838 protein-coding genes, 1 tRNA gene, 3 rRNA genes and 14 pseudogenes (2 of these 856 cut by a window edge) are annotated in these 912,445 nt (G+C 72.3%); 374 read left to right on the forward strand and 482 right to left on the reverse strand.

The window, feature by feature from the left end:
• Together BT341_RS34810 and BT341_RS34815 are read right to left on the reverse strand one after the other, a co-directional pair.
• Positions 1-434: the beginning of a CaiB/BaiF CoA transferase family protein gene (locus tag BT341_RS34810; RefSeq protein WP_072480260.1), read on the reverse strand. The gene continues 745 nt to the left of window position 1, outside the view; the window shows 434 of its 1,179 coding nt (coding positions 1-434); its start codon is at positions 432-434; the stop codon falls past the left edge of the window.
• Entirely contained in the window at positions 434-1,519 is a 1,086-nt protein-coding gene (locus BT341_RS34815; RefSeq protein WP_218177804.1) for an NAD(P)H-dependent flavin oxidoreductase, read from the reverse strand. Before BT341_RS34815 ends, BT341_RS34810 begins: the two co-directional genes overlap by 1 nt.
• A gap of 227 nt (positions 1,520-1,746) precedes the next feature.
• On the opposite strand from BT341_RS34815, the gene BT341_RS34820 reads away from it, so the two are divergent.
• Positions 1,747-2,439, forward strand: a complete 693-nt coding sequence (locus tag BT341_RS34820) for a TetR/AcrR family transcriptional regulator (protein WP_072480261.1) — start codon at positions 1,747-1,749, stop codon at positions 2,437-2,439.
• A gap of 169 nt (positions 2,440-2,608) precedes the next feature.
• Here BT341_RS34820 and BT341_RS34825 read toward each other — a convergent pair whose 3' ends face one another.
• Positions 2,609-3,976 carry a pyridoxal phosphate-dependent decarboxylase family protein gene (locus BT341_RS34825; protein ID WP_072480262.1) on the reverse strand — a complete coding sequence of 456 codons (1,368 nt, stop codon included), beginning with the start codon at positions 3,974-3,976 and terminating at the stop codon, positions 2,609-2,611.
• The gene (locus BT341_RS34830; RefSeq protein ID WP_084743109.1) at positions 3,906-4,913 is read right to left on the reverse strand and encodes an NmrA/HSCARG family protein; all 1,008 of its coding nucleotides are present in this window, start codon (positions 4,911-4,913) and stop codon (positions 3,906-3,908) included. The genes BT341_RS34825 and BT341_RS34830 overlap by 71 nt, the downstream gene beginning before the upstream one ends.
• 102 nt (positions 4,914-5,015) lie before the next feature.
• Between BT341_RS34830 and BT341_RS34835 the strand changes: the two genes are divergently transcribed.
• Both BT341_RS34835 and BT341_RS34840 read left to right on the forward strand, forming a co-directional pair.
• Positions 5,016-5,582 carry a TetR/AcrR family transcriptional regulator gene (locus BT341_RS34835; protein ID WP_072480263.1) on the forward strand — a complete coding sequence of 189 codons (567 nt, stop codon included), beginning with the start codon at positions 5,016-5,018 and terminating at the stop codon, positions 5,580-5,582.
• A 239-nt stretch (positions 5,583-5,821) separates the two neighbouring features.
• Positions 5,822-10,333: an RHS repeat-associated core domain-containing protein gene (locus tag BT341_RS34840; RefSeq protein ID WP_072480264.1), complete on the forward strand. Its 4,512-nt coding sequence runs from the start codon at positions 5,822-5,824 to the stop codon at positions 10,331-10,333.
• 217 nt (positions 10,334-10,550) lie between these two features.
• Here BT341_RS34840 and BT341_RS34845 read toward each other — a convergent pair whose 3' ends face one another.
• Entirely contained in the window at positions 10,551-12,029 is a 1,479-nt protein-coding gene (locus BT341_RS34845; RefSeq protein ID WP_072480265.1) for an FAD-dependent monooxygenase, read from the reverse strand.
• Positions 12,030-12,283: 254 nt separating this feature from the next.
• Positions 12,284-14,974, reverse strand: coding sequence for a glycosyl hydrolase family 28-related protein (locus tag BT341_RS34850; protein WP_084743110.1), 2,691 nt, complete (start codon positions 14,972-14,974; stop codon positions 12,284-12,286).
• Positions 14,975-15,201: 227 nt separating this feature from the next.
• Here BT341_RS34850 and BT341_RS44885 point away from each other — a divergent pair, with 227 nt between their 5' ends.
• Positions 15,202-15,498: a hypothetical protein gene (locus tag BT341_RS44885; RefSeq protein WP_143168755.1), complete on the forward strand. Its 297-nt coding sequence runs from the start codon at positions 15,202-15,204 to the stop codon at positions 15,496-15,498.
• Between the two features lie 25 nt (positions 15,499-15,523).
• Positions 15,524-16,090, forward strand: a complete 567-nt coding sequence (locus tag BT341_RS34855; protein ID WP_072482352.1) for a dihydrofolate reductase family protein — start codon at positions 15,524-15,526, stop codon at positions 16,088-16,090.
• Between the two features lie 97 nt (positions 16,091-16,187).
• Here BT341_RS34855 and BT341_RS34860 read toward each other — a convergent pair whose 3' ends face one another.
• The 7 genes from BT341_RS34860 to BT341_RS34890 all read right to left on the reverse strand — a co-directional run bounded on the left by BT341_RS34860 (position 16,188) and on the right by BT341_RS34890 (position 21,039).
• Positions 16,188-17,186, reverse strand: coding sequence for an RNA polymerase subunit sigma-70 (locus tag BT341_RS34860; protein WP_072480267.1), 999 nt, complete (start codon positions 17,184-17,186; stop codon positions 16,188-16,190).
• A gap of 97 nt (positions 17,187-17,283) precedes the next feature.
• Positions 17,284-17,550 carry an ester cyclase gene (locus tag BT341_RS43900; RefSeq protein ID WP_218177805.1) on the reverse strand — a complete coding sequence of 89 codons (267 nt, stop codon included), beginning with the start codon at positions 17,548-17,550 and terminating at the stop codon, positions 17,284-17,286.
• A 275-nt stretch (positions 17,551-17,825) separates the two neighbouring features.
• The gene (locus BT341_RS46205; protein ID WP_218177806.1) at positions 17,826-17,975 is read right to left on the reverse strand and encodes an alpha/beta hydrolase; all 150 of its coding nucleotides are present in this window, start codon (positions 17,973-17,975) and stop codon (positions 17,826-17,828) included.
• 51 nt (positions 17,976-18,026) lie between these two features.
• Positions 18,027-18,473, reverse strand: coding sequence for a hypothetical protein (locus tag BT341_RS34875; RefSeq protein ID WP_072480269.1), 447 nt, complete (start codon positions 18,471-18,473; stop codon positions 18,027-18,029).
• 453 nt (positions 18,474-18,926) lie between these two features.
• Positions 18,927-19,265 carry a helix-turn-helix domain-containing protein gene (locus tag BT341_RS34880; RefSeq protein WP_072480270.1) on the reverse strand — a complete coding sequence of 113 codons (339 nt, stop codon included), beginning with the start codon at positions 19,263-19,265 and terminating at the stop codon, positions 18,927-18,929.
• Positions 19,266-19,998: 733 nt separating this feature from the next.
• Positions 19,999-20,664 carry a maleylpyruvate isomerase family mycothiol-dependent enzyme gene (locus BT341_RS34885; protein WP_072480271.1) on the reverse strand — a complete coding sequence of 222 codons (666 nt, stop codon included), beginning with the start codon at positions 20,662-20,664 and terminating at the stop codon, positions 19,999-20,001.
• A 15-nt stretch (positions 20,665-20,679) separates the two neighbouring features.
• On the reverse strand, positions 20,680-21,039 hold the full coding sequence (locus BT341_RS34890) for a VOC family protein (protein ID WP_072480272.1): 360 nt from the start codon (positions 21,037-21,039) through the stop codon (positions 20,680-20,682).
• Positions 21,040-21,110: 71 nt separating this feature from the next.
• On the opposite strand from BT341_RS34890, the gene BT341_RS34895 reads away from it, so the two are divergent.
• Positions 21,111-22,139 carry a sigma-70 family RNA polymerase sigma factor gene (locus BT341_RS34895; RefSeq protein ID WP_072480273.1) on the forward strand — a complete coding sequence of 343 codons (1,029 nt, stop codon included), beginning with the start codon at positions 21,111-21,113 and terminating at the stop codon, positions 22,137-22,139.
• Positions 22,140-22,316: 177 nt separating this feature from the next.
• On the opposite strand, the gene BT341_RS34900 is transcribed toward BT341_RS34895, so the two are convergent.
• From BT341_RS34900 to BT341_RS34925, 7 genes and pseudogenes are all read right to left on the reverse strand, one after another.
• Positions 22,317-22,514 (reverse strand): MbtH family protein, encoded by a 198-nt coding sequence (locus BT341_RS34900; RefSeq protein WP_072480274.1) that lies wholly within the window; start codon positions 22,512-22,514, stop codon positions 22,317-22,319.
• Positions 22,514-23,767: an MFS transporter gene (locus tag BT341_RS34905; protein WP_072480275.1), complete on the reverse strand. Its 1,254-nt coding sequence runs from the start codon at positions 23,765-23,767 to the stop codon at positions 22,514-22,516. The genes BT341_RS34900 and BT341_RS34905 overlap by 1 nt, the downstream gene beginning before the upstream one ends.
• A pseudogene (locus tag BT341_RS34910) lies at positions 23,764-34,143 on the reverse strand (amino acid adenylation domain-containing protein); the annotation flags it as partial. The gene BT341_RS34905 and the pseudogene BT341_RS34910, both read right to left, overlap by 4 nt.
• A gap of 21 nt (positions 34,144-34,164) precedes the next feature.
• A pseudogene (locus tag BT341_RS47060) lies at positions 34,165-38,507 on the reverse strand (amino acid adenylation domain-containing protein); the annotation flags it as partial.
• A 10-nt stretch (positions 38,508-38,517) separates the two neighbouring features.
• A complete protein-coding gene (locus tag BT341_RS34915; protein WP_425426503.1) occupies positions 38,518-56,085 on the reverse strand; it encodes a non-ribosomal peptide synthetase in 17,568 nt (5,855 codons plus the stop codon).
• A gap of 77 nt (positions 56,086-56,162) precedes the next feature.
• A complete protein-coding gene (locus tag BT341_RS34920) occupies positions 56,163-57,455 on the reverse strand; it encodes a serine hydrolase domain-containing protein (RefSeq protein ID WP_084743111.1) in 1,293 nt (430 codons plus the stop codon).
• 761 nt (positions 57,456-58,216) lie between these two features.
• Positions 58,217-59,242, reverse strand: coding sequence for a LacI family DNA-binding transcriptional regulator (locus tag BT341_RS34925; RefSeq protein ID WP_072480277.1), 1,026 nt, complete (start codon positions 59,240-59,242; stop codon positions 58,217-58,219).
• 123 nt (positions 59,243-59,365) lie between these two features.
• Here BT341_RS34925 and BT341_RS34930 point away from each other — a divergent pair, with 123 nt between their 5' ends.
• From BT341_RS34930 to BT341_RS34945, 4 genes are all read left to right on the forward strand, one after another.
• Positions 59,366-60,703 carry an MFS transporter gene (locus BT341_RS34930; RefSeq protein WP_072480278.1) on the forward strand — a complete coding sequence of 446 codons (1,338 nt, stop codon included), beginning with the start codon at positions 59,366-59,368 and terminating at the stop codon, positions 60,701-60,703.
• Positions 60,704-60,734: 31 nt separating this feature from the next.
• Positions 60,735-62,792, forward strand: a complete 2,058-nt coding sequence (locus BT341_RS34935; RefSeq protein WP_072480279.1) for a hydantoinase/oxoprolinase family protein — start codon at positions 60,735-60,737, stop codon at positions 62,790-62,792.
• The gene (locus tag BT341_RS34940) at positions 62,789-64,372 is read left to right on the forward strand and encodes a hydantoinase B/oxoprolinase family protein (RefSeq protein WP_072480280.1); all 1,584 of its coding nucleotides are present in this window, start codon (positions 62,789-62,791) and stop codon (positions 64,370-64,372) included. The genes BT341_RS34935 and BT341_RS34940 overlap by 4 nt, the downstream gene beginning before the upstream one ends.
• A gap of 112 nt (positions 64,373-64,484) precedes the next feature.
• Positions 64,485-65,435: an endonuclease/exonuclease/phosphatase family protein gene (locus tag BT341_RS34945; RefSeq protein WP_072480281.1), complete on the forward strand. Its 951-nt coding sequence runs from the start codon at positions 64,485-64,487 to the stop codon at positions 65,433-65,435.
• Between the two features lie 176 nt (positions 65,436-65,611).
• On the opposite strand, the pseudogene BT341_RS47065 reads toward BT341_RS34945, so the two are convergent.
• Positions 65,612-65,808: pseudogene (locus BT341_RS47065) on the reverse strand (AraC family transcriptional regulator); the annotation flags it as partial.
• Positions 65,809-66,134: 326 nt separating this feature from the next.
• On the opposite strand from BT341_RS47065, the gene BT341_RS34960 reads away from it, so the two are divergent.
• Positions 66,135-67,523 (forward strand): glycoside hydrolase family 11 protein, encoded by a 1,389-nt coding sequence (locus BT341_RS34960; RefSeq protein WP_177328969.1) that lies wholly within the window; start codon positions 66,135-66,137, stop codon positions 67,521-67,523.
• Positions 67,524-67,776: 253 nt separating this feature from the next.
• On the opposite strand, the gene BT341_RS34965 is transcribed toward BT341_RS34960, so the two are convergent.
• From BT341_RS34965 to BT341_RS34975, 4 genes are all read right to left on the reverse strand, one after another.
• Complete coding sequence (locus BT341_RS34965; protein ID WP_072480283.1) at positions 67,777-67,980, reverse strand: hypothetical protein; 204 nt, start codon at positions 67,978-67,980, stop codon at positions 67,777-67,779.
• Between the two features lie 118 nt (positions 67,981-68,098).
• Positions 68,099-68,665, reverse strand: coding sequence for an SDR family oxidoreductase (locus BT341_RS47515; RefSeq protein ID WP_177329106.1), 567 nt, complete (start codon positions 68,663-68,665; stop codon positions 68,099-68,101).
• Positions 68,614-68,937, reverse strand: a complete 324-nt coding sequence (locus tag BT341_RS47520; protein WP_218177807.1) for an SDR family NAD(P)-dependent oxidoreductase — start codon at positions 68,935-68,937, stop codon at positions 68,614-68,616. Before BT341_RS47520 ends, BT341_RS47515 begins: the two co-directional genes overlap by 52 nt.
• A complete protein-coding gene (locus BT341_RS34975; RefSeq protein WP_072480284.1) occupies positions 68,934-69,680 on the reverse strand; it encodes an SDR family oxidoreductase in 747 nt (248 codons plus the stop codon). Before BT341_RS34975 ends, BT341_RS47520 begins: the two co-directional genes overlap by 4 nt.
• Positions 69,681-69,750: 70 nt before the next feature.
• Between BT341_RS34975 and BT341_RS34980 the strand changes: the two genes are divergently transcribed.
• Positions 69,751-70,596 (forward strand): LysR family transcriptional regulator, encoded by an 846-nt coding sequence (locus BT341_RS34980; protein ID WP_072480285.1) that lies wholly within the window; start codon positions 69,751-69,753, stop codon positions 70,594-70,596.
• A gap of 130 nt (positions 70,597-70,726) precedes the next feature.
• On the opposite strand, the gene BT341_RS34985 is transcribed toward BT341_RS34980, so the two are convergent.
• On the reverse strand, positions 70,727-71,326 hold the full coding sequence (locus tag BT341_RS34985) for a TetR/AcrR family transcriptional regulator (protein WP_245805227.1): 600 nt from the start codon (positions 71,324-71,326) through the stop codon (positions 70,727-70,729).
• A gap of 77 nt (positions 71,327-71,403) precedes the next feature.
• On the opposite strand from BT341_RS34985, the gene BT341_RS34990 reads away from it, so the two are divergent.
• Complete coding sequence (locus BT341_RS34990) at positions 71,404-72,612, forward strand: alpha/beta fold hydrolase (protein ID WP_072480287.1); 1,209 nt, start codon at positions 71,404-71,406, stop codon at positions 72,610-72,612.
• On the opposite strand, the gene BT341_RS34995 is transcribed toward BT341_RS34990, so the two are convergent.
• Entirely contained in the window at positions 72,609-73,559 is a 951-nt protein-coding gene (locus BT341_RS34995) for a GlxA family transcriptional regulator (RefSeq protein ID WP_072480288.1), read from the reverse strand. The genes BT341_RS34990 and BT341_RS34995 overlap by 4 nt on opposite strands.
• A gap of 88 nt (positions 73,560-73,647) precedes the next feature.
• Here BT341_RS34995 and BT341_RS35000 point away from each other — a divergent pair.
• Positions 73,648-74,585: pseudogene (locus BT341_RS35000) on the forward strand (NADP-dependent oxidoreductase).
• A 19-nt stretch (positions 74,586-74,604) separates the two neighbouring features.
• Here the strand turns inward: BT341_RS35000 and BT341_RS45720 are convergent.
• The 14 genes from BT341_RS45720 to pyrR form a co-directional block, all read right to left on the reverse strand.
• Complete coding sequence (locus tag BT341_RS45720; RefSeq protein WP_177328970.1) at positions 74,605-74,763, reverse strand: hypothetical protein; 159 nt, start codon at positions 74,761-74,763, stop codon at positions 74,605-74,607.
• A gap of 150 nt (positions 74,764-74,913) precedes the next feature.
• Positions 74,914-77,007 carry a primosomal protein N' gene (locus BT341_RS35005; RefSeq protein WP_072480289.1) on the reverse strand — a complete coding sequence of 698 codons (2,094 nt, stop codon included), beginning with the start codon at positions 77,005-77,007 and terminating at the stop codon, positions 74,914-74,916.
• 88 nt (positions 77,008-77,095) lie between these two features.
• Complete coding sequence (gene metK / locus BT341_RS35010; protein WP_072482354.1) at positions 77,096-78,298, reverse strand: methionine adenosyltransferase; 1,203 nt, start codon at positions 78,296-78,298, stop codon at positions 77,096-77,098.
• A gap of 93 nt (positions 78,299-78,391) precedes the next feature.
• Positions 78,392-79,612 carry a bifunctional phosphopantothenoylcysteine decarboxylase/phosphopantothenate--cysteine ligase CoaBC gene (coaBC, locus tag BT341_RS35015; RefSeq protein ID WP_072480290.1) on the reverse strand — a complete coding sequence of 407 codons (1,221 nt, stop codon included), beginning with the start codon at positions 79,610-79,612 and terminating at the stop codon, positions 78,392-78,394.
• Complete coding sequence (gene rpoZ / locus BT341_RS35020) at positions 79,605-79,874, reverse strand: DNA-directed RNA polymerase subunit omega (protein WP_072480291.1); 270 nt, start codon at positions 79,872-79,874, stop codon at positions 79,605-79,607. The genes coaBC and rpoZ overlap by 8 nt, the downstream gene beginning before the upstream one ends.
• The gene (gene gmk, locus BT341_RS35025) at positions 79,871-80,524 is read right to left on the reverse strand and encodes a guanylate kinase (protein ID WP_072480292.1); all 654 of its coding nucleotides are present in this window, start codon (positions 80,522-80,524) and stop codon (positions 79,871-79,873) included. Before gmk ends, rpoZ begins: the two co-directional genes overlap by 4 nt.
• Positions 80,521-80,838, reverse strand: coding sequence for an integration host factor, actinobacterial type (mihF, locus tag BT341_RS35030; RefSeq protein WP_003096398.1), 318 nt, complete (start codon positions 80,836-80,838; stop codon positions 80,521-80,523). Before mihF ends, gmk begins: the two co-directional genes overlap by 4 nt.
• A gap of 107 nt (positions 80,839-80,945) precedes the next feature.
• Positions 80,946-81,794 (reverse strand): orotidine-5'-phosphate decarboxylase, encoded by an 849-nt coding sequence (gene pyrF / locus BT341_RS35035; RefSeq protein WP_072480293.1) that lies wholly within the window; start codon positions 81,792-81,794, stop codon positions 80,946-80,948.
• Positions 81,791-85,105, reverse strand: a complete 3,315-nt coding sequence (gene carB, locus BT341_RS35040) for a carbamoyl-phosphate synthase large subunit (RefSeq protein WP_072480294.1) — start codon at positions 85,103-85,105, stop codon at positions 81,791-81,793. The genes pyrF and carB overlap by 4 nt, the downstream gene beginning before the upstream one ends.
• Positions 85,105-86,226 (reverse strand): glutamine-hydrolyzing carbamoyl-phosphate synthase small subunit, encoded by a 1,122-nt coding sequence (gene carA / locus BT341_RS35045; RefSeq protein ID WP_072480295.1) that lies wholly within the window; start codon positions 86,224-86,226, stop codon positions 85,105-85,107. The genes carB and carA overlap by 1 nt, the downstream gene beginning before the upstream one ends.
• Complete coding sequence (locus tag BT341_RS35050; protein WP_072480296.1) at positions 86,223-86,717, reverse strand: PH-like domain-containing protein; 495 nt, start codon at positions 86,715-86,717, stop codon at positions 86,223-86,225. Before BT341_RS35050 ends, carA begins: the two co-directional genes overlap by 4 nt.
• Positions 86,717-88,003, reverse strand: a complete 1,287-nt coding sequence (locus BT341_RS35055) for a dihydroorotase (RefSeq protein ID WP_072480297.1) — start codon at positions 88,001-88,003, stop codon at positions 86,717-86,719. The genes BT341_RS35050 and BT341_RS35055 overlap by 1 nt, the downstream gene beginning before the upstream one ends.
• Entirely contained in the window at positions 88,000-88,932 is a 933-nt protein-coding gene (locus BT341_RS35060) for an aspartate carbamoyltransferase catalytic subunit (protein WP_072480298.1), read from the reverse strand. The genes BT341_RS35055 and BT341_RS35060 overlap by 4 nt, the downstream gene beginning before the upstream one ends.
• Positions 88,929-89,528, reverse strand: a complete 600-nt coding sequence (gene pyrR / locus BT341_RS35065) for a bifunctional pyr operon transcriptional regulator/uracil phosphoribosyltransferase PyrR (RefSeq protein WP_072480299.1) — start codon at positions 89,526-89,528, stop codon at positions 88,929-88,931. The genes BT341_RS35060 and pyrR overlap by 4 nt, the downstream gene beginning before the upstream one ends.
• Before the next feature lie 249 nt (positions 89,529-89,777).
• Here pyrR and bldD point away from each other — a divergent pair, with 249 nt between their 5' ends.
• Positions 89,778-90,266 (forward strand): transcriptional regulator BldD, encoded by a 489-nt coding sequence (gene bldD, locus BT341_RS35070; RefSeq protein WP_003096372.1) that lies wholly within the window; start codon positions 89,778-89,780, stop codon positions 90,264-90,266.
• 105 nt (positions 90,267-90,371) lie between these two features.
• On the opposite strand, the gene nusB is transcribed toward bldD, so the two are convergent.
• Genes nusB through BT341_RS35085 form a run of 3 tightly spaced genes read right to left on the reverse strand, consistent with a single transcriptional unit; the run spans position 90,372 to position 92,524 of the window.
• A complete protein-coding gene (nusB, locus tag BT341_RS35075) occupies positions 90,372-90,827 on the reverse strand; it encodes a transcription antitermination factor NusB (protein ID WP_072480300.1) in 456 nt (151 codons plus the stop codon).
• Positions 90,827-91,390, reverse strand: coding sequence for an elongation factor P (efp, locus tag BT341_RS35080; RefSeq protein WP_072480301.1), 564 nt, complete (start codon positions 91,388-91,390; stop codon positions 90,827-90,829). The genes nusB and efp overlap by 1 nt, the downstream gene beginning before the upstream one ends.
• A 45-nt stretch (positions 91,391-91,435) precedes the next feature.
• A complete protein-coding gene (locus BT341_RS35085; RefSeq protein ID WP_072480302.1) occupies positions 91,436-92,524 on the reverse strand; it encodes a M24 family metallopeptidase in 1,089 nt (362 codons plus the stop codon).
• Positions 92,525-92,563: 39 nt separating this feature from the next.
• On the opposite strand from BT341_RS35085, the pseudogene BT341_RS45725 reads away from it, so the two are divergent.
• Positions 92,564-93,028 (forward strand): annotated as a pseudogene (locus BT341_RS45725) (B-4DMT family transporter); the annotation flags it as partial.
• Positions 93,029-93,277: 249 nt separating this feature from the next.
• Here the strand turns inward: BT341_RS45725 and BT341_RS35095 are convergent.
• The 10 genes from BT341_RS35095 to BT341_RS35140 form a co-directional block, all read right to left on the reverse strand.
• Positions 93,278-94,759 (reverse strand): glycoside hydrolase family protein, encoded by a 1,482-nt coding sequence (locus BT341_RS35095; protein ID WP_072480303.1) that lies wholly within the window; start codon positions 94,757-94,759, stop codon positions 93,278-93,280.
• Between the two features lie 150 nt (positions 94,760-94,909).
• A complete protein-coding gene (locus tag BT341_RS35100) occupies positions 94,910-95,830 on the reverse strand; it encodes a GNAT family N-acetyltransferase (protein WP_072480304.1) in 921 nt (306 codons plus the stop codon).
• Positions 95,827-96,258: a type II 3-dehydroquinate dehydratase gene (aroQ, locus tag BT341_RS35105; protein WP_072480305.1), complete on the reverse strand. Its 432-nt coding sequence runs from the start codon at positions 96,256-96,258 to the stop codon at positions 95,827-95,829. The genes BT341_RS35100 and aroQ overlap by 4 nt, the downstream gene beginning before the upstream one ends.
• Entirely contained in the window at positions 96,255-97,364 is a 1,110-nt protein-coding gene (gene aroB / locus BT341_RS35110) for a 3-dehydroquinate synthase (RefSeq protein WP_072480306.1), read from the reverse strand. Before aroB ends, aroQ begins: the two co-directional genes overlap by 4 nt.
• Before the next feature lie 8 nt (positions 97,365-97,372).
• A complete protein-coding gene (locus BT341_RS35115; protein ID WP_177328972.1) occupies positions 97,373-97,894 on the reverse strand; it encodes a shikimate kinase in 522 nt (173 codons plus the stop codon).
• Positions 97,891-99,078 carry a chorismate synthase gene (gene aroC / locus BT341_RS35120; protein ID WP_072480308.1) on the reverse strand — a complete coding sequence of 396 codons (1,188 nt, stop codon included), beginning with the start codon at positions 99,076-99,078 and terminating at the stop codon, positions 97,891-97,893. Before aroC ends, BT341_RS35115 begins: the two co-directional genes overlap by 4 nt.
• A 48-nt stretch (positions 99,079-99,126) precedes the next feature.
• A complete protein-coding gene (locus BT341_RS35125) occupies positions 99,127-99,747 on the reverse strand; it encodes a prepilin peptidase (RefSeq protein WP_084743114.1) in 621 nt (206 codons plus the stop codon).
• Positions 99,748-100,218: 471 nt separating this feature from the next.
• Complete coding sequence (locus BT341_RS35130) at positions 100,219-100,866, reverse strand: anti-sigma factor family protein (protein ID WP_072480309.1); 648 nt, start codon at positions 100,864-100,866, stop codon at positions 100,219-100,221.
• Complete coding sequence (locus tag BT341_RS35135) at positions 100,863-101,375, reverse strand: sigma-70 family RNA polymerase sigma factor (RefSeq protein WP_072480310.1); 513 nt, start codon at positions 101,373-101,375, stop codon at positions 100,863-100,865. Before BT341_RS35135 ends, BT341_RS35130 begins: the two co-directional genes overlap by 4 nt.
• A 4-nt stretch (positions 101,376-101,379) precedes the next feature.
• Positions 101,380-101,748, reverse strand: coding sequence for a hypothetical protein (locus BT341_RS35140; protein ID WP_072480311.1), 369 nt, complete (start codon positions 101,746-101,748; stop codon positions 101,380-101,382).
• A gap of 105 nt (positions 101,749-101,853) precedes the next feature.
• On the opposite strand from BT341_RS35140, the gene BT341_RS35145 reads away from it, so the two are divergent.
• On the forward strand, positions 101,854-102,291 hold the full coding sequence (locus BT341_RS35145; RefSeq protein ID WP_072480312.1) for a QcrA and Rieske domain-containing protein: 438 nt from the start codon (positions 101,854-101,856) through the stop codon (positions 102,289-102,291).
• Between the two features lie 70 nt (positions 102,292-102,361).
• On the opposite strand, the gene BT341_RS35150 is transcribed toward BT341_RS35145, so the two are convergent.
• Together BT341_RS35150 and BT341_RS35155 are read right to left on the reverse strand one after the other, a co-directional pair.
• Positions 102,362-102,817, reverse strand: a complete 456-nt coding sequence (locus tag BT341_RS35150) for a PTS sugar transporter subunit IIA (RefSeq protein ID WP_072480313.1) — start codon at positions 102,815-102,817, stop codon at positions 102,362-102,364.
• Complete coding sequence (locus BT341_RS35155; protein WP_072482356.1) at positions 102,814-103,053, reverse strand: PTS sugar transporter subunit IIB; 240 nt, start codon at positions 103,051-103,053, stop codon at positions 102,814-102,816. Before BT341_RS35155 ends, BT341_RS35150 begins: the two co-directional genes overlap by 4 nt.
• A gap of 243 nt (positions 103,054-103,296) precedes the next feature.
• On the opposite strand from BT341_RS35155, the gene BT341_RS35160 reads away from it, so the two are divergent.
• The 4 genes from BT341_RS35160 to BT341_RS35175 all read left to right on the forward strand — a co-directional run bounded on the left by BT341_RS35160 (position 103,297) and on the right by BT341_RS35175 (position 106,532).
• Complete coding sequence (locus BT341_RS35160; protein WP_072480314.1) at positions 103,297-104,085, forward strand: GntR family transcriptional regulator; 789 nt, start codon at positions 103,297-103,299, stop codon at positions 104,083-104,085.
• Positions 104,082-105,320 carry a PTS transporter subunit EIIC gene (locus BT341_RS35165; RefSeq protein ID WP_072480315.1) on the forward strand — a complete coding sequence of 413 codons (1,239 nt, stop codon included), beginning with the start codon at positions 104,082-104,084 and terminating at the stop codon, positions 105,318-105,320. Before BT341_RS35160 ends, BT341_RS35165 begins: the two co-directional genes overlap by 4 nt.
• 54 nt (positions 105,321-105,374) lie before the next feature.
• On the forward strand, positions 105,375-105,641 hold the full coding sequence (locus tag BT341_RS35170) for an HPr family phosphocarrier protein (protein ID WP_072480316.1): 267 nt from the start codon (positions 105,375-105,377) through the stop codon (positions 105,639-105,641).
• Between the two features lie 75 nt (positions 105,642-105,716).
• On the forward strand, positions 105,717-106,532 hold the full coding sequence (locus BT341_RS35175) for a serine hydrolase domain-containing protein (protein WP_072480317.1): 816 nt from the start codon (positions 105,717-105,719) through the stop codon (positions 106,530-106,532).
• A 198-nt stretch (positions 106,533-106,730) separates the two neighbouring features.
• Here the strand turns inward: BT341_RS35175 and BT341_RS35180 are convergent, their stop codons facing one another.
• The 8 genes from BT341_RS35180 to BT341_RS35215 all read right to left on the reverse strand — a co-directional run bounded on the left by BT341_RS35180 (position 106,731) and on the right by BT341_RS35215 (position 116,070).
• The gene (locus tag BT341_RS35180; protein WP_072482357.1) at positions 106,731-107,666 is read right to left on the reverse strand and encodes a D-2-hydroxyacid dehydrogenase family protein; all 936 of its coding nucleotides are present in this window, start codon (positions 107,664-107,666) and stop codon (positions 106,731-106,733) included.
• 38 nt (positions 107,667-107,704) lie between these two features.
• Positions 107,705-108,958: a GrpB family protein gene (locus BT341_RS35185; protein WP_072482358.1), complete on the reverse strand. Its 1,254-nt coding sequence runs from the start codon at positions 108,956-108,958 to the stop codon at positions 107,705-107,707.
• Positions 108,959-109,019: 61 nt separating this feature from the next.
• On the reverse strand, positions 109,020-109,847 hold the full coding sequence (locus tag BT341_RS35190) for a shikimate dehydrogenase (protein WP_245805381.1): 828 nt from the start codon (positions 109,845-109,847) through the stop codon (positions 109,020-109,022).
• A gap of 16 nt (positions 109,848-109,863) precedes the next feature.
• Positions 109,864-112,167 carry an endolytic transglycosylase MltG gene (gene mltG, locus BT341_RS47735; protein ID WP_072480319.1) on the reverse strand — a complete coding sequence of 768 codons (2,304 nt, stop codon included), beginning with the start codon at positions 112,165-112,167 and terminating at the stop codon, positions 109,864-109,866.
• Positions 112,164-112,625 (reverse strand): Holliday junction resolvase RuvX, encoded by a 462-nt coding sequence (gene ruvX / locus BT341_RS35200; RefSeq protein ID WP_072480320.1) that lies wholly within the window; start codon positions 112,623-112,625, stop codon positions 112,164-112,166. Before ruvX ends, mltG begins: the two co-directional genes overlap by 4 nt.
• Before the next feature lie 31 nt (positions 112,626-112,656).
• On the reverse strand, positions 112,657-115,317 hold the full coding sequence (gene alaS / locus BT341_RS35205) for an alanine--tRNA ligase (RefSeq protein WP_072480321.1): 2,661 nt from the start codon (positions 115,315-115,317) through the stop codon (positions 112,657-112,659).
• Between the two features lie 73 nt (positions 115,318-115,390).
• Positions 115,391-115,687 (reverse strand): hypothetical protein, encoded by a 297-nt coding sequence (locus tag BT341_RS35210; protein ID WP_072480322.1) that lies wholly within the window; start codon positions 115,685-115,687, stop codon positions 115,391-115,393.
• Positions 115,684-116,070: a DUF948 domain-containing protein gene (locus tag BT341_RS35215; RefSeq protein ID WP_072480323.1), complete on the reverse strand. Its 387-nt coding sequence runs from the start codon at positions 116,068-116,070 to the stop codon at positions 115,684-115,686. The genes BT341_RS35210 and BT341_RS35215 overlap by 4 nt, the downstream gene beginning before the upstream one ends.
• 152 nt (positions 116,071-116,222) lie before the next feature.
• Here BT341_RS35215 and BT341_RS35220 point away from each other — a divergent pair, with 152 nt between their 5' ends.
• Positions 116,223-117,104 carry a hypothetical protein gene (locus BT341_RS35220; RefSeq protein WP_072480324.1) on the forward strand — a complete coding sequence of 294 codons (882 nt, stop codon included), beginning with the start codon at positions 116,223-116,225 and terminating at the stop codon, positions 117,102-117,104.
• Here BT341_RS35220 and BT341_RS35225 read toward each other — a convergent pair.
• From BT341_RS35225 to BT341_RS35235, 3 genes are all read right to left on the reverse strand, one after another.
• Positions 117,101-117,946: an NAD(P)-dependent oxidoreductase gene (locus BT341_RS35225; protein ID WP_072480325.1), complete on the reverse strand. Its 846-nt coding sequence runs from the start codon at positions 117,944-117,946 to the stop codon at positions 117,101-117,103. The two genes, BT341_RS35220 and BT341_RS35225, sit on opposite strands and share 4 nt — an antisense overlap.
• Before the next feature lie 40 nt (positions 117,947-117,986).
• Positions 117,987-118,364, reverse strand: coding sequence for a VOC family protein (locus BT341_RS35230; protein WP_072480326.1), 378 nt, complete (start codon positions 118,362-118,364; stop codon positions 117,987-117,989).
• A 436-nt stretch (positions 118,365-118,800) separates the two neighbouring features.
• Entirely contained in the window at positions 118,801-120,219 is a 1,419-nt protein-coding gene (locus tag BT341_RS35235; protein WP_425426438.1) for a replication-associated recombination protein A, read from the reverse strand.
• Between the two features lie 141 nt (positions 120,220-120,360).
• Between BT341_RS35235 and BT341_RS35240 the strand changes: the two genes are divergently transcribed.
• From BT341_RS35240 to BT341_RS35250, 3 genes are all read left to right on the forward strand, one after another.
• The gene (locus BT341_RS35240; RefSeq protein ID WP_072480327.1) at positions 120,361-121,056 is read left to right on the forward strand and encodes a TetR/AcrR family transcriptional regulator; all 696 of its coding nucleotides are present in this window, start codon (positions 120,361-120,363) and stop codon (positions 121,054-121,056) included.
• A gap of 28 nt (positions 121,057-121,084) precedes the next feature.
• On the forward strand, positions 121,085-122,296 hold the full coding sequence (locus BT341_RS35245) for a cytochrome P450 (protein ID WP_072480328.1): 1,212 nt from the start codon (positions 121,085-121,087) through the stop codon (positions 122,294-122,296).
• A 62-nt stretch (positions 122,297-122,358) separates the two neighbouring features.
• Positions 122,359-123,087 (forward strand): metallophosphoesterase family protein, encoded by a 729-nt coding sequence (locus BT341_RS35250; protein ID WP_072480329.1) that lies wholly within the window; start codon positions 122,359-122,361, stop codon positions 123,085-123,087.
• Here the strand turns inward: BT341_RS35250 and BT341_RS35255 are convergent.
• Complete coding sequence (locus tag BT341_RS35255; protein WP_072480330.1) at positions 123,059-123,916, reverse strand: SGNH/GDSL hydrolase family protein; 858 nt, start codon at positions 123,914-123,916, stop codon at positions 123,059-123,061. The two genes, BT341_RS35250 and BT341_RS35255, sit on opposite strands and share 29 nt — an antisense overlap.
• A gap of 239 nt (positions 123,917-124,155) precedes the next feature.
• Here BT341_RS35255 and BT341_RS45730 point away from each other — a divergent pair, with 239 nt between their 5' ends.
• On the forward strand, positions 124,156-124,731 hold the full coding sequence (locus tag BT341_RS45730) for a hypothetical protein (protein ID WP_072480331.1): 576 nt from the start codon (positions 124,156-124,158) through the stop codon (positions 124,729-124,731).
• An 81-nt stretch (positions 124,732-124,812) separates the two neighbouring features.
• On the opposite strand, the gene BT341_RS35265 is transcribed toward BT341_RS45730, so the two are convergent.
• From BT341_RS35265 to BT341_RS35310, 10 genes are all read right to left on the reverse strand, one after another.
• Positions 124,813-126,000 (reverse strand): phosphotransferase, encoded by a 1,188-nt coding sequence (locus BT341_RS35265; protein WP_072480332.1) that lies wholly within the window; start codon positions 125,998-126,000, stop codon positions 124,813-124,815.
• A gap of 76 nt (positions 126,001-126,076) precedes the next feature.
• Positions 126,077-127,024, reverse strand: coding sequence for a DUF389 domain-containing protein (locus BT341_RS35270; RefSeq protein ID WP_072480333.1), 948 nt, complete (start codon positions 127,022-127,024; stop codon positions 126,077-126,079).
• Complete coding sequence (aspS, locus tag BT341_RS35275; RefSeq protein ID WP_072480334.1) at positions 127,024-128,799, reverse strand: aspartate--tRNA ligase; 1,776 nt, start codon at positions 128,797-128,799, stop codon at positions 127,024-127,026. The genes BT341_RS35270 and aspS overlap by 1 nt, the downstream gene beginning before the upstream one ends.
• Positions 128,800-128,906: 107 nt before the next feature.
• Positions 128,907-129,509: an organomercurial lyase gene (gene merB / locus BT341_RS35280; RefSeq protein WP_072480335.1), complete on the reverse strand. Its 603-nt coding sequence runs from the start codon at positions 129,507-129,509 to the stop codon at positions 128,907-128,909.
• 484 nt (positions 129,510-129,993) lie between these two features.
• Positions 129,994-131,889 carry an intein-containing Rv2578c family radical SAM protein gene (locus BT341_RS35285; RefSeq protein WP_177328973.1) on the reverse strand — a complete coding sequence of 632 codons (1,896 nt, stop codon included), beginning with the start codon at positions 131,887-131,889 and terminating at the stop codon, positions 129,994-129,996.
• Positions 131,890-132,191: 302 nt separating this feature from the next.
• On the reverse strand, positions 132,192-133,622 hold the full coding sequence (sthA, locus tag BT341_RS35290) for a Si-specific NAD(P)(+) transhydrogenase (RefSeq protein ID WP_072480337.1): 1,431 nt from the start codon (positions 133,620-133,622) through the stop codon (positions 132,192-132,194).
• A 133-nt stretch (positions 133,623-133,755) separates the two neighbouring features.
• Positions 133,756-135,063, reverse strand: a complete 1,308-nt coding sequence (locus BT341_RS35295; RefSeq protein ID WP_072482360.1) for a type I glutamate--ammonia ligase — start codon at positions 135,061-135,063, stop codon at positions 133,756-133,758.
• A complete protein-coding gene (locus BT341_RS35300; RefSeq protein WP_072480338.1) occupies positions 135,060-136,799 on the reverse strand; it encodes an IucA/IucC family protein in 1,740 nt (579 codons plus the stop codon). Before BT341_RS35300 ends, BT341_RS35295 begins: the two co-directional genes overlap by 4 nt.
• A complete protein-coding gene (locus BT341_RS35305; RefSeq protein WP_072480339.1) occupies positions 136,796-138,073 on the reverse strand; it encodes a lysine N(6)-hydroxylase/L-ornithine N(5)-oxygenase family protein in 1,278 nt (425 codons plus the stop codon). Before BT341_RS35305 ends, BT341_RS35300 begins: the two co-directional genes overlap by 4 nt.
• On the reverse strand, positions 138,070-139,776 hold the full coding sequence (locus tag BT341_RS35310; protein WP_072480340.1) for a pyridoxal phosphate-dependent decarboxylase family protein: 1,707 nt from the start codon (positions 139,774-139,776) through the stop codon (positions 138,070-138,072). Before BT341_RS35310 ends, BT341_RS35305 begins: the two co-directional genes overlap by 4 nt.
• Positions 139,777-139,927: 151 nt before the next feature.
• On the opposite strand from BT341_RS35310, the gene BT341_RS35315 reads away from it, so the two are divergent.
• The 3 genes from BT341_RS35315 to crcB are packed head-to-tail and all read left to right on the forward strand — an operon-like array spanning position 139,928 to position 141,023.
• Positions 139,928-140,320 carry a fluoride efflux transporter FluC gene (locus BT341_RS35315; RefSeq protein WP_072480341.1) on the forward strand — a complete coding sequence of 131 codons (393 nt, stop codon included), beginning with the start codon at positions 139,928-139,930 and terminating at the stop codon, positions 140,318-140,320.
• On the forward strand, positions 140,320-140,652 hold the full coding sequence (locus BT341_RS35320; protein ID WP_072480342.1) for a DUF190 domain-containing protein: 333 nt from the start codon (positions 140,320-140,322) through the stop codon (positions 140,650-140,652). The genes BT341_RS35315 and BT341_RS35320 overlap by 1 nt, the downstream gene beginning before the upstream one ends.
• Complete coding sequence (gene crcB / locus BT341_RS35325) at positions 140,649-141,023, forward strand: fluoride efflux transporter CrcB (protein ID WP_072480343.1); 375 nt, start codon at positions 140,649-140,651, stop codon at positions 141,021-141,023. The genes BT341_RS35320 and crcB overlap by 4 nt, the downstream gene beginning before the upstream one ends.
• Positions 141,024-141,102: 79 nt before the next feature.
• Here the strand turns inward: crcB and BT341_RS35330 are convergent, their stop codons facing one another.
• Genes BT341_RS35330 through BT341_RS35350 form a run of 5 tightly spaced genes read right to left on the reverse strand, consistent with a single transcriptional unit; the run spans position 141,103 to position 145,826 of the window.
• The gene (locus BT341_RS35330) at positions 141,103-142,053 is read right to left on the reverse strand and encodes an LLM class F420-dependent oxidoreductase (protein ID WP_072480344.1); all 951 of its coding nucleotides are present in this window, start codon (positions 142,051-142,053) and stop codon (positions 141,103-141,105) included.
• Positions 142,050-144,149: a S9 family peptidase gene (locus tag BT341_RS35335; RefSeq protein ID WP_072480345.1), complete on the reverse strand. Its 2,100-nt coding sequence runs from the start codon at positions 144,147-144,149 to the stop codon at positions 142,050-142,052. Before BT341_RS35335 ends, BT341_RS35330 begins: the two co-directional genes overlap by 4 nt.
• 20 nt (positions 144,150-144,169) lie before the next feature.
• Positions 144,170-145,021 (reverse strand): PPK2 family polyphosphate kinase, encoded by an 852-nt coding sequence (locus tag BT341_RS35340; RefSeq protein WP_072480346.1) that lies wholly within the window; start codon positions 145,019-145,021, stop codon positions 144,170-144,172.
• A 17-nt stretch (positions 145,022-145,038) separates the two neighbouring features.
• Positions 145,039-145,506 (reverse strand): SRPBCC family protein, encoded by a 468-nt coding sequence (locus BT341_RS35345; protein ID WP_072480347.1) that lies wholly within the window; start codon positions 145,504-145,506, stop codon positions 145,039-145,041.
• Positions 145,503-145,826, reverse strand: coding sequence for an ArsR/SmtB family transcription factor (locus BT341_RS35350; protein ID WP_072480348.1), 324 nt, complete (start codon positions 145,824-145,826; stop codon positions 145,503-145,505). The genes BT341_RS35345 and BT341_RS35350 overlap by 4 nt, the downstream gene beginning before the upstream one ends.
• A gap of 144 nt (positions 145,827-145,970) precedes the next feature.
• On the opposite strand from BT341_RS35350, the gene rocD reads away from it, so the two are divergent.
• Together rocD and BT341_RS35360 are read left to right on the forward strand one after the other, a co-directional pair.
• Positions 145,971-147,203, forward strand: a complete 1,233-nt coding sequence (gene rocD / locus BT341_RS35355; RefSeq protein ID WP_072480349.1) for an ornithine--oxo-acid transaminase — start codon at positions 145,971-145,973, stop codon at positions 147,201-147,203.
• A 409-nt stretch (positions 147,204-147,612) separates the two neighbouring features.
• The gene (locus tag BT341_RS35360; protein ID WP_072480350.1) at positions 147,613-148,179 is read left to right on the forward strand and encodes a phosphatase PAP2 family protein; all 567 of its coding nucleotides are present in this window, start codon (positions 147,613-147,615) and stop codon (positions 148,177-148,179) included.
• Here BT341_RS35360 and zapE read toward each other — a convergent pair.
• The gene (gene zapE / locus BT341_RS35365) at positions 148,133-149,152 is read right to left on the reverse strand and encodes a cell division protein ZapE (RefSeq protein WP_072480351.1); all 1,020 of its coding nucleotides are present in this window, start codon (positions 149,150-149,152) and stop codon (positions 148,133-148,135) included. The genes BT341_RS35360 and zapE overlap by 47 nt on opposite strands.
• An 81-nt stretch (positions 149,153-149,233) precedes the next feature.
• Here zapE and BT341_RS35370 point away from each other — a divergent pair, with 81 nt between their 5' ends.
• From BT341_RS35370 to BT341_RS35400, 8 genes are all read left to right on the forward strand, one after another.
• Positions 149,234-149,998 carry a pyrimidine reductase family protein gene (locus tag BT341_RS35370; RefSeq protein WP_425426439.1) on the forward strand — a complete coding sequence of 255 codons (765 nt, stop codon included), beginning with the start codon at positions 149,234-149,236 and terminating at the stop codon, positions 149,996-149,998.
• A gap of 68 nt (positions 149,999-150,066) precedes the next feature.
• Positions 150,067-150,504 carry an Asp23/Gls24 family envelope stress response protein gene (locus BT341_RS35375; protein WP_072480352.1) on the forward strand — a complete coding sequence of 146 codons (438 nt, stop codon included), beginning with the start codon at positions 150,067-150,069 and terminating at the stop codon, positions 150,502-150,504.
• A gap of 31 nt (positions 150,505-150,535) precedes the next feature.
• On the forward strand, positions 150,536-150,712 hold the full coding sequence (locus BT341_RS44900) for a hypothetical protein (RefSeq protein ID WP_143168758.1): 177 nt from the start codon (positions 150,536-150,538) through the stop codon (positions 150,710-150,712).
• The gene (locus BT341_RS35380; protein ID WP_072480353.1) at positions 150,709-151,059 is read left to right on the forward strand and encodes an Asp23/Gls24 family envelope stress response protein; all 351 of its coding nucleotides are present in this window, start codon (positions 150,709-150,711) and stop codon (positions 151,057-151,059) included. Before BT341_RS44900 ends, BT341_RS35380 begins: the two co-directional genes overlap by 4 nt.
• Positions 151,060-151,061: 2 nt before the next feature.
• The gene (locus BT341_RS35385; protein ID WP_072480354.1) at positions 151,062-151,598 is read left to right on the forward strand and encodes a DUF6286 domain-containing protein; all 537 of its coding nucleotides are present in this window, start codon (positions 151,062-151,064) and stop codon (positions 151,596-151,598) included.
• Positions 151,595-152,194: an Asp23/Gls24 family envelope stress response protein gene (locus BT341_RS35390; protein ID WP_072480355.1), complete on the forward strand. Its 600-nt coding sequence runs from the start codon at positions 151,595-151,597 to the stop codon at positions 152,192-152,194. The genes BT341_RS35385 and BT341_RS35390 overlap by 4 nt, the downstream gene beginning before the upstream one ends.
• Positions 152,195-152,220: 26 nt before the next feature.
• The gene (locus BT341_RS35395) at positions 152,221-153,300 is read left to right on the forward strand and encodes an ATP-dependent DNA ligase (protein ID WP_072480356.1); all 1,080 of its coding nucleotides are present in this window, start codon (positions 152,221-152,223) and stop codon (positions 153,298-153,300) included.
• A gap of 104 nt (positions 153,301-153,404) precedes the next feature.
• Complete coding sequence (locus tag BT341_RS35400; RefSeq protein ID WP_072482362.1) at positions 153,405-154,952, forward strand: alpha/beta hydrolase; 1,548 nt, start codon at positions 153,405-153,407, stop codon at positions 154,950-154,952.
• Positions 154,953-154,978: 26 nt separating this feature from the next.
• On the opposite strand, the gene BT341_RS35405 is transcribed toward BT341_RS35400, so the two are convergent.
• A complete protein-coding gene (locus BT341_RS35405) occupies positions 154,979-155,221 on the reverse strand; it encodes a DUF2630 family protein (RefSeq protein ID WP_072480357.1) in 243 nt (80 codons plus the stop codon).
• Positions 155,222-155,306: 85 nt separating this feature from the next.
• Between BT341_RS35405 and trxA the strand changes: the two genes are divergently transcribed.
• A complete protein-coding gene (trxA, locus tag BT341_RS35410) occupies positions 155,307-155,678 on the forward strand; it encodes a thioredoxin (protein ID WP_072480358.1) in 372 nt (123 codons plus the stop codon).
• A 48-nt stretch (positions 155,679-155,726) separates the two neighbouring features.
• On the opposite strand, the gene BT341_RS35415 is transcribed toward trxA, so the two are convergent.
• Both BT341_RS35415 and pruA read right to left on the reverse strand, forming a co-directional pair.
• A complete protein-coding gene (locus BT341_RS35415) occupies positions 155,727-156,656 on the reverse strand; it encodes a proline dehydrogenase family protein (protein WP_072480359.1) in 930 nt (309 codons plus the stop codon).
• A gap of 14 nt (positions 156,657-156,670) precedes the next feature.
• Positions 156,671-158,299, reverse strand: a complete 1,629-nt coding sequence (gene pruA, locus BT341_RS35420) for an L-glutamate gamma-semialdehyde dehydrogenase (RefSeq protein WP_072480360.1) — start codon at positions 158,297-158,299, stop codon at positions 156,671-156,673.
• A 127-nt stretch (positions 158,300-158,426) separates the two neighbouring features.
• Here pruA and BT341_RS35425 point away from each other — a divergent pair, with 127 nt between their 5' ends.
• Both BT341_RS35425 and BT341_RS35430 read left to right on the forward strand, forming a co-directional pair.
• Positions 158,427-159,980: a PucR family transcriptional regulator gene (locus BT341_RS35425; RefSeq protein ID WP_072480361.1), complete on the forward strand. Its 1,554-nt coding sequence runs from the start codon at positions 158,427-158,429 to the stop codon at positions 159,978-159,980.
• An 18-nt stretch (positions 159,981-159,998) separates the two neighbouring features.
• The gene (locus tag BT341_RS35430) at positions 159,999-160,655 is read left to right on the forward strand and encodes a maleylpyruvate isomerase N-terminal domain-containing protein (protein ID WP_072480362.1); all 657 of its coding nucleotides are present in this window, start codon (positions 159,999-160,001) and stop codon (positions 160,653-160,655) included.
• A gap of 208 nt (positions 160,656-160,863) precedes the next feature.
• Here BT341_RS35430 and BT341_RS35435 read toward each other — a convergent pair whose 3' ends face one another.
• From BT341_RS35435 to BT341_RS35445, 3 genes and pseudogenes are all read right to left on the reverse strand, one after another.
• Positions 160,864-161,835 (reverse strand): LLM class flavin-dependent oxidoreductase, encoded by a 972-nt coding sequence (locus BT341_RS35435; protein WP_177328974.1) that lies wholly within the window; start codon positions 161,833-161,835, stop codon positions 160,864-160,866.
• A gap of 48 nt (positions 161,836-161,883) precedes the next feature.
• Positions 161,884-162,276, reverse strand: coding sequence for a DUF6221 family protein (locus BT341_RS35440; RefSeq protein ID WP_072480364.1), 393 nt, complete (start codon positions 162,274-162,276; stop codon positions 161,884-161,886).
• Between the two features lie 395 nt (positions 162,277-162,671).
• A pseudogene (locus tag BT341_RS35445) lies at positions 162,672-163,687 on the reverse strand (DNA polymerase domain-containing protein).
• Between the two features lie 562 nt (positions 163,688-164,249).
• Here BT341_RS35445 and BT341_RS35450 point away from each other — a divergent pair.
• The 8 genes from BT341_RS35450 (at position 164,250) to BT341_RS44905 (ending at position 170,549) form a co-directional block, all read left to right on the forward strand.
• Positions 164,250-164,912 carry a TVP38/TMEM64 family protein gene (locus tag BT341_RS35450; RefSeq protein ID WP_072482363.1) on the forward strand — a complete coding sequence of 221 codons (663 nt, stop codon included), beginning with the start codon at positions 164,250-164,252 and terminating at the stop codon, positions 164,910-164,912.
• A 166-nt stretch (positions 164,913-165,078) separates the two neighbouring features.
• Positions 165,079-166,674 (forward strand): serine/threonine-protein kinase, encoded by a 1,596-nt coding sequence (locus tag BT341_RS35455; protein WP_245805228.1) that lies wholly within the window; start codon positions 165,079-165,081, stop codon positions 166,672-166,674.
• Between the two features lie 53 nt (positions 166,675-166,727).
• Positions 166,728-167,033 carry a hypothetical protein gene (locus BT341_RS35460; protein ID WP_072480366.1) on the forward strand — a complete coding sequence of 102 codons (306 nt, stop codon included), beginning with the start codon at positions 166,728-166,730 and terminating at the stop codon, positions 167,031-167,033.
• Positions 167,034-167,052: 19 nt separating this feature from the next.
• Positions 167,053-167,475 (forward strand): peptide-methionine (R)-S-oxide reductase MsrB, encoded by a 423-nt coding sequence (gene msrB / locus BT341_RS35465; protein WP_072480367.1) that lies wholly within the window; start codon positions 167,053-167,055, stop codon positions 167,473-167,475.
• 74 nt (positions 167,476-167,549) lie between these two features.
• Complete coding sequence (locus BT341_RS35470) at positions 167,550-168,452, forward strand: TIGR04222 domain-containing membrane protein (protein WP_072480368.1); 903 nt, start codon at positions 167,550-167,552, stop codon at positions 168,450-168,452.
• Between the two features lie 66 nt (positions 168,453-168,518).
• Positions 168,519-169,421: a TIGR04222 domain-containing membrane protein gene (locus BT341_RS35475; RefSeq protein ID WP_072480369.1), complete on the forward strand. Its 903-nt coding sequence runs from the start codon at positions 168,519-168,521 to the stop codon at positions 169,419-169,421.
• Positions 169,414-170,214, forward strand: a complete 801-nt coding sequence (locus BT341_RS35480; protein ID WP_072480370.1) for an MbnB/TglH/ChrH family RiPP precursor modification enzyme — start codon at positions 169,414-169,416, stop codon at positions 170,212-170,214. Before BT341_RS35475 ends, BT341_RS35480 begins: the two co-directional genes overlap by 8 nt.
• Positions 170,211-170,549, forward strand: coding sequence for an SCO6045 C-terminal-like domain-containing protein (locus tag BT341_RS44905; protein WP_072480371.1), 339 nt, complete (start codon positions 170,211-170,213; stop codon positions 170,547-170,549). Before BT341_RS35480 ends, BT341_RS44905 begins: the two co-directional genes overlap by 4 nt.
• Before the next feature lie 4 nt (positions 170,550-170,553).
• Here BT341_RS44905 and BT341_RS35490 read toward each other — a convergent pair whose 3' ends face one another.
• The 4 genes from BT341_RS35490 to hemE are packed head-to-tail and all read right to left on the reverse strand — an operon-like array spanning position 170,554 to position 175,111.
• Positions 170,554-171,894 carry a CoA transferase gene (locus BT341_RS35490; RefSeq protein ID WP_072480372.1) on the reverse strand — a complete coding sequence of 447 codons (1,341 nt, stop codon included), beginning with the start codon at positions 171,892-171,894 and terminating at the stop codon, positions 170,554-170,556.
• On the reverse strand, positions 171,894-172,586 hold the full coding sequence (gene hemQ, locus BT341_RS35495; protein WP_072480373.1) for a hydrogen peroxide-dependent heme synthase: 693 nt from the start codon (positions 172,584-172,586) through the stop codon (positions 171,894-171,896). Before hemQ ends, BT341_RS35490 begins: the two co-directional genes overlap by 1 nt.
• A gap of 57 nt (positions 172,587-172,643) precedes the next feature.
• A complete protein-coding gene (gene hemG / locus BT341_RS35500; protein ID WP_072480374.1) occupies positions 172,644-174,044 on the reverse strand; it encodes a protoporphyrinogen oxidase in 1,401 nt (466 codons plus the stop codon).
• Positions 174,041-175,111, reverse strand: coding sequence for a uroporphyrinogen decarboxylase (gene hemE, locus BT341_RS35505; protein WP_072480375.1), 1,071 nt, complete (start codon positions 175,109-175,111; stop codon positions 174,041-174,043). Before hemE ends, hemG begins: the two co-directional genes overlap by 4 nt.
• 88 nt (positions 175,112-175,199) lie before the next feature.
• Between hemE and BT341_RS35510 the strand changes: the two genes are divergently transcribed.
• From BT341_RS35510 to BT341_RS35520, 3 genes are all read left to right on the forward strand, one after another.
• Positions 175,200-175,763, forward strand: a complete 564-nt coding sequence (locus BT341_RS35510; RefSeq protein ID WP_072480376.1) for a DUF3000 domain-containing protein — start codon at positions 175,200-175,202, stop codon at positions 175,761-175,763.
• A 734-nt stretch (positions 175,764-176,497) separates the two neighbouring features.
• The gene (locus tag BT341_RS35515; protein WP_033291604.1) at positions 176,498-177,214 is read left to right on the forward strand and encodes a response regulator transcription factor; all 717 of its coding nucleotides are present in this window, start codon (positions 176,498-176,500) and stop codon (positions 177,212-177,214) included.
• Positions 177,215-177,312: 98 nt separating this feature from the next.
• Positions 177,313-178,536, forward strand: coding sequence for a ribonuclease D (locus BT341_RS35520; protein ID WP_072480377.1), 1,224 nt, complete (start codon positions 177,313-177,315; stop codon positions 178,534-178,536).
• Between the two features lie 66 nt (positions 178,537-178,602).
• Here BT341_RS35520 and BT341_RS35525 read toward each other — a convergent pair whose 3' ends face one another.
• The gene (locus BT341_RS35525; protein WP_072480378.1) at positions 178,603-179,268 is read right to left on the reverse strand and encodes a TetR/AcrR family transcriptional regulator; all 666 of its coding nucleotides are present in this window, start codon (positions 179,266-179,268) and stop codon (positions 178,603-178,605) included.
• Between the two features lie 180 nt (positions 179,269-179,448).
• Between BT341_RS35525 and BT341_RS35530 the strand changes: the two genes are divergently transcribed.
• The 8 genes from BT341_RS35530 to BT341_RS35565 all read left to right on the forward strand — a co-directional run bounded on the left by BT341_RS35530 (position 179,449) and on the right by BT341_RS35565 (position 191,716).
• On the forward strand, positions 179,449-180,918 hold the full coding sequence (locus BT341_RS35530) for an amino acid permease (RefSeq protein WP_072480379.1): 1,470 nt from the start codon (positions 179,449-179,451) through the stop codon (positions 180,916-180,918).
• Between the two features lie 12 nt (positions 180,919-180,930).
• Positions 180,931-181,764 carry an urea amidolyase associated protein UAAP1 gene (locus BT341_RS35535; RefSeq protein WP_072480380.1) on the forward strand — a complete coding sequence of 278 codons (834 nt, stop codon included), beginning with the start codon at positions 180,931-180,933 and terminating at the stop codon, positions 181,762-181,764.
• Positions 181,761-182,396 (forward strand): urea amidolyase associated protein UAAP2, encoded by a 636-nt coding sequence (locus tag BT341_RS35540; RefSeq protein ID WP_072480381.1) that lies wholly within the window; start codon positions 181,761-181,763, stop codon positions 182,394-182,396. The genes BT341_RS35535 and BT341_RS35540 overlap by 4 nt, the downstream gene beginning before the upstream one ends.
• On the forward strand, positions 182,393-185,926 hold the full coding sequence (gene uca / locus BT341_RS35545) for an urea carboxylase (RefSeq protein ID WP_072480382.1): 3,534 nt from the start codon (positions 182,393-182,395) through the stop codon (positions 185,924-185,926). Before BT341_RS35540 ends, uca begins: the two co-directional genes overlap by 4 nt.
• On the forward strand, positions 185,923-187,524 hold the full coding sequence (locus BT341_RS35550) for an allophanate hydrolase (protein WP_072480383.1): 1,602 nt from the start codon (positions 185,923-185,925) through the stop codon (positions 187,522-187,524). The genes uca and BT341_RS35550 overlap by 4 nt, the downstream gene beginning before the upstream one ends.
• A gap of 87 nt (positions 187,525-187,611) precedes the next feature.
• The gene (locus tag BT341_RS35555; protein ID WP_072480384.1) at positions 187,612-188,232 is read left to right on the forward strand and encodes a DUF998 domain-containing protein; all 621 of its coding nucleotides are present in this window, start codon (positions 187,612-187,614) and stop codon (positions 188,230-188,232) included.
• 181 nt (positions 188,233-188,413) lie between these two features.
• Positions 188,414-189,604 (forward strand): thiolase family protein, encoded by a 1,191-nt coding sequence (locus BT341_RS35560; RefSeq protein ID WP_072480385.1) that lies wholly within the window; start codon positions 188,414-188,416, stop codon positions 189,602-189,604.
• Positions 189,605-191,716, forward strand: coding sequence for a 3-hydroxyacyl-CoA dehydrogenase NAD-binding domain-containing protein (locus tag BT341_RS35565; RefSeq protein WP_072480386.1), 2,112 nt, complete (start codon positions 189,605-189,607; stop codon positions 191,714-191,716).
• Here BT341_RS35565 and BT341_RS35570 read toward each other — a convergent pair.
• Positions 191,713-192,141 (reverse strand): hypothetical protein, encoded by a 429-nt coding sequence (locus tag BT341_RS35570; RefSeq protein ID WP_245805230.1) that lies wholly within the window; start codon positions 192,139-192,141, stop codon positions 191,713-191,715. The genes BT341_RS35565 and BT341_RS35570 overlap by 4 nt on opposite strands.
• A 69-nt stretch (positions 192,142-192,210) precedes the next feature.
• Here BT341_RS35570 and BT341_RS35575 point away from each other — a divergent pair, with 69 nt between their 5' ends.
• Positions 192,211-193,746, forward strand: a complete 1,536-nt coding sequence (locus BT341_RS35575; RefSeq protein WP_072480388.1) for a twin-arginine translocation signal domain-containing protein — start codon at positions 192,211-192,213, stop codon at positions 193,744-193,746.
• A complete protein-coding gene (locus tag BT341_RS35580) occupies positions 193,740-194,831 on the forward strand; it encodes an alpha/beta hydrolase (protein WP_084743117.1) in 1,092 nt (363 codons plus the stop codon). The genes BT341_RS35575 and BT341_RS35580 overlap by 7 nt, the downstream gene beginning before the upstream one ends.
• A gap of 25 nt (positions 194,832-194,856) precedes the next feature.
• Here BT341_RS35580 and BT341_RS35585 read toward each other — a convergent pair whose 3' ends face one another.
• From BT341_RS35585 to BT341_RS35595, 3 genes are all read right to left on the reverse strand, one after another.
• A complete protein-coding gene (locus tag BT341_RS35585) occupies positions 194,857-195,981 on the reverse strand; it encodes a sensor histidine kinase (RefSeq protein WP_072480389.1) in 1,125 nt (374 codons plus the stop codon).
• Positions 195,978-196,655, reverse strand: a complete 678-nt coding sequence (locus tag BT341_RS35590) for a response regulator transcription factor (RefSeq protein ID WP_072480390.1) — start codon at positions 196,653-196,655, stop codon at positions 195,978-195,980. The genes BT341_RS35585 and BT341_RS35590 overlap by 4 nt, the downstream gene beginning before the upstream one ends.
• Positions 196,656-196,864: 209 nt before the next feature.
• Entirely contained in the window at positions 196,865-198,364 is a 1,500-nt protein-coding gene (locus tag BT341_RS35595) for a PucR family transcriptional regulator (protein WP_177328975.1), read from the reverse strand.
• A 98-nt stretch (positions 198,365-198,462) separates the two neighbouring features.
• On the opposite strand from BT341_RS35595, the gene BT341_RS35600 reads away from it, so the two are divergent.
• Genes BT341_RS35600 through BT341_RS35620 form a run of 5 tightly spaced genes read left to right on the forward strand, consistent with a single transcriptional unit; the run spans position 198,463 to position 205,285 of the window.
• Positions 198,463-199,908 carry a sodium:solute symporter family protein gene (locus BT341_RS35600; RefSeq protein WP_072480391.1) on the forward strand — a complete coding sequence of 482 codons (1,446 nt, stop codon included), beginning with the start codon at positions 198,463-198,465 and terminating at the stop codon, positions 199,906-199,908.
• On the forward strand, positions 199,901-200,845 hold the full coding sequence (gene speB, locus BT341_RS35605) for an agmatinase (RefSeq protein ID WP_072480392.1): 945 nt from the start codon (positions 199,901-199,903) through the stop codon (positions 200,843-200,845). Before BT341_RS35600 ends, speB begins: the two co-directional genes overlap by 8 nt.
• Entirely contained in the window at positions 200,842-202,485 is a 1,644-nt protein-coding gene (locus tag BT341_RS35610; RefSeq protein ID WP_072480393.1) for a thiamine pyrophosphate-binding protein, read from the forward strand. The genes speB and BT341_RS35610 overlap by 4 nt, the downstream gene beginning before the upstream one ends.
• Positions 202,482-203,840: an aminobutyraldehyde dehydrogenase gene (locus BT341_RS35615; RefSeq protein WP_072480394.1), complete on the forward strand. Its 1,359-nt coding sequence runs from the start codon at positions 202,482-202,484 to the stop codon at positions 203,838-203,840. Before BT341_RS35610 ends, BT341_RS35615 begins: the two co-directional genes overlap by 4 nt.
• Positions 203,837-205,285, forward strand: coding sequence for a purine-cytosine permease family protein (locus BT341_RS35620; RefSeq protein ID WP_072480395.1), 1,449 nt, complete (start codon positions 203,837-203,839; stop codon positions 205,283-205,285). Before BT341_RS35615 ends, BT341_RS35620 begins: the two co-directional genes overlap by 4 nt.
• Before the next feature lie 48 nt (positions 205,286-205,333).
• Here BT341_RS35620 and dxs read toward each other — a convergent pair whose 3' ends face one another.
• On the reverse strand, positions 205,334-207,247 hold the full coding sequence (gene dxs, locus BT341_RS35625) for a 1-deoxy-D-xylulose-5-phosphate synthase (RefSeq protein WP_072480396.1): 1,914 nt from the start codon (positions 207,245-207,247) through the stop codon (positions 205,334-205,336).
• 184 nt (positions 207,248-207,431) lie between these two features.
• Between dxs and BT341_RS35630 the strand changes: the two genes are divergently transcribed.
• Positions 207,432-208,901, forward strand: coding sequence for an aldehyde dehydrogenase family protein (locus BT341_RS35630; RefSeq protein WP_072480397.1), 1,470 nt, complete (start codon positions 207,432-207,434; stop codon positions 208,899-208,901).
• A 75-nt stretch (positions 208,902-208,976) separates the two neighbouring features.
• Positions 208,977-209,399, forward strand: a complete 423-nt coding sequence (locus BT341_RS35635; RefSeq protein WP_245805231.1) for a hypothetical protein — start codon at positions 208,977-208,979, stop codon at positions 209,397-209,399.
• A 442-nt stretch (positions 209,400-209,841) separates the two neighbouring features.
• Here the strand turns inward: BT341_RS35635 and BT341_RS35640 are convergent, their stop codons facing one another.
• The 3 genes from BT341_RS35640 to BT341_RS35650 are packed head-to-tail and all read right to left on the reverse strand — an operon-like array spanning position 209,842 to position 213,652.
• Entirely contained in the window at positions 209,842-210,399 is a 558-nt protein-coding gene (locus BT341_RS35640) for a TIGR03086 family metal-binding protein (protein ID WP_072480399.1), read from the reverse strand.
• Between the two features lie 32 nt (positions 210,400-210,431).
• The gene (locus BT341_RS35645; RefSeq protein WP_072480400.1) at positions 210,432-211,619 is read right to left on the reverse strand and encodes a class I SAM-dependent RNA methyltransferase; all 1,188 of its coding nucleotides are present in this window, start codon (positions 211,617-211,619) and stop codon (positions 210,432-210,434) included.
• Positions 211,616-213,652, reverse strand: a complete 2,037-nt coding sequence (locus BT341_RS35650) for an APC family permease (RefSeq protein WP_072480401.1) — start codon at positions 213,650-213,652, stop codon at positions 211,616-211,618. The genes BT341_RS35645 and BT341_RS35650 overlap by 4 nt, the downstream gene beginning before the upstream one ends.
• Before the next feature lie 310 nt (positions 213,653-213,962).
• Here BT341_RS35650 and BT341_RS35655 point away from each other — a divergent pair, with 310 nt between their 5' ends.
• Together BT341_RS35655 and BT341_RS35660 are read left to right on the forward strand one after the other, a co-directional pair.
• Positions 213,963-214,628, forward strand: a complete 666-nt coding sequence (locus BT341_RS35655; protein ID WP_072480402.1) for a potassium channel family protein — start codon at positions 213,963-213,965, stop codon at positions 214,626-214,628.
• Positions 214,625-215,281, forward strand: a complete 657-nt coding sequence (locus BT341_RS35660) for a potassium channel family protein (RefSeq protein WP_072480403.1) — start codon at positions 214,625-214,627, stop codon at positions 215,279-215,281. The genes BT341_RS35655 and BT341_RS35660 overlap by 4 nt, the downstream gene beginning before the upstream one ends.
• A gap of 514 nt (positions 215,282-215,795) precedes the next feature.
• Here the strand turns inward: BT341_RS35660 and BT341_RS35665 are convergent.
• Complete coding sequence (locus BT341_RS35665; RefSeq protein WP_072480404.1) at positions 215,796-216,521, reverse strand: DUF3159 domain-containing protein; 726 nt, start codon at positions 216,519-216,521, stop codon at positions 215,796-215,798.
• A 9-nt stretch (positions 216,522-216,530) separates the two neighbouring features.
• Entirely contained in the window at positions 216,531-216,911 is a 381-nt protein-coding gene (locus BT341_RS35670; RefSeq protein ID WP_072480405.1) for an OB-fold nucleic acid binding domain-containing protein, read from the reverse strand.
• A 134-nt stretch (positions 216,912-217,045) separates the two neighbouring features.
• Between BT341_RS35670 and BT341_RS35675 the strand changes: the two genes are divergently transcribed.
• Positions 217,046-217,729, forward strand: coding sequence for an alpha/beta fold hydrolase (locus BT341_RS35675; protein WP_072480406.1), 684 nt, complete (start codon positions 217,046-217,048; stop codon positions 217,727-217,729).
• 60 nt (positions 217,730-217,789) lie between these two features.
• Here BT341_RS35675 and BT341_RS35680 read toward each other — a convergent pair whose 3' ends face one another.
• Both BT341_RS35680 and dut read right to left on the reverse strand, forming a co-directional pair.
• Entirely contained in the window at positions 217,790-218,452 is a 663-nt protein-coding gene (locus BT341_RS35680) for a DUF3710 domain-containing protein (RefSeq protein WP_072480407.1), read from the reverse strand.
• Positions 218,452-218,955, reverse strand: coding sequence for a dUTP diphosphatase (gene dut, locus BT341_RS35685; RefSeq protein WP_072480408.1), 504 nt, complete (start codon positions 218,953-218,955; stop codon positions 218,452-218,454). Before dut ends, BT341_RS35680 begins: the two co-directional genes overlap by 1 nt.
• A gap of 24 nt (positions 218,956-218,979) precedes the next feature.
• Between dut and BT341_RS35690 the strand changes: the two genes are divergently transcribed.
• Positions 218,980-219,462 carry a DUF3093 domain-containing protein gene (locus BT341_RS35690; RefSeq protein ID WP_072480409.1) on the forward strand — a complete coding sequence of 161 codons (483 nt, stop codon included), beginning with the start codon at positions 218,980-218,982 and terminating at the stop codon, positions 219,460-219,462.
• A gap of 155 nt (positions 219,463-219,617) precedes the next feature.
• Here the strand turns inward: BT341_RS35690 and BT341_RS35695 are convergent, their stop codons facing one another.
• Positions 219,618-219,926: a DUF4193 domain-containing protein gene (locus BT341_RS35695; RefSeq protein ID WP_013224476.1), complete on the reverse strand. Its 309-nt coding sequence runs from the start codon at positions 219,924-219,926 to the stop codon at positions 219,618-219,620.
• Between the two features lie 515 nt (positions 219,927-220,441).
• Here BT341_RS35695 and cei point away from each other — a divergent pair.
• A complete protein-coding gene (gene cei / locus BT341_RS35700) occupies positions 220,442-221,125 on the forward strand; it encodes an envelope integrity protein Cei (RefSeq protein WP_072480410.1) in 684 nt (227 codons plus the stop codon).
• Between the two features lie 263 nt (positions 221,126-221,388).
• On the opposite strand, the gene BT341_RS35705 is transcribed toward cei, so the two are convergent.
• On the reverse strand, positions 221,389-222,207 hold the full coding sequence (locus BT341_RS35705; RefSeq protein ID WP_072480411.1) for an inositol monophosphatase family protein: 819 nt from the start codon (positions 222,205-222,207) through the stop codon (positions 221,389-221,391).
• A gap of 67 nt (positions 222,208-222,274) precedes the next feature.
• Between BT341_RS35705 and ppgK the strand changes: the two genes are divergently transcribed.
• Both ppgK and BT341_RS35715 read left to right on the forward strand, forming a co-directional pair.
• Positions 222,275-223,039 carry a polyphosphate--glucose phosphotransferase gene (ppgK, locus tag BT341_RS35710; RefSeq protein WP_072480412.1) on the forward strand — a complete coding sequence of 255 codons (765 nt, stop codon included), beginning with the start codon at positions 222,275-222,277 and terminating at the stop codon, positions 223,037-223,039.
• A 186-nt stretch (positions 223,040-223,225) separates the two neighbouring features.
• A complete protein-coding gene (locus BT341_RS35715) occupies positions 223,226-224,638 on the forward strand; it encodes an RNA polymerase sigma factor (protein WP_072480413.1) in 1,413 nt (470 codons plus the stop codon).
• 61 nt (positions 224,639-224,699) lie between these two features.
• Here the strand turns inward: BT341_RS35715 and BT341_RS35720 are convergent, their stop codons facing one another.
• The 12 genes from BT341_RS35720 to BT341_RS35775 all read right to left on the reverse strand — a co-directional run bounded on the left by BT341_RS35720 (position 224,700) and on the right by BT341_RS35775 (position 245,550).
• Positions 224,700-225,890, reverse strand: a complete 1,191-nt coding sequence (locus BT341_RS35720; RefSeq protein WP_072480414.1) for a hypothetical protein — start codon at positions 225,888-225,890, stop codon at positions 224,700-224,702.
• Between the two features lie 40 nt (positions 225,891-225,930).
• The gene (locus tag BT341_RS35725) at positions 225,931-226,323 is read right to left on the reverse strand and encodes a hypothetical protein (protein ID WP_072480415.1); all 393 of its coding nucleotides are present in this window, start codon (positions 226,321-226,323) and stop codon (positions 225,931-225,933) included.
• Positions 226,324-226,405: 82 nt separating this feature from the next.
• The gene (glgB, locus tag BT341_RS35730; RefSeq protein ID WP_072480416.1) at positions 226,406-228,613 is read right to left on the reverse strand and encodes a 1,4-alpha-glucan branching protein GlgB; all 2,208 of its coding nucleotides are present in this window, start codon (positions 228,611-228,613) and stop codon (positions 226,406-226,408) included.
• Positions 228,614-228,617: 4 nt separating this feature from the next.
• Positions 228,618-229,991, reverse strand: a complete 1,374-nt coding sequence (locus BT341_RS35735; protein ID WP_072480417.1) for a maltokinase N-terminal cap-like domain-containing protein — start codon at positions 229,989-229,991, stop codon at positions 228,618-228,620.
• Between the two features lie 5 nt (positions 229,992-229,996).
• Positions 229,997-231,805 (reverse strand): maltose alpha-D-glucosyltransferase, encoded by a 1,809-nt coding sequence (treS, locus tag BT341_RS35740; RefSeq protein ID WP_072480418.1) that lies wholly within the window; start codon positions 231,803-231,805, stop codon positions 229,997-229,999.
• A gap of 39 nt (positions 231,806-231,844) precedes the next feature.
• Positions 231,845-233,827, reverse strand: a complete 1,983-nt coding sequence (locus tag BT341_RS35745; protein WP_072480419.1) for an alpha-1,4-glucan--maltose-1-phosphate maltosyltransferase — start codon at positions 233,825-233,827, stop codon at positions 231,845-231,847.
• Positions 233,828-234,100: 273 nt separating this feature from the next.
• Positions 234,101-236,236, reverse strand: coding sequence for a glycogen debranching protein GlgX (gene glgX / locus BT341_RS35750; protein ID WP_072480420.1), 2,136 nt, complete (start codon positions 236,234-236,236; stop codon positions 234,101-234,103).
• Positions 236,237-236,288: 52 nt separating this feature from the next.
• Entirely contained in the window at positions 236,289-238,010 is a 1,722-nt protein-coding gene (gene treZ, locus BT341_RS35755) for a malto-oligosyltrehalose trehalohydrolase (protein WP_072480421.1), read from the reverse strand.
• Entirely contained in the window at positions 238,007-240,283 is a 2,277-nt protein-coding gene (treY, locus tag BT341_RS35760) for a malto-oligosyltrehalose synthase (protein ID WP_072480422.1), read from the reverse strand. Before treY ends, treZ begins: the two co-directional genes overlap by 4 nt.
• Positions 240,280-242,400: a glycogen debranching protein GlgX gene (gene glgX, locus BT341_RS35765; RefSeq protein ID WP_072480423.1), complete on the reverse strand. Its 2,121-nt coding sequence runs from the start codon at positions 242,398-242,400 to the stop codon at positions 240,280-240,282. The genes treY and glgX (BT341_RS35765) overlap by 4 nt, the downstream gene beginning before the upstream one ends.
• Positions 242,401-242,477: 77 nt before the next feature.
• Positions 242,478-244,430 (reverse strand): 4-alpha-glucanotransferase, encoded by a 1,953-nt coding sequence (malQ, locus tag BT341_RS35770; protein ID WP_072480424.1) that lies wholly within the window; start codon positions 244,428-244,430, stop codon positions 242,478-242,480.
• Positions 244,431-244,983: 553 nt separating this feature from the next.
• Entirely contained in the window at positions 244,984-245,550 is a 567-nt protein-coding gene (locus BT341_RS35775) for a hypothetical protein (RefSeq protein ID WP_072480425.1), read from the reverse strand.
• A gap of 108 nt (positions 245,551-245,658) precedes the next feature.
• On the opposite strand from BT341_RS35775, the gene BT341_RS35780 reads away from it, so the two are divergent.
• The 3 genes from BT341_RS35780 (at position 245,659) to BT341_RS35790 (ending at position 249,940) form a co-directional block, all read left to right on the forward strand.
• The gene (locus BT341_RS35780) at positions 245,659-246,843 is read left to right on the forward strand and encodes a sensor histidine kinase (RefSeq protein ID WP_072480426.1); all 1,185 of its coding nucleotides are present in this window, start codon (positions 245,659-245,661) and stop codon (positions 246,841-246,843) included.
• A gap of 950 nt (positions 246,844-247,793) precedes the next feature.
• Positions 247,794-248,435: a response regulator gene (locus BT341_RS35785; RefSeq protein WP_072480427.1), complete on the forward strand. Its 642-nt coding sequence runs from the start codon at positions 247,794-247,796 to the stop codon at positions 248,433-248,435.
• Between the two features lie 65 nt (positions 248,436-248,500).
• Positions 248,501-249,940, forward strand: a complete 1,440-nt coding sequence (locus tag BT341_RS35790; RefSeq protein WP_072480428.1) for an APC family permease — start codon at positions 248,501-248,503, stop codon at positions 249,938-249,940.
• Here BT341_RS35790 and BT341_RS35795 read toward each other — a convergent pair.
• The 3 genes from BT341_RS35795 to BT341_RS35805 all read right to left on the reverse strand — a co-directional run bounded on the left by BT341_RS35795 (position 249,918) and on the right by BT341_RS35805 (position 253,602).
• A complete protein-coding gene (locus tag BT341_RS35795) occupies positions 249,918-250,700 on the reverse strand; it encodes a DUF6885 family protein (RefSeq protein WP_072480429.1) in 783 nt (260 codons plus the stop codon). The two genes, BT341_RS35790 and BT341_RS35795, sit on opposite strands and share 23 nt — an antisense overlap.
• Before the next feature lie 8 nt (positions 250,701-250,708).
• Positions 250,709-252,061, reverse strand: a complete 1,353-nt coding sequence (locus tag BT341_RS35800; protein WP_072480430.1) for a type I glutamate--ammonia ligase — start codon at positions 252,059-252,061, stop codon at positions 250,709-250,711.
• 716 nt (positions 252,062-252,777) lie between these two features.
• A complete protein-coding gene (locus tag BT341_RS35805; protein WP_281256042.1) occupies positions 252,778-253,602 on the reverse strand; it encodes an EamA family transporter in 825 nt (274 codons plus the stop codon).
• Positions 253,603-253,921: 319 nt separating this feature from the next.
• Here BT341_RS35805 and BT341_RS35810 point away from each other — a divergent pair, with 319 nt between their 5' ends.
• Entirely contained in the window at positions 253,922-254,101 is a 180-nt protein-coding gene (locus BT341_RS35810; RefSeq protein ID WP_072480431.1) for a DUF7455 domain-containing protein, read from the forward strand.
• 130 nt (positions 254,102-254,231) lie between these two features.
• On the opposite strand, the gene BT341_RS35815 is transcribed toward BT341_RS35810, so the two are convergent.
• From BT341_RS35815 to BT341_RS35835, 5 genes are all read right to left on the reverse strand, one after another.
• Entirely contained in the window at positions 254,232-255,413 is a 1,182-nt protein-coding gene (locus BT341_RS35815; RefSeq protein ID WP_072480432.1) for an ROK family transcriptional regulator, read from the reverse strand.
• 11 nt (positions 255,414-255,424) lie between these two features.
• The gene (locus BT341_RS35820) at positions 255,425-256,891 is read right to left on the reverse strand and encodes a sugar ABC transporter permease (protein ID WP_072480433.1); all 1,467 of its coding nucleotides are present in this window, start codon (positions 256,889-256,891) and stop codon (positions 255,425-255,427) included.
• Between the two features lie 20 nt (positions 256,892-256,911).
• Positions 256,912-257,685, reverse strand: coding sequence for an ATP-binding cassette domain-containing protein (locus tag BT341_RS35825; protein WP_072480434.1), 774 nt, complete (start codon positions 257,683-257,685; stop codon positions 256,912-256,914).
• A 90-nt stretch (positions 257,686-257,775) separates the two neighbouring features.
• Entirely contained in the window at positions 257,776-258,918 is a 1,143-nt protein-coding gene (locus BT341_RS35830; protein WP_072480435.1) for a sugar ABC transporter substrate-binding protein, read from the reverse strand.
• 800 nt (positions 258,919-259,718) lie between these two features.
• A complete protein-coding gene (locus tag BT341_RS35835; protein ID WP_072480436.1) occupies positions 259,719-261,458 on the reverse strand; it encodes a DEAD/DEAH box helicase in 1,740 nt (579 codons plus the stop codon).
• Positions 261,459-261,683: 225 nt separating this feature from the next.
• Between BT341_RS35835 and BT341_RS35840 the strand changes: the two genes are divergently transcribed.
• On the forward strand, positions 261,684-262,826 hold the full coding sequence (locus tag BT341_RS35840) for a YihY/virulence factor BrkB family protein (protein ID WP_072480437.1): 1,143 nt from the start codon (positions 261,684-261,686) through the stop codon (positions 262,824-262,826).
• A gap of 88 nt (positions 262,827-262,914) precedes the next feature.
• Complete coding sequence (locus BT341_RS35845; protein WP_072480438.1) at positions 262,915-266,058, forward strand: efflux RND transporter permease subunit; 3,144 nt, start codon at positions 262,915-262,917, stop codon at positions 266,056-266,058.
• Positions 266,059-266,111: 53 nt separating this feature from the next.
• Here the strand turns inward: BT341_RS35845 and BT341_RS35850 are convergent, their stop codons facing one another.
• Together BT341_RS35850 and BT341_RS35855 are read right to left on the reverse strand one after the other, a co-directional pair.
• Complete coding sequence (locus BT341_RS35850; protein WP_072480439.1) at positions 266,112-266,948, reverse strand: hypothetical protein; 837 nt, start codon at positions 266,946-266,948, stop codon at positions 266,112-266,114.
• A gap of 163 nt (positions 266,949-267,111) precedes the next feature.
• On the reverse strand, positions 267,112-267,354 hold the full coding sequence (locus BT341_RS35855) for a DUF3039 domain-containing protein (protein WP_072480440.1): 243 nt from the start codon (positions 267,352-267,354) through the stop codon (positions 267,112-267,114).
• A gap of 67 nt (positions 267,355-267,421) precedes the next feature.
• Between BT341_RS35855 and BT341_RS35860 the strand changes: the two genes are divergently transcribed.
• Genes BT341_RS35860 through BT341_RS35875 form a run of 4 tightly spaced genes read left to right on the forward strand, consistent with a single transcriptional unit; the run spans position 267,422 to position 270,611 of the window.
• The gene (locus tag BT341_RS35860) at positions 267,422-268,210 is read left to right on the forward strand and encodes a sporulation protein (RefSeq protein WP_072480441.1); all 789 of its coding nucleotides are present in this window, start codon (positions 267,422-267,424) and stop codon (positions 268,208-268,210) included.
• On the forward strand, positions 268,210-268,827 hold the full coding sequence (locus BT341_RS35865; protein WP_072480442.1) for an HD domain-containing protein: 618 nt from the start codon (positions 268,210-268,212) through the stop codon (positions 268,825-268,827). The genes BT341_RS35860 and BT341_RS35865 overlap by 1 nt, the downstream gene beginning before the upstream one ends.
• Positions 268,828-268,836: 9 nt before the next feature.
• The gene (locus BT341_RS35870; protein WP_072480443.1) at positions 268,837-269,742 is read left to right on the forward strand and encodes a pseudouridine-5'-phosphate glycosidase; all 906 of its coding nucleotides are present in this window, start codon (positions 268,837-268,839) and stop codon (positions 269,740-269,742) included.
• Positions 269,739-270,611 (forward strand): carbohydrate kinase family protein, encoded by an 873-nt coding sequence (locus tag BT341_RS35875; RefSeq protein ID WP_072480444.1) that lies wholly within the window; start codon positions 269,739-269,741, stop codon positions 270,609-270,611. The genes BT341_RS35870 and BT341_RS35875 overlap by 4 nt, the downstream gene beginning before the upstream one ends.
• A 3-nt stretch (positions 270,612-270,614) precedes the next feature.
• Here BT341_RS35875 and BT341_RS35880 read toward each other — a convergent pair whose 3' ends face one another.
• Both BT341_RS35880 and BT341_RS35885 read right to left on the reverse strand, forming a co-directional pair.
• Positions 270,615-270,950, reverse strand: coding sequence for a DUF3099 domain-containing protein (locus tag BT341_RS35880; protein ID WP_177329107.1), 336 nt, complete (start codon positions 270,948-270,950; stop codon positions 270,615-270,617).
• A 17-nt stretch (positions 270,951-270,967) separates the two neighbouring features.
• Complete coding sequence (locus BT341_RS35885; RefSeq protein WP_072480446.1) at positions 270,968-272,233, reverse strand: amidohydrolase; 1,266 nt, start codon at positions 272,231-272,233, stop codon at positions 270,968-270,970.
• 28 nt (positions 272,234-272,261) lie between these two features.
• Between BT341_RS35885 and BT341_RS35890 the strand changes: the two genes are divergently transcribed.
• The 4 genes from BT341_RS35890 to BT341_RS35905 all read left to right on the forward strand — a co-directional run bounded on the left by BT341_RS35890 (position 272,262) and on the right by BT341_RS35905 (position 277,746).
• Positions 272,262-273,764, forward strand: a complete 1,503-nt coding sequence (locus BT341_RS35890; RefSeq protein ID WP_177328977.1) for a DUF7782 domain-containing protein — start codon at positions 272,262-272,264, stop codon at positions 273,762-273,764.
• Positions 273,761-274,186, forward strand: coding sequence for a D-aminoacyl-tRNA deacylase (gene dtd, locus BT341_RS35895; protein ID WP_072480448.1), 426 nt, complete (start codon positions 273,761-273,763; stop codon positions 274,184-274,186). Before BT341_RS35890 ends, dtd begins: the two co-directional genes overlap by 4 nt.
• A gap of 289 nt (positions 274,187-274,475) precedes the next feature.
• On the forward strand, positions 274,476-275,510 hold the full coding sequence (locus BT341_RS35900) for a sigma-70 family RNA polymerase sigma factor (protein WP_072480449.1): 1,035 nt from the start codon (positions 274,476-274,478) through the stop codon (positions 275,508-275,510).
• Between the two features lie 580 nt (positions 275,511-276,090).
• Complete coding sequence (locus tag BT341_RS35905) at positions 276,091-277,746, forward strand: fumarate hydratase (protein ID WP_072480450.1); 1,656 nt, start codon at positions 276,091-276,093, stop codon at positions 277,744-277,746.
• 57 nt (positions 277,747-277,803) lie between these two features.
• Here BT341_RS35905 and BT341_RS35910 read toward each other — a convergent pair whose 3' ends face one another.
• From BT341_RS35910 to BT341_RS35930, 5 genes are all read right to left on the reverse strand, one after another.
• The gene (locus BT341_RS35910; RefSeq protein ID WP_072480451.1) at positions 277,804-278,460 is read right to left on the reverse strand and encodes a hypothetical protein; all 657 of its coding nucleotides are present in this window, start codon (positions 278,458-278,460) and stop codon (positions 277,804-277,806) included.
• Between the two features lie 143 nt (positions 278,461-278,603).
• A complete protein-coding gene (locus BT341_RS35915) occupies positions 278,604-279,041 on the reverse strand; it encodes an SRPBCC family protein (RefSeq protein WP_072482367.1) in 438 nt (145 codons plus the stop codon).
• A 23-nt stretch (positions 279,042-279,064) separates the two neighbouring features.
• Positions 279,065-279,535 carry a hypothetical protein gene (locus tag BT341_RS35920; RefSeq protein WP_072480452.1) on the reverse strand — a complete coding sequence of 157 codons (471 nt, stop codon included), beginning with the start codon at positions 279,533-279,535 and terminating at the stop codon, positions 279,065-279,067.
• Positions 279,536-279,662: 127 nt separating this feature from the next.
• Positions 279,663-280,148, reverse strand: coding sequence for a hypothetical protein (locus BT341_RS35925; protein ID WP_072480453.1), 486 nt, complete (start codon positions 280,146-280,148; stop codon positions 279,663-279,665).
• 75 nt (positions 280,149-280,223) lie between these two features.
• The gene (locus BT341_RS35930; protein ID WP_072480454.1) at positions 280,224-281,003 is read right to left on the reverse strand and encodes a GntR family transcriptional regulator; all 780 of its coding nucleotides are present in this window, start codon (positions 281,001-281,003) and stop codon (positions 280,224-280,226) included.
• An 80-nt stretch (positions 281,004-281,083) separates the two neighbouring features.
• Between BT341_RS35930 and BT341_RS35935 the strand changes: the two genes are divergently transcribed.
• A complete protein-coding gene (locus tag BT341_RS35935; protein WP_177328978.1) occupies positions 281,084-282,295 on the forward strand; it encodes an APC family permease in 1,212 nt (403 codons plus the stop codon).
• Positions 282,296-282,420: 125 nt separating this feature from the next.
• The gene (locus BT341_RS35940; protein WP_072480456.1) at positions 282,421-283,221 is read left to right on the forward strand and encodes a S1 family peptidase; all 801 of its coding nucleotides are present in this window, start codon (positions 282,421-282,423) and stop codon (positions 283,219-283,221) included.
• 40 nt (positions 283,222-283,261) lie between these two features.
• Here BT341_RS35940 and BT341_RS35945 read toward each other — a convergent pair whose 3' ends face one another.
• Both BT341_RS35945 and BT341_RS35950 read right to left on the reverse strand, forming a co-directional pair.
• The gene (locus BT341_RS35945) at positions 283,262-284,362 is read right to left on the reverse strand and encodes an NAD(P)H-dependent flavin oxidoreductase (protein WP_072480457.1); all 1,101 of its coding nucleotides are present in this window, start codon (positions 284,360-284,362) and stop codon (positions 283,262-283,264) included.
• A gap of 13 nt (positions 284,363-284,375) precedes the next feature.
• Positions 284,376-285,992: an acyl-CoA synthetase gene (locus tag BT341_RS35950; protein ID WP_177328979.1), complete on the reverse strand. Its 1,617-nt coding sequence runs from the start codon at positions 285,990-285,992 to the stop codon at positions 284,376-284,378.
• 62 nt (positions 285,993-286,054) lie between these two features.
• Here BT341_RS35950 and BT341_RS35955 point away from each other — a divergent pair, with 62 nt between their 5' ends.
• The 4 genes from BT341_RS35955 to BT341_RS35975 all read left to right on the forward strand — a co-directional run bounded on the left by BT341_RS35955 (position 286,055) and on the right by BT341_RS35975 (position 290,782).
• A complete protein-coding gene (locus BT341_RS35955) occupies positions 286,055-286,843 on the forward strand; it encodes a crotonase/enoyl-CoA hydratase family protein (protein WP_072480459.1) in 789 nt (262 codons plus the stop codon).
• Between the two features lie 780 nt (positions 286,844-287,623).
• A complete protein-coding gene (locus BT341_RS35965) occupies positions 287,624-288,601 on the forward strand; it encodes a Zn-ribbon domain-containing OB-fold protein (RefSeq protein WP_072480461.1) in 978 nt (325 codons plus the stop codon).
• A gap of 7 nt (positions 288,602-288,608) precedes the next feature.
• Positions 288,609-289,622, forward strand: a complete 1,014-nt coding sequence (locus BT341_RS35970) for a thiolase domain-containing protein (protein ID WP_072480462.1) — start codon at positions 288,609-288,611, stop codon at positions 289,620-289,622.
• Positions 289,619-290,782: a thiolase domain-containing protein gene (locus BT341_RS35975; RefSeq protein ID WP_072480463.1), complete on the forward strand. Its 1,164-nt coding sequence runs from the start codon at positions 289,619-289,621 to the stop codon at positions 290,780-290,782. The genes BT341_RS35970 and BT341_RS35975 overlap by 4 nt, the downstream gene beginning before the upstream one ends.
• Here BT341_RS35975 and BT341_RS35980 read toward each other — a convergent pair whose 3' ends face one another.
• From BT341_RS35980 to BT341_RS35990, 3 genes are all read right to left on the reverse strand, one after another.
• Positions 290,783-291,805, reverse strand: a complete 1,023-nt coding sequence (locus tag BT341_RS35980) for a YhjD/YihY/BrkB family envelope integrity protein (RefSeq protein ID WP_072480464.1) — start codon at positions 291,803-291,805, stop codon at positions 290,783-290,785.
• An 877-nt stretch (positions 291,806-292,682) separates the two neighbouring features.
• Positions 292,683-293,474, reverse strand: coding sequence for a transglutaminase-like domain-containing protein (locus tag BT341_RS35985; RefSeq protein WP_072480465.1), 792 nt, complete (start codon positions 293,472-293,474; stop codon positions 292,683-292,685).
• A 55-nt stretch (positions 293,475-293,529) separates the two neighbouring features.
• Positions 293,530-294,756 (reverse strand): cytochrome P450, encoded by a 1,227-nt coding sequence (locus BT341_RS35990; RefSeq protein ID WP_072482368.1) that lies wholly within the window; start codon positions 294,754-294,756, stop codon positions 293,530-293,532.
• Between the two features lie 232 nt (positions 294,757-294,988).
• Here BT341_RS35990 and BT341_RS35995 point away from each other — a divergent pair, with 232 nt between their 5' ends.
• The 4 genes from BT341_RS35995 (at position 294,989) to BT341_RS36010 (ending at position 299,160) form a co-directional block, all read left to right on the forward strand.
• Positions 294,989-296,146, forward strand: a complete 1,158-nt coding sequence (locus BT341_RS35995; RefSeq protein WP_072480466.1) for a steroid 3-ketoacyl-CoA thiolase — start codon at positions 294,989-294,991, stop codon at positions 296,144-296,146.
• Between the two features lie 78 nt (positions 296,147-296,224).
• Positions 296,225-297,022 carry an alpha/beta fold hydrolase gene (locus BT341_RS36000; protein WP_072480467.1) on the forward strand — a complete coding sequence of 266 codons (798 nt, stop codon included), beginning with the start codon at positions 296,225-296,227 and terminating at the stop codon, positions 297,020-297,022.
• Positions 297,023-297,198: 176 nt separating this feature from the next.
• Positions 297,199-298,194, forward strand: coding sequence for a hypothetical protein (locus tag BT341_RS36005; RefSeq protein ID WP_072480468.1), 996 nt, complete (start codon positions 297,199-297,201; stop codon positions 298,192-298,194).
• Between the two features lie 24 nt (positions 298,195-298,218).
• Positions 298,219-299,160: a TIR domain-containing protein gene (locus BT341_RS36010; protein WP_072480469.1), complete on the forward strand. Its 942-nt coding sequence runs from the start codon at positions 298,219-298,221 to the stop codon at positions 299,158-299,160.
• Between the two features lie 13 nt (positions 299,161-299,173).
• Here the strand turns inward: BT341_RS36010 and BT341_RS36015 are convergent, their stop codons facing one another.
• Genes BT341_RS36015 through BT341_RS36030 form a run of 4 tightly spaced genes read right to left on the reverse strand, consistent with a single transcriptional unit; the run spans position 299,174 to position 303,181 of the window.
• A complete protein-coding gene (locus tag BT341_RS36015) occupies positions 299,174-300,376 on the reverse strand; it encodes a metal-dependent hydrolase family protein (RefSeq protein ID WP_072480470.1) in 1,203 nt (400 codons plus the stop codon).
• On the reverse strand, positions 300,373-301,788 hold the full coding sequence (locus BT341_RS36020; protein ID WP_072480471.1) for a sodium:solute symporter family protein: 1,416 nt from the start codon (positions 301,786-301,788) through the stop codon (positions 300,373-300,375). Before BT341_RS36020 ends, BT341_RS36015 begins: the two co-directional genes overlap by 4 nt.
• Positions 301,785-301,982 carry a hypothetical protein gene (locus tag BT341_RS36025; protein ID WP_072480472.1) on the reverse strand — a complete coding sequence of 66 codons (198 nt, stop codon included), beginning with the start codon at positions 301,980-301,982 and terminating at the stop codon, positions 301,785-301,787. The genes BT341_RS36020 and BT341_RS36025 overlap by 4 nt, the downstream gene beginning before the upstream one ends.
• A 5-nt stretch (positions 301,983-301,987) precedes the next feature.
• Positions 301,988-303,181 carry a M20 metallopeptidase family protein gene (locus BT341_RS36030; RefSeq protein ID WP_072480473.1) on the reverse strand — a complete coding sequence of 398 codons (1,194 nt, stop codon included), beginning with the start codon at positions 303,179-303,181 and terminating at the stop codon, positions 301,988-301,990.
• Between the two features lie 86 nt (positions 303,182-303,267).
• Here BT341_RS36030 and BT341_RS36035 point away from each other — a divergent pair, with 86 nt between their 5' ends.
• Positions 303,268-304,314 (forward strand): Lrp/AsnC family transcriptional regulator, encoded by a 1,047-nt coding sequence (locus BT341_RS36035; protein WP_072482369.1) that lies wholly within the window; start codon positions 303,268-303,270, stop codon positions 304,312-304,314.
• Between the two features lie 609 nt (positions 304,315-304,923).
• Here the strand turns inward: BT341_RS36035 and BT341_RS36040 are convergent.
• The 3 genes from BT341_RS36040 to BT341_RS36050 form a co-directional block, all read right to left on the reverse strand.
• Positions 304,924-306,228, reverse strand: coding sequence for a DUF1996 domain-containing protein (locus BT341_RS36040; RefSeq protein WP_072480474.1), 1,305 nt, complete (start codon positions 306,226-306,228; stop codon positions 304,924-304,926).
• A 278-nt stretch (positions 306,229-306,506) separates the two neighbouring features.
• Complete coding sequence (locus tag BT341_RS36045; RefSeq protein WP_072480475.1) at positions 306,507-307,292, reverse strand: zf-HC2 domain-containing protein; 786 nt, start codon at positions 307,290-307,292, stop codon at positions 306,507-306,509.
• A gap of 7 nt (positions 307,293-307,299) precedes the next feature.
• Positions 307,300-307,863, reverse strand: coding sequence for a sigma-70 family RNA polymerase sigma factor (locus BT341_RS36050; RefSeq protein ID WP_072480476.1), 564 nt, complete (start codon positions 307,861-307,863; stop codon positions 307,300-307,302).
• A 217-nt stretch (positions 307,864-308,080) separates the two neighbouring features.
• Here BT341_RS36050 and BT341_RS36055 point away from each other — a divergent pair, with 217 nt between their 5' ends.
• The 5 genes from BT341_RS36055 to BT341_RS36075 are packed head-to-tail and all read left to right on the forward strand — an operon-like array spanning position 308,081 to position 311,700.
• Positions 308,081-308,668, forward strand: a complete 588-nt coding sequence (locus BT341_RS36055) for a hypothetical protein (protein ID WP_072480477.1) — start codon at positions 308,081-308,083, stop codon at positions 308,666-308,668.
• Positions 308,652-309,449: a DUF4142 domain-containing protein gene (locus BT341_RS36060; protein ID WP_072480478.1), complete on the forward strand. Its 798-nt coding sequence runs from the start codon at positions 308,652-308,654 to the stop codon at positions 309,447-309,449. The genes BT341_RS36055 and BT341_RS36060 overlap by 17 nt, the downstream gene beginning before the upstream one ends.
• On the forward strand, positions 309,442-310,059 hold the full coding sequence (locus tag BT341_RS36065) for a ferric reductase-like transmembrane domain-containing protein (protein ID WP_072480479.1): 618 nt from the start codon (positions 309,442-309,444) through the stop codon (positions 310,057-310,059). The genes BT341_RS36060 and BT341_RS36065 overlap by 8 nt, the downstream gene beginning before the upstream one ends.
• Positions 310,059-310,289: a ferredoxin gene (locus BT341_RS36070; protein ID WP_072480480.1), complete on the forward strand. Its 231-nt coding sequence runs from the start codon at positions 310,059-310,061 to the stop codon at positions 310,287-310,289. Before BT341_RS36065 ends, BT341_RS36070 begins: the two co-directional genes overlap by 1 nt.
• Positions 310,282-311,700: an NAD(P)/FAD-dependent oxidoreductase gene (locus tag BT341_RS36075; protein WP_072480481.1), complete on the forward strand. Its 1,419-nt coding sequence runs from the start codon at positions 310,282-310,284 to the stop codon at positions 311,698-311,700. Before BT341_RS36070 ends, BT341_RS36075 begins: the two co-directional genes overlap by 8 nt.
• Before the next feature lie 308 nt (positions 311,701-312,008).
• On the opposite strand, the gene BT341_RS36080 is transcribed toward BT341_RS36075, so the two are convergent.
• A complete protein-coding gene (locus BT341_RS36080) occupies positions 312,009-313,409 on the reverse strand; it encodes an MFS transporter (RefSeq protein WP_072482370.1) in 1,401 nt (466 codons plus the stop codon).
• 107 nt (positions 313,410-313,516) lie between these two features.
• Between BT341_RS36080 and BT341_RS36085 the strand changes: the two genes are divergently transcribed.
• From BT341_RS36085 to BT341_RS36125, 9 genes are all read left to right on the forward strand, one after another.
• Positions 313,517-314,401, forward strand: coding sequence for a LysR family transcriptional regulator (locus tag BT341_RS36085; protein ID WP_072480482.1), 885 nt, complete (start codon positions 313,517-313,519; stop codon positions 314,399-314,401).
• Between the two features lie 58 nt (positions 314,402-314,459).
• Positions 314,460-314,903: a helix-turn-helix transcriptional regulator gene (locus BT341_RS36090; protein WP_072480483.1), complete on the forward strand. Its 444-nt coding sequence runs from the start codon at positions 314,460-314,462 to the stop codon at positions 314,901-314,903.
• A gap of 10 nt (positions 314,904-314,913) precedes the next feature.
• The gene (locus BT341_RS36095; RefSeq protein WP_072482371.1) at positions 314,914-315,324 is read left to right on the forward strand and encodes a VOC family protein; all 411 of its coding nucleotides are present in this window, start codon (positions 314,914-314,916) and stop codon (positions 315,322-315,324) included.
• 29 nt (positions 315,325-315,353) lie between these two features.
• Positions 315,354-316,565 (forward strand): MFS transporter, encoded by a 1,212-nt coding sequence (locus BT341_RS36100; RefSeq protein WP_072480484.1) that lies wholly within the window; start codon positions 315,354-315,356, stop codon positions 316,563-316,565.
• Positions 316,550-316,807 (forward strand): helix-turn-helix transcriptional regulator, encoded by a 258-nt coding sequence (locus tag BT341_RS36105; protein WP_072480485.1) that lies wholly within the window; start codon positions 316,550-316,552, stop codon positions 316,805-316,807. Before BT341_RS36100 ends, BT341_RS36105 begins: the two co-directional genes overlap by 16 nt.
• Positions 316,804-319,176, forward strand: coding sequence for an ATP-binding cassette domain-containing protein (locus BT341_RS36110; RefSeq protein ID WP_072480486.1), 2,373 nt, complete (start codon positions 316,804-316,806; stop codon positions 319,174-319,176). The genes BT341_RS36105 and BT341_RS36110 overlap by 4 nt, the downstream gene beginning before the upstream one ends.
• 242 nt (positions 319,177-319,418) lie before the next feature.
• Positions 319,419-320,435: a fatty acid desaturase family protein gene (locus BT341_RS36115; RefSeq protein WP_072480487.1), complete on the forward strand. Its 1,017-nt coding sequence runs from the start codon at positions 319,419-319,421 to the stop codon at positions 320,433-320,435.
• Between the two features lie 10 nt (positions 320,436-320,445).
• On the forward strand, positions 320,446-321,507 hold the full coding sequence (locus BT341_RS36120; protein WP_072480488.1) for an MBL fold metallo-hydrolase: 1,062 nt from the start codon (positions 320,446-320,448) through the stop codon (positions 321,505-321,507).
• Positions 321,504-321,758 carry a Smr/MutS family protein gene (locus tag BT341_RS36125; protein ID WP_003092780.1) on the forward strand — a complete coding sequence of 85 codons (255 nt, stop codon included), beginning with the start codon at positions 321,504-321,506 and terminating at the stop codon, positions 321,756-321,758. Before BT341_RS36120 ends, BT341_RS36125 begins: the two co-directional genes overlap by 4 nt.
• 461 nt (positions 321,759-322,219) lie before the next feature.
• Here the strand turns inward: BT341_RS36125 and BT341_RS36135 are convergent, their stop codons facing one another.
• The 6 genes from BT341_RS36135 to BT341_RS36160 all read right to left on the reverse strand — a co-directional run bounded on the left by BT341_RS36135 (position 322,220) and on the right by BT341_RS36160 (position 328,066).
• The gene (locus BT341_RS36135) at positions 322,220-322,819 is read right to left on the reverse strand and encodes an Rv1733c family protein (protein WP_072480490.1); all 600 of its coding nucleotides are present in this window, start codon (positions 322,817-322,819) and stop codon (positions 322,220-322,222) included.
• A 159-nt stretch (positions 322,820-322,978) separates the two neighbouring features.
• Positions 322,979-323,518, reverse strand: a complete 540-nt coding sequence (gene hsaB / locus BT341_RS36140; protein WP_072480491.1) for a 3-hydroxy-9,10-secoandrosta-1,3,5(10)-triene-9,17-dione monooxygenase reductase subunit — start codon at positions 323,516-323,518, stop codon at positions 322,979-322,981.
• Positions 323,515-324,426, reverse strand: a complete 912-nt coding sequence (hsaC, locus tag BT341_RS36145; RefSeq protein WP_072480492.1) for an iron-dependent extradiol dioxygenase HsaC — start codon at positions 324,424-324,426, stop codon at positions 323,515-323,517. The genes hsaB and hsaC overlap by 4 nt, the downstream gene beginning before the upstream one ends.
• Entirely contained in the window at positions 324,426-325,268 is an 843-nt protein-coding gene (gene hsaD, locus BT341_RS36150; RefSeq protein ID WP_177328980.1) for a 4,5:9,10-diseco-3-hydroxy-5,9,17-trioxoandrosta-1(10),2-diene-4-oate hydrolase, read from the reverse strand. The genes hsaC and hsaD overlap by 1 nt, the downstream gene beginning before the upstream one ends.
• On the reverse strand, positions 325,268-326,431 hold the full coding sequence (gene hsaA / locus BT341_RS36155) for a 3-hydroxy-9,10-secoandrosta-1,3,5(10)-triene-9,17-dione monooxygenase oxygenase subunit (RefSeq protein WP_072480494.1): 1,164 nt from the start codon (positions 326,429-326,431) through the stop codon (positions 325,268-325,270). The genes hsaD and hsaA overlap by 1 nt, the downstream gene beginning before the upstream one ends.
• 33 nt (positions 326,432-326,464) lie before the next feature.
• Positions 326,465-328,066 (reverse strand): FAD-binding protein, encoded by a 1,602-nt coding sequence (locus tag BT341_RS36160; RefSeq protein ID WP_072480495.1) that lies wholly within the window; start codon positions 328,064-328,066, stop codon positions 326,465-326,467.
• A 99-nt stretch (positions 328,067-328,165) separates the two neighbouring features.
• Here BT341_RS36160 and kstD point away from each other — a divergent pair, with 99 nt between their 5' ends.
• The 6 genes from kstD to BT341_RS36190 are packed head-to-tail and all read left to right on the forward strand — an operon-like array spanning position 328,166 to position 333,604.
• The gene (kstD, locus tag BT341_RS36165; RefSeq protein WP_072480496.1) at positions 328,166-329,830 is read left to right on the forward strand and encodes a 3-oxosteroid 1-dehydrogenase; all 1,665 of its coding nucleotides are present in this window, start codon (positions 328,166-328,168) and stop codon (positions 329,828-329,830) included.
• On the forward strand, positions 329,827-330,963 hold the full coding sequence (locus tag BT341_RS36170; RefSeq protein WP_072480497.1) for a 3-ketosteroid-9-alpha-monooxygenase, oxygenase component: 1,137 nt from the start codon (positions 329,827-329,829) through the stop codon (positions 330,961-330,963). The genes kstD and BT341_RS36170 overlap by 4 nt, the downstream gene beginning before the upstream one ends.
• Entirely contained in the window at positions 330,960-331,217 is a 258-nt protein-coding gene (locus BT341_RS36175; RefSeq protein WP_072480498.1) for a hypothetical protein, read from the forward strand. The genes BT341_RS36170 and BT341_RS36175 overlap by 4 nt, the downstream gene beginning before the upstream one ends.
• The gene (locus BT341_RS36180; protein ID WP_072480499.1) at positions 331,210-332,238 is read left to right on the forward strand and encodes a ferredoxin--NADP reductase; all 1,029 of its coding nucleotides are present in this window, start codon (positions 331,210-331,212) and stop codon (positions 332,236-332,238) included. The genes BT341_RS36175 and BT341_RS36180 overlap by 8 nt, the downstream gene beginning before the upstream one ends.
• Before the next feature lie 8 nt (positions 332,239-332,246).
• Complete coding sequence (locus tag BT341_RS36185; protein ID WP_072480500.1) at positions 332,247-333,095, forward strand: MaoC/PaaZ C-terminal domain-containing protein; 849 nt, start codon at positions 332,247-332,249, stop codon at positions 333,093-333,095.
• 56 nt (positions 333,096-333,151) lie between these two features.
• Positions 333,152-333,604: a riboflavin kinase gene (locus BT341_RS36190; RefSeq protein WP_072480501.1), complete on the forward strand. Its 453-nt coding sequence runs from the start codon at positions 333,152-333,154 to the stop codon at positions 333,602-333,604.
• A gap of 63 nt (positions 333,605-333,667) precedes the next feature.
• Here BT341_RS36190 and BT341_RS36195 read toward each other — a convergent pair whose 3' ends face one another.
• The 6 genes from BT341_RS36195 to BT341_RS36220 all read right to left on the reverse strand — a co-directional run bounded on the left by BT341_RS36195 (position 333,668) and on the right by BT341_RS36220 (position 338,980).
• Positions 333,668-334,219, reverse strand: coding sequence for a DUF5134 domain-containing protein (locus tag BT341_RS36195; RefSeq protein WP_072480502.1), 552 nt, complete (start codon positions 334,217-334,219; stop codon positions 333,668-333,670).
• Between the two features lie 89 nt (positions 334,220-334,308).
• Positions 334,309-335,478: a lipid-transfer protein gene (locus BT341_RS36200; protein WP_072480503.1), complete on the reverse strand. Its 1,170-nt coding sequence runs from the start codon at positions 335,476-335,478 to the stop codon at positions 334,309-334,311.
• Positions 335,475-335,861 carry a MaoC family dehydratase gene (locus tag BT341_RS36205; protein ID WP_072480504.1) on the reverse strand — a complete coding sequence of 129 codons (387 nt, stop codon included), beginning with the start codon at positions 335,859-335,861 and terminating at the stop codon, positions 335,475-335,477. Before BT341_RS36205 ends, BT341_RS36200 begins: the two co-directional genes overlap by 4 nt.
• Positions 335,858-336,775: a bifunctional MaoC family dehydratase N-terminal/OB-fold nucleic acid binding domain-containing protein gene (locus BT341_RS36210; protein ID WP_072480505.1), complete on the reverse strand. Its 918-nt coding sequence runs from the start codon at positions 336,773-336,775 to the stop codon at positions 335,858-335,860. The genes BT341_RS36205 and BT341_RS36210 overlap by 4 nt, the downstream gene beginning before the upstream one ends.
• Positions 336,772-337,926 carry an acyl-CoA dehydrogenase family protein gene (locus BT341_RS36215; RefSeq protein ID WP_072480506.1) on the reverse strand — a complete coding sequence of 385 codons (1,155 nt, stop codon included), beginning with the start codon at positions 337,924-337,926 and terminating at the stop codon, positions 336,772-336,774. Before BT341_RS36215 ends, BT341_RS36210 begins: the two co-directional genes overlap by 4 nt.
• 4 nt (positions 337,927-337,930) lie before the next feature.
• Positions 337,931-338,980, reverse strand: coding sequence for an acyl-CoA dehydrogenase family protein (locus BT341_RS36220; protein WP_072480507.1), 1,050 nt, complete (start codon positions 338,978-338,980; stop codon positions 337,931-337,933).
• A gap of 89 nt (positions 338,981-339,069) precedes the next feature.
• Between BT341_RS36220 and BT341_RS36225 the strand changes: the two genes are divergently transcribed.
• Together BT341_RS36225 and BT341_RS36230 are read left to right on the forward strand one after the other, a co-directional pair.
• Positions 339,070-339,906 (forward strand): alpha/beta fold hydrolase, encoded by an 837-nt coding sequence (locus BT341_RS36225; RefSeq protein ID WP_072480508.1) that lies wholly within the window; start codon positions 339,070-339,072, stop codon positions 339,904-339,906.
• 13 nt (positions 339,907-339,919) lie between these two features.
• A complete protein-coding gene (locus tag BT341_RS36230) occupies positions 339,920-340,417 on the forward strand; it encodes a nitroreductase family deazaflavin-dependent oxidoreductase (protein WP_072480509.1) in 498 nt (165 codons plus the stop codon).
• Here BT341_RS36230 and BT341_RS36235 read toward each other — a convergent pair.
• Positions 340,401-341,786 (reverse strand): WS/DGAT/MGAT family O-acyltransferase, encoded by a 1,386-nt coding sequence (locus tag BT341_RS36235; protein ID WP_072480510.1) that lies wholly within the window; start codon positions 341,784-341,786, stop codon positions 340,401-340,403. The two genes, BT341_RS36230 and BT341_RS36235, sit on opposite strands and share 17 nt — an antisense overlap.
• Before the next feature lie 64 nt (positions 341,787-341,850).
• Between BT341_RS36235 and BT341_RS36240 the strand changes: the two genes are divergently transcribed.
• Complete coding sequence (locus tag BT341_RS36240) at positions 341,851-343,086, forward strand: alpha/beta hydrolase (RefSeq protein WP_072480511.1); 1,236 nt, start codon at positions 341,851-341,853, stop codon at positions 343,084-343,086.
• Positions 343,087-343,386: 300 nt separating this feature from the next.
• Here the strand turns inward: BT341_RS36240 and BT341_RS36245 are convergent, their stop codons facing one another.
• The 3 genes from BT341_RS36245 to BT341_RS36255 form a co-directional block, all read right to left on the reverse strand.
• Complete coding sequence (locus BT341_RS36245) at positions 343,387-344,547, reverse strand: SWIM zinc finger family protein (RefSeq protein ID WP_072480512.1); 1,161 nt, start codon at positions 344,545-344,547, stop codon at positions 343,387-343,389.
• Positions 344,547-347,549 carry a DEAD/DEAH box helicase gene (locus BT341_RS36250; protein ID WP_072480513.1) on the reverse strand — a complete coding sequence of 1,001 codons (3,003 nt, stop codon included), beginning with the start codon at positions 347,547-347,549 and terminating at the stop codon, positions 344,547-344,549. Before BT341_RS36250 ends, BT341_RS36245 begins: the two co-directional genes overlap by 1 nt.
• Positions 347,550-347,651: 102 nt before the next feature.
• Positions 347,652-349,709, reverse strand: coding sequence for an acyl-CoA dehydrogenase family protein (locus BT341_RS36255; RefSeq protein ID WP_072480514.1), 2,058 nt, complete (start codon positions 349,707-349,709; stop codon positions 347,652-347,654).
• A 147-nt stretch (positions 349,710-349,856) separates the two neighbouring features.
• Between BT341_RS36255 and kstR the strand changes: the two genes are divergently transcribed.
• Entirely contained in the window at positions 349,857-350,477 is a 621-nt protein-coding gene (gene kstR / locus BT341_RS36260; RefSeq protein ID WP_072480515.1) for a cholesterol catabolism transcriptional regulator KstR, read from the forward strand.
• Here the strand turns inward: kstR and BT341_RS36265 are convergent.
• Positions 350,456-351,286 (reverse strand): LLM class F420-dependent oxidoreductase, encoded by an 831-nt coding sequence (locus BT341_RS36265; RefSeq protein ID WP_072480516.1) that lies wholly within the window; start codon positions 351,284-351,286, stop codon positions 350,456-350,458. The genes kstR and BT341_RS36265 overlap by 22 nt on opposite strands.
• Positions 351,287-351,363: 77 nt before the next feature.
• Between BT341_RS36265 and BT341_RS36270 the strand changes: the two genes are divergently transcribed.
• A complete protein-coding gene (locus BT341_RS36270; protein WP_072480517.1) occupies positions 351,364-352,059 on the forward strand; it encodes a class I SAM-dependent methyltransferase in 696 nt (231 codons plus the stop codon).
• Here the strand turns inward: BT341_RS36270 and icmF are convergent.
• Positions 352,056-355,289, reverse strand: a complete 3,234-nt coding sequence (gene icmF / locus BT341_RS36275; RefSeq protein ID WP_072480518.1) for a fused isobutyryl-CoA mutase/GTPase IcmF — start codon at positions 355,287-355,289, stop codon at positions 352,056-352,058. The genes BT341_RS36270 and icmF overlap by 4 nt on opposite strands.
• 136 nt (positions 355,290-355,425) lie before the next feature.
• Here icmF and BT341_RS36280 point away from each other — a divergent pair, with 136 nt between their 5' ends.
• The 4 genes from BT341_RS36280 to BT341_RS36295 all read left to right on the forward strand — a co-directional run bounded on the left by BT341_RS36280 (position 355,426) and on the right by BT341_RS36295 (position 357,460).
• Positions 355,426-355,752, forward strand: coding sequence for an ArsR/SmtB family transcription factor (locus BT341_RS36280; RefSeq protein ID WP_072480519.1), 327 nt, complete (start codon positions 355,426-355,428; stop codon positions 355,750-355,752).
• Complete coding sequence (locus BT341_RS36285) at positions 355,745-356,176, forward strand: SRPBCC family protein (protein ID WP_072480520.1); 432 nt, start codon at positions 355,745-355,747, stop codon at positions 356,174-356,176. The genes BT341_RS36280 and BT341_RS36285 overlap by 8 nt, the downstream gene beginning before the upstream one ends.
• Positions 356,173-356,823, forward strand: coding sequence for a DUF899 domain-containing protein (locus BT341_RS36290; protein WP_072480521.1), 651 nt, complete (start codon positions 356,173-356,175; stop codon positions 356,821-356,823). The genes BT341_RS36285 and BT341_RS36290 overlap by 4 nt, the downstream gene beginning before the upstream one ends.
• 76 nt (positions 356,824-356,899) lie before the next feature.
• Entirely contained in the window at positions 356,900-357,460 is a 561-nt protein-coding gene (locus BT341_RS36295; protein ID WP_072480522.1) for a dihydrofolate reductase family protein, read from the forward strand.
• Positions 357,461-357,500: 40 nt separating this feature from the next.
• On the opposite strand, the gene BT341_RS36300 is transcribed toward BT341_RS36295, so the two are convergent.
• From BT341_RS36300 to BT341_RS36315, 4 genes are read right to left on the reverse strand one after another with little or no spacing between them, the layout of a single operon-like run.
• Positions 357,501-358,064, reverse strand: coding sequence for a GTP-binding protein (locus tag BT341_RS36300; RefSeq protein ID WP_143168762.1), 564 nt, complete (start codon positions 358,062-358,064; stop codon positions 357,501-357,503).
• A gap of 28 nt (positions 358,065-358,092) precedes the next feature.
• Positions 358,093-358,812, reverse strand: a complete 720-nt coding sequence (locus BT341_RS47075) for a DUF742 domain-containing protein (protein ID WP_245805232.1) — start codon at positions 358,810-358,812, stop codon at positions 358,093-358,095.
• 7 nt (positions 358,813-358,819) lie between these two features.
• A complete protein-coding gene (locus BT341_RS36310) occupies positions 358,820-359,272 on the reverse strand; it encodes a roadblock/LC7 domain-containing protein (RefSeq protein ID WP_004561253.1) in 453 nt (150 codons plus the stop codon).
• Positions 359,269-363,474: a sensor histidine kinase gene (locus tag BT341_RS36315; protein ID WP_425426440.1), complete on the reverse strand. Its 4,206-nt coding sequence runs from the start codon at positions 363,472-363,474 to the stop codon at positions 359,269-359,271. Before BT341_RS36315 ends, BT341_RS36310 begins: the two co-directional genes overlap by 4 nt.
• A gap of 993 nt (positions 363,475-364,467) precedes the next feature.
• Here BT341_RS36315 and BT341_RS36320 point away from each other — a divergent pair.
• Positions 364,468-364,905, forward strand: a complete 438-nt coding sequence (locus BT341_RS36320) for a DUF485 domain-containing protein (protein WP_072480524.1) — start codon at positions 364,468-364,470, stop codon at positions 364,903-364,905.
• Entirely contained in the window at positions 364,902-366,494 is a 1,593-nt protein-coding gene (locus tag BT341_RS36325; RefSeq protein WP_072480525.1) for a solute symporter family protein, read from the forward strand. Before BT341_RS36320 ends, BT341_RS36325 begins: the two co-directional genes overlap by 4 nt.
• A gap of 18 nt (positions 366,495-366,512) precedes the next feature.
• Here BT341_RS36325 and BT341_RS36330 read toward each other — a convergent pair whose 3' ends face one another.
• Positions 366,513-367,079, reverse strand: a complete 567-nt coding sequence (locus BT341_RS36330; RefSeq protein WP_072480526.1) for a TetR/AcrR family transcriptional regulator — start codon at positions 367,077-367,079, stop codon at positions 366,513-366,515.
• A 135-nt stretch (positions 367,080-367,214) separates the two neighbouring features.
• On the opposite strand from BT341_RS36330, the gene BT341_RS36335 reads away from it, so the two are divergent.
• Complete coding sequence (locus BT341_RS36335) at positions 367,215-368,648, forward strand: MFS transporter (RefSeq protein ID WP_072480527.1); 1,434 nt, start codon at positions 367,215-367,217, stop codon at positions 368,646-368,648.
• On the opposite strand, the gene BT341_RS36340 is transcribed toward BT341_RS36335, so the two are convergent.
• The 5 genes from BT341_RS36340 to BT341_RS45735 form a co-directional block, all read right to left on the reverse strand.
• Positions 368,626-368,970, reverse strand: coding sequence for a DUF3817 domain-containing protein (locus BT341_RS36340; protein ID WP_072480528.1), 345 nt, complete (start codon positions 368,968-368,970; stop codon positions 368,626-368,628). The genes BT341_RS36335 and BT341_RS36340 overlap by 23 nt on opposite strands.
• 10 nt (positions 368,971-368,980) lie before the next feature.
• Positions 368,981-369,376 carry a hypothetical protein gene (locus tag BT341_RS36345; RefSeq protein WP_425426441.1) on the reverse strand — a complete coding sequence of 132 codons (396 nt, stop codon included), beginning with the start codon at positions 369,374-369,376 and terminating at the stop codon, positions 368,981-368,983.
• Between the two features lie 166 nt (positions 369,377-369,542).
• A complete protein-coding gene (locus tag BT341_RS36350) occupies positions 369,543-370,451 on the reverse strand; it encodes a lytic transglycosylase domain-containing protein (protein WP_072480529.1) in 909 nt (302 codons plus the stop codon).
• A 123-nt stretch (positions 370,452-370,574) separates the two neighbouring features.
• The gene (locus BT341_RS36355) at positions 370,575-371,057 is read right to left on the reverse strand and encodes a transcriptional regulator (protein ID WP_072480530.1); all 483 of its coding nucleotides are present in this window, start codon (positions 371,055-371,057) and stop codon (positions 370,575-370,577) included.
• Positions 371,058-371,417: 360 nt separating this feature from the next.
• Positions 371,418-371,585, reverse strand: coding sequence for a hypothetical protein (locus BT341_RS45735; protein WP_177328981.1), 168 nt, complete (start codon positions 371,583-371,585; stop codon positions 371,418-371,420).
• 102 nt (positions 371,586-371,687) lie between these two features.
• On the opposite strand from BT341_RS45735, the gene BT341_RS36360 reads away from it, so the two are divergent.
• Both BT341_RS36360 and BT341_RS36365 read left to right on the forward strand, forming a co-directional pair.
• Positions 371,688-372,461: a crotonase/enoyl-CoA hydratase family protein gene (locus tag BT341_RS36360; protein WP_072480531.1), complete on the forward strand. Its 774-nt coding sequence runs from the start codon at positions 371,688-371,690 to the stop codon at positions 372,459-372,461.
• A gap of 215 nt (positions 372,462-372,676) precedes the next feature.
• The gene (locus tag BT341_RS36365; RefSeq protein WP_072480532.1) at positions 372,677-373,207 is read left to right on the forward strand and encodes a GNAT family N-acetyltransferase; all 531 of its coding nucleotides are present in this window, start codon (positions 372,677-372,679) and stop codon (positions 373,205-373,207) included.
• Here the strand turns inward: BT341_RS36365 and BT341_RS36370 are convergent.
• A complete protein-coding gene (locus tag BT341_RS36370; RefSeq protein ID WP_072480533.1) occupies positions 373,204-374,340 on the reverse strand; it encodes a CaiB/BaiF CoA transferase family protein in 1,137 nt (378 codons plus the stop codon). The genes BT341_RS36365 and BT341_RS36370 overlap by 4 nt on opposite strands.
• A gap of 11 nt (positions 374,341-374,351) precedes the next feature.
• Positions 374,352-375,503 (reverse strand): acyl-CoA dehydrogenase family protein, encoded by a 1,152-nt coding sequence (locus BT341_RS36375; RefSeq protein ID WP_072480534.1) that lies wholly within the window; start codon positions 375,501-375,503, stop codon positions 374,352-374,354.
• Between the two features lie 94 nt (positions 375,504-375,597).
• On the opposite strand from BT341_RS36375, the gene BT341_RS36380 reads away from it, so the two are divergent.
• From BT341_RS36380 to BT341_RS36390, 3 genes are all read left to right on the forward strand, one after another.
• On the forward strand, positions 375,598-376,215 hold the full coding sequence (locus BT341_RS36380) for a TetR/AcrR family transcriptional regulator (RefSeq protein WP_072480535.1): 618 nt from the start codon (positions 375,598-375,600) through the stop codon (positions 376,213-376,215).
• 96 nt (positions 376,216-376,311) lie between these two features.
• Entirely contained in the window at positions 376,312-377,235 is a 924-nt protein-coding gene (locus BT341_RS36385) for a hypothetical protein (protein ID WP_072480536.1), read from the forward strand.
• Between the two features lie 110 nt (positions 377,236-377,345).
• Complete coding sequence (locus tag BT341_RS36390) at positions 377,346-378,956, forward strand: succinic semialdehyde dehydrogenase (RefSeq protein WP_072480537.1); 1,611 nt, start codon at positions 377,346-377,348, stop codon at positions 378,954-378,956.
• An 18-nt stretch (positions 378,957-378,974) separates the two neighbouring features.
• On the opposite strand, the gene BT341_RS36395 is transcribed toward BT341_RS36390, so the two are convergent.
• From BT341_RS36395 to BT341_RS36430, 8 genes and pseudogenes are all read right to left on the reverse strand, one after another.
• Complete coding sequence (locus tag BT341_RS36395) at positions 378,975-381,998, reverse strand: helix-turn-helix transcriptional regulator (protein ID WP_072480538.1); 3,024 nt, start codon at positions 381,996-381,998, stop codon at positions 378,975-378,977.
• A gap of 124 nt (positions 381,999-382,122) precedes the next feature.
• Entirely contained in the window at positions 382,123-382,332 is a 210-nt protein-coding gene (locus tag BT341_RS36400; protein WP_072480539.1) for a hypothetical protein, read from the reverse strand.
• Positions 382,333-382,504: 172 nt separating this feature from the next.
• Positions 382,505-382,708: a DUF397 domain-containing protein gene (locus BT341_RS36405; RefSeq protein ID WP_072480540.1), complete on the reverse strand. Its 204-nt coding sequence runs from the start codon at positions 382,706-382,708 to the stop codon at positions 382,505-382,507.
• 12 nt (positions 382,709-382,720) lie between these two features.
• Positions 382,721-383,623, reverse strand: a complete 903-nt coding sequence (locus tag BT341_RS36410; protein WP_072480541.1) for a helix-turn-helix domain-containing protein — start codon at positions 383,621-383,623, stop codon at positions 382,721-382,723.
• A gap of 378 nt (positions 383,624-384,001) precedes the next feature.
• Complete coding sequence (tesB, locus tag BT341_RS36415) at positions 384,002-384,895, reverse strand: acyl-CoA thioesterase II (RefSeq protein ID WP_072480542.1); 894 nt, start codon at positions 384,893-384,895, stop codon at positions 384,002-384,004.
• Positions 384,896-384,931: 36 nt separating this feature from the next.
• On the reverse strand, positions 384,932-386,356 hold the full coding sequence (gene pyk, locus BT341_RS36420) for a pyruvate kinase (RefSeq protein ID WP_072480543.1): 1,425 nt from the start codon (positions 386,354-386,356) through the stop codon (positions 384,932-384,934).
• 91 nt (positions 386,357-386,447) lie between these two features.
• Positions 386,448-387,113, reverse strand: a complete 666-nt coding sequence (locus BT341_RS36425) for a DUF2461 domain-containing protein (RefSeq protein ID WP_072480544.1) — start codon at positions 387,111-387,113, stop codon at positions 386,448-386,450.
• Between the two features lie 161 nt (positions 387,114-387,274).
• A pseudogene (locus tag BT341_RS36430) lies at positions 387,275-388,304 on the reverse strand (glycoside hydrolase family 18 protein); the annotation flags it as partial.
• Between the two features lie 207 nt (positions 388,305-388,511).
• Between BT341_RS36430 and BT341_RS36435 the strand changes: the two are divergent.
• A complete protein-coding gene (locus BT341_RS36435; RefSeq protein WP_177329110.1) occupies positions 388,512-388,820 on the forward strand; it encodes an ArsR/SmtB family transcription factor in 309 nt (102 codons plus the stop codon).
• A gap of 93 nt (positions 388,821-388,913) precedes the next feature.
• Here BT341_RS36435 and BT341_RS36440 read toward each other — a convergent pair whose 3' ends face one another.
• Positions 388,914-389,255: a winged helix-turn-helix transcriptional regulator gene (locus BT341_RS36440; protein WP_072480546.1), complete on the reverse strand. Its 342-nt coding sequence runs from the start codon at positions 389,253-389,255 to the stop codon at positions 388,914-388,916.
• Between the two features lie 67 nt (positions 389,256-389,322).
• On the opposite strand from BT341_RS36440, the gene BT341_RS36445 reads away from it, so the two are divergent.
• The 4 genes from BT341_RS36445 (at position 389,323) to BT341_RS36460 (ending at position 392,779) form a co-directional block, all read left to right on the forward strand.
• Positions 389,323-389,805 (forward strand): group II truncated hemoglobin, encoded by a 483-nt coding sequence (locus BT341_RS36445; protein ID WP_072480547.1) that lies wholly within the window; start codon positions 389,323-389,325, stop codon positions 389,803-389,805.
• Positions 389,806-389,839: 34 nt separating this feature from the next.
• On the forward strand, positions 389,840-391,276 hold the full coding sequence (locus tag BT341_RS36450; protein ID WP_072480548.1) for an aromatic amino acid ammonia-lyase: 1,437 nt from the start codon (positions 389,840-389,842) through the stop codon (positions 391,274-391,276).
• 65 nt (positions 391,277-391,341) lie between these two features.
• A complete protein-coding gene (locus tag BT341_RS36455; RefSeq protein WP_072480549.1) occupies positions 391,342-391,920 on the forward strand; it encodes an RNA polymerase sigma factor in 579 nt (192 codons plus the stop codon).
• A complete protein-coding gene (locus BT341_RS36460; protein ID WP_072480550.1) occupies positions 391,913-392,779 on the forward strand; it encodes a CU044_5270 family protein in 867 nt (288 codons plus the stop codon). The genes BT341_RS36455 and BT341_RS36460 overlap by 8 nt, the downstream gene beginning before the upstream one ends.
• A gap of 48 nt (positions 392,780-392,827) precedes the next feature.
• Here BT341_RS36460 and BT341_RS36465 read toward each other — a convergent pair whose 3' ends face one another.
• Positions 392,828-393,853, reverse strand: coding sequence for a 6-phosphofructokinase (locus BT341_RS36465; RefSeq protein WP_072480551.1), 1,026 nt, complete (start codon positions 393,851-393,853; stop codon positions 392,828-392,830).
• A gap of 282 nt (positions 393,854-394,135) precedes the next feature.
• Between BT341_RS36465 and BT341_RS36470 the strand changes: the two genes are divergently transcribed.
• A complete protein-coding gene (locus tag BT341_RS36470) occupies positions 394,136-395,218 on the forward strand; it encodes a 3-deoxy-7-phosphoheptulonate synthase (protein WP_072480552.1) in 1,083 nt (360 codons plus the stop codon).
• Between the two features lie 36 nt (positions 395,219-395,254).
• On the opposite strand, the gene BT341_RS36475 is transcribed toward BT341_RS36470, so the two are convergent.
• Entirely contained in the window at positions 395,255-396,157 is a 903-nt protein-coding gene (locus tag BT341_RS36475; RefSeq protein ID WP_072480553.1) for a DMT family transporter, read from the reverse strand.
• 109 nt (positions 396,158-396,266) lie between these two features.
• Here BT341_RS36475 and BT341_RS36480 point away from each other — a divergent pair, with 109 nt between their 5' ends.
• Entirely contained in the window at positions 396,267-396,728 is a 462-nt protein-coding gene (locus BT341_RS36480) for an Lrp/AsnC family transcriptional regulator (RefSeq protein WP_072480554.1), read from the forward strand.
• Positions 396,729-396,734: 6 nt separating this feature from the next.
• Here the strand turns inward: BT341_RS36480 and BT341_RS36485 are convergent, their stop codons facing one another.
• Both BT341_RS36485 and BT341_RS36490 read right to left on the reverse strand, forming a co-directional pair.
• On the reverse strand, positions 396,735-397,223 hold the full coding sequence (locus tag BT341_RS36485) for a polyadenylate-specific 3'-exoribonuclease AS (protein ID WP_072480555.1): 489 nt from the start codon (positions 397,221-397,223) through the stop codon (positions 396,735-396,737).
• A gap of 170 nt (positions 397,224-397,393) precedes the next feature.
• Positions 397,394-398,155 carry a lysophospholipid acyltransferase family protein gene (locus BT341_RS36490; RefSeq protein WP_072480556.1) on the reverse strand — a complete coding sequence of 254 codons (762 nt, stop codon included), beginning with the start codon at positions 398,153-398,155 and terminating at the stop codon, positions 397,394-397,396.
• Between the two features lie 210 nt (positions 398,156-398,365).
• Between BT341_RS36490 and BT341_RS36495 the strand changes: the two genes are divergently transcribed.
• The 3 genes from BT341_RS36495 to BT341_RS36505 are packed head-to-tail and all read left to right on the forward strand — an operon-like array spanning position 398,366 to position 400,792.
• Positions 398,366-399,133, forward strand: coding sequence for an alpha/beta hydrolase (locus BT341_RS36495; protein WP_072480557.1), 768 nt, complete (start codon positions 398,366-398,368; stop codon positions 399,131-399,133).
• Positions 399,130-399,639 carry a hypothetical protein gene (locus BT341_RS36500; RefSeq protein WP_072480558.1) on the forward strand — a complete coding sequence of 170 codons (510 nt, stop codon included), beginning with the start codon at positions 399,130-399,132 and terminating at the stop codon, positions 399,637-399,639. Before BT341_RS36495 ends, BT341_RS36500 begins: the two co-directional genes overlap by 4 nt.
• A 13-nt stretch (positions 399,640-399,652) precedes the next feature.
• A complete protein-coding gene (locus BT341_RS36505) occupies positions 399,653-400,792 on the forward strand; it encodes a glutamate--cysteine ligase (protein ID WP_072480559.1) in 1,140 nt (379 codons plus the stop codon).
• Here BT341_RS36505 and BT341_RS36510 read toward each other — a convergent pair.
• From BT341_RS36510 to BT341_RS36545, 8 genes are all read right to left on the reverse strand, one after another.
• Positions 400,789-401,631: an NUDIX hydrolase gene (locus tag BT341_RS36510; protein WP_072480560.1), complete on the reverse strand. Its 843-nt coding sequence runs from the start codon at positions 401,629-401,631 to the stop codon at positions 400,789-400,791. The two genes, BT341_RS36505 and BT341_RS36510, sit on opposite strands and share 4 nt — an antisense overlap.
• Before the next feature lie 106 nt (positions 401,632-401,737).
• Positions 401,738-401,926 (reverse strand): hypothetical protein, encoded by a 189-nt coding sequence (locus BT341_RS44915; protein WP_143168763.1) that lies wholly within the window; start codon positions 401,924-401,926, stop codon positions 401,738-401,740.
• 140 nt (positions 401,927-402,066) lie between these two features.
• On the reverse strand, positions 402,067-403,005 hold the full coding sequence (locus tag BT341_RS36520; RefSeq protein ID WP_072482374.1) for an ROK family protein: 939 nt from the start codon (positions 403,003-403,005) through the stop codon (positions 402,067-402,069).
• A 15-nt stretch (positions 403,006-403,020) separates the two neighbouring features.
• Complete coding sequence (locus BT341_RS36525; RefSeq protein ID WP_072480562.1) at positions 403,021-403,422, reverse strand: hypothetical protein; 402 nt, start codon at positions 403,420-403,422, stop codon at positions 403,021-403,023.
• Positions 403,419-404,546: an ArsA family ATPase gene (locus BT341_RS36530; RefSeq protein WP_072480563.1), complete on the reverse strand. Its 1,128-nt coding sequence runs from the start codon at positions 404,544-404,546 to the stop codon at positions 403,419-403,421. The genes BT341_RS36525 and BT341_RS36530 overlap by 4 nt, the downstream gene beginning before the upstream one ends.
• Before the next feature lie 4 nt (positions 404,547-404,550).
• Entirely contained in the window at positions 404,551-404,988 is a 438-nt protein-coding gene (locus BT341_RS36535; protein ID WP_072480564.1) for an SRPBCC family protein, read from the reverse strand.
• Positions 404,989-405,015: 27 nt separating this feature from the next.
• Positions 405,016-405,810 (reverse strand): metallophosphoesterase family protein, encoded by a 795-nt coding sequence (locus tag BT341_RS36540; protein ID WP_072480565.1) that lies wholly within the window; start codon positions 405,808-405,810, stop codon positions 405,016-405,018.
• A gap of 11 nt (positions 405,811-405,821) precedes the next feature.
• Complete coding sequence (locus BT341_RS36545; RefSeq protein WP_072480566.1) at positions 405,822-406,232, reverse strand: polyketide cyclase / dehydrase and lipid transport; 411 nt, start codon at positions 406,230-406,232, stop codon at positions 405,822-405,824.
• A 127-nt stretch (positions 406,233-406,359) separates the two neighbouring features.
• Between BT341_RS36545 and BT341_RS36550 the strand changes: the two genes are divergently transcribed.
• Positions 406,360-408,156, forward strand: a complete 1,797-nt coding sequence (locus BT341_RS36550) for an AMP-dependent synthetase/ligase (RefSeq protein WP_072480567.1) — start codon at positions 406,360-406,362, stop codon at positions 408,154-408,156.
• Between the two features lie 6 nt (positions 408,157-408,162).
• Here BT341_RS36550 and BT341_RS36555 read toward each other — a convergent pair whose 3' ends face one another.
• Genes BT341_RS36555 through BT341_RS36575 form a run of 5 tightly spaced genes read right to left on the reverse strand, consistent with a single transcriptional unit; the run spans position 408,163 to position 413,003 of the window.
• Positions 408,163-408,507, reverse strand: a complete 345-nt coding sequence (locus BT341_RS36555) for an antibiotic biosynthesis monooxygenase family protein (protein ID WP_072480568.1) — start codon at positions 408,505-408,507, stop codon at positions 408,163-408,165.
• Complete coding sequence (locus BT341_RS36560; RefSeq protein ID WP_072480569.1) at positions 408,504-409,874, reverse strand: GH1 family beta-glucosidase; 1,371 nt, start codon at positions 409,872-409,874, stop codon at positions 408,504-408,506. The genes BT341_RS36555 and BT341_RS36560 overlap by 4 nt, the downstream gene beginning before the upstream one ends.
• 17 nt (positions 409,875-409,891) lie before the next feature.
• Positions 409,892-410,776, reverse strand: coding sequence for a carbohydrate ABC transporter permease (locus BT341_RS36565; protein WP_072480570.1), 885 nt, complete (start codon positions 410,774-410,776; stop codon positions 409,892-409,894).
• Between the two features lie 8 nt (positions 410,777-410,784).
• Positions 410,785-411,717, reverse strand: coding sequence for a carbohydrate ABC transporter permease (locus tag BT341_RS36570; protein WP_072480571.1), 933 nt, complete (start codon positions 411,715-411,717; stop codon positions 410,785-410,787).
• A complete protein-coding gene (locus tag BT341_RS36575) occupies positions 411,717-413,003 on the reverse strand; it encodes an ABC transporter substrate-binding protein (protein ID WP_072480572.1) in 1,287 nt (428 codons plus the stop codon). The genes BT341_RS36570 and BT341_RS36575 overlap by 1 nt, the downstream gene beginning before the upstream one ends.
• 189 nt (positions 413,004-413,192) lie before the next feature.
• On the opposite strand from BT341_RS36575, the gene BT341_RS36580 reads away from it, so the two are divergent.
• Positions 413,193-414,236, forward strand: a complete 1,044-nt coding sequence (locus BT341_RS36580) for a LacI family DNA-binding transcriptional regulator (RefSeq protein WP_072480573.1) — start codon at positions 413,193-413,195, stop codon at positions 414,234-414,236.
• A gap of 209 nt (positions 414,237-414,445) precedes the next feature.
• On the opposite strand, the gene BT341_RS36585 is transcribed toward BT341_RS36580, so the two are convergent.
• The 3 genes from BT341_RS36585 to BT341_RS36595 all read right to left on the reverse strand — a co-directional run bounded on the left by BT341_RS36585 (position 414,446) and on the right by BT341_RS36595 (position 417,940).
• Positions 414,446-415,555 carry an FAD-dependent oxidoreductase gene (locus BT341_RS36585; protein WP_072480574.1) on the reverse strand — a complete coding sequence of 370 codons (1,110 nt, stop codon included), beginning with the start codon at positions 415,553-415,555 and terminating at the stop codon, positions 414,446-414,448.
• A 67-nt stretch (positions 415,556-415,622) separates the two neighbouring features.
• Positions 415,623-416,582 (reverse strand): ferritin-like domain-containing protein, encoded by a 960-nt coding sequence (locus tag BT341_RS36590; RefSeq protein ID WP_072480575.1) that lies wholly within the window; start codon positions 416,580-416,582, stop codon positions 415,623-415,625.
• 116 nt (positions 416,583-416,698) lie between these two features.
• Positions 416,699-417,940 carry an aspartate aminotransferase type Ic gene (locus BT341_RS36595; RefSeq protein WP_072480576.1) on the reverse strand — a complete coding sequence of 414 codons (1,242 nt, stop codon included), beginning with the start codon at positions 417,938-417,940 and terminating at the stop codon, positions 416,699-416,701.
• Between the two features lie 62 nt (positions 417,941-418,002).
• Here BT341_RS36595 and BT341_RS36600 point away from each other — a divergent pair, with 62 nt between their 5' ends.
• A complete protein-coding gene (locus tag BT341_RS36600; protein ID WP_072480577.1) occupies positions 418,003-418,482 on the forward strand; it encodes a hypothetical protein in 480 nt (159 codons plus the stop codon).
• Here BT341_RS36600 and BT341_RS36605 read toward each other — a convergent pair.
• The 13 genes from BT341_RS36605 to BT341_RS36665 form a co-directional block, all read right to left on the reverse strand.
• The gene (locus tag BT341_RS36605; protein ID WP_072480578.1) at positions 418,479-418,961 is read right to left on the reverse strand and encodes a hypothetical protein; all 483 of its coding nucleotides are present in this window, start codon (positions 418,959-418,961) and stop codon (positions 418,479-418,481) included. The genes BT341_RS36600 and BT341_RS36605 overlap by 4 nt on opposite strands.
• On the reverse strand, positions 418,958-419,446 hold the full coding sequence (locus tag BT341_RS36610; protein WP_072480579.1) for a hypothetical protein: 489 nt from the start codon (positions 419,444-419,446) through the stop codon (positions 418,958-418,960). Before BT341_RS36610 ends, BT341_RS36605 begins: the two co-directional genes overlap by 4 nt.
• Positions 419,443-420,675 carry an MCE family protein gene (locus BT341_RS36615; protein ID WP_072480580.1) on the reverse strand — a complete coding sequence of 411 codons (1,233 nt, stop codon included), beginning with the start codon at positions 420,673-420,675 and terminating at the stop codon, positions 419,443-419,445. Before BT341_RS36615 ends, BT341_RS36610 begins: the two co-directional genes overlap by 4 nt.
• Positions 420,672-421,829: an MCE family protein gene (locus tag BT341_RS36620; protein ID WP_072480581.1), complete on the reverse strand. Its 1,158-nt coding sequence runs from the start codon at positions 421,827-421,829 to the stop codon at positions 420,672-420,674. Before BT341_RS36620 ends, BT341_RS36615 begins: the two co-directional genes overlap by 4 nt.
• The gene (locus BT341_RS36625; RefSeq protein ID WP_072480582.1) at positions 421,826-423,019 is read right to left on the reverse strand and encodes an MCE family protein; all 1,194 of its coding nucleotides are present in this window, start codon (positions 423,017-423,019) and stop codon (positions 421,826-421,828) included. The genes BT341_RS36620 and BT341_RS36625 overlap by 4 nt, the downstream gene beginning before the upstream one ends.
• A complete protein-coding gene (locus BT341_RS36630) occupies positions 423,016-423,996 on the reverse strand; it encodes an MCE family protein (RefSeq protein WP_245805233.1) in 981 nt (326 codons plus the stop codon). Before BT341_RS36630 ends, BT341_RS36625 begins: the two co-directional genes overlap by 4 nt.
• A 116-nt stretch (positions 423,997-424,112) precedes the next feature.
• Positions 424,113-425,150, reverse strand: a complete 1,038-nt coding sequence (locus BT341_RS36635; protein WP_072480583.1) for an MCE family protein — start codon at positions 425,148-425,150, stop codon at positions 424,113-424,115.
• Positions 425,147-426,481, reverse strand: coding sequence for an MCE family protein (locus BT341_RS36640; RefSeq protein ID WP_072480584.1), 1,335 nt, complete (start codon positions 426,479-426,481; stop codon positions 425,147-425,149). The genes BT341_RS36635 and BT341_RS36640 overlap by 4 nt, the downstream gene beginning before the upstream one ends.
• Positions 426,478-427,326 carry an MlaE family ABC transporter permease gene (locus BT341_RS36645; protein WP_072480585.1) on the reverse strand — a complete coding sequence of 283 codons (849 nt, stop codon included), beginning with the start codon at positions 427,324-427,326 and terminating at the stop codon, positions 426,478-426,480. Before BT341_RS36645 ends, BT341_RS36640 begins: the two co-directional genes overlap by 4 nt.
• Positions 427,326-428,114 carry an MlaE family ABC transporter permease gene (locus BT341_RS36650; protein WP_072482376.1) on the reverse strand — a complete coding sequence of 263 codons (789 nt, stop codon included), beginning with the start codon at positions 428,112-428,114 and terminating at the stop codon, positions 427,326-427,328. Before BT341_RS36650 ends, BT341_RS36645 begins: the two co-directional genes overlap by 1 nt.
• Positions 428,115-428,190: 76 nt before the next feature.
• Positions 428,191-428,949: a glucose 1-dehydrogenase gene (locus tag BT341_RS36655; protein WP_072480586.1), complete on the reverse strand. Its 759-nt coding sequence runs from the start codon at positions 428,947-428,949 to the stop codon at positions 428,191-428,193.
• Positions 428,946-429,803, reverse strand: a complete 858-nt coding sequence (locus BT341_RS36660) for a 3-oxoacyl-ACP reductase (protein ID WP_072480587.1) — start codon at positions 429,801-429,803, stop codon at positions 428,946-428,948. The genes BT341_RS36655 and BT341_RS36660 overlap by 4 nt, the downstream gene beginning before the upstream one ends.
• An 84-nt stretch (positions 429,804-429,887) precedes the next feature.
• The gene (locus BT341_RS36665) at positions 429,888-430,079 is read right to left on the reverse strand and encodes a ferredoxin (protein WP_072480588.1); all 192 of its coding nucleotides are present in this window, start codon (positions 430,077-430,079) and stop codon (positions 429,888-429,890) included.
• 70 nt (positions 430,080-430,149) lie between these two features.
• On the opposite strand from BT341_RS36665, the gene BT341_RS36670 reads away from it, so the two are divergent.
• Both BT341_RS36670 and BT341_RS36675 read left to right on the forward strand, forming a co-directional pair.
• The gene (locus BT341_RS36670; RefSeq protein WP_072480589.1) at positions 430,150-431,313 is read left to right on the forward strand and encodes an acyl-CoA dehydrogenase family protein; all 1,164 of its coding nucleotides are present in this window, start codon (positions 430,150-430,152) and stop codon (positions 431,311-431,313) included.
• Between the two features lie 8 nt (positions 431,314-431,321).
• Complete coding sequence (locus BT341_RS36675) at positions 431,322-432,344, forward strand: acyl-CoA dehydrogenase family protein (protein WP_072480590.1); 1,023 nt, start codon at positions 431,322-431,324, stop codon at positions 432,342-432,344.
• 7 nt (positions 432,345-432,351) lie between these two features.
• Here the strand turns inward: BT341_RS36675 and BT341_RS36680 are convergent, their stop codons facing one another.
• The 4 genes from BT341_RS36680 to BT341_RS36695 all read right to left on the reverse strand — a co-directional run bounded on the left by BT341_RS36680 (position 432,352) and on the right by BT341_RS36695 (position 438,541).
• Entirely contained in the window at positions 432,352-433,488 is a 1,137-nt protein-coding gene (locus BT341_RS36680; RefSeq protein ID WP_072480591.1) for a serine hydrolase domain-containing protein, read from the reverse strand.
• Positions 433,489-433,490: 2 nt separating this feature from the next.
• The gene (locus BT341_RS36685) at positions 433,491-436,172 is read right to left on the reverse strand and encodes a bifunctional acetate--CoA ligase family protein/GNAT family N-acetyltransferase (protein WP_072480592.1); all 2,682 of its coding nucleotides are present in this window, start codon (positions 436,170-436,172) and stop codon (positions 433,491-433,493) included.
• Positions 436,173-436,174: 2 nt separating this feature from the next.
• Positions 436,175-437,344 (reverse strand): acetoin utilization protein AcuC, encoded by a 1,170-nt coding sequence (locus tag BT341_RS36690; RefSeq protein ID WP_072480593.1) that lies wholly within the window; start codon positions 437,342-437,344, stop codon positions 436,175-436,177.
• 351 nt (positions 437,345-437,695) lie between these two features.
• Complete coding sequence (locus BT341_RS36695; protein WP_072482377.1) at positions 437,696-438,541, reverse strand: sulfurtransferase; 846 nt, start codon at positions 438,539-438,541, stop codon at positions 437,696-437,698.
• Positions 438,542-438,653: 112 nt separating this feature from the next.
• On the opposite strand from BT341_RS36695, the gene BT341_RS36700 reads away from it, so the two are divergent.
• The 3 genes from BT341_RS36700 to galE all read left to right on the forward strand — a co-directional run bounded on the left by BT341_RS36700 (position 438,654) and on the right by galE (position 441,643).
• Positions 438,654-439,370: an iron-dependent transcriptional repressor DtxR gene (locus BT341_RS36700; RefSeq protein ID WP_084743119.1), complete on the forward strand. Its 717-nt coding sequence runs from the start codon at positions 438,654-438,656 to the stop codon at positions 439,368-439,370.
• Positions 439,367-440,551 (forward strand): galactokinase, encoded by a 1,185-nt coding sequence (gene galK / locus BT341_RS36705; protein ID WP_072480594.1) that lies wholly within the window; start codon positions 439,367-439,369, stop codon positions 440,549-440,551. Before BT341_RS36700 ends, galK begins: the two co-directional genes overlap by 4 nt.
• 102 nt (positions 440,552-440,653) lie before the next feature.
• Positions 440,654-441,643 (forward strand): UDP-glucose 4-epimerase GalE, encoded by a 990-nt coding sequence (gene galE, locus BT341_RS36710; RefSeq protein ID WP_072480595.1) that lies wholly within the window; start codon positions 440,654-440,656, stop codon positions 441,641-441,643.
• Between the two features lie 238 nt (positions 441,644-441,881).
• On the opposite strand, the gene BT341_RS36715 is transcribed toward galE, so the two are convergent.
• Both BT341_RS36715 and BT341_RS36720 read right to left on the reverse strand, forming a co-directional pair.
• Positions 441,882-442,955: a DUF4192 domain-containing protein gene (locus BT341_RS36715; protein ID WP_072480596.1), complete on the reverse strand. Its 1,074-nt coding sequence runs from the start codon at positions 442,953-442,955 to the stop codon at positions 441,882-441,884.
• Positions 442,956-443,113: 158 nt separating this feature from the next.
• On the reverse strand, positions 443,114-443,968 hold the full coding sequence (locus BT341_RS36720) for a M23 family metallopeptidase (RefSeq protein WP_072480597.1): 855 nt from the start codon (positions 443,966-443,968) through the stop codon (positions 443,114-443,116).
• A 95-nt stretch (positions 443,969-444,063) separates the two neighbouring features.
• Between BT341_RS36720 and BT341_RS36725 the strand changes: the two genes are divergently transcribed.
• A complete protein-coding gene (locus tag BT341_RS36725) occupies positions 444,064-445,185 on the forward strand; it encodes a sensor histidine kinase (protein WP_072480598.1) in 1,122 nt (373 codons plus the stop codon).
• Positions 445,182-445,823, forward strand: coding sequence for a response regulator (locus tag BT341_RS36730; RefSeq protein WP_072480599.1), 642 nt, complete (start codon positions 445,182-445,184; stop codon positions 445,821-445,823). Before BT341_RS36725 ends, BT341_RS36730 begins: the two co-directional genes overlap by 4 nt.
• Positions 445,824-445,828: 5 nt before the next feature.
• Here the strand turns inward: BT341_RS36730 and BT341_RS36735 are convergent, their stop codons facing one another.
• Entirely contained in the window at positions 445,829-446,473 is a 645-nt protein-coding gene (locus tag BT341_RS36735) for a YdcF family protein (RefSeq protein WP_072480600.1), read from the reverse strand.
• Positions 446,473-448,269 carry a Xaa-Pro dipeptidyl-peptidase gene (locus BT341_RS36740; protein ID WP_072480601.1) on the reverse strand — a complete coding sequence of 599 codons (1,797 nt, stop codon included), beginning with the start codon at positions 448,267-448,269 and terminating at the stop codon, positions 446,473-446,475. The genes BT341_RS36735 and BT341_RS36740 overlap by 1 nt, the downstream gene beginning before the upstream one ends.
• 84 nt (positions 448,270-448,353) lie before the next feature.
• Between BT341_RS36740 and BT341_RS36745 the strand changes: the two genes are divergently transcribed.
• Positions 448,354-449,901 (forward strand): DUF4139 domain-containing protein, encoded by a 1,548-nt coding sequence (locus tag BT341_RS36745; RefSeq protein WP_072480602.1) that lies wholly within the window; start codon positions 448,354-448,356, stop codon positions 449,899-449,901.
• 297 nt (positions 449,902-450,198) lie between these two features.
• On the opposite strand, the gene BT341_RS36750 is transcribed toward BT341_RS36745, so the two are convergent.
• The 3 genes from BT341_RS36750 to pdxR (BT341_RS36760) all read right to left on the reverse strand — a co-directional run bounded on the left by BT341_RS36750 (position 450,199) and on the right by pdxR (BT341_RS36760) (position 452,588).
• Positions 450,199-450,630, reverse strand: coding sequence for a CBS domain-containing protein (locus BT341_RS36750; protein WP_072480603.1), 432 nt, complete (start codon positions 450,628-450,630; stop codon positions 450,199-450,201).
• A 102-nt stretch (positions 450,631-450,732) separates the two neighbouring features.
• Positions 450,733-451,179 carry a hypothetical protein gene (locus BT341_RS36755; protein ID WP_072480604.1) on the reverse strand — a complete coding sequence of 149 codons (447 nt, stop codon included), beginning with the start codon at positions 451,177-451,179 and terminating at the stop codon, positions 450,733-450,735.
• Positions 451,176-452,588, reverse strand: a complete 1,413-nt coding sequence (gene pdxR / locus BT341_RS36760; protein ID WP_072480605.1) for a MocR-like pyridoxine biosynthesis transcription factor PdxR — start codon at positions 452,586-452,588, stop codon at positions 451,176-451,178. Before pdxR (BT341_RS36760) ends, BT341_RS36755 begins: the two co-directional genes overlap by 4 nt.
• Positions 452,589-452,671: 83 nt before the next feature.
• Between pdxR (BT341_RS36760) and BT341_RS36765 the strand changes: the two genes are divergently transcribed.
• On the forward strand, positions 452,672-453,244 hold the full coding sequence (locus tag BT341_RS36765) for a TIGR03086 family metal-binding protein (protein WP_072480606.1): 573 nt from the start codon (positions 452,672-452,674) through the stop codon (positions 453,242-453,244).
• Here the strand turns inward: BT341_RS36765 and BT341_RS36770 are convergent.
• A complete protein-coding gene (locus BT341_RS36770) occupies positions 453,237-454,193 on the reverse strand; it encodes a neutral zinc metallopeptidase (RefSeq protein ID WP_072480607.1) in 957 nt (318 codons plus the stop codon). The two genes, BT341_RS36765 and BT341_RS36770, sit on opposite strands and share 8 nt — an antisense overlap.
• Before the next feature lie 163 nt (positions 454,194-454,356).
• Between BT341_RS36770 and BT341_RS36775 the strand changes: the two genes are divergently transcribed.
• Complete coding sequence (locus tag BT341_RS36775; protein ID WP_072480608.1) at positions 454,357-456,369, forward strand: prolyl oligopeptidase family serine peptidase; 2,013 nt, start codon at positions 454,357-454,359, stop codon at positions 456,367-456,369.
• Here BT341_RS36775 and BT341_RS36780 read toward each other — a convergent pair.
• Complete coding sequence (locus BT341_RS36780) at positions 456,359-456,673, reverse strand: DMT family transporter (protein ID WP_072480609.1); 315 nt, start codon at positions 456,671-456,673, stop codon at positions 456,359-456,361. The genes BT341_RS36775 and BT341_RS36780 overlap by 11 nt on opposite strands.
• Positions 456,673-457,284, reverse strand: a complete 612-nt coding sequence (locus tag BT341_RS36785; protein ID WP_072480610.1) for an FMN-dependent NADH-azoreductase — start codon at positions 457,282-457,284, stop codon at positions 456,673-456,675. The genes BT341_RS36780 and BT341_RS36785 overlap by 1 nt, the downstream gene beginning before the upstream one ends.
• A 78-nt stretch (positions 457,285-457,362) precedes the next feature.
• Here BT341_RS36785 and BT341_RS36790 point away from each other — a divergent pair, with 78 nt between their 5' ends.
• Positions 457,363-457,908, forward strand: a complete 546-nt coding sequence (locus tag BT341_RS36790; RefSeq protein WP_072480611.1) for a TetR/AcrR family transcriptional regulator — start codon at positions 457,363-457,365, stop codon at positions 457,906-457,908.
• Here BT341_RS36790 and BT341_RS36795 read toward each other — a convergent pair.
• Positions 457,905-458,642 carry a ferritin-like domain-containing protein gene (locus BT341_RS36795; protein WP_072482379.1) on the reverse strand — a complete coding sequence of 246 codons (738 nt, stop codon included), beginning with the start codon at positions 458,640-458,642 and terminating at the stop codon, positions 457,905-457,907. The genes BT341_RS36790 and BT341_RS36795 overlap by 4 nt on opposite strands.
• Positions 458,643-458,743: 101 nt before the next feature.
• Between BT341_RS36795 and BT341_RS36800 the strand changes: the two genes are divergently transcribed.
• The 5 genes from BT341_RS36800 to BT341_RS36820 all read left to right on the forward strand — a co-directional run bounded on the left by BT341_RS36800 (position 458,744) and on the right by BT341_RS36820 (position 461,162).
• Positions 458,744-458,905, forward strand: a complete 162-nt coding sequence (locus BT341_RS36800) for a ribbon-helix-helix domain-containing protein (protein ID WP_072480612.1) — start codon at positions 458,744-458,746, stop codon at positions 458,903-458,905.
• Complete coding sequence (locus BT341_RS36805) at positions 458,902-459,231, forward strand: VOC family protein (RefSeq protein WP_072480613.1); 330 nt, start codon at positions 458,902-458,904, stop codon at positions 459,229-459,231. The genes BT341_RS36800 and BT341_RS36805 overlap by 4 nt, the downstream gene beginning before the upstream one ends.
• Positions 459,232-459,233: 2 nt before the next feature.
• Positions 459,234-459,752, forward strand: a complete 519-nt coding sequence (locus BT341_RS46210; protein ID WP_072480614.1) for an MFS transporter — start codon at positions 459,234-459,236, stop codon at positions 459,750-459,752.
• Positions 459,749-460,138, forward strand: coding sequence for an MFS transporter (locus tag BT341_RS46215; RefSeq protein WP_218177810.1), 390 nt, complete (start codon positions 459,749-459,751; stop codon positions 460,136-460,138). Before BT341_RS46210 ends, BT341_RS46215 begins: the two co-directional genes overlap by 4 nt.
• A gap of 247 nt (positions 460,139-460,385) precedes the next feature.
• Entirely contained in the window at positions 460,386-461,162 is a 777-nt protein-coding gene (locus BT341_RS36820; RefSeq protein ID WP_072480616.1) for a hypothetical protein, read from the forward strand.
• 377 nt (positions 461,163-461,539) lie between these two features.
• Here the strand turns inward: BT341_RS36820 and BT341_RS36825 are convergent, their stop codons facing one another.
• The 3 genes from BT341_RS36825 to BT341_RS36835 all read right to left on the reverse strand — a co-directional run bounded on the left by BT341_RS36825 (position 461,540) and on the right by BT341_RS36835 (position 465,919).
• The gene (locus BT341_RS36825; RefSeq protein ID WP_072480617.1) at positions 461,540-464,353 is read right to left on the reverse strand and encodes a vitamin B12-dependent ribonucleotide reductase; all 2,814 of its coding nucleotides are present in this window, start codon (positions 464,351-464,353) and stop codon (positions 461,540-461,542) included.
• A 31-nt stretch (positions 464,354-464,384) separates the two neighbouring features.
• Positions 464,385-464,879 (reverse strand): transcriptional regulator NrdR, encoded by a 495-nt coding sequence (nrdR, locus tag BT341_RS36830; protein ID WP_072480618.1) that lies wholly within the window; start codon positions 464,877-464,879, stop codon positions 464,385-464,387.
• 572 nt (positions 464,880-465,451) lie between these two features.
• Positions 465,452-465,919 (reverse strand): LysM peptidoglycan-binding domain-containing protein, encoded by a 468-nt coding sequence (locus tag BT341_RS36835; protein ID WP_072480619.1) that lies wholly within the window; start codon positions 465,917-465,919, stop codon positions 465,452-465,454.
• 353 nt (positions 465,920-466,272) lie between these two features.
• On the opposite strand from BT341_RS36835, the gene lexA reads away from it, so the two are divergent.
• The gene (gene lexA, locus BT341_RS36840; protein ID WP_072480620.1) at positions 466,273-466,932 is read left to right on the forward strand and encodes a transcriptional repressor LexA; all 660 of its coding nucleotides are present in this window, start codon (positions 466,273-466,275) and stop codon (positions 466,930-466,932) included.
• Between the two features lie 175 nt (positions 466,933-467,107).
• Here the strand turns inward: lexA and BT341_RS36845 are convergent, their stop codons facing one another.
• The 3 genes from BT341_RS36845 to BT341_RS36855 all read right to left on the reverse strand — a co-directional run bounded on the left by BT341_RS36845 (position 467,108) and on the right by BT341_RS36855 (position 470,168).
• The gene (locus tag BT341_RS36845) at positions 467,108-468,109 is read right to left on the reverse strand and encodes an esterase-like activity of phytase family protein (protein WP_072480621.1); all 1,002 of its coding nucleotides are present in this window, start codon (positions 468,107-468,109) and stop codon (positions 467,108-467,110) included.
• A 70-nt stretch (positions 468,110-468,179) separates the two neighbouring features.
• A complete protein-coding gene (gene hflX / locus BT341_RS36850; RefSeq protein ID WP_072480622.1) occupies positions 468,180-469,622 on the reverse strand; it encodes a GTPase HflX in 1,443 nt (480 codons plus the stop codon).
• A gap of 42 nt (positions 469,623-469,664) precedes the next feature.
• The gene (locus tag BT341_RS36855) at positions 469,665-470,168 is read right to left on the reverse strand and encodes an ArsR/SmtB family transcription factor (RefSeq protein ID WP_072482380.1); all 504 of its coding nucleotides are present in this window, start codon (positions 470,166-470,168) and stop codon (positions 469,665-469,667) included.
• Between the two features lie 63 nt (positions 470,169-470,231).
• Here BT341_RS36855 and BT341_RS36860 point away from each other — a divergent pair, with 63 nt between their 5' ends.
• Positions 470,232-471,485 carry an MFS transporter gene (locus BT341_RS36860; protein ID WP_072480623.1) on the forward strand — a complete coding sequence of 418 codons (1,254 nt, stop codon included), beginning with the start codon at positions 470,232-470,234 and terminating at the stop codon, positions 471,483-471,485.
• Between the two features lie 9 nt (positions 471,486-471,494).
• Complete coding sequence (gene valS, locus BT341_RS36865) at positions 471,495-474,005, forward strand: valine--tRNA ligase (RefSeq protein ID WP_072480624.1); 2,511 nt, start codon at positions 471,495-471,497, stop codon at positions 474,003-474,005.
• Between the two features lie 16 nt (positions 474,006-474,021).
• On the opposite strand, the gene dapF is transcribed toward valS, so the two are convergent.
• Entirely contained in the window at positions 474,022-474,849 is an 828-nt protein-coding gene (gene dapF, locus BT341_RS36870) for a diaminopimelate epimerase (RefSeq protein ID WP_072480625.1), read from the reverse strand.
• Positions 474,850-474,858: 9 nt separating this feature from the next.
• Positions 474,859-475,770 (reverse strand): tRNA (adenosine(37)-N6)-dimethylallyltransferase MiaA, encoded by a 912-nt coding sequence (miaA, locus tag BT341_RS36875; RefSeq protein WP_072480626.1) that lies wholly within the window; start codon positions 475,768-475,770, stop codon positions 474,859-474,861.
• A 218-nt stretch (positions 475,771-475,988) separates the two neighbouring features.
• Here miaA and BT341_RS36880 point away from each other — a divergent pair, with 218 nt between their 5' ends.
• Together BT341_RS36880 and BT341_RS36885 are read left to right on the forward strand one after the other, a co-directional pair.
• Positions 475,989-477,302: a DUF349 domain-containing protein gene (locus BT341_RS36880; RefSeq protein ID WP_072480627.1), complete on the forward strand. Its 1,314-nt coding sequence runs from the start codon at positions 475,989-475,991 to the stop codon at positions 477,300-477,302.
• Positions 477,303-477,510: 208 nt separating this feature from the next.
• Positions 477,511-477,942, forward strand: a complete 432-nt coding sequence (locus BT341_RS36885; RefSeq protein WP_072480628.1) for a hypothetical protein — start codon at positions 477,511-477,513, stop codon at positions 477,940-477,942.
• Here the strand turns inward: BT341_RS36885 and BT341_RS36890 are convergent.
• From BT341_RS36890 to BT341_RS45740, 4 genes are all read right to left on the reverse strand, one after another.
• Complete coding sequence (locus tag BT341_RS36890) at positions 477,939-478,412, reverse strand: Rv2732c family membrane protein (RefSeq protein ID WP_072480629.1); 474 nt, start codon at positions 478,410-478,412, stop codon at positions 477,939-477,941. The genes BT341_RS36885 and BT341_RS36890 overlap by 4 nt on opposite strands.
• The gene (miaB, locus tag BT341_RS36895; RefSeq protein ID WP_072480630.1) at positions 478,409-479,902 is read right to left on the reverse strand and encodes a tRNA (N6-isopentenyl adenosine(37)-C2)-methylthiotransferase MiaB; all 1,494 of its coding nucleotides are present in this window, start codon (positions 479,900-479,902) and stop codon (positions 478,409-478,411) included. Before miaB ends, BT341_RS36890 begins: the two co-directional genes overlap by 4 nt.
• 70 nt (positions 479,903-479,972) lie before the next feature.
• Entirely contained in the window at positions 479,973-480,281 is a 309-nt protein-coding gene (locus tag BT341_RS36900; protein ID WP_143168766.1) for a hypothetical protein, read from the reverse strand.
• Between the two features lie 94 nt (positions 480,282-480,375).
• Positions 480,376-480,546, reverse strand: a complete 171-nt coding sequence (locus BT341_RS45740; RefSeq protein ID WP_177328982.1) for a hypothetical protein — start codon at positions 480,544-480,546, stop codon at positions 480,376-480,378.
• A gap of 317 nt (positions 480,547-480,863) precedes the next feature.
• Between BT341_RS45740 and BT341_RS45745 the strand changes: the two genes are divergently transcribed.
• Entirely contained in the window at positions 480,864-481,079 is a 216-nt protein-coding gene (locus BT341_RS45745; RefSeq protein ID WP_177328983.1) for a hypothetical protein, read from the forward strand.
• Positions 481,080-481,141: 62 nt separating this feature from the next.
• Here BT341_RS45745 and BT341_RS48020 read toward each other — a convergent pair whose 3' ends face one another.
• Positions 481,142-482,503 (reverse strand): beta-1,3-glucanase family protein, encoded by a 1,362-nt coding sequence (locus BT341_RS48020; RefSeq protein WP_072480633.1) that lies wholly within the window; start codon positions 482,501-482,503, stop codon positions 481,142-481,144.
• A gap of 411 nt (positions 482,504-482,914) precedes the next feature.
• On the opposite strand from BT341_RS48020, the gene BT341_RS36915 reads away from it, so the two are divergent.
• Positions 482,915-483,580, forward strand: coding sequence for a DUF4097 family beta strand repeat-containing protein (locus BT341_RS36915; protein ID WP_072480634.1), 666 nt, complete (start codon positions 482,915-482,917; stop codon positions 483,578-483,580).
• Positions 483,581-483,627: 47 nt separating this feature from the next.
• Entirely contained in the window at positions 483,628-484,554 is a 927-nt protein-coding gene (locus BT341_RS36920) for a TAXI family TRAP transporter solute-binding subunit (RefSeq protein ID WP_072480635.1), read from the forward strand.
• Here the strand turns inward: BT341_RS36920 and BT341_RS36925 are convergent.
• Together BT341_RS36925 and BT341_RS36930 are read right to left on the reverse strand one after the other, a co-directional pair.
• On the reverse strand, positions 484,551-485,948 hold the full coding sequence (locus BT341_RS36925; RefSeq protein WP_072480636.1) for a sensor histidine kinase: 1,398 nt from the start codon (positions 485,946-485,948) through the stop codon (positions 484,551-484,553). The two genes, BT341_RS36920 and BT341_RS36925, sit on opposite strands and share 4 nt — an antisense overlap.
• A gap of 5 nt (positions 485,949-485,953) precedes the next feature.
• Entirely contained in the window at positions 485,954-486,628 is a 675-nt protein-coding gene (locus BT341_RS36930) for a response regulator transcription factor (protein ID WP_072480637.1), read from the reverse strand.
• Positions 486,629-486,903: 275 nt separating this feature from the next.
• Between BT341_RS36930 and BT341_RS36935 the strand changes: the two genes are divergently transcribed.
• The 4 genes from BT341_RS36935 to BT341_RS36950 all read left to right on the forward strand — a co-directional run bounded on the left by BT341_RS36935 (position 486,904) and on the right by BT341_RS36950 (position 490,222).
• On the forward strand, positions 486,904-487,632 hold the full coding sequence (locus BT341_RS36935) for an amino acid ABC transporter ATP-binding protein (protein WP_177329111.1): 729 nt from the start codon (positions 486,904-486,906) through the stop codon (positions 487,630-487,632).
• A gap of 57 nt (positions 487,633-487,689) precedes the next feature.
• Positions 487,690-488,616, forward strand: coding sequence for a glutamate ABC transporter substrate-binding protein (locus BT341_RS36940; RefSeq protein ID WP_072480639.1), 927 nt, complete (start codon positions 487,690-487,692; stop codon positions 488,614-488,616).
• Positions 488,617-488,720: 104 nt separating this feature from the next.
• A complete protein-coding gene (locus tag BT341_RS36945) occupies positions 488,721-489,368 on the forward strand; it encodes an amino acid ABC transporter permease (protein WP_072480640.1) in 648 nt (215 codons plus the stop codon).
• A complete protein-coding gene (locus tag BT341_RS36950; protein ID WP_072480641.1) occupies positions 489,365-490,222 on the forward strand; it encodes an amino acid ABC transporter permease in 858 nt (285 codons plus the stop codon). The genes BT341_RS36945 and BT341_RS36950 overlap by 4 nt, the downstream gene beginning before the upstream one ends.
• A 192-nt stretch (positions 490,223-490,414) precedes the next feature.
• On the opposite strand, the gene BT341_RS36955 is transcribed toward BT341_RS36950, so the two are convergent.
• Together BT341_RS36955 and BT341_RS36960 are read right to left on the reverse strand one after the other, a co-directional pair.
• The gene (locus tag BT341_RS36955; RefSeq protein ID WP_072480642.1) at positions 490,415-491,080 is read right to left on the reverse strand and encodes a DUF1275 family protein; all 666 of its coding nucleotides are present in this window, start codon (positions 491,078-491,080) and stop codon (positions 490,415-490,417) included.
• A complete protein-coding gene (locus BT341_RS36960) occupies positions 491,073-492,020 on the reverse strand; it encodes a DUF4037 domain-containing protein (RefSeq protein WP_218177811.1) in 948 nt (315 codons plus the stop codon). The genes BT341_RS36955 and BT341_RS36960 overlap by 8 nt, the downstream gene beginning before the upstream one ends.
• A 170-nt stretch (positions 492,021-492,190) precedes the next feature.
• On the opposite strand from BT341_RS36960, the gene BT341_RS36965 reads away from it, so the two are divergent.
• A complete protein-coding gene (locus tag BT341_RS36965; RefSeq protein ID WP_072480644.1) occupies positions 492,191-493,042 on the forward strand; it encodes a helix-turn-helix domain-containing protein in 852 nt (283 codons plus the stop codon).
• A gap of 83 nt (positions 493,043-493,125) precedes the next feature.
• Here BT341_RS36965 and BT341_RS36970 read toward each other — a convergent pair whose 3' ends face one another.
• The 6 genes from BT341_RS36970 to BT341_RS36995 all read right to left on the reverse strand — a co-directional run bounded on the left by BT341_RS36970 (position 493,126) and on the right by BT341_RS36995 (position 498,666).
• Positions 493,126-494,241 carry a metal-dependent hydrolase family protein gene (locus BT341_RS36970; protein ID WP_072480645.1) on the reverse strand — a complete coding sequence of 372 codons (1,116 nt, stop codon included), beginning with the start codon at positions 494,239-494,241 and terminating at the stop codon, positions 493,126-493,128.
• Positions 494,238-494,762, reverse strand: a complete 525-nt coding sequence (locus BT341_RS36975; protein ID WP_072480646.1) for a GNAT family N-acetyltransferase — start codon at positions 494,760-494,762, stop codon at positions 494,238-494,240. The genes BT341_RS36970 and BT341_RS36975 overlap by 4 nt, the downstream gene beginning before the upstream one ends.
• Before the next feature lie 81 nt (positions 494,763-494,843).
• The gene (locus BT341_RS36980) at positions 494,844-495,596 is read right to left on the reverse strand and encodes a succinate dehydrogenase/fumarate reductase iron-sulfur subunit (RefSeq protein WP_072480647.1); all 753 of its coding nucleotides are present in this window, start codon (positions 495,594-495,596) and stop codon (positions 494,844-494,846) included.
• Positions 495,593-497,509 carry a fumarate reductase/succinate dehydrogenase flavoprotein subunit gene (locus tag BT341_RS36985; RefSeq protein ID WP_072480648.1) on the reverse strand — a complete coding sequence of 639 codons (1,917 nt, stop codon included), beginning with the start codon at positions 497,507-497,509 and terminating at the stop codon, positions 495,593-495,595. The genes BT341_RS36980 and BT341_RS36985 overlap by 4 nt, the downstream gene beginning before the upstream one ends.
• A gap of 48 nt (positions 497,510-497,557) precedes the next feature.
• Positions 497,558-498,382 carry a hypothetical protein gene (locus tag BT341_RS36990; protein WP_072480649.1) on the reverse strand — a complete coding sequence of 275 codons (825 nt, stop codon included), beginning with the start codon at positions 498,380-498,382 and terminating at the stop codon, positions 497,558-497,560.
• Positions 498,379-498,666, reverse strand: coding sequence for a hypothetical protein (locus BT341_RS36995; RefSeq protein WP_072480650.1), 288 nt, complete (start codon positions 498,664-498,666; stop codon positions 498,379-498,381). Before BT341_RS36995 ends, BT341_RS36990 begins: the two co-directional genes overlap by 4 nt.
• Positions 498,667-498,920: 254 nt before the next feature.
• Between BT341_RS36995 and edd the strand changes: the two genes are divergently transcribed.
• On the forward strand, positions 498,921-500,816 hold the full coding sequence (gene edd / locus BT341_RS37000; protein WP_072480651.1) for a phosphogluconate dehydratase: 1,896 nt from the start codon (positions 498,921-498,923) through the stop codon (positions 500,814-500,816).
• The gene (gene eda, locus BT341_RS37005) at positions 500,813-501,433 is read left to right on the forward strand and encodes a bifunctional 4-hydroxy-2-oxoglutarate aldolase/2-dehydro-3-deoxy-phosphogluconate aldolase (protein ID WP_072480652.1); all 621 of its coding nucleotides are present in this window, start codon (positions 500,813-500,815) and stop codon (positions 501,431-501,433) included. Before edd ends, eda begins: the two co-directional genes overlap by 4 nt.
• A gap of 91 nt (positions 501,434-501,524) precedes the next feature.
• Here the strand turns inward: eda and BT341_RS37010 are convergent, their stop codons facing one another.
• The 4 genes from BT341_RS37010 to BT341_RS37025 all read right to left on the reverse strand — a co-directional run bounded on the left by BT341_RS37010 (position 501,525) and on the right by BT341_RS37025 (position 505,522).
• The gene (locus BT341_RS37010) at positions 501,525-502,052 is read right to left on the reverse strand and encodes a regulatory protein RecX (RefSeq protein WP_143168978.1); all 528 of its coding nucleotides are present in this window, start codon (positions 502,050-502,052) and stop codon (positions 501,525-501,527) included.
• Between the two features lie 86 nt (positions 502,053-502,138).
• Complete coding sequence (gene recA / locus BT341_RS37015) at positions 502,139-503,185, reverse strand: recombinase RecA (RefSeq protein WP_072480653.1); 1,047 nt, start codon at positions 503,183-503,185, stop codon at positions 502,139-502,141.
• Positions 503,186-503,426: 241 nt separating this feature from the next.
• Positions 503,427-503,621 (reverse strand): DUF3046 domain-containing protein, encoded by a 195-nt coding sequence (locus BT341_RS37020; protein ID WP_072482382.1) that lies wholly within the window; start codon positions 503,619-503,621, stop codon positions 503,427-503,429.
• A 59-nt stretch (positions 503,622-503,680) separates the two neighbouring features.
• Positions 503,681-505,522, reverse strand: a complete 1,842-nt coding sequence (locus tag BT341_RS37025; RefSeq protein WP_072482383.1) for an Hsp70 family protein — start codon at positions 505,520-505,522, stop codon at positions 503,681-503,683.
• A gap of 180 nt (positions 505,523-505,702) precedes the next feature.
• On the opposite strand from BT341_RS37025, the gene BT341_RS37030 reads away from it, so the two are divergent.
• Genes BT341_RS37030 through def form a run of 6 tightly spaced genes read left to right on the forward strand, consistent with a single transcriptional unit; the run spans position 505,703 to position 515,201 of the window.
• On the forward strand, positions 505,703-506,953 hold the full coding sequence (locus BT341_RS37030; protein WP_072480654.1) for a four-carbon acid sugar kinase family protein: 1,251 nt from the start codon (positions 505,703-505,705) through the stop codon (positions 506,951-506,953).
• Positions 506,950-507,978: a 4-hydroxythreonine-4-phosphate dehydrogenase PdxA gene (gene pdxA, locus BT341_RS37035; RefSeq protein WP_072480655.1), complete on the forward strand. Its 1,029-nt coding sequence runs from the start codon at positions 506,950-506,952 to the stop codon at positions 507,976-507,978. Before BT341_RS37030 ends, pdxA begins: the two co-directional genes overlap by 4 nt.
• Complete coding sequence (locus tag BT341_RS37040; protein WP_072480656.1) at positions 507,975-509,252, forward strand: MFS transporter; 1,278 nt, start codon at positions 507,975-507,977, stop codon at positions 509,250-509,252. Before pdxA ends, BT341_RS37040 begins: the two co-directional genes overlap by 4 nt.
• Positions 509,224-510,024: a DeoR/GlpR family DNA-binding transcription regulator gene (locus BT341_RS37045; protein ID WP_072480657.1), complete on the forward strand. Its 801-nt coding sequence runs from the start codon at positions 509,224-509,226 to the stop codon at positions 510,022-510,024. The genes BT341_RS37040 and BT341_RS37045 overlap by 29 nt, the downstream gene beginning before the upstream one ends.
• On the forward strand, positions 510,005-514,663 hold the full coding sequence (locus BT341_RS37050) for a DEAD/DEAH box helicase (RefSeq protein ID WP_177329112.1): 4,659 nt from the start codon (positions 510,005-510,007) through the stop codon (positions 514,661-514,663). The genes BT341_RS37045 and BT341_RS37050 overlap by 20 nt, the downstream gene beginning before the upstream one ends.
• A 37-nt stretch (positions 514,664-514,700) precedes the next feature.
• Positions 514,701-515,201 (forward strand): peptide deformylase, encoded by a 501-nt coding sequence (gene def / locus BT341_RS37055; RefSeq protein WP_072480659.1) that lies wholly within the window; start codon positions 514,701-514,703, stop codon positions 515,199-515,201.
• 60 nt (positions 515,202-515,261) lie between these two features.
• On the opposite strand, the gene BT341_RS37060 is transcribed toward def, so the two are convergent.
• Genes BT341_RS37060 through BT341_RS48025 form a run of 4 tightly spaced genes read right to left on the reverse strand, consistent with a single transcriptional unit; the run spans position 515,262 to position 518,886 of the window.
• Entirely contained in the window at positions 515,262-516,341 is a 1,080-nt protein-coding gene (locus tag BT341_RS37060) for a GNAT family N-acetyltransferase (RefSeq protein WP_177328984.1), read from the reverse strand.
• A gap of 56 nt (positions 516,342-516,397) precedes the next feature.
• A complete protein-coding gene (locus BT341_RS37065) occupies positions 516,398-517,177 on the reverse strand; it encodes a VOC family protein (RefSeq protein ID WP_072480661.1) in 780 nt (259 codons plus the stop codon).
• A gap of 58 nt (positions 517,178-517,235) precedes the next feature.
• Positions 517,236-518,006, reverse strand: coding sequence for a maleylpyruvate isomerase family mycothiol-dependent enzyme (locus tag BT341_RS37070; protein ID WP_072480662.1), 771 nt, complete (start codon positions 518,004-518,006; stop codon positions 517,236-517,238).
• Positions 517,996-518,886 carry an SAV_6107 family HEPN domain-containing protein gene (locus BT341_RS48025; RefSeq protein ID WP_072480663.1) on the reverse strand — a complete coding sequence of 297 codons (891 nt, stop codon included), beginning with the start codon at positions 518,884-518,886 and terminating at the stop codon, positions 517,996-517,998. The genes BT341_RS37070 and BT341_RS48025 overlap by 11 nt, the downstream gene beginning before the upstream one ends.
• 214 nt (positions 518,887-519,100) lie before the next feature.
• On the opposite strand from BT341_RS48025, the gene BT341_RS37080 reads away from it, so the two are divergent.
• Together BT341_RS37080 and BT341_RS37085 are read left to right on the forward strand one after the other, a co-directional pair.
• A complete protein-coding gene (locus BT341_RS37080; RefSeq protein WP_072480664.1) occupies positions 519,101-519,613 on the forward strand; it encodes a YbaK/EbsC family protein in 513 nt (170 codons plus the stop codon).
• Positions 519,610-520,182 carry a GNAT family N-acetyltransferase gene (locus BT341_RS37085; protein WP_072480665.1) on the forward strand — a complete coding sequence of 191 codons (573 nt, stop codon included), beginning with the start codon at positions 519,610-519,612 and terminating at the stop codon, positions 520,180-520,182. The genes BT341_RS37080 and BT341_RS37085 overlap by 4 nt, the downstream gene beginning before the upstream one ends.
• 20 nt (positions 520,183-520,202) lie before the next feature.
• On the opposite strand, the gene BT341_RS37090 is transcribed toward BT341_RS37085, so the two are convergent.
• From BT341_RS37090 to metF, 3 genes are all read right to left on the reverse strand, one after another.
• On the reverse strand, positions 520,203-521,075 hold the full coding sequence (locus BT341_RS37090; RefSeq protein WP_072480666.1) for a DMT family transporter: 873 nt from the start codon (positions 521,073-521,075) through the stop codon (positions 520,203-520,205).
• A gap of 216 nt (positions 521,076-521,291) precedes the next feature.
• Positions 521,292-522,980 (reverse strand): DUF885 domain-containing protein, encoded by a 1,689-nt coding sequence (locus tag BT341_RS37095; RefSeq protein ID WP_177328985.1) that lies wholly within the window; start codon positions 522,978-522,980, stop codon positions 521,292-521,294.
• Between the two features lie 43 nt (positions 522,981-523,023).
• Positions 523,024-523,908, reverse strand: a complete 885-nt coding sequence (gene metF, locus BT341_RS37100) for a methylenetetrahydrofolate reductase [NAD(P)H] (RefSeq protein ID WP_072480668.1) — start codon at positions 523,906-523,908, stop codon at positions 523,024-523,026.
• Positions 523,909-523,957: 49 nt separating this feature from the next.
• Between metF and merB (BT341_RS37105) the strand changes: the two genes are divergently transcribed.
• Genes merB (BT341_RS37105) through BT341_RS37125 form a run of 5 tightly spaced genes read left to right on the forward strand, consistent with a single transcriptional unit; the run spans position 523,958 to position 528,975 of the window.
• Positions 523,958-524,650, forward strand: coding sequence for an organomercurial lyase (merB, locus tag BT341_RS37105; protein ID WP_072480669.1), 693 nt, complete (start codon positions 523,958-523,960; stop codon positions 524,648-524,650).
• A gap of 60 nt (positions 524,651-524,710) precedes the next feature.
• Positions 524,711-525,802, forward strand: a complete 1,092-nt coding sequence (locus BT341_RS37110; protein WP_072480670.1) for a polyprenyl synthetase family protein — start codon at positions 524,711-524,713, stop codon at positions 525,800-525,802.
• 1 nt (position 525,803) lies between these two features.
• The gene (crtI, locus tag BT341_RS37115; protein WP_072480671.1) at positions 525,804-527,276 is read left to right on the forward strand and encodes a phytoene desaturase family protein; all 1,473 of its coding nucleotides are present in this window, start codon (positions 525,804-525,806) and stop codon (positions 527,274-527,276) included.
• Positions 527,273-528,199, forward strand: a complete 927-nt coding sequence (locus BT341_RS37120) for a phytoene/squalene synthase family protein (RefSeq protein WP_072480672.1) — start codon at positions 527,273-527,275, stop codon at positions 528,197-528,199. Before crtI ends, BT341_RS37120 begins: the two co-directional genes overlap by 4 nt.
• Complete coding sequence (locus BT341_RS37125; protein ID WP_072480673.1) at positions 528,196-528,975, forward strand: LLM class F420-dependent oxidoreductase; 780 nt, start codon at positions 528,196-528,198, stop codon at positions 528,973-528,975. The genes BT341_RS37120 and BT341_RS37125 overlap by 4 nt, the downstream gene beginning before the upstream one ends.
• 3 nt (positions 528,976-528,978) lie before the next feature.
• On the opposite strand, the gene BT341_RS37130 is transcribed toward BT341_RS37125, so the two are convergent.
• Together BT341_RS37130 and BT341_RS45750 are read right to left on the reverse strand one after the other, a co-directional pair.
• On the reverse strand, positions 528,979-529,497 hold the full coding sequence (locus tag BT341_RS37130) for a CGNR zinc finger domain-containing protein (protein WP_072480674.1): 519 nt from the start codon (positions 529,495-529,497) through the stop codon (positions 528,979-528,981).
• A gap of 1,123 nt (positions 529,498-530,620) precedes the next feature.
• Positions 530,621-530,989: an Rv2175c family DNA-binding protein gene (locus tag BT341_RS45750; RefSeq protein WP_072480675.1), complete on the reverse strand. Its 369-nt coding sequence runs from the start codon at positions 530,987-530,989 to the stop codon at positions 530,621-530,623.
• A gap of 103 nt (positions 530,990-531,092) precedes the next feature.
• Here BT341_RS45750 and pknB point away from each other — a divergent pair, with 103 nt between their 5' ends.
• The 5 genes from pknB (at position 531,093) to BT341_RS37165 (ending at position 537,227) form a co-directional block, all read left to right on the forward strand.
• Complete coding sequence (gene pknB / locus BT341_RS37145) at positions 531,093-533,120, forward strand: Stk1 family PASTA domain-containing Ser/Thr kinase (protein WP_072480676.1); 2,028 nt, start codon at positions 531,093-531,095, stop codon at positions 533,118-533,120.
• Positions 533,117-533,326, forward strand: a complete 210-nt coding sequence (locus BT341_RS37150; RefSeq protein WP_072480677.1) for a hypothetical protein — start codon at positions 533,117-533,119, stop codon at positions 533,324-533,326. Before pknB ends, BT341_RS37150 begins: the two co-directional genes overlap by 4 nt.
• 57 nt (positions 533,327-533,383) lie before the next feature.
• Positions 533,384-534,889 carry an SPFH domain-containing protein gene (locus BT341_RS37155; RefSeq protein ID WP_072480678.1) on the forward strand — a complete coding sequence of 502 codons (1,506 nt, stop codon included), beginning with the start codon at positions 533,384-533,386 and terminating at the stop codon, positions 534,887-534,889.
• Between the two features lie 136 nt (positions 534,890-535,025).
• Positions 535,026-535,727: a hypothetical protein gene (locus BT341_RS37160; protein WP_072480679.1), complete on the forward strand. Its 702-nt coding sequence runs from the start codon at positions 535,026-535,028 to the stop codon at positions 535,725-535,727.
• A gap of 183 nt (positions 535,728-535,910) precedes the next feature.
• Positions 535,911-537,227: a wax ester/triacylglycerol synthase family O-acyltransferase gene (locus tag BT341_RS37165; RefSeq protein WP_072480680.1), complete on the forward strand. Its 1,317-nt coding sequence runs from the start codon at positions 535,911-535,913 to the stop codon at positions 537,225-537,227.
• 156 nt (positions 537,228-537,383) lie between these two features.
• Here BT341_RS37165 and BT341_RS37170 read toward each other — a convergent pair whose 3' ends face one another.
• The 4 genes from BT341_RS37170 to gltB form a co-directional block, all read right to left on the reverse strand.
• Positions 537,384-538,775, reverse strand: coding sequence for a class II 3-deoxy-7-phosphoheptulonate synthase (locus BT341_RS37170; protein ID WP_072480681.1), 1,392 nt, complete (start codon positions 538,773-538,775; stop codon positions 537,384-537,386).
• A gap of 181 nt (positions 538,776-538,956) precedes the next feature.
• The gene (locus BT341_RS37175; RefSeq protein WP_072482384.1) at positions 538,957-539,844 is read right to left on the reverse strand and encodes a trypsin-like serine peptidase; all 888 of its coding nucleotides are present in this window, start codon (positions 539,842-539,844) and stop codon (positions 538,957-538,959) included.
• A 157-nt stretch (positions 539,845-540,001) separates the two neighbouring features.
• On the reverse strand, positions 540,002-541,510 hold the full coding sequence (locus BT341_RS37180) for a glutamate synthase subunit beta (RefSeq protein ID WP_072480682.1): 1,509 nt from the start codon (positions 541,508-541,510) through the stop codon (positions 540,002-540,004).
• A 68-nt stretch (positions 541,511-541,578) separates the two neighbouring features.
• Entirely contained in the window at positions 541,579-546,132 is a 4,554-nt protein-coding gene (gene gltB, locus BT341_RS37185; RefSeq protein WP_072480683.1) for a glutamate synthase large subunit, read from the reverse strand.
• Positions 546,133-546,431: 299 nt separating this feature from the next.
• On the opposite strand from gltB, the gene BT341_RS37190 reads away from it, so the two are divergent.
• Complete coding sequence (locus BT341_RS37190) at positions 546,432-547,220, forward strand: SDR family oxidoreductase (protein WP_072480684.1); 789 nt, start codon at positions 546,432-546,434, stop codon at positions 547,218-547,220.
• Between the two features lie 111 nt (positions 547,221-547,331).
• On the opposite strand, the gene lgt is transcribed toward BT341_RS37190, so the two are convergent.
• Genes lgt through BT341_RS37210 form a run of 4 tightly spaced genes read right to left on the reverse strand, consistent with a single transcriptional unit; the run spans position 547,332 to position 552,081 of the window.
• A complete protein-coding gene (gene lgt / locus BT341_RS37195) occupies positions 547,332-548,336 on the reverse strand; it encodes a prolipoprotein diacylglyceryl transferase (RefSeq protein ID WP_177328986.1) in 1,005 nt (334 codons plus the stop codon).
• An 18-nt stretch (positions 548,337-548,354) separates the two neighbouring features.
• Positions 548,355-549,524, reverse strand: a complete 1,170-nt coding sequence (locus tag BT341_RS37200; RefSeq protein WP_072480686.1) for a M20 metallopeptidase family protein — start codon at positions 549,522-549,524, stop codon at positions 548,355-548,357.
• A complete protein-coding gene (locus tag BT341_RS37205) occupies positions 549,521-550,645 on the reverse strand; it encodes an amidohydrolase family protein (protein WP_072480687.1) in 1,125 nt (374 codons plus the stop codon). The genes BT341_RS37200 and BT341_RS37205 overlap by 4 nt, the downstream gene beginning before the upstream one ends.
• Positions 550,642-552,081, reverse strand: coding sequence for an APC family permease (locus BT341_RS37210; protein ID WP_245805235.1), 1,440 nt, complete (start codon positions 552,079-552,081; stop codon positions 550,642-550,644). Before BT341_RS37210 ends, BT341_RS37205 begins: the two co-directional genes overlap by 4 nt.
• Positions 552,082-552,136: 55 nt before the next feature.
• Between BT341_RS37210 and BT341_RS37215 the strand changes: the two genes are divergently transcribed.
• Positions 552,137-553,495 (forward strand): type I glutamate--ammonia ligase, encoded by a 1,359-nt coding sequence (locus tag BT341_RS37215; RefSeq protein WP_072482386.1) that lies wholly within the window; start codon positions 552,137-552,139, stop codon positions 553,493-553,495.
• A gap of 172 nt (positions 553,496-553,667) precedes the next feature.
• Entirely contained in the window at positions 553,668-554,888 is a 1,221-nt protein-coding gene (locus tag BT341_RS37220; protein WP_245805236.1) for a hypothetical protein, read from the forward strand.
• Here BT341_RS37220 and BT341_RS37225 read toward each other — a convergent pair.
• The 9 genes from BT341_RS37225 to BT341_RS37260 form a co-directional block, all read right to left on the reverse strand.
• The gene (locus BT341_RS37225) at positions 554,881-555,537 is read right to left on the reverse strand and encodes a peptidoglycan recognition protein family protein (RefSeq protein ID WP_072480689.1); all 657 of its coding nucleotides are present in this window, start codon (positions 555,535-555,537) and stop codon (positions 554,881-554,883) included. The genes BT341_RS37220 and BT341_RS37225 overlap by 8 nt on opposite strands.
• 194 nt (positions 555,538-555,731) lie before the next feature.
• Complete coding sequence (locus BT341_RS47095; protein WP_245805237.1) at positions 555,732-555,881, reverse strand: hypothetical protein; 150 nt, start codon at positions 555,879-555,881, stop codon at positions 555,732-555,734.
• Between the two features lie 75 nt (positions 555,882-555,956).
• A complete protein-coding gene (locus BT341_RS47100; RefSeq protein ID WP_245805238.1) occupies positions 555,957-556,154 on the reverse strand; it encodes a hypothetical protein in 198 nt (65 codons plus the stop codon).
• A gap of 152 nt (positions 556,155-556,306) precedes the next feature.
• Positions 556,307-556,597 (reverse strand): hypothetical protein, encoded by a 291-nt coding sequence (locus tag BT341_RS37235; RefSeq protein ID WP_245805239.1) that lies wholly within the window; start codon positions 556,595-556,597, stop codon positions 556,307-556,309.
• A 39-nt stretch (positions 556,598-556,636) separates the two neighbouring features.
• Positions 556,637-557,428 carry a tryptophan synthase subunit alpha gene (gene trpA / locus BT341_RS37240; RefSeq protein WP_072480691.1) on the reverse strand — a complete coding sequence of 264 codons (792 nt, stop codon included), beginning with the start codon at positions 557,426-557,428 and terminating at the stop codon, positions 556,637-556,639.
• On the reverse strand, positions 557,425-558,636 hold the full coding sequence (trpB, locus tag BT341_RS37245; RefSeq protein WP_143168768.1) for a tryptophan synthase subunit beta: 1,212 nt from the start codon (positions 558,634-558,636) through the stop codon (positions 557,425-557,427). The genes trpA and trpB overlap by 4 nt, the downstream gene beginning before the upstream one ends.
• A complete protein-coding gene (gene trpC / locus BT341_RS37250; protein WP_072480692.1) occupies positions 558,633-559,442 on the reverse strand; it encodes an indole-3-glycerol phosphate synthase TrpC in 810 nt (269 codons plus the stop codon). The genes trpB and trpC overlap by 4 nt, the downstream gene beginning before the upstream one ends.
• A 124-nt stretch (positions 559,443-559,566) precedes the next feature.
• Entirely contained in the window at positions 559,567-560,094 is a 528-nt protein-coding gene (locus tag BT341_RS37255) for a Trp biosynthesis-associated membrane protein (protein ID WP_072480693.1), read from the reverse strand.
• 31 nt (positions 560,095-560,125) lie between these two features.
• On the reverse strand, positions 560,126-561,685 hold the full coding sequence (locus BT341_RS37260; protein ID WP_072480694.1) for an anthranilate synthase component I: 1,560 nt from the start codon (positions 561,683-561,685) through the stop codon (positions 560,126-560,128).
• A gap of 53 nt (positions 561,686-561,738) precedes the next feature.
• On the opposite strand from BT341_RS37260, the gene BT341_RS37265 reads away from it, so the two are divergent.
• On the forward strand, positions 561,739-562,386 hold the full coding sequence (locus BT341_RS37265; protein WP_084743123.1) for a TetR/AcrR family transcriptional regulator: 648 nt from the start codon (positions 561,739-561,741) through the stop codon (positions 562,384-562,386).
• Here the strand turns inward: BT341_RS37265 and BT341_RS37270 are convergent.
• The 5 genes from BT341_RS37270 to hisF are packed head-to-tail and all read right to left on the reverse strand — an operon-like array spanning position 562,367 to position 565,287.
• Entirely contained in the window at positions 562,367-563,404 is a 1,038-nt protein-coding gene (locus BT341_RS37270) for a DUF3592 domain-containing protein (protein WP_072480696.1), read from the reverse strand. The genes BT341_RS37265 and BT341_RS37270 overlap by 20 nt on opposite strands.
• A gap of 26 nt (positions 563,405-563,430) precedes the next feature.
• On the reverse strand, positions 563,431-563,784 hold the full coding sequence (locus tag BT341_RS37275) for a DUF1304 domain-containing protein (RefSeq protein WP_072480697.1): 354 nt from the start codon (positions 563,782-563,784) through the stop codon (positions 563,431-563,433).
• Complete coding sequence (gene hisI, locus BT341_RS37280) at positions 563,781-564,143, reverse strand: phosphoribosyl-AMP cyclohydrolase (protein WP_072480698.1); 363 nt, start codon at positions 564,141-564,143, stop codon at positions 563,781-563,783. The genes BT341_RS37275 and hisI overlap by 4 nt, the downstream gene beginning before the upstream one ends.
• Positions 564,140-564,517, reverse strand: a complete 378-nt coding sequence (locus tag BT341_RS37285; RefSeq protein WP_072480699.1) for a hypothetical protein — start codon at positions 564,515-564,517, stop codon at positions 564,140-564,142. The genes hisI and BT341_RS37285 overlap by 4 nt, the downstream gene beginning before the upstream one ends.
• Positions 564,514-565,287: an imidazole glycerol phosphate synthase subunit HisF gene (gene hisF, locus BT341_RS37290; protein ID WP_072480700.1), complete on the reverse strand. Its 774-nt coding sequence runs from the start codon at positions 565,285-565,287 to the stop codon at positions 564,514-564,516. Before hisF ends, BT341_RS37285 begins: the two co-directional genes overlap by 4 nt.
• Positions 565,288-565,325: 38 nt before the next feature.
• Between hisF and BT341_RS37295 the strand changes: the two genes are divergently transcribed.
• The 8 genes from BT341_RS37295 to BT341_RS37330 all read left to right on the forward strand — a co-directional run bounded on the left by BT341_RS37295 (position 565,326) and on the right by BT341_RS37330 (position 570,724).
• Positions 565,326-565,913 carry a TetR/AcrR family transcriptional regulator gene (locus BT341_RS37295; RefSeq protein ID WP_072480701.1) on the forward strand — a complete coding sequence of 196 codons (588 nt, stop codon included), beginning with the start codon at positions 565,326-565,328 and terminating at the stop codon, positions 565,911-565,913.
• A 52-nt stretch (positions 565,914-565,965) separates the two neighbouring features.
• The gene (locus BT341_RS37300; protein ID WP_342750252.1) at positions 565,966-566,364 is read left to right on the forward strand and encodes a hypothetical protein; all 399 of its coding nucleotides are present in this window, start codon (positions 565,966-565,968) and stop codon (positions 566,362-566,364) included.
• Complete coding sequence (locus BT341_RS37305; RefSeq protein ID WP_072480702.1) at positions 566,364-566,984, forward strand: DUF3558 domain-containing protein; 621 nt, start codon at positions 566,364-566,366, stop codon at positions 566,982-566,984. Before BT341_RS37300 ends, BT341_RS37305 begins: the two co-directional genes overlap by 1 nt.
• Before the next feature lie 84 nt (positions 566,985-567,068).
• On the forward strand, positions 567,069-567,566 hold the full coding sequence (locus tag BT341_RS37310) for a SigE family RNA polymerase sigma factor (protein ID WP_072480703.1): 498 nt from the start codon (positions 567,069-567,071) through the stop codon (positions 567,564-567,566).
• Positions 567,563-568,540, forward strand: coding sequence for a hypothetical protein (locus BT341_RS37315; RefSeq protein WP_072480704.1), 978 nt, complete (start codon positions 567,563-567,565; stop codon positions 568,538-568,540). The genes BT341_RS37310 and BT341_RS37315 overlap by 4 nt, the downstream gene beginning before the upstream one ends.
• A gap of 339 nt (positions 568,541-568,879) precedes the next feature.
• On the forward strand, positions 568,880-569,593 hold the full coding sequence (locus tag BT341_RS37320) for an ABC transporter ATP-binding protein (RefSeq protein WP_072480705.1): 714 nt from the start codon (positions 568,880-568,882) through the stop codon (positions 569,591-569,593).
• A complete protein-coding gene (locus BT341_RS37325) occupies positions 569,590-570,324 on the forward strand; it encodes an ABC transporter permease (protein ID WP_072480706.1) in 735 nt (244 codons plus the stop codon). The genes BT341_RS37320 and BT341_RS37325 overlap by 4 nt, the downstream gene beginning before the upstream one ends.
• 13 nt (positions 570,325-570,337) lie before the next feature.
• Positions 570,338-570,724: a PPOX class F420-dependent oxidoreductase gene (locus BT341_RS37330; protein ID WP_072480707.1), complete on the forward strand. Its 387-nt coding sequence runs from the start codon at positions 570,338-570,340 to the stop codon at positions 570,722-570,724.
• Here BT341_RS37330 and BT341_RS37335 read toward each other — a convergent pair.
• The 4 genes from BT341_RS37335 to BT341_RS37350 are packed head-to-tail and all read right to left on the reverse strand — an operon-like array spanning position 570,708 to position 572,711.
• Complete coding sequence (locus BT341_RS37335; protein WP_072480708.1) at positions 570,708-571,184, reverse strand: GNAT family N-acetyltransferase; 477 nt, start codon at positions 571,182-571,184, stop codon at positions 570,708-570,710. The genes BT341_RS37330 and BT341_RS37335 overlap by 17 nt on opposite strands.
• Positions 571,185-571,233: 49 nt before the next feature.
• A complete protein-coding gene (locus BT341_RS37340) occupies positions 571,234-571,575 on the reverse strand; it encodes a DUF1330 domain-containing protein (RefSeq protein WP_072480709.1) in 342 nt (113 codons plus the stop codon).
• A gap of 56 nt (positions 571,576-571,631) precedes the next feature.
• Positions 571,632-572,225: a TetR/AcrR family transcriptional regulator gene (locus tag BT341_RS37345; protein ID WP_072480710.1), complete on the reverse strand. Its 594-nt coding sequence runs from the start codon at positions 572,223-572,225 to the stop codon at positions 571,632-571,634.
• A 54-nt stretch (positions 572,226-572,279) separates the two neighbouring features.
• Positions 572,280-572,711: a MarR family winged helix-turn-helix transcriptional regulator gene (locus BT341_RS37350; protein WP_218177812.1), complete on the reverse strand. Its 432-nt coding sequence runs from the start codon at positions 572,709-572,711 to the stop codon at positions 572,280-572,282.
• A gap of 97 nt (positions 572,712-572,808) precedes the next feature.
• Here BT341_RS37350 and BT341_RS37355 point away from each other — a divergent pair, with 97 nt between their 5' ends.
• From BT341_RS37355 to BT341_RS37365, 3 genes are read left to right on the forward strand one after another with little or no spacing between them, the layout of a single operon-like run.
• On the forward strand, positions 572,809-573,252 hold the full coding sequence (locus BT341_RS37355) for an SgcJ/EcaC family oxidoreductase (protein WP_177328987.1): 444 nt from the start codon (positions 572,809-572,811) through the stop codon (positions 573,250-573,252).
• On the forward strand, positions 573,249-573,965 hold the full coding sequence (locus tag BT341_RS47105; protein ID WP_072480713.1) for an SDR family NAD(P)-dependent oxidoreductase: 717 nt from the start codon (positions 573,249-573,251) through the stop codon (positions 573,963-573,965). The genes BT341_RS37355 and BT341_RS47105 overlap by 4 nt, the downstream gene beginning before the upstream one ends.
• A 17-nt stretch (positions 573,966-573,982) precedes the next feature.
• A complete protein-coding gene (locus BT341_RS37365) occupies positions 573,983-574,417 on the forward strand; it encodes a VOC family protein (RefSeq protein WP_072480714.1) in 435 nt (144 codons plus the stop codon).
• Positions 574,418-574,423: 6 nt separating this feature from the next.
• On the opposite strand, the gene priA is transcribed toward BT341_RS37365, so the two are convergent.
• Both priA and hisH read right to left on the reverse strand, forming a co-directional pair.
• A complete protein-coding gene (gene priA, locus BT341_RS37370) occupies positions 574,424-575,161 on the reverse strand; it encodes a bifunctional 1-(5-phosphoribosyl)-5-((5-phosphoribosylamino)methylideneamino)imidazole-4-carboxamide isomerase/phosphoribosylanthranilate isomerase PriA (protein ID WP_072480715.1) in 738 nt (245 codons plus the stop codon).
• Positions 575,162-575,196: 35 nt separating this feature from the next.
• A complete protein-coding gene (hisH, locus tag BT341_RS37375) occupies positions 575,197-575,814 on the reverse strand; it encodes an imidazole glycerol phosphate synthase subunit HisH (protein WP_072480716.1) in 618 nt (205 codons plus the stop codon).
• A 179-nt stretch (positions 575,815-575,993) separates the two neighbouring features.
• Between hisH and BT341_RS45755 the strand changes: the two genes are divergently transcribed.
• Genes BT341_RS45755 through BT341_RS37385 form a run of 3 tightly spaced genes read left to right on the forward strand, consistent with a single transcriptional unit; the run spans position 575,994 to position 577,966 of the window.
• Entirely contained in the window at positions 575,994-576,170 is a 177-nt protein-coding gene (locus BT341_RS45755) for a hypothetical protein (RefSeq protein ID WP_177328988.1), read from the forward strand.
• Positions 576,171-576,218: 48 nt separating this feature from the next.
• Entirely contained in the window at positions 576,219-577,391 is a 1,173-nt protein-coding gene (locus tag BT341_RS37380; RefSeq protein ID WP_072480717.1) for an acyl-CoA dehydrogenase family protein, read from the forward strand.
• A 38-nt stretch (positions 577,392-577,429) separates the two neighbouring features.
• Positions 577,430-577,966, forward strand: a complete 537-nt coding sequence (locus tag BT341_RS37385) for an NIPSNAP family protein (protein WP_072480718.1) — start codon at positions 577,430-577,432, stop codon at positions 577,964-577,966.
• Here BT341_RS37385 and BT341_RS37390 read toward each other — a convergent pair.
• Positions 577,952-578,221: an NUDIX domain-containing protein gene (locus BT341_RS37390; protein ID WP_072482389.1), complete on the reverse strand. Its 270-nt coding sequence runs from the start codon at positions 578,219-578,221 to the stop codon at positions 577,952-577,954. The genes BT341_RS37385 and BT341_RS37390 overlap by 15 nt on opposite strands.
• Before the next feature lie 713 nt (positions 578,222-578,934).
• Entirely contained in the window at positions 578,935-579,315 is a 381-nt protein-coding gene (locus BT341_RS37395; RefSeq protein WP_143168769.1) for a hypothetical protein, read from the reverse strand.
• Between BT341_RS37395 and BT341_RS37400 the strand changes: the two genes are divergently transcribed.
• Positions 579,298-579,723 (forward strand): hypothetical protein, encoded by a 426-nt coding sequence (locus BT341_RS37400; RefSeq protein WP_143168770.1) that lies wholly within the window; start codon positions 579,298-579,300, stop codon positions 579,721-579,723. The two genes, BT341_RS37395 and BT341_RS37400, sit on opposite strands and share 18 nt — an antisense overlap.
• Here BT341_RS37400 and BT341_RS37405 read toward each other — a convergent pair.
• Together BT341_RS37405 and BT341_RS37410 are read right to left on the reverse strand one after the other, a co-directional pair.
• Positions 579,701-580,588, reverse strand: a complete 888-nt coding sequence (locus BT341_RS37405; protein WP_072480721.1) for a transketolase family protein — start codon at positions 580,586-580,588, stop codon at positions 579,701-579,703. The two genes, BT341_RS37400 and BT341_RS37405, sit on opposite strands and share 23 nt — an antisense overlap.
• Before the next feature lie 6 nt (positions 580,589-580,594).
• A complete protein-coding gene (locus BT341_RS37410; protein WP_072480722.1) occupies positions 580,595-581,284 on the reverse strand; it encodes a thiamine pyrophosphate-dependent enzyme in 690 nt (229 codons plus the stop codon).
• Positions 581,285-581,337: 53 nt separating this feature from the next.
• Here BT341_RS37410 and soxR point away from each other — a divergent pair, with 53 nt between their 5' ends.
• Complete coding sequence (gene soxR, locus BT341_RS37415; RefSeq protein ID WP_072480723.1) at positions 581,338-581,799, forward strand: redox-sensitive transcriptional activator SoxR; 462 nt, start codon at positions 581,338-581,340, stop codon at positions 581,797-581,799.
• Positions 581,800-581,811: 12 nt separating this feature from the next.
• Here soxR and BT341_RS37420 read toward each other — a convergent pair whose 3' ends face one another.
• Positions 581,812-582,603, reverse strand: a complete 792-nt coding sequence (locus BT341_RS37420; RefSeq protein ID WP_143168771.1) for a hypothetical protein — start codon at positions 582,601-582,603, stop codon at positions 581,812-581,814.
• Positions 582,604-583,049: 446 nt separating this feature from the next.
• The gene (locus BT341_RS37425; RefSeq protein WP_072480725.1) at positions 583,050-583,637 is read right to left on the reverse strand and encodes a TetR/AcrR family transcriptional regulator; all 588 of its coding nucleotides are present in this window, start codon (positions 583,635-583,637) and stop codon (positions 583,050-583,052) included.
• Between the two features lie 205 nt (positions 583,638-583,842).
• Between BT341_RS37425 and BT341_RS37430 the strand changes: the two genes are divergently transcribed.
• The 3 genes from BT341_RS37430 (at position 583,843) to BT341_RS37440 (ending at position 587,884) form a co-directional block, all read left to right on the forward strand.
• Complete coding sequence (locus BT341_RS37430) at positions 583,843-586,026, forward strand: MMPL family transporter (RefSeq protein WP_072480726.1); 2,184 nt, start codon at positions 583,843-583,845, stop codon at positions 586,024-586,026.
• A gap of 89 nt (positions 586,027-586,115) precedes the next feature.
• Complete coding sequence (locus BT341_RS37435; protein WP_072480727.1) at positions 586,116-586,466, forward strand: effector-associated constant component EACC1; 351 nt, start codon at positions 586,116-586,118, stop codon at positions 586,464-586,466.
• Positions 586,466-587,884, forward strand: a complete 1,419-nt coding sequence (locus BT341_RS37440; protein ID WP_072480728.1) for a caspase family protein — start codon at positions 586,466-586,468, stop codon at positions 587,882-587,884. Before BT341_RS37435 ends, BT341_RS37440 begins: the two co-directional genes overlap by 1 nt.
• On the opposite strand, the gene BT341_RS37445 is transcribed toward BT341_RS37440, so the two are convergent.
• The 5 genes from BT341_RS37445 to hisD are packed head-to-tail and all read right to left on the reverse strand — an operon-like array spanning position 587,784 to position 592,033.
• Positions 587,784-588,827 carry a hypothetical protein gene (locus tag BT341_RS37445; protein WP_143168772.1) on the reverse strand — a complete coding sequence of 348 codons (1,044 nt, stop codon included), beginning with the start codon at positions 588,825-588,827 and terminating at the stop codon, positions 587,784-587,786. The genes BT341_RS37440 and BT341_RS37445 overlap by 101 nt on opposite strands.
• 32 nt (positions 588,828-588,859) lie before the next feature.
• The gene (locus tag BT341_RS45760; RefSeq protein ID WP_177328989.1) at positions 588,860-589,018 is read right to left on the reverse strand and encodes a hypothetical protein; all 159 of its coding nucleotides are present in this window, start codon (positions 589,016-589,018) and stop codon (positions 588,860-588,862) included.
• Positions 589,015-589,614 carry an imidazoleglycerol-phosphate dehydratase HisB gene (gene hisB / locus BT341_RS37450; RefSeq protein WP_072480730.1) on the reverse strand — a complete coding sequence of 200 codons (600 nt, stop codon included), beginning with the start codon at positions 589,612-589,614 and terminating at the stop codon, positions 589,015-589,017. The genes BT341_RS45760 and hisB overlap by 4 nt, the downstream gene beginning before the upstream one ends.
• Positions 589,611-590,711, reverse strand: coding sequence for a histidinol-phosphate transaminase (locus BT341_RS37455; protein ID WP_072480731.1), 1,101 nt, complete (start codon positions 590,709-590,711; stop codon positions 589,611-589,613). Before BT341_RS37455 ends, hisB begins: the two co-directional genes overlap by 4 nt.
• The gene (gene hisD, locus BT341_RS37460; RefSeq protein WP_072480732.1) at positions 590,708-592,033 is read right to left on the reverse strand and encodes a histidinol dehydrogenase; all 1,326 of its coding nucleotides are present in this window, start codon (positions 592,031-592,033) and stop codon (positions 590,708-590,710) included. The genes BT341_RS37455 and hisD overlap by 4 nt, the downstream gene beginning before the upstream one ends.
• An 84-nt stretch (positions 592,034-592,117) precedes the next feature.
• On the opposite strand from hisD, the gene BT341_RS37465 reads away from it, so the two are divergent.
• Positions 592,118-592,912, forward strand: a complete 795-nt coding sequence (locus BT341_RS37465; protein WP_072482390.1) for a carbon-nitrogen hydrolase family protein — start codon at positions 592,118-592,120, stop codon at positions 592,910-592,912.
• Positions 592,913-593,007: 95 nt separating this feature from the next.
• Here the strand turns inward: BT341_RS37465 and BT341_RS37470 are convergent, their stop codons facing one another.
• Genes BT341_RS37470 through eccB form a run of 3 tightly spaced genes read right to left on the reverse strand, consistent with a single transcriptional unit; the run spans position 593,008 to position 595,768 of the window.
• Positions 593,008-593,628: a response regulator gene (locus BT341_RS37470; protein ID WP_072480733.1), complete on the reverse strand. Its 621-nt coding sequence runs from the start codon at positions 593,626-593,628 to the stop codon at positions 593,008-593,010.
• 11 nt (positions 593,629-593,639) lie between these two features.
• A complete protein-coding gene (locus BT341_RS37475) occupies positions 593,640-594,335 on the reverse strand; it encodes a response regulator transcription factor (protein ID WP_245805240.1) in 696 nt (231 codons plus the stop codon).
• A gap of 11 nt (positions 594,336-594,346) precedes the next feature.
• Positions 594,347-595,768: a type VII secretion protein EccB gene (gene eccB / locus BT341_RS37480; protein ID WP_072480735.1), complete on the reverse strand. Its 1,422-nt coding sequence runs from the start codon at positions 595,766-595,768 to the stop codon at positions 594,347-594,349.
• Positions 595,769-595,909: 141 nt separating this feature from the next.
• Here eccB and BT341_RS37485 point away from each other — a divergent pair, with 141 nt between their 5' ends.
• Positions 595,910-596,965: a type VII secretion protein EccE gene (locus BT341_RS37485; protein ID WP_072480736.1), complete on the forward strand. Its 1,056-nt coding sequence runs from the start codon at positions 595,910-595,912 to the stop codon at positions 596,963-596,965.
• Here BT341_RS37485 and BT341_RS44920 read toward each other — a convergent pair.
• Genes BT341_RS44920 through BT341_RS37515 form a run of 7 tightly spaced genes read right to left on the reverse strand, consistent with a single transcriptional unit; the run spans position 596,962 to position 602,567 of the window.
• Positions 596,962-597,129 (reverse strand): hypothetical protein, encoded by a 168-nt coding sequence (locus BT341_RS44920; RefSeq protein WP_218177813.1) that lies wholly within the window; start codon positions 597,127-597,129, stop codon positions 596,962-596,964. The two genes, BT341_RS37485 and BT341_RS44920, sit on opposite strands and share 4 nt — an antisense overlap.
• Positions 597,130-597,172: 43 nt before the next feature.
• Complete coding sequence (gene eccD, locus BT341_RS37490; RefSeq protein WP_072480737.1) at positions 597,173-598,543, reverse strand: type VII secretion integral membrane protein EccD; 1,371 nt, start codon at positions 598,541-598,543, stop codon at positions 597,173-597,175.
• Positions 598,543-598,863 (reverse strand): YbaB/EbfC family nucleoid-associated protein, encoded by a 321-nt coding sequence (locus tag BT341_RS37495; RefSeq protein WP_072480738.1) that lies wholly within the window; start codon positions 598,861-598,863, stop codon positions 598,543-598,545. The genes eccD and BT341_RS37495 overlap by 1 nt, the downstream gene beginning before the upstream one ends.
• Positions 598,860-599,333 carry a hypothetical protein gene (locus BT341_RS37500; protein ID WP_072480739.1) on the reverse strand — a complete coding sequence of 158 codons (474 nt, stop codon included), beginning with the start codon at positions 599,331-599,333 and terminating at the stop codon, positions 598,860-598,862. The genes BT341_RS37495 and BT341_RS37500 overlap by 4 nt, the downstream gene beginning before the upstream one ends.
• Positions 599,327-600,691: a WXG100 family type VII secretion target gene (locus BT341_RS37505; protein WP_072480740.1), complete on the reverse strand. Its 1,365-nt coding sequence runs from the start codon at positions 600,689-600,691 to the stop codon at positions 599,327-599,329. The genes BT341_RS37500 and BT341_RS37505 overlap by 7 nt, the downstream gene beginning before the upstream one ends.
• Before the next feature lie 3 nt (positions 600,692-600,694).
• Positions 600,695-601,762 (reverse strand): WXG100 family type VII secretion target, encoded by a 1,068-nt coding sequence (locus tag BT341_RS37510; protein WP_072480741.1) that lies wholly within the window; start codon positions 601,760-601,762, stop codon positions 600,695-600,697.
• Between the two features lie 31 nt (positions 601,763-601,793).
• Positions 601,794-602,567 carry a WXG100 family type VII secretion target gene (locus BT341_RS37515; protein WP_072480742.1) on the reverse strand — a complete coding sequence of 258 codons (774 nt, stop codon included), beginning with the start codon at positions 602,565-602,567 and terminating at the stop codon, positions 601,794-601,796.
• 147 nt (positions 602,568-602,714) lie between these two features.
• Here BT341_RS37515 and eccCa point away from each other — a divergent pair, with 147 nt between their 5' ends.
• The gene (gene eccCa, locus BT341_RS37520) at positions 602,715-606,638 is read left to right on the forward strand and encodes a type VII secretion protein EccCa (protein WP_072480743.1); all 3,924 of its coding nucleotides are present in this window, start codon (positions 602,715-602,717) and stop codon (positions 606,636-606,638) included.
• A 20-nt stretch (positions 606,639-606,658) separates the two neighbouring features.
• Here the strand turns inward: eccCa and BT341_RS47525 are convergent, their stop codons facing one another.
• Genes BT341_RS47525 through BT341_RS37530 form a run of 3 tightly spaced genes read right to left on the reverse strand, consistent with a single transcriptional unit; the run spans position 606,659 to position 607,381 of the window.
• Positions 606,659-606,793 (reverse strand): hypothetical protein, encoded by a 135-nt coding sequence (locus tag BT341_RS47525; protein WP_281256025.1) that lies wholly within the window; start codon positions 606,791-606,793, stop codon positions 606,659-606,661.
• A complete protein-coding gene (locus BT341_RS43915) occupies positions 606,787-607,014 on the reverse strand; it encodes a hypothetical protein (RefSeq protein ID WP_084743124.1) in 228 nt (75 codons plus the stop codon). Before BT341_RS43915 ends, BT341_RS47525 begins: the two co-directional genes overlap by 7 nt.
• 43 nt (positions 607,015-607,057) lie before the next feature.
• Positions 607,058-607,381 carry a hypothetical protein gene (locus BT341_RS37530; RefSeq protein WP_072480744.1) on the reverse strand — a complete coding sequence of 108 codons (324 nt, stop codon included), beginning with the start codon at positions 607,379-607,381 and terminating at the stop codon, positions 607,058-607,060.
• A gap of 481 nt (positions 607,382-607,862) precedes the next feature.
• On the opposite strand from BT341_RS37530, the gene BT341_RS37535 reads away from it, so the two are divergent.
• The 6 genes and pseudogenes from BT341_RS37535 to BT341_RS48035 all read left to right on the forward strand — a co-directional run bounded on the left by BT341_RS37535 (position 607,863) and on the right by BT341_RS48035 (position 613,400).
• Positions 607,863-608,396: a hypothetical protein gene (locus BT341_RS37535; RefSeq protein ID WP_072480745.1), complete on the forward strand. Its 534-nt coding sequence runs from the start codon at positions 607,863-607,865 to the stop codon at positions 608,394-608,396.
• Between the two features lie 97 nt (positions 608,397-608,493).
• Positions 608,494-609,942 (forward strand): annotated as a pseudogene (locus tag BT341_RS47745) (tachylectin-related carbohydrate-binding protein); the annotation flags it as partial.
• Positions 609,943-609,959: 17 nt separating this feature from the next.
• Positions 609,960-611,843, forward strand: coding sequence for an FG-GAP-like repeat-containing protein (locus BT341_RS37545; RefSeq protein WP_072480747.1), 1,884 nt, complete (start codon positions 609,960-609,962; stop codon positions 611,841-611,843).
• A 276-nt stretch (positions 611,844-612,119) separates the two neighbouring features.
• Complete coding sequence (locus BT341_RS37550) at positions 612,120-612,824, forward strand: S1 family peptidase (RefSeq protein WP_425426442.1); 705 nt, start codon at positions 612,120-612,122, stop codon at positions 612,822-612,824.
• Between the two features lie 139 nt (positions 612,825-612,963).
• A pseudogene (locus BT341_RS48030) lies at positions 612,964-613,080 on the forward strand (nucleotidyltransferase domain-containing protein); the annotation flags it as partial.
• Positions 613,038-613,400 (forward strand): nucleotidyltransferase domain-containing protein, encoded by a 363-nt coding sequence (locus BT341_RS48035; RefSeq protein ID WP_425426504.1) that lies wholly within the window; start codon positions 613,038-613,040, stop codon positions 613,398-613,400. The pseudogene BT341_RS48030 and the gene BT341_RS48035, both read left to right, overlap by 43 nt.
• Here BT341_RS48035 and BT341_RS37560 read toward each other — a convergent pair.
• Both BT341_RS37560 and BT341_RS37565 read right to left on the reverse strand, forming a co-directional pair.
• Positions 613,397-614,803 (reverse strand): class I adenylate-forming enzyme family protein, encoded by a 1,407-nt coding sequence (locus BT341_RS37560; protein ID WP_072480749.1) that lies wholly within the window; start codon positions 614,801-614,803, stop codon positions 613,397-613,399. The two genes, BT341_RS48035 and BT341_RS37560, sit on opposite strands and share 4 nt — an antisense overlap.
• A 30-nt stretch (positions 614,804-614,833) precedes the next feature.
• Positions 614,834-615,808: a hypothetical protein gene (locus BT341_RS37565; RefSeq protein WP_072482391.1), complete on the reverse strand. Its 975-nt coding sequence runs from the start codon at positions 615,806-615,808 to the stop codon at positions 614,834-614,836.
• A 219-nt stretch (positions 615,809-616,027) separates the two neighbouring features.
• On the opposite strand from BT341_RS37565, the gene BT341_RS37570 reads away from it, so the two are divergent.
• The 6 genes from BT341_RS37570 (at position 616,028) to BT341_RS37595 (ending at position 620,175) form a co-directional block, all read left to right on the forward strand.
• Positions 616,028-616,372: a WXG100 family type VII secretion target gene (locus BT341_RS37570; RefSeq protein ID WP_425426443.1), complete on the forward strand. Its 345-nt coding sequence runs from the start codon at positions 616,028-616,030 to the stop codon at positions 616,370-616,372.
• A gap of 17 nt (positions 616,373-616,389) precedes the next feature.
• The gene (locus tag BT341_RS37575) at positions 616,390-616,692 is read left to right on the forward strand and encodes a hypothetical protein (protein WP_072480751.1); all 303 of its coding nucleotides are present in this window, start codon (positions 616,390-616,392) and stop codon (positions 616,690-616,692) included.
• Positions 616,693-616,794: 102 nt separating this feature from the next.
• Positions 616,795-617,181: a hypothetical protein gene (locus tag BT341_RS37580; protein WP_072480752.1), complete on the forward strand. Its 387-nt coding sequence runs from the start codon at positions 616,795-616,797 to the stop codon at positions 617,179-617,181.
• Positions 617,178-618,494: a WXG100 family type VII secretion target gene (locus BT341_RS37585; RefSeq protein ID WP_072480753.1), complete on the forward strand. Its 1,317-nt coding sequence runs from the start codon at positions 617,178-617,180 to the stop codon at positions 618,492-618,494. Before BT341_RS37580 ends, BT341_RS37585 begins: the two co-directional genes overlap by 4 nt.
• Before the next feature lie 26 nt (positions 618,495-618,520).
• Positions 618,521-619,813, forward strand: coding sequence for an alpha/beta hydrolase (locus BT341_RS37590; RefSeq protein WP_072480754.1), 1,293 nt, complete (start codon positions 618,521-618,523; stop codon positions 619,811-619,813).
• Positions 619,810-620,175: a hypothetical protein gene (locus BT341_RS37595; RefSeq protein ID WP_072480755.1), complete on the forward strand. Its 366-nt coding sequence runs from the start codon at positions 619,810-619,812 to the stop codon at positions 620,173-620,175. The genes BT341_RS37590 and BT341_RS37595 overlap by 4 nt, the downstream gene beginning before the upstream one ends.
• Positions 620,176-620,631: 456 nt before the next feature.
• On the opposite strand, the gene BT341_RS37600 is transcribed toward BT341_RS37595, so the two are convergent.
• From BT341_RS37600 to nadA, 4 genes are all read right to left on the reverse strand, one after another.
• The gene (locus BT341_RS37600; protein ID WP_143168773.1) at positions 620,632-621,792 is read right to left on the reverse strand and encodes a S8 family serine peptidase; all 1,161 of its coding nucleotides are present in this window, start codon (positions 621,790-621,792) and stop codon (positions 620,632-620,634) included.
• Positions 621,793-621,865: 73 nt separating this feature from the next.
• On the reverse strand, positions 621,866-622,759 hold the full coding sequence (nadC, locus tag BT341_RS37605; protein ID WP_072480757.1) for a carboxylating nicotinate-nucleotide diphosphorylase: 894 nt from the start codon (positions 622,757-622,759) through the stop codon (positions 621,866-621,868).
• Positions 622,756-624,399, reverse strand: coding sequence for an L-aspartate oxidase (locus tag BT341_RS37610; protein WP_072480758.1), 1,644 nt, complete (start codon positions 624,397-624,399; stop codon positions 622,756-622,758). Before BT341_RS37610 ends, nadC begins: the two co-directional genes overlap by 4 nt.
• Positions 624,396-625,409, reverse strand: coding sequence for a quinolinate synthase NadA (gene nadA, locus BT341_RS37615; RefSeq protein ID WP_072480759.1), 1,014 nt, complete (start codon positions 625,407-625,409; stop codon positions 624,396-624,398). The genes BT341_RS37610 and nadA overlap by 4 nt, the downstream gene beginning before the upstream one ends.
• A gap of 112 nt (positions 625,410-625,521) precedes the next feature.
• Between nadA and BT341_RS37620 the strand changes: the two genes are divergently transcribed.
• Together BT341_RS37620 and BT341_RS37625 are read left to right on the forward strand one after the other, a co-directional pair.
• Positions 625,522-626,154, forward strand: coding sequence for an NUDIX hydrolase (locus BT341_RS37620; RefSeq protein ID WP_072480760.1), 633 nt, complete (start codon positions 625,522-625,524; stop codon positions 626,152-626,154).
• A 40-nt stretch (positions 626,155-626,194) separates the two neighbouring features.
• Positions 626,195-626,911 carry an LON peptidase substrate-binding domain-containing protein gene (locus BT341_RS37625; protein WP_072480761.1) on the forward strand — a complete coding sequence of 239 codons (717 nt, stop codon included), beginning with the start codon at positions 626,195-626,197 and terminating at the stop codon, positions 626,909-626,911.
• 9 nt (positions 626,912-626,920) lie between these two features.
• On the opposite strand, the gene BT341_RS37630 is transcribed toward BT341_RS37625, so the two are convergent.
• The 9 genes from BT341_RS37630 to BT341_RS37670 all read right to left on the reverse strand — a co-directional run bounded on the left by BT341_RS37630 (position 626,921) and on the right by BT341_RS37670 (position 637,599).
• Complete coding sequence (locus tag BT341_RS37630) at positions 626,921-627,955, reverse strand: M48 family metallopeptidase (protein ID WP_072480762.1); 1,035 nt, start codon at positions 627,953-627,955, stop codon at positions 626,921-626,923.
• A gap of 42 nt (positions 627,956-627,997) precedes the next feature.
• Entirely contained in the window at positions 627,998-628,594 is a 597-nt protein-coding gene (locus tag BT341_RS37635) for a DUF2567 domain-containing protein (protein WP_072480763.1), read from the reverse strand.
• A 377-nt stretch (positions 628,595-628,971) separates the two neighbouring features.
• Positions 628,972-629,175 carry a biotin synthase auxiliary protein BsaP gene (gene bsaP / locus BT341_RS37640; RefSeq protein ID WP_072480764.1) on the reverse strand — a complete coding sequence of 68 codons (204 nt, stop codon included), beginning with the start codon at positions 629,173-629,175 and terminating at the stop codon, positions 628,972-628,974.
• A complete protein-coding gene (gene bioB, locus BT341_RS37645) occupies positions 629,162-630,175 on the reverse strand; it encodes a biotin synthase BioB (RefSeq protein ID WP_072480765.1) in 1,014 nt (337 codons plus the stop codon). The genes bsaP and bioB overlap by 14 nt, the downstream gene beginning before the upstream one ends.
• 72 nt (positions 630,176-630,247) lie before the next feature.
• Positions 630,248-630,967, reverse strand: coding sequence for a dethiobiotin synthase (gene bioD / locus BT341_RS37650; protein ID WP_177329114.1), 720 nt, complete (start codon positions 630,965-630,967; stop codon positions 630,248-630,250).
• A 73-nt stretch (positions 630,968-631,040) separates the two neighbouring features.
• Positions 631,041-633,218, reverse strand: a complete 2,178-nt coding sequence (locus BT341_RS37655) for a SulP family inorganic anion transporter (RefSeq protein WP_072480767.1) — start codon at positions 633,216-633,218, stop codon at positions 631,041-631,043.
• A 267-nt stretch (positions 633,219-633,485) separates the two neighbouring features.
• Positions 633,486-635,708, reverse strand: a complete 2,223-nt coding sequence (locus tag BT341_RS37660; RefSeq protein WP_072480768.1) for a bifunctional SulP family inorganic anion transporter/carbonic anhydrase — start codon at positions 635,706-635,708, stop codon at positions 633,486-633,488.
• Positions 635,709-635,966: 258 nt separating this feature from the next.
• Positions 635,967-637,166 (reverse strand): cytochrome P450 family protein, encoded by a 1,200-nt coding sequence (locus BT341_RS37665; RefSeq protein WP_072480769.1) that lies wholly within the window; start codon positions 637,164-637,166, stop codon positions 635,967-635,969.
• Between the two features lie 19 nt (positions 637,167-637,185).
• A complete protein-coding gene (locus BT341_RS37670; RefSeq protein ID WP_177328990.1) occupies positions 637,186-637,599 on the reverse strand; it encodes an SRPBCC family protein in 414 nt (137 codons plus the stop codon).
• A gap of 64 nt (positions 637,600-637,663) precedes the next feature.
• On the opposite strand from BT341_RS37670, the gene BT341_RS37675 reads away from it, so the two are divergent.
• The gene (locus BT341_RS37675) at positions 637,664-638,284 is read left to right on the forward strand and encodes a nucleoside/nucleotide kinase family protein (RefSeq protein WP_072480770.1); all 621 of its coding nucleotides are present in this window, start codon (positions 637,664-637,666) and stop codon (positions 638,282-638,284) included.
• 3 nt (positions 638,285-638,287) lie between these two features.
• On the opposite strand, the gene BT341_RS37680 is transcribed toward BT341_RS37675, so the two are convergent.
• The 4 genes from BT341_RS37680 to BT341_RS37695 all read right to left on the reverse strand — a co-directional run bounded on the left by BT341_RS37680 (position 638,288) and on the right by BT341_RS37695 (position 642,757).
• Positions 638,288-639,445, reverse strand: a complete 1,158-nt coding sequence (locus tag BT341_RS37680) for a glycosyltransferase family 4 protein (RefSeq protein ID WP_177328991.1) — start codon at positions 639,443-639,445, stop codon at positions 638,288-638,290.
• Positions 639,446-639,542: 97 nt separating this feature from the next.
• Positions 639,543-640,595 carry an NlpC/P60 family protein gene (locus BT341_RS37685; RefSeq protein WP_072480771.1) on the reverse strand — a complete coding sequence of 351 codons (1,053 nt, stop codon included), beginning with the start codon at positions 640,593-640,595 and terminating at the stop codon, positions 639,543-639,545.
• A gap of 425 nt (positions 640,596-641,020) precedes the next feature.
• Positions 641,021-641,278 carry a hypothetical protein gene (locus BT341_RS37690; RefSeq protein WP_072480772.1) on the reverse strand — a complete coding sequence of 86 codons (258 nt, stop codon included), beginning with the start codon at positions 641,276-641,278 and terminating at the stop codon, positions 641,021-641,023.
• A 90-nt stretch (positions 641,279-641,368) separates the two neighbouring features.
• Complete coding sequence (locus BT341_RS37695; RefSeq protein WP_072480773.1) at positions 641,369-642,757, reverse strand: NYN domain-containing protein; 1,389 nt, start codon at positions 642,755-642,757, stop codon at positions 641,369-641,371.
• A gap of 97 nt (positions 642,758-642,854) precedes the next feature.
• Between BT341_RS37695 and BT341_RS37700 the strand changes: the two genes are divergently transcribed.
• Positions 642,855-644,558, forward strand: coding sequence for a DEDD exonuclease domain-containing protein (locus tag BT341_RS37700; RefSeq protein ID WP_072480774.1), 1,704 nt, complete (start codon positions 642,855-642,857; stop codon positions 644,556-644,558).
• Between the two features lie 311 nt (positions 644,559-644,869).
• Here the strand turns inward: BT341_RS37700 and BT341_RS37705 are convergent, their stop codons facing one another.
• A complete protein-coding gene (locus tag BT341_RS37705; RefSeq protein ID WP_072480775.1) occupies positions 644,870-645,775 on the reverse strand; it encodes a MerR family transcriptional regulator in 906 nt (301 codons plus the stop codon).
• 44 nt (positions 645,776-645,819) lie between these two features.
• On the opposite strand from BT341_RS37705, the gene BT341_RS37710 reads away from it, so the two are divergent.
• Together BT341_RS37710 and BT341_RS37715 are read left to right on the forward strand one after the other, a co-directional pair.
• Positions 645,820-646,569, forward strand: coding sequence for a maleylpyruvate isomerase family mycothiol-dependent enzyme (locus tag BT341_RS37710; protein ID WP_072480776.1), 750 nt, complete (start codon positions 645,820-645,822; stop codon positions 646,567-646,569).
• 41 nt (positions 646,570-646,610) lie between these two features.
• The gene (locus BT341_RS37715; RefSeq protein ID WP_072480777.1) at positions 646,611-646,892 is read left to right on the forward strand and encodes an Lrp/AsnC family transcriptional regulator; all 282 of its coding nucleotides are present in this window, start codon (positions 646,611-646,613) and stop codon (positions 646,890-646,892) included.
• A 57-nt stretch (positions 646,893-646,949) separates the two neighbouring features.
• On the opposite strand, the gene qcrB is transcribed toward BT341_RS37715, so the two are convergent.
• From qcrB to ctaE, 4 genes are all read right to left on the reverse strand, one after another.
• Entirely contained in the window at positions 646,950-648,623 is a 1,674-nt protein-coding gene (gene qcrB, locus BT341_RS37720; RefSeq protein WP_072480778.1) for a cytochrome bc1 complex cytochrome b subunit, read from the reverse strand.
• The gene (gene qcrA / locus BT341_RS37725) at positions 648,620-649,774 is read right to left on the reverse strand and encodes a cytochrome bc1 complex Rieske iron-sulfur subunit (RefSeq protein ID WP_072480779.1); all 1,155 of its coding nucleotides are present in this window, start codon (positions 649,772-649,774) and stop codon (positions 648,620-648,622) included. The genes qcrB and qcrA overlap by 4 nt, the downstream gene beginning before the upstream one ends.
• Positions 649,771-650,589, reverse strand: a complete 819-nt coding sequence (gene qcrC / locus BT341_RS37730; RefSeq protein ID WP_072480780.1) for a cytochrome bc1 complex diheme cytochrome c subunit — start codon at positions 650,587-650,589, stop codon at positions 649,771-649,773. The genes qcrA and qcrC overlap by 4 nt, the downstream gene beginning before the upstream one ends.
• 67 nt (positions 650,590-650,656) lie before the next feature.
• Positions 650,657-651,280: an aa3-type cytochrome oxidase subunit III gene (ctaE, locus tag BT341_RS37735; RefSeq protein ID WP_072480781.1), complete on the reverse strand. Its 624-nt coding sequence runs from the start codon at positions 651,278-651,280 to the stop codon at positions 650,657-650,659.
• 95 nt (positions 651,281-651,375) lie between these two features.
• Here ctaE and BT341_RS37740 point away from each other — a divergent pair, with 95 nt between their 5' ends.
• From BT341_RS37740 to trpD, 3 genes are all read left to right on the forward strand, one after another.
• Positions 651,376-651,789, forward strand: coding sequence for a hypothetical protein (locus BT341_RS37740; RefSeq protein ID WP_072480782.1), 414 nt, complete (start codon positions 651,376-651,378; stop codon positions 651,787-651,789).
• 61 nt (positions 651,790-651,850) lie between these two features.
• Entirely contained in the window at positions 651,851-652,258 is a 408-nt protein-coding gene (locus BT341_RS37745; protein ID WP_072480783.1) for a response regulator, read from the forward strand.
• A gap of 5 nt (positions 652,259-652,263) precedes the next feature.
• Complete coding sequence (trpD, locus tag BT341_RS37750; RefSeq protein WP_072480784.1) at positions 652,264-653,298, forward strand: anthranilate phosphoribosyltransferase; 1,035 nt, start codon at positions 652,264-652,266, stop codon at positions 653,296-653,298.
• Here trpD and BT341_RS37755 read toward each other — a convergent pair.
• Positions 653,291-654,199 (reverse strand): DMT family transporter, encoded by a 909-nt coding sequence (locus BT341_RS37755; protein ID WP_072480785.1) that lies wholly within the window; start codon positions 654,197-654,199, stop codon positions 653,291-653,293. The two genes, trpD and BT341_RS37755, sit on opposite strands and share 8 nt — an antisense overlap.
• A gap of 83 nt (positions 654,200-654,282) precedes the next feature.
• On the opposite strand from BT341_RS37755, the gene BT341_RS37760 reads away from it, so the two are divergent.
• Complete coding sequence (locus BT341_RS37760) at positions 654,283-655,242, forward strand: GlxA family transcriptional regulator (RefSeq protein WP_072482394.1); 960 nt, start codon at positions 654,283-654,285, stop codon at positions 655,240-655,242.
• Positions 655,243-655,297: 55 nt separating this feature from the next.
• On the opposite strand, the gene BT341_RS37765 is transcribed toward BT341_RS37760, so the two are convergent.
• Complete coding sequence (locus tag BT341_RS37765; protein ID WP_072480786.1) at positions 655,298-655,717, reverse strand: cytochrome c oxidase subunit 4; 420 nt, start codon at positions 655,715-655,717, stop codon at positions 655,298-655,300.
• A gap of 32 nt (positions 655,718-655,749) precedes the next feature.
• The gene (gene ctaC / locus BT341_RS37770) at positions 655,750-656,694 is read right to left on the reverse strand and encodes an aa3-type cytochrome oxidase subunit II (protein WP_084743126.1); all 945 of its coding nucleotides are present in this window, start codon (positions 656,692-656,694) and stop codon (positions 655,750-655,752) included.
• Between the two features lie 184 nt (positions 656,695-656,878).
• Between ctaC and asnB the strand changes: the two genes are divergently transcribed.
• Entirely contained in the window at positions 656,879-658,813 is a 1,935-nt protein-coding gene (asnB, locus tag BT341_RS37775) for an asparagine synthase (glutamine-hydrolyzing) (protein ID WP_072480787.1), read from the forward strand.
• 67 nt (positions 658,814-658,880) lie between these two features.
• Complete coding sequence (locus BT341_RS37780) at positions 658,881-659,540, forward strand: alpha/beta hydrolase (protein WP_072482396.1); 660 nt, start codon at positions 658,881-658,883, stop codon at positions 659,538-659,540.
• A gap of 20 nt (positions 659,541-659,560) precedes the next feature.
• Here the strand turns inward: BT341_RS37780 and BT341_RS37785 are convergent, their stop codons facing one another.
• On the reverse strand, positions 659,561-660,553 hold the full coding sequence (locus tag BT341_RS37785) for a carbohydrate kinase family protein (RefSeq protein WP_143168775.1): 993 nt from the start codon (positions 660,551-660,553) through the stop codon (positions 659,561-659,563).
• Between the two features lie 149 nt (positions 660,554-660,702).
• On the opposite strand from BT341_RS37785, the gene BT341_RS45765 reads away from it, so the two are divergent.
• Positions 660,703-660,873, forward strand: a complete 171-nt coding sequence (locus BT341_RS45765) for a hypothetical protein (protein WP_177328992.1) — start codon at positions 660,703-660,705, stop codon at positions 660,871-660,873.
• A gap of 81 nt (positions 660,874-660,954) precedes the next feature.
• Here the strand turns inward: BT341_RS45765 and BT341_RS37790 are convergent, their stop codons facing one another.
• Positions 660,955-661,332 carry a HesB/IscA family protein gene (locus BT341_RS37790; RefSeq protein ID WP_072480788.1) on the reverse strand — a complete coding sequence of 126 codons (378 nt, stop codon included), beginning with the start codon at positions 661,330-661,332 and terminating at the stop codon, positions 660,955-660,957.
• A gap of 146 nt (positions 661,333-661,478) precedes the next feature.
• On the opposite strand from BT341_RS37790, the gene BT341_RS37795 reads away from it, so the two are divergent.
• The 3 genes from BT341_RS37795 (at position 661,479) to BT341_RS37805 (ending at position 663,710) form a co-directional block, all read left to right on the forward strand.
• Complete coding sequence (locus BT341_RS37795; protein WP_072480789.1) at positions 661,479-662,126, forward strand: DUF3043 domain-containing protein; 648 nt, start codon at positions 661,479-661,481, stop codon at positions 662,124-662,126.
• A 352-nt stretch (positions 662,127-662,478) separates the two neighbouring features.
• Entirely contained in the window at positions 662,479-662,661 is a 183-nt protein-coding gene (locus BT341_RS37800) for a hypothetical protein (protein WP_245805243.1), read from the forward strand.
• A 59-nt stretch (positions 662,662-662,720) separates the two neighbouring features.
• Positions 662,721-663,710 carry an aldo/keto reductase family protein gene (locus BT341_RS37805; RefSeq protein WP_072480790.1) on the forward strand — a complete coding sequence of 330 codons (990 nt, stop codon included), beginning with the start codon at positions 662,721-662,723 and terminating at the stop codon, positions 663,708-663,710.
• Here the strand turns inward: BT341_RS37805 and BT341_RS37810 are convergent.
• The 3 genes from BT341_RS37810 to BT341_RS37820 are packed head-to-tail and all read right to left on the reverse strand — an operon-like array spanning position 663,707 to position 665,500.
• Entirely contained in the window at positions 663,707-663,919 is a 213-nt protein-coding gene (locus tag BT341_RS37810) for a hypothetical protein (RefSeq protein ID WP_072480791.1), read from the reverse strand. The two genes, BT341_RS37805 and BT341_RS37810, sit on opposite strands and share 4 nt — an antisense overlap.
• On the reverse strand, positions 663,912-664,754 hold the full coding sequence (locus BT341_RS37815; protein ID WP_072480792.1) for a phosphoribosylaminoimidazolesuccinocarboxamide synthase: 843 nt from the start codon (positions 664,752-664,754) through the stop codon (positions 663,912-663,914). Before BT341_RS37815 ends, BT341_RS37810 begins: the two co-directional genes overlap by 8 nt.
• Complete coding sequence (locus tag BT341_RS37820) at positions 664,751-665,500, reverse strand: GntR family transcriptional regulator (RefSeq protein WP_072480793.1); 750 nt, start codon at positions 665,498-665,500, stop codon at positions 664,751-664,753. The genes BT341_RS37815 and BT341_RS37820 overlap by 4 nt, the downstream gene beginning before the upstream one ends.
• A gap of 138 nt (positions 665,501-665,638) precedes the next feature.
• On the opposite strand from BT341_RS37820, the gene BT341_RS37825 reads away from it, so the two are divergent.
• Positions 665,639-666,091, forward strand: coding sequence for a hypothetical protein (locus BT341_RS37825; RefSeq protein WP_072480794.1), 453 nt, complete (start codon positions 665,639-665,641; stop codon positions 666,089-666,091).
• Here BT341_RS37825 and BT341_RS37830 read toward each other — a convergent pair.
• The gene (locus tag BT341_RS37830; protein ID WP_072480795.1) at positions 666,088-666,774 is read right to left on the reverse strand and encodes an IspD/TarI family cytidylyltransferase; all 687 of its coding nucleotides are present in this window, start codon (positions 666,772-666,774) and stop codon (positions 666,088-666,090) included. The two genes, BT341_RS37825 and BT341_RS37830, sit on opposite strands and share 4 nt — an antisense overlap.
• A 74-nt stretch (positions 666,775-666,848) precedes the next feature.
• Here BT341_RS37830 and cobT point away from each other — a divergent pair, with 74 nt between their 5' ends.
• Positions 666,849-667,925, forward strand: coding sequence for a nicotinate-nucleotide--dimethylbenzimidazole phosphoribosyltransferase (gene cobT / locus BT341_RS37835; protein ID WP_072480796.1), 1,077 nt, complete (start codon positions 666,849-666,851; stop codon positions 667,923-667,925).
• Between the two features lie 61 nt (positions 667,926-667,986).
• Here cobT and BT341_RS37840 read toward each other — a convergent pair whose 3' ends face one another.
• The gene (locus BT341_RS37840) at positions 667,987-669,090 is read right to left on the reverse strand and encodes a branched-chain amino acid aminotransferase (RefSeq protein ID WP_072480797.1); all 1,104 of its coding nucleotides are present in this window, start codon (positions 669,088-669,090) and stop codon (positions 667,987-667,989) included.
• A 96-nt stretch (positions 669,091-669,186) separates the two neighbouring features.
• Here BT341_RS37840 and BT341_RS37845 point away from each other — a divergent pair, with 96 nt between their 5' ends.
• Positions 669,187-669,486, forward strand: a complete 300-nt coding sequence (locus tag BT341_RS37845; RefSeq protein ID WP_072480798.1) for a hypothetical protein — start codon at positions 669,187-669,189, stop codon at positions 669,484-669,486.
• Here BT341_RS37845 and BT341_RS37850 read toward each other — a convergent pair.
• Positions 669,443-670,093 carry a ribonuclease FAU-1 family protein gene (locus tag BT341_RS37850; RefSeq protein ID WP_177328993.1) on the reverse strand — a complete coding sequence of 217 codons (651 nt, stop codon included), beginning with the start codon at positions 670,091-670,093 and terminating at the stop codon, positions 669,443-669,445. The genes BT341_RS37845 and BT341_RS37850 overlap by 44 nt on opposite strands.
• Positions 670,086-670,934 (reverse strand): hypothetical protein, encoded by an 849-nt coding sequence (locus BT341_RS37855; protein WP_072480799.1) that lies wholly within the window; start codon positions 670,932-670,934, stop codon positions 670,086-670,088. Before BT341_RS37855 ends, BT341_RS37850 begins: the two co-directional genes overlap by 8 nt.
• Before the next feature lie 111 nt (positions 670,935-671,045).
• On the opposite strand from BT341_RS37855, the gene BT341_RS37860 reads away from it, so the two are divergent.
• From BT341_RS37860 to BT341_RS37870, 3 genes are read left to right on the forward strand one after another with little or no spacing between them, the layout of a single operon-like run.
• Positions 671,046-672,545 (forward strand): leucyl aminopeptidase, encoded by a 1,500-nt coding sequence (locus BT341_RS37860; RefSeq protein WP_072480800.1) that lies wholly within the window; start codon positions 671,046-671,048, stop codon positions 672,543-672,545.
• Positions 672,546-673,511 (forward strand): SMI1/KNR4 family protein, encoded by a 966-nt coding sequence (locus BT341_RS37865; protein ID WP_072480801.1) that lies wholly within the window; start codon positions 672,546-672,548, stop codon positions 673,509-673,511.
• A gap of 10 nt (positions 673,512-673,521) precedes the next feature.
• Positions 673,522-673,974 carry a GNAT family N-acetyltransferase gene (locus BT341_RS37870; protein WP_072482399.1) on the forward strand — a complete coding sequence of 151 codons (453 nt, stop codon included), beginning with the start codon at positions 673,522-673,524 and terminating at the stop codon, positions 673,972-673,974.
• Here the strand turns inward: BT341_RS37870 and BT341_RS37875 are convergent.
• Entirely contained in the window at positions 673,971-674,315 is a 345-nt protein-coding gene (locus BT341_RS37875) for an oxidoreductase (RefSeq protein ID WP_072480802.1), read from the reverse strand. The genes BT341_RS37870 and BT341_RS37875 overlap by 4 nt on opposite strands.
• A gap of 181 nt (positions 674,316-674,496) precedes the next feature.
• Here BT341_RS37875 and lpdA point away from each other — a divergent pair, with 181 nt between their 5' ends.
• The 5 genes from lpdA to lipB all read left to right on the forward strand — a co-directional run bounded on the left by lpdA (position 674,497) and on the right by lipB (position 680,040).
• Complete coding sequence (gene lpdA, locus BT341_RS37880; protein ID WP_072480803.1) at positions 674,497-675,870, forward strand: dihydrolipoyl dehydrogenase; 1,374 nt, start codon at positions 674,497-674,499, stop codon at positions 675,868-675,870.
• Positions 675,871-675,925: 55 nt separating this feature from the next.
• The gene (gene sucB / locus BT341_RS37885; RefSeq protein ID WP_072480804.1) at positions 675,926-677,707 is read left to right on the forward strand and encodes a 2-oxoglutarate dehydrogenase, E2 component, dihydrolipoamide succinyltransferase; all 1,782 of its coding nucleotides are present in this window, start codon (positions 675,926-675,928) and stop codon (positions 677,705-677,707) included.
• Between the two features lie 97 nt (positions 677,708-677,804).
• The gene (locus BT341_RS37890; RefSeq protein ID WP_072480805.1) at positions 677,805-678,680 is read left to right on the forward strand and encodes a TIGR01777 family oxidoreductase; all 876 of its coding nucleotides are present in this window, start codon (positions 677,805-677,807) and stop codon (positions 678,678-678,680) included.
• A complete protein-coding gene (locus tag BT341_RS37895) occupies positions 678,677-679,300 on the forward strand; it encodes a phosphatase PAP2 family protein (protein ID WP_072480806.1) in 624 nt (207 codons plus the stop codon). Before BT341_RS37890 ends, BT341_RS37895 begins: the two co-directional genes overlap by 4 nt.
• On the forward strand, positions 679,297-680,040 hold the full coding sequence (gene lipB / locus BT341_RS37900; RefSeq protein ID WP_072480807.1) for a lipoyl(octanoyl) transferase LipB: 744 nt from the start codon (positions 679,297-679,299) through the stop codon (positions 680,038-680,040). The genes BT341_RS37895 and lipB overlap by 4 nt, the downstream gene beginning before the upstream one ends.
• A gap of 57 nt (positions 680,041-680,097) precedes the next feature.
• On the opposite strand, the gene BT341_RS37905 is transcribed toward lipB, so the two are convergent.
• Both BT341_RS37905 and BT341_RS37910 read right to left on the reverse strand, forming a co-directional pair.
• Positions 680,098-681,033: an LLM class F420-dependent oxidoreductase gene (locus BT341_RS37905; protein WP_072480808.1), complete on the reverse strand. Its 936-nt coding sequence runs from the start codon at positions 681,031-681,033 to the stop codon at positions 680,098-680,100.
• Between the two features lie 5 nt (positions 681,034-681,038).
• A complete protein-coding gene (locus BT341_RS37910; RefSeq protein ID WP_072480809.1) occupies positions 681,039-681,650 on the reverse strand; it encodes a TetR/AcrR family transcriptional regulator in 612 nt (203 codons plus the stop codon).
• Between the two features lie 131 nt (positions 681,651-681,781).
• Here BT341_RS37910 and BT341_RS37915 point away from each other — a divergent pair, with 131 nt between their 5' ends.
• From BT341_RS37915 to BT341_RS47120, 4 genes are read left to right on the forward strand one after another with little or no spacing between them, the layout of a single operon-like run.
• Entirely contained in the window at positions 681,782-682,303 is a 522-nt protein-coding gene (locus BT341_RS37915) for a hypothetical protein (protein WP_072480810.1), read from the forward strand.
• 18 nt (positions 682,304-682,321) lie between these two features.
• On the forward strand, positions 682,322-683,272 hold the full coding sequence (locus BT341_RS37920) for an oxidoreductase (protein ID WP_072480811.1): 951 nt from the start codon (positions 682,322-682,324) through the stop codon (positions 683,270-683,272).
• A gap of 25 nt (positions 683,273-683,297) precedes the next feature.
• Complete coding sequence (gene lipA, locus BT341_RS37925) at positions 683,298-684,299, forward strand: lipoyl synthase (RefSeq protein WP_072480812.1); 1,002 nt, start codon at positions 683,298-683,300, stop codon at positions 684,297-684,299.
• Positions 684,300-684,344: 45 nt separating this feature from the next.
• Positions 684,345-684,992 (forward strand): DedA family protein, encoded by a 648-nt coding sequence (locus tag BT341_RS47120; RefSeq protein WP_072480813.1) that lies wholly within the window; start codon positions 684,345-684,347, stop codon positions 684,990-684,992.
• 96 nt (positions 684,993-685,088) lie between these two features.
• Here BT341_RS47120 and BT341_RS37935 read toward each other — a convergent pair.
• Positions 685,089-686,090: pseudogene (locus tag BT341_RS37935) on the reverse strand (LysR family transcriptional regulator); the annotation flags it as partial.
• Between BT341_RS37935 and BT341_RS37940 the strand changes: the two are divergent.
• Positions 686,011-686,880: a patatin-like phospholipase family protein gene (locus tag BT341_RS37940; protein WP_072480815.1), complete on the forward strand. Its 870-nt coding sequence runs from the start codon at positions 686,011-686,013 to the stop codon at positions 686,878-686,880. The pseudogene BT341_RS37935 and the gene BT341_RS37940 sit on opposite strands and share 80 nt — an antisense overlap.
• Positions 686,881-686,983: 103 nt before the next feature.
• Positions 686,984-688,195: a L,D-transpeptidase gene (locus BT341_RS37945; RefSeq protein WP_177328994.1), complete on the forward strand. Its 1,212-nt coding sequence runs from the start codon at positions 686,984-686,986 to the stop codon at positions 688,193-688,195.
• Positions 688,196-688,721: 526 nt separating this feature from the next.
• Here BT341_RS37945 and rrf read toward each other — a convergent pair.
• From rrf to dnaE, 6 genes are all read right to left on the reverse strand, one after another.
• A 5S ribosomal RNA gene (gene rrf / locus BT341_RS37950) occupies positions 688,722-688,838 on the reverse strand.
• 68 nt (positions 688,839-688,906) lie between these two features.
• Positions 688,907-692,023 (reverse strand): 23S ribosomal RNA (locus BT341_RS37955).
• A 304-nt stretch (positions 692,024-692,327) separates the two neighbouring features.
• A 16S ribosomal RNA gene (locus BT341_RS37960) occupies positions 692,328-693,846 on the reverse strand.
• The 16S, 23S and 5S rRNA genes sit together here, the layout of an rRNA operon.
• Before the next feature lie 353 nt (positions 693,847-694,199).
• A complete protein-coding gene (locus BT341_RS37965) occupies positions 694,200-695,387 on the reverse strand; it encodes a low temperature requirement protein A (protein WP_072480816.1) in 1,188 nt (395 codons plus the stop codon).
• A 426-nt stretch (positions 695,388-695,813) separates the two neighbouring features.
• A complete protein-coding gene (locus BT341_RS37970; protein ID WP_072480817.1) occupies positions 695,814-697,289 on the reverse strand; it encodes an MFS transporter in 1,476 nt (491 codons plus the stop codon).
• 87 nt (positions 697,290-697,376) lie between these two features.
• Positions 697,377-700,961, reverse strand: coding sequence for a DNA polymerase III subunit alpha (gene dnaE / locus BT341_RS37975; RefSeq protein ID WP_072480818.1), 3,585 nt, complete (start codon positions 700,959-700,961; stop codon positions 697,377-697,379).
• A gap of 507 nt (positions 700,962-701,468) precedes the next feature.
• On the opposite strand from dnaE, the gene BT341_RS37980 reads away from it, so the two are divergent.
• Genes BT341_RS37980 through BT341_RS38000 form a run of 5 tightly spaced genes read left to right on the forward strand, consistent with a single transcriptional unit; the run spans position 701,469 to position 707,509 of the window.
• A complete protein-coding gene (locus BT341_RS37980) occupies positions 701,469-702,116 on the forward strand; it encodes a FadR/GntR family transcriptional regulator (RefSeq protein WP_072480819.1) in 648 nt (215 codons plus the stop codon).
• Complete coding sequence (locus tag BT341_RS37985) at positions 702,113-703,531, forward strand: amino acid permease (RefSeq protein WP_072480820.1); 1,419 nt, start codon at positions 702,113-702,115, stop codon at positions 703,529-703,531. Before BT341_RS37980 ends, BT341_RS37985 begins: the two co-directional genes overlap by 4 nt.
• Entirely contained in the window at positions 703,528-704,445 is a 918-nt protein-coding gene (locus tag BT341_RS37990) for an asparaginase (RefSeq protein WP_072480821.1), read from the forward strand. The genes BT341_RS37985 and BT341_RS37990 overlap by 4 nt, the downstream gene beginning before the upstream one ends.
• Positions 704,442-705,833 (forward strand): aspartate ammonia-lyase, encoded by a 1,392-nt coding sequence (gene aspA / locus BT341_RS37995; RefSeq protein WP_072480822.1) that lies wholly within the window; start codon positions 704,442-704,444, stop codon positions 705,831-705,833. Before BT341_RS37990 ends, aspA begins: the two co-directional genes overlap by 4 nt.
• A gap of 50 nt (positions 705,834-705,883) precedes the next feature.
• Entirely contained in the window at positions 705,884-707,509 is a 1,626-nt protein-coding gene (locus BT341_RS38000; protein WP_072480823.1) for a CocE/NonD family hydrolase, read from the forward strand.
• Here BT341_RS38000 and BT341_RS38005 read toward each other — a convergent pair.
• From BT341_RS38005 to BT341_RS38015, 3 genes are all read right to left on the reverse strand, one after another.
• On the reverse strand, positions 707,499-708,752 hold the full coding sequence (locus BT341_RS38005; protein ID WP_072480824.1) for a pentapeptide repeat-containing protein: 1,254 nt from the start codon (positions 708,750-708,752) through the stop codon (positions 707,499-707,501). The genes BT341_RS38000 and BT341_RS38005 overlap by 11 nt on opposite strands.
• Positions 708,753-708,831: 79 nt before the next feature.
• Positions 708,832-709,590, reverse strand: a complete 759-nt coding sequence (locus tag BT341_RS38010) for a metallophosphoesterase (RefSeq protein ID WP_072480825.1) — start codon at positions 709,588-709,590, stop codon at positions 708,832-708,834.
• Positions 709,587-710,219: a GntR family transcriptional regulator gene (locus tag BT341_RS38015; RefSeq protein ID WP_072480826.1), complete on the reverse strand. Its 633-nt coding sequence runs from the start codon at positions 710,217-710,219 to the stop codon at positions 709,587-709,589. Before BT341_RS38015 ends, BT341_RS38010 begins: the two co-directional genes overlap by 4 nt.
• A gap of 45 nt (positions 710,220-710,264) precedes the next feature.
• On the opposite strand from BT341_RS38015, the gene BT341_RS38020 reads away from it, so the two are divergent.
• Positions 710,265-711,434 (forward strand): aminotransferase class V-fold PLP-dependent enzyme, encoded by a 1,170-nt coding sequence (locus tag BT341_RS38020; protein WP_072480827.1) that lies wholly within the window; start codon positions 710,265-710,267, stop codon positions 711,432-711,434.
• On the opposite strand, the gene BT341_RS38025 is transcribed toward BT341_RS38020, so the two are convergent.
• A complete protein-coding gene (locus BT341_RS38025; protein WP_072480828.1) occupies positions 711,431-712,372 on the reverse strand; it encodes an SDR family NAD(P)-dependent oxidoreductase in 942 nt (313 codons plus the stop codon). The genes BT341_RS38020 and BT341_RS38025 overlap by 4 nt on opposite strands.
• Positions 712,373-712,595: 223 nt before the next feature.
• Here BT341_RS38025 and BT341_RS38030 point away from each other — a divergent pair, with 223 nt between their 5' ends.
• Positions 712,596-713,012 carry a cupin domain-containing protein gene (locus tag BT341_RS38030; protein ID WP_072480829.1) on the forward strand — a complete coding sequence of 139 codons (417 nt, stop codon included), beginning with the start codon at positions 712,596-712,598 and terminating at the stop codon, positions 713,010-713,012.
• Here BT341_RS38030 and BT341_RS38035 read toward each other — a convergent pair.
• Entirely contained in the window at positions 713,009-713,473 is a 465-nt protein-coding gene (locus BT341_RS38035) for a MarR family winged helix-turn-helix transcriptional regulator (RefSeq protein ID WP_072480830.1), read from the reverse strand. The genes BT341_RS38030 and BT341_RS38035 overlap by 4 nt on opposite strands.
• A 125-nt stretch (positions 713,474-713,598) precedes the next feature.
• Between BT341_RS38035 and BT341_RS38040 the strand changes: the two genes are divergently transcribed.
• On the forward strand, positions 713,599-714,093 hold the full coding sequence (locus BT341_RS38040; protein WP_072480831.1) for a carboxymuconolactone decarboxylase family protein: 495 nt from the start codon (positions 713,599-713,601) through the stop codon (positions 714,091-714,093).
• On the opposite strand, the gene BT341_RS38045 is transcribed toward BT341_RS38040, so the two are convergent.
• A complete protein-coding gene (locus tag BT341_RS38045; protein WP_072480832.1) occupies positions 714,094-714,669 on the reverse strand; it encodes a short chain dehydrogenase in 576 nt (191 codons plus the stop codon). It lies immediately after the preceding gene.
• 149 nt (positions 714,670-714,818) lie between these two features.
• Between BT341_RS38045 and BT341_RS38050 the strand changes: the two genes are divergently transcribed.
• Positions 714,819-716,264, forward strand: a complete 1,446-nt coding sequence (locus BT341_RS38050) for an MFS transporter (protein ID WP_072480833.1) — start codon at positions 714,819-714,821, stop codon at positions 716,262-716,264.
• Between the two features lie 114 nt (positions 716,265-716,378).
• Here BT341_RS38050 and BT341_RS38055 read toward each other — a convergent pair whose 3' ends face one another.
• The 4 genes from BT341_RS38055 to BT341_RS38070 form a co-directional block, all read right to left on the reverse strand.
• Positions 716,379-716,672, reverse strand: coding sequence for a hypothetical protein (locus BT341_RS38055; protein WP_143168777.1), 294 nt, complete (start codon positions 716,670-716,672; stop codon positions 716,379-716,381).
• Positions 716,673-717,002: 330 nt separating this feature from the next.
• Positions 717,003-717,077: transfer RNA gene (locus tag BT341_RS38060), tRNA-Val, on the reverse strand.
• A gap of 42 nt (positions 717,078-717,119) precedes the next feature.
• A complete protein-coding gene (locus BT341_RS38065; protein WP_072480835.1) occupies positions 717,120-717,581 on the reverse strand; it encodes a peroxiredoxin in 462 nt (153 codons plus the stop codon).
• A 72-nt stretch (positions 717,582-717,653) separates the two neighbouring features.
• Positions 717,654-718,085: a DUF3052 domain-containing protein gene (locus BT341_RS38070; RefSeq protein ID WP_072480836.1), complete on the reverse strand. Its 432-nt coding sequence runs from the start codon at positions 718,083-718,085 to the stop codon at positions 717,654-717,656.
• 416 nt (positions 718,086-718,501) lie between these two features.
• Here BT341_RS38070 and aceE point away from each other — a divergent pair, with 416 nt between their 5' ends.
• Complete coding sequence (gene aceE / locus BT341_RS38075) at positions 718,502-721,297, forward strand: pyruvate dehydrogenase (acetyl-transferring), homodimeric type (RefSeq protein ID WP_072480837.1); 2,796 nt, start codon at positions 718,502-718,504, stop codon at positions 721,295-721,297.
• Positions 721,298-721,370: 73 nt separating this feature from the next.
• On the forward strand, positions 721,371-722,582 hold the full coding sequence (locus tag BT341_RS38080; RefSeq protein WP_072480838.1) for an alpha-hydroxy acid oxidase: 1,212 nt from the start codon (positions 721,371-721,373) through the stop codon (positions 722,580-722,582).
• On the opposite strand, the gene BT341_RS38085 is transcribed toward BT341_RS38080, so the two are convergent.
• On the reverse strand, positions 722,579-723,322 hold the full coding sequence (locus tag BT341_RS38085; protein WP_072480839.1) for an SDR family oxidoreductase: 744 nt from the start codon (positions 723,320-723,322) through the stop codon (positions 722,579-722,581). The genes BT341_RS38080 and BT341_RS38085 overlap by 4 nt on opposite strands.
• Positions 723,323-723,404: 82 nt before the next feature.
• Between BT341_RS38085 and BT341_RS38090 the strand changes: the two genes are divergently transcribed.
• On the forward strand, positions 723,405-724,010 hold the full coding sequence (locus BT341_RS38090) for a TetR/AcrR family transcriptional regulator (protein WP_072480840.1): 606 nt from the start codon (positions 723,405-723,407) through the stop codon (positions 724,008-724,010).
• A 78-nt stretch (positions 724,011-724,088) separates the two neighbouring features.
• Positions 724,089-725,699 (forward strand): L-lactate permease, encoded by a 1,611-nt coding sequence (locus BT341_RS38095; RefSeq protein WP_072480841.1) that lies wholly within the window; start codon positions 724,089-724,091, stop codon positions 725,697-725,699.
• On the opposite strand, the gene BT341_RS38100 is transcribed toward BT341_RS38095, so the two are convergent.
• From BT341_RS38100 to BT341_RS38115, 4 genes are all read right to left on the reverse strand, one after another.
• Positions 725,680-726,315: a nicotinamide mononucleotide transporter family protein gene (locus tag BT341_RS38100; protein WP_072480842.1), complete on the reverse strand. Its 636-nt coding sequence runs from the start codon at positions 726,313-726,315 to the stop codon at positions 725,680-725,682. The two genes, BT341_RS38095 and BT341_RS38100, sit on opposite strands and share 20 nt — an antisense overlap.
• Positions 726,316-726,997: 682 nt before the next feature.
• On the reverse strand, positions 726,998-727,771 hold the full coding sequence (locus BT341_RS38105; RefSeq protein WP_072480843.1) for a mechanosensitive ion channel family protein: 774 nt from the start codon (positions 727,769-727,771) through the stop codon (positions 726,998-727,000).
• A 263-nt stretch (positions 727,772-728,034) separates the two neighbouring features.
• Positions 728,035-729,258, reverse strand: coding sequence for an ABC transporter permease (locus BT341_RS38110; protein ID WP_245805244.1), 1,224 nt, complete (start codon positions 729,256-729,258; stop codon positions 728,035-728,037).
• On the reverse strand, positions 729,255-730,160 hold the full coding sequence (locus BT341_RS38115) for an ABC transporter ATP-binding protein (protein ID WP_072480844.1): 906 nt from the start codon (positions 730,158-730,160) through the stop codon (positions 729,255-729,257). Before BT341_RS38115 ends, BT341_RS38110 begins: the two co-directional genes overlap by 4 nt.
• A 123-nt stretch (positions 730,161-730,283) precedes the next feature.
• Here BT341_RS38115 and BT341_RS38120 point away from each other — a divergent pair, with 123 nt between their 5' ends.
• The 5 genes from BT341_RS38120 to BT341_RS38140 all read left to right on the forward strand — a co-directional run bounded on the left by BT341_RS38120 (position 730,284) and on the right by BT341_RS38140 (position 735,278).
• Complete coding sequence (locus BT341_RS38120; protein ID WP_072480845.1) at positions 730,284-731,498, forward strand: PucR family transcriptional regulator; 1,215 nt, start codon at positions 730,284-730,286, stop codon at positions 731,496-731,498.
• Positions 731,499-731,775: 277 nt separating this feature from the next.
• On the forward strand, positions 731,776-732,699 hold the full coding sequence (locus tag BT341_RS38125) for an ACP S-malonyltransferase (protein ID WP_072480846.1): 924 nt from the start codon (positions 731,776-731,778) through the stop codon (positions 732,697-732,699).
• A complete protein-coding gene (locus BT341_RS38130) occupies positions 732,696-733,679 on the forward strand; it encodes a beta-ketoacyl-ACP synthase III (RefSeq protein WP_072480847.1) in 984 nt (327 codons plus the stop codon). Before BT341_RS38125 ends, BT341_RS38130 begins: the two co-directional genes overlap by 4 nt.
• A gap of 74 nt (positions 733,680-733,753) precedes the next feature.
• Positions 733,754-733,999, forward strand: coding sequence for an acyl carrier protein (locus tag BT341_RS38135; protein ID WP_004559006.1), 246 nt, complete (start codon positions 733,754-733,756; stop codon positions 733,997-733,999).
• Positions 734,000-734,027: 28 nt separating this feature from the next.
• On the forward strand, positions 734,028-735,278 hold the full coding sequence (locus BT341_RS38140; RefSeq protein WP_072480848.1) for a beta-ketoacyl-[acyl-carrier-protein] synthase family protein: 1,251 nt from the start codon (positions 734,028-734,030) through the stop codon (positions 735,276-735,278).
• A 44-nt stretch (positions 735,279-735,322) separates the two neighbouring features.
• Here the strand turns inward: BT341_RS38140 and BT341_RS38145 are convergent, their stop codons facing one another.
• Together BT341_RS38145 and BT341_RS38150 are read right to left on the reverse strand one after the other, a co-directional pair.
• Entirely contained in the window at positions 735,323-735,916 is a 594-nt protein-coding gene (locus BT341_RS38145) for a hypothetical protein (protein WP_084743129.1), read from the reverse strand.
• Positions 735,917-736,340: 424 nt separating this feature from the next.
• Complete coding sequence (locus tag BT341_RS38150) at positions 736,341-736,844, reverse strand: DUF3145 domain-containing protein (RefSeq protein ID WP_143168778.1); 504 nt, start codon at positions 736,842-736,844, stop codon at positions 736,341-736,343.
• A 209-nt stretch (positions 736,845-737,053) separates the two neighbouring features.
• On the opposite strand from BT341_RS38150, the gene BT341_RS38155 reads away from it, so the two are divergent.
• On the forward strand, positions 737,054-739,306 hold the full coding sequence (locus BT341_RS38155; RefSeq protein ID WP_342750254.1) for a hypothetical protein: 2,253 nt from the start codon (positions 737,054-737,056) through the stop codon (positions 739,304-739,306).
• Between the two features lies 1 nt (position 739,307).
• On the opposite strand, the gene BT341_RS38160 is transcribed toward BT341_RS38155, so the two are convergent.
• A complete protein-coding gene (locus tag BT341_RS38160; protein WP_072480850.1) occupies positions 739,308-740,702 on the reverse strand; it encodes a dihydrolipoyl dehydrogenase family protein in 1,395 nt (464 codons plus the stop codon).
• A gap of 139 nt (positions 740,703-740,841) precedes the next feature.
• On the opposite strand from BT341_RS38160, the gene BT341_RS38165 reads away from it, so the two are divergent.
• The gene (locus BT341_RS38165) at positions 740,842-741,279 is read left to right on the forward strand and encodes an Lsr2 dimerization domain-containing protein (protein ID WP_072480851.1); all 438 of its coding nucleotides are present in this window, start codon (positions 740,842-740,844) and stop codon (positions 741,277-741,279) included.
• A gap of 47 nt (positions 741,280-741,326) precedes the next feature.
• Here BT341_RS38165 and BT341_RS38170 read toward each other — a convergent pair whose 3' ends face one another.
• The 5 genes from BT341_RS38170 to BT341_RS38190 all read right to left on the reverse strand — a co-directional run bounded on the left by BT341_RS38170 (position 741,327) and on the right by BT341_RS38190 (position 745,633).
• Positions 741,327-742,058: a lipoate--protein ligase family protein gene (locus BT341_RS38170; RefSeq protein WP_072480852.1), complete on the reverse strand. Its 732-nt coding sequence runs from the start codon at positions 742,056-742,058 to the stop codon at positions 741,327-741,329.
• Complete coding sequence (locus BT341_RS38175) at positions 742,055-743,440, reverse strand: NAD(P)(+) transhydrogenase (Re/Si-specific) subunit beta (RefSeq protein WP_072480853.1); 1,386 nt, start codon at positions 743,438-743,440, stop codon at positions 742,055-742,057. The genes BT341_RS38170 and BT341_RS38175 overlap by 4 nt, the downstream gene beginning before the upstream one ends.
• A complete protein-coding gene (locus tag BT341_RS38180; protein ID WP_072482404.1) occupies positions 743,437-743,739 on the reverse strand; it encodes an NAD(P) transhydrogenase subunit alpha part 2 in 303 nt (100 codons plus the stop codon). The genes BT341_RS38175 and BT341_RS38180 overlap by 4 nt, the downstream gene beginning before the upstream one ends.
• Positions 743,740-743,744: 5 nt before the next feature.
• Positions 743,745-744,857, reverse strand: coding sequence for a Re/Si-specific NAD(P)(+) transhydrogenase subunit alpha (locus tag BT341_RS38185; protein WP_072480854.1), 1,113 nt, complete (start codon positions 744,855-744,857; stop codon positions 743,745-743,747).
• 122 nt (positions 744,858-744,979) lie between these two features.
• Positions 744,980-745,633 (reverse strand): TetR family transcriptional regulator, encoded by a 654-nt coding sequence (locus BT341_RS38190; RefSeq protein ID WP_072480855.1) that lies wholly within the window; start codon positions 745,631-745,633, stop codon positions 744,980-744,982.
• Between the two features lie 91 nt (positions 745,634-745,724).
• Between BT341_RS38190 and BT341_RS38195 the strand changes: the two genes are divergently transcribed.
• The 5 genes from BT341_RS38195 (at position 745,725) to BT341_RS38215 (ending at position 750,546) form a co-directional block, all read left to right on the forward strand.
• Positions 745,725-746,792: a ferredoxin reductase gene (locus BT341_RS38195; protein WP_072480856.1), complete on the forward strand. Its 1,068-nt coding sequence runs from the start codon at positions 745,725-745,727 to the stop codon at positions 746,790-746,792.
• A gap of 11 nt (positions 746,793-746,803) precedes the next feature.
• Positions 746,804-747,910, forward strand: coding sequence for a fatty acid desaturase family protein (locus tag BT341_RS38200; protein WP_072480857.1), 1,107 nt, complete (start codon positions 746,804-746,806; stop codon positions 747,908-747,910).
• A 7-nt stretch (positions 747,911-747,917) separates the two neighbouring features.
• Positions 747,918-748,118, forward strand: a complete 201-nt coding sequence (locus BT341_RS38205) for a hypothetical protein (RefSeq protein WP_004560346.1) — start codon at positions 747,918-747,920, stop codon at positions 748,116-748,118.
• Between the two features lie 508 nt (positions 748,119-748,626).
• Entirely contained in the window at positions 748,627-749,892 is a 1,266-nt protein-coding gene (locus BT341_RS38210; RefSeq protein ID WP_245805245.1) for a sensor histidine kinase, read from the forward strand.
• A 9-nt stretch (positions 749,893-749,901) separates the two neighbouring features.
• Entirely contained in the window at positions 749,902-750,546 is a 645-nt protein-coding gene (locus BT341_RS38215; protein WP_072480858.1) for a response regulator transcription factor, read from the forward strand.
• Here BT341_RS38215 and BT341_RS38220 read toward each other — a convergent pair.
• Positions 750,531-751,190 carry a TetR/AcrR family transcriptional regulator gene (locus BT341_RS38220; RefSeq protein ID WP_072480859.1) on the reverse strand — a complete coding sequence of 220 codons (660 nt, stop codon included), beginning with the start codon at positions 751,188-751,190 and terminating at the stop codon, positions 750,531-750,533. The two genes, BT341_RS38215 and BT341_RS38220, sit on opposite strands and share 16 nt — an antisense overlap.
• Positions 751,191-751,370: 180 nt before the next feature.
• Here BT341_RS38220 and BT341_RS38225 point away from each other — a divergent pair, with 180 nt between their 5' ends.
• Together BT341_RS38225 and BT341_RS38230 are read left to right on the forward strand one after the other, a co-directional pair.
• Complete coding sequence (locus tag BT341_RS38225; protein ID WP_072480860.1) at positions 751,371-752,576, forward strand: MFS transporter; 1,206 nt, start codon at positions 751,371-751,373, stop codon at positions 752,574-752,576.
• A 10-nt stretch (positions 752,577-752,586) separates the two neighbouring features.
• The gene (locus BT341_RS38230) at positions 752,587-752,997 is read left to right on the forward strand and encodes a secondary thiamine-phosphate synthase enzyme YjbQ (RefSeq protein ID WP_072480861.1); all 411 of its coding nucleotides are present in this window, start codon (positions 752,587-752,589) and stop codon (positions 752,995-752,997) included.
• Here the strand turns inward: BT341_RS38230 and BT341_RS38235 are convergent.
• Positions 752,935-753,927, reverse strand: a complete 993-nt coding sequence (locus tag BT341_RS38235) for a YhgE/Pip domain-containing protein (RefSeq protein ID WP_084743298.1) — start codon at positions 753,925-753,927, stop codon at positions 752,935-752,937. The genes BT341_RS38230 and BT341_RS38235 overlap by 63 nt on opposite strands.
• Before the next feature lie 105 nt (positions 753,928-754,032).
• Here BT341_RS38235 and BT341_RS38240 point away from each other — a divergent pair, with 105 nt between their 5' ends.
• On the forward strand, positions 754,033-754,722 hold the full coding sequence (locus BT341_RS38240) for an HAD family hydrolase (protein WP_072480863.1): 690 nt from the start codon (positions 754,033-754,035) through the stop codon (positions 754,720-754,722).
• 110 nt (positions 754,723-754,832) lie between these two features.
• Entirely contained in the window at positions 754,833-756,956 is a 2,124-nt protein-coding gene (locus tag BT341_RS38245) for a bifunctional lysylphosphatidylglycerol flippase/synthetase MprF (protein WP_245805246.1), read from the forward strand.
• A 319-nt stretch (positions 756,957-757,275) separates the two neighbouring features.
• Here BT341_RS38245 and BT341_RS38250 read toward each other — a convergent pair whose 3' ends face one another.
• Together BT341_RS38250 and BT341_RS38255 are read right to left on the reverse strand one after the other, a co-directional pair.
• Complete coding sequence (locus BT341_RS38250) at positions 757,276-758,040, reverse strand: DUF8017 domain-containing protein (protein ID WP_084743132.1); 765 nt, start codon at positions 758,038-758,040, stop codon at positions 757,276-757,278.
• A complete protein-coding gene (locus BT341_RS38255; protein WP_072480864.1) occupies positions 758,040-759,788 on the reverse strand; it encodes a proline--tRNA ligase in 1,749 nt (582 codons plus the stop codon). Before BT341_RS38255 ends, BT341_RS38250 begins: the two co-directional genes overlap by 1 nt.
• A 123-nt stretch (positions 759,789-759,911) precedes the next feature.
• Here BT341_RS38255 and BT341_RS38260 point away from each other — a divergent pair, with 123 nt between their 5' ends.
• Both BT341_RS38260 and BT341_RS38265 read left to right on the forward strand, forming a co-directional pair.
• Positions 759,912-760,256 carry a VOC family protein gene (locus BT341_RS38260; RefSeq protein ID WP_072480865.1) on the forward strand — a complete coding sequence of 115 codons (345 nt, stop codon included), beginning with the start codon at positions 759,912-759,914 and terminating at the stop codon, positions 760,254-760,256.
• 363 nt (positions 760,257-760,619) lie between these two features.
• Positions 760,620-761,522: a 2-hydroxyacid dehydrogenase gene (locus tag BT341_RS38265; RefSeq protein ID WP_072480866.1), complete on the forward strand. Its 903-nt coding sequence runs from the start codon at positions 760,620-760,622 to the stop codon at positions 761,520-761,522.
• On the opposite strand, the gene BT341_RS38270 is transcribed toward BT341_RS38265, so the two are convergent.
• Positions 761,503-762,486, reverse strand: coding sequence for a GNAT family N-acetyltransferase (locus BT341_RS38270; RefSeq protein ID WP_072480867.1), 984 nt, complete (start codon positions 762,484-762,486; stop codon positions 761,503-761,505). The genes BT341_RS38265 and BT341_RS38270 overlap by 20 nt on opposite strands.
• A 55-nt stretch (positions 762,487-762,541) precedes the next feature.
• On the opposite strand from BT341_RS38270, the gene yaaA reads away from it, so the two are divergent.
• Positions 762,542-763,288 (forward strand): peroxide stress protein YaaA, encoded by a 747-nt coding sequence (gene yaaA / locus BT341_RS38275; RefSeq protein ID WP_072480868.1) that lies wholly within the window; start codon positions 762,542-762,544, stop codon positions 763,286-763,288.
• A gap of 186 nt (positions 763,289-763,474) precedes the next feature.
• On the opposite strand, the gene BT341_RS38280 is transcribed toward yaaA, so the two are convergent.
• Positions 763,475-764,545, reverse strand: a complete 1,071-nt coding sequence (locus BT341_RS38280) for an NAD(P)/FAD-dependent oxidoreductase (RefSeq protein ID WP_072480869.1) — start codon at positions 764,543-764,545, stop codon at positions 763,475-763,477.
• Between the two features lie 83 nt (positions 764,546-764,628).
• On the opposite strand from BT341_RS38280, the gene BT341_RS38285 reads away from it, so the two are divergent.
• On the forward strand, positions 764,629-765,183 hold the full coding sequence (locus BT341_RS38285) for a suppressor of fused domain protein (RefSeq protein WP_245805247.1): 555 nt from the start codon (positions 764,629-764,631) through the stop codon (positions 765,181-765,183).
• On the opposite strand, the gene BT341_RS38290 is transcribed toward BT341_RS38285, so the two are convergent.
• Together BT341_RS38290 and BT341_RS38295 are read right to left on the reverse strand one after the other, a co-directional pair.
• A complete protein-coding gene (locus BT341_RS38290) occupies positions 765,153-766,019 on the reverse strand; it encodes a LysR family transcriptional regulator (RefSeq protein WP_072480871.1) in 867 nt (288 codons plus the stop codon). The two genes, BT341_RS38285 and BT341_RS38290, sit on opposite strands and share 31 nt — an antisense overlap.
• A gap of 1 nt (position 766,020) precedes the next feature.
• Positions 766,021-766,458, reverse strand: coding sequence for a cytidine deaminase (locus tag BT341_RS38295; RefSeq protein WP_072480872.1), 438 nt, complete (start codon positions 766,456-766,458; stop codon positions 766,021-766,023).
• Positions 766,459-766,557: 99 nt separating this feature from the next.
• On the opposite strand from BT341_RS38295, the gene BT341_RS38300 reads away from it, so the two are divergent.
• Positions 766,558-767,451 (forward strand): MBL fold metallo-hydrolase, encoded by an 894-nt coding sequence (locus BT341_RS38300; protein ID WP_072480873.1) that lies wholly within the window; start codon positions 766,558-766,560, stop codon positions 767,449-767,451.
• A gap of 179 nt (positions 767,452-767,630) precedes the next feature.
• Here the strand turns inward: BT341_RS38300 and BT341_RS38305 are convergent, their stop codons facing one another.
• On the reverse strand, positions 767,631-769,157 hold the full coding sequence (locus BT341_RS38305; RefSeq protein WP_072480874.1) for a phytoene desaturase family protein: 1,527 nt from the start codon (positions 769,155-769,157) through the stop codon (positions 767,631-767,633).
• Positions 769,158-769,431: 274 nt separating this feature from the next.
• Between BT341_RS38305 and BT341_RS38310 the strand changes: the two genes are divergently transcribed.
• From BT341_RS38310 to BT341_RS38320, 3 genes are all read left to right on the forward strand, one after another.
• Positions 769,432-770,394 carry a serine protein kinase RIO gene (locus BT341_RS38310; protein WP_072480875.1) on the forward strand — a complete coding sequence of 321 codons (963 nt, stop codon included), beginning with the start codon at positions 769,432-769,434 and terminating at the stop codon, positions 770,392-770,394.
• Positions 770,395-770,720: 326 nt separating this feature from the next.
• Positions 770,721-772,313 carry a DEAD/DEAH box helicase gene (locus BT341_RS38315; protein ID WP_072480876.1) on the forward strand — a complete coding sequence of 531 codons (1,593 nt, stop codon included), beginning with the start codon at positions 770,721-770,723 and terminating at the stop codon, positions 772,311-772,313.
• A 95-nt stretch (positions 772,314-772,408) separates the two neighbouring features.
• On the forward strand, positions 772,409-773,584 hold the full coding sequence (locus tag BT341_RS38320) for an 8-amino-7-oxononanoate synthase (protein ID WP_072480877.1): 1,176 nt from the start codon (positions 772,409-772,411) through the stop codon (positions 773,582-773,584).
• Here BT341_RS38320 and BT341_RS38325 read toward each other — a convergent pair.
• Together BT341_RS38325 and BT341_RS38330 are read right to left on the reverse strand one after the other, a co-directional pair.
• Positions 773,581-774,015, reverse strand: coding sequence for a GNAT family N-acetyltransferase (locus BT341_RS38325; RefSeq protein ID WP_072480878.1), 435 nt, complete (start codon positions 774,013-774,015; stop codon positions 773,581-773,583). The two genes, BT341_RS38320 and BT341_RS38325, sit on opposite strands and share 4 nt — an antisense overlap.
• An 18-nt stretch (positions 774,016-774,033) precedes the next feature.
• Complete coding sequence (locus BT341_RS38330; RefSeq protein WP_072480879.1) at positions 774,034-774,849, reverse strand: S1 family peptidase; 816 nt, start codon at positions 774,847-774,849, stop codon at positions 774,034-774,036.
• A 166-nt stretch (positions 774,850-775,015) separates the two neighbouring features.
• On the opposite strand from BT341_RS38330, the gene BT341_RS38335 reads away from it, so the two are divergent.
• Together BT341_RS38335 and BT341_RS38340 are read left to right on the forward strand one after the other, a co-directional pair.
• Complete coding sequence (locus BT341_RS38335) at positions 775,016-775,870, forward strand: M15 family metallopeptidase (protein WP_177328996.1); 855 nt, start codon at positions 775,016-775,018, stop codon at positions 775,868-775,870.
• Between the two features lie 98 nt (positions 775,871-775,968).
• Positions 775,969-777,363 carry a mycothione reductase gene (locus BT341_RS38340; protein WP_072480880.1) on the forward strand — a complete coding sequence of 465 codons (1,395 nt, stop codon included), beginning with the start codon at positions 775,969-775,971 and terminating at the stop codon, positions 777,361-777,363.
• Between the two features lie 6 nt (positions 777,364-777,369).
• On the opposite strand, the gene BT341_RS38345 is transcribed toward BT341_RS38340, so the two are convergent.
• Entirely contained in the window at positions 777,370-778,587 is a 1,218-nt protein-coding gene (locus BT341_RS38345) for an MFS transporter (protein ID WP_072480881.1), read from the reverse strand.
• Between the two features lie 49 nt (positions 778,588-778,636).
• On the opposite strand from BT341_RS38345, the gene BT341_RS38350 reads away from it, so the two are divergent.
• The 5 genes from BT341_RS38350 (at position 778,637) to BT341_RS38370 (ending at position 782,608) form a co-directional block, all read left to right on the forward strand.
• Positions 778,637-779,320: a FadR/GntR family transcriptional regulator gene (locus BT341_RS38350; protein ID WP_072480882.1), complete on the forward strand. Its 684-nt coding sequence runs from the start codon at positions 778,637-778,639 to the stop codon at positions 779,318-779,320.
• 92 nt (positions 779,321-779,412) lie between these two features.
• Entirely contained in the window at positions 779,413-779,910 is a 498-nt protein-coding gene (locus BT341_RS38355; RefSeq protein WP_072480883.1) for a toxin-antitoxin system HicB family antitoxin, read from the forward strand.
• 70 nt (positions 779,911-779,980) lie between these two features.
• Positions 779,981-780,823: a DUF4097 family beta strand repeat-containing protein gene (locus BT341_RS38360; protein ID WP_072480884.1), complete on the forward strand. Its 843-nt coding sequence runs from the start codon at positions 779,981-779,983 to the stop codon at positions 780,821-780,823.
• Between the two features lie 25 nt (positions 780,824-780,848).
• Complete coding sequence (locus tag BT341_RS38365) at positions 780,849-781,805, forward strand: ATP-binding cassette domain-containing protein (RefSeq protein WP_072480885.1); 957 nt, start codon at positions 780,849-780,851, stop codon at positions 781,803-781,805.
• Positions 781,805-782,608 (forward strand): ABC transporter permease, encoded by an 804-nt coding sequence (locus BT341_RS38370; protein WP_072480886.1) that lies wholly within the window; start codon positions 781,805-781,807, stop codon positions 782,606-782,608. The genes BT341_RS38365 and BT341_RS38370 overlap by 1 nt, the downstream gene beginning before the upstream one ends.
• Before the next feature lie 3 nt (positions 782,609-782,611).
• Here the strand turns inward: BT341_RS38370 and map are convergent, their stop codons facing one another.
• The 3 genes and pseudogenes from map to BT341_RS47125 form a co-directional block, all read right to left on the reverse strand.
• Complete coding sequence (gene map / locus BT341_RS38375; RefSeq protein ID WP_072480887.1) at positions 782,612-783,469, reverse strand: type I methionyl aminopeptidase; 858 nt, start codon at positions 783,467-783,469, stop codon at positions 782,612-782,614.
• 24 nt (positions 783,470-783,493) lie between these two features.
• Positions 783,494-784,927 carry a penicillin-binding transpeptidase domain-containing protein gene (locus BT341_RS38380; RefSeq protein WP_245805390.1) on the reverse strand — a complete coding sequence of 478 codons (1,434 nt, stop codon included), beginning with the start codon at positions 784,925-784,927 and terminating at the stop codon, positions 783,494-783,496.
• A gap of 15 nt (positions 784,928-784,942) precedes the next feature.
• Positions 784,943-784,996 (reverse strand): annotated as a pseudogene (locus BT341_RS47125) (hypothetical protein); the annotation flags it as partial.
• Between BT341_RS47125 and BT341_RS47130 the strand changes: the two are divergent.
• A complete protein-coding gene (locus BT341_RS47130) occupies positions 784,988-785,299 on the forward strand; it encodes a hypothetical protein (protein WP_245805406.1) in 312 nt (103 codons plus the stop codon). The pseudogene BT341_RS47125 and the gene BT341_RS47130 overlap by 9 nt on opposite strands.
• Before the next feature lie 52 nt (positions 785,300-785,351).
• Here the strand turns inward: BT341_RS47130 and BT341_RS38385 are convergent, their stop codons facing one another.
• The 3 genes from BT341_RS38385 to BT341_RS38395 form a co-directional block, all read right to left on the reverse strand.
• Positions 785,352-786,206, reverse strand: a complete 855-nt coding sequence (locus BT341_RS38385) for a GNAT family N-acetyltransferase (protein WP_072480888.1) — start codon at positions 786,204-786,206, stop codon at positions 785,352-785,354.
• A gap of 324 nt (positions 786,207-786,530) precedes the next feature.
• Entirely contained in the window at positions 786,531-786,923 is a 393-nt protein-coding gene (locus BT341_RS38390; RefSeq protein WP_072480889.1) for a VOC family protein, read from the reverse strand.
• Entirely contained in the window at positions 786,913-787,731 is an 819-nt protein-coding gene (locus tag BT341_RS38395; protein WP_245805248.1) for a helix-turn-helix domain-containing protein, read from the reverse strand. The genes BT341_RS38390 and BT341_RS38395 overlap by 11 nt, the downstream gene beginning before the upstream one ends.
• Before the next feature lie 82 nt (positions 787,732-787,813).
• Here BT341_RS38395 and BT341_RS38400 point away from each other — a divergent pair, with 82 nt between their 5' ends.
• A complete protein-coding gene (locus BT341_RS38400; protein WP_072480890.1) occupies positions 787,814-788,068 on the forward strand; it encodes a hypothetical protein in 255 nt (84 codons plus the stop codon).
• Positions 788,069-788,212: 144 nt separating this feature from the next.
• On the opposite strand, the gene ispG is transcribed toward BT341_RS38400, so the two are convergent.
• The 3 genes from ispG to dxr form a co-directional block, all read right to left on the reverse strand.
• Positions 788,213-789,364: a flavodoxin-dependent (E)-4-hydroxy-3-methylbut-2-enyl-diphosphate synthase gene (gene ispG, locus BT341_RS38405; RefSeq protein ID WP_425426444.1), complete on the reverse strand. Its 1,152-nt coding sequence runs from the start codon at positions 789,362-789,364 to the stop codon at positions 788,213-788,215.
• Between the two features lie 116 nt (positions 789,365-789,480).
• On the reverse strand, positions 789,481-790,695 hold the full coding sequence (locus BT341_RS38410; RefSeq protein WP_072480892.1) for a M50 family metallopeptidase: 1,215 nt from the start codon (positions 790,693-790,695) through the stop codon (positions 789,481-789,483).
• Between the two features lie 3 nt (positions 790,696-790,698).
• Positions 790,699-791,901 (reverse strand): 1-deoxy-D-xylulose-5-phosphate reductoisomerase, encoded by a 1,203-nt coding sequence (gene dxr / locus BT341_RS38415; protein WP_072480893.1) that lies wholly within the window; start codon positions 791,899-791,901, stop codon positions 790,699-790,701.
• Between the two features lie 94 nt (positions 791,902-791,995).
• On the opposite strand from dxr, the gene BT341_RS38420 reads away from it, so the two are divergent.
• Together BT341_RS38420 and BT341_RS38425 are read left to right on the forward strand one after the other, a co-directional pair.
• The gene (locus BT341_RS38420; protein WP_072480894.1) at positions 791,996-792,253 is read left to right on the forward strand and encodes a DUF2631 domain-containing protein; all 258 of its coding nucleotides are present in this window, start codon (positions 791,996-791,998) and stop codon (positions 792,251-792,253) included.
• A 25-nt stretch (positions 792,254-792,278) separates the two neighbouring features.
• Positions 792,279-792,938, forward strand: a complete 660-nt coding sequence (locus tag BT341_RS38425) for a peptidylprolyl isomerase (RefSeq protein ID WP_072480895.1) — start codon at positions 792,279-792,281, stop codon at positions 792,936-792,938.
• 165 nt (positions 792,939-793,103) lie between these two features.
• On the opposite strand, the gene BT341_RS38430 is transcribed toward BT341_RS38425, so the two are convergent.
• Both BT341_RS38430 and pdxR (BT341_RS38435) read right to left on the reverse strand, forming a co-directional pair.
• Complete coding sequence (locus BT341_RS38430) at positions 793,104-794,873, reverse strand: MFS transporter (protein ID WP_072480896.1); 1,770 nt, start codon at positions 794,871-794,873, stop codon at positions 793,104-793,106.
• A 125-nt stretch (positions 794,874-794,998) separates the two neighbouring features.
• The gene (gene pdxR / locus BT341_RS38435) at positions 794,999-796,450 is read right to left on the reverse strand and encodes a MocR-like pyridoxine biosynthesis transcription factor PdxR (protein ID WP_072480897.1); all 1,452 of its coding nucleotides are present in this window, start codon (positions 796,448-796,450) and stop codon (positions 794,999-795,001) included.
• Between the two features lie 28 nt (positions 796,451-796,478).
• Here pdxR (BT341_RS38435) and BT341_RS38440 point away from each other — a divergent pair, with 28 nt between their 5' ends.
• Positions 796,479-797,264 carry an L-histidine N(alpha)-methyltransferase gene (locus BT341_RS38440; RefSeq protein WP_072480898.1) on the forward strand — a complete coding sequence of 262 codons (786 nt, stop codon included), beginning with the start codon at positions 796,479-796,481 and terminating at the stop codon, positions 797,262-797,264.
• An 88-nt stretch (positions 797,265-797,352) separates the two neighbouring features.
• On the opposite strand, the gene BT341_RS38445 is transcribed toward BT341_RS38440, so the two are convergent.
• Positions 797,353-800,592 carry a tetratricopeptide repeat protein gene (locus BT341_RS38445; RefSeq protein WP_072480899.1) on the reverse strand — a complete coding sequence of 1,080 codons (3,240 nt, stop codon included), beginning with the start codon at positions 800,590-800,592 and terminating at the stop codon, positions 797,353-797,355.
• Between the two features lie 241 nt (positions 800,593-800,833).
• Positions 800,834-801,562, reverse strand: a complete 729-nt coding sequence (locus tag BT341_RS38450; protein WP_072480900.1) for an alpha/beta fold hydrolase — start codon at positions 801,560-801,562, stop codon at positions 800,834-800,836.
• A gap of 45 nt (positions 801,563-801,607) precedes the next feature.
• Here BT341_RS38450 and BT341_RS38455 point away from each other — a divergent pair, with 45 nt between their 5' ends.
• The 3 genes from BT341_RS38455 to BT341_RS38465 all read left to right on the forward strand — a co-directional run bounded on the left by BT341_RS38455 (position 801,608) and on the right by BT341_RS38465 (position 804,619).
• On the forward strand, positions 801,608-802,870 hold the full coding sequence (locus tag BT341_RS38455; protein WP_072480901.1) for a cytochrome P450: 1,263 nt from the start codon (positions 801,608-801,610) through the stop codon (positions 802,868-802,870).
• Positions 802,870-803,781 carry a LysR family transcriptional regulator gene (locus tag BT341_RS38460; protein WP_072480902.1) on the forward strand — a complete coding sequence of 304 codons (912 nt, stop codon included), beginning with the start codon at positions 802,870-802,872 and terminating at the stop codon, positions 803,779-803,781. Before BT341_RS38455 ends, BT341_RS38460 begins: the two co-directional genes overlap by 1 nt.
• 91 nt (positions 803,782-803,872) lie before the next feature.
• On the forward strand, positions 803,873-804,619 hold the full coding sequence (locus BT341_RS38465; protein WP_072480903.1) for an SDR family NAD(P)-dependent oxidoreductase: 747 nt from the start codon (positions 803,873-803,875) through the stop codon (positions 804,617-804,619).
• Positions 804,620-804,636: 17 nt separating this feature from the next.
• On the opposite strand, the gene BT341_RS38470 is transcribed toward BT341_RS38465, so the two are convergent.
• Positions 804,637-805,455: a carbon-nitrogen hydrolase family protein gene (locus BT341_RS38470; RefSeq protein ID WP_072482409.1), complete on the reverse strand. Its 819-nt coding sequence runs from the start codon at positions 805,453-805,455 to the stop codon at positions 804,637-804,639.
• Positions 805,452-806,246, reverse strand: coding sequence for a DUF1295 domain-containing protein (locus tag BT341_RS38475; RefSeq protein WP_072480904.1), 795 nt, complete (start codon positions 806,244-806,246; stop codon positions 805,452-805,454). Before BT341_RS38475 ends, BT341_RS38470 begins: the two co-directional genes overlap by 4 nt.
• Positions 806,247-806,276: 30 nt before the next feature.
• Between BT341_RS38475 and BT341_RS38480 the strand changes: the two genes are divergently transcribed.
• Complete coding sequence (locus tag BT341_RS38480) at positions 806,277-806,768, forward strand: EXPERA domain-containing protein (RefSeq protein ID WP_072480905.1); 492 nt, start codon at positions 806,277-806,279, stop codon at positions 806,766-806,768.
• A gap of 11 nt (positions 806,769-806,779) precedes the next feature.
• Positions 806,780-807,991 (forward strand): threonine synthase, encoded by a 1,212-nt coding sequence (locus tag BT341_RS38485; RefSeq protein ID WP_072480906.1) that lies wholly within the window; start codon positions 806,780-806,782, stop codon positions 807,989-807,991.
• Here the strand turns inward: BT341_RS38485 and BT341_RS38490 are convergent.
• Positions 807,988-808,341, reverse strand: a complete 354-nt coding sequence (locus tag BT341_RS38490) for an arsenate reductase family protein (protein WP_072480907.1) — start codon at positions 808,339-808,341, stop codon at positions 807,988-807,990. The two genes, BT341_RS38485 and BT341_RS38490, sit on opposite strands and share 4 nt — an antisense overlap.
• Before the next feature lie 54 nt (positions 808,342-808,395).
• Between BT341_RS38490 and BT341_RS38495 the strand changes: the two genes are divergently transcribed.
• A complete protein-coding gene (locus tag BT341_RS38495; protein WP_072480908.1) occupies positions 808,396-808,995 on the forward strand; it encodes a TetR/AcrR family transcriptional regulator in 600 nt (199 codons plus the stop codon).
• Positions 808,992-809,651 carry an enoyl-CoA hydratase/isomerase family protein gene (locus tag BT341_RS38500; protein ID WP_072480909.1) on the forward strand — a complete coding sequence of 220 codons (660 nt, stop codon included), beginning with the start codon at positions 808,992-808,994 and terminating at the stop codon, positions 809,649-809,651. Before BT341_RS38495 ends, BT341_RS38500 begins: the two co-directional genes overlap by 4 nt.
• Here BT341_RS38500 and BT341_RS38505 read toward each other — a convergent pair.
• From BT341_RS38505 to BT341_RS38515, 3 genes are all read right to left on the reverse strand, one after another.
• Complete coding sequence (locus tag BT341_RS38505) at positions 809,632-810,531, reverse strand: M48 family metalloprotease (RefSeq protein ID WP_245805249.1); 900 nt, start codon at positions 810,529-810,531, stop codon at positions 809,632-809,634. The two genes, BT341_RS38500 and BT341_RS38505, sit on opposite strands and share 20 nt — an antisense overlap.
• Before the next feature lie 87 nt (positions 810,532-810,618).
• Entirely contained in the window at positions 810,619-811,443 is an 825-nt protein-coding gene (locus BT341_RS38510; protein ID WP_072480910.1) for an NAD(P)H-binding protein, read from the reverse strand.
• 53 nt (positions 811,444-811,496) lie between these two features.
• Positions 811,497-811,868 carry a YciI family protein gene (locus BT341_RS38515; RefSeq protein ID WP_143168780.1) on the reverse strand — a complete coding sequence of 124 codons (372 nt, stop codon included), beginning with the start codon at positions 811,866-811,868 and terminating at the stop codon, positions 811,497-811,499.
• 162 nt (positions 811,869-812,030) lie between these two features.
• Here BT341_RS38515 and BT341_RS38520 point away from each other — a divergent pair, with 162 nt between their 5' ends.
• Positions 812,031-813,113, forward strand: a complete 1,083-nt coding sequence (locus BT341_RS38520; RefSeq protein WP_072480911.1) for a WD40/YVTN/BNR-like repeat-containing protein — start codon at positions 812,031-812,033, stop codon at positions 813,111-813,113.
• A 3-nt stretch (positions 813,114-813,116) separates the two neighbouring features.
• Positions 813,117-813,401: a MoaD/ThiS family protein gene (locus tag BT341_RS38525; RefSeq protein WP_072480912.1), complete on the forward strand. Its 285-nt coding sequence runs from the start codon at positions 813,117-813,119 to the stop codon at positions 813,399-813,401.
• Here BT341_RS38525 and BT341_RS38530 read toward each other — a convergent pair.
• Positions 813,376-814,788 (reverse strand): MFS transporter, encoded by a 1,413-nt coding sequence (locus BT341_RS38530; RefSeq protein WP_072480913.1) that lies wholly within the window; start codon positions 814,786-814,788, stop codon positions 813,376-813,378. The genes BT341_RS38525 and BT341_RS38530 overlap by 26 nt on opposite strands.
• Before the next feature lie 24 nt (positions 814,789-814,812).
• On the opposite strand from BT341_RS38530, the gene BT341_RS38535 reads away from it, so the two are divergent.
• Entirely contained in the window at positions 814,813-815,247 is a 435-nt protein-coding gene (locus BT341_RS38535; protein WP_072480914.1) for a MerR family transcriptional regulator, read from the forward strand.
• Between the two features lie 41 nt (positions 815,248-815,288).
• On the opposite strand, the gene BT341_RS38540 is transcribed toward BT341_RS38535, so the two are convergent.
• From BT341_RS38540 to BT341_RS38565, 5 genes are all read right to left on the reverse strand, one after another.
• On the reverse strand, positions 815,289-816,143 hold the full coding sequence (locus tag BT341_RS38540) for a dimethylarginine dimethylaminohydrolase family protein (protein WP_084743135.1): 855 nt from the start codon (positions 816,141-816,143) through the stop codon (positions 815,289-815,291).
• Positions 816,144-816,517: 374 nt separating this feature from the next.
• Complete coding sequence (locus tag BT341_RS38550) at positions 816,518-816,973, reverse strand: hypothetical protein (RefSeq protein ID WP_218177816.1); 456 nt, start codon at positions 816,971-816,973, stop codon at positions 816,518-816,520.
• Between the two features lie 373 nt (positions 816,974-817,346).
• Positions 817,347-818,678: a helix-turn-helix domain-containing protein gene (locus tag BT341_RS38555; RefSeq protein WP_072480917.1), complete on the reverse strand. Its 1,332-nt coding sequence runs from the start codon at positions 818,676-818,678 to the stop codon at positions 817,347-817,349.
• 273 nt (positions 818,679-818,951) lie between these two features.
• On the reverse strand, positions 818,952-820,190 hold the full coding sequence (locus tag BT341_RS38560) for an MFS transporter (protein WP_143168781.1): 1,239 nt from the start codon (positions 820,188-820,190) through the stop codon (positions 818,952-818,954).
• A gap of 239 nt (positions 820,191-820,429) precedes the next feature.
• The gene (locus tag BT341_RS38565) at positions 820,430-820,726 is read right to left on the reverse strand and encodes a putative quinol monooxygenase (RefSeq protein WP_072480918.1); all 297 of its coding nucleotides are present in this window, start codon (positions 820,724-820,726) and stop codon (positions 820,430-820,432) included.
• A gap of 198 nt (positions 820,727-820,924) precedes the next feature.
• Here BT341_RS38565 and BT341_RS38570 point away from each other — a divergent pair, with 198 nt between their 5' ends.
• The 14 genes from BT341_RS38570 (at position 820,925) to BT341_RS38635 (ending at position 837,288) form a co-directional block, all read left to right on the forward strand.
• The gene (locus tag BT341_RS38570) at positions 820,925-822,310 is read left to right on the forward strand and encodes a bifunctional transcriptional activator/DNA repair enzyme AdaA (protein ID WP_072480919.1); all 1,386 of its coding nucleotides are present in this window, start codon (positions 820,925-820,927) and stop codon (positions 822,308-822,310) included.
• Between the two features lie 32 nt (positions 822,311-822,342).
• Positions 822,343-823,173, forward strand: coding sequence for an isocitrate lyase/PEP mutase family protein (locus BT341_RS38575; protein WP_072480920.1), 831 nt, complete (start codon positions 822,343-822,345; stop codon positions 823,171-823,173).
• A 203-nt stretch (positions 823,174-823,376) separates the two neighbouring features.
• A complete protein-coding gene (locus tag BT341_RS38580) occupies positions 823,377-824,594 on the forward strand; it encodes an acyl-CoA dehydrogenase family protein (protein WP_072480921.1) in 1,218 nt (405 codons plus the stop codon).
• Between the two features lie 33 nt (positions 824,595-824,627).
• Positions 824,628-826,298 carry a peptide ABC transporter substrate-binding protein gene (locus tag BT341_RS38585; RefSeq protein ID WP_084743137.1) on the forward strand — a complete coding sequence of 557 codons (1,671 nt, stop codon included), beginning with the start codon at positions 824,628-824,630 and terminating at the stop codon, positions 826,296-826,298.
• A 70-nt stretch (positions 826,299-826,368) separates the two neighbouring features.
• Positions 826,369-827,709, forward strand: coding sequence for a SidA/IucD/PvdA family monooxygenase (locus BT341_RS38590; protein WP_072480922.1), 1,341 nt, complete (start codon positions 826,369-826,371; stop codon positions 827,707-827,709).
• Positions 827,706-828,077 (forward strand): cupin domain-containing protein, encoded by a 372-nt coding sequence (locus BT341_RS38595; RefSeq protein WP_143168782.1) that lies wholly within the window; start codon positions 827,706-827,708, stop codon positions 828,075-828,077. Before BT341_RS38590 ends, BT341_RS38595 begins: the two co-directional genes overlap by 4 nt.
• Complete coding sequence (locus BT341_RS38600) at positions 828,074-829,621, forward strand: class I tRNA ligase family protein (RefSeq protein WP_072480923.1); 1,548 nt, start codon at positions 828,074-828,076, stop codon at positions 829,619-829,621. The genes BT341_RS38595 and BT341_RS38600 overlap by 4 nt, the downstream gene beginning before the upstream one ends.
• The gene (locus tag BT341_RS38605; RefSeq protein ID WP_072480924.1) at positions 829,618-830,709 is read left to right on the forward strand and encodes an NAD(P)/FAD-dependent oxidoreductase; all 1,092 of its coding nucleotides are present in this window, start codon (positions 829,618-829,620) and stop codon (positions 830,707-830,709) included. The genes BT341_RS38600 and BT341_RS38605 overlap by 4 nt, the downstream gene beginning before the upstream one ends.
• Before the next feature lie 35 nt (positions 830,710-830,744).
• A complete protein-coding gene (locus BT341_RS38610; RefSeq protein ID WP_072480925.1) occupies positions 830,745-832,046 on the forward strand; it encodes an ATP-grasp domain-containing protein in 1,302 nt (433 codons plus the stop codon).
• Entirely contained in the window at positions 832,043-832,393 is a 351-nt protein-coding gene (locus BT341_RS38615; RefSeq protein WP_072480926.1) for an avidin-fold protein, read from the forward strand. Before BT341_RS38610 ends, BT341_RS38615 begins: the two co-directional genes overlap by 4 nt.
• The gene (locus BT341_RS38620) at positions 832,390-833,745 is read left to right on the forward strand and encodes an FAD-binding oxidoreductase (protein ID WP_072480927.1); all 1,356 of its coding nucleotides are present in this window, start codon (positions 832,390-832,392) and stop codon (positions 833,743-833,745) included. Before BT341_RS38615 ends, BT341_RS38620 begins: the two co-directional genes overlap by 4 nt.
• A 53-nt stretch (positions 833,746-833,798) precedes the next feature.
• Positions 833,799-834,341, forward strand: coding sequence for a flavin reductase family protein (locus tag BT341_RS38625; protein ID WP_072480928.1), 543 nt, complete (start codon positions 833,799-833,801; stop codon positions 834,339-834,341).
• Between the two features lie 26 nt (positions 834,342-834,367).
• Positions 834,368-835,432 carry a radical SAM protein gene (locus tag BT341_RS38630; RefSeq protein ID WP_218177817.1) on the forward strand — a complete coding sequence of 355 codons (1,065 nt, stop codon included), beginning with the start codon at positions 834,368-834,370 and terminating at the stop codon, positions 835,430-835,432.
• A gap of 227 nt (positions 835,433-835,659) precedes the next feature.
• Positions 835,660-837,288, forward strand: coding sequence for a DUF2079 domain-containing protein (locus tag BT341_RS38635; RefSeq protein WP_072480929.1), 1,629 nt, complete (start codon positions 835,660-835,662; stop codon positions 837,286-837,288).
• A 149-nt stretch (positions 837,289-837,437) separates the two neighbouring features.
• On the opposite strand, the gene BT341_RS38640 is transcribed toward BT341_RS38635, so the two are convergent.
• Together BT341_RS38640 and rlmN are read right to left on the reverse strand one after the other, a co-directional pair.
• Positions 837,438-837,704: a hypothetical protein gene (locus BT341_RS38640; RefSeq protein ID WP_072480930.1), complete on the reverse strand. Its 267-nt coding sequence runs from the start codon at positions 837,702-837,704 to the stop codon at positions 837,438-837,440.
• Between the two features lie 31 nt (positions 837,705-837,735).
• Positions 837,736-838,842: a dual-specificity RNA methyltransferase RlmN gene (gene rlmN, locus BT341_RS38645; protein ID WP_072480931.1), complete on the reverse strand. Its 1,107-nt coding sequence runs from the start codon at positions 838,840-838,842 to the stop codon at positions 837,736-837,738.
• A gap of 257 nt (positions 838,843-839,099) precedes the next feature.
• On the opposite strand from rlmN, the gene BT341_RS38650 reads away from it, so the two are divergent.
• Positions 839,100-840,539, forward strand: coding sequence for a non-reducing end alpha-L-arabinofuranosidase family hydrolase (locus tag BT341_RS38650; RefSeq protein ID WP_072480932.1), 1,440 nt, complete (start codon positions 839,100-839,102; stop codon positions 840,537-840,539).
• Positions 840,540-840,602: 63 nt separating this feature from the next.
• Here the strand turns inward: BT341_RS38650 and BT341_RS38655 are convergent, their stop codons facing one another.
• The 6 genes from BT341_RS38655 to BT341_RS38680 form a co-directional block, all read right to left on the reverse strand.
• A complete protein-coding gene (locus tag BT341_RS38655; RefSeq protein WP_218177818.1) occupies positions 840,603-842,912 on the reverse strand; it encodes a transketolase-like TK C-terminal-containing protein in 2,310 nt (769 codons plus the stop codon).
• Between the two features lie 107 nt (positions 842,913-843,019).
• On the reverse strand, positions 843,020-843,505 hold the full coding sequence (locus tag BT341_RS38660) for an Lrp/AsnC family transcriptional regulator (protein WP_072480933.1): 486 nt from the start codon (positions 843,503-843,505) through the stop codon (positions 843,020-843,022).
• Positions 843,506-843,517: 12 nt separating this feature from the next.
• Entirely contained in the window at positions 843,518-844,525 is a 1,008-nt protein-coding gene (locus BT341_RS38665) for an ABC transporter substrate-binding protein (protein ID WP_072480934.1), read from the reverse strand.
• On the reverse strand, positions 844,515-845,327 hold the full coding sequence (locus BT341_RS38670) for an ABC transporter ATP-binding protein (protein ID WP_072480935.1): 813 nt from the start codon (positions 845,325-845,327) through the stop codon (positions 844,515-844,517). The genes BT341_RS38665 and BT341_RS38670 overlap by 11 nt, the downstream gene beginning before the upstream one ends.
• A 10-nt stretch (positions 845,328-845,337) precedes the next feature.
• Positions 845,338-846,363, reverse strand: a complete 1,026-nt coding sequence (locus BT341_RS38675; RefSeq protein ID WP_072480936.1) for a FecCD family ABC transporter permease — start codon at positions 846,361-846,363, stop codon at positions 845,338-845,340.
• Complete coding sequence (locus BT341_RS38680) at positions 846,360-847,367, reverse strand: FecCD family ABC transporter permease (RefSeq protein ID WP_072480937.1); 1,008 nt, start codon at positions 847,365-847,367, stop codon at positions 846,360-846,362. Before BT341_RS38680 ends, BT341_RS38675 begins: the two co-directional genes overlap by 4 nt.
• Positions 847,368-847,529: 162 nt before the next feature.
• Between BT341_RS38680 and BT341_RS38685 the strand changes: the two genes are divergently transcribed.
• Positions 847,530-848,150: a PadR family transcriptional regulator gene (locus BT341_RS38685; RefSeq protein ID WP_072480938.1), complete on the forward strand. Its 621-nt coding sequence runs from the start codon at positions 847,530-847,532 to the stop codon at positions 848,148-848,150.
• On the opposite strand, the gene BT341_RS38690 is transcribed toward BT341_RS38685, so the two are convergent.
• Positions 848,090-848,899: a class I SAM-dependent methyltransferase gene (locus BT341_RS38690; protein WP_072480939.1), complete on the reverse strand. Its 810-nt coding sequence runs from the start codon at positions 848,897-848,899 to the stop codon at positions 848,090-848,092. The genes BT341_RS38685 and BT341_RS38690 overlap by 61 nt on opposite strands.
• Before the next feature lie 111 nt (positions 848,900-849,010).
• On the opposite strand from BT341_RS38690, the gene BT341_RS38695 reads away from it, so the two are divergent.
• Positions 849,011-849,856: a VOC family protein gene (locus BT341_RS38695; RefSeq protein ID WP_072480940.1), complete on the forward strand. Its 846-nt coding sequence runs from the start codon at positions 849,011-849,013 to the stop codon at positions 849,854-849,856.
• Here the strand turns inward: BT341_RS38695 and BT341_RS38700 are convergent.
• Complete coding sequence (locus tag BT341_RS38700; RefSeq protein ID WP_072480941.1) at positions 849,844-851,169, reverse strand: MFS transporter; 1,326 nt, start codon at positions 851,167-851,169, stop codon at positions 849,844-849,846. The genes BT341_RS38695 and BT341_RS38700 overlap by 13 nt on opposite strands.
• 95 nt (positions 851,170-851,264) lie before the next feature.
• Between BT341_RS38700 and BT341_RS47540 the strand changes: the two genes are divergently transcribed.
• Positions 851,265-852,194, forward strand: a complete 930-nt coding sequence (locus BT341_RS47540; RefSeq protein ID WP_072480942.1) for a LysR family transcriptional regulator — start codon at positions 851,265-851,267, stop codon at positions 852,192-852,194.
• Here the strand turns inward: BT341_RS47540 and BT341_RS38710 are convergent.
• From BT341_RS38710 to rpsB, 5 genes are all read right to left on the reverse strand, one after another.
• Positions 852,144-853,148: a phosphatidate cytidylyltransferase gene (locus BT341_RS38710; RefSeq protein WP_143168783.1), complete on the reverse strand. Its 1,005-nt coding sequence runs from the start codon at positions 853,146-853,148 to the stop codon at positions 852,144-852,146. The two genes, BT341_RS47540 and BT341_RS38710, sit on opposite strands and share 51 nt — an antisense overlap.
• Positions 853,148-853,705 carry a ribosome recycling factor gene (frr, locus tag BT341_RS38715; RefSeq protein ID WP_072480943.1) on the reverse strand — a complete coding sequence of 186 codons (558 nt, stop codon included), beginning with the start codon at positions 853,703-853,705 and terminating at the stop codon, positions 853,148-853,150. Before frr ends, BT341_RS38710 begins: the two co-directional genes overlap by 1 nt.
• Positions 853,706-853,753: 48 nt before the next feature.
• On the reverse strand, positions 853,754-854,497 hold the full coding sequence (gene pyrH / locus BT341_RS38720; protein WP_072480944.1) for a UMP kinase: 744 nt from the start codon (positions 854,495-854,497) through the stop codon (positions 853,754-853,756).
• Between the two features lie 113 nt (positions 854,498-854,610).
• Positions 854,611-855,426, reverse strand: coding sequence for a translation elongation factor Ts (gene tsf / locus BT341_RS38725; RefSeq protein ID WP_072480945.1), 816 nt, complete (start codon positions 855,424-855,426; stop codon positions 854,611-854,613).
• A gap of 88 nt (positions 855,427-855,514) precedes the next feature.
• Complete coding sequence (gene rpsB / locus BT341_RS38730; protein ID WP_072480946.1) at positions 855,515-856,375, reverse strand: 30S ribosomal protein S2; 861 nt, start codon at positions 856,373-856,375, stop codon at positions 855,515-855,517.
• Between the two features lie 795 nt (positions 856,376-857,170).
• Here rpsB and BT341_RS38735 point away from each other — a divergent pair.
• Positions 857,171-857,677 carry a M23 family metallopeptidase gene (locus tag BT341_RS38735; protein WP_072482419.1) on the forward strand — a complete coding sequence of 169 codons (507 nt, stop codon included), beginning with the start codon at positions 857,171-857,173 and terminating at the stop codon, positions 857,675-857,677.
• On the opposite strand, the gene BT341_RS38740 is transcribed toward BT341_RS38735, so the two are convergent.
• The 17 genes from BT341_RS38740 to ffh form a co-directional block, all read right to left on the reverse strand.
• Complete coding sequence (locus BT341_RS38740) at positions 857,678-858,526, reverse strand: FliA/WhiG family RNA polymerase sigma factor (RefSeq protein WP_072480947.1); 849 nt, start codon at positions 858,524-858,526, stop codon at positions 857,678-857,680.
• 109 nt (positions 858,527-858,635) lie between these two features.
• Positions 858,636-859,619: a tyrosine recombinase XerC gene (locus BT341_RS38745; RefSeq protein ID WP_072480948.1), complete on the reverse strand. Its 984-nt coding sequence runs from the start codon at positions 859,617-859,619 to the stop codon at positions 858,636-858,638.
• Between the two features lie 103 nt (positions 859,620-859,722).
• Positions 859,723-860,862, reverse strand: coding sequence for a DNA-processing protein DprA (dprA, locus tag BT341_RS38750; RefSeq protein ID WP_177328998.1), 1,140 nt, complete (start codon positions 860,860-860,862; stop codon positions 859,723-859,725).
• Between the two features lie 118 nt (positions 860,863-860,980).
• Positions 860,981-862,492 (reverse strand): YifB family Mg chelatase-like AAA ATPase, encoded by a 1,512-nt coding sequence (locus BT341_RS38755; protein WP_072480949.1) that lies wholly within the window; start codon positions 862,490-862,492, stop codon positions 860,981-860,983.
• Positions 862,492-862,869 (reverse strand): YraN family protein, encoded by a 378-nt coding sequence (locus BT341_RS38760; RefSeq protein ID WP_072482421.1) that lies wholly within the window; start codon positions 862,867-862,869, stop codon positions 862,492-862,494. Before BT341_RS38760 ends, BT341_RS38755 begins: the two co-directional genes overlap by 1 nt.
• Positions 862,870-863,132: 263 nt before the next feature.
• Positions 863,133-863,456 (reverse strand): DUF2469 domain-containing protein, encoded by a 324-nt coding sequence (locus tag BT341_RS38765; RefSeq protein ID WP_003096226.1) that lies wholly within the window; start codon positions 863,454-863,456, stop codon positions 863,133-863,135.
• Positions 863,453-864,295: a ribonuclease HII gene (locus BT341_RS38770; RefSeq protein WP_072480950.1), complete on the reverse strand. Its 843-nt coding sequence runs from the start codon at positions 864,293-864,295 to the stop codon at positions 863,453-863,455. Before BT341_RS38770 ends, BT341_RS38765 begins: the two co-directional genes overlap by 4 nt.
• Positions 864,296-864,383: 88 nt before the next feature.
• Positions 864,384-865,322, reverse strand: coding sequence for a signal peptidase I (lepB, locus tag BT341_RS38775; protein WP_072480951.1), 939 nt, complete (start codon positions 865,320-865,322; stop codon positions 864,384-864,386).
• 31 nt (positions 865,323-865,353) lie between these two features.
• Positions 865,354-865,722, reverse strand: a complete 369-nt coding sequence (gene rplS, locus BT341_RS38780) for a 50S ribosomal protein L19 (protein WP_072480952.1) — start codon at positions 865,720-865,722, stop codon at positions 865,354-865,356.
• Positions 865,723-865,855: 133 nt separating this feature from the next.
• Positions 865,856-866,635, reverse strand: a complete 780-nt coding sequence (gene trmD, locus BT341_RS38785) for a tRNA (guanosine(37)-N1)-methyltransferase TrmD (RefSeq protein ID WP_072480953.1) — start codon at positions 866,633-866,635, stop codon at positions 865,856-865,858.
• Between the two features lies 1 nt (position 866,636).
• Positions 866,637-867,149 (reverse strand): ribosome maturation factor RimM, encoded by a 513-nt coding sequence (rimM, locus tag BT341_RS38790; protein ID WP_072480954.1) that lies wholly within the window; start codon positions 867,147-867,149, stop codon positions 866,637-866,639.
• A gap of 21 nt (positions 867,150-867,170) precedes the next feature.
• On the reverse strand, positions 867,171-867,410 hold the full coding sequence (locus BT341_RS38795; protein ID WP_003103110.1) for an RNA-binding protein: 240 nt from the start codon (positions 867,408-867,410) through the stop codon (positions 867,171-867,173).
• Entirely contained in the window at positions 867,407-867,844 is a 438-nt protein-coding gene (rpsP, locus tag BT341_RS38800) for a 30S ribosomal protein S16 (protein WP_072480955.1), read from the reverse strand. The genes BT341_RS38795 and rpsP overlap by 4 nt, the downstream gene beginning before the upstream one ends.
• A 159-nt stretch (positions 867,845-868,003) precedes the next feature.
• Positions 868,004-868,804: a CPBP family intramembrane glutamic endopeptidase gene (locus BT341_RS38805; RefSeq protein ID WP_072480956.1), complete on the reverse strand. Its 801-nt coding sequence runs from the start codon at positions 868,802-868,804 to the stop codon at positions 868,004-868,006.
• A 103-nt stretch (positions 868,805-868,907) separates the two neighbouring features.
• On the reverse strand, positions 868,908-869,633 hold the full coding sequence (locus BT341_RS38810; RefSeq protein ID WP_072480957.1) for a CPBP family intramembrane glutamic endopeptidase: 726 nt from the start codon (positions 869,631-869,633) through the stop codon (positions 868,908-868,910).
• Between the two features lie 46 nt (positions 869,634-869,679).
• Positions 869,680-870,756 carry an amidohydrolase family protein gene (locus BT341_RS38815; RefSeq protein WP_072480958.1) on the reverse strand — a complete coding sequence of 359 codons (1,077 nt, stop codon included), beginning with the start codon at positions 870,754-870,756 and terminating at the stop codon, positions 869,680-869,682.
• Positions 870,753-872,288: a signal recognition particle protein gene (gene ffh, locus BT341_RS38820; protein WP_072480959.1), complete on the reverse strand. Its 1,536-nt coding sequence runs from the start codon at positions 872,286-872,288 to the stop codon at positions 870,753-870,755. Before ffh ends, BT341_RS38815 begins: the two co-directional genes overlap by 4 nt.
• A gap of 196 nt (positions 872,289-872,484) precedes the next feature.
• Here ffh and BT341_RS38825 point away from each other — a divergent pair, with 196 nt between their 5' ends.
• Complete coding sequence (locus BT341_RS38825) at positions 872,485-874,275, forward strand: ABC transporter ATP-binding protein (RefSeq protein ID WP_072480960.1); 1,791 nt, start codon at positions 872,485-872,487, stop codon at positions 874,273-874,275.
• Between the two features lie 9 nt (positions 874,276-874,284).
• The gene (locus tag BT341_RS38830; protein WP_072480961.1) at positions 874,285-874,749 is read left to right on the forward strand and encodes a MarR family winged helix-turn-helix transcriptional regulator; all 465 of its coding nucleotides are present in this window, start codon (positions 874,285-874,287) and stop codon (positions 874,747-874,749) included.
• 276 nt (positions 874,750-875,025) lie between these two features.
• Here the strand turns inward: BT341_RS38830 and ku are convergent, their stop codons facing one another.
• Positions 875,026-875,898, reverse strand: coding sequence for a non-homologous end joining protein Ku (gene ku, locus BT341_RS38835; RefSeq protein WP_072480962.1), 873 nt, complete (start codon positions 875,896-875,898; stop codon positions 875,026-875,028).
• 50 nt (positions 875,899-875,948) lie between these two features.
• Positions 875,949-876,317 (reverse strand): hypothetical protein, encoded by a 369-nt coding sequence (locus BT341_RS38840; protein WP_072480963.1) that lies wholly within the window; start codon positions 876,315-876,317, stop codon positions 875,949-875,951.
• Between the two features lie 121 nt (positions 876,318-876,438).
• Here BT341_RS38840 and BT341_RS38845 point away from each other — a divergent pair, with 121 nt between their 5' ends.
• The 6 genes from BT341_RS38845 (at position 876,439) to BT341_RS38870 (ending at position 882,208) form a co-directional block, all read left to right on the forward strand.
• Entirely contained in the window at positions 876,439-877,026 is a 588-nt protein-coding gene (locus BT341_RS38845) for a TetR/AcrR family transcriptional regulator (RefSeq protein ID WP_072480964.1), read from the forward strand.
• A 23-nt stretch (positions 877,027-877,049) separates the two neighbouring features.
• Positions 877,050-877,802 carry a glucose 1-dehydrogenase gene (locus BT341_RS38850; protein ID WP_072480965.1) on the forward strand — a complete coding sequence of 251 codons (753 nt, stop codon included), beginning with the start codon at positions 877,050-877,052 and terminating at the stop codon, positions 877,800-877,802.
• 416 nt (positions 877,803-878,218) lie between these two features.
• On the forward strand, positions 878,219-879,523 hold the full coding sequence (locus tag BT341_RS38855; RefSeq protein ID WP_072480966.1) for a GGDEF domain-containing protein: 1,305 nt from the start codon (positions 878,219-878,221) through the stop codon (positions 879,521-879,523).
• Between the two features lie 69 nt (positions 879,524-879,592).
• Positions 879,593-880,195, forward strand: a complete 603-nt coding sequence (locus tag BT341_RS38860) for a TetR/AcrR family transcriptional regulator (RefSeq protein ID WP_177328999.1) — start codon at positions 879,593-879,595, stop codon at positions 880,193-880,195.
• Positions 880,195-880,854, forward strand: a complete 660-nt coding sequence (locus BT341_RS38865) for a VC0807 family protein (RefSeq protein WP_177329000.1) — start codon at positions 880,195-880,197, stop codon at positions 880,852-880,854. Before BT341_RS38860 ends, BT341_RS38865 begins: the two co-directional genes overlap by 1 nt.
• Entirely contained in the window at positions 880,847-882,208 is a 1,362-nt protein-coding gene (locus BT341_RS38870) for an FAD-dependent oxidoreductase (protein ID WP_072480969.1), read from the forward strand. Before BT341_RS38865 ends, BT341_RS38870 begins: the two co-directional genes overlap by 8 nt.
• 7 nt (positions 882,209-882,215) lie before the next feature.
• On the opposite strand, the gene BT341_RS38875 is transcribed toward BT341_RS38870, so the two are convergent.
• Genes BT341_RS38875 through BT341_RS38885 form a run of 3 tightly spaced genes read right to left on the reverse strand, consistent with a single transcriptional unit; the run spans position 882,216 to position 886,266 of the window.
• Complete coding sequence (locus tag BT341_RS38875) at positions 882,216-884,531, reverse strand: [protein-PII] uridylyltransferase (RefSeq protein WP_072480970.1); 2,316 nt, start codon at positions 884,529-884,531, stop codon at positions 882,216-882,218.
• Between the two features lie 11 nt (positions 884,532-884,542).
• Positions 884,543-884,881 (reverse strand): P-II family nitrogen regulator, encoded by a 339-nt coding sequence (locus BT341_RS38880; protein WP_072480971.1) that lies wholly within the window; start codon positions 884,879-884,881, stop codon positions 884,543-884,545.
• Positions 884,878-886,266, reverse strand: a complete 1,389-nt coding sequence (locus tag BT341_RS38885; RefSeq protein WP_072480972.1) for an ammonium transporter — start codon at positions 886,264-886,266, stop codon at positions 884,878-884,880. Before BT341_RS38885 ends, BT341_RS38880 begins: the two co-directional genes overlap by 4 nt.
• 173 nt (positions 886,267-886,439) lie before the next feature.
• On the opposite strand from BT341_RS38885, the gene BT341_RS38890 reads away from it, so the two are divergent.
• Positions 886,440-887,291, forward strand: coding sequence for a putative RNA methyltransferase (locus BT341_RS38890; RefSeq protein WP_072480973.1), 852 nt, complete (start codon positions 886,440-886,442; stop codon positions 887,289-887,291).
• Between the two features lie 104 nt (positions 887,292-887,395).
• On the forward strand, positions 887,396-888,022 hold the full coding sequence (locus BT341_RS38895) for a (2Fe-2S)-binding protein (RefSeq protein ID WP_072480974.1): 627 nt from the start codon (positions 887,396-887,398) through the stop codon (positions 888,020-888,022).
• A 3-nt stretch (positions 888,023-888,025) separates the two neighbouring features.
• On the opposite strand, the pseudogene BT341_RS38900 reads toward BT341_RS38895, so the two are convergent.
• The 4 genes and pseudogenes from BT341_RS38900 to BT341_RS38915 all read right to left on the reverse strand — a co-directional run bounded on the left by BT341_RS38900 (position 888,026) and on the right by BT341_RS38915 (position 891,306).
• Positions 888,026-888,884 (reverse strand): annotated as a pseudogene (locus tag BT341_RS38900) (sigma-70 family RNA polymerase sigma factor).
• A gap of 126 nt (positions 888,885-889,010) precedes the next feature.
• Positions 889,011-889,448 carry a VOC family protein gene (locus BT341_RS38905; protein WP_072480975.1) on the reverse strand — a complete coding sequence of 146 codons (438 nt, stop codon included), beginning with the start codon at positions 889,446-889,448 and terminating at the stop codon, positions 889,011-889,013.
• Positions 889,445-890,743: a serine hydrolase gene (locus tag BT341_RS38910; RefSeq protein WP_143168784.1), complete on the reverse strand. Its 1,299-nt coding sequence runs from the start codon at positions 890,741-890,743 to the stop codon at positions 889,445-889,447. Before BT341_RS38910 ends, BT341_RS38905 begins: the two co-directional genes overlap by 4 nt.
• A gap of 35 nt (positions 890,744-890,778) precedes the next feature.
• Complete coding sequence (locus BT341_RS38915) at positions 890,779-891,306, reverse strand: DUF3887 domain-containing protein (RefSeq protein ID WP_072480977.1); 528 nt, start codon at positions 891,304-891,306, stop codon at positions 890,779-890,781.
• Positions 891,307-891,584: 278 nt separating this feature from the next.
• Here BT341_RS38915 and BT341_RS38920 point away from each other — a divergent pair, with 278 nt between their 5' ends.
• The 4 genes from BT341_RS38920 (at position 891,585) to BT341_RS45770 (ending at position 894,858) form a co-directional block, all read left to right on the forward strand.
• Positions 891,585-892,871 carry an O-acetylhomoserine aminocarboxypropyltransferase/cysteine synthase family protein gene (locus BT341_RS38920; RefSeq protein WP_072480978.1) on the forward strand — a complete coding sequence of 429 codons (1,287 nt, stop codon included), beginning with the start codon at positions 891,585-891,587 and terminating at the stop codon, positions 892,869-892,871.
• Positions 892,868-893,344 (forward strand): CoA-binding protein, encoded by a 477-nt coding sequence (locus tag BT341_RS38925; protein ID WP_072480979.1) that lies wholly within the window; start codon positions 892,868-892,870, stop codon positions 893,342-893,344. The genes BT341_RS38920 and BT341_RS38925 overlap by 4 nt, the downstream gene beginning before the upstream one ends.
• Positions 893,345-893,379: 35 nt before the next feature.
• The gene (locus tag BT341_RS38930; protein ID WP_072480980.1) at positions 893,380-894,135 is read left to right on the forward strand and encodes an MBL fold metallo-hydrolase; all 756 of its coding nucleotides are present in this window, start codon (positions 893,380-893,382) and stop codon (positions 894,133-894,135) included.
• 549 nt (positions 894,136-894,684) lie between these two features.
• On the forward strand, positions 894,685-894,858 hold the full coding sequence (locus tag BT341_RS45770) for a hypothetical protein (protein WP_177329001.1): 174 nt from the start codon (positions 894,685-894,687) through the stop codon (positions 894,856-894,858).
• A gap of 10 nt (positions 894,859-894,868) precedes the next feature.
• Here the strand turns inward: BT341_RS45770 and alc are convergent, their stop codons facing one another.
• Together alc and allB are read right to left on the reverse strand one after the other, a co-directional pair.
• Positions 894,869-895,882, reverse strand: coding sequence for an allantoicase (gene alc / locus BT341_RS38935; protein ID WP_072480981.1), 1,014 nt, complete (start codon positions 895,880-895,882; stop codon positions 894,869-894,871).
• Between the two features lies 1 nt (position 895,883).
• Complete coding sequence (allB, locus tag BT341_RS38940) at positions 895,884-897,212, reverse strand: allantoinase AllB (RefSeq protein ID WP_072480982.1); 1,329 nt, start codon at positions 897,210-897,212, stop codon at positions 895,884-895,886.
• A 130-nt stretch (positions 897,213-897,342) separates the two neighbouring features.
• Here allB and BT341_RS47750 point away from each other — a divergent pair.
• The 7 genes and pseudogenes from BT341_RS47750 to BT341_RS38975 all read left to right on the forward strand — a co-directional run.
• Positions 897,343-897,573: pseudogene (locus BT341_RS47750) on the forward strand (thiamine-binding protein); the annotation flags it as partial.
• A gap of 186 nt (positions 897,574-897,759) precedes the next feature.
• Positions 897,760-897,987: pseudogene (locus BT341_RS38950) on the forward strand (helix-turn-helix domain-containing protein); the annotation flags it as partial.
• A gap of 79 nt (positions 897,988-898,066) precedes the next feature.
• On the forward strand, positions 898,067-898,546 hold the full coding sequence (gene uraD / locus BT341_RS38955; RefSeq protein ID WP_072480983.1) for a 2-oxo-4-hydroxy-4-carboxy-5-ureidoimidazoline decarboxylase: 480 nt from the start codon (positions 898,067-898,069) through the stop codon (positions 898,544-898,546).
• Positions 898,543-898,860: a hydroxyisourate hydrolase gene (uraH, locus tag BT341_RS38960; protein ID WP_072480984.1), complete on the forward strand. Its 318-nt coding sequence runs from the start codon at positions 898,543-898,545 to the stop codon at positions 898,858-898,860. Before uraD ends, uraH begins: the two co-directional genes overlap by 4 nt.
• A gap of 3 nt (positions 898,861-898,863) precedes the next feature.
• Complete coding sequence (gene pucL, locus BT341_RS38965) at positions 898,864-899,745, forward strand: factor-independent urate hydroxylase (protein ID WP_072480985.1); 882 nt, start codon at positions 898,864-898,866, stop codon at positions 899,743-899,745.
• A gap of 95 nt (positions 899,746-899,840) precedes the next feature.
• Positions 899,841-900,401 (forward strand): TetR/AcrR family transcriptional regulator, encoded by a 561-nt coding sequence (locus BT341_RS38970; protein WP_072480986.1) that lies wholly within the window; start codon positions 899,841-899,843, stop codon positions 900,399-900,401.
• Between the two features lie 100 nt (positions 900,402-900,501).
• Positions 900,502-902,085 carry a glycoside hydrolase family 27 protein gene (locus BT341_RS38975; protein WP_072480987.1) on the forward strand — a complete coding sequence of 528 codons (1,584 nt, stop codon included), beginning with the start codon at positions 900,502-900,504 and terminating at the stop codon, positions 902,083-902,085.
• On the opposite strand, the gene pucD is transcribed toward BT341_RS38975, so the two are convergent.
• Genes pucD through BT341_RS38995 form a run of 4 tightly spaced genes read right to left on the reverse strand, consistent with a single transcriptional unit; the run spans position 902,072 to position 906,985 of the window.
• The gene (gene pucD, locus BT341_RS38980) at positions 902,072-904,330 is read right to left on the reverse strand and encodes a xanthine dehydrogenase subunit D (RefSeq protein WP_072480988.1); all 2,259 of its coding nucleotides are present in this window, start codon (positions 904,328-904,330) and stop codon (positions 902,072-902,074) included. The genes BT341_RS38975 and pucD overlap by 14 nt on opposite strands.
• Positions 904,327-905,667 carry an 8-oxoguanine deaminase gene (locus BT341_RS38985; protein WP_072480989.1) on the reverse strand — a complete coding sequence of 447 codons (1,341 nt, stop codon included), beginning with the start codon at positions 905,665-905,667 and terminating at the stop codon, positions 904,327-904,329. Before BT341_RS38985 ends, pucD begins: the two co-directional genes overlap by 4 nt.
• Positions 905,664-906,131, reverse strand: a complete 468-nt coding sequence (locus BT341_RS38990; RefSeq protein ID WP_072480990.1) for a (2Fe-2S)-binding protein — start codon at positions 906,129-906,131, stop codon at positions 905,664-905,666. Before BT341_RS38990 ends, BT341_RS38985 begins: the two co-directional genes overlap by 4 nt.
• Complete coding sequence (locus tag BT341_RS38995) at positions 906,122-906,985, reverse strand: FAD binding domain-containing protein (protein WP_072480991.1); 864 nt, start codon at positions 906,983-906,985, stop codon at positions 906,122-906,124. The genes BT341_RS38990 and BT341_RS38995 overlap by 10 nt, the downstream gene beginning before the upstream one ends.
• Positions 906,986-907,106: 121 nt before the next feature.
• On the opposite strand from BT341_RS38995, the gene BT341_RS39000 reads away from it, so the two are divergent.
• Both BT341_RS39000 and BT341_RS39005 read left to right on the forward strand, forming a co-directional pair.
• Positions 907,107-908,423 (forward strand): PucR family transcriptional regulator, encoded by a 1,317-nt coding sequence (locus BT341_RS39000; RefSeq protein WP_072480992.1) that lies wholly within the window; start codon positions 907,107-907,109, stop codon positions 908,421-908,423.
• Position 908,424: 1 nt separating this feature from the next.
• The gene (locus BT341_RS39005; protein WP_072480993.1) at positions 908,425-908,913 is read left to right on the forward strand and encodes a MarR family winged helix-turn-helix transcriptional regulator; all 489 of its coding nucleotides are present in this window, start codon (positions 908,425-908,427) and stop codon (positions 908,911-908,913) included.
• On the opposite strand, the gene BT341_RS39010 is transcribed toward BT341_RS39005, so the two are convergent.
• Genes BT341_RS39010 through aceB form a run of 3 tightly spaced genes read right to left on the reverse strand, consistent with a single transcriptional unit; the run spans position 908,910 to position 912,035 of the window.
• Positions 908,910-909,236 (reverse strand): DoxX family protein, encoded by a 327-nt coding sequence (locus BT341_RS39010; protein ID WP_072480994.1) that lies wholly within the window; start codon positions 909,234-909,236, stop codon positions 908,910-908,912. The genes BT341_RS39005 and BT341_RS39010 overlap by 4 nt on opposite strands.
• 34 nt (positions 909,237-909,270) lie before the next feature.
• Positions 909,271-910,458: a DUF6986 family protein gene (locus BT341_RS39015; protein WP_072480995.1), complete on the reverse strand. Its 1,188-nt coding sequence runs from the start codon at positions 910,456-910,458 to the stop codon at positions 909,271-909,273.
• A complete protein-coding gene (gene aceB, locus BT341_RS39020; RefSeq protein WP_072480996.1) occupies positions 910,458-912,035 on the reverse strand; it encodes a malate synthase A in 1,578 nt (525 codons plus the stop codon). The genes BT341_RS39015 and aceB overlap by 1 nt, the downstream gene beginning before the upstream one ends.
• Positions 912,036-912,147: 112 nt before the next feature.
• Here aceB and BT341_RS39025 point away from each other — a divergent pair, with 112 nt between their 5' ends.
• Positions 912,148-912,445, forward strand: the 5' portion of a protein-coding gene (locus BT341_RS39025; RefSeq protein WP_072480997.1) for an IclR family transcriptional regulator. The gene runs 479 nt beyond the window's last position; 298 of the gene's 777 nt are visible here — the first part of the coding sequence; its start codon is at positions 912,148-912,150; the stop codon falls past the right edge of the window.

Genomic DNA, 912,445 nt, shown 5'->3' on the forward strand with positions numbered 1-912,445 from the left:
GCGTGCAGCAGGCCACTGAGCGCGAGGTAGTTCAGGTCGTGCCCGGGCAGGTGCGCCAGCGGGCCGTCCTGGCCCCACCCGGTCATCCGCCCGTACACCAGCCGGGGATTGCGGGCCAGGCACGCGTCCGGCCCGATCCCCAGCCGCTCGGCCACGCCGGGCCGGCTGCCCTCGATCAGCGCGTCGGCCCGCTCGGCCAGGCGCAGCACGACCTCCGCACCACCGGGACGTTTCAGGTCCACGCCGACCGATCGGCGGCCGCGCAGCGTCGCGAACTCGTAGGACCGTTCGCCGGGAACGTGTTCGCGCACGTGCCCGGCGCGGTCGACGCGGAGCACGTCCGCGCCCATGTCCGAGAGCATCATGGCGCACCACGGCCCGGGTCCGATCGACCCGACCTCGACCACCTTGACGCCTGCCAGCGGGCCCGGCATCAGCGGAACTCCACCGTCTTCTCGACTCGCCGCAACGCTTCGACGGTCTCCTCGACCAGCCGGTCGAGGACCTCGGCGGCCCCGGGGAGATCGGTGATCATGCCGGCGCCCGCGCCGGAGGGCAGGCTCATGTGCGACTTCAGGTTGGCGCGCATGGCGGCGTACTTGAACGGCATGGTCAGCACCCGCTGGACCGGGTACGGGCTCAGTTCGTCCTCGTGCCCCTCCCAGACCTCGGTGAAGCGGTTGCGCAGCATCCGCACGTGCAGGCCGTCGAACAGCAGCGACCGCAGCGTCGAGTCGTAGCCTGCTTCGAGGACCGCCTCCTTGAAGACGTCCTCCGAACCCGATTCCCGGGTGGCCAGGAACCGGGTGCCGACCCACGCGCCCTGCGCGCCCGCGGTCAGGCACGCGGCGATCTGCGAGCCCTTCACCAGCCCGCCCGCGGCGACGACCGGCACCGTGGAGAACTCCAGCACCTCCGCGAGGAGGGTGATGAGCCCGACGTCGCCGGTGTGGCCGCCGCCCTCGGTGCCCTGGACGATGACGACGTCGGTGCCGTTGCGGATCGCGCTGCGCGCGTGCTTCGCCAGCCCGACGATGCTCATCACCTTCGCGCCCTTGGCGTGGCACGCCTCGACCACCCACGTCGGGGTGCCCAGGGCACAGGCGATCACCTCGACGCCGTGGTCGAGGGAAATCTCGAGCTTCCGCTTGTTGTCGGCGAGGCTGATCGCCTGGTCGGTGGTCGGCACGACCTCGACGCCCCGCTCGTCCAGTTCCCGCTTCAGCTGCCGCAGCGGTCCGGGCAGGTCCGGCGCCTGCACGTCGGAGAGTCCCTTCGGGGCGTTCGCCGGGAAGCCGAGGTCGACGCAGAGCGGGCCGTCGCTGAGCGAGCGGAACAGCCGGATCTCCTCGTCCACCTGCTCGGGAGTGATGTCGATGCCGCCGATCGAGCCGAGCCCGCCCGCGTTCGCGACCGCGGCGGCCAGGCGCCCGTAGGCGACGTTGCCCATGCCGGCCTGCATGAGAGGCACTTCGATCCCCAGCAGGTCGCAGATCGGGGTCCGCAGGGTGGGCGGCATGGGTCCTCCTCGGGTCGCGTCCCGCCGGCGCTCGGACGCCGTGAGCCACTTGACTGTGTGGAATATATTTCATATTCACCGTGCATCGACCTGTCGCCGCAGGTCAGCGCGATGAGTCCTCATTTTCTAACACTCTCTCGAAAAATTGGCAAGCCCCGGAGGAGGTTGGCGACTTCTTCGAACACCCGGTAGATTTTTCGTGCGGCGACCCCGGGAAGGACGGTCAGGTGACGAAGGCAGACGGCGCCGAGCGGCGTGAACGCAAGTCCGACAAGACGCGGCGGCGCATCCTCGACGCCGCCGCGGACCTGTTGAACCGCAAGGGTTTCGACGGCACCCGGGTCTCGGAGATCGCGACACTGGCCGAGCTGCGCGTCCCGGCCGTCTACTACTACTTCGACTCGCGGGAGGCCATCCTCGAAGAGGTGGTCAACATCGGCGACCGCCTGGCCCACGAGAACGTCGTCCGGCGCCTGAAAGAGCTGCCCCCGGACGCCTCGGCACTCGACCGGATCTGCGCGGCCTTCGCGGCCCACCTCGAGATGGTGCTGACCGAATCGGCTTACACCGCCGCCGCGATGCGCACGATGGGCCAGCTTCCGGCGGACATGCGGGCCCGCCAGCTCGACCGCCAGCGCGCGAGCGGCCGGATGTGGCGCGACCTCATCCAGACCGGCGTCGAGGCCGGCGAAATCGACCCGGAGCTCGACCCCCGCGCCGCGCGGATGTTCCTCCTCGGGGCCGTCAACTGGGCGACGGAGTGGTGGAACCCGGCCCGCGGCAGCCTCGAGGAGATCCTGGCGACCGCCCAGCGCCTCGTCCGCAACGCACTCGCCGGCCCGCTCGCGACGGCCTCGCCGGGCACCGCCGCGGCACCTCCGGCGGCGCTGACCCCGGTCTTCGCTCCCCCGCCGCTCTGACCGGCGGACGAGGAGCTCGCTCATGCCGCACAGTGTGGTCCGCTCTCAGCGGCATCTCGAAGCGCTGGGACCGTAGAACGGCGCGTCGAGCGCGTCGGGGCCGGATCCCCGTTCTTCCTTCATCGAAGGAGGTGTGGCGCGGCGTCCGCCACGCTGGAGCGCGAGCCGATCAGTGCGCCGCCGCCCGGAGGATCGCCGCGGCCGAGCGCTCGACGTCCGGCTCGGTGGTCGACCAGTTGGAGACCGAGATCCGCAGGTAGCGGCGACCACGCCAGGTGGTACCGCCCAGCCAGCAGGTGCCGTCACGTTGAACCGCCTCGATGATCGCATCGGTCCGGTCGTCGTCGCCGAACCCCACCAGTACCTGGTTCAGGACGACGTCGTTGGCGATCTCGGCACCCCCTTCGGCGAGGATCGCGGCGAACAGACGCGCCAGCCGGCAGCACCGGTCGACGAGTTCGGCCACACCGTCGCGCCCCAGCTCCCGCAAGGCCGCCCACACCGCGAACACCCGTGCACGACGCGATGCCTCGAGCGTGAGGTCACCCATCCGGGACAACTCGGCAGAGCCGGTGAGGTAGGGAGCGCGATAGGCGATGGTCTCGGCGTGCAGTGCCGGGTGCGCGCAGAACGCGAAGCCCGAGTCGTAGGGGACGTTCAGCCACTTGTGACCGTCGCACGCCCAGGAGTCGGCCAGCTCCAGGCCGTCGACCAGCGTCGCTGTCGCGGGGTTGGCACCAGCCCAGAGCCCGAACGCACCGTCGATGTGGACCCAGGCACCGTGGCGCTTCGCGAGCGTGCAGGCGGCGCGCAAGTCGTCGCAGGCACCGGTGTTCACGTTCCCCGCCTGCAGGCAGACGATCGTGGCGCCCGCGCCTGCGGCCAGTACCCTGGCCAGGTCCGCGACGTCGATCGCGCCCTGCGGACCCGCGGCCACCTCCTCGATCGCCCTGGTACCGATACCGAGCAACCTCAGCGAGCGGTCGATGGTCGCGTGCCGCTCGGCGCTCGCGACGACTCGGAGAGCGGGCGCGCCGGCGAGCCCGTCCCGTTCGACGTCCCACCCGGCTTGCGCGAGCACGTGGTGACGTGCCACCGCGAGCCCGACCGTGTTGGCCGCCTGGCCTCCGGTGACGAATCCGGTCGACGCGGTGGCCGGAATGCCCAGGAGTTCCTTGAGCCACCCGCCTGCGACGTCCTCCGCGGCGGCCGCGGCGGGCGACAGAGCGGGATTGAAGCTGTTCTGGTCCCACCCCGCCGCGAGGATGTCCGCCGCGACCGCGGACGGCAAGGCGCCGCCGATGACCAGCCCGAAGAACCGCGGCCCCGCCGTCGCCACGAGTCCGTTTTCGGCGATGCGAGCGAGTTCGTCGATGACGGCGTAAGGAGGGCTGGACTCGCGGGGGAGTTCTTCCCCGAAAGCCCTCCTCAAGACCGCGAGGTCGACAGGCTGCGCGACAGGCCGATCACCCAGACCGGCCACGTATACGGCAGCCAGCTCCGCGGCCCGGGCGAAGAGAGAGTGCTCCTCGTGCATGAACGGTCCTTTCGACATGCCAGGCCCTCAGGTGGTCCCGTGCCCATTCCGCGAAGCTGGTGAGCGGGATGCCGAGATCCCTGGCGTACTGGGGCCGCGCGGGTTTCTCGGCCACGTTCATCATCTCGTGCGCGGCGCCCATCGCCGGCATTCCGGCGGCGAGGGCCTCTTCTTCGGTCATGTCCGGCGCGGACACCCGGGTGCCCAGCACGCGGGAGAGGACCTCGGCGATCTCGGTCATCGACAGGTAGTCGCTCGCCAGTTCCAGCTCGACACCGTCGAAACGCTCCGGTCCGGCGATGGCTGCCGCGGCTGCCCTGCCGATGTCGTCCACGGCCACGAGCGACAGCCGGGTCCGCGGCTTCAGGACGCTCACCAGGCCGCCCTCGATGCCGCGCGGGAACAGGAAAGCCATGGAGGGCAGGAAGTTCTCCATGAAGAAGCCCGGCTTGATCAGCGTCCAGTGCGCGAAGCCCGCTGCGCGGACCCGCTGCTGGATTCCGGCTTTGGTGGCGTAGTAGGGCTCCATCGGCGCCCACCGGCCTTCGGCCCAACCGGGGGTTTCGGTGTGCCGGCCGGCGCCGCTGACGGACGTGTGCACGAACTGCGGCACTCCGGCGGCCTTCGCGGCCTCGACGAGGTTGACGCCCTGGGTCAGCTCCCCCTCGAAGTCGGGGCCGTCCGCGGTGAAAGCGGGCATCTGGACGGAGAACACGGCGCGGGCGCCGCCGGCTGCCCGGATCAGGGAATCGCGGTCGTGCAGGTCGCCGGTGACCAGTTCGGCGCCGAGCGCCCGGACGGCTTTCGCCCGCTCGGTCGCCGGGTCGCGCACCAGCGCGCGGACGGGAACGCCCGCCGCGCGCAGGGCCCGGACGGTCGCGCCGCCTTGCCGCCCGGTGGCACCGGTGACCAGGACGGGCGCGGAATCTGTGGACATGCTGCTCCTCTTGAGCGTGCCACCGGAAACGGCGGGGCCCGCCGCTTACCCTCGAGTACGATACGGCGGGCCCCGCCATTTAGCAAACCTGGAGGCGATGCCATGCCAGGGCACCAGCGCGCCGACGCCCGGCGCAACTACGCGCGCATCCTTGCCGTGGCCGAGAAGGAGGTCGCCGCCCACGGCGCCGACGCCTCCATGGAGCAGATCGCCCGTACCGCGCGGGTCGGCTCAGCGACCGTGCGCCGGCACTTCCCCACCCGCCGCGCGCTGTTGAAGGCGGTTTCCCGCAACCGGATCGAGGCCCTGTGCGTCCGCGCCCGCGAACTGGCCGGCCAGGGCGACAGCCGGACCGCGCTCGTGGACTGGCTGGGTGACGTCGTCGCCTACTGCGTCTCCGCCCGGGGACTGGCGGCCGCGCTGGCGTACGACAGTGCCGAGCCGGCCCAGGTGCACGAGAACACCTGCTCGGCCACGCTGGCGGAAGCGGCAGGCCCGCTGCTGCGCCGCGCCGTGCAGGATGGCGCGGTGGCCGCAGACGTCACTGTCGCAGACCTGATCACGCTGGCCGTCGGCATCACCCTGGCCACGGAGCACTACCCCGACCCCGCCGACGCGGCGCACCGGCTGTTCCGGCTGGCCGTGACGGGACTGAGCCCGCAGAGCTGAACAGAGAGGCCACGGCAAAGCCGCTGGACGTGTCACCAGGTGATACGGAAGATCACGCCGGAGATGCGTTGCCCTCCTGTCCTCTGAACGATGTCCCGGCGGGCATCCGGTCGTCGATCCGCACACCGGCCGCCGCGGCGTTGCTATCCTCCCGCCGAGTGATCGCCGGCCACCTCGGCCGCATGACGAAGTGATGCGGGATCCGGTGGAGACGCCCGGCCCGGCAGAAAGGTCGCGTAGTGGGAAACCCGCTCGTCGCGGAAACCAAGGACTCCACCACGGCGTATTCCGGCATTTCCCTGCTGGAATCGGCCAACGATCTCAAGTCGGCCATCGAGAGCGGTGACTGGGCGTCCGTGGCGATGGGTGCCGTCGGGACCGCGCTCGACGCGTTGTCGATGGCGATGGACCCCTTCGGCGCCATCCTGGCGGCCGGGGTGGGCTGGCTGATGGAACACGTCGGCCCGCTGAAAGAAGCCCTCGACGGTCTCACCGGCAACGCCGACGAAATCGCCGCCCAGTCCGAAACCTGGAAGAACATCGCCACCGAGCTCGGCAGCATCGGCGAAGACCTGACCGGCATGGTCAAGACCGACACCGCGTCCTGGACCGGCCCCGCCGCCGACACCTACCGGCAGCGGGCCCAGGACACCGTCACCCTCCTGGAAACCGCCCGGAAAGGCTGTGAAGGCGCTTCCAGCGGCGTCAAGACCGCCGGCGAAGTGGTCGCGGCCGTGCGGGCTCTGGTGCGCGACATCATCGCCGAACTCATCGGCCACCTCATCAGCTGGGCCCTGCAGGTCGTGTTCACCCTCGGCATCGGGCTGACCTGGGTCGTCCCCCAGGTCATCGGTGCCGTCGCCAAAACCGCCTCGAAAATCGCCGACCTGACCAAACGCCTCGTCAAAGCCCTCCAGGCCCTCATCCCGCTGCTGAAGAAGGCCGGGTCGCTGTTCGGCGACGCGGCCAAAGCACTGCGCAACATCAAACCCGGCAAAGCCGCGCCGCCGCCGAAGCACGCCGACATCAACGGCAACCCCAAAGGCCCGGACGGGCCCAAGGGCGACGGCACCACCCCCTCGGGCGCGAACGGCGACGGCACCACCCCGTCCGGCGCCGAGGACGGCCCCGGCAGGGGCCCGAAGAACGACCCGCCGCCTGCGTCCAAGGGCCCGGATGACACGTCGTCGTCGAACGGCGCGACCACGACCACCGGCGCCGGCAGGGGGCCGGGCGCCGAGGGTTCCGGCGGCGGCAAGGGCGGCGGCAAGCCGCGCGACCGCGGGCTGTCCGACCACAACCAGACGCCCAAGGAGAATTCCACCCCTGCCGGCTGCCGCCCGGGCAGCGGCGACCCGATCGACATGACGACCGGGCGGATGATGCTCGCCCAGACCGACGTGGAGATCGAGGGCGTCCTGTCGCTGCTGCTGGAGCGCGCCCACTTCTCCGGCTACCGCACCGGTGTCCACTTCGGACGGTCCTGGGCGTCGACCGCCGACCAGCGCCTGGAGACGACCGCGGGCCGCGTCGACTTCGCCGCCGAGGACGGCACGCTGCTGGTCTACCCGGTCCCGGGCGCCGCGGCCGTCGCGCCGGTCGAAGGCCCGCTGTGGCCGCTGCGGCGGCTCGGCGACGAGTACGTCATGGAGCAGCCGGACCTCGGCCGCGTCCTGCACTTCCCCGCCGGCGGGGACATCGGCTGGCTCTCGGCGATCTCCGACGCCGACGGCAACCGGATCGTCTTCGACCGCGACGCGCACGGCACCCTGCGCGAAGTGCGGCACTCGGCGGGGCACCGCGTCGCGGTGACCACAGTGGACGGCCGGATCACCGAGCTCGCCTCCGTCGGCGAGCGGGACGACGACCGCGTCACCCTCGCCCGGTTCGCCTACGACGAGCGGGCGAACCTGGTCGAGGTGGTCAACTCCTCGGGACGGCCGTACCGGTTCACCTGCGACGACGCCGGCCGCATCACCGGCTGGCAGGACCGCAACGGCTGGGGCTACGAGTTCACCTACGACGAACGCGGCCGCTGCGTCCGCGGCACCGGACCGCGCGGAGTCCTCAGCTACACCTTCGCCTACGACCGGGAAAACCGCGTCAACCGCGCGACCGACTCCCTCGGTCACACCACCACCTACGAGCTGAACGAAGACTTCCAGCTCGTGCGCGAAACCGACCCGCTCGGCGGCGTCACGGCCTACGAGTGGGACCGGCACGACCGGCTGCTCGCGGTGACCGACCCGCTGGGCCGCGTCACCCGCTACGGCTACGACGAGCACGGCAGGCGGACGTCGGAAACCCGCCCGGACGGCAGCGTGCGCAGTGTCCGGTACGACCGGCGTGGCCGTCCACAAGCGACGGTCGAGCCGGACGGCGCGGTCTGGGCGTACGAATACGACGACGCGGGCCGGCTCGTCGCGACCACCGACCCGGCGGGCGGGGTCCGCCGCTACGGCTACGGCCCGGGCGGCGCGCTCAGCTCGTTCACCGACGAAGAGGGCCGCACCACCGGGATCGAGTGCGACGCGCTCGGCAAGCCGCGGACGGTCCTCGACCCGGCCGGCGGGCGCACGTCCTACACCTACGACCGGCTCGGCCGCGTCGAGTCCGTCACCGACCCGGCGGGTCACACGACGAAGTTCGCGTGGACGGTCGAAGGCGAGCTGTGGAAGCGCATCGCGCCGGACGGTTCCGTGGAGCGCTTCACCTACGACGGCGAAGTGAACGCGATCGAGCGGACCGACGCGGCGGGCGCGGTCACCCGGACCGACTTCGGGCCGTTCGACCTGCCGGTGTGCGAGATCGCCCCGGACGGCAGCCGCACGCGGTTCGGCTACGACACCGAGTTGCGGCTCGTCTCGGTCACCAACGCCGCGGGCGCGCAGTGGCGGATCGACTACGACGCCGCCGGGCGGGTCGTGCGGGAGACCGACTTCGACGGCCGGGTCGTCACCTACCGCCGGGACGCCGCCGGCCAGCTGGTCGAAAGCGCCACCGGCGCCGGGGAGCCGACGACCTACACCTACGACACCCTGGGCCGGCTGACCGGAAAGCGGCGCGGCAACAGCGTCACGACGTACGCCTACGACGCCGCGGACCGGCTGGTGCGCGCGACCAACGCCGACGCCGACCTCACCCTGACCTACGACCGGCTCGGCCGCGTGGCCGCCGAGACGTGCAACGGCCGGGAAGTCCGCTCCGGATACGACCGCAGCGGGCTGCGGACCGTGCGCCGCACCGCCTCGGGCGTCACGAGCACCTGGACTTACGACGCGGCGAGCGCGCCGGCCGAGCTGAGCACGGCAGGCCGGTCGATCCGCTTCGCGTACGACGCGGCGGGCCGCGAGATCGGCCGGGTCTTCGGCGCCGCGGCGCTGGCGCAGACGTGGGACGCCAACGACCGGCTCCTCGAGCAGGTCGTCACGGGCCCGGACGGGCGGCCGCGGCAGCGGCGCGCGTACCGGCACCGGGCCGACGACGTGCTCGCCGGCGTGGACGACCTGCTGTCGGGCCGCCGCGAGTTCACGCTGGACCGGCTGGGCCGGGTCATCGGGCTGCAGCGGCCGGGCGGCAGCGAGCGTTACGCCTACGACGCGCTGGGCAACATCGCCGTCGCGGAGTGGTCCGCCCACCCTGCGGCGGGGCCGCGCGAGTACACCGGGACGCTGGTGCGGCGCGCCGGCGAAGTCCGCTACCGCTACGACGACCTGGGCCGCCTGACCTGGCGGCAGCAGCCGGGCGGCCCCGCCGGCTGGAGTTTCGGCTGGAACGCCGACGACCGCCTCGAGCAGGTGCGGACTCCGGACGGCCGCGAGTGGCGGTACGCCTACGACGCGCTGGGGCGCCGGATCGCCAAGCGGCTGCTCGGCCCGGACGGCACGGTCGCCGCCGAGACGGTCTTCGTGTGGGACGGGATCGTCCCGGCCGAGGAGATCGTCACGGCGGCCGGCGCGCCGGCGCGGGTCACGACCTGGGACTGGGAACCGGACCGGCCGGTGCCGGTGAGCGTGCTCGACCGGCGCGCCCGCGCGGACGGCGGCGTCGACGAGCAGTTCCACGCCGTCGTCGCCGACCTCATCGGCAGCCCGGCGGAGCTGGTGGACGAGTCCGGCCAGGTGGCCTGGCACTCGGCGCAGACGCTGTGGGGCGTGCAGACGGCGGGGGCGGCGCCGACGCCACTGCGGTTCCCCGGCCAGTACTACGACGCCGAGACGGGCCTGCACTACAACGTGAACCGGTACTACGAGCCGGAGACCGGGCGGTACATCAGCCCGGACCCGATCGGGCTCGGCGGCGGCACCAACCCGCACGCCTACGTCCGCAACCCGACCGGCTGGCTCGACCCGGTCGGGCTCAAGGGCCGCAAGGGCAAGTGCAAGGGCGGCAAGTCCAACAACCCGGTGCTGGCCAACAACCGCCCGGGACAGCCGGTGTTCCACGGCAACGCGAACGTGCCGGTCCAGGAGATCAACGACAAGCGGTTCGTCGGCCTGCTGGAGAAACTCGCCGGCCAGAAGGGCGAGGCCGGGCGCCGAGCGAAGGAACTGCTGAAGCAGATGCGGGAAGGCCGCGGCTGGCAGCAGACGGCCGGCATCCACCAGGGGGGCCTCGGCGGCGCGGCGGGCGGCGCCGACCCGCGGCCGCACATCACGGTGAACGTGGGGGGCCGCGGCTACCACGTCCACGTCGGCAAGTTCAACGGCCAGCTGTTCGCCCAGGACATCACGCCGAACCCGATCCGCTGACCGGTCCGTGGCCGGGCGCCGTCGGCGCACAGCGATTCGGCCTGGCCGAGGACTTGACGGGGATCCGCCGGGCGATGCCGAGCAGGTCCAGCCACCGCGCGCTGCCCGGGACCGCCTCGAAGCGGCGCCGGGCGACGCGCGGGAAGCAGGTCGTGATCGTGTCCTCCCGGCGCGGTTGACCACCCGGGTTCGCCGGGCTCCTCGGCCGGTGTCCGGATCAGGTTCTCCGCGCTGGTCCGCTGCGGCGATCGGGCCCGCTCGCGGGGCGAGCCGGCCTTCCGCCGGGTGACGACAGCGTGGTCAGCGCTTCGGGCAGGTCCGAGACGTCCGGCAGGCGGGCACCGATGTATCCGTCGGGCCGGACGAGCAGGGCGCCGCCCGGAGGGAGGCCGCAGCGCCCGGCCGGGATCCGCTCGACGCGCACCGGCCACGGCCCGGCGGGTTCCCAGGTCGAATCCGTGAACACGGCGAAGCCGCCGGTGCAGGCGTCGAGCGTCGACCGGCCCGGGGCCAGCCAGAAGTGCGGCATGCGGTGGCCCGGTTCGGCGGTCGGGACGTAGCCGGTCCCCGGCTCGGCGGGGTCTGGCGGCCCGAGCACGGCGTCGGAGCGGTAGGCGGTCCCGAGGACCAGGCCGAGCTGGGCGAAGTACTGCTCCGACCACGGCAGTTCGCCCGCCGGGGCTTGCCTGGCCAGCCGCGCGTTCGCCACGGCCTGCCGGAGTGTCCGGTGCGCGACCGGACGCCGTTCCGGCTCGTACGTCGCCGCCAGGCCGGGCCCGGCCCACCCGCGCAGCACGCCCGCGAGCTTCCAGCACAGGTTGTGGACGTCGGCGATCCCGGCGTTCAGGCCGAGCCCGCCGAGCGGCGGGACCGCGTGGGCCGCGTCCCCGGCCAGGAAAACCCGGCCGCGGCCGAAGCTCGAGGCGACGAACGCCGTCATCACCCACTGCTGGACGCGCTGCACGTCGACCTCGACGTCCGTGCCCAGGGCACGCGAGACGTGACCGGCCCAGCCGGTGTCCGCCGGTGTCGGGCCGAACCAGGCCCAGCCGCCTTCGGGATGGACCGGGACCAGCGAGCCGTGCGGGGTGAAGCAGACACCGGTGGGCTCGATGTGGCCCAGGTCGGCGTCGAACACGACGGTCGTGAAGCTGCCCAGCGTCCCGGGCCCCTCGGCGCCGATCCCGAGCAGGTCCCGGACGGTCGAGTTCGCGCCGTCCGCGGCCAGCAGGAACCGCGCGCGGACGCGGCTGCCGTCGCCGAGCACCGCGACGACGCCGTCGGCGTCCTCGGCCACGCCGGCCAGGGCCACCCCGAACCGGACGGGGTCGCCGGCCGCGGCGAGCAACGCCGGTTCCAGCCGGTCCTGCGACGTGACGACGCCGAGCGCGGGCGACTCGGGCACCGGGTCGTGGACGCCCAGCATGGGCGCGGACGCGAGGTCGGGACCGCACAGCGTTTCGCGGAAGCGGACGCGCCCGTACTCCGGGCCGAACGCCCGTGCGGTGATCGCGGCGTCGAGACCGAGGCCGCGGTAGATCTCCATCGACCGGACGTTGACCAGCCGGGACCGCGGGAACGGCGAGAGTTCGGCGCGTTTCTCGACCAGCAGTGTCCGCACGCCCCACCGGTCGAGCAGTGCCCGGGCGGTGAGCCCGACCGGTCCGCCCCCGACGATCAGCACTTCGGCATCCACCCGACCACCATCGCGGGCGCGGCGGCCGGGCGCAACGTTCGGCGGGGCAGCGGATCGGCATGCCGGTCACGGTGCTCGGCCGGTGGCCGTCCCCGACCAGCCGGAATCCGGCGCCGGTCGCCGCACCGTCCACAGTGGTCAGCGCCATCGCCGACCGGCACGTCGCCCGTGCTGGTCCTCCTCGGCGGGCTCACGCCGGCAGGGATGGGCCCGTGCGCATCCGCCGTCGATCCCGAAGCCGGCAGCCGGTGACGTCAGACCGGGATGGCGTGCTGGTTCAGGAGGTACCGGTGGACGAGGTCGACCTGGTCGTCGGGCAGGGCGCCGCCGATGACGGCGGCCGCGGCGAACGTGCCGGGGAACGTCTGGCCTCCGTTGCCGGAGGCGCCCAGGGTCGCCTGGTCGATCACGGCGTTGCCGGCGGTCGGGTGGCGGCGGGTGTCGTAGCGGCGGCCGTTGGCCCAGAGGTCGAAGACACCGGACTCGGGCTCGTAGCGGGCCGTGTACAGCGCCCAGTCGGTGGTCGAACTCGCCGCTCGCGCGGCGATCTTGCGGCCGACCTGCCAGAAGCCGCCGAACTGGCGCAGGGTGCCTTCGCCGACCGGGGCGGTGTCGATCACCGGGTAGCCGCGCTGGACGAGGAAGAGCGTGACCGCTCCGCTGCCCCGCATGGCCGGGAAGGTGTACCAGCCGCCGGTGAAGCGCAGCGCCGCCCGGCCGTTCACGGCGTCGGTTTCGTGGATCGCCGGGTTCCCGTGCAGCTGTCCGTGGTTTCCCCGCGGGCCGAGGTCGGTCAGCACGGTGATCGGCGTGCCGTCGGCCGGGGCCACCGGTTTTCCCCCGGAGCCCGGCACGGTCACCGAATCGGCCTGGTAGTAGCCGAGCAGGCCGGGCAGGCTCCGGATCGGGTCCGGACCCGGAGGCCGCGGCACCGTCCGCGCGGGCGGGACGAAGCCGGCGCCGATCCGGGCGGACGCGCCGGGCGACGCGTCCGTGCGCACCAGTTCGGGCCGCACCGGCGCCGGCCCGGTGAACGTGCCCTGCCACAACGGCCCGTCGACGGCGGCGATCGCGGCCAGCCCGGCCGACGTCGTGCTGGTGAACGACCGCTCGATCGAGCACCAGCTCGGCCCGCGCAGGACCGTCGCCAGCCCGCCCGCGGAATCGCCCGAGACGAGCCGGACGCCGACCGCTTCCGGCCCGGCAGTCCCCGCCTGGACGTCCCGGATCGCCAGCGCGAGGTTACGGCCGATGACCTCCTTCCCGATGCTGGCGTGGAAATAGCTGCCGACCGGGTTGGTGGTGTATTCGAAGTCGAAAGTCCAGTTGTCGAACTCTCCGGAGGAATTGATCAGCCGGACCACCGTCTCGCAGTCGTCTCCGGCGAACGACGGCTCGCAGAAGACGTCCCGCAGCGCGATCGTCGTGTTCACCGCCTTCACCGCGTGCCGGCCCGGGCTCGAGAACTTGAGGTCACGGCCGTAGGCCATCAGGGCGTAGGCGTAGATCGAAGCGTCGCTCTGCGCGTCGAACCGGCAGGAGTCGATGCGGACCGGGTAGGTGTTGACGATGTTGAGGCTGCTCAGGCCCTGGGCCCCGTACTGCAGGAGACAGTCGCGCAGCTCGAGGCCGAACGAGTGCCCGACGGCCACGCACTGGCCGTAATTGCTGTTCCCGGGCTCGGCCACCGTGCGACCGCAGTTGACGGTCAGCTTCTCCAGCCCGTTCGCCGCGGTCGCGTCCGTCGGGCCCGGCGGGTTGACCTGGAACAGCCCGTGACCGGTGCGGGCGGCGTCGGACATCCAGGGCACCTGCAGATCGGGCACGGCGCCGTCGAGGGCCTGGTCCGTCGTGGGTCCTTCGTTCATCGGCAGCACGCCGAACACGCCAGGGCCGGGGTTGAGCCAGTCGAGATCGGTCACCGCGGCCGTCTTCGTCTGCTGCGGGGTGCCGGCGGCGAGGTTCCGGTACTGCGCCACCGACGAGACGCGCAGCGCGGCGAAGGTCAGATCCGGCGTGGCCGGGAAGTCGTAGCGGTCGATCGCCGCGGACTGGCCGTCCGCGAGCGAAGTCAGCACACCCAGGTTGAACGACGCGTAGTGGTTCCCGGCGAACCGCACGTTCGCGCCGGGACCCGCCCAGCGGACGTTGAGCAGGTCGACGTCGGGCGAGACCTGGACCCGGCCGGCCCAGGCCGCCACCTCGCCGGTGGTGAAGTCCAGCTGCAGCGAACACCGCAGCACCGGCTCGGCGGCGTCGGCCAGCGGGACGCCGATCTCGCGGTACAGCCCGTCGTCCGTGGTGAAGCCGAACCGGACCGGCGCTTCGGGATGGTCGTCGGTGAGCCAGACACCGAACGGCGACGGCCGGGTGTCCTCGTCGACCAGCCCGAACAGCGGCACCTTCGTCTTGCCCCACGGGTCTCCGCTGTTGTTCTTGACGACGAAGTCCAGCGTGAACTGCTCCAGCCCCGCCCAGCCCGCGTAACCCACCCGGGGGCCGAGGGAAAACGGGGAACAGGGAAAGGTGACCGTGGCCGTGGCGTCCGGGCCGCCGGTCCGGTAGCCCCAGCGCTGCCCGGCGGCGGGATCGAGGACGCCGGCCAGGTCGGCCCAGTGCGCGACGCTCAGCGGCGCCGCGCGCGTACCGCGGAGCAGCCCGAAGACGAGGGGCGGGATTTCCTTGCGTGATTCGAGCACGGTCGTTTCCGGGCCGTCCCCGACGAAGCGCACGTTGGCCACGTCCACGATCACCGACCGCTCGAACTGGTACCAGTCCTTCGTGGCGGGCACGAGGATCGTCCCGCCCATCAGGTTCTCCGTGCCGGGCTTGGGACGGAGGTCGTCGACCGCGGCCTGGAAGGCGGCCGAACAGTCCTGCACGCCGTCGCCGACGGCGCCGTAGTCGAGAACGTTGACCACGACTTTGCGAGGTGTAGTCGTCATGTCCCGCACGCTACGAGCGCGGCGGACGGTGATCCGGGCGTTCGACGCCCTCGGCCCGATCGGCCGCCGGACGCGGCCCCATCGGCCGCCCGCACAGGCACGCCGGGAGTGGCGCCACGCCGGGCGTCATCGGCGAGCGGGAGGAGGGCGGCTTTCGCCTGCTGCACCGGCGTATGAGCCACGCGCACCTGATCGCGTGGCTCCGCCGCCGCAGCAAGGAAGACGTCATGACCCGCACCACCGCCCACGGCCAGGACCGGATCACCGAGGAAGCCGCCGACGCCGCGATCGAGCAGGTCTGGCCCGTGCCGTTCATCGAGTGCGAAGGCCGTGAACTCCGCTGCGGAGGCGGGGTTCAAGGTCCACTACCTGCCCGCCGCCGCACTGGTCAACGAGCTCGTCGGGGCTCCCGCGGCTTCGCATCACTGAACGCCGCGGCGCTCGGCCCGGAACGCCGGGGTTACCTGCGAACGCCGATGGCGGCACCGATCAGGTTTCCGCGCCGCACCCGTCTGTACGGGTGAGATCGACTCAGGGAAGGATGGCATGATGCGGAAGCTGATCTTCGGCATGAACGTGACCCTGGACGGCTACATCGCCGCGACCGGCGTCGACATCGGCTGGAGCGGGCCGCCGAGTGACGAGCTGTTCCAGTGGTGGCTCGACCGGGAGCGGGCGATCGATCTGACGCTGTACGGGCGCAGGCTGTGGGAGACGATGAGCTCCTACTGGCCGACCGGCGACGAGCAGCCGGGCGCCACCGCGGCGGAGATCGAGTTCGCGCGGAACTGGCGGGACACCCCGAAGGTGGTGTTCTCCTCGACGATCGGCGAGGTCGGCTGGAACTCCCGCCTCGTCACCGGCGACGCGGTCGCCGAGATCACCCGGCTCAAGGCCGGGGACGGCGGGCCGATGGGCATCGGCGGCGCCACGCTCGCCGCGGCGGCCATGCGGGCCGGGCTGATCGACGAGTACGCCCTGGCCACCTACCCGGTCCTGGTGGGCGGGGGCACGCCGTTCTTCACGGCGCTGGACAGCTGGGTGAACCTGAACCTCGTGGAGACGCGGACGTTTCCCGGCGGCGTGGTGCTGACCCGATACGAGACGAGGCGATGAGCACGGGCCGGCATCTTCACCCTCGGCCGTGAAGCAGCCCCGCCGGCCATGCCGGCGGGGCTGCTCATTCGGCGGGTGATTTCGGTGACGTATGCGATTACAGCGTCGGCGGCAGGTCCAGCCATGGTTTGCCGGCGGCGTCGAATCCGGTGAGCTCGGCGATCTTCCCGTCGACGACGTGCAGGACCGCGACGGCGAACAGCCGGTACTCCGGGTCGCCGGGGGTGCGGAGGTACAGCGCGGCGGCGGGCATGCGGTTGACCGTCGTGGTGATACCGCGCCAGTCGTCGTGGCCGTGCTGGAACAGCCCGCCGGAGATCCAGCCGTCGACCGCGTCCCCGGCCGTCGTGGTCACGGTGCCCGGATCGGGCAGCATCGCGAAGCGCAGGTCGTCGCGCAGCAGGGACGTCAACCCGGCGAGGTCGTTGCGCTCATGGGCGTCGATGTACGACCTCACCACGCCGCGCTCGTCGTCCGACAGCTCGTGAGTGGCGGGGCTCCGCCAGTCGAGGCGGCGGCCGGGCAGCTGCTCGCGCATCGTCACGCGCGCCCGCTGCAGTGCGCTGGTCACCGATGCGACGGTCAGCTCGAGGGCGTCGGCGGCCTTCGACGCCGGCCAGCCGAGGACGTCGCGCAGGACGAACACGGCCCGCTGCCGCGGCGGCAGGTGCTGGACGGCGACGATGAACGCCAGCTCGATCGTCTCCCGCGCCACCGCCGACTCCTGCGGGTCCTCGGGGAGCATCCGCTCGGGGTACGGCTGCAGGTACCGCAGCTCGAAGCCGAGGTCCGGCAGCTCGGCCGGTAGCGGCGTGCGCTTCTCGAGGAAGTCGAGGCAGACGTTCGTCGCGATCCGGTACAGCCAGGTCCGCAGGGCAGCGTGGCCCTTGAACGACTCCCGCTTGTTCCACGCTCGCAGGAACGTCTCCTGCGTCATGTCCTGGGCGTCCTCGTAGCTCGCGAGCATCCGGTAGCAGTGGAGCTGCAGCTCACGTCGGTGGCGTTCCGTGATGAGCGCGAACCGCGCTGGGTCGCCCGAGCGGGCCACCGCGATGAACGCGGCCTCGTCGGCGCCCAGCGGTCTGGCCTCGGTCATGGTCGTCGATCCTTCCATCGCTGCGCGGGGGCTACCAGAACTGACGACGTGGGGACCGATTTCTGATCGGTGAAGGCGCGCCCCGGGTTCGCGGTGCTCACCGTGCCTTGAGCTGGGTGAGGAGCTGCAGCGTGTCGGAGTTGAGCCAGTACTCCACGAACTTGCCGCCGTCCATGCGCAGCGTGTCGGTGCCGGTGGAGGTGACGATCGTGCCGGGCTGGGCCTTGGCCCCCGGGAAGCCGCCGGCGTACGTGCCCGTGGCCGTCCAGCGCAGCGACGCGTGACGTCCGGCGACCAACGGCTCGACCTGGACGGTGAAGCGCAGGTCGGGGAAGGCGGCGCGGGTCTGGGCGATCCAGTTCACCAGCCCGTCCGCGCCGCGGCTGCGGCTGCCGTCGCCTCCGTCCAGGAGGGCGGCGTGAACGGCGAACTCGGATGCCCGGCGCCTGGGAGTAGCCGCCGTTCCAGAGGCGGAGCCAGGCGTCGAGCATCGCTTTCGGGCTCTTGGCGGGTACCTGGTGGTCCGTGACCGGCTGGGTGGACGCTGCGGCCGTCGTCCCGCCGATGGCCAAGGACGGCGGCGACGAGCAGGCGGATCCGGGCGGTGGTCATGGTGGTTCCCCGCATTCCGGGGGGATGTCAGTCGGTGCAGGTGGTGCCGGGGGCGGGCAGGGCGCGGGTGGTCCGGTAGCGGTTGGCCGCGTCGCGCACGCACCGAGACAGCAAGAACATGCTGTAGTCGTCGTCTTCGCGGCTGAGGACGACACTGCCGGGCAGCTGTGCCGCCATGGGCGACGCCCGCGCTGTGCGGGACGAGCGCCTGGTGGGTGGACTGCACGATCAGCGCGGGCGGCGCCCCGTGGACGGGCTTTCCGGCCGCGACGGGCGCCGGCGCGCGGCGAGGGACCAGCCGGCCACGCCCAGGCACCCGGCCATCGGCACCGCGGGCACCAGGAACATGGGTATCGAACCGACGAAGACGGACGAGCCGAGGTCGACGATGTCACCCCACGCTCCGAGCAGGCCACCGGGCAGGGCCATCAACGCCGCGGTCGCCCGGGTTCGCCCGCTCGGCGGCACCGCGTGCACCTTCTTCACGTCCGACACGGCCGACAACCCGGCAAGCCAGCCGATCAGCCCGCCGATCAGCCCCGACCACAGCCGGGGCTGGGACAGTCCCGGCTCGGCCACCAGGAACAGGACCCCGGCGAACCAGTACAGGACGAAGAACACCCACGTCGCGTAGCAGGCCGCGCCACGCCAGCTCTCGATCCGGAAGAAGAGCATCTGTCACCGTCGAGGACGTCGTCCGGCCCGTTCCGGGCGGACACCGTGAGCCAGGAATCCCCTCATCGGCTCACTGTAGAGCGAGCACCGTCGGGTGATCCGCAGAACGCGGGGTCCGGCGGGCCGCGCCGGAGTGGCTCTCGCGCAGCATCAGCAGCCGATGACCACCCTCAGCGTCGCGGTCAGGCCGTGGACGCCGAGCGCGGTGGCCACGGAGCCGCGGGCCAGCGCCCGGCCGCCGACCGCATGCAGAGCGTCTGCGCGAGCAGCTCATCCCGCTGGTGCGTGGCCCCAACCCAGAAGGCGCACCCGCGCGGGCGGCACTGTGCGCCTCCACCGTGCTCTGACACGCTCCGTACTACGGTTCCCCGGCGTCGCACTCGGCCGCGAGGAGAACGGTGGGTCGGCGCCGCAGTGCTGCGAGCGCCGACCGAAGCGGTCTCGCGTACCGAGTCAGTCCACGGTGTCGAGGCGCCGGGACTGGTTGAGGCGCTGGGCTTCGTGGAGCTGGTCTTCGAGGGTGACGATGCGGCAGGCGGCGTCGATGGCGGTGCCCTGGTCGACCAGTTCCCGCACGCGGGCGGCCAGGCGCAGCTGGTGGCGGGAGTAACGGCGGTGCCCGCCCGGGGAGCGTTGCGGCGTGATCAGGCCGGCCTCGTCGAGGCTGCGCAGGAATCCTTGGGTGGTGCCGAGCATGTCCGCGGCCCGGCCCATGGTGTAGCCGGGGTAGTGCTCGTCGTCGAACTTGTCGGCCGCGCCGGGCGTGGCCGGTCCTTCTTGCTCAGGAATCATTCCACCTCCGCATCACAAAGGACCCCGGGTGCCGTGCACGGCACCCGGGGTCCTCAAGGGTTGGGTTTACACCATTGTCAACCGGCGCGACCGCCGGCTTCCTGCACCCGCGCCCGGCCGAAAGCCGGATCACGCGGGGATCGCTCATTCGTGACCGAGCACCACCTCCGAACTCGATGGAACTACGGCACCCGCGCGGCACTACTCCGCCGCCGCGGGCGATCCAATGATGGTTCCCGTCCCTTCTTTCCGGTGTTTTCCACTTGCTGGGTACTGCTACTGCCGCGAACGTCACCGACGGGAACCCTTCCACTGATCGGTCCCAGCACGCTGACGCCGCTGGTCACTGCCCGGAGCCCCGTCCACTGATCGGCCCCGGCCACCTGACCGGTCCTGCAACTGCACAAACCTGCTTCCGATCACCAGCCGGAGCCTTGTTCCTCGATCGGCCCCGCACTGCCTGACCGTCTTGTCTCACTTCGCGGGTAGTTACGTCCTCTCCCGCGCCTGCTTGACGTTGTCTTTCTCGGTACGACCAGAACACTACACACACCCGGCTTCGAATGTCTACTTCAGCCGGCACAGATTTTCTCGGCGTGTCGGACGGCGGTGCCCGCGGCCGGGCGCGATGTCGTGCCGGTGACCGAGGATCGGTCCGCCGCACCGTCATCGACTTGCTCACGTCCGCCGAGATCGCCACTGCCGGCCGGGTCGCTGCCACGCCGGGTCATGGTCACCGCGTCGTGCCCTGGTCGCGCAGGATGGCCACTCCGTCGCCGTCGAGTTCGTCGAGGTAGCGCGTGCGGCCGGTCATCGCCATGATCAGGGCCAGGGTGGTGCCGGACACGAGCGGTCCCGATCCGGTGTCGAAGGGGCCGTCGGTGGCCGTGAGCCGCAGGCCGCGAACGCGTCCCTTGGCCAGGACGACGAGGTCCGAGCCGCGGTAGTAGTCGGCCACCGTGGTCAGCGTGGCGATCGGGTAGTCGCGGCGGATGTCCAGCGGCCGGCGGATGTCCTCGCCGTGCACGATGGTTTCCCCGAGCATCGCCACGGCCGGCAACGGTGGTTTGGTCGTGCTGGTGAGCACGCGGCGGAACCGGGCGAGCGTGTCGGCGGGGGTGGCCCCCAGCTGCTCGGCCAGCCGCATGGCGACCTGCCGGTCGAAGTCGAACCGGCAGCGGATCACCCCGGCCATCCACCGCACGGCGTTGAGGCTGGCGCCCGCTGTCAGGTGGGCCAGCACCTCGCGGACGGTCAGCCCCTCGCACAGCGACGGCGTGGCCCATTGCCGGTCGGTGCACTCGGCGAGGTCGGCGGCCAGTGCGGCCCGTTCGGCGTGGATCTGCGACCACGTGCCGGTCGCGGCGCGGCGGCGGGTGGCCGGTTCTGGCTGGTTCATCGGGTGACGCTCCTGTCAGCGGCTGATCAGCCCGACGTGGTTGCCGTCGGGGTCGGTGAACACGGCGATGCGGCTGACGGGCGTGTCGACCGGCGCCAGCACGCGGGTGCCGCCGAGTTGCTCGGCGCGGGCGAGGGCGGCGTCCACGTCGTCGACGGGGAAGTACGCGACGAAGCCCACATACGGACTGTCCGGGCCGGCTTGGCCGATCCCGCCGGCCGGCCGGCCGTCCGCGTCGCCGACCAGCGCGTAGGTGTCGTCGAGGACGTTGCTCGGCCAGCCGAACAGGTCCTGGTAGAAGCGCCGTGCCCGCGCGGCGTCCGGGGTCGAGATGTCGAACCAGGCGGGCCGGTGCGGGTGTTCGGGCGGGGTCATGAGCAGCCTCCGGAGCGGTTGACGTGGTCGTTCACGGGTGAGACCGCGGCCGTGGGGCAGAATCGTCGCTTGTGGACGAAGTTTTTTCCGGCCCGGCCACGGGAGAGGCCGACCTGGCCCGCGCCCGTGGCGGGGACGACGCCGCGTTCGCCCGCTTGGTGACGCCGCTGCGTCCGGAGTTGCACGCCCACTGCTACCGGATGCTCGGCTCGGTCCACGACGCCGACGACGCCGTGCAGGAAGCGCTGCTGCGGGCCTGGCGAGGGCTGGCCCGGTTCGAGGGCCGCAGCTCGCTGCGCACCTGGCTGTACACCGTGGCCACCCGCACCTGCCTGGACCTGGCCGACGCGCGGGGGAAGCGGGCACTCCCGGTGGACCTGGGCCCGTCCAGCGAGCGTGCGGTACTCGACCAGCGCCCCCGCACCGACCTGGCCTGGCTGGGCCCCTATCCCGACGCCGGGCTCCCGGACGGCCCGGCGGACACCCGCTACGAACAGCGCGAGGCGGTCGAGCTGGCGTTCGTCGCGGCGTGCCAGCACCTGCCGGGCAACCAGCGGGCGGCGCTGCTGCTGTTCGACGTCCTCGGGTTTTCGGCCGCCGACATCGCGGCCATGATGGCCACCTCGACGACGTCGGTGAATTCGGCGCTGGCCCGTGCGCGCCGGATCGTCGCGCAGAAGGTCCCGGACCGGACCCAGCAGCGAACGCTGCGCACGATCGGCGACACCCGGCTGCGGGAACTGGTGACCGGGTTCGCCGACGCACTGGACCGCGGCGACACCGACGCCCTGGTCACGCTGCTCACCGAGGACGTCACCTGGTCGATGCCGCCGCTGCCGCAGTGGTACCGCGGCATCGCGGCGGTCACCGATTTCGCGGTCGAAGTGCCGATGACCCGCTGCCCGAGCTGGCGGTACCGGCTGACCGGCGCGAACGGCCAGCCGGCGATCGCGTTCTACGTCGGGGCCGACGCCGCCGGCCCGCACGAGGCGTGGTCGATCACGGTGCTGTCCGTGCGCGACGGCCGGATCGCCGAGATCACGTCGTTCCTCGGCGCCGACCACTTCCCGCCGTTCGGACTGCCCCGGTCACTCCCCTGATCCGGAAACCCGTCGCCCACGCCGGCCCGTCAGCACGCGCATGTTCGTGGCCGGCGACGCCTTGCTCGCCGGTCACCGATCATCAGCACCCCAGGATCCGGCGCAAGAGGCCCGGCGTGGCCGGAGCACCGGCAGGCAGGGCCCGGACCTCCGGCGGAGGCCCGGGCCGCGGCGGCTTCACCCGGCGGACATCCGTTCCCGGAGGCTGCGGGGACGCATGTCCGTCCAGACCTCGTCCACGTGGTCCATGCACTCCTGCCGCGTGCCGCGCTTTCCGTCGGGCTGCCAGCCCGCCGGTACCTCCTTGTCCGCCGGCCACAGCGAGTACTGGCCTTCGTCGTTGACCAGGACCTGGAAGGTCGTGTTCTCGTCCATCAGGGCTCCTTCGGGTTGTCGGTGTTCTCTTCGATCACGTCGGGGAAGCCACGTAGTGTCCTGCTGACGGTCGTCAGCACGGTGACCAGCGCGATCGCCCCCGCACAGGTGAGTACCGCGGCCGGGCCGGGCAGGACGTCGACGAGCCAGCCGCCGAGTGCCGGGCCGAGCGCGGCGGCCAGCCCGCCCGTCACCCCCAGCACGCCGCCGAGCCGGCCGCGCAGCTCGTCGGGGGTGTAGAGCAGCTGGTAGGTGTTGATCGTCGTGTTGGCCGCCGGGGCCAGGAACGCCATCGCCGCGAACAGCAGCCCCATCAGGTAGCCGCTGTGCACGACCGCCGCCAGCGGTGTGAGCAGGGTCAGGCCCCAGAACACCCCGATGATCAGCACGTACGGCCGGAACCGGCGGTGCAGGTACGGCGCGGCCAGTGCCCCGGCGATGCCGCCGCCGCCCAGCATCGCGGCCATCACGCCGATTTCGCCTGCCGGCACGCCTCGCTCGGTGGCCAGCACGATGATCACCAGGTAGTAGGCGGCGAAGAACAGGTTCAGGGCGATGGCGCACACCGCCGTGACGCGCACGCGCGGCTGCCGCCAGACCCAGCGCAGGCCTTCGGCGATCTCCCGGCCCAGGTGGGCGGGCGGCCGCTCCTCCGCCGGCTCGCCGCGCGCGGGCAGGCGGACGAACACCAGCGACACGAACGCGACGACGTGCGCGACGACGTCGAAGGCGAACGGGACGAACCGGCCCAGCGCGAACAGGAAGCCGCCGAGCGCCGTGCCCGAAAGCTGGCCGGCGCTCGTCCGCGCCGCGTTCAGGGCCACCGCCGAGGACACCTGCTCGGTACTCACCAGCCGGGGCAGGCTGGCCTCCTCGGCGGGCTCGAACAACGCACGGCACAGCCCCATCACCACCGCGACGACGACGAGCTGCGCCACGCCGGCCACGCCCCACCACAGGGCGAGGACCAGGCTCGCCGCCGCGAGCGCCTGCGCCGCCTCGCAGCCGAGCATGATCCGCTTGCGCGGCCACCGGTCCACGAGCGCGCCGGCCGGCAGCCCGGCGACCAGCTGCGCGATCGCCACCGCGCCCAGCACCAGCCCGGACTGCGCGGCCGAGCCCGTGAGCGCCAGCACCAGCAGCGGGAACGCGATCGTCGTGGTGCTGAACCCGGCCTCGGACACCACCTGGCCGCTCCACAGCAGGCGGTAGTCCCGGTTGCGGGACAGCTTCTCCTTGCTCGGCGCGCTCACGCCCGCTCCCCCCGGCAGTCCGCGGCGATGCGCCGCAGGGCTTCGGCGAAGCCGGCGGCGACGGCCTCGACCGTCGCGCGGCCGTGCCGGTCCGGCCGGAAGAACCAGGAGAACTCGAGCCGGCCCGCCCGCACGCCGCCGACCACCTCCAGGGAGTGCGCGGGCACGTTCGCCGGGTCCTGCTCGCGGCCGATCGGCGGGTGCGACGCGCGGAAGAGGCCGTCGCCGCTGCCCGTGCCGTCGCCTTGGCCGAGGTAGTTGAACGCCAGCTGCGGGGTGCTCGCGCCCAGCTCCGGGAACCGGTAGGAGCGCAGCACGCCGTAGCCGAAGCCGTTGGCGGGCACCGCACGCAGCTGCCGCCGCACGGACTTGACGAGCGTGCGCCAGTCCGCGGCCGGGTCGATTGTCAGGCCGACCGGGAACAACGTCGTGAACCAGCCGACCGTCCGGGACACGTCCACGCCGTCGAAGATCTCCTCCCGGCCGTGCCCCTCCAGGTCGATCGCGACGGAGTCCCGCCCGGTCCACCGGCAGACCGCCCACGCCAGCGCGCTGAGCAGGACGTCGTTGATGCGCGTCCGGTACGCCCCGGGGGCCAGCCGCAGCAGGGCGTCGGTGTCCCGCTCGCCGACCTCCACCGGCACGGACCCGGCCGCGGCCGTCCTGGTCCCGGTGTGGTCGAGCGGGAGGGCGCAGTCCGGCAGCTCCCGCGCCCAGTACTCGCGCTGGTCGTCGAGGCCGCCGCGTTCGGCGAACGCGCGCACCCGCAGCGCCCAGTCCCGGAACGACGTCGTCTTCGGGCCGAGATCCGCCTTCTCCCCCGCCTGGATCTGCCGGTACGCCCGGTCGAGGTCTTCCAGCAGGATGCTCCACGACACCGCGTCGACGACCAGGTGGTGCGCCGCGAGGAACAGCCTCGGCGGCGCCCCCTCGAACAGGACCGCCCGCAGCTGGGGTGGCCGCGCGAGGTCGAAGCTCGCGTGCACCTCGTCGGCGACCGCTTCGGGGTCCGAAGTGGACACTGTGCGCAGCGGCGCCGCCGGTTCCGGCGGGTCGTTGTGCTGCCGCCACTGCGCACCGTCCCGGGTGAACCGCAGGCGCAGGGCGTCGTGGTGCGCGACGACGGTGTCGAGCGCCTGCCGGAGTGCCTCCTCGTTCGGCGGCCCGGCCAGCTCGAGCAGCACGGACTGGGTGAAGTGGGCGGGATTGGCGGGTCCGGCGTCGAGGAACCACCGCTGGATCGGCGTGAGCGGCACTTCGCCGACGACGGCTTCGGACTGCTCCTGGACTTCGTCGGCCGCGGTGACCACGGTCGCCAGCGACGCGACGGTCTGGTGGGTGAACAGGTCCTTCGACCGCATCCGCAGTCCGGCGAGCCGGGCCCGGTGCACGACCTGGATGCTGAGGATCGAATCCCCGCCCAGGTCGAAGAAGTTGTCGCGCGCCCCGACCCGCTCGCGGCCCAGCACCTCCGCCCAGATCGCCGCCAGCGCCGTCTCGACCGGCCCGTCCGGTTCGACGTACCGGTGCTCTTCGGGATCGGCGTCCGGCAGCGCGGCGCGGTCGAGCTTCCCGTTGCGGGTCACCGGGAGCGCGTCGAGCGCGACGATCGCCGAGGGCAGCATGTAGTCCGGCAGCGACCGGGCGAGGAACTCCCGCAGGTCCGGCTCGGCGTCGGGCACCACGTAGGCGATCAGCCGCCCGTCCCGCGCCAGCACGGCCGCGTCGGTGACGGCGGGGTGCGCCCGCAGCGCGGCCTCGATCTCGCCGGGCTCGATGCGGTGGCCGCGGATCTTGACCTGCTCGTCGGCGCGGCCGTGGTAGACCAGCTCGCCGTCCGGCCGCCGGGTCACCCGGTCGCCGGAGCGGTACATCCGCTCCCCCGGCGGCCCGAACGGGCAGGCGAGGAACCGCGACGCGGTGAGCCCGGGCCGGCCGAGGTAGCCGCGGGCGAGCCCGTCGCCGGCGATGTACAGCTCGCCGGGGATGCCCGCCGGGACCGGGTTCAACGCCGCGTCGAGCACGTAGAGCCGCGTGTTGCGGATCGGGTGGCCGATCGGCACCGGGCCGGCGGGGACCGGGTCGCCGGGTTCGACGCGGTACTCCATGCAGCCGACCGTCGTCTCGGTCGGCCCGTACTCGTTGATCACCGTCGCGCCCGGATGCTCCCGCCGCCACCGGTCCAGCACGTCGCCGAGCAGCTGTTCGCCGCCGACGACGAGGTCGCGCGGGTCGCCCGAGAGAACGGCCAGGTGGCTGGGCGTCGCCTTGAGGAACGTGCACGGCACGGGCTCGGTCTCCAGCACCTCGCCGACCCGGATGCGGCCGCCGGCCAGCAGCGGGCCGAACAACGTCGTCACGGTGAGGTCGAACGACACCGAGGAGTGCAGCACGGCCGTGCCGCCCAGGCCCGGGTACGCCTCGACGGCCCAGCGCAGGTAGTTCGCCGCCGCCCGGTGGCTCACGACCACGCCCTTGGGACGGCCCGTCGAACCGGACGTGTAGATGACATACGCCGGGTGCTCGGGGTCTAGGGCCACTTCCGGGGCGTGGTCCGGGAAACCGGGCGCGTCGACGTCGTCGACCACGCACACCGGACGTGCGTCTTCGAGCATGTAGGCGATCCGGCCGGCCGGGTAGCCGGGGTCGACGGGGACGTAGGCCGCGCCGGTCTTGAGCACCGCCAGCAGCGCCACCAGCAGGTCCGCCGACCGCGGCAGCAGCACCGCGACCCGGGTCTCCGGCCCGGCTCCGGCGGCGATCAGCCGGTGCGCCAGCCGGTTGGCGCGCACGTCCAGTTCCCGGTGGCTGAGCGAAACGCGGTGGTCGGACACGGCGACGTCGTCGGAGCCGGGGCGCAGCAGGGCGGGCAGCACGGCGTCCGGCTGCGGGTGCCGCGGGGCAGCGGCCAGCACTGCTTCGCGTTCGCCGGGCAGGAACAGCGAAAGGTCGCCGACGGGCCGGTCCGGGTGCGCCGCCGCTTCGCTCAGCAGGATCCGCAGCCGCTCGGCCACCCGCTCGATCGTGGCCGCGTCGAACAGGCCGGTGCTGTAGTTGATCGCCCCGCGCAGCGCGCCGTCGTGCTCCTCGAACTGCACGAGCAGGTCGAAGGTCGCGGTCGTCATCGGCAGCGCGACCTCCTCGGCCGCCAGTGCGCCGCCGCCCGGCCGGTCGCCGGTGTTCTGCAGGGCGACCATCACCTGGAACAGCGGGGTTCGGCTGGAGTCGCGGACCGGCTGGACCGCGTCCACGACCCGTTCGAACGGCACGTCCTGGTGGGCGAAGGCGTCGAGGACCGTGTCCCGCACCTGGGCCAGGAACTCCCGGAACGGCCGTCGCGCGTCCACTGTGGACCGCAGGACCAGTGTGTTGACGAAGAAGCCGATCAGCCGCTCCAGCTCGGGCCGGTCCCGGCCCGCGGTGACCGTGCCGACCGCGACGTCCTCCTGGCCCGCCCACCGGGCGAGCAGCACCTGGCAGGCGGCGACCAGCGTCATGAACAGCGTGCCGTCGCCGTCTCCCGCCAGCTGCTTGAGCCGCCCGGTCACCTCGGCCGGCACGGTGAATTCGACCCAGTCGCCCTCGGTGGTGCGCACGGGCGGGCGCGGGCGGTCGGTCGGCAGCTCGAGCGGCGCCACGCCGTCGAGGCGCTCGCGCCAGTGGCCGAGCTGCTCGGCGAGCACCGGGCCGTCGAGGGACTCCCGCTGCCAGACGGCGAAATCGGCGTACTGCACGGGAAGCTCCGGCAGGTCCGGTTCGCCGCCGCGGGCGAACGCGGCGTAGCAGGCGTCGAGCTCGGCGGTCAGCACACCGGACGACCAGCCGTCGGTGACGATGTGGTGCAGCACGAGCAGCAGCACGTGCTCGCCGTCCGCGCGCCGGAACAGGCGCGCCCGCAGCAGCGGGCCGGTACGCAGGTCGAACGGCTCCCGCAGCTCCCGTGCCAGCGCGTCTTCGGCGAAGTCCTCGACCGGCAGGCCGACCTCGTACGGCTCGTGCACGAGCTGGACGCCGCGGCCGTCGACGGTGGCGAACGTCGTCCGCAGCGACTCGTGCCGGGCGACCACGGCGTTCAGCGCCCGGCGCAGCGCGGCCAGGTCGAGCTCGCCGCGCAGCCGCAACGCCGTCGGCGAGACGTACTCGGTGCTGCCGGGCTCGAACTCGTCGAGGAACCACAGCCGTTGCTGGGCGAAGGACAGCGGGAGGGCGCCGTCCCGCGGCACGGCCGGGATCGCCCGTGCCGCCTCCGGTGCCCCGTGCAGCCCGCCGGCGAACCGGCCGAGCGTGGGCGCGGTGAACAGGGCGCGCGGGGAGACCTCGATGCCGAACTCCTCGCGGACCCGCGAAGTGATCCGCATGCTCGTGATCGAGTCCCCGCCCAGCTCGAAGAAGCTGTCGGTGACCCCGATGCGGCCGACGCCCAGGACGTCGGCCCAGATCGCGGCGAGCCGCCGTTCGGTCGTCGTCCGCGGCGGCACGTACTCGGCTCCGGCGTCCCGCTCGGGCGCCGGCAGCGCGCGGCGGTCGATCTTTCCGTTGCGGTTCAACGGGATCGTGTCGATGGCCACCACCGCCGACGGCACGAGGTGCTCGGGAAGGCGGTCGCGCAGCCAGGCCCGCAGCCCGCGGGTCTCGCCGACGACGTAGGCGACGAGCCGTCCGTCGCGGGCCACCACCGTCGCGTCGGTGACCGCCGGGTGCTGCCGGAGCACGGCCTCGATCTCGCCCGGCTCGACGCGGAAGCCGCGGATCTTGACCTGCTCGTCGACGCGGCCGAGGTAGTCGAGCTGTCCGCCGGCCGTCCAGCGGACGCGGTCACCGGTCCGGTACATCCGGGTCCCGGGCGGCCCGAAGGGGTCGGCGACGAACCGGCCGGCGGTCAGGCCGGGCCGGTTCAGGTAGCCGCGGGCGAGCTGCGGCCCGGCGAGGAACAGCTCTCCCGGGACGCCGGGCGGCACCGGGTGGCCGGCCGCGTCGAGCACGTAGGCCGCCAGGTTGCCCAGGGCCCGTCCGATCGAGGGCCGTCCGCCGGCGACCCGGGCGTGCGTGGCGTCGACGGTCACCTCGGTCGGGCCGTAGTAGTTGTGCGCGGTGACGCCGGATCCGGCCAGCTCCCGCCAGAGCGTCTCGCCGGTCGCTTCGCCGCCGACGAGCACCGTGCGCGGCCGGTGCTCGCCGGTGAGCAGTCCGGCGCCGATGAGCTGCTGCAGGTAGGTCGGGGTCAGGTCGAGCAGGTCGATCCGGTGGTCGCGGACGTACCGGACGGCGGCGCGCGGGTCGAGCCGGGTGTCGTCGTCCAGCACGTGCAGTTCGTGTCCCTCGACCAGCGCGAGCAGCGGCTCCCACGACGTGTCGAAGGAGAACGACGCGGTGAGCGCGGCCCGCGTCCGCGGCCCGCCGAGGAACACGCCGCGGTGGTTCGCGAGCAGGTTGGCCAGCCCGCGGTGCTCGACGACCACGCCTTTCGGCCGTCCGGTGGAGCCCGAGGTGTAGAGCACATAGGCGGCGTTCGCGGGGCCGGGGCGCGACGCGGCAGCCGGGTCCGTCCCCGCCCGCGGCTCGGAACCGTCCAGGACCACGACCGGCCGGGTGTCTTCGAGCAGCAGCCGGACGCGCTCCTCGGGCAGCCCGGGGTCGATCGGCAGGTACGCCGCGCCCGCCTTGAACGCCGCCAGGATCGCGACGACCGCCTCGGCCGAGCGCGGCAGCCGGATCGCCACGACGCGTTCCGGGCCGGCCCCCGCGGCGGTCAGCCGGCGCGCCAGCCCGGTGGCGCGCGCGTCGAGTTCGGCGAAGGTCAGCCGCGTGCCGCGGAAGACGAGGGCGGTCTCGTGCGGGATCCGCGCGACCGTCGCTTCGAAGACGTCCAGGACCGTGCCGGCGGGGACGTCGAGCTTCGCGCCCGCTCCGGTTTCGAGGATTTCCCGCCGTTCTTCGGACGTCGGAAGCGACAGCTCCCCGACGCGGCGGTCCGGACCGGCGGCGATCGCGCGGACCAGCCGGGCGAGCCGGTCCGCCAGCCGCCGCACCGTGGCCTCGTCGAACAGGCGCGGGTCGTAGGACAGCTCGAGGCCCAGCCGGTCGTGCAGGAAGGCGGTGAGGTTGAGCGGGTAGCTCGTGGTGTCGAGCGAGCTGACGTCCAGCACGCGCACGCCGTCCTGCGCGCTGTCCTCGATCGGGTAGTTCTCGAAGACCACGACGCTGTCGAACAGTGCCGTGCCCGCCGGGACCGCGGTGAACGCCTGCAGCTTCGGCAGCGCGAGGAAGTCGTACCGCCGCGCTTCGGCCTGGCGCGCCTGGATCTCCTGCAGCCATCCGGCGATCGGAAGTCCGTTGTGGACCTGGACGCGGGTCGGCACGGTGTTGATGAACATGCCGATCATCGCCTCGACCCCGGGCAGCTCCGCCGGGCGCCCGGACACCGTGGTGCCGAACAGGACGTCGGATTCGCCGCTGTGGCGGGCCAGCAGGAGGGCCCAGGCGCCCTGGACGATCGTGTTCACCGTCAGCGCGGCCGCCTTGGCGGCTTCCCGCAGCCGGGCCGACTCCGCGGCGGACAGCTCGACGCGTACTTCGGCGGCCGACTCGGCGCGGTGGGCTTCCCGGGGACGGCGGTCGTACGGCAACGGCGTGGGCGCGGCGAAGTCGCCGAGCGCCGCGCGCCAGTGTCGTTCCGCTTCGGCGTGGTCCTGCGCCGCCAGCCAGGCGAGGTAGTCGCGGAACGGGCGGCGCGGGACCGGCTCGGCCGTCCGCCCGCCGGCGATCGCCGCGTACTGCTCGACGACCTCGCCGAAGACCTGGGCCGTGCTCCAGCCGTCGAGCAGGACGTGGTGCGACGTCCAGACCAGCTGGACCTCGTCGTCGACGACGCGGGCGATTTCCAGGCGCATCAGCGGCGGTGCCGTCAGGTCCATGCCCGCCGCCTGGTCGGCTTCGAGCAGCTCCGCCAGTGCCCGTTCCTGCTCGGCCGGGGTGCGGCCGCGCCAGTCGTGGTGCCCGACCGGCACCCGGACGTGCCGGTGGACGCGCTGGAGCGGTTCGTCGACGCCGTCCCAGACCATGCTGCTGCGCAGGATCGGCGTGCGGTCGGCCACCCGCTGCCAGGCTTCGGCGAGCGCCCGCGGCTCGCGGACCCCGGCGAGGCGCAGGCGGAACTGGTCGAAGTACGCGCTCGAACCGCGGTCGACCAGGCTGTGGAACACCATCCCGGCCTGCAGCGGGGTGAGCGGGTAGATGTCCTCGACGTCGCGGCCGTCCCCGGCGAGCCGGTCGACGGCGGCCTGGTCGAGCCGGGCGAGCGGGAAGTCCGACGGCGTGCGGCCGCCGGCCACGGCGCAGTGGTCCACGATTTCGGCCAGTGCTTGGACCAGCTGCCCGGCGAGCGCGCGGACGGTGGCCTCGTCGTGCACTTCCGCGGAGTATTCCCAGGTGAGGTGCAGCTCGCCGGCTTCGACGACGCCGACCACGTCGAGCAGGTACGGCCGGGTGCTGTCCGGGTCGCTGTCGTGCCCGAGTGACTCACCGCGGCCCTGGTACCAGCCGTCGCCGGGGCCGCCGACGTCCCAGCGGCCGTGGTAGTTGAACGAGATCCGCGGCGCGGGGACGTCGCGCAGCGCCGCTCCGGGCGCGTCCGGCGGGCTCAGGTAGCGCAGGGCTTCGAAGCCGGCGCCCTTGTCCGGGACCGCGCGCAGCTGTTCCTTGACCGCCTTGAGGACGGCACCCCAGTCCCCGCCGGGCACGGTGAGCACCACGGGGTACTGGGCGGTGAACCACCCGATCGTGCGGGACAGATCCAGCGGGGCCGCGATCTCCTCGCGCCCGTGGCCTTCCACGGCGACGGCCACGCGCGGACGGCCCGTCCAGCCCGCGAGCACCCGGCCGAGTGCGCTCAGCAGGACGTCGTTGACCTCGGTGCGGTACGCCGCGGGCACGTCGTGCAGGAGCGCGGCGGTCTCGGCCCGGCCAAGTGACACCGAGACCGCGCGCGCCGATCGCGCGCGGTTGCGGCCGTCCCGGTCGACCGGGAGTTCCGTCCGCACACCGGCGCAGGCAGTTTCCCAGTAGCCGGCTTGGCTGTCGAGCCGTCCCGATTCCACGTGCGCGGCCAGCGACCGGGCCCATCCGGTGAACGAACCGCCGACGGGTTCCAGCGGTTGGCCGCGGTAGGCGCGTTCGAGGTCGGCCAGCAGGATGCGCCAGGACACGCCGTCGGTGACGAGGTGGTGGGCGGTGAGGAACAGCCGGGGCGGGCGGTCGGCGAAGGTGAACAGCACCACGCGCCACACCGGGCCGTTCGCGATGTCCAGCGACGTCTGCGCGCGGACGGCTTCGGCGTGCATCGCGGCCGTGACGTCGTCCACTTCGGACAGATCGACGTGCCGGAGGATTCCGGTCGGCTCCGCGGCCGCGGGTTCCTGCCGCCAGGCCCCGCCGGCCCGGGAGAACCGCATGCGCAGGGCGTCGTGCCGCTCCGCGACGGCGGCGACGGCCGCCGCCAGGCGTGGAACGTCCACGGAGGACAGTACGACGTGGACGGACATGGTCAGCCGCCACGGGTCGGCCAGGTGCTCGAACAGCCACGACTGGATCGGGCCGAGCGGCGCGGGCCCGGGCTCTTCGACGGGCGCGGGTGCGGTGTCCGGCTTGGCGACCCTGGCCAGCTCGGCGACCGTCTGGTGCCGGAAGAGATCCTTCGAGGAGATCCCCAGCCCCGCCCGGCGCGCGCGGGCGACGACCTGGATGCTGAGGATCGAGTCGCCGCCGAGGCCGAAGAAGTTGTCCTCGACGCCGACCCGCTCGACGCCGAGCACGGCCGACCACACCTCGGTCAGCGTCGCCTCTTCCGGCGTGCGCGGGGCCACGTACCGGGTTTCGGTGCGCGCGCCCGGCTCGGGCAGGGCCTTGCGGTCGAGCTTCCCGTTGGCGTTGAGCGGCAGTTCGGCCAGGCCGACGAACACCGCGGGGATCATGTGCGCGGGCAGCGTGCGGCCGAGGAACTCCCGCAGCGCGGTGGCTCCCGGCACGGTGCCGGTCAGGTAGGCGACGAGCCGGCGCGTGTCGCCGGTCCCGTGCGCGACGACGGCGGCGCCGGTCACGTCCGGGTGCGCGATCAGCGCGGCTTCGACCTCGCCCGGCTCGATCCGGAAGCCGCGGATCTTGACCTGGTGGTCGGCGCGGCCGCGGTAGGCCAGTTCACCGCCGGCGGTCCAGCACAGCAGGTCGCCGGTGCGGTACATCCGGGTGCCGGGCGGGCCGAACGGGTCGGCGACGAACCGCGCCGCGGTCAGGCCCGGCCGGTTCAGGTAGCCGCGGGCCGGGCCGGCGCCGGCGACGTACAGCTCGCCGGTGACGCCGGGCGGGACCGGCTGCAGCTGCGCGTCGAGGACGTAGGCGCGCAGGTCCGGGATCGGGACGCCCACGGTGGCGCGGTCGTCGTCGAGCACCCGGTGCGTGACGTGCACGGTGGTTTCGGTGATGCCGTACATGTCGACCAGCCGCGGGCCGTCCGGGTGGCGGCGGCGCCAGTCCGCCAGCCGCGCGGGGTCGAGGGCCTCACCGCCGAAGACGACGTACCGCAGGCTCAGTGGCGGCGACGGCAGCGTGCCGAGGCGGTAGAACGCCGACGGCGTCTGGTTGAGCACGGTCACCCGCTGCTCGGCCAGCAGCGCCAGGAAGTCCTCGGGCGCGCGGACGGCTTCCTGCGGGACGACGACGAGCCGGCCGCCGTGCAGCAGCGCGCCCCACAGCTCCCACACCGAGAAGTCGAACGCGTAGGAGTGGAAGAGCGTCCAGACGTCCTGGTCGCCGAAGCCGAACCAGTGCGCGGTCGAGGCGAACAGCCGGGTCACGTTGGCGTGCGGCACCAAGACGCCCTTCGGCACGCCGGTGGAGCCGGAGGTGTAGATGACGTACGCGGTGTTCTGCGGGTCCACGCGGACGCCGGGGTCGGTGTCCGGCCGGTCGTCCGCGGTGACGTCGTCGACGACGCACACCGGCCGCGCGTCGGCCAGCATCGCCTCGGCGCGCGCGGCCGGGAGGTCCGGGTCGATCGGCAGGTACCCGGCACCGGACTTGAGCACGCCGAGGACTCCGACGACGAGGTCGGCCGAGCGCGGCAGCCGCAGGGCCACCAGCCGGTCCGGCCCGGCGCCTGCGGCGATCAGCCGGTGGGCCAGCCGGTTCGCCCGCCGGTCCAGTTCGCGGTAGGTCAGCTCGGTGCCCTCGTGCGTCACGGCGACCGCGTCCGGCGTCCGGCGGGCCTGGGCGGCGAACAGCTCGGGCAGCGCCGGTTGCGGCCCGGCGACGGCCGTGGGGTTCCACTCGCGCACGACCAGGTCGCGTTCGGCCGCGGTCGTCCACGGCAGCGCGGCCAGCGGCCGTGACGGCGTCGCGGCGATGCCGTCCAGGAGGGTGCGCAGCCAGCCGGTGAACCGGCCGATCGTGGCGGCGTCGAACAGGTCGGTGTTGTAGTTCACGACGGCGTCGAGCCGCCCGGCGGTTTCCTGGAAGTGCACCGCCAGGTCGAACCCGGCCGTGCCGACGGGCGGGGCCAGCTCCCGCACCTCGAGCCCGGGCCACGCGGGCCGGGCGTCCGGGGTGTTGTGCAGCACGACCATCACCTGGCACAGCGGGGTGCGGCTGGTGTCCCGCTCGGGTTGCAGGTCGTCGACGACGCGGTCGAACGGGACGTCCTGATGGGCGAAGGCGTCCAGCACGGTGTCGCGCACGTCGTCGAGGAACGCGCCGAACCCGCGTCGAAGGTCCACAGTGGACCGCAGGACGAGGGTGTTGACGAAGAACCCGACGAGACCTTCCAGCTCGGTGCGCTCGCGGCCGCTGACGACGGTGCCGACGGCGACGTCGTCCTGCCCCGACCACCGCGCGAACAGCAGCTGGCAGGCGGCGAGCAGGGTCATGAACAGCGTGCCGCCGCGCTGCCGGGACAGCTCCTTGAGCCGGGCGGTGGTGCCGGCCGGGACGGCGAACTCGCGCAGCGCGCCGTTCTTCGTCCGCACGGCCGGGCGCGGCCGATCGGTGGGCAGGTCCAGCACCGGGACGCCGTCGAGGCGGTGGCGCCAGTAGCTCAGCTGGGCGTCGAACTCCGGGCGTGCCCGCTGCCAGACCGCGTAGTCGGCGTACTGCACGGTCAACGGCGCCAGGGCGGGATCCTCGCCACGGGTGAACGCCCGGTAGAACGTGGCCAGCTCGCTCAGCAGCACCCCGAGGACCAGCCGTCGGTGACGATGTGGTGCAGCACCAGGGTGAGCACGTGGTCGCCGGGGGCGAGCCGGGTGAGCGCGGCGCGCAGCAGCGGGCCGGTGCGCAGGTCGACCGGGCCGGTCGCGCCGCCGAGTGCGGTGGCGAGGTCGCCGTCGCGCACCGGGACCTCGACCGGGTACGGCGGGTGCACGATCTGGACGCCGCGGCCGTCGACGGTCGCGAACGTCGTGCGCAGCGACTCGTGCCGGGCGACCAGCGCCGTGAGCGCCCGGTTCAGCGCCGCGGTGTCCAGTTCGCCGCGCAGGCGCAGCGCGGTCGGCGAAACGTATTCGGTGCTGCCCGGTTCGAACTCGTCGAGGAACCAGAGCCGTTGCTGCGCGAAGGAAAGGGGCGCTTCGAGCCGCCCGCCGTCGCGGGGCAGGAGCGGGATCGCCGCCCGCGGGGCCGTCGCTTCGGGCAGCTGCGCGGCCAGCCGCGCCGGGGTCGGGGCGGTGAAGACCAGCCGGGCCGGGACGTCGGCGCCGAGTTCGTCGCGCAGCCGCGAGACCACCCGGATGCCGAGCAGCGAGTCGCCGCCGAGGTCGAAGAAGTCGTCGTCGACGCCGACGCGCCCGACGCCGAGGACCTCGGCCCAGACCCGGGTCACCAGCCGCTCGCGCTCGTCCCGCGGGGCGACGTACTCCGTGGCCGAGGCGAGCTCCGGCTCCGGGAGGGCCCGGCGGTCCAGCTTGCCGTGCCGGGTCAGCGGCAGCCGGTCGAGGCGCACGAACGCCGACGGCACCAGGTGCGCCGGCAGCGTGCGAGCCAGCTCGGCCTTGAGGTGAGCGAACTCGGCGTCCCCGGCCACGTAGGCGACGAGCCGTCCGCCGCGGACGGCCACCGCGGCGTCGGTCACGAACGGCCGCAACGCCGCTTCGACTTCGCCCGGCTCGATCCGGAAGCCGCGCACCTTGAGCTGGTCGTCGGTGCGGCCCAGGTGCTCCAGCTGCCCGCCGGCCGTCCAGCGGACGCGGTCGCCGGTGCGGTACAGCCGGGACCCGGGGCCGCCGAACGGGTTCGCCACGAACCGGTCCGCGGTCAGGCCCGGCCGGCCGAGGTAGCCGCGGGCCAGCTGCGCCCCGGCGAGGCACAGTTCGCCGGGCACGCCCGGCGGGACGAGCCGGAGGTGCTCGTCGAGGACGTACGCGCCGACGTTGCCGAGCGGGCGGCCGATCACGGGCCGGTCCCCGGTCACCGGGGCGCACGTGGCGTCCACAGTGGACTCGGTCGGCCCGTAGTAGTTGTGCGCTTCGGTCGCCGAACCCGCGAGCTCGCGCCACAGCTCGCGGTCCACGGCCTCCCCGCCGACCATCAGGAACCGCGGCCGGTGCTCGCCGTCGAGGAGCCCGGCGGGCAGCAGCTGCCGCAGGTAGGACGGCGTCACGTCGAGGAAGCCGATGCCGTGCTCGCGGACGTACCGGGTCAGCGCGGCCGGGTCGAGCCGCGTTTCGTCGGTGATCAGGTGCAGCTCGTGGCCGTCGGCGAGCAGCACCGGGCCTTCCCACGACGTGTCGAACGACAGCGTCGCGGTGAGCGCCACGCGCATCGGCTCGCGGCCGAACACCCGCCGGTGGTTGACCAGGAGGTTGACCAGGGCCGCGTGCTCGACGACGACTCCCTTGGGCGTGCCGGTCGAGCCGGAGGTGTGGATGACGTAGGCGGCGTCCGACGGGTGGGGCCGGGCCGGTCCCGGCCCGCCGGTGGGCACGAGAGCGCTGTCCAGGACGACCACCGGCTGCGTGTCGTCCAGGAGCACGCGGATGCGTTCGCCCGGCAGCCCTGGGTCGATCGACAGGTGCACCGCGCCCGCCTTGAGCACGGCGAACAGCGCGATGATCGCCTCGGCCGAGCGCGGCAGCAGCACGGCGACCACGCGGTCCGGCCCGGCGCCACGCGCGGCCAGGTCCGCGGCGAGCGCGTCGGTGCGGGCGGCGAATTCGGCGAAGCTCAGCCGGACGTCGCCGCAGACCAGCGCGGTCGCGTCCGGGCGGGTCCGCGCCTGGTGGCCGAGGAGGTCGACGACGGTCGTGGCGGGGACGTCGAGCGTGCCGCTCCCCCACTCCAGCAGCGTGGCCTCCTCGGCCCCGGTCGTCAGGGGCAGGTCGGCGATCCGGCGGCCCGGGTCCGCGGCGGCGCCCCCGAGCAGCCGCAGCAGGTGCGTGACCAGGCGGTCGATCGTCGCGGCCGCGAACAGCTCGGTGCTGTACTCGACGAGCCCGGCCAGCCGCCCGCCGGATTCCTCGAACTCGATCGAGAGGTCGAAGTTCGCGGAACTCCGGCCGACGTCGGCCGGTTCGGCGGCCAGGCCGGGGAACGACGGTCCGCCACCGGCGCTGTGCAGCAGCACCATGACGTCGAACAGCGGGTGCCGTCCGGGGTCGCGGCCGGCGTGCACGGCGTCGACCAGTTCCTCGAACGGGACGTCGTCGTGGGCGAAGGCGTCCAGGACGGTCTGCCGGGCGGTGGCGAGGTGGCCCGCGAAGGAGGCGGCGCTGTCCACGGCCGAGCGCAGGACGACGGTGTTGACGAAGAACCCGACGACCCGTTCCAGCTCCGGCCGGTCGCGGCCCTGCACGACGGTGCCGAGCGCGATGTCGTCCTGCCCGGTGTAGCGCGCGAACAGTGCCTGGCAGGCGGCGACGAGCACGGTGAACAGCGTGGTTTCCGCCGTGCGGGCCAGCTCGGTGAGCTGCCGGGCGACGTCGTCGGGGACGGTGAACTCGCGGACGGCGCCCGCGGTGCCGCGAGTGGCCGGGCGCGGGTGGTCGGCGGGCAGGTCCAGTGGCGTGATCCCGGACAGCTGCCGCTTCCAGTGCGCCAGCCCCGCCGGGCGGACCGGCCGGTCGTGCTGCCACAGCGCGAAGTCCGCGTACTGCAGCGGCTGCGGCGGCAGCCCGGCGCGCTCGCCGTCGCGGTAGAGCAGGCCGAGTTCCTCGGTGAGCACGCCCATCGAGGCGCCGTCGGTGGCGATGTGGTGTACGCACACCAGCAGCACGTGCTCGGCCGGGCCGAGCCGGGCCAGCACCGCCCGCAGCAGCGGCCCGTGCTCGAGGTCGAACGGCCGCACGTACTCCTCGCGCAGCACGGCGTCGAGGTCTTCCGGGGCGACGTCGACGACCGGGAGCGGTACCTCGTACGGCGGCTGGACGAGCTGCACGCCTTCGCCGTCGATCTCGGCAAAGGTGGTGCGCAGCGGCTCGTGCCGGGCGACGAGCAGCCGCAGCGCCGTGGCCAGCGCGCCGACGTCCAGCTCGCCGGTCAGGCGGAGGGCGAACGCGCTGTTGTACTCCGGGTCGCCGGGCCGCAGCCGGCTGAGGAACCACAGCCGCCGCTGCGCGGACGACAGCGGGATCGGGCGGGAGCGGTCGGCGGCGGCCGGGATCTCCGGCGTGCGCGCGCCCGCTCCCGCCATCCGCCGGCGCAGCGCTTCCTGCAGGTGGGCGGGCAGCGCCGCGATGCGGTCCTGTCGGGACGTGGTCATCGAGCAGTCCTCACGCTTCCTGGTCGAAGGCGAGGCTTTCCAGCTCGCCCAGGATGAGTTCCTCGACGGTGCCGGCCAGCCCGGCGACCGTGCGCGCGGTCAGCACGTCCGCCGGGGTGAGCCGGACGTCGAAGAGGGCACTGGCCTTGGCCGCGATGTGCAGGCTGCGCAGGGAGTCGCCGCCGAGGGCGTAGAAGCTGTCTTCGGCGCCGACGCGTTCCACGCCGAGCACTTCGGCCCAGATCCCGGCCAGCGCGCGCTCGGTCTCGGTCTCCGGTTCGGCGTGCTTCGCCTCCGGCGCGGCGGGGGCGGGCAGCGCGCGGCGGTCGAGCTTGCCGTTGGCGCTCACCGGGAGCCGGTCGAGCGGGACGAACGCCGACGGCACGAGGTAGTCCGGCAGCGTCCCGGCCAGGAACTCCCGGAGCACCCCGGCGTCCACATCGGACACGACGTACGCGACCAGCTGCTTGGCGCCCGGCCGGTCCTCCCGCACCACGACCGCGGCCTGCGCCACGCCGGGGTGGGCGGCCAGCGCCGCTTCGGCCTCGCCGGGTTCGACGCGGAAGCCGCGGAGCTTGACCTGGTCGTCCCGCCGGCCGAGGAATTCGAGGGTGCCTCCGGCACTCCAGCGGACGAGGTCGCCCGTGCGGTACATCCGCTCCCCCGGCGCCCCGGCCGGGTCGGCCACGAACCGGTCGGCGGTGAGACCGGGCCGGTCGCGGTAGCCGCGGGCCAGTCCCGCGCCCGCCAGGCACAGCTCGCCGGGCACGCCCGGCGGCACCGGCCGCAGGTCCGGGTCCACGACTCGCGCGCGCACCCCGTCGAGGGGACGGCCGATCGGGACCCGGTCGGGCACGGCGCCGGCCATGGGGTGCGCTGTCGCGAACGTCGTGGTTTCGGTCGGGCCGTAGCCGTCGACGACCCGCAGGCCCGGGCACGCGGCCAGCACGCGCCGCACCGAAGCGGCCGGGACGACGTCGCCGCCGGTCCAGACTTCGCGGAGGCCGCCGAAGCAGTCCGGTGTTTCCTGGGCGAGCACGCGGAACAGCCCGGCGGTGACCCACATCGCGGTCACGCCGTGTTCGCGGACCAGGTCCCGCAGCTGCGGCGCGTCGATGCCTTCGCCGGGGGCGACGACCACCCGGCCGCCGCCCAGCAGCGGCACCCACAGCTCGTACGTCGTCGCGTCGAACGCCAGCGGCGAGTGCAGCAGGACACGCTCGTGCGCGCCGCCGCGGAATCGCCGGTCGGCGGCCAGCGCGGCCACGTCGCGGTGGCGCACCACGACACCCTTCGGCACGCCGGTGGAGCCGGACGTGTACATGACGTACGCCGCCTGGTCCGGGTCGACGGCGATCCCGGGATCCGCCGCGGACTCGTCGTCCACGGAGGACAGCAGCACGGTCTGCCCGAACGGGAACTCCCGCGCCGCGACGACGAACCGGACGCCGTCGAGCAGCAGCCGCTGCCGCTCGGCCGGCGCGCGGGTGTCGACCGGCAGGTAGGCGCCACCCGCCTTGACCACGGCCAGCTCGGCGACCACGGCGCCGGCGCCGTCCACGGCGAGGCCGACCGGCTCCTCCGGCCGCAGGCCCAGCCCGGCGAGACGGTTCGCGAGCCGGTTGGCCCGCCGGTCCAGCTCGGCGTAGCTGAGCACCTCGCCGCCGAGGACGGCCGCGATCGCGTCCGGCCGGGCGCGGACCTGCTCGGCGAACAGGGCGGGCAGGGACACCGCGGGCGGCTCGTCGCCGGTCGCCGTCCACTCCGCGAGCAACCGGGTCTCGTCCGGGGTCGTCATGGTGACCGCGCCGACGGGCCGGTCGCCGTCGGCGGTCAGCTCGCGAACGAGGGTCAGCAGGTGCCCGGCCAGGCGCGTCACCGTCGCGGGGTCGAACAGGGCCGGGTCGTAGCCCACGTCCACCGACAGCTCGGCGCCCGGCGAAGCGACCACGGTGAGCGGGAAGTTCGTCGTCTCGCGCGCCGAGAGGCCGCGCACGGCCAGGCCGTGCCCGGCGGACGCGCCGGTGATCGGGTAGTTCTCGAACACGACGAGGCTCGCGCACAGGTCGGCCCCGCCGGGCAGGCCGGCCCAGCCCTGGACCCGGGCCAGCGGGACGTGGCCGTGCCGGCGGGCCTCCGCCTGCGCGGCCTGCAGCCCGGCGAGCCAGTCCGCCACGCGGGCGCGGCGGTCGACGGTCGTGCGGACGGGCAGGGTGTTGATGAAGATGCCGGTGATGTCGTCGACGCCGGGCACCTCGGCCGGGCGGCCGGACGCGGTGGCGCCGAACACGACGTCGTCGCGTCCGCTGTAGACCGACAGCAGCAGCGCCCAGGCGCCCTGCAGCACGACGTTGTGCGTCAGGCCGTGGCGCTTGACGAACGCGTCGAGGCGCGCGGTGGCCGGGCCGCCGAGCTTGACCGGCAGCCATTCGGCCGAGCAGGGCGCGTGGCCGGGGGCCGGCGTGCGGTCGGCGGGCACCGGGGCCGGGCCCTCGACGCCGTCGAGCGCGGCACGCCAGAAGCGTTCGGCGTCCGCTTGGTCCTGGCGGCCCAGCCAGGCGAGGTAGTCCCGGAACGGCGGCCGCGCGGGCAGCGGCTGCCCGGCGTAGGCCGTGCAGACGTCCGAAAGCACCTGGAAGACGCTCCAGCCGTCGAGCAGCACGTGGTGGAACGTCCACAGCACCTGGACTTCCGTGGCGGAGAGCCGGGCCAGCGCGACCCGGGCCAGTGGCGCGGTCCCCAGGTCGAGGCCTTCCGCGCGGTCCTCGGCGAGGAGCTTCCGCAGTTCCTCCTCGTGGTCCAGGCCGGTCCAGTCGAGACGGCGGACCGGCAGGGTGACCGCGCGGTGCACGACCTGGACCGGCTCGTCGACCCCGGCCCAGACGAACGCCGTGCGCAGGACCGGCGTGCGGTCGACGACCCGCTGCCACGCTTCGGCGAGCCGGTCGACGTCGGTGACGCCGTCGAGGACGAAGGTCGCCTGCTCGAAGTACAGGCCCTGCGCGGCCTGGGACAGCCCGTGGAACACCATGCCGACCTGCATCGGCGTCAGCGGGTAGACGTCCTCGGCGCCCTGCGCGACCAGCTCGTCCACAGTGGACTGGCCGAGCCGGGCCAGGGGGAAGTCGGACGGCGTCCGGCCGCCCGCGCCCGGCTCGGCGCAGTGCGCGACGATCTCCCGCAGCGCGGTCAGCATCCGCTCGGCGAGGTCCCCGATGGTGCTCCGGTGGTGCACGCCGGCGACGTAGGACCAGGTCAGCTCCAGTTCGCCGCCGGTGACCCTGCCGACGACGTCGAGGACGTGGGTGCGCGGCGCCGCCGGGTCGACGTCGGCGTCGAGCCCGCCGGTCGTGTCGTCGAACCGCCCGAGGTAGTTGAAGCTGACCGGCGGGTCGATCACGGGTGCCGTGCCGGTCAGGTACCGCAGCGCGCCGTAGCCGATGCCGCGCCGGGGCACCGCCCGCAGCCGCTCTTTCACCGCCTTCAGCGCATCGCCCCAGTCGTCGGGGACGTCGAGCGCGACCGGGAACATCGTGGTGAACCAGCCGACGGTCCGGGACAGGTCGACGTCGCCGAACAGCTCTTCCCGGCCGTGCCCTTCCAGGTCGATGACGGGCGGGTGCCCGGTCCAGTCCCGCAGGACCCGGCCCAGCGCGGTCAGCAGCACGTCGTTGACCTGGGTGCGGTACACCTCGGGGACGTCGTGCAGCAGCGCCCGCGTCTCCCCGGCGGTGAGCCGGACGGTGACCTCCCGGCTGCCGGCGACGGTGGCCGGGCCTTCGCCGTCGGCGGGCAACGGCGGTACCGGCGGCAACGCGCGCCAGTGGTCCAGTTCGTCGTCGAACCCACCGGCCCCGGCGTGCTCGGCCAGCCGCCGGGCCCAGGCGAGGAACGACGTCGTCTTCGGGGCGAGGTCCTCGCCCCGGTAGGCGGCGAGCAGGTCCTCCACGAGGATCCGCCAGGAGACGCCGTCGACCACGAGGTGGTGGGCGGCCAGGAGCAGCCGCCGCCCGTCGAGGACGGCGTTCAGCAGCGGCCCCCGGCCGAGGTCGAACGACACCTCGCCGGTCAGCAGCTCGGCAGGCCACACCGGCTCGCCGTGCTGGCGCCCGCCCTCGAACCGGAGGCGCAGCGCGTCGTGGTGGGCCCACACCGCCTCCAGCGCGCGACGCAGGGCCCGCTCGTCGACGTCGTCGGCGAACTCGACGACCAGGCGCTGGTCGAACCGCGCGGGCTGGTTCGCGAAGTACCAGCGCTGGATCGGCGTGAGCGGCGCCTCGCCGGTGACCGGGCCCTGCTCGGCACGCGGCCCGTCGCCGCCGCCCGCGTGCGCGGCGAGCGCGGCCAGGGTCGGATACCGGAAGACGTCGTGCGGCAGCAGCGTCAGCCCGGCGCGGCGGGCGCGGGAGACGACCTGGATGCTGAGGATCGAGTCGCCGCCGAGGGCGAAGAAGTTCGTCTCCGCCCCGACGTGCCCGACGCCGAGCACGTCCGCCCAGATCGCGGCCAGCGCCCGCTCGGCCTCGGTCGACGGCGGCCGGTGGGTGCCGGCCGCGGCGAAGTCCGGGGCGGGCAGGGCGTTCCGGTCGAGCTTGCCGTTGACGTTCACCGGGAACCGGTCCAGCCGGACGAACGCGGCGGGCACCATGTAGTCCGGCAGCGTCCGGCCCAGGAACTCCGCCAGGTCGTCCGCCTCGCCGGTGAAGTAGGCGACCAGCCGCTTCACCCCGCCGTCCGCGCGCGCCACGACCGCGGCCTGGTCGACGCCCGGGTGCGCGCCGAGCGCCGCTTCGATCTCGCTCGGCTCGATCCGGAAGCCGCGCACCTTCACCTGCTCGTCGGCGCGGCCGACGAACTCCAGCACACCGTCGTCGGTCCAGCGCACGAGGTCGCCGGTGCGGTACATCCGCTCCCCCGGCGGCCCGAACACCTCGGGCAGGAACCGGCCGGCGGTCAGGCCCGGGCTGCCGTGGTAGCCGCGGGCCAGACCGGCCCCGGCGACGTAGAGCTCGCCCGGGGCGCCGGGCGGCACCGGCCGCAGGTCCGGGCCGAGGACGTAGACCCGCATGTTGTCCAGGGGCTTCCCGATCGGCACGACGTCGGGAATCTCGCCGGGCAACGGGTGCACGGTCGCGAAGGTCGTGGTTTCGGTGGGGCCATAGACATCGGCGACCAGCGTGTCCGGGCAGGCTTCCCGGACCCGCCGCAGAGCAGCCGCGGGCACCGCGTCGCCGCCGGTCCAGACCTCACGCAACCCGGCGAAGACCTCCGGAGCTTCCTGCGCGACCAGCCGGAACAGCCCGGTGGTCAGAAAGGCGCCGGTGACGCCGTGCGTGGTCAGCAGCCGCCCGAGGGTGTGGACGTCGAGATCACCCGGCGGCGCCAGCACCACCGTGCCACCGTTGAGCAACGGCACCCACAGCTCGTAGGTCGAGGCGTCGAACGAATGCGGCGAGTGCAGCAACACCCGGTCGTGCGCGGCGAACCGCCGGTCGGCGGCCAGCGCCACGACGTCGCGGCGGCGCACGGCCACGCCTTTCGGCGTCCCCGTCGAACCGGACGTGTACATCACGTACGCGAGGTTGTCCGGGTCCGCCACCGGCAGCGGCACGTCCGCGGTCCGCCCGTCCGGGACGACGACCGGTCCACTGTGGAGCGTCCGGGCGGTCTCGGCCCGGTCCGCGTCGGTGACCAGGATGCGCGCACCACTGAGCAGGGTCCGCAGCCGGGGCGCGGGCGCGCGGGTGTCCAGGGGCAGGTAGGCGGCGCCGGCCTTGACGACGGCGAGTTCGGCGACGACCAGCTCCGGCGAGCGGTCCATGAGCACCGCGACGAGCTGTTCGGGCCCGGCGCCGAGCGAGACCAGGTACCGCGCGAGCCGGCCGGCCCGCTCGTCCAGTTCCGCGTAGGTCAGGTGGACGCCGTCCCCGGTCAGCGCGGTGGCTTCGGGCGTGCGCCCGGCCTGGGCGGCGAACAGCTCGGCCAGGTCGCCTTCCGGCAGCGGCTGCGCCGTGTCGTTCCACTCGGCCAGCACGCGGTGGCGTTCGGCGCCGGTCAGCAGGTCGACGTCGTCCAGCGGCCGGCCCGGGTCCGCGGCGAAGGCGTCGAGGACACCGGTGAGCTGCCGGGCGATCCGCTCGGCCGTCGCGGGGTCGAACAGGTCCGGGTCGTAGCCGACGTCGAGCGTGATCCGCTCCCCCGGCGAGGCGACGACGCTGAGCGGGTAGTTGGTCGTCTCGGCCGCGTCGACGTCGCGCAGGCTCAGCCCGTGCGCGGCCGCAGTGTCGGCCGGGTAGTTCTCGAACACGACGATGCTGTCGAACAGGCTGCCGGAAGCGCCGCTCCACGCCTGCAGCTTCGTCAGCGGCAGGTGCCCGAACCGGCGGGATTCGACCTGCCGGGCCTGCAGCGCGGCCAGCCAGCCGGCCACCGAGTCCCCCGCGACGGTGACCCGTACGGGCAGCGTGTTGATGAAGATGCCGGTGACGTCGTCGGCGCCGGGCAGCTCGACCGGGCGGCCGGAGACCGTGGTGCCGAAGCAGACGTCCCGTTCACCGCTGAGGCGGGCCAGCAGCAGGGCCCACGCGCCCTGCAGGACGGTGTTCACCGTGAGCCCGGCGCGCCGCGCCGTCTCGCGCAGCCGCCCGGAGTTCTCGATCGGCACGCGCAGCCACCGCGAGGAGCGGGTGGTGTGGGCCTGCGCGGGCGCGCGGTCGAAGGGCAGCCGGGCGGGGGCGACGAGGTCGCCGAGTTCCGCCCGCCAGTACCGTTCCGCCGCGGCGTCGTCCTGGCGGGCCAGCCAGCCCACGTAGTCGCGGAACGGCGGCCGTTCGGGCAGCTCTTCGCCGGCGTACGCGGCGAAAACGTCGGACAGCACGCCGAAGACGCTCCAGCCGTCGAGCAGCACGTGGTGGAACGTCCACAGCACGCGGACTTCGGTCTCGGACAGGCGCGCCAGCATCAAGCGCAGCAACGGTGTCTCGGTCAGGTCGAGGCCGCGGGCGCGGTCCGCGGCCAGGACGTCCTGCCAGGCGCGCTCCTGCTCCTGCGGGGTACGGCCGCGCCAGTCGTGGTGGGTGACCGGGACTTCGGCGTGGCGCTGCACCACCTGGAGCGGCTCGGGCACGTCCTCCCACACGATCCGCGTCCGCAGCACGGGTGTCCGGTCCACGACCCGCTGCCACGCGCGCGCCAGTGCGGCCGGGTCGCGCACGCCGTCGAGGACGAACCCGACCTGCTGGAAGTACACGCGTTCCGCGTGCTGGGACAGGGCGTGGAAGACCATGCCTGCCTGCATCGGCGTCAGCGGGTAGACGTCCTCGACCGCGCGGCCGTCGCCGACCAGCTCGTCCAACGCGGACTGGTCGAGCGCGGCCAGCGGGAAGTCGGACGGCGTCCGGCCGCCGGCGCCCGGCTCGGCGCAGTGCCGGACGATCTCGCGCAGGGCGTCGAGCATCGCGGTGGCCAATGAGTCCACAGTGGACCTTTGGTGCACGCCTTCGGCGTAGTACCAGGTCAGCTCCAGCTCGCCGGCTTCGACGCGGCCGACGACGTCGAGCAGGTGCGCCCGCGCCGAGCGGGGGCTCTCGTCGGATTCGAGGCGCCCGGAGCCGAACCGGCCGAGGTAGTTGAAGCTGATCTGCGGGTCGATCGCGGGAGCCGTGCCGGTCAGGTAGCGCAGGGCGCCGTAGCCGATCCCGCGGCGCGGGACCGCCCGCAGCTGCTCCTTGACCGACTTCAGCGCGGCGCCCCAGCCGCGGGGCACGTCGAGGGCCACCGGGAACACGGTGGTGAACCAGCCGACCGTGCGCGACAGGTCGACGTCGGCGAACAGCTCTTCCCGGCCGTGCCCTTCCAGGTCGACGACCGGGACGTGCCCGGTCCAGTCCCGCAGCACCCGGCCGAGCGCGGTCAGCAGCACGTCGTTGACCTGCGTCCGGTAGACCGGCGGGACGTCGCGCAGCAGCGCGCCGGTTTCCGTGGCCGGGAGCCGGACGGTGACCGAGCGCATCCCGGCGACGGTGGTGTCGCCGTCGCCGTCGACCGGGATCGGCCGCGGTTCGGGCAGGCTCCGCCAGTGGTCGAGTTCGTCGTCGAAGCCGCCCGCCTCGGCGTGCCCGGTCAGCCGGGTGGCCCACTCGCGGAACGACGTCGTGCGCGGGCCGAGGTCGATCGGCTCGCCCCGCAGCGCCTGCTCGTAGGCCCGCTCGAAGTCCTCGATCAGCACCCGCCAGGACACGCCGTCGACCACGAGGTGGTGGACGGCGAGCTCGACGTCGTGGCCGGACACCTCGAGCCGGACGAGCGGCGTCTCGGCGCCGACCGGGCCGTTGTGCTGGTGCGGGCCGTCGTCGTCGTGGGTGAACCGCATCCGCAGCGCGTCGTGGTGGGCCAGCAGCGCGTCGACCGCCCGGCGGGCCGCACCGGCGTCCACCGGGTCCGGTCCCAGGTGGACGAACTGGTGGAAGTGGTCCGGCGCGGCGGTCTGGGTCGCGAAGAACCAGCGCTGGATCGGGGTGAGCGGGACCGCGCCGCTGACCGGGCCGCGTTCGGCCGTCGCGGTGGCCGTGCGGGCGGCCGCGGCGAGCGCGGCCGGGGTGCGGTGCGCGAACAGGTCACCGGGCAGCAGCTCCAGGCCGGCGCGGCGGGCCCGGGACACGACCTGGATGCTGAGGATCGAGTCGCCGCCGAGGGCGAAGAAGTCGTCGGTCGCGCCGACGCGCTCGACGCCCAGCACCTCGGCCCAGATCCCGGCGATCAGGCGTTCGCGATCGGTGCGCGGGGCCACGTGCCCGCGGCCGCCGAAGTCCGGCGCGGGCAGCGCGGTCCGGTCGAGCTTGCCGTTGACGTTCACCGGGAACCGGTCCAGCCGGACGAACGCGGCGGGCACCATGTAGTCCGGCAGCGTGCGGCCCAGGAACTCCGCGAGCCCTTCGGTCTCGCCCACGACGTAGGCGACCAGGCGCTTCACCCCGCCGTCCGCGCGGGCCAGCACCGCGGCCTGCTCGACGCCCGGGTGCGCGCCGAGCGCCGCTTCGATCTCGCTCGGCTCGACGCGGAAGCCGCGCACCTTCACCTGCTCGTCGGCGCGGCCGACGAACTCCAGCACGCCGTCGTCGGTCCAGCGCACGAGGTCGCCGGTGCGGTACATCCGCTCACCGGGCGGCCCGAACGGGTCGGCGACGAAGCGGTCGGCGGTCAGGCCCGGCCGGCCGAGGTACCCGCGCGCCAGCCCGGCCCCGGCGATGTGCAGCTCGCCGGGCGCGCCCGGTGGGGCGAGCCGCAGGTCGCCGTCGAGGACGTAGACCCGGGTGTTGTCCAGGGGCTTCCCGATCGGCACGACGTCGGGAACCTCGCCGGGCAACGGGTGCACGGTCGCGAAGGTCGTGGTTTCGGTGGGGCCATAGACATCGGCGACCAGCGTGTCCGGGCAGGCTTCCCGGACCCGCCGCAAAGCAGCCGCGGGCACCGCGTCGCCGCCGGTCCAGACCTCACGCAACCCGGCGAAGACCTCCGGGGCTTCCTGCGCGACCAGCCGGAACAGCCCGGTGGTCAGAAAGGCGCCGGTGACGCCGTGCGTGGTGAGTGTCCGCCCGAGGGTGTCGACGTCGAGATCACCCGGCGGCGCCAGCACCACCGTGCCACCGTTGAGCAACGGCACCCACAGCTCGTAGGTCGAGGCGTCGAACGAATGCGGCGAATGCAGCAACACCCGGTCGTGCGCGGCGAACCGCCGGTCGGCGGCCAGCGCCACGACGTCGCAGTGGCGTGCGGCCACGCCCTTGGGCCGGCCGGTCGAGCCGGAGGTGTAGATGACGTAGGCGAGCCGGCCGGGTTCGACGGTCACCTCCGGCGCCGTCTCCGGAGCGTCGTCCGCGCCGGTGACGATCGGTCCATTGTGAACCTCACGGGCGGTCGCCAGCCAGGTCGCGTCGGCCACCAGGACGCGGGCTCCGGCTTCGGCGAGCAGCAGCCGCAGCCGGTCGGCCGGCGCCCGCAGGTCCAAGGGCAGGTAGGCGCCGCCCGCCTTGAGGATCGCCAGCTCGGCGACGACGAGCTTGGGCGAGCGGTCCAGCAGGACCGCCACCCGGTCCTCGGGCCCGACTCCCAGCTCGCGCAGCCGGTGGGCCAGGCGGTTCGCCCGGACGTCGAGCTCGCCGTAGGTGACGCGCTGCCCGTCGGTCACGAGGGCGACCGCGTCGGGGTGACGGCGTGCGCGCGCTGCGAACAGCTCGGGCACGCTCGCCGCCGGTACCGGGTGCGCGGTGTCGTTCCGCTCGGCGAGCAGGTGCCGGACCTCGGCGCCGGACAGCATCGGCACCCGGGTCACCGGCGTGTCCGGGGCCGCGACCATGCCCCGGACCAGCGCTTCCAGGTGCCCGGCGAGCCGGGTGGCGGCCGCCGGGGCGATGACCGACGGGTCGTGGTTCAGCACCAGCGACAGCCGGCGGCCCGGGTAGGCGACCAGCCCGAGCGGGTAGTTGGTGCGCTCGGCCGCTCGGACGTCGCGGAGCCCGGAGATCTCGTCGACCGGGTAGTTCTCGAACACGACGATGCTGTCGAAGAGGCTGCCGCCGCTGCCGCTCCACGCCTGCAGCCGGGGCAGGCCGACGTGCCCGAAGCGGCGGGACTCCGCCTGCGCGGCCTGCAGGTCGCGCAGCCAGGCCGCCACCCCGCGGTCCCGGTCGAGCCGCACGCGCACCGGGAGCGTGTTGATGAACAGGCCCGCGATGTCGTCCGCGCCGGGCAGCTCGGCCGGGCGCCCGGACACCGTCGCGCCGAAGCAGACCTCCGGCTCGCCGCTGTAGCGGGCCAGCAGCGCGGCCCAGGCCCCCTGGACGAGGGTGTTGACGGTGAGCCGGTGGCGTCGGGCGAAGGCGTACACGGCCGCCGACGCGTCGTCGTCGAGTTCGACGGGGACGCGGCCGGTGGAGCTGGCCGCGTGGACGCGTCCCGGAGCCCGGTCCCCGGGCAGCGGAGTCGGGTGCACGCCGTCGAGCTGGGCACGCCAGTACGTCTCGGCGAGTGTGTCGTCCTGGGCGGCCAGCCAGGCCACGTACTCGCGGAACGGCCGCCGTGGCGGCGGTGCTTCGCCGCGCAGCAGCGCGACGACGTCGTTCAGGACGCCGAAGACGCTCCAGCCGTCGAGCAGCACGTGGTGGAACGTCCAGATCACCCGCACGGCCGTGGCGGACACGCGGGCGACGGCCAGCCGGGCCGGCGGCGCCTTCGCCAGGTCGAGCCCCTCGGCCAGGTCGGCCGCGAGGTACCCGGCTTCACCGTCCACAGCGGACCAGTCCGGATAGGACACCGGGAGTTCGGCGGTGCGCTGCACCACCTGGAGCGGCTGCGGCACGCCGTCCCACACGATCCGGCTGCGCAGCACCGGCGTCCGGTCGGCGATCCGCTGGAACGCCTCCCCGAGGCGGCGCGGGTCGGGCACGTCGTCGAGGGTGAACGAGATCTGTTCGAAGTAGACCCGTTCGCCGGGCTGGGCCAGGTCGTGGAAGACCATGCCGGCCTGCATCGGCGTCAGCGGGTAGATGTCCTCGACTTCGCGGCCGTCGCCGACGAGGGTGTCGAGGCTGGCCTGGTCGAGGCCCGCGAGCGGGAAGTCGGACGGCGTCCGGCCGCCCGCGCCCGGCTCCGCGCAGTGCGCGACGATGGCCCGCAGCGCATCCAGCAGTCCTTCGGCCAGCCGCGTGACGGTGGCTTCCTCGTGGACGCCTTCGGCGTAGGTCCAGGAGAACTCCAGGACCTCGCCGTCGACCCGGCCGACGACCTCCAGCAGGTGGGTGCGGGTATCGCTGGGGTCGGCGTCGAGGGACAGCTCGCGGTGCAGGCCCGCGTACAGCCGGCCGGGCAGGTCGAACTGCCCGAGGTAGTTGAAGCTCACCGGCGGGTCGACGACGGGCGCCGTCCCGGTCAGGTAGCGCAGGGCGCCGTAGCCGATGCCCTTGCGCGGCACCGCGCGCAGCTGCTCCTTCACCGACTTCAGGGCGGCACCCCAGTCGTCCGGGACGTCCAGCGCGACGGGGAACAGGCTGGTGAACCAGCCGACGGTCCGCGACAGGTCGGCGTCGAAGAGCTCCTCGCGGCCGTGTCCCTCGAGGTCGATCACCGGAACGTGCCCGGTCCAGTCCCGCAGCACGCGGCCGAGCGCGGTCAGCAGCACGTCGTTGACCTGCGTCCGGTAGACCACGGGCACCTGCCGCAACAGCGCCCGGGTCTCCTGGGCGGTGAGGCGGACGGTGACCTCGCGGGCCCGGCCGACCGTGTTCGCGCCGTGGCCGTCGACCGGGATCGCGGGCGGCTCGGGCAGGTTCCGCCAGTGCGGCAGCTCGTCGTCGAAGCCGCCGTCCTCGGCGTGGGCGGCCAGCCGCGCGGCCCAGTCCCGGAAGGACGTCGTCCGCGGGCCGGGGTCCGCCCGGTGGTAGGCCCGGTCGAGGTCTTCCAGCAGCAGCCGCCACGACACGCCGTCGACGACGAGGTGGTGCGCGGCCAGGCTCAGCACCCGCCGGCCGGGCTCGCCCGACAGTGACCAGCGCAGCAGCGAATGGCCATCGCCCGGTGGGGTGTTGTACTGCGACCAGTCGTCGCCGTCGGGCTCGAACCGCATGCGCAGGGCGTCGTGGTGTTCGGTCAGCGCGGCCAGCGCCCTCGCCAGGTGCGCCTCGTCGACGCCGGCGGCGAGCCGGACCGCGATCGTCTGGTGGAACCGGTCCGGCACCGCCGACGTGGCGAAGAACCAGCGCTGGATCGGGGTGAGCACGACGTCCCCGCTCACCGGCCCGCGCTCGGCACCCGCCGCCGCTTCGCCGACCACCGGGGCGAGCGCGGCGATCGTCTGGTACCGGAACAGGTCGGCCGTGGTCACGGCGAGGCCCGCGCGCCGCGCCCGGGCGCTCACCCGGATGCTGAGGATCGAATCGCCGCCCAGGGCGAAGAAGTTGTCCTCGACGCCGACCCGCTCGACCCCCAGCACCTCGGCCCAGATCCCGGCCAGGACGGCTTCCCGTTCGGTGCGGGGTCCCCGCTCGGCGGCGGGTTCGAACCGCGGTTCCGGCAGCGCGTGCCGGTCCACTTTGCCGTTGGCGTTGAGCGGCAACGCGTCCAGCACGACGATCGCCGACGGCACCAGGTAGTCCGGCAGGGTTCGGCCCAGCGCACCGCGGAGCGCGCCGGTGTCCACCGTGGACCCTTCGGCCGGGACGACGTACCCGACGAGCTGCTTGCGCGCGCCGGTGACGCGGACGGCCACGACCGCCTGGGCCACCGACGGCTCGGCGGCCAGCGCGCGTTCGGCCTCGGCCGGTTCGACGCGGAAGCCGCGGATCTTCACCTGGTCGTCGGCCCGGCCGGCGAACTCCAGGGTGCCGTCGGAGCGCCACCGGCCCCGGTCGCCCGTCCGGTACATCCGCTGCCCCGGCGCCCCGAACGGGTCGGCGACGAACCGCTCGGCGGTCGCCCCCGGCCGGCCGGAGTAGCCACGGGCGAGCCCCGCCCCGGCGATGCAGACCTCGCCGAGCGCACCCAGCGGCACCAGCCGGAGCCGCTCGTCGAGCAGGTACACCCGCGTGCCGGCCAGCGGCGTGCCGATCGGCACGACGTCCGGGACCGCGGCCGCGGACGGCATCGGGAACGACGAGGCGAAGGTGGTCGTCTCGGTCGGGCCGTAGCCGTCGACGACCGTGAGCCCGGGACAGTGCCCGAGCACCCGGCGCGCCGCGGCCGGCGGCACGACGTCGCCGCCGGTCCAGACCTCGCGCAGCCCGGCGAAACAGCCCGGCTCGTCCTCGGCGAAGAGCCGGAAGAGCCCGGCGGTCAGCCACAGCGCGGTGACCCGGTGTTCGGCCGTGAGCCGCCGGAGCGTGCCGGCGTCCAGATCCCCGGGCGGCGCGACCACCACCGTGCCGCCGTTGAGCAGCGGGATCCACAGTTCGTAGGTCGAGGCGTCGAAGGCCAGCGGCGAGTGCAGCAGCACCCGCTCGTGGGCCCCGCCGGCGAACCGCGGGTCGGCGGCGAGCGAGGCGACGTCGGCGTGCCGCACGGCCACGCCCTTCGGCACGCCGGTTGAGCCCGACGTGTACTCGACGTACGCCAGGTTTTCCGGGTCCAGCGGGATCTCCGGCGGCGACGAAGGTTCGTCGACGTCGGTGACGACGAACGATGCCGTGTGGACGGCCGCGGCGGTGTCCCGCCACCGCTCGTCGGTGAGCAGCACCGGCGTGCCGTGCAGGACCGGCCGCAGGCGGCCGGCCGGAGCCCGCAGGTCCAGCGGGAGGTAGGCGGCGCCGGCCTTGAGGATCGCCAGCACGGCGACGACCTGGGCGGCCGAGCGGTCCATGAGCACGCCGACCCGGTCCTCGGGGCGGACGCCGAGCCGGACCAGCCGCCGCGCGAGCCGGTCGGCGCGGGCCTGCAGCTCGCGGTAGGTCAGTGCCACGTCGCCCACCACGGCGGGCGCGTCCGGGTGGCGGGCGGCGCGGCGGTCGAAGAGGTCCGGGACGGTGCCGGCGATCTCCTGCCCGGCGGCCGGCGGCAGCAGGAACCGGCGGTCGGCGTCGGTGAGCAGCGGAAGCTCGCCCACCGGGCGCGCCGGATCGGCGGCGATCCCGGCAAGGAGGGTCTCGAGGCTGTTCGTCAGGCGCTCGATCGTGGCCGCGTCGAAGAGCGCGGTCGCGTACTCGACGGTGACACGCAAGCCGTCCGGGCGCGGCCAGAACTCCACGACCAGGTCGAACCGCGCCGACGGGCGGGGCAGCTCGTACTCGGTCACCCGCAGCCCGGCGGCCTCGCGGGGCCGCACGAGCGGGCTCTGCAGGACGACGACGGCCTGCACCAGCGGCGTCCGCGACGGGTCGCGGTCCGGCTGGACTTCTTCGACGACGCGGTCGAAGGGCACGTCGCCGTGGGCGAACGCCGCCAGCACGGTCTCCCGGAACCCGGCCAGGAACTCGGCGAACGGCCGGTCACCGTCCACGAGCGAGCGCAGGACGAGGGTGTTGACGAAGAAGCCGGTCAGCGGTTCCAGTTCGGCGCGGTCCCGGCCCGCGACCGCGGTGCCGACGGCGACGTCACGCTGCCCGCTGTAGGCGCTCAGGAGCACCTGCACGGCGGCGGCGAGCGTCATGAACAGCGTGGCGCCCTGCGGACGGCCGGCCTCGGTCAGCCGCCGCACCAGCCCGGCCGGGAGGTCGTGGCGGTGCACGGCGCCTTCGGTCGAGCGACGCGACGGGCGAGGCCGGTCGGTCGGCACGGCGAGCGGCTCGATGCCGTCCAGGGTTTCGCGCCAGTACCCGAGCTGATCGTCCGAAGCGGACTTCAGCCGCCAGTGCGTGTAGTCGCGGTAGCCCAGGGTCAGCGGCGGCGGGGTGACGCCGCTGTAGAAGTCGAGGAGTTCGCCGGTGAGCACGCCGATCGAGCGGCCGTCGGTGACGATGTGGTGCTGGCACAGCAGGAGCAGGTGCTCGCCGGGCCCGAGCGGGTAGAGCACGGCCCGGGTCAGCGGGCCCGTCCGCAGGTCGAACGGCTCGCTCAGCTCGGCCTTCAGCACGTCGTCGTCGGGCGGTTCCCCGGCGACGCGCAACGGGATCTCCCCGGTCGGCGCGATCCGCTGGACGCCGTCCCCGAACGTCGTGCGCAACGATTCGTGCCGCGCGCACAGCGACGACAACGCTTCCCGGAGGACGTCGACGTCAAGGGGGCCGGAGAGCCGGAGCCCGGCGCCGGTGTTGTACTCGGCGCTGCCGCCGGTCAGCTCGTCGAGGAACCACAGCCGCCGCTGGGCCGGGGACAGCGGGAGCACGTCCGAGGGCGGGGCGGCCGGGATCGCGGAGTCGCCGAGGGGCGCGTTTTCGACGAGGCCGGCCAGCGCGGCCACGGTGGGCGCGTCGAACAGCGTCCGCACCGGCAACCCGGCGCCGAACTCCCGGCGCAGCCGCGAAAGCGCCTGCACGGCCAGGAGCGAATCCCCGCCGAGAGCGAAGAAGTCCTCGTCCACGCCGAGGCGGTCGACGCCCAGCACCTCGGCCAGGACACCCGCCACGGCACGTTCGGTGTCCGTCCGCGGCTCGGCGCCTTCCCCGGCTTCGGCGGGCGGCGCGGGCAGGGCGCGGCGGTCGACTTTCCCGTTGCCGCTCAACGGAAGGGCGTCGAGCACGACGAACGCCGACGGCACCAGGTAGTCCGGCAGCGCCGCCGCCGCCACGGCCGCGAGGTCGCCCGGCTCCCCCACCACGTACGCCACCAGCCGCTTGACGCCGGGCCGGTCCTCACGCGCCACCACGACGACCTCGTCGACCCCGGGAGCGGCGGCGAGCACGGTCTCGATCTCGCCCGGCTCGACCCGGAAGCCGCGCACCTTCACCTGCTCGTCGACCCGGCCGAGGAACTCCAGCTCGCCGGTGCCCGTCCGGCGCACCAGGTCCCCGGTGCGGTACATGCGCTCGCCGGGCGCGCCGGACGGGTCGGCCACGAACCGGTCCGCCGTCGCGCCCGGCCGGCCCCAGTAGCCGCGGGCCAGCCCGGCGCCGGCCAGGTGGAGCTCGCCGGGTTCGCCGTCGGCGACCGGGGTGAGGCCGGCGTCGAGGACATACGCGCGCACGTCGTCGAGCGGGCGGCCGATCGGCACGGACGGCGGCACCCGGTCCGCCGACGGCAGCGGGTGGGCGGTGGCGAAGGTCGTCGTCTCGGTCGGGCCGTACCCGTCGACCACGGTCAGGCCGGGGCAGGCGCGCAGCACGCGCCGGACGGACTCGGCCGGGACGACGTCACCGCCGGTCCAGACTTCGCGCACGCCCCGGAAGCAGTCCGGTGCCTCCTGGGCGACGATCCGGAACAGCCCGGCCGTCAGCCAGAGCGCTGTCACGGCGTGTCCGGTGAGGACGGTCCGCAGCGTCTCGACGTCGAGGTCGCCGGGCGGCGCGACGACCACGGTGCCGCCGGTGAGCAGCGGCACCCACAGCTCGTAGGTCGAGGCGTCGAACGCGACCGGTGAGTGCAGCAGCACCCGCTCGTGGGCGCCGCCGGCGAAGCGCCGGTCGGCGGCGAGGGCGAGCACGTCGCGGTGCCGGACCGCGACCCCCTTGGGCGTCCCGGTCGACCCCGAGGTGTGCATCACGTAGGCCAGGCGATCCGGATCTCCGCCGGACGGCACGAACTCCTGCTCCGGCAGCGGCTCACCCACCCGCAGCAGGAGTCCACTGTGGATTCTCGCGGCCCGGGCCGGGTCGTCGGTCACCAGGATCGACACGCCCGCGTCGGCGAGCACGGACCGCAGCCTGGCGTCCGGCGCCCGGCCGTCGAGGGGTACGTACGCTCCCCCGGCCGTCACGACGGCCACCTCGGTGACCACCAGCTCTGCGGACCGGGTCAGCAGGATCCCGACCCGGTCCTCGGCCCGCAGCCCGAGCCGCACGAGGTGGGCGGCGAGCCGGCCGGCCCGCTCGCGCAGTTCGCGGTAGGTCAGCCGGGTCCCGGCCCCGTCGACGGCCACCGCGTCCGGTGCCGAGCGCGCCCGCGCGGCGAACCACTGCGCCAGGCCACCGGTGGCCGGTGCGGCCGGTCTGTGTTGCACGGTCATCGTCTTCGCTACCTTCCGGGCACGACGGGGAGCCCCGCCGGAACGGGCGGGGAGGACAGGGGGAGAACGGGTCAGCAGCGCGCGGCCAGCCGCCCGCCGATTTCGACCGCGGTCGCCGCGCCGGGCTCGCCGTGGAAGCGGCCGCAGGGTGTCACCCGGCCGGTCGCCGGGTCGCGGACGGTGAACGTGCGATCGGCGTGGAGCACGAGTCCGGGGAAGACCTCGCCGTCCACCACGAGCCGCGCGCCGCCCTCGTCCGGCGTGATCGCGTAGTCGATGGCGCCGTTGCGGTAGGTGCCGAAGTCGCCGGCGGGGAACGGGATCGTGGACGCGGCGGCGGACCGGCCGGGCCGCGGCGGGAGCTCGACGCCGAGCTCACCGAGCTCACCGGCCAGCGCGTGCCACAGGTCCACGCCGGTGGTGCCGTTGGCGGTCAGCGCGACGACGCAGGCGCCGGCCTGGTCGATCCGCAGGTGGCAGGAGGTCCCGTCGGCCGTGCCGTCGTGGCCGAGCCAGCCGGTGTCCTCGTCGCCGAAGTGCGCGATGCCCAGGCCCCAGCCGTCGGCGAGGCCGAACGGCGCGGCGACCGGGACGCGCCGGTGCATGTCGGCCGCGGTGACGACGTCGAGCAGCCCCGGCTTGCCGAGGTGGACCCGGCCCAGCGCGACCAGGTCGGTGGCGCTCATCGCGAGCGCCCCGGCGGCGTCGAGCATCGGCGGCAGGACCTGCTCGACCGGGCGGTCCCCGGCGTGCCCGGAGACGACGGCGGTGTCGCCGACGAAGACGGGGTCGATCTTCAGCGGACGCAGGACCACCGCGTCGACCGCCTCGCGCCAGCCCATCCCGGTGACGGCCTCGATCACCGAGCCGACCAGTGCGTACCCGAGGTTGGAGTAGGAGAACGCCGTCCCCGGCGGGCAGACGGGAGCGGCGGACCGCAGTTCTTTCGGCAGCGGACCGGCGGTTTCGGCCGGGTCCGACGGGAGGCCGCTGGTGTGGCTGAGCAGCCGCCGGGTGGTCAGGGACACGGGCAGCCCGGGTGCTCCGAGTACGTCGCCCACCGGCTCGTCCAGGTCCAGGTCGCCGTCGGCGACGAGGACCATCGCGAGTGTCGCGGTGGCGAGCTTGGTGACGGAACCGACGGGCACCGCGGAGCCGGCCAGCATCGGCTCCGGCCGGTCGCGGTGCCGGACACCGGTCTGGGCGAAGGTGACGTCGTCACCCTGCGCCACCGCGAGCTGCGCACCGGGGACCCGGTACCGGCGGGCGAGCCGCGCGAGAAGCGCGTCCAGCCGCGCCGCCGGTACCGGGCGGAAATGCGAGCTTCTGTGCACGTCGTCCTGACCGTCTCTCCGGAACTGCATCCGAGCGAACCTTCCGAGCTTGTCGTGGCGGTTGACGGGAAATAGCGCACACCCGTACCGCGGCCGTCCAGCCCCCTGACAACCCGGCGACCCCCCGCCGGTCGGAACACTTACGCTGCCGGGTGCACCGTGATCGTCAGTACCGCCAATAGTGGGATTCGGACAACGGCGGATCCGCATTCGCGAACACGCGCTGTCGCGACATCGGCAACGCCATTTCGGAACGGCCGGACGACCACGTGCGCCTGCTCCCTCCGCGAACCCGGCAGCGATACTGCCGCCCCAGTCTTCCCACCGGTATCGGCCCTCAAACTCCTTACTCGGCAGTACCTGTCCCGCCAAGCGGAGCGCGGACGGAAAAGGATCATCACCACAATCACCGGCAACCGCGAGAACAGCGGGAACGGCGAAAAAGGCCTCCCCGGGCAACCGGACGGATCACCCGGAAGCACGTGCATTTTCCCGTGACAGCCGTGGGAACACCATCGGATCCGCAATGCCGGAGCACGTGGTCGGCAGGATCACACGTTTGGCGTGTAACGAAACCAGGGTGGCCTTTTACCGACTTTCGTCGCATCCCACGGTCGTCCGTAAACCGGGCACTCATACGAAACTTCGGGTGCCGAGTCAAGATGTTTCACGTACTGAGCCCGCGCCACCACGCGAATACGGCGCGGACGCGCCGCCTGCCCGAAATGCGAATGCTATTGGCGTTAACCTCGACGGTCCGGAAGGTTGCGAGTTCTCTTCCCCGCCCCGCGTCAGCTCTTGCGCCGGGTCGAAGCCCGCAGGCGCAAGTCCGGGGTCAGGAACACCGGGCCGTCCGGCGTTTCCGCGCCCGACAGGCGGGCCAGCATCAGCTCCACCGCGCGCTCCGCCAGCGCCTCGTGGGTCAGGTCCATCGCCGTGATCGGAGGATGGCCGGCGCGGGCGTGCTCGCTGTCGGTCAGCGCGGCCAGCATCAGCTCCTCCGGGATGCGCAGGCCCCGCGCCGCCGCCACCTCGGCTATCAGTGCCGCGAAGTCGCTCGTCGCCACCACTATCGCGTCCGGGCGGTCCGGTCCCGCCAGCAACGGCTGCACCAGCTCTGCCGCGTCGGGCATGCTCAGGCCCTCGCTCAGCAAACCCGTCCGCGGCCGCAGACCGCGGCGCGCGCACCACGCCGCGTACGTCTCGCGCGGACGCCGGTTCCACGCGTTGTCCTCCGTGCCGGACAGCAGCAGGATTTCGCGTGCGCCCTGGGCGTGCAGGTGGTCCAGCAGCGCCTCGACCACCGGTGGGTAGTCCAGCCGGACCGCCCACGGCAGGTCCGGCCGGTCCGGGTCCTCCTCCACCGTCACCACCGGCAGGCCACGGCCCAGCAGCTCGGCCAGGGCCGTGTCGCCGCCGTACGGGTGCGCGACGATGCAGCCGTCCATCGGCACGCTCGCCACCGCCGGGTCGTGCAGGTCCGGCACGTGGATCAGCCCGGTCCCGTGCCGCAGCGCCTCCGTCGCGACCGCGCCGACCAGCCGGTTGAAGGTCTCCGCGCGGTCGGGCGTGCCGGAGACCGCGTAGCGCGGCCGCAGGATCAGCCCCACCAGGCCGGACCGGCCGGTCCGCAACGAGCGCGCGCTCGGGTTCGGGTCGTAACCCAGCTCCGCCGCGGCCTCCCGGACCCGGGCGCGGGTGGCGGCGGAAATGGGCCGCCGCCCGGAAAACGTGTGCGAGACCGTGCTGATCGAGACCCCGGCGCGCTCGGCGACCTCCCGGATCGTCACCGGCCGCCCGGCCGCCGCCGCGTTCACCGTCGCTCCCCTTTCACCGCCTCCCGATCGGCCCAGTATCGCCCGGCGGGGCCTTGACACCGCGCCGACGCGCGGGTTTGATGCCGCAAAGCTCATCAAAACGTTTTGATGATTGGAGGCGCCATGGCCGCCCCGCACGAACCCGCCCCGCCCACCGCGACCACCGCACCGACCGTCGGCGACGTCTGCACCGGCATGCGGCTGACCCGGCGGCACTGGCTCGCCGGCTCGGTGCTGTTCTTCGCCTTCGTCGTCGAGGCCTGGGAACAGGTCGGGCTGGTCTACGTCTCGACCGGCATCGCCGGCGATTTCGGCGTCGACAACACGAAACTGGGCTGGGCCCTGTCCGCGGTCGCGTTCGGCATGGTGCCCGGCGCGCTGCTGTGGGGCGGCCTGATCGACCGGCTCGGCCGCCGCCGCGTCACGGTCGCCAGCCTGCTGCTCTACGCGGTGCTCGCGCTGGCCGCCGGGCTTTCGCCCGCGTTCTGGCCGTTCGTCGTGCTGCGGTTCCTGTCCGGGGTCGCCTTCGGCGGTGTCTACGCGGTGACGTTCCCGTACTTCCTCGAACTGCTGCCCACCGCCCGCCGTGGCCAGGGCGCCGTCGCGCTCAGCATCGGCTTCCCCGTCGGCACCCTGCTGTGCATCGGGGTGAGCCAGTCGCTCGGCACGATCAGCTGGCGCGCCGTCGCCGTCGTCGCCGCGCTGGCCGGGCTGTGGGCTTTCGCCGTGCTGCGCTGGGTGCCCGAGTCGCCGTACTGGCTCGCCCGGCGCGGCCGGCACGCCGAAGCCGCCGCCGTCCTGCGCGGGTTCGGCGCGGACATCCCGGCCGGCACGACGTTCTCCACCGGAGACGCCGACCGCGAGGCGGGCGCGGTGCGCAACCTCTTCCGGTCGCCCGTGCGGCGGCGGTTCCTGCCGATGCTGCTGACCTCGTTCACGTTCAGCTGGGGCTACTGGGGCCTGCAGACCTGGCTGCCGGTGCTGCTGCAGAACCGCGGGCTGAGCGTGTCCGGCGCGCTGTGGTTCGTCGCGCTGACGCAGGTCGTGTCCGTGCCCGGGTACCTGCTCGCCGCGTGGCTGACCCACCGCCACGGGCGCAAGCCGATCTTCCTGCTGTTCGCGCTCGCCTCGGCGCTCGGCGGCGTGCTGTTCGGCCTCGCCACCGGGTCCGCGCAGCTGTACGCCGGCAACCTGATCCTCGCGTTCTTCTCCCTCGGCGCCTGGGGCATCTGGAACACGTGGTCGGCCGAAGTGCTGCCGACCGGGCTGCGCGGCGTCGGCTACTCCTGGTCCACCTCGGCGATCCTGCTGGCCAACACGGTTTCGGTGCCGGTGATCGGCGCCATGATGGACCACGGCGTCGCGTCCTCGCTCACCATCGCCTCGATCATGGCCTTCCTCGTCGTCGCGCTCCTCGCCGTCCTGCCGCTGCCCGAGACCGAGGGCCGCGCGCTCACCTGACCGGTTTTCCCCCATCCGACAAGGAGTTCCCATGACCTACCGGGTCGCCATGGACATCGGCGGCACCTTCACCGACGTGGTCGTCCACGACGGCGCGACGCACCGGCTGCACGCGGGCAAGGTGCTCACCACCCCCGACGACCTCGCGCGCGGCGTCTTCGGCGCGCTGGAGCGGTTCGACCTGCCGTTCGCCGGGATCGAGTTCTTCGTGCACGGCACCACGCAGGGGCTGAACGCGCTGCTGGAACGGCGCGGCGCGAACGTGCTGATCCTGACCACGCAAGGGATCGGTGACGTCTACCGGATCGCGCGCGGCAACCGGAACCGGCTGTTCGACCTGCACTACCGCAAGCCGGTGCCGCTCGTCGGGCCCGAGGCGGTCGCGGAGGTGGCCGGCCGGCTCGACGCCACCGGCACCGAACTCGAACCCCTCGACGAGGACGCGGTCCGGCTGGTCGCGAAACGCGTGCGCGAGGAGGGTTTCGAAGCCGTCGCCGTGTGCTTCCTGTTCTCCTACCTCGATTCCGGGCACGAGCGCCGGGCCGGCGAGATCCTGCGCGACGAGCTCGGCGACGACGTGCTGGTCGTGCTCTCCCACGAGGTCGCGCCGGAATGGCGGGAGTACGAACGCACGTCGACGGCGGTGCTGGAGGCCTACACCGGCCCGTCGGTGCACCGCTACCTGGACCGCATCGAGGCGCGGTTCGCCGAAAAGGGCCTGCCCGTGCCGGTGCACGTCATGCAGTCCTCCGGCGGCCTGGTCAACGCCGGGTTCGCGCGCCGGCACCCGCTGCAGACGCTGTTGTCCGGCCCGGTCGGCGGCACGATGGGCGGGGTCGCGGCGGCGAAGCTGCTCGGCCGTCCCGACCTGATCTGCGTGGACATGGGCGGGACCTCGTTCGACGTCTCGCTGGTGATGGACTACGCGGCCGACGTCTCGCCGGACGGCGAGGCGGAGGGCTTCCCGCTGCTGATGCCGCTGGTCAACCTGCACACGATCGGCGCTGGCGGCGGCTCGCTGGCCTACGCCGAGGGCGGCGCGCTGCGCGTCGGCCCCGAGTCGGCGGGCGCCGTGCCGGGCCCCGCGTGCTACGGCCGCGGCGGCACCCAGGCCACGGTCACCGACGCGAACTGCGTCCTCGGCCGGGTCGATCCGGCGTCCTTCGCCGGCGGTGGCATGGACCTCGACCTCGACGCCGCGCACGCCGCCGTGGCGAGGCTCGCCGGGCAGCTCGGCATGGCGCCGGTCGAACTGGCGTCCGGCATCTGCGACGTCGGCAACGCGAAGATGGCGCAGGCGATCCGCACGCTGACCGTCGAGCACGGCCGGGAGCCGGGCCAGTTCGCGCTGCTCGCCTTCGGCGGCGCGGGCCCGATGCACGCGGCGTTCATCGCCAGGGAAATCGGCATCACCGAGGTGATCGTGCCGCGGTTCCCCGGCGCGTTCTCCGCGTGGGGCATGCTCGAAGCCGACGTCCGCCGGGACTTCACCCTGCAGTTCTTCGCCACCGGCGCCGAGCTCGACACCCGCGCCCTGCGCACCGCCCTCGACTCGCTGCGCGACCAGGCGCTGGAAGCGTTGCGGGAACAGGGAATCCCGGAAGACCGCCGATCGGTGACGCACGGTGTCGACATGCGGTACGAAAGCCAGGACTACACGCTGACCGTGCCGATCCTGGACTCCGACGCGGTCGACGGCCCCGGTTTCCGGTCCGCGATCGAGGCCCGGTTCGCCGAAATCCACCACCAGCGCTACGGCCACGCCACCCCGGGCGCCCCGGTGCAGTTCGTCGCCATCCGCACCACCGGCCACGGCGTCGTCGACCGCGCGGCGGCCGAAGCCGAGACGGTGGCCGGACAGCCGGACCCGGTCGTGCGCGACGTCGTGTTCGACGGGAAGGCCCTGCCCACCACGATCGTGGCGCGGGCCGCGCTCACGCCGGGCAGCCGGCTGCCCGGGCCGGCCATCGTGCACGAGGAAACCGCCACCACGGTCGTCCCGCCGGACGCCGAACTCGCCGTCGAGGACCACGGCTTCCTGGTCATCACCCTCGCGGCCGCCGACCACCTGCAGGAGGACCCCGCGTGAGCATCAGCCCCGTCACCACCGAGATCATCCGCTCGGCCCTGATCCAGGCGGCCGAGGACATGAACATGACCCTGATCCGGTCGTCGTACACGCCGACGATCTACGAGGGCAAGGACTGCGCGGTCGCCCTGCTCGACCGGCGGCACCGGGTGCTCGGGCAGTCGTCCGGGCTGCCGATCTTCCTCGGCAACCTCGAAGTCTGCACGCGCCACACCGAGGAGCTGTTCGGCGCGGAGGTCTGGCAGCCCGGCGACGTCTGGGTGCTCAACGACTCCTACATCGGCGGCACGCACCTCAACGATTGCACGGTCTACGCGCCGATCTTCGTCGGCGCCGACCTGGTCGGCTTCGCGACCTCGCGCGCGCACTGGATCGACATGGGCTCCAAGGATCCCGGCGGGTCGATGGATTCCACGAACATCTACCAGGAGGGCCTGCGGATGGGGCCCACGCGGATCGTCGCGGGTGGCGTGGAATGCGCCGACGTCCTGCGGCTGATCGAGACGAACGTGCGGTTCCCGTACGTGACGCTCGGCGACATGCGCGCGCAGATCGCCTGTGCCCGCATGGGTGTGCGGCGCCTCGGCGAGCTGTTCGCCCGCTACGGCGCGGAAACCGTCGACGCCGCGCGCGAGCAGATCTTCGCCCAGACCGAACGGCTGGAGCGCGAACGGATCGCGGCGATCCCGGACGGCGAGTACGAGGCGACCGGCTACCTGGACAACGACGCGATCGACCCGGACACGCCGTTGAAGGTGCGGGTGCGGGTGATCGTCACGGGCGAGTCGATGACGATCGACCTCACCGACTGTGCCGACCAGGCCACCGGCCCGGTCAACTGCGGCCGCTCCCAGGCCGTTTCGGCCGCCCGGGTGGGCTACAAGCTGCTGATCTCGCCGCAGGTGAGCCTCAACGGCGGTTCGTTCGCGCCGCTGGAGGTCCGGGTGCGCGACGGATCGATGCTCGGCGCGCGGGAGCCGGCGGCGTGCCAGTACTACTACTCCAGCCTGGGCATGCTCATCGACCTCGTCGTGGCCGCACTCGCGCCGGCGATGCCGGACCGGGTCGCGGCGGCCAGTTACGGCGATTCGATGATCGTGCAGTTCGCCGGGCAGCACCCGCGCACCGGCGAACCGTTCGTGACGCTGGAGGCGACCGTCGGCGGCTGGGGCGCGTGGGAGGGCAGCGACGGCGAGACGGCGCTGATCAACAACGTCAACGGTTCCCTGCGTGACCTGCCGATCGAGGTGGTGGAGACGCTGTATCCGGTGCGGGTCAACGAATACCGCGTCCGGACCGGCTCGGGCGGCGCGGGCCGCTGGCGTGGCGGCGACGGCGTGGTCCGCGAGTACGTGATGGAAGCCGACCAGGACCTGTCGCTGTGGTGGGAGCGGTCGGTGACGCCGGCGTGGGGCCTGTTCGGCGGCGAGGCGGGCGCGCCGCCGAGGGTGGTGCTGAACCCGGGCACCCCGGGAGCCAGGGAGATGCTGAAGGTGAACAGCCTGCGTGTCCGCCGCGGCGACGTCCTGCGCTGCGAATCCGGCGGAGGCGGCGGCTACGGCCCGGCCGAGTCCCGCTGAGGCTACGGCATTCAGGTGACGCGTGTAACTGCGCGCCGACGTCCGGCGAGTACTCCGGTACGCGGCGCGCCGGGTCAGCCGGTCACCGGAACCGAGGCCCCGGGGAGGCGCCATGGTCGTCATCGGCACGTGGAACCTGGAGAACCTGTTCCGGCCCGGCGGTGACGGGCCGCCCGACCAGGCCGCGTACGAGGCCAAGCTCGAAGCCTTGCGCGACACCATCACGACGGTGGATCCCGACGTGCTGGCCGTCCAGGAGGTCGGCGACCCCGCCGCGCTCGAGGAGCTGGCCGCGCTGCTGCCGGGGCAGTGGCAGACCGCGGTGTCCCAGCACCCGGACGTCCGCGGAATCCGGGTCGGCTTCCTGTCCCGGCTCCGGCTCGAGGTGGTCGCCGACAGCGCGACGCTGCCACCCGAGCTGGCGCCGGTCCAGGTCGCCGACCCGCCCGCGGCGCGCAGCGACCAGCTCGGCCGCGGGGCGCTGGTGGCGACCGTGGCGGTCGCGCCCGGCCGCACGTTCACCCTGATCACGTGCCACCTGAAGTCCAAGCTGCTGTCGTACCCCGGCGGCCGGTTCGTCCCCCACGGCGAAGACGAACGTGCCCGTTACGCCGCCTACGCGCTCTACCGCCGGACGGCGGAAGCGACGGCCGTCCGCGATCTGGCCACGACGTACCTCAAGCCGAGCGACGCGGAGCGGATCATCGTGCTGGGCGACCTCAACGACGAGGCGACCGCGGCGACGACGCAGATCCTGGCCGGCCCACCCGGGTCCGAGATCGGCACGACGGGCTTCGACCGCCCGGACGCGGGCGACCGCTGGCGCCTCTGGAACCTCGCCCAGCTCATCCCGGCGGACGAGCGGTACTCCCGGATCAACAACGGCCGGCGTGAGCTGATCGACCACATCTTCGTCAGTCATGCGCTGGTCGAGCCGTTGCCGGAGGTGCATGTGCGCCACGGCCACGACCTTCCGTCGGTGACCGACGATCCGTCCACGCACGTCAGCAAGTCCGGCTCCGACCACGCGCCGGTCGTCGCTTCGTTCGTGGTCCAGCAGTAGGAGCGGCTCCCGCGGTCACGCCTCGGCGGTCCGGTTTCCCGGTCGGCGCCGGTGATCTCCACCGGCCCGTCGACCGGTTGGATGATGCGGATGTGGTTGCCGAAGGGGTCCCGGAGGGTGCAGTCGATGCCGTACGGCTGCCGGGTCGGCGTCTCGGTGAACTCGACGCCCTTGGCGGCCCGCTCGATCCGCCGCCGTCGCAGGTAGCGGTGCGGCGTCTCGCCGAACGTGGCCCGGAATTCCCGGTGAAGTGGGTGGCGGACATCGGCGCGACCCGGGCGAGCGCGGCCACGTCGAGCGGTTCGGCGAAGGCCCGGTCCATGGCGTCCCGGGCGCGTAGCAGCCGCCGGTTCTGGTCTTCCCGAGGAGTCATGCCCATTGTGCGGCCCGCCTTCCGTGCCTCGCGCATTTTCGCAGCCGCGGGTCGTTCCGTCGGAATCACTCCGGGCAACGTGCATCGAGTCGCCTCGCCGGCCGACTCGACCGCGCCGGGCCGGCCACCGCATAACCGTCCTTTGTGGAGCGTTTACCCGAGGCCCACCGGGCCGAACCGCCAACGTCGCCGCAGCGGCGCACCAGGCCCGTTTTCCCATTCCCGCCACCTCCGAAATTGCTCCGAAACTTCTTGACCCTCGCCGAGGCCCGGACGAAAGCTTTGGGACGGAGATCCCCCTCCCTCGACGAGAAGGAATGCGCACCATGAACGACGCACCCGTCCGGTCCGCCGGGCGCAGGCGTGGCCGAGTCCGGCTGCTCGTCGGCCTCGCCTGTGCCGCCGCCGTGGCCGTCTTCACCGCGGTCATTCCCGGCACCGCCACCGCCGACACCGTTGTCACGTCCAATTCCACCGGGACCAACAACGGCTACTTCTACTCTTTCTGGGAGCAGGCCGGCGGCGCCACGATGACGCTGGGATCCGGCAGCAACTACAGCCTGACCTGGAACTCCGGCGCGCAGAACGTCGTCGCCGGCACCGGCTGGAACCCCGGCACCAGCCAGAGCGTGACCTACTCGGGCTCGTGGAACTGCAACGGCAACTGCTACCTGTCCCTCTACGGCTGGACCACGAACCCGCTCGTCGAGTACTACATCGTCGACAACTACGGCACCTACAACCCCAGCACGGGCGCCACCAGGCTGGGCTCGGTCACCACCGACGGCAGCACCTACGACCTGTACCGGACGACCCGCTACAACCAGCCGTCCATCATCGGCACAGCCACGTTCGACCAGTACTGGGCCATCCGCCAGGCCAAGCGCACCGGCGGCACGATCACCGTGTCGAACATCTTCAACGCCTGGAAGAACATCGGCCTGAACCTCGGCACCCCGAACTACGAGATCCTCGCGACCGAGGGCTACCAGAGCAGCGGCAGCTCCAACATCACCGTCACCGCCGGCGGCGGCGGGAGCACGACCACGCCGCCGACCACGACGTCGACGCCGCCGGGCGGCGGATCCGGCGGGTGCACCGTCACCGCCACCCGCGCCGAGGACTGGTCGGACCGCTTCAACGTGCACCTCGACGTCACCGGCAGCAACGACTGGACCGTCACGATCCCGCTGAGCGGCGGCCAGAGCCTGCAGAACAGCTGGGGCGCCACGGTGACCGGCACCACGGGCACGCTGACCGCCCGGCCGAACGGCTCCGGCAACAGCTTCGGCATCACCCTCTACAAGAACGGCGACAACACGACACCGGTCCCGGCGTGCTCAGCCCCGACCGGCAGCGCCACTTCCCCGCCGCCCGGTACGTCGACCACGACGAGCACGCCGGCCAACCCGGGCGGCGGCTGCGCGGCGAGCTACACCAGGGTCAACGAGTGGTCCGGCGGCTTCCAGGGTGAAGTCACGGTGACCAACAACGGCAGCACCGCCACCAGCGGCTGGACGGTGACGCTCGCCTTCCCGGACGGCCAGCGGATCAGCCAGGTCTGGGACGGCCGGGCCACCGGCACGGCGAGTCCGTACACCGTGACCAACGAGACCTACAACGGCAGCATCGCCGCCGGCGGCAGCACCAAGTTCGGGGTGCTCGGCAGCTGGACCGGCAGTGACGGCGCACCGGCCGTCACCTGCACCGCGTAACCCTCCCCGCGACGCGGCACCCGGCCGACGATCCCGTCGGCCGGGTGCCGGCGGTCGGCGAAGCGTTCCGGCACCGGGCGGTCGGGCACCCCGAAGAGTTCCGGCTGATCTACGGCGCCGCGGCTGTACCGCGCCGAGCCGCCCGGCCTGACCGCCACACCGGGACTGACGTCACCGGCGAACCGTCCACGGTGAACTGACGGCCGCGGTTCCGGCTAAGTGGTCTGGATCTGCAAGTTCTTCGGGGGATTGATCACGCAGCAGACGGAAGGTCGATGGCAGCCTCCCGTTGTTCGTGTCGATCGATGCGCGTGAGCAGGTCACGCAGGTCACCGCGGGTGAGCTTCCACCGGAACGGCCGCGCCGTGGTGTTGTAGCGCGACTCGAAGTCGGCAAGGCGTTGCTCGACCTCGGCCAGATCGATGAAGTCGTTGGGAGACACGAACTTGCGTTGCACCCCGGCTCACGGCACCGACGCCCGAATGGTGGCCATCGCGCGGTGGCTGGGCGAATCCATCACCCCAGTCAGCATTTGACGGCAAACGAATGTCCAAAGGCGACGCGGCGCACGGCCTTCAACCCCGTAATCGAAAATGATCTCGGCCCCGTTCGCCGGACACCTTATGAGTCCTGTCAGCGCAGGCCGCCGTCGACGGGCCAGGGTTCTGCCGGTGACGTACGAGACGTCCTCGGAGACGAGGAACACGACAGCAGCCGCTACCTCGGCGGGCTGGGGGAACGCCCGACAGGGATGACCTCGGGTGATCGCTGCCCTTGATCGCGGCGAGGTCGGCGCCGGGGAAGTAGTCGGCCTCGGCGGAAGCGGACATGTCGGTCGTGACCGCGCCCGGGGCGATCGCCTTGATCGTGATGCCACGGCGTCCCAGCTCCGCGGCGAGGTTGAGCACCACCGCCTCGACGGCGGCCTTGGACGCCGAGTACCGGGTGTGCCGCTCGAAGACGCGGCGGGCGCTGATCGAGGAGGTCAGCACCGCACGGCCGCCGGCGCCCATGTGGCGCACTGCGCTCTGGGCCGCCGGCAGCTGGCCGCGGACATTGGTGTGGAACACGCGGTCGAAGTCCTCGGAGGTCAGCTCGGCCAGGCCGCCGAAGTGCTCGATCCCGGCGTTGCTGACGAGGATGTCGAGCCCGCCGAGTCCCCGGCGGCCGTCTCGACGACCTGGTGGATCTCCTCGGCCACGGCCACATCACCCTGCACGGTGATGGCGTGGCCGCCAGCGGTGTCGATCTCGGCGGCGAGCCGTTCGGCCTGGATCCGGTAGTTGACGGCCACCGCTGCCCCGTCGGCGGCGAGACGCCGCACGACCGCCGCGCCGATTCCGCGTGAGCCACCGGTGACCAGCGCTGCCCTGCCCCTCAGGGCACCCGTCGTCCTGCGTTCCGACCCGCTCACCAGGGCAGCCTGCCGTTGTCGTCGAAGAAGCCACCAGTCGGGCACTCGCGGCCGAGGGTGGCCAGCCGCACCACGATCGCGGCGCCGTCCTCCGCTGTCCGGGACAGCTGGCCGGCCACACTCTTGGTGAAGTCGGTGTCACAGGCGCCGGGTGCGATCGCGTTCACCAGGATCCCGTCGCCCGAGAGGGCCTTGGCGTACTGCACGGTGAGCATGTTCAGCGCGGTCTTCGACACCGGGTAGGCCAGCGCCCCCGGCAGCCGGCTCAGGTAGTGGGTGGCATCGGTCGTCCAGGTCATCGAGGAGGTTCCGCTGGAGACGTTCACGATCCGCGCCGCCGGCGAACGACGCAGCAGCGGGAGCATCGCCTCGGTCACGGTGACGACCCCGAACAGGTTCGTCTCGAACACCGCCCGCAGCTCGTCGAGGTGCGCGGAGCCCGGCGCCTGCGCCCCGAGGTCGCCGGAGATGCCGGCGTTGTTGACCAGGACGTCCAGTCGGCCGAACCGCTCGGCGATCTGCTCGGCCGCCGCGTTCACCCCGCGTTGGTCGGTCACGTCGAGGCCGATCGGGTGCGCGGTACCACCCGCCGCGTTGATCTCGGCCACTGCCTCGGCGCCCTTCTCCGGGTCTCGGGCGCCGACCACCACCGTCATGCCGAGCCTCGCGAGCTGGCCCGCGACGGCTCGCCCGATGCCCTTGTTCGCCCCCGTCACCAGGGCGATCGTTGCGTCATCACTCATGTGGTGAGCGAACCACCTGTCGTTCCCCCCAGGCCAGGACCGGACTGGTCTCGCTCGATACCCTCAGGGTATGGACGTCCAGACCCGGGAACTGCGCTACTTCGTCGCGGTCGCCGAAGAACTGCACTTCGGACGGGCCGCCCAGCGGCTGGGCATCGCCCAGCCACCCCTGTCCCGGGCGATCCGCCTGCTCGAACAGCGGATGGGCCTCACCCTGCTGGACCGCACCAGTCGCGGGATCCGCCTCACGGCGGCCGGGGAGGTGTTCCTGGCCGAGGGACGCGTCGCACTGGACGCGGTGGCCGCCGCGGTGCGCCGTGCGCGAAGGGCGGCGGCAACCACCCCGCGGCTGGTCCTGGCGCTCAAACCCGGCAGCGACGCGGACCTGTTGCAGCCGATCCTGGACCGCTACGCTGCCACCCCCGGCGCCGTTCCGGTCGACCTCGCCTTCAGCGCCGGCGAACGCGCCGCGATGGTCCGCGACGGCCGCGCCGACCTCGCACTGCTGCACCGGCCGCAGAACGACCTGAGCGGCCTGGACAGCGACGACCTCCACGTCGAAGGCCAGGTCGTGGTACTCCCGGACGACCACCCCCTGACCGCCCGCACCACGGTGTACCTGGCCGACCTGCGCGGCGGAACCCAGCCCCGCTGGCCGGAGTCTCGCCCCGAGGTGACCGGCCACCTCGTCACCGACACCGGGCAACTGCTGCAACTTGTCCGGCTCGGGCGGATGGTTGCCGTGCTCCCGGAATCGATCCGTGATCGTCTGCCACCCGGTACGGTCAGCCGTCCTGTCCTCGACGCCGAGCCGGCCACCCTCGTGATCGCCTGGCACCGGGAGTCCACCTCTCGCCAGGTCGCCGCCTTCGTCCGCGCCGCGACCTCCGTCAAGACCGAGCTGGAACAGGTCTGACAGGGTACGGCCGGAAGTACCACAGGCCGGGTTCACGGCGGGGCCCGGAAACGGGCCACTCGAGGAGTTTCCCAATTGCCTCCTCCGCTTCAAGTCATTACGACCCCCGAAGAACTTCCGAATCGGACCACTAAGCGAGGCCGAGGGACCGGGTCAGGTGCGTGGCCCACCAGCGCAGCTGCGGTCCGCTCGCCGTGGCCGCCTTGCCGGTGATACCGGCGCTGCGGCGGAACGCCGGTCCGTAGCGCGACTCGGTGACGAGGGCCTGGTGCAGCGCGGCCACGGCCAGCCGGGTGTCCTCCACCGGGACGTGGGCGGCGTCGGCGCGCAGCGCGTGCAGCGCGTCGACGACCGGGGCCAGCATCCCCGATCCGCGATCCCGCCACCCGGCCGCGTGCAGCGCCACGGCCAGTTCGCCGTAGCCACGGCGGTACAACGCGGCCAGGGCGTCCACGAGCGCACCGAGGTCGGCGCCGCGGCCGAGCCAGGAGTCCAGGACCTCCGTCACCCCGGCGCGGATCTTCCGGCCGCCGTGCCGCAGCAACGCTTCCAGGAGCCCGTCGCGGCTGCCGAAGTGGTGGTTGATCCCGGCGTCGGTCATGCCGACGCGGGTGGCGACGGCCCGCACCTGCACGGCGGCGACGCCACCCTCGGCCAGCAGCCGTTCGGCGGCGTCCAGGATCAGGCGCCGGGCCTCGGCGGGCGGGCGGCGCACGCGCGGAGATGTCACGCCACCACCGTACCTTGGCGAGCCAAGGTTTCGGCGGTACGGTCTTACCTTGACGTCACAAGGTAGGGAGGATCGCCGTGCCGGAACCCGGCCACGCGCGGCCGCGGCGCATCACGCGCCCGGACGCGGTCCTTCGCGGACACGAAACCGGCGCCGGACCGGCCGTTCTGCTGCTGCACGCCGGTGGTGAGCGGCGCCGGGTCTGGACGCCGGTCATCGAAGTCCTCGTCGAGGCGGGGTTCCGGTGCGTGGCCTTCGACCTGCGTGGTCACGGCGACAGCAGCGGTTCGGCACGGGCACTCGCGCCCTGCGCGGACGACGTCGCGGCCATGCTCCACGTCGAACCGCCGGGATGCGTGGTCGTCGGTGCTTCGCTGGGCGGGCTCGCCGCCGTCGCCGCCCTGGCGGATCCGGCGGTCCGGGCGCGGGTGGCGGGTCTCGTGCTGGTGGACGTCGTCCCGGACCTGGATCCGGGCCGGGTCCGCGGCTTCCTCGCCGCCGGCGGCCTGCTCGACGAGCACGCCGAGCTGGTCGGCGACATCCTCGCCCACGTCCCGCGGCTGCGCCGGGTCACCACGCAGCTCGAGCAGCCCGTCCTGCTGGTTCGCGGCGGCACCGGATCGCCCGTCACCGACGACGATGCCGGCCGGCTGCTGCGTCAGGCGCCGCACGCCGAAGTGACCCGCATCCGCGGAGCCGGGCACCTCGTCGCGCGGGACCAGCCGGTGGCGCTGGCCGGAACCATCGCCGCCGCCACCACCGAGTGGCCGGCGCTGGCTCTCCTGCGCGACCTCGGCGCAGCGCAGGTCAGCCACCCGGGCGGCACACTGCTCGACCACCTCCGCCGCGTGTCCGAGCAGGTGACCGAGTGGGGCGGGAGCCGGCGCGCCCGCCTCGCCGCGCTGTGCCACGCCACCTACGGCACGGACGGTTTTCCCCACCCGCTGCTGCCGCCGGACCGGCGAGCCCGCCTGCGCGCGGCCATCGGCGACGACGCCGAGGAACTCGTCCACCGCTACGGCGCCTGCGAGCGAAGCCAGACCTACGCGCGCCTCGGCACGGCACCGCTCCCGCTGACCGACCGCTTCACCGGCGAAGTCGTCGACCTGACCGGAACCGACCTCACCGACTTCGCGCTCCTCACCATCGCCAACGAACTCGACGTGGCCCGCACCGCTTCGCTCACTCCCGGGACGCGCGGCGCCATCCGGAGCCTCATCGCCACGCTGGGCGCCTACGTCCCCGACGTCAGCCGCCGAGCCGTCGCCGACCCGTCCCTGGCCTAGCCGTGCCGAGCCGCCGGGGGCGGGAACGTGCGGCGGTACGCCTGCGGTGACACGCCGATCGACGCGTGGAGGTGCTGGCGCAGCGAAGCGGGCGTCGCGAAGCCGACGCGGGTGGCGATCTGCTCGATCGGCAGGTCGGTGGACTCCAACAGCTCCCGCGCGCGCAGGACCCGTTGCCGGATCAGCCAGCGTCCCGGGCTCATGCCCACCTCGTCGCGGAAGCGGCGGGCGAACGTGCGCAGGCTCATCCGGGCGTGGCCGGCCAGGTCGGCCAGGGTCAGCGGCTGGTCCAGCCGCCGCAGCGCCCACTCCTGCGTCGCCGCGGTCCCGGCCGTGGCCGGTGGCGGCACCGGGTACTCGATGTACTGCGCCTGCCCGCCGTCGCGCCACGGCGGCACCACGCAGCGGCGGGCGACGTGGTTCGCCGCTTCGCTGCCGTGGTCCTTGCGCACGAGGTGCAGGCACACGTCCACCCCGGACGCGGCCCCGGCCGAGGTGAGGATGTCGCCGTCGTCGACGAACAGGACGTCCGCGTCCAGCCGCACCCGGGGGAACAGCTCGCGGAACCGGGCCGCCTGCCGCCAGTGCGTCGTGGCGACCCGGCCGTCGAGCAGGCCTGCCGCGGCGAGCGTGAACGCCGCGGTGCAGATGGACACCAGCCGCGCGCCGGCCGGCACCCGCGCGAGCGCGTCGGCCACCGGCGCCGGGAGGACCGCCGACTCCGGTGCCGAGACGTAGGGCGGGATGACCACCGTGTCCGCGCCGTCCAGCGCGTCGGGGCCGCGGTCGGCGACGACGTCGAAGTCGGCGGACGTGCGGACCGGACGGCCGTCGACGGTGCAGGTCACCACGTCGTAGCGGCCGTCCGCGGTGCCGAAGACGCGGTGCGGGATGCCGAGTTCGAACGGGTAGACGCCGTCGAGCGCGAGGACCACGACACGATGCATGGCACGATCCTATCGATGGTTGGCGTTCAGGCCACTTCCGTGTCGTGTCCGGCTGCCGGAAGCTGGGCGCATGAACGACATCACCACCATGCGCGCGATCAGCCAGGACGTCTTCGGCGGCCCCGAGGTGCTCCGCGAGGTACGGCTGCCCAAGCCGGTGCCCGGGCCCGGCGAGGTCCTGGTCCGGGTGCGCGCGGCCGGGCTCAACCCGACCGACTGGAAGCACCGCGCGGTGCCCGGGCTGTTCCTCGGCGAGCCGCCGTTCGTCCTCGGCTGGGACGTCTCCGGCGTGGTCGAAGCGACCGCCACCGGCGTCACGGTGGTCAAGCCGGGCGACGAAGTCTTCGGCATGCTGCCGTACCCGTCCGGCGCGGGCTCGCACGCCGAGTACGTGACCGGGCCGGCCCGCGCCTTCGCGCTCAAGCCGGCCACGATCGACCATGTGCAAGCCGGGGCGCTGCCACTGGCCGCGCTCACCGCGTGGCAGGCCCTCGTCGACACGGCCCGGCTCCAGGCCGGCCAGCGGGTGCTGATCCACGCCGCGGCGGGCGGCGTCGGGCATCTCGCCGTGCAGATCGCCAAGGCACGCGGGGCGTACGTGATCGGCACCGCGAGCGCGCCGAAGCACGGCTTCGTCCGGTCTTTGGGCGCCGACGAGGTCGTCGACTACCGCACGACCGACGTGACCGAGGCCGTCCGCGACGCCGACGTCGTCGTGGACGCCCAGGGCAACGAGCACGCGCTGCGCTCGCTGCGCAGCCTGCGTCCGGGCGGCATCCTGGTGTCCCTCCGGCTGGACGCGGGCAAGGAGGCCCTCGTCGAGGAGGCCGCCCGGCTGGGCGTGCGGGCGGAGATCATGCTGGTCGAAGCCGACCACGCCGGCATGGCGGCGATCGCGGAGCTGGCCGCCGGCGGCCGCCTGCGGGCCGAGATCGCCGAGACGTTCGAGCTGGCGGACGCGGCGAAGGCCCACGCACTCGCGACACCGGCCGGACCGCGGGGAAGCTGGTCCTGACCGTGCGCTGACCCGGCCCGCGCCGGCCGCTCAGCGGCTGAGCTGGACGGAGTTCAGCAACGCCGGAGCGGCCTGCGTGCCGGCGGGCGAGCTGTCGACCTCGGGCAACGGATCCTGCGGCGACGGACGGTCCGCAGCCCTGCTCGCCAACGACACGAACACCGAGGGCGACGCGAACATCGGCGGCACACCACCGACCTTCCCCCCACCATCTCCGCAGCCGTCAGCACGGCCGCGAACCGCACCGGCCCCGGCAGCTGCTCACGGGCGAACTCCTCGAACCGCACACCCCCAAGCTGTTGCGGTTCGGCCGAATTCGTGGCGTTCCGCGCCGTCCGGCTAGATCAGCTCCAGCGGGTCGAGCTGGACGCGGATCGGTTCCGTCGCCTTCTTGGCGTCGCGACGGGCCGCCGCCGCGTGGATCGATGCCGCCAGGGCCTTTCCGTCCGTGCGGGACACCCGGACCAGGGCTCGCTCACGCGACGCGTTGCCCTCTTCGTCCACTTCGCCGATCGGGACCGGGCCCAGGACTTCACCGGAGGGCGGAAGCGGCAGGTCGGCCAGGAAACCCGCCACCGCGTCCGGGGTGCCCTCCACGCTCGCCATCCGCATCGCCGGCGGGAAGCCCAGCTCGCGCCGCTCCGCCAGCTCCTGGCCCGCGTGCCACGCCGGGTCCCAGCGGACCAGTGCCTGGACCACCGCCAAGCCCGCCTCGGCCCCGACGATCACCCGGCCGCCGGAGGAAGCCGGGCGGACCAGTGCCGCCGCGGCCATCCAGCGCCGCAGTGCCTCCTCCCCTGCGCGGAGGTCCTGACGGCCCAGCAACGCCCAGCCGTCCAGCAGCAGCGCCGCGCCGTAGCCGCCTTCGGCCACCGGTTCCGCGCCCGGGGTGCACACCACCAGCGCCGGCTTGCCCGGCACCGACGCCAGCACCTCGGCCGCGCCCGACGTGCGGACCGGGACGCCCGGGAACGCCCGGCCCAGCTCCTCCGCCGTCCGCTTCGCGCCGACGATCACCGCGCGCAGCCGGACCGAGGCGCACGCCGGGCAGCGGAACGCCGTCTCGGGGACGCCGCACCAGCGGCACGCCGGCGGTTTCGGCTGCCCGTCGAGCGAGCCGCCGGGCAGGGCCAGCGGCCCGGCGCAGCGGCGGCAGTGCGCCGGCGTGCGGCAGTTCCCGCAGGCCAGCCCGGGCACGTAACCGCGCCGCGGCACCTGGACCAGCGCCGGCAGGCCCGCCGCGAACGCCTGCCGCGCGGCCTCGAACGCCACCGCCGGCAGCCGGGCGACGCGGGCGGCCTCGTCGCGGGCGACGTCGAAGTCCTCGCCGACCGGGGTCACGCGGGGCGCCGAAGACCGCAGCGTCGCGCGGTCGGCCAGCACCGGCGCCGCCCAGCCCGACTCGACGAGCAGCTGCGCCTCGGCCGTCCGGGCGAACCCGCCGACCAGCAGGGACGCCTTCGCCGCGTGCGCGCGGTCCATCAGCACGTCCCGGACGTGCGGGTAGGGCGCGTGCTGGTCGAGGTGCAGGTCGTCGCCGTCGTCCCAGACGACGAACAGGCCGGGGTCGGCCACCGGCGCGAACATCGCCGCCCGCGTCCCGACGACCACCCGTACCGCGCCGCGCAGCACGGCCAGCCACCGCCGGTACCGCTCGGCGGGCCCGAGCCCCGCGATCAGCGCGACGACGGCCTCCTCGCCCACCACCGCCGCGCACGCCTCGTGGACGCGGGTCAGGTCGCGGTGGTCCGGCACCACGAGCACGGCCCCGCGCCCGTGGGCGGCCACGGTCCCGGCGGCCTCGGCGAGCCGGCGCGGCCAGTCCTCGCCCGGCAGCGCCTGCCAGACGGCGTTCGCGGGCTTGCCTTCGGCCAGCGCCTCCAGGAACGCCGGGCCACGCTGGTAGCGCGCCCACGCTCCCGTCTCCGGCGCCGCCGGGACGGCGCCGGGCGCGACCGGCGGCTCGCCTTCGGCCTTCGCGTGCCGGGGCGGGATCGCGAGCCGCAGGACGTCCGAGAGCGTGCCGCCGTAGCGGTCGGCGACCGACCGGCAGAGCGCGTGCAGCGACGGCGGCAGCACCGGCTCGGGCGAGGTCACCCGGTCGAGGAAGGCCAGCTTGCTGCCGTAGTCGCTGGTCTCGCCGCGTTCGATCAGGTAGCCGTCGACGAGCTGCCCGGCGAACCGGACGCGCACCCGGCAGCCCGGCACGGCCGTCTCGTGCAGCTTCTCCGGCACGAGGTAGTCGAACGTGCGGTCCAGGTGCGCGAGCGGGATGTCGACGACGATCCGCGCGACCGGCCGCTCGGGGGCCGGCTGCTGGGCTCCCTTGGGCTTCTGGGTCTTCGGCGGTTTCCGGGCACGCGACGGCGCCGCCTTGGCGGGAGGCGGCTTCTCCGGGAGGTCCCAGAGAGCGGCGGACTCGGAGCTGCTCACGCCGTGATCTCTACCAGACCCCACCGACACCCCGGACGCCAGGAAGGCCACCCCGGGACTCCCGGAGTGGCCTTCACCGGATCGTGTGTCAGGCGCCCGCCGCCGACTTCAGGGCTTCGGCGCGGGCCGTGCTCTCCCACGGCAGGTCCAGCTCGGGACGGCCGAAGTGGCCGTACGCCGCCGTCGGGGCGTAGATCGGGCGCAGCAGGTCGAGGTCGCGGATGATCGCGGCGGGCCGCAGGTCGAAGACCTCGGTGATGGCCTGCTGGATCTTCGACGGGTCCACGGTCTCGGTGCCGAACGTCTCGACGAACAGGCCGACCGGGGCCGCCTTGCCGATCGCGTAGGCGACCTGCACCTCGACACGGCCGGCGAGACCCGCCGCCACGACGTTCTTCGCCACCCAGCGCATCGCGTACGCGGCGGAGCGGTCGACCTTGGACGGGTCCTTGCCGGAGAACGCGCCGCCGCCGTGGCGGGCCATGCCGCCGTAGGTGTCGACGATGATCTTGCGCCCGGTCAGGCCGGCGTCGCCCATCGGGCCGCCGATGACGAACCGGCCGGTCGGGTTGACCAGCAGCCGCGCGCCGGCGGTCTCGATGCCCAGGCCCTCGATCTCCGGCCCGACGACGTGCTCCTTGACGTCGACGCTGAGCATGCGCTCCAGGTCGATGCCGTCGGCGTGCTGCGAGGAGACCACGACCGTGTCGAGCCGGACCGGCTGGTCGCCGGCGTACTCGATGGTCACCTGGGTCTTGCCGTCCGGGCGCAGGTACGGCAGCACGCCGTCCTTGCGGACCGCGGTCAGCCGCTTCGAGAGCCGGTGGGCCAGCGCGATCGGCAGCGGCATCAGCTCGGGCGTGTCCGAGCACGCGTAGCCGAACATCAGGCCCTGGTCGCCGGCGCCCTGGCGGTTGATCTCGTCGTCGTCCGACTCGACCCGCGACTCGTACGCGGTGTCGACGCCCTGCGCGATGTCGGGCGACTGCGACCCGATCGCGACGTTGACGCCGCAGGAGTTGCCGTCGAAGCCCTTGGCGGACGAGTCGTACCCGATCTTGAGGATGACGTCCCGGACGATGGTGGGGATGTCGGCGTACGCCTCCGTGGTCACCTCGCCCGCCACGTGGACCTGGCCGGTGGTGATCAGGGTTTCGACCGCGACGCGGCTGCGCGGGTCCTTCGACAGCAGGCCGTCGAGGATCGAGTCGCTGATGGCGTCGCAAATCTTGTCGGGGTGCCCTTCGGTCACCGACTCCGAGGTGAACAATCTGCTGCTGGACGCGGTCACGGTGGCCGTCACTTCCTCACCTAGACGTCGGATGCCCCGTAACTTAGGCACCCCTTACCTGTGCAAGCGTACTGACTATCGCTCGCGGGACGGTCAACGCTTCATGAAGCTCACAACAGCGTCCCACACCGTGGACGCGAGTTCAGCCTTCGCGCCGAGAGGAATGGGGATTTCCGTGCCGTCGGAGCCGAGCAGCCAGCCCGAATTGTCCTCCGTGCCGAACGCCTTGCCGTCGCCGACGGCGTTGACGACCAGCAGGTCCGCGCCCTTCCGCTTGAGCTTGACGCGGGCGTGGTCGAGGACGCTGCCGTGCTCGTCGCCGGTTTCGGCGGCGAACCCGACGACGACCTGCCCGGTTCGCCGGTTCCGCACCAGTTCGGCCAGGATGTCGGCGTTGCGGTCGAGCGTGATCACCGGGTCCGGCCGGTCGTCGGACTTCTTGATCTTGACGTCGGCCCGGTTCGCCGGCCGGAAGTCGGCGACGGCGGCGGCCATGACGACGACGTCGGCCGACGCGGCTTCGGCGTGCACCGCCTGCCGCAGCTCCTCGGCGGTCGAAACGTGCTTCACGACCGAGCCCGCCGGGTCGGGCAGCGCGACGGTGTGCGCGGTGACCAGGGTGACCTCGGCGCCGCGCTGGGCGGCGACGCGGGCCAGCGCGTAGCCCTGCTTGCCGGAGGAGCGGTTGCCCAGGTAGCGGACCGGGTCGAGCGGCTCGCGGGTGCCGCCGGCCGAGACGACCACGCGGACGCCTTCGAGGTCGCGCGGGAGGGCGTCCGGGCGGGCCAGCAGCAGCCGGGCGAGGTCGACGATCTCGGCGGGGTTCGCCAGGCGGCCTTTGCCGGTGTCGACCCCGGTCAGGCGGCCGGAGTCGGGTTCGGTGACGATCATGCCGCGCGAGCGCAGCAGGGCCACGTTGTCGCGGGTGGCCGGGTGCTCCCACATCTCCGTGTGCATCGCCGGGAAGAAGGCGACCGGGCACCGGGCGGTGAGCAGGGTGTTGGTCAGCAGGTCGTCGGCCAGGCCGTGGGCGGCCTTGGCGAGCAGGTTCGCCGTGGCCGGGACGACCAGGACGAGGTCGGCCTCCTTGCCGACGCGGACGTGCTGGACCTCGGGCACCTCCGTGAATACGCCGGTGTGCACCGGGTGCCCGGAGAGGGCTTCGAAGGTGGCCGCGCCGACGAAGTTCAGCGCGGCTTCGGTGGGGACCACGCGGACGTCGTGACCGGACTCGGTCAGCCCGCGCAGGACCTCGCAGGCCTTGTAGGCGGCGATGCCGCCGCCCACGCCCAGGACGACCTTGGGCTTACTCACCCTCGGTGTGCTCGAGCAGGCCGCCGTGGATCTCGCGCAGCGCGATCGAGAGCGGCTTCTCGCGCGGGCCCGGCTCGACGAGCGGGCCGACGTACTCCAGCAGGCCCTCGCCCAGCTGGGCGTAGTAGTCGTTGATCTGGCGCGCGCGCTTGGCCGAGTAGATCACCAGCGCGTACTTCGAGCTGACCTTCTCGAGCAGGTCGTCGATCGGGGGGTTGGTGATGCCCTCGAGCTCTTCGGTCAAGGCTACCTGGCTGGTCACTCGTGGTGCTCCACATCTTCGGAAGACTGATCAGTAATCAAGTTTAGCAAGTGCTCAGCCGCCTCCCGCACGTCGGCGTTGACGACGCGGTGGTCGAACTCGCCCGCAGCGGCCAGCTCGCGCTCGGCCTCGGCCAGCCGGGCCTTGACGGCGGCCTCGTTCTCGGTGCCGCGCCCGGTGAGCCTGCCGACCAGTTCCTCCCACGACGGCGGCATTAGCATCACCAGCCGGGCCTCCGGCATGGCCGCGCGGACCTGGCGGGCGCCCTGCAGCTCGATCTCCAGGACCGCCGGGCGGCCTTCGGCGAGGGCCTTTTCGACCGGCTCGCGCGGGGTGCCGTAGCGGTTGCCCGCGAACTCGGCCCACTCCAGCAGCCGTCCACCGGCGACCATGGCGTCGAACTCCGCCCGGTCGACGAAGTGGTAGTGCGCCCCGTCGACTTCGCCGGGACGCGGCTTGCGCGTGGTCACCGAGACGCTGAAGTAGATCTCCGGCTCCAGCTTCCGCAGCTCGCCCACCACACTCGACTTCCCGACCCCCGAAGGCCCCGAGACGACGGTGAGCCGGTGCCGGGAGGTGTCCCCCGTCACCGGCTCACTGCCGCGGTCGGTGCCCCGGCTCGCCGGGTAGTCCTGACCGACGCCGCTCACTCGCCGCTGAACTCGGCCAGCAGCGCCTTGCGCTGCCGGTCGCCGAGGCCGCGAAGGCGACGGCTGGGGGCGATCTCCAGTCGTTCCATGGTCTGCTGCGCGCGGACCTTGCCGACGCCCGGGAGGGCCTCGAGCAGAGCCGAAACCTTCATCTTGCCGAGGACTTCGTTCTCCTCGGCCTGCTTCAGCACGTCGACCAGAGTGGTACCGCCCCGCTTCAGCCGCTCCTTCAGCTCAGCACGGATGCGGCGGGCGGCGGCGGCCTTCTCCAGCGCCGCAGCGCGCTGTTCCTCTGTCAGCTGGGGAAGTGCCACGTTTTCCTCCGGTAGTTCTCAAAACTGGGTGGGTGACGCGACGGTACCCACCCGTGAGCACCGGCCACAATGCGGGGGTGCCTGGTGGGACCCCGTTCCGGGCCCTGCTATTGGTCGTTTTCCTGCGGGTCGGCCAGCAGTTCGGCGACTCGTTCGACCGCTTGGCGCAAAGCGGCTTGCTCCGGGCCGTGCTTCAGGATGTCCCGGGACGACGCGGGCAGCACGCCCGGCAGGGAGGGCCCGAAGAGGGCCCGCAAATCGGCCACAGTGGCTCCCTGGGCGCCGAAACCGGGTGCCAGCACCGGACCGTTCAGCCGCGACAGATCGAGCTCCCCCGGGGCGTTGGTGGCCCCGGCGACGACCCCGACATCGCCGAGCGGTTCCGCATGAGCGTTGAGCGCCGCCGCGGCGTCGACGATCGCCTGCGCCACGGTCCGCCCGTCGGGCAGTTTCGCGTTCTGCACTTCGGCCGCTTCGGGGTTCGAAGTCCGGGCGAGCACGAAGATGCCGCGCCCCGCCGAGACGGCTGTCTCGGCGCACTGGGCCAGCGAGCCGAACCCGAGGTACGGCGAGGCGGTGATGGCGTCGGCCGCGATCGCCGCGCCGTCGGCCACGTACGCGGCGGTGTAGGCCGCCATCGTGGACCCGATGTCGCCGCGCTTGACGTCCAGCAGCACCAGCGCGCCCGCTTCGCGCGCGGTTTCGACGACCCGCTCCAGCACGCGGACGCCGGCGGCCCCGAAACTTTCGAAGAACGCCGACTGCGGCTTCACGATCGCCGCGCGGGCCGCCAGGACCTCCGTGGCGGACAGCGCGAACCGTTCCAGGCCCGAGGCGTCCACCGGGAGCCCCCAGGCCTCGATGAGGCCCGGGTGCGGGTCGATGCCGGCGCACAGCGGGCCCCGGGACGCGACGGCCTTGGCCAGCCGCGCCCCGAACCGCTCCACGGCGCTCACGACTGCGCCTTCAGCGCCGCCTGGAGCTCCTGCAGCGACCGGACCCCGATGTCGCCCCGGATGAGCGCCTCGATGCCGTGCACGGCCGCGGCGGCGCCCTGCACGGTCGTGATGCAGGGGATGTCGCGCGACACCGCGGCGGTGCGGATTTCGTAGCCGTCGACGCGGGGACCGCTGTTGCCGTAGGGGGTGTTGATCACCATGTCGACGCCGCCGTCGAGGATGACGTCCACGATGTTCGGCTCCGCTTCCGTGGAGCCTTCGTAGTGCTTGCGCACCACCGTGCACGCGACCCCGTTGCGCCGCAGCACTTCCGCGGTGCCGGACGTGGCGAGGATCTCGAAGCCGAGGTCCGCCAGCCGCTTCACCGGGAACACCAGCGAGCGCTTGTCGCGGTTGGCCACCGAGACGAACACGCGCCCGGACGTCGGCAGCGAGCCGTACGCGCCGCTCTGGGACTTCGCGAACGCCTTGCCGAAGGAGACGTCGACGCCCATGACCTCGCCGGTGGACTTCATCTCCGGGCCCAGCAAGGAATCCACGCCGTGCCCTTCCGGCGTGCGGAAGCGGTGGAAGGGCAGCACGGCCTCCTTGACCGCGACCGGCGAGTCGGCGGGCATCTGCCCGCCGTCGCCCTCGGCCGGGAGGACGCCGCTGGTGCGCAGGTCCTTGATCGTGGAGCCGGTCATGATCAGCGCGGCGGCCTTGGCCAGCGGCACCGCCGTGGCCTTGGACACGAACGGCACCGTCCGCGACGCGCGCGGATTGGCCTCCAGGACGTACAGGACGTCGTCCTTGAGCGCGTACTGGACGTTCAAGAGCCCGCGGACGCCCACGCCGCGCGCGATCGCCTCCGTGGAGCGCCGGACGGCCTGCAGGTCGGTGTGGCCGAGCGTGATCGGCGGCAGCGCGCACGACGAGTCGCCGGAGTGGATGCCGGCCTCCTCGATGTGCTCCATGACGCCGCCGAGGTAGAGCTCTTCACCGTCGAACAGCGCGTCGACGTCGATTTCGATGGCGTCGTCGAGGAAGCGGTCGACGAGCACCGGGTGCTCGGGGGTGACCTCGGTGGCGCGGCGGATGTAGCCCGCCAGGGACTCCTCGTCGTAGACGATCTCCATGCCGCGGCCGCCGAGCACGTAGGACGGCCGGACGAGCACCGGGTAGCCGATCTCGTCGGCGATCCGCTTGGCGCCCTCGAACGACGTCGCCGTGCCGTAGCGCGGCGCGGGCAGCCCGGCGTCGGTGAGGACCTCGCCGAACGCGCCGCGGTCTTCGGCCAGGTTGATGGCCTCCGGCGGCGTGCCGACGACCGGGACCCCGGCGTCGGCGAGCTTCTTCGCCAGGCCCAGCGGGGTCTGCCCGCCGAGCTGGACGATCACGCCGGCGACCGTGCCGGACGCCTGCTCGGCGTGCACGACCTCGAGGACGTCCTCGAAGGACAGCGGCTCGAAGTACAGCCGGTCGGACGTGTCGTAGTCGGTGGACACGGTTTCCGGGTTGCAGTTGACCATGACGGCCTCGAACCCGGCCTCCCGCAACGCGATCGCCGCGTGGACGCAGGAGTAGTCGAACTCGATGCCCTGCCCGATCCGGTTCGGGCCGGAGCCGAGGATGAGCACCTTCGGCTTGTCCGACTGCACGACCACTTCGGACTGGGCGTCGGGGTCGGACTCGTAGGCCGAGTAGTGGTACGGCGTCTTGGCCGCGAACTCGGCCGCGCACGTGTCGACGGTCTTGAACACCGGCCGCACGCCGAGGCGGTGCCGCAGCGCGCGGACGCCGTCCTCGCCGGCCAGCTCCGGGCGCAGCGCGGCGATCTGGCGGTCCGACAGGCCGGTGCGCTTGGCGCGCCGGAGCAGGTCCTCGTTCAGCACCGGCGCGTCGCGGACCTCGGCGCCGACCTCGCCGATGAGGGCGATCTGGTCGATGAACCACGGGTCGATGCCGGAGGCCTCGTGCACCTGCTCGACGGTCGCGCCGAACCGCAGCGCGCGTTCCACTTCGTACAGCCGGCCCTCGTGCGGCGTGCGCAGCGAGTCCAAAGTGGACTCCAGGGTCGCGCCCTCCGGGTCGGGCACGGTCCAGAACCCGGTCGCCTTGGTCTCGATCGAGCGCATCACCTTGCCGAGCGCCTCGGGGAAGCTGCGGCCGAACGACATCGCCTCGCCGACGCTCTTCATCGTCGTGGTCAGCGTCGGGTCCGCGCCGGGGAACTTCTCGAAGGCGAACCGCGGCATCTTCACCACGACGTAGTCCAGCGCGGGCTCGAACGACGCCGGCGTCTCGCCGGTGATGTCGTTCTGGATCTCGTCGAGGGTGTAGCCGATGGCGAGCTTCGCGGCGATCTTGGCGATCGGGAAGCCGGTGGCCTTCGACGCCAGCGCGGACGAGCGCGACACGCGCGGGTTCATCTCGATGACGACCATCCGCCCGTCGCGCGGGTTGATGGCGAACTGGATGTTGCAGCCGCCGGTGTCGACGCCGACCTCGCGCAGCACGGCGATGCCGACGTCCCGCATCACCTGGTACTCGCGGTCGGTGAGGGTCATCGTCGGCGCGACGGTGACCGAGTCGCCGGTGTGCACGCCCATCGCGTCGACGTTCTCGATGGAACAGACGACCACGACGTTGTCGTGCTTGTCGCGCATCAGCTCGAGCTCGTACTCCTTCCAGCCGAGCACGCTCTCTTCGATGAGCACCTCGGTGACGGGAGATTCCGCGAGCCCGGTGGAGGCCAGCCGCTCCAGATCCTCCGGGGTGTGCGCCATGCCGGAGCCGAGCCCGCCCATGGTGAAGCTCGGCCGGATGACGACCGGCAGGCCCAGCTCCTTGACGGTGTCGCGGACCTCGTCCATGTCGTGGCAGACGCGCGAGCGCGGGACGTCGGCGCCGACCGTGCGGACGATGTCCTTGAACTTCTGCCGGTCCTCGCCGCGCTGGATGGCGTCGATGTCGGCGCCGATCAGCTCGACGCCGTACTTGTCGAGCACGCCGCGCTCGTGCAGGGCGACCGCGCAGTTCAGCGCGGTCTGCCCGCCGAGGGTGGCGAGCAGCGCGTCAGGGCGCTCTTCGGCGATGACCTTCTCGACGAAGTCCGGGGTCACCGGCTCGATGTAGGTCGCGTCGGCGAACTCGGGGTCGGTCATGATGGTCGCCGGGTTCGAGTTCACCAGCGACACGCGCAGGCCTTCGCTGCGCAGCACCCGGCAGGCCTGGGTGCCGGAGTAGTCGAACTCCGCCGCCTGCCCGATCACGATCGGCCCGGAGCCGATCACCAGCACGTGCTGGATGTCCGTCCTCTTCGGCATCAGGCCTTCTTCTCCATCAAGCTCACGAACTCGTCGAACAGGGGGGCCGCGTCGTGCGGGCCGGCGGCGGCTTCGGGGTGGTACTGCACCGAGAAAGCCGGGACGTCGAAGGCCCGCAGGCCCTCGACCGCGCCGTCGTTGGCGCAGTAGTGGCTGACCTGAGCCGCGCCGAAGGGCGACTCGAAGCGCTGCCCGGGCTCGCCTTCGAGGGCGAAGCCGTGGTTCTGCGCCGTGATCGCCACCGACTTGGTGGCGACGTCGATCACCGGGATGTTGATGCCGCGATGGCCGTAGCGCATCTTGTACGTCCCGAGGCCGAGCGCGCGGCCCAGGACCTGGTTGCCGAAGCAGATGCCGAACAGCGGGATCTCGCGGCCCAGGACCTGCTTGGTCAGCTCGGTGGCGTGGGTCGTGGTGGCCGGGTCGCCCGGGCCGTTGGACAGGAACACCCCGTCCGGCTCGACCGCCAGCAGCTCGTCCAGGGACGACGTCGCGGGCAGCACGTGCACCTCGATGCCGCGCTTGATCATCTGCCGCGGGGTGTTGGACTTGATGCCCAGGTCCAGCGCCGCCACCCGGAACCGCGTCCGGCCCTCGGGCGAGATGACGTACGGCTTCGGCGTGGTGACCTGACCGGCCAGGTCGGCGCCCTCCATCTTCGGGCTGGCCAGCACCTCGGCGACCATGTCGTCGACGCTGCCCAGCGCGTCGCCGGAGAACACCCCGGCGCGCATCGCGCCGCGTTCACGCAGGTGCCGCGTCAGCGAGCGGGTGTCGACCTCGGCGATGCCGACGACGCCCTGGCGCACCAGCTCGTCGTCCAGCGTGCGCTTGGCGCGCCAGCTGGACGGCGTGCGGGCGGGGTCGCGGACCACGTACCCGCTGACCCAGATCTTCGAGGACTCGTCGTCCTCGTCGTTCCAGCCGGTGTTGCCGATCTGCGGCGCCGTCTGCACCACGATCTGCCCGTGGTAGGACGGGTCGGTGAGCGTCTCCTGGTAGCCGGTCATGCCGGTGCAGAACACCGCCTCGCCGAGGGTTCGCCCCTGCGCGCCGTACGCCGCGCCGCGGAACACCCGGCCGTCTTCGAGTACCAGTGCGGCCTGAGCGCGCGCGTTCACTGGGCACCTCCCTTGATCTTGAGCTGTTCGATCCACTGTGGATAGTCTTCGAGGTCGTCGCCGCGGAAGCCGGTGTCGAGGTCGACGTCGCCGAGGCGCCAGGTGAGCACCAGCAGCGCGTCGGTACCCATCACCTTCCCGGCGATCTTCGTGTCCCGCCGGACGCCGGTGACCGCTTCGCGCGGGATCCAGAAGTCCGGGGCCCCGCCGCGCTCGACGGCGATACCCCCGGCGTGCAGGCGCCAAACCGCGCCGGTGCGCAGGCCCGCGCCGCGGGTGACGATCCGGTCCTGCCAGTTCCCGGCCGTCGTGGTGGCCAGGTAGACGCCGGCCGACTCCAGCAGCACCTCACCGGGGTCTTCCGGGATCGGCGGGAACGGCGGAACCCGGGCGCTCTGCGAACGGGACTTGCGCCGCCAGCCCACGTACATGCCCCAGAGGCAGAGCAGGAAGAACACGACGATGGCCAGCACCAGCCAGAAGCGCTCCATCAGCAGATCTTCCCGTCCCTGGCGGTGAGCCGCCCGCGCAGCAGCGTGGCGGTCACCACGCCGGGCAGCCGCATTCCCTCGTACGGGGTGTTGGCCGCGATGCTGGCCAGCTCCGCGCCGCGGACCGTCCACCCGGCGTCCGGGTCGACGAGCGTCAGGTTCGCCGGCTCCCCCACCGCGATCGGACGGCCCTGGCCGGGCAGGTTGCCGATCTCGGCGGGCCGTTCGCTCATGACGCGGGCGACACCGCGCCAGTCCAGCAGCCCGGTGCGGACCATCGTCTCGGTGACGATGGACAGTGCCGTCTGCAGGCCGAGCATGCCCGGCCGGGCCGCGCTCCACTCGGTGTCCTTGTCCTGGACGGCGTGCGGCGCGTGGTCGGTCGCGACGCAGTCGATGACACCTTCGGCCAGGGCCGCGCGCAGCTTTTCGGCGTCGGACTCCGTGCGCAGCGGCGGGTTCACCTTGTTCACCGGGTCGTAGGTGGCCAGGCGCTCGTCGGTGAGCAGCAGGTGGTGGGGCGTGACCTCGGCCGACACCTTCGTGCCGCGGTCCTTGGCCCAGCGCAGCACGTCCGCCGTGCCCGCCGTCGAGACGTGGCAGACGTGCAGCCGCGCGTTCGCGTGCCGGGCCAGGAGGCAGTCGCGCGCCACGATGGACTCCTCCGCCGCGGCGGGCCAGCCGGTGTAGCCGAGGCGGGCCGCGCGCTCGCCCTCGTGGGCCTGCGCGCCGACGGTCAGCCGCGGCTCCTCCGCGTGCTGCGCGATGACGGCGTCCAGTGCGGTCGAGTACTCCAGCGCCCGGCGCATCAGCAGCGGGTCGCCGACGCAGAGGCCGTCGTCGGAGAACACCGTGACCCTGGCCTGCGAGTTCGCCATCGTGCCGAGTTCGGCGAGCTTCTCGCCCTTGAGCCCGACGGTGACCGCGCCGACCGGGTGGACGTCGACCAGGCCGACCTCCTGCCCGCGCCGCCACACGTGCTCGACGACCACGGAGTTGTCGGCGACCGGGTCGGTGTTGGCCATGGCGAACACGGCGGTGTAGCCGCCGAGCGCCGCCGCGGCCGAGCCGGTCTCGATCGTCTCGGTGTCCTCGCGGCCGGGTTCGCGCAGGTGGGTGTGCAGGTCGACGAAGCCGGGGAGCAGCACCTGCCCGTTCGCTTCGATGACTTCGGCGTCTTCGGGAACCTGGACCGTGCCGATCGCGGTGATCACCCCGTCCTCGACGAGGACGTCGACCGGGTCACCCTCGCCGTAGGGGCGGGCGGCCTTGATCACGGTGCTCACGCGGCGGCTCCTTCGCTGGCCAGGAGGTGGTAGAGGACCGCCATCCGGACGTGGACGCCGTTGCGGACCTGTTCGGTGATGGCCGAAGCCGGGGAGTCGGCGACCGCGCTCGCGATCTCCATCCCGCGCAGCATCGGGCCGGGGTGCAGGACGACCGCGTGGTCCGGCAGCAGCTTCTGCCGCCGTTCCGAGAGGCCGTACGCGATCGAGTACTCGCGGGCGCTCGGGAAGAACCCGCCGTGCATCCGCTCCGCCTGGACGCGCAGCATCATGACCGCGTCGACCGCGGGCAGCTCGGCGTCCAGGTCGTGCGAGACGGTGACCGGCAGGCTTTCGACGCCGTAGGGCAGCAGCGTCGGCGGCGCGACGAGCACCACCTCCGCGCCGAGGGCCGAGAGCAGGTGGATGTTCGAGCGGGCGACGCGGCTGTGCAGGACGTCCCCGACGATGGCGATCCGGCGGTCCTTGAGCGAGCCGAGGCGTTCCCGCAGCGTGGCCGCGTCGAGCAGTGCCTGGGTCGGGTGCTCGTGGGTGCCGTCGCCGGCGTTGACCACCGACGTGCCGGGCTCGGCCAGCCACTCCGAGAGGCGCTGGGCGGCGCCACTGGCGGGGTGCCGGACGATCACGCAGTCGGCGCCCGCGGCGGCCAGCGTCAGGGCCGTGTCACGCAGGGATTCGCCCTTGTTGACCGAGGAGCTGGACGCGGAGACGTTGATCACGTCCGCGCTCATCCACTTCCCGGCGATCTCGAACGACACCCGGGTGCGGGTCGAGTTCTCGTAGAACAGGGTGATCACCGTGCGGCCGCGCAGCGTCGGCAGCTTCTTGACCTCGCGGCCGAGCAGGGTGTGCTTCAGCTCGTCGGCGGTGTCCAGCACGGCCGTGGCGACCGCGGGGTCCAGGCCGTCGGTGGCGAGCAGGTGCTTCACGAGTCCTCTCCAGGGGCATCGGCTGGGCGCAGCAGCACCGCGTCGCGGCCGTCGATCTCGGCGAGCAGGACGGACACGCCCTCGGCACGGGCGGTCGGGATGTTCTTGCCCACGTAGTCGGCGCGGATCGGCAGCTCGCGGTGCCCGCGGTCGACGAGCACGGCCAGCTGCACCGCGCGGGGGCGGCCGTGATCACGGAGGGCATCGAGAGCGGCCCGGATCGTGCGGCCGGAGAACAGCACGTCGTCGACCAGGATCACGACCCGGTCGTCGATGCCGCCGGCGGGCAGCTGCGTCTGCTCGAGCGCGCGCGGCGGGCGGCGGCGCAGGTCGTCCCGGTAGAGGGTGACGTCGAGGGCGCCGGTCGGCGGCCGGACCCCGGAGAACTCGCCGATCTTGTCGGCCAGGCGGACGGCGAGCGGCGTGCCCCGGGACGGGATGCCGAGCAACACGGGCGGGGTAGTGCGCTCCGCACCGTTCGCGGTCTTTTCGATGACCTGATGGGCCATTCGGGCGATCGTGCGCGCGACATCGCCGGCCGACAGGAGCTCGCGCTCCCCGGCCGAACCAGCCGCGCCACGTGGACGTGACGACAAACCGGACTCCTTCCCCGCCTCGCCGGACGGGTCCTTAAAGGACGTCTGTTCCCCTGCTGGTCGGGGCTTTCGCACCGACAGTAGCAGGCACTTTGCTCAGTCTTCCGGGTGGTGTGGCGTGATTCGCGGCAAGCTCCTGCTTGACCTGGTGACAACAATGCGTAACCATTACTCTGAGTATTCGACTCAGCGAGTCCCCTGGACCGGTCATCCACGGCCGGTCGGGGGTGAAGAACGGAGAACGACCAGATGGGCGATTACGCCAAGGCGCTCGGGGCCAAGCTCCGCGGGATCCGCCAGCAGCAGGGTCTGTCCCTGCACGGGGTCGAGCAGAAGTCCGGTGGGCGCTGGAAGGCCGTCGTCGTCGGCTCGTACGAGCGTGGCGACCGTGCCGTCACCGTCCAGAAGCTGGCCGAGCTGGCCGACTTCTACGGCGTGCCGGTGGTCGAGCTGCTGCCCGAGGGCCGGGTCCCCTCCGGCGCGGAGCCCGCCACCAAGATCGTGATCAACCTGGAGCGCCTGCAGCAGCTGCCGGCCGAGAAGGTGGGCCCCCTCGCCCGCTACGCCGCGACCATCCAGAGCCAGCGCGGCGACTACAACGGCAAGGTGCTCTCGATCCGGACCGAGGACCTGCGGTCCCTGGCCATCATCTACGACATGACCCCGGGCGAGCTGACCGAGCAGCTCATCGACTGGGGCGTCCTGCCCCCGGAGGCGCGTCCTTCCAAGGAAGACTGATCGGCCGATGTGCTGCACCGACGAGGTGAGCGTTCCCCGGTGGGGCACCGGAGACGCTCACTGACTCGTCGGGGGGCCTCGCAGCACCCGGGGTGGATCTTCCGTTCAGAGCACCGCGCGCAGGCGGTCGGCGATCGTGCCGATCCGGCCCAGCACGCCGTTGACGAACCGCGGCGAATCGTCCGTGGACAGTTCCTTCGCCAGGCCGACGGCCTCGTCGATCGCGACCGGGTCCGGCACGTCTTCGGCCCACAGCAGCTCGTAGACCCCGACCCGCAGCACCGCGAGGTCGACCTTCGGCATCCGCTCCAGCGTCCAGCCCTGCGCGTGCTCGGCGAGCAGCTCGTCGATCTGCGCCTTCCGGCCGGTCACGCCCTCGACCAGGCTGATCGTGTAGTCCGCGATCGGGTCGACGTCCGTCGCGCCGACCCGGTCGGCCAGCAGCGTCACCGCGTCGGTGTCGCGCTGCGCGGCCTCGTACAGCATTTCCACCGCCCGGCGGCGCGCCTGCCTGCGGCTGATCGCGCCGCCGCGGTTCGGGTGGGGTTTCGACGTCGGCATCAGCTGGAGACGCGGCCCAGGTAACGGCCGTCGCGCGTGTCGACCTTGATCTTCTCGCCGGTGGACAGGAACAGCGGGACCTGGATCTCCGCGCCCGTCTCCAGCGTCGCCGGCTTGGTGCCGCCGGTGGAGCGGTCGCCCTGCAGGCCCGGGTCGGTGTGCTGGATGACCAGCTCGACCGACGTCGGCAGCTCGACGTACAGCGGCTCGTTTTCGTGCACCGCGACCTGGACCTCGGTGTTCTCGAGCATGTAGTTGGCGTTGTCGCCGACGACCTCGGCCGGGACCGTGATCTGGTCGTAGGTGTCGCCGTCCATGAACACGAAGTCCTGGCCCTCCTTGTAGAGGTAGGTCATGTTCCGGCGGTCCACCGTGGCCGTGTCGACCTTCGTGCCCGCGTTGAACGTCTTGTCGACCACCTTGCCGGTGAGCACGTGCTTGAGCGTCGTGCGCACGAAGGCACCGCCCTTGCCCGGCTTGACGTGCTGGAACGCGGTGACGGTCCACAGCTGGCCGTCCAGGTTGAGGACGAGCCCGTTCTTCAGGTCGTTGGTCGTGGCCACGAGCTTGCAGTCTCCTGTGTCGATCTTCGGTGTTCGGGGCCGCCGTCAGACGACCACGAGGTTCTTGGTGCTCAGGGTGAGGAGCTCGGGCTCCCCGGCCCGCACGACGAGCGTGTCCTCGATGCGCACGCCACCGCGCCCCGCGAGGTACACGCCGGGCTCGACGGTGACCGCCATACCGGCGGACAGTGTACCGGCGCCCGTCGCGGCCAGGCTCGGTGCCTCGTGGATCTGCAGGCCGACGCCGTGCCCGAGCCCGTGCGCGAAGTGCTCGCCGTGGCCGGCGTCCGCGATCACCGTCCGCGCCGCGGCGTCCACTGCGGACACTTCGGCCCCGGGCGCGACGGCGCGGGTGCCCGCCGCCTGGGCGGCGTGCACGAGGTCGTACACCTCGCGCTGCCAGCCGGCGGGCTCGCCGATGACGAAGGTGCGCGTCATGTCGGAGTGGTAGCCGTCGACGGTCGCGCCGAAGTCCAGCTTGACGAAGTCACCCCGCTTGAGCTCGGCGTGCGTGGGCCGGTGGTGCGGGATGGCCGAGTGCGGGCCGGCGGCGACGATGGAGGCGAAGCTGGGCTCGGCCGAGCCGTGCTCGAGCATCCGGTTCTCCAGGTCACGGGCGACTTCCAGCTCGGTCCGCCCGGGCCGCAGGCCACCGGCGGCGAGCAGGTCGTCGAGCGCCCGGTCGGCGGCGGCGCACGCCTGGCGCAGCGCCTCGACCTCGGCCTCGTCCTTGACCACGCGCAGCCGCTCGACCAGCCCCGGCGTCCGGACGAGGTCGACGTCCCGCTTGAAGGTCTCGTAGTCCTCGACGCTGACGTGCTGGCTCTCGAAGCCGACGCGGCCGTAGGTCTTGGGGTCCTTCGCGGCCTTCGCGACGAGCGCGGCGGCGCTGGCCCGGTCGACGACCTTGTCGAGATCGGGCACCTCGGCGGCCGACTGGGTGGTGTAGCGCCCGTCGGTGCAGAAGAGCGTCTCGCGGTCCCCGCCGGCGTGCAGGAGCACGGCGGCGTTGGAACCGGTGAACCCGGTGAGGTAGCGGATGTTGAGCAGATCGGTGACGAGCAGCGCGTCCACGCCGGCTTCGGTCAGGAGCCCGCGCAGCGCCGCCCGGCGTCGTCCATGGGTTTCAGGCACGGGCTCCAGCCTAGTTCCCCGGCGCCTACACTCCGCAGGATGAGCGCATGGGTGATCCGCGGACTCGGGATGGCGGTGCTGCACGGGGTGGCGCTGACGCTGCTGGCCAAGTACGCGGTGTACCACCCGACGGACCAGACCCTGGCGGTGTCGCTCGTGTTGGCGGTCCTGGTGGGCGCGGCGGCGCTGTGGAGCGCGCTGGACGCGTGGCGCGGCCGGCCGGACCGCGGCCGCGCGTGGTTCGTCGCGGCGCTGGTGGCGGGCGTGGTGTCGGGGATCCTGTACGTGATCGGCCGCGCGGTGTTCGTCGACCAGACGGGGGTCTCGGAGCTGGGCGGAGCCCTGACCGGCGGCGCGGCGTTCTCGGCGCTGCTGGTGCTGGTCCCGGCGGGACTGGGACTGTTCGTCGGCGGCCGGATCGGCCGCGGTCAGCAGGCCGCGGAGGAGGACGGCGAGGACGAAGTGCGCGAGGCGCCTTCGCCCCGGCCGCGGGTTCAGCCGTCCGTGTCGCCTCGGCCACGGGTGCGGCCGTCGGGTGCCGGGTCGGCGGGTGCCGGACTGCCGGGTGATGGGCCTTCGCCTCGGCCACGGGTGCGGCCGTCGGGTGCGGGGCCGTCTGGTGCCGGGTCGTCGGGTGGCGCGTCGGCGGGTGCCGGACTGCCGGGTGATGGGCCTTCGCCTCGGCCGCGGCGCCGGGTCGGGCCGCGCGGTGAGGAGCCGCGCGCGTAGCGCATGCCGTCCGGCCGCGTTCCCTCAGCCCACCAGCGAGGGGCCGCGCGGGGCGCCGTCCCACTGCGCCGCCGTCACCGCGTTCGCCTGCGAGTCGTTGCCCGCCACCACGCCGAGGTCCGGGACCGGCCACAGGCGGCCGTCGTCGAGCCGCAGGGCCTGCCCGCGGCCCGGGGCCTGCACCGCCTCCGCGCCCGAGCGCAACCGCGTCGCCAGTGGCAGCCGGGCCACCTCGGGCGGGGCCTGCTCCAGCAGCTCACCCGCCAGTGCCGCCGCGACCCCGCGCCGGTCGACCCGGATGCGCTGCCCCGCACGGACCAGGTCCATCGTCCGTTCCGGCGACGGCATCGTGACGCCGTCGAACGTCGCCGCCAGCCGGGCCGGGTTCGCGCAGGCCTGGCCGTCCAGCAGGTCCAGCCCGAAGTGCCGCAGGCCGGTCGGTGCGCCGGCGCCGCCCAGCTCCGTGGCGCGCACGACGTCGAACGGCACCCGCCCGCACGGGTCGGCCGACGACAGCGGCGCGTGCCCGTCCGCGCGGCGCACCAGCCCCGGGCCCTCCCGCCACGGCCCCGGGATCACGACCGGCCGGTACGGGTTCTCGGTGAAGTCGGCGGTCCAGAACGTCAGCGTGGTGCCGGCGTCGGTCTCGTGCGCGACGACGAACGCGTCCAGCGCGCCGACCCACATCAGGTCTGCGCTGAACCCTTCGACCACCGACCGGCCGCGCGGCGCCGACGTCGAGGCGACGGGCACGAACCCGCCGACGTCGAGCGCCTCCACCCCGGCCGAGAACGCCGGATCGCGCGACCGCAGCACGAACTGCCCGGCCCCGTTCCACGCCGCGGCGCGGCCGGTCGTGTCGGTGAACATCAGGTAGAACCAGCCGTCGAGGTAGACGGCCGAGGGCTGGCCGGCGCCGTAGACGTTGGCACGGTGCACGTCGTGCGACGGCCCGAGGATCGGCTTGCCGCCCGCCGCGCGGGTCCAGTGGACCCCGTCCGTGCTGGTCGCGAGCCCGATCGAGTTGCCGAGCGCGTGGTCGCCGGCCGCGCCGGTGTAGTAGAGGTAGTACGTCGTGCCGACGCGCAGCACCGACGGGTCGCAGGTGTGCATGCCGTCGAAGTTCCCGGGCGCGCCGGAGAAGACGGCGGCCGGGATCCCGCCGTCCGGCCCGGTGAACGGCCCGTCGATCGATTGGCCTTGCGCGTAGAGGATGTCGTCACCGGCGGGTCCGGCGCCGCCGTACTGGCTGCACCACCACATCCGGGTCTGCCCCCGGTCGAGCATCACCGACGGCCCGTAGTTGTAGACGGCATCGGCCCCACCGGCGGCGATCACACCACCACTCTGCCGAGGGTCACCCGATCGAAGCGCAACGTCGACCGGCCGCGGCGCAGCGGCGGTCCTGCCACCCGCGATGGCCGGTTTGTCCCCCGCCGCTTGCGGCTGGGCGTAACCCTCGGTGCAGCCCGCGAGCAGCAGCCCGGCCAGGACGGCGGCGAGCAAGGCACGAGCGGGTCGCCGACCCCCACGACGAAACGGGCGCACGACACCGGAGTGTAGCGAGACCGGCCCCGTTCGAGTGGCAGGCACACTGGTCGGCGGTCCCTCGATCGTGCCGCCATCGGTGCCCGCGCAGCGCGTGCACCGGCGCGGCTAGTTCGCCTGCGCGGCGCCGCTTCCGTCCGCCGCGACCAGCTCGACCTCGAAACCGGCGTCGTTCTCGAGGTAAGCGGCGTAGTGGTGCTCGCCGCCCGCGTGCGGGTAGCGGTCCGCGAACAGCGGGTGCCAGCCGTGGTCCGCTGCCCGGCTCGACAGGTCGTCGACCTGCGATCGCGTCGCCACCTGCAGCGCCAGGTGGTTCAGCCCCGGCCGGGTGCGCTCGTGCTCCGCCGCGGTCAGCGCCGGTGACTGCTCCACCACGACGTACGTCCCGCCGCGGCGCCAGCTGACACCCGCCGGCCAGCGTTGGAACTCGTGCCAGCCCAGCTCGCCGAGCAGCCAGCCCCAGCTCCGCTCCGCCGCCGCCAGGTCCGGCACCCACAGCTCGACGTGGTGCGCGCGCCCGTGCGCCGGGGCCAGGGCGACCAGCACCCGGTGCAGGTCGCCGTAGTGGATGCCGCTGCCCACGTCCAGGAATCCCAGCCGCGCGGCGACCCTGCGGCTCGCCGCGTTCCGCTCGTGCACCAGCGCCCAGACCGCCGGCAGCCCGAGCGCGTGGAGCCCGTGGTCCAGCACCGCCTGCGCGGCTTCGGTCGCCAGGCCCTGCCCGGCGTGCGCGCTCGCGACGTAGTAGCCGAGCTCCGCCACCCCAGCCGGCAGCTCCCCCGACGGCCGCAGGTGCGCGACGCCGACGACCTCGCCGTCGCGCTCGATCACCCAGTGGCCCTGGCCGGCCGGGCCGCGGTAGGCCAGGCGCCGGTCGACCATCGCGCTCGCCGCCGCCGGGTCCGAGAAGTCCGCGGCGAAGAAGCGGCTCATCGACGGGTCGGAGAACACCTTCACGACAGCCTCGCGGTCGGCCTCGGTCAGCTGCCGCAGCTTCAGCCGCGGCGTGCTCAGCGCCGGCAGCGTCATCCCGGGTGCGCCGCCAGCCAGCGCAGGGCCAGCGGATAGCCGTCGACACCCAGGCCCGCGATCACCGCCGTCGCGATGTCCGACAGCACGCTGTGGTGCCGGAACGTCTCCCGCTTGTGCACGTTCGAGATGTGCAGCTCGATCAGCGGCGCCGACAGCTGCGCGGCGGCGTCGCGCACCGCGATCGAATAGTGCGTCCACGCGCCGGCGTTGAGCACCACCGGGTTGCCGCCGTCGGCGGCTTCGTGCAGCCAGCCGACCATTTCACCTTCGTGGTCGGTCTGCCGGACCTCGACCTCGATCCCCAGCTCTTCCCCCGTCTTGACGCAGAGCGCCGCGAGGTCGTCGTGGGTGGTCGAGCCGTAGACCGACGGCTCGCGCTTGCCGAGCCGGCCCAGGTTGGGGCCGTTGAACACGAACGCCTTCACAGCAGCACGCTCCCGCTGCTCTTCGAGTCGTCCGCCGCGATCGCCGAGTACGCGGCCGCGAGCAGCGCCGGGTCCGGGCCTTCGAGCCTGCCGGGCTTGCCCAGGCCGTCGAGGACGACGAACCGCAGCACACCGGACCGGGTCTTCTTGTCGCCCTTCATGGTCTCCAGCAGCTGCGGCAGCGCGTCGGCGTCGTACGTCGTCGGCAGGCCGAGCAGCTTCAGGACGGACGCGTGCCGCTCGGCCGTGGCGTCGTCGAGCCGTCCGGCCAGGCGCGCCAGCTCGGCGGCGAACACCAGCCCGACGCTGACCGCGGCGCCGTGGCGCCACCGGTACCGCTCGCGGCGCTCGATGGCGTGGCCGAGCGTGTGGCCGTAGTTGAGGATCTCCCGCAGGTCGGATTCGCGCAGGTCGGCGGCCACCACGTCGGCCTTGACCCGGATCGAGCGCCGGACCAGCTCGGCGATCACGTCGCCGGTCGCGTCGAGCGCCGCGGCCGGGCCGGCTTCGATCAGCTCGAGGATCCGCGGATCGGCGATGAAACCGGTCTTGACGACCTCGGCCATGCCGGCGACCAGCTCGTTCGGCGGCAGCGTCTCCAGCGTCGCGAGGTCGACGAACACCGCGCTCGGCTCGTGGAACACCCCGACCAGGTTCTTGCCCGCCTCGGTGTTGATGCCGGTCTTGCCGCCGACCGCGGCGTCGACCATGCCGAGCAGCGTCGTCGGCACGTTGACCAGCCGGACCCCGCGCATCCACGTGCCCGCGACGAACCCGGCCAGGTCGGTGACGGCGCCGCCGCCGAGCCCGACCACGACGCCGCGGCGGTCCAGGCCGATCCGGCCGAGCACCTCCCAGCAGAAGCTGGCGACGGTCAGGGCCTTCCCGTCCTCGGCGTCCGGGATCTCGACGCGGTGCGCGTCCAGCCCCGCCGCGTTCAGCTCGTCGCGGATGGCTTCGGCCGTCGTGGTCAGCGTCGGCGGGTGGATCAGCGCGACTTTCGAGGCGCCGGCCAGGTGCTCGGTGAGATCGCCGAGCAGGCCGCGGCCGATCACGACGTCGTACGGGTGGGCGGTGGCGACGGGGATGCGCACCGGATCGGACACGGGGTGACTCACTCCTTGGCTTCGGCGGGGGCGAGCCGCGCGGCGAGGTCCGCGACGATCTCGGACGGCGTCCGGTCGTCGGTGACGACCTCGACGGTGGCGACCTCGCGGTAGACGGGCACCCGCTCGTCGAGCAGTTTCTTGAAGGTGGCGCGGGGGTTCACCCCGGCCAGCAGGGGACGCGCACCCGACAATCCGGTGCGCTGCACGCCGGCGGCGAGGCCGACGTTGAGGAACACGACGGTGTGCTCGGCCAGCCGGGCCCGGGTCGCGGGCGTGAGCGGCGCGCCGCCGCCGAGGGACAGCACGCCTTCGTGCTCCGCCAGCGCCGTCGCGACCGCTTCTTCTTCCAGCGCGCGGAAAGCCGGTTCGCCGTCTTCGGCGAAGATGTCGGAGATGCTGCGCCCGGTGCGCGCGACGATGTCGTCGTCGCTGTCCCGGAACGGGACGCCGAGCGCTTCCGCCAGCAGCGGGCCGACCGTGCTCTTGCCGGAACCGGGCGGCCCGACGATCACCGCGCGCGGACTCACCACCGCTCCTCGAGGGCCTTGAGGTACGCGTCGGCGTTGCGCTTGCTCTCGGCGAGCGAGTCGCCGCCGAACTTCTCCAGCGCGGCGTCGGCGAGGACGAGCGCCACCACCGACTCCAGCACGACCCCGGCGCGCGGCACCGCGCAGACGTCGGAGCGCTGGTGGATGGCGACCGCGGGCTCGCCGGTCTTGACGTCCACTGTGGACAGTGCTTTGGGGACGGTCGAGATCGGCTTCATCGCGACGCGCACCCGCAGCGGCTCGCCGTTGGTGATGCCGCCTTCGAGGCCGCCGGCGCGGTTGGACCGGCGCGTGACGCCGACCGGGCCGGAGCCGCGGTCGATCTCGTCGTGCGCCTGGCTGCCCCAGCGGCGTGCGGTGGTGAAGCCGTCACCGACCTCGACGCCCTTCATGGCCTGGACGCCCATCAGCGCGCCGGCCAGCCGCGCGTCGAGCCGGCGGTCCCAGTGGACGTGGGAGCCGAGGCCCGGCGGGAGGCCGTAGGCGAGGACCTCGATCACGCCGCCGACGGTGTCGCCCGCCTTCCGCACGGCGTCGACCTCGGCGACCATCGCGTCGGTGCCCTCCTGGCTGAACGCGCGCACCGGGCTCTCGTCGATCGCGGCGAGGTCGCCCGGCCGCGGCAGCGGGCCTTCGGGCGCGTCCGCGCCGCCGATCGAGACGACGTGGCTGAGGATTTCGACACCGAGCAGCTGCTTCAGGAAGTTCCGGGCGACGGTGCCGAGCGCGGTCCGCGACGCCGTCTCGCGGGCGCTGGCCCGCTCGAGGACGGGACGGGCCTCGTCGAAGCCGTACTTCTGCATGCCGGGCAGGTCGGCGTGGCCCGGGCGCGGGCGGGTGAGCGGTTCGTTGCGCGCGAGGCCCTCGAGCACCTGCGGGTCGACCGGGTCGGCCGCCATGACCTGCTCCCACTTGGGCCACTCGGCGTTCTCGATCTGGATCGCGACCGGGCCGCCCTGGGTGCGGCCGTGACGCACGCCGCCGAGGAACTCGATGTGGTCGGTCTCGAAGCCCATCCGCGGGCTGCGGCCGAAGCCGAGGCGGCGCCGGGCGAGCTGCTCGGTGACGTCGGCGGTGGTGACGCCGACGCCGGCGGGCATGCCTTCGAGCACGGCGGCCAGCGCGGGTCCGTGCGATTCACCTGCGGTGATCCAGCGCAACATGGGCTCAATCCTGTCACGGGGGCCGGTGGGGCCCGAAGAGTGTTCCGGTCACAGCGCACCCGGGAAGAGCGCGCACAGCCAGGTGGCGCCGAGCAGGGCCGGGCCGTGGGGCACGCGGCCGGTGCGGGCGGCGGCCGCGAAGGCCAGGCTGAGCACGGCCGCGAGGACCGCCGCGAGCGCGAGAGCGGGCCAGCCGGCCGCGCCCAGGACGGCGCCGAGGCTGCCGGACAGCTTCACGTCACCCGCGCCGAGGTTGCCGGGAGCGGCCCGCGCGACCACGGCGTGCGCGCCGCCGAACAGCAGGGCGCCGGCGGCCGCGCGCAAGGCGAGCGACGGGCCGCCGCCGCCCAGCGCGGCCGCCCCGACCGCGGCGCCGAAGAGCGGGTAGGCGGGCAGGGTCAGCACGTCGGGCAGGCGCAGGTGCCGCAGGTCGGCGAGGGCGAGCGGGACGGCGACGACGGTGAGCGCGGCGGGCACGGGCAGCCACCAGCCGGGCAGGCCGCCGGCCAGCCAGCGGGCCGTGACGACGGCGACTCCGGCGGCGGCCAGGACGGCGGCGCGCGGAGCCGGGATCGGGGCGTCGGCGTGGCCGAGAGCCCACGCCGCGGGTGGCGTGGTGACGGCTCCGGCGGCCGCCGCGGCGGTGAGGACCAAGATCGTCGGGGACATGGGTCCAGGGTGCTGCGGCGCGGTTCGGCCGGGCAAACGGCGGGCGTCGCGAATGGACCGTTCGCGACGGTTCCGGCCCGGAATCACTCCTGTGGGCGACCGGCGGCTTCGGGACGCGCCGGGACGGCGGGCGGCCAACGTGGCTCCTGTGCTCGGAGGATCGGCACGTGAGATGGGGTGGGCCCGCGCGTGCCTGCGAGGCCGACTGCGCACCTGCGGGGCGAGCGTGCGACTGCGGGGCGAGCGCGCAACTGCGGGGCGAGCGCGCGACTGCGGGGCGACCGCGCAACTGCGAGGCCGACTGCGCACCGGCACAGCGTGCGCGCAACTGCGAGGCCGACTGCGTACCTGCGCGGTGATCGCGGCTGGAAAGTCGGCGCGCGCATGGGGGCGGGCATCTCGCGTGCTTGGAGAGGGCGTTGCGGGCGGCGGGGGGGGCGTTCCGGGGCCCCCTGCGGCCCGGAACGCCCCTCACAGGGTCAACCGCAGCAGCGGCCGCCCGCTTCCCCCGCGTACCTCCAGAACCGCCAGGTCCGTCCGCTTCAGGGCCGTGCCGATCACGATGCGGGCCGTGTTGTCCGGGACCGCCTTCCACGTCGCCAGCTGCGTCTCCGCGCCGGACCGGGAGATCGCCACCAGCACGTACTCGCCGCTGCTGCGCTCGCCCGTGTAGCTGCACGACATGTCCACCTGCGTGCCCCAGTCGAAGGCCGCCAGGCGGGCGTCCGCGCGGAGCGGGAACTCGCCCAGCGCCGTCATCGCCGTCCCTGGCGGTGGTTCGGGCGCCGGCGCCGGCGCCGAAACCACCACCGCCAGCGCCACGCACGCCGACACCGCCAGCGCGGCCGACGCGGACGTCACCGCCAGCCGGATCCGGCGGCCGCGCCGGACGCGGCGCAGCACCGCCGGCAGCAGGTCCGGCGGTGGCGGGCCCGCGTCCGGGACGACCGCCGGGGTCTCCACCCTGGCCAGCAGCCCCGGCAGGCCCGCCAGCTCGCGCACCGAGGCCGCGCAGCGGTCGCACGTGCGCAGGTGGCCTTCGAACCGCTGCCGGTCCTCCGGGGACAGCGCCCCGAGCACGTACGCGGCGTCGAACGTCGCGAACGGGTCCTCGCTCACTGGGTCACTCCCCTCTCTTCGAGCACCAGGCGCAGAGCGCGCAACGCGTAGTGCGTGCGCGATTTGACCGTCCCTTCGGCCACTCCCAGCCGCAGTGCGGCGTCCGCCACGGAATAGCCCTGGAAGTAACACAGCACCAGCACCTCGCGGTGCCGCTCCGACAGCTCGGCCAGCGCCTCGGCCACCAGCCAGCCCTGCACCGCGCGGTCGGTCCCGTCGGCGACCGCCTGCTCCGGCGGCCGGTCGGTCACCACCTCCGACCGGGCCGACGCCGACCGCCAGCCGTCGATCGCGATCCGCCGCGCCACCGTGAACAGCCACGCCCGCGCCGAGCCGCGCGACTGGTCCAGCACCCGCGTCGAACGCCAGGCCCGCAGCAGCGTCTCCTGCACGACGTCCTCGGCGCGGATCCGGTCGCCGGAGGTCAGGTGCAGCGCGTACGACCAGAGCGCGCCCGCGTGCTCCTCGTGCAGCGCGCGCATCAGCTCGTCTTCGGCGACGTCCCCCACCGGCTCAGGCCGCGACGCGGCGCCGGTCCTTGACGAACAGCAGCGCCAGCCCGCCGAGGATGCAGACCGCCTCGGTGATCACGCCCCAGTACTCCGGCTGGCTGTTGAACTGGTCGTGGTTGCCGGCGAACCCGACGGTCGCGGCGAGCACGTACGCGCCCAGCGTCAGCACGCCGAAGCCGGCCGCGCCCAGTGCGGGCAGCCAGTGCCGCCAGGCCAGGACGGCGATCGCCAGCAGCAGCCCGGCGATCGCGTCGAGCAGGAACAACGACCCGACGATGCCCGGGTAGTCCTCTGTCCACAGGAAGTAGTGCACGCCCGCCGAGCCGAGCAGCGCGGCCGCCACGACGATGCGTAGAACCCAACCCACCATGATCGTTCCTCCACTCCACACCCGCTCGGGTAGATACACGGAGCGGGGCCCGATCGGGTTCACCGCGGATTGAACCGAAACGGTACCGGTCTCGTTCACTAGGGCATGACAGCCGAACTGCACTCCCGCCGCACCGTCCTGACCACGGGTGCCGCCGTCGCCGGTGCCGCCGTCGGCGCCGTCGCCCTGTCCGCCTGCGGATCGGACTCCGGATCGAAGCCCGGCACCGCGCAGGCGCCGATCGCCGCCGGGACGCCGCTGGTCGCGCTGGCCGACGTCCCGGTCGGGCAGGCGAAGGCGGCCAAGGCCCCGGACGGGTCCGACGTGATCGTGGCCCGGCCGTCCGAGTCGGCCGCCGCCGCGTTCAGCGCGGTCTGCACCCACCAGGGCTGCACGGTGACGCCGAAGGGCGCCGACCTGGTGTGCCCGTGCCACGGCTCGGTGTTCAACGCGCTCACCGGCGAGGTCAAGCAGGGGCCGGCGAACAAGCCGCTGCCGAGCGTGCCGGTCAAGGTCGAGAACGGGAAGGTCGTCACCGGCTGACGAGCCGGGCGCACGCGAAGGGCCCTTGCGGGCGAGCCGTCCGCAAGGGCCCTTCGCGTGCCAGAGCGGCTCAGGCGTCCCAGCCGAACAGCTTCTCCCCGGCGGCGATGTCGCGTCCGGTGTCCAAAGCGGACAGCACGTCCGCCGAGGCGTCCAGCGCGACGACCGGGACGATCGCGGAGTAGCCCTTCGCCGCCACCGCCTCCGGGTCCCAGCTGACGACCGGCTGCCCGGCTCGCACCTGCTCGCCCTTGACGACGTGCAGCGTGAAGCCCTCGCCCTTCTCCTTGACCGTGTCGATGCCCAGGTGGACCAGCACGGCCTTGCCGTCCTCGGTGGCGACGACGTAGGCGTGCGGGTGCAGGGTCGCGACCGTGCCGTCCACCGGCGCGACCGCGTCCGAGCGCCCGCCCGAGGGCTGCACCGCGATGCCCGGACCCACCATGGCCTGCGCGAACACCGGGTCGGGGACCTCGGTGATCGGCACCACGCGCCCGGCGACCGGGCTGAGGATCTCCAGGCTCACAGCAGGTCCTCGATGTCGCTGGCGATCGTGTCCGCCTCCGGCCCCACGATCACCTGCAGGGCCGTCGACCCCATCTTGACCACGCCCATCGCGCCGGCCTTCTTCAGCGCCGCCTCGTCGACGAGGCTCATGTCCTCGACCTCGCAGCGCAGCCGCGTGATGCAGCCTTCGACCTCGGTGAGATTGTCCGCGCCGCCGAGTGCCGCGAGGATCTTTTCGGGCCTGTCATCCGCCATCGCGGTCTCCTTGCTCATTGTTTGTTCCCAACCTGACGCGAACCGCGTGTCCACCTGTACTACGCCGTTCGTCGGCATGCACCCCGCCGCGGGCCACGAACGGATAACGGTGGTTGACACCCGTCCGCACGGCGGAGCATCCTGCCCCATCGGATTCATTGGTCTAGACCGGAACGTACCAATGTTCCGGGCCGGACGCGAGCACCGGTCCCCGGTACCGCGAGAACGAGGAGGGTGACGCCGATGAGCGCGGCCGCGCACGTCCCGCCACCCGACCGGGTCGTCAACGGGCCCACGCCCAAGCACGCCCAGCTGCGGGAGATCCTCCGCCGCACGGTGGAACGGGAGCTCCCGCCGGGCGCGCCGATCCCGTCGGAACGCGAGCTGGCCCAGCGCTACGGGGTGTCGCGGCTCACGGTCAGATCGGCGATCGGCAAGCTGGTCGAGGAGGGCCTGCTCGCCCGCGTCCGCGGCAAGGGCACGTTCACCGCGGCCCGCCGGATGGAGCTGCAGCTCTACCTCATGTCGTTCACCGACGACATGCGCCGGCGCGGGCTGACCCCGACGACCGAGGTCGTCTCGGCCGTCACCGAGGTCCCGCCCGCCACTTCGGCGCACGCGCTCGGCCTGGCCGAAGGCGTTCCCGCGCACCACCTGGTGCGGCTGCGCCACGCCGACGGCGTGCCACTGGCCGTCGAACGCGGCTGGTACCACGCGGGCCGGGCTCCCGGCCTGCTCGAGCTCGACCTGACCCAGTCCATCTACGCGCAGCTGGCCGAGACGTACGGTGTGCGTCCCGACCGGGCGTGGCAGACGGTCTGGGCCGAAGGCGCGGACCGCGAGACGGCCCGGCTGCTCGGCATGCGCGCCGGCAGCCCCCTGCTCGTGTTCCGCCGGGTCTCCAGCGCGAACGGCGACCCGATCGAAGACATCACGTCCTGGTACCGGGGAGATCACTACCAGGTGACCATGCAGTTGGACCGGAACACCCCGGAACCCGGTCAACCACCCCACTATGGAGGTTCCAGATGAGCACCACCACCGCGGAGGGGGCGAAGAAGGGCGGCGGCGGCCTCGCCGGCCTTCAGCGCTTCGGCCGCAGCCTGATGCTGCCGATCGCCGCGCTGCCGGCCGCCGGCCTGCTGCTCCGCCTCGGCCAGGACGACCTGCTCGGCAAGGACGGGCTGGGCTGGGACAAGGTCGCCGCGGTGCTCGGCGCCGCGGGCGGTTCGCTGTTCAACTGGCTGCCGCTGCTGTTCGCGGTCGGCATCGCGGTCGGCTTCGCGCGCAAGGGTGACGGCTCGACCGGTGTCGCGGCCGTCGTCGGCTTCTTCGTGTTCACCAGCGTCATCCAGGTGTTCGCGCCGCTGAAGGACCTGCCCGGCTACAAGCCGACCGGCGGGTTCGAGCTGGCGCCGATCAAGTGGCCGTACTCGGTGCTCGCGGGTGTCGTCGTCGGCCTGGTCAGCGCGGTCCTGTGGCAGCGCTACCACCGCATCAAGCTGCCCGCCTACCTGGCGTTCTTCGGCGGCCGCCGGTTCGTGCCGATCCTCAACGCGTTCGTGCTGCTGATCCTCGGCGTGATCTTCGGCCTGCTGTTCAAGTACGTCAACACCGGCATCGAGCACGTCGGCGACGCGGTCACCGGCGCCCCGGTCGTCGGTGGCGGCATCTACGGCCTGCTCAACCGCCTGCTGATCCCGATCGGCCTGCACCAGCTGATCAACGTGCCGGTGTGGTTCATCTTCAAGGGCGGTGACATCACCAACTTCTTCAACGGCGACCCGAACGCCGGTGCCTTCACCACGGGCTTCTTCCCGATCTTCATGTTCGCGCTGCCCGCGGCCGCGCTGGCGATCTGGCAGACCGCCCGCCCGGCGCAGAAGAAGATCGTCGGCGGTGTGATGATCTCCGCGGCGCTGACCTCATTCCTCACCGGTGTCACCGAGCCGATCGAGTTCTCGTTCATGTTCGTCGCGTGGCCGCTGTACATCTTCCACGCGATCATGACCGGCCTGTCGCTGGCGATCGCCAACCTGCTCGACGTGCACCTGAGCTTCTCGTTCTCGGCGGGCGCGATCGACTTCGCGCTCAACACGAGCGCGAAGGCGGCCCACAACACGTGGATCCTCATCGTGATGGGCCTGGTCTACGCGGTGATCTACTACGTCGTGTTCCGGTTCGCCATCACCAAGTGGAACCTGCGCACGCCGGGCCGCGAGGACGACTCGATCGAGTCGGACCTCGAGGCGACCGCCGCGAAGTAACATCACCACCGACGAAACGTCCCCCCGAGGGACAAGCACTGTGAGAGGACGAACATGCCGGAGAAACGCGTCGCCGTGGCCAGCAAGGTGGGCCTGCACGCCCGGCCGGCCGCGCTGGTGGCGAAGGCGGCCGCGGCACAGCCCGTCGCGGTGCGGATCGCCAAGGCCGGCGGCAGCCCGGTGGCCGCCGGCAGCGTGCTCAACCTGATGACGCTCGCCGCCGGCTACGGCGACGAGGTCATCATCAGCGCCGAGGGCGAAGGCGCCGAGGAGGCCGTGGAAGCGGTCGCCCAGCTGGTCGCCACCGACCTCGACGCCTGAGCGGTCCGCGAAGGCCCTCGCACCGGTCCCCGACACCGGTGCGGGGGCCTTCGCGGCGTTTCGTAGGCTGGGCGCATGGAGAGCGTGCGCCTGATCGACGAGTGGCCGGTGGACAACGCCGCGACGGCCGTGGTGACGGCGGACGGGAACGTCGCGGGCAGCCACGGCGACACCGCGCGGAAGTTCCGGCTGGCCTCGGTCAGCAAGCTGCTCACCGCCTACTCGGCGCTGATCGCCGTCGAGGAAGGCGTCGTCGAGCTCGACACGCCGGCCGGCCCCGAGGGCTCGACCGTGCGGCACCTGCTCGCCCACACCTCCGGCCTCGCCTTCGACGCGCACAAGGCGATGGCCACGCCCGGCACGCGGCGGCTGTACTCCAACGCCGGGTTCGAGGAGCTGGCCGGCGCGCTGGCCGAGCACTCCGGCATCCTCTTCGCGCAGTACCAGGCCGAGGCGCTGTTCACCCCGCTGGGCATGACGAGCACCACGCTCGAAGGCTCGCCGGCGGCCGACATAGTGTCCACTGTGGTCGATCTGGCCGCGTTCGCCGCCGAACTGCAGGCGCCGAAGCTGCTGGACCCGGCGACCCTGAGCGAAGCGACGAACGTCGTGTTCCCCGGCCTGTCCGGAGTGCTGCCCGGGTTCGGCCACCAGAAGCCGAACGACTGGGGCCTCGGCTTCGAGATCCGCGACCACAAGAGCCCGCACTGGACCGGCGCGCACAGCTCGCCGCGGACGTTCGGGCACTTCGGCCAGTCCGGCACGTTCCTCTGGGTGGACCCGGACGCGGGCGCGGCCTGCATCGCGCTCACCGACCGCGTCTTCGGCCCGTGGGCCGCCGAAGCCTGGCCGCGCTACACCGACGCCGTGCTGGCGGAACTGAGCGCCTGACGTCCTCGTGAGTGAGAAACAGTGTTCCAAGCCTGTTTCTCACTCACGACCCGCGGGCGCCGGTGGTTCAGCCGATCGGACCCCGCGGACCGGGTCCAAAGACCCTGCCCGGCGCGGTCCCGCGGTGGTGTCCTGGTTGTCGTGCGGGCCCGCCGCCGGGCCGGTGCGGGGACCTCGGGCCCCGGCGGGCCGCACGCCTCACGCCGTCAGCTCGCGGATCGGCTTCCCCGCCTGGAACGCGGCGATGTCCTCGACCGCGTCGCCGTAGAAGATCTCGTACGTCTCGCGCGTGACGAACCCGATGTGCGGGGTCAGGACCGCGTTGTCCATCGTCCGCAGTGGATGGTCGGCGGGCAGCGGCTCGGTGTCGTAGACGTCCAGCGCCGCCGCCCGGATCTGCTTGCGCCGCAACGCTTCCACCAGCGCGGCTTCGTCGACGATCGGGCCGCGCGAGGTGTTCACCAGCACCGCCGACGGCTTCATCGCGGCGAGCTCGGCCGCGCCGACGAGGCCGCGGGTGCGGTCGCTGAGCACCAGGTGGATCGACAGCACGTCCGAGCGGGCGAACAGCTCCTCTTTGGACACCGCGGTGACGCCGTGCGGCTCCGCCTTCTCCGGGGTCAGGTTCTGGCTCCACGCGATGGTCTCCATGCCGAAGACCTGCCCGATCTTCGCCGCGCCCGAACCGAGCCTGCCGAGGCCGAGCAGACCGAGCGTCTTGCCGTGCAGCATGGTGCCGACCGTCGTCTGCCAGCCGCCTTCGCGCATCGACCGGAACTCCTGCGGCAGGTTCCGCGCCGCGGCGAGGATGAGCGCCCAGGTGTGCTCGGCGGTCGGCTCGCCGATGTAGCCGGTGGCGGACACGACGACGCCGTTGCGCCGCGCGGCCGCGACGTCGATGGCGGCGTTGCGCTTGCCGGTGCTGACCAGCAGCTTGAGGTCGGGCAGCCGGTCGAGCACCTCGGCGGGGAAGCGGGTGCGCTCGCGCATCGCGACGACGCAGTCGAAGCCCCGCAGCTGCTGGACGACGTCGGTCAGCGGCTCGGTGAAGACCGTTATGTCGGCTTCGAGGGAGTCCCAGCCGGCGAAGGTGAGCGCGACTTCCTGGTAGTCGTCGAGGATGGCGATGCGCATGCCTTCACCGTACTGGGACACCCTGACGCACCTGCGCGCTAGGCGGGACTGATCGCCCGGAAGTACAGGAACCGCGGCTGCGTCCGCAGCGTCGCCGCCCACTTCGGGTCGGCCGCGTCGGCCTCCGGGACCGGCATCGGCTCCACCAGGCGGTCCACGGCGAAGCCCGCGTCGCGCACCGCCTGGAACGTCCAGCTCAGCGGACGCCGGTAGAACCGCACCCGCTGCCGGAGGTCGCCGAGCGGGAACTCGTCCTCCAGCAGCTCCAGCTCGAAGTAGTTCTCCTTGCCGAACCAGCGCCAGTCGTCACCGGGGTGGTGCACCGAGAACACCAGCACCCCGCCGGGCCTGAGGACCCGGCGGAACTCGGCCAGGGTGGCACCCCAGTCCTTCAGGTAGTGCAGCACGAGCGACGCGGTCACCACGTCGATGGAGCCGTCCTCGAGCTCGAGCGGCCGGGTGACGTCGGCGACCTCGAACCGCGCGACGTCGCCGAACTCGCGGCGCGCGATCGCGACCATGCCCGCGCTGGCGTCGATTCCCAGGACGTCCGCGCCGCGCCCGGCCAGCAGCGCGCCGAGGTGCCCGGCCGCGCAGCCGACGTCGAGCACGCGCTTGCCCGTGACGTCGCCCGCCAGGTCCACGATCGCCGGCCGGTCGTAGAGCGCGTTGGTGACGCTCTTCCCGGCGTGCGCGGCGTAGGCCTCGCTGAACGCGTCGTACTGCGCCGCGCGGGCCCGGCCGAGGATCTCGTCGATCACCTCCGTCTTCGCGTCGGCGTAGTTCTGGACGTACTTCCACACTTTCGCGGCGAGTTCACGCTTCTTCGCCGCGTACAGGTCCCGTTCCTCCGGGTGCGCCCGCATCCGGTCGCGCAGGAGCAGGTACCGCTCGGTCTGGCCGTTGCCCGGCGAGTGGACGTGCAGGTTGATGTTCGTGTCCGGGCCCTTGAAGCAGCGGTGCTTCTCCCAGTCCGGCTCGCGGATCACGAGCCGGTAGCCCGCCGCCTCCAGCGCCGGGACGTAGGCGTCCTCGTCGCCGGAGTCCGGCACCTCCAGCAGGATGTCGACGATCGGCTTGGCGCACAGGCCGGGCACCGACGTCGACCCGACGTGCTCCAGCAGGAGCACCTGCTCCCCCAGCGCCTTCCGGATCCGCGCGGCCTCACGCTCGAAGAGCTTCGGCCACTCCGGGTCGTAGTCGGCGAGCGTGACGGTCGAGTTGTGCTCCGGCGCTTCGCCGACCCAAATCCGCTGGATCGCCTCGTCGCTCAAGGCTTCTTGACTGGACATCGCGGTGAAGACCCCCTTCACGTAGGCAGTCCACCAGAATATCGGTGCCGTCCAGTTCTTTTCAGCCGATCGGCAGCGGCAGCAGGTTCCCGGTCGCCGCGCGCAGCGCGTCCCGCATCGCCGCCCGCGGGGCGGGACGGCCGGTGAAGTGCTCGGCCTGCCCGAACGCCTGGTGCAGCAGCATGTCCAGCCCGGTCGCGAGCCGGCCGCCCCGCGCCGCGACGGCTTCGGCGAGCGGCGTCGGCCACGGGTGGTAGATGACGTCGAGGACGTGCGCGACCGCCGCGAGGGCCGCCGCGTGCGGGGCGACCGCTTCCGGCGGCACGGTGTTCACCAGCACCGTGGCGGAGCCCAGTGCGGCGAAGTCCGTCTCGGACCAGCGAAGCACGTCGACGTCGAGGGAAGCCCGCTTCGCCGCGTCGAGGGTTTCGCCGGCCCGTGCGGGTTCGCGCACGACGAGCCGCACCTGCCGCACGCCCAGCGCCGCGAGCCCGACAACCGCCGCCGCCGCGGTCCCGCCCGCGCCGAGCACGACGGCGGTGTCTCCGGGCGCGGGCTCGTAGCCGCCCGCGGCCCGCAACGCCCCGGTGACGCCGTCGACGTCGGTGCAGTCCGCGAGCCAGCCCTTCCCGGTGCGGACCAGGGTGTTGGCCGCGCCGACCGCGGCCGCACGCGGCGTCACCTCGTCCGCGTGGTCCAGCGCCGCGCGCTTGCCCGGCATGGTGACCGAGAGCCCGGCCCACTCGGGGCCGAGGCCGTCGACCAGCCGCGGCAGCTCCTCGGCGGTCGTTTCGATCCGCTCGTAGGTCCAGCCGGTCAGGCCGAGCGCGGCGAACGCGGCGCCGTGCAGCACCGGGGACAGCGAGTGCGCCACCGGCTTGCCGAGCACGGCGGCCTTGCGTGGCTCAGAAGACACCGCGTTCCTTGGCCAGGTCGACGTTCTTCCGGTGGTCGTCGAAGCTGACGGCGAAGCAGGACAGCCCGTTCTTCTCGCACTTGACGAAGTACACCCAGTCCCCCGCCACCGGGTGCACCGCGGCTTGGATGGCGTCGGGGCTCGGGACCGAGATGGGCGTCGGGGGCAGCCCGGTGTTCTTGTAGGTGTTGTACGCGCCCGCCCGGTTCCGGTCGGCGTCGTTGGTCGCCAGCGTCGGCCGGTCGAGCACGTAGTTGACCGTGGAGTCCATCTGCAGCCGCATGTTGATCGCCAGCCGGTTGTAGATCACCCGCGAGAGCTTGCCGAAGTCGGCCTTCACCGCCTCGCGTTCGATGATCGACGCGATGATCAGCGTCTGGTACGGCGTCATCCCGGGACCGGTCGACTGCGGGCTGAGGCCGGCGTTCTGGATGGCCTCGGTGGAGCTGCGCACCAGCTGCCCGATGATCTCCGGCGCGGTCGAGCCGGGCCGGACGTCGTAGAGGCCCGGCGCGATGAGGCCTTCGAGCCTGCGGTCCTTGCGGTCGGCCTTGTTCGCCGGCTCGATCGCCCAGTCCGGCACGCCGAGCGTCTTGAGGTCCGCGGCGTCGACGGCCTTGCGCAGGTCGTCGGCGCTGACGCAGGTGCTCTTGCCGTTGAGCTGCGCGCACGACGCCTTCGCCATCAGGCTGAACACGCCGGGCGTGACCTTGCCGTCGGGCTGGGTGATGTCGTCGAACTGCGTGTACGGCCGGATCTCCAGCTGGCCGACGCGCGCGGCCGGAGCGGTGATGCGGTCGACCGCGCTGGCCCCGGACATGTGCGATTTCATCACGTAGAAGCCGTGCTGGATGCGGGCCAGCTTCGGGTTGTCCTCGCCGGCCTTCACGAACGCCTTGCCGCTGGCGACGATGCCGGCGGTGGCGAGCTTCGCGCCGATCGCCGACGTCGAGTCGCCGTCGTCGACCTGGAACAGCACGTCCCCGTCGCCGGAGCCCTCGTAATCGTCGTAGCCGAAGAAGGCGTTGAAGCCGTACCAGGCGCCGCCCGCGAGCAGGGCGATCACCGCGATCGCGGCGACCCAGCCGAGGGCGCGCTTGCCGCGCTTCTTCGGTTTCTTCGGCTCTTCCTCGTAGTCGTCGTACTCGTCTTCGTACGCGGCTTCGTCGTAGTCCTCGTAGTCGTCGTAGTCCGCGTACTGGTCTTCGTCGGCGAAGAAGCCGTCGTCCTGGGGTTCCTCGTGTTCCGCCGGGGGCGGAGGCGCGAGCGCGGGCAGGACGTCGGTGGGCGGCTCCTGGCGCGCGGGCGGGGGCGGCGGGCGACGGCGGCGCGCGTCATCCGGCGCGCCGCGGCGGGGGTCGGCGTCGGGCTCGAGGGCTGCGCGGCGGCGCGGCGAGTCGGTGGCCTCGACCGGATCGGCGGGAGCGCGACGCCGGTCCACCGCCTCCGGCACCTCACGACGACGGCGCGACGGCGGCTCCACCGGCTCATCCCGGAGCCGAGCGACCGGCGCCTCAGCAGCCTCCGGCACCTCACGACGACGGCGCGACCGCGGCTCCACCGGCTCCACCGGCTCATCCCGGAGCCGAGCGACCGGCGCCTCAGCAGCCTCCGGCACCTCACGACGGCGACGCGACGGCGGCTCCACCGGCTCATCCCGGAGCCGAGCGACCGGCGCCTCAGCAGCCTCCGGCACCTCACGACGACGGCGCGACCGCGGCTCCACCGGCTCCTCCGGCGCACCCCGCAGCCGGGCGGCCTGCGCCTCAGCGGCCTCTTCCAGGTCCAGCATCGCCTGGTGGCGGCGGGCTTCGGCTTCGGCCAGCTCTTCGGGGCTCGGGCGGCGACGGCGGCCTGCCGTCTCGTCCGGGTTCGGGGCGGGCCGGCGGCGGGGGGCCGGGGGTTCCTCGGGGACCGGGGCGGGCCTGCGGCGGCGCGGGGGCGGTCCGTCGGCGCCTTCGTCGAGGCCGTGGCGGGCGCGCGCGGCGCGGGCCGGGGCGGCCTGCTGGGCCTGGGGGTCGAACTCGTCTGCGGCCGGCGGCAGGGTGTCCGGTGGCTCGAGCCGGCGACGGCGGCCCGTCGGCGGTGCGTCACGGCGCGGGTCGTAGCCCGGCGCCCGGCGGGACGGCTGGGGCAGCTCGTGCGGACCGCTGTGGCGGGACGGCTGCTCGTGGTACCCGCTCGCGCGGGGGTCCTCGCGGCGTGGCGCGGGCCGGGACGGCGGCGGGGTGGCCGCTCCCGGTTCCCGCAGTCGCCTGCGCCCGCGTTGGGGCTCAGGTGGCTGCTCGTTCATCGGTCTCCCTCCCGGGCGCGGTGCGCTGCGGCGGCGTCGATCCAGGCCTGCAGGATCTCGACGGCGGCGGCCTGGTCGACCACCGCACGCTGCTTGCGGCCCTTGACCCCGCGCTGGGAGAGGATGCGGGATGCGGTGACCGTGGTCAGCCGCTCGTCGCCCAGCCGGACCGGCACGGGCGCGATGCGCCCGGCCAGGCGTTCAGAATACGCGATGGCCAGCTCGGCCGCCGGACCCTGCCGGTTGGCGAGCGTCCTCGGCAGTCCCACGATCACCTCGACCACCTCGTGCTCGGTGACGAGGGCGGCCAGCTGGTCCAGATCACTGTCGTCGGTCGCATCGCGGGAGAGGGTAACCAATGGCGACGCCAGCATGGGGGCCGGATCGCTCAGCGCCACCCCGACCCGGACGGATCCGACATCCACACCGAGCCGGCGTCCGCGCCCCGGATCGTCCACGCCGGGACGATCCGGGGCGCGGTTTCCGCGGTCAGCCAATGCCGGCAATCGCCGCGCGCAGGGCCGTGACGGCGTCGGCCGCGCCGGCCGGGTTCGTGCCGCCGCCCTGGGCCATGTCGGGCTTGCCGCCGCCGCGTCCGCCGATCTTCTCGGCGAAGGACGGCACGAGCTTGCCCGCGGCAACGCCCTTGTCACGGGCTGCTTCGGTGGTGGCGACGACGAAGCTGAGCTTCTCGCCGGACGGCGAGAACAGCGCCACGACGCCGGGCCGCGAGCCGAGCCGGCCGCGGATGTCCGACGCCAGCGCGCGCAGGCCGTTGCCGTCGACGTCCGGGACGACCTCGGCGACCACGGCGAAGCCGTTGATCTCCTCGGCCTTGCCGGCCAGCGCGCCCGCCGAGCCCAGCACCTGCTGGGTCTTCAGCTGCGCGATCTCCTTTTCGGCGTTCTTCAGCCGGGTCAGGACGTCCTCGATGCGGCCGGGCAGCTGGTCGGACGGCACCTTGAACGTGTTGGCCAGCTGCGAGACCAGCAGCTGCTCCTTGCGGACGTACTTCAGCGCGTCCCCGCCGACGAGCGCCTCGACGCGGTGGACGCCCGAGCCGATGGAGGCGTCGGAGACCAGCTTGACCAGGCCGAGCTGGCCGATCCGCTCGACGTGCGTGCCGCCGCACAGCTCGCGCGAGTAGTCGCCCATGTCGACCACGCGGACGTCGTTGCCGTACTTCTCGCCGAACAGCGCGACCGCGCCGAGCTCGAGCGCCTTGTCCTTGGTCGTGACGTAGCTCTGCACCTCGACGTCGGTCTGCAGGTAGTCGTTGACCTCCTGCTCGACCTCGGTCAGCACGTCGGACGACACCGAACCGGGCGTGGTGAAGTCGAAGCGCATGCGACCCGGCGAGTTGAGCGAACCGGCCTGCGCGGCGCGCTTGCCGTACGCGCCGCGGACGGCCGCGTGCACCAGGTGCGTCGCGGAGTGCGAGCGCTCGATGGACAGCCGGCGGTGCGCGTCGACCGAGCCGGTGACCTTCGTGTCGAGCCCGACCTCGCCTTCGGTGACCTCGACGCGGTGCACGAACAGGCCGGGGACGATCTTCTGCACGTCCAGGACCTTGAGCTCGACGCCGTCGCCGACCAGCACGCCGGTGTCGGCGACCTGGCCGCCGCTTTCGGCGTAGAACGGCGTCCGGTCGAGGACCAGCTCCGCCTTCTTGCCCGCGGAGACGCTGCGGACCGGCTGCCCGTCTTCGAGCAGCGCGACGACCTTCGCCTCGGCCTGCAGGTCGGTGTAGCCGAGGAACTCGGTCTCGCCGTGCTGCTCCAGGACCTTCCGGTACTCCGAGAGGTCGCCGTGGCCGGTCTTGCGGGCCGCCGCGTCCGCCTTCGCGCGCTTGCGCTGCTCGTCCATGAGCGTGCGGAAGCCCGCTTCGTCGACGGTCAGGCCCTGCTCGGCCGCCATCTCCAGGGTGAGGTCGATCGGGAAGCCGTAGGTGTCGTGCAGCTGGAACGCCTTGTCGCCGGCGAGCACGTCGCCGCCGCTGCGCTTGGTCTCCTCGGCCGCGAGGTCGAAGATGCGCGAACCGCTGGTCAGGGTCGCGAGGAAGGCCTCCTCCTCGATCCGGACGACCTCGCTGATCCGGTCGAAGCCGTCCACCAGCTCGGGGTAGGTCGGGCCCATCGTGTCGCGGACGACCTTCGCGAACTCCTGCAGCACCGGCTCGTGCACGCCCAGCAGCCGCGTGGAGCGGACGATGCGGCGCAGCAGGCGGCGCAGCACGTAGCCGCGGCCGTCGTTGCCCGGGGTGACGCCGTCACCGATCAGCAGGACGCCGGTGCGGGCGTGGTCGGCGATGACGCGGAAGCGGACGTCGTCGGCGTGGTCGGCGCCGTAGCGTCGGCCGGAGAACTCCTCGGCGCGGCCGATCACCGGGCGTACCAGGTCGGTCTCGTAGACGTTCTCGACACCCTGCAGGATCGTCGCGACGCGCTCGACGCCCATGCCGGTGTCGATGTTCTTCGCGGGCAGCTCGCCGAGGATCGGGAAGTCCTTCTTGCCGCTGCCCGCACCCCGGACGTTCTGCATGAACACGAGGTTCCAGATCTCGATGTAGCGGTCCTCGTCGACGACCGGGCCGCCTTCGCGGCCGTACTCCGGGCCGCGGTCGTAGTAGATCTCCGAGCACGGGCCGCACGGGCCGGGGATGCCCATCGACCAGAAGTTGTCGACCATGTCGCGGGCCTGGATGCGCTCGCCGGGCAGCCCGGCGATCTTCTTCCACAGCCCCGCCGCTTCGGCGTCGTCCTCGTAGACGGTCGCCCACAGGCGGTCGGGGTCGAGGCCGTAGCCGCCTTCGCTCTGGGGCTTGGTGATCAGCTCCCAGGCGTACTCGATGGCGCCTTCCTTGAAGTAGTCGCCGAAGGAGAAGTTGCCGGCCATCTGGAAGAACGTGTTGTGCCGGGTGGTCTTGCCGACCTCGTCGATGTCCGGCGTGCGCACGCACTTCTGCACGGAGGTCGCGCGCGGGTACGGCGGCGGCGCCTCGCCGAGGAAGTACGGCTTGAACTGCACCATGCCGGCGTTGACGAACAGCAGGTTGGGGTCGTCGAGGATCAGCGGCGCGCTGGGCACGCGCGTGTGGCCCTTGCTCTCGAAATGGCGCAGGAAACGATCGGTGATTTCGTGTGTGTCCACGGGTCAGTCCTTGTGGCTGGTGACGAAGAACGAGGTCGGCGGCGACGGCGAAGGGGTTCCGGGCAGGCCCGGATCAGCCCTCCGCCCGGCGAGCTCGCCGGACCGGGCGCCGGGCGTGCCGGCCCTCGGCGCGGGGCGCCGTCACGCCCGCCCGCTCCTCGACCATGTCGTGCAACTCCTGCTCCCGCTCGTTCATGCCCGCGCGCACCTCGGCGCCGAACGAACCCACGGCGCCGGCCAGCTCGCGCACGGCGTCCCCCAGGTTCGATGCTAACCCGGCCGGAGTGGCCTGACGAGCCGTTTCGGCGGCCTTGCGGGACAGGGCGACGCCGGCGACCACGCCGACGCCGAGCCAGAACAGCCGCCTCATTTGCCGGCCTTCCTCGCGGCCTTCAGCGCGCTCTTCTTCCGGCGCGCCTTGATCGCCTTGCTGACCCCGTAGGACAGCGCCGCCGTCTTCACCAGCGGGCCGCCCAGGGTCGCGGTGAACACCGACGCCAGCGCGGAGACGTTCCCGGTGACCGCCTGCGCGTTCGCGGTGATCCCGTCGACCCGTTCGAGCTGGGTGTTCACGTGCGTGATCGTCTCGTTCGCGCCGATCAGCAGCGGATCGGTGTTGCTGTTGGTGCGCTCGATCGCCTCGGTGGCCGCGTCCAGCGTCTTGCCGAGCTTGATCAGCGGGATCGCCAGCAGGACGACCAGCACCACGAATGCTCCTGCGGCGATCAGCGCGGCGATCTGCCCTGCTGACACGGGCCCTCCTCGGTTCACAGGTCGGTGTTCGCGTTTGTCACGGGACGTGAGGTGCCGATGAGGTTACCGCCTGGCCGGGTTCCCGACCGGGTCACCCCGCGCGGGTGGGAAAACGCCTCGCCGCCGGGCGGCCCGGGCGGTACACCTGGGCGATGGGACACGACGACGGACCTTCCCGCCGGGTGCTCGCCGGGCCGGGCGGCGCGGCGGCCGACGTGCTCGCGGCGTTGCCCGGCGCCGACCTGACCACGGTCCAGCTGGAGGTGGCGCGCCGCCGGGCCGCCCGGCTGAGCGGGCCCGCCGTGCTGCGCCGGCACCGGGAGGACCGGTTCGCGGCGCCGAGCCCGCTGCCGCCGGCGCTGCTGCGCCGGGTCGAGGACGCGCTCCTGTCCGCGGCTTCGGCGTTCGACCCGGTGACGCTGTCGCCGCTGGTTCCGCTGGGGACGCATTCGGTGGTGACCGGGCTGGCCCAGCACCGGGTGGTGCCGACCGGCCGCGGCACCGAGGTCGCCGCGGATCCCACGACGGGCCTGGCCCTGGAGGCGGCGGTCCGGCGCGCCGGGGACGGCGTCGTCCGCCTGGCGGCGGTTCAGCGCGTGGTCCGCGCCCAGCACGTCGAGCGGGCCGGGCTGTTCGCGCACTTCTCCCTGTTCGGCGCGGTGACGGCCGGGCGGGACCGCGGCGCCCTGCGGTTCGAGCGGGCGGCGGTGGCCGAGCACGCCCGGCTGATGGTGGCGGGCTGCCGCGCGCTGGGCGCCACCGCGGTCTCACTCGGTGTGACGGTGCTCGATCCCCGGTTCGAGGGCCTGCTCGACGACGTCGACGTGCCGGTCCACGCGTTCCCGGAGCGCGAAGGCGGGCGCGGCGGGTACTACGAGGGCCTCTGCTTCAAGGTGTACGCGTCCTTCGGCGGCGAGGTGGCCGACGTCGGCGACGGCGGCTTCACGCCGTGGACGCGCAGGCTGCTCGGCAACGCGAAGGAGCGGCTCATGACGAGCGGCCTCGGCGTCGACCGTCTCGCGACGCTCCTCTAACGCTCTTTGAGCACCGCGCGGTAGAGCGCGGCCATGTCCTCGTCGCCGTGGCCGGCTTCCACCGCCGCTTCCAGGTGCGCGAGGACGGCGCGAGCGCCCGCCACGTCGACGTCGCCGGCCGCCGCCTCCACCACCAGGCGCGCGTCCTTCGCCGCCAGGCCCGCCGGGAACGACGCCGGGAACTCGCCCGCCAGCATCGCCGCGCCCTTGAGGTGCGCGTAGCCCACGTCGAGGCCGCCGCCCTTGATCGTCTCCAGGAACAGCGCCGGATCCAGGTCCAGCGCGCGGGCCAGGGCGAGGCTCTCGGCCGTCGCGTTCGTCAGCGCGAGCACCCACGCGTTGAGCACCAGCTTGAGGCGGCTGCCCCGGCCGGCGGGGCCGAGCCACAGCGTCTTCATCGCGACCGCGTCGAACACCGGCGTCGCCTTCGGCCGGGCTTCCTCCGGGCCGGACGCCAGCACCTGCAGCTGGGCCTGCTCCGCGGGTTGCCGCGTGCCGAGCACCGGCGCGTCGACGAACACCACGCCCGCCTTCTCCGCCGTCGCGGCCAGGCGGTCGGTCCAGTCCAGCCCGACTGTGCTCATCTGCAGCCACAACGTGCCCGACGCGGGCGAAGCGGCTTCGAACGCTTCGGCGACCGCGGGGCCGTCGGCGAGCATCGTCACGAGGATGTCCGCGCCTTCGGCCGCCGATGCCGCCGAACCGGCGACCGTGGCGACGTCGGCGAGGGGCTCGGCCTTCGCCCGGGTCCGGTTCCAGACCCGGACGTCGAGGCCCGCCTTCGCGATGTTGGCCGCCATCGGCGCGCCCATGATTCCGGTTCCGAGAAACGCGACGCTCATGTCCCCATCGTGCCGAACGCGGGGGCGGCCCGCAGTCCGGTCAGTAGTCGCCGAGGAGGCAGAACGGGTGCCCGGCCGGGTCGGCGTAGACGCGCCAGCCGCGGCCGCCGAGGTCGGGGTCGAGCAGCCGGCCGCCGTGCCGCAGCACGACCTGGTGCGACTCGCGGAAGTCGTCGACTTCGAAGTCGAGGTGGAACTGCTGCGGGAAGGCCGGGTCCGGCCAGCGCGGCGGCCGGTAGTCCAGCGACCGCTGGAAGCCGAGGACGATCCCGGTGACGTGCAGGGTGGACCAGTCCTCGTCGACCCGCCACCGCGGGTCCGGCCGGTCCACCTCACCGCCGAGCAGGGCCTGGTAGAAGCGGGCGAGCACGAGCGGCTCCGGGCAGTCCAGGACGATGCACTGCAGCGTCGCGGGCACGGGTAAGCCTCCTGCGGTCGCGGCGGCCCTCCCCTGGCGCGGGCCACCTCAAGTGGCGAAGCCTACGAAACCCGATGATCTTGCCCGCGGCGGCCCGCCCTGGTGATCACTGCGGGTGGCGGTGGGTGGCGGTGTTGGGCCAGGTGGGCGGCCCCGGCCGGAGCGGGGCGTGTTCCGTCGGTGGCGGGTGGCGGGGCCGCCAGGTCGTGGGCTGCCTTGGGCCAGGGCAGGCCGGGCCGGTCCGGCGGCGAGCGGCGGCGCGGCCCTGGCCCTGGTGGAGGCGCGGCCCCGCCGGCGGTGGGTGGCGTCGCGCGCGGCCTTCGCCGGGGCGTGGCTCGCCGCCCCGGCGGTTCAGTTCTGACCGCCGATCGCACTGCTTCGGGACTCGGTGTGTGGGCTCGTCGCCCCGGCCCCACCAGCCCAGCCCCCGGCCGCGTCAGTTCTGGCCGCGGATCGTCCGGCGCAGCTTCGGGACCCGCTCGGCCAGCGTCCGCTCCGCACCGCGCTGGGTCGGCTCGTAATAGTCCCGGCCCACCAGCTCGTCCGGCGGGTACTGCTGGGCCAGCACGCCTTCCGGCACGTTGTGCGGGTAGCGGTACCCCTGGGCGTTGCCGAGCTTCTTGGCGCCCGCGTAATGGCCGTCGCGCAGGTGTGGCGGGACCGTGCCCGCCAGCCCTGCCCGGACGTCGGCCAGTGCCGCGTCGATGCCCGTGATCACCGCGTTCGACTTCGGGGCCGTCGCCAGGTGGATCGTCGCCTGCGCCAGTGCCAGCCTGCCCTCCGGCATGCCGATGAACTGCACCGCGTGCGCGGCCGCGACCGCCGACTGCAGCGCCGTCGGGTCGGCCATCCCGATGTCCTCGCTCGCGTGCACGACCAGCCGCCGCGCGAGGAAGCGCGGGTCCTCGCCCGCCTCGATCATCCGGGCCAGGTAATGCAGCGCCGCGTCCACATCGGACCCGCGGATCGACTTGATGAACGCGCTGATCACGTCGTAGTGCTGGTCGCCGTCGCGGTCGTAGCGCACCGCCGCCTTGTCCACTGTGGACTCGACGATGGCCAGGTCGATGGTCTTCGCCTCGGTGGCCGACGCCGCGTCCGCCGCCGCTTCGAGGGCCGTGAGCGCGCGCCGGGCGTCGCCGCCGGCGAGCCGGACGAGGTGGGCCCGCGCGTCCCCGGTCAGCGTCAGCTCGCCCGCCAGGCCGCGCTCGTCGGTCAGCGCCCGCTCGATCAGCTGGGTGATGTCTTCGTCGGTCAGCGGACGCAGCTGCAGCACCAGTGACCGCGACAGCAGCGGTGAAACGACCGAGAACGACGGGTTCTCGGTGGTCGCCGCCACCAGCAGCACCGTGCGGTCCTCGACCGCGCCGAGCAGCGCGTCCTGCTGCGTCTTGGAGAACCGGTGGACCTCGTCGATGAACAGCACGGTGTTCTCGGCGTTGTACTGGCGCCGCCGCCGCGCCTCCTCGATGACGCCGCGCACCTCCTTGACGCCGGCCGAGAGCGCCGACATCGCGACGAACCGGCGGCCGGTGGCGATCGAGACGAGGTTGGCCAGCGTCGTCTTGCCCGTGCCGGGCGGGCCGTAGAGCAGCACCGAGGCCGGCGCGGCCCCTTCGACCAGCCGCCGCAGCGGCGCCCCTTCGCGCAGCAGGTGCTGCTGGCCGACGACCTCGTCGAGCGAGCGCGGCCGCATCCGCACGGCCAGCGGCGAGCTGGCCGGATCCGCCTGCGGTTCCGCGGCCGCGTTCGACCCCGTGCGCTCCGGCGGCGGCCCGATGTCGGCGTTCGCCGGAGGGAATGCCGGCTCCGCGGAGAAGAGTGCGTCGCCGGGGAAGAGCTCGTCCTGTGCCACACCGATGACGTTAACCGAAGCCACCGACAGAACCGCTTGCCCCGGTGCCACGATCGGCGCTACCGTCGTGATGACTGGTTGACCGAACGTGCCATTCTGGTCAACCAGTCAATCGCTCGACGAACCCGCAGGTGGAGCCGCATGAGTCATCCGAACCGCGAACGCGCCGACCGCATCCTCGACGCGGCGGGCGAGCTGCTGCTGCGCATGGGCTACCGCAAGGTGGCCGTCGACGACATCGCGCGCGCGGTCGGCATCGGCAAGGGCACCGTCTACCTGCACTGGCGCAACAAGGAGCTGCTGTTCCAGGCGCTGATGCTGCGCGAGTCCGCCGACTCGACCGACGAGATCCTGGCCGGGATCAAGGCCGACCCGGCGATGATCCTGCCGCACCGGATGATCCCGGCGTCGTTCCTCGTGACGCACCGCCGTCCGCTGGTGATGGCCATGCTGCGCGGCAACGCCGAGATGTTCGGCTCGATGGGCGACCTCGCGCTGAAGAAGCAGCAGGACGAGCTGCGCACGCAGTTCGAGGAGACGATGCTGCGGCACGGCCTCGTCCGCTCGGACGTGCCGAACCTGTCCTTCGCGCTCAACGCCACGACCGTCGGCTTCTACTTCGGCGGCACGCTCACCGACGAGTTCGACGGCATCACCCCGGAAGCGAAGGCGGAAGTCCTCGCGTACGTCATCCGCACCGCGTTCGAGCCGCCCGGGGAGCCCGATCCCCTCGCGGTCGCGGAGGTGGCGGCGGAATTGAGTTCGGCGCTCGAGGCGCTCGTCTCGGGCTACCGGAAAGGGATCTACGCACACGATCCCACCAGGGCACCCGGCTGATCCGGGGCCAACAGGGGAAGGGGCGGAAATGACCACCACACCGGCGGACACCTGGGGACTGCACGAGTCCCAGTTCTGGCTGCGGGGGAAGCAGCCGGAGAAGCGCGTCGAATTCGCCGCGGAACTGGGGATGTGGAACGTCTACGGGCACCCGGAGATCGAGGAGATCCTCCGTGACCCGGCGACGTACTCCTCCGACACCACCCGGCTGGTGCCGAAGGAGCTGATGCCGGAGGCCGACCTGGAAACGCTGTCGGCGGGCAACCTGCTGCAGCTCGACCCGCCGCTGCACAACAAGATGCGCAAGCTCGTCAGCCGCGCCTTCACCCCGAAGGTCGTGGCGGACCTGGAGCCGCGGATCGCGGCGATCACCCACGAAATGCTCGACGCGGTCAGCACGCCGGGCCGGCTGGAGCTGGTGGCCGACCTGGCCTACCCGCTGCCGGTGATCGTGATCGCCGAGCTGCTGGGCGTCCCGCCGGGCGACCGGTACCTGTTCAAGGGCTGGGTGGACAAGATGTTCGAGTCCTCCGAGCAGCTTTCCCTGGTCAAGAAGGACGAGAAGCAGGACGAAGCGATCAAGAAGTCCCTGGCGGGCCAGCAGGCGCTGCGGGACTACCTCGGCGGGCACGTCGACGAGCGGCGCGAGCGGCCGCGCGAGGACCTGCTGACCAAGCTGGTCGAAGCCGAAGTGGACGGCGAACGGCTCTCCCGCGACGAGGTCGTCAATTTCGCGAACATCCTGCTGCTGGCCGGGCACATCACCACCACGATGCTGCTCGGCAACTCCGTGCTCTGCCTGGACACCCATCCGGAGTGGGACGAGCGCGTGCGCGCGGACCGCTCGCTCGTGCCGCCGATGATCGAGGAGTCGCTGCGGTACCTGACACCGTTCGCGGCGGTGGCGCGCACCACCGTGCGGGAGGTCGAGCTGGGCGGCGCGACCGTGCCCGCCGATCAGCTGCTGATGGTGTGGGTGGCGGCGGCCAACCGCGACGAGCGGGTGTTCGCCGAGCCGGACCGGTTCGACCCGCTGCGGGACCCCAACCCGCACCTGGCGTTCGGCCGCGGCATCCACTTCTGCATCGGGGCACCGCTGGCCCGGCTCGAAGGCCGGGTGGCGCTGAACATCCTGTTCGACCGCTACCCGGCGCTGCGCACGATCCAGGGCGAGCCGCCGAAGTTCCAGGTGAACCCGAACATGACCGGCGTGCGGGAGCTGCCGCTCACGACGGAGTGAACCGGGTGCGCCCTGGGCGAAATCGCTCGCCCGGGGCGCTGCCCGTGCCGCAGAGTAGGGCGATGACGGTGGCGGTGCTCTCCGACATCCACGGCGTCCTCCCCGCGCTGGAGGCCGTGCTGGCCGAGCCCGACGTCGCCGCCGCGGACCGGATCGTGCTGCTCGGCGACATGCTCGCCGGGCCGATGCCGGTGGCGACGCTGGAGCGGCTGCTGGCGCTGGGCCCGCGCGCGGTCTGGGTGCGGGGCAACGCCGACCGCGAGCTGGCGGCGTCCGCGCGCGGCACCGGGACCTTCGTCCCGGACCCGATCTTCCCCTGGGCGGCGCGGCAGCTGCGTCCCGCGGACCTGCCGGTGCTGGACGCGCTCCCGCTGACCGTCACGATCGGCGACGTGCTGTTCTGCCACGCGACCCCGCGCGACGACACGGAAATCGTGCTCGTCGACAGCCCGCTGGAACGCTGGGCGGAAGTCCTCGGCGGCGTCTCGGCGGCGACGGTCGTCTGCGGGCACACGCACATGCCGTTCGTGCGGCTGGCCGACCGGCGGCGGATCGTGAACCCCGGCAGTGTCGGCATGCCTTACGGCAGCCCGGGTGCGCACTGGGCGCTGCTCGGCGCCGGGGTCGAGCTGCGGCGCACCGAGTACGACGCCGAGGCGGCCTGCCGGTTCCTGGCCGCGGAGTCGGCCTATCCCGGGATCGAGGAGTGGGCGGACGCTTTCGTCCGCCACCCGGCTTCCGACGCCGAAGCGCTGCGCGTGTTCAGCGGGCGCGGAACGAGTTCCACATGATGACCGCGGCGTACGGGAGGAACTCGCGGCCGCGGCGCCAGAGCCACGGGATTCCCTTGAGCACCAGCCAGCCCACGTGCCCGGCGGCGCTCGGCTCGACGCCGCCGCCGCAGGTGAGGCTCACCGGCTCCGGCACCGCGAAGCCGGCTTCGGCCAGCAGGCCGGTGAAGCCGCTGGCGAGCATGCGGTGGCCGAGTTCCGACGGGTGGAGCCGGTCGACGCTCCAGGCCGTGAGGTCGTAGGCGCCGGGCAGCGTTTCCAGGTCCAGGCAGGGGATCCCTTCGCGGGCGACGACCTCGTCGATGGCCGCGTTCAGCTCGGCGACGCGGGCGCTGAGGGCGCGCTTGAGCGACGGCGGCAGCCGGAACACCCGGCTGTGGTCGTGGAACCGGACGGGCACGACCGTGGTGCCGGTCTCCCGCAGCCGGTGGACGACCTCGGTGAGGTCGGCGGCGACGCGGGCGGCGTCGAAGTCCGGGCGCAGGGTGTCGTTCATGCCGGCCACCAGCAAGGCGACATCGGGCCGGTGCGCGACGGCGGCGGGCACCTGCCGGGTGAGCACGCAGCGCATCCGCGCACCGGTGAAGGACGGGTTGAGGTAGCCACCGGCGTCGACCCCGAGCGCGGTGGCGACGAGCGGGCCGACACCCCGCCACCCGCCGCGCCGGGGCAGCGGATCCCCGAGCCCGACGGCGGTGGAGTCCCCGAGCACGACGAGCCGCCGCGCTCGCCTGGGCGACGGGACGGCCGCGAGCGGGGGACGGGGAGGGCGTGGCGGTTCGGGCGAGGGAGTGACTTCGAGGCTGGTCACGGTCACGCCCACGACCATCGGCCACGGAAGCTCACCCCCGGTGAGGACGAGGTAACACGCCCGCGACAGCGCGCCTAATTCTTGACGCTCACCTCGGCGGTGCCGGAAATGTGTCGTTTGCCTGGTCGCGGGGGCTCTTCGGAGCGCCAGGTCACGAAAGGGTCACCGGCGAATCCGCGGCCAACCTCCTTCCGGCGCGCACGTCTTTCCCGGCGAGAACAAGATCTGCTTGTTCCATTCCGCAGGGGGAACACACCATGAACGAAAGCTTTGTTCGTCGCGCCCGGAAACTGTCGGTCGCCGGCGCCGGCGCGATTCTGGTCGGCCTGACGATGTCCGCGTGCAGCTCGGCGCCGGTGCCCGCGCCGACGCCCACCCCGTCCGCTGCACCCACAGCCACCGCCTCGACGGCCACGGCTGCCGCGCCCGCGCCCACCGCCGCCGCACCCGCGGCGGATCAGGCGGGCCGGCCGGTTGCGCCGCACCAGCCGGTGCCGGTGCTGGGCCGCCCGTGGGGGCCCTACCAGCACGGATACGGAACCGTCCGGCCCGGCCTGATCGACAACGGCGGCGACGCGTCGGCCGTGATCAGCCACGTGCACTGGCGGACGTGGGGCGGAGAAACCGCGACCGGCTCGGGGACGGCCTCGTTCGTCCCCGACGGTGAGCCGCTCGCCGCGGCCGTGCCGAAGACGGCCACGATCGAAGCGTGGGACCTGGGCACCTGCGACGGCAAGCTGATGTACCGCGCGGTCGGCTGGTTCTTCCCGGGCGAGCAGCTCGACAAGCACGAGCACATCGACCTCTGCACCGGGGAGTACGTCAAATCCTGACGATTCCCGGGTTCCGTTTTCCCGGAATTCCCCGGTGTCCGCGCGCCGAATTGCGGCGGGTGGGCGCCGGGGAACGTCCGGTCAGCGGAACGCCGGGTAGAACGCCAGGTCGGCGTGCGGGCCCAGCCGGGCCGCCAGTGCCGCCGCCACGCGGGCCGCGAACTCCGGGACCGCCGTCATCCGGACGTAGCCCGCGTGCTTGGCCAGGTCGCGCCACCACGTCACCAGCGCCGCCTCGCGGCTCACCGGTGCCGCGTGGTGGGACAGGTCCAGCGAGCCCAGCTCCTCGCCCGTGATCAGCCAGACCCGCAGCAGCTCGCTCGTCGTCAGGTGGGTCGCCAGGACCTCGTCGTCGGCGAAGGCGGGCCAGACCCCGACCACCTCCGCGCGCCAGGCCGCGATCATCGCCTCGCTCATGCCCGCCGGCAGGGCGAGCGCGTCCGGCCAGCTCGCGAACGGCAGTCGCAGGTGGGCCGCGTCGACCAGCGCCGAGCGGACGCAGCCGTACTCGAAGTCCAGGAACCGGACGCCCTCGCCCGTCACCAGGTTGTTGTCCGGGCTCAGCTCGACCGGGCTGAACGCCCGGAAGCCCGCCGAACGGGACTGCTCCAGCGCGGCGGCGACCAGCGTGCGGACCTCGTCCGGCACCTTGATGCCCAGCCGCTCCTGGATCACCGACGGCACCTGCGAACACAGCTCGTCGACCCCGTCGGAGTCGGTCTTCGCCGGGGCGCCCAGACGCCGCAGCAACGCGTTGAAGTCCGCCTCGCGGCCGGCCGTGCTCGCGTGCAGGCGGCCCAGCGACCGCGCCCACGACAGCAGCGCGCGCTCGGCCGCGCGGGAGTCGCGCGCGTAGAGCTTGTCCTCCAGCGTCGCCGTGCGGCCGAGGTCCTCCAGCACCAGCACGCGGTCGCGGCCGTCGTGGGCGAGCAGCTCCGGGCACATCCGCTCGTCCGGTGCCAGCGCCGTGAACAGCTGGTAGCTGACCGCCTCCTGGGCGAACGGGTCGGCCGCCCCCGGCTCGGGCCGCTCCGGGTAGTGCTTGACGACCAGCGTGCGCGGCAGCGCGAACGACGACGACACCACCCTCGCCCTGACCACCGTGGCCGGCCCGCTTCCCGCGAGGTCCTCGGGCGCGACCAGCGTGATCGCGCTGCCGAACCGGCGCGAGAGAACGGACTCGCCCGCCGCGACCGCCGCGGCCACGGCGAGGTGCTCGGCTCCTGCCCCGACCCCAGCGTCGCCGGCGGAGGAGGTGTCGACTGTCATTGTCACCGACCCTACTCGTGACTGAGCAACCATGACTACTGACAACCGGACAGGGAGGAGCTCCCGGCCGGCGGGGTCATCCCCGTGAAAGCGGACGCGTCCCCATCGGTGAACGTTGCCCATTCCGGCGCACGATCAACACAATGGCCGCAGCTGCAACGATTCCGAGAAGGTTCACCAGCAGCTGCCCGACCGACTGGAGGCACCGGCTCCACTCCCCCTTCACGGCGGCGACGACCGCGTAGCCGGCGGCCGGCACCGTCGTCACGGAGATGAAGACGCCCACGAGCGCGGCCGACTTCGCCGAGGTCATGGCCAGCATCCCGGCCGCGCCGGCGAGCATCGCGACGACCAGTGACGGCACGCCGACGGAGAAGACGAAGTCGACGTCGCTGTGCTGCTTCAGCTCGAACGCCTGCTCGCCGAAGACGTCGGTCACGCGGACCAGCAGGGCGCCACCCAGCGTGACCACCATGGCCAGCGGGAAGCCCACGGCCAGCGCCGCGGCCGCCTGCCCGGCGAGGTCGCGGCGCCGCAGCACCAGGCCGACCGCCAGGGCCGCGAGCGGCCCGAACTCGGGGCCGACGACCATCGCGCCGACGATCGTCACCGCCGAGTCGGTGAGCACGCCGGCCGCGGCGAGCAGGCACGCGATGGTGAGGAACGCCAGGTACGTCACGTTGAGCCGCGACTCCTCGCCGGTCCGGGCGACCAGCTCCTCCCACACGACGGCGTCCGCGCCTTCGCCCGGCGCGGCCTCCTCCGCCGCGTCGGCGGCGTCCGACAACGCCGTGTCGAGCGATTCGAGCGTGATGCCGCCGGTGTGGTCGAGCTCGAGCCCGCACAACGCGCCGACGATCTCGTCCGCCGCCTCCCGCGCGATGTCGGCCTCGACCAGGTCGCCTTCGGGTGCGACGGCGGCACCGCGGTGCACGACCAGGTGCGCCGTCCCGGCGTGTGCCCGCAGGACTTCGAGCGCCTCGGCGGTCTTGTCCGGCGGGCACACAGCCCTCAGGTGCAGCACTACTTCTGCGGCGGGGTGGCCGGCTTCGCGTCGATGCCGGCCTCCTTGCGCTGCTGCGCCGTGATCGGCGCGGGCGCCGCGGTCAGCGGGTCGTAGCCGCCGCCGGTCTTCGGGAACGCGATCACGTCACGCAGCGAGTCGGCCTTGGCCAGCAGCATGACGATCCGGTCCCAGCCGAACGCGATGCCGCCGTGCGGCGGCGGGCCGAACTGGAAGGCGTCGAGCAGGAAGCCGAACTTCTCCTGCGCTTCCTCCTCGCCGAGGCCCATCAGGTTGAACACGCGCTTCTGCACGTCGGCGCGGTGGATACGGATCGAGCCGCCGCCGATCTCGTTGCCGTTGCAGACGATGTCGTAGGCGTAGGCGAGCGCGTTGCCCGGGTCCTGCTCGAACTTGTCGATCCACTCCGGCGTCGGCGAGGTGAACGCGTGGTGCACGGCGGTCCACTTGCCGGAGCCGACGGCGACGTCGTCCCCGATCTCCTCGACCGGCGCGAACAGCGGCGCGTCGACCACCCAGACGAACGACCAGGCGTTCTCGTCGATCAGGCCGAGCCGCTTGCCGATCTCGTCGCGGGCCGCGCCGAGCAGCGGCTGCGTGGTCGCGGCCTTGCCGGCGGAGAAGAAGATGCAGTCGCCCGGCTTCGCGCCCGCCGCTGCGACGACGTTCTCACGCTCGTGCTCCGACAGGTTCTTCGCGACCGGGCCGCCGAGCGTGCCGTCCTCGTTGACGAGGATGTACGCGAGGCCCTTGGCGCCACGCTGCTTCGCCCACTCCTGCCACGCGTCGAGCTGGCGGCGCGGCTGGCTCGCCCCGCCCGCCATGACGACCGCCCCGACGTACGGCGCCTGGAACACGCGGAACGGCGTGTCGGCGAAGAACTCCGTCATGTCGGTGATCTCGAGGTCGAAGCGCAGGTCCGGCTTGTCCGAGCCGTACTTGGCCATCGCCTCGTGGTAGGTGATGCGCGGGATGGGCCGCGGGATCTCGTGCCCGATCAGCTGCCACAGCGCCGAGACGATGTCCTCGCCGAGCTTGATGACGTCGTCCTGCTCGACGAAGCTCATCTCGATGTCGAGCTGGGTGAACTCGGGCTGGCGGTCGGCGCGGAAGTCCTCGTCGCGGTAGCAGCGCGCGATCTGGTAGTACCGCTCCAGCCCGCCGACCATGAGCAGCTGCTTGAACAGCTGCGGCGACTGCGGCAGCGCGTACCAGGAACCGGGCTTGAGCCGGGCCGGGACCAGGAAGTCGCGCGCGCCTTCGGGGGTGGAGCGCGTCATGGTCGGGGTCTCGACCTCGACGAAGTCCTGCGCGTGCAGCACCTCGCGCGCGACGCGGCTGACCTCGCTGCGCAGCCGCATGGCCGCGGCCGGGCCGCTGCGGCGCAGGTCGAGGTAGCGGTGCTTGAGCCGCACCTCCTCGCCGACGTCGACGCGGTCGTCGATCGGGAACGGCAGCGGCGCGGACTCGGAGAGGACTTCCAGCTCGGTCGCGAGGACCTCGATCTCGCCGGTCGGGATGTCGGTGTTCGCGTTGCCTTCGGGGCGCTTCGAGACCTCGCCGACGATCTTGACGCAGAACTCCGAGCGCAGCGCGTGCGCGCGCTCGGCCATTTCGCCCTCGCGGAAGACGACCTGGGCGACGCCGCTGGCGTCACGGAGGTCGATGAAGATGACGCCGCCGTGATCTCGCCGCCGGGCCACCCATCCGGTGAGGGTGACGGTCTGTCCGGCCTGCTCGGCACGCAGGGTGCCGGCTCGGTGAGTGCGGAGCACTGCGACTGCTCTCCTTCGAGGTGGATGGTTCGCCAACGGAAAGGCTAACGAAGTGCCCAGCGTACGACGTCGGCAGGCTCGCCCGCGCGGCAGTTCCGGGCGAGTGTTCAGAGCACGAAACGCGGCCGGGCCTCGAGCGCGGCCACCAGGCGGTGCGCCTGGGCCAGGTAGGCGGCGACCTGGTAGATCCGCCCGCCCGGGTGAGTGGCGAGCCAGCCGGCGGCGGCCGGGGCGGAGGCGAAGAACGGCTGGCCCGCGCAGGCGACCGCGTCGGCGTGCTCGAGCCCGAAGCCGAGGTCGACCGCCGCGACGACGGCCGACGGCGGGTCGGCCTGGACGATCGCGTGCGCGGTGAGGTCGATGCGGATGCGCGTCCCGGTGACCGGGCAGGTCGCGGCCGCGTGGACGCGCTCGCCGGTGGCGACGGCGAGCAGGAACATGTCGACGGTGCCGTCCGGGCCGGCGCCGAGGGTGCCCTCGGCGGGTTCGAGCCGGTGGTGCGCCCCGCGCGGCGCGGGTCCGGTGCTCACGAGGTCGCGGTGCAGCGTGAAGCCGATGAGTTCGACGAGCCGGCGCGCTTCGGCCGGCGTGACGCCGACGGTCGCGGCGAGCCGTTCGACGCTCACGGGGTGCCGTCCGGCGCGGGTCAGCTTGAGGGCGGCCCACGCGAGCCGGGCGGCCGCGACCCGGTCGGTCCGCGAGGTCGTCATCGCCGCGCTCCCTTCCGCATCGATCGCTTCGACGTTAGGCGCCGGTGAGGTGGGACGACAACGACACGACCGGACATTTTCCCGCAAGCCCCCGACAGACCGGCGCAAGACGGCCGGGATTACGGCGATCGGCGCAGCGGCAGCCCCGCGACCGGCGGCGGGGGTGACGGCTTCACCCGGACGGCGGCGGGGGTGACGGCTTCACCCGGACGGCGGCCGGGCGGAGCATGACGCACCGACCGGGGTGCTTGTCCACAAAGGACCGGAAGCGGGCCGGACGCAAGCCGGACGCGAGCCGGACCGGTGAAGGCACACCGCACGGCCGGCCGCCGGAAGCCGAGCGGGCCACGGGAGCCGACCGAGACGGCCCCGCCGCACAACCGGACCAGCCACCGGAAACCAAGCCGCACCGCGACCGCCCCCACCGCACAACCGGACCGCCCACCCGCGGCAAAGTCGCCGGTGGTGCCGTCACGGGCGGCCTTCACAGCAACCGCAGCTGTTCCGCCTCCGGCACCTCCTCCCGCTGCTCCGGCACCGAAGCCGCGCGGGCGTCGAACCCCGTCTTCGGCGCCAACCCGTGCCGTCGCAGCAGCGGCGCCACCCGCTCCCCCAACCGCTCGCGATACGCCTTCTGCACGTAACTCCCCCGGGCGTACAGCTCCCGGTACCGCGGCACCAGCGCCGGGTACGTGGCCGCCAGCCACCGGCCGAACCACTCGCGGGCGCCCGGGCGCAGGTGCAGCGGGATCACCGTCACGCTCGACGCCCCCGCCTCCGCCAGCCGGGCGAACAGCGTGTCCAGCGCCTCCGGCGAGTCCGTCAGCCACGGCAGCACCGGCGCCACCAGCACCGAGCACGGCAGGCCGGCGTCGCGGGCCTTGCGGATCAGCTCCAGCCTGGCCCGCGGGCTCGGCGTGCCCGGCTCGAGGCGGTGCTGCAGCTCGCCGTCGAGCAGGGCCAGCGACACCGCCAGCGACACCGGCACGTCCGCCGAGACGTCGCGCAGCAGCGGCAGGTCGCGCGTCAGCACCGTGCCCTTCGTCAGCACCGACAACGGCGTCCCGGACCGCGCCAGCGCCGTGATGATTCCCGGCATCAGCCGGTAGCGGCCCTCCGCGCGCTGGTACGGGTCGGTGTTCGTGCCCATCGCCACGTGCTCGCGCCGCCACGACGGCTTCTTCAGCTGGGCCGCCAGCACCTGCGGCGCGTTGATCTTCACGACGACCTGCGTGTCGAAGTCGCGGCCCGCGTCGAAGTCCAGGTACGTGTGCGTGTTCCGGGCGAAGCAGTTGTGCGACACCATGCCGTCGGCGATGAAGTCGCCGGTGCCCGTGGTGATGTCGAACAGCGGCAGCTGCAATCCCAGCGGCTCGATCGCCTCGACGCGGCGGCGGCTCGCGCCGATCACCGCGCCGTCCAGCGAGCGCTTCCACCCCACCGCCGGGTTGCTCACGTGCAGGAACCGCAGCACTTCCGCGGTCCCGCCGAGCAGCCGGACCTCCTGGCGGGCGGGGAACTTCGGCACCTCGTCGATCTGGTGGGCGAAGCCGAAGCGGGTGAGCGCCGCCGCGAAGGCCTCGACGATCTCGGGCTCGTCGTGGGCCACGGCGAGCACGCCGCGCCCGAAGTCGCCCGCGAGGTCGAAGACGCCGGCGAGGAACCCGCGCTGCCAGTGCGCATCCGGCTCCGGCGGCACCTGGAGGAACCCGACGGACGCACCGAAGTCCGGCAGGTACTCCAGCGCCCGCGCGGCGGCGTCCGCCTCCGCGGCGAACCCGCCCGAGCGCAGCATCCCGCACAGGTAGCCGGCCCGGTAGCCGAGCGTCTCGTCCGGCGTCGGCTCGAACCGGCCGACGCCGATCAGCTCGGTGCCCGGCTCCAGGTGCGGCCGCTGGGCCGCGCCGAACTTGCTGCCGGTGACGTGCTTCCAGCCCTTGCTGGTGAGGAACCGGTGGTCGCCGCCGGCGACGAGCCGGGTGCCGTCTTCGAGCGTCACCCGGTACGCGGCGCGCAGGGTCGTCCAGTGCGCTTCGACGCGGGTCGGCACGAGCCGCCGGGACGCGCCGTGGCCGCGGGTGCCGTAGATGGTGTCGCCGACCTTCAGCTCCGACAGCGCCTTCGTGCGGCCGTCGGCCATCAGGATCCGGGTGCCGCCCTCGAGGCAGTACGTGCAGGCGTGGGAGCACCCGCGGTACGGGTTGACGGTCCAGCCGAACGGCACCCCGGACCCGGACGGCACCTTGTTCAGCACCGAGCGGGCGTGCACCTCGTGGAAGGTGACGCCGTCGAAATCCGGTGACCGCACCGATCGCACCAGGCCCTCCAGCCCGGGCAGTGCCGGCTCACCCTGCCCTGCTCGCTGCCGATCCCATCGCACGACGTCAGTCGAACATATGTTCTAGTCAGGTGTCAAACCGGTTCGCCGCCGCAGAACCCAGGCCGGGGCGGATGGTGCTGGTGTGACTGGCGGGACGGCGCTGAGCCAACCGGGTGGCGTTCCGCCGGCCACTCGCGGCCGGCGTGGGCGCTCTGCGCCCGTCACGACGCCGGAAAGCAGGATCGGTGAACTCCCGGACCGCGAAGATCATGCTCGCCGCGACGCGGACGGCTGCCGGGTGGACGCCGTCGGCCGTGCCGCGCCGGCCGGCCCGGGGTCCGGCGGGGCGAAGCTGGACCCGCTCAGGAGGAGAAGCGGTCCAGCGCCCTGATCTTGTTGGTCGCGTCGAGCGCCGCCACCTTGTACGCCTCCGACAGCGTCGGGTAGTTGAACACCGCGTCGACCAGGTAGTCGACGGTGCCGCCGCAGCCCATCACCGCCTGTCCGATGTGGACGAGGTCGGTGGCGCCCGTGCCGAACACGTGGACGCCCAGCAGCTTCCGGTCCGCCGTGGACACCAGCAGCTTGAGCATGCCGTAACTGTCGCCGGTGATCTGGCCGCGCGCCAGCTCCCGGTAGCGCGCGATGCCCACCTCGTACGGCACCGACGACGACGTCAGCTGCGCCTCCGTCGCGCCCACGTAGGAAATTTCGGGGATCGTGTAGATGCCGATCGGCTGCAGCGCACCCAGGCCGTTCGCCGGTTCGCCGAACGCGTGGTACGCGGCGAGCCTGCCCTGGTCCATCGACGTCGCCGCCAGCGCCGGGAAGCCGATCACGTCGCCGACCGCGTAGATGTGCGGCACCTCGGTGCGGTAGTTCGCGTCGACGACCAGGCGGCCGCGCTCGTCCGCGGTCAGGCCCGCCGCCTCGAGGTTCAGCTCGCCGGTCATGCCCTGCCGTCCCGCCGAGTACATGACGCCGTCGGCCGGGATGCGCTTGCCGCTGACCAGCGTGGTGATCGTGGCCTGGTCGGACACGGCGACGTCCGCGACCTTCTCGCCGAAGCGGAACGTGACGCCGAGGTCGCGCAGCTGGAACTTGAGCGACTCGACGATCTCCGGGTCGCAGAAGTCGAGCATGTGGTCGCGCTGCTCGACCACGGTCACCCGCGAGCCGAGCGCGGCGAACATCGACGCGTACTCGATCCCGATCACCCCCGCGCCCACCACGACCAGCGACGACGGGATCTGCTCGAGGCGCAGGATCTCGTCGGAGTCGAGCACGCGCGCGGCGTCGAAGTCGACGTGCCCGGGCCGCGCGGGCCGGGTGCCGGTGGCGATCACGACGTAGTCCGCGCTCAGCGTCCGCCGGTCGCCGCGGTGGCGGCCTTCGACGACCACGGTGTGCGGGTCGGCGAAGGAGCCGGTGCCGGCGATCAGGTCGACGTGGTTGCGCATCAGCTGCGCGCGCACGACCTGGACCTCGCGCCCGACGACGTGCTGGGTGCGCGCCAGCAGGTCGGCGATCGTGATGTCCTGCTTCACGCGGTAGCTGGCGCCGTACAGCTCGCGCTGGTTCATGCCGGTCAGGTAGAGCACGGCCTCCCGCAGCGTCTTGGACGGGATCGTGCCGGTGTTGACGCAGACGCCGCCGACCATGTCGTGCCGGTCCACGACCGCGACCCGCTTGCCGAGCTTCGCCGCGGCGATCGCGGCCTTCTGGCCGCCGGGGCCCGAACCGATGACGATGAGGTCGTACTCGTGCTCGCTCACGACGTCGAGCCTGCGCATCCGGGCGTCCCGGCGCAACCCCCGGCCGGTGAAGATCCGCCCGCTTCCCCGCTCCGGGGCTGGCCGACGACGCGACCGGCGCCGTGCTGACGAGGTCGCCGCGACCTGACAGCCGGAGGGGCCGTCAGCCCGGTCACGACCGCAGGGCGCCCCGCCGCCGCTGCCAGTCCGTGACCGTCTCCAGCCCCGACTCGATCTCCTCCGTCAACGACGCCGCCAGCTGGGCCGCGACGTCCGTGCCCAGCAGCTCCGCCACGCGGTCCACCAGCGACAGCGCCTCCCACGGCGATCCCGCCAACGTCCCCACCGGCACCCCGGGCTCCGGCGGCGCCAGCCCCTCCTCCAGCCCGGACTGGCCCGCCGCCAGCAGGGCCGCCACCACCAGGTGCGGCTGCGCGTCCGCGCCCGGGAAGCGGAACTCCAGGCGGCGGTTGCCGCCGAAACCCGCCACCCGCACCGCGGCCGTCCGGTCGTCGTGGCCCCACCGCACCTCGCGCGGCGAAAACGGCGCTGTCCGCAGGCGCACGTAGCTGTTCCACGTCGGGGCCCACACCGCCGTCAACGCCCGCGCCTCGCGCAGCACGCCCGCCAGGAAGCCGCCCAGCAAGTCCGGCGCCGAACCGTCCATGGCGGACAGCGACAGGTGCACGTGCCCCGAATTCCCTTGCCCCGCAGCGGGAGCCGCCAGATACGACGCGGTGACGGAATGGCGGGCCGCGACCCGGCGCACGATCAGCTGCTGCAGCAGCACGTCGTCGCACGCGGCCAGGGCGTCGCGGTGGCGCAGCACTATCTCGTACTGTCCCGGATGGCACTCCGCGCGCGCCGACTCGACACCCAGCCCGGCCTCGTCGAGCGCCAGCCGCACGTCGGCCAGCAGCGGCGCCAGGCTCTCGGTTCCACCCACCGCGTAGTCCACGCCGTGGGCCGTCAGCGGCGCGCCGGACGCGCCGGAAAACACCACTTCGTGCTCGATGCCCACCGACGGCACCAGCCCCAGGCCTTCCAGCGCCGCCAGCTGGCCGCGCAGCACCTCGCGCGGCGCCAGCTCCGCCGCCTCGCCGGTCGGCCACTCCGCGTCGCACACCACCGCCCACGTCCGGTCGCCCAGCGGGACCGCGGTCGCCGCGTCCGGGCGCATCCGCAGGTCACCGAAGCCTTCGACGTACCCGCCCAGCGCTCCGGATGCCGGCAGCGGGTCGCGTGACGGCGTCCACGCGAACACGTAACTGCAGACGCCGTAACCGTCGTCGAGCGCCGAAGCGGCGAACGGCCCGGCCAGCTCGACCGCCGCGAACCGCGCGTGCGGGTCGGGCACCAGCAGGAGCAGCCGCGCGCCGTCCTCGGCCAGCACCCCGCGCAGCACGGACGCGCCCGCCGACGCCGCGGCGCGGCGGGCGGCCAGTGACCGCGGGCCGCCGGGCCGCGCGAACGGCGTCACCACGCGCCGCCCGGATCCGGCGCGTGCAGCGGGTTCGGGACGCGGCCCCAGCGGACGTCGAACTCGTCGTCGCGCTCCACCTTGTCGAAGCCCTGGCCGGCGAAGTGCTCCCGGTTCAGCGTCACGCGCTCGACGTCCGGGGCGAACAGGCGGCAGGCGTCGAAGCGCGCGGCCACGTCCGGGTTCTCGTCGCGGTAGCGGCCGGCGATCTCCCGCACCGGCGCCCAGAACCGCGCCCGCGGCAGGCCCAGCTCATCGAGCAGGACCTCGGCCCAGAACCGGAACTGACCGGCGAACACCGAGCTGAACAGCGACTGGGCGAGCAGGTGCGCGGGCCAGCGCAGCATGTCCGCCGCGGCCTCCGGCGGCAGCGACGCGTAGCTCTCCAGCGGTTCGTCGAGCAGGTCGACGCCCTGGGCGAAGTCCTTGATCAGCACCCGTTGCGGCAACCCGGCGGCGTCCACGACGAGGACGAGGTTCTGGCCGTGCGGGCAGAACCCCACGCCGTGCCGCAGCAGCCACTGCAGCAACGGCGTCAGCAGCAGGTCGAACAGCCGCGTCAGCCACGCCTGCGCGTCGCCGCCGCCGATGAGGTGCGCCAGCACGGAAACCCCGTCCGGCCCGCGGTAGGGCAGGGCGGCGAACGAAAGCGCGCGCTCCCCCTCGCCCAGCTGCGCGGCCAGGGGCTCCCGCCAGAGCGCGCCCAAGGTCTCGTGGAACCGGTACGGCAGCTGTTCGAGGTGCCCGAACAGCGGGTGCTTCACCGACACGCTCGCGACCTCGCCCAGCAACCCGAACCGGTACTTTTCGCTCAGCAGCGGGTCGCCGGCGCTGATCCGCCGCAGCCACGAGGTGACCGACGGCCCGGCGAGCGTGGCCGCCGAGTTCAGGCCGCGGTAGACGAGCGTGTTGCGCACCGACACCGCGGTCTTGACGTCGTGGCGGCCCGGTGTCGTCACGTTCGCCAGGGTCCGGACCGTCTGGTGCGGACGGTAGGCGTCGGCGCTCTCCCCGAGTTCGATCACGGCGCCGGTGGCGAGTTCGGCGGCGTAGAGCGTGCCCAGGATTTCGTCGGCCTGCCACGGGTGCACCGGCACCCAGACGTAGTCCGCGGGCGCGCGGGCCGCGAACTCCGCCCGCCGAGGACCGAGTTCGGCGTCCAGCAGGGCGTCCCGGCTCAGCTCGCCGACGCAGCGGAACTCGGCGTGGTCCGGGTGCACGGCGAACCAGCGCAGCCGGACGTCGGCGCCGGCCTCGGGCGCGTAGCGGGCGCGGTCACGCGCGGAGAACCCGACGCGGCCCTTGTTGAGCACGAGCCGCGGGTGGCCGGTGAGGTGCCCGTCGGCGAGGTTGTAGTCCATTGCGGACACCTCGGCGGCGGTCGGCGCGCGACGCAGGCGGGCCGCCTCGTTCGCCACCGTCGCGGTCAGCTCGGCGAGGACGTCCGCCAGCCGCAACCCGCCGAGCCCCAGCGGTTCCCGCGCGTCCACGACGAGGGTGCGCGGATCGGTGGCGGGCTCGCCGGACCGGTACGCGCTGCCGGGCTCGACCGTCCACGCTTCGAAGGCGCCGCGCCGGGCCCGGAAGGTGTAGACCACGCCGCGCGGCAGGTCCAGCCGGTAGCCGTCGCCGTCGGCGACCGGTTCCAGCATGTGCTCGTAGGACAGCTCCCCGAGCATCTTGTGCACGATGAGGGCTCCGGCCGCGCGCCAGGCGGCGGCGTCGTCGAGGGTCACTGGTCCTCCAGGCCGAACGTGGTGAAGGCGGTGCGGGCGGGCAGGTCGTAGACGGTCTTGCCGCAGACGGCGTTGAGGATCACGGCCGCGCGCCAGGCCCCGAGGCCGAGGTCGGGCGCGCCGGGCCCGTGGGTGTGCCGTTCCGCGTTCTGCACGAACAGCGGGCCCGGCACGTCGAGCGCGACGCGGTAGTCGGCGCCGACTTCCAGCCGGCCCTTCCGGTCGCGGTGGACGGCGTCGCCGAGCCCGGCCAGCAGCTTCCCGGTCGGGGTTTCCGCGTAACCGGTGGCCGCGACGACGGCGCCGGTGCGCAGGGTGGCACTCCGGCCCTGCTGGACGTGCCGGACCCCGAGTTCGATCTCGCCGTCCACCAGGGACGCCGTCACCACCTCGACGCCGGGGGTGAGCACCGCGCCCGGCGGCCCGCTGATGCTGCGTCGGTACAGCTCGTCGTGGATCGCACCGATGGTCTCGGTGTCGATGCCCTTGTACAGCTGCCATTGCGCGGGCAGCAGCCGGTCGCGGACGGCTTCGGGCAGGCCGTGGAAGTACGCCGTGTAGTCCGGGGTGAACTGCTCCAGCCCGAGCTTCGAGTACTCCATCGGCGCGAACGCGGGCGTCCGGGCGAGCCACCGCAGTCCGTCCACAGTGGATCGTGAGCGCAGCAGGTCGAGCACGACCTCCGCCCCGGACTGCCCGGACCCGACCACCGTGACGCGCTCGGCGGCCAGGAGCTTTTCGCGGTGGGCCAGGTAGTCGGCCGAGTGCAGGGCCAGGGCGCCGGGGTCCGCGACGAGGTCCCGCAGCGGTCCCGGCACCGAAGGCACCGAGCCGACGCCGAGCACGACGGCGTCGGCGAGGACCGGCTCGGCTCCCGCGACCGTCAGCTCGAAGGCGTCGTCCACCCAGCGGACGGCGGTGACCTCGTGACCGAACCGGCACGACGGCAGCCGGGCCGCGGCCCACCGGCCGTAGTCGTCGTATTCGGCGCGCGGGATGTGGAACCGCTCGGCGAAGTAGAACGGCAGCAGCCGCCCGCGGTCGCGCAGGTAGTTGAGGAAGGACAACGGGCTGGTCGGGTCGACGAGCGTGACCAGGTCGGCGAGGAACGGCACCTGCAGCGTCGCGCCGTCGACCAGCAGGCCGGGGTGCCAGCGGAACTCCGGGCGCGCGTCGAAGAACACCGCGTCGAGGCTGTCGATCCCGGCGGCCAGCGCCGCGAGCGAGAGGTTGAACGGCCCGATCCCGATGCCCGCCAGGTGGTGGCGCCTCACGAAGCGACCGGGTTTTCCCGGACGGCCACGAGCTCGGCGCCGGCGGTCGCGACGATCCGGTCGAGCAGCGTGCGGTAATCGGCGGCGGTGGTGTGCGGGTGCAGCAGCGTCAGCTTGAGCCACAGCTGGGTGGCGCCGCCGGGCCCGGTCGGCAGCGCGGCGCGGCCGATGACCGCGGTACCCGCTTCGAGGAGGGCGCGGCGGATGCGGGCGACGAGCTCGTCACCACCGGTCTCCTCGGCGGCGACCGGCCGCAGGACCACGGTGGACAGCTCGGGCGGGCCCCAGAGGCGGAGGCCGGGGTGCGCGTCGACCAGCTCGGCGACCTGGGTCGCGGTGGCGCAGCAGCGTTCGACGAGGGCGCCGAGGCCGTCGGTGCCGAGCGCGCGCACGGTGACGGCCATCCGGAAGGCGTCCGGGCGGCGGGACGTGCGGATCGAGCGGCCGAGCAGGTCGGGCAGGCCGGCCTCGGTGTCGTCGCCGGCGTTGAGGTACTCGGCACGGACGGTGAGCGCGGCGAGGTCGGCGGCCTCCCGGGCGGCGAAGAGCCCGGCGGCGACCGGCTGCCAGCCGAACTTGTGCAGGTCGAGGGCGACGGAGTCGGCCAGCTCGAGCCCGGCGAGCTTCGGGCGCAGGGCGTCGCTGCAGAGGGCGGTGCCGCCGTACGCGGCGTCGACGTGCAGGCGGGCCCCGGCGCGGCGGCAGATCCCGGCGATTTCGGGCAACGGGTCGAGGGTGCCGGTGTTGGTGGTCCCGGCGGTGGCGACGACGACGGTGTGCGGCCCGGCGGCGTCGGCGAGGGCACCGGGAAGCAGCCGGTCGCGTTCGCACGGGACGACGACGGGCGCGGGAAGGCCGAGCAGCCAGGCGGCGCGGGCGACGCTGTGGTGGGCGTTGGCCCCGCAGACAACCTGGCGGATGCCGTGTTCGCGGGCGAGGAGCAGACCGAGGAGGTTGGACTCGGTGCCGCCGGTGGTGACGACGGCGTCGGGGGTCCCGGCGTGGGGATAACACAATCGGGCGATTCCGGCGGTGAACTCCCGCTCGAGCTCGCTGGCGACGGGTGCCTGGTCCCAGGAGTCCATGGAGGGGTTGAGGGCACTGGCGACGACATCGGCGGCAACGGCCACGGCGAGCGGCGGGCAGTGCAGGTGGGCGGCACAGCCGGGATCGGCGGGATCGGCGGAGCCGGCGGCGAGAAGCCGGCTCAGCTCTTCGAGCGCGGCTTCGGCCCCGACGCCTCGGCGAGGCAGCGCACCGGTAGTGGCGCCGGTGCCGCTCACCGGCTCGGGTTCACTCGGCCGAGCGGCGGGTCGGCGGGCGCCACGTTCAGTCGCACCCGGCTCGGCGCTCAACACCGCGGAGGCGGGTTGGCGGGCACTGCACTCAACCACACCCGGCTCGGCGCTCAGCACCGCGGCGGCGGCAGCCTCGCCCGCCGCCGCCGGCTCCCGCGCGGCGCCGGCCGGAGCCGCCGAGCGGTCGGAACCCGCAGCTCCCTCACCACCCGCGTGGCCGGCCACCCCCGCGTCCAGCTCGCCACCCTCCGCCACCAGTGCCGCCGCCACCGCCGCCGGGCCGCCTGCCGGGATCGGGCCGCCGCGTTCCGCGATGCCCGCCGCCATTCCGCGCAGTGCCACCGGGATCAGCTCGCCGAGCCGGTCCGCGCCGTCCGCGCCTCCGGCCAGCCCGTCTTCCCGCATCTCCCCGCCTTCCTTAGGGTTGCCTTGCCTACGCTGCGCAACAGTACGGCGACCGACGGCTGCCTGTCATCCGGCCCCACCCAGGATGCTCGACCGGGTGGCGGGGACGCGTCGGCCATCGGGAGTAGGTTCACCGCGAGGAGGTGATCACGTGCCCCGCTGGGACGTCCTGCTCGCGATCGGCGCGGGCGGCGCGCTGGGCAGCCTCGCCCGCTACGGCCTGTCGGTGGCGCTCCCGCACTCCCGCGGCGAGTTCGCCGTCGCGACGCTGGTCACCAACGTCCTCGGCTGCCTGCTCATCGGCGTCCTCATGGCCTTCCTGACGACGACCGCGCGGCCGCACCACCTGCTCCGCCCGTTCCTCGGCGTCGGCATCCTCGGTGGCTTCACGACGTTCTCCACGTTCGTGACCGACACCCTGGACGCGGCGGTGACCGGGCGGATACTGGGTTCGCTGGCCTACGCGCTCGCGTCGGTGGTGCTGTGCCTGGCCGCGGTCACGGCCGGCCTGACGGCGACGCGCGCGGTGCGGAAGGGACGCTGATGGAAGGACCTGCGACGCGGCTGACGATCTACCTCGGCGAAGACGACCACTGGCACCAGAAGCCGCTCTACCACGAGATCGTCCGCCGGGCACGGGACGCCGGGCTGGCCGGCGCTTCGGTGCTTCGCGGCGTCGAGGGCTACGGCGCGTCGTCGCTGATCCACACCACGCGGATCCTTTCGCTGTCGGAGGACCTGCCCGTGGTCATCGTCATCATCGACGCGGAGGAGAAGCTGCGGGCGTTCCTGCCGCAGCTGGACGAGCTGGTCGGCGAGGGACTGGTGACGCTCGACCGGGTCGAGGTGGTCCGCCACGTGGGACGGACGGAGTGACGCCGCTGCTGGTGGCCCTCGGCGGAGCGGCGGGGTCGATCCTGCGCTACCTGACCGACCGGCGCGTGCAGGCGTGGCGCGGCTCGCCGTTCCCGTTCGGGACGCTGACGGTGAACATCGCGGGCTCGTTCATCCTGGGCTTCGTGAGCGGCTGGCTCCTGCACGGCGCGGCACCGTCGTCGGTGCGCGCGCTGGTGGCGGTGGGCTTCTGCGGTGGCCTGACGACGTTCTCGACGTTCGGCTACGAGACCGTCCGGCTGTTCCTGGAGAAGACGCGGCTGCACGCAGTGCTGAACGTGGTGGTGACGGTTCTGGCCGGGCTGGCTTCGGGCGCGCTCGGGCTCCTGCTGGCGACCGGCGTCTTCGCCTAGTGTGAAGACCGGAAACCGACGTCTCCGTCCTCCTCCGGCACCCGGGAAACACCGGGTGCCGGAGGCTGGCCACGGAATATCAGCGCGGCGCCAGGCCGCGCACCTGCTCGAAGGGGTCCGTCCCCGTCGGCAGCAGCGCGATGACCGGCGTCGTCAGTCCGTTGTCCACATAGGACTGCACCTGCTCCCGGCACGACTCGACGCTGCCGTGGATCACCAGCTCGTCGACCACCGAGTCCGGGATCACCTGGTTGGCCTTCTGCCGGTCCCCGGCCGCCCACGCCTCGTGCATCGGGGCCAGCGCCTCGCCGCGGCCGAGCCAGTCGTGGAACGCCGCGTACACCGGGACCGTCAGGTAGCTCGAGATCAGCATCCGCCCGAGGCCGCGCGCCGCCTCGGCGTCCTCCGTCGGGCAGACGAAGATCCGGGCCGCCAGCTCGATGTCCGGGCCGATCACCGAACGCACCTTCGGCACGTCCGAAGCCGCCAGCCAGTTGGTGATCGCGCCGTCGGCCTCCCGGGCCGCCAGGCGCAGCATGCCCGGCCGCAACGCCGCCAGCATGATCGACGGCGGCGGGTCGGCCGGGCGCTCCAGCCGGAACTTCGACACGGCGAACGTCTCGTACTGCTCGCTGACCTTCTCCCCCGCCAGCGCCGTCCGCAGGAAGCGCAGCGTGTCGCGGGAGCGGGCGAACGGTTCGTCGAAGGAAGCCGCGTTCCACTGCGACACGATCACCGGGGACGACGCGCCGATGCCGAGGACGAACCGGCCGGGCGCCAGCTCGGCCACCGTCGCCGCCTGCATCGCCAGCAGACCCGGGCCGCGCGTGTACACCGGCACGATCGCCGTGCCCAGGCGCAGCTGCGGCGCCCACTGCGAGGCGAGCACCAGCGGCGTGAACGCGTCCGTGCCCGCGGTCTCGGCCGTCCACGCGTCGGTGTAGCCGAGGTCGGGCAGCTGCTCGACCAGCTCGCGGTGCGCGGTCAGCGGCACCCCGGTCAGCGGGATCGTGAGGCCCCAGCGGGTCATGCGTTCTCCTTCTCGACGGCGGAAAGCTCGCGCAGCAGCCAGTCCACCTGCGTGCGCATCAGGTTCTCCGCGACCTCTTCGGCCTGCGGCGTCATGTGGGTGGCGCCGGCCAGCGGCAGGAAGACGTGCGGACGGCCCTTCGCCAGCAGCGCCGACGACAGCCGCAGCGAGTGCGCGACGAACACGTTGTCGTCGGCCAGCCCGTGCACGATCAGCAGCGCCCGGCTCAGCTCGCCCGCGCTCTCGATCAGCGAGTTGTGCGCGTAGCACTCCGGATCGTCCTGCGGCTTGCCCAGGTACCGCTCGGTGTAGTGCGTGTCGTACAGCGACCAGTCGGTGACCGGCGCGCCCGCGACCGCCGCGTGGAAGACGTCCGGCCGCCGCAGCACCGCCAGCGCCGAGAGGTACCCGCCGTAGGACCAGCCGCGGATCGCCACGCGCTCCGGATCCAGCTCGGGACGAGACGCGGCCGCCGCCTGCAGCGCGTCGACCTGGTCCTGCAGCGTGACGTCGGCGAGGCGGCCGGCGATCTCGCGCTCCCACACCGCGCCGCGCCCTGGCGTGCCGCGGCCGTCCGCGACGAGCACCGCGAAGCCCTGGTCGGCCAGCCACTGCGACGTCAGGAACGCGTTGCGGCTCTGCAGGACCCGCTGGGCGTGCGGCCCGCCGTAGGGGTCGAGCAGCACCGGCAGCTTGCCCTCGCTCGGCTCGTAGCCACGCGGCAGGAGCAGCGCCGCGCGCAGGCCACGCTCCCCCAGCGTCAGCCACGTCAGGTTCGGCACGATGTCCGGGTCCACAGTGGACGCCGTGATCGACGCGGCCGGCGTGCCGTCGCGCAGCACCGATACGCGCGGGCCGCTGTACTCGAGGCTCCACGAGGAAAGCACGGTGACCGCGGCGGTCCCGGCACCGTGGTGCACGCCGTCCACAGTGGACAGGCGACGGACGGACGGCCCTTCGGTCCGGAAGACGTGGATCTGCGTCGGGTCGTCCTCGGAGGCGCTGAAGAGGATTTCGTCACCGACGTCGAGCACGGCCCGCAGCTGCAGCCCCGGCGGGGTGACGGCCTCGCCGCCGACGAACAGCCGGTGGTCGCCGTCGACCATGCCCTCGACCACCAGGCGGCCGTCGGGCGTCCACGCCGGGACGCCGGCGACGATGTCGATCCAGTGCCGGTCGGTCGCCGTGTGCACGACGGAGGTCGAGCCGTCGGCGACGTCCACGGCGAGGACGTCCATCCGCTTCTGGTCCCGCGGCTGCACGGCCAGCAGCGGCGGGCCACCGGCCGACCAGTGCACCGAGGCCAGGTACTCCCACTCGCCCCGCGAAACGTCGACCCGCGAGCCGTCCAGGCCGAGGATCGCCAAGGAAACCAGCGCGTTCGTGGTGCCCGCGGCCGGGTAGCCGACGACGTCGGCCGGGTGCTGCGGGTTGGCCGGGTCGGCGATGGTCCAGCGCGGGACCGGGCCGCGGTCGGAGCGTTCGGCCAGGATGCTGCGGCCGTCGGGGGCCCACCAGTAGCCGCGGGTGCGGTCCATCTCCTCGGCCGCGATGAACTCGGCGAGGCCCCAGGCGACGTCCTCGCCGTCCTCCTCGGCGAGCACGCGGTCGTCGCCGGTGGCCAGCTCCATCACGTGCAGCCGCCGGTTCTGCACGTAGGCGACGTGGGTGCCGGCCGGGTTCGGGCGCGGGTCGATCACGGCGCCGTCGACGCGCAGCGTCACCTCGCCCGACGCGAGGTCGAGGGTGTAGAGCTTGCCCGAGAGCGAGAACGCCGCGACGGTGAAGCCCGCGTCGACGCCGTAGTGGACGACGCCGCCGCCGGTCTCGCGGGCCCGCTCGCGGCGCGCCCGCTCCTCGGGCGGCAGTTCCTCCTCGCCGGGCAGCAGCTCGGCGGCGTCGACGAGCTTCGTCTCGGCGCCGGTCGCGAGGTCGGCCGACCACAGGCTGTGCCGGGGGTCGGTGCCCGACTCCGCGCGCAGGAACAGCACGCGGGAGCCGTCCGGGGCGACCCGGAACTCCTTCGGCGCGCCGAGGGTGAAGCGCTGGGTACGGGCCTGCTTACGGAGGAACGGGAGGTCGTCGGCATCGGTCACGCCCGCACTCTCTCAGACGGTCAGGCCGGGACGCCAACACCCTTGAGCTTCGCGAGTTCCGCGTCGACGTCGTAGTCCGGCTCCGGGAACCGCGGGCGCAGGTCGGCGAGGGTCTCGATGAGCAGCTCGGCGACCGCCCAGTTGCGGTACCACTTGTGGTCGGCGGGCACCGCGTACCAGGGCGCGTACGCGGTCGACGTGTGTTCGAAGATGTCGGTGTAGGCCTTCTCGTAGGCCGGCCAGTGCGACCGCGCCTCCAGGTCGCCCGGGTTGTACTTCCAGCGCTTCTCCGGCGTGACGAGCCGGGCCTTCAGCCGCTTGAGCTGCTCCTCCGGCGAGATGTGCAGGAACACCTTCAGCACGGTCGTGCCCGCGTCGGCCAGTTCCTGCTCGAACGCGGTGATCTCGGCGTACCGGCGCCGGCGTTCGGCGTCGGTGAGCAGCCCGGACACGCGCGGGACCAGGATGTCCTCGTAGTGCGAGCGGTCGAAGACGCCGATCTGGCCGGGCGCGGGCAGCTGCTTGCGGATCCGCCACAGGTAGTGGTGCCGCTGTTCGGCCGCGGTCGGCTTCTTGAACGCGGCGTAGCGGACGCCCATCGGGTCGACCAGGCCGAGCACGTGCGACACCGTGCCGCCCTTGCCGGAGGTGTCCATGCCCTGCAGCACCAGCAGCACGCTGCGGCTGCCGCCGCCGACGCCCTCGGCGTAGAGCGACTCCTGCAGCGCGGACAGGCGTTCGCCCGCGCTGTCGAGCTTCGCCAGCGCCTTGGGCTTCTTGCCGGGCCCGACCGGGGCCGAGCCCGGGTCCGGCAGCTTCCCGCCGATGCGCAGCGCGTCCCGGACCCGGCTTCCGTCGTCCTTCTTCGCCATCCTGCGAAGTTACCCGCTCACGCGGCGGCTTTCTCGGCGAAGAGCTTCAGCAGCCCGCCGTGCCCGCCTTCGGTCGAGACGCCTTCGCGCACCTTCGCGGCGGTCGCGCCGTGCCGTTCGAAGGCCCGGTGCTCGAGTTCGACGCGCGTGCTGCGGGGTCCTTCCTCGATGAACCGGACCTCGATCTCGCTGGCGTGGGCTGGGTCCGGGTCGATCCGCCAGTCGCCGTCGATGCGCCACGACAGCACCACCCGGGCGGGTGGCTCCCAGGCGAGCACCTCGCCCCATTGGCACTCGGCGCCGTCCACGGTCTTCTCGTACCACCGCCCGCCCGGCCCGGGCTCGAGCACCGCCTCGGCGAGGTCGGCCTCGCCGAGGTGGTGCTCGCGCGGCCACCAGCTGTCGAAGGCCTCCGTGTAGGTCTTGAACGCGTGCTCTCGCGAGCAGGCGACGGTGATGCTCTTGCGGATCGGCTCCAAGCTCATGACTGCTCCTCTTCTTCGGTGGATTCCGCCAGTCGGGCGAACGAGCGGAGCGCGTCCGACCACATGCGGTCGAGGTAGGCGCGCACCGCGGCGATGCCGTCGGGCTCGAGGCGGTACAGCCGTTTCGTGCCCACGGCCCGGTCCGCGACCAGGCCGGCCTCCTTGAGCACCTTGAGGTGCTGGGAGACGGCCGGGCGGCTGATCGGCAGGTCCGCGGCCAGCTCGCCGACCGCGCGCGGCCCGGCCCGGAGCGCTTCGACGATCGCGCGCCGCGACGGGTCGGCCAGCGCGGCCAGCTGGTCGCTTCCGTAAGTCGCCACGAACGGTAAGTTACGACTTACGAATGCGACCGTCAACCGCTGTGCAGCGTTTCGGGGGTGTGACACGCGTATTGCGCAACGAACGACGGGTGAAAGCAATGATTCCCGGCTGAACTCTGCGTCTGCTGCCTCTAACCTGAACGCATGACGACGTTCGCCGGCCGGGAGACCGCCGCCCCCACCGCCGCGAGCTTCATCGAGCTCGACGAGCAATGGAGCACGCACAACTACCACCCGCTGCCCGTCGTGATCGCCGAAGCGTCCGGCGCTTCGGTGACCGACGTCGAAGGCCGGTCCTACCTGGACTTCCTCTCCGGGTACTCGGCGCTGAACTTCGGCCACCGCCACCCGGACCTGATCGCCGCCGCGGTCGCGCAGCTCGGGCGCGTCACCCTGACGTCGCGGGCGTTCCACCACGACCAGCTCGGCCTGTTCTGCCGCGAGCTGGCGGAGCTGACCGGCACCGAGCTGGTGCTGCCGATGAACTCGGGCGCCGAGGCCGTCGAGTCCGCGGTCAAGGTCGCCCGCAAGTGGGCCCACCAGGTCAAGGGCGTGCCGGACGGCACGGCCGAGATCATCGTCGCCGGCTCGAACTTCCACGGCCGCACCACCACGATCGTGTCGTTCTCGACCGACGAGACCGCGCGCGCCGACTTCGGCCCGTTCACGCCGGGCTTCGTCACGGTGAAGTACGGCGACGCCGCCGCCCTGCGCGACGCGATCACCCCGCGCACGGCCGCGGTGCTGCTGGAGCCGGTGCAGGGCGAGGCGGGCGTCATCGTGCCGCCGGAGGGCTACTTCGCCGAGGTCCGCGCCGCGTGCGACGAGCACGGCGTGCTGCTGATCGCCGACGAGATCCAGTCCGGGCTGGCCCGCACGGGCACGGTGCTGGCGCTGGACCACGAAGGCGTCCGCGCCGACGTGTACACGCTGGGCAAGGCCCTCGGCGGCGGCATCCTGCCGGTGTCGGCGGTGGTCGGCCGCCGCGACGTGCTGGGCGTGCTGAAGCCGGGCGAGCACGGCTCGACGTTCGGCGGCAACCCCGTCGCGTGCGCGGTCGGGCGCGCGGTGGTGAAGCTGCTGAAGACCGGCGAATTCCAGCAGCGGTCGGCGGAGCTGGGCGCCCACCTGCACGACCGGCTCACGGCCCTGATCGGCCACGGGCTGTCCGAGGTCCGCGGCCGCGGCCTGTGGGCGGGCATCGACATCGCGCCGGGCGGCCCGTCCGGCCGGGCGGCGTCGGAGGCACTGGCCGGCCGGGGCGTGCTGTGCAAGGAGACCCACGAGCGCACGCTGCGCGTGGCCCCGCCGCTGGTGATCACCCGCGCGGAGCTGGACCGCGGCATCGACGCGATCGCCGAGGTGGTCCGCCCCTGAAACCACCGGATGCCGCCGGGTGAGCCTCCCGCCCCGGCGGCATCCGGGCACAGCCCGACCGGACAGGAAGCCGGTCAACCCTGGAGAGCGGCTTCCCCGCCGTGCCAGTTCTTCGTGAAAGGGCGACGGCGTGGCCGACCTCAAGCGGCGGTGCTCACCGGAGCGGTCGCGACGGCGCTGGCGGCCACCGCGGCCCCGGCACTGGCCTCCCCGGGCGGCGGGCGTTCCGGCTGGGCGTCAACCACACGCCGCCGGTGCGCTGATTTCCCCATGTGTGAGGACTGGCGGGAAGGCGACCTCGAGGACATCGCCGCGCCAGCCTCCACCGGCCCGCACACCACAGCCGCACGCCGCGCGACCCAAGCCTCGGGCCCACCGCACCCCACGAGCCGCGACTACCCTCGCGCCGGTGAGAACTCTGTGGGTACCGGCCGTGATCTGCGGGCTGCTCGCACTGCTGCTGGGTCTTCCCTTCGCCGGCGGCACCAGCGCAGGCCCGCTCGACGCCGCGGTCGCCGGCTGGACCGCGCACCTCAGCCCCGGCCTCCTGCGCGTGCTCGTCTTCCCCACCGAGCCCTACGTCGTCGCCGTGCTGGCCCTGCTCGCTGTCGGGCTTTGCCTGCGCGGGCGGCGGCGCGCCGATGCCGTTCTCGCCGTCGCCGCTCCCGTCGCCGCCGTCCTGCTCACCGGCCTCCTCCTGAAACCGCTCTACGGCCGGTGGAAGAACGGCACCCTCGTCTACCCCAGCGGGCACACCGTCGGCCTCGTCGCCGTGCTCACCGTGCTCGTGCTCGTCACCCGCAAGGCGGTCGTCGCGATCCTCGCCGCCCTGGCTCTCGCCGCCGCCGCGGCCGGGCTCGTCGGGCTCGGCTACCACTACCTCACCGACGTCGCCGGCGGGACGCTGTTCGCCGTCGCCGTCGTGCTGCTCAGCTGGTCGGTGCTGCGTCGCGCGCCAGCGCCGTCAGCCGGCTGACCGCGCGCAGGTACTTCTTGCGGTAGCCGCCGTTCACCATCTCCTCGGTGAACAGCGACGGCAGCGGCTCGCCCGAGACCACCACCGGGATCGCCCGGTCGTAGAGGCGGTCCGCGAACGCCACCAGCCGCAGCGCCACGTTCTGGTCCGGTGCCGGGTGGACACCGCGCAGATGCACCCGCGTGACGCCGTCCAGCAGCCGTCCGTAGCGCGACGGGTGCAGCGAAGCCAGGTGCTCGCACAGCGCGTCGAAGTCGTCCACAGTGGACCCCTCGTGCGCGGCCGCCGACGACTCCAGCTCCTCGGCCGACACCGGCGGCGGCGCGTCCGGCAGGCCGCGGTGGCGGTAGTCCGGCCCGTCGACGCGCACCACGCCGAACCGGGCCGACAGCGACTGGATCTCGCGCAGGAAGTCCTCGGCGGCGAAGCGGCCTTCGCCGAGCTTCTCCGGCAACGTGTTCGACGTCGCCGCGACGTACACGCCGGCGTCCATCAGCTCCTGCAGCAGCCGCGTCACCAGCGTGGTGTCGCCCGGGTCGTCCAGCTCGAACTCGTCGATGGCCAGGATCCGGTGCTCCGCCAGCCGCCGCACCGCCTCGGCGAAGCCCAGCGCGCCGACGAGGTGGGTCAGCTCGACGAACGTGCCGTACGCCTTGGGCGACGGCGCCGCGTGCCACGTCGAGGCCAGCAGGTGCGTCTTGCCGACGCCGAACCCGCCGTCGAGGTAGAGCCCCATCGGCCCGGACGGCTCGGCCGGCCCGCCGAAGAGCTTGAACCGCTTCTTCTCGCGCCGCGCGCCCACCTTCCCGGCGAACGCCGAGCACGCCTCGACCGCCGCCGCCTGGCTCGGCTCGTCCGGGTTCGGGACGTAGGTCGAGAACCGCACGGCGTCGAAGCGCGGCGGCGGCACCAGCGCGCCGATCAGCTCGTCGGCGGACAGCTCGGGACGGCGGTCGGTGAGGTGCGCGGGCATGGTCGCAGAGCCTATCGGCCGCCTCGCCGCCGCCGGGCGGACAGATCCCCCGGTAGAGACGCACTTCACGCCCGTGCTGGGATGCCTGCCGTGCGAAGCGTGTGGCCCGCGGTGACGGGCGAGCTGTCCGGGACCGACCTCGAGCGGATCTACGGCTACCCGGCGGACCTCGACCGGCCGTGGGTGCAGGTCAACTTCGTCGCGAGCGCCGACGGCGCGGTCGAGGTCGACACGACCTCCGCCGGCCTTTCGCACGCCGCCGACCGCGAAGTCTTCCTGCTCGGCCGGGACCTCGCCGACGTCGTCCTGGTCGGTGCCGGCACCGCCCGCGCCGAGAACTACCGCGGGGTCGTCGCGAGCGCGAAACGGCTGGAGCGCCGCCGTCGTCTCGGGTTCACCGGGGTCCCGCCGATCGCCGTCGTGACGCGCACCGCGGACCTGGACCCGGCGTCGCGGCTGTTCACCGAGACCGCCGTGCCCCCGATCGTGGTCACCACCGAAACCGCACGGACGGCGCCGCTCGAAGCCGCCGGCGCGGAGATCCTCCGCGCCGGGCGCGACGACGTCGACGTGGCCCGCGCCCTCGACCTGCTGGCCGCGAAGGGCCTGCGCCGCGTCGACTGCGAAGGCGGGCCACGGCTGTTCGCCCAGCTCGTCGCCGCCGACCTCGTCGACCAGCTCTGCCTCACCGTCGCGCCGCTGCTCGTGGCCGGGACGGCGGACCGGATCGCCACGGGCGCTTCGCCCGCCGTCCCGCGCCGGCTCGCCCTGGCGTCGATCCTCGTCGAGGACGGCTTCACACTGCTGCGCTACCGCCGGGACCGCGCCACTCCCCCGATCGGGTGACGTTGCGTGAGGGTTCCGGCCCCACGGGCATCGTAAGGGCGAACGCACGGCGAGAGGAGCCCGCACGCATGCATCCGGAACGGATCGAAACCCCCGGCACGGTGACCCCGCTCAACGAAGAAGGTGCCGCCGGCCGCACCACGATCGCGTCACTGGTCGTGCAGAAGGTCGCCGGCCTGGCCGCCCGCGAAGTCGCCGGAGTGCACGCGCTCGGCGGCGGCGGGGTGTCCCGCGCGATCGGCGCGCTGCGCGAACGCATCCCCGGCTCCGGCACGGTCAGCACGACCGGCGTGGCGGTGGAGGTCGGCGAGAAGCAGACCGCGATCGACCTCGACGTCATCGTCGAGTACGGCGCGCGGATCGCCGACGTCGCCCGCGCGGTGCGGCGCAACGTGATCACCGCGGTCGAGCAGATCACCGGCCTCGAGGTGATCGAGGTGAACATCGCGGTCAACGACATCCACCTGCCGGGCGAGGAAGAAGCCGAATCGACGCGGGTCGAATGACCGTCCGGATTCGACTGTCCAAGGAGGACATGTGAACGCAACGCAGACCGGGCTGCTGGCCGGGCTGGTCCTCGGCCTGGCCGCGACCCAGGGGTTCACCGCGTTCCTGGTGACCCTGGCCCTCGGCATCATCGGCCTGGTCGCCGGCCGGGTCCTCGACGGCGAGCTCGACCTCGGCGAGCTCTTCGGCAAGGGCCGCGACAAGTGAGCCCCGTCCTGGACGTGCCCCGCGAGCTCGCCGAACCCGCCGAGCGGGGCACCCTCACCATCGGGCACGGCGTCGTGCGCAAGGTCGCCCAGCACGCCGCCGACCAGGTGCCCGGCACCGCGCGGGACGGCGGGAAGGGCGCCAAGGCGAAGGTCAGCGGCCTGGACGACGACGTCGACCTCGCCCTGGACGTCGCCCTGCGGTACCCGGCGCCCGTACGCCGGGTCGCCGGCGCCGTGCGGGAGCGGGTCACCGAAGAGGTCGAGCGGATCACCGGCTTCCACGTGCGGACCCTCGCCGTGACGGTGTCCGGGCTGCGGCCGGACGTCCCGCCGAGGGTGCGGTAGCCGTGCGCCTGCTCGTCCGCCTCTTCGCCACCCTGCTGGGCCTGGCCTTCGCGGGGGCCGGCGCCCTGCTCGCCCTCGAAGTCGGCTGGCACTGGTGGCGCCCCGGTTCCGGGCCGCTGCTGGTGCCGTGGCCGCGCTGGCAGGCCGGGCTCGCGTCGCTGGGCTGGGACTCCTACGCGGTGCGCGTCGGCGCCGGCGTGCTCGCCGCCGCGGGCCTGGTGCTCGTGCTGTGCGCGCTGGCCGCCGGGAACCGCGCGATCCGGCTCACCGACCCGGCCCACGAAGTCAGCGTCTCGACGTCACCGCGGTCGCTGGCCCGGCTGGTCGGGCTCACCGTGCGCGCGCAGGACAACGTCGCGGGCGCGACGGTCACCGCGAGCGCCCGCCGCATCCGCGTCCGCGCGAAAAGCACCCTGGAAACCGAGGGCGAGCTCCGGCCGCGGCTGCTGGAAACGGTGTCCGCGCTGCTCGACGACGTCCCGCTCGCGCGGCGGCCGAAGGTGTCCGTCGTGGTCGACTCCCCCAAGGACCGCCGATGAGCAAGTCCGTCGCCGCGAAGGCGCTTTCCCGGTCGTACGCGGGCGAACGCACGCTGACCTTCCTCATCGGGCTGCTGGCCCTGGCCGGCGGCGCGCTGGCGCTGGTGGTCGGCTTCGGTCTGCTCGGCCGGTTCCGGGGCCGGCGGCCGTTGCTGGATCCGATGGCCCTCGCGTGGCTCGGCGGGCACGCCACGCCCGCGCGGATCGCCGCGATCGTGCTGGGCCTGCTGCTCTTCGTGCTCGGCCTGCGGTGGACCGTGCGGTCGCTGCGCCCGGAACCCCGCCCCGACCTGGACCTGGACCGCACCGAGGGCGCGGAACTCGTCGTCACCGCCGCCGCGATCTCCGGCGCCGTGCAGGCCGACGCCGAACAGCTCGACGGGGTCAGCCGGGCCCGGGTCCGCGCCGTCGGCTCGCGGACGTCCCCGGCGTTGCGCATCACCCTGTGGCTGCACGAGGGCACCGACCTCAAGGCGGTCTGGGCGGCGCTCGACACGCAGGTGCTGGCCAGGGCGCGCGAGTCGCTCGGCCTCGACGTGCTGCCCACCGCCGTGCGCCTCGAACTCGACACGAGCCCGGCGAAACGCGTGCGCTGACCGGCCGCGTTCCGCAGAATGCGGGCATGCCCCTACCGCTGCAGCCGACGCTGAAGCCGATGCTCGCCAAGCCCGCGAAGGCCATCCCGGACTCCGGCGGCCTGCTCTTCGAGCCGAAGTGGGACGGCTTCCGCTGCGTCGTCTTCCGCGACGGCGACGAGCTGTACCTGCAGTCCCGCGCGGAAAAGCCGCTCAACCGGTACTTCCCGGAGGCGGTCGCGCGGCTGCTGGAGACCCTGCCGCCGCGGATCGTGCTCGACGGCGAACTCGTCGTCGCCCGCGGCGGACGCCTCGACTTCGACGCGCTCACCGAACGCATCCATCCCGCCGAAAGCCGGATCACGCTGCTGGCGGCCGAGCAGCCCGCCGAGTTCGTCGCCTTCGACGTGCTCGCCCTCGGCGACGAGTCCCTGCTCGACGAGCCGACGTCCGTCCGCCGGGAACGGCTGGTCGAGCTGGCCGGCGACCGGTTCCCGCTCACCCCGGCCACCACCGACGCCGGGACCGCGCGGCACTGGTTCGAGCTGTTCGAGGGCGCGGGCCTCGACGGCGTCATCGGCAAGCCGCTCGACGAGCCGTACACGCCGGGCAAGCGGGTGATGCTCAAGTACAAGCACGTGCGCACCGCCGACTGCGTGCTGGCCGGGCTGCGCTGGCACGTCGACGGCGAACCCGGGGAGCTGGTCGGCTCTTTCCTGCTCGGCTTGTTCGACGGGAACGGGGTGCTGCACCACGTCGGCACCGTCGGGTCGTTCCCGATGCCGAAGCGGCGCGAACTCGCCGAAGAGCTCGCGCCGCTGATCACCGACGGCGAAGACCACCCGTGGGCCGGCCGCGCGCAGGGCGAAGGCCAGCGCATCCCGGGCGGCGTCACCCGCTGGCGGGCCACCGAGCACGAATGGGTGCCGCTGCGGCCCGAGCGCGTCGTCGAGGTCGCCTACGAGAACACCGAAGGCGGGATGCCGTCGCGGTTCCGGCACAACGCGCGGTTCAAGCGGTGGCGGCCCGACCGCGAACCCGCGTCGTGCGACTACAGCCAGCTCGACGAGCCGGCCCGCTACGACCTCGACGCGGTGTTCCGCGGCCAGGTGGTCCGGACCCGCTAACCCGCGTCCCACACCGGCCGTGCGAAGCTCGGCCTTGCCCCTCGAAGGGACCGCCCCCGCGAAGGGACGCTGCCCTGCCTGTGATCGACGTGAGGACCTCGCCCGTGCGCCGCCGCCGTACCCGTCTCCTGGTCGCGCTGCTCGCCCTGGCCTCCGCCGCCGGCTGCGCCGCCGGGCCGTCGGTCCGCCCGGCCCTGGTCGAAAACGACGGCAAGGCGGCGAGCGCCACGCCCACCGGCACCCCGCCGGTGCCGCTGCCGCCGCTGGGCGAGCCGGATTCGCCGTCGCTGCGGTGGGCCGACTGCGACGACGACACCCGGCAGCGGATCGGCACCCCCGGCGTGCCGGACAGCCTGCACTTCACCTGCGCCCGCGTCACCGCGCCGCTCGACGCGCCCGGCGAGCCCCGGCGGTCGGTGGTGCGGCTGCTGGCGCTGAAGGCCGGGACCGGGCCGGTGCCGCTGGTCGTGGTGAACGACGTCGACGGCGATCCCGGCACGGTGTACGCCGCGCGGCTGGCCGCGACCCTGCCGCCGGCGTTCCTGGAGAAGTTCTCGCTGGTCGGCATCGACCGGCGCGGCACCGGGCTCTCGGGGGCCGCGCAGTGCGTGCCGCCGGAAACCCGGGCCGCCCTGATCGAAGCGGACCCGGCGCAGGGCGACCTGCAGGACGTGCTGGACGCCGCGCGCAAGGCCGGCCAGCAGTGCGCGATCGAGCTGGACGACTCCCAGACCGCGCTGGACAGCTGGCGCGCCGCCGGCGACCTCGAGGAGCTGCGCAAGCAGCTGGGCATGGCCCGGCTCACCGCGCTCGGCCGCGGCGACGGCTCGAAGGTGCTGGCGGAGTACGCGGTCCGGTTCCCCGGGCAGGTCGGGCGGATGGTCCTCGACGGCGTCCCGGACCCGGGCGCGGACACCGCGGCGGTGCTCGACGCGGTCGCCGCGGGCGCCCAGTCCACGCTGGACGCCTTCGGCACGGACTGCGCGGCGCGCGGCTGCCGGCTCGGCGATCCGAAGGCGGCGCTGGCGGCGCTGACCGACCAGTTGCGGCGCACGCCGCCGACGACCGGCGACGGTGTGGCGTTCGGCCCCGGGGTGGCGATGTTCGCGGTCTACTCGGGGCTGGCGCAGCGTTCGCGCTGGCCGGAGCTGGCCGACGCGATCGCGGCGGCCCGCGCGGGTGACATCGGCCCGCTCGCGGCGTTCGCCGCGCCGGTGCTGCACGACTCGCGCGCGCAGCCGTCGCGGATCGACGCGACCATCGCCACGCGCTGCAACGACAGCCAGACACGTCTGTCGGCCGACCAGCTCGACCAGGTCGTGGCCGGGATGCGGGCGAAGTACCCGCAGTTCGGCGCGGTCGTCGCCCAGCAGCTGGCCTGGTGCGGCCCGTGGCCGGTGCGGACCGAGCCGCTGCCGGCGCCGGGCGTGCCGGGCGTCCCGCCGATCCTGGTCACGGCCACCGCGACGGATCCGGTGACCCCGGGCGTGGGCAGCACCCGCGCGGCGGACCAGATGCCGTCCGCGGTGACGATCACCTGGCAGGGCGCGGGCCACGGCGCGGTCGGCACGTCACCGTGCGTCACCGACGCGGCGCGCGCCTTCCTGGCGGACGGGAAGATCCCCGCGGACGGCACCCTCTGCCCCGCCTGAACGCCGGCAGCCCGCGCCGGGGCCGGTTACTGGCGGTAGGACTCCACCTCGGACACCGGGCGGGCCGACGCCTCGTCCGGGTTCTCGTGGAACTCGGTCTTCGCGCGCCGCTGGCGCAGCAGGTCCCAGCACTGGTCGAGCTGCTGCTCGAGCGCGGTCAGCCGGTCGCGGTCGCCGCTGCTCAGCCCCACGCCCACCGAGCGCGACCGGAGCTCGTGCTCTTCCGCGATCAGCTCGTCGATCCGGCCCAGGATCTCGCCGTCGGCCATCTGTTCCTCCTCATCACGGGTGCTCGGGTGCAGACGCTACCCCGGCCCCGGGAATTCCCGCCGGGTCCGTGTCGTTGACCAGGGCATGAGCACCGTTGAGCTGACCGCCGAGAATTTCGACCAGACGGTAACCGACAACGAGTTCGTCCTGATCGACTTCTGGGCGAGCTGGTGCGGGCCGTGCCGCCAGTTCGCGCCGGTCTACGAGAAGGCCTCCGAAAAGCACGACGACATCGTCTTCGCGAGCGTCGACACCGAGGCGCAGCAGCAGCTCGCCGCCGCCTTCGACGTCCGCTCGATCCCGACGCTGGCCATCATCCGGGACAAGACGCTGATCTACGCCCAGCCCGGCGCGCTCCCCGAAGCGGCGCTCGAGGACCTCATCAAGCAGGCTCGTGAGGTCGACATGGACGAGGTCAAGCGCAAGGCCGCCGAAGCCGAGGCCGAACAGGCCTGACCACCACCACGTGACGAAGGCCGCCCCGCGGGGCGGCCTTCGTCACGTTCAGGATCGCGTCGCGAGCCCGCGCAGGAAGAAGGCGAGGTTCGCCGGACGCTCGGCCAGCCGTCGCATGAAGTAGCCGTACCACTCGTCGCCGTAGGGCACGTAGACGCGCATGCGGGAGCCGGCGGCCGCGATCCGCCGCTGCTCCTCCGGCCGGATGCCGTAGAGCATCTGGAACTCGTGGTCGTCGTCCGTGCGGCCGTTCTCCTCCGCCAGCGCCGCGGCGATCTCGATCATCCGCGGGTCGTGCGAAGCGACCATCGGGTAGCCCTGGCCCGCCATCAGCACGCGCAGGCAGCGGACGTAGGACTTGTCCACTTCGGACTTCTCCGGGAACGCCACGGACGCCGGCTCGGCGTAGGCGCCCTTGCACAGCCGCACCCGCGACCCGGGCCCGGACAGCTCGCGGCAGTCCTGCTCGGTGCGCCGCAGGTAGGCCTGCAGGACCGCGCCCACCCACGGGTACTCGCCGCGCAGCTCGCGCAGGATGCCGAGCGTCGAGTCCGTGGTGGTGTGGTCCTCCATGTCCAGGGTCACGGTGGCGCCGACCGCCTCGGCCGCCGCGCAGATCTTCCGCGCGTTCTCCAAGGCGACGTCCTCGCCGTCGGACGGCAGGAACTGCCCGACCGCCGAGAGCTTCACCGAGACGTCGGCACCGGCAGCGAGCCCTTCCGCGGCGAGCGCGGACAGGACGTCTTCGTAGGCCCGGACGGTCGCCGCCGCCTGCCCGGCGTCGGTGGTGTCCTCGCCCAGGTGGTCGAGGGTGATCCGGCGCCCGTCGGCGGCCAGTTCCCTGGCCACGCGGACGGCGTCGGCCGTCCCGGACCCGGCCACGAACCGGCGCACCACGGATCGGGTGGCGGGCACGGCCTCGACCAGCGCCCGGATCTTCGTGGATCTCGCGGCGGCGAGCAACGGGGCACGCAGCATGACGGTGACTCCCCTCAGCCCTGGTGCGGGTAGCGGACGGTGGTCGGCGGGACGAACGTCTCCTTCACCGAGCGCGGGCTGGTCCAGCGCTGCAGGTTGAAGATCGACCCGGCCTTGTCGTTGGTGCCCGAGGCGCGCGCGCCGCCGAAGGGCTGCTGGCCGACGACGGCACCGGTCGGCTTGTCGTTGACGTAGAAGTTGCCCGCGGTGAACTTCAGCGCCTCGGACGCCTTCGCCACGGCGACGCGGTCGTTCGCGATCACCGCGCCGGTCAGCGCGTACGCGGCGGTCTCGTCGATCAGCTTCAGGACGTCGTCGAAGCCGCCGTCCTCGTAGACGTACACCGACAGAATCGGGCCGAAGTACTCGGTGCTGAAGATCTCGTGCTTCGGGTCGTCCGACACGAGGATCGTCGGCTGGACGAAGAACCCGACGCTGTCGTCGGCCGTGCCGCCGGTCAGGATCTCGACCGACGGGTCGCCCTTGACGCGGTCGAACAGCGCCGCGTGCTTGTCGAACGCGCGCCGGTCGATGACCGCGCCGCCGAAGTGCGACAGGTCGGTGACGTCGCCGTAGGACAGCGCCTCGGTCTCGGCGACCAGGCTGTCCTTCAGCTCGTTCCAGACGCTGCGCGGGATGTACGCGCGTGAAGCGGCGGAGCACTTCTGGCCCTGGTACTCGAAGGCGCCGCGGACCAGGGCGGTGCGCAGGACGTCGACGTCGGCGGAGGCGTGCGCGAGCACGAAGTCCTTGCCGCCGGTCTCGCCGACCAGCCGCGGGTAGCCGCGGTAGCCCGCGATGTTCGCGCCGACCGTGCTCCACAGGTGCTGGAACGTCGCGGTCGAGCCGGTGAAGTGGATGCCGGCCAGGTCGCGGTGGGTCAGGGCGACCTCGGAGACGGCCTTGCCGTCGCCCGGCAGCAGGTTGATCACGCCCGGCGGCAGGCCCGCCTCTTCGAGCAGCCGCATGGTCAGGTGCGCGGCGAACGACTGCGTCGGCGACGGCTTCCACAGCACGGTGTTGCCCATCAGCGCGGGCGCGGTCGGCAGGTTGCCGGCGATCGCGGTGAAGTTGAACGGCGTGATCGCGTAGACGAAGCCCTCCAGGGGCCGGTGCTCCATCCGGTTCCACACGCCCGGCGAGCTGATCGGCTGCTCGGCCAGCACGCGGCGGCCGAACTCGACGTTGAAGCGCCAGAAGTCGGCGAGCTCGCAGGCGGAGTCGATCTCGGCCTGGGTCGCGGTCTTCGACTGGCCGAGCATGGTGGCCGCGTTGAGCGTGGCGCGCCACTTGCCGGTGAGCAGGTCGGCGGCGCGCAGCAGGATGGCGGCGCGGTCGTCGTAGGACAGCGAACGCCACTCCGGCGCGGCCTTCGCGGCGGCCTCGATGGCGTCGGCCGCGTCCTGCTGGGTGGCGCTGTGGATGGTGCCGAGCACGTGCCGGTGGTTGTGCGGCTGGACGACGTCGATCTTCTCGCCGCCGCCGGGGCGCTGCTCGCCGCCGATGGTGACGGTCAGGTCGACCGGCTCCGCCTGGCCCAGCCGCTTGAGTGCGCCCTCGAGCTCGGCGCGCTCAGCGCTGCCCGGTGCGTAGGTGAGCACCGGCTCGTTCTTCGGGGCGGGGGTCTGGGTCACGGCGTCCACGGCGGCTCCTCTGCAACGCTGCTGACTACGTCTTGATGCCCCGAACGGTAACTCCGGACACGTCGTGAGGGCTTGTCCAAGCGGCTAAAATCGCTCGTATGATCTTGTCCGATCGGATAACCCTGTCGTGACGTCGCTGCGCCATGTCCTGGCGACCCTCGGCGAGCCGCTGGTCGAGGTCGTCGTGGCCCCGCACGGCCTCGGAGTCTCGGTCAGCGACGTCGTGATCCTCGACCCCGAAGACCCGCTGGAAGCCTCGCCGGGCGACCTGGTGCTGGTGATCGGCGCGCGTGGGCGGGCCGCGGCCCCGGCCATCCGCGCGGCCGGGCGCGGCGGGGCGGCCGCGGTCGCGGTCAAGGGCGCGACGGGCGCCGACGTCGCCGCGGACGCGGGTGTCGCGCTGCTGACCGTCGGCGCGGAGGCACGCTGGGAGCAGGTGGAGTCGCTGGCCCGCGGCGTCGTCGAGGCGGCCCGCGCGGGCGGCGAGGCGGCCGGCGGCGAGGTGCTCGGCGACCTGTTCGCCCTGGCCCAGACGATCGCGACGCTCACCGGCGGCCTGGTCAGCATCGAAGACACGGCGAACCGCGTGCTCGCCTATTCGCGCGCCGGCGACGAGGTCGACGAGCTGCGGCGGCTGTCCATCCTCGGCCGCGAAGGCCCGGAACGCTACCTCGCGATGCTCCGCGAATGGGGCGTCTACCAGCGGCTTCGCGCCGGCGAAGGGATCGTGTGGATCGACGAGCGGCCCGAGCTGGGCATCCGCCGCCGCATCGCGGCCGGCATCCACGCCGGCACGCAGCCGCTCGGCACGATCTGGGTCCAGGAGGGCGCCCAGCCGCTCACCGAACGCGCCGAGACGGCGTTGCTCGGCGCGAGCCGCGCACTGGCGCCGCAGCTGATCCGCGCCCGCACGCTGCCGAGCCCCGAGCTGCGGCTGCGGGAGGACCTGCTGGCCAGCCTGCTGGAAGGCCGGCTGGACGCGGAGTCCGTCGCGGACGACATCGGCGCGGACCCCGCCCGGCCGGCGCAGGTCCTGGCGTTTTCCTTGGAGCGGTCCGGCAACCGGCAGCTGCGGCGCGCGGAGCTGGTGCACCTGATCGCCGTCCACACGGCGGCCTACCGGCGCAGCGCGCTGGTGAGCGTGATCGGCGGCCGCGTCTACGCGCTCCTGCCGGACCTGCCCGAGCACTCGGACGCGGCGGTGCTGGCGCTGGCACGGGAAATCACGGCGACCGCGCGGCGGCACCTCGACGTCCCGGTGCGGGCGGCGCTCGGCGGGGTCGTGCCGCGGCTGTCCGAGGCGGCCGCCTCGCGCGGCGACGCCGACCGCGTCCTGGCGGCGATGGCGCGCGGGCACTGGGCCGCCGACGTCGCGTCGCTGGCCGACGTCCGGGCCGAGGTGCTGCTGTCGGAGGTGCTGGCGTACCTGGGCGAGCAGCCGCGCATCCGCGACCCGCGGCTGACGGCGCTGGCGGAGCACGACGCCGAGCACGGCGGGATCCTGGTGCCGGCGGTGCTCGCCTGGCTCGACGCGTTCGGCGACGTCCGCGCGGCGGCGAAGGCGCTGAACATCCATCCGAACACGGTCCGCTACCGCGTCCGGCGCGCGGCGGAAGTGTCCGGTGTGGACTTCGACGATCCGGCCCAGCGGCTGCTCACTCAGCTGCAGCTGCGCCTGTGATCCGCTAGCTTCGCCGTCGTGGATCTCTTCTCGCGCACGTGGGCGGCGTTGCGCGCCGCGGTCGCTTCCCTGCCGGGCGAGGACTTCGCGAAGCCGTCCGGCTGCCGGGGCTGGCTGGTCCGTGACCTGGTGTGCCACCTGGTGATCGACGCGCAGGACGTGCTGATCACGCTGGTGACACCGGCGTCGGCGGAGCCGACGCACGACGCGGTGTCGTACTGGGCGGTCGGCTCGACGCCGCCGTCGGGCGACGACCCGCTGGACGCGCTGATCGTCCGCCTGGCGGCGGCGTACGAGGATCCGGAACTGCTGAAGTTCCACCTGGACGACGTGGGCGCGGCGGCGGGCCGCGCGGCGGAGCTGGCGAACCGGGAGACGCGGGTCTCGACGCAGGAGATGGTGCTGACGGCGGCCGACTACCTGTCGGCGTACGTGCTGGAGTGGACGTTGCACCACCTGGACCTGATCGCGCACGTGCCGGACGCCGCGCCCCCACCGGCGGAGGGGCCGGCGCGGACGCGGTCGATGCTGGAGGCGATCGCCGGGACAGCGTTTCCGGCGTCGTTCTCGGACACGGACGTGCTGCTGGTGGCGACGGGCCGCCGCCCGCCGACGGAAGCCGAGCGGATCGAACTGGGCGACCTGGCCGCGCGGCTGCCGTTCGTGCTCGGGTGAGGCAGGGCGCCCTGCCTGACCCGAGGAACCCGCCTCCGGCACGGGCCGTCACCGACTCCTGCCACCCCGGAGGTCACGCGCAGCCGGGTACCCCGTCTGCTCACGGCTCGAGGCCGACCCGGCAGTCACCGGAAGCCCGTATCGCCGGGGCCCGGAAATGCACCAGCGGTAATTTCCCGACGCAATATCCGGCTACCGGGAAATCGGCTCACACAAGTGCGTGGAGATCAGCCAGCCGGGCGAGCGAATCCAGCCGCGCGGATTGGTCGTGAGCGGCCGTCGTCACCAAAACCTCGTCGGCCCCCGTGGCCCCGACCAATGCCCCCAGCCGATCTTCGACCTCGGCGGGCGTGCCCCAGATCTGGCCGTCGAGCGTCTCGTCCAGCCGGCGGCGTTCGCGCTCGGTCATCGGCAATGCCAGGATCTCCCCGGGCGGTGACAGCGGCGGGAAGACGCCGTGGGAGCGCGAATAGACCGTCGCCCACGCCTCCGACACGAGCAGGCGGCGCGCGTCGCCCGCCGAGTCCGCCACGGCGATCGCCGACGACACCACGACGTACGGCTCCCGCGCCCACTCGCTCGGCCGGAACTCCTCGCGGTAGCGCGTCACGGCTTCGACGAGGGCGCGTTCGCCCCGCACCGGCGCGATCACCAGCGGCAGGCCGAGCTCGGCGGCGAGACCTGCGCCGGAGCCGGTCGCCAGCAGGAACGGCGCCACGCGCAGCCCTTCGGCCGGGTAGGCGTGGACGCCGGGATAACCGTGCTCGCCGGTGAAGAACCCGAGCAGCTCGCGGACCTGCGCGCCGAACCCGTCGGCCGCTTCCTTGCCTTGGCCCAGTGCGTCGCGGACCCCCGCGGTGAACCCGACCGACCGGCCGAGTCCCATGTCGATCCGGCCCGGGTGCAGCGCTTCCAGGACGCCGAACTGCTCCGCGACGACCAGCGGGCGGTGGTTCGGCAGCATGACCCCGCCGGTGCCGACGCGGATGCGCGAGGTCGCCCCGGCGACGGCGGCGGCCAGCACGGTCGGCGCGGACCCGGCGACCCCGGGCACGCCGTGGTGTTCGGACACCCAGAACCGGTGGTAGCCCAGCCGTTCGACGTCGGCGGCGAAGGCGACGGTGTCCCGCAGCGCGCGCGTGGTGCCGCCGTCGCGCCGCACCGGCGAACGGTCCAGCACGGAAAGCCTCACGCGGGGTGCAACGCCCGGCGCGCGGCGGGATTCCCGTCAGGGGCGCCAGCGCTCGCTGTAGTCCGGGTGGTCGGCGTAGGGCAGGGCCAGCAGGCGCAGCGTGAGGCACCAGTTGGAACCGGCCTCGTCGGCGGGCACGTGGCAGGTCTCACACCAGTATTCGCTGCCGTAGAGCGGAAAACCGGGCACCTTCTCCGACACCGTGGTGCGGTGGGCGAGCAGGATCCGCCGCGTGGCCTCGATCTCGTTGATCATCTGGTTGACGACGTCGAGCTCGAGATCGCTGAGCCCGCGGATCTTCAGCTCCACCGCGACCTTCGTCTCACCGCGGTTCATCGGCTCGCCGGCCTTCGCCTTGTTGACGGCCTGCATGATCAACGCCTGCCGCGCGCCGACACGCGCGGCGAGGAATGCGATCAGGTCGTCCACGAAGGGCCTCCCTCGAACTCGCCCCAGGACATGTCCCCGGGAAGTCGCCGATTCGGGACCGCACGTTACGCCGTCGGTGGCGGTGGTCGAGACCACAAGGGCGGCCGTACGCCATTTGTGACCCGAAAGGCGACAGCGGGCAGTGACATGATCACTGCGCGTTTTCCCCGACGGGATTTACGGGCGGATTTTCGCGGACCCCGGTGCGCGGAAGTGGCGCCCGGCACGTTTGTGGCCGCGGTTACATCGGATCCGATTTCCTGTGCCGCGGAGTGACACCGGGCCCGTCCGCGGCGGGACGTGGATCGCCACCGACGGCAGAGTCCGCCGCCACGCGGCCGTGGCCGCCGCCACCAGCCCGGCGACCCCCGGCTGCGGCAGGCCGTGGCCCCGACTCAGTCCGGCCGGGCCTTGCTCGGCTGGACCCGCTTGGGCTCCCCGGCATCTTCGGGTAGTCCGGCGGGTAGGGCATGTCGCCCAGCCCCTGGTCGCGCAGGTCGCGCTCGTACCACTCCAGCGCCGTCTCCAGGCCGAACGCCTCCGCGTCCATGCCCGCGTGCAGGTCGCCGTGCGAGGCCAGGAACGCCGGGATCGTCAGCACGTCGAAGTCGTCCGCGTCCACCTCCGGCAGCAGGTCCCACGTCAGCGGGGTCGACACCGTCGCGCGCGGGGTGCCGCGGACCGACCAGCTCGACGCCACCGTCCGGTCGCGGGCGGCCTGGTTGTAGTCGAGGAACACGCGGCCGCCGCGTTCTTCCTTCCACCACGCGATCGTCGCCTTGTCCGGGATCCGGCGCCCGACCTCGCGGCCGAGCGCGATCACCGCGTGCCTGACCTGGACGAAGTCCCAGTCCGGCCGGATCCGCACCAGCACGTGCACCCCGCGCCCGCCGGACGTCTTCGGGTACCCCGTCAGCCCGGCGTCCGCGAGCACCTCCCGGACGACCAAGGCGACTTCGACGGCGTCGGCGAACCCGGCCCGGTCGGGCGGGTCGACGTCGATGCGCAACTCGTCCGGGTGATCCACGTCGGGACGGCGAACGGGCCACGGGTGGAAGTCGAAGGTCCCGAGGTTGGCGGCCCACGCGAACACGGCGGGCTCGGTCGGGCACACCTCGGCGGCCGTGCGCCCGGAGGGAAAGGTGATCTCGGCGGTCTCCACCCAGGCGGGCGCGCCCTTCGGCACGCGCTTGGCGTAGAACCACTCGCCCTCGACGCCGTCGACGTAGCGCTTGAGGGTGGTCGGCCGCTCCCCGATCGCGCGCAGCAGCGGCGCGCCGACGGTGATGTAGTGCTCGACGACCTGCCGCTTCGTGATGCCACGCTGCGGGAAGTACACCTTGTCCGGGCTGGAGACGCGGACCGTGCGGCCGCCGACCTCGTATTCGACCGGGTCACCGTGCTTGGGCATGCGGCCACGCTAGCGGTGATCGCCCCCGCCGGGCCGCCGAAACGCGCCCCAATGCGGCCTTCGGTGCGTCAGACGCACCCAAGGCGGCCTTCGGTGCGTCTGACGCACCGAATGTGGCCTTGGGGCGCTTTGGGGTGCGCTCCCCGCCCGGGCGGTCGGCTCGCGCCCCCGAAGGGGTGATGCGGGTAGCTGAAGGGTGGGCTTACCCGCCTGAGGGGTCGACTCGGGTCCCCCCCAGGAGTGGCGAGGGCCCCGGGCAGTCAGCCCGCGTCCGATGGGGCCACCCGCGTACCTGCAGGGACGGCTTGCGCCTCCCAGGGCCGACTCGCACGCCTCCCCGGGCAGTCGGCCCGCGCGCCCGAAGGGGCGATCCGCGTACCTGCAGGGACGGCTTGCGCCTCCCGGGGCGCGGCTCGCGTGCCCCGCGCAGTCGGCTCGCGCCAGGCAGGGCGGGGTCGTGCCTGGCGGGTCGGTCGTGTGGCCGGACACTCCGCTTGCGTGACTCGAGGGCCGGCCCGCCCGGCACCGCGTGCGCCGCGCCGTGGCCGGTAGGGTCGTGCGGGTGTCCGGCCGTGCCAAGCTGATCGTCGCCCTCGTCGTGCTCGCCTTCTTCGTGGCGGCCGCGGCGCTGGTGCCGATTCCCGCTCCGGCCGACCTGCGCTCCTGGGCCGACGCCACCGGGCCTGCCACCCCCGTCGTGCTGCTCGTCGCGTACTCGCTGCTCACCGTCGCGCCCGTCCCGCGCACCGTGTTCAACCTGGCCGCCGGCCTGCTGGTCGGCACCGCGGCCGGGATCGCGATCGGCCTGGTCGCCACCACCATCGCCGCCGGGCTGTCGTTCGGGCTGGCGCGGCTGCTCGGCCGCGACCTCGTCACCCGGCACCTGCACCGCTCGGCCGTGAAAACGGTCAACGACCGGCTCTCCGGCGGCGGCGTCCTCGCCGTGACCTCGCTGCGGCTGATCCCCGTGGTGCCGTTCGCGCCGTTCAGCTACGTCTGCGGCGTGTCCTCGGTCCGCCTGGCTCCCTACCTGGCCGGTACGCTGCTCGGAAGCGTGCCCGGCACCGTCGCCGTGGTCGTCCTCGGCGACGCCCTGACCGGCGACACGCCGCCCGCGCTGCTCGCCTGTTACGGCGTGTTCGCGCTGGCCGGGGCGATCGGGCTGGTCAAGGTGTTCAAGAAGCGGGCACCGGCCGGACCGCAGGCCGCCGGACCGGCTGGCTGACGGAACTCCCGCGAGGCCGACCGCTACACTCGATCGGGTGCGCGAAGCGGAAACGCGCTGAGCAGGGCCACCATCACCGGGAATTTCGTCAGGAGCAGTCGCCATCGACACCGGTCAGCTGATCGCGGGGCACTACCGCCTCGTCGAGCACATTGGTAGCGGTGCCATGGGAGTCGTGTGGCGCGCGACCGACGTGCGCCTCGAACGCACCGTGGCGATCAAGCAGATCCTCCCGCAGCCGGGTGTCTCCGAGACCGAACGCGACAACATGCGCCAGCGCGCGATGCGCGAGGCGAAGAACGCGGCCCGCTTCCAGCACCCGAACGCGATCGTCGTGTTCGACATCGCCGAGCACAACGGCGACCCCTGCCTGGTGATGGAGTACCTCGACGGGCCCAGCCTCTCCACGATCCTCGCCGAGGAAGGCACGCTCCCGCTCGGGCGCGTCGCCCGGATCGGCGAGCAGGTCGCCTCCGCGCTGGTGGCCGCGCACCGCGCCGGGATCGTGCACCGCGACGTCAAGCCCGGCAACATCCTGATCGACCGCAACGGCACCGCGAAGATCACCGACTTCGGCATCTCGCGCGCGGCCGGGGACATGACGCTCACCGCGACCGGCCTGATCGGCGGCACCCCCGCCTACCTGGCCCCGGAGCTGGCGCGCGGCGCCGACCCGGTGCCCAGCTCCGACGTCTTCGCCCTCGGCGCGACCCTCTACCAGGCGATCGAGGGCACCACGCCCTACGGCAACACCACCAACCAGCTCGCGCTGCTCTACGCGGCGGCGAACGGCCAGATCAACCCGCCGGTGCAGGCCGGCGCGGCGACCGCGCTGCTGATGAGCCTGCTGCGCAGCGAGCCCTCCGAACGCCCGACCATGGCCGAAGCCCGCGAACGGCTGGCCGCGCTGGCCCGGACCGAGCCCGGCGGCACGACGGCGTCCCCGCCGCTGCTCGCCGGCGGAGCGGGCCGCAAGCCGGCCGCCCTCGCGGACGGCGGCGAGCGCCCGCCGTGGCAGCGCACCGACTCCGCACCCGCGTCGCCACCGGTCGGCACGCCGGTGGCCGCGGGCAAGGCGCCGTCGAACCCGCCGCGCCCGACCGCGGCGTTCATGCCGATGCGGTCCCCGGCCGCGCCGCCGAACACCCCGCCGAGACCGATGCCCGCGGCCGCGCCCACGGCCAGGGCTCCGCAGTACTCGTCGAACACCGCGAAACCGGACAACAAGCGCAAGTACGCCCTGTTCGCCGGAGCGGGCGCCGCGGTCGTGGTGGTCGCGGTGATCGTGTTCCTGGTGCTGAACTCCGGCAGCGGCAACTCCGGCGGCACGCAGACCGCCCAGTCGCCCGGTCACCAGCCGACGGCGACGCAGACCCCGCCGACGACCGGCCGCAGCAGCGAGAGCGCCGTGCCCGCCGGGCTGGAGAAGACCCCGCCGGAGGGGCGCATCTCCGACTACAGCGGCGCCGGCAAGGCCCTGACCAGCTTCTTCGACAACCCGGCCGGGGGCTGGTCCAAGCTGACCCCCGCCGCCCAGCAGGTCTACGGCAGCGAGCAGGAGTTCGCCGCGTACTGGTCGAGCCACAAGGTGGGCAACTACATGAGTGCCCACGCCGACTCCGGCGGCGCGAACGCCGACGGCTCGATCACCATGAACCTCACCGTGGACGGCACCCGGCGGGGCTACCGGATCGTCATGGTCGGCGGCCAGATGCTCATCGACAGCGACACCCGGATCGACGGCGCCGGCGCGGGCAACTGAGACGTAACGCGCGCCTGGTGGGCGGACGAGCCCGGATGGCCTACCGTGGAGGTATGGCCGACGACGGAGCCTCGCTGCCGGGCCAGCATCCTCGCTTCCACGAGGACCTGGTCGGCCTGGACCCCTACGACCCCGAGGCGCGCGCGTTCGCCGAGCACCTCGACCGGATCGAGCGCTGCGGACCCAACTACACCATCGAAGCCGCCCTGGACGGGGTGGCCGACTTCGCCGACTCCAGCAACCGCCTCGGCGGGCTGCGCTACTGGGTCTCCGCCCTGATCGTGGTGCTCATCGTGCTCGGGGTGATCGTGGCCGCATGGGACATCGTGGTGCACGCCCTCGCCTGGCTCGCGGCGTAACGTGGATCGGGTGAAAGGTATGAAACCCGTTGTCGGCGCGACCCCGCGCGTCGTGAAGTCCGAGCAGGAGTGGCGGGCGCAGCTCAGCCCCGACGAGTACGCCGTGCTCCGCCAGGCGGGGACCGAACGGCCGTTCACCGGCGAGTACACCGACACGAAGGCCACCGGCGTCTACGAGTGCCGCGCGTGCGGTGCCGAGCTGTTCCGCAGTGACACGAAGTTCGACAGCCACTGCGGCTGGCCGTCGTTCTACGACCCGGCGGACTCCGACGCCGTCCTGCTGCGCGAAGACCGTTCCATGGGCATGAAGCGGATCGAGGTGCTCTGCGCCTCCTGCCACAGCCACCTCGGGCACGTCTTCGAGGGCGAGGGCTACCCGACCCCGACCGACCAGCGGTACTGCATCAACTCGATCTCGCTGAAACTGGTCCCCGAGTCCTAAATCTCCCTTAAGGGAGCAACCCGCCGCCCTTCCTCGAACGTAGTCTCCGCACACGGACGAGGGAGGGCGGACTCATGACCGACACCTGGGGGATTCCCGGACCGGTGTTCGCGGGCCTCTACGGCGGCTTGCTGCTCCTGCCGGCGCTGGTCGCCCTGGCGCGCGCCGGGCTGCTGCTGCGCGGCCGCGCGGGCGGCGGCCCGGACCGGCCCGAAGAGCTGGCGCTGCTGACCGGCGGCCGGCGGCGCTTCGCCGAGTTCGCCGTGGCCGGCCTGCTCGAACGGCAGGTGATCCGCCTCGCCGGCGACGGGCGGCTGAGCCGGGTCAAGGGCAGCGCGCCCGACACCGTGGGCCGCGAGGTGCTGACCCGGATCGGCAAGCACGGCTCCTCGATCGAGCGGGTGTGCGACGCCGTCGCGGAGCACGAGGCCGCGGCCGGCCTCGAGACCGCGCTGATCGGCCGCGGCCTGCTCGCCGATCCGCGGAAACTGCGGTCGACCTGGGTGGCGACCGCCGTGGCGTACTGGGTCGTGGTCGCCCTCGGCGTGGTCCGGCTGGTGGCCGGGGCGAGCACCGGGCACCCGGTGGGCATCCTGCTGGGCCTGCTCGCGCTGGGCACGGCCGTCGCGGTCTTCGTCACCGTCAAGGCGCGGAACCGGCCCGCGGTCAAAGCCACCTTCGCCGGCCGGGCCGCCGCCGAGGCGGCACGCCGGTCCGGGACGCTCGTGACCGGCCCGGCCGGGGCCGTCGCGGCGGCGGGCCTGGCCGGCCACCCCGACCAGGACGTCCGGGCGGCCGTCACCCGGGCCGCGGAGCACTCGGCGGCGCGGACGTACAGCCGCCGCGCCCGATTCGCCGGCGCCGGGGGCGGCGCGGCCGTCGGCTACTACGGCGGCAGCTCCTGCGGCGGCGGTGGCAGCTCCTGCGGCGGCGGCGGAAGTTCCTGCGGCGGTGGCGGCGGGGGCTGCGGCGGTTGAAACGCCGACGCGACCGCCTGCGTCTGACCGCTACGGTAACCGCAACTCACTGAGGGGAGACGGGCGATGGACGACCCGTGGGGCATCTCCGGACCGGATTTCGTGGTCCTCTACATCGGACTGCTCGTCGGCGTGCTGCTGGTACGGGTCGTCGTGTCCGGCGTCGCGAACCGCCGCGCGCTGCGGGCGGACGCCGTCCAGGCCGGGTCGCCGCCGACCGTCTACGAGCTGGCGTTCCTCGCCGGCGGCCCCGACCGGGCGGCCGACGCGGCGATCGCGGCGCTGGTGGAGCGCGGGCAGCTGCGCGTCGGCAGCTCGAAGCAGATCAGCCGGGCCGGGACGCGGCCGGCCGAACCGCTCGAGCGCGCGGTGTTCGACCTGGCGAAGTCGGCGACGACCGCGACGATCCGGGCGTACACCCGCGATTCGGCGGCGATGCGGGCCCTGGAAGACGGCCTCGACCAGCGCGGCCTGCTGGCGTCGCCGGCCGCGAAGCGGCAGGCCCGGACCGTCGGCCTGGTCCTGCAGCTGGCCGTGCTGGTGCTCGGCGTGGTGCGGCTGGTCAACGGCGTCCACCTGGGCCGCCCGGTCGGAATCCTGGTGTTCCTGGTCCTGGTCGCGGGCGTGCTGACGGTCGTGGCCGCGGTCCGGCGGACGAAGGCGGAGTCCCGGCAGCCGTCGGCCGCGGGGCATCGCCTGCTCGGCCAGGCGCGGTCCGCGGCGAACGGCCCGGTGCCGGCCGGGATGCCGGCGGGCGGCGTCCTGCTGGGCGGCGCCGCGGCCGCCGTCGCGCTGGGCGGCTGGGCGATGTACCCGGACGAGGAGCTGAGCGCGGCGCTGGCCCCGCCGGTCACCTCCTTCGGCGGCGGCGGTGGCTCGTCCAGCAGCGGGTCGTCGTGTTCCAGCTCGTCGTGCAGCAGCGGCTCTTCGTGTGGTTCTTCGTGCGGCGGCGGGGGTTGCGGTGGGTGAGCTCGGCATCGGGATCGGCTGGCGGCACGAGCTGGACCTGTCCATCGCGCGGCTGCCGGGCGTCGACTGGGTGGAGGTCGTCGCGGAGAACCTGCACGCCGACCACCTGCCGGAGACGCTGCTGGCGTTGCGGCGGCGCGGGCTGCCGGTGCTGCCGCACGCCGTCTCGCTGTCGCTCGGCGGGGCGGAACCGCTGGACACCGGACGCGTCCAGCACCTCGCCGAGGTCGCGCGGGCGCTGGACGCGCCGCTGGTGAGCGACCACGTGTGCTTCGTCCGCGCGGGCGGGCTCGACTCCGGCCACCTGATGCCGCTGCCGCGCACGCGCGAAGCGCTCGACGTGCTGGTGGCGAACGTCCGGCTGGCACAGTCCATTGTGGACGTGCCGTTCGCGCTGGAGAACATCGCCGCGGTGCTGGACTGGCCGGACGCCGAGCTGTCCGAGGAGCAGTTCCTCACCGAGCTGACCGAGCGGACCGGCTGCCTTCTCATCGTCGACGTCGCGAACCTGTACGCGAACGCCCGCAACATCGGCACGGACCCGGTGGCGTTCCTCGACGGCATCCCCTGGGAGCGGCTGGCGTACGTGCACATGGCGGGCGGCGTCGAGCGCGACGGCGTCTACCACGACACGCACGCGCACCCGGTGCTGCCGGAGGTCCTCGACCTGCTGACCGAACTCCGCCGCCGCACGGACCCGCCGGGAGTGCTGCTGGAACGCGACGACGACTATCCGACCGACGACGAGCTGGCGGCGGAGCTGGCGGCCCTGCGCGCGGCGGTGACGACGTGAGCCGCGAGAAGCTGGCCCGCCGCCAGGCCGAGCTGTTGCACGCGTTGCTGGCGGACGGCCCGGCCCCGGCGGGCTTCGACGCCGCCCGGCTGCGGGTGGAGGCGAACGTGCTGCGGCGCAAGCACGGCCGGGTGCTGGCTCACCAGCGGCCCGAGCTGGCGGAGGCGCTGGGCGAGCGGTTCGGGCCGCTGTTCGCGGAGTTCACCGCGGGCCGGCCGAAGCGGGACACCGAACGGTCGGGAGCGTACGCGGACGAGTTCGTGACGTGGCTGATCGCCGGCGGTCACCTGCCGAAACCCAAGCGGGGCCTGGTTTCCCGCTTCCGGCGCCGCTGACCGCTCAGGGCGTCCAGGTCGGTTTGTCGACTCCCGGCAGCCGCGTCCCGAAGTCCCAGTGCGGCTGCGCTCCGGGCAGCCCGCCCGGCATCCGGACCCGCGTCAACCGGCCGTAGCCGCTGTCCGTCTCTTCGAGCAGGTCGCCGTAGCCGACGTCCGATCCGGCCGGGTCCTTGCGGCCCAGTGCGTCCAGCCACCGGCCCGTGCCCGCCAGGGAGAGCCGGACCCGCCACGTGCCGCCGTCGGTCACCTGGCGGTGCAGTGCCGTCATGATCGCGGCCGCCGCCAGCCAGCCGGTCCCGTGGTCGAGTGCCTGCACCGGGAGCGGGGACGGCCCGTCGGGGCTCCACGCGATCCCGTCCGACATCTGCACCAGGCTGTCGAACCCGCGCCGGCGCGCCCACGGGCCTTCCCAGCCGTACGCGCTCAGGTCCGCGATCACCAGGCCCGGCCGCAGCTCGGCCAGCTCCGCCGTCCCGAAGCCGATGCGGGCCAGCGCGCCCGGGCGGAACGACTGCAGCAGCACGTCCGCCCGGCTGATCAGCTTCTTCAGCCGCGCGCGGCCGCCTTCGGTGTCCAGTGCCACGAACGCCGACCGCTTGCCCTGGCCCGTGTCGCGCACCAGTGCCTCGATCCGCGGCAGGTGCGCCGCGCCGATGTGCAGCACGTCGGCGCCGTGCGCGGCCAGCACCCGGCCCGCCACCGGACCGGCCAGCACGTGCGTCAGCTCCAGCACCCGGATCCCGCCCAGCGGCCGGTCCGAGTAGAACAACGTCCGCTTCGGCGCGTCGCCGACCGGAGCCAGGTCCACCAGCGGCAGCGAAGCCACGGCCCGGCCCTGCGGGTGCTCGGCCCAGTCCTCGGGGGACCTCAGCTCGGCGGCCGCTCCCCCGGCGGTGACGACGGCGTGCTCGACCTCGCGCGCGCTCCGCCCGGCGACGGCCTTCGCGACCGCCTCCCGGGTGCCGGGCACGCCGAGTCCCCAGCACACGGCCGCTTCGTGACGCGGGTAGTTGCAGTGCAGGCGCACCCAGCCGTCGGCCGCGCGGTAGTTGCCCGACAGCGGGGCCCACACCGACTCCGCGCCGGTGCCGTCCACGCGCGACAGCGCTTCGCTGTGGAACGCCGCCGCCGCGTGACGGGTGTCCGCCGTGACGACGCCGGGCTCGATCCCGCGCACCTTCAGCATTTCCCCGGCCGCCAGGGTGGCCGCGGCCACGGACGCCGTGGCGGCCGCCGCCACCCGGTACGGCCCGGGCAGCACGTCCTCGGCGCCGGTCAGCTCGAAGGGCCCCGGCGCGGACCCCGTGAGAGCGTGCCAGACGCCCTCCACCACCTCGCGCACTACGGGAGCGCCGCGACGAGCTCGGCGGGCGGCACGCGCGTGCCCGTGTAGAACGGGATCTCCTCGCGCACGTGCCGGCGGGCCTCGGTGGCGCGCAGGTGCCGCATCAGGTCGACGATCCGGTGCAGCTCGTCGGCCTCGAAGGCGAGGATCCACTCGTAGTCGCCCAGCGCGAACGACGCGACCGTGTTGGCGCGCACGTCCGGGTAGTCGCGGGCCTCCTTGCCGTGGTCGGCGAGCATCTTGCGGCGCTCGGCGTCCGGCAGCAGGTACCACTCGTACGACCGCACGAACGGGTAGACGCAGACGTACTTGCGCGCCTCTTCCCCGGCGAGGAACGCCGGGACGTGGCTCTTGTTGAACTCGGCGGGCCGGTGCAGCGCGGTCTGGCTCCAGACCGGCGTCGACGCGCGGCCCAGCGGCGTCCGGCGGAAGCCGGAGTAGGCGGCCTGGACCTGCTCGATCTCCTCGGCGTGCCACCAGATCATGAAGTCGGCGTCGGCGCGCAGCGCGGAGACGTCGTAGACACCCCGGACCACGACCCCCTTGGCCTCGAGGCCGTCGAGGTACTCGGTCGTCTCGCGGCCGGCGGTCCCGCGGTCCTCACCCAGCCTGCCGGGCTCGATCCGGAAGACCGACCAGGTGGTGTAGCGGATGGTGTCGTTGAGCTCGTTGTAGTTGACCCGCGCCATGGCTCCATCCTGTCACCGCGGCCCCCGGAACGCTGCCACGGGGCCGGGTGAGAGCACTCACGAAGCGAGGTACGCGGCGACGCGCTGCGCAGCGGCTTCGGCCGTCGCCACACACGCCGGCAGGCCGACGCCGTGGAGCGTCGCGCCGGCGATCGCCAGGCCCGGTACTTGCGCGACCGCCTTCTCGATCCGTTCCACGCGCTCCAGGTGCCCGCTGCCGTACTGCGGCAGGCCGCCACCCCACCGCGTCACCAGTGTCTCGATCGGCGTGGCGGTCACGCCCGTCAGCCGCGCGAGGTCGTCGCGGACCACGCGGACCAGCTCGACGTCGTCGGCCTGCAGGGCGCCCAGCTCGCCGAAGCGTCCCACCGAACCGCGGACCAGAACCGGTCCCGTGCCGAGGTGGGCCCACTTCCGCGAAGAGAATGTGAACGCCTTCGCGGCGTACGGCTTGCCGGAAGCATCCCGTTCGCCCTGGCCGATCAGGATCCCGGACGCGTCGGGCAGCGGTGTGCCCGGCGGGAGCGCCAGCGCCACGACGGCCATCGACGCCAGCTCGACTTCGCCGAACGCCGCCGAAGCCGCCGGCACCAGGTCCGCCAGCAGCCGGCGGGCCGAGGGGGCGGGCACGGCGAGCACCACCGCGTCGGCGTCGGTCGTGTTGCCCAGCGGCTCGTTCAGGGCCGCCGCCGCGCCCACGCGCAGCCGCCAGCCGGTGCCGTGCCGGGCGAGCTCGCAGACCGGCAGCCCGGTGCGCAGCTCCGCGCCGGACAGCTCGGTCAGCCGGTCGATCACCGTGCCCAGCCCGCCGGGGACGGTGCCGAACACCGGCGCGTCCGACGGGTTCGCGGGCAGCTGCGCCGCGGCCGCCGCGGTCAGCGAACCCGCGCCCGCGGCCAGGGCCGACGCCAGGCCCGGCATGGTCGCGCGCAGGCCGAGGCCGTCCGCTCCGCCCGCGTAGACGCCGCCGAGCAGCGGGTCGACGAGCCGGTCGACCAGCTCGTCGCCGAACCGCTCGCGCAGCAGCGGGCCCAGCGGCAGGTCACCGCCCGGCAGGCGCAGCGGCGGCAGCGCCGGCTCGGCCTCGACGGCCCGCCGTCCCGCCTCCGACAGCACCCCGGCCACCGACTCCGCCGACGCCGGAACGCCCATCACCGTGCCCGGCGGCAGGCCGGTGACCGTGCCGCCGGCGTGGATCTTCGCGCGCGCCTTCGTCGGGTGGACGACGTCCAGGCCCAGCTCGCGGACCAGCGCGAGCATCTCGGGACGGCGGACGAGGAACGCCTCGGCGCCGACGTCGTAGGGCACGCCGGCCAGTTCCGCGGTGCGCAGCTTGCCGCCCGGCGTCTTCGTCTTCTCGAACACGACGATCTCGGCGTCCGGGCCGAGCAGCCGCCGCAGCCGGTAGGCCGCCGTCAGCCCGGAGACACCGCCCCCGACGACCGCGACCCGCGTCACAGCTCGTGCACCAGCCCGGCGACGCGGGTCAGCACGTCGGGGTCGACGCCCGGCAGCACGCCGTGGCCGAGGTTGAAGATGTGGCCGTCGGCCGCCTTGCCCTCCTCGACGATCCGGCGGACCTCGGCTTCGAGCACCGGCCAGGACGCGTGGAGCAGGGCGGGATCGAGGTTGCCCTGCACGACCGCCTTGCCGCCGAGGCGCCGGACCGCTTCGTCCAGCGGGATGCGCCAGTCGACACCGACGACGTCCGCGCCCGCGTCCCGCATCGCGGCCAGCAGCTCGCCGGTGCCGACCCCGAAGTGGATGCGCGGCACGCCGTACGCGGCGACGCCCTCGAGGACCTTCGCCGAGTGCGGCAGGACGAACCGGCGGTAGTCGCGCTCGGACAGCGCACCCGCCCAGGAGTCGAACAGCTGGATCGCGTCGACGCCCGCGTCGAGCTGGGCGCGCAGGAAGGTCACGGCGATGTCGGCCAGCCGCCCGGCCAGCTCGTGCCAGACCTCCGGCGCCGAGTGCATCAGCGCCTTGGTGTGCTCCAGGTTGCGGCTCGGACCGCCCTCGATGAGGTAGCTGGCCAGCGTGAACGGCGCGCCGGCGAAGCCGATCAGCGGTGTCTCGCCGAGCCGCTCGACCAGCAGCTTGACGCCGTCCGCGATCGGCGAGACCTGCTCGGCGGCCAGCTCCGGCAGCGCCCGCACCGCGGCGAGGTCGCGCACCGGCTCGGCCACCACCGGCCCGGTGCCGGGGACGATGTCGAGGTCGACGCCCGCGGCCTTGAGCGGCACGACGATGTCGCTGTACAGGATCGCCGCGTCGACGCCGTGGCGCCGGACCGGCTGCAGCGTGATCTCGGCGAGCATCTCGGGGTCGAAGCAGGAGTCCAGCATCGGCACGCCCTCGCGCAGCGCGCGGTACTCGGGCAGCGAGCGGCCCGCCTGGCGCATGAACCAGACGGGCGTGCGCGCCGGGCGTTCGCCGCGCGCGGCGGCCAGGAACGGGGCTTCGGGCAGCTCGCGGCGGCCGGACGGGGCGGACTGCTGCGGCAGGGGCGTGGTCGGAGACATCGCCGTCAATCGTGCCACGAGCCCGCACGGCCCGTTCTCTCGGCGCGCCTGCGCCCGCAACGGGGCGTGGCCGCCCTAAAGTCGGTGCGTGACCGCGATGACGCCAGTGCCCGAGCTCTTCCGCGAAGCAGTCGCGGCGCTGCAGTCCGTCCGGCCCCGCCGGGAGGTGCTGCTGGAGCCGATGCGCCCGCCCCAGCGGCTCGCGCCGTGGTCGTACGCGGTCAGCTGCGAGGTTTCCGGGCCGGCCGACGTGCTGGCGTCCGGGCGGCTGGTGCTCCTGCACGACCCGGACGGCCAGGACGGCTGGGACGGTGTCCTGCGTCTCGTCATGTACGTGCGCGCGGAGCTGGACCGCGAGCTGGCGACCGACCCGTTCCTGCCGGCGGTCGGCTGGTCGTGGCTGACCGACGCGCTGGAGGCGTCGGGCGCGAGCTGGAAGGCGCTGGGCGGCACGGTGACCGAGACGTCGTCGGCGCGCTTCGGCGACATTTCCGGCCCGGCGCGCACCGACGACCTCGAGCTGCGGGCGTCGTGGACGCCGACGGACTCGGGGCTGCTGCCGCACGGGCAGGCGTTCTGCCAGGTGATGGCGAGCGTCGTGGGCCTGCCGCCGGTCGGCGTGACGCTCTTCGGGCAGCGCCAGAGCTCCTGAGCCCGCCGCCGACCGGGCGATCAGCGGGCAACGGAGGCCTGCTCACGGCCGTCCCGGCGGGCCCCTTGTCCGGATGTGAGCAAATTTCACGTCCGCTGAACGCCGTCCAAATCCCCCGGAACCACCCGGGCGGCCGCTGAGCGCGCCGCAGCGGGTCCGAAATGGTCCGGACAACGGCGGACCCCGGCGGACCACTTCCGGCGTTCCTGAGGCCGTTTCACGTCCGGCACGAGCCCCCGTTCGTGACACGGGACAGTCACGCACTGCAACAAGATCAACTGGCCGCGAAGGGCCCGGAGGGCGCTCGCGAGCGATACGGACAGTCACCGCCCCGGGGTCCGCGACGCGATCCGGACCCCGGGGCGCGCAGTTGATCACGCCCCGGCCGGGGCCGCATTCCGGCGGCCGGGGCCGCCATCCGGACCCCCGTCACTAGGCGCACCGGAAGCTGCACGCCTCATCTGCACGGCCATTTGGCCGCCGGCAACTTCTTTGCATCGTGTTCGCTGGGCTGTCCGTTAACAACCGGCCGTGTACTAGCCCGATCGTGTTACTACGAACCCACTGAGTGACTGTTCGTTTGAGATAGATACCCATTCGATCCCCCCGCAACGGCCTCCGGGCGGCTACAGTGCCTTCGACGACACCACTTTCGGTCTAAAGCTGGCGCGGCTGAACGGCCGAAGGTCCCGGTGCCGGTCGGGGGGCACGACCGACTCCAGGGAGGTAGTGACGTGGCTACCGTCGGCTTATCGCAGGCCGTCCGATCCACGCCAGCCGGCGCCTTGCCGGCGAGCATGGTTCCGCACCCGCGGGAAGAGCTTTTTTCCGTGTTGGTGGTCGATGACCACCCGCTGTTGAGGGAGGCAATCGCAGCAAGACTCGCACAGATGGGTGCGGGCACCGTCCACGAAGCCGCCACGGTGGCCGAGGCGAGGGCGCGAGCACAGGCCACCGGGCCTTGTGACCTGGCGATCCTCGATCTCGGACTGCCGGACGGCAGCGGCATCGAGCTGGTCACGGAACTCCGTTCCCACGGCTGGCCGCGCGTGGTGGTCCTCGCATCCTCGGACGACCCGTACGCGGTCCGCTCGGCCTTCCAGGCCGGGGCCCAGGCGTACCTGCTGAAGTCCGCGTCGCCGGTCGTCGTGACCGACGGCGTGCGGCGCGTGCTCGAAGGCGGCGTCTACGCCGACCCGAGCGTGGCTCCGGTGCTCGCCACCGGGACCCGCGTCGCGGGCACCGACAACACCCCGCGCGAGCTGTCCGCTCGTGAGGTGGAGGTGCTCCAGCTGGTCGCCGACGGGCAGTCCAACAAGGAGATCGGCGAGGAGCTTTCACTCTCCGCTCTCACCGTCAAGTCCCACCTGTCCCGGATCGGGCGCAAGCTCGGCACGGGCGACCGGGCTCAGATGGTGGCGCTGGCCATGCGGGCCGGCGTGATCCGCTGACGCAAGCGAACAGCCCTGCGGGGCGGGCAGACCAGGCGCGGTATGCCCGTCCCGTAGGGTCGTCATTCATGGGAAGTGCAGAGGCCGAGGACACCGGGATGGAGATCGAGTCCACGGGCGGCCCTGTGCTGCTACGCGAACCCGCCGAGGGCACGCCCCCGGTGATCACCGAGCCGTCGGAGCTGGCCGAAGCGTGCGCGCGGCTCGCCGACGGCACCGGCGCCGTGGCCGTCGACACCGAACGGGCGTCCGGCTACCGCTACTGGCCCAAGGCCTACCTCGTGCAGCTGCGCCGTGAAGGTTCCGGCACGGTGCTGATCGACCCGATCGCCCTGGACGGCGACCTCCAGCCGCTGCGCGACGTCCTCAACGACCTGGAATGGGTGCTGCACGCGGCCTCCCAGGACCTCCCCTGCCTCGCCGAGCTCGGCCTGCACCCGGCGGCGCTGTTCGACACGGAGCTGGCCGGACGGCTGGCGGGCTACGAGCGCGTGGCGCTGGGAACGCTCGTCGAACTGCTGCTGGGCTACACGCTGGAGAAGGGGCACAGCGCGGCCGACTGGTCGAAGCGGCCGCTGCCGGTGGACTGGCTCAACTACGCGGCCCTCGACGTCGAGCTGCTCATCCAGCTGCGCGAAAAGCTGGAGGCGGAACTGGGCGCCCAGGGCAAGCTGGAGTGGGCGCGGCAGGAGTTCGAGTTCGTCCGGACGGCCCCGCCGCCCGCACCGCGGGCCGAGCCGTGGCGCCGGACCTCGGGGGTGCACAAGATCCGCAACCCGCGCGGGCTGGCCATGGTGCGCGAGCTGTGGCAGGCCCGCGACGAGCTGGCCCGCAAACGCGACCGCGCACCGAGCCGCATCCTCCCCGACAGCGCGATCATCAACGCGGTGACGGCGGACCCGAAGACGGTCGAGGAGCTGCAGGCGCTCCCGGTGTTCAGCGGCCGGGTCCAGCGCAAGTACACGGCGAGCTGGCTGCGGCACCTGCAGGCGGCGCGTGCGCTTCCCGCGTCCGAGCTGCCGTCGCCGTCCCAGCCGACGGACGGGCCGCCCCCGGTGAACCGCTGGGCGGACAAGGACCCGGACGCGGCGGCCCGCCTGTCGGCGGCCCGCGCGGCGTTGACGGCGATCGCGGAGGACCGCCGGCTGCCGGTGGAGAACCTGCTGCTGCCGGACCTGGTGCGCCGGACGTGCTGGCGTCCCCCGGCGGAGACGGACGAGGACGCGGTGGCGGAGGTCCTCAGGGCGAGCGGCGCCCGGCCCTGGCAGGTGGAACTGACGGCGGCGGCGCTGAGCAAAGCCCTGCAGACGACGGCTTCCTGACCCGGCTTCCCAGCGCCCCAAGGCGGCCTTCGGTGCGTCCCACGCAACCAAGGCCGCCTTGGGGCGCTAGTCCGGCAGGGTCGCCAGCAGTGTGTGCGCCGCGGCGCGGAGTTCCTCCGTCGGCTCCGCCAGGCCCACCAGCCGGACCACCCCGTCCGCTCCTTCGCGGATGTGGGCCTCCACGTCGAGTGACGGGTTGTCCCGGCGGGTCACCGCGATGCTCTCCACCAAGCCGAACACCAGATCCGTTCGCGTGGCCACCGCTTCCGGTGCGATTCCCGCCGCCGCCACCAGTTTTCCGTACGCCGCCTTCAGATCCGCGCGTTCGGCTCGGAAGCGGGCCAGGTTCGGCGATCCCACCTCCGGCAGCAAGTACAGCGCACCCAGGTTGTGGCGCGCTCCGCCCAGCAGGCCGATGTCCGCGTACGCCAGCGCCCACAACCGGACCTCGACCGGGGCCGATCCGGCGACCAGGCGGGCCGCCAGGGCCAGCGACGGGCGGACCGTCTCCGCCAGCAGTGCCGCGAGGATGTCCTCCTTCGCCGGGAAGTGGTAGTACAGCGACGCCTGGCGCAAGCCCGCGCGCTCGGCTATCGCCCGGGTCGTCGTCGCCGCGTAGCCCGCTCCCGTGAACAGCTCGCCCGCCGCGTCCAGCACCGCCTGGCGCGCGTCCGGGCGGTTCGCCGCCGCTCCGCTCGCCCTCGGCCTGCCGACTCCCGCCCCTTTGCCCACGGCCGTGATCTTGCCACCTCCGGCCTCCCCGCACCCGCGCGGAGGTGCCGTTACACCCACATGTCGCCGTTGACGCGCCGTCCGCCCGCTCATTAACCGGGCGCTAACAAGACGGAGATCACCGCGTCGCGCGCCGGACCTAATTTCTGTCGTGCGATCGAAACCAGGTCAGGAGTCCGCATGCCCGCACCCGACGAGCTCACCACCTTCGGTTACCGCCAGGAACTTCGCCGGTCGCTGGGCGGGTTTTCCGCCTTCGCCGCCGGCTTCTCCTTCGTCTCGATCCTCACCACCGTCTTCCAGCTCTTCGGTTTCGGCTACGGCTTCGGCGGCCCGCTCTTCTTCTGGACGTGGCCGGTCGTCCTGGCCGGCCAGCTGCTCGTCGCCCTCGTCTTCGCCGAACTCGCCGCGCGCTATCCGCTCGCGGGATCCGTTTACCAGTGGGCGAAACAGCTCAGCCGGGGCTTCTTCGGCTGGCTCGCCGGGTGGATGATGCTGCTCGGCTGCGTCGTCGCGCTCGCCGCCGCGGCGATCGCGCTGCAGATCGTGCTGCCGTCGGTGTGGGACGGCTTCCAGCTCGTCGGCGGCGATCCGGCGGTGACGTCGGCGACCGGCGCGGCCAACGCCGTCCTGCTCGGCGCGCTGCTGCTCGTGTTCACCACCGCCGTCAACGCCGGCGGGGTCCGGCTGATGGCGCGGATCAACGACGTCGGTGTCGCCGCGGAGCTGCTCGGTGTCGTCGTCCTCGTCAGCGGGCTCGGCCTGTTCGCCGTCCGCGGCCCGCAGGTCGTCCTGCACGACGCGCCCGGCACCAGCGCCGGGATCGGCGGTGTGCTCGCTTCCGCCCTCATGGCCGCGTACGTCCTCTACGGCTTCGACACCGCCGCGTCGGTCGCGGAGGAGACGAAGAACGCGCGCCGGGCCGCGCCGCGCGCGGTGCTGCGGGCCGTGCTCGTGTCCGGGATCGGCGGGCTGGCCGTGGTCGTCACCGCGCTGATGGCCGCACCGAGCCTGACCGACGGGCAGCTCGCCGGGCACGGCCTGCCGTACGTGATCACCGCCGTCTTCGGCGACCCCCTCGGCCGGGTCTTCCTCGCCGACGTGGCCGTCGCCGTCGTCGTCTGCACCCTCACCATCCAGACCGGCACCGTCCGGCTGATCTACGCGATGGCCCGCGACGGCGCGCTCCCCGCGTCCGCGCGCCTCGCCGGGGTCAACCCGCGCACCGGAACGCCGGTGGCGCCCGCGCTCGTGTCGGGCGGGCTGGCGATCGGGCTGCTGCTGCTCAACGTCGGCAACCCGACGCTGTTCAGCACGATCACCGGCACGTCGGTGGTCGTCGTCTACCTCGCCTACCTGCTGGTGACCGGGCCGCTGCTGGTGAACCGGCTGCGGGGGCGCTTCCCCGCCGAATCCGGGCTGTTCTCGCTCGGCCGCTGGGGTGTCCCGGTGAACGGGGCGGCCGTCGCCTACGGCGTCGCGATGATCGTGAACATCGGCTGGCCCCGCGCGGAGATCTACGACGTCACCGCTTCGGGCTCCCCCTGGATGCTCCTGTTCCCGCTAGAGTTCGTCGGCGGCGCACTGGTGATCGGCTGGCTCTGCTGGCTGCGGCTGCGCCCCGCTCCCGCCCTCGAACCCGCGATCTGAGAGAGGACGCCCATGAGCACCACCGCCACCACCTACGGCGCCCGGGACCACGCCCGTGCCCAGGCAGGCACCGTGGTCGACACGATGCCGTCGATCCCGGCGAGCACGTGGCCGTCACCTCCGCCCGGCGTCGCACCCGAGGCGCTGACCTGGGCCGAAACCGTTGCCGGGGGCGGGTACACGCACAAGGTGCTGGCCCGCGGCACGCGGCTGCGGCTCACCGACACCGACGGCGACGCCTGCGCCCACCTGCTGCTGTTCAACGCCGACCAGCCGTGGGAACGGCTGAACGCCGCCGACACGGTGAAGGTGCAGTGGAACGCCTACCTCGGCGAGAAGGTGGCGCTGCTGTCCGACCAGGGCCGCGTCCTGGCCACGATCGTCGCCGACACCAGCGGCCACCACGACGCCCTGTGCGGTACGTCCACTGTGGACGGAAACACCGAGCGCTACGGCGACGGCGCCCCGCAGGGCCCCTCCCCCGCCGGATTGGCGCTGTTCACCTTGGCCGCGGCCAAGAACGGGCTCGGCCCGCGGGACCTGCCGCCGAGCCTGTCGTTCTTCCAGGGCGTGCGTGTCCGGCCGGACGGCGGCCTCGAGTTCACCGGTTCGGCGGGCGCCGGCAAGTCCGTCGAGCTGCGGATCGAGATCCCGGCCGTGGTGCTGATCGCCAACGTCGCGCACCCGGTCGACCCGCGGCCGGACTACACCGTGACGAACCTCGAAGTACTGGCCTGGCGCGCCACTACGTCCACCCCGGACAGTCCGGAATGGACACACACGCCGGAAGCCCGGCGCGCGTTCGAGAACACCGCCGACTACCTCACCGCACGGGGGATCGCATGAGCACGGCGTACCGGTCCCAGCCGGAGCTGACCTTCGACGTGCCCGCGCGGGCCCCGTTCTCGACGGTGCTCCGGCGGGGCCAGGAACTGACGATCATCGACCTCGGCGGCAACCAGGCCGTCGACTTCCTCTGCTACGACGCCGGCGACACGGCCAAGCGCTACAGCGCGGCGGCGACGATCGCCGCGCAGCGGAACATCTTCCTGACCACCGGCAGCGTCCTGCGCACCCAGGAGGGCGCGCCCCTGCTCACCGTCGTCGCCGACACCTGCGGGCGCCACGACACGCTCGGCGGCGCGTGCAGCAAGGAATCCAACAGCCTGCGCTACGGCCAGCACACGCGCTTCCAGCACGCCTGCGTCGAGAACTTCCTCATCGAGGGCGCGAAGTGGGGGCTGGGCAAGCGGGACCTGGTCGGCAACGTCAACTGGTACATGAACGTGCCGGTCGAGGCGGACGGCACGCTCGGCATCGTCGACGGGATCTCCGCGCCGGGCCTGGAAGTCCGGCTGCGCGCCGAGACCGACGTGCTGGTGCTCGTGTCGAACTGCCCGCAGATCAACAACCCCTGCAACGGCTTCGACCCGACGCCGGTGCGGATGGTCGTCACCACCCCGGGAGGCGGCCGGTGAGGCTGCTCGTGGCCAACCGCGGCGAGATCGCGGTCCGGATCCTGCGCAGCGCGAAGGAGCTGGGCCTCGAAACCGTCGCGGTGTACTCCGACGCCGACCGGCTCGCCCCGCACGTCCGGCTCGCGGACCGGGCCGTGCGGCTCGGTCCGGCGCCCGCGGCCGAAAGCTACCTGCGGGCCGGCGCGATCGTCCGTGCCGCGCTCGACACGAGCTGCGACGCGGTCCACCCCGGTTACGGCTTCCTGTCCGAGGACGCGGCCTTCGCTCGGGCGTGCGAAGACGCCGGGATCGTGTTCGCCGGGCCGTCGCCGGAGCACCTGGAAGTGTTCGGCAGCAAGCACACCGCGCGCGAAGCGGCGGTCGCCGCGGGTGTGCCGCTGCTGGCCGGTACCGGTCTGCTGTCCGATGTGGACGAGGCACTCGCGCGCGCGGCGGACATCGGCTACCCGGTGATGCTCAAGGCGACCGGCGGCGGGGGCGGGATTGGGATGCGCGCGTGCGCATCCCCGGACGAGCTGCGCGACGCGTGGGACAGCGTCCGCAGCGTGGCCGCCAAGAGCTTCGCGAACGCCGGGGTGTTCCTCGAACGGCTGGTGCGACGCGCCCGGCACGTCGAGGTCCAGGTGTTCGGCGACGGCCTGGGCGAGGTACTGGCCCTGGGCACGCGCGACTGCTCGCTGCAGCGGCGCAACCAGAAGGTCGTCGAGGAGTGCCCGGCGCCGGACCTGCCCGACGCCGTCCGGGAGCAATTGGCCGGCTCGGCCGTCGCGCTGTGCTCGTCGGTGCGGTACCGCTCGGCGGGCACGGTCGAGTACGTCTACGACCCCGACCGCGAAGAGGCGGCGTTCCTGGAAGTCAACACGCGGCTGCAGGTCGAGCACCCGGTCACCGAGGCGGTGTACGGCGTCGACCTGGTCGCCTGGATGCTGCGGCTCGCGCAGGGCGACCGCGCGATGTTCCGCGCGGTCCCGGTCGCGCGCGGGCACGCCGTGGAAGCCCGCGTGTACGCCGAGGACCCGAGCGCCGGGCACCGGCCGAGCGCCGGTCTCGTCACGCGGGTCGCGCTGCCCGCGGGCGCCCGGGTGGACACCTGGGTGGAGCCCGGCACGACGGTCACCACGCACTACGACCCGTTGCTGGCCAAGGTGATCTGCACCGGCCCCGACCGCGCCGGCGCGCTGGCCGCCCTCCGCGGTGCGCTGGCGGAAACCCGCATCGACGGTGTCCGCACCAACCTCGGGCAGCTTCGCGCGGCGGCCGCGGACGCGGCGTTCGGCGCGGCGGCGCACACGACGTCCACTTTGGACGCGATCGTCGACGGCGAGCCCCGGATCGAGGTCGTGCGCGGCGGGACGATGACCACGGTGCAGGACTGGCCGGGCCGGACCGGGTTCTGGCACGTCGGCGTGCCGCCGAGCGGGCCGATGGACGACCGCTCGCTGCGGCTGGGCAACCTCGCGCTGGGCAACCCGGAAGGCGCGCCCGGCCTGGAGTGCACGGTGGACGGCGTGACGCTGCGGTTCTCGCACGTCACGCACCTGTGCGTCACCGGCGCGCCGGCCACGGTGCTCGTCGACGGCAGCGAGATTCCCTTGTGGACACCCGTCGCGGTGCCCGCGGGTGCGGTGCTGGATGTCCGGGCGTGCACGACGGGCCTGCGCAGCTACGTGCTGGTCCGCGGCGGCGTCGACGTGCCCGCGTTCCTCGGCAGCGCGGCGACGTTCACCCTCGGCGGGTTCGGCGGGCACGGCGGCCGCGCGCTCGCCGCCGGCGACGTCCTGCACCCCGGCCCGGCCCCGGCGGACCCGGTCGTCGGCCCGGTGCCGCCCGCCGAGCGCCCGCGGTTCGGGTCCCACTGGACGATCGGGGCGCTCGAAGGACCACACGCGGCGCCGGAATTCTTCACCCCCGAAGACGTCGAGGTGTTCTACGCCACCGATTGGCAGGTGCACTTCAACTCCGCCCGCACCGGCGTCCGGCTCGTGGGGCCGCGGCCGCAGTGGGCGCGGCCCGACGGCGGCGAGGCGGGCCTGCACCCGTCGAACATCCACGACACGCCGTACGCGATCGGCGCCGTCGACTACACCGGTGACCTGCCGATCCTGCTCGGCCCGGACGGGCCGAGCCTCGGCGGGTTCGTCTGCCCGGCGACGGTGGCGACGGGCGAGCGGTGGAAGCTCGGGCAGCTGCGCCCGGGCGACACCGTGCGGTTCGTGCCGATCGACACCGACCACGCGGCGGCGCTGCGGCAGCGTCCCGCGTCGGCGGTCACGGCGACCCGGGCGGCCCGCCACGACGGCGGCGTCCTGGCCCGGCTGCCCGCTTCCGGCGGCGAACCGTCCGTGACCTACCGCCGCAGCGGGGACGACAACCTGCTCGTCGAGTACGGCGAGATGAAGCTCGACCTCGCCCTGCGGATGCGGGTGCACGCGCTCGCGGAGCGGCTCGCGGCCGAGGGCGTGCCGGGGATCGTCGACCTGACCCCGGGCATCCGGTCGCTGCAGGTGCACGTCGACCCGGACGCGCTGCCGGCGGGCAAGGCACTCGGGCTGGTGCGCGAGCTGGAGCGGGACCTGCCGCCGACGCACGACCTCGTGGTGCCCAGCCGCAGCGTCCGGCTGCCGCTGTCGTGGGACGACCCGGCGACGCGCGAGGCCATCGAGCGGTACATGACCGGCGTGCGCGACGACGCGCCGTGGTGCCCGTGGAACATCGAGTTCATCCGGCGCGTCAACGGGCTGTCCAGTGTGGACGAGGTCTACCGGACGGTGTTCGACGCCGAGTACCTCGTGCTCGGGCTGGGCGACGTCTACCTCGGCGCGCCGGTCGCCACGCCGCTGGACCCGCGCCACCGGCTGGTGACGACGAAGTACAACCCGGCGCGGACGTGGACCGCGGAGAACTCGGTCGGCATCGGCGGCGCGTACCTCTGCATCTACGGCATGGAGGGCCCGGGCGGCTACCAGTTCGTCGGGCGGACCGTGCAGGTGTGGAACAGCTGGCACGGCGGCGACCGCCCGTGGTCCCTGCGGTTCTTCGACCGGATCTCGTGGTACCCGGTGTCGGCGGAGGAGCTGCTGGAGCTGCGGGCGCAGAGCGCGTCCGGAAAGCTGGAACTCGACGTCACGGACGGGTCGTTCGCACTCGCGGACTACCAGAAGTTCCTCGGCGACAACGCCGGAAGCATCGCCGCGTTCCGCGCGACGCAGGCGGCGGCGTTCGAGGCGGAACGGCAGGCGTGGGCCGCGGCGGGCGAGTTCGACCCGAAGCCGGAACCGGTCACCCGGCCGCCGGCGCGGGTCGAGGCGCCGCCGGGCGGGCACGTCGTCGAGGCGCCGTTCGCGGCGACGGTGTGGCGGGTCGACGTCGCCGCGGGCGAGCGCGTCGAGGACGCGCAGCCGCTGGTGACGCTGGAAGCGATGAAGACGGAGGCGCGGATCCCCGCGCCGGCGAGCGGCGAGGTGGTCGAAGTGCTCGTGTCCCCCGGCGACCAGGTCGCCCCCGGCACGCCGCTGGTGGTGCTCGGATGAACGCCGTCACCGAGCGGGTGCGGGCCGCCTACCGGCGCATCGAGCAGGTCGGCCGGCCGGAGATCTGGATCGATCTGCGGCCGGAAGCCGAAGTGCTCGCCGAGGCCGCCGCTCTCGGCGAGCGCGGGCTGCCGCTCCGCGGCAAGCTCGTCGCGGTCAAGGGCAACATCGACGTCGCGGGGCTGCCGACGACGGCCGGGTGCCCGGCGTACGCGTACAAGCCGGAGACCGACGCGCCGGTCGTCGCGCGGCTGCGCGCGGCCGGGGCACTGGTGCTCGGCACGACCAACCTCGACCAGTTCGCCACCGGCCTGGTCGGGACGCGCAGCCCGTACGGCGCGGTCCGCAACGCCGCCGACCCGGCGTACGTCTCGGGCGGGTCCAGCTCGGGGTCGGCGGTGGCCGTCGCGCTGGGCATCGCGGACCTCGCTCTCGGCACGGACACGGCGGGCTCGGGGCGGGTGCCCGCCGCGTTCAACGGGATCGCCGGGCTCAAGCCGACGCCCGGGCTGCTGCCGACGGAAGGCGTCGTCCCGGCGTGCGCGAGCATCGACTGCGTCTCGCTGTTCGCCCGGACGGCCGAGGAGGCGGCGTTCGCGCTGACCTGCCTGGCCGAGCCGGCACCGGTCCACACGGGACGGTTCCGCCTCGGCGTCCCGGCCCCGGACCAGCTGGGCCCGCTGGCGCCCGGCTGGGCGGAGGCGTTCGACGCCGCGGTGGCGGACTACGCAGCGGCGGGCGCCGAAGTGACCACAGTGGACGTCTCGGCGTTCCTGGAGGCGGCGCGGCTGCTGTACGGCGGCGCGTTCGTCGCCGAGCGGTACACCGCGGTCGGCGAGTTCGTCGACGCCCATCCGGACGCCGTCGACCCGGTCGTGCGGTCGATCATCGGGCCGGCGCGGGACATCCCCGCGCACCGGCTGTTCGCCGACCAGGCGAGGGTGGCGGGCCTGCGGACACGGGCACTGGCCACACTGGCGGGCGTCGACGCGATCCTCCTCCCGACGACGACCGAGCACCCGACGCTCGCCGAAGTCGCGGCGGACCCGGTGGCGGTCAACGCGCGCCTGGGCCGGTTCACCAACTCGACCAACCTGTTCGGGTTGCCGGCGTTGGCCGTGCCCGCGGGGACGGTGGCGGGACGGCCGTTCGGCGTGATGTTCCTCGGCGCCCCGCACGACGACCTGAAGCTGGTGGCGCTGGCGCGCCTGCGGGCCGAGCGGATCCCGCTGGTGGTCGTCGGCGCGCACCTGCGGGGCCAGCCGCTGAACCACGAGCTGACCTCCCGCGGCGGCCGGTTCGTCGCGGAGGTGCCGACTTCGCCGTCGTACCGGCTGTACGCGCTGGACACGGTTCCGCCGAAGCCGGGCCTGGTGCGCGTGGCGTCCGGCGGCGTGGCGATCGCGGCCGAGGTGTGGGAGCTGCCGGTGGCGGGCTTCGGGGACTTCGTGGCCCGCGTACCGTCGCCGCTGGCGATCGGCAAGGTGGAGCTGGCGGACGGCACGCGGGTACCCGGTTTCCTCTGCGAACCGGCGGCGACGGAAGGCGCGGCGGACATTTCGGCGAAAGGCGGTTGGCTGGCCCACCTCCGCGGGTAACGATCAGCTGCCCGGCGCGGTAACGAGCCTTCAGCGGCCGCGCCGGGCGTGCCGATGTACCCGGTAGCGATCCCCCCGGAGGCGGCCATGACCACGGCGACCGAAACCCCGCTCGTCCACTCCTACCTGTACCTGCGGCGCGCGATCGGCACGATCGGCCTGGCGCTGCCGGTCGTGCTGATCCTCGGCAAGCAGCTCGTCCAGGGCGGCGACCTGATCGGGTCGCTCAGCGGGTACTACTACACCGACCTGCGGGACGTGTTCGTCGGCGCGATGTGCGCGGCGGGGGTGTTCCTGCTCGCCTACTACGGCCACGACTACATCGACAACATCGCGAGCACGGTCGCCGGGCTGGGCGCGATCGGGCTGGCGCTGTTCCCGACGACCCCGGCCCACGACGTGACGGCCTGGGACCGCACGTCCGGCGTGCTGCACCTGGCGTTCGCGGCGGTGTTCTTCCTGATGCTGGCGTACTTCTGCCTGCGGCTGTTCCCGCACGACGGCGAGCAGCCGCCGGGCACGGGAATCGTCTACCGCGGGTGCGGGATCGTGATCCTGGCGGCGCTGGTGCTCATCGCGCTGACCAGCTCGCTGCGGCTGGTGCCGGACTGGCACCCGGCGCTGTGGCTGGAGAGCGTCGCGGTGTGGGCGTTCGGCGTCGCCTGGCTGCTGAAGGGCCAGACGCTCACGCCGAAAACTGTGCCGTAGCCCACTCGACCGGGCCACACCACTGGTTACCGACGGGTAACAAGGGCTATCGTGCGGCTGTGACAACCGGGGCGCTGCTCCGGGCCGGGGGCTCCGCCACCCGGACCCCCGAGGAAAACGTCTACTTCATGGAGCATTCGTGGCCGCATCGACACCGCCGCTCGCGCCGAACGCGCGAGGCGTGCGCAACGTCGTCTTCGTCGAGGGGGTACGCACCCCCTTCGGCAAGGCCGGCGACAAGGGCATCTACGCCGGGACCCGCGCCGACGACCTCGTCGTCAACACCATCCGCGAGCTGCTGCGGCGGCACCCCGAGCTGCCGCCCGAGCGCGTCGACGAGGTGGCCATCGCCGCCACCACCCAGATCGGCGACCAGGGCCTGACCATCGGCCGCACCGCCGCGCTGCTGGCCGGCCTGCCGAAGTCGGTGCCCGGCTTCGCCATCGACCGCATGTGCGCCGGTGCGATGACCGCCGTCACGACCACCGCGTCCGGCATCGGCTTCGGCGCCTACGACATCGCGATCGCCGGTGGCGTCGAGCACATGGGCCGCCACCCGATGGGTGAAGGTGTGGACCCGAACCCGCGGATCATCGCCGACAAGCTGGTCGACCCGACCGCGCTCGTCATGGGCCAGACCGCCGAGAACCTGCACGACCGGTTCCCGGCGATCACCAAGGAGCGCACCGACGCCTACGCGGCGCGCAGCCAGGAGAAGTACGCCGAAGCCGTCAAGACCGGCAAGATCGGCCCCGAGCTGGTTCCCGTGGCCACGCGCTCCGAGGAGCTGGGCTGGGGCCTGGCCACCGAGGACGAGCCGCCGCGGCCGGGCACCACGGTCGAGCAGCTGGCCAAGCTGAAGACGCCGTTCCGCCCGCACGGCCGGGTCACCGCGGGCAACGCCGCGGGCCTCAACGACGGCGCGACCGCGTCGATCCTCGCCGACGAGGACACCGCCCGCGAGCTGGGCCTGCCGGTCGCGATGCGGCTCGTCGGCTACTCCTTCGCCGGCGTCGAGCCCGAGGTCATGGGCATCGGCCCGGTGCCGGCCACCGAGAAGCTGTTCAAGCGCACCGGCCTGGGCATCGACGACATCGGCCTGTTCGAGATCAACGAGGCCTTCGCCGTGCAGGTGCTGGCCTTCCTCGACCACTTCGGCATCGCCGACGACGACCCGCGCGTCAACGTCTGGGGCGGCGCCATCGCCTGCGGTCACCCGCTGGCCTCCTCCGGCGTCCGGCTCATGACGCAGCTGGCCCGCCAGTTCGCCGAGCGGCCCGACGTGCGCTACGGCATGACGACGATGTGCATCGGCATCGGCATGGGCGGCACCGTGATCTGGGAGAACCCGGCCTTCGAGGGGGCGAAGTAAATGACGTTCACCGCTGAAGAAGCGAAGGCCGCCTTCCCGGACGAGGTCGTCACGCACGCCGTGACGCGCCTGGTGAAGGTCCCCGGGCTCACCAAGCCAGTCGCGCTCATCACGCTCGACAACGGCCACGACCACACCCGGCCGAACACCTTCGGCCCGCAGGGCCTGGTGTCGCTGAACGCGGCGCTGGACAAGGCCTTCGAGGCCGAGCCCGCCGCGATCGCCGTCACCGGCAAGCCGTTCATCTTCGCCGTCGGCGCCGACCTGTCCGGCGTCGAGCAGGTCAGCGACCCGAAGCTGGCGCGCGAGATCGCCCAGACCGGGCACGACGTGTTCCGCCGCCTCACCGAGTCGAAGATCCCGACCTTCGGCTTCGTCAACGGCGCGGTCATGGGCGGCGGCCTGGAGCTGGCTCTTTCGTGCCACTACCGGACGCTGTCGGAGAACACCGCCGCCATCGCCTTCCCGGAGGTCTTCCTCGGGCTGTTCCCGGGCTGGGGCGGCACGCAGCTGCTGCCGAACCTGATCGGCGCGGACGCGGCCGTCACGGTGATCATCGAGAACGCCCTGGCGCAGAACAAGATGCTCAACGTCAAGCAGGCGGCCGAGCTCGGCATCGTCGACGCGGTCTTCGGCTCGGCCGACTACCTCGAGCAGTCACTGCTGTGGCTGGCCAAGGTGGTCAACGGCGAGATCACGCCGGAGCGCCGCGAGATCGACCGCGGTGCGGCGTGGGACGCGGCCATCGCCCGCGCGAAGTCCATTGTGGACGGGCGCACGCACGGCGCGTCGCCGGGTGCGACCAAGGCCGTCGAACTCCTCCAGCTCGCGAAGGAGAACGACCTCGACCGCGGGTACGCCGCCGAGACCGACGGCCTCGCCGAGCTGCTGATGTCCGACGTCCTGCGCGCCGGGCTGTACTCGTTCAACCTGGTCAACAAGCGCGCCAAGCGCCCGGCGGGCGCGCCGGACAAGTCGCTGGCGCGCAAGGTGAACAAGGTCGGCATCGTCGGCGCCGGCCTGATGGCCAGCCAGCTCGCGCTGCTGTTCGTGCGGCGGCTCAAGGTGCCGGTCGTGCTCACCGACGTCGACCAGGAACGCGTCGACAAGGGCGTCGGGTACGTCCACGCCGAGATCGACAAGCTCCTGAGCAAGAAGCGCGTCTCCCCGGACGGCGCGAACCGGCTCAAGGCGCTCGTGTCCGGTTCGCTCGACAAGGCCGCGTTCGCCGACGCCGACTTCGTCATCGAAGCCGTCTTCGAGGAACTGGGCGTCAAGCAGCAGGTGTTCGCCGAGCTGGAGCAGCACGTCTCGCCCGAGGCGATCCTGGCGACGAACACCTCGTCGCTGTCGATCACCGCGATGGCGTCGAAGCTGCGGCACCCCGAGCGCGTCGTGGGCTTCCACTTCTTCAACCCGGTCGCCGTGCTGCCGCTGCTGGAGATCGTCCGCGGCGAGCAGACCGACGACGCTTCGCTGGCGACGGCGTTCGCGGTCGGCAAGCAGCTGAAGAAGTCGAGCGTGCTGGTGAAGGACGCGTCGGCGTTCGTCGTCAACCGGCTGCTGCTGCGCTTCCTCGGCGAGGTGCTGGTCACCGTCGACGAGGGCACGCCGTTCGACGTCGCCGACAAGGCCCTGGAACCGCTCGGCCTGCCGATGACGCCGCTGACGCTGATGCAGCTCGTCGGCCCGGCCATCGCGCTGCACGTGGGCGAGACGCTGCACGAGGCCTTCCCGGACCGGTTCACCGTGTCGGAGAACCTCGCGAAGTTCGTCAAGGCGGGCAAGAAGGGCGTCTGGATCTGGGACGAGCAGGGCAACCAGTCCGTCGACCCGGAAGTCGCCGAGCTGTGGACCCAGGGTGACAAGCCGTCCACGTCGGAGCAGGTGCGCGACCGGGCGCTGTCGGCCATCGCCGAGGAGATCCGGATCATGCTCGACGAGGGCGTGGTCGCCGAGGCGCAGGACATCGACCTGTGCCTGATCCTCGGCGCGGGCTGGCCGTTCTGGAACGGCGGCATCACGCCGTACCTGGACCGCACCGGCGTGTCGGAGCGGGTCAACGGCAAGCCGTTCCTCGCGCCGGGCGTGGCCTCGGTCCCGGCTTCCTAGTATTCGCCCTCGCGAGGGCACTTCGGCGGCGGCGCGGTGAGTTTCAGCTGCGCCGCCGCCGCGTCCGCGTCGATCACCGTGACGCGCTCGGCGGTCCGGTAGCGGCTGTGCAGCTCCCGCGCCCACGCCTTCAGGTCGGTCCCCGGGACGGCGAGCAGGAAGACCGACGGCGGGTCGACGAACACCCGACGCGCCTTCGGGTCGTCGCGGAAGGACCGTGCCGCGGCCCACGTATCCTCGCCGGCCGGAAAGACCAGGACGACCGCCGCGCACGGGGTGTGGCCGGCCAGCGGCGCGGGGTTCGTGTCCACCGGCAGGGCGGGCGGCCGCACGAGCGCCGCGACGAAGAACGCCAGCCCGGCCCCGGCGGCCAAGGCCGTCGCGGCCGCGGGCAGCACCGTCCGGCTCAGGGGCTTGTGCGTCACCTCCAAGATCACAGCACACGTTGGCCGCCGGGACACCGTCCGTTCACTCCGGCGGCTTAGCGTCCGGCCGTGACCACCGACAGACGCCGGTTCCTCAAGGGCGCCGGGCTCGCGGCCGCCGCCGCGGGCGTGCCCCTCCCGGCCCCCGCCGGCCTCGATCTCGATCTCGGCCGCGTGTGCGGCCGCTACCAGTGGCTGGCCGGCGACCACCACACCCACAGCCAGTACTCGTACGACGCGATGTACCGGATCGACCAGATCGCGCGCGGCGGGCGCGCGCACGGCGCCGACTGGATCGTGTTCACCGACCACGGCCACGCCGAGCACGAGAAGGTGTCGGTCGAGCCCACCGAAGCCGACTTCCTCGCCGCCCGGGCGAAGTACCCGGACCTGCTGCTGTGGCACGGCCTGGAGTGGAACGTCCCGGGCGCCGAGCACGCCACGGTGTTCTTCCAGGCCGGAGCGCAGCAGGCCGCGAAGCTGCGCGAGTTCGAGCGGACCTTCGACTGGCGGCTGACGAACTCGGAGGCGTCGAACCCGGCGAACGAGGCCCTCGCGCTTCGGGCGCTTCGCTGGCTCGCCGACGAGGAACGCGCGCGGCGGATCCACGCGCCGGTCGTGCTGATCAACCACCCGCTGCGCAACGGCCGCGTCGCCCCGCACGAGCTGCGTGCCTACCGCGACGCCGCGCCGCACATCGTCATCGGCATGGAAGGCGCGCCCGGCGCGCAGGCGGACGGCTTCCCGAAGCCGTCCGGCAACGGCGGCGCGCGCGGCGGTTACGCGAACAGCCCCGGCGCGAACTCGTGGCCGGGCTACCCGGCCGAGGCGTACCGGACGCACGGCGGCTGGGACTGGGCGACGGCGAAGGTCGGCGGGCTGTGGGACTCGCTGCTCGCCGAGGGCAAGCCGTGGTGGATCACCACGAACTCCGACTCGCACTACAACCGCGGCGACACGCTCGTGCGGCCGGACGTGCCCGGCGACTGGTACGACACGCACGGGAAGTTCCCCGACCCCGTCGACTCGGGTGTTCCGCAGCTGCTCGCGCCGTACGCGGACTTCTACCCCGGAGAGTTCAGCCGGACGTACGTCGGCGTGACGCGGCGAAGCCTCGACGGCGTCCTCGAGGGCCTGCGCGCCGGGCGGATCTGGCTCACGCACGGCGGCCTGGTGCAGGACCTGCAGGTCGGCGCGTACGGCGGCGGTTCCGCCGCGACGCTCGGCGGGCGCCTGCGCGTCCGGCGCGGTTCCGACGTCACGGTCGTGGTCGGCGCGCGGCTGGCGTCGCGGCCGAACGGCGGCGGGTCGGTGCCGCGGCTGGCGCGGCTGGACGTCGTCGCGGGCCCGGTCACCGGCCCGGCCGCCGACCGCGACGCGATGACCGCGCCCGGCACCCGGGTCGCCGAGTCGTTCGAGCCGCGGTGGGCACCGGGACGGCAGGTCGTGTTCCGGCACACCTTCCGGAACGTGCGGGCGCCGTTCTACGCGCGGATCCGCGGGACGAACGGCGACGGCGAGCCGGCTCCGGACGTCGCCGGGCAGGCGAACCCGTTCGAGGACTTGTGGTTGTACGCGAACCCGATTTTCGTGGACGTGTGCTGAAAGGACTGTTCCGGCGGCTGCTCGTCCGGTCGATCATGACCGGGCTGCGGTGGCTGCTGCGGTTGCCGTCACCGGTGCTGCGAGTGCTCGCGGGACGTCCGGTCGTGGTCGACGGACGTCAGCCGGTGGTCTCGGCGCGCGTGCTGATGCGGGTGGCGCGCCTCGCGCCGTTCGACGCGCCGCACCACAACGGCAGTCTGGAGCGGGCGCGGGCCGAGCTGAACCTGGCGGGCGCGCTCGCCGGCGCCGGCGTCTGCCCCGGCGTCCGGACGTCCGGCTCGTCGTGGCCGGGGCCCGGCGGGCCGCTGCCGCTGCGGCGGTACGAGCCGGCCGGGGTCCCGGCGCCCGGCCCGGGGCTCGTGTACTTCCACGGCGGCGGGTTCGTGCTCGGCAGCCTCGACACGCACGAGGGCGCGTGCCGGCTGCTGGCCGAGGAGGCCGGGGTGCGGGTGGTGTCGATCGGCTACCGGCTGGCGCCGGAACACCCGTTCCCGGCCGCGGCTTCGGACGCGGTGGCCGCGTTCGCGTACGTGTCCTCGCACGCGGCGGAGTTCGGCATCGACCCGGCCCGGCTGGCGGTGGGCGGCGACAGCAGCGGCGGCAACCTCGCGGCCGTGGTCGCGCACGCGGGTGCCCGCGGCGAGGTCCCGCGGCCGGCGTTCGGCCTCCTGCTGACCCCGGCGACCGACGCGCTCGGCGAGTCGGAGTCGCACCGGCAGTTCGGGACGGGCTTCCGTCTCGACCGGGACGAGTGGGCCTGGTACCGGGCGCAGTACCTGCGCGACCCGGCCGAGTACACCGACCCGCGAGCCTCGGTGCTGTACGACGACGCTCTCGACAGCCTCCCGCCGACGTACGTGGCCACCTGCGGCTTCGACCTGCTCCGCGACGAAGGCGAGGCCTACGCCCGGAAGCTGGCCGACGCCGGCGTACCGGTGGTGCACCGGCGGCACGAGGGCCAGCTGCACGGCTTCGCGAACCGGGTCGGCGTGGACCCGGACGCCCACGCGGCCATGCTCCACGCGGCCGGCGTTCTCCGCGCCGGTCTCGCCCTCACCGGTCGTGGACGAGAAACAGGGTTCTAGCCCTGCTTCCCACTCACGACACCGGTCAGCGGACCGGGAGGTGGACCGTCACGCCCAGGCCGCCGCCCACGATCGGCTCCGCCGTGACGCTGCCGCCGTGGGCCTGGACCGCCGCGCGGACGATCGACAGGCCCAGGCCCGCGCCCGACCGGGCCGTGCGGGCCACGCCCGCCCGGCGGAACGGCTCGAACAGCTCCGCCACCGTCGCCGGGTCGACCAGTCCGCCCGACGACCGCACCCGCAGCGTCGACCACTGCGGCCCCGGCTGCGTCACGACCTCCAGCCAGCCGCCCTCGACGTTGTGCCGGACGCCGTTCTCCAGCAAGTTGCCCGCGATCCGCTCCAGCAGGGCGGGGTCGCCGACCGCCGGCGCGGGCGGGGTCGCGAACGACGCCCGGATCCCGCGTTGCGCGGCCTCCCGGTGCACCGCCTGCCAGGCCCGGTCGACGACGGCCGCGAGGTCGACCGGTTCACGCACCGCCAGCCCGGCGCCGTCGGTCCTGGCCAGCAGCAGCAGGGAGTTGACGAGCTGCCCGGCCCGCTCGGTCGCGTCGCGGACCACGCCCGCCATCCGGCGCAGCTCGGCCTCGTCGGCGGCGTCGTCGGCGAGGGTGACGTCCAGTTCGGTGCGGATCACCGACAACGGCGTCCGCAGCTCGTGGCTCGCGTTCGCGACGAAGTGGCGTTGCGCGTCGAACGCGGCCTGCAGCCGGTCGAGCATGTCGTCGAACGTGCCGGCCAGCTCGGCCAGCTCGTCGCGCGAGCGGACCTCGCCGATCCGCTCCCCCAGCGACTCGACCGACAGCCGCCGCGCGGTGCCGGTGATCTCGCGCAGGGGCAGCAGCACGCGGGAGGTGAACGTCCAGGCGAGGATCGCCGCGGCCGCGACCACCAGCAGGAACGCGATCGACCCGAACAGCAGCATCCGGTCGCGGGCGTGCACGCGCAGGTGCTCGGCCAGCGTCGACGCGTCGACCGTGACACCGTCGACGACCACCGTGCTGCCCGGCGGCATCTGCGGGACGGTGTCGAGCGAGTCCCGCACCAGCGTCCAGGCCAGCCAGAGCAGCAGCAGGCTGACCGCGGCCACGAGCACGGTCGCCAGCAGGGTGATCCGGGCGCGGAGGCTGCGGGTGCCCGGCAGGTTCACGCGCGCGGCGCGCCCGGCTCCGGCACCCGGTACCCGGAGCCGACGACGGTCTCGATGATCCCCGGCTCGCCGAGCTTCTTGCGCAGCGTCATGACGGTGACCCGGACGGTCGTGGTGAACGGGTCGGCGTTCTCGTCCCAGACGCGTTCGAGCAGTTCCTCGCTGCTGACCACGGATCCGGCGGCCTGCAGCAGGACCTCGAGGACGCCGAACTCCTTGCGCGTCAGCTCGACCGGCCCGCTCGCGCGCCGGACGGTCCGCTTGGCCGGGTCGAGCTCGACGTCGCCGGCGGTGAGCAGCGGCGGCGCGGCCGGCGTGGCCCGGCGGCCCAGCGCCCGGACGCGGGCGACCAGCTCGGGGAAGGCGAACGGCTTGGCGAGGTAGTCGTCGGCGCCGAGCGACAGCCCGTCGACGCGGTCGGACACCGAGCTGCTCGCGGTGAGCATCAGCACCCGGGTCAGCTCCCCGGAGGCGACGATCTCCCGGCACAGCTCGTCCCCGGACATCCCGGGCAGGTCCCGGTCCAGGAGCACGACGTCGTACCGCGTGACGGCGGCCTTCTCGTGCCCGTCGTCCCCGGTGAGCGCGACGTCCACGGCCATGCCCTCACGGCGCAGCCCGCGGGCGATCGCGTCGGCCAGGGGTTCTTCGTCCTCGACTACCAAAACTCGCACGAACCCACAATCCCATATTTTCCTGAGAGTGCCCTTTAAGGACGATGTGCTTCCGGTGAGGCCGAGCCCGAGCGCCACAAAGTGGCCCTCGGTGCGTCGAATGACGCCGCGGCGCGAAGCGCCTCCGTCGAGGGTGGCGGTGGGGACATGGGAGGAGCAACCAAGGCGGCCTTCGGTGCGTCAGACGCAACCAAGGCCACCTTGGGGCGCTAGGAATCCTCCGGTGAGGCCCAGCGCAGGGCGAACCACAGCCGCATCCGGGTCTCCGGGTCCGCCAGATCCACGCCCAGTGCCCGTTCCACCTGGGCGATCCGGTGCCGGACGCTGTTGCGGTGCACGCCGAGCTCCGCCGCCGTCGGCTCCCAGCCGCCGTGGTGGGCCAGCCACGTCCGCAGCGTGCGGACCAGCGACCGGTCGCCCTCGCGGTCGAGCGAGAGCAAGGGCCGCAACGCCTTCTCCGCGAAGTCCCGGGAAGCGTCCGGAGCCACCAATGCGTCGAAGTCCAGCGGTGAATCCCCCGCCACGACCGGACGTCCGAGCGCCTGGGCCCGCGCGAGCAGCAGGTCGGCTTCGGCCTCCGACAGCCGGTCGGCGGGCGCCGGTGACCCGGCGGCCGCCAGCCAGCCGGCCGCGCGCAGTTCCTCCAGCCTTTCGACCGGCGCCGCGGCACTCGCGATCGCCACGAACCGGCCGGGCAGCACCGAAACCAGCGGCGTGTCCAGCCGGGCCCGCAGCCAGTCTGGCCGCTGGGCCACCTCGTCGGGGCCACGGCGGTACGGCACCCCCGCGACCAGCCGGACGACGTCGGATCCCAGCAGCGACCGGGCCACCGCGCCGGGAGCCGTCCGGCCGAGCAGCAGGCCGGTGGTGGCCGCGCCCAGCTCGGCCGCGTCCGAACCGGCCCGGCCGACCAGGCCCAGCAGCGCCGCGCCGACGGCGAGGATGGCGCGCTCGGCACCGTCGAAGCGCCGCGGCCGTCCGGTCACCACCAGGTGCGACGCCGTCGCCTGCGGGTACACCGGCTGGACCACCACGAAGCTGCCGCCTGCCTCGGTGGTCGCGCTGCGGATCCCGCTGCCGGCCCGGACGGTCGCCACCAGCTCCCGCACCTGCGGCGGCAACGGCACCGGCGCGTCGTGCGCCGACGCCAGCACGTCCCCCGCCCCGACCAGCGCGACCCACGCGCCCAGCCGCGCCGCCAGTGCCGACGTCAGCTCGCCGAGCCCGCCGCCCGCGGCGCGCGTCAGCGCCTCCCGCGCCGCGGTGATCCGCCGCTGCTCCCGCTGCCCGGCCTCGGTGAGCGCGACCGACACCGCGCGGTTGACCGCCAGGAACGGCGTCCGCGCCGGCACCACCAGCAGCGGCAGCCCGTACCGCGCGCAGGCCCGGCGCAGCGCGTCCGGCAGGGTCTCGAACACCGTCGGGGTGAGCCCGAAGCCCAAGGCCGTCACGCCGGCGTCGCGCAGCCCGCGCACGTACCGGTCGAGGTGCTCCGGCAGGTTGACACCCGCCGTCAGGATCAGCTCGCCGCCCACCAGGTAGGGCGCGGGGTCCTGCAGCTCGCTCACGTGGGCCCAGCGCACCGGGGCGTCCAGCGCGCCCGGCCGCAGCGTTTCCGGGACGACCTCCAGCGCCAGCTCCCGGTTGCCGACCACGTCCCGTAACGGGACATTCACCTCCGTGGACATCGCGTCCGCGATCGTGGTCATTTCGTCCTGCACAACGCTGTCATGGGACGGATTATCCCATGCCGAAGCGGGGGCGCGTGAACCTACGGTGACCCGGACAACGACGTGAGGAGGACACCGTGACCGGCGACTACGCGGTGATCGCGCTCTACATCGCGGGCATGATCGGGGTGGGCTGGTACGGCCTGCGGCTCGCGAAGACGAAGTCCGACTACCTCGTCGCCGGGCGGCGGCTGGGCTGGTTCATGTACTCCGGCACGATGTCGGCCGTCGTCCTCGGCGGCGCGTCCACGGTCGGCGGCGTGAAGCTCGGCTACAAGTTCGGCATCTCGGGCATGTGGCTGGTGGTCAGCATCGGCGTCGGCATCCTCGTGCTGCACGCGCTGTTCGCGCGGCGGCTGGTGCGGCTGAAGGTCTACACCGTCGGCGAGATGCTCGACCTGCGCTACGGCGGCCGGACCAGCACGGTGTCCGGCGTCGTGATGTGGGGCTACACGCTGATGCTCACCGTGACTTCGACGCTGGCCTTCGCGACCATCTTCAAGGTCCTGTTCGACCTGCCGAACTGGGCGGGCATCGCCGTCGGCGGCTCGATCGTGGTGCTGTACTCGGTGCTCGGCGGCATGTGGTCGATCACGCTCACCGACATCGCCCAGTTCGTCATCAAGACCATCGGCATCCTGGCCATCCTGCTGCCGGTCGCGATCAGCTCGGCCGGCGGCTTCGCCGGCATGAGCGCCAAGCTCGACGCGAGCTTCTTCAGCTTCACCTCGATCGGCACCGACACGATCGTCACGTACTTCGTGATCTACACCTTCGGCCTGCTGATCGGCCAGGACATCTGGCAGCGCGTGTTCACCGCGCGCACGCCGGCGATCGCGACGTCCGGCGGCATCACCTCCGGCGTCTACTGCCTGGTCTACGGCCTGGCCGGTGCCCTGATCGGCACCGCGGCCCACACGCTGTACCCGGACCTGGCCAGCGCGCAGGATGCCTTCGCGACGATCGTCGAGCGGCTGCTGCCGACCGGCGTGCGCGGCCTGGTGCTGGCCGCCGCGCTCTCGGCGATGATGTCGACCGCCAGCGGCGCGCTCATCGCGTGCGCCACGACCACGACGTCGGACCTGCTCACCAAGCTGGGCCTGAAGCGGGGCGGCGAGGTCCGGCGCAACCGGATCGCCACGCTCGTGCTCGGCCTGATCGCGATCGGCATCGCGATGATCGTCGACGACGTCGTCAACGCGCTCACCATCGCCTACGACATCCTGGTCGGCGGTCTGCTGGTGGCGATCGTCGGCGCGCTGTTCTGGAAGCGCGGCACCCGGCAGGGCGCGTACGCGTCGATGGTGGCCGGCACGGTGTCGGTGATCGCCTTCATGATCATCGACGGCGTCGACGCCAACACGCCGATCTACTGGGGCCTGGGCGCGAGCCTGGTGGTGTACCTGGCCGTCAGCTTCGCCACGCCCCGCACCGACGCCTCGACCCTCTCCGTCTGGACCCGCCGCCTGGCGGGCGAAGACACGCACACCTCGATTCGCGAACAGGAGCCTGCCAGTGCCTAACATCGGACCCCTCGACTCGTCGCGTGTACCCCGCTTCGCCGGGTTCGCGACCTTCGCGCGGCTGCCGCGGCTCGACCAGGTCGAGCGCGCCGACGTCGCCGTCGTCGGGGTGCCCTTCGACTCCGGTGTGTCCTACCGGCCCGGCGCGCGGTTCGGCCCGGCGGCGGTCCGCGAGGCGAGCCGGCTGCTGCGGCCCTACCACCCGGAGCTGGACGTCTCGCCGTTCGCCGAGCGGCAGGTCGTGGACGCGGGCGACATCGCGGTCAACCCGTTCGACATCGGCGAAGCGATCGAGACGCTGCAGCAGGAAGCCGAGGCGTTGCAGGCGGACGGGACGCGGCTGGTCACCGTCGGCGGCGACCACACGATCGCGTTGCCGCTCCTGCGGGCCGCGGCGAAGAAGCACGGGCCGGTCGCGCTGCTGCACTTCGACGCCCACCTCGACACCTGGGACACCTACTTCGGCGAGCCGTACACCCACGGCACCCCGTTCCGGCGGGCGTCCGAGGAAGGCATCCTCGACACGAGCGCGCTTTCGCACGTCGGCACGCGCGGGCCGCTGTACGGCAAGCGCGACCTCGAAGAGGACCGCCGCCTCGGCTTCGGCATCGTCACCTCCGGCGACGTCCTGCGCCGCGGCGTCGCCGAGACGGTCGACGCGCTGCGGCAGCGCATCGGCGACCGGCCGCTGTACGTCTCGGTCGACATCGACGTGCTCGACCCGGCTCACGCGCCCGGCACCGGCACCCCCGAGGCGGGCGGGCTGACCAGCCGCGAACTGCTGGAGATCCTGCGCGGGCTGCGGGACCTCAACCTGGTCGGTGCGGACGTCGTCGAGCTCGCCCCGGCCTACGACCACGCCGAGATCACCGCCATCGCGGCCTCGCACGTCGCCTACGACCTGGTGAGCCTGCTGGCGCTGGGAAAGGGCGAATGACCCGCATCGGCGGCGACGTCGTCGTCGAAACCCTGCGGGCCCTGGGCGCCGACACGGTGTTCGGCCTGCCGGGCCAGCACGCGCTGGGCCTGTTCGAGGCGCTGCGGCGCGCCGGCGACCTGTGCGTGATCAGCTCACGCGTCGAGAACAACCTCGCCTTCGCCGCCGACGGGCACGCCCGCGCGCGGCTCGCGGCGAACCCCGACGGCCCGGTGCCGGTGACGCCGCTGATCGTCTCCACCGGGCCGGGCGCGTTGCTGACCTTGGCTTCGCTGCAGGAGTCGCGGGCCGCCTCGGTGCCCGTGCTGGGCATCTCCAGCCAGGTCCCGGTCGCCGGGCTGGGCGGCGGACGGCACGGCTACCTGCACGAGCTGCCCGACCAGCAGGCGAGTTTCCGGGACGTCGTGAAGTCGGTGCACGTCGTGCGCCGCGCGAGCCAGATCCCGTCGGCGCTGCGGGAAGCCTGGACGTCGGCGGCGACCGCGCCCTACGGCCCGGTGTGGGTGGAGATCCCGCAGGACGTGCTGCTCGGCCCGGCCGGGATCCCGCCGATCACGTCGGTCTCGGCCGCTCCCCCGGTGCCGGCGCCGCTGCCCGAGCTGGTCACCGAGGCCGCCCGGCTGCTGGCCGCGGCTTCGAACCCGGTGATCCTGGCCGGCGGTGGCGCGCTGCGGTCCGGCGCGCAGGCCGAGCTGACGGCCCTCGCGGAAGCGTTGCGCGCCCCCGTGATCTCCACTTTCGGCGGCAAGGGTGTCTTCGGCTGGGACCACGCGCTGTCCGGGCGGTCGTGGCTGGAGGACTGGCACACCACGGAGTTCCTCGCCGCCGCGGACGTGCTGCTCGTGCTCGGGTCCGGGCTCGGCGAGCTGTCGAGCAACTACCGGGCGTTCGCCCCGCGCGGCCGGGTGATCCAGGTCGAAGCCGACCTCGGCAAGCTGGAGTCGAACTACCCCGGTCTCGGTATTCACGCCGACGTCCGGCTCACCCTGCAAGCCCTGCTGGAGCAGGTGCCGATGCGAGCGTCCGACGGGCGGGCCGAGGCCGCGGTCGCGGGGCTGCTCTCCCGCGTCGAGTCGCGGCTGGCCGGCCAGGACCTCGCCGTCGAGCGGAAACTGGTCGACGACATCCGGTCCGCGCTGCCCGAAGGCACCCAGACGTACTGGGACATGACCATCGCCGCGTACTGGGCCTGGTCGGCGTGGAACCCCGACGGCGCGCCGATCCACACCGCGCAGGGCGCGGGCGGGCTGGGCTACGGCCTGCCCGGCGCGCTCGGCGGTGCCGCCGCCGGAGGTGTCACCTTGGCGGTGTCCGGTGACGGCGGTGCGATGTACGGCCTCGCCGAGCTGGCCACCGCGGTCCAGCACGGCCTCGACGTCACGTGGCTGATCGTCGACGACGGCGGCTACGGCATCCTGCGCGAGTACCTCACCGGCGCGTTCGGCCGGACCACCGCCACCGAGCTGGCCCGGCCGGACTTCGTGGCGCTGGCCGCCTCGTTCGGCGTGCCCGCGACCTTGTCCACTCCGGACACCGTGGGCGCGGATCTCGCCGAGGCGCTGCGCACGCCCGGGCCGTCCGTCGTCGTCCTCCCCGCGTTGCTGAAGATGTTCGCCCCGACCCACCTGGAGCAGGCATGACCCGCACGCTCGACCTGACCGACCCGGCGACCGGCGAGGTCTCCGGCACCAGCCCGGTCGCCGGCCAGTCCGATGTGGACGCCGCCGTCGCGGCCGCCGCGCGGGCGTTCACAGGCTGGCGTCGCAGCACTCCGGCGCAGCGGCAGCTGGCGCTGCTGAAGATCGCCGACGCGCTCGAAGCCCGGGCCGGCGAGTTCGCCGACCTGGAAGTGCGCGAGACCGGCAAGATCCGGTCCGTCGTGGTCGACGAGGAGATCCCGGAGTGCGTGAGCGCGCTGCGGTTCTTCGCCGGGGCCGCGCGGCAGCTCGAAGGCACCGCGGCCGGGGAGTACACGGCGGGCCACACGTCGGTGATCCGCCGCGAGCCGGTGGGTGTCTGCGCGCAGATCGCGCCGTGGAACTACCCGCTGATGATGGCCGTGTGGAAGATCGCGCCGGCGCTGGCGGCGGGCAACACCGTCGTGCTGAAGCCGGCCGAGACGACCCCGTCGACCGCGGTGCGGCTGGCCGAGGTCGCGGCGGAATTCCTGCCCGACGGCGCGTTCACCGTCCTGTGCGGCGACCGCGACACGGGCCGGGCGCTGGTCCGGCATCCGCGCGTCGACCTGGTCTCGATCACCGGCTCGACGCGGGCGGGCATCGACGTCGCCACCGTGGCCGCCGCCGACCTCAAGCGCACCCACCTGGAGCTGGGCGGCAACGCGCCGCTGCTGGTGTTCCCGGACGTCGACCTCGCTTCGACGGCCGAAGGCATCGTGGACGCGGCGTTCTACAACGCGGGCCAGGACTGCACCGCGGGCAGCCGGGTGCTGGTGCACGAGTCGATCCACGACGAGTTCGTCGCGGAGCTGACGAAGGTCGCCGCGGCGCGGACACCCGGTGCCGACTTCGGGCCGCTGAACAGCGCGGCGCAGCTGGCGCGCGTCGAGGGCCTGATCTCGCGGCTGCCGTCGCACGCGCGGATCGAGACCGGCGGCACGCGGTTCGGTTCGCGCGGGTTCTTCTTCGCCCCCACCGTGGTTTCCGGGCTGCGTCAGGACGACGAGATCGTCCAGGAGGAGATCTTCGGGCCGGTGATCACGGTCCAGTCCTTTCCGGACGAACCCGCGGGCGTGGCGCTGGCCAACGGCGTCCCGTATGGACTGGCGTCGTCGGTGTGGACGCGGGACCTCGCGGTCGCCGCGCGGGTTTCGGCCGAACTGGACTTCGGCTGCGTGTGGGTGAACACGCACGGGCCGCTGGTCGCCGAGATGCCGCACGGTGGGTTCGGCCACTCGGGCCACGGCAAGGATCTCTCGGCGTACGCCTTCGCCGAGTACACCCGGGTCAAGCACGTGATGACGAGGTTCGCATGAGCGCGCGCGTGACGGAGGTCGAGCGGCACGGCATCGCGCCGATCCCGCCGGAGGAGCAGACGTCCCGCCCGCGCGACCTGTTCCGGATGGCGTTCGGCGGGGCGAACACGTTCGCCACGATCATCCTGGGCACGCTGCCGATCGCGTACGGGCTGAGCTTCCGCGACGCGGCTTCGGCCACGGCGCTCGGCGTGGTCGTGGGCGGGCTGGTGCTGGCGCCGATGGCGTTGTTCGGCCCGCGGACCCGGACGAACAACGCCGTGTCGTCCGGCGCGCACTTCGGCGTGGTCGGCCGGTGCGTCGGGTCGTTCCTGTCGTTGCTGACGGCGATCACGTTCTTCGCGATCTCGGTCTGGGTCAGCGGCGACGCCGTGGCCGGCGCGGCCCAGCGGCTGTTCGGCTTCGACGGCGGCGCGGTGCTGCGCGGCGGCGCGTACGGCGTCATCGCGATCGCGACGCTGGTGGTGTGCCTCTACGGCTACCGGTTCATGCTGCTGGTGAACCGGATCGCGGTGGTGCTCGGCACGGCGATCATGCTGCTGGGCGTCGTGGCCTACGGCGGCACGTTCGACCCGGGCTACGCGGGGACGGGAACGTACGCGCTGGGAACGTTCTGGCCGACGTTCATCCTGGCGGCGCTGACGGCACTGGCCAACCCGATCTCGTTCGGCGCGTTCCTCGGCGACTGGTCACGGTACATCCCGGCGCGCCACCGCAAGCGCTCGCTGCTGGCGGCGCCGCTGCTGGCCCAGGTGGCGACGCTGCTGCCGTTCGGCTTCGGCATCGCGACGGCGACGCTGGTGGCGGACCCGGCGGACTACATCACGGGCCTGACGGCGATGTCCCCGCTGTGGTACGCGATCCCGCTGATCGTGGTGGCGCTGATCGGCGGCCTGTCGACGGGCACGACATCGCTCTACGGGACGGGACTGGACTTCAGCTCGATCTTCCCGCGCCTGTCCCGGGTGCGGGCGACTCTGCTGATCGGGACGTTGAGCGTGGTGTTCATCTTCGTGGGCAATTTCGTGCTGGACATGGTGTCGAGCATCAACGCGTTCGCCACGCTGATCGTGCTGTGCACGTCACCGTGGATGGTGATCATGATGATCGGGTTCGTCCAGCGACGCGGCTTCTACGACGTGGCGGACCTGCAGGTGTTCAACGAGGGCCGCCGAGGCGGCCGGTACTGGTTCACCCGCGGAGTGAACTGGCGGGCCATGGCGGCCTGGATCCCGGCGACGACACTGGGCCTGTTGTGCGCGAACACACCGATGATCGCGGGCCCCTGGCACGACGTGGCGGGCGGCGTGGACATCAGCCTGCTGGTGACCCTCGTGACGGCGGCGGTGGCCTACCCGGTACTGGTGAAGCTGTTCCCGGAACCACCGGAAGTATTCGCACCGGCTCCCACGCCGATCCGGGACGCCGTCCCGGCAGAGGCCTGAGCCGGCCGGTCATCCCGGAGCCCGCCCGCCCGGCGAGGACGATCTTCCTCAGCTCCGGTTGGCGTCCTTCTCGGGCGCGGCCTCCGGCGAGCCGAGCCGCCCCGAAGCCCACTCGGTCACCCGCCGGGCGACGTCCTGCGCGGTCAACCCGATCCGGCCCAGCACCTCATCCCGGCTGCCGAGGTCGTGGAACGACTGCGGAACCGCCAGATCCCGCAGCGGCACATCGCACTCGGCATCCCGGAACATCGCCGCCAGCGCCGAGCCGAAGCCGCCGTGCCGGCCGCTGTCCTCGACCGTCACCACCAGCTTGTGCCGCGCCGCCAGCGCCACCAGCTCGGCCGGCACCGGCAGCACCCAGCGCGGGTCGACGACCGTCACGCCGATCCCCTGGTCGGCGAGCCGGTCCGCGGCCGCGAGGCCCAGGTTCGCGAACGGGCCGACGGTCACCAGCAGCACGTCGGCACCTTCGACCGGGCGGCGCAGCACGTCGACCGTGCCCAGCCGCTCGACCGCGGCGACGTCCGTGCCGACCTTGCCCTTCGAAAACCGCAGCGCCGTCGGCCCGTCGGAGATGGCCACGGCCTCGCGTAGCTCCTCCCGCAGCGTCGCCGGGTCGCGCGGCGCGGCCACGCGCATGCCCGGCACCATCCCGAGCAGCGAAAGGTCCCACATGCCGTGGTGGCTGGGCCCGTCCGGCCCGGTGATGCCGGCCCGGTCCAGCACGAGCGTCACCGGCTGGCGGTGCAGCGCGACGTCCATCAGCACCTGGTCGAACGCGCGGTTGAGGAACGTCGAGTAGATCGCGACCACCGGGTGCAGCCCGCCCATGGCGAGCCCGGCGGCCGAGGTCACCGCGTGCTGCTCGGCGATGCCGACGTCGTACCAGCGGTCCGGGAACGCCTCGGCGAACTTGTCGAGCCCGGTCGAGCGCAGCATCGCCGCGGTGATCGCGACGACGTCCTCGCGCTCGGCGCCGATCTTCGCCAGCTCGTCGCCGAACACGCCGGTCCAGCTCGGGCCCTTCACCGGCGGCAGGCCGGTCTCCGGGTCGATCGGGTCGGTCTGGTGCATCTGGTCGTGCTGGTTGTTGACCGCGGGCGCGTACCCGTGGCCCTTCTCGGTGACCACGTGCACGATCACCGCGCCGCCGAACGTCTTCGCGCTGTGCAGGGCCTTCTCCAGTGCCGCCTGGTCGTGCCCGTCGACCGGGCCGAGGTACTTCAGGCCGAGGTCGGAGAACATCGCCTGCGGGCTCAGCGCGTCCTTCAGCCCGGCCTTCGCGGCGTGCAGCGCGGCGTAGATCGGCTTGCCGACGACCGGGGTGTGCCGGAGGATCTCGCGGCCGCCGTCGAGCAGCCGCTCGTAGCCCGGCTGCAGGCGCAGCGCGGCGAGGTGGTCGGCCAGGCCGCCGATGGTCGGCGAGTACGAGCGGCCGTTGTCGTTGATCACGATGACGACCGGGCGCTCCTTGTGCGCGGCGATGTTGTTGAGCGCCTCCCAGCACATGCCGCCGGTGAGCGCGCCGTCGCCGACGACGGCGATCGCGTGCCGCCCGCCGCCGGCCAGCTCGAACGCCTTCGCCAGGCCGTCCACATAGGACAGACCGGCCGACGCGTGGCTGCTCTCCACCCAGTCGTGCTCGCTCTCCGCGCGCGACGGGTAGCCGGTGACGCCGCCGGTCTGGCGCAGCAGGTCGAAGCCCGCGGCCCGGCCGGTGACGATCTTGTGGACGTAGGCCTGGTGCCCGACGTCCCAGACGATCGCGTCGCGCGGCGAGTCGAACACGCGGTGCAACGCCAGCGTCAGCTCGACGACACCGAGGTTCGGCCCCAGGTGGCCGCCCGCGCGGCGGACCTTCTCGACGAGGAAGTCCCGGATCTCCGCGGCCAGTTCGCCGAGGTCCTCGACACTCATGCGCTTCAGGTCCGCCGGTCCGTCCACGGACTCCAGCAACGTCACTCGTCTCCACCTCACTCGTTCGGCACGCCCCGCGTCCGGCCAGTCTACGGAGACCCGCCAGCGCGGTTCCGCCCGCCGCGTCCGGCGTCACAGGCGGAGCGCGACCGGACGTCATCAGGCGGGGTGAACGTCGTCTCCGTGCGTCGCTGTGGCGGTCACGCGGCGTGGCCACGAGAATGGGGCCATGGCGGACTTCTTCATCGGCGGCGAATGGGTGGACGCGCTCGGCGGGGGACGGCGGGAGATCCGCTGCCCGGCCGACGGTTCCCTGGTCGCGACGGTCGCCGAGGGCACCGCCGAGGACACGAGGGCGGCCATCGCGGCGGCGCGCCGGGCGTTCGACACGGGCCCGTGGCCGGGCACACCGGCGGCCCTGCGCGGCGACCTGCTGCTGCGCACCGCGGACCTGCTGGACCGCGACGCGGAGGCGTTCGCCCGCGCCGAGTCGCTCGACACCGGCAAGCGCCTCGTCGAAAGCCGCTACGACATGGCCGACGTCGCCGCGTGCCTGCGGTACTTCGGCAAGCTCGCGGCGCAGGAGGCGGGCCGGGTGGTCGACACCGGCAGCCCGGACGCGATCAGCCGGGTCGTGCACGAGCCGGTCGGCGTGTGCGGGCTGATCACGCCGTGGAACTACCCGCTGCTGCAGACGGTGTGGAAGATCGCGCCGGCGCTGGCGGCGGGCAACACGTTCGTGCTCAAGCCCAGCGAGCTGACCCCGCACACGGCCATCCTGTTCCTGAAGCTGCTCACCGAGGCGGGCCTGCCGCCGGGCGTGGGCAACCTCGTGCTCGGCGCCGGACCGGCGGTGGGCGCGCCGCTGGCCACGGACCCGGACGTGGACATGGTGTCCTTCACCGGCGGGCTGACGACCGGCAAGGCGATCGCCGCGGCGGCCGCGGGCACGGTCAAGAAAGTGGCCCTCGAGCTGGGCGGGAAGAACCCGAACGTGGTCTTCGCCGACGCCGACTTCGAGACGGCGGTCGACTACGCGCTGACCGCGGTGTTCCTGCATTCCGGCCAGGTGTGCTCGGCGGGGGCGCGGCTGATCGTGCAGCGGGAGTGGCACGGGGAGTTCGTCGCCGAGCTGGTGCGCCGCGCCGAGCGGATCCGGCTGGGCGGGCCGTTCGACCCGCGGGCGGAGACCGGGCCGCTGATCTCGGCGGCGCACCGCGAGAAGGTCGAGGCGTACGTGGCGGCCGCGCTGGCCGAGGGCGCGGTGCTGCGGACGGGCGGCCGCCGACCGGAGGACCCCGCGCTGGCCGACGGGTTCTACTACCTGCCGACCATCCTGGACGAGGTGAAGCAGGGGTCGTCGGCGGTCGTGGCGGAGTCGTTCGGGCCGGTGCTGACGGTCGAGACGTTCACCGACGAGGACGACGCGGTCCGCATCGCCAACGACACGCATTACGGCCTGGCGGGCGCGGTGTTCACGCGGGACGCTTCGCGGGCCCAGCGGGTGGCGCGGCGGCTGCGGCACGGAACGGTGTGGATCAACGACTACCACCCGTACCTGCCGCAGGCGGAATGGGGCGGCTACAAGCAGTCGGGGTTCGGCCGCGAGCTGGGCCCGACGGGGCTGGCGGAGTACACGGAGGTCAAGCACATCTACCAGAACCTGCGGCCGGCACCGCAGCGCTGGTTCGGCGGCTGAGCCGTCCCCCGATCGGGATCCACCGAACGGCCCAGCGCGGGAAAGGTACTGTTCAGCCGACTTATGCTGCGTGACGTGACGCAAGCGTGGCGGGTGCCCCGCGCGGTGGCGGCGGGCGTGGCGGGTCTCGGAGTGATCGCGGGGCTGACGCTGCGCACGGCGGACTACCCGGGCATGCTGCCCCCGGGCACACCGGACCCGGAGCTGGCACTGGGCCTGCGCCTGCTCTGCGCGGCGGCGGTGCTGATCACGGGCACGCTGGCGTACCTGACGTTCGCGCGCGGCCAGGACGAGCCGTTGGCGATGACCTGCCTCCCGGGCCTGGTGGTGACGGGCGTGATCCTGCGCCACCTGGTGGTGACGCTCCCGGGAGTGGCCCGCCTCCAACCGGCGGCCCGGGTGGTACCGGGCCCGGGCGCGTGGGTGGTGCTGGCGTCGGGCATGGCGATGACGGCCGCGGGCCTGGCGGCGGCGTTCGCGGTCCGGAGGGCAGGTTGAAGGCAGCGGCCTGCGAGCCCCGACCACGGGTTTCGTAGGCCCGCAGGGCGGGCTGGGCGCGGCGGCCCACGAACCTCGGCCGCAGACCTGGCACCACCCTCGCAGGCCGCAAAGCAGGCCGACAGCGGCCCGCGAACCTCAGCCGCAGACCTGGCACCACCCTCGCAGCCCGCAAAAGCAGGCCGACAGCGGCCCGCGAACCTCGGCCGCAGACCTGGCACCACCCTCGCAGGCCGCAAAGCAGGCCGACAGCGGCCCGCGAACCTCAGCCGCAGACCTGGCACCGCCGCCGCCGCGAACCCGCGCCGTAGCCCCGCGCGCGCCCGGCAGACCCCGCACGGCAGCGCCCGCGCCCGGCAACATCGCTGCCTGGCCACCCGCCCCACGAATCCGCGGCACCCACCCGTCCCGAGCCACCGGACTTCACCCGCCCGGCCAAGCCTCAGCGGCTCACCGCCTTCCGGCCCAAGAACGCGGCCAACCGATCCGCAGCCGTAGCCCCGGGCGGAGCGGCCACCTCCGGCCCGAACGGCCCGCCCGGCCGGCGCGGAGCCGCCCCGAACCGGGTGCGCCACTGCTCCAGCGCCTGCTCGGCCAGGTCCGGCAGCAGGTCCGTCGACGCTCCCGTCGCGTCCGCGATGTCCCAGCCGTGCACGACGTACTCGTTCACGCGCATGTGCACCAGGAACACCCCCGGCACTTCGCCCAGCGGTGTCGTCACCCGCCGTGTGAACAAGCCCGGTGCCGCCAGCACCGAGCGGGCCGCCGACACCGAGGCCGCGAACGACGCCACCGGTGTCTCACCCAGGTGGTCGCCCTCCGGGGCCGGGGGTCCCGAGCCTGCCCAGAACGCCACCTTCGCGTTGCCGTGCGCCAGGTGGTTCACCACCGCGCGCACGTCCCAGCCCGTGCACGCCGTCGGCGCGTCCCAGGCCGTGATCGCCGAGACCAGGCCGAGCACCGTCGATGCCGCTCTGCCGAAGTCGTCGAGTGGGCTCATGCCGCCAGTGTGACGACCACCACCGACAATTTTCAGGACAGCAGCGCCACGCATTCCACGTGGTGCGTCATCGGGAACGCGTCGAACGCCCGCAGATCGGTCAGCGAGTAACCGTGCGACGCGAAGATCGCCACGTCGCGGGCCAGCGCCGCCGGGTCGCACGCCACGTAGACGATCCGATCGGGTGATCCCGCCACGATCGACTCCACGACCGCGCGGCCCGCGCCCTTGCGCGGCGGGTCCAGCACCACCACGTCGACCGGCTTCGGCGCCGACTCCAGCACGCGCTCCACCCGGCCCGCCCGCCACGACACCTGCGGCAGGTCCGCCAGGTTCCGTTCGCCGTCGGCGACCGCGCGCCGGCCCGATTCGACCGCCAGCACCCGGCCCGCCGTCCCGACCTGCCCGGCCAGCACCGACGCGAACAGCCCGACCCCGGCGTAGAGGTCCCACGCCGATCCGCCCGCCGGCGCCTGCGCCCACTCCCCCACGATCTCGGCGAACGTCGCCGCCGCGGCGGGGTGGACCTGCCAGAAGCCGTGGGCGTCGAGGCTCCAGTCGCGGCCCGCCGCGTGCTGGACCGCCACCCCGCCGGACAGCTGGCGGGCGCGGACCTTGCCCCGCACCGTCGCCAGCTCGCGGACGTGCCTGCGGCCGTCGCCGTCGCTGGTGACCTCCAGCTCGGTGCCCGGCCGCCAGCGCCGCGCCAGGACGTCGTCCAGCGCACCGGGCACCGCGATCGGGCACTTCTCCAGCGGCACCACCCGGTGGCTGTGGTGGGCGCGCAGCCCGGCGCGCCCGTCGGGTCCGGCGACCAGCCGGACGCGGCTGCGCCAGTCCAGCGGCCCGCCGTCCAGGGCCTCCACGACGACGTCGCGCTCGATCCCGGCGAGCCGCCGCAGCTGCTCCGCCACGACCGAAGCCTTCAGCTCGCGTTGGTACGGCGGCGCAGCGTGCTGCCAGTCGCAGCCGCCGCACCCGCCGGGTACCGCCAAGGGACACGGCGGCGTGACGCGGTGCGGCGACGGCGACAGCACCTCGACGGCGTCGCCGCGGCAGAACGAACCGCCGTTGTCCTCGGTGACCTCGACGCGGACCCGCTCGCCCGGCAGCGCGTGCCGGACGAACACGACGCGGCCGTCGGCGCGGGCCACGCAGTGGCCGCCGTGCGCCACCGGGCCGACCTCCACCTCGAGGACCCGGCCCAGCCAGTTCGTCATTCCGCCGGCTCCTTGGGCTTCGCGGCGCGCACTTCGGGCTTCCCGTTGGGCGAGAACCCGCGCCGGACGTCGCCGGCCGCCGGCCGTTCGTTCCGGACCCGCGCGGCCGCCTTGGCCGACGACTCCAGCTGCCACGGCACGCTCGCCACGATCACGCCGGACTGGAACAGCAGGCGGCCCTTGAGCCGCAGTGCACTCTGGTTGTGCAGCACCTGCTCCCACCAGTGCCCGACCACGTACTCGGGGATGAACACCGTGACGACGTTGCGCGGGTTGTCGCCGCGCACGCGCTTCACGTAGTCGAGGACGGGCTTGGTGATCTCGCGGTAGGGCGACTCGACGACCTTCAGCGGCACCTTGAAGTTGTGCGCGTCCCATTCGGCGGTCAGCTTCCGCGTGTCCGCGTCGTCCACGTTGACCGTGACGGCCTCGAGGACGTCCGGGCGCATCGCCTTGGCGTAGGCGAGCGCGCGCAGCGTCGGGCGGTGCAGTTTTGACACCAGCACGATGGCGTGGTTGCGCGAGGGCAGCACGGTCGGGGTGTCGCCGAGCTCCTTCAGCTCGTCGGCGACGCGGTCGTAGTGCTTGCGGATCGCCGTCATCAGCGCGAAGATCGCCACCATCGCGGCGATCGCGATCCACGCGCCGAGCAGGAACTTGGTGATCAGGACGATCACCAGCACGGTGCCGGTGCAGGTGAGGCCGATCGCGTTGACCGTCTGGGACCGCCGCATCCGCCGCCGCGCGGCGGGGTCGGTTTCCTTGGCCAGCAACCGGTTCCAGTGCCGGATCATGCCGGCCTGGCTGACCGTGAACGACACGAACACGCCGACGATGTAGAGCTGGATGAGCCGGGTGACCTCGGCGTCGAAGGCGATGATCAGCACCAGCGCGAACGCCGCGAGGAACAGGATGCCGTTGGAGAAGGCCAGCCGGTCGCCGCGGGTGTGCAGCTGCCGCGGCAGGTAGCGGTCCTGCGCGAGGATCGAGCCGAGCACCGGGAAGCCGTTGAACGCGGTGTTCGCGGCCAGCAGCAGGATGATGCCGGTGGAGAAGGACACGTAGTAGAAGGCCGGCGGGAAGTCGGCGAACACCGCGTGCGCGATCTGGGCGAGGATCGTCTTCTGCTCGTAGCCGGGCGGCGCACCGACCAGCTGGCGGTCCGGGTCCTCGGCGAAGGTGACCTTCGTGATGATCGCCAGCGCGATGATGCCGATCAGCATGGTCACCGCGAGCACGCCCATCAGCAGCAGCGTGGTCGCCGCGTTCTTCGACTTCGGCTTCTGGAACGCCGGGACGCCGTTGCTGATCGCCTCGACCCCGGTCAGCGCCGCGGCGCCGGAGGAGAACGCGCGCAGGACGAGGAAGGCGTACGCGGCGCCGGCGAAGGTGCCTTCGGCGTTCAGCGTGAACCCCGCGCTCTCGGCCCTCATCTCGGTACCGGTCGCGGCCTGGATCAGGCCCCAGGCCACCATGACCAGCACGCCCACGATGAACCCGTACGTCGGGATCGCGAAGGCCTTCCCCGACTCCCGGATGCCCCGCAGGTTCAGCGAGGTCAGCACCACGACGATGACGATCGAGGCGAGCACCTTGTGCTGCGCCACCCACGGGACGGCCGAGCCGATGTTGGCCACACCGGACGAAGTGGACACCGCGACCGTCAGCACGTAGTCGACGAGCAGGGCACTGGCCACGGTGAGGCCGAACTTGCCGCCGAGGTTGGTGGTGGCGACCTCGTAGTCGCCGCCGCCGCTCGGGTAGGCGTGCACGTTCTGCCGGTAGGACGCGACGACGACCAGCATGACCACGGCCACCGTGATGCCGATCCACGGCGCCAGGGCATAGGCCGAGAGACCCGCCACGCTCAGCGTCAGGAAGATCTCTTCCGGCGCGTAGGCGACGCTCGAGAGCGCGTCCGACGCGAAGATGGGCAGCGCGATGCGCTTGGGCAGCAGCGTGTGGGACAGCCGGTCACTGCGGAACGGACGTCCGAGGACCAGGCGTTTCAGCACGGTCGGGAACTTCGACACCTCGGAAATGTACAGCGAAGCGAAGCTTCTCCGCTGAGGGCGGTGGCGACGAGGACGACGGATGCACCGCGCAGCGAAGCTCCTCCGTCGAGGGCGGTGGCGGGGAGGACGACGGGATGCACCGCGCAGCGAAGCTCCTCCGTCGAGGGCGGTGGCGGGGAGGACGATGGATGCACCGCGCAGCGAAGCTCCTCCGTTGAGGGCGGTGGCGGGGAGGACGGTGGAGGTAACGGGCGGGCCGCACGGTAGGTTCGGCGCTGGCATGTCGGGGTAGCTACGGACGGGTGAACCGCCGAGGAGGAGGCAGGGCGTGCACGTGGTGATCATGGGATGCGGCCGGGTCGGCGCGTCCCTGGCCGCTGCGCTGGAGCGGCTCGGCCACGAGGTGGCCGTCATCGACAAGAACCAGCAGGCGTTCCGCCGGCTGGGCAGCGACTTCCACGGCCAGCAGGTCGTCGGCGTCGGGTTCGACCGCCAGGTGCTGATCGAGGCGGGCATCGAGCGGGCGCAGGCGTTCGCGGCGGTGTCCAGCGGCGACAATTCGAACATCATCTCCGCGCGGGTCGCGCGGGAGAACTTCGGCATCGAGCACGTCGTGGCGCGCATCTACGACCACAAGCGCGCGGCCGTCTACGAGCGGCTGGGGATCCCGACGGTGGCGACGGTGCCGTGGACGACCGACCGGTTCCTGCGGACGCTCCTGCCGGACGGCGTCGCGTCGGCGTGGCGGGACCCGTCGGGCAACGTCGCGCTGCTGCAGCTGCCGCTGCACGAGGGCTGGGTCGGGCACTCGGTGAAGTCGCTGCAGGAGGCGTCCGGCGCGCGCGTGGCGTTCATCATGCGGTTCGGGACGCCGGTGCTGCCGGACAGCAAGACCGTGGTGCAGGACGGCGACGACGTGTGGGTGGCCGCGCGGTCGGGCACCGTCAGCGACGTGACGAGTGTGGCCAACCGCGAACCGGAGGACGAGGCATGAGGGTCGCGATCGCCGGTGCGGGCGCGGTGGGGCGTTCCATCGCCAACGAGCTGATCGACGGCAGGCACCAGGTGATGCTCATCGAGCGGGAGGCCGACCAGTTCGAGCCGCACACGGTGGAGCAGGCCGACTGGGTGCTGGGTGACGCGTGCGAGGTGTCGATCCTGGAGGAGTCCGGGATCGAGCAGTGCGACGTCGTGATCGCCGCGACGGGCGACGACAAGGCGAACCTGGTGGTCTCGCTGCTGGCGAAGACGGAGTTCGCGGTCCGGCGCGTGGTGGCCAGGGTGAACAACCCGGCGAACGAGTGGCTGTTCACCGACGCGTGGGGCGTGGACGTGGCGGTCTCGACCCCGCGGATGCTGGCGGCGATGGTCGAGGAGGCGGTGAGCGTCGGCGACCTGGTGCGGCTGATGACGTTCCGGCAGAGCAACGCGAACCTGGTGGAACTCACCCTTCCGGCGGAGACACCGCTGGCGGGCAAGCCGGTGAGCGACCTGACGCTGCCCCGGGACGCGGCGTTGGTGACGATCCTGCGGGGCGACCGGGTGATCGTGCCGCAGCCGGAGGATCCGCTGGAACCGGGCGACGAGCTGCTGTTCGTCGCGACGGCGGACGTGGAGCCGGAGATCCGGACCGCGCTCGGGTACTGAAGGGCTTGTCCGAAGCCCCCGGCTCGCGGGCCGGGGGCTTTTCGGCGGGTGCAGAAAACCCCGGGTGGTGTGCCGGGGCCTTTCTCCGTGGCCGAAACTGTCGGTGCCCTCCGGTAGCGTGGAAAACGGGGGGCGCCCCCGCGGCGGGGTCTTGACGCTGGTCGAGCCTCCGCCTTGGCCGGGCCGGATTGCCACGCGCCTCTGGCGTGGTCCGCGCCGGAATTCCCCTCGTCGGCTCCCGGACTGGAGCCCTGCGTGCTTGGTCGCATTTCTCGCGTGCCCCCGGCCCCGGAACTCGCGCGATCGAACCCCCTGGCGTGCTGGACCCGAGACCGGCGTGACCGAAGGCGGAACCCGCATGACCAGGCGCGCATCTCGCGTGCCCTGGAGGGGCCACCCGCGTCACGCGTGACCGGGAGGCCGGCAAGACCAGGCCAGCGGGTCCGGTGGTCCAAAACTGTCGGTGCCGGCCGGTAAGATCGGAACCGGGGGGCGCCCCCACGCGCGGGGGTTGTCAGGCCTCGGGGGTCTGGGCGTACTTCTCGCGCAGCCGGGCTTCGATCTCCGCGTCCGTCTCCGGCTTCGGCTCCGTCTCCGCCAGTGCCTTCAGGCGCTTGTCCGACCGGCGCACCGCCCAGACCACCACCAGCAGGCCCAGCGCGTACAGCGGGTAGCCCATCGCGATCTTCGCGAACGCCAGCCAGCCCGTGTAGTCCTCCTGGTAGAGCCACCGCTGCACGACGAACCGGGCCGCGAACACCAGGGCCAGCGCCAGCGTCGCGATGTCGTAGCCGTAGCGGGACGGCTTGTCCTTGCGCCACGCCTGGCCCGTGCCGTTCAGCACGTTCCACACCACGCCCGCGATCGGCCAGCGCACCAGCACCGACAGCACGAAGATGCCGCAGTAGACCAGGCTGGCGTAGATGCCGAAGAGGAAGAACCCCTTCGCCGAGCCCGTCCGGTAGGCGATGAACGCCGCGATCGCGACGCCGAAGAAGCCGGAGATCGCCGGCTGCAGCGGCTCCTTGCGGACCAGCCGCAGCACGGTGATCGCCACCGCGCTGCCCACCGACGTCCAGATGGCCGCGGTCAGCCCGAAGAAGGCGTTCGCCAGCACGAACACGATCACCGGCACCGACGAGTAGATCAGGCCGGACACGCCGCCCATCTGCTCGAGCAGGGTCGGCTGCGGTTCTTCGTCCGCGTCGGTCTTCTTCTCGCTCGGGGCGGGTTCAGTCACGATGGGTGATCAACTCACTGGGCTCTGGAGCTCGTAATAGGGGTTGTACAGCACCTTCTGGCCGTCACGCTCGGCCATCCGGCCGCGCACCTTGATCGTCCGGCCAGGCTCGATGCCCGGGATCCGGCGGCGGCCGAGCCAGATTAGCGTCACGCCCTGTGTTCCGTCGAACAACTCGGCCTCCAGCGTGGCGGCCTCGTTCGTCGGGCACAGCTCCACGCTGCGGAGTCTCCCCATCACGGTGACCTCTTCGCCGGAGCGGCAGTCACAGGCCCGCTGCGCCCCTTCGGCGCCCGACCTCATCGACATCTCGTCGGCGTCGAGCTCGTCGACGTCGCTGGTCAGCTTGCGTACCAGCCGGCTGAAGTAGCCGCCGTCCTTGGCGGACATAGGTGCTCCTGTGCTCCGGGGCCCGACAATCCTGCTTGCGGCCCGTGCGATTCCAGCGTACTGCGGTCCCCGCCAGGGAAACGCCTTTGCGCAAAGATCGCAACGTGACGTCCGCAATCAGAGTTCCCGCCGCGGTGCTGCTGCCCGGCACCGGCTCGGACGAGGTGTTCGTCCGGGCGGTCTTCGCCGGCCCGCTGCGCGCGCTCGGTGTCCCGCTCATCGCGCCACCGCCGCCTCCGGGCGCGGCGCTCGCCGACGGCTACCTGGCGATCCTGGACGCGCTGGCGGACGAACACGGCGAACTGCTCGTCGGGGGCATTTCGTTCGGCGCCCACCTCGCCGCGGAGTGGGCCGTGCGCAATCCGGGCCGTTGCGGGGGCCTGCTGGCCGCGCTCCCGGCCTGGAACGGCGCCCCGGGCCGGGCACCCGCATCGCTGGCCGCGACGCTGTCGGCGGATCTGGTGGCCGAATCCGGGGTCGACGCCGCGCTGGCGCACACGGCGGGCAGCCCCGGCTGGCTGCGGGCGGAACTGGACCGGGCGTGGCGGCGGCACGGCGACGGCCTGGCGGCGAGCCTGCGGGTCGCCGCCAGCCGTCCGGCGCCGGCGCTCGCCGAGCTCGCGCGGCTGGCCGTCCCGGCCGGGATCGGCACGTGCACCGACGACCCGATCCACCCGACGAAAGTCGCATCGGAGTGGGCCGGTGCACTCCCCCGCGCCGCCCTCGGCGAGACGACGCTCACGGCGTTGGGCGCGGACCGCGAATCCCTCGGGCGGGCGACGCTCCTGGCCTTCCTGCGGGCCCTCCGGAAGCCGTGAATGCCACATTCACGGACACTTCGTCCGTCGATGCGGCCTTCACGGCTTTCCGCGGCGGCCTCAGCCTTGCTGCTGCTGGGCCGCGATGTGCTCGGCGACGGCGTCGGGCAGCGTGATGGTGAGCGGGGTGCGGACCGGCATCGGCGCGTCACCGCGGTCGACGATCGTGCGCCGCACGATCTCCCGCAGCACCTCCACCGCCGCCGCGGCCTCCGACTGCGGGCCGGCGATCACGCCCCGCAGCATCCACCGGGGCCGGTCGACGCCGACGAAGCGCAGCGCGACGTCGCCGACGATGGCGGAGATCTCCAGGCCCCACACGCCACGGCCGATGGTGACCTTGGCGCCATCGGCCCGCAGCTGGTCGGCCAGCTCGGTGCTGACCTCGCGCCACAGCCCGCCCGAGCGCGGCGCGGCGTACGCGCTGACCGTGATCTGGCCCTGCTCGGTGACGACGTGGACGGCGCGCACGCCGCCGGTCTCCGGGTCCATCTCGACCTGGACCTGGGATCCGTCGGGCACCGGCACCTTGACCGAGCCGAGGTCGATCCGCGGGACGCCGTCGTCTTCGAAGTCCGCGACGTCGTACGGGCCGTCGGAGACGTCCGACAGCTCCGCCTCCTCGTCGTCGTAGGCGTCCTCGATCGTGTCGTCGGCCTCGGGCGCGGCGTGCCGTCCGGCGGACCCGCCCTCGGTCCGCCGCTTGCGTCCGAAAATCCCCACTACTTCTCCGTTCCTTCCCCCGTGCCCGCGCTCGCGGCGAGCGCGGGTGCTCCCAGTGTGGCGTGTCCACCCGTGGAGCCGTAGCCTCCGTCGCCCCGCTCGGTCGTGTCGAGCTCGGCGACCTCGACGAACTCGGCGTGCTCGACCCGCTGCACGACGAGCTGGGCGATGCGGTCCCCGCGCGTGAGCTCCACCGGGTGCACCGGGTCGTGGTTGATCAGGCAGACCTTGATCTCCCCGCGGTAGCCCGCGTCGATCGTGCCCGGGGTGTTCACCACCGAGAGCCCGACCCGGGCGGCCAGGCCCGAGCGCGGGTGGACGAACCCCGCGTACCCGGGCGGGAGCGCGATCGCGACGCCGGTGCCGACGACGCCGCGTTCCCCGGGTCGCAGCACGATATCCGAGGTGGTGACGAGGTCGGCGCCCGCGTCGCCCGGCCGGGCGTAGGCGGGCAGCGGGACATCCGGGTCGAGCCGGGAGAGGAGTACCTGAACGCTGGACACGGGCCGCGAGATTACTCTCTATGCGTGGGTGAATCTGCGAAGACGGCCGCGAGCGCCGCGGTCCGGCACTCCGAGCGGCTGTACGTCCCGTGGTGGGGCTGGCCGCTGCCGGTGCTGGGCGCGACCCTGCTCGCGGCCGAGGTCGACATGGGCTACCCGGGCGTCCGGGCGTGGCTGCCGTACGTGATCGCGCTGCCGGTCGTCGTGGCGCTGATGCTGTCGCTGGGCCGGTCGAAGGTGCGGGTCACCGGCGGCGACGAGCCGGAGCTGTGGGTCGGCGACGCGCACCTGCCGCTGCGGTTCGCCGGCGAAGTGGAGATCTTCGACAAGAACGCCAAGCGCCGGGCGCTGGGCCGCGACGGCGACCCCGCCGCCTACGTGCTGCACCGCGGCTGGGTCGGCCCGGTCGTGCGGGTCCGCCTGACCGACCCGGCCGACCCGACGCCGTACTGGCTGTTCAGCACCCGGCACCCCGAGCGCGTCGCGGAGCTGCTCCGCGGCGCCTGACCCCGGCCTGCCGGCCGGCCAGGACATGGGAAGGGGGCCGGCCTGCCGGCCGGCCCCCTTGTCCCCAGCGCGCGTCGAGCCCGCCCCTGGCGCCCTCGAAGCTCTCCGTCGCGTCTGTTCGTCCCCTGAACGCCCTGTCCGAGATCCCGCGCTGATCAGGCGCAGTCGCGGCAGATCAGGCGTCCGCCGTTGTCCTCGGCCAGCCGGCTGCGGTGGTGCACCAGGAAGCACACGGAGCAGGTGAACTCGTCCGCCTGCTTCGGCACCACCTTCACGGTCATGTCCTCACCGGAAAGCCCGGAGAGGTCGGCACCCGGCAGCTCGAAGTTCTCGGCGGTCGCGTCCTCGTCGACGTCGACGACGCCGGACTGGTTCTCGTTCCGCCGGGCCTTGAGCTCCTCCAACGAGTCTTCGGCCAGCTCGTCGGCTTCGCTGCGGCGCGGAGCGTCGTAGTCGGTAGCCATGTGTCCCTCACCCCTGCGATCAGCTTGTGTAGTCGTTTTCTCCGGACCCCCGGGTGCGCCCGTGAGTCCGCCGTGCCGCTGGTCAACGTTCCAGGGCCGCGGTTTGTGCCCGGCGGCGGAAGTGACCGAGGTCTCTTCTTTTCGGCCCTCTTCCTGCGGCCGGAGCCCGGGAAGGGTAGCTCACGCGCGCGACGGTTCTGCAACGAGTCAGACATTGGCGGCCGGTCGTCACCCGACAGGGGGAACCCGCAGGTGAGACGCGTGGTCGTCCATTCGGGTTGCCCCCGGGTGGAGAACCTCACCGGCGGCCCGTGTCCGCTTGCCCCCGCCGGTCCCGGCGTGGTGCGATCGCCGCACGGGGATCGGTCGCGGGCGGGGCCCGCCGGCCCGGGCGGGCAGGGGAACCCAGCGGGGTGACCCGGAACGGTGCGCGCCGGCCGCAGCGCCTAGGCTGGTCGGCCACGGCGGTGCCGGGCTCGCACGGTCGGTTTCGGGGTTCGGGAAGGGACGGGCAGGTGGCGTCGGGGAACGGCATCGGGGACCGTGGGACGCGGCCGTATCGCAAGCACAAGCCGCTGCCGGCGCTGATCGTCATCGGCGTCCTCGCCCTCGGCGCGATCATCGTCTGGGTGAACGCCGCGATCGGCAAGGGTGACGTCGACGAGGCCGTCAAGTGCGACCCGCCGGCCAGCCCGCCACCGGGCGTCACGTTCAGCACGCTGCCGCACAACGCCCTCGACGACCGCGCCCCCGTCCCGCCGGACAAGATCGCCTACCGCGTCCTCAACGCCTCCGGCACCCGCGGCCAGGGCGGCATCACCACGACCGCGCTGCGCGAGCTGGGGTTCACCGGCGCCGCGGAGCCGGCCAACGACCCGGCCTACGAAGGCCGCGAGGCCAAGTGCCGCGGCCAGATCCGCTTCGGCGAGAACGGCGTCACCGCCGCCCGGACGCTCAGCCTCGTCGTGCCGTGCGCGGAGCTGGTCCAGGACAACCGCAAGGACGCGAGCGTCGACCTGGTGACGGGCACGCTGTTCGGCGACATCCGGCCCCGCGCGGAGGCCCGGCAGATCCTCGCCCAGCTCTCCGACTGGTCCAGGACCCACCAGGGCGGCGGCTCGAACGAGCAGTCGGCGGCCGCCAAGGCCCCGGTCATCGACCAGACCCTGCTGGCCTCGGCCCGCGACGTGGAATGCTGACCCGCACCGACAACCCGCGCGCGTAGGGGAACCCCCGGTTTTTACGTTACCGGCGGGCACCGACAATTTCGGCGCCCGCGAGTCCTGAGAAATCGCGTCCGGCCAGCCGGACGGTCGGCCAGGCGTCGGAGCCCGCCGCGCGAGCCCGAGACTCCCGAGCCTGAAGCGCCCCAAGGCGGCCTTGGTTGCGTCTGACGCACCGAAGGCCGCCTTCGGTGCGTCAGACGCACCGAAGGCCACATTGGGGCGCTCGGGACCGGCGGTCAGACCTCCGCCGCGCCGCAGTCGGCCAGGGCCTTCCGCAGCGGGTCCACGATCGACGGTGCCGCCGCGTACGTCGCGTCCGCGCCCAGCTCCGGGGCCGCGCCCGGGACGAACACCGCCGCGCCCGCCTCCGCCGCGATCAGCGCTCCCGCCGCCCAGTCCCAGCGGTGCAGCCCGTGCTCCACGTACGCGTCCAGCCAGCCCGCCGCCACCGCGCACAGGTCCAGCGACGCCGCGCCGTTGCGGCGGATGTCCCGTACCCGGCCCAGCAGCTCCGCCGCGAAGCGCGATTGGCGACGCCGGCGCTCCGGCGAATACGCGAAACCGGTTCCGACCAACGTCACCTCCAGCCGCTCGGGCGCCGACACCGCCAGGCGGCGGCCGTCCAGGAACGCGCCCTGTCCGCGCGCCGCCGACCAGACCCGGCCGCTCGCCGGTTCCACGATCGCGCCCGCCACCGACTCGCCGGCCACCTGCGCGGCCACCGACACCGCGAACCACGGCAGCCCGTAGAGGAAGTTGACCGTTCCGTCGATCGGGTCGACCACCCACGTCACGCCGTCGCCCGCCGCGCCGCCGCCCTCCTCGCCCAGCACCGGCTCCCCCGGCCGCAGCGCCGCCAGCCGCTCCCGCACGAGCCGCTCCGACTCGTGGTCGACCGCGGTCACCACGTCGGTCGCGCCGGACTTCGTGCCGACGTCCACCGAACGGCCCTTCGCCATGCCCTCCCACGCCTCGCGGACCAGCTCGGCGGCATCCGCCGCGACCTGCGTAGCGACGCTTTTCAGCAACGACTCGTCAACTCCCACGTCCGACATGTCACCACATCCGGTTAAAGTCTCCGAGGCAGGCTTCTGAATCGTGCGAGAAGGGACCACGTCCGTGGTGGAGGCGAACCGCCGAGGTTTCGGCATCGACATCGGCGGCAGCGGCATCAAGGGCGCGCTCGTCGACCTGGACTCCGGACAGCTGATCGGCGACCGGATCCGGATCGACACCCCGAAGAAGTCCACCCCGTCGGCGGTGGCGGACGTCGTCCACGACATCGTGACGCAGGCGGGCTGGGACGGGCCGGTCGGCGTGACCCTGCCGGCGGTCGTGAAGAAGGGCGTCGCGCACACCGCCGCCAACATCGACAAGCAGTGGATCGGCACCGACGCCGACGCGCTGTTCGCCAAGCGGCTCGGCCGCGGCGTCGACCAGATCGCGATGCTCAACGACGCCGACGCGGCGGGCATGGCGGAGATCCGCTTCGGCGACCCGGTCGCGCGCAAGGGCGTCACCGCGCTGCTCACCTTCGGCACCGGCATCGGCAGCGCCGTGTTCCAGGACGGCAAGCTCGTCCCGAACACCGAGTTCGGCCACCTGGAGATCGACGGCCACGACGCGGAGAAGCGCGCGGCCGCGTCGGTGAAGGACAACGAGGGCCTCTCCTACCCCGAATGGGCCAAGCGCGTGCACCGTTATCTGACCGTGCTCGAAAACCTGATCTGGCCGGACCTGTTCATCGTCGGCGGCGGGGTCAGCAAGAAGGCCGAGAAATGGGTGCCGCTGCTGGACATCCGCACCCCGGTGCTGGTGGCGACGCTGCAGAACAACGCCGGGATCGTCGGCGCCGCGGCCGCCGCGGCGGAGGGCATCCAGCACTGACGCGGGCCCTCCGGCGGGCCGGAGGGTGATCGCTTCGCGACGCATGCGCGTACCGTCGTTACAATGGAACACGGCCCACGGCTGCGGAGGCCAAAACCGCAGGCCGAGGCGTGTTCCCCGAATGTGAGGCAGCGATGGTCCCCCGGACCGTTGCTCGTCATGATCGACCGCTGCGAAAGGGCGTAAGTGGCAGCCGCAAGAACCGCAACCCGAGGCGGGACGAAGACAGCGACCGCAGCCGGCGAGCCGGCCGAAGAGGCAGCCACCGGGACGGCGAAGCCAGCGGCGCGCAAGACCACCACCCGGTCGACGACCGCGAAGAAGGCCCCCGCCAAGAAGGCGCCGGCCAAGAAGGCCGCGACCAAGGGCCCGAAGACCGAAGACGGCGAGCCGGACGGTCCCGTCGACCTCGAGGACGACGTCGAACTGGACTCGCCCGACCTGTCGGACCTGGAAGAGGTCGAGGTCGACGTCGTCGACGAGACGGTCAACGACGAGCCGGACACCGACTCGGCCGACGACGATGACGACGACGAGGAAGCCGACGAGGAGACCCCGGCGGCGCGCCGCCGCGGCGCGGCGGCCGACAAGGGCAAGGGCTCCGACAACCCGGACTTCGTCTGGGACGAGGAGGAGTCCGAGGCGCTGCGCCAGGCGCGCAAGGACGCCGAGCTGACCGCGTCGGCCGACTCCGTGCGGGCCTACCTCAAGCAGATCGGCAAGGTCGCGCTGCTGAACGCCGAGGAGGAGGTGGAGCTGGCCAAGCGGATCGAGGCCGGTCTCTACGCCGCCGAGCGCGTGCGCACCGCCGAGGAGGAGGGCGAGAAGCTCGTCACCCAGATGCGCCGCGACCTCAAGTGGATCGTGCGCGACGGCGAACGCGCCAAGAACCACCTGCTGGAGGCGAACCTCCGGCTCGTGGTTTCGCTGGCCAAGCGCTACACGGGTCGCGGTATGGCGTTCCTGGACCTGATCCAGGAGGGCAACCTCGGCCTGATCCGCGCGGTGGAGAAGTTCGACTACACCAAGGGCTACAAGTTCTCGACGTACGCCACGTGGTGGATCCGCCAGGCGATCACCCGCGCGATGGCCGACCAGGCCCGCACCATCCGCATCCCGGTGCACATGGTCGAGGTCATCAACAAGCTGGGCCGCATCCAGCGCGAGCTGCTCCAGGACCTCGGCCGCGAGCCGACCCCGGAAGAGCTCGCCAAGGAGATGGACATCTCGCCGGAGAAGGTCCTGGAGATCCAGCAGTACGCGCGCGAGCCGATCTCGCTGGACCAGACGATCGGCGACGAGGGCGACTCCCAGCTCGGCGACTTCATCGAGGACTCCGAGGCGGTCGTCGCGGTCGACGCGGTGTCGTTCACGCTGCTGCAGGACCAGCTCCAGTCGGTGCTGCAGACGCTGTCCGAGCGCGAGGCGGGCGTGGTCCGGCTGCGCTTCGGCCTCACCGACGGCCAGCCGCGCACGCTCGACGAGATCGGCCAGGTGTACGGGGTGACCCGCGAGCGCATCCGGCAGATCGAGTCGAAGACGATGTCGAAGCTGCGTCACCCGTCGCGGTCCCAGGTGCTGCGCGACTACCTGGACTGAGTTTCCTTACCGGACAACGGAAACCCGCCACCGAGAACTTCCGGTGGCGGGTTTCCGTCGCTCAGGGGCGGCCGGTGAGCGTCGTCCACGGGACGTGCACCACGACGCGCTCGCGGAGCTGCTCGTTGAGCAGCCACAGCTCGCCCGTCTTCGGCCAGTACGACAGGTTCTGGCTGTTCACCGGCGCCTGCCCGGCCAACCTCGACGTCGACACGCCGCCGAGCCCGCCGTGCAGGCACGACGGGTGGTCGCCCGCCACCCCCGCGTACTCCGGGCAGACGCCGGTCAGCACGAAGTAGCCACCCCGGGACACCGCGCCCTGCATGCCCCACACCGGCGACGAGAACCCTTCGACGGCGTGCACCAGCCCGTCCGCCGACGTCTTCAGGCGCCCGGAAGCCGCGTCGAACGGCCACCGGAGGATCCGGCCGCCCGCCTCGGGGGCGTGCTCCGCCGTCACGAACGTCGAATCGGTGTGGTCGAACGACAGCGTCGACAGGCACGGGCGCGCGCCGGTCGCCGTCGTGCACGCGCCGCCGCCCGGGTACCAGTAGGCGCCGACCTGCGGCATCGCGTAGTCGTAGTACGCCGCGTGGTACTTGCCGTCGCTGCCCAGGCCGACTGTCGCGGCGCTGTCGTCGACCTTCCAGAAGTGCGTAGTGTCGAAAACGCGGATCAGGCCGCCGGTGGTCGCGACGTAGAGCAGGTTGCCCGACCACGTCATGCCGTGCCCGTGCCCGGCGACGACCGCGAAATCGGTGCCGGACGTCGGTTCCACGAGCAGGACGTGCCGGTAGCCGAGCCCACCGGCGTCCACAAAGGACAGCCGGACCATCGTGTCACCGGGCGTGTGCCACGTCGTGGCGACGACACGCTTGCCGCCGGCGGTGCCCGTTGCCGGGTCCGCGTCCCCGGAGCCGGTGAGGCCCTGCGGGATCCAGTCGTTGGTCTTGTCGTCGTTCGCGTCCTCCCAGCAGAAGCCGGCGGGCTTCAGCGCGGCCGCGAGGTACGTGCCGTGGCAGAGCGGACGGGCCGTCCGGTTGGTGTCGGCGAGCAGCGACGAGAGCCCGCGGGGCGGGAGCTTCCGGTCCAGCTCGGCGATCCGGCCGGCGTAGGTGGCGAAGGAGCCCCCCGGGGTGAGCCGGTAGCCGTCGACGGTCGCGGCGTCGAGCCGCGGGAAGTTCGCGGCGGCTTCGGCGGGGGCGGGCAGGCCGAGCAGCAGCACCGCTGCGAGACCGATGAGAAAGCGCATCCCGGCAGGGTGCCGGAGGGTCGTACATGACCCGTACAAGTCAGGGCACGGCCAGGCCGCGTTCCCGCAGCGACTCCTCGACGCGCAGGCGTTCGATCTCGCGGTCCATGCCCTCGGGCAGCTCCGCGAGCCGGTGTGGCACGCCGACCTGGCGGCACGCCTGGGTGAGCAGCTCGTCGTAGGCCTGGCGGGTGCCGAGCCGCCGCGCGGCCGGGGTGCCCGACGGGTAGCCGGCGAGCAGCCGGTGCACCCGCCGCAGGTCCGCGGCGACGCGTTCGATCGGCGGCCCGTCCGGCAGCGGCTTCGCGCGCTTGCACCGGACCCAGTGGACGAGCTTCGGGACACGCAGCGCACACCAGAACAGCACCGTGGGAGCCACACAAACCACGGCGAACAGGATCAGGTTCCCGACGACACCACCGGAGCCGCCCATGTCCCGATGGTAAGCCCGCGCGCCCGGCTCGGCGGACCCTTTTTCCGGCCGGGCGCGCGTATCAGACGCGTGACGCCTTTCGTCACGGGAGCTCGGGGGTCTCCGGGGTCTCCTCGATCAGCCAGAGGACTCCGGCCGGCGGGAGCTGGAGGACCGCCGACGCCGGCTGGCCGTGCCACGGTTCCTCCGTCGCCTCGACCGCGCCCATGTTGCCGACGCCCGAACCGCCGTAGATCTCCGCGTCCGTGTTGACCACTTCGAGCCAGCGGCCCGCCGCCGGGAGACCGACCCGGTAGTCGTGGTGCGGGACCCCCGCGAAGTTCGCCACGCAGGCCAGCCGCGAACCGTCCGCGCCCACGCGCAGGAAGCTCAGCACGTTGCCGCTCGAGTCGTTGGCGTCGATCCAGCGGAAGCCGTCCGGCGAGGTGTCCTGGCTGAACAGCGCCGGCGTCGACCGGTACACCGAGTTCAGCACGCGCAGCAGGTCCTGCACGCCGCGGTGCAGCGGCTCGTCGAGCAGGTGCCAGTCCAGCGACCGCTGCTCGGACCACTCCCCCTCCTGGCCGAACTCGCCGCCCATGAACAGCAGCTGCTTGCCGGGGTGGGCCCACATGAACGCCAGCAGCGAGCGCAGCCCGGCCGCCTTGTTCCAGGCGTCGCCCGGCATCCGGCCCCACAAGGATCCCTTGCCGTGCACCACTTCGTCGTGCGAGAGCGGCAGGACGAAGTTCTCGCTCCACGCGTACACGAGCGAGAACGTCATCTCGTTGTGGTGGTAGGCCCGGTGGATCGGCTCGTGCGACAGGTAGCGGAGCGTGTCGTGCATCCACCCCATGTTCCACTTGAACCCGAACCCGAGGCCGCCCAGGTGGGTCGGGCGCGTGACACCCGGCCACGCCGTCGACTCCTCGGCCACCATCACGACACCCGGGTGTCGCTTGTAGACGGTCGCGTTCAGCTCCTGCAGGAACTTCACCGCGTCCAGGTTCTCGCGGCCGCCGTACTGGTTGGGCAGCCACTCGCCGTCCTTGCGGGAGTAGTCGAGGTAGAGCATCGACGCGACGGCGTCGACGCGCAGGCCGTCGAGGTGGAACTCGTCGAGCCAGTACAGCGCGTTGGCGACCAGGAAGTTGCGGACCTCGTTGCGGCCGAAGTCGAACACGAGCGTGCCCCAGTCGGGCTGCTCGCCGCGGCGCGGGTCCGCGTGCTCGTACAGCGGCGTCCCGTCGAAGCGGGCCAGCGCCCAGCTGTCGCGCGGGAAGTGCGCGGGCACCCAGTCCACCAGGACGCCGATCCCGCGCTGGTGCAGGCGGTCGACGAAGTAGCGGAAGTCGTCCGGCGAGCCGAAGCGGGACGTCGGCGCGTAGTACGACGTCACCTGGTAACCCCACGAGCCGCCGAACGGGTGTTCCGACACCGGCAGCAGCTCCACGTGCGTGAAACCGGTTTCGACGAGGTAGTCGCCGAGCTGGTCGGCCAGCTCGCGGTAGTCGAGCCCGGGCCGCCACGAGCCGAGGTGCACCTCGTAGATGCTCATCGGCGCCGCCGCCCACTGGGTGGCCTCCCGCCGCGTGACCCACTCGGCGTCGTCCCACGCATGAACGGACTCGGTGACCACGGACGCCGTGGCGGGCGGCTTCTCCGTCGCGAACGCCATCGGATCGGCCTTCTCGTGCCAGTTGCCGTCGGCGCCGAGGATCCGGAACTTGTAGCAGGTGCCGGCGCCGACGCCGGGCACGAACAGCTCCCAGACCCCGGACGAGCCGAGCGAGCGCATCGCGTGCCCGCGCCCGTCCCAGCCGTTGAAGTCGCCGATCACCCGGATGCCGCGGGCGTTCGGGGCCCAGACCGCGAACGACGTCCCGTCGACGACCCCGTTCGGCGTCTCGTACGACCGGACGTGGGCGCCGAGCACCTCCCAGAGCCGCTCGTGCCGTCCTTCGCCGATCAGGTGCAGGTCCAGCTCGCCGACCGTGGGCAGCCAGCGGTACGGGTCGTCGGCGGTGACGGTGTGCCCGTCGTACTCCACCTCCAGCCGGTAGTCGCCGGGGTGCTCGGGCACGGCCACCGCGAACAGCGCGTCGATCACCGGCTCCATCGGATACCGGTGCTCGCCCGCGCGCAGCGTGACGCCCTTGGCTCCCGGCAGCAGCGCACGGGCGGCGAAGCTCTTGCCCGCCTGGTGCACGCCCAGCACCGAGTGCGGGTCGTGGTGGGAGCCGGCCAGCAGCCGGTCGATGTCGGCGGCGGGCGGCGCCGCGGCCGGGAGGCCTTCCGGAACGGCGTTCACGGTGTCATCCCTCTCCGCTCGTGATCCGGGCGATCGAGGCGAGCGGCACGCCGAGCCAGTCCGGCCGGTTCGCGTGCTCGTAGCCCACCTCGTAGACCGCCTTGTCCAGTTCGAAGGCGCGCAGCAGCTCGCCCTGGTCGCGCGGGTCGGCCGCGATCGCGGCGTAGCCCTCGCAGAACGCCGTCCGGTTCCGCGCGGACCACTCGTGGGCCCGCTCGGCCAGCGCCGGGTCGTCCGGCTGGCCGACCAGCATCTGCTGGGCCGCGTAGTCGAACGACCTCAGCATGCCCGCCACGTCGCGCAACGGCGACCGCAGCGCGTGGCGCTCCTCCACCGGGGCCGCCGGCTCGCCCTCGAAGTCGATGAGCAGCCAGCCGCCCACGGTCCGCAGCACCTGCCCGAGGTGCAGGTCGCCGTGGATGTACTGCATGGTCACCGAGTCGGCGGGCAGCGTGCGCAGCCGCTCGAACGCCGCCTGCAGCGCCGGGGCGTGCGCGGCCAGCTCCGGGACCCGCGCGGCGATCGTGTCCAGCCGCGTGAGCATCGCCTTCGTCGATCGTTCCAGCTCCGCGGCGTCGGCCGGTTCCGTGCCGAGGGCTTCGGCGAGGTCCGCGTGCACCTCGGCGACGGCGCGCCCGAGGCGTTCGGCCTCGCCGGCGAAGTCGCCGCCGACTTCGTCGGGATGCAGTTCGGGGGCGGCCATCAGGTCGCGGACGCTGGTGGTGGCCATCGCCCAGCCGTCGACCGCGTCCGACACGAACTGCTGGAGCATGCCGACCGTGGTCGGCTCGCCGTCCAGGTCGCCGGTGATCGAGCCGAGCACCGGGGCGATGTGCTTGCTGCCCACCCCCTGCAGCGCGCGGTGCAGCAGCAGGTCCTTGTTCTTGCCGGGGGTCAGCTTCCGGAACAGCTTGAGGATGTACTGCCCGCCGTAGACCAGGGACGTGTTGCTCTGCTCGGACGTGATCGGCCGGGCCCGCAGGCCGGTCTCCAGCTGGACCCCGGGCTCGTGCTCGAAGACCAGCGGACCGACGCGTTCCTCCCGGGCCATCAGGTCCAGCAGCACGCCGGTGACGTCCAGGTCGCCGGACGCCTCGTAGGCGTTGAGGTCCCCGACGGCCCCGATCCAGCTGGTGGACGCGATCTCCGGCGGGTGCGTCCGCCGGCCGACGAGCAGCTGGTAGGGCTCGCGCCGCTCGCCCTGCGCCACCTCGACGACGACGTGCAGCAGCTGCGGGTCGCCCGCGACGAGCTCGGTCACGCCGAGCGGGCGGACTCCGGTCACCGGCCGGTCCTTCCCGGCGAACCAGCGCTGCTCCGGCAGCCAGCGCTTCAGGTCACCGGTCAGGTCCTCGACCAGCGCACGCGGGTCGGACAAGGGACTCACCTCGCTTCGCCTTCGTCTCCCGAGCTCGTCAGCTGGAACCAGTAGAAGCCGTGCCCCGGCAGCGTCAGCAGGTACGGCAGCTCCCCGATGCTGGGGAACCGCACTCCGCCGGTGAGCTCCACCGGCGTGCACCCGCGATGCGCGGACAGATCCAGCTCCACCGGCTGCGGGAACCGGGAGAGGTTGTTGACGCAGAGCACGATGTCCTCGCCGCCGTCCGGGCGCCGCCACTGGCGCTTGTAGGCCAGCACGCTCGGGTTGGACCCGCCGAGGTCGACGAACTCGCCTTCGGCGAAGGCGTGGTGCTGCTTGCGCACCTCGATCATCCGCCGGGTCCAGTTGAGCAGGGAGGACGCGTTGTTCGACTGCGCCTCGACGTTCAGACCCTGGTAGCCGTACACCGGGTCCATGATCACCGGCAGGTAGATCCGGCCCGGGTCGCAGGAGGAGAACCCGGCGTTGCGGTCCGGGGTCCACTGCATGGGGGTGCGCACCGCGTCGCGGTCGCCGAGCCAGATGTTGTCTCCCATGCCGATCTCGTCACCGTAGTACAGAACGGGCGAGCCCGGCAGGGAAAGCAGCATCGCGGTGAACAGCTCCTGCTGGTTGCGGTCGTTGTCCAGCAGCGGGGCCAGCCTCCGGCGGATGCCGATGTTGGCCTTCATGCGCGGGTCCTTGGCGTACTCCGCGTACATGTAGTCGCGCTCTTCGTCGGTGACCATCTCGAGCGTCAGCTCGTCGTGGTTGCGCAGGAAGATGCCCCACTGGGTGCCGCTGGGGATCTCGGGGGTCTGGGTCAGGATCTCCGAGATCGGGAACCGGGACTCGCGCCGCACGGCCATGAAGATCCGCGGCATCAGCGGGAAGTGGAACGCCATGTGGCACTCGTCGCCGCCGACCGCCGGGTCGCCGAAGTACTCGACGACGTCCGAGGGCCACTGGTTGGCCTCGGCGAGCAGGATCCGGCCCGGGTACTCGTCGTCGACGACCTTGCGGCAGCGCTTGAGGAACTCGTGCGTGCGCGGCAGGTTCTCGCAGTTGGTGCCCTCCTGCTCGAACAGGTACGGCACGGCGTCCAGGCGGAACCCGTCGATGCCCAGGTCGAGCCAGAACCGCAGGACGTCGATCATCGCGTTCTGGACGTCGGCGTTCTCGTAGTTCAGGTCGGGCTGGTGGGAGAAGAACCGGTGCCAGTAGAACTGGCCGCGCACCGGGTCGTAGGTCCAGTTCGACGTCTCGGTGTCGACGAAGATGATCCGCGCGTCGGCGTAGCGGGAGTCGTCGTCGCTCCACACGTAGTAGTCGCCGTACGGGCCGTCGGGGTCGTGGCGGGACTGCTGGAACCACGGGTGCGCGTCCGAGGTGTGGTTGAGCACCAGGTCGGTGATCACCCGGATGCCGCGCCGGTGGGCCTCGTTGAGCAGGAAGACGAAGTCCTCGACGCTGCCGAACTCCGGCAGCACCGCGCGGAAGTCGCTGATGTCGTACCCGCCGTCGCGCAGCGGCGAGGCGTAGAACGGCGGCAGCCACAGGCAGTCGACGCCGAGCCAGGCCAGGTAGTCCAGCCGCCCGGCCAGGCCGCGCAGGTCGCCGGTGCCGTCGCCGTTGGAGTCGGCGAACGCGCGGACCAGCACCTCGTAGAACACCGCGCCCTTGAACCAGTACGGGTCGCTCGGTGCCTGCTGCGCCGCCCGGAAGTCCTCGGCCTGGGGTTCCACCAGCATGCCGTCGGCGGTCATCGCCTCGCCGGTGTGCGGCACGCCTTCCAGCCCCAGCGCCGCATCGGGCCGGGCATCTTCGGCCATGTGCTCCACCTCGTCCCTCGAGTCCCTGTCCTTCCGTTCTCAGCCGGCCAGCCGGCGTCTCACCGAGACCACGTGCGCCACGGCCCGCCACGGCTCGAGCCGGACGTAGTTCGCCGGGCCCCAGTCCCAGGTGTCGCCGGTGACCTCGTCGTGGGCGATCAGCCGCTCGTGCGCCTCGAACCCGAGCGCCCCGGTGTCGAGCCAGAGCGTGCCCTCTTGGGGCCCGTACGGGTCGAGCGTGACGACGGTGACCACGGTGTCGCCGGTGGCCGGGTCCTGTTTGGAGTAGGCCAGCAGCGCGTCGTTGTCGACGTGGTGGAAGTGCAGGGTGCGCATCTGCTGCAGCGCCGGGTGCGCGCGCCGGACCGCGTTCAGCTTCGCCAGCCACGGCTCCAGCGAGCGCCCTTCGGCCAGCGCGCGCTCGAAGTCGCGCGGGCGCAGCTGGTACTTCTCGGAGTCGAGGTACTCCTCGCTGCCCTCGCGGACCGGGACGTGCTCGAACAGCTCGTAGCCGGAGTAGACGCCCCAGGTCGGCGAGATCGTCGCCGCCAGCGCCGCCCGCAGCGCGAACATGCCCGGGCCGCCGCGCTGCAGCGACTCGTGGAGGATGTCCGGGGTGTTGACGAACAGGTTCGGCCTGCCCTCGTTCCAGTGCTCGCGCAGGTCGATGGCGAAGTCGATCAGCTCCTGCTTGCCCGTGCGCCAGGTGAAGTAGGTGTAGCTCTGGGTGAAGCCGAGCCGCGCCAGGCCCCACAGCCGGGCCGGGCGGGTGAACGCCTCGGCCAGGAAGAGGACGTCCGGGTGGGCGTCCTTCACCGACTGGATCAGCCAGGCCCAGAAGTCCGGCGGCTTGGTGTGCGGGTTGTCGACCCGGAAGATCTTGACCCCGTGGTCGATCCACACGGTGATGACCCGGAGCATCTCCTCGTAGACGGCCTTCGGGTCGTTGTCGAAGTTGATCGGGTAGATGTCCTGGTACTTCTTCGGCGGGTTCTCCGCGTAGGCGATCGAGCCGTCCGGGCGGGTGGTGAAGAACTCGGGGTGCTTGAGCACCCACGGGTGGTCGGGCGCGGCCTGCAGCGCGAAGTCGAGCGCCACCTCCATGCCCAGCTCCCCCGCCCGCGCGACGAAGGCGTCGAAGTCGTCGAAGGTGCCCAGCTCCGGGTGGATGGCGTCGTGCCCGCCCTCGTCGGAGCCGATCGCCCACGGCGAGCCGACGTCCTCCGGCTTCGCGTCCAGCGTGTTGTTGGGTCCCTTGCGGTTGACTCGCCCGATCGGGTGGATCGGCGGGAGGTAGACGACGTCGAAGCCCATCTTCGCGACCCGGTCGAGCGCGGCCGCGGCGGTGGTGAAGGTGCCGTGCACCGGCTTGCCCTCGGCGTCGAGCCCGCCGGTCGAGCGGGGGAACAGCTCGTACCAGGAGCCGAACGCGGCCCGGCGGCGGTCGACCCACACCTTGTGCGGCTTGCCCTTGGTGATCAGCTCGCGCACCGGAAACTCGTGCATGAGCTGGCGGATCTCGGGCGAGAGCGCCGGCCCGACGCGCTCGGCCAGGCTGCGTTCCTCGTCGCGCAGCGCGGCCACCGCGCCGGTCAGCAGCGTCTTCTCGGCCCGGCGGTCGGGACGGCGGGCGACGCGTTCCAGCAGCCGGGCGCCGTTCTCGAGGTCGTTGGCGAGGTCTTCGGGCCCCTGCCCGGCGGCGACCTTCACCTCGACGGCGTGCTCCCACGTGGACCACGGGTCGCCCCAGGCGTCGATCCGGAACGTCCACAGGCCGGTGGTGTCCGGGACGATCACGGCGGCGAAGGAGTCGGGGTGGTCGGGGCCGCGGGGCACCATCCGCGTCTGGCGGGTGAGTCGGTCGTCCGGGCCGCGCCACGCGACGGTGGCGGCGACCGCGTCGTGGCCTTCGCGCCAGACGGTCGCGGTGACCGGGATGTGTTCCCCCACAACGGCTTTGGCCGGATACCGGCCGCAGCTCACGCTGGGGGAGACGTCGTCGATGCCGAGCCGGCCGGTCATGGGCAACGCCCCTCGGTGTGTCGGTTGGACGCAGGCAGGCGACAGTCTGCCTGACTCGATCAAGTGCCCACGAGGCAGGGTTCTCTAGCCGTGTACCCAGACCACCTCGGGTGAAACGCTTTCCCCGCAACGAATTTCCGGCGGGTTTCCCGCGGGTTACACCGGCGCCCGCCCCGGGTGCCGTCCCCGGCCGTCCGGCACGCGGACCCGAACGGCCACCAGCCGTACCCGAACGGACGACACGCACCTCCGGACGGCCGTCCGGGAACGGCGTCAGGCGGCCTCGGCCGCCAGCCGCGGGGCACGCAGCAGGAGCAGCGAACGCGACTGGAGCGTCAGCCGGCTCTTGGCCTCCAGCGGGCCCGGGTCGGCCGGGCTGCCGTCCGCGGTGCTCGTGTCGAGGGTCGGCTTGAACGTCTCGCCGTACTCGCGGCCCGGCAGCACCACCTCGGCCGGCTGGTCGCCGGCGTGCAGCCACAGCAGCCACGAGTGGTCGGGCACCAGCTCGCCGTCGCGGTTGCGGGCCTGGCTGTTCGAGCCGTCGATCCACATGCCGAGCGTGTGCCGGTCTTCGAACCAGTCGGTCTCGCCGAACTCCTCGCCGTCCGGGCGGAACCAGATCAGGTCCGGCTTGCCGGTCGGCGTCGTCCGGCCTTCGAAGAACTCCGGCTGGCGCAGCGCCGGGCTGTTCGCGCGCAGCCGGACCACCCGCCGGGCGAAGGCGAGCATCGCGTCCGCCTCCTGCTCTTCGGGCGTCCAGTCCAGCCACGACGTCTCGTCGTCGAGGCAGTACGCGTTGTTGTTGCCGCGCTGGGTCCGCCAGAACTCGTCACCCGCGGTGATCATCGGCGTGCCGGTGGACAGCAGCAGCGTCGCGAAGAGGTTGCGCACCTGCCGGGCGCGCAGTTCGCGGATCGCCGGGTCCGTGGTCTCCCCCTCGGCGCCGTGGTTCCACGAGCGGTTGTCGTTGCCGCCGTCGCGGTTGTCCTCGCCGTTGGCCTCGTTGTGCTTTTCGTTGTAGGACACCAGGTCCCGCAGCGTGAAGCCGTCGTGCGCGGTGACGAAGTTGATCGACTGCCACGGGCGCCGCAGGTTGTGGTCGTAGAGGTCCGACGAGCCGGACAGCCGGTAGGCGAGGTCCCGGACGCCGGTCGCGCCGCGCCAGAAGTCACGCACGGTGTCGCGGTAGCGGCCGTTCCACTCGGCCCACTGGGCGCCGAAGTCGCCGACGCGGTAGCCCTCGCCGGTCGCGTCCCACGGTTCCGCGATCAGCTTGCAGCGCGAGAGCACCGGGTCGGTCGTGATCGCGGTGAGCATCGTCGAGTTGCGGTCGAAGACGCCGCCGCGCGGCCGGCCGAGCGTGCTGGCGAGGTCGAAGCGGAAGCCGTCGACGCCCATCTCCTGCGTCCAGTACCGCAGCGAGTCGGTCACCAGCCGCACGACGGTCGGCGAGCCGGCCTCCAGCGTGTTGCCGCAGCCGGTGATGTCGGCCATGTGCCCGCGTTCGGTGTGCAGGTAGTACTCCGGCGCGTTCAGCCCGCGGAAGCTGAGCGTCGGCCCGTCCGGGCCGCCCTCGCAGGTGTGGTTGAACACGACGTCGAGGATCACTTCGATGCCCGCCGCGTGCAGGGCGGCCACCATCAGCCGGAACTCCTCGACCTCGTGGCCGGGCTCGCTGGCGTAGGCGGCGTGCGGCGCGAAGAAGCCGAGCGGCGAGTACCCCCAGTAGTTGTGCCGGCCGGCCCGCACCAGCGACGGCTCGTCGAGGAACGAGTGCACCGGCAGCAGCTCCACGGACGTGACGCCGAGCCGGGTCAGGTACTCGATCGCGACCGGGTGGGCCAGGCCCAGGTAGGTGCCGCGCAGCGCCTCCGGGATGAACGGGTGCTGCTGGGTGAACCCCTTGACGTGCAGCTCGTAGATCACCGCCTCCTCGAACGGGACCTCCGGCTTGACCCCGGTGTCCGGCCCGCCCGGCGAGCTGACCACCGACAGCGGCACCCTGCCAAGGGAGTCCACTGTGGACATCGGGCCGCGGTCCGGGTCGCCGGTGAAGCCCTGCGCGGCCCGCAGGTCGGTGAGCCCGCCGGTGATCTGCCGGGCGTAGGGGTCGACGAGCAGCTTGTGCGGGTTGCAGCGCAGGCCGCGGACCGGGTCGTACGGGCCGTGGATCCGGTAGCCGTACCGCTGCCCCGGCGTCACGCCGGGCACCAGGCCGTGCCAGACGCCGAACGTGCGCTCGGTCAGCGGGATCCGCCGCTCGGACCCGTCGGGGTCGATCAGGCAGAGGTCGACCGCGTCGGCGACGGCCGAGGTGATGGCGAACCGCACTCCGCCTGCCTCCGGGTGGGCGCCGAGCGGAAACGGGCGTCCGGCGAGGACGTGCTGGGTGGAGGGTCGTGTGGCCATTCCTGAATCGTCCCAGATCGGGCCGGTGGCTCGCGCGCGATATGCCGACGAGTTACCCGGCCGCCGCCGTTTCGACGAGGGCGAAAGTGTCCGGGGGCAGGTGCGCGGCCCCACCGTCCACGATGGCCTCGCCCCAGGTCAGCAGGGTCGCCGTGGCGCCGAGCGGCAGCGTCACCGGGCCGGCGCCGAAGTTGACGGCCAGCCGCAGCCCGCCGCGGTGCAGCACCAGCCAGGCCCCGTCCGGCGTCGTGTCGACGCACACGTCGCCGACCCACGGGTCGGCCAGTTCCGGCCGCTCGCGGCGCAGCCGGATCAGCGAGCGGTAGAGCCGGAGCATCTCCCGGTGGCCGGGACGCTCGGGCTCGGCCCAGTCGAGCCGGGACCGTTCGACGGTCGCCGGGTCCATCGGGTCGGGCACGTCGGCCTCGCCCCAGCCGTGCCGGGCGAACTCGCGGCGGCGGCCGGTGCGGACCGCCTCGGCCAGCTCCGGGTCCGGGAAGGAGGCGAAGAACTGCCACGGCGTGCTCGCCGCCCACTCCTCCCCCATGAACACCATCGGCGTGAACGGCGAGCAGAACAGGACCGCAGCGCCGCAGGCCAGCCGGTCCGGCGGGACCGTCGCGGACAGCCGGTCGCCGGTCGCGCGGTTGCCGATCTGGTCGTGGTTCTGCAGGTAGGCGAGGAAGCGGTGGCCCGGCACGGTCCGGGTGTCGACCGGGCGGCCGTGCGTGCGCTCGCGGAACGACGACCAGGTCCCGGCGTGGAAGAACACCTCGCGCAGGACCCGCTCGACCGCGTCCGGTGCGGCGAAGTCCGTGTAGTACCCGGACGTCTCGCCGGTGAGCTTGACGTGCAGGGCGTGGTGGAAGTCGTCCGACCACTGCGCGTGCAGGCCGTAGCCGCCGCGCTCGCGGGGGGTGACCAGCCGCGGGTCGTTGAGGTCGGACTCGGCGATCAGTGTCAGCGGCCGGTTGAGGGCCGCGGACAGCGTCTCGACCTCGACGGCGAGCTGTTCGAGCAGGTGGACCGCGCGCCGGTCGAGCAGCGCGTGCACCGCGTCCAGGCGCAGGGCGTCGACGTGGAAGTCGCGGAACCAGCTCAGCGCGTTGCCGATCACGTACCGGCGGACCTCGTCGGAGCCGGGGCCGTCGAGGTTGAGCCCCGGTCCCCAGTCGTTCCGCCCGGCGAAGTACGGCCCGAACCGGTCGAGGTAGGCCCCGGACGGCCCGAGGTGGTTGTAGACGACGTCGAGCACGACGGCCAGCCCGCGCGCGTGCGCCGCGTCGACGAACCGCTTGAAGCCGTCGGGTCCGCCGTAGGGCTCGTGGACCGCGCCCCAGAGCACGCCGTCGTACCCCCAGCCGGCGGTGCCGTCGAAGGCGTTGACCGGCAGCAGCTCGACGTGCGTGATGCCGAGGTCGACGAGGTGGTCGAGCCGGTCGATGGCCGCGTCGAAGGTGCCGCCCTCGGTGAACGTGCCGACGTGCAGCTCGTAGAGGACGGCCCCGGGCAGCTGCCGTCCGGTCCAGGCGTCGTCGGTCCAGGCGAACTCGGCGTGGTCGTAGACGCGGGACTCCGCGTGCACGCCGTGGGGCTGCCGGCGCGACCGCGGGTCGGGCAGCGGCGTCTCGTCGTCGTCCAGGAGGAAGGCGTAGTTGACCCCCTCGGCGTCGGCGTGCCACCAGCCGCCGTCACCGGCGGTCATCTCGTGGACACCGGCGTCGACGCTCACCCGGACCCGGCGGGCCGACGGGGCCCACACGCTGAACCTCATGCGTCTCCTCGCACCAGCAACGCGACGGGATATCGGTCGAACAGGGTGGCCAGGTCGCCGGTAGCCTCGCGGCCGGTCAGGACGTCGGTCCAGGTGCCGCCGGGCAGCGGCAGCACGGTGCCGCGCCAGCCGCCGCCGGCTTCGAGGCCGACCGGCAGGCGCGTCACCGCGACCGCCAGGTCCGCGGACCGCGTGTAGGCCAGGCAGTGCTCCGCCGCGGGCCCTTCGGCCCGCAACGGCCGGTAGCCGCGGAACAGCGCCGGGTGTTCGCGGCGCAGCCGCAGCGCCTTGTGCACGACCAGCAGCTTCGCCGCGCCCGACGCGTCGATCTCCGGCTGCTCCCCCTGGAGGATCCGGGCCAGGATCTCGCGGCGGGCCGCGTAGTCGACCGGACGGCGGTTGTCCGGGTCGACCAGCGAGAAGTCCCACAGCTCGGTGCCCTGGTAGACGTCCGGGACGCCGGGCGCGGTCAGCTGGACGAGCTTCTGGCCGAGCGAGTTCGCGTACCCGGCCTTCCCGATGCGCGCGACGAACGCCTCGACGTCCGACGCCAGCTCGGCGTCGCCCATGACGTCCCCGGGCCACGCGGCGACGTCGGCCTCGAACGCCTCGTCGTGGTCGGTCCAGCTGGTCCGGAGCTTGGCCTCCTTGGCCGCCTTGTCGAGGTAGTCCCGCAGCCGCGCGGGCTCGATCGGCCAGGTCGACACCAGCGTCTGCCAGGCCAGGAGGTTGAGCGACGGCTCGTCGATCCCGCGCCGCGCGCTCCAGCGGCGGACCGCGTCGGCGAACTCGCCGGGCACCTCGGCCAGCACGGCCATCCGGGCGCGGGTGTCCTCGGAACGCTTGGTGTCGTGCGTGGTCAGCGTCGTCATCGCCGCCGGGTGCCCGGCTTCCCGCTCGGCCGCCAGCCGGTGGAACTCCTCGACGCCGATGCCGAACCGGTCCGGATTGCCGCCGACCTCGTTGAGCGCGGCGAAGCGCGTGTAGCGGTAGAACGTCGTGTCCTCGGTGCCTTTGGCCACGACCATGCCGGACGTCTGCTGGAGCCGGGTGGCCAGCTCGCCGCCCGGCTCGGCGCGGACCTGCGCGTCGAGGGCGTCCAGCGCGTCACCGAGGTCGGGCCGGGCCTGCCGGGCCCCGGCGATCGCGGCGGCCCAGTGTTCCGTGCCTTCGGGCAGGTAGGAGCGGTAGACGGGGAAGGCGATCATGGTCTCGGCGACCGCCGCCCGCGCGGCTTCGGCGTCGACGTCGCGCAGCAGCGCCGCGATCCGCCGGACCTCGGCCACGAGGATGCGGTCGGTGACCAGACGCCGGGCTTCGGCCTCGACGCGGTGGTAGCCGGTCTTCACGCCCAGCTCGTTCGCCAGCTCGGTGAAGGCGGGCTCGGCGGCCGGGTCGACGAACACGCCGGCGATCTCGCGCAGGGCGTCGTAGCCGGTGGTGCCGTCGACCGGCCAGGTCTGCGGCAGCGGCTCGCCCGGGTGCAGGATCTTCTCCGCCACGATCCACGCGCCCGGCGCGTTCTCGCGCAGCCGCCGGAAGTACCCGCCCGGGTCGGCGAGCCCGTCCGGGTGGTCGACGCGCAGGCCGGTGACGTCGCCGTCGGCCACCCAGCGCAGGACCTCGCCGTGCGTCTCCGCGAACACCGTCGGGTCCTCGACGCGGACCGCGGCCAGGTTCGTGATGTCGAAGAAGCGCCGGTAGCTCAGCTCGGCGTTGCCGCGGCGCCAGCCGATCAGGCGGTAGTGCTGGCGTTCGTGGACCTCCTGCGGCGTCCCGCCCGCGGTGCCGGGCGCGATCGGGAACCGGTGGTCGTAGTAGGCCAGCTCGCCGTCCTCGACCGACAGCTCGGCGACGGCTCCATCGTCACCGAGCACGGGCAGCAGCAGCGGGCCGCGCTCCCAGTCGATGTCGAAGAAGGACGCGTACTCGGAGTCGCGGCCGTGCTCGAGCACGTCCCACCACCACTTGTTGGCCTTCGGCACCTCGACCGACATGTGGTTCGGCACGATGTCGACCACCAGGCCCATGCCGAGCTCCTTGAGCAGCGCGCTCAGCTCGCGGCGGGCGTCTTCACCGCCCAGTGCCGGCCGGGCGCGCGTCGGGTCGACGACGTCGTAGCCGTGGGTCGAGCCCGGGGCGGCGTCGAGCACCGGCGAGGCGTAGAGCGCCCCTATGCCCAGGTCACGCAGGTAGCCGGCGATGCCGGCGGCGTCGCTGAAGGTGAACTCCGGGCGCAGCTGCACCCGGTAGGTCGACTCCGGGACCGTCATGCGGGCTCCGTCCGCTGCAGCACGACCAGCGACCGCGCGGGCAGGGTGAACTGGCCGCCGCCTTCGATCGGCTCGGCGCCGGCGGGCTCCACCTCGCCGGTCGCGGTGTCGACGACGACGGTCCAGGCCTGGCCGTACCCGTTGCCCGGCAGCTTGGCGTCGATGTCTTCGTAGTGGGCGTTGAAGGCGAGCAGGAACGAGTCGTCCTCGACCGGCATGCCGCGCGCGTCCAGGTCCGGGATCGCCTGGCCGTTGAGGAACACGACGACCGCCTTGCCGAAGCCGTCGTCCCAGTTCTGCTCGGTCATCTCCTCCCCCGCCGGGGTGAACCAGGCGATGTCGCCGAGCTTGTCGCCCTTGCCGACCGGGCCGCCCTGGAAGAACCGGCGGCGGCGGAACACCGGGTGGGCGTGCCGGAACGCGCCGAGCCCGGCGGTGAACCGGACCAGGTCGGCGTTGTCGTCGGCCAGCTCCCAGTCCATCCAGGACAGTTCGGAGTCCTGGCAGTAGACGTTGTTGTTGCCCTGCTGGGTCCGGCCGAACTCGTCGCCGTGCAGGATCATCGGCACGCCCTGGGACAGCATCAGCGTGGCGAGCATGTTCCGCTGCTGGCGGGCACGCAGCGCGAGCACTTCGGGATCGTCGGTCTCGCCCTCGATCCCGCAGTTCCACGAGCGGTTGTCGTCGGCGCCGTCACGGCCGTCCTCGCCGTTGGCCTCGTTGTGCTTTTCGTTGTAGGACACCAGGTCCCGCAGCGTGAAGCCGTCGTGCGCGGTGACGAAGTTGATCGAGGCGAACGGGCGGCGGCCGTCGTCCTGGTAGAGGTCCGAGGAGCCGGTGATCCGCGACGCGAACTCGCCCAGCGTCGAGGGCTCACCGCGCCAGAAGTCGCGGACGGTGTCGCGGAACTGCCCGTTCCACTCCGTCCACAGCGGCGGGAAGTTCCCGACCTGGTAGCCACCGGGACCGACGTCCCACGGCTCGGCGATGAGCTTCACCTGGCTGACGATCGGGTCCTGCTGGACCAGGTCGAAGAACGTCGACAGCCGGTCGACGTCGTAGAACTCGCGGGCCAGCGCCGAGGCCAGGTCGAAGCGGAACCCGTCGACGTGCATCTCCGTCACCCAGTAGCGCAGCGAGTCCATGATCAGCTGCAGGGTGTGCGGGTTGCGCACGTTGAGCGAGTTCCCGGTGCCGGTGTAGTCCATGTAGTACTCGGGCTCCCCCTCGACCAGCCGGTAGTAGGCCTCGTTGTCGATGCCGCGCATCGACAGGGTCGGCCCGAGGTGGTTGCCCTCGGCGGTGTGGTTGTAAACCACGTCGAGGATGACTTCGATGCCGGCTTCGTGGAAGGCCTTGACCATGCCCTTGAACTCCTGGACCTGGCCGCCCTCGCCGGGCATCGCCGCGTAGGAGTCGTGCGGCGCGAAGTAGCCGATCGTGTTGTAGCCCCAGTAGTTCGTCAGGCCTTTCTGGGCGAGGCCGTGGTCGGTGACGAACTGGTGCACCGGCAGCAGCTCCACCGCCGTCACGCCGAGCTTCTGCAGGTGCTCGACGACGGCCGGGTGCGCCATGCCGGCGTAGGTGCCCCGCAGCGCCTCGGGCACGAACGGGTGGTTCACCGTCATGCCCTTGACGTGCGCTTCGTAGATCACCGTCTCGTTGTAGGGCCGCTTCGGCTGGCGGTCGTTGCCCCAGTCGAAGAACGGATTCGCCACCAGTGAGTACGGCACCCGCCCGGCGGAGTCGTCGTCGTTGCGCTCTTCGGGGTTGTCGAACTTGTAGCCGAACAGCGACTCGTCCCACTTCACGCCGTGCGAGACGGCCTTCGCGTAGGGGTCGATGAGCAGCTTGTTCGGGTTGCAGCGCAGGCCGCGCTTCGGGTCGTACGGGCCGTGCACCCGGAACCCGTACCGCTGCCCGGGCCCGACGTTGAGCAGGTAGCCGTGGTGGACGAAGCCGTCGACTTCTTCGAGCGCGTAGCGCGTCTCCTTGCCCTCGGCGTCGAACAGGCACAGTTCGACGAGCTCGGCCACCTCGGAGAACAGGGCGAAGTTCGTCCCCACTCCGTCGTAGGTGGCGCCGAGCGGATAGGGCGTTCCGGGCCAGGGCCGCACTGGGGTCTCCTCGAATCGAGCTGGGTCGTGCCGGTGTCCGCGCGCGCGGACGGGATCGTGTTCCGCGGGGGTACCCGTTATCCGGGCAACGGACGCGCCGCCGCCAGCGGCGCCACCGCGGCGCGCACCCCCTTCGCGGTGAAGAAGCCGTCGACGCTGACGGGAAGGGGAATCCGCCAGTTAGGGTACTGGTCGACCGTCCCGGGCAGGTTCGGCTGCCGGACCTGGCCCGCCACGTCCGCGGGCGAGGTCAGCACGAGCCGGGACGCGGCCTTCGCGAGCAGGGTGTGCAGGGCGACCACCATGTCGTCGTCCGGGATCCCTTCCCGGGCAAGGAGTTCCCGCAGCGCCTGACGTTCCGCGGCGGCCGCGTTTTCCTCGGCCTCGACCCCGCGGTCCAGCAGGCCCAGTTCGGCGCGGACCCGGACGTGCTCGCCCGCCAGCCAGCCGGAGACGGTCGGCAGGTCGTGCGTGGAGATGCTGGCCATGGCCTCCGGGTCCCAGTCGGCCGGCCGGGTGAACGGCTTGCCCGGCGCGTCCCAGTCGCGTTCGAACCACAGCACGGCCGAGCTGAGCATGCCGCGCTCGTGCATGGTCTCGGTGACGGTCTCCTCGACCGTGCCGAGGTCCTCCCCCACGACGACCGCGCCCGCGCGGTGCGCTTCGAGCGCGAGCACGCCGACCATGGCCTCGGCGTCGTAGTGGACGTAGGTGCCGCGGTGCGGCGGCTCGCCCGGCGGGATCCACCAGAGCCGCCAGAGCCCGGCGATGTGGTCGACGCGGATGCCGTCGGCGTAGCGGAGGACGCCGCGGATGACGTCCCGGAAGGGCGCGTACCCGGCCTCGGCGAGCTTGTCGGGCCGCCACGGCGGCAGGTTCCAGTCCTGGCCCTGCTGGTTGAAGGCGTCCGGCGGCGCCCCGACGCGCACGTCGGCGGCGAAGACGTCCCGCGCGGCCCAGGTGTCGGCCCCGCCGGGGTGCACGCCGACCGGCAGGTCGTGCACGATCCCGACGGTCATCCCGGCCTCGCGCGCGGCCGTCCGGGCGGCTTCGAGCTGCAGGCGGCAGAGGTGCTGCAGCCACGCGTGGAAGCCGACGCGCTCCTTGAGCTCTTCGCGGGCGCGTTCGACCTCGGGTCCGGCGGGGTCGCGCAGGGCCTCTGGCCAGTCCCGCCAGTCGCCGCCGTGCCGCTCGGCGAGGGCGCAGAAGAGGCCGAAGGCTTCGAGGTCGGCGTCGGCCGGCGGTTCTTCGACGCGGTGCGGCCACAGCAGCTCGAGCGCGGCACGCTTGGCCGTCCACACCTTGTCGTAGTCGATGAGCTCGCCGTCCCGGTCCGGGACGAGGGAGCTGACCGCTTCCCGGGTCGCGGGGTCGGCCTTCTCGAACGTCTCGGTGGCGGTGACCCGCAGGTAGATGGGGTTGGCGAAGCGCCGGCTCGCGGGCGAGTAGGGAGAGCGTTCGACGGGGTGCGCCGGGCTGAAGGCCTGCACGGGGTTGACGAGCAGGACGCCGGCGTCGAGTTCGGAGGCCGACCGGGCAGCGAAGGTCCGCAGGTCGGCGTAGTCGCCGATGCCCCAGGAGCCGGGCGAGTGCAGGGCGTAGAGCTGCAGCATCCAGCCCCAGGCGGGCGGGACATCGGGCAGCTTCGCGGGTACGACGGCGAGCACGACGTCCTGGTCGGCGGTGACGATCCGGTGCCAGCCGAGCGGCAGGTCGCCGGGCAGTGCGTCCCCGGCCGGCAACCGGCGGCCGTCTTCGAGGACGACCTCGGCACCGCGGGGCAGGGGCCGGCTGGTCCCCTGCTTGACGACGACGGTCGGCGGCAGCCGGTCCCGGCCGGCGTCCCGCCGGAGGGCTTCGGCGATGGCGGCATCGCTGGAGGCATCGACCCCGAACTGCCGGAGGACGGCGACGACGACATCGTCTTCGACGTCGACCCAGACCTGGTCGGCATTCCGGTACCGGGTGGCGACGCCGAAGCGATCGGCAAGCTGCTGCAGCGGACGGCGGGCGGGGATGTCATCGGGCACGGGACAAGCATTCCGGTGCCCGGCCGATCCCGCCATCTGCGCGCGAAGACGTCACCCCGCGCGCTGGTGGGCGCCCCTGCGGGTGACGGCTCGGCGGGCGGGTTCCGGTCCCGCGATCCGGCGCTGCTTGTGGCAACCCGGCCGCCCCGGCCACCACTCGCCTCCGGCTGCCCGCTGCGCCCACTGCACTGCCCCGGCCCCGGGGCCCCATGACCGCTGCCCTCGACGGCCCGGCCACCTAGCCCACCCTGGCCACTGCCCTCCTCCCTCCAGCCCGGCCTTTCACGACACCTCCCTCCTTCTGCCCCGCACCTTGCCCGCACCGGCCGCGCCGCCCTCACCGCTGCCCACCGACCCCGGCGACTCAGCCCACCGCCCCGACCGCCAACCCGGCCCTCGCCCACCGCTCCGTTCCCACCGCCCTCACCGCGCCCTCCACCGACGCCCGTCCTCACCGCACCGCCCCCTCCGACCGCCGTTCACCACCCGGCCTCCAGCCCTCACCGACCCGCCCGTCACTCCACGCGCTTCCGCCGCCTCCCGAGCAGCTCGATCACGGCCGCACCCGCTCGCCCCGGCCGAACAGCTCTTCCCAGACCGGGCCCGTGACCAGCCACACCGCCGTCACCGTGCCCAGCCGCGGGAACCAGTCCCACAGCGGCGCCACCTGCTCCGGAGTGCCGATCACGAAGATCGCCGCCAGCAGCGCCGCCGCGGACAGGCCGCAGGCCAGCACGCATTTGCCGAACTCGCGCCACTCGTGGCGGCGGCCGCGCCGTTTCGGCGGCGGTGGCGGGCCGCCGGCGAAGCGGTGCGCGAACCGCGCGTCGGCCCAGCGGACCATGCCCGGACCGAACACCGCGCTGAACCCGAGGTAGACCGCCGCCAGCCCGTGCGTGAAGTTGGCCTTCGCGCCGCCCTGCAGGTCGAGCACCGTCGCGACCAGCACCACGACGTCGATCACCGGCACCATCGCCAGCAGCACCGCCGACGCGCGCCGGGCGCGCAGCACGTACCGCACGGCCAGCCCCGCGAGGAGCAGCACCCAGAACCCGATCTCGCCGCCCGCGATGACGGCGGCCATCGGATTCTCCGCCAGGAACTTCCCGATCTCGTCCACGCTTCCAGGCTGGCGCGCGGACCGGCCGGGGCGCGTCGTCGGAAGGGAGGACCAAGGTCATCACTTCGTAGGACGCGGACCGCTCACCCCCTGTGCTGAGATGGTCACATGTCCATCCCCCGCCTCCGCGCACTCCCGGCGTGGCAGCAGGACGCGCTGATAGCGCTGACGACCTGGCTGCTCGGCGCCGGCGTGTACGCGGCAGGCATCCACCGGCTGGTGACGGCGGACGACCACGCCCCGCTGTGGGTGCGGCTGCTCGAGCTGACCGCGCTGTGCGGGCTCGAGCTGCTGCGCCGGTGGGTGCCGGGCGCGCTGCTCCTCGCCACGGCGGTGCTGGCGGTGGACATCCGGCTCGGCCCGTCGCTGCCGATGGCGATCATCTACACCGACTTCCTGTACGCGGCGACGTTGTACGGCTCCCGGCGCACGAGCCGGGTGATGATCGGGATCGCCGCGGCGTCGGTGGTCACCGTGCTGGCCGCGGTGCTGGTGGTGGGACAGACGTGGCGCACGGCGGTGCTGGCCGCGGTGGCGGTGCTGCCGTTCGTCGTCACGCCGGTGTGGTGGGCGGCGAACGTCCGGCAGCAGCGCGACATCGCCGAAACGGAACGGGCGAACGCCGCGCAGCTGGCGAAGATCGCGGAGCTGGATCGGCGCGCGGCAGTGGCCGCCGAACGCGGGCGGATGGCACGCGACCTGCACGACGTGATCGCCGGACACCTGTCGGCCATCGCGATCCAGTCGGAGGCCGCGTTGTCGCTGTCGGACGCGAAGCTCGCGAAGACGGTGCTGGAGTCGGTGCGGGAAAACAGCGTGAGCGCGCTGGAGGAGATGCGAGCGATGATCGGGCTGCTGAAGACCGAGGAAGGGAGCGCGGAGACGACGGCACCGGCCCGGCTGGCCCAGCTGTCCAGGCTGGTGGAGTCCGCACGAGCGAGCGGACTGGCGGTCACCGTCGAGTCCACAGTGGACTCGCAGGCCTCGCTGCCGGCGGCGGTCGACCTGACGGCATACCGCATCGCCCAGGAGGCCCTGACGAACGCGGTGAAACACGCCCCGGGCGGCCGGGTCGACGTGGACATCCGCCACCTGGACGGCATTTTGGCGGTCGAGGTCCGCAACGACGTGCACCACCCGCACCAGCCCTCCGGCGGCTCGGGCACGGGACTGCTGAACATGCGCGAGCGAGCCGACGCCGTCGGCGGCACCCTGACCGCGGGACTGGCCGGCGAGAGCTGGCTCGTCCGCGCCGAGCTGCCAGTGAGCCCGGCGGAAGGCGCAACCCGATGACCCACCCCGCGGCGGCTACGACACAGCACCGCTCAACACGCACGAGCGACCCGACACCCTCATCACCAGCCCGGCCGACGCCCCGGCCCCTCCACGCCGAGCTGCCGATGAGCCCAGCGGCAGGCGCAACCCGATGACCCGCACCCCGTCCCCGGGCGGCTCCGTCACGGGACCGCCGAACATGCATGAACGTCCCGCTGCTTCGTCCGGACCAGCCGGCAAAGCCGGCTCATCCGCGCCGAGCCGCCGACGAGCCTCGGCGAAGGGCGCGGCCCGATGACCCGGACCCCACCACTGGCCTCACCGACACCGGACCGCTCAACACGCACGAGCGACCCGACACCCTCATCACCAGCCCGGCCGACGCCCCGGCCCGCCCACGCCGAGCTGCCGATGAGCCCAGCGGAAGCGCGGTCTGCTGACCGCCACCGTCCACAACCCCGCCCCGACGGCTCCCGCACAGAACTGCTCAACATGCGCGGCCGAGCCGCCGCCATCGGCGGGCACTCTCATCGCAGGCGCGGCCAGCGAAATCTGGCTGATCCGCACCGAACTACCGATGAGCGCAGTCAAAGGCGCCGCCCGATGACCGGGCACCATCCGCAACCCCACTCCCGGCAAGGGACTGCCGCACTGCGCGAGTGTGCGCAAATCCGTCACGGGCCAGGCGATCGGGTACAACACCGGCGCCGACGCCCTTGCTCGCGGGCCGCCGGACGAGCCGATGCGATCGACGGCACACCCACCGCAGACCCAGCCCGCGAACGCTCGCTCGGCCGCGCCGAGCGCCGACGAGCCCAGCGGAAGCGGCCTGATGACCGCCACCATCCACAACCCGCCCGGACAGCTCCGCGACGCAGCTGCCGACCGCGCACGAGCGACCCGACACGGTCACCGCAGTCTCCCCCGTCCACACCCAACTACAGATGACCAGCGGAAAGCGCACCCCGATGACCATCACCGTCCTGATCGCCGACGATCACTTCGCCATCCGCGACGGCCTCGCGATGATCCTCAAGGGTGCCGATGGCATCGAGGTCGTCGGCGAGGCCGAGGACGGCGCCGAGGCCGTCCGGCAGGCGCGGGCGCTCCGGCCCGACGTCACGCTGATGGACGTCCGGATGCCCGGCACCGACGGGATCACCGCCACCCGGCAGCTGCTCGCCGAGGGGCTCTCGCAGGTCCTTGTGCTCACCACCTTCGACCTGGACGAGTACGTCGACGGTGCCCTGCGCGCCGGCGCCGCCGGGTTCCTGCTCAAATCCGTCCCATCCGCGCGACTGATCGAGGCGGTCAAACTCGTCGCCGCCGGTGAAGGCGTCCTCGCCCCTCAGATCACTCGACGTCTCATCACCGCATACGCCGCAGGCCGGGGGCCCGCCTCCGTGCCCAACGGCCTCGACACGCTGACCGAGCGCGAACGCCAGGTGCTCGCCTGCCTCGGCGCGGGCCTGTCCAACGCCCAGATCGCCACCCGGCTGTACATCGGCGAGACGACCGTCAAAACGCACGTCTCGCGCGTGCTGAGCAAGCTGGACCTGCGCTCCCGCGTGCAGGCCGCGATCCTCGCCCAGGAGAACGGCCTGACCTGATCCGTTCTGCGGAAATTCCGGTGACCTTCTAACTTCTCCTCATGGGTGAGCGGAGAACGTTGAACGTGGACGACGTCCTGAAGCGCCAGGACTCCGGGGAACTCAAGCGGCGGCTGCGCGGACGCGACCTGGTCGGCTTCGGCGTCGGCATCATCATCGGCACCGGCATCTTCACCCTCGCCGGCGTCGAAGCGAAGACGCACGCCGGGCCCGCGGTGACGCTCTCGTTCGTGCTCGGCGCCGTCGTCGCCGGGCTCGCGGCGCTCTGCTACGCCGAGCTCGCTTCCAGCGTCCCGACCGCCGGCAGCGCCTACACCTACGCCTTCGCCACCCTCGGCGAAGTCTTCGCCTGGATCATCGGCTGGGACCTGCTGCTGGAGTTCGCGCTCGGCGCCGCCGTCGTGTCGCGCGGCTGGTCCGGTTACCTCGCCAACCTGCTCGGGCTGTCGCCGGACTGGTTCGGCGAAGACGCGAAGGTCAACGTCGGCGCCGTGCTCATCATCGCCGTGCTGACCGTGGTCGCCGTGCTGGGCATCAAGGAGTCCGCCTGGCTCACCAACCTGCTCGTCTGCGTGAAGGTCGCCGTCTGCGTGCTCGTGCTCGCCGTCGGCCTGTTCTTCGTCAAAGGCGCGAACCTCACGCCGTTCGTCCCGTCGGCGCAGCCGCCCGCGGCCGGGACCACCGTGCTGCAGCAACCCGTGGTCCAAGCGGCGCTGGGCCTCGAACAATCCGTCTACGGCATCGCCGGCATGGTCACCGCCGCCGCGGTGGTCTTCTTCGCCTACACCGGGTTCGAGGCACTCGCCAACCTCGGCGAGGAAACGCTGAACCCGCGCAAGGACCTCCGCGTCGGCATCCTCGGCGCGCTCGGCGTCTGCGCACTGCTCTACATCGGCGTGTCGATCGTGCTGACCGGCATGATCCCGTTCACCGACATCGACACGGGCGCGCCGCTGGCCGACGCGTTCGACCGGGTCGGCCAGCACTGGGTCGGCGCGCTCATCTCGCTCGGCGCCGTGACCGGGCTGACGTCGGTGATGATGGTCGAGCTGGTCACGATCGGGCGCATCGGCTTCGCCATGGGCCGCGACGGCCTGCTGCCGAAGAAGCTCGGCACCGCGCACCCGCGCTGGGGCACGCCGCACCGGATGACCATCGGCGGCGCCGCGCTCATCGCCGTGCTGGCCGCGTTCATCCCGATCTCCGAGCTGGCCGACATGGTGAGCATCGGCGCGCTGTCGGCCATGATCATCGTGGCCGTCGCGGTCCCGGTGCTGCGCCGCCGCCGTCCCGACCTGGAGCGGCCGTTCTCCGTGCCGTTCTCGCCGGTGGTCCCGGTCCTGGCGGCGCTCGCGTGCCTGTACCTGATGCTGAACCTCAATGTCCTGACGTGGATCCGGTTCGCCGTGTGGCTGGTGATCGGCCTGGTGATCTACTTCGGCTACGGGCGCCGGCACTCCCGGTTCGCACCCGGCGAAAAGGTCAGTCCCAGAACGCCGGAGTGAGTCCCGCGACGCGCGCGGCCTCCCGCACCACGGCCGCCTGCTCCGCGTCGACGACCACCAGCACCCCCAGCCCGGCCAGCGCCGCCGCCACCCACTCGACCGGCTGGTCGTGGATCCCGTTGTCGCCGAAGGACGGATAAGTGTCCACAACGGACAGCAGGGTGCCTTCGGCGCCGATGCGGACACCGGCCACGAGGACGAAGTGGCCGCCGGGCGGGCGCCAGCGGGACGTCCACAGTGGCGGGACGCCGGTGTCGAGGTAGTCGAGCAGCGCGCGCTCCGGGGTGTCATGGGCGCCCAGCTCGGCGCCGTCGATCCGGGCGATCACCGCGACGCGCGGCACGTCCCAGAGCCCGACCAGCAGCTCGAACAGCGACTCGGTGGTCCACTCGCCCGTCACCGGCACCGCCGCGAGAGCCCCGTCCGACAGTGAGCCGATGGCCGCCGCGAGCCCGGACACCCGCGTGCCGGCCGCGGCGGGGTCTTCGGCCACCGGCACCGGCAGCCGGAACTCCGGACGGCCCACCTCGCCGGGCGGCCGCACGACCGGACCGCGGACAGTGCCCGCGGCCACCGCGACGGCGTCCTGGTCGGGCGGGTCGAACCCGGCCGCGCGCAGCGCCGCGAGCCCGCAGAACGCCGCGGCCAGGCCGTCCTTCTGGGGCAGCTCCGCCTGGGCGAGCGCGGCCAGCCGGGCACCACCCGGCAGCCACCGCACCCCGGACAGGTCGAGCTGCCCGCCGTCGATCCCCGAAGACATCGGTCCCCTCAGTAGCGCCACAGGTGGGCGGCGACGATTTCGTCGGCCGTGCGTTCGGCCGCCCACGCGGCGTCGGACGCCCGGACCGCGCGGAAGGCACCGAGCAGGTCGTCGCCGAGCACCCCGGCGATCCGCGGCGACGCGACGAGGGCGGCGTCCTGCTCGGCGGTGTCCGACGGCAGCCGGCGCACCCCGCGCGTCTGGCGTTCGCCTTCGGTCCAGCCGCCCGGGTCCTCGGCGATCGGATCGGGCAACGCGGGCGAGTCCTCGAGGCCGGCCATACCCGCGGCCAGCACCACCGCGAGCGCGAGGTAGGGGTTGGCGGAGGCGTCGGACGTCTTGAGCTCGACGTTCGCGTGGTCGGCGCCCAGCAGCGGCGAGCCCGGGACGTACCGCAGCGGCGCTTCGCGGTTCTCGACGCCCCAGAACGCGTACGCGCCCGCGAAGTAGCCGGGGCGAAGCCGCAGCGTCGACGGGACGCTCGGCGCGGTGACGGCGGTCACGGCCGGCAGGTCACGCAGGAGGCCGGCGAGGTAGCCGGCGCCTTCGTCGCCGGGGCGGCCGTCGCCGTCGAGCAGGTTGCGGCCTTTCCGGCGGACGGAGGTGTGCAGGTGCCAGCCGTTGCCGGCGGCGCCGAGACCGACGAGCGGCGCGAAGCTGGCAACGAGACCGTGGGCGCGCGCGGCGGCGTGGATGGTCTGGCGCGCGAGCAGCTGGTCGTCAGCGGCGGAGACCGGGTCGGTGGCGGCCAGCGACAGCTCGATCTGCGCCACGCCGTACTCGGCGTGCAGCTGGCCGATCCGCAGGCCGTTGGCGGCGAAGTCGTGCAGCAGGGCGGCGACGAACTCGTCGAGCCCGACGAGGGCATGCGGGCTGTAGGCGGGCCCGGGATGCCCGGGGCTGCTCACGACGTCGGTGCTGCCCGCGGGCGCGACGGCGAACTCGATCTCGTAGCCGGCGCGGAACTCCAGCCCTCGCCGCACGCCTTCGGCGACCTGTTTTTCGAGAACGGCGCGCTGGCAGTAGGGCCACGGTTCACCGTTTTGGGTGAGTTGCCGGACGGGCGCCCAGGCGAGCGCGGGCTGCCCGGCGAGCCGCCGCAGCCGCTCGACGACGGGCACGAGCCGGATGTCACCGGAGGGCGTGGCGAGGCCGGCGTACCCGTAGGTGATGGAGTCGTGGCTGTCGAAGACGGCGAAGAGCGAGGTGGCCCCGACCCCGCGGGTGGCGGCATCGGCGAGGCCGGCGATGGGGACGATGCGCGAGCGCGGGATGCCGTTGTTGTCAGCCCAGGCGAGGTGCACACCGCCCACTCCGGCGGCCGCGAAGTCCTTCGCCGCCGCCGACGCCGCCTTGGTCATGGCACCCGCCTCCTCCGGCCCGGCCCCAGTATCCCGTCCAGCCAGGGCAACGGCCATCACGATCCGGCCAGACCAGACCCCACCCATCCCGGGGGACGAGCCCCGCTTCAGCGTATCGGGAGCGGCCGACGGAAAAGCCGGGAAACCGGCCGGCCGCGGCTGGTTGTCCACATCACGGCTGGCCTGTGGGTAACCGGGGAGGGCCGGGACGCGCTGAGGTGGCGCTTCAGGGCAGCCCAGGCAGGCGATCCGGAGCCCGGCCCTCGTCGACGGACAGCGGGGAACCGGCCGACCGCGGCCGGTTGCTCACATCACGGCCGCCCTGTGGGCAACCGCCGAAGATCGAGGCGCACCGAGGCTGCGCTCACGGAACCGAGGAGGGCCGAGCTGGCGCTTGACGGAACGGACCAGGCGAGGCGCACGAGCGCCCGAGGTGGCGCTGCCCAGGCAGACGACCGGCCTGCCGGGCATGACCCACAACTCGCGAAACCGGCCGACCGCGGCCAGGTGTCCACATCACGGCTGCCCTGTGGGCAACCGCGGAAGACCGAGGCGCACCAAGGCGACGCTTCACGGCACCGAGGAGAACCGAGGCGCCGCTTCACGGAACGGAGGAGAACCGAGCTGGCGCTCCACGGCACCAAGGAAGGCGCCCAGGGGCACTGAACCCCCGGATAGCGCTTCAGCGCACTCCAAGCAACCGCGAGGCCCGAAACTCACCCCGGCGGCTCCCCCACCGGCCGCACCGTCTCCCGGCTCCGCAACGCCACCCCTGCCACCACGGCCAGCGTCCCCAACGCCTCCGGCACCCTCGGCACCTGGCCAAGCAGCGCGAACCCCAGCACACCGGCCGTCACCGGGAGGAGGGCCAGCAAGACCGCGAACCTTCCCTGGCCCAGCCGTCGCAGCACCACCTGGTCGAGCGCGTACGGCACCACCGTCGACAACACACCCACCCCCACGCCCAGCAGGAGCATGCGTGGCGAAGACCACACCTCGCCCGTCCCGGCCGCCAGCGGGGACAGCACCACCGTCGCCGCCGCGAAGCCGATCGCCAGGCTGTCCATGCCGTCGCCGTCCACCGCCACCCTCTTGCCCAGCAGGATGTAGCCCGCCCAGGCCGCCGCTGCGCCCAGCGCGAACACCACGCCCAGGAAACTCCCGGACAGGCGCACGTCCGCGATCGCCACCACGCCCGCCGCCACCAGGGCCAGCGCCAGTGTGTCCCGCAGCGTGCGGGAACTCAGCGCCGCCACCAGCACCGGGCCCGCGAACTCCAGTGCCACCACCGTGCCCAGCGGGAGGCGGGCGATCGCCTCGTAGAACAGCACGTTCATGCCCGCCGTCACCACGCCGAACACGACTGCCAGCGCCAGGCGCCTGCCGCGCCACGCCTGCCGTCCCGGACGGCGCCATGCCAGGAGCACCACCGCCGCGCCCAGGCAGCGCAGCCACGCCACGCCCGCCGGTGGCGCGTGGCCGAACAGGTCGACCGCGATGGCCGCGCCGGCGTACATGGAAATTCCGCTGAGAACGAACAACAGCGGGGCGGGTACCGCGGAAAGCCTCCTCGGCGAAGTCACCGTGCGCACCGCTCCATGGTGCCTGACCACGGAAAACGTCACACCGGAGGGTATTCGTCTCCTGGATTGCGGGATGCGGCTACGACATCCGGGGTAAATCGGCGTGACTCAGGTCCCACCGGCGCGGGAACACTTGCGAGCCGCGAAACGTCTGCAAGAGTGGAAGCACGAACACCGCGGAGCCGGAGGCGAGCGTAGCCGCCGGCATCAGGTCCGAAGTGGGCGTAGCTGGATCGATGGCACCGGGCGACCGGTGCCGGGACGGAGGGAGACCCCCATGACATCGCCGACGCTCACCCGCCCCGAACTGACCGCCGCCGACCGCTGTGACCGGTGCGGAGCTGCAGCTCAGGTACGAGCCATCCTCGCCGGAGGTGGCGAACTGCTCTTCTGCGGGCACCACGCCCGTGAGCACGAGGCCAAGCTCAAGGAACTGTCCGCCGACATCCAGCGGTAAAACCCCAGACGCGAAAGGCGGCCGGTGCGCACAGGCACCGGCCGCCTTTCTGCATCTTGCACAATGCGTGCCGAATATCACGGTACGGCCGCGAACGACTGTGATTCCGGACACGAAACCGGACAGGAAATCAGACAGAATCCAGCACGACTTCGAACGCCACTTCCGCGGCCCCCAGCAGCTTCACATCCGCCCCCAGCGCCGAGCTCACGATCCGGGTGCCGCCGACCGCCCGGCTCACCAGGCTGCGCCGCCGCACCTCGGCGCCGACGTGGCGCACCACCGGCTCCGGCAGCACCGTCAGCAGGTCGCCGAGGATGACCAGCTGCGGCCCGAGCAGGTTGACGACGTTGATCAGCCCGAGCGTCAGCCATTCGGCGAACTCCGCGAGCCGCGGCAGCGCCGATTCCGGGTCGCGGCCCAGCTCGCGCAGCTCGAACAGGATCGCCCCGCGCGGGGTGTCCTCGGGCAGGCCGAGCGCCCGGCACAGGGCCGCCTCGCCGACCTCGGTCTCCCAGCAGCCGCTGCTGCCGCAGTAGCAGGGCCGCCCGTCCGGGCGGATCACCATGTGCCCGATCTCGCCGACGTAGCCGGAGCCGCCGCGCAGCGCCGAGCCTTCCGCGATGACACCGCCGCCGACTCCCACGTCCGCCGAGATGTACACCACGTCGGACGACCCGCGGGCCGCGCCGCGCAGGTGCTCGGCGACCGCGCCCAGCTCGGCGTCGTTGCCGACCAGGATCGGGATCTGCAGGACCCCGCCGAGCCGCTCGCCGAGCGCGACGTCGGTCCAGCGCAGGTTCGGCGCCTCGTGCACGTACCCGTCCGCGCGCCGGATGACGCCGGGCACCGACACGCCGGCCGCCACCGGGGTCACGCCGAGGTCGCCGGCCAGGATGGCCGTCGACTCGATGACGTGGGTGATGACCTCGTCGGGCTGGCCCATCCGGCCGCGCAGGTTCCAGCTGTTGCGGCCCAGGATCTGCCCGCCCAGCCCGACCAGTGCGATCGCGACGTGCTCGACCTGCAGGTCGACCGCGAGCACGACCGCCGCGTGCGGCTGGGGCAGGACCAGGAGCGAGGGGCGGCCCGCCCCTCGTCCCGGCCTCGGCACCTTCTCCTCGACGACACCGGCTTCGGCGAGCCCGTCGACGAGGGTCTTGATCGTGCTCCGGTTGAGCCCCAGCTGGGTGGCCAGGGTCGCCCGGGTGCTCGGCCCGCCGACGTGCAGCAGGCGGAGCAGTGTCGTGCGGTTGTGCCGGCGCACCTCGTCCGGTCGTGCAACGGGCGTGCTGGTCACGGGCTTTATCATCCCATGCTGGTTCAGCGCGCCGACGCAGCCGCGCGGCGCCGGGACAGCGCGTCGACCGTGGCGGCGAGCAGCAGGACCAGACCGGTGACGATGTTGACCACGGCCGCGGTCTGCTTGAGCAGGCCGAGACCGTTGATCACCACGGCGATCACGAGACCACCGACGACGGCGTCGGCCACCCGGCCCTTGCCGCCGAACAGCGACGTCCCGCCGATGACCGCCGAACCCACCGCGAACAGCAGCGTGTTCAGGCCACCGGACTGCGGGCTGACCGAGCCGACCTTCGACGCGGCGACGATGCCGCCGAGCGCGGCGACGGCCGACCCGATCACGAACACGCTCGCCCGGATCTTCGGCACGTCGATACCGGCACGGCGGGCGGCTTCCTTGTTGCCGCCGACCGCGTAGATGTAGCGGCCGTAGCGGGTCTTGTTGAGCACGTACGTGCCCGCGACCAGCAGCGCCAGCACGATCGGGATGATGTACGGCACGCCCTGGATGCTCACGACCGCCTTGTTCGGCGAACGGTTGATCGTCAGCAGCCAGGTGCCCAGCGCCGACAGCACGACGAGCGCGCCGACCTTGGCCGCGACGAGCGGCGTCGGCTGCACGACGAGGCCGCGCTGCAGCCGCTTGAAGTGGCTGAGCAGCGTGATCACCGCGAACCCGCCGGCGGCGACGACGAAGAAGATCCAGCTGCCCAGGATGCTCAGGTTGCCGTTGGAGATCTTGTAGAGGATGTCGGAGTTGGTGATGCCGATCGTGCCGCCTTCACCGATGAACTGCAGCAGGACGCCCTGCCAGACGATGAACAGCGCCAGCGTCACGACGAAGGACGGCATGCCGATCTTCGAGACCAGGAAGCCGGTGATGCAGCCGATCGAGGTGCCGACGCAGATGGCCAGCAGGATCTCCAGCCAGGCGTTCGCGGGAATGCCGATCGCGACGATCAGCAGGCCGACGAGCGACAGCGCGGCGCCGGGCCAGATCCGCTGGTAGGCCGACAGCAGCATCGCGACCGCGAGCACGCCGATGAACGTGATGAACACGCCGGAACCCATGTTGCCCAGCAGGTTCCCGTTGTGCACGAAGTGCAGCGCCATCACCGAGGCCGCGACACCGGACGCGGTGCCGGCGGCGAGGTCGATCTCGCCGAGCAGCAGCACGAAGACGATGCCCATCGCGATGATGATCACGCCCGCGCCCTGCGGGAACAGGTTCGCGATGTTGCCCAGGGTGAAGAAGTTGTCCGAGAGGACGCTGAAGAGGATGACCAGCACGAGCAGGCCGAACAGCGACGGCAGGGCGCCGAGCTCGCCGGCCCGCAGGCGGGCGAAGTAGTCACGGATCGCTTCGCCGGTTGACATCGATGTCGTGTCGATGCCGAAGTCGGAGATCGCCGCGGTGGGGTTCTGGGTCTGCGCGAGCGTGTCCGAGGCCGGGGTGGCCGCCTCGTGCTTGGCAGGGGTTTCAGTCATTTCCGGTTCTTTCTTCCCGCTCACAGGACCACGGCTTCGGGCCGGGCCAGGCCGAGGTCGCCGGAGCGACCCGCGGTGATCAGCTCCACGACCTGGCCGTGGGTGACGTCCTTCGTGTGCACCTCGGCGACGAGCCTGCCGAGGTAGAGCACGGCGATGCGGTCGGCGACCTCGAACACGTCGGCCATGTTGTGGCTGATCAGCACGACCCCGAGGCCCTGCTCGGCCAGCCGGCGGACCAGGTCGAGCACCTGCCGCGTCTGGGCGACACCGAGGGCGGCGGTCGGCTCGTCGAGGACGACGACCTTGCTGTTCCACAGCACCGACTTGGCGATGGCGACGGTCTGGCGCTGACCACCGGACAGCGAGGAGACGGGCGTCCGGACGGACTTCACCGTCCGGACGGACAGGGAGGCCAGCGTCTCGCGGGCGGCCTTCTCCATGCTGGCTTCGTCGAGCTTCCACGAACTGCCGCGTTCGCGGCCGAGGAACATGTTCTGGACGATGTCGAGGTTGTCGGCGAGCGCGAGGTCCTGGTAGACGACCTCGATGCCGAGCTGCGCGGCGTCCTTCGGGCCGCGGATGTGGGCGTCCGCCCCGTTGAACCGCACGGCCCCCGAGTCGTACGGGTGGATGCCGGCGATGCACTTGACGAGGGTCGACTTGCCGGCGCCGTTGTCGCCGACGAGTGCGGTCACTTCCCCCGCACGCACGTCGAAGTCCACGTCGTGGAGGACGTGGACGGGGCCGAAGCTCTTGTTCAGGCCCTTGATCTCGAGAATGGGCTCACTCATGGATGGGCTTTCTCCTGGGTGGGGACCGGGCCGGGACGCGCCGTCGGGGTGCGCGTCCCGGCCCGGCTGTTCATGGGGTGGTGCGGGGGCTCAGGAGATGCCGAGCGAGCTGCACTTGGCGGCGAGGTCGCCACCGCAGATCTCGCTCGCCTTCACGTAGCCCTGGGTCACGACGGTCTTGATGTCCTTCGCCAGGATCGTGGTCGGGGTGAGCAGCACGGACTTGATGTCGCGGTTGTTCTTCGGGTCGTGCAGCTTGCCCGTCGCGATGGCGTCGGCGCCGGCGGTGTCACCCTTGGCGAGGGCGGCGGCCAGCTTGGCGGTGGCCTCGGCCTCTTCCTTGATCGGCTTGAAGACCGTCATGTACTGGTCGCCACGCATGACCGCCATGAGGCCGTCGGCGGTCGCGTCCTGGCCGGTGACCGGGACCTTCCCGTTGAGGCCGTTCTTCTTCAGGATGGTGATGACCGCGCCGGCCAGGCCGTCGTTCGCCGCGACGACGCCGTCGACCTTGCCGCCGTTGGCGGTGAAGATCTGCTCGAACGTCGTGCCGCCGAGCTGGTTGTCCCAGTCGTTGATCGGCTGCTTCTGGATGCGCTTGAGCTTGCCCGAGGAGAACAGCGGCTCGAGGACGGAGTCCTGGCCCTTGGTGAAGAGCGTGGCGTTGTTGTCGGTCGGGGCGCCCTCGATCTGGACGACGCCCGCGCCCGCCTTGTCCTTGAGCGCGTCGGCCATGGCCTGGCCCTGCAGCTGGCCGACCTTCTCGTTGTCGAACGAGACGTAGTAGTCGGCGGAGCCGCCGAGGCTCGGGCGGTCGTAGTCGATGACCGGGATGCCGGCACCCTTCGCCTTCGCCTCGACGGCGGCACCGACGGCCGGGTCGGACGGGGCGATGATCAGGGCCTTGACGCCGGAGCTGATGAAGCCGTCGGCGAGGGTGGTGAACTTCTGGGCGTCGCCCTGGGCGTTCTGGACGTCGGCGTCGAAGCCCTGGGCCGCGAGCGCGGCCTGCAGCATGGGCTTGTCGAAGGCCTCCCAGCGCGCCGAGCTGGCGGTCTCCGGCAGGATGACGCCGACCTTGCCGTTGGCGCCACCGCCGCCACCGGCCTGCGCGGAGGAGGAAGCGGAGCTGCTCCCCGTGCCCCCGCTGTTCGAACTGTTGGCACCGCAAGCGGTCAGCACCAGGCCGGTGCTCACCGTGGCGGCGAGGAGGGTAAGGGTTCTGCTGCGCATCCTCGTTCCTTCCGGATCCAAGCATTGGTGACGAGTGGGCCGTCGACGACGTCTCGGGCCCGTGCGGGACGGTGATCCGGAGAGTCCCGGCGCACCGACGCGCATATGTTGTGGGCGACAACATATGCCGCTGAGCGGCTGCGGGGAAGATAGCTGGATCGATTAAATGACACCAATTGGACACGGTTCGGCAACACGAGCTGAACCTCGCCCGGAAAGAGTAGATCCGCTGACGATGTGATCGCCAGCACTCACGGTGTGTTACATCCAGGTTTCGTGCCGGCGCGGAGGTAGTCCTGGTGGGTGCACCGAGCGCGACGCTGCGGTGGAGTGGTGGTGAACCCACGGATCGAGCGGCCGATTGGTCGCCGACTTGCGAAGTTTCGGGCGAAAGGTGCCCGAAGCGACATCTTGTGGGGGTCGCTCGGGCAGGGCGGTGGTGATGTGGGTGGTACGCAGGGTTACCGCTGGGGTGGGTGCGGTCGGGAACGGACGGTGACCGGCGAGTTCAGCCCACTGGGCGACACGGCGGGGTCGGTTCGGGCTCTTGGGTGGGCGGCCGGTGGGGCCAGCGGACCCGGATGAAGGGGGCCGGGGGCGCTGGAGCTCGGGCGCCGTGGCAGACCCGCGGGGCGCGAGGACTGGCCCCCGAAAGTCGAGCGGATCGCGGACCACCAACACCCGCGGAGGCGATCACCACCGGAATGCCGGGCCGGAGGCGCCGCGCGGGCTGCCCACCAGACGTCAGCAGATTCCAGCCATGGCCTCGCCCGGGCCTCCCCTCCCCCAACCCGGCGGAACTACCAGGACCGCAGCGTCACGATCCGCTCCTCGAGCTGCTCGACAGTCGCCATGGCGGTGGGCGGTCCTCCGCAAACCCGCCTCAGCTCGTTGTGAATCGCGCCGTGCGGCTTCTTCGTCCGATGGTGGTACATCCCCACCAGCGCGTTCAGCTCCTTGCGCAACGCTCCGAGCCGCTCGCTCACCGACTGCGGACGGGCCTGCGCCACCGGCGCCGGCTCCTCCTTCGCCGGCTTGCGGCGCTTCTCGTCCGCCAGCTGCTCCTCCTGGCGCTTGCGCAGCAGCGCGCGGACCTGGTCCGGCTCCAGCAGGCCCGGCAGGCCCAGGTACTCCTGCTCCTCGTCCGACCCCGAGAACACCGCTGTGCCGAAGGAGTTGCCGTCGTAGATGACCTGGTCCAGCTCGGCCGAGGCGCCCAGGGACGTGAAGGCCTTCTCCTCCTCGCCCGGCTCGTCCTCGGTGCGGTTGGCCTGGGCCAGGAGCTCGTCCTCCCAGCCCTCCTTCTCGCGGTGCGGCTTGCCCAGCACGTGGTCGCGCTGGGCCTCCAGCTCACTCGCCAGCTCCAGCAGCACCGGCACCGACGGCAGGAACACACTCGCCGTCTCGCCCTTGCGCCGGGCACGCACGTACCGGCCGATCGCCTGGGCGAAGAACAGCGGGGTCGACGCGCTCGTCGCGTACACGCCCACCGCCAGCCGCGGGACGTCGACGCCTTCCGAGACCATGCGGACCGCCACTATCCAGCGGTCCGTCGAGTCCGAGAACTCCTTGATCCGGCCCGACGCCTTCGGGTCGTCCGACAGCACCAGCGTCGGGCGCTCGCCCGACAGCCGCTCCAGGATCTTCGCGTACGCGCGCGCCGTGTCCTGGTCGGTCGCGATCACCAGGCCGCCCGCGTCCGGCACGCCCTGGCGCACCTGCGACAGCCGCGTGTCCGCCGCCTGCAGCACCGCCGGGATCCACTCGCCCGCCGGGTCGAGCGCGGTGCGCCACGCCCGCGCGTTCTGCTCCGCGGTCAGCGGCTCGCCGAGCCGTGCCGTGAACTCCTCGCCCGCGCTCGTGCGCCACGAAGCTTCGCCCGAGTACGCCAGGAACACGACCGGCCGGACCACGCCGTCGGCCAGCGCGTCCGCGTAGCCGTACGAGTGGTCGGCCTTGCTGCGCTGGAAGCCGCCGGCGTCCGGCTCGTACGTGACGAATGGGATCGCCGAGTCGTCGGACCGGAACGGCGTGCCGGTCAGCGCCAGGCGCCGGACCGCCGGCGTGAACGCCTCGCGTGTCGCGTCGCCCCACGACTTCGCGTCGCCCGCGTGGTGGATTTCGTCGAGGATCACCAGCGTCTTGCGGTTCTCGGTCCGCACCCGGTGCAGCGTCGGGTGCGCCGCCACCTGCGCGTAAGTCACCGCGACGCCGTTGTAGTCCGACGAGGTGACGCCGGTGGTGTTGCGGAAGTTCGAGTCGATCTGGATGCCGGCGGCGGCCGCCGACGCGGCCCACTGGTGCTTGAGGTGCTCGGTCGGGGTGACGATCGTGACCGCCTCGACCGTGCGGTCGCTGAGCAGCTCCGCGGCGATCCGCAGGCCGAACACCGTCTTGCCGGCCCCCGGCGTCGCCACCGCGAGGAAGTCCTTCGGCTTCTGCGTCAGGTACTTCGTCAGCGCCCGCCGCTGCCACGCCCGCAGCGGGCGCGCGGTCGAGTCCTTCTCCGCGGGAGGCGCCCCGAGCTGCGTCTCCGTCATGCCGGTCCTCCCCCTCGCTCATACCTCTGACGTGCGAAAACCCTCACTGTGGTACCGGCTGCTGCGGCATTGCGCGGCCGGCGACTTGCGGTGAGGGCACTGGAGCGAGTCTACCGGCCGGGCCCGACAGTTCCGGGCACCGGCACGGGTGATGTCCCCCGACACGCCCGGCCGCAGGGGGTGTGACGAGCCAAATCAGCACGGATGGACCATGCTGGACACGTCATGGGTGAGGTGCAGCCGTCCGGAGCGACGAAGGTGGCCCGCAAGGGGCCGTGGCGCCTGCTCACGCGCACGCTGGCCAAGGCCTGGGACGGCAACATCTTCTCCGAGGCCGCCGAGGCGGCCTTCTGGCAGACGCTCTCGCTGCCGCCGCTGCTGCTGGGGCTGCTCGGCGCGCTCGGGTTCGTCGGCGAGTGGTTCGGCCAGGGCGTGGTCACCGCGGTGCACGACCGGATCATCGGCTTCTGCCGGACCGTGTTCAGCCAGAACGCCGTGCACGACATCATCGAGCCGACCGTGAACAGCATCCTCACCGTCGGCAAGGGCGAGATCGTCTCGGTCGGCTTCCTCATCTCGCTGTGGGCGGGCTCGTCGGCGATGTCGTCGTTCGTGGACGCGATCACCGTCGCGCACGACCAGTACGGCGTCCGCAACGACGTCTGGCAGCGGATCTTCGCGCTCCTGCTCTACCTGTGCGGCCTGGTCGTCCTGGTGGTCGGGCTGCCGCTGCTGGCGATCGGCCCCGACCTGCTGCCGGAGTTCTTCCCGGCCGACTGGCGCCCGACCGTGACGTCGTGGGTGAGCGCGCTGTACTTCCCGACGCTCGGCGTGATGATCACCCTCGCCCTGACCACGCTGTACAAGCTCGCGCTGCCGCGGAAGCTGCCGTGGCACCGCGGGCTGCCCGGCGCGGTGCTCGCCATGGTCGTGTTCCTGCTGTCCTCGGTCGGCCTGCGCATCTACCTCAACTGGATCACCAAGACCGGCTACACCTACGGCGCGCTCGCCGCGCCGATCGCCTTCCTGCTCCTGATGTTCTTCATCGGGCTGGCCGTGGTCGGCGGCGCGTACTTCAACAGCGCCATCCAGGAGCTGTGGCCGGCGAAGGCGACCCGGCGGCAGCGGCGGAAGTGGCGGCGGCTGGAAATGGAACGCGCCTCCGAGCGGCTGCGCTCGGAAGAAGGCCGCCGGCTGTGGGAGCGCACGACCACGCCGCTGAAGCGCCCGCGCGAAGACGCCGCCGGGAACGGCGAAGCACCGTCCGAAGAGGACGGCCCGTCACCGAGCGCGCCGGAACCGGCACCGAGCGCTTCTCAGGGCCGCGTCTCCTCCCAAGGGAGGACCCGGAATCCACCCCCAGACTGAGTCGCTCCTCAGGTCGGACATGGCACGCTCGGCGCGTCACTGACGCAGGCGTCGGTCGCCGCGTCGTTCCCGAGGGGGTTCCCACGTCATGTCCGTGCTGGCCAGGCTGAGCCTGCGCAACCGAAGCCTGATCGGCCTGCTCGCGCTCGTGGTCGTCGGCTTCGGCGCGTTCGCGCTGCCGCAGATCAAGCAGCAGCTGTTCCCGTCGCTGCAGTTCCCGCAGGCCCAGATCGTCACCGCCTACACCGGCGCGTCGCCGGACGCGGTCGACCGCCAGGTCACCGAGCCGCTGGAAGGCGCGCTGCAGGGGCTCAAGGGCCTCGAAGAAGTCACCTCGACCTCGTCGGACGGCGTGTCGCGAGTGGTCACGAAGTTCGCCTTCGGCACCGACCTCGACGCCGCCGTCCAGCAGATCCAGCAGGTGGTGAACCAGGTCCGGCCGCGGCTGCCGCAGAACTCCGAGCCGTCGGTGTCCGCCGGCAGCACCGACGACCTGCCGGTGGTGCTGGTCGCCGCGGGCACGTCCGGCGACCCGCAGGACCTCGCGCCCGCGCTGACCGACCAGGTCGCGCCGGAGCTGCGGAAGATCGACGGCGTCCGCACGGTCACCGTCACCGGCGTGCGGCAGCCGCGCGTCACGATCGCGCTGGACTACGCGAAGCTGGCCGCCGCGGGCGTCGACCCCGCGTCGATCGCCACCACGCTGCAGACCGCCGGCGCCGCCGTGCCGGCCGGCACGCTGACCGAAAACGGCAAGACGCTCAGCGTCCAGGTCGGCGGCGGGCAGACCACTGTGGACACTCTCCGCAACCTCTACCTGACCCCGGGTGCGGCCGCCGGCGCGGCGCGCGGACCCGCGCGGGGCCCGGTGAAGCTGGGCGACGTCGCCGACGTCCAGGCCGGCTTCGCGCCGCCGACGTCGATCACGCGCACCAACGGCAAGCCGAGCCTCGGCCTGTCGGTCACCATGGTGGACAACGGGAACGCCGTCGCGATCTCCGACGCCGTCCGGGACAAGCTGCCGGACCTGGCGAAGAAGACCGGCGCCGAGATGAGCGTCGTGTTCGACCAGGGCACCCCGGTCAAGGACGCGATCAGCGGCCTGACCACCGAAGGCCTGCTGGGCCTGGCGTTCGCGGTCGTCGTCATCCTGCTGTTCCTGCTGTCGGTGCGCTCGACGCTGGTGACCGCGGTGTCGATCCCGCTGTCGGTGGTGGTCGCGCTGATCGCGCTGTGGACCGGCGACCTCTCGCTCAACCTGCTCACCCTCGGCGCGCTGACCATCGCGATCGGCCGGGTGGTCGACGACTCGATCGTCGTGCTGGAGAACATCAAACGGCACCTCGCGTACGGCGAGGAAAAGCAGCGGGCGGTGCTCGACGGCGTCCGCGAAGTGGCCGGCGCGGTCACCTCGTCCACGCTGACGACCGTCGCGGTGTTCCTGCCGATCGCGTTCGTCGGCGGGTTCGTCGGCGAGCTGTTCTCGCCGTTCGCGGTCACCGTCACGGTCGCGCTGCTGGCTTCGCTGCTGGTGTCGCTGACCGTGGTTCCCGTGCTGGCGTACTGGTTCCTGAAGCGGCCGTCCGTCCCGGCGGACGCGGCCGAGGCCGGACGGGCGCGCGAAGCGGCCGTCGAGAAGGAACGCCGCAGCGTCCTGCAGCGGGCCTACCTGCCGGTGATCCGGTTCGCGACGCGGCGGCGGCTGACCGTCGTGCTGCTGGCCCTGTTCATCTTCGCGGGCACGGTCGGGCTGGCGACGCGGCTCAACACGAACTTCCTCGACCAGTCCGGCGGCACCACGCTCACCATGACGCAGAAGCTGCCCGCCGGCACCGCCATCGAAGCCAAGGAGCAGGCCGCGACCGCGGTCGAGCAGGCCCTCGCCGCGGAACCGGCGGTGCGGACCTACCAGGTCAGCATCGGTGGCGGTGGCACGTTCGGCTTCGGCGGCGGCACCTCGACGAACATTTCGGTGACCGTGGCGAAGGACACCGACCTCGACGCGCTCTCGGACCGGCTGCGCGCCAAGCTGACGTCCCGGCCCGAGCTGGGCGAGATCAAGATCGGCGCGGACGCGTCCGGGTTCAACTCCGACCAGGTCTCGGTGACGGTGACCGCGCCGTCGGAGGCCGCGCTGCAGCCCGCGTCCGACCAGGTGGTGCAGGCGCTGCGCGGGGTGTCCGGGCTGACCGAGGTGTCGAGCGACCTGAGCGTCGGCTCGCCGCGGGTCCAGGTCGAGGTGGACGACGCCGCGGCCGCCGCGCACGGGCTGTCGGCGAGCACCATCGGCCAGGTCGCCAACCAGGCGATCGCCGGCCGCACGGTGACGCAGCTGCCGGTCGGCGGCCAGCGCACCGACATCGTCCTGCGCGCCGGCACCGCGCCGGTCACGGTCGACCAGGTGAAGGGCCTGCCGATCCCGGGCCCCACGGGCGTCGTGCGGCTCGACGAGGTGGCCAAGGTGTCCACTGTGGACGGCCCGGCGTCGGTGCACCGCACCGGCGGCGACCTCAGCACCACGGTGACCGCCAAGAACACCGGCGACAACCTGAGCAAGACGACCGCGGACATCAAGGCCAAGCTGGACGGCCTGACGTTCACCGGTGGCGCGTCGTACTCGCTCGGCGGCGTGAGCCAGGACCAGCAGGAGGCGTTCTCGAACCTGTTCCTGGCCCTGCTGGCGGCGATCGCGATCGTGTTCCTGATCATGGTGGCGACGTTCCGCAGCCTGGTCCAGCCGCTGATCCTGCTCGTGTCGATCCCGTTCGCGGCGACCGGCGCGATCGGGCTGCTGCTGGCCACCGGCACCGCGCTGGGCCTGCCGGCGCTGATCGGCATGCTGATGCTGGTCGGCATCGTGGTGACCAACGCGATCGTGCTGATCGACCTGATCAACCAGTACCGGGCCGAAGGCATGAGTGTCGCCGACGCGGTCACCGAGGGCGGCCGGCGCCGGCTGCGCCCGATCCTGATGACGGCGGCGGCGACGATCTTCGCGCTCGTCCCGATGGCGCTGGGCATCACCGGGCAGGGCGGGTTCATCGGCCAGCCGCTGGCCATCGTGGTGATCGGCGGCCTGGTCAGCTCGACGCTGCTGACGCTGGTGCTGGTCCCGACGCTGTACACGATGGTCGAGACCCGCAAGGAACGGCGCCGCGCGCGTCGCGAAGCCAAGCGGACGCCGGCGAAGGCGCCGGAGTCGGAGTCACTGGACCCGGCCCCGGCCGCCTGACCGCCTGCCGAAGGCCCGGCACTTTCCCGGGGAAGGTGCCGGGCCTTCGGCGTTCACTGCTTGAAGCGGTAGGTCATGGAGTCGAAGAGGACGCAGATGCCCGGCGACATCACGATCACGCGCAGGGTGCCGTCGCGCTCGTCGAAGTCCAGGCCCTCCACCTCGAAGCTGCCGCTGCAGCCGCTGCGCAACGGCAGCTGCCCCAGCGACGTCACGTGACCGGTGACGTCGGAACCGTTGAGCGGCCCGGCCAGGTCGACCTGCAGGAGCGGCTTCGTCGTGCCGAAGAGGCTGCCGTCCGGGTCGTCGGACGCGCAGAGCAGGCGGGTCGCCGTCTGGAAGTCGCAGCCCTGGACGTCGCGGACCGGGTGGTCGAGCCGGACCGCGGCGGCGTACGGCAGGTTCTGCGCGGGGTTCGTGAACACGGCGCCCGGCATCGGGTGCACCAGGAGCCGGTCCATGGTGCCCCACTCCCCCGCCACCAGCCAGCGCGCGTCCGGCGACACCGCGGCGAAGGAGTTGTTGTTCGCTTCCCACGACTCGAGGTTGTGCTTGTAGTTCGCCCAGGTGCCGTCCGGGGCCTGGACGCGGAAGAGCTTCGCGCCCCGGTCGTCACGCTGGTAGGGCTCGACGTACCAGCCCTGGGCCGAGCCCGGGTCGCCGACGTGGTTCCAGCCCTGCGAGCTCAGGTCCGCGGGGATGGTGCCGATCCCGGTGTAGCGGATGGTGGTGCCCGACGGCCGCACGATCGTGGCGAGCCCCTGGCTCTCGTCGAGGGCGCGGGCGTGGTCGGATCCGACTTCGGTCCAGCCCGTGACGGCCTGGGCCAGCGCGGGTGCGAACACGGTGAGCAGGGCGGCGACGGCGAGGACGATCCCGGTTCTGCGCATGTGCGACTCCGGTGGGTGAGGGAACCTGGCCAGCTGGATTTACCAGGACTCCCGCACCCGGCACACCCGCCGAATGAAGGTTTTTCACGTTTGTTCGGCGACTTGTCCGTTTCCGGACAGCCCGAAGACCCGGCGGGGCCACCCGCCGGGGTTCAAGCCGGGGTCACTCCCCCGGGCGGAGGCCGTCGAAGATCTCCTTGCAGGCCGGGCAGACCGGCGACCCGGGCTTCGGCGACTTCGTCACCGGGAAGACCTCGCCGCAGAGCGCCACCACGTGCGTGCCCATGACCGCGCTCTCGGCGATCTTGTTCTTCTTCACGTAGTGGAACATCTTCGGCGAGTCGTCGTCGGTGGTGTCCGTGCCCTCGGGCGTGGTCTCCGGCTTCGTCAGCGTCTCGGTGCTCACCCCGCCATTGTGCCCGAGTCCCGCCGAACCCCGTACGAAAGCCCCTCGGCCTGGCAGGATCCACGCCATGTTCGAGAAGGTGCTCGCGACGTTCGGCTCCGGCGGGGCGAAGATCGACGCCCGGCTGCTCGACCGGGCCGCCGCCCCCGGCCGTCCCCTGCACGGCGAGGTCCTGCTGCTCGGCGGCGAGGTCGACCAGGAGATCAAGGGCCTCGCCGTGACGCTGCTGGCCCGGGTCCGGGTCCCCGGCACGGACAAGACCGAAGATCTGCCCTTCGGCACCCGGCAGCTCGCCGGCCGGGAGGTCATCCGCGCCGGGCAGCAGGTACGCGTGCCCTTCGAGCTCGCGCTGCCCTGGGAGACGCCGGTGACCGGCGTCCACGGCCGGCCGCTGCCCGGCATGGCCGTCGGGGTGCGGGCCGAGCTCGACCTCGCCGCGGCGGTGTCCGACCCGTTCGACGCCGACGCCGTCGCGATCGAGCCCCTGCCCGCGCAGAAGCGGGTCCTCGACGCGCTCAGCCGGATCGGCTTCACCTTCCGCGAGGCGGTCCTCGAGCAGGGCCACATCGACGGCGCCCCGCAGCAGCTGCCCTTCTTCCAGGAGATCCGCTTCGCGCCTTCGCCCCGCTTCGCGAGCATCTTCGCGCAGGTCGCGGTCACCTTCTTGCCCTCGGCGGACCGCACGGACGTCGTCCTCGAGGTCACCAAGCGCGTGCGGGTCAGCAAGAGCGGCGGCTTCGGCGGCCGCGGGCAGGACTTCCTCGGGATGTTCACCGTCAAGCCCGGCGTCGACTGGGAAAAGCAGCTCGAGGACTGGCTGGACCAGGTGGCCCGCCCGCGCGGGATCTTCGACTGATGGACTGGCGTGACGCGGTCGCCGCGCTGGGCGGCACGCCCGGCGCCTGGCCGCGGCTGGTGGCCCGCTACGGCGAACCGCACCGCCGCCACCACACCCTGGACCACGCGGCCGCCGTCGTCCGCGACTCCGCGTGGCTGGCCGGCGACCTCGGTGCCACCGACCGCGCGGTGCTCGCCGTCGCCGCCTGGGCACACGACGTCGTCTACGACGCGAAGCCCGGCGAAGACGAACGCGCCAGCGCGGGATGGGCCCGCGAAGCGCTGGACGGGGTCGCCGAACCGCACATCGCCCGGGTCGAAGGCCTGATCCTCGCCACGATCACGCACGACGCGCCGCCGGAGGACTGCCTCGCCACGGCGCTCCTCGACGCCGATCTCGCCATCCTCGGCGCCGAGCCCGACTCCTACGCCGTCTACGCCCGCGGAGTGCGCGAGGAGTACGCGAAGTACCCCGACGACGTCTGGTGCGAAGGACGCATCGCCGTCCTCGAAGGCATGCTGGCCCGGCCGCTCTACCGCAGCGAAGCCGCGCGGACACGCTGGGCGAGCGCCGCGGAAAAGAACCTGGCGGCCGAGCTGACCCACTGGCGCCGCGACCGGAGCGATCACCGATGATGGTCCCTCGTGACCACCCCACTTTCGCTGCACGAAGAGGTCGCCTCGGCGCTGCGTGACGGGCACCCCGTCGTCGCGCTGGAGAGCACCATCCTGTCCCACGGCCTCCCGCCGGGCCGCAACCTCGACGTCGCCCGCCGCCTCGAGCGCGTGGTGCGCGACGGCGGTGCCGTCCCGGCCACCATCGCGGTGCTCGACGGCCGGGTCGCCGTCGGCCTCTCCCCCGCAGAGCTCGAACGCGTCTGCGCCCCGGACGCCGGCCTCGACAAACTGTCGCTGCGCGACCTCGGCCCGGCCGTCGGGCTCGGCCGCTCCGGCGCGACGACCGTGGCGAGCACGTCGGCGCTGGCCGCCGCGGCCGGCATCGGGATGTTCGCCACCGGCGGGCTCGGCGGCGTGCACGTCGGCGCGGCGCAGACCTGGGACGTCTCGGCCGACCTCGGCGTGCTCGCGAAGGTACCGACCGTGGTGGTCTGCTCCGGCGTGAAGTCCGTGCTCGACATCCCGGCCACCCTCGAAGTCCTGGAAACGCACTCGGTGCCGGTGCTGGGCTACCGCACCGGCGACTTCCCGGCGTTCTACCTGCGCTCGTCGGGGCACTCCGTCGGCTGGCGGGTCGACGACCCGAAGCAGGCCGCCGCCGTGATCGCCGCGCACCGCGAGTACGCGGACTCCGGCGTGCTGCTGGCGAACCCGATCCCGGAAGAGTCCGAAATGGACAAGCAGCTGCACGACCGGCTGCTCGCCGAAGGGCTGGCGCTGGTGGCCGAGCGGGGCGTGCACGGCGCCGACGTCACGCCGGTGCTGCTGGAGCACTTCCACACCGCGAGCGCGGGCGTGAGCATCGACGCCAACGAAGCGCTCGTGCTGAACAACGCGAAGCTCGCGGCCGAGGTGGCGGTGGCGCTCGCATGAGCGGGATCGTGGTCGTCGGCGACGCGGCGCTCGACGTGATCGCGCGGCACGACAAGCCGCTGCCCCACGGCGGGGACGCCCGCGCGAAGATCCGCTTCACCGGCGGCGGCGCGGGCGCGAACACGGCGCTGTGGCTGCGGTCCCTCGGCGCGGAGACGACGCTGCTGGCCCGCATCGGCGACGACCCCGGCGGCCGGCTGATCCGCGCCGAGCTGGAGGCGGCGGGCGTGCGGTGCGCGTTCGCCGTCGACCCCGAGGCGCCGACGTGCTGCGTCGTCGTGATGGTCGACGGCTCCGGGCAGCGCAGCATGCTGGCCGACCGGGGCGCCAACCAGCGCTTCGCCCCCGAGGACGTCACGCCCGATGCCCTGTCCGGCGCGCGGCACCTGCACCTGTCGGGGTACGTGCTGCTCGACCCGCCGTCGCGGGCCGCGGGCCTCGCGGCGCTGGCCGCGGCGAAGGAAGCGGGGCTCACGACGTCGGTCGACCCGCAGGCCGCCGCGCACATCACCGACCCGGCGGCGTTCCTCGACGACGTCCGCGGGGTCGACCTGCTGATGCCGAACACCGAGGAGCTGGTGGCGCTGACCGGCTCGGCGGACCCGGCGTCGGCGAAGGAGCTGCTGGACACCGTCGGCGCGGTCGTGGTGACGGCGGGGCTCGAGGGCGCCAGTTGGGTCGACGCGGGCGGCGTGACGAGCGTGCCCGCGGTGGAAGCGGACTGCGTGGACTCGACGGGCGCGGGCGACGCGTTCGACGCCGGCGTGCTCACCGGCTGGCTGGCCGGTGAGTCCACTGTGGACATCCTGCGGCACGGGACGCGGCTGGGCGCGCTGGCCGTGGGGAAGGTCGGCCCGCAGCCGGGGTGAGGCTCAGCCGTCGATCACCCGGTGGCTGGTGCTCTCGATCGCCGTCGCCTCGCGCCGGTAGCGGTTGACCTTCTCCGCCTTGCGGGGCGGGCGGTCGTTGGCGATGAGCACCGCGACCCACGGCAGCGGCACGGAGATGGCGAGGAACAGCAGCGCCAGCCACCAGATGTGGTAGGTCACCCCGGCGAGAATGAGGCAGGGGATGCGGCAGCACATCATGATGACGTACTTCCGCTTCCGCGCGGCGAACTGCTTTTCGTACGACGGGGCCGCCCCGGTGATCAGCACCGGCTCGGGGCCGTTGGCGGGCGAGGTCACTGCACCACCTCCACCGTCCATCGTCCCACTCGCGCGGCTCATGCGTCACCTGGGTGGGACAACCGGCTCAGCGCGGCGGCGACGAGCGTCTCGATGCCCGTGCGCAGCGTGGGGTGCAGCACCGGGGCGAACCGCGGCGAGTGGTTGGACGGGATGTCGCGTTCGAACCGGCCTTCGGTCATCGCGGTGACGACCGTCTCCGGGTCGAAGCCGCCGACCAGCCAGAACACCGACGGCACGCCGGCCGCGCGGCCGAACTCGCTGAAGTCCTCGCTGCCGGTGACCAGCGGCGCGGGCAGCACGGATTCGGCACCGAAGTGACGGCGGAAGACTTCGGTGAGCGCGTCGCTGGCGGCTTCGTCGTTCTCGGTGACCGGGTAGGAGCCGGAGCGGACGATCTCCGGCGGCTTCGGCGCGCCCGCCGTGGCGGCTTCGCCGTGCACGATCCGCTCGACCGCCGCCAGCACCCGTTCGCGGACCGCCTGGTCGAAGGACCGGACGTTGACCTCGAGCACGGCGTCGTCGGCGATCACGTTGCCCGCCGTGCCGACGTGCAGCGAACCGACGGTGACCACGGCCGAATCGGTGGCGGCGATCTCGCGCGAGACGATCGTCTGCAGCTTGAGCACCACCGACGCGGCCAGCACCGCGGGGTCGACCGTCGTCTCCGGGCGCGAGCCGTGGCCGCCGCGGCCGTGCAGGGTGACGCGCAGCGTGTCGGTCGCGGCCATGATCACGCCCGGCCGGGTGAGCACCCAGCCCGCCGGGCCGGGCACCAGGTGCTGGCCGAACACGACGTCGGGCTTCCCGGCGATGTCGAACAGGCCGTCCCGGATCATCCGCGCCGCGCCGCCGGCGCTCTCCTCGCCGGGCTGGAACACCGCCAGGAGCGTGCCGGACCACGTGTCGCGGCCCTTGGCCAGCAGCGCGGCGGCCCCGGAGAGCCAGGTGGCGTGCATGTCGTGCCCGCACGCGTGCATCACCGGGACGTCCTTGCCGTGCTCGTCGGTGCCGCGGGCGGTGCTCGCGTACGACAGCCCGGTCTTCTCCTCGACCGGGAGCGCGTCGATGTCGGCCCGCAGCAGGACCGTGGGTCCCTCGCCGTTGCGCAGCACGCCCAGCACGCCGGTGCCGGCGATGCCGGTGTGCACTTCGTAGCCGTCGCGCTCGAGCCGCCGGGCCAGCTCGGCCGCCGTCCGGGTCTCGGCGAAGGACAGCTCGGGGTGCCGGTGGAGGTCGATGTACAGCGCTTCGAGCTCGGGCAGCGCCGCGTCGAGCGGGGCGAGGACGCGTTCAAGGGTCACGGGGGTCATCGTGGCAGCATTACCGACCGTGAGCACGCGAAGTGTATTGCCCGACCTGACCGACGACGTCTGCGCGCGGCTGCGCGAAGCCTTCCGGCGCGCCTCCTACGACGCGGACGGCGTGGTGGCCGCCCTCGGCGGCGCGGCGCACGCGGCGCTGGGCCGCGGCGAGCCGGTGCCCGCCGAACGCGCGAGCCGGGACGCGGGTGACCTGGGCACGCTGATCCGGCTGTTCCTGCTCGGCTCGACCGAGCCGGCGGCCGCGGTCAACGCGGCCTTCGCGCCGCTCGCCCCCGCGGACGCGGTGGCCGCCGGGGTGCTCGCCGAGGTCGCCGACGGCTACCGGGCCGCGCTCGACATCCGCCCGCACGGCGACGACGAGGGCTCCTGGTGGGTCGTGTCCGACCTCGACGCGGACGTGCTCGGCACCACCGTGCCCGGGGACCACGTGCTCGGCGTCGGGCACGCGTCGCTGTCGCTGATCCGCGCGACCAGCCGCCGCCCGGTCGGCACCCTCCTCGACCTGGGCACCGGCAACGGCGTGCAGGCGCTGCACGCGACCCGGCACGCCCAGCGCGTGACCGCCACCGACGTCTCGGCGCGGGCGCTGGCGCTGGCCTCGGCGACGTTCCGGCTGAACGAGCTGGACGTCGAGCTGGTGCGCGGCGAGTGGTTCGCACCGGTCGCGCGGCGGAAGTTCGACCAGGTCGTGTGCAACCCGCCGTTCGTGGTCGGCCCGGCCCGCGTCGACTACACCTACCGCGACTCCGGGCTGGCCGGCGACGACGCGAGCGCGCTGGTCGTGCGGCAGCTGCCGGGCTTCCTCAACGAGGGCGGGGTGGGCCAGCTGCTCGCGTCGTGGCTGCACACCTCCCGCGAGGACTGGGCCGACCGGGTGAGCCGCTGGCTGCCCGCCGAGACCGACGCCTGGTTCGTCCAGCGCGACGTCGCCGACCCGGCGCTCTACGTGGGCACCTGGCTGCGCGACGCGGGCCTCGACCCGCGCTCCCCCGAAGGCCGGGCGAAGGCCGCGGCGTGGCTCGACTGGTTCGCCGCCAACGACGTCCAGGGCATCGGCTTCGGCTTCGTGACGCTGCGCCGCGCGGCCGGGCGGACACCGACAGTGGTGTGCGAGGACCTGCGGCAGGCCTACGACGACCCGCTGGGCCCGGAGGCGGCGGGCTGGCTGGACCGCGTGGAATGGCTGCGCGGATCGGGCCATTCATTGCTTGGTGTCCGTTTTGTGGTCCCGGACACGGTTCTGCTGGAAAGCATCGGGGAACCGGGCCACGAAGGCTGGACGACGACCGTCCGGCGGCTGCACCGCACCGACGGGCCGGGCTGGCAGCACGAGGTCGACGAGCTGGCCACGCGGCTGCTGGCGGGCTGCCGCGGCGCCCTGCCGCTGGAGGACCTGATCGAGCTTCTCGCGGCCGCGCAGGGCCTCGACGCCGCGGAGCTCGCGGCCGCCGCGCTGCCCGTCGTCCGGGAGCTCGTCCGTCACGGCATGCTCGTCCCGGCGGACCGGTGAGGGCGGTCGCGGCCCGCGTCACGCGGGCGGACGTGACGGTCGGCGGGGAGGTCGTCGGCGCGATCGACGAGCCGGGTTTGCTTGTGCTGCTGGGAATCCACGCCGGCGACGACGCGGCGAAAGCCGTGACGATGGCGCGCAAACTGCACGAGCTGCGCGTGCTGCGCGACGAGGAATCATGCGCGACGGCGAATGCGCCGCTGCTCGTGGTGAGCCAGTTCACGCTCTACGGCGACACGAAGAAAGGGCGGCGGCCGTCGTGGACGCAGGCGGCCCGGCCGGAGGTCGCCGAGCCGTTGGTGGACGCCGTCGTGGCCGAACTGCGCGGGCGCGGCGCCACGGTGGCGACGGGCCGGTTCGGCGCGATGATGGCGGTGTCGAGCGTCAACGACGGGCCGTTCACCGTGCTCGTGGAGGTCTAGACCACTCCGCTCCGGTTCACATCTTGACATGATTCACATGGGATTCTCAGGTTTCCCGGCCGCATCCGCGTTCTCAGCAAAAGCTCAGCAATGGTCGAGCAACCGGAGCGCGCCGGCAGCCGTCTTCCATTCAGGCGAGCCGGGAACGTTTTGGAAACCCGGAGCGTTGTGCCAGATGTCCAGCCAAGCCGGCCGGACCGGCGCACCGGGTTCCACAGGCCCCGGCGCGCGGGTACGCACCCGGTGGACGACCGCAGCAGCACGTTCAGCCCGTGACCGGGGAGGCAGAATGTCAGTCCAGACTCTCGAACGCGAGTCGCGCGGGATTCGCGAGCGCATCCCGGCTCAGGCGGTGTCGTCGGAGGAGCCGGTGGGCGTGGGGGCGCTCACCGACGCCGACCTCGACGCCCAGAGCCCCGCGGCGGACCTCGTCCGCGTCTACCTCAACGGCATCGGCAAGACGGCCCTGCTGTCCGCGGCCGACGAGGTCGAGCTCGCCAAGCGCATCGAGGCGGGCGTGTTCGCCCAGCACATGCTCGACACGGCCGAGGACCTCACGCCGAAGCGCCGCACCGAGCTGGCGGCACTGGTGCGCGACGGCCACGTGGCCAAGAACCACCTGCTGGAGGCCAACCTCCGCCTGGTGGTCTCGCTCGCCAAGCGCTACACCGGCCGGGGGATGCCGCTGCTCGACCTGATCCAGGAGGGGAACCTGGGTCTCATCCGCGCGGTCGAGAAGTTCGACTACTCCAAGGGGTTCAAGTTCTCCACCTACGCCACGTGGTGGATCCGGCAGGCCATCACCCGCGGCATGGCCGACCAGGGCCGCACCATCCGGCTCCCGGTCCACCTGGTGGAACAGGTCAACAAGCTGGCCCGCATCAAGCGCGACCTGCACCAGCAGCTGGGCCGCGACGCGACGCACGAGGAGCTGGCGGCCGAGTCGGGCATCCCGGCCCACAAGATCGCCGACCTGCTCGACCACTCGCGTGACCCGGTGAGCCTCGACATGCCGGTCGGCACGGAGGAGGACGCCCCGCTGGGCGACTTCATCGAGGACTCCGAGGCGACGGACGCGGAGAGCGCCGTGATCTCGGGCCTGCTGCAGGACGACCTGCGCCGCGTCCTGGCGACGCTGGACGACCGCGAGCAGCACGTGATCCGCCTGCGCTACGGCCTCGACGACGGCCAGCCCCGCACGCTCGACCAGATCGGCAAGCACTTCGGGCTCTCCCGCGAGCGCGTCCGCCAGATCGAGCGCGAGGTCATGTCGAAGCTCCGCCAGGGCGAGCGCGCGGACCGGCTCCGCGCGTACGCCAGCTGATCGAACGTCTCCCCGGAAACGGGGCGGGCCAGGTGCGCCCGCCCCGTTTTTCGCGTTCACGGGCCGCTGACCAGGCGTTCGGCAGCGCCGGAAAATTGTCCACGAAAACCGGGTTTCACCGTTCACGCGTCCGGGTAGCAACCCTCCGCCAGCACCCGTTCGGCCGCGTTGACTTATGACCTGCGTCACGACAGCCTCGAAGTGCCGGCGCAGGCCTCGCAACCGGACGTGCACGCGTCCGGGAGCTTTCCCCGGGAGGTCGGGTCCGTCGGGGTGGACCCGGCCTCCCGACCAGCTTCCTGAACGGCACGCCGACGGCGCATCACCCGCCCGTCCACCCACACCTCCCCGCAACCCCGATACGAAGCCAGGACACGGCCGGTGGTGCCGGGTCAAGGCACGCTTTCCCGCCTTGACCCGGCACCGCCGGTCGTAGTCACAACCGGGCTTCGGGGTGCCGACATCGACTGAGCCGCCTGCCGGGCGTGGGGTAGCCCACAGTGACCGGACGCCTCTTCGGCGCCACGGCCGCCGCCGCCTAGGGTGGGGCCCATTCCGGAGCTGGCAAAGGAGCCTGGCAGTGCCGTCCACCACCACTTTTCAGCACACCGAAGTCCTCCCGCTCGGCAAGGACACCACCACCGAGTACCGGCTGGTCACCGCCGAAGGCGTCGAGACCGTCGAAGCCGCCGGGCGGACCTTCCTCAAGATCGATCCCGCCGCGCTCACCACGCTGGCCCGGACCGCCATCACGGACATCCAGCACCTGTTGCGCACGTCACACCTGCGGCAGCTGCGCGCCATCGTCGACGACCCGGAGGCCAGCGGCAACGACCGCTTCGTCGCCATGGACCTGCTCCGCAACGCCGCCATCTCCGCCGGCGGTGTCCTGCCCATGTGCCAGGACACCGGGACGGCCATCGTCATCGGCAAGCGCGGCGAGGGCGTCCTCACCGGCGGTGACGACGAGCGCGCCCTCTCGCAGGGCATCTTCGACGCCTACCAGCAGCTGAACCTGCGCTACTCGCAGATGGCCCCGCTGAACTTCTGGGAAGAGCGCAACACCGGCACCAACCTGCCCGCGCAGATCGAGCTCTACCACAAGGACGGCGACCCGACCTACGAGTTCCTCTTCATGGCCAAGGGCGGCGGCAGCGCCAACAAGACGTTCCTCTACCAGGAGACCAAGGCCGTCCTGAACCCCAAGCGGCTCGCGCGCTTCCTCGACGAAAAGCTGCGCAGCCTCGGCACCGCGGCCTGCCCGCCCTACCACCTCGCGATCGTCGTCGGCGGGATGTCCGCCGAGTTCAACCTCAAGGTCGCGAAGCTCGCTTCCGCGCGCTACCTCGACACGCTCCCGACCGAAGGCTCCGAGCTCGGCCACGCCTTCCGCGACCCGGACCTGGAGCAGCAGGTCCTGGCGATGACCCGCCAGTTCGGCATCGGCGCGCAGTTCGGCGGCAAGTACTTCTGCCACGACGTCCGCGTCATCCGGCTGCCGCGCCACGGCGCGTCCTGCCCGGTCGGCATCGCCGTCTCCTGCTCCGCCGACCGCCAGGCCAAGGCGAAGATCACCGCCGACGGCGTCTTCATCGAGCAGCTCGAGCGCGACCCCGCGCGGTTCCTGCCCGACGTCACCGAGGACGACCTCTCCGACGACGTCGTCGCCGTCGACCTCAACCGGCCGATGGCCGAGATCCGCGCGCAGCTGTCGCAGCTGCCGGTGAAGACGCGGCTTTCGCTCACCGGGCCGCTGGTCGTCGCCCGCGACATCGCGCACGCGAAGATCGCCGAGCGCCTCGACGCCGGCGAGGAGATGCCGGACTACCTGAAGAACCACCCGGTCTACTACGCCGGCCCGGCGAAGACACCCGAGGGCTACGCGTCGGGCTCGTTCGGCCCCACGACGGCCGGGCGGATGGACTCCTACGTCGAGCAGTTCCAGGCGGCCGGCGGCTCGCTCGTCATGCTGGCCAAGGGAAACCGCTCGAAGCAGGTGACCGCCGCGTGCCAGGCGCACGGCGGGTTCTACCTCGGCTCGATCGGCGGCCCGGCCGCGCGGCTCGCGCAGGACTGCATCAAGAAGGTCGACGTCCTCGAGTACGCCGAGCTCGGCATGGAAGCCGTCTGGAAGATCGAGGTCGAGGACTTCCCCGCGTTCATCGTCATCGACGACAAGGGCAACGACTTCTTCGCCAGCACCGGCGAACCGGTGCTGCAGATCAGCTTCCGTTAGCAGGCGAGGGAAGGGGACACCGGCCCGCCACCGGTGTCCCCCACCTTCCCTGCTCCCTCAGCCGACGCGCTCGATCCGCGCGCGCCGGATGAGGAACTTTCCGGGCTCCCGCACCTGTTCGAAGGCCGCGTTGTTGAGCAGCACGCAGCTGCCCGACACCGAGGTCACCGTCACCGTGGTGGACTTCGAGTTGTCCAGGTTGGTCACCTTCAGCTCGGTCCCGGCCGGGAACTGGTTGCTCGACGCGGCCGGCGCGCCGCCCTCGCCCGAGAGCGTCACGGTGGATCCGGGGCACACGACGTCACCGGCGGCCGCGGCCTGGTCCTGCTTCTTCTGCCGGCCGGGCGCCTGTGCCTTGCCCGGCGCGTTGCCCGAGTTGCCGGGCGCCTGCGCGGCCTGGCCGTTGCCCGCCACGACGTTCGCCGTGCAGCCGGCGGCCTGGCGCCGTTGCTGGATCAGGCCGACGACCGCCTGGCGGTTGGCGATCCGCGCCGCCGACTGCGCGTCCGGGTTCGCCTGCTGGCCCGCGATGAAGTTCAGGTTGTTCTGCAGGGCGGTGTCGAGTCCCGCGCAGTTCTCCTTGGGCGCTTCCGCCGCGTTGCCCGCGGGACCGCTCAGCGCGATGGCGGTCGCGGTGATCCCGGAAACACCCAGCAACGCGGCCAGTCCGATGGTCGCCCGCTTGCGGTGCCGGCCACTGCTCAACCGGGGCATGAGCCCCTCCTCTCTGATCGCCACCTCACCCATGGATACGGCCCGGTAACGCGGGCGGTTCACCGGGTTCCCGGGATTTTCGACGAGTTCGACGATCAGTGGTCCGGACCAGTGGCGCAGAGCGTCCACAGGGGACACCCCGGTCAGGCCGGGAACAGCTCGGTGAGCCGCGCCAGGGTCTTCTCGATGCCCTGGGCGTTCTTGCGCGGGAACGGGCTGAGGCTGATGGCGAGCGGGAACCTGGCCGTCGACCAGTCGAACGTCTCGGTGACTTCGGTGCGGCCGCCGTCGACGGGCTCCAGCCGCCAGCGCCAGCGGTGCCCGTTGAAGTGCCGCCAGGCGATCAGGCGGTTCTCCTCGAACTCGACGACCGTGTTGACGATCTGGTACGACGCGCCCAGCTTCATGTCCATGCCGAACTTCGCGCCGAGCGTGAGCCGGTCCGGGCCACCCGGCTGGGCGGCCCGGACCGTGCCGGATCCGTCGATGAGCGGATGCCGGGCCGGGTCGGCCAGGAGCGCGAAGATCTTCTCCGGCGCGGTGGCGACGATCACGGTGCGTGAGACCTGGCGGCTTCCCATCAGCCGAGCCCAGGTCACGACGATCACCTCGGCGGCGTGGTCTTCAGCACGACCGTGCGCCCGTCCAGCGGCGCGGCCAGCGGCACCGAGATCACCGGGTAGCGGATGTCCATCGTGCACATCTGCCCGGTCTGGGCCTTCGTCTCGCTCAGGTCGACGACGACGTGGTCGGCGGTCTGCTCGGCCGCTTCACCGAGGGCGTGGCCGCAGCCGCCTTCCTGGGCGCGGATGTCGAGGACGGTGCCGCCGTTGCCGGTCCACACCTCGCGCGGGTAGCTGGCGGGCAGCGCCGTGGCGTCGATCTTGTCCGCCGGTACCGGGGTGCTGCCTTCGGGCACGGTGAGGCGGGGCTTGCCCGGCGGGTTGGCCGAGGGCGACGTCGGCAGCCCCGGCTGCGTCGGACTCGCCGGAACGCTGCCGGCGGGGGTACCGGTGGGCCTGTCGTGGCCGGCGCACGCCGTCGCCATCAGGAGCAACGCGGCTGTCCCGGCCACCTTCGCTGAGTACCTCATGTCCCGAAGACGGAACGACCGCGGCGAGGGTTGCACGCGAAGCCCCGGACGTGGTCCGGGAGGGCGGCCCCGGGCATCCCGGGGCCGCCCTCCCAGCGTCTCGTGGTGCTCAGCCCTGCCGGAGCACGACCGTGCGGGTGCCGAGCGGCGCGTTCAGCGCCAGCGGGATGCTGATCTCCTTGAGGTAGTCCGGGCACATCTGGCCCTTCTTGCCGGTGATGACGGCGACCAGCACGACGACCTCCTGGGCCGTCTGATCGCCGACGTGGGCGGAAACGCGCCGGCAGCCACCCTCCTCGGCCTGCAGGATCAGCGTCCGGCCGTCGGCGCTGCGGGTCAGGCTCCGCGGGTAGCCCTCGGGCAGCCCACGCGCGTCGACCTGGGTCTCCGCGATCACGTCGTCCCCCGGGGCGATGCCCTGGGTGGGGCGCCCGGTCGTCGGCGACGGCGGTGGGCCGAGCGTCTGGGTCGTGGTCGCCGGGGCCGAGGTCGCCGAAGTCGCCGGCCCGGCGCTGCCCGCCCCCGGCGCGCCGCCGGAACCGGCCGCGCAGGCGGTCACCGTGAGCAGCAGCAGGCCCGTCCCCAGCAGTTTCACCGTGGTACGCATACCTGCCAGACGGAACAGGCGCGCGCCGGGTTGCATCGGCCCGCCGGCGAGCCGCGCGTCGCGTCAGGTCGCCGGGCGGCCCAGCTGGGTCACGAAGCTCAGCCGGTCACCTCGGTACAGCGAGCGGACCCGCTCGAACGGCGCGCCGTCCGGGCCCCACGAAATCCGGTGCATGAGCAGCATCGGCAGCGCCGGGTTGGTCCCGACGAGCAATGCCTCGCGGGGCGTCGCCAGCACCGTCTCGACCCGCTCCTCGGCGCCGTCGAAGACCACGCCGAGCTTCTCGCTCAGGCACGCGGACAGCGACTGCCCGGGGTCGAACACTTCCAGCAGCGTCGGGAACCGGTCGGCCAGGAGATATGTCGATTCCAGGCCGACGCGCTCCTCGTCGGCCAGCAGCACCCGCTCGATGTGGATCACCTCGGCGTCCGAGGTCACCTGCAGGTCGGCGGCCAGCGCGCTGCCGGCCAGGCGCCGCTCCAGCGTGATGACGTTGCGGCCCGGCCGGATGCCCTGGCGCCGCAGCCCTTCGGTGTAGCTCACCAGCGCCAGCGGCTGCACCAGCTTGGGCGCGGCGACGTACGTGCCGCTGCCCTGCCGCCGGCTGAGCTTGCCCTCGAGCACCAGCTCGCCGACCGCCTGGCGCACGGTCGCCCTCGACACCTCGAACCGCTCGCACAGTTCCCGTTCCGTGGGCAGCACCGCCCCTTCCCCGAGTTCCGCGATCACCGCCAGCAGCTCGACCTTGACCGCGTAATAGCGCGGGACACGGCCGTGCTCGGGAATCCCGTCCAGCACGGGACCGTCGGCGGACAGGCGGGAATGGCGTGAAGGGGCGGGCACGGACCCGACCCTATTGGTTTCCCGCTGCGCCGTGGTTGGCTGTGGCACGCAACACGGCCGACACACGGAGGATCACCCGGATGCGCTCGACACCGCTGGCCCGGCGGCTCGGCCTGGCCGACGCCGTTTTCCTCGGCCTGGGCTCGATGATCGGCGCGGGTGTGTTCGCCGCGTTCGCCCCCGCGGCGCGGGCCGCGGGATCCGGGCTGCTGCTCGCGCTGCTCCTCGCGGCCGTCGTCGCCTACTGCAACGCGATGTCTTCGGCGCGGCTGGCGGCGATTCACCCGGAATCCGGCGGCACTTACGTTTACGGCCGGGAAAGGCTCGGTGAATTCTGGGGATATCTCGCGGGCTGGGGATTCGTCACCGGGAAGACGGCCAGCTGCGCGGCGATGACGCTGACCGTGGTGGCCTATGCGGCGCCCGGCCTCGGGCAGCCGTGGCGGAGCCTGTTCGCCGTCGCGGTCGTCGCCGCGCTCACCGTGGTCAACTACTTCGGCGTCCACCGGTCCGCGCTCGCGACGCGGGTCATCGTGTCCTGCACCCTGCTCGTGCTCACCGCCGCCGGAGTGGCGATGGCCGCCGGGCCGCACGCGGACGGCCCGCTCGTCGCCTGGCCGGGCGGCGGCGGTGTCCTGGAAGCGGCCGGACTGCTCTTCTTCGCCTTCGCCGGGTACGCGCGGCTGGCGACGCTCGGCGAGGAGGTCCGCGACCCGGCCCGGACCATCCCGCGCGCCATCCCGCTCGCCCTCGGTCTCACCCTCGTCGTCTACGCCGCGCTCGCGGTCCTGCTGCTCGTCCGGCTCGGGCCGGCCGCGCTCGCCGCGAGCCCGGACCCGATCGCCGCGGCCGTGCCGGGATGGCTCGCCCCGGTCGTGCGGGCCGGTGCCGCGCTCGCGGCGCTCGGCTCGCTGCTCGCGCTCATCCTCGGCGTCTCGCGCACGACGCTGGCGATGAGCCGCGACGGTCACCTGCCCCGGTTCCTCGCCGCCGTGCACCCGCGTTACGACGTGCCGCACCGCGCCGAACTCACCGTCGGGCTCGTGGTCGCCGTGCTCGCGGCGTTCCTCGACTTGCGCGGCGCCATCGGCTTCTCCTCCTTCGCCGTCCTCACCTACTACGCGATCGCCAACGCCGCCGCGCTCACGCTGAAGGGCAAGGTGCGGGCCGTGGTCGGCCTGGCCGGGTGCGTGGTGCTGGCCTTCAGCCTGCCGCGGGCGTCGGTACTCGCCGGTTGCGTGGTGCTGTTGCTCGGCGCATCGGCCTACGGCGTTCGCCGGATCCGCCGGTGAGAAATCACCCAACTGCCCGAAAGATCCGAAGAAAGTCGGTTGTCCGGGTCGCCGGGCACCTGGTGTAGTCGGTTTGCCGCTCTCGGCAACCGCTTCCACTGTGGACACCGGAAGGACTGATCCCCTTGGCTGGAAAGCGCTGGTTCACCCTGCTCAAAACCGCCACCACCGCGCTGGCCGCGGTCGCCGCCGCCGCGGCGTTCGCCACCCCGGCGATCGCCGCCCAGCCGCCGTCCACCGACGTCGTCGGCGGCACCCGCGCCGCCCAGGGCGAGTTCCCGTTCATGGTGCGGCTGTCCATGGGCTGCGGCGGTGCCCTCTACACGAAGCAGATCGTCCTGACCGCGGCGCACTGCGTCAGCCGGACGGGGCCGAACACCTCGATCACCGCGACCGCCGGTGTCGTCGACCTGCAGAGCACCAGCGCGCAGAAGATCCGCTCGACCTACGTCTACCAGTCCCCCACCTACGGCACCTCGACCGGCGGCGACTGGGCGCTGATCAAGCTGGCGAGCCCGGTCAGCGGCCTCGCGACGCTGCCGATCGCGACGACGTCGGCTTACAACAGCGGCACGTTCACCGTGGCCGGCTGGGGTGCGGCCCGCGAAGGCGGCGCGCAGCAGCGGTACCTGCTCAAGGCGACCGTCCCGTTCGTCGACGACGCCACGTGCGCCGCGCAGGGCGGCAGCTACCCCGACCTGATCCCGAGCGCGGAGATCTGCGCGGGCAACCTCGCTTCCGGCGGCGTCGACACCTGCCAGGGCGACTCCGGCGGCCCGATGTTCCGCCGCGACAACGCCGGCGCGTGGATCCAGGTCGGCATCGTCAGCTGGGGTGACGGCTGCGCCCGGCCGCACGCTCCCGGCGTCTACACCGAGGTGAGCACGTTCGCGTCCAAGATCGCCGCGGCCGCCGCCACGCTGTAACCGCCTCCGCGAAGAGGGGCCCGCCGCGGCGGGCCCCTCTTCAGCGCGTCTTGTCCAAACGCGACAGTGCTTCTTCGTAGCCGGACACCAGTTCCGCGACGACGTCGGCGACCGGGCGGACCCGGTTCATCCGGCCGACGATCTGCCCGACCGGCATGGACACCACGCTCGGGTCGTTCGCCGCGTGGATCCGGTTGTGGGCGTGGGAAACCAGCAGGTTCTGCAGCGGCATGGGCAACGGCTCCGGCGCGTCCGGCGCGGCCCACGCCTCGGTCCACCGCGTCTTGAGCAGCCGCGCCGGCTTCCCGGTGTAGATGCGCGTCCGCACGGTGTCCGACGACGACGCGGCGACGAGCGCCCGCTGCATCGCCACCGACTCGCCCATCGTCTGCAGGTACTCCTCGGTGGCCAGCCACATCGAGCCCATCCAGACCCCGGACGCGCCGAGCGCGAGCGCCGCGGCCACCTGGCGGCCGGACCCGATCCCCCCCGCGGCGAGCACCGGCACGCCGACCGCGTCGACGATCTCCGGGACGAGCACCATGGACGCGATCTCGCCGGTGTGCCCGCCGGCTTCGTAGCCCTGCGCCACCACGAAGTCGACGCCGTTGTCGACGTGCCGCACCGCGTGCGCGGCCTTCCCGGCCAGCGCGGCCACCGGCACCCCGCGGTCGTGGCACTGGCCGATGACGTCCACCGGCGGCGAGCCGAGCGCGTTGGCGATCAGCTTGATCGGGTGGTTCAGCGCGACCTCGACGTGCGAGCGGGCGACCGAGTGCAGCCAGCCGAGCACGCCCGCGCGTTCGTCGGTGTCGTCGGGCAGCGGCGGCACGGCAAGCTCGTTCAGCACCCGGTCGACGAACGCGCGATGCCCCTCCGGGATCATCTTCGCCAGGTCGACCTGGGTGCCTTCGGCGGGCACCTTCGCCGGCATCACGATGTCGACGCCGTAGGGCTTCCCGCCGGTGTTCTCGTCCATCCAGGTGAGCACCCGGTCGAGCTCGGCGGCGTCGTTGAACCGGACGCAGCCGAGCACGCCGAGCCCGCCGGCGCGGCTGAGCGCCGCGGCGACGTGCTCCGAGGGCGTGAACCCGATGATCGGCAGGTCGATGCCGAGGCGGTCGCACAGGGATGTCCGCACGGGTGGTGTCCTCCTAGACGGGCTGGGCCGTGGCCGGTTCGTGCTCGGCGGCGTAGCGCTGGGCCCACGGGTAGTCCGGCTTGCCGCTGGGCGAACGGCCGATCTCGGGCGCCAGCCAGATCGTGCGCGGCACCTTGTACCCGGCGACCTCGCCGCGGACGTGCTCCTCGATGGCGGCCAGGTCCGGCGACGCGCCCTCGCGCAGCTGGACGACCGCCGCGACGCGCTGGCCGAGCCGGTCGTCCGGGATGCCGATGACGAGCGCGTCGAAGACGTCGGGGTGGGACTTCAGCGCCCCTTCGACCTCTTCGGGGTAGACCTTCTCGCCGCCGGTGTTGACGCACTGCGAGCCGCGGCCCAGCAGCGTGACGGTCCCGTCTTCTTCGTAGCGGGCGTAGTCCCCCGGCACGACGTAGCGGGCGCCGCCGACCTCGACGAAGATCTTCTTGCTCTTCTCGGGATCGCCGTAGTACCCGAGCGGGACGTGCCCGCGGCGCCCGATCAGCCCGACCGCGCCGGGCTTCTTCTCGACGACGTTGCCGTCTTCGTCGAGCAGGATCGCGTCCTGGCCGAAGGTCACGCGCGGGCCGGCGCTGTGGTCGGAGCCCTTGGCCACCATGCCGATCCCGGTGAACCCGCTTTCCGACGAGCCGATCGCGTCGGTGATCACGGCGTTCGGCACCAGCTCGACGAACTCCTGCTTCACCGACTGCGAGAACAGCGCGGCGTGGCTCGACACGGCGACGATCGACGAAGCGTCGTAGTCGCCTTCGCGGAAGGCCTCGATGAGCGGGCGGGCCATCGCGTCGCCGACGATCGTCAGGACCTGGACCTTGTGCTCCTGCACGGCTTTCCAGATCTCGTGGGCGTCGAAGCGCGGCACGAAGACCACCGGGCTGCCGGTGAAGAGCGCACCGAACGCGGCCCACTGCGCGGCGCCGTGGATCAGCGGCGCCGCGGGCAGGCGCGTCAGGCTGCCGGCCTTGCCCTGCTCGGCGAGCGTCCACTCGTCGGGGACGTACTCGCCGGTGACGAAGTTGATCCCGCCGCCGAGGGCGCGCCAGACGTCCTCCTGGCGCCAGAGCACGCCCTTCGGGTAGCCCGTGGTGCCGCCGGTGTAGAGGATGTAGAGGTCGTCGCCCGAGCGTTCCTCGAAGTCGCGCTCCGGGCTTTGCGCCTCGAGGGCGGCCTCGTAGTCGACACCGCCGTAGCGCGCGTAGTCGCCGTCGCTGCCGTCGTCGATCACGACAACGTGTTTCAGTTTCGGCGCTTCGGGCAGGACGGCGGCGACCTTGTCGGCGTAGCCGCGTTCGTGCACGAGGGCGACGAGCTCGGCGTCGTTGAAGAGGTAGACGAGCTCGCCGTGGACGTAGCGGTAGTTGACGTTGACGGCGATCGCGCGCAGCTTGTACGCCGCGATCATCGCCTCGAGGGCCTCGATCGAGTTGCGGGAATAGACCCCGATGTGGGACCCGCGTCCCACGCCGTGCGCGGCGAGGTGGTGGGCGAGCCGGTTGGCCCGCGCCTCCAGCCCGGCGAAGGTGACGTGCCGGTCGCCGCACACGACCGCGACGCGCTCCGGCACGGCGTCGACGGCGTGCTCCAGAAGATCCGCGATGTTGAGTGCCACGCCCTCAAAGTAGAACATGTTATCGTTCTGGGCAATGGCACTGCTGCTCTCGGAGGTCTTCGGTGGGTGAACCGCACGCGCTGGTTTCACAGGAGGGCCAGACCCTCGTCGTCACGATGAACCGGCCGGAAGCCCGCAACGCGATCACGGGCGAGATGATGGCGATCATGGCCGACGCGTGGGACCGCGTCGATGCGGACGACTCGATCCGCAGCTGTGTCCTGACGGGCGCGGGCGGCGCGTTCTGCGCGGGCGCGGACCTGAAGTCGATGTCCCGCAACTCGCCGTCGGAGTCGTTCGCGTCGGGCAAGTTCGACCCGTCGTTCATCCCGGGCCTGCTGAAGGGCCGCCGCCTGACCAAGCCGCTGATCGCGGCGGTCGAAGGCCCGGCCATCGCGGGCGGCACGGAGATCCTGCAGGGAACGGACATCCGGGTGGCGGGCGAGTCGGCCCGTTTCGGCGTGTCGGAGGCCCGGTGGGGCCTGTTCCCGATGGGCGGCTCGGCGGTGCGGCTGCCGCGCCAGATCCCGTACACGGTGGCCGCGGACATCCTGCTGACCGGACGGCACATTTCCGCTGCCGAGGCGCTGGCCGTCGGCTTGATCGGTCACGTGGTGCCGGCCGGCCAGGCTCTGTCCCGCGCGCTCGAGCTGGCATCGCTGGTCAACGCGAACGGGCCGCTGGCGGTCCGGGCGATCCTGCGGACGATGCGCGACACGGAGGGCATGCACGAGGAGGAGGCGTTCAAGCTGGACTCCAAGTACGGCGTCGAGGTGTTCGCTTCGGGGGACGCCAAGGAGGGGCCGCGGGCGTTCTCGGAGAAGCGGAAGCCCGAGTTCCGGGGCCGCTGACGGCGCCGCGCGTAACAAGCTCCGCGCCCTCACCGAGTTCACCGGCGACAGGTCGCCGTTGCGCAACTGGAGGCTGAGTGAACTCGCCGAACGAACCGGAGCCGGGAAGAACAACCAGCTTGGCGGCCGTCACCGGCGACCCGAAGTTCGCTTCGGATTTTCTCCTGGCCGAATACTAAACACTCCGCGATGAGATCCTCAAGAAGATGGACCACCGGACTTCGATGGTGGTCTCTTCGGTGACGGTGAGTTCCGCCGTCCTGGGCTTCGGTGTCGAACGGGCGAGCGGCCCCCTGCTCCTGCTTTCCCCGCTCGTTTTCACTTCTCCTCGGCACCCTCATCGTGTTCCAGAACGCCCAGATCGGGCAGGCTTCCGAGCCCTCCGGCAGCAGGTCGGACTCCCGCTCCGCTCGGCCTACGCCGAATTCCGCGGTTGGCACCACACGAAACGCGATCCCAAGTACCGCCTCAAGCAGCGGCTGCTCCCGTACCACCTTCCGCTGATCCTGATCGCGATCGCCCCCGCGGTCGTGGCCATCCCTCTCGCCTTGGCGAACGCGAAACCGGTCCTCTTGACCGTCCCGATCCTGGTCGTGGACCTCTGCCTGCCGGCCATCTACATCGCGCAGCTCGTCAAGCTACGAGACCTGCTGTAATCCGTGCAAGACCATCTGTACCGCCTCCGCCGCACCGCGCGTCGTAGAACAAGTTCCACACATCCCCGACTCCATCGACTGGGGAATCTTGCCGCCAGAACAAGAACGTGTTTCACTCAAGGACGTGACCGAGACACCACTGGCGGCACCCCTCAACGTCGGCTTCGACTACACGCGCTCCACCGGGCCCGTTCTCGGGCGGTTCGTCAACGCGCTGCGCGAGCACCGCATCGAAGGCGTCCGCGGCAGCGACGGCCGCGTGCACGTCCCGCCGGTCGAGTACGACCCCGTGACCGCCGAGCAGCTCAGCGAGTTCGTGCCGGTGGCCGGCGAAGGCACCGTCGTCTCCTGGTCGTGGTGTGCGCACCCGCTCGACGGCCAGCCGCTCAGCCGGCCCTTCGCCTGGGCGCTCGTCAAGCTCGACGGTGCCGACACGCCCATGCTCCACGCCGTCGACGCCGGGGCGCCCGAGAACATCCACAGTGGACTGCGCGTCCGCGCGCGATGGGCCGACGACGCCGTCGGGCACATCCGGGACATCGCCTACTTCCTCCCCCTCGACGCCGAGGACACCACGCCCACCGAGCCCGCTCCGCCGGTTGCCGAACGTGATGAAGGGGCGCCTGTCAGCGTCGTCATCACCCCCGTGCACCTGAAGTACATGCACTCCGCGTCCCCCGAGGAAAGCCGATATCTCCGTGGCCTCGCCGAAGGCAAGCTGATCGGCCAGCGCTGCCCCGCCTGCGGCAAGGTCTACATCCCGCCGCGCGGCGCCTGCCCGACCGACGGCGTGCCCACCACCGACGAGGTCGAACTGCCCGACACCGGCATCGTCACCACGTTCTGCATCGTCAACGTCCCGTTCCTCGGCCAGCGCATCAAGCCGCCGTACGTCGCCGCGTACATCCTGCTCGACGGGGCCGACATCGCCTTCCTCCACCTCGTCCTCGGCTGCGCCGCCGAGGACGTCCGGATGGGCATGCGCGTGCGCGCCGCCTGGAAACCCCGCGACGAGTGGTGGACGTCGCTGGAGAACATCAGCCACTTCGAGCCGACCGGCGAGCCGGACGCGGCCTACGAAACCTTCGCCCACCACCTGTGAGGTCCTGATGCCAGACGTCGCGATCGCGGGCTTCGCGAAGGCCCCCAACGTCCGGGAAACCGACGGCACCACCAACGGCGTGGAGATGCTCGTCCCGATCTTCGCCGAGGTGTTCGCGCAGACCGGCCTGTCCAAGCAGGACATCGGGTTCTGGTGCTCCGGCTCGTCGGACTACCTCGCCGGACGCGCCTTCAGCTTCATCGCCGCGGTCGACGCGATCGGCGCGTTCCCGCCGATCCACGAGTCGCACGTCGAGATGGACGCCGCCTGGGCGCTGTACGAGGCGTGGCTGAAGATCAGGACGGGCGAGGTCGAGACCGCGCTCGTCTACGGCTTCGGCAAGTCCAGCGCCGGGCAGCTGCGCCGGGTGCTCGCCCTGCAGCTCGACCCCTACGTCGTCGCTCCACTGTGGCCGGACTCGATCTCGATCGCCGGCATCCAGGCGCGCTTGGGCCTGGAAGCCGGCCTCTGGTCCGAAAAGGACCTCGCCGAGGTCGCCGCCCGCCACCGCGGTGTGGAAGCGGCCGAGCTGCTCGACACCCCGTACTTCGCCGATCCGCTGCGCAGGCACGACATCGCGCCCATCACCGACGGCGCGGCCGTCGTCATCCTGTCCACCGTGGAACGCGCACGCGACATCGTCGACCGGCCCGCGGTCATCACCGGCATCGAACACCGCGTCGACTCCCCCGTGCTCGGCGCCCGCGACCTGACGCGCTCGCCGTCCACCGAAGCGGCGGCCGCGGCCCTCGACCTCGACGGCGCCGACCTCGCCGAGCTGCACGCGCCGTTCACGCACCAGGAGCTGATCCTGCGCACGGCGCTGAAACTCGACGACGGCGTGAAGATCAACCCGTCGGGCGGCGCACTCGCCGCGAACCCGATGTTCTCCGCCGGCCTCGCCCGCATCGGCGAGGCGGCGGCCCGGATCCACCGCGGGGAGTCCCGCAAGGCCGTGGCGCACGCGACGAGCGGCCCGGCGCTGCAACAGAACCTGGTGACCGTGCTGGAGGCCCGATGACCAAGCAGCTCACCGCCGTGCTCGGCACCGGCCAGACGCACCACCGCGCCAAGCGCGCCGACGTCTCGATGCCGGGACTGCTGCGCGAGGCGATCGACCGCGCGATGGCCGACGCCCAGGTGGCATGGGCCGACATCGACGCCGTCGTGCTCGGCAAGGCCCCGGACCTGTTCGAGGGCGTCATGATGCCCGAGCTGTTCCTCGCCGACGCGCTCGGCGCGACCGGGAAGCCGTTGCTGCGCGTGCACACCGCCGGCTCGGTCGGCGGGTCGACGGCACTGGTCGCCGCGTCGCTCATCCAAGCGGGTGTGCACCGCCGGGTGCTCACGGTGGCCTACGAGAAGCAGTCCGAGTCGAACGCGATGTGGGGCTTGTCGATCCTGCCGCCGTTCCAGATGCCGGTCGGCGCCGGCGCGGGCGGCTACTTCGCGCCGCACGTGCGCTCCTACATCCGCAGGTCCGGCGCGCCGGAGCACGTCGGCGCGATCGTCGCGGCGAAGGACCGGCGCAACGGCGCCCTGAACCCGTACGCGCACCTGCGGCAGCCGGACATCACCGTGGAGTCCGTGCGGAAGTCGCAGATGCTGTGGGATCCCATCCGCTACGACGAGACGTGCCCGTCGTCCGACGGCGCGTGCGCGATGGTGCTCGGCGACAAAGCCGCCGGGGACGCCGTCGAAGGCGGCGCGGCGTGGATCCACGCGACGGCGATGCGCACCGAGCCGACCACGTTCGCCGGCCGGGACCAGGTGAACCCGCGCGCCGGACGCGACGCCGCGGCCGCGCTGTGGGCGGAGGCCGGGATCACCGACCCGATGTCCGAAGTGGACGTCGCCGAGATCTACGTGCCGTTCTCGTGGTTCGAGCCGATGTGGCTGGAGAACCTCGGGTTCGCGCCCGAAGGCGAGGGCTGGAAGGTCACCGAGGCGGGCGAGACGGCGATCGGCGGCCGGCTGCCGGTGAACCCGTCCGGCGGCGTGCTCTCGTCCAACCCGATCGGCGCGTCCGGCATGCTCCGGTTCTCCGAAGCCGCGAAGCAGGTCATGGGCCGGGCCGGCGACTACCAGGTCGACGGCGCGCGGATCGCCGTCGGGCACGCCTACGGCGGCGGGTCGCAGTACTTCTCGATGTGGGTGGTCGGGTCGGAAAAGCCGAGCTGATCACCGCCGCCGCGAGCGGCGCCAGCGCAGCGCGAGCAGCGTCCCGGCCACCCCGGTCACGACGCCGACCGCGGCGGGCACCGCCATCGGCGGGTCCGGCACGACCACGGGCTTCAGCACGACCGGCGCGGGCGGCGCGACGGGCTTCGGCGGCGCGTCCGAGCCGGTGGCCGTCCACGCGGTGACGTAGACGAGCAGCCGCGCGACGAGCGAGATGAAGAAGATCAGGCCGATGACCGAGCCGAACGCGATGCCGGTCGGCGAGTCGCTGATCAACCGCAGGTAGAAGCCGCCGGCCAGTTTGAGCAGCTCGAACCCGACGGCGAGGGCGATCGCGCCGCGCACCGCGCTGCGCACGCCGACCTTCTGCCGCGGCAGCCGGGTGAGCACCCACAGGAACACCAGCCAGTCCGCGGCCAGCGACAGCGGCACCGACGACGCCGACACGAGCTGGTGGCCCCAGCTCGTGTCGTCCAGCCCGGCCAGCCGCAGCAGGTAGCCGCCGAGCGCGGTCCCGGAGATGGTGAGGCCGAAGGACACGAGCAGCGCAGCGCTCAGGCCGAGCAGCGCGAGCAGGTCGACGGCGATCAGCCGCAGCAGCGGCTGGTCGGACCGGTTCTGCCCCCACAGCGCGGTGAGCGAGTCCCGCAGCGCGTTCATCCAGTTCCAGCCCGAGTAGAGGCCGATGACCAGGCCGAACGCCCCGACGCTCGTCCGCTGCTCGACGAACCCGGTGAGCAATTCGGTGGCCTTCCCGCCGAGCCCGCCGGGCAGCGTCGACACGATGGCGTGCACGAGGGTGTCGAGCAGATGCGGCTGGCTGGCCAGCACGAACCCCCCGACCGACGAGGCGACCATCAGCAGCGGCACGAGCGAGAGCAGGCTGAAGTAGGTGATCGAGGCGACGTAGTGGTAACCGCCGGAGTCGACATAGCGGTTGGTGGCGCGGGCGAGGTGGTCCAGCCACCGGTACCGGGCACGGGCCCGCGCCCAGGGGCTCGGGGCCTTGGGGGAACTGTTCACGAAGACTGTCTACCCAGCCGGACGCCGGTTCGCGCAGGCAACACGCGGTCGGCCCACCTCGGGGGGTGGGTTGGCAGGGGGGTAGCAGGGTCGGCGGTTGCGCAGCGCGGGCGGTGCGGCGGCGCGAGCAGCGCGGCGCGGCGCGAGCAGCGCGGCGCGGCGCGAGCAGCGCGGGCGAGCAGCGCGGGCGAGCAGCGCGGGCGAGCAGCGCGGGCGAGCAGCGCGGGCGAGCAGCGCGGCGCGGCGCGGCGCGGCGCGGCGCGGCGCGGGCGAGCAGCGCGGCGCGAGCAGCGCGGCGCGGCGCGGGCGAGCAGCGCGGCGCGAGCGGCGCGGGCGAGCAGCGCGGCGCGGCGCGAGCAGCGCAGGCGGTGCGGGCGACGGGTGGGCCAGGCAGGCGGCTGGCTTGCGGCGGCTCAGCGCAGGCGGCGCGAGCGGTGCGCTCAGCGGGCGCGCGGTGCGGGCGGCGGATGGCCGGGCAGCGGCAGGCTCTGCTCAGCGCAGGCCGCGCACTTGGAGCGGCGGGCGCTCGCGCGGCAGCCCGCCCGGCGCGGGCGGCGGGTTTGGCCGGGATTGGCGGCAAGCTCACCAGCTGCTCAGCGCAGCCAGCACGCTCGGCGCGGGCGGCGCTCCGCGCGCCCGGCGGGCGGCGGGCGCCGGGCGCGGGCGGCGGGTTGGCGAGGTTGGCGGCAGGCGCACCGGCTGCTCAGCGCAGCCGGCGCCCGGCGGCACCCGGGACGACAGCGCGAGCGGCTCACCCGCGACCGGCCGAGCCGGAGGGCGCTCGCAGGCCCCGACCCGAACAGCTACCGGCCAACCGGCCCGGCGGAGGGCTCAGCTCGGCCGCGGGAGCCGGCACAGCGGCGGGCCGAGCACACGATCAGCCCAGGACCACCAGCTCGTGGCCGTCGTCGGGTGGCGTTGCCGTGTCCGTCGTCGCGAACACCGTGCTGCCCAGGAAGCCGAGCTCGCAGCCGAGGGTGGCCAGGAACGCCGTGTCCGCGGCGTCGCGGCCCGTGGCGATGCGCAGCATCGTGCGGCGGGGTGCCCGGCGGGTCGCGTCGAAAACGTACCAGTGGCCGTCGACGGCTGCCTCGAACACCGCGTGGAAGTCCATTGGGGACAGTCCCGGCGCGTAGACCGCGACGTAACGCGCGGGGATGTCCAGGAACCGGCACAGCGTGACGCACACGTGCGCGAAGTCGCGGCAGACGCCCTCCCCGGCCAGGAGCGTGTCGATCGCGTCGTCGGTCGCCCGGCTCGATCCGACCACATAGGACAGTCGTTCGTGGACGTGCCGGACGATCGCGTCCACCTGCTTTTCCGGGCTCCCCAGCTTCAGCAGCCGCGGAGCGACCAACCCGGCGACGCGGTCGGACGGGCAATACCGGCTCGGCCGGGTGAACACGGCCGCGTCGGCGAGCGTCACCGGCTCGGGTTCGGGCTCGGTCAGCGCGCGTTCGGCGTGGTAGGTGACGCGGTGTTCGCCGGCGGGCAGCTCGAAGACCTCGGCCCGGGTTCCGTGCGCGAACTCGACCGGCTCGCTCTCGCCGTGCCAGGAGACGATCAGCTCTTCGGTGTCCGCGTGCGCCGCCGCGACCGAGATCGCGGCGGGCCCGGGCCGGGTGACGCGGACGGAGAACTCGACGTCGACGGTCGCTCGCGAGGCCATCACGTCATGATGTCATCCGCCGCCGGAAACGTCGCCCGGCCGGCGCCCGGCCCGCTCAGGCGTACCGGACCGGGTAGTGCTTGATCCCGTTGAGCCAGCTCGACCGCAGCCGCACCGGCGGCGCCGCCTCGGTGATCCCCGGCATCACGTCCGCGATCGCGTTGAAGATCAGGTCGATCTCCAGCCGGGCCAGGTTCGCGCCGATGCAGTAGTGCGAACCCGTCCCGCCGAAGCCGACGTGCGGGTTGTCCTCGCGGAGCACGTCGAACTTCTCCGGGTTGTCGAAGACCTCGTGGTCGAAGTTCGCGGAGCTGTAGAACATGCCGACGCGGTCGCCCTTGCGGATGTGCGCGCCGCCCAGCTCGGTGTCGCGGGTGGCGGTGCGCTGGAACGCGACCACCGGGGTCGCCCAGCGGACGATCTCGTCGGGCGCGGTCTTCGGCCGCTGGTCCTTGTACAGCTCCCACTGGTCCGGGTGGTCGAGGAACGCCTTCATGCCGTGGGTGATGGCGTTGCGCGTGGTCTCGTTCCCGGCGACGGCGAGCAGGATGACGAAGAAACCGAACTCGTCCGAGCCGAGCGCTTCACCGTCGACATCCGCCTGGATGAGCTTCGTGACGATGTCGTCCATCGGGCACTTGCGGCGGTCCTCGGCCATGTTCCAGGCGTAGCCGATGAGCTGCGCGGACGCCTCCAGCGGCTCGACGTCGTACTCCGGGTCGTCGTAGGCGACCATCTGGTTCGACCAGTCGAAGATCTTGAGCCGGTCCTCCTGCGGGATGCCGATCAGCTCGGCGATCGCCTGCAGCGGCAGCTCGCACGCGACGTCGGTGACGAAGTCGCCGGACCCCTTCTTCCGCGCCTCCCGCACGATCCGCTCCGCGCGCTCGCGCAGCGTGTCCTCGAGCTTGGCGATCGACCGCGGGGTGAAGCCCTTCGAGACGATCCGCCGCAGCTTCGTGTGCTGCGGGGCGTCCATGTTGAGCAGCACCAGGCGGTTCGCGTCGAGGTTGTCCTCGGTCATGCTCTCGTCGAAGCGGATGATGGCGGTCTTCTCCCGCGACGAGTACAGCGTGCTGTCGCGCGAGACCTCCTTGACGTCCGCGTGCCGGGAGACGACCCAGTAGCCGTCGTCGCGGAAGCCGGCGGTGTTGTGCTTCTGGGGGTTCCACCACACCGGGGCGGTGCGCCGCAGCTCGGCGAACTCGGCCACCGGCAGGCGTTCGGCCAGGAGATCCGGATCGGTGAAGTCGAACCCGGCGGGGATGAGCGGAGCGGCCACGGTGCCTCCCACGGTTCGCCTTTGAAACACGTTCTAACAGCGATTACAGCATACGGTGTTAACTTACGGAAGACCGTTCAGTGAAACCTGTTTACTTGACCGATGAGGCCAGGTGATCGAGCGCTCACTCGGCGAAGATCAAAATCCGGCCGATCCTGGGATCGCTTGCTTGAAACGATAACTTGTTCTAGTTTCGACGGCGGTGAACAGTGTTTCCGACGAAGGGGACGACATGGGCGTGCCGGTCATCGTCGAAGCCGTGCGGACCCCCATCGGCAAGCGGGGCGGGCTGCTGTCCGGCCTGCACGCGGCCGAGCTGCTGGGCGCCGCGCAGACCGCGCTGCTCGACCGCGCGGGGATCGACCCGGCGCTGGTCGAGCAGCTGATCGGCGGCTGCGTCACGCAGGCGGGCGAGCAGTCCAACAACGTGACGCGCACGGCGTGGCTGCACGCGGGCCTGCCGGAGACCGCGGGCGCGACGACGATCGACGCCCAGTGCGGCTCGGCCCAGCAGGCCACCCACCTGGTGGCCGGCCTCATCGCGACCGGTGCCATCGACGTGGGCGTCGCGTGCGGGGTCGAGGCGATGAGCCGGGTGCCGCTGGGCACGAACCGGGCCGGCGCGTCACCGCGGCCCGCGTCCTGGTCGATCGACCTGCCCAACCAGTACGACGCGGCCGAGCGGATCGCCGTCCGCCGGGGCCTGACGCGCGCGGACGCCGACGAGTTCGGTGCCCGCTCCCAGCAGAAGGCCGCCGCCGCGTGGGCGGCGGGGCACTTCGACCGCGAGGTGGTGCCGGTCAAGGCCCCGGTCCTCGACGACACGGGAGCCGCGACGGGCGAAACCCGCCTGGTCGGCCGCGACCAAGGCCTGCGCGAGACGACGGCGGAAGGCCTGGCGCGGCTCAAGCCGGTGGTCGACGGCGGGGTCCACACCGCCGGGACGTCGTCCCAGATCTCCGACGGCGCGGCGGCGTTGCTGCTGGCGGACTCGGACCGCGCGGCCGCGCTCGGCCTGCGTCCCCGGGCGCGGATCGTGGCGCAGGCGCTGGTCGGCGCGGAGCCGTACTACCACCTGGACGGCCCGATCCGCGCGACGGAACGGGTCCTGTCCCGGACCGGGATGAGCATCGGCGACGTGGACCTGTTCGAGGTCAACGAGGCGTTCGCGTCGGTCGCGCTGTCGTGGCAGCGGGTGCTGGCGCCGGATCCGGCCCGGGTCAACGTCAACGGCGGCGCGATCGCGCTCGGGCACCCGGTGGGCAGCACCGGCGCCCGGCTGCTCACCACGGCCTTGCACGAGCTGGAGCGCCGGGACGCGGCGACGGCGCTGGTGACGATGTGCGCGGGCGGCGCGCTCGCCACGGCAACGATCATCGAACGGCTCTAGCCGGGCCGGTGGGATCCCGGGTTTCGAAGGCTCGACCACCGCGCCGTCCAGCGGGCCGGCTGTGCTTGACTTCGGGGCATGATCTCGGAGAGCCGCTGCCCGGTCCAGGACGGTGAGCTCCTCGTCCGCCGCGGCGGCGAGGGCCCGGCGCTGCTGCTGATCCCCGGCGGCACCGGGGCGGGTGACTCCTACCGCGCGCTGGCGAAGCAGCTGTACGCGGACTACACCGTCATCACCTACGACCGGCGCGGTCACTTCGGCAGCACGGACACGACGACGGGCCCGGTACCGGTGTCCGTGCAGGCCGACGACGCGCTGGCGGTACTGGACCACGCGACCGACGGCCCGGCACTGGTGTTCGGCACGAGCGCGGGCGCGCTGATCGGGCTCGACCTGGTGGCCCGCCACCCGGACCGGGTGACGGCGCTGGTGGCGCACGAACCCCCGGCGGTGCACCTGATGCCGGACGCGAGCGGCTGGCTGGAAGCGGCGGCGGAGCAGGTCCGGCTGGCCCGTTCGGGTGAGCTGCTGACGGCCGTGACCCGCTTCGCGGACGCGATCGCGGGCGCGGCCCTGCCCGACCTGCCGAACCTGCGCCTGCCCCACGAGGCCGACTGGATCCGGTTGTTCGACCGCGAGCTGACGGAGTTCTTCGACTACCTGCCCGACCTGCGCGCGTTGCGCCGCGCGAGCACGGAGATCTACCCGGTGGCGGGCGAGGGCAGCCGCGGTCATTACCACTACCAGCCGGCCAAGATCCTGGCGCTGGAGCTGGGGCTGCCGTTCACCGAGATGCCGGGGGCCCACCTGGCGCCGCAACGGAATCCGGCCAAGTTCGCGGCCGCGTTGAAGGACCTGTTGAACGCGGAAGCCTGAGGCACCCGGAAAAGGCCAAAAAGCAGACAGATCCGCGACAGATTCTGTCCACTTCCTCTCCGCTTCCAACAAAACGGCCACAGGTCGATTCAATATCGGCACCCGCACGTCGGTGATCGATTGGCGCACGTATGCTCGCGGCCCGGCGGACCAGTGACCGAGGTGGAGGATCGCCGATGACCGAGACCGACTTGTCCCGTGACGTGGTTTCCGTGCTGTCGCACTACCTCCGGCGGAGGGCGGAGGGTGGAAACGCCGCGTACGACGCATCCCTGGAAGAACTCCTCGGCCAGGTGCAGGCTCGGTTTTCCGAGCCGTTCCTCGCGGAAGTGCTCGCCCGGTTCACCGAACGGCCGTCGGGCCCGGTCGAAACGGACGCCATGCGGCTCTACCTCAGCCAGGAAATAGCGGGAGACGGCGACTTCGCCCGGCAGCTGAGGTCCGCGCTCGGCGGACGGAAGGCAGGAAAGGTGAAGAAATCCCGGAAACGCTGGGTGGTGGCGGCTCTCGGCGTCGTGGTGCTGCTGGCGGCCGTCTTCGTCGCCGCCCGGCTCACCCAGTCTCCCACGCAGCAGGTGGTGGCCGCGCCGACGACGGTCACCGCAACACCCGCGGCACAGCCGTCCACGAGCGCCGCACCGACGTCGGCCACGGAATCGGCCCCGGAAACCACCACCACCGGCGAAACCGCCGGGGCGGCCGTTCCCGGCGACGGCAGCAGCGTGCCGAAAGGATCGCCGGTCTCGCTGCTCGACCTTCCGCTCACGAACAACGAATGGCACGTCCAGCACGGAGATCACGACGTGCAGCTGACGCAGTACCCGAATTCCCTGTGGAACATGCTCGCGACGTGCAACAGCAGCGCCTACCGCGGGGAGCAGCAGTTCCGGCTGAAGAACTTCACCCGCCTGGAGGTCAAGGCCGTGGGCACCGACTCGACGGCTTCGCCGGATCTCGCCGTGAAGTTCGAAGTCTTCCTGAACGACGACGGCGTGAACGCGAAACAGGCCGTCGTGGTGAATCCCGGGGAAACCAAGACGTTCTCCGTCGACCTCCCGGAGAACGTCTTCGCCCTGAAACTCCGGACCTCGTTCACCACCGCCGCGGGCAAACCGTGCCGGAGCGGCAATGCGGTGTGGGGTTCGCCCTACGTCGTCGCGGCCGGGCGCTGAGCACCACACGGACGGAGACCGACCATGAACACCGTCTTCATCAACTTCCGCGCCGGTGACGCGCAGGACACGGCTGTGCTGATCGACCGGAAACTGTGCCGGGTGTTCGGCGCCGACAACGTCTTCCGGTCGAGCCGGACGATTCCCAAGGGGGTCGCGTTCGACCCGGTCCTCATCGAGGCCGTCACCGGCTGCTCGGTCTTCCTGGCGGTGATCGGGCCGAACTGGCTCAGCGTGGAGCACGAGGGCAGGCGGCGGATCGACGCACCGGCCGACTGGGTGCGCACCGAGATCGAACTGGCGATCGCCGGCGGCAAGCCGGTCATCCCGGTCCTCGTCGGTGACCGGGCGATGCCGGCCGCCGCAGAGCTGCCCGCGACCATCACCGACCTGGCCCGGCGGCAGTACCTCCGGATACACCACCGTTCCGCGGAATACGACCTGCGGCACCTCGTGGACTCGGTACGGGAGCACCTCGGACCGTCGGTCCCACCCAGGATGGCCGATGCGCCGGAGTCGGCCCTGGTGGCCACCCTGGAGTCCATGGGCCGGACCTCCGACGTGCGCTTCGGGCCGGTCAGGATCGACAACCGCCTGTTCAGCGACAGCATCATCCACCGCAGCGATCTCTTCGCGCAGAGTCCCCGCGGCTCGGTCAGCTTCAACCTGGGCCGGAGCTACCGGCGGTTCGAATCGACCGTCGGTGTCCTCGACAACGCCGTCGACGCGGGCCAGGTCGGGGTGTTCCAGGTCTTCCTGGACGGGCAGCCCGGCCCGGAGGTGACGGCGACACTCGGCCGGTCCCGGGTGCTGCGGGCCGACGTCACCGACGTGCTGCGGCTCGAGCTGCGGTCCTACCGGCCGGGCACCACCGAAAGCCCGCTGCTCGCCGGTGCCCGGATGGCGGGCGGGTTGTCGAACCACCTGCCGGAGCTGGGGTGGGGCAATCCCGTCGTGCACTCCTAGCGAGCGGCACGCGTCAGATCACCCGGACGCCGTCCTTCCACACCTCCCGGATGTTCGACGCCAAGGCCGGGAAGTCGTATGGGTTCCCGGACACCACCACCAGGTCCGCCCGCAGGCCCGGCGAAATCCGGCCCAGCTCGCCGTCCAGGCCCATCAAGCGGGCCGCCGAGGACGTGGTTGCCTCCAGGACCTCCGCCGGCGGTATGCCGCACGCCGCCATCAGCGACAGTTCCTCCAGGTTCGTTCCGTGCGGGCCCACTCCGCTGTCCGTTCCCATCGCGATGCGCACTCCCGCCGCGTACGCGCGGCGGACCGAGTCGCGGTGGACCTCCACCACCTCGCGGGCCTTCGCCACCACCGCCGACGGCAGATCCACGCCCGCGTCCGCCGCGCGGACCACGTTGACCGGGGCGATCAGCGTCGGCACCAGCCAGGTTCCGTGGCCGAGCATCAGCTCGATCGCCTCGTCGTCGAGGTAGATGCCGTGCTCGATCGAGCGCACCCCGGCCCGCACCGCGTTCTTGATGCCCGCCGCGCCCTGGGCGTGCGCCATCACCGGACGCCCCTGCATCGCCGCCTCGGTGACCAGGACCTCCAGCTCCTCCGGGGTGAACTGCGAGTGCCGCGGGTCGTCGCGCGGGGACAGCACGCCGCCCGTCGTGCACACCTTCAGCACGTCCGCGCCCGCGCGCAGCAGCGTGCGGGCCACCCGGCGCATCTCGTCCGGGCCGTCCGCCGTCGCGTCCGGGCGGCCCGGGTGCGGCACCAGCAGCGGGACGCACATGCCCGACGGGAACCAGTCGTCGCCGTGGCCACCGGTCGGGCTGATCAGGCCGATCGAGATCTGCAGCCGCGGCCCCGGGATCAGCCCGTCGTCCACCGCCTGCTTGATGCCCAGGTCCGCGCCCGACGCGTCGCGCACCGTCGTGATGCCCAGCCCGAGCGTCGCCCACAGGTTCCGCGCGGCTTCGTAGAACTGGTAGGAGAACGGCTTCTGCACCCGCGACAGCAACCCGATGTCCGACACCGTGACGTGCACGTGGCAGTCGAACAGCCCCGGCAGCAGCACCGCGCCGGAGCAGTCGACACCTTCGTCGCCGTCCAGGCCGGTGCCGACGTCGACGATCCGGCCGTGCTCGACGACGACATCGGCCGCCGCCGGCTCCGCGCCCGTGCCCTCGAAGACCGAGCCGCCGGTGAAAACCGTGCGCGTCACGCCGCCTCCACGAGAGAAGTCCGCCGCGGCGCCAGCACCGCGGCCAGGGCCAGCACCACGACGTTGACGCCCAGCCCGACCAGGCCCACGTTCACGGTGCCGACGAGATGGGTGTCCACAAAGGTCAGCCAGACGACCACGGCCTCGCCGGCGATCAGCCCGGCGAAGACCGGGCCCTTGCCGACGGGCACCTTCCGCAGGAAGCCCAGCAGGTTGGCCGGCGCCAGCTGGACCGACCCCGAATAGGTGAGCAGCAGCAGGTTGGCCAGCAGATCCGGCCGGAAGATGCCGAGCACCAGGGCAAGGGTACTCGCGAGCACAACCGTGCCGTGGTTGATCCAGAACTGCCCGCGGCCGCTGCGGACCCGGACGATGTTGCGCGCCACCAGCGACGAGATCCCGATGAGGATCCCGGCCGCCGGCACCATCGCGGTGGCCGTGGCGGCGACCACGACGACTCCTGTCACCCAGCCGGGCAATGCGTCCTTCGACAGCGTCAGCAATACACCGTTCGGGTCACTCCCCTTGGGCACGACGATGATCGCCGCGAAGCCGATCAGCATCGGCAGCAACAGGGAAAGCTCGTACACCGGCATCCAGGTGTAGTTGCGCCGCAGCACCTTCGGGTCGCGCGCGGACATCAGCGCCGGCCACGAGTGCGGCAGCGTCATCAGCCCGACGCCGATCGCGCTGACCAGCATGCTCGTCAAGAACCAGACGTGGTCGTTCGCTCCGCTGTGGACGATCAGCTTCTCCGGGTGGAGCTGCTCGATCTTGCGGAACACGCCCCCGACGCCGCCGGCGAAGTGCGTCGGCACCGCGATGATCAGCACGACCAGCGCGACGAGCATGATCCCGTCCTTGAAGTAGGACGTCGCCGCGACGCCGCGCAGCCCGGCCCACAGCACGAACGCGACCACCAGCACGCTGCCGGCGACCATGCTCAGCGTCCCGGACGCGGTGTCGCCGGTGACCAGCCGGACGATCAGGCCCAGCCCGGTGATCTGCAGCTGCAGGTACGGCAGCACGAACACGACACCGAGCACCGCGGACAACGTGCCGAGCGCCCGGCTGGCGTAGCGGTCCTCGAGGAAGTCGCCCTGCGTGAGGTAGCCGCGTTCCTTCCCCATCGTCCAGAGGCGTTTCGCGAGGAAGAACAGCACGACGTAGGCGATCGGCACGTACGGCAGCGCGTACATCGCCGCGACGCCGCCGGAGAAGGCGAGACCGGCCATGCCGAGGAAGGTGAAGGTGGTGAACACCTCGCCCGCCTGGAGGAACCACATGGTCAGCGCGCCGAAGCGGCGCCCGCCGACGGTCCACTCGGCCAGGTCCGCCGCCGGGCGGCGCCGTCCGACGAAGCCGAGCACGCCGATCAGGACGATGCCGACGAGGGTGAAGGTCAGGATCACCGGTCTTCCTCCCGTCCGCGCATCAGGCGTTCCGACAGCAGCAGCGCCGGGGTGAACATGAGGCACCAGAACGCGCCCCACACGATCATCCGCGGCAGCCCCAGCCACAGCCCCGTCGTGTTGACGAACGGCAGGAACGGCATCAGGACCAGCGCGAGAACCGGGAGCACCGGCGGCCAGTGGTAGCTGCGCACGCGCCTCACCCCGCCAGGAGCGCGAGCCGGCGGACGGCCAGCTCGGCCAGCAGCGCGGCGCCGTCACCGAGCACGCTGTCGTCGAAGCGGGCGCGCGGCGAATGGTTGTCGGCGGCGCTCGCCGGGTCGCCCGGGCACGCGCCGAGGAACAGGTACGCGCCGGGGACGCGTTCGAGGACGCGGGAAAAGTCTTCCGAGCCGGTGATCGGGTCGGCCATCTCGGTGAACCGTTCCGGGCCGAAGACGTCACGGACGGTGTCGGCGACGAAGGCGTACGCGTCGGCGTCGTTGATCGTCGCCGGATACTCCGGTTCGTAGGTGACGTCGATGTCCAGACCGTGCGCGGCGGCGATCCCGCGGCACACCTGCACCGCGCGCTCGCCCACCCGCGCGGCGACCTCCGGGGAGAAGGACCGCAGCGTCGCCTCGAACTTCGCGTCGTCCGGGATGATGTTCCGCCGCGTGCCGGCGTGGAACGAGCCGACCGTGACGACGACCGGGTCGAAGACGTCGAACCCGCGCGTGACCATGGTCTGCAGCGCGGTCACCATCTCGCAGGCCGCCGGGATCGGGTCGCGCGCGTCGTGCGGTGACGAGCCGTGGCCGCCCTCCCCCAGCACCCGCACGGACAAGGCACCCGACGCCGCCATCAGCGTGCCGGGCCGGGCGACGAACTGGCCTTTCGCGTAGCTCGAGGCGGAGACGTGCAGGCCGTACGCGGCATCGACGTGCTTGCCGGACGCCGTCAGGACGCCCTCCTCGATCATGTGGCCGGCGCCGTCCCAGCCTTCCTCGCCGGGCTGGAACATGAACACGACGTCGCCGGGCAGCTCCGCCTTGCGCGCGGCGAGCAGCCGGGCCGCGCCGACCAGGCCCGCGGTGTGCAGGTCGTGGCCGCAGGCGTGCATCGCGCCTTCGATGGCCGAGCTGAACTCCTCGCCGCTGGCCTCGGTCACCGGCAGCGCGTCCATGTCGCCGCGCAGGAGCACGGTGCCGCCGGGCCGGCCGCCGCGCAGGACGGCGGTGATCGACGAGAGGTTCTTGCCGAGGCTGACTTCCAGGTCCAGGCCGTCCAGTGCCGCGAGGACCCGGTCCTGGGTGCGCGGCAGCTGCAGGCCGATCTCGGGGATGCGGTGCAGGTCGCGGCGCAGGGCGATCAGGTCGTCGAGGATGGCGGCGGCGTCCGAGCGCAAATTCATGCGCCGATCATGCGAGAGTCGAGCACAATGGCGGGGAAAAATCCGCAAAACCACCGTTGCGAGGTCTGATGGGCGAAGAATCCGCCATGTTGGCCGAGCAGGACCTCAAACTGGTCGACGCGCTCCAGGCCGCGCCGCGGGCGTCGTGGTCGACGCTCGGCGAGACGCTCGGGCTGGGCGCGGTCACGGCCGCCCGGCGCTGGGACGCGCTCGTGGAGCGCGGCGACGCGTGGCTGACCGCGTACGCGGGCGGAGAGCTGACCGCGCAGCTGGCCCTCGCCTTCGTCGAGATCGACTGCGAGCCCGGTGCGGCGCTGGACCTCGCGGCCGCGTTGGCCGCCGACGTCCACGTCGTGACGGTGGAGTGCGTCGCCGGGCCGTGCGACCTGCTCGTTCACGTCGTCGCGCCGACGTTGCGGCAGCTGGGAGCGCACGTCCAGGCGCGGGTGGCGACGGTGGCGGGCGTCGCCCGGGTGCGGACGACGGTGTCCCCGCGGATGTTCACCGAGGGCAGCCGGTGGCGGGTGCGGGCGATCTCACCGGGGCAACGGGAAGCGCTGTCCACGAAGCAGGCGAAGAACCGCGCGCCACTGCGGTTCGACGAGGCGGACCGCGCGTTGATCCTGGCGCTCGGCGTGGACGCGCGGGCGTCGGCGGCGGCGCTGGCGGCCGAGCTGGGCATCGGCGCCACGACCGTCCGGCGCCGGCTGGACACGTTGCTCGGCCGCGGCGCGGTGCGCGTCCGGTGCGAGATCGCGCGGTCGGTGTCGCCCGCGCCGGTGACCGTGACGCTGTGGCTGCGGGTGCCCCCGGACAAGCTGGAGACGACCGCGCGGTCCCTGGCGATGGTGCCGGAGGTCCGGATGTGCGCGGCGCTGTCGGGGGCGGCGAACCTGATGCTGGTGGTGTGGCTGCCTTCCCAGCACGACGCGGTGGCGCTGGAGGGCGGGCTGGCGGCGAAGCTGCCGTGGCTGGAGATCATCGGCCGCGCGGTGACGCTGCGGAGCGTCAAGCTGATGGGCCGCCTGCTGGACGCGGCCGGGCGCGGGACCGGACGGGTGCCACTGGACTTCTGGGCCGCGGTCCCCGTACCGGAGCACGGGGACCGCGGCGTGAGCCGGTCCGGGGGATGAGGGGGTGAGGTGGAGGGAAGCATCCGCCGGACCGGGGCCTTCGGGGTTGGGCTCTTGTCGGGCTTTCGAGCTGGGCTCTCGGGTCGGGCTCTCGGGGTGGGTTTCGGAGCCGGTCCTCGCTGCCAGTCGCTGCGGCCGGTCTTCGCGGCCGGTTTCCGCGCGAGGAGAGGAACCGGCCCGGTCGCCGAGGGGCGGCCGCCGGGCCGGAAGCTGGGAAGATCTCGCGGGATTCGAGGCGAATCTCGTTCGATTCCCCGGGAAGCCCGTGCGCCTCGGGAGAACCTCGCGTACTGGAGCGGGAAAAACTCGTGCGATCGGAGGGCCACCCGGGGTTGGCGGAGTTCCGGCCCGGTGGACGGGGGTGAGGTGGAGGGAAGCGTCCACCGGCCGGAACTCGCGGGGCGGGAACCGCTCCCGCCGTTCGTCCTCCTTCGCTGACCCGGATGAAGGAATCCCGGCCCGGGACTGGGGGGTGAGGTGGAGGGAAGCGTCCACGGGCCGGGGCTCGGGGGCGGGACCGGTGGTCCCGCGCGGGGGTGGTGCGACCGGCCCGGCGGACCTCGGGGGGTGAGATGGAGGGAAGTGTCCGCCGGGCCGGGGCCGGAGGGGCTACTCCGCGCAGGCCTTGCCGGAGTTGATGCAGTCGACCAGGCGGCCCATGATCTGCTTGCTCATCACGTTCGCGAAGTCGTCGTGGTCGGAGCGCGGGTTGTGCTTCTCCTGGGCGAAAGCGTCCACTTTGTACTCGCCCTTCTGCTGGACGTCCTGCGGGACGTCGTAGACCAGCGTCACCTGCAGCTGCGGCACGTTCTTGAACCCCTTGGGGCACTGGCCCTGCCGGTTGGCGAACACGATGTGCGTGCGGTGGTTCGCGCTGTCGGTGTTCTTGCCGTCCCAGCAGTTCGGGAAGGCGTGGATGCGCTCGACCTTGCTGCCCGCCGGGCAGATCGGGTAGAGATCCGTGAGCCGGTCCTCGAAGCCGGTGCACGTCCAGCTCGGCCGGGCGTTCGCCGGGCCGTTGGTGCTCTGCTTGGCGTCACCGTAGAGGATCTTCAGCCCGAGTGGCATCGCGACGACGTTCTGGGCGCCGCCGCCGATGAACTTCAGCGTCGCCGACTCCGGCTCGATGATCGTGCCGTCGTTGTCGCCGACTTCCTTGTTCGCGCCCTGGATGCCGCCCAGCTCCTGCCGGCCGTTGTTCTGGTTGTCGTTCTGGTTGCCCTGACCGCGCCGGCGATCCTGCCGCTGACCGTTCTGATCCTGGTTCCGGCCGTCCTGCCGCTGCGCGCTCCTGCCCGAGCGGCCACCACCCTGACCTTGGGTGTCGCGCTGGTCCTGGGCGTCCTGGGCGTCCTGCGCGCTCTTGTCCTGCTGGACGTCGCCCGTCTTGCCCTGCTGCTCCTGCTGGGCCTTCTGGTTCCGCTGCTGCTGCTGGGCGTCGTCCGCCCGGTCGATCCGGATGACCGGCCAGAAGTAGGCGGACTTGTCGCCGTTCTTGCAGGTGGTGCCGCCGGCGAGCAGGCTCTTCAGGCTCGAGTCGGCATTGGTGGTCAGGTTGCCGACGTAGTCGTGCAGGTGCTGAGCGCCGTTCTTGATCCCCGGCTGGGCGATGAAGTTGTCGGGGTTCTGGTGCGCGCCGTCCGCGTCGGTTCCACAGTCGACGGTGAAGGAACCCTGGGCGCCCTTCTTCTGCAAGGCCGCGTTCACGTTGTTGCCCGCCGGGACCTTGCTGATGTCGATGAAGAACGACGGGTCCGCGGGGTCCGCGCTGGCCTCGCCCGTGCGGCCCGTGGTGACCGCGACGGCGAGTGCGCCGACGGCGATCGCCAGGCCGATCGCGCCCATCGCGATCTTGGTTCGGCGGGCGACGCGATGCTTGCCCGTCACGGGGGACCGAGAATGGTTCCGGGCCATAGACTAGTTCACCTCGTTCGTTTTTCCGGGCACGCCGAACACCGCGGCGGCCCGGGCAAGAACTACCGTCAATTGAGGTCGAGATCGCGCGGAACCCGAGGGGGATGCAGGTGGTTCCGGCTGTCGGGACGCATCGGGGGATGCATTGGGGGATACGGACACGGGCACCCCGAGGTTCAAAAGCGACCGGCCCGTTATCTGTTCGTTATCATCCGGCACGCAACCCGGCAGCATTTCCCGAGGTCACGGCGTTCCGGCCGGAAAAAGGAATGCGGAATTCAGCGCTGGACGGTGACGAGGACCGTGCCGTCGTCCCCGCGGACCTCGAACCGGGCGATCTGGTCCACGGCCATCGAGATGGAACCCTGCAGCCGCAACGGTTCGGGTGAGCCGGGGATGCCGAACCCCTTGGGCGGCACCGACCAGCCGGACACGACGCGCTCGTCGTTCGCGGTGGAGATCGCGATCAGCTGGCACTTGAGCGGCCCGACGATCCCGCGCAGCTCCAGCTCGACCTTGCTCCCCCACTCCACCGGGGAGACGGTCACCAGCGCGCTCACCGCGGACCCGCCGCTGCCGCGGCCGTAGGTCTGGCCGCCGCCGGGCTGTCCCGGCGCGCCGGCGGACGGCGGCGCGGTGGACGTCGCGGGGACGCTGGTCGCCGGCGCGGGCCGGTTGGGCGCGGAGAGGGACACGGGCGGGACGGCGTCGGCGGGCCGGACGGCGAGGGTCACCAGCGGGCCGGCCACGACGAGCGCGGCGGCCGCGGCGGCGGCGAGGATGCCGAGCCGCTTGCGGCGGCGCCGCTTCACGGCGGCCTCTTCCATCAGGCCGCGCAGCACCCGCGGCCCCGGCGCCAGCGTGCGCGGGCTCGGCGCGGGCATCGGGGGCTCCGGCCAGCTGCGCTTGACCAGGTCGAGCACGTCCGGCAGCTGGTAGAGCTCGATCAGGTCGAGCTGGCAGTGCGGGCAGTTCATCAGGTGGGCTTCGAACTGGGTGCTCTCGGCCTCGCTGAGGACGCCGAGCACGTACGCGGCGACATCGGTGTGTGCGGACCCGGCCACCCTCAGCTCACCCCCGCTCGCGCAGGGCCCGGCGCAGCGCGCGGACGGCGTGGTGGATGCGGGACTTGATGGTTCCGGGGGGCACGCCGAGGGTCGCCGCGACCTCGTTCACGGTCCGATCGCGCAGGTAGGTCTGCTGGATCGCTTCCCGCTGCTCGGGCGAAAGGCCCTGCAGCGCCTCGTAAACGATCATCGCGGCGAGCGTCCGGTCCGATTCGTCGGACACCGCGATCGCGTCGGATTCGATCTCCTCGAGCTCCTGGGGGCGGACACTGCGGCTGCGCCAGCCGTCGATGACGATACGCCGGGCCACGGTGAACAGCCAGGCACGCAGCATCTCGGGCCGGCGGTCGAGCTTGTCGGCGTTCCGCCACGCCTTGATCAGGGTCTCCTGCACGACGTCCTCGGCCCACTGCCGGTCGTGGCCGGTCAGCCGCAGCGCGAACGCCATGAGGGACCCGCCGAACTCCTGGTAGAGCGCCTTCGCCAGATCATCGGAGGCGTCGCCGGTCCCGGCTACGGCTTCCTGGTGATCTTCGACGGGTCTCAGCGCGCGAGTGTGCCGTCCCACGCGGGACATCCTGGTGTGCGCGGGGCCCGGCGTCCAGTACCAAACTTTTTTGAACCGTTTCCGGATCGTGTCCGTATCCCCTACCGAAGACCCCGACCAGGCGTTGTCCCCCGCAACGCTCCGCATCCACTCCGGACCGAATGTCCACTGTGGATCCTTCGCGCGCTTTTCCGCCGCACCCCAGGCAACTGCGCGTAGTCATGCCCACGGAGGAGCAGTGATCCGCATTCCCCGACCGGTGGCCCGTGCCGCCGTGTGCCTCAGCGCACTCGCCCTGCTCACCGCCTGCACCGCCGGCGCGGCGACCACCTCCGGCGGTGGTTACGGCGCCGGGATGCAGATGCCGGGCATGCGGGCACCGCTGACGATCGCGATGCCGCAGCCCATCACCGCGAACCCGAACGACCCGCTGAAAAGCCAGCTCAGGGCGGCGAAGACGTTCGACCTCGGCCTCATGCTCGTCGACGGGACCGGGTACACGATCTACCGCTACGACCGGGACAGCACCGACCCGTCCCGGTCGAACTGCACCGACGCCTGCGCCACCAAGTGGATCCCGGTCAAGGCCGGCGGGAACCCGGCGCCGATCGACGTCGACCGGTCGCTGATCGGGCAGATCACCCGCGACGACGGCACCCAGCAGCTCACCCTCGCCGGGTGGCCGCTGTACCACTTCACCGGCGACAGCGAACCGGCCGACACGTCCGGCCAGGGCGTCGACCAGGCGTGGTACCCGATCGCGCCGGACGGCAAGAAGATCACGTTGACCCAGGACCAGTGGAGGGAAAATGCTTTCGGCCTCTGAGCTCGCCGGGCTGGAGCTCACCCCGCCGTCCCCGCTCCGGCGGTCCCGTCCGCTGGTGCGGGTCCTGTTCGTGCTGATCGCGGTGCTGACGCTGCTGGCGTCGGCGGCCGCGACCTCGACCGCGCAGACCACCGCGGTGTCGGACACCGACGCGGTGCTGCTGACCAAGGTCCGCCAGGCCGGTCTCTGGGAGATGCCGTCCGGGATGATGGCCATGCAGAAAGGCAGCCCGAAGGTCCAGGCGGTCGGCTTCGCGATCATGATGGACCACGGGCGGCTCGACGTGGCGACCCGCGCGCTGTCGGCGAAGCTGAACTCGCCGGTGCCCGACCAGCCTTCCGAAGAGCAGCGCGGCTGGCTCGCCGAAGAGATGGCCGCCGCGCCCGGCCCGGCGTTCGACAGCGTCTTCGCCAACCGGCTGCGCGCCGCGCACGGCCAGGTGTTCGCCATCCTCGCGCAGCTGCGCGCCGGGACCCGCAACGACGACGTCCGGGCGTTCGCGACCGTCGGCAACCAGGCCGTGATGCGGCACATGACGATGCTCGAGAGCACCGGGATGGTCGACTACACCGCGCTGCCCACCCCGGCCGTCTCGACCACGGCCGCGCCCGTCGGCGCGCCGCTCGGCCTCGATCCGTCCCAGATCGCCGTGGTGGCGGCGCTGTTCCTGCTGGTCGGCGGCGGCCTGTTCTACGTGCTGCGTCAGATCAAGGGCAACCGTGGCCGCGCCAGGGCGTCCCGCCGGCCGGCCACCGTGAGAACCGGGGGTACCCATGGTTGAGACCTGGCACGACGTGACGCTGGTGCTCACCCAGCAGTTCCAGCCGAAGACCGACCCGGCGGCCCGCGGGCTGGCGGCCTTCGCCGCCCGCGCGTCCTACGCGGCGATGATGCTGACGCTCACCTGGGGCGTGCTCACCGCCACCGGCTGGGTGCGCTCGGTCACCGGCCGCAAGGCGCTGCGCAGCGCGCACATGGTGCTGGCGACCGGGACGCTGATCTTCGGCGGCATCCACGCGCTGGGCTTCTTCTACCTGACGATCCAGCCCTACAGCCTGCAGTACCTGTTCCTCCCGTTCCTGGGCGGCCAGGAGACCCGCCACATCGCGGGCATCGTCGGGTTCGAGGTCATGCTGGCCATCGCGCTCACCGCGGGCCTGCAGCGGTTCACCTCCTACCGGCGCTGGCTGTGGCTGCACCGGTGCGCCTACCCGGCGGTCGCCTTGACCGCGTTGCACGCGTGGTTCGGCGCGATCGCCAACGGCCACCTCGCGACCGTCTGGCTGGGCGGCATCACGCTGCTCGTGCCCGCCGTGACCGTGTCGCTGCTGCGGTTCATGCCCGCGCGCACCCTCGAACGCATCGGACTCGTGGAAGAGCAGGTGGCCTGATGCCCCTCCGGTTTCCCGGCGGCGGACCCCGGATCAGCGTCGACAACGACCGGTGCGAGCTCTACGGCATCTGCGCCATGGAGGCCCCGGACGTGTTCGACCTCGGTCAGGACGGCCGCCTGCGCTTCCGCAAGCGGCTGCTGGACGAAGACACCTTGGAACAGGCGAAGATGGCCGCCCGCTGCTGCCCGATGCAGGCGGTCGTGGTGAGAGGGGACCTCGATGGCTGACGGCGACCGGATCGTCATCGTCGGCGCGGGCGTCGCCGGGCTGCGTGCCGCGGAACGCCTGCGGGAACTGAACTTCGACGGCGAGATCGTGCTGATCGGCGACGAGGCGCGGCGCCCGTACCACCGGCCGATGATCTCGAAGGCCCTCGTGATGGGCACCGAGCGGCCCAGCGACGTCGGGCTCGACCACTACCTGCCCGACCTCGACGTGCACTGGCGGCTCGGCGCGCGGGTCACCCACCTCGACACCGTCGAGCGGGTCGTGCACCTGCCCGGCGGCGAATCCCTGTGGTACGACGGCCTGATCGCCGCGACCGGCGTCTACCCGCGGCACCTGCCCGGGGCGCCGCGGCACGACCCGCGGGTGCGGATCCTGCGCACGGTGGAGGACTCGATGGCCGTGCGGCGCTGCCTGCACGCCAGCAAGAAGCCGGCCGTCGTGATCGGCGCCGGCCTGATCGGCAACGAGTTCGCCGCCAGCATGCGGCACATCGGCCGGGACGTCACCCTGGTCGGGCACGCGAAGGCGCCGCTGCACCGCTTCGGCGACCGCGTCTCGAGCGGCATCGTCGAGGCGCACCACGAGCACCGCGCGAAGCTGGCGATGAAGAGCGAAGTGCGGCACTGGATCAGCACGAAGGACACCGTCGGGCTGCACCTGACGAACAACCAGCTGCTGGTCGCCAGCGTCGTCGTGCTCGCCATCGGCAGCGTCCCGTCGGTCGACTGGATGCGCGGCTCCGGCCTGGACATCAGCGACGGCGTGCTGTGCGACGCGAAGCTGTTCGCCGAGGGCGCCTCCGACGTCGTCGTCGCCGGCGACATCGCCCGCTGGCCGAACCTGCGTTTCGACGAGACCCCGCGGCGGGTCGAGCACTGGATCAACGCCGTCGAGTCGGCGCGGCACGCGGCGGAGAACCTGCTGCTGGGGCACTCGAGCGCACGGCCGTTCACCCCGCTCCCCCGCGCCTGGTCGACGCTGTACGACACGCGGCTGCAGATGTGCGGGATGCCGTCGCTGGCGGAGGACACCGTGTCGCTCGCCGACGGCATCACCGGGTTCGTGCGGGACGGGCGGCTCGTCGGGATCTCGTCGTGGGACAAGCCGCGGGCGATGCTCGACTGGATGGCCGAGCTGGACCGGCGGCTGCCCGCGCCCGACTACGTGCCCGAGCCGGAGCCCGCGCCCGAGGTGCCCGCGGTGGCGCCGTCGCTCGCCGGGCTCGCGGCCGACGTGCCGCCGGAGTTCGACAGCGGCTTCGACGAGCAGGCGTTCGAGCGCGAGTTCGCGAGCGAGTTCGCCAACGACATCCCCACCACGGCGTTCCCCGCCCAGGCGCTGCCCACCACGGCGTTCGCGGCGCAGCCCGCCGCGGCGCTGCCGACCATGGCCATCCCGATGGGGCGGTAGAGCCGGGACGTGGCTGCGCGCGGCGGCCACCGTCCCTTCGCCGGTCACCACACCCCCTCCGCGGCTGGGTGGTGTGGTGGCCGGCCCCAGCGTCCCCATGCCCGCCTCGCGTCCGGACCGGACCGGACGCCCGGCGGGCCGGAGGAGGGCCGTCCCGGGAACCCGACACCCCGCCGACGGCCTTCTTCCGGCGCACCGGGCGGGGGCCCGGGGCCGGGCGCCGCGGCGGGTTCCCGCCCGCGGCGAGCAGGTCCGTGCCGGTCTTCCCGGGGGAAGGGTATGCCGCCGGGAAGACCGGCACGGGCGCTTCAGCTCCGGTGCCGCCACGCGTCCGCCGCCACCAGCGCACCGAGGACCAGCACCGCCACCCCGACCGCCCGCAGCCCGGCGTCCGCCCCCGCGACGAACGCCGAGACGACCTCGGGCGCGTGGCTCGTGCGGGCGAGGGCCTCGGCGACCGTGTGCGCGCCCCGCGCGTCCGGCGGCAGCGCGGCGGCGAACCGGGCGGTCAGCACCGTGCCGATCACGGCGACGCCGAGCGCGCTGCCGAACTCGCGGGTGGTGGCCTGCAGCCCGGTGGCGACCCCGGCCTGCGCCGGCGGCAGCGAACCGGCGATGACGCCCGAGAGCGCCGGCAGCGCCAGCGTCACGCCGATCCCGGTCACCACCAGCCACGCCGCATAGCCGGCGTACGGCGTCTGAGTGTCGCTTGTGGACAGTCCGAGCAGGCCGCCGCCGACGAACGCGAAGGCGAGGACCACCGTGGCGGTCAGGCCGGCCCGGCGGGTGAGCAGGCCGGCGTGGCGGCCGCCGAGCACGATCGGGACGGTCAGCGGGATGATCCCGAGCCCGGTGCCCAGCACGCCGAATCCCTTGGCGTACTGGAGGAACGACGCGTTGACGTAGAACAGCGCGAACATGCCGAAGAAGATCGTGGTCATGCCGAGGCAGGCGCTGCGCAGGCCCGCGATCCGGAACAGCCGCGGGTCCAGCAGCGGATGCCGGGCCTTCAGCTCCCGCAGCGTCCAGGCGGCGAAGAGCACGGCGGCGCCGGCGAACCCGGTCACCACGACCGGGCTGCCCCACCCGGCCTCCGGGCCCTGGACGATCCCCACCAGCAACGCGACCGACGCGGCGATCAGCAGGATCGCGGCGAAGGGGTCGAGACGGCGGTCGTGGCGCGACGACACCGGGACCAGACGGGCCACCAGCGCGGCCGCGGTGAGCGCGATCGGCACGGCGACGGCGAACAGCGAGCGCCACGAACCGGAAGCCAGCACCAGCCCGCCGCCGGCGTTGCCGGCCACGCCGCCGATGCCGGTCATCGACGCCCAGGTGGCGATGGTGGCGGGCCGGCGTCGCGCCGGCACGGCGTGCAGCAGCACCGCGAGCGAGTTGGGCAGCACCGCGGCGGCGCCGGCGCCGGTGACCGCGCGGCCGGCGAGCAGGAGGACGACGTCCGGGGCCACCGCCGACAACAGCGTGCCCGCCGCGAAGAGCCCGAGCCCGGCGAGCAGGACGCCCTTGCGGCCGAACCGGTCGCCCGCCGCGCCGCCGGGGATCACCAGGCAGGCGAACACGATCACGTAGGTGTCGACGATCCAGACCAGCGAGGACGCGGACGGGTGCAGGTCGCTCGCGGCGAGCATCGGGACGGCGAGGTTGATCGCCGCGACCATGCCGACCACCAGGACGACGCAGGCGCACATCAGCGTCAGCAGGCCACGTTCCTTGGAGTGCATGACCCGACGCTAGGAACCGGCCGGGATATCGCGCCACGCAACTTCGGCAAGGCTGTTTTGCGTACGATGCAACCATGCCGGACCAGCTCGACCTCAACCTGCTGCGGGTCTTCGACGCGCTGCTGCGGGAAGGGAGCGTCACGGCGGCGGCCGAGCGCCTCCACCTGTCCATCCCGGCGACCAGCCGGGCGCTGGGCCGGCTGCGGCGGGCGATGGGCGACCCGATCCTGGTGCGCGCCGGGCGCGGGATGGCGCCCACGCCGTTCGCGCTGCGGACCGCGCCGCGGGTGCGGTCGCTGCTGGAGGAGGCGGCGTCGCTGGTCAACGTGGACTTCTCGGTGGCGCGTCTCGAACGCGCGTTCACCATCCGCATCAACGACGGCGTGGCGGCGACCCTGGCCGCGGCGGCGGTCGAAGCCACGGCGGCGGCCGCGCCGGGCGTGACGCTGCGCTTCGTCCCGGAAGGCACCGAGAGCGCCGAGGCCCTGCGCGACGGCTCGGTGGACCTCGACATCGGCGCGGGCGAGGTGGCGGCACCGGACATCCGGACGGCGGTGCTCTACCGCGAGCGGCTGGTCGGCGTGGTCCGCGCCGGCAGCCCGCTGGGCCGCCGTCCGACGTTGGCCCAGCTGTGCGAGCACCCGCACGTCTCGGCGTCCCGCCGGGGCCGGGCACGCGGGCCACTCGACGACGTGCTGGCCGCGGCCGGGCTCCGGCGGCACGTCGCGGCCGTGGTGCCGACGTCGGCCGCGGCGCTGCTGCTGGTCGCGTCGAGCGGGCACGTCGGACTGGTCCCCGAGCGGCTCGCCGAGCGGCACGGCCCGGCGCTGGGCCTGCGCCGGTTCGCGGTCCCGGCGGCCCTGCCGGAGGTGGTGGTCCGGCTGTCCTGGCACGTCCGGCTCGACACGGACCCGGCCCAGCGCTGGCTGCGCGACACGCTGCGCGACGCCGCCCGCTGACCGTGGCACCTCCGATCACTCGCGGCGCGGACGCGGTCCGCTGTGGCACGATTCATGCGTGACCAGCACCGCCGCCACGGCCCAGTACCTGCGCGACCTCGCGCTGCTGCGCCGGGTCCGCGACCGGATCGACCGGGAGTACGCGCAGCCGCTCGACGTCGAGGCGCTCGCGCGGGGGGTCAACATGTCCGCCGGGCACCTCAGCAGGCAGTTCCGCCGGGCTTACGGTGAGTCACCGTACTCGTACCTGATGACGCGGCGCATCGAACGGGCGATGGCCCTGCTGCGCACGGGCGAGCTGAGCGTCACGGAGGTCTGCTTCACCGTCGGGTTCTCGTCGCTGGGCACCTTCAGCACCCGGTTCGCCGAGCTGGTCGGCATGCCCCCGAGCGTCTACCGCGAGCAGCAGGCCGAGGCGACCGTCGGCATGCCGCCGTGCGTGGCCAAGCAGGTCACCAGACCGATCAGGAATCGAGAAGCGCGACCGCAGGCGCACACATAGTGTGACCGGCATGGACGTCACGATTCACGCGAGCTTCCTCCCGCACACCGACCCGGAAGCGTCGCTCGCCTTCTACCGCGACCTGCTCGGCTTCGAGGTGCGCCAGAACGTCAAGTACGGCGAGATGAGCTGGATCACCGTCGGCCCGCCGAACCAGCCCGACACGGCCATCGTGCTGACGCCGGTGGCCGCGACGCCCGGCATCACCGACGACGAGCGCCGCACCATCAGCGAGATGATGGCCAAGGGCACCTACGCCGGGATCAACCTCGCCACCAAGGACCTCGACGCGCTGTTCGCGAAGCTGGAGGCGGGCAACGCGGAGGTCGTCCAGGAGCCGACCGAGCAGCCCTACGGGGTCCGCGACTGCTCCTTCCGCGACCCCGCCGGCAACCTGCTGCGCATCCAGGAGCTGCGCTGAGCGAGGTCGCGGCCCGCTCGTACCGCCAGGTGCTGCGCGACCGGCGGGTGGCCGGGCTGCTGCTGGGGGACCTGCTGGCCAACGCCGGCACCGGCATGATCATCGTGGCCATGCCCGTGCAGACACTGGCGCTGCACGGGCCCGTGCCGAACGCCGTCGCGATCGGGCTGGTCGAGGCCGCGCCCTTCGTGCTCTCGACCGTCCTCGCGCTGGCCATCGGCCTGGGCCGGGTGCGGGTGCCGCCGCGCACCCTGCTCCTCGCCGACTGCGTCCTGCGGTCGCTGACCTTCGCCGCGCTGGGGGCGCTGGCGGTCACCGGGCGCCTCACGCTGCCCGTCCTGATCGCCGGGCTGCTCTTCGGCGCGACGTTCCGGCTCGCCGGGTCCAGCAGCCGCCGCCTGCTGGCGACGTCGGCCGCGGGCGAGGACGGCCGGTTCCCGGTCAACGGCCTGCTCGGGCTCAACACCACGTTCGCGCTGTACATCGCCGGGCCGGTGCTGGGCGGGCTGGTCGTCGCGACGGCGGGCGCGGGTTACGCGCTGTTCTGCGACGCGGCCGGCGCGCTGATCCTGCTGGGAGCCACGCTTTCGAGTGTTCCCCGGGCCGCCGCGGACCGCGACGCGCTGCGCGAGCCCCCGGCGTCCGGCTGGCGGATCCTGCGCCGCCGCCCGGTGGCCGCCCGGCTGCTCGTGGTCGAGTTCTTCTTCAACTTCCTGTACATGCCCATCGAAGTGGCGCTCCCGCTGTACGTCAGCGGGACCCTGCACGCGGGCGCGTCGGGACTGGGCCTGCTGTGGGGTGCGCTCGGCGCCGGAGCGTTCCTCGGCTCGGCCATGGTGAACCAGCTGCGGCACCTGCCGCAGCGGCCGCTGCTGGTCGCGATCATCGGCCTGTGGGCGTTGTGCCCGATCGCGCTCGCGGCCGTCGGCGACCTCACCGCCGCGCTGGTCGTCTTCGGCCTGGGCGGCCTGGTGTACGCGCCGTTCACGCCCGTCGCCTACAGCTTCCTGCAGTCCGGGCTCGCCCCCGCCGAACAGCAGCAGGTCGTCACGCTGTGGACGACCGGCTCGACGGTGGCCGCGCCGCTGGGCCTTGCCCTCGGCGGTCCGCTGATCGAGCTGGCCGGCAGCACCGGCGGGCTCGTCCTGTCCGGCGTGCTGACCCTGCTGCTGCTCCCGATCGCCGCCCGCGCGGTGCTCGAGCGCACACCGAAAGGGGAACCGACATGTGCCTCAGCCTGAAGGTCGCCGCGCACGAGCACTTCCGCGAACTGGTGCTGCTGCGCCGCGTCCGTGACCGCGTCGACCGCGAACCGACCCTCGACATCGAGGCGCTCGCCCGCGGCGCCGGCATGACGGCCGCGCAGCTCGTCCACCGGTTCCGCCAGGCCTACGGCCAGACCCCGCACGCCTACCAGCGTGCCGCCCACGCGGTCCGGGACGGCCGCACCCCCACCTTCGACCGAGTGCTGGAGACCCGATGACGACGAGAAAGCCCTCGCGGCACGCCGCCGACAGCCACGACCTGATCCGCGTCCACGGCGCGCGCGTCAACAACCTGAAGGACGTCAGCGTCGAGCTGCCGAAGCGGCGCCTGACGGTGTTCACCGGCGTGTCCGGCTCGGGCAAGAGCTCACTGGTGTTCAGCACGATCGCCGCGGAGTCGCAGCGGCTGATCAACGAGACCTACAGCACGTTCGTGCAGGGGTTCATGCCGACGCTGGCGCGGCCGGACGTCGACGTCCTCGACGGGATCACCACGGCGATCATCGTCGACCAGGAGCGGATGGGTGCCAACGTGCACTCCACCGTCGGCACCGCCACCGACGCGAACGCGATGCTGCGCATCCTCTTCAGCCGGCTCGGGCAGCCGCACATCGGTTCGCCGCAGGCGTTTTCGTTCAACGTCGCCTCGATCAGCGGCGCCGGCGCGGTGACGATCGAAAAGGGCGGCCGGCAGATCAAGGAACGCCGCAGCTTCAGCATCACCGGCGGCATGTGCCCGCGCTGCGAGGGCCGCGGCCGCGTCGAGGACATCGACCTAACCGCGCTCTTCGACGAGAACAAGTCGCTCAACGAAGGCGCGATCACGATCCCGGGCTACAGCATGGAGGGCTGGTACGGCCGCATCTTCCGCGGCTGCGGCTTCTTCGACCCCGACAAGCCGATCAAGAGGTACACCAAGAAGCAGTTCAACGACCTGGTGTACAAGGAGCCGACCAAGATCAAGGTCGACGGCATCAACCTGACCTATTCGGGCCTGGTGCCGGCGATCCAGCGGTCGATGCTGTCCAAGGACGTCGACTCGCTGCAGCCGCACATCCGCGCGTTCGTCGAGCGGGCCGTCACCTTCACGACGTGCCCCGGCTGCGACGGCACGCGGCTGTCCGCGGAGGCCCGCTCGTCGAAGATCGACGGGATCAGCATCGCCGACGCGTGCGCGATGCAGATCAGCGACCTCGCCGCCTGGGTGGGGAAGCTGGCCGAGCCGTCGGTCGCGCCGCTGCTGGAAGCGCTCAAGCGCACGCTCGACTCGTTCGTCGAGATCGGGCTCGGCTACCTTTCGCTCGACCGTCCGTCCGGGACGCTCTCCGGCGGGGAAGCCCAGCGCACCAAGATGATCCGCCACCTCGGCTCGTCGCTCACCGACGTCACCTACGTCTTCGACGAGCCGACGATCGGCCTGCACCCGCACGACATCCGGCGCATGAACGAGCTGCTGCTGCAGCTGCGCGACAAGGGCAACACGGTGCTGGTCGTCGAGCACAAGCCGGAAGCCATCGCGATCGCCGACCACGTCGTCGACCTCGGCCCGCGCGCCGGCGCCGAAGGCGGCGAGGTCGTCTTCGAGGGTACTGTGGACGGTCTCCGCAAGAGCGGGACGCTGACCGGCAGGCATCTGGACGACCGGGCGTCGCTGAAGGAGTCGGTGCGCTCGCGGTCGGGTGTCCTCCAGGTGCGCGGCGCTTCGACGCACAACCTGCAGGACGTCGACGTCGACATCCCGCTCGGCGTGCTGGTGGTCGTGACCGGCGTGGCGGGCTCGGGCAAGAGCTCGCTGATCCACGGCTCGGTGTCCGGCCGCGAGGGCGTCGTGACGGTCGACCAGACCGCGATCCGCGGCTCGCGCCGGAGCAACCCGGCGACCTACACCGGCCTGCTCGAACCGATCCGCAAGGCGTTCGCCAAGGCCAACGGCGTGAAGCCGGCGTTGTTCAGCGCGAACTCCGAAGGCGCGTGCCCGAACTGCAACGGCGCGGGCGTCGTCTACACCGACCTCGGGATCATGGCCGGGACGGCGACGCCGTGCGAGGTGTGCGAGGGCAAGCGGTTCATGGCCGAGGTGCTGGAGTACACCTTCGGCGGCCGGGACATCAGCGAGGTGCTCGGGATGTCCGTGGCCGAAGCGCTCGAGTTCTTCGCCGGCGGCGACGCCGCCCTCCCGGCGGCGCACCGGATCCTGACGCACCTGTCGGACGTCGGCCTCGGCTACCTGACGCTCGGCCAGCCGCTGACCACGCTGTCCGGCGGCGAGCGGCAGCGGATCAAGCTGGCCACGCACATGGCGGAGCAGGGCGGGGTGTACGTGCTCGACGAGCCGACGGCGGGCCTGCACCTGGCCGACGTCGAGCAGCTGCTGGGCCTGCTGGACCGGCTGGTGGAGTCGGGCAAGTCGGTGATCGTCATCGAGCACCACCAGGCGGTGATGGCGCACGCGGACTGGATCATCGACCTCGGCCCCGGCGCGGGCCACGACGGCGGCCGGATCGTGTTCGAAGGCACGCCGTCGGAGCTGGTGAGGTCACGGAAGACGCTGACGGGCGAGCACCTGGCGGAGTACGTCGGCGCCTGAGGCAACCGTCCACGGCGGCCTCGGGTGCGCACCTCCGTCGGGGCGCCGGTGGGGCATGGGCGGCGCACCGAAGGCCACCTTGGTTGCGTCCCACGCACCGAAGGCCGCCTTGGGTGCGTCTGACGCACCGAAGGCCGCATTGGGGCGCTTGCATACCAGAGTCGGCGGTAGGGCGGGCCCCCCGAAAATGCCTGGGGCGCTCCGGGTTCCGGTGGGGCCCCCTACCGCGAAGACTCGGGTGCGTGACCACCACAGAGATCAGCACCGGCAGCGACTTCGCCCGGCTGAGCCACCGCATCTCCGCCGCTGGGCTGATGGCGCGCCGTCCCGGTTTCTACGTCGCCCGGTTCACCGTCACCCTCGGCCTGTTCGCCGCCGGCTGGGTGGCCTTCGCCCTCCTCGGGAACTCCTGGTGGCAGCTCGCCGTCGCCGCGTTCCAGGCCGTCATGTTCGGGCAGATCGCGCTGCTGTCGCACGACCTCGCGCACAAGCAGGTGTTCCGCCGCCGCCGGCCGACCGAGATCGCCGGGATGCTGGCCGGCAACCTCGGCATCGGCATGAGCTACGGCTGGTGGATGGACAAGCACACCCGCCACCACGCCAACCCCAACCACGAGGAGCTCGACCCGGACGTCGACCCGGACATCCTCGTGTGGTCGAAGGACCAGGCCCGGTCCGCCGGCGGTGCCGCCCGGTTCATCGGGCGGTACCAGGCGTTCCTGTTCTTCCCGCTGCTCACCCTCGAAGGGCTGAACCTGCACTGGTCCGGCATCCGCGCGGTCCGGAAGCCGGGCCTGCGCCACCGGAAGGTCGAAGCCGCACTGCTCGCCGCGCACTTCGCCGGCTACCTGACCGCGTTGCTCACCGTCCTCTCCCCCGGCATGGCGCTGCTGTTCTTCGCCGTCCACCAAGGACTCTGGGGTGTCTACATGGGATCGATCTTCGCGCCCAACCACAAGGGCATGCCGACGCTGACCGGGCGGCCCGAGCTCGACTTCCTCCGCAAGCAGGTGCTGACCTCGCGCAACGTCCGCGGCGGGGTCGTGACCGACGTCGCACTCGGCGGGCTCAACTACCAGATCGAGCACCACCTGTTCCCCAGCATGCCGTCGCCGCACCTGCGGCGGGCGCAGCCGATCGTGCAGGCCTACTGCGCCGAGCTGGGCATCCCGTACCTGCAGACCAGCCTGGCCGAGTCCTACCGGCAGGCGCTCACCCACCTGCACGAAGCTGGGGCGCCTCTCAGGAACCGTTCGTAGACTCGGCGTCATGAGGAAGACGATCGGGGCTCTCCGGGACCTGCCGGCGGCGTTCGGCGCGAAGGCCACCGGCGCGCGGGCCGAGCGCGTCCGGTCCTCGCCGCAGTTCGACGGGAAGGTGTTCCGCAACGCGGCGCCGCGGCACCCGATGACCGCGGCGGCGATGCGGACCATCTTCCGCGAGATGTTCTTCGGCGAGCACCGCGAGCTGCGCAAGCCGGCCGGCGCGGTGCCGCTGGTCGCGGCGGCGCCCGCCGAATCCGCCGACGGCCTGCACGTGACCTGGTACGGCCACGCGTCGGCGCTGGTCGAGCTGGACGGCGCCCGCGTGCTGCTCGACCCGGTGTGGAGCGACCGGGTCTCGCCCGCGGCGTTCGCCGGCCCGCGGCGGCTGCACGAGCCACCGGTGCCGCTGTCCGGGCTCGGCCGCATCGACGCGGTGGTGATCTCGCACGACCACTACGACCACCTCGACCTGGCGACGGTCCGCGCGCTGGTCGCCGGTTCGCGCGCACCGTTCCTGGTCCCGCTCGGCGTCGGCGCGCACCTGGAACGCTGGCGCGTCCCGGCCGAGCGGATCATCGAGCTGGACTGGCACGAGGAGGCGACGGTGGCGGGTGTCCGCTTCGTCGCCACCCCGGCCCAGCACTTCTCCGGCCGCGGCATCACCAACGACGACACGCTGTGGACGTCGTGGGTCCTGGCCGGGCCGGCCCACCGGGTGTTCTACAGCGGCGACACTGGCTACTTCGACGGCTTCGCGAAGATCGGCGAGGAGCACGGCCCGTTCGACGTGGCGCTGATCCAGGTCGGCGCGTACGCCCCGCACTGGCCGGACATCCACATGACGCCAGAGGAAGGTGTCGCCGCGGGGCTCGACGTGCGGGCGAAGCTGCTGGTGCCGGTGCACTGGGCCACGTTCCAGCTGGCGATGCACCCGTGGGGCGAGCCGGCGGACCGGGTGTGGCGCGAAGCGAAAACGGCCGACCTGCCCCTGGCGGTCCCCCGCCCGGGCGAGCGCATCGACGCGGCGGCTCCCCCGCCCGTGGACGGGTGGTGGCAGGCGCTGTGAAGCTGAAGCTGGATCTGCACGACATCTACAACCGCGGCGGCGAGATCGACCGGGCGCTGCGCGCGATCATCGACGAAGCCGTCGCCAAGAAGGCACCGCTGGTGGAGATCATCCCCGGCAAGGGCTCGGGCCAGCTGAAGAAGCACGTCCTGCGGTTCCTCGAGCGCAAGGACGTCAAGGCGCTCTACCACCGGGTGGAGAAGGACAAGGACAACTTCGGCCGGGTGTTCGTGCACTTCCGCTGGAAGTGAGCCCAGGGCGGCGGGACGGTCTCGAGTTCCCACGCCTCGTCGAACGCGCTGACGGTCAGCCAGGCGAGCCTCGCGTTGACCGCGAAGAGCTGGCGCACCGACGCCAGGGTGTGGAAGGAGGCGTCGCCCCGAGCGCGGCCGCGCTCGAGGTCCGCCGGGCTGAAGCCGGCGTCGAACACCCCAGGACGGTGCCCGCGCAGTACAGGTACCCGAGGATCTCCAGCTGCGGCCGTGCCAGGCCGTCGGGCCCGGTGGTGACCGGCGGGCGCCGGACCGCGCGCACAGCGGCGTCGCCGGCGAACTGTGCCTCGACGGCGGCGAACAACCGGTCCGCCAGGGCGGGCAGGCGCCCGCGGAGTTCCTCGACCAGCGGGTCGGGACGGGTCACGCGGGGAAGCGGCCACGGAACCGGACCTTGGCGGAATCGCGGACCCGGACCAGGCGAAACGGACGAAGGCCGATCAGAACCGGCTGTCGTGCCGCGCTTGCGCCCACGCGCGGTCCCACGCCGCCGCGTGCAGGCGGCTCACCACCAGCCGGACGGCGCCGTACAGGCCCAGCAGCGCGCCCGTGATCGCGACCCACAGCAGGATCGCCGCGAAGATGCCGTCCGCTGCCGACGTCGACGGCGTGAGCGGTTCGCTCGTCAGCTCGCCGCGCTGGTCGAGCCACACCGGGACCTGCGTGCCCGCCGGGCTGCCCGCGTCCGCGAGGACGTCACCCGTGTGGCGGGTGCCGCGGGCGTCGAACCACGCCGCGCGGACCGTCGTCTGGTCGGCCGGGGCGCCGGCGCCGTCGGTGCTGTAGGACTGGCTGGGTGCCGCGGTCAGCGAGACCGCCGTCGCCGGGTGGCGGGTGGTGCGCTCCTGCTCGGCGCGGGCGGTCTGGGCCGCGTAGGTGTCCGAGCCGAACGCCGCCGCGAACGGGAGGGCCAGCAGCGCGCCGGCGAACACCAGGACGAGCAGCGCCGCCTCGACGCGGTCGCCCAACCGGGCCAGCGGGTTGCGGCCGGGGTGCAACCGGCGCCGGAACCGGGCGATCCGTCCGCTGGGCCCACGCATGCGCGACTCACTCCTCCCCGGGAAAACGTCATCTCGATAACAGTGTGCGCGCGGGGCTCGACTTTTTCTCGTCAATGGGATGCGGCCCACCTGTGAACCGGTGCACAACCACCCGGTCGCGCCAACTCGCCGCGATCGGCGATCACGCAGCGTCAGAGATCAGAGCCAGTCATCGGGACGCGGCCACGGCATCAACGCCGCAAGCGCGTCCCGCGCCGGCTCGGTGACCGCGTACCGGCCGCGGTGGAACAGCAGCGGCCGCGCGTCCGAGGGCGCGCCCAGCGCCGTGACCCGGCCGATCACGACGTAGTGGTCCCCCGCCTCGTGGACGGCTTCCAGCGCGCAGTCGATCCAGGTCAGCGCGCCCTCGAGGAGCGGGGCGCCCGACGGCGCCGGCGTCCAGCGAAACCGGGCGAACTTGTCTTCGCCGCGGGCGCCGAACACCGCGCTGACCTCCTGCTGGTCCTCGGCCAGCACGTTGACCGCGAACCGGCCCGCCGCGGCCAGCACCGGCCACGTCCGTGAGGTCTTCGCCGGACAGAACAGCACCAGCGGCGGATCGAGCGACAGCGCGGCGAACGACTGGCAGGCGAACCCGGCGAGCGTGTCGCCGTCGCGGCCGGTGATCACCGTGACGCCCGTGCAGAAGTGCCCGAGCACGCTGCGGAACTCGGTCCGGCCGACCGCCACGGACGTCATGCGCCCGGGGGCCGCGCGCCGACCGAGAAGTCGTGGCCCCACAGGGAAACCGCGGTGCTCTCGCGCGCGATCCAGTTGTCGTCGTCGACCTGGCGGCCTTCGCAGCCGAACTCGACGTCGAAGCCGCCGGGGGTCTTCATGTAGAACGACAGCATCAGGTCGTTGACGTGCCGGCCGAGCGTGGCCGACAGCGGCACCTTGCGCCGGATCGCGCGGTCGAGGCACAGGCCGACGTCGTCGGTGTTCTCCACCTCGACCATCAGGTGCACGATCCCGCTCGGCGTCGGCATCGGCAGGAACGCCAGGCTGTGGTGGCGCGGGTTGCAGCCGAAGAACCGCAGCCACGCGGGCGGGCCGTCGGCCGGACGCCCGACCAGCTGCGGCGGCAGGCGCATCGAGTCGCGCAGCCGGAAGCCGAGGACGTCCCGGTAGAACCGCAGCGACGCCTCGTCGTCCGTCGTGGACAACACGACGTGCCCGAGACCCTGCTCGCCGGTGACGAACTTGTGGCCGTACGGGCTCACGACCCGCCGGTGCTGCAGCGCGACGCCGTGGAACACCTCCTGGGTGTTGCCGGACGGGTCGTCGAAGCTGATCAGCTCGTCGACGCGCCGGTCGGTCAGCTCCTCCGGCGTGCCTTCCTTGTACGGCACCGACGCACTGTCCAAACGGGACCGCAGCTCGGCCAGGTCACCCGCGTTGGCGACCTCCCAGCCGGTGACCGCCAAGCGGTCCGCCGAGCCGGGCGCGATGACCAGCCGGGCGGGGAAGTCGTCCATGCGCAGGTAGAGCGCGTCCGGGTCGGTGCCGCTGCCTTCGACCATGCCGAGCACCTTGAGCCCGTACTCGCGCCAGGCCGCCATGTCGGTGGCTTCGATGCGGAGGTAGCCCAGTGACCGGATGCCCATCAGGAACTCCCGAGGAAGTCGAGGGCCAGCCGGTTGAACTCGTCGAACTTCTCCAGCTGGGCCCAGTGCCCGCAGCCGCCGAACACGTGCAGCTGCGCGCGGGGGATGGTTTTCAGGGCCAGCAGCGCGCCGTCCAGCGGGTTGACGCGGTCCTCGCGTCCCCAGACCAGCAGCACGCGCTGGCGGAGGCGGTGGGCTTCGCGCCAGAGCAGGCCTTCTTCGTAGGTGCCCGGCTGCGCGAACGACATGCCCATGGCCCGCATGGCGGCCAGCGACTCCGGGGTGTTCGCCGCGGCGAAGCGCTCGTCGATCAGTTCGTCGGTGATCAGCGACTGGTCGTGGACCATGATCCGCAGGAACGCTGCCATGCGTTCGCGGGACGGTTTCGCGGCGAACCGGCCGAGGTTCTTGACCCCTTCGGTCGGGTCGGGCGCGAAGACGTTGACGCTCAGGCCGCCCGGCCCCATGAGGACGAGCCGCCCGGCCCGCTTGCCGTGGTTCAGCGCCAGCCGGACCGCCGCTCCCCCGCCCAGCGAATTGCCGACGAAGTGGGCGCGTTCGACGCCGAGGGCGTCCATCAGGCCGACGACGGCGTCCGCGCTGTGCCGGAAGTACTGCGGGTGCTCGGCAGGCTTGTCCGACCGGCCGAAGCCGGGCTGGTCGACGGCGATCGTGCGGTAGTGCTTGGCGAACACCGGCAGGTTGCGCCCGAAGTTGCTCCACGCGGACGCGCCGGGCCCGCCGCCGTGCAGCAGGATCACCGTCTCGGCGTGCTCGGCGCCGGCCTCGTGGTAGTGCAGGTCCAGACTGCCCGCTCGGACGTACTTGCCTTCCGGAGCCATCAGTACATCGCATTCTCGACGGGGAGCCCGAAGGCGCCGGTGCCGAACATGACGTACGCGCGTTCGGCGTCGTTCGCCGCGTGGACGCGGCCCGCGTGCGCGTCGCGCCAGAAGCGCTGGATCGGCGTACCGCGCTGGATCGCGCGGCCGCCGGAGTTCTCGAAGAGCCGGTCGATCGCGGCGATCGCGCGTTCGGTGCCGCGCACCTGGTCACGCCGGACGCGCAGCCGAAGGTCGGTCGGGAGCCGCTCCTCGCGCTTGGCCAGCTCGTACAGCTCGTCGATGTTGCGGGTCAGCTGCAGCCAGGCCGCGTCGATCTCGCTGGCCGCCTCGGCTATCCGCACCTTGGCGAACGGGTCCTCTTTGGACTGTTCACCGGCGTACGCCGCCCGCACGCGCTTGCGCTGGTGCTCGACGTGCGCGTCGTAGGCACCTTGGGCCATGCCGATGATCGGCGCGGTGATCGTCGTCGGGTGCACCGAGCCGTACGGCAGCCGGTACAGCGGACCGGGGTTCACGGCTTGGCCCGGCACCTTGCACTTCGACGTCGCGATGAAGCTCAGCGCCCGGTGCTGCGGCACGAAGACGTCCTCGACCACGATGTCGTTCGAGCCGGTGCCGCGCAGGCCGACCGTGTCCCAGACGTCCACGATCGCGTAGTCCGCGATCGGCAGCAGGTAGGTGCAGAAGTCGACCGGCTTGCCGCCGGAGAACGCGGGGCCGCCGAGCAGCACCCACGTGCAGTGGCCGGAGCCGGAGGAGAAGCTCCAGCGGCCGGAGAGCCGGTAGCCGCCGTCGACGACCTCCGCCTTGCCCATCGGGGCGTATGACGAGGAGATCCGCACGTCTTCGTCCTCGCCCCAGACCTCCTGCTGGGCCTGCGCGTCGAACAACGCGACGTGCCACGGGTGGACGCCGAGGATGGACGCGACCCAGCCGGTGGACCCGCACGCGCTCGCGATCAGCTTGACCGCGGTGTAGAAGCTCACCGGGTCGGTTTCGAGGCCACCGAAGGACTTCGGCTGCAGCATCTTGAAGAACCCGGTCTCCTGCAGGGCCTTGACGGACTCGTCGGGGACGTTCCGCGCGTCCTCGGTGTCCTGGGCCCGTTCCCGCAGGACCGGCAGGAGGTCCCGGACCCCGGCGATCACCTGCTCGCTCATGCGCAAGTTCCTCTCCTCGTCACTGCCGCAAGACTAGAACACGTTCTCGTTTTTGTCGAGAACGCCCTGCGCCAGGGCACTGTTGATCCCCGCCCTGCGGCCGGAAAACACGCAGTCGGCCAGGGACAACCCGCTCACGTAGGACCTGGAACAGATTCCCACCGCGGTGCGGCCGGCGGCGTACAGCCCGGGGATCGGCACCCCAGCCGTGCTCCGCACCGCGCCGGTGTCCTCGTCCACGACCAGGCCGCCGAGGGTCAGCATCGGCGTGGGATAGCCGAGGTTGGGCCGCACGGAGATGTCGATGAGCGAGAACGGCGGGGTCTCCAGCCGCCGCCGGAATTCGCCGGGCTTGCCGGTGGGGTCGTGGTCGCCGTGGTAGGCCTCGACGCTCGCGCGCAGGCCCGCGGCGTCGATTCCGGCCTTGCGCGCGACCTCGTCGAGCGTCCGGCCGACCACGCGGCCGCGGCGCAGCAGGTACCGCAGCTGCAGCCACTGGAACCACTGGCTCTGCGCGCGGCCGTCCCGCCGCGCCTGCGCGACGATCGGCGCGTCGACGAGCAGCCAGCCCTTGCCGTCGTGCTCTTCGATGAGCTTCTCGCCGACGGCGGCGCCGTAGCGGGACTCGTCGATCACCCGGTGTCCCCCGGCGTCGACGATGATCCCGCCGAGGAACGCGCTGGGCGGTGTCACGAACCGCCACGCGGAGATCCGGCCCAGTCCGCCGGTCGCGGCCCCGGCTTCGACGCCGAGCCGGATGCCCGAGCCGTCGTCGGCCGACGTGCCGAGCGCGAGCCCGCCGCGGTACTTCGGCGCGTGCTCGCGGACCATCTCGCGGTTCGCGATGAACCCGCCCGCGGCGAGCACGACGCCGCGCCGGGCGGTGATCCGCAGCTCCCGGCCGTGCGCGCGTTCGAAGCGCTCGACCCGCCGGTGCAGGGACTTGCGCAGCGACGGCACGTAGATGCCGGGCTTCGCGGCGTACTGCGCGAAGCGCTGGTGCCGGGCCCGCACGCCCGCGGGAGCGCCGGAAAGCGTGTCGGCGACGAGCCCGGTGACCCGGCCCTCGTCGTCGCGGACCAGCGCCCGCCCGGTCGTCTGGGTCAGCACGCGGACACCGCGGGCGCGCACGGCTTCGTTGAGGCGCGTCATCAGCATCTTTCCCGAGGTACCCGGCCCCTTGACGCGGTGGCCGCGCGGCGCGGGCTTCGCCGCCTCCCGGAAGCCGCCCGCGGCCTCGCTGCCGGAGTAGTACAGGTAGTGCGCGTCGCTCGGATACGACGTCTTGTACGGGCACAGGCTGCCTTCGAACGGCACGCCGTTGCCCTCCAGCCAGGTGATCATCTCGCGGCTGCCCTCGCAGAACCGCCGCAGCGTCGCCTCGGAGACGACGTCGCCGGCCTCCCGGCGCAGGTAGGCGTACATCGCGTCGACGGAGTCGTCGACGCCCGCGTCGAGCTGCTGGGCGGTGCCGCCGCCCGCGTAGACCACGCCCCCGCTGACCGCGCTCGCGCCTCCGCCGGCGAACCGCTCGACGATGACGACGTCGGCGCCCGCGTCGGCCGCTTCGAGGGCGGCGCAGGCGCCGGCCGCCCCGAACCCCACGATGACCACGTCCGCGACGAGTTCGTCCATGGTCGTCACCCTAGAACTGAAACACGTTCTCGTCTATGGTGACCGAAAGCGGCTCTCAACTGGGTACTCTGTCCGTGGAACACGTTATAGTGAGGTGGCATGACGGAGCAGTTCGACGTCGTCGTGGTCGGCAGCGGCGCCGCCGGGATGACCGCCGCGCTGGCCGCGGCCCACCACGGCTTCAGCGTCGTCGTCCTCGAGAAGGCGGCCTGCTTCGGCGGCTCGACCGCGCGCTCCGGCGGCGGCGTCTGGCTGCCCGGCAACCACGCGCTGCGTGCCGCCGGGATCGACGAACCACCCGAGCGGGCGCGCGAGTACCTGGCCTCGATCGTCGGCGACGTCGTCCCGGCCGCCCGGCGCGACACGTTCCTCGACCACGGCCCCGAGGTGCTGAAGTTCGTCTGCGACCACACGCCGCTGAAGTTCCGCTGGGTCCGCGACTACAGCGACTACCACCCCGAGGCGCCCGGCGGGCGGCCCGGCGGCCGCTCGGTCGAGCCGGTCGCGCTCGACGGCAAGCTGCTCGGCGCCGAGCTGGCCCGCCTCGAGCCGCCGTACAGCGCGCCCCCGCTGGGCGTGCCGATCACCCAGGCGGACTACCGCTGGCTGAGCCTGCTCGCCCGGCACCCGCGCGGGGCCGTCCGGCTGCTGTCCCTGGGCCGGCAGTGGCTGGTGGGACGGCTGCGCGGGCAGCGGCTGCTGAGCATGGGGCAAGCGCTGGCGGCCGGGCTGCGGGCCGGCCTGGCCCGGGCCGGCGTCGAGGTCCGGCTGAACACGGCGCTGACCGACCTGGCCACCGAAGGCGACCGCGTCACCGGCGTCGTCACCGGCAACGGCGTCGTGCCCGCCCGGCGCGGGGTGATCCTGGCCAGCGGCGGGTTCGAGCGGAACCTCGAGATGCGCGAGAAGTACCAGCGGGCGCCGATCGGCGTCGACTGGACCGTCGGCGCGGCCGCCAACACCGGCGACGGCATCACCGCGGGCCTCAAGCTGGGCGCCGCGCTCGACCTGATGGACGACGCCTGGTGGGGCCCGACACTGCCGCTCACCGGCGGCCCGTGGTTCGCGCTGGCCGAACGGTCGCGGCCGGGCTGCGTCATGGTCGACGCGCGCGGCGAGCGGTTCGTCAACGAGTCGGCGCCCTACGTCGAGGCCGTCCACGCGATGTACGGCCCCGGCGACGGGCCGGGCGAGCACATCCCGACCTGGCTCGTCTTCGACCAGCGCTACAAGGACCGGTACATGTTCACCGGCATCGGGCCGCGTCAGCCGCTGCCCGGCCGCTGGTTCAAGGCCGGGATCGCGGCGAAGTCGTCGACACTGGCCGGGCTGGCGGCGAAGATCGGCGTCCCGGCCGACGCCCTCGAAGCCACGGTGACGCGGTTCAACGGCTTCGCGCGCCGGGGCGTCGACGAGGACTTCCACCGCGGGGCCAGCCGGTACGACCACTACTACGGCGACCCGCGCAACAAACCCAACCCCAGCCTCGGTCCCCTCGACAAGGCGCCGTTCTACGCGGTGAAGATCGTGCCGGGCGACCTCGGGACCAAGGGCGGCCTGCGCACCGACGAGCACGCCCGGGTCCTGCGCGAGGACGGCTCGGTGGTGCCCGGGTTGTTCGCGGCGGGCAACGTCAGCGCGGCCGTGATGGGCCGGACGTACGCCGGGCCCGGCGCGACCATCGGGCCCGCCATGGTGTTCGGCTACCTTGCGGCCACGCGGCTGGCGCACGAAGATCAAGCCACCACGGGAGGGCAGCGATGACGCAGGATTCGGTACGCACCATCCACGCCGGTGAGCCGCCGACCCGGTTCGCGCGCGGCTGGCACTGCCTCGGCCTGGCCGATCGGTTCCGCGACGGGAAACCCCACGCCGTCACGGCGTTCGGCACCAAGCTGGTGGTGTGGGCGGACTCCGGCGGGCAGCTGCGCGTGCTCGACGGCTACTGCCGCCACATGGGCGGCGACCTCACCCAGGGCACGGTCAAGGGCGACGAGGTGGCCTGCCCGTTCCACGACTGGCGCTGGAACGGCAACGGCAAGTGCGTCTCGATCCCCTACGCCAAGCGGGTCCCGCTGCGCGCGCGGACGCGGTCGTGGACGGCGACGGAACAGAACGGCCAGCTGCTCGTCTGGCACGACCCGGAGGGCAACCCGCCGCCGCCGGAGCTGGCGATCCCGCGGATCGAGGCCGCCTACAGCGACGAGTGGAGCAGCTGGACCTGGGACGAGATCTTCATCGACGGCTCCAACTGCCGGGAGATCATCGACAACGTCGTCGACATGGCCCACTTCTTCTACATCCACTACGCCTACCCGACGTACTTCAAGAACGTGTTCGAGGGGCACATCGCCACGCAGTACCTCAACACGAAAGGCCGCCCGGACATGGGCATGGCGTCCAACTACGGCGGCGAGGACAACCTGCTGCGGTCCGAAGCGTCGTACTTCGGGCCGTCGTACATGATCAACAAGCTGGTGAACTCGTTCCAGGGCTACGAAATCGAAAGCGTGCTCATCAACTGCCACTACCCGGTGACGCCGACGTCGTTCGTGCTGCAGTACGGCATGAAGGTGAAGAAGCAGCACGGGATCACCGGCGAGCACGCGGACAAGATCGCCGCGAAGCTGGCGAAGGGCATCGGCGCCGGGTTCCTGCAGGACGTCGAGATCTGGAAGCACAAGACCCAGATCGACAACCCGCTGCTGTGCGAAGAGGACGGCCCGGTCTACCAGCTGCGCCGCTGGTACCAGCAGTTCTACGTCGACGTCGCCGACGTCACCGAGGACATGACGCGGCGGTTCGAGTTCGAGGTGGACACCACGAAGGCCAACGAGGCGTGGGCGGCCGAGGTGGCGGAGAACCTGGCCCGGCGGAAGGCCGAGGCGGAAGTGTGACCACCGCCGAGCAGACCGAGTTCCTGTCGGGCGGGATGCGGCCGCACGAGTGCCGCAGCTGCGGAACCCGCGTGCTGGTGAAGAAGAACAGCATCCAGCACACGAGCATCCAGTGGACGTCCCGGCCCGCCGACACCTGCCCGGTGTTCGCCGGCGCCGACGGCCCGAGCGCGTTGCTCGACTCGTGCCCGAAACTGGCCGGCAGCATCGCCGACGCGGTGCGCGAAGGCACGCTGGCGGTGGCCGATGGCTGAGCGGGTCTACACGCTGACGGTTGCCGACGTCGTCGTCGAGACACCCGACACGCGGTCGGTCGTCTTCGACGTCCCGTCCGAGCACGCCGAGGCGTTCCGCTATTCCGCCGGGCAGTTCCTGACCCTGAAGATCCCCAGCGACCGGACGGGTTCGGTGGCGCGGTGCTATTCGCTGTCGAGCGCGCCGCACGAGAACCGCGTGCAGGTTACGGTCAAGCGGACCGACGGCGGGTACGGGTCGAGCTGGATCTGCTCGTCCCTCAAGCCCGGGATGCGGGTCGACGTCCTGGCCCCGGCCGGGGTGTTCTGCCCCGCGTCGGTGGACGAGGACTTCCTGCTCTTCGCCGGCGGCAGCGGGATCACGCCGGTCATCGCGATCCTGAAGACGGCGCTGGAGACCGGCTCGGGCCGGGTCGTCCTCCTCTACGCGAACCGCGACGAGCGTTCGGTCATCTTCGCGGGCGAACTGGCGTCGCTGGCGAAGCGCTACGGCGACCGGCTCGTCGTCGTGCACTGGCTGGAGAGCGTCCAGGGGCTCCCGGACGTCGCGCAGCTGCGGGGACTGGCGTCGGCCTATACGTCGTACGAGGCGTTCCTGTGCGGGCCTGCGCCGTTCATGGCGGCCGTGCGGGAAGCGCTCGGGCAGCTCGGGGTGCCGCGGGAGCGGGTGCACGTCGAGAAGTTCACGTCGCTGACCGGGAATCCGTTCGAAGACGTCGTCGAAGAAGAGCAGCCTTCCGACGAAGCACCCGCCTCGCTGACGGTGTCACTGGACGGCGAGACGCGCTCGATGGCGTGGCCACGGCAGCGGAAGCTGCTCGACCAGCTGCTGGACGCGGGGATGGACGCGCCCTACTCGTGCCGCGAGGGACAATGCAGCGCGTGCGCGTGCCGGGTCGTCTCGGGCGAGGTGAAGATGCTGCACAACGAGGTCCTGGACGCCGAGGACATCGCCGACGGCATCGTGCTGGCCTGCCAGTCGCTGCCGGTCACCGACGAGGTCTCGATCAGCTACGAATAGGAGCCCGCGTGCCCATCAACCCCGACGTCGCGATCGGCGCCGAGATCGGCGAGGTGAGCTTCGCCTGGACGTCGTCGGACGTGCTGCTCTACCACCTGGCCCTCGGCGCGGGGCCGGCCGAGCTGCGCTACACCTACGAGCGGGACCTGGTGGTGCTGCCGACGTTCGCGACGGTCGCGGCGAACCTGCGCGTGTTCGAGCCGCCGGCGGTGTCGTTCCCCGGCATCGAGATCGACCTGGCGAAGGTCCTGCACGGCAAGCAGGAGATCACCCTGCACCGGCCGATCCCCACCTCCGGGAAGGCGGTGGCGCGCTCGCGGGTCGCGGACGTCTTCGACAAGGGCAAGGCGGCGGTCGTGGTCCAGGAGGTGGCGGTCACGTCGTCGGCCGGCGATCCACTGTGGACGGCCCGGTCCAGCATCTTCGCCCGCGGCGAAGGCGGTTTCGGCGGCTCGCGGGGGCCGTCCGACCGGATCGGGTGGCCGTCACGCGCGCCGGACTTCGTCTTCGAGACCCCGACGCTGCCGCAGCAGGCGCTGCTGTACCGGCTGTGCGGCGACCGGAACCCGCTGCACGCCGACCCGTCGTTCGCCCGCGCGGCCGGGTTCGAGCGGCCGATCCTGCACGGGCTGTGCACGTACGGGATCGTCGCGCGGGTGCTGGTGAACGAGCTCCTCGACGGCGACCCGGCGCGCGTGGCGTCGTTCGGGGCCAAGTTCGCCGGGGTCGTGTTCCCGGGCGAGACGCTGCGGATCCGGGTGTGGCGCGAGGACGGCAGGCTGCTGGTGACGACGTCGGCGGCCGAGCGGGACGACGCGCCGGTGCTGGCGGACACGGTGCTGGTGTCCACGATCTGATCCGGTGCGCGGCCGCCCGCTACCGTGGTGGGGAGACCTCGGGAGGACGGAAGACGATGCCGGAATACTTCGTGGTGCGCGGCACGGTCGAGCCGGGCGACCAGCGGGGCCGTGAGCTGGGCTTTCCCACGGCGAACATCGCGCTGCGGGACCAGGCGGGCTCGCTCGGCGACGGGGTGTGGGCGGGCTGGGCCGGCCGCGCGGACGGCTCCCGCGTGCCCGCGGCGATCTCGGTCGGCCGCCGCCCGACGTACTACGGCGCGGACGGCTACCGGCTGCTGGAGGCCCACCTGCTGGACTTCAGCGGCGACCTCTACGGCGAGACGCTCGTGGTGTGGCTCGGATCGCACCTGCGTGACCAGGAGAAGTACTCCTCGGCGGAGGACCTGATCACAGCGCTGAAGAACGACATCGCGGCGGCGGCCCAGTGGACGGCGGACCACCCGGCGGCCGCGCTGCCGGAGCCGGGCGAGAGCGCACCGGGCGAGGTCCGCCGGATCGCGGGCTGAGCAGTCTGCCGCCGCGGTCGTGAGTGAGAAACAGGGTTCCGCCCCGGTTTCCCACTCACGACGTCAAAGGGCCGAGGCCAGCAGCAGGTAGCCCATCCCGGCGCCCATCACCGCCCGGCACAGCGCGCGCGAAGCCTGGCCGGCCCCGGCCGGCGTCGGCACCGCCCCGCGGACCGCGACCACGCCGGTGCGGGCCGCGTCGAACACGAAGTAGGCCGCCGCCACCACCGCGACCAGCGGCAGCGCGAGCCGGGCCGTCATGCCCGGCATCGTCAGCCACGGGCCGTGGTCCATGCCACCGTGGGGCATCGCCGTGACCATGTAGAACATCGCCGCCGCGGACAGGGCGTGGTGCGCGCAGCCTGGGTCGCCTCGCCACCACGCGACCGCGAACCAGCCCGCCGTCAGCGCCAGCACCGCCTGCCAGCCGGCCGCCGGGATCGGACCGCCCACCGGCGACAGCATCGCCACCATCGCCACCACCAGCAGCAGCTCCGCGAGGTCACCGTGCCGCACCCGGTGCCCGAGCCGCCCGTAGTCGAGGCGGACGAGCCGCAGCACGCACGGCAGGGCCAGTCCGGCGAACAGCGCGGTGAGCACCCAGTCCACCAGCATCGCGACGCGGCCTCACTCTCCGTCGTGGATGGTGTCTCCACCGTGACAGCCACGACGGCCGGGCACCAGCCGTCAATGAGGTGACGCCGTCAATCACCCGTCAGGACCAGGCCGCTGGTCGGCACGCCGGTCCCGGCCGTGACCAGCACCCGGGATGCGCCGCCGACCTGGTTGACCGCCGTGCCGCGGATCTGCCGGACGCCCTCAGCGATGCCGTTCATGCCGTGGATGTACGCCTCGCCCAGCTGGCCGCCGTGCGGGTTGAGCGGCAGCACGCCGTCGAGCTCCAAGGCGCCGCCGGCGATGAAGTCCTTGGCCTCGCCGCGGCCGCAGAACCCCAGCTCCTCCAGCTGCATCAGCACGTACGGCGTGAAGTGGTCGTACAGCACGGCGACGTCCACATCGGACGGTCCGAAGCCGGACTGCGCCCACAGCTGCCGCCCGACGACGCCCATCTCCGGCAGCGCGGCCAGGTCGTCGCGGTAGTAGCTGGTCATCACGTACTGGTCCGGCCCGCTGCCCTGCGCCGCGGCGGCGATCACCGCCGGCGGGCGCGCCAGGTCGCGGGCCCGCGCCAGGCTCGTGACCACCAGGGCGACCCCGCCGTCGCTCTCCTGGCAGCAGTCGAGCAGGTGCAGGGGCTCGGCCACCCAGCGCGACGCCTGGTGCTCCGCCAGGGTGACCGGCCGCCCGTGAAACCACGCGTTCGGGTTGGTCGCCGCGTGCTTGCGGTCGATGACCGCGACGCGCCCGAAGTCCTCGCTCGTCGCGCCGTAGTCGTGCAGGTACCGCCGCGCGACCATGGCCACCGTCGCCGCCGGCGTCGCGATGCCCATCGGGTAGTGGAACGCGTTGTCGACGCCGGACGAGTTGACCTGCCCGGCCGCGGCCGGCGAGACCTGGCCGAAGCGCATCCCCGAGCGTTCGTTGAACGCCCGGTAGGCCACGACGACGTCCGCGACCCCGGTCGCCACCGCCATCGCGGCCTGCTGCACGGTCGCCGCCGCCGCGCCGCCCCCGTAGTGGACGCGGCTGAAGAACTTCAGCTCCGGGATGCCCAGCTCCCGCGCGACGGCGATCTCCGCGTTGCCGTCCATGGTGAACGACACCAGACCGTCCACATCGGAGGGAGACAGCCCGGCGTCGGCCAGCGCGTGGGTGATGCACTCCGCCGCCAGGCGCAGCTCGCTGCGTCCCGAGTCCTTCGAGAACTCCGTCGCGCCGATCCCGGCGATGGCCGCCTTGCCCGCGAGCGTCACGGCAGGGTCACCTCCACCGTGCCGGCGACGTGCTCGCCGAGGCTGTCCACTCCGGACACCGAGACGACGACGTCGTGGCCGTCGGCCGAGACCACGCGCCCGGTGAAGGTGAGCGTGTCGTAGGCGTAGCACGGCACGCCGAGCCGGATCTTGATCGACCGGATCAGCGCTTCCGGACCGGCCCAGTCCGAGACGAACCGCTGCACCAGCCCGGTGTCGGTGAGGATGTTGAGGAAGATGTCCTTCGACCCGCGGGCCACCGCCGAGTCGCGATCGTGGTGGACGTCCTGGAAGTCGCGGGTGGCGATGGCCGTGCTGACGACGAACGTCGGCGTCGCCTCGATCGTCAGCGGCGGCAGCTCGGTCCCTTCGGCGACGGTCATCGGGCCACCTTCCACGCGGGCAGGGTCAGCTCGTCGTCGACCCGGACGAACGCGGCGACCACCGGAAGTCCGATGCGGACCTCCTCCGGCGCGGCGCCGATCAGCTCCGCCATCAGGCGGACCCCCTCTTCCAGCTCCACCAGTGCGACCACGAACGGGAGTGCCTTGCCCGGCACGGGCGGGTGGTGGTGCACGACGTACGAGTACACCGTCCCCCGGCCGCTCGCCACGACGTAGTCCGGCTCGGTGTCCAGCGACCCGCCGGGCGGCATCGGGCCGGGCGGGTGGCGCAGCGTGTCCCCCCAGCGCTGGATCCGCAGTTCGCCTTCGCGCAGGCCGTCCCAGAAGAACTGCGTGTCCCGGCTGATCACCGGCCGCAGCACCGGCGCCGGCGGCGGCTCGGGCGCCGGCGGCCGGAACTTGAGGACGCGGAACATCATCTCCGCGACGGCTTCTTCCCCGGCGTACCAGGTCATCCGCGTGGTGACGAACCAGCCCTCGCCGAGCGCGGTCCGCTTCGGGCCGGCGACGCTTTCCAGCCGGGTCCGCGCCTCGACCTGCTCGCCGGGCCGCAGGTAGCGGTGGTAGGTCTGCTCGGAGTTGGTCGCGACGACCGAGGTGAACCCGGCCTCGTCGAGCAGCTCCATCATCAGGCCGAGCGGGTCGTCGGTCCCCCGCGGGACGTTCAGCCCGCCCATCGTCCACACCTGCGCCATCGCGGGTGGCGCGACCAGTCCCTTGTGGACGCTGCGCGCGGCGAACTCCGGGTCGGTGTAGACCGGGTTGGTGTCCCCGATCGCCTCGACCCAGTTGTTGATCATCGCCTGGTTCACCGGGTCGCGCGCCAGGCGTGGGGCGCACTCCCCGCGGGCGGCGATCTTTTCGGCGGCTTCGGTGATTTCCCGGTCGTTCATCGCGGCACCCTCGGCAGGCCCAGGCCGATCGAGGCGATCAGCTCCCGCTGGATTTCGCTGACCCCGCCGCCGAACGTCAGCACGATGTTGCGTTTCGCCGAGACGTCCAGCCAGTCCGCCAGCTCGGCGGTGTCCGGATCGGCCGGATCGCCGTGGCGCGCGACGAGCTCCTCGAGGTTCCGGCCGATCCGCTGGATCGCCTCGGAGCTGAACACCTTCGTCGCCGACGCGTCGGCCACCGCCACCGGCGCGGTCGCCGACGACACCGCGACCTGCCAGTTCAGCAGCTCGTTCACCCGCGTCACGGCCATCGCCTCGGCAAGCACGGCCCGCACGTCGGCCAGGTCCAGCAGGCCGTGCGCGGCGGCCCAGTCGCGCACGCGGCCGGCCATGCCGCCGATGCGCCCGGCCGGGCCGAGCATGACGCGCTCGTGGTTGAGCTGCGTCGTGATCAGCCGCCAGCCTTCGTTTTCCCGGCCCACCAGCCGGTTCGCCGGCACCCGGACGTCCGAGTAGTACGTCGCGTTGACGTGGTGCGCGCCGTCGCAGGTGATGATCGGCGTCCACGAGTAGCCCGGGTCGCTAGTGTCCACGATGAGGATGGAGATGCCCCTGTGCTTCGGCGCGTCCGGCGCGGTCCGCACGGCGAGCCAGACGTAGTCGGCGTCGTGGCCGCCGGTCGTGAAGATCTTCTGGCCGTTGACGACGTACTCGTCGCCGTCGCGCACGGCCGTGGTCCGCAGTGCCGCGAGGTCGGTGCCCGCCTCCGGCTCGGTGTAGCCGATGGCGAAGTGGATCTCGCCCGCCAGGATCTTCGGCAGGAAGAACGCCTTCTGCTCGTCCGTGCCGAACGCCTGCAGTGTCGGCCCGACCGTCTGCAACGTCACGGACGGCAGCTGCACGTCCGCGCGCGCCGCTTCGTCGACGAACAGGTGCTGTTCGATCTCGCCGAAGCCCCGGCCGCCGTATTCGACGGGCCAGCCGACGCCGAGCCGTCCGTCGCGGCCCATCCGGCGGACGATCTCGCGGAACACCGGCCCGTGCCGCTCGCGCCGCATGGCCTGGCGTTCCTCGGGGCTGATCAGCCCGGCGAAGTACTCGCGCAGTCCCGCGCGCAGTTCCCGTTGCGCCGCGGTCAGTTCGACGTGCATCCGCTCACCCCGCCACCCGGTCGCCGAGCCTGCCGAGCCGGTGCGCGGCGCCGCCGAGCGCCCGGCCGAGGTCCTTCACCGCCGAGGAAAACCGGTGCAGCGGGTACGTTTCGTCGACACCGACGCCGCCGTGCAGGTGGTGGCAGGTCGCGAGCGCCTTCGGGGCCTGCTCGGCGAGCCAGTAAGCGGCGACGTCCAGTTCGGCGTCCGCGTCGAGGCCGGAGGCCAGCCGCCACACCGCCGACGTCACGGCCAGGTGCACGGTCCGCGCGGCGACGTAGACGTCGGCGATCTGGCCGGCGACCGCCTGGAACGTCGCGAGCGGACGGCCGAACTGCGTGCGCTCGCCGACGTGCCGCACGGTCAGCGCCAGCGCGCCGGCGAGCAGCCCGTCGCCGAGCGCGAGGGCCCCGGCCACGGCGAACCGGTGCAGCGCCGCGACGGCACCCCGGTCACCCAGCAGACCGGTCTCCTCGACGGCGACGTCGTCGAGCCGGACGGTGCACTCCGGTGTGCCGGCGGAGTTGCGCGTCGGAAGCAGGGTGACGCCGTCGGCGCGGGGGTCCACCAGGTGGACGGCGGTGCCGTACGGAGTGGACACCGGCGTGAGGATCCGCGCGGCTTGCTCGGCGTACGGGACCGCGGTCTTCACGCCGCTGAGCAGCCAGCGGCCGCCGACGGCCCGGGCGGTGGCCGCGGGCTCGGCGGTCAGCGGAGCGGACGGCTCGTGCAGCGCCGCGGTGAGCAGTGCCTCCCCGGCGGCGACGGGCGGCAGAAGGTGCGCGCGCTGCGCGGGAGTGCCGAGCGTCTCGACCGGCAGGACACCGAGAGCCAGCGCGGCGTACGCGGGCACCGGCGCGGCGGCCCGGCCGACCTCGGTCAGCACCTGGGCGACTTCGGCGACGCCGAGTCCGTCGCCCTCCAGCTCCGGGGGCAGCGCCAGTGCCAGCAAGCCGGACGACGCCAGTGCGCGCCAAACGTCGTCGTCCGAGCCGAGCACTTTCGCGGTGAGTGCGGCGATCTCGGTCTGCGTATCGTCAAGGCTGAAGTCCACGCCTGTCCTCCGGATCGGGCGCAATAATGAAACCTGTTCTAGTCTTAGCCGGAAAGGGCGGGCACGGCAACCCCCGGAGGAGGAGCGGCATGGCGGCGACCCGGCGGCTGATCACCGTGCCGCCGACCGCCGGCGTGCCCGACCCCGTGCCGCTCGAGCTGCCCGGCCGCGGCCGGACGGTCGTCACCGACGTCGGCCCGCGGGACGCGCCGGCGCTCCTGCTGCTGCATTCGGTGGCCTGCACCGGCCTGCTGACCTGGTATCCGGCCCTCGACGGGCTGGCGCGGCACCACCGCGTCGTCGTGTTCGACCAGCGGTGGCACGGCCGGGGCATCCGGTCCCCGGAGTTCCGGCTCGCCGACTGCGCCGAGGACGTGACGGCGGTCGCGGACGCGCTCGGCATCGAGCGGTTCGCGCTCGCCGGGTACTCGATGGGCGGCATGGTCGCCCAGCTCGTCGCCCACGCGGAACCAGAACGTGTTACCGGGCTGGTGCTGTGCTCGACGGCGAGCAACTTCCGGCGCGGGCTGCGCCAGCGCGTCGCGCTCGACGTGTTCGGCCGGACGGTGCGGCAGCTGCGCGAGCGCGTGCGGATGCCGGCCGCGCCCGTCGCGGTGCCCCGCCGGCGCGTCGAGGACTACCGGTGGGGGCTGCGCGAGTTCCGGTCGACCACGCCGTGGGAGATCGCGGTCGCCGTCGACGAGATCGGCCGGTTCGACTCGACGCCGTGGCTGCCGGCGCTGCGGCTGCCCGCGGCGGTCGTCGTGACCGCCCGCGACCGGTTCATCGCCCCCGACCACCAGCGGTCACTGGCCCGCCGGATCCCGGGCGCGGCCACCTACGAGGTCGCCGCCGGGCACGCCGCCTGCGTGCTCGCCGCCGACCGGTGGGTGCCCGCCCTGCTCGCCGCGGTCGGTTCCCTTTGAGGAAGGAGTTCGGATGGGACGCTTCAGCTTGCCCGAGCGGAAACCCGGCGGCCTCGACTCGCCCGTGACGGCGAAGGTCATGAAGTACGCGGCGAAGGCCCAGGTGCGGGTCTTCCGGCTGACCGGCGGCCGGGTCGGCGGCCGGTGGCGGATCGGGGCGGGGTTCCGCAAGCCGGTCCCGACGCTGCTGCTGGAGCACCGCGGGCGCAGGTCGGGCCGGTTGTTCACCACGCCGTTGCTGTACCTGCGCGACGGCGAGGACGTCGTCATCGCCGGCTCGCAAGGCGGGCTGCCGCGGCACCCGCAGTGGTACTTCAACCTGCTGGCGCATCCGGAGACCCGCATTCACCTCGAAGGCCGCCGCGACGTCCCCGTCACCGCCCGGGTCGCCGGGCCCGCGGAACGCGCCGGGCTGTGGCCGCGGCTGGTCGAGCTGTACGCGGACTTCGCGAAGTACCAGGCCTGGACCGACCGGGAGATCCCCGTGGTGGTGCTCAGCCCGCGGCCTTGAGCAGCTGCTCGAGGGCTTCCGGCAGCGCGTCGGCCAGCGGCCACAGGTCCTTGACCAGCTCGCGGGCGCCCAGCAGGCCGACGTGCACCTTGCCCGCGTTGGACAGCACCGTGACGTTCAGCCCGGCGCCGTGGAAGACCGGGCCGAGCGGGTAGAGGCCGGTGATCCGCGCGCCGAGGAAGTACAGCGGCATCGGCGGGCCCGGCACGTTCGAGACGACGAGGTTGTGCACCACCGGGTGCTTCTCGGCCAGGCGCAGCGCCGAGTACGCGCGCACGGCGAGACCGAATGCCGTCGCCGCGGAGAACTGCGCCCAGTCCTGGAGCATGTCGGCGTCGATGTCGTAGTGGTGGTCCTTCGACAGCCGGTTGGCCTCGGCGAGGAAGAAGACCCGCGCGGCGGGGTCGGGCAGGTGCGTCGGCAGCGAAGCGAAGAACGCCGAAACCTTGTTGCTGCCGTGTTCGCGTTCGGTCCGGTCGTGCACCGAGACCGGAACCGTCGCCACCAGCGGGTCTTCGGGGAGCTCGCCACGGGCTTCGAGGAAGTCCCGCAGCGCGCCGGCGACGAGCGCGAGCACGACGTCGTTGACCGTGACCCCGAAGGCGTTCTTGACCTCCTTGATCTCGTCGAGGTCGAGCTGGGCGAACGCGACGCTGCGGTGCCCGGTGATCGTGCCGTTCAGCGAGGTCCTCGGCGCGGTGAACGGGACCGGCATCCCCTTGCCGCGCAAGGCTTTCCCGAGCCAGCGCGGGACGAGCTCCAGCAGGTCCGGCAGCAGCCGGGCGACTTCGGCCGGCCGTTTCGCGAAGTTCTCGACGCCGGAGCGGAGCAGGTCCAGCGGCGACGGCACCGCGGGGTTGCGAGGCTGCTCGACCACCGGCATCGGCGCGTCGGGGGCCAGGCCGGCGAGGTAGGTGATCAGGCTGGCCCCGCTCACCCCGTCGACGCTCGCGTGGTGCATCTTGAGCAGCACGGCGATCTGGCCGTCGGCCAGGCCTTCGATGACGTAGAGCTGCCACAGCGGGTGCGCGCGGTCGAGCTGCTGCCCGGCGATGTGCGCGCACAGCTCGGCCAGCTCGGCGCGGTCACCGGGGGCGGGCACGCCGATGCGGTGCACGTGGTGGTCGAGGTCGAAGTCCTCGTCCTCGACCCAGACCGGGTGCCCGATGTTCCAGAGCGGATTGTGCAGTTTGCGGCGGAACGCCGGGATCACCCGGACGCGTTCGTCGAGCTTTTCCTTGAGCTGGGCGAAGGTGTAGCCGCCGGGGACGGTGGAACCGTCGAGGGTGAGCAGCCCGCAGACGTGCAGGACCTGGGACGACGTCTCGAGGTACAGGAAGCTCGCGTCGAGGCCGCTCAATCTCTGCATGGCGCCAGGGTAAGCCACTTCCGGCACGCGGCGCGTCACCCTACTCGCCGGTATCATCACGCTGGTGCAGCCGAACTTCCTGATCCGCCGCGCGGTCCAGCTGGGCCTGACGGCGAACGCGCTCCGTCCGCTGCGGGCCCGGTCCACGACGATCCCGGCGTTCTTCGCCGGGTGGCTGACGGCGGAGCTGGCGCCGCAGTTCCTGGCGCTGACGCTGGCCGACGCGGCGGTGCACGTGGCCCGGCACGGTGCCGCCGACCGGTCGACGAAGGCGGGTCTCGCCATGGCGGCCGCGTCCACCGCCGGGCTGGCGTCGCTGATCCGGACGGGGCACGGCGCCCGCGAGGAGATCGAGAAGGCGCTGACGTCGGCGCTGGGCGAGGACTACGCGGCGGAGCTGGGCCGTTCGGACCTGGGTCTGCCGTGGGGCGAGCTGGTGCTGCCGTTCCGCATGGGAGCGCCGGACGTGCGGGTGGACCGCAACATCGCGTACGCCCCGGGCGGCAAGCGGTTCCTGCTGGACGTGTACCGGCCGGCTACGCCGGTGTCGGGAGCGCCGGTGCTGCTGCAGGTCCACGGCGGAGCGTGGGTGATCGGCAACAAGGAGGAGCAGGGCAGGCCCCTGATGCGCTACCTGGCCCGCCGAGGCTGGGTGTGCGTGGCGATCAACTACCCGCTGTCACCGGCCCACCGCTGGCCGGCGCACATCGTGGCGGCGAAGAAGGCACTGGCCTGGATCCGCGCGGAGATCACGTCGTACGGCGGAGACCCCAGGTTCGTGGCGGTGACGGGCGGCTCGGCGGGCGGCCACCTGTCGGCGTTGCTGGCGCTGTCCCAGAACGACCCGGCACTGCAGCCGGATTTCGAAGACGCGGACACGAGCATCCAGGCATGCGTCCCGCACTACGGGGTGTACGACTTCGCGGCGACGTCAGGCGCACCGGCGAGCAAGTACCGCCTGGAGAGCCTGATCGCGCGCCGGGTGTTCGCCCCCGACCGCGACCCGGTGAACCACCTGGACGACTACATAGCGGCATCCCCGCTGGACCGGATTTCGTCGGAGGCACCGCCGTTCTTCGTGATCCACGGCCGTGACGATTCGCTGGTCCCGGTTCGTGAAGCGAGGGAGTTCGTCCGGCGCCTGCGGGAGAAGTCCCGCAATCCGGTGGCGTATGCGGAGCTGACGGGGGCACAGCACGCGTTCGACGTGTTCACGTCGGTCCGGAGCGCGCACGTGGTCCGCGGCGTGGCACGGTTCCTGGACTTCACGTACAACGCGTGGAAGGCGGAGAACGGGTAGCCCGGGGCCCGCTGTCGCCGGGTAGCCAGCGCCCCAAGGCGGCCTTCGTTGCGTCCCACGCACCCAAGGCGGCCTTCGGTGCGTCCGGCGCACCCAAGGCGGCCCTCGGCGCGCGGGCCCGGCGCTGTTGCCAACTCGCCAGCGCCCCAAGGCGGCCTTCGGTGCGTCTCGCGCACCCAAGGCGGCCTTCGGTGCGTCTCGCGCACCGAAGGCCACATTGGGGCGTTTCGGTGTGCCGATCCGCGGGCCCCTGCCTCCGGAGGTGGCACGGACTGCGGCCGGTGCGGGAGCGGGTGTCGATCAGTAGGCCAGGTCCACCGGGCTTGCCGAAGGCGGGCCGTCGAGGCGCCACTCCGTTCCCGAGCGGATGAAGCGATACCAGCGCGCGTCGCGGCCGTAGCGCAGTTGCAGCTCTCCCTGGGTCAGGCGGTTGCGCCAGACCCGTGGCGTGCCCGGGAGTCCTGCTTCCGCCAGGATGGCCTGGGCTTCCGCCAGCGGGCCCGGCCCCGGCTGCCACGCCTCGCGCAGCGCCGCCAGCCCGCCGCGGCCCGCCTCGCGCCAGGCTTCCGCCCAGCGGGCCAGTTCACGCGCGGGCACTCCGGCCGCCGTGGCCAGGGCCGTCACCTCTGCGCCTGAGCGGGCCGCCGCTCGTCGGGCCAGGTCTTCCTCGAACGTCAGCTCCGCGGCCGCCGCGCCGCTGACCAGCAGGTCCCGGGCCAGCGCAGCGGCGTCCGACGCGAGACCCGACAGCGCCGCCGCCGTCCAGCCCGTGCTCGGCGGTGGGTCCAGGTCCAGGACCGCCGGTGGCCCGGCCACTCGCGGTGGTGGCGGCAGGCTCGGGATCGCACCCGGCCGTCGCGCGTAGGCCGCCTGTGGGGTGAGTCCCTCGTCCACCCGCTTCGGCAGCTTCGGTTTCTCGCCGCGCGCCGGGGACCGGCGGGCCCGCAACTCCGCCAGGACGCCGGCCCGCGAGCGCCCGCGCAGCAGGAACAGCGTGAACGGGTCGCGGTCCACCTCGTCGGCGACCAGGTAGTACACCGCGGCGACGTGCTTGCACGGGTTCGCCGAGTCCGGGCACGAACACCGCGGACGCAGGTCGCCCGGACCCGGCAGCAGGTCCGCGCCCGCCTCGCGGGCCTGTTCGGCCAACGCGACCGGCAGTTCGCCGTCGAGCAGCGCCGCCGCGTGCCCGAGCCGTGTGCCGACCACGCCGAGCAGCGTGTCCCACTCGCCGTCGGTGAAGGTGCGCATCGCGATCGTCACCTTGTACGGCAGCGGCCGGCTGCCGCGCACCCGCGCCGTCACCTCTCCCGCGCCGACGTGCAGCTCACTGACGGTGCCCTTCCGCGCGTACGTCCGCCCGCGAGGCAACCGGTTCGGGTCGAGTTTCGCGCGCTGCTCCAGTGCGTCGACCCACGCGCGGCCCCACCAGGTCGTGCCGAAGTTCCGCCTCGGTGGCATCACCCGCTCCCGAGCCGGACCAGGTCGGCGAGCTCGTCGTCGGACAGTTCCGTGATCCAGTCCTCCCCCGCGCCGACGATCGATTCGGCCAGCCCGCGCTTCTTCTCCAGCACCTGCGCGATCCGCTCCTCCAGCGTGCCCTCGGCGATGAGCCGGTGGACCTGGACGGGCCGGTCCTGCCCGATGCGGTACGCGCGGTCGGTGGCCTGGTCCTCCACCGCCGGGTTCCACCAGCGGTCGTAGTGGATCACGTGGGTGGCCCGGGTCAGGTTGAGCCCGACGCCACCCGCCTTCAGCGACAGCAGGAACACCGGGATCTCGCCGGCCTGGAACCGGTCGACCATGTCCTGGCGCTTCGACGGCGAGCTTTCGCCGGAGAGCACCTCGGTGGGCAGCCCGCGTTCGGCGAGCCGCCGCTCGAGCAGCCGGCAGAGCTGGACGTACTGGCTGAAGACCAGCACGCTCTCGCCCTCGTCGAGGATGACGTCCAGCAGTTCCTCGAACGCGGCGAGCTTGCCGGACCGGCCGGTGAGCGCGCCGTGCGGCTCCTTGAGGAACTGCGCCGGGTGGTTGCAGATCTGCTTGAGCTCGGTGAGCAGCTGCAGCACCTGCCCGCGCCGCTTGATGCCCCGCGTCTCGCGGATTTCGGCGAGGTTTTCCCGCACGACGGCCTCGTAGAGCGTGGTCTGCTCGGCGGTGAGCGGGACGAACCGGTCGGTTTCGGTCTTGCGCGGCAGCTCCGGGGCGATGTCCGGATCGCTCTTGCGCCGCCGCAGCAGGAACGGCCGGACGGTGGCGGCCAGCCGCTCGGTGACGGCCTTGTCGTGGTCACGCTCGATCGGCCGCGCGACCGTCCGGCGGAAGCGGTCGAGCGGGCCGAGCAGCCCGGGCGTGGTCCAGTCCACAATGGACCACAGTTCGGTCAGCCGGTTCTCGACCGGAGTGCCGGTGAGCGCGACCTTCGCCGCGGCGGGGATCTTGCGCAGCTCCTTGGCGGTGGCGGACAACGGGTTCTTGACGTGCTGAGCCTCATCGGCGGCGACGAGGCCCCAGTCCACTTCGGACAGAGTGGCGCGGTCCCGCCGGAGGACACCGTAGGTGGCGAGCACGACCTCGTCGGGCGCGAGGTCGTCGAGGTGGCGGCTGCCGCCGTGGAAGCGCCGGACGGGGACGTCCGGGGCGAACCGGGCGAACTCGCGTTCCCAGTTGCCGAGCAGAGAGGTCGGGCAGATGACGAGGGTGGGACCGCCGCCGGTGGGTGGGAGTTTCGGGGTCAGAGCCTCGCCCTCTGCCGAGGGAGCCTCGCCGCCGGGAGACGGCAGCTCCGCGGCCGCCGCCGCGACCTCGCCAACGGCCGGCGAGACCTCATCCCCGGCGGGCGGTAGCTCCGGGCCAGGCGGGAGATCGGCTGCGGCTGGCGGCTCGGCGTGCGGCGGTGGCCCAGCGGCAAGCAGCGAGCCGGCCGGCGGAGATGGCTCCAGCCTCGCCTTGGCCAACTCGTCCTGCCGTACCCGCGCCGACGTTCGGCGATGCAGATGGAGGGCGATCAGCTGGATCGTCTTGCCCAGGCCCATGTCGTCCGCCAGGCAGGCTCCCAACCCCAGGTCCGTCATCGTCGCCAGCCATGCCAGCCCGGCCCGCTGGTACGGACGCAGCGTCGCCTTCAGGCCCTCCGGTACCGCGATCTCGCCTCCGGCACGGTCGCGGATCCGCTCCGCGAGCCCGCCCAGCGCCGGCGGCGCCGCGAACTCGACGCGCTCGCCGTCCAGCTCCAGCTCGCCGGTCAAGGCCGCCGCCAGTGCCTCGCCCGCGTCGAGCTTGCGGGTGCGGCCGCGGACCCGGGCCAGCAGCTGCGGGTCCACTCGCACCCACTGGCCGCGCAACCGCACCAGTGGCCGCTTCGCCTCGGCCAGCGCCGTGACTTCTGCCTCCGTCAGCTGCTCGCCGCCCAGGCTGAGCTGCCAGCGGAACTCCAGGAGGCTCCGCAGCGCGAACTCCGGGCCCGTCACGCTCGCCGGCGCCTGGGTCGCGCTCGCCTTCGCCTTCACCTCGCCGGCGAAGAGGCCTTTCGCCCACAGCACCTCGATGCCCGCGCCGCCCAGCTCGCGGGCGCCGTCGGTGAGCAGGTCGACCACCTCGTCGTCGGACAGCGGCAGCTCCGCGGGCGCCGGCTCGGCCAGCACCCGGCCCAGCGGCTCCCACGCCCGCGCGCCGCGGCGCAGGCCCAGCAGCAGCTGCGTCTCCACCTGGTCGCCGAGCCGGTTCAGCACCGCGTCGGGCGCGTCCCACAGCGTCGCCGCCTCCACCACCAGGCTCGGCTCCGCCATGCTGCGCACTGCGAGCACCCCGGCGAACGAGTCGTCGTCCCGGCCCTCGACCCGCAGCAGCACCTGCACGCCGCGCGGCTCGCGGGCCTCCAGCTCGGCCAGCCAGGCCGCGGCGTCCGGACCCAGCAACGCCGGTTCACGCGCCGCGAACGCCGGGTCACCGGCGCCGACCGGGGCCGCCGGGCTGCGCGCCAGCAGGTCCGCCGTCGCGTCCCAGAGCGCGCGGACCAGGGAGTCCGGCGAGTGCAGACGGATGCGTTTCAACCCGGTCAGCGGCAGCGCGTACGCCTCCGGTGGCAGGGCACCGGCCAGCCCCCGCAGCAGCTCCTCGTCGGCGGCGTCGAGGGGGCCGATCCGCCACGCCGCCGCCCCGGCGGGCGAGACGGCAGGCCGCAGCCGCCCCCGCGCGACCAGGTTGACCCCGGCGTTGACCGCCGCCGACCACGCCGCGACGGCCGGGCTCGCCTCCTCCCCCACCGCCAGCAACCGCGGCAGCGCGCGTTCGAGCGGGACCAGCTCCGCCTCGACCTTCGTCCGCGCGAACCTCCCGCCCCGGGGCAGCACGAGCTCGATCGTGGTCCCGCCGGCCACGTCGTCGCCCCACACGGCCAGCACGCCGTCCCGCGGGGGATCCGCGGGAAGGTAGGTGGCCCGGGTGTCTGCGCTGAACTCCACGACCGCAACGCTAGAACACACCCCCGACAGTTTCGGGCCGGCCGGCACGAACGGTCCGTTCGCACCGTTGCACGACGCAACCCACCCGTGCGCCGGAGCGCGTCAGCGGGGCAGGCCCAGAAGCCGTTCCGCCGTCAGGGAACGCAGGACCTGCGTCGTGCCGCCCGCGATCGACAGGCAGCGCGTCAGCAGGAACTCGTGCTGCGCCGGGCCATCGGCGGGCAACGCGCCCGTTCCCGCCAGCTCCACCGCGAACTCCGCGACGTCCTGCCGGTGCTGCACGCCGAGCAGCTTCCGCACGCTCGACTCCGCGCCCGGATCCTGACCGCCCAGCCGCCGCAACGCCGCCCGCAGGTCCAGCACCGAGCCCGCGACGCCGTCGGCGACGAGCGAACCGAGCCGGTCCAGCGCGACGTCGTCCAGCGCGGCGATGTCCACAGTGGACAGCAACGCCTGCACGCTCTCCCCGACCGCCGACCCGCTGCCGATGGCCACCCGCTCGTTGGCCAGGGTCGTGCGCGCCAGCCGCCAGCCGCCGCCCGGCGCGCCGACGACGTCGGCGTCCGGCACGAACACGTCGTCGAGGAACACCTCGTTGAACACCGCTTCGCCGGTGATCTCGCGCAGCGGCCGTGTCGTGATGCCCTCGGCGCGCATGTCCACCAGGAAGTAGGTGATGCCCTTGTGCTTCGGCACGTCCGGGTCGGTGCGCGCCAGGCAGATCCCCCAGTCGGCTTCGCGGGCCAGCGACGTCCACACCTTCTGCCCGGTCAGCCGCCAGCCGCCCGCGACGCGCCGGGCCGCGGTCCGCAGCGACGCCAGGTCGGAGCCCGCGCCCGGCTCGCTGAACAGCTGGCACCACGTGATTTCACCCCGAAGAGTGGCTTGCGCGAAGCGGGCACGCTGCTCGTCGCTGCCGTGCTCGAGGATCGTCGGGACGGCCCAGGCGCCGATCACCAGGTCGGGGCGGCGGACCCCGGCCGCGGCCAGCGCACCGTCGATCCGCAGCTGCTCCGCCGCGTCGGCGCCCCGGCCGTACGGCGGCGGCCAGTGCGGCGCCAGCAGTCCCGCGTCCGCCAGGGCGACCCGCCGGTCACCGGCGGGCAGCGCAGCGATCCGGGCCACCTCGTCCCGCAGAGCGGGATCCTCACCGACGTCGACGCCCAGCGTCCGCTCGGTCCCGGCGAGAGCCAGCGAAGCCGCTTCGCGCCGCCACGGCCCGGAGCCCCCGAGCCACTGTCGCAACGCGACGGCCCGTCGCAGGTAGAGGTGCGCGTCGTGCTCCCAGGTGAACCCGATCCCACCGAGCACCTGGATGCAGTCCTTGGCGTTGGCGACGGCCGCGTCGAGGGCGACGGCGGCCGCGCTCGCCACCGAAAGCGGATGCTGTCCCGAAGCCGCGTCCCAGGCCAGTGCTTCCGCGGCTTCGGCGCGGCAGAGCATCTCCGCGCACAGGTGCTTGACCGCCTGGAAGCCGCCGATCGGCCGGCCGAACTGCTCGCGGACCTTGGCGTACTCGACGGCGACGGTCAGGCACCGCCGGGCCACCCCCGCCGCTTCGGCCGCGGCCAAGGTCGCCGCGAGCGGAGCGACCCCCGGAAGAGTGAACGGATCGGCGTGGACGCCGGAAAACCGGATCCGCGCCAAGGGCCGCGAGAAGTCGAACGCCGCCAGCGGCTCGACGCCGACTCCGGGCGTCCCGGGGGCGAGCAGCACGTGGCCGCCGTCGACCGGGACCAGCAGCCAGGACCCGGGATCGGCGCCCGGCACCGGCCCGGTGACGCCGTCGGCGAGCGACACCGCGTCCAGCACGACCGCGACGGCCGCTTCCCCCTCGGCCAGCGCCGGCAGCAGCTCTTTCGCCGCGGGGACGTCCGCGAGCAGCAGGCCCGCCAACGCGGTCCCGAGCACCGGGCCGGGAACGAGTTCTTCGGCCGCCGCGGCGAGCCCGGCCGCGAGGTCGGCGACGCTGCCGTCGGCGCCGCCGGCCGCGGCGGGCAGGGCGACGCCGAACAGGCCGAGCCCGGCGAAGCCCGCCGGGATCCCCGCGGCCGCACCGGTTTCCGCCGCTCGCACCGCCTCGCGCGGGTGGTGCGCGGCGGACCAGGCGTGGATCGCCTCGGCCAGCGCGGCCTGTTCCTCGGTGAGCGCGACCGGCATGCGGGCCTCCTCGCGGTACGGGACACTACTCGCGAGTGTAGAACGTGTTACAGTTTTTCGGCCAGTGGGTCGGTTGTTGAACGTTTCGCCTGGACAGGTACTCTACGTCGTGAACTGGAACAAGTTCCGAAGGACGGGGGAACGCCGATGCCAGGCAAGACCAAGGCGCGCGGCAACGGCCTCAGCGCGATCGGCGCCGACGAGCTCGGCTCGGCCGCGCAGCGCGACCGCCGCCGCCGCATCATCGACGCGACCCTCGCGCTGGCCTCGAAGGGCGGCTACGACGCCGTGCAGATGCGGGCCGTCGCCGAGAAGGCCGACGTCGCGCTCGGCACGCTCTACCGGTACTTCCCGTCGAAGATCCACCTGCTCGTCTCCGGCCTGGCCCGCGAGTTCGAGCGCGCGCAGGAGAAGCTGGAGCGCCAGGCCATACCCGGCGACACGCCCGCCGAGCGGCTGATGTTCGTGCTCGGCCGCAACACCCGGCTGATGCAGCGCGACCCGCACCTGACCGAGGCGATGGTCCGGGCGTTCATGTTCGCCGACACCTCCGCCGCCGCCGAGGTCGAGCAGGTCGGACGGCTGATGGAGAACATGTTCGCCCAGGCGATGGGCATCGCCGAGCCGACCGAGGCCGACCGGGACATCTTCCACGTGGTCGCCGACGTCTGGATGGCGAACCTGGTGGCCTGGGTGACCCGCCGCGCGTCGGCCGCCGACGTCGCCCACCGCCTGGAGCTGTCGGTTCACCTGCTGCTGGACAAGTAGCCCGCCAGCTCGTCCAGCGCCTTGAGCGTCTCCGTCTCCGGCAGCGTCTCGAGCAGGAACGTGTACCGCTCGACGCCGGCCTCGCGGAAGCCGTCGATCACCTTCGGCTTGGCGGGCCCGCCGAACACGGCGAACCGGACGTCGTCCCGGCCCTGGTCGGCCAGCCACCCCCGGACGCGCCGGACCTCGTCGAAGTGCGTGTGGCCACGAAGAAGCCAGCCGTCGCCGTACTTGGCCAAGCGCTTCAGCGCCGCTTCGCTCTCGCCCCCGATGTAGATCGGCACGTGCGGCTTCTGCACCGGCTTCGGCCAGCTGAAGATCGGGTCGAAGTCGACGTGCGCACCGTGGAACTCCGCCTGCTCCGACGTCCAGATCCGCTTCAGCGCGGCCAGCTGCTCGTCGGCCAGCGCGCCGCGGGTCGCCGGGTCGGTGCCGTGGTTGCGCATCTCCTCGCGGTTCCAGCCGACGCCGATGCCGAACAGCACGCGCCCGCCGGAGACGAGGTCCAGTGACGCGACCTCCTTGGCCGTGTGGATCACGTCACGCTGGGGCAGCAGCGCGATCCCGGTGCCGAGCAGCAGGTCCGACGTCGCGGTGCCCGCGGCGGCGAGCGCCACGAACGGGTCGAGCGTGCGCTTGTACTTCTCCGGTAGGTCGCCACCCCCCGGGTACGGGCTCTCCCGGCTGACGGGGATGTGCGAGTGCTCCGCCAGGAACAGCGAGTCGAAGCCGCGTTCTTCCAGTGCCTTGCCCAGGACGTCCGGCCGGATGCCTTCGTCGGTCACGAACGTCGAGATCCCGAATTCCATGTCCCCACGACTACCACCGGGTTGACAGGGGGTGCACGATGGAGTCATCTCATCATATGTTGAATAAGGGGGTAGTCATGGACGTTCAGGACGTCGACTTCGAACAGCTGTACCGCGGCGCCACCCCGATGGGCCGCAAGATGCCGTGGGACCTCGGCGCGCCGCAGCCGGCGGTCGTCGCGCTGGCCGACGCCGGCGAGTTCACCGGCGACGTGCTCGACATCGGCTGCGGCCTCGGCGACAACTCCGCGTTCCTCGCCTCCCGCGGCCTGCACGTCACCGGGCTGGACGGCGCACCCTCGGCGATCGAGCAGGCCCGCGCCCGCGCCGCGGCGAAGGGGCTCGACATCGAGTTCGCCGTCGCCGACGCGACGAAGCTCGAAGGCTACGAAGACCGGTTCGACACGGTCCTCGACAGCGCGCTCTACCACTGCCTGTCCGAGGACCAACGGCGCCAGTACCTGGCCGCGCTGACCCGCGCGGCCCGGCCGGGCGCGCGCCTGCACCTGTTCTGCTTCTCGCCGGAGGTGCCGGCCGCCTTCCCCGCGCCGTACCTGATCAGCGAAGCCGACCTGCGGGAGACCGTCGGCCGCGGCTGGACGATCGAGCTGCTCGAACCCACGGTGTACACGACGTCCATGACGCCCGAGGAGCTGCGCCAGAGCGTCCGCGTGGTGCTGGACGAGGATCCCACCGGCCTGGACCGGCTCGGCACCGACGCTGACGGCCGGGTGCTCGTGCCGGTCTGGCGGCTCAAGGCGGTCCGGCGCTAGACGTTGCGCCGGTACTGGCCCCCGACCTCGAAGAACGCCTCCGTGATCTGACCGAGCGAGCACACCCGCGCGGCGTCCATCAGCACCTCGAACAGGTTGCCGCCGCGGGTGGCCGCCTCGCGCAGCGCCTTCAGCGCCTGCTGGGCCTCCTCGTGGTGGCGGCGCTGGAAGTCCGCGAGCCGGTCCAGCTGGGACTTCTTCTCCTCCTCGGTCGCCCGGGCCAGCTCGACCTCGACGTCGTCCTCACCCGCGCGCGGGTTGCGGAAGGTGTTGACGCCGATGATCGGCAGCGAGCCGTCGTGCTTCTTGCGCTCGTACAGGATCGATTCGTCCTGGATCTTGCCGCGCTGGTAGCCCGTCTCCATCGCGCCGAGCACGCCGCCGCGCTCGCTGATCCGGTCGAACTCGGCCAGCACGGCCTCCTCGACCAGGTCGGTCAGCTCGTCGATGATGAACGAGCCCTGCAGCGGGTTCTCGTTCTTCGACAGGCCCCACTCCTTGTTGATGATCATCTGGATGGCCATCGCGCGGCGCACCGACGACTCCGACGGCGTGGTGATGGCCTCGTCGTAGGCGTTGGTGTGCAAGGAGTTCGCGTTGTCGTAGAGCGCGCAGAGCGCCTGCAGCGTCGTGCGGATGTCGTTGAAGCTCATCTCCTGCGCGTGCAGCGACCGCCCGGACGTCTGGACGTGGTACTTGAGCTTCTGCGACCGCTCGTTCGCGCCGTAGCGCTCGCGCATCGCCACCGCCCAGATCCGCCGCGCCACCCGGCCGAGCACCGAGTACTCCGCGTCCATGCCGTTGGAGAAGAAGAACGACAGGTTCGGCGCGAAGTCGTCGATGTGCATGCCGCGGGCGAGGTACGACTCGACGTAGGTGAAGCCGTTCGAAAGAGTGAACGCCAGCTGCGAGATCGGGTTCGCCCCGGCCTCGGCGATGTGGTAGCCGGAGATCGACACCGAGTAGAAGTTGCGGACGCCGTGGTCGATGAACCACTCCTGGATGTCGGCCATCATCCGCAGGCTGAACTCGGTGGAGAAGATGCAGGTGTTCTGGCCCTGGTCCTCCTTGAGGATGTCGGCCTGCACCGTGCCGCGCACCGTCTTCAGCACCCACGCGCGGATCTCGGCGGCCTCTTCGGCCGACGGCTCACGGCCGTGCTCGGCCTTGAACGCGTCGAGCTTCTGGTCGATCGCGGTGTTGAGGAAGAAGGCGAGGATCGTCGGCGCCGGGCCGTTGATCGTCATCGACACCGACGTGTTCGGCGCGGTCAGGTCGAAGCCGTCGTAGAGTGCCTTCATGTCCTCGAGCGTCGCGATCGACACCCCGGACGTGCCGACCTTGCCGTAGATGTCCGGGCGCGTGTCGGGATCGTGGCCGTAGAGCGTCACCGAGTCGAACGCGGTCGAGAGCCGCTTCGCCTCCGAGTCGGCCGAGAGCAGCTTGAACCGGCGGTTGGTGCGGAAGGGGTCGCCCTCGCCGGCGAACATCCGCGCCGGGTCCTCCCCCTCGCGCTTGAACGGGAAGACTCCCGCGGTGTACGGGAAGTAGCCCGGGAGGTTTTCCCGGCGCAGGAACGAAAGCAGCTCGCCGGACTCGGCGTAACGCGGCAGGGCGACGCGCGGGATCCGGTTGCCGGACAGCGTGTCGCGCCACAGCTGCGTGCGGAGCTCCTTGTCTCGGATCTTCACGACCAGCTCGTCCTGGCGGTACTCCTCCGACAGCGCCCGGAAGCGCTCCAGGAGCTTTGTCGACTCGCCGTCCACATCGGACTCGGCGGCCGCGAGCAGGCCGTCCAGCGCGTCGGTCGAGGCGTCCGCCTTCGCCAGTTCGGCCCGCGCGGTCGCCAGCGCGTCACGCTTGCGGACGGCGGCGACCTGCTGCTCGGTCTTCGCGTGGTAGCCGCGGACGGTCTCGGCGATTTCGGCCAGGTAGCGGCTGCGGTTGCCCGGGATGATCGTCGACGCGTCGGTCGACACCTTGCCCTCGACCTTCGGCAGCGTGCCCGCCGAGACGGTCAGGCCACGCCCGGCGAGCGTGTCCCGCAGGTACTGGTACAGCGCCGTGACGCCGTCGTCGTTGAACTTCGCCGCGCTCGTGCCGTAGACCGGCATGTCCTCCGGGCCGCGGTCGAACGCCTCGCGGTTGCGCACCAGCTGGCGGGCGACGTCCCGGCGGGCGTCCTCGGCCCCGCGGCGCTCGAACTTGTTGATCGCGACGACGTCGGCGAAGTCGAGCATGTCGATCTTCTCCAGCTGCGACGCGGCGCCGAACTCCGGCGTCATCACGTACAGCGACTCGTCCACGAAGTCGACGATGCCGGCGTCGCCCTGGCCGATGCCCGGCGTCTCCACGATCACCAGGTCGAACCCGGCGGCTTTGCAGGCGAGGATCGACTCGCGCAGCCCGGCCGGGATCTCGCCCGACGTCGTGCGCGTCGCCAGCGAGCGGAAGAACACCGGCGAGCCGTCCAGGCAGTTCATCCGGATGCGGTCGCCGAGCAGCGCGCCGCCGCCCTTGCGCCGCGACGGGTCGACGGCGAGCACCGCGATCCGCAGCTTGTCCTCCTGGTCGAGGCGGAAGCGGCGGATCAGCTCGTCGGTGAGCGACGACTTGCCCGAGCCACCGGTGCCGGTGATGCCGAGCACCGGCACCTCGCGCTTGCCCGCCGCCTCGGTGATCCCGCCGAGCAGGTCGCCGGGGAGCTTCTCGGCCTGCAGCTGGGTGATGACGCGCGAGAGCGCGGCGACGTCACCGGAGAGGACCTTGTCCAGCGCCGGGCTCTCGGCCGTCAGGTCGACGTCGCAGGCCTTGATCATCGAGTTGATCATGCCCGGCAGGCCCATCTCGTAGCCGTCCTCGGGCGAGAAGATCCGGGCGACGCCGCGCGAGTGCAGCAGCTCGATCTCCTCGCGCACGATCACCCCGCCGCCGCCGCCGAAGACCTTGATGTGCCCGGCGCCGCGCTCGCGCAGCAGCTCGACCAGGTAGGAGAAGTACTCGACGTGGCCGCCTTGGTAGGCCGAGATGGCGACACCCTGGACGTCCTCGGCGATGGCGGCGGTGACCACCTCGTCGACCGAGCGGTTGTGCCCGAGGTGCACGACCTCCGCGCCCTGCGACTGGAGGATCCGCCGCATGATGTTGATCGACGCGTCGTGACCGTCGAAGAGGCTCGACGCCGTGACGAACCGGACGGGATGCACGGGACGGTACAGCTCGCTGCTCATCCTTCCAAAATACTTTGGCTTCCTACTATTGGAAACCCGAGGGGTCGTGACGCGGATCTCAGCCGCCCGCAAGAAACTTGACATCGGCCAGCTCGGCGCTATGTTTAACCGCATCGTTAATTAACAAGGTGGTGAAATGACCGACGCCTTGAGCCGGACGTTCTCGGCTCTCGCCGACCCCACGCGACGCGCCATCCTCGCCCGGCTGGCCGACGGCGAAGCCACGGTGAACGAGCTCGCCGAGCCGCTCCCGATGAGCCTGCCCGCGGTCTCGCGGCACCTGAAGGTGCTGGAACAGGCCGGGCTGATCACCCGCGGCCGCACCCGCCAGTGGCGGCCCTGCCGGCTGCAGGCGCAGCCGCTGGCGGACGTCGCCGGCTGGGTCGCGGCCTACCGCCGGTTCTGGGACGGCGGCTTCGACCGTCTCGAGGAGCACCTGCGAACCGTGACCGGCGATGCCTGAGCTGACCATCACGCGCGTGTTCGACGCGCCCCGCGAACTCGTCTACGCCGCGTGGACCGAACCGGACCGGCTCGCGAGCTGGCTGGGACCGCAGGGCTTCGCCGCCGCCGCGGTGACCCTCGACCCGCGGCCGGGCGGCCGCTGGCGGGCCTGCATCCGCTCCCCCGAAGGCGAAGAGCTGTGGATGAGCGGGGCCTACCGCGAGACCAGCGCGCCGGAGCGGCTCGTGTTCACCTTCGCCTGGGACGACCCGGGCGTCGAGACGCTGGTCACGGTCACCTTCGCCGACCTGGGCGGCAAGACCGAGATGACCTTCACCCAGACCGGCTTCCCGACCGCCGCCGAGCGCGACGACCACCAAGCGGGCTGGAACTCCAGCTTCGCCGACCTGACCGGGTTCATCCGAGGAGAGGACGACCGATGACCGCCACCCTGCCCGAGATCGTCTCGCCGGAAGACTGGCAGGCCGCGCGCGACGCGCTGCTGGCGAAAGAGAAGGCGCACATGAAGGCGGCCGATCACCTCGCCGCCGAACGCCGTCGCCTCCCGATGGTCCGCTTCGACACCGGGTACCGGTTCGAGGGCGCGGACGGCCCGGTGAGCCTGCTCGGCCTGTTCGACGGCCGCCGCCAGCTGATCGTCTACCACTTCATGCTGCATCCCGGGGACGAAGCCGGCTGCCCGGGCTGCTCGCTGATCGTCGACAACCTGCCGCATCTGGCGCACCTGCACGCCCGGGACGTCACGCTCGAGGTCGTCGCGCCCGCGACGCTGGCGGAGATCGAGCGGTACAAGGCGCGGATGGGCTGGGACGTGCCGTGGGTGTCCGCGCACGGCAGCACGTTCACCGAGGACTGCGGCGTCGGCACGGGCTTCGGCGTGAGCGTGTTCCTCCGGGACGGCGACGACGTCTACCGCACGTATTTCACCTCCGGCCGGGGCGGCGAGATGTTCCTGTCCTCCCACCGGTACCTCGACATCACGCCGCTCGGCCGGCAGGAGGCGTGGGAAGAGGAGAGCCGCGGCGACGACGCGCCCGGCTCGTGGTGGCGCCGTCACGACGAATACTGAGAAGCTTCCGCCGGTCGTGTCCGGTCGACGCCCGCCGCTTCGACCTCCCCGTGATAACCCCTCAGGAGGAGCGGAAATGCGCGAGATCGTCTACATGGTCCACACCTCGCTCGACGGCTGCGTCGAGGGCCCGCACGGCGAGTTCGACTGGCCCCTGATGGGCCCGGAGCTGTCGGAACACTCGCGGGAGATGTCCGAGCGGTGCGGCGAGTTCGCCTACGGCCGCAAGGTCTGGGAGATGATGGCCGCGTTCTGGCCGACGGCCGAGTCGGTGTCGGACGACCCGCACGACATCGCGTTCGCGCCGATCTGGCGTTCGACGCCGAAGGTCGTGTTCTCCCGGACGCTGGAGAAGGCGGACTGGAACACGCGGATCGTCGACGGCCCGCTGCCCGGGGTGGTGGCCGGGCTGAAGGCTGAGCCGGGCAAGGACGTGCTGCTCATGGGCGGCGCGGAGCTGGCGGCCGAGCTGACCGCGCACGGTCTCATCGACGAGTACCTGGTGTTCGTCCACCCGGTCGTCCTGGGCGGCACCAAGCGCCCGTTCGCCGACGGCACCGCGCGGCTCGGGCTGGAGCTGGCCGAGTCGCGCGTGTTCGACGGGCGGGTCGTCCTGCTGCGCTATCGCCGGGCGTGAGCCGCGCCGGGCCCGGGGACGTCCCCGGGCCCTGACGGCGTCACCGGGCCTTGGCCGCCCGCAGTGCGATCCACTGCCGCATCGCGTACTCGACCAGGGTGATCAGGGTCTGCTTGGTCGACTCGCGCTCCCGGGCGTCGCAGCGGACGATCGGGATGTTCGGGTCGATCGACAGGGCCTCGCGGACGTCGTTGATGTCGTGCTCCAGCACGCCGTCGAACGTGTTGATGCCGACGATGTACGGCAGGCCGCGGTCCTCGAAGAAGTCGATCGGGGCGAACGAGTCGGCCAGCCGGCGCGTGTCGGCCAGCACCACCGCGCCGATCGCGCCGCGGACCAGGTCGTCCCACATGAACCAGAACCGCTGCTGGCCGGGCGTGCCGAACAGGTACAGGATCAGGTCGGCGTCCAGCGACACGCGGCCGAAGTCCATCGCGACCGTGGTCGTCGCCTTGCCGGGCGTGTGGTCGAGGTTGTCGACGCCGACGCTGGCGTCGGTCATCATCGCCTCGGTGGTCAGCGGCACGATCTCCGACACCGACCCGACGAAGGTCGTCTTCCCCGCACCGAAACCGCCAGCCACCACGATCTTGGCGGATGTCATGGTCGGGGGCGCGGTGTCCCGCGGTGCCTTAAAGCCGACGGAGTCCACTCAAAACCCTTTCCATCAACACCAGATGTGCCTCGGCGCCCTCATTGCCCGTAATCGTCTTGTGCACCGTGACCAGCCCCGCGTCGGCCGCGTCGCTGATCAGCACCCGGGCGACGCCCAGCGGGACCCCCAGGGCCGACACGATCTCGGCCACCGAACGCGGGGTCCGGCATTCTTCCATGATCGCGATGCACTCGATCTGCTCAGCGGCCACCTCGGGGAAGCCACCGGTGGCACTGTAGTCCTTCGCCGAGATCAGTGTCTCCAGCTCCAGGGCGTAATTGGCCCGGGTGCGGCCGCCGGTCAGCGCGTACGGCCGGACGATCGCCGTCTGGTCCTCGAGCGCCGGTGGCTGCTCGAACACCGCGGGCATGACGAACTCGCCGCTGGGCGGGCCCGGGTCGAACAGGCCGCCCGGTCTGGGGCCGTCCGCGTCGGTACTGCCGGGTGGAGAGACTAGAGAGGTCACTCGATCTCCTTGCTCGGCCGGCGGCGGGGGCGCCGGCGGTTCCGCGGCCGCGTGCGCACCGGCGGCCGGGGGTGGCGGGGACTCCTTGCTCTTCTTGCGCTTCCGGCGGGCACGGCCGGAATCCAGCGTGAAGCCGTTGAGGACGTCGGCGAAGGTGCCGTCGTCCCCTGCCCGGGAGGCGGTGCTGCCCGCCTCCGGTGGCTCCCCGAAAGATCCGGACCCCGTGCTCATCGCGCCATCATCCCACCGGTTCGCCGATCAGCGAGCCCCCGGAGCCCTGGAGCTGGGCGCGCAGCTCCGGGGTGAGGATCTGGCCGACGCGGTCGACGAGCATCGTCATCTCGTAGGCGACCTGGCCGATGTCGCAGTTGGGGGCGGCGAGCACGGCCAGGCAGGAGCCGTCGCTGATCGACATCAGCACCATGATGCCCAGCTCCATCTCGACGACGGTCTCGTTGACCGCACCGGCCTCGAAGCACCGGGCGGCGCCCTGGGTGAGGCTGACCAGGCCCGAAGCGACCGCGGCGAGCTGGTCGGCCCGGTCGAGCGGCAGCCGGTTCGACGCGGTCAGCAGCAGGCCGTCCGCCGAGACGACCACGGCGTGCGCCACCCCGGGCACCCGCTCCGCGAAGTCGTTGACCAGCCAGCCGAACTGATTCTGTGTCGGCTGAGCGCTACTCGGCGAGGTCATTCACCCTCCAGTGTCTCGTGGTTGTTCTCGGCCGCCCGCGCGGTGCGGTGGCGTCCGCGCTCGATGCCCTGCTGGAAGCTCCGCAGGCGGCCGCGCACGTCGTGTGCGTCGCGTTGTGGTCGGGGGGCCGTGGCCCCGGTGGGCGATCCGGCGCTGCCCGGGAGCAGCTGCTCCCCGCGACGGCGCCGGGGCAATCCTGCCGAAGTGAACGTGGCGGGTGCCGACTGGGACACCGCTTGCACCGCGCGCCAGCCTTCGTCGGTCCCGAAGTTCCACTCGGCGGTGGCCTCCACGGCGGCCGCCTCACGCCGCGGAGCTGGGGTTTCGGGCCCCGCCGACGCGGCAAGGCGCGAGGGCGGACCATCGGGACGGCCGGCACCGTCCGGCGCGGGCAGCTGCCCGGACTCGTGGAAGACCGACGGCCGGGTCTGCCGGTTCGGCAGCGGGCCGGGCTCGCCGGAAGCGGCCTGCGCATCGGGCTCCGCCGAGGGCTGGGCGGCAGCCGGCTGGGCTGGGCCGTTCTGCCGGGCCGCGGCCTGTCCCGGCCCGGTCTGCTGCGCCGCGGCGTGCTGGCCGGGCTGAGCCAGGCCGTTCGCCTGCGCCGCGACCTGACCGGGCTGGACCGGCGCGTTCTCCTGCCCCGTGGCCTGACCTTGCTGGGCCATGCCGTTCCCCTGCGCCGCCACCTCACCCGGCTCGACCACGCCATTGTCCTGCGCCGCCACCTGACCCGGCTGGACCGGCGCGTTCTCCTGCCCCGTGCCCTGACCTTGCTGGGCCAGGCCGTTCCCCTGCGCCGCCACCTGACCCGGCTCGACCAGGCCGTTGACCTGCGCCGCGGCCTGCTGTCCTTGCTGGGCCAGGCCGTTCTGCTGCCCTGGGACCTGGCCCGGCTGGACCAGGTCATTCCCCTGCGCCGCCACCTGACCCGGCTGGACCACGCCATTCGCCTGCGCCGCGACCTGGCCCGGCTGGACCACGCCATTCGCCTGCGCCGCGACCTGGCCCGGCTGGACCACGCCATTCGCCTGCGCCGCGACCTGACCCGGCTGGACCACGCCATTCCCCTGCGCCGCGACCTGACCCGGCTGGACCACGCCATTCCCCTGCGCCGCGACCTGACCCGGCTGGACCACGCCATTCCCCTGCGCCGCGACCTGACCCGGCTGGACCGGCCCGTTCTCCTGCGTCGTGGCCTGCGGGCCGGGCTCGGGCAGGCCGTTGTGCTGCGGCGATCCGGCTCCTCGCCGGGGGAGGCCGTTCGCGTGCTGCGTGCCCGCCTGGGATCCGGGCGCCGCACCCGCGGGCTGCGGCGAAACCGCCGGCTTCCGCTGCGGCAAGGCGTCCGGCTGCGCGGCGCTCGCCGCCGCCTTGCGGGCCTGCTGGCGGCCCCGGGTCACGCCCTGCTGGAAGCTGCTCAGCCGGCCGCGCACGTCCGCCGGGTCGCGGACCGGGAGCTCCGCCCGTGCCGGGGCCGGTGCCGGTGCCGCCGGTGGCGGGGTCGCGCTGCCCGGCATCAGCTGCTCGCCGCGGCGGCGGCGCGGGAGGCCCGCCTCGGTGAACGCCGTCGGCTCGGCCTGCGACTTCGCCTGGACCGTGCGGAAGTTCTCGTCGCTCGCGAAGTCCCAGCTGCGCCGCTCCGCCGCCGACGGCTCGGCCGCCTTCTCCGCCGCGGTGGCCTGCTCCTCCTCCGCGGCCGCCGGCTTGTCCTCGCGGAACCACGCCGACAGCATCTCGTCGAAGATCGGCGTCGTCTCCGAACGGTCCGGGACCGGGGCGGGCGCCGGCTCCGGCTGCGCGGTCGCCTCGCGCCACCAGTCGCTGAGCGTCGTTTCGTTGGCCGAGAACAGGTCCCGGCCCGCCGGCAGCTGCCCCGAACGCGGCGGGTCGACCGGCGGCGCCGCGGGCACCGGCGGCAACGTCGGACGCGGCGGCGGCGGGGCGTCGTCGTCCTTCGGCAGCGGCGTGAACAGCGCCGTCCCCGAGATCTCCAGGTCGGACGGCGGGCGCGCGGCCGTGGGCCCGTGGCCGTTGGACAGCCCGGCGAGGTCGCTCGCCGACGGCCAGCGCTCCTCCCCCATCGCCGGTTGCGCCGGGACCACCGGCCGGGGCCGGGAGCTGCCGTTGACCTGGCGCCGCGGCAGCTGGTGGCCCGCCGCGGGGCTCGCCGGGTGCTGCTGGAGCGCGCCGATCGGGCCGGTCGCCGGGCCGTCGGTCACCGCCATCACCAGGTCCGGCGGGACGACGACCGTGGCCCGGACGCCGACGATGTCCTTGCCGCCGTGCAGCGACACCCCGATCCGGTGCCTGCTGGCCAGCCTGCCGACGACGAACAGGCCCATCCGGCGGGAGGTGGCCAGGTCGACCGAGCCCGCCTCGGTCAGCCGGGCGTTGGCCTCGGCGACCTCGGCCTCGTTCATGCCGATGCCCTTGTCGAGGATGTCGATGTTGAGCGAGCCGTCCTCGCCCAGCCGCGACGCCACCGTGACGGTGGTTTCCGGCGCGGAGAACGCCGTGGCGTTGTCCAGCAGCTCGGCGACCAGGCGCATCAGGTCGCTCGCCGCGTAGCCGACGATCCGGGCCGGGGGCGGCGGCTGCACCTGGACGCGCTGGTACTGCTCGATCTCCGACACCGCGGCGCGCAGCATGTCGGTGGTGCCGACCGGCTTGCCGGACCGGCGGCCCGGCTCGGCGCCGGAGAGCACCATCAGGTTCTCGTTGTTGCGCCGCATCCGGGTGGCGAGGTGGTCGAGCTGGAACAGCGTCGCCAGCTGGTCGGCGTCCTCCTCGTCCCGCTCCAGCTGCTCGATCAGGTGCAGCTGCCGCTGCACGAGGCTCTGGCTGCGCCGGGACAGGTTGACGAAGACGCTGCCGAAGCCGGTGCGCATCGCGGCCTGCTCGGTCGCCAGCCGCAGCGCCTGGTGGTGCACCTTGTCGAAGGCCCGCGCCACCTCGCCGACCTCGTCCTCGGTCCGCACCGGCACCGGCACGACGGCCGTGCCCTGCGCCCGGCCCTCCTGGATGTTGCGGACCGCTTCGGGCAATGCGGTCTCGGCGACGTCGAGCGCGCTGCGCCGCAGGGTCTTCAGCGAGCGCAGCAGCTGGCGGGTGATGAGGAAGACGACCGCGACGGCGAGCACCATCGCGGCGAACAGCAGCACCGCGAGCAGGCCGGCGCCGCTGCTGGCCTCGTCGACCAGCCGCGCCGAGGTGGCCGACGCCGACGCGCCGAGCCGGTCGGCGACCTGGCCGATCTGTGTCCGCATCGCCGCCGAAGCGGTGTTCCAGTCGGCTGCGGAGAGGGACCGGAACGCGGCGTTCACCGCGTTGCCCTGCGCGTTCAGCACGGACTCGACCATCCGGGCCCGGCTCTGCGCCTGCGTGCCCTCGGCGATCGCCGCGAAGTCGCGCTGCAGCGTGTCGCCCGCCGCGGAGCGGAAGTCGACGAGCCGGTCGGCCAGCCGCAGCTCGGCGGCGCGCAGCGTGGCGAGCTCGCTCGGCGTCAGCGCGCCGCGGGCGATGCCGTAGGAGACCATCGCCTGGCTGAGCGACACCTGCTCGCCCGCGACGAGCAGCTCGTGCAGGCCGGCGGGCGTGCCGCCGAGAGTGCCGTCGCCGGCGCCCGCGGTGGCCGCGGTGTCGAGGCTGATCAGCGAGCCGGTGAGCGCCGAGTACGCGGCGATGGCCTGGGCCGGGTCGAGCTGGCCGCCGTCGACCTGGCGGCGGAGGAAGCCGAGGTTGCCTGCCTGCGCGGTCGCCGCGCCGGCGGCGCCGGCCACGCCGGGCTCGACCTCGGCCGCGCGGGCCTGCGCCGCGGTGAACGGGCCGACCGCCGCGTCCGTGGCCTTGCGGGCCGCGGCCAGCTCGGGCGTGCCGCCGACGGTGCCCGCGGTGAGCATCGCCGCGGTGACGGTGCGCTCCTGCTGCAGCGCGCCGGTGAGCGCGCGCGTCTGGCCGGTGAGCGCGACGAGCCGGTCGAGCCGCCGGTACTCGTCCGAGCGGCCGACCTGGGCCGCGATCGTCGTGATCCCGAGGACCAGCGCGAGGACGATGGGCACGACGGTGACGGCCGAAAGCTTGACGGGCAGGCTCCAGTCGCGCCACCGCACGAGGGCGCGCCACGCGTCCTTGCCCTTCGACCGCCGGGGTGCTCGGCCGAGCAGCTCCCCGACGGGCACCTGACCTTCTCCTGCAACGGTCACGTAAGTGACTCCCTGTCCGGCGTCATGGATCCGCGGCCGCGGCGGGGCGTCCCGGCTCGCACCGGGGCGCCGGACGGCCGTGCCGTCCCCGTCGTCCCGCCGCTTCGCCGCCGCCCTCGCTCGTCCCCGGCAGCCGAGCCGTCCGCGCGCCCGTCGCCGGGCAGGCACCGACCCGACGTCCCGTGCAAGGGACTGTGCACGTGCACGGCGCAAGTTGCGTTCTGCACGGTCGTCGAGATCAACTTTATCGGCGCCAATCGATCGCTGTGGTCAGCTGGGCCAAAGAATCGTACCCCCGATGCCCGGCCGGTCAATTTTGTTCCCTGTTCCGGCGCTGACCTGCGAAAAGGGCTTTTCCGGCTGGGGCAGGCCCCCGGCTTTGCCCTTCACTGTCCCCGAAGGGGGAATGCCGGTTACCGGCCGCGCCGGTCACGGGCATCCGGCGGTCACCCGATTAGCCCATGCAGGTCAACAGTGTAGCTCAGACGATCTACACTCTGTACCACCATCGGGTGGGTCAAGTCTCAAGATGTGCCCGATGTTGTGGCGTTCTGCGCAGGCATGCCCCGACCTGGTGATTTCTTTCGAGACCACGTGCTGACCAGTGGATCTTCGCCGCCACGCCCACCCCGGTGGGACCCCCTCCGGCGCGACCGTGAGCGTTCTCGGATACCCTGCGTGACCAGCTCCAAGAGCGGTTCGCGGCGATTAGCCCGTTCGCCGCAGCATGCGGCCCTCCCGACAACGTGGCGTCACAATTCTTTTCATCATTCCGGGTGATCTGTCCGTGATCTTGTAGCGTTCCCCCATTCGACTGTTTCGACAGGAAATCGAATAGCGCACCGAGCGGGCATGACGACCGCCCGGCCGCCTTCGGTGTCCGCCGGACGGCGTAGTTACGATGTTCGCCTCGCAGTCCGCAAGGGCGGTCCGGTGCCCTGCCCGCAGGGCGGTCAGGACCGCCGCCACGGAGGCACCCCGCCGGAGGCACCCATGTACGACGTCGCGCGTCCCGCGGCGGGCTCCCCCCAGGAACAGACCGGCCAGATGCCGGCCCTGTTCGCCGGGGACCGCCCGCCGGGCGCCCAGCACCGCAGGCCCGCTCCCCCCTCGGGCCCCGATTACCCCGGGATCCAGGCCAGCCCCGAGTTCACCGCGCTGCGGCGCCGGTTCCGGGCGTTCGTCTTCCCGATGAGCCTCGCGTTCTTCGCCTGGTACATGACGTACGTGCTGCTGGCCGCCTACGCGCACGACTTCATGAGCCACAAGGTGTTCGGCGAGGTGAACGTCGGGATCCTGCTCGGCGTCGGCCAGTTCGCCAGCACCGCGCTCGTCACCTGGCTCTACCTGCGGTACGCGCGCCGCCAGGTCGACCCCCGGGTCGCCGAGCTGCGGGCCCGTGCGGGCCTGCCGGAAGGGAACCGCCGATGACCGCGCTCGCCGCCGAGGGCACCCCGGCCAGCAACCCGCTCGTGAACACCGCCGTGTTCGCCCTGTTCGTGGCGATCACGCTGTACGTCGTCTACCGGGCCAGCAGCCGCAACTCCTCGACGGCCGACTACTACGCCGCGGGCAGCGCGTTCACCGGCCGCCAGAACGGCATCGCGCTCTCCGGCGACTTCCTGTCGGCGGCCTCGTTCCTCGGCATCGCGGGCGCCATCGCGATCCACGGCTACGACGGCTTCCTCTACTCGATCGGGTTCCTCGTCGCCTGGCTGGTCGACCTGCTGCTCATCGCCGAGCTGCTGCGCAACACCGGCCGGTTCACGATGGGCGACGTCCTCAGCTTCCGGATGAAGCAGCGCCCGGTCCGCGCGGCGGCGGCGACGTCGACGCTGGTGATCTCCTTCTTCTACATGCTCGCGCAGATGGCGGGCGCCGGCGGCCTGGTGGCGCTGCTGCTGAACGTGCACTCGAAGCTCGGCCAGGCGCTGGTGATCGGGATCGTCGGGCTCGTCATGGTGCTCTACGTGCTGGTCGGCGGGATGAAGGGCACCACGTGGGTGCAGATCATCAAGGCGACCATCCTGCTGCTGTGCGGCGCGCTGCTCACGGTGTTCCTGTTCGGCAAATTCGGCTTCTCGTTCTCGAACCTGCTCGCCTCGGCGGCGCAGAACAGTCCGCTCGGCGACAAGCTCCTCGAGCCGGGCGGCTCGTACGGCAAGAACGACACCACCAAGCTCGACTTCGTGTCGCTGGCGCTGGCACTGGTGCTCGGCGCGGCGGCGCTGCCGCACGTGCTGATGCGCTTCTACACCGTGCCGAACTCCCGGGAGGCCCGCCGCTCGGTCGTGTGGGCCACGTCGTGCATGTTCGTGTTCTACCTGTGCACGCTGGTGATCGGCTTCGGCGCGGCGGCGCTGGTCGGCGCGGACGAGATCAAGAGCGCGCCCGGCGGCGAGAACTCGGCGGCGCCGCTGCTGGCCCTGCACGTCGGCGGGACGCTGCTGCTGGGCATCATCGCCGCGGTCGCGTTCGCGACGATCCTCGCGGTGGTGGCCGGGCTGACGATCACCGCGTCGGCCTCCTTCGCCCACGACGTCTACGCGAACATCTTCAAGCACGGCAAGGCGGAGCCGGCGGACGAGGTCCGGGTGGCGCGGCTGACCGCGATCGCGGTCGGGGCGCTGGCGATCATCGGCGGCGTGCTGGCGAACGGGCAGAACATCGCGTTCCTGGTCGCGCTCGCGTTCGCGGTGGCCGCCTCGGCGAACCTGTCGACGCTGCTGTATTCGCTGTTCTGGAAGCGGTTCAACACGACGGGCACGCTGTGGGGCATCTACGGCGGCCTGATCGCGTGCCTGGTACTGGTGCTCTTCTCGCCGGTCGTCTCGGGTGCCCCGGACGCGATCTTCAAGGGCGCCGACTTCGCCTGGTTCCCGCTGAAGAACCCGGGCCTGGTCTCGATCCCGTTCTCGTTCCTCTGCGGGTTCGTCGGCACGTTGGTCGGCGGCCCGAAGGCGGACGCGGACAAGCACGCCGAGATGGAGGTCCGCTCCCTCACCGGGATCGGCAGCTGAGCTCCCGGACGGCCTGCGTCACGCGCGCAGGCCGTCCAGGATCACGGTCAGCACGCGCTTGCCGTCCTCCGGGCTGCAGTTGCGCACCGCCATCCCCGCGCCATGGCCGAGCCGGAGCACGTCGGCGCCCACGACGTCCGGCCGGATCAGGCCGGCGTCCTGCGCCGTTTCGACGAGCACGCCGGTCGCTTCGCGCAGGCGTTTCTGGCAGTACTGGAAGGTCTCCGAGCCGGAGTCGATCGACTCCTTGAGGATCGTGGCCAGCTTGTGCCGCTCCACGACCCAGGTGACCTGCTCGGTCAGCCACGCCTGGAGCGCCTCCCACGGCGGCAGCTCGTCGTGCAGCACGAACGCGCGGTCGGCGAGCACGGCGATCTCGTCGCGGTAGACCGCCTCGAACAGCTTCTCGCGGGTCGGGAAGTGCCGGTAAAGCGTGCCGGCCCCGACCCCCGCTTTCTTCGCGATGTCGTCCAGCGGCACGTCGGCGCCGTGCGCGGTGAAGAGGTCCTTCGCCGTCGCGACGATGCGCTCGTAGTTGCGCCGCGCGTCCGCCCGCATCGGCCGCCCGCTGTCCCCGCCCGGCATCCCGGCCTCCTCACCACTTAACCGGAGAGATTCTCCGAATTCACTTGCGCATCCGGAGACGATCTCCATATTATCGCATCACACCGATGTGGAGAACGTCTCCGCTTCCTCTCGTACTCCTCGGGGGAGTATCTCTTGTCCCAGCAAACGCTCCACGCCGCGCCTGTCGCGGCCGTACCACGCCGCAGCGGGCTGGTCCTCGCGATCATCCTGACCTGCCAGCTCATGCTCATCCTGGACGCGACGGTGATGAACGTCGCGCTCCCGCGCATCCAGGCCGACCTGGGGTTCACCCCCACCGGGCTGTCATGGGTGATGACCGCCTACAGCCTGGTCTTCGGCGGCCTGCTGCTGCTCGGCGGCCGGGCGGGCGACCTGTTCGGGCGGCGCCGGATGTTCGTCGCGGGCACCGCCCTGTTCACCCTCGCGTCCCTGGCCGGCGGCCTCGCCGGCACCGCGACGCTGCTCATCGCCGCCCGCGTCCTGCAGGGGGTCGGCGCCGCCATGGCGGGGCCGAGCACGCTGGCGCTCGTCACGACGACGTTCGCCGAAGCCAAGGCCCGCGTCCGCGCGCTCGCACTGTTCTCGGCGATGTCCAGCGGCGGCTTCGCGATCGGCCTGATCGTCGGCGGCCTGCTCACCGAGTGGATCTCGTGGCGGGCGGCGCTGTTCATCAACGTCCCGTTCGGCCTCGCGATCGTGCTGCTCGCCCCGCGGTTCGTGCCCGAGCCGCCGCGCCGGCCGGCGCACCTCGACCTGCCCGGCGCGGTCACCGGCACCCTCGGCGTCGGCTCGCTCGTGTTCGCCTTCACCCACGCCGCGTCCGACGGCTGGGGCAACCCCGTGACGCTCGGCTCGCTCGCCGGCGGCCTGGCGCTGCTGGCCGGGTTCGTCGCCATCGAGGCCCGCACGGCGATGCCGCTGGTCCCGCTCCGGCTGTTCGCCGAACGCAACCGCACCGCGGCCTACGTGAACTTCTTCCTCGGCCCGATGGCCATGATGTCGATGTTCTTCTTCCTCACGCAGTTCATGCAGGACATCCGGCACTTCGCGGCGCTGGCCACCGGGTTCGCGTTCCTGCCGATGGCGGCGCTGATCTTCACGATGAGCCGGCTCGTGCCGCGGCTGCTCCCCCGCTACGGGCCGAAGCCGCTGGCGGTCACCGGATCGCTGCTGATGGTCGCGGGTGTCGCGTGGCTGGCCCTGCTCACGACGGACAGCGCGTACTTCCCGGCGTTGCTGGGGCCGCTGCTGCTGATGGGGCTGGGCGGCGGGCTGTCGTTCGCGCCGCTCAACGTGATCGTCATGGCGACGGTGCCGACCGAGGACGCGGGCGCCGCGGGTGGCGTGCTGCAGACGATGCAGCAGGTCGGCAGCACGCTCGGCCTGGGCGTGCTGATCACGGTGTTCGGCGCGGCGACCCGGTCGGCGGGCACGACGGGCGCGCAGCTCACGGTGGACGGGATGACGGCGGCGTTCGCGACGGCCGCGGTGTTCGCGGCGTGCACGGTGCTGGTGGCGCTGACGTTCCGCCGTCAGGCGGCGGCTACAGCTTCTGCCCGGCCTTGACCTTGTGCGTCACCCGGCGCTCGACGAGGAACGAGACGAACGGGACGCAGCCGGCCAGCAGCACCAGCACGGTGCCCTTGATCGACCAGCGGGCCTTGATGGCCAGGTCGATGGTGAGCACCAGGTAGATCATGTACAGCACACCGTGGATCGGCGAGTAGACGGCCGACGGGGTCGGGTTGCCGAACGCGTACCGCAGCACCATCACGAAGCACAGGCCGAGCAGGCCCACGCCGGTGACGTAGGCGGCGGTGCGGAACCGGACCAGGGGGCCGGCGAGCGGCACCGCGGTCTGGGCGGCACCTTCGGTGCTGGTGGTCATCGGGTCGTCCTCACTCTGCGGCCTGCTGGTCGCGGGCGTTCAGCTCGCGCAGGTAACGGTTGTACGCGGCCAGCTCCTCGTCCTCGTCCGCCGGCTCGGCGCCGGGACGGGGACGAGGGGCGGGCACCTCGGCGACGGAAGCGGGAGCCGGCGGCTGCGGCTGCGGCTCGGCTTCGGCCTTTTGCCGCAGCCGGCGGATCCGCCAGAACATGAACGCCGGGAAGAGCCCGAACAGCGGCCACTGCAGGACGTAGCCGAGGTTCTGGAAGGTGCCGTTCGCCGAGGTGAAGCGGTCCCACTGCCACCAGGCGAGCCCGCAGCAGACGAGCAGGCTCACCAGGCTGGTCGCGACGATCGCGATCCGCCGCCCCCAGACGGAGGCGGCCGGCGGCGGAGAAGCTGGCACGCTCCGACGCTAGCACTGACGAGCTGAGAGAATCCCGGCCCCCGCCCTCTCCTCGGCGGGGCGTCTCCAGTCCGGTCTTTCGGCGGCCACCGGCGATCGGCGGGCTCGCCGGCGATCCGGCCCGAGTTGTCCACACTCGGCCTTGCCCGTGGATCGGCCCGGGCCTTCAGCCCTGCTTGCGAATGCTCTGCGCCGCCTTGGCGTAGCCGTCCGCCAGGCCGAACACCTTCTGCGCGTACTCCGTCGAGTTGTTGTACGACAGGATGCCCGCCCACCAGCCGCCCGGGCTCGCCATGTCGCGGCCGCCGGCGCAGAGGTACCGCGCGGCCGCCAACGCCGCGTCGTCGATCTGCTGGGGGTCGCCGAGGCCGTCGCCGTTGCCGTCCGAGGCCCACTTGCGCCACGTGCTCGGGATGAACTGCATCGGGCCGACCGCGCGGTCCACCGCCGGGTCGCCGTCGAAGCGGCCGCCGTCCGTGTCGCCGATCGCCTGGACTCCCGCGGAGCCGTCGAGGGGGACGCCGATGATCGGCTTCGACGGGCGGCCGTCCGCGCCGAGGACCGCGCCCGCGTACTGGCCGTGGTTGGACTCGATGCGGCCGATGCCCGCCAGCGTCGCCCACGAGATCCGGCACTTCGGCTGGTCCGCGCGCATCGCCAGCTCCGCGTTGCCGTAGGCCTGCAGCGCCCGCGCCGGGACGCCGGTGACCGCGGCGACCTGGCTCGCCCACTCCGACAGCGTCGACGGGCCGGTGCTGCGGGCCTGCTGCGGTGACGTCTGCTGCTCGGCCCCGCCGACCACGGCGCCGCCCGCCGGCGCGACCGAGCCCGGCCGGACGTCGGCCGCCTTGACCTGCAGGGCGGGGATTTCGGTGGTGAGCGGGCTCGCTTCCGGAGTCGACGCGCGCGTGACGAGCCAGACGCCGCCGCCGGCCACGGCCAGCACGGCGACGACCACGATCAGCCGGGTGAGCACGGCCGCGCCGGACGAGCGCGGCGCCGGTACGGCGGGGGCGGCTTCGTCGACTTCACCGTCGATCGGGTCGTCCTCGGTCTTTCCGGTCCTGGTGCGCACGAAACTCCGGTCCTCCAGCGTGGTGTCGACGAAGTGTCAACGAGCCCGCGCAGGTTAGCGTTACGCGGGTCGTCGCCATCGTCGCACCGCGCCGGTTCACCCGGCCGTGTGGAACCTGTCCCGTCAGGCGGACTTCTGCTGCCGCGCGAGCCGGGCGACGCACCAGGCCGGGGCGCTGCCGCGGCGCAGGTGCTGCAGGACGGTCATCGGCCCGAGCCGCCGGCTCAGGTCGGACGGCGCGAGGCCGGCCGCCCGGTAGTCGAGGGCCCGCTGGTCGAGCGGGCTGATGCCGGCGTCCCACCACTCCTCGGCTTCGGCGACGCCGCCGACCATCTGCCACCAGCCCGCGGCGGCGGTGAGCAGCTCCTCGGGCACCTCCGGCAGCCGGCGGCGCATGGCTTCGAGGTAGCCGGGGTCGGCCGACTCGACGGGCACGAACCGGGACTGCCCGGTACGGGCGCGCTGGCCGGGAATGCCCGGGGCCTGCGCGGGGGTGTCGGCCAGCCACGCGGAAGCGATGCGGTCGACCTCCTGCTCCTCCGGGGTCCGCTCGCGCTCGGCGGCCCACTGCCGGATCAGCGCGTCCACTCCGGGATCTCCGGTCATCCCTGCCTCCTTGTAGGTCCCCGACGGACAGGCCCTGACACCTGTCCCACGCGGTGGGGCCGCACGCACCCACCTGCACCTTGCTGAGTGGAAACTGCCTGCGTACCGGGGTTCTCCAGGGGGTCGGCGAACCACCCGATCACGCAATGTGAGCACCGTAGGGCCGGGGTGGCTTCCTCCGCCAGACCCCGGCCCGGACGAATTCGCCGACCTGCGCGTTTTGGGCCGCAATCCACCCGGATGGTCGAGCGATGGAGTCCGAAATCCGAGATTCGTGACACTCGGTGATTTACCGTCCGCTAACACGCAGGGTGACGACCGGCGCCGCCCCATGCGGTACCGGTCAGCGGGACCCGCGGGTCAGGAGAAGAGCGTCCGGAAGAACGTGACGATCGCTTCGGCGCCGTCCTTGAGCCAGCCGAGGACGCGGTGGACGAAGTCGGCGGACTGCGTCGGCTGGGTGATCAGGAAGAACAGCACGAGCGCGACCACGCCCACGATGAGTACCTTCTTCATCCCGCTCGACATGCGCTTCCTCCCCGGTCCGCCGTCCCCGTCCTGGGAGTGGCCACGCCCATACTCTAGGGAAGGCGTCCCCGGAAGACACCTCGATCAACCCCAGGAGCGGCGATGACCCGGAACGTGCTGGTCGAGCGCGACGGCGAAGTGACGACGATCACCATCGACCGTCCCGCCGCGCGGAACGCCGTCGACGGCCCGACCGCCGCCGAGCTGGCCGGCGCCTTCCGCGCGTTCGACGCGGACCCCGGCGCCGCGGTCGCGGTGCTCACCGGATCGGGTGGCACGTTCTGCGCGGGCGCGGACCTCAAGGCGATCGGCACCGATCGGATGAACCGGACTCACCCGGACGGGGACGGCCCGATGGGACCGACCCGGCTGCGGCTCGGCAAGCCGGTGATCGCCGCGGTGCACGGCCACGCGGTCGCGGGCGGGCTGGAGCTGGCGCTGTGGTGCGACCTGCGGGTCGCGGACGCGACGGCGGTGTTCGGGGTGTTCTGCCGCCGCTGGGGCGTGCCGCTGATCGACGGCGGGACGGTCCGGCTGCCGCGGCTGATCGGCCAGTCGCGGGCGATGGACCTGATCCTCACCGGCCGCCCGGTCGACGCCGCGGAAGCGTTCTCGATCGGCTTGGCCAACCGGCTCGTCCCGGCGGGTGAAGCGGTTTCCGCGGCACAGGAGCTGGCGCGGCAGCTGGCGGCGTTCCCGCAGGCGTGCCTGCGCGGGGACCGGCTTTCGGCGCTCGAGCAGTGGGGCCGGTCCGAAGAGGACGCGCTGGCGGCGGAGTTCACCGCGGCGATGGGCACGGGCGTGCTGGCCGTGGAAGCGGTCGACGGCGCGGCCCGCTTCGCCGGCGGCGCGGGACGCCACGGCAGCTTCACCTGACCAACAGGGCACCACGCGCGCCGCGAGGCACCGCACGGGCGCACCGGGATCACGCGCGCATCGAAAAGGCGGCCCGCGTGTCGCGCTCGTTCCCGGGTATCGCGCTGATGCGCGGCCAGTCCCGCCACTGTCCGCTCCGTGACCGGGCGTGGCTCGACCGGGTGGATCGCGCGACGGCGGCGTGGTTCCGGTCAAGCGGCCGATAAGGTCGGCGGATGGACGACGATGTTCCCAGAGTCGTGCTCCGGCCCGTGGCCGAGGCCGATCTCGATCTCCTGGAACGGCTGACCAACGATCCCGTCGCCGCCGGGGAGCACCAGTGGTTCGGCTGGCACGACCCCGGCTACCTGCGCCGCCGCTGGCAGGAGACCGGCATGCTCACCGCCGAGTCCGGCATGCTCGTGCCGACGCTCGGCGGCCGCGTGCTCGGCCTCGTCTCCTGGCACCGCAGCCGCACCGGGCCGACGTCCTACTGCTGGAACGTCGGTCTCGTGCTCGCCCCGGAAGCCCGCGGCCACGGCCACGGCACCGAGGCCCAGCGCCTGCTCGTCGAGTACCTCTTCGCTCACACGCAGCTCAACCGGGTCGAGGCGACGACCGAAGTGGACAACCGCGCCGAACAACGCTCGCTCGAGAAAGCCGGCTTCACGCGCGAAGGCGTCCTTCGCGGCTACGGATTCCGGGACGGCGAGTGGCGCGACAGCGTCGTCTACTCGGTCGTGCGCTCCGACCTCGGCAAGGGCTAGGCGATCACCCCTGCTTCGCGCAACGCTCCGAAGTCCGTGACGCCCAATTCGGCCAACACGGCTTCGGTGTCGGCTCCCTTGGCGTGCGGCGCTTCCGGCGTCGCCGGCGGGGTGCGGTCGAACCGCGGGGCCGGGGCGGGCTGGACCATGCCGCCGATCTCCACGAACGTGCCGCGTGCCGTGTTGTGCGGGTGCGACGGCGCTTCGGTCGGCGAGAGCACCGGCGTCAGGCAGGCGTCGGTGCCTTCGGCGCGGGCCACGAGCTCGTCGCGGGTGTGCTTGGCGATCGCGCCCGCCACGATCTCGCGCAGCTTCGGCCACTGCGACTTGTCGATGTGCAGGGGCAGCTCCGCCGGATCCAGCTCCAGGACCTTGACCAGGTCGCCCCAGAACCGCATCTCGATGGCGCCGACCGCGACGTACTTGCCGTCGGCGGTTTCGTAGGTGTCGTAGAACGGCGCGCCGCCGTCGAGCATGTTCTCGCCGCGCTCGTCGGACCACAGGCCGGCCGCCTTGATGCCGTGCAGGCTGGTCGTGAGCAGGGCGGCACCGTCGACCATCGAGGCGTCGACGACCTGACCGCGCCCGGAGGTGGTGCGTTCGTAGAGCGCGGCCAGGATACCCATGGCCAGCAGCAGCCCGCCGCCGCCGAAGTCGCCGACCAGGTTGAGCGGCGGCACCGGCCGCTCGCCGGCGCGCCCGATCGGCTCGAGCGCGCCGGCGATGCCGATGTAGTTGATGTCGTGCCCGGCGGCGCGGGCCAGCGGGCCGTCCTGGCCCCAGCCGGTCATCCGGCCGTAGACCAACCGCGGGTTGCGGGCGTGCACGACGTCCGGGCCGAGGCCGATCCGTTCCGCGACGCCCGGCCGGAAGCCCTCGATGAGGACGTCGGCGGTGTCGCACAGCTTCAGCACCAGCTCGACGCCTTCGGGTGTCTTGGTGTTGATGCCGACCGACCGCCGGCCGCGGGCGAGCGGGTCGGCCGGGATGCCGAGCACGTCCTCCCCCGGCGTCGCCCGGTCGACGCGGACGACGTCGGCGCCGAGGTCGGCGAGGATCATCGTGGCGAACGGCCCGGGCGCGAGCCCGGCGAGTTCGACCACCTTCAGGCCGCTGAGCGGACCTGTTTTCATGACGGGTCCTTTCAGAGCGAGCGGGAGATGATTTCCTTCATGATTTCGCTGGTCCCGCCGAAGATCCGGGAGATCCGGACGTCGGCCCAGGCACGCGCGATCGGGTACTCGGTCATGTAGCCGTAGCCGCCGAAGAGCTGCACGCAGTCGTCGATCACCTTGTTGACGCGTTCGGTGGTCCACAGCTTCGCCATCGCCGCGCCCTGGACGTCCAGCTCGCCCTTGAGGTGCCGTTCGATGCACTGGTCCAGGAACGCCCGCGCCACCGCGGCTTCCGTGGCCGCTTCGGCGAGGGTGAACTTGGTGTTCTGGAAGGAGAAGATCGGCCGGCCGAACGCCGTGCGCTCCTTGGTGTACTCCAGCGTCAGGTCGACCGCGGCCTCCAGCCCGGCCACCGCGGTGACGGCGATGATCAGCCGTTCCTGCGGCAGCTGCAGCATCAGCTGGATGAAGCCCTGGCCCTCGGCGTCGCCGAGCAGGTTGGCGGCGGGCACGCGGACGTCGTCGAAGAACAGCTCGGCGGTGTCCTGGCCCTTGAGGCCGACCTTGTCGAGCACGCGGCCGCGGCGGAAGCCCGGCGTGTCGGTCTCGACGACGATCAGCGAGACGCCCTGCGCGCCGGCGTCCGGGTCGGTCTTGCACGCGACGACGACCAGGTCGGCGTGGAAGCCGTTGGTGATGAAGGTCTTGGCGCCGTTGAGGACGTAGTGGTCGCCTTCGCGGACCGCGCGCGTCTTGATGCCCTGCAGGTCCGAGCCGGTGCCGGGCTCGGTCATCGCGATCGCGCCGACCATCTCGCCGCTGGCCAGCTTCGGCAGCCACTCGCGCTTCTTCTCTTCCGAGGCGTAGGCGAGCAGGTAGTGCGCGACGATTCCATTGTGGACGGTCACGCCCCACGCGCTGTCGCCGGCCCGGGCCTGCTCTTCGTAGAGCACGGCCTCGTGCGCGAACGTGCCGCCGCCCCCGCCGTACTCCTCGGGGATGGACAGGCAGAGCAGGCCGACCTCGCCCGCCTTGTTCCACAGCTCGCGGTCGACCTTCTTCTCCGCCGCCCAGCGTTCCTGGTGCGGGACGGCTTCCTTCTGCAGGAACGACCGCGACAGCTCACGGAGGTCTTCGAGCTCGGTCGTGCTCCACGAGCTCTTCGGCAGTTGCAGCGGCACGGGACCCTCCTGCTGGAAAACATGACGACTAGAATGTAAGTTCTGATCGGAATGTACATCCGTACCGGCCGGTAGGTAAAGCAGGGAGGCCGCGGTGACCGCTACGGCACACCGGACCCAGGCGCAGCGGCGCGAGCAGACCCGCACCGCGCTGCTCGACGCCACCATCGACTGCCTGGTCGACCTCGGCTACGCACGCACGTCGGTGCAGGAGATCTGCGCCCACGCCGGCGTGTCGAAGGGCGCGGCGCAGCACCACTTCACCACCAAGGCCGAGCTGATGGCGGCCGCGGTCGAGCACCTGACCACGAAGCTGCGCCGCCGGCTCGCGGCGTCGCTGGACGAGCTGCCCGGCGGCGGCTCCGGCGTCGCCGCGGCGATCGACCTGCTGTGGACCGGCTACTCCGGCACGCTCTCCACCGCCGTCACCGAGCTCTGGGTCGCCGCTCGCACCGATCCCGAGCTGCGCGCGGCCATCCGCCCGGTCGACCGGGCGCTGGGCCGCGCCACGCTCGAGCACGTCACCCAGGTCGCCGGCGACCTGCCGCCCGAGCGCGCGGAGATGCTGTTCTGGCTCACCGTGAACCTCACCCGCGGCCTGGCGCTGGACGCCGAGCTCGGCGGCGACCCGAACCGGCGGCGGCAGCTGCTGGACGAGTGGAAGCGGATCGCGGTGTTGCTCTACCAGGACGCAACGGCTGCGCCGAGCTGACCAGCACGCCGCCCGCGGCGTGCACCAAGGCCGCTTTCCCCCTTATCCCCCAGGCGGATTCGTGGTCCAATCCCCCGGAACAGAGGGGAGCACCCGATGACCGCCAGCCCGTACCCCTACGCCCCTCCTCCGGCACCGCAGCAGCGTCCGCCCGCCGACCCCGGCACGTTGTTCCGGCTCCTGGCCGGGATTCTCGGCGTGCTCGCCGCGGTGCTCGTGGTGGCCGGGTCGTTCCTGCCGCAGACGTCGTTCGAGCAGATCGTCGGCGGCAAGACCGACAGCAAGCAGACGGTCAGCGCGTGGGGGCGCTCGTTCGACGTCGAGCCCGACGACCAGGCGAAGAAGTTCTACGAGAACACGCACGTCGCGCGCTACGGCATCCCGCTGACCGCGGGCGCGGTGGTGCTGCTGGCCGGCGCCGGGCTGGCGTTCGCGGGCTCGCGGCGTTCGGCGGGCGCGGGGGTGCGCTCCGGCGCCCGCACCGCGCTCGTGGCCGGCGGCGCCGGCGTGACCGCGGCGGTGTGGATGCTCGGCATGGACGTCTCGGCGACCTTGAGCTACCAGTCCGACGACGGGTCGGTCAAGTCGCTCTACGCCACCGGCAGCGGGTTCTGGGTGCTGCTCGGCGGCGGGGTGCTGGCGCTGCTGGCGGCGGTCTTCGCGGCGCTGCCCGGACGGCGGGCGCCCGCGGCGCCCCCGTACCAGCCGCAGTCACGGCCGTACCCGGCGCCGCCGCAGTACGCGCAGCCGTATCCAGGGGCCTACCCCGCATCGCCGCCGTATCCGGCGTCGCAGCCATCCCCCGTACAGAGCGGCCAGCCGACGTCCCAGCCCTTCCCGGCCCAGCCCGGTGAGACGCCCGGTCCGTCGTCGCAGCCGTTCCCCGCGCAGCCCGGCGGGCTGTCCTCACGGCTCGACGACCCCTACGGCGGCGTGACGCAGGCCCAGCCCCATCCCGGGAAGCAAGCGCCGACCGAGCCGACCTACCAGCTCCCGCCGCTGAACCCGCCCAATATGTGAATCTTATTCACATCAGACTGGACATCTGACGTACCGACGGTATGGTGTACCCGTCGGTAACCCCTGCGCGGCGTCGCGCGGACTCCGGACGCCGCGGAACGGAGACGTCAATGACCAGCACGACCCCCGCGAACACCGTCGAGGACACCACGCTCCCGGCGACCGTCGGCGGCGTGGCCGGAGCGCCCGGTTCGGCGCGGGCGGCCGAGCTCGTCGCCCGGGTGACCGGCGGCGCCGACTCGGCGCCGATCCGCATGCGCGCGCCCTTCACCGGGCAGCCGATCGCGACCCTGCCCCAGGCCACCGACGCCGACGTCCGCACCGCGTTCGCCGCCGCGCGGACGGCCCAGCGGGCGTGGGCCGACCGCTCCCCCGCCGAACGCGCCCGCGTGCTGACCCGGCTGCACGACCTGGTGCTGGCGCGGCAGGACGAGGTGCTCGACCTGGTCCAGGTCGAGGCGGGCAAGGCGCGGCTCGACGCGTTCGACGAGGTCAGCGCGACCGCGCTGGTCGCGGCCTACTACGGCAAGCACGCCCCGAAGCTGCTGGCCCCGCGCCGCGCCGCCGGGGTCATCCCCGGCCTCACGCGGGCCGGCGAGATCCGGCACCCGAAGGGCGTCGTCGGCATCATCTCGCCGTGGAACTACCCGCTGGCGCTCACCGCGATGGACGTCCTGCCCGCGCTCGCGGCCGGCAACGCCGTGGTCCAGAAGCCGGACAACCAGACCGCGCTTTCGGCGCTCTGGCTGCACGAACTCGCCGGAGAGGCCGGGCTGCCCGCCGGGACGTGGCAGATCGTCCTCGGCCGGGGCTCGAAGATCGGCACCGCGCTGGTCGAGGAGTCGGACTACCTGTGCTTCACCGGGTCGACGCCGACGGGCAAGGAGCTGGCCGGCCAGGTCGCGAAGCGGCTGACGTCGTACTCCCTGGAGCTCGGCGGCAAGAACCCGATGATCGTGCTGCCCGACGCCGACATCGCCAAGGCCGCGGCGGGCGCGGTGACGGCCTGCTTCTCCTCGGCGGGCCAGCTGTGCGTGTCGGTCGAGCGGATCTACGTCCACGAGGACATCCGCGAGGAGTTCACCCGGGCGTTCGTCGCCCGCACGGCCGCGCTGAAGCTCGGCGGCGCGCTGGACTACCACGCCCAGATGGGGTCGCTGACGTCGGAAGAGCAGCTCGCGACGGTGTCGGCGCACGTCGAAGACGCCCGCGCGAAGGGCGCTTCGGTGCTCACCGGCGGCCGTGCCCGGCCCGATCTCGGACCGCTGTTCTACGAGCCGACGGTGCTTTCCGGCGTCACTCCCGACATGGTGCCGTTCGCCGAGGAGACGTTCGGGCCGGTCGTGTCGATCTACGGCTACACCGACGTCACCGAAGCGATCGACCGGGCCAACGACACGCCGTTCGGGCTCAACGCCAGCGTCTGGTCGCGCAACGGCCGCGCGGGCTGGGAGGTCGCGGCGCGGCTCAAGGCCGGGACGGTCAACGTCAACGAGGGCTACGCGGCGACGTTCGGCAGCGTGGCGGTGCCGATGGGCGGGATGAAGGAGTCCGGTGCCGGTCGCCGCAACGGTGCCGAAGGCCTGCTGAAGTACACCGAATCCCAATCGATCGCGCTGCAGCGCGGGCTGGCGCTCCGGCCGCCGAAGCGCGTCCCGGGCTCGCTGTGGTCGCGCGGCATGACGTTCGGCCTGAAAGCCCTCCGCCGCCTGCCCCGCTGACTCCTCCGGCCCCTTCCGTCACGCGTGTTCGGTGGTCGGGGCCGTCAGCAGGCCGCGGTCGTAGGCGATGGCCACCGCTTCCGCGCGGCGGCTCGCGCCGAGTTTCGCCATCACGCGGGACAGGTGGACGCTCACCGTCTTCTCGCTGATGTACAGCTCCTCGCCGACCTGGCGGTTCGTTCGGCCCAGCGCCACGCGCTCGAGGACGTCGCGCTCGCGGTCGGTCAGCGGGTCGGTGACCGCGCGGACCGGGGACGGCGGTTGCGCGCCCGCCAGCTCGACCCGGGCGCGGTGCGCCAGGTCGCGGACGGCGTCGCGCAGCGGGATCGCGCCCAGCCGGACCGCGACCGCGTGGGCCGCTTCGAGGGAGGCGCGAGCGTCGGCGTCCGCGCCCAGCAGGGCTTCGGCCTCGTGCCACCGGCAGATTGCCTGCTCGTACACGGCGCCGTAACCGAACGCCTCGGCCGCGGCCGCCCACTTCGCGGCGTCGCCCCGGCCCGGCAGGCAGGACGCCGCCGCCTCCAGGCGGGCCAGCCACGCCCGGCCCTCCGGCCCGAGCTGCCCGGACCGCGGCTGCCCGACGACCGCGCACATCCGGCCGTGCGCCAGCATCCGCTCCCCCGCCGCCACCGCGGCGTCGGCCGCGGCGTGATCGCCGCGGACGCGCGCGTCGGCGGCCAGCGCGGCCGACGCGGTCACGCCGAGCGCGGCGATCCGGATCCCGGCGAGCAGGCCGGGTTCGATCCGCTCCAGCCAGCCGATCAGGTCCTCGGCCCGGCGGACCGCCTCGGCGTGCTCGCCCTGCCAGTACGCCAGCTCGATCCCGGCGGCGCCCACCGACAACGGGATCTGCATGTCCGCCGTCCAGTGCCGGCGCAGCCCCGCGACGAGCTTGGCGGCTTCGTCGAACCGCCCGCGGGCGACGACGAACAGCGACCAGATGGCCTGGATCCGCGCGGCGACGGCGCTGGACACCCCGCGCCCGGCCCGGCCCGCGCTCTCGTCCGGCCAGTCACCCATCAGGTAGCGCAGCATCAGCTGCCGTGCCCGCAGCTCCAGCCCGTAGACGCTCCAGCTCAGCCCGGCCTCTTCGGCGCGCGCGACGCCGCGGGCGGCGTGCGCCAGCGCTTCGGCGAACTCGCCCTGGTCATCGTGGCTCAGCGCCAGGAAGTAGGTCGCGCGGATCTCGGTGTTCAACGCGCCGGCGTCCCGTGCCTTGCGTTCGGCCTGGCGCAGCCACTCGCGGGCCTCGGCCGCGTCACCCCTCGAATCGGCCAGCGTGCCCAGGGTGACCAGCGCCGACGCCTCCGCGCCCGCCGCGCCGACCGCCTGCGCGTCGGCGACCGCGGTGAGCGCGCTGTCCAGCGCCGCCTCGGGCTGCTCGAGGATCCGGAGGAACCCGGCCCGGCTGGCCAGCACCCACGCGCGTGCCGAGCTGGGCTCGGTGTCCTTCACCAGGTCCCAGGCCCGGTCGATGGCCGCGACGGCCTCGTCGAGGGTGCCTTCCAGGGCGAGCAGCGCGTCCGCCAGCCGCCGCCAGACCTTCGCGGCCCGGTCGTTCGGGATCTCCGGGGTCAGCGCCTGGGTGGCCGAGCGGGCGAAGGCGACGGCCCGCTCGGGCTCACCGGACGTGCCCGCGAAGTAGGACGCCTCGTACAGCAGCCGCAGCTCGTCGAACCCCTCGGGCCGGTCGGCCGGCGGGACCGCGTCCCAGATGGACAGTGCCTGCTCGACGTGCTGCAACGCCGACCCGGGCGCGCCCAGCTTCTCGGCCTCGTCCATGGCGCGCAGCAACGCGGGCAGGGCCGTGACCAGGTCGCTGCTTTGCATCGAGTGGTAGGCCAGCTTCGCGTCGTGCCCGCGGCCCTGCGGTCGTGCCTTGATCCGCGCCGCGTACGCCGCGTGTGTCCGCGACCGCTCCCCCGGCAGCAGGTCGCCGTACACCGCTTCCTGCAGCAGCGCGTGGCGGAACGTGTAGGAAGCGTCGGAGAGCACCACCAGGACGTGGTGCTGGACCGCTTCGCGCAGTGCCTCGTCGAGCTCCAGCTCCCCGAGCCCGGAGACCTCCGCGAGCGCGGCGTGCATGACCGGTTCGTTGGCCACCGAGATCACCCGGGCGACCTTGCGCGCGTCCGGCGAGAGCCGCTCGAGCCGCGACAGCAGCACCTCGGCCAGCCCGGCGGGCAGGTCGTTGCACTCGGTCTTGGTGGCCAGCAGCTCCTCGGCGAAGAACGGGTTGCCCTCGGAGCGGGCGACGATGTCGGAGACGACGTCGGCGGGCAGCGGCTCGTCGGCCAGCGCCTCGACGAACCGGCGGGCGTCGGCGGCGCCGAAGGGGTGCAGGTCGACGCGCTCGACGGTGGCGAGCCGGACCAGCTCCGCGAGGAGGCCGCGCAGCGGATGGCGCCGGTGCACGTCCTCCTCGCGGTAGCTGCCCACGACCAGGAGCCGCTGCGCCCGCAGCCTGCTGAGCAGGAAGGACAGCAGGTTGCGGGTCGAGGCGTCGGCCCAGTGGAGATCCTCCAGCAGGATGACCACCGGCCGCGACTCGGCGATCTCGGTCAGCACCCCCAGTACCGCGTCGAACAGCTGCAGCTGACCGAGATCCTGCTCCGGCCGGGGGCGCACCATGGTTTCCCGGTCGTTCGAGGTCATCGGCGGGTGCTCGGCCGCGCGGGGCTCCTCGACGCCCTGGCCCTGCGGCAGCAGCCGCCCGAGCGCGGGCCGGGCCCGCACCGCGGCGGCGATCACCGGGTCCGCCGAGCTGCCCAGCGGGGCGAGCGCTTCGGCGAACGGAAGATAGGGAAGACCGCCCTCGCGGACGTCGATGCAGCGGCCGGTGAGCACCAGCCCACCGCACGCCGTGACGTGCTCGCCGAGCGCGGTCAGCAGCCGGGTCTTGCCGACCCCGGCGTCCCCCGAGAGCAGCACCGCGCCGGCTTCGCCACGTTCTGCCCTGGCGAAGGCGGCGCGGAGCCGCCGCATCTCGTGGGTACGGGCGACGAGCGGGATTCCGGAGCCGAGTCGGGGCACGAGGAGCATTGTCGCCTACCCCACCGACATTTTTTCGGGGGCTCGGGTGGCGGAGCCCCCGACCTGGGGCGTAGCCCCAGATGTCACCGACAGTTTCCGACCGCTTATCGCCATCGCCACCATCACCCGCCCCTTACCGGGCGGTTTCGCCGACGCCGGCGGTCTCCCGCGCGGCCTCCCGGCGCTCCTGCTTCGGTACGTCGACGTCGGCGCGCGAGGCCCGCAGGTGGCGGGCGGCGCGGCGGGCGCGGACGGCCCAGGCGCTGCGCCCGGCCTTCCGCAGTTCCTCGGCCCGGTAGGCGGCTTCGGCGCGGACCGCGTCGAGCATGAGATCGCTGTGCATCGTGTTCCCCTGTTCCCTGAATCTCCGGTTGGTAGCACTCAGGTTCGTCCTGAGGGGGCCCCTCAGGCATCGGGTGATCACGCACGCTGCCGCGCAAAAGACCCCTTACTCCCGGCCGGGCCCAGCTCGGCGGGGGTAAGGGGTCTTTCGGTAGCGACCTTTCGGTAGCGGCTCAGTCGCGCGCCGGGCCGCCGGTCCGCACCGCGGCCAGCAGCCCCCGCCAGCCCGACGCGGGCAGGCGGAACGCACCACCTTCGGGGTCCTTCGAGTCGCGCACGGCGGCGCCCCCGGCGACGAACGCGACCTCGACGCAGTCGTTGCCGCCGCCGCTGTGGCTGCTCTTGCGCCACCGCGCCCCGGAGAGTTCGGCTTCCATGGTCCCCACTCCTTACTGTGTCCTCGGTTCCAGTTGGTGCACCGGAGCCGGTACGGCCGCCTGTTCGGCGAACCGTCCGGCGGCCTCGGCGATCAGCGACACCGAGTCGTCCGGTTTCAGTGCGGCCGCGCGCAGATGGTCGAACATCAGCCCGTAGCGCCGGACGTCTGTGGGTTCCTCCAGGTAGAGGCCGCTGGAGGTGCTGTCGTCGACGTAGACGACGTCCGGGTCGGCCTGCTCGGGGAAGCCCATGATCAGGAAGGGCCCTTCCATCCCCGGGTGCGCGCCGGCGCCGAACGGCACGACCTGGATGGTCACGTTCGGCTTCTCGGCGACCGCGACCATGCGGTAGAGCTGCTCGGCCATCACGTCGGGCCCGTCGACGACCCGGTGCAGCACGGCTTCGTCCATCACCGCCCAGTACTCCGGTGGCGGCGTGTCGGACAGCAGCTCCTGGCGCGCCATCCGGGCGGCGACGCGGCGGCGGATCTCGGCCTCTTCGGCGTCCGGCCGCAGCGCCCGGATCACCGCGCGGGCGTACCGCTCGGTCTGCAGCAGCCCGGGCACCAGCAGGGCTTGGAACGCGCGCAGCGAGCTCGCGTCGGCTTCGAGACCGACGAACGTGCCGGTGAAGACCTCGTTGTAGGCGTGCCACCAGCCGCGTTTGCGGGCCTCCCTGGCCAGCTGGACGAGCGCTTCCTGCTCGTCACCGGTGATGCCGTAGAGCGCCAGCATGTCGCGCGCGTCGCGCGGGGTGACCCCGACGTGGCCGGTCTCGATGCGGCTGATCTTCGACGCGGAGCACTCGAGCTTCTCGCCCACTTCGTCGATGGTGAGATCCGCGGCTTCGCGCAGCCGGCGCAGCTCGCCCGCGAGCCGACGGCGGCGGACCGTGGGGCTCTGTCCCCTTGCCATCGCGGCACCTCCGGATGTCGACGGCGCCTTCGCCGTGCACGTGCTTCCTGTATCTAACCAGCCGGGCGTGGACGTGGTGGAGCATTAACACGGTGCCGAATTCCCGGCACCGAACTGCAATTTGCAGAATGCTCTTGTATCCTCGCACCCTGCGCTGCGACCGGAGGAGGCACACGCCGGGTGGTTCGCCCGCCATGGCCACGACCGGCCTCTGAGCAGGGTAGACGATGATCGTACGGCGTGCTGTCCGATCATTTGACGAAGGGGTCCGGGGCCGTCCCCCGATCGGTCCCGGGCCCCTTCCGCGAGCGAGGTGCCCTATTCCGGCGCCGAATATTCTGGCTATTCGTCGCCCGGAAGGGTGATTTCCGGCGGGCTTCAGAGGACCCGCAGCAGTCCTTCTTGGACGACCGTCGCGATGAGCGTGCCGTCTTCGGCGAAGAACCGGCCCGTGGCCAGGCCGCGGGCGCCGGACGCCGTCGGCGAGACGCTGTCGTAGAGGAACCACTCGTCGGCGCGGAACGGCCGGTGGAACCAGAGCGCGTGGTCGAGGCTGGCGCCGAGCACCTTGTCGGTGTCCCAGTAGACGCCGTGGCGGGCGAGCACCGAGTCGAGCAGCGTCATGTCGGAGGCGTAGGTCAGCACGCAGACGTGCAGCAGCTGGTCCGCGGGCAGCTTCCCGTCGGCGCGCATCCACACCTGGTTGCGCGCGGGCCGCTCGCCGGTCTCGCGGGTGACCCACGGCGGCTCGTTGACGTACCGCAGGTCGATCGGCCGCGGCCGGGCGTGCGCGCCGATCGCGTAGCCCTCGGCGCGTTCCATCAGCGTCGGCAGCGTCTCCGGCGCGGGCACGCCCTCGGGCATGGTTTCGGCGTGTTCGATGCCCGGTTCGTCCTTCTGGAACGACGCCGAGAGCGAGAAGATCGCCTTGCCGTGCTGGATCGCGACGACCCGGCGGGTGGTGAACGACCGGCCGTCCCGGATGCGGTCGACCTCGTAGACGATCGGCACGCTCGGGTCGCCGCCACGGATGAAGTACGCGTGCAGCGAGTGCACCCGGCGCTCTTCCGGCACCGTGCGCCCGGCCGCGACCAGTGCCTGGCCGGCGACCTGCCCGCCGAACACGCGCACCGGCGAGTGGGCGGGCGAGACGCCGCGGAAGATGTTCTCTTCGATCTTCTCCAGGTCGAGCAGCGCGACCAGGCGGTCCAGCACGGGCTGGCCGCCGCCGGAGATCTCCTGCTCGGCGGCGGCCCTGGCCATCTCAGTCATGGCTGGAGCTTAAGGGCATACCGGGCGGTCGGTCCCTCAAGCGTGGTCGTCTTCACCGAGCCGGTGCACCCGGATCAGGTTGGTCGACCCGACGGTCCCCGGCGGGGAACCGGCCACGATGACGACCAGGTCGCCCTTCTGGTACTTGCCCATCTCCAGCATGGCGTGGTCGACCTGCTGGATCATCTGGTCGGTGGAGCTGACCTGCGGGACGATGTGGGTGTTGGTGCCCCAGGTCATCGACAGCTGGCTGCGCACGCACTCTTCGGGCGTGAAGGCCAGCAGCGGCAGCCGCGTGTGCAGGCGGGCCAGGCGGCGCACGGTGTCGCCGGACTGGGTGAACGCCACCAGGGCCTTCGCGTTGAGCCGCTCGCCGATGTCGCGGGCGGCGTAGGAGATCACACCGCGCTTGGTGCGCGGGACGTGCGACAGCGGCGGCACGATCGGCGAGTCGGTCTCGACCGCCTCGATGATCCGGCCCATGGTCTGCACGGTCTCGATCGGATACCGGCCGACGCTGGTCTCGCCGGACAGCATCACCGCGTCGGTGCCGTCGAGCACCGCGTTCGCGACGTCGGAGGCTTCCGCGCGGGTCGGGCGGGAGTTGTTGATCATCGACTCGAGCATCTGCGTCGCGACGATGACCGGCTTCGCGTTCTCGCGGCAGATCTGGATGGCGCGCTTCTGCACCAGCGGGACCTGCTCCAGCGGCAGCTCGACGCCGAGGTCGCCGCGGGCGACCATGACGGCGTCGAAGGCCAGCACGATGGCTTCGAGGTTGTAGACGGCCTCGGGCTTCTCGATCTTGGCGACGACCGGCAGCCTGCCCTTGCCGACCCGGTCCATCACCTGGTGGACCAGGTCGATGTCGGCGGGCGAGCGGACGAACGAGAGCGCGATGAAGTCGACGCCGAGCTCGAGCGCGAACTCGAGGTCCTCGATGTCCTTGTCGGACAGCGCCGGCACCGAGACGTCCATGCCCGGCAGCGAGACGCCCTTGTTGTTGCTGACCGGGCCGCCCTCGGTCACCTCGCAGACGACGTCCGGACCCTCGACCTGCTTGACGACCAGGCCGACCTTGCCGTCGTCGACGAGCAGCCGGTCACCCGGCTTGGCGTCCTTGGCCAGGCCCTTGTAGGTGGTCGAGACACGGTCGTGGGTGCCGGCGACGTCCTCGACCGTGATCCGGACGATGTCGCCGGTGTGCCACTCGACCGGGCCGCCGGCGAAGGTGCCGAGGCGGATCTTGGGGCCCTGCAGGTCGGCGAGGATGCCGACCGCCCGGCCGCTCTCCGCGGCCGCGGCCCGGATCAGGTCGTAGACCTGCTTGTGGTCGCTGTGGCTGCCGTGGCTGAAGTTCATCCTCGCCACGTCCATGCCCGCGTCGACGAGGGCCCGCATCTTCTCCGGCGTTGCGGTGGCGGGGCCCAGGGTACAAACGATCTTCGCGCGTCGGCTCACGTTCGCACAGCGTAGTCCTTCTCCGCGCGTACGTCTGTACCGATCCCGAAAAGTTCAGAGAAACGGTTCAGAAACCTGCCGGGTCAGGTGGTCAGCGGCGGGGCTGCTCGCTCGGGCCGACCCGGTCGCGGGCCCACTCGTTGAACTCGCGCAGCTGCCGCCAGGCCTTCCGGACGCGGTCGAGGGCGCCCCGCTCGTGCAGGACGTCGTCCGGCTCCCAGGCCCGGATCGCGTACACCGAGCGGTAGCGCAGCAGGTCGAGCCGGGGGTGGTCGTCGGGGAACCCGCGCGGCTTCGACTTCAGCCGGTCGCCGCGGACCTCCCAGCCGCCGCGCTCGAGCTTGGCCAGGATCTTCCGCAGCGCCTCGCCGTGCAGCTCGGTGTCGACGGCCGTGCGGAACCGCGCGATCTGGTCGGACTGCAGGTGGAAGCACCCGCCGCCGACGCGCAGCCCGGCCGGGCCGACCTCGACGTAGTAGGCCCCGCCGCCGCGGCCCTGCTCGATCACCGCGCCGCAGTGCGTCTTGTACGGCGTCTTGTCCTTGGCGAACCGGACGTCCCGGTAGGGACGGAACACCTTGGGCTCGCCGAAGCCGTCGGAGAACTCCGGCGCGAGTTCGGCGAGCAGGGCCTCCATCGGGGCGCGGACGTCGTTCTTGTACGTCTCGACGTGGTCGTCCCAGTAGGGCTTCGAGTTGTCCTCCACGAGGCCGTCGTAGAAGTCGACGGCGTACTCGCCGAATCCGCTGAACTTCACGCCCGCGACGATAAACCGGTGGACCGACGGTTTCCGCCGGTCCCCCGGCGTGGCGCGCCGGGACGTGCTCGCCGAACTGCTGCGTGTCGCTGCGGAGCACCCACCCGCCGGAGCGGTCTGACCCCGGTGTGGCCCGGCCGGGGCCGGCCACACCGGGATGCTCACTTGGCGACGGCCGTGCTCAGCTCGCCGTCGGCGGTGTCACCCGACAGCTCCCAGAACATCGCGCCGCCGAGGCCCTGGGTCCGGGCGTAGGAGATCTTGCCGGCGATGGCCGAGGGCGTGTCGTGGCTCCACCAGTCGCTGCCGCACTTGGCGTACGCGGTCCCGGTCGGCGGGCAGGACGCCTTGAGGATCTTGTAGTCCTCGATGCCCTGCTCGTACTTGCCGGGCGCCGGGCCGGTCGCCGTGCCGCCCGGCGCGTCCTGCGTGACTCCGGTCCAGCCGCGGCCGTAGAAGCCGATGCCGAGCAACAGCCTGCCCGGCGGGACGCCCTTGCTCTTGAGCTTCTGGATCGCCGCGTCGGAGGAGAAGCCGGCGGTCGGGATGCCGGAGTACGACGTCAGCGGCGAGTGCGGAGCCGTCGGGCCCTGCGCCGCCCAGGCGCCGAAGTAGTCGTAGGTCATGACGTTGAACCAGTCGACGTACGGCGCCGCCGTAGTCGGCCGCGTCGAGCTTGCCGCCGCTGGTGCCGTCGGCGGTTCTCGCCGCGGTGACCAGCTTCGAGCCGAACTTCGCGCGCAGCGCCCGCAGGACGTTCTTGAAGGCCGCCGCGCCGCTGGTGTCGCAGGTCAGGCCACAGGCGTTGGGGTACTCCCAGTCGATGTCGATGCCGTCGAAGACCCCCGCCCAGCACGGGTCGTTGACCAGGTTGCAGCAGGAGTTCGCGAACGCCGCGGGGTTCTGCGCGGCCTGCGCGAAGCCGCCCGACCACGTCCGGCCGCCGAACGACCAGAGCACCTTCAGCCCCGGGTGCTTGGCCTTGAGCTTCTTGAGCTGGTCGAAGCTGCCGGCGAGCGGCTGGTCCCACGGGTCGGCGACGCCGCCCGCGGCATCGTAGGTCTTCTGGTAATCGGCGTAGGCGTCGCCGATCGCACAGCCGCCGTTCGTCACGTTGCCGAAGGCGTAGTTGATGTGCGTCAGCTTGCTCGCCGAGCCCGACGTCTCGATGTTCTTGACGTGGTAGTCGCGGCGGGGCGCTGACGCCACCCGCGTCGAGGCCGGCGGCGGCCGCCACAGTCAGCAGCGCCGAGTAGCTCTTCCTGCGGAACCGGGACACGCTTTCTGTCTTCGGAGAATTACTGACCAGTTAAGGGATCGAACCAATGGTTCAGACCAAGTCGGACACGGGTGCATGCCTTGACAGGAATATGCCCGCCGGAGCACCTTTCAGGGGTGATGCAGACGTTCGAGGTGCTGGCCGAACCGCGCCGCCGCACGATCCTGGACCTGCTGCGCGACGGCGAGCGTTCGGTGGGCGAGCTGGTCGACGCGCTGGAGCTGAGCCAGCCGGCGGTGTCGAAGCACCTGCGGGTGCTGCGCGAGGCGGGGCTGGTGACGGTGCGGATCGCAGCCCAGAAGCGCTGCTACGCGCTACGCCCGGAGCCCCTCGCCGAGGTCGACGCCTGGCTGGCGCCTTACCGCCGGTTCTGGAGCGAGCGCCTGGACGCACTGGAACGGCGCCTGGACGAGACCGACCCGCGCTGACGAGCGCCCCAAGGCGGCCTTCGGTGCGCGAGACGCAACCAAGGCCGCCTTCGGTGCGTCACACGCAACCAATGTGGCCTTGGGGCGCTCCGGTCAGTGCTCCGGTGGTGGCTCGAACACGATTCCCCGGTCGGCCGCGCGGTGCTCGCCCCACTCGTACAGCGCCGTGAGCGCCGGGCGCAGCTGCTCCCCCACCTCCGTCAGGTGGTATTCGACGTGCGGGATCCGGCCGTCGAACTCCACCCGGCGCACGATCCCGTCCGCCGCCAGCTCGCGCAGCTGCTGGGTGAGCATCTTCTCGCTCACGCCCGGCATGCGTCGCCGCAGTTCGCCGTAGCGGTGCGCGCCTTCCTTCAGGTGCGCCAGGATCACCGGCTTCCACTTGCCGCCGATCAGGTCGACCGCCAGCTCGACCGCGCAGTGGTACCGCTTCATCCCGCTCTCCCTACGCACCGGAAAGTACGTGGTTGCCCGCCCGGGCCGCCCCTGGTTGCCTGACCGGGTGATCGTGCCAGAAACCCCGCCCACCCCCACCCTCTACGACTGGGCGGGCGGCCACGAAGCCCTCGTCGAGCTGCTCACCGTCTTCTACCGGCACGTCCTGGAAGATCCGCTGCTCGAACCCGTCTTCCGCGGCATGGCCCCGGACCACCCGAAGCACGTCGCGGTGTGGCTCGGCGAGGTCTTCGGCGGACCGGCCGAGTACTCCGCGAACCACGGCGGGCACGCCCACATGGTCGGGCGGCACCGCGGGCGCGGCATCACCGAAGCGCAGCGCCGCCGCTGGGTGACGCTGCTGCTCGACGCCGCCGACGAAGCCGGGCTGCCCGCCGATCCCGAGTTCCGGGCGGCGTTCGCCGGCTATCTCGAGTGGGGCAGCCGCCTGGCCGTCGTCTTCTCGGCGCCCGGCGCCGAACCGGACCCGCACGAACCCGTGCCGCGCTGGGACTGGCCGATGCCGCCCTGGCAGCCGCCGCCGGCCTAGCCGCATAGTGAGGGCAGCCGGAAGGAGGCTGCCCTTGATCCGGGTCGACGGCCGGACCCTGCGCTGCGCGGACGTGGTCACCGCGGCGCGCACCGAAGGTCCGCTGGACATCGACGTCTCGATCGCCGCACTCCGCGCGGCCGAGCACGCCTGGAAGCTCGCCGGGGAACTGAGCACGCGGCGGCGCGTCTACGGCCGCACCACCGGCGTCGGCGCCAACAAGGACGACACCGTCGAAAGCTCGAAGGAGCACGGGCTGCGCCTGCTGCGCAGCCACGCCGGTGGCAGCGGCGACGCGATGCCGCCCGGCCAGGTGCGGGCGATGATGCTGATCCGGCTCAACCAGCTGCTCGCCGGACGGTCCGGCATCAGTCCCGAGCTGATCGGCGCGCTGGCCGAAGCCGTCCGCACCGGCGCGCTGCCGCTCGTGCACCGGCTCGGCGCGATCGGCACCGGCGACCTGGCGCCGCTGGCCGAGACCGCGCTGGCGCTCACCGGCGAACGGCCGTGGCGGCACGGGCACGTGCCGCCGGTGCCGGTGCACGCCGGAGACGCGCTGGCCTTCATGAGCAGCAACGCCGCCACCCTCGCCGAAGCGACCCTCGCCGCGATGCGGCTCGACACGCTCACCCGGGCCAGCCACGCCGTCGCGGCGCTGACCTACGTCGCGCTCGACGGCAACCCCGAGGCGTACGCGACACCTGTGCACGAAGCGCGTCCCCACGCCGGGCAGGTCGCCTGCGCGGCGGAAATGCGGCGGCTGCTGGGCATGCACCAGACGCCGAAGCCGGGACGGCGGATCCAGGACCCGTTCGGGCTGCGCGCGTTCCCGCAGGTGCAGGGCCCGGCGCTGGACGCGATCCACTACCTGCGCGACGTCCTCGCCGTGGAGATCAACGCCAGCACCGAAAACCCGATGATTTCGACCGTCCACGGCGACGCCTACCACCACGCGCACTTCCACACCGCATACGTGTCGACGGCGCTCGACCAGGCGCGCGCGACCGTGCACCAGGTGGCGGAGCTGTCGGTGGCGCGGCTGGGCGACCTGGTCGAGCCGGAGTTCACCGGGCTGCGGCCCTTCCTCGCCGCGGGGCCGCCGGGCAGCTCCGGCGTGATGATCCTGGAGTACGTGGCCCACGACGCGCTCACCGAGCTGCGCCAGGCGGCCCTCCCGGCCACTCTCGGCACGGCGGTGGTTTCGCGAGGCATCGAGGACCACGCGAGCTTCTCGACGCAGGCGGCCCGCGCGGCGACCGCCGCGTGCCAGGCCTACCAGCAGGTGCTGGGCTGCGAGCTGGTGGCGGCGGTCCGGGCGCTGCGGATGCGCGAGGCGGACCTGCTGGACCTGCCGGTGCGCGACGCGTTCGAAGCGGCTTCGGCGGTGCTGGACGGCAGCGTCGACGACCGGCCGCTCACCGACGACATCGCCGCCGCGGTCGGCGTCCTGGATCGGCTGGCGCGCATCTGACGTGAACCCGATCCGCCCGTTCCACCAATAACGGGAGCAGACGGCGGACGACAGGCAGGCGGTTCATGAGTTCACCAGGCGTGGTCGACGCGGAGATCATCGCGTCGTCACTGCGGCACCCCGAACGGTTCGCGGTGGTCTTCGACCGCCACGCCGCGCACATCCATCGTTACCTCGCCCGGCGGCTGGGCGGCCAGGCCGCCGACGACCTGATGGGCGAGACGTTCCTGATCGCCTTCGCCTGCCGTACCCGCTACGACCCGGCGTTCCCGAGCGCGCGGCCGTGGCTCTACGGCATCGCGACCAACCTCGTCGGCCGGCGCCGTCGCGAAGAGGCCCGCGAATACCGGCTGCGAGCCGCTCTCGGGCCGCCCGCCGAGCAGGACGGTCACGCGGACCGGGTCGCCGAGCGGGTGACGGCGCAGGCGATGAACGGCCGGCTGGCCGCCGCGCTGGCCGGGCTGGCGCGCGGGGACCGCGACGTGCTGCTGCTGATCGCCTGGGAAGGCCTGGCGTACGAGGAGGTCGCTGCGGCGCTGGGAATCCCGGTCGGCACCGTCCGGTCACGCCTGAACCGCGCCCGCCGCAAGGTCCGCGCGGAACTGGGACATGCGCCCACGGAGGAGGTTTCGAACCATGGATGACCTGCAGCTGCTGCGCGACTTCGCCGGACCCGCCGAGCTGCCGCCGCGCGAGGATCTCGCCCGGAAGCGGGCCGAACTGCTCACCGCCACGGCCTCGGCACGCCGCCCGCACCGGCGCGCGCTCTGGGGCGGGGTCACCGCGGCCGGGCTCGCCGCGGCCGTCGCCGCCGTCGTCGTCCTCGCCCCCGCCGACACCGCGGCCCCGCCGGATCCGGTACCCGAACCGGTGCGCATCCTGCACGCCGCGGCCGCGAAGGCCCGCGCCCGCCCCGACCTCGTCCCGCGGCCGGACCAGTTCGTCTACACGAAGACGCGGCTCGCGGACGGGCGGGTGAACGAAACGTGGGCTTCGGTCGACGGCACTCACGACGGGCTCGCGTTCCTCTTCGGCCACGAAACCGAACTGGCGGGCTGCCGCGACGGGAAGCGTGTCCAGAAGGAAAGCCACGGCCGGGTGGTGACGAACCGGTGCGTGCCCCACCCCGCCGCTCCCGCGGATCTGCCCACGGACGCCGACGCCATGCTCGCCTACCTGCACCAGAGCACCTACGGCGAAGGCGACACGCTGCACGACCTCGGCCGTGAGGTCGTCGACCTGGCCGGCGGCTACCTGCGCCCGGCGGTGCGGGCCGCGCTCTACGAGGCCGTGGCCAAGGTGCCCGGCCTGGTCGCCCGCACCGACGCGAAGGACGCCACCGGCCGGGCCGTCCTCGGGATCACCTGGAACAGCACGACCGAGCACGGGATCGGCAACCAGGACGAGTTCCTGTTCGACCCGGTCACCTTCGCCTACCTCGGCTCCGGTACCGATGCGGTGGTGAGCCAGGGCATCGTCGACGCGGTTCGGCAGCGGCCCTGAAACGCGTGAAGGGCCGCCCCAGACGGGGCGGCCCTTCGACGTGCGGGGTCAGCCGAAGAAGACTTCGGCTTCCTGGTAGCGCTCGACCGGGACCGTCTTCAGCTCGGCCGTCGCCTCGGACAGCTTCACGCGGACGATCTCCGTGCCCTTCAGGGCGACCATCACGCCGAAGTCGCCGTCGGCGACCGCGTCCACCGCGTGCAGGCCGAACCGGGTCGCCAGGACGCGGTCGTAGGCCGTCGGGGTGCCGCCGCGCTGGACGTGGCCCAGCACGACCGCGCGGGACTCCTTGCCGGTGCGGGAGGCGATCTCGTCGGCCAGCCAGGTGCCGATGCCGCCGAGGCGGACGTGCCCGAAGGCGTCCTTCTCGCCGGTGAGCAGCTTCTCCTCGCCACCCTCGGGCAGCGCGCCCTCGGCGACGACGATGATCGGTGCGTACTCCTTCTCGAAGCGGCGCTCGACCCACTCGACGACCTGGTCGACGCTGAAGTGCTTCTCCGGCACCAGGATCACGCTGGCGCCGCCGGCCAGGCCGGAGTGCAGCGCGATCCAGCCGGCGTGGCGGCCCATGACCTCGACGACCAGCGCCCGGTGGTGCGACTCGGCGGTGGTGTGCAGCCGGTCGATCGCCTCGGTCGCGATGGACACCGCGGTGTCGAAGCCGAAGGTGTAGTCGGTGGCGCCGAGGTCGTTGTCGATCGTCTTGGGCACGCCCACGACGCCGACGCCGTCGTCGGTCAGGCGCTTCGCGACGCCGAGGGTGTCCTCGCCGCCGATCGCGATCAGCGCGTCGACGCCCTGGTCGGCGAGGACCTGCTTGATCTTGTCGACGCCGCCGTCGACCTTGTACGGGTTGGTGCGCGAGGACCGCAGGATGGTGCCGCCGCGGGTGAGGATATCCTCGACGTCGTTGAGGCCGAGCGGACGGCTGTCCCCGGTGAGCGGGCCGTTCCAGCCGTTGCGGAAGCCCACGAAGTCCCAGCCGTGGACCTCGATGCCCTTACGTACCACCGCGCGGATCACCGCGTTGAGCCCCGGGCAGTCGCCGCCGCCGGTCAGCACACCGACACGCATGAGAAGCCTCCGTGTGTTCTCTGGAGATGACAGTCACATTTCGTCGGTCGCCAGCGTAGCGGCAAACGTCTTGATCGGTGCAGCCCGGACCACCTGCCGAATCGGTCCGGGGCCGGGGTGTGCTACGTTGACCCCGTGCAGCGCTATTTCTGGTTTACGAAGCCGGCCCCGGGTGGGCACGGCGGCGTGAACCTGCGCTGACCTCCACCCCGAGCCGGATCTCGAAACCGGCTCGGCGAACCTCCCGCGGGTCGGTGTCCACCAGGAAGGACCACCCCCGCGATGACGCTCTCCGCCGGACCCGCCGCCATCGGTGACCTCGACGCCGCGCGCACCACGTCGATCAGCCCGCTCATTTCGCCCGCGCTGCTGCGCGAAGACCATCCGGTCGACGCCGCCGTCGCCAAGGTCGTGCGGCAGGGCCGCGCCGAGACGGTCGACATCCTCGACGGCCGGGACGACCGGCTGCTCGTGGTCGTCGGCCCGTGCTCGGTGCACGACCCGGAAGCCGCGCTCGACTACGCCCGCCGGCTCGCCGCCAAGGCCGACGAGCTGCGCGACGACCTGCACGTCGTGATGCGCGTGTACTTCGAGAAGCCGCGCACCACGCTGGGTTGGAAGGGCCTGATCAACGACCCGGACCTCGACGGCACGTTCGCCGTCAACAAGGGCCTGCGGCTGGCGCGCAAGCTGCTGCTCGACGTGTCCGCGCTGGGCCTGCCGGTCGGCTGCGAGTTCCTCGACCCGATCACGCCGCAGTTCATCGCCGACATCGTCACGTGGGGCTCGATCGGGGCGCGGACGGCGGCCAGCCAGGTGCACCGGCAGCTGTGCAGCGCGCTGTCGATGCCGGTCGGGATCAAGAACTCGACCGAGGGCGACGTCCAGGTGGCGGTCGACGCGACCCGCGCGGCCGCGGCGAGCCACGTGTTCCCCGGCATCAACACCGACGGGCTGGCGGCACTGCTGACGACGTCCGGCAACCCCGACTGCCACGTGATCCTGCGCGGCCACAACAGCGGCCCGAACTACGACGCGGCGACGGTCGCGGACACCCTCTCGCGGCTGGCCAAGTCGGGCCTGCCGGAGCGGGTGATCATCGACGCGAGCCACGGCAACAGCGGCAAGGACCACGTCCGGCAGGCGGCGGTCGTGCGCGAGCTGGCCACGCGGATCGGCGACGGCGAGCGCGGGATCACCGGGCTGATGCTGGAGAGCTTCCTCGCGGCCGGGCGGCAGGACCTCGAGCTGGGCCACCCGGAGCGGCTGACCTACGGGCAGTCGATCACGGACGCGTGCCTGGCCTGGGACGACACGGCGCCGCTGCTGGACGAGCTGGCCGCGGCGGTGCGGGCGCGCCGCTGAGAGGTCCCCGGCCTGGGGGGTCCCCCGGTTTTCACGTTACCGGGGGCCCCCGACAGTTTCCGGCGTCTTCTTCCGGTGGCCGCCCAGCGAAACGCCCGCGATGACGACCGCGCCGCCGAGCAGCTTCGGGACGGTCAGGGCCTCGCCCGCCAGCAGCACGGCCCAGCCGAGGCCGGCCACCGGGACGACGTTGAGCAGGTTGACCGCGACGCTCGGTTCGAGGCGGCGCAGGCCGAAGTTGTACAGCAGGAACGCCGCCACCGAGCAGAACACCGCCAGGAACGCGATCCGCAGCAGGTCCCCTTCCGCGGGCACGCGCCAGCGGTCCACTTCGGACAGTGCGAGCGGGACGAACCCGGCCGCGCCGGCCAGCGTCTGGTAGTAGGTGACGACGATCGGCGACGCGCCCGACCCGTCGCGCCGCGCGACGACGTTGTAGGCCGCCCACACGACGCCGCCCGCGACGAGGACCAGGTCGCCCAGCAGGTGGTGGCCGCCCGGCTGGTCCCGGACGACCAGCCAGACCCCGGCGACGGCCACCAGCATGCCGGTCAGCCGGACCGGCGAGTACGCGGTGCGGCCGGACAGCACCAGCGTGATGATCGGGTAGGACGCGACGATCAGCGTCGCGTCGGACGCGGTGGCCAGTTCGACGCCCGCGTTCTCCAGCGCGAAGTACGCCGTGATCCCGAGCAGGCCGGCGAACCTGATGAACAGCCGTTGCCGCGGCGACGGCAGCCGCCGGTCCCGCCCGGCGTGCACGACGACGCCGAGCACGAGGGCGGCGACCGCGAACCGCAGCGCGCCGAGCGTCATCGGCGGGACGTCGGCCAGCGCCACCTTCGTCACCGCGAACGAGCTGCTCCAGATGAGGGCCGCGGCGAGCACGGCGGCCACGGGAAGACGGCGGTCGGCGGCCGTGACGGACTCGGTGATCATGGCTCGACCGTAGATACCGAACCGAAGGAAACCGGGTAAGACCGTGCTAGATTCGGCTTGAAGCGCAAAATCTCGAACAATGCTCGTTCCGGAGGAGGGTGAGGTTCCGGTGGACGAACTTGATGCAGCCCTGCTGACGCTGCTGCAGGAGGACGCCAAGCAGACCAACAAGGAGCTCGCGCGCCGCCTGCACATCGCGCAGTCGACGTGTCTCGAGCGGGTGCGGGACCTGAGCAGGCGCGGGATCGTGCGCGGGCACCACGCCGAGGTCGACCTGAAGAAGATCGGCCGTCCGGTGCAGGCGATGGTCGCGGTGCGGCTGCGGCCGCCGGACCGCGCGGTGATCGAGTCGTTCCGCGCGTTCGTGGAGGCTCTGCCCGAGGTGCTGTCGGTGTTCGTGATGTCCGGCAGCGACGACTTCCTGCTGCACATCGCGGTGGCCGACAACGACCACCTGAGCGGCTTCGTCCTCGACCGGCTGACGCAGCGGAAGGAGATCGTCGACGTCCGGACGTCGGTGATCTTCAACCACTTCCGCCGGACGGTCGTGACGCCGGGCGAGCCGGCCTGAGGCGTCCTACCGGCTGTGGAAGTGTTCCTCGATGACTTCCCAGCGGGCCAGGTTGTGCCGGGCGTCGGCGAGGGCGTCGTGCTGGTCGGTGGGGGCCGCCGGGAGCTTCGGCTTGCCCGCGTCCTCCCAGCGCTGGCGCAGGTCGCGGGTGAACCGGGGCAGCTGCCGCGGCAGGGCAGGCATCGGGCCCCACAGCTGGGCCAGGGCGACGTGGTCGTACGCCGCGAACCAGGCCCACAGCTCGATGCCGCCGGGTGGCTTGCCGAAGAACTCCAGCAGGTCGGTGCGGATCTTCTCGCGGCTGCGCCACGCCGGGTCGGCCGGGGAGGGGAGCTTGTCCAGGACGTTGTCGCGGACCCACGGCCCGGCCTTCGCGGGGTCGAACTCGGTGGAAACCGCGTAGAACTCGCGGCCGCGCTCGTCGACGACACCGATGGAAACCAGATCGATCGTCACGCCGTCTTCGATGAACTCGGTGTCGTAGAAAAACCGCACTTCAGAAAACTACCAGCGGCGCGAAGCGCCTCCGTTGAGGGTGGTGGCGGGGAGGACGGCGGAGCTACCAGCGGCGCGAAGCGCCTCCGTCGAGGGTGGTGGCGGGGAGGACGGCGGAGCTACCAGCGGCGCGAAGCGCCTCCGTTGAGGGTGGTGGTGACGATGGTGCGTCAGCCGACCTTGGACTCCGGCACCCGGGCCGCGTCGCGGGCCGCGGGCTGGGCGGGGACCTTCGGCTTCACGCCGGCCGCCTCGGCCGCGAGCAGTTCCTTCGCCTTCGCCGCGTAGATGTCGACGTACTCCTGGCCGGACAGCTCCATCAGCGCGTACATGATCTCGTCCGTGATGGACCGCTCGATGAAGCGGTCACCCGCGAGGCCTTCGTACCGCGAGAAGTCCAGTGGCTTGCCGAAGCGGACCTCGAGGCGGCGGGGCCACCACATCTTCGACCCGATCGGGTTGACCTTGTCCGTGCCGATCATCGCCACCGGGATCACGACGCCGCCGGATTCCAGGGCGATCCGGGCGACGCCCGTCTTGCCCTTGTACAGGCGGCCGTCCGGGGAGCGCGTGCCCTCCGGGTAGATGCCCAGCAGGTGACCGTCCTTCACCAGGCGGATCGCCGTGTCGAGGGCGGCCTGGGCGGCGTTGCCGCCGGAGCGGTCGATCGGGAACTGCCCGACGCCGGTGAAGAACCACTTCTTGAGCTTGCCCTTGAAGCCGGGCTCGGTGAAGTACTCCGACTTCGCCGGGAAGGTCACCTTGCGCTTGACGCGCAGCGGCATGAAGAACGAGTCCGCGACCGCGAGGTGGTTGCCCGCGAGGATGGCGCCGCCGGTCTCGGGGATGTTCTCCGCGCCGACGACCTTGGTCGGCCACAGCGTCTTGAGCAGCGGTCCGAGGAACACCCACTTCATGAGCCAGTACAGCACCGGTGCCTCAGTCCTCCATCGCAGCCCAACCCCTGTCACCCGCGTCGACCAGACTACGAAGCCCGGTGGCCGCCGCACAACGGAGACCACCCGGTTACCACCCGGCAGCGATCGATCTCACAGGGAATTCCCGCGACGGGCGGACCCCCACAACGCCCGCGCGGCGTGAGAGCATGGACGGACTGCACCGCTGACACGGAAGGCGATCGCATGGGCGTGCTCGCCGGCGCGGAACCGTTCGGCCACACCGGTTCGGCCGAAACCGGGTTCCTGCTCTGCCACGGGTTCACCGGTACCCCGGCGAGCATGCGGGCCTGGGGTGACCACCTGGCCGCGGCCGGGTTCACGGTGCGCTGCCCGCTGCTGCCCGGCCACGGCACCCGCTGGCAGGACCTCAACCGCACGACGTGGGAGGACTGGTACGGCGCCGTCCGCGAGGCCCTGCTCGCGCTGCTGGCCACCTGCCGGACCGTGTTCGTCGGCGGCCTGTCGATGGGCGGCACGCTCACCCTGCGCCTGGCCGAGGAGTTCGGTGCCCGGATCGCCGGGATCGTCCTGGTCAACCCGTCGGTGACACGGCTGAAGTGGGACACGCGGCTGCTGCCGGTGCTGGGCCGGATCGTGCCGTCGGTGCCGGCGATCGCGAACGACATCAAGAAGCCGGGCGAGACGGAGCTGGCCTACCCGCGCACGCCGGTACGGGCGGCGGCGAGCCTGGCGAAGCTGTGGGCGGTCGTGCGCGCCGACCTGCACAAGGTGACGCAGCCGGTGCTGCTGCTGCACTCGTCGGTGGACCACGTCGTCGAGCCGGTGAACTCGCAGCTGGTGCTGCGGGGCGTGGCCAGCACCGACGTCACCGAGGTGGTGCTGGAGAACAGCTACCACGTGGCGACGCAGGACAACGACGCCGAGGTGATCTTCACCCGCAGCGTCGAGTTCGCGAAGGCGCACGCCGCACAGCCGGAGGAGACCGCATGAGCCGGGGGAAGGACGGGCCGGAGGACGTCGACGCGACGTTCGCCGAGATCGTCGCCGACCTGCGCGCCGACGGGTTCGGGCTGCCCGAAGAGGACACCGCGGACACCGCCGGCACCGCGCTCGGCACGGAGCCCGGGACGCGCAAGACACCGGACCGGCCCGCCGAGCCGCCGTCCGCGGACCCCACGCCGGAGCCCGGGTGGCGCTCCGGCGGCACGTCGTGGGACACGACGATGTTCTCCGACGACCCCGCGGGCGACGACGAGCACTACGTCCCGCCGGAGCCGCCGCCGCTGCCGCGGCCGAAGATGGGCGCGTTCCTCATCCTGCTGCTGTTCCTGGCCGGGCTGTTCCTGCTGATCCTGCCCGGGGCGATCGGCGTGGGCCCGACGGTGGCGACGCCGCTGGGCATCCTCGCGCTGGCGACGTCGATCGCGCTGCTGCTGCTGCGCGTGCGGCAGGGGCCGCCGCCGGGCGCCGACCCCAGCAACGGCGCCCAGGTCTGACCCGCCGACGGCGATGCACATCGAGTTCAGCCCTTCGCGGCGATCGACCGTCGGCGCGGAATGGGAGCTCGGCCTCGTCGACCGGCGCAGCGGCGAGCTGTCGTCGGTGGCCGAGCGGATCCTCGAGGCGGTGCGCCCGGACGGCGCGGCCGAGCACCCGAAGATCAAGCAGGAGCTGCTGCTCAACACCGTCGAGATCATCACCGGCGTCTGCGACACGATCGCCGAGGTCAAGGCGGACCTGAACACCTCGCTCGACGTCGTGCACGGCGTCGCGGACCCGCTCGGCGTCGAGATGTTCTCCGCCGGGACGCACCCGTTCTCGAACTGGTACCAGCAGAAGGTCACCGACAAGGAGCGCTACGCGAAGCTGATCGACCGGACCCAGTGGTGGGGACGGCAGATGCTGATCTACGGCGTGCACGTCCACGTCGGGATCGACCACCGTGACAAGGTGCTGCCGATCCTGGACGCGCTGCTCAACTACGCCCCGCACCTGCAGGCGCTTTCGGCGTCTTCGCCGTACTGGGGCGCCGAAGACACCGGGTACGCGTCGAACCGGGCGCTGATGTTCCAGCAGCTGCCGACGGCCGGGCTGCCGTTCCAGTTCCGGAAGTGGGCCGAGCTGGAAAGCTACGTCGAGGACATGTTCACCACCGGCGTGATCGACCACTTCTCGGAGATCCGCTGGGACATCCGGCCCGCGCCCCATCTGGGCACGATCGAGATGCGCGTCTGCGACGGGCTGCCGACGTTGCAGGAGGTCGGCGCGATCGCGGCGCTCACCCAGTGTCTGGTCGACGACTTCAGCGAGCGCCTGGACGACGGCGAGATCCTGCCGACGCTGCCGCCGTGGCACGTCCAGGAGAACAAGTGGCGCGCGGCCCGCTACGGCACGGACGCGATCGTCATCCTCGACGCGGCGGGGCGCGAGCGGCTGGTGACCGATGACGTCGTCGATCTGCTGGACCGGCTGGAGCCGGTGGCGCGGCGCCTAGACTGCGTGGCCGAACTGCGCGACGTCGAGACGATCCTGCGGCACGGGCCGAGCTACCGGCGGCAGCGGGCGGTCGCGGAACGGCACAAGGGCAGCCTCAAGGCCGTGATGGCGTCGCTGGTCGCGGAGATGCGGGACGGGGTCGTGCGGGACTAGAGCTCGTCGAGCTGGCTGCGGAGCGTGCCGGGGCCGAGGATCGACGCGCCGAGGGCCTCGACGCGCCGTCGCAGCTCGCGGTCGGCGGTCGCCACCAGGACCTTGGCTTGCTGCCGGGCGACGACCTCGACGATCTTCGAGTCGCCGTCGGTGTCCGCGGCGACGACCTCGACACCGGGGACGCCGGTGACGTGCTTGGCCTGGCCTTCGACGACCAGGACGACCCGCGGCCACCAGGTCACCGCGGCGTCGTCCGGGTCCGGCACGCCGGCTTCGGCGAGCTTCGCGAGCTGGTCGCGGAGGCGTTCGGCGGCACCGTGCCGGTCGCGCCACCAGCCGTCCGGCCGCGAGCCGACGACGTTGGCGGCGTCGACGACCAGCACCAGCTCCTGCCCGGCACGGTCACGCAGGGCGGGCCAGGCGGCGGCGAAGTCGTGGTGCAGCCGGTAGCCGGGCACGTCGTCGGGGTCCACCCAGCGCACCTCCGCACTTTCGGTGTTGGCGACCCGCGCCTCGGCCCCGTCGGCGAGGGCGAGCACGGTGGTGTAGCTCCACTCACCATGATCCACCACGGAGGCGGCGACCGCCCGGAAGGCGTCGGCGGGCACGGAGGCCTCTTCGAAGGCTTCGCGGGCGGCGGCGCTCCTGGCGGTCTCGCCGGCCTCGATGGCGCCACCGGGCAGCGCCCAGGTCCGGCCGTGGTGCACCCACCAGGCGCGGCGCTGCAGGAGGACACCGCGAGCGGGATCGACGAGCAGCAGGCCGGCGGCACCGTAGCGGCCCCAGTGCAGGTGCCCGCAGGAGCAGCGGACGAAGACACTCGCGGAGGGCCGGCTCACCCGACCAGCGTGGCACACTTCCCACCACCACGGTCGTGAGTGGGAAACCGGGTTAGAACACTGTTTCTCACTCACGACCAGCTGTGGCAGGCCCGGAACCGGCGCGTCAGCCGCGCGGCGTTCGGCGGTCTTGGCGATCCCGGCGGCCTCGGCGGCTGCCGAGGAACGCCGCCAGGAAGATGCCCACCGTGCAGCCGCCGAGCAGGATGCCGGCCATCACCGGAGCCGGGACCAGCGGCTCGACCAGGAAGTGCCCGACGATGGTCCAGCCCGCGAGGGCAACGGAACCGGCCACCGCTCGCCACCTCGTGTTCCGCGCCCCCTGCTCCCAGACGATCCCGGCTACCGCCACGGCAACGCCACCCAATCCGATCAACAGGTTCATCCCCCGCACCCCGAGCATGGAGATACCCGGTTCACGGCCGGGTGACACGGTCAGACCGGCGCTTTCGCCGCCTCCAGGGCCAGGGCCGCCGCGCCGACGATGGCCGTGTCGTCGCCCAGGTGGGCCGTCCTGATCCGCGCCAGCGGGCGGTGCCTCGCCCCCGTGATCGCGCCCGCGTAGTGCTCTCGGGCTTCGTCCAGGAACAGCGGTGCCGACTCCGACACGCCTCCGCCGATCACGATGATCTCCGGGTCGAACACGTCCGCCACCAGGGCCAGGCCCTCGCCCAGCCACTTCGCCAGCTCCGCCATCGCCAGCTGGGCGATCGGGTCGCCGTCGCGGGCCGCGCCGGCCACCCGGCGGCCCGTCACCGAGCCCGGGTCGCCCGCCACCTGCTGGGCCAGCACCGTCGAGCGGCCCGGGTGCCGGGCCAGCAGCTCCACCGCCGTCGCCGCCAGCGCCGTTCCGCTGCAGTACCGCTCCCAGCAGCCGTACTTGCCGCACGGGCACGGGCGGCCGCCGCGGACCACCGTCAGGTGGCCCAGCTCCGGGGCGACGCCGTACGCGCCCCGGTACAGCTTGCCGTCCAGCAGCAGGCCCGCGCCGATGCCCGTGCCCAGCGCCACCAGCGCCGCCACCTGGGCGCCGCGGGCCGCGCCGAAGCGGTGCTCGCCCACGATCGCCGAATTCACGTCGTGCTCCAGCAGCACCGGCAGGCCGACGCGCTTCTCGATCCGGTCCGCGACCGCGGCGCCGCGCCAGGCCAGGTGCGGCGCGAACATCACCGACCGGCGGTCGCGGGCCACGAAGCCCGCCACCGCCAGGCCGACGCCCGCCACTTCGTGCCGGTTGCGCAGGTCCTCGACCACGCCCGCGATGGCGTCCTCGAGGGCACCTTCCTCGCTCGGTGTCGCGACGCGAGCCGTGTCGAGCAGGGAGCCGCGCTCGTCCACCACGCCGGCCCGGACACTCGTCCCGCCGACGTCCACCCCGATCGTCCGCACTCAGCTCTCCCACTCGTCGCGCCGGCGGACGGTGATGTGCTGGACCCGCGGCGCCGTTCGCGGGTCCGCGGGCCGCGGCGCCGGCCGGAACCCGGGCATGTGCACGCCCGCCTCCGGCTCCCAGCGGTCGGCCAGCACCGCGCGCAGCAGGGCGACCAGCTGAGCCAGCTGCTCGGCCAGCCGCGCGACCAGCTCGGGGCGCTCACCTCGCACAACGGCGACGATCGCACACAGCGGACACCAGCCGCACGCCGAACCGTCCGCTTTCGCCTCGTCCGGCGTGCCGTGCCCGGCCGCGAGCACACCCTCCAGCCAGGGCGCCGCCTTCTCGACGACCAGCTCGGCGAGCAGGCGGATCTCCTCCGCCAGCCGCGGCCCGGCCGTGTCCTCCGCTTCGCTCACCCGCGTCCCCGGTTCCCGGCCAGGTGCACCACCAGGCCGTCGGCGTCGGATTCCGCGCCGGTGATCCGGCACGGCCGCAGCGACTCCGGCAGCGCGATGAGCCTGCGGAAGCCGTCCACGGTGATCGCCAGGTCGTCGTCGACGCGGGCGAGGTCGACCTCGGTGTCCCGCGCGAGCGGGATCGTGACGCGCAGCGTGTACCCGTCCGGGGCCGGGCGCACGCGCAGCAACGGGGTGACGGGCCGCCCGTCGCCCGCCAGCGGGTCGCCGCCGTGGTAGAGCTCGCCGGCGATCTCCAGCAGCGCGGGCAGGCCGACCGGCTCGACGGCCCGGTGCTCCACGCGCACGAGCGGCGCGACCCCGGCCGCGGTGAGCTCGGCCAGCACGGCGTCCTGCTGCTCGCGGCGCGTGCGCAGCCACGAAGCGGCGCCGCCGCGCCAGATGCCGGGAACGGGCATCAGCCGGTTGGCGATCAGGCCGTCGACGGCGATGCCGCGCAGGGCCAGCGAGCTGAGCGTGCGCCGCGCCTCGGCGACGACCACCCGCTCGGGCGTCAGCACCAGCCGGACCGTGGTCACCGACGGCTCGGTCAGCAGCGCGCGCAGGCCGTCGAGGTGGGCGCCGAGCCGGCGGACGGGCTCGGTGACGCGCCGGCCGAACACGCGGGTCAGGTAGCCGGAAACGGCTTCGGGCAGGGCGAGCAGCCGCAGCGTCTCGGCCGTCGGCCCGCAGTCGACGACCACGGTCTCCCACGGCCCGTCCTCGGCCAGCCGGCGGACCTCGGTCAGGGCAAGCAGCTCGTCGACGCCGGGCAGGACGGTCAGCTCTTCGGCGTCGAGGGTGTCCAGGCCCGCGCCGGCCAGCGCGGCCTGCAGCTCGGCGCGCAGCCGGTCCCAGGTGGCGTCCACCAGCGTCCGCGAGTCGATCTGCACGCCCGAGAGCAGCGTGTCCACTTCGGACGGCTCGGCGCCGAGCGGGCGGCCGAAGGCGTCGCCGAGCGAGTGCGCCGGGTCGGTGGACACGACGAGGGTCTTCCTGCCACGGGCGGCGAGGGCGGCGCCGGTGGCCGCGGCCAGCGTGGTCTTCCCGACACCCCCTTTGCCGGTGAACAGCAGGATCCGCACGCGGCTACCCCTCGGCCCGCTTCTTGAGCTCCTTCAGCGCGGTGTCCATGACCATCTTCTCGGCCTTGCGGCGCAGCAGGCCGATCATCGGCAGCGCCAGCTCGACCGAGAGCGTGTAGGTGACCCGGGTCCGGCCGCCGCCGAGGTCCTCCAGCGCGTAGCGGCCGTTCTGCGCCTTCTGCATCTGGCCCTTGACGAGGTGCCAGCTGACGCCGAGGCCGTCGTCGTCCCAGTCGTAGGAGAGGGTGTAGACGTCCTTGATCGGGCCCGCGTCGAGGGTGAGCTTGACCTGCTTGGCCCGCCCGTCACCGTCGGTGTCGAGGACCTCGGCCTGCCGGACGGCCTTGGCCCATTCCGGGTACGCGGGGAAGTCGGCGATCACGGCCATCACCCGGCTGGGCTCGGCGTCGACCTCGATGGACTGTGTGGACTGCTCGGCCATGGGTCGAAGCGTAGCCGCCGCGCTTGGTCACCAGCGCAGCACGTAGGGCTGCCCGGTCTCCTTGAAGTGCCCCACGTTGCGGCACTCGGTCAGGCCGACCCGGGCGCGCGGCGCGAGTGGCTGGTGCACGTGCCCGAACACCGACCAGCGCGGCCGCTGGGCGTGGATCAGCTCCAGCAGCGCCGCCGAGCCGATCTCGCTGCGGCGGGCCACGACGTCGTAGACCAGCTCCGGCACGGCGGGCGGGGCGTGCGTGCAGAGGACGTCGACCGCGGTCAGCGCGGCGACGCTCGCGTCGTAGTCCGCGCGATCCCGCAGGTAGGGCCGCCACGCGGCGCCCTTGCGGCGGCGCGGGACGACGCCGTCGGGCAGCAGCGCGCCGCCGACGAACCCGAACCGCAGGCCGCCGATCTCGGCCACCTCGCCGTCGAGCACCCGGATGCCCTCGCCGGCGAACTCGGGCCACAGGTCCGGCGTGTCGACGTTGCCCGGCGTGGCGTAGGTGGGCGCGGTCATCGCCGCGAACAACGACGCGTACTGGGTGCGGACGGCCTCGTCGACCGCGCCGGCCGGGTCGTCGAGACCCGCCCAGAGGGTGCGGGAGTAGGCAACGGTTTCGTCACGGCTGCCCTCCCGGCGCAGCCGCGCGAACTCGCCGACCTTCTCCGCGCCGAACAGGGCGCCCATGATGCCCTTGTCGTGCTCGCGGTAGTCGACGAAGTCGATCAGGTCGCCGAGCACGACCAGGGCGTCGGCCCCGTCCCCGGCGCGCTTCAGCGCGTCGGCGTTGCCGTGCACGTCCGAGACGACGTGTACCCGCACCCCTGGTCCCTTCAGCCCTCGCCCCGCGGAGGAACGCCGGGCTCGCGCCCGTCCTCCAGGATCTCCTTGAGCCCGAGTGCGATCGCCTTCGCCGCGCGGGCCCGCCGGTCGAACTCCCGGCGCAGCTCCCGCGGCGCCGGCACCCGCGGTGCCCCGGCCGCGTCGGCGGGCGTCGCCCGCAGGAAGTAGTGCAGCAGGGTGCCGTCGAGCACCGGCTCGAGCCAGACCTCCATCGTACCGACGAGCGCGCCGGTGACGGTCCAGCGCAGGCCTTTGTCGCCGCGGTCGGTGTAGACCTGGAGGACCAGGTCGGGCCAGTACCGCGGCCACGATGCGGGATCGGCGAAGGCGGCGGCCACGGTGGACGGCGGGACCGCGAGGAACGTCTCGTCGACGACGTCGATGGCGGGCGGTGCGTTCACGTGCGAAGAATGTCACGCCCTCGCCGTGCACCGGCGATCAGCATGGTCTTAAGGTGCTCACCACGCTAAGTTGACTGGCGGGTAACAGCGGTGTCGCCCACCGCACGCGTTGAACACGGAGGTCCACGTGCGCGAATACAGCGCTCCCGCCGGGAAGCCGGTGGCCGACGACGAGAACATGTCCGATGTCGTCTGGGCGAACGCCGAGCGGTTCTCGGACGTGGTGAGCTTCCGCCGCCAGGTGGACGGCACCTGGCTGGACGTGACCGCCAAGGAGTTCGCGGCCGAGGTGCTGGCCGTGGCGAAGGGCCTGGCGAAGTCCGGCATCGGCCGCGGCGACCGCGTGGGCCTGATGTCGAAGACCCGCTACGAGTGGACGCTGATCGACTTCGCGATCTGGGCCGCCGGTGCGGTGACCGTGCCGATCTACGACACCTCCTCCCCCGAGCAGGTGGCCTGGATCCTCTCCGACTCGGCCGCGAAGGCCGTGTTCGTCGAGACGACCGGGCACGCGAAGGCCGTCGACGAGGTCCGCGACCGGCTTCCGGAGCTGGCGAACACGTGGCAGATCGAAGGCGACGCCCCGGCCGTCGAGACGCTCGCCGCGCTCGGCGCGGAGCTGTCCGACGACGAGCTGCACGAGCGCCGCCGCGAGGTGACCGCGGACGACCTCGCCACCATCGTCTACACCTCGGGCACCACCGGCCGTCCCAAGGGCGTCGAGCTGACCCACCGCAACCTGCTGGCCGAGATCCGCGCCGACATCGAGGCGTTCCCGCAGCTGATGGAGCAGGGCAACTCGCTGCTGTGCTTCCTGCCGCTGGCGCACGTGCTGGCCCGCGCGATCGCCGTCACCGCGCTGACCGCCCGCGTCACGCTCGGGCACACCCCGGACGTCAAGAACCTGGTCGCCGACCTGGGCACGTTCCGGCCGACGTTCGTGGTCGCGGTGCCGCGCGTGTTCGAGAAGGTCTACAACTCGGCGAAGCAGAAGGCGCACAGCGAGGGCAAGGGCAAGATCTTCGACGCCGCCGAGGCCGTGGCCGTCGCCTACAGCGAGGCGCAGGACTCCGGCGGCGCCGGGCTCGGCCTGAAGCTGAAGCACCTGGCGTTCGACAAGCTCGTCTACGGCAAGCTGCGCGCGGCCCTCGGCGGCCGCTGCGTCGCGGCCGTGTCCGGTGGCGCCCCGCTGGGCGCGCGGCTGGCGCACTTCTTCCGCGGCATCGGCGTCCCGGTGTTCGAGGGCTACGGCCTGACCGAGACGTCCGCGGCGGCGAACGTCAACACCCAGACGGCGTTCCGCGTCGGCACGGTCGGCAAGCCGGTCAACGGCACGTCCGTCCGCATCGCCGACGACGGCGAGGTGCTCCTCAAGGGCGACGTCGTGTTCCGCGCGTACTACAACAACCCGCAGGCGACGGCGGAAGCGCTCACCGACGGCTGGTTCCACACCGGCGACCTGGGCGAGCTGGACGACGACGGGTTCCTCAAGATCACCGGCCGCAAGAAGGAGATCATCGTGACGGCGGGCGGCAAGAACGTCGCCCCGTCCGGCCTCGAGGACACGATCAAGGCGGCCCCGCTGATCAGCCAGGCCATGGTGGTCGGCGACCAGCGCCCGTTCATCGCGGCGCTGGTGACGGTGGACGAGGAGTACTTCCCGTCGTGGAAGTCCCAGCACGGCAAGCCCGCGTCGGCGACGGTGGCCGAGCTGGCCTCGGACCCGGACCTGCTCGCCGAGATCCAGGCGGCGGTGGACGAGGCGAACAAGTCGGTGTCCAAGGCCGAGGCGATCAAGAAGTTCACGGTGCTGGCCCACGACTTCACCGAAGCCGGCGGCGAGATCACGCCCAGCCTGAAGCTGAAGCGCAACGTCGTCTCGAAGAACTACGCGGACGCCATCGAAAGCCTGTACCGGAAGTAGCGGGGTTCACGGCCGGGTGAAGCCGGTGCTCCGCTCGACCTTCGCCACGTGCAGCGTGTAGCGCTCGTACCACTCGGCGCGGCCGCGCCGCTGGGCCGCCCGGTGTTCGGCGTCGGTCCGCCACTGCGCGAGCGCCTCGGCGTCGCGGAAGTAGCCGACGGTGATGCCGAGCCCGCCGGGTGTCTGGGCGTGGTCCATGCCCAGGTACCCGGGGACCTGCTTGACCAGCTCTTCCATCCGGGCGTTCGTCTCGCCGTAACCGCTCTGCTCCGAGGTGCGGACGGTGGTGAAGACCGCCACGTAGTACGGGGGTTCGAAGGGCCCCACCGGCGCCTGCGGATCATCGATCATGGCACCACCGTAGTGCGCTGGGCGGCGACGAAGTCGCGGTACCAGCGGTAGCTCGCCCGCGGCGTGCGCTCCTGGGTCGCGTAGTCGACGTGGACCAGGCCGAACCGGTGCCGGTAGCCGTGCGCCCACTCGAAGTTGTCCAGCAGGGACCAGCAGAAGTAGCCGCGCAGGTCGACCCCCGCCGCCGCGGCCGTGCGGGCCGCCTCGATGTGCTCGTTCAGGAACGTGATGCGCTCGTAGTCGGCGAAGTCGCTTCGGTCGGCGTACACGCACCCGTTCTCCGTGACGTACATCGGCGGCAGTCCCGGGTACCGGTTGTGCAGGCCCACCAACGCTTCCGTCAGGCCCTCCGGCTCGACCGGCCAGCCCATGCCCGTGCGCGGGACGTCCGGCAGCCGGGACGTGTCCACCCCGATGTCGGCCGCCGTGCGGCGGGCCGGGTCCGGCTCGCGGTGCGGGGCGTCCGCGACGTGCAGCCGGTAGTAGTAGTTCACGCCCAGGTAGTCCAGCGGCACGCCGATCGTTTCGAGGTCGCCGTCGCGGCGGAACGAGAAGTCGGAGACGCCGTCGAACATCGCCGTCAGGCCCGGTGCGTACCGGCCGCCGAAGAGCGGGTCGGTGAACTGGCGGCGCAGCAGCGTGTCCTGCCGGGCCGCCGCCGCGGCGTCCGCGGCCGACGACGACACCGGGACCGCCGGCGACTGGTTGAGCACGATGCCGAACTGGTGCTGCGGCGTGGCCTGCGCACGCATCGCCCGGACCGCCAGCCCGTGACCCAGCAGCAGGTGGTGGGCGGCGGCGAGGGCGCCGTGCCCCTCCCGCGCACCCGGCGCGTGCCGTCCCTCGCCGTAGCCGGCGACCGCGCAGGGGTACGGCTCGTTCAACGTCGTCCAGTGGTCGACGACGTCGCCGAGCTCCTCGTGCACCAGGGCGGCGTACTCGGCGAACCGGGACGCCGTGTCCCGGGACCGCCAGCCGCCTTCGTCCTCCAGCGCCTGCGGCAGGTCCCAGTGGTACAGGGTCAGGAACGGCTCGATCTGCCGCTCCCGCAGCGCTTCCACCAGCCGCCGGTAGAAGCCGAGGCCCCGGCGCTCGGCGCGGCGGCCGTCCGGCTGGATCCGCGGCCACGACACCGAGAACCGGTAGGCGTCGACGCCGAGGTCGGACAGCAGGGCCAGGTCGGCGCGCCAGCGGTGGTAGTGGTCGGCCGCCGGTTCGCCGGTGTCGCCGCCGGCCACCGCGCCGGGCCGCGCCGCGAAGGTGTCCCAGATGGACGGTCCGCGGCCGCCGGCCGTGGTCGCGCCCTCGATCTGGAACGCCGACGTGGCGACGCCCCAGCGGAAGCCGGGCGGGAAACTGGTGGTCACGATGAGCTCCGGGAGGGTCAGCCCTTGAGCGCGCCCTGCATGATGCCGCCGACGATCTGGCGGCCGAACAGCAGGAACACGAGAAGGACGGGGACGGTGCCGATGGTCGCGGCGGTGAGCACGAGCGTGTAGTCGGTGGTGTAGCCACTGGCCAGTGTGGACAGTGCGGTTTGGACGGTCGGGTTCTCCGGCACCAGCACCACCAGCGGCCAGAAGAAGTCGTTCCACGCCTGCATGAACGTGAACAGGCCGAGCACGGCCGCGGCCGGGCGGGCGGCGGGCAGGGCCACGTGCCAGAACAGCCGCAGCGAGCCGCAGCCGTCCATCCGCCCCGCTTCCAGCAGCTCCAGCGGCAGCGCGCGCTCGAAGTACTGCCGCATGAAGAACACGCCGAACGCGGTGACCAGGCCGGGCACGATCACCGCCTGCAGCTGCCCGGCCCACCCGAAGTCGGCCATCATCATGTACAGCGGCACGACACCCAGCTCGGTCGGGATCGCCTGGGTGGCGACCACGACGAGCAGCAGCAGCGTCCGTCCGCGGAAGCGCATCTTGGCGAAGGCGAACCCGGCCAGCGTCGAGAACAGCACCACCGACACGGTGATGGTGCCCGCGACGATCAGCGAGTTCCCCAGCGCGAGCGCGAAATCCGTCTCGTCGAAGACGCGGGCGATGTTCTCGAACAGGTGCCCGCCCGGCACGAGGACCGGCGGCACGCTGCCCACGGCCTCCGTCGTCTGCGAGGAGACGACGAACGACCAGTACACGGGGAACGCCGAGCCGGCCAGGATCGCGATCAGCGCGGCGTAGGTCCACGGGCTCGTGGCCCGCTTCCCCATGCGCCGGAGCCGGCCGGGTGACGCGGCCGGCGCCGGCGCGGCCGGGGTCAGCACGGTGGTCATGTCGCTCCTCAGTCCGTTTGGATGCGCCGGGTCACCAGGTACGACAGGCCCGCGACGAGCATCGTGGCCACGGCCAGGATCAGCGCGATCGCCGAGCTGTAGCCGAAGTCGTACTTGGTGAAGCCCTGCTCGTAGAGGTAGAGCGCGGCGGTCTGGAACTGCCGGTCCGACCCGCCCGTGGCGGCCGCGGTGCCGGGGTTGAACAGCAGCGGCTCGGCGAGCAGCCGCATGTTCCCGGTCGTCGCGATCACCGTCGAGAAGATGATCTGCGGCCGCAGCAGCGGCACGGTGATCCGCCAGAACTGCTGCCATCCCTTCGCGCCGTCGAGAGTGGCGGCTTCGTACATGCTCGACGGGATGGCCTGCATCGACGCCAGGAAGATCAGCGCGTGGTAGCCGGTCCAGCGCCACACCACCATCGCGGCGATGGCGGTGTGCGAGCTGGCCGTGCCGGCCTGCCAGTCGACCTGGCCGGCCCCGAACCAGCTCAGCACCCAGTTCACCAGGCCGAAGTCCCGGCCGAACAGCTGCGCGAAGATGATCGTCACCGCCGCCACCGAGGTGATGTTCGGCAGGATCATGCCCATCCGGAACAGCGTCCGGCCGCGCAGCCTGCGGTTGAGCAGGTGCGCGATGCCGAGCGCGAACAGGATCTGCGGGATCGTGGTCAGCAGCCACAGGCTGACCGTGTTCCCCATCGCGTTCCAGAAGTACGGGTCGTGGAACAGCAGCCGGTCGTAGTTGCCGAGGCCGACGAACGTCGCGCCGTCGGCGTCGAGCAGGTTCCGCTTCTGCAGCGACACGAACGCCGTGTACAGCAGCGGGAAGAGGCCGAAGACGCCGAAGATGAGGAAGTACGGGCTGATGAAGCCGAACGGCGACAGCTTGACGTCCCACTTGTGCCGCCGGTCGGCCCAGCTCAGCGTTTTCGCCGCAGCCATCAGCTCTGCAGCTTCGCGACGTCACCGACCAGCTGCTGCCACGCCGCCCCGCCGTCCTGCTTGCCCTGCTCGACGCGCTGCATGGCGTTGCCGAACTCCGTCTGGACGTCGCCGGCCTTCGGGCCCTGGTACTGCGGGTTCAGCTTCTTCGCCGCTTCGGTGAACAGCTTGCCGACGGGCGCGTTGTTGAAGAAGGGGTTGGTGTAGCCGGTGATCTTCGGGTCGTCGTACAGCGACGGCGTCGACGGGAGCAGGCCCTGGCTGGTGAAGACCTTCGCCTGCTGCTCGGGCGCGGTCAGCCACGCGGCGAGCTCGGCGGCTTCCTTCGTGTGCTTGCCCTGCTTCGGCACGGTCAGGTACGAGCCGCCCCAGTTGCCGCCCCCGCCGGGCACGGTCGCGACGTCCCACTTGCCCGCGGTGTCCGGCGCCTGGTCCTTGATCTTCGTCATCATCCAGGCCGGGCAGGTGACCGTGGCGAACTGGCCCTGCGTGAAGCCGGTGTTCCAGGTCGGCGTGCTGTAGAGCAGGCCGGCACTCAGCTTCGCGTTGACGGCGTCGACCACGAGGTCCCAGCCCTGGCGCAGGGCCGGATTGCTGTCGACGACCAGCTTGTCGCTCTGGTCGTAGTAGCCGACCGGGGCCTGGCCGAAGATCGCGTTGAGCACGGTCGGGCCGCCGTCGATGAACTTGACGCCGCCCGGGGCGTGGCTCTGGAAGCGCTTGCCCGTGTCGAAGAACGCCTGCCAGGTCGGCCAGAGCGCGGCGACGGCGTCGCGGTCGGCGGGCAGGCCGGCCGCCTGGAACAGGTCGCGGCGGTAGCAGATCGCCAGGCCGCCGACGTCGGTGCCGTAGCCGATCTGCTGGCCGCCCTTGGCCAGTGACGCCGACCACTTCCAGCTCAGCCAGCGGTCCTTGAGTTTGTCGCCGCCGACGGTGTTGAGGTCGACGAACTTGTCCGGTGTCGCCTTGAACTGGGCGACGTAACCGGTGTCGATCGCCTCGATGTCCGCAGCGCCGCCGCCGGTGGCCAGGTGCGCGGCGAGGTTCTTGTGGTGGTCGGAGTAGGACGCGGTCCGCTCGGTGATCTCGATGCCGGGATGGGCGGCCTGGTACTCCTTGATCAGGTCGGTGTAGCCGAAGTTGCCGAAGAGGCCGAGGCTGAGCTTGATCTTGCCGCCGCCGGCGTCACCGCCCCCGCAGGCGGTCAACGCGGTGACCGCGGCCAGACCGGCGCACACCGCGCCGGCGATCAGGCGGATCCGGCGGGTTGTCGTTTTCGGGCGCATGAGATCTCCGTTGTTCTGCGGGCGCACGGGAGCACCTCGGCCGGGACCGGCCGGGCGGGAAAACGTGGCCCCTATGAGAGCGCTCCCAACCATTGTTCGTCAAGTAACGAAACAATAACGCGTTTTGGCATTTCCGCAGTCGGAGATCATGTGCTAGAGATGTAACCGGTTACAACACAGGAGGTCAGCATGGTCACCGCCCGCGAAGTCGCACAGCTCTGCGGGGTCTCCGTCGCCACCGTGTCGCGGGTGTTCAACCGCCCGGCCACGGTCAGCGCCCCGACGCGCGAACGCGTCGAGCGCGTGGCGCGGGAGCTCGACTTTTCGCCGAACGAGTCGGCCCGCGCGTTGTCGCGGCAGCAGTCGGCGATGATCGGGCTCGTCTGGGACACCGACCACCGGCGGCCCGGCTGGCGCCACCCGTTCCTGCAGGACCTGTTGCTGGGCCTCAAGTCCGCGTTGAGCTCGCACGGCTACCACCTGCTGCTGCTCGCCACGAGCGACGACGCCCGCAACCGCACGCCGGGGGTGTCGCTGGCCGACCCGATCGCGTACGTCGGCATGACGCGCCGCCACCACCTGGCCGGGCTCGTGCTGATCGACAGCGGGTCGGACGCCGAGGCGTTCGGCGCGTTCGCCCAGTCCGGGCTGCCGTGCGTGGCGCTCGACGTGGCCGTTTCGGGCGCGAAGGCGACGTACGTGACGTCGGACAACGCGGCGGGCGCGGCCGAAGCCGTCCGGCACCTCGCCACGCTCGGGCACCAGCGGATCGCGACGCTGACCGGCCCGCGCGGCAACTCCCCCGCCGCCGCCCGCACCGAGGGCTACCTGCGCGGGCTGGCGGAAGCGGGCCTGCCCGTCCGCGACGACTACCTGGTCACCGGCGACTTCTACCGCGAAAGCGGGTTCGTGGGGATGCGGCGGCTGCTGGCGCGCAAGGACCCGCCGACGGCGGTGTTCGCGGCGAGCGACGAAATGGCGATCGGCGCCCTGCTCGCCGCCCGCGCGGCCGGCCTGCGCGTCCCGGCGGACCTGGCCGTGGTCGGCTTCGACGACATCGAGGTGGCGGCCCTGGTGGACCCGGCGCTGACGACGGTGGCCCAGGACAAGCCGGGCTTCGGCACAGCGGCGGCCGGAGCACTGCTGGCCATGATCGAGAACGGGGCGGCACCCGAGCCGGTCCTGCTGCCGACCCGCCTGGTCGTCCGCGACTCCTGCGGCTCCCGATCGTGAGCGGCCGCCGGAACGCCGTCGCCGGGCACACCGACCACGGATGCGGCAAGCCCGCACCGGGCCGCCCTGCGCCGGCCGAACCGGAAGGGGCAGCGGCAGCCGCGCGACGAGCACCGGCGGCCAGCGGTGTTCCTTGCGGGCAGGCGCACCGACATGTCGTCACCGAGGCCGAACGTCCGGCTGGCCCGGTCCGAGATCGGGCGGGTCGCTCACGGCGCCGTGACCTCGGCGGCCCAGTCGATGTGGTGCGAGTAGAGCCAGTCGCGCTCTTCGCCGACGTCCTGGCCCGCGCTCGCCGCCACCAGCTTCTCGACCCGCTCGCGCCGCAGCCCCTCGTACGCGGCGAAAGCCGACGGTGGGTCCGGCAGGTCGCGCAGGCACTGCGCGAGGATCACGCTGTCCTCCAAGGCCATCGACGCGCCTTGCCCGGCGGCCGGGGACGCGGCGTGCGCGGCGTCACCGGCCAGCACCATCTCGGGCGTCGACCAGACGCGCGTCTCGGGCACGTCGTACGCGTGGCCGCCGAACACCTCCTCGCCTGTCGCCGCGATGATTTCCGCGCACGGCAACGGTTCCCCGGCGAACGCCGCGTGCGCGAACTCGCGCCAGCCTGCCGGCGTGACCGCCGCGATCTCGGCGCGGGGCCGCTCGGCGTCCGGGATGCGGGCGAACCAGAACGTCGCCCCGCCGGGGTCGGTGGTGAAGCCGAACGCGGCCTTGCTGCCGCGCACCATCCGGTAGATCCCGGGCGCCGCGGGCAAGCCGGGTGCGCGCGTGTAACCGTAGACGACGGTCAGGCCGGTGTAGCGGGGTTCGGCCGCGGCCGGGTCGATCAGCTTCCGGACCACCGACCGCAGCCCGTCGGCACCGACGAGAACTTCACCCGATTCGGTGGACCCGTCGGCGAATTCGGCCGTGATGCCGTCCGGCCCGGGCTGCGCACCCACCAGCCGGCGGCCGCGCACGAGCGGGACTCCGCGGCGCGCGGCCTCCTCCTGCAGGACGCGGTAGAGCGTCGCGCGCGTGAGAGTGCGCGGCCCGTCGAGGCCTTCGGTGTCGAACTCGCGCCGTCCGGCGGTCTCCCCGCTCGGCGCGACCAGCTCGACGCCGTACGCGGCGAAGGACGCGTCGACCACCGGCCGGTCGGCGCCGATCGCGCGCAGGGCGTCCATGCCGTTGTGCATGATCGTGAGGAACGCGCCGATGTCGTCGCCGCCCGCCGGACAAGCCTCGAACACGACCGGGTCGTGTCCCGCGAGCTTCAGGGCCATCGCCGTGACCGTGCCGGAAATCCCGCCGCCCGCGATCAAGACCCGCACCGCACTCCCCCTCGTGAACCCCGCGTGCCGCCGTCCCCGACGTTACCGTGACGGCGGCACGCGCCGCTCACTCCTTGGCGCCACTGGCGGCGATGTCGCCGTTGAGGCCACGGGGGAAGAAGCCACCCGAGCTGACCTTGTCCGGGTTGAGGTAGGCGATGTTGAGCACGCGGTCGGCCGAGCGCCCGAACGCGATGCCGTTGGCGTCGGCCGGCACGAGGTTCGCCTTGCCGTCCTTGAGCACGCCCTCGTCGTCGTCCGCCTTGCCGTCCAGGCTGTCGCGGGCGTCGGACATCTTGTTCGTGATGTCGCCGAGGCCGCGCTCGAACAGCTGGGACCGCACGATGCCCGCGTGGTAGGCCTCGACCGCGAGGATGCCCGCCGCCGCGTCGAGGAACGTCTTGTTGTTGACCAGCGGCGCCGCGCCCTTGTAGGCCGACACGCCGACGTCCTCGAACAGGTACGCGGCGAGCAGGAAGTTGTTCTCGCTGGCGAACGGGTCGAACGTCTGGCCCTGCTTGATCACGCCCGCGGCCTGCATGGCGGCGGTGAAGCTGTTCTGGAAGTCGATCTCCGGCTGCGCCACGGCCGCCTTGTCGAGCGCCTTGCGCAGGAAGTTCACGTGCGCGACCTCGTCGCCGGCGATCTCCTGCGCGATCTGCTTGACGTGCTCGCTCTTGAACTTCACCGCGTGGCCGCCGGAGACCTTGCCGAGGTTGCCGACGCCGTTGACGTACTTCTCGTTCAGCCCGTAGCCGTAGACGGCGAACGAGTACAGGTTCGCCTCGAGGTATTCCAGGTTGAGCGCGAAGTTCAGCACGGCGGCGTCGCTGGCGGCCGCGTTCTGCTGCGGGTACTGCGACGTCGCGCCGGCCGAGCCGAGGCCCATCGACAGCGCGCCGCCGAGCACCCCGGCGCCCGCGACGCCGAGCCCCGCCGCTCCCGCAGCCTTGAGGAAGCGGCGGCGGTCGGTCGCGTTCTCCGCGCTGCGCTCGATCAGCTGCCGTGTGTAGCGTTTTCCGAACACCGGGGGACGTCCTCTCGTGACGAGTTCGTCCACCTCACCCACCGGTGATACGTACCCGGACGGCCCCCGGCTCGGTCAAATCGGGAAAAAGTTCCTCCCGATTCCGTTTCCGCAGGTCAGCCGCACTGCGCGGCGGCGAGCCGGACGCAGACGGCCAGCGCGCGCACGGCCTCTTCGACGTCGGCGAGCTCCGGGAACGTCGGCGCGATGCGGATGACCGCGTCAGCCGGGTCGGTGCCGTGCGGGTGGGTCGCCCCGGCGGGGGTCAGCGCGACGCCGGCCTCCTTCGCCAGCCGCACGACCTCCTTCGCGGTGCCCTCGGGCACGGTCAGCGACACGAAGTACCCGCCGGTCGGCTTGGTCCACGACGCGAGGTCCGACAGCTCCTCGGTGAGGATGCGGTCGACGGCGGCGAACTTGGGGCCGATGATCTCGGCGTGCTTGCGCATGTGGGCGCGGACGCCGGCCTCGTCCTTGAGGAAGAGGGCGTGGCGCAGCTGGTTGACCTTGTCCGGGCCGATGGTCCGCTTGCCGACCAGGCCGGTCCACCAGGCGATGTTGGCCTCGGACGCGCCGAAGAAGCCCACGCCGGCGCCGGCGAAGGTGATCTTGGAGGTCGAGCCGAACACGAACACGCGGTCGGCGTTGCCCGCCTCGGTGGCCAGGGCGAGCAGGTCGGCCAGCTCCGGCTCGTCGTCGGTCAGGTGGTGCACGGCGTAGGCGTTGTCCCAGAAGATCCGGAAGTCCGGCGCCGCGGTGGTCATGGTGGCGAGCCGCCGCACGACGTCGTCGCTGAACGTGATGCCGGTGGGGTTGCTGTACTTCGGCACGCACCAGATGCCCTTGACGGCCGGGTCCTCGGCGACCAGCGTCTCGACGGCGTCCATGTCGGGGCCCCCGGGCGTCATCGCGACCGGGACCAGCTCGATGCCGAAGCGCTCGGTGAGCGCGAAGTGGCGGTCGTAGCCCGGGACCGGGGCGAGGAACTTCACCTGCGGCTCGTCGGCCCAGCGGCGCTCGGCGCCGGGGAGCTTCGACAGCAGCGCCTGCGCGACGGCGTCGTGCATCAGCTCGAGGCTGGAGTTGCCCGCGGCCAGCAGCTGCTCGACCGGGACCTGGAGCGCGCCGGCGAAGATGCGGCGCAGCTCGGGCAGCCCCTTGAGCCCGCCGTAGTTGCGCACGTCGGTGCCGTCCTCGGCCTTGAAGTTGCCGTCGCCGGGGAGGTCGAGCAGGCCGTTCGCCAGATCGAGCTGCTTCGGGGAAGGCTTGCCGCGGGTGATGTCGAGGGAGAGGCCGCGGTCGACCAGGGCCGCGTAGTCGCGGCGGGCCGAGTCGACGTCGACGGAAGCAGTGGTCATGGCCCAACGCTAACCCCGGCGTCGACACCATTTCGGGGCGGGTCCTGGCTAGGGTGGCCGGTGTGCATCTCGTCGTTCACGCCGACCAGCGGCAGTTCTCGGTCCGCGACTCCGCCTCCCGGCTGACGGGCAGCGGCTGGACTCCCGCGGCGGTCGAACTTCACCGGATCGGGGTGGAGTCCGGGGGCATCGCGATCGCGACGGCGCGGTCGGACCTGGTCGAGTCCTCGCTGACGGTCCTGTCGTCGGCGCCGCCCGTGCTCGCCGGCGCCGAGCACGTCGTCGAAGCCGATCTCGCGGTGCCGAGCGGGTCCTTGGTCGTTTCCGGGCCCGCGGACTACCCGTCGCAGGAGCAGGTCCTGCGGGTCGAGCCGGGCCGGTACCGGGCCCGGGTGTCGTACGTCCCGGCGGGCCCGCCGCCGGCGACGTGGAACGAGCACGAGTTCGGCGAGCACTACCGGTACGTGGTGGAGCTGTGGCCGGTTTCCTCGGCGTCCGAAGTGACGGTCCTGCGCCAGGGCGCCGCCGTCTGGGACGGCTAGAGCGCCGTCAACGCGGCCAGCTTCCAGCGGCCGTCCACCCGCTTGGCCGTCACCGCCAGCTGGGCCACCGAGGACGTCGGTGCTCCGCCGCCCTGGGTCACCGTTTGCTGGTCCAGGAACAGCAGCAGGGACGCGTCGTCGCCGTGCAGTGAACGGACGCCCACCGCGCGGACCGTCGTCGTGCGCACCAGCTTCTGCTCCGTCGCCCGGGCGCGGGCCGCCGCGAACTGGGCCTGGTACTCGCGCACCGCGTCGCCCGTCAGCAGGTCCGCCGCCGCGCGCTCGGTGCGGGCCAGGTTCGCGTAGTCGTAGGAGAACACCGCCTTCACCGCGTCGCTCACCTCCGACGCCACCGAGGTCGTCGCCGCCGTGTCGACCAGGGCCAGGTTGTCGCCCGGGGCCAGGGACGCCGCCTCGATGCCGAACCACACCGCGCAGCCCAGTGCCACCACCACGACCGCCGCCAGCACGCGGGTCATGAGCCCGCCGCCTGGACGCCCGCGACCTTCCAGCCGCCGCCGGCCCGTCGGGCGTCCACCGTGAGCCGGTTCAGGCGCGGCGTCGCGGCGCCGCCGCCCGTGCTCACCCGCACGTCCAGCACCGCCAGCAGGCGGGCCGTGCCCGCGGCGGGGTCGATCTCCGTCACCGCCGCCTGCACCAGGGACGCGGTCGAGACCGTGCGCGCCGAGGTCGCGCGGTCGATCTGCAGCCCGCGGTCCCCGGCCAGGTCCCTGCCGTACTGCCCGGTCGTCGCCGCGATCCAGCGGTCCACGCCGGCGCCCGCCGACCGGTAGTCGATCGTGTTCAACGTGACCAGCTCCGGGCCCACCGCGGCCAGCACCGCGTCCCGCTCCCGGCCCCGCGCCGCGGAGTCGTCCGCCGCCGCGCGCCACCACGACCAGCCGGTGAACCCCGCCGCCAGCACCGAAACGATCGCGGCCACCACCAGCGCCCGCAGTTTCACGACGTGCCCAGCAGCTTGCCCAGCCCGCCCGCCGAGGGGCCGGTCAGCAGGCTCAGCATCCCCGGCAGCTGCTGCGGCGCCGATGCGGCCTGCTGCTGCGGAGCCGCGGGAATGGCGGGCGGCTTCCCCGCGTACGGCGCGTTCTGTGCCCCGCGCACCCCGGTCGGGCTGCCCGGTGGCTCGGCGCAGTACGCGTTCATGTTCACCGGCGCTTCGGTCTCGTCGTTCGCCGGACGCTGCTTCGTGCCTTCGTAGCCCTTCGTGCACGAAGCCGGGTCGAAGAAGTTGAACACCACGCCGAGGTGGCCGGTGCCGTCCGGGGACGTCGACGGCGAGAACGCCGAGATGATCGGGTAGGCCACCAGCAGCTCTTCGATCGCGTCCTTGCGGGAGGTCGTGATCTGCGCGGTGGTCAGCAGGTTGGCGAAGAGCACGCCCAGGTCGGTGCCGGACGCGGCGAGCACGTCGCTGATCTGCCTGCTCAGCTGCGGCGCCTGCGCGATGACCCGCCGCAGGTCCGGGTCGGACGTCTTCAGCTGCCCGGCGATCGTGCGCAGCCCGCTCGCGAAGTCGGTGATGTTCGCCGCCTGCCGCTGCTGCGTGTCGAGCACGATCCGCGAGTTGCTCAGCAGGCCCTGCGTCTGCGGCACGTACTGCGCGGCCACCGCGGTCAGCGAACCCGTGCTGTCGAGCAGCTGCCGGAGTTCCGGGCCCGCGCCGGCGAACGCGTCGTACGTCTCGTCGACGACCGTCCGCAGCGAATCCGGGTGCACGCTCGCGACGAGGTCGTCGAGGTGGCTCAGCACGGTGTCCGGCGACGGCGGCAGCGACGTCCGGTCCCGGGTGATCACCGAGCCGTCGTGCAGGTACGGGCCGCCGTCGTGCTGTGGCAGCAGGTCGACGAACTGCTCCCCCACCGCCGACCGGTTCGCCACCTGCGCGTGCGCGTCGGCCGGGATGTCCGGGGCGCCGGGGTCGATGTCGAGGGCGACGTCGACGCCGTGCTCGGTCAAGGTCAGCCCGGTGACCCGCCCGACCGTGACACCGCGGTAGGCGACCTCGGAGTTGACGAAGATGCCGCCGGAGTCGGTCAGCTGCGCGGTGACCACGTAGCCGCGGCTGCCGAAGAGCCGGTCGAGCCCGGCGTAGTGGCCGCCGGCGTAGACGACCGACACCACGGCGATGACGACGAACGCGAACAGCTGGACGCGGATCTTGCGGGTGGTCACTTGCCGCCCCCGATCAGGCCGAGGAGGCCGCCCAGCAGGCCGGGACCCGCGGCCGGCGGCACCGAGCCGAGGTCGGGCAGCGGCAGCGGCGGGGCCTGCTGCCCGCCGCCGATCCCGGACGGCAGCGCGACCGGCGGCTGCGAGGAATTCGCGAAGTTCTGGATGAGCGTGTCCAGGTCGAGGTTCACGTTCGCCTCGACGTTCGCGTAGTCGCCCTTGATCACGTTGCCCGCGTAGTCCGGGAACGGGTAGGTGAGCAGGATCTGCAGCGCGTTCGGCAGGTTCTGCCCGGCTTCGCCGAGCTTCGTCAGCGTCGGCTGCAGCGCCTTCAGGTTCGCGACGAGCTGGTCACGGCTCTTCGTCACGGTGTCCACCGCGACTCCGGACAGCGCGTCGAGCGCGTTCAGCATGCCGACGAGCTGGTCGCGCTGGTCGGTGACGACCTTCAGGCCCGGCGCGAGGTTGTCGAGCGCGTTCGTGAGGTTCTGCGTCTGGCCGGTCAGGGTCCGGGACAGCTTGCCGAGCCCGTCGATCGCGCGGAGGATCTCGGTGCGGTGGCCGTCGAGCTGGGTCGCCAGCTCGTCCACTCGCGACAGCAGCGCACGGATCTCCGGCTCGTTGCCCGACAGTGCGTCGTTCAGCTCGTGGCTGATCTTCTGGATCTGCTCGACGCCGCCGCCGTTGAGCAGCAACGAAAGCGCGCCGAGCACCTCCTCGACCTCGGGGTTGCGGTTGGTGCGCCCGAGCGGGATCTGCGCGCCGTCCGCGAGCTTGCCCGACGCGGGTTCGGCGGTGGGCACGCTCAGCTCGACGAACTTCTCGCCCAGCAGGCTCGACTGCTTCAGCTCGGCGCGGGCGTTGGCGGGCAGCGCGATGTCGCCGTTGACCGTCATCGCCACCAGCGCCGACCGCGTGTCGGGGGTGAGGGTGATCCGGTCGACTCGCCCGACGGCGACGTCGTTGACCTTGACACTCGACTGCGGCACGAGGTCGAGGACGTCGGTGAACAGCGCGGTGACGTGGTACGGGTGGTCGCCGACGTCGGCACCGCCCGGCAGCGGCGTGCCGTAGAGGCCGTTGAACCCGCCGTCGCTGCAGCCGGCCAGGACGAGCACCCCGGCCAGCACCCCGGCGATCCGCTTGCGCCCGATCACTTGGCACCGCCCGAAAGCTGTTCCATCACGTCGACCAGCGGGAGCGGCAGCGGCGGCAGTTCGCCGTTCTGCAGCGAGTTGAGCACCTGCGGGATGGTGGGCAGCTTCAACGCGCCGTCGAGGACCGGTGCCAGCTGCTTGCAGATGCCGCCCAGCGTGTCCGGGACCTGCTTCGGCGTGAACGAGCTGATCAGCCGGCACGCGGTGAGGATCGGCGGGTTGGTCAGCTCGTTGAGGTTGTCGCGGACGGCGATGGTGCCGGACGCGGCGTCGTAGGAGTTGATGAAGTTGGTCGCGCCGGTCGGGGCGATGTCGAGGACCTCGGCGAGCGCGGCGCGCTGGTCGACCAGCACCTTCGACAACGACGCCAGTTTGTCCACATTGGACTCCAGTGCCGCTTTGTTGTCGTTGACGAACTGCTGGACGTCCCCGAGCGCCCCGCCCAGTGACCGCAGCGCGGCGCCGACGTCGGACGAGTCCGCGGCGAGGAACCGGCTGACGTCGGCGACCCGGCCGTAGAACTCGTCGAGCTGCCGGTCGCTCTGGGCGAGCGCGCCGGTGAACGAGTTCAGGTTCTGCACGGTCGAGAACAGGTCGTCCTTCGAGCCGTCCAGGGTCTTCGCGAGATCGGCGAGCCGGCCGACCGTCGAGTTCAGCGAAGAACCGTTGCCCTTCAACGTGTTCGCGGCGGTGTCGAGCACCCCGGACAGCGCGCCGTCCTTGTTGGCGCCGTTGGGGCCCAGCGCCGTCGACAGCTTGTCGAGGCTCGAGTACAGGTCGTCCAGCTCCACCGGGGTCGCCGTGCGCTCGCGCGGCAGGACCGTGCCCGTCGCCAGCTGCGGGCCGCTGTCGTAGGCGGGCGTCAGCTGGACGTACCGGTCGCTGACCAGGCTCGGCGCGACGACGACCGCGCCGACGTCGGCCGGCAGCGGCACGTCGTCGACCCGCATGTCGACGCGCACCGCGTCCCCCTCCGGCGTGACGCCGGTGACCCGGCCGACCGGCACGCCGAGCACCCGCACCGACGAACCCGCGTACAGCCCGACGGTCTTGCCGAAGTACGCCGACAGCGTGGTGCCGGTCGAGGCGCGGAACACGAGCCAGAGGCCGGCGGTGAGCAGCAGCGCGAGCACGCAGGCGAACGCCAGCCACGTCACCAGGCTGCGGCCGCGGTAGGTGCGGATGGTCATCGGCGGCCCACCCCCTGGTTCGGCGCCGCGATCGGCGGCGTGCAGCCTTCGGGGTTGATGGTGACCACGCCGGCGTTGATCGTCGGCGGCAGCAGCCCGCACAGGTAGCCCTCGAACCAGCGCCCGTTGCCGGTGGCGTTCGCGCCGACGCGGGCGAAGGGCGCCATCAGCTGCAGGCTCTTGTCGAGGTTGCCCTGGTTGCGCTGCAGGATGTCGGTCACCTTGCCCAGCTTGTCGAGCGTCGGCTTCAGCTGCGCCCGGTTGTCCGCGACGAGCCCGGTGAGCTGCGCCGACAGCTGCTGGGTGCCGGTGAGCAGGGCATTGATCGCGGCCTTGCGGTTCTGCAGCTCGGTGAGCAGCAGGTTGCCGTCGCTGATCACGCGCTGCAGCTGGGCGTCGCGGTCGGACAGCGTCTTCGACACCTGGCTCGTGTTGGCCAGCAGCGTGTGCAGATCGCTGTCTCTCGACGACACCGTGCGCGCCAGCGAGGACAGCCCGTTCAGCGTGTCCTTCAGGTACTGCGGGCTGTCCTTGAGGCTGTCCGAGAGCGCGTTGAAGCTGTCGGCCAGCTGTTTCGTGTCGATGTCGCCGACGGTCGCCGACAGCTGCTCGAAGGCGTCCTGCAGCTGGAACGGTGTCCGCGTGCGCGTCTGCGGGATGGTCGAGTTCGGTTCCTGCGTGCCGGTGCCCTTCGGGTCGAGCGCGAGGTACTTCTCCCCGAGCAGCGTCTTGATCTCGATGGACGCCGTCGTCGCGTCGCCGATCCGGACGTCCTTGACGCGGAACTTGACCAGGACCTGCTTGCCCGCGAGCTTCACCGACGACACGGTGCCGACCTTGACCCCGGCGACTTCGACCTCGTTGTCCGGCGCGAGCCCGGCGGACTCGCCGAAGTACGCCGAGTACGTCGTGCCGTTGCCGAAGAACGGGAGCTGGTCGGAGAAGTACGTCGTGGCCGTGACGAGCGCGATCAGCACGAGCGCGACCGCGCCGACTCCCGCCTGGTTGCGTTCCTTCAGCGGCTTCCATGTCCTCTGGGGCCCAGCCCCGGGCCCCGGCCGGGGGGCAAGCCCCCCTGGACCCCCCAACCGACTCATGGGCCACACCTCTCCGCGCGCTGCGTGCCGGGGATCGGGACGATCGGCAGGGTGATGTCGAGCGAGGAAATGCCGATGGTGCCGGTGATCCCGCACAGGTAGTAGTTGAACCAGCTGCCGTAGGACAGCGTCCGGGTGAACTTCTGCAGGTTGCCCGGCAGCACTTCCAGGAGGTGGTTGAGCAGCTCGCCGGAGTCGCCGAGGTTCTGCGAGAGCACGCCGAGCCGATCGACGTCCTCCTTCAGCGCCGGGCGCGCGTCGGCGAGCAGCCCCGTGGTCGACACGGCGAGGTCGCCGAGCGCGCTGACCGCGTCACCGATCGGCTTGCGCTGCTCGGCCAGCCCGCTGACCAGCTTCTGCGTCTGCTCGATGAGGTCGCCCAGCTGCGGGCCGTGGGCGTTGACCGTGCCGAGCACGGTGTTGAGGTTGGTGATGACCTGCCCGATCACCTGGTCCTTGCTCGCGATCGCGCTCGTCAGCGACGCGGTGTGCTGCAGCAGGCTGGTGATCGTGCCGCCCTCGCCCTGGAAGACGCTGATGATCTCGGCCGAGAGCTGGTTGACGTCCTTCGGGCTCAGCGCCTTGAACAGCGGCTTGAACCCGTTGAACAGCACGGTGAGGTTCAGCGCGGGTTTCGTGCGCTCCGGCGGGATCGTGCCGCCCGCGGGCAGTGCCCGGTCGCCGGGGACGTCGGTGCCGAGCGCGAGGTAGCGCTGGCCGACGAGGTTGCGGTACTTGATCGTCGCGGTCACGGTCTCCGGCAGCCGGTAGGCGTGCTCGACCTCGAACCGGACCTGGGCGAGGTTCCGCTCCCCCTCGACCACCTCGATCGCGTCGACCTGGCCCACCTTGACCCCGGCGATGCGGACGTCGTCGCCTTCCTTGAGCCCGGACGCGTCGGTGAACTTCGCCAGGTAGCCGGACGTCTCGCCGAAGTTCGTGTTCGCGATGGTCGCCGCGAGGATCCCGGTGAGCAGCACGGTGACGACGGCGAACACCGTCAGCTTGACCAGCGATCCGGCGAAGCTCCTCACTTCAGCTCCACCTCCGTCCCGCGGTAGAGCGGCCCGACGATCAGGCCCGCCCAGCCGGGCACGTCACCGGGCGAGGTGCCGAGCGCGGGCGAAGCGAGCAGGTCGATCAGGTCCCGCTCGTAGGCGGAGCCGACGATCGTGCCCGACCCGCCGACCGCGCCGCCGCCCGCGGTGATCGGGCCCGGCAGCCGCTCGGGCGGCGACTTCGGCGGCGCGGGCTTGCTGGAGCCGTCCTCGATGGCGCCGTCCGGCGGGTACTGCGGCCAGACCCCCGGCTTGGGGACCTCCGGGTAGCAGCGCGGGCCGCGCTTGTCCTCGTACTTCGGCTCGTCGACGCCCGGCAGGTACTTCCCGCGGCTCGCGGCGAACTCGATGGTGACCCGGCTGACCTCGGGGTGCGCGGTGCCCTTGCCGAACGCCAGCTCCGCGCGCGGCACCGACTCCGCCAGCTGCCGCAGCAGGCACGGGTACTCGGGCGCGTACTTGGCGAGGACGTCGAGCGTCGGCTGGACGGCGGTGGTGAGCCGGATCAGGTTGTCCTTGTTGACCTGCAGGAAGTTCGTGAGATCCACCGAAGCCGCGGTGACGGTCGCGTAGAGGTCGGTCAGCTGCGCGCGCTGGTCGACGATCGTGCGGCTGGTCGTGGTCAGGTCCGACAGCGCCTGCAGCAGGTCCGGCGCGGCCTTGTCGTAGGTGCCGGCCACGTTCGCCAGGCCGGTGATGTCGGCCTTGACGTCCGGCAGCGACGGGTTCAGCTTGCCGAGGTAGTCCGACAGCTGCACGAGCGTCTGCCCGAGCTGCTTGCCGCGGCCCTCCAGCGCGGTCGACACCGCGGTGAGCGTGCTCGACAGCTTCTCGGGCTGGACGGCCTGCAGCAGCGGCATCACGTCGTCGAGGACCTTCTGCAGCTCGATCGCCGCGCTGCTGCGGTCCTGCGGGATGACGTCGCCGGCCTCGATCGGCCGTTCCGGCCGGTCCGGCAGCTGCAGGGCGACGTACCGCTCGCCGAAGAGCGTCTTCGGCAGCAGCCGCGCGGAGACGTTCTTCGGGATGACGTCCGTCTTGCCCGGGTCGAGGGCCAGCTCCAGCTCGGCGTGATCGCCCTTCGCGACCACCGACCGGACTTCGCCGACGAGCATGCCGCGGACCTTGACGTCGCCGCCGGTGCGCAGCTGGCTGCCGACGTGGTCGGTCTCGAGCTTCACCAGCGTCACCGGCGTGAAGGCCTTGTTGTAGACGGCGAGGGTGAACGCGACGAACAGCGCGGCGACCAGCAGGAACGCCAGCCCCAGCACCTGGTACCGCAGCCGCTGCCGAAGCTCCCGCCTCATCCGGAGATCCTCACCGTGGTGTTCGCGCCCCAGATCGCCAGGCTGAGGAAGAAGTCCAGCACCGAGATCAGCACGATCGACGTCCGGACCGCGCGCCCGACCGCGACGCCGACCCCGGCGGGGCCGCCGCTCGCGGTGAAGCCGTAAAAACAGTGCGAAAGGATCACGAGCACGCTGAACACGATCACCTTCCCGAACGACCACAGGACGTCGCCGGGTGGCAGGAACAGCGTGAAGTAGTGGTCGTAGGTGCCCGCGGACTGGCCGTAGAGCCAGATCGTGATCTGCCGGGACGCGAGGTAGCTCGACAGCAGGCCGACCGCGTAGAGCGGGATCACCGCGGCGACGCCCGCGAGCACCCGCGTCGTCACCAGGTACGGCATGCTCGGCACGCCCATGACTTCGAGCGCGTCGATCTCTTCGGAGATGCGCATCGCGCCGAGCTGGGCGGTGAAGCCGCAGCCGACCGTGGCGGACAGCGCGAGGCCCGCCGAGAGCGGCGCGACCTCGCGCGTGTTGAAGTAGGCCGAGATGAACCCGGTGAGCGCGGCCGTGCCGAGCTGGTTCAGCGCGGAATAGCCCTGCAGGCCGACGATCAGGCCGGTGAACAGTGTCATCCCGATCATCACGCCGAGCGTCCCGCCGATGACCGCCAGCCCGCCGGTGCCGAAGCAGACTTCGGTGAGCAGCCGCAGCGTTTCCCGGCTGTAGCGGCGGACCGTGCGCGGCGACCAGGCGAGCGCTTTCGCGGCGAACGCGAGCTGCTTGCCGAGCCCTTCCAGGCTCTGGCCCGGCCGCGCGAGGTATTCCAGCGTCCGGTCGCGATCGAGGGGTTCGGCCGTCATCACATCGCCTTCGGCGGGACGATCCGCAGGTAGATCGCGGTGAGCACGACGTTGATGAGGAACAGCAGCAGGAACGTGATCACGACGGCCTGGTTGACGGCGTCGCCGACGCCCTTCGGGCCGCCCGCCGGGTTCAGCCCGCGGAAGGCGGCGACCACGCCGGCGACGAAGCCGTACAGCAGTGCCTTGATCTCGCTGATCCAGAGGTCCGGCACCTGGGCCAGCGCGTTGAAGCTGGCCAGGTAGGCACCCGGCGTGCCGCCCTGCAGGACGACGTTGAAGAAGTACCCGCCGAGCACCCCGACCACGCTGACCAAGCCGTTGAGCAGCACCGAAACGACCATCGCGGCGAGCACCCGCGGCACGATCAGGCGCTGGATCGGGTTGACGCCCAGCACCTCCATGGCGTCGATCTCTTCACGGATCTTGCGCGCGCCGATGTCCGCGCAGACCGCGCTGCCGCCCGCGCCCGCGACGAGCAGCGCGGTGATCAGCGGGCTCGCCTGCTGCACGATGGCCAGCGCGCTGGCCGCGCCGGTGAACGACTGCGCGCCGATCTGCGCGGTCAGCGAGCCGAGCTGCAACGCGATCACCGCGCCGAACGGGATGGCCACCAGCGCGGTGGGCAGGATCGTGACGCTGGCGAAGAACCAGCACTGCTGGATCCACTCGCGGGCCTGGAACGGCCGCTTGAAGATCGCGCGGAGCACCTCCCAGGCGAGGGTCGCCAGGCGGCCGACCTGGGTCAGGGCCGCGGTTCCCGGGAGCGTGCCAACGCTGTCGCTCACCACACCTCCCAGTAGTCGCTCACCCCCGAGTGTCGTCCATACCCGGTGTCCGCTTTTCGTTAGCGGTGTTAACTTTTCAGAAGTTCAACGCGTGCGTCGCCGTCGCCCCGCCGTCCGCGACGAACTCCGCTCCCGTGCAGTACGCGCTCTCGTCGCTGGCCAGGAACAGCACGAGCTTCGCCACGTCCCCGGGCTGACCGACCCGTCCGAGCGCGACCCGCTTCCCGATGGGGGACAGGTCGACTTTCTGCCCGCCGGCCGCGGTCTCGACCATCTGCGTGTCGATCGCGCCGGGGTGCACCGAGTTGACCCGGATGTGCTTGCGGCCCAGCTCCATGGCCGCGACCTTGGTCATCCCGCGGATCGCGAACTTGCTCGCGGTGTAGGCGACGAGGTAGGGCATCCCGGCCAGTCCCTCCACAGAGGACACGTTGACGATGGAGCCACCGCCGGCGGCGGTCATCGGTTCAACGACCGAGCGCATCCCGAGAAACGCCCCGATCTGGTTCACCCGGATCACGCGTTCGTAGTCGGCCAGCGTCGTCTTGCCCAGCTCGGCGAAATGCAGGATGCCCGCGTTGTTGACCAGCACGTTCGGCGCGCCGAACTCCCTGGTCGCGCGGTCGACCGCGGCGGCCCAGCCGTCCTCGTCGCCGACGTCGAGGTGCTGGAAGACGGCCTGCTCGCCGAGCTCGGCGGCCAGCTGCCCGCCCTCGTCGTCCAGGATGTCGGCGAGCACGACCCGCGCGCCTTCGGCGACGAACGCGCGGGCGGCGGCCTCGCCCTGCCCGCGCGCGGCCCCGGTGACGATGGCGATCTTCCCGTCCAGCCTCACGGCTCCTCCAGGATCTCGGTGGCGGCGAACATCCGGGCGGGGTCCCGCCCGGCGAAGAACGCGCTGACCGATGTCTCGAGCTCGTCGAGGCGCCAGCGCTGCTCGATCCGCGGCGCTTCGACCAGCGCGACCGTGCCGCCGTGCACCACGAACACCTGCCCGTTGACGTGCTCGGCCGCGGGCGAGGCGAGATAGGCGACGAAGGGGGCGACGTGCTCGACCGACAGGGGGTCGGTTCCCTCGGCGGGTGCTGCGCCGAACACGCCTTCGGTCATCGCCGTCCGCGCCCGCGGGCAGATCGCGTTGGCGCGGACGCCGTACTTGGCGAGGCCGCGGGCGGCCGACATGGTGAGCGCGGTGATGCCCGCCTTGGCCGCCGCGTAGTTGGGCTGGCCGGGCGAGCCGATGAGGAACGCCTCGGACGCGGTGTTGACCAGGCGCCCGTACACCGGCCGTCCGTCCGCTTTGGACTTTTCCCGCCAGTGCCTGGCGGCGTTGCGGGACAACAGGAAATGCCCGCGCAGGTGGACGCGCAGCACGGTGTCCCAGTCGTCGTCGGACATCGAGAACAGCATCCGGTCGCGCAGGACGCCGGCGTTGTTGACCACGATGTCGAGCCCGCCGAGGTCGAGGGCGGCCTCGGTGAGCGCGTCGGCGGTGGCCCGGTCGCCGACGTCGCCGGCGACCGCCACCGCCTTCCCGCCCGCCGCTTCGATCTCGGCGACGACGTCCTTCGGCTCCGCGAGGTCGTTGACGACGACGGTCGCGCCGCGGGCCGCCACGGCGAGCGCTTCGGCCCGCCCCAGCCCCGCGCCGGCGCCGGTCACGATCGCTGTCCTGCCGGTCAGGCTCACCGCTAGGCCTCCTCGCCGAGTCCCGGATCTCGCGCCTACAGTAGAATCTGTTCTCGTTGAGGGCAAGCCTCCGGGTGAACGCTGCTAACCGGTGATGAACAGGGCGTTCTTCGGACAGTTCTTCACCGCATCGGTAACATGTTCTACCTCGTCGGCTGGAACCGGGCCCGGCCGGACGACCAGCTCCTCGTCGTCGTCGAGGTCGAAGACGTCCGGTGCGAGCCCCACGCACACCGCGTTCGCCTCGCAGAGCGAACGGTCGACACCGATCTCCATGCTTCCTCCGCCGGATGAGTCCTGGTACAACTAGAACAGGTTCTAATATAACGCCGGATCGAGGTGACGGGTGCGGATCGACTACACACCGGAGCAGCGCGCGCTGGCCGCTGAACTCCGGGAGTACTTCGCCGAGCTGATGACGCCCGAGCGACGCGACGCCCTCCGCGCCGGTGGCGGCGAGTACGGCGACGGTTTGGCGTACAAGGAAATCGTCCGGCAGCTGGGGAAGGACGGCTGGCTCGCGCTGGGCTGGCCGCGCGAGTACGGCGGGCAGGGCCGCCCGATGCTCGACCAGCTCATCTTCACCGACGAAGCGGCCGTCGCCGGGGTGCCGGTCCCCTTCCTCACGGTCAACACCGTGGGGCCGACCATCATGCGCTACGGCACCGACGAGCAGAAGGCGTTCTACCTGCCGAAGATCGCCGCCGGCGAGCTGCACTTCTCGATCGGCTACTCCGAGCCGGAGGCCGGCACCGACCTGGCGTCGCTGCGGACGCGCGCGGTGCGCGACGGGGACGAGTACGTCGTCACCGGGCAGAAGATGTGGACCAGCCTGATCGAGTACGCCGACTACGTCTGGCTCGCCGTCCGGACCGATCCGGAGGCGAAGAAGCACCGCGGGCTGTCGATCCTGATCGTGCCGACGTCCTCGCCCGGGTTCTCGTGGACCAAGGTGCACACCGTGGCCGGCGCGGGTACCAGCGCGACCTACTACGACGGCGTGCGCGTGCCGGTGTCCGCGCGCGTCGCCGAGGAGAACGCGGGCTGGCCGCTGATCACCAACCAGCTCAACCACGAGCGCGTCGCGCTGACGTCGTCGGCGCCGGTCCGCAAGGCCCTCGCCGACGTGCTGGCCTGGGCGAAGGAGACCGGCGCCATCGACCACGAATGGGTGCGGCTGCACCTCGCGCGGGTGCACGCCGGCGCGGAGTACCTGAAGCTGCGGAACTGGCGCATCGCCTGGGCGGCCGCGGCGAGCGAGCTGGGCCCGGCCGAGGCGTCGGCGACCAAGGTGTTCGGCACGGAGTTCGCGATCGAGGCCTACCGGCTGCTGATGGAGGTCCTCGGCGCGGCCGCGGTCGTCCGCGACGGCTCGCCGGGCGCGCTGCTGGCCGGACGCATCGAGCGCCTGCACCGGTCGGCCCTCATCCTCACCTTCGGCGGCGGCACCAACGAGATCCAGCGGGACATGATCGCCGCCACCGCCCTCGGCCTGCCCGTCACGCGCTAGGAGCGTTCATGGACTTCACCTCCTCCGAAGCTTCGGCCGACCTGGCCGCGCTGACCCGGCGGATCCTCGCGGACAAGGCCGGCCACGACCCGCACGGCACCGGCGGCTTCGACGCTCCCTTGTGGACCGCGCTCGGCCAGGCGGGCGTACTCGACGCGGCCCTGCCGTCGTCGCTCGGCGGCGGCGGGTTCGGCCTGCCGGAGCAGTGCGCGGTGCTGACGGAGATCGGCCGCGCGGTCGCGGCGGTGCCCTACCTGCCGTCGGTCACGATGGCGGCGTCCGCGCTGGCGGAGTTCGGCACCCCGGAGCTGGTGGACCGCTGGGTGCTGCCGGTGCTGCGCGGTTCGCGGGTCCTCGCGGTCGCGCTGTCCGGGTTCACCGCCGCGGACGGGCGGGTGTCCGGCACGCAGTCCGCGGTGCCCTTCGGCGCGTTCGCCCACGGGTTCCTGGTCGCCACCCCGGGCCAGGTCTTCCTGGTGGACGCGGCCGCCGGCGGCGTCTCGATCGAGCCGCAGCAGACGACCGACCACGCCGACGCGTGCCTGCTGACGCTGTCCGGCGTGCCCGGAGTTCCGCTCGGTGACATCGGCGGATGGCTGCGGCTGCGCGGCACGGCCGGCGTCTGCGCCCAGCAGCTCGGCGTGGTGGAGCGGGCGCTGGAGCTGACGGCGGCGTACGCGGCCGAGCGCAAGCAGTTCGACCACGTCATCGGCGGGTTCCAGGCGGTCCGCCAGCGCCTCGCGGACGCCTACCTCGACGTCGAAGCGGTCCGCCTGACCACGCAGCAGGCGGTGTGGCGGCTCGCGTCGGACCTCCCGGCCGCGGAAGCGGTGGCGACGGCCAAGTTCTGGGCGGCGGAGGCGGGCCACCGGGTGGCCCACACGGCCGTGCACGTCCACGGCGGCGTCGGCATCGACGTCGACCACCAGGTGCACCGGTACTTCACGGCGGCGAAACGCCTGGAGTTCCAGCTCGGCACGGCGACCGAGCAGCTGCTGGCCCTCGGCGACGCACTGGCCGCCGACGCCTGAAGCCGGGTCACGGCTTGGCCGCGTACGTCCAGAACTCGCGCATCAGCGGGGTCGGGTCCGGGCTGGTCAGCTCGACCTGGGTGAGCAGCACCGTGACCGTGCCCGTCGCCGGGACCACGTGCCAGGCCGTGCCCGCGCCGCCGACCCAGCCGTAACGGCCCGGGACCTCCCACGGCTGCTCCGCCTCGACGTCGACCGATCCGCCGTAACCCCAGCCCTGGCCGTGCAGGAACAGCCGCCCGGCTTCGCGCTGGGCCGGCGTCAGGTGGTTCGCGGTCATGGCGTGCACCGAACGCGGGGTCAGCAGCCGGTGGTCGCCGACCGTGCCCTCGGCCAGCAGGAACCGGCCGAACGCCAGGAGGTCGCCGGCCGTCGAGACGAGCCCGGCCGCCCCGGACGGGAACGGCGGCGGGCTGCTCCACCGGCCCTCCGGCGAGTCGATCAGCTGCAGCCCTTCCTCGCCACGCCGGTACGCGCTCGTGAGCCGGCCCAGTGCCGCGGTCGGCACGAAGAACCCCGTGTCCGCCATGCCCAGCGGCTCGAACAGCCGCTCGGCGAGGAACTGCGGCAGCGGGCGGCCGGTCACGCGCGAAATCAGCACGCCCTGCAGGTCCGAGCCGGTGTCGTAGAGGAACGCCTCTCCGGGCTGGTGCAGCAGCGGCACCTGCGCCAGCGCGGCCAGCCACTCGTCCGGCGGCAGGCCCCGCGGCGACGCCGCCGGGTGGCCGAGCACCTGCAGCAGCAGGTCCACCGCGGGCAGCGTCATGTCCGCCGCCAGGCCGTACCCGCAGCGGAAGGTCAGCAGGTCTTCGACCGTGATCGGGCGGACGGCGGGCACGACGTCGTCGACCGGCCCGGCGGGGGTGCGGACCACCATCGGCGACGCCAGCTCGGGCAGCCACCGCGCCACCGGGTCGTCCAGCGCGAGTTCGCCGTCGTCGACCAGCATGAGGACCGCCGCGGCGACGATCGGCTTGGTCAGCGAGGCGATCCGGAACAGCGAGTCCGGGGCCATCGGGACGGTGCTCTGGGCGTCCGCCGAGCCCACGGCCGCCACCTCGGGCTGCTCGCCGTGCGCGACCAGCGCGACCGCGCCGGGCACGTCCGCGGCGTGCCGGGTGAGCACCTCTTTCAGCGTGGCCACGGTCAATCCAGCGGGTTGATCGCGCGCAGGCGCCGCGGGCCGGTGTCGGGCCGCGACGGCGGCGGGCCCAGCACCAGGCGGGCGTTGGCCACGAAGGCGCCGTCCGGCGACGCCAGGATCGGGTCCAGCACCAGCGAGCGGACCTCGGGGTTGTCCTCGGCGAGCGCGGCCACCCGCAGCACCATGTCCTGCAGCGCGGCGAGGTCGGCGGGCTCGTCGCCGCGGTAGCCGGTGAGCAGCGGCGCGGTCCGCGGCTCGCGCACCAGGGTCGCGGCGTCGACGTCGGTGAGCGGCACCGCCCGGTAGGCGCGGTCCCCGAGCAGCGTGCTGACCAGCCCGGACAGCCCGAACGACACGAGCGTGCCGAACGACGGGTCGTCCTGCAGCCCGATCACGCACGACAGGCCCTTCGGCGCCATCCGCTGGACGTACACGTCGTCGTCGCCGGAGACTTCGCGCAGCGTTTCGTAGGCGGTGCGCACCGCGTCTTCGGACGCCAGGTCCAGCCGCACGCCCGCCAGGTCGGGCCGGCCGCGCAGCCGTTCGTCGACCGCCTTGAGCGTCACCGGGTAACCCAGCTCGGCGGCCGCCGAGACCGCTTCGTCCACTGTGGACGCGACGCGGAACGGGACCACGTCGACGCCGTAGCAGCCCAGCAGCCGCACGACGTCGGTGTCGGACAGCAGCGTCGTCTTCCCGTTCTCGGCTTCGAGCAGCTCTCGCACCAGGCCCTGCGCCTGCTCGGTGTGGATCCCGGCCGGGCGCACCAGCGTGCCCTGCGGGCGCTGCCGCCACGCGGCGTACCGGACGACGCGGGCGAGGGCGTTCACCGCGCGCTCCGGGCTCGGGTACGACGGGATCGAGCCGCGGGCCGGCACACCGTCGTCCGACGGCACGGCCAGCTCGTCCGGGACGCCTTCGGCGGCGAGGAACGTCGAGACGATCGGCTTGCGCTCCCCCAGCGCCACGACGGTCTCGCGCAGGGCGCGCGCATACGCGGTCCCGGGGGTCGCCACCGGCGGCGCGAACACGACGACCAGCGCGTCGGTGTCCCGCGAGGTCAGTGCCTCGCCGACGGCCTCGGCGAAGTCGTCCGGGCTCGCCTGCGGGCCCACGTCGACCGGGTCGAACGCCAGCCGCAGGCCCTGGCTGCGCGCGGTGTCGGCGGCCAGCAGCCCGATCGCGCTGGAGTTGCCGACGATGCCGATCCGCGGCCCGGCGGGCAGCGGCTGGTGGGCGAACACGAGCGCGGTGTCGAACAGCTGCGCCAGCGACTCGACGCGCACGACACCCGCCTGCTCGAACAGCGCCTGCACGCTGGCCTCGTCGATCTCCGTCGACGTCGCCGCGAGCTGCGGCCGGACCGCGTGCCGCCCGGACTTCACCGCGACGATCGGCTTCGTGCGGGCGAGGCGGCGGGCCAGCCGCGCGAACTTGCGCGGGTTGCCGAAGGACTCGAGGTAGAGCAGGACCAGGTCGGTGTCCGGGTCGGTTTCCCAGTACTGGAGCAGGTCGTTGCCCGAGACGTCGGCGCGGTTGCCGGCCGAGACGAACGTCGACAGGCCGAGCCCGCGCGCCTCGGCGTCGGCGAGGATCGCGGTGCCCAGCGCGCCGGACTGGCAGAAGAACCCGGTGCGCCCGCGGCCGGGCAGCCGCGGCGCGAGCGTGGCGTTCAGCCGGATGCCGGGCGCGGTGTTGAGCACGCCGAGCGCGTTCGGGCCGACGACGCGCATGCCGTGCGCCCGCGCCTCGCCGACCAGCCGCAGTTCGGCGTGCAGGCCGTGCGGGCCGGACTCGGCGAACCCGCCGGAGACGATCAGCAGCGTCTTGACGCCCTTGGCGAGGCAAGCGTCCAAAACGGACTCGACGGCCTCCGCGGGGACCGCGACGACGGCCAGGTCGACCGGGTCGGGGATGTCGAGCACCGACGGGTACGCGCGCACGCCGCGGATCGAGCGGTGCTCGGGGTTCACCGGGTAGACGGTGCCGGTGAACGCGGCGGCCAGCAGGTTCACGAAGGCGACGTGCCCCACCTTGCCCGGTTCGGCGGACGCGCCGATCACCGCGACCGACCGGGGGTGCAGCAGGTTGTGCACGCTGCGCGCCTCGGCGGCCTGTTCCCGCGACCGCGCGACGGCGAGGGACTCCTCGGTCGGGTCGATGTCGAACTCCAGGTGCAGCACGCCTTCCTCGATCTCACGGCTGACCTGGTAACCGGCGTCGCGGAAGACACGCACCATGGCGGCGTTCTCGGCGAGCACCTCGGCGACGAACCGCCGCAGCCCGCACTCCGACGCGGCCGCGGCGAGGTGTTCCAGCAGGATCGAGCCGAGCCCGCGGCCCTGGTGCGCGTCGCTGACGACGAAGGCGACCTCCGCCGACGGCCCGTGGTCGAGCCGCTCGTACCGCCCGACGGCGACGATGTCGTCACCGAGGAAGGCGGCGAACGCGACCCGGTCGTGGTGGTCGACGGTGGAGAACCGCTTCAGGTCCTTCTCGGGGATCCGCGGGTAGGCGCCGAAGTAGCGGAAGTAGCGGGTGCGCTCGGAGAGTTTCGCGTGGAAGGCGACCAGGCCGTCGGCGTCGGTGGGCACGATCGGGCGCAGGTGGACGGTGCCGCCGTCGGACAGCACGACGTCGGCCTCCCAGTCGCGGGGGTAGTCGAAGGGGTCCCGTCCGGCCATGGTCAGTCCCTGGGGTCGTCCGGGTCGAGGCCGTGCAGGGGGAAGACGGCGCGGCGGGTGTCCCGGACGGCGACGTCCACCGGGTCGTCCTCGCCGTCACCCCACGGCTTGAACTCCGTGTCGCGGTCGTCGGTCATGGCCCGCGGCAGCTCGGCGTGCGGCGCGGCCTTGCTCACGGCCGACACCCAGCCGGCCGGCAGCGGCGTCGCCGGGTCGACGTCCCGGTCGAGGACGGTCGCGATGAGGTGCGTCCACGACCGCGGGACCACCCGGATCAGCTGGTACCCGCCCCCGCCGACGGCGAGCCACTTGCCACCCGCGTACGTCTCGGCGAGATCGCGGAGGGTGGCGTAGATGGCGCGGTGCCCGTCGACCGACAGCGACAGATCGGCCAAGGGATCTTCTTCGTGCGAGTCGACACCGCATTGGGTGAACAGCAGCTGCGGTTCGAAGTCGGCGAGCAGCGAGGGAACGACGGCGTTGAACGCCCGCAGCCAGCCGGGGTCCCGGGTGCGCGGCGGGAGCGGAACGTTGACGGCGGTGCCGTCGGCCTTCCCGCGGCCGGTCTCGGCGGAGTAGCCGGTGCCGGGCCAGAGCGTGAAGGGGTGCTGGTGCAGCGAGATCGTGAGGACGCGCGGGTCGTCGTAGAAGGCGGCCTGGACGCCGTCGCCGTGGTGGACGTCGGTGTCGATGTAGGCGATGCGCTCGAAGCCGTGGTCGAGCAGCCACGAGATGGCGACGGCGCAGTCGTTGTAGACGCAGAACCCGGACGCGTGGTCCCGCATGGCGTGGTGCAGGCCCCCGGCGATGTTGACGGCGCGGCGGGCCTCGCCTTCGGCGATCTTCCGGGCGGCGAGCAGGGTGGAGCCGACGACGAGCGCGGAGGCGTCGTGCATGTCGGAGAAGACGGGGTTGTCGGCGGTCCCGAGCCCATGCCCGACATCCCACCCGACAAGCGGCGCATCCCGCACGGCGGCGAGATATTCGGGAGCGTGCACCCGCAGCAGCTCCTCGTCCCCGGCGGCGGTGGGCACGAGCAGCCGGACATCGTCGAGCACCCCGAGCTCGGTGGCCAGCCGGACGGTCAGCTCCAGCCGGACGGGATTGAACGGATGGTCCGTGCCCAGGTCATAACCGAGAAGCGCGGAGTCCCAAACAACAGCCGGCGACATACTGACCGACTCTAGTGCCGATCGCCGGAATCCGTGGACTCGAACCGACGCTCAGGTGGGTCCGGCTGCGCCCGGCTCGGTCGGCCGGGCCCGGCAGGGCGGCTGCGCCGGCTGGCTCCGCTGTGCGCCACGGGCCGCGGGGCGCGCTCGCCCACCGACCGGAACGTGCTCCCGGGCCGGCAGGGCGCTCGGTACCGACCGGCCGCCGCCGCATCCCGGCGGGCCGCCTGCGGGCGACTCCGCCGACGGATGCCCCTCGGCCACCAGCGGGCACCTCGCCCCGGCGCCCGCCCCAAGCCACAGTCACGCCCGCACCCGCCCTGGCCCTCGCCGCCGGGCGCGCTGCGGGGCTCAGCCGGGCAGCTCGCCCGTCGCCGCCGGGCGGGACGGGTCGCGTGACCAGTGCGACCACGAGCCCGCGTACAGGGCCGCTCCCGGGTGGCCCGCCAGCTCCAGTGCCAGCACCACCGAACTCGCCGTCACCCCGGACCCGCAGTACGCCCCCACCGGCTCGCCTGGGCGCAGGCCCAGCTCCGTGAACCGGGCCGCCAGCTCCTCCGGCGAACGCCAGCGGCCCTCGCCGGTGGTGTGACCCGCGAACGGGGCGTTCACCGCGCCCGGGATGTGGCCCGCCCGGGGATCCACCGGCTCGGTCTCGCCCGTGTAGCGCGGCTTCGCCCGGGCGTCGAGCAGCAGGCCGTCGCGCGCGAGGGCCGCCGCCTCGTCCGCGTCGAGCACCGGCATCGCGCCCGGGCGGACCGTGACGTCGCCCGGCTCCGGCCGCGCCGGCTCCGTGCTCACCGCGTGCCCGCCGGCCGTCCACGCTGCGTAACCGCCGTCCAGCACCGCCACCTCTTCGTGGCCCGCCCAGCGCAGCAGCCACCACGCCCGCGCGGCCACCGAGCCGTCGGCGTCGTCGTAGACCACCACCCGCCCGCCTGCCCGCACGCCGGCCGCGCGCAGGTCGCGCTGCAGGTCGGCCGGATCGGGCAGCGGGTGCCTGCCGCCTTCGCCCGGTTCGCCCGCGAGCGCGCGGTCGAGGTCGACGAACACCGCGCCCGGCACGTGGCCTTCGCGGTAGGACTCGGCGCCGGGCGGGCCGGCGAGCCGCCAGCGGACGTCGAGGACGACGGGCCGGTCGCCGGCCGGGCCGGCCAGCGCGGCGGCGAGGTCGGTGGTGCTGATCAGCGGACGCATGGCTCCCATCTTCCAGCGGTCCGCCACCCGGCCGTTCCCGGGCTCGGGCGGAAGGCCCACGGCGAGTTGTTATCCCCGAGGGCCGCCGCCGCTGCCGGGGTCAACGACTACGATGAGCAACGCGGACGAAGGGGACAGCGTGAACGATCTCATCGACACCACCGAGATGTACTTGCGTACGATCTACGAGCTCGAAGAAGAGGGTGTCGTTCCGCTGCGCGCCCGCATCGCCGAGCGCCTGCAGCAGAGCGGCCCGACGGTGAGCCAGACCGTCGCCCGGATGGAGCGCGACGGCCTCGTCGTCGTCGCCGACGACCGGCACCTCCAGCTGACCGACCACGGCCGCGAGCTGGCCATCGCCGTCATGCGCAAGCACCGCCTGGCCGAGCGTCTCCTCGTCGACGTCATCGGGCTCGAGTGGGAGCACGTGCACAACGAGGCCTGCCGCTGGGAGCACGTGATGAGCGAGGCCGTCGAGCGCAAGCTGGTCAAGCTGCTCGACCACCCGACCACGTCCCCGTACGGCAACCCGATCCCCGGCCTGGACAAGCTGGGCGACGGCGACCCCGCACCGCCCGCCGAAGCCGACCTCGTCCGGCTGGACGAGTTCGCCCGCACCGGCGGCGGCCGCGTCGAGATCCGGCGCATCGCCGAGCACGTCCAGCTGGACGAGTCGCTGATGACCGAGCTCAAGTCCGTCGGCATCGTGCCGGGCGGCACGGTCACCATCGGCAAGGCCATCGGCGGCACCGTCGAGGTCACCGGCGGCGACACCACCGCCCAGGTCGCCAGCTCCGCGCTGCACGCCGTCCTGGCGCAGGCCAGGTGAGCCCCGCCTCGGAGGCCGTGGCGGCGTTCCGCACCGTGCACGGCGGCGAGCCCGCCGGCGTGTGGTCGGCGCCCGGCCGGGTCAACCTGATCGGCGAGCACACCGACTACAACGACGGCTTCGTGCTGCCCTTCGCGCTGCCGCATCGCCTGGCCGCGGCGGCGTCACCCCGCGAGGACGGCATCCTGTCGGTGGCCACGCTCGGCGACGACGGCCAGCTCCAGCGCTCCGGCGAGCTCAAGATCGCCGACCTGGCGCCGGGCACGGTCGAGGGGTGGGCCGCGTACCCGGCCGGGGTCGCCTGGGTCCTGCGCGACCAGGGCTTCACGGCCGGCGCGGACCTGGTCATCGCCGGGGACGTGCCGTCGGGGGCGGGACTGTCCTCCTCCCACGCGCTCGAGTGCGCGGTGTCGCTGGCGTTGCTCGGGCTGGCCGGGCTGGAGCTGGGCACGCCCGGCGATCGCGTCCCCTCGCGGTCCCAGGTGGCGCGGTGGGTCCAGCGCTCGGAAAACGACTTCGTCGGCGCGCCCACCGGCCTGCTCGACCAGACGGCGTCCCTCTGCTGCACCGAGTCCCACGTGCTGTTCCTCGACGTGCGCTCGGGCGAGCAGGAGCAGGTGCCGTTCGGCCTGGCCGACGCCGGGCTGCAGGTGCTGATCATGGACACCCGCACGAAGCACTCCCACGCCGAAGGCGGCTACGGCGAGCGGCGCCGCGGCACCGAACGGGCGGCCGAGTTGCTCGAGGTGAAGGCGCTGCGGGACGTCACCGTCGAGGGGCTCGACGCCGCCCTCGGCCGGCTGCCCGACGACCTGGTGCCGCTCGTGCGGCACGTCGTCACCGAGAACCAGCGGGTGCTCGAAGTGGTCGAGCTGCTGCGCGCCGGGCGGCTGGCCGACATCGGCCCGTACCTGGACGCCTCGCACGTCAGCATGCGCGACGACTACCGGATCTCCACGGCCGAGCTGGACCTCGCGGTCGACTCGGCGCGGGAGGCGGGCGCGCTCGGCTCCCGGATGACCGGCGGCGGCTTCGGCGGCTCGGCGATCGCGCTGGTCCGCGACGCCGACCTGGACGGCGTCAAGGCGGCCGTCGAAGCGGCGTACGAGAAGGCCGGCTACCGGCGGCCGCGGATGTTCACGGCGGTGCCGTCCCGCGGCGCCGGCCGCGACGAGGTTTGAGACCGCGCGGGTCCGTTCGGGGCCACCCCCGGGCGGACCCGCGCGTCGCTTAGGGGGAAGACTGAGGTGCACAGTCACCACCCTCGGCAGAAAGGCCTGGATGTGTCGGAGCAGAGCAACGCCCTGAAGCTGGTCGTGACGGGCGGAGCGGGGTACGTCGGCAGTGTCTGTGCCGCCCGGCTGATCGAAGCCGGGCACCAGGTCACGGTCGTCGACGACCTGTCCACCGGGCACGCGGACGCCGTCCACCCGGACGCGCGGTTCATCGAGGGTGACGCGGCCGAGGTGGCGGGCAGCCTGCTGCGCGAGGGCTTCGACGGCGTGCTGCACTTCGCGGCGAAGTCGCTGGTCGGCGAGTCGATGACCGAGCCGGCGAAGTACTGGGAAGGCAACGTCGTCACCTCGCTGCGGCTGCTGGAGGCGATGCACGAGCACGGCACGCCGCGTCTGGTGTTCTCCTCCACCGCGGCGACGTACGGCGAGCCGGAGCAGTCCCCGATCCCGGAGTCCGCGCCGACCCGGCCGACCAACACCTACGGCGCCACGAAGCTCGCGATCGACCACGCGATCACCAGCTTCGCCACGGCGCACGGGCTGGCCGCGGTCAGCCTGCGCTACTTCAACGTCGCGGGCGCGTACGGCGCGTACGGCGAGCGCCACACCACGGAAACCCATCTGATTCCTCTCGTCCTCCAGGTCGCCTCGGGCGACCGCGAGCGCATCCAGATCTTCGGCGACGACTACCCGACGCCGGACCACACGGCGGTCCGCGACTACATCCACGTGGTGGATCTCGCCGACGCGCACCTGCTGGCGCTGAAGCACGCCACCGCGGGTGAGCACCGCATCTACAACCTGGGCAATGGCACGGGTTTCTCCGTTCTCGAGGTGATCGAGGCGTGCCGCGAGGTCACGGGACACCCGGTACCGGCGGCGGTGGCCCCGCGACGGGCGGGTGACCCGTCGGTGCTCGTGGCGGCCAGCGACCGGGCCCGGGAGGAGCTGGGCTGGAAGCCGGAGCGCACCGACCTGACCGGGATCGTGCGGGACGCCTGGGACTTCACGCAGCAGCGGCGGGCCGCGCAGAGCTGACACCACCCGACCTGCCGGCGCCGAGCGGGAAATCCGCTCGGCCCGGCAAACCGGCGATTCCACGCCCGTGGTCCTGTGCCGATGCCCCGGCGACCGGACCGGGGAGAGCTGGACCGGGAGCCGGGCTGACCGGATCTCCGACACTTCCGGCTTCTGACCGTTCGCTTGCGCCGCGCGGATCCTCGTTGCCGCGGGCGGCCGCGCCGCGACCGTCCAAACGCGACACCGCGAGCGGCGCCTACGCCGGCTGGTCCGTCTCGACGTCCGACAACGGCAGGCCGAAACCCGACATGCCCGTCGGGTCGGCTGCCAGCGCCAGGTCCAGGAGCTGCTCCGGGGGCATGCCGTGGTTCAGCACTGTCCACAGGAGCCCGGCCAGTACGTGGTCCGGCTTCGCTTCCAGTGCGTTCTCCAGTGCCATGCCCGCGAACGTGCCGTCGCCGCGCATGAAGGCCGTGTAGCCCAGCAGGGCCGCCGCCTCCGCTCGGTGCGGGGGCGGGAGCTCCTGGACCAGGGTCAGCCACAGGCGCTCCGCCTCGCGCGCCCTCGGCTCTCGCGGTGGGACCGCCATGGCCAGGCACGCGTCCCGGATCTCGGAAACCTCCAGCGCCTTCGCCAGCAGGACCGCTTCCCCGTCCGTCGGCGGGCCCGCCGAGCGCAGCTGACGCTCGAAGGCCGCGCGGACCACCGAAGCCGCGTCGGAGACGCACGTTGCCTCCGGCCACGGCGATGCTGGCTGGCGCGTCAGCAGCTCCGCCCGGCAGGCGACCGCGTCCGGTGAACGTGGGGTGAGCAGCGCCGCCAGCTCGTCACGGCTGTCGAACGCCACCGTGCCGCTCTCCGTCGCCACCGCCGCCGTCACCGTCGCGCGCGGGTCCGGGAGTTCGCCGCCGCAGCCGGGATCCGCGTAGCACCCCCAGGGCGCGCCCTCGCTGATGCGCGCCGTCCACAACGCGTGCAGCACCGGAAGGCCGCACTCGCCCAGCGCGTCCGCCAGTTCGTCGACGAAGCCCGCGTGCGGTGGCGGGCTGCCGGGTCTTCGCCGTCCGCCGACGACGGCCAGCGTCACGCCGGTGTGCGGCGCCAAGGTGAACCGCGGGGCGAGGGCCTGGGCCTGCCGGGCCCGGTCTTCGCGACGCGGGAGGTCGGCACGCATCACCAGGCCCAACCCGTGGCCCAGAGGGGCTCGGTGGCCGATCAGGACGACGGATCGCTCGGGCCGGAACCCGATCAGGTACGGGAGCGCGGCAAGCAGCTGCGCGGGGCTTCGGAGGTCGGCCGGCGGCCGGCCGGTCGGGGTGGCTGTGGTCATGCCTCCACAGTGGGGCAGCACGGGGCCGGATGGGGCGGTGGCGGCAAATCTGTGGATGGGCGGGGCCGATGTGGACGGATCCGGGCGGGCGCCCGCCGGGCGGCGGATTCCTGTCGGTGGGGCGGGCTATGCTGCCCGGCCCCACCGACCGGCACCGCTCAGCCGCAGTGCTCGAACCCGCTCTCGTAGGTGTTGCTGCCCACCGAGCCGCCCCACTTCACGCAGGTGGCCGCGGCGGTCTTCTTCACCGGACCGGCGTAGTAGGCGAAGCTGCCGGAATCGGTCACCCGCGTCGAGCCCTGGGCCTCCAGGAACGCCGAGACCGGGCTGGCCGTGCCGAGCGACGTGGCCTTCAGCGTGGTCACGCAGTTCGCCTTCGTCGAGGCGTTGTACAGCAGGTACGCGGTGCCGGATGAGTTCGCCAGCGCCTGCTGGTCGACGACGGAGAAGCCGTCACCGCAGACCTCTGCCGCGGAGTACGGGTTGCCACCGCAGTTGTTCTTGCTCGTGAAGTCGGTGTGCCCGTAGTACGGCACCGCGATGCCGTTCAGCTTGGCCTTCTGCACCACGCCGTTCAGCCGCTCTTCGAAGTGCAGGTGCGGGCCGGTGACCCCGCCGGTCGCGCCGGCCTTCCCGATCTCCCGGCCGCCCGCGACCGACTGCCCGACCGAAACCTCCTGGGCCGACAGGTGCGCGTACCGGGTGCGCCAGCCGCTGCCGTGGTCCACCTCGATCCACTTGCCGTAGCTCGTGCTGCCCTCGTCGGCCACCCGCGTCACCGTGCCGGACGCCGAGGCGAGCACCGGCATGCCCGTGATCCCCGACTTCTGGAAGTCGACCGAGTACTCCGGGCTGTGGCCGCTGAACGTCGCCGCGGTCACGGTGACCCCGCACTTGAACGGCACCTGGAAGTTGGGCGCGGCCGAGGCGGTCGCCTGGCCGGCGAGGGTGAGGCCGAGCGCCGGCAGCGCCGCGGCGGCGGCGAACACGGCGAGCCGTCGCAACCTGGACATGGGGGAACCTCCTGACAAACGGGACAGCTTGACACCACCCAGGGAAGCCGTCGTCGGTACATTTTCCGTACAAGCACCCGCGGAGGACCTCGACCATGACGACCGGACGGACCGGGTTCGCCCGGCGCCCCCACGGACAGGCGTACGTCCGCTGGGCGTTCATCGCGGTCCCGATGTTCGCCGCGATGCCCCGCGCGAACACGCTGGCCTGGGTCCTGATCGGGATCACCCTCGCGCTGTCGGTCCCGCTGCTGTGGCTGTACGACGCCGGCGGGCAGAAGCTGCCGCCCGTGCTGCTGCTGGCCGTGATCCTCAGCGCGGGCACGCTCTGGGCGCTGGTGCCGAACAGCTGGGCGTCGGTGACGATGTTCAGCACCACGTTCCTCGTCGTCCTCCGCCACCCGATCGTGCCGATCCTGCTCGCCGTCGCGGCCGACCTGTACTCGATCACCTGCTGGGCGGCCTTCCACGACGCCTGGGACGGCGCGCTGGCGACGTACACGATCCTGGCCGTCGTCGTGCTGCTCGGCCTCAACCGGCGGACGCGGCTGGCCCGTATCGAGCAGACCGAGCTGGCGCTCGCCCGCGCGCAGACCGCGACCGAGGAGCACGCGCGCGCCGCCGCCCTCGCCGAACGCGCCCGTATCGCCCGCGAGCTGCACGACGTCCTGGCTCATTCGCTGGCCGGGCTCTCGCTGAATCTGCAGGGCGCGCGGCTCATGCTGGTCCGCGACGGGGCGAGCCCGGACGCCGTCGCGCAGATCGAACGGGCGCAGAAGCTGGCCTCCGAAGGCCTCGCCGAGGCTCGCAAAGCCGTCGCCGCGCTGCGCGAAGACGCGGTGCCGGTCGAGCGCACGATCGCGGACCTCCTCGCGGCCTACCGCCTGGACAGCGGCGCCCGGGCGGACCTCAAGGTCGAGGGCGAGCCACGCGAGCTCGACGCGGCGGTCGGCACGGCGCTGGTCCGCGCGGTGCAGGAGGCGCTGGCCAACACGCGCAAGCACGCGGGGCAGGCCGACGTCGACGTCACGCTGGACTACCGCTCCGGGAGCGTCGCGCTGACCGTGATCGACCGGCAGGGCAGGCGCCCGCCGGACGCGCCGGCGGCAGGCTACGGTTTGCGCGGGATGAGCGAACGGGTCGCGCTGCTCGACGGGCGGTTCGAGAGCGGGCCGGGGGAGGACGGATGGCGGATTCACCTGACGGTACCGGCGTGACGCTGCGGGTCGTGCTGGCCGACGACCAGGCCGTGGTCCGTGAAGGCCTGGTGACGCTGCTCGGGCTGCTGCCCGGCGTCGAGGTGGTCGGCGCGGCCGCGGACGGGCTGGCCGCGCTCGACCTGGTCGCGCGGCACCGCCCCGACGTCGTTCTCGTCGATCTGCGGATGCCGCGCTGCGACGGCGTCGAGACCACCGAGCGGATCCGCGCCGAGCACCCGGACACCGAGGTGGTCGTGCTGACCACGTACGCCGACGACGAGTCGCTGCTGGCCGCGTTGCGGGCGGGCGCCCGCGGCTTCCTGACGAAGGACGCCGACGCGGAGGCCATCGCACGGGCCCTGCGCTCGGCGGCCGCCGGCCAGTCCACAGTGGACGGCGAGCTGCAGCGGCGGCTCGTCGAGGCCGCCACCCGGAGCACGCCCAAGCGGGTCAAGGAGATCGAAGGCCTGACGGCGCGCGAGATCGAGGTACTGCGGCTGATCGCGGCGGGGCTGTCGAACACCGAGATCGCGCGGACGCTCGTCGTCAGCGAGGCGACGGTGAAGACCCACGTGAACCACCTGTTCACGAAGGCCGGGCTGCGGGATCGCGCGCAGGCGGTCGCCTTCGCCTACCGGGCGGGCATCGCGGACTGAGGGGTTCACAGCAGCCGCTGCGTGAAGCCGGCCGCGGCCAGGCGGCCGAACGCCCGCTCCACCCCGGCCGGGACCGGTTGCGGGATCGCGAACCCTCGCGCCGCGTATTCCGTGATCCGTTGCGTCTCCCCCACCAGCATGCTGACCACGCGGGTCGCGTCCTCGACACCGTCCAGGTAGTCCTCCAGCGAAACCCTCTTCGACGCGCAGACGATCTCGACGCCCGGCCAAAGCCGCTTCGCCGTCGCGTACGCGCGTCGCTGCTGGTACGGGCGCGACACCAGGGTCACCGAGCGGACCGGGATCCCGCGCTCGGCCAGCAGGCGCCGGGTGAACGCGATGTTGTCGCCGGTGTTGCGGGCTTCCGGCTCGACCAGGATCACGTCGTCGGGCACGCCGCGCTCCAGGGCGATCTCGCGGTAGTGGACCGCTTCGCCGCGTGGAAAGCGGTCCACCGTCGTCGGGGCGTTGGCGCCCGTGAAGACGATCAGCGGGAACCGCCCGGCGTGGTACAGCTCCGCCGTGTGGACGGCCACGCCGGGCTCCCGGCTGCCGAGCCCGACGCCGACGTCGGAACGCCGCGGCTCGTGCCGCAGGTCGTGGTAGTCCCACAACGTCCGGACGTCGGCGTGCAGGTGCTCCGGCAGCATCAGCCGAACGCGGCTCGCAGCGCCGGCTTGCCGCCCGTGACCGGGAGCGTCACCGACGTCTTCGTCAGGTTGAGCGCCAGCCCCGCGCCCGGCTTCGGCCGCAGCGTGTAGTCGTGGTCGCTGGAGGCCAGCAGGAACTCCAGCCGGTGACCCGCCGCCAGGATGTAGTCCTTCGGCATCAGCTCGACGCCGATCCGGTAGGTCTTTCCGGGCGTGATCGGCTCTGTCCGGGCCGGTGACGTGCGGTTCTGCGGGTCGGTCCAGCCGCGGCTGATCACGTGCGACGTGCCGTCGGGGGCGCGGTCGAGCAGGATCGCCGAGACGTTCGCCGCCGGCCGGTCGAACGCCAGCGCGAGGTCGGCGCGCGCGGCGCCGGAGAGGCGTACGGGCTGCTTCGCCGCCGAAGTCGCGTACAGCAGGCGGTTCCCGGACGACGCGAGGCCGGCCAGCTGCTCGATCGTCTTCGACGAGTCGTCGGCGAGAGTCTCGACGGCGGCCGTGCCCGGCACGGGGCTGCGGGTGTCGATGGCGCCCTTCGCGCGGCCGCCCGGCCACGGGTAGACGCGTACGTCGGACGTGCCCGGCGCGGGCCAGTCGGCCTCGTCGGTCCACGACAGGTCCTCGCGCTGGATCGTCGCCTTCGGCTCGTTCTGGATGCCGTTGTCGATGCCGTAGAGGTAGTGCGACATCCACTTGTTCAGCGTCGCGAGCCAGACGTCGCGGCGCAGCGAGTACGGGTCCGCGTGCCCGGACTGGTGCAGCCAGATCTTGTGCTCGACGCCGTGCGCCTTCAGCGCTTCGTACCACTCGGCGACCTGGTCGGTCTTGACGTTCCAGTCGTTGAGGCCGTGCACCGCGAGCACCGACGCGTGCACCTTGGCGACGTCGTTGCGGTAGTTGCGGACGTCCCAGAACGGCGTGTAGTCGCCGGTCACGCGATCCTGGTCGCGGGTCAGCCCGTCGATCACCGGGCGGCAGATCTGCCGGTCCTCGCGGGTGTAGACGTATTCGGCGAGCACGTCGGCGTCCTCGCCCTGGAACCCGCCGGCCGCGACCACGGCGCCATCGTTGCGGTAGTACTCGTACCAGCTTGAGATGGCCGCGATCGGCACGATCGTCTCGAGGCCTTCGACGCCGGTGCTCGCGACGGCGTTCGGCAGCGTGCCGTTGTAGGACACGCCCATCATGCCGGTCTTGCCGGTGCTCCAGTCCGCCTTCGCCGCGGCGCCGGTCGCGTCCTTCGCGGAGGTGCGGCCGTTGAGCCAGTCGACGACCGAGCGCGCGCCGATCGTCTCGTTGACGTCGCCGGTGGTCGGGCAGCCGGTGGACAGGCCGGTGCCGAGCGACTCGCCGTACACGACGGCGAAGCCACGGGCGGTGAAGTAGTCCTGGTAGCGCCAGGTGATCGGGGTGGCCGGGCCGACGCCGTGCGCGGCGACGCGCGGGCCTTCCGGCCCGCGGGCGTACCCGGGGGCGTACAGCTCGACGTCGACGTCGTGGTTGGCGACGTCGTTGCCGCCGGCGTAGTACGGGCTGGCCTGGTAGACGACCGGCACCTTGAGGCCCTGCTGCGTCGCGCGCGGGCGCACGACCTGGGCGTGCACGAGGTCGTCGCGGCCGTCGTGGTCGCTGTCGACGGGCGCGGTGACCCAGATGTCCTCGCGGATGACGTCGGCGGGGTCGAACACCGGCTGGGCCTGGCCGCCGGTGAAGACGGGCGCGGGCGGCGCGGCTTCGGCCGTGCCCACGGTCAGCGGCAAGGTCGCCAGTGCGAGGAGCAGGACTGCGGCTTTCACTCAAACCCCCAAGCCGGGCGAAGCGGACGACTGAAGACACTTCCGCTCCGGCCGCGGGAGTGTCAAGAGACTAACGTCGGGGGCATGCCGACCGTGGAAGCGCCGATCGCCGCCGTGACCGTCTACCCGCAGCAGGCCCGGATCACCCGCCGGGCCAAGGCCTCGCTGGACGGCGGGCCGCGCCTGACGTTCGCCGGGCTCCCCCTGTCGCTCGACCCTGGCTCGGTGCGCGTCACCGGCACGGGCCCGGCGCTGATCGCGGGAGTCGACGTACGCACCGAGCGGCACGCTTCGCCGGCCGACGCCGCGCTTCGGGCACTGATCGAGCAACGTCGCGTGGACCAGGCAACGCTCGACGGCGTCGTGGACGACGAAGCGGCCGAAGCGATGAAGGTCGACTTGCTGACTTCGCTCGCGAAGCGCAGCGGCGGCAGCTTCGCGAAGGCGCTGGCGGCGGGGACGGCGGAACCTTCGCGCGTCGCCGAGGTGACGGACGCGCTGAGCGCGCGGCTGGCCGCCGCGTTGAAGGCCCGGCGGGTCCTGACCGAGCGCATCGCCCGGCTTCGCGAGGACCTCGCCGCGCTCGACCGCCGGATCGAGACGCACAGCGCCCAGTCCGAACAGGACAGTACGTCGGTGGTCGTGGAGCTGGAGATCGCGGACCCGGCGGGATCGGCGGAGCTGGAACTGTCCTATGTGGTCCCCGGCGCGAGCTGGGAGCCGGGCTACGACATCCGCGTCCGCGGGACGGACGTGACGGTGGTGTCGTACGGCCTGGTCAGCCAGCACACGGGCGAGGACTGGCCGGAGTGCGAGCTGGCGCTGTCGACGGCCCGGCCGGCGGTTTCGGTGGTGGTGCCGGAGCTTTCGCCGTGGTACCTCGACCGCGTGCACCCGGTTCCGGCGGCACCCGCGGGTGCGTACGGTGGATCGGGCGGCGGCATTCCCGAGGGGAGGCACTACATGGCGGCGTCCGTGGCGATGGCGCCGAAGTTCGCCTCGGTGGAGCAGGGCACGACGGCGGTCACGTACCGTCCGTCACGTCCGGTGGCGGTGCCTTCGGGGGCGCAGGGACACCGGACGACGTTGGCACAGCTGGATCTCACGGCTTCACTGGGGTATGTGACGGCGCCGGTGCTGGCGGAGGAGGCGTATCTGCGGGCCACGGTGGCGAACACGTCTTCGCAGGCGTTGCGGCCGGGGCGGGCTTCGGTGTTCCACGACGCGGAGTTCGTCGGGACGACGGTGCTCGAAGCGTGGGCTCCCGGGGAGGAATTGGAGCTGGCTTTGGGCGTCGACGACCGGATCCGGATCGAGCGCGAACTGGTGCGGCGCACGGCCTCGAAGGCGGCTCTGTCGGGGCAGAAACGGCGTGAGGCGGAGTATCGCATTTCCGTCGGCAACCATGGGCCGCGTTCCGCGGAGGTGACGGTGGTGGACCAGGCACCGGTGTCCCGCGACGACGCGATCACGGTGAAGGACGTGAAGACGTCACCGGAGCCGGCGGAGACGTCGGCGCTGGGCGAGTACACGTGGAAGCTGACGCTGGCCCCGGGCGAGACGAAGACGGTGACGCTGTCGTACCGGGTGGATGTCGCGAAGGGCGTGGAACTGTCCGGCTGGCGGGAGTGAGCTCAGGCGCTTCACCGGTCTCTCGCCGAGAATCGGATCGAACGAGAGTCGGCACCCCATGATCTGGTGGGGGCAGGTCTCCTGCGCGTCACCCGCACCCCCGTGCTCGAAACCGGAGGCCTCGGAGCGGCTTGTCCTGATCATCTCGGGATCTACGATGGCCGTTTCCCTCTTGTCCGTGACCGTCGCCATCCTCGTCTCGTCAGCACAATTTGCCCCAACGGCATACGACCGGCCCTCAGCCATGAGTCCCCTCGCAGTGAGCCGACCCACAGCTGAGGCCGATCCGCGCCCGTGTCAGCCCTGGGCGATGTACGCCTGCAGCTGTTCCTGGCTCTGCTCCAGCTGCTCCATCCGGTTCTTCACCACATCCCCGATGGACACGATGCCCGCCAGGCGGCCGCCCGACAGGACCGGTACGTGCCTGATGCGCCTCTCCGTCATCAGGATCGACAGCTGGTCCACCGAATCCTCCGGGCCGCAGCTGGCCACCAGCTTCGTCATGATCTCCGACACCGGGCCCTCCAGCAGCGCGGGGCCGTGTTCGTGGAGCTTGCGGACCACGTCGCGTTCCGAGACGATTCCCGCTATCGACCCGTCCGGGTTCACCACCACCATCGCGCCCACGTTGTGTTCGGCCAGGCCGGCCAGCAGCGTGGTCACCGTCGTCTCCGGGGTGACCGTCGCGACCGCCGACCCCTTCTTGCGCAGCAGATCCGCAATCCGCATGGCGATCCTTCCCGTCGGTGAGCTGGATCACCACAGGTTAAGGGCACACCGACCGGGGCGAAAGTCCGGCAAACGGGGCGTCTTCGTGATATTCGAACCGATTCAGCCGAGACGTTCGGCCAGGCCGTCCAGTGCCGATCGGATGCCTGCCGCGTAGTCGTCGTCGCCCAGGGCGGCCAGGCGGGACTTCGCCAGCGCCAGCTGCTCGCGGGCCTCCTCGAGCCGGCCCAGCTTGCGGTAGTCCTCGCCCAGGTTCAGGTGCAGCGACGGGTAGAAGCCGCGCACCGCCAGCGACGAGTGGTGCTCCTGGACGCGCGAGTCGGTCAGCGAGTCCGCCGCCGCCAGTGCCCGCAGGTCCCACTCCAGTTCCTCCGCCGGGTCGTCGCAGACGTCGGCCATGTGGTGCGCCAGCGCGACGCGGTGCAGCGGGTCGCCGTCCGGGCCGATCGACTCCCACAGCCGCGCGAAGGTCGCGTACGCGCCGGCGCGGTCGCCGCCGATGTGCTGCCGCAGGCCGGCGTCGATCGCCACCAGCACGTCGTCGGTCATGCCACTCCTTCGTCCACCAGCTCGCGCAGCCGGGCCAGCCCCGGCTCGATCCGCTCCACCGCGACCGCACCGTAACCGAACACCAGCCCGTGCCGCCGCTCCCCCACCGCGAAGTCCCCCAGCGAGTACAGCCGCACGCCCCGGCGGCGTGCCGCGCGGACCAGCGGGCCCGCGTCGGCCGGCGAAACCGCGCTCAGGTGCAGGCCCGCGGAGGACGGCAACGGCGTCAGGAAGTCCGCGAACGACGTCGCCAGCGACGCCGACAGCAGCTCGTGCCGCGCCCGGTAGACCTTCCGCATCCGCCGGACGTGCCGGGCGAACCCGCCCTCCGCCATGAACGCCGCCAGCGCCGCCTGCTCGACGTTCGGCGCGTGCCAGTCGGTCAGGTACCGGGCCTTCACCAGCGCGGGCACCAGCGACGGCGGCGCGACGAGGAAACCCAGCCGCAACGCCGGCGACAGCACCTTCGAAAACGAGCCGACGTACACGACCCGGCCGCGCGAATCCAAGCTGTGCAACGGTTCCAGGGGCCGTCCGGTGTAGCGGAACTCGCTGTCGTAGTCGTCCTCGACGAGCACGGCGTCGTGCCGCCCGGCCCAGTCGAGCAGTTCGAGACGCCGGTCCAGCGACATCGACAGCCCCAGCGGGTACTGGTGCGACGGCGTCACGTACACCAGCCGCGTGCCCGCCGGGATGGCGTCGACGACGATGCCCTCGGCGTCCACCGGCACCGGCGCGACCCGGACCCCGCGCGCGCCGAGCACCAGCCGCGGCGGCGGGTAGCCGGGGTCCTCGACGGCGGCCACGTCGCCCGGGCGCAGCACCACCCGGCCGACCAGGTCCGTCGTCTGCTGGGCCCCGGCCGTGACGACGACCTGCTCCGGGCTCGCCCGGACGTCACGCGCCACTCCGACGTGCCGGGCGATCTCGGCGCGCAGGCCGGCGTGCCCCTGCGGGTCGCCGTAGGTCATCAGGTCGGCTTGCCCGGCGCGCAGCCGCTGGGTGACGAGCCGCCGCCAGGTGTCGAACGGGAACCGCGTGAGGTCCGGGACGCCGGGCCGGAAGTCGAACTCCGGTGCCGGGGCGAACGGCGCGGGCGGCGCCGGGACGGCGTCCCACTCCGGCAGCGGGCGCACGCCCGACACGGACGACGGCCGCGGGCGGCTCGCCGGCGAGGCCGTGACGAAGGTGCCCGCGCCGACGCGCCCGGCGAGGAACCCCTCGGCGGTGAGCCGGTCGTAGGCCGCGCTGACCGTCGTCCGCGAGACCGCCAGCCGCTGCGCCAGCTCGCGCGTCGGCGGCAACGCCTCGCCGGACCGGATCCGGCCGTCGAGGATCGCCGCGCGCAGCTGCCGGTAGATCGCGTCGCGGTGGCCGCGCGTCCCGGTCAGGTCGATGTGGACGTCCACGGGACCGACTCTAGATTGGCCCACGAAGGTCGGCACGGATTTGGCACTGTTCGTGGTCCGCTCCCCCGCCTAACGTGCCGGGCATGGATCTCCGCGAACTCGACCGCCGCAGCCTGCTCGTCCTCGACAAGATCGTCGCCGCCGCCACGCCCGCCGACCTGGCCCGCCCGACGCCGTGCGCCGGCTGGACCCTGGCCGACCTGCTCCGCCACCAGGTCAGCGAGAACCACGCCTTCGCCACCGCGGCCCGCGAGGGCTCGGCCCCCGACTGGGACGCCGGCGAACTCGGCGACGACCCCTGCGCCGCGTACCGGGCCTCGGTCGACGACTTCCTGGACGCCATGGCCGACGACGCCGTGCTGGAGCGGCAGCTGACCATCAACCACTTCGGCACGTTCCCCGGCACGGTCGCCGCGCACATGCACCTCGTCGACACCGTCGCGCACGGCTGGGACCTGGCCCGCACGCTCGGCCTGCCCTACGAGCCGGACGCCGAAGCCGTCCACGCCGCCCTGCAGCTGGCCGAGCGCATCCCGGACGAGGGCCGCGAAATCAACGGGAGCTTCGCCCACAGCGTCGAGGTCCCGGCGGACGCGAGCGAGCTGGACCGGTTCCTCGCCCTCCTCGGCCGCGATCCCGCGTGGAAGCTCAGCTGACGTCGGCGACCGGCGCGCTCCACGTGTCGCACGCCTTCGTGGTCTTGCCCTCGTAACCGGCCTTCGCCCACGACAGCTGGTGCTCGCGCGAGCCGTGGGTGTCGCTGTCGTTGGCGCGGCCGTAGTCGGCGACGGCGGCGTTCGCCAGTGACCGGCTGACCGAGCCCGAGCCGGCGACCGCGGCCAGGAACAGCGCGCCGAAGCAGTTCGCCTGCAGCTCGATCCGGCGGACGACCTCCTTGTCGGCCGCGCTGTCCTCGTTCGGCGACGTCATCTTGTCCGCCGCCGCGGACAGGATGCCGCTCTCGCGCTGCACGTGGTGGCCGTACTCGTGGGCGATCGTGGCGATGTGCCGCGCCTTGTTAAGCCCGGCGTCGGCGAGCATCCAGTCGGTCGGGGCGTAGATCGTGGTGTCCCCGCCGCAGTAGTAGGCGACGGCCTCGTTCTCGGTCGGCGCCTTCCCGCACGCGCTGTGCTCGGGCAGCGTGACCGAGACGGTGGCGGTCAGCGTCGGCTCGTTCGCCTTCGCCAGCGCCGGGCGCCAGGACTGCTCCAGGCAGTCGACGAGCGCTCCGTAGTAGGCCTTGAGCTGCTCGGCGGCCCGGCCGAGGTCGGGCAGGGCGCAGGTGGCGGGCCCGGGCGTGATGCCCTCGGCGAGCAGCGGGTTGCGGGCCAGCTCCGGCACGGGCTTCGCGGCCGACGTCGACCCGGTGCCGCCGTACGCGCGGCCGGTGTCGACGCCCTGCGCGACGAGCGCGTGGCCGTCGACGCGGTGCGGGATGGTGGCCGCGATCAGCGAGATGGCCAGCACGACGACGAGGACCCCGGCGACGGCGCCCCAGAGCCGGCTGCGCGGCGGGGCGATCGGGACCGGCGGCGCGGCGGCCCAGCTGGGCGCCCAGGGGTTCGGCTCGGGCGCCCACGCGGGTTCCGGGCTCCGGGACACCACTGCGGATGCCGGTGGCGACCCGGGAAAACCGGACTCGGCGTCGTCGTTCACGTTCTCCCCCTGCTCGGTGGCACCAGCATACGGACCGGCCCGCGGGCCCGGATCACGAAACGAAAACGCCACCCGGTGGCCGCCGGGGCGGCCCTCGGGCAAGACTGGGGGCATGAGTGTGGAGGACCCGTACCTGTGGCTGGAAGACGTGACCGGCGAGGCGGCGCTGAGCTGGGTGCGCGCCCGCAACGACGAGACCCTGGCCGAGCTGACCCGCGGCGCGCGCTTCGCCGAGCTGCGCGACGAGCTGCGTGAAGTGCTCGACGCCGACGACCGGATCCCGTACGTCCGCCGCCGCGGCCGGTACTTCTACAACTTCTGGCAGGACGCGACCCACCCCCGCGGCCTGTGGCGCCGCACGACGCTGGAGTCCTACCGGCAGGCCGAGCCCGAGTGGGAGCTGCTGCTCGACGTCGACGCGCTGGCCGAGGCCGAGGGCGAGAACTGGGTCTGGCAGGGCGCGACCGTGCTGCGGCCGGACTACCGCCGGGGCCTGGTCGAGCTCTCCCGCGGCGGCGCGGACGCGACCGTCGTGCGCGAGTTCGACCTCGACGCGCACGAGTTCGTCGAGGACGGCTTCACCGTGCCGGAGGCGAAGACGCGCATCGGCTGGATCGACGAGGACCGCGTCTACATCGGCACCGACTTCGGCCCGGGTTCGCTGACCAGCTCGGGCTACCCGCGGCTGGCCAAGGAGTGGCGCCGCGGCACGCCGCTCGAGGCGGCGACCCTGGTCTACGAGGGCAAGCCCGACGACGTCTCGATCGGCGCGTCCCACGATCCGACCGAAGGCTTCGAGCGCGACTTCGTCAGCCGCGCGATCGACTTCTACCGTTCCGAGCTGTACCTGCGCACCCCGGGCGGGCTGGTCAAGATCGACGTCCCCGACGACGCCAGCGCGTCCGTGCACCGCGAATGGCTGCTGGTGCGGCCGCGGACGGCGTGGACGGTCGGCGGCACCGAGCACCCGGCAGGCTCGCTGATCGCGATCCGCTTCGACGACTTCCTGGGCGGCGAGCGCACCTTCACCACGCTCTTCACGCCCGACGAGCACACGTCGCTGGACTACTGGGCCTGGACGCGCAACCACCTGCTGCTCGGCACGCTGCGCGACGTCCGCACCGAGCTGCGCACCCTCACGCCGGGCCCCGGCGGCTGGACCGACGAGCCCCTCGCGGGCGGCCCCGAGTTCGGCAGCGCGGACATCTTCGACACCGACCCCGACGTCAGCGACGAGTACCTGATCGACTCCAGCGGCTTCCTGCAGCCGTCGACGCTGAGCTACGGCCACGTCGGCGGAGACGTCGAAGTGCTGAAGCAGGCTCCGGCGTTCTTCGACGCTTCGGGCATGAGCGTCGCGCAGTACTTCGCGACGTCGGAGGACGGCACGAAGATCCCGTACTTCGTCGTGCGGCCCTCCGGTCCCGAAGGCGGCCCGACGCTGCTCACCGGCTATGGCGGCTTCGAGGTGTCGCTGACGCCGTCCTACAGCGGGATGATCGGCCGCGGCTGGCTCGCGCGCGGCGGCACGTACGTCGTCGCGAACATCCGCGGCGGCGGCGAATACGGGCCCGGCTGGCACACGCAGGCGATCAAGGCCGAGCGCCACCGCGTGTACGAGGACTTCGCGGCCGTCGCCGCCGATCTGGTCGAGCGCGGCATCACGACGCCGGACAAGCTCGGCATCCAGGGCGGCAGCAACGGCGGGCTGCTGATGGGCGTCATGCTGACGCGCTACCCGGAGCGGTTCGGCGCGATCGTCAGCCAGGTGCCGCTGCTGGACATGCGCCGCTACCACCTGCTGCTGGCCGGCGCGTCGTGGATGGCCGAGTACGGCGACCCGGACGAGGCCGCGGAGTGGGAGTACATCGCGAAGTACTCGCCGTACCAGAACGTCCACAGTGGACGCAGCTACCCGCCGTCGCTGTTCGTGACCTCCACGCGCGACGACCGCGTGCACCCCGCCCACGCCCGCAAGATGGTGGCGCGCATGCGTGAGCAGGGGCACGACGTCCGCTACCACGAGAACATCGAAGGCGGCCACGGCGCCGCGGCGGACAACGAGCAGCTGGCGTTCAAGTGGGCGCTGGTGTTCGAGTTCCTGTGGGAGCAGCTCACGAAGTGACGCGCGCGAGCACGACCCCGCCGACGATCAGGGCCAGCGCGGCCACTCGGCCCACGCTCAGCGGGTCGGCGTTCACCACGACGCCGAGCACGATCGCGCCGACGGCCCCGATCCCGGTGAACACGGCGTAGGCCGTGCCCACCGGGACGGTGTCCATCGCGCGCGATAGCAGGTAGACCGCCGCGGCGCCGAGCACGAAGCACAGCAGGGTCGGCCACGGCCGGGTGAAGTTGTCCGTCGGCTTGATGCTCTGCGACCAGGCGATCTCGACGAGCCCGGCGAGGACCAGCGTCACCCAGCCCATCAGAGCGCCGCCAAGGCCGCCGCGCGCGAAGCGACCCGCTCGGCTTCGCGCGCGGCGAGGTGCGGGTCGACGAGCGCGTTGGTCAGCTCGGCGTGCACGAACCGGACGTCGTCGACGTCGTAGTGCCCGGCGATGAAATCCCGCAGGTAGCGCTCGTGGTGGTCGAACGGCGCCCGCGGCGTCCCCGGCGCGTACGTCCCGCCGCGGGCGCCGGCGATGACGAACGCCTTGCCCCGCAGGGACATCCGCGGGAACGTCACCTGGTCGATCCACAGCTTGAGCGCGGCCGGGATCGAGAAGTTGTACATCGGCGCGCCGATCAGGACGACGTCGGCTTCGAGCAGCTCCGCGAGCAGCGGCTCGACGATCGACCACGCTTCCTGCTGCCTGGGGCTCTCGACCAGGTCGGCGTAATGCGCGGGGTCGGTGATCCCCGCGGCGAGCACGGCGTCGCAGATCTCCGTCCACGCCTCGCCGATCACCGGGACCGGGTCGGCGGCGAGGTCGCGGTAGGTCCGGGTGCCCGGCCAGGTCGCGGCGTAGCGCGCGGACAGCTCGCGGGAGAACGACGCGCGGCGGGCGCTGGAGTCGAGGTGCAGCAGGTGGGTCACGGTTCCTCCTCAAGTGGACACGGCGTCCGCTTGAGGTCAACTGGACGATGCGTCCGCTTATTCCCTAGGCTGCCGGGCATGCCCGAACGCGCCGACGCGGCCCGCAACCGCGCCAAGATCCTGGCGGCGGCCGAAGAACTGTTCACCGCCCGCGGCGCGGCGGAGGTGACAATGGAGGACATCGCCCGCGCGGCCGGCGTCGGCCGCGGAACGCTCTACCGCCGCTACCCCGACCGCGCGGCCATCGCCGTCGCGCTCCTGGACGAGCACGAGCGCCGGCTGCAGGAGTCGCTGCTGCGCGGCGACCCGCCGCTGGGCCCGGGCGCGCCGCCCGCCGAGCGGCTGGCCGCGTTCTACGCCGCGATGGTCGGCCTGCTGGAGCGGCACGCGCACCTCGTGCTGGGCACGGAAGTCGGCCATTCGCGCTTCGCGACCGGCGCGTACGGCTTCTGGCGGACGCACGTCCGCGTGCTGGCGGAAGCCGCGGGCGCGCCGGACCCCGACGTCCTGGCCGACATCCTGCTGGCGCCGCTCGCGCCCGAGCTGTTCCTGCACCAGACCGGCCGGGGCGTCTCGCCGGAGCGGATCACCGCGGCCCTGCGGCAGCTGGCCGGCCTGCTCTAGACGAGTCCTCGCGGCCGGGCGCGCTTCGGGACGTACCGCGGCTTCGGCTTCGGTTCCTCCCCGCGGATCCGGGCGAGCGCGGCTTCGAACGCGGTCAGCACGTCGGCGACGAACACGAGCCGGCCGACGCCGAGCCGGTGCAGCGCCGGGCCGTGGTCCGCGGCGACCGTGACCGCCACGCCCAGCAGCAGCACCCGCCAAGCGCCGAACACCGCCGCGCGCACCGGCCCGGGGACACCCGCGAAGCCACCGCGCAGCCGGTGGCAGTGGAACGGCACGTGCCGCTCCTCGTCGGCCAGGATGCGGGCCGCGACCTGCGTGACGAGCGGGTCCGTGGTGCCGTCGCGCAGGGCGCGGTAGTACCGCAGCGCGACGACCTCGGCGATGAGCAGCACCATCAGCTCCAGCCGCAGGCCGAGTGCGCGCCGGAGCCACACGAACACCGTGTCGGACCAGTGGTTCGCGATCGTGGGGACGCCGGCGGCGCGCAGGAGCCCGGCCAGCATCCGGGCGTGGTTCTGCTCCTCGGCGACGAAGAGCCGCACAGTGGCGAGGTAGTCGTCGTCCCCGGCGGCCTTGGCGATGAGGTTGGCACCGTCGCCGGCTTCGCCGACCTGGAACCGCTGCACGCTGCGCGCGACGTCCGGGTGCAGGCGCGCACCGCGTGACCACGGCGGATCTTCCCGGCGGCGGCGCCGCTCTGCTTCCGCTTCGAATTCCCGCAACCAGTTCATCGAGCCCGATGATGCCGGGCGGCCGTGGACGCGGTGCACGGGTTTCGTGGAGATCCCGTGAAGGTTGACGCGCTAGCTGGATAGAATGCTAGCATGCTGTCATGGCGGACAAGGACGTCAAGCAGTTCAACGTGTACCTCCCGGTCGACTTGATCCGGGAGGTCAAGCACCACGCCGTCGACACCGGGCAGTCGCTGTCGGCGCTCGTCGCCGACGCCCTGCGCCAGTACCTCGCGAACACCACCGAAGGAGACCCGCGATGAGCACGAACGGCATCGAGGCCGTGTACCTCGAGACGCACAACTGGGGCAAGGCCGCCCAGTTCTTCCAGGCCCTCGGCTTCGAGCTGGACTTCGAGACCGACCACAACTCCGGCCTGCTGCGCAACGGCGACGGGCCTTACGTCTTCGTCGCCGAAGTGCCCGAAGACCGGCCGACCGGGATGAAGCTCGTCCTCAAGGGCAAGGAGGTCACACCCGACGCGCCCGTCGAGGTCGTCTCCCCGTTCGAGGACACCCACTTCGGGACCCGGGAGATGACCGTCCGCGACCCCGACGGGCGGGAGTGGATCGTCCAGGCCGGGAGCTGACCGTGGCCGGCGACCGCAAGCGCGCGCTGGGCATGTTCGTCGTGATGATCGGCGTGCTCCTCGCTGCGGTGGACGGCACGATCGTGGTGCTCGCCCTGCCGGCGATCCAGGCCGGCCTCGGCGTGTCGCTGCCGGCGGTGAGCTGGGTCGTCGTCGGCTACCTGCTGGTCGTCACCGTGCTCGCGACGCAGCTGGGGCGGCTCGGCGACCTGTTCGGCCGGGTGCGGATGTACCGGGCCGGGTTCGCGGTGTTCCTCGCCGGCTCGGCGCTGTGCGCCCTGGTCTGGGCCCCGGCGGCGATCATCGGCTTCCGGCTCGTCCAGGGCCTCGGCGCGGCGCTGATCGCGGCCAACAGCGGCGCGATCATCGCCGAGCTGTACCCGCCGGCCGAGCGCGGCCGCGCCTACGGGTTCAACGCGCTCGGCTACTCGGCCGGCTCGCCGACCGGCTCGGCCCGGTGCTCCCGGCGACCGCCGGGCTGGGGCTCTCGGTCGTCGCGCTGCTGCTCTTCGCCCGGATGACGACGACCAGCAGCCTCTGGCTGCCCGCGCTCGGCAACGTCGTGATCATGATCGGCGGCAGCTTCTTCTACCCGGCCAACAGCTCGGCGGTGATGAAGGCGTGCCCGCCCGAGCGGCTCGGCATCGCCTCCGGAGTGCTGCGGACGTTCGCGAGCATCGGCATGGTGCTCTCGTTCACCACGGCGATCCTGGTCGCGGCGCAGGCGATCCCGCGCGGCACGGCGTTCGCGATCTTCGTCGGCTCGGCCGGCCTGGACGGCCCGCTGGCGACGGTGTTCACCGAAGGGCTGAGCACGGCCTTCTACACCCTGACGGCGATCATGGCCGTCGCCGCGCTGCTGTCGGCCGTCCGCGGCCGCCGAATCGAACCCGCCATTTCCGGATAAACGCGAAACTACCTGAGCGAGTGATTCCACGCCATTCACGCCGACATCACTTCGCGCGCCGCCTAAGCTGTTCTGGTCCCATTCCACCGGTGTCCTCCGGCGGGCGGGTTCCGCACACCGATCGGGTATTCGTGCAGGTCAGCGTGCCAGAGGCCGGGTACCGTCCCAGTGGGCAGATGTTCTGTCCCGGTGCCAGGGCCCCCGGAATTGCCCGGGCGCCGCAGCCAGGAAGGAACCCCGATCAATCATGTCCACATTGCGTCGACTCGCCCTCGCGGGCGCTTTCGCGCTGCCGATTTCCCTCGTCGTCGTCGCCCCTTCGTCGGCGGGCACGCTCGGCGGTCCGTATGAGCCGTGGAGCTCCGAAAGCTCCGCCAGCTTCGCCGGCATCGGCGGCGCGGGCACGACCGAATCGGAGGCGGGTTCCGACTGGTGGGGCCACCACTGGTCGGAGACCGACACCAGCTTCGCCGGGATCGGCGGGGCGGCCGTGACCCACCACGAGGACGCCGGCGACGACTGCGACGATTGGAACGGTGACGACTGGAACGGCGACGACGGCTACGACCACGGCTGGACCGGCCACTGGACCAGCCACCCGGCCGTGTACCACGCGCACGGCGACGACACGGCCGTGACCCACACCGTGTCGCACCCGGACGCGGTGGCACCGGTGCAGCACGTGACGACCGCGCAGCCGGTGGTCGACACGGACACCGACGACGACGCCTCCTACGTCCACGAAACGCACTCGGCGGGCGTGGACGGCGCGACCTCGGCGCACGTGGCGAGCCACGCGGGTGACGACTACGCCACCTACGAGGCGGGCCACCTGGCGGCGGGCCCCGACGGCGCGTCGTCGGCGGGTGTCCACGCGGTGGCGGTCCCGGGCTACGCGGGCTACCACAACTGGTACACGGCGGCCGGCGAGGCCGGGACCGCGGTGCACTCGGTGACCTCGATCGCGGACGCCAACGACCACGACTGGGCCGACGACTACGGTTACGACGCCTACGACGGCTGACGCCGCGAACGACCGAGCCGGGCCCGCGCGGCGGGACCCGGCTCGGTCGCGTTCAGCCCCCGGACCGCCAGGCTCGCACCGCGATACCGTCCGGCACAACCGGAAGACCTCCGCCGGGCTCCGGTCGGCCCTCTCGACCACCCGCCGCGAGAACTGCGGGAACTCCCCGCTCGCGACGACCTCGCGGATGTACGGGCCCACGCTCGTCCGCCACTACAGGACTCCCGGCTCCAGCCTGCCGCACACTGGCTGGCCGACGGACGGTCCGCGTTGGACCTGGTCGGCCGGCGGCTCACCCTGCTCACCGGCCCGGGCGGCAGGTGCCGGCGCGCTGAACCCGGCCGGCCGGGGTGGCGGTCACCCCGGCCGGCCGGTTGTCAGCTACAGCCCGACGTCGCGCCGCAGCCTTCGCAGGCGTAGCACGAGCCCGCCGGGCGCATCTTCGTGCCGCACGTCATGCACAGCGGGGCGTCCGCCGCCTTGCCGAGGCGCAGCTCCATCAGCTCCGTCGTCGTCTGTGCTTCGCGGTGCGGGTGCTCCGGCTCCTCCGCGTGCGGCTCCGGTGAGGAGTCCACTGTGGACTGCAACGCCTCGAGGTCGACGCCCGGGTTGCCGTAGCTGGCTTCGACCTCCGCCGAGCGCTCGTCGGCCGACAGGATGCCCAGCTGCGAACGCTTTTCGTAGGGCAGGTAGTCCAGCGCCAGGCGGCGGAACAGGTAGTCCATCACGCTCGTGGCGATCCGGATGTCCGGGTCGTCGGTCATGCCCGCCGGCTCGAAGCGCAGGTTCGAGAACTTCGAGACGTAGAACTCGAGCGGGATGCCGTGCTGCAGGCCCACCGAGATCGACATCGAGAACGCGTCCATCACGCCGGCCAGGGTCGAGCCCTGCTTGCCGAGCTTGACGAAGATCTCGCCGAGCCCGTCGTCCGGGTAGGAACCCGCCGTCAGGTAGCCCTCGGCGCCGCCGACAGTGAACGAGACCGTCTGGCTCGGGCGCTTCTTCGGCAGGCGCTTGCGCACCGGCCGGTACTCGACGACCTTCTCCGGTTCCGCCTCGGCCTTCTCCTTCTTCGCCGACGAGAGCGGCTGGCCGACCTTGCAGTTGTCGCGGTAGATCGCCAGCGCCTTGAGGCCGAGCTTCCAGCCCTGGAAGTAGATCTCCTCGACGTCCTCGACCGTCGCCGACTCCGGCATGTTGACCGTCTTGGAGATCGCCCCGGACAGGAACGGCTGCACCGCGGCCATCATCCGGACGTGCCCCATCGGCGCGATCGAGCGCTCGCCGACCGCGCAGTCGAACACCTCGTAGTGCTCCGGGCGCAGCCCCGGCGCGTCGACGACGTGGCCGTGCTGCGCCACGTACTCGACGATCGCCTCGACCTGCTCGTCCAGGTAGCCCAGCGCGGTCAGCGCGCGCGGCACGGTCTGGTTGACGATCTGCATCGAGCCGCCGCCGACGAGCTTCTTGAACTTGACCAGCGAAAAGTCCGGCTCGATGCCGGTCGTGTCGCAGTCCATCATGAAGCCGATGGTGCCGGTGGGCGCGAGCACCGACGCCTGCGCGTTGCGCCAGCCGTGCTTCGTGCCGATGTCGATGCCCTTCTTCCACTCCTCGGTCGCCAGCGCGCGGACCGCGGCGTCGTTCGAGTGGTAGGTGCGGACCAGCTCGTTCGCCGCCGCGTGCTTGCGCATCACGCGCTGGTGGGCCTCGGCGTTGCGGGCGTAACCCTCGTACGCGCCGACCGCGCGGGCCAGCTCGGCCGAGCGCCGGTAGGAGACGCCGGTCATCAGCGACGTGATCGCCGCGGCGAGCGCGCGGCCGCCGTCGGAGTCGTACGCGTGGCCCAGCGCCATCAGCAGCGCGCCCAGGTTCGCGTAGCCGATGCCGAGCTGGCGGAACTTGCGCGTGGTGTCGGCGATCGGCTCGGTCGGGAAGTCGGCGAAGCAGATCGAGATGTCCATCGCCGTGATGACGAACTCGACGGCGCGGGCGAACAGCGGCGCGTCGAACGTGCCCTCGGGCGTGACGAACTTGAGCAGGTTCAGCGAGGCCAGGTTGCAGCTGGAGTTGTCGAGGTGCATGTACTCGCTGCACGGGTTGGACGCGGTGATCCGGCCGGACTCCGGGCAGGTGTGCCAGTCGTTGATCGTGCCGTCGTACTGGATGCCGGGGTCGGCGCACTCCCACGCGGCCTGCGCCATGCTGCGGAAGAGCTTCTTCGCGTCGGTCCGCTCGATGACCTCGCCGGTGAGCCGGGCGCGCAGGCCGAAGTCGGTGCCGTTCTCGACCGCCTGCATGAACTCGTCGGACACGCGCACCGAGTTGTTCGCGTTCTGGTACTGCACCGACGAGATGTCCGCGCCGGAGAGGTCCATGTCGAACCCGGCGTCGCGCAGGACCTTGATCTTCTCCTCTTCGCGCGCCTTGGTCTGGATGAACTCTTCGATGTCGGGGTGGTCGACGTCGAGCACGACCATCTTCGCCGCGCGCCGGGTGGCGCCGCCGGACTTGATGGTGCCAGCGGACGCGTCGGCGCCGCGCATGAACGAGACCGGCCCGGACGCGGTGCCGCCGGAGGTGAGCAGCTCCTTCGAGGAGCGGATGCGGGAGAGGTTGAGGCCGGCGCCGGAGCCGCCCTTGAAGATGAGGCCCTCCTCGCGGTACCAGTTGAGGATCGACTCCATCGTGTCGTCGACGGCGAGGATGAAGCACGCGGAGACCTGCTGCTTCGACGGCGTGCCGACGTTGAACCAGACCGGGGAGTTGAAGCTGAAGACCTGGTGCAGCAGCATCCAGGTGAGCTCGTGCTCGAAGATCTCGAGGTCCTGCGGCGTGGCGAAGTAGCCGTGGTCGCGCGCGGCCTTGACGTAGGTCTTCACGACGCGGTCGATGAGCTGCTTGAGGCTGCGCTCGCGCTGCGGGCTGCCCACGGCGCCGCGGAAGTACTTGCTGGTGACGATGTTGGTGGCGTTGACCGACCAGAACTCGGGGAACTCCACGCCGCGCTGCTCGAAGTTGACCGTGCCGTCGCGCCAGTTGGTCATCACGACGTCCCGCTGCTCCCAGGTGACCTGGTCGTACGGGTGCTGCCCTTCGGTCGTGAAGACGCGTCGCACGCTCAGCCCGCCGGCGGCCTTGCTCTTCTTGCCGGCGGCCGCGCCGGCCCCGGTTCCCACGGTTTCGGTCATCGGTCGAACCCTCACTCCCGCAGCGGGACGGTCAGTCGCCGTCTTCCCGCTGATCGCTCTTCTCCCGGTCAGCAGCACCCGCCATGGCCTCACGCAGGTCGGCGATCTCCTTCTCGAAGTCCTCGACCGAGGAGAAGGAGCGGTAGACGCTGGCGAACCGGAGGTAGGCGACCCCGTCGAGCTCACGCAGCGGGCCCAGGATGGCCAGGCCGACCTCGTGGCTCGGGATCTCCGCCAGCCCGGCGGAGCGGATCGACTCCTCCACGCGCTGCGCGAGCTGCTGCAGCGCGTCGTCGTCGACCGGCCTGCCCTGGCAGGCGCGGCGGACGCCGCTCATCACCTTGTCCCGGCTGAACTGTTCGGTGACCCCGGACCGCTTGACGACGGCGAGCACCATCGTCTCCGACGTCGTGAACCGCCGTCCGCACGACGCGCACGAGCGCCGCCGCCGGATCGCCTGGCCTTCATCCACCTCTCGGGAGTCGACGACCCGAGAGTCCGCATGCCGGCAGAACGGGCACCTCATCCGCCGATCACCTTCCCCTCCGCGCCGGCCGCCCCGGTCGACGTCCCGCGGCCACCCAAGCACCCCGGCACCTGGTGATCGTTTTGTGGACATCCGGTGGGTAAGGGCCGACCAGCTGTGGACAACTGCTGTCCAGCCTACCCCAACCTGTGGACCAACTACAGCGGTGTAACTACTACATATAGCGGGCGAGCGTAGAACTCGGCGGAGGTGTGCGCAAGCGAAACGGCCATCGCCGGACCCACCCGGGTGAGAGGTGAACCGGCTCCGCGGCGCCGGGGTGGCCGCACGCCGTCCGGGCCCGGACGGCCGGGGCACGGGCGCCGGGGCATCGCCGCCCAGGTGCGGTCGCGATCGGCGCCTCGGCACGGTGCCGGCCGGCGGCTCCGGGTCGCTCGTTCGCCGCAGCCGGCGGTTTCACCGGGGAGAGTGAATTCCGGCGGGCGCGGCGGGTGGACCATCCCGCGGTCCGCCGAGGTCCACGCCCCAGGCATCGGCGACGGGCGGCCTCACCACACCGGGCGCGAAGGCCGTCGCCTCCCGGCACCGCCGCCACGGGCACGGACTTGTCCTCACGGCGCCGGAACGGCGTCCGCGACCGGGACCGTCAGCGGCAGCCCGGGCACCAGGACGGCGCCGTCGAGGCGGTTCAGCTCCTTGATCCGGGCCACGACCGCGCTCGTGTCGCTGCCCGGCGCGAACTGCGCGGCCAGCGACGAGAGCGTGTCGCCCTGGCCGACCGAGACGGTCGCCGTCCGCTCCGGCACCGGTGCGCTCGCGGTCCCGCCGCCCAGCAGGCCCAGCGCGGTCACGACCAGGCAGCTCGCGACGGCCAGCGCCGCCAGCCACGGCCAGCGCACGGGCACGCGGCGGGGCGCGGCGCAGGGCGCGCCCGCCGGACGCCGGCCCGCCACGACCCGCGCACGGGTCGGCGGGCGGTGCACCTCGCCGCGGCGCCCGCGCAGCACGCGCACGGGACGGGGCTGTGCCGGGACCGGGGTCGCCGGGCGGGCGTGCCCGCGTTCGGCCAGAATGGACATCCGAACCTCCTCGAAACCCTGGTGTCCGCCCGTATCCGCCGGCCGAGGCGGCCCGTGGATCAAGGTCGAACAAGCGTTCTATCGAACGCCCGTGCGAAGGTCTACCACCTACCACCGACAAAATCGAGCGGACACGGCGTGTCGATCGAACAGATGTTTGAAATCGCCGTGCCCGGGGGCTAACGTCGGTGACCAGGGCATCTGCCGGGCAGATGCCGCCGGCGAGGCTGCCCGCACCCGGCGGGCGGCGGCCGGCGCGCGATACGTGCAGCGAACGTCTGGGAGGCGACGCAGTGGCGAAGGAGAACAAGGCGGGCAGGACCAGTGGGTCCCCCGGGGGCAGTGTGCACCCGATGCCCGAGGTGTACGACGTGGACGAGACGCTGACCGTCCGCCAGCAGCAGGTGCTCGACGTGATCCGCTCGTGGGTGAGCCGGTTCGGCTACCCGCCGAGCGTCCGCGAGATCGGCGAGGCGGTGGGGCTGACGTCGACGTCGTCGGTCTCCCACCAGCTGCGCGCGCTGCAGCGCAAGGGTTACCTGCGCCGGGACGCGAACCGTCCCCGCGCGGTGGGCGTGCTCTCCGCGACGGACGACAACCCGATGGGCATCGAGATGGACCAGCAGCCGGTCATGCCGAAGGCGGCGTACGTGCCGCTGGTCGGCCGGATCGCCGCCGGTGGCCCGGTGCTGGCCGAGCAGGCGATCGAGGACGTGTTCCCGCTGCCGCGGGAGATCGTCGGCGAGGGCGAGCTGTTCCTGCTGAAGGTCACGGGCGATTCGATGATCGACGCGGCCATCACCGACGGCGACTGGGTGGTGGTCCGCCAGCAGCCGGACGCGGACAACGGCGACATCGTCGCGGCGATGATCGACGGCGAGGCCACGGTCAAGACGTTCAAGCGCAAGGGCGGCCACATCTGGCTGATGCCGCACAACGAGGCGTACGAGCCGATCCCGGGCGACGACGCCACGGTGCTCGGCAAGGTGGTGGCGGTGCTGCGGCGGCTGTGAGGTCCGCGGTGGCCGGATCCGGGGGCAGGTACGGTCGCCGCCTGCGGCAGGTGGTGGGAAGCCCGGTCCCGCCCGCCTGCCCGATCGGGTGATTTTCGCGGGTGCGCCGGAGCGCGCGGCCTCCTGGCCGGCGCGCCCCGCACCCGCGGTATGGGTCGCTGTGGACGGCGGGACCTCAGCCGCGGCGGCGGCGCAGCCTGGTGAACCCGAACCACCCCAGGCCCACCACCGCGATCGCGATCCCGGCCGCCGGCAGCACCGGTACTCCCCCACCGTCCGAACCGGACGCGCCACTCGCGCCCGCCGCGGGCTTTCCGTCCGGGGAAGGCGCCGCCGAAGCAGCCGAAGCCGCCGCGCCGCGGACCGCGCGGATCGGCTCGCCGACCCCTTCGCTGCCCGACAACAACGTCCCGTCGGGGTCGAACGCGATCGCCTCGCCCTGCTTCTCCCCCGGCAACGGGATCCGCACCGGGTTGCGCTGCAACGCCGCCAGGACGTCTCCGTCCGGGGCGGCGTAGAGATAGGCGTCCGTGTACGTCCGCAGCGCGATCACCGTGCCGTCGGCCGTCGACGCGCCTCCCGTCACCAGCACCGATCCGATCGAGCCCACCGGGCCGCCCTGGGTGTCGGTCGTCGCGATCTTCACCGTGCCGACCTTCTCCAGGTTGGTCGGTCCGGGACTCGCCAGCGGTCCCGACGGCCGGTACACCCGCGCCTCGCCCAGGATGTCCTTGGTGATGAGGTACGGCGTCCCCGTCTTGTCCATGATCAGCGCTTCGGTGTCGTGCTGGCCGTCCGGGTAGGTGAGCCGGTGCAGCGTGACCCTGCCCTGCGGGCTCATCTCCAGCAGGGCGACCGTCAGCCGGCCCTTCTGGTTGTCGCCGGTGTCGGACAGCCACAACGTCCCGTCGGGCGTCCGCGCCAGGTCCTCGACGTCGAACGGGTCCGTCCGATCCGTCAGGACCTTCTGGACCTTGCAGTCCCTGCCCAGCACGAACACCTGGACCTTGCTGCCGCCGTCGTTGATCGCGTACAGCTTCGAGCCGTCGGAAACCAGGCCGGACAGCTCGCCGATGCGCGAATCGCCGACCGTGCACAACGTCTCCGGAGACGCGGCCCAAGCCGGGGCGGGCCCGCTCAGCACAGCCAAGAAGGCCAAGACAACCAGCCAGCGCACCCAGCCACCTCCGGGGAGATTCCAGTGTGCGACCCCTTCGGTCGCACACTGGAACCTACTGGGAGACGTGTCAGGCCCTGGTCGAGTTGGTCTCGTACTCGCGCAAAGCCGCGGCGAGGTCCGGGCGGACCCGCACCAGCAGGCGCGTGCCGTCCTCGACGTGCTCCTCTTCGAGCACCTCGCCGTCCGCGTGCGCCCGCGCGACCAGCTCGCCGCGCGAGTAGGGCACCAGGACGTCGACCGTGACCTCCGGCCGCGGCAGGCGGTCGGCGATCACCTCGACGAGCTCCGCGATGCCCGCCCCGCTGCGCGCCGAGACCTGCACCGAGCCGGGCAGCGCGTGGCGCAGCCGGGCCAGGCTGACCTCGTCGGACGCGTCGATCTTGTTGATCACCAGCAGCTCCGGCGGGAGCGGCTCCTTGCGCTTGCGGGTGATCTCGCCGAGCACCTCGCGCACGGCGCTGACCTGCTCCTCCGGCGCCGGGTCGGACCCGTCCACCACGTGCAGCAGCAGGTCCGCGTCCGCGGCCTCCTCCAGCGTCGAGCGGAACGCGTCCACCAGCTGGTGCGGCAGGTGCCGCACGAACCCGACGGTGTCGGTCAGCGTGTAGCCGCGCCCGTCGGCGGTCTGCGCGCGCCGCGTGGTCGGGTCGAGGGTCGCGAACAGCGCGTCCTCCACCAGCACCCCGGCCCCGGTCAGCGCGTTGAGCAGGCTCGACTTGCCGGCGTTGGTGTAGCCGACGATCGCCACGCTGGGCACCTCGTTGGCCAGCCGCCGCCCGCGCTTGGTCTCGCGGATGGTGTCCATGGCCGCGATCTCGCGACGCAGCTTCGCCACGCGCTTGTTGATCCGCCGCCGGTCGGTCTCGAGCTTGGTCTCACCGGGACCGCGCAGGCCGACGCCGCCGTTCGCGCCGCCGGCGCGGCCACCGGCCTGCCGGGACAGCGAGGCGCCCCACCCGCGCAGCCGCGGGATCAGGTACTGCAGCTGGGCCAGCTCGACCTGCGCCTTGCCCTCCTTGGACCGGGCGTGCTGGGCGAAGATGTCGAGGATCAGGGCGGTCCGGTCGATGACCTTGACCTTGACCTTCTCCTCGAGCTGGCGCAGCTGGCCGGGCGAGAGCTCGCCGTCGCAGATCACGGTGTCGGCGCCGGTGGAGGAGACGATGTCCCGCAGCTCCTTGACCTTGCCCGAGCCGATGTAGGTGGCCGGGTCCGGCTTGGTCCGCCGCTGGATGAGGCCTTCGAGGACCTCCGAGCCCGCCGTCTCGGCCAGGCGCGCCAGCTCGGCCAGCGACGCCTCGGACTGCAGGGCCGTGCCCTCGGTCCACACGCCGACGAGCACGACGCGTTCCAGCCGCAGCTGCCGGTATTCGACCTCGGTGACGTCGTCGAGTTCGGTGGACAACCCGGCCACGCGCCGCAGCGACGCTCGGTCTTCGAGCTCCATCTCGCCGGTCGACGGGTCGTACAGGTCGTCGTCGTGGTCTTCGGTGTGTGTCAGTTCTGTCATCGTGCCTCCATGTTCCCACGATTCGCCGCGGGAACCGAACTTTTACGAGCTGGGATAGGTGGCGAGGTAGATCGCGGTGCGCTCCGCACCGGGACGGCGGGGACGCGCGCGGAACTCCTCGAACAGGGCTTCGAGCCGGGCTTCCAGCTCCGCCCGCTCCTCGGGGGCCACCTGGACGACCAGGCGTGTCTGGTGCACGCCCGCGAACCCGGTTTCGGCGATCTCGGCCAGGTACGCCTCGAGCATCGCCTGATCCACGCCCTTGTCACCGCATGAGTCGAGTGTCCACGAAAGCCCCGTCGAAAGATACGGAATTTCCCTGGCGCCCCGTGCCCCGCGGCGCGGCGGCTGCGCGGCGAGGAACCCGGTCTCGACGAGCTTGCGCACGTGGTGCAGCGTCGTCGCCGGGTCGCGGCCCAGCCGTTCGGCCAGCTCCTTGTTCGTCAGCGCCTCCGAGAACGTCAACCGGATGATGCGCAGCCGTATTCCCGAGGCCAGCGCCGCGGCCTCGGCTTCGGTCGCGGCGCGCCGTTTCCCGTCAGGCACGCGCACAGCCTAGACGGAACAGTGATTGACAGTTTCCAATCACTCCCGCCACACTCGGGAACCATGCACCGGGGGTCACTCTTCCGCCACGCCGACTTCCGGCGGCTGTGGGCCGGCGACACGGCAAGCCAGCTCGGCACCAACGTCGGCTACACCGCCATCCCGCTGCTCGCGGCGGTGACGCTGGCCGCGACGCCGTTCGAGATGGGCCTGCTCACCGCGGCCGAGACGACCGCGTTCCTGCTGATCGGGCTGCCCGCCGGGGTGTGGGTCGACCGGCTGCGCCGCCGCCGCGTCATGCTCGCCGCCGACTTCACCCGGTTCGTCCTGCTGACCACCGTGCCGCTCGCCTGGTGGGCCGGGGTGCTGACGCTCGCCCAGCTGCTGGTGGTCGTGCTGTGCACCGGCGTCGCGACGGTCTTCTTCGACGTCGCCTACCAGTCCTACCTGCCGTCGCTGGTCGGCCGGGAGCACCTGCTGGAGGGCAACACGAAGCTGCAGTCGGTCCAGTCGGTCGCGCAGATCGCCGGGCCGAGCGGCGCCGGCGTGCTGGTCCAGCTGGTCAGCGCGGCCAACACCGTGCTGATCACCGGCCTCGGCTACCTCACGTCGGCCCTGTTCCTGCTGCGCATCCGCACCGTCGAGCCGCAGCCGGAGCGCGACGGCCACGCCCGGCTGCTGCCGCAGATCGCCGAAGGACTGCGGTTCGTCTTCTCCGACAAGCCGCTGCGGGCGATCGTGGGCACGACGGCGACGGCGAACTTCTTCAACAGCGCGCTCATGGCCGTGCAGGTGCTGTTCCTGACGCGGACCGCCGGCCTGCCGCCCGCGGCGGTCGGCGTGCTGCTGGCCGCCGGTGGCGCCGGCGGGATCCTCGGCGCGCTCTGCTCGGGCACCCTGACGCGGCGGATCGGCCAGGCCCGGGCGATCTGGCTGGTGCCGCTGTTCACCATGCCCGGCCACCTGCTGGTGCCGCTCGCCGCGCCGGGCTGGCGGCTCGGTCTCGCCGGCTTGGGCCTCGTCGCGGGCGGCTTCGGGATCATCGTCTACAACGTCGCCCAGGTCTCCTACCGGCAGGCGATCTGCCCGGACCGGCTGCTCGGCCGGATGAACGCGAGCGTGCGGTTCGTCGTCTGGGGCACGATGCCGCTCGGCGGGCTGCTGGGCGGCGGGCTCGGCGAATGGCTGGGCCTGCGCGGCGCGGTGTGGGTGGCGGTCGCCGGCGAGGTCGCGGCGGTGCTGTGGGTCCTGTGGTCACCGCTGCGGCGCATGCGCGACCTGCCGACCGAGGCGAAAACCGGTTCCGGAGCCGCCTAGAGTTGCTTCATGAGCAGCCCTTACGAGCGCCCACGAGTCCCGGACAAGGTCGGTGTCGACGGTCTGGAGGCCAAGTGGGTACCCGTGTGGGAGTCCACCGGCCTGCACCGCTTCGACCGGACGAAGACCCGGGACGAGATCTACTCGATCGACACGCCGCCGCCGACGGTCAGCGGCTCGCTGCACATCGGGCACGTCTTCTCCTACACCCACACCGACGTGCTGGCGCGGTTCAAGCGGATGCGCGGGCTGGAGGTGTTCTACCCGATGGGCTGGGACGACAACGGCCTGCCGACCGAGCGCCGGGTGCAGAACCACTTCGGCGTCCGCTGCGACCCGTCCCTGCCGTACGACCCGGAGTTCCGGCCGCCGGAGAAGCCGGGCAAGGACGTCGTCGCGGTGTCGCGGCGCAACTTCGTCGAGCTGTGCGAAGCCCTGACGGTGACCGACGAGCAGGTCTTCGAGCAGCTGTGGCGGCGGCTCGGGCTGTCGGTCGACTGGACGATGACCTACCAGACGATCGGGCACGACGCGCGGCTGATCTCGCAGCGCGCGTTCCTGCGCAACCTCGAGCGCGGCGAGGCGTACCAGGCCGAAGCGCCGACGCTCTGGGACGTCAGCTTCCGGACGGCGGTGGCGCAGGCCGAGCTGGAGGACCGCGAGCGCCGCGGCGCGTTCCACGACCTCGCCTTCACCGGCCCGGACGGCGAGGACGTCGTGATCGCGACGACCCGGCCCGAGCTGCTGCCCGCCTGCGTCGCGCTGGTGGCGCACCCGGACGACGAGCGGTTCCGGCCGCTGTTCGGCAAGTCCGTGCGGACGCCGGTGTTCGGCGTCGAGGTGCCGGTGCTGGCCCACCACCTGGCGGATCCGGAGAAGGGCCGCGGCATCGCGATGGTGTGCACCTTCGGCGACACCACCGACGTCACGTGGTGGCGGGAGCTGCGCCTGGCGACGCGGGTGGTGCTGGGCCGCGACGGCCGGTTCCTGCCGGACGCGCCGTCCGGCGTGCCGGCGCAGCCGTACGCGCCGCTGGCCGGCAAGACCGTCCACACGGGACGCGAGATCATGGTGCGCCTGCTGCGCGAGGCCGGCGCCCTCCGGGGTGAGCCACGGCCGATCACCCATTCGGTGAAGTTCTACGAAAAGGGCGACAAGCCCCTGGAGATCGTCGCCAGCCGGCAGTGGTACCTGCGCAACGGCGGCACCGACCCGGCGTTCCGGGAGAAGATGCTCGCCCGCGGCGAAGAGCTGGACTGGGTGCCGAAGCACATGCAGGTGCGCTATGCGGCGTGGGTGGGGAACCTGGCCGGCGACTGGCTGATCAGCCGCCAGCGGTTCTTCGGCGTGCCGATCCCGCTGTGGTACCGCCTCGACGAGCACGGCGAGCCGGACTACGACGCGCGCCTGCTGCCGGACACGTTGCCGGTCGACCCGAGCAGCGACGTCCCGCCGGGGTTCACCGAGGACCAGCGCGGCGCGCCCGGCGGCTTCGCCGGCGACCCCGACGTGATGGACACGTGGGCGACGTCGTCGCTGACCCCGCAGATCGTCGGCCGCTGGAGCTTGGATGACGACCTCTTCGGGCGAGTCTTCCCGATGGACCTGCGGCCGCAGGCGCACGAGATCATCCGCACCTGGCTGTTCTCGACGGCGGTGCGCGCGGAACTGGAGCACGGCGCGCTGCCGTGGCGGGCGGCCTCGATCGCGGGCTGGGTGCTCGACCCGGATCGCAAGAAGATGTCGAAGTCCATCGGCAACGTGATCACCCCGGTGGACCTGCTGGAGCGGTTCGGCTCGGACGCGGTGCGCTACTGGGCGGCGAGCGCGCGCCCGGGCGTCGACACGGCGGTGGACGAAGGCCAGATGAAGGTCGGCCGCAGGCTGGCGACGAAGCTGCTCAACGCGAGCCGGTTCGTGCTCGGCCTCGGCGTGCCGGCACCTGCCGCGGCCGTGACCGAGCCGCTGGACCGGGCGCTGCTGGCTTCGCTTTCGGCTGTCGTTTCGTCGGCGACGGCGGCCTTGGAGGCGTTGGACTACGCGCGGGCGCTGCAGGTGACGGAGACGTTCTTCTGGACGTTCTGCGACGACTACGTCGAGCTGGTGAAGGGCCGCGCCTACGGCGACCGGGGCCCGGACGCGGCATCTTCGGCGCAGGCGGCGCTGGTCACGACGTTGTCGGCGCTGCTGCGGCTGTTCGCGCCGTTCCTCCCGTTCGCGACGGAGGAAGTCTGGTCGTGGTGGCAGGAGGGATCGGTGCACCGCGCGCCGTGGCCGTCGGTCGCCGCCGAGGGTGACCCGCGGCCGCTTTCACTGGCGAGCGAGGTGATAGCGGCGGTCCGCCGGGCGAAGACGGACGCGCGGGTGTCGATGCGCACGGCAGTGGAGACCCTGACGGTGACCGCCCCGGCGGACGTGCTGGCCCGCTTCACGCGGATCGAGCCGGACATCCGGATCGCGGGCGCGATCGCCTCCGTGGAAACCCGCGAAGGCGAGTTCGCGGTCGAAGCGAAGATGTGACGCAGGTGGGCCGCGGTCAGGAACCGGCGGCGGCCCACCAGCCTTCGTCGATCTCCCCGCGCGCCACGATCTCCGCCGGGCCCGACAGGGTCGACGCGCCGCGGGACACCGTCACCGCCACCCGGCCGCCCGGGACGTCCACTGTGGACGCGCCGGTGTCCGTGCCCGCCAGGTGGAACGCCGCCGCCACCGCCGCGACCGTGCCCGTGCCGCACGCCCGCGTCTCCCCCACCCCGCGCTCGTGCACGCGCATCCGCAGCGCGCCCTCGCCGAGCCGGTTGACGAACTCCAGGTTCACCCCGTGCGGGAAGACGTCGTGGTCGAAGTCCGGCTGCTCGCGCAGGTCCAGGTCCGCCACGTCGTCGTCGAGCAGGGACACCAGGTGCGGGTTGCCGACGTCGACGGCCACGCCGGAGAACGGGCGGCCCGCCACCATCGTGACCGACGTGCCGGTGATCGTCGCCGGTCCCATGTGGACGGTCACGGAGCGGTCCGGGTGCACCACCACCGGCCGGTCGCCCGCGCGGGTGCCGACGACGAACCCGCCCTCGGCCGCGAGCCCGGAATCGACCAGGTAGCGGGCGAAGACGCGCACGCCGTTGCCGCACATCTCCGCGATCGACCCGTCGGCGTTGCGGTAGTCCATGAACCACTCGCCCGCGGACGGCTCGTCGAGCGCCGCGGCCCGGACGACGCGCAGCACGCCGTCGGCCCCGAGGCCGCGGCGGCGGTCGCACAGCGCGGCGACCCTCGCCTCGGTCAGCTCGAGGCGGCCCGCCGGGTCGGGGAGCAGCACGAAGTCGTTCTGCGTGCCGTGCCCCTTGAGGAACTCGATTCCGCCCATACGTCCAGATTACCGGGCCAGGGTATCCAGGACGCGTGCGGCCAGCCCCGGCTCGGCGCCGTCGAACCAGTGGATCCGCTGGTCGCGCCGGAACCAGGACCGCTGCCGCCGGACGAACCGCCGCGTCGCCTGCGCCGTGGCAGCCGCTGCCGCGTCGAAGTCGCCGTCGCCGTCCAGCTCGGCGAGCACCTGCTGGTAGCCGAGCGCCCGCGACGCCGTCTTGCCTTCGCGCAGGCCCCGCTTCTCCAGCTCGCGCACCTCGTCGACCAGCCCGGCGGCGAACATGCGCCGGACGCGCTCGTCGACGCGCCCGTCGAGCTCCGCCGGGTCCCGGTCGACGCCGATCACGACCGTGCCGTAGCGGGCCGGCCCGGGCTTGGGCAGGTTCGCCGAGAACGGCTCGCCGGTGATCTCGATGACCTCGAGGGCGCGCACGATCCGCCGCGTGTTGGTCGGCAGGATCGCGGCCGCGGCGGCCGGGTCACGCTCCCCCAGCCGGGTGTACAGCGCGGCCGTGCCGAGCTCCGCGGCTTCCGCGTCGAGCCGGGCCCGCACGGCCGGGTCGGTGCCCGGGAAGCGCAGGTCGTCGAGCACGGCCTGGACGTAGAGGCCGGACCCGCCGGCCAGCACCGGCACCTTGCCGCCGGCCAGCAGCCGCTCGATCGTGGCGCGGGCGTCCCGCTGGTAGGCCGCGACGGACGCCGTCTCGGTGACGTCCAGGACGTCGAGCAGGTGGTGCGGGACACCGCGCCGCTCGGCTTCGGTGGCCTTGGCCGTGCCGATGTCCATGCCCCGGTAGAGCTGCAGCGCGTCGGCGTTGACGACCTCGCCGCCCAGTTCCAGCGCCAGCTCGACGGCGAGCGCGGTCTTGCCGGTGGCGGTCGGGCCGACCACCGCGACCGCGGCGACGGAGCTGTTCACGACGGCCGACGATACCGGCGGGCCGCCACGGAGCGTCCACCGGAAGTAGGATCACGACCTTCGAGTGGCTCATCCGGTACCACGGTGCGCGCTGAGCTGCTTGAATGCCGCGTGGGGCCGTTGCATCCGAGCACGGCCCGTGACGACCGCATTACCCGGCCCCGCTTCCGCGGCGGGGCGCCCGCGCGAGCGGGCGTACAGGCGATAAGGAGCCTGCGATGGCCCAGGAGAACACTTCCACCGGTACCCCGGCCCCGCACCCGGTGCCGCACGCGCTGCACGCCGGGCACGCCGCCCCGCCCGTGCCGCCCGCCGAACCCGCCCCGTCGACCTGGGGCCGGATCGACGACGAAGGCACCGTCTACGTCATCACCGCCGAGGGGGAACGCGCCGTCGGGGTCTGGCAGGCAGGCAGCCCCGACGAGGGCCTGGTGCACTACGCCCGGCGTTTCGACGACTTGCGCACCGAGGTCGAGCTGCTGGAGACCCGGCTGATCTCCGGGGCAGGCGACCCGAAGCACGCGCTGACCAGCGCCACCCAGATCCGGGAGGGGCTGGCCGAGGCCGCCGTGGTCGGTGACCTGGCGGCGCTGGCCGCCCGGCTGGACTACGTCATCGCGCACGCCGAGAAGGCGCTGGCCAGTGCGAAGGCGGAGCGGGAGGAGGCCCGCGCGGCCGCCGTCGCCCGCAAGCAGGCGCTCGCGGAGGAGGCCGAGAAGATCGCGGCCGAGTCGACCCAGTGGAAGGCGGCGGGCGACCGGCTGCGCGCGATCCTCGACGAGTGGAAGACGATCAAGGGCGTCGACCGCAAGACCGACGACGAGCTGTGGAAGCGCTTCTCGAAGGCCCGCGAGGCGTTCAACCGCCGCCGCGGCTCGCACTTCGCCGAGCTCGACAAGCAGCGCGCCGCGGCGAAGCAGCGCAAGGAGGAGCTCATCGCCGAAGCCGAGGCGATCAGCGAGTCCGACGACTGGGGCGAGACGGCCGGCCGCTACAAGGACCTGATGGCCGAGTGGAAGGCCGCGGGCCGGGCCCCGAAGGACAGCGACGAGGCGCTGTGGCAGCGGTTCCGCGCGGCCCAGGACAAGTTCTTCGCCCGCCGCTCGGCGGTGTTCTCCGAGCGCGACGCGGAGTTCGCGCAGAACGCGGCCCGCAAGGAGGAACTGCTGGTCGAGGCGGAGAAGATCGACGCGACGGCGAATCTGGAGGCGGCGAAGAGCGCCCTGCGCCGCATCCAGGAGCAGTGGGACGAGATCGGCAAGGTCCCGCGCGAGCGCATCCGCGAGCTGGACGGCCGGCTGAAGGCGGTCCAGGACGCGGTCAAGGCGGCGGAGGACACCCGCTGGCGCCGCACGGACCCGGAGGCCCAGGCCAGGGCGGCCCAGTTCCGCGAGCGAGTGGCACAGTTCGAAGCCCAGGCGGCGAAGGCCAGGGCGGCCGGGGACGAGCGGCGGGCCAAGAAGGCCGATGAGCAGGCCGCGCAGTGGCGGGAGTGGCTGCAGGCTGCCGAGGCTGCGGTCGCGGACCGCTGAGGTCTTCGGCTGCACCAAGGCCCCGGGGCACTGAGGTCCCGCGCCGGCCTGTCCACAGCAGCGCCATCGTGATGTGGACAAGCCGGCGAGCCCCGCCCGCAACTTCTCCGCAAGCGGACGGTCGACACATCACCCGAAGCGGTCCCACCGGCTCCCCGGCCGGGGGGTTCCGGGCGCGGTCCGGCGCCCGCGGTGCTCCACTTCGATCATGAGCAAGACATCGAACCTCGTGTCCGCCCTGGTCGTCGCCTGCACCGTCGCGCTCGCCGCTCCCGCGGTGGCCGCCGCCCTGCCCGGGCCCGCTTCCGTCGCCGTTCAAGGGCCCAAGAAGCACAAGGCCAAGATCGAGGCCAAGGCCGACAAGACCCGCGTCAAGGTCGGCGAAGAGACGAAGATCAAGGGCTCGTTCGCCGACCTCGGTGGGCAGGAGAGCGTCGCCGGTGCGGAACCCGTCGTCGTCCAGCAGCTGCAGGGCGGCGTTTGGGTCGACCTCACCAGCGGCACCTGCCGCCCGAACGGGAACTTCGTGTTCAGCCTGACCTTCAGCGTCCGGGCCAGCCTGACGCTGCGGGTCTACCACCCGGAGACCGACCTCTACGTCAGCGCCGTCTCGAACCTGATCTCCGTCGTCGTGATCTAGGTCCGGGAGAACGCCGTCCGCATCCACTGCACCGCCAGGCAGATCGTCGCGATCCAGGCGATGATCAGGCCGATCCCGGGTCCGCCGCCGGCGGCTCCGCTCGCGTGCGACGACTGCTGCGACCAGATGGCCAGCAGCCCGTCCACCGACGCGAACCAGCCACCGGCGGCGCACACCCAGGCCAGCCACCACCGGCGCGTCACCAGCGCCACCGCCGAGGCCAGGATGCCGATCGCCGTCGACGTCGCCGCGAACAGCTGCGGGATGCCGCCGCCTTCGCCCGCCAGCACCCGCCAGCCCGCGTGGTCGCCCACCCACGGCAGGATCAGGCAGATCAGCAGCACGAACGTGCACACCGCGATGGTGAACCCGCGACGGCCCAGCTCCACCGTCCGGGACGCCTGCTGGCCCACTTCGTCGATCTCGGCGGCCAGCTCGGCCAGCTCGCCGTTGCCCTTGGACTCCGTCACAGCGCACACCCACTCACCGGCTCCGGCCGGGCCGCCGGGGCACCGAAGCCCGGCAGGCCCAGCGTGACGCCACTCGTCTTCGGCCGCAGCCCGGCCTCCGCGTTGTCCCCGGCCCGCGTCCGCCGGTGGGACAGCAGGTCGCCGTCGGCCACCAGGTGGTGCGGCGCGCCGTACGTCACGACCGTCTCGACGACGTCGCCGGGACGCACCCCGCGGTCCACCGCCGGGCCGGCCGGCGTGAAGTGCACCAGCCGCCCGTCGCGCGCGCGGCCGCTCATCCGGTGCGTCTCGGCGTCCTTGCGGCCCTCGCCCTCGGCGACGAGCAGCTCGACCTTCCGGCCGACGAGCTTCTTGTTCTCTTCCCACGAGATCGCGTTCTGCAGCTCGACCAGGCGGTCGTAGCGCTCCTGCACGACCTCCTTCGGCAGCTGGCCCGCCATCGTCGCGGCGGGCGTGCCCGGGCGCTTCGAGTACTGGAAGGTGAACGCGCTGGAGAACCTCGCCTCGGCGACGACGTCGAGCGTGGCCTGGAAGTCCTCCTCGGTTTCGCCGGGGAAGCCGACGATGATGTCGGTGGTGATGGCCGCGTCCGGCATCGCCGCGCGGACCTCGTCGAGGATCTTCAGGAAGCGCGCCGAGCGGTAGGACCGCTTCATCTCGCGCAGCACCCGGTCCGACCCGGACTGCAGCGGCATGTGCAGCTGGTGGCACACGTTCGGCGTCTCGGCCATCGCCTCGATGACGTCGGAGGTGAACGCCGCCGGGTGCGGGGAGGTGAAGCGCACGCGCTCCAGGCCGTCGATGCCGCCGGTCGCGCGCAGCAGCTTCCCGAAGGCGAGCCGGTCGCCGAACTCGACGCCGTAGGAGTTCACGTTCTGGCCGAGCAGCGTGACTTCGAGCACGCCCTCGGCGACGAGTGCCTCGACCTCGGCGAGGATCTCGCCGGGCCGCCGGTCGCGTTCCTTGCCGCGCAGCGACGGGACGATGCAGAAGGTGCAGGTGTTGTTGCAGCCGACCGAAACGGACACCCAGCTCGCATAGGACGATTCGCGGCGCGCGGGCAGCGTCGAGGGGAACGTCTCGAGCGATTCGAGGATCTCCACCTCGGCCTCGGCGTTGTGCCGGGCGCGCTCCAGCAGCGTGGGCAGCGACCCGATGTTGTGCGTGCCGAACACGACGTCCACCCAGGGCGCCCGCTTGACGATCTCCCCGCGGTCCTTCTGCGCCAGGCACCCGCCGACGGCGATCTGCAGATCGGGGTTCGCGACCTTGTCAGGACGCAGGTGCCCGAGGGTGCCGTAGAGCTTGTTGTCGGCGTTCTCGCGGACGGCGCAGGTGTTGAACACGATGAGGTCGGGCTTGGCCCCGGCCGCGGCGGGGGCGTACCCGGCGTCTTCGAGCTGCCCGGCGAGGCGCTCGGAGTCGTGCACGTTCATCTGGCAGCCGAAGGTCCGGATGACGTACGTCCTGGGCTGCTGGTTCTCGGTCATCGCCCTTCAGGGTAACCCTCGCCCCCGTGGGCAAGGCCGCCTGCCTGCTCGTTCGCGCCCGCCACGCGTCTCACGGCAGTTCGAACGCGACCACACGCTCCCAGCTGCCGCCCAAGCCGCCGAGCGGTCCCGCGGAAGCACCCTTGACGAGCCGGACTTCGGAACGCTTCGCCGTCGCGACCGAAGCCGAAAACACGACGGGGAAGAACTCCGATGTGACGCCGTTCGGCCCCCCGGCCGTGAACGGGGCGAACCCGCTGAAGGCTTCCGCCTCGATCCCCTGCAGCCAGTCGACGTCGGCGCAGACGCAGATCCACCCGTCAGCCACCTCGACCCGCACATCTCCGGCCCCCGCGAGAATCGCCTCGAGGACGATCATCGACGCCACCTCCTGCGGGCTGTAGCGGCCGCCTCGGAAGAAACGCCCCTGTTCCCGCCGCGCGTAGTCGAACGGGTCGCCGGTTTCGATGTCCTCAGGGCGAAACAACGATCTGGCCTTCCGAGCGCAGTTTGTTGAACAGGTCGAACGCCGACGCGGGGATGTGGAACGCCTGACCTTCGAAAGCCGGTGCCTCCGGACCGCCGGGGATCACCCTCGTCACCGCCCCGGCGGCGCGCAGCTGATCCATCGCACCGTCCGACATAGACACCTTGATCAACCCGTAAGACCCTCCGTTCCTGGCCGCGAAGTGCCAGGCGTCGCCCTCGTGGGTCGCGAGGAAGAAGCCGCCAGGCCCGTCGGTGTAGTTCGCCGCCGCCCGGTTCGCGTCGAGCCCGTTTGTTCAAGATGTCGACGAGTGAGGACACTTGCGAACCGCGATAGTACGTCTCGGGGCCGCATCCCTCGGTGTTGTGCACCAGCACCGGCGTGTTCCCGGCCAGGACGTAGTGCGTGTGAACCGTGTCGACGCTGAGGTTGAAGGTGCGGACGTGGTCGGGGTAGCGGCGGTCGGCGACGACGGTGACGTGGCCGTCGCCGGGTGTGTCGAGCCGGTCGCCGGACTTCAGTTCCGCCGCGTCGGCCCACGCGTGGGTGGTGGCGTTCGCCGACGCCGTGCTGCGGCTGCTGCACCCCGCCCCCGCGCTGCGGCCGACGATGGACGCGGCCGCAGCGCTGCTGGAGTCCGTGCTGCCCCGGCGTCCCGTGCCGCGGCCGGGTGACCACCGCTGCGTGTAGCCGTTCCGATCCTGAACGCCTACGGCGGTCATCCGCGACCTGGCCTGCCACGCCTGAAGCTTTCACCAGCCGACCGCGACCACCAGCCACTGCGGGTCGCCGTGGGAGACGAACGAGGACTGGCCAGCCACGTCGTCGTACGGGAACCCGTACGCGAGGTGGTTGATCCCGTGGTCGTGCCAGAACTTCGCGTAGTAGTTCGCCGGTGCCGCCCGGTAGTACTGGGCCGGGTCCGGCCACTGGGACCGCGGGAGCTGGGCCGTGTGGCGGTTGAGCGCCGCGCACATGTCCGGGTTGCCCGCCAGTGAGCCCGCGCAGCCGGTGATGTTCGACGTCGGTTCGTCGACGCCCACCGACTGCGCGTAGGCGGTGAAGTAGTTCGCGTACTTCCCGCCCGCGCGGAAGTCCGGCGCGCTGCCCGGGGCCGGGATCCGGTACGGCGCGTTCACCGTCGCCAGCCCCCGGAACTCGGCGGGCACCTCGGCCTGGAACTTGGCGAACGTGGCCGACCGGTCCTCCTGGAACGTCGGGTAGTCGTCGCCCACCTGGACGTCGTAGCCGTCGTGGGCGTGCAGGCGCATGGCCAGCTTCAGCGCGAACGCGTCCACCCGGGTCGTGTTGCCGTTGAACACGTCCGGCCCGACGGTGAACTCGATGAAGTCGGTGTACTGGCCGGCCGGGCTGCCGAGCGTGAAGTACATGCGCCCGGCCGAGTTGGCCGGCATGTCGAGGTACGGCTGCTCGGCGATCGAATGCGTCTGGCCGCCGAAGGTCCAGTACACCTGGCTGTCCGGGTACTTGCCGTTGGTGCGGTTGAGCACCTTCACGGTGAGCACGTCGCGGGCCGCCGGGATGCTGCCGGTGTCGCCCCAGAACGAGTCCGGCGGGACGCCCGCGCCCGGCGGCGTGGTCCCGCCGCCGGTGCCGAACACCTGGAACTCCCACAGCGAGACGCCGTAGGGCGTGGCCCGCGCGGTCGTCAGGAGCCGCACGTACCGTCCGGATCCCGTGACGTTCACCGTCTGGACTCCACCGGTGCCGGAGGTCGTCTGGTACACAGTGGACCAGCCGGAAGCGTTGTCGGACACCTGGATCTGGTACGCGGTCGCGTAGGCCGCCTCCCAGCGCAGCACGACCTGGCTGACCGTCGCCGCGCCGCCGAGGTCGACCTGGATCCACTGTGGATCGCTGAACTGCGACGACCAGCGGGTGCCGGTGTTGCCGTCTACCGCGGCACTCGCCGGCGTCCCGGCGTTCTCCACCGAGGACGCGGTGGCGGATTTCCCTTGCGAAATAAGGGAATCCGCCGCGCTCGCCGCGGGGACGGCGAGGCCGAGCACGGCGACGGCCAGCGCCGCCGCCAGCGTCGCCAAGCGGGTTCCGGGTCCGCGGCGGGCGCGCCGCGGCAAGGCGTTCGTGGGCATGGTTCCTCCCTGGCCGGGAATGTGGGGCGGACCCGCCGCCGGTCAGGGGACGGCGTCGTCCGGCTCGTCCCCTTCAGCGCCGGGCGGATGCCTCGAAGGGCCGGCCTGGGACGATCGGTAACGAGGTTCATACCACCGGCCCCGACCTGTCAACCCTTGACAGTCCCCCGCCGCGGGGCGATCCTCGGAACCGGTTTCACCTCGACCCTCTGCGTGGCGCCGCCACCCGCTCGGAGGCCGGCTCACCGGGAGTCAGCCATGTTCAGCGGTGCCCTTCGCCTCCTCCGGCACGTGTCCCGCCTGCCGCCGTCCCGTGTCAGCCGCCGTGTCAGCGCGGTGACCGCCGCGTGTCAACCCGCCCGGCGATCGTGGTTCCCGGCAAGAGAAACCACGACGAACACGGAGACCACGATGCCGACCTTCGCCACCACCGCCCCGATCACCGCCGTCCTGACCCTGCCCGCCGGCCGCGTCCGGCTCGTCGCCGGTGCCCGCACGGACACCACCGTCGAGGTCAAGCCGGCCGACCCGGCCAGGACCCGGGACGTCAAGGCCGCCGAGCAGACCACCGTCACCTGCGCCGACGGGGTCCTGCGGGTCGAGGCGCCGCAGCCCGGGAACCGCTCCTTCGGCGCGACCGGCGCCCTGGAGCTGACCGTCCACCTGCCCGAGGGCTCCAGCGTCGACGTGAAAACCGCCGCCGCGGAGCTCGACACCGTGGGCCGGCTCGGTGACGTCGCCTTCGACGGCGCGTACCGCCGGATCAAGCTCGACGAGGCCGCGAGCGTCCACCTCACCGCGACCGACGGCGACGTCGAGGTCGGCCGCCTGGCCGGCCCCGCCCGGATCAGCACCGCCCGCGGCGGCATCCACGTCGGCGAAGCCACGACCGGCACGGTCGAGCTGACCACCCAGTCCGGTGGTATCAGCGTCGGCGCCGCGGCCGGCGTCTCGGCCACCCTGGACGCCGGCACGGCCTACGGCCGCGTCACCAACGCGCTGAAGAACGACGGCGCCGCCGGGCTCCGCATCCGCGCGACCACGTCCCACGGCGACATCGTCGCGCGCAGCCTCTGAAGCCGTTCCCCGCACCGCCGGGCCGCCGGATCTGGCACGATCGGGCCGTGACCAGGATCCGGCGGAACGGCGGGCTCGCGGTGGCGGCCGCCCTGCTCCTGGTGCTCGCCGCCTGCACCCCGGGTTTCGGCGACCTCCGGCTGCGGATCGCCGCGGGCAACCCCGGGGGCGTCTACGACAAGCTCGCCCAGACGCTCGCCACCGCGTGGGCCGCGGGCCTGGACATCGAGCGGCCGACGGTGCTGCAGACGCAGGGCTCGCCCGACAACGTCGACCGGGTCCTCGCCGGGGACGCCGACGTGGCGTTCGTCGCCGCGGACGTCGCCGCCGACCGGTACAAGGCCGATCCGCGGATGGCCGCCCTCGCCCGCATCCACGACGACTACCTGCACATCGTCGTGCGCACCGACTCCGACATCCGCAGCGTCGAGCAGCTGAAGGGCCGCCGGATCGCGATCGGCTCGCCGTCCTCGGGCGTGGAGTACATCGCGAGCAGGCTGCTCGACGCGACCGGGCTCACCGGCTCGGTCAGCACCAGCACGCGCGGGCTCGACGACTCGGTCAAGGCCCTGCTCAACGGCGGCATCGACGCGTTCTTCTGGTCCGGGGGCCTGCCCACGCCGGTCCTGGCCCAGTACAACGACAAGCAGTCGCTGCGCCTGCTCGACATCGCCGACGTGATGCCGAAGATGCAGGAGCTCAACCAGGTCTACGGCACCGCCTCCATCCCGGCCAGCACCTACGACCAGGCCGGCCCGGTGACCACGCTGCTCGTGCCGAACTTCCTGGTGGTCTCGAAGTCGATGCGCGACGACGTCGCCGAGGCGCTGGTCCGTGGCCTGTTCGACGCCCGCCAGCAGCTCGCGCTGGCCAACCCGGCGGCGCTGTCGATCGACGTCCACCCGGGCATCGAGACGCAGCCGATCCCGCTGCACCCGGGCGCCCTGCGCTACTACCGGGCGAAGAAGACCTAGGCGGCCGGGAACGTCATCGTCACCCGCAGGCCGCCGCCCTCGGGCAGGTCCAGCTCCAGTTCCCCGTCGGAGTGCGCGGTCAGCTCGCTGACGATCGCCAGGCCCAGCCCGGAGCCCGGCACGTTCTGGTGCGCCGGGCTGCGCCAGAACCGGTCCAGCGCGCGGTCGAGCTCCTCGGGCGGCAGGCCCGGCCCGTGGTCGCGCACCGACAGGCGCACCCGGTCGCCGTCGTGCTCGACGGCGATCCGGATGTCGGTGCCCGCGGCGGTGAACTTGAGCGCGTTGTCCAGCAGCGCGTCGAGGATCGTCTCGGCACCGCGCGGCGGCATGCGCACCCGGACGCCGTCGCCCGCCGCGTCCACGACCAGCCGGACGTCACGGGCCTCCCCGACCACCGACCAGTCGGCGACGCGCTCGGCGACGACCTCGTCGAGCACCACCGGGTCCAGTTCGCCGCCGGACGCCTCGGCGCGGGCCATCGACAGCAGGCCGTCGAGGATCTGGTGCAGCCGCCCGGCGTCGACCCGCGCGGCCTCGAGGTCGGCGGCGGCCACGTCGTCGGCGACGTGCCCTTCGAGGTTGCCCAGGCGGATCTTCAGCGCGGTCAGCGGGTTGCGCAGCTGGTGGGAGGCGTCGGCGACGAACGCGCGTTGCGCCGCCAGCGCGCCGGACACGCTTTCGGCCATCCGGTCGAAGGAGCGGCCGAGCTGCCGCAGCTCCGGCGGGCCGCCGCTCTCCCCCACCGGCTCGGCTTCGCGCCCGCTGACCACCGACGCCACCAGGGCGCCGGTCGCGTCGTCGAGCCGCTTCACCGGCTTGAGGATCCACCGGACCACCGGGATCGCCACGGCCAGCGCCAGCACGAACGCGAGGATCCCGCCCGCGGCCAGCAGCAGCCACCACCACAGCACGTCGGCGCGCTCGGCGCCGGTGTCGGACACCGTGAGCACCGCTCCGCGCACCTCGCCGTCGGCCAGCACCGGCTCGGCGAGCACCAGCGGCGTGGAGTCCCACGGCATCAGCAGGCCCGCGGGCTGCGACCGGCGGCCGGCCAGCGCCTCGTGGACGGGGTCGCTGATCCGCTCGGACTTCAGGTCGATCCGCGCCGCGGCCGGGCCGAGCGAGGTGACGACCGGCCTGCCGTCCTGGTCGACGACGACCACCTGGACGCCGTACACCTCGGTGTAGCGGCGCACGTCGGGTTCGAGCAGCCACGGCTTGTTGTCCAGCAGCGGCCGCTGCGCCAGCGACGCGAACCGGGCGGTGTCGGTGAGCCGGTCGAGGAACAGGTCCTGCTGCGCGCCGGCGGCGATGGTGGTGGCCAGCGGGATGCCGAGGCCGAACACCAGCAGCGCGACCAGGGTCAGCACGATGCCCTGCAGCCGGACGCGCACGCCCCTCAGCTCCGGGCGACCTGGCCGCCGAGCCGGTACCCGACCCCGCGGACGGTCTCGATCAGCGACGGGCGGCCCAGCTTCGTCCGCAGGGTCGCGACGTGGACGTCGAGCGAACGGCTTTCGGCGGCGCCCCGGTGCCCCCACACCTCGGTGAGCACGTGGTCGCGCGAGCACACCGCGCCGCGCGCGCCCGCCACCAGCGCGAGCACCTGGAACTCCTTGCGGGACAACGCGATCGCGCGGCCGTCGACGAGCACTTCGTGCCGGGACAGGTCGACGCTGACGTCCCCCACCCGGATGACCACCGGTTCGGTGGTCGTGTGTTCGCCGCGGCGGCGGCGCACCGCCTCGACCCGGGCGAGCAGCTCCTCGACGTCGTAGGGCTTGACCAGGTAGTCGTCGGCGCCCGCGCGCAGGCCCGCGATCCGGTCGTCGACCTCGCCGCGGGCGGAGACGACGATGATCGCGACGTCACTGACCGCCCGGATCTGGCGACACAGCGTCACCCCGTCGATGTCCGGCAGGCCGAGGTCGAGCAGGATGACGTCGACCTCGTGGACGCGCTCGAGCACGCCCGCGCCGGTGGCCAGCCGGGCGATCGTCAGCCCGCGGCGGACCAGCGCCGGGATCAGCGCGCCCGCGACCCGGTCGTCGTCCTCCACCAGCAGCACCCGCACCGCGTCCGCCTCCCATGGTGACCCGCTCACCGGCCGGTAGCGCCGAACTCTAGGACGTCCCGGCGCGCCACGCACGAGCCGCCCGGACGGTGACCGTGGGTTACGCTGACGCCGATACTCCCAAACTGGACATCGATACGCAGTTGAAACCCTAAGTATTGCTCAAGCCGCCTTGCCAGCCGGTGGAGCAACGGTAGGTTCTCGCCATCGCGTGGTGACCCACGCCGCATCCGAACGACCCTGGAGGCCAGATGACCGCGGAGGTGGCGGCGCCGATGATCAAGGCGTCCGCCGTGAACAAGTACTTCGGCGACCTGCACGTGCTCAGGGACATCACGCTCGAGGTGCCGCGCGGCCAGGTCGTGGTGGTGCTGGGCCCGTCGGGGTCGGGCAAGTCGACCCTCTGCCGGGCGATCAACCGGCTCGAGCCGATCAACTCGGGCGAGATCGCCGTCGACGGCGTCCCGCTGCCCGCCGAGGGCAAGGCGCTGGCCGCCCTGCGCGCCGACGTCGGCATGGTGTTCCAGTCGTTCAACCTCTTCGCGCACAAGACGATCGTCGAGAACGTCATGCTCGCGCCGGTGAAGGTCCGCAAGACCCCGCAGGCCGAGGCCCGCAAGACGGCCATGGAGCTGCTGGAGCGCGTCGGCATCGCCAACCAGGCGGACAAGTACCCCGCGCAGCTTTCGGGCGGCCAGCAGCAGCGCGTGGCGATCGCGCGGGCGCTGGCGATGCGGCCGAAGGTCATGCTCTTCGACGAGCCGACCTCGGCGCTGGACCCGGAGATGGTCCAGGAGGTCCTCGACGTCATGACCGGCCTGGCCAAGGAGGGCATGACGATGCTCGTCGTCACCCATGAGATGGGCTTCGCCCGCCGGGCAGCCGATCGGGTGATCTTCATGGCCGACGGCGAAATCGTCGAGGACACGACGCCGGAAGAGTTCTTCACCGCGCCCAAGAGCGAGCGCGCGAAGGACTTCCTCGGCAAGATCCTGACCCACTGACAGAACGTTCCGCGGCGCCACCGGCGTCGCGGGTGACGACACACAGGAGAGATTCACATGAGGATCCGCACCCTCGCGGTGGGACTGCTCGTCGGTGGTCTGACGCTGACCACGCTGACCGCCTGCGGCAAGGAGGGCACCCCGACCTCCCCGGGCTCGGGTGAGCAGAGTGGCACGAACTCGGCCGCGCTGCCGACCTACCCGGTCGCGCAGGGCGTCGACCTGCCGGGTTCGCCGGTGTTCGCCAAGATGAAGGCGGCGGGCGCGCTGACCGTCGGCGCGAAGGACGACCAGCCCGGCCTCGGCCAGAAGGACCCGACGACCGGCAAGTTCGGCGGCTTCGACATCGAGATCGCGAAGCTCGTCTCGGCCGGCCTCGGCTTCGACCCGGAGAAGATCACCTTCCGCACGGTCGACTCCGGCGCCCGCGAGCAGACGATCGCGAACGGCGACGTGAACTACTACGTCGGCACGTACTCGATCACCGACAAGCGCAAGGCGCTGGTCTCCTTCGCCGGCCCGTACTTCATCGCCGGCCAGGACCTGCTGGTGCGCAAGGACGACAACTCGATCACCGGCAAGGACACCCTCAAGGGCAAGAAGGTCTGTTCGGTCACCGGCTCGACCCCGATCCAGAAGGTTCGCCAGGAGAACCTCACCGAGCCGGGCAACATCGTCGAGTTCCAGAAGTACTCGCAGTGCGTCGAGAAGCTGCTGTCGAAGGACGTCGACGCGGTCACGACCGACGACGCGATCCTCAAGGGCTACGCGGCCCAGGACCCGGACAACCTGAAGGTCGTCGGCAAGCCGTTCTCCACGGAGAAGTACGGCATCGGCCTGAACAAGGACGACAAGGTCCTGCGCGACAAGGTCAACGAGATCCTGCAGAAGGCGCTGGACGACGGCACCTGGGACAAGATCTACGCCGCGACGCTCGGCAAGTCCGGTTCGCCGGCCAAGAAGCCGACCCTCGAGAAGTACTGACGTGACGGCTGAGGCCGGTGGATCGGGTGCCCCGGTCCACCGGCCTCGCCACATCCACCACCCATCGGCCATCGCTTGAAAGAAACGGACGCGGGGAAGGCTCCATGGACGTCCTGCTCAACAACCTGGACCTGTTCGGTCCGTTCTTCCTCCGCACGATCGAACTGTTCGTGCTCTCCGCCGTCGGCAGCCTGATCTGGGGCACGATCCTGGCCATGCTGCGGGTGAGCCCGGTCCCCGTCTTCCGCGCCGTCGGCACGGCGTACGTGACGATCGCCCGGAACACCCCGCTGACTCTGGTGTTCGCGTTCTTCGTGTTCGCCTACCCGCTGCTCGACATCGTCAAGCTCGACTACTTCCCGGCGGCCTTGACCGCCCTGATCGTGTACACCTCGGCGTTCATCTGCGAGGTCGTGCGCTCGGGCATCAACACCGTGCCGGTCGGCCAGGCCGAGGCGGCCAGGGCGCTGGGGCTGACCTTCGGCCAGATCCTCGGCCAGGTGGTGCTGCCGCAGGCGCTGCGCTCGGTCGTCCCGCCGCTGATCAGCACGCTGATCGCGCTGCTGAAGAACACCACCATCGCCGCCGGTTTCTCCGTCGCCGAAGCCGGCGCCATCCGCTCGTACCTGTCCGAACGCGGTGAGAACCAGCTGATCGGCCTGCTGTGGGTCGCGCTCGGCTTCATCATCCTGGTCGCCGTGCTGTCGTTCGTCCAACGCAGCCTGGAGAAGCGCTGGAGCGTGGCCCGATGAGCAACGTCCTGTTCGACGTCCCGGGCCCGAAGGCCCGGCTGCGGTACCGCACGTACGCGGTGATCGGCACGGTCGTGGTCCTGGCGTTCATCGCCTACATCGGGTGGCGGTTCTACGACAGCGGGCAGTTCACCGCCCGGAAGTGGGAGTGGCTGCAGTACGCGCAGGTGCAGCGCGACCTGCTCAACGCGGTCCTGTCGACCCTGCAGGCGTTCGCCGTCGCCGCGGTGCTCGCACTGGTCTTCGGCGCGATCTTCGCGGCCGGCCGGTTGTCCGACCACGCCTGGATCCGCGGCATCGCCGGGTTCGTGGTCGAGTTCTTCCGCGCCATCCCGGCCCTGATCCTGATGTTCCTGTTCTACTTCGGCCTGCCGACGGTCGGCGTCCCGATGACACCGTTCCTCGGCGTGGTGTTCGGCCTGACGCTGTACAACGGCTCGGTGCTGGCGGAGGTCTTCCGCGCGGGCATCCAGTCGCTGCCGAAGGGCCAGAGCGAAGCCGCGTATGCGCTGGGCATGCGCAAGACGCAGGTGATGTTCCTGGTGCTGCTGCCACAGGCGATCCGGGCGATGCTGCCGACGATCATCAGCCAGCTGGTGGTGCTGCTGAAGGACACGGCGCTGGGCTTCATCATCACGTTCCAGGAGCTGCTGTACTACGCGCGTTACATCGGCTCCCAGGGCGCGTTCGGCCGCCCGATCGTCCCGTCGACGATCGTGGCGACGGCGATCTACGTGGTGATGTGCCTGCTGCTGACGGCGCTGGCCACGTATTTGGAGCGACGCAACCGGCGCAACAAGAAGGTGGTGGCGGCCCGGCCGACCGCTGCGGACGACGTGCTGGCTGCTGCCTGAGTGGCTCCTTCGAGGCCCCCGGGATCCGTCCCGGGGGCCTTGTCGTGTCCCGGGTCTCGCCTGGCGGTGGCCATGTGCCTCTCCCCCAGCGCGCCATGGCGGCGAGCACGCCAGTCCCGCCGGTGCGGCAGCACGAATCCCGTCGGTCATCTGCCTCAGTCCATTATGGACACTCCAGCTCCAGCCCCGTCGTCACGCGGCCTTCCGCCCGGTCCGGATCAGCACCGCCAGCACCCCCAGCACCAGCACGAGAGCCACCGCCAGCGCGGCCCACATGGCGACGTGCAGCTGCAGCAAGCCGCCCACGAAAGCCCCGGCCAGCATCGCCGCCACCGCGGCGACCTTCCGCAGCGGGTGCGCCCCCGGCCCGCCGGCCGCCTTCGAGTCCGCCGCGAAGCCGGTCAGCGTCATCGTCAGCACCGTCGTCGTCAGGTCCGGCGCGCCGATCCGGCGGACCGCCGCGTTCTGCACGCCCATCGCCACGCCGAGGACCACGATCAGCAGTTCGCTGCCGACCCGCGTGCCGGCGCCGAGGGTCGCGGACAGCACGACGGCCGCCGCGACCAGGGCCGCCTGCACGGCCGCCGCCTGGCGGAGCGCCTCGTAGTCGTCGTCGCGGCGGGCCAGCCGCCCGCCGGTGAGCGCGCCGGCGAGGAACGCCAGCACCGCGGTCAGCGACGCGAGCACCGACAGCGTCGTCTCGCCCGCCGCGGCGAAACCCAGGAACACGACGTTGCCCGTCATGTTCGCCACGAACACCCGGCCCAGGCCGAGGAAGCTGACCGCGTCCACGACCCCGGTCACGACGGTCAGCGTCAGCAGCAGCGCGGCCAGGTCGCGCGGTTTCGGCTCAGCCATGCGCGCAGTCAACCACCGCCCGGGTCAGCGCGCGGTGCCCGAGTGCGTCGGTGCTGTCGACGAACTGGTCGATCGCCCCGATCGGGACGTCGAGCGGCGAACCCGCGAGCAGCGGCGCCACGAACCGGCCGGCGTTGACGACCCGGAACGGGCGGTCGTAGTACGGCCCGGTCCGCGGATCGACCGGTTCGGTGAGGCCTAGGGCGTTGTGCAGCTCCGCGGCGGTCTCGTAGGCCGTGGCTAGGTGCCGTTCACGCTCCCGCCAGGTCGTGGCGGCCAGCGCGCCGGTCAGCGACGGCGTCAGGTCCGCCGCCGCGGGCAGCTGCGCGAAGGCGCTGCCGAGCCACTTGCTGTACGGCGGATACCGGCGGGCCATGAGCAGGCACAGCCGCATGAGGTCGCGCACGAGCCGCGCGGCGACGACCGCCGACCCCAGCTCATCCCCCACTTCCCCGGACCGGCCGACGAACGCTTCTTCCTGGCTGATCCGCTGCCATTGGCAGGCGAGAACGTAGCGCCAGACGTCGTCCGGGTACCAGGCGACGGCGTCGCGGAGCGCGCCGAGGCCGAGGTCGTCGTGGAAGACGGCACCGCCGGTGAACTCGGCGAAGACCTGGGTGGGGGTGGCGAGCCAGTCGTGCAGCCGCGGCCGCCGCGGGTCGAAGCCCAGCACGTCGCGAGCCCAGTCGCCGAGCCGTGCGACGACGAGGTTCGTGGTGTGCCCGAGAAACGTGGCGGGCACGTCCGGCACCACGCGGAGGTCGGGCAGGAAGAGGAAGACGCGAGCCGTCCAGTTGTGGTCGGTGGAGCGCTCGGTGTCGAAGCCGAGCACCTCGGAACCAGTCCCGGCCAGCGCGGCGCTGTGCGGCCCACGGACCACGGGCGCAACGGCTTCGGCGTAGAACCGGCGGCTCAGCTCGATTCCGGAAACGAAGGTCATGTACGCCATTGTGGCTTCCTGACGCGCGTTGCGCGCTTCATTATGCGAAGCTGCTTCGCAGCGCTTCGCGAGCGGAACCCGTTGTCACACAGGCAGAACAACGACCTCCATGCGGTGAACCCGCGCGCGGCATGCCCTGTTTTGTCGGTGGTTGCCTTTAGCGTGCGGGCATGACCGAAAAGAGCACGGTACGCACGCGGGAGATGGGCGTCGAGCTGAAGTCCCAGCGCGAGGCGAAACAGATGTCCCTGCGCGAGGTGGCCCGGCGCGCGCACTGGTCGGCGTCGAAGGTGTCCGGGTGGGAGAACGGCCGCCGGATCTCGCCGATCGACGCCGCGATCTACCTGGCGCACTGCGGCACCGAGGCGGCGGAGCGCGCGCGGCTGCTGCAGCTGACCAGGCCGCCGAGTGAGCTGTACTGGGTGCGGCCGTACTTCGACAAGCTCGTCGACCCGATGAAGTCCCTGATCATCCAGGAAAACCTGGCGACCACGGTGATTTCCAACAGCCCCACCGCCCTGCCCGGCATGCTGCAGACCGAGGACTACCTGCGCGGCATCCACGAGCTGGCCGGGCGGTACACCACGGACCGGCTGAAGCTGCTGATCCAGGCGAGGATCGACCGGCAACGGCTGCTGGAGCGCCGAAACCCGCCCCACTGCATCTACTTCGTCTACGAGCACACGCTGAGATCGGTCCTGCGTGACCCGGCCCTGATGCACGAACAAGTGCAGTACCTGGTGCTGGCCACCAACCTCCCGCACTGCACGATCCGCGTCGTGCCCGCGTCGGCACCGCCGTACCACCTGGTCGGCAGCCGGTTCACGATCCTGGAGTTCGCCGAACACCCGCCGGTGGTCTACGAAGAAACCTTCGCCGCCGGGCTGTTCGTCGACGACCCGGTGGCGGTCGAAGCCTTCTACGTCCTGCGCACGCGGCTGGACCAGGCGGCTTTGCCCGAACAGGAGTCACGGGAGTTCCTGGTCCGCCTGGCCGAGGAGTTCGATCTCATGGCGAACTGACCGCACTGCCCCGTCCGCCCGCCGTGCCCCGGAACCCCGAGCCGGGCACCTCACCCGCCCCACACCATGCCTGTTGCCTTTCCTCACCTCGCTTCGCCGACCCGTACCCCGTCGTGCCAGACCGCCCGGACGCGGCCGGGCAGGTCTGACACGTCCACCTCCGGACCGTCGAGCCACACGAGATCGGCACGCAGCCCGGCTTCGACGCGGCCCCGGTCGTCGTCGAGGCGGAGCAGCCGTGCCGCTTCGGACGTAGCGGCCTTCAGGGCCGCCGCGTCACCGAGCACGGCGGCCAGCAACCGCAGCTCGGTCGTCAAGTCGGCATGGGGGCGCGGGGCGAGGTCCGAGCCCGCGGCGATCCGCACACCCGCTTCCGCCGCGAGGCGAAGGGACCGGCGGTGGGGGTCCGCGTACTCGCTGTCGCTCAGCGGCGAGAGCGTCGGCACGTACCAAGCGCCGGCCAGCGCCGAGACGGCGGCGTCGTCGAGAAACGTGCCGTGCTCGATGCTGCGCGCCCCGGCGCGGACCGCCGACACCACGGCCTCCGCCGTGTGCGCGTGCGCCAGGACGTCGCGACCGCAGCGACGGGCCTCGTCGACGAGCGCGGCGAGCTCGTCGTCGGTCGGGCGGACGTCCACGCCCGCACGGACCGCCCGCATCGACCCGCTCGCGCCGACCTTGATCCAGTCGGCGCCGGCGCGGACCATCCGGCGGACGGCCGCGCGGGCGCCGTCCGGCCCGTCGAACAGCGGATCCGGCATCGACGGGTCAGCGAAGCGGTCGACGGCACCCGCGCGCGGCTCCCAGGTGTCGCCGAGCCCGCCGGTCGGTCCCAGCTGGCGCAGGCTGACGAGCAGGTCCGGTCCGGTGAGCCAGCCTTCGCGCAGCGCGTGCTTGAACCCGGCATCGGCGCCCCAGGCGTCCCGGACGGTCGTGATCCCGCGGGCCAGCAACCCGCGTAGCACGGACACGGCCTCGAGAATTCGCGCGCTGCGGGGCAGCGGCTCGGGACGCGGGAACGCGACGTGCACGTGGCAGTCGATGAGTCCGGGGATCAGCAGCCCACCCGAGCAGTCGACCCGCTCGCCGTCGAGCCCGAGACCGACCTCCGCGATCCGGTCACCGCTCAGCCGGACGTCCGCGCGGACCGTCTCGCCGGTCTCCGGGTCGAACAGCCGCGCGCCGGCGAGCACGGTCATCCCAGGGCCTTGCGGTAGACGAGGAAGTCGCACGGCGTGGCCAGTGACGGCGCCAGGTGCGGGTAGTCCTCGGCGAGGTCGGCGCGGTGCGTCACGCGGTAGCCGAGCCGTTCGTACCACTCGGCGAGGAACTGCTTCGACGGATGCGTCCACTCACGCGGCACCAGCAGCTCCAGCTGCATCTCCCGGCAGCCCGCGTCCCGGCTCGTCCGCTCGGCGAACCGCACCAGCTCGCGGCCGATGCCGGCCCCGCGCCGGGCCGGGTCGGCCGCCAGCATGCCGAACTCACCCGTCTTCTCGTCGAGCCGCTGGATGCGCACCGATCCGGCGAGGTCGCCGGCCACCCGGGCGACGGCGATCTCGCCGGCTCGCACGAATCCGGCCACTTCGTCGGCCGACGTCCGGCCGGTGGTTCCCCGCCAAAGCCCCTTCTCGGACTCCGCGTAGACCTGGTTCACCAGCTCGGCGATCCGGGTGACCACGGCGACGTCGGCGGACGGCGGCAGCAGCTCGATCTCCATGACCCCACTTTGGCACGCGGGGCACGAAAAGACGCTCGCGAACCGGCTTGGGCACGGTTCGCGAGCGTCAGGGGGAAAGCGTCACTTGTCGCGGCGGAAGAGCTTGTTGCCCAGCCACACGATCGGGTCGTACTTGCGGTCGGCGACGCGCTCCTTCATCGGGATGAGCGCGTTGTCCGTGATGTGGATGCCTTCCGGGCAGACCTCGGTGCAGCACTTCGTGATGTTGCAGTACCCGAGACCGTGCTCGTCCTGCGCCGCGTCACGCCGGTCCGCCACGTCGAGCGGGTGCATCTCCAGCTCCGCGATGCGCATCAGGTACCGCGGCCCGGCGAAGGACTCCTTGTTCTCCTCGTGGTCGCGCACCACGTGGCAGGTGTTCTGGCACAGGAAGCACTCGATGCACTTGCGGAACTCCTGCGACCGCTCGACGTCCACCTGCTGCATCCGGTACTCACCCGGCTTCAGCCCCGGCGGCGGCGTGAACGACGGGATCTCCCTGGCCTTGGTGTAGTTGAACGACACGTCCGTGACGAGGTCGCGGATCACCGGGAACGTCCGCATCGGCGTGACCGTGATGACCTCGTCCTCGGTGAACGTCGACATCCGTGTCATGCACATCAGCCGCGGGCGGCCGTTGATCTCCGCCGAGCAGGAGCCGCACTTGCCCGCCTTGCAGTTCCAGCGCACCGCCAGATCCGCCGCCTGCGTGGCCTGCAGCCGGTGGATGATGTCGAGGACGACCTCGCCCTCGTTCACCTCCACCGTGAAGTCCTGCAGCGCGCCACCCTCGGCGTCGCCGCGCCAGACCCGGAAACTCGCCTTGTAGCTCATGCCTTGCTCCCGGGGTGCGTCTCGAGCTCGGAGTCGGTGAAGTACTTCCCGAGCTCGCCGAACTCGAACAGCTCGAGCAGGTCCTGCCGCAGCGGCACCTGTTCCTTCACCGTGACGTCGATGTCCGGGACCACCGGGTTGTCCCCCGGCGACGCCGAGCAGACCAGGAGCTTGTTGCGCCACTCGGCGTCCATGCCCGGGTAGTCGTCGCGCGTGTGCCCGCCGCGGCTCTCGGTGCGGGTCAGCGCCGCCTTCGCGACGCACTCGCTGACCATCAGCATGTTGCGCAGGTCGATCGCGAGGTGCCAGCCGGGGTTGAACTGCCGGTGGCCTTCCACCGCGACGTGCAGGATGCGCTGCCGCAGCTCGGCCAGCTTCGTCAGCGCCTGCTCGATCTCCCCGGCCTTGCGGATGATGCCGACCAGGTCGTTCATCGACTGCTGCAGCTCGGTGTGCAGGGTGTACGGGTTCTCGGCCGACGCGCCGGCGGGCGGGTCGAACGGCGCCAGCGCCATCTTCGCCGCGGCGTCCACATCGGACTCGCGCACGGCCGGCCTGCCCTCGAGACCCAGCACGTACTCGGCGGCGCCGAGCCCGGCGCGGCGGCCGAACACCAGCAGGTCCGACAGCGAGTTGCCGCCCAGCCGGTTGGACCCGTGCATGCCGCCCGAGCACTCACCGGCGGCGAACAGGCCCGGCACGCTCGCCGCCGCCGTGTCCGGGTCGACCTCGATGCCGCCCATCACGTAGTGGCAGGTCGGGCCGACCTCCATCGGCTCGGCGGTGATGTCGACGTCCGCCAACTCCTTGAACTGGTGGTACATCGACGGCAGCCGCTTCTTGATCTCCTCGGCGGGCAGCCGGCTGGCGATGTCGAGGAAGACGCCGCCGTGCGGCGAGCCACGGCCCTCCTTGACCTCGGAGTTGATCGCGCGGGCCACCTCGTCGCGGGGCAGCAGGTCCGGCGTGCGCCGGTTGTTGTCCGCGTCGGTGTACCAGCGGTCGGCTTCCTCTTCGCTTTCGGCGTATTGGCCCTTGAAGACCTCGGGCACGTACTCGAACATGAACCGCTTGCCGTCGGAGTTCTTGAGCACACCGCCGTCACCGCGCACGCCTTCGGTGACGAGGATGCCCTTGACGCTCGGCGGCCAGACCATCCCGGTCGGGTGGAACTGGACGAACTCCATGTTGATCAGCTTCGCGCCCGCGCGCAGGGCCAGCGCGTGACCGTCGCCGGTGTACTCCCACGAGTTCGACGTCACTTTGAACGACTTGCCGATGCCGCCGGTGGCGAGCACGACCGCGGGCGCCTCGAAGAGGATGAACCGGCCGCTCTCGCGCCAGTAGCCGAACGCGCCGGCGATCTTGCCGTCGGTGGTGAGCAGTTCGGTGACCGTGCACTCGGCGAAGACCTTGATCTTGGCTTCGTAGTCACCGGTCTCGGCGAAATCCTCCTGCTGCAGCGAGACGATCTTCTGCTGCATCGTGCGGATCAGCTCGAGGCCGGTGCGGTCACCGACGTGCGCGAGCCGCGGGTAGGTGTGCCCGCCGAAGTTGCGCTGGCTGATCCGGCCGTCGGCGGTGCGGTCGAACAGCGCGCCGTAGGTCTCCAGCTCCCAGACGCGGTCCGGCGCCTCTTTCGCGTGGAGTTCGGCCATCCGCCAGTTGTTGAGGAACTTGCCGCCGCGCATGGTGTCGCGGAAGTGGACCTGCCAGTTGTCGTTGGGGTTCGCGTTGCCCATCGACGCCGCGCACCCGCCCTCGGCCATCACCGTGTGCGCCTTGCCGAACAGGGACTTGCACACGACGGCGACGCGGAAACCGCGTTCGCGCGCCTCGATCACAGCTCGCAGACCGGCGCCACCGGCACCGATCACCACCACGTCGTAGCTGTGCCGTTCGACCTCGGTCATGAAGAGATTCCACCTCGGAACTGGGGACGTCGTTGTCGGTGCGGGAGATTAGTTCACGAACCGCAGGTCCGAAATCGCGCCACTGGCCACGAGCATGACGTAGAAGTCGGTCAGCACGAGCGTGCCGAGCGTCGTCCAGGCCAGCGCCATGTGGCGGGTGTTCAGTTTCGTCACCTGCGTCCAGATCCAGTAGCGCACCGGATGCTTGGAGAAGTGCTTCAGCCGGCCACCGGTCACGTGGCGGCAGGAGTGGCAGGAAAGGGTGTACGCCCACAGGAGGATCACGTTGCCGAGCAGGATGATGTTGCCCAGCCCGAACCCGAAGCCGCCGGTCTTGCCGTGGAACGCCGTGATCGCGTCGTAGGTGTTGATCAGCGACACGATCAGCGCGACGTAGAAGAAGTAGCGGTGGACGTTCTGGATGATCAGCGGCAGCCGCGTCTCGCCCGTGTACTTCGCGTGCGGTTCCGCGACGGCGCAGGCGGGCGGGGAGAACCACACGGACCGGTAGTAGGCCTTGCGGTAGTAGTAGCAGGTCAGCCGGAACCCGAGCAGGAATGGCAGCACGACGAACCCGAGCGGGATCCAGCCGGGCAGGTCGCCGAACCAGTGGCCGAAGTGGCTCGACCCGGGCACGCAGGAGGTGGACAGGCAGGGCGAGTAGAACGGCGTCAGGTAGTGGTAGTCGGGCACCCAGTACGCGGTGCGCACGAACGACCGGACCGTCGCGTAGATGACGAACGCGGCGAGCCCGAGCACGGTCAGCAGCGGCTGCAGCCACCACCGGTCCGTGCGGAGGGTGCGCTCGGCGATCCGGGCCCGCTTCGGGGCCCGGACGCCGGTGCCGACGCCGTTGTCAGCCGGAGCGCTCACCGCTGGTCGCGCTTGTAGCCGCCGACGCCTTCGTCATCGGCGCCGTGCCACAGCGACGGGTCGTACGGGGTGTCGGGGACCGGGACGCGTTCGGCGGCCTTGGCCTGGGCGGGCACCGCGAGCGGGACGCCGTCGAGGTCCGCGGTGTCGATGTCGAGGCGTTCCACGTCGTTGGCGAGCCGGCGCACCGCCGACGCGTCGCCGTAGCGCGAGCGCAGCGCGCCGACGCACTGCCTGAGCTGGCCGATGGTTCGCCGCAGCTCGGCGATCTCGGAGGTGGACATCATGCCTCCCGGAGGTGGTGGGGCCGACAGGGAACCGGCCGGGCGATCGCTCGCCCCTACGGCTTTGCCGCGCGTCGTGCAGTGTGACAACTAGCACACTAACGGTTCCGAGGGTGATCGGGGTCACGCGGGTGGATCTTCTGAATCGATTTTGATTTGGCGTTTCGCGAAGGTAGTGTGGCCAGTGTCACGACCCAGAGGCGTCAGCGTTGCCGTCCCGCGGACCACCCCACACCAGTGATCCGGAGCCGGACATGAGCCCCACCCCCACCACGCCCGTCCACCCGGTCGTCGCCGAGGTCACCGAGCGCATCGCCGCGCGCAGTGCCGCGACCCGCGCGGCCTACCTCGAACGCATGGCGGCAGCGTATGCCGAAGGCCCGGTCCGCCGCGGCCTCGCCTGCAGCAACCTCGCCCACGGCTTCGCCGCCATGGAGGGCGCCGACAAGGAGGCGCTGCGAGCCGCGCGCGCTCCCGGCGTCGCGATCGTGTCGTCCTACAACGACCTGCTTTCCGCGCACCAGCCGATGCACGAGTACCCGGCCTGGCTGAAGAAGGCCGTGCGCTCCGCCGGTGGTGTCGCCCAGTTCGCCGGCGGCGTGCCCGCGATGTGCGACGGCATCACCCAGGGCCGCGCCGGCATGGAGCTGTCCCTGTTCAGCCGCGAGGTCATCGCGATGTCGACGGCGATCGCGCTGTCGCACGACATGTTCGACGCCTCGCTGCTGCTCGGGGTGTGCGACAAGATCGTGCCCGGCCTGCTGATCGGCGCGCTGTCGTTCGGGCACCTGCCGGCCGTGCTGGTCCCGGCCGGGCCGATGAACTCCGGCCTGCCGAACAAGGAGAAGGCGCGGGTCCGGCAGCTCTACGCCGAGGGCCTCGCGACGCGCGAAGACCTGCTCGACGCCGAAGCGGCGTCGTACCACTCGGCCGGCACCTGCACGTTCTACGGCACCGCCAACTCGAACCAGATGGTCGTCGAGGTGATGGGCCTGCACCTGCCGGGCGCCAGCTTCGTCCAGCCGGGTTCCGCGTTGCGCCGCGCGTTGACCGAGGAAGCGGGACGCCGGGTCGTCGCGCTGTCCCGCGGCGAGGAGTACACGCCGGTCTCGCGGATCCTCGACGAGAAGGCGTTCGTCAACGGCATCATCGCGCTGCTCGCGACGGGCGGCTCGACGAACCACACGATGCACCTGGTCGCCATCGCCGCGGCCGCGGGCATCGAGCTGACCTGGGACGACTTCTCGGATCTGTCGGCCGTCGTGCCGCTGCTGGCGCGGGTGTACCCGAACGGCAGCGCCGACATCAACCACTTCCACGCGGCCGGCGGCATCCAGTTCCTGGTCGGCACGCTGCTCGACGCCGGGCTGCTGCACGAGGACGTGCACACGGTCGCCGGGTTCGGGCTGCACCGCTACCGCGCCGAGCCGATCCTGTCCGACGGCGAGCTGGTCTGGCGCGACGTGCCGACCCGCAGCCTCGACGAAGACGTGCTGCGCCCGGCGTGGCGCCCGTTCGCCGCGGACGGCGGGCTGCGGATGGTCGCGGGCAACCTGGGCCGCGCGGTGGTGAAGGTGTCGGCGGTGGCACCGGAGCACCGGGTCGTGGAGGCGCCGGCGCGGGTGTTCACGACGCAGGAGGCGTTCAAGGCCGCGTTCGAGGCGGGCGAGCTGGACCGCGACGTCGTCGTGGTGGTCCGGCAGCAGGGGCCGCGGGCCAACGGCATGCCGGAGCTGCACGGCCTGACGCCGGCGCTGGGCGTGCTGATGGACCGCGGGCACCGGGTGGCGTTGCTCACCGACGGCCGGATGTCGGGCGCGTCGGGCAAGATCCCGGCGGCGATCCAGGTGACGCCGGAAGCCGCGGCGGGCGGCCCGATCGCCCGCATCGCCGACGGCGACGTCATCCGCCTGGACGCGTCCGCGGGAACGCTCGACGTGTTCGTCGGTGACGAAGAACTCGCCCGCCGTGAGCTTGTGGACTCGCCACCGTCCGAAGCATCCTGGACCGGCACCGGCCGAGAACTGTTCGCCGCGTTGCGCCGTGCCGTCGGCCCCGCCGACCAGGGCGCTTCGGTGTTCGGGCCGCTGACGCCGGAGCACTTCGGAATGCCCACGCACACTCTGGAAATCCAGGAGGTCGGTCAGTGACCACCGGTCAGGACCTGCTCGAGCTGTCCCCCGTGATGCCCGTGGTGGTGATCGACGACGCCGGCGACGCGGTACCGACGGCCCGGGCCCTGCTCGCCGGCGGGATCGGGGTGATCGAACTGACCCTGCGCACCCCGGCGGCGCTGGCGGCGATCGAGCGCGTAGCCGCAGAGGTACCGGACATCGTGATCGGTGCGGGCACGGTGACAGCGCCGGAGCACGCGAAGCAGGCGGCCGACGCGGGCGCGAAGTTCCTGGTGACACCGGGCTGCACGGACGCGGTGGTCGACGCATGCGCGGAGACGGGTCTGCCGTTCCTGCCGGGTGCGAGCACGGTGTCCGAGGCGATGCGCCTGGCGGAGCGCGGCATTTCGGCTCTGAAGTTCTTCCCGGCGGAGGCATCCGGCGGAGTGGCTTACCTGAAGGCGATCGCGGGCCCGCTGCCGTCGCTGAGGTTCTGCCCGACAGGCGGAATCACCGTGGCCTCAGCGCCGTCGTACCTGGCGTTGGAGAACGTCGGCTGCATCGGCGGCACCTGGCTGACCCCGAAGTCGGCGATCACGGCAGGCAACTTCGCGGAGATCGAGAAGCTGGCCGCGGAAGCGGCGAAGCTGTAAGACGCGCAGGCCTTCCGAAGCACCGTTCCAGTGCGCTGGAACGGTGCTCGGAGTGTGCCGAAGGCGCGCCCCGGCCCCGGAAAAGCCCCACTCAGTCAATGACAGCGTCATCAAGAAGGGTGGACTCCGCGCCGTAGGCGCGAAGTTCCTCCCTGATCACGGTGTACGCCAGCCCCTGCGGATAACCCTTGCGGGCGAGGAACCCCAGCAGCCGCCGCAAGGCCGTCTGCTCATCGACGTTGCCCAGCGACCCGAGGCGCTTGCGGACCAGCTCCCTGGCCATCTGCTCCTCGGACTCGCGGTCGACCTCACCGGCCGCCTGCGCGGCGACCTCACCGTCGACGCCCTTGCGCCGCAGCTCGGCCACCAGCGCGGTGCGGGAGAGGCCCTGGTTCGCGTGCCGGGACTTCACCCACAGCTGGGCGAACTCCTCGTCGTTCACCAGCCCCGCCCGGTCGAGCTTGCCGAGCAGGGTTTCGCTGGTCTCCTCGTCGAACCCCTTGCGGTGCAACGCCTGCCGCAGCTCCTCCTGAGTCCGCGGCCGCGCGGCCAGGAGGTCGAAGCAGATCTCCTTGGCCTTCTTGTACCGCTCCTCGGGAGGCAGCTCGGCCGGCGGCACCTTGGGTGCCCTCGCCACCTGAGTCACTCCCTCGTCCCGCCCCACCGCGGACCACGGCCACGGCAGGGCTCTCCCTCACCGGCGGATCAGAAGTCGACCGGCGCCGGAACCGCCTCGACGGCTTCCGCGTCGACCTGCGGGCCGATGCCGAGCTTCTCCTTGATCCGCTTCTCGATCTCGTTGGCGATGTCCGGGTTGTCGCGCAGGAACCGGCGCGCGTTCTCCTTGCCCTGCCCGAGCTGGTCGCCCTCGTAGGTGTACCAGGCGCCCGACTTGCGCAGGATCGCCTGGTCGACACCCATGTCGATGAGCGAACCCTCGCGGGAGACGCCCTGGCCGTACAGGATGTCGAACTCGGCCTGCTTGAAGGGCGGGGCCACCTTGTTCTTGACAACCTTGACGCGGGTCCGGTTGCCGACGGCCTCGCCGCCGTCCTTCAGCGTCTCGATGCGGCGGACGTCCAGGCGGACCGACGCGTAGAACTTCAGCGCCTTGCCACCGGTCGTCGTCTCCGGGGAGCCGAACATGACGCCGACCTTCTCGCGGAGCTGGTTGATGAAGATCGCCGTGGTGCCCGAGTTGGACAGCGCACCGGTGATCTTCCGCAGCGCCTGGCTCATCAGGCGGGCCTGGAGGCCGACGTGCGAGTCGCCCATCTCGCCCTCGATCTCGGCGCGCGGCACGAGCGCGGCGACGGAGTCGATGACCAGGATGTCGAGCGCGCCGGAGCGGATCAGCATGTCCGCGATCTCCAGCGCCTGCTCACCGGTGTCCGGCTGGGACACCAGCAGCGCGTCGGTGTCGACGCCGAGGTTCTTCGCGTACTCCGGGTCGAGCGCGTGCTCCGCGTCGATGAAGGCCGCGATGCCGCCGTTGCGCTGGGCGTTCGCCACCGCGTGGAGCGCGACGGTCGTCTTACCGGAGGACTCCGGGCCGTAGATCTCGACGACGCGGCCGCGGGGCAGGCCGCCGATGCCGAGGGCGACGTCGAGGGCGATCGCGCCGGTGGGGATCACGGCGATGGGCGGGCGGGATTCCTCGCCGAGGCGCATCACCGAGCCCTTGCCGTACTGCTTGTCGATCTGCGCGAGCGCGAGCTCGAGCGCCTTGTCCTTGTCGGGTGCTGCAGGCATGGAAGTCCACCTCGCTGGTCGAAGCCCCGTCTCTGCCGGGGGCTCTGTGTCGGTTCTTCAGCTGTCCGGTCCGACGCTAGCGGCGGGGACCGACAATTCCAGGCGCGGCGCCCAATCTGTGGATCGCTGGACCCGATGTGGACAACACCATAGACGAACACCTGTTCGAGGTCGGCAGCGACACGCCCTTGCGCTAGGATTTTCGCCCGCCCGGGTCAGGACCCGTCCGTGTTCGCCCAGGTCAGCGTCGTTCGGGCGGGACGTCGAAGGCGTCGCAGACCTCTCGCCAGATCTCCTTCGCCGGAATTCCCGCGGTCAGCGCCTGGTCGACGGTGCGCCCGCCGAGCCCGCTGAGCACGTGGTCCCTGGCCAGCACCTGGGCCCGCCCGGGGCCGAACTCCTCGGCCATCAGCCGCCGGAAAACCGTGATCCGCATCGGGCCCACTCTAACCGGGCGTCGCGAAGGGACCGTTCGCGCCCGCGCTCCGGACCCGGTCACTCCCCCGGCTGCACGCTCGCCTCGAAGTAGTCGGCCAGCGTGCCCGGCGTGGTCGCCGCGGCCTGGTCGCTGGTGTTCAGCTGGTAGATGAACCCCACGAGCGGCCGGTCCGAGACCGTGAACACGAGCACCGCCGACGTCTTGCCAGCCGCCGACGAGTAGTGGCCCTTGAGCCCGTTGCCCGCCCAGTCGGCCTCGGTGCGGTCGCCGCCCGCCGAGGCGAGCAGGCCGTCGGTGTATTGCTTGAGCGTGGCGGCGTCCTCGCCGTGGACGTAGGTCACCTGCGTGCCCGCCCGGCCCGGCGCGGAGCAGGTCGAGGCCGGGCCGAGGCTCTTCGCCGGCGCCGCCGGGCCGTTGCCCATGCCCGGCTTGCAGTCCCCGGTGTCGGCGATCTTCCCGGCGAGCTGGCGCAGACAGCCGGTGAGGCCCTTGTCGTCCGCGTGCCCCGGCTTCTGGCACTGCTCCGCGGTGTAGGTCGGCACCGAAGACGACGACGTCAGGAAGAACGTCAGCCCGGCCGCGAGCACCACCACGACCGCGGCCGCGATCCCGATGACCAGCTTCTTCTTCCCGCCACGCTTCGGCTCGGCCTGCTCCGCGGCGGGCGAGTACGCGGGGAAGTTCGACGGCACCGGCTGCGGCCCGCTGGGCGGGAAGTTCGAGGGTGCGTACCCCGGGTACTGCGGCGGCGGAGGCGGGGGCGCGTACTGCGGGCGGTGCGGCGGGGCGCCGGCGGCCACCGCCCCTTCGACGGCCTGGGTGCGCACGCCGTCGCGGGCCACGTGCTGGGCCCCGAGCGCGACGGCCGTCTCCGGCTGGTCGAGGCTCGCGGGCACGACGCCGAGCTTCTCCGCGATCATCGTGCCGACCAGCGGCAGCCTGCTCGACCCGCCGACGAGGTAGATGCCGGCCAGCCGGTCCGGGGTCAGCCCGGCAGAGCGCAGCGTCCGCGACAGCAGCTCGACGCTGCGCAGCATCGCCGGCCGGACCAGTCCTTCCAGCTCACCGCGGGTGACCAGGACGTCCTTGAACGGCTCGGGCATCGGCACCTCGGTCTGCGGATGCCGCGACAGCGCCTCCTTGGCCGCCTTGACGTCCTCCTGCAGCGCGCGCCGGGTGCGCCGGTCGCCGGTCGACTCGGGGCGCAGCAGCCGCTGCCAGCGCTGCGGGTCGGAGTGCGAGACCTCGCGCCCGACGTGCACCATCAGCGCCTGGTCGACGTCGAGGCCGCCGAGGTCGGGCAGGCCGTCCTCGGCGAGCACGGTGAAGCCGTTCTGCGTGGCCCCGACGACGGCGACGTCGAACGTGCCCGCGCCGAGGTCGTAGACGGCCAGCGCCTGGCCGGGGGCCAGCGACCGGCCGGGGAACGACGCGAAGTGCGCGGCTGCGGCGACCGGTTCGGGCACCAGCAGGATGTTCTGCCCCATCCCGGCGAGCCGGGCGGCGGACAGCAGCACGGTGCGGCGGGTCTGGCCCCACTGCGCGGGGTGGGTCAGCCGGACTTCGTCGGGCTGTTCGCCGCCGAGCTGGCGGGAGGTCTCTTCGAGCACCCGGCGCAGGACGGCGGCCAGCGCGTCGGTCACCGGGACGACGTCGGTGCCGAGCAGCAGGGTCTGCTCGTCGATGCGGCGCTTCGGGTTCGGCTCGAACCGCGTCGGGTCGAGGCGGGCGCGGCGCTCGGCGTCGCGGCCGACCATGATCGTGCCCTCTTCGGTGGCGAACACCGCCGACGGCATGGTGGCCGAGCCGTCGACCTCGACCACCCGGGGCGGCCTGCCGTGCGCCGAAAGGACGGCGACGGTGTTGGACGTCCCGAGGTCCACCGACAGGATCCGCAACTGCACTCCCCTTCGCGAAACACGCCTCGACGGCGCTCGCGGTGATGCTGCCATGCGCGCGGTCACCGTGCGTGCGGACCCGCGAAAGTCACCGCCGCTTGACGCGGGCGGTGATCAAGGTGCACGATAGTTGCGCAGTTCGGTCAACCGAGTTGCACAAACTGCGCATAGGAGCGTGCGATGCCGAAGCTGCTCGTCCTCGGGGACGACCTCACGGGCAGCAACGCGACCGGCGCGCTGTACGCCCGCTTCGGGCTGCGCGCGGTTTCGGTCAACGCGCCCCTGGAACCGGACGCGCCGTGCCTGCGCGCGGAAAGCGGGATCGACGCGCTGGTGGTGAACCTTGGTACCCGGCACGCTTCGCCGGCACACGCCGGGGAAGCGGTCCGCCGGGCCGTCGAGCTGGCCGGCCCGGTCGAGCTGACGGTGAAGCGCGTGGACACGACGTTGCGCGGCAACGTCGGCGTGGAGACCGAGGCCGTCCTGGCGTCGGCGCCGGACGCCCGCGCGCTGGTCGTCCCCGCGTTCCCGGACGCGGGGCGGGTCACGCTCGGCGGCCTGCACCTGGTGGACGGCGTGCCACTGGCCGAAAGCCCGGCCGCGCGCGATCCGCTGGCGCCGGTCCGGTCCTCGCGGATCCGCACGCTCCTGCAGCCGACGCGGCGCGCGATCGCCGAACTGCCGCTCGACGTGGTCGAGGAGGGCGTGGAGGCGGTGGTGGCCGCGTTGCGCCGTCCGGCCGGGATCGTCGTCTGCGACGCCACGACGAACCGGCACCTCACCACCGTCGCGAAGGCCGCGGCCCGCCTGGCGGCGGAAGGCACGCGGTGGATCTCGGTCGACTCCGGGCCGTTCGGCGTCCGGCTGGCCGCGGCGCTGGGCCTCGCGCCCGGCCACGAAACCGTCCCGCCGGTACTCGCGGTGGTCGGCAGCATCACCGGGCAGACCCGTGACCAGGTACTGGAAACCGAGCTGGTGCTGGACGCGCGGTACGTCGACGTCGACGCCGGGCGGCCCGATCCGGCCGCCGTCGCCGCCGCGGCCGGAAAGCTGCTCGCCGCCGGGCACCGCGTGGTCGGCATCCGCACCCGGGCACCCGATCCGGGCGCGCCGATCGACCCGCAGGTCGCGGCGCGGATCCCGCCGGCACTCGGCGAAGCGGCCCGGCTCGTGCTCGGCGCGCACCGGATCGGCGGGCTGTACGCCACCGGCGGCGACATCGCCGTCGAAGTCACGAAGGCGCTCGGGGCCGAAGGCTTCGAGATCGACACCGAGGTACTGCCGCTGGCGGTCGCCGGGCGGCTCTCCGGCGGCCCGCACGCCGGGCTGCCCTTCGCCACGAAGGGCGGGCTGATCGGCGGGCGCGATGCCGCCGTGGCCTGCCTGGAACACCTGAACCACGTCCTGGCCACCGGAAGGAAGAACCCGTGAGCGACCTCCCGATCCTCGCCGTCACCCTCGGCGACCCCGTCGGCATCGGCCCGGAGATCACCCTGAAGACCCTGGCCGAGCCGGAGGCCTTGCAGCTGGCCCGTGGCGTCGCGGTCGGCGACGCGCCCGTGCTGGAACGCGTCGCCCGGCACCTGGGGCTGAACGTGGAGATCAACCCGATCGCCACGGTCGCCGACGCGCGGTTCACCACCGGCGTGATCGACGTGCTCAACCTCGGCGTGGTCACCGAAGACCTGCCGTGGGGCGAGGTGAACGCGACCGCGGGCGCGGCCGCCGTCGGCGCGATCGAAGTCGCCACCCGGCTCGCACTCGCCGGGGAGGTCGACGCGATCGTCACCGCGCCGATCAACAAGGAGGCGATCTGGGCGGCGGGCTCCCAGCACCTGGGGCACACCGAGATGCTCGGCGAGCTGACCGGGTCGACCCGGTTCAACACGATGTTCTGGGTTTCCGGGCTGAAGATCTTCTTCGCGACGCGGCACCTTTCGCTGCGCGAAGCGCTCGACAAGATCACCCGCGAAAACATCGAGCACGCGATTCGCGAGGCGTACACGGCGCTCGAAGTGTTCGGCACGGAGAAACCGAGACTCGCCGTGGCGGCGCTGAACCCGCACGGCGGGGAGAACGGCAAGTTCGGCGACGAAGAAATCGTCGCGATCGCTCCCGCGGTCGCCGCGGCGCGGGCGGCCGGGCTCGACGTGGTCGGCCCGATCCCCGCGGATTCCGTGTTCCACCAAGGGATCCAGGGCCGGTTCGACGGCGTGCTGTCGCTGTACCACGACCAGGGGCACATCGCGTCGAAGACCTACGACTTCGACGGCACGGTGTCGGTGACGGTCGGCCTGCCGATCCTGCGCACTTCGGTCGACCACGGCACGGCGTTCGACATCGCCGGCACCGGCCGGGCGTCGCACGGCACGATGCGCGCGGCGTTCAAGGCCGCGGCGACCCTGGCGCCGTACGCGCGGAAGCTGCCCGCCATCTACCCGCCGGCCGTCCGATGATCCCCCGCAAGCGCTGGGCGTACGTCATCCCGGTCGCGGTGGTCATGTACATGCTGGCCTACCTCGACCGCACGAACGTCGCGGTGATCCTGCCCTACATCGGCGACGACTTCCCGTTGTCCGCCAGCGCCAAGGGGCTGGCGAGCGGCATCTTCTTCGTCGGCTACCTCGTCCTGCAGATCCCGGCGGCGGTGCTGGCGGCGAAGTGGAGTGCCCGCAAGACGGTGCTGCTGCTGATGATCGCGTGGGCGTTCGCGGCGGTGCTGTGCGGCGTGGTGCAGAACGAGACGCAGCTGCACCTGGCCCGGCTGCTGCTCGGGCTGTTCGAGGGCGGTGTCTGGCCCGCCGTGCTGATCCTGCTGGCGTCGTGGTTCCCGCAGGCGGAACGAGCGAGGGCGAACGCGCTGTGGATGACCTGCCTGCCGATCTCGGCCATCATCATGTCCCCGCTGTCCGGGCTGATGCTCGACCACATGTCGTGGCGCTGGGTGTTCGTCCTGCAGGGCCTGCCACCGCTGGTGTGGGCCGTCGTCTGGTGGTTCGCGGTGGCCGACCGGCCGGCGAAGGCACGGTGGATCTCCGCCGAAGAGCGCGACTACCTCGAGACCACGCTGAAGGCGGAAGAAGACGCGAAGCCCGCGGTCGCCAAGCAGGGCTACCGGCAGGCGCTGGCGAACCGCCAGGTGCTGCTGCTGATCGGCGTCTACTTCTTCTGGATCACCGGGTTCTACGGCTTCTCGCTCTGGCTGCCCAGCGTGGTGAAGACGATGACCGGCGGGTCGGCGACCGCCGTCGGGTTCCTGTCGGCCGTGCCGTACGTCCTCGCGCTGGCGGGGATGGTCGCGTGCGCGCACTGGTCGGACCGGACCGGCAACCGGCGGCTCGCGGTCGCCGTGCCGCTGGTCGTCGCGATCGCCGGGCTGCTGCTCGGCAACCTCGTGCACTGGCCGGCCGCGGTGCAGCTGGTGCTGCTCTGCGTCGTCGCCACCGGCGTCTACATGCCGTACGGGCCGTTCTGGGCGATCCCCAGCCGGCTTCTCGGCATCGAGGTCGTCGCGGTGGCGATGGGCCTGATCAACGCGCTGGGCAACCTCGGCGGGTTCGCCGGGCCGTACCTGGTCGGCTGGCTCACCGACGTCACCGGCAGCGCGACGACGGGGTTCGTCGTCCTGGCCGGGTTTCTCGCCGTGGCCGCCGGGCTGGCGTTCTTCGGGCTGAAACCGGCCGCCGTGAAAGACTCCGGGCATGCCCCAGCCGCGACCAGGAACCCGTGACCGGCGCGCGATGCTGCTCGAAGCCGTCCGCGACGGCTCGGGCGGCATCGCGGAGCTGGCCGAGGAGTTCGGCGTCTCGGAGTCGACGATCCGCCGCGATCTCGCCTCGCTCGCCGGGGCCGGGCACGTCGTGCGCACCTACGGCGGCGCGCTCGACACCGAACGCAGCCCTCGCGAGAAGGACCGCGAGAACGCGGCGGCGAAGGAAGCCATCGCCCGGGAGGCCGCCGCACTGGTGCGGGACGGCGAGGTGGTGCTGCTCGATGCGGGCACGACCACCGGCAGGCTCGCCCGCCACCTCGCCCACCGCGAGGGGCTGACCGTGGTGACGAACGGCGTCAACGCGATCCGCGAGCTGGCCGGCTTCGCCGGGATCGACCTGATCGTCCTCGGCGGCCGGCTGCGGCACCCCAACGAAGCGATCCTCGGCGAGAGCGTGCTGGCGCAGCTGCGGCACATCTCACCCGATCGGGTGTTCCTGGGCGCGGACGGCGTGGTCGCCGGCCGGGGCCTGTGCTGCCCGTCACTGGAGCAGTCGGTGGTCAAGCACGCGATGCTGCACGCGGGCGGCGCGGCGTACGTGCTGGCCGACCACTCCAAGCTGGGCCAGGCCCCGTTTTCCTACTGGACGCCCCTGGACCGCGACCACCGGCTGATCACCGACGATCCGCAGGTCGACATCACGTATCCGCAGTTCGCCGAGAGCGTGATCGTCGCCGGCGCGCCGGAAACTGTCGGTGGTGCCGCGCATCATGGACAACGTGGCAGCTGACGTTCTCGACCTCTTCTCCCCCGCGACCCGGGACTGGTTCGCCGGGGCCTTCGCCGCGCCCACCGCGGCGCAGGAGGGCGCCTGGCGGGCCGCGCACGCGGGCGAGCACGCCCTCGTCGTCGCGCCGACCGGGTCCGGCAAGACCCTGTCGGCGTTCCTCTGGGCGCTCGACCGGCTCTCCGTGGAACCACCGCCGGCGGAGGCGGCCAAACGCTGCCGGATCCTCTACGTCTCGCCGCTGAAGGCGCTGGCCGTCGACGTCCAGCGGAACCTGCGCGCCCCGCTGGCCGGGATCTCCCAGGCCACGCGGCGGCTCGGGCTGCCGGTGCCGGAGATCGAGGTCGGCATGCGCACCGGCGACACCACCGCGGCCGAGCGCCGCGCCTTCGGCAAGACCCCGCCGGACGTGCTGGTGACCACGCCCGAGTCGCTGTTCCTGATCCTCACCTCGTCGGCGCGGGAATCGCTGCGCGGGGTCGAAACCGTGATCGTCGACGAGGTCCACGCGGTCGCCGGCGGCAAGCGCGGGGCGCACCTCGCGCTGTCGCTGGAGCGGCTGGACGCGCTGCTGCCGAAGCCGGCGCAGCGGATCGGCCTCTCGGCGACGGTCCGCCCGATCGACGAGGTGAGCGCGTTCCTGGCCGGCGGCCGGCCGGTGCGGGTGGTCCAGCCGAAGCTGGCGAAGACCATCGAGGTGCGCGTCGAGGTCCCGGTGGAGGACATGGGCAACCTCGACGCGCCGAGCGGTCCGGCGCCGAGCCCGCTCGACGCGCTGGAGTCGATGACCGACGCGTTCCCGCCCGGCGACATCGCGCCCGGGGGGCTGGGCACCCTCGAGGAGATGGCGGGCAACCCGGTCCAGCGGCCGTCGATCTGGCCGGCGGTCGAGGAACGGGTGCTGAGCCTCATCCGCGCGCACCGCTCGACCATCGTGTTCGCCAACTCGCGCCGGCTCACCGAGCGGCTCACCGCCCGGCTCAACGAGCTGGCCGCCGAGCAGACCGCGCTGACCCCCGGCGACGCGTTCCCGGCCGAGGCCGTCGGGCAGTCCGGCGTCACCACCGGCGCGCCGCCGGTGATCGCCCGCGCCCACCACGGCTCGATGTCGCGGGAGCAGCGCACCCACGTCGAGGAAGAGCTCAAGTCCGGGCGGCTGCCCTGCGTGGTGGCGACGTCGTCGCTGGAGCTGGGCATCGACATGGGCGCGGTCGATCTGGTCGTGCAGATCGAGGCGCCGCCGACGGTGGCGTCCGGGCTGCAGCGCGTCGGCCGGGCCGGGCACCAGGTCGGCGCCGTCTCCTCCGGCGTGATGTTCCCCAAGTTCCGCGGCGACCTGGTCTCCTGCGCGGTGGTCGCCGAGCGGATGGCGAGCGGCGCCATCGAGGCGGTCCGCTACCCGCGCAACCCCCTCGATGTGCTGGCGCAGCACGTCGTGGCGATGGTGGCGCTGGAGCCGTGGACGGTGGCGGACCTCGCGACGCTGGTGCGGCGCGCGGCACCGTTCGCGTCCCTGCCGGACGACGCGCTGCACGCGGTGCTCGACATGCTCGCGGGCCGGTACCCGAGCGAGGAGTTCGGCGAGCTGCGGGCGCGCATCACGTGGGACCGCATCAGCGGCGAGCTGCGCGGACGGCCGGGCGCGCAACGGCTGGCCGTCACCTCGGGCGGCACCATCCCGGACCGCGGCCTGTTCACCGTGATGACACCGGGCTCGGACGACAAGCCGGGCTCGCGGGTCGGCGAGTTCGACGAGGAGATGGTGTACGAGTCGCGGGTCGGCGACACCATCCTGCTGGGCACGTCGTCGTGGCGGATCACCGACATCACGCACGACCGGGTCATCGTGGTGCCGGCGCCGGGCGAGCCGGCACGGATGCCGTTCTGGAAGGGTGACGCGCCGGGCCGCCCGCTGGAGCTCGGCCGGGCGCTGGGCAAGTTCGTCCGCGAACTGTCCACATCGGATGAACAGAAGGCGCGGGAGCGGGCCGTCGCGGCGGGGCTGGACGAGCGGGCCTGCGACAACCTGCTGAACTACCTGGCCGAGCAGAAGTCCGCCACCCGGCACGTGCCGAACGACCGGACGATCCTGCTGGAACGCTACCGCGACGAGCTGGGCGACTGGCGGATCGTCGTGCACTCGCCGTTCGGCGCGCAGGTGAACGCGCCGTGGGCGCTGGCCATCGGCGCGCGGCTGCGGGAGAACCGCGGGGTCGACGCGCAGGTCGCGCACTCCGACGACGGCATCGTGCTGCGGCTGCCGGACGCGCTCGACGCCGAAGGCGGTGACGTCACGATCGGCGCGGACGACGTCCTGCTCGACCCGGAGGAGGTCGAGCAGCTGATCGTCGCGGAGGTCGGCGGCTCGGCGGTGTTCGCGGCGCGGTTCCGGGAGTGCGCGGCGCGGTCGCTGCTGCTGCCGCGCCGGGACCCGCGGCGCCGCACTCCGCTCTGGCAGCAACGGCAACGCGCGTCGCAGCTGCTGTCCGTCGCGGCGAAGTACGAGCGGTTCCCGGTCGTGCTGGAGGCGATGCGGGAGGTCCTGCAGGACGTCTACGACGTCGGCGGGCTGCGCGAACTGATGGCCGACGTCTGGGCCCGGAAGGTCCGGCTGGTGGAGGTCGAAACGCCGGCGGCGTCGCCGTTCGCACGCAGCCTGCTCTTCGGCTACGTCGGGATGTTCCTGTACGAGACCGACGCGCCGTTGGCCGAGCGCCGGGCGGCGGCGCTGTCGCTGGATTCGGCACTGCTCGCCGAGCTGCTGGGCACCGAGGCGATCCGGGAGCTGCTCGACCCGGAAGCCGTGCGCGAGGTGGAACGGTCGCTGCAGCGGCTCGAACCCGACCGGCACGCGCGGTCGGCCGAAGACGCCGCCGACCTGCTGCGGTTCCTCGGCGACCTGACCGTCGAAGAGGCCGCCGAGCGCGGGATCCGGCCGGAGTGGCTGACCGAGCTGGAAGCGGCGCGGCGGGCGATCCGGGTGCGGATCGGCGGCACCGAACGGTTCCTGGCGATCGAGGACGCCGGTCGCGTGCGCGACGCGCTGGGCACCGCGCTGCCGGTGGGCGTGCCCGAGGCGTTCACCGAACCGGTCGCGGACCCGCTCGGCGACCTGCTGTCGCGGTACGCCCGCAGCCGCGGCCCGTTCGCCGCGGCGGACGTGGCCCGGCGGTTCGGGCTCGGGCTGGCCGTCGTCACCGGCGTGCTCGACCGGATGACCGGGGAAGGCCGCCTGGTCCGCGGCGAGCTGAGCCCGGTCGGCCATCCGGACACCCACGGTGTGGGCGTCGAGTACTGCGATTCCGCGGTGCTGCGGCGGCTGAGGCGGGCGTCGCTGGCGAAGCTGCGCGCCGAGGTCGAGCCGGTCGAGCCGGCGGCGCTGGGCCGGTTCCTGCCGGCGTGGCACGGGTTCGGCGGCCGCGTCCGGGCGGCCCCGACGGCGGACGACGTGCTGTCGGTGGTCGAGCAGCTCGCCGGGGCGCCCCTGCCGGCGAGCGCGGTGGAGTCGCTGATCCTGCCCGGGCGCCTGCCGGGCTACTCCCCCGCGCTGCTGGACGAGCTGACGACCGCGGGCGAGGTCACGTGGGCGGGCTGCGGCGCATTGTCCGGCGGTGACGGGTGGATCGCCCTCGCCCCCACGGACGTCGCGGACCTGCTGCTGCCCGAGGTCGTCGAGGACATCCCGACCGGGCCGCTGCACGACGCGCTGCTGTCCACTTTGGAGGGTGGTGCGCTGTTCTTCCGGCAGCTGGTGGACCGCGCGAGCGTGCTGGTGGACAAGGCCCCGAACGACGCCGAAGTCGTCGCCGCGCTGTGGGACCTGGTGTGGGCGGGGCTGGTCACGGGCGACACGTTGGGGCCGTTGCGGGCACAGGTGGCCGGGCACGGCGCGCACAAACCGCGGCGCCAGGCCCCCCGCGGCCGGTACGCGCGGCTACGGGCGGGGCGGCCGCAGATGCCGTCGCGGTCCGGGCCACCGACCGTCGCCGGCCGCTGGGCGCTGACCCCCGCCCGGGAGACCGACGTGACCCGCCGGGCCCACGCGCGAACGGAAGCGTTCCTGGAGCGCCACGGCGTCCTGACGCGCGGCGCGCTGGAGACCGAGCGTGTCACCGGTGGGTTCTCGGGGATCTACAAGGTGCTCCGCGGCATGGAGGACACCGGCCAGGTGATCCGCGGCTACGTCGTGGAAGGGCTGGGCGCGGCCCAGTTCGCGGCGAAGGGCGCGGTCGACCGGCTGCGTGCGCTGTCGGGCCCCGGCCGTCCGGCGCCGGGCCGCGCGGTGGTGCTGGCGGCGGCGGATCCGGCCCAGCCGTACGGCGCGGCACTCCCCTGGCCGGCCGCGACGGGCGACACGAAGCACCGCCCGGCCCGCAAGGCCGGTGCGCTGGCGGTACTGGTGGACGGGGTCCCGGCCCTGTACGTGGAGCGAGGAGGCCGGTCGCTGCTGAGCTTCACGGAGGACCGGCAACCGCTGTCGGAGGCAGCGCAGGCGTTGTCGGCGGCGGTGCGCGAGGGCTGGCTCGGCCAGTTGTCCGTCCAACGCGCGGACGGCGAGCAAGCGCTGACGTCCGAACTGGCCGAGGTGCTCCAAGAGGCGGGTTTCCGGGCCACGCCGTCAGGTCTGCGCCTGCGGGCCTAAGCTGCCAGTCCGACACCGCACGAAGGATGTTCTGCTCATGGCCATGCGCGAACTGCGCTATTTCGGGGACCCGATCCTCAAGTCCGTCTGCGACCCCGTCACCGTGTTCGACGAGAAGCTCGAGGCGCTGGTGCGTGACCTGGTGGATTCGGTGAAACCGGCGGGCCGCGCCGGGCTGGCCGCACCGCAGATCGGGGTCGGGCTGCGGATCTTCAGCTACGACGTCGCCGGTTTGACCGGTTACGTCATCAACCCGGAGATCGTCGAGCTGTCCGAGGAGACGCACGAGATCAACGAGGGCTGCCTGTCGGTCCCGGAGCTGTGGTTCCCCACGAAACGGGCCAAGCACGCGAAGGTCCGAGGCGTCGACGTCCACAACGAGCCGATCGAGGTGGAAGGCGAAGACGTGCTGGCCCAGTGCCTCCAGCACGAAACCGACCACCTGGACGGAATCCTGTACCTCGACCGCCTGACGGCCGAGCGCAAGAAGACGGCCCTGCGCGAAGCGCGGGAGAAGGACTGGTTCTGGAACCGCTGACAAGCTGGAAGCGGCCACCCCACCGGCCTGCTCACGAAGGTGGAACGTCGGCAGCAGACCTCAGGCGGGCAGGAAGATCCGCAACTGCGTGCCGTCCGCGGTGGAACGTTCGGTGCGCAGTCCCGCTCGGGCCGCCGTGCGGGCCAGGATCTCGTCGCGCGGGAGGCAGTCCGCCCGCAGCTGCGTGATTCCCTGGCCTTCCGCGAGCACCGCGACCCTCGCCAGCAGCTCCGTGCCGATGCCCTGGCGCTGCCAGTCGTCCTCCACGAGCAGGGAGATCTCGGCCGCGCCCGTCGTCGCCGGGATCAGCTGGGCCAGGCCGATCACGTCGCGGCCGAAGACCGCCAGCACGCTCGTCCCGCGGGGCGGCACCAGCAGCCGGTGCAGCCAGCGGCGCGGGACCGTCCGGACGCCCGTGTGGTAGCGCCGGAACAGCGTGGCCGTCGAGCAGCGGCGGTGCAGCGCCGACACCGCGTCGGCGTCGGCGGGGACCCCCTTGCGCAGGACGATCGCCGCGCCGTCCGGGCGGTTCAGCACCACCGGGCCCGCGACGTTCCGCTCGGCCGCCGCCAGCAACGCCACCAGCGCGTCGGCGCGGGTCAGCTCCAGCTGCACGAACGGCGCCCACCGGCGGCGCGCCACCAGCGCCGCGCCGGCGCTCAGCCCGAACACCGCCCGGTGCCCGCTCTCCGTCCGGGCCGGGTTCGCCTCCGCCGCGGGCACGAGCGTGACGACGTCCGCCGCCAGCACGTCTTTCAGCACTTCGGCGAGGCGGGCCGGGGAGTCGATCGCGCGGCGGGCCGCGAGCAGCGTCGACGACGACGGGTCGACCAGCTCGTGGACGTCGGCGTCGACGATCGCCGTGCACTCGCAGCCCTCGGCGCGGATGGCGTCGGCGAGGTGCCGCCGCGGCAGCCCGGCCGCCGGGCGCAGGACGATCTCGTCGAGCACCCCGCCGGGCACCGGCAGCACGGTCAGGCCGAGGATGTTGCACTCGAGGTCGGCGAGCCGGATCGCGATGCGGGCGAGGGTGCCGGGGTGGTCGTGCATCCGGATCCGCACCCGCCACGCCGACGGCGCGTCCGTCTCCTCGGCGACGGCCGTCCGTTCGGGCCGGGGCAACGCTCGGGAAGTCTCCATGCCCCCACGGTCCACCGCGGTTGTTGCCACGCCAGGACGGCGATGTTTCGCGCAGGTCAGCGTTCGCCCCGGCTCGGCAACCCGGGCGAAACAGCCGAGTGGCTCAGCGGGGGGGCCAGCACGCAGAACTCGTTGCCTTCCGGATCCATGAGCACGCGCCACGGCACCTCCGGACCGCCGAGGTCGGCCGGCGCCGCACCCGCGGCCACGATCGCCGCCACCGTCTCCGCGTGGCCGGCGCCCGCCGGCGGCGCGACATCGAGGTGGACGCGGTTCTTCACCCGCTTGACGTCGTCGTTGCGGAGGAACTCCAGCCACGGCCCGCGGCCCGTCGGCGCACGCAGCCCGACCAGGACGTCACCCTCCCGGGCTTCGACCGGCCAGCCCGTGAGCCGTGTCCAGAAGGCGGCCATACGTTCCGGGTCGTGGGCGTCGACCAGGATCGACGCGACCGCGCCCGTCCGCGCGTAGCGGTCGCGGGGCTCGAGGACGCAGAACTCGTTGCCCTCCGGGTCCGCCAGCACGACCCATGGCACCGCGCCCTGCCCGAGGTCGACGCGGCGGGCGCCCAGCTCCAGCGCGCGCTCCACCAGCTCGGCCTGGTGGGCGGGGCTCCGGCTCGCCAGGTCCAGGTGGATCCGGTTCTTCCCCACCTTCGGTTCGGGCACGGGGACGAACACGAGGTCGAGGTCCCAGCCGTCGGTCTCGGGCGCGCGGACGTCGATCTCGTCCGGCTCCTCGGCGGCGACGCGCCAGCCGAGCAGCGCGGCCCAGAAGTCCGCCAGGACTTCCGGGCGCGCCGCGTCGATCACCAGGTTCACCAGGCGCGTGTCCATGCGCCGCACGCTAGCCGCCACCTCCGACAGTTCCGGTTCGGCTTCCCCACCGGCCGGTTCATCGGGTCGCGAGCCGTAGCAGCGCCCACAGCTGGGCCGCCTGGTCGTGCACGCCCCGCACGGTCACCGAGGTCAGGGACGCCCGGCCCCAGAGCCACAGGTACAGCTGCGCGGGGCTCGCCGCCGTGACGACGTCGTCCGCGGCCTCGGCCTCCTCGGCCGAACAGCGCCAGGCCTCCGTCGTCTCGGGTCCGGCGCGCGCGATCCAGCTGTGCGCGCCGGCGCGCACGCCGACCGAGCCCGCCTTCGTGCCGGTCAGGCCCAGCATCGGCAGTTTCTGGCCGAACCACAGCGTCAATGCCTCGTCGATACCGTCGATCGCCAGGTCGTCGGCGACGCCGCGGGCCTGCGCGCCCGCCGCCTGCTCGACGTCGACGCGGTGGATGAGGGTTTCGTGCAGCATCCGCCGCCGCCAGAACCCGTAGGTCGGGTCGGCGGGCCACCAGGTGTCGGCGCGCTCCTCCGGGTCGTGCGCGGCCAGCTCGTCGAGGAGCTCGGCCAGGCCCGTCTCCAGGTACTGCGCCAGGCTCTGGCCGGGTTCGGGATCGCGGGGCCAGTCCTCGGGGCTCCGGCCTTCGGCGAGCCGGCGCCGGACCATGCGGTAGAGGCTCCCGACGTGCCGGGCGACCTCGCCGACCGACCAGCCGGGACAGGCAGGCACCGGCGCCTCGACCGGCGCGGCGTGCACGGCCTCGGCCAGCACCCGGCCTTCGATCCCCAACGCCGTGAGCAGCCGCCCCTGGTCGACCGGGCCGTGCTCACGCGACATGGGCTTCCCCGGTGTTCGGGAGGCCGTGCACGAGGCGGCGGACCAGCTCGAGGAACGGCGCCGCGGCGCGCACCAGTTCGGCGGCCGACTCGGCGGTGACCTTGCCGGTGATCCCGGCCTGCGCGGCGGCGCGCGCGGCGGAGTTGCTCGCGAAGAAGGCAGACCACTCCCGCAGCTCGGGGACGACGGAGTCGAGCAGCACCCAGGTGCTGGCGGGCCGGGCGCGGCCCCGGTGCGGACGGCCCCGGGCGGCGAGCACGGCGGCGGCACCGCGCAGGGCGGCGAGGTAGGCACCGATGAACCGCTCGGCGGGATCGGTCTCCCGCTCGGCCTCGGCAAGCCCGCGCCGAGCCTGGGCCAGCAACCCGGCGGCGGCCGGAGACGCGGGCGGACGCAGCGACATGGGCAGCCCGGGCTGATCGGTGCCGGGGGACGGCGCCGTGACCTGCTCGGCCTCAGCGGGCCCGCAACGCGCGGGCGCGGCCAACCCGGCAGCGGCCGGACGCCGCGCCGCGACCTGCTCGGCCTTCGCATCGAAGGTGGCGGGGGCGAGCGGCTGCGGCTGCGCGGCCGGGGCGGCCTGCCCGGCCCCCGTCGGCGAAACCGAAGCGCGCGCCGCGAGCGGCAGCTCCGGCTGCCGGACGTCTCCAGGGTTCGACCGGGCCCGCGTGCGGGCTGCGGCCGACGTGGACGAGCGCAGTGAGATCGGCAGCCGGTGCTGGCCCGGGTCCGCCGCCGGGGTCGTGGGCCGCTGCCGGGCATCGGCTCCGGGCGACGGGCACTGCCGGGCTCGTCCAGGGTGGGCCGGAGCGGGCTGCGGGCGCAGCGTCATGGGCAGCTGTGGCTGCCCGGCATCCGTGGGGGCGACCTCGACGGACATGACGACCCTCCTCCTGCGCGGCGTGAGCCCCGATCCAGTGCCCGGCGCCGAGACGCTTCCCCCGTCCCGGAGCCGGGCACCTGACCGGTGCGCGCTCACCGATGTCGAACGTCTGTTCGAACAAAATCCAGAGTAACCCCGGACCGGGCGTCCGCTCAACCCCGGGGGTGGATTCCCGCGGGACACCTGGTCGGCGGCGTGATCTCATAGGTCCATGAGTTCGCTGGACCACCCCGCCGTCGCCAAGGTGGCGGCCGCGCTGGCCGAAGCCGGGCAGCACGCCGCCGCCGAAGGCATCCGTGTCCTGCCCGCCGAGGTCCGGACCGCCGCTCAGGCGGCCGAAGCGCTCGGCGTGCCCGTCGGGGCCATCGCCAACAGCCTCATCTTCCGCCTGGGGTCCGACAAAAAAGCGCTCCTCGCCCTGACCTCGGGCGCGCACCGCGCCGATCCGGCCACTCTCGCGCGGCTGGCCGGGGCCGAAATCGGCAAGGCCGACGCCGATTTCGTGCGGGAGCACACCGGGCAGCCGATCGGCGGCGTCGCCCCCACCGGGCACCCGCGGCCGCTGCCGACGCTCGTCGACACCGCGTTGCGCGCATACGACGTCGTGTGGGCCGCGGCCGGGCACCCCAAGGCCGTCTACCCGACGACGTACGCGGAGCTGGTGGCGTTGACCGGGGGCACCCCGGGCGCGCTCGACGGCGCGGAGGAAGATGGACAGCCGTGACCGCGATGCCCGCCGGCTGCTCCCGCTACGTCCAGCTCTCCGCGGACGAGTTCCGCGCGCGCCTGCCCGAGGCGCTGGACATCTACGTCCGGGCGATGCGGTACCCGGCGGGCACCGCCGAGCAGCGGGCGCCGATGTGGCTCACCCACGCGCTGCGTGAGGGCTGGCGCTGCATGGCCGCGCTCGATGCCGACGACGTCCTGCTCGGGCTCGCCTACGGCTACCGCGGCCGGGCCGGGCAGTGGTGGCACGAGCAGGTCCGCCACGGCCTGAGCCGCCGGTTCGGGCCCGAGGCGGCCGAGCGGTGGCTGTCGGACTACTTCGAGCTGACCGAGATCCACGTCCGGCCGGAGAACCAGGGCCACCAGATCGGCGAGGACCTGCTGCGCGGGCTGCTGGACGGCGTGCCGAGCGCGAACGTCCTGCTGTCGACGCCCGAGGGCACCAGCCGGGCGTGGAAGCTCTACCGGCGCACCGGCTTCGTCGACGTCCTGCGCGACTACCACTTCGCCGGCGATCCGCGGCCGTTCGCGATCCTCGGACGGGCGCTGCCCCTCGACCCGCGCTGAGCCGAGGGGCAGCCACCCCGTCACCGCGGCTCGGGCCGCCAGTAGCCGACCGCGAGCGCCGCGACCAGCACGGCCGCGCCGCACCACGCCGTGGCGCTCAGCCGCTCGCCGAACAGCAGTGCCGACAGCACCGCCGCCGTCAGCGGCTCCAGCACCGCCGACAACGCGCCCAGCACCGGGTGCGCCGTCGTCAGGCCGCGCAGGTATGCCGCGTAGGCGAGGGCCGTCGGCACCGTGCCGAGGTAGCAGGCCACCGCGAGGACGTCCGCGTGCAGCGGCAGCGCCATGCCGGACCAGCTCGCCACCGGCGTGAGGAGCACGCCGCCGGCGAGGCAGCCGAACGCCGTCGTCGAGAGCGGCTCCAGACCCTCCACCGGCTTCGCGGTGAGCAGCGTCAGTGCCGCGAAACCGGCCGCCGCGAGCAGGGCGAAGCCGAGGCCGCCGGCGAGGTGCGCGGGCTCGTCCGGTGACCAGCGCAGCAGCACCAGGCCGGCGATCGTGCCGGCGAGCGAGACCACCGTCCAGCGGCCCGGTTTCCGCCGCCCGGCGAGCGTGACGACGACGGGTGCCGCGCCGATGGTGGTCATCGTGGCGATGCTGACGGAGCTGAACGCGACGGCGGCGAAGTAGCTCGCCTGGAAGAGGGCGAACAGCCCACCGACGGCGAGAAGCCGTTTCGCGGCTTCCGCCGTGCGCGGAAGGGCGCCGCCTTTGAGGACGACGAACAGGGTCGCGACCCCGCCGCCGACGAGCAGCCGGTAGTCGGCGACGGCGAGCGGGTGCAGGCCGGCGAGCCGCCCGAGCAGCGAGCCGGCGAGGCCGCCGGTGCCCCAGAGGACACCGGCGAGAACGAGCGCGGCCGACGAACGGGCGCGCGTGGGTAGGACGGACATCGGGAAAACGCTCCTGCGTCGAAGGAATCGGGAGTTCGACGACGCGGGGCGGTGCGCACGGAAAAGAACCGCGGGCCTTGGCGGCCACGCGGTGGGAGACCACCCCGCTCAGGCGCGGGGCGGTGGGGTGACGAAGAGGATTCGGCGCACGAGGAGGAACCTAGTCACGCCGGACGGCCCACGGCCACCGGTTTTCCGGCGGCCGTGGGCGATTCGTCAGTCCAGCTGGGCCAGCTGCTCGCGCAGCGTGTCGAGGCCCATGCCGCCCATCCTCAGTGCCTCCGTGTGGAACCGCTTGATGTCGAACGCCGCGCCCGCCCTGGCCTGGGCTTCCGCCCGGGCCGCCAGCCACAGGCGCTCGCCGATCTTGTACGCCGGGGCCTGGCCCGGCCAGCCCAGGTAGCGGTCGATCTCGTCGCGCACGTGCGCCTGGTCGGTGATCGTGCGCGTCAGCATGAACTCCAGGCCCAGGTCCGGAGTCCACCGCTCGCCCTCGTGGAAACCCGTCCCCGCCGGGATGAGCAGCTCCAGGTGCATGCCCAGGTCCACCACCACCCGGGCCGCGCGGAACAGCTGTTCCGACAGCATGCCCAGCAGGTCTCCGTCGTCGGACAGGTAGCCCAGTTCCTCCATCAGGCGCTCGGCGTACAGCGCCCAGCCCTCCGCGTGGCCCGAGGTGAACGCCATCAGCCGCTGGTACTTGTTGAGCGCCCCCGACTGGTCCACTGCCGTCGCGATCTGCAGGTGGTGGCCCGGGGCTCCCTCGTGGTACACCGTGCTCGTCTCGCGCCACGTGCTGAACTCGTCGCGGCCCGCGGGCAGTGACCACCACATGCGGCCCGGACGGCTGAAGTCCTCGCTCGGGCCCGTGTAGTACGCGCCGACGCCGCCGCCCGGCGGGGCGATCTTGCACTCCAGGGCCATCACGCGATCCGAGACGTCGAAGTGCTTGCCGCGCAACGACTTCAGCGCTTCGTCCGACAAATGCTGCATCCACGCCTCGAACTCGGCGCGGCCGCGGACGCGGTAGCGCGGGTCGGCGTCCAGCACCGCGGCCGCCTCCGCCGGCGAAGCACCGGCCTTGATCCGGCCGGCCACCGCGCGCATCTCCGTCTCGATCCGCGCGAACTCCGCCCAGCCCCACTCGTAGGCCTCGCGCAGGTCCAGCGTGGCCCCGACGAAGTACCGCGACCACAGGCGGTACACGTCCTCGCCGACGGCGTCCTTGACCGGGGCCTTCGGCGCCAGCTCGGCGCGCAGGAAGCCGGCGAACTCGGCGAACGCCTCCTCCGCCGCCCGCGCGCGGTGCCCGAGGTCGGCGACGAGCGCTTCACCCTGCGCAGCCGCGCCGCCGACGAGCTGCGTGAAGAACCCCGTCTCGTCCTTCAGGCCCGCCCACGTCTCGCACTGCTCCGCCACCTTCGCGACCTGCCGCAGCGCCGCGACGCGGCCCGCGTCGGCCGCCGAGAGCAGGCCGCTGCGGATGCCCGCGAGCGCGCGGGGCACCTCGCCGATGCGGGCGGCGACGGCCGCCCAGTCCTGCTCGGTGTCCAGCGGCATCAGGTCGAACGCCATCCGCAGCTCCTGCACCGGGCTGGAGATGACGTTGAGGCTCGCCACGTCGAGACCGGCCTCGTGGATCTCCAGCTCCAGGCCGATCCGCTCGGTGAACACGGCCTTCGCGGCCCGCTCGGCGGCGTCCCGGGGCTCCGCGGCGGAGACGGCGGCATGGGCCCGCGCGGCCAGCCCGGCGCGCTCGGCGAACCCGTCGGCCGAGTAGTCGGTCAGGCGGTGGTCGTGCCCCTTGATGCCGTATGCGGTCGCGGCGACCGGGTCCGCGGCCGCGTAGTCGTCGACGTAGCGGTCACAGATCCCGTGCACGCCTTCGGAAGCAGTAGAAGCCATGGGCCGCACGCTACCGGGCCACCGGCGCCCGGTGGTACGTACTTCAGGCACGAGCCGGGACGAGTCCCAGCCGCGCGATCACCTCGCGCGTCGCCTTCGAGCGGTTGAACGTGTAGAAGTGCAGGTTCGGCACGCCCTCGGCGATCAGCTTCTCGCACAGCTCGGTGATCACGTCGATGCCCGCCGCGCGGAACGCCTTCGGGTCGTCGGCCAGCGGTTCCAGCCGGTCGAGCAGCTTCCGCGGTGCCGGCGCGCCGGACAGCCTGATCGTCGTCTGCAGGGTCCGCATGGTGGTCAGCGGCATGACGCCGGGCAGGACCGGGACCTCGCAGCCGGTCGCGGCCACCCGGTCGCGCAGCCGCAGGAAGTCTTCCGCGTCGTGGAACAGCTGCGCGATCGCGAAGTCCGCGCCCGCGCGCAGCTTGCGGACCAGGTACTTCGTGTCCGATTCGAGGTCGGGCGAGCGCGGGTGGCCGTAGGTGTACGCCGACACGCCGACGCAGAAGTCGCCCAGCGACCGGACCAGCTGGACCAGCTCCTCGGCGTAGGTCAGGCCCTCCGGGTGCGGGATCCACTCGCCGTAGACGTCGCCGGGCGGGTCGCCGCGCAGCGCGAGGATGTTGCGGACGCCGACGGAGGCGTACCAGCCGATCACGTTCCGCAGCTCGGCGACGGAGTGGTTGACCGCGGTCAGGTGCGCCATCGGCACCAGCGTCGTCTCGGTCGCGACGCGGGCGATGCTGCGGATCGTGCCGTCGCGGCTGGAGCCGCCGGCGCCGTAGGTGATCGACATGTAGGCCGGGTCGTACGGCTCGAGCTCCCGGATCGCCTTCCACAGGACGGCCTCGTCCGCCGGGTCCCGGGGCGGGAAGAACTCGATGGAGAACTTGGGCCCGTCTCCGCGCAACCGCTCGATCACCGACGTCATACCCGCATGTTAAGGGCTTCGCGGACTAAACTGGATACGGGAGCGTGCCATGAGAGACGACGACGCGAGCTGGGACGAGGACGTGCGCCTCGCCGTTTACCACGCCTTCGCCGACCGTGGCCGGGCCCCGTCGGCGCCGGAGCTGGCCGACGCGGCGGGCGGGTCGCTGGCCGTCGCCAAGCAGGCCCTGCACCGCCTCGCCGACGCCCACCACCTGGTGCTCGACGAGTGCGAGCACGTCGTGCTGGCCCATCCGTTCGCCGCGCGGTCGTTCGGCTTCTCGGTGATGGGCTCGCGCACGCTGTGGTGGGGCGGCTGCGCGTGGGACTCCTTTGCCATCCCGCACCTGGTGGACGCCGAGCCGGAGGTGCTGGTCGCGACCCGCTGCCCGGGCTGTGGCCAGCCGCACGCGCTGGTCGTGCACCGCGCCGCGCCGCCCGAGGGCAGGCAGGTGGCGCACTTCCTGGTGCCTGCCGCGCGGATGTGGGACGACGTGCTGCACACCTGCGCGCACCAGCGGCTGTTCTGCTGCGAGTCCTGTGTGGACGCCTGGCTGGCGGCGACCGGGCGGGAGAAGGGCGCCGTACTGGACCTGGTCACGCTCTGGCAGCTCGCGCGCGGCTGGTACGCGGGCCGGCTCGAGCGCGGCTACCGGCGGCGCGAGCCGGAAAGCGCGGTCGCCTGCTTCGCCGAGGCGGGCCTGACCGGGCCGTTCTGGGCGCCCGCCGCGGCCGGAGTCTGATTCGCCACATCCGGGTGCCCCGGCGGCCCGCGCGCCCGCGGGTTCGGCGAGGATGGCGGCATGCACACGCCCGTCTCCGACGCCGACCTGCCCGCCCACGTCGAGCGCGCGCTGGCCGGGTTCCTCGGCCGGGCGAGCGCCGAAATCGTGGAGACCGAGCCGACCGTCGCCGCCGGGATCGAGGCGCTGAGCGGGTTCGTGCTGAACGGCGGCAAGCGGCTGCGCCCGACCTTCGCGTGGTGGGGCTGGCGGGGCGCGGGCGGCGACCCGGCCGGGCCGGACGCCGAGGGCGTGCTGCAGGCGGTGTCCAGCCTGGAGCTGATCCAGGCGTGCGCGCTGATCCACGACGACCTGATCGACTCCTCCGACTCCCGCCGCGGCCACCCGACCGTGCACATCGCGGGCGCGAAGCTGCACGCCGACCGGGGCTGGCTCGGCTCGCCCGCGACGTTCGGCCTCGCCACCGCGGTGCTCGTCGGCGACCTGGCCCTGGCCTGGGCGGACGACATGTTCGCCGACGCGCCGCTGCCCGCGGAGACGCTCGCCGCGGCCCGCCCGGCCTGGCGCGCGATGCGCACCGAGGTGCTCGCCGGGCAGTACCTCGACGTCCGCACGCAGGCCACCGGCGACGCCTCCGTCGAGGCCGCGCTGAAGATCGACCGGCTCAAGACGGCCGCCTACACCGTGCAGCGGCCGCTGCACCTGGGCGCGGCGCTGGGTGGCGCGTCGGACGAGCTGATCGCGACGCTGCTGGAGTTCGGCGGCGAGGTCGGCGTCGCGTTCCAGCTGCGTGACGACCTGCTGGGCGTGTTCGGCGACCCGTCGGTCACCGGCAAGCCCGCCGGGGACGACCTGCGCGAGGGCAAGCGCACCCTGCTCGTGGCGCTCGGCCTGCAGCTGGCCGCGGAAAAGGGCGAGCGGGCCGCCGCCACGGTGATCGCGGACGCGATCGGTAACGCGGACCTGCCCGACGAAGGTGTGGAGACCGTCCGGATGGCGTTGCAGCAGGTCGGCGCGGTCGAGGCGGTCGAGCGCCGGATCGACGAGCTGACCACGGCGGCGATGGCCGCGCTGGAGCGCGCGCACCTGGCCGAGCCCGCCCCGGCGGCGCTGACCGGGCTGGTCGTCAAGGCCACCCAGCGGACGTACTGACGTGCGCACGATCGACGGGCCCGCCGACCACGTCGTCGTGATCGGGGCCGGGCCGGCGGGGCTTTCGGCGACCCTGCACCTGCTCGGCGCGGGACGGCGCGTCACGCTGCTGGAGCAGGCCGATGCCCCGGGCGGCCGGACCGGGCAGCGGAACTTCGACGGCAACGCCGTGGACACCGGCGCGAGCGTGCTGACCATGCCCGAGCTGCTCGAGGAGGCGTTCGCCGCGGTCGGCGAGCCGCTGGCGAAGAACCTGCGCCTGACGAGGCTGGACCCGGCGTACCGGGCGCGGTTCGCCGACGGCAGCTCGCTGGCCCTGCACACCGACGGCGACGCGATGGAAGCCGCGATCCGCGCCTTCGCCGGCGCTCGCGAGGCGGCAGGCTACCGGGCGCTGCGGCGCTGGCTCACGGAGCTGTACGCGGTGCAGAAGGACCGGTTCCTGGCGGCGAACTTCGACTCGCCGCTCGACCTGGCCCGCCCCGAGCTGGTGCGGCTCGCCGCCCTCGGCGGGTTCGGCAGGCTCGGGCCGCGGGTCGGCCGCTACCTGCGTGACGAGCGCGTCCGGCGGCTGTTCACCTTCCAGGCGCTCTACGCCGGTCTCGACCCGGCGAGCGCGATCGGCGCGTACGGCGTCATCGCGTACATGGACACCGTCGGCGGCGTCTACTACCCCGAAGGCGGGATGGGCGAGGTCGGCCGGGCCATGACCGGCGCCGCCGCGCGGGCGGGCGCGGACGTCCGGTTCGGCACCGAAGCCGCGTGGCTGGAACGGGTGCATTCGCGGGTGCGCGCGGTCCGGACGCGCTCGGGCGAGCGGATCGCGTGCGACGCCGTCGTGCTCGCCACCGAGCTGAGCACGGCGTACCGGCTGCTCGGCGCGCGGCCGCGGCGGCCGCTGCCGCTGCGCTACTCCCCGTCGGCCGTGGTCCTGCACGGACGCACGACCCGCAAGTGGGACCTCGGCCACCACACGATCTTCTTCGGCGGCGCCTGGGAGCGGACGTTCGCGGAGATCATCCGCGAGGGCAAGCTCATGAGCGACCCGTCATTGCTGGTCACCCGGCCGACGGCGACCGACCCGGGGCTGGCCGGGCGCGGCGGCGAGATCGTCTCGGTGCTCGCCCCGGCCCCGAACCTGCGTCGCGGGCCCATCGACTGGGACCGCGTCGCCGGCCCGTACCGCGAAGAGCTGCTGCGGACTCTCGAAGCGCGCGGGCTGACCGGCTTCGGCGCCGAGTACACCGTCGACGAGACGATCACGCCCGCGGACTGGGCGGCGCGCGGGCTCGCCGCCGGGACGCCGTTCTCGCTGGCGCACACGTTCGCCCAGACCGGCCCGTTCCGGCCGGCGAACCTGGTGCGCGCGGCCGGCAACGTGGTGCTGGCCGGCTGCGGCACCACCCCCGGCGTCGGCATCCCGCCCGCGCTCATCTCGGGACGGCTGGCGGCGGAACGGATCACCGGCCGGTGAACGAACTCGACGCCGCCGGCATCACCGGCCGCGAGCTGCGCGCGGCGTACACCGAATGCCGTCGCATCAACGCCCACTACGGGCGCACGTTCTTCCTCGCCACGCGGCTGCTGCCGGCGCGGGCCCGGCCGGCCGCGCACACGCTGTACGGGTTCGCGCGGATGGCCGACGAGCTGGTCGACAACCCGGCGCCGGGCAGCGATCCGGCGACCGAGCTGGACCGCGTCGGAGCGATGGTCGACGTCGTCTTCGACGGCGGGACACCGGACGACCCGGTGCTCACGGCGCTGTCGGACACGGTGCGCCGGTACGGCATCGGGCGTGACCTGTTCGACGCGTTCCTGAAGGCCATGCGGATGGACCTGACGACCACCGGGTACGCGACGTTCGCCGAGCTGGGCGAGTACATGTACGGCTCGGCCGCGGTGATCGGGCTGCAGATGCTGCCGGTGTTCGGCACGGTGGGCCCGCGGGCCGGCGCGGAAGCGGGCGCCGTCGCGCTGGGCGAGGCGTTCCAGCTGACGAACTTCCTGCGCGACGTCGGCGAGGACCTGGACCGCGGCCGCCTGTACCTGCCGGCCGCGGAGCTGGCCGCGTTCGGCGTTTCGCGCGAGCTGCTGGAGCGGCGCCGGCCGGACCCGCGGATCCGGGCGGCGCTGGCGTACTTCGTCGCGCGGACGCGGGCGGTGTACCGGCGTGCCGAAGCGGGGGTTGCGTTGCTGCGCCCCGAAGCGCGGCCGTGCGTGCGGACGGCCTTGACGCTGTACGAAGGAATCCTCGACGAGATCGTCGCCATGGACTACGACGTCCTGACCCGCCGCGCGGTGGTCCCGAAGCGGCGGCGGCTGGCGGTCGCGCTGCCGCCGCTGGTTTCCGGCTGGGCGCGCGAGACGTTCCGGGGCGGTCGTAGGCTGCGATCATGACCGAACGACGCATCCGGATCGGCCTGCAGCTCCAGCCGCAGCACGCCGACTACGACAGCATCCGGCGCACGGCCTCGGCCGCCGAGGACCTCGGCGCCGACATCGTCTTCAACTGGGACCACTTCTACCCGCTGTACGGCGACCCCGACGGCAAGCACTTCGAATGCTGGACCATGCTCGGCGCGTGGGCGGAGTCGACGTCCCGCGTCGAGATCGGCGCGCTCGTCACCTGCAACAGCTACCGGAACCCCGAGCTGCTGGCCGACATGGCCCGCACGGTCGACCACATCTCCGGCGGCCGGCTCATCCTCGGCATCGGCTCCGGCTGGTTCGAGAAGGACTACCAGGAGTACGGCTACGAGTTCGGCACCGCCGGCGGGCGCCTCGACGACCTCGCCGAATCGCTGCCGCGCATCGAGGCGCGTCTCGGCAAGCTGAACCCGGCACCGACGCGCAAGATCCCGGTGCTCATCGGCGGCGGCGGCGAGAAGAAGACGCTCAAGCTGGTGGCCAGGCACGCCGACATCTGGCACGGCTTCGGCGACCCGGAGGTGGTCGGGCGCAAGGTGAAGATCCTCGACCAGCACTGCGCGGACGCCGGCCGCGACCCGGCCGAGATCGAGCGTTCGTGCGGCGTCCAGGGCGAGCCGGACGAGCTGGGCCCGAAGCTGCTGGAGCTGGGCGTCACGACGTTCACGGTCGGCGTCGGCGGCCCGGACTACGACCTGGGCGCGCTCGAGAAGTGGATCGCCTGGCGGGACAAGACCCAGGGCTGAGTTTCACCCTCGCGCCCGGTGCGCGGCGACGCGTTCGCGCGTCGCGCACCGGGGCGAGCAGAACTTCCGGCGGCTGCCGCCTCCGGTGTGCGCGAACGGCTTTCCGCACGACGGCGACGCGCACAACCCGCCCGGTACGTCCTGGCGCTCGGCCAGCAGGTTCGCCAGGCCCAGCGCCGAGGACGTGACCAGCCACGCGCCCCACGGGCCGTCGTCGGCGGCGTCGGCGTGCAGGTGCCAGCCGTAGCCCTCTTCGTGGTCGGTCAGGCGCGGCGGGCTCGCGTACTTCACGAACAACCCGTTCAGCACCGAAGCCGCCGAAGCGACGTCGGGGGCGGCGAACACTTCGCGCAGCTCGAAAGCAGCCGCGCGTAGCTCCGTGACGTCTTCCGGAGTGAGCTTGGGATCCGGCTCGCCGTGGTCGCGCAGCACCCGCGCGACCTCCTCGGGGGCCGGGTCGCCGAGGAGCACGCCCAGCAGGTCGACCGCGCGCTGCACGGAATCCCGGTGCGGAAAAGCCATATCCCACTGTAACGTCGCCAAGATGGCAAGCCGTTACGTGGGCTATCTCGCCGGCGCGACCCTCGCCCGGACCGGTGACGAGCTGTCCGGGCCCGCCCTCCTCCTGCTCGGGCTCACGGCGGGTCCGCACGCGGGGTCGGCGCTGCTCGCCGGGCTGACCGCGGCCGCCGCGGCCGGGGGGCCGGTGTTCGGGGCGCTGCTGGACCGCAGCCCCGCGCCGGGACGGCTGCTCGCCGTCGCCCTCGGCGGCTACGCGGGCGGGATCGCCCTCGTCGGCGCCGCGTTCGGGCACCTTCCCCTGCCGCTGGTGGTCGCGCCGGCGGTGGCCACCGGCCTGCTCAACCCGGCCGTCTCGGGTGGCTGGACGGCTCAGCTGCCCTCGGTCGCCGGGCCCGCGCTGCCGGAAGCAAGCCGGCTCGACGCCATGACGTTCACCGCCGCGGCCCTCGCCGGGCCCGGTCTCGCCGGGCTCCTCGGCGGCCCGGCCGGGCTCGCGGTCGCGGTCGCCCTGGTCGCGGTGGCGCTCCCGGTGGCGTGGACGCTCCCGAAGCGGCCACGGCCAAGGACGAAGGCGCGGCTCAGGGACGGCTTCGAAGTCCTGGTCCGCAACGCATCCCTGAGACGAGCGACCACGGCGTCGACGATCTCCTGCGCGGGGATCGGCATGGTCACCGTGTGCTACCCGCTGCTGGGCGCGGCGCACCTGCGCGGCCCGGCGGACGGCGCGCTGCTGCTGGCCGTCTTGGCCGTGGCGTCCCTGCTGGCCAACGCGGTCCTCGCGAAGAAACCGCTGCCGTGGCCGCCCGATCGGACGGTCGGGCTGAGCACCCTCGTCCTGGCGGCGAGCTGCCTCCTCGCCGCCGGCGGGCACGGCGTCGTCGTCGCGGCCGTGCTGGCCGGGGCCGGCGAAGGACCGCAGCTGACGGCGCTGTTCGCGATCCGGCACCGCGAAGCGCCGGAGCACGTCCGGGCGCAGGTGTTCACGACGGCGGCGAGCGTGAAGATCACCGGCCTGGCCGCGGGCGCGGCCCTCGCCGGCCCGCTGGCCGCGTGGTCGCTGCCGGCCTGCCTGGTCACCGCCGCGGCGGTCCAGCTGGTCGCCGCGGCGACGTGTCTGCGCAGGTCAGAACGCCATCGCCTGCGCGCGCCGCTTCACTTCGGTGCCGTGGCTGGTGCGCAGGGCGTTGATCGGGGTGCTGCCCGGCAGGGTGTCGTCGGCGGTGAACAGCCACCGCAGCATCTCCGTCCGGGAGAAGCCGGAGTCGGCGAGCACGGTGATCGTGCCGGCCAGCCCCTTGACCACGCCGCCGGAAACGAAGAAGTCGCTGGGCACGCACAGTTCGCCGCCCCGCCGGAAGGCGATTAGCTGCCCGTCGCGCAGCATCTGCCGGACCTTGTTGGCCGACGTCCCGAGAACGGCCGCCACCTCGGGCAACGGGAGGACCGCGATGGCGGTGTCGAGCACGTCGTCGGCGACAGGAATCCCACTCACACGTGACACTGTGCCACATTCCGTCCCCGCACCCGCTAGTACGCACGGGTGACCCGCGAGGTCTCCTCCACCAACCGTGTCGGGTTCCGTACGATCCATACCCGTGACACGCACCCATCCCAGCCTGGTCGGCACGCTCCTCGAGCGGCGCTACCGGGTGGACCGGCTGCTCGCCCACGGCGGAATGTCTTCCGTCTACCGGGGGACGGACACCCGCCTGGACCGTCCGGTCGCGATCAAGATCATGGACCCGCGGTTCGCCGACGACCGCTCGTTCGTGGACCGGTTCGTGCGGGAGGCCCAGTCGGCGGCGCAGCTGCACCACCCGCACGTGGTGGCGGTGCACGACCAGGGGTTCGACCTGCCGCAGGGTGCGGAGTCGGGGCTCGCCTTCCTGGTGATGGAACTGGTGGACGGCGGGACGCTGCGTGACCTGCTGGACGAGAAGGGCCCGCTGGACGTCGCGCTGGCGCTGAGCGTGGCCGAGCCGGTGCTTTCGGCGCTGGCCGCCGCGCACCGGGCCGGGCTGGTGCACCGGGACGTCAAGCCGGAGAACGTGCTGATCGGCCGGTCCGGGCCGCACACCGGCGGGGTGGTGAAGGTCGCCGACTTCGGCTTGGTGCGGGCCGTGGCGAGCGCCGGGACGACCAGTTCGAGCGTCATCCTGGGCACGGTCGCCTACCTGTCACCGGAGCAGGTCGCCACCGGCGCCGCGTCCGCGCGCGGCGACGTCTACTCGGCAGGCATCCTCCTCTACGAAATGCTCACCGGGCAGGTGCCCTACACCGGCGACACCGCGATCTCGGTGGCCTACCGGCACGTGAACGACGACGTCCCGCGGCCGAGCGCGCTGCGCCCGGACCTGCCGCCCGCGCTCGACGAGCTGATCACCCGCGCGACCCGGCGGGACCCGCAGCTGCGTCCCGCCGACGCCGGGGAGTTCCTGACCGAGCTGACGGCGGTGCGCGCCCAGCTGGGCCTGCTGCCGGTGACCGTGCCGGTCCCGGTCGCCGCCGCGCCGGGCGACGTCGCCGACACCGAGCGCACGCTGCCGCGGATCCCGCAGGTGCTGCCGGACTCCGAGAAGACGATGCCGGTGCACCGCCCGAACGCGACGCGGGCGCTGAGCCACCCGGGCACCCCGCCGCCGGGCTTCACCCAGCAGATCCCGCCGGTGCGGCCGCCGGCGCCGCGACGCCGTGGCGAGCCGGAGCCGGAGAGGCCGCGGGACAACCGGAAGCGGATCGCCCTGATCGCCGCCGCGGTGCTGCTGTTCGGCGGCCTGATCGGGGCGTTCGCGTTCATCCTCACCGACACCGGCGGCGACAAGACCGCCGTCGTGCCGAAGCTGGTCGGGCTGAACCAGGCGGCGGCGGGCGACGCGCTGCGGGCGGTGAAGCTGAATCCGCAGTTCAGCCAGGAGTTCGACAACACGGCGCCGTCGAACACCGTGCTGCGCGCCGAGCCGGCCGAGGGCACGCCGCTGGCGCCGAATTCGACGGTGTCGGTGGTGCTGTCGAAGGGCCGCCCGACCGTGCCGGACATCCGGCCGGGCACCGCGCTGCCCGACGCCGAGCAGGCGATCAAGACCGCGAAGCTGACGCCGGCCCGCGGTGCCGACGACTACGACGCCACGGTCCCGCAGGGCGCGGTGATCCGCACCGAGCCGTCCGCGGGCAGCCAGCTGAACATCGGCGGCCGGGTCACGATCATCGTGTCGAAGGGCCCGATCCCGCTGCCGCCGGTCCCGGACGTCGCCGGGCGGAGCAAGGACGAGGCGTTCCAGCTGCTGCAGCAGGCCGGGTTCGAGCCGTTCCAGGCGGGCGAGGAGTTCCGCCAGGACGTCCCGGCCGGCGCGGTCACCCGCACCGACCCGGCGGCGGGCGCGCAGGCGAAGGCGAAGCGGATCGGCGTGTTCGTCAACAACGCGGTGCAGGTGCCGGACGTCCGCTTCCGCTCGTTCGACGACGCCCAGAAGATCCTGGAGCAGGCGGGGCTGAAGGCCGACCGCGAGGGCGGCAGGGGCCACGGCGGCGGTGGCGGGTTCGACTTCGTCTTCCAGCAGGACCCGCAGCCGGGCACGTTCGTGCAGAAGGGCAGCAAGGTCAAGCTGAAGGGCTTCGGGGGATGATCGGCAGCCGTGGCCGCGTCACGGGCACGATCGGCCCCGGCCTCATCGGCGAGGTGCTGCTGAACGTCCGCGGCGGCACGGAGGCGTTCTACGCGTACCCGGCCGATCCGGAGGAGACGTTCACGTCCGGCACGCAGGTGCTCGTGGTGGACTTCGAGCCGCCGCGCACGGTTTACGTCGAGCGGTGGCAACCGCTGGGCCGCTGACGGCGTCGAAGGGGCACCAACAAACCCACAACAGAAAAGAGCGAGGGGGTCGGTGCCATGAGCCTCGTCGAAATCCTGCTGCTTTCGGCCGGTGGACTCATCGTCGTGCTGATCGTCGTCTTCGGGACCCTGCGGCTGCTGTACAAGGTCGCCGAGCCGAACGAAGCGCTGATCATCTCCGGGCTGGGGGTTCGCGTCGATCGCGCGGAGACCGCCGACAGCCTGGGCTTCAAGATCATCACCGGCCGCGGGGTGAACGTCATCCCCGGCTTCCAGACCGCGCGGCGGCTGTCGCTGGACACCCGGGGCGTCAACCTGCAGGTCTCGTGCGTCACCAAGCAGGGCCTGCCGGTCACCGTGCGGGCCGTCGTCATCTACAAGGTCGGCGACGACTACGCCTCGATCGCCAACGCCGCCCGCCGGTTCCTCGACCAGCAGAAAGGCATGAACGACACGATCCACGAGCTGTTCTCCGGCCACCTGCGCTCGATCGTCGGCGGGCTGACCATCGAGGACATGATCCACAACCGGGACGCGCTCACCGGCGAGGTCCGGCAGTCCTCGGCGAACGAGATGATCAAGCTGGGGCTGATCGTCGACTCGCTGCAGATCCAGGAGATCGACGACGAGTCCGGCTACATCCTCAACCTCGGCAAGCCGCACGCCGCCGCGATCGCCGCGTCGGCGCGGATCGCCGAGGCCCAGCGCGACCAGGAGGCCGCCGAAGTCGAGCAGGTCGCCGCCGCCAAGAAGGCCGCGGCGGTCCGCGAGAGCCAGATCCAGCAGGCCGGCTACCAGGCCGAAGTCGACCAGGCGCGGGCGAAGGCGTCGCAGTCCGGGCCGCTGGCCGAGGCGACCGCGCGCCAGGAGGTCGTCGTCCAGGAGACCCGCGCCGCGGAGCTGGAGGCCGCGCTGGCCGAGCAGCGGCTGCAGTCGCAGGTCCGCAAGCCGGCCGACGCGAAGGCCTACGACACGCGGACCACGGCCGACGCCGCCCGTGACGCGTCGATCGCCAAGGCGCAGGCCGAGGCGAAGGAGACCGAGCTGCGGGCCGCGGCCGACGCCACCCGCGTCAAGACGGCCGCCGAGGCCGAAGCCCAGGCCACCAAGGCGCGGGCCGAGGCGATGGCGGGCGCGACCCGGGCGACCGGTGAGGCCGAGGCCGCCGCGGCCAAGGCCCGCGGTCTCGCGGAAGCCGAAGCCGCCAAGGCGCGTGGCCTCGCCGAAGCGGAGGCGGCGCGCGCGAAGGGCCTCGCCGAGGCGGACGCGATCAAGGCGCGCGCGGCGGCGCTGGCGGAGAACCAGGAAGCCGTCGTCGCGCAGCAGCTGGCCGAGCGCTGGCCGGAGATCGTCGAGGCGGGCGCGAGCGCGTTCGGCAACGTCGACCACATGGTCGTGCTCAACGGCGCCGACGGCATGTCCGACATGTTCGCCAAGGCCCTCTCGCTCGGCGGAACCGGTCTCGGCCTCGCCCGCCAGCTGATGGACGCGATGGGCAAGCCCGCGTCGCCGGAGCTGGACAAGCAGGCCCGGGCGAACGGTGAGCTCAAGCTGAGCGACTAGGCGGTGACGGAGCGTACGGCCCTTGTGTCCCGGATCACGGGAAGCACGGGCCGTACGCCCGATCGGGGGCGGAAATTCCGGGGCCGGTGTCCTACCGTGGGCGCATGGTGCCGGACAGCGTGTCGCGGGCCGCCCGATGAGCAGCTTCTTCACCGGCGGTCCCCGCGAGCGTCCCCTGTTCCCCGTGCCGGAACAGGAGCTGTACGCGTTCAACGGCAGGCACTGGACCGACGCCCCGCGCGAGTACATCGTCCCGGCCGTGCTGCCCTGGGCGCAGCCGCTGGGCCGGTCCGAGCGCACGGTGGTGGCGCTGCGGACCATCGAGGTGTGGCCGCAGGCGCTGACTCTGCGGATCACGGTGTACTCGCGGGACAGCCTGGTCGACGACCCCGCCGAGGGCCTGATCGACCACCGTCGCAAGCCGGACTACAACGGGCTGCTCATCGGCGTGCTCTACGCCGACGGCAGCCGCGCCAGCTCCGAGACGGTCTCGGTGCCGTCGGCGTCCGAGCCGGAGGAGCCGGTGCTGCGGGCGCAGCCGGTCGGCGGGACCCGCTTCGCCGTCGAGCACGAGGTGTTCCTGTGGCCGCTGCCCTCGGCCGGCCCGCTCAAGGTGGTCGTCCAGTGGACGGACCGGGACATCCCGGAGACGCGGACGACGCTGGACGGCGGCGCGATCCGGGCCGCGGCGAAGGACGCCGCGGAGATCTGGCCGGGGCTGGGCAAGCGGCAGGTGAACGGCCTGCCGGTGCGCCGCGTCGGCAAGCAGGTGGCGCTCACCCCCGAATGGGGGCCCGCGGCCGCCGGGAAGCGGCCGGAGCCCGCCCCGGGTGAGTGAACCTTCTTGATCTGTGACGGCGGGCACCGGAGCCTGGGGTATCTCGAATGGATTAACGGGGTGCGTAGTTAGCGTCGTGGAAACACTTCGACCACCCGCACGTCATGTCCGGCTGGTGCAGTGGGTTTCCTCCCTTCCGACGCACGTGGCCGTGCACACCCGCGAACCCGGAAAGGTCCGCCCATGGCAGGCTCGCCGCTCAGCGCACTCGACGTCGCTTTCCTATGCCTGGAAAGCGAAACCTCCCCGATGCACATGGGAGCGGTCGTCACGTTCACCCCGCGCGGCCCGGTCGACCCGGCCGCGCTGACCGCGCTGCTCGCCGCGCGCGCGGCGAGGTTGCCGAAGCTGCGCCAGCGGGCCCGCGCGGAGCTGTTCCCGCCCGGCTCGGCCCGCTGGGCCGACGACCCGGACTTCGTTGCCGCGGACCACATCCACCACGTCACGCTCAGCTCGCTGTACGAGCCGGACCCGCTCACGGCGTACGCGTCGCAGTGGATCGCCGAGCCGCTCGACACATCCCGGCCGCTGTGGCAGCTCACCCTGGCCACCGGGCTGCCGGACGGGCAGTTCGCGCTGCTGCTGAAGCTGCACCACGCGCTGACCGACGGCGCGGGCGCGTACGCGGTCGCGGCCGGCCTGCTCGACGGCGTCAAGCTGCCGGAGCGGATCCCGGCGCAGCCGCGGCCCACGGCGGCACCGCGGTCTACTTTGGACACCGTGAAAGACGCGCTCGGCACGGTCTGGGGCCAGGCGAACGAGACGGCCGGCATCGCGTCGTCACTCGTGCGGGCCGCGCGTCCGCCGCTGTCGCCGGTCTCGGCGCCGCAGTCGGCCGAGCGACGGCTCGGGTTCGTCCGGCTGCCGCTGGCCGAGCTGCGCCGGGTGCGCCGGGCCCACGGCGGCACGACCAACGACGTCGTGCTGGCGGTGCTGGCCGGCGCGTTGCGGGAATGGCTGGTGAACCGCGGGCACCGCGCGGACGGCCGCACGCTGCGGGCCCTGATCCCGGTGAGCGTGCGCGGCCGGGCGGCCGAGCAGCTCGGCGGAAACAAGCTGTCGGGGTACCTGTGCGACCTGCCGGTCGGCGAGGAGGACCCGGTCGAGCGGCTGCGGGTGGTCCGCCGGGCGATGAACCGCAACAAGGCGGCGGGCCCGAGCCGTGGGGCGGGAGCGTTGCCGCTGCTGGCCGGCCGCGTCCCGCCGCTGCTGCACCGCCTGGGCACGCGCACGGCGGGCCTGGCCGCGCCGATGCTGTTCGACCTGGTGATCACGACGGTGCCGCTGCCCCCGGCCCGCCTGTCCCTCGACGGCGCCCGCCTGGCGGAGGTCTACCCGTTCGTGCCGCTGGCCCCGCGTCACGCGGTCGGCATCGCGGTGGCGACCTACCGCGACTCCGTCCACATCGGACTGCAGGCCAACGGCGCGGCGGTGCCGGACGTGGGTTCGCTGCGGGACGCGGTGCTCAAGTCCACGTCCCGCCTGCTCGACACCTGCTGACCCGAGCTCCCCGAGGCGGCCTTGGTTGCGTTGAATCACCCCAGCGACGCGAAGCGCCTCCGTTGAGGGTGGTGGTGGGGGCATGGGTGGCGCACCGAAGGCCGCCTTCGGTGCGTCTCACGCACCGAAGGCCGCATTGGGGCGCTTCGGGCCGGGTCAGTCGCGGAGCATCTCCGCGACCAGGAACGCCAGCTCCAGCGACTGCTGCGTGTTCAGCCGCGGGTCGCAGGCCGTCTCGTAGCGGCCGGACAGGTCGATGTCGGAGATCTCCTGGGCGCCGCCCAGGCACTCCGTGACGTCCTCGCCCGTCAGCTCGACGTGGATGCCGCCCGGGTACGTGCCCAGCTTGTTGTGCACCTCGAAGAAGCCCTGGACCTCGTCGACGATGCGGTCGAAGTGGCGGGTCTTGTAGCCGGTCGACGACTCGTGCGTGTTGCCGTGCATCGGGTCGCACTGCCAGATGATCTTGTGCCCGGACGCCTCGACCTTCTCCACGATGGCCGGCAGGACTTCGCGGACCTTGCCGTTGCCCATCCGGGAGATGAGTGTCAGCCGGCCCGGCTCGAAGCGCGGGTCGAGCCGCTCGACGTACTCCAGCGCCTGCTCGGGCGTGGTCGTCGGGCCGATCTTGAGCCCGATCGGGTTGGCCAGCAGCTCGGCGAACGCGATGTGCGCGCCGTCCAGCTGGCGGGTCCGCTCGCCGATCCAGAGGAAGTGCGACGACAGGTTGTACAGCTTCGGGTTCGACGCGTCGGCCTGGTCCAGCCGCAGCAGCGCGCGCTCGTAGTCCAGCAGCAGCGCCTCGTGGCTGGCGAAGATCTCGGTCGAGTGCAGGGACGTGTCGGTGACGCCGCAGGCGTTCATGAACCGCAGGCCGCGGTCGATTTCGCCGGCCAGCTGCTCGTAGCGCTCCCCCGCCGGGGACGACGACACGAAGTCCTTGTTCCAGTCGTGCACCTGGTGCAGGTCGGCCATGCCGGCGCCGGTGAGGGCACGGACCAGGTTCATCGCGGCGCCCGCGTTGGCGTAGGCGCGGATCATCCGGCCGGGGTCCGGCACGCGCAGCTCGGGCTTGGCGACGAGGGAGTTGATGATGTCGCCGCGGTACACCGGCAGGCCCAGCGCGTCCGTGGCGGCCGAGCGGGGCTTGGCGTACTGGCCGGCGATGCGGCCGACCTTGACCACCGGCAGGCTCGCGCCGTAGGTGAGCACGACCGCCATCTGCAGCAGCGTGCGCAGGTTGGCCCGGATGTGCGGCTCGGTGTTGGACTCGAACGTCTCCGCGCAGTCACCGCCCTGCAGGAGGAACGCCTCGCCGCGGGCGACCATGGCGAGCCGGTCCTTGAGCCGGTCGATCTCGGCGGGGACCGTGATCGGCGGCACGCTCTCCAGCACGCCGCGCACGCGCCGCGTCGCCTCGGGGTCGGGCCACTCCGGCTGCTGCGCGGCCGGCAGCGCCAGCGCCTTGTCGAGCCGCGCCCGCAGCTCGGGCGGCAGCGGCGGCAGTTCGGGCAGGGTGTCGACGGGGACGTCCACAGTCCAGTTCACACCGACCAGGATAAGGTTCGCCGCGGGCCGCGCTTCGCCCGGTTGGCCACCGAGGTCCCGGCCCCTGGGTGCGGGGCCGCACACTGTCGCCCTGGCCCCGGCGCTGAACTGGGGATCGCTCGTCTCCGTGGCCGGTTCGCCCGGGGGCGGAACCGCGGCTCCACCCCCGGGCTGGCGCAGGTCAAGCGGCTTGCGCGCGGTTGTACAGGTTCTGCACGTCGGTGCCGAAGTACGGCCCGAACATGTAGCCCGGCAGGAACGTGTAGCCGAAGCTGTTCACCGACGCCTGCACCCCGGCGCCGGTGCTCTCCGCGAACGACAGGAACCACGGCCCGCCGCTGGAGCCGCCGGTCATGTCGCACTTCATCGCGTGGTCCTGGGTGAGCAGGAAGTCGGTGAACGTGCTGCCGCTGCAGTAGATCAGCTTCGTGCCGTCGTAGGGCGACGCGGCCGGGTAGCCGAAGGCGTACATGCTCTGGTTCTTCGGCTGGTTGAAGGCGATGCCCTGCGCGCCGACGACATCGGTGAGCCGTTGGCCGTTCAGCGGGTTCACCACGGCCATGCCGACGTCGTAGTTCATGTCCTCGCTCGCTTCCCACTGCGGAGTGGTGAGCGTCGTCTTCGCCGGCCATTGGCCGTAGGGCGCGTTGCCGTTGTTGTAGCCGGGCACGAAGACCCATTCCGTGTGCCACGTGCCCTGGTACTTCACGCAGTGCCCCGCGGTGACGACGACACTGCCGTTGCCGCTCGTCACGGCGTCCCCGGAGCACGAGGCTTTCTGGCCGTTGAACAGGAAGAAGACGCGGCCGGCGGTCTGGGTGACCTTGCCGCCGCCGGTCCAGGCGCCGCCGCCGTTCGGGATGCTCTCGATGATCGCGCTCTGCCCGCGCGCGACGTCCTTCGGCGTGAACGCCGGGGTTTTCACGAGCTGGTCCATCGGGACGGCCGCCCGCATGGCCTCGGGTGTCCAGAACGGTTTCGGCGCGGCCTGGGCGGGCGTGCCCGCCAGGGCGAACGCGAGGGAGAGAACGGCGGTGACGACCGCGGCCCGGAATGTCGTGTGCTTCAAGACGCCCACCTTCCCGCGAGTGAATCGTCGCAAAGGCGACACAGCTACTCGAAAGTAGTTGGCCGTGTACGCACCGCACAGCCGCCGTTCGGCCCAATGGGTCGAAACGGTCGAAAGCCCCCTCGCCGAGGCGAGGGGGCTTCCGGGAAGCGGCCGGTCAGATGACGGCGAGCGGGAGCGCCGTCGGGTGGACCGGAGCCGGGAGGTCCGACGCGCCGGTCAGGTACGCGTCGACCGCGTTGGCCACCGAGCGGCCTTCCGCGATCGCCCACACCACCAGCGACGCGCCGCGGTGGGCGTCGCCGCAGACGAAGACACCCGGGGTTTCGGTCTGCCAGTCCGCGCCGCACGAGAGCGTGCCGCGCTTGGTGAGCGACAGGCCGAGGCCGTCCAGCAGCGGCATCTCCTCGACGCCTTCGAAGCCGATCGCCAGCAGGACCAGGTCCGCGGGCAGCGTCTCGACCTCGTCGCTGACCGGGATGACCTCGCGGCGGCCGGTGGCCGGGTCCTTCTGCACCTTCACCTGCTGCAGCTCGACGGCCTTGACCCGGCCCGCGGAGTCGCCGACGAACCGCTTGACCGCCACCGCGAACTTCCGCTCGCCCGCTTCCTCGTGCGCCGGGTAGGTGCGCAGGATGTACGGCCAGGTCGGCCACGGCGACCGCGCGTCGTCCCGGGTGGTGGGCGGGATCGGGTACTGGTCGAGCTGCGTCACCGACAGCGCGCCCTGGCGGGTGGCGGTGCCGTAGGAGTCCGCGCCGGTGTCGCCGCCGCCGATGATGACGACGTGCTTGCCCTTCGCGTCGATCGACGGCGGCCCGTCGCCCTCGACGAACTTGTTGGCCGGCACCAGGTGCTCCATCGCCAGGTGGATGCCGGCGAGGTCACGGCCCGGGGTCGTCGTGTCGTCGCGGCCGCGCAGCGCGCCGACCGCGAGCACGACGGCGTCGTACTGCGCCCGCAGGTCCGCCACCGACAGGTCGACGCCGACCTCGCAGCCGGTGACGAACTTCGTGCCCTCCTTGCGCAGCTGGGCCAGCCGCCGGTCGAGGACCTTCTTCTCCATCTTGAACTCGGGGATGCCGTAGCGCAGCAGGCCGCCGAGCCGGTCGTCGCGCTCGAACACCGTCACCTCGTGGCCGGCGCGGGTCAGCTGCTGGGCGGCGGCGAGCCCGGCCGGGCCGGAGCCGACCACGGCGACGCGCCGTCCGCTGGACACCTCGGCCACCTGGGGCTGGACGTAGCCCGCTTCCCAGGACTGGTCGGCGATCGTGGCTTCGACGCGCTTGATCGCCACCGGGCCGCCCGACAGCGGCGAGATGGACAGCACGCAGCCCGCCTCGCACGGCGCCGGGCACAGCTTCCCGGTGAACTCGGGGAAGTTGTTGGTGGCGTGCAGCCGGTCGCTCGCCGCCGCCCAGTCGCCGCGGCGGACCAGGTCGTTCCACTCCGGGATCAGGTTGCCCAGCGGGCAGCCGGAGCCGCCGGAGTGGCAGAACGGGATGCCGCAGTCCATGCAGCGCGACGCCTGCTTGCGCACCTGTTCGTTGCGCTCGCCCGGGTCGACGTCCGCGTAGACCTCGCCCCAGGAGTGCAGCCGCTCCTCTTTGGGCTTCTTCTTCGGCTCTTCGCGCTCGAACTTCAGGAAACCGGTCGGGTCAGCCACGAGCGGCCCCCGTGTCCTGCGGGATCCCCGCACCCAGTCGGCCGTCGTGGCCGGGGCTCCGCCGATTGTCAGCCACGAGCGGCCTCCATGATCGCCTCGTCGACATCGCGGCCGGCAGCGCGCGCTGCCTTGGCCGCGTCCAGAACCCGCTGGTAGTCGCGCGGCATCACCTTCGTGAACGCCGCCGAGCGGCGCGGCCAGTCGCCGAGCAGCGACGCCGCCACCGCGGAGCGGGTGAGATCGTAGTGCTGTTGCACGGTTTTCTTCAGCCACGCCAGGTCGTCGGCGGTCGGGCGCAGCAGGTCCACCATGTCCTGGTTGACCTTCTTCGCGTCGACGTCGAGGACGAAGGCGATGCCGCCGGACATGCCGGCCGCCAGGTTCCGGCCGGTCGGGCCGAGCACCACCGCGCGGCCGCCGGTCATGTACTCGAAGGCGTGGTCGCCGACGCCTTCGGCGACGACCGTGGCGCCGGAGTTGCGGACGCAGAAGCGTTCGCCGACCTGGCCGCGCAGGAAGATCTCGCCACCGGTGGCGCCGTAGGCGATGGTGTTGCCCGCGATCGTCTGCGCTTCGGCGGCGAAGGTCGCCTCCGGGTCGGGGCGCACGACGATCCGTCCGCCGGAGAGGCCCTTGCCGACGTAGTCGTTCGCGTCGCCGACCATGTCGAGGGTGACCCCGCGCGGCAGGAACGCGCCGAGCGACTGGCCCGCCGACCCGGTGAGCGTGACGTGGATCGTGCCCTCCGGCAGGCCCTCCCCGCCGTAGCGGCGGGTGATCTCCGACCCGAGCAGCGTGCCGACGGTCCGGTTGACGTTGCGCACCGGCAGCTCGATGTTGACCTGGTGCGCGTCCTCCAGCGCCGCCTCGGCGAGCTGGATGAGCGTGCGGTCCAGGGCGTGCTCGAGGCCGTGGTCCTGGCCGCGGGTGCGCCGCCGCGCGCCGCCGTACGGCGTCTCGGCGGGCATCTCGAAGATCGGCTTCAGGTCCAGCCCGGCCGCCTTCCAGTGCTCCACGGCCTCGTCGGTGTCGAGGAGCTCGGCGTGCCCGATGGCCTCGTCGAGCGTGCGGAAGCCCAGCGCCGCCAGGGTTTCGCGCACTTCTTCGGCGACGAACTTGAAGAAGTTGACGACGTGCTCGACCTGGCCGGTGTAGCGCTTGCGCAGCTCCGGGCTCTGCGTGGCGACACCGACCGGGCAGGTGTCGAGGTGGCAGACGCGCATCATGATGCAGCCCGCGACGACGAGCGGGGCCGTCGCGAAGCCGTACTCCTCGGCGCCGAGCAGCGCCGCGATGACGACGTCGCGCCCGGTCTTCATGGCGCCGTCCACCTGCACGGTGATCCGGTCGCGCAACCCGTTGAGCAGCAACGTCTGCTGCGTCTCGGCCAGCCCGATCTCCCACGGCGTGCCCGCGTGCTTGAGCGAGTTCATCGGGGACGCGCCGGTGCCGCCGTCGTGGCCGGAGATGAGCACGACGTCCGCATGGGCCTTGGACACGCCCGCCGCGACCGTGCCGACGCCCAACGAGGACACCAGCTTCACGTGGATGCGGGCGTGCTCGTTGGCGTTCTTGAGGTCGTGGATCAGCTGCGCCAGGTCCTCGATGGAGTAGATGTCGTGGTGCGGCGGCGGCGAAATGAGGCCGACGCCCGGGGTCGAGTGCCGGGTCCGCGCGATCCACGGGTACACCTTGTTCGGCGGCAGCTGGCCGCCCTCGCCGGGCTTCGCGCCCTGCGCCATCTTGATCTGGATGTCGTCGGCGTTGACCAGGTACTCGCTCGTGACGCCGAACCGGCCGGAAGCGACCTGCTTGATCGCGCTGCGGCGCTCGGGGTCGTAGAGCCGCTCGGGGTCTTCGCCGCCCTCGCCGGTGTTGGAGCGGCCGCCGATGCGATTCATCGCGATGGCCAGGGTTTCGTGTGCTTCGGCCGAAATCGAGCCGTAGGACATCGCGCCGGTGTTGAAGCGCTTGAAGATCGCCTCGGCGGGCTCGACCTCGTCGAGCGGCACCGGCTCGCGGACGCCCTGCTTGAACGCGAACAGCCCGCGCAGCGTGCCACCTTCGCGGTAGAGGCGGTGCACCTCTTCGGTGTACTTGCGGTAGACCTCGTCGCGGCCGGTCTTGGACGCGTGCTGCAGCAGGAACACCGTCTCCGGCGTGAACAGGTGCAGCTCGCCCTCGCGGCGGTAGGCGTACTCGCCGCCCGTCTCGAGCCCACGGTGGACGCGGTCGGTCGGGTTGTCCGGGTACGCGCGGCGGTGACGCGTCGCGACTTCTTCGGCGAGGACTTCCAGGCCGACACCGCCGAGCTTCGACGACGTCCCGGTGAAGTACTCGTCGAGCAGGTCCTGGCTCAGGCCGAGGGATTCGAAGACCTGGGCGGCGGTGTACGCGCCGACCGTCGAGATGCCCATCTTGGACATGATCTTCAGGACGCCCTTGACCAGCGCCTGCACGTAGTTGCGGACCGCCTTCGCGGGCTCGATGCCGGTGACCGCGCCCTGGGCGATCATGTCCTCGATGGTCTCGAAGGCCAGGTACGGGTTGACCGCGGCGGCGCCGTAGCCGAGCAGCAGCGCGATGTGGTGCACCTCGCGCGCGTCACCGGATTCGACGACCAGCGCGACGCGCAGGCGTTCCTTGGTGCGGACCAGGTGGTGGTGCACCGCGGAAACCAGCAGCAGCGACGGGATCGGCGCCATCCGGTGGTCGGAGTCGCGGTCGGACAGCACGAGCGTGCGCGCGCCGGCCGCGATCGCCTCGGACGCCTCGCGCCGGACCCGCTCGATGGCCGCGGCGAGCGCTTCCGCGCCACCGTCCACTTCGTACAGTCCGGAAAGGACGCTGCAGGCGAAGCCGGGGAGGTCGCCGTCGTCGTTGATGTGGATGAGCTTGGCCAGCTCGTCGTTGTCGATGACGGGGTAGGGCAGCTTGAGGTGACGGCAGGACGCCGGGCCGGGGGCCAGGAGGTTGCGCTCCGGGCCCATGATCCGCGCCATGCAGGTGACCAGCTCTTCGCGGATGGCGTCCAGCGGCGGGTTCGTCACCTGGGCGAAGTTCTGCTTGAAGTAGTCGTAGAGCAGCCGGGACCGCTTGGACAGCACCGCGGGCGGCGTGTCCGAACCCATCGAGCCGATCGGCTCGGCGCCGTTGGTGGCCATCGGCGCGAGCAGGATCTTCAGCTCTTCTTCGGTGTAGCCGAAGGAAAGCTGGCGGCGCAGCACCGAGTCGTGGCTCTGCACGACGTGGTCGCGGTCGGGCAGCTCGGCGATCTTGAGCAGACCGGCGTGCAGCCAGGAGTCGTACGGCAGCTCGGCGGCCAGCGCGGACTTGACCTCTTCGTCGTCGACGATCCGGCCGGCCTCGGTGTCGACCAGGAACATCTTGCCGGGCTTGAGCCGGCCCTTGGCCACGACGTCCTTCGGAGCGACGTCCAGGACGCCCGCCTCACTGGCGAGCACGACGCGGTCGTCGGCCGTGCGCCACCAGCGCGCCGGGCGCAGGCCGTTGCGGTCCAGGACCGCGCCGACCAGGCTGCCGTCGGTGAAGGTGACGCACGCGGGTCCGTCCCACGGCTCCATCAGGCTGGCGTGGTACTGGTAGAACGCGCGCCGCTCGGGCTTCATGGTGGCGTGGTTCTCCCACGCCTCCGGGATCATCATCAGCACCGCGTGCGGCAGCGAGCGGCCGCCCAGGTGCAGCAGTTCCAGGACCTCGTCGAAGGACGCGGAGTCCGACGCGTCCGGCGAGCAGATCGGGAAGAGCCGGGACAGGTCGCCCGGGATGACGTCGGACTCCAGCAGCGCCTCGCGGGCCCGCATGCGGTTGCGGTTGCCGCGGATGGTGTTGATCTCGCCGTTGTGGGCCACGAACCGGAACGGGTGGGCAAGCGGCCACGACGGGAAGGTGTTGGTGGAGAAGCGGGAGTGCACCAGCGCGATGGCGCTTTCCAGCCGCTCGTCGCGCAGGTCGGCGAAGAACGCGGGCAGCTGCTCCGGCGTCAGCATGCCCTTGTAGACGAGGGTGCGCGAGGACAGCGACGGGAAGTACGTCCCGCAGCCGGCGGTGACGCTCTCGTGCTCGACGCGCTTGCGCAGGCAGAAGGCGAGCCGGTCCAGCTCCAGGCCGGCTTTCCCGTCGGCGGCCACGAAGAGCATGGCGAAGTGCGGCATGACCGAGCGGGCGGTCGGGCCGATTTCGGCGCGGTCGGCGTCCACGGGTACTTCGCGCCAGCCGAGGACTTCCAGGCCCTCTTCGACGGCGATGCGTTCGGCCAGCCCGACGGCCTTGCGGCGCTGCTCGGCGTCTTCGGGCAGGAAAGCGATGCCGGCGGCGTAGGCGTGGTGGCCGCGCTCGTCGGGTTCGGGCAGCGCGAAACCGGCTTCCGCGCGCAGCAGCGTGTCGGGCAGCTGCAGCAGGATGCCGGCGCCGTCGCCGCTGGTGGGTTCGGCGCCGGCGGCGCCGCGGTGGTCGAGGTTGGTCAGCGCGGCCAGGCCGTCGGTGACGATGCCGTGGGAGCGGCGCCCGCGGATGTCGGCCACCATGGCCACACCGCAGGAGTCCTGCTCGGTCTCCGGGTCGTACAAACCCTGCTTGCCGGGCATGGCGGAGAAGATCAACGGGACCTCCTTCGTCGTCTTGTCGTGCGGAGCCGGGCTACCGGCCGGGGAGCGCACGGGACGACGATGGCCCGCTTGTTAGCGCGACTTTAACACCTGGGAAACATGCCAGCACCTGTTCAGAGCGCTCCGAGCGACGTCGGACGGTAACGATCCGGCAGCGCGGAACGACGTAGTTCCTGATGGGTTCCCGGTAGTTCGTTCTGCTAAGTATACGACCCGGAAACCCGCGTCGAGTTTAACGTGACGCGGCCGACGCGCTGTGTCCGCGGTCACTAGAACGTGTTACATTTCGCCGCATGATCCTCGATCGGTTCAAGCTCACCGGCCAGGTCGCGGTGGTCACGGGCGCGGGACGCGGGATCGGCGCGGCCACGGCCGTGGCGCTCGCCGAAGCGGGCGCCGACGTGGTGATCGCGTCGCGCACCGAGTCCCAGCTCGACGAGGTGGCTTCGCAGGTGTCCGCCGCGGGACGCCGGGCCGTGGTCGTGCCGGCGGACCTGTCGGCACCGGAGGCCGCGGCGGGCCTGGCGGCGACGGCGGTGGCCGAGTTCGGGCGCCTCGACCTGGTGGTCAACAACGTCGGCGGCACGTACCCGCGGCCGCTGCTGGAGACGAGCGCGGAGTTCCTGGAGGAAGCGTTCCGCTTCAACGTCGCGACGGCCCACGCGCTGACGGTGGCGGCGGCACCGTCCCTGCTGGAGGCGGGCGGCTCGGTGGTCAACATCTCGTCGGTGATGGGCCGGGTGAGCGGCCGCGGCTTCGCGGCGTACGGAACGGCGAAGGCGGCCCTGGCGCACTACACGCGCTTGGCGGCGGCGGACCTGGCGCCCCGGGTGCGGGTGAACGCGATCTCGGTGGGTTCGGTGGCGACGTCGGCGCTGGAGATCGTGGTGGGCAACCCGGAACTGCGGGCGAAGATGGAAGCCGCGACGCCGTTGAAGAAGATCGGCGAGGCGGAGGACATCGCGGCGACGGTGGTGTTCCTGGCGTCCCGCGCGGGCGGCTACATCACGGGCAAGATCCTCGAGGTCGACGGCGGGTTGCAGGCGCCGAACCTGGAGCTGGGCCTGCCCGACCTCGGCTGAGGGGGAACGGCCGGCAGCCCCGGTAGCGTGGGAACCGGGCGCGGCCGCCCGGGTCCGGACGCGCCGAAGGCCGCCGACCGGGGGTTCCGGTGGCGGCCTTCGAGCAGGCGGTCAGCTCTCTTCGGTGTTCTTCGGCTCCTCGGCCGGCGCCTCTTCCGCGGGCTTCTCGGCCGGCGCGTCCGCCGTCACCTTGGCGTGCTCCGGCTCGTCCGCGGGCACCGGGACCTCGTCCGGGCCGGGCTGGTCCTTGCCGCGCAGTGTCTCGGGCGCCTCCCGGGGCCCGCGCCGGGCCGCGAGCACCAGGTACACCACCGCGCCGGCGAACAGCAGGATCGACGTCCACACGTTCACCCGCAGGCCCAGGATGTGGTTCGCCGTGTCGGTCCGCATCATCTCGATCCAGCCGCGGCCCACCGTGTAGCCCGCGACGTACAGCGCGAACGCCCGCCCGTGGCCGAGCTTGAAGCGGCGGTCCGCCCACACCACCAGCAGCGCGACCAGCAGGTTCCAGATCAGCTCGTAGAGGAACGTCGGGTGGACCGGGCTCTCCGGCAGCGGGATGTGGCCCGTCGCGACGCCGTTCAGCAGGTCGTCCGGGTTCTCCGGGTTGAAGCGCTGGAACACCTCCATGCCCCACGGCAGGTCCGTGTGCGCGCCGTACAGCTCCTGGTTGAAGTAGTTGCCGATGCGGCCGATGGCCTGCGCGACGACGATGCCCGGCGCGATCGCGTCCGCCATCGCCGGCAGCGGGATGCCCTTGCGGCGGCAGGCGATGAGCGCGCCCACCGCGCCGAGGGCGATCGCGCCCCAGATGCCGAGGCCGCCGTCCCAGATCGCGAACGCCTTCCACGGGTTCCGGCCCTCGGTGAAGTACAGCTCGGGGTCGGTGACCACGTGGTACAACCGGCCGCCGACCAGGCCGAACGGCACCGCGAACACGGCGACGTCGATCACCGTGCCCTTGGTGCCGCCGCGGGCGGCCCAGCGCCGCTCGCCCCACCAGATCGCCACGATGATGCCGGCGATGATGCACAGGGCGTACGCGCGGATCGGGATCGGCCCCAGGTGCCAGACCCCGCGGTCGGGGCTGGGGAACGTCGCGAGGTAGGCGCTCATCACGCGGCCACCGTAGCGCTACGGCGTCTCGGCTTCCACAGCGGCCAGGTAGCCCGCCACCAGCGCGTGCGCCACCTGGACCACCGCCTGGTCCCGGGGCAGGAACCGGTCGTCGTGCAGGCTGGGCACGCCCGCGGTGTCGCCGAGGCCGACGAACAGCATCAGGCCGCGCGTCGGGCCGCCGCAGTAGTGGGCGAAGTCGTCGGCGCCGAACGACCGGAACGCGTCGTCGACGGTGAAGCCCGCGTGCCGCAGCCAGCGCTGCGCCCCCTCGGCCAGCGCCGGGTCGTTGTTCAGCACCGGCTCGCACGGGCTGATCTGCAGCTCGGCCGTGCAGCCGTAGGCCCGTGCCGTGCCGTGCACGATGTCGGCGAGCGCCTCCAGCGCGCGCTCGCGGTCCTTCTCCCGCATCACGCGCAGCGAGCCGAACGCGGTCGCGCTGTTCGGGACGACGTTGGCCGCGGAGCCCGCCTGGACCCGGCCGATCGAGCAGACCGCGCCGAACACCGGGTCGATCCGGCGGGACGCGAGCTGCTGCAGGCTCACCACCAGCTGCGACAGCGCCAGGATCGGGTCGCGCAGCAGGTGCGGGTAGCCGGCGTGGCCGCCCTGGCCGTGCAGCGTCACCTCGAACTCGTCGGTCGAGGCGTTGACCGGGCCCGGCACCGCCGCCACCACACCGTGCTCGATCCGCGGCTGGACGTGCGCGCCGATCACCGCGGCCACCCCGGCGCCGGCCAGCACACCGGACCCGACGACGTCGAGCGCGCCGGGCGGCGACGTCTCCTCCCGCGGCTGCAGCAGCGCCAGGATCGGCCGGGGCACGCCGACGCGCAGCGCCGCGCGGGCGACCGCGACCAGCGCGGCGAGGTGGACGTCGTGGCCGCAGGCGTGCATCAGGCCGTTCTCCGACGCCCACGGCACACCGGTGCCCTCCAGCACCGGGAGGGCGTCGAGCTCGGCCCGCAGCGCCACGGCCGGGCCGTCGCCGCCGGGCAGGAGGATCGCGCGGCCGGTCTTGGCCACCCGCGTGCCTTCACCCGCGCCGAGCGCCTGGGTGACGAGGCGGGCGGTGTCCTCCTCGTCGCCGGAACCGCGCGGCTCTGCGTGCACCGCGTGCCGCAGCTCGATCGCGGCGGGCAGCTCCTCCTCGATGGCCCCGGTCCACCTCTCCCACAGGTCGTTCACGCATGCTCCCAGCGGTAGATTCTCTTCGCGTTCTCGTGTCCCACCAAAGCACACAGCCGGGCGGCGTCCACTTCGGACATCGCGCCGGCGTCGAGCGCGGCGCGCAGGAAGTCCGAAAGTCCCTGGCGGAACAGGGCCGTGCCCAGGTGGTACAGCTCGGCCAGGCCGAAGGCGTCGGTGGAGAAGAGGATCTTGCCGAAGGGCGCGATCTCGAGCAGCTCGGCGAGGATCGCCGGAGCGCGGAGGCCCGCGTTGTGGGTGGCCAGGCCGACGTCGGCGAAGACGTGCTCGAAGACCTGCGCCAGATACGCGGCGTTGCGGTGGAACGGGTAGTTGTGCAGCAGCAGGATCGGCACGCCGCGGTCGCGCGTCGCCCGCAGGAACGCCGTCAGGTGCAGCGGGTCGCAGCGGTGCAGGTCGACGTCCGCGTCGCCGTAGCCGACGTGGAACTGCACCGGCAGGCCGAGGTCGAGGCCGGTGAACACGAGGAACCGGTGCAGCACCTCGTCGGCCAGCCGCGGGGTCCCGCTGCGCAGCCAGCGTCCCGCGGCCGCCGTCACTTCCGCCGGTGACGGCGGCTCTCCCGCCAGCTGGAGGCCGACGCGGTAGGCCGCGATCGACTTGAGCCCGGCGGCGGTCTCCGCGCGTTTCCCCAGCTCGTCGGCGAAGGCAGCGGCGAACCCTCCGGCGGTGGTCCCCCGGATGACCGCCTCCGCGACCTGCTCCAACCGCACGATGTCGTGCGCGCGGGCGTCGGCCAGCTCGGCGAACTCGTGCGTGCCGGTCAGCGAGTCCGGCAGGAAGCCGCCGTCGAGGAGGAAGTCGGTGGTGCCGGTGCCGCGCAGGAACCGCCGAGCCACCTCGGCCGCGCCCAGCTCGGCGCGGCGTTCGAGGTAGGCGTCGGCCGGGGCGTGCTTCGGCAGGTCCAGCACGGGCGCGCAGCGTTCGCGCACGGCCAGCCCGATCAGCGAGTCGAACAGGCTCGTGCCCAGCGGCGACGGCGCATCCGCCTCGGTCAGCATCGCCTCGAAGTCCGCGCGGGCCACGTCCCGGGTGACGACACCGTGGCAGTGGTGGTCCACCAGCGGCAGGTCCGCGACGAACGGGAGCAGGTCGGTCATGCGCCTCCGTCCACACTCGTCAGCCTCTCCCCCACCCTACGAGCGGACCCCGGCGCGGCCAGCACCGCGACCACCGCGAGCAGCAGCACCGCCCCCGCGGCCACCGGGAACCACCGCGCCGGGCCTTCGGTGGGGTACGGCACCAGGTTCACGTACACGGTGTACCCGAGCACGGCGAGCGCGCCGACCGGGAAGACGACGTGCCACACCGGCACGCGCATCCGGCGCTTCACGAACAGCAGCACGATCGCGCCGATCGTCGTGAGCAGGTAGATCACCAGCAGGACGAGCGTGCCGATCGAGCCCGACCAGGCGAACGTGTCGGCCGCCGTGGCCCCGAAGCACAGCGCGCACACCGCGATGATCAGCACCGCCGCGCCGGTCACCGCGCCGACCGCGGCCACCGGGGTGCCGCGGCCCGACGTCCGGCCGGGGCCGCGGCCGCCGAACGCGTCGCGCCCGAGGGCGTAGAGCAGCCGTGAGCCGCCGACGACGCAGGCCAGGCAGCAGCCGAACGCGCTGATCGCGGCGCCCACGCTGATGACGTCGCCGACCCACGCGCCCGCGTACCGGGTGCCGAGGTCGCCGAGCAGGGACGGCGAGTCGTGGAACGCCTTCGCGTCCGTGCCGAAGGCCATCATCTCGACCGCCGTCACCACGAGGAAGTAGCCGCCGCCGAAGAGCGCCGTGCCGAGGATCGCGCGCGGGATGTTGCGCTTCGGGTCGTGCGTTTCCTCGCCGAGCGTGGCGGCGGCTTCGAACCCGGCGAAGGACAGGAAGCCGAAGACTGCGCCGAGGAACACGCCGGACAGGCCCGCGTCGGAAGTGAAGGTGAAGACGTCCATCGTGAACCGCGCGTGACCGGGGGCGCTCCCGGCGAGCAACCGGACCAGGATCACCACCGTGACCAGCAGGATGACCGCGATCGTGGCGCCTTCGACGGCGAGCAGCGTGCTGGTGCCGCGGCGTGCGGGCGCCACGGCCAGCAGCCACGCGCCGGCCAGCGCGACGGCGGTCAGCACGAACGGGCCCCACGACGGCGGGTCCGGCCAGACGCCCACCTGCGTGAGGAAGGCCGTCCCGAGCGTTCCGGCGGCCGAGCTGGTCACGACCGCGTAGAACGTGTACGTGCCGAGAAGGCCGATGCCGGAGACGACGCCGGCGCGCGGTCCGAGCGTCGCGCCGACGAACGCGTACACGGAACCGGCGTGCTGGTAGTACTGGCAGAGCTTGACGAAGCCGTACGCGACGAGCAGGACGCCGACCGCCGAGAGGAGGAAGGCGAGCGGGACGGCGCGGCCGGCGGCGGCCGCGGTCTGCTGGGGGTTGATGTTGGCCGCCATGCTGGGCGCCATCAACGCCACGGACAGGCCGACGGCCTGCCAGACGGAGAGGGAGCGGCGCAGGCCTGGACGGGTTTCGACGGTGTCTGACACGATCTCCACCTCTTTCGTCACAGCGAAGCCTTCAGTGAACATCGACGGGAGCACGATGAGCCAGCTCGATCGGGCAGAACTCGCGCAGCAGGGCGCGATCCGGGCCGACGGCCTGCGCGCCGCCGGCGTGGAGCTGGTCGCGTTGACCTTCGTGGACAACAGCGGCATCGCGCGGGTGAAGGCCGTCCCGGTGGACCGGCTGTGGTCGGCGGCGGCGTGGGGCGTCGGCGCGTCCGACTCGTTCGACTTCTTCCTGGTCACCGACGACATCGCCGGCGGCGAGTACTCGCGCGGGCCGGTCGGTGACCTGCGGCTGCACCCGGACCTCGACGCGCTCGTGCCCCTGGCCGCGCAGCCGGGCTGGGCGTGGGCGCCGGTCTGGAAGTACGACCAGGAAGGCGAACCGCACCCGCAGGACGCGCGGGCGCTGGCCGCGGCCGCGACGGCCCGGCTCGCGTCGCGCGGTTACAACGTGCGGACCGCGTTCGAGATCGAGTGGGTGATCACGGCGGCGGACGCGCCCGATGACCCGCGCTCGGCCACGGCCGGCCCGGCGTACGGCTTCGCGCGGCTTTCCGCGCAGGCCGGCTACCTGCGCGCACTGGTGACCACGTTGTCGGCGCAAGGCGTGGTGGTGGAACAGATCCACCCCGAGTACGCCGCCGGGCAGTTCGAGCTGTCGGTGGCGGCGAACGACCCGGTGCGCGCGGCGGACGTCGCGGTGCTGACCCGCGAGACGATCCGGACGGTCAGCGAGCGGCACGGGCTGCGCGCGTCGTTCACGCCGAAGTTCGAGCCGGGCGGCGTCGGCAACGGCGGCCACGTCCACCTGAGCCTCTGGGAAGGCGACCGGAACCTGTGCGCGGGCGGCGACGGCCCGTTCGGGCTGGCGCCGACGGCCGAGGCGTTCGGCGCCGGGATCCTTTCGCGGCTGCCGGCGTTGCTGGCGATCGGCGCGCCGTCGGTGATCAGCTACCTGCGGCTGGAGCCGCACCACTGGGCCGGGGTGTTTTCGGCGTGGGGTCTGGAAAACCGCGAGGCGCCGCTGCGGTTCGTCCGCGGCGCGGCCGGCCAGCGGGACCGGGCGGCGAACTTCGAGGTCAAGTGCTTCGACCTGACGGCGAACCCGTACCTGGTGGTGGCGGCGCTGCTGTTCGCGGGCCTGGCGGGTATCGAGGAGAGCGAACGGCTGCCGGAACCGGTGGACGTCGACCCCGGAACGCTGCCGTCGGCGACGCGGCTGCCGACGTCGCTCGCGGACGCGGTGGCGGCGTTCGAAGCGGACACCGCGCTGGCCTCGGCGTTCGGAGCGGAACTCGCCACGACGTTGATGGACGTGCGCCGCGGCGAACTCGACCGGCTCGGCGACCTGCCGCCCGAGGAGCTGTGCGCGCTCATGCGGTACCGGCACTGACCATTCGCCGCAATTGCGGTATTTCTGCCTGAAATCGTTCTGTGACACCGAAGTTATCTGTGCTAGCGTCCCGCACCGGGTGAGGTGAGGAGGCCGAAAGAAGGCACAGTCCATGCCAGACGCCCGTCCCCGCCACCGGCAACGCCCTTGGAAGCTCAAGGTGACCGTCGCGGTGGCCGCAGCGACACTGGGGGCGGTCGGGATCGCGGTGGCCGCACCGCGCACCCCGGCACCGCCCGCGACCCCGAACCCCGGGTGCACCCTCCAGGTGCCCGAAGACCCGTTGTCCGCACGCGGGTTGGCCACGCCGTACCGGCTCAGCGCGACCGATCCGCGGCTGGGCGCGTGCCACGAGGCGGTGGCCGTCCAGAGCGCGTTCGTCGAGGCGACGATCCTCGACCCGGCCGGCGGCAGGCTGTCGGTGTACCACCCGCTCGTCGTCGACGCCGGTGCCCCGCCCGCCGCGCCGCCGGTGGTTCCCGCGTTGCCCCGCGGCGCCGTCGTCGGCCTGTGGTTCGGATTCAACGGCGACACCCTGACCCTCCGCGGCAGCCCGGCCGCACTCCGGGCGGGCAGCTGCGTCAACGGCCTGAACGGCTCGCTGTTCGGCCAGGTCGCCTTCTGCGGCGCGCAGGAGTTCTTCGCCGCGGCCGGCAGCGCCGTGCGGGCCGGCAAGCTGCGGATCCCGCCGCTGGGCCGGGCGAAGGACGGCAGGCCGTGCCCGTCGGTGCGGGACTTCTCGCTGGTGGACCAGGACCAGAGCGACAACGTCACCACGACCTACCTCGCGACCCGGGACGGCCGGACGGCCCAGGCCACGGCGGCGAACACCCGTGCCCTGGCGAAGCCGGTCACGCTCGCCAACGGCAGCGACAACCGGCTGTTGGACGCCTTCGTCGATCCCGCGCTCGGCTGCACGCCGTTCACGGCACCGGACCTCACCGACGGCGGACGGCCCGCGACATCGCTCGCCCTCAACGAGCTGCAGGCCGCGGCCGGGCAGCGGGCACCGGTCGCCCTGGTCCCCGAGGGGGACCCGATGACCCTGGTGGCCGGGAAACCCAGCGAGGCCAAGGCGAACCTGTACCGCGCCGGCGTCGGCCAGCCCCCGCTCGACCGGCGCTCGGCCGGGACCCGGTCGTACTGCCGCAACCTGCGCGCGGCGGGGCTGGACCGGCTCACGGCGGACCGGCGGCTGCTGCGCGCGGCCGCGTCCCCGGACGACGGCGTCGGCCTGCTCAAGTTCCTGACCGACCGGCTCCAGGGGTCGTTGCAGCAGCTGGGCTGCACGCACCCGGCGGCGTCACGGCATCCGGCCGCGGCGGCCGAGCCGGACCCGGCCGACCAGGCGGCGGCGGCCGACGCCGTGCGGACGCTCGGCGCCCTCAGCTGAGCATCGCCCGGGCGACCTCCTCGCGCAGCCGCGGAAGTTTCGCGTAGAGGCGGTCGCCCGGGCATTCGGTGTTGTAGAAGTCGCGGTGGCCCTTGATCTCCGCGACCGGGATGCCGTACTGGCGGCAGACGTAGGCGCAGAGCGCGACCAGCGACGCCCACTGCGTCTGCGGTGGCTCGACGCTGGTGTACGTGCCTTCGTTCTCGATGCCGATGGCGTTGGTGTTCTGGCCGGGGCAGTGCGCGCCCTGGATCATGGTGGTGCCACCCCGCAGGGCGTCGAGGCTGCCGTGGCGGCCTTCGAGGCGGTAGCCGCCGCGGCTGACGGTGAAGTGCTGGCCGGTGTCGGACCAGCCGTTGTTGTCGATGTGGTCGTGCTGGTCGTCACGGGCGACCTGGAAGGCGTGCGCCAGGGAGTAGTCGGTGCTGTTCGGGCAGGCGATGTGGTGGATGAGGACGCGGTTCGCGGGGTGATCGAGGGTGGTGAGCGCGTCGGCGGGCGGCCGGGCACCCCATTCGGCGCAGCTGTAGATCCGCGGCACGGTCACGGCCCGCGCGGCTCGCGGCAGCAGCAGCCCGGCGGCCCCGGCGACGGCGATCCCGGCGGCGCCACGGAGGAAGCCACGTCGCGGAAGGTGTGCGATGTCCATGGAGCGCACCCTGCCGCGGCGGCGTACAGCTTCCGTACAAACGCGCGTCAGAGCTTCAGGGTCGCCTCGAAGGGCCGGGTGAGGCGCAGCTCGCCGTCCTGGCTCTGGGCGGCCGGGCGGGTACTCGCCGTCTTCGAGGACGAAGAGCGTGGCGACGGCCGGTTCCTTCGGCTCGACCAGGAGGTAGTACGGGATCAGGGTTTCGGCGTGGCGGGCCCGTTTGAGGATCCGGTCCTGCACACCATGGTCGACGGCGAGACGATCTCGGCGACAAGCACTACCTGCTTCTCGGTGAGGCTCACACCCTTGAGTCCTGGCTCGTCGGTCACCAGCAGATCCGGCACGAACGGCGGTTGCCGCCGTTGCCGAGCACCAGGTTCGCGCCGGGGACACCTCGAAGCCCGGCCCCGCCGCCGCGCTCAGCCGGCCGACAGCACACCCACCACTCGCTGATGCTCCAGGCTCGGCCAGGGGCTCACGAACAACACCCCGTCCACGAGCTCGATCCGCTGGAGCGAGGTCTGGTCCTCGGGCAGAGCGAGCACTTCGTCGACCGTCCAGCCGTCGGCCGGGGGCGGGATGCTGAACTCCACCGGGGGTTCAGTCGGTGCTGCCATCGCGCTTCACGTCCGCTCGGGCTCGCGGCCGTCGGTCTGTTCCAGTGTGGCGTGCCGCTCGATCCCCTCGTTGTCGATCTTCACACGAGGAGTATGCGGATCACCACCGACAGTTTCGCGCGGAAGGACCGACGACGAAGTCGCGATGGTGGCTAGCTGCCCGGGGGCGGCGGGTACGGCGGTTGCGGGCCGGGATGGCCCTGCGGCCCGGGATAGCCGGGCTGCGGCGGATAGCCCGGCGGTTGCTGGGGATAGCCCTGCTGCGGCGGATAGCCCGGCGGCTGCTGGCCCGGGTGGCCCTGCTGCGGCGGATAGGGCGGCGGGTACCCGGGGTACTGCTGCGGCGGGTAAGGCGGCGGCTTCGGCTTGCTCGCGTTGACGACGAGCAGCACGATCCCGACGATGACCGCCACGACGACCAACAGGATCAGCAGCGACAGCACACTGAACAACCCTCAGCCCCCCGAATCAGGTGAAGGACGTCACGCCGTCGTGACGGCCCGGCGGACGCCGTCCGCCAGCTCCGCGGCCAGCGCCCGCACGCCCGATGGGCCCTCTGCCGCCGCTGTCACCAGGGCCGAGCCCACGATCACCGCGTCCGCGAACGACGCCACCTGGGCCGCCTGGTCACCCGAACGAACGCCCAGGCCGACGCCGATCGGCAGGTCCGTGTGGGCCCGCGTCCGGCGCACCAGGTCCTCCGCGCCCGCGCCCACCTGGTCGCGCGCGCCCGTCACGCCCATCACCGCGGTCGCGTAGACGAACCCCGACGCGGCCGAAACCGTGCGAGCGATCCGCTCTTCGGACGACGAAGGGGCCACCAGGAAGATCCGGTCCAGGCCGTGCGCGGCCGACGCTTCCATCCACGCGCCGGCTTCGTCCGGGATCAGGTCCGGCGTGATCATGCCCAGGCCGCCCGCCGAAGCGAGGTCGCGCGCGAAGCGGTCGACGCCGTAGCGGTTCACCGGGTTCCAGTACGTCATCACGACCGCGCGGCCGCCGCGGGCCGACACCGACTCGACCACCTCGAACAGGTTCTTGAGGCGGAAGCCGTTGTCCAGCGCCGTCACGGAGGCGGCCTGGATGGTCGGGCCGTCCATCACCGGGTCGGAGTACGGGACGCCGACCTCGATCAGGTCCGCGCCGCCGTCGACGCACGCCGCGATCAGGTCCTTCGACCCGTCGACCGTCGGGAACCCGGCCGGGAGGTAGCCGATCAGGGCGCCGCGGCCCTCCGCACGCGTGGCGGCGAAGAGATCGTCCAGCCCGCTCATTCGTTCACCAGCCCGAACCACTTCGCCGCCGTGTCCATGTCCTTGTCGCCGCGGCCCGACAGGTTCACGACGATCAGCCCGTCCGGCCCCAGCTCGCGGCCGAGCACCAGTGCGCCGGCCAGCGCGTGCGCCGACTCGATCGCCGGGATGATGCCCTCGGTGCGGGAAAGCAGCTTGAACGCGTCCATCGCCTCGGCGTCGGTGACCGGCCGGTACTCGGCGCGGCCGGTGTCCTTGAGCCACGCGTGCTCCGGGCCGACGCCCGGGTAGTCGAGCCCGGCCGAGATCGAGTGGGACTCGACCGTCTGGCCGTCCTCGTCCTGCAGGAGGTACGTCATAGCGCCGTGCAGGTTGCCCGGGGTGCCCTTGGTCAGCGTCGCGCCGTGGCGGTTGCCCTCGATGCCCTCGCCGCCCGGCTCGAGGCCGACCAGCCGCACCGACGGGTCGTCGTAGAAGCCGGAGAAGATGCCGATCGCGTTCGACCCGCCGCCGACGCACGCCGCGACGACGTCGGGCAGGCGCCCGGCCTGCTCCAGGATCTGCGCGCGGGCCTCTTCGCCGATGACGTGGTGGAAGTTGCGCACCATCGTCGGGAACGGCGCCGGCCCGGCGGCCGTGCCGAACAGGTAGTGCGTGGTGTCGGCGTTGGTGACCCAGTCGCGCAGCGCTTCGTTGATCGCGTCCTTCAGGGTCCGCGACCCGGTCTTGACCGGGATGACCTCCGCACCGAGCAGCCGCATGCGGGCCACGTTCAGCGCCTGGCGCTCGGTGTCGACCTCGCCCATGTAGACGACGCAGTCGAGGTCGAGCAGCGCGCACGCCGTCGCCGTCGCGACGCCGTGCTGGCCCGCGCCGGTCTCGGCGATCACGCGCTTCTTGCCCATCCGCTTGGTGAGCAGCGCCTGGCCCAGCACGTTGTTGATCTTGTGGGAGCCGGTGTGGTTCAGGTCCTCGCGCTTGAGGAACACGCGCGCGCCGCCGGCGTGCTCGCCGAAGCGCTTGGCCTCGGTGAGCAGCGACGGGCGGCCGGCGTACTCGCGGAGCAGGCGCTTGAACTCGGCCTCGAAGCCCGGGTCGTGGCGGGCCTTGTCGTACTCGGCGGCGACCTCGTCGACGACGCCGATCAGGGCCTCCGGCATGAACCGGCCGCCGTACGGGCCGTAGTAGCCACGCTCGTCCGGATCGTGCTTGCTGTGCTCGTCGGTCACCGCGACGGCCTCGGGCAGGCGGGGTGGGAACCGGCGGTGACGAGCTTGACCAGGGCGCCCTTCGGGTCGCCGGAGGCGACCAGGCCCTCGCCGACCAGCACCGCGTCGGCGCCGTGGCCGGCGTAGGACATCAGGTCGCCCGGACCGCGGACACCGGACTCGGCGACCTTGTAGACGTCCATCGGCAGGCCGGGGGCCAGCCGCGAGAAGACGTCGCGGTCCACCTCGAGGGTGTGCAGGTTGCGGGCGTTGACGCCGATGACCTTCGCGCCCGCCTCGAGGGCCCGGTCGGCCTCCTCGGCGTTGTGGATCTCCACCAGCGCGGTCATGCCGAGCGACTCGACGCGGTCGAGCAGCGCCACGAGCGCGTTCTGCTCCAGCGCGGCGACGATCAGCAGCACCATGTCGGCGCCGTGCAGGCGGGCCTCGTGCACCTGGTAGGGGCTGACGATGAAGTCCTTGCGGAGGATCGGGATGTCCACGGCGGCGCGGACCGCGTCGAGGTCGGCCAGCGACCCGCCGAAGCGGCGCTGCTCGGTCAGCACGCTGATCACCCGCGCGCCGCCGTCTTCGTAGTCCTTCGCCAGCGCCGCGGGGTCGGGGATGTCGGCCAGGTCGCCTTTGGACGGGCTGCGCCGCTTGACCTCGGCGATCACGCCGATGCCGGACTCGCGCAGCGCGGCCATCACGTCGCGGGGGCCCGGGGCGGCGGCCGCGCGGGCCTTCAGCTCGTCGAACGGCAGCGCGGACTCCCGCACGGCGAGGTCTTCCCGCACGCCGGCGACGATGTCTTCGAGCACGCTCACCGGGCGCCTCCACCCGGGCACGTGCTCACGGATTCACTCGCAAGGTCGCTCACAAAAACCTTCCCCTTCCCGCCGAAACGATGCTAACCCCCGCATCTCGAGCGCCCGGTTCCGGGTGCGCGCCTTACTCCGAATGCCGTCCGCGGCCGTCGGTCGGGTCCTCCCCTTCGGAGAGGGCTTCCCACAGCTCGGCGTCGGGGTCACGGGCCTTCTTCCGCGTGGCGGGCGCCGCGTACCTGGTCCCGAGCCGCGCGGCCGTCCCGGCGCCCTTGACCGCTGCCAACCCGCCGGCGGCGACGAGAATTCCCCCCAGCACGGCCAAGCCGCGGCCGAGCAGCATCTGCGTGACCGGCAGCCCGGCGACCCAGCCGGTGAAGCGGACACCGTCGACGCCGGTCCAGACCGCGGCGGCACCGGCCAGCGCCAGCACGATGCCCAGCACGCGCCGCGCCCAGCCGCCGGTCGCGACTGTCCCGGCCACGCCGGCCAGCGCGAGCAGGGCCAGCGGCACCAGCGCCGTGGCCCGCTCCTCACCGGTTTCGCGGTGCAGCAGGGTCCCGCGCACGCCGCCGTCGCGGAACTCGGCGTACCACGTCAGCCGTGACGCTCCCCACAGCGCCAGCGCGCCGAGCAGGAGCGCCACCACGATCATCCACAGTGGACGGCGGGACGGCTTCGGGTCCTCAGACACGGGCGGAGTCCGCGGCCGGGTCGAGCGCGCCGGCCGCCACCATCGTCTGCGCCGCGGCCACGGCCGAGAGCACGGTCCTGGCCTTGTTCAGCGACTCGGTGTCCTCGTAGTCCGGCACCGAGTCGGCGACCACCCCGCCGCCCGCCTGGACGTGCGCGATGCCGTCCTTGACCAGCGCGGTGCGGATGGCGATCGCCGTGTCGGCGTCGCCGGCGAAGTCGAGGTAGCCGACGACCCCGCCGTAGAGCGCGCGGCGGACCGGCTCCAGCTCCTCGATCAGCTCCATCGCGCGGACCTTGGGGGCGCCCGACAGCGTCCCGGCCGGGAAGCACGCCGTGACCGCGTCGAACGCCGTCTTGCCGTCGGCCAGCTCACCGGTGACGGTGGACACGATGTGCATGACGTGGCTGTAGCGCTCGATCTGGAAGAAGTCGACGACGCGCACGGTGCCCGGCTTGCAGACCTTGCCGAGGTCGTTGCGGCCGAGGTCGACGAGCATCAGGTGCTCGGCGCGCTCCTTCTCGTCGGCCAGCAGGTCCTTGGCCAGCTGCGCGTCCTCCTCCGGGTCGGCGCCGCGCCAGCGGGTGCCCGCGATCGGGTGCGTGGTCGCGCGGCCGTCCCGCACGGTGACCAGCGACTCGGGACTGGAGCCGACGATGTCGAAGCCCGCCAGCCGCAGCAGGTACATGTACGGGCTGGGGTTGGACGTGCGCAGCACGCGGTAGATGTCGAGCGCGTCGGCCGCGGTGGGGATCTCGAACCGTTGCGACGGAACGATCTGGAACGCTTCGCCGGCCTTGATCGCCTCGACGGCCTTCTCGACGGCCGCGTGGAAATCCGCCTTGGAGCGCTTCCGGACGAACTCGGGCGCGGGCCGGTCGAACGCGGCGACGGTGGCCGGCGCGGGCACCTGCAGCTGCTCGGTCATGGCGCCGAGCCGGGCGACGGCGTCGTCGTAGGCCGCGTCCACGCGCTCGGGCGAGTCGTCCCAGTTGACGGCGTTCGCGATGAGCGTGACCGTGCCCTCGTGGTGGTCGAAGGCCGCCAGGTCGGTGGCCAGGAGCATGGTCAGCTCGGGGATGTCGAGGTCGCGTTCGGCCAGCTCGGGCAGCTTTTCCAGCCAGCGGACGGCGTCGTAGCCGATGTAGCCGACCATGCCGCCGGTCAGCGGCGGCAGCCCGGGCAGGGGCTCGGTGTGCAGCGCTTCGATCGTTTCGCGCAGCACGGTCAGCGGGTTGCCTTCGCTGGGCAGGCCGACCGGCGGCGTCCCGGTCCAGACCGCTTCGCCGTCGCGGACGGTGAGCGCGGCCGGGCTGCGGACACCGATGAACGACCAGCGCGTCCAGGAGGCGCCGTTCTCCGCGGACTCGAACAGGAACGTGCCCGGCCGGTCGGCCGCGAGCTTGCGGTAGACCCCGATCGGCGTCTCGCCGTCGGCGAGGACCCGGCGCACGACCGGGATCACGCGGCGGCTCTCGGCGAGGGCGCGGAAGTCTTCGCGGGAGGGGCTGACCGAGCCGGGACCGGACGGACCGGCGGATGCGCTGACCATGAGCCTCATTGTGCTGCACACCCCGCCGGGGAATTCCCCGGACCCTGAATTCAATGCGTGTTGAATTTGACGCGGGGGTGCGCCATGATGGGAGTGTGAGCACCACCGAGCCTACTTCCCGGCGCCGCGGGCGGCGGCCCGCCGGCGAGGACACCCGCACGGCGCTGGTCGAGGCCGCGCGCGCCGTGTTCGCCGAGAACGGCTACGACGGCGCGACGGTCCGCGCGATCGCCACCCGCGCCGGCGTCGACGCGGCGATGGTCAACCACTGGTTCGGCGGCAAGGAGGGCCTGTTCGCCAAGGCCGTGCTGCAGCTGCCGTTCGACCCGCTGGACCTGCTGGCCACCCTGCGCGACGGCCCCGACGACGAGCTCGGCGAACGGATCGTGCGCACGTTCATCACCCGCTGGGACGGCGCGGGCGGCAGCGTGTTCGTGGCGCTCATCCGCAGCGTCACCGGCCACGAGCAGGCCGGCCACGTGCTGCGCGACTTCTTCCAGAAGTTCTTCACCGCGCTGATCTCGTCGATCGGCTCGGACCGCGTCTCGCTGCGCATGACGCTCTGCGCGTCCCAGATGGTGGGCATGGGCATGATCCGGTACGTGGCGAAGTTCGAGCCGTTCGCCGGCGAGGACGTCGAAGTGCTGGTGCGGGCGGTGGCGCCGAACCTGCAGCGCTACCTCACCGGCGAAATCGGCTGAGCCGCGACCCGATCGCGTACGCGGGCATCGCGTGCGGTCCGGGCTTGCGCGCGCCGCGCGGGAACAGCACGACCATCTGCCGTCCCCAGCCGCCGACCCACGCCCGCTTCACCCGGCCGGCCGGGACGCCGGTGCCGCGCGTCGACAACGTGCACCCGAGGACGATCCCGCTGCCGTCGCGGTAGCGGACGCGCACCTCGGACGGCCACCGCCGCCGTCCCGGGTGCGGCACGACGGTGACGGTCGCGACCCGCCACCCGGTGCGCGCCACCGCGCGGGCCCGGCGGCGCCAGCCCGCGGCGGCCGCGACCGCGACCGGCAGCCCGGCGAAGCCGAGCAGCAGCGCGATCACGCCGAACCCGACGAGGACCTGGTCCTCGTTCGGCTCTTCGGTGGTGCGGGCGCGTTCCGGGCGCGCCGGGTCGTAGACGACGGTCACCGGATCGCCGCGGTGGTACGCGCGGCCGGAGTCGCTGACGATCTCCTCGGCCCAGGACGCGCCCGGCGACCGGTACCGCACCCAGATCGACGGCGAGCCCTTCGTCCGGTCGTGCACCGACACCACCACGCCCGGGGTCCGGACGCCCGTGGCGAGCAGGTCCGCGGCGGACTGCTCCGCGACGAGCAGGCCGGCGAGCCCGCCGGCGGACACGGCGGCCCAGACGAGGACGAGCGCCGCCGCGCGGCGGGCGGTCCGGCGCAGGCCGCGGGTTTCCGCGTCCAGGTCGACGTCGCCGTCGCCGGTCGCGCGTTCGGGCGGCAGCCAGGCGCCGTCGTCCGGCACGCGGTCGCGCAGCACCAGGTCGGCGGCGCGCACGCGGCGGGCGCCGAACGCGGAAAGCGCCAGTGAACCGGCCAGGACGGCGGCCTCGATGGGCAGCTCGCCGTCCTCGAAGACGTATCCGGGCGCCAGAAGCGAATAGGCCATTCCGGCCGTGACGATCAGGAAGACGAGCCCGCTGATCACGACGACGGCCAGCCACGCCACCCGGCGCCGGCCGGGGTCGTCGAGCGCCATCAGGTGAGCGTAGGACCGCCGGGCCGCTACCGGGCCAGCAGGAGCGCGACGAGCGCCAGCGCGCCCGGCAGGACCTGGACGAACAGGATGCGCCGGCTCGCTGTCGCGGCGCCGTAGAGGCCCGCGACGATCACGCAGATCAGGCCGTACAGCTGGAGCTGGAACTCCTGCGCGACCAGGCCCCAGACGAGCGCGAGCGCGAGGAAGCCGTTGTACAGGCCCTGGTTCGCCGCGAGCGTCTTGCTCTCGCGCGCGAACCCCTCGGTGGTGCCGAAGGCCGCGCGGGCCCGCGGTGTCGTCCAGAGGAACATCTCCAGCACGACGATGGCGACGTGGATCAGGGCGACCAGCCCGATCAGGACGTCCGCGACGATCCTCACGCGAACTCTTTCTCGTCGGCCAGAAGCAGGCGCTCCTCGGTGTCGAAACAGGTGTGCGTGCCGGTGTGACAGGCCGGGCCGGTCTGGTCGACGCGCAGCAGCACCGTATCGCCGTCGCAGTCGATGCGCACTTCGCGGACGTGCTGGTAGTGCCCGGACGTCTCGCCCTTGACCCACAGCTTCTGCCTGCTGCGGCTCCAGTACGTGCCGCGGCGGGTGGCCAGGGTGGCGGCGAGGGCTTCGTCGTTCATCCAGGCCATCATCAGCACGTCCGATGTGGCGTGCTCGACGACGACCGCGGCGATCAGGCCGTCGGCGTTGCGCTTGAGGCGCGCGGAGACGGCCGCGTTCAGGGTCATGCCCGTACTCCCAGGATGTGCCGCTTCAGCGGCATCGAATTCAACAGGACGAAGGCGTAGCCGTACCCGGCGAAGGACAGGCCGGAGAACAGCTTGTTCCACCACAGTTCCGCGCCCAGCAACAGGAACGCGTGCAGCAGCGCGAACACGACGGTGACGACGAGGCCGCCGATGCGGGCGCTGCCCATCTTGAGCGCGAGGCCGGTCGTCACGACGCCGCCGAGGATCAGCGCGAGCGCGGGCATCCGGTAGATCTCGAGGCCAGACCCGGCGCCCAGGACCGGGATCAGGTCGAGCAGCGCCCACGCCAGCGGCAGCCCGACCAGCAGCGCGGCGGTGACCTTCACCTCGACGGGTGCCTGCCAGGACTTCACCGGACCTCGACCCCGCCTTCGCGCAGCGCGTCCTTGACGTCGCCGATCTTCAGCTGTCCGAAGTGGAACACGCTGGCGGCGAGCACCGCGTCCGCGCCGGTTTTCACGGCGGGCAGGAAGTGCTCGACCGCGCCCGCTCCCCCGCTGGCGATCACCGGGACGCGCACGGCCTTGCGGACCAGCGCGATGAGCTCGAGGTCGAAGCCGTTCTTGGTGCCGTCGGCGTCCATGGAGTTGAGCAGGATCTCGCCGACGCCGAGTTCCTCGCCGCGCGCGGCCCATTCGACGGCGTCGATGCCGGTGCCGCGGCGGCCGCCGTGGGTGGTGACCTCGAAGCCGGAGGGGGTCGGCTCCCCGCCTTCGGGCACGCGGCGCGCGTCGACCGACAGGACGATGCACTGGGCGCCGAACCGCCGCGACGCTTCGCTGAGGAACTCGGGCCGCGCGATGGCGGCGGTGTTGATGCTCACCTTGTCGGCGCCGGTGCGCAGCAGCCGGTTCACGTCGTCGTTGCTGCGGACGCCGCCGCCGACGGTGAGCGGGATGAAGACCTGCTCGGCGGTGCGGCGGACCACGTCGTAGGTGGTTTCGCGGTCGCCGGAGGAGGCGGTGACGTCGAGGAACGTCAGCTCGTCGGCCCCTTCGGCGTCGTAACGCCGGGCCAGTTCGACGGGATCGCCGGCGTCGCGCAGGCCGGCGAAGTTGACACCCTTCACGACCCGGCCGGCGTCGACGTCGAGACAGGGGATCACCCGCACCGCGACAGACATGCCCACCAGCGTAGTCAAGGGCGTTCTAAGCTCGGCCAATGGCACGGGCGGGGCGGCGGCCGGGGCAGACCGAGACGCGCGAGAAGATCCTGGCAGCGGCCCGGCACCGGTTCGCGGAGCTGGGCTACGACGGCGCGACGGTCCGCGGGATAGCGGCGGACGCGGGCGTCAACGCGGCACTGCTGCACCATTTTTTCGGCAGCAAGCAGGCGCTGTTCGCGGCGGCGATGAACCTCCCGGTGAACCCGGCCACGGTGGTACCGGCCATCCTTTCGGGTGATCGCGCGGAGGTGGGCGAGCGCCTGGTGAGAACGTTCCTGGGCTTCTGGGCCACCCCGGACGGCCGGACCCCGTTCGTGGCCATGCTCCGCGCGGCGGCGACGAACGACCAGGTGGCGACGATGCTGCGCCAGTTCATCGAGCGCACGGTGCTGGCCCAGGTGGCCACGGCGCTGGAGGTGCCGAAGGCGCGGGTGGCGGGCATCGCGGCCCAGCTGATCGGCGTGGCGCTGCTGCGGTACGTGATCAAGCTGCCGCCGCTGGTGCAGGCATCGGACGAGGAGATCGTGGCGATGCTGGCGCCGGTGGCCCAGTACTATCTCACTCCGGGAGATGACGCAGGGTAAGCTGAGGCGAGCGTTCTGTGAGCCGGGGGAGGGCTTGACGATGCCATCGGGGGTGTATGACCCGAACACGCGCCGGGCACCGCTGGAGCGGGTGATCCCGGAGGCGGGGTCGTATGGCGGGGCGGAGACGGGCGGGGCCGGGTTCGCGTACGACGAGGCGACACTGCACAGCCTGGCGAAGGAGTGGCGGGAGCTGGCGAACGAATTCCGGGACGACGTCGGCCGCGCGGAAGCCATCGCCCGTGCGCAAGGTCCTGGCCTCGAGTACGCCAGCGAGGGGAACGCGGAACTCGTCCGCGCGTCCGGGCGGGCATTGGCGGAGACCTTGCAGCAGCGAGCTGACTATTGTGACGCGATGGCCGACAAGTTCGTTGCCGCACTGGGCAAGTACGCGACCGCCGAAGACACCCATGCCACCGAAATAGGCGATTCCACGAAAGGCATTGTCTAGTGCGCCGCGCGCTTCTTCCGATCTCTGCCGGGCTGCTCTCGCTCACTGCGTGTTCGACGATGACTTCCGGCACAGCTGCACCGGCCGCCACGCCGAGTCTTCCCTCGCCGTCTGGCGCGAGCCAGGAAGTACCAGGACCCGGCGTCCCGAAGGTCGCGGTCCCGCTCGACACGGACCGGTTCAAGTCCGCGCCGTGCTCCGCACTGACCGCGGCCCAGGTGACCGAGCTGTTCGGCCGGGAGATAACAGCCAAGCCGGACATCGAAGGGCCTGGAGGTCCGGGATGCAGCTGGGATCCGGTCGACGGTTCGCGCGCCAGCGTCAACGTCCTCTTCACGACGGTCGACGACCTGGGCCTGACCAGCGTCTACCGCGAGCAGGGGAAGGCCTACAAGTTCTTTCAGCCGCTGGATCCGGTCGACGGCTATCCCGTGGTCGCGTACGGAACCTCCGATGCCCGCTCGACCGGCCGCTGTTCCGTCGCCGTCGGCACGAGCGACCGCTCCACGGTCGACATCACGATCTTCCAATCCCAGGCCAAGATCGGCACCACTGACCCGTGCCAGGTGGCTCGGACGGTGGCCGAGAAGGTCGTCGCTTCGCTCAAGGGAACCAGCTGACTCATCCCGCGGTAGAAAACTTCGCCACCTCGTGCATCAACCTCACCCCCTCGCGCGTCCATAGGGGTGACGGAAGGGACGTACGTGGGCTTCGAAGACTTCGTGGCGGAGCGGCTTGACGGGCTGCTCCGCTACGCCACCGTCCTGACCAACGACCCGCATCTGGCGCAGGACATCGTCCAGGACGTGCTGCTCCGCGCCCAGCAGCGGTGGGACGCCATCGACTCCCCGCCCACCTACGTGCGGCGGATGGTCACCAACGAGTACCTCTCCTGGCGCCGGCGGGCCGTGCGCCGGATGGTGCCCAGCAGTCACGACGTCCTCGACGCGCTCGGGCCTCCCGAAGCCGATCCCTCGGCCGCCTACGACGAGCGGGACGCCATGCTCGGCCTGCTCGCCACGCTGCCGCGCAAGCAGCGTGCCGCCGTCGTCCTGCGCTACTACGAGAACTACTCCGACGCCGAGATCGCCGGCTTCCTGCGCTGCGGTACCTCGACCGTGCGCAGCCAGATCTCCCGGGCGCTGGCCACCCTGCGCCAGGCCCCGCACCCGACGGCCCTCACCACCGGAGACCACGGATGACCCGCAGCGAGCACGAGACCGAGACGCTGATCCGGGAGAGCCTCGACCGCCTCGCCGCCCGTGCCCCCGACGGTCACGCCGTGCGGGAAGCGCTCGCGCGGCGGGAACGGCGGGCGCCCGTGCGGCTGGCGCTGGTCGCCGCCGCCGTCGTGGTGCTCGTGGCCGCCGTCATCGCCGGGACACAGGCGTTCACCACCACGTCGGACCTGGTGCCCACGGCCGGGCGGCCGGTGCTCGGCTTCAGCCCCGGCTGGCTGCCGGACGGCTTCACCGAGCAGTACCGCGAGGGCGGCCCCGGCACCGCGCCGCAGGTCCGGCGGTGGTTCGCCGGTCCGGCCGAGCTCACGCTCTCGGCGTACTCGACCGCGGACCCGGAATGGTCGCGGACCGCGCTGCGGATCGCGGCGCTCCACGACCAGGTCCTGGTGCACGGCCGGGTCGCGATGGTCACCGGCGACACCGGCAGCGCGGCGGTGCTGACCTGGCTGGCCGACGACGACCACGTGCTCACGGCCGAGGTGCGCGGCGTACCGGACGCGCGGTCGGTCGCCCAGCACGTCGCCGACGAGGTCACGGCCGAACCGGTCGGCGTCCGCGGCGAGCTGCGCTTCGGAGCGTTGCCCGCGGGGCTCACCGAGCGGTCGGCGGCGGTGGCGGGCACGGGTCCGAACGACGCGACCACGACGCTGACGGCGGCCGACCTGGCACGGCCATCGGCCGCGGCGGTGCGCGCGACGGCGAGCGCGGGCTCCCCCGGCGTGAACGGCGCGGCACCGGTGACCGTCCGCGGCGGGCAGGGGTTCTTCGTGGCACCCGGGCAGGGGCAGGACGCGATGGTCGCGGTGCGCCTGCCTTCGGGCCGCTGGCTGACGGTGTCTGGCGCGCGGCCGGAGGCGGAACTGGTCGCCGTCGCGGACGGCGTTCATCTCGACCCGTCGCCGGACTACCGGTGGCTCGGGCGCGCGGGCAGCTGAGCCGCCATCGGACCTGAGACGAAACGCAGCGCGCGGGCCAGCCGCGAACCCGGGCCACCGGCGGTCCGGCCCGCTTCGCTGCACCAGCCGCCGCCGTGTGTGTCGGCCCCATGGTCGAGGAACAGCCAGGCGACCTGACGGCGAGGAAGCCGTCGAACACGCCGGTGGTTCCGGCGGCTGAGCAGCCCCCACCCGTCCCGGGGGTCCGGCCCCGATCCCATTCTATCGGGCCGCCCCGACGGAAACCCCGAACCGAGCGCGGTTGTCCACATCTCGCGCGGGCTGTGGACAACCCGCGCCCCTTGACGCGGGAAACTCATCGCGCGCAGAATTAAACGTATGACTAATTCTGCGCTGGCGGTCGCCGGTCTGCGGGTCCGTCGCGGGGGCCGCCTCGTCGTGCGGGACGTCAGCTTCGACGTGCCGCGCGGGGCCGTCACCGGGCTGCTCGGCCCGAGCGGCTGCGGCAAGACCACCCTCATGCGCGCGGTCGTCGGCGTGCAGATCGTCGAAGCCGGCACCGTCACCGTGCTCGGCCTGCCCGCCGGCAGCCCGCCGCTGCGGCGGCGGATCGGTTACGCCACGCAGAATCCCGCCATCTACGCCGACCTGACCGTGCGAGAAGCCCTGCGGTACTTCGCCGCCGTGCTGCGCGCGCCCGGGTCCGATGTGGACAGAGTCATCAGCGAAGTCGGGCTGACCGAACACGCCGGGAAGCTCGTCGGCTCGCTCTCCGGTGGGCAGCACAACCGGGCGAACCTCGCCGTCGCCCTGCTCGGCACGCCCGAGCTGCTGGTGCTCGACGAGCCGACCGTCGGGCTCGACCCTCTGCTGCGCGACGAGCTGTGGGCCCTGTTCCGCCGGCTCGCCGACGGCGGGGCGACGCTGCTCGTCTCCAGCCACGTCATGGACGAAGCCGCGCGCTGCGACCGGCTCCTGCTCATGCGTGAAGGCGCCCTGCTGGCCGACGACGCGCCGGACGCGCTGCGGCGGCGGACCGGTACCGCCGACCTCGAGCAGGCCTTCCTGCACCTCGTGCGAGCGGCGTCGTGAACCCCGCGCTGACGCTCGCCACCACGCGGCGCATCCTCACCCAGTTGCGGCACGACCCGCGCACCGTCGTGATGCTCGTCCTCGTGCCGACGCTGCTGATGGTCCTGCTGCGGTACGTGTTCGACTCGGCCGCCGTGTTCAGCCACGTCGCCCCGGCGCTGCTCGGCGTCTTCCCCTTCCTGATCATGTTCCTCATCGCGTCGATCACGACGCTGCGGGAGCGGACCACGGCCACCCTCGAACGCCTGATGACCCTCCCCATCGGACGGCTCGACCTGCTATTCGGCTACGCGCTGGCGTTCGGCGCGATCGCCGTCGTCCAGGTCGCGCTCGCGGCGGGCGTCTCGCTGTGGTGGCTCGGCCTCGACCTCGCCGGATCCGTGGTGCTGCTGCTGGTGATCGCCGTCCTCGACGCGCTGCTGGGCATGGCGCTCGGGCTGTTCGTCAGCGCCTTCGCCCGCACCGAGTTCCAGGCCATCCAGTTCATGCCCGTGTTCGTGCTGCCGCAGATCCTGCTGTGCGGCCTGTTCGTCCCGCGCGGCGACATGGGCTGGCTGCTGCGGTGGCTCTCGGACGTCATGCCGCTTTCGTACGCGGTCGAGGCGCTCTCCCGCGTCACCGCGTCCAGCACCGTCGACGCGGTGATCCTGCGCGACCTCGTGATCGTCGCGGGCTGCGCGCTGCTGGCGCTGGTGCTCGGCGCGGCGACGCTGCGGCGGCGGACGCCGTGACTAGCGTGGGCGCATGGCATCCGAAACGGACCGGCTCGCCGCCGAACGGTACGTCGTCCTGACCACGTTCCGCCGCGACGGACGCGCCGTGCCGACCCCGCTGTGGGTGGCGGGCGACGGCGGCGAGCTCGTGGTGTGGTCGGAACGCAAGGCGGGCAAGGTCAAGCGCATCCGCAACAACGGGCGGGTGCGGGTGCAGGCCTGCGACCTGCGCGGGCGGAAGACGCACGGCCCGGTCGCCACCGGGCAGGCCCGGCTGCTGGACGCCCCCGGGACCGAACGCGTCCGGAAGGTGATCGCCCGCAAGTACGGTCTCGTCGGGCGGGTCACGATGTTCTTCTCGAAGCTGCGCGGGCCGGCCGACCGGACCGTCGGGATCGCGATCAGGCTGGACGGCTGAAGCTGCGGAACCCGCGCCGCAGGTAGTTCGGCAACGCGTTCGGGTGGTCGAGGGACGAGGTGTGCAGCCAGACGCGGCGCGCGCCCGGCAGTGTCCACGCGTCGGCGACGACGAGGGTGAGCGCGTAGCCGCCGAGGCCCTTGCCGACGAACTCGGGCAGCAGGCCGAAGGTGGTGATCTCGACGTCGCCGCCGTCCTGTGGCTCGAAGTCGGCGGCGCCCGCGGTTTCGCCGCGGTACTCGACGAGCCGGTACCGGCGGCCGGGCTCGGCCAGCCACGCCGCCCAGTCCGCTTCGGACCGCGTGGCACTCGGCCACCGGTACGGCGTGCCGATCCGGACGTGCAGGTCGCGGATGTGCGGGCCGGGTCCGGTCGCGGCGAGCGTGACGCCGTCGACGGCGGGCGCCGGGTTGAGCTGCCCGGCCGCGGTCATTTCGAGCTCGGTGACGATCTCCTCCACCCGCGGCAACCTACGACGCGGGCCGCGCGCTGTCAGCCGCTTTTCGGCGTCACGAGGCGGCGCGCATCGCGGCGGCCATGGCGGCCGAGTCGTGGTCCGGGCCGCAGCCTTCCACGATGACCAGGTCACCCGGGATGTGGTCGGCGCGCAGCCGCAGGATCTCCTGGTAGGCGGGCGAGCCGTACCAGTCGTGCGCGGCGGCGAGGCTCGGGAACTCGATGATCACCAGCGCGCCCGGCCACTCCCCTTCCATCACGTGCACGGGCGCGCCGTGCACGACGAACTTGCCGCCGTAGGGGTCCAGCGTCGCCTGGATGCGCTCGAGGTACTGGAAAACCTCCTCCGGCAGCACGGCGGGCGGGCGCAGGTGGGCGAGTCCGTAGGCGGTCATGGTGCTCCTTCCGTTGTCCTGGAAGGAATCCTGGGCCGCGCCCGGCACGGAGTCGATTACGCCGGAGGTAATGCTTCCTGCCCGCCCAGCAGGCGGTCCACGAGGGCAGTGACGAGTTCGTGGCGCTGCCGGTCGGTGAACAGGTCCGGCAGGGTGAGCCGTTCCAGGATCAGCCAGTTCAGCGCCAGCCACAGCAGGACGACCGTCGTGCCGTCGCCGGGCAGGCCGGACTTCTCGTGGTGGGCGGCGTTGAACTCGACGTCCGCGCGGACGCGGCCGGTGAGCACCGCCCGCAGCTCCGGCCGCCGGGTGGCTTCCAGCCGCAGTTCCAGCAGGGCCAGGAAACCGGTGGGGTACGCGGCCACGCGGTCGACCAGCTCGTGCATCAGCTCGGTGACGCGGGCCCGGTCGCGCGGGCCCGTCAGGCCCTCCGCGATGACCGCTTCGTCGGTCAGCCGCTCGTAGACGCGCTCACCGGCGTGCCTGAGGATGTCGTCGCGGCTGGCGAAGTAGTTGGACGCCGTGCCGGCCGGGACCCCGGCCTGCTGGTCGACCGCCCGGAAGGTCAGTCCCCGCGCGCCTTCGCGCGCCAGCACGTCGATCGCGGCGTCGAGCAGGGCCGTCCGCCGCTGCGGATTGCGTCGCACCATGCGCCCACCCCCGTCCTGGAACCACTTCAGCCAAAGTACTACACCTGAAGTTGGTCAGCGGCGCTTCGCCTGGCGGATCTCCTCCGACGCTTCCCGGTACGCCGGCGCGGCGCGTGCGAAGTAGTCGAACAGCAGCTCCTGCTGCTCCGGCGTGTACCGGCCGATGACCTCGGCGATCCGGCCGCGGGCCGGCCCGACGATCCGCTCCACGCCGGCGAGCGCGTCCGGCACCGGCTCGACCAGCACCTTGCGCCGGTCGGCCGGGTCGGCGCCACGGCGGACGTAGCCGGCGCGCTCGAGCCGGTCGATCAGCCGGGTCGTCGCGCCGGTGGTGAGCCCGGTCCGCGCGGACAGCTCGCCCGACGTCAACGCGCCTTCGAGGTCGAGCAGGCTGAGCGCGTACCACTCGGTCGCGTGCAGGCCCGCGGCCTCCGCTCCGGCCAGGCCGTGCAGGCCGACCGCGTCCAGGTAACGCCGGAAGATCACGCGTTTCTCCTCGGGACTTGCCACCGTGTCGTCCTCCAGTCTAATATCTGCATGTGTGCAGATACTGCACACGAGAAGCCAAGTATAGGAGATTCCGATGACCACCACCGACTCGACGACCGTCACCGCCGTGCTCGACTCGCTCGCCGAGGCCTGGGGCCGCGGCGACGCCGACGCCTACGGCGCCCACTTCACCGAGGACGCCACCTACGTCACGTTCGTGGGCACCCGCTACCAGGGCCGCGACGACATCGCCGACAGCCACCGCGCGCTGTTCGCGAAGTTCCTGAAGGGCACCCAGCTGGCGCACGAGGTGCTCGACGTGCGCTTCCTCGGCGCGGACGTGGCCGTTCTCACCAGCCGCGGCGACACCTACAAGGGCACGCGGCCGGAGAAGCTGGGCAAGCTGCAGACCTACACGCTGGTCCGCGACGGCGACCGCTGGCTGGTCGCCGCGTTCCACAACACCCAGCGCAAGCCGCTGATGGAGCGCGTCTCCTTCGCGTTCGCGCCGGAGACGAAGCCGAAGGGCGAGCGGTGAAGGCACTGGTGACCGGGGCGAGCGCGGGCATCGGCCGGGCACTCGCCACGACGCTGGCCGCGGCGGGCTACTCGGTGACCGCCGTGGCCCGCCGCGAAGACCGCCTCGACGGCCTGCTGGACGCGCTCGGCCCCGGCCACGACCGGCTGGTCGCCGACCTGGCCACGCCCGAGGGCCTGCGCGCCACCGCCGGCAGGCTGGCCGAAGCGCCCTACACGCTGCTGGTGAACAACGCCGGCGCCGCGGTACACGGCGGCTTCGCGGCGACGTCGCTGGAGGACTCGCTCGCGGTTCTCGATCTCAACTGCCGCGCGGTCGTGACGCTCGCCCACGCGTTCCTGACCCGGGCCCGGCCGGGCGCGACGCTGCTGAACGTGTCCTCGACACTAGGCTTCACCCCGAAACCCGGGCTCGGCGTCTACAGCGCGAGCAAGGCGTTCGTGACGTCGTTCTCGGAAACCCTGTGGCACGAGCAGAAAACCCGCGGCGTCCACGTGCTGGCGCTGTGTCCCGGCGTGACCGCGACCGAGTCGCAGCACGCCGAAGACGTTCCGTCCTGGCTGGTGCAGACGCCCGAGGAGGTCGCGACCCGCGCGTTGCAGGCGGTACGCCGTCGCGAAGGCCCCACCGTCGTGTCCGGACGGCGCAACGCCGTGCTCACCGCGGTCACCGGATTGCTGCCGCGGAAAACCGCGTTGTCCCTCCTCGGCTGACGGTTAAGGTGTGGCCCATGGGGTCAGTGAAACAGGTCCAGGTCACCTTCGACTGCGCGGAACCCGAGCGCGTCGCCCGGTTCTGGTGCGAGGTGCTCGGCTACGTCATCCCGCCGGCGCCGAAGGGGTTCGACAGCTGGACGGACTACGACCGCTCGCTGCCGCCCGAGCGGCGCGGCGCGGCGTTCGCCTGCGTGGATCCCGAGGGGGCCGGCCCGCGGCTGTTCTTCCAGCGCGTTCCCGAAGGCAAGGTCGTCAAGAACCGGGTGCACCTCGACGTCCGGGTCGGCACGGGCCTGGTCGGCGACGAGCGTCTCGCGGCCCTCGAAGCCGAGCGCGACCGGCTGGTCGCGCTCGGCGCGAAGTGCGTGCAGGTGCTGCGCGCCGACGAGTACAACGAATCCTGCATCCCGATGCAGGACGTCGAGGGCAACGAGTTCTGCCTCGACTGAGGCGGGCTACGCCTTCGCGACCGCGGCGAGGGCCTCGGGCAGCGTGAACGCCCCGGCGTAGAGCGCCTTGCCGACGATCGAGCCCTCGACGCCGTCGGCGGCCAGCCCGGCCAGCGCGACCAGGTCGTCCACACTGGACACCCCGCCGGAGGCGATCACCGGGGCGTCGGTGCGGGCGACGACGTCGCGCAGCAGGTCGAGGTTGGGCCCGCGCAGGGTGCCGTCCTTGCTCACGTCGGTGACGACGTAGCGGGACGCGCCGTCGCGGTCCAGCCGCTCCAGGACTTCCCACAGGTCGCCGCCGTCGGAGGTCCAGCCGCGGGCCGAGAGCCGGTGACCGGCCTCGGTGATCCGCACGTCGAGGCCGATCGCGACGCGGTCGCCGTACTCGCCGATCACCCGCGCGGTCCACTCGGGGTCCTCGAGCGCGGCGGTGCCGAGGTTGACGCGGCGGGCGCCGGTGGCGAGCGCGGCCTTCAGCGACGCGTCGTCGCGGATGCCGCCGGAGAGCTCCACCTGCACGTCGAGCCGGCCGACGACCTCGGCGAGCAGCTCGCGGTTGCTGCCCTTGCCGAACGCGGCGTCGAGGTCGACGAGGTGGATCCACTCGGCGCCGTCGCGCTGCCAGGCGAGCGCCGCCTCCAGCGGGCTGCCATAGGAGGTCTCGGTGCCGGCCTCGCCCTGGACGAGTCGCACGGCCTGGCCATCGGCCACATCAACGGCGGGAAGCAGCGTGAAAGTCACGCCGTAACTCTAAGGCGGCGGCGCCGGTCACCCGGTCAGAGGGTCGCGAGCCAGTTGCGCAGCAGCTGCGCGCCGGCGTCGCCGGACTTCTCCGGGTGGAACTGGGTGGCCCAGAGCGGCCCGTTCTCGACCGCGGCGACGAAGTCCTCGCCGTGGTGGGCCCAGGTCACCTTCGGCTCCTGCCCGGCCAGCCCGTCGAGCTCCCACTTGCGGGCGGCGTAGGAGTGCACGAAGTAGAACCGCTCGTCCGGGTCCAGGCCGGCGAACAGCTGCGAGTCCGCGGGCGCGCGCACGGTGTTCCAGCCCATGTGCGGCAGGACGTCGGCGTGCAGCCGGTCGACGACCCCCGGCCACTCGCCCGTGCCCTCGGTCTCCTCGCCGTGCTCGACGCCGCGGGAGAACAGGATCTGCATGCCGACGCAGATGCCGAGCACCGGACGGCCGCCGGCCAGGCGCTTGCCGATGATCCGGTGGCCCTTGACCGCCGTGAGCCCGGCCATGCAGGCGGAGTACGCGCCGACCCCGGGCACGACCAAGCCGTCGGCCTCGACCGCGGCATGCGGGTCGGCGGTGACCTCGACGTCGGCCCCGGCGCGCGCGACGGCGCGTTCGGCGGAGCGGAGGTTGCCGGAACCGTAGTCGAGGATCACCACACGAGACACGCCACCCAGCGTAGCCGCCGCCGTCCGGCGGCTCGAACGAATAGCCGCCCGGCACGGTGCCCGGGCCGGGAAAATCTTGGCCGGCGGCGTTTCACCCTCCCGGCCACTGGGTATCAAGTCACCCGATCGTGTGGCTTCAGTCCGCACGACCGGACGCCAGGGAGGCGAAGATGGCCGAGGACGATCTGCTGTCCCAGATGCTGCACGCCTGGCGTGACGACATCGAAAGCGTGCCGTTTCCGCAGTTCAGCGAGCTGCTGATCCCCCGCCAGCAGACCCGGCCGCGGTGCACGCCGAACGCGTCTGCTGCGCGCGTGACGAACGCCACTCGGAGAACAGACGCCTGACTGTGGTTTCCTGCGGGGGCCGCATCGACGCGTCCCCAGGGAGCCCTCATGAGCCGAACTCCTGACCCGCACGACTTCCTCGACCTCGACGCCGGGCTCGCCGAGGAGGAGCGCGCGATCCGCGACGCCGTGCGCGCGTACGCGAAGGACCAGCTGCTGGACCGGGTCGCGGAGTGGTACGAATCGGGCGCGCTGCCCGCCGCCGAGCTCGCGAAGGGCTTCGGCGCCCTCGGCCTGCTCGGCATGCACCTGGAGGGCTACGGCTGCGCCGGCACCAGCGCGGTCGCGTACGGCATCGCGTGCCGGGAGCTGGAAGCCGTCGACTCGGGGCTGCGGAGCTTCGTGTCGGTGCAGGGGTCGCTGGCGATGTACGCGATCCACAAGTGGGGCAGCGAGGAGCAGCGGCAGGAGTGGCTGCCGCGGATGGCGGCGGGCGACGCGCTGGGCTGCTTCGGGCTGACCGAGCCGGACGCGGGCAGCGACCCTGGCTCGATGCGGACCCGCGCGGTGCGCGACGGGTCCGACTGGGTGCTCTCCGGCACGAAGATGTGGATCACCAACGGGACGGTCGCCGACGTCGCGGTCGTGTGGGCGCAGACCGACGACGGGATCCGCGGCTTCGTCGTCCCGACCTCCACGCCGGGGTTCACGGCCAACGAGGTCAAGCACAAGCTGTCCCTGCGGGCGTCGCTGACGGCGGAACTGGTCCTCGACGGCGTCCGGCTGCCGTCGTCGGCGGTGTTCCCCGAGGTCCGGGGCCTGCGCGGGCCGCTGTCCTGCTTGAACGAAGCGCGGTACGGGATCCTGTTCGGCGTCGTCGGCGCGGCTCGTTCCTGCTACGAAGCGGCGTTGGAGTACACGCTGTCGCGCTCGCAGTTCGGCAAGCCGCTCGCCGGGTTCCAGCTGACCCAGCGCAAGCTGGCCGACCTGCTCGTCGAGGTCAACCGGGCCGGGCTGGTGGCGCTGCAGATCGGGCGGCTGAAGGACGCCGGTTCGCTGCACCACAACCACGTGAGCTTCGGCAAGATGGCGAACGTGCGGTCGGCGCTGGAGGTGGCCCGCACGGCGCGGTCGATGCTGGGTGCGAACGGGATTTCGCTGGAGTACCCGGTGATGCGGCACATGGCGAACCTCGAAACGGTGCTGACGTACGAAGGCACGGAGGAGATGCACGCGCTGTCGCTGGGCCAGGCGGTGACGGGGCTGGCGGCGTTCCGCTGATCGCGTTTTTGTCGGTGGCGGGCGGTAGCTTCCCCGGCATGACGTTTTCGGAGTACGAGACCGTGCTGGAGCTGCGCCGCTACCGGCTGCGCCCGGGGCGGCGCGACGAGCTGATCGAGCTGTTCGAGCGCGAGTTAGTCGAGCCGCAGGAAGCGGCCGGGGCACACCTGTTCGGGCTGTTCCGCGCGGGCGAGGACTTCGTGTGGCTGCGCGGGTTCCGCTCGATGCCGGACCGCAAGGCGGCGCTCGAGTCGTTCTACTCCGGCCCGGTGTGGCAGGAGTTCCGCGACGCGGCGAACGCGACGATGCTGGACTCGGACGACGTCCACCTGCTGCGCCCGGTCCGGCGCGGGCTCGCGGCACCACCACCGGGCTCGGGCGTGTACGTGACGGTGTCCCCACCGGCCGCGCCACCACCGGCGGCGTTCGCGGCGTTCGGAACCGAGCCGTCGGAGAACGACTTCCCGCGGCTGCCGGTGCACACGGACACCCCGGTGTCGGTGTGGTTCAGCCGCGAGCCGCTCACGGAGTCGTCGCAGCGGCTGGAGCCGACATCGCGGTCACTGCTCCGGTGAGAGCAGGCGGATGAGCCCTCCGGGGTAGAGGATCTTGGTGCCGTCCCGGAAAGATCCTCTACGATCCCGCCACCGCGCTCTGAGTTCCTCGCGGAACTCGCGCCGGAGGGCGTCTTCGCTGCGTTCGCCGTGCTCGATGCCGCCCCCGAGGGGCCGGTAGCAGGTCTCGCCCTTGACGTCGTCACGCCCTTCGAAGACGAGAAGAGCGTCCCCACGCCGGATGACACCGAGCACGATCGGCCGGATTGCCGGCATGCCGGCCACGCTATCGGCCCGCGCGTCCCGGAGCAGGAGCCGGCACCCGGCCCCAGCGGCGAGCAGCACCCCGAGAGCGAGCCAAGCCCACCCGGCCCCGAACACCCCGCCGAGGCGACGACGACGATTCCGGCGGAAGGCACCGCCCACGGCAAAAGCCCCATCCTCACCTCGTCCCAGCTTGTCGACGGAGCCTGAACGCTGACCTGACATGGTCGAATCCTGGAGGGCGGGGTGAGGCGGATGCGTGTGTTCCGGCTCGTGCTCGCGCTCGTCCCGTGGACGTCCGGGCTCGGCTTCAACGACCCGCCGCATGCCGGGGCGAAGACGCCGTCCCGGCGGTGGCGGCCGCTGCCCCCCGACAGCTTGCCCTCCGCCGCAACAACGACGGTGGCCACACCTGCACGAAATGCGGCCACCGCATCGGCGGGCGCGGCTCCTGAGCGCCGCGTCGTTCAGCGAAGGCGCACTGAACCTCGGCAGCCGTGTCGGCCGGTATTTCAGGCTCGTCAGCATGGTGCCGGCGCTTTTCCTGGTGCTGTGGTCGGCCGAGTTGGCGACCGGCGGAGCCTGGCAGGGCACCCCGCATCCGGAGTGGATCGGGAGCCGGTCGATCGCGGGCGTCGCCTGGCTGCTGCCGGCGAGCTTGGCGGCGGGGCTGTTCGTGCATCCGCTGCAGTTCGCGATGACACAGGTGCCGAAGGTTACTGGGGTTACTCGCGCGTGGCGCGCGTACTGCTGGAGCTGCGCATCCGGCACCACCGCCGACGCCTGCAAACCACCGAGAAGCCGCGGCGAAGCTGGACGAGCGGCTCGCGCAACGGATCGACGAGACGATCCGCAGGATCGAGCGCGCGGACCCGGCCCGCCTGGCGGGCAAATCCGCCGAAGCGCGGGAACGGCTCGTCCTGCATTGGCCCGACGGCAACGGACTCGGTGGCCTGCTGGCCGCCGGCGAAGCCGCCCATCACGCCGCCGAGCGGTACCCCGAGCTCGACCGGATCATGCCCACCCGGCTGGGAAACACGTTGCGCCGCGAAGAAGACCGCGCCGGCAGCCAGTACGGTCTCGACGCGATGCTGACAGCGCCCCATTTCGCGCTGGTCGCCGCGGACAAGCACGTGCAGTACCTGCGCGACACCCGCCAGCGGATGGACACTTCCGTTCGCCTGTGCGTCGTTTCGCTGCTCGGCGCGCTGGAAGCGGTGGCCTGCCTGGTCACCGACGGCTGGTGGTTGCTCGTCGCCCTGGCGCCCTACGCGTTGTCGTATCTCGCCTACCGCGGCGCGGTGGCCGCGGCGGACGAATACACCACGGCCGTCAAGACGGTGATCGACCTGAACCGGTTCGCCCTGTACGAAAGCCTGAACGTCGCACGGCCGCGGGACACGGCGGATGAACGGCGTACCAACGAAGACCCATGCGGCTGCCGGCGGGGGAACGCGTCGGCGTCCTTCTACCGGAAACCGGCGCCCGCGCCTACTCCCCCAGGAACTCCCTGATCGACAACCGCAGCGAGCCGGCGTCCAGTCCGTGTGCCAGGTCGTGGTCCGCGATCCCGCCGTACGTCCGCACCTCCGCGTCCCGCCGCACGCCCAGCGACTTCAGCCGGTGCGGCAGATCCGCCAGTGCCTCCGCCGCCCAGAACGCCGAAGTCCCCGCCAGGTACGGCTCCACGAGCACCACCGACGCCGCAGCCGCCAGCACCGCCGAGCGCAGGCCGGCGGCGTCGAACGGCCGGATCGTCGACGCGTACAACACCGTCACGTCCATTCCCGCCGTCGCCCGCAGCACCCGGTCCAGCACCGGACCGACCGCCACGACCACCCCGGCGGACCCCCACCGCAGCCGCGTGAAGCCGACACCCAGGTGCGGCGACGCGTTCGACTGCGCCGAAAGCCGCAGGTAGACCCGGCCGTCGCCGGGGATCGACTCCAGCAGCAGGCGGCGCGCCTCGTCCGCGTGCCCCGGGACGTGGACCGTCCAGCCCGGCAGCGAATCGATCAGCGCCACGTCGCCGGGCGACTGGTGCGTGCGGCCCTCCGTCGACATGTCGTACGACGCCCCGTACGACACGAGCACCCCGCCGACGTCCTGGTGCGAGAAGTCCAGCTTGATCTGCTCGAACGCGCGCTCCACCAGGAACGACGGGAACGTGTGCACGATCGGCCGCAGCCCGGCCAGCGCCAGGCCCGCGCCCGCGCTGACCAGCAGCTGCTCGCGGATCCCCACGTTGATCACCCGGTCCGGGTGCCGCCGCGCGGCGCCGGCCAGCTGGGCCGCCGAAATGTCGGCCAGGACGACCGCCACGTCCGGGTCGGCGTCCAGGATCTCCTCGGTCGTGGCGAGGAACGTTTCCCGCATCATGCCGGTTCAGCCTTTCGGTTCGACGACGGCGACCACGGCCAGTGGCCGGCCGGGGTGGGCGGTCGTGAAAGCGTCGTACAGCGCGTCGTGGTCGCGGCCGGACACCGTGCGCGTCTCCCAGCCTTCGACGTCGAAGCGGCGCGCGATCCCGCCCGGCCAGCCGTGCGTCGACGACTGGTTGTCGATCACCACGGTCGTGAGGTTGCCGAGCCCGGACCGCGCGGCGACGACGATGGCTTCGTGGTTGGAACCCTCGTCCAGCTCGGCGTCGCCGACCAGCGTCACGACCTTGGCCGGCAGCCCGCGGGCGCGCAGGCCCAGCGCGGTGCCGAGCGCGATCGGCAGGCCGTGCCCGAGGGAGCCGCTGGAGATCTCGACGCCGGGGATCCGCCGCCGGTCCGGGTGGTGGCCGAGCCGCGAAAGCGCGTCGGACCACGTCGGCAGCTCGGCTTCGTCAAGGAAGCCTTTCACAGTCAGCACGGCGTAGTACGCCATCGGACCGTGCCCTTTGGACAGCAGGAACCGGTCGCGGCCGGGGTTCCGGAAGGTGGCGGGCGTGACGTCGAGCACGCGGTCGTACAGCACCCACAGCACGTCCACAGTGGACTCGGCGGCGGCGTGGTGCTTGTCGTCGCCGGTCATCAGCGAGATCAGGCGCGGCAGGTCGGCGTAGCCCGCTTCGGTCGCAGTGGTCATGGTTCCGACGATGCAACCTCGACTAAACTCGAAGTCAAGGATAGCCTGAGCTCGTGACGAGGCTCGCTGAACATCTCAGCATCGGACAGGTGGCGGACCGCAGCGGGGTGCCGCACACGGCACTGCGGTTCTACGAGGAAAAGGGACTGATCAGCTCGGAGCGGTCGGCGGGCAACCAGCGCCGCTACCCGCGTTCGGTGCTGCGGCGCATCGCGTTCATCCGCGCCGCGCAACGGGTCGGGCTTTCCCTGGAGGACATCAGCTCGGCGCTGGCGACGCTCCCGGCCGACCACGCCCCCACGAAGGCGGACTGGGCGCGCCTGTCACGCGACTGGCAGCACGAGCTGGACGCGCGGATCGACGCCCTGCAACGGCTTCGCGACCGGCTGACCGGCTGCGTCGGCTGCGGGTGCCTGTCGCTGCGCAGCTGCGCGCTCTACAACAACGACGACGAGTTGGCGCGCTTCGGCCCCGGAGCGAGCAAGCTGCGCCCGGCGGTCGAAGGCGGCATCTGAGCTTCACGGCTGTCACGAAGTCGGCTGGGAGAGTTCGTCACGGAACTTGCCGCCGGCGTGGCGTGCCAGCGCTCTCTTGACGACGTCGAGATCCTCCGGCGGCAGTTCGAGCACGACGTGCCACGCGCCGTCCCGGGACAGCTGCTGCTTGGCGACGAGGTCCGCGACCCGGCCGGTGGCGGTGAACCGCGTGGTGAAGCGCACCGCGACGTGCAGCCCGCCGTGGCGCGAGTGCGCCCGCAGGGCGACGCAGTCGAGCTGCGGCCAGCACAGCCGGAAGGTGAGGTCCCGGAGAGCGAGCCGCCGCCGGTCGGCGACGGTCATGCCCTCGGCGTCGAGGACGAGTTCGTCCTTGCCGTCCCGGTGCGCGTCGGCGAAACCGGTCAGGGCGAACATGACGAACAGGATCAGCAGCAGCCGCGGGTCGAGTGCGCCCAGTTCGCGCACGTCGGCGAGGGGCTGGCCGCAGAGGTAGCCGACGAGCGCGGCACCGGCCATCAGCGCGACCGCCCAGACAACGCCGGCGACGGCACCGGCCGTCCGGTGCCGGATCCGCGAGGACGACGTGCTCAGCAGGACGACGGTGGGGCCCAGGCCATCCGAGGCGGACGGGGCCTGCCGGGTTCGGTGCCGTGCGGGAACGGCGAGCACGAGGGCAAGGGTCAGCGACGCGACGCCGGTGACGAACGACCCGGCCCCGGCGATCCACGACAGCTGTTCGAGATTCGAGCGCGCGAGCGCCACCGCCATGGCCGCACACGCCATCGCGGTGGCGCCGCCCACCCATGCACCGGTTCGCCGCATCCCGGCATGGTCGCGCCGGACGATGAAAAATCGATGAAAGGTGCGGTGGGGGTGGTTCGCGGCCGCGCGACAGGCATCACCGGCGCTCGAAAGCGGAACTCGCGCGATGGGAACCGGGACTCGCATGCCTGCGGGGCATGACTCGACGTGCCGGGCACGACTCGCGCCAGCAGGGCACGACTCGCGCGCCGGGGCACGACTCGCGTGCCTGCGGGACATGGCTCGCGCCTGCCGGGCACGACCCGCGCGCCAGGGCACGACCCGCGCCGCCGGGCACGACCCGCGCCGCCGGGCACGACCCGCGCCGCCGGGCACGACCCGCGCCGCCGGGCACGACCCGCGCGCCGGGGCATGACTCGCGTGCCTGCGGGGCATCACGCGTGATCGGGCGGGCAGGCGTCTCCCGCGATCTGCGGGGCATCTCGCGCGATCCGGCGCGAGAGCCGTCAGGGAGCGGGGACCGGGGTCCGGCGCCGGGGGCGGCCCAGCAGGCGGCGGCCCACGTCGAGCAGCTCCGTCCGCAGCTCCTCGTCGCTCAGGCCCGCCAGGTCCGGCGAGCCGCCCGCCATGGCGATGCCCGTCAACGTCACCATCGCGTTCACTCGCGCCGTCGGGTCCGGGTCCGGGCCCGCCAGGATGCCCAGCAGCGCGCGGCCGAAGCCCTCCATGCCGCCGTGTGCCGACTTCTCGATCGCGCGGATGAGGCCCGGGTCGCTCGAGAACAGCGCCACCAGCGCCCGGTGCCGGATCACCAGGTCGACGAACCCCTCCAGCAGCAGGTCCACCTGCGCGCCCCGGCGCTTCTGCGCCGCCGCGCGCAGCACCAGCTCGTCCAGGTCCCGCACGCCCGGCTCGGCCACCGCCTCGGTGATCTCCGCCTTCGTCTTGAAGTGGTAGTACACCGCCGCCTTCGTGATCCCGAGCGCGTCGGCGATCATCTGCAGCGACGTGCCCTCGACGCCGTGTTCGGTGAACAGGCGCAGCGCGGTCTGCAGCAGTCGCGTCCGGGTGTCCTCGGCCGGGCCGGCGGTCATTCTTCCTCCTCGTCGAGCCGTCGGAGCGTACGTCACTCCCTGTCGATCGGCAAACCGCGCACTTGCCGATCGGCTGGGATAAACCTTGCTGTTCGGCAAGTCACATACTTGCCGATCGGCTTGGAGCCGCCCTTGCCGATCGGCTAGCGTGGCGTCTAACCAGATGGGGTGAACGGACCCCGTTCGGGCGAAACGGAGCTGACTCGTGGCGACCTTCCTGTACCGGCTGGGCCGGTTGTCCTTCCGGCGGCGAGCGCTCGTCGCCGCCGTCTGGGCGGCCGTTCTCGTGGCGCTCGGCCTGGGCGCCCTCACGCTGTCCGGCCAGCTGTCGAACTCGGTCTCGATCCCCGGCACCGAGTCGCAGCGGGCGATCGACCAGCTGACCGAGAAGTTTCCGCAGGCCAACGCGGGGGGCGCCACCGCGCGCGTCGTGCTCGAGGCGCCGGCCGGCACCACGATCACCGACGCGAACGGCAAGGCAGCCGTCGAAGCCATGGTCGGCAGGCTGAAGACCGCGCCGAAGGTCGCCGTCGTCGCCGACCCGTTCCAGATGCGGTCGATCTCACCCGATCAGCGCGTCGCTCTCGCCCAGGTCAGTTACGGAGCGAAGGCGTACGAGCTGACCGACGAAGACCGCCAGGCGCTGCTGAACACCGCGAACGCGGCCCGCGACGCCGGCTTCACCGTCGAGTTCGGCGGCGACGCCGTGCAGGGCATCCCGGAGACCGGCGCCACCGAAGGCCTCGGCGTCGCGGTCGCCGCCGTCGTGCTGATCATCACCTTCGACTCGCTCGTCGCGGCCGGCATCCCGCTGCTGACGGCCCTGATCGGGGTCGGCACCGGCATGGGCGGGATCTTCCTCGCCTCCCGCTTCCTCGAGCTCAACTCGAACACGCCGATCCTGGCGCTGATGATCGGGCTGGCCGTCGGCATCGACTACGCGCTGTTCATCGTGTCGCGCTACCGCCACGAGCTGAGCCTGGGTCGCGACCCCGAAGAGGCCGCCGGACGCGCCGCGGGCACCGCCGGCTCCGCCGTCGTGTTCGCCGGGCTGACCGTCATCATCGCGCTGGCCGGCCTGACCGTCGTCGGCATCCCGTTCCTCGGCCAGATGGGCATCGCCGCCGCGGTGACCGTCGCGATCGCCGTGCTCATCGCCCTGACGCTGCTGCCCGCCGTCCTCGGCTTCGCCGGGCGCCGGGTCGCCGGCGGCCGCATCCGGCTGCGCCGCAAGCCGGTCGAAACGACGCACGGCGAACGCTGGGCGCGGTTCGTCGCCCGCCACCGGCTGCCGGTGCTGCTGGTCGCGCTGGCCGGGATGGCCGTCGTCGCGCTGCCCGCGCTCGGGATGCAGCTCGGCCTGCCCAACGACAGCACGGCCGCCCCGGAGTCGACGCAGCACAAGGCGTACGAGATCGTCAGCCGCAGCTTCGGCGAGGGTGCGAACGGGCCGCTGCTGGTCGTCGTCGACACCGGTGCGAGCACCAACCGGCAGGTCGCGCTCGGCCAGGCCGCCTCCGACATCGCGAAGCTGCCCGACGTCGCCGCCGTGACGCCGCCGCGCGTCAACCAGGCCGGCGACACGGCGCTGCTGTCCGTGATCCCGAAGAGCGGCCCGAGCAGCACCCGGACCGAAGACCTGGTGGCCGCGATCCGCGCGCAGTCCGGTGCGCTGGAGAACGCGACCGGCGCGAAGCTGGCCGTCACCGGGCAGACCGCGGCGAACATCGACGTCTCGGAAAAACTGTCCGACGCGATGCTGCCGTACCTGGCGCTCATCGTCGGGCTGGCGTTCGTGCTGCTGATGCTGGTGTTCCGCTCGGTCGTGGTGCCGCTGAAGGCGACGATCGGGTTCCTCGGCTCGGTCGCCGCGACGTTCGGCGCGGTGGTCGCGGTGTTCCAGTGGGGCTGGCTGACCGACGTGCTCGGCGTCTCCTCGACCGGCCCGATCATGAGCATGCTGCCGATCCTGCTGATCGGTGTCCTGTTCGGACTCGCGATGGACTACCAGGTCTTCCTGGTGACGCGGATGCGCGAGGAGCACGTCCACGGCGCGCAGCCGCAGGAGGCGATGGTCACCGGCTTCCGCCACGGCGCGCGGGTGGTCGTCGCGGCGGCGCTGATCATGATCAGCGTGTTCGCCGGGTTCGTGCTCGCGGAGTCGACGCTGATCCAGTCGATCGGGTTCGCGCTGGCGTTCGGCGTGCTGGTGGACGCGTTCGTGGTCCGGATGACGCTGGTGCCGGCGGTGATGTCCCTGCTGGGCCGCGGTGCCTGGTGGCTGCCGAAGTGGCTGGACCGGATCCTGCCGGACGTCGACGTCGAGGGCGAGAAGCTCACCAAGCACCTCGACGACGACCGCCGGGAACTGGTCGGCGCGGGCCGCTGAGCCGGTCGTCCACTGCCCGGCCGTCACCGGGCAACCGCGTGACGGCCGGGCTCATCCGGTTTCGCCGGAACCCCACTACACTTCCCGTTGTGACGGGGACGAAGTTTTTGATCACGGTCGAGGGTGAAGACGACGCGCTCGGCTTGCTGCGCTGGCTCGAGGAAGATTTCCCGGGAAAAGCACGCCTGGAAGGCCACTCCGCCGGCGAGGGCACCATGGGCTCGGCGCTCGACACCGTGTCATTGGTGCTCACCAGCGGTTTCACCGCGATGACCACCTCGCTCGTCGCCTACCTCAAGACGCGCGGCATGAAGGTCGACATCACGGTCAAGGCGGGCGGCAAAACCGTTTCCCTGAAAGGGGAACGCGTGCACCGGACAGCCGTCAAGGAGCTCGAAAACACCGCGGTGGCCTTGGCCAAGCAGCTCGGCGAGGAATAATGCGCCGGGCCGACCCCGAGAAATCCAAGGCGATCCTGATCGGCGCCGCCCAGTACGACGATCCGGAGCTGGCCGAGATCACCCAGGCGAGAGCGAACGTCGAGGACCTCGCCACCGTGCTCGCCGACCCCGGGCTCGGCGGGTTCCTCCCGGACCACGTCCGCACGATGGTCAACCCCCGGCACAAGGACGACGCGGGGCTGGAAATCGCGCGCTGGTGCCGCACCGCCGAGGACGTCCTGGTCGTCTACTACGTCGGCCACGGACTGGTCGACGTCGACGGTGAACTCCTGCTGGCCACGAGCGACACGATCGAGGCCGAGAAGGAGTACCGCTCGCTGCGCGCCGGGATGCTGCGCCGGGCCGTCAACCAGAGCGACGCCAAGATCAAGATCTTCATCGTGGACTGCTGTTACTCCGGCCGCGCCTTCGGCCAGGCCATGGCGAACGAGGCCGCCGGGGTGCTCGAGCAGATCGAGACGACGGGCACGTGCGGCCTCGCCTCGGCGCCCCGCCACCTCGCTTCCCTGTTCGTCGAGGGCGAGCGGCACACCGTGTTCTCGGGCGAGCTGATCACGGTGCTGCGGGAAGGCGTGCCGGGCGAGGGGGCCTTGCTCTCGCTGTCCGCGGTCTACCGGGAGCTTCGCCGCCGGATGCGCCGACGCGAGCACCCCGAGCCGAAAATCGTGCACAGCGACTCGGTCAGCGAGTTCGCGTTGGTCCGCAACCGCGCCCACGCGCCGGCGGAGAAGCTGGTCCTCCCGGCCGCGAGCCCGCCGCCCCCGGTGGCACCACCACCGGTCCGGCCCGGGCCGCAGCTGCACACCATCGCCGAAGCCGACGCCTTCGTGAGTGGCTTTCCCCGCGGCGGCACCAGGACGACCGCGCTGGCGATGGCCGCATCGGAGGGCACCTGGCCCGTGCTGGCCCGGCTGCGGTTCGTGTCCGAACTGGCGGGAGCGGGCGAAAACTTCTTCGCCGAGCAAGCCATGCGCCGCCTTGAAGTGCCCGACGTCGCGCGGGCCGTCGCCGCGGTCAAGCACTTGCGGCAGGACCTGGCCAGTGGCCGGGCGTGGGAAACCGACCAGTGGGACGTCGGCGAGCTGGCGCCGGACGGCGCGGAGGTGACGGACGTCGAAGCCAGGCAGCTCTGGGGCATCGCCATGGCGATGCTGCTCGCCGCGGCCGAACTGCCCACGCCCCTGCGCATCCAGGCGATCCGGGAACTCGCCGGCCTCGGCCACCGCGAGGAGGCGGAGTGGATCGCGCAAGGCATGCTCCGCGACCTGCGGGCCGCTCCCGCGCTGATCGCCGAGGTCAGGACTTTCCTGCGCCAGGCAGCAGGCGGAACACCGGGTCGGACCGGAGCAGCTCGTCCAGCACCCGGGCGATCCGGCCCGGCCGGGCCCCCGACTTGATCGCGAAAACCAGTGCGGTGAGCGCCCGCATCCCCCAGCGGACCGCGACCGCGGCCGCCCCGGCCGCCCCGGCCCCGAGAACGATCACCAGCCAGTCCGCCAGTCCCCCGAAGATCGCCGTGACCAGCGCCGCCACGGCGGCGAGGCCGGCCGCCAGCGCACCGACCGCCGAGCGAGCCTGTTCGCTGCCGACGGCGTCGGCGACCACCTGATCGGGCACAGCGTCCCACGTCTCGCGGCCGACGAGCGAGTAGAGCAGCAGGAACGCGAGAAGCGGGACGACCAGGTAGCCGCCGAGCACCGCCGCCGACGTCAGCAGGACGCCGACGAACGACGGCAGGTCGAACGACGCCAGGATGGTGATCAGCACCGCGGCCACGCCGGCCCCCGCGCCCGCCGCCAGCAGCAACCGGGTCCGGTAGTGGTCCGCCAGGGACTCCACGTCCGAGAGGCCGTCAGCCACGAAGATCACTGCCGGGGTGGCGACGGACGCGACGGCGAAGAACGCCGTGCTCACGTTCATCAGGCTGTCCCAGCCGGAACCGAAGTCGACGAAGATGTCAGCGAGCAGCGAAGCCACTGCGAAGAACGGCAATCTGACGATCGCCTCGTCCCCGCCATCGGCGAAGGACACGGCGATCGCGCCGACGCCGACCAGCGACGCCACCACGATGCCGAACAGCGGCTGGGGAGCGTGTATCCGGCCGTCGAAGTGCGTCACCTGGTGGGCCACCACCGCGCCGACCCCGAGGGCCAGCACGAAGACCCCGTAGCCGTAGCCGTGTTGCGCGAGCGCCGTCAGCAGCAGCACGAGGCCGATGCCGATCGCGGCCCACGAACTGCCCGTGACCACCGGCGCGCTCTGCGGCGGAACGGTGACGACCAGGTGCGCCAGCAACCCGGCGACACCCAGGATGATCACGAGAAGTCCGGCTCGGCCCACGGTCGGTCATCGTACCGCTGAGACGCTCCGCGCTAGCTGAAGAACCAGAAAGCGGCGCCGGCGAGGGCGAGCAGTGCCGCGACGCCGAGCACCACGGCCATGAACCTGGCCGTCTTCCAGGTCGAGTAGACACCGCCCACGAGGAACCCGCCGAGGGCGAGCAGGAGCACGCCGACGACTCCGTTGCTCACAGCACGCCCTTCGTCGACGGGATGCCGCCCGCGCGCGGGTCCGGCTCCGTCGCCGCGCGCAACGCCCGCGCCACCGCCTTGTACTCCGCCTCCGCGATGTGGTGCGGGTCGCGGCCGTGGATCACCCGGACGTGCAGCGCGATCTGCGCGTGGAACGCCAGCGAGTCGAACACGTGCCGGGTCAGCACGAACGGGTAGTTGCCGCCGATCGTGAACGCGTTGAACTGCTCCGGCTCGCCGACGTGCACGCAGTAGGGCCGCCCCGAGACGTCGATCGCCGCGTGGGCCAGGGTTTCGTCCATCGGGATCCACGCGTCGCCGAACCGGCGGATGCCGCTCTTGTCGCCCAGTGCCTGGCGGATCGCCTGGCCCAGCACGATCGCCGTGTCCTCGACCGTGTGGTGGGCGTCGATGTGGACGTCGCCGGCCGCCTCGACCTTGAGGTCCAGCGAGCCGTGCACGCCGAACGCCGTCAGCATGTGGTCGTAGAACGGGACACCGGTCGAGATCTCGACCTCCCCCGTGCCGTCGAGGTCCAGCTGGACGGAGATCGACGACTCCTTGGTGGTCCGTTCGACCTTGCCGATACGGCTCATCGGGAAACTTCCTTACTCGCCTCGAGGAAGGCGTCGTTCTCCTCCGGGGTGCCGATGCTGACGCGCAGGTGCCCTTCGATGCCCGGCTCGCGGATCAGCACCCCCTTGTCCAGATAGGACTGCCAGGCGGCGTGCGGGTCGCTGAACCGTCCGAAGAGGACGAAATTCGAGTCGCTCGGCACCGGGTCGTAACCCAGCCCGGCCAGCGCTTCCACGACGCGGTCGCGTTCGGCGGCCAGCTTGTGCACGCTGGCCAAAGTGGCGTCGGCGTGCCGCAGCGCCGCCCGCGCGGCCGCCTGCGTCAGCCGCGAAAGGTGGTACGGCAGCCGCACCAGCTGCAGCGCGTCGACGACGGCGGGGGCCGCCGCCAGGTAGCCGAGCCTGCCGCCGGCGAACGCGAACGCCTTGCTCATCGTGCGCGACACGATCAGCCGCGCCGGGTAGTCCGCCAGCAGCCCCACCGCGCTGGGCTGGGACGAGAACTCCGCGTACGCCTCGTCCACCACGACGATCCCGGTGGCCGCGTCCAGGACCGCGCGCAGCTCGGCGAGCGGGATCGAGCCGCCGGTCGGGTTGTTCGGGCTGGTGACGAACACGACGTCCGGACGCCGCTGCGCGATCACCTCGGCGGCCGCGGCCGTGTCCAGGGTGAAGTCCGCGCGGCGCGGGGCCGGGAGCCACTCGGTGCGCGTGCCGGACGCGATGATCGGGTGCATCGAATACGACGGCTCGAACCCCAGCGCGGTGCGCCCGGGCCCGCCGAAGGCCTGCAGGATCTGCTGCAGGACCTCGTTGGACCCGTTGGCGGCCCAGACGTTCGCCTCCGACAGCACCACCCGCGTCGACACGCTCAGGTAGTCGGCCAGGTCCTGGCGCAGCGCCACGGCGTCGCGGTCCGGGTAGCGGTGCAGCTCGGCGGCCTCCGCGCGGACGGCCTCGGCCACGTCGGCGACCAGCTCCGGCGGCGGCGGGTAGGGGTTTTCGTTGGTGTTCAGCCGGACCGGGACGTCCAGCTGCGGCGCGCCGTAGGGCGACTTGCCGCGCAGGTCCTCGCGCAGCGGCAGCGCGTCCAGGGTGATCTCTTCGCCGATGGTCATCGGTCCTCGCCTCCGAAGCGCGCGGTGACGGCTTCGCCGTGCGCGGGCAGGTCCTCGGCGTTGGCCAGCGCGACGACGCGGCCGGCGACCTCGCGCAGCGCCTCCTCGGTGTAGTCCACGACGTGGATGCCCTTGAGGAAGCTCTGCACCGACAGGCCCGAGGAGTGGCGGGCGAACCCGCCGGTGGGCAGCACGTGGTTGGAGCCGGCGCAGTAGTCGCCGAGCGAAACCGGGGCGTACGCGCCGACGAAGATCGCGCCCGCGTTGCGGACCCGGGCGGCGACCTCGCGGGCGTTCGCCGTCTGGATCTCCAGGTGTTCGGCGGCGTAGGCGTCGACGACGCGCAAGCCGTCATCCACAGTGGACACCAGGATGACGCCGGACTGCTTGCCGCCCAAGGCTTCGGCGACGCGCTCGGTGTGCTTGGTCGCCGCGACGCGGTTCACCAGCTCGTTGTCGACGGCGTCGGCCAGCTGCTCGGATGTCGTGACCAGGACGCTCGCGGCCAGCGGGTCGTGCTCGGCCTGGCTGATGAGGTCGGCCGCGACGTGCACCGGGTCGGCGCTCTCGTCGGCGAGGATGGCGATCTCGGTCGGCCCGGCTTCGGCGTCGATGCCGATCAGGCCGCGCAGGAGCCGTTTGGCCGCGGTGAGGTAGATGTTGCCGGGCCCGGTGACGATGTCGACCGGGGCGAGCTCGGTGCCGTCGGTGTCCGTGCCGCCGTAGGCGAGCAGCGCGACGGCCTGCGCGCCGCCGACCGCCCACACCTCGTCGACGCCGAGCAGCTCGGCCGCGGCGAGGATGGTGGGGTGCGGCAGCCCGCCGAACGCGGCCTGCGGCGGCGAGCACACGACCAGCGAGCCGACGCCGGCGATCTGCGCCGGGACGACGTTCATCACGACGGTCGACGGGTAGACGGCCAGCCCGCCCGGCGCGTACAGCCCGACGCGCTCGACCGGAACCCACTTCTCGGTGACCGTGCCGCCCTCGACGACCGTGGTCGTGACGTCGGTCCGGCGCTGCTCGGCGTGGACCTTCCGGGCGCGCGTGATCGACTCCTCCAGCGCGGCGCGCACGGCCGGGTCCAGCCGCTCGAGGGCCTGCGTCAGCTCGGCCCGCGGCACGCGCACGGCGCCCGGGCGGACCTTGTCGAACTTCTCGGTGTACTCGAGGACGGCTTCGACACCGCGGTCACGGACCGCCTCGACCACCGGGCGCACGTGATGCAGCGCCGCGTCCACGTCGTATTCGGCGCGAGGGAGCGTGGCGCGCAGTTCGGCGGCGGTCGGGACCTGCCCACGCAGGTCGGTGCGGTTCAACATGCCCTCAAGGGTACGAGGTCACACTGAGGCACCCGTCGGCGATACTCCCCGATGACGGCCGATCCCAGCATGCAGGAGGCAGCGGTGCCGCGAATCGCGTTGTGCCAGGTCAACTCGGGTGACGAACCGGAGGCGAACCTGAAGCTGATTCGCTCCGGCGTGGAGGCCGCGGTGGCGGGCGGCGCGCGGATCGTCGTGTTCCCGGAGGCGGCGATGGCCCGCTTCGGCCGTCCCCTCGCCCCGGTCGCGGAAGCCATCGACGGGCCGTGGGCGTCGGCGGTGGCGTCGCTCGCCGCGGAGCACGACGTGCTGGTCGTGGCCGGGATGTTCACCCCGGCGGACGGCGGGCGGGTGCACAACACGCTGCTGGTCACCGGCGCCGGCCAGCACCTCGGCTACGACAAGATCCACCTCTACGACGCGTTCGGCTTCGCCGAGTCCGACACGGTGGCGCCGGGTACCTCGGTGACCACGTTCGAGCTGGACGGTGTCGTCTACGGCGTGGCGACGTGCTACGACGTGCGGTTCCCGGAGCTGTTCCGCGCGCTGGCCGACGACGGCGCCGACGTCGTGCTGCTGCCGGCGTCCTGGGGTGCCGGGGCGGGCAAGCGCGAGCAGTGGGAGGTGCTGGTGCGGGCGCGGGCCCTCGACTCGGGCTGCTGGGTGCTGGCCTGCGGCCAGGCCGACCCGGCGGCGACGGGCATCACGGTCAACCCGAAGGCCCCGACGGGCATCGGCCACTCGCTGGCCGCCGACGGCTTCGGCCGGGTGGTCGCGGCGGCGGGAGCGCAACCGGAGATGCTGCTGGCGGACGTGGACCCGGCGGTGTCGGCCCAGGCCCGCGCGGCCACCGGCGCCCTGGCCAACCGCCGGCTGTAAGCGCCCCAATGCGGCCTTGGTTGCGTCTGACGCACCCAAGGCGGCCTTCGGTGCGTCTGACGCACCGAAGGCCGCATTGGGGCGCTTGGGTCTGGCTAGCGGAGCAGGCCTTCGCGGATCGCCACCCGGACGAAGCCCGCCCGGCGGCGCTCGCCCGTCTTGTCGCGGATGCGGTCCAGGTAGGACCGGACCGTCCGGACGCTGATGTTGAGGATCTCCGCCACGTCGACGTCCCGCTCCCCCGCCGCCACCAGCCGGAGCACCTGCCTCTCCCGCTCCGACAGCACGATCTTCGGTCCCGCGTGGCGCTCTTCGCTGTCCTGGATGATCATCCCGGCCAGCGTCGGCGAGACGTACGCGTTGTCGTCGGCGATCGTGCGGATCGCGCGCAGCAGCTCGTCGCCGTCGACGTCCTTCGACAGGAAGCCCTTCGCGCCCGCCTGCATCGCGCCCAGCACCTCCGGCTGTTCCGCGTGCGCCGACACCACCAGCACCTTGTGCCCCATGTGCCCCACCTCCAGGACCGCGGCCGCGTCCTGGACGCCGCGCAGCTTGAGGTCGAGGACCACGACGCTGCCCGCCGGCTGGTCCTGCACCGCGAACCGGGCCACGGAGTCGGCGACCGCGCCCAGCTCGATGTCCGGGGCTTCGGTGAGCACGCGCGTGAGCGCGTACCGGTAGAGCGGGTGGTCCTCGATCACGCCGACCTGGATCATCCGCGGTGCGCTCACTTGCGGCCGCCGCGCCGCGGCCCGGAGCCGCCGATCAGGCCGCGCCGGATGGCCTCCTTGACCAGGCCCGGGCGGCGCCGCTCGCCCGTCTTGTCGCGGATGCGGTCGAGGTAGCCGCGGACCGTCCGGACGCCGATGCCGAGGATCAGCGCGATGTCGACGTCCCGCTCCCCCGCCGCGACCAGCCGCAGCACCTGCTCCTCGCGCGGCGACAGCTCGACGTCCGCCGAGACCGCCGGCCGGTCCGCGTTGTCCTTCATGATCATCCCGGCGACGACGGCCGAGACGTACGCGCCGCCGTCGGCGACCGTCTTGATCGCGATCAGCAGCTCGTCCGCGTCGACGTCCTTCGAGAGGAACCCGCGGGCGCCCGCCGCGATCGCCCCCAGCACGACCTCGGGCTCCGCCTGCGCGGACACGACCAGCACGTGGTGCCCGAGCTCGCAGACCTCCAGCACCGCCGCCGCCCCAGCGACGCCGGGCAACCCGAGGTCGAGCAGCACCACGCTGCCCGGTGGCTGCCGGTGGACGTGGAACCGCGCGACCGAGTCGACCACCGCGCCGAGTTCGACGAAGTCGGCTTCGGCCAGCACCCGCTCCACGGACACGCGGTACAGCGGGTGGTCTTCGATCACCGCGACCCGGATCCGGCCGGAGTCCAGGCCGTCCCCGGCCGAGCGCTCTTGTGTCATGTGCACGACTTTCACCCCGTTCCACCCGACGGAGCCGGCCGCCCGGCTGTGGCCGGGTCCAGCGCGGGGCCCGTCGGCACCATTGCCAGCAAACTACCGGTGACCGGCGACTTGGCCACGCTTCCGTATCCGAGCGAGGCCAGTGCCTGCGCGGTCACCACCGGGTACTTCCGGCCGGTGTCGGTCACCAGCCAGGTGGTGGCCGAACCGGATTCGACGACGACGGCTCCCCCCGACGGCGGCACGTACACCTCGTCCGCCACCCGTGCTTCGGTGCGGGTGGCGACCTGGATGGCCCTGGCACCGGCGGGAAGCGGGAATTCGGCCGAAACGAGCAACCGGCCGCCCTGCGCGCACAGCGCGACGGAGTTGCCGGTGATCGGGGCCTTGCCGGGGATGCGGTCCGGGAAGGCCGCGGGATCGGCGCCGCCGGCCCGCGGCGCGGCGGCCTTCGGCACGGCGGCGACGTCGGCCGCGCGGACCTCCACCGGCGCCGGCGTCCCGGAGTAGGCGGCCGCGTTGGCCCGCGTCGTGACCAGGAGGCTCGCTTCGGTCTGCCCGACCGGTTCGAGGCCGTCGCGGCGGACGAGGTAGTACGACGTCGCGGAGCCGGGCGCGGCCATCGCGTCCACCACGGCGAGGACTTCGCCGACGCGGGTGGCGCGCCCGCCCACCGCGGGACCCCGGTCGCCGGCGCCGTCCACCGGCAGGGCCGTCAGGTCCCGCCCGGCGGGAACGGTGTCGATCCACCGCGCGGACACCGCGATCGTCGGGTAGCTGTCGAACTGCAGCGCGGCCGCCGCCTCGTCGCTGAGCCGGTGCCGGCGGCCGCCGGTGAGCAGGAAGCGCTCGCCCTGCGGCAGCCGCACGATCACGCCCTGGTCGCGCGGCAGCTCGACACCGGACGCCGGCGCGGCCAGCAGGACGGCGGTGCGCGGCTCGGCCGACGCGGGCGCGTCCTGGGTGGTGCGGCTGCAGCTCGTCCACTGGGTGGTCACCAGCGCGCCCGCGGCGGGCACCGAGTCGGGCGCACCCGGGATGCCGATCGGGGTGCCGCGGCCGGCCTTGCCGAGGTTCTCCGGGGAAACCGGCACGGTCGCGTCGCCGTTGCCGCCGGCCAGCAGCCGCGCGGAGGCGTAGTTGAGCACCGGGTGCAGCACGCCGTCGGCGCCGAGCACGAACCGCGCGCCGGTGCCCTCCTCGACGATCACCTTGCCGCCGGCCAGCCAGTCCTTGCCGCCGGCGGGGTTCAGCAGGCCGACGATGCCGAAGACGGCGGTGACGAGCAGCGCGGCCACGAGCCCCAGCACCGTCCCGAGCACGAGACGGCGGCTGGGCGAGACGGGGTGGTTGGCGTCGGCGGCGACGAGCGCCGAGACGAGCCTGCGGCGGAGGAACTGGTACGCCTGGATCTGGTCCCGCTGCGTCCACACGCTGCTGTTCCCCCGGCTGTGTGCGTCGTCCCTCCGAGCCGCCGATGCTAAGCACCCGGCTGCGGGGCGGCGAGGGTAATTTTTACGCCCACGCGGCATCTGGGGAGGCAGTAGCGTCGCGGGCCGGGGAAAGGGGAGCCCGTGTCCGTCGAAACCGCCGGGGCCGTCCGCCCGGCACCGTCCCGGCGCCCGAGCGCGCCGCTGCCCTGGCTGCTCCCGGTCCGGCCGCTGCAGGCCGCGCTGTGGGAGCTCGCGGGCATCGCCGTGCTGCTCGCGTGGACGGCTAGCGGGGTCACGCAGCCGCTGCGGATCGGGGTCAGCGTGGCCGCCGGGCTGGTGGTGCTGCTGACGTCGGTCCGCTTCGCCGGGCGGCACCTGGCGGGCTGGGCGCTGACCTGGACGGCGTACCGGCTGCGCCGCCACGACACGCGCCGCGACAGCCCGGACCCGCTGCTGTGCGTGGCCGGGCCCGTCAAGGTGCGCCAGCACGTCGACCGCGCCGGCAACCGGTTCGGCGTCGCCGAGGTCGGCGGCGGCTGGAGCGCGATCGTGCGGCTGACCCCGGGGCCCGGTGCGCCGGGACCGGCGGCGCTGGTCGACATCCTGCGGGCCGCCTACCGCCGTCCGGACATCCCGCTGGCGTCGGCGCAGCTGCTGACCTGGGCGATCCCGCGCGGCGAGCAGGTGCTGCGGGTGCGCTGGCTGGCGGTGCGCTACCGGCCGGACCTGGCGCCGGTCGCGGCGCTGGCCCGCGGCGGCGGCGACCTCGGCGCGTTGCGCAGCACGGCGTCGGCGGCGCTGAGCCTGATGGGCGCGCTGGCCGAGGCCGGCTACCAGAGCACGGTGCTGGAGGCCGGCGAGCTGGCGAAGGAGCTGCGGGTCGCGCTGGGCGTCCAAGGCACCGCGGAGGCCCCGCCGGACCGCTGGAAGTCCTGGGTGTGGGGCGACGCGACGCAGCGCTGCTTCACCCCGCGGTCGGGCCGGCTACTGGACTTTTCGGTACCGGGAGCGGCGTTCACGGCGACGTCGTACACGCTGACCCGGACACCGGGCGGGCGCGAGAAGGACGAGGTGACCATCCGGGTCGGGGCTCGTCCCGGTGCCGCCGTCCCGCCGCCGGGGATCCCGGTCGTGCCCCTGCACGGCCGGCACGGCGCCGCGGTCCGCAAGACCCTTCCGCTGGCCCTGGACGCCTAGCGCGTGACCCCGGCGTAGGCGGCCAGCACCACTTGCCCAGCCCGCGCGGTGTGCCCGAGCAGGTGCCGCACCGCCAGGTTTCCTTGCCCGCGGTCGTCGGCCAGGACCAGTGCGCACAACGCGGTCATCGTCTTGGTGGTGGACCAGACGGTCGTGATGGCCACGGCGGGAAGCCAGCTCCGGCCCGCCCGGCCGCACCACTCGTTTTCAGCCGCGGACGGCTTCGTACACCCCTGCGATCATGCCGACGAACGGGACCAGCGCCAGCAGCACCAGGAACTCCGAGACGTCCAGCAGCCTCGACCAGTACGGGGACCGCCGCCCGCGCGCCACCCGCGTCGAGTAGGCCAGGCAGAGCACCGCCGCCACGACGACCGCGCAGCCCGCCGCGAAGACCGCCGTCCGGTCGCCCGAAGCGACCAGCCACCCGCCGGCGCAGCCGAGTGCCGCGACGCCGAAGCCGACCAGCACCAGGCGTTGCGCTTTCCCCGCGTACGAACGGGAGCGGAGAACCCACGCCAGTCCGAGCAGCCCGGCCAGGCCCGCTTCCCACGGGCCACCGGACGACAGCACGATCGAAGAAGCCAGCACCACCAGGCCCAGCGCCACCAGCAGGCCCGTCAGCACCGCCTGCGCCCGGGACGTCCGGCCGATCATCTCGGTGCCCAGCGACGGCTGCTCGTCCGCGCGGAACGCCGCCATGTCGTCCGGCACCCGCGGCAGCGGCAGCCGGGCCAGGCGCAGTGCGAGCATCGGCGCGACGGCCGCCAGCGCCGTGGCGAGCACCGCGACGACCGCCGCCGCCGAGACCGGGCGGACGCCGGCCAGCAGCACCACGCCCGTCGTCACCGCGCCGAAGCCCGCCGCGCCGGTGATCGCCACGAACCACGGCAGGCGGTCGGCCACCGAGACCGCCGCCAGCACGCCGTACACCGTCACCGCCGCGAATCCCGCGGCCAGCGGCCCGGCCGACAGCGAGAACAGCGGATGCGGTGGCAGCACGGACATCCCGGCCAGCAGCGCGACGCCGACCCCGGCCAGCGAACCGGCCGCGCCCGCTTCGGCGTCACCGTAGGCGCGGCTCAGCGCGCCGCCGCCGAGCAGCAGCACCAGGGCCAGCAGCCCGGTCCCGATCGGGGCCAGCACGCTGCCGGACGCGGCCGCCTGCACCAGCAGCCCGCCGGCCAGCAGCAGCACCACCGCGGCGAGCAGCCCGGACCGGCGGGCCACCGACGGGCCCCAGCCACCGGAAGTGTCCGCGACACTGGCGATCGAGTCGACGACGTCGTCGAACAGCAGCGGCCCCCGCGGGCGCTCCCGCGGGGTCAGGTGCAGCACTTCGCCGTCGCGGATCTGGGCGGCCGCGACGCTGAGCCCCAGCGCGAGCGGTGCCCCGCCGAGCCGGGACAGCACCCAGCCCGGGTGCTCCGCCGACGCCTGCCCGGCGGCGCCGGCCAGCCGGACCAGCTGCGGGACCAGCTCGGCGAACGTCGACTGCTGCGGCAGGGCGACGTCGACGCGGGCCCGTGGCGTGACCACCGTGACCCGGCGGGTCGTCCCCGTGAGCGACGCCGTCATCACACGTCTTTCGCGGCCGCGATCACCGGGGCGAACTTGGCGCTCGACGCCTCGGCGAGCTTCTGCAGCCCGGCGTTGACCGCCTCGAGGACGATCTCCGAGAGGTTGCGGGCGTCGTACTCGCGGATCGCGCGGGGGTCGATGTCGACCGAGGTGAACCGGCCGTCGCCGCGGAGGGTGACGGTGACCTCGTTCTGCCGCGAGTGCGCCTTGATCTCCATCGCCTCGACCGTGCGCTGGATCCGCTGGACCTCCTCGGTCTGCTTGCGCACCTGCGCGAGCAGCTCGTCCATGTCCGGCACCGCGTACGGATCGGTCACTGTGCTTTCCCTTCGTGCTGGCGGACGCGGACACTGCCGACGAACCGCTGGAAACCGGGGGCGAGCCGGCGCGCGGCCGCGGGCGCGGCCGTGCAGGCGAGCTCGAGCACCAGCCGGTCGTCCGGCGTCGCGCCGGGGACCGTCAGGTGCACCTGGGTCTGGATCAGCTCGGTGCCTTCGCCGGTACGCAGGCGCAGCAGCTGCGTCACACCGGGCGCGGCGGGCTCGCCGACGTCGCGGCGGCTCAGCACGTCGAGCCCGGCCAGCGTGCGCGAAAGGCGTTCGACGGCTTCGGCGGCGATCGTGTCGATCGACGCGTCGTCGGGCCGCTGCTGCACGCTGACCGTGATGTTGGGCGTGAACTCCTCGCCCGGCACCGGGTGCACGGCGACGAACACCGCGCCCGAGTCGCCGGGGCGGACCGCGGTCCACCCGTCCGGGATGACGAAGTCCAGGGGAAGCGTCACCACGACCCCACATACGCGACGGCGTCGTCCCAGGCCGAGGCGACGGCCTCGGCCGCGTCGGAAGCCGCGTGGCCGACCACGTCGACGGCCGCGCCGCCGTACTCGCCGATCGTGTGGCCGAGCTTGGGCAGGTCGATGTCGATCTTCGCGCCGACCCCCAGCCCGAGACCGAGTGCCGCGCCGGCCTTGAAGTTGACCTTGATGTGGCCGGCGTCGTAGACGGCCTGGGCGTCCAGCTGCGCGCCGAGGCCGTACTGGAGGGTGCCGTTCGCGCCGACGCCGATGCCCGCGACGTCTGCGGCGACCTCGCCCTCGACCTTCCCGCCCGCGAAGGCGTTCACGTGCCCGCCGAAGCCGTGGGCGCCGATGGTGCCGGACGCGCTGACCTCGCCGCCGGCGAACGCCGTGCCGTTGGCGTGTGCTTCGGCGACACCCCACTCCTTCTTGGCTTCGAGCTCGCCGTGGAAGGCCGCCAGCTCGGCGTGCCCCGACGCGCCGGCGTCCCAGCCCTTCGACGTGATCTTGCCGTCGTACTCCGGCGACCAGCCGTCCTGGTCGTGCTGGAACTTGTAGTAGGTGATCTCGGTGTTGCGGGCCAGTTTCTGCTTGACGCCTTCGGGTTCCGGCTGCCCGAAGGGCGTGTCGGCCTTCTTCGGCGCGCGCGTGCCTTCGAGGCCGTCCCAGGTGAGCTTCTTCCAGCCGGAGTTGCCGAACCACGACGGCACGGTCCGCGGCCGCTTGCGCCCGTCGAGGGGTTCGCCGTTGAGCCAGTGCAGCGGGCCGCGGGCCCACTTGCCCAGCTCGTGCTCCAGCCGGCCGACGCCTTCGGGCGGGAACAGCTCGGCGAGGGCGTCGGAGAACTCGTCGACGACCTCGCGGGCGGCTTCGGCGCTCTGCTCGCCGAGCTGCCGCGCGGCCTGGATGAACGCGCCGACCGAAGCGGAGTTCACCGCGCGGGCCTGGGCGGTGAGCTGCGCGGCGTACTGGTCGAACTGCGCGATGACCGAGTCGACCGCGGCTTCGGCCGACTGCACCAGCCGAGCCGCGATCGACAGCCGGTTCGCCTGGTCGCCGAGTTCGGCGGCGGCGTCGGCGAGTTCTTCGCCGAGCTTTCCGGCCGCGGCCGCGAACGCGGTGCAGGCGTCGCCGTCCCAGTCCGCGTGCAGGTTCTTCGCCGACTCGCCGATCTCGTCCGCCTCGCGCGAGACCGTCGAGGCCTGGGCGGCGACCCGCTGCGACGCGGCACTCAGCGCACCCGGGTCACCGGTGACCCGCCGCCGGCACTCGGCCAGGACGCGCCGGTAGCCGGACAGCACCGAGCTGACCACCCCCGACGCGTCGACCACCCCCGAGCCCCGCATCGGCTAGTTCCCGGCCGCGTCGTAGCCGACGTGCTGGCTGAAGTGCTTGCCGTTGTAGTCCAGGGCGATGTCGAGGTCGAAGTCCCGGCCGCCGGGCGCCTCCACAGTGGACTCGCCGGTGGTGAGGTCGGTGTGGATGACGACTTCGTCGGCGCTGTGCACCGGCTGGGCGACCGGCGCGGGCTGGCTCACCGGAGACGGCTGCGCCGGCACGGCCGCACCACTCGGCGCCGGGTCCACGGCGATCCAGCTGTTCGCCGGGTACAGCGGGGTGCCGTTGCCGGACACCGCCGTGCCACCGCCGGAACCGCCGCCGCCGGCGAGCGCGGGCGGGGTGTAGTCGGTGAACGACGGCTGCTGCGGGATCCCCCCGCCGCTCCCGCCCGCCACCTCGTGCTGTCCCGACGGGCTCGCCACCGGCGCCGGGGCCTGGGGCGCCGTGACGGGGGTGTTCCCGATCGACGGCGTCGTCGCGCCCGAGCCGCCGGAGCCGCCGGAGCCGCCGGAGCCGTGGTGGAAGAGCTTCTCGATCTCGCCGACGACCTGCGCGAGCGTCGTCACCTGCTGGGCGAGGTCGACCGCGCCGAGCGCCTTGAGCAGCGCGCCGATCGACGTGATGAACGCCCGCAGCGACGCGCTCGTCGCGGTCGACAAAGCGACCGCCGCGCCGTAGGTCCACCAGTTCGACATCAGCGCGGCGACCGTCGGGTTCACCGCCGAGACCACCGCGCGGTAGGCCTCCTGCGCGGTCCTGATCAGCGTGCCGGAGACGCCGAGCAGCTCGGCGCCCTTCTGCACGACGTCGATGATCTTCGTGAGCTGGTCGAGCGACTCGCCGATCTTCTTCAGCGCCGACTCGCTCGCCGCGCCGGACCAGATCCGGCCGAGCTGGTCGGCGGCCTTCGTCAGCTCGTTGTACATGCCGAGGAACTGCTCGGCCTTGTGCACCAGGTCCACCACGTGCTTCGCGATCTGCTCCGGCCGGCCGGTGACGATCTGCGGCAGGATGGTGATCGGCCCGCCCGAGGACGCGGTCGCGTCCATCGCGCTGGAGTTCGGGAAAGTCAGCATCGGACCTCGCAGGGGTTCAAGGAGCGGACGATCAGGCGACGACGGACGCGGGCCGGTACACGCTGACCTTCGCCAGCCCGCTGATGCGGGCGTCGAGGAGCCCGTGGTTGTACAGGCGGCCGCCGTCACCGGCGACGCCGATGACCGGCTGGCGGTCGGGGAACAGCAGCGGCTCCACGACCACGACGTCACCGCTGTGCACCCCGCCGGGAACGTCGGAGAAGGTGCGGGCGGTGCCGGCGTAGACCTCGATCAGCCCGACCCGCGCCTGGTTGTCGGCGTCCCCGGCCAGCCAGTCGTTGAAGTCGGCGACACCGTGGAAGCGCGTGTCGGTGATCGGGTGGTCGCCGAGCCTGCCGAGCCGCGCGTCGCCCAGGTAGCGCAGCACGTTGCCGACCGACGACGGCTCGCCGTGGGCGCCCGCGCTGTCGTTGATGGCCAGGGTGGCCAGCTCGGAGGCGTGGGAGCTGCCCCAGATCGAGGACGCGGTGCTCGCCGGGCCGTGCCCGCCGCCGTAGCCGGCGGCGATGTCCCGGTCGGCCGCCTGGTAGGCGTCGGCGCTCGCCTTGACCAGCCCGTTGATCTGCTGCAGCAGCTGCAGGAGGGTGCGGACGGCGGTGACCTGGGTCGAGTGCAGCGCGGCGTTCGCCGCGGCGACGGCGCTGCCGAAGCTCGCGAACGACATCGGCGGCACGACGAGCCGTTCCAGGTCGGCCACGGCGTTGATGCCGTGGGCGATGACGCCGCCGACGTTCCCGACGCACGCGCGCATCGCCTCGGGCTCCGCCCGGTACTCGCCGGCCATGGCTCTCCTTGCCCTTCGCGGGTGGCTGCTCGGCAGAGCGTAGGTTCGGCCCCGGAAGCGGGCGGACGGCAAAAGTACCCACCGCGGACGGGCGGCGAGTGGCCAAAATACCGGTCAGCACCCCCGACCTGGAGCGAGCCCGTACCGATGAGCCTGTCGCCGGACCGACCGAGCGAGATCGTGCTGCAGTCCCCGCCGATGCTCCCGAAGAGCTCGTCCGGCGGCCTGGTGCAGCTGATGATGTTCCTGCCGATGATGCTCGGCATGGGCGCGCTGTCGTTCGTCTACATCGGACGTGACGGCGGCGTGATGACGTGGGTCTTCGGCGCGCTGTTCCTCTGCGCCATGGGCGGCATGGTCGTGATGTCGCTGGGCCGCGGCGGGATGGCGAAGAAGGCGCAGATCAACGACGAGCGCCGCGACTACCAGCGTTACCTGTCGGGGCTGCGGGCCCAGGTCCGCGACATCGCCGACGGCCAGCGCGCGGCGATGATCGCCGTCCAGCCCGACCCGGCCGACCTGTGGGCCTACGTGGAGACGGGGAAGCTGTGGGACCGGCGGCGCGCCGACCCGCAGTTCGCGCAGGTGCGCGCGGGCACCGGCCCGCAGCGGCTGGCGACACCGCTGAAGGCGCCGCAGACCGTGCCGCTGGAGGACCTGGACCCGGTGTCCTCCACCAGCCTCAAGCACTTCATCCGGACCTACTCGACGGTCGACGGGCTGCCGGTGGCGTTGTCGCTGCGGTCGTTCGCCGCGGTCACCGTGGCCGGGCGGCGCCCCGACGTGCTCGGGCTGGTGCGCGCGCTGCTGGGCCAGCTCGTCACGTTCCACTCCCCCGCCGACCTGCGCGTCGCGCTGTGCGTCCCGGCCGAACGCCGGCACGACTGGGAATGGGCGAAGTGGCTGCCGCACGCGACGGCGTCCGGCGCGGCCGACGCCGTCGGGTCGCGCCGGCTCGCGGCGGACTCGGCGGCCGGGCTGGCCGAGCTGCTCGGCGCCGATCTCGGCGAGCGTCCCGCGTTCAGCCGCCGGGCGGCGGCCGAGCTGGACCTGCCGCACCTGGTGGTCGTCGTCGACGGCGGCAACGCCCACGGCGAGCCGCGGCTGATCGGCGAGGACGGCAGGCTCGGCGTCACGGTGATCGAGGTCGGGCAGGAGCACCCGCGGACGTTCTCGACCGAGCGGCTGCTGAGCCTGCACACCGCCCCGGACTCGCTGGGCATGGTCGTCGGCGACGCCACCGAGCAGCGGCTCGGGTTTCTCGGCCGCCCGGACGTCCTCGACCGCGGTGCCGCGGAAGCGCTGGCCCGGATGCTGACGCCGTTGCACACCCCGGCCGCGGTCGTCGGCGAGAAGCCGATGTCGTCGACGTTCGGGCTGGCCGGGCTGCTGGGCATCGGCGACCCGCGCGACACCGACACGACCGTGACGTGGGCGCCGCGCTCGGCCCGCGACCGGCTGCGGATCCCGCTCGGCGTCAACCCCGAGGGCCGTCCGGTGGAGCTGGACCTCAAGGAGTCGGCCGAGGGCGGGATGGGCCCGCACGGCCTGGTCATCGGCGCGACCGGGTCCGGCAAGAGCGAGCTGCTCCGGACGCTGGTCACCGCGCTGGCCGTGACGCACTCGTCGGAGACGCTCAACCTCGCGCTGATCGACTTCAAGGGCGGCGCCACCTTCGCCGGGATGACCGGGCTGCCGCACACGTGCGCGGTGATCACGAACCTGTCCGACGACCTCGCGCTGGTCGACCGGATGGCCGACGCGCTCAACGGCGAGCTGCTGCGGCGGCAGGAACTGCTGCACGCCGCAGGGAACTACGCGTCGGTGCGCGACTACGAGAAGGCGCGGGCCGACGGCGCGCCGCTCGACCCGCTGCCGTCGTTGCTGGTGATCATCGACGAGTTCAGCGAACTGCTGTCGTCGCGGCCGGAGTTCATCGACCTGTTCGTCGCCATCGGACGGCTCGGGCGGTCGCTCGGAATTCATCTGCTGCTGGCTTCGCAGCGGCTGGAGGAGGGCCGGCTGCGCGGGCTCGACTCCCACCTGTCGTACCGGATCGGCCTGCGGACGTTCTCCGCGGCCGAAAGCCGGGCGGTGCTGGGCGTCGCCGACGCCTACCACCTGCCGCCGGTGCCGGGCTCGGCGTACCTGAAGTCCGACACCGAAACGCTGGTCCGGCTCAAGGCCGCGTACGTCTCCGGGGAGCTGCCGCCGCGCAGCACGGTCGTGCGCGAAGACGGCCAGGCGCTGGGCGTGCTGCCGTTCACCCTCGACGCGGTCGAGATCCCGGTGACCACCTCGGAAGCGCCGGCGGCGGCCGACGGGACCGGCGAGACGATCATCCACGCGATGCTCTCGCGGCTCGAAGGCCGCGGCCCGGCCGCGCACCAGATCTGGCTGCCGCCGCTGGCCGAGCCGCCGACGCTGGACCAGCTCCTGCCGCCGCTGGGTGAGGACGCCGCACGCGGCCTGTGCCCGCTCGGCTGGGGCGGCAACGGGAAGCTGACGATCCCGGTGGCGCTGGTGGACAAGCCGTTCGAGCAACGGCGTGACCTGCTGTGGGCGGACTTCTCCGGCGCGGCCGGGCACGCGCTGATCGTCGGCGCGCCGCAGAGCGGCAAGTCGACGCTGATGAAGGACATCGCGGGGATGCTCGCGCTGACGCACACCCCGGCCGAGGTGCAGATCTTCGTCCTCGACATGGGTGGCGGCGCGCTGGCGCCGATCGCCGGGCTGCCGCACGTGTCGGGGTACGCGACGCGCCGTGACGCGCAGCGCTGCCGCCGGGTGGTGGCCGAGCTGACGACGTTGCTGGAGCAGCGCGAAGAGTTCTTCGCCGCGCAAGGGATCGAGTCGATGGCGACGTTCCGCGCGCGGCGCGCGGAGTTCACGGAAAGCACCGACGGCCGCGAATTCGGCGACGTGTTCCTCTTCGTCGACAACTGGACGACGATCCGGCAGGAGTACGAGCAGCTGGAGGAGCAGATCACCGGGCTGGCGGCGCGCGGGCTCGGGTTCGGCATCCACGTGATCGTGTCGCTCAACCAGTGGATCGGCGTCCGCGCGCAGCTGCGTGACGCCATCGGCACGCGGTTCGAGCTGCGGCTGGGCGACCCGATGGATTCCTCGATCGACCGCAAGGTGGCGGCGAACGTCCCGGCGGACCGCCCGGGCCGCGGGTTGGCGGCGGAGAAGCTCCATTTCCTGGCGGCCCTGCCCCGGATCGACGGCGACCAGCGCCCGGAAACGATCGGCGCGGGCGGCGTCGACCTCGTCCGCCGGATTTCGGAGGCGTGGCGCGGTCCGCGGGCACCGCAGGTCCGGCTGCTGCCGCCGGAGGTTCCGCTGGACACGTTGCCGCCGGCCCCTTCGCGCCAGGTGACGCTGGGGATCGCGGAGTCGACGTTGCGCCCGGTGTACCTGGATTTCGCGGCGGACCCGCACTTCGTGGCGTTCGGCGACGTCGAGTCCGGCAAGAGTTCCTTGCTGCGCGCGCTGGCGCACGGCATCACGTCGGCCTACACACCCGAAGAGGCGGCGATCATCGTCGCGGACTACCGCCGTGGCTTGCTGGGCGCGGTGTCGGAGCCGCACCTGCTGGGCTACGCGGGTTCCGAGGGCAAGCTGACGGAACTGATCACCGACTGCGCGACGGCGATGCGCAACCGCCTCCCGGGGCCATCGGTGACCCCGGAGCAGCTGCGCAACCGCTCGTGGTGGCGCGGCCCGGAGCTGTTCGTGCTGGTGGACGACTACGAGCTGGTGGCCACGGTGGGCCGCAACCCGCTGCAGCCGCTGCTGGAGTTCCTGCCGCAGGCCCGCGACATCGGCCTGCACCTGCTGATCGTCCGCGGTTCGGGCGGCGCCGGGCGGGCGATGTTCGAGCCGGTCCTGCAGCGGCTGCGGGAGCTGGGATCCCCGGGACTGATCATGTCGGGGGCGAAAGACGAAGGAGCCCTGCTGGGCGACGTCAAGCCGTCACCGCAGCCGCCGGGCCGCGGAACGCTGGTGTCCCGACGGCAGGGAACCGGGCTGGTCCAGGTGGCATGGACGAAACCGGCGGAGTCCTAGGCCCGCCGGGCGGAAGCCATCTAGGCAACGAACAACTTGTCCTTGATCCGCACTTCGGGAGTCACCGTCACCTCGAGGTTTCCCACCAGTGAATCGGATTCGAAATCGACGTCGATCGATGTGCGGTCACGGTCTCGGGCGAACCGGATCAGCACCGCGCTCTCCCGGAACAGCTCGAGGGCGACTCGGTCCCCGTCTTCCAGACGAAGCGCACGGACCTCCCGGCCACGTCATAAGAGAAGGTGACCGAATCCCGGCCGCCGGCTTCGAAGACGAGCGTCTGCACGGTGGAGCCGGGTTCGCTCAGCACCGGCTCCACCCCAACGGTTTCCAGCACCTCCAGCGCGCTGGGCACGATCAGTTCGCGAAACGTCATACCCGCCACCACTTCCGGACTTCGGCGCGGATCTGGCGGCGGCTCAAGCGGGGTCCGCCCAGGACTGCGCCGTGTTCGTCAGTTCGTCGACGAACTTGCGGACCGTCTCGCCGTGCGGCCCCGGGAAGCGCGCCGCCACCGCCGGGGCCAGCGGGCCCTGGATCAAGTCGACGACTTCCCGCCGCTGCGCCGGAGTGAGGTGGCCGAGGTCGAAGGTGCGGAAGCCGTGGGTGGACGCCGCCCGCAGCTGGCCGGCCGTCTCCTCGTCGGTCACCTGCCCGGCGAGGTAGTCCAGGACCCAGTAGTACGTGCCGCTCGAGGCGATCCACCAGTCCGGTGAGCCGGTCCGCATGATGTTCCCGGACATTTCGCGCCTCGTCCCGTTCCCTTTTCATCGCATTGCGGGCATCGAAAAAGCGGCGCCATGACGAATTGACCCGCCCCCCGCGGCCGCCGCGGAAGCGACAGGCTTTTACACACTAACCAGACAACCGGTCGGTCCGGAATGTGATGTACGTCACCACTCCTTTCGGTAATATCCGGCGTCCTTCCCCGATGGGATGACGGGGACCTGGCCACGCGGCCGCGACCACCGTCACCACGGTTGCGACGTTCGGCGTAGGGACAGGTCGGGAGGGATCGACCAGGGGAGGAACGCCGGTCCGGGGAAACCGGCAAGTCGAACAGCAACCGCCTTCACGCATTCGCCGAACGCGCGTTTCCAATGAGCGATACATCGCTCATTGGAATGTCACGTGTCGGCGGAAAACACGCGTGCGCATTTTCGCGCGTTCACGCTCCGCCATTCCCATCGGGCCGGGTTCCGGCACGTACGAGAAGGAAAACGCATGCACTTCAGCAAGAAGCTCGCCGGCGCGGCCGCGGTCGCGCTCGGGCTCGCCACCGCCGGTGTCTGGACCGCTTCCGCGGCCTCCAGCGCCACCGCGGCCGACGGCGACACCCAGCCCTCGCTCGTCGAGGACTACTCCTATCCCGGCGCCGCCGCGATCCAGGCGCAGTACCACGTCACCCTCATCTCCGGCGACGGCCACATCGTCTTCGCCGACTGCGCCACGCCGCCGGTCGACAACGTCAGTGTCATGCAGGTCCGCTCGACCGAGGACGTCGGCACCAACGGTCTCGTCTGCTTCAAGGTCCTCGCCCCGGCCGGCCACCTCGAGCTGCGCATCCCGGCCGTCTACGAAATCCGCGGTGACGGACGCGCCAGCGGCGCGGGCCACAAGGTCAAGGCCGAGGTCACCACGGACGCCGGCCAGCACTCGACGGTGGACGTCAACCCGAGCGGCAGCACGCAGGTCGGCATCGGCGCGAACCCGAACAACCCGCCGGCCACCCTCCTGCAGCTGACCGCGGCGCCCTGATCGCCATGCGCGCCACGACTTCCGCGATCCTGTCCGCCACCGTGCTCGCCGGTGGCCTGCTCGCCGCCACGCCGGCGGGCGCCGTGTCCGGGGGACCACGGTCCCCGCCGGCACCCATCCGTTCCTGGCGCGGATCACCACCGCCACGAAAGCGTGCTCCGGCGCGCTGATCGACCCGTCGTGGCTGCTGACCTCCGCGTCCTGCCTCACGCCGACCGACTCGGGCGCCTCGAGCGAAGCCGCCACGATCACCGTCGGCGACGTGAACCTCGGTACCGGCGCCGGGTTCACCACGACAGTGGCCAAGGTCGTCCGCCACCCCGGCCGTGACGTCGTCCTCGCGAAGCTCGCGGCCGCCGCGACCGCCGTCACGCCGGTGGCCGTGAGCACCACCGCGCCGCAGGCCGGGGAAACCCTGCAGGTGGCCGGCTTCGGCCGGACGGCCACCGAGTGGGTGCCCGGGCGGCCGCGCGTCGCGGCGTTCACCGTCGCGGGCGTCGACGGCTCCGCGGTATCCGTCTCTTCGGCCGACGGCGTGGACACCTGCAAGGGCGACGCCGGTGGCCCCGCCTTCCGGGTCACCGGCGGCACCGCCCAGCTCGTCGCGCTGAGCAGCACCTCGTGGCAGCACGGCTGCCTCGACGTCACCGAAACCCGCCAGGGCGGCACCGAAACCCGCGTCGACGACCTCGCCACGTGGATCCGCCAGCACACCCTGCCGACGCCCGTGTCGTGCCCCGCCGGGGCGGCGATCTGGACCGCCCGCACCGACGGCACCCTCTGGCGGTACGTCCACCAGGGCGCGGCCGACGGCACCTTGAGCTGGACGCAGCCGAGCAAGGCGATCGGCTGGGGCTGGGACGGCAGGACGCTGGCCGGCAAGGGCGGCGTGATCTGGGACATCCACCGCAACCACGGCTCCGGTGACCCGTTCGGCTCCGGCAGCCTCAAGCGCTGGGTCTACTCGACCGACAGCGGCTGGAGCGGCGGCGGCCAGGTCGGCAGCGGCTGGGAACGCTACCTCACGCCCGAGTACCGCGAGCGGATCACCGTGGACCGGCAGAACCGCATCTTCATGATCGACGACCAGCACCGGCTGAAGGTCTACGCCTGGGACGACGCCACCGGCTGGTGGGTCAACGGCGGCGGCGACGTGCTCGACACCGGCTGGGACCGCTTCGACTCGATCACCGCGGCCGGCGACGGCGTGCTGTACGCGCGGAAGCCGACCGGCGAGCTGTTCCGGTTCCAGTACGACTTCACGACGTCGTCGTGGACCCAGCGCGACAAGCCGGTGGGCGTCGGCTGGCAGATGTTCAGCGAGATCTTCTCGCCGGGCGGCGACATCCTGTACGGCCGCGGCAGCACCGGCAGCAGCCCCTGGGACGGCCAACCCGGCCCGGTTCTCCGCTGGTACCGCTACTCCGACAACACCGACACGTGGGCCCCGTCGGGCCCGGACCGCATGGGCGTGACGATCGGCACGGGCTGGAACACCGAGATCCACGTGACCGCCGCGCCGGACTCCTGCACGCTCACCCCCTGATCCGAGAACGGAACCGCATGCGCACGAACGCACGAAGAACAGCGACGATCTCGGCGGCGGTGGTCGCGGCCGGCCTGCTGGCCGCCGTCCCCGCGGCGGCCGTCCCCGGCGGTAGCGCCGCCGGGCTCGGCTTCGCCGCCAAGATCACCACGGACGGCCGGGCCTGCAGTGGCGCGCTCGTCGAACCGGCGCTCGTCCTGACGGCGGCGAGCTGCTTCCCGGTGAACCCGCCGGCCCAGCCGGTCACGGTCGCGGTCGGCGGCCACACCGCGAAGGTGACGGCGGTGCTCCCGCGCACCGACCGCGACGCGGCGCTGGTCCGGCTCGACACGACGATCACCGACGTCACGCCGCTGAAGCTCAGCGCGGCGGCGGGCGTGCCGGGCGCGTCGGAGCAGCTGACGCTCGCCGGCTGGGGCCGCACGGGCACCGAGTGGGTGCCGGACGAGGCCCACACCGGCACGTTCACGACGTCGGCCGCGGGCGCGACGACGCTGTCGCTCACCGGGACGGCGGACGCCTGCAAGGGCGACGCGGGCGCGCCGGTGTACCGCGCGGACGGCACGGTCGTCGCAGTGGCGGGCCGCTCCTGGCAGCACGGCTGCTTCGGCGAAACCGGCACGCAGCAGGGAACGAGCGCCGCCCGGGTGGACGACCTGAGCCCGTGGATCCGCGGTGAGGCGATCATCGGCACGGCGAAGGCGGTGGGCCACGGCGTCACGCTGACGTGGACTCCGCTGTCGGCATCCGACGGCGCGACGTACTCGGTGTACGCGAGCTCGGACGGCCCGGCGGTGATGAGCGCGGAGCAGTTCATCGGCTCGACGTCGGGCACGACGCTGCTGCACTCGGCGACGGCCCGGAAGACGTGGCACTACCTGGTGATTTCGTCGACGGGAGCGGCAAGCCCGGACTTCACGGCGAAGACGGGCGCCCGGTCACCGTCCGACTTCAGCGGCGACGGCAAGGACGACATCGCCACCTTCACCAGGGCGAACGGCGCGGACGTCTTCGTCGCGGCCTCGGACGGCAGCAAGTTCCAGGGCACGTCCGCGAAGTGGCACGACGCGTTCGGGATCGGCACGGAGATCCCGCTGGCCGGCGACTTCAACGGCGACGGGAAGGTCGACGTCGCGACCTTCACCCGGGGCACGACCGGCGACGTCTACGTGGCGCTGTCCGACGGCACGAAGTTCAACGGCGACGGCGTCAAGTGGCACGACAACTTCGCCTACAACAACGAAATCCCCGCCATCGGCGACTTCAACGGCGACGGCAAGGACGACATCGCCGTCTTCACGCTCGGCGGCCAGGCGGACGTGTACGTCGCTCTCTCGGACGGCACGAAGTTCGTCGGTGACGGTGTCAAGTGGCACGATCACTTCGGCATCGACAACGAACTGCCCTACGTCGGTGACTTCAACGGTGACGGCAAGGACGACATCGCCGTGTTCAACCGGGGCACGACCGGCGACGTCTACGTCGCCCTGTCGGACGGCTTCCGGTTCAACGGCGACAGCGTCAAATGGCACGACAACTTCGCCTACAACAACGAAATCCCCGCCATCGGCGACTTCAACGGCGACGGCAAGGACGACATCGCGGTCTTCACCCGCACCAGTACCGGCGACGTCTACGTGGCGTTGTCGGACGGCACGAAGTTCAACGGCGACGGCGTCAAGTGGCACGACAACTTCGCCTACAACAACGAAATCCCCGCCATCGGCGACTTCAACGGCGACGGCAAGAGCGACGTCGCGGTCTTCACCCGCGGCAGCCTCGCCGACGTCTACGTGGCGCTGTCCGACGGCACGAAGTTCAACGGCGACAGCGTCAAATGGCACGACAACTTCGCCTACAACGACGAAGTGCCGGTGCCACGGGCGATCACCGTCCTGTGAGACACCCTGCCCCGGCACACGCGTGCCGGGGCAGGGTCCTTGCTCCGGCGGCCCGCGCTTCCGGCCGGTGGCGTAGTCCGGTCGCTCAGGCAAGACGCGATGACCGGCCGCTCGAGCGCCGTCCGGCGTCAGCACGCCTCGCACCGCCGGCGAAGACTGCGTGGGGCCGGGTTTCCCGACTTCGGTAGGTTCCGCAAATCCTTCACGGCTCCTAGCTTGGGCTGGTCGTCCCGTTCGGGACGAATTTCCGGATCACCTGGGCCGAAGGGCATTTTCATGCGAATGTCGAGGGCTGTTGCCGCGGTGGGGGCTGCCGCCGCGGCGTTGAGCTTGGTCTCAGCCGGGGTTGCGGACGCCCAGCAGGACATCATCGGCGGGAGCACCGTCTCCTCCGCGCCGTGGGGCGCCCAGATCTACTGGAACAACGTGTCCACCTACGGCGGGTTCGAGTGCTCGGGGACGATCATCGCCCCGCAGTGGGTGCTCACCGCCCGCCACTGCCTGAACTCGCCGGGCATGCACGTCGAGGTCGGCAGCGTGACGCTCCAGCAGGGCACGAACGCCAACGTCGACCAGCAGAAGGCGTCGCCCAACGGCGACATCGCCCTGCTGCACCTGGCGACGGCCGTGAACACCACGTACATGAAGCTCGGCACCGGGAACCCGCCGGCCGGGTCGACCAACCAGATCTACGGCTGGGGCCGCACGCAGGGCAGCAGCCCGCCGTCGAGCACGCTGAAGACCGCGAACGTGCGCGTGACGGGCCTCAGCTCGGACGCCTTCGGCGGCACGGCGATCGCCAGCCAGGGCATCAACGGCTCGGCCTGGCACGGCGACTCGGGCGGACCGCAGCTGTCCAACGGCGTCCAGGTCGGCGTGTGCTCCACGGGCGACAACTCCGGTTCGGACCCGCAGGGCACGCAGAACTACGCGAGCATCGCGTCGAGCCGCAGCTGGATCCGCACCACGGCCGGCGTCTGACGCGCGCCCGGACCGGCCTCCCCGCCCGGGAGGCCGGTCCCCGGCATACTGGCCCCATGAGGTTGCGCGCCGGAACGCTGCCCAGCGGGAAGACCGCGAAGTGATCGACGCCCGTACGGTCCTGCGCGTCCTCGGCGGGGTGCGGCCGGCCGACGTCTGGGTCGCGGGCGGCTGGGGCATCGACGCGCTCCTGGGCCGGCAGACCCGCGAGCACTGCGACCTCGACCTCCTGCACCGCTTGGACCAGGAACCCGCCGTCCTCGCGGCACTCGGCTACCGCGAAACGCCCGACCTGCGCCCGGTCCGGTCGTCCTCTCCGACGGCGCCACGGAACTCGACCTCCACCCGCTCGTCTTCGCCGGAGACGGTTCCGCGCGCCAAGCCGCCGACGACCGGGGTGCGACCTTCTCCTACCCCGCGGACTGCTTCGGCACCGGCCGGATCGCCGGTGCCGAAGTGCCGTGCATCTCCGCCGCCCAGCAGGTTTTCTTCCACCAGGGCTACGTTCCGCAGCCGCATGGCCTCGCCGACATGCGTGCCCTGCGCGAGACCTCCGGCGTCGACACGCACTTCTAGTCCACTATGGACCTTCGCAGCGCGGCCTTGTCCGGCTTGCCCGACGGCGCCACCGGGACCGCGCCCACGAAGCTGAACCGCGCCGGGACCGCGGCCTCCCCCAGCTCGGCCGCCACCGCCTTGCGCAGCTCGGCCAGGTCCGGTTCCCGTCCCGGCGTCGGGACCACGAACGCGTGCGCCGCCTCGCCCGTCCGCTCGTCCGGTACCGCCACGACGTACGCCTGGTCGACGTCCGGGTGCGCCGCGATCGCCCGCTCGATCGGGCCGGTGTAGTGGATGATCGCGTTGACGATCACGACGTCGCGGGCGCGCCCGGACAGGTGCAGGTAGCCGTCCGGGTCCACGAACCCGAGGTCCCGCGTGCGCACCCAGCCGTCGCGCAGCACCTCGGCCGTCGCCGGCTCGTCGCGCCAGTAGCCCGCGAACGCCGAGGGCGTGCGGACCCAGACCTCGCCGTCCCGGACGTCGATTTCGACGGTGTCGCAGGGCTTTCCGACCGAGCCGGCGCCTTCGCCGGCCCGGCAGATCGTCAGCATGCCGGTTTCCGTCTGCCCGTACGCGTGGTGCATCGCGGGCCCGATCCGCTCGGCCGCTTCGGCCAGCGTGTGCGGCGGCACCGGCGAGCCCGCCACGATCAGCCGCCGCGCCGCGCCGAGGTCCACGTCCGAGCCGCGCAGCACGCCGAGGACCTGGTGCAGCCGCGGCACGGTCAGCAACGCGGCCGTGATCCGCAGCCGTGGCAGCACCCACGGGAAGTCCGGCGGCCCTTCGGGGATCACCGCGGTCCCGCCCGCGAGCAGCGACAGCGCCAGCTGTTCGACCATCACCGCGCTGGCCAGCGTCCCGAACAGCAGGAACCGGCCGAACCCGGCACCCAGCCGGGCGTGGGCCGAGCCCGGCACCGGCGCCCGCCACACGCGGCCTTCGGTCAGCGCGCGGTAGCTGTAGGCGACGCCCTTCGGCACGCCGGTGCTGCCGCTGGTGAACACGACCGTCGCGACGTCGTCGAGCCGGCCTTGCGGCACCGGCTCGGCGTACTCGGCCGACGCCAGCGCCGCCACTTCCAGCACCGGCACCGTGGCCGCCACCGGCTCGTCCACGACCAGCGCCGCGACGTCGGCGAGGACGTGCCGCAGCTGGGCCTCCGGCAGCCCGGGCCGCACGGCGACCGCGCGGCCGCCGAGCACGTGCACCGCCACCAGCGCGGCGAACCCCTCGGGCGTGACGCCGGTGGCCAGGCCGACGCCGTCCCCCGGGCCGAGCCCGGCCGCCCGCAGGCCGGCGGTGAACCGGCCGATCAGCTCCCGCAGCTCGCCGCGTGACGTGACGCGGGAGCCGTGCTCGAAGGCGGGAACTTCCGGAGCGCGCTCCAGCTCGTCCAGCAGTGCCTGCGGGTGGACCATCTCGACCGCCTTTCGCCCGGGGCTCCCGGTCTACCGGGCGGATCTCAGAATTTCGGCAGAAACCCGCGGCCGCAGCACCACCGCGCCCGCCGTCACGACCGCGGCGGCCAGCGCGAAGGCCGCCGCCAGGGTCCGGAAGTCGGGGTGGACGATCGACTGCCCGCGCTGCGCCTGCCAGGTGAGCAGCACCAGCAGGCCCGCGTACCCGGCGCCCGCGATCCGGACGAGCCGGCGCCGGACGACGTCGGCCGAGAGCACGGGATACCGGCGCGCGAGCAACAGGAGCCCGAAGGCGGCGAGCGGCAGCACCTGCAGGGCGTGGATACCGGCGAAGTGCGGGATGCGCATGTCCCCGCCCACGGTGCTCCAGCCGAGCACGGGCAGGCCGGGCCCGCCGTCCTCGACGCCGACGGAGTGCGCGCCGAACGTCGAGGGCTTGCCGCCCGCGTCCAGCACGGCCCGCTGCGCCGGCGACGGCGAGAACATCAGCATCGCGACGCCCATCCCGGCCAGTGCCAGGCCGGTCCCCCAGCGCAACGCCGAGTTCAGCGCGCGGTCCGGCAGGCGCTGGAACAGCAGCAGGACGACCACGGCGGCGGTCATCAGCCACGCCGTGTACGCGCCGGCGGCGACGACGTTGTTGATCGCGACGTCGGCCGGGGTCGCCTTGTTGAAGTGCAGTGTGTGGTCCCGGACGACCAGCTGCCACACGAGCAGCCCGACGTCCATGCCGATGCCCGCGGCGAAGACCGTGCCGAACCACCAGCCGGCCCGCCGTCCGCGCCGCACGTGGGTCAGCAGCCACGCCAGCGTCAGCGCGTACGTCCCGACCGAAACCGAGAACTTGAACGGCTTGAGCCAGATCGGCGCATTGACCAGCGTGCGATCATCGAACAGCAGCCCGAGCAGCGAAGCCGCGCACAGCAGCCCCATCACCCCGGCGAGCACCACCAGCGGGCGGTGCCACGCCCGGAGCGTGACCAGCGGATTTCCCTTGTCTGCCATGGCATACAGCGTGGCCGGGACCCCGGCCGGGAGCACTGGAGCGCACCCCCGTCCGCGGGTGGGGCCACCCCCACCGGCCCGCTGTGGGTAATAGTGCCGTCACCGCGACCGGCAGTTGTGCCGTTTGACCACACCAGGCTCTTTCCTAGCGTGACTTTCACACCGCGCGGACCACCGCGCCAAGGGGAAATTCCGCTTCAGGAAGGAGGTGGCCCGTCGATGTCCAGTCCGGGATTCCAGGCAGATTCCGCTGCCATGACGCGCGCCGTCCAGGGTTTCGAGGAAACCGCGACGAACGCCAAGTCCACGATGGCCAGCTTGGAGTCCGAGCTGACCGAGGCGCTGCGCAACTACAAGGGTGACCAGGCCGTGGCGTTCTGGGACCTCCAGCGGCGGCTGCAGGAGAAGATGAGCGTCGCGGTCAAGGAGCTCGACACGATGTCGCAGCTCGTGCACACCAGCCACGCGAACTACGGCCGCGGCGACGCCGACGTCCACCAGAGCTTCCAGGGGGTCGCCAGCACCCTCGAGGGCTCGGGCGTGATCCCCCGCCTCAACCCCTGATCCGAGAGGACTGATCGATGGCCGACGTCGTCGAAATCAACTTCGCCGCGCTGCAGCACAGCTCGGCGTCCCTGGCCGCCAAGGCCAAGGCGCTCACCTCGCAGCTGGAGCAGCTGCACCAGAACCTGCAGCCGATCACCGCGACCTGGTACGCCTCCGGCAGCTCCGCCGGTGACGCGGCCCGCCAGTCGGAGACCCGGCTGCGCCAGGCGACCGCCGACATCGTCGCGATCATCGCGCAGTTCGGCGGCAAGGTGGGCGAGGCCCACGACCTCCAGCAGCAGCTGGAGAACCGCAACCAGGGGCTGTTCGCGGGCTGAACCGCGCCCAGATGTCGGTCGGCCGGTGCGGGAAACCCCCCGCTCGCACCGGCCGACCGGCTTTCCCTTTCCGCCACCAGTGCGCCAGAGAGCCGGGACCCGATGCCAGACCAGTCGTACTACGTCCACCTGGAATCGCTGAAGGACTTCGTGCGGGAGCTGGAGACCCAGATCCACGCGATGGCCAAACCGAACGACTTCCTGCTCACCCTCGGCGAGGAGCCGCTGTTGTTCGGCGAGTTCGGCGAAGCCGGGTCGCTGGCCGACGCCCACCGCGCCGCCGTCGCGGAGATGCAGGGCCTGCTCGACCAGGTCCGCAGCGCGATCGGGTTCGCGCAGGAGGTCACCACCACGGTCGCCGACGGCTACCAGCACGCCGACGAGGCGGTCGCCGGGGACCTCCACAGCTCGGGCGCCGTGACCGGCCTGCTCGACCCCGTGCTCGGCCTGCTCGGTGTGGGTGACTCGGACGGGAGCCGCAAGGGATGACGAACACCGCGCACACGAACTTCGCCGCGTACACCCACCAGCAGCTGTACGCGATGCTGCAGGCCGGCGACCCGAACAGCGCGCGGCACGCCGCCGACAAGTGGAAGTCCGCCGCGCTGCACCTGCACGAGCAGGCCCACAACCTCAACTCGGAGCTGACCGAGTTCTCCGGCCAGTGGACCGGCGGCGCGGCCGAGCAGTACCAGCGGATGATCACCGACCTGGCGAACGGCATCGCCAAGGTGGCGCAGACCGCCGAGGCGATGAACGTGATGCTCGACGACGCCGCCGACGCGCTGGTCAAGGCCAAGAAGGAGATGCCGCCGCCGGTCGCGGTGCCGGACGTCTCGCCCGCCGACGTCGCGCTCGCGGTGAACCCACCGCTCCTGCCGCCGGACGCTTCGCCCGCCGTCGTGCAGGCCGCCGCGCAGCAGCGCCAGCAGGCCATCGCGAACGTCGAAGCGCAGCAGGCCGCGGCGAACGCGGCCGGGTCCGCGCACGGCAAGGCGATCGCCGTGATGACCGAGCTGGCCGGCGAGTACACCGCCGCGGAGGAGTCGATCCCGGCTTCTCCGAACGCCGTCAGCGTGCCGTCGACTCCGCCCGCCGGCGGTGGCGCGGGCAGCGCCGGTTCCCCGGGGCTGGTCGGCAACGCCCTGACCCAGCCCGGCGTCGTCGTCACGCCGTCCGCCGGGCACCCGCTGCCCGGCGGCGGGACGACCGCGCAGGTGCCGGGGCCGGCGACCGTGCCGACGTCGAACCCGCTCTTCGGCGACATGTTCACCGCCGGGCTCGCCGCGGCTTCGGCCGCCGCGTTCGGCCGGTTCGGCTCGATCATGCCGAAGGTGCCGTCGTGGGCCACCGGCAAGGACCAGAAGGAAGAAGACAAGGACCAGCCGGCCGGCACGAAGCTCGGTGGCGGCGGGGCCGGTGCCGAGGGCGGGACCGGCGGCGGCATCCCGATCGGCGGGGGCGACGCGCCGTCGATCGGCGGCGGCGTCCCGGGTGGTGGCGGCGGGATCCCGGTCGGCGGCGGCGCCGACGCGCCGTCGGCGCACTCCGGCCTGGCCGGCGACGGCGGCGCGGGCAACGCGTTCAGCGGGCTCGCCGGCGGTGTGGCCGGGGCCGCGGGCGCGGCGGCCGCGAAGAGCGCGATGCCCATGATGCCGATGATGCCGATGGGCATGGGCGCCGGCGGCGAGCTGGGGTCCGGACGGCGGATCCCGGCGTGGCTGGTCGAGACGGAGAACGTCTGGGGCCAGTCGGCGCCGGTCGCGCCGCCGGTGATCGGTGAAGAGCCGGAAGCCTACTGACTCCTCTCACGAACGGAGGCGACCCGGTGACGGGATCAGCCACGGGTTACCGGGTCGCCCCCGCCCGCCTCGACACGGTGGCGGGCGAAACCGGCTCGCGCGCCGGCGAGCTGGCGGGCGCCCAGTCCGCGGTGGTGGGCGAAAAGGTGCCGGCCGCGGCGTTCGGCCGGGTAAGCGAGTCCGCCGCCGCGGCCAAGACGTTCGAGAAGACCATGACGGAGCTGGGCGCGAAGCTCGAGTCCCACGTGTCGCGGCTGCGCACACTCCAAACTGGACTGACGGCCTGCGCGGCGGGCTACCGGCGGGCCGACGCGCAGGTCGCCGCGATGTACCGGGCGTTGCTGCCGGAAGACCCGTTGCCGCGCGCGGGAAATCCCGCGGGCATCGGCGGCTCGGCCGACACCGGCGCGTGGGCGCACGCGATCGCGGACAACCGCGTCAAGGTCGCCGGCGCGCTGACGGCCGAGCGGTCCCGGCTGGCGCACCTGACCGACGCCGGTGAGATCGCGCGCTCGCGGGCGCGGATCAAGCTGTACGAGGACATCCTGGCCGACCGGCGGCAGATCCTGAAGTTCGATCCGGCGGGCAACGGCCGGATCGTCGAGCTGGTCGGGCACATCGAGCCGGGGACGCGCAACGTCGGGCTGTTCGTCCCCGGCGTCAACACGCAGATGTCGAACTTCGACGCCTACGCCGGGCTCGGCCGCAGCCTGGTGGCCGCCGATCCGGCCGGGCGCACGGCGATGGTCGTGTGGGCCGACGGGGTGTTCCCGCAGAATCCCGTGGTGCAGGGCCCGGACGCGAGCTATGCGCAGACGATGGCCCCGGACCTCAAGACCTTCGCCGACGACCTGCGCGGCGAGATCGCGAGCCACGCCGGCCCCGACGTGACGCTGACGGCGATCGGGCACAGCTACGGCGGCGCGACGGTCGGGCTGGCCGAGACGCACGGCCTGGACGTCGACCGCGTCCTGCACGTCGAGTCGGCGGGCATGGGCCACGGCGTGTGGTCGCCGTCCGACCTGCCGGCGAGCCAGGCCGGCGTCCAGCGGTTCTCGATGACGGCACCGCTCGACCCGATCGAGATCGCGCAGGGCAACGCGTGGGGCCTGGAGTGGACCGGCATCGGCCACGGCGCGGACCCGGACACCTTCCCCGGCGTGACGGAGCTGGAGACCGGCCGGGACGCGTCCGGCTCGCAGCTGTGGGGCCTGTCGTCGCACAATGACGTGCTGAAGCCGGGTTCGGAGTCGTGGACGAACATCTACCGGGTGCTCACCGGCGGCCCGGTCACCCTCGACGGAGGTGCGCTGCGATGACCGGCGAGCTGGACCGCCTGGCGGCCGAGCTGACGGACGTGATCGACAGCGTGGCGTCGGCGTTCGGCGCCCCGGCTGACCGCACGGTGGACGGCGAGCTGGACTGCGACCCGACCCGGCCCGGGCAGCTGCGGTGCTGGCAGTACGGCGTCCGCCTGGAGCACGCGGGCGAGCCGGAGCGCCGGCTGGCCGAGGTGGTCCGGCCGACGCTGGAGCAGCGCGGCTGGCAGGCTCGCGACCGCAGCACCGCGCGTGAGCTGATCGCGAGGTTCAGCCGCGACGGCGCGGACTTCACGGTCCACGTGGCGAGGACGAGCCACGCGGTGGCGATCATCGGCTCGACCCGCCCGGTCCCCGCCTGATCTGCGCGGCCCCGCGCGACCTGCCCATCCCCACCTGACCCGGACGGTCCCGCCTGACCCGCGCGGCCCCGCGCGACCTGCCCATCCCCACCTGACCCGGACGGTCCCGCCTGACCCGCGCGGCCCCGCGCGACCTGCCCATCCCCACCTGACCCGGACGGTCCCGCCTGACCCGCGCGGCCCCGCGCGGCCTGCCCATCCCCACCTGACCCGGACGGTCCCGCCTGACCTGCGTGACCCGCGCGGCCCCGCGCTGTCCCCGCCGCACCCGCTGGCCCCTGGCCCGCCCAGTTCACGCCTGTCCCCGCGCGGCCCCGGCTGACCCGCCTGGCCCACGCGACCTGCCCAGTCCCCGCCTGACCTGCCTGACCCGCCCGGCCGGGCCTCACCCGCCTGGCCCCGACCCGCCCGGTTACCACCTGCCCTGCCGATCCCCCGCATCCCCCAGCGGGCCGATCACGGCGTGAAGCGGGACGGGCGCCAGTTCCGGCGCCGGGCCCGGCGGACCGCCGCCACGGCCACGCCCGCCGCCGCGGCCAGCGCCACTCCGGCCAGCGCGATCGTGCCCGCCGCGACGTCCGCGGCCGGGCGGGCCGGGGCCGCCGCCGGAACCACCGCGGGTTCCGATGCCGGTACCGGGGCCGCGCCCGGCGGTGCGACGTCGGCCGGCAGCGTCGAGGAGACCGCCGCGTACGCGTCGAGGACTCCCCAGCCCAGCCGCGGGTCGTGGCCGCCCGAAGCCGGGCGGTGCGCCGTGAGCGTCAGCCGCGTGACGACCTGGTCGCCGCGCAGTTCCGGGTGGTACGCCCGGACCAGGGCCGCGACCCCCGCGACGTACGCCGCGGCCAGGCCGGGGTCCGTCACCGGCCAGCGGTGCGCCACCGCGCCGCCCGCGCCCGCCGACGTGCTGACCAGCTCCGCGCCCGGCGCCGCGACACCGAGGTGGTCGCCCGCTTCGGATTGCACCGGCTCGCCCGCGGGGTTCACCGACCCGACCGCCAGGACACCCGACGTCGCCGTCGGGTACGACCGCGCGCCCCGCTGGGTCGCGGCCGCCGCGGAGACGACCACCGCGCCTTCCGCCCGCGCCCGCGCGACCGCCGCGGACAGCGCCGGGCTGTCGGCCGACGCGGGCACCGCGATCAGCACCACGCCCGCGTGCCGGTTCAGTGCCGTGTCGATGGCGCCGGCCAGCGCGCCCGGGTCGCCGCCGCCGTCGGTGGCCGAGCCGTCCGTGTACCGGATGGGCAGCAGGTGCGCGCCGGGGGCGACGCCGGCGAACGTCGTCGACGGGTCCGGCTGCGCGCCGACGATCCCCGCCGCGATGGTGCCGCGGCCGTCGCAGTCGGCCCGCTCGGTGCCGGGCCCGCCTTCGAGCTGCCCGGGCGCGAACTGCGTGTTCTGCCCGTCGACGCCGGTACCGAGCACCGCCACCAGCTGGCCGTCACCCCGGGTCAGCGGCCAGAGCCGCGCCGGGTCGACGAGCCGCTGCCCCCAGGGGACCTCGCCGGTGTAGGTGCCGGACGGGTTGGCGCACTGCCCGGGCGCGGCGACGGCGGAAACGGGCAGGCACACCGCCACGAGTCCCGCGATCGCGAGCACCGCCGGTATCCGCACCCCAACCCCCGAAACCGAAAGACGGTGGCGGAAAAGGACTTCCGCCACCGCCAGTCTAGCCGGGAAACGCCGTTCAGCGAAGGTCCATGCCGAGATCCAGCGCGGGTGAGGAGTGGGTCAGCCCGCCGACCGACAGGTAGTCCACACCGGACTCGGCGTAGGCCCTACCACGGTCGAGGGTGAGCCCACCAGAGGATTCCAGCCGCGTTTTCGGGGAAACTTCGTCGCGGCGCGCGACCGCCTGGCGGCACTCCTCCGGCGTGAAGTTGTCCAGCAGCACCTCGTCCGTGCCCGCGGCGAGGGCTTCGTCCAGCTGAGCGAGCGTGTCGACCTCCACCTCGCAGGCCAGTTCCGGCGCGTGCGCGCGGGCCGCGGCCAGCGCCGCCGTCACCGAGCCTGCGGCGACGACGTGGTTGTCCTTGATCAGGACCGCGTCGCCGAGACCCAGCCGGTGGTTCACGCCGCCGCCGCAGCGGACGGCGTACTTCTGCAGCAGCCGCAGCCCCGGCAACGTCTTGCGCGAGTCCCGGATCGCGCACCCGGTACCGTCCACTTCGGACACCCAGGCCGCGGTCGCGGTGGCGACGCCGGAGAGGTGGCAGAGCAGGTTCAGCGCCGTCCGCTCGGCGGTGAGCAGCCCGCGGACCGGGCCGCGCAGCACCAGCGCCGGCTCCCCGGCGACCAGCCGATCGCCGTCGTCCCGCGCGGCCAGCACCTCGTAGCCGTCGCCCAGCACCATGTCGAACACGGCGAGCGCGACCGGCAACCCGGCGATCACCCCGGAAATCCGCGGCGTCAGCTCGGCGACCGCCATCGCGCCGGCGGAAACCGTCGACTCCGTGGTCGCGTCGGGCCCGTACCGCAGGTCTTCGCCGAGCGCGGTCGTGACCACGCGCGTCACGTCCTCGACGTCGAGGCCCGCGGCGGCGATCCGGCGCCGGACCGGCTCGGAGATCGGGAACGTCATGCCACACCCTCCAGGGGGATCGGGTCGGCCAGCACCGGCTGGCCGGACGGGCTGAGCCGGATGAGCTGGCTGCGCCGCCAGCCTTCGTCCGGCGCCGGGAAGTCGGTGCGCACGTGGCAGCCGCGCGACTCGGTGCGCCGCACGGCCGCGGCGAGCAGCGCCTGCGCCACCACGGTCAGCGCCGCGTCCTCCACCGCCGTCTGCGTCCACAACGGACTGTCCTGGACGGACAGGTCGAGCACCGAGCCGGCGGCCGCGAGCCCGTCGGCGTCCCGGCCGATCGCCGCGTACCGGCTCATCACCCGCTGCAGCGCGTCCCGCTCCGCGGCGCGCGCGGTGGTCCACGACGGCAGCCTGCCCCGCGCCGGATCGGCCAGCAGCCCGGCCGCGAGGTCCGCCGCGACGGCCTCGGCGACGCGCTGCCCGACGACCAGCCCTTCGAGCAAGCTGTTGGACGCCAAGCGGTTCGCGCCGTGCAGCCCGGTCCGCGCCACCTCGCCCGCGGCGTAGAGCCCGGGCACCGAAGCACGGCCGTCCACTGTGGTCACGACGCCGCCGCACGAGAAGTGCGCCGCCGGCGCCACCGGGATCGGGTCCGACGCCGGGTCGAGCCCCAGCGCCCGGCAGGCCGCGGACACCGTCGGGAACCGCCGCGCGAACCCGGCGATCGACGTCGCGTCGAGGAAGACGTGGTCGTCGATGCCGCCCGGCGCGCTCGCCAGCCGCCGCGTGATCGCCGCCGAGACGACGTCGCGGGGAGCCAGGTCGCCGAGCGGGTGCACGCCCGCCATGACCGGCACCCCGGCGCCGTCGACCAGCGTCGCGCCCTCGCCGCGCACGGCCTCGGTGACCAGCGGGCAGCGTCCCCGCGCGCCCGGGGTGTACAGGACGGTCGGGTGGAACTGGACGAACTCGATGTCCGCCACGGCCGCCCCGGCCCGCAGCGCGAGCGCGAGGCCGTCACCGGTGGCCATCTCGGGGTTCGACGTCACCTGGTAGAGCTGCCCGAGCCCGCCGCTGGCCAGCAGCACGGCCGGCGCCCGGACGAGACCGGGGACGCCGTTGCGGTCGAGCACGGTGACACCCGCGACCCGGCCGCCCGGCGTGCGCAGCGCGTCGACGGCGACGTGGTGCTCGAGCACCGGCACCCGCGCCTGCCCGGCCTGGGCGACCAGGGCGCGCTCGACCTCGGCGCCGGTGGCGTCGCCGCCAGCGTGGATGACCCGGAACGCGCTGTGCCCGCCTTCGCGGGCGCGGGCCAGCAGGCCGTTGCCCGACGTGTCGAACTGCGCGCCGCCGGCCCGCAGCCGGGCGACCGCGGCCGGGCCGCCGTCGAGGATCGAGCGCGCCGCCACCTCGTCGACCAGCCCCGCGCCCGCGGCGAAGGTGTCTTCCGCGTGCTTGGCGACCGAGTCGTCGAGGTCGTGCTGGTCGGCCAGGACCACGGCGACGCCGCCCTGGGCCCAGCGCGTGTTGCCGTCCTCGATCGCCGCTTTGGTCACGACCAGGACGTGCAGCCCGAGGGACTGCGCGCGCAACGCCGCCGTCAGGCCGGCGACCCCGCTGCCCACCACGACCAGGTCCGCGCGCGCCTCCCAGACGGGAGTTTTCGCCTGTGGGTCATTAACCGGCGTGGTCATTCGCCGCCGCCGGGCTGCCCGATCTCGATCATCCGCTGCACCGAGGCACGCGCGCGGGCGGCGGTCCCGGCGTCCACGTGCACCTCGTCGAGGCCCTCGCGCAGGCACCGCAGGAGCGCGGCGGGGGTGATCATCTTCATGTACCGGCAGGACGCACGGTCGTTCACCGCGCGGAACTCGATGCCCGGCGCGGCCTTGCGCAGCTGGTGGATCATGCCGATCTCGGTGGCCACGAGCACCGACTTCGCGCGCGTGTCCCGGGCCTCGTGGACCATGTCGCCGGTCGAGAGGATCTTGACCCGCTCCGGCGCCACCGCGCCCTCGCCCGCCAGGTAGAGCGCCGACGTCGCGCAGCCGCACTCGGGGTGGATGAACAGGTCGGCGTCGGGGTCCTCGGCCGCGCGGGCGGCCAGCTCGGCGCCGTTGATGCCGGCGTGGACGTGGCACTCGCCCGCCCAGACGTGCATGTTCTCCCGGCCGGTCACGCGCTTGACGTGCGCACCGAGGAACTGGTCCGGCAGGAAGAGAACCTCCTGGTCGGCGGGGATGGAGGCGACGACGTCGACCGCGTTCGAGGACGTGCAGCAGATGTCGGTCTCGGCCTTCACCTCGGCCGTGGTGTTGACGTAGGAGACGACCACCGCGCCCGGGTGCTCGGCCTTCCAGGCGCGCAGCTGCTCGCCGGTGATGGAGTCGGCGAGCGAGCAGCCGGCCCGCGCGTCCGGGATCAGGACGGTCTTCTCCGGGGAGAGGATCTTCGCGGTCTCGGCCATGAAGTGCACGCCGCAGAAGACGATGGTGGACGCGTCGCTGCTCGCCGCGATGCGGCTGAGCGCGAGGGAGTCGCCGGTGTGGTCGGCGATGTCCTGGATCTCCGGGACCTGGTAGTTGTGCGCGAGCAGGACCGCGTCGCGCTGCTTCGCCAGGCGCCGCACCTCCTCCGCCCAGGCCGCGTTCGCCTCGACCCCGCCGAAGGGGGTGAGGCCTTCCGGAACCAACGTGGTGGTCATCTTGGCCCTCCTGGACCTGTCTCCGGTTTTCGCCTTACAATCGAAAACCGTGCGAAGTCATCTTAACACCCAGGCCCCCCTCGCCCACGAGGTTTTGGGAGCGGTCCTGCAAGTGCGCTCGGACACACTGCGGGTGCTGCTGTGGCGGCGCGCGCTCGACCCGCACCTGGGCCGCTGGTCCCTGCCGGGCGGCCGGCTGCGGCCCGACGAGGACGTCGAGACGTCGATCCGGCGCCAGCTCGCCGAGAAGGTGGACGTCCGGCAGCTCAAGCACGTCGAGCAGCTGGCGGTGTTCAGCGACCCGCACCGGGTGCCGGGGCCGCGGGTGGTGGCGACGGCGTTCCTGGGCCTGGTCCCCTCCGACGTCGACCCCGAGGTGCCCGAGGACACCGAGTGGCACGACGTCGCGAAGCTGCCGCGCACGGCGTTCGACCACGAGGCGATCGTGCTGCGGGCCCGCGACCGGCTGCGCTCCAAGCTCTCCTACACCAACCTCGGGTTCGCGCTGGCGCCCGACGAGTTCACGATTTCGGCGTTGCGCGGGCTGTATTCGGCGGCGCTGGGCTACCGCGTCTCGGCGACCAACCTGCAGCGCGTGCTTTCCCGGCGCGGCCTGCTGGTTCCGACCGGGCACACGGCGCCGCCGGGCCGCGCGGGCGGGCGGCCGGCGGCACTGTTCTCCTTCGCGGGCAAGGGCATGCAGATCACCGATCCGTTCGCGGTGTTCAAGCCGCCCAGCCGATGACCGTGCTGCGGGCGCCGCGTTCACCCCTTACCGTGGAGCCGTGACCGAGCCGGAACCGGAAAGCGACGCGACGACGACGATGCTGCCGTTGTTCCCGCTGCAGACGGTTCTGCTCCCGGGCACCCGGCTCCCGCTGCACATCTTCGAACCGCGCTACCGGCAGCTGACGGCGGACCTCGTGAGCGGCACCGTGCCGGGGCGCGAGTTCGGCGTGGTGGCGCTGCGCTCGTCGCTGACCCGCGAAGTCCGTGGTCTGGACCAGCTGCACGAGGTGGGCTGCAGCACGGTGCTCCGCGAGGCGAAACGCCTGCCGGACGGCCGCTTCGACGTCGTGACGGAGGCCCGCCGCCGCTTCCGCCTCCGCGAGCTGGACTGCACTTCGGCGCCGTACCTGATCGCCTCGGTGGAGTGGGTCGACGACGACCCGGTCGCCCCGTCCGGCGGCATGGCGGAGCGCCTGGCCACGGTGGCTCGCGCGGCCCACCAGCGGTACTGCGAAACGGCGTGGCGCAGCGACGACTGGCACGCGCCGCCCCCCGACACCGCCATGGCCGACCTGGCGTACCTGCTGGCGGCGGACTGCCTGCTGCCCCTGGAGGACCGCCAGCGGCTGCTGGAGGAACGCCACCCGCTGCGCCGCCTGCGCATCGCCTGCCGCCTGCTGACGCGCGAGGCGGGCTTCCTGGACACGCTGGGCGCGGTGCCGCTGCCGCCGGGCGAGCTCACCGACCTCAGCCGCCCGGCCAGCCTGAACTGAACCCGGCGGTCAGGCGCCCTCGCCGTTGCCGTTGCCGAACTTGCTCCAGACCTTGCCCGCCGCACCCGACACGGCCTCCCCGACGTCGCTGAACACCTTCGTCAGCGGGTCGGCCGACGAGCTCCACGAGTCCTTGTAGGACTTGGCGGCGGACTTGAGGTCGTCCTTCCAGTCGGACGCCGGCGCGTCGTCGTCGCGGCGCGGGTAGTCGCCCGCGAGGATCGCGCGGTACTCCTCCGACGCCGCCCACTTCTGCAGCTGCGCCGCGCGGACCACCGCGAACGGGTGCGTCTCGGTCTCGACGAACTTCAGCTTGAGGAAGCTGTCGCGGATGTCCTCGACCGACTCGTACTCGCTCGCCTGCTGCAGGAACGACGGGATGTCGATGCGCGCCGGGTCGATGCCGCCCGCGACCTGGATCTGCGCGCGCAGCGCGGCCGTCGGGTCCTGGCCGCAGAGCAGGCCGGCGCGGTCGCACGACAGCTCCGCCTTGCGGTACCACTCGCGCAGGGCCGCGATGATCGCCCGGATGCCGAGCGCGCTGACCGGCGTCCACGACATCGACAGCTGCAGGCCGATCAGGCGCACCATGATCGTGCGGTAGACCGTGTGCCCGGACAGCACGTGCCCCATCTCGTGCCCGATCGCGAACCGCAGCGACTCGTGGCTCATCAGCTCGACGAGCCCGGTGCTGAGCCGGATGAACGGCTCGTCCATCCCCACCGCCGACGCCTGGATGCGCGGGTCCTGGTAGACGAACACGTTCGGCACGGACGGCAGGTCGAGCGTCTCGGCGCATTCGTGGCGCAGGCGGTCGAGCTCCGGGTACTGCTTCGGGCCCACGCGGATCGACGACGCCAGCGCCATCAGCCGCTCGCCGCGCTCGTTGTAGAAGCCGGAAACGGCCTTGACGACCTGGGCGAAGCCGGGCACCGCGCGCAGCGTCGCGAGCGCGCCGCGGTCGACGGGGTGCTCGTAGGCGCGCGGGCTGATGCCCGGGAAACGGACGGCGTGGTGCCGCGAGACCTCGATGTCTTCAGTCACTGGACCCCCTCTGGTCGAGGGCACCAGCCTAGGGCAGAACGCTCAGCCGAGGCGACGGCCGAGGTCGTCGCGGCCGTTCCAGGTCGCCAGGAGGCTGTAGGCGATCGTCACGCCGAGCGGGCCGGTGAGCAGCACCCACCACGACTCCAGGCGCGGGGCCAGCTCGATCACCGAACCGAGCGCCGGCGGGCTGCCGATGGCGTAGTGGCTGTTCGCCCAGCCGACGCCGAGCAGCATGGCGAGCGCGCTCGCGAGGGCGACGCCGAGCACCGCGGCGAGGAGCACGACCGGCCCGCGGCGCTCCCGCAGCAGCCAGACGACGATGCCGACGACGATGCCCAGCCCGAGCGTCAGGAAGCCGAAGACGGCGAGGTCGTCGAAGCGGTGCCAGCTCTCCAGCTCCAGCGGCCCCTGGGAGCCGTCCGCGCCGACGATGCGGACGCGTTCCGGCGGCGCGAGGCGCGACCAGGCGAAGGCGAGCGGGAAGCTCAGCAGGCTGAGGGTGCCGAGCACGCTGACGGCGGGCAGCAGGTCGGCCTTGACGACGACCCGCGGCCGCCGCTCCCGGAACAGCACGGGCACCGACCACGGCCCGGCCACGGCCGACGGCCGGTGCGCGGGCCCCGACGACTCACTCACCCGGACTCCCTCCTGCGACGGTGACACCCGGAGCTTCGCCCCGGCACGCGGTGACGACCGAGCCTCGGACGCGCCACGCGACAGAGGGTAACCGGTCCGCCCGCGAGCGCGGCGAACCACCGGCTGTGTCACCCAGGAGAGCCGCGCCCGCGAGACCCGCGGCAGCCGATCCACCCACCAACGCACCGAACCACCGGCCGCGCCACCCGCGAGACCCGCGCCCGCGAGACCCGCGGCAGCCGATCCACCCACCAACGCACCGAACCACCAGCGCGTCGAACCACCGGCCGCGCCACCCGCGAGACCCGCGGCAGCCGATCCACCCACCGACGCGCCGAACCACCGGCCGCGCCAGCCGCGAGAGCCGTGGCGGCCGGTCAGCCGCTCGCCGTGTCGCCGTGGCGGCTGCAGCGGGCCGTCCAGCCGAGCGGGCTCACCTGGACCACCAGCCGCCGCGCGCAGAACGTGCAGTAGCGGGGCGGTTCCAGCGCCGTCCTCGGGTTGTGGCACTCCGGGTGGTCCGCCCCGCCCGGCGAGGGCCGTCCACAGTGGACGCAGTAGGCCGCCTCAGAGGCTGTCACTGAGCGCCTTGACGGGCATCTTCAGCTCGTCCAGCATCGCGAGGTCCGCCGCGGCCGGCCGGCCCAGGTTGGTCAGGTAGTTGCCGACGATGATCGCGTTGATGCCGCCGAGCATGCCCTGCTCCGCGCCGAGGTCGCCGAGCGTCAGCTCGCGGCCGCCGGCGAACCGCAGCGTCGTGCGCGGCATCGCGAGCCGGAACGCCGCGACCGTCCGCAGCGCGTCGCGGCCCTCGACGATTTCGTAGTGCTCGTACGGCGTGCCCGGCTGCGGGATGAGGAAGTTCACCGGCACCTCGTGCGGACTCAGCTCGGCCAGCTGCACCGCGAACTCCGCGCGCTGCTCGACCGTCTCCCCCATGCCGATGATGCCGCCGCAGCACACCTCCATCCCGGCCTCGGCGACCATCCGCAACGTCTCCCAGCGCTCTTCCCACGTGTGGGTGGTGACCACGTTGGGGAAGTGCGAACGCGCCGTCTCGAGGTTGTGGTTGTAGCGGTGCACGCCCATCTCGACGAGCTCGCCGACCTGCTCCTGCGTGAGCATGCCGAGCGAGCACGCGATCTGGATGTCGTTGCCGTCCGCGCGGATGGCCTGCACGCCCTCGCGGACCTGCGAGAGCAGCCGCTTGTCCGGTCCGCGGACGGCGGCGACGATGCAGAACTCGGTCGCGCCGGTCTCGGCCGTCTGCCGGGCGGCCTTGACCAGGTTCGGGATGTCGAGCCACGCCGAGCGCACCGGCGTCGGGAACCGGCCGGACTGCGAGCAGAAGTGGCAGTCCTCGGGGCAGCCGCCGGTCTTGAGGCTGATGATGCCCTCGACCTCGACTTCGGGTCCGCACCAGCGCATCCGCACCTCGTGCGCCAGTGCGAGCAGGTCGGGCAGCCGGTCGTCGGGCAGCCGCAGCACCTCGAGGACCTCGGCTTCGCCCAGGCCGACGCCGTTTTCGAGCACGTGCTCGCGCGCGTGGGCGAGGACGTCGGTGTCCGGGACTGCGGTCACGGCGGCTCCTTGGTCGTCGGGAAGGCGTCCCTCATCGTGCCGGAAGGCGGCCCGGGACGACAGCGACGCAGGTCACTTCCCGGCGGAAGCGCACCCGGCGAACAGCTCGGGGTCGAACTCACCGCCGAACCACGGCGAGAGCCCGGCCCGCGCGGCGGCCAGGAACTCCTCGGGCGAGGCCGTGCCGATCCCGGCGGGCAGCACGCCCAGCAGCGGCGCGCCGGCCGCGACCGGCAGGTCTTCGAGGTTGGACAGCGACGCGAGGTCCGGCTCGGCCGGCCAGGCGCCGATGATCACGCCGGCGACGGTCAGGCCGCGTTTCGTGGCGACCTCGGCGGTGAGCGCGGTCGCGTTGAGCGTGCCGAGACCCGCTTCGGCGACGATGATCACGAGCGAGCCGAGCGACCAGGCGACGTCGGCGAGGCTGGCGCCGCTGCCGTCGAAGCGCACCAGCAGGCCGCCCGCGCCTTCGATCAGGGTCAGGTCGTGGTCGCCGTCCAGCTCCGACGCGGCCCGCGCGATCTCCCCCGGATCGAGGGTCGGCAGGCCGCTGCGCCGCGCGGCGGCCTCCGGCGACAGCGGATCCGGGTAGCGGCGCAGCTCGCGCGTGGTGACCTTGGCGCCCGCGAGGCGGAGGACGTCCTGCAGGTCACCGGGCTCATCGGGCCGGACGCCGGTCTGGGCGGGTTTCAGCACGGCGACCCGCTGCCCGCCGTCCACCGCCAGGGCGGCGATGGCCGCCGTGGTGATCGTCTTGCCGACCCCGGTCCCGGTCCCCGTCATCACCAGCATCGTCACGGACCATCAACATAGTGACTCCGGGGCCGGGCGTGCACGCGGGACGCCCCGCGCGCACGCCCGGGCGTCAGGCTCCCGGCACGGCGACCGGGGCGCCGGCGGGCCGGAACGTCCGCGCGGCCGCGTCGAACAGGTACACCTGAGCGGTCCCGACGGCGAAGTACATGCCGGTGAGCTGCAGCTTCCCGGCGTCTTCGGCCGCGGTCACCGACGGATAGCCCCGCAGGTGCTCCAGCTGCTGGAGGACGTTGTGCAGGGCGAGCCGGTCGCCGTCGCGGTCCGGGACCGTGCCGTCGAGGGTCGCCGGGCCGGGGCGGTGCGCGCTCGGCTCCGCGTGCCGGAGCCAGATCTCCAGTGGCCCCGGCGGCGGACCTTCGGCCAGCGCCGCCATCGCCCCGCAGCCCGAGTGCCCGCACACGACGATCTCTTCGACACCGAGGACGCCGACGGCGTACTCGATCGACGCGTTCATCGACGGGTCGGCCTGGCCCGGCGGCACGAGGTTGCCGATGTTGCGGATGGTGAACAGGTCGCCCGGTCCGCTGGTCGTGATCAGGTTCGGCACGATCCGGGAGTCGCCGCAGGTGATGAACAGCGTGCGCGGACGCTGGCCGTCGGCGAGACCGGACAGCGTGTCACGCAGCAGCGGCGCCGCGCGGCGGTGGAACTCCGTCGCGCCGCGGCGGGTCTGCTGGGCCGGGATGCCTTCGACCGCCTGCCACGCCGACCACGGCGCGAGCCACCGCGGCACCGCCCGGCGCGCGGCCAGCCGCGACCGCGTCGGGCGGCCGGCTTTGCCCTCACCGAACCAGGGGTGGCCGACCTCGTCGACGTCCACGGTGCCGCCGGCGCGCTCGTGCGCCTGCTGCCAGGTGTGCAGGCTTTCGAACGCGGCGTGGTCGAGGTAGTCGACGACCAGCTCCAGCCGCACCGCGACACCGCCGGGGATGGTCCCGAGCACCTTCGCCAGCCGCGGCACCGACAGGAACGTCAGGACGCCTTCGACGACGACGCGCCAGGCGTCGCCTTCCCGTTCGACGTGGATGCCGGACCAGAGCGTGCGGCGCAGCATGAGGACCAGCGCCAGGCCGATGCCCGCGAGCACGCCGGTGAGCAGGTCGAACACGACGACACCGCCGAGGGTGAGCAGGTAGACGGGCAGGTCGCCGTGGGCCAGGACGGTCTTCATGTGCCCCGGGTCGACCAGCTTCGCGCCGACGTGCACCAGCAGCCCGGCCAGCGCCGCCAGCGGGATGCTCTCGATCAGCCCGGCCAGCAGGACGACGAACAGCAGCACCCACACGCCGTGCAGCACCGCCGACGCCCGGGACTTCGCGCCGGCCGCGACGTTGGTGGAGCTGCGGACGATGACGCCGGTGACCGGCAGGCCGCCGAGCGCGCCGGACACCATGTTGGCCGCGCCCTGGCCGGCGAGCTCCCGGTCGAGCCGGGCGCGCGGGCCGGTGTGCATGCGGTCGACCGCGACCGCGGAGAGCAGGCTTTCCACGCTGGCGATCAGGGCGATGGTGACGACGGCGAGCGCGAAGCCGGCCCAGCCGCCGTTCGGCAGCTGCGGGACGAGGTGGAGGTTCAGCAGGTCACCGGGCAGTTCGACGCGCGGCAGCGTCATGCCGGTGACGACGGACAGGACGGTGGCGACGGCGATCGCGGCCAGCGGCCCCGGCACGCGTCGCACGGCTTCCGGCAGCTTCGGCCAGACGAGCAGGATCGCGATGGTGAGCAGGCCGACCAGCGCGGCCGAGTCGTGGTGGGCGACGATCTGGCCGGGCAGCTCGGCGACGTTCTCCACCGCCGAGCTCTGGGCCTTGCCGCCGAGGATGACGTGCAGCTGGCCGAGCACGATCGTGACGCCGATGCCGGCCAGCATGCCGTGCACGATGGCGGGCGAGATGGCGAGCGCGGCGCGGGCGATGCGGCTCAGGCCGAGCAGGATCTGCAGCGCGCCGGCGGCGACGGTGATCGCGCAGGTGACGGCCCAGCCGAAGGTGTCGATGGTTTCGGCCATGACGACGGTCAGGCCGGCGGCGGGCCCGCTCACCTGGAGCGCGGAGCCGCCGAGCGCACCGGCGACGACACCGCCGACGACGGCGGCCACGAGCCCGGCGGCGACGGGCGCGCCCGAAGCCAGGGCGATGCCGAGGGACAGGGGAACAGCGACGAGGAACACGACCAGTGAGGCCGGCAGGTCGTGGCGGAGCACGGCGAGGGGTCTCATGATCGCCATGCAACCGGAAATCAGGTGGAATGTCCGCTATGCGCCACTCGATCGTGTGAACATCTCGCCACAGTTAGCCTGAACGACACAAATCGGGCATCACGTTAACACCCCGTTCACGAGATCATTTTCTGTCAATCGACAGATATTTCCCGTGCGCCACAAGGGTTTGCGGCCGGTCCCGAGCGCCCCAATGTGGCCTTCGGTACGTCACACGCACCCAAGGCGGCCTTCGGTGCGTCTCACGCACCCAAGGCCACATTGGGGCGCTTCGGGTCAGTGCTCCAGGGCACTCGCCGGGACGAACGTGCGCGCCGCATTGTCCAAAAGGGACACTTGGGCCGCGCCGACGTCGAAGTACATCCCGGTCAGCCGCAGCGCGCCGCGCTCGAGCGCCGCGGCCACCACCGGGTGGCCGCGCAGGTTTTCCAGTTGCTGCACCACGTTCTGCAGCGCCAGCTGGTCGGCCTCGGCGGCCGGCCGGTCACCGCCGAGGAGCAGGGGTGCCTCTCGGCTGCGCCGCCGCAACGTCGCTTCGCCGTGCCGCAGCCAGCTGCCGAGCTGCCCGAGACCGTCCGGTGCCTGGCCGAGCAGAGCTTTCATCGCGCCGCAGCCGGAATGCCCGCACACCACGATTTCGGCGACGCCGAGCACGCCGACCGCGTACTCGATCGCCGCGCCGACCGACGAGTCGCCGCCGTCCGGCGGCGGCACCAGGTTGCCGATGTTCCGCACGGTGAACAGGTCGCCGGGGCCGCTGGTCGTGATCAGGTTCGGCACGATCCGCGCGTCGCCGCAGGTGATGAACAGCGTGTGCGGCTGCTGGCCGTTCGCGAGCCCGCTCCACGTGTCGCGCAGCAGCGGAGCCGTGCGGCGCTGGAACTCCGAAGCGCCCCGGCACAGCAGGGAACTGGCCGTGCGCTGGGCCGGCAGGACGACGTGCTCGGCCTGCCACTGCGACCACGGCGCGAGCCACCGCGGCACGACACGCGCGGCGACGCTGCGGCGCACGGTCGGCGCGCCCGCGGTGCCGCGCTCGAACCACGGGTGCCCGATCTCGTCGACCGTGACCGGCCCGGCGTGCGCCTGCTGCCAGCCGCGCAGGCAGTCGAACGCGGCGTGGTCGAGGTAGTCGACGAGCAGCTCGAGCGTGACTTCGGCGTGCGGCGGCACTTCGGCGAGCACGCGGGTCAGCCGCGGCACGGACAGGAAAGTCAGCGCGCCTTCGATGACGACCCGGTGGCGCTCGCCGTCCCGCTCCACGTGGATGCCGGAGAAGATCATCCGCCGCAGCATCAGCGCGAGCGCCAGCAGGATCCCGGCGGCGACGCCGGTGAGCAGGTTGACCGCGACCGCGCCGGCGAGCGTGACGGCGTACACCGGCAGGTCGCCGTGGCGCCGGACTTCCTTGAGCCCGTTGAGGTTCACCAGCTTCGCGCCGACGTACACGAGCAGTGCGGCGAGAGCGGCCAGCGGGATCAGCCGCAGCGCCCCGGTGAACAGCAGGCAGGCGGCGAGGATCCAGACGCAGTGCAGGATCGACGACGCGCGGGTGCTTGCACCGGCCTCGAAGTTGGTCATGCTGCGCACGATCACGCCGGTGACGGGGAATCCGCCGAGCGCACCGGCGGCGACGTTCGCCGCGCCCTGCCCGACCAGCTCGCGGTCGAGGTCGCTGCGCGGGCCGCCGCGCAGCTTGTCCACCGACACGGCGGAAAGCAGGCTTTCGAGGCCGGCGATCAGCGCGATGGTGACGGCGGCGAGCGCGAAACCGGCCCAGCCACCGTCGGGCAGCCGAGGCACGACGTGCAGCGCGGGCAGCCCGGCGGGAAGGTCGACGCGCGGCAGGGTCAGGCCGGCCGCGACGGACAGGCCGGTGGCCAGCGCGACCGCGGCCAGCGGCGCGGGCACGCGACGGACGGCTTTCGGCAGCCGCGGCCAGGCGAGCAGCACCGCGAGGGTGACGACGCCGATGAGCACGGCCTGGTCGTGGTGCCCGGCGACCTGGCCGGGCAGCGCGACGACGTTCGCGAGCGCGGAGCCCTGGGCCGAGCCGCCGAGCACGACGTGGAGCTGCCCGAGGACGAGCGTGACCCCGATACCGGCGAGCAGCCCGTGCACGATGGCGGGCGAGACGGCGAGCGCGGCGCGGGCGAGGCGGGTGAGCCCGAAGAGGATCTGCAGCAGCCCGGCGGCGACGGTGATCGCGCAGGTGACGGGCCAGCCGTGGGTGGCGATGGTGTCGGCCAGCACGACGGTGAGAGCGGCGGATGGCCCGCTGACCTGCAGCGGCGACCCGCCGAAGAGACTCGCGACGAGCCCGCCGGCAACGGCGGAGATCAGGCCGGAGAGCAGCGGCGCCCCGGCGGCGAAGGCGACACCGAGGGAAAGGGGGACGGCGACGAGGAAGACGACTATCGAGGCGAGGACATCGTGCTTGAGGCCGGCGAGGAGCTTGGGAGGTCCGGTGTCGTGTTCACCGCGAACGATCTCGATCATGGACGCAGGATCGCCGAACCGAGCCGGAAAGTCCGCTACGCAAGCATTTCTCGCATTCGTCCGGGTACGGATCGATGCGGTCCGGCGGACCGATCAGGGGAAAGGACAAGCGATAGCCTCCGCCGATCGCGTGGCGCGGACCGCGCACAGGCACGGAGGGCGACGATGAGGAACGTTCGGGTCTGCGTGTGCGCGCAGTCACACCCGATGCGCTGAATTCGAGCCTGACCGAGCACCGAGAGACTTCTCGGCCCCCGCTCAACACAACCGAACCGGCAACGCCTCCAAACCGTGGATGAGCGAACTCGACCGGTAAACGAGCTCATCGGGCTTCACATCCAGGGCGAGCCCGGGAAACCGCGCGAGCAGCCCGCCCAACGCGATCTCGGCCTCGAGCCGAGCCAACGGCGCCCCGACGCAGTAATGGATCCCGTGCCCGAACGCCAGGTGCCCACCGGCGGCACGCGTGACGTCCAGCCGGTCCGGCTCCGGATACCGCTCCGCGTCGCGGTTCGCGCCCAGCAGGGACACGAGCACGAACTCGCCTGCCGGGATCGGCACGCCGCCGACCTCCACCGGTTCCGCGGTGAACCGCAGCGTCGCCAGGTGGATCGGGCCGTCGAAGCGGAGGAACTCCTCGACCGCGTTCGGCAGCAGCTGCGGCTCGGCGCGCAGCCGCGCCAGCTGCTCCGGCTCGCGCAGCAGCGCGAGCACGCCGTTGGCGATCAGGTTGACCGTCGTCTCGTGCCCGGCCACCAGCAGCAGGAACGCCATCGAGACGAGCTCGGGCTCGGACAGCGAATCGCCGTCGTCGGTCGCGTGCACCAGGTCCGACAGCAGGTCCTCCGCCGGCTCAGCGCGCTTCTGCGCGATCAGGCCGGTGAGGTAGGTCAGCATGCTCTGGGCCGCGTGCCGGACGTCCTCCGGTGCCGACGAGCTCAGCAGCGTCTTGGACCAGTCCGAGAAGTCCGACCGGTCTTCCGGGCGCACGCCGAGCAGCTCGCAGATCACCGTGATGGGCAGCGGCGCGGCGAACGACGGCAGCAGGTCGGCCCGCTCCCGCCCGGCCAGCGCGTCGAGCAGCTCCGCGGTGATCTCCTCGACCCGCGGCCGCAGCCGGGCCACGGTCCGGGCGGTGAACGCCTTGTTCACCAGCTTCCGCAGCCGCGTGTGGTCCGGCGGGTCGGAATTGAGCATGTGGAAGCTCAGGTCCTGGCCCAGCCCGCCTTGCGCGGCCTCCCCCGGCAGCTTCGCTTCGAACAGCTCCCGGGCGCGGGCACTGTTCTTCCGCAGCCGCGGATCGGCCAGCACCGCCCGCGCTTCGGCGAAGCCGGTGACCACGTAGCACGTCAGCCCGCGCGGCATCCGCACCAGCCGCACCGGCCCGTCCGCGCGCAGCATCTCCGTGAACAGGTGCGCGTGCTGGGCGAAGTCGTCCGCCACTTCCGCCGTCGTCATGCCGTCCCCCCGAATCCGCTCAGCGCTCGGCGAGCGCTGCCACCACGCGCTCGGTCACGTCCTGCCAGTATGCCCGCTGTCGCGTGCGTTCTTCCGCGTCCGCAAGCCATTCCTGGTGGAACCGCACCGTCGTCTTGGCGCCCGACCCGCTGAGCCGCACCTGGACCGTCGAGTCGTGGTCCCAGTCGCTCGGCCGCCACGTCAGCCGCACCCGGTCGCCTTCGACGTAGCTGCGGATCTCCCCGGCCGTGCCGTTCGCTGTCTCGTACCGCGCGCCCGGCTCGCGCGGCAGCTCGACGCCGGGACCCAGCCAGATCGCCACGCCCTCGCGGCTGACCAGGAAGTCCCACACCGCCTCCGCCGGGTACGGCAAGGTCCGCGAAACCCCGATGTTCCAGCCCACGTCGGCCGTTTTCCCCACTGAAGAAGTCATGCCCGCATCCTGGCACCGGGGTACGACAAAACCGGGTCCCCGCCCGGGTGGAGGATGGGAACCCGTGCGCTACCGCCCGATTTCCCCCGCCGTGCTCGCCGAAGAACTGACCGAACGCATCGCCGCGCTCCCCGGGCGGCGGATCGCGGTCGCCGTCGACGGCGCGGCCGGGGCGACGGAGACCGCCGAGCTCGCCGACGCCCTGGTCGACCCGCTGCGGCTGCGCGGCCGGGCGGCCCTGCGCGTCTCGGCGCGCGACTTCCTGCGTCCGGCGTCGCTGCGGTTCGAGCACGGCCGCACCAACCCCGAGGCCCGCTACACCGACTGGCTCGACATCGGCGCCCTCCGCCGCGAAGTCCTCGACCCGCTTCGAGAAGGCGGGTCCGGCGAAATCCTGCCGTCGTTGTGGGACGCCGAACGCGACCGCGCGACGCGCGCGAAGCGGGTGCCGGTGCCCGAAGGCGGGGTCGTCCTCGTCGACGGTGAGCTGCTGCTCGGTGCCGGCCTGGCCTTCGACCTCGCCGTGCACCTGTGGCTCTCCCCCGCCGCCCTGCGCCGCCGCGTCCCGGACGCCTGGGCGATCCCGGCCTACGAGCGCTACGAAGCCGAAGCCGACCCCAGCTCGCTGGCCGACGTCGTCGTGCGCGTCGACGACCCGCGGCACCCGGCGCTCTACACGCCGTGAGCCTCAGCGGACGACGGCCACCGGGTCGCCGTCCAGCAGCCCGGACAGCCGGCCGGCCATGACGTCCCACCGCCAGTTCGCGGTCACCCAGGCCCGCCCGGCCTCGCCCATCCGCCGCGCGCGCACCGGGTCCGCGAGCAGGCTCGCGACGGTGTCGCCGAGCTGGTCGACGTCCCGGCCCTCGACGACGTGCCCGGTGACCTCGTCGAGCACGGCCTCGGGCGCGCCGCCGGAGTTGCCGGCGACGACGGGCAGGCCGGTCGCCGACGCCTCCAGGTAGACGATGCCGAGACCTTCGACGTCGAGGCCCTTGCCGCGGGTACGGGCCGGCATCGCGAAGACGTCGCCGGCGGCGTAGTGCGCGGGCAGTTCGGCCCACGGCACCGACCCGGTGAGCACGACGTCCCGTTCCAGGCCCAGCTCCACGACCAGCTTGGTGAGCGTCGCGCGATACGGGCCGCCGCCGACGATCAGCAGCGCCGCGTCCGGCACGCGTTCGCGGATCTTCGGCAGCGCGCGGATCAGCTGGTCCTGGCCCTTGCGCGGGACGAGCCGCGACACGCACACGACGGTCGGCCGGCCGGCAAGGCCGTGCCGCGCCCGGATTTCCGCCCGGCCCGCCGGGTCCGGTTTGTACAGCTCGGTGTCCACCCCGGACGGCAGCAGCTCCAGCCCGGCCATCGGGCCGAAGGCGGCGGCGAACCGGCCGCGCGTGTACCGGCTGACGTAGGTGACGACGTCCACGGTGTCGCCGATGCGCCGCAGCGCCTGCCGGGAGCCGGGCAGCATCGACCAGCCGACCTCGTGGCCGTGCGTGGACGCCACGACCCGCCGCGCCCCGGCCCGGCGCAGCGGATGCCCGAGCAGCGCGAGCGGCGCGGCAGCGCCGAACCAGACGGCTTCGCAGTCCCGCGCCCGCATGATCTGCTTCGCGCGGCGAAGCACGTCCGGGGTCGGCAGCATCAGCGACGTCGGGTGCCGGACGACCTCGAACGGCGCCTCGGCGTCGAACTGCTTGTGCGACCCGGTCCGCGACTCCCACGACGGCGCGTAGACGACCAGGTCGTCGGCCGGCAGCCGGGTGGCGAGGGAGTTCAGGTAGTTCTGGATCCCGCCGGGCCGCGGCGGGAAGTCGTTGGTCACGAGCAGGGTCTTGAGCACGCCCCAGAGGCTAGCGGCCGCCACCGCTTCGGTTGACGCGGACGGCGAAGGGGCGGCACCGCGGAGGCGGTACCGCCCCTTCGCCGGGCAGCCGGGGTCACGCCGTCGGGCGGCGCGCCCCCGCGTACTGGCTCTGCAGCGGCGAGATCTTCACGACGTCGCCCGTGTCGGGCGCGTGGACCATCTTGCCGTCGCCGAGGTACATGCCGACGTGCGAAACGGGCGAGTAGTAGAACACGAGGTCGCCCGGCTGCAGCTGGTCCCGCGGCACCGCGGCGCCGAAGGTGGACTGCTCGCGGCTGGACCGCGGGAGCGTGATGCCCGCCTGCTTGTAGGCCCACAGCATCAGGCCCGAGCAGTCGAACTGGTTCGGCCCGGTGGCACCCCACGAGTAGGGGCTGCCGAGCTTGCTCAGCGCCGCGTCCAGCGCGGTCTGGGCGGCCGCGGTGGGGGCCTTGAGGCCGGGCGCGGAGCCGCCGCGGTCGTTCTGGGCGGCCTTGTCGAGGGCGCTCAGGCTCTTGTTGGCCGCCTTCAGCTGGGCGATCTGGTCGTCCAGCGACTTCTGCTTGGCTTTGATGTCGTCGGTGAGCTTCGCCGCGGCGTCCCGCGCGTCCTGCGCGCGCTTCGCGGCGTCGGCGGCCTTGTTGGCCGCGTCGGTGGCCTGCCGGACGGCGCCGGTGAGATTGCCCATCGCGGCGTTCTTGTCCGTCGCGATGACTTCCAGCGCCGACGAGCGGTCGAGGAAGTCCTGGGTGGACGTGCCGGCCAGCAGCGCGGACAGCTTGTTCAGCTGGACCCCGCTGGTGAACGACGCGCCGGCGAACTTGTCGACCTCGGCCTGGTACTTCTTCTGGTTCTCGGCTGCCTTCGCGGCCTGGTCCTTCGCCGCGTTGACGTCGTTGGTGGCCTTGTCGAGCTCACCCTGCTTGGCCTTCAGGTCGTCCTGGGCCTTCAGCAGGTCTTCGTTGAGCTTTTCGGCCTGTGCCGCGAGGTCGCGGTACTGGGCGAGGGCGTCCGAACCGGTCGGCGGGGCCTGGAGGACGGGGACGGGGGCGGCGGTGGCCGTCGGCTGGGCCACGGTGACGAGGGTGATCACCGAAGCCGCGGCGAGGGCACCTGACACCACGCGCCTGACTGGATGCGACTGCACGGTCGCGCGGGTCTCCTTTGCGTCTCGGCCGCCGAAGGGGACCGGGGCACGAAGAGGTCGGGGGTCCTCTTCGCCGCTGTCCCCCACCGCGCGCAAGCCGTGCTCATCCGCACCAGGGTGGAGCACGCGGTGGTGGTTCCGGTTCCCAGCTTCCCGACAAAGCTGCGTCCGGCGGCGATCCCGCGTCGCCGCCTCATCGACGGCCGGGGGCCACGAGATCTCGGACAGGTTACGAAAAGACCGCCACCGCGTCCACCACCTCCCACCCAAAAACTCTCCGTGACGCCCCGAAACACCATCGGACCAGCATCGGAGAAAACATGTGATGGGCGTTACACGCTGGGGATTCTCCGGGGACCGATCTGATCACCGACCGTTCACCTGGTCCGATCGACCACTCGGCGCGCCGACACGAAACGGGCGCGTCACGCCGGCCGCCGGACCGGCCCCTCGACCAGGCGCAGCCGGGGCACCATCCCCGCCTCGGCGAGCGCGTCCACGGCGCGGCGCTCGTCGGCGTCCCACACGACGGCGGGCGGCGCGCCGAGCAGCACGCTGACCACGCAGTCGTGACAGGAGATGCCGCGGACGACGCAGCGGTCGCAGTCGACCACCACGTTCTCGATGTCCGCCACCGAAATGTGCGAGACGTCCACTTCGGACAGCTCGGGGGTGTCGCTCATGTGGTCCTCCTCACGCCGGAAACCGAGTCGAGGACGACGGTAGGCGCCACCACCGACAATTTCCGGCCGCGCCGGGCCCGAGGGCTCCGGTCAGACCCGCGACAGGCGGCTGACCAGCACCGCGGACGGTGCCGGGTGGGCGCCGCTGCCCCGCACCGAGTCCGCGACGGCCCGGTCCGAGGTCGCCACGACCATCGGGCGGCCCGCGGGCTCGGCCGCGACGAGGTTGCGGATCACGTCGTCGGCGAGGACCCCGCGGTCGGAGAACAGCACCCGCACCCCGCGCGGCACCGACGCCGGCACCGAGAGCACGCCCGCGCCGTCGAAGACCACCGTCACCTCGGCGGAGGTGCGCGCGGCGAGCGCGGACAGCTGGTGGATCAGCCGGTCGCGCTGGTCGGCCAGCGCCAGCTCGGGGTAGCCGGTCTTGGTGACGTTGTAGCCGTCGACGATCAGGTGCACGTTGGGCAGCGCGAGGTAGCGGTCCAACGTGGACACGTCGGCGATCTTGCCGCCCTGGCCCGTGCCGGTGCTCGCGCCGCGGACCATGTCCGCCGGCCGCGCCCCGCGGGCGCCGAGGGCCAGCTCGCGGCGCAGGCCGCTGACGGCGCCGTCGATGGTGTCGACGAGCAGGGCGAGCCGCACTTCGTCGGCTTCGCGAGCCTCGCGAGCGGACTGACGCGCGATCTCCGCGTCGGCCACCGCGCGTTCGGCACGGGCACGCTCGTTGGCGACGCGCTGGCGTTCACGTTCCAGCTGGGCGGTGAGGGCGGCGATCTCGTCGGCGCGGGCGGCGGACCCGCGCGCTGCCTCGGCCGAAGCTGCTTCAGCCGCGTCCTTCGCCTGGCGCAGCTGGACACCTTGCTCGCGAAGGCGCTTCAGGAGCTTCTCGACTTCGCCTTCCCGCTCGCCACGGGCGTTCTCCGCCGCCTTCTTGGCTTCGGCGAGCTCAGCGCGCACCTGGGCGAGTTCGGCTTCGAGGCGCTGGTTGCGGGCGAGCGCGGCGTCGCGTTCCGCCCGCAGGGCGTTTTCCTCGGCGTTCTTGGCGACGAGACGGACGCGCCCGGCGGCCCCGGACTCGCCGAGCAGGACGGCGGCGGCCGCGGCGGCGACGGAGTCGGCGGCGTTCGGGTCGAGGGCGTCGGTGCGGTGCTCGCGCAGCCATTCGATGACCGCGGTGCGGAACTGGGCCGACTCGCCGAGCGCGGCGAGCAGCGCGGCGCCGCCCAGCTTGGCGCGCTTGGCCGGGGCGAACTTGGCGACCGGCCGCAGCTGGCGCGGCACGTCGGTGGCCGGCAGCTTGGCGACGGCGGCCGCGGCGAGCTCGGCGATGCGGTCGCGGACCGGCTCGGGCAGCGACGGCCACGTCACCGGATCGGGGTGGCCGGCGGCCTCGTCAGCCTGCTCGGGGCGCGACACGACGCCCGACGGACCGGTGAGGTCCTCGGGCGGCTCCGGCACGAGCGGCTGCGGGTGCATTGGTCCAGGGTAGGCCCCGCCCCCGCATCGCGCCCCGCGCGGCACACGGACCGGCCACGCGCGGAAACTGTCGGTGGTCGCCCCTACAGTCCCGCTCATGCGTTCGACCCAGGCACAGCTCGCCTTCGACGAGCTCGGAACCCCGTTGCGGGACACGACTTTCGTCGTCTTCGACCTCGAGACCACCGGGGCCGGGCCGGGTGCGTCGGAGATCACCGAGATCGGCGCGGTGAAGGTGCACGGCGGCGAGGTGCTGGGCGAGTTCGCGACCCTGGTGAACCCGGGCAAGACCATCCCGCCCCAGATCGTCTCGCTGACGGGGATCACCCAGGCGATGGTGTACGACGCGCCGCCGATCGAGGAGGTGCTGCCGGCGTTCCTGGAGTTCATCGCCGGGTCGGTGCTGGTCGCGCACAACTCGGGGTTCGACACCTCGCACATGCGGGCGGCCTGCGAAGCACACGGGTACGCGTGGCCGAAGCTGACGGTGGTGTGCACGGCCCGGCTGGCGCGGCGCGTCGTACCTCGCGACGAGGTCGGGCGCTACAACCTGACGGCGCTGGCGCTGCTGTTCGGCGCGCGGACGCGGCCGACGCACCGGGCGCTCGACGACGCCCGCGCGACGGTCGACGTGCTGCACGGGCTGCTGGAGCGCGTCGGCAACCTGGGCGTCCATTCGCTCGAGGAGCTGATGGGCTACCTGCCCGAGGTCACGGTGGCGCAGCGCGCGAAGCGGCACCTGGCGGCGGACCTGCCGTCGGCGCCGGGCGTCTACCTGTTCCGCGGGCCGAAGGAAGAGGTCCTGTACGTCGGCACGGCGAAGGACCTGCGGCGGCGCGTGCGGCAGTACTTCACGGGCTCGGAGGGGCGGAGCCGGATCCGGGAGATGGTGGCGCTGGCCGAGCGCGTCGACCACGTGGTGTGCGCGCACGCGCTGGAGGCGGAGGTGCGGGAGCTGCGGCTGATCGCGGCGCACCGGCCGGCGTACAACCGGCGGTCGAAGAACCGGCACCAGGGCTGGTGGATCGGGCTGACGGACGAAGCGTTCCCCCGGCTGTCGGTGGTGCGCCTGCCGCGGCCGGGGGTGCTGGGCCCGTTCCGCAACCAGGCGGACGCGAAGGCGACGGCGGACACGCTGGCGGGCGCGTCGGGGCTGCGGACGTGCACGCAGCGGATCTCGCCGAAGTCGCCGAACGGGACCCCGTGCGTGCTGGCGGAGCTGGGCCGCTGCGGAGCCCCGTGCGCGGGACGGCAGAGCGTGGCGGCGTACGTCCCGGCGGTCGAGTCGGTGTCAGGGCTGATCGCGGGCGTGGACGGCCGCCCGCTGCACGTGGCGGCGGCTCAGGTCGAGCGCCTGGCGCAGGGCCGGCACTACGAGCAGGCGGCCCGCCACCGCGACGAGCTGGCGGCCCTGATCCGGGCGCTGGGCCGAGCCCACCGCCAGGCAGCACTGGCGGCGATCGCGGAGCTGATCGCGGCGGCCCCGGACGGCAACGGAGGCTGGGAGCTGTCGGTGATCCGCTACGGCCGTTTGGCATCGGCGGGCGTGGCCCGGCGCGGAGTGCCGCCGATGCCGGTGGTGGAGGCGCTGGTGGCGTCGGCGGAGACGGTGCTGCCGGAGCCCGGTCCGTTGCACGGGGCGCCGCCGGAGGAGGTGGGAGTGCTGCTGCGCTGGCTGGCGCGGCCGGGGGTGCGGCTGGTGCGGACGACGAGACCGTGGGCCGAGCCCGCGGCCGTGGCCGGGTGGCAGGGCTGGCTGGAGCTGGTGTCCACCGCGCATTCCCTGGAGCACGTGGGCTGAGTCGGGGCGCGGGTTCGGTCGGGGCCGGTTGGGCGGGGCGGGTTGGGCGGGGCAGGTCGGCCCAAGGCAGGTCGGCCCAAGGCAGGTCGGCCCAAGGCAGGTCGGCCCAAGGCAGGTCGGGCAGGGTGGGCCCGGGGTCCTGGGATCGGGAGGGGGCGAATCCGCCCCTGGGGCCGGAGGGTCGGGCCTGGGAAAGGCGGTCGAGGGCGGCGGGTGGGCTGCGGCCGGATCAGCCGGAGGCGGCTCGGCCCGAGGGGCGGCCAGCCACCTGCGCCAGCGCGAAGGCCCGAGGGGCGCCGCAGCCCCGCGGGTCAGCTGAGCGAGCGGTCCAGCGCGTCCAGCAGCCACGTGTGCGTCATCCCGATCGGGGCCCGCTCTCCCGTCACCTCGCCCGCCAGGTGCCAGTAACGGCGCAGCCTCGGGTCACGGTCCGGGGCCGTCCGGTCGTTCAACGCCCGGCGGAACTCCAGGTCGTCCTCGCGGCCCCACGCCGTCGCGTGGGCTGCCACGAACCTGTCCAACGCCGGCCCCGGTGCCGGCGCCGCCCCCGCCGCCACCTCCGGCGACGCCAGCACGCACGCCTCCCCCACGTCGGCGTGCAGCTCGCCCAGGTCCGCGATGCGGTCGTGTCCCGCCAGCGTGCTCGCCCGCACGTGCGCCGCCAGCGTGCGGTCGGCCGCCAGCAGTACCAGCGACGCGTACGCCACCACCTGTGCCGTTGTCGGGTGCTCCGGCGGCGTCGGTGCGCTGATGTCCAGGAACATGCGGACCGTCTCCGGCGGGAGCTCTCCCGTCGTCATCGGGCGCCACAGGCGGACCAGCGTGTCGTGCGCCGAGTATCCGTCCTGCACCGCCGAGAGCAGCTCCAGCCGGGTCGCTCGGTCGGCCGGTGCCGCCTCTTCGACCGCACGCAGCGCCGAACGCCGCCAAGCCAGCGTGGCCACTTCGCGGTCCAGGGCCGTCCGCTCGGCCGCCACCACCTCGTCCAGCGACCGGCGGCCGTCGACGACGTCGGTGATCGAACGCAGGCCCAGACCGAGCCCGCGCAGCCGCCGGACCGTCGTCAGCCGGTCGACCGCCGCCCGGTCGAACCTGCGGTGGCCTCCGGTGCTGCGTGCCGGCTCCAGCAGGCCCTCGTCGCAGTAGAAGCGGATCGTGCGGACCGGCACCCCCGTCCGCCGCGCCAGGTCGCCGATGCCCAGTGTGTCCTCGGTCACCTTCCGTCGAACCTCCAGCCGGGTGGAACTCCTACGGTACGGCCATGCACAGCACCAGACTCGCCGAGGCACTGCTCGACCGCACCGCCGCCTTCGCCACCACCGTGGCCGGCGCCGACCCGGACACCCGCGTCCCCACCTGCCCCGACTGGCCGCTGCGGGTCCTCGTCGGGCACATCGGGCAAGCCCACCGCTGGTCCGCCGACATCGTCCGGTCCGGCCCGGCACCCGTCCCCGACCCGCGCGACGCCGACCCGGGCACTCCAGACGAATGGGCCGCCTGGCTGCGGGACGGCGCCGAGGACCTGACCAAGGCCGCACTGGACGCCGGCGAAACGCCGGTCTGGACGTTCTTCGGCGAGCAGCCGGCGCGGTTCTGGCTGCGCCGGATGCTCCACGACACCACGATCCACCACGCCGACGCCGCCCTCGCCACCGGCGCCGCCTTCACCGTCGCGCCCGACCTGGCCGCCGACGCCATCAGCGAGTGGCTGGACGTCCTGTCCGACCCGGTCACCGCGAGCCTCAACCCGGCCTTCGCCGAGCTGCGCGGCACCGGCCAGACCCTCCGCCTCGCCGGCGGCGACAGCGACGGCGACGGCGACGGCTGGCTGATCACCCGCACCCCGGACGGCGTCGCGTGGACCCGCGCCGCGGGCACCGCCGACGTCACCCTCAGCGGGCCTCTCCAGGACCTGCTGCTCGTCTTCACCCGCCGGTTGCCGCTGGACCGCGTCACCGTCACCGGCGACCGTGGCCTGGCCGAACACTGGCTGGGGCACACCGCGGCCTAGGATCGCGGGCGACCCCCGCAGACGAGTCTTGGAGGACCCAGGTGATCACCGCGATCGTGCTGATCCAGGTAGAGGCGGACGCGATCCCGGACGCGGCGCAGGCGATCGCCGACATCGACGGCGTCGGCGAGGTCTACTCGTGCGCCGGGGACGTCGACCTCATCGCCACCGTCAAGGTGTCCGCGCACGAAGAGCTGGCCGACCTCATCCCCGGCCGGATCGGGAAGGTGCCGGGTGTGCTCGACACCGTCACGCACATCGCGTTCCGGTCCTACTCGCGCGCCGACACGGAGTCGGCCTTCGCCATCGGCGTCGAAGACTGACCGAGACACAGAAAGAAGGCCACCTCCGGATCCGGAGGTGGCCTTCTTCGCGTGGAGCTAGTGTTCCGCGCGCTTCGCGGTCTCGACGCTCTCGAACTCGCCCGGCTCGCCCTGCTCGACGTGGCCGTTGCCGTGCCCGTTGCCGTGGTGGGCCCGCTGCAGCGCGGCGGTCTCTTCGGCCGGGTCCGGCGACCAGAGCGTGCCCGGCACGGCCTGACCGGCCGAGCCCAACTTGTTCATCTTCTTCGGCACCGAAGCGCCCTGGTACTCGAGCGGGATCGCGTGGCCGTGGCTGTCGACGCCACCCAGCGGCTGGTGGATCTCGATGAACTCACCGTGCGGCAGCCGCTTGATGATGCCGGTCTCGACGCCGTGCTCCAGCACCTCGCGGTCGGCCCGCTGCAGGCCGAGGCAGATCCGGTAGGTGAAGTAGTACGCCAGCGGCGGCACGATCAGCACGCCGATGCGGCCCGCCCAGGTCGTCGCGTTGAGCGAGATGTCGAACTGGTCGGCGATGATGTCGTTGAAGCCCGACAGCTCGATGACCATGAAGAAGCCCAGCGCCATCGCGCCCAGCGCCGTGCGGACCGGTGCGTCACGCGGCCGCTGGAGCAGGTTGTGGTGCGCGGTGTCCTTGGACAGCTTCCGCTCGATGAACGGGTAGCCGAGCAGCAGGCCGAACAGGATCGGCATGCCGATCGCGCCCGGGAAGAACACCGCCGGGATCGTGTAGTTCCCGAGGTAGACCTCCCACGCCGGCCAGATGCGCAGCATGCCGTCGGCCCAGGCCATGTACCAGTCGGGCTGCGAACCCGCCGACACCTGCGCCGGGTTGTACGGCCCGAAGTTCCACACCGGGTTGATCTGGAACAGGCCCGACATCAGCGCCAGCACGCCCACGACCAGGGTGAAGAACGCCCCGCCCTTGAGCGCGAAGTACGGCATGATCCGGACGCCGACGACGTTCGTCTCCTTGCGGCGCACGCCCGGGAACTGCGTGTGCTTCTGGTACCAGACCAGCGCCAGGTGCGCCCCGACCAGCGCGAGCATGATGCCCGGCACCAGCAGGATGTGCAGCGTGTACAGGCGCGGGATGATCTGGTCGCCGGGGAACTCGCCGCCGAAGAGCGCCCAGTGGATCCAGGTGCCGATCACCGGCACCGAGAGCACGATGCCCGACAGGGTCGCGCGGATACCGGTACCGGACAGCAGGTCGTCCGGCAGCGAGTAGCCGAAGAAGCCCTCGAAGCAGCCCAGGATCAGCAGCAGGCCGCCGATCACCCAGTTCGCCTCACGCGGCCGCCGGAAGGCGCCGGTGAAGAAGATCCGGAGCATGTGCACGGCCATCGACGCCACGAAGATCAGCGCCGCCCAGTGGTGCAGCTGCCGCATGAACAGGCCGCCGCGCACGTCGAACGACAGGTCCAGCGTGGTCGCGAAGGCCCGCGACATCGGCAGGCCCTGCATGTTCTTGAAGCTGCCGTGGTAGATGACCTCCTGCATGGAGGGGTCGAAGAACAGCGTCAGGTACACGCCGGTCAGCAGCAGGATGATGAAGCTGTAGAGCGCGATCTCGCCCAGCAGGAACGACCAGTGGGTCGGGAACACCTTGTTCATCTGGTGCCGCAGGCCCTTGGCCAGGTGGTACCGCTGGTCGGCGTTGTTCGCGGCCTCGCCCAGGTGCCGCTCGACGGCGCTCGAGCCCTTGGTCGGCGTGGTGAGTGAACTCATGACTTACGCTCCCAAAAGGCCGGACCGATGGCCTCGATGAAGTCGCCTCGCGCGATCAAGTATCCCTCTTCGTCCACCGTGATCGGTAGCTGGGCCAGCGGACGGGTCGCCGGGCCGAAGATCGGCTTGGCGTAGTGGAGGGCGTCGAACTGCGACTGGTGGCACGGGCACAGGATGCGGTTGGTCCGCTGCTCGTACAGCGAGGTCGGGCAGCCGACGTGGCTGCAGATCTTCGTGTACGCGTAGTAGTCGCCGAAGTTGAAGTCCTCCTGGCCGGCCCGCTTGACGACGCGGGCGGCGTCGGTCGGGCGGAGGCGGATCAGCATGACCGGGTTGTCGACGCGGGTCAGCGCCGCGGCCAGCGCCTCCGGGTTGCCCTTTTCGGACTCGCGGTACGGGAAGACCGTTTCCATCGCGCCGGCGTCGAGGTCCTCGGCCTTGACCAGGCTGACCTCCTCGCCCTCCTCCAGCGGCTTGCCGGTGTTGCGGCGCAGGTAGACCTTCTCGCCGGGGAAGTTCGGCTTCCAGCCGGTGTGCCACAGGGACGCCCGGGTGTCGCTTTCCTTCCACGGGTTCTTGATGAAGGACGCGATCGGCAGCGCGGCGGCCGCGAGGCCGAGCGCGCCGGCCCCGGCGATCGCCGAGCGCTTGATCAGCGACCGGCGGGCGATGGTGCTGCGGTTCCCGGCGTCGGCCAGGTGCGCGAGGATCGTCGCGCGGTCGACCTCGGCCGACCCCTTGCCCTCACCGTCGTGGCGCTCCTGCACCGCGACCTCGGCGGGCACGAACTTCTTCGTGTACAGGATCACGCCGATGCCGAGGCCGAGGATGGCCAGGCCGAGCGTGATGCCGAGCATCGGGGTGTAGAGGCTGTACCAGAAGTGCGCGCTCTCGTTGTCCGGCGCCTCGTACTGCCACGGCCACCAGATGAGCGAGACGACGAACCCGATCCCGGCCAGCGCGGACAGGCCGAACCAGAACGCGACCAGGCGCTCGGCCCGCTTCTCCGCCCGGGTGCCCTCCACGGGCCACGGCGTCGGGTACTCGACGATCTCGACGCCGTCGAGCTGCCCGCCCAGCTTGAGCAGCTGGTCCCGGTCCATCTCAGCCAGCTCCGCCTCCGTCGGCGGCTTCGGCCCCTCGGCACTCATGCCTTCGATCCAATCCACAACGTCACGCCGATCAGCGCGGCGATCCCGACGATAAAGGCGACCACGCCCTCCGAAGCGGGGCCGACCCCGCCGAGGCCGTTCCCACCCGGGTCATTGTTGCCGTCCGACACCGACTTCACGTAGGCGACGATGTCCTTCTTCTCCTCCGGCGACAGCTGCCGGTCGGAGAACTTCGGCATGTTCTGCGGCCCGGTGAGCATGGCCGTGTAGATCTGCTCTTCGCTGGCCGGGTCCAGGTTCGGCGCGTACTTGCCCGCCGACAGCGCGCCGCCGCGGCCGGTGAAGTTGTGGCACGACGCGCAGTTGAGGCGGAACAGCTCGCCACCGCGGGCCGGGTCGGACCCGCGCAGGGCCTCGCCCTTCTCCGCGGGCCGCTGGACGCCGCCGCCGTGCGCCTGGATGTAGGCGCCGACCGCGTCGATCTCGGCCTCGGTCAGCTTCGGCGGCTTGCGCTCGATCTGCGCCTCCTGGCGCGACGCCGGCATGCGGCCCGAAGAGGTCTGGAAGTACACCGCGGCGTCGCCGATGCCGATCAGGCTCGGCCCGCGGTCCTGCACGCCCTCGAGGTTCGCGCCGTGGCAGGCGATGCAGGTGTTGTTGTAGACCTGCTCGCCGAGGCGCAGCTGCGCCGGCGTGCCCTGGGCCTGCGCGGTCTGCGGCTCCGGGGCGAACACGGCGTACAGGGCGCCGGCGCCCACCAGCGCGATACCGAGCGCGAGCAGGCCGGCGAACCGCCTCCGCAGCTTCGACCGCGCGCGGTAGCGGCGCTCCGAGGACTTGGTGCTGGTGGTCATCTTGCGGCAACCCTTGCTGTCAGTTCAGGCCGATGGTGAAGGTGGTGGCGGCTGGGCGTGCGGCCCCTCACGGGAGGAGGTAGATCACACCGAACAGGCCGACCCACACGATGTCGACGAAGTGCCAGTAGTAGGACACGACGATCGCCGACGTGGCCTGGGCGGGCGTGAACTTGCTCAGTTTCGTGCGGATGAGCAGGTAGACGAAGGCGATGAGCCCGCCGATGACGTGCAGGCCGTGGAACCCGGTGGCGAGGTAGAAGACCGTGCCGAACGGGCCGGACGGGATCGTCATCCCCTCTTCCACCAGGTTGTGGTACTCGTTGCCCTGGCCGGCGACGAAGATCGCGCCCATGATCAACGTGACGATGTACCAGCGGCGCAGCCCGTAGACGTCGCCACGCTCGGCGGCGAACACGCCGAACTGGCAGGTCAGCGAGGACAGCACGAGGATCACCGTGAAGGGGATCGCGTACGCCACGTTGAGGTGGAACTCCTCGCCGTGCAGCGGCGGCGGCCACTGGCCGGACGAGTTCTGCGCCTTGACGGTGAAGAACATCGCGAACAGTCCGGCGAAGAACATCAGCTCGCTGGAAAGCCACACGATGGTGCCGACACTGACCATGTTCGGCCGGTTCAGCGAGTGGACCCGCTGACTGATGGTGGGAGCTGCCGTTGTCACGCGTCGCATTATGTCCTCTCGCACCACCGCTCCGCCGGGTGGGTCCACGGCGGGTCGTCTGCGTAACCGATCACACCGGATGCCCGGGAAGGTGAGCGTTACTCATGGGTTTACTCGACCGGCTGCGTGACCTGGTCAAGAAGCGCGAAACCGCCGCTCTCACGCCCGATACGCCCGGGTTGAAGATCGTCGCCGAAGCCTTCGACCCGGTCGTCGCCGACTCGGCCGTCCTCGCCGGTTCACCCGGCTGGGTCAGCACGGCACCGGCCGTCCTGCGGCACCACCTGCTCCTGCCGGCGGGCCGGCTCGCCGAGGCGGCGTCGATCCTCGCCCAGGACGGCTACGACCTGCGCGAACAGGCCGCTTCGGGAGATCTGACGCGCGTGCTCGCGGTCCGGGTCCAGGTGCTCGACGCGCTGCACTGCGCCCAGGAACGGTCCCGGATGGCGGGCCTCGCGCAGCGATTGGGCGGCGACGCGCTCGGCTGGGACGCGCTCCAGCCGGAGCCGACCGCGTGATGTCGGTCTCGGCCGATACGATCGCCTCAGACGCGTGGTGGAGAAGACGGAGGCGTGCTCAATGGGCGAGTCGATGCGGGTCCTGGTGTTCAGCCACAAGCCGGAGGTGCGCGAGGCGATCGTGAACGCCGTCGGCCGCCGCCCGGCGGCGGACCTGGGGCGCGTGGAGTACGTCGAGGCGGCCGGCATCGCCGACGTGCTGTCCGAGGTGGACGAGGGCCACGTCGACCTGGCGATCCTCGACGGCGAGGCGCAGCCGACCGGCGGCATCGGCCTCTGCCGCCAGCTCAAGAGCGAAATCGCCGACTGCCCCCCGATCGTGGTCGCCGTGCGGCGCAAGGACGACCGGTGGCTGGCGACGTGGTCGCAGGCGGACGCCGTGCTGGTGCACCCGCTGGACCCGCTGACCGCCGCGGAGACCGTCGCCGACGTGCTGCGCGCGCGACGGGTCCCCGTCGTGAACGGCTGAGCCCGGTGGCCACCCCGGTCCCCCGCACCTGGCCGCCGCTGCTCAAGCAGCTCGTCGCCCGCGTCGACCTGTCCGAGGAGGACACGGCGTGGGCGATGGACCAGATCATGAGCGGCGCGGCGAGCCCCGCCCGGATCGCCGGGTTCGCGGTGGCGCTGCGGGCCAAGGGCGAGACGCCGTCGGAGATCGCCGGCATGGCGGCCACGATGCTGGCCCACGCCCGGCGCGTCGAGCTGGACCGCCCGGCGGTCGACATCGTCGGCACCGGCGGCGACGGCTCGAACTCGGTGAACATCTCGACGATGGCGACGATCGTCACGGCCGCGGCCGGCGCGCCGGTGGCCAAGCACGGCAACCGCAGCGCGTCGTCGAAGTCCGGCGCGGCGGACGTGCTGGAAGCGCTCGGCGTCACGATCAGCCTGCCGCCGGAGGACGTCCGGCGCTGCCTTTCCGAGGTCGGCGTCGGGTTCTTCCTGGCCTCGGCGTTCCACCCGGCGCTGCGGCACGCGGGCCCGGTGCGCGGCGAGCTCGGCATCCCGACGACGTTCAACCTGCTCGGCCCGCTGACCAACCCGGCCCAGCCGGGCAGCGCGCTGATCGGCTGCGCGTACGAGGACAAGACGCGGGTGCTGGCGGAGGTGTTCGCCCGCCGCGGGACGACCGCGCTGGTCGTCCGCGGCGACGACGGCCTCGACGAGATCACCACGACGACGACGTCGACGGTGTGGGTCGTCTCGGGCGGCACGGTGACCGAACGCCCGCTGGACCCGGCGGACCTGGGCATCCCCCGCGCCACGGCGGACGACCTGCGCGGCGGCGACGCGGCGGCGAACGCGGAAGTGGTCCGGGAGCTGGTAGGCGGCAAGCCGGGCCCGGTCCGCGACGCGGTCCTGATCAACGCGGCGGCGGCGCTGGCGGCGTTCACGGGCTTCTCGGCGTCCCTGGAGGACGACCTGCGAGCGGGCCTCGCGAAGGCGGCCGAGGCGATCGACTCGGGCGCCGCGGCCGCGTTGCTGGACCGCTGGATCGCGTTCAGCTGACCCGTTCCGGCTGCGGCTCGCCGGCCCGGGCGGCAGCGGGCCGCCGGCCGCGCTGGGGCGCCAGCGCGGCGGCCAGCACCGCGAGCATGCCCAGCCCCTCGGCCCAGCTGGGACGGTGGCCGTAGCAGGCGATGTCCACCAGCACCGCCACCACCGGGTACAGGTACGAGAGCAACGCCACGGTGGTCGTCGGCAGCTTGCCGATGCTCGCGTACATCAGCACGTACATCAGTGCCGTGTGGACGGTGCCGAGCAGCACCAGCCACAGCAGTCCCGACGGCGCCGACGGCAGCGGCGTGACCAGCAGCACCGGCGCCAGCACGACCGCGCCGACCGTCGTCTGGACGGCCGCGAGCAGGTGCGGGCGGACGTGCTTGAGCTGCTTCGCCACGAACGACGCGCCGGCGTAGAGCACCGCCGCGCCGAGGGCCAGGCCGATTCCGGCCAGCTGGACCGGTTTGCCGTCCTCGCCGTGGGCCGACAGTGAGATCAGCGCCACCCCGCCGAACGCGACCGCGGCCCGCGCCAGGTGGCTCTTCGCGACCTTCTCGCCGAGGAACGCCGCCGCCAGGCCCACCAGGATCAGCGGCTGCGTGTGGTAGACCACCGTGCTGACCGAGATCGAGGACAGCGCGTACGACGCGAACAGCAGGACCCAGTTGCCGACCAGGAACAGCCCGCCGAGGACCGCGAGCCCGAGGTCGCGCCGCGATGGCCGCCAGGCCTGCAGCCAGCAACGGGAGAGGCACCACAGCACCAGCAACGCGCCACCGACGAAGCAGCGGGCGAACGCGACGGCGGGGGCGGCCGCGCCGCTCTCGAGGACGACCGCGCCGATCGTGCCGGACATCGCCATCGCCGCCGACCACTGCAGCAGCGGGCGGGTTTCGGAGTTCGTCATGCCGACCAGGTTCGTCGCCCGCGCCCCGGCCGACCAGTGTCAGAGATGACAACGACCGCAAAACTTGTGACATGCTGGCGGACATGGACGTCAACCGGGTCGCGGTGGTGCTCGCCGACAAGGTTTCGCCGTTCGAGCTGGGCGTCGCGTGCGAGGTGTTCGGCACCGACCGCAGCGCCGACGGCATCGGGGGCTGGGACTTCGGCGTGTGCTCGCCGGGCGGCGACGCCGTCGAGAGCTGGTCCGGGTTCGGGCTCTCCGGCCTGCGGGACCTGGACTACGCGGCCGGAGCCGACCTGCTGATCGTGCCGACGTGCGCGCCGCGGACCGTCCCGCCGCCGGACCCGGTGCTGGACGTCCTGCGCGACGCGGCCGCGCGCGGTGCCTGGGTCGCGGGGTTCTGCGCGGGCGTGTTCACGCTCGGCTACGCGGGTCTGCTCGACGGCCGCCGCTGCACGGTCCACTGGGTGTACGAAACGGAGTTCCGGCAGCGGTTCCCGGCCGCCGAGGTGGACCCGCAGGCGCTCTACGCCGACGACGGCGGCATCCTGACCAGCGCGGGCACGGTCGCGGCCGTCGATCTGTGCCTGCATCTGGTCCGGCGGCTGCGCGGCGTCGCGGCGGCCACGACCCTGGCGCGGCGGATGGTGGCCGCGCCGCACCGCGCGGGCGGGCAGGCGCAGTTCGTGCAGGCGCCGGTGCCGGCCACGGCGGCGTCCGACGACGCCGTGGTGGCGGAGGCCCTGGAGTGGGTCGAACGGCGGCTGGACCGGCCGTTCACGGTCGCCGAGCTGGCCCGGCGCAGCGGGCTGGGCGAGCGGACGTTCCTGCGCCGGTTCTCGGCGGCCACGGGCACGACCCCGCACCGCTGGCTGACCGAACGCCGGCTCGACCGCGCCCAGGCGCTGCTGGAGGAGGGCAGGCTGTCGGTCGAGGACATCGCTGTGGCCTGCGGATACGCTTCGGCGGCCGCGTTGCGGCACCAGTTCACCCGGCTGCGTGGCACGAGCCCGTCGTCCTACCGGGCGGCGTTCCGGGGCTGAACGCGGAACCGGCCGCCGCGCGAAAGCGCGACGGCCGGTCCGGCAGAGCATCGGGTCACTCGTGCGACGGGCCCGTGTGGTACTCGAACACCAGGCCGCCGATCGTGATGAGCAGGGCGACCAGGGCGATGATGAGCAGCCAGATGTGGAAGAACGCCAGCGCCACGGCACCGAGCGCCGCGGTGGCCGCCATGCCGATGGGCCAGTAGCTGCCCGGGCTGAAGAAGCCCAGCTCACCGGCGCCGTCGCTGATCTCGGCGTCCTCGCGGTCTTCCGGCCGCGGCTCGATGCGGCGGGCGACGAACTGCATGTAGCTGCCGGCGAGGAAGGCGAGGCCCCCGGTCAGGAACAGCGCGACGATGCCGACCGGCTCGGGCCCGTGCGTCGCGGCCAGCGCGGTCCACACCCAGTAGACCGCCGCCATGAACACGGCGAAGATCGCCACGATGAAGAAGATGCGGGCTTCGACCCTCATGGTCTCTTCCTACTCCTTGTGCGGCTGGGCCGTCAGTTGGACGCGGTCCGCGCCGTGCGGTCGGTGTTGAACGGCTGGGTGGTCACCGCGTGTGGGGTGCACAGCACGCCGCAGTTCATCTTCGCCAGCGCCTCGGACGCGGTGAACGTCTGGCCCGTGGCCGGGTTCACCTGCTTGCGCAGCGCGATGTACTGGTCGTACTTGTCCGGCGACAGCGCCCGGACCTCGAAGTTCATCACCGAGTGGTAGGTGCCGCACAGCTCCGCGCACCGGCCGACGAAGGAACCCTCGCGGTCGATCTTGTTCTGGAACGAGCTGTCCTGGTTGTTCTTGTCCGGGTTCGGCATGACGTCCCGCTTGAAGTGGAACTCCGGCACCCAGAAGGAGTGGATCACGTCGGTGGAGACCAGGTCGTACTGGATGGTCTTGCCGACCGGGAGCACCAGCAGCGGGATCTCGCCGGACGAGCCGACCGTGCTGACCTGGCCGCTGCCGTCGGGCTTGGCCGCGTTGGCGTCCTCGTACTTGAACTCCCAGTTCCACTGGAAGGCGACGACCTGGACCTTGACGTCCGGGTTGGGCACCTTGTCCAGGACCTTCGACTCCGTCGTCGCGGTGAAGAAGAACAGGACGCAGACCATGATCGTCGGGACGACGACCGTGAACAGCTCGAGCGGGATGTTGTACTGGAACTGCCGGGGCAGCTCCTCCGGCTCGCCGTCGGCGGTCTTCTTCTTGCGGTGGAACGTCGCGGTCCAGAAGATCAGGCCCCACACGATGACGCCGACGACCAGCGCCGCCACCACGGTCCAGGTCCACAGGGTGCGCATCTGGTCGGCCTGGTGCGTGACGCCGACCGGCCAGCCGAACCGCAGGATCTCGTCGCCGGAGCAGCCCGTCGCCGTCAGCGCGACCAGCACGGCCAGCGCGGCGACGCGCAAGGTCCGCTTCCCCAGGGTGCGCTCGGGTTGTCCCACTGCGCCTCGCCCTTTCACCCAGAGCCTCCTACGACAGATCTTCGTGACAGGCGGAGCCTAGCCGAGTTGGCGCGCTCCGCTGACCAAGGGGTAACCATCGACGCGCGTGTTACGCGCCACGGTCCGCCCGGCATACTGGGCACTTCCCCAGCCCGAAGAAGACCCTAAAGGTGTGTGAGTACCCGTGTGCGGCCTGCTTGGACTGATCTGCGCGACCGAGACCGGCGCGGCGAACGCGCGTGACGCCGTCGGCGCGGCCATGCGCTGCCAGCGCCACCGCGGCCCCGACGAGCAGGACACGTGGGCCGACGCCGAGGTCGTCTACGGCTTCAACCGGCTCGCCTTCATCGACGTCGAGCACGCGCACCAGCCGCTGGTCTGGGGGCCGCCGGAGGCGCCGGGCCGGTACACGATGAACTTCAACGGCGAGATCTACAACTATCAGGAGCTGCGCGCGGAGCTGGCCGAGCAGCACGGGGCGAAGTTCGAGACCGAGGGTGACGGCGAGGCCATCGTCGCCGGCTTCCACTACCTGGGCGCCGACTGGGTGAAGCGCCTGCGCGGCATGTTCGCCTTCATGATCTGGGACTCGCAGGAGAAGCGCGTGTTCGGTGCGCGCGACCCGTTCGGCATCAAGCCGTTGTTCTATTCGGCCGGTCCCGGCGGTGTGGCGTTCTCCAGCGAGAAGAAGAGCCTGCTGGAGCTTTCGGACGTCCTCGGTGTCGCGCAGGAGCTGGACCGCAAGGCACTGCAGCACTACCTGGTCCTGCAGTACGTGCCCGAGCCCGAGTCGCTGCACACCGCGATCCGCCGCGTCGAGTCCGGCACGTCGTTCGAGGTGGTGCCCGGCGGTGAGGTGAAGTTCACCCGCTACTTCCACCCGCGGTTCGCCGCGAAGCCGGTCAACGGGCCGGCCGAGGCCGAGGAGCTGTACCAGCGCATCGCGGACGTGATGCGCGACTCGGTCGGCAAGCACATGATCTCCGACCCGGACGTCACGGTCGGCGCGTTCCTCTCCGGCGGCATCGACTCCACGGCCACCGCCACGCTGGCCAAGGAGCACAACCCGAACCTCATCGCGTTCACCACCGGGTTCGAGCGCGAGGGCTACTCCGAGGTCGACGTCGCCGCCGAGTCGGCCGCGGCGATCGGCGTGCAGCACGTGGTCCGGACCGTGTCGGCGGACGAGATGATGGAAGCCCTCCCGCTCATCGTCTGGTACCTCGACGACCCGGTGGCCGACCCCGCGCTGGTCCCGCTGTGGTTCATCGCCCGCGAGGCCCGCAAGCACGTCAAGGCGGTCCTTTCCGGTGAAGGGGCGGACGAGCTGTTCGGCGGCTACACGATCTACAACGAGCCGATCTCGCTGGCGCCGTTCGAGAAGATCCCGGGCGGCGTGCGCCGCCTCATCGGCAAGGTCTCGACGAAGATCCCCGAGGGCACCCGCGGCAAGGACCTGCTCCGCCGCGGCGCGCTGCCGCTGGAGGACCGCTACTACGGCAACGCCCGCAACTTCCGCGACGACCAGCTGCGCGCGGTCCTGCGGACCTACCGGGAAGGCGTCGGCTTCAAGGACGTCACGGCGCCCTGGTACGAGGTCTCCCGCGGCTGGGACCCGGTGGCCCGCATGCAGCACGTCGACCTCTACACGTGGCTGCGCGGCGACATCCTGGTCAAGGCCGACAAGGTGACCATGGCGAACTCCCTCGAGCTGCGGGTGCCGTTCCTCGACGCCGAGGTGTTCAAGGTCGCGGCGTCGATCCCGCTGGACCAGAAGCTCGCGCACGGCACGACGAAGTACGCGCTGCGCCAGGCGCTGGCCAAGATCATCCCGGCGCACGTGCTGAACCGGCGCAAGCTCGGCTTCCCGGTGCCGATCCGGCTGTGGCTGCGCAACGAGATGTACGACTGGGCCAAGGGCATCATCAACGACTCGAAGACCGACGAGCTGCTGGACAAGAAGGCGATCCTGGCGCTGCTGGAGGAGCACAAGGCGGGCCAGCTGGACCGCAGCCGCCAGCTGTGGGCGCTGATCGTGTTCATGCTGTGGCACGGCATCTTCGTCGAGCACCGCATCAAGCCCGAGGTGCCCGAGCCGGTGTACCCGGTCAAGCTCTGAGCGAACGCCCCGTCGAAGCCACCCTGCGCTCGTAGGGTGGCTTCGACGCTTTCAGGGGGTGGTCGGGGTGGACTTCGTGCTGGTGCACGGGACGACGCAGGGCCCGGACGGCTGGGCGCCGCTGGAGCGTGAGCTGACGGGTCACCGGACGCATCCGGTCGATCTCCTCGACGGTGACGGGCCGGACTACCCCGCGCTCGTCCGCCGCCAGGTGCCGGAGCTGCGGCGGCCGGTGGTCGTCGCGCACTCCGGCGCCGGGGTGCTGCTCCCGGCGATCGGCGAAGCGCTCGGGGCGTCGCGGCTGGTGTGGGTGGGCGCGTACATCCCCGACTTCGCGGGCGGCCGGAGCCTGGCCGAGGAGGTCGCGGCGGGCGCCACGGAGCTGTTCCACCGCGAATGGATCGGCGTGGACCCGACCCGCGACCCGGCACTGGCCGACCGGTTCCTCTTCCACGACTGCGACGAACGGACGCGGGCCTGGGCCCACGGAACCCTGCGGCTGTTCGCTGCACCCGAGCTGCTCACCCGGCCGGCGGGACCGGCGCCGTCGATACCGTCGACGGTCGTGGTGCCCACCGCCGACCGCACGCTCCGGCCGGGGTGGATGGCGCGGGCCGCGCGGGAACGGCTGGGCCTCGAGCCGCTCGGAATCGACGCCGGGCACTGCCCGCACGTGTCCCGCCCGGCCGAGCTGGCCCGGCTGATCGTGGGTGGCCGGCCGGGCTGACCACCCACGACCGTGCGGAGTCAGGCCGCGGGCAGCACCGCCGAGATCTCTTCCGCCGCGTCGGGGCCGAAGGCGTCGCCGATGCGGGCCAGCGCGTCCGCGCGGTCGAACGTCCACTCCTGGGTGCCGACCGTCTCCAGCACCAGCACTGCGATCAGCGAGCCGAGCTGGGCCGCGCGCTCGACACCGAGACCGCCGTCGAGGGCCGCCAGGAAGCCCGCGCGGAAGCCGTCGCCGACACCGGTAGGGTCGGCCTTCGTGCGCTCCGGGACCGCGCCGATCTGCAGGGCTAGGCCGTCCTGGCCGACGATCTCGACGCCCTTCTCCCCCAGCGTCGTGATCCGCAGGCCGACCTGCTGCAGGACGTCGGCCTCGGTCCAGCCGGTCTTCTGGAGCAGCAGCTCCCACTCGTAGTCGTTGCTGAACAGGTACTTCGCGCCGGCGACGAACGCGCGCGCCTGCTCGCCGGTCATCCGGGCCAGCTGCTGCGACGGGTCGACGGCGAAGGGGTAGCCGCGCTGGCGGCACTCCTGGGCGTGGCGGATCATGCCCTCGGGGTCGTCCGGGCTGATCAGCACCAGGCTCAGCCCGCCGGCGCGCTCGGCGATCGGCTGCAGCTCGATGTTGCGGGACTCGGCCATCGCGCCGGCGTAGAACGTCGCGATCTGGCAGAGGTCCTCGTCGGTGGTGCAGACGAACCGCGCCGTGTGCGCGACCTCCGACACGTGCACGCCGGACGTGTCCACGCCGTGGCGCTCCAGCCAGGACCGGTAGTCCGCGAAGTCCGCGCCGACCGCGCCCACGAGCACCGGCTGCACGCCGAGCACGCCCAGGCCGAAGGCGATGTTCGCGCCGATCCCGCCGCGCCGGACCACGAGGTCGTCGGCGAGGAAGCTCAGCGAGACCCGATGCAGCTGCTCGGCGACCAGCTGCTCGGCGAACCGGCCCGGGAAGTGCATGAGGTGGTCGGTCGCGATACTGCCGGACACCGCGATCCTGGCTTTGTCTGCCACCGGCTGCTCCTTTGTGCTCTTTCCTCACGGCAAAAGGCGCGAAGTTACCCCCGGGTCATGCCCCGTCCGGGTAGTTCGCGCACGCCCACCCGACACTACCGGCTGGTACTCCTTCTCCAGTCGAGGACGGATCAATAGCGTTACGAATCGTGAATGCCGTCACCGAACCCGAGACCCTGGCCGAGCTGATCGCCGACTGCGCGCTCATCCCGGCGAACCTCCAGGCCGAGAGCCTGCCGCTGCCCCGTGTCACGGCCAAGCCGTGGCAGGTCGACGACGCCTGCCACGCGCAGGTCGCGGAGCTCGACGCCTACGTGTAGCCCCGGAGACACCAGAAGGCCCCGCCCTCCGATCGGGAGGCGGGGCCTTCTCGCGCTGTTCGCCCGGTGGGACGAGTCGCCTCAGTGGAACGAGTCGCCGCAGGCGCAGGAGCCGGTGGCGTTCGGGTTGTCGATCGTGAAGCCCTGCTTCTCGATCGTGTCCACGAAGTCGATGACGGCGTCGGACACGTACGGCGCGCTCATCCGGTCGACGGCGACCCGCAGGCCGTCGAAGTCGCGGAACAGGTCGCCGTCGAGCGTGCGCTCGTCGAAGAACAGCTGGTAGCGCAGGCCCGCGCAGCCACCGGGCTGGACGGCGATGCGCAGGTGCATGTCGTCGCGGCCCTCCTGCTCGAGCAGGGCCTTCGCCTTGGCGGCCGCGGCGTCGGTCAACGTGACGCCGTGGGTCTCCTCGGCGGTCTCGGCCTGCGTCGCGCCGGCGTGCTCAGCGGTCGTCATGGCACTCCCTCAAAGTTCGAACTCGCTGCGGATACTCCTCGTGCTGACGTGTTCAACACCCGGAGCGTCCGATCTGTTCCCCCGCCATCGTCGCACATGGATCGACCTGGTGAACGGCGGCGTGACGCCTGCAATACCCTGGTGAGGTGAGGTTCCTGCGCCGAAGCACCACAGACACCGCCGCCGAAGAGCCGGAGACGACGCAAGCCGTCGACGTCGGCGGCAAGGCGTACACGCCCAGTAAGGGCAAGGCCACGCCGAAGCGCCGGGAGGCGGAGGCGAAGCGGCGCGGGCCGGTGGCGCCGCCGCCCACCACCATGCGCGAGGCGATGAAGCGCAACAAGGAACTGCGCAAGTCGAACCCCCAGTCGAAGGAAGACCGCCGCGCGGCGGCCAAGCTGCGCCGCGACCGCATGATGGCGGGCGACGACAAGTACCTGCTCCCGCGCGACCGCGGCCCGGTGAAGGCGTACGTCCGCGACCTGGTCGACACGCGGCGCAACCTGCTGGGCCTGTTCATGCCGCTGGCGATCGTGGTGTTCCTCGCGCTGCTGGTGCCACTGCCCCAGGTGCAGTCGTACATCACGCTGCTGTGCACGGCGCTGCTGCTGGTGATGGCGATCGAGGGCTTCGTCAACGGCCGGAAGATCGCGAAGCTGGTCCGGGCGAAGTTCCCGAAGGAGACGGTGAACGGCCGGTCGATCGGCTGGTACGCGTTCGTGCGGGCGTCGCAGATCCGGAAGCTGCGGGTCCCGAAGCCGCGGCTCAAGCCGGGCGACCCGATCCCGAACTGAGCGGTTTCCGAGAAGCCGGGTTCGAGCGGTGCTCGACCCGGCTTCTTGCTGTCCGATCCCGAGCTTCGTTCGTGCCACTGCGGTATCTTGGACCGGCGGCATCGGGAGCCGAGGTTAGTACCTGCGCCAAAAGGTACGGACTCACGGTTCCCGCTGTTCAGCAGGCCTCGCGTCTTGGCGGAGGCCATGGGCACCGATCGGCTTCCCAGGCAGCCGTCCGGGATCGGTACCCACGAGAGACTGGCAGCGAGTTGCAACGACAAGTGCACCTGACCAGACGGCGGGCACCCCGGATCCCGCTGCGGTGAGGGCTACGCGTGTCGTTCGAACTCGTTCTCTCCCGCGTCGCCGGATGTCCGCGGCGAGCCTCTGGGCGATCGCCGCCATCCTCGTCGTCGCCTTCCTCGGCGCCTGGCTGCTCTACCGCCTCCACCTCTCGAAGCGCCGAGACGGCGAGCGGTTCCGGCTCAAGATGCCGTTCTTCGAGATCGAGGCCGGCCCACCGTCCAGCAAGAAGGACGAACAGGCCAAGTGATGCTGCAGTCACTCCGGGGTCGTTAGCAGAGCAAACGATTACCGCCTAAGCTCACCGCCATGGAGTTTCGTCGTCTCGGCCGCAGTGGCCTCAACGTCAGTGAGATCTCGTACGGGAACTGGCTCACCCATGGTTCCCAGGTCGAGGAAGACCAGGCGCACGCCTGCATCAAGGCCGCGCTCGACGCCGGCATCACCACCTTCGACACCGCCGACGTCTACGCCAACACCGCCGCCGAATCGGTCCTGGGCCGCGGCCTGAAGGGCCAGCGGCGGGAAAGCCTGGAGATCTTCACCAAGGTCTACTGGCCCACCGGCCCCAAGGGTCCCAACGACAAGGGTCTCTCCCGCAAGCACATCATGGAGTCCGCGCACGCGTCCCTGAAGCGGCTCGGCACCGACTACGTCGACCTCTACCAGGCGCACCGGTTCGACCGGACCGTCCCGCTCGAAGAGACCATGCTCGCCTTCGCCGACCTCGTGCGCCAGGGCAAGGTCCTCTACGTCGGCGTCTCGGAGTGGACCGCCGAGCAGATCAGCCGCGGTGCCGCGCTCGCCCGGGAGCTCAAGGTCCCGTTCGTCTCCAACCAGCCGCAGTACAACATGCTCTGGCGCGTCATCGAGGACCAGGTCATCCCCACCTCCGAGCGGGAGGGCCTGAGCCAGATCGTCTGGTCGCCGATCGCGCAGGGCGTGCTGACCGGCAAGTACAAGCCGGGCCGGGAGTACCCCGCCGGCTCGCGGGCCACCGACGAAAAGGGCGGGGCCAACATGGTCGCCCGCTTCCTCGACGAGAACGTCCTCAAGCGCGTCGCCGAGCTGGCGCCGCTGGCCGGGCAGGCCGGGCTGACGCTCGCCCAGCTGGCCGTCGCGTGGGTGCTCCAGAACCCGAACGTCGCGTCGGCGATCATCGGCGCTTCGCGCCCGGAGCAGGTGCACGAGAACGTCAAGGCCGCCGGCCGGAAGCTCGACGCCGACCTGCTGCAGGCCATCGACGAGGTCCTCGGCGACGTCGTCGAGCGCGACCCCAGCCTGACCAAGAGCCCCTAGTCCTGGTTGATCCGGCCCTGGAACGGCACGTCGAAATCGAGCGCGTCCTCCGGGGCCATCCGCGGCTCGAGCCCGAACCCGCGCAGGAGGCGGCTGGCGCCCGCCAGCCGGTCGCCTCCTCGCCCGGGCACCCGCGACGGCGCGAGGCCGTGCGAAACCAGCAGCGTCTCGACCTCGTCGATCAGCTTGTACGGGTCGTACTCACCCACGGACCCAGGTCTTCCCGGTGATCCGCTCGTAGACCTCGGTGTAGCGCCGCCGCGTCTGCTCGACGATCTCCGCCGGGATCTCCGGCCCCGGCGGGGTCTTGTCCCAGCCGGTCGTCAGCGACCAGTCGCGCACGAACTGCTTGTCGAACGCGTGCTGCGGGCGGCCCGGCTCCCACTCGTCGGCGGGCCAGAACCGCGACGAGTCCGACGTCAGGACCTCGTCGCCCAGGGTCAGCACGCCGTCGGCGTCGAAGCCGAATTCGAGCTTCGTGTCGGCGATGATCACGCCCTGCTTCGCCGCGTGCTCCGCGCCCCTCGTGTAGATCTCCAGCGTCAGTTCGCGAAGCCGCTTCGCGGTCTCCTCGCCGATCTCGTTCAGGACCTCGTCGAAGGTCATGAACTCGTCGTGGCCGGTGTCGGAGATCTTCGTCGTCGGCGTGAAGATCGGCTCCGGCAGCTTGTCGCCCTCGACCAGGCCCGGCGGCAGCGCGACGCCGGAGATCTTGCCGTCGCGCCGGTATTCGCGCAGGCCCAGGCCGGCGAGGTAGCCGCGGGCGATGCACTCGACCTGGACCATCTTCAGCGGCTTGCAGCGCATCGCGCGGCCGGCGAACTGCTCCGGCACGTCGGTCGTCGACACGACGTGGTTCGGCACGACGTCGGCCATCCGGTCGAACCACCAGGCCGAAAGCTGGTTGAGCAGCTTGCCCTTGTCCGGGATCGGCGTCGGCAGCGAGACGTCGTAGACCGAGACCCGGTCGGACGCGACGAGCAGGATGTCCCCGCCGTCGAGCTCGTACAGGTCACGGACCTTGCCCGCGTGGATGTGCTTCATTCGCCGTCCTCAGTCGTGTACTCGTAGAAAACCCAGTGGTCGGGCAAGGCGGCGGACTCACCGTACTCGACGACCGTCCCGTCGGCCGCCAGGAACGTGCTCCGGCCGAGCAGCACCGGCGACCCGGCGGGCAGCCCCAGCTCGGCCGCCTCCTCCTCGCTCGCGCGGCCCGCCGCGTGCCGTTCCTGCGTCGTCGCGATCTTCGTGCCGAGCCGGGCCGCCGCGTGGGCCGAGGTGCCCTCGACGATCCGCTCCGGCACCAGCAGCGCCGGCGCCTTGGCCGACAGTGCGCCGTCGAACCACGACGTCGACGTCGACAGCGGCCGCGAGTCCGGCCCGTAGGTGGTGCGCCGCCGCCGGATCGCCGGGGCGCCCGCCTCGATGCCCAGCGCGGCCGCGGCCCGCTCGGACGCCGGCTCCAGGCCGGCCGACCGGATCACCGCGTAGTGGCCGGGCGGGTAGATCCGGCCCGTGCGCGCCGAAGCGGCGGTGCGGTCGCGGGCCGTGCGGTGCAGGCCGCCGCGGTCGACGACCGTGCCGACGCCGCGCACCGGCCGCACGAGCCCCTGCGAGCGCAGCGTGGCCAGCACCTTGGTGGCCGTCGCCATGGCGACGGCCCACGTGCGCGCGATCTCGCGGGCGGACGGCACCGCGTCGCCCTCCTGCAACCGGCCGGACAGGATGTCGTCACGGATCCGGCCGGCGATCTGCAGGTACGGCGGCTCAGGGCGATCGAGGGTGGGCAAGGCGGCTCCTCACAGGGACAACGCGCACAAGTGTTCTAGCACGCCAGGGTGTCTCCCACAAAGCCCTGTTCAGAATCACCCAGGTGTACTAGTACACACACTGGACTGCGCTCTAGTGCGCAAGTTACCCTCGAAAGTGTGTCCCCGCCCACAGCGCACGACGGCTCCAGCGGCCAGGTCCTCGAGCAGCTGCTCGAGGAGCTCCGGCGCCGCAAGTGGGTGCTGCACCTGTTCGGCGGCCGCGAGGCCCCGGAGCTCTACGCCGCGGTGCACGAGTGGCCGACCTGCGCGGACGTCATCATCCTCCGCGACGAGCACCGGGCCAGCGCCTACCGCGTGCCGACGTTCCCGGGCACCGACGTGTTCGCCCCGCGGGTCGTCACCTGGCAGTACCACGCCACCCCGGTGTGGACGCTGCGGGCGGTGCTCACCCTGGCCGAACCCGGCACGCCGGGCGCGCCGCTGCAGGCGCTGCGCCCGCAACCGGAGTGCCACATCCCGCCCGGCCTGCGGCGGGACGTGACCATCCGGCCGACCAGCACCACGGAACCGGCGGAAGACGACGGTGGCGGCCCGCCCGCATGCGCCTAACGGGCGAGCAGCCGCTCCGCGACCACGAGGTCGTGGGGATAGGTGATCTTGAGGTTCTCGGGAGCACCCGGGACCCACCGGATCGGCAGGGAGGAGAACCGCTCCATGCACGACGAAGTGTCCGTTCCGAGAAAGCCTTCGCGCTCGGCCTGCTCGTAGGCCTCGAGCAGCGGTCCGGCCCGGAAGCCCTGAGGCGTCTGGACGCGGATCGCGCCGGGCACCTGGGCGACCAGGTGCCCGGCTTCCACCCCGACGACGTCGTCCGCGGCCAGGCCCGGCACAGCCCCCCCGTCCTCGCGTGTCCGGGCCAGCACCGCTTCGACCAGCTGCGGGTGGACCAGCGGCCGGGCCGCGTCGTGCAGCAGCACGGCGTCGACCCGGCCGCCGGTGATCCGCGGGGCGAGGTGCCGCAGCGCGTTCAGCTCCGACGCCTGGCGCGTGTCGCCGCCGGCCACGACTTCGACCTCACGGTCCAACCCGGCCAGCACCTCTTCGGCGAGTTCCGCGTCCTGCGGCCGGATGACCAGCACGAGCACGCCGATCCCGGCCACCTTCGCGAACGCGTCCAGCGACCACGCCACGACGCGCCGTCCGGCCAGTGGCAGGTAGACCTTGTTCAGCTTCGCGCCCACGCGGGTCCCCGCGCCGCTCGCCAGCACCACCGCGGCCGCCGTCGTCTCCACGAGCCGCGAGACTACCGGGGGCACCCTCCCGGTAGGTTGGCCCCAGCGTTGCCGTGGACGAGAAAGGGCCTGGTGTGGAGCCGGACGACATCGAGTTCCCCGAGATCACCCCGCCCGACGACCACGCCCGGTCCGACGCGATCGCCCTGCACGGCAAGCTGGTCAAGCCGGCCGGCTCGCTCGGCAGGCTCGAAGAGCTGGGCGTCTGGATCGCCGCCTGCCAGGGCCAGTCGCCGCCGCGGCCGTTCACGCGCCCGCGCGTCGTCGTCTTCGCCGGCGACCACGGCATCGCCGCGAAGGGCGTTTCCGCCTATCCCGCCGAGGTCACCGCGCAGCTGCTGGGCACGATGCTGACCGGCGGCGCCGCCATCAACGTGCTGGCCGCCGCCGCGGGGGCGAGCGTCCGGGTCGTCGACCTGGCCGTGGACACCGAGGCGCCGGCGACCCGCTCGATCGGCGAGTACAAGGTCCGCCGCGGCTCGGGGTCGATCGACGTCGAGGACGCGCTGACCGCCGCCGAGGCCAAGGCGGCGATCCGCGCCGGGATCGCGGTCGCCGACGCGGAGGTCGACGGCGGCGCCGACCTGCTCATCCCCGGCGACCTCGGCATCGGCAACAGCACGCCGGCTTCGGTGCTCGTGGCGGCGCTGACCGGCACCGAGCCGGTGGCGGTCGTCGGCCGCGGCTCGGGCATCGACGACCAGGCGTGGATGCGCAAGGCCGCGGCGGTGCGCGACGCCCTGCGCCGGGCCCGCGCGGTCCTGACCGACCCGGTCGCCCTGCTCCGCACGACGGCGGGCGCGGACATCGCGGCGATGGCCGGGTTCCTGGCGCAGGCCGCGGTCCGCCGGACGCCGGTGGTCCTCGACGGGCTCGTGGCGTGCGCCGCGGCCCTCGTCGCCGAAGACCTCGCGCCGGGCGCGCGCCGCTGGTGGGTGGCCGGGCAGCGGACGGCCGAACCCGCCCACGCGCTGGCGCTGGAGCACCTGGACCTGGGCCCGCTGCTGGAGCTGGACGTCCGCCTCGGCGAAGGCACCGGCGCGGTGACGGCGCTGCCGCTGCTGATGATGGCGGCCCGCGTCCTCGCCGAGACCGCGACCCACGAGCAGGCCGGCGTCTCCGGCCCGGTCATCCCCGCCCCGGCCTCCTGACCACGCAAGCCGTGACTGCCACAGCCGGGGTTCCCGGCTGTGGCAGTCACGGACTCGCGGGTCAGGCCAGCTTGAGCATCCAGTGGTCGGGGTCGGGGCGGGTGCCCTCCTGGATGCCGGTCAGCTCTTCGCGCAGCTTCATCGTCAGCGCGCCCGGCTGCCCGTCGGCGATCGTGAACTCGCCGTTGGCGTGCTTGACGTGCCCGACCGGGGTGATCACCGCCGCCGTACCGCAGGCGAACGTCTCGGTCAGCTCGCCGGAGGCCGCCGCCTTCTCCCACTCGTCGGTGGAGATCCGGCGCTCCTCGACCTTGTGGCCGAGCCGCTGGGCCAGCTGCAGCAGCGACTTGCGGGTGACGCCCGGCAGCAGCGAGCCGGACAGCTCCGGCGTCACCAGCCGCGCGTTCCCGCCCGAGCCGAAGACGAAGAACAGGTTCATCCCGCCCATCTCCTCGACCCAGCGCCGCTCCACCGCGTCGAGCCAGACCACCTGGTCGCAGCCCTTCTCGACGGCCTGCGCCTGCGCCACGAACGACGCCGCGTAGTTGCCCGCGCACTTCGCCGCGCCGGTGCCGCCGGGCGCCGCGCGCACGTACTCCGTCGACAGCCAGACGCTCACCGGCTTCACGCCGCCGGAGAAATACGAGCCGGCCGGGGACGCGATGACCGTGTACACGTAGTCGGCGGCCGGGCTGTTGACGCCGAGGCCGGTGGACGTCGAGATCATGAAGGGCCGCAGGTAGAGCGAATCACCCTGGCGGGTGGGGACCCAGCGGCCGTCGACCGCGATGAGCTCGCGCAGCGACTCGACGAAGAGCTCCTCGGGCAGCTGCGGCATGGCGAGCCGCTCGGCCGAGTCCCGGAACCGGGCCGCGTTGGCGTCCGGCCGGAACGAGGCGATCGAGCCGTCCGGCTGGCGGTAGGCCTTGAGCCCTTCGAAGATGGCCTGGCCGTAGTGCAGCACCGACGTCGCCGGGTCGAGGGTGAACGGGGCGTACGGGCCGACCTGGGCGTCGTGCCAGCCCTGCGCCTTCGACCACTTCACGGTCACCATGTGGTCGGTGAAGAACGTCCCGAAGCCCGGGGCGGCGAGTACTTCCGCGACACGGTCCGCGCTCGCAGGACTCGGGTGCGGGACATGGGCGAACTGCGTCGTGGTCGTCATGGCTAGACGATACCGCTTGGTCGGAGGCGCGTTAGTCGGATGTCCACGTGTTCCGGGTGTCCCGCGTCCACGCCGTGACCGCACTACGATGACGCCGTGACCTACCACTCCACTGAGCCGGTCCGCCGGCCCAAGAGCACCGGGGCCGACGTCAAGACGTTCGTCACCGCCGTGCTGCTGACCTTCGGCGTCGGCCTGCTCGGCATGGTCGGCTGGGCGGTGCTCGACAGCGGCTTCGGCGGGTTCCTCGGCCTGGTCGGCGGCGTGTTCGGTGTCGTGTGGTGGCGCCACCTGCACGGCAAGGCCTTCCCGAAGGTCGTCCCGACCAAGTCGGTGGTGCTCCTCGCCGTCGTCAACGCGGTGCTGGCGCTGATCCTTCTCCTGACCGCGGGCTGAGCTCCGGCGCCGGCCAGCCCGGGTCGGGCCGGAAGTCGGTGTCGGTCCCGTCGAACGGATAGGCGCCGCGTTCGGCCAGCGCGCCGATCCGCTCGCCCTCCGCGCGCAGCCGGTCGAACTGCTCGAGCGTCAGGCGGCCGACCTCGAGCGCGGCCTCGGCCTCGTCCTCGTCGTCCCAGCGCCACGTTCCGTCGCGCTCGACGACGACGTCGAGCACGCCGTCGATCCGGTCGACCGCGCCCGGCGTGCGGCCCAGCGGGATCTCCAGGTTCACGTACCAGTTCTTGAACCGGCCTTCGAGGTCGAAGAACCACCAGACCGACGACCACTCGTCCTCGGGGATCCGGCGCAGCGTCGACGTGCCGTGCCAGCGGTCCGCGACCGCCACCCGCGGGATGCGGAACCGCTGGTCGAGCGGGGCGTCCCGCATCAGGCGGCCGTCGGCGAGCCTGCTGCCGACGATCCGCGTGCCCGCCGGGATCCAGCCGCGCAGGACCCGGCCGTCGTCTTCGAGCACGCGCAGCGGGTGGACCTGGCCGATCGAGCCGTCGGGGCGGTGGAACCGTTCGGCCACGATCTCCCCCGGCCGCCAGCGTCGGTCACTCACGCGCCCCACTGTACCTGCGCGCGCGTACGCCCAGTAGCAGCTCGATCACCGTCGCCAGGCCCGCGGCGACGAGCACCGGCAGCGCCGGCAGGAAGTACGCGGCCACGGCGGCCACCCCGATGCCGGCCAGTCCGCGCACTCCGGCGCGTTCCCGGATCTCCCGGCCGGCGGCGAGCGCCGGGACCACGGTCGCCACCACGGCCACGGCGGTGAGCAGCGGCTGCAGCGCGTCCGCGTCCGCGGCGGACAGCAGATCCCGCAGCGACGTCAGGGAAAGCCCGAGCCGGACGGCGCCGAGCTGGTACAGCGCGGCGAAGGCCGCCAGCACGGCGACCGCGCCCAGCAGCAGCACGCGCCAACCCGCGTTCTCGCGGCGGCCCGGCCGCAGGAACGGCAGGAAGAGCACCGCGGCGACGAGCACGCCCGCGAAGTCCGGCGGCTGCGGGCCGCCGCCGACGGTCGCCACCGGCGTCACCGCGACGCACAGCGCGACCAGCACGAGGCCCGCGGCGAGCAGGAGCGCGCAGGCGATCCGTACGACGATCGTCGGGATCTTCGGCGCGGCGAACCCGGCGCCGGTCACCACCACCACGAACGCCGCGGCCGCGAGCTCGCGGTGCGCCGGGAAGACGTAGGCGCCGAACGCGATCGCGTAGACCGTCACCTCCGCCAGCCGCGCGACCGCCACGACCACCCGGTCCACCAGGGCGTCTCCGGGATCCGGGACGCGCGCGCTCACGCCCGCGGCGAGCGCCGCCGGCACCAGCCCGGCGAGCAGCCACCAGCCGGCCCCCGCCGCTGCCGCCGCCAGCGCCACCAGCAGCCCACCGCCCAGCCGCACGCCGCGCCTCCCGCTCCCTCTGTTCACCCGTGGTCCGGTCGTCATTAGCATGGCTCACGATCCCGACCGGGCCGGTGCCCGGTACCACCGAGAACGCGCGAGGAGCCAGAAGTGACCGTGCCTAAGCTCGCCCTGTCCGACAACACCGGGGAGGCACTGGCCAAGACGCGCGCCGACGTGGTCGTCATCGGCACCCTGCAGGGCGAGGACGGCCCGCTGCTCGCCGACGGCGCCGCGGCGGTGGACGCGGCCTTCGACGGACGGCTCGCCGGCCTGCTCGCCACGCTCGGCGCGAGCGGCAAGGCCGAAGAGGTCGTCAAGGTGCCGACGCTGGGCAAGCTCCCCGCGGGCGTCGTGCTCGCCGTCGGGCTGGGCAAGGCCGGCGACGGGGTCACCCCCGAGCAGGTCCGCCGCGCCGCGGGCGCCGCCGGCCGCGCGCTGGCCGGCACCGACCGCGCGCTGGTCACGCTGTCGGAGCTGGACCTGCAGGCCGCCGTCGAGGGCACGATCCTCGGCTCCTACGTCTTCACCGAATACCGCTCCGAGAAGGGTGACGCCCCGGTCGCGAAGGTCGACTTCGCGAGCCCGTCGGCGGGCACCGCCCGCGAGCACAAGGCGACGCTCAAGGCGGCCGGCAGCATCGCCGAGGCGGTCATCACCGCCCGCGACCTGATCAACACGCCGCCGAACGACCTGTACCCGGCCTCCTTCGCCGACCGCGCGAAGAAGCTGGCCGAGGACAACGGCCTCGAGTTCGAGGTCCTCGACGAGAAGGCGTTGAAGCGCAAGGGCTTCGGCGGCATCCTGGGCGTCGGCGGCGGCTCGTCGCGCCCGCCGCGGCTGCTGCGCCTGGCCTACAAGCCCGCGAAGGCCGCCAAGAAGGTCGCGCTGGTCGGCAAGGGCATCACGTTCGACTCGGGCGGCATCTCCCTCAAGCCCGCCGCGAACATGGACCACATGACCTCGGACATGTCCGGCGCGGCCGGCGTGCTCGCGTCGGTCGTGCTGGCCGCGAAGCTGAAGTACCCCCTCGAGGTCGTGGCGCACATCCCGCTGGCGGAGAACCTGCCGTCGGGCACCTCCTACCGCCCGGGTGACGTGCTGACCATGTACGGCGGCAAGACCGTCGAGGTGCTCAACACCGACGCCGAGGGCCGCCTGGTCCTGGTCGACGCGATGGTCCGCGCCGCCGAGGAGAACCCGGACTACCTCATCGAGACCTCGACGCTGACCGGCGCCCAGGTCGTCGCGCTCGGCAACCGCACCGCCGGCGTCATGGGCTCGGACGGGTTCCGTGACCGCGTCGCGGCGATCATGCAGGCCACCGGCGAGAACGGCTGGCCGATGCCGCTGCCGGAGGAGCTGCGCACCGACCTCGACTCGCGGCTGGCCGACCTGGCGAACGTCACGGGCCACCGCTGGGGCGGCATGTTGGCCGCCGGTATTTTCCTGCGCGAGTTCGTCGCCGACGGCCTCGACTGGGTCCACATCGACATCGCGGGCCCGTCGTTCAACACCGGCTCGCCGTGGGGCTACACCGGCAAGGGCGGCACCGGCGTGCCGGTCCGGTCGATCGCCGCGGTGCTGGCGGACATCGCCGCCAACGGCTGAGTGGAGCCGGGCGAATACCACGAAGCGGCGGTCCGGGACGTCCTGACCGCCGCTTCGTCCACTGTGGACGAGCAGATCGGGTACGCCGCCCTGCTGCTCGCCGTCAGCGGCGCCCTCGGCGAGTCCGACCGGCTGGTGACGCAGTGGCTGGCCCGCACCGAACGGCCGGTGACCGCGCTGGCGGACGGCCCGGTGCGGGCCCGCGCGTGGGCGATGCTCTTCGACGCCCGCGGCCGCCGTCCGGACTGGGCCGCGGGCCTGCCGCCCCTCGACCTCGGCGCCGAGGAGCGCGCGCACACGGCGATGCTGCGCCGGCCCGTCTCCGACCTCGACGGCGTCCTCCCGCCGGGCCCGGTCGCGGAGGTCGCGCGGCACGTGGCACCGGCGCACCCGGACCGGGTCCGCACGGCGCTCGCCGACGGCGACCTCGCACGGTGGGCAGCGCTGGCCGGGCCGCGCCCCGACGTGGCGACGCTGGCGGCGACACGCGCACTGGTCCCGGCGCTGGTGGCCGGCGCGGACCCGCTGGGCCTGCGCGACTGGGCGCCGACGTGCGCGGGCGCGCTCGTCGCGGCCCTGCACGAGCGGTACCCGCCGGAGCCGGGGACGTGGCCGGAGCTGATCGCGGAGATCCTGCGCCTGCGCGGCGGCGGCACGGCACCGCCGCCGGCGTCGGAGGCGGCGATCCGCGCGGCCGAGTTCCGGCTGGGTGTCGAGCTGCCGGAGGACCACCGCGACTTCCTGCGCACCTGCGACGGCCTGCCCGCGGACGTCGTCTTCCCGCGGCTGCTGGGCACGGCCGAGCTGCGTGCCGAAGACGGGGTCGTGGTGCTGGCGGAACCGGCGGTGCTGCTGCTGTCGGCCTCGCTCGTCGTCGAGGTCGACCCGGTGCTGGGCAGCACGGTGCACCGCTCGTTCCGGGACGCGCTGGTCCGTCACGCCGCGCTGCTGGCCCAGTCCGGCTAGGTTGGACCCGGTGACGACCCTCACCGTGGAGAAGATCACGCCCCGCAACGTCGCGGCCGCGTGCCTGCTGGCCGTCGAACCCCACCAGAAGGTCTTCGTCGCGCCTGTCGCCGTCTCGCTCGCCGAGGCGTACACGCAGCCCGACGTCGCCTGGCCGCGGCTGATCCTGGCCGACGGCGAACCCGTCGCGTTCGTCATGGGCGCCTTCGACCCCACCGCGGAGCTGGACTTCTTCCGCTGCGGGATCTGGCGGCTCAACGTCGCCGCCGGACACCAGCGCCGCGGCTACGGCCGCTTCGCCGTGGAAACGGTCCTGGAGGAGGCCCGGCGGCGCGGCGAGAAGACGGCGACAGTGCTGTGGATCCCGGCCGAGGGCGGCCCGGAGGAGTTCTACCTCAAGCTGGGCTTCCGGCCGACCGGCCAGACCTACCACGGCGAGGTCGTCGGCCGGATCGACCTCTAGGCCTCGCCGCGCTTCTTGCGCTCGGTGTACTCGCGCATCCGCTTCGGGTACCCGACGCGGGCGACCTCGTAGACCGGGATGGAGCGGCGGTGGCCGAACTGCTGGGCGGCCTCCAGGCTGCCGATCCGGCGGCGGGTCCACTCGCCGTCGTGGGCGATCAACACCACAGTGGTCTCCGTGACGTTCGTCTTCGGCTCCACGTAGGCCTCGACACCCCGGCGCGCGGCCGCCCACTCCTCCAGGTGCCGGGTATCCTCCGAACGGGCTTTCCGCAGCGTGCCGGCCCGCTGGCCCCCCTTGGCCCGTCTGCGCAGCGAGTCGAACAGCCCCACCCCGACCACCTTCCCTCCCGAGACCTACGCCACTCATTATCCGGATGTCCGCGTGTGGTCGGCGTCGCACACCCGGCTAGGTCGCAGCCTCGTTCGGCGTAGTGACAAGATGGCCTTGTCGCGCGCGCGGTTATACCGGGCGCGCGCGGCGACAGAGCACCACCCCACCGCTTGCCGAGGAGTTATTGAAGTGACCGACACCTCCGCCGACCTTGTGATCCTGGGAGGCGGATCGGGCGGCTACGCCGCGGCTTTCCGCGCGGCCGAGCTGGGCCTTTCCGTCACGCTGATCGAGAAGGACAAGCTGGGCGGGACCTGCCTCCACCGGGGCTGCATCCCGACCAAGGCCCTGCTCCACGCCGCCGAGGTCGCCGACGAGACCCGCGACGCCGAAGCCGTCGGCGTCAAGGCCGCCTTCGAGGGCATCGACATCGCCGGGGTCAACAAGTACAAGGACGGCATCATCGCCCGCCTGTACAAGGGCCTGCAGGGCCTGGCCAAGGCGCACAAGGTGAACCTCGTCGAGGGCGCCGGCACGTTCGTCGGCGGCACCACCGTCGAGGTGGACGGCACCCGCTACACCGGCAAGAACGTCATCCTCGCCACCGGCTCGTACTCGCGCACGCTGCCCGGCCTGGAGCTGGGCGGCCGCATCATCGCCAGCGAGCAGGCCCTCGCCCTCGACTACGTCCCCAAGAAGGTCGTGGTGCTGGGCGGCGGCGTGATCGGCGTCGAGTTCGCCAGCGTCTGGGCGTCCTTCGGTGTCGACGTCACCATCGTCGAGGCCCTGCCCCGGCTGGTCCCGAACGAGGACGAGTTCGCGTCCAAGCAGCTCGAGCGCGCGTTCCGCCGCCGCAAGATCGCCTTCAAGACCGGCGTGAAGTTCACCGGCGCGAAGCAGGACGACAACGGCGTGAGCGTCTCGCTGGAGTCCGGCGAGACCATCGAGGCCGACCTGCTGCTGGTCGCTGTCGGCCGCGGGCCGAACTCGGCGGGCCACGGCTACGAGGAGGCCGGCGTCAAGATCGAGCGCGGCTTCGTCCTCACCGACGAGCGGCTGCGCACCAACCTGCCGAACGTCTACGCCGTCGGCGACATCGTCCCCGGCCTGCAGCTCGCGCACCGCGGCTTCCAGCAGGGCATCTTCGTCGCCGAGGAGATCGCCGGGTTGAACCCGCGCGTGATCGACGAGAGCGGCATCCCGCGGGTCACCTACTCGCACCCGGAGGTCGCGTCGGTCGGGCTGACCGAGTCGCAGGCGAAGGACAAGTACGGCGCCGACGTCACGACGTTCACCTACGACCTCGGCGGCAACGGCAAGAGCCAGATCCTCAAGACCTCCGGCGGGGTGAAGCTGGTCAAGGCCCCGGACGGGCCGGTCGTGGGCGTGCACATGGTGGGCGACCGCGTCGGCGAGCTGATCGGCGAAGCGCAGCTGATCTACAGCTGGGAAGCCTTCCCGGAGGACGTCGCCCCGCTCATCCACGCGCACCCCACCCAGACCGAGGCCCTCGGTGAAGCGTTCCTCGCCCTCGCGGGGAAGCCGCTGCACGTGCACAGCTGACGTCTCACCAGCAGAATCCAGACCACGCAGAACTTGGAAGAGGAGTCAGCGAACGATGGCCTACTCCGTCACATTGCCGGAGCTCGGGGAGAGCGTCACCGAAGGCACCGTCACCCGGTGGCTTAAGCAGGAGGGCGACACCGTCGAGGTCGACGAGCCGTTGCTCGAGATCTCGACCGACAAGGTCGACACCGAGGTGCCCTCCCCGGTGGCGGGCACGGTCGTGAAGATCAGCGCCGCCGAGGACGAGACCGTCGAGGTCGGCGCCGAGCTCGCCGTGATCGACGACGGTTCGGGCGGCGTGCCCGAGTCCGGCTCGGGCAACGCCCCGGCGCAGGAGGAGCAGCAGCCCGAGCCGGAGCCGCAGCAGCAGGAGTCCGCGCCGCGGGCCGAGGACAGCGCGCCGAGCAAGCCGGACACCGCGCCGGCGTCGGGCGGCGAAGGCACCGAGGTGAAGCTGCCCGAGCTGGGCGAGAGCGTCACCGAAGGCACCGTCACCCGGTGGCTTAAGCAGGTCGGCGACACCGTCGAGGTCGACGAGCCGTTGCTCGAGATCTCGACCGACAAGGTCGACACCGAGGTGCCGTCGCCGGTGGCGGGCACGGTGCTGGAGATCCGCGCGGGCGAGGACGAGACCGTCGAGGTCGGCGGCGTCCTGGCCGTGATCGGGGACGCGAACGCCGCTCCGAAGGCCGAGGCCGAGCCCGAGCCGAAGCCGGAACCCAAGCCCGAGCCGAAGCCGGAGCCCAAGCCCGAGCCGGTCCAGGAGACCAAGCCCGAGCCCAAGCCGGAACCCCAGCCCGAGCCGCAGGCCGCGCCCGCGGCGAAGGCGGCCGAGTCGGCTCCGGCCGCCGCGGCGAAGGACGGCTCGGCGGACGGCCCGTACGTCACGCCGCTGGTCCGCAAGCTGGCCTCCGAGCACGGCATCGACCTGGCGTCGCTGACCGGCAGCGGTGTCGGCGGCCGGATCCGCAAGCAGGACGTCCTGGCCGCGGCCGAGGCGAAGCAGAAGCAGCAGGCCCCGGCCCCCGCGGCGCCGGCCGCGCAGGCTCCGGCCGCCGCCCAGGCGCCGTCGGCCCCGCGTCCCGCCACGGTCTCCCCGGAGATCCAGGCGCTGCGCGGCACGGTCCAGAAGGCCAGCCGGATCCGCCAGATCACGGCGACCAAGACCCGCGAGTCGCTGCAGGTCTCCGCGCAGCTCACGCAGGTCCACGAGGTCGACGTCACGAAGATCGCCAAGCTGCGCCAGCGCGCCAAGGCGGCCTTCAAGGAGCGCGAGGGCGTCAACCTGACGTTCCTGCCGTTCTTCGCGAAGGCCACGGTCGAGGCGCTCAAGCAGCACCCGAACGTCAACGCGTCCTACAACGAGGACACGAAGGAGATCACCTACCACGGCGCCGTGCACCTGGGCATCGCGGTGGACACCGAGAAGGGCCTCCTCTCGGTCGTGATCCACGACGCGGGCGAGCTGAGCCTGGCCGGTCTCGCGCACCGCATCGCCGACCTGGCGGCGCGGGCCCGGGCGAGCCAGATCAAGCCGGACGAGCTGACCGGTGGCACGTTCACCATCACGAACATCGGCTCGAACGGCGCGCTGTTCGACACGCCGATCATCGTGCAGCCGCAGTCGGGCATGCTCGGCACGGGCGCGGTCGTCAAGCGCCCGGTGGTGATCACCGACGCCGACGGCAACGACACGATCGCCATCCGGTCCATGGTGTACCTGCCGCTGACCTACGACCACCGCCTGGTCGACGGCGCCGACGCGGGCCGCTTCCTGACGACGATCAAGCAGCGTCTGGAAGAAGGCAACTTCGAGGACGAGCTCGGCCTCTGAGCACCGCAGCCGAAGGCCGCCACGGGACTCCCGTGGCGGCCTTCGCCGTTCCCGGGCCGGGCGTGCGGGCCCGCAGCGGATGCGCAACGATCGACGCATGCGAGTACTCATCGCCGGCGCGAGCGGCCTGATCGGGTCGGCGCTGGCCGGGCGCCTGCGGCGCGAAGGCCACGAGGTCCGCACCCTGGTCCGCCGCGAAGCACGGGCGGCCACGGAGTTCCGCTGGGACCCGCCGTCCGGCACCATCACGGCCGGGGCCTTCGAGGGTGCCGACGCCGTCGTGAACCTGGGCGGCCGGCGGCTGTTCCCCGGCCGGTGGAGCGCGATGCGCAAGCAGGAGCTCACCGACAGCCGCGTCGAGCCGACCGAGGTGCTGGCCGAAGCCGTCGCCGAACACGGTGTCGGGGTGCTCGTCAACGCGTCCGCCGTCGGGTACTACGGCCACACGCGGGAGTCCATTGTGGACGAATCGGCGCCGCGCGGCCGCGGGTTCCTCGCCGAACTCTGCGAGGCGTGGGAAGCGGCGACGGCGCACGCGGGCGACGCGCGCGTCGTCAAGATCCGGACCGGGCTGGTGCTCTCGGCGCGAGGCGGGCTGTACGGCACACTGCGTCCGCTGTTCCGGCTCGGCCTGGGCGGGCGTCTCGGCGACGGCCGCCAGTACCTGCCGTGGATCGCCCTCGACGACGAAGTCGGCGCGATCGTCCACGTGCTGACGCACGACGACGTGTCCGGGCCGGTGAACCTGACCGGGCCGGCCCCGGTGACGAACGCCGAGTTCACCCGCGCGGTCGGGCGGGCCGTGGGCCGGCCGGCGCCGTGGCGGGTGCCCGGGTTCGCGCTCAAGGCCGTGCTCGGGCAGGCCGGTGAGGAGATGGCGTTGTTCGGGCAGCGGGCGGTCCCGGCCGCGCTGGAGCGGTCCGGCTACGAGTTCCGGCACCGGACCCTGGCCGCCGCGCTCGCCGCCGCATGAGCGTCCGGCTGCAGCGCTGGCTCGTCGCCGGCGTGGTGCTCTGCGCGGCGTTCGTCCTGCTGGGGCTGAGCGTCTCGCGGCACCCGCTGAGCCTCGACGTCCGGGTGGCGAACGCGCTGCACGGCGTGTACGCGGAGCCGCTCGGCCGCGTGGCGCAGGCCGGGAGCGACGTGCTCGGCCCGGTCCTGCCCTACATTCTCGGCGTCGCGCTGCTGGCGCTGGCGTTGCGCCGCCGCGAGCACTTCGGGCTGTGCGTGCGGCTCGCCGCCGTGCTGCTGCTGTGCCGGCTGACCAGCCTGGTGTTCAAGCCCGTCTTCGTGCGCGAACGCCCGCGTGACTATCCGGATCTGAGCTATCCGAGCGGGCACGTCGTGTCGGTGGCGAGCACCGGGTTCGTCCTGCTCCTGCTGTGCGCGTGGCTGTGGCCGCGGCTGGTCCGCCGGGTGGCCGCGGGGGTCGCCGTGGCCACCGTGCTGTCGGCGGCCTGCCGCGTCGTGCTGGGCGTGCACTGGGTGACGGACACGATCGGCGCAGTGCTGGCCGTGAGCGGTGTCGGGCTGCTCTCAGCATGTGCGTTGCGGCTGCTTCCCCCGGGTGACGGGCGTAGCCTCGACGGGTGAGTTCTTCCCGCACTTCCTGCCGCGCCAGCACCGAGCCCGTCGACGTCCGGGAGCTCGGCACGATCGACTACACCGAAGCCTGGGAGCTCCAGCGGAGCTGTCTCACCGCCCGCGCCGACGGCACCGCGCCGGACACGATGCTCCTGCTGGAGCACCCCTCCGTGTACACCGCGGGCAAACGCACCGAGCCCGCCGACCGCCCCACCGACGGCACGCCGGTGATCGACGTCGACCGTGGCGGCAAGATCACCTGGCACGGCCCCGGCCAGCTGGTCGGCTACCCGATCGTCAAGCTCGGCGACCCGATCGACGTCGTCCACTACGTGCGGCGGCTGGAGGAAGCGCTGATCCACGTGTGCGACCAGCTGGGCGTGCACAGCGGCCGGGTGGAGGGCCGCAGCGGCGTGTGGATCCCGGCCGACGACCGCGGCATCGAGCGCAAGATCGCGGCGATCGGCATCCGCGTCCAGCGCGGCGTGACGATGCACGGCTTCGAGCTGAACTGCAACGCGGACCTGTCGGCGTTCGACACGATCGTGCCGTGCGGCATCCGCGACGCGGGCGTGACGTCCCTGTCGTACGAGCTGCAGCGCGACGTCACGGTCGAGGCAGTGCTGCCGCTGGCCCGCGACGCGGTCCTGGCGGCGCTGGAAGGCGAGCTGCCGGTGAGCGAGGACCGCTGGCTGCCCCGCCCGGAGGCCCCGAAGGCCCCCGGCGTCACCTTCGCCCTGCAGAACTGACGTGGATGCCACATTCACGGACACGCTGTCCGTGAATGTGGCATCCACGGCCGCTGGTCAGTCCAGCCGAGGGGCCACCTCGGCGGCGATCAGGTCGATCTGGTCGAGGTCCGAGAGATCCAGCAGCTGCAGGTACAGCCGCGTGATGCCGGTCTTTTCGCGCCACTGCCCGATCCGGTCGACGACCTCCGCGGGTGTCCCCGCCAGGCCGTTCGCCCGCAGCTCGGCGACGTCCCGCCCGATGACCGACGCCCGCCGCGCGACCTCCTCCTCGGTGCGGCCCACCGCGACGACGAGCGCGACCGACCGCAGGATCTCCTTGGGGTCGCGGCCGATCTCCCCGGCCGCCGCGTCGACGCGGGCGAACTGCGCCGCCGCGGTCTCGGCGTCCACGAACGGCAGGTTGAACTCGTCGGCGAACCGCGCCGCGAGCGCCGGGGTGCGCTTCTTGCCCTGGCCGCCGACGATCACCGGCGGGGCCGGCGACTGCGCGGGCTTCGGCAGGGCCGGCGAATCGACGAGGCGGTAGTACTCGCCCTCGAAGGAATACGTCGACCCGACCGGCGTCTTCCACAGCCCGGTGACGATCTCGAGCTGCTCGGCGTAGCGGTCGAAGCGTTCCTTCAGCGGCGGCAGCGTGAGGCCGTACGCCTCGTGCTCGGCGTCGTACCAGCCCGAGCCGAGGCCGAATTCGACGCGGCCGCCGGACATCCGGTCGACCTGGGCGACGGAGATGGCCAGCGGGCCGGGGTGGCGGAACGTCGCCGCCGTGACGAGCGTCCCGAGCCGGATGCGGCTGGTCTCGCGGGCCAGGCCGGCGAGGGTGATCCACGCGTCGGTCGGGCCGGGCAGGCCGTCGGCCGAGCCCATCTTCAGGTAGTGGTCGCTGCGGAAGAAGGCGTCGTACCCGGCGGCTTCGGTCGCCTTGGCGACGCGCAGCAGGTCGTCGTAGCTGGCCCCCTGCTGGGGCTCGGTGAAGATCCTCAAGTCCACGAAGATCAGCCTATAGAGACGTCGGGCTCCGTGCGCCGCAGCCGTACCAGCATGCGGACGATGACGTCCTCGATCTCGGCGCCGACCTTCTTCGGGTCGGGCGAGCCGGCGATTTCGGTCGCCGCGCTCGACAGCGCGCCGAACAGCAGCCGCGCGGTGACCTCGACCGGCACCGGCTCGACCTCGCCCGCGTCGATCAGCGACTGCAGGCCGGAGCGCACGAGCCCGAAGCTGCACCGCTCCTCGGCTTCGCGCCAGCGCTCCCAGCCCATGACGACCGGTGCCTCGTGGATGGCGATCCGCTGGTAGGCGGGGTCGAGGCAGGCGCGGATGAACGCGTTGAGGCCGCCGAGGGCGCGCTCCCACGGCGTGCCGTCGCCGTTCACGATCTTGTCCAGCCGGTCGTAGACGACGCTTTCCACCTGGTCGAACGCGGCTTCGAAGAGCGACTGCTTACCGCTGAAGTGGTGGTACAGCGCGCCTTTGGTGACCCGCGCGCGTTTGGCGATCTCGTCGAGCGAGGTACCCGCGTAACCGCGTTTGGTGAACAGTTCGACCGCGCTGTCGACCAGCGCGGACCGCGTCGACTCCGAGTAGTCGAGCCGTCTGGACCTCATTGTCGCCACCTTCACAACTTTACGCCCGGAGGATCTCTCCGTACTCATGGTATGTTCGCCGTGTCAGGTCCGTACCGGGAGTATGCCGCAAACCCGCGGTATGACCCGGGCCACGGAAGGGGAGCCACACGATGAGCTGGACCGACTTCTACCGACGTCAGGAAATCCTCGAAGCCACCGTCCGCCTGGCCGGCCGCAACCCGGCCGCGCCGCTGCCGCTCGACGAGGTCCCCGGTGCCGAAGAGCACTTCGGCACCGAGGAGAACGTCCTGCTGGCCCTGCAGTACAAGTGGACACAGGTGCTGACCGGCCGGCTCCGCGCGGAGGTCACCGACCCGGACGGCGCCGACGGTCTCGGCGACCACGTCGACGCGGTCACCCGCGCCTGGCGGGCCACCTTCGAGGAGCACGAAACGCTGCGCGCGGTGCTGGACGGCGGCCTCGAGCGGTACGCGTCGCTGCGCCGGATGCACGAGAGCGAGCTGCGGATGCTCGCCGTCACGGCGGGACTGGCCGACCCGCGCGAACCGGGCGAAGAGATCGTCAAGGTGGGTCGCGCGTTCGAAGCGCTGCTGCGCACGAGCCGCGAGGAACCCGCCCGCCGCCGTCCCGTCATGGGACACCTGTGGCGCCTGCTCGCGCCGAGTGCGTAAACGCGATTGAGTAGGCGCATGAACGAGCGCTGGACCGACGCCGACATCCCCGACCAGACCGGCCGGACCATGCTGGTCACCGGGGCCAACTCGGGGCTCGGGCTGCGCACCGCCGAGGTGCTCGCGGGCAAGGGGGCTCGCGTGCTCCTCGCCTGCCGTTCCCCCGAACGCGGGGCGAAGGCACTGGACATCGTCAAGGCGGCCGCCGCGGGCGCCCGGCCCGAGCTCGTCCCACTGGACCTGAGCGAGCTCGCCTCGGTGCGCGCGGCCGCCGCGCGAGCTCGCGAGCTGACCGGCGACGCGCTCGACGTCCTGGTCAACAACGCCGGCGTGATGGCGACCGCCCGCGGCCGCACCGCCGACGGCTTCGAGCTGCAGTTGGGCACCAACTACCTCGGGCACGCGGCGCTGACGTGGCTGCTGATGCCCGCCCTGCGCGGCGGGAAGCACGCCCGGGTCGTCACGTTGTCGAGCCTCGCCGCGACCGGCGCACGGATCCACCTCGACGACCCGAATGCCGAGCACCGCCGCTACAACCCGGCCGCCGCGTACGGGCAGTCGAAGCTCGCGAACCAGGTGTTCGCCGTCGAGCTGGACCGGCGCCTGCGGGCGGCCGGTTCGGACGTCCTCAGCGTCGCCGCCCACCCCGGGTACACCGCGACGGGTCTCGGCAGCGGCATGGCGCGGTCCTACTCGAACCCGGTGGTGCGCGCGGTCCTGGCCGGCGGCCACCGGATCGGCGAAGCCCTCTTCGCCCAGAGCACCCGCGTCGGCGCGCTGCCGCAGCTGTACGCGGCCACGGCGGACGGCGTCGAAGGCGGCTCGTACTTCGCCCCGCGGGGCCTCGGGAACCTGCGCGGGCACCCGGCCCGGGTGCCGACGCTGGCCGCCGCCCGCAGCGAGTCGCTGGGCTCCGCGTTGTGGGAGCTGACGGCCGAGCTGACCGGCGTCACCCCCGACCCGGCTTAGCCCGGACGGGCGTACGGTTGAGGGCGTGAGTGCTGCGCCTGAAGGCCGGAAGCTGCTGCGTCTGGAAGTCCGCAACAGCGAGACGCCGATCGAGAAGAAGCCGTCGTGGATCAAGACGCGGGTGCGGATGGGTCCGGAGTTCACCGAACTCAAGGGTCTGGTGCGCCGTGAGGGTCTGCACACGGTGTGTGAAGAGGCGGGTTGTCCCAACATTTACGAGTGCTGGGAGGATCGTGAGGCCACGTTCCTGATCGGTGGGGATCAGTGCACGCGGCGGTGCGACTTCTGTCAGATCGACACGGGGAAACCTGCTGCTCTGGACCGCACCGAGCCGCGGAAGGTCGCGGAGTCGGTGCAGGCGATGGGGTTGCGGTACTCGACGGTCACCGGCGTCGCGCGGGACGACCTGGAAGACGGTGGTGCGTGGCTATATGCCGAGACGGTGCGGCAGATCCACGAGCTGAACCCGGGCACCGGCGTCGAGCTGCTGATCCCGGACTTCAACGCCGACCCTGCGCAGCTGGCCGAGGTCTTCGGGTCGCGGCCCGAGGTGCTGGCCCACAACGTGGAGACGGTGCCGCGGATTTTCAAGCGGATCCGTCCGGGGTTCCGGTATGCGCGGTCGTTGGAGGTCATCACCAAGGCGCGTGAGGCGGGGCTGGTGACGAAGTCGAACCTGATCCTGGGCATGGGCGAAACCCCCGAGGAGGTCGCCCCTGCGATGCGGGACCTGGTGGTCGCGGGGTGCGAGATCTTGACGATCACGCAGTATCTGCGTCCGTCGCCGCGGCATCATCCGGTGGATCGGTGGGTGAAGCCGGAGGAGTTCGTCGAGCACTCCCAGGCCGCCGAGGCGATGGGCTTCGCCGGTGTGATGGCGGGTCCGCTGGTGCGGTCGTCCTACCGCGCGGGCCGGCTTTACGCCCAGACCAAGGCCCACCGCGGGGAAGAACTGCCGGAAAACCTGGCCCACCTCGCCGACCAGGGCCCGGCCGCGCAAGAAGCCGCATCGCTGCTCGCCCGGTGACGCGCGTCACCCCACCATCCTTAAAGGATCGGTAAAGTGGGTCGCATGGCCCTGGTTTCGGACCTCCTCGGCTGGTTGCAAGGACTCCCGGAACCGGGGCTCGTCGCGGCGACCGGCGGTCTCGTCTTCGCCGAATGCACCATCGGGCTGGGGTTCCTCGCCCCGGGCGAATCGGGCCTGCTCATCGCGGCGACAACGGCGAACACGGTCGCCCGCTTCCTCGTGCTGTGGGCGGTCGTGACGGTCTGCGCGACGGCCGGCGACGCACTCGGCTACGCGATCGGCCGCCGCTTCGGCCCCCGGCTGCGCGAGACGAAGCTGATCCGCAAGTACGGCCAAGACGCGTGGGACAAGGCAACGGCGGTGCTGCAACGCCGGGGCACGTGGGCGGTGTTCTTCGCCCGCTTCCTGCCGGTGATCCGCACGCTGACCCCGGCCGCCGCCGGGACGTCGGGACTGCCGTTCCGCCGCTTCCTGCCCGCGGCGGCCGCCGGAGCGTTCTGCTGGTCACTGGTCCACATCGGCATCGGCGCCGCACTGGGCGAAGCGGCCAAGCGCATCGAAGGCGCCCTCAACACGGGCGGCCTGATCGTGGTGGCGGCCCTCGCGGCGGTGGGCGTGTTCTCCTTGCTGCGCTGGAAGAAGCGCAAAGCCGTGGCGGTCGCGGAGCGTGAACCGGAACGAGTCCCCTGAGCCCGGTTCGCTTCGCGGATGGTCACTGAGCCACCGCGCGAAATGCGGATTCCGTTGCCGTGACGCGGCATACGCGACTTCCGCGCACCGGAACACCTGCTCGGTGGTCGGCGTACCGGCGTCGTCCTCGCGGGTGGCGAACAACAACGTCGTCCACAGCGGATCGCCGTTCAGCGGCAACGCGAGCAGTCCCGGCGGCGGCGCCGAAGCCGCTTGCGCGAGACAGACCGCGCCTTGGGCGATCAGCGTGCCCGCCGTTCCCGCCTCGGACGTGAAGTGCCGCACGCGCGGCGTGAACCCGGCGGCCGCGCACGCCTGCAGGAACCGGACGCGCACGCAGTTCTCGGGCGGGGGCGGCAGGATCCAGTCACAGCCGGCCAGATCGGCGAGGTCGACGACGCCGTCGCGGATCGCCGGATGCCCGCGCGCGACCCCGACGAAGATCGGCTCGGTGGCCAGCGTCCGCACGGCCAGCCCGGCGAAGTGGTGTGCTTCTGTGCCGTCGAAGCGTTCCAGCAGCGCGACGTCGACGCGGCCGGTCGAAAGCAGCTTGAGCAGGGTCAGCGACGCCGGCTCGGCGTACGTCCGGACGTCGAGGTCCAGTTCCCCCAGCTCTTCGATGAACCGGCCGATGATGAGCAGCGGCACGTACCCGATCCGCAGGCTGCCGGGTCCGCTTTCGCCGTGCCGGCGGGCGGAGGCGACGAGGGCCTGCATGTCGGACAGCAGCGCTTCGGCGCGGGCCAGCACGAACCGGCCGAGTTCGGTCGGGCGCACGCCGGTGCGGCCGCGGACGAACAGCTCGCCGCCGAGGATCCGCTCGATCCGCTTGAGCTGCGCGGTGAGCGCCGGCTGGGTGACGCCGAGGACGGTGGCGGCACGGCTCACGCTGCCGCCGTCCGCGACGGCGCGGACGGCCCTGAGATGGCGCAGCTCCAGCTCGGCCACACGTCGCAGGCTAACGCCGTCTTCGCGGCCGGCACGACCTGCGAAAGTCGGGCTTACTACATTCGGCGGTATGAGTCTCGCGGATCTTCCCCGGCCGGTCGGCTTCGTCCTCGGCGGTGGCGGCAGCCTCGGCGCCATGCAGGTCGGCATGCTGCGCGCGCTCGGCGAGGCCGGGCTCACGCCGGACCTGGTGGCCGGCACGTCGGTCGGGTCGCTGAACGCCGCCGTGCTCGCGCTGCCCGGCGACGACACTTTGGCGCGGCTGCACGGCATCTGGGCGCACATGACGCGGGCCGAAGCGTTCCCCGGTGGCGTGCTGAGCCGCGTCCGGACGCTGACGCAGAGCAAGACGCACCTGTTCCCCAACAGCGGCCTGACGGGGATCATCGCCGACCACGTCGGCGCCGAGACGCGGTTCGAGGACCTGGCGCTGCCGCTGGGCGTCGTCACGACACAGGTCGACACGGCCGAGCCGCTGCTGATCCGGTCCGGGCGGCTGCTCGAGCCGCTGCTGGCGAGCTGCGCGATCCCGGGCATCTTCCCGCCCGTGGAGCACGAAGGGCGGCTGCTGTACGACGGCGGGCTCGTCGCCAACGTGCCGATGCGCCAGGCGCTCGCCATGGGGGCGAAGTCGCTGGTGGTGCTCGACTGCGCGTTCCCCGGGAAGATGCCGGGTGCGCCGAAGACGTTCGCCGAGGTGATGATGTTCACCGCGATGATCAGCATGCGGAACCAGGCCGTGCTGGAAGCACCGCTCGCGGCCGCGCAGGTGCCGGTGCTGTACCTGCCGGGACCGGCGCCGGTACGTGTGAACCCGCTGGATTTCGGGCACACGGAAGCGCTGGCGGACGAGGCGTACGCGGCCGCACGCGAGTACCTGGCCGGGATTTCCGTGGACGGACCCGGTCTTTACGGGGCACCGGGGCTCGTCGTCAAGTGATCCACGTCACGTCGGTGCACCGATCCGCCGGGAAGAACGTCATCGCTATCGCGTAGTTTTGATGACGAATGCCCGCCGATCCCAATTCCCAAAAAGAGACAATATGCTCCCCAAGAAGATTTTACTTTCGGTGGCCGGAATCCTCGCCGGAGCACTGCTGCTTTCCGCCTGCTCGTCCGGTGACGACGGTGGTTCGCCCGCCGGTGGGGCGCCCGCGTCCGGGTCGGCGTCGCCGTCCGTGACCCCGGTCGCCGTGACGTTCGAGCCCGCGGGCGGCACCGGCGTCAACCCGGCGACGCCGATCGTGGTCAAGGCGGCCAACGGGAAGCTCCTCGACGTGACGGTGACGAACACCGCCAAGGGGAACAAGGTGGCCGGCAAGCTCGCCGCGGACGGGGCGAGCTGGACGACGACCGAGCCGCTCGGCTACGGCGTGACGTACAAGATCGTCGCGCACGCCCAGGGCGCCGACGGGAAGCCGATCGAGCAGGACAACCAGATCAGCACGATCGCGCCGAAGAAGCAGGCGAACGCCAACCTGATCCCGGCGCCGTCGGCGGTGGCGAGCACGGGCGTCGGCGTCGGCCAGCCGATCGTGTTCAGCTTCGGCAAGATCGCGGTGAAGAACAAGGCGGCGGTCGAGAAGGCCCTGACGGTGGAGTCGACGCCGAAGCAGGAGGGCAGCTGGTACTGGATCGACGATTCGAACGTCCACTACCGGCCGAAGGAGTACTGGAAGGCCGGCACCACGCTGAAGGTGACGGCGAAGATCTACGGCGTCGATTTCGGAAACGGCGTGTTCGGCGCCGAGGACCGGACCGAGACGTACAAGGTGCACGATTCCTGGATCGCGAAGGCGGACGGGAACAGCGAGCAGATGCAGATCTTCCACAACGGCGAGATGGTGAAGTCCATGCCGATCTCGATGGGCAAGGACGCGACGCCGACTCATCTCGGCGCGCACGTCATTTCGGACAAGCAGGCGAACTACACGATGGACTCGTGCACGTACGGCGTCTGCCCACCGGACCCGAAGGCGTACCGGTCGAACGAGAAGTGGTCGGAGCGCATCTCGAACGACGGCGAGTTCGTCCACGAGAACCCGAACAGCGTGGGGCAGCAGGGCAATTCGAACGTCTCGCACGGGTGCATCAACCTGAACGACGCGAACGCGCAGTGGTTCTTCCAGAACATGGGCCTGGGTGACGTCGTGGAGGTGACCAATTCGGGCGGCCCGCAGCTGCCGGTCTGGGACCTGTACGGCGACTGGTCGAAGTCCTGGGCGGACTGGCAGGCCGGCTCGGCGTTGAAGTAGGACGTGGCTCGAGGGGCCAGGAGCTTCGGCTCCTGGCCCCTTTTTTGTGCTAGGGATTGTGTAGGCGCCTCAAGCGCGGGTGTCGATCTTCAGGCGCGCGAGATCTGCTGGCGCCCGGTGGGCTTGGCCGGAACTCCAAGTGCGCCCAGCCGGACCCCGTGCGCCAAGCCGGACGGGGTGCGCGGAGCCGATTCCTGTGGCACCGAACCCGACCCGGTGCGCCGAGCCGGACCGTATGCGCCCAGCCGAACCCCCGTGCACCGAGCCGGACCCGTGCGCCTTGCGGCACAGCTCGCGCGCCTCGGTAGGCATCTCCGCCCGCGTGCCCCGAGGGGTAGTTCGCGTACCTAGGTCGTCGGCTGGCGTGCCGCGACCGTCGCCCGCGGGCTTGGCGGGGCGGCTCGCGTGATTGGGCCGACGCCACGCCCCCTACCTGCCGGCTAGCGTCTGGGGGGCCATGAAAAAAGGGGCCTGGGCCGGGAGACTCGAGTCTCGACCGGGCCCAGGCCCCTTCTTCTCATGTTGAGTTCGGCGGTGTCCTACTCTCCCACAACCCTTCGGTTGCAGTACCATCGGCGCTGTCAGGCTTAGCTTCCGGGTTCGGAATGGGACCGGGCGTTTCCCTGACGCTATAACCACCGAAACACTACGAAACAACACACACACCCGGTGTGGTGTTTCAGAGCTGTAGAGTGGATGCGTAACATCTTCGTAGGCAAGTCCTCGGCCTATTAGTACCAGTCAACTCGACAACACATTACTGTGCTTCCATCTCTGGCCTATCAACCCAATGGTCTCTTGGGGGCCTTAACCCACAAAGGGTGGGATACCTCATCTTGGAACAGGCTTCCCGCTTAGATGCCTTCAGCGGTTATCCCTTCCGAACGTGGCCAACCAGCCATGCCCCTGGCGGAACAACTGGCACACCAGAGGTTCGTCCGTCCCGGTCCTCTCGTACTAGGGACAGCCTTCCTCAAGTATCCTACGCGCGCGGCGGATAGGGACCGAACTGTCTCACGACGTTCTAAACCCAGCTCGCGTGCCGCTTTAATGGGCGAACAGCCCAACCCTTGGGACCTACTCCGGCCCCAGGATGCGACGAGCCGACATCGAGGTGCCAAACCATGCCGTCGATATGGACTCTTGGGCAAGATCAGCCTGTTATCCCCGGGGTACCTTTTATCCGTTGAGCGACACCCCTTCCACCAGGAGGTGCCGGATCACTAGTCCCGACTTTCGTCCCTGCTCGACATGTCTGTCTCACAGTCAAGCTCCCTTGTGCACTTGCACTCAACACCTGATTGCCAACCAGGCTGAGGGAACCTTTGGGCGCCTCCGTTACTCTTTAGGAGGCAACCGCCCCAGTTAAACTACCCATCAGGCACTGTCCCTGAACCAGATCATGGCCCGAGGTTCAGATTCCCAATTCGACCAGAGTGGTATTTCAACAACGACTCCACCACAACTAGCGTTGCAGCTTCACAGTCTCCCACCTATCCTACACAAGCCGAACCGAAAACCAATACCAAACTATAGTAAAGGTCCCGGGGTCTTTCCGTCCTGCCGCGCGTAACGAGCATCTTTACTCGTAGTGCAATTTCGCCGGGCCTGTGGTTGAGACAGCCGGAAAGTCGTTACGCCATTCGTGCAGGTCGGAACTTACCCGACAAGGAATTTCGCTACCTTAGGATGGTTATAGTTACCACCGCCGTTTACTGGCGCTTAAATTCTCAGCTTCACCCCCGAAGGAGTTAACCGGTCCTCTTAACGTTCCAGCACCGGGCAGGCGTCAGTCCATATACATCGTCTTGCGACTTCGCATGGACCTGTGTTTTTAGTAAACAGTCGCTTTCCGCTGGTCTCTGCGGCCACCCACCCCTAGCCCGAAAAAGGCTTCAAGGTGTTTGGCCCCCCTTCTCCCGAAGTTACGGGGGCATTTTGCCGAGTTCCTTAACCACAGTTCACCCGATCGCCTTGGTATTCTCTACCTGACCACCTGTGTTGGTTTGGGGTACGGGCCGTGCATGCACTCACTAGAGGCTTTTCTCGGCAGCATAGGATCACTCTACTTCGCCTCAAACGGCTACGCATCACGTCTCAGCCTCATGGAACACGGATTTACCTATGTTCCAGCCTACACGCTTACACCAGGACAACCATCGCCTGGCGGAGCTACCTTCCTGCGTCACCCCATCGCTTGACTACTACGAAATCAGGTCCCACGCTCCACACGACACTTCCATCCGAAGACTTCCGCGCCGGCTTTGGGTGGTTAGTATCAAACGCCTCGTCATGGGCGCACATGCTCGGGTACGGGAATATCAACCCGTTGTCCATCGACTACGCCTGTCGGCCTCGCCTTAGGTCCCGACTTACCCTGGGCGGATTAGCCTGGCCCAGGAACCCTTGGTCATCCGGCGGCAGAGTTTCTCACTCTGCATTCGCTACTCATGCCTGCATTCTCACTCCCACACCCTCCACCACTCGCTTCCGCGGCGGCTTCCCTGGATGCAGGACGCTCCCCTACCCATCCACACCACTAGACACAACCCTCAAGGAGCTGAGCCGATGTATTGTGCGAATGACACAGCTTCGGCGGTGTGCTTAAGCCCCGCTACATTGTCGGCGCAGGACCACTTGACCAGTGAGCTATTACGCACTCTTTCAAGGGTGGCTGCTTCTAAGCCAACCTCCTGGTTGTCTGGGCAATCCCACATCCTTTCCCACTGAGCACACACTTAGGGGCCTTAGCTGGTGTTCTGGGCTGTTTCCCTCTCGACGACGAAGCTTATCCCCCGCCGTCTCACTGCCACGCTCTCACACTACGGTATTCGGAGTTTGGTTGATTTCGGTAACCCGGTAAGGCCCCTAGACCATCCAGTAGCTCTACCCCCGCAGAGAAACACGTGACGCTGCACCTAAATGCATTTCGGGGAGAACCAGCTATCACGGAGTTTGATTGGCCTTTCACCCCTACCCACAGCTCATCCCCCAGGTTTTCAACCCTGGTGGGTTCGGGCCTCCACGACGTCTTACCGACGCTTCACCCTGGCCATGGGTAGATCACCCCGCTTCGGGTCTAGACCACGCGACTCAAACGCCCTATTCAGACTCGCTTTCGCTACGGCTACCCCACACGGGTTAACCTCGCCACGCAGCACTAACTCGCAGGCTCATTCTTCAAAAGGCACGCCATCACCCAAAGGCTCTGACGGCTTGTAGGCACACGGTTTCAGGTACTCTTTCACTCCCCTCCCGGGGTACTTTTCATCTTTCCCTCACGGTACTCGTCCGCTATCGGTCTTCAGGAAGTATTTAGGCTTACCGGGTGGTCCCGGCAGATTCACAGCAAATTCCACGAGCTCGCTGCTACTCGGGAACACCAAACAAACAACCAACAATGCGTTTTCGCGTACGGGGCTCTCACCCACTCCGGCCCGCCATCCCAAACGGTTCCACTAACACACGTGATCATTCCGAGGACTGTCAGATCCTCGACGCTGGGTCCCACAACACCGCCTGCACAACGCCTGACAGCTTGACATGCAAACGGTTTAGCCTCATCCGCTTTCGCTCGCCACTACTCACGGAATCACGGTTGTTTTCTCTTCCTACGGGTACTGAGATGTTTCACTTCCCCGCGTTCCCTCCACACACCCTATATATTCAGGTGCGGGTAACACCACATCACTGGTGCTGGGTTTCCCCATTCGGAAATCCTCGGATCACAGCTCGGTTGACAGCTCCCCGAGGCATATCGCAGCCTCCCACGTCCTTCATCGGCTCCTGAAGCCAAGACATCCACCATGTGCCCTTAACAACTTGACCACAAAGATGCTCGCATCCACTCTACAGTTCTCAAACACCACACCAGAAACAAACGTCCCTAGGGCGATAGCCCTGCGGCGTGTTGCCTCAGGACCCAACAGTGTGCTTCATGAACAACCACCGCTCCGGGCGCCGGCCACAGGTTCCACGATCCGAAGATCAGTACTACCGCGAGCATTGCCCACCAGCCATGACCATAACCAGTAGTTCCACAATTCCTTGAGCAACCAAAGCAACACCACAGTCGGGTGTTAAACCCTGGCCACTCCCAACTCTATGAGCTGAGATGTGTTGTGCTCCTTAGAAAGGAGGTGATCCAGCCGCACCTTCCGGTACGGCTACCTTGTTACGACTTCGTCCCAATCGCCAGTCCCACCTTCGACCACTCCCTCCCTTACGGGTTGGGCCATGGGCTTCGGGTGTTACCGACTTTCATGACGTGACGGGCGGTGTGTACAAGGCCCGGGAACGTATTCACCGCAGCGTTGCTGATCTGCGATTACTAGCGACTCCGACTTCACGCAGTCGAGTTGCAGACTGCGATCCGAACTGAGACCGGCTTTAAGGGATTCGCTCCACCTCGCGGTATCGCAGCCCTCTGTACCAGCCATTGTAGCATGTGTGAAGCCCTGGACATAAGGGGCATGATGACTTGACGTCATCCCCACCTTCCTCCGAGTTGACCCCGGCAGTCTCCCACGAGTCCCCGCCATCACGCGCTGGCAACGTAGGATAAGGGTTGCGCTCGTTGCGGGACTTAACCCAACATCTCACGACACGAGCTGACGACAGCCATGCACCACCTGTACACCAACCACAAGGGAAGCCCCATCTCTGAGGATGTCTGGCGCATGTCAAGCCCAGGTAAGGTTCTTCGCGTTGCATCGAATTAATCCACATGCTCCGCCGCTTGTGCGGGCCCCCGTCAATTCCTTTGAGTTTTAGCCTTGCGGCCGTACTCCCCAGGCGGGGCGCTTAATGCGTTAGCTACGGCACGGACAACGTGGATGTCGCCCACACCTAGCGCCCAACGTTTACAGCGTGGACTACCAGGGTATCTAATCCTGTTCGCTCCCCACGCTTTCGCTCCTCAGCGTCAGTATCGGCCCAGAGACCCGCCTTCGCCACCGGTGTTCCTCCTGATATCTGCGCATTTCACCGCTACACCAGGAATTCCAGTCTCCCCTACCGAACTCAAGTCTGCCCGTATCGACCGCAAGCTCAACGTTAAGCGTTGAGTTTTCACGGCCGACGCGACAAACCGCCTACGAGCTCTTTACGCCCAATAAATCCGGACAACGCTCGCACCCTACGTATTACCGCGGCTGCTGGCACGTAGTTAGCCGGTGCTTCTTATCCAGGTACCGTCACTTGCGCTTCGTCCCTGGCGAAAGAGGTTTACAACCCGAAGGCCGTCATCCCTCACGCGGCGTCGCTGCATCAGGCTTGCGCCCATTGTGCAATATTCCCCACTGCTGCCTCCCGTAGGAGTCTGGGCCGTGTCTCAGTCCCAGTGTGGCCGGTCACCCTCTCAGGCCGGCTACCCGTCGTCGCCTTGGTAGGCCACTACCCCACCAACAAGCTGATAGGCCGCGGGTTCATCCTGCACCGCCAGAACTTTCCACCCCCACGCATGCGCGCAAGAGTCATATCCGGTATTAGACCCCGTTTCCAAGGCTTATCCCAGAGTGCAGGGCAGATTACCCACGTGTTACTCACCCGTTCGCCACTCATCCACCACCGAAGTGGCTTCAGCGTTCGACTTGCATGTGTTAAGCACGCCGCCAGCGTTCGTCCTGAGCCAGGATCAAACTCTCCAACAATGTCTTCGAATTCAATCGAGGCAAATACTTGCTCTCAAAGGAAACCCCAACGAGGGATTTCACTACATAAGCTCTACTGGCTTAGTTCACTAGCACACTGTTGAGTTCTCAAGCAACACACTCCGGACCGCCGCGCCGCGAAGCGCCTTGGTCTTCGGCTTTTGTTTCAAGCTTTGTTCCAGGGATACCACCCTGGTTCGGGACCACCCACTCTACCACGGTCGTGGGAGCTTGGTTCGTGGCCCCGGCGGCCGCCCGGTCTCCCTGGCGACTTGGAGAACTTTACATGCCCCCGAAAGGCCCTCGCACGGGGGGTCCCTTTGTTTCGCGCCAGGCCGCTGACCTGCGTCGATCTACGTCCGGGGCTCTCCGTGGGCCACGACGACCATCAGGGCGACGAGCGCGGCCGTCAGCACCGCGGCGACGTGGATGGGCGCCGGCGTGAACGACGCCGCCACCACGAGCACCGCCGTCACCGGGAAGCCGATGGCGATCGGGCGGCACTCGTTGGTCGGGCCGATGTGCAGCAGCCACACGCTCAGCAGGAAGATCGCGACCGGCACCGTGGTCGCCATCGCCGCCGCGACGCCGCCGGCCCCGTGCAGCGCGCCCGTGTCGTAGGCGACCGCCACCTCGAGCCCCGCCCCCACGGCCGCGGCGGAAGCGAAGACGAAGTAGTGCCCGTACCCCCAGCTCATCGCCGTGAACATGGTCCGGCGGCGGACGAGCCGCAGGTGTCCCGGGCGGTCGAAGTACAGCCACCACATCGAGAACACCAGCACCAGCCCGGCCGCGGCCAGCGAGATCAGCGCGCCGAGGTGCCCGGGCTCCGCGGTGCCTTCCTTGATGGCGTTGGTCGCGCTCAGCACCGTCTCGCCGAGCACGATCAGCGTGAACAGGCCGTACCGCTCGGCGATGTGGTGCGGGTGCCACGTCGTCTTCGCGCGGCGCTCGGCGATCACCGGTACCGCGAGCTCGCACAGCACGACGGCCACGAACGTCACGGTCGCGAGCGACGCGGGCAGGAACAGCCGGACGATCCAGAGCACCTGGCACACCGCGATGCCGGCGGCGAACCGCAGCGCGGCGGGCCGGGTCTCCGGCGCCGAGCGCGCCGCCCGCAGCCACTGCGCGACCAGCGACAACCGCATCAGGACGTACCCGGCGACGATCGCGCGGAAGTCGCCGTCGAACGCGCGGTCCACCCCGGCCGCGATGGTCAGCCCGCCGGCGATCTGCACGAGGGTCGCCAGCCGGTACGGCACGTCGTCGGTGTCGAACGCCGAGGCGAACCAGCTGAAGTTCAGCCACCCCCACCAGATCGCGAAGAACACCATCGCGAACGACGCGACGCCGTGCGCGGCGTGCCCCTCGGCGAGCGCGTGGTGCAGCTGCGCGGCGGCCTGGCCGACCGCGACGACGAAGCAGAGGTCGAACAGCAGCTCCAGCGGCGTCGCCACGCGGTGGCTCTCGGCGCGGTCACGCGGCCGCATCACGCGGTGCCACACGCGGACCGCGTGCTGCGACGGCTGCTCGGACATCGGCGCTCCCCGGGCTCGTGCCTGCCGGACGCCGTCATCCCAGCATGATCACCAGGCGGGTGAAAGCACGACACGAAGAACGGGCGGGCCCGGTTCCCCCTCACCCGGGCCCGCCCGCTGCCGTCACGCGCCGGCGGCTGCCGATGGGCATCCCTTCCGCGAGCGCCGGACGGTCCCCCGCGGACGCCGACTGCTCACTGCCGGAAGGTGACCAAGTGTGTCCATTCCGTCGAACTCCGGACGCCTCGATCGCTCGTGCCGGTCGCCCCATCCCCGGGCGGCCGACAGATTGCCACTGTCGGTAGCCGAAGCCGCGCAGTGAAGGCTCCATAAGAGCTACCCGGTTGCTCTGCGTAGCACCAGTGTCTTTCCGCGCTCGTCACTCGGATGGAGCATCGCGGCTCTGCCGAAAGTAGTGTCGCGTGCTCAGCCGCGTTGGACGTCCGCCGCGGACGCCTCGGCCTCGCGGGCTTCGCGTTCCTCCGCCGCGGCCCGATGCCGCCGGGCCCGCAGCTCCGCGATCGCGAGGGTCAGCGCCCCGCACGTCAGGCCGGCCGCGCAGCACAGGGCGACGGTGAGCGCGAGCGGGTAGTCCCGGGCCGAGCCGACGACCGCGCCGAACACCGAGGCGAGCACCGCCGTGCCGATCGCGGTCCCGATCCGCTGTCCCGTCTGCAGCGCGCCGCCCGCGACGCCGGCCATCCGCACCGGCACGCACTCCAGCGTCAACGTCGTGTTCGGCGAGATCACCATCCCGCCGCCGACGCCCGCGAACAGCAGCGGCAGCGCGAACGCCCACCCGGACGCCGACGGCGGCACGAACTCGGCGAGCACCGCGACGACGAGCAGGCCGATCGCGACCATGCTCAGCCCCGTGACGGTCAGCCGGCGGCCGAAGGTGGGTACCAGCCGCCCGGCGACGGCGGCGGACACCGCCGAGCCGAGCGCGAACGGCGTCACCGAGAGGCCGGACTGCAGGGGCGAGTAGCCGAGGCCCTGCTGGAAGAACATGGCGAAGACCAGCCAGATGCCGGCGAACCCGCAGAAGTAGAGCGCGCCGACCGCGGCCCCGGCGGCGTAGCCCGGCGTGCCGGTGAACAGCCGCGTGTCGAGCAGCGGCGAGCGGCCGCGGCGCACGACCCGCTGTTCCCAGCGGACGAACGCGGCCCCGAACACCAGCGCGACGAGGAACAGCCACCACAGCCGCGCCGGGCCGTCGTTGTCGGATTCGATGACCGGGAGCAGCACGCCGAGGACGGCGACCGCGAGCAGCGCGATGCCGGCGAAGTCGATCTCCGAGCGGATCTTGAGCTGTTTCTTCTCGCTGCGCGGCAGCAGCCGCAGGGCCAGCGCGAACGCGAGGACGCCGATCGGGACGTTGACGTAGAAGACCCAGCGCCAGCCGTCCTGGGCGCCGAAGACGGCGAGGATGGCGCCGCCGAGGATGGGGCCGACGGCCGTGGAGATCCCGACGACCGCGCCGAACATCCCGAAGGCGCGGCCGCGCTCGGCGCCGCGGAAGAGGTCCTGGATGAGACCGGTGTTCTGCGGGGTGAGCATGCCGGCGGCGAGGCCCTGGGCCAGCCGCGCGAGGACGAGTGTCGTCTCGTTCGGGGCCGCTCCGGCGAGTGCGCTGGTGACGACGAACCCGGCGAGGGCGCCGAGGAACATGGTCCGGCGGCCGAACGCGTCACCGAGACGGCCGCCGGTGACGAGGACGAGCCCGAAGGCGAGGGCGTAGCCGGAGACGACCCAGCGGATGCCGCCGCTGCTGGCATGCAGGCCGGACTGCATCGAGGGCAGCGCGACGTTGACGATGCTGACGTCGAGCAGGCCCATGAACCCGGCGGTCAGCGAGACGGCAAGCGCTTTCCAGCGACGGGGATCGGGTTCGTACGACATCGATGGTGTGTACCTCACGGCAGCTGACTCGAAACCGGACCACCGCGGAGGTCCGGGGCTCGCCCCCGGGCGGGGTTCGCGGGTTGACTACGTGGATGCCGTGATCCCGCGGATGCCCTTCAGCTCGCCGATCAGCATGGAACTGACCTTGACCGGGTAGTCGTACAGCGCGAAGACCGTCTGGTTCTTGCCCACCAGCTTCAGGTGGACCGGGGTCTCGCCCTTGTGGGCCAGCAGCGTCGACCGCAGCTCGCTGACCACCGACTGGTCGATCTTCTCCGCCGCCGCCAGCAGGACCAGCGGGGGCTCGTCGTCGCCGTTGCCCGTGCCCACCTCGGACAGGTCCAGCGTGGCCAGGCCGCCGCCGAAGACCGACATCTTGTCTTCGCGCCAGTTCACCCGGCCCTTGACCAGCACCGCGTTGTCCTCGATCAGCTCTCCCGCGAACAGCGCGTACGCCTTCGGGAAGAACAGGACCTCCAGGGACGCGTCCATGTCCTCGACCGTGCAGATCGCCCAGGGCTCGCCCTTCTTGTTGACCCGCCGCTCCAGGGACGTGATCAGCCCCGAGATGACGATCTCGCCCTCCTTCGGCGGGTCGGCGAGGATCGCGGCGATCGGTTTCGGGGCGTGCTTGCGCAGGATCCGCTCGGCGCCGTCGAGCGGGTGCGCCGAGACGTACAGGCCCAGCATCTCGCGTTCGTAGGCGAGCAGCTGCTTGCGCGGGTACTCCTCCTCGCCGAACTTCAGGTGCGCCAGCGGGGACGACGACGGCGCCGCCTCCCCCTCGTCGCCGCCGAAGCCGAACAGGTCGAACTGGCCCATCGCCTCCTGGCGCTTGAGCGGGACGACGGCTTCCACCGCGTCCTCGTGGACCTGGATCATCGACAGCCGCGTGTGGCCGAGCGAGTCGAACGCGCCCGCCTTGATCAGCGACTCGATGACCCGCTTGTTGCAGGCCACGAGCTCTGACTTGTCGAGGAAGTCGGTGAAGGACGCGTACTTGCCCTTCTCCTCGCGGGTCTTGATGATCGACTCGACGACGTTCGCGCCGACGTTGCGGACGGCACCCAGCCCGAAGCGGATGTCGTCGCCGACGGCCGCGAACCGCATGGCCGACTCGTTGACGTCCGGCGGCAGCACCTTGATGCCGAGGCGGCGGCACTCGGACAGGTAAACCGCCGACTTGTCCTTGTTGTCGCCGACCGAGGTGAGCAGGGCGGCCATGTACTCGGCGGTGAAGTTCGCCTTGAGGTACGCGGTCCAGTAGGAGACCAGGCCGTACGCGGCCGCATGGCTCTTGTTGAACGCGTACCCGGCGAACGGGAGGATCGTGTCCCAGAGCGCCTTGATCGCCTCTTTGGAGAAGCCGCCGGGCCGCAGGTCGCTGGCCCGCATGCCGGCCTCGAAGCCCTCGTACTCCTTGTCGAGGACTTCCTTCTTCTTCTTGCCCATCGCGCGGCGCAGCACGTCCGCGCGGCCCATCGTGTACCCGGCCACCTTCTGGCCGATGTGCATGATCTGCTCCTGGTAGACGATCAGGCCGTAGGTGTCGGCCAGGATCTCCTTCAGGGGCTCGTCCAGCTCCGGGTGGATGGGCTTGACCTTCTGCCGCCCGTTCTTGCGGTCGGCGTAGTCGTTGTGCGCGTTCATGCCCATCGGGCCGGGGCGGTACAGCGCGCCGACCGCGACGATGTCGTCGAACACCGTGGGTTCCATGCGGCGCAGCAGGTCACGCATGGGGCCGCCGTCCAGCTGGAACACGCCCAGCGTGTCGCCGCGGGCCAGCAGCTTGTACGTCTCGGGGTCGTCGACCCCCAGGGTGTCGAGGTCGACGTCGACCCCGCGGTTGGCCTTGATGTTGTCGATCGCGTCACCGATGACGGTGAGGTTCCGCAGGCCGAGGAAGTCCATCTTCAGCAGGCCGATGGCCTCGCACGACGGGTAGTCCCAGCCGGTGATGATCGAGCCGTCGTCGCGCTGCCAGAGCGGGATCGCGTCGGTCAGCGGGTCGCACGACATGATGACCGCGCAGGCGTGCACGCCCGCGTTGCGGATCAGGCCCTCGAGGCCGCGGGCGGTCTCGAAGATCGTCTTGCACTCTTCGTCGGTCTCGACCAGGGCGCGGACCTCGGCGGCCTCGCCGTAGCGCTCGTGCTTCGAGTCGACGATGCCCGAGAGCGGGATGTCCTTCGCCATGATCGGCGGCGGCAGCGCCTTGGAGATCTTGTCCGCGATCGCGTAGCCCGGCTGGCCGAAGTGGACGCGGGCGGAGTCCTTGATCGCCGCCTTCGTCTTGATGGTGCCGAAGGTGATGACCTGGGCGACCTTGTCCGCGCCGTACTTCTCGGTGGCGTACCGGATCATCTCGCCGCGCCGGCGGTCGTCGAAGTCGATGTCGATGTCCGGCATCGAGACGCGCTCGGGGTTCAGGAACCGCTCGAACAGCAGCTTCTGCGGGATCGGGTCCAGGTTCGTGATGCCGAGGACGTACGCGACGAGCGACCCGGCCGCCGAACCACGGCCCGGGCCGACCCGGATGCCGACGCGGCGGGCGTAGCTGATGAGGTCGGCGACGATCAGGAAGTAGGCCGGGAAGCCCTTCCCGATGATGACGTCGAGTTCCTTGTCGATGCGCTCCTGGTAGCCCTCCGGCGCGCCGTCCGGGAAGCGCCACTTCATGCCGCGCTGGACCTCTTCGCGCAGCCAGCCGGCCTGGTCGTAGCCCTCCGGCACCTCGAAGAACGGCAGCCGGTCCTTGTGCGTGTAGACCTCTTCGTACGACTCGACGCGCTCGGCGATCATCAACGTCGTGTCGGCCGCGCCGGGGACCTCCTTGTCCCAGTACTCGCGCATCTCGGCGGCGGACTTGAGGTAGTAGCCGTCGCCGTCGAACTTGAACCGGGTCGGGTCGTTGAGGGTCTTGCCCGCCTGGACGCACAGCAGCGCCGAGTGCGTGTCCGCCTGGTCCTTGGTGACGTAGTGCGAGTCGTTGGTGGCCAGCGGCTTGAGGTCGAGCAGCCTGCCGATCTCGAGGAGGCCTTCGCGGACCGACCGCTCGATCGGCAGCCCGTGGTCCATCAGCTCGAGGAAGAAGTTGTCGGCGCCGAAGATGTCCTTGTAGTCGGACGCGGCCTGGATGGCCTCCTCGCGCTGGCCCAGCCGCAGCCGGGTCTGCACCTCGCCGGACGGGCAGCCGGTGGTGGCGATGATGCCTTCGTGGTTGTCCGCGATCAGCTCGCGGTCCATCCGGGGCTTGCGGTAGTAGCCCTGCATGCTGGCCAGCGAGGACAGCTTGAAGAGGTTGCGCAGGCCGGTCGCGTTGCCGGCGAGCATCGTCATGTGCGTGTACGCGCCGCCACCGGAGACGTCGCCGCCCTCACCGAACTCGTCCGAGCCGCGCTGGTTGGCCTGGCCCCAGAAGACGGGCTTCTTGTGGAACCGGCTCTCCGGGGCGATGTAGGCCTCGATGCCGATGATCGGCTTGATGCCGGCCTTCTTGGACTGCTGGTAGAACTCGTCGGCGCCGTACATGTTGCCGTGGTCGGTCATGCCGACCGCGGGCATGCCGAGGCGCGCCGCCTCCGCGAACAGAGGAGCGATCTTCGCCGCACCGTCGAGCATCGAGTACTCGGTGTGGACGTGCAGGTGGACGAAGGAATCGTTCGACACCAGCGAAAACCTCCCCTAGGTGGATGGGACCGGCGCGCCCGGGTCCCTCACCCTAACCCCTGGCACCGACAGTCCGCGCACGCGCTCGCCGGGCTCGATTCTGCTCCTCGCGGGGAGTGTTTCGCCGCTGCGACGCGCCCCCTCTTCGGGCGGTGGTGATCACGGGCACGCGGCGCTGCCGGGCGATCACGCGGGGACGCGGATACGGGTGCTTCGCGGTGGTCCGGTCGCGGCTGATCGCAGTGCGGGCGGGGGTCGGCGGGGCGGGCGGGCGGCGGGTCGGGTTGGCGGCCGGATGGACGGCGCGGCAGGAAGGCCGCCGGCCTCCGTGGGGAACAGCCGGAGGGCGCCGCCGCGGGCGGCCACCGGAGGTCGGGCGGCCGGTGAGGTGGCCCACACCGGGCGGGACCCGCGTTGACACCGCCGCCGGCGGCACCGAGCATTCCCCGCATGAACCTGTCTGACAGCCAGACAGCCGGACAAGGTGGTCCCCGTCGGGTGAGCGCCATGGAGGCCGTCCTCGCGCACCTGCGTTCGGCCATCGAACGCGGGGAGTACCCGGTCGGCGGCAAGCTTCCGTCCGAAGCCTCCCTCAGCCGGGAGTTCGAGGTCAGCCGGTCGGTCGTCCGGGAGGCGCTCCGCGGCCTGCAGGCCCTCGGCATGACCGAGTCCAAGACCGGCAAGGGCACCTTCGTCACCGCCACCGGGCCCGCCGACAACCCCACCTTCGGGCCCTACTCCGCGCGGGACCTGATCGAGGTGCGCCGGCACGTCGAGATCCCGGTCGCCGGGTACGCCGCCCTGCGCCGCAGCCAGGACGACCTCGACCTGCTCGGGCACCTGCTCGACCGGATGGACGCCGAGACCGACAACACCGCGTGGGTCGCGCTCGACTCGGTCTTCCACATCACCATCGCCCAGGCCTCGGGCAACCCGGTGTTCGGGAAGGTGATCGAGGAGATCCGGGACGCGCTCGCCCGCCAGTCCGCCTTCCTCAACCAGCTCGGCGACCGGCGGCGGCAGTCGAACGTCGAGCACCGCGCGATCGTCACGGCCATCGCGAGCGGCGAAGAAGCCGCGGCCGTCGACGCCATGACCGCGCACCTCACCCACGTCGAAGCCACTCTGACCAGCATCGTGAACGGGGACCAGTGACCGAACAGACCCTCACCCGGTCCGCGGACGCGGGCGACGCCGGCTACCGCAAGGCCCTCAAGCCGCGGCACGTCAACATGATCGCCATCGGCGGCGCGATCGGCACCGGCCTCTTCCTCGGGGCCGGCGGCCGGCTCGCCCAGGCCGGGCCCGCGCTGGCGCTCGTCTACGCCGTCTGCGGGCTCTTCGCCTTCTTCGTCGTCCGCGCGCTCGGCGAGCTGATCCTCTACCGCCCGTCCAGCGGCGCCTTCGTCTCCTACGCCCGCGAGTTCATGGGCGAGAAGGGCGCGTACGTCGCCGGCTGGATGCACTTCCTCAACTGGTCGACCACCGGCATCGCCGACATCACGGCGATCGCGCTCTACGCGCACTTCTGGTCGTTCTTCGCGCCGATCCCGCAGTGGGTCCTGGCGCTGATCGCCCTCGCGGTCGTGCTGACGCTCAACCTCGTCTCGGTGAAGCTGTTCGGCGAGATGGAGTTCTGGTTCGCCATCGTCAAGGTCGCCGCGCTCGTGCTGTTCATGGTGGCCGGGATCTTCCTGCTGGTGACGCAGACGCCGGTGGACGGCGTCGCGGGCGGGCCGCAGCTGATCGCCGACCACGGCGGGATCTTCCCGGCCGGGCTGCTGCCGATGGTGCTGATCGTGCAGGGCGTGGTGTTCGCCTACGCCTCGGTGGAGCTGGTCGGCGTCGCCGCCGGCGAGACCGAGAACCCCGGGAAGATCATGCCCAAGGCGATCAACTCGATCATGTGGCGCATCCTCGTCTTCTACGTCGGCTCGGTCGTGCTGCTGGCGATGCTGCTGCCGTGGAGCTCGTACTCGGCGGACCAGAGCCCGTTCGTCACCGTGCTCTCGCACCTGGGCGTGCCGGCGGCCGACAGCGTGATGAACCTGGTCGTGCTCACCGCGGCGCTGTCCAGCCTGAACTCGGGCCTCTACTCGACCGGCCGGATCCTGCGGTCGATGGCCAAGGCGGGCTCGGCGCCGAAGTTCACCGGCGTGATGAACCGCAACCAGGTGCCCTACGGCGGGATCCTGCTCACCGCGGCCGTCGGCGTGCTCGGCGTCGGGCTCAACTACCTGGTGCGGAAGGATGCCTTCGACATCGTGCTGAACTTCGCCGCGATCGGCATCCTGGCCACCTGGGCGACCATCGTGCTCTGCCACCTGCTGTTCGTGCGCAAGGCGAAGCGCGAGGGTTTCGAGCGGCCGTCGTTCCGGCTGCCGTTCTCGCCGTACACCGAAATCGCGACGCTGGTGTTCCTCGCCGCCGTCGTCGTGCTGATGGGCTTCGACGAGATCGGCCGGATCACCCTGCTCGCGCTGCCCGCGATCGTCGTCGCGCTGGTCGCCGGCTGGTTCGCCGTGCGGAAGCGGATCGACATGCGCGAATTCGACAAGGCGGGCCTGTGAGCCACGAACCCCTGGCCGAGCTGGTCCGCGACGGCATGGTCGAGGGCGTCCACCACGGCTCGCTGATCGTGCTCGGCCCGGACGGCGGCACGCTGTTCGCCGCGGGCGATCCCGACGCGCCGATGTACCCGCGCTCGACGGCGAAACCGTTGCAGGCCACGGCGATGGCGCGGCTCGGGCTGCGCCTGTCCCCCGCCGGGTTCGCCATCGCCGCGGCCAGTCATTCGGGTGAACCGATGCACCTCGAAGCGGTCACGGCCGTGCTCGGCGGCCGGTCCGCCGACGCGCTCGGCAACCCCGCGGACTTCCCGTACGACCCGGTCGAGCGCGACCACTGGATCGCGACCGGCCGGGCGCCGTCCCGCCTGGCGCAGAACTGCTCCGGCAAGCACGCGGCCATGCTCGCGACGTGCGAGCTGAACGGCTGGGCGCTCGAGGGCTACCTCGACCCGGCCCACCCGCTGCAGCGCGCGATCGCCGCCACCGTCGAGGACCTGACCGCGCACCCGATCGAACGGGTCGCCGTCGACGGCTGCGGCGCGCCGCTGTTCGCGACGACGCTGCGCGGGCTCGCGACGGCCGTCTCGAAGATCGCCACGGCCGCCCCGGGCACGCCGGAGCACCTGGTCGCCGAGGGGATCCGCCGTCACCCGGAGCTGGTCGGCGGGAGCCGCCGCGACGTCACCGCCGTCATGCGCGCGGTGCCCGGGCTGATCGCGAAGGACGGCTTCGAGGCCGTCCAGGTCGCCGCGCTGCCCGACGGCACGGCGATCGCGCTCAAGATCGCCGACGGCGGCGACCGTGCCCGGTACCCCGTGCTGGCCGCGGCGCTGCGGCTGTGCGGCGCCGACGTCCCGCCCGGACCGGGAAACCTGCGTTTCACCGGAAAGCTGACCGTGGGGAGCCCGCGATGACCACCCGCCGTGAACACGATCTGCTGGGCGACAAGGACGTCCCGGGCGAGGCGTACTGGGGCGTGCACACCGCCCGCGCCCGCGAGAACTTCCCGATCACGGGCACGACGATCGCCGCCTACCCGCACCTGGTCGAGGCACTGGCCGCGGTGAAGGAAGCGGCGGCGCGCGCCAACGCCGAGCTGGGCCTGCTCGAACCCGGGATCGCGGACGCCGTCTGCGCGGCCTGCCGGGAAATCCGCGAAGGCGCGCTGCACGGCGAGTTCGTCGTCGACGTCATCCAGGGCGGCGCCGGGACGTCGACCAACATGAACGCCAACGAGGTCATCGCCAACCGCGCCCTCGAGCTGCTCGGGCACGCCAAGGGCGACTACCGCGTCGTGCACCCCAACGAGCACGTCAACCTGGGCCAGTCGACGAACGACGCGTACCCGACCGCGGTCAACATCGCGACGATCATCGCCGTGCGCGAGCTGTCCGAGGCCATGATCGTGCTGGAGCGGGCCTTCGCCGCCAAGGCCGTCGAGTTCCACGACGTCCTCAAGATGGGCCGGACGCAGCTGCAGGACGCGGTCCCGATGACGCTCGGCCAGGAGTTCGGCACCTACGCGGTGATGCTCGGCGAGGACCGGCAGCGGCTGAACGAAGCCGTCGCGCTGCTGCACGAGATCAACCTCGGCGCGACCGCGATCGGCACCGGCCTCAACGCCGCGCCGGGCTACGCCGAAGCGGCCTGCCGGCACCTGCGCGAGATCACCGGGCTGCCGCTGGTCACGGCCGCGGACCTGGTCGAGGCGACGCAGGACTGCGGCGCGTTCGTGCACCTGTCCGGTGTGCTGAAGCGGATCGCGGTCAAGCTGTCGAAGAGCTGCAACGACCTGCGGCTGCTGTCCTCCGGGCCGCGGGCCGGGCTGAACGAGATCAACCTGCCGCCGGTGCAGGCGGGTTCGTCGATCATGCCGGGCAAGATCAACCCGGTGGTCCCCGAGGTGGTCAACCAGGTGGCGTTCGAGGTGATCGGCAACGACGTCACCGTGACCATGGCCGCGGAGGCGGGGCAGCTGCAGCTCAACGCGTTCGAGCCGATCATCCTGCACGCGCTGTCGGAAAGCATCACGCACCTGGGCGCGGCCTGCCGGACGCTGGCCACGAAGTGCGTTTCCGGGATCACGGCGAACGTCGGCGTCATGCGCTCGTACGTCGAGAACTCGATCGGGCTCGTCACGGCGCTGAACCCGAGCATCGGCTACGCGGCGGCGACGGAGATCGCGAAGGAGGCCCTGGCCACCGGGCGGGGCGTCGCCGAGCTCGTCGTCGAGAAGGGCCTGCTCCCGGCCGAGGAGCTGGCGAAGCTGCTGCGGCCGGAAACGCTCGCGCGCGTGAACTGAGGTACGGTCGGATCCGGAAGGATCGACTCCACTTCGGAAGGCGGGCGCCCGTGCTGGACCGACTTGTCGACAAGCTGCTCGGACTCCCCCGCGCCGAAGGCCCGAAGCCGGTCGTGACGCGCGACCTCGCCGTGCCGATGCCCGACGGCGTCACGCTGCTCGCCGACCGGTACGCCCCCGCCGGGACGACGTCGGCGCCGGTGGTGCTGATCCGCACGCCGTACGGGCGCAAAGGCGTGTTGTCGAAGCTGTTCGGCGACACGTTCGCCCGGCACGGGCTGCAGACGGTCATCCAGAGCACCCGCGGCTCGTTCGGCTCCGGCGGCGAGTTCCGGCCGTTCCACCTCGAACGCGAGGACGGCATGGCGACCGCCGCATGGCTGCGCGCCCAGCCGTGGTGCGACGGGAACCTCGCCATGGCCGGCGCCAGCTACCTCGGGCACACGCAGTGGGCGATCGGGCCGTACCTCGACCCGCCGCTGGCCGCGATGTGCCTCGGCGTGACCGCGTCGGAGTTCGTCTCGACGTTCTACCCGGGCGGCGTGCTCGCGGCGGACAACATGGTGTCGTGGTCGGCGCTGATCGGCAGGCAGGAGGAGCGGTTCGCCGCGCTGCCGAACCCGCTGCGGAAGCGCAGGACGCGGCGGGCGATGTCCGTCCTGCCGCTCAGCGGCGCCGACGTCGCCGCGATCGGGAAGCCGGTGCGGTTCCTCCAGGACGTCACCGCGCACTTCGCGCCGGACGACGACTACTGGGCGATGTCCGACCACAGCGCGGAAGCCGCGAAGCTCGACGTGCCGGTGTCGATGGTGACCGGCTGGTACGACCTGTTCGTCCGCGGGCAGCTGCGCGACTTCCGGACCCTCGCCGACGCCGGCAAGGCACCGCGGATCACCATCGGGCCGTGGGCGCACGGCGAGCCGGCGAGCCTGGGCCCGATGATGCGCGACCAGCTGGGCTTCCTGCGGGCGCACCTGCTCGGCGACCGCACCTTCCTGCAGCGCGCGCCGGTGCGGTTGTTCCTGCAGGGCGCGAACTCGTGGCTGGACTTCGAGTCGTGGCCACCGCCGTCGACGGCGACCGCGTCGCACCTGCGCCCGATCGGCGGGCTCGGCGAGGCGGTCATCGGCGAGGCGCGGCCGACGCGGTTCACCTACGACCCCGCGGACCCGACCCCGGCGGTCGGCGGGCCGCTGCTGACCGGCGAGTGGAAGCAGCGCGACAACCAGGCGGTCGAGGCGCGGCCGGACGTGCTGGTGTTCACCGGCGAGCCGCTGCCGTCGGACCTGGACGTCATCGGCGACGTGACGGCGACCGTGCACGTACGCACGGAACTGCCGCACGCCGACGTCTACGTCCGGCTCTGCGACGTCGACACGAGCGGCGTGTCCCGCAACGTGACGGACGGGATCCTGCGGCTGCGCCCGGGTTTCCCGCCGGCGGACGGCGAAGGCGTGGTGACGGCGCAGGTGACGCTCGACCCGACGGCGTACCGCTTCCGCCGCGGCCACCGGCTGCGGGTCCAGGTGGCGGGCGGGGCGTTCCCGCGCTTCGCGCGCAACCACGGAACGGACGAGCCGGTCACGTCCGCGGTGGCGGGAAAGCCGAACCGCTTCGAGATCTTCCACGACGCGACGCGGCCGTCGAAGATCACGTTGCCGGTGTTCAACCGCTAGCCTCCGGGTCCGCGTGGCCTGCCGAAGTCTGGAGGAAGGCCCAGGTGCCGTCACGGCCCGTCAGTGGCGGGGATTGCTCGGCGAGCACCAGATCGCCGGGGAACACGTGCCCGTGCTCGGTGAGACGGGCGTCCCCGTCGATCTCCACGCCGCCGAGCCGGACGGAAACCCGTTCGCGGGGCGGATCGATCCGGATCCGTGCGCCGGTGAAATCGGCCGGTCCGTCGATCGTGGTCCCGGAAAACCTGACCGGTCCGCCGAATTGGGCCCTGGTGAACCAGACCTCGTCGAACCTGGCGCCGTCGAACCCCGCGACGCCGCCGAAGGCGGCGCCGTCGAACCCGGCCAGCCACGCGAATGAGGCGTCGTCGAATCTGGCATCACCGCCGAACCGCGTCTCCGAGAACCGGACGAGGTCGCGGAACCCGGCCCCGCCGAACGCCGCGCTTCCTCCGAACACCGCCTCGCCGAACTCGACCGGGCCTAGGAAGGTGGCCTCCCCGAAAAGAGCGTCGCCGCCGAACCGGGCCGCCGCGAAGTCGGCCCGTCCGGTGAATTCGGCCCCCCGGAAACGCGCGGTCCGCACCTGGCATTGACCGAAGTCGAAGTCGGCCAGCTTCGCGTCGGTGAGGTCGAGGTCGAGGTCTCGCCAGAAGCCGGCCGGGTCGGCGGGCCGCAGGTGTGCACGGAGGATGCGTTGCGCGGTGAGCCGCACCTGCAGTTCCTGCTGACGACGTTCGTTCTCCTCCCGGTCCGGCCCCGGCGCCTGCTCGGCGGCCGGGCGGTCAGCCACCGGGTGCAGGTAGGGCATCCGCAGGTAGGCGCACAACACGTTGACGATGGTCTGCCGCTGTGCCGGCGTGCCTTGCGCGAGGTCTTCCAGCGCGTACACACCGGCGAGACGGACCGCCGCCTTGTCCGAGCCGAGCTGGTCCGACGCCTTGGTGAACCGTTCGGCGAAAAGCTTGATGTCCTCGCGTCGTTCGGCGGCCTCGCCCAGTTGCTGCTTGCGGTAGGCGACGACCAGCGCCACGACGGCACCCACCCCGCCCACCACGGCCAGCACGATCTTGGCGAAGTCGAAGCTGTCGGCGGCCGTCCAGCCGCCTGCCTGCCGGATCGGCGGACGGCCCAGCAGCAGCCAAAGCAGCGCTCCGAGCCCGGCCGCGGCGACCACCGCCACGGCAAGCAGGAGCACGATGTTGAGGCCCAGTGAGAGACGAAGGCGTGGCCGGTCGTCCATGGAGCGTCGGCGTAGCGGCATGAGAAGCGTCATACCGCTTCGGCAGGCATCACCACAACGCTCCGAATGAAGCGGCGAGTCAACCGCTGACCACGCGGTGGTGGCTGGTCACCCGGCCGTCTTCGTGCAGTACGTGCAGCAGCAACGCCGGCGGGCGGTCGTACTCCAACGGGCCGCCGTCGGCCCAGCCGCGGTCCGCGCCCGGCTCCACCGGCAGCAGCGAGCCCGACACCACGCCCGGGGCGATGCGCAGCGGCACTCCGGCGAACGTCGTCGACGCGCCCGTGTGGACGTGGCCCGCCAGCAACGCCTTCACGCGCGGGTGCCGGCCCAGCACGGCCGCCAGCCGGTCCTCCCCCGACTGCCGGATCGCGTCGACCAGCGGGACACCCACCTCGACCGGTGGATGGTGGAACGCGACCAGCGCCGGGCCGTCGCCGCCGCCGAGGACGCCGTCGAGCCAGTCCAGCGTCTCGTCGGCGAGAAGACCCGCGCCGCGGCCCGGGATCGTCGAATCGCACATCGCGAACAGGACGCCGCCGACCTCCCGCGCGAAGTTGATCGGCGCGTCCGACGGCGGCAGGCCCAGCAGGCCCGCGCGGAAGGCCGCGCGCACGTCGTGGTTGCCCGGGCACACCAGCACCGGCGCCGGGTGCTCGAGCAGCTCGGCGGCGCGCGCGTACTCCGCAGCCGCGCCGTGGTCGGCGATGTCGCCCGTCACCACCAGCGCGTCGATCGGGCGAGCGAGCCCGCCGAGGTAGGCCATCACGGCGGCGACGCGGTGCTCGGCCCGCGGGTCGTCGTCCAGGTGCAGGTCGCTCAGGTGCGCGATGATCATCTTCCGTCCTTCCCCAGGTACGCCAACGCCTTCACCCAGTTGCGGACCAGCACCGTGGACGCGGCGGGCAGGTCGCCCGCGCGCAGGGCGGCGGCGATCCGGCGGTGCTCGCCGATGCTCTCCCCGGCGCGGGCGGTGCCGCCGAAGTAGCACGATTCGTAGCGCTTGAGCAGCGGCTTGGTCTGCTCGATCAGCCGCAGCAGGTGCGGGTTGGGGCAGCGGGACAGCAGCAGCGCGTGCCACCGGTCGTCCACTTCGGACAGATCGCCGCCGGACTCGAGCGCGGCGGCCATCTCGTCGGCGACGGCGTCGAGCGCGTCCGGCAGCCCGGCCAGCTCCAGCGGCGACGTCCAGCGCAGCGCCAGCGCTTCCAGCTCGGCGACCAGCGGGTAGAGGCGGCGGGCCTCCTCCGGGTCGAAGGGCGGCACGAGAAAACCCCGGCCCGGCGCCGAAACGAGCAGCCCGCGGTCGGCGAGCCCGATCAGGGCTTCCCGCAGCGGCGTCCGGCTCACGCCCAGCTCGCGCGCCAGGTGCACCTCGTTGACGCGGGCGCCGGCGGCGAGCCGCCCGTCGAGCACGCGGGTGGTGATCTCCTCGATGAGGTCGCTGCGCAGCGGGGCCCGGGCCATGGCGGCAGTATTGCATACAGAAGAGAGCTACTGTATTCAGTTCACATGACCTTCGACGTCGATCGCGCTCGCCGGGACACCCCCGGCTGCTCCGAAGTGGTCCACTTCAACAACGCCGGTTCCGCGCTGCCGCCGGCCGTCGTGACCGACACCGTCGTCGAGTACCTTCGCCACGAAGCCCTGGCCGGCGGCTACGAAGCGGCCGCCGAGGCGTCGGACCGCCTGGCCGCGGTGTACGCGTCGGCGGCGAGGCTGGTCGGCGCCGACCCGGACGACATCGCGCTCACCGACAACGCGACCCGCTCGTGGCAGGCGGTGTTCTACGCGCTGCCGTTCGGGCCCGGTGACCGGATCCTGACCAGCCGTGCGGAGTACGCGAGCAACGCCATCGCGTTCCTGCAGGTGGCCCGGCGCACCGGCGCGGCCGTCGAGGTGATCGGCGACGACGAATCCGGGCAGCTGGACGTCGAAGAGCTGAAGCGGCGCGTCGACAGCGACGTCAAGCTGATCGCCGTCAGCCACGTGCCCACCCAGGGCGGGCTGGTCAACCCGGCCGAGGAGATCGGCGCGGTCGCCGAGGCGGCCGGCATCCCGTTCCTGCTCGACGCTTGCCAGTCGGCGGGCCAGCTCGACCTCGACGTCTCCCGCCTGAAGTGCGACGCGCTGTCGACGACCGGCCGCAAGTACCTGCGCGGCCCGCGCGGCACCGGCTTCCTGTACGTGCACCCGCGCCTGCGCGAGCGGCTGGAGCCGGCGATGCTCGACCTGCATTCGGCGAGCTGGGTGTCGCCGGGCGAGTACGTCGTCGACCCGACGGCCAAGCGCTTCGAGGTGTGGGAACGCGACTTCGCGGCGGTGTTCGGCCTCGGCGCGGCGATCGACTACGCGCTCGGCTGGGGCCTGCCGGCCATCGAAGAGCGCGTCGCTTCCCTGGCCGCGTCGCTGCGCCAGCGGCTCGCCGACGTCGGCGCGCGCGTGCACGACGTCGGGGCGCGCAAATGCGGAATCGTCACCTTCAGCCTCGACGGCTTCCCCGCCGCGGAGGTCAAAGCCCGGCTGGCCGAGGCGAACGTCAACACGTCGGTGTCGTCGCGGACGTCGGCGCAGTTCGACTTCACGGCCCGCGACCTGCCGGACATGGTCCGGGCGTCGGTGCACTACTACAACACCGAAGACGAGATCGATCTTCTCGTGCGGCAGGTGGAAAAGCTCTAGAACGCGTTCACGCCGGTCAGCTCCGCCGACACGGTCCACAGCCGTTCGGCGAGCACCGGGTCGATCGCGTAGTCCTTGACGCCGGTGCGGGCGCCGTCGGCGGGCGCGGGTCCGGCGATGTCGCAGTCTTCGAGGTAGACGCCACCGAGGCCGTCGAGCTGCGGGGACGTCGCGGCCCACACCTGTGTCGCGGCGCCCTGCTCCGGCGTCTTCGCGCCGCCGGTGACCTGACCGGACTCGTCGACCATGCCGGCGTCGATCAGCTCCCGGCGGTCGAGGTGGCGCACGAGGTCGGTCAGGATCCGGCCCGGGTGCAGGGCGAACGCGCGGACGCCGGACTCGCGCGCCAGCTTGTCGAGCTGGACCGCGAAGAGGACGTTCGCCGTCTTCGCCTGGCCGTACGCGAGCCACTTGTCGTAGCCCCGCCGGAATTCGAGGTCGTCGAAGCGGACCGGGCCGTAGTGGTGGCCGCGCGAGGACACCGACACCACGCGGGCCCCGGGTACGAACGCGGGCCAGAGCCGGTTCACCAGGGCGAAGTGGCCGAGGTGGTTGGTCGCGAACTGCGCTTCCCAGCCCGGTCCGACGCGGGTCTCCGGCGGCGCCATGATCCCGGCGCCGGCGACGAAGATGTCGATCCCGCGACCGGCGAACCGCTCGGCGAAGGCGCGGACGCTGCCGAGGTCGGCGAGGTCCAGCTCGTCGACCTCGACGTTTCCGAAGCCCCGCAAGGCTTCTTCGGCCGTCGCGCGGCGCCGGGCCGGGACGACGACGTGCGCGCCCGCCGCCGTCAGCGCCCGAGTTGTCTCGAGGCCGATGCCGGAGTAGCCGCCCGTGACGATCGCGAGCTTGCCGCTCAGGTCGATCCCGGCGACGACCTCGGCCGCCGTGGTGGTGGCGCCGAAGCCCGAGCCGATCCTGTGCTGTGGCGTGGTCATGCCGCCGACGTTAGGTCCTGGAGTGAACTCCGGCGCAAGTTCGGCCCTTGGGCAGCCGCCGCGCGATCACCAGCTTCCGGATGCGCGCGCCACGCGCCGGGCAGCGCCCAGCCGAACAGGCGGAGCTCGGCGGCCTTCTCCCGGATGTCGGCGGAAATCTCCGCGCGCACGCTGCCCGGATCGCTGCCCCCACGGACCTCGCCGGGCGCGGTAGCTTGGGCCGATGCGCAAGCCGCTCACCGTCGTCATGGCCGCCGTCGCCGCGGCCGTCATGCTGCCCTCGACCGCGTCCGCGACACCGGGCAGCGGCGTCACCGGCACGATCCTGGCCCGGAAGACCGCCGGGCACACCGACTACACGCTGCGGGAGATCACCATCCAGCCCGGCGGCTACACCGGCTGGCACTTCCACGACGGCACGCTCTACGCGTACGTGAAGGCCGGCACGCTGACGCACAACCTCGCCGACTGCAGCCTCGACGGCGTCTTCGGCACGGGCCGCGCGTTCACCGAGAAGCCCGACCAGGTGCACATCGGCCGCAACCTCGGCACGACGCCGCTGGTGCTGGAGGTGCTGTACGTGCTCCCGGCGGGCAGCCCGCTGTCGGAGGACGCGCCGGACCCCGGCTGCGGTTTCTAGCTCCCGAACCAGCCCGCGGCGTCCAGGCGGTACGCCGCGGGCCCGACGACCGCGCGCAGGTCGTTCTCGAGGGCGGCCATCCGCTCGCGACCGACCGTGCGGGCCCAGTCCGCGCGCAGCTCGTCGAAGATGTCGGCCGACTTCCGGAGCGCGTCGACGCCGTGGCCGGTCAGGCGCACGATCTTGCGGCGCGCGTCGGCCGGGTCGTCGGCGCGTTCGACGTAGCCCAGTGCCTCGAGCCGCTCGACCGTCTTGCCCGCCGCCTGCTTGGACACGCCCAGCCGGCGGCCGATCTCCGACGCCGTCGCGCCCTGGACGCCGATGGCCTGCATCGCGAACCCGTACGACGGCCGGACGTCCGGGTGCCCGCGGCGCGCGAGCTCGGCGTGGAGGCGGTCGATGAGCGTGCGGAACCCGCCGAAGAGCAGGAAGGGCAGCTCGTAGCCCGGCGTGTCCGTCATGACCCCTTGCCAAATTCGACAACCAGGTTTACGGTTTCGACAACCACATTGTCGATCCTACGTCTGGAGACGTCTTGTTCCCCGATCACACCCCGGAGTCTGCACCCGCCGCCGCCCGCCCGGCGATGGCGGCCACCGCGAAGAAGTTCGGCCGCGTCCCGGCCGCCGTCGCCCGCCTGGCGAGTTCACCCGAACTGCTGAACGGATTCCTGAAGCTCAACGCGATCTACGAGTCCACCACACTGGCGGCGCTGGACCGCGAAGTGCTGGTCATGACGGTCGCCACCCGCACCGGCTGCCACCTCTGCGTGGCGATGCACACAGCGACCTTGGCGGGCCTGGGCGCTTCGCCGGAGCTCGTGGCGGCGCTGCGGGCACGGTCGGTCCTGCCGGAGCCGCGGCTGGAGGCGCTGCGGCAGTTCGTGCTCACGGTGATGGACACGGCCGGCGACGTGCCCGCCGAGCAGCTGGCGGCGTTCACCGGCGCCGGCTACACCGCCCGGAACGCACTGGAGGTGGTGCTGGGAATCGGGACGTACACGCTGTCGACGTACGCGAACCGGCTCACGCAGGCGCCGCTCGACGAGGCGTTCGCCGAGCACACCTGGCACGCGGCCTGATCAGCGCGGGACGACGGTGGTGCCGGTCGCGTCGCCTTCGACGAGCGCGCGGTAGGCCTCCGCCACGACGGCCACCGGAGTCCCGCCGGTCCGTCCCATCGCCGCGAGGGTTTCGCTGATCCAGCCCGGGCTGACGGCGTTGATCCGCAGACCGCGCGGCAGCTCGGCGGCGGCCGAGCGGACGAACCCCTCGAGACCGGCGTTGACGAGCGCGCCGAGACCGCTGCCGGGAACGGGCTCGGTGAACGTCCCGCCGGTGAGCGTGATCGAGCCGCCGTCGTTCAGCCGCGCCGCCGCGCGCCGCACCAGGGCGACCTGGCCGAGCAGCTTGGCGCGCAGGTCGTCGAGGACCTGCGCGTCGGTCAGCTCGGCCAGTGGCCGCAGCGGCACGTTCGCGGCACAGCACACGACGGCGTCGGCCGCGGTCTCGAACAGCGCGTCGAGCGAGGCGGGGTCGGCCAGGTCCGCGCGGACCGGCGAGGTCCGGGAGACGCGGACGAGGTCGTGGCGCGGTTCGAGAGCGGCGGCGACGGCTCGCCCGACGAGCCCGGTGGCCCCCAGCACGATGATCCTCACGCGTTCGACGCTAACGGCCGCGGCAACCGGGTTCCGGCGGCAGCCGCTCCGGCCGGCCGATTCATGTGACTCAGGTCTCATTCCGGCCGTGTCCGGCCGGCGGCGCCTGCTCCGACCCCTGGGTGTTCACCCACGGAGAAGGAGTCGAAATGGACAAGCCGGCCGGACGGCGGGAGTGGCTGGGGCTGACGGTGCTCGTGCTGCCCACCCTGCTCGTCGCCATGGACATGACGTCGCTGTTCCTCGCGCTGCCCCAGCTCAGCGCCGACCTCGGGGCGAGCGCCACCGAGCAGCTGTGGATCACCGACAGCTACGGATTCGTCGTCGCCGGGTTCGTCATCACCATGGGCACCCTCGGCGACCGGATCGGGCGGCGGCGCCTGCTGCTGGCCGGGGGCGGCACCTTCGCGGCCGTTTCGGCCGTGGCCGCGTTCTCCACCAGCCCGGAGATGCTCATCGTGGCGCGCGGCGCGCTCGGGATCGCCGGGGCGACGCTGATGCCGTCGACACTCGCCTTGATCACGAACATGTTCCGCGACGGGCGGCAGCGCGGGAAGGCGATCGCGATCTGGGCGACGTGCCAGTTCGCGGGCGGCGCGGCGGGTCCGGTCCTCGCCGGGTTGCTGCTGCAGCACTTCGCCTGGGGCTCGGTCTTCCTGGTCGCGGTGCCGGCCATGGGCGTGCTGCTGGCGGCCGGCCCGTTCCTGCTGCCGGAGTTCCGCGCGCCGTCGTCGGGACGGCTGGACTTCGCCGGCGTCGGGCTTTCGCTGGCCGCCGTGCTGCTGATCGTCTTCGGGCTGAAGCAGCTCAGCACCGGTGAGCTGCTGGTGCCGCTGGCCGCGATCGCCGCCGGCACGGTGCTGGGCACGGCCTTCGCCCGCCGCCAGCTGACCCGGCCGGAGCCGCTGCTGGACCTGCGGCTGTTCCGGAACCGGCCGTTCACCGCGGTGCTGGTCGCGCTGGTGTTCGCCGGGGTCGCGATGGCCGGGGTCGGCCTGCTGGTGACGCAGTACCTGCAGAGCGTCCTGGGCTACTCGCCGCTGGCGTCGGCGGTGCTGTTCGCACCGATGGGCCTGGGCGTCGCGGCGGGCACGATGACGGCACCGGCGCTGACCCGCCGGACCACCCCGGCCACGGCGATCGCGGGCGGGTTGGCGGTCTCGGCGGCGGGCGGCCTCCTGCTGGCCGGCACGGGCGGCCTGGCGGCGGTCATGGTGGGCATCGCGGTGCTGGCGCTGGGCACGGGCCCGCTGTTCGCGCTGGGAATCGGCCTGGTGGTGGGCGCGGTCCCCCCGGAGCGGGCGGGCTCGGCGGCCTCGATGGCGGACACGGGCAACTACCTGGGCGGCTCGCTGGGCATGGCCCTGATCGGCCTGACGGCAACGGCGGTGTACCACGGAGTGTTCCCGGCGGGCACGACATTGGCCGCGGACGTCACGCGCGCGGAGGTGGCGGAGCAGGCGAAGGACGCTTTCACGATGGCGGTGCATGTGACGGGTTTGATCGCCGCGGTGCTTTTCGCGGGGCTCGCGGTGCTGGTGCGGGCCATGCGTCCGGCGTCGGCTCCCGCGCCGGAACCGGCAATGGCGAAATGAGCCGACCGGCGCTCCGAATCGGATTTGGCGCCGAACCACTTCGGCGGCACGGAATGGTCGGCTCCGGGTGTGCGTTGAACGGTACGCACGCCCCGGAGCCGGCCGCCATCTCGGTCAGGTGGACGGCTGGTCGTCACGTTGCATGAAGTGGACGATGGCGGCGACCACCACCACGGCCGCCACCGCGGCGGAAATCCACACGATCGCCATGCCGATGCCCGACAGCGACGTGGCGGTGCTGCAGGTGGCCCGGTACGTCGAGGAGAGAGCTTTCTCCAGTGTGTGGAAAGTCGTGCCGCACGCCTGCGCCTGACTGGAATTCTTGGCGTGCATCACGAGCCCGATGATGATCCCCACCACCGCGACGACCAGCACAATCGGGGAGAATTTGATGTATCGCTGAATCACGTGCACCACCTCTGCTGTTTCGACTGGGAAATTATTCGGCCGAGCGGGCCGACTTTCCCACTCCGAGTCGGCCGGAACAGCGAGCCTGTTACACCGATCGGAAAGACGTGGCTTTTACGAAGCCGGCCGGTTTTCTGTCGGCGGGCAACGGTTTCCGTCGTCGTTGTGCGGCGTTATGCGGGCGGCAGAAAACATCAAAGCGACAGTAATGGAACTTTCGCGGCGAATTTACTTTCCCTTGGGCGCGAAGCCAAGCCGGGCAACGTCTTCGCAGCGCCGGAACCCATCCGGCGAGAAATTCACCGGATGGGTGGGACACGAGCGTGGCGATGGTGGGCGCAGCAGGGTTCGAACCTGCGACCGCTCGGGTGTAAACCGAGTGCTCTTCCGCTGAGCTATGCGCCCTTCAGGCGGCGGCTCCGCGCACGAAGCCGCCACCGCGAGACCTCACGCCAGTTCGGCGACGGCCTTCTTCCAGCCCTGCTGGTCACGCGCCTCGCCCGGCGCGTTGACCTCGGCGAACCGGACCACGCCGGACTTGTCGATCAAGAACGTCCCGCGGACCGCCAAGCCGGCGTCCTCGTTGAACACGCCGTAAGCGCGAGCGACCTCGCCGTGCGGCCAGAAGTCCGACAGCAGCGGGAACTGGTAGCCCTCCTTCTCGGCCCACGCCTTCAGCGAGAACGGCGTGTCGACCGAGACGCCCAGCACCTGGACACCCTTGTTGTCGTAGTCCGCGAACTCGTCGCGGAGCTGGCACAGCTCGCCGGTGCAGATGCCGCTGAACGCGAACGGGTAGAAGACCAGCAGCACCGGCTTGTCGCCCCGGAAGGACGACAGCTGCACCGGCTGCTTGTTGTAGTCGTTGAGCGTGAAGTCAGGGGCCTCAGAACCGACCTCGACGGCCATACCGCGTTTCCTCTCCCGAACGGACACGTGCCTGCGACGACAACCCTATCGTGTCCGCCCGGCGGGACCTGTTCAGCGCTGCTTCGACTTGGACTTCGGGGACACCAGCCGGGTACCGATCCAGTTCGGGCCGACGCTGATGTTGGCCGTCTGGGCGAGGCCGACCGCCGGCACCGCTTCGGCGATCTCACTCGGCTCGACGTGCCCCGGCTGCCCCGTCTTGGGGGTGAGCACCCAGATGACGCCGTGCTCGTCCAGGGGCCCCCTGGCGTCGATGAGCGCGTCGCCCAGGTCGCCGTCGTCCTCGCGCCACCAGAGCAGCACCACGTCGATGACCTCGTCGGCGTCCTCGTCGAGGATGTCCCCGCCGATCTGCTCCTCGATCGCCGCGCGGACGTCGTCGTCGACGTCCTCGTCCCAGCCGATCTCCTGGACCACCATCTCGGGCTTGATGCCGAGCCTCTCGGCGACGCTGCTCTGATCAGCGTCTCCCGCGGCGACCACTGCTTTCACTCCTCCAACTACGACGGAGTGTGGCGTCGGGCACCCCTTGCGAGGGTACGGCGGCGCCACACTCGGCGACCCGGTTGCCGATAGCGAACACTGGTAGGGCTCCGCGCGCAACCGTCCACACCGGATCTTTGACAACTCGTGTCGCAGGATACGGCCCGCGAGCGGCCCCCCGCGACGGCGTTTCGGGTACCTCGGCGGACCGGTCTGCCACCCCCGAGGGGCCGTCGCATAGGGTGGGGGAGAAGAAACCGCGCGCGCGATACACCGCGCGCTGGGAGTGGCTCGACCGGGCCGGCCGATGTTACCGCCAAGTAGCGGTGCGGAAGCCGGGACGGAAGACGACGATGGAGAGTCGTACACCCCCGCGTACGAGCACCACCGGCTACAACTTTTCGCAAGGAGACCCCTTGGCCCCGCAGAACGACGGCGCCTCCGGCAAGGAGACCCCGGCACGCGTACGCGTCATCCGTGACGGACTGGCGGCGCACCTGCCCGACATCGACCCGGAGGAGACCGCCGAGTGGCTGGACTCCTTCGACGAGGCGCTGGCCAGGGGTGGTCAGCAGCGGGCGCGCTACCTGATGCTGCGCATCCTGGAGCGCGCCCGTGAGCGCAACGTCGGCGTCCCGGCCCTGACCTCGACCGACTACGTCAACACGATCCCCACCGAGAACGAGCCCTGGTTCCCCGGCGACGAGGAGATCGAGCGCCGCTACCGGGCCTACATCCGGTGGAACGCGGCGATCATGGTGCACCGGGCGCAGCGTCCCGGCGTCGGCGTCGGCGGCCACATCTCGACCTACGCCTCGTCCGCCGCGCTGTACGAAGTCGGCTTCAACCACTTCTTCCGCGGCAAGGACCACTCCGGCGGCGGCGACCAGATCTACATCCAGGGCCACGCCTCCCCCGGCATCTACGCCCGCGCGTTCCTCGAGGGCAGGCTCAGCGAGTCGCAGCTCGACGGCTTCCGCCAGGAGTACAGCCACGCCGGCGAGGGCGGCGGCCTGCCGTCCTACCCGCACCCGCGGCTGATGCCGGAGTTCTGGGAGTACCCGACGGTGTCGATGGGCCTCGGCCCGATGAACGCCATCTACCAGGCCCGGTTCAACCGCTACCTGCGCGACCGCGGCATCAAGGACACGAGCGACCAGCACGTCTGGGCGTTCCTCGGCGACGGCGAGATGGACGAGGCCGAGTCCCGCGGCCTGATCCACGTCGCGGCGGGCGAAGGCCTCGACAACCTGACCTTCGTGATCAACTGCAACCTGCAGCGGCTCGACGGCCCGGTGCGCGGCAACGGCAAGATCATCCAGGAGCTGGAGTCGTACTTCCGCGGCGCCGGCTGGAACGTCATCAAGGTGATCTGGGGCCGCGAGTGGGACTCGCTGCTGCACGCAGACCGCGACGGCGCGCTGGTCAACCTGATGAACGTGACGCCGGACGGCGACTACCAGACGTACAAGGCCAATGACGGTGCGTTCGTCCGGGAGCACTTCTTCGGCCGCGACCCGCGGACGAAGGACCTGGTCAAGGACCTCTCCGACGCCGACATCTGGAACCTCAAGCGCGGCGGCCACGACTACCGCAAGGTGTACGCGGCGTACAAGGCGGCGCTGGAGCACCACGGCCAGCCGACGGTGATCCTGGCCCACACCATCAAGGGCTACGGCCTCGGCCCGGCGTTCGAGGGCCGCAACGCCACGCACCAGATGAAGAAGCTCACGCTCGACGACCTGAAGCTGTTCCGCGACTCGCAGCGGATCCCGATCAGCGACGAGGAGCTCGAGCGCGACCCGAAGCTGCCGCCGTACTACCACCCGGGCGCGAACTCGCCGGAGATCGAGTACATGATCGGCCGCCGCAAGGCGCTCGGCGGCTTCCTGCCGGAACGGCGTCCCAAGGCCGCCAAGGCCCTGGTCCTGCCCGGCGACAAGGTCTACGAGGGCATCCGGAAGGGCTCCGGCAAGCAGGAGGTCGCCACGACGATGGCGTTCGTCCGGCTGGTCCGCGAGCTGGCGAAGGACTCCGAGATCGGCAAGCGCGTCGTCCCGATCATCCCGGACGAGGCCCGCACCTTCGGCCTCGACTCGATGTTCCCGACGGCCAAGATCTACAACCCGCACGGCCAGACGTACACCTCGGTCGACGCGAGCCTGATGCTGGCCTACAAGGAGTCCGAGAAGGGCCAGCTGCTGCACGAGGGCATCAACGAGGCGGGCTCGACCGCGTCGTTCACCGCCGTCGGCACGTCGTACGCGACGCACGGCGAGCCGATGATCCCGATCTACATCTTCTACTCGATGTTCGGGTTCCAGCGCACCGGTGACGGCCTGTACGCCGCGGCCGACCAGATGGCCCGCGGGTTCGTCCTCGGCGCCACCGCCGGCCGGACCACCCTGACGGGTGAGGGTCTGCAGCACGCGGACGGGCACTCGCTGCTGCTGGCGGCGACCAACCCGGCGGCGGTGGCCTACGACCCGGCGTGGTCGTTCGAGATCGCGCACATCGTCAAGGACGGCCTGCGCCGCATGTACGGCGAGACGGGCCCGGACGGCAACGGCGAGAACGTCTTCTACTACATGACGATCTACAACGAGCCGTACCAGCAGCCGGCCGAGCCGGAGAACCTCGACGTCGAGGGCCTGCTCAAGGGTCTGTACAAGTACGCCGACGCCCCCGAGGGCGACGGTCCCGAGGTACAGATCCTGGTCTCGGGCGTCACGATGCCGGACGCGCTGAAGGCGCAGAAGAAGCTGGCCGAGGAGTGGGGCGTGCGGGCCGCGGTGTGGTCGGCGACGTCGTGGACCGAGCTGCGGCGCGAGGCCGTCGAGATCGACCACGACAACCTGCTCTACCCGGGCAGCGAGCCGCGCGTGCCGTACGTCACGGAGGCGCTTTCGGGCACGAACGGGCCGGTCGTGGCCGTGTCGGACTGGATGCGCGCGGTGCCGGACCTGATCCGCCCGTACGTGCCGACCGACATGCTGACGCTGGGCACGGACGGCTTCGGCTTCTCCGACACCCGGCCGGCGGCGCGGCGGAAGTTCCTGGTCGACGCCGAGTCGATCACCGTCGGCGCGCTGTCGATCCTGGCCAAGCGCGGCGAGGTCGACCAGGCGAAGGTCCTCGAAGCGGCCACGAAGTACCGGCTCGACGACATCTCGGCCGCCGGGCCGCAGACGTCGGATTCCGGCAACGCGTGACCTGGTGCTAGGTTCGGGACCCGGCAGACATCGGATGTCTGCCGGGTCCCGCTCGCGTAGGGAGTTGATCAGGGTGACGAAGCGCCGACTGCCGAAGCCGGAGGAGCTGAAGCAGATCCTGCGACCCAAGCCGATCGTGCTGAACCCGACCGACCGGCGGCTTTCCAACGCCCACACCATCGCGGACCTGCGAATGATCGCGCGCAAGCGGACCCCGCGGGCGGCGTTCGACTACACCGACGGCGCGGCCGAGCTGGAGGACAGCCTGCGCCGGGCGCGACAGGCCTACCGCCGCATCGAGTTCCACCCGAACGTGTTGCGCGGGGTGTCCGATGTGGACACCACCCGCGAGATCCTCGGCAAGACGTCCGCACTGCCGTTCGCCTTCGCCCCCACCGGGTTCACCCGGATGATGAACCACGAGGGCGAAGCCGCGGTCGGCCGCGTGGCGCAGCGCAACGGCATCCCGATGGGCCTGTCGACGATGGCGACGACGTCGATCGAGGACCTCGCCGCGGCGGCGCCGCAGGCCCGCAAGTGGTTCCAGCTCTACGTCTGGCGCGACCACGGCGCGGGCGAAGATCTGATGAATCGCGCGTGGGCGGCGGGCTACGACACGCTGATGCTGACGGTGGACACCCCGGTCGGCGGCGCGCGCCTGCGCGACGTCCGCAACGGCCTGACCATCCCGCCGGCACTCACCGTCAAGACGTTCCTCGACGGCGCGCTGCACCCGGCGTGGTGGTTCAACCTGCTCACCACCGAGCCGCTGACGTTCGCCTCGCTCACCCACTTCGACGGCACGGTCGCCGAGCTGCTGAACAAGCTGTTCGACCCGACGCTGAACTTCGACGACCTGGACTGGGTCCGCCGGACCTGGCCGGGGAAGCTCGTGGTGAAGGGCGTCCAGAACGTCGACGACGCGCGAGACGTCGTCAAGCACGGCGCCGACGCGGTGCTGCTGTCCAACCACGGCGGCCGCCAGCTCGACCGCGCGCCCACGCCGCTGGAGCTGCTGCCGGCGGTGCTCGACGAGATCCAGGGCGACGCGGAGGTCTGGATCGACACGGGCATCCTCTCGGGCGGCGACATCGTGGCGGCGATCGCCCGCGGCGCGAACGCGGTGCTGATCGGCCGCGCGTTCCTGTACGGCCTGATGGCCGGCGGCGAGCGCGGTGTCCAGCGCTGCGTCGACATCCTCCGCACCGAGATGGTCCGGACGATGCAGCTGCTCGGCGTCCGCACGCTCGCCGACCTCAAGCCTTCCCACGCGACCCTGCGCTAGACCTGCGCCTGGCCGCCGTCGACGAAGAACTCGACGCCGTTGACGAAGCTCGCCTCGTCGGAGGCCAGGAACAGCGCGGCCGCCGCGATCTCGGCCGGGTCGCCGAGCCGGCCCAGCGGGACCTGCGCGCGGAGGCCGTCGACGAGGGCCTGCTGCCCGTCGTCGGGCACGAGGCCGAGCAGGCCGGGGGTCAGCGTCGGTCCCGGGCTCAGCACGTTGACCCGCGTCCCGGTGCCCTGCAGGTCGAGCGCCCAGCTGCGGGCGAAGTTGCGCACCGCCGCCTTGGTGGCCGCGTAGACGCTGAAGGCCGGGCTGACCCGCGTCGACGTCGTCGAGCCGGTGAGGATGATCGACGCGTTCTCGTTCAGCAGCGGCAGGGCCTTCTGGACGGCGAAGAGCACGCCCTTGACGTTCGTGCCGAAGGTGGCGTCGAACTGCTCTTCGGTGATCTCGCCGAGCGGGGCGAAGACTCCGCCGCCGGAGTTGGCGACCACGACGTCCAGGCCGCGGCCCCGCTCCCCCACCGCGCGGTAGAGCACGTCCAGGTCGGCCAGGTTCGCCGAATCCGCCTGGACGGCCGTCACCTCGCCGCCGATCTCGGCGACCGCGTCGTCGAGCGCTTCCTTGCGGCGCCCGGTGACGAACACGTGCGCGCCTTCGGCCGCGAACCGCTTCGCGATGGCGAGCCCGATGCCGGTGCTGCCGCCGGTCACGACGGCGGTCTTGGCTGCCAGCTTCACGCTGCTCCTCCAATTGTTGACTATTTAGTCCAGAACGTACGCCGTTCTGGACTAAATAGTCAAGAATGGGTAGCCTGGCGCCATGGCGAGACCCCGGAGCTTCGACGAGGCGGCCGTCCTGCGCACGGCCAGGGACCAGTTCTGGGAGACCGGCTACGCGGGCACGAAAGTGGACGACATCGCCGCCGCGACCGGCCTCGGCAAGGGCAGCCTCTACGGCGCCTTCGGCGACAAGCACGCGCTGTTCCTCCGGGTCTACGACCACTACTGCGGCGAAGCGGCCGAGGGCACGCGCCGGCAGCTCGAGGGTCCCGACGCCACTGCCTATCGACGGCTCCGCGACCACGTGCTGGCGATCGCCGAATCGGTCGCCGCCGACCAGGCGCGCCGGGGGTGCCTGATCGCGAAGAGCACGGCCGAATGCGCGCAGCACGACGAGGCGGTCGCCGCCCGAAGCCGGCGGCTGTTCCACGACCTGCAGGAATACCTCACCGCCTGCATCGCGGGCGCCCAGCGCGCGGGCGACCTCGCCGACGGCCAGGACCCGGCCCGCCTGGCCGGCCTCGTGCTGGCCGTCCTGCGCGGCCTCGAAGCCCTCGGCAAAGGCGGCGTCGAACCGGACGACGTCCGGGCGATCGCCGAGACCGCGCTGGCGGTGCTGCCGAAGCCGCCGGCCGCAACTTCTTGACGGACCGACCAGTTTGTGAGGAGGATCACGGGCACCCGCCGAAAGGCCGTTTTCGCATCGTGGAAACGGAGGTCGCCCGTGTTCGTGCAGAACCTGACTCCCCTCGGTTCGCTGGGCCTGTCGGCACTGGTCGCCGTGCTGCCGCTGGCGACCGTGCTCGTGCTCCTCGGCGTCGTCCGGATGCGGGCGCACCACGCCGCCCTGCTCGGGCTGCTCGTCGCGCTCGTCGTGGGGATCGCCGCGTACGGGATGCCCGTCGTCCAGGCCGTTTCCGCGGCGCTGCAGGGCGCGGCGTTCGGGCTGTGGCCGATCATGTGGATCGTCGTCAACGCGCTGTGGATCTACCGGCTCACCGTGCGGACCGGGCACTTCGACGTGCTGCGCCGCTCGTTCGGCCGGATCTCCGACGACCCGCGGATCCAGGCGCTGATCATCGCGTTCTGCTTCGGTGCGCTGATGGAGGCGCTGGCCGGGTTCGGCGCGCCGGTCGCGATCAGCGCCGTGATGCTGGTGGCCGTCGGCTTCCACCCGGTCAAGGCCGCGGTCGTCGCGCTGGTCGCGAACACCGCGCCGGTCGCGTTCGGCGCGATGGGCACCCCGGTCGTCACCCTGGCGCAGGTCACCGGCCTGCCGCTGCAGGAGGTGTCGTCGATCGTCGGCCGGCAGACACCGCTGCTCGCCTTGGTCGTGCCGCTGCTGCTGGTGATCATCGTCGACGGGAAGCGCGGCCTGCGCGACACCTGGCTGCCCGCGCTGGTCTGCGGGGTCGCGTTCGGGCTCGTGCAGTTCCTGGCGTCCAACTACGTGTCGCCGCAGCTGGCCGACATCGGCGCCGCGCTCGCCGGCGCGGCCGCGCTCGTCGCGCTCCCCCGGACCCGCCGCCCGGTGCCGGATTCGGTCCGGATCGGCACCGGCGGCACGGCCACCGCCGCAACACCGGCGGACGACTCGCGCGACGACGTCGTGAAGGCGTACCTGCCGTACGCGCTGATCATCGTGATCTTCTCCGTCGCCGTGCTGCCGCCGGTGAAGAAGCTGCTGGACAAGGCGACCTGGAAGTTCCGCTGGCCGGGGCTGCACGTCGCCGGCCCGAACGGGAAACCGGTGTCCGGCAACACGTTCTCGCTGCCGTTCCTCAACACCGGCGGCACGCTGGTGCTGCTGGCCGGGATCCTGACGGCGGTGTTCCTCGCCGTCCGCGCGGGCGGCGCCGCGAGCGAGTGGCTGGCGACGGTCAAGGAGCTGCGGTTCGCGATCCTCACCGTCACCGGGGTGCTCGCGCTGGCCTACGTGATGAACCTGTCCGGCCAGACTTCCACCATCGGCACGTTCATCGCGGCCGCGGGCGCCGGCCTGGCGTTCCTCTCACCGGTGCTGGGCTGGTTCGGCGTCGCCGTCTCGGGCTCGGACACGTCGGCGAACGCGCTGTTCGGCGCGCTGCAGGTGACGGCGGCGGCCAAGACGGGTCTGCCGGCGGACCTGCTGGCCGCGGCCAACAGCTCCGGCGGCGTGCTCGGCAAGATGGTCTCGCCGCAGAACCTCACGATCGCCTGCGTCGCGGCGAACCTCCCGGGCGAAGAGGGCAAGCTGCTGCGGAAGGTGCTGCCGTGGAGCGCGGGGCTGCTGCTGGCGATGTGCCTGATCGTGCTCGGCCAGAGCACGGCGGCGCTCAGCTGGATGCTGCCATGACCTGCCGGGCGGCGACGCGCTTGGCGGAGCGGTTCCAGCTCCACCAGCCGTGCACGACGAGCCCGGCGAAGACGACGTAGATCGCCGCGGAGAAGTAGAGCCCGGACGAGATCTGCAGCGGCACGCCGATGGCGTCGACGACCAGCCAGACGAGCCAGAACTCGACGAGCCCGAGCCCCTGCGCCCCGAAGGCGACGAGCGTGCCGACGAAGATGGCGGCGTCGGGCCACGGCGCCCAGGACGCGTTGAGGGCGTCGAGGACCAGGGCCATGACGGTGGTGCCGACGAGGAAGGCACCGAGCATGGCGAGCCGTTCGGCAAGCCGTCCCTGCCGCACGACGACACCGAAGACGGGATCCTGCCGGCGCGTCCAGGCCCACCAGCCGTAGACGGAGATGGCGAGAATGGCGACCTGCCGGGCGGCGAGGCCACCGAGGTGCGCGGAGACGTAGACGGCGAAGAGCAGAACGGTGGCCCCGACCTGAACGGGCCAGGTCCACAGGGTGCGACGCTGCGCGAGGAAGACGACGGCGAGCGCGAACACCTGCCCGGCGAGCTCCGCGATCGAAATCCACTGGCCGAGCACCGTGATTCCGTGGTGCAGCAGGAAATCCACGTCACGCCCCTTTCGTCCTACCGCATCAAACATGCTCGGCCGGGAGTGAATTCCCTAGAGAGTGTGAGCGGCGGAACATCCCGCGGGTTGGGACGTCTCCGCCGGGCGATGGGGTGCGTGAGACGCACCGAAGGCCGCCTTGGGGCGCTCGGGCTGGGGACACGCTCGGGCCGGGCGGACCGGGCCGCGCCAGGGCGGGGTTGCCCGGCCGAGCCAGCCCAGCCGGGCACGCGCCCCGGCTGGGCAAGACAAGGGGGCCCGGCCGGAGCCGCGCGGGGGCAGAGGCCCAGCGGGCCAGGCAGGAGCCGGTCAGGGCGGCGTCGGGCAAGGGCCGAGGCAGGGCGGGCAAGAGCTGGGCGAGGCGGGGCAGAGCCGAGCGGGCGCTCGGGGCGGGCCGTCGAAGCCTGAGCGTGCGCGGGAGAGGCGGGTCCGGGCCAGCAGAGGCAGGGCGCCCCGGGCGGGAGCCGCGCGGGGCGGAGGCCCGGTGGGCCGGTGGGCCCACCGGGCACGGGCCGGGCGAGGCAGGGCCGCCTACCCGCCCGCCGGGCCGGAGCGAGCCAGGCAGAGCACAGCCGGGCCGGAGCCGAGCCGGGCCGCGCAGGAGCCGGCCTCGGGCAGACACGGCACGGGGCGGGTCCGGCGGCTTCCTCGACCGCCGGGCCCGCCCCGGAATCCGTCCCGCTCAGGGCTGCTGGCGCGGGGTGCCGACCGGCGGGGTCGGCGTGTTGTCCGCGCCCACCGTCGTGCGGGGCGGGGCGCTCGTGCCCATCTCGCCGCTGCGCTGCTTCGGCGTCTCCAGCTGGTGCTCCATGTTCGCGAGCCAGCCGCGCCAGCGGTCCTGTGCCGGCTTGATCAGGCCGCCGCCGAAGCCCACCACGATCACTCCGCCGATCGTGGCCAGTACCGCGATCAGCACCGGGCCCGTGATCATCGTCGCCACGTTCACCTGGCCCAGCGCCGCGATGATGCCGAACGCCATGATCAGCCAGTACGCGCCCAGCGCCAGCGGACGCGCGGCCGGCCGGCCCGACATCGCCGACGAAACGACGTCACGCACCACCTTCGCGATGGCCGCGGCCACCACCACCAGCACCAGCGCCACCACGATGCGCGGCAGGAACGCGATGATGTCGTTGAGCAGCTGGCTCACCGGGTTCGTCGGCCCGAACACCCCGAACGCCAGCTGCAGCGCGATCAGCAGGATGAAGTAGTAGACGAGTTTCACCAGGATCCCGGTCGCGTCGATCCGCTGCTGACCGATCTTTCCGCTCAGCCCGGTCTTCTCCACCAGTTTCCCGAACCCGACTTTCGCCAGGACGAGCCCCAGCGCTTTCGACACCGCCTTCGCGATCAACCAGCCGATCAGCAGGATGATCAGGAACCCGACAAGTTTCGGCACGAACGTGGCCACCATGGTCCACGCCTGCCCGAGCCCGTCCTTCAGTTGCTGGCCCATACCGACTCCCTCCACAGGTATTGCACCGGATCGTCGATCAGGTACCCCACGGCGGCAACTCGGCTGCACCACGATCGAGTGAGACGACTGGCGCGCGAAGATCAGCCACGGCCATACTGGAATCACCGGTGGGGACCGGGGAGACGAGGCCGTCCGGCGCAGCGTAAACCGCAAGCGCCGGGCGGCCTCGAGCATTGTCGGCCCGCACAAGAATCCGGCCCCGAAAGCCGGGGCTTCGAGGCCGGATGAACAACCGGAGAACGTCAGGCGGCGCGCAGGGCGTCGCGGAGTTTGACCTTCGCGCCGGTGCGCATCACCGCATTCCGGTAGATCCGCGCGGCCAGCCAGATCAGGCCCGGAATCATCAGCACCACGAGCACCACCGACAACACGGCTTCCCAAACGGGCACCCCGCCCATCGCCAGCCGGATCGGCATCAGCGTCGGCGAAAACACCGGAATCACCGAAAGCACCTCGACGAACGTGCTGCCCGGATTCGACGGCAGCACGGAAATGCCGATCACGTATCCGGCGATCACGAACATCAGCGCCGGCATCGTCGCGCCACCGACGTCTTCCTGCCGCGAAACCAGCGCGCCCAGCGCGGCGAACACGATCGAGTACATGAAAAACCCGAGCAGGTACCAGACGATCAGCCAGACGACGGTGCCGACCGCCGACGACAGCGAAAGATCCGGCAACGCCCCGGTCGCCGTCACCGCGACCAGCCCGCCGACACCGATCACGACCATCTGGATCAGCCCGACGACGCCGATGCCGAGCACCTTGCCCGCCATCAGCTGCCACGGCTTGATCGTCGACAGCAGCAGCTCGACCACCCGCGACGTCTTCTCCTCGACGACCCCCTGCGCCACGCTCTGGCCGTTGATCATCAGCGACAGGTAGATCAGGATGCCGGCGGCGATGCCGAGGCCCAGCTGCGCGCCGTTGTAGTCGTACGGCTGCTCCAGCGGCGGGTCCTCGACGAACTTCGCCGACGCGACCGCCGCCCGGAACCGCGCCGGGTCGCCGCCCAGCGCGGTGATCTGCCGGTCGATCGCCACCTGCTGGGACAGCAGCTGCAGGACGTTGGCCAGCTTGCCGTCGAGGTCCTTCTTGACCTGGACGTGCACGCTCTTGCCGTCGCCGGTGAGCAGGGCGTCGATCGAGCCGTCGGCCAGCTTCGCGCGGCCCGCGGCTTCGTCGGCGACCTGGACGACGTCGATCTTCTCGCCGACGGTCTGGCCGCCGGCCTTCAGCGGCGCGGCGAGCGGGGCCGTCGCCGGCGTGCAGGCGACGGTCGAGTCCGCGCCGCTGCCGCCGGAGATCAGCTTGAGCAGCACGATGCCGGCCACGATCAGCACCAGCATGATCACCGTGCTGACGCGGAAGGCCTTCGAGCGGACGCGCGTGCTGATCTCGCGGGAGGCGACCAGGCCGACCGCGGCGGCGGGGCTCATCCGGACGTCCGGGACCGGGGTGCTCATGCGGGAACCTCCTCGGTGACGACGGAACGGAACAGCTCGGTCAGCGACGGCTGCTCGCGCGCGAACTCGCGGACCGGCCCCGTGGCCAGCGCCGCCTTGAGCACGGCCTGGTCGTCGGCGCCTTCGCCGAGCTCCAGCTCGGTCACCGGGCCCGTCCGGCCGAGCACCTTCACCCCGGGCAGCCCGTCGGCCCAGCCCGCCCCGGCCTCCGGCACGTCGACGCGCAGCCGGACGGCGCCACCGGCCCGCAGCTCGCCGACCGTGCCCTTCGCCACCATCCGTCCACTCCGGACGATCCCGACGCGGTCGCACAGCCGCTCGACGAGGTCGAGCTGGTGGCTGGAGAACACCACGGGCACGCCCTCGGCGGCCTTCTCCCGCAGCACCTCGCTCATCACGTCGACCGCGACCGGGTCGAGCCCGGAGAACGGCTCGTCGAGCACGAGGATCCGCGGCTCGTGCACCAGCGCCGCGGCCAGCTGGACGCGCTGCTGGTTGCCGAGGCTGAGCTTCTGCACCTCGTCGTCACGGCGGCCGGCGACGCCGAGCCGTTCGGTCCACTTCTCCGCCGACGACCGCGCGTCGGCGGCCGGCATGCCGTGCAGCCGCGCGAGGTACGTCAGCTGCTCGGCCACCTTCATTTTCGGGTACAGGCCGCGTTCCTCGGGCATGTAGCCGATGTGGCGGCGCGTCTCGTGCGTGACCGGCACGCCGTCGTAGCGGACTTCGCCGGCGTCGGCGGAGAGCACACCGAGCGCGATCCGCATGGTCGTGGTCTTGCCGGCGCCGTTGCTGCCGACGAAGCCGAACAGCTCGCCGGGCCGGACGTCGAACGTCATTTCGTGCAGGGCTACCACGTCGCCGAACCGTTTGGAGACGGCGTCGATCTCTAAACCGGTCATTCCGGTTCCCCCAATCCGGGTGTTCCCCGTGGCCGATCCTAGGCAGTCCGTACACGCGCCGCACACCCCGCGCGTTGCCGCCGGAGCCCGGAAAATCGCGGGACACGTAGGATCGCGTCCGCCATGGATGGAACCACCGCCCCGCGCCCGGTGCCGAAGCACCACGGGCTGTCCGCGAAGACGCTTCGGCGGCTCGAGCGCGCGTCCGGGCGCCTGGCGAGCGCGAGCATCGCGGTGATGGAGCGGCGGCTGCCGTGGTTCGCGCGGCTGCCCGCCGACCAGCGCGCGAGCGTGCTGCTGATCACCCAGGCGGGAGCCGCGGGGTTCGTCGGCTGGCTGCGTGACTCGAAAGAGGCGCTGAAGCTGACGACCGAGGCCTTCCGCGACGCGCCGGCCGAGCTGTCGCGGTGGGTCAGCCTGCGCCAGGCGGTCGGCATGGTGCGGCTGGCCATCGAGGTGTTCGAGGAGCAGCTGCCCGAGTTCGCCGCGAACGAGGCCGAGCGCGCGGCGCTGATCGAGGGAATCCTGCGCTACGGCCGGGAAATCGCGTTCGCGGCGGCGAACTCGTACGCAGCGGCGGCCGAGGCGCGCGGCGCGTGGGACGCGCGGCTGGAGGCACTGGTCGTCGACGGGATCGTCCGTGGCGACGCCGAGGAATCGGTGCTTTCGCGGGCGACGGCGCTGGGCTGGGAACCTTCCGCGGCCGCCACGGTCCTGGTCGGCAACCCGCCGTCGGAGGACCCGCCGACGGTAGTCTTCGAGGTCCGCAGCCGCGCGGCCCGCGTCGGCCGCCCGGTGCTGCTGTCGGTGCAGGGCTCGCGGCTGGTGGTCGTGATCGGCGGCCCGACCGACGGCGGGGTGAAGGAGCGCGAAATCCTCACCCGGATGTCGGTGGCGTTCGCCGACGGCCCGGTGGTGGCCGGCCCGACGGTGCCGACGCTGGCCGAGGCCCACCACAGCGCGACGGAGGCGCTGTCGGGGCTGCGGGCGGTGGTCGGCTGGCCGGGCGCGCCCCGGCCGGTCCGGTCGGCGGACCTGCTGCCGGAGCGGGCGCTGTCGGGCGACGCGGAGGCGGAACGCCTGCTGGTGGACACGATCGCGCGCCCGCTGGAGGAGGCGGGCCCGACGCTGCAGCGCACGGTGGAGGCGTACCTGGAAAGCGGCGGCGTGCTGGAGACATGCGCGAAGACGCTGTTCGTCCACCCGAACACGGTCCGGTACCGGCTGCGGAAAGCGGCGGAGCTGACGGGCTGCCAGGCGACCGACCCACGCGACGCGCTGGTGCTGCGGATCGCGCTGACGGTGGGACGGCTGGCCCGCGCCCGCGGCCTCTGGTGAGCGAAGGTCCCGAGCGCCCCAAGGCGGCCTTCGGTGCGTCACACGCAACCAAGGCGGCCTTCGGTGCGTCAGACGCAACCAAGGCCGCCTTGGGGCGCTTGCTGCGAGCCCGGTCACGTGATGGACTTAACAGCGAAAGGTGATTGAACCCGACAAGGCATCCGGGTTACGCGTGAGGTCTGACGGCGCGTCTTTGGAGGGTTCCGACAAAGACGCCGCGCAGACACTGTGAGCGTCGGCATCCCCGGAAACCCCCTTTCCCGTGTTGTCTTGAAGGGTGACAGCAGCAGTCCTCGCTCCCGGTCAGGGGTCCCAGGCCCCCGGTATGTTCACGCCCTGGCTCGACCTCGACGGCGCGCGCGAGCGCCTCGCGCAGTGGTCCGAACGCGCCGGGCTCGACCTGCTCCGCCTCGGCACCGAGGCGGACGCCGACGAGATCCAGGACACCGCCGTCGCGCAGCCGCTGATCGTCGCGCTGTCGCTGCTCACCTTCGAGCACCTCCAGGCGACCGCGCCGGTCCCCGCGGACGCGCCGGTCGCCGGGCACTCCGTCGGCGAGCTCGCCGCGGCCGCCATCGCCGGGGTGCTGAAACCCGAAGACGCCGTCGCGCTCGCCGCCGTCCGGGGCGCCGAGATGGCGAAGGCGTGCGCGCTCGAACCGACGTCGATGGCCGCGGTCATGCTCGGGGACCCCGAGCAGGTCGTCGCCTGGCTGGCCGAACACGGCCTCGCCGCGGCGAACCGCAACGGAGCGGGGCAGATCGTCGCCTCCGGTGCCGCCGACGCGATCGCGAAGATCGTCGCCGAGCCCCTCGAAGGCACGAAGATCCGCGCCCTCAAGGTCGCCGGCGCGTTCCACACGCAGTACATGGCGCCCGCCGAGGAAGCGATGCGCGCCCACGCCGCCGAGCTGACCCCGGCCGACCCGGTCCGCCCGCTGCTGTCCAACGCGGACGGCGCCGTGGTCACCAGCGGGGCCGAGTACCTCGACCGGCTGGTCTCGCAGGTCACCCGGCCGGTCCGCTGGGACCTGACGATGGACGGCCTCGTCTCGCTCGGCGTCACCCGCACGATCGAACTCGCGCCCGCGGGCACGCTGACCGGGCTGGTCAAGCGGCAGCTCAAGGGCGTCGTCACCACTACCACCGCGCTGAAGACGCCGGCCGAGCTGGCCGCGCTGCGCCAGGAGGACGCCTCGTGACCGACCGACCCGCCCTGAGCCTGACCACCGGCTCCCGCGGCAGCCGCGTGCTGGGCATCGGCAGCGCGCAGCCCGAGAAGATCGTCACCAACGACGACCTCTCGAAGATCATGGACACCAACGACGAGTGGATCCGCACCCGCGTCGGCATCATCGAGCGCCGGTTCGCCGAGAAGGACGAGGAGCTCACCGACTTCGCCGTCGCCGCGGGCAAGGCGGCGCTCGAGGACGCCGGGGTCGAGCCGTCCGAAGTGGACACGGTGATCCTGCCGAACTGCACGATGCGCACGCTCATCCCGAACGCCGCCGCGCAGGTCGCCGCCCGGATCGGCATCCCGGCCCCCGGCGCGTTCGACCTCAACGCCGCGTGCGCCGGGTTCTGCTACGGCCTCGGCGTCGCCTCCGACCTCGTCCGGGCGGGCTCGGCGAAGAAGGTCCTGGTCATCGGCGCGGAGAAGCTCACCGACTCGGTCGACCCGGTCGACCGGGCCAACGCGATCATCTTCGCCGACGGCGCGGGCGCCGCGGTCGTCGGCGCCTCCGACGAGCCGGGCATCGGCCCGGTGTCCTGGGGCAGCGCGGGCGACCTGGTCGACCTGATCTACATGCGCGACGAGAAGTACATCTACCAGGAGGGCCAGTCGGTCTTCCGGTGGGCGACCACGCAGATCGCGCCGATCGCGCTGGGCGCGCTGGAGGCTGCCGGGCTCAAGCCGTCCGATGTGGACGTGCTGATCCCGCACCAGGCGAACCTGCGCATCGTCGAGGCGATCGCGAAGAAGCTGCGGGCCAACGGCGCCCGTGACGACATGGTCGTCGCCGACGACATCAAGTACTCCGGCAACACGTCGTCGGCGTCCATCCCGCTCGCGCTGGACCACATGCGCAAGGCCGGGACGGTCTCCTCCGGCGACCTGGTGCTGGCGGTCGGGTTCGGCGCGGGCCTGTCCTACGCCGGGCAGGCGTTCGTCTGCCCCTGACCACCGTTACGCTCCCCGCGGGCATTCGCCCACGGGCAAGAGACCCCCAGAAACACCGAGAAGGGAACTACCCCATGGCTGACAACGCTGAGATCCTCGCCGGCCTCGCCGAGATCGTCGAAGAGGTGGCCGGTGTGGCTCAGGACGACGTCACCGCCGAGAAGTCGTTCGTGGACGACCTGGACATCGACTCGCTGTCGATGGTCGAGATCGCCGTGCAGGCCGAGGACAAGTTCGGCGTCAAGATCCCGGACGACGAGCTCGCCAACCTCAAGACCGTCGGCGACGCCGTGAACTACGTGTCGGCCAACTCGAAGTAAGTCCTCTTCCCTCCTTGAGGAGACTCCCATGAGCAACATCGACGTCGTGATCACCGGTCTCGGCGCCACCACACCGCTCGGCGGGGACGTGCAGTCCACCTGGGACGGTCTGCTGGCCGGGCGGAGCGGGGTCCGGGCGATCGAGGCCGACTGGGTCGAGGAGCTGCAGCTGCCGGTCAAGATCGGCGGTCAGCTGGCCGTCGAGCCGACCGACGTCCTGCCGCGGGTCCAGGCCCGCCGGATGGACCGGTGCGAGCAGGTCGCGCTGATCGCGGCCCGGCAGGCGTGGGCCGACGCCGGGTACGCCGAGCCGACCGACGAGCACACCGACGTCGACCCCGACCGCCTCGGCGTGTCGATCGGCACCGGCATCGGCGGTCCCGTCACGCTGCTCACCCAGAACGACCTGTTGCACCAGCAGGGTCTCCGCAAGGTGTCGCCGCTGACCGTGCCGATGCTGATGCCGAACGGCCCGGCCGCGCACGTGGGCATCGACCTGAAGGCGCGGGCCGGGGTGCACTCACCGGCCTCGGCCTGTGCTTCGGGCGCCGAGGGCATCGCGAACGGCGTGGAGATGATCCGCTCCGGCCGCGCCGACGTGGTGATCGCCGGGGGCGCCGAGTCCTGCATCCACCCGATCACGCTGGCCGGGTTCGCCCAGGCCCGCACGGTGTCCACGCGCAACGACGACCCGGCGGCGGCTTCGCGGCCGTTCGACGCGAGCCGCGACGGCTTCGTGCTCGGCGAGGGCGCCGGCGTGGTCATCCTGGAGCGCGCGGACCAGGCGAAGGCCCGCGGGGCGCGCGTCTACGCGACGATCGCCGGGCACGGCATCACCTCGGACGCCTACCACATCACCGGCAACCACCCCGAGGGCGTCGGCCAGATCGCCGCGATGCGCGCGGCGATGAAGATGGCCGGGGTCACCGCCGCGGAGGTCGGGCACGTGAACGCCCACGCGACGTCCACTGTGGTCGGCGACATCGGCGAGGCGGCGGCGATCCGCAACGCGATCGGCGAGCACCCGGTCGTGACCGCGCCGAAGGGCTCGCTGGGCCACCTGGTCGGCGGCGCGGGCGCGGTCGAGGGGATCATCACGATCCTGTCGCTCTACCACGGCATCGTGCCGGCCACCCTGAACCTGACCGACCTGGACCCGCGGGTGCAGCTGGACGTCGTCTCGGGTGAGCCGCGCAAGATCGACCTGACGGCGGCGATCAGCAACTCGTTCGGCTTCGGCGGGCACAACACGGCGCTGCTGTTCACCCCGGCGGCCTGACCGCCTCAACGTGAAAGGGGCCCGGCTTCGGCCGGGCCCCTTTTTCAGCATTTCTCGTGCTCGGGCGGCGGACCGGGGTCGACGGCGTCGATCTTCAGCGCGCCGCGCTCGACGATCATCGGCAGGACGAGGCGCCACTTGATGCAGGATTCGGGAAAGAACTCGGGGGCGTCCTTGGGGTCCTGCTCGCTGGTGAAGCCGACCAGGACCCGCAGCGACGAGCCGGCACCGCGCTCGATCCGGTAGACGAGCGCGTCGGTGTCCCGTGTGGAGCGGACCCCGGCCTTCCACTCGCCGGCGGGCTGCTGCGAAGCCCGTTCCTGGCTGACGGCTTTCAGCCACTGCGTGTACTGCTTGTCGTTGATGGCGGCGAAGTAGGTCTCGAGGAGCTTGCGGACGGCGTCGGCCTGCGGGTGCGCCATGGCGTCCGGCGTCATCCGGACGGCACCGGAGGCGGCGGGAGCCCCGCTGCCGGCGGACGACGGCGTGACGACGGAAGCGGAAATCTCGTCGGCGGGCCGGTCGGGACGGCGGTAGAGCTCGCGGGCGAGCAACCCGCCACCGACGGTCACGGAGAGCACCACGACCACGACGGGCACCAGCCAGCGCTGGCGTGAGCTGGGGGCGGAGGTGGTCACGCCGCAGAGCGTACCGGCGCGGAGGTGGGCGGCGGGAGCGGTGCCGGGCTGCTCGCGGGCCGGTGCGGCGGGCCGGCGCCGGCCCGGTGAGGTCGCCGCAGGTGAGGCGGTGGCGCAGGTGAAAGCCCGGCACGGGCCCGAACCGGCCGCGGCGCGGCCACAGGCCGCTGCGCCAGCCGGGAACTAACCAGCGCTGGTCCGGTGCGGTCACCCGCAGGTCAGCCAGTGCCACAGACGAAAGCCCGGCAGGGGCCACCGGTGCCGCGGAACCAGCCGCGGCGCGGCCAGTGCGACCGAGTCAGGGATGCACAGCCGCTGGCGTGGGCCGTCGGCGGCGGGGGGAGGCAGCCGGAACGCGAACGGCCCGGCGCGCCCGGGGGTGGTCCCGAGGTCGCGCCGGGCCGTTGCCGGTGCTGTCCGGTCGTCAGCCGACCTGGTGGAGCCACGTCACCGGGGCGCCGTCGCCCGCGTGGCGGTAGGGCTCGAGGGCCTCGTCCCAGCTGGCGGCCAGGAGCTCGTCGAGCTTGTGGGCCAGCGATTCACCCCCGCGGGTCATGGCGACGAGAGCGCGCAGCTGGTCTTCGCCCACCACGATGTCGCCGTTGGCGCTGGTGCGCCCGTGCCACAGGCCGAGGCCGGGCGCGAAGCAGAACCGTTCGCCGTCGACGCCCGCGCTGGGCTCTTCGGTCACCTCGAACCGAATCATCGGCCACGCCTTGAGCGCGGCCGCCAGTTTGGCGCCGGTGCCCGCGGGCGCGCGCCAGCCGCATTCGGCGCGAAGCTGACCCGGACTGGCCGGCTGCGCCGTCCACTTCAGGTCAACGCGGGCACCCAGGGTGCCCGAAATGGCCCACTCGACGTGCGGACACACCGCAGACGGCGACGAGTGGACGTACACCACACCTCGGGTGCTGCCACGGGTGCTCACTGCTACCTCCGCTTGCTCGACGAGGGACGTCTTCCCCTACGCCCTACTCCGAGCTGCAGCTTGGCCTCAGCGCGGCTCCCGAATGCCGCCTCCGATGCGTTGTAGCACATTCTGCACCCCAACCGTGCTGTTTGGCCACACGAACACCACAAGTCACCCAGGGCACCACTTTCGGAGGGCACGCGGCCGCGTCGCGCCCGTGTCGCACGGTGGATACCGCCGCGCGCGCTAGCGTGATGACCCGGAACGACGAGCAGGGAGGGGTTTCGGTGCGACTGGTGCGGCTCGAGCGGCAGCAGTCCCGGGTGGCCGACGACGTCCGGGCGGCTCTGGCGTCCCTGGGCCGCGGCAGCACCGTCATCGGCGGCATCGCGCTGATCGGCGTCGGCTCGGTGACGGAGCGTCCGATCGAGGCCGTGGTCCTGCTGCCCCACGGGGTGATCATCGTGATCGGCGTCGACCTTCCCGACCCGGCGCTGCGCCTGGAGGCCCCGCTGGGAGGACCGTGGAAGGCGGACGGCTGGCCCCTGGTCGCCGACGACGACGCGATCAACCCGGCCACCGAAGCACTGGACATTTCGCAGGCGTGCGAGCGGAAGATCGCTTCGCTGGTGCCGGGAACGGCCCCGGTGGGGACGATCGTGGCGGTGGGACCGTACGTGGAGACGGTCGACCAGCCGGCGGCCGACCTGGCGGGCCCGGTCCGGGTATTGCACCCGACCCCGACGACGATGCTGGCGGCAACGGTCTCCCTGGCGACGGCGCACCGCCCCCGATCGGTGGACCAGGTGCGGGCGCTGATCCGCGGGCTGGCCCCGGAGGCCCCGGAGTTTTCGGACGAGATCCTGCTGGGCGAGGGCTTCAGCCGCTTCACGGACGACGCACCGCCGGAGTCCCTTTGGGACACGGCGCCGCCGGTCCCTGCGCAGGCGAGCGCGGTTGCGGCGGAGTCCCCGGAAGGGGTTACGGGTTCGGCCGGTGCGGCGGCGGCCGGTGGGGGGTCGCCCGCGAGCGCCTCAGCGGCAGCTAGCTCACCCGCGGCGGCATCCGCCGCCGCGGGGGCGAGCGCACCCGCAGGAGATTCGATTGCAACCAGCTCGGCTGCGACCGGACCCGACCGTGCGCAGCCGCATGCACCTGCCGAAAGCTCGACCGCACCCAGCTCGACCCCGACCGGACCCAACCCTGCGCAGCCACGTACACCTGCCGAAGACTCGACCCCAACCAGCTCAGCAGCGACCGATGCGGACTCACCCGCAAGCGGCTCCCCCGCCACCAGCTCGCCCACGGCAGCATCCACCGCCGCTGGGCCGAGCGCCCCCGCCGAAGGATCGGCCGCAATCAGCCCAGCAGCGACCGATGCGGACTCACCCGCAAGCGGCTCCCCCGCCACCGCCTCGAACGCCGCGGCTCCCAGCGCCGCCGGGGCGAGGACACCTGCCGAAGATTCGGCCACGACCAGCTCAGCGGCGGTCGGTTCGGACTCACGCCCGACCGACTCCCCGGCAATCAGCTCGACCTCGCCGACCTCCAGCGCCGAAGCTTCGGCCAACTCGGCGGTCACAGACCCGTCCGCTCCCAGTCCCACCCTCGCGCCCGGCTCCGGCCGGCAGGCCGAAGCCCCGATGGCCGCCGAAGCTGCCCCGGGCGAAGATCATGCGAGCCCACTGGCCGATGCCGGACCCACCGAGGTCCTTCCGGCACCCGCACGGCCGCGGTTTCCCGGCGCCGTCGTGCCGTCCCCGTTCCCCCGGGTCGCTTCCGAAACCGAACCAAGCGACACCGAGCCCACCCAGCCGCCGCTCCCCAGCCCGCGGCCGCTCCCGTCCCAGCCTGGGCCGAAAACCCCGCCCGAAGCCGCCACTTCGCGGACCGTGCGGTGGCTTCCCGTCGGCGCCATCGGCCTTCTCGTCGCTCTCGGCGTCTCCGCCGTTGTCGTCGCCTCCTCCGGGGACGACACCGCCGCCACCACGACCGCGCCCGCCACCAGCTCCGTCGCTTCGCCTCCCCCGACCTCCAGCGCGACTCCCGTGCGCAGCCTCGAGTTCACCCTTCGCGCCGCCGATCACGATCAGCGCTGTGCCTCCCACGCCTTCGGGGACGCCCAGGCCAGCCTGCAGCAGACCAGCTGCTCCGGCGTCCGGCGCGCCAGCTACGCCGCCATCGTCGACGGGCGGGCCGCTGCCGTCAGTGTCGGGATCGTCGAGTTTCCCGATTCCGGCCAGGCGAACAACTTCAAGGCCGTCGTCGACACGCCCGGCGGGGGCGGCATTCTCGACCTCGCCACCGAGACCGGCAAGTGGGACGCCGTCCCGCGGTTCGAGAACGCCGCCTATACCTCCAAGGTCGACGGTACCGCCGTGCGGGTCGTCCAGGCGGTGTGGGTGCCGGGACCGTCCACTTCGGACGATCCCGGCCTGGCCAGGGCCGCCAAGGCCGCCCTCGACCTGCCCGCGCAGTGACTCAGAGCCCGTAGGCCTCCAGCAGCCGCAGCCACACCTCGCTGATCGTCGGGAACGACGGCACCGCGTGCCACAACCGGTCGAGCGGCACCTCGCCGACGATCGCGATCGTCGCCGAGTGCAGCAGCTCCGCGACGTCCTGGCCCACGAACGTCACGCCGAGCAGCACGTTCCGCTCGGGGTCGACCACCATCCTGGCCTTGCCCGTGTAGCCGTCCGCGTGCAGGGACGAGCCCGCCACCGCGATGTCGATGTCGACGACCCGGTCGGGCGAGCCCGGTCGGGCGTCCGCCAGGCCGACCGCCGCCACCTCCGGGTCGGTGAACACCACCTGCGGCACCGCGTGGTGGTCGGCCGTCGCGGTGAAACGGCTCCACGGCTCGCCCGGCACCGGCTTGCCCGCGGCCAGCGCCGCCACCGTGTCGCCCGCCGCGCGGGCGCCGTACTTGCCCTGGTGGGTCAGCGGCGCCCGGCCGGTCACGTCGCCCGCCGCGAACAGCCAGCCACCGTCCACAGCGGACACGCGGCCCGTGTCGTCTACCTCCAGCGCGCGGCCCGCCGCCACCCCGAGAGATTCCAGGCCGAGCCCAGCGGTCGCGGGACGGCGCCCGGTGGCCACCAGGAACTCGTCGACGACGAGCGTCCCGCCGTCCTTCAGGGTCAGCTCGATCCCGCCGGGGCCCGCCGCGACGCGCTCGACGCCCGACTCCGTGTGCACGTACACGCCGGCTTCGCGCAGCCCGTGCAGCACGAGGTCGCCGGCGAACGCGGCGTTGCGCGGCAGCGGCCGCTCACCCGTGATCACCAGGTGGACCTCGGACCCCAGCGAGGCGAACGCCTGCGCCATCTCGACACCGACCACGCCGCCGCCGAGGACGCCGAGCCGGCCCGGCACCGCCGAGGCCGACGTCGCCTCCCGCGAACCCCACGGCCGGATCGTGTCGAGACCCGGGATCGACGGCTTGCTCGGCACGCTGCCGGTGCACACGATCACCGCGTGCCGCGCGGTGAGCACGCGGTCGCCGTCGACGGTCACTTCCCGCTCACCGGTCAGCACCCCGTGCCCGCGGACCGGCTCGATGCCCGCGCCGCGCGCCCAGTCCACCTGCCCCGAATCGTCGCCTTTGCCGGTGAACCAGTCACGGCGGGCGAACACCGCGGCGGAGTCGAGCCGGTCGCCGGCCGGCACCCCCGGCACGCGCTTCGCCGCGGCGAGCAGGTTTCCCGGCCGCAGCAACGCCTTGCTGGGGATGCAGGCCCAATAGGAGCACTCGCCGCCGAAGCGTTCGTGCTCGACGAGGGCGACCTTGAGGCCTCCGCGGGCCGCGCGTTCGGCGGCCACCTCCCCCACCGGGCCCGCGCCGATCACCACTACGTCAAAAGTCTGTCCGGACATGGGCCCAGCGCACACCACCGCGCGGGATCACGCAAGCCAGCGGTTATCCTCGTCGCCGAAGCTGCACGTTATCGGCGGCACCGGGTGCCGTCGGGCCCGGTGCGCGCGAACACCACGTTCGGAGCACGGGAGGTTTGTCATGGCCAGGAACACGGCTGTGCGGGTGCTGGATGATCTGACCGGCGAGCCCGCCGCGGAGACGGTCGGGTTCGGGCTGGACGGCATCGAGTACGACATCGACCTCTCCTTCGCCAACGCCGAGGCGCTGCGAGAGCTGCTGCAGCGCTACGCCGACGCCGGCCGCCGCACCGGTGGCCGCAAGCGCCGGCCGCGGATCGTCCCGGGCGCGAAGAAGCCGCGCGCGAAGGCCACGCCCAAGACGGCCGCGAAGCCGGTTGCGGGGCGCCGCACCGCCAAGGCCGAGCCCGCGAAGACGACCAAGGCGGCCAAGGCGAAGACCACCGCGAAGGCCGAACCGGCCAAGACCACCCGTGCCCGCAAGACGGCGGAGCCGAAGAAGACCACGCGCGCGGCGGCCCGGAAGGTGCCGTCCGTCACGTTCTCGGCGGCCGAGTAAGTCCACAGTGGACAAGCGGCCCTTCCGCGGGAGGGCCGCTTGTCTTGTCACGCGGCGCGTTGGGCGCCCTCCGCGTGCCAGGACGGGTACTGGTACCGCGTGTGCAGCAGCGCCCGCTGGCGCGCCAGCTCGGCCGCGGAAGGCGGCCGTGGCACGAGTGTCCCGAGGATCTGCGACGCCGCCGCCCGCACCGCGGCCTCGACCGCCGGGAAGCCGGGCCGCAGGCCGTGCTCGGCCAGCGACGCCACCGGGCTGCGGTGGGAGTCGAACGGCCGCGGGTCCGGCGGCGCGCTCGTCAGGTAGCGGCCGACCAGCGCGGCCGACGTCTCGACCAGCAGCGTCGAGTGGGCCAGCAGGCCGGTCCGGGTGCGGAACACGGCGAACCCGCACAGCTTGGCGTCGCCGACGAACAGGCCGCGGTCGCCGATCCGCGGGACCAGCCCGAGCTGGTCGACGGCGGCGCTCATCACCTTGCCGAGCGCTTCCAGCGGCCGGTCGGCCGGGCCGGGGATGACGAGCGTCACGTTCAGGTTGCCGGGGTCGTGGAACACGGTGCCGCCGCCGCTGGCCCGCCGCAGCACCGGGACGCCGTCGCGGGCGCATTCCTCGACGCGGACCTCGCGCGCGATCCGCTGGCCGCGTCCCACCACGACGCAAACCGGGTTGCGCCAGAGCCACAGCACCGGTGACTCGGGCGCAACCCGGAGGAGCGCTTCGTCGAACGCCAGGTTCTCGGCCGGATCGGTGAATGCCGCGCGCACGTCCGACCCGGTCGTCATAGCGCCTTGAGTTCCTCCACGATCTCGCCCACCGACGACTTGGCGTCCCCGAAGAGCATGCTGGTCTTCGGATCGTAGAACAGGTCGTTGTCGATGCCCGCGAAGCCGGAGCTCATCCCGCGTTTCAACACGATCACGGACCGGCTCTCGTTGACCTTGAGGATCGGCATCCCGTAGATCGGCGAGCTCGGGTCGGTCTGCGCGGCCGGGTTGGTGACGTCGTTCGCGCCGATCACCAGCGCGACGTCGGTCTGGGCGAACTCCGAGTTGATCTCGTCCATCTCCTTGAGCTGCTCGTACGGCACGTCGGCCTCGGCGAGCAGCACGTTCATGTGCCCGGGCATGCGGCCGGCCACCGGGTGGATGGCGTAGGCGACCTCGATCCCCTTCTTCTCCAGCAGCTTCGCCATCTCGCGGACGGTGTGCTGCGCCTGCGCGACCGCCATGCCGTAACCCGGTACGACCACGACCTTGCTGGCGTAGGCCATCTGGATCGCCGTGTCGGCCGCGCTGGTCGAGCGCACCGGGCGGGCTTCCTTCGCCCCGCCCGCCGCGACGGCCGGGCCGCCGCCGAAGCCGCCCGCGACGATCGCCGGGATGGACCGGTTCATCGCCTTGGCCATCAGGTTGGTCAGGATCGAGCCGGACGCGCCGACGATCATGCCGGCCACGATCAGCGCCGTGTTGTCCAGTGCCAGGCCCATCGCCGCGGCCGAGAGCCCGGTGAACGCGTTGAGCAGCGAGATCACCACCGGCATGTCCGCGCCGCCGATGGGCAGCACGACGGTGAGACCGAGGATGCCCGCCGCGACCAGCAGCCCGATGATCAGCAGCTCGCTGTCGTCGCCGGTGATGATGAGCACCGCGCACACGACCGCGACGAGCAGGAGCAGCGCGTTGACCGGCTGCTGCAGCTTGCCGAGGCTGATCGGGCGGCCGCTGATCAGCTCCTGGAGCTTGCCGAACGCGACGTTCGAGCCCCAGAACGAGATCGACCCGATGATCGCGGCGAACAGCGACGCGATGGCGATGTACACCGGCTCGTGCGCGTAGCCGTCGGTGGAGTTGAACTCGACCCAGGCGATGAGCGCGACGGCGCCGCCGCCGACGCCGTTGAACAGCGCGACCATCTGCGGCATCGCGGTCATCTTGACCTTGCGCGCCGACGGGACGCCGACGAGGACGCCGATCGCGACGCCGAGGACGATGAGCAGCCAGTTGCCCATGCCGGGGGTGAGCAGCGTCGCGATGACGGCGATGCCCATGCCGACCGCGGCGATCCAGTTGCCGCGGACGGCGGTGCGCGGGCCGGTCAGGCCCATCAGGCCGTAGATGAAGAGGGCGAACGCGATGACGTAGAGGATCGCGATGAAGTCGGTCACTTCTCGTCCTCCTCGGCGGGAGCGGGTTTCTTGCCCTTGAACATCGACAGCATCCGGTCGGTGACGAGGAACCCGCCGACGACGTTGATCGTGCCGAACGCGATGGCGATCACCAGCAGGATCTTGTTGAAGACGCCGTCGACGCCCAGGCCCAGCACGACCAGCCCGCCGAGCAGCACGATGCCGTGGATGGCGTTGGTGCCCGACATCAGCGGGGTGTGCAGGGTGTTGGGCACCTTCGAGATGACGGCGAAGCCGACGAACCCGGCCAGCACGAGCACGGCGAGGTTCTGCACCAACGGGCTCACGCGACGCTCCCTTCGCGCCCGGCCACGCAGGCACCGGCGACGATCTCGTCTTCGAAGTTCAGCTCCAGCGCGCCTTCCTTCGTCACGAGCAGCTCCAGCAGCTCGGTGACGTTGCGCGCGTACAGCTCGCTGGCGTGCGAAGGCATTTCGGCGGGCAGGTTCAGCGGAGACGAAATGGTGACGTCGTGCTCCACCACGTCCTCGCCCGGCTTGGTCAGCTCGCAGTTGCCGCCGGACTCGCCGGCCAGGTCGACCACGACCGACCCGGCGGGCATGCCCTTGACGGCGTCCGCGGTGACCAGGGTCGGCGCCTTGCGGCCCGGGACGAGCGCCGTGGTGATCACGACGTCGAACTTCGTGATGGCCTCGGTGAGCCGCCGCTGCTGCTCCTCGCGTTCTTCCGGCGTCAGCTCGCGGGCGTACCCGCCTTCGCCGACGGCTTCGATGCCGAGGTCCAGGAACTGCGCGCCGAGCGACTTCACCTGCTCGCCGACCTCGGGCCGGACGTCGTAGCCCGTGGTCTGCGCGCCGAGCCGTTTCGCGGTGGCCAGCGCCTGCAGCCCCGCGACGCCGGCGCCGAGCACCAGCACCTTGGCCGGTGGCACGGTGCCGGCCGCGGTGGTGAGCATCGGGAAGAAGCGCGGGAGCTTCTGCGCCGCCAGCAGCACCGCGCGGTAGCCGCCGATGCTGGCCTGCGACGACAGCGCGTCCATCGCCTGGGCCCGGGAGATCCGCGGGATCGCTTCCATCGCGAACGCCCGCAGGCCCGCTTCTTCGAGCTTCGCGAGCCCCTCCGGGTTGCCGCGCGGGTCGAGGAAGCCGACGAGCACGGTGCCCCGCCTCAGCTTCGCGACCTCCGCGGGCGTCGGCGGATTGACCTTCACGACGATCGGGGCGCCCCACGCGTCGCCGAGTTCGGCGCCCGCCTGGGTGTACGCGTCGTCACTCAGGTGCGCCCCGGCCCCGGCGCCCGGCTCGACCAGGACGCGCAAACCGCGTTGCGCGAGCCGCCCGACCAGCTTGGGCACCATGGCCACCCGGCGCTCCCCGGGGCGTGACTCGGCCACCACGCCCACGGTGAGCTGCTGACTCTGTTCGCTGTCCGTCACACGACCTCCTCATCGGCGAGGCACGATCCGAGGGTTGTACCACGCCGGACCGACAGTCCCCAGTGACTTGGGTCGCAAGTCTCCCGGTTGCCACGGAAATACGGGCGGTGTGCGCGAAACGTTCAGCTGCTTTTCCAGTGCGGCACGCCGAGCAGGATCAGCCGCAGCCGTTTTTCCGCCGTTCCGGTGATTTTCCCGTCTTCACCTGGGCGGGCTTCCAGCAGTTCGACAATCGTCGTGAGCATCACGGAAACGATCAAGTCGGCCAGCATGTGCAGGTCTTCGGTGCTCCACGCGCGCAGCGGCGCGAACCGGGCGAGGTCGATCGCGAGGTCGCCGGAGAACATCCGCAGCTCGACGCCGATGGCGCGGGCGAGCGGGCCGCCGCCGTAGCGCTCGCGGGTCAGGAACCGGAAATGGTCCTCGTTCGCCCGGACGAATTGGTGGACCGTGGCCACCGAGGCGCTGATCATCCCCTGGTAGGTGTCCGGGTCCGTGCGGGCCGAGCGCATCATGCCGCGCAGGGTGCGCGTCGCTTCTTCGACGAGCGCGACGCCGAGTTCCTCCATCGACGCGAAGTGCCGGTAGAACGCCGTCGGGACGATGCCGGCGCCTTTCGCGACCTCGCGCAGCGACAGCGTGGCGAACGGCCGGTCGGCCAGCAGGTCCAAAGCCGTGTCCAGCAGCGCCTGACGCGTGCGCTGCTTGCGCTCCTGACGGCTCACCGGCTCTTCGGACACGACCTCCAGCGTACGGATGTCCACCGCGTTGCTCACGTCACATCCTCCGCGTCTCACGTTGACAGGGCGTCCACTCCTGCAGTGCACTATTGAGTGTACAGTCGTTCACTGTAACCGAGGAGGACCGATGACGGCGCTCATCCCCCGGCGGGTGCGCGGCCTCGCCTCGCTCGCCGAGGCGCTGCTGACGCCGCACGGGATGGACCGGTACCTCGAGCTCGTCGACCCGATGCTGGTCCGCCGCGAGATCCGCGGGCTGGTCACGGCGGTGCGCAAGCAGACCGCGGACACCGTCACCCTGACCGTGAAGCCCAGCCGCGCGTGGCCGGGCTTCACCGCCGGTCAGTACGTCCGCCTGCAGGTGGAGATCGACGGCGTCCGGCGCACGCGCTGCTATTCGCCGTGCGGCTCGCAGTACGACGGCGAGCTGGAGTTCACGGTCAAGGAGCAGGGCCTGGTGTCCGGGCACCTCAACCGCGCGGTCGACGTCGGGTCGGTGGTCGGTCTGTCCACTCCGGACGGCACGTTCACCCTGCCCGCCACCCGGCCGGACCGGGTGCTGCTGATCGCGGGCGGCAGCGGCATCACGCCGGTGCTCGCCATGGCCCGCACCCTGGCCGACGAGGGCCACCCCGGCGAAATCGTGTTCGTGCAGTACTCGAACGGGCCGGCCGACGCGCTGTACCGCGCCGAGCTGGCCGAGCTCGCCGCCCGGCACCCCGGGCTGCGCGTCGTGCACGCCTACACCCACTCCGAGGGCGGGGACCTCCAGGGGTTCTTCTCGCCCGAGCACCTGTCGCGCGTCGCGCCCTGGTACCGCGAGGCGGAGGCGTTCGTCTGCGGCCCGAAGCCGCTGATGGACGCCGTGCGCGAGGAGTTGGGTGAACGCGTGCACACCGAAGAGTTCACGCCGCCGGCGCTGACCTTCGACACGGCGGCCGCGGAAGGCCGGGTGCGGTTCCGCCGGAGCGGGCGCGAGTGCGCCAACTCGGGGAAGCCGTTGCTGGAGCAGGCCGAGGAGGCCGGGCTCTCGCCGGAGCACGGCTGCCGGATGGGCATCTGCTTCTCGTGCACGCAGCTCAAGACCGCCGGGCGCGTCCGCAACGCGCGCACCGGCGAGGTTTCCGGCGACGAAGACGAAGAAATCCAGCTCTGCATCTCCGTCCCGGTCGGGGACGTCGAGATCGACGCTTGAGGAGGCTTGTCATGACCGGATTGCAGGACCGCCTGACCCCGGAACAGGTCGAGGAGTTCGGCCGCGAGCTCGACGCGCTGCGCCAGCGGATCGTCGACGACCTGGGCCAGGAGGACGTCGACTACATCCACAACATCATCAAGACCCAGCGTGGCCTGGAGGTCCTCGGGCGGGCGCTGCTGTTCGCCGGGTTCTTCCCGCCGGCGTGGCTCGCCGGCGTCGGCGCGCTGTCGGTGGCCAAGATCCTCGACAACATGGAGATCGGCCACAACGTCATGCACGGCCAGTACGACTGGACGCGCGACCCGGCGCTGAGCTCGCAGCGGTTCGAGTGGGACACGGTGGCGCCGGCGGAGAACTGGCGGCACTCGCACAACTACATCCACCACACGTACACGAACATCGTCGACAAGGACCGCGACGTCGGCTACGGCATCCTGCGGATGGACACCGCCCAGAAGTGGCACCCGTACTACCTGGGCAACCCGGTGTACGCGTCGCTGCTGGCGATCTTCTTCCAGTGGGGCGTGATGCTGCACGACCTCGAGGTCGAGAACGTCGTCAAGGGTTCCCGCAGCTGGGCCGACAACGTCCCGGTGCTGCGCCGCATCGTGCGGAAGGCGTCCCGGCAGATCGGCAAGGACTACGTCCTGTTCCCGCTGCTGACCGGCCCGCTGGCGCCGCTGACGTTCCTCGGCAACGCGACGGCGAACCTGACCCGCAACCTGTGGGCGTTCGCGATCATCTTCTGCGGCCACTTCCCGGCGGACGTCGAGAGCTTCACCGAGGAGGAGACGGCCTCGGAGACGCGCGGCCAGTGGTACCTGCGCCAGATCCTCGGCTCGGCGAACATCACCGGCGGCCCGCTGTTCCACATCATGAGCGGCAACCTGTCCCACCAGATCGAGCACCACCTGTTCCCGGACATCCCGGCGCGCCGCTACCCGGAGATCGCCGCGGAGGTGCGCGCGATCTGCGAGAAGTACGGGCTGCCCTACCACACGGGGCCGCTGCGCAAGCAGCTCTGGTCGGTGGCGAAGAAGATCGTGAAGCTGGCGCTCCCTTCGTCGCCCTCCCCGGCTACCGTGGAACCCGACCGGCAGCTCCGAGCAGCGTGAGGGTGACATGGTGGGCCAGTTCGAACGGGAGAAGGACACCCTGCAGGTGATCACCGAATCAGCCGCGACGCACGTCGGCAACATCGTCTCGATCATCACGGGCGCGATCCGCGACGTGGCCAGGGAGACAGGCGACTGGCTCACCGACGTCATCGAGATGCGCGAGGCCGCGCAGCGGGCCCGGGAGGATGATCCGGACACGCCGTGAATGCCGCATCCACCGACCTCGTGTCCGTGGTGTGGCGTTCGCGGGCTGCAGGCGCCGGAATTGTCGGTGCCCGCCGGTAGCGTGGAAGACGGGGGGCGCCCCCGCGGGCCGGGGGTGAGCGAGGCCGCCGGGGTAAGCGAGGCCGCCGGGGTAAGCGAGGCCGGGGTAAGCGAGGCCGCCGGGGCGGGTCTGGTGACCCGGCCCGGGCGAGCTGGAGCCGGGTGGGCTCGGGCCAGATGACCCCGGAGCCGTGGTTGCCGGGCCAGGACCGGTCGGGCCGGGTCGGCAGGCCGGGCCGGGTCGGCAGGCCGGGGCCGGGTCGGCAGGCCGGGGCCGGGTCGGCAGGCCGGGGCCGGGTCGGCAGGCCGGGGCCGGGCAAGCAGCAGAGCCGGGGAGCAAGCCGGGCCGGTTGTCCCTGAGCCGTCGTTCCCAGAGCCGTGGTTCCCCGGGCCGCAGTAGGGGGAAAACCGGATGGGCAACCCCTCCGCCCCGGGGCAACACTGGCACGGTGACCAGCCTCGACCTGCCTCCCCACCCCCTGCGCCGCGTCTTCGGGCCGCTGGCCTCCCGGGACTTCTGGGCCGAGTACCTCTGGCTCTGGCTCTCCGCCCCACTGACCATGTTCGCGCTGCTCACCTTCCTCGCCCTTCTCGCGGCCGGCCTGTGGCTGACGCCCGTCCTGCTCGGCTTTCTCGTGCTCGCCGGCGCCTTCCTCTACGCCCGCGGGCTCGGCGCTGCTCACCGCGGCCTCGCGAAGAAGCTGCTCGGCGTCAGCGTCCCCGCTCCCCGGCGGCCCGAGCTGAAGCCCGGGCTGTGGGCCTGGGTCAAGGCCCGCGTCGGCGACCCCGCCGGCTGGCGCACCGCCGGCTACCTCGTGGTCCGGCTCCCGCTCACCTTCGCCGGGCTGTGCACCGTCATCTTCGGAAGCCTCTACGGCCTCGCCGCGACGAGCTACTCCTTGCTCTGGTTCACGCTCGACGACCGGCGGCTGCCCGTCTTGGGCCTCTACGCGGCCCACTGGCCCGGCGCGCTCGCCTGGTCGGCGACGGGCCTTCTGGCGCTCGTGGTGCTCCCGCGGGTGGTGCACGCCTTCGTCGCGCTCGACCGGCTGCTCGTCGTCGGGCTGCTGGGCACGCGCGTGCTCTCCGAACGCGTCCGCGACCTGGAAGCCAGCCGCGCGACGGCGGTCGAGGACGCCGCCCTGCGGCTGCGGCGCATCGAACGCGACCTGCACGACGGCGCGCAGGCCCAGCTCGTCGCGCTGACCATGAAGCTGGGCCTGGCCAAGGAAGAGCTCGCCGGTCATGGCCTCCCGCAGGTCGAACACCTCGTCACGGCCGCCCACGCGAACGCGAAGCAGGCCCTCGTCGAGCTGCGCGACCTCGCTCGCGGCATCCACCCCGCCGCCCTCGACGCGGGCCTCGACGTCGCCCTCGCCACCCTCGTCGCCACATCCGGGATCGACGCGCGCGTCTTCGCCGACCTGTCGCGCCGGCCGCCGCCGTCGCTGGAGACGATCGTCTACTTCAGCGCGGCCGAGCTGCTCACGAACGCCGCGAAACACGGCGGGACCACGCTGGTCGAGGTCACCGAGGAGCACGACGTCCTGTGGCTGCGCGTGCGCGACCACGGGCCGGGTGGCGCCCGGGTCGTGCCGGGAGGCGGCCTGGCCGGGGTCGCCGAGCGGCTGCGGACGGTCGACGGCGAGCTGGCCGTCGTGAGCCCGCCGGGCGGTCCGACCGAAGTGACCGCGCGGGTGCCGCTGCCCCGCTAGGGTCGCGGCATGCGGATCGTCATCGCGGAGGACTCCACCATCCTGCGCCAGGGCCTGGTCGAGCTGCTGACCTTCCGCGGCCACGAGGTCGTCGCCGCGGTGAAGGACGCCGGCGCGCTGCGGGACGCGGTCGGCACCCTCGACCCCGATGTGTCCATTGTGGACATCCGGATGCCGCCGACGCACACCGACGAAGGCCTGCGCGCGGCGATCGCGCTGCGTCGCGAGGTGCCCGGATGCGCCCTCCTGCTGTTCTCCCAGTACGTCGAAACGAAGTACGCCGCCCAGCTGCTCGCCGACCGCGCGGGCGGCGTCGGCTACCTGCTCAAGGACCGCGTCGCCGAGGTGTCGGACTTCCTCGACGCGCTGCGCCGCGTCGCCGACGGCGAGACCGTGCTCGATCCCGAAGTCGTCAGCCAGCTGTTCTCGGCGACGCGCCAGACCGACGCGCTCGGCGGGCTCACCCCGCGTGAGCGCGAAGTCCTCGGGCTGATGGCGGAAGGCCGGTCGAACTCCGCGATCGCCGCGAAGCTGTTCCTCTCGGCCGGCTCGGTCGAGAAGTACGTGACGTCGATCTTCGGCAAGCTCGGCCTGCCACCGTCCGAAGAGGACAATCGGCGGGTGCTGGCCGTGTTGCGCTACCTGGATTCCTGAGCCAGCAGGCCGTCGACGAGCGCGCGCAGTCCCGCCTGGTAGGTGTCGCGGGCGGTCAGCTCCGGCCAGCGGTCCCCGACCGCGGCCAGGCTCGGGAACCGCGTGGGGTCGAGATCGGCGAAGACCGCGTCGCGATAGCGGGGACGCTCCTGCGCGGCCCGGCGCCCGGAGCGAGCGCGGACCACGATTTCGCCGACCGTGAAGTACCAGACGCCGCGGTAGAGGCCGACCGCCCGCTCCGGCGTGCACCCGCAGGCGATGGCGCCGCCGACGATGGCCTCGACCATCCACAGCGCCGATTCGCCGAGCAGGTCGTCGGCCGTCAGGACCTCCACCGCCTGCGGCCACGCGGCCAGCGAGTCGTGCATGACGGTCGCCGCGGCGACGATGCGCTGGCGCGGATCCGGTGGCAGCTCGGGCCGCGGCAGCTGCTCGGCGTAGTGCTCGAGCAGCTGGATGAGCAGGTCGTCCTTGTCGCGCACGTGGTGGTACAGCGTCGTCGCGCCGACGCCCAGCTCCGCGGCCAGGCGGCGGATCGTCAGCTTCTCCCAGCCGTCGCGGTCGAGGATGGCCCGCGCCGCTTCCAGGATCTCCGGGCGGGACGTCGTCGGCGGCCGTCCGATGCGGCCGGCGGGTCGTGGCATGCCCCCATCATGCCCGCAAGCCGGTCGACACCCGCGGGCCGCCGGTGCTACTTTCGGAACATGTTCGAAAACTATGACCTGTTCAGGCCAACCCGGAAAACGCCGCATCAGAGGGCACGCACTGTCCGGCGGCCCGCTCTCGATCACGTCCGCCGGCACCGGACACGAAACGGCCGTGGCATGAGACGGCCGGTCCTCGTCGTCTGCCTGGCCGTGTCCGGCCTGATGGCGGGCCAGCAGATGCTCAACCCGATCCTGCCGCCGCTCGCGCGCGAGTTCGGCTTCAGTGAGTTCGCGCTGGGCTCGGTGTGGGCGGTCGGCGGCGCGGGTGTCGTGCTGGTCAGCCCGTTCTGGGGCCGCCGGAGCGCGACGTGGGGCCATCGGCCGGTCCTGCTGGTGTCGCTGGGCGGCGCCATGGCCGGCCTGCTCGCGTTCGCCGTCTTCGCCCAGCTCGGGCTGTCCGGAGCCCTGGCCGTGCCGGTGCTGTTCACGGGCGTTCTGCTCGCCCGCGGCGTCTTGTTCGGCCTCGCTTGGGCCGCGACGCCGGTGACCGCGCAGTCCTACATCGCCGACGTGACCGACGGCCCGGCCGAGCGCGTCCGCGGGATGGCGATGTTCGGTGCCGCCCAGGGCCTCGCGCTGGCCGTCGGTCCGGCGCTCGGCGGCCTCCTGAGCCTCACCGGGAACCTGCTGGTCCCGATCTACGCGGCACCGGTGATCCTGGCCGTGATCGCCGCGGTCATCGCCTTCGCGCTGCCGAAGCCGCCGAAACGGACCGCCGTCGTCACGGCGGAAGTCAGCCCGTTCGACCGGCGCCTGTGGCCGTTCCTGGCCATCGGCCTCGGCCTCTACCTCGCGCTCGCGATCGTGCTCATGACCGTCGGCTTCCTGGTGCAGGACCGGCTCGGGCTGGCCACGGCGGAAACCGGCCGCGTCACGAGCCTGGTCATGCTGGCCGGCGCCGGGATGATCACCCTGGTCCAGATCGTGGCCGTCCCGCGGCTGAACTGGGCGCCGCTGCGGCTGATCCGCGTGGGCGCGGTGGTGATGACCGGCGGGATGCTGGTGGTCGCCGCCGGCACCAGCGGGGTCCTGCTCGGTGCGGGCGTGGCCGTGCTCGGCGCCGGGATGGGGTTCGCGACACCGGGGTTCATGTCCGCGCCGACGCTGCTCGCCACGCGCGAGGAGCAGGGCGCCGTCGCCGGGCTCATGGGGTCGAGCAGCGCGCTGGCGTTCATGGGTGGCCCGCTGGTGGGGACCGGGCTGTACGAGATCTCGCCCGTCGTGCCGTACGTCGCCGGCGCGGTGCTGCTGGCCGGCCTGACGGCGTTCGCGTTCACCGGCGTCCCGGGCGCCGAGCCCGCGAAGGAGCCCGTGGCTCCCTAGGCTGGAGCGCATGTACTCCACCGAGATCGAGGTCCGCACCGGCTCCGAAGCCGTCGTCCACGACCTCACCCACGAGGCCGAGGCGTTCCTGCGCGACGCCGACGCGGCGGACGGGCTGCTGCACGTCTGGGTCCCGCACGCCACCGCCGGGCTGGCGATCCTCGAGACCGGCGCCGGCAGCGACGAGGACCTGCTGACCGCGCTCGACGAGCTGCTCCCCCGCGACGGCCGCTGGCGGCACCGGCACGGGAGCCCGGGTCACGGCCGTGACCACGTGCTGCCGGCGCTGGTGCCGCCCTACGCGACCATCCCGGTGCTCGGCGGCGTCCTCGCGCTGGGCACCTGGCAGTCGATCTGCCTAGTGGACACCAACCTCGACAACCCGGTCCGCAAGGTGCGGTTCAGCCTGCTGGCGGGCTGACCGGCCCGGCCACAGCACCAGCACCAGCCCGGCGGCCAGCAGTGCGCCGAGCACCCAGATCCCGGTCGTGACGTCGGGTGCGTCCGGCACGCCCTGGAGCAGGCTGCGCAGCCCTTCGGCCGAGAAGCGGAACGGCGTCCACGACCACAGCAGCGCGCGGTAGGCCGGGTTCAGCAGCTCCGGGACCTGGCCGGCGACCGCGGGCGCGACCAGGTACAGCGGCCCGAGCACGGCCATCGCGCGCAGCCCGAGCAGGCGCAGCAGCCCGGCCTGCACGGCGGCGAACGCCGTCGCGGCGAGGAAGACGAAGCCGAGGACTCCGGCGTCCAGCGGGAGCGTGGCGTCCCACAGCGCGAAGAACCCGGCGACGACCGCCGTGACCAGCACGCCGACCCCGACGACCTGCGCGAACCGCGCGCCCGCCCCGATCGTGCGGCCGGCCCGCTTCGCCAGCTGCGTCAGCGCGAGGCCGCCCGCGAGCGCGCCGATCCAGGCGAGCGCGGACGCCGCCAGCGGCGCGGTCCGGCCGGCGAGGCTCACCGGGTGCAGCACCTCCTGCTTCGGTGGCCCGGCCAGCGCGGCCGCGGCGCCGGTGAGCGCCTGCTGCGCGACCTGGGTGCCCGCCGGGTTGACCGCGCCGGACGTCACGACCGTCGCGGACGGGCCGGGCCCGAGTTCGAGCACCGCGTAGACCTTCTTGTCCTCCAGCAGCTGCCGTGCTTCGGACGGCGACGCGACGGTCCAGCCGAGCTGGCCGCCGCCGTGGGCGGTGACGCGCTGCGCCACTTCGGGCGGCGCGGCGAGCGCGACCGGGACGTGGTCCGGCGCGACGGTGGCCTGCGCGCCGAAGGTGAGGAACCCGAGCACCACGGCCACCAGTGCGCCGGCCACCGCCGCGACCAGGGCGAGCGCCCCGACGGAACGGGACATGACGACCTCCATTTATTCGTCACTTGTTGAATTGATGCCCAAGGTACGACGCGCCCGCCGAGAAGTCAACGCATGTTGAATAGTGGTCCCGGTAACCTCGAGGTCGTGACGACGAAGCGGCTGGTGCTCTGGGACATCGACCACACGCTGGTGGACTTCACCGGCCTCGGCTCCGCCTGGTACGCCGCGGCGCTGGCCGCGACGACCGGCACCGAGCTGGTCTCCTACCCGGACTTCGGCGGCCGCACCGAGCGTGCGATCAGCACGGACCTGCTGACCGCGCACGGGATCGAGCCGACCGAGGAGCTGCTGCAGGCGCTGTGGCTGGCACTGATCGCGGAGTCCGAGCGGGCCGTCGAGCGCCTGCCGGCGTCGGGCCGGGCGCTGCCGGGCGCGGCCGAGGCGCTGGCCGCGTTCGCCGGCCAGGACGGCGTCGTGCAGTCGCTCGTCACCGGCAACCTGCCGGAGATCTCGCGGCACAAGCTGGCCGCGTTCGGCCTGGACGAGCACCTCGACCTGGAGATCGGCGGCTACGGCACGCTCTCGGCGCACCGGCCGGACCTCGTGCCGCACGCCGTCGCGCAGGCCGCGGCCAAGCACGGCACGGAGTTCGGCGCCGTGGTCGTCATCGGCGACACCCCGAACGACGTCGAAGCCGCCCTGGACCACGGCGCGGTCTCGGTCGCGGTGGCGACCGGCCACTACGCTCCGGAGGAGCTGCGGGCGGCGGGCGCGCACACGGTGTTGCCGGATCTGGCCGACATCGACGCCGTCCGGGCCGCGGTTCTGGGCTGAGCCTGGTCCTTCCGAGGGGGTGACCCTCAGTCGAAGGGAGGACTCCCCTAGGGGAAAAGTCGTTCCTTTGCCTGATGCCCGCGGCGGCCGCGGTCGCCAGACTCTTCTCCATGACCGAAACAGGGGCGGCGGCCGGGTCCGCCGGAGGGGGACGCATCCGCGGGACGGTCGCGGTGCTGAGGCAGCGGCTGCCGTTCACCAGCGGCGTCACGCTCGCCATGCTGGTGCTGGCCGTCGTCACGGGTGCGCTGTGGAACGCCGCGGAAGACCGGGCGGCCTATCCGTTCGTCGCCTACGGGCTGCCGTCGCTGGAGGCGGGCCGGTGGTGGACGATGCTCACCGGGCCGTTCTTCGCCGTCATCCCCTGGTATTACCTGCCGATGGTCGGCAGCTTCGCGCTCTTCGCCGGTTTCGCCGAGTGGAAGCTGGGCACGCGTCGCGCGATGGCCGTGACGATCGGCGGCCAGTTCGTCGCGGTGCTCGTCGCGACGCAGTTCCTCGCGCTGTCCCGCAACTCCGGCTGGCTGTGGGCGGAACGCGTCGCGGGCAGCCTCGACGTCGGCTTCTCGGGTGGCGCGCTGGCCGCGGTCGCGGTCGCCAGCGCGACACTGCGGCCGCCGTGGGCGCTGCGGCTGCGGGCGGGGCTGTGCGTGTACGCCGGCGTCGCGATCGTCTACGTCGGCACGCTCGCCGACCTCGTGCACTTCTTCGCGCTGGTGGTGGCGATCCCGCTCGGCAACCGGCTCGTCGGGGCCCGCCGGGTGCCGTCGGCGGGGCCGAACCTGCGGGAGTGGCGGCTGCTGACCGTCGCGGGCCTGCTGTTGCTCACCATCGCCGAGATCGTGATGTTCCTGGTGCCGGGCGACGGCCCGTTCGGGTCAGCGGAAGGGGTTTCGCTGTCGGCGCCGGAGCTGGCGGTGCTGGTGCTCCTCGTCGTGCCGATGCTCAACGGGCTGCGCAAGGGCGGCCGGGTCGCGTGGCGCTGGGCGGTCGCGTTGTCGGCTTTCGTGACGCTGCAAGGACTTGTCGTCGGGACGCTGGCCGGGCTGGCCGACCTCCTCGGCGGCGACTACGACACCACGGGCCTGCCGCTGTTCATGGTGGACAATCTCTTGTGGACGATCGAACTGGTCGTCTTGCTGGCCGCGCAGCACGCTTTCCGCGTGCCGTCGCGGCGACGGCAGCGGCGGCACAGCCAGGGGCCGGGGCCCGCGCTGGCCCGCACGCTGCTCGGACGGCACGGTGGAAGCACGCTGTCGTGGATGACGACGTGGCCGCGCAACACCTACTTCGTCCCCCAGAACGGCCGGTCGTACCTGGCCTACCGGCGGCACGCGGGCGTCGCGGTGGCGCTGGGCGACCCGATCGCCCCGGACGGCACGGCGGCGGCCACGGTCACGGAGTTCGCCGCGATGTGCGAGAACTCGGGCCTGGTGCCGTGCGTGTTCTCGGCGACGGAGGCGACGGTCGCGGCGACGCGCGAGCTGGGCTGGCAGCACGTCCAGGTGGCCGAGGACAACGTGCTCGACCTGGAGGGCCTGGAGTTCCGCGGCAAGGCGTGGCAGGACGTCCGCTCGGCGCTGAACAAGGCGGCCAAGCAGGACATCGAGTTCCGGCTGATCCGCTTGGCCGACCAGCCGGAACCGATCCTCGCGCAGGTGCGGGCGCTGTCGGAGGAATGGATGTCGGGCAAGGGAATGCCGGAGATGGGCTTCACCCTGGGCGGCCTGGACGAGGCCATGGACCCGGCGACGCGGGTGGGCCTGGCGGTGGACGCGGAGGGAACGGTCCACGGCGTGACATCGTGGCTGCCGGTGTACACGGGAGCGGGCAAGATCGGCGGCTGGACCCTGGACGTCATGCGCCGCAGCGCCCACGGTTTCCGCCCGGTGATGGAGTTCCTGATCGCGTCGGCCTGCCTGGAGTTCCGCGCGGAGGGAGCCCGGTTCGTGTCGCTGTCGGGAGCGCCTTTGGCCCGTAGCGGAACCGGGGCGCCGGCGCGTCCGGTGGACCGGGCACTGGAGTCGCTCGGGCGCGTGATGGAGCCGTACTACGGATTCCGTTCGCTGCACGCGTTCAAGGCGAAGTTCCAGCCGCGCCGGGTGCCGCTGTACCTGGCGTACCGGGACGAGGCCGACCTGCCGCGGGTGGGGCTGGCGCTGAGCCGGGCTTACCTGCCGGACGTCCGGCTGCGGGAGCTGGCGAAGCTGGTCAGCGGCTCCCGCGCACACTGATCCGCTTCGGCAAGCGGCTCTTGCGCCCCGGCGGGCGGAACGAGAAAGGGCGGCGCCGGGTGGGCAGACCTGCGGCGCGTCCGGCTGCGGGAGCTGGCGAAGCTGGTCAGCGGCTCTTGCGCCGGCTGATCACGTTCTCGTCCTTCTCGGTCTTCCGCCGGTCATGACTTCGTCGCGCTGCTCCGGACGTCCGGGACCCGTGGCCGACGCGGAGCACGAAACCGTCCGCAGCGGCCCGGATCACGCGAGCCGTCTTCCCGCCTCACCGGTCATGGGTGCACAGCCTGCCGAATTCCGGCGTCGCGCGGCAGCGGTGTGCCTACCTCGGCGGCGTGGTCGGGTTCGGGACGAACCGGTAGCTGCGCACGATCCGCAGCAGGTCGTCGCGGACCGAACCACCGGCGCGGTCGCTGTCCGCGTATGCCACCACCACGCCCGACGCTCCCGCACCGCTCCCGAACCCCATGGCCGCGACCAGGGCGTGCTTCGCCGCGCACTCCCCCGTTCCCGGCATCACCTGGGCGACGACCACCCGGGCCGGGGCCTTCGTGCCGTCGGCTTTGGTGATCTCCGCGTCCGTGCCCGGCTCCGCCTCGAGCGTCCCGCCGTACGCCGCCGTCGTCAGGTCCGTGGCCGCCTTGCGGGCCGCCGCCTCGGGGTCCGCCACCGGCTCCGTTGTGACGCCCGCGCCGCCCAGGGGCGCCCGGCCGCACGCGTTCCTGCCCAGGAACGCGCTCGTGATCAGCCGGATCCCGGCCCCGGCCCAGCTCTGCTGCGTGTCCGGGGCCGGTTGCCAGTCCGGCGGGACGTCGTAGGCATACGAACCCACCTGGCCCGCCACCGCCTGCCAGCCGGGGACCACCGCGGGCACCACGGCCCGCGGTGCCGGCGTCTCGATGACCGGTGCGGGTGCCGACGCCGCCGGGCGGGGTTTGCCCACGCCCAGCGCGTTCAGGATTCCCGCGACCAGCGCGATGAACGCCAGCCCGAACCAGGGCGCCCGCCGCCACTTCAGCGGTTTCGGCGCCGGCCGGATCCGCTTCGGACGCGCGCGCGGCGTGTCCGCGGGCTCCGAACCGCCCATCAGGACCGGACGAGCTTGACCAGGTGCTCGACGACGGCGTCGACCGCGATCTCCTCGCGCTCGCCCGAGCGCCGGTCCTTGACCTCGACGACGCCGTTGGCCAGGCCGCGCCCGACCACGAGGATGGTCGGCACGCCGACCAGCTCGGCGTCGGCGAACTTGACGCCCGGCGTCGCCTTGCGGTCGTCGAGGATGACCTCGAGGCCGGCCGCGTCCAGCTCGGCGGCGATCTTCTCGGCGCCGGCCGCGACGGTCTCGTCCTTGCCCGCGATGACGATGTGCACGTCGAACGGCGACACCTCGCGCGGCCAGATCAGGCCCAGGTCGTCGTGGTTCTGCTCGGCGAGGACGCCGACCAGCCGCGAGACGCCGACGCCGTAGGAGCCCATCGTGATCCGGATCGGCTTGGAGTCGGGGCCGAGCGCGTCCACCTCGAACGCGTCGGTGTACTTGCGGCCGAGCTGGAAGATGTGCCCGATCTCGATGCCGCGCGCGGCGACGAGCGTGCCGTGCCCGTCCGGCGACGGGTCGCCCTCGCGGACCTCGGCGGCCTCGATGGTGCCGTCCGGGGTGAAGTCGCGGCCGGCCAGCAGGTCGACGACGTGGTGGTCGACCTTGTCGGCCCCGGTGACCCAGGCGGTGCCGGGGACGATCCGCGGGTCGGCGAGGTAGCGCACGCCGTTGTCCTGCAACGCCTTCGGGCCGATGTAGCCCTTGACGAGGAACGGGTTCTTCGCGAAGTCGGCCTCGTCGAGCAGCGCGACCTCGGCCGGCTCCAGCGACGCTTCGAGGCGCTTCATGTCCACTTCGCGGTCGCCCGGGACCGCGACGCAGACCAGCTCCCACTCGGCGGAGCCCGGCTGACGCGTCTTGAGCATGACGTTCTTCAGCGTGTCCGCGGCGGTGAACGTGCGGCCGAGATCCGCCTTGTTGAGGAACTCGACGAGCGACTCGATGGTGGGCGTGTTCGGCGTGTGGTGCACCTGCGCCTCCGGGCGGCCTTCGATGGGCTGCGCGGGCGGCGGCGGCGTGACGACGGCTTCGACGTTCGCCGCGTACCCCGACTCGGTGCTGCGGACGTAGGTGTCCTCGCCCGTCTCGGCGACGGCGAGGAACTCCTCGGACGCCGAGCCGCCCATCGCCCCCGACGTCGCCTTCACGACGACGTACTCGAGGCCGAGGCGGTCGAACAGCTTGATGTAGGCGTCGCGGTGGGCCTGGTAGGAGCGGGCGAGACCCTCGTCGTCGAGGTCGAAAGAGTAGGAGTCCTTCATGACGAACTCGCGGCCGCGGAGGATCCCGGCGCGGGGACGCGCTTCGTCGCGGTACTTGGTCTGGATCTGGTAGAGCGTGACCGGGTAGTCGCGGTACGAGCTGTACTCGCCCTTCACGGTGAGGGCGAACAGCTCCTCGTGCGTCGGGCCGAGGAGGTAGTCGGCGCCCTTGCGGTCCTTGAGGCGGAAGAGGCCGTCGCCGTACTCGGTCCAGCGGCCGGTGGCCTCGTAGGGCTCTTTCGGCAGCAACGCGGGGAACTGGATCTCCTGCGCGCCGATGGCGTTCATCTCTTCGCGGACGACGGCCTCGATGCGGCGCAGGACGCGCAGGCCCAGCGGCAGCCAGGAGTACCCGCCCGGGGCGACCCGGCGGACATAGCCGGCGCGTACCAGGAGCCGGTGGCTCGGTACCTCGGCGTCCGCCGGATCCTCGCGCAACGTGCGAAGGAACAACGACGAAGTCCTGGTGATCACTGCGGGGCTCCCTGCTCCGGGCGGGTGTGAATATCCCGCTCAGGGTAGTCAACGACCCGGCCGCGACTCCAACGGGTTACTCGGCGCCCGGTTTTTGTCGGTGGTGGCCGCTAGCTTCACGACATGGCGATCCACATGGGCATGATCACGATCGACTGCGCGGACCCCAGAGGCCTGGCGCAGTTCTGGACGGCAGCGCTGGGCACGACGGTGGCGCAGGACTACGACGGCGAGTTCCTGGTGCTGGCCCCGCCCGAGGGCGGGCTGCCGCTGGGGCTGCAGCGGGTACCGGAGCCGCGGCCGGGGAAGAACAGGGTGCACATCGACTTCGGCGGTGACGACCGGGCTGCGGAGGTCGAGCGGCTCGTCGGGTTGGGGGCCGAGGAGGTGGATGAGCACGAGGTGCCTGGGCTGGCTTGGACCGTGCTGCGGGATCCGGAGGGGAACGAGTTCTGCGTTTCCGGGTGAGTCGGGTCGGGTGCCAGAGGGCCGGCCGGGGGTGAGGGGCCGGGGTGGGCGGGTGAGGAGGCGGTCGCAAGGTGAGCGGGCGGCTGGGGTGAGCGGGCTGCCCGGGCGAGCAGGCAGCCGGAAGGTGGGTAGGCCGGTGGGTAAGCCCGCTCTGGGCGCGGTCAGGCGGCCTCCGAGCCGGGCCTTCCCAGCCGGCGCGCAAGGCCCTCGCGGGAAGCCGCGAGGCGAGCGAGCCCTCCGCGCCAACCGGCCCGCGAGACCTCGGCGCGGGTGCCCGCTTCGACGTCCGCGACTCCGCCGGCTCGGCGCACCTGGTCGTCGACCTGCAGGGCCGCTTCCCGCGCTAGCGGGTAGAAAGGCGGCATGAGCGCTCGCGTACTACTGCCCTGGCCCGACATCGAGGTACCGGACGGGCTCGACGCCGCCTGCTACGACGGCGTCGAGCCGCCACCGGCCGGCCTGGACGGCGTCGAGTTCTACGTGCTGCCCTACGACCGCGGGCCGGAACCGCCGAAGCTCATCGGGGAGCTGCCCGCGTTGCGCGTGGTGCAGTCGCTGTCGGCAGGGGTCGAGACGCTCGTGCCGCTGCTGCCCGAGGGGGTGCGGCTGGCCAATGGGCGCGGGCTGCACGACCTGAGCGTCGCCGAGCACGCCCTCGCGCTGATCCATGCCGCCCAGCGCGACCTGCCGCGCTGGTTCGCGCAGCAGGCCCGCGGCGAGTGGGTGCGCGAGCACACGCGGTCGCTCGCCGACAGCCGGGTGCTCCTGGTCGGCTACGGCTCCATCGGGCAGGCGATCGAGCGCCAGCTGGTCGCCGCCGAGGCCGTCGTGACGCGGGTGGCGAGCCGGGCGCGGCCGGCGGAGGACGTCCACGGCGTCGACGAACTGCCCGGCCTGCTGCCCGCTGCCGACATCGTGGTCCTGATCCTGCCGGACACCCCCGCGACGCGCGGCCTCATCGACGCGAAGGCTCTGCGCGCGCTGCCCGACGACGCCCTGGTGGTCAACGTCGGCCGCGGCACGGCGATCGACACCGACGCCCTCGTCGCCGAGACGCGCACCGGACGCCTGCGCGCCGCCCTCGACGTCGTGGACCCGGAACCGCTGCCCGCCGGCCATCCACTGTGGACGACGAAGGGCGTGGTCATCACCCCGCACATCGCGGGCGGCTCGGCCTCGTTCTACCCGCGGGCGAAGAAGCTGGTGGCGGAGCAGCTGCGCCGGTACGTCCGGGGCGAGGAGCTGCTCAACCTCGTAGCGCGCTGACGGCGGCGGTGCCGGACAGGACGTACACGTGCCATTCGTCGTCGACGCGATATCCGCACCGCTCGTAAACGCCCAGCGCGCGGTGCGCATTGTCGACGTCGACGTTCAGCGCCGACCGGTCGAATCCGGCGGCCTTGGCCGCCAGCAGCGTGTGGCCCAGCAGCCCTGACGCGACGCCGCGGCCACGCAGCGCCGCGCGCGTTCCCACCCAGCTGGCGTAGTGCTCGCGCACGCCCGTCACCTCGGCCTCGGACGCGTAGAAGTGGCTCAGCACGAAGGCCAGGACCTTGTCGCCGTCGAGGATGAGGAACGACAGGTCCGGCCGGAAGTCCTTCGAGCCGGTGACCAGGTGGCGCCAGGCGTCGGGCTGGTAGACCGTGCTGCCCCAGTGGTCGCCGAAGGTGTCGTTGCGGGCGTCGAGCGTCGCGAGGTCGTACTTGTAGTCGAAGGGCACCGGCTCCAAGCCGTCCGGCAGCGGTGGCTGCGGCGGCAGGTCGGCGAGCCCGGCGCGCATGTTCACCATCGTCCGCGCGTGCGTGAACCCGGCGCCGGCGAGGACGCCGGCGATCCACCGCTCGTTCTGGTGGTGGCCGTGGTGCAGTTCGAGCGGCGCGCCCGGGAAGGCGCGCTCGTGGACCTCGCGGGCCGTCCGGCGGAACCACTCGATCAGGTGAGCGCCGACGGCGTCGGTGCGGTGGCGCGGGTGCACGACCGACTGGAGGCGGACCATGTGGACGGGGTCCGCGGCGTCGCGGCGGCGGACCAGCCCGTAGCCGACGAGCTCGCCGTCCGCCCACGCGCCGGTCGTGGCGCGGGCCAGGTCGATGTTGGGGCCCGCCAGCTCCTCGCGGAGGTCGTCTTCGGCGAGGTGTTCCCCCGTCCGGTCGGTTTCCTCGGCGGCGGCGTACAGGCGGGTCAGCGCCGGGACGTCGGCGAGGGTCAGCGGGCGCCAGGTCAGGTCCATGGCGGGAGGCTAGGCCGGACGGCGGTGCCCGCGCACCCCGATTTACGCTCGGGACGTGCTGGTGCTCCTGCCTCCCTCCGAGACCAAGGCCGACGGCGGCCGCGGCGGTCCGCTCGACCTCGGCGCGCTGTCGTTCCCCGAGCTGAACCCGACGCGCGCGAAGCTCGCGGACGCGCTCGTCGAGCTGGCCGCCGACGTCCCGGCCAGCCTCGCGGCACTGGGCCTCACCGAGCGCCAGGCCGGGGAGGTCACGCGCAATGCCCGGCTGTGGACGTCGCCCACCATGCCGGCGCTGCGCCGCTACACCGGCGTCCTCTACGACGCGCTCGACGTCAAGAGCTTCACGAAAGCCGGCCTGGAGAAGGCGCACCGGCGGCTGGCGGTGACGTCGTCGCTGTTCGGCGTGGTGTCGGCGACCGACCCGATCCCGGCGTACCGGCTGTCGGGCGGGAACTCGCTGCCGTCGCTCGGGACCGTCCGCGGGCTGTGGAAACCGGTGCTCGAGCCGGTCCTGCGCGGAGTCGAGGGCCTGGTCGTCGACCTGCGGTCGGGCACGTACTCGGCGTTCGCGAAGCTGCGCCCGGACGCGGTGACCGTCCGCGTGGTGACGGAGAACGCCCACGGCGAGCGCGTGACGGTCAGCCACTTCAACAAGGCGTACAAGGGACGGCTCGCGCACGTGCTGGCGGCCACCCGCGCCGAACCGTCCACTGTGGACCAGCTGGTCAAGGTGATCGGCAGGGCGGGCCTGACCGTCGAGCGCACCGGCGAGCACGCGCTCGAGCTGGTCACCGAGGGCTGACGACCCGTTCGACGGCGAAACGGCCGGGCGCGCGTCGGCCTCAGCAACGCGAGGCGCGTCCGTCGCGAGATCCGGGCTCAGCTCACTCGGCCGCCATCGCTCGGCCGCCCCGGACCGCCGCGCCATCGAGCAACGCGAGCAGCGCGCCGAGGTCCGATTCCGTGGCCGGCCGCAGGCAGTAGACGCTCAAAAGCGGTCCGGCGCGAACGGTGTCAGGTCGAAGCCCGGGTCCTCGCCCAGCGCGACCGCCGCGATGAGCTTGCCCGCGAACGGCGCGTTCGTCAGCCCGCCCGCGCCGAAGCCCGTCGACACCGCCAGGCCCGGGCGGATCGAGCCCAGCACCGGCAGGCCGTCGGGCGTGCCGGGGCGGAAGCCGACGCGGGTCTCCGCCAGCGTCGCGTCCGCCAGGCCGGGCGCGACCGCCAGCGCGTTGTCCAGTACCTCGCGCTGGCCGGCCGCCGTCACGCGGTAGTCGAAGCCCGAGCCCGCCTCGCGGGTCGCGCCCGCCACCACCCGGCCGCCGCCGAACGCCAGCAGGTAGTGGCTCGTGCGGGGCAGCACCACCGGCCACGCCGCCGTGTCCGTGCCCGGCAGGTCGAAGTGGCTGATCTGGCCGCGGTGCGGCGTCACCGGCAGGTCGACGCCCAGCGGTGCCAGCAGGTCCCGGCTCCACGCGCCGGCGGCGACCACGACGCTGTCCGCGTCGATCGGCCCGGCCACGCCGGCGACCGTCCCGTCGGCCCGGAACGCCACCTCGCCTTCGACGAACTTCGCGCCGCGGCGTTCGGCGTCCTGCAGCAGGGCGCGGCGCAGCTCGTGCCCGTCGACGCGGCCCGCGCCGGCCAGGTGCACCGCGCCCAGCCCGGGCGCCAGCGGCGGGAACAGCTCGCGTGCCTGCGCCGGGTCGAGCCGGCGGACTTCGCCGATCTCCGGTGCGTCCGCGGCCCGCTCGGCCAGCCGCTGCTGCGCTTCGGCCAGCTCGGTGTCGTCGGCCGAGACGATCATCCCGCCGACGACCTCGAACGACGAGCCCGGCAGCTGCTCGGCGAACTCCCGGTAGTACCGGCCGGCGGCCGCCGCGAGCGGGTACAGCGCGTCATCCCGGCGCGACGTCCACGGGCTGACGATCCCGGCGCCGGCCTCGGTGGCCGTCCCCGGCCGCGCCGCGTCCGCCACGACCACTTCCGCGCCGCGGGCCGCCAGGTGCCAGGCCGTCGCCGCGCCGCCGATTCCGCTTCCGATCACGAGCACTCGCATGCTTCCCACCCTGCCCGATCGTGCCGCGCCGGGGCCAACGGGATACGCCCCGCGTGCTGCCCGGCCGCCGTATGCTGCGCGCCATGCCGAGCCGTGCCGAGCGGTATGTCGCCCATCTCGACACCCTGACCGGGAACACCGAGCCCCGGCTGCAGCCGATCCCGTCGACCCACGCCGGGCTCGACGACGTCATCGCGTTCGTCTACGCCGACGAGCCGGAGCCGCGGTACCTGACCGGCGCGACGTACGGTCTTTCGCTGGCCGACCACCCGGAGTGGCACGGCGTGAAACCGGAACTGTGGATCAGCGTCCGGTCCGACGACCCGGTCTGGGCACTGGCCATCGGCTACCTCGCCGAGCAGCTGCGCGGTACGTGCCCGTTCGTCTACGGCGACACGATCGACTTCGGCCAGCCGATCGCGCCCGAGTCCGCGATGACGGCGTTCGCGGTGTCGGCCCCGGCCGGCCTCGATGCCCACCAGTACACGCTGATCGACATCGGCGGCGCGCCGGTGAGCATCGCCGGCTGCTACCCGGTGCACGACACCGAGCGCAGGTACATCCGCGAGCACGGCATCGACGCGTTCTGGCAGCTGGACTGGGACCTCTACGACGTCCGGCGCCCGCCGGTGGTCTGATACGCGGCCGTCGCGAGCCGCACGAACGAGCGGACCAGCGGGCCGGCGTCCTTCCACGCGACGACCACGGGGTTCGGCGCCAGGTCCGTGATCGGCACCACCGCCAGCTCGCCCGGCGGCCGGTGCCCGAGCGGCATCAGGCCTACGGTCCCGTTCCACAGCACGGCCTGCAGGCACTCCTGGACAGCTCGCACCACCGGCCCTTCGCGGCGCTCGCCGCCGTGCCAGTACGCCTGCCAAACCGGGTCGGTGCCGTCCGGGAACCGGAACCAGCGCCGTCCGGCGAGGTCGGCGAGGTCGAGGTGGCCGCGGGCGGCCAGCGGGTCGTCGGCGCGCAGGACCGCACCCACCGGATCCGCCCGTAGCTCGCGCACCGCCAGGCCGGTCTCGTCGAACGGCCCGCGGGTCAGCGCGACGTCGACCAGCCCGGCGCGCAGGCCGCACGTCGGATCGGTCAGGTCCGTGTCGCGGACGCGGACCTCGACGCCGGGGTGCTGACGACGGTAGGCGCCGGCGAGGCGCGTCGCGCCCGGGTCGGCGCCGTCGCCGAGGATGCCGACGGTGAGCGTCGGCGCGCCCGCCGCCGTGGCCACCCGCTCCCGCGCCCGGTCGGCGTGGTCGAGCAGCGCCCGCGCCTCGGCCAGCAGCGCCGTCCCCGCCGGGGTGAGCGTGACCCCCGCGGCCGAACGCAGCAGCAGGACGGCCCCGACGTCGGTTTCCAGCTGCTTGATCGCCCGGCTCAGCGGCGGCTGGCTCATGTGCAGCCGCGCGGCGGCCCGGCCGAAGTGCCGTTCCTCGGCGACGGCCACGAAGTACCGCAGGGTCCGCAGCTCCATCTCAGCCCTCGCCGTCGAACGGCCACGCTGTATCGGGGAACACGCGGGCCCACCAGTGCGGCTGGACGTCCCGCAGCCGCAGCGCCCGCCACCGGCGCGGGTCCGCGGCCTCGGGCACGGCGACCTCGACGTCCGGGCCGTGCGAGAAGAGCCGTTCCTGGCAGACCCCGCACGGCGCGAGGATCCAGTACCCGCGATCCCCGTCGGCGGCGGTCACGCACACCGAGCCGGTGACGCGCCGCCCCAGCTTGAAGGCCTCGCAGAGGGCGCCGGTTTCGTGGCACAGGCTGACGGCCTGGTTCGGGAAGTCCGGCGCCGTGCTCGTGAGCACCGTGCCGTCGTCGAGACGCAGGGCCGCCGCCCCGGACCACGCCGTCCCGCCGAAACGGTTTCGCGCCAGCGCGATCGCGGCATCCACCAGCTCCTGATCGACGGCCATGGCCGAACCCTAGCGCCGACCGGCGACGATAGGCACCGGGTATCGGCGCGACGGAACCGGTCTTGGACGGCGGCCGCGTCCCGGCGGTGGAATCGGGGCATGACCGAGCTGACCGATCCCGCCGTGCACGTCGGCGGCGCCCGGGAGATCGCCCCGGACCTGCTGGTGATCCCGAACGCCGGCGTCGACCTCGTGCCCAACATCGGTGTCGTCGGCGGCACCGAAGCCGTTCTCGTCGTCGACACCGGCATCGGCACCGAGAACGCTTCGCAGGTGCTCGCCTTCGCGAGCGAAGTTGCGAAGGGCCGTCGCCTGTATCTGACGACGACACACTTCCACCCCGAGCACGCCTTCGGCGCGCAAGCGTTCGCCGGGTCGGCCACCTACCTGGTCAACCGCGCCCAGGCCGAGGACCTCGCCACGAAGGGCGCGGGGTACCTGGAGATGTTCCGCGGCCTCGGCGAGGTGGTGGCCCGCCGCCTCGACGGCGTCCGGATCCCGGCCCCGGACGTCGTCTACGACGGCTCGCACGAGCTCGACCTCGGCGGCCGGACCGTCCGGCTGCGCCCCACCGGCCGCGGCCACACCCGCGGCGACCAGGTCGTCGAGGTACCGGACGCCGGCGTGCTGTTCACCGGCGACCTGGCCGAGACGGGCCAGTTCGCGATCGTCCCGTGGTTCCCGCCGCACGACACGGACGTCACCGTGGTGGGCTGGCTCGCGGTGCTGGAGGGCCTGGTTTCGACCGGGCCGCGGATCGTGGTGCCGGGGCATGGAGAGGCCGGCGGCGGCGCGGTGCTCACCGATGTCCGTGCCTACCTGCGCGAGCTGCGGGACGAGACCTGGCACCGTCGCGACGCGGGCCTCGACGCCGACGCGATCGCCGCCGAGGTCCGCGCGCTGCTCGCCGGCCGCCATCCGGAGTGGGCCGGGCGGGAGTGGATCGGGCCGGGCGTGGGGTGTTTGTGTGCCGAGCGGTCCGCCGGCGGGTGAGGTACCGCCGGGGGCCGCCGGGGTCGGGCAGCCACGCCGGGATCGTCGGGCCCAAGGGACCGCACGGCACCAGCGGGTCCGGCCCCCCGCTCGACACCGCGACCTCCCGGGCCGAGCCACCACCCGGCGCCGCGGGCCGCCTCTTCGCCGCATTGCCGCGGAAGCGCTCCGGTCGATGCTTACTCCACTCCGAGCACCGCCATCGCCGCGTTGTGACCGGGGATGCCGCTGACACCACCTCCTCGCACCGCGCCCGCGCCGCAGAGCAATACGCGCTCGTGGGCCGTCTCCACGCCCCACTTCCCCGCCGGCCGGTCCTCCGCGAACGGCCAGGACAAATCCCGGTGGAAAATGTGCCCGCGCGGCAGGCCCAGCTCGGCTTCCAGGTCGAGCGGCGTCTTCGCCTCCACACACGGTTTGCCGTCCGGCCCGGTGAGCAAACAGTCCTCGATCGGCTCGGCCAGCACGCTGTTCAGCGAAGCCAGCGTCGCGCGCAACGCCGCTTCGCGCGCTTCCTCGTTACGCCCCTCGAAGAGCCGCGCGGGCATGTGCAGGCCGAACAGCGTCAGGGTCTGCGCTCCGGCCGCGCGTTCGGCCGAACCCAGGATCGACGGGTCCGTGAGCGAGTGGCAGTAGATCTCGCACGGCGGCAGCGTGGGGATCCGCCCCGCCGCCGCCTCGCGATAGGCCGTCTCGAGCTGCGTGTACGTCTCGTTGACGTGGAACGTGCCGCCGAACGCCTCGGCCGGGTCGACGTGCGGGTCACGCAGCTTCGGCAGCCGTGACAGCACCATGTTCACCTTCAGCTGCGCACCTTCCGGGCTCTCCGCCGGTTCCTCGCCCAGCAGCCGCGCCAACGTCGACGGCGCGACGTTCGCCAGGACGTGCCCGCCCCGCACGACGTGCTCGGCGTCGTCACGCCGGTAGCGCACTTCGCCGTCCGGGTCGATCGAAAGCACCTCCGCGCCCGTCACGAGACGCGCGCCCGCGGCGGCCGCCGCCGCGAGTGAGCCCGTGACCGCTCCCATGCCGCCGACCGGGACGTCCCAGTCGCCGGTGCCGTTGCCGATCACGTGGTAGAGCAGGCACCGGTTCTGCCGCAGGTCCTCGCCGCCCGCCGGAGCGAACGTGCCGATCAGCGCGTCGGTGAGCACGACGCCGCGGACGGTGTCGTCGCCGAACCACGCCGTGAGCATCTCGCCGATCGGCCGCTCGAACAGCAGTGACCACGCCTCGGCGTCGCCGACTCGCGCACGGAAGTCCACTTCGGACAGCAATGGCTCGGTCAGGGTGCCGAAGACGCGCTCGGCGACGCGGCCGGCCGCCGCGTAGAACCGCTGCCAGGCCGCGAAATCCGAGGTGGACCCGGTGACCGCGCGGAACGACGCCGCCGTCCGGCCGGCGTCGCCCGTGTCGACAAGGAGACCCGCGTCGCCGGACGGCGTGTACGACGACATCCGGCGCCGCCGCAGCCGGACGTCGAGCCCGAGGTCGGCCACGATCTTCCTCGGCAGCAGGCTGACCAGGTAGGAGTACCGGGAAAGCCGGACGTCCACGCCGTCGAACGCGCGGAACGACACGGCGGCGCCACCGGTCTCGCCGCGCCGTTCGAGCACGAGCACCGACCGGCCCGCCCGCGCCAGGTACGCGGCCGCCACCAGGCCGTTGTGCCCGCCGCCGACGATCACCGCGTCGTAGCCGTCCATCCGCCCCTCCTCGCCAGAGCCTGCCCGTTCATCGTGGCCACGGCCGCGGGCGGAATTCAAGGAAAGGGCGCGAACGGCCCGTTCGCGCAATTCGGTTGCGCCGCCGCCGATCGGTCCGGCAAGCTGACCGGCGAGCCGGCAGGGAGCCGGTGCGTGAGAGCGGGGAGGTGCCTGTCGTGATGACTGTCCGGGCCTTTTCGCGCCCTCACCCACCCGCCCCCCGGAGCTGACCACGCGCCCGGTGGGGCATCCCTGACCAAGGAGAAACCCACCAGTGCGCCAGCACGACTTCGAAGACTTCGACCGGTTCGACGAACAGCCCACCCGCCGCCAGGCGCGGGCACGCCGCCGCGGGCGGCTCGACGAACCCGAACCCACCCGCCGCGGCCGGCTCACCGAAGGCGAGCGCGTCCGCCTCGCGAAACTGCGCGACGACGCCTACACCGAACGGCAGCTGCCCGACGGCGCCGACCGCTGGTCCACCTGGGACGACGCCGAACACGGCCCGCTGCCCCGGCCCGAGTGGGTCGTCACCGAGCTCGCCGCCGTCGACACCGACCTCGGCGTCCTCAAGACCGGCAAGGAAGCCGACGTCCACCTGCTGCGGCGTGGCCTGCCCGGCGCGCCGGGCGTGCTGCTGGCCGCGAAGCGCTACCGCAGCGACGAACACAAGCTGTTCCACCGCGACGCCGGCTACCTCGAGGGACGGCGGATGCGCCGGTCCCGCGAGATGCGCGCGATCGAGCACCGCACGGCGTTCGGCCGCAACCTCATCGCGGAGCAGTGGGCCGTCGCCGAGTTCGCCGCGCTGAGTCGCTTGTGGACACTCGGCGCGCCGGTGCCCTACCCGGTGCAGCGCAACGGCACGGAACTGCTGCTGGAGTTCCTCGGCGAGGACGACGGCACCGCCGCGCCGCGGCTCGCCCAGGTCCGCCCGGAGCCCGGCGAGCTGAAGGACCTGTGGTTCCAGGCGACCGCGGCGCTCGAGCTGCTCGCGTCGGAAGGCCTCGCGCACGGCGACCTCTCGGCCTACAACCTGCTCGTGCACCGGGGCCGGCTGATGGTGATCGACCTGCCGCAGGTGGTCGACGTCGTCGCCAACCCCGGCGGCGTCGAGTTCCTCGCGCGGGACGTGCGCAACCTCGCCGGCTGGTTCCACGGCCGCGGCCTGGGCGAGCACGTCACGAACACCGGCGAGCTCCTGGCGGAGCTGGTTTCCGCGGCCGGAATCGGGTAACCACCGTGGCGGGGTCGCGGATGTGGCATGGAACACGTCTGCGACCCCGCCCACAACCCCCCACCTCGATGCGAAGGACCAAGCCACCCTCAGGTACTATCGATACAGACCGCAACCGGCGGCGTGGATGAGTTGGTGTCCGTCGCCTCCAGAGCCACCGAATGGCTCGCGGTGATCCGTAACCCCCAAGCGGCGCGCAGTGTCGGCAAGCGATAGACACGGTGTGCCGGGTCCGTCCCTGTGAACGCCCATCGCACACCATCTTGCCCTGCCTGCGCGCGGGGAGCCCGGGCCTCCTTGTGACGAACCATGTCCGAGAGGCATTTGTGACCGTCACGTTCAACTCCGGCCCTTCCTCGACGTCCGCTCACGCGGGCCGTCCCGACCGCAAGCCGCGCACGCGGCCCGCGGGCGGCGACATGCTCCGCGACGACGCCGTCGAGCTCGTGGCCACCAAGACCTTCGCCCAGCTGGGCCTGCCGGAGCCGCTGCTGCGCGCGCTGGCCGAGGCGGGCATCGACAGCCCGTTCCCCATCCAGTCGGCGACCATCCCGGACGCGCTGGCCGGCCGTGACGTCCTGGGCCGCGCCCAGACCGGCTCCGGCAAGACGCTCGCCTTCGGCCTGGCCATGCTGGCCCGGCTCGACGGCGGCAAGGCCCGGCCGAAGCGCCCCCGCGCGCTGATCCTGGTCCCGACCCGCGAGCTGGCCATGCAGGTCGCCGACTCGCTGACCCCGCTGGCCAAGTCCCTGGGCCTGTGGTGCCGCACCGCCGTCGGCGGGATGGCCTTCGCCCGTCAGGCGGACGCGCTCTCCCGCGGCGTCGACCTGCTGATCGCCACGCCGGGCCGGCTGTCCGACCACGTCCGCCAGGGCACCGCGCACCTCGGTGACTGCAACTTCATCGCCCTCGACGAGGCCGACCAGATGGCCGACATGGGCTTCATGCCGCAGGTCCGCGAGATCATGGACCTGACCCCGCCCGGCGGGCAGCGGCTGCTGTTCTCGGCGACGCTCGACGGTGACGTCAACCGCCTGGTCAAGCAGTACCTGACCGACCCGGTCACGCACTCGGTCGCGCCGTCGACCGCCAGCGTGACCACCATGGACCACCACGTGCTCCAGGTCTCGCACCAGGACAAGCAGGACGTCATCACGCAGATCGGCGCCCGCGACGGCCGCACGATCATGTTCGTGCGCACCAAGCACCACGTCGACCGGCTCACCGAGCGCCTGCGCGAGCAGGGTGTGCACGCGGCGGCCCTGCACGGCGGCAAGACGCAGGGGCAGCGCAACCGCGTCCTCGCCGACTTCAAGGAAGGCCACACCCCGGTGCTGGTCGCCACGGACGTCGCCGCGCGCGGCATCCACGTCGACGACATCTCGCTGGTGCTGCACGTCGACCCGGCGGCCGACCACAAGGACTACCTGCACCGCGCCGGCCGCACGGCCCGCGCCGGGGCGTCCGGCGTGGTCGTCACGCTGGCGACGCACGACCAGCGCCGGATGGTCCGCCGGCTGACCGACCGCGCCGGCGTGCGCGCGGAGTCGACGACGGTCCGCCCGGGCGACGCCGAGCTGTCCCGCATCACCGGCGCCCGCGAGCCCAGCGGCGAGCCGGTCGTCGAGCGGCGGCGCGAGAACCCGCGTCGCGGCGGCGGTGGCTTCCGCGGCGACCGCGGTTTCAGTGGCGGCCGCGGCGGTGACCGTGGCGGTTACCGCGGTGGCGACCGCACCCACAGCGACCGCGGCAGCAGCTACGGCGGCGACCGCGACCGCGGCGGCGAGCGTGGCGGCTACCGCGGCGACCGCGAAGGCCGTCCCGGCGGCTTCGGCGGCCGCGGCCGTCAGCCCCGCTCGGGCAACGGCGGTGGCTACGGCCGCCCGAGCCGTGGCCCGCGTCGCGGCTACGACAGCTGATTTCCCCTGGAAGCCCCGGACTCCGGTCCGGGGCTTCCGGCGTTTCCGGGCCCTGGTTCCCGGCCACGCGCCCGGCGGGTGGGAGACTGCGGGACGTGACTACGCCGCCGACGCCCCCGCCCGATGAGGTTTTCGACTGGCTCGACGTCGAGGCGGAGAAGCGGGCGAACGCGGGACTCGTGCGGCAGCTGCGGCCGCGTCCCGCGCGGGTGGACGAGCTCGACCTCGCCGGGAACGACTACCTCGGGCTGGCCCGCGACAAGCGCGTCGCCGGGGCCGCCGCGGCTGCCGCCCTGCGCTGGGGCGCCGGGTCGACCGGGTCGCGGCTGGTCACCGGGTCGACCGAGCTGCACACCGAGCTGGAGCTGGAGCTGGCCCGCTTCTGCGGCGCGCAGGCGGCGTTGGTGTTCTCGTCCGGTTTCACCGCCAACCTCGGCGCGGTGACGGCGTTGTCGGGATCCGAAGCCGCGATCGTCACCGACAAGTACATCCACGCGTCGCTGATCGAAGGGTGCCGGCTCTCGCGCGCGGACGTCGCCGCGGTCGCGCATTCGTCGCCGTCGGCGATCAAGCACGCGCTGGCGACCCGCCGTAAGCCGCGGGCGCTGGTGGTGACCGACTCGGTGTTCTCGGTCGAGGGCGACCTCGCGCCGCTCGGCGAGCTGGCGGAGATCTGCCGCGCGCACGGCGCGGCGATGGTCGTGGACGACGCGCACGGCTTCGGCGTCCTCGGCGAAGGCGGCCGCGGGGCGGTCCACGCGGCCGGGCTTTCCGGTGCGCCCGACGTCGTCACGACGTTGACGTTGTCGAAGGCGCTGGGGGCGCAAGGCGGGGCGGTGGTCGGGCCGCGTCGCGTGATCAAGCACCTCGTGGACACGGCGCGCAGCTTCATCTTCGACACCGCACTGGCGCCCGCGAGCGCCGCGGCCGCGCTGGCCGCGTTGCACGCGCTGAAGGAAGAGCCGGGCTTGGCGGAGAAGGTGCTGGAGAACGCGGGCAACCTGGCCATGTCACTGAAGGCGGCCGGGTTGAAGGTGAGCTTGCCCGACGCGGCCGTGATCTCGCTGCGGGCGCCGTCGGCGCAGACGGCGGCGGCGTGGGCCGCGGCGTGCGCGGAGCAGGGCATCCGCGTCGGCTGCTTCCGGCCGCCGTCGGTGCCGGACGGGATTTCGCGGCTGCGGCTGACCGCGCGGGCCGACCTCACGGAGTCCGATGTGGACCGTGCGGTGAAGGTGATCACGGCGACCGCGCCGCGCGGCGCGACCGCCTAGCTCGGCAGGCGGCGCATGCGGATGTGCGGGATTCCGTCGTCGTCGGTGTACTGCGCGCCCTCCGCGACGAAGCCGTAGCGCGCGTAGAAGTCTTGGACGTAGGTCTGGGCGTCGAGGACGTACTCGCCCGGGACGGTCAGGGCCGCTTCCATCAGCTGCGCGGCCAGGCCGCGGCCGCGGGCCGCCGCCGCCGTCACCACGCGGCCGATGCGGCGGACGCCGCCGGGGTCGGCGAGCACCCGCAGGTACGACGTGACGCCGGAGGAGTCCTCGAACCACAGGTGCCGCGTGTCGGGCAGCAGGTCACGGCCGTCGAGCTCCGGGTACGCGGCCTTCTGCTCCACCACGAACACGTCCACCCGCAGGCGGAGGATGTCGTGCAGCTGGGCGGCGGTCAGCTCGGGCCCGGTCGCGTCGTGCAGGGTCGGCATGCCCCCTGCTTATCACGCTCAGCCGAGCAGGCGGGGCTTGGCCTGGGCCTTGATGTCGTCGGCGTACGTCGAAACCCGCGTGTAGACGCCCGGCTTGCCCGCCTTGCCGCAGCCGTCGCCGAAGGACACGATGCCGATCAGCGTGTCGCCCACGACGAGCGGACCGCCGGAGTCGCCCTGGCACGCGTCGGCGCCGCCCTCGGCGTAGCCCGCGCAGACCATCGTCTTCGCGTCGTAGACGTTGTAGTCGGAGCGGCAGGCGCTGTCGGAGACCACCGGGACCACGGCACTGCGCAGGTAGTCGGAGCGGTCGCCGCCGTCGGCGATGCGGCCCCAGCCCAAAACCGTCGCCTTCGTGCCTTCCCGGTACGCGGCCGCGTCACCGCTGTCGGGCAGTTGCGCGGGCCGGTAGCCGAGCTGCCCGCGCACCGTCAGCACCGCGATGTCGTCGCCCTTCGTCGGGTCGCTGTAGCCCTTGCTCACCCAGACCTTCGAGACGGTCAGGACGTCACCTTCGTCGGTGCGCTTGTCCTCGCGGCCCGCCACCACGCGGATCTCCTCCTTGGCGACGGCCTTGGCGCAGTGCGCCGCCGTCGCGACCGCCGTGGAGCTGACGATCACCGCGCCGCAGAACTGGTTGCCGCCCGAGTCGGTCAGGTACACCGCGTACGGGTGGTCGGCGAGCGAAGCCTTGTCGCCGCCCACGATCCGCGGCTGGCCGGCCGCGGCCGGGTCCGCGGAAGCCGTGCCCACCACGACCGGGACGGCGACCGCGGCCACCGCCAGGAGCGCACCGCTCGCGAGCAGCAGGGATCGGCGGAACGGGACGGCCATGGGATTTTCCCCTCTTCGGAACAGCAAGCGACAGCGCGTTCGGCACCCGTGCGACTCCGGTGCGTGAACGACGTGCGCTCAATACCCTAATCCGAGGGGGCCCAAAACGGTGTCACTGGAACGGGTGGACTCCGCGTCGAACGCGCGGGTCTGCCAAGCTGGCCGGATGCGGCGGGAAGCGGTGGCGGCGGCCGGGGCGGTACTGGCCCTCACGCTGGCGGCGTGCGCCTCCGAACCGCCCGCGGCGCCGCAGCCTGCGCCTTCGACCTCGACGTCGGCGACGGTCGCGGCGCCGACCCCGGCGGCGCCGCCGCCGTCGCCGGCCGTCACCTGGCGGGTGGGCGCCCGGCCGCTCCCCCGCCGTCCCGACGGCTTCGGCGTGGTCGAGCCGACGCCACCCGAACTGGTGAACCGGGCACTTCCGACAAAAGACCTCCTGCCGCCGCCGTCCGGCGGGACGTACGCCGCGACGATCGGCGAAGTGCCCGCCGACGTCCTCGCGCGCAGCACCTGGCAGCCCGCCTGCCCGGTCAAGGCGGGCGACCTGCGGTACCTGACGATGTCGTTCTGGGGCTTCGACGGACGGCCGCACACCGGGGAGATGATCGTGAACGCCGCCGGCGCGACCGGGATCACCCAGGTCTTCGGGCAGCTGTTCGCCGCGCGCTTCCCGCTCGAAGAGATGCGCGTGACCAGCCCGGCCGAGCTGACCGCGCCGCCGACCGGTGACGGCAACTCGACCAGCGCGTTCGTCTGCCGTCCGGCGCGGGGGCAGGCGAACTGGTCGGCACACGCGTACGGGCTCGCGGTCGACGTCAACCCGTTCTGCAACCCCTACAGCCAGGGCGACCTCGTGCTGCCCGAGCTGGCCTCGGCCTACCTCGACCGGTCGCGCCGCCGTCCGGGCATGGTGCTGGCCGGGGACGCGACCGTCCGCGCGTTCGCCGCGATCGGGTGGAGCTGGGGCGGGGCCTGGCACAGCCCGGCCGACCGGATGCACTTCACCGCGACCGGCCACTGACCTCGCGATACGACGCCGGGCACAGCGGGGAACATCGGCCCGCGCGGCGAGGTTGGCTAGGGTGGACCGACCCCCACCGAACCCCCGCGGAGGATGCAGTGCCCCACTACGACCTGGTGATCGTCGGGACGGGATCGGGCAACTCGATCCTCGGCCCCGGCTTCGCCGGCAAGAAGACGGCGATCGTGGAGAAGGGCACCTTCGGCGGCACCTGCCTGAACGTCGGCTGCATCCCGACCAAGATGTTCGTCTACGCCGCCGACGTCGCGTACACGCCTTCGCACAGCGCGCGCTACGGCGTCGACGAAGAGCTGAAGGGCGTTCGCTGGCGCGACATCCGCGACCGCATCTTCGGCCGGATCGATCCGATCGCCGAAGGCGGCGCGGAGTACCGGCGCAGCCACGAGGACAACGCGAACGTCGACGTCTACGAGGGCACCGGCCGGTTCACCGGACACAAGGAGCTGCGGGTCGGCTTCGCCGACGGGCGTCCGGACGAGCTGCTGACCGCCGACAAGTTCGTGCTCGCGGCCGGCGGACGGCCGGTCATCCCGGAGATCCCGGGCCTCGACGGCGTCGAGTACCACACGTCCGACACGGTGATGCGGCTCGACGAGCTGCCCGAGCGGATCGTCATCCTCGGCGGCGGGTACATCGCGGCCGAGTTCGCGCACGTCTTCGCGTCGTTCGGCGTGCACGTCACGCTGGTCAACCGGTCCGGGCGGCTGCTGCGCTCGGAGGACGAGGACGTCAGCGCGCGGTTCACCGAGCTGGCCGTGGAGCGCTTCGACGTCCGCCTGGACCGCAAGACCGTGCGGGCGCGCACGACCGCCGGCGGGGTCGCGCTGGACCTGGAAGGCCCGCAGGGCGCCGAAACCGTCGAAGGCGACCTGCTGCTGATCGCCACCGGCCGCCGGCCGAACTCGGACCTGCTGGACGTCGCCGCCACCGGAGTGACCACAATGGACAGTGGGCACGTCGTGGTCGACGACCACCAGGAGACCGCCGTCGAAGGCATCTACGCGCTCGGCGACCTCTCGTCGCCGCACGAGCTGAAGCACGTCGCCAACCACGAAGCCCGCGTGGTGCAGCACAACCTGCTGCACCCGGACGAGCGGATCACCGCCGACCACCGGTTCGTGCCGCACGCGGTGTTCACCCACCCGCAGGTCGCGTCGGTCGGGCTGACCGAGCAGAAGGCCCGCGAGCTGGGTGTGTCCTATGTGGTCTCGAAGCAGGACTACGCCGGCATCGCCTACGGCTGGGCGATGGAGGACACGACGGGCTTCGCGAAGCTCCTGGCCGACCCGGCGACCGGGCAGCTGCTCGGCGCGCACATCATCGGGCCGCAGGCGTCGTCGGTGATCCAGCCGCTCATCCAGGCGATGAGCTTCGGCCTCGACGCGCGGACCATGGCGCGCGGCCAGTACTGGATCCACCCGGCCATGCCGGAGCTGATCGAGAACGCCCTGCTCAACCTGCCCCTGGACTGACCGGGATCAGACGAACCGGTGGCGGCCGGCGAGGGCGCCGAACACCAGCTGCACCAGCAACAGGCCCAGCAGCATGGCCAGCGGCACCCGCCAGCCGCCGGCGAGGTCGTGGAGCAAGCCGAACAGGAACGGCCCCAGCGCGGCGAAGAGGTAGCCGAAGCCCTGCGCCATCCCGGACAGCCGGGCGGTGTCGGCGCCGGTCCGCGCGCGCAGCGCGATCACCGTCAGCGCCAGGGAAAACACGCTCATCCCGAGTCCGACGAGCACGCTCCACAGCAGCGGCGACCACGACGGGGCGAGCATCAGCCCGGCCGTGCCGGCGAAGCCGACGACACCGAGCGCCACGATCCACATTCCCTGGCCGCGCCGCCGGGCCGCCATCGGCGCGACGACCAGGCTGATCGGCACGGCGATCAGCGAGACCAGGCCGAACAGCAGGCCGGCTTCGTCGCGCGGCACGCCCGCGTCCATCAGCACCTGCGGGAACCAGCCCATCGCCGCGTAGGCGTAGAACGCCTGCAGGCCGAAGAAAACCGTGACGATCCAGGCGAGCCGGTTGCGCAGCAGCGACCGGCCGCCCGCGGCGGCGTCGGCGGGCCGCGGGGCCCGGCCGGTGCCCCGGGCCGCGAGCACCCAGGCCAGCAACGCCACGACGGCCACCACCGCCCAGCTGCCCAGTGCCGGGCGCCAGCCGCCGAAGGCGTCGCCGAGCTGCGGGGTCACCGCCGAGCCGAGCGCGCCGCCGCCCTGCAGGGCCGCGGTGTAGACGCCGGTCATGACGCCGATGCGGGCCGGGAAGGAGTCCTTGATGACCACCGGGATCAGCACGTTGATCAGCGCGATCCCGGCGGTGGCGACGAGCGTCCCGCCGAGCACGACGGCCGGGCCGTCGAGCACGCGCAGCACGAGCCCGGCGGCGATGGCGGTCAGGGCGATCGCGATGGCGGCGCCGACCCCGGCACGCCGGGCCAGCAGCGGCGCGGCCAGCCCGGCGCCGGCGAAGCACAGCGTCGGCAACGTCGTGAGCACGCCGGCCCAGACCACCGAAGTGCCCAGGTCCGCGCGCATTTCGGCGAGCATCGGGCCGACGCCGGTGATGGCCGGGCGCAGGTTGAGGGCCGTGAGCACCACCGCGACCGCGAGCAGCGCGCCGGCGGCGACCACGCCGGGCGTCCGCGCCTCGACGGCGCCGTCCAGTTGGGGTTCGCGATGTTCGAGGCGCATGACCGCTACTATCGCATACGTAGGATGATTGGATGAAGGGATCATTCCTGTGCCTCTGGCCACCACCCGGCGGGCCGGTCTCGTCGACCAGGTCATCGAGCAGCTGCGCACCGCGGTCGCGCAGGGCGAGTGGCCCATCGGCGAACGCATCCCCACCGAGGCCGAACTGGGCGAGCAGCTCGGCGTCGGGCGCAACACGATCCGCGAAGCCGTCCGCGCGTTAGCACACACGGGGCTGCTCGAAGTGCGCCAGGGCGACGGCACGTACGTGCGCGCGACCAGCGAGGTCTCCGGCGCGATCCGGCGGCTCTGCGGGTCGGAGCTGCGCGAAGTCCTGCAGGTCCGGCGCACCCTCGAAGTAGAAGGCGCCCGGCTCGCGGCCGCCGAGCGGACCGACGAGGAGGTGGCGGAGCTGCGCGCGCTGCTCGCCCGCCGGGAGACCGAACTGCGCGAGCGGCGCTGGGAGGACTTCGCGCGCACGGACACGGAGTTCCACTGCGCGGTCGTCCGCGCCGGCCACAACGGGCTGCTGACCGAGCTGTACCGCGGGCTGACGGAGGTCATCACGGCGAGCGTCGCGGCGACGTCGAGCATCACGCCGGGCGTCGACTACGTCCCGGAGATCGGCCACGAAGGCCTTGCCGACGCGATCGCCGACCGCGACCCGGAGCGGGCGGCCGCCGAGGCGTGCGGCTTTCTGGACGAGCTGCTGGCCCGCATCGAAGCCTCCTGAGCAGGGTTTTCACCGTCTTTGGCGCCACCAGTGACCCCTAAGGGTGCCAATTCAGGGTTGTCGTGATGCCATCGTGGTGCCAGAGTAGTGCCATGGACCTGACGCCCTTCGTGGACGAACTCCGCCGGGAGCTGGCGGTCGCCGCCGAGGCGGCGGGCAAGGAAGCCGTCGCCCTCGCCGAGCGGCTCACCGCACCGCTCGAATCGGCGATCCGGCTCACCCTGCTCGACGCCCTGTCCGCCGCCGCCGACGAGATCACCCGCGACCTCGCGCCCGGTTCCGTCGAAGTCCGCCTTCGCCGCCGCGAAGCCGAATTCGCGGTCGCGCTGCCCACGGCACCCGAGCCGGAACCCGCCGCCGAGCCACCCGCCGCGCCGCCGCCGGAGACCGACGACGGCGCCGTCGCCCGCATCAACCTGCGGCTGCCCGAGCAGCTGAAGCAGCGGGTGGAGGAGGCCGCGAACCGCGACCGGCTCTCCATCAACGCCTGGCTCGTCCGGGCCGCGAACGCCGCCCTCGGCCCCGACCGGAGCCAGACCGCGCACCGCCGCTCCGTCTTCGGCGAAAAGTACACCGGCTGGGTCCGCTGACCCGCGCCGTTTTCCCTGCACGTCTCTGACCTGCGGAGACGTCATTCGAGCACCCCAGGAGGGCACAGCCATGCCTGTTTTCCCCACGCCCACGCCGATCACGGCCACCCTCGACGTCAGCGTGGCCGACGTCCGGATCGTCGCCGCCGACCGCGCCGAAACCTCCGTCGAGGTCCACCCGGCCGACCCGGGCGACAGCGAGGACGTCAAGGCCGCCGCCCGGACCCGCGTCGAGTTCACCGACGGCGAGCTGCTGGTCAAGGGCCCGAAGTACACCACCAAGCTGTGGGGCAAGGGCGGCGCGCTGCACGTGACGATCGAGCTGCCGGCCGGCTCGCGGATCCGGGCGACGTCGGCGATGGGCGACTTCCGCGTCACCGGCCGCCTCGGCGACAGCCGCCTCAAGACGTCCGTGGGCAACATCCACCTCGACGAAGCCGCCCGGCTCGAAGCGACCACCGCGACCGGCGACATCTTCGTCGAGCGGGCCACCGGGCACGCCGAGGTGCACACCGGCTCCGGCGAGCTGCGGATCCGCGAGATCGACGGCACCGCCGTGCTGAAGAACTCCAACGGCGAGACGCGCGTCGGCGAGGTCACCGGCGACCTGCGCGTCAGCACCGCCAACGGCGACATCCTCGTCGACCTGGCGCACGCCGCCGTGCACGCCAAGACCGCCGCCGGCGACATCCGGCTCGGCGAGGTCGTCCGCGACGCCGTCGTCCTCGAGACCGCCGTCGGCGAGATCGAGGTCGGCATCCGCGAAGGCAGCGCCGCCTGGCTGGAGCTCAACTCACTGACCGGCAGCGTCCGCAACTCGCTCACCGCCACCGAAGGACCCGGCGGCACCAGCGAGACGGTCGAGGTCAAAGCCCGCACCTACACCGGCGACATCGTCGTCCGCCGGGCCTGAAGACGCCACACGGAAGGGGAAATCCATGCCGGACGCCATCGTGGCCGAAGGGCTGGTCAAGAAGTACGGGAAGGTCACCGCGCTCGACGGGATGGAGCTGCGCGTGCCCGAGGGCACGGTGCTGGGGGTGCTGGGGCCGAACGGCGCCGGCAAGACCACCACCGTCCAGATCCTCACGACCCTGCAGAAGCCGGACGCCGGCCGCGCGACGGTCGCCGGGTTCGACGTCGTGGCCGACGCGCACGAGCTGCGTTCGCACATCGGCGCGTCCGGCCAGTACGCGGCCGTCGACCAGGAGCTGACCGGGGCCGAGAACCTCGAGATGGTCGGCAGGCTCTACCACCTGGGCACCCGGCGGGCCAAGGCGCGCGGTCGCGAGCTGCTGGCCCGGTTCAGCCTGGCGGACGCCGCCGACCGCCCGGTGAAGGGCTACTCCGGCGGCATGCGGCGCCGGCTCGACCTGGCCGGCGCGCTCGTGGCCAACCCGCCGGTGCTGTTCCTCGACGAGCCCACCACGGGCCTGGACCCGCGGGCCCGCACCGAGCTGTGGGACGTCATCACCGAGCTGGTCGCCGGCGGCACGACGCTGCTGCTCACCACCCAGTACCTCGAAGAGGCCGACCGGCTGGCCGACAGCATCGCCGTGGTCGACCACGGCCGCGTGATCGCCCGCGGCACCGCCGACGAGCTGAAGGACCTGGTCGGCGGCGAGCGGATCGAGCTGACCGTCGGCACGCACGCCGACGTCGCGGTCGCGCGGCGGGCGCTGGCCCGGCTGGCCAGCGGCGAGCCGCGGGCCGAGGCGTTCCGGCTCACCGTGCCCGTGACCCACGGCGCGAAAGCGCTTACCGAAGCGCTCGCCCTGCTCGCCGCGGAAGGCGTCGACGTCCGCGACGTCGGCGTCCGCCGCCCCACCCTCGACGACGTTTTCCTCACCTTGACCGGCCACGAGACGGCCGAGCCCGCGAAGGAGGCCGTGTGATGAACGCGGTGCAGATGGCCGTGACCGACGGCGTGACCGTCGCCAAGCGCAACTCGATCAAGATCGTCCGGTCGCTGGACCTGCTGGGGTCCATCGTGTTCATGCCGGTGATGTTCGTGCTGCTGTTCGGGTACGTGTTCGGCAGCGTGATCGACATCCCGGGCATGTCGTACCGCGAGTTCATGCTGCCGGGGATCTTCGTCCTCGCGGTGGCGATGGGCAGCATCGTCACCGGCTACGGGCTGACCGACGACCTGCAGAAGGGCATCATCGACCGGTTCCGGTCCCTGCCGATGTCCCCGGCGGCGGTGCTGATCGGGCGCACTACGGCGGACCTGATCCTCAACGTGACGAGCCTGCTGATCATGGGACTCGTGGGGTTGCTGGTCGGCTGGCGCATCCACACCGGCGTGTTCGAGGCGCTCGGCGGGGTGCTCCTGCTGCTGGCCTTCGCCTACGCGCTGTCGTGGGTGATGGGGACGCTCGGGCTGGCCGTGCGCAAGCCCGAGGTGTTCAACAACGTCTCGAGCGTGGCCATCTTCCCGCTCACGTTCCTGGCCAACACGTTCGTCGACAGCGGCCGCCTGCCCACGCCGCTGCGGGTGATCGCGGACTGGAACCCGGTGTCGGCGATCACGCAGGCGGCGCGGGAACTGTTCGGCAACACGAGCGCGGCGATGCCGGTGCACGACGTCTGGCCGATGCAGCACGCCGTGCTCGCGTCGGTGCTGTGGATCGCGGTGCTGCTGGTGGTGTTCGTGCCGCTTTCGGTGCGCTGCTACAAGAAGGCCACCAGCCGCTAGGGCTCAGGGCAGCGTGAGGATCTCGCTGCCGTCGGCCGTCACCACGAGGGTGTGCTCGAACTGGGCCGTCCACTTCTTGTCCTTCGTGGTGACGGTCCAGTCGTCGGCCCAGATGTCGTAGTCGATGGTGCCCAGGGTGATCATCGGCTCGATCGTGAAGGTCATGCCCTCCTCGATGATCGTGTCGACGGAGGGCTCTTCGTAGTGCAGGACCGTCGGCGGCGTGTGGAACGCCGGGCCGACGCCGTGGCCGGTGAAGTCGCGGACCACGCCGTAGCCGAAGCGCTTGGCGTAGGCCTCGATGACCCGGCCGATCACGTTCAGCTGCCGGCCCGGCCGGACCGCCTTGATCGCCCGCATGGTCGCCTCGCGGGTGCGCTCCACCAGCAGGCGGGCCTCCTCGGAGACGTCGCCGGCCAGGAACGTCGCGTTCGTGTCGCCGTGCACGCCGCCGATGTAGGCGGTGACGTCGATGTTGCAGATGTCGCCGTCCTCGATCACCGTCGAGTCCGGGATGCCGTGGCAGATGACCTCGTTGAGCGAGGTGCAGCACGACTTCGGGAACCCGCGGTAGCCCAGCGTCGAGGGGTAGGCGTGGTGGTCGAGCAGGAACTCGTGCACCACCTTGTCGATGTCGTCGGTGGTGGCGCCCGGCTTGACCGCCTTGCCGCCCTCCTCCAGCGCCTGCGCCGCGATCTTCCCGGCCACGCGCATCGCCTCGATCACCTCGGGCGTGCGCACGCCGTTGCCGGTGTCCCGCTTGGGCGCCGGCTTGTCCACGTACTCGGGACGGGCGATGGAACCGGGAACGGCACGGCGCGGCGTCTGGACGCCGGGAACGAGCGGGGCACGAACGGGCATGCCCCCCACCTTACGACGGCCCGCTCAGCCGATCCCGGCCAGGAACCGGTGAGCGGCCTGCACCGCGGGCCTGGACGACCCGGCGTCGGTGAGCAGCACGGCGAACGCCAGGTCGCCGCGGTAGCCGACGAACCAGCCGTGCGAGTGGGAGCCGTCACCGAACTGGGCGGTGCCGGTCTTGCCCGCGACGTCGGGGATGTCCCGCAGGCCGGTCGCGGTGCCCGCGGTGACCACTTCGCGCATCATGTCGCGCAGCGCGTCGAGGACGTCCTGGGACGGCGGGTCGCCGACGTTCTTCGTGGTCGCGGGCATGCCCTTGACGATCGAAGGTGTCGGCACCTTCCCGGCGGGCACGGTGGCCGCGGCCAGCGCCATGCCGAACGGGCTGACCACCACCGTGCCCTGGCCGAAGCCGTTTTCGGCGCGCTGGACGGCCGAGTCGGCCGCCGGGACGGCCCCGGTGACCGTGGTCAGCCCGGGGACGACGAAGTCCGCGCCGATCCCGAAGGAGCGCGCGGTGTCGGTGAGCGCCGACGCCGGCAGGCCCGCGGCGAGCCGGGCGAAGGTCGTGTTGCAGGAGCGCGCGAACGCCGTCTTCAGCGGGACGCGGCCGAGGTCGAAGCGGCCTTCGTTGGGGATGACGCGGTTTTCGACCGTCGTGGTGCCGGGGCAGTCGACCGGGCTGCCGGCCTCGGCGTCGCCCGCCGACAGCGCGGCCGCCGCGGTGACGATCTTGAACGTCGAGCCCGGCGGATAGCGGCCGGACAGGGCCAGCGAGCCTTCGTCGTCCGCGGCGGCGTTCTGCGCCACCGCGAGGATGTCGCCGGTCGAAGGCTGGATCGCCACCAGCGCGGCGGGGTACGGCTCGGGGTCGAGGGCCTTCTCGGCGGCGTCCTGGATCTTCGTGCTGAGCGTGCTGGTGACCGCGGGCGCCGGGCGCGGCGGCTCGGCCTTCAGCTCCGAGACCTCGCCGCCGGTGACGTCGCGGGTGACGATCCGCCAGCCCGCGGCGCCGGCCAGCTGCTGCTCGACCAGGGCGCGGATGCCCGGCAGGACCTGCTGCCCGAAGCCGCGGGTGACCGGCAGCAGCCGTTCCTGGCTGGCGAACCGGACACCCGGCAGGTCGTAGATCGCCGGTTTGACCCGCTGGTAGTCCCCGGCCCGCAGGGTGATCACGGAGTAGGCGTCGCCGGGCTTGGTCTTGCTCATCCCGTCGAGCACGGACCGGCCGGTGACCGAGGGCTCGTACCGGTGCAGCGCCTTGGCCAGGGTGCCGGCGACGGCGCTCGCGTCGCCGGTCTTCTGCGGGTCGACGACCACGCCGATCACCGTCTGGGGCCGCATCAGCGCCACGCCGTCGCGGTCGAGGACCGGCGCGGTCTCCGGCAGCTGCGGCAGCACACCGAGCGTCTGGCCGACGGCCAGCTGCGGGTGCACGACCGTCGGCTGCCAGTGCACCTGCCAGCCGTTCTCGGCCGCGCGGAGCAGGGCGTCGGCGCGGTAGGTCCAGGTGCGCCCGTGCGGCAGGTGCCAGGTGAGCTGGTAACTCGCCGTGACGGTGTCGCCGTTCGCCGGCTCCTTGACCGCTTCGTCGCCGACTTCGAGGGCTCGGGTTCGAGCACGCCGCGGACCTGCGTCAGCACGGTCTTGGCCGCGTCGGGCGAGTCGGTGTTCGCCGCGGCGGCGTCGACGTCCCCGGACGCGACGGCGTCGAGGAAGGCGGAGAGGGCGTCCTCGGGACCGTCGCCCGAGCACCCGGCCGTGGTCGCGGCGACGAGCAGCAGCGCCGCGAGCGCACCGCGGCGTCGACGTGCACTCATGGCGGGATGATGCCTGGTCAGCGGGGGTGTCCATGATCCGAAACACCGCCACGGAAGAGTGGTTAGAACAGCACCGTCGCGTACTGGCCGACCTGCTTGAAGCCGATCTTGCGGTAGGCCGCGAGGGCGGGGGTGTTGAAGGCGTTGACGTAGAGGCTGGCGGTGCGGCCCAGGCCGCGGACGAGCCGGTTGACGACCGCGGCGGTGCCGGCGGTGCCGAGGCCGTCGCCGCGGCGGTCCGGGTGGACCCAGACGCCCTGGATCTGCCCGACGGTGGCCGACATGGCGCCGATCTCGGCCTTGAAGACGACTTCGCCGTTCTCGAACCGGGCGAAGGCACGTCCGGCGCCGATCAGCTCGGTGACGCGGGCCCGGTAGCTGGCGCCGCCGTCACCGCTGCGCGGGTCGACGCCGACCTCTTCGATGAACATGGCGACGGCCGCGGGCAGGTACCGCTCGAGCTCGTCCGGCCGGACGGGGCGGACCAGCGGATCGGCCTTGACCAGCGGCGTCGAGTCCAGCGCCATGAGCGGCTGGTCGTCGCGGACTTCACGGGCGGGGCCCCACTCGTCTTCGAGCTCGGCCCAGAGACCGAGGACCTGCTCGGCGGGGCCGACGAGGGAGGAGCAGGTGCGCTGCCGCCGGAGCGCGCGGTCGGCGAAGGAGCGCAGGGCGGGGGCGTTGCCTTTCAGCGGGATGAGGTTGGGGCCGGAGAAGCACAGGCCTTGCAGCCGTCCGGCCCGGACCGGACGGCTGTCGGCGGCCCAGAGCTCACCACCGAGCCGCCACGGGTCGAGACCGGCGGCCTCGACCCGGGCGCTGACCATGCAGCTGCCCACCGGGTCGGCGGCGAGCGCGGCACGGACCGCCGGATAGTCCCGATCATCGAGCAGCCGTGCACCTGCAAGCCGCAACACGGCATCCAGGGTGCCAGATCCGGCCCGCAAACGGAACGCGAGCCTCTCGACACGCTGGGGCGAAGAACCCGGTTCGGACGTCGGGGCCGGAATCGGGCACCGCTGGAGCGGATGGTGTGTGCGCATCGGCAGGCAGAGACCAGAGCAGGGCAACCCGCCCCAGCGGCAGCCGTGTGCGAGCCGCGGCTCGCACAGCAGCTCGCCACCGGCAGCGGCCGCAACCCCACCTCGCGGCCGCAGGGTGGGCGGCAGCCTGGCTCCGCCCGGTGCACTCCGGCGCGGCCATGGCCTGTGACCCAGCTCCCCCACCCGGGCCCGCCCCGCTCAGGGCGCCCCTCGGTACGTGCCGATCGTCCAGGAATTGCCCTCCGGGTCCCGGAGGCTGAACGTGTGCGAGCCGTACTCCGTGTCCGTCAGCTCGGCCGTGATCTCCGCTCCCGCCGCCTTCACGCGCTCGTAGATCTCGTCCACCCTGTCCGACACCACGTACGCCGCCGCCGTGCCCGGTCTCATCGTGTCGTGGATGCCGTCCGGGGGTCGGACGCTGCCCAGCATCACCGCGCCGCCCTCCGGCCAGCGCAGCTCCGCGTGCGCTATCAACTCGCCTTCCGGCACCACCAGCGCCTCGGTGAAACCCAGGACGTCGACGAGGAAGCGGATCGCCGCCCGGGCGTCGTCGTAGCGCAGAGCCGGCCACACGTTCGGTTCAGGAGTCATGGCGGGAGTCTCGCCCGGGCGCCACCTCCTCGTCTTGGAGGAACGGGAGCTCCTCCGCGATCCACGTCCCCGGCGTGCAGCCCGCCAGCGCGCGCCACTCGTTGCCCAGGTGCGCCTGGTCGCAGAACCCGCACTCCACGGCCAGCGTGGCCAGGTCCCGTCGTCCGCCGCGCAGCGATCGCACCGCCCGCTCGAACCGCAGCACCCGCGCCGCCTGCTTCGGGGCCAGGCCCAGCTCCGCGCGGAACCGCTCACTCAGGTGACGGCGGCTCCAGCCCACCTCGCCCGCCAGGTCCGCGACGCGCACCCGCCCGTCGGCGCCACGCATCCGCCGCCACGCCTCCCCCAGCTCCGGTGGCGGCGCCGGCGCACCCCGCGAGACCACCCGCGCGGCCAGCACCTCGTCGAGCAACGCGAACCGCTCGCGCCACGTCCGCAGCGAACGCAGCCGCTCCGGCAGCCAGCCGAGACCGAACTCGGCCAGGTCGCAGACCTCGCCGCTCAGCTCCGCCGCCGTGACGCCGAACAGCGTGCGCACGCCGAGCGGGTCGAGCTCCAGCTGCACCCCTTCCTGCCTGCGGTCCTGCTCGATCAGCACCGCCCGCGTGTGCAAGCCGCCGACCAGCGCCTGCAGGCTGTGCCCCGCCATCCGCACCGGCCCGGCGAGACTGATGACGAGCGTCACATGCCGGGACGGCAGCCCGCGGTGGACCGGCAGCGTCACGCTCTCCTGCGCGTACCCGACATAGCGCGTGACCAGCGGCCGCACCACCGGGTGCGGCTGCCGGACAGCCCATGTCACGTTCACGGATGCCAGCGTAAACGTCACCACCGACAGTTCCGGTTCTGCTAACACGGACATTGCGTCCCCACCGCGGAAGGAACTCCCCATGACGATCCAGGAGCAGGCGCAGCAGCTGGAGCTGCTCGCCGACCAGGTGCCCACCGGCATCGCGCTCGCCACCAAGAGCGACCTCGAAGACCTGCAGGCGCAGGTGCTCGGCCTGCTCGGGGAGACCTCGACGGCGACCGCGATCCAGGGCGCCATCCAGCTCGCGGCCCAGCAGATCGACGAGGTCGCCGCCGCGCTGGAGAACGTCCGCCTGCAGATCCGCGACGCCGCCCAGCACCACCTCCAGGGCTAGCGCCCCGATGCGGCCTTCCGTGCGTTGGAGCACTGCGGCGCGAAGCGCCTCCGTTGAGGATGGGTGGCGGGGGCATGGGTGGAGCAACCAAGGCCGCCTTCGGTGCGTCACACGCAACCAAGGCCGCCTTGGGGCGCTTGAAGCTCAGCCGGCGGTGACGACCGGCGAGCCCTCGCCCAGCGACTCGCCCGCCTCTTCGGCGATGCGCATGGCTTCCTCGATCAGCGTCTCGACGATCGCGTGCTCGGGCACGGTCTTGATGACCTCGCCCTTGACGAAGATCTGGCCCTTGCCGTTGCCGGACGCGACACCGAGGTCGGCCTCGCGGGCCTCGCCCGGGCCGTTGACGACGCAGCCCATCACCGCGACGCGCAGCGGGATCTCCATGCCCTCGAGCCCGGCCGTGACCTGCTCGGCGAGCGTGTAGACGTCGACCTGCGCGCGCCCGCAGGACGGGCACGACACGATCTCCAGCTTGCGCGGCCGCAGGTTCAGCGACTGCAGGATCTGGATGCCGACCTTCACCTCTTCGACCGGCGGCGCGGACAGCGACACGCGGATGGTGTCGCCGATGCCCTGGCGCAGCAGCGCGCCGAACGCGACGGCCGACTTGATGGTGCCCTGGAACGCCGGCCCGGCCTCGGTGACGCCCAGGTGCAGCGGGTAGTCGCACTGCTCGGCGAGGATCTCGTAGGCACGGACCATGACCACCGGGTCGTTGTGCTTGACCGAGATCTTGATGTCGTGGAAGTCGTGCTCGGCGAACAGCGACGCCTCCCACAGCGCCGACTCGGCCAGCGCCTCCGGCGTCGCCTTGCCGTACTTGTCCATGATCCGCTTGTCCAGCGACCCCGCGTTGACGCCGATCCGGATCGGCGTGCCGTGGTCCTTCGCGGCCTGCGCGATCTCCTTGACCTGGTCGTCGAACTTGCGGATGTTGCCCGGGTTGACGCGCACCGCCGCGCAGCCGGCCTCGATCGCCGCGAAGACGTACTTCGGCTGGAAGTGGATGTCGGCGATCACCGGGATCTGCGACTTGCGCGCGATCGCGGGCAGCGCCTCGGCGTCGTCGGCCGACGGGCAGGCGACGCGGACGATGTCGCATCCCGCGGCGGTCAGCTCGGCGATCTGCTGCAGGGTCGCGTTGACGTCGGAAGTGAGCGTCGTCGTCATCGACTGGACGGAAATCGGGTAGTCGCTCCCGACGCCGACCGGGCCCACGTGGAGCTGGCGGGTCTTGCGGCGCTCGGAGAGGACGGGCGGGGGCAGGGCGGGCATACCGAGTGCGACGGTCACGCTTCCAGCGTACCTACCCCGACCGGGCCACCTTCACCATGTCAACCGTCACGGTGAGCAGCGTTACGCCCGTGTGAAGCGCCCCGGCGGGGCCGGAACCCCTCCGGGGCGGGGCGCTACTGCAGCCGGATCGGATTGACGATGTCGGCGGTCACCGTCAGTAGCGTCACCGCGCCGCCGATGAGCACGAGCACCATCGTGATCCCGGACAGCCTCGTGTAGTCGACCGGGCCGCCCGCCGCCTTGCCGCGCAGGCCGCGGATCCAGTCGCGGACGCGCTCGTACCAGACCACCGCGATGTGCCCGCCGTCGAGCGGCAGCAACGGCAGCAGGTTGAACACGCCGATGAAGAAGTTCAGGCTGGCCAGCAGGAAGAAGAACAGCACCCAGATCCCGCGTTCGACGGCCTCGCCGCCGATCCGGCTCGCCCCGACGACGCTGACCGGGGTGTTCGGGTCGCGCTCGCCGCCGAAGATCGCGCTGACGACGGCGGGGATGCGCTGCGGGAACTGGACGAGCCGCTGGGCCGTCTCGGCGAACATCGTGCCGGTGAAGCTGAACGTCGCGCCCACCGCGGCGACCGGGCCGTACTGCGTGGTCAGGGCCGGCTGCTGCGGCGACGCCCCGATCATGCCGACCTCCTTCACGCCGGCGCCGGTCCACCGCTGCACCTTCGGCACGTCCACGGTCAGCGAGAGCCGCTGGCCGCCGCGCTGCACCACGAAGACGGTCGGGCCGCTGGTCGCCTGCACGGCGGCCAGCATCTCCTGCCAGGTCGCGACCGGCTTGCCGCCGACCGAGAGGACCTTGTCGCCGGCACGCAGGCCGGCCGCCTCCGCCGGGCGGGCGGCGCCCGGCGGGCAGCTGGTGTCCTGCGCCTGCGCCTCGGTCGTCGCCGGCCGCGCGCACGACGTCGAGGCCAGCACCGGCGACGTGTCGGCGGGCGCGAGGTTCGGCAGGCCCATCGTCACGGCCATCAGGTAGAGCACCACGAACCCGAGGATGAAGTGCGTGATCGACCCGGCCGACATCACGACGGTGCGCTTCCAGGTCTTGAACCGCCACATCGCGCGCGGCGCCTCGTCCGGGGTGACCTCGTCGAGCGCCGTCATGCCGGCGATGTCGCAGAACCCGCCGAGCGGGATCCACTTGAGGCCGTACTCGGTCTCGCCGCGGCGGAACGAGAACACGGTGGGCCCGAAGCCGATGAAGTACCGGCGGACCTTCATGCCGAAGGCCTTCGCGGTGACCATGTGGCCGGCCTCGTGCAGTGCGACCGAGACGCAGATCCCCAGCGCGAAGAGCACCACACCGATGATGTAGGCGAGCACCCGCTACTTCCCCTCGATGATCGAACCGGCCCGCGCGCGAGCCCAGCGCTCGGCGGCGAGAACGTCCTCGACGTCGCGCGGTTCGCGACGCCACTCGTCGGCGGCTCCCACCACCTCGGAAACAGTGTCCACTATCGACGTGAAGCCGGTGTTCTGCGCGAGGAAGGCGGACACGAGCTCCTCGTTCGCGGCGTTGTAGACGGCGGGCAGGCAGCCGCCAACGGTGCCGCAGTGGCGGGCCAGCTCGACGGCCGGGAAGGCTTCGTCGTCGAGCGGCTCGAACGTCCAGGTCGCGGCCGTGTCCCAGGTGCACGCGGCGGCGGCGCCGGGGACGCGGTCGGGCCAGTGCAGCGCGAGCGCGATCGGCAGCCGCATGTCGGGCGGGCTGGCCTGGGCGATCGTCGAGCCGTCGGTGAAGGTCACCATCGAGTGAACGATCGACTGCGGGTGCACGGTGACGTCGATCTTCTCCGGCGGGATGCCGAACAGCAGCGCCGCCTCGATCAGCTCCAGGCCCTTGTTGACCAGCGTCGCCGAGTTGATCGTGATCAGCGGGCCCATCGACCAGGTCGGGTGCGCCATCGCCTGCTCGACGGTGACGCCGGCCAGCTCGGCGCGCTTGCGGCCGCGGAACGGGCCGCCGGAGGCGGTGAGGACGAGCCGGGCGACCTCGTCCTGGCGGCCGGCGCGCAGGGCCTGCGCGATGGCGGAGTGCTCGGAGTCGACCGGCACGAGCTGACCGGGCTTCGCGGCGGCGAGCACCAGCGGCCCGCCGGCGATGAGGGACTCCTTGTTCGCGAGCGCGAGGGTGGCGCCGGTGGCGAGCGCTTTGAGCGTCGGCTCGAGACCGCGGGAGCCGGGCAGGGCGTTGAGGACGGTGTCGACCTTCACGGCGTCGATCAGTTCGGTGACGGCGTCGGAGCCCGCGAAGAGGCGCGGAAGCTTGAACTCGCCCTGGGCGTAGCCCCGCTTCTGCGCTTCGGCGTACAGCGCGAGCTGCACGTCTTCGGCCGCCGTGGCCTTCGTCACGGCGACGGCCTCGACGCTGTGGGCGAGCGCCTGCGCGGCGAGCGCGGCCGGGTCGGCGCCGCCCGCCGCGATGCCGGCCACCCGGAAGAGGTGCGGGTTGCGGGCCGCGACGTCCAGGGCCTGCACGCCGATGGACCCGGTGGAGCCGAGCACGAGAACGCTTCGCGAGGTAGTCATCGCGGGTCATTGTCGCGCGGGGCGTCTCCGCGGCGCACCCGGAGGTGTGGGATCATCGGCGGGTCCGAGGTTCACGGGTCTTGAGGAGTTCATCGTGGCAGGCAAGGCGGTCGAGAAGAGGCGACCCGAGGTCGACCCGCGCGACGAGCCGTCCGCGGCCTGGGGCTGGCACGGCTCCTTCCCGAAGGCCACCCGCATCGCCGGCTGGGTCAGCGCGGTCATCCTGCTGCTGATGATCAAGGGCAACCACGAGAACAACACCGAGAACGTGTGGCTGGTCGGCCTGGCGCTGTTCATCGTCCTGCTGCTCGTGCTGGACATCCGCAAGCAGCGCACCGCCTGGCGCAAGTAGTTCGTTTCTCGCTAACGTCCCCGGCATGAAGCCGCGCTGGGGTCTGGCCGTGCTCGCTGTCCTGGGAGCTCTCGTGGTGCCTGCTACGCCGGCGGCCGCGTCGGCGCCGCTGATCCGGTGCGAGTTCACGCCGACGCCGTCGAACCCGGCCGCGCGGCCGGTGGTCCGACCGGCGCCGTTCGCCTCGACACGCGGGACGGTGGACGTGACGTTCCGGTTCAACTACGGGCCGGTGACCGTGCGGCTCGACCGTGGCGGAGCGGCGCCTTGCGCGGTGCACAACATGGTTTCGCTGATTTCGCAGCGGTTCTACGACCGGTCCCGGTGCTGGCGGCTGACCGACTCTGCACGGCTCGGTGTTCTCCAGTGCGGGGACATCTACGAAGTCGAGAAGGGCGGCCCCGGGTACCGCTTCCCGGACGAGGTGACCGGTTCGGAGACGTATCCGCGCGGGACGGTGGCCATGGGGAACCAGGGGCCCGGGACCAACGGGTCGGAGTTCTTCATCGTGCATTCGTTCGCGAACATTCCGCCGCAGTATCCGGTGCTGGGTCACGTGGTGCGCGGGATGTCGGCCATCGACCGGATGGTGGCCGACGGGATCATTCCCAGCGACCCGGACGGGCCGCTCGACGGTGCACCGGCGAAACCGGTGAAGATCCAGCGGGCCACGGTCGGCTGGTAGGTCGGGGAACACGTATTTCCCGCCCGGAAGGCTGCTCCCGGTTCTCGAGGCCCTCGGTACGGCAGCCGGATCTCCGCTTCGCGCATCAGTGATTCACTGATCAGGGCGTCACAAACGGGCCGGGCGCCACCCTTTCGGTGACACCCGGCCCGAGACCAGGAAAACTCAGCGTTCGCTGGACGGCGACACCAGCTCGCTCGGTCCGCCGCCGGACTCGCCCGCGACCGCCGCCAGTTCCTCGCCCACCGACTCGCCGTTCGCGCGGCGGGTGTCCTTCGTCAGCAGCGATGCCACCGCTCCGATCAAGCACACCGCGATCGCGAAACCGAACGCCACCGCCAACCCCGACTGGAACGGGCCCGAGATCAAATTCGGGAAGAAGCTCCGGCCGGTCAAGAAGGACGCCTGGTCCGGCGGCAACGACGAGAGCTGACCGCCCAGCAACTGCTGGATCGGGTTGTACCCCAGGAACGCCGCGAACAGCACCGCCACCGCCGGCAGGTGGGCGATCTGGGCCGCCGATTCCGCCGGGACGCCGTGGGCCGTCAGGCCCGCGCTCATCGTCGACGGCAGGCTCGACGACAGGCCCGCGATGATCAAGCTGAAGAAGAACCCGATCGACAGCACCATCGCCGCGTTCTGGAACGTCGTCATCATGCCCGCTCCCGAGCCGCGCGCGTCCGCCGGGAGGCTGTTCATCACCTCGGCTCGGTTCGGCGACGAGAACATGCCCATCCCGATGCCGTTGACCAGCAGGATCGCCGCGAACGCCCAGTAGTCGAAGTTCACCGGCAGGATGATCAGCAGCAGGAAGGTCAGCGCCGTGAGGGCCAGGCCGCCCGAGGCCAGCATGCGGCTGCCGATCCGGTCGGCGAGGATGCCCGACGTCGGCGCCGCCAGCAGGAAGCCCACCGTCATCGGGAGCATGTAGATGCCCGCCCACAGCGGTGTCTGCTCGAACGTGTAGCCGTGCTGCGGCAGCCAGATCCCCTGCAGCCAGATGATCAGGATGAACTGCAGCCCGCCGCGGCCGAGGGACGCCGTCAGGTTCGCGATGTTGCCCCAGGTGAACGACCGGATCTTGAACAGCGACAGCCGGAACAGCGGGTTGTCGACCTTCGACTCGATGACCACGAACGCCACCAGCACCGCCAGCCCGCCGATCAGGCAGGTCAGCACCATCGGGCTGCCCCAGCCGGTCGGCGACGAGCCGTACGGCTGGATGCCGTACGTGATGCCGACCAGCACCGCGATCAGCCCCACCGCGAACGTGATGTTGCCCCACCAGTCCATCCGCGCGTGCTTGCGGATCCCGGTGTCGTGCAGCTTGAGGTAGGCCCAGATCGTGCCGATCACGCCGAACGGCACCGACACCAGGAAGATCAGGTTCCAGTCGACCGGCGCCAGCACGCCGCCGACGACCAGGCCGAGGAACGAGCCCGCGATCGCCGCGACGCCGTTCATGCCCAGCGCCAGTCCGCGCTGGTTGGCCGGGAAGGCGTCGGTCAGGATCGCCGACGAGTTCGCCATCAGGAACGCACCGCCGATGCCCTGCACGATCCGCCAGCCGATCAGCCACAACGCGGCCGCGTCGCCGTCGAACCACGTGACGGCCAGCATGATCGACGACACCGTGAACACCGCGAAGCCGAGGTTGTACATCCTGGCGCGGCCGTACATGTCGCCGAGCCTGCCGAAGCTCACCACCAGCACCGCGGTGACCACCAGGAAGCCCATGATCATCCACAGCAGGTAGCTCGTGTTGGCCGGTTCCAGGGGGTTGATGCCGATGCCCTTGAAGATGTCGGGCAGCGCGATCAGCACGATCGAGGAGTTGATCGTGGCGATCAGCATGCCCAGCGTCGTGTTGGACAGCGCGATCCACTTGTACCGCGGCCCCAGTTCCGCGATCGAATACGTCCGGCGTTCCGCCACTGTGCAACCCTTCTGCTCGCCAGTCCCTTAGCTAGGCTAAGCAACTTGCTTGCGTATGGCAACCAAGTCCGCGGATCGCCTGCGAGAGCATGATCACACTCGCTTGACTGTCCTTTGTGGAGTCTTTACTGAGCGCGCAGGACGCGGCCCAGGATCGCGACGCCCTCCGCGATCTCCGTCGCCGTCCTGGCCGCGTAGCCGAGGACCAGGCCCGGGCGTCCGGGCCGCTGGCGGTGCCACGACAGCGGCTGCGCCTTCACGCCCTCCGCGAGCGCGGCCGCCGCCAAGGCGACGTCGTCGACGCCGGGCTCGAACGTGACCGTCAGGTGCAGGCCCGCCGCCGCGCCGTGGACCACCGCCGCGGGCAGGTCCGTGGCCAGCGCGCGGATCATCGCGTCGCGGCGACGGCGGTGCCGGGCCCGGACCACCCGCAGCTGCCGCTCCAGCTCGCCGGTCTCCATCAGCCGGGCCAGGACCAGCTGGGCCAGCACCGCGTTGCCGAGGTCGGCGAACCGCTTCGCCGCCACCAGGTCGTCCCGGAACCGCGGCGGCGCCAGCAGCCAGCCGACCCGCAACGCCGGTGCCAGCAGCTTCGAGACGCTGCCCGTGTAACAGACGTCCGGCAGCATCGACCGGACCGCGGGCACCGGCGCGCGGTCGTAGCGGTGCTCGGCGTCGTAGTCGTCTTCGATGACGATGCCGCCCTCGGCCGCCCAGCGCATCAGGTGGCGGCGGCGCTCGCCGCCCAGCACCACGCCCATGGGGAACTGGTGGGCCGGGGTCACCAGCACCGCCGGGGCGTTCAGGTCCGCGACCCGCAGGCCGTCGTCGTCCACCGGGACCGGCGGGGTCGCCAGGCCGCAGTGGTGCAGGTGCTGGCGGGCGCCGAGCGAGCCGGGGTCTTCGACGGCGACCGTGCCGACGCCGTGCTGCCGCAGCACCTCCCCCACCAGCGTCAGCGCCTGGGCGACCCCGGACACCACGATGATCTCGCCGGGGTCCACGCGGATGCCGCGGTTGCGCGCGAGCCAGTGCGACACCGCCTGGCGCATCGCCGGCGCGCCGCGCGGGTCGCCGTAGCCGAAGTGGGCAGGCTCCAGGTCGTCCAGCACCGCGCGTTCGGCCTTCAGCCACGCCGCGCGCGGGAACGCCGTCAAGTCCGGCACGCCCGGTGTCAGGTCGATCCGGGCCGGCGCCGCGCGGACCGCGTCGAAGACCTCCGCACCCGGCAACGGCGTGATCACCTTCGAAGGCGGCGGCGCCGGCGCCGGGGCGGGCGGCAGGACGGGCGCGGCGACCACCACCGTGCCCGCGCGGCCGCGGCCCGCGGCGTGACCGTCGTCGATCAGCCGCTGGTACGCCTCCGTCACCACGCCCCGCGACACCCGCAGCTCGGCGGCCAGCACGCGCGACGCGGGCAGCCTGCCGCCGACCGGGAGCCTGCCGTCGGCGACGGCGGCGCGCAGCTGCCCGGCGAGCCAGTCCGCGAGCCCGCCCGGCGGCGCCTCCCGGACGTCCAGCTGCAGGAAGTCCGACCCTATGGACCCCTCCGCAGGGGCGGTTTTGGCTCTGTCCATCGAGCCATTGTGGCAGCACGCTGGGCTCATGGACACCACTTACGTGCACGGGTACACCGCTCCCGAAGCCCGCCGCCTCGGCGACCAGGCCGACACGCTCGCCGAGCTGCTGCACGCCGGCACGGCCTACCCCGCCGGGAGCCGGGTGCTGGAGGTCGGCTGTGGCGTCGGCGCCCAGACCGTCCACCTCCTGGCCCGCAGCCCCCACGCGCGGCTGACCGCGGTCGACGTCTCGGCGGAGTCCCTGGCCGAGGCCAGGGCCAGGGTCGGGCCGGGCGTCGAGTTCCGCCAAGCCGACCTGTTCACCCTCGACGGCGAGTACGACCACCTTTTCGTGTGTTTCGTGCTGGAGCACCTCGCGGAGCCGGAAAAGGCGCTGACGCACCTGAAAACCCTGCTGCGGCCGGGCGGCACCATCACCGTGGTCGAAGGCGACCACGGGTCGGCGTTCTTCCACCCGCGCAGCGAGCACGCCCAGGCCGCGATCGGGTGCCTCGTCCGCCTGCAGGCCGGCGCCGGCGGCGACGCGCTCATCGGGCGGCGCCTGTACCCGCTGCTCGACGCCGCGGGGTTCGCCGAGGTGCGCGTCGAACCCAGGACGGTCTACGCCGACGCGTCCCGGCCCGCGCTGGTCACCGGCTTCACCCGCGACACGTTCACCGCGATGGTCGAAGGGGTCGGCGAAACCGCCGTCGCGCGCGGGCTCGCCACCGCGGACGGCTGGGCCCGCGGGGTCGCCGACCTGCACCGCACCACCGGGCCGGACGGCACCTTCCACTACACGTTCTTCAAGGCGACGGGACGGGCGTCGTGACCGCCCGGCGGCGGCTCGCGGGCAGCACGGACGTCGTAGACCGCGATCTGCAGCGGGTCGAACACGACCTCGGCGCGCTCGAACGCCGTTACCCGGCGACGCGGTCCAAAGCCGTCAAGTGGTTCCTGACCCGCCTCGCGCCGGGCAGGCACTCCCCGGCGTAACAGGCCAGCGCGCGTTCCCAGTGCCCGCGCGCCGCCTCCGGGTCGCCGAGTGCGCAGCGGACCTCGCCCAGCCCGCAGTGGGCGCGTCCCTCCTCGGGACGGCAGCCGGTTTCCTTCGCCACGGCAAGGGCTTCCCGGTGGTGGCGCAGCGCGTCGGAGTACGCGCCCCGCGCCGCCGCCACCGCGCCGAGGCTGTTGAGCACCCGCGACTCCACGCCGCGGTCACCGCATTCGCGGGCCAGGCCCAGTGCCTCTTCGAGGTGCTGGGCCGCTTCGTCCGGCCTGCCCTGCGCCAGCCGGACGTCACCGAGGTGCTTCAGGGCGACGCTGCGGTTCGTCGGGCTGCCGGTCTCCCGCGCGATGTCCAGTGCCCGCCGCAGGTGGGCCGCGGCTTCCGGGTACCGGCCCCGCGCGTGCTCGATGTCGCCGAGGATGCCCAGCGCGTAGCCCTCGCTCACCCGCACGCCCATGGCGCGGAAGTGGTCCAGTCCCGCCTCCAGCGCCCGCGCGGCTTCGTCGTGGCGGCCCAGCGCCGAGAGCGAGTCACCCATGTTGACCAGGGCGTAGCCCTCGCTGGTGCGGTCGGCGGTGTCGCGGGCCAGTGCACGCGCCTGTTCGAGGTGGCCGATCGCCTCGCCGTACCGGCCGATGCCGCGGCAGGAGCAGCCGAGCACCACCAGCACCAGGCCTTCGCTGGTGCGGTCGCCGGTTTTCCGGGCCAGCGCTAGGGCTTCCGTCGAGTACGTGATCGCTTCGGCGAAACGGCCCAGTGCCCGGCAGACCAGGCCGAGCGTGTTGAGCACGTGGATCTCGGTGCGCCGGTCACCGGTTTCGCGGACGAGCACGAGCGCTTCTTCCAGGTACCGCAACGCTTCCCGGGACCGGCCGACCCGCCAGTGGCCGAGCGCGATCAGCGTGAGCGGCTCGGCTTCGGCGGCCCGGTCGCCGGCGTCGCGGGCCAGCGCCGACGCGTGCGTGTGCAGCACGAGCGCTTCCTCGTGGTAGCCGCCGACATCGAGGTAGTGCCACAGGATCCCGGACAGCAGCCGCAGGTGCTCGGCCCACCCGTGCCGGGTCGCGTACGCGGCGACCGCGAGGAGGTTGCGGCGCTCGGCCTCCAGCCACGCCTGCGCGTCGGGCACCTCGGCCCCGGGGGCCGGCACCACCGGCCGCAGGTGCCGTTCCTGCGGCAGGACGGCGTCCATGGCCTGCGCCGCCGACCGGACGTAGAAGTCGAACAGCCGCTCCCGCGCCGCGTGGCTCCCGGCCGGATCGGCGGCCGCCAGTTCGGCGGCGTAGACCCGCAGCAGGTCGTGCTGCTGGACGCGGTTCCCGCCGGTCTCCTGCACGAGGTGGGCGCGCACCAGCGCGCCGGTCAGCCGTTCCGCCTCCGGCAGCGTGACGTCCGCGAGTGCGGCGATCGCCGACGGCGTCAGGTCCCGGCCCGGGTGCAGCCCGCAGAGCCGGAACACGCGCGCGGCGTCGGCCGGGAGATGCCGGTAGGACCACGAGAAGACGGCGCGGACGGCGGTCAGCGGGTCGCCGCCGCCGTCCAGGAGATCGAGGCGGCGCTGTTCGTCGGCCAGCTCGGCCGCGAGCGCCGCCAGCCGCTCCCCGGGCCGGCTCAGCGCCAGCTCGGCCACCAGCCGCAACGCCAGCGGCAGCCGGGCCGCGTAGCCGATCAGCGCCGCGGTGGCGTCCGGTTCGTCCTCGGCACGCCGGCCGAGCAGCGTCCGGAGCAGGTCCAGGGCCTCGTCCCCGGTCAGCAGGTCGACGAGCACGCGGCGGGCGCCGTGCCGGGCGACCAGGCCGGGCAGGGCGTCCCGGCTGGTCACCAGCACCAGGCAGGACGGCGAGCCGGGCAGCAGCGGCCGGACCTGCCCGACCGAGCCGGCGTTGTCCAGCAGCAGCACCATCCGGCGGCCGGCGAGCAGGGTCCGGAACTTCGCGGCCCGCTCGTCGGGGTCGGCCGGGATGTCCGCGCCGCCGACGCCGAGGGCGCGCAGGAACCCCGACAGCGCGTCGCCCGGTTCGACCGGGCTGACCGTGCCGTAGCCGTGCAGGTCGAGGGAGAGCTGGCCGTCCGGGAACCGGTCGCGGTGCCGCTGGGCCCAGTGGACGGCGAGCGCGGTCTTGCCGACGCCGCCGGTGCCGGACAGCACGGCGATGCGCGCGCCGGGATCGCCGCCCGCCAGGAGCGCGTCCAGCTCGGCCAGCTGGGCGGCGCGGCCGCGGAAGCCGGTGACGTCCGCGGGCAGCTGCGCGGGGACGCGGGAGGGCGGGGCCGGGGCGGCGAAGTCCTGCCGCAGCACCTGGCGCTGGGCCGCGCGCAGCTCGGGGCCGGGCTCGATGCCCAGCTCGGCCGCCAGCCGCCGCCGGATTTCCTCGAACACGCCGAGCGCGGCGGCCTGCCGGCCGGACGCGGCCAACGCCAGCATCAGCCGGGCGTGCGCGGACTCGTCGAGCGGCTCCTCGGCGGTCAGCGCCCGCAGCTGCACCGCCGCGTCCTCGGGGTCCGCGACCTCGGCGTAGGCCATCACCGCCTTCGCGCGCTTCATCGCCAGCGCGAGCCGGGCGGGGTGCTGGCGCAGCCGTTCGACGTCGGCGAGCGCCGGACCGCGCCACAGCTCGAGCGCCTCGCGGTAGGCGCCCTTCTCCAGCAGCGCCTCGAAGCGCAGCAGGTCGAGGTCGTCCTCACCGGCCGCCAGCCGGTAGCCGCCCTTGTCGGTGGCGATCAGGCCGGCCGGGCGCAGCGCGCGCCGCAGCCGCGCCACGTAGGTGTGCAGCAGGTCCAGGCACGACGGCGGCGGTTCCGCCCAGACGACGTCGACGAGATCCTCGCGCCGCACGGTCCGGTTCGGCTGCAGGGCCAGCATCGCCAGCAGCAGGCGTTGCTTCTCCGCGCCGATCTCCACCGGCGAATCCCCGCGCCGCACGGTGAGCGGCCCCAGCACGCCGATGCGGACCGGCTCGGGCGGGGCCTCGGCAAGCGCTTCCCGCAGCCGCCGTTCCGTCTCCGGCCGGGGCCGCCGCACGCTGCCGAGCTCGGCGTTGCGCACCGCGCGCAGGCTCAGCCCGGCCCGCCGCGCGAGCTGGGCCTGGGTCAGGCCGGCGAGCAGACGCCGTTCCCGCAGCCATCCGGCGAACGACAGGCCTTCCTCCACAGGCGTCCTCTCCCCGCGTGCGCGTCGGCGAACGTACCGCTCCAGCATCACGATCGTGCCGCCTCAGCTGTACCACCGAACGGCGAAGATGACCGTTTCCGCAGGTACCGACGGTGACGACAACGCGGCGGAGGAGTACAGGCGCTCGTCCACCCGCGGTTCATAGGCTTTCTCGGGTCCGGTGGTGGCGAGGGGTTCGGAAGCAGCCGTCGCATGGGGTACGACGGCTGCCCCCGAGCCTTCAGACGCCGAAGCGCTCCAGCAGGGCGCGCACGGCGGCTGGGTCCTCGACGTGGGCGTTGTGCCCGAGGCCGGCGAGGACGACCGCGTCCGGGTCGAGCGCGCGCAGCTGCTCCGGACGGCTCATCGGGTCGTGCTCGCCCGCGGCCAGCACCACCGGGCACCGCGCCGCGGCGAGCAGCGCCGGCATGTCCGGGGCACCGACGCCGAACGCGGCCGGGTCCATCGCGAGGCGCCAACCTCCCTCGGTCTCGCGAAGCCCGGCCGGGTCGGCGGGCGCGATGCCGAGCAGCCCGGACACCTTCAGGTAGGCCTGCTCGGCGTCTTCGCGGGTCTCGAACACGCGAGGCGGGCGGGCGGCGAACGTCGCGGCGCGGCCCAGGTCGTCCTGGCTCCACTCGGCTTTCACCCCGAGCGCCAGCACGCCGTCGACCTCGACGCCGTACTTGCCGGACGCCAGCTCGAGCGCCAGCACTCCGCCGAGCGAGTGCCCGGCGACGACGTAGGGTCCCGTGCCGGGCAGCGCCCGCGCGACGGCGGCCGCGAGCGTCCCGAAGCTGTAGTGCGGCAGCGGCGAAGACGGGCCGTGGCCCGGCAGGTCGGGCACCAGCACGCGCCGGTCGAGCAGGACGGAGAAGTGGGCCCAGACGGCGCCGGTCGCGCCCAGGCCGTGCAGGAGCAGCACGGCGGGTTCGCCCTGGCCGCCGGTGCGCATGTTCAGGGTGTCCATCCGGGCAGCCTCCCTCATCGCCGTGGCCGCGGCTAGGGTCGGTCCGTGGGCATCACCGATCCGGACACCTACGTGCGCGGTGTCCCGTACGACGAGCTGGCGCGGCTGCGGCGCGAGTCGCCGGTGGTGCGCGTCGACGACTTCTGGGCCGTGCTGCGCCACGCCGACGTGCGGCGCGTGCTGCGGGATCCCGGGCTGTTCTCCTCGCAGCTCGGCGGGACCCAGATCCGCGACCCGGCCACCGAAGCCGACCTCGCCTACGTGCGCCGGATGATGCTCAACATGGACCCGCCGGAGCACGGCAGGCTGCGCGGGCTGCTCACCAAGGCCTTCACGCCCCGGGCCGTCGCGAAGCTCACCGAGCGGATCGAGACGCAGGCGCGGGCCCTGATCGCCGCGGTCGCCGGCCGGGGCGAATGCGACTTCGCCCAGGTCGCCGCCGATCTGCCGCTGCTCACCCTGGCCGCGGTGTTCGGCGTGCCCGAGCAGGACCGGCGGCTGATGTACGACTGGAGCAACCGCGTCATCGGCTACCAGGACGCCGAGTACGCGGTGAGCGCGACCGTCTCCCCCGCCGAGGTGACCGAGCTGGCGCGGGCCGCGCTCGCCGTCCGGCCGTCCCCGGGCCCGGACGGGTCGATGCCCGACCCGCGCACGCGCGCCGGGATGCCGGACCTCTACGCGTACGCCAACGCGCTCGGCGAGTACAAGCGCTCGCACCCGGGCGAAGACGTGATGAGCAACCTGATGCGGCACGTCGGCGACGACGGCGGCCGCGTCTCGCTCGCCGAGTTCGAGAACCTGTTCTGGCTGTTTTCCGTGGCGGGCAACGAAACCCTCCGCAACGGGCTGCCCGGCGGCATGCTGGCCCTGCTGTCGCACCCCGGGCAGTACCGGCGGCTGCTGGCCGACCGCTCGCTGCTGCCGTCGGCGGTCGAGGAGATGCTGCGGTGGTGGACGCCGGTGATGCACTTCCGGCGGACCGCGACCGCGGACACCCGGCTGTCCGGTGTGGACATCCGGGCCGGGGACAAGGTGGTCGTCTGGTTCTCCGCCGCGAACCGCGATCCGGATGTGTTCGCCGAGCCGGACACCTTCGACATCGGCCGGTCCCCCAACGACCACCTGACCTTCGGCCACGGCCCGCACTTCTGCCTCGGCGCGCACCTGGCCCGCGTCCAGCTGCGGGCGATGTTCGCCGCCGTGCTCGACCTGCTCGGCGAAGTCCGCCTGGCCGGCGACCCGGTCCGGCTGCGGTCGAACTTCCAGAACGGGCTGAAGTCGCTGCCGATCCGGTGGGAACGCTGATGGAGCTGCGCGAGCTGCGGGCGTTCGTCGCGGTCGTGGAAGCGGGCGCCATGTCCAAGGCGGCCCGGCGGCTGCACGTCAGCCAGCCCGCGCTGTCCCAGACGATCACCGCGCTGGAACGGCGGCTCGGCGTCCGGCTGCTGGTGCGCACGAGCACCGGCGTCCGGGTCACCGACGCCGGGACGACGCTGCTCGCCGAGGCCCGCGGTGTGCTGGCGCGCCACGACCAGGCTCTCGCCGCCATGGCCCGGCACGCGAAGACCGGCGGCGGCGTGCTGCGCGTCGGCGTCCCGCTCGAGCTGCCGCCGGAACTGCTGCCGACGGCGCTGGACCGGCTGGCGCAGGCGTACCCGGACACCCGGGTGCAAGCCCGGCACCTGTCGTCGGTGGCCCAGGTCAGCGCCCTGCGGGCCGGTGAGCTGGACGTCGGGCTGGTCCGCGAGCGCCCGGCAGGCGCCGACCTGGACGCGGCCCTCGTCGTCGAGGAGAACGTCGGCGTCCTGCTGGCGGCGGACGTTGCCGAGAAGCTCGCCGGGCCGGACGGCGTGCGGCTGGAGTCACTGGCCGGGCTGGACTGGTTCGCCTTCGCCCGCGCCGGCAGCCCGGCCTGGTACGACGAGCTGGCGGCCATCCTGCGCAGCCACGGCCTCGATGTCGGCCCGGACGTGCCGGAGGAGCAGCGGCTGATCGTCGAGCTCAAGATCCCGGCGGTCAGCGCGGGCGGGGCCTACGCGTTCGCCCCGCCCGGGTGGCCGTACCCGCTGCCGGACACGGTCCGCTGGTCGCCGCTGGCCGGCAACCCGATCATCCGGCGGACCTGGGCCGTGTGGCCGGCGACGTCGCACCGGCGTGACCTCGCGGCGTTCGTCGCCGCGCTGGAAGACCATCAGCCACGCCGATCACGGGCATAAGGAGCGCCGAACGGCGATCCGGAAGCCCGGACGGGCGGTTCGCCTTGCACCCGGCGACCGGGGAAACACCCCGGCGACGAGGAGCTGAACCATGACTGCACAACTGTCCGGGACGACGGCGCTGGTGACCGGCGGGACCAGCGGGATCGGCCGGGCCACGGCGGTCGCGCTGGCCGGGCTCGGGGCGCACGTGGTGCTGTCCGGGCGCGACGCCACGCGCGGCGCCGCAGCCGTCGAGAGCATCCGTGCGGAGGGCGGCAAGGCGGACTTCGTCGCGGCCGACCTGACGGACGCGTCGTCGGCGCGTTCGCTCGCCGAGCGGGCGCGCGAGCTGGGCGGCCACATCGACGTGCTGGTGAACAACGCCGGGATCTTCCCGGCCGGCCCCACCGCGGAAACGACCGAAGCGGACTTCGAGCGGGTCTACGCGACGAACGTGAAGGTGCCGTTCTTCCTGGTCGCCGAGCTGGCGCCGGAGATGGCGGCGCGCGGGCACGGCGCGATCGTGAACGTGTCCACGATGGTCGCGTCGCGGGGCATGGCGGGCATGGCGCTGTACGGCTCGTCGAAGGCGGCGATCGAGCTGATGACCAAGGCATGGGCGGCGGAGTTCGGGCCGTCGGGGGTGCGGGTCAACGCGGTGAGCCCGGGCCCGACGCGCACGGAAGGCACGGCGGCCTTCGGCGACGGCCTGGACGAGCTGGCGGCGGCGGGCCCGGCGGGCCGGCCGGCGTCCCCGGCGGAGATCGCGGGGGCGATCGCGTTCCTGGTGACGGCGGACGCGAGCTTCGTCCACGGCGCGATCCTCCCGGTGGACGGCGGCCGGCTGGCGGTCTGAGCCCGGCCGGGACGGCGTCACCTCAGGAAGGTGACGCCGTCCCGGGGCCGTTCGTCCACGGTCAGCGAGAAGACATCCGGCCGCGCGTAGTGTCCCGAGACGTCCAGGCTGTGCCGTGCGGCCACGACGTCCTCGACGTCGATCTCCGCCGTGACCAAGCCTTCCGCGTCCCGCAGCGGTCCGGCCAGCACGTCACCCAGCGGGCCCACGACCACGCTGCCGCCGCGGAACGGGTCGTCGCCCGCAGCCTCGTACGGGCAAGCGGAAATCACGAAGCACCGGCCCTCGTCGGCGATGTGGCGCATCGACGCCTGCCAGACGTCACGGTCGTCCGCCGTGGGGGCGCACCAGATCTCGACGCCCTTGGCGTACATCGCCGCGCGCAGCAGCGGCATGTGGTTCTCCCAGCAGATCGCGGCGCCCGCGCGGCCCGCCGCCGTCGGGACCACCGGGAGGGTCGAACCGTCGCCACGGCCCCACACCAGGCGCTCGCGCGCCGTCGGGACCAGGTTGCGGTGCTTGGCGACCAGCCCGTGCGCCGGGTCGAGGAACACCGCCGTGCTGTACAGCGTCGAGCCGTCGCGCTCGACCACGCCGGCGACCAGGACCGCGCCGGTCCGCGCCGCCAGCCCGGCCAGTTCCGTCACTTCGGGGCCCGGCACCGTCACCGACGCGCGGAAGTACTCCGCGAACGGTTCTCCGCGCGGGTACCCGCCGAGCACCGCCTCCGGCAGCACCACCAGGGAGGCGGCCGACGCCCGCATTTCGTCCTCGAACGCCAGGATCCGCGCCGGCGGCACGCCCGTCCCGATCTGGAGCGCCGCGACGGCCGTCATCCGCGGACCGGGGCGCGCCGGGGCCGCCACGGGATCACCGCCGACGTCCGGCGCTGGTAGTCCGCGTACTCCGGGTAGCGGGACTTGCTGATGCTCTCGGTGAACCGCGTCGAGCCCACGAACAGCAGGGTCAGCAGGACCGCGCCGGCGACCGTCCACTGCGGACCGCCCGCCACGACGCCGAACGCCGCGATCACCCACCACTGCGCCTGCTCGAAGAAGAAGTTCGGGTGCCGCGAGTAGCGGAACAGCCCGGTCTGGAGGAACCGCGTCGGCGCGCGGCCCGCGTGCTTCTCGCGGTGGAACTCCCACTGCTGCTGGTCCGCGACCGTCTCGCCGGCCAGGAACGCCGCGAACACCACCGCCAGCACGACGTCCCACACGCCGAACCCGCCCCGGTTCTGCAGCGCCGTCAGCGCCGGCAGCGTGATCAGCAGCAGGATCGCGTTCTGGTACAGCGAGATGAAGAAGAAGTTGAACACCTGGAACTGCCACGGCGCAATCCGCTCGCGCAGCACCGCCCAGCGGTAGTCCTCGCCGCCGCGGGCGTAGCCACCCTTCCGGGCGAAGTTGAACGTCAGCCGGATGCCCCACCCGGTCACCAGCGCGCACATCACGTCCAGCCGCGCGTCCGCCCAGTCCGCCGCGCCGGCGAAGATCGCCACGTAGGCGATCGGGATCAGCGACCAGATCCGGTCGACCCAGGAGTACTCCCTGGTCAGCACCGACAGCAGCCAGGTCCCCAGCGTGGCACCGGCGAAGACGTACAGGCACACCCGCAGCGCGTCCATGTCCTCACCTTAGGACCTAGGATCGGCGGCATGAACCTGCCGCTGCGGGACCGGAAGATCGACGTCTTCTTCGCAGTGCTGTTCGCGGCCTTCACGGTGACGTCGCTGATCAGCGACCTGCTGCCGACCGTCGGGGTCGACTTCTCCCGCCCGACCGGCAACTTCTTCGTCGACTCCAACCACTGGTACGCCCACGACGCCGACCCGCTGTTCATGCACCCGCCGGACTGGATGCGGATCGTCACCGGGCTCTCGGCGTTCGGCTACCCGCCCTTCTACGTGGTGCTCGTCTTCGCGCTGCTGACCGGGAAGAACTGGGTCCAGCTGCCGTCGGTGGTCTACGCGACCATGATCGTCACGCTGACCGGGATCGTCGTGTTCGGCGTCGAGTTCTTCGGCGACCCGGCCACGCGCACCGGCAACCCGGCGAAGTTCCTCGCCTTCAACCTGCCCTACGTCCTGGTGCCGCTCCTGCTGCTGGTCCGGATGCGCAAGCCACTCCCGTTCACCCGCCGTTTCTGACCGGAGGCGCCGTGCCGTACTCGTTCCTCAGCCATCTCGAATGCTCCCGCACCGGCGAGCGCCTGGACGCCGACACCGTCCAGGGCCTGTCGCCGGCGGGCGCGCCGCTGCTCGCGCGGTACGACCTCGACGGCGTCCGCGAAGCCGTGACGCCGAAGGAGATCGCCGGCCGGGAGCCGACGCTGTGGCGCTACCACGAGGTGCTGCCGGTGCGTTCGCCCCAAAGTGTGGTCAGTCTCGGCGAGGGCCTGACGCCGTTGCTGCGCCTGCCGCGTTACGGCCGGGAACTCGGGCTGTCGCGGCTGTGGATGAAGGACGAAGGACTGGTCCCGACCGGCACGTTCAAGGCGCGCGGTGCCGCGGTCGGCGTCTCGCGGGCGGCCGAGCTGGGCGTGCGCGGCATCGCGATGCCGACGAACGGCAACGCGGGCGCGGCCTGGGCGTTGTACGCGGCCCGCGCGGGCCTGACGAGCCTGGTCGCCATGCCGGCCGGCGCGCCCGCGATCACCATGCGCGAGTGCGTCGCCGCGGGCGCCGAGCTGTACCGGGTGGACGGTCTCATCGGCGACGCGGGCCGGCTCGTCGGCGCGGCGGTGAAGCGGCGCGAAGGCGTCCAGGACGTCTCGACGCTGAAGGAGCCGTACCGCATCGAAGGCAAGAAGACGATGGGGTACGAGATCGCCGAGCAGTTCGGCTGGCGGCTGCCGGACGTGATCCTCTACCCCACCGGCGGCGGGGTCGGGATCATCGGGATCCACAAGGCACTGCGGGAGATGCTGGCGCTCGGCTGGGTTTCCGGGCCGCTGCCCCGGCTCGTCGCCGTCCAGGCCACCGGGTGCGCGCCGATCGTCACCGCGTTCGAGCGGGGCGCCCGCGAAAGCGAGCCGTTCCCGGACGCGCGCACGGCCGCCTTCGGCATCACCGTTCCCAAGGCACTGGGCGACTTCCTGGTGCTCGACGCGGTGTACGCGACCGGCGGCACCGCGGTCGCCGTCACCGACGACGAACTCCTTGCGGCGCAACGGGAACTGACCGAGCGTGAAGGCACGTTCGTGTGCCCCGAAGGCGGGGCGTGCTTCGCCGCGTTGCGGCACCTGCGCGAGTCGGGGTGGCTTTCCGGCGACGAAGACGTCGTGGTCCTGAACACCGGCGCCGGGATCAAGTACCCGGAGACGGTGCCGCTTGACGTGCCCCTCCTGCCGAAGGACGGCGAGATTCCCTAAAGGACCGAACGCACCGTGTCCGGGTCGCGGGCGACGACCGTCGTGCCGTCGTCGGCCGTGATGATCGGGCGCTGGATCAGCTTCGGGTGCTCGGCCAGCACCGCGATCCAGCGGGCGCGGTCGTCCGGCGTGCGGCCCCACGTCTTGAGGCCGAGTTCCTTCGCGATCGGCTCCGCGGTGCGCGTGATGTCCCACGGTTCGAGGCCGAGGCGCTCGAGCACGGCTTCGAGCTCGGCCGGCGTCGGCGGGTCCTCGAGGTAGCGGCGCACGGTGTACTCCGCGCCGGCTTCGTCCAGCAGCGACACCGCGGACCGGCACTTCGAGCACGCCGGGTTGATCCAGATCTCCACGCCCGGCAGCTTACCGCCCTGGTTTTGGAGCACGTGTTCTGTTACGGTCGCGGCGTGCCCCGGCCCCGCGTCCACGACCTCGACCGGCTGCTCGACGTCACCGAGCAGCTGGTCGCGTCGTCGGGGCTCGGGAACGTCACCGTGCGGGCCCTGGCCGCGGCCGCCGGCGTGCCGAACGGCACGATCTACCACGCTTTCGGCTCGCTCAACGCGTTGCTGGCCCGGGCCTGGCTGCGCGCGGCGACCGCGTTCCTCGACCTGCAGACCGCGCTCGTGGACGAAGCGGCGACGCCGGTGGAGGCCGTGGTCGCCGCGGCCGGCGCCCCCGCGGTGTTCGCCGCCCGCCGTCCCGCCGGCGCGCGGATGCTGCTGACGACCAAGGCCGACCGGCTCTTCGGGCCCGAACTGCCCGAAGAGCTGGCCGACGCCCTGCACGCGCTCGACAAACGCCTGGTCACGCTGCTCGTGCGGCTCGCCAGGATGCTCTGGGACCGCGGCGACGGCCTGGCCGTCGAGGTCGTCACGACGTGCGTTGTCGACCTGCCGACCGCGCTGTTCCGGCGCGACCTCACCGACCCACTGGTACGGGACCGGCTCGCCGCCGCGGTGCGCGCCGTGCTGACCGTGCCCCCGCGAAAGAAGGACCGGCCGTGACCGACCCCGTATCCGTGCTGCACCTCGGCGACGGCGAAAACCGCTTCTCCCCGGACTGGCTGCAGCGCGTCCACTCCTTTTTGGACGGTGTGGACGGCGCGCTGGTGACCACCGGCGGCGGCAAGTTCTACTCGAACGGCCTCGACCTCGCCTGGCTGACCGAACACGGCGACCAGGCGGCGCAGTACGTCGCCGACGTGCAGGAGCTGTTCGCACGCGTGCTGACGCTGCCGGTGCCGACGGTGGCGGCGGTCAACGGCCACGCGTTCGGCGCGGGCGCGATGCTGGCGATGGCGCACGACTTCCGCGTGATGCGCGCCGACCGCGGGTATTTCTGCTTCCCGGAGGCGGACATCGACATCCCGTTCACGCCGGGAATGGCGGCGCTGGTCCAGGGGAAGCTGACACCGTCGGCGGCGATCGCGTCGATGACGACGGGACGGCGTTTCGGCGGCGCGGAAGCGCTGGCGGCGGGCCTGGTGGACGAGACGGCGGCGCAGACGGAACTGCTGGCGGTGGCGAGCGACCGCGTCCGGGCGCTGGCGGGCAAGGACCGCGGCACACTGGGCGCGATCAAGGCGACGATGTTCGCGCCCGCGGTGACCGCGTTGCGCGGAGCGGCGGTCGCGACGGGGTTCAGCGCTTCAGCCGGGTGATCCGGTCGATGTGCGCCGGGTGCCCGGCCAGCACCCGCGGCCACAGGCGCCGCTCGTCGCCGCGGTTCAGCACGATCCACTGCTTCAGCAGGGCGATCAGCTCCGGGCCGTAGCCCAGGCGCGCGGCCATCCGGTCGGCGCGGTACTCGCCGAGCCGCTTCGACCAGGCGAGGACCGGGCCGAGCAGCGGCGTCAGCAGCAGCCACGGGTCGAGGAACGCCAGCACGGTGAGCACGCCCAGTCCGAGCAGCACGGTCACGAGCACGACCACGGCCCGGCCGAAGGGCGCGAAGGCCCGGCCCACGAACGGCACGGCGAGCGCCAGCAGCCGCACGAGCCGCGCCAGGACCCGCGCGGGCAGTTCGAGCCACCAGACCAGCAGCGACGCGCGCGTGTGCCCGGCCAGGTGGTGGCCCAGTTCGTGGGCGAGGATCGCCGCGAGGCCCGGCGGCGGGAGGTCGAGCGCGGCGCGCGTCACGGCGACGGTCCGGCCGCCCGCGGCGAAGGCGTTCAGCTCCCGCGAACGCTCGATCCACAGCCGGTAGCGGCCGCTGTCGACCCCCGCGGCGGCGCAGACGGCCTCCCAGCTCGGGGTGAGCCGGGCGAGTTCCCGCTGGGTGGGGGCGCGCAAGCCGAACAGCAGCGGCAGCAGGAAGTGCTCGAACGCGGGCACGAAGGTGACGGCACCGGCCGGCACCCAGCAGGCCGGAATCACCCAGAAGCAGTCAGGCCAGAGAAGCTTCCCGAGGAGCGCGAGCACGAGCAGCCCACTGGCGACGACGGGCACCGCGAGCACGACGGCGAGAACGGCGGAGACGTCGGGCCAGGCCACGCCCGGCACGGCGAGCGGGTCAGACCGCTCCGCCTCGTCCCCGCTCACCCGCGCCCCCAGTGGTCGACAGCGCCACCACCTTGGCGTGCACCGCGCCGGAGCACAACGGCCTTCCGCCGGATGGCCGCTCCTTCGTCAGCGGAAGGCGTCCGCGTGCGCCGCCGCCCAGCCGGCGAACGTGCCGGGCTGTCGTCCCGTCACCTCCGCCACCGTCGGGTACACCGTCGCCTCGTCCAGCGTTCCGCCGACGTAGAAGTCCCAGAACGCTTCCACGTACTCGCGCGGCATGCTCGCCTCCAGCTCCGCGCGCGTCTCCTCGTCCGAGAGGCCCACGAACTCCAGGTCCCTCCCGAGCACCTCGGCCAGCACCGCGACCTGGTCGGCCGGCCGCAGCGCCACCGGGCCGGTCAGCTCGTGGATGCGTCCTTCGTGACCGCCCGCGAGCGCGCGCACCGCCACCGCCGCGATGTCCGCCGGGTCGATGCACGCCACCGGGACCTCCGGGAACTGCGCGCGGACCGTGTCGCCCTCGCGCAGCTGCGGCAGCCAGCGCAACGCGTTCGACATGAACGCCCGCGGCCGCAGGAACGTCCACTCCAGACCCGATTCGCGCACGGCGCGCTCGGCCAGCGTCATGTACGCCGACACCGCGTTGTCCATTTTCGCCAGCGCGGCCGAACCGCCGGACAGCAGCACGATCCGGCGGACACCCGCCTCGCGCGCCCGCGCCAGCATGCCGGGCATGTCGTGGTAACCCGCCAGCAGGAAGACCCCGTCGACGCCCTTCAGCGCGTCGCCGAGGCTGCCCGGGTCGTTGAGATCGCCCAGCGCCGCTTCGGCGCCGTCCGGCAGGGCCGCGTCCGGACGGCGCACCAGCGCCCGTACCGGTTCGCCCGCCTTCGCCAAGGCCGAGACCACTTCCGCGCCCACATTGCCGGTGGCGCCGGTGACCAGGAACATCTGTGTTACCCCCAGAGTCGGTTCCCGGGCAGCCTAGCGCCACCGGCGCGCGGTCAGTCCTGCGCCGGGAGCTCGTCGAACTCGACGACCTGGCGGATCTCCACCTCGATCTCGGAGTCGAACAGCTCGGCGTACCGCTTGGCGAACTCGACGGCCTCCGCCCGGTCCGCCGCGTTGATCAGCGCGAACCCGCCGATGACCTCCTTGGCCTCGGCGAAGGGCCCGTCGGTCACGCGGATCGCCGCGCCGCGGGGCTTGCGGACCAGCGCGCCCTTGTCCGTCTTGTGCACGCCCTCCGCGGTGATCAGGATGCCCTTCTCGGCCGCCTCCTGGACGAACCCGCCCATCTTCCGCACGAACTCCGGGCTGGGGTTCCACGACTGCGGGTCGTTCTCGTCGATCCGGTGCATCATGAGGAAACGCATGGACTTGCTCCCTGGTCTCGTCGGCCGGGGCCCGGGTCGTCCCGGGCTCGCTGACCGGCCTTCACCCCCGCGTCGATCGGCCGCGCGCGGCCCTCGACATTTTTCCCCGGAGATTTTTCCGGCAGAGTACTGTGACACCGGTCACTTCGAGGGAGGGCCCTGATGACTGTCGTGCTCGCGATCGGGACGCGCAAGGGACTGTGGCTGGCGACCAGCGCCGACGACCGGGCGAGCTGGGAGGTGACCGGCCCGCACCACGCGATGACCGAGGTGTACGCGGTCGGCATCGACACGCGCCGGGCCACGCCGCGGCTGCTCGCCGGGGTCACCAGCGAGCACTACGGGCCGAGCGTGGCCACCAGCGACGACCTGGGCGCATCCTGGCACGAACCGGACCACGCGCCGATCGCGTTCCCGCCCGACACGGCCGAATCCCTCGTCCGCGCCTGGCAGCTCGTGCCGGGGCCGCCGGCCGAGCCGGACGTCGTCTACGCCGGCACCGAGCCGTCCGCCCTGTTCCGGTCGGCCGACGGCGGCCGCACCTACGAGCTGGTCCGCGGCCTGTGGGACCACCCGCACCGGCAGCACTGGACGCCAGGAGGCGGCGGCAAGGCGATCCACACCGTGCTGCCGGACCCGGTGGACCCGGCCCGCGTGACCGTGGCGATGTCGACCGGCGGCGTCTACCGCACCGAGGACGGCGGCGCGACCTGGGCACCCCGCAACACCGGCATCAAGGCCGTCCACGTGCCCGACCCGTTCCCCGAATACGGCCAGTGCGTGCACAAGGTCGCGATGCACCCGAGCGCGCCGGAGGTGTTCTTCGCCCAGGTGCACCACGGCGTCTACCGCAGCGACGACGCCGCGGCGACCTGGCAGTCGATCGCCGATGGCCTGCCCAGCGACTTCGGCTTCCCCATCGTCGTCCACCCGCACCGGCCGGACGTGATCTACACGTTCCCGCTGGTCGCCGACGCCATGCGGTTCCCGCCGGACGGCCGGTGCCGGGTGTACCGCAGCGAGGACGCCGGGAAGTCGTGGGCGGCCGTGGGGCCCGGCCTGCCCGACGGGTACTGGGCCGGCGTGATGCGTGACGCGATGTGCGCCGACGACGCCGACCCGGCCGGGATCTACTTCGGGTCGCGGACCGGCGACGTCTACGCCAGCCGGGACGAGGGCGACAGCTGGCGGCTCGTCGCCGCGCACCTGCCCGACGTGCTGTGCGTCCGCGCCGCGACGGTGTGAGCCGTGCGGATCACCGTGCTGGTCCCCGGCACCCTGCGGGACAAGACGGGCGGCGAGTCACGCCTGGAGGTCGAGGTCGCCGAGCCCGCCACGCTCGGCAGCCTGCTCGACGCGCTCGCCGGCCGGTACCCGGCGCTGGAGCGGCGGCTGCGTGACGAGCAGGCGGGGCTGCGCCGCTACGTCAACTTCTACGTCGACGGCGAGGAGTGCCGCCACCGCGGCGGCGCTTCGGCGGTGCTGCGCGACCGCGGCGAGGTGCAGATCATCCCGTCGGTGGCCGGGGGCTGACCGGCACGCCCTCGACCTCGTCGAACAGCGCCGCCGCGCGCCGGGCCGTCTCCGCCGCGCGGCGTCCCGTGCTGACCAGCGCGAGGACGAGGACGGCGACGCCGAGCGCGGCGACCAGCCACCACACGGTGCCGGCGCCCGGGAGCGTCCCGGCGAGCGCGACCCCCAGCGTGGTGCCCGTCTGCCGGCCCGCCGACGCCAGCGAACCGGCCACCCCGGCCATCGACCGCGGCATCCCGGAGATCGCCGTGTTCGTGATCGGCGGGTTGACCATGCCGAGGAAGACGCCGAACAGCAGGGAGACGGCGAGCACGAGCGGCAGCGGCGTCGCCGGGCCGAGCCACGCCGACGCGGCTCCGCCGAGGGCGAGCGCGGCACCGGCGACGACCAGCGGCACCCTGGGGCCGCGCGTCCCGGTCAGCCGGCCCGCCCGCGGGGACAGCAGCAGGACCAGCACGCCGACGGGCAGCAGGCACAGCCCGGCCGACAGCGCCGTCATGCCGCGCGTGTCCTGCAGGTACTGGGTGGTGACGAAGAGGAAGACACCGAACGCGCAGAGCGCGAACAGCGCCATGAGGATCGCCGAGCCGAACGCGACGCTGCGGAACAGGCGCAGCTCGAGCAGCGGGTCGGCGCGGCGCGGCTCGTGGCGCAGCAGCCCCAGCACGCCGAGCCCGGCGAGGACGAGCAGCCCGAGGATGACCGGCGACGTCCAGCCCAGCCGGCGCGCCTCGATGATGGCTTCCACGACACCGCCGAGCACGACGACCACGAGCACCTGCGCCACCGGGTCGAACCGGCGGGCCCGCGCCGCGCGGGATTCGGGCACGAACAGCGCGGTCGCGACGATCGCGGCGGCGACGATCGGCACGTTCACCCAGAAAACGGATCGCCAGCCGAAGGCGTCGACGAGCGCGCCGCCGAGGATCGGGCCGAGCGCCAGCGCCAGGCCGGACATCGAGCCGAACACGCCGATGGCGCGGGCCCGCTCGGCCGGGACGGGATAGACCGTGGTCACGATGGCCAGCGCCACCGGGTTGAGCATGGTGCCGCCGACGGCCTGCACCGCGCGGGCCGCGATCAGCCAGCCGATGCCGGGCGCCAGGCTGCACAGCAGCGAGCCCAGCCCGAAGACGGTGAGGCCGGTCAGGAAGACGCGCTTGCGGCCGAACCGGTCGGCGGTCGAGCCGGCGAGCACGAGGAAGCCGGCCAGCACGAGCGTGTAGGCGTCGACCGTCCACTGCAGACCGGAGACGGAGGCGCCGAGATCGCGGCGGATCGACGGCAGGGCGACGGTGACGATGGAGATGTCCATCACCGCCACGACGATGCTGACGCAGCAGACGGCCAGCACGAGCGCCGGGCGGCGCGGAGTCGGGACGTTCATGGGAGCGACGCTAGGATTTAGAGCGTGCTCGAAGTCAAACCGATCCCCGAGGCCGGGCTGACCATCGCGGAGGCGGCCCGCCGCACCGGGGTCAGCGCGCACACGCTGCGCTACTACGAACGAGCGGGCCTGGTGGTCACGCAGGTGGACCGCACTTCCGGCGGCCGGCGCCGCTACCGGAAGCTGGACCTGGACTGGATCAGGATCTGCACCAAGCTGCGCGCGACGGGCATGCCGATCAAGCTGATCCGCCGTTACGCGGAACTGGTCAGCGCGGGCCGCGGCAACGAGCAGGAGCGGCTGGCGCTGCTGGAGTCGCACCGGGCCGACGTGGTGGCGAAGCTGGCCGAGCTGGCGGAGAACCTGAAGCTGATCGACCGGAAGATCGGCGTGTACCGCGGACGCCTGGAAGCCGGCGACGCGGACGACCTCTGGGCACCGGGCGCGCGTCGTGAGTGAGAAACAGGGTCGGAATCCTGTTTCTCACCCACGACCTCCGGTCAGGCCGGGTTGTCCAACGTCAACGCCGTGCAGCGGATGCCACCGCCGCCTTTGCGCAGCTCCGTCGTGTCCAGTTCCACCACTGCCAGCCCCTGTGCCCGCAGGTCCGCCGCGAGGTGGGGCGCGCCGGCGGTCATCGTGACCGTCCGGCCGTCGCTGACGAGGTTCAGCGCGAACCGCGCCGCTTCGGCCGGCCGCACGGGAATCAGCTCCAGCCCGAGCCCGCGCAAGGTCCGCAGGCTGGGCTGGTCGAGGGCTTCGGGGTTGTACGCCAGTGTCCGCCCGGGCCGGATCACGGCGACCGCCAGGTCGAGATCGTACCACCGGGCGCTCGTCGTGCGCAGGCCGACGACCTCGTAGCCGAGGTGCCGGGCCAGCACCCGGTGCACCCGGGCGTCGGTTCGCCGGCCGTGTGCGGCGAGGAGCAGATCGCCACACGCCAGCGCATCCCCTTGGCCACTGAATGCGTACGGCGTGTCGGTGACGTCGAACCCGTTGGCCTCCAGCCAGGCCCGGTAGTGCGGCGTTTCCGGGGCGCGCTCGGGCGGGAGCGTCGCGAGAACGGCCCGGTCTCCGCGGACCACCGCCGCGTTGGCGGTGTAGGTCATGTCCGGGCACATCGGGTCGGCCTCGACGAACTCCACCGTACGACCGGCCGCCAGGTGGGCGGCGACGATGCGGTCGTGCTCGGCGACGGCGGCCGCCGGATCGGGCTGGACGTCGGTGTGCATGTACGGGTTGATCTCGTAGTCGATCCGGAAGTACTTCGCCGAACACATGAGCAACCTGCGGTGGGAAAGCTGTTCCGCACTACCGGACGCGGACGCCGATGCGGTGGGGACGGTGCTGGTCATTCTTCGCTCTTTCGTCGGACGGACGGGACGGACAGCGGGCCCCACGGGCGGGGCACGCCCGGCCATCCCTGCCGCACCGCGTCCGGGCGCACGCCGGCAGTTGCCGGGAAAGAGCCGGGAACTCCTGGACGGACGGCGGCTCAGCCCAGCCGGCGAAGCTGCAACAGCTCGACGGTCAGCGTCAAGTCCGCGTTCGAACGGGCTTCGTCGAGCCGCTGCCCCGCCGTGCTGAGCCGGTTGACGGCCGCGGCGGCGCGCCGGGCCCTGCCCCGGACGCGACCCCGGCAGCCGGATGTGTCCGGCGTGCTGTGCGCGCGGCCGGGGTGTCCGGCCGGATCGGGACAGTTCCGCGGACAGCGGAGCAAGGGCGGAAGTCATCGGTTCGCGTTCAGGAAACCGATGAAGACGGCACCCCACCAGCAGACCTGCGACAGCACTGTCGCCGCACCGCCCCGCAGGAGCAGACGCCGCCCGGGGGTGCCGACGACCGCGCTCATCCGCCGTCCCAGCACCGCGACGTGCACGCCGTTGACGGTGAGTGCCAGCACGAGGCCGAGCTTCACCAGGGTGAGCGGCGAACGCAGGTCGGGCTGGAGGAACGTGCCGCTGGCCACGAGCCCGGTCAGGCCGGTCCACACGAGCAGGTGCAGCCGCGAGGTGCTGCGCACCGCCTCGGCGAACGTCACGCGACGCAACAGCCAGAGAGCGAAGAAGTAGTCCGCCACCAGGACCGCGCCGAAGCCGACGACGAGCGACGCCAAGTGGGCGAACAAGGCGATCGAGTGCCACGCCGGGCCCGGAGCCACCCGGGCCGAAAGCCAGATCGCCACTCCGAGCAGGAAGATCGCGGCGGCAGCGGCGAAAAAGGCCGGTATGCCCGGAATTCTCGACCGAGCGGATCGGCTCCGGCGGCCGTGATCATCGGGCACGGCGAGCGGATCGGGTTCGGTCACGCGTACCGGAATGTGGTCGTCGAGCATCGCCATGTCCTTCCGGAGGAAAACGCACCGGCACCTCCGCCGACGATTTCGCAAATCGCGGAACATCGAGTGCCGTTCTTCTCCTGCAATTACAGGTCATCGCACACCTTGGTGGCGACCCTTGACCGCGGAAGACAATTAACGACGATCGCGGAACCGGCCCGAAAAAGGAGGGACACGGTCAGGCGGCGGGTGCCCCCACCCACCGCCCCGACCTGGGTGATCAGGCCGCCGGCGCGGAGCCGGCGACGGTGAGCTCGTTCGGCATGGCTTCGGCGACGCGGAGGACGAAGGCCCGCACCAGCGGCGACAACCGGCACGCGCCGGTGCCGTGGTGCCAGTGGGCGAGCAAGCCTGCGTCGGCGATCTCTTCGACCAGCTGCTCGTCCCGATCGGTCGCCACCGGCAACGGCTCCTCGGCCGACGACCGGGCAAGCCGCCACAGCATTTCCCGCGCCGCCGGGTTGAGCATGCCGTACGCCGAGCGCAGCATCTCCAGCACCGACAGGTCTCCGACGCTCAGCCAGTCCAGCGCCTGCCCGTGATCGCACCAGCCCTCGACGACTCGTCGTAAGGTGAGGTGCGGCCTGGAGGCGATCTTGCGCAAAGCGATGTCCAGCGCGATCGGGAGGTCGCCGCAGAACTCGGCCAGGCGATCCCGTTCCGCACCGGCGGCGATGCCGAGGTGCGAAAGCGCCGTGGCGATCATGGCGATGGAGTCCCCGCGCGACAGCGGGGCGAGCTGCAGGCGGCGGACGTCGCGCAGGCCGAGCAGCCGGTTACGGCTGACCAGGAGGATCGTGCTCGTGGTCGTTTCGGCCAGCAGGGGCCGCACCTGACATTCGTCCCGGACGTTGTCCAGCAGGACCAGCAGCCTCCGCTCGGCCAGCAGCGTGCGGTACAGGCCGATGCGGTGGTCGAAGCTCCCGCCGAGCTGTTCGTCCGAGACGCCCAGCGCCCGGAGCAGACCGTCGAGCACGTCCGGCAAGCTCGGTGCGGTCGGTGCCGCTCCGCCGTGGCGGGGCCCGCCGAGATCGGCGTAGAGCTGACCGTCGGGCCGCTCCACGGCCACCCCGTGGGCGTAGTGGAGGGCCAGCTCGCTCTTTCCCACCCCCGCAGGCCCGCTGATCACCACGGGAGTGTCACCCGGGGTACGAAGCCAGGCCAGCTCCGCCGCACGGCCGACGAACCCCCGCGGCCGCTGCGGCAGCTGCGCCGGATGCGGCAGGTCCCCGCCGCGCCAGCGCCGCCACGGCTGCCGTTCCTTCCGCCCTCGTGACGAGGGCTCCGCATAACTGCCTGTCGCGGTGTACCAATACTGCCGCCAAGCGCGCTCGTCGCCACCGCACGCGGCCACGAAGGCCAAGGTGACCTGCAGTGACGGCAGGCGATTGCCGCTCGCCGCGCTCGACAGGACCGACGAGGAGAACATCGCGGACCGGGCCATTTCACGATATGTCGGATTGCCCGCCCGCGCACGAAGGGCCCTCAGCTCCTGCGCGAATTGGCTGGCGACGCCACCTGCTGCGTTGACCGGCTTTTCGGGTCTGCCCATGACATTTCCTTCCCCTAACTCGCTCAGCGTCTCCGAAACGGTGCCCTGGTCTCTACCGCCGTTCGGGGGGCGGGTTAGGCTCTTCGCGTGAACGACTGACACGTAGGGTTAAGACGGCCGCCAGATACATCACGGCCGGGAATTACGGCAATTGCCTGTTGGGGTGCCGGGAATTGCGTCCGATCGGTTGCGGTGAGCAGGGGCCATTCGGGTTACCGGCGTGGAGCGCACGCCAGCGCCGGTACCCGGCACGCCCATCCGGGCGACGGCGGCTCAGGCGGCGGCGGTCCCTGACCTCCGCGGCGCCGTCATTCCGAGGAACGCGCACAAGGCCGCGACAACGCCCAGCGCTCCGCACACCCACCACACGCCGTTGCCCAGCGCGACCCAGGCAGTCACGCCGAAGAGCGGGCCCAGTGCCATACCGAGCCCGAACGTCGCCTGGTGCGCGCTGATGTAGCGGGCCTTGACCGCCGCCGGAAAAGTCGCCGGGTACGCGAACATCGTCGGGCCGTTGACCATGATCCCGAACACGAAGACGACCGTGCAGGCGACGAGCGCCACCGCCGAGCCGCCGCTGAGCCCGAAGCCGGCGACGCCGAGCCCCATCAGCGCGGTGCCGGCGGTCGCGGCGACGTACCCCGGCCACCTCGTCACGTAGGCGGTGATCTTCAGCTCGCAGAGAACCAGCACCACGGACGCGGTGACGAGCACTGCGCTGTACAGGCCGGTCGGATGGCCTTCGGCGCTGATCTTCAGGGGAAGGGCGACCGTGTACTGGACGTAGATGATCGAGCCGAGCAGCACCGACGCCAGGAAGAACCAGAACCGCCCGTCCCGCAGCAAGGTGGCGTACGCGCGACGCGTCCCGGTTCGCCGCGGCTCACCGGGTTCCGCGGTTTCCCGTTCGATCCGCAGGGCCGGGAGCAGACGGCCGGCCATCAGCCCGTACACGACCGCGGTGGCCGCGTCGAACCACAGCAGCAGATCCCAATCCACGAGGATCAGCGCGGCCGCGACGAGCGGGCTCAAGGCGGCGCCGAGGTTGAGGGCGATCCGCATCATCGAGAACGCCATCACCCGGTCGTCCGCGGGCATCAATTCGCTGAGCAGCACCGCCGCCGCGGGCCGGTAGCTCTGGGTCGCCAGGCCGGCCAGCAGCAGCCCGGCGATCACCAGGCCGAAGAACGCCGGCCTGCTGAACAACGGCACGAGGGCGAGAACCACCGCCGAGCCCAGCATGGCCGTCGTGATGGTGGCCCGCGGGCCGGCACGGTGGACCAGCTCGCCGCCGATCAGCCCGCCCAGGACGGAACCGACGCTGTAGGCGGCGATCACCACTCCGGCCTGGCCGGCGGAGAAGCCGCGGACGGTCAGGTACAGCACCATGAAGGTCTGGACGAACGCGCCGAGCTGGTTGACCAGCACCCCGGCGAGCAGGTAGCGGACCGATCTCGGCGTGCGGTGCAGGACCGCCAGCACGCCTGCGGGTTTGTCGATGGTCTCGGTCACGGCCGGGCCTCCAGGACTAGCGGATGGGTTGTCCCGCACCGATCCGGGGTGCGGACGTGCCCATTCCAGCCGTCGGGAGAGTTGACCGGGAGACTTGTCTGCACCGGAAAATCAAACCGAGCCCGCTTCGAGTTGCGGGATCACCAGAACCGTGCCTGATCGGCGGCGGATTCCACAGCCCGGCCGGCGGCCGGACGCGACGGGTGCGCGTGCGGCCGCGGCCGGGCGGGAACCGCCGGTCAGAGGCTGACGATCAGCTCGTGGTCGATCTCGACGAACTCCTGGATCAGCTCGGCGAACTGGCCCGCGATCAGCTTCTGGTAGGCCGGGGACCCGGTGTGGGCGTCGTAGGCGGCCTGGTCGGCGAAGTGCTCGACGAACAGCAGGTAGTCGGGCTTCGCCGGATCGCGGTACACGCGGAAGGAGACCGTGCCCTCCTCCTGACCCGGCCCCAGCGGCGCGAACTCCGCCACGATCTTCTCGGCCTCAGCCTGCTTGCCCGGCTTCAGGGGGATGGGGAACACCTTCGCCAGCATGGGAAAACCTCTCTGTAGTGCGGCGAGTACGTCCGCCGCGGGTCGAAGCCACTCTGGCGAACGGCCGCGGACGGGTCTCGCCAGATCCGGACACGATGCGCACGGAAAGCCGTTCACCGGAAATCGGCCAGGTCCGTTGATCTGCGCCATGTCCGGATGTGGCTAGCGCCGGACCCGGAGATCCCCTAAACCTGGGGTATGACAACTTTTTCGGCCGTGGTCACGACCGGCATCTACTGCCGGCCGGGATGCGGCGCCAAGCCGCTGGCCGAAAACGTCCGCACCTTCGAGCTGGCCGCCGAAGCCGAGGCGGCCGGATTCCGGGCGTGCCTGCGCTGCCGCCCGTACCGGGTGGCCGGCCCGGTCACCGCCGACGCGCCGGAACTGGTCTGCCGCGCGGTCCAGATGATCATCGCCGGAGCGCTCGACACGGGCACCGAAGCGGGGTTGGGTGAGCGGCTCGCCGTGTCGCCCCGGCACCTGCGCCGGCTGTTCCACGACCACCTGGGGGTCACTCCGGACCAGCTCGCCCGCTCCCGCCGCGCGCACTTCGCCCGGCGGCTCCTCGACGATTCGGACCTGACCGTCGCCGATGTCGCGTTCGCATCCGGGTTCGGCAGCCTGCGCCAGTTCAACCGGGACATGAAACAGGTCTTCCGCGCGTCCCCGGTCGAGCTGCGCGATCGGCGCCGCCGGGCGGACCGGCTCGCGGCGGACGGCGGGCTGGCCATGCGGCTGCCGTTCGCACCGCCCCTGGACTGGGAAACGCTCAGCGGCTACCTCCACGACCGCGCGGTTCCCGGCGTCGAATCGGTCCGCGACGGCGTCTACCGGCGCACCATCAGCCTCGACGGCGAAGCCGGGGTCCTCGAGGTCGAACGCGGCGGCGCGGACCACCTGCTCCTGCGCGCCCACCTGCCGTTCTGGGAAGGGGTGATCCACGTCGTCGACCGCGTGGGCGCCATGTTCGGGGTCGACGCCGACACCGCGCCCGCCCGCGCGGCGCTCGCCGGTGACGCGGTGCTGGCACCGTTGATCGCGGCGCGGCCCGGACTGCGGGTGCCGGGTGCCTGGGGCCGGTTCGAGATCGGCGTCGAAGCCGTGCTGAGCCAGTACAGCGCCCGTCCCCGCGTCCGGCGGCAGCTGGGTGCGCTGGTGGCCGCGGCGGGCAGGCCCGTCCCCGGCCTCGCCGACGGGCTCACGCACCTTTTCCCGTCGGCCGAGGTCGTCGCCGTGACGGACCTGGCCGCCATCGGGCTGCCGGCGGTCACCGCCCGCACGCTGGGCGCGTTCGCCGAAGCCGTGGCCGCGGACGAGACCTTGCTCGAGGCCGGGCCGTCGCTCGACGGCTTCGTCGCCGGCTTGACCTCCGTTCCCGACCTCCGCGAGGGCACTGCCCACCAGATCGCGCTGCGCTGCGGCTATCCCGACGCCTTCCCCGGCGACGACCGGACCCTCTGCACGACCCTGCTGGACCACGACGTGCTCGACGACAGCGTCCGCCTGGCCGACGGCTGGCGGCCCTGGCGCGCGTTCGCGGCGGCCCACCTGATCGCGGCGGGCGTTCCCGTCACGGTCTCCTGACTTCGGTACCGGAGAAACCCAAGGAGAGATACATGCACAGCACCCAGCGCGGCCTCGCCGAGACCCTGCGCTCCCTGCACCAGGACGGCGTCCTGGTGCTGCCGAACGCCTGGGACGCGGCCAGCGCGGCGGTGATCGCGCGGGCGGGCGCGCAGGCCATCGCCACCACGAGCGGCGGCGTCGCCTGGTCGGCGGGACGGCCGGACGGGCACGGCCTCACCCGTGAAGAGATGGCCGTCCTCGTCGCGAAGATCGTGCGCGTCGTCGATGTCCCGGTGACCGCGGACATCGAAGGCGGCTACGGCCCGTCCGCCGGCGACGTCGCCGAGACCGTGCGCGCGGTGGTCGACGCCGGCGCAGTCGGCATCAACCTCGAGGATTCCACCGCCCCCGGCGGTCCGCTCTTCGACGTGGGCGCCCAGGTCGAGCGGGTCCGCGCCGCCCGGGACGCCGCGACCGGCGCCGGCCTGCCCGAGCTGTGGATCAACGTCCGCACCGACGTGTACCTGTTCGGCATCGGCGAGCCCGAGAGCCGGTTGGACGAGGTGCTGTCCCGTGCCGGTGCGTACGCCGGGGCCGGCGCCGACAGCCTCTTCGTCCCCGGCTTGATCGACCTCGACGTCCTCCGCACCCTGGTCGAGCAGAGCCCGCTGCCGGTGAACGTGATGGTGTGGCCGGGAGCGCCCTCGATCGCCGACCTGGAAGCGGTCGGCGTCCGCCGGGTCAGCGTCGGCACGGCGATCGCCCAGGGCGCGTACGCGGTCGCCGAACGCGCGACGGCGGAACTGCTCGAAAAAGGCACCTACGGCGCTTTGGAAGGTGGGCTGGACTTCGGCACGATCAACAGCGCCGTCACGCGCTGACCCTTTTCCCGGCGAGTCGAAAGCCGCGGTGGACTCCGGTCCGCCGCGGCTTTTTCCGTGCCGGCGGACGCCGGCGTTCTCCGCTCGTTGATTTTCCAGGGTGGACAAGGCTTTCTGCCAATCCACCCGGTGGTTTGAATGACTTCCACGCGGCCGGACCGAGTCCGCGGCCCGCAGCTCGATCCCCGTGAGGAAGTGATGTGATGACCGTCGTTGAGCCACTGTCCACCCGGCCCGCCGGCGACAACCTGGCCGCGCCGTCGACCGCCGCGGAGATCCTGGCCAGGGCCCGGGCGCTCGCCCCCGTCCTGCGTGACCGCGCCGAAGAGATCGAGCAGGCGCGGCGGCTGCCGGCGGACGTCGTCGAACTGCTGCGCGCCACCGGCGTGTTCCGGATGGGGTTCGGCCGGGATCGCGGTGGCCCGGAGCTCACCTCGATCGAGCAGACCGAGGTGATCGAAGCGCTGGCCTACGGCGACGCCGGGGTGGGCTGGTGCGCGATGATCGGCTCGGACACGGGGTTGTACGCCTCGTTCCTGGACCCGGCCGTCGCCGACGAAATGTTCCCCAGCCTCGACATGGTGACCGCCGGCCTGCTGTTCCCCAACGGGCGCGCCGAAATCGTGCCCGGCGGGTACCGCCTCACCGGCCGGTGGCAGTTCGGCAGCGGCGTGACGCACGCCGACTGGGTGATCTCCGGCGCGTTCCTCTACCGCGACGGCAGGCCCGAGCCCGGCGCCGACGGGCAGGCGCACGACTCGATCCTGCTCATGGTGCCGAAGGCCGACGTCGAGGTGCTCGACACCTGGCACACCACGGGCCTGGCCGGAAGCGGGAGCTGCGACTACACGATCACCGGCATCTTCGTGCCGGCCGAGCACACGCTCACGTTCGCCGAAGTCCGCGGCGGCACGGGCCCGCTCGCCCAGCCGGAGGTGCACATGCGCAACATGCCGGGCGTGGCCCTCGGCGTCGCCCGCGCTGCAATCGACCATGCCCGGGACGCGGCGGTCTCCGCGGGCCGCGCCGACGACTACCGCACGCAGATCACCCTCGCCGACTGTGAAGCCGACTTCGCCGCCACGCGCCACGGCGTCTACGGGGCGCTTCGGCGGCAGCACGAGGTCCTCGCCGCCGGGGGCACCCTGGACGACCTGACCGCGGCGGAACGCGCGGCCCTGCCGCTGTCGCGGCGGCACGCCTTCCGCACCGCCCGTTCGATCGTCACCCGGCTGTACGACCTGCTCCAGACGTCCGCGATCTACCGGCCCTCGCCGCTGGACCGCTGGCTGCGTGACACCACCACGATGTGCCAGCACATCGTGGCGCAGGACCGGATCCTGCAGACCGCCGGCGCCCATCTGCTCGGCGGGAAGCCCGCGTTTCCGCTGGCGCTCGGCATCACCTCGGCACGGCGCTGAGCGAAAACCCACTCCCACCGAAGGAAGCCAACGATGCGAAACTTCCGGGCCGCCGTGTGCGCGGCCGCCGCGCTCGCCGTCACGCTCAGCGCGTGCAGCTCCCCGGCCGGCGACACCACCGCTCCCAAAGACGCCGGCGCCGCCGCACCCGCTGCCGCCGCCGCGAACATCGACCGCGACGCCGTCATCAGCTACAGCGAGACCGAGCCGTCGAACCCGCTGGTGCCGGGCAACACGACCGAGGTCGGCGGGATCAGCGTGCTGGGCACGCTGTTCCGCGGCCTGATCGAGTACGACGCCAAGACGGCCGCGCCGCGCAACGCGGTCGCGGACTCGATCAGCACGACCGACTCGAAGGTCTGGACCGTCAAGCTGAAGTCCGGCTGGACGTTCCACGACGGGACGCCGGTGACGGCGAAGAGCTTCGTGGACGCGTGGAACTACACCGCCTATTCCCCCAACCTGATGGCCGGCGCGAGCTACTTCTCGCACGTCGAGGGCTTCTCTCAGGTCAACAACGCGACCGCCGACGGCAAGCAGCCCGCGAACCTGCCCGCGGCCAAGGAGCTGTCCGGCCTGAAGCTGGTCGACGACAAGACGTTCACCGTCACCCTCGACGCGCCGTTCTCGGAGTTCGGCGTCCAGCTCGGCTACGCCGCGTTCTTCCCGCTGCCCGCGAGCTTCTTCGCCGACCGCAAGGCGTTCGAGGCGCACCCGGTGGGTGACGGGCCGTTCCGGTTCGAGTCGTACACGCCCGGCAAGGACCTGGTCGTCAAGCGGTTCGACGGCTTCGCCGGCGCGCAGAAGCCGCAGATCGGCGGCATCGACTTCCGCTTCTACACCGACCTGGACAAGGCGTACGCCGACGTCATCGCGAACAAGCTCGACTTCCTGTCCTTCACGCCGTGGACCTCGACCCAGGGCGGCAAGATCAAGAAGGATCTGCCGGAGGACCGCCGCAAGACCTACACCTACCTCGGCTACCAGGCGATCGCGTTCCCGCTGTTCGACAAGCGCTACGACAGCCCGCAGTTCCGCCAGGCGATCTCCATGGCCATCGACCGCAAGGCGCTGATCCAGCAGGTGTTCAACGGCGGCCGCACCCCGGCCGACGGCCTGGTCGCCCCGAACGTCCAGGGCCACCTGGACAACCAGTGCGGCGAGCTGTGCACCTACCAGCCGCAGAAGGCCAAGCAGCTGTTCGACGCGTCCGGCTTCGCCGGGGACATCGAGCTCACTTCGAACATCGACTCCGGCAACCAGGAGTGGATGGAGGTCATCTGCCGCCAGATCCAGGCTTCGCTGGGCCGCACCTGCAAGTTCACCCCGCAGACGACGCTCGGCGACTTCCGCAAGAAGCTCAACGACCGCTCGGTCACCGGCATCTACCGCTCGGCGTGGGTCGCGGACTACCCGTCGATCGAGAACTTCCTCAACCCGCTCTTCCGCACCGGTGCCGCCTCCAACGTCGGCCAGTACTCGAACCCGAAGGTCGACGAGCTGCTCAAGCAGGCCGACGCCGCGCCGTCGCAGCAGCAGGGCCAGGCCCTCTACCAGCAGGCCGAGAAGCTCGTCCTGCAGGACATGCCGACCATCCCCATCTGGTGGCAGTCCGGCACCGCGGCCTGGGCGTCGCGCCTGCACGGCGTCCAGCCCACCCAGTTCCGCGAGCTCGACCTCTTCAGCGTCACCGTCAGCAAGTAGCACCCCGCTCCCGCCGTGCGGCGCGCCGGGACCCGGCGCGCCGCACCCGAAGAAGAAAGCAGGTACCGACGTGACCGTCCACGAAGTGGATGTCCTGATGATCGGCGCCGGCCCGGCGAACCTCGCCCTGGCCGTGGCGCTCGAAGAGAGCGGGGACATCGAGCTGGCCCGCGGCGCGATGATCCTGGAGCAGTACGAGGACGTGAAGTGGCAGCGCAACCTGCTGCTGCCCTGGGCGCGCAGCCAGGTGTCCTACGTGAAGGACCTGGTGACCCTGCGCAACCCGCGCAGCCGCTTCTCGTTCCTGAACTTCATGCACGAGCGCGGCGAGCTCGACGAGTTCGTCAACCTGGGCACGTTCAACCCCTTCCGCTGGCAGGTTTCCGCCTACCAGCAGTGGGTGGCCGACTCGCTCGAGCACGTCCGGATCCGCTACAACGCCCGTGCGGAGCGGATCCTGCCGATCCACTCCGAGGACGGTGCCGTGCTCGGCTTCACCGTGCCCCTTTCCGATGGCGACACGGTGCTCTGCCGCGACCTCGTGGTCGGCGGCGGACGGGACGCCCACGTTCCCGAGGTGTTCAAGCGGCTGCCCGCCGAGCGGGTCGTCCACAGCACCGAATACAGCAGCCGCGTCGAGGGCAGCCTCGCGCTGGCGCGGCCGGGCAAGCCGCTGCGCCCGGTGGTCATCGGCGGTGCCCAGAGCGCGGCCGAGATGTTCATGGCGCTGCACGAGCACGCGCCCGGCTCGTCGCCGACCATGCTGCTCCGCTCGATCGCGCTGAAGGACTACCAGACGAGCAAGTTCGTCAACGAGCTGTTCTACCCGTCCTTCGTGGACGAGTTCTTCGAGATGCCGGGCAAGGTCCGGGCGAAGGTGCTCGAAGAAATGCACCTGACGAACTACGCCGGCTTGGCCGCCCCGTTCCTGGAGGAGCTGTACACCATGATCTACCGGCAGAAGATGCTCGGCGAGCCGGTGTCGACCATCCGGGGCCTCACGGAGGTCACCGACGCCTGGACCGAGGCCCGCCCCGGCGGCGGCGAAGAGGTCGTCCTGGAGGTTCACGACCTCAAGACCGACGGGAAGGACCAGTTCCACTGCGACGCGGTGTTCCTCGGCACCGGCTTCGACCCGCGGATGCCGTCGATGGTCCGCGACCTGGCCGCCGCGATCGGCCTGCCGGAACTGACCGTCAACCGGCAGTACCGCGCCGACCTCGGCGAGAACGCCCACGGAGCGCTCTACCTGCAGGGCGTCAACGAAGCCACCCACGGCATCTCCGACTCGCTGATCAGCGTGCTCGCCCAGCGCTCGGGCGACATCTCGGGTGACATCGCCGGGCGTCGGGGCGCCCGCCCGGCCGCCGAGCCGGGAGCCGGCGGACAGTCCGTGGTGGTGGCGGCATGATCGACGTCCGTCCCCTCGACCGCACGAGCCTGGAGCGGGCGTACGGAATCGACGGCCAGCGGCTGCTGCCGTGGCCGGAGCTGAACGCACCGTTCGAAGGCGCTTGGTGTGTCCTGCGCGCCGGGGCCGCGTCCACGCCGCACGCCCACGAGGAATACGAGATCTTCATCGCCGTCAAGGGATCGGCCGAGCTGGTCGTCGACGACGAGCGGCACCCGTTCGCCGCCGGCGACGTCGTCCGGCTGCCTCCGGGCTCGACCCACCGCGTCGTCAACGACGGTGACGAGGACTTCGAGTACTACGGGGTCTGGTGGGACCCCGCGATGTCGGCCCGGTTCGTGGCCCGGCACGAAGCGAGCCGGCCGTGAGCGCCCGGACCGTGATCATCTCGCCGGCGCCGACGGCGAACGGCGACCTGCATCTCGGGCACATCGCCGGGCCGTTCCTCGCCGCCGACGTGCACGCCCGCTACGCCCGGGCGCAGGGCCGGGAAGTGCTGCTGGGCACCGGGTTCCAGGACACCTCGACGTTCGTCGTCACCACCGCGCACCGGCGCGGCGTGCCGCCGGCGGAGCTGGTCGCCACCTCGGCGGCGCAGATCGAGGCCAGCCTGGCCGCCATGGGCATCGGCGTCGACGGCTACACCGGGGACGACGACCGGTTCACCGGGTGGGTCGTCGACTTCATCGGCCGCGTGCACGCGGCCGCCAAGCTCGAACTGCGCACGATGAAGTTCCCGTTCTCGACGAAGACCGGGCAGTTCCTGGTCGACGGTTTCGCCTCCGGCAACTGCCCGGAGTGCCTGGCCGAAGGCTGCGCGGGCCTGTGCGAAAGCTGCGGCACGCTGGTGGCGGCCGGCGAGCTCATCGGCGTGCGGTCCACTTTGGACCCCGATGACGTGGTCGAGCTGCGCGAGGCGGAGGTGCTCGTCCTCCCGGTCGAGCGTTATCGCGAAGGCCTGCGGGCGCACTTCGCGGCACACGCCGGCGGGATGCGGCCGCACATGGCCCAGGCGATGGCGGCGATGCTGGCCCGGCCGTTGCCGGACTTCCCGGTGACGTATCCGATCTCCTGGGGCATCCGGGTGCCGTTCCCCGAGGTCGCCGGGCAGGTCGTCAACCCCAACGCCGAGCCGATGGCGTGGAGCATGCACGCCTCGGCGCTGGCGGCGGAGGCTCGCGGCGCCGGGCCGGGTACCGAGGACCGCCTCTGGCTGGCCGGCGCCGGCTCGGAGATCGTGTACTTCCTCGGATTCGACAACATCTACCCGTTCGCGATCGCCGGACCTGCCATGCTGCTCGCGCTCGGCGGGCAGTACGACCTGCCGGCCCGGTACCTGACCAACGAGTTCTACGAGCTGGACTACCGGAAGTTTTCGACCAGCCGCGGGCACGTGATCTGGAGCCGGGAGCTGGCCGCGGAAGTGCCCCGCGACCTGATCCGCTTCCACCTGGCCGCGACCAGTCCCGAACACCAGCGGACCAGTTTCAGCCGGGACGCGCTGACCCAGGTCACCGAGACGCGGCTGGTCGGTCCGTGGAACCGGGTGGCCGCCAAGGTGAACCGCTGGGTGGGTCTGGGTCCGTTGCCGGTGTCCGAACGCGCGGCCCGGGCCGCGGCCCGGATGGCAGAGCGGTTCGCGGCCTCCTACGAGCTGGCCGGGTTCAGCCTGAACCGCGCAGCGGAGGCGATCACCGAACAGCTGGCCCGGCTCGACCATCAGGAGCCCGCCGGGGCCGACGCCGGCGACTACTGCTTCGAGGTCGCCCAGCTGCTGCACTCGGCCGCGCCGATCCTCATCGATCTCGCGGCTTCGGTGCTCGGCGCCGATCCGGGCCCGGGACCGGCCGCGACCGGCGCGATCACGCCGGCGACGCTGCCGCGCCTGGACTCGGCGGGGACCGGGCGATGACGGCGGGCGCCCGGCAGGGGGGCCTGCGGGTCGTCGTGGTCGGCGGCGGCATCACCGGGCTGCTCACCGCCATCGGGTGCGTGCTGGCCGGGCACCGGGTCGTGGTCCTGGACCGCGGACCGGTCCCGAATCCGGCGGCGACCTCGTTCGACCAGCACCGGGCGCTGCGCGCGCTGGTCGTCGGCGATCCGGCCGCCACCCGCCGGGGCGCGGACCTGCACCACCGGTGGCGGGCGCTGGACGCGCTGCTCTGCGACCACCTGCCGGGCGCCTGCCTCTACCGCCGCGTCGGCGTGCTGACCGCCCTGCCGCCGTCCGAAGTGGACGACGCGCTGGCGACCGCGGCCGCCGCCCGGCTGCCGGTGCGGGTCGCCGACCCGCACCGGTACCCGCTGGTCGGGTTCCCGGCGGGTGCCCGTGCGGTGCTCGAGCCGCACGCCGGCACCCTGCTGGCCGACCGCGTCCTGCACGCGGCGGCCCGCTGGCTGCGCCACCACCCCCAGGCCGGGCTGCGGCCGGGCCGGGACGTGGTGGCGGTGGACGCCGACCGCGGCCGCGCCCGGCTGGCCGACGGCACGTGCGAGACCGGCGACGTCGTGCTCGTCGCCGCCGGCCCGTGGTCGCCGTCGCTGGTGAGCCTGCCGGTCACCGTGCACCGCCAGACGATGGTGTACCTGCGGCCGCCCGCCGGGCTTGCCCGCGCGTGGGCGGCGATGCCGACCGCGGGCGGGATCGGCGCCGACGGCCGCGGCTGGCTGCTGCCGTCGGTGGCCGGCACCCTGCTCAAGATCAGCACCGACGCCGCGCGCCGGGAGGTGGCGAGCCTGTCGGCACCGGACGACGGTACGAACTGGGCGGAGCGGGTGCTCGCGGCCGGCATCGTGTCCGAAGTGGACGAATACGACGTCGCCCGGGTGCGGCACTGCCACTACGCCACCACGGCCGGCGGGGAGACCGGGTTCGTCCGGGCCGGGCCGGCCCTGTGGGCCCGCGCCGCCAGTGGCGGCGACGGCTTCCGCACGGCGGTCCGGGCCGCCGACGCCATCGTCGCCGAGCTCGCCGGCCACCCCGTCCGCGCCGCGGCCTGACCGCTGCCCACCCACTCGACCGGAGGACGACCTTCATGACCACGAACAACCCGGGCGCGCTGCTCGTCATCGGCAGCGGCCTGAAGCTCTACCGCGAATACATCGTCCGCACCGTTTCCGCCCGCGCCCGCGAGGCGGGGCTGAAGCTGGTGCTCGTCAACAACCTGAAGCCCACCTGGCAGAACGCGTACTTCGACGACATCACCGTCGTCAACGTCTTCGATCACGCCCTGCTCGCCGAAACCGCCCGTGAGCTGGCCACCCGCTACACCGTCACCGGCGTGCTCTGCTGGGACGAGCCGCTGGTCATGCCGGCGGCCGAGCTGGCCGCCGAGTTCGGCGTGCCGGGCCTGAGCATCCCGGGCGTGCACGGTTGCCGCGACAAGCACAGCTGCCGCACCCGCCTGACCGCGGCCGGGCTGCCGCAGCCGGGCTTCGAGCTCGTGCCCGACCTGGCCGGGGCGCGCGAGGCCGCGGCCCGCATCGGGTACCCGGTGATCGTCAAGCCACGTGCCCTCGGCGCCAGCATGGGCGTCTCGCTGGCCGCCGACGAACAGGCGCTCGAGTCGGCCTACCGGGTCGCCCACGAAGCCAGCCTGGTCGGCGACGAGCCCTACCGCGGCGGCGCGCTCATCGAAGGGTTCGCCGACGGCCCGGAGATCAGCATCGACGGCGCCGTCTACAAGGGCGAGTACCTGCCGATGTTCGTCGCCCGCAAGAGCACGGGCATGCCGCCGTTCTTCGAGGAGACCGGCCACGTCGTGGACGCCGCCGATCCGCTGCTGCGCGACGAGGAGCTGCTGGGCGTGCTCACCCGCGCCCACCAGGTGCTGCGCATCGAGAACGGCATCACCCACACCGAGGTCCGGCTGACCGCGCGCGGTCCGGTGATCATCGAGGTGAACGGCCGCCTCGGCGGCGACCTGATTCCCTTCCTCGGCAAGACGGCCACCGGCATCGACCCGGGCGGCGTGCTGTTCGACGTCGCCACCGGGCAGCGCCCGGACGTCTCGCACACGCGCGCCGGGACGGCCGGGATCCGCTTCGGCTATCCCGCGCACGACTGCGTGCTGCACTCGGTCACCGTGCCCGAGGAGACACCCGGTCTGGTCCTCGCCTCGCCCATGGCCGAGCCCGGGACCACGCTGCGGCTCCCGCCGGGCGGCTACATCGCCCGCCACTCACTGGTCGTCTGCGAAGGACCCGACCCGGACACGGTCGCGCGTCGGCTCGCGCACGCGGCTTCGCTCGTGAAGGTCGAAGCCGAAGAGGTCGAGCCGCCGCCGGCGGGCACGACGCTGGAGATGCCCGCCGGCCTGCTGGACGTGGACGAATGAGCATCGACTACGACGGCCGCCGGTTCCGCAAGCTCGGCGGCGGCGACGGCACGTGCGCCGAGTACCACCAGCGCGGCGACCTGGTCTGGGCGGTCTTCGAGGGCGGCCGCGTCCGGCGCGGCACGATCACCGGCACGTGCGACGCGGCCGGCGTGCTGCGCCTGGCCTACACGATGGTGCTCGACACCGGCGAGGTCATCGCCGGGCACAGCACCAACAGCCCGCAGCGCCACGGTGGGACGCTGGTGCTGCGCGAGGTCTGGGAACGCTACGGCGAGCACGCCGAGACCGGCGTCTCCTACCTGGAAGAGATCCCGGCCGCCGTTCCCGCGGGAGTGGCGCGATGACCGCGTGGCGGACGCTGGCCGGTCTGGTGGACGGCGACCTCCGGCTTCCCGGCGACCGCGGCTTCGACGAAGCTTCCGCACCGGTGAACCGGCGGTTCGCCGCCACCCGTCCGGCGGCGGTCCTCTCGGCCGCCCACGACGCCGACGTCGCGAAGGCGGTGGCGTGGGCACGCGCGGAATCGGTGCCCCTGGTCGCGCGCGGCGGCGGGCACAGCTACGCCGGCCACTCGTCGGGCACCGGACTGGTGCTCGACCTGCGGCGGCTCTCGGGGATTCACATCGACTGCGACACCGGTCGCGTCACCGTCGGCGGCGGGACGCCGATGGCGGCCTTGTACGCCGGGCTCCGGCCGTGGGACCTCACGTTTCCGCTCGGCAACTCCGACACCGTCGGCATCGGCGGGCTGACCCTCGGCGGTGGCGTCACGACCATCTCACGGGCATTCGGCCTCACCTGCGACTCGCTGGTGTCGACGGAGGTGGTGCTCGCCGACGGCACCACCGTGACGGCCTCGGCGGCCGAGCACCCGGACCTGTTCTGGGCCTGCCGCGGCGGCGGTGGCGGCACCTTCGGCGTGAACACCCGGTTCACGTTCCAGGCGCGGCCGGCCCCGGCCGGCTCGACCTGCCTGCTGCTCTGGTCGTGGCCGCACGCGGTCGAGGTGCTCGCCACGATGCAGGAGATCATGCTGACCGCGCCGGAGCGGTTCTCCGCCCGCATCGGCATCGCCCGCTCGGCCGGCGACGACGGCGTCGTCTCGGTGGTCGGCCACCACCTCGGACCGGCCGAAGAGCTGCGCGAGCTGCTCGCACCGGTCGTCGCCGCGGCGGCTCCGGACCGTGCGGACATCGAGGACCGCGACTTCTGGGAAGCGGCGCGGTACCTGCACCACAGCAGCGCGGGCGGGGCGTTCGCGGCCCGCACCCGGTGCACGCCGCACGCGATCGGCGACACCGGGCTGGAGGTGCTGGTCCGCGCGGTCGAGAAATGGCCGGGCAGCAGCAACACCGACGGCGCCGGGGCCGCCCTGTTCGCCTGGGGCGGGGCGATCCACCGCGTCCCGGTGCCGGACACCGCGTTCCCGCACCGGGACACGAAGTTCCTGCTCAGCCTGGACACGTCGTGGACCGAGCGGGACACGCCCGCCACCGTGCGGGCGAACCTGGACTGGCTGCACGCGCTGCACGCGGAGACCGGGGAGTTCGCACCCGACGCGTCGTACGTCAACTTCGCCGATCCGGACCTCGAGGACTGGCAGGGTGCCTACTACGGGCCCAACGCCGCCCGGCTCACCGAGGTCAAGCGCCGGTACGACCCCGACCGGTTCTTCCGCTTCCCGCAGGCCCTGTGACCACCGGCCGGCCCGCCCCGGCGGGCCGGCCCCTTCACCCCAGGAGCGCCGAAATGCCACCCGACCTGCGGGGCGCCATGCGCACGTTCGCCACCGGGGTGTGCGTCGCCAGCACATACCGCGACACACCCGAAGGGCGCCGCCACGACGCTGTGACCGTCAACTCGCTAAGTTCGATCTCCCTCGACCCGCCGCTGGTGTCGCTGTGCTTCCGCCGGAGCTCGGCGTTCCTGGCCGACCTGCTGGCCGGCGGCCGGTGGGTGGTGTCGATCCTGCCCGCCGGCGCCCGCGAGCTGGCGGCCCGCCTGGCCGGCCCCCGCGAGCGGCGGGCCGAGCACGTCGCGGCGATGCGCGCCCGGCCCGGCGACCGGACCGGGGCCCTGGTCCTCGACGACGCGACCTGGCTCGAGTGCGAGCTGCGGGAGCAGTTCGCACTCGGCGACCACACCCTGGTCGTCGGCGAAGTGCTGGCCACCGGCCAGGACCCGGGCAGCCCGGCGCTGGTGTTCGTGCACGGCCGCTACCACGACGTCTCCCGAGCCCCGGCCGCGACGCTCGACCTGTCCGGGCCCGGACACTGGGGAGAGGCGGTGTAGCTTGGCGGCCGAGACGAGGGGGATCCTTGACGAGCACCGAAGACGGCAACGCCATGCGCTGGAGCGGCCAGCGCACCGACCGCGTCGACGACGGCGCCCTGCCGGGGCTCGCGCGGCTGAGCGGGTTCGTCCGCAGCGTCCGGACGCCGGAGTTCCGCGGGGTCACGTTCCACGAGGTGCTCGCGAAGAGCGCGTTGAACCACGTGCCGGCGGACGCGCGCATGCTTGCCGGCGAGTACACGATCAACCCGTACCGCGGCTGCACGCACGCGTGCCAGTACTGCTTCGCGCGCCCGACGCATACGCGTCTCGGCCTCGACGTCGCCGGCGACTTCGACAACGAGATCATCGTGAAGACGAACATCGCCGAGGTGCTGCGCAGTGAACTGGCGCGCAAGCGGAAGCTGCCGCCGCGCGTCGCGTTCGGCACGAACACCGATGTCTACCAGCGCGCGGAGGGCCGGTACGAGCTGATGCCGGGGATCATCGACGCGCTCACCGCCTACCGGGTGCCGTTCTCGGTCCTGACGAAGGGCCCGCTGATCCGCCGCGACCTCGACCGGCTGGCCAAGGCTTCGCGGACCATGACCGTGCACCTGGGCGTGTCGCTCTCGATCCTGGACGAAGGGCTCCAGCAGTCGGTCGAGTTCGGCACGGCGACGACGTCGGCCCGGCTGGCCACGGTCCGCGCCATCCGCGACGCTGGCCTGGACTGCACGGTGTTCCTCTCTCCGATCCTGCCCCGGCTCACCGATTCCGACGAGAAGCTGCGGGAGCTGGTCGCCGCGGTGGCCGCGGCGGGCGCGACCGCGGTCCTGTTCCACCCGCTCTACCTGTCGAGCGGGGTGAAGGACGTGTTCTTCACCTGGTTGCGCCGAGCGCATCCGGAACTGGTCGGGGACTACACGACGCTGTACTCGTCGGGCTCGGAGACCCTGCGCCCCTACCGCCACGAGCTGAGCGACCGGATTCGCGCGATCATCGCCCACCACGGGTTCCCGGAGCCGGACGAGTCGATCGAGGACCGCTTCGCCCTCAACGGTCGCCGTACCGCTCCCGCACCCGAGCCACCGCAGCCGACGCTGTTCTGAGGCCGGACGCACCGCCCGCCGCCTCGTCCGGCATGGGACCGGTCCCGGCGAAGCTCGCACGTCGAACCTCGGGACGGCCACCGGTGGCTTCCGAGCTGCCCGTTGTAGTCGTGGACGTCGCGCAGGCCGCCTTGCGGCAAGGCCACCGACACCGGCTCCGGCGATCGGCCCGGATACGATCCCTGCCGGTCGTGGTCGTCGCCGGACCGCGTTTCGACAGGAGAGCCATGACGCAACCAGCGCTCGCCGACGCCCCCGCAGCGGATGTGACCGCCCCGGTCCGCCGCATCGCCGGCCGCGGCCTGCCGGGCGCCGTCGGGTGGTGGCTGTTCGCGGCCGTCCCGTTCGCGCTGGCGCTGCTGGCCGCCGTCCGCGCGCCGCGGATGCACGTGCTGCTCGACTACTGGCACGTCTTCGCGAAGATCACCGACGACAGCGGGCGGCTGCTGCTGAGCCAGGTCTTCACCTACCACCTGGACCAGCCGTTCGTCGTGCCGTCACTGCTGTTCTACGCCGACGCGGCGTGGTTCGGCGGCGACAACCGCGTGCTGACCGTCCTGACCGTCGTCCTGCTGGCGGTGGCGGCGTCGGCGCTGCGGACGATGCTGCCGCGGCACCTGTCCCCGGCGAAGCGCGGGGCGCTGACCGCCGTCGTCGCATGGCTGCTGTTCACGTCGCACGCCGCTGAGCTGTGGTCGCAGGGCACGAACGGGATCAGCTGGGTGCCCGCGGTCGCGTGCTGCGCGATCGCCGTCGCGTGTGCGCACCACGGTCGCCCGCTCGGCGCGTACGGGGCCGCCGTGCTCGGCTGTCTCTGCTTCGGGGCCGCGTTGCCGATCTGGTTCGTGATCGCCTTCATCGCGTGGGTGCGCAAAGAGTCCCGGTTCCGCATCCTGTTCCCCGCGGCGGCCGGGGTGGCCGTCCTGCTCGCCTGGTGGCTGACGAAGCCCGCGGGAACGCAGTCCGGCGCGACGGCCGCCTTCGACCCGGACGGACGCCTGTCCGTCATCGCGGCCGCGGCCGGTGGCCTGTGGTCGGTCGACGTCGCGGTCCTCGCGGTGGTCGCGGGCGGCGTGACGATTGCCCTGCTCGCCCTGCTGCTGCGTCGCACGATCACCGACCGGCCCTCACCCGCGTCGGGCTGGGCGGGTTTGGCCTGCTACGCGCTGGCGCTCGCCGTGATGCTCGCACTCGGCCGGACCACGGCCGATGTCCCGGGCGGCAACGTCGGTCTCATCAGCCGGTACGTCCTGGTCGCGGCACTGGCGACGATCGCGGTGACGGTCTTGGCCACCGTGCACCGTCCACAGTGGCCCATCCGGTACGTGGCGACCGGCGTCATCGCACTGTCGCTGGTGACGCACGCGATCGGCGGCGGCAAGGCGGACGAAGTGCGTCGCAGCTACGCACCACTGGCCCTGGCGGCGATCGCGCTGCGAGCCGACGCCCCGGCGGCCCTGGAGGCACTGCACATCCAGCGAGCCGCGGCGCCGGCGGCCCGGGCGTTGCGGGCCTACCCGTTCACCGACGACTTCACGCTGGGCTGCCACGGCCCCGAGCTGGGCAGCCGCCTCGACGTGGCAAGGGTCCAGCCGACGTCAGCGGGACGACTGGACACCCCGGTGACGAACACCGGCGCGATCATCGCGGGCTGGGCGGCCACCCGGCCGGACTGCATCGTCGTCACGGACGAGCAGGGAACGGTGACGGGCGGCGGCATCACGGGCCTGCCGCTGACGCCCGGCCAGACGACGGCCACCCCCGGAGCGACGGCCTGGCAGGCGACGACAGGCCCGGCAAACGGCCACGTGAGGGTGTTCGCCGTCCGGGGCGGACAGCTCTACCGAATCGGCTGAACCCCACCATCCGCGGGAACCCTGCGTCGGTCAGTCACGGTCGCAGGCGCGGTCTCGGTGCCCGCGTAACCGGCTAGCACAGCTCAGGCAGGCGAACGCTGTGGCGGAAGTCGACGATGCGCCTCGCTGCCGACGCCTTCAGCCGCTCCTCAGCGGTCCAGCCACGGCGCGAGCAGCTTCTCCAGCTCGGCGTCCGACAGAGCCCGCGGCCCACCATGGAATTCGTGCCACCGCGCGGCATCGCACGCCGCCGTGTACTCGACCTCGAACGCCCGCATCAGCACGTACATGAACGTCACCGAGCTGAAGCGGTCGCCCAGCAGTGTCCGCGCCTTTCGGGCGACCTCGGTCGCGCCGCCGGAATCCGCCAGCTTCAACGATTCCGCGGCCGGGTCCAGCAGGCTGGGGGCGTACATCACGACAAACTCTCCAACGTAGAAACGAACATCAGCCTTCGGCGGCCAGCTGGCCGCACGCCGCCGCGATTTCCTGGCCGCGGGTGTCCCGGACCGTGCACGCCACGCCGCCCGCGTTCACCAGGCGCACGAACTCGCGCTCCACCGGCTTCGGGGACGCGTCCCACTTCGATCCCGGTGTCGGGTTCAACGGGATCACGTTGACATGCACCAGCTGCCCCAGGTGCTTGCGCAGCCGCTTCGCCAGCAGCTCCGCCCGCCACGGCTGGTCGTTGATGTCCCGGATCAACGCGTACTCGATCGAGACCCGGCGGCCCGACGTGTCCGCGTAGTACCGGGCCGCCGACAGCACCTCGTCCACCGACCAGCGGTTGTTCACCGGGACCAGCGTGTCCCGCAGCTCGTCGTCCGGCGTGTGCAGCGACACCGCCAGCCGGACCTGCATCTTCTCGTCCGCCAGCTTGCGGATCGCCGGCGCCAGCCCCACCGTCGACACCGTCACCGACCGCTGCCCGATGCCCAGGCCACCCGGCGCGGGATCCGTGATCCGGCGCACCGCCGCCACCACCCGCTTGTAGTTGGCCAGCGGCTCGCCCATGCCCATGAAGACGATGTTCGACAGCCGCCCGGGACCGCCCGCCATGGTGCCGTCGCGCATCACCGCCGCCGCGGCGCGGACCTGGTCCACGATCTCCGCCGTCGACAGGTTGCGGTCCAGGCCGCCCTGGCCCGTCGCGCAGAACGGGCACGCCATGCCGCAGCCCGCCTGGCTCGAGATGCACAGCGTCGCGCGGTCCGGGTAGCGCATCAGGACGCTCTCCAGCAGCGTGCCGTCGTGGGCGCGCCACAGCGTCTTGCGCGTCGCGCCGTCGTCGCACGCCAGGGCGCGGACCTCGGTGAGCAGCGTCGGCATCAGCGACTCGACCAGCCGCGCGCGCGACGCCGCCGGGATGTCGGTCATTTCCGCCGGGTCCACCGTCAGGCGCGAGAAGTAGTGGTTCGACAGCTGCTTCGCGCGGAACGGCTTCTCCCCCAGCTCGGCCACGGCTTCCGCGCGCTCGGCCACCGAGAGGTCGGCGAGGTGACGCGGCGGCAGGCCACGCTTGGGGGCGTCGAAGACGAGCGGGAGGGCAGTCATAACCGGACCAGTCTCCCACGCGGCCGCCGGCGCCGCCTCGGCAGCCCTCACCGGGTGTAGGCCAGGTCACGACCTCATGTAACTTACATCGTCTTTTAGTCCCTTGTGGACACTCGACAACCGCCGTGAGGTGGTCGATCCGCAACGGCCCGGCATCCGGACCGGCAGCGTGGATTGACATCCCGTCACCCGGAAGCTCACTCTGGCGCGACGCATGTTAGCGATAACAACGGGCGCGGGCCTGGAGAAAGGTCGTCATGGACAGAGTAAGCACCAGATCCCTGCTCGCGCTGCTCGCCGCCGCGGCGACGGTGGCGTCCGTGGTGACGCTGGGAGCCGGCACGGCACAGGCCGACGTCACCGGCGCACTGCGCGGCGTCGGCTCCGGCCGGTGCCTGGACGTCCCGAACGGCAACCAGGCCGACGGCACGTCCCTGCAGATCTACGACTGCTCCGGCGGCGCGAACCAGCAGTGGACGGCGACCTCGAGCGGCCAGCTGACGGTGTTCGGCGGCAAGTGCCTCGACGTCCCCGGCAGCGCGACGACCGCCGGCACCCGGGTGCAGATCTGGACCTGCCACGGCGGGGCCAACCAGCAGTGGCGGGTGAACGCCGACGGCACGGTGGTCGGCGTGCAGTCCGGGCTCTGCCTGGACGTCACCGGCGCCGGCACGGCCAACGGCACCGCGGTGGAGATCTGGACGTGCCACGGCGGCAGCAACCAGCAGTGGACGGGCCTGTCGGCCACGCCCCCGCCGACCACGACCACGACCACGACCGGCGGAAACAGCGGCTGCTCGCTTCCGTCCTCGTACCGCTGGTCGTCGACGGGTGCGCTGGCGACGCCGCAGCACGGGTGGGTCTCGCTCAAGGACTTCACCAACGTCGTCTACAACGGCAAGCACCTCGTCTACGCGTCGGACGTCTCCGGTTCGACGTACGGCTCGATGGCGTTCAGCCCGTTCACGAACTGGTCCGACATGGCCTCGGCCGGCCAGACCGGGATGAACCAGGCCGCGGTCGCGCCGACGCTGTTCTACTTCGCGCCGAAGAACATCTGGGTGCTGGCGTACCAGTGGGGTGCCTGGCCGTTCATCTACCGCACGTCGAGCGACCCCACCAACCCCAACGGCTGGTCGTCGCCGCAGCCGCTGTTCACGGGCAGCATCTCCGGGTCCGGCACCGGCCCGATCGACCAGACCCTGATCGGTGACGGCACGAACATGTACCTGTTCTTCGCCGGCGACAACGGCAAGATCTACCGCGCGAGCATGCCGATCGGGACCTTCCCGGGCAGCTTCGGCTCGAACTACACGACGGTCATGAGCGACACGCAGGCCAACCTGTTCGAGGCGGTCCAGGTCTACAAGGTCCAGGGCCAGAACCAGTACCTGATGATCGTCGAGGCGATGGGCGCGAACGGACGCTACTTCCGCTCGTTCACGGCCAGCAGCCTGAGCGGGTCGTGGACACCGCAGGCGGCCGGCGAAAGCAATCCCTTCGCGGGCAAGGCCAACAGCGGTGCCACCTGGACCAACGACATCAGCCACGGTGACCTGGTCCGCAGCAACCCCGACCAGACCATGACCATCGACCCGTGCAACCTGCAGTTCCTCTACCAGGGCAAGTCCCCCAGCGCCGGCGGCCCGTACGACCAGCTGCCGTGGCGGCCGGGCGTCCTGACGCTGCAGCGCTGACCGGAGCCGGTGCACGAGGAACCCCCGCGGCCGGGGTTCCTCGTGCACCGGCGGCTCCGTCAGTCAGGCCAGGACGTCCAGCGCCGCCCGGATGATCGAGTCGGTGTCGATGCCGTGGTAGCGGTACACGTCCTCGATCGAGCCCGACTGGCCGAACCGCGTCACGCCCAGCGCGACCGACGGCACCCGGTTGATCCCGGCGAGGAACGCCAGCGTGTGCGGGTGGCCGTCGAGCACCGTGACCAGCGGCCGCGCCCGCGAAGCCGGGAACACCTGGTCCAGGATCCACGGCTCGCCGCCGCCCCGGCCCGATCGGGCCTGGAGCGCCTCGAACACCAGGCCCGGGCTGGTCACGCAGACGACGTCGGCTGCCACACCCACCTGGGCCAGCCGCTCGGCGGCCGCCAGCGCGTCCGGCACGAGGGCGCCCATCGCCGCGAGCGTGACCGCCGGTTCGGCGGCGCGACGCAGCAGGTACGCCCCCGCCACGACCTGGCGGCGACGCCGTTCGCGCGCGGCCGGGTCGGCGGGCACGCCGGCGAGGGTCTGGTCGACCGGGCGCGTCGAGAGCCGGAAGTACGACGACGTGCCGCCCGGCTTGCCGAGCCGGCCGAGCGCCGCCAGCAGCGTCCACTCCGTGTCGATCGCGAACGCCGGTTCGTAGCTGACGCAGCCGGGTTGCTCGACGCCGATCGACGGCGTGGTGATCGACTGGTGCGCGCCGCCTTCCGGGGCGAGCGTGACCCCGGACGGCGTGCCGATCAGGATCGACTGCCCGCCCGCGTAGATGCCGAACGACCACGGCTCCAGCGCGCGCTCGACGAACGGGTCGTACATGACGCCGATCGGCAGCAGCGGCTCACCCCACCGGCTCCAGGTCGCCCCCAGCTCCCCGAGCAGCCCGACCAGGTTCGTCTCGGCGATGCCCAGCTCGACGTGCTGCCCGGTCGGCTTCTCCCGCCAGTGCACGATCGTCTCGGGGTCGTCTTCGAACCAGTCGCGGCGCTCGGTCGCCGACCAGACGCCGACCTTGTTGACCCAGCCGCCGAGGTTGGTCGTCGAGCTGACGTCCGGGCTGACCGTCACGACGCGCTTCGCCGCTTCGGGCGCTTCGCGGGTCAGGTCGAGCAGGACACGGCCCAGCGCCGCCTGCGTCGTCGCGGTTCCGGACGGCGTGCGTCCGATGTCGACCGGCAACTCGACTGAAGGCAGCGAAGGCACGTCCGGACGGCGAAGGCGCGAAGCCGCTTGAGCGCACAACTCCGCTTCACGCGACCCCGGTGCGAAGCGCTCCCACGGCGAAGCGAGATCAGTGCCGAGAGAAGCCGCCAGCTCCTCCATCTGCGAGACGGTCAGCAGCGACGAGTGGTTCTGCGGGTGTCCCTGCGTCGGCAGGCCACGGCCCTTGACGGTGTAGCAGAAGATCACCGTCGGCCGGTCGTCCGAAATGGCCGCGAAGACCTCGTCGAGCGAGCCGAGGTCGTGGCCGCCGAGGTTGCGGATGGCCGCCAGCAGCGTCTCGTCGTCCAGCGAAGCGACCAACGAAGCCAGCGCCGCGTTGCCCGCCGGCAGCCGGTCACGCACCTGCGCGGCGTCGCAGCGCAGCAGCCGCTGGTACTCCGGGTTCGGCATCGCGTCGATCCGCGCCCGCAGCTCGGCGCCACCCGGACGGGTGAACAGTTCCTCCAGCAGGCGCCCGTACTTCAGCGTCAGGACCTGCCAGCCGGCCGCGTCGAACATGCCCTGCAGCCGCCCGGCCGCGATGTTCGGCACGACCCGGTCGAGCGACTGGCGGTTGAGGTCGACGATCCAGACGATCTCGCCGAGTTCGGCGACGGCCGGGTCGAGGATGGCCTCCCAGATCGCGCCCTCGTCCAGCTCGGCGTCGCCGACCAGCGAGTACTGGCGGCCGGTGCCGGCCGCCGAGCCGCGCGTGGTCAGGTAGCGGCGGGCCAGCGCGCCCCAGATCGGCGCGGTGGCGCCGATGCCGACCGAGCCGGTCGAGTAGTCGACGGGATCGGGGTCCTTGGCGCGGCTCGGGTAGCTCTGCAGCCCGCCGAACTCGCGCAGCGTCGTCAGGTACTTCTCGTCCAGCTCGCCGAGCAGGTAGTTGATCGCGTGGAGCACCGGCGACGCGTGCGGCTTCACCGAGACGCGGTCCTCCGGGCGCAGGTGCCGGAACCACAGCGACGTCATGATCGACACCAGCGACGCGCACGACGCCTGGTGCCCGCCGACCTTCAGCCCGGACGGGTTGGCGCGGACCCGGTTCGCGTGGTGCACGATCGCGGTGGCGAGCCACAGCACCCGCCGTTCGATCGCGGCGAGCTCGTCGGAGCCGGTCGCCGGAGCGGTCACGGAAGCCTGAGTCATCGTCGACACCTTTCGGGCAGGAAGCGCACACCAGGACAGCACTGGTGCGCGGATCGCACAACCGATGCCGCCGAAAGTGCGCAGAATGCCCACCGCGGGCGGACGGCTCAGGCGTCCGGCTGCGCAGAATGCACGCGGTCCAGCAGGGGGGTCAGCCGGTACGGGACCAGCTCGCGCATGACGAGCGAGATGTTCGTCCGCTCGACGCCGGGCGAGGCGAGGATGTGCCCGGCGACGCGGTAGAGGTCGTCGGCGTCGACGGCGACGACCTGGACCATCAGGTCGCTCGCCCCGGTCAGCCCGCACACCTCGGTGACCTCCGGGATGGTGGCGAGCGCGTCGGCGATCTCGGCGAGGCGCCGCTGGTCGACTTGCGCGTTGACGAACGCCCGCAGCGGGTAGCCCAGCCGCGCGGGGTCGATCCGGCGCTCGAACGACCCGAGCACGCCGCGCCGCTCCAGGCGCACGAGCCGGGCCTGCACCGTGTTCCGGGACAGGCCCAGCCGCTCGGCCAGCGCCACGGCCGTGGACCGCGGGTCTTCGCCCAGCGCCCGCAGCAGGCGCGCGTCGATCTCGTCGATGGTTTCCGGCACGCGCCGATCTTCTCAGCCCAGGTACTTCTTCAGGTCGTCGAGGACCTTCATCGCCCCGATCGGGCCGAGGCCGAGGAACCAGACCTCGTCGGCGACGGGAATCGCGTGCTTCGCCTTGACCGCGTTCAGCCCGGCCCACAGCCCGCTGCTCGTGACCGCCTTCTCGTCCGCGCTGGGACCGGCGCCGTAACTGGAGTAGAAGATCCAGTCGGCGTCGGCCTCGTCGATGCGCTCCTTCGAGATCTGCGCGGCCAGCTCGTCGATGTTCTGGTTCGCCGGCCGCGCGAGGCCGACGTCCTTGAGGATCACGCCGATGAAGGACAGGTTGCCGTAGAGGCGGATGTTGCCGGACATGAACCGCAGCAGCGAGATCTTCGGCGTGCCCTTGACCGCGGCCTTCACCTCGTCGGCCCGCTTCTGGTAGTCGTTCAGCAGCCCGACGGCCTTCGACTCGTCGCCGAGCGCGGCGCCCACCAGCAGCAGGTTCTCCTTCCACGGGAACCCCGGCCGGATGCCGAACACCGTCGGCGCGATCTTCGACAGCTGCGGGTAGAGGTCGTTGGCGCGCAGCTTGCTGCCGACGATCAGGTCCGGTGCCAGCGCCGCGATCTGCTCGAGGTCGAGGTTGTTGATGTCCCCGATCGCCGGGATGCCCTTGACGCGGTCGGCGAGGTAGGACGGCACGCCGCTCTGCCCGGCGGTGGTGGCCATGCCGACCGGGGTGACGCCGAGCGCGAGGACGTCGTCGAGTTCGCCGCTGTCGAGCACCACGACCCGCGCGGGCTTCTTCTCCAGCTTCGTCTTGCCCAGCGCGTGGGTGACCGTGCGCGGGAAGACGCCGGGTCCGGCGTCGGCGCCGAACTTCGCCGTCTCGGTGTCCGCGGTCGAGAACAGCCGGCCGCCGGTGGCGACTTCCCGGTCGCCGGCACCGGAGCTGCCCGGCTTCTCCGGCTGCCCGCAGGCGGCGAGGAGCGTGACGGCCGCGAGGACGGCGGCCATGGGTGTCCACTTAGGACGCATGGGGGTTTCCTTCCGTGCCGGTCCGCCGGCGCCCGATCGGGACGACCATGGGGGTGGCGGAGACCGGGTCTGCGATGACCTGGCAGGGCATGCCGAAGACGTCGGCGACGAGTTCGGCGGTGAGGATGTCGGCGGGCGCGCCCTCGGCGGCGATCCGCCCGTCCTTCATCGCGATCAGGTGGTCGCCGTAGCGGGCGGCCAGGTTGAGGTCGTGCAGGACGACGACGATCGTGCGGCCGTCCTCGGCGTTCAGCTCGGCCAGCAGGTCGAGGACTTCGACCTGGTGGGCGATGTCGAGGAACGTCGTGGGCTCGTCGAGCAATAGCAGCGGCGTCCGCTGGGCCAGTGCCATGGCGATCCAGACGCGCTGGCGCTGCCCGCCGGACAGCTCGTCGACCGGCCGGCCGGCCAGCTCGACGGTGTCGGTGGCGAGCATCGCCTTCGCGACGGCTTCGTCGTCTTCGGCGCTCCAGCGGCGGAAGACGCCCTGGTGCGGGTAGCGGCCGCGGCCGACGAGGTCGGCGACGGTGATGCCGTCGGGCGCGGCCGGCGATTGCGGCAGCAGGCCGAGCACGGTCGCGACCTCCTTGCTGCGCATCGTCGTGATGGCCTTGCCGTCGAGGTAGACGGCGCCGGCGGCCGGGGTGAGCAGCCGGGCCAGGCCGCGCAGCAGCGTCGACTTCCCGCAGGCGTTGGTCCCGACGATCATCGTGACCTTGCCTTCGGGGATGCGGACGGACAGGTCCTTGACCACGCGCAGCGGGCCGTAGCCCAGCTCGAGGTTCTCGGTGTGCAGCGTCACGGCGTTCCTCTCACACTCGCCCGGCCCGGTTCGCGGTCGCCAGCAGCCACAGCAGGTACGGCGCGCCCACGGCGCCGGTGACGACGCCGACCGGCAGCTGGGCGCCGAGCAGGTGCTGGGCCGCGAAGTCGCCCAGCAGCACGACGAGCGCGCCGGTCAGTGCCGCGGGAACGAGCCCGGCGCGGGCACCGCCGACGAGCCGGGTCGCGATCGGGTTGGCCACGAAGGCGACGAACGCGACGGGACCCGCCGCGGCGGTCGCGAAGGCGGCGAGCGCGACGGCGACCAGCAGCAACGTCACGCGGCTGCGTTCGACGCGCAGCCCGAGCCCGGCGGCGGTGTCGTCGCCGAGCTGCAGCCCGGTCAGCACCCGGCTTCGGCCCAGCGCGGCGGGCAGCAGCACGGCGAGCGCGACGGCGAGCGGGACGACGTGGTCCCAGCCGCGGCCGTTGAGGTTGCCGGTGAGCCAGACCAGGGCCTGCTGGGCGAGGGTCACGTCGGCCCAGGTCATGAGGTAGGAGACGACGCTGGTGAGCACGGCACCGACCCCGACGCCGACGAGCACGAGCCGGTAGCCGTGCACCCCGCCGCGGCGGGCGAGCAGGTAGATGGTGGCGCCGGCCAGCAGCGCCCCGGCCAGCGCGGCGCCGGAGACGACCGGGCCGGCGGCGCCGAAGAGCACGATGGCGGCGACCGCGGCCGCACTCGCGCCCTGCGTCACGCCGATGACGTCCGGGCTGGCGAGTGGATTGCGCAGCAGACGCTGGAAGAGCGCACCGGACGTGCCGAAGGCGATGCCGACGAGAAGGCCGGTGAGCGCGCGCGGCAGCCGGAGTTCGGTGACGACGTAGGCCGCGCGGCCGGCGCCGTCACCGAAGAGCAGGCCCGGGAGGTCGGTCAACGGCACCGGGAAGTCGCCCACCGCCAGGGACACCGCGAAGACGACCACGATCAGCAGAAGCAGCGTCAACGACACCGTGCGAGCCCGGACCGCACCCCGGCGCCGCGCGGCGACGACCACTTCCACGGCGCTCACACCGCCACGACCTTCCGGCGCCGCACGAGAAGCACGAACACCGGCGCGCCGACGAGCGCCGTGATGATCCCGACCTGGACCTCCGCCGGGCGGGCGACCACCCGGCCCAGCACGTCCGACACCAGCAGGAGCAGCGGTGCCAGCAGCGCCGAATACGGCAGCAGCCACCGGTGGTCCGGCCCGGTGAGCAGCCGCGCGGCGTGCGGCACGGTCAGCCCGACGAACGCGATCGGCCCGGCGATCGCCGTCGCCGACCCGCACAGCACGACCACCGCCAGCGCGCACACCAGGCGCGCCGCCGGGACGTTCTGGCCGAGTGAGCGCGCGACGTCCTCGCCGAGGGCCAGCGCGTTGAGCAGGCGCGCGGCGACCAGCGCGAGGACCACGCCGACCAGGACGAACGGCACCGCCTGCGTGATCGTCGCCGCGTCCCGCCCGGTCAGCGAGCCGGCCTGCCAGAACCGGTACTGGTCGAACGTCGCCTGGTCGGTCAGCAGCAGCGCGCTCGTCACCGAAGCCAGCGCCGCCGTCACCGCCGCGCCGGCCAGCGCCAGCTTGACCGGCGTCGCGCCGGCCCGGCCCAGCGAGCTGACGCCGTAGACGACCGCACCGGCGGCCGCGGCGCCGGCGAACCCGAACCAGACGTAGCCGCCGACGCTCGCGATCCCGAAGGTGCCGATGCCGAGGACCACGAAGAGCGCGGCCCCCGCGTTGACGCCGAGCAGGCCGGGGTCGGCCAGCGGGTTGCGCGTCGCGCCCTGGATGACCGCGCCGGACAGGCCGAGAGCGACGCCGGCGAGCACCCCGGCCAGCGTGCGCGGGAGCCGGAGCTCGCGGACGACGAGGTGGTCGGGGTTGCCCGGCGCGAAGTGGAACAACGCGTCCAGCACGGTGCCCGGGCTCAGCCCGCGCGTGCCGACGGCGATGCTGAGCAGCACGGCGGCGGCCACGGCCGCGGTGAGGACCACCAGCCCGGCCGCGAGCGGGAGCGATCGGGTCCGCACGGGAAGTTACCTTTGCTAACGGGTCTTTAGGCTTGCCTACCCTATGGCCCGGGATCTTGACGGCTCAAGTTCCGTGATCGGCATCACGACCAGTGAGTTGCCAGTCGACCGTTTCCGATATATCGTGAACGTGTCGCAACAGTTCAAGAAAGGAACACAGACATGCGTAGGCAACGACACCCCTTCGCCCACGAGCGTGGGCGCGCACCTTTCGGGCCCTTCGGTGGTTTCGGCGAGTTCCCCCCGGGCTTCGGCCCCGGCGGACGCGGTCGCGGCCACGGTCCGGGCCGGCGGGGTCACGGCGGACGGCGCAGCCGCCGCGGTGACGTCCGCGCCGCGATCCTGGCGCTGCTCGCCGAGCAGCCCCGGCACGGCTACGAGATCATCCGCGAGATCGGCGAGCGCTCCGGCGGCTTCTGGCGCCCGAGCCCCGGCTCGGTCTACCCGACCCTGCAGCTGCTGGCCGACGAAGGCCTGGTCATCAGCAAGGACGAGCACGGCAAGAAGCTGTTCGAGCTGACCGACGCCGGCCGCGCCGCCGCGGAGCAGCAGGACAGCACCCCGCCGTGGGAGCAGATCGCGCAGGACGTCGACCCGGTCGAGGTCGGGCTCGCGAAGGCGGGCAAGAACCTGGCCGCCGCCGTCGTGCAGATCATGCGCGCGGGCACCGAGAGCCAGCAGGCCCGCGCGGCCGAGGTCCTCAACGACGCCCGGCGCTCGCTCTACGGCATCCTCGGCGAAGACGAAGACGAGTCCTCGGCTCCCGAAGAGGGCACCGAGTGACCAGGCAGGACGAGGCCGGTGGGCTTGACCCGCGCGTGCACGCGGTAGCCCACCGGCAGCGTCAGGTCGCGCTCGCGATTCCCGTTACGCTGCAAGGACTCCGCGATCGCCTGTTCGGCGACCCGCTTGCTGAACTCGATCTTCAGCACCGCTTCGAGGTCCGCGGCGGTGGCGAACCGCCACTGCGTGGCCACGCGGCGGCAGCCGAAGCCGGCGCGGGCGAAGAACCGTTCGACGGCGCCGGCGTCGTAGTGCGGTAGGTCGGCGCGCATCCAGCGGCCGTAGGGCTCGCTGGTCACGTCGAGGTCGACGATCAGGATCACCCCGCCGGGCCGCAGCACCCGCTCCGCCTCCGCCAGCCCCGGCTCGCAGCCCGGCCCGAAGAAGTACGCCGTGCGCGCGTGGACGACGTCGACGCTCGCGCTGCGGACCGGCAGCCGCTGGGCCCGGCCCAGCCGGACGTCCACGTTCGCCAGCCCGCGCACGCGCTCCAGCGCGCTGCGCACCAGTGGCTCGTGCGGCTCCACCCCGAGCACCGACCGCGCGTCGCGGGCGAAGCGCGGCAAGTGGAAGCCGTCGCCGCAGCCGACGTCGAGCACGTCCCGGCCGGCCCAGTCGCCCTCCTCGCGCAGCACGCGCCAGATTTCGCCGCCGCTGTCCTGCGCCCGGTTCTCCAGCTCGTAATCGGCCTGGTAGTACCAGATGTTCGGGCTCGGCACGACCTCCGCGCGCCGGGACGACCACCGCACCGCTGCTCCTTCCGGGGTCCTCGAGGCCGGCAGTGATTTTCCGGCCGCAGAATCTTGGCGGAAACCTTACGGATCACGCCTAGAATTCGGAGGGTCTCGGGAGGAGCACCCATGGCGATCGGCCCGTCCAGTACCCCGTCCCCGGTCCCGGCCGGAATTCCGTGCTGGATCGAGCTGGCCTGCCGCGAGCAGGCCGTGGCGGAAGGATTCTACGGTGCCCTCTTCGGGTGGGAGTACACCACTCAGCGGGACCCGGCGACGTCCGACGGGCGGTACGCCATCGCCACGCTCAACGGCCTGCCCGTCGGCGGGCTCTACCGCGCCGCGCAAGGCGGGCCGCTGGGCTGGGTCCCGCACCTGTCGGTGCCGCACACCGCGAGCGCCGCGGAGTGGGTGGAGCACCTCGGCGGCCGGCTGACACTGGGGCCGATGCCGCTCCCGGAGCGCGGCACGATCCTGCACGCCTACGACGCGTGCGGTGCGCCGGTGGTGTTCTGGGAGGTGCCGCCGGACTGGGAGTTCGTCACCGGGATCCCGAACACCTTCAGCGGCGCGGACCTCAACACCCACGACGGCGTCGCGGCGGATCACTTCTACACCAAGCTGTTCACGTACTCGAGCCACCAGATCGGCGACGGCGAGACGCTCGACTACGTCGAATGGCTCATCGAGCACGAGCCGGTGCTCTACCGGTACGTCATGGGCTCGGAGTACAGCCTCGACACCCCGCCGCACTGGCTCGTCTACTTCGACATCGACCCGGCGCGCGGCGTCGACGCGGTCGCGGGGGAAGCGCTCATGCACGGCGGAACGGTCGTGATCCAGCCGTACGACACGCCGTTCGGCCGGATGTCGATCCTCGCCGACCCGGAAGGCGCGGTCTTCGCCGTGATCGACCACTCGCGCGTCTCGGAAGAATGGGGCCGCGCGGAGGTCGACGACCCCTACGACGACTGACCACCGGCGAACGCGAGCCCCACGACCAGCACGTACGCCGCGGCCACCAGCCACATGCCGGTGGCCGGGAGCAGCGCGCCGACGAGCGCGACGCCGATCGCGCCACCGGTCTGGCGGGACGCGTTGAGCACGCCCGCGGCCAGCCCAGCCTTGCCCGGCAACGAATTCATCGCCAGTGACGTCATGGCGGGCATCGCCAGCGAGCAACAGCCGAAGACGAGCGAGACGACGACGAACGGCACCAGCGCACGATCCGCGGGCAGGAGCGCGAAGCCGACGGAGCCGGCGAGACCGGCCGAGGCACCCGCGATCATCGGGACGCGCGGGCCGAAACGCCCGGTGAGACGTCCGCTGAAGAACGCGTTGAGCCCGACCGCCATCGTCAGCGGCACCAGCGCGAGACCGGCCGTGAGCGCGCCGAGCTGCCAGGCGCGTTGCAGGAACAACGCCAGGCAGAACAGCGTGCCGTAGAGGCAGAAGTTGAACAGGCCGCCGATCCCCGTCGCCACCGCGAAAGTCCGGATCTTCAGGACGGGCAAGGGGATGACCGGGTCGGCGACGCGGTTCTCGACCGCCACGAACACCGCGCCGGCCACCACTCCCCCGGCGAGCAGCAGCAGCGTCGCGGGCGCGGCCCAGCCCGCGTGGCCGGACTCGATGAACCCCGCCACGACCGCGGCCAGCGCGGCCGTGCCCGAGACCTGCCCGGCGACGTCGAGGCGCGTCGACTCGTGCCGCGGCGGGTGGCCGACCGCCCGCCGCGTCAGGACGATGCCGATGATCCCGACCGGGACGTTGACCGCGAAGACGAGCCGCCAGTCGGCGAGGCCGACCGCGAGCCCGCCGAGCATCGGCCCGGCGGCCAGCCCGGCACCGCTCATGCCGCCCCAGACGCCGAGCGCGCGTGCCCGCGCCTGCGGGTCCGGGAACTGGTGGACGATCAACGCGAGCGAGGACGGCAGCAGCGCGGCGGCGCCGGCACCTTGTACGGCCCGCGCAACGATCAGCCACGTCGCGTTGCCGGCGAGGGCGCAGCCCACGGAAGCGAGGACGAACACGGCGACACCCGCCTCGAAGACGCGGCGCGAGCCCCAGCGGTCCCCGGCGGCACCCCAGGTGAGGAGAAACGCGGCGAGCGTGACGGTGTAGGCGTCGACGATCCACTGCAGTGCCGCGGTCGACGGCTCGCCGAAGTCCGCTCCGATCGCGGGCAGGGCCAGGTTCACGATGGTCGCGTCGAGCGTGATCATGAGGAAGCCCAGGCAGACGGCGGTGAGGGCGAGCTTCGCCGGGGCACGGGTTCCGGTGGGCATGCTCCGAGTCAAACCCGGCGAAGCTTCGGTGGTCCACGAACCATCGCCTACGTCTGTTAGGCGCGACCTCGCACCGCAGGTCTACGGTGCTGCCCATGGAACTGCGGCAGCTGCGGTACTTCCTCGCGGTGGCGGAGGAGCTGCACTTCGGGCGGGCGGCCGAACGGCTGCGGATCGCGAGCCCGTCGCTGTCCCAGCAGATCAAGAAGCTCGAACGCGAGCTCGGCGTGGCCCTGTTCGTCCGCGACCGGCGGCACGTGGAGCTGACCCGTGCCGGAGCGGCGCTCGTCGGCGACGCGCGGCAGCTCCTGGAGCTGGCCGACGCGGCCGCGCGCCGGGTCCGCGGCACGGCGCGGACGAAGCTGCGCCTGGGTCACGTGAGCTGGCTGCCGGCGGAGCTGACGCAGCTGCTCGGCGACGTCGTCCGGCTCGACGAATGGGTGCTGCCGTCGCACACGCAGGCCGTCCGCGTCGCCGAAGGAACGCTGGACCTGGCCCTGGCGTGGGGCGACGAACCGCGTCTGGCGGAGTTGGACCTGGCCGCGCACGTGGTCCGCGTCGAGACGCTGCCCGCTGTCATGCCGGGCGACCACCGCTGGGCCAAGGCCGACGCGGTGCCGCCGGCCGCGGTGTCGGTGCTGGTGGACTCGGACCGGTCGTCGTGGCTGGCGTGGAACGAGTTCGCCCTCGGCTACGCGGCGACGAGCGGCGCGCGCGTCGTGCAGATCGACGACGGCGGCATCACGGGCCAGGCGTTCTTCGACCACGTCACGCGGCTTCGGGTACCGGTGCTGCAGTCGCCGAAACGGCACACCGCGCCGTTCCCGCCGAGCCTCGCGCGGCGCCCGATCGGGGCCCCGGCACCGGCATGGACGTGGTCACTGGTGCACCGGCGCGCCGACGACCGGCCGGAGGTCGCCCTGGTCGTCGAGCGGATGCTCGGCCTGCGGGCGACGATGCGGTGGGACGCGGCCTCAGCCGACCGGCACGAACGCCGAGAGCAGCAGCCAGGACACGACGGCTGAGGGCAGCAGCGAGTCGAGGCGGTCCATGATGCCGCCGTGGCCGGGCAGCAGCGTGCCCATGTCCTTGACGCCGAGGTCGCGCTTGATCAGCGACTCGACGAGGTCGCCCAAGGTGGCGGTGAGCACGATCGCGACGCCGAAGATGACGCCCTGCCAGACGTGCCCGTCCAGCAGCAGGCTCAGCGTCAGCGCGCCGGCCAAGACTCCGCCGACCAGGGATCCTCCGAACCCTTCCCAGGTCTTCTTCGGGCTGATGGTGGGCGCCATCGGGTGCTTGCCGCCGAGCACGCCGGCGATGTAGCCACCGGTGTCCGACGCGACCACGCCGATGAGGAAGGTCAGAACGCGTCCCACGCCGTCCGGGGGTGGCACCAGCATGGCGGCGAACGCACCGAAAAGCGGCAGGTAGGCGGCGGCGAAGGTGGAGGCGCTGATGTCGCGCAGGTAGCCTTTCGCGCCGCCGGGCAACCGCCACAGCAGGCAGGCGAGCACGGTGAGGACGAAGGCGGTGAGCGCGCCTTCGCGGCCGAACGGCCAGGCGAGCCAGATCATCGCCTGCCCGCCGACGAGCACCGGGATCATCGCGACCCGGATGTCGGCGACCCGGCGCAGCACCCCGGCGAACTCGAAGGTGCCGACCGCGATCGCGATCGCGATGATCCCGATGAACAGGAACCGCACGGTGAGCAGGGAGACGATGATCGCGGCCCCGAGCAGGAGCGCAACCCCGATGGCGGCGGGCAGGTTCCGCCCGGCCTTGGAGGCCTTTTTGGCTTCCGGCACGGATTCCGCCGCGGCGGGCGTCCCGGCGGCAGCGGTCCCGGCCGCCGACAGCCGGCTCGCCTCGCCGGTTTCCGAGGCCGCCGGGACCACGCCCGGGGTGCCGGGAGCGCCGGCCGGTTCTTCTCCGGTCGCGTCCACCCGGTCCTCGCGTTCCTCGCTCACCTGTGCCATCAGACCTCGAGCAGCTCGGCTTCCTTGTGCTTGACCAGCTCGTCGACCTTGTGCACGTAGGTGTCGGTCAGGTTCTGCAGCTCCTTCTCCGCGCGCGCGACCTCGTCCTCGCCGGCTTCGCCGTCCTTGGCGATGCGGTCCAGCTCGTCCTTGGCCTTGCGGCGGACGCTGCGGATCGACACGCGGGCGTCCTCGCCCTTGCTCTTGGCGACCTTCACCATCTCCTTGCGCCGCTCCTCGGTGAGCTGCGGGATGACGATGCGGATCACCTGGCCGTCGTTGCTCGGGTTGACGCCGAGGTCCGACTCCCGGATCGCCTTCTCGATCGCGCCGATCTGCGACTGGTCGTACGGCTTGATGAGCGCCATGCGGGCTTCCGGCACGTTCACGCTGGCCAGCTGGTTCAGCGGGGTCGGCGAGCCGTAGTACTCGACGACGATCCGCGAGAACATCGCCGACGAAGCCCGGCCGGTGCGAACCGACTGCAGCTCGTCCTTGGCGACGGACACCGCTTTTTCCATCTTCTCCTCGGCATCGAGGAGGGTCTCGTCGATCACGGTCACTCCCGTAGTTGTGATGGGTGGCGCTTGCTGATCCCAGCAGGTCTAGGCCGGCACCCCGTCGGCGGGGGTGCTGACCAACGTGCCGATTCTTTCACCACTCACCGCGCGGGCGATGTTCCCCTCGGTGAGCAGGTTGAACACGATGATCGGCATGTTGTTGTCCATGCAGAGGCTGAACGCCGTCGCGTCGGCGACCTTGAGGTCCCGCTCCAGCACCTCGCGGTGGGTGATCTCGCGGAACATCTCGGCGGTGGGGTCGCTCTTCGGATCCGCGGTGTAGACGCCGTCGACGGCCTTCGCCATCAGCACGGCTTCGCAGCCCAGCTCGAGTGCCCGCTGCGCGGCCGCGGTGTCGGTGGAGAAGTACGGCATGCCGACTCCCGCGCCGAAGATCACGACGCGCCCCTTCTCCAGGTGCCGCTCGGCGCGGCGCGGGATGTAGGGCTCGGCGACCTGGCCCATCGTGATGGCGGTCTGCACGCGGGTGGGCAGGCCCTCCTTCTCCAGGAAGTCCTGCAGCGCCAGGCAGTTCATCACGGTGCCCAGCATCGCCATGTAGTCGGCGCGGTCGCGGTCCATGCCGCGCTGCGACAGCTCCGCGCCGCGGAAGTAGTTGCCGCCGCCGATCACGACCGCGACCTGGACGCCGGTGCGGGCGACGTCGGCGATCTGCTGCGCGACCGAGTGGACGACATCCGGATCGACGCCGATAGAACCACCGCCGAACATTTCGCCGCCCAGTTTCAGCAGCACCCGCCGGTAGCCACCTTCGACCCGGTCACCCATCTATGTCGCCTCCTACGCCCCTCGGCCGTTTTTTGTCTCATCTGGACCTGACAGTGCCCCGTCCCCGATGGACGGAGACGGGGCACTGGTGAAACCTACGCCCGGACCTGGCCTCAGGCCTGGCCGACCTCGAAACGGGCGAAGCGGGTCAGCGTGACGCCGGCTTCGTCGAGGAGAGCCTTGACGGTCTTCTTGTTGTCCTTGACCGACGGCTGCTCGAGCAGGACGTTGTCCTTGTAGTAGGCGTTGACCTTGCCCTCGATGATCTTCGGCAGGGCCTGCTCCGGCTTGCCTTCCTCGCGGGCGGTCTGCTCGGCGATGCGGCGCTCGTTCTCGACGATGTCGGCGGGCACCTCGTCGCGGGTCAGGTACTTCGCGCGCAGCGCGGCGACCTGCATGGCGGCGCCACGGGCGGCCTCCACGTCGTCACCGGTGAACTCGACGAGCACGCCGACGGCCGGCGGCAGGTCGGAGCCGCGGCGGTGCAGGTAGGTCGCGGTCTTGCCCTCGAAGGAGACCACGCGGCGCAGCTCGAGCTTCTCGCCGATGCGGGCCGACAGCTCCTGGATGACCTCGTTGACGGTCTTGCCGTCGAGCTCGGCGCCCTTGAGGGCCTCGACGTCGCTGGTCTTGAGGGTCTTCGCGACCTCGACGATCTTCGCGGCGAGCGCCTGGAAGTCGGCGTTCTTCGCGACGAAGTCGGTCTCGGAGTCCAGCTCGATGAGGACGCCGCCGTCGCCGGTGACCAGGCCCTCGGCGGTGGCGCGCTCGGCGCGCTTGCCGACGTCCTTGGCGCCCTTGATCCGCAGGAACTCGACGGCCTTCTCGAAGTCGCCGTCGTTCTCCTCGAGGGCCTTCTTGCAGTCCATCATGCCGGCGCCGGTCATCTCGCGCAGGCGCTTCACGTCGGCGGCGGTGTAGTTCGCCATTCTGGTAAATCCGTCCTTCGCAGGAAATCTGTGGGTTGCTACGCCGGTGCGGCCGGCCACGAGGGCCGGCCGCACGGGCGGTGGGACATCAGGAGGAGGCGGTCGCCTGCTCGGTGGCGGCCTCGGTCGCGGCAGCGGCCTCGGTCGCGTCGGCGGCGGCGGTCTCGGAGCCGGCGAGCAGCTCCTTCTCCCACTCGGCCAGCGGCTCGTCGGAGGCGACACCCGGCTCCGGCTTCGCGTCGGCCGAAGCACCGTTGCGGCTGGAGCGGGCCATCAGGCCGGCGGCCGCGGCCTCGGCGACGACCTTGGTCAGCAGCGCGGCCGAGCGGATGGCGTCGTCGTTGCCCGGGATCGGGTAGTCGACCTCGTCCGGGTCGCAGTTGGTGTCCAGGATCGCGACGACCGGGATGTTCAGCTTCCGAGCCTCGCCGACGGCGATGTGCTCCTTCTTGGTGTCGACGATCCACACCGCGCTCGGCACCTTCGCCATGTCGCGGATACCGCCGAGGGTCTTCTCGAGCTTTTCCTTCTCGCGGGTCAGCGTCAGGATCTCGCGCTTGGTGAGGCCCTGGAAGCCGCCGGTCTGCTCCTGGGCTTCGAGCTCCTTGAGGCGCAGGAGGCGCTTGTGCACGGTCTGGAAGTTGGTCAGCATGCCGCCGAGCCAGCGCTGGTTGACGTAGGGCATGCCCACGCGCGCGGCCTCGTTGGCGATGGCTTCCTGGGCCTGCTTCTTGGTGCCGACGAACATGATGGTGCCGCCGTGCGCGACGGTCTCCTTGATGAACTCGTACGCACGGTCGATGTAGGTCAGCGTCTGCTGCAGGTCGATGATGTAGATGCCGTTGCGCTCGGTGAAGATGTAGCGCTTCATCTTCGGGTTCCACCGGCGGGTCTGGTGCCCGAAGTGCACGCCGCTGTCGAGCAGCTGCTTCATGGTGACGACGGCCATTGCCGGAATCACACCTCTTCTGTGTCGTGCGCGCTTCGCTTCCGCTGGCGCGCTGCTCGGTTTTGTCGCTCGCGGCCGGGTGGCCGTTCGCCCTGGTGCCCGTGGCGGAGCCCGGACCCTGTGGCGTTGAGGAACCCCAGGGACCGCCGGACCCCGTGCGACTCCCCCGGCTGGCAAAGCGGGGAACGCGCACGTGCACGCGAAGTCAGCCCGCTGACGCGGACCGCGCAGAAGAGTCTACCCCCTGCCACCAGCCCGACCCCCACCGGCGGCCCCACCGAGCGGCAGTTGTCCACATCGCCCGCAGTTGTCCACAGATTCGCCGGCAGCGCCCCACGGGACGGCCGGGTGCCGCAAGGTGGCGGAGTGGAGTGGATCAAGGGTTTCCGGCGACGGCCACCGGGTGTGTTCGGGGCAGTGATCGCGCTGGTCACGGCGGGTTTCGTGATGGGCAGCGGCACGGTCACGACGACACCGGCGGCGGACGCGCGGCGGGGTGTTCCGGCAGCACCGGCGGTCTCAGCTGCGGCGGAGATCGGGGGCGCGCTCGGGTCACCGTCCCCGGCGGCCAGGCCCGGCTCACGTGAGGGAGCGGCCGCGCAGCTCTCGGCGGAATCGTGGCCGGCCGCGCCTGCACCAGGAGCGCTCTGGCCAGCGGCACCCACACCAACCGCGCTTTGGCCAGGCGTGCTCGCGCCAGCAGCGCCCACGCCCGCGGCGCCCGGGCTGACCGCGCTGCCTGTCGGAACCGGGGCAAGCGGACCTGTGTCGGCTGTGCCGTGGGCGAACGCGCTCATGGCGGCTCCGAGCTGGCGGCTCGGCAGCACACCCGCCGTCCCCGGGGCGCCGCCGCCGGTCGATTCGCGCGCCGTCCGCCTGCCGCGGCTGTCCTGGCCTCTGTCACCCGTTCCGGTGGTCACGAAGTACTTCGACGCTCCCGAGACTCCCTACGGCGCCGGGCATCGCGGCGTCGACCTGGCCGCCGTGCCGGGGCAGGAGGTGCTCGCCGCCGATGCGGGTGTTGTCGTGTTCGCCGGGGTCGTTGCCGGGCGGCCCGTCATGTCCGTCGATCACGATGGTGGCCTGCGCACCACCTACGAGCCCGTGCAGCCGAGCGTGGCCGTCGGCGAGCAGGTGTACCGGGGGCAGGTGCTCGGCACCGTCCTGGCCGGGCATCCCGGCTGCGCGGTCGCCGCGTGCCTGCACTGGGGCGTGCGGCGCGGCGACGAGTACATCGATCCCCTCGCCCTCACCGTCGAGGACGGCGAGTACCGGCTCAAGCCGTGGGGAGGTGGTCCCTGATCAGCTGCCGCTCTGCTCGACCAGCTTGGCGCGCAACCGCATGACGGCCCGCGTGTGCAGCTGGCTGACCCGCGACTCGGTGACGCCGAGGACCTTGCCGATCTCGGCGAGGGTCAGGCTCTCGAAGTAGTAGAGGCTGACCACGATCTTGTCGCGTTCGGTCAGCTGCGCGATCGCCTGGGCGAGCTGGCGGCGGTTGTCCTGGTCGACGAGCACCGCCACCGGGTCGACGGCGTCGTCGTCCGGCAGCGTGTCCACCAGCGAGCCGCTGTCCTTGCCCGCGGCCACCAGGTCCTCCAGCGCCACGACGCTGGTGAGCTGCAGCTGGCCGTAGAAGTCGCGCAGCTCGTCGAGGCCGATGCCGAGTTCGGCGGCGAGCTCCGCGTCGGTCGGCGTGCGGTTGAGGCGGGCCCCGAGACGCTCCATCGCGCGCTCGGCCTCCTTGGCCTTGCTGCGGACCGCGCGCGGCACCCAGTCCTGCGAGCGGAGGTCGTCCAGGATCGCGCCGCGGATGCGTTGCATCGCGTACGTCTCGAAACGCAGCCCGCGCTCGGGGTCGAACTTCTCGATCGCGTCGACGAGCCCGAAGATGCCGGACTGCACGAGGTCGCCCACGTCGATGTGGGTCGGCAGGCCGGTGCCGACGCGGCCCGCGACGTACTTGACCAGCGGGGCGTAGTGCAGCACGAGCCGATCGCGCGACGCCTGGTCGGGGTTGTCGGCGAACTGCTGCCACAGTGCCGCGATCCCGGCGTCGACGTCGTAGCCGGCCCGCGTTTCGGCGGGCACGGCGGCCTGGCCGGGGGCGGTCACTCCGGCGGCTTCGGTCACGTGCGGGCCTGCGGTCATTGCACAGTCGTTCTCGGCATGCGGCTCAGTGTCGTCTCCGTGCTCGTGCGGATGCGCGTGCGCCGTCGGACCCGCTGGCCACGAATCCGGCGAGACGCCCCGGGCCGCCTCAGGCCCTGGGATGCGCTCGGTCATGGATCGCTTTCAACCGGTCGACGGTCACATGAGTGTAGAGCTGCGTCGTGGCAAGCGTAGCGTGACCAAGCAGTTCCTGAACGCTCCTGAGATCGGCGCCGCCTTCGAGCAGGTGCGTCGCCGCCGAATGCCGCAGGCCGTGGGGCCCCATGTCGAGTGCGCCGGGCACCGCCGAGACGGCGTCGTGCACCACGCGCCGCACCGTCCGCGGGTCGACGCGTTTTCCCCGCGCACCGAGGAAAAGCGCGGCCTCAGGCCTGTCACCGGCGGTTTCGGCGACGATCTTCGGCCGGCCGTCGTCGATCCAGTCGGCCAGCGCCTCGGCCGCCGGGACGCCGAACGGGACGACGCGTTCCTTGCCGCCCTTCCCGAGCACCGTCACGACACGACGGGAGAAATCCGCGCCTCCGACGTCCAGCCCGCACAATTCGGACACCCGGATGCCGGTGGCGTAGAGCAGCTCGACGATCGCGCGATCACGCAGCGCGACCGGATCGCGTTGCGCCGCCCCGGCCGCCGACGCCTGCATGACCTCCCCGGCCTGCCCCGCGCGAAGCACCCCGGGCAGGGTACGGTGCGCCCGCGGCGCGGCGAGCCGTCCCCCGGGATCGGTGTCGAGGACGCCGGTGCGGTGCGCCCAGGCGGTGAACGTCCGCGCCGACGCGGCCCGCCGCGCCAGCGTCGTCCGGCTCGCCCCGCCGGACTGCTGAGCCGCGAGCCACGCCCGCAGCCGCGCGAGGTCCAGATCCGCGAGACCGCCCCCGCCCTCCACGACGAAGCTCAGCAGCGACACCGCATCGCCGACGTACGCCCGCACCGTGTGCGCGGACAGGCCGCGTTCGAGCCGGAGGTGCCGGTCGTAGCCGGTGACGACGTCCTGGACCGGCTCGGGCAGCGCGGCCCGGAGCGCGCGCAGGTCCGGGCGACGGCCCCGGCCGGAGCGTGATGGCGGCGGCATGGCTGTCACGCTGCGCGAACAACCGCCGCCGGTCAAGGATCGCCACGCGGCCAGACCGGACCGGCCCAACTCTTTCGACGATTTCGCCCGGAATCCGTGGCGTTCACGCGGTCTCCCTTCGTCGTCGCCAGCCCGCTTCCCCGCGGACGGCGAATCCGTCGATCTCCAGTGCCGGCAGCAACGCGCGCACTTTGCGCAGCGGCAGCCCGGATTCGGCCGCGATCTCGGAGTCGGACCGGTCGGTGCGCACGGTGAGTGCTTCGTAGGTCCGCAGGGCCTCGGGGCCGAGCCGGTCGGTGGGGCGTTGCGTCCGGGCGGCTTGGTCCTCGGCGATGCCGAAGCGGCCCACGGTCTCGAGGACCTCGTCGACGGTCGAGACGAGCGTCGCGCGGGCGTCCCGGATCAGCTCGTGGCAGCCGACCGACATGCCCGACGAGACGGGACCCGGCAGAGCCATCACGACCTTGCCGAGCGCGCCGGCGGTGCTCGCGGTGTTGCGGGCGCCGCTGCGCCGGCCGGCTTCGACCACCAAGGTGCCTTCGGTGAGGGCAGCGATGAGGCGGTTGCGGACCAGGAACCGGTGCCGGGCGGGTGGAGCGCCGGGCGGGTATTCGCTGACGACGGCGCCGCCGTTGCGGGCGATCCGGTTCAGCAGGCCGACGTGCCCCGCCGGATAGCCGGCGTCGACGGCGCAGCCGAGCACGGCGACGGTGACCCCACCGGCGGCGAGCGCACCACGGTGGGCCGCGCCGTCGATGCCGTAGGCGGCGCCGGAGAAGACGGGGACGCCCCGGGAGGCGAGCCCGTATGCCAGCTCGGCGGCATGGTGCTCGCCGTAGCTGGTCGCGGCGCGGGCGCCGACCACGGCGACGGCCCGGTCGGCCGCGGTCCCGAGCGCAATGTCGCCGGAGACCCACAACGCCAGCGGCGGGACGGCTTCGGAGACCCCACGGCGGCCGGCTTGTTCGAGGGCGAGCAGGGGCCAGGCGGGCCACTCGTCGTCTTCGGGGACGACGAGACGAGCACCGGCCGCGGCGGCGCGGCCGAAGTCCTGGTCCACGAGGTCGTAGTCGCGGCGGGCCTCGGTCGCTTTGAGCACCTCGGGCGGACAGTCGCCACGCCGCACCCGGGCAGCCGCCTCGACGGGGCCGTGCTCGGCCACGAAGGCAACGAGCGCCGCGGCCGGTGGCTCGGCGACGCGCAGGAGGTAGGCGCGCGCTCTGCGCAGCTCATCCGGGCTCATACCGCGACCCGCTTACGGAAGTCCCGTGCGGAGCCGGTTCGGGAAGTCGCGATGGCCAGGCACCGCCCAGTGATCCCAGCGAGGAGCGGCCGCCGCAGGAACGCGCACATCCGCGGACTCATGCCTCCACCCGCTCACGAAACGCCAGTGCCGAACTGATCTGGTCGGCTCCCGGGCGGTCTTCGCCGTCCAGGTCGGCCAACGTCCATGCGATGCGCAAGCACCTGTCCGCTCCTCGGCCGGTCAGGGCTCCGCGGTCCATGGCTCGGTCGAGCAGGACCGTTGCCTGCCGAGGTAAGGGGAACTCACGCCGCAGCGCTGGTCCCGGCACCTCCGAGTTGGACTGCCAGCCGTACTCGCGCCAGCGGTGTGCCGCGCGCTTGCGGGCCTCCAGCACCCTCGCCCTGACGACTTCCGACGGCTCCGCCGACCCTGTGTCGTGTGCGCTGATCGCCGTCAGCGGTCGTAGCCGGACTCGCAGGTCCACGCGATCGAGCAACGGGCCCGAGAGGCGGGCGAGGTAGCGGCGGCGGGCCGTCGGTGAGCACACGCAGTCGGCATCCTTCGGAGGCGCGCAGGCGCACGGATTGGTCGCGAGGACGAGCTGGAACCGCGCCGGATACGTGATCGCCCCCCGGACTCGCGCGATGCGTACCTCGCCCTCTTCGAGGACCGTCCGCAGCGACTCCAGGCACTGGGCGCCGAACTCGCAGACTTCGTCGAGGAACAGCACGCCACGGTGAGCGCGGCTGATGGCGCCCGGCGAGGCGATTCCGCTTCCGCCGCCGATCAGCGCCGCTATGGAGATCGAGTAATGCGGTGCCACGAAGGGTGGGACGACGACCAGGGGCGACGACTTCGACAACGAGCCGTCGACCGAGTGCACCGCCGTGACTTCCAACGACTCCTCGGGCGACAGCAGCGGCAGCAGGCTGGGCAGGCGCTTCGCCAGCATCGTCTTGCCCACCCCGGGCGGTCCGGTGAGCAGCAGGTGGTGGCCGCCCGCGGCGGCGACCTCGAGGGCCCAGCGCGCCTCGGGCTGGCCGACGACGTCGGCCAGGTCCGGCACGTGGGGTGGCGTCGCCGGCCCCGGCGGTACTGGATGGGCCAAGTCGGCTTCGCCCTGCAGCCAGGCGACGAAATCGCGCAGGTGGACCGCTCCGACGACGTCGATGCCGTCCACCAGCGACGCCTCCGCCAGGGAGTCCGCCGGGACGACGGCACGCTCGTAGCCGGCCGCGCGTGCCGCCAGCAGGCCGGGAAGGATGCCCCGGACCTCGCGGACCCGACCGTCCAAGGCCAACTCGCCCAGCAGCACAGTGCCGAGCAGCCGGGTTGCCGGCACCGCTCCTGTCGCCGCGAGGACGGCCGCCGCGATACCGAGGTCGTACGCCGAGCCGACTTTCGGCAGGTTCGCCGGCGACAAGCCGAGGGTGACCTTGCCGTCGGGCCAGGGCTGCCCGGAGTTGCGGACCGCGGAGCGGACGCGGTCCTTGGCCTCGCGCAATCCCGCGTCCGGGAGACCGACGAGGGTGACGCGGCTCAGCCCGCCGCCCAGGTCGGCTTCGATTTCGATCACCCGGCCGTCGATTCCGAGGAGCGCGGCCGACCAGGCTTTGGCGATCGGCATCAGAACGCCGCCTCGATGTGCTGGACGCGGGGGCGCTTGCCCGGCTCGGCGAGGACCGTCACCACGTCGTAGCGGACCGGGCACCAGCCGATCCGGAACTCGCGTAGCCACCTTTGCCCGGCGCGACGCACGCGGCCCGCCTTCTCTTCCGTGACCGTCTCCGACGGGAGGCCGAACTCGGTGCCCGTCCGGGTCTTCACCTCGCAGAACACCACCCGCGTGCGGTCGGTCAGGATCAGGTCGATCTCGCCCTCGCGACAGCGCCAGTTGCGGCCGAGCAGGACGAGGCCGCGGTCCTGCAGGTGCCGCGCCGCGAGGTCTTCGCCCCACGCGCCCAGGTCGCGGCGGTGTCTTGCGAGCTGGTCGGTGCCCGTCATCTGTTCGCCCCTCGTCGGTGCGCCGGTCACCGGGGCGGTCCCGGCGATCACGGTGCGTGTGCGTTCGACGATGCCAGGCCGCGGAACGGCGGATCCAGTCCCGGATCGCCGCTCTGTGGACAACCGGGGGAATGTGGACAACCCGTCCACCGGGTGCCGCGGGACGCCGGAAATGTCGGCTCCCTGTGCTATGGCGCGCTCGTCCCAGGGCAAAAAGAACCGGCCCATCCGCAGCTGCGGATGGGCCGGCCGGAAACCGGGGTTCAGCCCGAGAACGGGCCGTCCTCGGGCAGCCGGAGGTCCGGCTTGTCGAGCTCTTCGACGTTGACGTCCTTGAACGTGATGACGCGGACGTGCTTGACGAACCGGGCCGGGCGGTACATGTCCCACACCCACGCGTCGGACATCCGGACCTCGAAGTACACCTCGCCGCCGCCGTCACGCACCTGGACGTCCACCGCGTTCGCCAGGTAGAACCGCCGCTCGGTCTCCACCACGTACGAGAACTGGCCGACGATGTCGCGGTACTCGCGGTACAGCGAGAGCTCCATCTCGGTCTCGTACTTCTCGAGATCCTCTGCGCTCATGAAATCCGCGCCCCTCCTCGGGATCGTGCTGCCGCTCCGCCGGCGGAGCGTTCATTGTGACCCACACCCGCGGCCGGGGCAGCCAGCGGCAGGCTGAGTTGTGGCTCGAGAGCCTCGTCGAGCGCCGCGGCCAGCCCCGCGGACGCGCCGGTCTCCATCGCCTTCTCCAGCGCCGCGTAGGTCAGCAGGACCGGCCGTTTCGGCCGCAGGCCGTGCTTGATGGCCACCGTGGCGACGTTCGTGTACGACCAGCGGTGGACGTCGCTGGGGCCGTGTTCGCGCAGCGCCGCCAGGTGATCGGTCGTGCTGTAGCCCTTGTGCACGTCGAAGCCGTAGTGCGGGAGGTCGTCGTGGTAGCCGGCCATGATGCGGTCGCGCGTCACCTTCGCCAGCACCGACGCCGCCGCGATGCACGCCACCGACCGGTCGCCCTTGATCACCGCCGCGTTCGGGGCGGTGAGGCCCGGGACGCGGAACCCGTCGGTGAGGATGTAGCCCGGAGACACGCGCAGCGCCGCCGCGGCGCGCCGCATGCCCTCCAGGTTCATCACCCGGATGCCGTACAGGTCGACCTCGGCGGTGGGGATGACGATCACCGAGTAGTCGACGGCCCGGGCGAGGACCAGGTCGTACACCCGGTCGCGCGCCTTGGCCGTCATCAGCTTGGAGTCCGTCAGCTCGGTCAGCTTCGCCGCGTCGCCCTGCTTGAGCACGCAGGCCGCGACCACCAGCGGCCCCGCGCACGCCCCGGCACCGGCTTCGTCCACACCGGCCACCGGGCCGAGGCCACGACGGTCGAGCGCGCCCTGCAGACCCCAGAAGAGGTCGCCGCGCACCACGGCCCGCGGTGGCCGGATCGGCTCGGCCGCGGTGAGGGGAACGGGAAGAGTCAAGGCTGGATCACCCGTCTGCCGCACGGATGGGTCGCTAGCGGTGCCGCCCGGCCGCCCGGCGCAGTCCGGACTTGAGCTTGCGTCCCAGGAACAGCGCCGGCCACGCCGCCGCGATCCCGGCCCCGAGCGGGAACCCGCTCTGCCACGCCGGCGCGCCGAGCGCCACCGGCTGGGCTGACTCCTGCGGGTTGTGGTCGCTGATCCCGCCCCACCGGCTCGGCGGCAGGACGATGATCCGCGCCTTGCCGATGATGTTGTCGACGGGCACCGCGCCGTTGACGCCGCCGCCGCCCTGGAACCGGGAGTCGTCGGAGTTGTTCCGGTTGTCCCCCATGACCCAGACCGTCCCGGCCGGGACCTTGACCGGCTCGAAGGTGTGCTCGGTCTGGTTGGCCGCGTCTTCCCAGTGGACGTACGGCTCGTCGAGCGCCTTGCCGTCCACCACGACCCGGCCCTGCGTGTCGCAGCACTGGACGGTCTGGCCGCCGACCGCGATCACGCGCTTGACGAAGTCGCGCTCGTCCGGCGGGGCGAACCCGACCAGCGAGCCGAGACCGCGCAGGCCGCGGACGATGATGTTGCTCGACTCCTGGGGCGGGACCTCGTTGTTGGTCCACGCCGGCGGGCCCTTGAAGACGATCACGTCGCCCGGGGAGGGCTCGGTGAAGTCGTAGGTCACCCGGTCGACGAGGATCCGGTCGCCGGTGCAGCCGGGACACCCGTGCAGCGTGGCCTCCATGGACCCCGAGGGGATCATGAAGACCTTCGCGAGGAATGTCTGGATCAGGATCGTGAGCACCAGGGCGATCACGAGCAGAATCGGCAGTTCCTTCCAGAACGACCGTTTCTTGGCGGGCTTGGCTCGCCGCCGGCGGGATCCCCCGCGCTCCTCGGAGCGGGACAGCCTGGGCTTGTCCTCCTCGGAGCGGTCGGGGTCGTCCTCGGGAGCGTTCTGGGACACGGGTTCGGCCACGTCGTCAGGCTACCGGTAACCGGGTGGTGACTCAGTTAGCCGAGGCCGTCTCGCGGTTCTCGCGGCGCTCCTTGATCTTGGCGGCCTTGCCGCGGAGGTCGCGCAGGTAGTACAGCTTCGCCCGGCGGACGTCACCGCGCTTGAAGACCTCGATCGAAGCGATGTTCGGCGAGTGCACCGGGAAGGTGCGCTCGACGCCGACGCCGAACGAAACCTTGCGCACGGTGAAGGTCTCCCGGATGCCGCCGCCCTGACGGCGGATCACGACGCCCTGGAAGACCTGGTTGCGCTCGCGGTTGCCCTCGATGACGCGGACACTCACCTTGAGCGTGTCGCCCGGGCGGAAGTCCGGGATGTCGGAACGCAGCGACTGCTTGTCCAGCGCGTCCAGGGTGTTCATCGGTGGTCCGTCCTCGTCTTCGGTATGGCTTGCGTACAGATCCCGGGCGCGCAACGGTGCCGCTGCGGGCGACCCGGGGGGCTGATGGCGGGCTCGTGGACGAGGAGGTCCACTCACGCCAACCTGTCAAGTATTACAGACCGGGATCGGACCGGGAGAACCGGCCCTCGGCCTGCTCGGGGTCCAAGCCCTCGAGGACCCCGAGATCGTGCTCGTCGAGACTACCTTCCGGCAGCCGGGCCAGGAGATCGGGGCGGCGGCGGGCCGTCCGCTCCAGTGCCTGGTCACGCCGCCAGCGGTCGATCAGCGCGTGGTTGCCCGACCGCAGCACCTCCGGCACCGCCAGGTCCCGCCACACCTCCGGGCGCGTGTAGCTGGGCCCTTCGAGCAGGCCGTCGGAGAACGAGTCCTCGGCGGCCGACCGCGCGTTGCCGAGCACGCCCGGGAGCAGCCGGACGACGGCCTCGACGATGACCAGCACCGCCGCCTCGCCGCCGACCAGCACGTAGTCGCCGATGGACACCTCGTCGACCGGCATCCGGCGGGCGGCGTCGTCGACGACCCGCTGGTCGATGCCCTCGTACCGGCCGCAGGCGAACACCAGGTGCTTTTCCGCCGCGTAGGCGTGGGCCAGCTCCTGGGTGAACGGCTTCCCGGCCGGTGTCGGCACGACGAGCCGCGTTCCGGGACCGCAGACGTCGTCCAGCGCCGGGCCCCAGATCTGCGGCTTCATGACCATGCCGGGGCCGCCGCCGTACGGCGCGTCGTCGACCGCGCGGTGCACGTCGTGGGTCCAGTCGCGCAGGTCGTGCACGCCGACCTCGATGAGGCCGCGGTCGATCGCCCGGCCCAGCAGCGCGGCGCGCAGCGGGTCGAGGTACTCGGGGAAGATCGTGACGACGTCGATCCGCATCTCAGGCGTCCAGGAGCCCCTCTGGCGGGTCGAGCACGACCCGGCCGCCCGCGACGTCGACCGTGGGGACGATGGCGCGGACGAACGGCACGAGCGCCGAGCGGCCGTCCACGTCCAGCTCCAGCAGCTCGCCCGCGGGCGAGTGGACGACCTCGACGACCTTCCCCACGACCGTGCCGTCGAGCAGCTCGGCGCGCAGGCCGGCCAGCTCGTGGTCGTAGAACTCGTCGGGGTCCTCGGTCGGCGGCAGCGCGTCCGTGTCGACGGTGAGGAGGGCGCCCCGCAGCGTCTCGGCGACGTCGCGGGTCTGGACCTCCTCGAAACGCACCAGCAGCCGCCCGCTGTGTTCGCGGGCGGCTGCGATGGTGAGTTCCCTTTTGCTGCCGTCACGCAGCTTCGTCGTCACGGCCGCACCGACGCGGAACCGCTCGTCCGGCGAGTCCGTGCGCACGTCCACGGCGAGTTCGCCACGGATGCCGTGCGCCTTGGCGATGCGGCCGACTACGACGTCCATCCTGACCGTTCCGGTAAAGGCTCAGCGGTCGGTGTCGACGACGTCCACGCGGACGCCGCGGCCACCGATGCCACCCATGACGGTGCGCAGGGCGGTCGCCGTGCGGCCGCCCCGGCCGATCACCTTGCCGAGGTCATCGGGGTGCACGTGCACCTCGAGCGTGCGGCCACGGCGGGTGGTCAGCAGCTCGACCCGGACCTCGTCCGGGTTGTCGACGATCCCGCGCACCAGGTGCTCGAGGGAGTCAGCCAGAAAGCTCACTCGGCCTTCTCACCCTCGGCCTCGGCCTTCTCGGCGTCGGACTTCTTCGGGGCCTTCTTCTTCGGCGTGGTGGCCTCGGTGGAGGGCTCCTCGCCGGCCGCGGCCAGCGCCGCGTTGAACAGGTCCTGCTTGGACGGCTTCGGCTCGGCCACCTTCAGGGTGCCCTCGGCGCCCGGCAGGCCCTTGAACTTCTGCCAGTCACCGGTGATCTCGAGCAGGCGCTGGACCGGCTCGGTCGGCTGCGCGCCGACACCCAGCCAGTACTGGGCGCGCTCGGAGACGATCTCGATCAGGCTCGGCTCTTCCTTCGGGTGGTACTTGCCGATCGTCTCGATGGCCTTGCCGTCCCGGCGGGTGCGCGCGTCGGCGACGATGATGCGGTAGTACGGCGCACGGATCTTGCCGAGGCGCTGCAGCTTGATCTTGACGGCCACGGGTGTGGGTTCTCCTCGAATCTCTCTGGTGCTGGGCTGGGCGCACGCGGTCCGAGTGGGGACACGGTCGCGGGCACCCGAAGGTCAGGAGCTTTCGCACGGTGAGAGGGTCCGGCGGAAGCAGGCAGTGGACCATTCTGCCAGATGGCACCCGCGCACTCAGAAAGAGGCCACCCCGAGCGCCCCGAGCAGGATGGTCAGCGCCGGGAGGAAGTTGTTCACCTGGTGCGCGACGATACTGCCCGGCAGCCGCCCGGTGACGAGCCGGGCCAGGCCGATCGGCACCGCGATGACCAGCAGCAACGTCGTCCGCAGCGGCTCGAGGTGGCTCGCCGCGAACACCGCCGTCGACAGCAGGAACGCCGCGACGCGGCCCCACCGCTCGCTGCGCCACTGCAGCTGCTCGGCGGCGCCCCAGAGCAGGCCGCGGTAGATGATCTCTTCGCAGATCGGGCCGAGCAGCCAGAGGTAGACGAACATCACGATGGCCGCCGAGACCGACATCTTCCGGTCCTCGACCAGCGCGCTGATCGCGGACGTCGCGTTGGCGTCGCCGACCAGCCGCGTCCACAGGTACGCGCCGAGGGTGGTGAAGACGAGCCCGACGCAGCCGTAGCGGAACCCGGTGCGCACGTCGGCCCAGCGCCACTCGAGCCGCAGGTCGGCGACGGGTCCGTTGCCGCGCACGAAGGTGATCAGCACCGCGACGCCGGCCGCGATCATCGTCGGCAGCATGGTGCCGAGCAGCACGACGCGGATCGGCAGCGGGCCGGGGCCGGTGTCGCCGACGAGCGCCGACACGAACGCCGCCGACGCCAGCAGCACGGCCTCGACGAGCAGGAAGGCCCCGAAGCCCCACCGGTGCCGCCGCGGGGGCGGGAGGAACGCGGTCGCGGCGGGCTCCTCGGGATCGGGGAACGTGGTGTCGGGAGCCGGGTCCCGGGGCTGGGAAGTGGTCACGCCTTGCCCTCCGCGATCGCTCGGCTCCTGCTGGCGAGCCTAGCCGCCGGGATGTGATCGCACAGTATCCGCCCGACTACCGTCCATCGGTCTTCGCAATGCCTCAGTGCGCGACGAACAGCAGCACCGCCGGCGGCAGGTTGTTGGCCGCGTGCGCGATCACCCCGGCGCTCACCCGGCCGGACAGGTGCCGGGCCAGCCCGATCGCGATGCCCTGGCCGAAGAGGGCGATGGTGCGGGTCGGCTCGCCGTGCAGCTGGGCGAACACGAGCGAGGTGAGCACGAGCACGACCCACGGCGGGATCCGGTGGAACGACAGCGCGTTCCACAGGGTGCCGCGGACCAGCAGCTCCTCGGTGATCGGGGCGCCGGCGATGACGATCACCGCGGCGAGCACCAGCCAGACGGTGTCGCCGTCGAAGGTGTCGGCGAGGTCGGTGAGCGGGCTGTCGGAGACGTCGTCGGCGCCGTAGACGGCGATCAGCATCAGGTTGAGCAGGTAGCCGACCACCAGCGCGAGGGTGCCGCAGGCGAGGCCGATCCGGACGTCGCGCCAGGTCGGCGTGAGCCCGAAGTCGGCGCGCAGCCCGCGGCCCCAGCGCCACGAGCCGGCCGCGGGGCCGAGGCCGAGCAGCAGGTTCGGCACGAACGCCAGGAGCAGCAGCGGGCCGATGTCGTGCAGCTCCAAGGGGTCGAACTCGCCGACGTTGCGGTTGACCGCGGCGGCGATCAGCAGATTGACGAGGTAGTAGCCGGCGATCCCCGCGAAGAACGCCACGAAACACCAGTGCGCCCCCAGCACGCGCCGTGCGCCGTCGTCGTCCGTCACGGTCCCAACGCTAAAGTGCCGACCCCGCAAGGAAAACAGCGGGGGTCTAGGCGTACACGACACCGCCGAGCACGATGTGCTCCGGGTGCCGCAGGACACCGAGGTCCGCGCGCGGATCGCTCGCGTAGACGAGCAGGTCGGCGGGTGCGCCGTCGGTGATGCCGGGGTGGCCGAGCCAGTCGCGGGCGGCCCAGGACGCGCTCGCGAGAGCCTGCTCGCGCGTCATGCCCGCGCGGTGCAGTGCCTCGATCTCGTCGACGAGCCTGCCGTGCGCGACCATGCCACCCGCGTCACTGCCCGCGAAGACGCGTACGCCCGCTTCGACGGCCGTTGCGACCATCTCGCCGACGCCGGCGTGCAGGGCCCGCATGTGTGCCGCGTATGTCGGGTACTTGCCCGCCTTGTCCGCGATGCCGGGGAAGTTCTCGATGTTGATGAGCGTCGGCACGAGTGCGACGTCGTGACGCGCCAGTTCCGCGAGCTGGTCGGCGCTCAGGCCCGTGCCGTGCTCGAGGCAGTCGATGCCGGACGCGATCAGCCCGGGCAGCGCGGCTTCGCCGAACACGTGCGCGGTGACGCGGGCGCCGTTGTCGTGCGCGACCTTGACCGCTTCGGCCAGGACGTCGTCCGGCCACAGCGGCGCGAGGTCGCCGGCACGGCGGTCGATCCAGTCGCCGACCAGCTTGACCCAGCCGTCGCCGTCACGGGCCTGCTCGGCGACGGCTCCGGGCAGCCGTGCCGGGTCGTCCAGCTCGATGCCCAGGCCCGGGATGTACCGCTTGGCCAGGGCGAGGTGCCGTCCGGCGCGGATGATCGTCGGCAGGTCGGCGCGCTGCTGCAGCGGCCGGACGTCGATCGGCAGGCCGCAGTCGCGGATGAGCAACGTGCCCGCGTCCCGGTCGGTGATCGCCTGCTCGGTCGCTTCTTCGAGCGAGACCGGGCCACCGACGCCGATGCCGGGGTGGCAGTGCGCGTCGACCAGGCCGGGCACGAGGAAGACGTCCCGGCCCAGCGTCTCGGCACCGGGCACCGGCTCGAACGAGATCCGGCCGCGGGTGATCCACAGCTCGCGGGTCTCGCCGCCGGGCAAGACCACCCCGGCGGCGTGGAGCGCCGTGCTCAATTGTCCTTCGGGTTCTTCGGCAGCTTGAACTTCGACGGGTCGAAGCCCGGGACGTCGTTCATGCCGCCCAGCTGTGACAGGTCGGGCATGCCACCCGGCATCCCGCCGCCCGGCGGCAGCATCGGCATGCCGCCGGGGAAGCCGCCGCGGACCTTGGGCGGGGTCGGGCCGCGGCCCTTCTTGCCCTTCTTGCCCTTGCGGGACTTCGAGCCGCCCCCGCCGCCGAAGCCGAACCGGCCGGCCATCTGGGCCATCATCTTGCGGGCCTCGAAGAACCGGTTGACCAGGTCGTTGACCTCGCGGACGGTGACGCCGGATCCGTTGGCGATGCGCAGCCGCCGGGACCCGTTGATGATCTTCGGGTCGTCGCGCTCGGCCGGGGTCATGCCGCGGATGATCGCCTGCAGCTTGTCCAGGTGCTTGTCGTCGACCTGGGCGAGCTGGTCCTTCATCTGGCCCGCGCCCGGCAGCATGCCGAGCAGGTTGCCGATCGGGCCCATCTTGCGGACCGCGAGCATTTGCTCGAGGAAGTCCTCCAGGGTGAGCTGGCCGCTGGAGAGCTTCTCGGCGGCCTTCTCGGCCTGCTTCTGGTCGAAGGCCTGCTCGGCCTGCTCGATCAGGGTGAGCACGTCACCCATGCCGAGGATCCGCGACGCCATCCGGTCCGGGTGGAAGGTGTCGAAGTCCTCGAGCTTCTCGCCGTTGGAGGCGAAGAGGATCGGCTGGCCGGTGATCTCGCGGACGCTCAGCGCGGCACCACCGCGGGCGTCGCCGTCGAGCTTGGTGAGCACGACGCCGGTGAAGCCGACGCCGTCGCGGAACGCCTCGGCCGTGGTGACGGCGTCCTGGCCGATCATCGCGTCGACGACGAACAGGACCTCGTCGGGGTCGACCGCGTCGCGGATGTCCGCGGCCTGCTTCATCAGCTCTTCGTCGACGCCCAGCCGGCCCGCGGTGTCGACCACGACGACGTCGTGCTGCGCGTGCTTGGCCTCGGCGATGGCGCGGCGGGCGACGTCGACCGGGTCGCCGACGCCGTTGCCGGGCTCGGGCGCGAAGGTGACGACACCGGCGCGCTCGCCGACGACCTGCAGCTGCGTGACGGCGTTCGGGCGCTGGAGGTCACAGGCGACCAGCATCGGCGCGTGGCCCTGTTTCTTCAGCCACAGCGCGAGCTTGCCGGCGAGCGTCGTCTTGCCGGCACCCTGCAGACCCGCCAGCATGATCACGGTCGGCGGGGTCTTGGCCAGGTTGAGCCGCCGGGTCTCGCCGCCGAGGATCGCGACGAGCTCCTCGTTGACGATCTTGATGACCTGCTGCGCGGGGTTGAGCGCCTGGGAGACCTCGGCACCCTTCGCGCGCTCCTTGATCCTCGCGATGAAGGTCTTGACCACGCCGAGGGCGACGTCGGCCTCCAGCAGCGCGATGCGGATCTCGCGCGCGGTGGCGTCGATGTCGGCGTCGGACAGCCTGCCCTTGCGCGTGAGCGTCTGCAGGGCGGCGGTGAGCCGATCGGACAGGGTGTCGAACACGGGTGTGCACGCTCCAGCTGGGTCGAGAGTGGCGCGCCGGGCGAGGCCGGCCCTCCCGAGGGTAGTCGCTCCGGCTTCCCCGGCTCACGGGTACGCGAAGTTCGCACAGGCGTTTGGTACACGCTCATGTAGTAGTTAGTGGCCCACTCTGGGAAAACGCTTGGTTGTGGCGCACCAAATCAGTAAACATACGTGTATGACTTTCGCGACCAGACCCCGGCCGTCGCTCGCCGAACCGGCCGCCGACGCCGACGAACCGGTCCCGCTCCGGCGGATCGCCGGGCTGTTCCGCCCGCACCGCGGGGCCATGACGGCGCTGTTCGCGCTGATCGTGGTGCAGGCGGGCCTCGGCGTCACCTCGCCGTTCCTCCTGCGCGAAATCCTCGACGACGCCCTGCCGGACCGCGACACCCTGCTGCTCAGCCTGCTGGCAGGCGGGATGATCGCCTGCGCCGTCGGCAGCGGCGCCCTGCAGGTGGCGACCACCGGGCTGTCCAACACGATCGGGCAACGCGTGATGAACGAGCTGCGCGTGTCGGTCTACGGCCATCTGCAGCGGATGTCGCTCGGCTTCTTCACCCGGACGAAGAGCGGCGAAGTGCTCTCGCGGGTGTTCAACGACATCGGCGGCGTCGACAACGTGATCACCACGACCGCCGGGTCGATGGTGCAGAACCTGACCACGACCACCGCCATCGTCGTCGCGCTGATCGCGCTCGACTGGCAGCTCGCGGCGCTCTCGCTCGTCGTCGTGCCGTTGTTCCTGCTGTTCACGCTGCGCCTGGGCAAGAAGCGGCGGAACCTGGCCCGCGGCCGGACGCGGCGGATGGCCCGGCTGACGACGATGGTCGAGGAGTCGCTGTCGGTCACCGGCGTGCTGCTGGCCAAGACGATGGGCAACGAGCGGGCGATGCGCGAGCGCTTCGGCGCCGAGTCGCGGGAGATCGCGGCGCTCGAGCGCGCCGCCGCGCTCGCCGGGCGCTGGCAGCTCGCGTCGCGGGCGATGAGCCTGACGGTGATCCCGGCGCTGGTCTACTGGATCGCCGGGGTCGCGCTGGCGAACGGCGCGTCGCCGATTTCGCTCGGCACGGTCGTGGCGTTCACCAGCATGCTCAACCGGCTGGTCGCGCCGGCGAGCGCGATGCAGACGATCGGGCAGAACGTGGCGACGTCGAAGGCGCTGTTCGGGCGCATCTTCGAGGTACTGGACCTGCCGGTGGAGATCAGCGACAAGCCGGGCGCGCGCGAGCTGGTGGTGCGCCGCGGCGACGTCGCCATGCGCGGCGTCTCCTTCCGCTACGGCGAAGACGGGCCGCTGACGCTGACGGACATCGACCTCGACGTCCCGGCCGGGACCACGACCGCGCTCGTCGGCTCGACCGGCTCGGGCAAGACGACGCTCGCCTACCTGGTGGCGCGGCTGTACGAGGTGACCAGCGGATCGGTGACGATCGACGGCGTCGACGTCCGGGACGTGACGCTGGCTTCGCTCGCGGCGGGCGTCGGGATGGTGTCGCAGGAAACTTACCTGTTCCACGACACCGTGCGGGAAAACCTGCGCTTCGCGAAGCCGGACGCGACCGACGAGGAGATCGAGCGGGCCGCGAAGGCCGCGCACATCCACGACACGCTCGCCGCGCTGCCCGAGGGCTACGCCACCGTCGTCGGCCAGCGGGGCTACCGGTTCTCCGGCGGCGAGAAGCAGCGGATGGCGATCGCGCGGATCCTGCTGCGCAACCCGCCGGTGCTCATCCTCGACGAGGCGACCAGCGCGCTGGACACGAGCACCGAACGCTCGGTGCAGGCCGAGCTGGACCGGCTGGCCGCGGGCCGCACGACGCTGACCATCGCGCACCGGCTGTCCACTGTGGAGCGTGCCGACCAGATCGTGGTGCTGCACGAGGGCCGGATCGTCGAACGCGGGACGCACGAGCAGCTGCTGGCGCGCGACGGGCGGTATGCCCGGCTCGTGCGGGGAACCGCCTAACCTGGGGGCATGCAGCCCGAACCCGACGTCGCTTCACCGGTCAGCGCGGACCCCGAGCTGGCCGACCTGGCCTGGCGGGTGCGCGAAGGCGTCGGGCGGCTCAACTGGCGGATGCGCGCGGAGCGGGACCCCAACGGCCCGGGCCCGGCGGTGCTGGCCGTGCTGAGCAGGCTCTACCGGGCGGGCACGCACACGCCGACCGAGCTGGCCGAAGCCGAACGGCTGCAGCCGCAGTCGCTGACCCGGATCCTCGCGTGGGTGACCGAACGCGGGCTGGTCACGCGCTCGCCGGACCCGGAAGACGGGCGCCGCTCGCTGGTCAGCATCACCCCGGACGGGCTCGCGGTGCTGCGGGAGTACAGCGTCCGGCGGGAACGCTGGCTGGCCGGTGCGATCGAAGCGACCCTCTCGCCGACCGAGCGGCAGCTGCTGAAGCTGGCGTCGGACCTGATGCTCCGGGTCGCGGACGCCTGAAAGCCGCCGCGGAGACCCCTCGTCTCCCCGCGGCGGCTTTCGCGGCTCCCCCTCGTGTCGCGCCGCCTCCCCGCGGTGCGGCACGGGTTCCGGGCACGGGCCGCTCCTCCCTCGGCCCGCCCCGGAACCCTGGTCCCCGGACGGCTCACCTCCCCAGGGGCCGTCCGGTTCTCCCCCCTCACCAGCGGTCCGGTACCCGCTGGCAGGACGAAGTCTGCCGCTCCGGGACCCCGGTCAGCAGTGGAAGAACCCTCAATTACCCGTGGGTAGTAATACTCAAGACGTCTTCGCGCGCCCGCGGCTCGCGGCCCGCTTCGCCGCCGTACGCGCCTTCGCGGCCCTCGCCGCCGCGGCTTTGGCCTTCGCGACGGCCGCGTTGCGCGTGTCCTCGGCTTCGGATGCCGACTCCTGCAAGGCGGCCAGCAGCCGCGTCACGCCCTCCGCCTGTTCGGCGGCCGTCGGCTGGACGACCTCCGCGCCGTCGATCTTGGCCTGGACCAGCGCGTGGAAGGCTTCGCGCCAGCGGTCCGGGTACCGGGCGGGGTCGAACCCGCCGGTCAGCTCCTCGACCAGGCTCACCGCGCGCCGCAGCTCGCCCGGCCGGATGTCGACGTCCGCGTGCTGGAACGGGAAGTCCGGCGCGCGCACCTCGTCCGGCCACCGCATGGTCTCCAGGACGATCACCTGGTCACGCACCCGCAGCGCGCCGAGCGTCTCGCGGCGGCGCAGCGCGACGGTGACCAGCGCGGTCCGTCCGGACTGCTGCAACGCCTCGCTGAACAGCACGTACGGCTTGGTGCCCGCCGGCTCCGGCTCGAGGTAGCAGCTCTTGGCGAACCAGATCGGGTCGACCTCGGCGAGCGGCGCGAAGCCGCGGATGGCGATCGTGCGGCCGGGCATCGGCAGCGACGCGAGTTCGTGGTCCGACAGCAGGACGACGTCGCCACCGGGAACGGGGTACCCGCGGATGATCTCTTCGGGTGGTACTTCGGCGCCGTCGACCTCGCAGACCCGCTTCACCCGGATCCGGCCGCCGTCGGCCTCGTGGACCTGATGCAGCGGGAGTTCGCGATCCTCGGTGGCGCTGAACGCCTTCACCGGAATGGCGTAGCTGCCGAACCCGATCGTGCCCGTCCACACCGCCCGCATGAGCCACCTCCGCAGCTCCAGGCTAGGCAGGCGGCCGCGCACGCCGACAGCTACAAACGGGTGTCAGGCGCGACGGATTCGCTCACACATTCGAACGACGGCGTGACCTCGTCCAGCGCTTCGGCCGAACAGCGGGCGGCGATGGCCGCCGCGCGGAGTACTTCCGTGACCACCTCGACGTCCAGCGGCGGCGCCGCGGCGAGCGCGTCCGTTCCGCCCTCGACCCGGGCGGCGAGGCCGGCGAGCGCGTGCGAGATGGCTTCCTGGCCGGCGACCAGCTGGGCGACGACGTCGGTGAGTTCGGCCATGGTGGCGCCCGGGCCGCCGCCGGACAGGCCGGCGGCGAGATCCTCCGCGCAGGAGCGGAGGTGGCCGGCGACGACCGTCAGTGGCAGCGTCAGCCGCGGCGAGTCCTGCATCGCTCACCCCCTCGGGCCGGTCAGAGCAGCCATAGTGCCACCGCACGAGCCGTGACCGGACGCGACACACCGCTCGACGTTTATTTGACCGATCGTTCTCGTTAAGACTAAGGTGTGGATCATGTCCCGGGTCAAGGAGTTCGACGTCGACGAAGCGTGCGACGCCGCGCTCACGCTCTTCCGGCGTCAGGGCTACGAAGCGACGTCGGTCAGCGACCTCGTCACACACCTCGGCGTCGCGAAGGCGAGCCTCTACGCCACCTTCGGCACGAAGCACGACTTCTACGTCACGGCATTGAAGCGCTACGCCGAGCGGGCCGACACGCGGGTGATGACCGAACTGTCCGCACCCGGGTCGGGCGTGGCGGCGGTGCGGCGGCTTTTCGACGGCTACCGCAGGGAAATCCTCGGCGACGAGACCAGGATGGGGTGCTTCGTCGTCAACGCGGCGATCGAGCTGCTCCCCCGCGATCCCGAGGTCGCACGGCTGGTCGAACGCAGCTGGGACACCCTGGAGGTCGCGCTCACCATGGCGTTGGAACGGGCGAAGGCCCAGGGCGAGCTTCGCGGCGGAAGCGACCCGGCGACACTCGCGCGCTTCCTGCTCACCGTGCTCCAGGGACTGCGCGTCCTGGGCAAGGGCACCGACGCGGCGGACCGGCTGGAAGCGGCCGTCTCGCAGGCGATGCGGGTTCTCATTCAAGACTGATCGAACCAGAAAGAAGGCACACCATGGGGGCACGGTTCACGGGCAAGGTCGTCCTGGTGACCGGCGGCGGCTCGGGCATCGGACGGGCCACGGCGCGGGCGTTCGCGGCCGAAGGCGCGACGGTGGTCGTCGCGGGCCGGGACGAGGGACGGCTCGCGTCCGCGGTGGCGGAGATCGGCGGCGACGCGAGCGCGGTCACCGTCGACGTCACCGATTCGGCGGACGTCGCGCGGATGGTGGAAACGGTCGTCGCGCGGCACGGCGGGCTGGACGTCGCGTTCAACAACGCGGGCATCCTCGGCTCGCCCGCGCCGGTCGCCGACCTCGGCGAGGACGACTTCGCCGCGGTGCTCGGCACGAACGTCACCGGGACGTGGCTGTGCCTGAAGCACGAGGTGGCGCACATGCGGGCGCACGGCGGCGGCGCGATCGTCAACATGGCGTCGAACATCGGCGCGCACGGGCGGCTGCCGAACATGGCGGCCTACGCCGCGTCGAAGGCGGCGGTGAGCGCCCTGACCCGCACGGCGGCGCGCGACCACATCGCCGACGGCGTCCGCATCAACGCGGTCAGCCCGGGAGCCACCGACACGGACATGTCGCGACGTCCCGGCGAGACCGAGACGGACCGCGCCGCGCGGCTGAAGAACGCGATCCCGCTGGGCCGGGTGGGGGCGACGGCCGAGGTGGCCGCCGCGGTGCTGTGGCTGGCTTCGGACGAAGCGGCCTTCACCGTCGGGCACGACCTGGTGGTCGACGGCGGCGCGACCGCCTGAGCGGCCCCACCCGGACCCGCGGCCGGTCAGGACTCACGGTTGCGCATGGTGACGTTCCCCTCTCCTGCTGGGACGGACTGGGCACGGCGAGTTCAGGACTCGCGGTTACGCACGGCGGTGCTCCTCTCAGGACGCTCGGACAGGCGGCGACGGCTCACGACTCGCGATTACGCACAGCGCTCTCCTCTCGGCGCGATCCGGGCAAGCGACGATTCAGGACTCGCGATTACGCACGACAGCACTCCTTCCGGGCGAACCGGCACATCAACACTCACGGGGTTTCACGACTCGCGGTTGCGCATGGCGGCGGCCTCCCTTCACTGCTCCGATCGTGTGGCAATCATCGATCGCGGCCGCCCGATGTGGTGGGGTGGACGCGGATCGTCGGATCACCCAGGGGGTGCACCGCCTTGAGTATGGACGGCGCCCGTCCGGCCGAACCCCGCGTGGGCCGGATCCGTGGGGCGCTGAATCCTGCTCGCTGGACCCTCTGGCGGCAGCGCGGATCACTGATCTTCTACTGCTTCCTCGTCGAGTCCGTGGCGCTCGTGGCCACCGTCCGGACCGCCGTCACGGTGCCCGTGCGCGGCTGGGACCTGTTCGTCTTCGGCGTCCTGGCCGGCCTCGGCGTCCTCCAGGCGGAGCTGGGCAGGCAGATCGAGCGCGTCCGGCGGCTCGTGTCCGACACCCCGCACATCAACCTCACGTCGGTCTGGACGTTCGCCGGCGTCCTGCTCCTGCCGCCCGCGCTCGGCACGGCGCTGGTCGCCGTCCTCTACCTGCACCTGGCGACGCGCAGCCTGGCGCGGATCAAGCGGGTCCCGCCGTTCCGGACCACGCTCAACGCGACGCTGGTCGTCATCACCTGCTACTCGGCCGACTTCGTGCTGAGCCGCCTCGGCGTGCCGGACATGTACGCGGCCCTGACGGCGGGCTGGCGCGGCGTCACGGCCATCGCGCTGGCCGCGGTGACGTACTTCGTCGTCTCGGCGATCACGATCGTCCCAGCGCTGACGATCACGAAGCGCTCGGTGACGGCGTTCTTCGGCGGCCTCGGCGACAACCTCCTCGAGGTCGCGACGCTCTGCCTGGGCCTGCTCACCGCGTTGACGCTGGCGACGCTGCCCGCGCTCGCCGTCGCGATCGTGCCGCCGCTGCTGGTCCTGCACCGTGCGGTGCTGATCAAGCAGCTGGAGATCGCGGCGACGACCGACGAGAAGACGGGCCTGTTCAACACGACCGGGTGGCATCTGCTCGCTTCGCGCGAACTGGCGCGTGCCCAGCGCAGCACGCGAAGCACGTTCGGCGTGCTGATGATCGATCTCGACCACTTCAAGTCGATCAACGACGAGCACGGCCACCTGGCGGGTGACGCGGTGCTGCGCGCGGTCGCGGCGACGATCAAGAGCGCGGTCCGGGACTACGACTCGGTCGGCCGCTTCGGCGGCGAGGAGTTCGTCGTGCTGCTCCCGGACATCAGCCCGGCGGCGGCGCTCGCCGTGGCCGAGCGCATCCGATCCGCGATCGAAACGCTGAAGGTCGAGTACGAGGACGGCAGCCGCGTCCGGGTGATCGGCGACCTGTCGGCCTCGATCGGCGTGGCGACCTACCCGGACGGCGGCACGGCTGTCGACCGCCTGCTGCAGGCGGCGGACAAGGCCCTGTACCGCGCCAAGGACGCTGGCCGCAACCAGGTCGTCGACGGCACCGCGACCGCCTGACATCTGTCCCGAAAACCGAGTCAGACCAGCGCGTTTGCCGATTTTGCTCGGTTGAGCTAAATTTTGCTCATGCGAGCAAGAACGTTCACCGAGTCCGGCCGGCGAGCCCAGATCGTGCGGGCGGCGATCGCCGTGATCGCCGAAGCCGGCTACCTCAAGGCGTCGTTCAGCCGGATCGCCAAGCACGCCGGCCTGTCGAGCACCGGGATGATCAGCTACCACTTCGCGGGCAAGGACGACCTGCTCAAGGCGTGCGTCACCGAAATCGAAGAGATCACCGGGGCGTTCATGCAGCCGCGCATCGACGCGGCCGTCGGCCACGTCGCGCAGCTGCGCGCCTACGTCGAGGCGAACGTCGAGCTCGTCGGTGAGCACCCCGCCGAGGTCAAGGCGCTGATCGACCTCGTCAAGAACGCCGGTTCGCAGAGCGACGCCGTGAACGGGCGGCTCGCGTTGTTCGAAGAGCACTTCCGCACCGGGCAGGCGGCCGGCGTCTTCGGCTCCTTCGACCCCCGGACCGCGGCGGTCTCGTTCACCGCCGGGCTCGACGCCGTCGTCGCCACCGCGGCCGCGGCCGGGACCGGCCCCGCCGAGCTCACGCGCATTGGGCGCGAGCTCGCCGACCTCTACGTGCGGGCGACCGCACCCGAATCCGCTGGGGGATCCACGTGATGATCGAAGCCAAGACCGGACCGGACGCCGGCCTGCGCCGGGTCGTCCGCGCCAACGTGCTGGCCGTCGTGTTCGAGGTCGTCGTGCCGATGGCGCTGTTCTACGGCCTGCGCGCCGCGGGCGTGAGCCAGTGGTGGGCGCTGATGGCCGGGGTCCTCGTCGCCGCGCCGTACGTGCTGTGGACCATCGCCCGCAACCGCAAGATCGACGTCGTCGCGCTGGTCACGCTGAGCGTCCTGGTGCTGTCGGTCGTGCTCGGCCTGCTGTCGGACGACCCGCGCACGCTGGCGATCCGCGAAGGCTGGACAGCGGCGCTGGGCGGGCTGTTCGGCGCGTGGATGCTCGTCTCGGTCTTTCTCGGCCGGCCGGCGCAGCTGACCCTCGGCCGCACGATCGCCGAGGTCAAGCGAGGTGCGGAAGGCGCGGCCGCGTGGGCGGCCCGCTGGGACACCGACCCGCGGTTCCGGCGCGGGCTGCGCGTCAACACGGCGGTGTGGGGCGCGGTCCTGCTGGCGAACGCCGTGGTGCACGTCGTGCTGGTCTACGCGCTGCCGATCGACCTGATCTCGCTGGTCACGACCGTCGCCTGGTTCGGCTCGCTGGCCTTGCTGATCACCTGGCACGTCTGGTACCTGCGCAAGGAGAACCTCGATGCCTGACGTCCTCGTCGCGGGCGCGGGCCCGACCGGCCTGCTGACCGCGTTCGAACTGGAGCGCGCCGGGCTCGACGTGCTGGTCCTGGAGCGCGACGCGGTGCCCACCACGCAGTCGAAGGCCCTCGGCCTGCAGCCCCGATCGGTCGAGCTGCTGGCCGACCGCGGCCTGCTCACCGCGATCGAGCCACACGTTCAGGCGAAACTGCCGGCCGGGCACTTCTCCGGCGTCCCGATCGGCTACAGCGACCTGTCGACGCGCTTCCCGTACCAGCTGGGCGTGGAACAGGTGCACGTCGCGGCGGCGATCGAGGCGCGGTTGCGCACCCCCGTGCTCCGCGGCGCGGCGGTCACCGCCGTGACGCAGGACGACGACGGCGTCACGGTCACCGCGGGCGGCCGCGAGCACCGCGCCGGGTGGCTCGTCGCCGCCGACGGCGGGCACAGCACGGTCCGGACGCTGCTGGGCGCCGCGTTCCCCGGCCGTCCGGCACGGGTCTCGCTGGTCGTCGCCGATCTCACGCTGGCCGCCAAGCCCGCCGGCCTGGCCGAAGACTGGCAGCTGCCGTCCCAGGGCTCGGGTTACCTGCTGCCGCTCTCGGGCGGCCGCTACCGGACGGTGGTCTTCGGCGAGGAGCAGCAACGGCTTGGTCGCGACGAGCCGGTCACGGCCGGCGAGCTGCAGCGGGCGCTGACCGCCGCGCACGGGCCGGGGGTCGTCGTGGGTGAGGTGCTGTGGGCGTCACGCTTCGGCGACGCGTCCCGGCAGCTGGAGCGCTACCGCCACGGCCGGGTGCTGTTCGCCGGCGACGCCGCGCACATCCACCTCCCGGTGGGCGGCCAGGGGCTCAACCTGGGCCTGCAGGACGCTGCGAACCTCGGCTGGAAACTGGCCGCGACGATCCGGGGCACGGCGCCGTCCGGCTTGCTCGACACCTACCACGGCGAACGCCACCCGGTCGCGGCACGCGTCCTGGTCAGCACCCGGGCCCAGGCCGTGCTCGGCGTGCCCGACCCCGACGCGGCGGCCGTGCGCGAGGTCGTCATGGGGCTGCTGGCCGTCCCGGAGGCGCGCCGCGCGGTGGCCATGGAGATCTCCGGGCTCGGGCTGACGTATCCGGGCGTCGCGGAACGCGCCACGGACGTCCCGGCGGCACCGGACGGCCGTGCCGTACTGGTCGGCGCGGCGCTACCGCCGGGGTGGGCGGACCGCGTCGAGACACGTGCCGGGGCCGGGCCGCGGCTCGTCCGGCCGGACGGTTACGTCGTCTGGGCCGGCGGACCGGGTCTCGAAGAGGCGTTGCTGCGGTGGCTCGGGACCGGGCGTCCCGTCGTCGGCGCCACCGGCTCGGCGTCGTGACCGGCCGTCACGACGCCGCCGCCAGGATCGCCTGCTCCACCTCGCGACGCCAGCCCGGCTCGATGCGGCCGCCGCGCGGCGTCACCGCGAACGAGTCCACCACCGCGCCGCCCAGCGTCGACACCTTCGCCCAGCGGACCTCCGCTTCGCAGCGGCGCAGGGCGCCCGCGACCCGGAACAGCAGGCCGATCCGGTCGGCCGCGCGCAGTTCGAGGACCACCGTGTCGGGTCCGGTCGTCTCGTCGTCGAACCAGAGGACCTTCGGCGCGACGGGGGCCGCGTCACCCGAGCCGTAGTCGCGTTCCTTCGCGGCCAGGCGCTGGGTCAGCGGCAGCGTGCCGGCGACAGCGCGGGCGAACTGCTCACGCAGCAGCGTCGCGTCCGGCAGGGAGCCGAACTTCGGTGACGCCGTGAACACGCCGGCGCGCCCGCCGTCGTGACCGCTCAGGACGGCCGAGTGCACCTCCAGGGAGTTCAACGCCAGGACGCCGGCCGCGGGCGCGAGCAGCTCGGCGCGGGCCGGCACGGCGAGCAGCACCGTGACGACCTTGCCGTGCGCGCTGATCCGGATTTCGCCGGTGCCCGAGGCGACAGCCTGCGCGACGAGCTCACGCTGTTCGTCGCTCAACGGTTCCGGCGCGGTGAACACCTTGCCGCGCAGGACTTCTTCGCAGCCGGTGACGAGCTCGGCGAGCAGCCGCGCCTTCCAGTCCGTCCAGACACCGGGTCCGGTGGCCAGCGAATCGGCCTGCGTGAGCGCGTGGAGCAACTCGACCAGGACGAGATCGCTGTCGAGGGTCTTCACCACCCGCGCGACCGTGGCCGGTTCGCTGATGTCGCGGCGCGTCGCGGTGTGCGGCAGCAGCAGGTGGTGGCGGACCATCGCCGACACCGTGCTCACGTCCGCCGGGCTCAGCCCGAGCCGCGTCGCGACCTGGGCCGAGATCTTGGCGCCGAGCTCGGAGTGGTCGGCGTCGCGGCCTTTGCCGATGTCGTGCAGCAGCGCGCCGATCAGCAGCAGGTCCGGCCGCGAGACCGTCGTGGTGAGCTTGGCCGCCTCGACGCAGGTGCGGATCAGGTGCCGGTCGACGGTCCACTGGTGCACCGGCGAGCGCGGCGGCAGGTCGCGGACCGCGCCCCACTCGGGGAACAGCCGGGACCACAGCCCGGTCCGGTCGAGCGACTCGACCGCGTCGACCAGGCCCTCCCCCGCGCCGAGCAGCTCCACCAGGGCGTTCAACGCCTCGGCGGGCCACGGCGCCCGCAGTTCCGGCGCGGACTCGGCCAGTGCTTTGAGCGTGCCGAGCGCGATCGGCTTCCCCGTGCGCGCCGACGCGGCGGCGACGCGCAGCAGCAGTGCCGGGTCCTTCGCCGGGACGGCGTCGCGGGCCAGCGCGACCTCGTTCCCGTGCAGGACGACGCCTTCGGCCAGCGGAGTCCGCGAAGGCCGGCGTCCGAACCGTGGCTTCGGCGGGTCCACAGTGGACCGCAGGGCGACATCCAGCGCGTAGGCGATCGTGCGACCGGCGCCGGAAAGCTTGCGGGCCAGCGTGAAGCGGTCACCGAAGCCGAGTTCGGCGGCGACCAGCTCGGCCTCCGGCGCGGACAGGATGTCGCGTTCCCGCCGGATTTCGCGCCGCAGCTCGGTGCGGACGTCCAGCAGAAGCTCTTTCGCCGCCAGCAGTTCTTCGCCAGGACGCGCGGTCAGCTGCGCGGCGGCCAGCGCCTCCAGGACGGCGAAGTCCCGCAGCCCGCCCCGGCCGTGCTTGAGATCCGGCTCGGCGGACTGCGCGATCTCGCCGCTGCGCGCCCAGCGCTGCCGGACCGACGCCGTCATGCCCGGGATCTGCTTGCGCGCGGTGCGGCGCCACTGGTCCCGCGCCGCCGCGACCAGACGGCCGGTCAGCTCGGCGTCGCCGGCGAGGTGCCGGGCGTCGAGCAGGCCCATGGCCGTGCGAAGGTCCTCCGAAGCGACCTTCAGTGCTTCGCCGGGTGTGCGGACCGAGTGGTCGAGCCCGACTTTCGCGTCCCACAAGGGATACCAGAGCGCGTCCGCGATCTCGCCGACGCCGCTGTTGCCGTTGTGCACCAGCAGCAGGTCGAGATCCGAGAACGGCACCAGTTCCCGGCGGCCGAGCCCGCCCACGGCGACCAGCGCGACACCCGGTTCCGCGGTGTCGACGCCGGCCGCCGAGGCTCCCCTGCCCAGCCAGAACTCGTAGAGGTCGACCAGGGCCGCCCGCAGTGCGGACGCCCCCAGCCTCCCGTGCCTGCCCTCGAGCAGTCGCTCGGTGGCCTTGACCAGTTCGCCCCCGTCGGCCATGTCGCGGTCGCCTATAGGGCGTCCGTGCCGCGCTCGCCGGTCCGTACCCGGATGACGGTTTCGACCGGGGTCACCCACACCTTGCCGTCGCCGATCTTGCCGGTGTGCGCGGCGGTGGTGACGGCCTCGAGGACCTTCTCCACGTTGGTGTCGTCGGTGACGACCTCGATCTTCAGCTTGGCCACGAAGTCGACCGAGTACTCCGCGCCGCGGTAGACCTCGGTGTGGCCCTTCTGCCGTCCGTAGCCCTGGACCTCGCTGACCGTCATGCCCAGCACGCCCAGCTGCTCCAGCGCGGAGCGGACGTCGTCGAGCGTGAACGGCTTGACAATCGCCGTGATGAGCTTCATGCCTTGCTCTCCTCGAGTTTCGCGGCCGGGGTGGCGGACTTGACCGGGATGGTCGTCGGGTGACCGAGGCCACCGCCCGCCCCGGTGAAGTCGTAGGCGCTCTCCGCGTGCTGGGCTTCGTCGATGCCGGTGACTTCGTCCTCGGTGCTGACGCGGAAACCGCCCGCCTTCTTGATCACGAAGCCGATGATGAACGACAGCACGAAGGAGTACGCGAGCACCGCTCCGGCGGCCAGCGCCTGACGGCCCAGCTGGGTGAACCCGCCGCCGTAGAACAGGCCGTCGGCGCCGAGCGAGTTGACGCTGGTGGTGCCGAAGAAGCCGATGAGCAGGGTGCCGACGATACCGCCGACCAGGTGGACGCCGACGACGTCGAGCGAGTCGTCGAAGCCGAGCTTGAACTTGAGCGAGATGGCCAGCGCGCACAGGACGCCGGCGATGAGGCCGATCGCGATGGCCCCGATCGGGCTCACGAAACCACACGCAGGGGTGATCGCGACGAGGCCGGCGACCGCGCCGGAAGCCGCGCCCAGGGTGGTCGGCTTGCCGAACTTGAGCTGCTCGACCAGCAGCCAGCCGAGGACGGCCGCGGCGGTGGCGACGGTGGTGTTGGTGAACGCAACCGCGGCGAGGTCGTTGGCGGCCAGCGCCGAACCGGCGTTGAAGCCGTACCAGCCGAACCACAGGAGCGAGGCGCCGAGCAGCACGAACGGCACGTTGTGCGGGCGGCCGGTGTCCTTCGGCCAGCCCTTGCGCTTGCCGAGGACGATGGCCAGTGCGAGGCCCGCGGCACCGGCGTTGATGTGGACCGCGGTGCCACCGGCGAAGTCGAGTGCCTTGAGGTTGTTGGCGATCCAGCCGCCGACGGAGTTCGCGCCGATGAAGCCGTTGAAGGAGAACACCCAGTGCGCGACCGGGAAGTACACGATCGTCACCCAGATGACGACGAACAGCGTCCAGCCCCAGAACTTCGCGCGGTCGGCGATGGCGCCGGAGATCAGCGCGGGCGTGATGATGGCGAACATCAGCTGGAACATGACGAACGCAAGCACGGGCAGCGCGTCCGAACCGGGCCAGGCGACCGCCGGGCTCGAGTCGGTGGCCGCGACCGCGAAGCCGGCGAGCTTCCCGAAGGTGTTCTCCAAGCCGGCGAAGTGGAAGTTACCGAGCAGACCGCCGAAGGCGTCGTCGCCGAACGACATCGAGAAGCCGTACAGGGCCCACAACACCCCCACCACGGCCAGTGCGATGAAGTTCATCATCAGCATGTTCAGGACGCTCTTCGCGCGGACCATGCCGCCATAGAAGAACGCCAGTCCTGGGGTCATGAGCATGACCAGCGCGGCGCTGGCCAGTACCCACGCGGTGTCTCCTGCGTTCAGCACATCGTCCTCCCGTGCCCTGGGTTGGTGCGATGGCAGTTTTGGCGCGCGGTGTTTCACGGGGCGGCGCGCGAGGTTTCGCCCGCGTGAACTGTCCGCGCCCGGTTGTTACGGCCAGGTTTCCCGGGACGTGTCCTGGAGTGTCCGGTTGCGTTACGTCGTGGTCGAATATCCCCATGACCTCCGACGACCGCGGGAATGACCCACTGCCACCTCGGGTCGTGGAGGCGTTGCGCTGTTCGGTGTGCGGCGCGGCGCTGGAGGCGGTCGAACGCACGCTGCGTTGCCGGAACCGCCACTCGTTCGATCTAGCCCGCCAGGGTTACGTGAACCTGTTGCACGCGCGAATCCCGGCCGGGACGGCGGACACGGCACCGATGGTGGCGGCCCGCGCGGACTTCCTCGCGTCGGGCGCCTACCGGCCGCTGGCGGACGAGCTGGGCCGCGTGTGCGCGGAGGCGGGCGGCCTGGTGATCGACGCGGGAGCGGGCACGGGCTACTACCTGGCGCACGTCCTGGACGCGGCCCCGGACGCAGTGGGCCTCGCGCTGGACGTCTCGGCGGTGGCGTTGCGCCGAGCGGCCCGCGCACACCCGCGCCTGGGCGCGGCGGTGTGGAACCTGTGGGAGCCGTGGCCGGTTGCCGACGGGGTGGCGTCGGCGGTGCTGAACGTCTTCGCGCCACGCAACGGCCCGGAGTTCCACCGTGTGCTTCGGCCGGGCGGCTTGCTGACGGTGGCGGCCCCGGCTCCGGACCACCTCGGCGAGCTGGGCGACCTGGTGCTGACGGTGGACGAGCGCAAGGAGGAGCGCCTGGACACCGCACTGGGCGGGCATTTCGCCCGAACGGGACGGACGGAGATCCGCCGGAAGGCAGAGCTGACGCCGCAGCAGGTACGCCAGGCGGTGGAGATGGGCCCGACGGCATTCCACCTCGACCGCGGCGACCGCCGCGCCCGCCTGGACGCGCTGACGGAACCCCAGACGGTGACGGTGTCGTTCACGGTCTCGACGTACCGGCGGCTGTAACGGATCCCGCCGGCTCGCCGCGCTCGCTGGACCCGCCTCGCCTCATCCCGGCGCGCTCGCGTCCCGACCAGCTCACTCGACCAAGGTCTGGAAAGCTGGGAGCCGTGAAGCCCGACTGGACCGCACCCGCGACCCGGCTCGCGGACGCCGAGTGGGTGCGCGCCCGCGTCGGCGGCGCGGCCAAGCTCTACGGCTGCGCCCGGCCGGAGGTCCTCGGCACGATCTGGTGGTACTCGCTCTCCTCCGTCCTCGTGGCGCCCGCGATCGAAGGGCTCGTCGCCGGGACGCCGGCCGACCCGTCGCTGGACGCGATGGAGCTGGACCTCCTCGCCGACGGCCGGTTCCTCGGCGCCCGTTCCATCCGTCGCCTCGACGGCGGCCTGCCCGAACTCGGCGCAGCGTTCGCCGGGGCGCTCCGGACCGCCATCACGACGATCGCCGACGTCACCGGAGCCCGTGCCCGGGCGCTCGGCGCCATCGCCACCGACTCGATCGCCAACCGGCTGCTGTGGACGCCCGACCCGGAACGGGCCGTGGCGCTCGCCGAGCCGCTCGTCGCCGCGATCGGCCTGCACCTGCCGAAGCCGCGCTTCGTCCGGGTCGGCCGCACGCCCGCCGTGCGCCGGGCGTCGTGCTGCCTGATCTACGAAGCCGGCAACCCGAAGTGCGTGAGCTGCCCACGCCAGACTCCTGCCGAGCGCGACGCCCGGCTGCGCGCCGCCCTGGGCTGAGCCTCAATCGAGCACGGCCAGCTCCAGTTGCCGAAGCCGCTCCGGGTCCGCGATGACGTCGATGCCGGTGATCCGGTCGCCGTCGACCTGGAACGCCAGGACGACCGACAGCCTCCCCTCGCGACCCCACAGCAGCCCGGGCGAGCCGTCGACGAGCGCCAGTTCGCTGGCGCGGGCCCGTTCGGAGGCCAGCACCGCGCCCTCGCGCACGCTCTCGACGCCCCGCAGCACGACCGGCGCCGGGCTCGGACCGACGAACCGGTCGGCGTGCAGCACCACATCCGGGTCGAGGAGGGCCAGCAACGCCTCGAAGTCCCCACCCCGCGACGCGGCCAGGAAGGCCTCGACGACCTTCCGCCGCCGCGGCAGGTCCGCATCCGCCACGGCACCGCCCTTCACCCGGCGCCGGGCCCGGCTCGCGAGCTGCCGGGCCGCGGCCGGTGTCTTGCCGATCATCGGCGCGATCTCGTCGAACGGCACGGCGAACATGTCGTGCAGCACGAACGCGACCCGTTCGGCCGGCGCGAGTGCGTCGAGCACCACCAGCAGCGCGAGCCCGACCGAGTCGGCCAGCTCCGCCTCCTGTTTCGGGATCCCGGCGGGCTTCACCCGGCTCCCGCCGGCCGTCGAGCGGCTCCTCGCGGTGGTTGCGACGCGTGCGGAGCATCGACAGGCACACCCGGGCGACGACGGTCGTCAGCCACGCGCCGACGTTCTCGACCTCCTCCGTGTCGGTGCGGTGGAACCGCAGCCACGCTTCTTGGACCGCGTCGTCGGCTTCGCTCGCCGAACCGAGCATCCGGTAGGCGACCGCGCGCAGCCGTGGCCGCTCCCGCTCGAACTGCTCGGTCACCACGTCCACCGCGTCGCCCCTTCCACCGCTGTCATCGCAGTAGACCCCGCGACGGCAGCCGATGTGACCGGAACGCCTCGGCGCCGCGAGTGATCTCCGTCATCGATGGTCAGGGTGCGCGTGCCACCCGGTGGCTCAGAGCACGCAGAACTCGTTGCCCTCCGGATCGGTCATGAGGATGTGGTCCGGACGGCCGTCCAGCTGGTACTCCCGTACCACCGTCGCACCGGCCGCGGTGAGCCGGGCGACCGCTTCGACGACCCGCTCCCACCGTGTCTCCCACGGCACCTCACGCCCCCCGCCGGCCTGGACGTCCAGGTGGAGACGGTTCTTCACCACCTTCCCTTCCGGCACCTTGAGGAAACTCAGGTTCGGCAGGACACCTTCCGGATCGCTGAGGTAGGCGCCGTCGTCCCACTCTTCCTCCGGAACGCCGTGGTGGGTGAACCAGGCCTCCCAGGTCGCGAACCCGGCGGGTGGCGGCCGCTCGATGTAGCCGAGGGCCACCGCCCAGAACCTCGCCAGCGCGCGGGGTCCCGCGCAGTCGATCGTCAGGCTCCAGCGCACCGTCACGGACGAAGCGTAGCCGCGAGGAGCGCCATTGCGCCCTTCGCGACGGCGATTCCCCGTGCCGCCACGTGGTTTTCGTCCAACGGCGCGGCCGGGTCCGACACCATGACGCTGGTGACCAGCGAGCGGCCGTCCGCGGTGCGCGCCAGGTAGTTCAAGGTCAGCACGCCGGGTTCGCTGCCGCCCTTGAACCAGACCTCCGGGAACTTCGCCCGGTCGAGCCCCAACCCACCGTCGTTCAGCGACAGCGCGTGCGCGATTTCCGGCTGGTTCTCCTGCTGCAGGCCGGAGAACGCGCGGCACATGTCGTCCGGTGAACCGAACCACTCGATGTCGTCGATCTTCTCGGGGGCCTGCCAGCCTTGGAGGCCGGTGAGCGGCAGCCGTTCCAGCCCGGCTACCGCCGCCGGCCGAGCCCAGCGTGGCAACGCCAGATACGCGTCGGCGCGGGCCGGGTACTGGGTGGCCTTGAGCTCGAACATCGCTTTCGTGGTCAGGAACGGCACGTTCGCCGACGGCCGCTGGTTGCCGAACGCGGTGAGCTGCCACTGGACGGCGTCCCGGCCGAGCCGGTGGATCAAGTGGTCGGTCGCGGTGTTGTCGCTGATCGAAATCATCTTGTCGGCGTACTCGGACAGAGGCAGTCGCATGCCGGCCGGTTGGTTCTGCAGTACTCCGGACGGCAGGCTCTTCCAGTCGTCCCGAATGGCCAGCTGCTCGGTCCACGAAGCCTTGTGCTCGGCAACGGCCCTGCCGAGCGCGCCCAGGACGTAGAGCTTGAACGCCGATCCCAGAGGTCGCTGCACGTCGTCACGCACGCCGTGCACGTCCCGGCAGCTCCCATCCGGGAGGATCTCCGACGCGCCGAACGACACGCGCGCGCCGAGCGCCGCCAGCTGCGCGTCGACCTCCGGCCACGACGACGGCGCCGGATCGTCCGGGCTCGCCCGCAGGCTGTCGATCAGCCCGGCTGCATCCACGTGCAGGTCGAGCCGGTAGTCGTCGGCGGAGCCGTGGACGGCGGCCTCGACGTGGTCGGGCGTCTCGGTGACGACCCGTTTCACCTGCACCGGGCCGAGCCGGGCGAGCGCGGCGTTGATGCCCGCCGTGCCGCCCGCCGCGGTCAGCAGGACCTGAGCGACGTGCTCGCGCACCTCGGCGTCCGGTACCGGGACACGCCCGGTCGCGTCGACGACCCACTCGAGCTGCTGCGCCGCCGTGGCCACTTCGGCGGCTTGGGCCGCCGGACCCACCAGTGGCGCCAGGACCACGGCCACGCCGGCTATCGCTGCCCTCATCATTCCCCCTGCCATCGTTTCCCCCTTAGTCGCGCCTACTCCTCAGCCGGCCGGATCCACAGCCCGGCCACCTGCCCGTCTTCGCGGTAGGTCACCAGCACGGTCCGGTCCCCCGCCTCGAAGGACAGCGGCATGTGAACGACCGTGTAGTCGCCCGTTGACCGCGCATACGGCTCCCCCATCCGCTCGTACCGGCCGACCGATCCGGCCACCTGCGCCCAGGCGAGCCGCAGCTCGTCCTCGCCGACCGCCTCACGCATGCGGTCGTCGAAGTCCCGGCGCACTTCGTGCCACTGGCAGCCGACGAGTTCCGCCACGAGTTCTTCGGCGCGGTGGATCGCGTCGGGCAGTTTCAGCTCCGCCATGGACTCTCCCGTCGCCGGATCGACCGGCCTGCCGAACCGCTGGAAGGCGGCTTGCCTGCTGGTGCCCAGCAGATCACCGATCTCCTGCCACGTGTGCCCGGCGGCCCTGGCCGCGTCCACCGCTTCCCGCAGTGCCGCCTCGGCGTCACGGACCTTCCGCAGCGCCTCGCCGATCACGGCCAGTGGTTCGCCCGGCACAGTGTCAAGATTGGATTGACGCGGCCGCTGTGTCAAGTCTTTCTTTACGTGCGCACGCTGTCTGCGAGCAGCGCTCCGACAAGTGGCGTCGCAGTACAGGCGATTTCGCCCAGCTCCTCGCCGAGGTGGCAGCGGCTTGCCACACGCAGCACAATTCATGCTTTCGAGTCTAGCGCACGCAATGATATTCCGTGCTACGCTCGGCAGCACGAAATGGTCTCGCCCACCTCCTGGGAGGCGTGGCCACCCGGAGGGGAGGACGGTTACGGTGATAACCGATGAGTGAACGCACCTGGGGCTTCCGCACCCGCGCACTGCACGCGGGCGGAACCCCCGATCCGGCGACCGGCGCGCGAGCCGTGCCGATCTACCAGACCACGAGCTTCGTCTTCGAAGACGCGGCCGACGCGGCCAACCTGTTCGCGCTGCAGAAGTACGGCAACATCTACAGCCGTATCGGCAATCCGACCGTGGCCGCGTTCGAGGAGCGCATCGCCAGCCTCGAAGGCGCGATCGGCGGGGTCGCCACGGCGAGCGGGCAGGCCGCGGAGTTCCTCACCTTCAGCGCGCTCACCGAGGCAGGCGACCACATCGTGTCGGCGAGCGGCCTCTACGGCGGCACGGTCACGCAGCTCAGCGGCACGCTCAGGCGGTTCGGCGTCGAGACGACGTTCGTCAGCGGCGGCATCGACGACTACGCGGCCGCGATCACCGAGCGGACCCGGCTGCTCTACACCGAGGTGATCGGCAACCCCGGCGGCGGCATCGCCGACCTCGCGGCGCTGGCGGATCTGGCCCATGCCCACGACATCCCGCTGGTGGTCGACGCGACGCTGGCGACGCCGTACCTGTGCCGGCCGATCGAGCACGGTGCCGACATCGTGCTGCACTCGGCGACGAAGTTCCTCGGTGGCCACGGGACGACCCTCGGCGGGATCGTCGTCGAGTCGGGGAAGTTCGACTGGGGCAACGGAAAGTTCCCGCGGATGACCGAGACCGTCGAGAGCTACGGCGGGCTCAAATACTGGGAGAACTTCGGCGAGTACGCGTTCTGCACCCGGCTGCGCGCCGAACAGCTGCGGGACATCGGCGCGGTCCTTTCTCCCCACTCGGCTTTCCTGCTGCTGCAAGGAGTCGAGACGCTGCCGCAACGGATGGACGCGCACGTGGCCAACGCGCAGGCCGTGGCGGAGTACCTCGAAGCCGACCCGCGGGTGGCGTGGGTGTCGTACGCCGGGCTGCCCGCGCACCCGCACCACGACCTGGCCCGGAAGTACCTGCCCGCGGGACCGGGCGCGGTGTTTTCGTTCGGCATCGAGGGCGGCCGGGCGGCGGGCGAGAAGTTCGTCGAATCGGTGGAACTGCTGTCGCACCTGGCGAACGTCGGCGACGCGAGGACGCTCGTGATCCACCCGGCGTCGACCACGCACGCGCAGCTGTCCGAGGAGCAGCTCGCCGCCGCGGGTGTCGGCCCCGACCTGATCCGGCTGTCGATCGGGCTCGAGGACGTCGACGACATCCTGTGGGACCTCGACCAGGCTCTCGGCAAGGCGGTGGCCGGATGACATATGCGGTCGGAGCCGTCGAGCGGCGGGCGATCCTGAACCGGACGAAGTCGGTGACGCTGGTGGGCGCGTCGGCCAACCCGGCACGGCCCAGCTACTTCGTCGCGACCTATCTGCTCTCGTCGACTCGCTACGAAGTCAACTTCGTCAATCCGCGGCTGGACACGTTGCTCGGCAAGCCGGTGTACGCGTCGCTGAAGGACGTACCCGGCGAGCTGGACCTGGTCAGCGTGTTCCGGAAACACGACGACCTGCCTCAGGTCGCCGAGGAGGTCATCGACGCCGGCGCGCGGACACTGTGGCTGCAACTCGGGCTGTGGCACGAGCCGGTGGCCGACCGGGCGCACGCGGCCGGGCTGGACGTCGTGATGAACCGGTGCGTGAAGATCGAACACGCCCGGTTCGCGGGCGGGCTCCACCTGGCCGGATTCAACACCGGCGTGATCAGCTCGCGGAGGCAGTCGGGACCGTAGGGAAGAGAACGTCCGTTCCCGCTGTTGGCCGGGGTATGACCGAGAAACTGGGGATCACCTTGTCCGGCGGCCCGACCGCGCTCCTGGAGCTGGGCGGCCTGCGACTGCTCACCGACCCGACTTTCGACGCCCCCGGCGATCATCCGATCGGCGACCGCGTGCTCGTCAAGACCGAGGCGTCGGTGCTGACCGAAGAGGCGGTCGGCGTGGTGGACGCAGTCCTGCTGTCCCACGACCAGCACCCCGACAACCTGGACGACCGCGGTCGCGCCTACCTCGCGACGGTGCCGTTGACGCTGGTCACGCCGACCGGCGCCGAGCGTTTGGGCGGAACTGCGCGGGGTTTGCGACCGTGGGAGGAGACGCGCGTGGGACCGCTGACGGTCACCGCGGTCCCGGCCTTGCACGGCCCGGAGGGCGCCGAGCCCATGACCGGACAGGTCACCGGGTTCGTCCTGAGCGGCGACGGACTGCCGACGGTGTACGTCAGCGGGGACAACGCGTCGGTCGACCTGGTGCGCGAGATCGCGTCGCGGTTCCGTATAGACGTCGCGGTGCTGTTCGCGGGCGCGGCTCGGACAAAGCTCTTCGACGGCGCTCCCCTGACGCTGACCAGCGCGAACGCCGCCGAAGCGGCGAAGGTACTCGGCGCGGCGAAGGTGGTGCCGCTGCACTTCCGCGGCTGGCAGCACTTCAGCGAGGGCGCAGACGTGCTGCGAAAGGAGTTCGAGGCAGCGGGCCTCACGGACCGGCTTGTTCTGCTGGAACCCGGAGAGCGCGCGGAGGTCTGACCCGGCGCGGGTCCGGCCCGGCGGACGGAGGTCAGTCGAACCTGGGATCGCGCGGGCCCGGCGCAGCCCGCCACCCACGGGGGTCCGACGACCCCGGCGAACACGAGATCGTGCGGGTTCAGGCAGTCCGGACACCCGCGGCCCGGCGCCGCCCTGGGCAGAGCCGGGGACGCACGGTCAGCACCCGTTCCCAGCAGACGGAACGCTGGCTCCGCAGCGTCCGGGGCTGGGTTCGCATCGGTCGGCACCACCCCGGCAGCGGGCCGACCGCGCGGGTGAACGCTGCGCCTGCGCCCGCAGAACCTCGGCACCGCACCCGCCACGGGCCACACACCCAGCGAGCCGGTTCCGCACCGCCCCGGCACCGGCCCGCGCTTGTTGGCGCCGACTGCGCATGCCGGAGGTCGGTACCCGCCTCAGCACACGGCCCGCGGGGCCGCTGGGCCGCTGGGTCGTGGGAACGGCCCGTCGTGTGCCGGGCCCGGCAGAGCGAAGCTCCAACCAGGGAGCGGGCGGAAGGCCGACCGGCCTCCGTGAGAGGCTGGCGGTATGGCCAAACCGACCCCGCTGCAGTTCCGGAACATCCTCGTTGCCGTCTTGGCGGCCGCGGGCTTCGTCTGGAGCGTCGTCGTCGGGCTGCCGTGGTGGGTCAGCGCGATCATCGGCTGTGCCTGCGTTCTGTCGCTGGCCTCCGCCTACCTGAACCGTCCGAACGCGAGTTGACCTCGCGGCTTCAGCGCGTCTTCGCGAACCGGGCCTTCAAGTTCGTCCGGCCCGCTTCGGTCAGCCGGCCGAACAGCCGCAGCCTCGCCAGCCCGCCGTCCGGATAAATGTCCAGGCGGGCCTCGGTTACCTCCGGGCCGTCCTTCAGCGCGAACCGGTGGCGGGTGTCCGGCTGCAGGCGCGTCTTCGGCAGCAGATCCACCCACTCGCCATACGTGTCGCGGCCGCTCACCGATGCCCAGCCCGGGGCGTTGCCCTTCAGGTTGCTCGTGTCCAGCTCCGCGAACCGGACGATTCCCGCGCCGGCCAGGCGGAGGGTCACCCAGTCGTTGCCGTCGTCGCGGCGGCGGGCCGTCTCCCAGCCCTCTGCCTGGTGCGCCGCCAGTCCGGGCGAGAGCATGTTGTTCGGCGACGAATAAAACTTGTTGCTGCAGCCGGTGACCACGGCACCGTTCTCCAGGGCCGCCAGGTCGAGCGCGTCCAGGTCGAGCAGGTCCGGGTCCGGGATCGGCGCGCCGTGCACGCGGAGCCGCGCGACGCCGCCGTCCGGGTGCTGGGTCAACCGCACGTGCGTGTACCGGCGCGAGCCGTTGACCGCGTAGAAGTTCTCCGTGTGGCCGGCTGCCGGGGCGCGGTCGACCAGGACGTCCCAGTCCGCCGACAGCAGCTCGGCCGCGCTCGGGTAGCCCGGCACCGACGTCGCCTCGACCGAGACGAACGGCGGGTAGTTGCCCTTGAAGAACGCCGTGTCGACGATGACGCCCGCGACTGTCCCGGCCAGGCCCAGCCGCAGGATCGCCTGGTCGTCGCCCGGTTCGCGGTGGCGGCGGGTCTCCCAGCCGTCGTAGACCTGGCCCTTCGGGCCGAACGTATCGGCGCGGTGCGCCGGCGCCCACGGGTTGACGAGGTTCTCCTTCTCGGCGAACAGCTCGTCGGTCGCCCACATCACGGTCCCGCCGAAGCGGCGCGACGCGAGGTCGGGCAGTTCCGTCCACTCCGGACGTTCGGACACCACAGCCTCCATTTCAGCAGTCCCCCCGGGTCAGCAACGCGCCGCGCGGCTCGTCGCCGGTGATTTCGGTGCCCCGCAGCCACGTCGAACGCACCACGCCGGCGAGCGGGCGGCGGTCGTAGGCGCTGACCGGGTTGCGGTGCTTCAGTTTCGCGACGTCGACCACGAACGCCTCGTCCGGCGCGAACACGCAGAAGTCGGCGTCGAACCCCACCGCCAGGTGGCCCTTGCGGCGCATCCCGGCCTGCGCGGCTGGACGTTCGGCCATCCAGCGGACGACGTCGGTCAACGCGAACCCACGTTGCCGCGCCTGCGTCCAGACCGCCGGCAAGCCCAGCTGAAGGCTCGAAATCCCGCCCCACGCGAGACCGAAATCGCCGCTGTCGAAGCGTTTCAGCTCCGGGGTGCACGGCGAGTGATCGCTGACGACGCAGTCGATCACGCCGTCGGCGAGTCCCTGCCAAAGCAGCTCGCGGTTCGCGGCCTCCCGGATCGGCGGGCAGCACTTGAACTGCGTCGCGCCGTCGCGGATTTCCTCGGCGATGAAGCTGAGGTAGTGCGGGCAGGTCTCCGCGGTCAGCGCCACGCCGTCGCGGCGTGCCTCGGCGATCAGCGGGAGAGCGTCCGATGAGGACAGATGCAGGATGTGCGCCCGCGCGTTGTGGCGGCGGGCCGCCTCGATCACGTGCGAAATCGCCAGATTTTCCGCCGTGCGCGGCCGGGATCGCAAGAAGTCGACATAGCGACCGCCGTGCGGCTCCGGCGCTTCGTCGATCTCGTGCGCGTCTTCGGCGTGGACGATCATCAGCGCGTCGAAGGAGCTCAGCTCCCGCAACGCTTCGTCGAGGCCGGCCGGGTCGAGCGGCGGGAACTCGTCGACGCCCGAGTGCAGCAGGAAGCACTTGAAGCCGAACACGCCGGCGTCGTGCAGGCCCCGGAGGTCCGCGAGGTTGCCGGGAATCGCGCCACCCCAAAAGCCGACGTCGACGTGCACCCGGCCGGTCGCCGCCTTGCGCTTGACCTCCAGGGCCGCGACGTCGACGGTCGGGGGCAGGCTGTTGAGCGGCATGTCCACGATCGTGGTCACGCCGCCGGCGGCGGCCGCGCGGGTCGCCGTCTCGAAGCCCTCCCACTCGGCGCGGCCGGGGTCGTTCACGTGGACGTGCGTGTCGACGAGTCCCGGCAGCAGCACGACGTCGTCGCCGAGGTCGAGCTCGCGATCGCCGGACAGCGACGCGCCGCCGGGTTCGACCGCGACGATCCGCCCGCCGTCGACGCCGACCGTCGCCGGTACCTCACCCTCCGCCGTGACGGCTCGGGCCGCGCGCACCACAAGATCCATCCGAAAACCCTTCTCCGGGAGGATGACCACCGCCGATTTTCACACTACGGAAAGGCGGTTTCGCACAACGACAGTAACCACGGCGCGCGCCGCTCGTCAACGACGGACGCGGCGCGTTACGGTCATCCTCGTGCGGCTTGAAGCGGAGTTCACGAGCGAACCGTTCCGCGGCGAGGGTTCGCCGCCCGAGCACGCGCTCGCCGCGCGCGACGCCGCCGCGGAAGCAGGGTTGGAGACCGACTTCGGGCCGCTCGGCACCCTGGTGAGCGGCGACGCGAAGGAAGTTCTGGAGGCGCTGCCGGCCATCGCCCGGGCAGCGCTCGACGGCGGCGCGACCCAGGTGACGCTGCAGGTACGCCGCCCCGCGGCGAGCAACCCGCCGGCCGACGAGGACACGGCAGCCCAGCACCGGCGCTCCGCAGCGAGCGAAGCGTCCCGAAACAACGCCACGGCAAGCCACCCGCCCACCAGCGCAGACACGACCGGCACAGGACGCCGCGGTACGGCGAGTGAGGCGGCCGCGAACTCCGCGACCGGCGAAGAGCCCGCTGCGCCGGTCGGGTTGAACGATGCGCTCGCCCGGCTCATCGCCGACGTCGAGCGGGAACTCGGGTCCCCGCTCGGCGATCTCGACCGCGCCGGGAAGCAGCGCGCCGTGCGGTTGCTGCGCGAACGCGGGGCCTTCGGGCTGCGGAAGTCCGTCTCGTCCGTGGCCGACGCGCTGGGCGTCACGCGGTTCACCGTGTACAACTACCTCAACCGGGAAGCGGACTGACCAGCTCTTTCAACAAAATGTTGACGGAACTCCGGCGCCGACGTACGGTCAGCGGGACGCCACTCACGAGGAGTTCCCCGTGCCGCTCACCCTCACCGACTTCAACACCGCCGCCGCGGCCGACATCCGTCCGGTGCTGACGGCCTGTCTCGCCGTGCCGCGGTGGGTCGATGCCGTCGTCGACGGCCGTCCGTACGCCGACCTCGATTCGCTCAAGGCGGCCGCCGACCTGCCGCTGCGCGATGACGAGATCCGGCTGGCCATGGCCGCGCACCCGCGGATCGGGGAAAAGCCGGCACAGCAGGGAACCGAAGCCGACTGGTCGCGTAACGAACAGTCCGGTGTGGACAACGCCGGCGCGTTCGCCGCCGCGAACGCCGAGTACGAAGCCAAGTTCGGGCACGTCTACCTCGTCTGCGCCAGCGGCCGCAGCGGCGACGAGCTGCTCGAGATCCTCAAGAGCCGGCTGGACAACGATCCCGCGACGGAACTGGCCGTCGCCGGGCGGGAGCTGCTCAAGATCGCCGCACTCCGGCTCGCCAAGGCGGTGACCGCGTGAGCCTCGTGACGACGCACGTGCTCGACACGGCGAAAGGGCGCCCGGCGGCAGGGATCGCCGTCCGGTTCGAGACCGCCGCGGGGAAGCCGATCGCCGAAGGGCGCACCGACGACGACGGCCGCATCCGCGAGCTGGGCCCCGAGACCCTCGACCCGGGCGTCTACCGCCTGGTCTTCGACACCGGGGCCTACCTGGGCCCGGACGCCTTCTTCCCGGAAGTGGCGCTCACCTTCCGGATCACCGACGGCGCGTCGCACCACCACGTGCCGCTCCTGCTCAGCCCGTTCGCCTATTCGACCTACCGAGGGAGCTGAACCGTGGCCATCACCCTGGGCCCCAACCAGTACGGCAAGGCGGAGGTCCGCCTGGTGTCGGTGCGCCGCGACGGCCCCGTCCACCACCTGAAGGACCTGACCGTGTCGACGTCGCTGCGCGGCGAGCTGGCCGCGACGCACCTCACCGGCGACAACGCCGGCGTGCTCGCGACCGACACGCAGAAGAACACCGTGTACGCCTTCGCGAAGGAGGCGCCGGTCGGCGAGATCGAGGACTTCGGCCTGCGGCTGGCGCGGCACTTCACGTCCACGCAGGAGAACATCACCGGCGCGCGGATCAAGATCGACGAGCACGGCTGGGACCGGATCACGGTCGGCGGCGAGCCGCACGACCACGCGTTCAGCCGCGCGGGCGACGAGCGGCGGACGACGGCGGTGACGATCCAGGACGGCCGCGCGTGGATCGTGTCCGGCGTCGACGGCCTGACGCTGCTCAAGTCGACGGGCTCGGAGTTCCACGGCTTCCCGCGCGACCAGTACACGACGCTGGCCGAGACCGACGACCGGATCCTCGCCACGGCCGTGACGGCGCGGTGGCGCTACCGGGGCGACGGCATCGACTGGGCGGAGAGCCACCGCGAAATCCGGCGGCTGATGCTGGAGACGTTCGCGACGAAGCACAGCCTTTCGCTGCAGCAGACGCTGTACGCGATGGGCGAGGCGGTGCTCGAGGCGCGCGGCGAGGTGGCGGAAGTACGGCTGTCGCTGCCGAACAAGCACCACTTCCTGGTGGATTTGAGCCCGTTCGGGCTGAAGAACGACAACGAGGTGTTCTACGCCGCGGACCGGCCGTACGGACTGATCGAGGGCACGATCCTGCGCGACGACGCCGAGGACCCGGGCCCGGCGTGGGATCTGCACTGACCGGCCCCGCACGGAACTCCGGGCACGAGGAGCTTGATAGAACGCTCTACCAACTCGCGTATCCTCGACCCGTGGCAGGGACCAAGGAACGCATCATGGCCGCCGGCGCCGAGCTCTTCCGGCGCAACGGCTACACCGGTACCGGGCTGAAGCAGATCGTCGCGGAGGCGAATGCTCCCTTCGGGTCGCTCTACCACTTCTTTCCGGGTGGCAAGGAGCAACTCGGCGAGGAGGTCATCCGGACCTCCGGGCTGTCCTACATCCAGCTCTTCGACCTCTTCATCGCGCCCGCGCCGGATCTCGTCAGCGGGATCGAAGCCTTCTTCGCCGCCGGGATCGCCACCCTTCAGGCCACCGACTACGTCGAAGGGTGCCCGATCGCCACCGTTGCCCTCGAAGTCGCTTCCACCAACGAACCCCTCCGGCGGGCCACCGCCGACGTCTTCACCGCCTGGATCGATGCCGGGACCGAAAAATTCGGCAAGTTCGGGCTCGGGCGGGAGGCCGCTCGGACGCTCACCATCACCGCCGTCAACAACCTCGAAGGCGCCTTCGTCCTCTGCCGCTCGCTGCGGGACACCGAGGCCATGGCCGTTGCCGGAGCCGCGACCGTCGAGGTCGCTCGCAAGCTGCTCAACGAGAACGCACAACTTTAGTCGGGAATCCAACACGAACCACCAAGATGGCGCTTGACCGCGCAGCAGTGGACACGGAAGCTGCTCTTCTCCTCCCCCACCGCCGTCGGTTGGAGCTGCCATGCGCCGGTTCTTCGCCGTCCTCGCCACCGCCCTCGCCGCCACCGCCCTCACTTCTTCGCCCGCGCGCGCCCTCGACAACGGGCTGGCCCGGACGCCGCCCATGGGGTGGAACACCTGGAACACCTTCGAGTGCAACATCGACGAGACGCTCGTCAAGCAGACCGCCGACCTCATGGTCAGCTCCGGGATGCGCGACCGCGGCTACACCTACGTCAACCTCGACGACTGCTGGATGACGCGCTCCCGGGACGGCAACGGCAACCTCGTCGCCGATCCCGCCAAGTTCCCCAGCGGCCTCAAGGCGCTCGGCGACTACATCCACGCGCGCGGGCTCAAATTCGGGATCTACGAGAGCGCCGGGACCGAAACCTGCCAGCACTACCCCGGCAGCCTCGGCCACGAGCAGGCCGACGCCACCCTCTTCGCGAGCTGGGGCGTCGACTACCTGAAGTACGACAACTGCGGCAGCTCCGGCAGCGACACCCAGCAGGACTACATCCGCCGCTACTCCGCGATGCGCGACGCCCTCAAGGCCACCGGGCGGCCAATCGTCTACAGCATCTGCGAATGGGGCAACTACGCGCCCGCGACCTGGGCGCCGGACGTCGGCAACCTGTGGCGCACCACCGGGGACATCACCAACACCTGGAGCAGCGTCGACGCGATCTACCACCAGAACGTCGGCCTCGCGTCCGCCGCGAAACCCGGCGCCTGGAACGACCCCGACATGCTCGAAGTCGGCGACGGCATGGACTTCCAGGAAGACCGCGCGCACTTCACGCTCTGGGCGGCGATGGCCGCGCCCCTCATCGCCGGCGCCGACCTGCGCTCCGCCGGTGTCGCCACCTTCTCGACCTACCTGAACCCGGACGTCATCGCCGTCGACCAGGACCCGCTCGGCAAGCAGGCCACGCGCATCGCCACCGGTGGCGGCCTCGACGTCCTCACCAAGCCGCTGCAGAACGGTGACGTCGCCGTCGTGCTGCTCAACGAGAACAGCACCACCCGGACCGTGTCGACGACCGCCGCCGCGGCCGGGCTGCCCGCCGCGTCGAGCTACCGGCTGACCAACCTCTGGTCGAAGGAGCTCACCACCAGCAGCGGCACCATCAGCGCGAACGTGCCGTCGCACAGCACCGTGAGCTACCGGGTGACCCCCGGCACCGGCAGCAGCATCGGTACCGCGCACCCGATCCAGGGCGCGTCGTCGTCGCGCTGCATCGACGTCAACGGCGGCTCGACGACCCCCGGCACGAAGGTCGACATCTGGGACTGCGACGGCGGCGGCAACCAGTCCTGGACGTTCACGAGCGCGGGCGAGCTGAAGGCCGGCGGGCTCTGCCTCGACGCCAGCGCGGGCGGCACGAGCGCCGGGACCAAGCTCATCGCCTGGACCTGCCACGGCGGCGCGAACCAGAAGTTCAAGCTCAACCCCGACGGCTCGATCACCGGCACGCAGTCGGGCCTGTGCGTCGACGTCACCGGCGGCGACAAGCCCGCCGGCAACGTCAACGGCACCCCGCTCGAACTCTGGGGCTGCAACGACGACGCCAACCAGAACTGGCTGCTCAAGTCCCGGTGAGGTACTCCGGCCGCACCGGGACGCGGGTGAGCGCGAGCCCGGTCGCGGCGCGGATGGCCGCCACGATCGCCGGCGTCGACGAGATCGTCGGCGGCTCGCCCACTCCACGCAGGCCGTACGGCGCGTGCGGGTCCGGGCGCTCCAGGACGTCGATCGTCATCGGCGGCATGTCCAGGACCGTCGGAATCAGGTAGTCGGTGAAGGAGGGGTTCCGGATCTTCCCGCCGGAAGTCTGGATCTCCTCCATCACCGCGAGCCCGAGCCCCTGCGCCGAACCGCCCTGGATCTGGCCGAGCACGGCCTGCGGGTTCAGCGCCTTGCCGACGTCCTGGGCGCAGTCCAGCGCGACCACCTTGACCAGGCCCAGCTCGGTGTCGACGTCGACGACCGCCCGGTGCGCGGCGAACGCGTACTGCACGTGCGCGGTGCCCTGCCCGGTCTCCGGATCCAGCGCGGAAGTCGGCCGGTGCCGCCATTCCACCGTTTCGTCGTAGACGTCGTCGCCGAGGACGTCCACCAGGTCGGCGACCACCTGGCCGTCGGCCGCGACGAGCTTGCCGCCGACCACCCGCACGCGCCGGTCGAACCGGGACAGCAGCCGCGCCCGCACCGCCGCGCAGGCGGCCTGCACGGCACCGCCGGTGACGTAGGTCTGGCGCGACGCCGACGTCGAGCCGCCGTTGCCGATCGAGGTGTCCATCGGCAGGATCGTCACCTGCTCGACGCCCAGCTCGGTCCGGACGATCTGCTGCATGATCGTCACCAGGCCCTGGCCGACCTCGCAGGCCGCGGTGTGCACGGTCGCCGCCGGTTCGCCGCCGACCAGCTGCAGCCGCACCCGGGCCGTCGAGTAGTCGTCGAAGCCTTCGGAGAAGCAGACGTTCTTGATCCCGACGGCGTACCCGACCCCGCGCACCACGCCTTCGCCGTGGGTCGTGTTCGACACCCCGCCGGGCATGTGCCGCAGATCGAATGGCCGCTCCGGCGGCATCGGCAGCTCGCGCACGCGGGTCAGCAGCTCCGCGACCGGCGCCGCGGAGTCGACGACCTGGCCGGTCGGCATGACCGAGCCCTCCCGCATCGCGTTGCGGACCCGGATTTCGACCGGGTCCAGGCCGACCGCGGCGGCGAGCTTGTCCATCTGGGACTCGTAGCCGAATGCGGCCTGCACCGCGCCGAAGCCGCGCATCGCGCCACACGGCGGGTTGTTCGTGTACGTGCCCCAGCAGTCCACCGAGACACTGTCCACTTCGTACGGTCCAATGCCGAGCGTCGCCGCGTTCGCCACCACCGCTCCGGTCGAGGACGCGTACGCGCCTCCGTCGAGGAACAGCCGCGTCTTCACGTACACGAGACGGCCGTCGCGCGTCGCGCCGTGCTCGTAGTACATCTTCGCCGGGTGCCGGTGGACGTGACCGTAGAAGGACTCTTCGCGGTTGTAGACCATCTTCACCGGTTTGCCGGTGTGCAGGGCCAGGAGGCACGCGTGCACCTGCATCGACAGGTCCTCGCGGCCGCCGAACGCGCCGCCGACACCGGCGAGCGTCAGCCGCACCTTCTCGGCCGGCAGGCCCAGCGCGGCGACGATCTGCTGCTGGTCGACGTGCAGCCACTGCGTCGCGACGTACAGGTCGACGCCGCCTTCGGTGTCCGGCACGGCGAGCCCGGACTCCGGTCCGAGGAACGCCTGGTCCTGCATGCCGACCTCGTAGACGCCCGAGACGACGACGTCCGCCGGAACGTCCTGAGGGCCGCGGCGGATCTTCACGTGCCGGACGACGTTGCCGCCTTCGTGCAGCGAAGGTCCTTCGCCCGCGACAGCGGCCTCGGAGTCCGTCACCGGAGACAGCTCTTCGTAGGAGACGACGATTCGCTTCATCGCGCGACGCGCGGTCTCCGGGTGGTCGGCGGCGACCAGCGCGACCGGTTCGCCCTGGTAGCGCACGACGTCGTCGGCGAGCACCGGCTGGTCGGCGTGCTCGAGGCCGTAGCGGTTGACGCCGGGGACGTCCTCGTGGGTCAGCACCGCGTAGACGCCGGGCACGGCGAGCGCTTCGGCGATGTCGATCGCCAAGATCCGGGCGTACGGGTGCGGGCTGCGCAGCGTCGCGCCCCACAGCATGTCCTCGTGCCACAGGTCCGAGGAGTACGCGAACTCGCCGCGCACCTTGACCGTGCCGTCGGGACGCCGTGGCGACGCGCCGACGCCGTTGGCCGTCTGCGTGGTGACGGACGTGGTGGTCATCGGTCCTCCCGCAGCCGGGCGCTCGCGGCCGCCAGCTCGCGGGCGATGGCGGACTCGTCGGCTTCGCGCAGCGTCCCGTCCTCGACGACGGTCTTGCCGCCGACGAACAGCCGCCGCACCGGCGGAGTCGTGCCCAGCACGAGCGCCGCGACCGGGTCGGTGATCCCGGCGTAGTTGAGCCCGGTCAGGTCCCAGACGGCGAGGTCGGCGAGCTTCCCGGGCTCGATCGACCCGAGGTCGCCGGCCCGGCCGAGGCAGCGGGCGCCGCCCAGCGTGCCCATCCACAGCGCTTCCCGCGTGGTCAGGCCGCGCGGGCCGCCGCGCTGGCGGGCCTGCAGCAACGCCTGGTGCAGCTCCTCGCCGAGGCCGCCGGACTCGTTGGACGCGGCCCCGTCGGCACCCAGCCCGACCGGCACGCCCGCGTCGAGCAGGTCGCGGACCGGGGCGATGCCGGCGCCGATCCGGCCGTTGGACGTCGGGCAGTGCGCCGCGCCGGTGCCCGTCGCGCCGAACCGGCGGATCGCCTCGGGCGCGAGGTGGATGGTGTGCGCTAGCCAGACGTCGTCGGCGAGCCAGCCGAGCTTGTCGGCGTACTCCGCCGGGGTGCAGCCGACCTCGGCGAGGCACTGCCGTTCCTCGTCCAGGGTCTCCGCGAGGTGGGTGTGCAGCCGGACGCCCTTGCGCCGTGCCAGCTCGGCCGCGCCGGACATCAGCCGCTCGGTGACCGAGAACGGCGAGCAGGGGCCGGCGGCGATCTGCAGATGGGACTCCGCCGAGGCGTCGTGGAAGCGGTCGATCGCCGCTTCGGTGCCGGTCAGGGCATCCTCGGTCGGCTCGACGATCTGGTCCGGCGGCAGGCCGCCGTCGGACTCGCCGCGGTCCATCGACCCGCGCACCACGTGCAGCCGGACGCCGATCCGCTGCCGGGCCGCGACCAGCGCCTCGACCGGGTCACCGCCGTCGCGGGGAAAGACGTAGTGGTGGTCGGCGACGGTCGTGCAGCCGGTGAGCGCCAGCCGGGCCATCCCCGCCGTGCCCGCGGCGTGCGTGATCTCCGCGTCGAGCCGGCCCCAGACCGGGTAGAGCGCGACCAGCCACTCGAAGAGCGTGTGGTCGGCGGCCAGCCCGCGGGTCGCCCACTGGTAGAGGTGGTGGTGGGTGTTGATCAGGCCGGGCGTGACCAGGCAGCCTTCGGCCTCCACGCGCTCGTCGAACTCGCCGGTGTACACCCCTTCGCCGACCTCGGCGATCCGGTCGTTCTCGACGACGACGTGCCCGCTCGCGTACTCCGCACCGCTGACCGTGGCGATCGCGGCGTTGGCGATCAGCGTCCTCATGCGACACCACCCTTCGCGGCCGCGCGCACGGCGTCGAGGATCTTCTCGTAGCCGGTGCAGCGGCACAGATTGCCCGCGAGCGCCTCGCGGATCTCTTCGTCCGACGGGTCGGGGACGCGGCCGAGCAGGTCGTGGGCGGCCACGACCAGGCCCGGCGTGCAGAACCCGCACTGCACCGCACCGAAGTCCACAAAGGACTGCTGGACCGGGTCGAGCGTGCCGCCGTCGGCCAGTCCCTCGACCGTGCGCACCACGCGGCCCTCGGCCTGCCCGGCCGCGACCAGGCAGGCACACACCGGGACGTCGTCGAGGTAGACCGTGCAGGAGCCGCATTCGCCCTGCTCACAGGCGTTCTTCGAGCCCGGCAGGCCGAGCCGCTCGCGGAGCACGTAGAGCAGGCTCTCGCCTTCCCAGACGTCGTCCGCCTGCCGCGGCTCGCCGTTGATCGTGACATTCAGGCGCATGCGCGCTCCCCCGTCCGGTGTTCGTCCCAGGCCCAGGTCAACGTTCGCCGCGCGAGTACCCCGAGCGCGTGCTTCCGATACGCGGCACTGCCGCGGACGTCGTCGATCGGCGACGCGGCTTCGGCCACCAGGTCGCCGAAGCGGCGCTTCAGGGAGTCCGGCAACGCCGGTGCGGACGTCCACGGCAGCTCGGCGGCGAGGAACTCCTCGGCCGCGCGAGCCCGTCGGGGGGTCGGCGCGGCGGACCCGATCGCGGCGCCGACCCGGCCCTCGCGCAGGCACAGCGCGAAGGAGCAGACCGCGATGACCATGGCGTTGCGCGTGCCGACCTTGGCGAACTGCTGCGGCCCGGCGTGCGCGGGCAGGTGGACGGCGGTGATCAGCTCGTCCGGCTCGAGGGCGTGGCGTTTCACGCCGACGTAGAACTCCTCCGCGCGGAGGAGCCGGGTCCCCCGGACGGAGGCGGCCTCGATCCGGGCGTCCAGGGCCAGGAGCACCGGGTGCGTGTCACCGGCGGGCGACGCGGCGCCGAGGTTGCCGCCGACCGTGCCGCGGTTGCGGATCTGGGGCGAGCCGACCGTGCGGGACGCCATGGCCAGCGCCGGGACGGATTCACCCAGTTCGGCGATCACCCGGGAATACGGCACGCCGGCGCCGAGCCGCACCGTGCCGTCCGATGTGGACCACTCCGTCAGCTCGGGGACCGTCGTCAGGTCCAGCAGGGCTTCGGGGCGTCGGTGGTCGAAGTTCAGCTCGACCATGACGTCGGTGCCGCCGGCGATCGGCACCGCGCCGGGCCGCTCGGCCTTCATGGCCAGTGCCTCGGCGAGCGTCGCGGGACGCAGGAACTCCACGGTTGCTCCTTGGTGAGGGCGATAGACCAGTAGACGACGGATCACGGGCCGGCGGCAACGGCACGTCGCATGAAACGCACAGGAGCGAAACCGGGTGCGTTTGTGCTTTCCTACAAGCCTGATGACGACCGTGAAAACTCTGCTGGGCCTGCCGGGGCTGCGGCTGCGGCCCCGGGCCGGGAGCGACCTGCTCGACCGGCCGGTGACGCGCATCTACGTGACGGAGCTGTCCGACCCCGGACGGTACCTGTCGGCCGGTGAACTCGTGCTGTCCGGGCTGCTCTGGTGGCGCGAGCCGGGCGACGCGGAGCCGTTCGTGGCCGCGCTGGCCCGCTCGGGCGCCGCGGCGTTGGCCGCGTCCGGCGCCGATTCCGGCGGGATCCCGGACGACGTCGTCGACGCCTGCGTCCGGCACCGGATCCCGCTGCTGGAGGTACCGGCCGACCTGTCGTTCTCGGTGATCACCGAGCAGGTGGTGCTGGCGCTGGCGGCCGCGTCCGACAGCGCGCGCAAACGTTTGCAGGCCGCTGCGGACGCCCCGGTGGAGACGCTGCTGGAGCGGGCCTCCGCGGAGCTGGGCCTGCCGTGCTGGGTGCTGTCGGGGTTCGGGCGGGTCGTCGCCGGGACCTCGCCGCTGCCGTCGCCGGGCGCCGACGTCGTCCGCCGGTACGCGGCTCGCGAGCCCGGGTCGTTGACCGTCGTCCCCGTCGAGGGGCGGCACGCGGTGCCGTGGCTGGTCCTCGTCGGCGGGCCGCTGAGCACCGCGCAGACGGAGCTGGCCGAGGAACTGGCCGGGCTGGTCGGTGTCACGCGGGCGCGGTCACCACGGCCTGAAGCGGAGTTGCCCGATGAAGCGCGCGTTGTCGCGTTGCGGACCGAAGGCAGCGAAGAAAGCGAAGACGTCCTACGGGAACTGCTGCCCGACGGGCTCCTGCTCGAGTCCGCCGGGGATACCGCGTACGCGGCGACGACGCTTCGGCCCTCTTCGACAGAGCTGTCCACAGTGGAGCCGCTGCTGCGCGCGAAGCGAATCCTGTGCGGTGTCAGCGACCCGGGCCCGCGAGCGGAGGCGTGGGAGTCGGCGCGGTACGCCCTGGAAGTGGCGTCCCGGCGGCGCATCACGGTGGTGGCGGCCGGGGAAGTCGGCGCACACGAGCTGCTGCTCGCCGGGGCTCCGGACGGGCTGCGCGCGGCGCTTCGCCGTCGCGTGCTCGGGCCGTTGCTGGACTACGACGCCGAGCAGCACGCGGACCTGGTGCACACGGTCCGGGTGTTCCTGGAGTGCTCGGGCTCGCCGACCCGGGCGGCGAAGGCGTTGCACGTCCACGTCAACACGCTGCGCTACCGCATCGGCCGCGCGGGCGAGCTGCTCGGCGCGGACCTGACGGAGTTCGCCGGCCAGCTCGACGTCTACCTCGCGTTGCGCATGGAGGAGTGAAGTGGATCCGGAGATCACCTCGGCCCGGCAGGCGGGGTACGACCCGCGCGTGCTGGCCTTCGGGCGGCTGCAGGGGGCGGCGAACCGGCTGGAGTACCTGCTCGGGCGGGCGCTGGAGCGCGAGTGCGGGATCACGCACCTGATGTACGAGGTGCTGCTGATCGTCGGCCGGGCCGGGGCCGACGGGCGCACGATGCGCTCCATCGCGCAGGAGCAGGTGCTGACCACCGGCGGCGCCACCCGGCTCGTCGACCGGATGGCGGCGCTGGGCCTGGTGACCCGCACGCCGTCCCCGCGCGACCGGCGGGTCCAGCTCGTGCGGCTGACCCCGCTGGGCGAGGAGACCACCGTGCGGGCCAGCCGGCTGCACGTCCAGAACATCGAGCAGTACTTCTTCCGGCCGCTGCCGCCCGAGCACCGGGAGCGGTTCGCCGAGGACCTGCGGACGCTGAGCCACTTCGCCCGTGACGCGCTGCCGCGGCTGCGTTAGAGCACCGCCGCGACCGCCAGCCCGAGGAACAGCAGCGGCGCGGCGCCGGTGGCGTACTTGCGGGCCTTGACGTGCGCGACGATGGCCCCGACGTAGAACAGGACGAGCCCGATCCCCGCGGCGATCCCGAGCGGCTGCACGCCCAGCAGGCCGAGCAGGAGACCGGCCGCCCCGGCGAGCTTGAGCGTGCCCAGCACGGGCAGCCAGCCCGGCGGGACGTCGACGGCGGCGGAGGTGGCGAGGACGAACTTCGCCTTGGCCAGGTCGGCGAGGCCGATGGCGGCGTTGAGCACGATCGTGGTGACGATGACGGCGGTGTGCATGCCTGCCCGACGAACCGCGCGCCGGAAAGGTGACTCAGTCTTCGCGGCGGGCGTACTTCTCCAGCTCCGGACGGCCGAACGGCAGCTCGCCCTCGTCCAGCGCCCCGCAGTCGAGGCCGCGCAGCAGGTAGACCGCCAGCGCCTGCGCCGTCGCCGGTTCGTCCAGCACTCCTCCGGCCGTCTTCTCCGCGTACGCGCGCAGCCGCTCCACCGCCGCCGGAAAGCCTGAACGGTAGAACGTGTACGTCGCCGCGAAGCGGGTCGGCAGCTGGTGCGGGTGCAGGTCCCAGCCCTGGTAGAAGCCGCGCTCCAGGGACCGGCGGACGAGGCGGAGGTGCTCCGCCCACGCCGACGGCAGCGCGTCACCGATCGGGAGGCGGTTGGTCGAGCCGTCCGACAGGCGGACGCCCGTGCCCGCCGCCGCCACCTGCATGAGGCCCTTGGCCAGGTCCGCCGCCGGGTGCTCCATGCTCTGGTAGGCCGCCGCGATGCCCAGGCCCGCGCTGTAGTCGTAGGTCCCGTAGTGCAGGCCCGAGCACCGGCCGCCGGCCGCCTGCACGATCCGCGCCACCGACAGCGTGCCGTCCAGGTCCACAATGGACTGGGCGGTCTCGATCTGGACCTCGAAGCGCAGCGCACCGGCGGCGAGCCCGTACGCGGATTCCAGGTGTCCCAGCACTTCCGCGGCCACGGACACCTGCTCGACGGCGGTCACCTTCGGCAGCGTGACGACGAATCCGGGCGGCAGCGGCCCGTTCTCCAGCAGGCCGGCGAGGAACAGGTCCAGGGTGCGGATCCCGCGCCGGCGTGTCGCCGCCTCGAAGCTCTTGAAGCGGATGCCCGTGAACGGTGTCCCGCCCGTGGTCGCCAGGGTCCGCCCGGCCGCCAGCGCGGCCGCGTCCTCGACGTCGTCCGGCACGCGGCCGTAGCCGTCCTCGAAGTCGATCCGCAGGTCCTCGATCGGCTCGGTCAGCAGCTTCGCCCGCACGCGCTCGTACACGCCGGCGTCGACCTCGAGGAGATCGCCGTGCTCGACGAAGACCCGCATCGCCTGCTTGCCCCAGTCGGCCACCAGGCGCGTCTTGTACCGCGACGCCGGGACGTAGACCGTGTGCACCGGCTGCCGTCCCGGCCGCTCCCCCGGGTACGACGCCGCGACGCGCGCGTCGGCCGCAGCCAGGCGCGCGTCGGCGGCGTCGTAGACGTCCTCGGGCAGGCGCACTACTTGATCTTCTCGTAGGCGGGCAGCGTCAGGAAGTCCGGGAACTCGTCGGCCAGCGCGACCTGCTCGAACAGCTCCACGGCCGGCAGCAGCCGGTCGGCGGGCAGCTCGCGGGCCAGCTCGCCGCGGACGTCGGCCAGCACGCCGCGCACCAGCTCCGACGTCACGACGTCGCCGGTGTCCAGGGTCGTGCCGTTCTTGACCCACTGCCAGACCTGCGAGCGCGAGATCTCCGCGGTCGCGGCGTCCTCCATCAGGTTGTGGATCGCCGCCGCACCGTTGCCGCCCAGCCACGACGCGATGTAGCGGACGCCGACGTCGACCGCGGCGCGCAGGCCGGCCGCCGTCGCGCTGCCCGGCGTCGAGGCGACGTCCAGCAGCTGGTCGGCGGTGACGCTGACCTCGTCACGGGTGCGCTCGAGCTGGTTCGGCTTGTCGCCGAGGACCTTGTCGAACTCCTCCTTGCACAGCTCGACCATGCCGGGGTGCGCGACCCACGACCCGTCGAAGCCGTCGTTGGCCTCGCGCGACTTGTCCGCGTGGACCTTCTCGAAGGCGCCCTTGTTGACCTCGGGGTCCTTGCTCGGGATGAACGCGGCCATGCCGCCGATCGCGAACGCGCCGCGCTTGTGGCACGTGCGCACCAGCAGCTCGGTGTAGGCCCGCATGAACGGCGCGGTCATCGTGACGGAGTTGCGGTCCGGCAGCACGAACTTCTCGCCCGCGTCACGGAAGTACTTGATCACGCTGAACAGGTAGTCCCAGCGGCCCGCGTTGAGGCCCGAGGCGTGCTCGCGCAGCTCGTAGAGGATCTCCTCCATCTCGAACGCGGCCGGGATGGTTTCGATCAGCACGGTCGCGCGGACGGTCCCGTGCTCGATGCCGAGGGTCTTCTCGGCGTGGGTGAAGACGTCGTTCCAGAGCCGCGCTTCGAGGTGGCTCTCCATCTTCGGCAGGTAGTAGTACGGGCCCTTGCCGCGGCGGATCAGCTCGGCCGCGTTGTGGAAGAAGTGCAGGCCGAAGTCGACGAGGGCGCCGACGGCCTCGCGGCCGCCGAAGGACAGGCCGCGCTCGGGCAGGTGCCAGCCGCGCGGGCGGACCACGATCGTGGCGTGCTCGACGTCGTCCTTCAGCGCGTAGCTCTTGCCGCCGCTTTCCAGGGTGATCGTCTCGCGGATGGCGTCGTAGAGGTTGACCTGGCCGGAGATGACGTTCTTCCAGTGCGGGGTGTTGGCGTCCTCGAGGTCGGCCAGCCACACCTTCGCGCCGGAGTTGAGCGCGTTGATGGTCATCTTGCGGTCGGTCGGCCCGGTGATCTCGACCCGCCGGTCCCGCAGCGCGGGCGGGGCGGGGGCGACCTGCCAGTCGCCCTCGCGGATCTCCTTGGTCTCGGGCAGGAAGTCGAGCCTGCCGGTGGTCCGGGCCTCCTCGCGACGCTTGCTCCGCGCCTGGAGCAGCTCGTCACGACGGCCGGCGAAGGCGTCGTGGAGGCCGGCGAGGAACTCGAGCGCTTCCGGCGTGAGGATCTCGTCGCCGCGCTCGACCGGGTCGCCCAGCACCTGGACTTCTGAAGACATGGGGAAACACCTCGAGGGTTCGGATCTTTGGATAACGTCCCTACGGTTTTCTACCAGCCGGACTATAGTTTCTGCATAGCGGAAGCTCAACGCCGACGTAAGGAGGGCCACCGTGCCGGCGGAGAAGAACGGTCGCGACGGCGGCGTCCAGTCCCTGCAGCGCGCCTTCGAGCTGCTGGAACACCTCGCGGACACCGGCGGCGAGGCCAGCCTGTCCGAGCTGGCGACGCTGTCCGGGCTGCCGATGCCGACCATCCACCGGCTCATCCGCACCCTGGTCGACCTGGGGTACGTCCGCCAGAACACGAACCGCCGCTACGCGCTGGGCGCCCGCCTGATCCGGCTCGGCGAGAACGCGAGCATGCAGTTCGGCGCGTGGGCACGGCCGCTGCTGGCGGAGCTGGTCGAGG

Source organism: Amycolatopsis australiensis (genome assembly GCF_900119165.1).
GTDB lineage: Bacteria > Actinomycetota > Actinomycetes > Mycobacteriales > Pseudonocardiaceae > Amycolatopsis > Amycolatopsis australiensis.

What these genes read in the sequence shown, in the direction of transcription:
- BT341_RS36135 (WP_072480490.1), bottom strand. Translation starts at nt 322,819, where the DNA reads ATGCGTGGGCCCAGCGGACGGATCGCCCGGTTCCGGCGCCGGTTGCAC.
- BT341_RS38050 (WP_072480833.1), top strand. Translation starts at nt 714,819, where the DNA reads ATGGACAAGCCGGCCGGACGGCGGGAGTGGCTGGGGCTGACGGTGCTC.
- BT341_RS37580 (WP_072480752.1), top strand. Translation starts at nt 616,795, where the DNA reads ATGCCAGACCAGTCGTACTACGTCCACCTGGAATCGCTGAAGGACTTC.
- BT341_RS35840 (WP_072480437.1), top strand. Translation starts at nt 261,684, where the DNA reads ATGGGTGAGGTGCAGCCGTCCGGAGCGACGAAGGTGGCCCGCAAGGGG.
- BT341_RS36460 (WP_072480550.1), top strand. Translation starts at nt 391,913, where the DNA reads ATGGATGACCTGCAGCTGCTGCGCGACTTCGCCGGACCCGCCGAGCTG.
- BT341_RS38635 (WP_072480929.1), top strand. Translation starts at nt 835,660, where the DNA reads ATGACGCAACCAGCGCTCGCCGACGCCCCCGCAGCGGATGTGACCGCC.
- BT341_RS44885 (WP_143168755.1), top strand. Translation starts at nt 15,202, where the DNA reads ATGACCCGCACCACCGCCCACGGCCAGGACCGGATCACCGAGGAAGCC.
- hsaA (WP_072480494.1), bottom strand. Translation starts at nt 326,431, where the DNA reads ATGAGCGAGCAGGTGATCGCCGGGGTCCGGGACCTCCTGCCGGTCCTG.
- tesB (WP_072480542.1), bottom strand. Translation starts at nt 384,895, where the DNA reads ATGACTGAGATGGCCAGGGCCGCCGCCGAGCAGGAGATCTCCGGCGGC.
- rpsB (WP_072480946.1), bottom strand. Translation starts at nt 856,375, where the DNA reads ATGGCCGTCGTCACCATGAAGCAGCTGCTCGACAGCGGCGTGCACTTC.
- BT341_RS36750 (WP_072480603.1), bottom strand. Translation starts at nt 450,630, where the DNA reads ATGCGGATTGCGGATCTGCTGCGCAAGAAGGGGTCGGCGGTCGCGACG.
- BT341_RS35865 (WP_072480442.1), top strand. Translation starts at nt 268,210, where the DNA reads ATGGACTGGCGTGACGCGGTCGCCGCGCTGGGCGGCACGCCCGGCGCC.
- BT341_RS37020 (WP_072482382.1), bottom strand. Translation starts at nt 503,621, where the DNA reads ATGCGGATCACGGTTTTCCGGCGGCTGATGGCCGAGGAGTTCGGCCCC.
- BT341_RS38975 (WP_072480987.1), top strand. Translation starts at nt 900,502, where the DNA reads ATGCGCCGGTTCTTCGCCGTCCTCGCCACCGCCCTCGCCGCCACCGCC.
- BT341_RS34830 (WP_084743109.1), bottom strand. Translation starts at nt 4,913, where the DNA reads ATGTCCACAGATTCCGCGCCCGTCCTGGTCACCGGTGCCACCGGGCGG.
- BT341_RS37815 (WP_072480792.1), bottom strand. Translation starts at nt 664,754, where the DNA reads ATGAAGCACATCCACGCGGGCAAGGTCCGTGACCTGTACGAGCTCGAC.
- BT341_RS36395 (WP_072480538.1), bottom strand. Translation starts at nt 381,998, where the DNA reads ATGCTCCTCGTGCCCCGACTCGGCTCCGGAATCCCGCTCGTCGCCCGT.
- BT341_RS36255 (WP_072480514.1), bottom strand. Translation starts at nt 349,709, where the DNA reads ATGCCGGTCGCGCTCACCGAGGAACAGGCCGCGCTGGCCGAGGCGATC.
- BT341_RS35390 (WP_072480355.1), top strand. Translation starts at nt 151,595, where the DNA reads ATGAGCAAGTCCGTCGCCGCGAAGGCGCTTTCCCGGTCGTACGCGGGC.
- BT341_RS38890 (WP_072480973.1), top strand. Translation starts at nt 886,440, where the DNA reads ATGACCTCCGACGACCGCGGGAATGACCCACTGCCACCTCGGGTCGTG.
- BT341_RS37050 (WP_177329112.1), top strand. Translation starts at nt 510,005, where the DNA reads ATGGACAACGTGGCAGCTGACGTTCTCGACCTCTTCTCCCCCGCGACC.
- BT341_RS37040 (WP_072480656.1), top strand. Translation starts at nt 507,975, where the DNA reads ATGATCCCCCGCAAGCGCTGGGCGTACGTCATCCCGGTCGCGGTGGTC.
- BT341_RS35310 (WP_072480340.1), bottom strand. Translation starts at nt 139,776, where the DNA reads ATGCGGGAAGACGGGCTGGCCGGAGGCGCGGACGGCGCGGACCGGCTC.
- BT341_RS37425 (WP_072480725.1), bottom strand. Translation starts at nt 583,637, where the DNA reads ATGACCGCCGGCCCGGCCGAGGACACCCGGACGCGACTGCTGCAGACC.
- merB (WP_072480669.1), top strand. Translation starts at nt 523,958, where the DNA reads ATGAGAGACGACGACGCGAGCTGGGACGAGGACGTGCGCCTCGCCGTT.
- BT341_RS36060 (WP_072480478.1), top strand. Translation starts at nt 308,652, where the DNA reads ATGCTTTCGGCCTCTGAGCTCGCCGGGCTGGAGCTCACCCCGCCGTCC.
- BT341_RS38195 (WP_072480856.1), top strand. Translation starts at nt 745,725, where the DNA reads ATGACGGCGCTCATCCCCCGGCGGGTGCGCGGCCTCGCCTCGCTCGCC.
- BT341_RS36325 (WP_072480525.1), top strand. Translation starts at nt 364,902, where the DNA reads ATGACCGCGCTCGCCGCCGAGGGCACCCCGGCCAGCAACCCGCTCGTG.
- BT341_RS38465 (WP_072480903.1), top strand. Translation starts at nt 803,873, where the DNA reads ATGACTGCACAACTGTCCGGGACGACGGCGCTGGTGACCGGCGGGACC.
- BT341_RS36070 (WP_072480480.1), top strand. Translation starts at nt 310,059, where the DNA reads ATGCCCCTCCGGTTTCCCGGCGGCGGACCCCGGATCAGCGTCGACAAC.
- BT341_RS47075 (WP_245805232.1), bottom strand. Translation starts at nt 358,812, where the DNA reads ATGAGCACGGGGTCCGGATCTTTCGGGGAGCCACCGGAGGCGGGCAGC.
- BT341_RS36280 (WP_072480519.1), top strand. Translation starts at nt 355,426, where the DNA reads ATGACCGACGCCTTGAGCCGGACGTTCTCGGCTCTCGCCGACCCCACG.
- hsaD (WP_177328980.1), bottom strand. Translation starts at nt 325,268, where the DNA reads ATGGCTCCGGAAGGCAAGTACGTCCGAGCGGGCAGTCTGGACCTGCAC.
- BT341_RS38840 (WP_072480963.1), bottom strand. Translation starts at nt 876,317, where the DNA reads ATGCAGGACTCGCCGCGGCTGACGCTGCCACTGACGGTCGTCGCCGGC.
- BT341_RS38345 (WP_072480881.1), bottom strand. Translation starts at nt 778,587, where the DNA reads ATGCGCCTCGAACATCGCGAACCCCAACTGGACGGCGCCGTCGAGGCG.
- BT341_RS36570 (WP_072480571.1), bottom strand. Translation starts at nt 411,717, where the DNA reads ATGGCTGCGGCGAAAACGCTGAGCTGGGCCGACCGGCGGCACAAGTGG.
- BT341_RS37660 (WP_072480768.1), bottom strand. Translation starts at nt 635,708, where the DNA reads ATGATCGAGATCGTTCGCGGTGAACACGACACCGGACCTCCCAAGCTC.
- BT341_RS37065 (WP_072480661.1), bottom strand. Translation starts at nt 517,177, where the DNA reads ATGGACACGCGCCTGGTGAACCTGGTGATCGACGCGGCGCGCCCGGAA.
- BT341_RS35720 (WP_072480414.1), bottom strand. Translation starts at nt 225,890, where the DNA reads ATGCGCTTTCTCATCGGTCTCGCAGCGGTGCTGCTGCTCGGCCTGCCC.
- BT341_RS36665 (WP_072480588.1), bottom strand. Translation starts at nt 430,079, where the DNA reads ATGGAGATCGGTGTCGACCGTTCGCTCTGCGAGGCGAACGCGGTGTGC.
- BT341_RS37970 (WP_072480817.1), bottom strand. Translation starts at nt 697,289, where the DNA reads ATGTCGTACGAACCCGATCCCCGTCGCTGGAAAGCGCTTGCCGTCTCG.
- BT341_RS35550 (WP_072480383.1), top strand. Translation starts at nt 185,923, where the DNA reads ATGAACGCCGTCACCGAGCGGGTGCGGGCCGCCTACCGGCGCATCGAG.
- BT341_RS38305 (WP_072480874.1), bottom strand. Translation starts at nt 769,157, where the DNA reads ATGGACGGCTACGACGCGGTGATCGTCGGCGGCGGGCACAACGGCCTG.
- BT341_RS38370 (WP_072480886.1), top strand. Translation starts at nt 781,805, where the DNA reads ATGAACGCGGTGCAGATGGCCGTGACCGACGGCGTGACCGTCGCCAAG.
- icmF (WP_072480518.1), bottom strand. Translation starts at nt 355,289, where the DNA reads ATGAGCAGCGAGCTGTACCGTCCCGTGCATCCCGTCCGGTTCGTCACG.
- BT341_RS35210 (WP_072480322.1), bottom strand. Translation starts at nt 115,687, where the DNA reads ATGAGGCGGCTGTTCTGGCTCGGCGTCGGCGTGGTCGCCGGCGTCGCC.
- BT341_RS36455 (WP_072480549.1), top strand. Translation starts at nt 391,342, where the DNA reads ATGAGTTCACCAGGCGTGGTCGACGCGGAGATCATCGCGTCGTCACTG.
- BT341_RS36500 (WP_072480558.1), top strand. Translation starts at nt 399,130, where the DNA reads ATGAGCCGGGGGAAGGACGGGCCGGAGGACGTCGACGCGACGTTCGCC.
- BT341_RS38475 (WP_072480904.1), bottom strand. Translation starts at nt 806,246, where the DNA reads ATGGACGCGCTGCGGGTGTGCCTGTACGTCTTCGCCGGTGCCACGCTG.
- BT341_RS38850 (WP_072480965.1), top strand. Translation starts at nt 877,050, where the DNA reads ATGGGGGCACGGTTCACGGGCAAGGTCGTCCTGGTGACCGGCGGCGGC.
- BT341_RS35660 (WP_072480403.1), top strand. Translation starts at nt 214,625, where the DNA reads ATGAGGGTCGCGATCGCCGGTGCGGGCGCGGTGGGGCGTTCCATCGCC.
- BT341_RS36965 (WP_072480644.1), top strand. Translation starts at nt 492,191, where the DNA reads ATGACCGAAAAGAGCACGGTACGCACGCGGGAGATGGGCGTCGAGCTG.
- BT341_RS38140 (WP_072480848.1), top strand. Translation starts at nt 734,028, where the DNA reads ATGAGCAACATCGACGTCGTGATCACCGGTCTCGGCGCCACCACACCG.
- BT341_RS38010 (WP_072480825.1), bottom strand. Translation starts at nt 709,590, where the DNA reads ATGATCATCGCGCACCTGAGCGACCTGCACCTGGACGACGACCCGCGG.
- BT341_RS38215 (WP_072480858.1), top strand. Translation starts at nt 749,902, where the DNA reads ATGCGGATCGTCATCGCGGAGGACTCCACCATCCTGCGCCAGGGCCTG.
- BT341_RS34945 (WP_072480281.1), top strand. Translation starts at nt 64,485, where the DNA reads ATGGTCGTCATCGGCACGTGGAACCTGGAGAACCTGTTCCGGCCCGGC.
- BT341_RS35245 (WP_072480328.1), top strand. Translation starts at nt 121,085, where the DNA reads ATGACCACCACACCGGCGGACACCTGGGGACTGCACGAGTCCCAGTTC.
- trxA (WP_072480358.1), top strand. Translation starts at nt 155,307, where the DNA reads ATGAGCACCGTTGAGCTGACCGCCGAGAATTTCGACCAGACGGTAACC.
- BT341_RS38330 (WP_072480879.1), bottom strand. Translation starts at nt 774,849, where the DNA reads ATGGCCGTCCCGTTCCGCCGATCCCTGCTGCTCGCGAGCGGTGCGCTC.
- BT341_RS39010 (WP_072480994.1), bottom strand. Translation starts at nt 909,236, where the DNA reads ATGCACACCGCCGTCATCGTCACCACGATCGTGCTCAACGCCGCCATC.
- BT341_RS37125 (WP_072480673.1), top strand. Translation starts at nt 528,196, where the DNA reads ATGACCGAACGACGCATCCGGATCGGCCTGCAGCTCCAGCCGCAGCAC.
- BT341_RS45735 (WP_177328981.1), bottom strand. Translation starts at nt 371,585, where the DNA reads ATGTCGAGCGGGATGAAGAAGGTACTCATCGTGGGCGTGGTCGCGCTC.
- BT341_RS38400 (WP_072480890.1), top strand. Translation starts at nt 787,814, where the DNA reads ATGACGATCCAGGAGCAGGCGCAGCAGCTGGAGCTGCTCGCCGACCAG.
- BT341_RS36640 (WP_072480584.1), bottom strand. Translation starts at nt 426,481, where the DNA reads ATGAGGCGGGAGCTTCGGCAGCGGCTGCGGTACCAGGTGCTGGGGCTG.
- BT341_RS36105 (WP_072480485.1), top strand. Translation starts at nt 316,550, where the DNA reads ATGTGCCTCAGCCTGAAGGTCGCCGCGCACGAGCACTTCCGCGAACTG.
- BT341_RS35915 (WP_072482367.1), bottom strand. Translation starts at nt 279,041, where the DNA reads ATGGGAAGCCGCCAGGTCTCACGCACCGTGATCGTCGCCACCGCGCCG.
- BT341_RS38225 (WP_072480860.1), top strand. Translation starts at nt 751,371, where the DNA reads ATGAGACGGCCGGTCCTCGTCGTCTGCCTGGCCGTGTCCGGCCTGATG.
- BT341_RS36110 (WP_072480486.1), top strand. Translation starts at nt 316,804, where the DNA reads ATGACGACGAGAAAGCCCTCGCGGCACGCCGCCGACAGCCACGACCTG.
- valS (WP_072480624.1), top strand. Translation starts at nt 471,495, where the DNA reads ATGAGCAGCCCTTACGAGCGCCCACGAGTCCCGGACAAGGTCGGTGTC.
- BT341_RS36320 (WP_072480524.1), top strand. Translation starts at nt 364,468, where the DNA reads ATGTACGACGTCGCGCGTCCCGCGGCGGGCTCCCCCCAGGAACAGACC.
- BT341_RS36960 (WP_218177811.1), bottom strand. Translation starts at nt 492,020, where the DNA reads ATGACCTTCGTTTCCGGAATCGAGCTGAGCCGCCGGTTCTACGCCGAA.
- BT341_RS35160 (WP_072480314.1), top strand. Translation starts at nt 103,297, where the DNA reads ATGAGCGCGGCCGCGCACGTCCCGCCACCCGACCGGGTCGTCAACGGG.
- BT341_RS37530 (WP_072480744.1), bottom strand. Translation starts at nt 607,381, where the DNA reads ATGTCCGGGAACATCATGCGGACCGGCTCACCGGACTGGTGGATCGCC.
- BT341_RS35610 (WP_072480393.1), top strand. Translation starts at nt 200,842, where the DNA reads ATGACCCGCATCGGCGGCGACGTCGTCGTCGAAACCCTGCGGGCCCTG.
- BT341_RS36645 (WP_072480585.1), bottom strand. Translation starts at nt 427,326, where the DNA reads ATGACGGCCGAACCCCTCGATCGCGACCGGACGCTGGAATACCTCGCG.
- BT341_RS35520 (WP_072480377.1), top strand. Translation starts at nt 177,313, where the DNA reads ATGGAGATCGAGTCCACGGGCGGCCCTGTGCTGCTACGCGAACCCGCC.
- BT341_RS38830 (WP_072480961.1), top strand. Translation starts at nt 874,285, where the DNA reads ATGCAGCCCGAACCCGACGTCGCTTCACCGGTCAGCGCGGACCCCGAG.
- BT341_RS35375 (WP_072480352.1), top strand. Translation starts at nt 150,067, where the DNA reads ATGCATCCGGAACGGATCGAAACCCCCGGCACGGTGACCCCGCTCAAC.
- BT341_RS37945 (WP_177328994.1), top strand. Translation starts at nt 686,984, where the DNA reads ATGCTCCCCAAGAAGATTTTACTTTCGGTGGCCGGAATCCTCGCCGGA.
- hisD (WP_072480732.1), bottom strand. Translation starts at nt 592,033, where the DNA reads ATGTTGAACCGCACCGACCTGCGTGGGCAGGTCCCGACCGCCGCCGAA.
- BT341_RS36985 (WP_072480648.1), bottom strand. Translation starts at nt 497,509, where the DNA reads ATGACCGAGGTCGAACGGCACAGCTACGACGTGGTGGTGATCGGTGCC.
- BT341_RS36735 (WP_072480600.1), bottom strand. Translation starts at nt 446,473, where the DNA reads ATGCTGCCGGAGCACCTGCACGCCGACGTCCGGACGTTGTGGGACTAC.
- BT341_RS45755 (WP_177328988.1), top strand. Translation starts at nt 575,994, where the DNA reads ATGGCCGAGGACGATCTGCTGTCCCAGATGCTGCACGCCTGGCGTGAC.
- sucB (WP_072480804.1), top strand. Translation starts at nt 675,926, where the DNA reads ATGGCCTACTCCGTCACATTGCCGGAGCTCGGGGAGAGCGTCACCGAA.
- BT341_RS34975 (WP_072480284.1), bottom strand. Translation starts at nt 69,680, where the DNA reads ATGAGTGATGACGCAACGATCGCCCTGGTGACGGGGGCGAACAAGGGC.
- BT341_RS37295 (WP_072480701.1), top strand. Translation starts at nt 565,326, where the DNA reads ATGGCACGGGCGGGGCGGCGGCCGGGGCAGACCGAGACGCGCGAGAAG.
- lexA (WP_072480620.1), top strand. Translation starts at nt 466,273, where the DNA reads ATGCCCGAGGTGTACGACGTGGACGAGACGCTGACCGTCCGCCAGCAG.
- BT341_RS37980 (WP_072480819.1), top strand. Translation starts at nt 701,469, where the DNA reads ATGGAGGCCGTCCTCGCGCACCTGCGTTCGGCCATCGAACGCGGGGAG.
- BT341_RS37330 (WP_072480707.1), top strand. Translation starts at nt 570,338, where the DNA reads ATGGCATCCGAAACGGACCGGCTCGCCGCCGAACGGTACGTCGTCCTG.
- BT341_RS36625 (WP_072480582.1), bottom strand. Translation starts at nt 423,019, where the DNA reads ATGACCATCCGCACCTACCGCGGCCGCAGCCTGGTGACGTGGCTGGCG.
- BT341_RS37205 (WP_072480687.1), bottom strand. Translation starts at nt 550,645, where the DNA reads ATGACCGACCTGCTCCCGTTCGTCGCGGACCTGCCGCTGGTGGACCAC.
- pdxR (WP_072480897.1), bottom strand. Translation starts at nt 796,450, where the DNA reads ATGGACAGAGCCAAAACCGCCCCTGCGGAGGGGTCCATAGGGTCGGAC.
- allB (WP_072480982.1), bottom strand. Translation starts at nt 897,212, where the DNA reads ATGGATCTTGTGGTGCGCGCGGCCCGAGCCGTCACGGCGGAGGGTGAG.
- BT341_RS34885 (WP_072480271.1), bottom strand. Translation starts at nt 20,664, where the DNA reads ATGAACCAGCCAGAACCGGCCACCCGCCGCCGCGCCGCGACCGGCACG.
- ctaE (WP_072480781.1), bottom strand. Translation starts at nt 651,280, where the DNA reads ATGCGACGCGTGACAACGGCAGCTCCCACCATCAGTCAGCGGGTCCAC.
- BT341_RS38605 (WP_072480924.1), top strand. Translation starts at nt 829,618, where the DNA reads ATGACGGCGGGCGCCCGGCAGGGGGGCCTGCGGGTCGTCGTGGTCGGC.
- BT341_RS36310 (WP_004561253.1), bottom strand. Translation starts at nt 359,272, where the DNA reads ATGACCTCGCCGAGTAGCGCTCAGCCGACACAGAATCAGTTCGGCTGG.
- nadC (WP_072480757.1), bottom strand. Translation starts at nt 622,759, where the DNA reads ATGACGTTCCCGATCTCCGAGCCGGTCCGGCGCCGGATCGCCGCCGCG.
- BT341_RS37405 (WP_072480721.1), bottom strand. Translation starts at nt 580,588, where the DNA reads ATGATGCGGGAAACGTTCCTCGCCACGACCGAGGAGATCCTGGACGCC.
- BT341_RS38910 (WP_143168784.1), bottom strand. Translation starts at nt 890,743, where the DNA reads ATGAGGGCAGCGATAGCCGGCGTGGCCGTGGTCCTGGCGCCACTGGTG.
- BT341_RS37585 (WP_072480753.1), top strand. Translation starts at nt 617,178, where the DNA reads ATGACGAACACCGCGCACACGAACTTCGCCGCGTACACCCACCAGCAG.
- BT341_RS35345 (WP_072480347.1), bottom strand. Translation starts at nt 145,506, where the DNA reads ATGAGCTTGGAGCCGATCCGCAAGAGCATCACCGTCGCCTGCTCGCGA.
- BT341_RS36955 (WP_072480642.1), bottom strand. Translation starts at nt 491,080, where the DNA reads ATGGCTGAGCCGAAACCGCGCGACCTGGCCGCGCTGCTGCTGACGCTG.
- BT341_RS36160 (WP_072480495.1), bottom strand. Translation starts at nt 328,066, where the DNA reads ATGGACGAACTCGTCGCGGACGTGGTCATCGTGGGGTTCGGGGCGGCC.
- BT341_RS34980 (WP_072480285.1), top strand. Translation starts at nt 69,751, where the DNA reads ATGGACGTCCAGACCCGGGAACTGCGCTACTTCGTCGCGGTCGCCGAA.
- BT341_RS37150 (WP_072480677.1), top strand. Translation starts at nt 533,117, where the DNA reads ATGATCGGCAGCCGTGGCCGCGTCACGGGCACGATCGGCCCCGGCCTC.
- BT341_RS37610 (WP_072480758.1), bottom strand. Translation starts at nt 624,399, where the DNA reads ATGACCACGCCGGTTAATGACCCACAGGCGAAAACTCCCGTCTGGGAG.
- BT341_RS36835 (WP_072480619.1), bottom strand. Translation starts at nt 465,919, where the DNA reads ATGTCCATTCTGGCCGAACGCGGGCACGCCCGCCCGGCGACCCCGGTC.
- BT341_RS36945 (WP_072480640.1), top strand. Translation starts at nt 488,721, where the DNA reads ATGGACGTCCTGCTCAACAACCTGGACCTGTTCGGTCCGTTCTTCCTC.
- BT341_RS38285 (WP_245805247.1), top strand. Translation starts at nt 764,629, where the DNA reads ATGCCGAGCCGTGCCGAGCGGTATGTCGCCCATCTCGACACCCTGACC.
- merB (WP_072480335.1), bottom strand. Translation starts at nt 129,509, where the DNA reads ATGACGACCTCGCGGACCGACCGGGTCGCGGCCGCCCGGCTCGCGTGG.
- BT341_RS36230 (WP_072480509.1), top strand. Translation starts at nt 339,920, where the DNA reads ATGGGACGCTTCAGCTTGCCCGAGCGGAAACCCGGCGGCCTCGACTCG.
- BT341_RS35615 (WP_072480394.1), top strand. Translation starts at nt 202,482, where the DNA reads ATGACCCGCACGCTCGACCTGACCGACCCGGCGACCGGCGAGGTCTCC.
- BT341_RS36980 (WP_072480647.1), bottom strand. Translation starts at nt 495,596, where the DNA reads ATGAGCTACAAGGCGAGTTTCCGGGTCTGGCGCGGCGACGCCGAGGGT.
- BT341_RS34880 (WP_072480270.1), bottom strand. Translation starts at nt 19,265, where the DNA reads ATGATTCCTGAGCAAGAAGGACCGGCCACGCCCGGCGCGGCCGACAAG.
- BT341_RS38260 (WP_072480865.1), top strand. Translation starts at nt 759,912, where the DNA reads ATGGCGATCCACATGGGCATGATCACGATCGACTGCGCGGACCCCAGA.
- rimM (WP_072480954.1), bottom strand. Translation starts at nt 867,149, where the DNA reads ATGGACGTCGTAGTCGGCCGCATCGCCAAGGCGCACGGCATCCGTGGC.
- BT341_RS38860 (WP_177328999.1), top strand. Translation starts at nt 879,593, where the DNA reads ATGCGAGCAAGAACGTTCACCGAGTCCGGCCGGCGAGCCCAGATCGTG.
- BT341_RS37755 (WP_072480785.1), bottom strand. Translation starts at nt 654,199, where the DNA reads ATGACGAACTCCGAAACCCGCCCGCTGCTGCAGTGGTCGGCGGCGATG.
- BT341_RS35995 (WP_072480466.1), top strand. Translation starts at nt 294,989, where the DNA reads ATGGGCGTGCCGGTCATCGTCGAAGCCGTGCGGACCCCCATCGGCAAG.
- BT341_RS37070 (WP_072480662.1), bottom strand. Translation starts at nt 518,006, where the DNA reads ATGTCGCGTGAGCACGGCCCGGTCGACCAGGGGCGGCTGCTCACGGCG.
- BT341_RS36700 (WP_084743119.1), top strand. Translation starts at nt 438,654, where the DNA reads ATGAGCAACGCGGACGAAGGGGACAGCGTGAACGATCTCATCGACACC.
- BT341_RS36005 (WP_072480468.1), top strand. Translation starts at nt 297,199, where the DNA reads ATGACCGAGACCGACTTGTCCCGTGACGTGGTTTCCGTGCTGTCGCAC.
- BT341_RS35405 (WP_072480357.1), bottom strand. Translation starts at nt 155,221, where the DNA reads ATGGCCGACGGCGAGATCCTGGGCCGGATCGACGAGCTGATCGCGGAA.
- BT341_RS35875 (WP_072480444.1), top strand. Translation starts at nt 269,739, where the DNA reads ATGAGCGGGATCGTGGTCGTCGGCGACGCGGCGCTCGACGTGATCGCG.
- BT341_RS36780 (WP_072480609.1), bottom strand. Translation starts at nt 456,673, where the DNA reads ATGGGCTGGGTGACGCTGGTCCTCGCCGGGCTCGTCGAGATCGCCTGG.
- BT341_RS35815 (WP_072480432.1), bottom strand. Translation starts at nt 255,413, where the DNA reads ATGATAAAGCCCGTGACCAGCACGCCCGTTGCACGACCGGACGAGGTG.
- BT341_RS38120 (WP_072480845.1), top strand. Translation starts at nt 730,284, where the DNA reads ATGGATGGAACCACCGCCCCGCGCCCGGTGCCGAAGCACCACGGGCTG.
- BT341_RS36385 (WP_072480536.1), top strand. Translation starts at nt 376,312, where the DNA reads ATGACCGCCAGCCCGTACCCCTACGCCCCTCCTCCGGCACCGCAGCAG.
- BT341_RS37550 (WP_425426442.1), top strand. Translation starts at nt 612,120, where the DNA reads ATGCGAATGTCGAGGGCTGTTGCCGCGGTGGGGGCTGCCGCCGCGGCG.
- BT341_RS36065 (WP_072480479.1), top strand. Translation starts at nt 309,442, where the DNA reads ATGGTTGAGACCTGGCACGACGTGACGCTGGTGCTCACCCAGCAGTTC.
- BT341_RS37515 (WP_072480742.1), bottom strand. Translation starts at nt 602,567, where the DNA reads ATGGCCGGCGAGTACCGGGCGGAGCCCGAGGCGATGCGCGCGTGCGTC.
- BT341_RS36820 (WP_072480616.1), top strand. Translation starts at nt 460,386, where the DNA reads ATGTCCACATTGCGTCGACTCGCCCTCGCGGGCGCTTTCGCGCTGCCG.
- sthA (WP_072480337.1), bottom strand. Translation starts at nt 133,622, where the DNA reads ATGCGCAGGCTCGACGTCGTGAGCGAGCACGAGTACGACCTCATCGTC.
- BT341_RS38585 (WP_084743137.1), top strand. Translation starts at nt 824,628, where the DNA reads ATGCGAAACTTCCGGGCCGCCGTGTGCGCGGCCGCCGCGCTCGCCGTC.
- hisF (WP_072480700.1), bottom strand. Translation starts at nt 565,287, where the DNA reads ATGTCTGTCGCGGTGCGGGTGATCCCCTGTCTCGACGTCGACGCCGGC.
- BT341_RS36685 (WP_072480592.1), bottom strand. Translation starts at nt 436,172, where the DNA reads ATGGCCGGACGGGACCCCTTCGACTACCCCCGCGACTGGGAGGCCGAC.
- BT341_RS36285 (WP_072480520.1), top strand. Translation starts at nt 355,745, where the DNA reads ATGCCTGAGCTGACCATCACGCGCGTGTTCGACGCGCCCCGCGAACTC.
- BT341_RS37910 (WP_072480809.1), bottom strand. Translation starts at nt 681,650, where the DNA reads ATGAGGTCCAGACGGCTCGACTACTCGGAGTCGACGCGGTCCGCGCTG.
- BT341_RS38425 (WP_072480895.1), top strand. Translation starts at nt 792,279, where the DNA reads ATGAAGCCGCGCTGGGGTCTGGCCGTGCTCGCTGTCCTGGGAGCTCTC.
- BT341_RS48020 (WP_072480633.1), bottom strand. Translation starts at nt 482,503, where the DNA reads ATGCCCACGAACGCCTTGCCGCGGCGCGCCCGCCGCGGACCCGGAACC.
- BT341_RS36580 (WP_072480573.1), top strand. Translation starts at nt 413,193, where the DNA reads ATGGTCACCGCCCGCGAAGTCGCACAGCTCTGCGGGGTCTCCGTCGCC.
- BT341_RS35985 (WP_072480465.1), bottom strand. Translation starts at nt 293,474, where the DNA reads ATGGCCTCGCGAGCGACCGTCGACGTCGAGTTCTCCGTCCGCGTCACC.
- BT341_RS38745 (WP_072480948.1), bottom strand. Translation starts at nt 859,619, where the DNA reads ATGCCGCCGCCATCACGCTCCGGCCGGGGCCGTCGCCCGGACCTGCGC.
- BT341_RS38855 (WP_072480966.1), top strand. Translation starts at nt 878,219, where the DNA reads ATGGACGGCGCCCGTCCGGCCGAACCCCGCGTGGGCCGGATCCGTGGG.
- BT341_RS37080 (WP_072480664.1), top strand. Translation starts at nt 519,101, where the DNA reads ATGAGTTCGCTGGACCACCCCGCCGTCGCCAAGGTGGCGGCCGCGCTG.
- BT341_RS36080 (WP_072482370.1), bottom strand. Translation starts at nt 313,409, where the DNA reads ATGTGCGCCTGCGTCGTCCTGGTGGTCGGCATGGTCGCGGCGATCAAC.
- BT341_RS37800 (WP_245805243.1), top strand. Translation starts at nt 662,479, where the DNA reads ATGTCCGCGGCGAGCCTCTGGGCGATCGCCGCCATCCTCGTCGTCGCC.
- BT341_RS38040 (WP_072480831.1), top strand. Translation starts at nt 713,599, where the DNA reads ATGGCGGCCACCGCGAAGAAGTTCGGCCGCGTCCCGGCCGCCGTCGCC.
- BT341_RS36405 (WP_072480540.1), bottom strand. Translation starts at nt 382,708, where the DNA reads ATGGAAGCCGAACTCTCCGGGGCGCGGTGGCGCAAGAGCAGCCACAGC.
- BT341_RS35185 (WP_072482358.1), bottom strand. Translation starts at nt 108,958, where the DNA reads ATGTCCAGTCAAGAAGCCTTGAGCGACGAGGCGATCCAGCGGATTTGG.
- BT341_RS46205 (WP_218177806.1), bottom strand. Translation starts at nt 17,975, where the DNA reads ATGGCGGCACAGCTGCCCGGCAGTGTCGTCCTCAGCCGCGAAGACGAC.
- hisI (WP_072480698.1), bottom strand. Translation starts at nt 564,143, where the DNA reads ATGACCCTGAACGCGGCCGTCTCCGCGCGCCTCAAGCGCAACGCCGAC.
- BT341_RS37270 (WP_072480696.1), bottom strand. Translation starts at nt 563,404, where the DNA reads ATGGCGCTCGACGACCCCGGCCGGCGCCGGGTGGCGTGGCTGGCCGTC.
- BT341_RS36035 (WP_072482369.1), top strand. Translation starts at nt 303,268, where the DNA reads ATGTTGGCCGAGCAGGACCTCAAACTGGTCGACGCGCTCCAGGCCGCG.
- BT341_RS38520 (WP_072480911.1), top strand. Translation starts at nt 812,031, where the DNA reads ATGACTGTCGTGCTCGCGATCGGGACGCGCAAGGGACTGTGGCTGGCG.
- BT341_RS38480 (WP_072480905.1), top strand. Translation starts at nt 806,277, where the DNA reads ATGAACCTGCCGCTGCGGGACCGGAAGATCGACGTCTTCTTCGCAGTG.
- BT341_RS38300 (WP_072480873.1), top strand. Translation starts at nt 766,558, where the DNA reads ATGACCGAGCTGACCGATCCCGCCGTGCACGTCGGCGGCGCCCGGGAG.
- BT341_RS34900 (WP_072480274.1), bottom strand. Translation starts at nt 22,514, where the DNA reads ATGGACGAGAACACGACCTTCCAGGTCCTGGTCAACGACGAAGGCCAG.
- BT341_RS36995 (WP_072480650.1), bottom strand. Translation starts at nt 498,666, where the DNA reads ATGTCCACCTCCGAGATCGCCGAGCTGCGGCGAACCATCGGCCAGCTC.
- miaB (WP_072480630.1), bottom strand. Translation starts at nt 479,902, where the DNA reads ATGACCGAGAACCAGCAGCCCAGGACGTACGTCATCCGGACCTTCGGC.
- BT341_RS38845 (WP_072480964.1), top strand. Translation starts at nt 876,439, where the DNA reads ATGTCCCGGGTCAAGGAGTTCGACGTCGACGAAGCGTGCGACGCCGCG.
- BT341_RS37380 (WP_072480717.1), top strand. Translation starts at nt 576,219, where the DNA reads ATGAGCCGAACTCCTGACCCGCACGACTTCCTCGACCTCGACGCCGGG.
- hemE (WP_072480375.1), bottom strand. Translation starts at nt 175,111, where the DNA reads ATGTCTCCGACCACGCCCCTGCCGCAGCAGTCCGCCCCGTCCGGCCGC.
- BT341_RS38235 (WP_084743298.1), bottom strand. Translation starts at nt 753,927, where the DNA reads ATGTCCCGTTCCGTCGGGGCGCTCGCCCTGGTCGCGGCGGTGGCCGGC.
- rplS (WP_072480952.1), bottom strand. Translation starts at nt 865,722, where the DNA reads ATGAACACCCTGGACGCGCTGGACAAGCAGTCGCTGCGTTCCGACATC.
- BT341_RS38135 (WP_004559006.1), top strand. Translation starts at nt 733,754, where the DNA reads ATGGCTGACAACGCTGAGATCCTCGCCGGCCTCGCCGAGATCGTCGAA.
- msrB (WP_072480367.1), top strand. Translation starts at nt 167,053, where the DNA reads ATGAAACCCGTTGTCGGCGCGACCCCGCGCGTCGTGAAGTCCGAGCAG.
- BT341_RS38735 (WP_072482419.1), top strand. Translation starts at nt 857,171, where the DNA reads ATGGCGGCTCCGAGCTGGCGGCTCGGCAGCACACCCGCCGTCCCCGGG.
- lgt (WP_177328986.1), bottom strand. Translation starts at nt 548,336, where the DNA reads ATGAGCGCCTACCTCGCGACGTTCCCCAGCCCCGACCGCGGGGTCTGG.
- BT341_RS34860 (WP_072480267.1), bottom strand. Translation starts at nt 17,186, where the DNA reads ATGACCGAGGCCAGACCGCTGGGCGCCGACGAGGCCGCGTTCATCGCG.
- BT341_RS43915 (WP_084743124.1), bottom strand. Translation starts at nt 607,014, where the DNA reads ATGACGTTTCGCGAACTGATCGTGCCCAGCGCGCTGGAGGTGCTGGAA.
- BT341_RS35825 (WP_072480434.1), bottom strand. Translation starts at nt 257,685, where the DNA reads ATGAGTGAGCCCATTCTCGAGATCAAGGGCCTGAACAAGAGCTTCGGC.
- BT341_RS35265 (WP_072480332.1), bottom strand. Translation starts at nt 126,000, where the DNA reads ATGACAGTCGACACCTCCTCCGCCGGCGACGCTGGGGTCGGGGCAGGA.
- BT341_RS38740 (WP_072480947.1), bottom strand. Translation starts at nt 858,526, where the DNA reads ATGACCGCAGGCCCGCACGTGACCGAAGCCGCCGGAGTGACCGCCCCC.
- BT341_RS36010 (WP_072480469.1), top strand. Translation starts at nt 298,219, where the DNA reads ATGAACACCGTCTTCATCAACTTCCGCGCCGGTGACGCGCAGGACACG.
- BT341_RS36690 (WP_072480593.1), bottom strand. Translation starts at nt 437,344, where the DNA reads ATGTCGCCGGCTGTTGTTTGGGACTCCGCGCTTCTCGGTTATGACCTG.
- BT341_RS37595 (WP_072480755.1), top strand. Translation starts at nt 619,810, where the DNA reads ATGACCGGCGAGCTGGACCGCCTGGCGGCCGAGCTGACGGACGTGATC.
- BT341_RS36300 (WP_143168762.1), bottom strand. Translation starts at nt 358,064, where the DNA reads ATGACATCCGCCAAGATCGTGGTGGCTGGCGGTTTCGGTGCGGGGAAG.
- BT341_RS35175 (WP_072480317.1), top strand. Translation starts at nt 105,717, where the DNA reads ATGGAGAGCGTGCGCCTGATCGACGAGTGGCCGGTGGACAACGCCGCG.
- map (WP_072480887.1), bottom strand. Translation starts at nt 783,469, where the DNA reads ATGCCCGTTCGTGCCCCGCTCGTTCCCGGCGTCCAGACGCCGCGCCGT.
- ku (WP_072480962.1), bottom strand. Translation starts at nt 875,898, where the DNA reads ATGCGGGCGGTGTGGACGGGCACGATCGGGTTCGGCAGCTACGCCATT.
- hflX (WP_072480622.1), bottom strand. Translation starts at nt 469,622, where the DNA reads ATGACAGAACTGACACACACCGAAGACCACGACGACGACCTGTACGAC.
- treS (WP_072480418.1), bottom strand. Translation starts at nt 231,805, where the DNA reads ATGGCCGAAGATGCCCGGCCCGATGCGGCGCTGGGGCTGGAAGGCGTG.
- BT341_RS35535 (WP_072480380.1), top strand. Translation starts at nt 180,931, where the DNA reads ATGAGCACCACCGCCACCACCTACGGCGCCCGGGACCACGCCCGTGCC.
- hisB (WP_072480730.1), bottom strand. Translation starts at nt 589,614, where the DNA reads ATGAGCCGTATCGGCAAGGTCGAACGGACCACCAAGGAGTCGTCGATC.
- BT341_RS37565 (WP_072482391.1), bottom strand. Translation starts at nt 615,808, where the DNA reads ATGGCAGACAAGGGAAATCCGCTGGTCACGCTCCGGGCGTGGCACCGC.
- BT341_RS38360 (WP_072480884.1), top strand. Translation starts at nt 779,981, where the DNA reads ATGCCTGTTTTCCCCACGCCCACGCCGATCACGGCCACCCTCGACGTC.
- BT341_RS35725 (WP_072480415.1), bottom strand. Translation starts at nt 226,323, where the DNA reads ATGGGCGGCTCCGGTGGTGTCGTCGGGAACCTGATCCTGTTCGCCGTG.
- BT341_RS37575 (WP_072480751.1), top strand. Translation starts at nt 616,390, where the DNA reads ATGGCCGACGTCGTCGAAATCAACTTCGCCGCGCTGCAGCACAGCTCG.
- edd (WP_072480651.1), top strand. Translation starts at nt 498,921, where the DNA reads ATGAGCCCCACCCCCACCACGCCCGTCCACCCGGTCGTCGCCGAGGTC.
- BT341_RS37760 (WP_072482394.1), top strand. Translation starts at nt 654,283, where the DNA reads ATGGACGTCAACCGGGTCGCGGTGGTGCTCGCCGACAAGGTTTCGCCG.
- BT341_RS38990 (WP_072480990.1), bottom strand. Translation starts at nt 906,131, where the DNA reads ATGCGCCTGAATGTCACGATCAACGGCGAGCCGCGGCAGGCGGACGAC.
- BT341_RS38700 (WP_072480941.1), bottom strand. Translation starts at nt 851,169, where the DNA reads ATGCCCACCGGAACCCGTGCCCCGGCGAAGCTCGCCCTCACCGCCGTC.
- BT341_RS36330 (WP_072480526.1), bottom strand. Translation starts at nt 367,079, where the DNA reads ATGCCGGGCGGGGACAGCGGGCGGCCGATGCGGGCGGACGCGCGGCGC.
- BT341_RS36775 (WP_072480608.1), top strand. Translation starts at nt 454,357, where the DNA reads ATGAGTGTGGAGGACCCGTACCTGTGGCTGGAAGACGTGACCGGCGAG.
- BT341_RS38470 (WP_072482409.1), bottom strand. Translation starts at nt 805,455, where the DNA reads ATGACGGCCGTCGCGGCGCTCCAGATCGGGACGGGCGTGCCGCCGGCG.
- BT341_RS36190 (WP_072480501.1), top strand. Translation starts at nt 333,152, where the DNA reads ATGCCGGAATACTTCGTGGTGCGCGGCACGGTCGAGCCGGGCGACCAG.
- BT341_RS36860 (WP_072480623.1), top strand. Translation starts at nt 470,232, where the DNA reads ATGCACCGGGGGTCACTCTTCCGCCACGCCGACTTCCGGCGGCTGTGG.
- BT341_RS35470 (WP_072480368.1), top strand. Translation starts at nt 167,550, where the DNA reads ATGACCGACACCTGGGGGATTCCCGGACCGGTGTTCGCGGGCCTCTAC.
- BT341_RS36505 (WP_072480559.1), top strand. Translation starts at nt 399,653, where the DNA reads ATGCACATCGAGTTCAGCCCTTCGCGGCGATCGACCGTCGGCGCGGAA.
- BT341_RS34890 (WP_072480272.1), bottom strand. Translation starts at nt 21,039, where the DNA reads ATGACCCCGCCCGAACACCCGCACCGGCCCGCCTGGTTCGACATCTCG.
- BT341_RS35795 (WP_072480429.1), bottom strand. Translation starts at nt 250,700, where the DNA reads ATGTCTTCGGGGATCGACGGCGGGCAGCTCGACCTGTCCGGGGTGCGG.
- rocD (WP_072480349.1), top strand. Translation starts at nt 145,971, where the DNA reads ATGACGACGTTCGCCGGCCGGGAGACCGCCGCCCCCACCGCCGCGAGC.
- BT341_RS39000 (WP_072480992.1), top strand. Translation starts at nt 907,107, where the DNA reads ATGACGACCGTGAAAACTCTGCTGGGCCTGCCGGGGCTGCGGCTGCGG.
- BT341_RS37670 (WP_177328990.1), bottom strand. Translation starts at nt 637,599, where the DNA reads ATGACTTCTTCAGTGGGGAAAACGGCCGACGTGGGCTGGAACATCGGG.
- bioD (WP_177329114.1), bottom strand. Translation starts at nt 630,967, where the DNA reads ATGCTGGTGATGACGGGGACCGGGACCGGGGTCGGCAAGACGATCACC.
- BT341_RS37790 (WP_072480788.1), bottom strand. Translation starts at nt 661,332, where the DNA reads ATGACGACCGCTGAGCACGCCGGCGCGACGCAGGCCGAGACCGCCGAG.
- BT341_RS38930 (WP_072480980.1), top strand. Translation starts at nt 893,380, where the DNA reads ATGACCGAGAAACTGGGGATCACCTTGTCCGGCGGCCCGACCGCGCTC.
- BT341_RS36825 (WP_072480617.1), bottom strand. Translation starts at nt 464,353, where the DNA reads ATGACCGAAACCGTGGGAACCGGGGCCGGCGCGGCCGCCGGCAAGAAG.
- BT341_RS38570 (WP_072480919.1), top strand. Translation starts at nt 820,925, where the DNA reads ATGACAACTTTTTCGGCCGTGGTCACGACCGGCATCTACTGCCGGCCG.
- BT341_RS45740 (WP_177328982.1), bottom strand. Translation starts at nt 480,546, where the DNA reads ATGTCGGACGGTGCGATGGATCAGCTGCGCGCCGCCGGGGCGGTGACG.
- BT341_RS37560 (WP_072480749.1), bottom strand. Translation starts at nt 614,803, where the DNA reads ATGGTCCACCCGCAGGCACTGCTGGACGAGCTGGAGCGCGCTCCGGAA.
- BT341_RS36720 (WP_072480597.1), bottom strand. Translation starts at nt 443,968, where the DNA reads ATGTCCAGGTTGCGACGGCTCGCCGTGTTCGCCGCCGCCGCGGCGCTG.
- mltG (WP_072480319.1), bottom strand. Translation starts at nt 112,167, where the DNA reads ATGAACGAGCAGCCACCTGAGCCCCAACGCGGGCGCAGGCGACTGCGG.
- BT341_RS38920 (WP_072480978.1), top strand. Translation starts at nt 891,585, where the DNA reads ATGAGTGAACGCACCTGGGGCTTCCGCACCCGCGCACTGCACGCGGGC.
- BT341_RS38865 (WP_177329000.1), top strand. Translation starts at nt 880,195, where the DNA reads ATGATCGAAGCCAAGACCGGACCGGACGCCGGCCTGCGCCGGGTCGTC.
- qcrC (WP_072480780.1), bottom strand. Translation starts at nt 650,589, where the DNA reads ATGACCACCAGCACCAAGTCCTCGGAGCGCCGCTACCGCGCGCGGTCG.
- BT341_RS37965 (WP_072480816.1), bottom strand. Translation starts at nt 695,387, where the DNA reads ATGTCCGAGCAGCCGTCGCAGCACGCGGTCCGCGTGTGGCACCGCGTG.
- pyrH (WP_072480944.1), bottom strand. Translation starts at nt 854,497, where the DNA reads ATGGGTGACCGGGTCGAAGGTGGCTACCGGCGGGTGCTGCTGAAACTG.
- BT341_RS37155 (WP_072480678.1), top strand. Translation starts at nt 533,384, where the DNA reads ATGAGCCTCGTCGAAATCCTGCTGCTTTCGGCCGGTGGACTCATCGTC.
- BT341_RS37315 (WP_072480704.1), top strand. Translation starts at nt 567,563, where the DNA reads ATGACCCGCAGCGAGCACGAGACCGAGACGCTGATCCGGGAGAGCCTC.
- BT341_RS37095 (WP_177328985.1), bottom strand. Translation starts at nt 522,980, where the DNA reads ATGGCTTCTACTGCTTCCGAAGGCGTGCACGGGATCTGTGACCGCTAC.
- BT341_RS35880 (WP_177329107.1), bottom strand. Translation starts at nt 270,950, where the DNA reads ATGGACGGTGGAGGTGGTGCAGTGACCTCGCCCGCCAACGGCCCCGAG.
- BT341_RS37505 (WP_072480740.1), bottom strand. Translation starts at nt 600,691, where the DNA reads ATGCGGGGCTCGGGGGTGGTCGACGCGTCGGGGGTGGTCAGCTCGGTG.
- BT341_RS37255 (WP_072480693.1), bottom strand. Translation starts at nt 560,094, where the DNA reads ATGATCGTGGTGGCGCTCCTGCTCGGCGCGCTGGCGCTGTGGGGAGCG.
- BT341_RS35145 (WP_072480312.1), top strand. Translation starts at nt 101,854, where the DNA reads ATGACAGCCGAACTGCACTCCCGCCGCACCGTCCTGACCACGGGTGCC.
- BT341_RS35970 (WP_072480462.1), top strand. Translation starts at nt 288,609, where the DNA reads ATGCCAGACGTCGCGATCGCGGGCTTCGCGAAGGCCCCCAACGTCCGG.
- BT341_RS36360 (WP_072480531.1), top strand. Translation starts at nt 371,688, where the DNA reads ATGACCCGGAACGTGCTGGTCGAGCGCGACGGCGAAGTGACGACGATC.
- pucD (WP_072480988.1), bottom strand. Translation starts at nt 904,330, where the DNA reads ATGACCACCACGTCCGTCACCACGCAGACGGCCAACGGCGTCGGCGCG.
- BT341_RS38575 (WP_072480920.1), top strand. Translation starts at nt 822,343, where the DNA reads ATGCACAGCACCCAGCGCGGCCTCGCCGAGACCCTGCGCTCCCTGCAC.
- BT341_RS38650 (WP_072480932.1), top strand. Translation starts at nt 839,100, where the DNA reads ATGGACAGAGTAAGCACCAGATCCCTGCTCGCGCTGCTCGCCGCCGCG.
- BT341_RS35370 (WP_425426439.1), top strand. Translation starts at nt 149,234, where the DNA reads ATGCCTGCCGTGCGAAGCGTGTGGCCCGCGGTGACGGGCGAGCTGTCC.
- BT341_RS36095 (WP_072482371.1), top strand. Translation starts at nt 314,914, where the DNA reads ATGGACGTCACGATTCACGCGAGCTTCCTCCCGCACACCGACCCGGAA.
- BT341_RS35540 (WP_072480381.1), top strand. Translation starts at nt 181,761, where the DNA reads ATGAGCACGGCGTACCGGTCCCAGCCGGAGCTGACCTTCGACGTGCCC.
- BT341_RS38580 (WP_072480921.1), top strand. Translation starts at nt 823,377, where the DNA reads ATGACCGTCGTTGAGCCACTGTCCACCCGGCCCGCCGGCGACAACCTG.
- BT341_RS38025 (WP_072480828.1), bottom strand. Translation starts at nt 712,372, where the DNA reads ATGACCACGCCACAGCACAGGATCGGCTCGGGCTTCGGCGCCACCACC.
- BT341_RS36440 (WP_072480546.1), bottom strand. Translation starts at nt 389,255, where the DNA reads ATGAAGCGGTACCACTGCGCGGTCGAGCTGGCGGTCGACCTGATCGGC.
- BT341_RS38765 (WP_003096226.1), bottom strand. Translation starts at nt 863,456, where the DNA reads ATGAGCGCAGAGGATCTCGAGAAGTACGAGACCGAGATGGAGCTCTCG.
- recA (WP_072480653.1), bottom strand. Translation starts at nt 503,185, where the DNA reads ATGCCTGCAGCACCCGACAAGGACAAGGCGCTCGAGCTCGCGCTCGCG.
- hsaB (WP_072480491.1), bottom strand. Translation starts at nt 323,518, where the DNA reads ATGACGTCCGTGGCGGTCGGCCGGACCGAGTTCCGCAGCGTGCTCGGG.
- BT341_RS36765 (WP_072480606.1), top strand. Translation starts at nt 452,672, where the DNA reads ATGGATCTCCGCGAACTCGACCGCCGCAGCCTGCTCGTCCTCGACAAG.
- BT341_RS35645 (WP_072480400.1), bottom strand. Translation starts at nt 211,619, where the DNA reads ATGACGAACTGGCTGGGCCGGGTCCTCGAGGTGGAGGTCGGCCCGGTG.
- BT341_RS37940 (WP_072480815.1), top strand. Translation starts at nt 686,011, where the DNA reads ATGAGTCTCGCGGATCTTCCCCGGCCGGTCGGCTTCGTCCTCGGCGGT.
- BT341_RS35125 (WP_084743114.1), bottom strand. Translation starts at nt 99,747, where the DNA reads ATGTCCCCGACGATCTTGGTCCTCACCGCCGCGGCGGCCGCCGGAGCC.
- BT341_RS38200 (WP_072480857.1), top strand. Translation starts at nt 746,804, where the DNA reads ATGACCGGATTGCAGGACCGCCTGACCCCGGAACAGGTCGAGGAGTTC.
- BT341_RS37190 (WP_072480684.1), top strand. Translation starts at nt 546,432, where the DNA reads ATGATCCTCGATCGGTTCAAGCTCACCGGCCAGGTCGCGGTGGTCACG.
- eccCa (WP_072480743.1), top strand. Translation starts at nt 602,715, where the DNA reads ATGAGCCTGTCGCCGGACCGACCGAGCGAGATCGTGCTGCAGTCCCCG.
- treZ (WP_072480421.1), bottom strand. Translation starts at nt 238,010, where the DNA reads ATGAGGTTCAGCGTGTGGGCCCCGTCGGCCCGCCGGGTCCGGGTGAGC.
- BT341_RS38230 (WP_072480861.1), top strand. Translation starts at nt 752,587, where the DNA reads ATGTACTCCACCGAGATCGAGGTCCGCACCGGCTCCGAAGCCGTCGTC.
- BT341_RS38325 (WP_072480878.1), bottom strand. Translation starts at nt 774,015, where the DNA reads ATGCCGACCCTGCACGACGCGACCGGGCCCGAGCTGACCGCCGCCCAG.
- BT341_RS36370 (WP_072480533.1), bottom strand. Translation starts at nt 374,340, where the DNA reads ATGAAAACAGGTCCGCTCAGCGGCCTGAAGGTGGTCGAACTCGCCGGG.
- BT341_RS37345 (WP_072480710.1), bottom strand. Translation starts at nt 572,225, where the DNA reads ATGGTGCGACGCAATCCGCAGCGGCGGACGGCCCTGCTCGACGCCGCG.
- BT341_RS38595 (WP_143168782.1), top strand. Translation starts at nt 827,706, where the DNA reads ATGATCGACGTCCGTCCCCTCGACCGCACGAGCCTGGAGCGGGCGTAC.
- BT341_RS36880 (WP_072480627.1), top strand. Translation starts at nt 475,989, where the DNA reads ATGGCCCAGGAGAACACTTCCACCGGTACCCCGGCCCCGCACCCGGTG.
- BT341_RS38105 (WP_072480843.1), bottom strand. Translation starts at nt 727,771, where the DNA reads ATGGGCCAGCAACTGAAGGACGGGCTCGGGCAGGCGTGGACCATGGTG.
- BT341_RS36475 (WP_072480553.1), bottom strand. Translation starts at nt 396,157, where the DNA reads ATGATCACCGAGTCCGTCACGGCCGCCGACCGCCGTCTTCCCGTGGCC.
- BT341_RS38825 (WP_072480960.1), top strand. Translation starts at nt 872,485, where the DNA reads ATGACTTTCGCGACCAGACCCCGGCCGTCGCTCGCCGAACCGGCCGCC.
- zapE (WP_072480351.1), bottom strand. Translation starts at nt 149,152, where the DNA reads ATGCCCGCGCACCTCACCGACCGCCGTCCCGAGCTGTCCGCCGACGAG.
- BT341_RS47540 (WP_072480942.1), top strand. Translation starts at nt 851,265, where the DNA reads ATGGAACTGCGGCAGCTGCGGTACTTCCTCGCGGTGGCGGAGGAGCTG.
- dxr (WP_072480893.1), bottom strand. Translation starts at nt 791,901, where the DNA reads ATGACTACCTCGCGAAGCGTTCTCGTGCTCGGCTCCACCGGGTCCATC.
- BT341_RS35220 (WP_072480324.1), top strand. Translation starts at nt 116,223, where the DNA reads ATGGGACACGACGACGGACCTTCCCGCCGGGTGCTCGCCGGGCCGGGC.
- BT341_RS36295 (WP_072480522.1), top strand. Translation starts at nt 356,900, where the DNA reads ATGCGCGAGATCGTCTACATGGTCCACACCTCGCTCGACGGCTGCGTC.
- BT341_RS35170 (WP_072480316.1), top strand. Translation starts at nt 105,375, where the DNA reads ATGCCGGAGAAACGCGTCGCCGTGGCCAGCAAGGTGGGCCTGCACGCC.
- BT341_RS35745 (WP_072480419.1), bottom strand. Translation starts at nt 233,827, where the DNA reads ATGACCGGCCGGCTCGGCATCGACGACGTCTCCCCCAGCGTGAGCTGC.
- BT341_RS35695 (WP_013224476.1), bottom strand. Translation starts at nt 219,926, where the DNA reads ATGGCTACCGACTACGACGCTCCGCGCCGCAGCGAAGCCGACGAGCTG.
- BT341_RS37260 (WP_072480694.1), bottom strand. Translation starts at nt 561,685, where the DNA reads ATGGTCAGCGCATCCGCCGGTCCGTCCGGTCCCGGCTCGGTCAGCCCC.
- BT341_RS36085 (WP_072480482.1), top strand. Translation starts at nt 313,517, where the DNA reads ATGCCGGACCAGCTCGACCTCAACCTGCTGCGGGTCTTCGACGCGCTG.
- nadA (WP_072480759.1), bottom strand. Translation starts at nt 625,409, where the DNA reads ATGACCACCACGTTGGTTCCGGAAGGCCTCACCCCCTTCGGCGGGGTC.
- BT341_RS38755 (WP_072480949.1), bottom strand. Translation starts at nt 862,492, where the DNA reads ATGCCGATCGCCAAAGCCTGGTCGGCCGCGCTCCTCGGAATCGACGGC.
- BT341_RS38020 (WP_072480827.1), top strand. Translation starts at nt 710,265, where the DNA reads ATGACCTTCGACGTCGATCGCGCTCGCCGGGACACCCCCGGCTGCTCC.
- BT341_RS35860 (WP_072480441.1), top strand. Translation starts at nt 267,422, where the DNA reads ATGTTCGAGAAGGTGCTCGCGACGTTCGGCTCCGGCGGGGCGAAGATC.
- hsaC (WP_072480492.1), bottom strand. Translation starts at nt 324,426, where the DNA reads ATGGGCATCCGGTCACTGGGCTACCTCCGCATCGAAGCCACCGACATG.
- BT341_RS38160 (WP_072480850.1), bottom strand. Translation starts at nt 740,702, where the DNA reads ATGTCCGGACAGACTTTTGACGTAGTGGTGATCGGCGCGGGCCCGGTG.
- glgX (WP_072480420.1), bottom strand. Translation starts at nt 236,236, where the DNA reads ATGGCCACACGACCCTCCACCCAGCACGTCCTCGCCGGACGCCCGTTT.
- BT341_RS35460 (WP_072480366.1), top strand. Translation starts at nt 166,728, where the DNA reads ATGGCCGACGACGGAGCCTCGCTGCCGGGCCAGCATCCTCGCTTCCAC.
- BT341_RS37440 (WP_072480728.1), top strand. Translation starts at nt 586,466, where the DNA reads ATGCGCCGGGCCGACCCCGAGAAATCCAAGGCGATCCTGATCGGCGCC.
- aspA (WP_072480822.1), top strand. Translation starts at nt 704,442, where the DNA reads ATGACCACCCGCCGTGAACACGATCTGCTGGGCGACAAGGACGTCCCG.
- BT341_RS37225 (WP_072480689.1), bottom strand. Translation starts at nt 555,537, where the DNA reads ATGGACATCGCACACCTTCCGCGACGTGGCTTCCTCCGTGGCGCCGCC.
- BT341_RS36565 (WP_072480570.1), bottom strand. Translation starts at nt 410,776, where the DNA reads ATGACCACCGTGCTGACCCCGGCCGCGCCGGCGCCGGCCGCGTCACCC.
- BT341_RS36075 (WP_072480481.1), top strand. Translation starts at nt 310,282, where the DNA reads ATGGCTGACGGCGACCGGATCGTCATCGTCGGCGCGGGCGTCGCCGGG.
- BT341_RS38880 (WP_072480971.1), bottom strand. Translation starts at nt 884,881, where the DNA reads ATGAAGCTCATCACGGCGATTGTCAAGCCGTTCACGCTCGACGACGTC.
- BT341_RS38440 (WP_072480898.1), top strand. Translation starts at nt 796,479, where the DNA reads ATGGACACCACTTACGTGCACGGGTACACCGCTCCCGAAGCCCGCCGC.
- alc (WP_072480981.1), bottom strand. Translation starts at nt 895,882, where the DNA reads ATGGAGGCTGTGGTGTCCGAACGTCCGGAGTGGACGGAACTGCCCGAC.
- BT341_RS38970 (WP_072480986.1), top strand. Translation starts at nt 899,841, where the DNA reads ATGGCCGCCGGCGCCGAGCTCTTCCGGCGCAACGGCTACACCGGTACC.
- BT341_RS48025 (WP_072480663.1), bottom strand. Translation starts at nt 518,886, where the DNA reads ATGTCCGTCGAGGTCGCCCCCACGGATGCCGGGCAGCCACAGCTGCCC.
- BT341_RS38685 (WP_072480938.1), top strand. Translation starts at nt 847,530, where the DNA reads ATGCGTAGGCAACGACACCCCTTCGCCCACGAGCGTGGGCGCGCACCT.
- dprA (WP_177328998.1), bottom strand. Translation starts at nt 860,862, where the DNA reads ATGAGCCCGGATGAGCTGCGCAGAGCGCGCGCCTACCTCCTGCGCGTC.
- BT341_RS37745 (WP_072480783.1), top strand. Translation starts at nt 651,851, where the DNA reads ATGGGCGAGTCGATGCGGGTCCTGGTGTTCAGCCACAAGCCGGAGGTG.
- metF (WP_072480668.1), bottom strand. Translation starts at nt 523,908, where the DNA reads ATGACGTCGGTGATCGAGCGGTTGCGCGGAGACGGGCCCAAGTTCTCC.
- BT341_RS45730 (WP_072480331.1), top strand. Translation starts at nt 124,156, where the DNA reads ATGAACGAAAGCTTTGTTCGTCGCGCCCGGAAACTGTCGGTCGCCGGC.
- BT341_RS37385 (WP_072480718.1), top strand. Translation starts at nt 577,430, where the DNA reads ATGACGTTTTCGGAGTACGAGACCGTGCTGGAGCTGCGCCGCTACCGG.
- BT341_RS38540 (WP_084743135.1), bottom strand. Translation starts at nt 816,143, where the DNA reads ATGACCAGCACCGTCCCCACCGCATCGGCGTCCGCGTCCGGTAGTGCG.
- BT341_RS35975 (WP_072480463.1), top strand. Translation starts at nt 289,619, where the DNA reads ATGACCAAGCAGCTCACCGCCGTGCTCGGCACCGGCCAGACGCACCAC.
- BT341_RS38115 (WP_072480844.1), bottom strand. Translation starts at nt 730,160, where the DNA reads ATGACCGGTTTAGAGATCGACGCCGTCTCCAAACGGTTCGGCGACGTG.
- BT341_RS38665 (WP_072480934.1), bottom strand. Translation starts at nt 844,525, where the DNA reads ATGCGTCCTAAGTGGACACCCATGGCCGCCGTCCTCGCGGCCGTCACG.
- BT341_RS36000 (WP_072480467.1), top strand. Translation starts at nt 296,225, where the DNA reads ATGATCTCGGAGAGCCGCTGCCCGGTCCAGGACGGTGAGCTCCTCGTC.
- nrdR (WP_072480618.1), bottom strand. Translation starts at nt 464,879, where the DNA reads ATGAGGTGCCCGTTCTGCCGGCATGCGGACTCTCGGGTCGTCGACTCC.
- BT341_RS37470 (WP_072480733.1), bottom strand. Translation starts at nt 593,628, where the DNA reads ATGATCCAGGTCGGCGTGATCGAGGACCACCCGCTCTACCGGTACGCG.
- qcrA (WP_072480779.1), bottom strand. Translation starts at nt 649,774, where the DNA reads ATGAGTGCCGAGGGGCCGAAGCCGCCGACGGAGGCGGAGCTGGCTGAG.
- trmD (WP_072480953.1), bottom strand. Translation starts at nt 866,635, where the DNA reads ATGCGGATCGACGTCGTCACGATCTTCCCCGAGTACCTCGACCCGCTG.
- BT341_RS35340 (WP_072480346.1), bottom strand. Translation starts at nt 145,021, where the DNA reads ATGGCGAAGAAGGACGACGGAAGCCGGGTCCGGGACGCGCTGCGCATC.
- BT341_RS38030 (WP_072480829.1), top strand. Translation starts at nt 712,596, where the DNA reads ATGCGCAAGCCGCTCACCGTCGTCATGGCCGCCGTCGCCGCGGCCGTC.
- BT341_RS38875 (WP_072480970.1), bottom strand. Translation starts at nt 884,531, where the DNA reads ATGGCCGACGGGGGCGAACTGGTCAAGGCCACCGAGCGACTGCTCGAG.
- BT341_RS36800 (WP_072480612.1), top strand. Translation starts at nt 458,744, where the DNA reads ATGGCGGACAAGGACGTCAAGCAGTTCAACGTGTACCTCCCGGTCGAC.
- BT341_RS38985 (WP_072480989.1), bottom strand. Translation starts at nt 905,667, where the DNA reads ATGAGGACGCTGATCGCCAACGCCGCGATCGCCACGGTCAGCGGTGCG.
- BT341_RS38760 (WP_072482421.1), bottom strand. Translation starts at nt 862,869, where the DNA reads ATGACGGGCACCGACCAGCTCGCAAGACACCGCCGCGACCTGGGCGCG.
- BT341_RS38355 (WP_072480883.1), top strand. Translation starts at nt 779,413, where the DNA reads ATGGACCTGACGCCCTTCGTGGACGAACTCCGCCGGGAGCTGGCGGTC.
- BT341_RS34850 (WP_084743110.1), bottom strand. Translation starts at nt 14,974, where the DNA reads ATGACGACTACACCTCGCAAAGTCGTGGTCAACGTTCTCGACTACGGC.
- BT341_RS38615 (WP_072480926.1), top strand. Translation starts at nt 832,043, where the DNA reads ATGAGCATCGACTACGACGGCCGCCGGTTCCGCAAGCTCGGCGGCGGC.
- BT341_RS36030 (WP_072480473.1), bottom strand. Translation starts at nt 303,181, where the DNA reads ATGAATTTGCGCTCGGACGCCGCCGCCATCCTCGACGACCTGATCGCC.
- BT341_RS35100 (WP_072480304.1), bottom strand. Translation starts at nt 95,830, where the DNA reads ATGACGCTGCCGGCGCTGAGCACGCCGCGGCTGAAGCTGCGGCAGCTG.
- BT341_RS38265 (WP_072480866.1), top strand. Translation starts at nt 760,620, where the DNA reads ATGAGCGCTCGCGTACTACTGCCCTGGCCCGACATCGAGGTACCGGAC.
- bldD (WP_003096372.1), top strand. Translation starts at nt 89,778, where the DNA reads ATGGGCGATTACGCCAAGGCGCTCGGGGCCAAGCTCCGCGGGATCCGC.
- dapF (WP_072480625.1), bottom strand. Translation starts at nt 474,849, where the DNA reads ATGGGCGGAATCGAGTTCCTCAAGGGGCACGGCACGCAGAACGACTTC.
- BT341_RS37160 (WP_072480679.1), top strand. Translation starts at nt 535,026, where the DNA reads ATGAGCAGCTTCTTCACCGGCGGTCCCCGCGAGCGTCCCCTGTTCCCC.
- BT341_RS36290 (WP_072480521.1), top strand. Translation starts at nt 356,173, where the DNA reads ATGACCGCCACCCTGCCCGAGATCGTCTCGCCGGAAGACTGGCAGGCC.
- BT341_RS36495 (WP_072480557.1), top strand. Translation starts at nt 398,366, where the DNA reads ATGGGCGTGCTCGCCGGCGCGGAACCGTTCGGCCACACCGGTTCGGCC.
- BT341_RS36245 (WP_072480512.1), bottom strand. Translation starts at nt 344,547, where the DNA reads ATGCCACCGAGGCGGAACTTCGGCACGACCTGGTGGGGCCGCGCGTGG.
- BT341_RS35165 (WP_072480315.1), top strand. Translation starts at nt 104,082, where the DNA reads ATGAGCACCACCACCGCGGAGGGGGCGAAGAAGGGCGGCGGCGGCCTC.
- qcrB (WP_072480778.1), bottom strand. Translation starts at nt 648,623, where the DNA reads ATGAGTTCACTCACCACGCCGACCAAGGGCTCGAGCGCCGTCGAGCGG.
- BT341_RS36210 (WP_072480505.1), bottom strand. Translation starts at nt 336,775, where the DNA reads ATGAACGACCGGGAAATCACCGAAGCCGCCGAAAAGATCGCCGCCCGC.
- BT341_RS37570 (WP_425426443.1), top strand. Translation starts at nt 616,028, where the DNA reads ATGTCCAGTCCGGGATTCCAGGCAGATTCCGCTGCCATGACGCGCGCC.
- BT341_RS34855 (WP_072482352.1), top strand. Translation starts at nt 15,524, where the DNA reads ATGCGGAAGCTGATCTTCGGCATGAACGTGACCCTGGACGGCTACATC.
- carB (WP_072480294.1), bottom strand. Translation starts at nt 85,105, where the DNA reads ATGCCGAAGAGGACGGACATCCAGCACGTGCTGGTGATCGGCTCCGGG.
- BT341_RS38280 (WP_072480869.1), bottom strand. Translation starts at nt 764,545, where the DNA reads ATGCGAGTGCTCGTGATCGGAAGCGGAATCGGCGGCGCGGCGACGGCC.
- BT341_RS37655 (WP_072480767.1), bottom strand. Translation starts at nt 633,218, where the DNA reads ATGGCGATCATGAGACCCCTCGCCGTGCTCCGCCACGACCTGCCGGCC.
- BT341_RS34960 (WP_177328969.1), top strand. Translation starts at nt 66,135, where the DNA reads ATGAACGACGCACCCGTCCGGTCCGCCGGGCGCAGGCGTGGCCGAGTC.
- BT341_RS35800 (WP_072480430.1), bottom strand. Translation starts at nt 252,061, where the DNA reads ATGACCAAGGCGGCGTCGGCGGCGGCGAAGGACTTCGCGGCCGCCGGA.
- BT341_RS37130 (WP_072480674.1), bottom strand. Translation starts at nt 529,497, where the DNA reads ATGGCTTTTCCGCACCGGGATTCCGTGCAGCGCGCGGTCGACCTGCTG.
- BT341_RS35225 (WP_072480325.1), bottom strand. Translation starts at nt 117,946, where the DNA reads ATGAGCGTCGCGTTTCTCGGAACCGGAATCATGGGCGCGCCGATGGCG.
- BT341_RS35475 (WP_072480369.1), top strand. Translation starts at nt 168,519, where the DNA reads ATGGACGACCCGTGGGGCATCTCCGGACCGGATTTCGTGGTCCTCTAC.
- BT341_RS35640 (WP_072480399.1), bottom strand. Translation starts at nt 210,399, where the DNA reads ATGAGCCCACTCGACGACTTCGGCAGAGCGGCATCGACGGTGCTCGGC.
- BT341_RS38110 (WP_245805244.1), bottom strand. Translation starts at nt 729,258, where the DNA reads ATGAGCACCCCGGTCCCGGACGTCCGGATGAGCCCCGCCGCCGCGGTC.
- BT341_RS37920 (WP_072480811.1), top strand. Translation starts at nt 682,322, where the DNA reads ATGAACGAGCGCTGGACCGACGCCGACATCCCCGACCAGACCGGCCGG.
- BT341_RS37045 (WP_072480657.1), top strand. Translation starts at nt 509,224, where the DNA reads ATGCCCCAGCCGCGACCAGGAACCCGTGACCGGCGCGCGATGCTGCTC.
- BT341_RS35180 (WP_072482357.1), bottom strand. Translation starts at nt 107,666, where the DNA reads ATGCGCATCGCCATCCTCGACGACTACCAGGAAGTCGCGCTCACCTTC.
- kstR (WP_072480515.1), top strand. Translation starts at nt 349,857, where the DNA reads ATGCCAGGCAAGACCAAGGCGCGCGGCAACGGCCTCAGCGCGATCGGC.
- BT341_RS37510 (WP_072480741.1), bottom strand. Translation starts at nt 601,762, where the DNA reads ATGCTGACTTTCCCGAACTCCAGCGCGATGGACGCGACCGCGTCCTCG.
- BT341_RS36120 (WP_072480488.1), top strand. Translation starts at nt 320,446, where the DNA reads ATGAGGAAGACGATCGGGGCTCTCCGGGACCTGCCGGCGGCGTTCGGC.
- BT341_RS35630 (WP_072480397.1), top strand. Translation starts at nt 207,432, where the DNA reads ATGGCGGACTTCTTCATCGGCGGCGAATGGGTGGACGCGCTCGGCGGG.
- BT341_RS36725 (WP_072480598.1), top strand. Translation starts at nt 444,064, where the DNA reads ATGACGACCGGACGGACCGGGTTCGCCCGGCGCCCCCACGGACAGGCG.
- BT341_RS35415 (WP_072480359.1), bottom strand. Translation starts at nt 156,656, where the DNA reads ATGCTGCGTGCCCCGTTGCTCGCCGCCGCGAGATCCACGAAGATCCGG.
- BT341_RS37400 (WP_143168770.1), top strand. Translation starts at nt 579,298, where the DNA reads ATGCTGACAGCGCCCCATTTCGCGCTGGTCGCCGCGGACAAGCACGTG.
- BT341_RS37060 (WP_177328984.1), bottom strand. Translation starts at nt 516,341, where the DNA reads ATGGAGACTTCCCGAGCGTTGCCCCGGCCCGAACGGACGGCCGTCGCC.
- BT341_RS34825 (WP_072480262.1), bottom strand. Translation starts at nt 3,976, where the DNA reads ATGCACGAGGAGCACTCTCTCTTCGCCCGGGCCGCGGAGCTGGCTGCC.
- BT341_RS36805 (WP_072480613.1), top strand. Translation starts at nt 458,902, where the DNA reads ATGAGCACGAACGGCATCGAGGCCGTGTACCTCGAGACGCACAACTGG.
- BT341_RS37030 (WP_072480654.1), top strand. Translation starts at nt 505,703, where the DNA reads ATGCCGAAGCTGCTCGTCCTCGGGGACGACCTCACGGGCAGCAACGCG.
- BT341_RS36355 (WP_072480530.1), bottom strand. Translation starts at nt 371,057, where the DNA reads ATGACCGGAGATCCCGGAGTGGACGCGCTGATCCGGCAGTGGGCCGCC.
- BT341_RS36950 (WP_072480641.1), top strand. Translation starts at nt 489,365, where the DNA reads ATGAGCAACGTCCTGTTCGACGTCCCGGGCCCGAAGGCCCGGCTGCGG.
- BT341_RS45770 (WP_177329001.1), top strand. Translation starts at nt 894,685, where the DNA reads ATGGCCAAACCGACCCCGCTGCAGTTCCGGAACATCCTCGTTGCCGTC.
- BT341_RS34930 (WP_072480278.1), top strand. Translation starts at nt 59,366, where the DNA reads ATGGCCGCCCCGCACGAACCCGCCCCGCCCACCGCGACCACCGCACCG.
- BT341_RS35705 (WP_072480411.1), bottom strand. Translation starts at nt 222,207, where the DNA reads ATGTCGGACGTGGGAGTTGACGAGTCGTTGCTGAAAAGCGTCGCTACG.
- BT341_RS37805 (WP_072480790.1), top strand. Translation starts at nt 662,721, where the DNA reads ATGGAGTTTCGTCGTCTCGGCCGCAGTGGCCTCAACGTCAGTGAGATC.
- BT341_RS34815 (WP_218177804.1), bottom strand. Translation starts at nt 1,519, where the DNA reads ATGCCGCCCACCCTGCGGACCCCGATCTGCGACCTGCTGGGGATCGAA.
- BT341_RS37740 (WP_072480782.1), top strand. Translation starts at nt 651,376, where the DNA reads ATGGGTTTACTCGACCGGCTGCGTGACCTGGTCAAGAAGCGCGAAACC.
- BT341_RS38565 (WP_072480918.1), bottom strand. Translation starts at nt 820,726, where the DNA reads ATGCTGGCGAAGGTGTTCCCCATCCCCCTGAAGCCGGGCAAGCAGGCT.
- BT341_RS38530 (WP_072480913.1), bottom strand. Translation starts at nt 814,788, where the DNA reads ATGAACGTCCCGACTCCGCGCCGCCCGGCGCTCGTGCTGGCCGTCTGC.
- BT341_RS38005 (WP_072480824.1), bottom strand. Translation starts at nt 708,752, where the DNA reads ATGGACGACCGGCCACGCCTTCGTCTCTCACTGGGCCTCAACATCGTG.
- BT341_RS35595 (WP_177328975.1), bottom strand. Translation starts at nt 198,364, where the DNA reads ATGACCACGATCGCGGACGCGATGTCCACGGAGGTGAATGTCCCGTTA.
- BT341_RS46215 (WP_218177810.1), top strand. Translation starts at nt 459,749, where the DNA reads ATGACGACGACCAGCAGCCTCTGGCTGCCCGCGCTCGGCAACGTCGTG.
- BT341_RS38925 (WP_072480979.1), top strand. Translation starts at nt 892,868, where the DNA reads ATGACATATGCGGTCGGAGCCGTCGAGCGGCGGGCGATCCTGAACCGG.
- BT341_RS36205 (WP_072480504.1), bottom strand. Translation starts at nt 335,861, where the DNA reads ATGACCGTCGCCGAAGGGACCGAGCTGCCGCCGCTGACGATCGAGGCG.
- BT341_RS37890 (WP_072480805.1), top strand. Translation starts at nt 677,805, where the DNA reads ATGCGAGTACTCATCGCCGGCGCGAGCGGCCTGATCGGGTCGGCGCTG.
- BT341_RS37215 (WP_072482386.1), top strand. Translation starts at nt 552,137, where the DNA reads ATGAGCCAGCTCGATCGGGCAGAACTCGCGCAGCAGGGCGCGATCCGG.
- BT341_RS37395 (WP_143168769.1), bottom strand. Translation starts at nt 579,315, where the DNA reads ATGGGGCGCTGTCAGCATCGCGTCGAGACCGTACTGGCTGCCGGCGCG.
- aroC (WP_072480308.1), bottom strand. Translation starts at nt 99,078, where the DNA reads ATGTTGCGCTGGATCACCGCAGGTGAATCGCACGGACCCGCGCTGGCC.
- BT341_RS38250 (WP_084743132.1), bottom strand. Translation starts at nt 758,040, where the DNA reads ATGGGCGGTTCGGAGCCCGCGGACACGCCGCGCGCGCGTCCGAAGCGG.
- BT341_RS35155 (WP_072482356.1), bottom strand. Translation starts at nt 103,053, where the DNA reads ATGGCGGATGACAGGCCCGAAAAGATCCTCGCGGCACTCGGCGGCGCG.
- BT341_RS36465 (WP_072480551.1), bottom strand. Translation starts at nt 393,853, where the DNA reads ATGCGTGTCGGTGTGCTGACCGGCGGCGGCGACTGCCCGGGGCTCAAC.
- BT341_RS38065 (WP_072480835.1), bottom strand. Translation starts at nt 717,581, where the DNA reads ATGGCCGTCGAGGTCGGTTCTGAGGCCCCTGACTTCACGCTCAACGAC.
- BT341_RS36225 (WP_072480508.1), top strand. Translation starts at nt 339,070, where the DNA reads ATGGCGGCGACCCGGCGGCTGATCACCGTGCCGCCGACCGCCGGCGTG.
- BT341_RS35845 (WP_072480438.1), top strand. Translation starts at nt 262,915, where the DNA reads ATGTCCGTGCTGGCCAGGCTGAGCCTGCGCAACCGAAGCCTGATCGGC.
- BT341_RS38620 (WP_072480927.1), top strand. Translation starts at nt 832,390, where the DNA reads ATGACCGCGTGGCGGACGCTGGCCGGTCTGGTGGACGGCGACCTCCGG.
- BT341_RS38090 (WP_072480840.1), top strand. Translation starts at nt 723,405, where the DNA reads ATGGCGAGACCCCGGAGCTTCGACGAGGCGGCCGTCCTGCGCACGGCC.
- BT341_RS38450 (WP_072480900.1), bottom strand. Translation starts at nt 801,562, where the DNA reads ATGGACACCCTGAACATGCGCACCGGCGGCCAGGGCGAACCCGCCGTG.
- BT341_RS36170 (WP_072480497.1), top strand. Translation starts at nt 329,827, where the DNA reads ATGACGCAGGATTCGGTACGCACCATCCACGCCGGTGAGCCGCCGACC.
- treY (WP_072480422.1), bottom strand. Translation starts at nt 240,283, where the DNA reads ATGACGGTCCCGGAGTCGACCTACCGGGTGCAGCTGCGCCCGGAGTTC.
- BT341_RS38640 (WP_072480930.1), bottom strand. Translation starts at nt 837,704, where the DNA reads ATGTACGCCCCCAGCCTGCTGGACCCGGCCGCGGAATCGTTGAAGCTG.
- BT341_RS35810 (WP_072480431.1), top strand. Translation starts at nt 253,922, where the DNA reads ATGACATCGCCGACGCTCACCCGCCCCGAACTGACCGCCGCCGACCGC.
- BT341_RS37365 (WP_072480714.1), top strand. Translation starts at nt 573,983, where the DNA reads ATGGGGTCAGTGAAACAGGTCCAGGTCACCTTCGACTGCGCGGAACCC.
- BT341_RS35455 (WP_245805228.1), top strand. Translation starts at nt 165,079, where the DNA reads ATGGGAGTCGTGTGGCGCGCGACCGACGTGCGCCTCGAACGCACCGTG.
- BT341_RS37700 (WP_072480774.1), top strand. Translation starts at nt 642,855, where the DNA reads ATGCGTTCGACCCAGGCACAGCTCGCCTTCGACGAGCTCGGAACCCCG.
- BT341_RS36970 (WP_072480645.1), bottom strand. Translation starts at nt 494,241, where the DNA reads ATGACCGTGCTCGCCGGCGCGCGGCTGTTCGACCCGGAGACCGGCGAG.
- BT341_RS36790 (WP_072480611.1), top strand. Translation starts at nt 457,363, where the DNA reads ATGCCCGAACGCGCCGACGCGGCCCGCAACCGCGCCAAGATCCTGGCG.
- BT341_RS35050 (WP_072480296.1), bottom strand. Translation starts at nt 86,717, where the DNA reads ATGGAGCGCTTCTGGCTGGTGCTGGCCATCGTCGTGTTCTTCCTGCTC.
- BT341_RS38365 (WP_072480885.1), top strand. Translation starts at nt 780,849, where the DNA reads ATGCCGGACGCCATCGTGGCCGAAGGGCTGGTCAAGAAGTACGGGAAG.
- BT341_RS37690 (WP_072480772.1), bottom strand. Translation starts at nt 641,278, where the DNA reads ATGAGCGACACCCCCGAGCTGTCCGAAGTGGACGTCTCGCACATTTCG.
- BT341_RS34875 (WP_072480269.1), bottom strand. Translation starts at nt 18,473, where the DNA reads ATGCTCTTCTTCCGGATCGAGAGCTGGCGTGGCGCGGCCTGCTACGCG.
- BT341_RS35330 (WP_072480344.1), bottom strand. Translation starts at nt 142,053, where the DNA reads ATGACCCGCTGGGGCCTCACGATCCCGCTGACCGGGGTGCCGCTGACC.
- BT341_RS37765 (WP_072480786.1), bottom strand. Translation starts at nt 655,717, where the DNA reads ATGAGGGTCGAAGCCCGCATCTTCTTCATCGTGGCGATCTTCGCCGTG.
- eccD (WP_072480737.1), bottom strand. Translation starts at nt 598,543, where the DNA reads ATGACGGCGTCGCTCACGGGGACGACCCGCCGGGTCACGGTGGTCACG.
- BT341_RS35620 (WP_072480395.1), top strand. Translation starts at nt 203,837, where the DNA reads ATGAGCGCGCGCGTGACGGAGGTCGAGCGGCACGGCATCGCGCCGATC.
- BT341_RS37840 (WP_072480797.1), bottom strand. Translation starts at nt 669,090, where the DNA reads ATGACGACCACGACGCAGTTCGCCCATGTCCCGCACCCGAGTCCTGCG.
- BT341_RS36435 (WP_177329110.1), top strand. Translation starts at nt 388,512, where the DNA reads ATGCAGACGTTCGAGGTGCTGGCCGAACCGCGCCGCCGCACGATCCTG.
- BT341_RS38335 (WP_177328996.1), top strand. Translation starts at nt 775,016, where the DNA reads ATGCGGCGGGAAGCGGTGGCGGCGGCCGGGGCGGTACTGGCCCTCACG.
- BT341_RS38625 (WP_072480928.1), top strand. Translation starts at nt 833,799, where the DNA reads ATGCCACCCGACCTGCGGGGCGCCATGCGCACGTTCGCCACCGGGGTG.
- BT341_RS37915 (WP_072480810.1), top strand. Translation starts at nt 681,782, where the DNA reads ATGAGCTGGACCGACTTCTACCGACGTCAGGAAATCCTCGAAGCCACC.
- BT341_RS36195 (WP_072480502.1), bottom strand. Translation starts at nt 334,219, where the DNA reads ATGCTGGTGGACTGGGTGCTCACCGCGCTGTTCGCCGGACTGGCCCTG.
- BT341_RS36745 (WP_072480602.1), top strand. Translation starts at nt 448,354, where the DNA reads ATGCCGACCGTGGAAGCGCCGATCGCCGCCGTGACCGTCTACCCGCAG.
- BT341_RS36915 (WP_072480634.1), top strand. Translation starts at nt 482,915, where the DNA reads ATGCCGACCTTCGCCACCACCGCCCCGATCACCGCCGTCCTGACCCTG.
- BT341_RS47100 (WP_245805238.1), bottom strand. Translation starts at nt 556,154, where the DNA reads ATGGCAGCACCGACTGAACCCCCGGTGGAGTTCAGCATCCCGCCCCCG.
- BT341_RS35565 (WP_072480386.1), top strand. Translation starts at nt 189,605, where the DNA reads ATGACGTTCACCGCTGAAGAAGCGAAGGCCGCCTTCCCGGACGAGGTC.
- BT341_RS34835 (WP_072480263.1), top strand. Translation starts at nt 5,016, where the DNA reads ATGCCAGGGCACCAGCGCGCCGACGCCCGGCGCAACTACGCGCGCATC.
- BT341_RS36675 (WP_072480590.1), top strand. Translation starts at nt 431,322, where the DNA reads ATGGACTTCACCTCCTCCGAAGCTTCGGCCGACCTGGCCGCGCTGACC.
- BT341_RS36975 (WP_072480646.1), bottom strand. Translation starts at nt 494,762, where the DNA reads ATGGAGATCGAGCTGCTGCCGCCGTCCGCCGACGTCGCCGTGGTCACC.
- BT341_RS38695 (WP_072480940.1), top strand. Translation starts at nt 849,011, where the DNA reads ATGGCGATCGGCCCGTCCAGTACCCCGTCCCCGGTCCCGGCCGGAATT.
- BT341_RS38270 (WP_072480867.1), bottom strand. Translation starts at nt 762,486, where the DNA reads ATGGACCTGACCTGGCGCCCGCTGACCCTCGCCGACGTCCCGGCGCTG.
- BT341_RS36555 (WP_072480568.1), bottom strand. Translation starts at nt 408,507, where the DNA reads ATGATCGATGATCCGCAGGCGCCGGTGGGGCCCTTCGAACCCCCGTAC.
- BT341_RS36040 (WP_072480474.1), bottom strand. Translation starts at nt 306,228, where the DNA reads ATGGCCCGGAACCATTCTCGGTCCCCCGTGACGGGCAAGCATCGCGTC.
- BT341_RS36575 (WP_072480572.1), bottom strand. Translation starts at nt 413,003, where the DNA reads ATGCGCCCGAAAACGACAACCCGCCGGATCCGCCTGATCGCCGGCGCG.
- BT341_RS35900 (WP_072480449.1), top strand. Translation starts at nt 274,476, where the DNA reads ATGTCAGTCCAGACTCTCGAACGCGAGTCGCGCGGGATTCGCGAGCGC.
- rlmN (WP_072480931.1), bottom strand. Translation starts at nt 838,842, where the DNA reads ATGACTGCCCTCCCGCTCGTCTTCGACGCCCCCAAGCGTGGCCTGCCG.
- BT341_RS36715 (WP_072480596.1), bottom strand. Translation starts at nt 442,955, where the DNA reads ATGACCACAGCCACCCCGACCGGCCGGCCGCCGGCCGACCTCCGAAGC.
- BT341_RS36695 (WP_072482377.1), bottom strand. Translation starts at nt 438,541, where the DNA reads ATGCGTCCGCTGATCAGCACCACCGACCTCGCCGCCGCGCTGGCCGGC.
- BT341_RS35935 (WP_177328978.1), top strand. Translation starts at nt 281,084, where the DNA reads ATGCGCTCGACACCGCTGGCCCGGCGGCTCGGCCTGGCCGACGCCGTT.
- BT341_RS35140 (WP_072480311.1), bottom strand. Translation starts at nt 101,748, where the DNA reads ATGGTGGGTTGGGTTCTACGCATCGTCGTGGCGGCCGCGCTGCTCGGC.
- BT341_RS37340 (WP_072480709.1), bottom strand. Translation starts at nt 571,575, where the DNA reads ATGACCGCCTACGGACTCGCCCACCTGCGCCCGCCCGCCGTGCTGCCG.
- BT341_RS35395 (WP_072480356.1), top strand. Translation starts at nt 152,221, where the DNA reads ATGCCCCTACCGCTGCAGCCGACGCTGAAGCCGATGCTCGCCAAGCCC.
- BT341_RS37535 (WP_072480745.1), top strand. Translation starts at nt 607,863, where the DNA reads ATGCACTTCAGCAAGAAGCTCGCCGGCGCGGCCGCGGTCGCGCTCGGG.
- BT341_RS36595 (WP_072480576.1), bottom strand. Translation starts at nt 417,940, where the DNA reads ATGACCACTGCTTCCGTCGACGTCGACTCGGCCCGCCGCGACTACGCG.
- BT341_RS37355 (WP_177328987.1), top strand. Translation starts at nt 572,809, where the DNA reads ATGACCACCACCGACTCGACGACCGTCACCGCCGTGCTCGACTCGCTC.
- BT341_RS37455 (WP_072480731.1), bottom strand. Translation starts at nt 590,711, where the DNA reads ATGACCATCGGCGAAGAGATCACCCTGGACGCGCTGCCGCTGCGCGAG.
- BT341_RS36795 (WP_072482379.1), bottom strand. Translation starts at nt 458,642, where the DNA reads ATGAACTGGTTGCGGGAATTCGAAGCGGAAGCAGAGCGGCGCCGCCGC.
- BT341_RS35780 (WP_072480426.1), top strand. Translation starts at nt 245,659, where the DNA reads ATGTCCATCCCCCGCCTCCGCGCACTCCCGGCGTGGCAGCAGGACGCG.
- BT341_RS37695 (WP_072480773.1), bottom strand. Translation starts at nt 642,757, where the DNA reads ATGCACCCGCAGCCGCTCGTGCCGGAGCCGCCCGAGGACCTCACCGGT.
- BT341_RS36410 (WP_072480541.1), bottom strand. Translation starts at nt 383,623, where the DNA reads ATGGCAAGGGGACAGAGCCCCACGGTCCGCCGCCGTCGGCTCGCGGGC.
- BT341_RS36935 (WP_177329111.1), top strand. Translation starts at nt 486,904, where the DNA reads ATGATCAAGGCGTCCGCCGTGAACAAGTACTTCGGCGACCTGCACGTG.
- BT341_RS36535 (WP_072480564.1), bottom strand. Translation starts at nt 404,988, where the DNA reads ATGGCCGAGCAGTCCACACAGTCCATCGAGGTCGACGCCGAGCCCAGC.
- BT341_RS38165 (WP_072480851.1), top strand. Translation starts at nt 740,842, where the DNA reads ATGGCCAGGAACACGGCTGTGCGGGTGCTGGATGATCTGACCGGCGAG.
- BT341_RS36605 (WP_072480578.1), bottom strand. Translation starts at nt 418,961, where the DNA reads ATGACCCGCGTGCTGGCGGCGGTCGTGGTGGTGGCACTGGGCTGCGCG.
- BT341_RS35250 (WP_072480329.1), top strand. Translation starts at nt 122,359, where the DNA reads ATGACGGTGGCGGTGCTCTCCGACATCCACGGCGTCCTCCCCGCGCTG.
- BT341_RS36900 (WP_143168766.1), bottom strand. Translation starts at nt 480,281, where the DNA reads ATGATCGTCCTCGAGGCGATTCTCGCGGGGGCCGGAGATGTGCGGGTC.
- BT341_RS35255 (WP_072480330.1), bottom strand. Translation starts at nt 123,916, where the DNA reads ATGGTCGTGGGCGTGACCGTGACCAGCCTCGAAGTCACTCCCTCGCCC.
- BT341_RS34935 (WP_072480279.1), top strand. Translation starts at nt 60,735, where the DNA reads ATGACCTACCGGGTCGCCATGGACATCGGCGGCACCTTCACCGACGTG.
- BT341_RS35835 (WP_072480436.1), bottom strand. Translation starts at nt 261,458, where the DNA reads ATGACGGAGACGCAGCTCGGGGCGCCTCCCGCGGAGAAGGACTCGACC.
- BT341_RS37895 (WP_072480806.1), top strand. Translation starts at nt 678,677, where the DNA reads ATGAGCGTCCGGCTGCAGCGCTGGCTCGTCGCCGGCGTGGTGCTCTGC.
- BT341_RS35530 (WP_072480379.1), top strand. Translation starts at nt 179,449, where the DNA reads ATGCCCGCACCCGACGAGCTCACCACCTTCGGTTACCGCCAGGAACTT.
- hemQ (WP_072480373.1), bottom strand. Translation starts at nt 172,586, where the DNA reads ATGGCGCGGGTCAACTACAACGAGCTCAACGACACCATCCGCTACACC.
- BT341_RS36470 (WP_072480552.1), top strand. Translation starts at nt 394,136, where the DNA reads ATGACGCTCTCCGCCGGACCCGCCGCCATCGGTGACCTCGACGCCGCG.
- BT341_RS37545 (WP_072480747.1), top strand. Translation starts at nt 609,960, where the DNA reads ATGCGCACGAACGCACGAAGAACAGCGACGATCTCGGCGGCGGTGGTC.
- tsf (WP_072480945.1), bottom strand. Translation starts at nt 855,426, where the DNA reads ATGGCGAACTACACCGCCGCCGACGTGAAGCGCCTGCGCGAGATGACC.
- BT341_RS38015 (WP_072480826.1), bottom strand. Translation starts at nt 710,219, where the DNA reads ATGGCCCGGGCCCCGCTGCGCAGCGACCTCATCGAGGAGATCACCACC.
- BT341_RS35830 (WP_072480435.1), bottom strand. Translation starts at nt 258,918, where the DNA reads ATGCGCAGCAGAACCCTTACCCTCCTCGCCGCCACGGTGAGCACCGGC.
- BT341_RS38510 (WP_072480910.1), bottom strand. Translation starts at nt 811,443, where the DNA reads ATGTTCCTGGTCACCGGCGCCACCGGCAATGTGGGCGCGGAAGTGGTC.
- BT341_RS35785 (WP_072480427.1), top strand. Translation starts at nt 247,794, where the DNA reads ATGACCATCACCGTCCTGATCGCCGACGATCACTTCGCCATCCGCGAC.
- def (WP_072480659.1), top strand. Translation starts at nt 514,701, where the DNA reads ATGGCCATGCGCGAACTGCGCTATTTCGGGGACCCGATCCTCAAGTCC.
- BT341_RS38295 (WP_072480872.1), bottom strand. Translation starts at nt 766,458, where the DNA reads ATGGCCGTCGATCAGGAGCTGGTGGATGCCGCGATCGCGCTGGCGCGA.
- BT341_RS36390 (WP_072480537.1), top strand. Translation starts at nt 377,346, where the DNA reads ATGACCAGCACGACCCCCGCGAACACCGTCGAGGACACCACGCTCCCG.
- BT341_RS38035 (WP_072480830.1), bottom strand. Translation starts at nt 713,473, where the DNA reads ATGACGGACACGCCGGGCTACGAGCTGCCCTTCCTGCTCTTCGGCGGG.
- BT341_RS36180 (WP_072480499.1), top strand. Translation starts at nt 331,210, where the DNA reads ATGGCTGAGCGGGTCTACACGCTGACGGTTGCCGACGTCGTCGTCGAG.
- BT341_RS38205 (WP_004560346.1), top strand. Translation starts at nt 747,918, where the DNA reads ATGGTGGGCCAGTTCGAACGGGAGAAGGACACCCTGCAGGTGATCACC.
- BT341_RS38170 (WP_072480852.1), bottom strand. Translation starts at nt 742,058, where the DNA reads ATGACGACCGGGTCGGACGTGCGCGCGGCATTCACCGATCCGGCCGAG.
- BT341_RS35240 (WP_072480327.1), top strand. Translation starts at nt 120,361, where the DNA reads ATGAGTCATCCGAACCGCGAACGCGCCGACCGCATCCTCGACGCGGCG.
- BT341_RS38220 (WP_072480859.1), bottom strand. Translation starts at nt 751,190, where the DNA reads ATGCCACGACCCGCCGGCCGCATCGGACGGCCGCCGACGACGTCCCGC.
- nusB (WP_072480300.1), bottom strand. Translation starts at nt 90,827, where the DNA reads ATGCCGACGTCGAAACCCCACCCGAACCGCGGCGGCGCGATCAGCCGC.
- BT341_RS36940 (WP_072480639.1), top strand. Translation starts at nt 487,690, where the DNA reads ATGAGGATCCGCACCCTCGCGGTGGGACTGCTCGTCGGTGGTCTGACG.
- BT341_RS37710 (WP_072480776.1), top strand. Translation starts at nt 645,820, where the DNA reads ATGCACAGCACCAGACTCGCCGAGGCACTGCTCGACCGCACCGCCGCC.
- kstD (WP_072480496.1), top strand. Translation starts at nt 328,166, where the DNA reads ATGACGGAGCAGTTCGACGTCGTCGTGGTCGGCAGCGGCGCCGCCGGG.
- BT341_RS35555 (WP_072480384.1), top strand. Translation starts at nt 187,612, where the DNA reads ATGACCACGGCGACCGAAACCCCGCTCGTCCACTCCTACCTGTACCTG.
- BT341_RS37475 (WP_245805240.1), bottom strand. Translation starts at nt 594,335, where the DNA reads ATGACACAAGAGCGCTCGGCCGGGGACGGCCTGGACTCCGGCCGGATC.
- BT341_RS38555 (WP_072480917.1), bottom strand. Translation starts at nt 818,678, where the DNA reads ATGGGCAGACCCGAAAAGCCGGTCAACGCAGCAGGTGGCGTCGCCAGC.
- BT341_RS36215 (WP_072480506.1), bottom strand. Translation starts at nt 337,926, where the DNA reads ATGCACGTCGAACTGACCGCGGCGCAACGGGAACTGCGCGCGGGACTG.
- BT341_RS37090 (WP_072480666.1), bottom strand. Translation starts at nt 521,075, where the DNA reads ATGTCCGTCCTACCCACGCGCGCCCGTTCGTCGGCCGCGCTCGTTCTC.
- BT341_RS37390 (WP_072482389.1), bottom strand. Translation starts at nt 578,221, where the DNA reads ATGCCGGCAATCCGGCCGATCGTGCTCGGTGTCATCCGGCGTGGGGAC.
- BT341_RS37410 (WP_072480722.1), bottom strand. Translation starts at nt 581,284, where the DNA reads ATGACCACTGCGACCGAAGCGGGCTACGCCGACCTGCCGCGCCTGATC.
- BT341_RS36885 (WP_072480628.1), top strand. Translation starts at nt 477,511, where the DNA reads ATGAGCAAGACATCGAACCTCGTGTCCGCCCTGGTCGTCGCCTGCACC.
- BT341_RS37665 (WP_072480769.1), bottom strand. Translation starts at nt 637,166, where the DNA reads ATGACGACGGCGGAAGTGGCGGACGACTTCGCCCAGCACGCGCACCTG.
- BT341_RS38460 (WP_072480902.1), top strand. Translation starts at nt 802,870, where the DNA reads ATGGAGCTGCGCGAGCTGCGGGCGTTCGTCGCGGTCGTGGAAGCGGGC.
- BT341_RS36235 (WP_072480510.1), bottom strand. Translation starts at nt 341,786, where the DNA reads ATGCAGAGATTGAGCGGCCTCGACGCGAGCTTCCTGTACCTCGAGACG.
- BT341_RS35670 (WP_072480405.1), bottom strand. Translation starts at nt 216,911, where the DNA reads ATGTCCGCCAAGGACGGCGGCTACTTCAGCCGGCTGGTACGCAAGCTG.
- BT341_RS36265 (WP_072480516.1), bottom strand. Translation starts at nt 351,286, where the DNA reads ATGGAATTCGGGATCTCGACGTTCGTGACCGACGAAGGCATCCGGCCG.
- BT341_RS36400 (WP_072480539.1), bottom strand. Translation starts at nt 382,332, where the DNA reads ATGCACAGCGATCTCATGCTCGACGCGGTCCGCGCCGAAGCCGCCTAC.
- BT341_RS35910 (WP_072480451.1), bottom strand. Translation starts at nt 278,460, where the DNA reads ATGCCCCGGTTGAGCAGTGGCCGGCACCGCAAGCGGGCGACCATCGGA.
- aceB (WP_072480996.1), bottom strand. Translation starts at nt 912,035, where the DNA reads ATGTCTTCAGAAGTCCAGGTGCTGGGCGACCCGGTCGAGCGCGGCGAC.
- BT341_RS38870 (WP_072480969.1), top strand. Translation starts at nt 880,847, where the DNA reads ATGCCTGACGTCCTCGTCGCGGGCGCGGGCCCGACCGGCCTGCTGACC.
- trpA (WP_072480691.1), bottom strand. Translation starts at nt 557,428, where the DNA reads ATGAGCGGGCTGGACGATCTCTTCGCCGCCACGCGTGCGGAGGGCCGC.
- BT341_RS37265 (WP_084743123.1), top strand. Translation starts at nt 561,739, where the DNA reads ATGCGTGTTGAATTTGACGCGGGGGTGCGCCATGATGGGAGTGTGAGC.
- BT341_RS37165 (WP_072480680.1), top strand. Translation starts at nt 535,911, where the DNA reads ATGGCAGGCTCGCCGCTCAGCGCACTCGACGTCGCTTTCCTATGCCTG.
- BT341_RS37110 (WP_072480670.1), top strand. Translation starts at nt 524,711, where the DNA reads ATGCACACGCCCGTCTCCGACGCCGACCTGCCCGCCCACGTCGAGCGC.
- BT341_RS34920 (WP_084743111.1), bottom strand. Translation starts at nt 57,455, where the DNA reads ATGCAGTTCCGGAGAGACGGTCAGGACGACGTGCACAGAAGCTCGCAT.
- BT341_RS36340 (WP_072480528.1), bottom strand. Translation starts at nt 368,970, where the DNA reads ATGACCACCAGCACCGAAGGTGCCGCCCAGACCGCGGTGCCGCTCGCC.
- BT341_RS35850 (WP_072480439.1), bottom strand. Translation starts at nt 266,948, where the DNA reads ATGCGCAGAACCGGGATCGTCCTCGCCGTCGCCGCCCTGCTCACCGTG.
- BT341_RS35820 (WP_072480433.1), bottom strand. Translation starts at nt 256,891, where the DNA reads ATGACTGAAACCCCTGCCAAGCACGAGGCGGCCACCCCGGCCTCGGAC.
- BT341_RS35320 (WP_072480342.1), top strand. Translation starts at nt 140,320, where the DNA reads ATGGAAGGACCTGCGACGCGGCTGACGATCTACCTCGGCGAAGACGAC.
- BT341_RS34995 (WP_072480288.1), bottom strand. Translation starts at nt 73,559, where the DNA reads ATGCATCGTGTCGTGGTCCTCGCGCTCGACGGCGTCTACCCGTTCGAA.
- BT341_RS38515 (WP_143168780.1), bottom strand. Translation starts at nt 811,868, where the DNA reads ATGCGTTTCCTCATGATGCACCGGATCGACGAGAACGACCCGCAGTCG.
- BT341_RS38290 (WP_072480871.1), bottom strand. Translation starts at nt 766,019, where the DNA reads ATGGAGCTGCGGACCCTGCGGTACTTCGTGGCCGTCGCCGAGGAACGG.
- BT341_RS47120 (WP_072480813.1), top strand. Translation starts at nt 684,345, where the DNA reads ATGGCCCTGGTTTCGGACCTCCTCGGCTGGTTGCAAGGACTCCCGGAA.
- BT341_RS36365 (WP_072480532.1), top strand. Translation starts at nt 372,677, where the DNA reads ATGGACGACGATGTTCCCAGAGTCGTGCTCCGGCCCGTGGCCGAGGCC.
- BT341_RS38245 (WP_245805246.1), top strand. Translation starts at nt 754,833, where the DNA reads ATGACCGAAACAGGGGCGGCGGCCGGGTCCGCCGGAGGGGGACGCATC.
- BT341_RS36270 (WP_072480517.1), top strand. Translation starts at nt 351,364, where the DNA reads ATGGACGTTCAGGACGTCGACTTCGAACAGCTGTACCGCGGCGCCACC.
- BT341_RS37420 (WP_143168771.1), bottom strand. Translation starts at nt 582,603, where the DNA reads ATGCGGCGAACCGGTGCATGGGTGGGCGGCGCCACCGCGATGGCGTGT.
- BT341_RS38610 (WP_072480925.1), top strand. Translation starts at nt 830,745, where the DNA reads ATGACCACGAACAACCCGGGCGCGCTGCTCGTCATCGGCAGCGGCCTG.
- BT341_RS38390 (WP_072480889.1), bottom strand. Translation starts at nt 786,923, where the DNA reads ATGACTCCTGAACCGAACGTGTGGCCGGCTCTGCGCTACGACGACGCC.
- BT341_RS36755 (WP_072480604.1), bottom strand. Translation starts at nt 451,179, where the DNA reads ATGACCGACGACGTGCTGGTGGCGATCGACGCCGGCCTGCGGCAGCAC.
- BT341_RS38655 (WP_218177818.1), bottom strand. Translation starts at nt 842,912, where the DNA reads ATGACTCAGGCTTCCGTGACCGCTCCGGCGACCGGCTCCGACGAGCTC.
- BT341_RS38710 (WP_143168783.1), bottom strand. Translation starts at nt 853,148, where the DNA reads ATGGCACAGGTGAGCGAGGAACGCGAGGACCGGGTGGACGCGACCGGA.
- BT341_RS37320 (WP_072480705.1), top strand. Translation starts at nt 568,880, where the DNA reads ATGACTAATTCTGCGCTGGCGGTCGCCGGTCTGCGGGTCCGTCGCGGG.